This window comes from Pantoea sp. App145 (assembly GCF_047947045.1).
Lineage (GTDB): Bacteria > Pseudomonadota > Gammaproteobacteria > Enterobacterales > Enterobacteriaceae > Pantoea.
This window is the reverse complement of sequence record NZ_CP133290.1, coordinates 1,151,449-2,074,194: the sequence shown is the minus strand read 5'-3', so window position 1 is coordinate 2,074,194 and position 922,746 is coordinate 1,151,449. Positions and strand designations below refer to the sequence as shown.

Here is a 922,746-nt window from a genome sequence, read left to right as displayed (position 1 = left end):
TTTCGCCAACAACCAGACCCGCCAGACACTGTTTTTTAGCACCACTTTTCAGGTGATGGGCCATTTGACCAAGTCAAAAGGGCGTGTCACCGAAGCGGATATTCAGATTGCTTCCTTGCTGATGGACCGGATGCAACTGCATGGCGATGCGCGTACCGCCGCACAGCGAGCTTTCCGCGAAGGGAAACAGGGTGACTATCCGTTACGCAATAAATTGCGTGAACTGCGCAGTGCCTGTTTTGGTCGTTTTGATCTGATTCGGATGTTTCTGGAAATTCAGATTCAGGCGGCGTTTGCCGATGGTTCGCTGCATCCGAATGAGCGGCAGGTGTTGTACGTTATCGCTGAGGAGCTGGGCATTTCGCGGATGCAGTTTGACCAGTTCCTGCGCATGATGGAAGGCGGCCAGCAATTTGGCGGTGGCGGTTCTTCTTACAGTGGTGGGGGATTCCAGCAGGCCAAACGGGGTCCGACGCTGGAAGATGCCTGTAGCGTGCTGGGTGTGAAAAGCAGTGACGACAGCACCACCATTAAACGTGCTTACCGTAAGCTGATGTCGGAACATCATCCGGATAAACTGGTGGCGAAAGGGCTGCCGCCGGAGATGATGGAGATGGCAAAGCAGAAAGCGCAGGAAATTCAGGCGGCTTACGATCTGATTCGTAAGGAAAAGGGATTTAAATAAATCCCTTTTCGACTGTAGCGGCGCGATAAATCGCGCCGCTACGACAACGGTCAGAAGTCAGCTGGCTGGCGAAACGTCATGCTGTTACCAAACGCCGGATGGGTAATGGTGAGCGACTCAGCATGCAGCAGCAGGCGCGGAGCCATTGCCAGCGCTTCCGGTGGCGCATAGAAGCGGTCACCGAGAATCGGATGCCCCAGCGCCAGCAGATGCACGCGCAGCTGGTGCGAGCGTCCGGTGATGGGCTTCAGCGCCACGCGCGCGCTGTTATCCGCGTCATACGCCAATACCTGATATTCCGTCTGCGCCGGTTTTCCCGTCTCGAAACACACCTTTTGCTTTGGCCGGTTCGGCCAGTCACAAATCAGCGGCAGATCGATTAACCCTTTCTCCTGTGCCGGGTGGCCCCAGACGCGCGCGACATATTGTTTGGCGGGTTCGCGTTCGCGGAACTGGCGCTTCAGCTCACGTTCCGCAGCTTTGTTCAGTGCCACCACGATCACGCCGCTGGTGGCCATGTCCAGACGATGCACCGATTCAGCCTGTGGATAATCGCGCTGGATGCGCGTCATCACGCTGTCTTTGTGCTCATCGAGGCGGCCCGGCACCGACAGCAAACCACTCGGCTTGTTGACCACCATAATGTGGTCGTCCTGATACAGGATATGCAGCCAGGGTTCGAGCGGTGGGTTATAAGGTTCCATCAGCAGTTCCGTAAGGGGCCTGACGGCCCCGTTCAGTTATTGGTGCGTCACCACAATCAGACGTAACGCATCAAGACGCCAGCCTGCTTCACCGAGGCTTGCCAGCACCTGACGACGGTTGCTTTCCAGCGCGTCAACCTCATCATCACGGATGTTGGGGTTGACGGCGCGCAGCGCTTCGAGACGTGACAGCTCCGCACTCAGCTTCTCATCGGCTTCCACTTTGGCTGCGGCGATCACCGCCTGGGCTTCCGGTATTACGGCGCTTTCGGCCAGCGTCAGAATCTGATGCACATCCTGCTGGACGGCATTAACCAGCTTGCTGCCGGTATGACGATTCACCGCGTTCAACTGGCGGTTAAAGCTTTCGAACTCCACCTTCGTCGCCAGATTGTTGCCGCTGCGATCCATTAGCAGACGAACCGGCGTTGGCGGCAGGAAGCGGGTCAGTTGCAGATGTTTCGGTGCCTGGGCTTCCACGACGTAGATCATCTCAACCAGTAGGGTGCCGACCGGCAACGCTTTGTTTTTCAGCAACGACAGCGCACAGCTGCCGGTATCGCCGGAAAGAATCAAATCCAGCCCGTTGCGGATCAGCGGGTGCTCCCAGGTAATGAACTGGGTATCTTCGCGCGACAGTGCCTGGTTGCGGTTGAAGGTGACGGTGCAGCCATCTTCCGGCAGGCCTGGGAAATCCGGCACCAGCATATGATCGGACGGCGTCAGCACGATCAGGTTATCGCTACGATCCTCCTGATTGATGCCAACGATATCGAACAGGTTGAGGGCAAAATTGACCAGACCGGTATCGTTGTCCTGCTCGGCAATGGCGTCGGCCAGCGCCTGGGCGGCATCTCCCCCGTTGGAGTTTTGCTCCAGCAGACGGTCGCGTCCCTGTTCCAGCTGGATTTTCAGCTGGTCATGCTGCTTGCGACACTCAGTGATAAATTCATCCAGCCCCTGTGGATTTTCCGGTGCCGCCAGGTATTCAATCAGTTGATTGTAAACGCTGTCGTAAATGGTGCGGCCGGTAGGGCAGGTGTGCTCAAACGCGTCCAGACCTTCGTGATACCAGCGCAGCAGCACCGCCTGGGCGGTTTTTTCCAGCCACGGCACCAGAATCTGGATATCGTGCGCCTGGCCGATACGGTCGAGACGGCCTATACGCTGCTCCAGCAGGTCCGGGTTGAACGGCAGGTCAAACATCACCAGACGGCTGGCAAACTGGAAGTTGCGGCCTTCAGAACCGATTTCCGAGCACAGCAGCACCTGTGCGCCATCTTCTTCGGAGGCAAACCAGGCCGCGGCACGGTCGCGTTCAATGATCGACAGACCTTCATGGAATACCGCTGCACGGATGCCTTCGCGCTCACGCAATACCTGCTCAAGTTGCAGGGCGGTGGCGGCTTTGGCGCAAATCACCAGCACTTTCTCTTTACGGTTGCTGGTGAGGTAGCCCATCAGCCACTCAACGCGCGGATCGAAGTTCCACCAGGTGCCGCTGTCACCTTCAAACTCCTGATAAATCTGCTCGGGGTAGAGCATGTCACGTGCGCGTTCTTCGGCGCTTTTGCGTGCCCCCATAATGCCGGAGACTTTAATCGCCGTCTGGTACTGTGCGGGCAGCGGCAGGCGAATCTGGTGCAGTTCGCGTTTCGGGAAGCCTTTCACGCCGTTACGGGTGTTGCGGAACAGCACGCGGCTGGTGCCGTGGCGGTCCATCAACATCGAGATCAGTTCTTTACGTGCATCTTCTTTGCCATCGCGGTCGCTGTTCGCCACCTGCAACAACGGTTCGATATCCTGCTCACCGACCAGATCGTTAATCAGGTTCATCTCATCTTTGGAGATGGATTTGTCGGCCAGCAGCGTGCTGACCGCATCCGCCACCGGACGGTAGTGCTGCTGCTCAGCGACAAACTGGCTGAAATCGTGGAAGCGATTGGGATCGAGCAGGCGCAGACGGGCAAAGTGACTTTCCAGGCCGAGCTGCTCCGGCGTGGCAGTCAGCAGCAATACGCCCGGGGTTTGTTCCGCCAGTTGTTCAATCACCTGATATTCGCGGCTTGGTGCATCTTCGCTCCAAACCAGATGGTGCGCTTCATCCACCACCAGCAAATCCCAGGCGGCATCGGCCAACTGTTCCAGACGCTGCTTGTTACGGCGCACAAAATCGAGGGAGCAGATGATCAGTTGTTCGGTATCGAACGGGTTATCGCTGTCATGCTGGGCTTCGGTGTAGCGGCCGTCATCAAACAGCGCAAAGCGCAGATTGAAGCGACGCAACATTTCCACCAGCCACTGATGTTGCAGGGTTTCCGGCACCACAATCAGCACGCGCTCTGCCCGGCCTGCCAGCAGTTGTTGCTGGATGATCATCCCGGCTTCGATGGTTTTACCGAGGCCTACTTCGTCGGCCAGCAGTACGCGAGGGGCGTGGCGACGGCCGACATCGTGCGCAATGTGCAGCTGATGCGGGATCAGGTTAGTACGCATGCCGCGCAGGCCGCTGGTGGGCAGGTTGTACTGCTCACTCTGATATTTACGGGCGCGGAAGCGCAGCGCAAAGCGGTCCATACGGTCCAGCTGACCGGCGAACAGACGGTCCTGCGGTTTGCTGAACACCAGTTTGCTGTCGAGCATCACCTCGCGCATCACCACGTTAGCTTCTTCGGTATCGAGGCGTGTGCCGATGTAGGTGATTAAATCGTTTTCGTTGCGAACTTCGTCAACGCGCATCTGCCAGCCTTCGTGGCTGGTGACGGTATCACCCGGATTGAAGATAACGCGGGTAACGGGAGAATCGTTACGGGCATACAGGCGGTTTTCGCCGGTTGCCGGAAACATCAGGGTGATCATGCGCGTATCCAGCGCAACTACCGTGCCCAGTCCCAGTTCACTTTCCGTATCACTTATCCAGCGTTGACCCAGTGTAAAAACCATATATTTTTTGCTCGACTCTCTGTCATGTCATGAAGATGTGCACCCGCTCTCAGGCAAAGCACTCCCGCCAAACAAGATGGGTTTGGGAAGGTATCGATGCGGTGAGATTCAGGAAGGGCGCTATGGTACTGGATGACAGGGATTTCGTCACCTGTCAAAAAAGCCCCAACTGCCCGGTAATCAGTGTAGCAAAATCATCGCCGACGAAGGGTAAAATGCCTTCAGCCACCGGTTGTAGCTGCTTTGACACATAGTGATCATAGTCGAGTGGTGTGCTGCGCGCTTCCAGTGGCTCCGGGCCTGCGGTGGCGATGACATAGCGGATGGAGCCGCCATTTTGATACTGCAACGGACGTCCTAACTTGCGATTAACCTCATCGGCCTGCCGGGCGGCACGCACATGCGGTGGCACGTTACGTTCATAATCTTTTAGCGGGCGGCGCAGGCGTTTTTTATAGACCAGCAAATCATCAAGTTCACCTGCCAGCAACTGTGCCACGGTATCGCGAATATAATCCTGCCAGGGTTCACCACGAAAAATGCGGCCATACAGCGTTTGCTGAAACTGCTGTGCCAGCGGGGTCCAGTCGGTCCGCACCGATTCCAGCCCCTTAAACACCAGCCGTTCCGTTCCTGCAGAGCGAATCAATCCGGCATAGCGTTTTTTGCTGCCCTGTTCGGCGCCCCGAATGGTGGGCATTAGGAAACGGCTGAAATGGTTTTCGTACTCCAGCTCCAGCGCGCTGTCGAGAGCGTAGGTCTGCTGCAAATGGTTCTTCCACCAGCCATTGACATGATCGGCCAGCTGACGGCCAATCGCCGCCGCTTGTTCCTCGCTGTGCGCACCTTTCAGCCAGACAAAGGTGGAATCGGTATCGCCATAAATTACGTCGTAGCCCTCGGCCTCAATCAGCTCGCGCGTTTGCTGCATAATAGCGTGGCCGCGCAGGGTGATCGATGACGCGAGGCGCGGATCGAAAAAGCGGCAGGCGCTGGTGCCCAGCACACCGTAAAAAGCGTTCATGATAATTTTCAGCGCCTGCGACAGCGGCTTATTGTGCTGAAGCTTGGCCTGCTCGCGGCCCTGCCAGATCTGTTCAACAATGGCTGGCAGGCAGTGGGTTTGACGGGAAAAACGTGCGCCGCGAAAGCCGGGCACCGAGTCGGCATCATCCGGGTGTGCCAGTCCTTCCACCAGCCCGACCGGATCGATCAGGAAGGTACGGATAATTGACGGGTAGAGGCTTTTGTAATCCAGCACCAGCACCGAATCGTACAGCCCTGGGCGCGAGTCCATCACATAACCGCCGGGGCTGGCTTCGGGGGTGACTTCACCGAGATTAGGCGCAACGAATCCGGCGCGATGCATCCGCGGAATGTATAGATGGCCAAAAGCGGCCACCGAGCCGCCGTGGCGATCCACCGCCAGTCCGTTAACGGTGGCGCGTTCCAGCAGAAACGGCATGATGGCGGTATGCTGGAAAATGCGCGTTACCAGCTCGCAATCTTTCAGGTTATAGCGTGCCAGCGCGGGTTTATCATGAGCGAAGCGCCAGTTGATCTCCTCCATGCGCTGCCACGGATTGTCGATGGCTTTGCCTTCGCCCAGTAATTCACGCGACACCGCTTCGAGGCTGAAGGAGGGGAAATCCCAGAAGGCAGATTTTAACGCCTCAATACCATCAACAATCAGGCGACCGGTGGCCTGGGCGAAGAAGACGCCGGGTTTGAAACCGTGTTCGCGCCACTCCAGCGCTTGTTGCTGGCGGCCCAGGCGTAACGGGATACCGTAGCGATCGGCATGTTTTTGCAGCACGCGCAGATCGAACTGCACCAGGTTCCAGCCAATGATCACATCCGGTTCATGGCGGGCAAACCAGGCATTCAGCTGCTCCAGCAGCTTCGGGCGGCTCTCGACATAAATCAGTTCGAAATCAAGCGCGCTGGCATCGCCGTTCGGCGGGCCGAGCATAAACACCTGACGCTGACCACACCCCTCTAACCCGATGCAATACAGCTCGCCGTGCTCGGTGGTTTCAATATCCAGCGACACCCAGGAAAGCTGCGGGCGGTAGTCGGGATGGGGTTTAAGACGCGTATTCACCACACTGTCGCCACGTACATCGCCGCTGAACCACACCGGCGCGGTGATAAAGCGCTCCATCAGGTAGCGCTCCGGCGGGCGAATATCCGCTTCATAGACCGGGATGCCGTTTTCCCGCAGGCGTTTTTCCAGGTTTTGCAACTGGCGGTAGCTGCGGCAATAGAGGCCCAGCACCGGGCGGCGGCGGAAATCTTTCAGCGTCAGGGATTGCAGGCGGGTATGGCGCTCATCACGCAGCAGCGCTTCAATCCGGGGTTGAAACTCGCTCGGGACAAAAGCCACCGACTCCTGAGCAGGCAGAACCACGCGCTGTGCGCCCTGGTCGGTCGCCAGCCATAGCACCACTTCGCTGCCTGTGGGGGTGTCTCGCCAGTGTCGGGTAAGCAGAAATCCTGCGCGTGGATCGGTCACGGTAACTCCAGGTGTGAATACCCCTTAAGTGTATCATGGATGTTTATACAGTGTCTGTTGCTTGCTTAAACTGTCAGCATAACGTCAACATTGATGTACAAATCTTGCCTTGACGCTGTGGCGCTGGCTCTGGACAATCCAGCCTTCATATTCCGCAGAGGAAATTTATGGAAGCCTGGGTACAACATCTCTTTACGCAATCTCTGGAATGGGCACTGTTTGCTGTGGCGCTGGTGACCTTTCTGGAGTCACTGGCCTTCGTGGGATTGCTACTGCCGGGCACGGTTTTAATGGCGAGTCTCGGAGCACTGGTGGGCAGCGGCCAGATTGGTCTTTATCCCGCCTGGGCCGCCGGTCTGGTCGGATGCCTGATTGGTGACTGGGTGTCCTACGGCATTGGCTGGAGATTTCAGGGACCGCTGCATCGTTGGAAATATCTGCAAAAATACCGTGGGCTGCTGGATAAAACTGAGCATGCGCTGCATCAGCACAGCATGTTTACCATCCTGGTGGGCCGTTTTGTCGGGCCGACGCGTCCGCTGATCCCGCTGGCAGCGGGGATGCTGGAGCTACCGGTACGCAAGTTTCTGCCACCCAATATCATCGGTTGCATCCTGTGGCCGCCAGCCTACCTGATGCCAGGCATTCTGGCGGGGGTGGCGATTGATGTGCCCAAAGCGGCGCAAGGTGGCCACTTTACCTGGCTATTGTTGCTGGTGGCACTGCTGGTATGGCTGGGGTTCTGGCTGTGCTGGCGCTGGTGGCGTAGCGGTAAATCGGTCGACTGGGCAACGGCATATCTGCCTGCGGCGCGTCTGCGCTGGCTGGCTCCGTTAGCCGCGCTGATCGGGCTGGCGGCGTTTGTCGCGATTCAGTTCCATCCGATGATGCCTGTCTTCCGCCATCTGCTGTGGAAGGTATTCTTCTAACGCGTTGCCACTCCGAGGATGGCCGCCGCTGGACTACTGCCGTTAAGCAGGTCAGCGGTGTTGCCATCCCAGTACACCCGTCCATCGACCACCACCAGGCTGCGCGGCGCTATTTGCTGCGCATCTTCCAGGCTGTGCGACACCATCAGCAACGTGATATTGCGTGCTTCACACACGCTACGTACCAGTTGCAGCATCTCATTGCGCAGTGCCGGATCGAGTGCCGAGAAGGGTTCGTCCAGCAACAGAATCGGCTGATTACGCAGCAGGCAGCGTGCCAGCGCCACGCGTTGCCGCTGGCCGCCAGAAAGTTGTCCTGGCAGGCGGTCGAGCATCTCGCTGAGCCCGGTTTGTAAGGCGATGTCGTTCAGCTGCTGCTGCTGGTCGTGGCTGAGCTTCAGACCGGGATGCAGGCCCAGGCCCAGATTTTGCCGCACGGTCAGATGCGGAAACAGGTTGTTTTCCTGAAACAGCATTGATACCGGACGCGCGGCAGGCACGCTATGGGTATGATCCTCATCTTTCAGCAGCAGGGTGCCGCTGCTGACAGGCAGAAACCCGCCAATCAGACTGAGCAGGGTGCTTTTCCCGGCTCCGCTCGGGCCGAGAATCGCCAGCCGCTCGCCCGGTTTTGCGCTGAACTGAAAGCGCATCGGCAGATGCTGGTAGAGGTAAGTGAGGTTATTCAGTGTCAGCATGACGACCCGGTAATTTTTCCATCAGGGTAAACAGAAGCAGGCACAGCACCAGCAGCAACAGGGCGGTCACCGCGCCATCTGCGCCACGATAGGCACCAATTTGCTGGTACAGATAGAACGGCAGCGTACGGAAATCCGCGCTGCCAAATAATGCCACTACGCCAAAATCACCAATCGACAGCACGCAGGCAAATGCCAGCGCCTGTGCCAGTGGGCGTTTCAGCGCACGGAGTTCAATCAGACGCAGCCGGTTCAGCCCCTGCACCCCGAGCGAGGCGCATAGCTGATGGTAACGTGCGCTGAGATCGCGCATCGGGTTCTCCAGCACTTTCATGGCATAGGGAATGGCGATCAGCGCATTGGTGAAGATCACCAACCCATCGGCGGATTGCGGCAGGCCAACGGTGGCGTTGAAGAGCAGGAAAAAGCCGCTGGCCAGCACGATGCCTGGCATTGCCAGAATCAGCATGCCGCTGAGTTCCATCGCCTGTGCCGCCACGATTTTGTGGCGCAGACGCAGCTCACGGCTGCTCCACAACAGCATCACTGTCAGGATGACGCACAACACGCCAGCACCGATGGCAATACGCAATGAAGTAAAGGTGGCCTGCCATAAGGCCGGTTGCTGCATCGCTCCGGTCACGCCGCCGCGCAGACCATCAGCCACCACCGCCAGCAGCGGGGGGAGCAATAGCAGCAGGGCCATACCAATTAACAGGCTGTCGCTGATACGGGCGCGCCAGCTATCAGCGGGATCGCGCCAGCCGCGTATTTGCTGATGACCTGCGGGAATCGCTTTGCTGAAACGCTGACTCAGCAACACCAGCAGCAGGCAGCAACCGAGCTGAAGCAGTGCCAGCAGCGCCGCGCGTCCGGGGTCGTAGTCAAAATTCAGCGCCTGATAAATCGCCAGCTCCAGCGTGGTCGCCTGTGGGCCGCCGCCCAGCGCCAGCACGGTGGCAAAACTGGCAAAGCACAGCATAAAAATCAGGGCGGCAGTGGGGAAAATTTGCCGCCGCAGCCACGGCCACTCCAGCAGACGAAACAGATTCCAGCCGCGCAGACCGAGTTGCGCCGCCAGCTGGCGTTGTTCGCCGGGAATACTTTCCAGCGCCTGTAACAACATACGCGTCGCCAGCGGCAGATTGAAGAACACGTGCGCCAGCAGAATGCCTTGCAAGCCATAGGGCGAGAAATGCCAGGGGATCCCCAGCGCTGCGCACAGTTGTGCCAGCCAGCCGCTGCGGCCATAGACGCTCAGCAGGCCAAACACTGCCACCAACACCGGCAGTACCAGCGTCATGGCGCACAGGCGCAGCAACAGTTCACGACCAGGAAAGCGCCGCCGATAAAGGGCGCGCGCCAGTGGGATGGCCGGAAGGACCGAAAACAGCGCTGACAGCAGCGCCTGCCAGAAGGAGAAAGCCAGCACATGATGCAGATAGTCATCGCTGAGCAGGGCGCGCCAGTCGCCGATGGGCGCTGACATCAGCAGCGCGCCAAATGCCAGCAGCGCCACAGCACACAGCAGCAGCGCAGTGAAACTGCCGGGCAACAGCCAGCCGGGGATTAACGGCTGACGGCGCGTTGCCATGCACTGATCCACGCTTTGCTGTGGTCGGCAACTTCCGCCGGGCTATATTGCAGCGCCGTTTGCGGCACGTTGAGTGTTTGATAACCGGCAGGCAGATCGCTCTTGATCACCGGATACATCCAGTTGCCGGTCGGGATGGTCTGCTGGAAGGCCGGGGATACCATAAACTGCATGAATTCCTGCGCCAGCTGCGGTTGTTTGCTGCTGGCCAGCTGCGCCGCCACTTCAACCTGCAAATAATGGCCTTCGCTAAACGGCGCAGCGGCGTAATTTTCTTTCTTCTCTTCAATGATGTGATAAGCCGGGGAGGTGGTGTAACTCAGCACCAGATCGCCTTCACCCTTCAGGAACAACCCATAGGCTTCACTCCAGCCTTTGGTGACGGTGACGGTTTTCTGCGCCAGCTTCTGCCAGGCATCCGGCGCTTTGTCGCCATAGACTTTCTGCATCCACAGCAGCAGGCCGAGGCCTGGGGTGCTGGTGCGCGGATCTTCATAGATAACGCGCCATTTTTCCGGGCTTTCGACCAGTTCCTTCAGGCTTTTCGGTGGGTTTTTCAGTTTGTTTTTATCGTAGACGAAGGCGAAGTAACCGTAGTCGAACGGGATAAAGGTATCGTTATGCCAGCCACCTGGCAGCTGGAGCGCGTGGGTATCTACCTGGCTTTTGGCAAACAGCCCGGTTTTTTCTGCGGCCTGCACCAGGTTGTTATCCAGCCCCAGCACGATATCCGCTTTGCTGTTTTTACCTTCCATCCGCACGCGGTTAAGCAGCGAGACGCCATCTTCCAGCGCCACGTATTTCAGCTCGCAGCCGCACTGGGCTTCAAAGGCTTTTTTCACCGCTGGGCCTGGGCCCCAGTCAGCAGAGAATGAATCGTAGGTGTAGACGGTAAGTACCGGTTTGGCAGCCAGCACCGGGGCAGAAACCAGCAACAGCACAGGCAGAACTTTGTTTAACACTTTGCGCTCCTTGAGGAGAAGATAAGGTTGAGTCGCAAAGGATCTGAGCGGTGAGGCATCTCAAATCCCTACGCCGGTATTAACCGGATCAGGTTCGACGGGTCTCTCTCAGCCCCTGTAATGCAGGGCACCCCGTTGAGAACGGCACATTCTAGACATTTCCAGGTCAGGGCGAAAGGATCACAGTTCCGGCGGGGCAAACCAGGCGGATTTGAAGTCAAACCAGCCGAGCGTATTCATGCGTACGCCACGCATACTGCGCTGCCCTTCCAGCAACAACCAGTGGTGAAACAACGGGTGCAAATAGTCACTATCCACCAGTTGCTTACTCCATTCTGCGAGCGGCAGCGTTTTTTCGCGCCAGTGGGTGGCGGCATTTTCCCAGTCAATCGGGATACACTGCTGCATCAGCGGCAATTCGTACAGCTGAGCGAACAGCGAGTAGTCGAGCGGCAGGGTGAAGTTGACGCTGCCGAGCCAGATGTCGCTCTCGCCTTCGCCGTTAAACCATGCTTCGTAGCTCAGCTCACGGGTAATCAGCTCCACACCCTGTTGCGCCAGCAGTGGGCGTAGGGCATTGGCGATACCTTCGTGTTCCACATGGTGGCTATACCAGCTGATGGTGAGCTGCTTCAGGTTGTCCGGCTTGCTGACCGCCGTCAGATCGCGGCGATGATGCCAGCGCGGTAATAAACCATAAGCCGGGAACCAGTAGCGCTGATAACCGATACCCGCATTATTCAGCAGGGCGATAGGATTGAGCAGGTAGCTGACCCAGCGGCGGAAATGCGCATCCCGGCCTTGTTCCGAACGCCGGTCATACAGCAGAAAATAGCAGCCTTCTTCCAGACGACTCTCTTCCGATTTCTCATCAGCGGTTTCGCCTTGTAACTTCACCCCGGCATACACCAGCTCATCACTGATCTCCGGCAGTACCCAGATGGAGACATCATCAATTAACGCGCGATAACCGAAGTAGTCGTCAAAGGCGGCGATTTTCAGCTGACTTTGTTGGTTGCGCACCACGCTGTAGGGACCGGTGCCGATCGGCTGGCGCGCGAAACCTCGCAGGGTCTGCCATTCACGCGGCAGGATCATCGCGCTGACGCTGCCAAGCAGCCACGGTAGCCAGTTGTCGGGCTGAGTCAGCTGAATATCCAGCGTCCAGGGGGCCGGGGAGTGCAGTTGTGCGATATGGGAGAACAGTGGCTGACTGCGCAGACGCTCCAGCGAGCTGATGACGTCTTCCATCTCCAGTTCACGGCCATGATGAAAGCGAATGGCCGGACGCAGGAAGAAGCGCCAGTGCAGCAGTGAGGTTTGTTGCCAGTGATGGGCGATATCCGGTTCGATTTCCCCCTTTTCCTCATTTATGCGTGTCAGACCGCTGAAAATCTGTCGTGCCAGATGGGTTTCCGAACGCCGCAGCGGTGAACCCGGCAGCAAATTCGGCAACGGGCGATAGTAAAGCACGCGCAGAATATGTTTGCCCTGACGAAAGCTGCGGCCCAGATGCGCGGCAATCATCTGACGAACCTGGTTTTTGTCACCCACCAGCTGCACTAACTGGTCGATACGATCCTGCTCCAGCAAATCCTCCGCACGCTGCTGCTGTAACGCCAGCCCGGTGTAGCAGAAGCTCAGCGTGGAGCGTTTACCGCGGCCCGCTTCCGCCTGCCAGATGAGCCAGCCTGCATCCTGCATGGCATTCAGCAGGTTACGCATATGGCGGCGCGAGCAGTGCAGCAGCTCCGCCAGCTCGCTCAGGGTGGTTTCCTGATCCTGGCCCTGGCAGCTTTGCCACAGGCGGATAAATTGCTGTTGCAGTCGTGAAGAGGACATAAAAGGGGAACTCCAGCGCATAATCGCTCAGTTTTTTCTGCCCTATATTAGAGGCATAGTAGACCTCATTGGAAGAGCGGGAGGCATTCAGTCATGAATGGCGCTCTGACAGTGGTTCCGCCGACGTGGAACCTTTTCTGAGTAGGGTGCAATTTCACCGCCAGCAGTGTTTTCTCTGCTGGCTTTTTTCGTTTTGCTGTGGAATCTTCTACCCTCTTTTTTGGTTCTCTGCTTTTCTTCCGCAAAGGGATTTCACCATGAAATCGCTGTTAACGCGTCAACGTCGCCTCAACCCGGTTTATCTGGCTTTTATGGCCGTCTCCTTTATGACGGGCGTGGCCGGTGCGTTACAGGCACCCACGCTAAGTCTGTTTCTGACGCGTGAAGTGCAGGTACGCCCGTTCTGGGTCGGGCTGTTTTTTACTGTCAATGCGATTGCGGGCATTGTCATCAGCCTGCTGGTGGCGAAACGATCCGATAGCCATGGCGACCGCCGCAAACTGATCCTGTTCTGCTGCCTGATGGCGGTCGCTAATTCAGTGTTGTTTGCCTTCAGTCGTCATTATCTGACGTTGATTACGCTGGGCGTGTTGTTGTCGGCGCTGGCCAGCGTGGCGGTGCCGCAGATTTTTGCGCTGGCGCGTGAGTATGCGGACCATTCGGCGCGCGAAGTTGTGATGTTCAGCTCGGTGATGCGGGCGCAGCTGTCGCTGGCGTGGGTCATCGGGCCGCCTTTATCCTTCGCCCTGGCGCTGAATTACGGCTTTATCACCTTATTTAGCGTGGCGGCGGTGATTTTTTTGCTCAGTACCGTGCTGATCTGGCGCACCTTGCCATCGGTGCCGCGCGTCGCGTCTTCCCCCGAGCAGGTGCTGACGCAACTGAGTCCGTGGAAGGATAGCCAGGTACGTCTGCTGTTTATCGCTTCGGTGATTATGTGGACCTGCAACGTGATGTATATCATTGATATGCCGCTGTATATCAGCTCCTCGCTCGGCCTGCCGGAAAAGTTGGCGGGTCTGCTGATGGGAACGGCAGCAGGGCTGGAGATCCCGATTATGTTGCTGGCCGGACATTATGCGCGCCGGTTTGGTAAACGCCGTCTGGTATTGGTGGCGCTGGTGGCTGCTATCCTGTTTTACCTCGGGCTGGGGTTGTTCCGCTCGCGTACGGCGCTGATGGTGTTGCAGCTGTTCAACGCGGCGTTTATCGGCATTGTCGCCGGGATTGGGATGCTCTGGTTTCAGGATCTGATGCCAGGACGCGCGGGTGCGGCAACCACCATGTTTACCACCTCGATCTCCACCGGCATGATTGTGGCGGGGGTGATTCAGGGATCGTTAAGCGAACGCTTCGGGCATGAGTCGGTGTACTGGCTGGCGTTGGGGCTGGCGGTGCTGGCGCTGGGACTGGCTTCCCGGGTGCGGGATGTATAAAACCGCGCGATAAATCGCGCCGCTACAGGTACGCACTGGCCCGTAGCGGCGCAATTTATTGCGCGCCGTTACTTTTTTAACGTAAAAACGCAGGCTGGTTGGTCTCGTAGCTGGCGATTGACGCTTCGTGTTGCAGCGTCAGGCCGATGCTATCGAGGCCATTGATCATGCAGTGACGGCGGAAACTGTCGATTTCAAAGCTATAGCTTTTGTCACCGGCAGTCACGGTCTGGGCTTCCAGGTCAACGGTAAAGCTGACACCCGGATGGCTTGCCACCAGTTTGAACATCTCATCCACTTCTTCATCGCTCAGCTTCACCGGCAGCAGCTGGTTGTTAAAGCTGTTGCCATAGAAGATGTCCGCGAAGCTTGGCGCAATTACCACCTGAAAACCGAAATCGGTCAGTGCCCACGGCGCGTGCTCACGTGAGGAGCCACAGCCAAAGTTCTCACGCGCCAGCAAAATGCTGGTGCCTTTATATTCAGGCTTGTTCAGCACGAAGCTGGCCGTCGGCACGGTGCCGGCGTCGTCATCGAAGCGCCAGTCGTGGAACAGGTGCGCGCCAAAACCGGTACGGGTCACTTTTTGCAGGAACTGCTTCGGAATGATGGCATCGGTATCGACATTCGCCGCATCCAGCGGTGCGACAATCCCGGTGTGCTGGGTAAATTTCTTCGCCATGGCTTAAGCTCCCTGAGTCAGTTCACGAATATCGGCAAAACGGCCAGTGACCGCCGCCGCAGCGGCCATCGCCGGGCTGACCAGGTGGGTACGTCCACCACGGCCCTGACGACCTTCAAAGTTACGGTTGCTGGTTGAGGCACAGCGCTCGCCTGGGTTCAGACGGTCATTGTTCATCGCCAGACACATCGAGCAGCCTGGCAGACGCCATTCAAAACCGGCTTCGAGGAAAATCTTATCCAGACCTTCCGCTTCCGCCTGCGCTTTTACCGGACCAGAACCCGGCACCACCATTGCCACCACACCCGGCGCCACATGGCGTCCTTTGGCGATAGCGGCGGCGGCACGCAGGTCTTCAATACGTGAGTTGGTGCAGGAGCCGATAAAGACTTTGTCGATGGCAACGTCAGTCAGTTTGATGCCTGGCTGCAGATCCATATATGCCAGCGCTTTCTCGGCAGAGGCGCGCTCAACCGGATCGGCGAAGGAAGCCGGATTCGGGATGGCCTGATCCACCGCCATCACCTGACCCGGGTTGGTGCCCCAGGTTACCTGCGGTGCGATATCGGCCGCGTTCAGGGTCACGATGGTGTCGAATTTCGCGTCGCTGTCAGATTTCAGGGTACGCCAGTAAGCGACGGCCTGATCCCATTGTTCGCCTTTCGGTGCAAACTGTTTGTCTTTCAGGTAATTAAAGGTGGTGTCATCCGGCGCAACCAGGCCCGCTTTGGCACCCATTTCAATCGCCATGTTGCACAGCGTCATGCGGCCTTCCATGGTCAGCGCTTCAATCGCCGGGCCACAGAATTCCACCACATGTCCGGTACCGCCAGCGCTGCCAGTTTTACCGATAATCGCCAGCACGATATCTTTCGCGGTGATGCCCGGTGCAGCTTCGCCCAGCACTTCAATCTTCATGGTTTTGGCACGGCCCTGCTTCAGGGTCTGGGTGGCAAATACATGCTCCACCTCGGACGTGCCGATACCGAATGCCAGTGAACCAAAGGCTCCGTGGGTGGCGGTGTGGGAGTCGCCGCAGACAATTGTCATACCCGGCAGCGTCATACCCTGCTCAGGACCGATTACGTGCACGATGCCCTGGAACGGGTGGTTCAGGTCATACAGCTGGATACCGAATTCAGCACAGTTCTTGATCAGCTCCTGCATCTGAATACGCGCCATCTCGCCAGAGGCGTTGATGTCTTTGGTCTGGGTAGAAACGTTGTGGTCCATGGTGGCAAACGTCTTCGACGGCTGACGCACTTTGCGACCGTGAGCGCGCAGGCCATCAAAGGCCTGCGGTGAGGTCACTTCATGGATCAAATGACGATCGATATACAGTAACGGTGTTTCATTCGGTGCTTCGTGGACGACATGTGCATCAAATAACTTCTGGTATAAGCTTTTCATTTTTTTATTTTTCCTCGGCAATGAAACGGGCAATGATGCTGCCCATTTCATCGGTGCTCACGGATTGACCGTCACCGGCCAGGTCACGGGTGCGATAACCCGCTTCCAGCGCGCGGTTGATGGCACGCTCAATGCTGTCGGCAGCCTCAGCGGCATTCAGGCTATAACGCAGCAGCAGGGACAACGAGAGGATTTGGGCAACCGGGTTGGCAATGTTCTGACCGGCGATATCCGGCGCGGAACCACCGGCTGGCTCGTACAGGCCGAAGCCCTCTTCGTTCAGGCTGGCGGATGGCAGCATGCCCATGGAACCGGTAATCATCGCGCATTCATCCGACAGAATGTCGCCGAACAGGTTAGAACACAGCAGCACGTCAAACTGTGAGGGATCTTTAATCAGCTGCATGGTGGCGTTATCGATGTACATATGGCTCAGCTGCACATCCGGGTAATCCTTCGCCACTTCGTTGACGATCTCGCGCCACATCACTGAGGTCTGCAATACGTTGGCTTTATCGACAGACGTCACCTTGTTACGACGTTTGCGCGCAGATTCAAAGGCAATGCGGGCGATACGTTCGATCTCAAAACGGTGATACACCTCGGTGTCGAACGCACGTTCATGCGGGCCGCTACCTTCGCGGCCTTTCGGCTGACCGAAGTAGATGCCGCCAGTCAGTTCGCGTACGCACAGGATGTCGAAGCCACGTGCAGCGATGTCGCTACGCAGTGGGCAAAATGTTTCCAGGCCTTTATACAGCGCAGCCGGACGCAGGTTACTGAACAGTTTGAAGTGCTTACGCAGCGGCAGCAGCGCACCGCGCTCCGGCTGCTGTGCCGGTGGCAGGTGTTCCCATTTCGGGCCGCCAACCGAACCAAACAGGATGGCGTCGGCTTGCTCGGCACCGCTAACGGAGGCCGGTGGCAGGGGTTCGCCGTGACGATCGATGGCGATACCACCCACATCATATTCGCTAGTGGTGATACGCATGTCGAAACGCGCGCGAATCGCGTCCAGCACTTTCATGGCCTGCGCCATCACTTCCGGGCCGATTCCGTCGCCCGGCATGACTGCGATATGAAAAGACTTAGTCATAGTTACACCGTTTCCTTCTGTTCTTTAAATTTACGCTGCAATTCTTTTTCCACCTGCTTAGCACGCCAGATATTGTTCAGGGCGTTAACCATCGCTTTAGCGGAAGATTCGACGATATCGGTCGCCAGACCCACGCCGTGGAATTTGCGATTGTTGTAGTTCACCACGATATCGACCTGGCCCAGCGCGTTCTCGCCGTGGCCTTTAGCCGTGAGCTTGTAGTTCACCAGTTCCGCTTCAAAACCGGTGATACGGTTAATCGCCTGGTAAACGGCATCAACCGGGCCGTTGCCGGTGGCGGCGTCAGCTTTGGTTTCTTCGCCACAGCCCAGCTGTACCGATGCGGTGGCAGTGACGCTGGAACCGGTCTGCACGTTGAATTCTTTCAGCTGGAAATGTTCTGGTTCTTCATTCTGTTTGTTGATGAAGGCCAGTGCTTCCAGGTCGTAATCGAATACCTGGCCTTTTTTGTCCGCCAGCTTCAGGAAGGCGTCGTACAGGGTATCCAGGTTGTAGTCGGTCTCTTTGTAACCCATCTCTTCCATACGGTGTTTCACTGCCGCACGGCCTGAACGTGAGGTCAGGTTGAGCTGGATTTTGTGCAGGCCGATGGATTCCGGCGTCAGGATTTCGTAGTTTTCGCGGTTTTTCAGCACGCCATCCTGATGGATACCGGAGGAGTGGGCGAAGGCGTTTGAACCGACCACCGCTTTGTTCGCCGGGATCGGCATGTTGCAGATCTGGCTGACAGTCTGGCTGGTACGGTAGATTTCCTGATGTTTGATATTGGTGTGCACGTTCATGATCTGCTGACGGGTTTTAATCGCCATGATCACTTCTTCCAGTGCACAGTTACCGGCACGTTCGCCCAGGCCGTTCAGCGTACCTTCAACCTGACGCGCACCTGCCATCACGGCGGCAATGGCGTTACCGGTGGCCATACCCAGGTCATCATGGGTATGCACGGACAGGATGGCTTTATCGATGTTCGGTACGCGATTCACCAGCTGGCTGATGATGTTGGCGTATTCGTGCGGCAGGGTGTAACCCACGGTATCCGGGATATTGATGGTGGTGGCACCGGCGTTGATCGCGGCTTCCACCATACGGCACAGGTCATCAATCGGCGTACGGCCACCATCTTCGCAGGAGAACTCGACGTCGTTGGTGTAGTTGCGGGCGCGTTTGATCATATGCACGGCACGCTCAATCACCTCGGGCAGCGTGCTGCGCAATTTGGTGGCGATATGCATCGGCGAAGTCGCGATGAAGGTATGGATACGGAATGCTTCAGCGACGCGCAGGGATTCGTAAGCGGCATCAATATCCTTCTCAACGCAACGTGCCAGTCCGCAGACGCGGCTGTTTTTGATGGTGCGCGCGATGGTTTGAACCGATTCAAAATCGCCCGGTGAGGAGACCGGGAAACCGACTTCCATCACGTCTACGCCCATACGTTCCAGCGCCAGGGCGATCTGCAGTTTTTCTTTAACACTCAGGCTGGCCTGTAATGCCTGCTCGCCATCACGCAGAGTGGTATCGAAAATAATAACTTGCTGGCTCATCGTAATCTTCCTTATGCATTAACTTCGCCGGTGCTACGAGCATAAAAAAACCCGCGCATGGCGCGGGTTTTTTTAAACTTTCAGCAGGTTCGAATCAGTTGTCGATTCCGCCCACGAGTCTACCGCGCAATGGGGATGCGTTTAGTAGTAGACCAAGTAGACGAAAAGAACGGGACATGGATCAAACCTCGTAAATTGAGTGCTGCACATATTGATACTGAGAAAGGCCGACGATGTCAACCATAAGTGAAAGGTTATTTCCCGATGCGCTTAAGGCGGATCTGCTGTGATAATCCGCTTGTTCAGAGGAAAAACAAATATTAAGGGGGGATGGGTTAGCGGAATCCGCTTAAAAAAAGTTTTAAAAATGAATGTTAATTTTAACGTAATGATTTTTAGGTGTTTTTTACGGGTTGTTTCTCTGGCAATAAGTCAGTATTCACCGGGTTGTTTAGACGATTCTCATGTGAGAGACAGATTTTAAAGATAATCACGCCAGAAATTAATTGGCGGGTAAGATTGTGGGCTGGAACGTTGCAAAATATGCATCGTATATTTCTTATAACTCGCTGGAAATAATCACCAGACCAGCATTATCCTCTGCCCTTCAGTGCTGGCATTAGTTTAATCCTCGCAAGCGATTATCACCCCTTAGTGCCTTTACTGCCATCATCAGCACGGTACGGCGTTGCGGCGTTTGCCTGCCGGGTTTTCTGCGGTTATGGTAATCGACCTACTCTCAAAAGAATGAACTCAAGTAGATTTCCCTGTACCTGGAAGGTGGAAATGACTTCCCTCTTCTGAGCATAAACACAAGGTTTTGATCTTAATTGGCGAATATGGGGCAGGATGCAAGTGGCGCGCCGGAAAGCGGTCGTCAGTGGATTCAGTTCCTCAAGCCTGGAGGCAGAAAATGGAGATGTTGTCAGGAGCCGAAATGGTCGTCCGTTCGTTAATCGATCAGGGCGTTAAGCAGGTATTCGGTTATCCGGGCGGAGCGGTGCTCGATATTTATGACGCTCTGCAAACGGTCGGCGGTATCGACCACGTATTAGTTCGCCATGAGCAGGGCGCTGTGCATATGGCTGACGGCCTGGCGCGCGCCACTGGCGAAGTTGGCGTCGTGCTGGTGACTTCCGGCCCGGGTGCCACCAATGCCATTACCGGCATCGCGACTGCCTATATGGACTCCATCCCGATGGTGGTGCTGTCGGGTCAGGTGCCTTCTTCGCTGATCGGTTATGACGCTTTCCAGGAGTGCGACATGGTCGGGATTTCCCGTCCGGTGGTGAAGCACAGCTTCCTGGTGAAAAGCACCGAAGAAATCCCCACCGTGATCAAGAAAGCCTTCTGGCTGGCCTCCAGTGGGCGTCCGGGTCCAGTGGTCATCGATCTGCCGAAAGATATTCTTAACCCGGCCAATAAGCTGCCCTACGTCTGGCCGGAATCGGTCAGCATGCGTTCCTACAACCCGACGATTCAGGGCCACAAGGGACAGATTAAGCGCGCATTGCAGACGCTGCTGGCCGCGCATAATCCGGTGATGTACGTGGGTGGCGGTGCCATTACCTCGGGTTGTGAAGCGGAACTGCTGCAACTGGCGGAAACGCTGAACATTCCTGTGACCACTTCCCTGATGGGATTGGGTGCCTTCCCGGGTACGCATCGCCAGTGCGTGGGTATGCTCGGCATGCACGGCACCTATGAAGCCAACATGGTCATGCACAACGCCGATCTGATTTTCGGCATCGGTGTGCGCTTCGATGACCGCACCACCAACAACCTGGCGAAATATTGCCCGAACGCTACGGTGATGCATATCGACGTTGATCCAACTTCGATCTCCAAAACCGTCGCGGCCGATATCCCTATTGTTGGCGATGCGAAACAAACGCTGTCGCAAATGCTGGAGTTGCTGGCACAGACCGACGTGAAGCAGGAGCTCGACAGCCTGCGTGACTGGTGGCAACGCATTGACGGCTGGCGCAGCCGCAAATGCCTGGAATTTGATCGCACCAGCGACAAAATCAAACCGCAGGCGGTTATCGAAACCATCTGGCGTTTGACCAAAGGCGAGGCTTACGTCACGTCAGACGTCGGTCAGCACCAGATGTTTGCTGCGTTGTATTATCAGTTTGATAAGCCGCGTCGCTGGATCAACTCCGGTGGCCTCGGCACCATGGGCTTTGGCCTGCCTGCCGCGCTGGGTGTGAAAATGGCGCTGCCGGAAGAAACCGTTATCTGTGTCACCGGTGACGGCAGTATCCAGATGAACATTCAGGAACTCTCGACCGCGCTGCAATACGATTTGCCTGTGCTGGTGCTGAACCTGAACAACCGCTTCCTCGGCATGGTGAAGCAGTGGCAGGACATGATCTACTCTGGCCGCCATTCGCAATCCTATATGGAATCACTGCCGGACTTCGTGCGTCTCGCTGAGGCTTATGGCCACGTGGGTATCGCCATTCAGCATCCGGCCGAGCTGGAAGAGAAACTGACGCAGGCGCTGGAGACCCTGGCGAAAGGGCGTCTGGTGTTTGTGGATGTGACCGTGGATGGCAGCGAGCACGTTTACCCGATGCAGATTCGTGGTGGCGGTATGGACGAGATGTGGTTGAGCAAAACGGAGAGGACATAATTATGCGTCGCATTTTATCGGTACTGCTGGAGAACGAATCCGGCGCATTGTCCCGCGTGATTGGGCTGTTTTCGCAGCGTGGCTACAACATCGAAAGTCTGACGGTCGCCCCGACTGACGATCCCACCCTGTCCCGCATGACGATTCAAACCGTCGGCGATGCCAAGGTGCTGGAGCAGATCGAGAAGCAGCTGCATAAGCTGGTGGACGTGTTACGTGTCAGCGAACTGGGGCAGGGTGCCTACGTTGAACGTGAAATCATGCTGGTGAAAATCCAGGCTACCGGTTATGGCCGCGAAGAAGTGAAGCGTAGCGCGGAAATTTTCCGTGGGCAGATCATCGATGTGACGCCGACGCTGTACACGGTTCAGCTGGCGGGCACCAGCGACAAACTGGATGCGTTCCTGAACACCGTCCGCGACGTCGCGGAAATCGTGGAAGTGGCGCGCTCCGGTATCGTCGGCGTGGCGCGTGGCGAGCGCATCATGCGTTAATTGTCACTGCCCAGATTGAGTCTCAATGCTAACCCGGCGGAATGCCGGGTTTTTTTATTTTATGCGCTTGCACACCCCGGCGGATAAAAGCGGTTGCTCAGCGTAGTTTTCTGCGGTTAGATGTTACAAATGTTTTACCCTTAGCTACTCTGCGGACATTTTCGCCAGCATGGCTAATCAGGAATTAAGGTGTCATCGTGAAACTGGATGAAATCGCGCGCCTGGCTGGCGTGTCGCGCACCACGGCCAGCTACGTCATTAATGGCAAAGCGCGGCAATATCGTGTCAGCGACAAAACCGTCGAGAAAGTGATGGCGGTGGTGCGTGAGTACAATTATCACCCGAATGCCGTGGCGGCGGGCTTGCGTGCCGGACGTACCCGTTCAATTGGCCTGGTGATCCCCGATCTGGAAAATACCAGCTATACGCGTATCGCGAACTATCTTGAGCGTCAGGCGCGCCAGCGTGGCTACCAGCTGCTGATCGCCTGCTCGGAAGATCAGCCTGACAATGAAATGCGTTGCATCGAACATTTGTTGCAGCGTCAGGTAGATGCGATCATCGTCTCCACCTCGTTGCCGCCAGAGCATCCGTTTTATCAGCGCTGGATCAACGATCCACTGCCGATCATTGCGCTGGATCGCGCGCTGGATCGTGAACATTTTACCAGCGTGGTGGGTGCCGATCAGGATGATGCCCATCAGCTTGCCGCTGAATTGCGTCAGCTACCGGTGAAAAATGTGCTGTTCCTTGGAGCACTGCCGGAGTTGTCGGTGAGTTTCCTGCGTGAAATGGGCTTCCGTGAAGCATGGAAGGACGACGAACGCCCGATTGATTATATCTACTGCAATAGCTTTGAACGTACTGCGGCAGCGGCCCTGTTCGAGAAGTATCTGGAAGATCACCCGATGCCGGAGGCCTTGTTCACCACTTCCTTCGGTCTGTTGCAGGGCGTTATGGATGTCACGCTGAAACGTGACGGGCGGTTGCCAACCGATCTGGCGATTGCCACTTTTGGCGACCACGAGTTACTGGATTTCCTTGAGTGTCCGGTGCTGGCGGTGGGACAGCGTCATCGTGATGTTGCCGAGCGCGTTCTGGAACTGGTTTTAGCCTCGCTGGATGAACCGCGAAAACCGAAGCCAGGTTTAACCCGAATTCGCCGTAATTTATTCCGTCGTGGGCAATTAAGCCGCCGGATAAAATGAATGATGGGCGGCGTGCTGCCCACTTTATTCATCATGCTTTTAATTTCCCCCGCAACCTTTCACGTAAAAAAGCGTAAATTCTCGTCGACCTTGCTAACAAATTAAGCGCACTACCTTTTCTTATTTGTTTACATCTTCGGCATCTGCTGGTAGCAGAGCTGTCGCGATGGTGCTGGGCTTCCTTTAGGAAATCCCCTAAAATGCAGCCGCTGTCGCATATCGTCAGATATTTATCAAAACGCGATAAAGCGCTTTATTTTTCGCCGCTTTTCAATACGTGAAAATTTTTATTCCATTATTCATCAGGTTAATTTTTATTTTGCCATTCACGACCTTCTTATTCCCACCGCCAAATAATTTCACCCGCTGTAAAGAGTGATATTCACTTGCCGTTGCGGCTTGACAAGGATTTCATCGGCTCCGTAAACTCTTTTCGTGGTAAAATGTGGGATAAAGTGGTGAAAAAGGGTATCTGAGGGGTGAGGCTGGCATGTTCCGTGGGGCAACGTTAGTCAATCTCGACAGCAAAGGGCGACTGGCCGTACCAACGCGCTATCGTGAATTGCTGATCGCAGAGTCTCAGGGTCAAATGGTTTGTACCATCGACCTCCACCAGCCCTGCCTGCTGCTTTATACCCTGCCCGAATGGGAAATCATTGAGAAAAAGCTGTCTCGCTTATCCAGCATGAATCCCGCCGAGCGTCGCGTGCAGCGGCTGCTGTTGGGTCATGCCAGTGAGTGTCAGATGGATAATGCAGGCCGCCTGCTACTGGCGAATACCCTTCGTCAGCATGCGAGCCTGAGCAAAGAAGTGATGCTGGTTGGACAGTTCAACAAGTTTGAACTGTGGGATGAACAGACCTGGTATCAACAAGTTAAGGACGATATTGACGCAGAACAGTCGGCTCAGGAGCCTTTATCTGAGCGGTTGCAGGACTTGTCGCTATAGCTATGCAGGAAAATTTCAAACACACCACAGTGCTGCTGGATGAGGCGGTTAACGCGCTCAATATCAGGGAAGACGGCATATACATTGACGGCACTTTTGGTCGCGGTGGTCACTCCAGATTGATCCTTTCGCAACTTGGCGCGAACGGGCAGCTACTGGCGATAGATCGCGATCCGCAAGCCATAGCCGCAGCCGCTGAGATAAAAGATCCGCGCTTCTCGATCGTCCACGGGCCGTTTTCGGCGCTGGCAGAGTACGTGACCGAGCGCGGGCTGAACGGAAAAATTGACGGCGTTTTACTGGATCTGGGCGTGTCATCGCCGCAGCTGGATGACGCCGAACGTGGATTCTCTTTCATGCGTGATGGGCCATTGGACATGCGCATGGACCCGACGCGCGGACAATCGGCGTCGGAATGGTTGCTCAGTGCAGAAGAGGCGGATATTGCCTTTGTACTGAAAACCTACGGTGAGGAACGCTTCGCCAAACGTATTGCCCGCGCGATTGTTGAGCGCAACCGTGAGCAGCCGATGACGCGCACCAAAGAACTGGCCGACGTTATCTATGCAGCAACACCGGTAAAAGACAAGTTTAAGCACCCGGCGACCCGCAGCTTTCAGGCGATTCGTATCTGGATCAACAGCGAACTGGAAGAGATCGACATCGCGCTGAAAGGGGCATTGTCGGTGCTGGCACCTGGCGGAAGGCTGTCAGTGATCAGCTTCCATTCACTGGAAGATCGCCTGGTGAAACGTTTTATGCGCGATCAAAGTCGTGGTCCGCAGGTACCGGCTGGCATTCCGATGACCGAAACGCAGCTGAAAGCGCTGGGTGGTCGGGAGCTAAAAACCCTCGGCAAACTGGTGCCGGGAGACGCCGAAGTCGCTGAAAACCCACGCGCACGGAGTTCCGTGTTGCGTATTGCTGAAAGGACTGCGTCATGATCGGAAACGAACGCCACAGTCTGCCCGGCGTCATCGGTGGCGATTTGCTGCGTTTTGGCAAGATCCCGGTGCTGTTACTGGTGGCAGTTTTGGTTTCCGCCATGCTGGTGGTGACGACGACGCACAAAACGCGTCGTCTGACGGCAGAACGCGAACAGCTGGTGCTGGAGCGTGACGCATTAGATATCGAATGGCGCAACCTGATTCTTGAAGAGAACGCCCTCGGCGACCACAGCCGGGTAGAACGAATCGCAACCGACAAACTGCAAATGCAGCATGTCGATCCTTCGCAGGAAAACATTGTGGTGCAGCAATAAGGAATCTCAGAACCTGATGAGCGGCGCGAGCAAAACGCTGAAGTTGAAAAAACAGGAAGATAAGGCCAGCTTTGTAAGCTGGCGTTTTGCGTTGCTGTGTGGCTGCATTTTACTGGCACTGGGTGGTCTGCTGTCTCGGGTGGCCTGGTTGCAGGTGATTAATCCTGACAAACTGGTGAAAGAAGGCGACCTGCGTTCGCTGCGCGTCCAGGCGGTGCCGACTGCCCGTGGCATGATCAGCGACCGTGCGGGCCGACCGCTGGCTGTCAGCGTGCCGGTGAACGCCATCTGGGCCGACCCAAAAGAATTGAATGAACACGGCGGTGTCTCCCTCGACAGCCGCTGGAAAGCCCTTTCCGATGCATTGTCGATCCCACTCGATCAACTCTCCACGCGTATCAATGCCAATCCGAAAGGACGTTTTGTCTATCTGGCACGTCAGGTGAATCCGGCGATTGGCGAATACGTCAAAAAACTCAAGCTACCGGGTATCTATTTACGTGAAGAATCACGCCGCTACTACCCGGCGGGGCAGGTTACCGCACATCTGATTGGCTTCACCAATATCGACGGCCAGGGCATTGAAGGCACAGAAAAAAGCTTCGACAAATGGCTGACCGGTGAACCCGGTGAACGTACCGTGCGTAAAGACCGCTTTGGTCGCGTGATTGAAGATATCTCGTCGGTTGATAGCCGTGCCGCCCACAACCTGACGCTGAGCATTGATGAACGCTTGCAGGCGCTGGTGTACCGCGAACTGAATAATGCGGTGGCTTTCAACAAAGCGGAATCGGGCTCGGCGGTGCTGGTGGACGTCAATACCGGTGAAGTGCTGGCCATGGCCAACAGCCCGGCCTACAACCCAAACAATCTGGGCAACACACCGAAAGATGTGATGCGTAACCGCGCCATCACCGACATCTTCGAACCGGGTTCTACCGTGAAGCCGATGGTGGTGATGACCGCCCTGCAACGCGGTGTGGTGAAAGAAAACAGCGTATTGAATACCGTGCCTTATCGTATCAATGGTCATGAGATCAAAGATGTGGCGCGTTACAACGAATTGACCCTGACCGGGGTTCTGCAGAAGTCGAGTAACGTCGGGGTTTCCCGTCTGGCGTTAGCGATGCCGTCCTCAGCTCTCGTAGAAACTTACGCGCGCTTTGGACTGGGTAAGCCGACCAATTTGGGGTTGGTCGGAGAAAGCAGTGGCTTATATCCTCAAAAACAACGGTGGTCTGACATAGAGAGGGCCACCTTCTCTTTCGGCTACGGGCTAATGGTAACGCCGTTACAGTTAGCGCGAGTCTACGCAACCATTGGCAGCTATGGCGTCTATCGCCCGCTGTCGATTACCAAAGTTGATCCACCGGTACCCGGTGAGCGTGTTTTCCCGGAAGAACTGGTGAAAACCGTGATGCATATGATGGAAAGCGTCGCGCTGCCCGGTGGCGGTGGTGTGAAGGCGGCCATCAAGGGCTACCGTATTGCGATTAAAACCGGGACCGCGAAAAAAGTCGGACCGGATGGGCGCTACGTCAATAAATACATTGCTTATACTGCGGGCGTTGCGCCTGCCAGTCATCCTCGTTTCGCGCTGGTGGTGGTGATCAACGATCCCCAGGCCGGTAAATATTATGGTGGTGCGGTCTCCGCGCCGGTGTTCGGTGCCATCATGGGCGGCGTGCTGCGTACCATGAACATCGAGCCCGATGCGCTACCGGTAATTGATAAGAACGAGTTGGTGAAAAACCGAAGTGAGGAATCAAGTGACAGATCGTAACCTGCGCGATTTACTGGCCCCGTGGGTGCCGGGCGCGCCGGCGCGTCCACTCCGTGACATGACACTGGATAGCCGCTCTGCGGCTTCTGGCGATCTGTTTATCGCCGTGGCGGGCCATCATGCTGATGGACGTCGATTTATTCCGCAGGCTATTGCCCAGGGCGTGGCGGCAGTGATTGCCGAAGCCGAGGGTGAGGCCAGCGATGGAGATATCCGTGAGATGCATGGCGTCCCGGTTATCTACCTGGCGCAGTTGCCGCAGCGTCTCTCGGCACTGGCTGGACGCTTTTATCAGCAGCCTGCTGAAAAGCTTAAATTAATTGGTGTCACCGGCACCAACGGTAAAACCACCACCACCCAGTTGATTGCGCAGTGGGCCAATCTGCTGGGTGAAACCGGTGCTGTAATGGGCACCGTCGGTAATGGACTGTACGGTCGTCTGGTGCCAGCTGAAAACACCACCGGTTCCGCAGTGGATGTGCAGCACGTCCTGCACGATCTGGTTGGCCAGGGCGCAACGCTTACGGCGATGGAAGTGTCATCGCACGGTCTGGTGCAACATCGCGTGGCCGCGCTGCCGTTTGCCGCCGCGGTATTCACCAATCTGAGCCGTGATCACCTCGATTATCACGGCGATATGCAGAGCTATGAATCTGCCAAATGGCTGCTGTTCTCAGAACATCAGGTCGATGCGGCGATTATCAATGCGGATGACGAAGTCGGGCGCCGCTGGCTGGCCAAACTGCCGGATGCCGTTGCCGTCACCATGCAGGATAACCTGCAACCCGGCTGTCATGGCCGCTGGCTGAAAGCCACGCAAGTGACGTATCACGATGGTGGCGCACATATTCGCTTTAGCTCCAGCTGGGGCGACGGTGAGTTCGATAGCCGTCTGATGGGCGCTTTCAATGTCAGCAATCTGCTGCTGGCGCTGGCAACCCTGCTGTCGCTGGATTATCCGCTGGCGTCGCTGGTCAGCAGTGCGTCACAGTTACTGCCGGTGACCGGTCGCATGGAAGTCTTTAGCGCACCTGATAAACCTACCGTAGTGGTGGATTACGCCCATACGCCCGATGCGCTGGAGAAAGCGCTGGAGGCCGCTCGCCTGCATTGCAAAGGCCAGCTGTGGTGCCTGTTTGGTTGTGGCGGCGATCGCGACAGAGGTAAGCGCCCACTGATGGGAGCCATCGCAGAACAGTTTGCTGACGTGGTGGTGATCACCGATGACAACCCGCGCAGCGAAGATCCGCAGGCGATTGTAAATGATATTTTGACCGGTCTGCTCGATCCGGGCCGCGCCCGTGTGGTGGCTGGCCGCGCGCAGGCGGTAACTAACGCCATCATGCAGGCCAAAAGTAACGATATCGTGCTGGTGGCTGGCAAGGGCCATGAAGATTACCAGATCGTCGGCAATCGTCGTCTGGATTACTCGGATCGCGATACCGTCGCGCGTCTGCTGGGGGTGATGGCATGATCCCGCTTTCACTCACAACCCTGGCGGAAATCTCAGGCGGCACGCTGATCGGTGACGATCTTAGCGTTAGTGATGTAGTGACTGATACCCGCAAGGTGACGGCAGGTTGCCTGTTCGTCGCGCTGGTGGGGGAACGTTTCGATGCCCATGATTTCGCAGCGGATGCCATTGACCAGGGGGCGCAGGCGTTACTGGTCAGTAAACAATTACCGGTGGCAGTGCCGCAGGTGGTGGTGGCCGATACGCGCATTGCTTTTGGTCGCCTCGGTGCCTGGGTGCGCCAGCAGGTAAAAGCACGCGTGGTGGCGTTAACCGGTTCGTCGGGTAAAACCTCGGTCAAAGAGATGACTGCCGCGATTCTGCGTCAGTGCGGTGAAACGCTGTATACCGCTGGCAACCTGAACAATGATTTTGGCGTGCCGATGACGCTGCTGCGTTTGACCAAAGAACATGATTACGCGGTGATTGAGCTGGGTGCCAACCATCAGGGCGAAATTGCTTACACCACCGATTTGGTGCGTCCGGAGACGGCGCTGGTCAATAACCTGGCCGCTGCGCATCTGGAAGGGTTTGGTTCACTGGCAGGCGTTGCCAAAGCAAAGGGCGAGATTTTTGCCGGTTTGCCGCCTCATGGCACAGCCATCATCAACGCAGAGAGTAATGATCTGCTGAACTGGCAGCCGCAGTTTGCCGGTAAAACCCTGTGGCGTTTCTCGCCGCAGCCGCAGGCGGATGCTGAGTTCCGTGCCAGCGATATCACGCTACGCCCGGATGCCACCCTGTTCACGCTGCATACCCCGCGTGGCGACATTGCCATCACGCTGCCACTGCCGGGACGTCACAACATTGCCAACGCGCTGGCGGCAGCGGCATTAGCGTTATCGGTCGATGCACCGCTGAGCGCGATTCAGGCTGGCCTGAAAACCTTGCAGCCGGTTCCCGGACGCTTGTTCCCGGTTCGTCTGGCTGAACATCAACTGCTGCTTGATGATAGCTACAACGCCAATGTCGGTTCTATGACCGCTGCTGCGCAGGTGCTGGGTGATATGCCGGGCTACCGCGTGATGGTGGTGGGTGATATGGCCGAACTTGGGGAGGAGGCTGAAGCCTGCCATCGTCAGGTCGGTGACGCGGCAAAAGCCGCCGGAATTGATTGTGTGCTGAGCACCGGACACTTAAGCCAGTTGATCAGTGAAAACAGTGGCAATGGCGAGCATTTCGCCAGTAAAGCCGCGCTGATTGAACGTTTGCGGACGCTATTGTCCGAACATCAGGACATTACCATTTTGATTAAGGGTTCGCGTAGTGCCGCCATGGAGCAGGTAGTACAGAGCTTACAGGAGAAAGGAACATGCTAGTCTGGCTGGCCGAGCATTTGGTTGCACTTTATTCCGGCTTTAACGTCTTTTCCTATCTGACGTTTCGCGCCATTGTCAGCCTGCTGACCGCGTTGTTCATCTCATTGTGGATGGGCCCCCGTCTGATTGCCTGGCTGCAAAAGCTGCAGATTGGTCAGGTGGTGCGTAACGATGGTCCTGAGTCGCATTTCAGTAAACGCGGCACCCCGACCATGGGCGGCATCATGATCCTCACCTCCATCACCGTGTCGGTGCTGATGTGGGCGTATCCGTCGAACCCGTATGTCTGGTGCGTACTGGCTGTGCTGATCGGCTTTGGCATTATCGGTTTTGTCGATGATTACCGCAAAGTGGTGCGCAAAGACACCAAGGGCCTGATTGCACGCTGGAAATATTTCTGGATGTCGGTGATCTCGCTGGGTGTGGCCTTCGCGCTCTATCTGGCGGGCAAAGATACCCCGGCGACCGAGCTGGTGGTGCCGTTCTTTAAAGACATCATGCCGCAGCTGGGGCTGTTCTACGTTCTGCTGGCCTACTTCGTGATTGTCGGCACCGGGAACGCGGTCAACCTTACCGATGGTCTGGATGGCCTGGCAATCATGCCCACGGTGTTTGTCGCGGCCGGTTTTGCGCTGGTGGCCTGGGCGACCGGTAACGTGAAGTTTGCTGAGTACCTGCACATCCCGTATCTGCGTCATGCCGGTGAGCTGGTGATTGTGTGTACCGCCATTGTCGGGGCCGGTCTTGGTTTCCTGTGGTTCAACACCTATCCGGCGCAGGTCTTTATGGGCGATGTGGGTTCACTGGCGCTGGGTGGCGCGCTGGGTACCATTGCGGTGCTGCTGCGTCAGGAATTTTTGCTGGTGATCATGGGGGGCGTGTTCGTGGTTGAAACGCTGTCGGTGATCCTGCAAGTGGGATCGTTCAAGCTGCGCGGGCAACGTATTTTCCGCATGGCCCCGATCCATCACCACTATGAATTGAAAGGCTGGCCGGAGCCGCGCGTCATCGTGCGCTTCTGGATCATTTCGCTGATGCTGGTGCTGATTGGCCTGGCAACGCTGAAGGTACGCTAATTATGGCTGACTATCGGGGCAGAAAAGTCGTCATCATCGGGTTGGGCCTGACGGGCCTGTCCTGTGTTGATTTCTTTTTAGCGCAGGGGGTGACCCCTCGCGTGATGGACACCCGTGTGTCACCACCTGGGCTGGATAAATTGCCGGAGCAGGTGGAGCGCTATGTCGGTGGGTTGAACGACGACTGGTTGCTGGCGGCAGACCTCATCATCGCCAGCCCGGGCATTGCCCTGGCGCATCCGGCACTGAGCGAGGCGGCGGATGCGGGTATCGAAATCGTCGGCGATATCGAACTGTTTTGCCGTGAAGCCCAGGCACCGATTGTGGCGATTACCGGCTCGAACGGAAAAAGCACCGTGACCACGCTGGTCGGTGAGATGGCGCGTGCAGCAGGCTGGCAGGTGGGTGTGGGCGGCAACATCGGTTTACCGGCGCTGTCGCTGCTGAAATCCCCGGCGCAGCTGTATGTGCTGGAACTTTCCAGCTTCCAGCTGGAAACCACCCATAGCCTGAAAGCCGCAGCGGCAACCATCCTTAACGTGACCGAAGACCATATGGATCGCTACCCGCTGGGGATGCAGCAATATCGTGCCGCCAAATTGCGAATCTATGAAAACGCCAGCGTCTGCGTGGTGAATGCCGATGACGGCATGACCATGCCGGTTCGCGGTGCCGATACCCGCTGCGTCAGCTTTGGTATCGACCTCGGTGATTATCATCTCAACCGGCAGCAGGGGAGCACCTGGCTGCGGGTGAAAGGTGAGAAAGTGCTGAACACCGACGAAATGAAGCTGGTGGGTCAGCACAACTATACCAACGCGCTGGCGGCACTGGCGCTGGCGGATGCGGTGCATATTCCGCGTGCGTCCAGCCTGAAAGCGTTAACCACCTTCACCGGCCTGTCGCACCGTTTCCAGCTGGTGCATGAAGCAAAAGGTGTGCGCTGGATTAACGATTCAAAAGCCACCAACGTGGGCAGCACCGAAGCGGCACTGAATGGTTTGCAGATCAAAGGGACGTTGTGGCTGCTGCTGGGCGGTGATGGTAAATCGGCCGATTTCAGTCCGCTGGCGCGTTACCTGCAAGGTAACAACATACAACTGTTTTGCTTTGGTCGTGATGGCGACGCGCTGGCCGCGCTGCGCCCGGAAATTGCCACGCGCACCGAAACCATGCAGCAGGCAATGGAGCAGATCGCCAGCCAGGTGAAAGCGGGCGATATGGTTTTACTGTCACCGGCCTGCGCCAGCCTCGATCAGTTCCGTAATTTTGAACAGCGCGGCGACCAGTTCGCGCAACTGGCGAAGGAGTTAGGCTGATGCGAATTCCCGGCGCCGCGATAGCCAGCTTCCTCTCCCTGCGCCTGAAAGATTGGGTGATGGGGGCGCGTGAGAACGAAGATGCACCAGTGGTGCTGTATGACCGCACGCTGCTGTGGCTGACTTTGGGTCTGGCGATTGTCGGTTTCGTGATGGTGACCTCGGCTTCCATGCCGGTAGGGCAGCGCCTGAACGAAGATCCGTTCTATTTTGCCAAGCGCGATGCGTTTTACATCATTCTGGCACTCGGTATGGCGCTGGTTACGTTGCGAGTACCGATGGATTTCTGGCAACGCTATAGCAACGTGATGCTGGTGGTAACAGTGGTGATGCTGCTGATCGTGCTGGTGGTGGGTAGCTCGGTTAACGGGGCATCGCGCTGGATTGCGTTGGGACCACTGCGTATCCAGCCTGCGGAGCTTTCCAAGCTGTCGTTGTTTTGCTACCTCGCCAGCTATCTGGTGCGCAAGGTTGAAGAGGTGCGGAATAACTTCTGGGGCTTCTGTAAACCGATGGGGGTGATGGTGGTGCTGGCGGTGTTGCTGCTGGCGCAGCCGGACCTCGGAACGGTGGTGGTGCTGTTCGTGACCACGCTGGCGATGCTGTTTCTCGCCGGGGCTAAGTTGTGGCAGTTCCTGGCAATCATCGGATCCGGCATGTTTGCAGTGGTACTGCTGATTATCGCTGAACCCTACCGTATGCGCCGTGTGACCTCGTTCTGGAACCCGTGGGAAGATCCATTCGGTAGTGGATACCAGTTAACCCAGTCACTGATGGCGTTTGGTCGTGGTGAATTCTGGGGGCAGGGCCTCGGGAATTCAGTACAGAAACTGGAATATCTGCCCGAAGCGCATACCGACTTTATCTTCTCCATCATCGGTGAAGAATTGGGTTATGCCGGTGTGGTTTTGGCGCTGTTGATGGTATTCTTCGTCGCTTTTCGCGCGATGTCGATTGGCCGCCGCGCGCTGGAGATTGACCAGCGCTTTTCCGGCTTCCTGGCGTGTTCCATCGGTGTGTGGTTCAGCTTCCAGGCATTGGTTAACGTCGGTGCTGCCGCCGGTATGCTGCCGACCAAAGGTCTGACGCTGCCGCTGATCAGTTACGGCGGTTCCAGTCTGATTATCATGTCGACGGCCATCGTGTTTTTGTTGCGCATAGATTATGAAACGCGTCTGGCGAAAGCCCAGGCGTTTACCCGAGGTGGTCGATGAGTGGGAAGCGACTGATGGTGATGGCAGGCGGAACCGGTGGACATGTGTTCCCTGGTCTGGCTGTCGCCCATCATCTGATGGAACAGGGCTGGCAGGTACGCTGGCTGGGAACCGCCGATCGTATGGAAGCCGATCTGGTGCCGAAGCATGGTATCGAGATTGATTTTATCCGCATCAGCGGTTTGCGCGGTAAAGGGGTAAAAGCACAACTGCTGGCCCCGGTACGTATTTTCAATGCATGGCGTCAGGCACGCCGCATTATGAAAAACTGGCAGCCGGATGTGGTGCTGGGCATGGGTGGTTATGTTTCGGGTCCTGGTGGCCTGGCCGCCTGGAGTTGTGGCATCCCGGTGGTGCTGCATGAGCAGAATGGTATTGCCGGGCTGACCAACAAATGGCTGGCGAAAATCGCCACCAAAGTGATGCAGGCTTTCCCGGGCGCATTCCCCAACGCGGATGTGGTGGGTAACCCGGTGCGTACCGATGTGCTGGCGCTGCCGTTGCCCGCCGAACGCCTGGCAGGGCGTAGCGGGCCGGTACGGGTGCTGGTAGTCGGGGGCAGCCAGGGCGCGCGTATCCTGAACCAGACGCTGCCTGCGGTTGCCGCCGAACTGGGCGATGCCATCACCTTATGGCATCAGACCGGCAAAGGTGCGCTGGAAACCGTCCAGCAGGCTTATCGCGATGCGGGTCAGCCGCAGCATAAAGTCACCGAGTTTATCGATGACATGGCCGCTGCCTACGCCTGGGCTGATGTAGTGGTTTGCCGCTCAGGAGCACTGACGGTGAGTGAAGTGGCTGCCGCAGGTTTACCGGCGATTTTCGTGCCTTTTATGCATAAAGATCGCCAGCAGTACTGGAATGCGTTGCCGCTGGAGCAAGCGGGCGCAGCCAAAATTTTTGAGCAGCCGCAGTTCACCGCGGCTGTGGTAGCGGACACGCTGCGCCACTGGGATCGCCCCACACTGCTGACCATGGCAGAAAAGGCCCGCCAGGTGGCAATTCCTGATGCAACCGATCGGGTTGCGCAGGAAGTGGCAGGTGCCGCGAAATAAGTTAATCGGTCAGCGAGGCTGACCCGTACCTGACTCAGGTACAAATGGAAAACACAGGTAACAGAGACAGATGAATACACAGCAATTGGCAAAACTGCGTTCTATTGTGCCCGAGATGCGTCGCGTCCGGCACATCCACTTTGTCGGCATCGGTGGTGCTGGCATGGGCGGTATTGCCGAGGTGTTAGCGAACGAAGGTTATCATATTAGCGGTTCCGATTTGGCACCCAACCCGGTCACGCAACATCTGGCGACGCTGGGCGCAACTATCTACTTCAACCATCGTCCGGAAAATGTGACCGATGCGAGCGTGGTCGTGGTTTCCACCGCCGTAGCGCAGGACAACCCGGAGCTGGTTGCGGCACGTGAACAGCGTATTCCGGTGATTCGCCGCGCAGAGATGCTGGCTGAACTGATGCGCTTCCGTCACGGCATCGCGATTGCCGGTACGCATGGTAAAACCACCACCACGGCGATGGTAGCGAGCATTTATGCCGAAGGCGGTCTGGACCCAACCTTCGTCAACGGTGGCCTGGTGAAAGCCGCCGGGACCCATGCGCGTCTGGGTAGCAGCCGTTATCTGATTGCCGAAGCGGACGAGAGCGATGCGTCTTTCCTGCATCTGCAACCGATGGTGGCGATTGTCACCAATATCGAAGCGGATCATATGGATACCTATCAGGGCGATTTCGAGAACCTGAAGCAGACGTTCATTAACTTCCTGCACAACCTGCCGTTCTATGGCCGTGCGGTGATGTGTGTTGATGACGTGGTTATCCGTGATCTGATCCCGCGCGTCGGGCGTCAGATCACCACTTACGGATTTAGCGACGATGCGGATGTGCGCATTGAAAATTACGAGCAGCGTGGTGCGCAGGGGCATTTCACCCTGATCCGCCACGACAAGCCGGTACTGCATGTCACGCTGAACGCGCCGGGTCGCCATAACGCGCTGAATGCAGCCGCGGCGGTGGCGGTGGCCAGCGAAGAAGGTATCGACGACAACGCTATTCTGGCCGCACTGGAGAGTTTTCAGGGCACCGGTCGCCGTTTTGATGTGCTGGGTGAGTTTGATACCGCACCCGTGAACGGTAAGCCAGGCAGCGCCATGCTGGTTGATGATTACGGTCACCATCCGACCGAAGTGGATGTGACCATTAAAGCGGCACGCGCTGGCTGGCCAGAGAAAAAGCTGGTGATGGTGTTCCAGCCGCACCGCTACACGCGTACCCGCGATCTGTTCGACGATTTCGCCAACGTGCTGTCGCAGGTGGATGTGTTGCTGATGCTGGATGTGTACCCGGCAGGGGAAACGGCAATCCCGGGAGCGGATAGTCGCTCGCTGTGCCGCGCGATTCGCGGCCGCGGCAAAGTGGACCCGATTCTGGTGTCAGAACACGATGCGCTGCCAGAAGCACTGGCCCCCCTGCTGACCGGTAACGATCTGGTCATCGTTCAGGGTGCTGGCAACATTGGCAAAATCGCCCGCAAGCTGGCAGAAATCCGTTTGCAACCCACGGTGAAAGCGGAGGTGCGCAATGGCTGAGAAGGTCGCGGTATTGTTAGGCGGCACCTCGGCGGAGCGTGAAGTTTCGCTGATGTCCGGTAACGCGGTACTGGCCGGGTTGCGTGAAATGGGCATTGACGCGCATCCGGTGGATACGCGTGAGGTGTCGGTGCTCAACCTGAAGCAACAGGGATTTGATAAAGCCTTTATCGCGCTGCATGGCCGTGGCGGTGAAGACGGTACGTTGCAGGCGGTGCTGGAATTCCAGCAGATGCCTTATACCGGCAGCGGCGTGATGGCTTCGGCGATCACCATGGATAAACTGCGCAGCAAACTGCTGTGGCAGGGCAGGGGATTGCCTGCGGGTAAATTTGTCTGGTTGACACGTCAGCAGCAGGACAACGGCTTAGATGCAGCGACGCTGGCGTCGATTGAAGCCCTGGGTTTGCCGCTGTTCGTTAAGCCGAGCTGCGAAGGTTCCAGCGTGGGTATCAGCCGGGTGAACACTCTCGACGCGCTGCCTGCGGCGCTGGAAGAAGCTTTTCGTCACGACGAAGACGTGCTGGTTGAAGCCTTTCTGAGTGGTGCGGAATATACCGTCGGTATTTTAGGTGAGCAGATTCTGCCTTCCATCAGAATTAAGAGCGCCAGCGAGTTCTATGACTATGAAGCAAAGTACATTTCTGACGATACTGAATACTTCTGTCCGAGTGGTTTGAGTGCCGAACGGGAAGCAGAATTGCAGGCGCTGGTGGTGGCCGCCTGGCGTGCGCTGGGATGCAGCGGCTGGGGACGTGTCGATGTGATGGTGGACGGTGATGACAATTTCCAGTTGCTGGAAGTGAATACCTCTCCGGGCATGACCAGCCACAGTCTGGTACCGATGGCGGCGAAGCAGGCGGGGCTGAGTTTCCCGCAGCTGGTTGCACGTATTCTGGAGCTGGCCGACTGATATGTCACAGGCGGCGCTGAACGTACGCAACCGCGAACCCCAGGAGCGCACGCGCACCGGGCGTAGCAACGGTGCCCGACTTTTCGGCATCGTGTTCCTGCTGATTGTGCTGGGCATTATGGTGGCCGGCGGGCTGGTGGTGCTGAAGTGGATGAATGATGCTTCCCGCCTGCCATTATCGAAACTGGTGGTGACCGGTGAAACGCATTACACCACGCACGATGACATTCGCCAGGCGATTTTGTCACTCGGCGCACCGGGCACATTTATGTCGCAGAACGTCGACATCATCCAGCAGCAAATTGAACGTTTGCCGTGGATTAAACAGGTCAGCGTGCGTAAGCAGTGGCCTGATGAGCTGAAGATTAACCTGGTGGAGTATGTTCCGGTGGCACGCTGGAATGACCTGCATATGGTGGACGCCGAGGGTGTCTCCTTCAGCATCCCGGCCAGTCACATTGGCAAAGAAAACATGCCGATGCTGTACGGGCCAGAAGGCAGTGAGAAAGAGGTACTGGCCGGTTATCACACCATGAGTGATGTGCTGAAGGCCAGCAAGTTTACCCTGAAGGTCGCGTCGATGACGGCGCGGCGCTCGTGGCAGCTGGTGACCAGTGACGATGTGCGCATCGAACTGGGACGCAGCGATACCATGAAGCGTCTGAACCGTTTTATTGAGCTCTATCCGGAACTGCAACAGCAGGCCCAGAGCGGTAATAAGCGCATCAGTTATGTCGATTTGCGCTATGACTCGGGTGCCGCCGTAGGATGGGCACCGGCACCGTTAGAGCCACAGGAAGTCAATCAGCAACAGAACCAGGCACAGGCTAAACAACAATGATCAAGGCAACGGACAGAAAACTGGTAGTAGGACTCGAAATCGGCACCGCGAAGGTCGCCGCCCTGGTTGGGGAAATTCTGCCCGATGGTATGGTCAACATTATTGGGGTGGGCAGCTGCCCGTCTCGCGGTATGGATAAAGGTGGCGTGAATGACCTTGAATCGGTGGTGAAATGCGTACAGCGCGCCATCGATCAGGCTGAACTGATGGCAGATTGCCAGATTTCATCTGTCTACCTTGCTTTATCGGGCAAACATATCAGTTGTCAGAACGAAATCGGGATGGTTCCGATTTCCGAAGAGGAAGTGACTCAGGATGATGTAGAGAATGTCGTGCATACCGCGAAATCGGTCCGCGTACGTGACGAGCATCGTATCCTGCATGTTATTCCTCAGGAATATGCCATCGATTATCAGGAAGGCATCAAAAATCCGGTTGGGCTGTCCGGCGTGCGTATGCAGGCGAAGGTTCATCTGATCACCTGTCACAACGATATGGCGAAAAATATCGTGAAGGCAGTGGAACGATGCGGCCTGAAAGTGGACCAACTGATTTTTGCCGGACTGGCGTCCAGCTTCTCAGTATTGACTGAGGATGAACGTGAGCTGGGAGTCTGTGTTGTTGACATCGGTGGCGGTACAATGGATATCGCGGTATACACCGGCGGCGCGCTGCGCCACACCAAAGTGATCCCTTATGCCGGGAACGTGGTGACCAGCGATATCGCCTATGCCTTCGGTACGCCGCCAACGGATGCCGAAGCGATTAAAGTACGCCACGGCTGTGCGCTGGGTTCCATCGTCGGTAAAGACGAGAATGTGGAAGTCCCGAGCGTAGGTGGACGTCCACCGCGCAGCCTGCAACGTCAGACGCTGGCGGAAGTGATTGAGCCGCGTTACACCGAATTGCTGAATCTGGTGAATGACGAGATTCTGCAACTGCAAGAACAACTGCGCCAGCAAGGCGTGAAGCATCATCTGGCGGCCGGTATTGTGCTGACCGGTGGCGCGGCGCAGATTGAAGGCCTGGCGGCCTGCGCCCAGCGTGTTTTCCACACGCAGGTGCGTATTGGTCAGCCACTGAACATCACTGGCCTGACGGATTATGCGCAGGAGCCGTACTACTCAACCGCAGTTGGTCTGCTGCATTACGGCAAAGAGTCACACATGAACGGTGATGCTGAAACGGAAAAACGTGCTTCAGTGGGCAATTGGTTTAAACGCATCAACAGCTGGCTGAAGAAAGAGTTTTAATTTTTGTAAAAGGGGATCATGCTGGCTTTTTTTATGATCTCCAGGCGACAGGCACATAACGGAGAGAAATCATGTTTGAACCTATGGAATTAACCAATGACGCGGTGATTAAAGTCATCGGCGTCGGCGGTGGCGGTGGCAACGCCGTAGAGCACATGGTACGCGAGCGTATCGAAGGTGTGGAATTCTTCGCTGTGAACACCGACGCCCAGGCGTTGCGTAAAACAGCGGTCGGCCAGACGATCCAGATCGGGACCAATATCACCAAAGGTCTGGGGGCGGGTGCGAACCCGGAAGTCGGTCGTACCTCAGCGGAAGAAGATCGCGAAGCACTGCGTTCTGCGCTGGATGGGGCAGACATGGTGTTTATTGCAGCGGGTATGGGTGGCGGCACCGGTACCGGTGCGGCGCCGGTCGTGGCAGAAGTTGCGAAAGATTTAGGTATCCTGACCGTTGCGGTGGTGACCAAGCCATTCAACTTCGAAGGCAAAAAGCGTATGGCTTTTGCCGAGCAGGGTATCGCTGAACTGTCGAAGCATGTCGATTCACTGATTACCATTCCGAACGACAAGCTGCTGAAAGTACTGGGCCGTGGCATCTCTCTGCTGGATGCATTCGGTGCAGCGAACGACGTGCTGAAAGGCGCGGTGCAGGGTATCGCTGAACTGATTACCCGTCCGGGTCTGATGAACGTTGACTTCGCGGACGTGCGTACCGTGATGTCTGAGATGGGTTACGCCATGATGGGTTCTGGCGTGGCTTGTGGTGAAGACCGTGCCGAAGAAGCGGCAGAAATGGCGATCTCCAGCCCGCTGCTGGAAGATATCGACCTGTCTGGCGCGCGTGGTGTGCTGGTTAACATCACCGCGGGCTTCGATCTGCGTCTCGACGAATTCGAAACCGTGGGTAACACCATCCGTGCTTTCGCATCGGACAACGCAACCGTGGTGATCGGTACTTCTCTGGACCCAGAGATGAACGACGAACTGCGCGTGACCGTGGTGGCTACCGGTATCGGTATGGACAAACGTCCGGAAATCACCCTGGTGACCAACAAACAGAGCAGCCAGCCAGTGATGGATCATCGTTACCAGCAGCATGGTATGGCACCGCTGCCGCAGGAGCAAAAACCTGCTGCGAAAGTGGTCAACGATCCTGCAACGGCATCTGGCAAAGAACCTGACTATCTGGATATTCCGGCGTTTCTGCGTAAGCAAGCCGACTAAGAATAACCCGAGAATTGGGTTTCTCCGCTCTTTGTGCTAAAGTGTTCGCCCGCTGGTAATTTATACTAGCGGTCGGATGGGTAATATTGCGAGATAATGCGATGATCAAACAAAGGACACTAAAACGTATTGTTCAGGCGACTGGCGTCGGTTTACATACCGGCAAAAAAGTCACACTGACCTTACGCCCTGCGTCGGCTAATACCGGGGTCATCTATCGTCGCACTGACTTGAATCCACCGGTTGATTTCCCGGCTGATGCAAAATACGTGCGCGACACCATGCTGAGTACTTGTCTGGTGAATGATGAAGGCGTGCGTATTTCGACCGTTGAACATCTGAACGCCGCCCTGGCCGGTCTGGGTATCGATAACATTGTTGTTGAAGTCGATGCACCAGAAATCCCGATCATGGACGGCAGTGCTGCACCGTTTATCTATTTGCTGATGGATGCGGGTATCCACGAGCTGAACAGCGCGAAGAAATTTGTGCGTGTTAAGCAAACGGTACGCGTTGAAGATGGCGACAAGTGGGCTGAGATCAAACCTTACAATGGTTTCTCGCTCGACTTCACCATCGATTTTAAACATCCGGCAATTGATTCCAGCTCGCAGCGCTATCAGCTCAACTTCTCGGCCGAGGCGTTTGTGCGCCAGATCAGCCGTGCGCGTACTTTCGGCTTTATGCGTGAAATCGAATATCTGCAGTCTAAAGGCCTGTGCCTGGGCGGTAGTTTAGATTGTGCGATTGGCCTCGACGACTTCCGCGTACTGAACGAAGAAGGTCTGCGTTTTGAGGATGAGTTCGTTCGTCACAAAATGCTGGACGCTATCGGCGACCTGTTTATGTGTGGTCACAACGTTATTGGCGCATTTTCTGCCTTTAAATCTGGCCACGCACTGAACAACAAATTGCTGCAGGCGGTACTGGCAAAACAGGAAGCCTGGGAATGGGCGACCTTCGAAGACGAAGCTGAACTGCCGCTGGCATTCAAAGCACCCAATCTGGTCCTGGCGTAAGCCAGGCACAAAACGGCGGGTTTCCCTGACACTCTCTCCGGTCAGTGGTACCTGCCGTTTTTTATTGCCTCCTGCCATCTCTGTCTAAAGACATGCTCATCACTGCCAACACTGGCTAAACGCTGTACGAAAAAACGTGAAATCTCCCCGCAGCCGTTTAATCACTGGTGTGGAAGCCACACATAAATGCTATTATCAGGCGCTTGTATTGGCAGGGTACGCCGTTAAGTACGGTGGATGACTTACTTACTGAAGTTTTGTGGACGGGTTGTGATCGGGATTTTTTCACGCTGGCGACAATTTGGCAGACGCTACTTCTGGCCGCATCTCCTGTTGGGGATGGTAGCAGCCAGCTTTGGCTTGCCCGCCTGTGCCCAGACTTCCGAACCTGCTTCCGCAGATACCCCTGTCAGCAGCCTGTTTACCGGCAATGTTGTTCGTTTTGACCATTTAATTCGCCTGCAGGAAACTGCGCGCCGTCCGAACTTCAATGTCGACTACTGGCATCAGCATGCCATTCGTACCGTTATCCGCCATCTTTCCTTCAGTATGACGCCTCCGGCGCAAGCGGAAAACGAGAACGCAGTACCGCTGGCGGCACAAAAGCTGGCGTTGATTGATTCATTACAGGCATTGCTGACCTCGCCAGCGATGCCGCAGATTACTGCTGAACCGCAGCCAGCTGTTCTGACCACAGAACCGCAACTTAATACCCCCGCTTTCTGGTTGTCTACTATTCAGGGCATTCGCGCCGGACCCTCATTGCTCAACTGCTAACTTTTATCCGCACACTTTTTAGATTTCGCAGCCCGTGAAGTCACGGCTGAATTGAGAATATATTTATCATGTTAATCAAATTGTTAACTAAAGTTTTTGGTAGCAGCAATGATCGGACTCTGCGTCGTATGCGCAAGGTTGTGGATGTCATCAACAAGATGGAGCCGGACTTTGAAAAGCTCTCTGATGATGAACTGAAAGCCAAAACCGGTTTATTCCGTGAGCGCCTGGAAAAAGGCGAAGTGCTGGAAAGCCTGATTCCGGAAGCCTTTGCAACGGTACGTGAAGCCAGTAAGCGTGTATTTGGCATGCGTCACTTTGACGTGCAGCTGATCGGCGGCATGGTGCTGAACGAGCGCTGCATCGCCGAGATGCGTACCGGTGAAGGTAAAACCCTGACTGCAACCCTGCCTGCTTACCTCAATGCGTTGAGCGGCAAAGGTGTTCACGTTGTGACAGTGAACGACTACCTTGCACAGCGTGACGCTGAAAATAACCGTCCGCTGTTTGAATTCCTGGGCCTGACGGTGGGCATCAACCTGCCAGGTATGCCATCCATCGCCAAGCGCGCCGCTTACGCTGCCGATATCACCTACGGCACCAACAACGAATACGGTTTCGACTACCTGCGCGACAACATGGCGTTCAGCCCGGAAGAGCGTGTACAGCGTAAACTGCACTACGCGCTGGTGGATGAGGTGGACTCCATCCTCATCGATGAAGCGCGTACCCCGCTGATCATCTCTGGCCCGGCGGAAGACAGCTCTGACCTGTATATCAAGGTTAATAAAATCATCCCGCACCTGGTTCGTCAGGAAAAAGAAGATTCCGACACCTTCCAGGGTGAGGGTGATTTCTGGGTAGATGAAAAAGGCCGTCAGGCGCATATGACCGAGCGCGGTCTGGTGAAAGTTGAAGAGTTGCTGGTCAGCCAGAGTATTATGGATGAAGGTGAATCACTGTATTCACCGAGCAACATCATGCTGATGCATCATGTGACTGCAGCACTGCGCGCCCATGCGTTGTTTACCCGTGACGTGGATTACATCGTTAAAGATGGTGAAGTGGTCATCGTGGATGAGCACACTGGCCGTACCATGCAGGGCCGTCGCTGGTCTGATGGTTTGCATCAGGCGGTTGAAGCGAAAGAAGGCGTGGAAATCCAGAACGAGAACCAGACGCTGGCCTCGATCACCTTCCAGAACTATTTCCGTATCTATGAAAAACTGGCCGGTATGACCGGTACGGCTGATACCGAAGCCTTTGAATTTAGCTCGATTTATAAGCTTGATACCATTGTCGTACCGACCAACCGTCCGATGGTGCGTAAAGATATGGCGGATCTGGTCTACATGACCGAGAAAGAAAAGATCGATGCCATCATCGAAGATATCCGCGCCTGTACTGCCAACGGGCAGCCGGTGCTGGTGGGTACCATCTCCATCGAAAAATCGGAAGTGGTGTCCAACGAGCTGACGCGTGCGGGTATCAAGCACAGCGTACTGAACGCCAAATTCCACGCCCGTGAAGCGGATATCGTGGCCCAGGCGGGTCAGCCTGGCGCGGTAACTATCGCCACTAACATGGCCGGCCGTGGTACTGACATTATGCTGGGCGGTAACTGGCATGCCGAAGTGGCAGAGCTGGAAGCACCGACTGAAGCACAGATTGAAGAGATTAAAAACGCCTGGCAGCTGCGTCATGAAGCGGTGCTGGCTGCCGGTGGTCTGCATATTATCGGTACTGAGCGCCATGAATCGCGTCGTATCGATAACCAGCTGCGTGGTCGTGCGGGCCGTCAGGGTGACGCCGGTTCATCACGTTTCTACCTGTCGATGGAAGATGCGCTGATGCGTATTTTTGCCTCGGATCGTGTTTCTAACATGATGCGTAAGCTGGGTATGAAGCCGGGTGAAGCGATTGAGCATCCGTGGGTAACCAAAGCGATTGCCAATGCGCAACGTAAAGTGGAAAGCCGCAACTTCGATATTCGTAAACAGCTGCTGGAATATGATGATGTTGCCAACGACCAGCGTCGTGCCATTTACAGCCAGCGTAACGAACTGCTGGATGTGTCTGACGTGTCAGAAACCATCAACAGCATCCGTGAAGATGTGTTCAAAGCCACCATCGACACTTATATTCCGCCGCAGTCGCTGGAAGAAATGTGGGATGTGCCGGGACTGGAAGAACGTCTGCGTACCGATTTCGATCTGAATCTGCCGATTGCTGAATGGCTGGATAAAGAGCCGGATCTGCATGAAGAGACGCTGCGCGAACGCATCATGAAGCACGCAACGGAAAGCTACGCTGCCAAAGAAGAAGTGGTGGGCGTGGAAATGATGCGTAACTTTGAGAAAGGCGTGATGCTGCAAACGCTGGATTCGCTGTGGAAAGAGCATCTGGCGGCGATGGATTATCTGCGCCAGGGTATCCACCTGCGTGGCTATGCGCAGAAAGATCCGAAGCAGGAATACAAACGTGAATCTTTCGCCATGTTTGCTGCCATGCTGGAATCATTGAAATATGAAGTGATCAGCACCCTGAGCAAAGTTCAGGTGCGTATGCCGGAAGAAGTCGAAGCGATGGAGCAGCAGCGTCGTGAAGATGCTGAGCGTCTTGCACAGCAGCAGCAACTCAGCCATGTGGACGATGAAACCGCAGCGGCCGCCGCGCTGGCAGCACAGGGTGGTGAGCGCAAGGTCGGTCGTAACGATCCATGCCCATGTGGTTCTGGTAAAAAATACAAGCAGTGTCACGGCCGTCTGGCCTGATAAGAACAAAGGAGCCGCCCGGCTCCTTTTTCTTTGGTTAACATCTTACCGAGGCTGCTTTAAACTCAGCGCTTCATTCATCTTTAGCGGAACTCAGTTTATGAAACACCTGCAAGTCGCGGTGGGCATCATTCGCAATGCCAGTCATCAGATCTTTCTTGCTCAGCGCGCGGCAAGCTCTTACATGGCCAATAAATGGGAGTTTCCTGGCGGGAAAATCGAACAAGGCGAAACCGCTGAACAGGCGCTGAAGCGTGAGTTGATGGAAGAGACCGGTATTGACGTGACGGAAGCCCAGGCGATTGGTCAGGCCGATCACAGTTATGAAGATTTGCGCGTGACGCTGCATTTCTTTCTGGTCGAAGGCTGGCAGGGTGAGCCGTGGGGCAAAGAAGGGCAACCGCAACGCTGGGTTGAGCAGAAAGCGCTGGTTGCCGATGAATTTCCGCCAGCTAACCATGCGCTAATTGCGCGTCTGGTCGCGGGCGAAATCTGACATCAGGGGCGCAGGCCCCTGATGGTTACTGATGGTCTTCACTCCAGTCATCGCTTTCAGTGAGGTCACCGCTGCTGGGGATACTTTTTTCTTCCGCCGCCCACTCACCTAAATCAATCAGCTGGCAGCGTTTGCTGCAAAACGGACGCCAGGGGCTCAGTTCATCCCACATCACGTCTTTGCCACAATTGGGACATGGCACAATAATCATTTCTTCCTGCATAACATCCTCTAACAACAGGCCAGTTCAAAATTAAGTCGTGCAGGTACGTCACCACGCTCACTGTCCAGCGGCAGGAAACGAATGGCATAACGGCTCTTGTGACCAGATACCTGCGGATAAAGCGCGTCTTCCAGCGTCAGTTGCAAGCGTAACAAATCAGCACCCTCGGCATTATCCTGATAAAAACCGTTCAGGCTGGTTTGATTACGGAAAACACCCGACTGACGAATGAGATCAAGGATCATCACCAGGCTATTCCGCAGCGGATTTAGCGACTCAATCCAGGCATTCACCTGCGTGTCGCGTACGGATTGTTCGAGGTGCAACCAGATATGCAAGCCGGGGATGTCAAAGCTACAGCAACCACCGGGGATGCTCAGACGTTGACGGACCAGGCCAACCAGGCGATCTTCGCGTAATTGCTGGCCCATACGTGGTGCCTGCATCAACTCGGACGATTGCTGTTTTAACTGCTTGCTGAGGGAGTCAACCCGTTGCAGATCGACGCCGGGGACATCGAGCCAGGCACGCAACTTCTGTTGCTGCCGTTCCAGTTCTTTCAACAATTCCGTGCGCATATCGCCACGTTCGAAGATATCCAGCAAATCACCAATAATGCGGAAAACACCCAGCGCTGACACGGAGCTGGTGACGGGGATGGTTTCGTGCAACTGGTTAAGCAAAAACTCAACGCGCAGCCAGGTGCGCATTTTCTCATTCAGGGGATGTTCAAAAAGGACCACTGTACTCATGATGTTAATCCTGTCCTGCCGCTGCCAGTCGCAAATAGCGCTGGTGAAGTTCAGCAACACGCGGCAGCGCGTCATCAGGCGTGCCACTATTATCAATGATGTCATCCGCGACGGCCAGGCGCTGCTGTCGGCTGGCCTGCGCGGCAAGAATATTTTGGGCCTGTGTGAGAGGAATCCCATCGCGCTGTTGGGTGCGCTGCAATTGGGTTGCCTCATCCACATCCACCACCAGAACGCGATCGGCCTGATGCTGTAAGCCATTTTCCACCAGCAGTGGCACCACCCACAGTACATAGGGAGACGTCGCCAGTTGCTTTAACTGCTGAGTGCGCGCATTAATCAGCGGATGCAGCAGTTGGTTTAGCCAGTTCTTTTCCTGCGGCTGTTGAAAAATAATTTCGCGCAACCGTGCGCGATAAAGGGTGCCTTCCGCCGTCAGGATGGATTCACCATGGCGTTGGGCAATGGCCTGCAATGCCGGTGTACCTGGCTCAACCACTTCTCTGGCAATGGCGTCGGCATCAACAATATCGACACCCAGCGCCGCAAAGGCATTGGCGATGGTAGATTTGCCGCTACCAATACCCCCCGTTAGCGCAACGGTAAAAGGCATAACGTTATCCCGAAGTTCGCACTGTCATGACACCACAACCGGCGTATCACTAAAGGCAAGATGAGAGCACGATCACAATCGATTTTCTCAGCTAAATTTAACGGATTGTAGCTTAAATAAAGTGAAATTCGCAGTCTTGTCGCGGAACGAATGGCGCGTATGATAACGACACTGGAGCCGTGAGCGCTACCCGAACTGCGGTTCGATGCCACTAACCAGGACACTTGTTATGCGTATTGAAGAAGATTTAAAACTGGGCTTTAAAGATGTACTCATCCGCCCTAAACGCTCCACCCTGAAAAGCCGTTCCGAAGTCGAGCTGGAACGCACCTATACTTTCAAGCATTCTGGCCTGAGCTGGACAGGCGTACCGGTGATTGCCGCCAATATGGATACGGTGGGTACCTTCACCATGGCAGCAGCACTGGCCAGTTTTGGTGTGTTGACCGCCGTTCATAAACATTACAGCGTTGAAGACTGGCAGGCGTTTATCCAGCGTGTACCGGCATCGGTATTGAGCCACGTGATGGTCTCCTCCGGGACTTCAGAAGCAGACTTCAGCAAATTAACCGCCGTTCTGGCTCTTTCCCCGCAATTGAATTTTATCTGCATTGATGTTGCCAATGGCTATTCCGAGCACTTCGTCGCATTTCTGCAACGCGTCCGCGAAAGCTTCCCCGGTAAAACCATCTGCGCAGGCAATGTGGTTACCGGTGAAATGGTTGAAGAATTGATTCTTTCTGGCGCAGATATTGTGAAAGTGGGTATCGGCCCGGGATCGGTCTGCACCACCCGCGTTAAAACCGGTGTCGGCTATCCGCAGCTTTCGGCGGTGATTGAGTGTGCGGATGCCGCGCATGGCCTTGGGGGGCAGATCGTCAGTGACGGTGGTTGTGCCGTACCGGGTGATATCGCGAAAGCGTTTGGCGGCGGAGCGGATTTTGTCATGCTCGGCGGTATGCTGGCGGCGCATGATGAATGTGAAGGCACTCTGGTGGAGGATCATGGCGAGCAATTTATGCTGTTTTATGGCATGAGTTCAGAGTCAGCCATGAAGCGCCATGTGGGCGGAGTGGCGCAATATCGGGCGGCAGAAGGTAAGACGGTGCGTTTACCGTTGCGTGGCCCGGTTGAAGAAACGATTAAAGATATTCTGGGTGGCCTGCGTTCAGCCTGTACCTATGTGGGTGCGGAAAGGCTCAAAGAGCTGACCAAGCGCACCACCTTTATCCGTGTTGCTGAACAGGAAAACCGGGTGTTTACACGCTGATGCCGTGAGCGGGTGCATGTGATATGCACCCGTTAGCGTATTGCATCACCTAGCCCGAACACCGGTAAATACATGGCAATCACCAGAGTGCCAACAATGCCACCAATCACCACCATCATCATCGGTTCCAGCGCAGACGCGAGGGATTCGGCACGCGTTAATGTTTGCCCCTCGTGCCATTCCGCCAGCCGCGACAGCATCACATCCAGAGCACCGGCTTGCTCACCCACTTTTATGAGCTGGGCGCATAATGGCGTAAATAACTGATGTTGTTGCAGAGCCTGATGCAATGGTGCACCACCGGCAATATGTTGCTGTAAGTCGGTGATGGCTTCCCGCCAGAGTCGTGACGTCAGCGTGACTTCAACAGCCTGTAAACTTTGCAGTAGGGTTAAGCCTGCCTGCTGCGTCAATTGCAAAATGCCATAGATCTGACTGAGCTGGCTGCCGCGCCACAGCGGCGCAAGCAGTGGCAATTGCAGCAACCAGCGATGTATGCGGCGCTGCCAGTCCGCCGACCGTCGATAAATTTGCCGGGCAATAATCGAGAACGCTATACAGGTGGCCAGTAAAGGGAGCGCTGCCTGTTGCAGCAGAGCGGACAGCGCCATCACACCGGCGGTGAGTGCGGGCAGTGGTGCATCGAAGCTGGCGTAAACGGCGACAAACTCCGGCAACACAAACAGCAGCATTCCGGCACTGACGGCGATCGCCACCAGTAAAATGAACAGCGGATAACGCAGTGCTTTCACCACTTTTTGCCGCAAATGTTGTTGTCCGGTTTGCTGTTGCGCTAGCTGGCGACAACATTCATCCAGTTGCCCGGTCAGTTCACCCACCTGCATCAGTGCAGGAAACAGCGGTGGAAATATTTGCGGCCAGTCGCGCAGCGCCTGAGAAAAGGGCATCCCGGTAATCACTCTTTGTTGCAAACCTTTAAGCAATATCCGCCAGCCAGTATCAGGATGACCTTCAGCAAGCAGTGTCAGGCTTTCCGCAAGCGGCAGGCCGGCCCTGAGCAAGGTTGCTAACTGGCGTATCAAATCGATTTTTTGCTGCCACTTCCAGTCGCGAGCGCGCCAGCATTTGCCCCGTTGCCAGCTCACGGCCAGCATGCCTCTGTCGGCCAGGTGCTGTAACAGTGCTTCCTGATGGTTCATTAACGACTCGCCACTTTGCAGCGCTCCCAGGCTGTCCAGCGCCTGCCAGCGAAAATGGTAGAGGTTAGTCATTGCCTAACCCAATGACACGCTGCATCTCTTCCAGTGAGGTTTCTCCCCGACTGACAGCCTCCAGCCCGGCGCTGACTAATGTTTTCATTCCTTGCTGGTTCGCCAGTGACAACAGATGCTCCAGCGGCATATCGGCGGAAATCGCGTTTTGTAATTTAGCGGTCATGGGCAGCAGTTCGAAAAGTGCCAGCCGTCCATAATAGCCAGAAAAACAGTGATCGCAGCCGGGGGCTCGCCAGGTTTGCAGGGTGCCAGGCCATAACCCGACAGGTAAATGCGCGATCGCTTGCCCCGGCTGTCGGCAATGTGTGCATAGTCTTCTCACCAGACGTTGTGCCACGATCAACTGCAATGCCGGGCCAAGCAGATAACCGGGAATCCCCATTTGCCGCAATCGTGTCAGAGTTTCTGCAGTGGAGTTGGTATGCAGGGTGGAAAGCACCAGATGGCCCGTTTGTGCAGCTTTAACGGCGATCCCGGCCGTTTCTGCATCGCGAATTTCGCCCACCATGATGACATCTGGATCCTGACGCAGCAGTGCACGCAGCACCCGATTAAAATCCAGCCCGCTGCGAGGCTGAATTTGTGTCTGGTTGATACCTTCCAGCGGGATCTCCAGCGGATCTTCCACGCTGCATACGTTTTTTTCCGGCACATTGAGTGCGCTCAATCCACTGTAGAGGGTGAAAGTTTTGCCGCTTCCGGTCGGGCCGGTAACCAGAATTAATCCCTGTGGTTTCGCCAGGGCGTTGCTGAACTGGCGCAACTGCGTCACCGGCATGCCGAGTTTATCCAGGGCAATTGCGCTATTTTCGCTCTGCATCAGACGTACTACCGCTTTCTCTCCGTGGCTGATGGGCAGAGTAGAAAGGCGAAAGGCAGCGGTTTTGCCTTCGATTTCGAGGGTAAATTGCCCATCCTGGGGCAGGCGACGTTCGGCAATATCCAGACCCCCCAGAATTTTCAGACGGGCAAGTACCGCGGCAGGTTGTACATCGGGCAACTGCGTGAGTTTGTGCAGAACGCCATCGATGCGTAGTCGGATACGTAGCGCATGGCGTTGCGGCTCGAAATGGACATCGGATGCCCGTCGCAGTATGGCTTGTTGCAGGATGTGCTCAACGGCGTTGATTGCCGATTCAGCCGAAACCTGCTCGCGGGGCTTCTCAGTGCTTCCCGGCTCATGCAACAGCTGCTCAATCCGCGCGGCAGGCCAGCACTCCACTTCAACTTTGCACTGGCTGGCAAACTGTAATGCTTCCAGTAGGGCAGGTTCGGGTGTTCCCGCGACGGCCACGCGCAGCAGCGTGGCGTCATGATGCAGAATGATTGCGTGGTGGCGCTTGCACAGGGCCTTGAGCATGGCATCACATCTCTCCATTGCGGCCACCTTTGTCGGCAAAACGGAACTGTTCAAGGCAGTTTTCGCGCAGGCTGTTGTTATCGCTGGTGCAGCTGCGTTGCCAGTCAAGAGTGCCATCGGTGCTATTCCAGACGGGTTGCATTTCCACCGTTAAACCCGCAAGACTTTCCTGGCCCGTCAGGCTGATGACGCCATTGGTTACGGCAAGTGTCGCAACATAGCGTGAACCTTTGGCCGCAGGAATACCGCGATCGCCCGCCTGGCACTGCGCCGGTCCGCCGCGTTCAATGGCGCAGAGTTCGACCGCCGTTTTATAGGGCACCATGGTCTGCAACATATCCGTCAGTGCGGCGCGCTGCAGATAGTTTTGATAGGCCGGTACGCCGATTGCGCTGAGGATGGCGACGATGCCAATCACAATCATTAATTCGATGAGGGTAAAACCGCGTTGTCGTTCCATAAGCTGGCTCCTTGTTGTCGAGCCGCTACGGTAGAAAAGGGTTGAGCTAAGCGGAAGAGGGCAGAGTGGCACGGCTGGAAGCCGTGCGCAGAATAGATTCAGGTTTGCAACGCAATGAACAGAAAACTGGAAGCGGTCACACAAATCTGCCCATGAGCCACCTCAGCGGAAAAACGATCAGGCGTCGCGAAAGCGCATCGACAGATCGAGGGCGCGTACATGCTTGGTTAACGCACCTACCGAGACATAATCTACGCCAGTCTGAGCAATTTGCGGCAACGTGTTTTCTGTGACGTTACCGGAGACTTCCAGCAACGCCTGCTTTTGCGTCAGCGTCACGGCCTCACGCATCATCTCCAGGCTGAAGTTGTCGAGCATGATGATATCCGCGCCCGCATTCAGCGCATCCTGCAATTCAGTCAGGGTTTCCACTTCGACTTCCACTGGCACATCTGGCTGTAACCACAGGGCTTTTTCCACTGCCTGGCGCACCGAACCGCTGGCAATAATGTGATTCTCTTTAATCAAAAAAGCATCAGACAGTCCAAGACGATGATTGCTGCCTCCACCACATAGCACGGCATATTTCAGCGCGGTACGCAGTCCCGGCAGGGTTTTGCGGGTATCCAGTAGCTGGGTGTTGCTGTCTGCCAGCAAAGCCACATAGCGGCTGACTTCGGTTGCCACGCCGGAGAGCGTTTGCACAAAATTCAGTGCGGTACGTTCTGCGGTTAAAAGCAGGCGCGCCGGGCCGAGGAGTTCAAATAACAACTGGTCTGGCACGACAGCCTGTCCATCTTCAACGTGCCAGGTAATAGTGACTTTATTGCCTAACTGGATGAACACTTCTTCCACCCAGCGTTTACCACAGAAAACACCGGCCTCCCGGGTAATGATCTGTGCTTCAGCCTGTTTCTCAGCGGGCAGTAAGAGTGCAGTGATGTCACGATCGGCATCCACTTCGCCGCCTAAGTCTTCCTGAAGCGCGCGTGCAACGGCTTCGGGGATGTCATGCTCAATGCGTTTGATCAATTCGTGACGGCGATGATCGGGATCGTAACGACGTGATGCCATACTCTTCCTGCTCCAGATGACGAGATAGTGAGCGCACACCTTAGCCCTATTTTACCGGTATTGCCAGTTTGTCGAGGTTAAATGTTTAGTATCCTTAACTCCCGATGACTTTCGCATTAACGCGCAAGCAGCCGTGGAGAATCATGTTATTCTCAGCCAGACTTAAATGCAGGAAAAATGGCATGAAACTGGAAGATGGCTGGATTAATAGCGCGCGTAAAGTGCCGTCATCGCACTTTAACCAGCGACCGGAAAATGAAACGCCTTCCCTACTGATTATTCACAATATCAGCTTGCCGCCCGGTGAATTTGGCGGCCCGTGGATTGATCGGCTGTTTACGGGCACCTTGCCCGCCGATGCGCATCCTTATTTTGCTGATATTGCCCATTTGCGTGTCGCCGCACACTGCCTGATTCGCCGTGATGGCGAGCTGGTGCAATATGTTTCATTCGATGAGCGCGCCTGGCATGCGGGGGTTTCTCAGTTCGAAGGCCGGGAAAACTGTAACGATTTCTCGATGGGTATTGAGCTGGAAGGGACCGATACCCAGCCTTACACCGACGCGCAATATGCCACGTTGCAGGCGGTCACGGCGTTATTAATGCAACACTATCCACTGACCCTGGAACGCATTACCGGCCACAGCAATATTGCGCCGGAACGAAAAACCGATCCGGGTCCGGCATTTGACTGGGAACGCTATAAACACGCCTTAAAGCGGGATAATCCCTGAAACAGCAGGAGCAGTTATGACGTTGTTTAGCTTGTTATTAGTGTTAGGTTGGGAACGGTTGTTTAAACTGGGGGAACACTGGCAGCTCGATCATCGGCTGGAGCCGCTGTTTCGTGGTCGTCAGCGTTTTTCGTTATTCCGCACCTTAGTGATGACGGTTGTGGCGATGCTGATTGTCTGGCTGCTGGTCTGGAGCCTGAAGGGTCTGCTGTTTGGTGTTGCGCAGCTATTATTCTGGATTGTGGTGGGTTTGCTGTGTATCGGTGCGGGTTCGGTACGTTTGCATTATCACGCCTATCTGAAAGCGGCGAGCCATGATGATCAGGCAGCTCATCAGGCAATGGCGGCCGAGCTGACGTTGATTCATGGCGTGCCTGTGGAGTGCAGTGAACGTGACTTTCTGCGCGAGCTACAGAACGCGCTTATCTGGATAAATTTTCGCTTCTATCTGGCGCCGTTGTTCTGGTTTGTCGTCGGTGGCCCCTGGGGACCGGTATTGCTGGTGGGATATGCGTTTCTGCGCGCCTGGCAAAGCTGGCTGGCAAAACACCATTCAGCGCTGGAGCGTGCGCAGTCTGGCGTTGACCGCGTGCTGCATCTGCTGGATTGGATCCCGGTGCGTCTTGCCGGTGTCGCCTATGCCTTGCTCGGCCACGGCGAGCGCGCGTTGCCAGCCTGGTTCGCCTCATTGACCGACTGGCATCGCTCGCAGTATCAGGTGCTGACCAGCCTGGCGCAATTCTCCCTCGCGCGTGATCCACATGTTGATAAAGTGGAAACGCCGCGCGTGGCGGTTGCACTGGCGAAACGTATTTCTCTGGTGCTGGTAGTCGTGGTGGCGTTGCTGACCATCTACGGCACGCTGGTGTGATCGGCTGGCGGCACGCCAAAATCAGGTGTGCCGTCCTCGCGCCAGTCAAAATATTTTAGCCGTGTATGGCGGTTAGGATCCCACAGGGGATCACCCTCAATTTCCGTGTAGTTGCGCGCATGATAGACCAGCACATCCCGCCCCTGTTCATCCACGGTAAAACTGTTGTGACCCGGCCCATATTGATGATTATCCCAGCTGCTGCTGAAGACCGGACGGGCGGATTTTTGCCACGCCCCGGGCTGGAGTGGATCGGCATTGGCATCAATGCTCAGGATCCCCAGACAATAATTCTCATCCGTGGCGCTGGCTGAGTAGGTGACAAACAGCGTCTTACCGTGACGAATCACCGCCGGTCCTTCATTGACACTGAACCCGGCACATTCCCATTCATATTCCGGGCGAGTCAGCATCTGTGGTGTGCCTTTCAGCGTCCAGGGATTGAGTAATTCAGCAAGATACAGGTTCGAATTGCCAGGAATCGCTGGGTCTTTTTGTGCCCACAGATACCAGTTTTTCCCCTGATGGACGAAATGCGTGGCATCGAGAGAGAAACTATCCAGCGGCGTGTGGACGCGCCGAACGGGCTGCCAATGGCCGGTCAATGGGTCGGCATCACTGCACACCAACGCATACATGCGGTGCTGGAATAACCCATCTTTAATTTCACGATTGGGCGCAGCCGCGAAATAGATCACCCACTGCCCATTGATATGATGCAGCTCCGGCGCCCAGATTAGCGCGCTAAAGGGTCCGGTATCGGGTTTGTGCCACACCACCACGGGCTCGGCCTCGGGCAGCGCAGCCAGCGTAGCGGCATGACGTATTTCCAGCCGGTCATACTCGGGCACTGAAGCGACAAAGTAATAACCCTTATCGTGGTGGAGAATAAAAGGATCGGCGCGCTGGGTGATAAACGGATTAGGCCATGGATTACTCATTTAATTTCTCCGGGTTCGATAGCGGCGGAAGCGGCCGGGTGTGGGGCTTGCAGGTCACGGAAATTAGCGCGACGCAGGGCGAGATCGTCCTGAATGGTACGCATCAGTTTGCGATCGACTTTCAGCAGACGTACGACCCCGGCGGTAATCAGGTAGCCAACGCCAGGTATCACGGTAAACAGCAGCATGATGCCATTCAGCGCGCTGGGGGCTTGCTGTTTCGCCCCGGCATCATAGCCATAAATGGAGAGTAAAAAGCCCACCATCGCGCCAGCCACCGCCAGCCCGACTTTGAGGAAAAACAGATTGCCGGAAAAGCTCATGCCGGTGATGCGTTTACCGGTTTTCCATTCGCCGTAATCATCGACATCCGCCATCAGCGACCAGTGCAGCGGGGAGGGGATCTGATGCAGGATATTCAGCAGGAAATAAGCAATAACCACTGCCAGGGTGGCATGCGGATCGATCCAGTAAAAACCGCTGGAGAATAGCGCCAGCGCGATGTTGGTCCAGAAGAAGACTTTTAATTTGCACCAGCGATCGGTGAGGATTTTAGCCAGCGTACTGCCCAGCATCATGCCGATCACACCGAGGCTGATAAACAGCGTGGCAAAATGGGTCGACTGGCCCATCACCCAGGTCACGTAATACATGGTGGCGGCCATGCGGATAAAGCCAGGGCAAACGTTACAGAAAGTCAGCAGCAGAATGCGCACCCACTGGTCATTTTTCCATACGTCGCGCAGGTCATTTTTCAGATCGTCATTACTGGGTATGGCCGGGCGAATACGCTCACGCACCGTGGCAAAGCAGAACAGAAACATCGCCAGACCGATCAGTGCCAGTACGCTCATTGCCATTTGATAGCCGCGTGCTTTGTTATCGCCACCAAACCACTCTGCCATCGGCAGCAGCGACAGCGACAGGATCAGCGTGGCGACACCCACCATGACAAAACGATACGACTGGCAGGAGACGCGTTCGCCAGGATCATTGGTGATAACCCCACCCAGCGAGCAGTAAGGGATGTTGATGGCGGTGTAGGTCAGTGACATCAGGAAGTAGGTAATAAATGCCCAGATCACCTTGTTGTCATAGCTCCAGTCTGGCGTGGTGAACATCAGAACGCTGAACAGGACATAGGGAACGGACACCCACAGCAACCACGGGCGAAAACGTCCCCAGCGGCTCTGCGTACGATCGGCAATGGCACCCATAATCGGATCCGTCACCGCATCCAGCACCCGCACCGAAAGCAATAAGGTCCCGACCAGTGCCGGTGCCAGGCCAAAAACATCGGTATAGAAATAGTTGAGGAACAACATGATGGCACCGCCGATCATGTTGCATCCGGCATCGCCCATGCCGTATCCCAGTTTTTCCCGGAACGAGAGTGCTGCTCCTTTCATTGTTCATCTCCAGCTATAACAGGTGCAAAAATTATTAGCGGAAAATCAGCAATCTGGCGGGGACCAATTGGTCACGATGATGGACAAAACACCTGGACGGGGAAAAGTGTGAGCAAGATCTAAAGAAGAGAAATATCTGCCCGGACATAGACGCCGGGCAGAAGGAACAGTTTTACGCCTGCTGGGCTTTATTTTTAATGGTGTAACCCACTGCCAGCACGATCAGCCAGACCGGGATCAGCCAGACTGAAATCGCCATGCCTGGGGTCATCAGCATGATCACCAGAATTGCCGCGAGGAACAGCAGACAGATCCAGTTACCCAGTGGGTAAAGAATGGCGGGGAAGCGCGTGGTGACACCCTGCTGGTCTTTCTTTTTACGGAATTTCAGGTGCGCGAGGCTGATCATCGCCCAGTTGATGACCAGCGCAGAGACCACTAAAGACATCAGCAGGCCGAAAGCTTCACCTGGCATCAGATAGTTGATCAGCACGCAAAGCGCAGTCGCGACGGCTGACACCAGAATGGTTGTCACGGGGACACCGCGTTTATCGACTTTCAGCAGTGCTTTCGGGGCATTGCCTTGCTGTGCCAGGCCGAACAGCATACGGCTGTTGCAATAAACGCAGCTGTTGTACACCGACAGCGCGGCGGTCAGGATCACTACGTTAAGCGCATTGGCAACCAGTGAGTCACCCAGTTCATGGAAGATCAGCACAAACGGGCTGGTGTCAGCGGTAACGCGGGTCCATGGCAGCAGCGACAGCAGCACGGCCAGGGAGCCGATGTAGAAAATCAGAATACGCCACAGCACTTGGTTGGTGGCTTTAGGAATGCTCTGCTCCGGGTTGTCGGCTTCTGCGGCGGTGATACCCACCAGCTCCAGGCCACCGAACGAGAACATGATGATCGCCATCATCATCACCAGCCCGCCAAAACCATTTGGCAGGAAGCCGCCCTGGTTCCACAGGTTGCTGACGGTTGCCTGTGGACCGCCGTTGCCGCTGAACAGCAGCCAGCCGCCGAACAGGATCATACCGATGACCGCGACCACTTTGATAATGGCAAACCAGAACTCCATCTCACCAAACACTTTCACGTTGGTCAGGTTGATAGCGTTGATCAGCACAAAGAAGATGGCGGCAGTAGCCCAGGTGGGGAAGTCCGGCCACCAGAACTGGACATATTTACCGACAGCGGTCAGCTCGGCCATGGCAACCAGCACATACAGCACCCAGTAGTTCCAGCCTGAAGCAAAACCGGCGAAGTTGCCCCAGTATTTGTAAGCAAAATGGCTGAAGCTACCGGCAACCGGCTCTTCCACTACCATTTCGCCTAATTGGCGCATAATCAGAAAGGCAATAAATCCTGCAATGGCATAACCGAGAATCACCGCCGGACCGGCGGATTTGATCACCGATGCGCTGCCCAGAAACAGACCGGTACCCACTGCGCCGCCCAGCGCAATGAGCTGAATATGGCGATTTTTCAAGCCGCGGTGCAGCGTGTCGCCATGTTGTTGTTCCATACGAACCTCGTGATGTTGTTATTTTATGCCCAATGTAAGGCTGTTTTTACATAACGTACTCATTTATTTACGGTACCTGGCGTGCTGTGTGCATACGTAAGCTACCCTGGCGACCAGAATAGTGATAAGCGCGTCGATTTGCACCTGCTTTTGCTTTTTGTGCTGAGGGATGACTGAAAAAGCAGCAGCATCCACTGCTGGCCTGCCGCGCTATTTCTGACATGAATTGGTAATAAACACGAATAGCTTTCCCTTATGGTTGCGGGGAACGAGCAGCGCTAAATCTGTGTAAGGTTTGGTAAAAGAGAATTCTGTTAACAATTCTCCCTGAGGCTCTATTTCTGTCTTTATCAGCGCCATTTAGCGCATTTAACCAATGATAATCCCCTGAAGTGTGACGGCTGCCATATAGACACAAGGTGAATACTTTGTTACTTTACCGGCACCTTTTGGCAATTGGTATTACCAATTTACTCCGGACGCCTGGCATAACTAAGAAGGGAAGATGGCATACAGTAAGATTCGCCAACCAAAGCTCTCCGATGCAATTGAGCAACAGCTGGAATCCCTGATTATGGAAGGGACGCTGCGGCCGGGAGAGAAGTTGCTTCCCGAGCGCGAACTCGCCAAACAATTCGATGTGTCACGTCCTTCTCTTCGTGAAGCGATCCAGCGCCTGGAGGCGAAAGGATTGCTGCTACGCCGTCAGGGTGGCGGTACCTTCGTCCAAAAACATCTCTGGCAAAGCCTGAGCGACCCGCTAGTCGGCCTGCTTGCTCAACACCCTGAATCTCAGTTTGACCTGCTGGAAACTCGCCATGCACTGGAAGGTATTGCTGCCTATTATGCGGCATTACGGGGTACGGATGAGGATTTGCAGCGCATTCGCGACTGCCATGTTCAGATCCAGCAGGCACAGGACAGCGGCGATCTCGATGCCGAAGCGGACGCCGTGATGCAGTATCAGATCGCTGTCACAGAAGCGGCCCATAATGTGGTGCTTTTGCATTTGCTGCGTTCCATGGGCCCTATGCTGGAACAAAACGTCCGTCAGAATTTTGAATTGCTCTACGCTCGCCGGGAAATGCTGGCGAAAGTGAGCGGTCACCGCGCCAGTATTTTTGAGGCGATTGTGGCTCGTGAGCCAGAACAAGCACGCGAGGCATCACACCGTCACCTGGCGTTCATTGAGGAAATCTTGCTGGACAGAAGTCGGGAGCAGAGTCGTCGTGAACGCTCCCTGCGTCGTTTACAGCAACGTAAGGAATAACGCGCGGCAACGAACGTGCGGATCAAAAAGCGACGGGCCTGTCTTCTTGTGCTGTGAACTGAAGCAAAGCACAAGCAGACAGGCTCCTGACAATTCAACGTATTAGACACAGATAAGGAATACACCCCATGTCAGAACGTTTACACAATGACGTGGATCCGATCGAAACTCGTGATTGGCTACAGGCGATCGAATCGGTCATCCGTGAAGAAGGTGTTGAGCGCGCGCAGTATCTGATTGACCAGGTATTAAGTGCTGCACGCAAAGGCGGCGTAAAAGTTGCAGCAGGTTCTTCTGCTGTCAGCAACTACATCAACTCTATTGCCGTTGAAGACGAACCGGACTATCCGGGCAACGCCTCCCTTGAACGTCGTATCCGTTCCGCAATTCGCTGGAACGCCATCATGTCGGTGCTGCGTGCGTCGAAGAAAGATCTGGAGCTGGGTGGTCACCTCTCATCATTCCAGTCTTCTGCGACGATCTATGAAGTGTGCTTTAACCACTTCTTCCGCGCACGTAGCGAGAAAAATGGCGGCGATCTGGTTTACTTCCAGGGCCATATCTCTCCAGGTATCTATTCTCGTGCGTTCCTTGAAGGCCGTCTGACCGAAGAACAGATGAACAACTTCCGTCAGGAAGTACACGGCAACGGTCTCTCTTCTTATCCGCACCCGAAACTGATGCCTGAATTCTGGCAGTTCCCGACGGTTTCTATGGGTCTTGGCCCACTCAATGCGATTTATCAGGCTAAATTCCTGAAATACCTTGAGCACCGTGGTCTGAAAGATACCGCTGATCAGACGGTCTACGCCTTCCTCGGTGATGGTGAGATGGATGAACCGGAATCCAAAGGCGCGATCACTATCGCGGTCCGTGAAAAACTGGATAACCTGGTATTCATCATCAACTGTAACCTGCAGCGTCTGGATGGCCCGGTAACCGGTAACGGCAAGATCATCAACGAGCTGGAAGGCATCTTTGCCGGTGCTGGCTGGAACGTGATTAAAGTGATCTGGGGCGGACGCTGGGATGAGCTGCTGAAGAAAGACACCAGTGGCAAACTGATTCAGCTGATGAACGAAACCGTCGACGGCGACTACCAGACCTTCAAATCACGCGATGGCGCATACGTGCGTGAGCACTTCTTCGGTAAATATCCGGAGACCGCTGCGCTGGTGAAAGACTGGTCAGACGAAGAGATCTTCGCCCTGAACCGCGGTGGTCACGATCCGAAGAAAGTCTACGCGGCACTGAAAAAAGCGCAGGAAACCAAAGGCCAGCCGACCCTGATTCTGGCGCATACCATCAAAGGTTATGGTATGGGCGACACGGCGGAAGGCAAAAACATCGCTCACCAGGTGAAGAAGATGAACATGGATGGCGTTCGCTACATCCGCGATCGCTTCAATGTGCCAGTAGCCGATGAAAACATTGAAAAACTGCCGTACGTGACCTTCGAAAAAGGGTCTGAAGAGTACAACTATCTGCATGGTCAGCGTGAGAAGCTGGGCGGCTACCTGCCGACACGTCAGCCGCATTTCACTGAGAAGCTGGAAATGCCGGCGCTGGAAGAGTTCAGTGCGCTGCTGGAAGAGCAGAGCAAAGAGATCTCTACCACCATCGCCTTCGTGCGTGCGCTGAACGTGATGCTGAAGAACAAGTCGATCAAAGATCGTCTGGTGCCGATTCTGGCAGACGAAGCCCGTACCTTTGGCATGGAAGGTCTGTTCCGTCAGATTGGTATCTACAGCCCGAACGGTCAGCAGTACACCCCGCAGGACCGCGAGCAGGTTGCTTACTATAAAGAAGACGAGAAAGGCCAGATTCTGCAGGAAGGGATCAACGAGCTGGGTGCTGGTTCATCCTGGCTGGCGGCGGCGACTTCTTACAGCACCAACAATCTGCCGATGATTCCGTTCTACATCTATTACTCAATGTTCGGCTTCCAGCGTATCGGTGATCTGATGTGGCTGGCGGGCGATCAGCAGGCGCGTGGCTTCCTCGTGGGCGGCACCTCCGGTCGTACTACCCTGAACGGCGAAGGTTTGCAGCATGAAGATGGTCACAGCCATATTCAGTCGCTGACTATCCCGAACTGTATTTCTTACGATCCGTCTTATGCCTACGAAGTGGCAGTCATCATGCATGACGGCTTGGTACGTATGTACGGCGAAGCGCAGGAAAACGTTTACTACTACATCACCACGCTGAACGAAAACTACCACATGCCGGCGATGCCGCAGGGTGCGGAAGAGGGTATCCGTAAGGGTATCTACAAGCTGGAAACAGTAGAGGGTAGCAAAGGCAAAGTGCAGCTGCTGGGTTCAGGTTCTATCCTGCGTCACGTGCGTGAAGCTGCGCAGATCCTGGCGAAAGACTACGGTATCGGCTCTGACGTCTACAGCGTGACCTCGTTCACCGAACTGGCACGTGATGGCCAGGATTGTGAGCGCTGGAACATGCTGCATCCGACAGAAACTCCGCGCGTACCTTACATCGCTCAGGTGATGAATGAAGCTCCAGCCGTGGCGTCAACTGACTACATGAAACTGTTTGCTGAACAGGTTCGTAGCTACGTGCCAGCCAGCGATTACCGCGTACTGGGCACCGACGGTTTCGGCCGTTCTGACAGCCGTGAGAACCTGCGTCACCACTTCGAAGTGGATTCATCTTATGTCGTGGTTGCAGCCCTGGGTGAACTGGCTAAACGCGGCGAAATCGATAAGAAAGTGGTGGCAGAAGCGATCACCAAATTCAACATCGATGCCGATAAAGTTAACCCGCGTCTGGCTTAAGAGGTAAGAGAGTAATGGCTATCGAAATTAAAGTGCCGGATATCGGGGCAGATGAAGTTGAAGTCACTGAGATCCTGGTCAAAGTGGGCGACAAGGTAGAAGCCGAACAGTCGCTGATCACCGTAGAAGGCGACAAAGCCTCGATGGAAGTGCCTTCGCCGCAGGCTGGCGTGGTGAAAGAAATCAAAATTGCTACCGGTGACAAAGTAGAAACCGGCTCGCTCATCATGATCTTTGACGCAGAGGGTGCAGCAGCAGCTGCACCGGCGGCAGAAGAGAAGAAAGCGGAAGCGGCACCAGCACCTGCTGCGGCAGCGGTCAGCAAAGACGTTAATGTGCCGGATATCGGCGGTGACGAAGTTGAAGTGACTGAGATTCTGGTCAAGGTTGGCGATACCGTTGCGGCTGAGCAGTCACTGATCACCGTGGAAGGCGACAAGGCTTCTATGGAAGTCCCGGCACCGTTCGCGGGCGTGGTGAAAGAGATCAAAATTGCCACCGGCGACAAAGTGAATACCGGTTCGCTTATCATGGTGTTCGAAGCGGAAGGCGCTGCACCTGCCGCTGCACCAGCGGCACAGCCTGCTGCGGCACCCGCCCCGGCAGCGGCGGCTGGCGCGAAAGACGTCAACGTCCCTGACATCGGTGGTGATGAAGTTGAAGTCACTGAAGTGCTGGTGAAAGTGGGCGATAAAGTCTCCGCTGAACAGTCTCTGATTGTGGTTGAAGGCGACAAAGCTTCGATGGAAGTTCCGGCACCGTTTGCGGGCACCGTTAAAGAGCTGAAAGTGGCTACCGGCGACAAGGTTAAAACTGGCTCGCTTATCATGGTGTTCGAAGTAGAAGGCGCTGCGCCTGCTGCTGCCGCACCGGCTGCGAAACAGGAAGCGGCTCCGGCCCCGGCAGCTGCGCAACCCGCTCCGGCTGTGGCGAAAGCCGATGCGAAAAGCGACTTTGCTGAGAACGATGCTTACGTCCACGCTACGCCGGTGATTCGTCGCCTGGCGCGCGAGTTCGGTGTCAACCTGGCGAAAGTCAAAGGCACCGGTCGTAAAGGTCGCATCCTGAAAGAAGACGTGCAGGCATACGTGAAAGACGCGGTGAAACGCGCTGAAGCTGCACCGGCTGCTGCTGCCAGCGGTGGTAGCCTGCCAGGCCTGCTGCCATGGCCGAAAGTTGATTTCAGCAAGTTCGGCGAAATCGAAGAAGTGGAACTGGGCCGTATCCAGAAAATCTCTGGTGCCAACCTGAGCCGCAACTGGGTGATGATTCCGCATGTTACCCACTTCGACAAAACCGACATCACCGATCTGGAAGCGTTCCGTAAACAGCAGAACAGCGAAGCCGAGAAACGTAAGCTGGATGTGAAATTCACCCCGGTGGTGTTTATCATGAAAGCGGTGGCGGCAGCGCTGGAGCAGATGCCTCGTTTCAACAGTTCACTGTCTGAAGACGGTCAGAAACTGACGCTGAAGAAATACATCAACATCGGTGTGGCGGTCGATACGCCGAACGGTCTGGTGGTTCCGGTGTTCAAAGATGTGAACAAAAAAGGCATCACTGAACTGTCGCGTGAGCTGATGGCTGTTTCGAAAAAAGCGCGTGACGGCAAGCTGACCGCAGGCGACATGCAGGGTGGATGCTTCACCATTTCCAGCCTGGGTGGCCTCGGTACCACGCACTTCGCGCCAATCGTTAACGCGCCGGAAGTGGCTATCCTCGGTGTGTCCAAGTCTGCGATGGAACCGGTATGGAACGGTAAAGAGTTTGCACCACGTCTGATGATGCCAATCTCTCTTTCCTTCGACCACCGCGTGATCGATGGTGCTGATGGTGCGCGCTTTATCACCATCATCAACAACATGCTGTCGGACATTCGCCGTCTGGTGATGTGAAGTTAATCAAGGCCGGCAAATGCCGGCCTTGTTGTACGCATTCAGAGTTGCCGCGGTTGGCAGTTTGTTAACAATTCTGTAAACTCTTGCGGTGAAATGTGCCGGTGGAATAAGGGCATCCAGAGCCTGGGACAGGTTCGCGTCTGGCCGCCGGAAATCTAATAAGAGGTCATGATGAGTACAGAGATTAAAACTCAAGTCGTGGTACTTGGGGCAGGTCCTGCAGGTTACTCTGCAGCCTTCCGTTGCGCTGATTTAGGTCTGGAAACCGTACTGGTAGAGCGCTACAGCACCCTCGGTGGTGTATGTCTGAACGTAGGCTGTATCCCGTCAAAAGCGCTGCTGCACGTAGCGAAAGTGATTGAAGAAGCGAAAGCACTGGAAGAACACGGCATCGTGTTTGGCCAGCCTTCAACCGACATTAACAAAATTCGTACCTGGAAAGAGAAAGTCATCACCCAACTGACCGGCGGTCTGGCTGGTATGGCCAAAGGCCGTAAAGTGAAAGTGGTGAACGGTCTGGGTAAATTCACCGGTGCCAACACGCTGGTGGTAGAAGGTGAAGGCGGTGCAACCACCATCAACTTCGACAACGCCATCATTGCGGCCGGTTCTCGTCCGATTGAACTGCCGTTCATTCCGCATGAAGATCCGCGCGTGTGGGATTCCACCGATGCACTGGAACTGAAAGAAGTACCGAAGCGCCTGCTGGTGATGGGCGGCGGTATCATCGGCCTGGAAATGGGTACCGTTTACCATGCGCTGGGTTCAGATATTGACGTGGTTGAAATGTTTGACCAGGTGATCCCGGCTGCCGATAAAGACGTGGTGAAAGTCTTCACCAAACGTATCAGCAAGAAATTCAACCTGATGCTGGAAACCAAAGTGACTGCCGTTGAAGCGAAAGAAGACGGTATTTACGTTTCCATGGAAGGTAAAAAAGCACCAACTGAAGCCCAGCGTTATGACGCGGTGCTGGTGGCGATTGGCCGCGTACCGAACGGTAAAGGCCTGGATGCGGGCAAAGCGGGCGTGGAAGTGGACGACCGTGGTTTCATCCGCGTCGACAAGCAAATGCGTACCAACGTGCCGCATATCTACGCTATCGGTGATATCGTGGGTCAGCCGATGCTGGCGCACAAAGGCGTGCATGAAGGTCACGTAGCGGCTGAAGTTATCGCCGGTATGAAGCACTACTTCGATCCGAAAGTGATTCCGTCAATCGCCTACACCGAGCCGGAAGTGGCATGGGTGGGTCTGACCGAGAAAGAAGCGAAAGAAAAAGGCATCAGCTACGAAGTTTCCACCTTCCCGTGGGCTGCTTCTGGACGTGCTATCGCTTCTGACTGCGCTGACGGTATGACCAAACTGATTTTCGACAAAGAAACTCACCGTGTTATCGGTGGTGCCATTGTTGGTACCAACGGCGGCGAGCTGCTGGGTGAAATCGGTCTGGCTATCGAAATGGGTTGTGATGCGGAAGACATCGCGCTGACCATCCATGCGCACCCAACGCTGCATGAATCCGTTGGTCTGGCGGCGGAAGTGTTCGAAGGTAGCATTACCGACCTGCCGAACCCGAAAGCGAAAAAGAAATAAGCGCTGAGAAATAAACAGACGGCTCCTTAAGGGAGCCGTTTTTTATTACGTGGTTATTTAAGTTGAATAACGAAATGGGCGCCTGAGCTAACGCCTGAACAGTGACGGAAAAGCGGGGACGAATCCCCGCTTAATGAAGTTTCTACGGTCTGCCTTCACAGGCCATAACCGCTGATAATTCAGCAGTGAATATCCTCAATCGTAACTCACACAATGAATTGCGGTTGATGAGACAGAATCCTAATAAGAGAATTCCGCTGATAACCAGTTTGCCGAATATTGACCTCATCGTCACTTGCTCCTTGATTTAAAGCGAGCAAGAGACTACCCTGACATTGCTAGGTGTAGGGTAGTCGCTCGCTCGCGGTGGTTAAGTAAAATTAATCCCGCGAGCAAACTCTCCACAACCCACCTCAATATCATTTCTGATGCTTAAGACAGATTGTCTCAAGCGCCCGCAGGCAGTCTAATCTGTTTTTTATTATTTTCACCTGTTATTTTTATTCTTTTTTGTCAGAATTAATTTTTTATTTAATTAATCTACTAACAGGAAGTGTTATTTATATTCCTGTTTTCTTTAAGCCAGTCAATAAAATAGCGTAGTGGCGTAGGGATATATTTCCGGCTGGGATAATAAAGCCAGAAGCCTTCTTCTACCTGGGTAAATTCCGGCAGGATTTCCACCAGTTCTCCGCTTTGCAGCGCTTCAGCCACGGTGCCCTGATGCAAAAAAGCAATGCCTGCACCCGCCAGTGCGGCTTGCAGAATCCGCTCGTTATTGTCCAGTATCAGGGAGCCGCGCACGGCCACCTCCTGTTTCTGTCCATCCTGCCAGAATTCCCAGCGATAGCGACGTCCGCTGGGAAAGCGTCGCTCAATGCAGGGAAAGTGCAGCAACTCTGCCGGAGTCTGCGGCACGCCGTGGTGGGCGATAAATTCCGGGGTGGCGACCGCCACTGCACGCATCGGTTCGCCAAACGGTACGGCCACCATATCCTGCGCCAGCACGGCACCATAACGGACACCGGCGTCAAAACCGGCCGTGACAATGTCCAGCAGCGTGTCGTTGCTGTCGATTTCCACGCTGATCTGCGGAAAGCGCTGCATAAACGGCAGAATGAGCGACTGGAAAAACAGGGCTTCGGCAGAGCGCGGGATGCTGATACGCAGGTTCCCTTGCGGATCGCTACGCCAGTCATTCAGTTCATCCACTGCCTGCGCCAAATCCTGTAACGCGGGCTGGATGCGCTGGAGAAAGCGCTCCCCGGCGGGCGTCAGTGCCACTTTGCGTGTGGTGCGATTGAGAAGCCGCATGCCGAGGCGTTCTTCAAAATTACGCATCGCGTGGCTAAGTGCCGATGGCGTGATATTGCGTTCTGCGGCGGCTTTACGAAAGCTCAGATGCTGGGCGATAGCGGCAAACATCTCCAGTTCCTGTAGCGTGGCGCGATATTGACTCATTGCTGAATTTCACTCACTAAATCGGCAAGAATGCCTCAATTGTTGCGGTGATTGTTGAGGGTTATAACAATAACACTGACAGCGAAGAGGATGAAACAATGCAACAACGTCAATTAGGCAGCCAGGGATTACAGGTTTCGGCACTGGGGCTGGGCTGCATGGGGATGTCATTCGCCTACGGGCCCAATGATGAGCAACAGGCGCTGAATACCCTGGCCCGCGCCTTTGAGCTGGGTGTCGATTTTCTCGATACGGCTGAAGTTTACGGCCCCTTCACCAATGAAACCTTGCTGGCAAAAGCCCTGAAGGGGCGTAAAGACATTAAAGTGGCGACCAAGTTTGGTTTCCGTATCAATGAGCAAGGGGAAGGTTGGGAGCGTGTGACAGGAGCCAACAGCGATCCGGCACATATTCGCCGTGCGGTAGAGGGATCGCTGCAGCGGCTTGGGGTGGAAAGTATCGACCTGCTCTATCAGCATCGTCTTGATCCTGCTGTGCCGATTGAAGAAGTGGTCGGCGTGATGGCCGATTTGGTGCGCGAAGGCAAAGTCAAATATCTGGGTTTGTCGGAAGTCTCCCCGGCGACCCTGCGCCGTGCCTGTGCGGTACATCCGATTTCCGCGCTGCAAAGTGAATACTCGTTGTGGACGCGCGATCCGGAGCAGGAGATCTTTGCCGCCTGCCGCGAGCTTAATATCGGTTTTGTGCCTTACAGCCCGCTGGGACGTGGCTTTCTGACCGGTAAATTCCCCGCTGCGGCAACGCTGGCTGAGGATGATTTCCGTCGTTATCTGCCGCGTTTCCAGCAGGACGCTCAAACGCATAACCAGAAGTTAGTGAATCAGCTGACAGAGCTGGCTGCAGGTTATGACGCCACGCCAGCGCAGCTGGCACTGGCCTGGGTGCTGGCGAAAGGCGAGTTTATTGTGCCGATTCCGGGAGCCAGCAAAATTGCCCATCTGGAGCAAAACTGTGCTGCCGCAACCCTGCAATTAAGCAGCGCTGACATTAGCGTGCTGGATGTGCTATTTGATCCGCAACAGATTCAGGGTGAGCGTTATAACGCCACGGAGTTTGTGCTGGTTGATCGTTAAGGAGCAGCGCGAGCGACACAACATAGCAGGCATCTGATGCCTGCTTTTTTTCGTGATGGGGTTCAACTTCAGCGGAATCTGCTGCTTAACCAAAGGATGTTGCTTTTTTGTAAACAGATTAACAATCAGCCGAAATGCTGCTATGCTGGCCGACGCGGAACCGGGCACCTCACCCTACTTTTGGACTGCGTCACAGGGTGCACCGGAAAGCTATACAATGAGAGCGAGGAGAACGTCGTGCTAGAAGAATACCGTAAGCACGTTGCCGAGCGTGCTGCCCAGGGAATCGTACCTAAGCCGTTAGATGCTTCCCAAATGGCCGCGCTGGTTGAACTGCTGAAAAACCCGCCAGCGGGTGAAGAAGAATTCCTTACTGACCTGTTGGTCAACCGTGTCCCGCCAGGTGTTGATGAAGCGGCCTATGTAAAAGCCGGATTCCTGGCAGCGGTCGCAAAGGGCGAAGCCCACTCTCCTCTGGTTACTCCTGAAAAAGCAGTCGAACTTCTGGGCACCATGCAGGGTGGCTACAACATCCACGCATTGATTGAATCCCTCGACGATGAGACGCTGGCGCCGATTGCTGCAGAAGCCCTGTCCCATACGCTGCTGATGTTCGATAACTTCTACGATGTCGAAGAGAAAGCCAAAGCGGGTAACCCCCACGCGAAAAAAATTATCCAGTCCTGGGCCGATGCAGAATGGTTCCTGAAGCGTCCAAAACTGGCAGAAAAAATCACCACCACCGTGTTCAAAGTGACCGGCGAAACCAACACCGATGACCTCTCTCCGGCACCGGATGCATGGTCTCGTCCGGATATTCCACTGCACGCACTGGCGATGCTGAAAAACCCACGTGAAGGCATCGAACCCGATGATGCTGGTAACATTGGCCCGATCAAACAGATCGAAGCATTACAGAAAAAAGGTTTCCCGCTGACTTACGTCGGTGACGTCGTGGGTACCGGGTCTTCGCGTAAATCCGCCACCAACTCGGTGCTGTGGTTTATGGGTGATGACATTCCGTATGTCCCCAACAAGAAGGGCGGTGGCCTGTGCCTCGGCGGTAAAATCGCTCCGATCTTCTTCAACACCATGGAAGATGCTGGCGCACTGCCGATCGAAGTGGAAGTTGACCGTTTGAATATGGGCGATGTCATTGACGTCTATCCGTATAAAGGTGAAGTGCGTAACCATGACACCGATGAAGTGCTGGCGACATTCGAACTGAAAACTGAAGTGTTGCTGGATGAAGTTCGCGCGGGCGGTCGTATTCCGCTGATTATCGGGCGTGGCCTGACGGCTAAAGCCCGTGAATCTCTGGGTCTGCCGCACAGCGATGTCTTCCTGCAAGCGAAAGATGTCGCTGCCAGCAGCCGTGGCTTCTCACTGGCGCAGAAAATGGTCGGTCGCGCCTGTGGCGTCGATGGTATCCGCCCGGGCGCTTACTGCGAACCTAAAATGACCTCGGTCGGTTCTCAGGACACCACCGGTCCGATGACCCGTGATGAACTGAAAGACCTGGCCTGCCTCGGCTTCTCAGCCGATCTGGTGATGCAATCCTTCTGTCACACTGCCGCTTACCCGAAACCGGTAGACGTGACCACGCATCACACCCTGCCAGACTTCATCATGAACCGTGGCGGTGTGTCGCTGCGTCCGGGTGATGGCGTGATCCACAGCTGGCTGAACCGTATGCTGTTGCCGGATACCGTGGGTACCGGTGGTGACTCGCATACCCGTTTCCCGATTGGTATTTCGTTCCCGGCCGGTTCTGGTCTGGTGGCGTTTGCTGCGGCGACAGGTGTCATGCCGCTGGATATGCCGGAATCGGTGCTGGTACGCTTCAAAGGCGAAATGCAGCCAGGCATTACCCTGCGCGATCTGGTGCATGCGATCCCGCTGTACGCGATCAAACAGGGCCTGCTGACCGTTGAGAAGAAAGGCAAGAAAAACATCTTCTCTGGCCGCGTGCTGGAAATCGAAGGTCTGCCGAAACTGAAAGTGGAGCAGGCGTTTGAACTGACCGATGCTTCTGCTGAACGTTCTGCGGCGGGTTGCACCATCAAACTCGATAAAGAGCCGATCATTGAGTATCTCAACTCGAATATCGTGCTGCTGAAGTGGATGATCTCTGAAGGCTACGGCGATCGTCGTACGCTGGAGCGTCGCGTTGAAGGCATGGAAAAATGGCTGGCCGATCCGCAGCTGCTGGAAGGTGATGCCGATGCCGAATATGCAGCGGTGATCGACATCGATCTGGCGGAAATCAAAGAGCCGATCCTGTGCGCGCCGAACGATCCGGACGATGCGCGTCTGCTGTCTGATGTGCAGGGCGAGAAGATTGATGAAGTGTTCATCGGTTCCTGCATGACCAACATCGGTCACTTCCGTGCTGCCGGTAAATTGCTGGATAGCCACAAAGGCCAGCTGCCGACCCGTCTGTGGGTGGCTCCGCCAACCAAGATGGATGCAGCACAGCTGACGGAAGAAGGCTACTACAGCGTATTTGGTAAGAGCGGTGCGCGTATTGAGATCCCGGGTTGTTCGCTGTGCATGGGTAACCAGGCGCGTGTGGCGGACGGTGCGACGGTGGTATCCACCTCGACCCGTAACTTCCCGAACCGTCTCGGTACCGGTGCCAACGTCTATCTGGCGTCTGCGGAACTGGCGGCGGTTGCATCGCTGCTGGGCAAATTGCCGACGCCGGACGAGTATCAGCAGTTCATGACTCAGGTTGATAAGACAGCGGCAGATACCTACCGCTATCTCAACTTTGACCAGCTGCACCAGTATACTGATAAAGCGGACAACGTGATCTTCCAGACCGCGCTGTAATCGGCTGTAAACTCAGTAAAGGGGCGATACAAATCGCCCCTTTTTTACGCCCTTTTTTCGTCAGTCGTTGCCTGACATAATGCGAGCGCGATCCCACTTTATTCAGCGTGTTGCGCACAAAATGAATTCAGGCAGTGCCACGCGGCGCGCCATTGGTAAGAGGTTACACACATGGAGTATGAATTTTTGCGCGATCTGACCGGCAAGGTCAAAGTGCGTATGTCGATGGACCACGAAGCGGTGGGGCACTGGTTCAACGAAGAGGTTGATGAAAATCTGGCTTTGCTGGATGACGTCGAAGCCGCCGCGCAACAGGTAAAAGGCACCCATCAGCAATGGCAACGTGTCGGCCATGAATACACATTATGGCTTGATGAAGAAGAGGTGATGATCCGGGCCAATCAGCTGGCATTAGAAGACGACGGGCTGGAAGAGGGGATGACCTATTACGACGAAGAGAGTCTGTCATTCTGCGGCGTCGAGGATTTTCTGGCGGTCATCGCGGCGTACCGGCAGTTTCTGGCAGGGAAATAACCGGTTGCCACTTCTTCTCCCCCAATCGGGCCTTTCGGCCCGATAAAAGGTCGTTAATTCCAGTCCCTGTCTATGCCATAAGTGGAGACCAGATCCACATCCGAAACCAGTGCCCCACAGGCTTCCAGTGCCTTGCTTTTAGACGCAAATTCAATGGTTAAATGCAGGTCTTCGTGGGGTTCCGGCAGATCCAGTGCCAGGGCGTAAGAATGCCATTGCGGGTTCATTCTGGCATGTTTGCGTTTACCCTCATGGTCGATGACGAATTCAGGGCTGGTGCCGAGATTATAGCGTTTTTGGGCAACAGGCAGTTCCTGACCTTCAAGTCTGACCGTCACTTCAACATCCTGACTGCCCTGCAGGAACGGCAGGCTTCCCTGCCATTGGCTGTCAGCAGGTTTTGCGCACCACGGCTGGGTGTTATTGCCTAAACGAAATAACAAGACCGATTTCAGATGGGCGCTTCTATCCGTATCGGGTTTAATAAAACTGACTTTTTGTGAAATTTTTCCGGGATAAAGATAATAATTTTTACCCTCATATTCAGCCCGGCTCAACTCTACCGCCTGAGAGGCACTTTCCGTATGTGCACCTTTAGCGGAGAATATAAATGCGCCCCCCTCAACCAGCCATCCACCCTGTAACCCTTCGTTCAGGTATCGGAGGGAATATTCCTTTAGATTACCTGTGTCGGTAAATGATTTATCTTTCAGTGCAACCAATTCTGAACTGTTGGCCAACAGACAGGGCTTATCTCCGGCATCTGGCCGTGGTTTACTGTGCTGAACCGCCTGGACAATGATGGTGTTATTGTAATTCATGCCTCCGGGTAATTTAATGCAAGAGCGGTTTTCATTTTCATTTGCCGTCACTGCCCCCAGTCCAGATATATACCAGTAAGAAATTGGGACATATTGCTGTTCAGCATCAACCGCCGCTAATGTCATGCTTTGTTTTTCTGGTAGGCGGGTAATCCCTGGATTTATTGCCTTCCCATCCAGTAAAAAATGAATGTTATTCTCACCGGTCATTCTGTTTATTCCCCGGCCAAACATCGCTCTTCCGGTGGAGGAAAGGATTAAATCGATCTGACCGGGTTGGCTGGGAGCGAAGTTTCGATAGTGTGGATTCAGATAGTAGTCTATCCCTGCCCATGATTTGCCCCACCAGTCTTTTTCCGATGAAGCTATTACCCCATGAATGTAATCAGGTTGGATACCGCCAGGGAAAGCAATTTCCTGTTCGTTGACGCCAAAACTATTATCAACATCAATCCCACCCGGTGCATCAATAATATAGGTGTTCACACCGAAGAAACGGGTGTGCATAATATTATAACTGGTGCTGACTATACCTGATTCCTGGGTGGAAATACCGCTTACCATAGCCAGATTGCCACCATCTGGTTGCCATGGAAAAAAACCTTTCAGAAAAACGTCAGGAATAGAAGGGATCGATGTTAATGTTGAACCGCTGGAACGAAAAAGTATTTCTGAGTCTTCACGCCAATGTATTTTTTCAAAAGGTATGGCTTGATCTTTTTCTATATTCTTCAAGTTAACGCAGAGTGACACTGTGGTATTAAGCCAGTGTTGATACCACGGTGCCGATACAATCTCACCATCAACCCATTCGGGCATTTTACCCGCAGTGGGAACACAGGCTTCTCGTAATTTACCGTAATCAGGATGTAACTCTCCCGGTGGTGATTCAATGGGGCTGGCCGAAAGAATGTGGTTTTTTAGGGCAGATGTATTCGCCGAATCGGCAAAGGTGGAAGGGGAGAAGAGGCTGGCGACGACTATATTAGTAGCCAGAAAACTTAATTTAGTTTTCATTACGGTGATGTCCTTATCCTGATTGCTTTGTTTCATCCATTAAAGAGCAATAAATTTAAGGAGTTACCGATAAATATTCATTGATGGCTGTCAAATTCTCACGATTGTAGCCAATGTTTTTTCATGAGGAAAAAGGACGCCGCATCAGGACGATGCGGCGTGGCAGGGCACTTACGCGCCGCTGGTCAGGGTGTGTGGATGATGAACTTTTTCCTCATCCACGATCGGTTCAACTTTGCCCATCAGGAACAGGTAGTTGAGGATGCCAATCACCACCAACACGGCGGAGAACACCAGTGCCCAGGTGAAGTGACCGGTGGCACCGACGATGGCACCGGTAATGATCGGACCCACCGCGCCGCCCATATTCGAGACGGTGTTCTGTAAACCGGCAACAATCGACACGCTGTTTTTCGGGGCGACATCGCCCGGCAGCGCCCATACCTGGGAAGCCGCTACGGTGGTACCGGATTTAGCGATACACAGCAGCAATACGGTCATAAATACCGAGTCGGTGAAGGGGGCGAAACCGATACACAGCGCCATCAGCAGGCCAATGGTCAGGAACAATTTGCGTGTGGCAGTGAGCGACAGCACTTTGTTATGCACCATACGGTCCGATGCCCAGCCCGCCAGCACTTCAATCACCATGCCGCAAATCAGTGGCAGCGCAGCCACCATACCCATCTTCAGAAAATCCATACCTTTATCTTTCACCAGGTAGGTTGGCAACCAGGTGATAAAGAAATAGGAGGTGTAGTTAATGGTGAAGAAGCCAATACACATCGCCCAGATGTTGCGATAGCGCAGCAGCTTGTACCATTTCATCGGCAGCACGCTTTTATCGCCATGCTTGTTGGCCTGGCCATCACGGATCAGGCGAACTTCGTCGCGGCTGATCGCTTTATGGTCTTCCGGATTTTCCGCGTAAATAAAGTACCAGGCGATCACCCAGAACAAACCGATCGCGCCGATGGCGAGGAAGGTGATGCGCCAGTCAAACATAGCGATCATCCAGACGATCAGCGGCATTGCGACAGCCCCACCAAACTTGGAGGCGCTATCAAACAGACCAGAAACCGTTGCGCGTTCGCGATCCGGGAACCAGCGCGCGGCGATCCCGGCGTTACTTGGGTAGGCAGCGGCTTCACCGACACCCAACGCCAGGCGCAGCGCCAGCAATGATTTAAAGCCTGTCGCCAGCCCCATCGCCATAGTGGCGATGGACCACCAGCCAACGGCAATACCGAGGCCTTTTTTCTGACCGAAGCGGTCAGCAAACCAGCCCGCCGGGATTTGCAGCAGCGCATACGACCAGAAAAACGCCGCCATGATCACGCCCATCATTTCGGGATTGATCGACAGTTCTTTGATCAGATGTGGGGCAGCAGCAGAGAGTACAGTACGGTCAATATAGTTAATGGCAACCGCCAGCCACATCAGGCCTGCGATCCACCAGCGAATGCGAGAGGTGTTGTTCATAATAATAATCCACCAGACATTTCGTAGGGTTGAGCCGGGCGGCCCTTAGGCCAGCCCGTTCATCACGTTCACCGGGCGTTCGCCCTGTTTAATGCACTGCACAATCTGCATCACGCAGCGTTCGCCGATAGCGCTGATGGCTCCGTCGGTGTAGCCTGCGATGTGCGAGGTTGGGATAAAGTTACTCAGCGTGAACAGCGGGTGTTCCGCCAGCGGTTCCTGCTCAAATACGTCGGCAGCGGCACCGGCAATCACATTGTCCTGCAATGCGTGGAACAGATCCTGTTCGTTCACCACGCCACCGCGTGACACGTTGATCAGGAAGGCGCTTTTCTTCATGCGTCTGATGCGTGCCGCATCAAACAGGTTGCGCGTTTCGTTGGTCAGCGGGGTATGCAGGGTGATGAAGTCACTCGCTTCGGTCAGTTGTTCCATATCGACGAATTCAATGCCGTGTTCGGCAGCGAATTTTGCATCCGGGTAGAAATCAAAAGCGATGACGCGCATGTTGAATCCTTTGGCACGCAGTGCGACCTGCTTGCCAATGTTGCCCAGACCGACGATACCGAGGGTTTTGCCATACACATCGGTGGCAAAAATGCGTGGCCAGTGCCCGGCGCGGGTATCTACGGCGGCCTGGGTCACCTGGCGTGCGCTATTGAGAATTAGCGCAAAGGCAAAGTCGGCCACGGCGTGCTTATTGGCGTCCGGCACGTTGGTGACATAGATGCCGCGTGCGCGCGTGGCGTCGAGGTTGATGTTATCGACGCCAACGCCGTGCTTGCAGACAATCTTCAGCTGCGGCGCTTTGCTCAGCAGCTCTTCATTCACGTCGGTAAAGGCGACAATCATCGCTACGGTGTCAGCCAGATGAGGTTCCAGCGCGCTGAGCGGGGCATCGGCCGGCAGGGTAATCAGCTCGAACCCCTGCTGCTGTAAGGTCGTAATTGGTGTTGCGTCATATTTGGCGAATGACGGTGAGGTACAGATGACTTTCATAACGCTTCCCGGTGTAAAAAGTGGAACAGGCAAGGGCAGCAGCGGCTGCCCTGACGGCCGTTACTGCAAATACTGGTTCACTACCTGGCGGATCTTCTGCTCTTCTTCGGCAGAGAAGCGCACCGCATAGCGGCTGTCGCCTACGTCATAACCCAGCAGGGAGAGGGCTTTCTTCACCGCTGCCGGGGAGAACCCGATGCTGTAAAGATCGGTACGCAGGCCGGTGACGTTTTCCTGAGCCAGACGCGAACCTTCAATATCACCAGCATGGAAGCGCGCCCAGATGGCGTTGATCTCTTTCGGTGCTACGTTGGCAAGGCCGGAGATGCAGGCAGAGCAGCCATCGACGAAGCCCTGATGGATCAGCGAATCCGGACCGTTCAGCACATCAAAGCTATCGATGCCTTCCGCTGCCTTGAGGAAACCGCTCAGGCTCTCATAGCTGCCCGCGCTGTCTTTGATACCGATGATGTTGGGATGTGCGGCCAGCTGGCGCACGGTTTCCGGTTGCAGCGTATTGCCGGTGCGCGCCGGAATGTTGTAGAGAAACAGCGGCACGCTCAGGGCATCCGCCACGCTCTGATAGTGATAAATCAGCTCATCCTGTTTCAGCGGCACAAAATAAGGGGTGATCACCGACACCGCATCCACGCCCAGCTTCTCAATCTGCTTACCGAGACGGATGGTTTCACGCGTCGAGATCTCGCCAATATGGGCCACGACAGGCGCGCTGCCGTTGACTTCATCGACACAGGTTTCGGTGACGGCCAGCTTCTCCTGCTCATTCAGCACGAAGAATTCGCCGTTAGTGCCGCCGCAGAAAATACCGTTACCGGCGCTCAGCTGACGTTTGACCTGCTCACGCTGGGTCGCAGGGTTGAAGGCACCGTCGCGGTCGAAGGTGGTGACAATGGCGGTCAGTACGCCCTGGATTTTGTTACTCATGATTTCCTCGATAGTCCTTAGTGATTCAATGCCGGAAACAGCGTCAGGTAGACGTTTCGTACGTCATCGGCGCTCACTTTCATCGGTACATTCTTCATCAGGCGTTGCACGTCGAGCGCGGCTTCCACCAGATAGGGCAGGTGATCCGGGCCGATACCCAGTTCTTCCAGGCTGGCAGGCAGCTTCAGGCGTTGCACCAGCGCGGCGAAATATTCCACCAGCGCGTGCGACTTCGCCTCTTCATCCAGCTGGAGGTCGGCATCGGGCAGTAAATCCCAGACCTGAGCAAATTTACTCACCGCCGCCGGACGCACAAAGCGCATGCAGGGTGCCAGCAGGATGGCGTTGGCGACGCCGTGTGGGATGTGATATTTGCCGCCCAACGGATAAGACATGGCGTGCACCAGGTGCGTACCGGCATGGGCAATCGACGCGCCACCGTAGTAAGACGCCCACAGCATATTCAGGCGCGCTTCGAGATTACCCGGTTCGGCAACGGCGGTTTCCAGGCTGGCAAACAGCTTCTTCATGCCGATCATCGCGTAGTTATCGCTAACCGGATTTGCCACTGTCGCGGTGAAGCACTCAATCAGGTGGCACAACGCATCGATACCGGTTGAGGAGGCAATATGCGGCGGCATGCTGGTGGTCAGCTCCGGTATCAGTGCCACGTAATCCGGTAGCATCACCGGGGTGATAATGCCCACTTTGGTCTCTTTCTCCGGGATCGCCAGAATAGCGTTCGGTGTGGCTTCTGAACCGGTACCGGCGGTGGTGGGAATCAACAGCGAGGTGGTGCGGGTCAGTGGTTTTTCCCCGGCCAGCAGCGCATCCAGGGTGGGTGCGTCTGCTACGCACAGAATAGACAGCAGCTTGGCGACATCCAGTACGCTACCGCCACCCACGCCAATCACCAGATCGACATCAGTGGTGGGCAGGGCCGCGACGATCGCCGCCACATCGTGCTGGCTCGGTTCCGGTGGCACGCTATTGACCAGGCTGAGGCTGGCAATCTGCTGCTTCAGCTGGGCGATTAACGTCTGTACTGCCGGAATGCCCTCTATATTCTTATCAGTAACCAGCAGAGCTTTTTGCTTACCTTTCAGCAGGTAGCTGAGGTCATTAAGTGCCTGGTAGCCGCTGATCACGGTGCTGTTGATATTCATTTCGTACCCTTTTCCCGGTGTTATCGCACTGATTGATTGTTATTGCTCAATGCAATGCGATATCTGTCACTAACTGTGCCTGAATTTATAGGGCATATTGATTTCAATTAATTTGATCTTGCTCACATATAATCAATCATGATTGAATATAATCAATCTCAATACGGCAAGCTGCCCGTGACAGGAGAGAGAATGCATTCACAACCATGGAAAACGCCGGTTCTGGTGATTGCCGATGATTTTACCGGCGCTAACGATGCGGGAAGCGGGCTGGCCCGGGCAGGCGCACGCGTGCATGTGCTGTTTGATAGCCAGACGCCACACGATGCCGGGGCTGCCGATGTGCTGGTCATCAGCACCGACAGCCGGGCGCTGAGCGCAACTGAAGCTGCCGAGCGTACCCGTCATGCGGTGCAGCAGCATCAGGAGATGGCTCAGGATGGCTGGCTGTTCAAGAAGATTGACTCTACGTTACGTGGCAACCCCGGTGCGGAGATCGCTGCGGCATTGCAGGCCAGTGGCAAAGCGCTGGCGCTGGTGGTACCGGCGGTGCCGAAACTCGGGCGTACCACGCGTAACGGTGAAGTGTGGATCAACCAGCAGCGCCTGACTGACACCGAATTTGCCAGCGACCCAAAAACGCCAGTCACCAGCAGCCATGTTTTGACGTGCCTGCAAATGCAGAGCGATTTACCGGGCGAGGTTGTCGATGTTGCCACGCTACGCAGCGGCAAGTTTACGCAATTGCTGGCTACGATGCGCGGGCTGGTGGTGATTGATATTGAGCAGGATGCTGACCTGGTTTTGCTGATGCAGGCTGCCGTGACGCTGAAAACCCGCCCATTGCTGGCTGGCGCGTCCGGCCTCGGTGATGCCTTAGGTGAGTACCTCGCCGAACGCCCGGCACGCCCGGTGCTGGCGATCGTTGGTTCGATGAGTGCCATTGCGCAGCAGCAGATTGACCGGCTCGCCAGCCAGCGTGCCATCCGCATTATCGATATTGATATCCGCCAGCTGTTTGCCCAGCCCGCATGGCCGCAGGCCCGCGTCTGGCAGCAGGAGATACAACAGGCGCTGCACGCAGGTATCCACTGCGTGGTTCGTACCACGCAACATGCCGGGCAGCGCCATGAGATTGATGCGCTGTGTCAGCAGCATCAGTTATCGCGTCAGGCGCTGGGCGAGCAGATTTGCCAGTTTCTGGCGCAGCTGACTAACACGGTCTGCCGCGATCATCAGCCAGCCGGGCTGTATCTTTCCGGCGGTGATGTTGCGATCGCCGTGGCGCAGGCACTGGGTGCCAGTGGTTTCCAGATTCAGGGCCTGGTGGCGGGCTGTGTGCCGCACGGGGTTCTGCTTAATAGTGATTTACACCTGCCGGTGATGACCAAAGCGGGTGGCTTTGGTGACGAAAACACCCTGGTAGAAGCCATTCGTTTTATTGAGGAGAAGTCGAGTGAATAAAATTATTGCGGTGACCATGGGCGATCCGGCGGGCATCAGCCCGGAGATCATCATTAAAGCGCTGGCGGAAGGCGACCTGGCAGGCGTACCTGCGATAGTGGTTGGCTGCGCCAGTACGCTGCGTCGGGTGATGGGATTGAACATTACGCCGCAGGTCGAACTGCGCGTGCTGGATCAGGTAAAAGATGCACACTTTGCGCCAGGCATCATCAACGTGATTGATGAACCGCTGGCGAATCCGGAGGCGCTGAAACCGGGTGTGGTACAGAAGGAAGCGGGCGATCTGGCCTGGCGCTGCGTGAAACGCGCCACCGAGCTGGCGCTGGCCGGGGAAGTCCATGCCATTGCCACCGCACCGCTGAACAAAGAAGCGCTGCATTCGGCCGGTCATATCTATCCGGGGCATACTGAACTGCTGGCGCAACTGACCAATACCAAAAATTACGCCATGGTGCTGTATACCGACCATCTGAAGGTGATTCACGTCACCACCCATATTGCGCTGCGTAAATTCCTCGATACCCTGAATCGGCCGCGTATTGAAACGGTGATCGGCATGGCGGATAGCTTCCTGCGTCGCGTTGGGTTCGACAAGCCACGCATTGCGGTAGCGGGGGTTAACCCGCATGCCGGTGAAAACGGCCTGTTCGGCGATGAAGAGATCACTACTGTGGCACCGGCTATCCGGGCGATGAAGGAAAAAGGCATTGATGTGTACGGCCCGTGCCCGCCGGATACCGTGTTCCTGCAATGTCAGCAAGGCCAGTACGATATGGTGGTGGCGATGTACCACGATCAGGGACATATTCCACTGAAATTACTCGGTTTTTATGATGGTGTAAACATCACTGCCGGGCTGCCGTTTATCCGCACTTCAGCAGACCACGGCACCGCCTTTGATATCGCCTGGACAGGTAAGGCGAACTCTGCGAGCATGGCGATCTCCATCAAACTCGCGATGCAACTTGCATAGGGAAATATGAAGGGACAAAGTCGCCTCGACCAGATTATGGATTATCTGAAAAGCCATAATCTGGTTACTGTTGAACAACTGGTGAGTGCCATTTCTGCCTCACCGGCCACTATTCGCCGCGATCTGATTAAGCTGGACAAGGAAGGCGTGGTAAGCCGCAGTCATGGCGGCGTGACCTTAAATCGTTTTATTCCCGCCCAGCCCACCACGCTGGAAAAAATGCAGCGTAATCTGGCAGAAAAACAGGCGATTGCCCATTTTGCCGCCGGTTTTGTGCAGTCCGGGGATGCGGTGGTGCTGGATGCCGGTACCACCATGCTGGAACTGGCGCGTCAGCTGACCCATTTGCCGTTGCGGGTGATTACCGCCGATCTGCATATCGCGCTGTTCCTGTCAGAATTCAAACAGATTGAAGTCACCATTATTGGCGGGCGTATCGATGATTCCAGCCAGTCGTGTATTGGCGAACATGGCCGCCGCCTGCTACGCAGCATCAATCCTGATATCGCTTTTGTCAGCTGTAACTCGTGGAGCATTGAACGCGGGATAACCACGCCAACCGAGGAGAAGGCCGGTCTGAAGATGGATCTGCTGGCGAATGCCCGGCGGCGGATTCTGCTGGCGGACAGCAGCAAATACGGTTCCTGGTCGCTGTTTTGCGCGGCACCGATTGACAGCCTGACCGACATCGTCACCGATGCGCGGCTGGATGAAGCGGTATGCCATAGCCTGCGTGAGCGCGGCATTGCGCTGCAACTGACGGCATAAGGACATACCCTGTAATGGCGCGATAAATCGCGCCGCTACGGGTTCGGTTATGCCTTTAACCCAATCGACGGGATGTTACGTCCGTAATAAATCTCCCGCATCTCTTTCCACAGCAAGCTGGTTATACGCTTATGTTCCTGTGGGCTGAGATCTTCCGGTTTGGTATTGAACAGGTAATGCTTCAGGTCAAATTCTTTCAGCAACATCTTGGTATGAAAGATATTTTCCTGGTAAACGTTCACGTCCAGCATGTCATACATTGATTTCATATCGTCAGACATAAAGTTCTGAATCGAGTTAATCGCATGATCAATGAAGTGCTTCACGCCATTCACATCGCGGGTGAAACCACGCACGCGATAATCAATGGTGACGATGTCGGATTCCAGCTGGTGAATCAGATAATTTAACGCTTTCAGCGGGGAAATCACGCCGCAGGTCGAGACTTCGATATCGGCGCGGAAGGTGCATAATCCGCCTTCCGGGTGGCTCTCCGGATAGGTATGCACACAGATATGGCTTTTATCGAGATGGGCGACAACCGAGTTAGGCAGTGGGCCGGGGTGCTCTGAGTTATCGATATCTTTCGGATCCATCGGCTCCTCGCTCACCAGAATGGTGACGCTCGCGCCTTGTGGTTCATAGTCCTGGCGCGCGATGTTGAGCACGTTAGCACCAATGATCGAGCAGGTTTCTGTCAGGATTTCGGTCAGACGGTTGGCGTTATATTGCTCATCAATATAAGCGATGTAACCATCACGCTCAGCTTCAGTATTTGCATAGCAAATATCGTAAATACAAAAACTCAGGCTCTTTGTCAGGTTGTTGAAGCCATGTAGTTTTAGCTTTTGCAATTTCGTTCACCCCCTTATAAATGTCCGATCAGCGCGCGTCTGACAGGGCATTCAACAGATATTGCGGCAGGGCAAAGCTGCCAGTATGGATTGCCGGATTGTAGTAACGGCAGTTCAGGCCAGCGGCCACAAAACGTGACTGCAAGGTCGCGCTGTCGAGCGTGCGCAGCGCCGGATTGTCGCTTGCCCAGGCAAAGGTCATGATACCGCCGTAGTAGGTCGGGATCGCTGCCTGATAAAAACTGACATCGGAAAAGTAGTGGCTGAGTTTGCGATGGCTGTTAACCGCTTCATCTTGTTGCAGAAAACAGACGCCGTTCTGCGCCACAAAAATGCCGCCAGGGTTGAGGGCGTTTTTGCAACCGGCATAGAACTCCGAAGTGAACAGGCTCTCTCCCGGACCGATCGGGTCGGTACAGTCGGAGATGATCACATCGAATTTTTCCTGCGTCTGATTGACGAAGTTGACGCCATCGTCAATCACCAGCTGCAAACGTGCATCGTCGTAAGCCCCTGCGCTGTGGTTCGGCAGGTACTGCTTACAGAAGCTCACCACACCCGCATCGATCTCCACCATGGTGATCTGTTCGATGCTGCGATGACGTGATACTTCGCGCAGCATGGCACCATCGCCACCGCCGATGATCAGCACACGTTTCGCCGCCCCGTGCGCCAGAATCGGTACATGGGTCATCATTTCATGGTAAATGAATTCATCACGCTCGGTGGTTTGTACCACGCCGTCCAGCGCCATAACGCGACCGAAAACCGCATTTTCGAAGATGACGAGATCCTGATGCGCGGTTTTATCACGGTAGAGTTCTTTATCAACCGTGAAATACTGTCCGAAACCGGCATGAAGGGTTTCATACCACATTTCATTTTGGGCCATGATGAGGCTCTCCTGTAATGACATCGCCATGAAAATGGGCGGCAAATCATAGCGAATTATGACCGTGGTTGCACGGTCAAATGTTCAGCAGGAGAGCGGGGCAGCAGGTTATTTCACGTAGGCGAGCAGGCTCAGGGAATCCCGTGCCAGCGACTTACATTTCTTGTCGTTGGTGATGGCGATGCCGCTCAGATCTTTATAACTGTCTTCGCCGAGCGCTTTCATGTTGAAGGTGCTGTAGTTACTCAAATCCCAGCGATTCTGCTGGGCGAAAAACACCAGAGCCTTGCGAATCTGCGCATCGGGGAGATCCTGATAGCCGCAATCATTCTTCAGATAGACAAAAACCGCCGTCAGATCAGCCAGATCTTCCGCTTCGGATTCGCTCAGGGCAAAGCTGGTGGAGGAGAAGCCAAGGAGTCCCGCCAGCAGCAGGATCTTGATGCTTTTCGACATAATCATTCTCAACAGGGGGCAATAAAATGACGTTAGCACAGATATTGGCAGGATTCTGATAAATTTGCCGCCGTGGCGCTCGCCACACTTTTTTTCGGTGCATTCTGCAGCAGGGCTTGACCCTCCCGCAGGGGCAAGGTTTACGCTGTGCCCTTATGCACAATAAGGATATGAATATGCAACGTCGTCATTTTCTGAAGCTGACTGCCGCCCTCAGCGCGGCAGGTGCCCTGCCCATGTGGAGCCGTTCGCTGATGGCCGCCACGCGACCGCTGCTGCCTATCCCCAACCTGCTGGAAGCGGATGCACACGGTAACTACAACCTTACCGCTCAGGCGGGCACCAGCCAGTGGAATGGCAAAGCGGTGCCGACCTGGGGCTACAACGGCAGCCTGCTTGGGCCAGCAATTGTGCTTCAGCGGGGTAAACCGGTCACGGTGAATATTCATAACCGTCTGCCGGACGCCACCACTGTGCACTGGCACGGGCTGGAAATTCCGGGCGCGGTGGATGGGGGGCCACAGGCGACCATCGCACCAGGAGCATCGCGCCAGGTGACCTTTACGCCCGATCAACCCGCCGCTACCTGCTGGTTTCATCCCCATCAGCATGGCAAAACTGGCTATCAGGTGGCGCAGGGGCTGGCGGGGTTGGTGCTGTTGCAGGATGAGGCGTCTGGCAAACTGCGCTTGCCGGTGCAGTGGGGCGTTGACGATGTACCGCTGATTTTCCAGGACAAGCAACTGAGTTCGGATGGTACGCGGATTGATTATCAGCTCGATGTCATGCGTGCGGCGGTGGGCTGGTTTGGCGACATGATGCTGACCAATGGCGTGCAGTACCCGCAACACGCGGTACCGCGTGGCTGGTTACGCCTGCGTCTGCTGAACGGTTGTAATGCGCGTTCATTGCATATTGCCACCAGCGACCAGCGTCCGCTGTATGTGATTGGCAGCGATGGTGGCCTGCTGGCCGAGCCGGTAAAAGTGGACAGCCTGCCACTGCTGCCCGGCGAGCGTTTTGAAGTGATGGTGGATACCTCGGACGGTAAAAGCTTTGACATGGTGACGCTGCCGGTGACGCAAATGGGCATGATGTTGGCACCGTTTGATCAACCGTTGCCACTGGTGAATATCCTGCCATTACGTGTGATGGCAAGCGCTTCGCTACCGGATAAGCTGGTGGATGTGCCGCCGCTGCCCGCCACCGACGGGCTGCAAACCCGCTGGCTGCAACTGATGATGGACCCGCAACTCGATAGCCAGGGGATGCAGGCGCTGATGGATCGCTATGGCGCGAAAGCCATGGGCAGCATGGAAGGCCATCACGCGATGAGCATGCCTCAGGGGCAAAAGCAGGGCGATATGAAGATGGATATGGGTGACATGCCGATGGATCATAGCGGCCATGGCAAGGCTGCTGGTTATGATTTCCACAATGGCAACAAGATCAACGGCATCGCCTTTGATATGACCAAACCGATGTTCGATGTGAAGCTCGGCAGCATGGAAAAGTGGACGATTTCCGGCGAAGGCGACAGCATGCTGCATCCGTTCCATATCCACGGCACCCAGTTCCGTATTCTGTCCGAAAACGGCAAGCCGCCAGCCCCGCATCGTCAGGGCTGGAAGGACATGGTCAGCGTCAACGGCTGGCGCAGTGAAGTGCTGGTGCGCTTCGATTACGTCGCCAGCGCTGAACAGGCGTATATGGCCCATTGCCATCTGCTGGAACATGAGGACACCGGCATGATGCTGGGTTTCACCGTGACTTAACCGGCCAGCGCCTGACGGATATCCTCAATTAAATCATCGGCATGTTCGATGCCGATCGACAAACGGACGGTGGCGTCAGTGATACCAATGCGCTGACGCACCTCCGCCGCCACCCCGGAATGGGTGGTGCTGGCCGGATGGCTGGCCAGCGATTCGGTCCCCCCCAGACTCACCGCCAGTTTGAACAACCCCAGCGCATTGAGGAAACGAAACGCTGCTGGCTGCCCGCCGCGAATATCAAAGGAAAAGGTCGAACCTGCGCCGAAACACTGGCGGCGATAGGTCTCTCCTGCGCTGCTGTTTTTATCCAGATAAGGTAGCCAGTGCAGCTTTTCCACCTGAGGTTGATCGCGCAGGAACGCCGCCACCCGCGCCGCATTGTGCGCCGCTTTCTCCATGCGCAGCGCCAGGGTTTCCAGCGAACGGCCAATCATCCAGCTGGAGTGGGGATCAAGCTGGGTGCCGATCGCGCTGCGTAGTGAGCGTACCTGGTCGATCAACGCTTTCCTGCCCAGCACCGCACCGGCAATCAAATCCGAATGGCCGCCAACGTATTTGGTGAGTGAATACAGCGACAGGTCGGCACCCTGTTCCAGCGGGCGCTGAAACAACGGACCGAGCAGGGTGTTATCACAGGCGATGATCGGTCGCGATCCCTGATGCTGCGCAATCACCTCGGCCACCTGCACCATCAATTTAATATCCACCAGGCTGTTGGTGGGATTGGCAGGGGTCTCAATCAGGATCAATGCCACCCGCCCACGCTGCCAGGCCAGCTTGGCCGCTTCGTGGACTTTCTCCTCATCGGTGCCGTCGCTAAAACCCACCGCTTTGATTTCCAGATTATGCAGCGTTTTGCTCAGCAGGGTTTCGGTGCCACCGTACAGCGGCTGGGAATGCAGAATCACCTCACCAGGCCGGGCGAAGGTCAGCAGCGTGGTGGCAATGGCCGCCATGCCGGAGGAGAACAGCGCGGCCTTTTCTGCGCCTTCGTAAATCGCCAGTCGGTCTTCGACAATTTCGCTATTGGGGTGATTGAAACGTGAATAGACCAGCCCGCCACTTTTTCCTTCTGGCGGTTCACGCCGTCCGGCGACGAAATCAAAGAAATCTTTCCCCTCTTCGGCGCTGTTAAACACAAAGGTGGAGGTGAGAAACACCGGCGGCTTCACCGCGCCTTCGGACAGACGCGGATCGTAACCGTAGTTCAGCATCTGGGTTTCCGGATGGAGATGATGATTGCCAGGCTGCGTTTTTTTGCTGGATGAAGAGGTCATAACGTCTCCGGTTTGGCGGGGGCTTTGCATACAGTTAACGTCAGAGCACTATTTTTCGCCACGGTAACGTTTGCGTTGTGTGCGCGGCGTCAGTGCTTAAATGGACTATGATAGACTGCGTGGCTTTCTGAGATACCTAACCCAGGCTGAATGCAATGAAACACACCGTTGACGTGATGATCTCTGAGCAGGAGATCGCAACCCGTATTGCCGAACTGGGCAAGCAGATAAGCGACCACTACCGTAACAGCGGCAGCGAAATGGTGCTGGTCGGTCTGCTGCGCGGTTCCTTTATGTTTATGGCCGATTTGTGCCGTGCCGTTGAGGTGCCACACGAAGTCGACTTTATGACGGCCTCCAGCTACGGCAGCGGCATGTCCACCACCCGTGATGTGAAGATCCTGAAAGATCTCGATGAAGATATTCGCGGCAAAGACGTGTTGATCGTTGAAGACATCATCGATTCCGGCAACACCCTGAGCAAAGTGCGTGAGATCCTGCGCCTGCGCGAACCCAAATCACTGGCCATTTGTACCCTGCTGGATAAGCCGGAACGCCGTGAGGTGGAGGTAACGGTGGAGTACGTCGGTTTCTCCATCCCGGACGAATTCGTGGTGGGTTTTGGCATCGATTATGCCCAGCGCTACCGCCATCTGCCGTACATCGGTAAAGTGGTGCTGCTTGACGAATAACCGCACAATCTTCCAAGGCTAACCTTTCCCGCCTGCGATAAGATGCGCAGCCCGTCGGCCAGTGGCTGGCGGGCATTCTGCTGCGTTTCCCTGTGGCGCGCAGAGTGATAGACTCTGCCCGACTCCTTTGATTTCACAACCTTTATCCCAGCGAACGCGCACGTACCGCTCGCGCACACTATCATTTCAACAGGCAATGATGTCACTACAACAAGGTATGGACTCGCAATGACTTATGCACTGGAACTTTCCGGGCTGATCAAGACCTATCCTGGCGGCGTACAGGCGCTGAAAGGGATCGATCTCAGCGTGGAAGCAGGTGATTTTTACGCCTTACTGGGGCCGAACGGTGCCGGTAAGTCCACCACCATCGGCATTATCAGCTCACTGGTCAATAAATCTGGCGGCAGCGTTCGCGTGTTTGGCTATGACCTGGAAAAAGATGTGGTCAACGCCAAGCGTCAGCTCGGGCTGGTGCCGCAGGAATTCAACTTCAACCCGTTCGAAACCGTGCTACAGATTGTGGTTAATCAGGCGGGTTACTACGGTGTGGAACGTCGCGAAGCCAATCAGCGCGCCGAAAAATACCTGAAACAGCTCGATCTCTGGGGTAAACGCAACGAACGTGCGCGGATGTTGTCCGGCGGTATGAAACGCCGTCTGATGATTGCCCGCGCGCTGATGCACGAACCCAAGTTGCTGATCCTTGATGAGCCGACGGCGGGGGTCGATATTGAGCTGCGTCGTTCGATGTGGGTGTTCCTGAAAGAGCTAAACGCCAGGGGCACTACCATCATTCTGACCACCCACTACCTGGAAGAAGCGGAAATGCTGTGCCGCAATATCGGCATTATCCAGAGCGGTGAACTGGTGGAAAACACCTCGATGAAAGGACTGCTGTCCAAGCTGCAATCCGAAACGTTTATCCTCGATTTAGCACCACGCAGCCCGCTGCCGCAGCTGGAAGGCTTCCAGTATCGTCTGGTGGATACCTCCACACTGGAAGTGGAAGTGATGCGTGAGCAGGGGCTGAACAGCGTGTTCAGCCAGCTGAGTGCGCAGGGAGTGCAGGTGCTGAGTATGCGTAACAAAGCTAACCGCCTTGAGGAGCTGTTTGTCAGCCTGGTGCAGGGAAAAACAGGAGCGAAAGCATGACGCATTTGTATTGGGTAGCGCTCAAGAGCATCTGGACCAAAGAGATCAACCGTTTTGCCCGCATCTGGATTCAGACGCTGGTGCCGCCGGTGATCACCATGACCCTGTATTTCATTATTTTCGGCAATCTGATTGGTTCGCGTATCGGTGATATGCATGGTTTCAGCTACATGCAATTTATCGTGCCGGGCCTGATCATGATGGCGGTGATCACCAACGCTTACGCTAACGTGGCTTCTTCCTTCTTCAGCGCCAAGTTCCAGCGCAATATTGAGGAACTGCTGGTGGCACCGGTGCCGACGCACATTATCATCGCGGGTTATGTTGGCGGTGGCGTGGCGCGTGGCGTCTGCGTCGGCATTCTGGTCACGGCGATATCGCTGTTTTTCGTGCCCTTCCATGTGTATTCATGGTCGATGGTGGCGCTGACGTTACTGCTGACGGCGATTCTGTTCTCGCTTGCCGGTTTGCTGAACGCGGTGTTTGCCCGCACCTTTGATGATATCAGCCTGATTCCGACCTTTGTGCTGACACCGTTAACCTATCTGGGCGGGGTCTTTTACTCACTGACGCTGCTGCCACCGTTCTGGCAGATGGTGTCAAAACTGAACCCGATTGTGTATATGATCAGTGGCTTCCGCTATGGTTTTCTCGGCATCAATGATGTGCCGCTGGAGTTGACCTTGTCGGTGCTGGTGGCGTTTATCGTGGTGTTTTACGCGGTGGTGTATGTGCTGATTCAGCGCGGACGCGGGCTGCGTAGCTAAGGTGAAGCTCGGACGTAGCGGCGCGATTTATCGCGCTGTTTTTTTAAAACCCGCGCGATAAATCGCGCCGCTACGGGATCAGATGGGGCGAGATAACATCCCGCCCGTATTGTATCAGGCGACCTGAACCGGCAGCGCTTTGGCTATCCGCTTCATCTCGTTATCGCCCTCAAAATAGGCCACTTTCGGCTGCCAGCTACGCGCGACTTCATCTTCCACCTGCACATAAGAACAGATGATCATAATATCGCCCTCGCAGGCACAGCGGGCGGCCGCGCCGTTGACGGAGATAATCTTTGAGCCACGCTCAGCGGCAATGGCGTAGGTAGAGAAACGCTGGCCGTTGGTCACGTTGTAGATGTCGATGGCTTCATATTGCAGAATGCCAGACGCATCCAGGAAGTCCTGGTCGATGGCGCAGGAACCTTCGTAATTCAAATCTGACTGAGTCACTTTGACGCGGTGCAGTTTGCCCTGTAATACGGTACGAATCATGGCGGTACAACCTTCTATAAACGATCCCTTACTGGGTCAGATCTACTTGCTGATTATCGATCAGACGCGCATTGCCCAGCCACGCGGCCATCAGAATCACGGCCTGCTTGCTATCAACGGTCAGCGCCTGCAACGTTTCGGCATCGCAAATCGCCAGCCCGTCCGGGCGGAAACCTTTCTCGCGTAACGCCTGTTCGGCGTGTTCAATAATTTCTTCCACATGGCGCTCGCCATTGCTGAGGCGCTCTGCCATGCTGTTCATCACCTGGCTTAAGCCGGGTGCCAGTGTACGCTCATCTGCGGTGAGATAGCCATTACGCGAGCTGAGGGCTAAGCCATCTTTGGCGCGTACCGTGGGAACACCGACAATCTCGATGTCGAAACCCATATCCGCCACCATCTTGCGGATAATAGCCAACTGCTGAAAATCTTTTTCACCAAAGCAGGCAATATCCGGCTGCACCAGGTTGAACAGCTTGCTGACAATGGTGGAGACGCCACGAAAATGGCCCGGACGGGCGGCACCTTCCAGCAGCGATGACAGACCCGGGACTTCCACGAAGGTCTGGGTATCGAGGCCTTTGGGGTAGACGTCTGCCGGGGCAGGGGCGAACACCAAATCAACGCCATGGCGATTCAGCTTTTCGCAATCATCCTGCAAAGTGCGGGGGTAGCGCGCTAAATCGTCCGGACGATCAAACTGCATTGGGTTAACAAAAATCGACGTCACCACGATATCGGCACGCGCGCGCGCTTCATCGACCAGCGTCATATGTCCATCATGCAGGTTGCCCATAGTAGGCACCAGCGCGATACGTTTGCCTTCCTGACGCCAGCGACGGATCTCGTGACGCAGCATCGGCAGTGTTTCAATGATCAGCACTGCACATCTCCTGATTTACTGGAAACTGTGTTCGGCGGCCGGGTAACTGCCCGCCTCAACTTCGGCAATATACTGGCGAATCGCAGCGCGAATGTCGCCGGTTTCCGCGAGGAAATTTTTAGCGAATTTCGGGATATGGCCGCCGGTGATCCCAAAGGCATCATGCATCACCAGAATCTGTCCGTCGGTTACGTTACCGGCACCGATGCCAATCACCGGGATGGTGAGCGCCTTGGTGACGCGTTCTGCCAGCGCCACCGGCACGCACTCCAGCACCAGCAGCTGTGCACCCGCTGCTTCCAGCGCCAGCGCATCGGCCAGCAGGCGTTCCGCTCCGGCTTCGTCACGGCCCTGTACTTTATAGCCGCCGAAGATATTCACCGACTGCGGCGTTAAGCCGAGGTGACCACACACCGGTACCGCGCGCTCGGTCAGCATTTTTACGGTTTCCGCCAGCCAGGCACCGCCTTCCAGTTTGACCATATTGGCACCGGCGCGCATCAGCTGGGCCGCGTTAGCAAAAGTCTGCTCCGGGGTGGCATAACTCATAAACGGCAGATCGGCCATCACCAGCGCTTGCGGAGCGCCACGGCGCACCGCTGTGGTGTGGTAGGCGATATCATTGACGGTAACCGGCAGGGTCGATTCGTGGCCCTGCACCGTCATGCCAAGTGAATCGCCAATCAGCAGGACCTGAATGCCCTCGTCAGCAAACAGACGGGCAAAGCTGAAGTCGTAGGCCGTTAGGGTGGCAAATTTGCGGCCACTGGCTTTCCACTGGCGCAAATGGGAGATAGTTGTGGGTTTCATCGCACACTCTCAGTATTTTCTGATGGGCGCAGTGTACTGGATCGAAAGGGGAGGCGATACGATTGCCGTGCGATTCTGGGGTTACTCAGACCAGAAACGAATCTCGCTTTGATCGAGCGCAGCCAGCAGGGGGGCTAGCGGGGTGCCATCGGGGAAAGTGAGCTGGGGCGCGAGCTCCAGCAGCGGCAACAGCATAAACGCGCGGTTGTGCATATCGTAATGTGGCACCGTCAAACGTGGCGTGCTAATCACCGTGTCGCCAAACAGCAAGATATCCAGATCGAGCGTACGCGGACCCCAGCGCTCGGCTTTGCGCACCCGGCCATGTTCCAGTTCAATGCGCTGGGTCTGATCGAGTAAGCTTTCGGCTGAAAGCCCGGTTTCCAGCGCAACCACGGCGTTGAGGTAATCAGGCTGATCCGGCGGGCCATAAGGCGGGGTGCGATACAACGAGGACGTCGCCACGCGGCGGGTTTGCGGTATCGCATCCAGCGCCGCCAGCGCTGCATCAACCTGATGCAGCGGGTCGGCGAGGTTACTGCCTAAGGCGAGATAAACGCGGGTCATGGCGCGCTGTTGTTGCGCGGTGCCGCCGCACGGCGACGCGGACGACGCGGTTTACGGCGTGGCGCAGGATCGTCACCCAGCGTGTTCAGCATGTTTTTCTGCTGCGTCGGTGCTGCGGCCTGGAATTCACCCCACCACTGGCTCAGACGTTGCAGTTCCGGGTTATTTTCCACATCGGCACGCAATGACAGCAGGTCATAGGCGGCGCGGAATTTCGGATGTTCCATCAGCTTCCACGCACGTTTGCCGTGGCGGCGTGACATGCGCAACTGCAACTGCCAGATATCGCGAATCAGCGTAGTGATACGCTTCGGAATCGCCAGCGCGCGGCAGGCTTCATCCAGCGTTTCATTCATCGCCAGCGCAAAGGCATCGTAATAGGTCAGGCCGCTTTCCTGGGCAATCTGCTCAGCAGACTCCAGTTGCGGATACCAGAACATCGCGGCAAACAGGAACGCCGGATTGACGCGCATATCATTCTGAATGCGGGTATCGGTATTTTTCAGCACCTGTGCCAGCATACGCTCCATTGAGCTGTCGCTGTGCTCGGTGAAACCGCGCGTCAGCGTCGGGAACAACGGCTGGAACAGCTGATATTCGCGCATCATCTGATAGGTGCGGTAGCCGTAACCGGCCTGTAGCAGCTTGAGCGACTCTTCGAACAGACGTGCGGGCGGAATATCATGCAACAGCGTCGCCAGGCGCGGAATCGGCTCGGCGGTTTCTGCGGCAATGCTCATCTCCAGCTTGGCGGCAAAACGCACCACGCGCAGCATACGCACCGGATCTTCGCGATAGCGCGTTTCCGGATCGCCAATCATACGAATGACGCCCTGCTGCAAATCCTGTAAACCGCCGACGTAATCACGCACCGTGAAATCCGCCACGCTGTAATACAGGCTGTTGATGGTGAGATCGCGACGCTGGGCATCATCTTCGATGCTGCCGAAGATGTTATCGCGCAGCAGCATACCGCTTTGCGCGCGCTGTGAGCTGTTGCGATCTTCTTCTTCGGCTTCTTCCATCTGGTGATGGCCACGGAAGGTCGCGACTTCAATCACTTCCGGTCCGAACATGACGTGAGCCAGACGGAAACGACGTCCGACCAGACGACAGTTGCGGAACAGTTTACGCATTTGTTCCGGCGTGGCGTTGGTGGTGACATCGAAATCTTTGGGTTTTTTACCCAGCAGCAAATCGCGCACGCCGCCACCTACCAGGTAGGCTTCGTAACCGGCTTTATTCAGGCGATAGAGCACTTTGAGGGCATTTTCGCTGATATCTTTGCGTGAGATGTTGTGGCTTTCACGGGGAATAACGGTCATCAGACTTTCGGTTTCCACCTCTTCAGGCGCCTCCTCGTCACGCTTGAGGACTCTCCGGCAAAAATTAGCGACTCGGGTAAAAATGGGACACCTCGACAGTGACATTAGTGGTGTTAGTAAAATCAGCGGCTAATCATAGCCTGTTGCGAACCATTTGAGAATGGCGTTGTCATTTCAACTGGCCTCAGGGCGTTCTCCAGTGGGATCAGACGGATATTCCACTGGTTAATCGCCGTCTTAAGCAGGGTTTCCAGCGATTCGTCCTGCCAGCCTGGTGATACCGGCTGACCCAAAAAGTGTAACGCCTGCACCAGCAGTGGCCGGGGATCACCCGCAGGCAGCGCGGGCGCATGGTTTTGCTTCGATAACTTGTTGCCATCGCCATTCACCGCCAGCGGCAGATGCAGATATTCCGGCACCGGCCAGCCAAACTGCTGATACAGCGCAATCTGGCGGACTGTCGGCTCGATCAAATCGGCACCGCGTACAATCTCGGTCATGCCCTGAAAATGGTCATCCACCACCACAGCCAGGTTATAGGCGAACAGGCCATCGCGACGATGGATAATAAAATCCTCTTCCGCCAACCGTGTGTCGGCCAGCAAATGACCCCGCAGGCGATCGTCAAAGCCATACACCGGCGTATGCTGGCGCAGGCGCAGCGCGGCGTTTTCCGCTGGCAGCTGCAACTCGCGGCAGTGGCCATCATAAAAACCGCCCAGCTGCTGAATGCGGCTGCGCGTACAGGTACAGAAATAACTCTGACGCTGCTCCCGCAACCAGTTTAACGCCGCGCGGTAAGCCTCATGGCGCTGTGACTGCCACAGCACCTCACCATCCCAGTGCAAGCCATAATGTTCCAGCTGTTGCAGAATGCGGGTCGCGGCACCCGGTACTTCACGCGGTGGATCGATATCTTCAATACGCACCAGCCAGCGCCCCTGTTGTGCGCGGGCACTCAGGTAGCTGCCTGTTGCTGCAATAAGCGAGCCAAAATGAAGTTCACCAGAAGGAGAGGGGGCGAAGCGCCCAATACAGGGAAGGTTAGACATTTTTTGATGCGCACCGCACGGCGGGAAAACAGTGGTTTTCCCTGCCGTACGGTGACAGTCTGTTCACGGCCATTAGCCTGCCATCTGTTTCTCGCGGATTTCTGCCAGCGTTTTACAGTCAATGCAGAGATCGGCGGTCGGACGCGCTTCCAGACGACGAATACCAATTTCAACACCGCAGGATTCGCAGTAGCCGAAATCGTCATCTTCCACTTTCTTCAGCGTCTTCTCGATCTTTTTGATCAGCTTACGCTCACGATCGCGGTTACGCAGTTCCAGACTGAATTCCTCTTCCTGCGCGGCACGGTCAACCGGATCCGGGAAGTTGGCAGCTTCATCCTGCATATGCGACACAGTACGGTCGACTTCATCCCTGAGTTGATTGCGCCAGGCTTCCAGAATCTTGCGGAAGTGGTTCAGCTGGGCTTCGTTCATATACTCTTCGCCCGGTTTCTCCTGATACGGCTCCACCCCAGCGATGGCGAGGATACTCAGGGACGATGTTTTACGGTTTTGCCCTTCTTGCATGTTGTTTCTCCTGGATAACACGCACTACCCTTGATACTTCAGATTGCATGCGGCAAGGCCGTCTTCCTGCAACCCGAGTTACTTTGGGTTTATCGATTCCCAACAGGGAAAAAAACAGGCCGCTATAAATAGCAGAAGCAATCAAGGTTGGCAATTATTCATGATCGCACCTTGACAAGCCTGTGAGGAACAGCGTATTTAGCGCACCACTCGGAACATTCCTATCACACCAAATTGCTAAGAATATTACAACTCTACCCTTATCGGCCGCGTCAGTAACATTTTTAGCGGGGAGATGTGAGCCTGATACGCCAATACTTCCACGCCACGCCGCTGCGCCTGTACCAGTAGTTCCGCGTACTGCGCGTCGATATGGCGCGCCGGGGAAACGTCCTCAATCCCCGTATGCAGAACAGCAAACAACAAAACGGCTCGATGGCCTTCTGCCGCGATTTGTGTCAGTTCGCGCAGATGCTTTTGCCCGCGAGTCGTCACCGCATCCGGAAAATAGCCTTTACCGTGTTGTAAAAGTGTGACGGACTTGACTTCAATATAGCAGTTTGATCTGTCATCCGCCCGCAACAGGAAATCAATTCGGCTTTTTTCCGTGCCGTATTTTACCTCAGGCTGGCAGTGCTCATAAGAGGATAATTCTGGAATCGCAGCAGAGATCAGCGCTTCTTTCACCAGCTGATTGGCACGCAGGGTGTTGACGCAGATCCAGTGGCCCTGCTGGGTTTCGGTCAGCTCCCAGCTGTGCGGATATTTGCGCGTCACGCTATCAGAAGTGGAATACCACACCGTATCGCCTGGCGTGGCGCAACCGGTCATGGCACCGGTATTCGCGCAATGAATGGTCAGCGTTTCCCCTTCGGGGGTGATCACATCCGCTAAGAAACGCTTATAGCGGGTAATTAAACGGGCCGGTTTGAGCGGCGGGGAGAAAAGCATTCAGTCTCCTGTGGTAGCGGATAGTGGCCAGCGGGCCAGCGCCTGATAATGGGTGCGGCCTTTCTCGAAACGCGACGAAAACAGCGCAAAATGGCTGACATCAACACGCCAGTGAAAGCCGCGCGGCGGAAGCGCCACTTTTTGCGTGGCGTTACGCCACAGGGTGACGTGCGGATGAAACGACGGTGCGTTTTGCGCGCAGCCGTGACGCGCCGCCTGCGCCCGCAACAGATTCGCCAGTTGCAGTAACCCGCGCGGCGGACGCTGACAGCCCAGCCACACCACACCGGGACGCGGCCAATGGCCAGCATCATCCAGATCGAGTGCAAAGCCGGGTTGCGTGATGCGCGCAGCCAGCTGCTGCAAACGTTGCGAGGTGTCATCGCTGACCTCACCGAGAAACGCCAGCGTCAGGTGCAGATTCGCTGCCGCAATCGGCCTGCCGATATTTTCAGCAAAATTCTCCGCCCGCCAGTGCACCAGCTGCTGTTGCAGCGCGGCGGGCAGTTCGAGAGCAAAAAACAGACGTTGCGTTGCCATGATGGACTCTGCGGGGAATGCTACAATGCGCGCCATCTTAGCACAGGCAGAAACGGAGTTGAGTGTGAGTGAGTTACCGGTAAGCGAGGTGCTGCCTGAACTGCTGGCCGCGCTGGCGCAGTCGCCCCAGGTACTGCTGGCGGCACCCACCGGCGCAGGTAAATCCACCTGGCTACCTTTACAACTGCTGCAACAGGCGCAGTTACCTGGCCGCATCATTATGCTGGAACCGCGGCGGCTGGCCGCACGCAATGTGGCACAGCGGCTGGCGGAATTGCTCGGCGAACAACCGGGCGGCACCGTGGGCTATCGCCTGCGCGGGGAAAATTGCTGCGGGGCCGATACCCGGCTGGAAGTGGTCACCGAAGGTATTCTGACGCGCATGCTGCAACGCGATCCGATGCTGGAAGGGGTTTCTCTGGTGATCCTCGATGAGTTTCATGAGCGTAGCCTGCAAGCCGATCTGGCGCTGGCGCTGCTGCTGGATGTGCAGCAGGGGTTACGTGATGATCTGAAGATTCTGCTGATGTCGGCGACGCTGGATAACCAACGCCTGCGTAACCTGTTGCCGGATGCCCCGTTTATCGCCTCTGAGGGCCGTAGTTTCCCGGTGACTCGCCGTTACGCCTCGCTGAATAATCAACAGCGCTTTGAGGAGGCGGTGGCGCGGGAAGTGGCGCAGCTGCTGCGTGAAGAGCAAGGGTCGTTGTTGTTGTTCCTGCCGGGTGTGGCGGAAATCGAACGCGTCAAACGCGAGCTGGAAGCGCGGGTGAGCGAAGACGTTGATCTCTCTCCTTTATATGGCGCGTTATCGCTTGAAGCGCAACGCCGGGCGATTCTGCCGTCACCGCCGGGCCGCCGCAAAGTGGTGCTGGCCACCAATATCGCGGAAACCAGCCTGACGATTGAAGGTATCCGGCTGGTGGTGGATAGCGCGCTGGAGCGCGCGGCGCAGTTTGAGGTGCGCAGCGGCGTGACCCGGCTGCAAACGCAGCGTATCAGCCAGGCATCGATGACGCAGCGCGCAGGGCGTGCCGGACGCCTCGAGCCGGGTATCTGCCTGCATCTGCTGCCGCAGGAGCAGGCATTAAGGGCAGCGGCCCAGAGCGAGCCGGAAATCCTGCACAGTGACCTGGCCTCGCTGCAAATCGATCTGCTGCAATGGGGCTGCCCGGATGTCACACAACTCAGCTGGCTGGATATGCCGCCTGCGCGCCATCTGCGCGCTGCGCGGGAGTTGCTGGCCCGGTTGAGGGCATTGGATGAGGCGGGGCGATTAACCACGACCGGCCGCAAAATGGCGGAATTGGGCAGCGATCCCCGTCTGAGCGCCATCCTGTGCGCGGCCGGACAAGATAAGAATGCCGTTGCCAGCGCCGCGTTATTGGTGGCGATTCTGGAGGAGCCGCCGCGCAGCGGCAGTGCTGACCTGCGCGATGCGCTGCATCGTCCACAATCGATATGGCAACGGCGTGCCCGTCAATGGCAGCAGCGTCTCAACGCCAGCGGCGGCAATGTTGATGCGGATCGTTTTCCGGCGCTACTGGCTGCCGGATTTGCCGACCGGCTGGCGCAGCGCCGCGGCGGCAGCGCGCGTTATCAGCTGGCGAACGGTATTGGCGCGATGCTGGATGAGCAGGACGGTCTGAGCCGCAGCGAATGGCTGATTGCTCCCTCCTTATTGCAGGGGGCCAGCGCGGCCGATGCGCGTATCCTGCTGGCGTTGCCGGTGAATATCGATCAACTGCGCCAGCAATGCCCGCATTTGGTTGAACAGCGCACCGATGTGGAGTGGGATGAAGAGAAAGGGACGCTGCGTGCCTGGCGACGTGAAGTGGTGGGTGCGCTGGTCCTGAAAGCACAACCGCTGACGCGGCCGGAACCGGAGGTGTTACATGCGGCGATGCTGCGCTGGATCCGCGAAAAAGGTTTGGCGGTGCTGGGCTGGACGCCGGAAGCGGAACAGCTGCGCCTGCGTTTGCATTGTGCCGCGTTGTGGCTGCCGGAAGAGGCCTGGCCATCACTGGATGACGATACCTTGCTGGATACGCTGGAAAGCTGGCTGCTGCCGGAGATGAGTACGGTGCGCGATTTGAAGGGCTTGCAGAGCGTCAATCTTGTCAGCGCATTATTACATTTGCTGACATGGTCACAACGCCAGCGGCTGGATAGTGTGCTGCCAACTCATTACACTGTGCCGACCGGAAGCCGCCTGCCGATCCGCTACGATGCAGAGAAGCCACCCGCATTAGCGGTGCGTATTCAGGAAATGTTTGGCGAAGCGCGTAACCCGGCTGTGGCTGATGGACGGGTGCCGCTGGTACTGGAGCTGCTGTCACCGGCGCACCGGCCGTTGCAGATTACCCGTGACCTGGCGGCGTTCTGGCGTGGAGCATATCCTGAAGTACAGAAAGAGATGAAAGGGCGCTATCCCAAACATCCCTGGCCGGATGATCCGGCCAACGCCTTACCAACGAGGCGGACTAAAAAATTTTCATCGTGATCCTTTGGTATCGAATTCAGAGGGTTCTGCCATGCGCAGCACGAGAAAGCAGTTAGAGTAACGGCGCAGCCGTAGCTATGCCTGGAGAATAAAAGCATGTCTGGGAACGATCGCGAACCGATTGGGCGCAAAGGAAAACAGCCCAAACCACCGCGCAGCACCGCGCGCCGGGGTCGCCGCAGGGAACTTGATGATGATACAGAGCAGGATGATGACGAGGAGAGTGAGCCAGTGCCACGTAAAGGTAAAGGAAAACGCCCGCCGCGTGCGAAACGCCGCTGGTTAGGCTGGTTCATCAAACTATTCCTGGTGTTTGTGGTGGTGATGGTCATCTGGGGCGTCTATCTCGACTCAGAAATCCGCAGCCGTATCGACGGTAAAGTGTGGCAATTGCCCGCTGCCGTTTATGGCCGCATGGTCAGCCTCGAACCGGGAATGCCTTACGACAAAAAAGAGATGATTGCGCTGCTGGAAGGCACGCAGTACCGCGAAGTCTCGCGCATTACCCGCCCTGGCGAGTTTAGCGTGAAGGGTAACACTATCGACCTGCTGCGCCGTCCGTTTGATTTCCCGGACAGCAAAGAGGGGCAGATCCGTGCCCGTATGAGTTTCAGCAACAACGAACTGAGCGAGATTAAAAATCTCGATACCGGGCGTGATTTTGGCTTCTTCCGTCTCGATCCGCGACTGATCACCATGTTGCAGTCTCCGAACGGTGAACAGCGCCTGTTTGTGCCGCGCGCCGGATTCCCGGATCTGCTGGTTGATACGCTGATCGCCACCGAAGACCGCCACTTCTACGAGCACGATGGCATCAGCCCGTACTCGATCGGTCGTGCATTTCTCGCCAACATCACCGCCGGTAAAGCGGTGCAGGGCGGCAGTACCCTGACGCAGCAGCTGGTGAAAAACCTGTTCCTCACCAACGAACGTTCGTTGTGGCGTAAAGCGCGTGAAGCCTATATGGCGATAATCATGGATGCGCGCTACAGCAAAGACCGCATTCTGGAGCTGTACCTCAACGAGGTGTACCTTGGCCAGGCCGGTAACGATCAGATCCGCGGCTTCCCGCTGGCGAGTCTGTACTACTTTGGCCGTCCGGTGGATGAGCTGAGTCTCGATCAGCAGGCGATGCTGGTGGGGATGGTGAAAGGCGCTTCGTTGTATAACCCGTGGCGTAATCCGCAGCTGGCACTGGAACGTCGCAACCTGGTGTTGCGTCTGTTGCAGCAGCAAAAGATTATCGACGAGGAGCTGTACAACATGCTGTCGGCGCGTCCGCTGGGCGTGCAGCCGAAGGGCGGGGTGATTACACCACAGCCTGCCTTTATGCAGATGGTACGTAATGAGTTGCAGGCCAAACTCGGCGATAAAATGAAAGATCTCTCCGGTGTGAAGATCTTCACTACGCTGGACCCGATTTCCCAGGATGCGGCGGAGAAAGCGGTGGAAGAAGGTATTCCGACGCTGAAGAAACAACGCGGCCTGAAAGATCTGGAAACCGCGATGGTGGTGGTGGACCGCTTCAGTGGTGAAGTCCGCGCCATGGTGGGTGGCTCTGATCCGCAGTTCGCCGGTTATAACCGTGCGTTGCAGGCGCGTCGTTCCATCGGTTCACTGGCAAAACCGGCCACCTATCTGACCGCGCTGAGCCAGCCGAACAGCTATCGTCTCAACAGCTGGATCGCCGATGAACCTATCGCGCTGAAACAGCCGAACGGTACCGTCTGGAAGCCGCTCAACGATGATCGTCGCTTCAGCGGCAAAGTGATGCTGGTGGATGCGCTGACCAACTCGATGAACGTGCCGACGGTTAACCTCGGTATGACGCTGGGGCTGAATTCGGTGGTGGATACCTGGGCTAAACTTGGCGTGCCGAAAGACCAGCTGAACCCGGTTCCGGCGATGTTGCTGGGGGCGCTTAACCTGACGCCGGTGGAAGTGGCACAGGCGTTCCAGTCCATCGCCAGTGGCGGCAACCGTGCTGAGCTGTCGGCGGTACGTTCGGTGATTGCGGAAGACGGTACCGTGTTGTATCAAAGCTTCCCGCAGGCACAGCGTGTGGAACCGCCGCAGGCCGCGTACCTGACGCTGTACAGTATGCAGCAGGTGGCGGATCACGGTACGGCGCGTGCGCTGGGTGCGCGTTTCCCGAATGCGCATCTGGCGGGCAAAACCGGTACCACCAATGACCTGGTCGATAGCTGGTTTGCCGGTATCGATGGCAAAGAAGTGGCAATCACCTGGGTAGGCCGCGACAACAACCAGACCACCAAACTGTACGGTGCCAGTGGTGCGATGCAGCTTTATCGCCGCTATCTCGATAACCAGGCACCGATGCCGCTGGTATTGACGCCGCCGGAAGATATCAGCCAGATGAATATTGATTCGGCCGGTAACTTTGTCTGCGGTTCTGGCAGCAGCACCTGGCGCACTTTGCCGGTGTGGACGCTCGATCCGAACTCCCTGTGTCAGCAACAGCAACAGCAGGTTCAGCAGCAGCAACAGTTGCAACAGCAGCAGCAGGAAGAACAGAAAGACAGTAATGGCGTTGCTGGCTGGATCAAAGAAATGTTCGGCAATAACTAAGTTGCTGAAATTTAAAAAGGGTGCTGCGGCACCCTTTTTTTATGGCCGTTTTTTCGTAACAAAAATGAACGAACTTGCGGCAAACGCACCGCCATCAGGCTTTATATCTTGCGGATCTTGCGGCGTTTCGCCTAAAATCCAACCTTTCTAATAATCATTCTCGTTTACATTCGCCTGCACCGACTTTTTTTTCGAGAGATCCTGATATGAATGCGCGAACTGTTTCCTTTCCGCGCGGAACGTCTACCAAACGTCCGCTCGCTTTACTGATTTCCTTAATCCTGGGTTCCCTGAGCGCGCAAGCGCTGGCTGAAGATACCGTCGTGGTCACCGCCGATGGGGGTTCTGCCGCTCCACAGGAAAGTGCCTGGGGACCGGCACCGACTATTGCCGCAAAACGCAGCGCCACGGCCACCAAAACCGATACGCCGATCGAGAAGACGCCGCAGTCGATTTCTGTCGTCACCCAGGAAGAGATGGCGATGCACAATGTCCAGTCGGTCAAACGTGCCTTCAGCTATACCCCGGGTATCAGTGATAACCGCGGCAGCTCGGATGTCATCGATGCTTTCTCCATTCGTGGCTTCAGCGAAACCAACACCAACCAATATCTTGATGGCCTGAAGTTGCAGGGCGATAACTACTCCGAATTTGCCATCGATCCTTACTTCCTTGAGCGCGCCGAATTGCTGCGTGGCCCGGCTTCGGTGCTGTACGGTAAAAGCAACCCAGGTGGCGTGGTGTCGCTGGTGAGTAAGCGCCCGACCCAGGAAACCTTGCGCGAAGTGCAGTTCCAGATGGGAACGGATAACCGCTTCTCCACCGGTTTTGATTTCGGTGGCGCGCTGGATGACAGCGGCGTTTACAGCTATCGCCTGACCGGACTGGCGCGCAGCCAGGACGCGCAGCAGGAGATGAACAAAGAGAAGCGCTATACCATCGCGCCTTCCTTTAGCTGGCGTCCTGATGCCAACACCCGTTTTGATCTGCTGACCTACTTCCAGAACGAACCCGAAACCGGCTACTACGGCTGGCTGCCGCGTGAAGGCACTGTGGTACCGATTATTCGTCCCGATGGCAGCCAGTACAAACTGCCGACCAACTTTGATGAAGGCGAACCGAGCAACAAGATTTCGCGCAACACCAAAATGGTGGGCTACAGCTTTGAGCACAGCTTCAACGACACCTGGACGGTGCGTCAGAATCTGCGCTATGCCGATCTGCGTACCGATTATCGCAGCATTTACGGCAACGGTTACGATGCCGCAACCCAGGAAATCACCCGTGGTTCGGCCATTTCGAATGAGAAGCTGAACCAGTTCGCGGTGGATACCCAGGCGCAGGCTAAATTCGCTACCGGCGCGGTGGATCATACGCTGCTGATGGGTGTGGATTACCAGCGCACGCGCAATGATATCGATGCGGCTTTTGCCAGCGCTGATCCGATCAGCGCGGTGAGCCCGCAATACGGTAACAACACCACCGGAACACCTTTCCTGTATCAATATCTGAATCGTCAGGAGCAGACCGGCCTTTACACGCAGGATCAGATGGAGTGGAACCGCTGGGTACTGACGCTGGGTGGTCGCTACGATTATGCGATGACTTCAGCGCTGAACCGCAATGGCAACACCGAAGTGAAAAGCCACGATCAGGCGTTTACCTGGCGTGGCGGTCTCAACTACGTGTTTGATAACGGTATCGCGCCGTATTTCAGCTATAGCGAATCCTTTATTCCGACACCAGGCACAACTTCAGGCGGCCAGCCGTTCGATCCTTCCCGCGCGAAACAGTATGAAGCGGGTGTGAAATACGTACCGAAAGATCGTCCGATTGTGCTGACGGCGGCGGTGTATCAGCTGACCAAAACCAAAAACCTGACTGCCGACCCGAACAACGTTTTGTTCAGCGTCCAGAGTGGTGAGATCCGCTCACGCGGTGTGGAGCTGGAAGCGAAAGCGGCGCTGAGTGCCAATATCAACCTGACAGCGGGTTATAGCTACACCGATGCGGAGTACACCGAAGATACCACGCTGAAAGGAAAAACCCCGGCACAGGTACCGAAGCAAACTGCGTCCGTGTGGGGAGACTATACCTTCCACGAAACCGCACTTTCTGGCCTGACGCTGGGTGCCGGTGTGCGTTATACCGGTGCCAGCAAAGGGCTGTACAGCACCGGCGACAATGCTAACCAAAACTTCGATGTGAAGGGCTATACCGTGGTTGATGCGGCAGTGAAATATGATCTGGCTCGTTTTGGCCTGCCAGGATCGTCGCTGGGTATCAACGTCAACAACCTGTTTGATCGCGAGTATGTCGCCAGCTGCTACCGCGAATATGCCTGCTACTGGGGCACCGATCGCCAGATTGTTGGTACTGCAACCTTCCGTTTCTGATAGAAAAGGGCGCGGAATGCGCCCGTAACGCCAGGGATTATCATGCAGCATCCGCACCACCAGGAAACAACCTTTACGCTGGATAACGTCAGTTTTCGCGTGCCTGGGCGCACGCTGCTCCATCCGCTTTCCCTCACCTTTACGCCGGGCAAAGTCACGGCGTTGATCGGCCATAACGGCTCCGGCAAATCGACATTGCTGAAAATGCTCGGACGCCATCAGGCTGCGAGTGAAGGCCGCGTGTTGCTGAACGGTGAAGCGGTGGATCAGTGGGGCAGCAAGGATTTTGCCCGCCAGGTAGCCTATTTGCCGCAGCAATTACCGGCGGCAGAAGGGATGACGGTACGCGAGCTGGTGGCGATTGGGCGCTATCCGTGGCACGGGGCGCTGGGGCGTTATGGTCAGGAGGATCGCGACCGCGTGGAGGAAGCCATTGCGCTGGTAGGACTAAAACCCTTTGCCGGGCGTCTGGTGGATAGCCTGTCAGGGGGGGAACGTCAGCGTGCCTGGCTGGCGATGCTGGTGGCACAAAACAGCCGCTGCCTGCTGCTGGATGAACCCACCTCGGCGCTGGATATCGCCCATCAGGTGGAAGTGCTGGCGCTGATTCAGCGGCTCAGCCAGGAGCGTGGTTTGACGGTGATCGCGGTGTTGCATGATATCAATATGGCGGCGCGCTATTGCGACCAACTCGTCGCATTACGTGGCGGCGAGATGATTGCCGAAGGTGGACCAGAAGTGATCATGCAGGCTGATGTGCTGGGCAGCATTTACGGCATTCCGATGGGCATTCTGCCTCATCCGCAGGGCGGTGCGCCCGTCAGTTTCGTTTACTGAGGCAGGCGATGCTGGATATTTCTCGCCGTCGCCTGCTGGCGGCGCTGGCGTTATCGCCGTTAATGAAAATGATGCCGTTACAGGCGGCGTTGCCGGATACCCAGCGCATCCTGGCGCTGGAGTGGTTGCCCACCGAACTGCTGATGGCATTGGGCGTAGCTCCGCTGGGTGTCGCGGATATATCCAACTACCGGGTATGGGTGGGGGAACCGGCACTGCCTGCCGGGACAATTGATCTCGGCCTGCGCACTGAACCCAATCTGGAGCTGATGACTCAGCTCAATCCTTCTTTGATCCTGCACTCTAACGGCTACGGTCCTTCAGCGGCTAACCTGGCACGCATCGCTCCCACCATGGGCTTTGATCTGAACAGTGGCGATGGCAAACCGCTCAGCACCGCACGCAAATCATTGCATGTGCTCGGGGCGCGTATTGGTCGTGAAGCACAGGCGGTGCAGCATTTGCAGTACGTTGATGGCGTGCTGGCGGCGGCGCGTGAACGCCTCAAACCCTGGGGAGGGCGACCTATCCTGCTGATGTCGATCCTTGATAGCCGCCATGCCATTACCTTTGGTAAAGGCAGCCTGTTTCTGGAGGTGATGGAACAGCTGGGACTGCAAAGCGCCTGGCAGGGCGAAACCAACTTCTGGGGCAGCGCGGTGATTGGCATTGAGCGACTGGCTGCTGTGGGGGATGTGCCGGTGATTTGCTTTGATCACGATAATGAATGGCAGATGCAGGAGATGATGGCAACAGCCCTCTGGCAGGCGCTGCCGTTTGTGCGCGCCGGACATTTTCAGCGTGTGCCTGCCGTCTGGTATTACGGTGCCACCTGGTCGGCACTGAAATTTGTCCGCGTGCTGGAACACGCGCTGGAGTCGCACTGATGCGCAATCGTCTCTTCCCTGTCGCGCTCTTAAGTGCCTTGTTTCTGCTGGCGCTGGGGTTAACCCTCGTTAACCTGCGCCAGGCGCTGCCGATGACCGAGTGGGCGCAGGCGTTTGTCGCGCCAGACGTCAACAATATCCAGCAGGTGGTGTTCCATTACAGCTTGCAGTCGCGCCTCGCGCTGGCGCTGCTGGTGGGAGCCGGGCTGGGACTGGCGGGGTTGTTGTTTCAGCAGGTGCTGCGTAACCCGCTGGCGGAACCTACAACTTTAGGTGTCTCTTCCGGCGCCCAGCTTGGCATTACGGTCGCTACCCTGTGGCAACTGCCCGGCGGTGCGCTGACGCAGCAATTTGCTGCGATGGGCGGGGCGGTGGTGGTGGGTATTCTGGTGTTTGGCGTGGCCTGGGGCAAACGACTGTCGCCGGTGACGCTGATTCTTGCCGGGCTGGTGCTCAGCCTGTATGCCGGTGCGGTCAACCAGATCTTTGCCATCTTCAATCACGACCAATTGCAGAACATGTTTCTGTGGAGTACCGGTGCGCTGAACCAGCTGGATGGGCGCAACGTGGCGTTGTTATGGCCGCGTCTGCTGCTGGCCTTTGTGCTGGCGTTGGCGTTGCTGCGTCCGCTCACCCTGATGGGGCTGGATGATGGGGTTGCCAAAAATCTCGGACTGGCGCTGTCGCTGGCGCGGGTGGTTACCCTGGCGCTGGCGATTCTGCTCAGTGCTCAGCTGGTCAACGTGGCAGGTATTATCGGTTTTATTGGCTTGTTTGCTCCACTGCTGGCGAAGATGCTGGGTGGTCGCCGCCTGCTGAGCCGGATGCTGCTGGCACCGTTGATTGGTGCTCTGCTGCTGTGGCTGGCGGATCAATGCGTGTTGTGGCTGACAACGCACTGGCGTGAAGTGTCCACTGGCACGGCAACCGCGCTGATTGGCGTGCCGATTCTGTTGTGGCTGCTGCCGCGTCTGCGCACTGGCTCGGTACCTCCGCCGCTTAATCAGGGGGACAAGGTTCCGGCTGAACGTCAGGTGGTGGCGCGCTGGTGCCTGTCTGGCCTGCTGATACTGGCGTTGCTGGCAGTGGTCGGCGTGACCTTTGGCCGCGATGCGTACGGCTGGGCCTGGGTGAGCGGAGATATGTTGCATCAGTTGCTGCCGTGGCGCGCGCCGCGTGTGCTGGCCGCAATGGTGGTCGGGCTGATGCTCGGGGTAGCCGGGGCGCTGATTCAGCGTTTAACCGGCAATCCGATGGCCAGCCCGGAAGTGTTGGGGATCAGTTCCGGTGCCGCTTGTGGCGTAGTCGTAATGATGTTTTTTGTGCCGGGCAATGCGGTTGCCTGGTTGCTGCCGGCCGGTGCGCTGGGCGCGGCGGTCACCTTGCTGACCATTATGCTGGTAGCCAGCCGCGGCGGCTTTTCGCCGGAACGCATGTTGCTGGCGGGGATGGCCCTGAACAGCGCCTTCGTCACTTTGCTGATGTTGCTAATGGCGAGCGGCGATCCGCGTATGGGCGGCCTGCTGAGCTGGATCTCGGGGTCCACCTACAACATGACTATGCAGCAGGCGCTGCAAAGCGCGGTGTGTGGCGTGGTGCTGGTGGCACTGGCACCGCTGGCGAGTCGCTGGCTGACGTTACTGCCACTGGGTAGCGCCACAGCGCGTTCGGCGGGGATGGCGCTGACGTCATCGCGTCTGGCGTTGCTATTACTGGCTGCGGCGCTGACGGCAACTGCGACCTTAACTATCGGGCCGTTAAGTTTTGTTGGTTTGATGGCCCCTCATATCGTGCGCATGCTGGGCTTCCGCCGTGCCTTACCGCAGGTGTTAATGGCAGGTCTGCTGGGGGCGGGGTTGATGGTGTTTGCTGACTGGTGCGGGCGTATGCTGGCGTTTCCGGATCAAATCCCGGCCGGGTTGATGGCGACCTTCTTTGGTGCGCCGTATTTTATCTGGCTACTGCGACGGGCGCGATAAAAGCAGGGCACCGAACGGTGCCCTGCTTGATTACAGCTGCGCGAAGCAGCGGCGTGCGGCATCAATGGTGCGCTGAATATCTTCCTGGCTGTGCGCCAGCGACATAAAGCCTGCTTCGAACGCGGAAGGCGCCAGGTAGACGCCTTCTTCCAGCATCAGGTGGAAGAAACGTTTGAAGCGCTCCACATCGCACTGCGTGACGTCCTGATAGCAGGTCACGCTGTCGGCTGCGGTAAAGAACAGGCCAAACATGCCGCCCACATGGTTAATCACCAGCGGGATGTTTTCCTCTTTGGCCGCCGCCAGCAGACCTTCTGACAACTGGGTGGTCAGCTCGGTCAGGGTTTCATGGGTGCCAGGCTGAGCAATTTGCGACAGGCAGGCAAAACCTGCCGCCATGGCAATGGGGTTGCCGGACAGGGTTCCCGCCTGGTACACCGGACCCGTCGGTGCCAGTGCTGCCATCACATCACGACGGCCACCAAAGGCACCCACCGGCATACCGCCGCCGATGATTTTACCGAGGCAGGTCAGATCCGGGGTGACATCGTAATACGCCTGAGCACCGCCGAGAGCGACACGGAAACCGGTCATCACTTCGTCAATAATCAGTAGCGCGCCAAACTCATCGCACAACGCACGCAGGCCTGGCAGGAAATCCGGCTGCGGTGGAATGCAGTTCATGTTACCCGCTACCGGCTCGACGATGATGCAGGCGATATCCTCAGGATACTGCTCGAACGCGCTGCGCACGGTGGACAAATCGTTGTAAGTACAGGTCAGGGTATGTTTGGCGAAATCAGCTGGAACGCCTGGGGAGTTCGGCTGGCCGAGGGTCAGTGCGCCGGAACCGGCTTTCACCAGCAGGCAGTCGGCATGGCCGTGGTAGCAGCCTTCAAACTTGATGATCTTGTCGCGATGGGTGAAACCACGCGCCAGACGAATCGCGCTCATGGTGGCTTCGGTGCCGGAGTTGACCATGCGCACCATATCCATGCTCGGCACCAGCTCGCAAACCAGCTGCGCCATTTTGACTTCCATCTCGGTCGGTGCACCAAAGCTCAGGCCACGCGAGGCCGCTTCAATCACCGCGTTACGGATGGTGGCGTTGTTGTGACCGAGCACCATCGGACCCCATGATCCGACATAGTCGATATAGGCTTTGCCGTCGGCATCATACAGGTAAGCGCCATCAGCGCGTTCAATGAACAGCGGCACGCCGCCCACACCGGTAAACGCACGTACCGGGGAGTTCACACCGCCAGGGATCAGGCGCTGTGCTTCGGCATACAGGTTTTCTGACTTACTCATTCTTCAGCTCCGGCTGTGTCTTAGAAAAACTCGCGCCATTCTACGGGAAGATAGCGGTCAGGTGAAAGGCACCCGGGCGCTAAAGCCGCCATGTGGCTATACTTTAAAGCATAACAGGCGGCACGCAGTGCGAAGGGCAAGACTTGATTGCACTCAGCGGCTGGCAGATAATAGCGTGATTGAGGTCGTTTTCTGACCTGGACGTTTACCCGGAGTAAAACATGAGTGACGATGTAGCAGCACTGCCTTTGCAATTCACCGATGCAGCAGCCAAAAAAGTGAAAAATCTGATCGCGGATGAAGAAAACCCGGATCTGAAATTGCGTGTTTACATCACCGGCGGCGGCTGTAGCGGCTTCCAGTACGGTTTCACTTTTGACGATCAAATGAATGACGGCGACATGACCATCGAGAAACAAGGCGTGGCGCTGGTGGTGGATCCGATGAGCCTGCAATATCTGGTGGGTGGTTCGGTTGACTACACCGAAGGGCTGGAAGGCTCACGCTTTATCGTGACCAACCCGAATGCCAAAACCACCTGCGGTTGCGGTTCTTCCTTCAGTATCTGATTTATCAGGCCGCCGTTCTGGCGGCCTGTTACCACTCTATCGTAACTAATCGTGACGTTTCGTGGCGCATCGCATCGCGCGGCATTGTGCTTTGCGTGATACGTGGCTGGGCGCTGAAATGACGACCACAATCCACCGCAGGCAGCGATTGAATGCCGGGGCGTGAAATATCACAGCGGGAGAAAATAGTCAGCGTAGCGACGATAGAGCCGGTGGTGGTGGCTGCACCGATGGGTACAGCGATCACAAGCCCTATGGCCAGCAGCAGAGCTCTGGTCATATTGATTTCCTGGTGTTTTTAAAATTGCGCTTAGCGCAAAAAGGGCACAGAGCATACATGGCCGCTGTGCTTTGTTACCTGATTAACGACAATCTTTGCTGATTCTTTAATCGTTTTTGGTACTGATTTTCGCCGCATGCAGTGCTGTGCACAGCTGTTGCGCCGCCAGCAGCAGACGTGGACCCGGCCTGCTTAGCCAGTCATCATTAAGCGCAATCACTGGCACCGATAACTGCGGTTGCCAGAACTGCCCGATAGCACTGGCCTGTGCGGCCGTACCGCCCATCACAATCGCCTGGGGATGGCGCGCCAGGACTTGTTCGCGGCTGACCTGCGGCCAGCTCACCGTGCTATCGGCAAAGATATTACGGCCTCCGCACAATTCGATCACTTCATTTTGCAATGTGTTGCGCGCGGCGGTGAACAGCGGCTGCTGACCAAACTGCAAAAACACCCGCACAGGCTTCTGCGCCTGATACTGCTGACGCAACTGCGCTTCCTGGCTGCGCAGTGCCTGAGCAGCATCGCGCGCCTGCTGCGGATGTGGACTCCAGCGTTGCAGTGCCGCCAGCGCATCAATCATCTGATCAAGGGTTTGTGGATCGATCCACTCCACCTTAATGCCTAAGCGTTGCAGTTGATCAATTTGCCGCTGCGGATTACCACCACGCCACGCCAGCACCACATCCGGCTTGAGTTGCACAATGCGTTCAATGCGGATGCCCTGCCAGTTTGCCACCTGCTCCAGTGATTTGGCGCTGGCCGGGTAATCAGACCAGGCGCTTACCGCCACCGGGGTAATACCGGCAGCGAATGCCAGTTCCGTCAGATGTGGGGCGAGGGTAATAACACGCGGCGGGGCAGCCAGCAGGCTGCTGCAAAACAGCAGCAGCCCGGCCAGCCAGAACGATTTAGCCACGCGCCAGCTGCGCCAGCAGGTTTTCCACCATCAGGGAAGATTGCTTCGCGGCAACGCTGAGGAATTCATCAAAGCTGAGATGCGACTCCTGATCGGCGACATCAGAGATGGCGCGAACCACCACGAAAGGCACCTTGAATTGGTGGCATACGTGACCGATCGCGGTGGCTTCCATTTCGACGGCAATCGCCTGCGGGAAGGTGCTGCGAATGCGTGCCAGCGGTGCGGCACCATTAATAAAGGCGTCGCCACTGACCACCAGGCCACGCACCGCGTTGAGATCCAGCTGTTTGATCACCTGCTCAGCCGCAGCGGTCAGTTTTTCGTCGGCCACGAAAGCCGCCGGGCAACCGGCCATCTGACCTGGCTCGTAACCAAAAGCGGTCACATCGGCATCGTGATAACGCACTTCGTCAGAAACCACGATATCGCCGACTTTCAGGGTCGGGGCCAGACCACCGGCCGATCCGGTGTTGATCACCACATCTGGCTTGCAGAGTTGCAGCAGCAGCGTGGTGCCGAGGGCCGCTGCGGTTTTACCAATGCCCGATTTCAGCAGGGCAACCTCAACACCGTTCAGCGTGCCAGTGTAAATTTCGCACCCGGCCAGCGTCAGCGTCTGACGGTTTTCAATTTTGTCACGCAGCAGGGTAACTTCCTGCTCCATCGCGCCAATAATGCCTGCTTTCATAAAAGAGTCTCGCTAATGTTGTGGATGTAAACGGCAAAAGTGAGGCATAGTCTAACATGGCTGTCAGAGGAAGAATTCACGAAAAAATAAGGGGTAATTATGGCGACGATCAATTTCAGGAAGAAGATCAGCTTCACCCGACCCTATACCAGCCGCAAAGATCCCGAAGGGGAATACTTTATTACCCGTCATTTTGAGAGCGATCGCGGACGCATTATTAATTCCGCCGCGATCCGCCGCCTGCAACAAAAAACCCAGGTCTTTCCGCTGGAGCGCAATGCGGCAGTGCGCTCGCGTCTGACCCATTCGCTGGAAGTGCAGCAAACCGGGCGCTATATCGCTAAAGAGATCCTGCAAACCCTGAAAACGCAGGGGGGTGGGCTGGCGAAATACGGCCTGGATGAACTGGAAGGCGCATTTGAAAGTCTGATCGAGATGGCTTGCCTGCTGCACGATGTGGGAAATCCGCCTTTTGGTCACTTCGGTGAGGCGGCGATCAATGACTGGTTCGATGACAATTTGCCTGCTGAACTGGTTGATCCGCTGGTGGCGGGTGTCGAAGATGATGAGCAACGGGTCGCTTTTGACCAGCTGAATGCAATGATTCGTCAGGATTTGTGCCACTTCGAGGGCAATGCCCAGGCGATTCGCATGGTCCATACCTTGCTGCAACTGAACCTCAGTTATGCTCAGGTGGCCTGTATTTTGAAATATACCGCCCCCGCCTGGTGGCAGGGAGATAAACCGGCTGAGTTCAGCGTATTAATGAAAAAGCCGGGTTTTTATTTATCAGAGCGGGAATATGTCGCTAATCTTCGCGTGGCGACCGATATAAAAGAACATCATCGTTATCCGCTGACCTGGATAATGGAAGCTGCCGATGATATCTCTTATTGCATCGCCGATCTTGATGACGCAGTAGAGAAAGACATCTTCAATGTTGATACCTTATATGATTATTTGTCGAAAGCCTGGGGTGTGGTGAAACCGGGGGATGCGTTCAGCCGTACTATCGGTGAGGCCTGGAAAGACGCCTGTCAGAAAAAATGGCGTACTAAAGGCGATCAGTTTTTTATGTCGTTGCGCGTCAACGTACAAAATGTGTTAGTCAGCCATGCGGTACGGCGCTTTATCGATAACTTACCGGCTATTTTTACAGGTAATTTTAACCACGCCTTGCTGGAAGATGATGGTGAAGAGGGGCGTCTGCTGATGTTATTTAAGACGGTTGCTCGCCAGCAAGTGTTTAATCATCCGGAAGTTGAACAGCTGGAATTACAAGGCTATCGTGTGATTAAAGGATTACTGGAAATTTATCAGTCATTAATGCAGCTGGATTATGAACAGTTCACCACGCTGATGAATGATGATTTCTTAGCCAGACACCCAATTGAAACGCGTCTGTTTCATAAACTTTCTGGCAAACATCGCAAAGCGTATCAGCAATCAATGCGTGCCTTGATCGTCGAACATAAATATGAGCGCCTGCTGTGGGAACGCTATTATCGTTCACGTCTTATTCAGGACTATATCAGTGGTATGACCGATCTTTATGCCTGGGATGAGTACCGTCGTTTGATGGCGGTGGAATAAGCGAAGTTTTGTAAAGAAGAGGAATAATTTTTTACTTTTACCCAAAACTTTATCAGGAACTTCGCGTTTACAATTTAATCTCATCATCACGACCACAGCAATGGTCCGGACGTAAATCTTATATGAGACACAGATGAATGAAAAAAAGCACATTAACGTTAAGTGCGCTGGCACTTAGTCTGGGCATGGCGTTCAGCCCTGTCAGTGTTTTCGCGGCGGAGACAGCTTCCTCCTCCAGTCAACAGCTGCCAAGCCTTGCACCAATGCTGGAAAAAGTGATGCCTTCCGTGGTGAGTATCAGCGTGGAAGGTAGTACGACGGTGAAGACCCCGCGTATGCCGCAGCAATTCCAGCAGTTCTTTGGTGATAACTCGCCGTTCTGCCAGGACGGTTCGCCGTTCCAGAGTTCACCGATGTGTCAGGGCGGTGGCGGCGATAACAGTGGCGGCGGTAGCGACACGCAGCAGGAGAAATTCCGTGCGCTGGGCTCTGGCGTGGTGATCAATGCGGATAAAGGCTACGTGGTTACCAACAACCATGTGGTTGAAAACGCGACGAAAATCCAGGTGCAGCTGAGCGATGGCCGTCGCTACGACGCGAAGGTGATCGGTAAAGACCCGCAGTCGGATATTGCGTTGATTCAGCTGCAAGACGCGAAAAACCTGACGGCGATTAAGATTGCCGATTCTGACAACCTGCGCGTGGGTGATTACACCGTCGCCATCGGTAACCCGTATGGCCTCGGCGAAACCGTCACCTCGGGCATTGTTTCGGCGCTGGGTCGTAGTGGCCTGAATGTCGAAAACTATGAAAACTTCATCCAGACGGATGCCGCGATCAACCGGGGTAACTCGGGGGGGGCACTGGTGAACCTTAACGGTGAGCTGATCGGTATCAATACCGCGATTCTGGCACCGGACGGCGGCAACATCGGTATCGGTTTTGCTATCCCGAGTAACATGGTGAAAAACCTCAGCGCGCAGATGGTGGAATACGGCCAGGTGAAACGCGGCGAGCTGGGTATTATGGGTACCGAGCTGAACTCCGAGCTGGCAAAAGCGATGAAAGTCGATGCGCAGCGCGGGGCCTTCGTCAGCCAGGTACTGCCAAATTCAGCGGCGGCGAAAGCCGGTATCAAAGCGGGTGACGTCGTTGTTTCCATGAACGGTAAACCGCTGACCAGCTTCTCAGCACTGCGTGCGGAAGTCGGTTCGCTGCCGGTCGGCACCAAACTGCAACTGGGTCTGCTGCGTGACGGCAAACCGGTGAGTGTCACCGTCGAGTTGCAGCAGAGCACCCAGGATAAAGTGCAGTCAGCCACGATCTACACTGGTATTGAAGGTGCTGACCTGAGCAATGTCGACAGCAACGGCCAGAAAGGCGTGCGTGTCGATAGCGTGAAAGCGGGGAGTGCGGCGGCGCGCATTGGCCTGAAAAAAGGCGATGTGATCCTCGGCGTGAACCAGCAGAGCGTGGCGAATCTGGGCGAATTACGCAAGATCCTCGACACCAAACCGTCGGTTCTGGCGTTGAATGTACAGCGCGGCGACAGCAGCCTGTACCTCCTGATGCAGTAATCTCTGTAGCGTTAACTCAAGGCGGACTTCGGTCCGCCTTTTTTTGTGGTTACAGATGTGACCTCCGCCGCAATTCCCGCATTATCCCTGCGGCTATGTGCATTTGCACAATGTCAGCTGTCTGATGGGCGCGTATTCTGTCTTCTCGTCTTTTTTCCGGAGTGATTGATGGCCACCTATCATCTCGATGCGCGCCTGGCACAGGACATTGTTGCCCGCACCATGAAAATTATTGACAGCAATGTCAACGTGATGGATGCCCGTGGCCGCATTATTGGCAGTGGAGATCGCGAACGTATTGGCGAATTGCACGAAGGTGCACTGCTGGTACTGTCGCAGGGCAGGGTGGTGGACATTGATGAGGCAGTCGCCCGACATCTGCATGGCGTCCGCCCTGGTATTAATCTGCCGTTACGTATTGATGGCGAAATCGTCGGCGTAATCGGCCTGACCGGGCAGCCGGTCGCACTGCGTCATTACGGCGAGCTGGTTTGCATGACGGCTGAAATGATGCTGGAACAGGCACGTTTGCTGCATATGCTGGCGCAGGATAGCCGTCTGCGTGAAGAGCTGGTGCTTAATCTGGTGCGGAGCGAAAGCCTGTCACCGGCGTTGAGTGAATGGGCACAGCGACTGGGTATTGACCTTAATCAGCCACGCGTTGTGGCGGTGGTGGAGGTGGATAGTGGCCAGTTGGGCGTGGATAGCGCCATGTCGGAATTGCAGCAACTGCAAACGCTGCTGACCACACCTGAGCGCGATAACCTGATCGCTATCGTTTCACTGACTGAAATGGTGGTGTTAAAGCCTGCGCTGAATGCGCATGGCCGTTACGATCAGGACGATCATCGCCGCCGGGTCGAACAACTGTTGCATCGGATGAAAGAGAGTGGCCATCTGCGCATGCGTATTGCGCTGGGCAACTACTTCACCGGGCCTGGCAGCATCGCGCGATCCTATCGTACTGCCCGCACTACCATGATGGTGGGCAAGCAGCGTATGCCGGAGCAGCGTAGCTATTTTTATCAGGATTTGGTGCTGCCGGTGCTGCTCGACAGTTTACGTGGTGGCTGGCAGGCGAATGAGCTGGCCCGGCCGCTGGCGAAATTAAAAAATATGGATAACAACGGTCTGCTGCGCCGGACCCTGATCGCCTGGTTCACACATAATGTGCAGCCGAGCGCCACGGCACGCGCGTTGTTTATCCACCGCAACACGCTCGAATACCGTTTGAACCGTATCTCGGAACTGACCGGTCTGGATTTGGGCAACTTTGACGATCGCCTGCTGCTGTATGTGGCACTGCAACTGGATGAGCAGACCTGATGAAACTGGCTGCGGTACTGACATCGCTATTGTGGCTGTACAGCGGTTTTGGTCTGGCGACTGAGCTGGCCTTTCTCTCCCTGACCGATTTACAACAGGTCAGGCAACAGCTGGTGCAGCAGACTGCCGCAGCGCCAACCCTTGCCGCCTGGCAGCAATTGCAGCGGGAAGCGCAACAGGCGCTGAAACATCCGGACCCGAGCGTCACCGATAAAGGGCTGTTGCCACCGAGCGGTTCAAAGCATGATTATCTCAGTTTGAGCGCCTATTGGTGGCCAGACGACACGCATCCGACAGGTTTGCCGTGGCAGCGACGCGATGGGGTGGTCAATCCTGCCAGCAAAAACGATCAAAGCGATGGTGTCCGGCTGGCGCGTTTTACCGCCGATTTGCAGGTATTGACCCTCGCCTGGTACTTCTCGGGTGAGCAGCGTTATGCCGATAAAGCGCAGTCGATGGCGCGGCATTGGTTCATTGATCCCGCCAGCCGCATGAATCCTAACCTCAATTTTGCCCAGGGGGTGCCGGGTGTGGCGCAGGGGCGTCATACCGGGGTGCTGGATGGGCGTTATTTCGCCACCCGGGTGGTGGATGCGCTGACGTTGTTGCGCGGAGCGCCGGGCTGGAAACGTGCGGATGAGCAGGGCGTGCAGCAGTGGTTTCATGCCTATCTGCACTGGCTGCAACAGAGTCCGCTGGCGCAACAGGAGGCTGCGGCGGCTAACAACCATGGCAGCTGGTACTGTACGCAGGTGGCGGGCATCGCCTGGTATCTTGGCGATCGCGCGACGGTGCAGGCGATGGTGACGCTGGCGCGCAGTAAGATCGACCAACAAATTCGGGCTGATGGTACGCAACCGGCGGAACTGGCGCGCACGCGATCCTTTCATTACAGCTATTTTAATCTGCAGGCACTCAGTAACCTTGCCTGGCTGGCACAACGAAGCGGCTTCGGCGATCTCTGGCATTACCAGAACCCGCAGGGCGGATCGTTGCTTGCAGCGCTGGCAACTATGGCCCCTTACAGCGATCCGGCCAAAGTATGGCCGTGGAAAAATCGCGATCGTGTCAGCGTGCGGCTGATTCCTTTACTGTCACTGGCGGATAACAGTTTGCAGCAATCACGCTGGCGGCAGCGCATTGCTCAGGCAGACTGGACGGCATCGGGTGGCGCAGTGCAACAGGCACAGCGAGATACCTGGCTGTTTTCACTGCCTTATGCGCAGAAAAAAGGCCAGCATTAGCTGGCCTGAGCAGAGCAGGAAGAAAGTATTAACGACCGCTGCGGGTCAGTTTATCGAGGTCAGATTCGATCTCGGCAATCTTGTTCGACACCACGTTTTCCAGATGGCGCAGGTCATCAAGGATTTTGCGTTTCAGATCGACTTCAACCTGATCGCGCTGGCAAATCTGATCCAGCTCATCAATCACATAACGCAGGTTAGGGCTGATTTCCTGAACTTCTTTGTATCCCTGGCTGCTGTGGTCGGCCACAACGGTTTTGCGTTGACGCGGGTATTTGAACTTCACGCTTTTGGCGAAGAACTCACCTTTGTCTTTGCGGAAGTAGATTTTCAGGATGTCGTTATTGGCTTCCTGACGCAGGCTGTAGCGGTCAATGTCGTCAGGGTTGCTGATACCTAAGCTTTTCAGGTTGTCGTACATAGCTTTATATTCCATCAAAAGTGGGGGAGCGCGCAGGACCATCATCATTCAGGATGCAGCTGAAACGCAGCAACCAGCTTAAACAACTGTAGACATAAAAAACCGGGATGAACATTGCGCGGCCTGAGTTAACTGGCGCGGATTATGACCTGTTTGAAAAACAAACGCACTTGTTAATTCGCGGTGAGAAACAGGTTGTCAGGTGGGATGTGTAAAGAAAAAATTACGGGCCTGAATACAGGCCCGTCGGATAAGTTTATTTAAGGCAAATTCGCCTTAGTCAATGGTGCGCAGCAGCTCATTGATACCGACTTTGCCACGGGTTTTCGCATCAACTTTCTTCACGATAACTGCGCAGTACAGGCTGTAGCTGCCGTCTTTAGAAGGCAGGTTACCTGAAACCACCACAGAACCCGCCGGTACACGGCCATAATGAACTTCGCCGGTTTCACGGTCATAAATTTTGGTGCTCTGGCCGATGTAGACGCCCATGGAGATCACGGAACCTTCTTCAACGATCACGCCTTCAACGATTTCTGAACGTGCGCCGATAAAGCAGTTGTCTTCGATGATGGTCGGGTTAGCCTGCAGCGGCTCCAGTACGCCACCGATGCCGACGCCGCCGGACAGGTGAACGTTTTTACCGATCTGCGCACAGGAACCGACGGTTGCCCAGGTATCGACCATTGAACCTTCATCAACGTAAGCGCCGATGTTAACGTAAGACGGCATCAGCACGGTGTTGCGCGCAATAAATGCACCCTGACGTACCGCTGCCGGAGGAACAACGCGGAAGCCTTCTTTTTTGAAGCGTGCTTCGTCCCAGTTAGCGAATTTCATCGGTACTTTGTCGTAGAAACGGGTTTCTGCGCCTTCCATCACCTGGTTGTCGTTGATGCGGAACGACAGCAGCACTGCTTTCTTCAGCCACTGATGCGTTACCCACTCACCGTTGATCTTTTCAGACACGCGCAGTTCACCGCTGTCCAGCAGACCGATGACCTGGTTGATGGCTTCACGAGTGGCGCTGTCCACGCTGGCTGGCGTGATGTCGGCGCGGCGCTCAAAGGCAGATTCAATAACGCTCTGTAACTGTTGCATGATAATTTCCTGAGTCTGTCATACGGGTGCCAGCGTCACGCTGGCACAGAAAAAAGGGATAATAAATCGATTGCGGTCACACTTTATCGTTTGGATTAAGGGCCTCTGTCAACCGTTGTTGCAACACATTGCGCATTTCGACATCAAGCGCGCGTCGCTCGCTGTTCGCCAGGATGAAAAGATCCTCAACCCGCTCACCAATTGTACTGATGCGTGCGCCATGTAGCGAGACGCCTAAATCGGCAAAGACTTCACCTACCCGCGCCAACAGGCCAGGCTGATCGAGCGCGATCAATTCCAGATAGCTGCGGCGATCGGTATGGGTTGGCAGGAAGCTGACTTCGGTGTCCACGCTGAAGTGCTTGAGGCGTGATGACTGGCGACGCACGCGCGGCGGCACCCACTCGGTTTGCGCGATCGCCTGTTCCAGCGCGTGGATGATCATCGGATGACGATCGGCGGCCAGCGGGCTGCCATCGGGTTCCAGCACGATAAAGGTATCCATTGCCATGCCATCACGGCTGGTAAAGATCTGCGCGTCGTGCACGCTAAGGTTGCGCCGATCCAGCTCGCCTGCCACTGCGGCGAACAGATAAGGGCGATCCGGGCTCCAGATAAAAATTTCGGTACCGCCACGGGTGGCCTGTGGGCTGACCAGCACCAGTGGTTTGCTCAAATCATGGTTAATCAGATGGCGGGCATGCCATGCCAGCTGATTAGGGGTATGGCGCAGGAAATAGTCGGAACGGCAGCGGCTCCAGATATGCTGCAACCGTTCTTCGTCGAGGTTTTCCATGCGCAGCAGGGCCAGCGCCTGCAACCGATGATGGCGCACGCGCTCGCGCAGGTCCGGGCTGTTTTCCATTCCGCGGCGCAGCTGTTTTTCGGTGGCAAAAAACAGTTCGCGCAGCAGGCTTTGCTTCCAGCTGTTCCACAGGCTTTCGTTAGTGGCGCAGATATCCGCTACCGTTAAGCACACCAGATAACGCAGACGGTTTTCGTTCTGCATCACTTCAGCAAATTGCTGAATGACGGTGGGGTCCTGAATATCACGACGCTGCGCCGTTACCGACATCAACAGATGGTGGCGCACCAGCCAGGCAACCAGCTGGGTTTCGCGTGAATTGAGACCATGCAGTTCGGCAAAATCCAGCGCATCCTGCGCCCCCAGAATCGAATGGTCACCACCGCGCCCTTTGGCGATGTCATGTAACAGCGCCGCCATCAGCAGCAGTTCCGGTTGTGGCAGACGTGGCCAGAGTTCAACACACATGGGATGCATCGGACGGGTGGCTTCGTCGGCAAAGCTCTCCAGCTTCTGCAATACGCGGATGGTGTGTTCATCCACGGTGTAGGCATGGAATAGGTCAAACTGCATCTGGCCGACGATATTGCCCCACAGCGGCGTGTAGGCCCACAGCACGCTATGGCGATGCATTGGCAACAGCGCGCGCTTCACAGCGCCGGGGTGGCGCAGAATCGCCATAAAGGTCTGGCGGGCTTCCGGGATCTGGCATAACGGTTGTTTCAGGTGACGACGTGAATAACGCAGCTGGCGCAAGGTGGTGGAATAGATGCCTTTAATGTCCTCGTTGCGTACCATTACGTAAAACATACGCATAATCGATTGTGGCTCACGATCGAACAGCGTCGGATCCCGCAGGTCGATCAAATCGCCCCGCAGCTGGAAATCGTCGTCAATGCTGCGCGGTTTTTCCGTCGAGGAAAGTCCGAGAATGGCTTCATCAAACAATTGCAGCAGCATCTGATTCAGTTCGCCAATACGGCGCGTGACGCGGAAAAAGTCCTTCATCATGCGCTCAACCGGCTCATTACCTTCGCCGAGGTAGTTAAGGCGTTGGGCGACGTTTAACTGGCGATCAAACAACAGCCGGTTATCGTAACGCGTTAACGTCAGATGCAAAGCAAAGCGGATACGCCAGAGAAATTCCTGGCATTCATTCAGTTCGTTGCGTTCAGCTTCAGTGAGAAAACCGAAACCGACCATTTCATCCAGCGTGGTGGCCCCAAAGTGACGGCGCGCCACCCATTGCAGCGTGTGAATATCGCGCAAGCCGCCGGGGCTGCTTTTAATATCGGGTTCCAGGTTGTAGCTGGTGCCGTGATAGCGCTTATGGCGTTCCTGTTGTTCTTCAATTTTGGCGGCAAAGAAACGTGCCGAAGGCCAGAAGCCATCGCTAAAGATGTTTTTTTGCAGTTCGAGAAACAGCGCCACGTCGCCGGTCAGCATGCGCGACTCAATCAGGTTGGTGGCGACAGTCAGATCCGACAGTCCTTCCAGCAGGCACTCTTCCAGCGTACGGACGCTATGACCGACTTCCAGTTTGAGATCCCACATCAGCGTCAGCAGTTGGCTGGTGCGCTGTGCTGCCTGCTCATCCAGCGGGCGACGGCTGAGGATCAGCACATCGATGTCTGACAGCGGATGCAATTCGCCACGGCCATAACCACCGACCGCCAGCAGAGCGATCTCTTTCATCTGATCAAAGCCAAAGAAGCGCCATAAGCGACGCAACAGCCGATCGATAAACAGCGTGCGCACATCAATCAGCGATTCAACATCGGTCCCGGCATCAAATGCCACGCCCATGTGTTGCTGAAATTGTTCGAGATAGAGTTTGAGGTTCTCGCGGGTTAAGGCTTCATCGGGCCAGTCGGCAGGGGAATCGGTCAGGCCCTTGTGTACTGCTTCGGTCACGCTACCACTCATCGACATCGTCTCGTCTGCACGCCATAAAAAAGCCGACACGTGGTCGGCGAGGTCATTATTGGAAGAGATTTACGCTACGTTTTCCAGCACCGCTGGAATGGTGTCGTCTTCACGCAGGGTCAGAATCTCACAGCCGTTTTCCGTCACCACAATAGTATGCTCGTACTGCGCGGACAAGCTGCGATCTTTGGTTTTCACGGTCCAGCCATCCTTCATGGTACGGATGCGGTAGTCACCGGCGTTAACCATCGGCTCGACGGTAAAGGTCATGCCAGCCTGCAACACCACGCCACTGTCATCAGCATCGTAATGCAGCACCTGCGGTTCTTCATGGAAACCTTTACCAATGCCGTGGCCGCAATATTCACGCACCACGGAGAAATCCTGCGCTTCAACGTATTTCTGAATCGCACGGCCCAGTTCACGCAGGCGAATGCCCGGTTTTACCAGACGCAGCGCCAGATACAGGCTTTCCTGCGTGACCCGGCACAGGCGTTCACCCTGAATGGTTGGCTTGCCAACAATGAACATTTTCGAGGTGTCGCCGTGATACTCATCTTTGATCACCGTGACATCGATATTGACGACATCGCCATCTTTCAGGATGCGATCGTCGCTGGGAATGCCGTGACACACCACTTCATTGATTGAGATGCACACCGATTTCGGGAAACCGTGGTAACCGAGACAGGCGGAAATGGCCTGCTGCTGTTGGGTGATGTGCTCGTGGCAGAGACGGTCCAGTTCACCGGTAGAGATACCCGGTACCACGTGTGGTGCAATCATTTCCAGCACTTCAGCGGCCAGGCGGCCCGCAACACGCATTTTTTCGATTTCTTCAGGGGTTTTGATTGAGATTGCCATTAAATTAATCCGCGGCTGTCGAAAATTTCGACGATAATTGAATTCTGTGCAGTCATGTTAGCAGCAGGCATTTAGGCTGCCAAATCGGGAAACACTAAGCCTTTTCCCGCTAACTACTATTGGCGTATTCCTGCGCATTATGGTATAAAGCGCGCCGACGATTCTCTGTCAGCCGCCAGGCCGACAGGAAACGCATAAATCTCATTATGTGTACTAAAACACACATGTATCGACACGTACGCCGGGGTGCCTCGTAAGAGGTCGGTTGTATGGGATACATGGAGGCCCAACCCCAATCAAACTTTAGAGGTAATCATGGCAACTGTTTCCATGCGCGACATGCTCAAGGCTGGTGTTCACTTCGGTCACCAGACCCGTTACTGGAACCCGAAAATGAAGCCGTTCATCTTCGGTGCGCGTAACAAAGTTCACATCATCAACCTTGAGAAAACTGTACCGATGTTCAACGAAGCCCTGGCTGAGCTGAACAAAATTTCTTCCCGTAAAGGTAAGATCCTGTTCGTCGGTACTAAGCGCGCTGCTGCCGAAGCGGTAAAAGAGTCTGCACTGAGCTGCGACCAGTTCTTCGTTAACCACCGCTGGTTGGGTGGCATGCTGACCAACTGGAAAACCGTTCGTCAGTCAATCAAACGCCTGAAAGATCTGGAAACTCAGTCTCAGGACGGTACTTTCGACAAACTGACCAAAAAAGAAGCGCTGATGCGCGCTCGTGAGCTGGCCAAGCTGGAAAACAGCCTGGGCGGTATCAAAGATATGGGCGGTCTGCCGGATGCACTGTTCGTTGTTGATGCTGACCACGAGCACATTGCAATCAAAGAAGCAAACAACCTGGGTATTCCGGTATTTGCTATCGTTGATACCAACTCTGATCCGGACGGCGTTGATTTCGTTATCCCGGGTAACGACGATGCAATCCGTGCTGTAAGCCTGTACCTGACTGCCGTTGCCACTACCGTGCGCGAAGGCCGTTCACAGGATCTGGCTGAGCAAGCTGAAGACGCGTCTTTAGAGAACGCCTGATAAGGTCTGCTCTTTCACAGAGCCCTTAGACATCAGATGTAATCTGTTAAGGGGGCCGCACAGGCCCCTTTATTATATCCAAGTTTGTCACGCTGACCTGTCAGGTGAGCGGGGCAGAGTAAATTTTCCGCAACAAGTTTCTGGCAGTGTGCAAACACTGAGAAACGAATCGAGGATTCTGGAATGGCTGAAATTACCGCTGCACTGGTAAAAGAACTGCGCGAGCGTACTGCCGCTGGCATGATGGACTGCAAAAAAGCGCTGACTGAAGCGAATGGCGATATCGAACTGGCCATCGAAAACATGCGTAAGTCTGGCGCAATCAAAGCAGCGAAAAAAGCGGGTAACGTTGCTGCTGATGGCGTGATCAAAACCAAGATCGCTGACGGCTATGCTGTGATCCTGGAAGTTAACTGCCAGACCGACTTCGTCGCAAAAGATGCCGGTTTCCAGGCATTTGCTGACAAAGTGATTGACGCAGCAGCTGCTGGCAAAGTGACCGACGTTGAAGTTCTGAAAGCGCAGTTCGAAGAAGAACGCGTAGCACTGGTTGCGAAAATCGGTGAGAACATCAACATCCGTCGCGTTGCGATTCTGGAAGGTGCTGAGCTGGGTAGCTACCTGCACGGCGCACGTATCGGCGTTCTGGTTTCTACCAAAGGCGCAGACGAAGAGCTGATCAAGCAGGTTGCAATGCACGTTGCAGCAAGCAAGCCGGAATTCGTTAAGCCGGAAGACGTGTCTGAAGACGTGGTGGCTAAAGAGTACCAGGTTCAGCTGGACATCGCCATGCAGTCTGGTAAGCCGAAAGAAATCGCAGAGAAAATGGTTGAAGGCCGCATGAAGAAATTCACCGGCGAAGTTTCTCTGACTGGTCAGGCTTTCGTTATCGACCCGAGCAAAACTGTTGGCCAGGCTCTGAAAGAGAAAGGCGCAGACGTGATCAACTTTATCCGCTTCGAAGTGGGTGAAGGTATCGAGAAAGTTGAGACTGACTTCGCAGCAGAAGTTGCTGCAATGTCCAAACAGTCTTAATTGGTCCGAAAGAACCGCCGGAAGGCGGTTCTTTTTTGTCTGCATTTTGTTGCGGACGCATTTTCAGTCACTTCCCAATAGCTTTTCTCTCTCGCTAAGCGGATGATTGATCAGATTTAACTTCTCCTTTTCATCATATCTTCCAGGAAGAATTGACCATGGCGACCAACGCAAAACCTGTATATCAACGTATCCTGCTAAAACTGAGTGGCGAAGCACTGCAAGGTGCCGAAGGTTTTGGTATTGACGCGAGTGTGCTTGACCGCATGGCGCAAGAGGTGAAAGAGCTGGTTGAGCTGGGTATCCAGGTAGGTGTGGTTATTGGTGGCGGTAACCTGTTCCGTGGCGCGGGCCTGGCGCAGGCGGGTATGAACCGTGTGGTCGGTGACCATATGGGTATGCTGGCTACCGTGATGAATGGCCTGGCGATGCGCGATGCGCTGCACCGTGCCTATGTCAATGCGCGTCTGATGTCAGCGATTCCGCTGAATGGCGTATGTGATAACTACAGCTGGGCCGAAGCGATCAGCCTGCTGCGCAATAACCGTGTTGTGATTTTCTCTGCCGGTACTGGCAACCCGTTCTTTACCACCGACTCAGCCGCCTGCCTGCGTGGCATTGAAATTGAAGCGGACGTGGTGCTGAAAGCGACCAAAGTCGATGGCGTCTATTCTGCCGATCCGGTTAAAAATCCGGACGCAACGCTGTATGAACAGCTGAGCTATGCCGAAGTGTTGGATAAAGAGCTGAAAGTGATGGATCTGGCAGCCTTTACGCTGGCTCGCGATCATCAGCTGCCAATCCGCGTCTTCAACATGAACAAGCCTGGCGCACTGCGCCGCGTAGTGATGGGTGAAAAAGAAGGCACCCTGATTACGCATTAATACCCGACGCAAGATAAAATAGGGTATATTCTGTTGGCGCGGCGCTCGGGCGCTGCACCATACCCGAAGTATGACGGGTATCAGGATGATCGATGATTATCGATACCGCTTCCGGTTAGCCCGGAAATGGCCAGGTCAAACCGAATCCAAGGGTTTCAACGTGATTAACGAAATTAAAAAAGATGCTGAAACGCGCATGGACAAATGCGTGGAAGCATTCAAAAACACCATTAGCAAAGTGCGCACTGGTCGCGCTTCTCCCTCTCTGCTCGACGGCATTGTTGTTGAATATTACGGTACGCCAACGCCGCTGCGTCAGCTGGCTAGCGTCACTGTAGAAGATTCCCGTACGCTGAAAATCAATGTCTTCGATCGCTCCCTGGGTCCGGCAGTTGAGAAAGCGATTATGGCATCCGATCTGGGTCTGAACCCAAGTTCAGCAGGTAGCGACATCCGTGTTCCGCTGCCAGCGCTGACGGAAGAACGTCGTAAAGATCTGATCAAAATCGTCCGTGGCGAAGCGGAGCAGGGTCGTGTGTCAGTACGTAACGTCCGTCGCGACGCCAACGACAAGATCAAAGCGTTGCTGAAAGATAAAGAGATCAGCGAAGACGACGAACGTCGTACGCAGGACGAAATCCAGAAAATGACCGATGCACGCATCAAGAATGTTGATGCAGCACTGGCAGAGAAAGAAAAGGAACTGATGGAGTTCTGATTCCATCTTTGTCCGACAAACGCCGTCAAGAGAGGTATACCCATTTGGGAATGCACGATCTTGCGGCGTTTTATTTTTGTCCCAGCGGAAGAAGGCATTTTCTGCCTGCCTTCTCCGGAAAACACACGGAAAGCGTCATGAAGCGATTAACTCTGCTTGGTTCCACCGGCTCAATTGGTACCAGCACACTGGCAGTGGTGCAGGAAAATCCCGAGCAATATCAGGTAACAGCGCTGGTGGCTGGTCAGAATGTGGCGTTAATGGCCGAGCAATGCCAGCAGTTTGCGCCGCGCTATGCGGCGATGGCGGATGAAATCTCCGCACAGGCGCTGCGTGAGCGACTGAGAGTACTCAACATCAAAACTGAAGTGCTCTCCGGCGTTCAGGCTGCCTGTGAACTGGCTGCGCTGGATGAAGTTGATCAGGTGATGGCGGCGATTGTCGGTGCATCGGGTCTGCTGCCGACGCTGGCAGCCATTCGTGCCGGGAAAACCGTGCTGCTGGCGAATAAAGAATCTCTTGTCACATGCGGCCGCCTGTTTATGGAGGCGGTACAGCGCTATCAGGCCCGGTTATTGCCCGTTGATAGCGAGCACAATGCCATTTTTCAGAGTTTACCGGCTTCCATACAGCAACAGTTGGGGTACGCTGATTTGCGGGAGAACGGCATTGAGTCGATTATCCTCACGGGATCAGGTGGCCCTTTTCGTGACACGCCATTAGCTGAGTTAGCGGCCATGTCGCCGGATCAGGCATGTGCGCATCCGAACTGGTCAATGGGGCGTAAAATCTCTGTTGATTCAGCCACCATGATGAATAAAGGTCTTGAATACATTGAAGCCCGCTGGCTATTTAACGCAACGGATGCGCAGATGGAGGTGGTCCTGCACCCGCAGTCGGTCATCCATTCTATGGTGCGTTATTGCGATGGTAGCGTGCTGGCGCAACTGGGATCGCCCGATATGCGTACCCCTATTGCTCACAGCATGGCATGGCCAGCACGTATTTCTGCCGGCGTGACACCGCTCGATTTCACCCGAATGAAAGCGCTGACCTTCGCTGAGCCAGATTACGCGCGCTATCCCTGCCTGAAGCTGGCAATTGACGCCTGCGCCACTGGCCAGGCCGCCACGACGACGCTGAATGCAGCGAACGAGGTGGCGGTCGCCGCATTTCTGCAGCATCAGATCCGCTTTACCGATATCGCAGCACTGAACAGTGAAGTGCTGGCATCGCTGAGCTGCGGGGAACCCGATAGCGTTGAGGCGGTAGTGGAGATTGATCGGTTAGCGCGGATATGTGCCACGGAAATGTTGCCACGTTTGCGCATAGCAGGTTGATTGTCCCCGCTATTTGTTAGCTCAGGGCGAAAATGGTATAGTCGCTCGCTCGCGTTTCACGGCCTGGCATTGTTTCGATGCCAGCCGACTGAAAAGTCGGTGTTTGCTGCAGGCGCAATGTATTCAGAAACCACAGCATTTCTGATTAAAGGAATTATTACGCGTTATGTCGTCCAACAATCACAACACATTCGATGACCGGTCTGATTGTACGCCGCGTCACGTGGCCATCATTATGGATGGTAATGGTCGCTGGGCAAAAAATCAGGGCAAACTGCGTATTTCAGGCCACAAAGCCGGGGTAAAATCAGTACGCCGGGCCGTCAGCTTTGCGGTCAGCCACAAGCTGGAAGCGCTCACACTTTACGCATTCAGTAGCGAAAACTGGAGCCGACCGATACAGGAAGTGACGGCCTTGATGGAATTGTTTGTCTGGGCGCTTGATAGTGAAGTCAAAAGCCTGCACAAACACAATGTACGTCTGCGTGTTATTGGCGACATCAGTCGTTTCAATTCCAGAATCCAGGAACGCATTCGTCGCGCCGAGGAACTGACTCAGCAAAATAATGGACTGACTCTCAACATTGCTGCCAACTATGGCGGTCGTTGGGATATTATCCAGGGTGCCAGAAAACTGGCCGAGCAGGTTCAGGAAGGTTTGTTACGTCCTGACCAGATAACCGAAGAGAGTCTGGCTCCGTACCTTTGTATGAATGAGCTGGCGCCGGTGGATTTAGTGATAAGGACCGGGGGAGAGCATCGGATTAGCAACTTCCTGCTGTGGCAAATCGCCTATGCTGAGTTCTGGTTTACCGATGTTCTTTGGCCTGATTTTGATGAACAAGTTTTTGAAGGTGCACTGAATGCTTTCTCTCTGCGGGAGCGTCGCTATGGCGGCGCTGCACCAGGCGGCGCCTGAGCAACCTGGGGGTAACCTTTGCTGAAGTCTCGTTTAATTACCGCGTTTATTTTAATTCCGCTGGTGATTGCTGCGTTGTTCTGGTTACCACTGTCCGGTTTTGCGATAACAACCATCATCATCTGTATGCTTGCCGCCTGGGAATGGGGGCAGCTGGCGGGTATGGCGACCCGTCAGCAACGCATCTGGCTAGCTGTGCTTTGTGGCTTGCTGCTGGCTGTGATGTTATTCACGCTGCAACCTTATCAACGTGATTTGCACCAGGTGCAGATGGAAAGCTCGTTATGGGTGTCTCTTATCTGGTGGGTCGTGGCGTTGGTGCTGGTTCTATTCTATCCCGCTTCTGCGGCCGTCTGGCGTCATTCGCGCCCGCTACGTCTCCTGTTTGGTGTGCTCACCGTGATCCCCTTCTTCTGGGGCATGATGGCGTTGCGCCAGTACCATTATGATACCGATCATTTCGCCGGAGCCTGGTGGCTGCTGTTTGTCATGTTTCTGGTGTGGGGTGCCGATTCAGGTGCCTATATGTTTGGCCGGTTATTTGGTAAACACAAGCTGGCTCCCAAAGTCTCGCCGGGTAAAACCTGGGAAGGCTTCCTCGGCGGGTTAGTCTGCTCTGCCGTGATTGCCTGGCTGTTTGCCACGTTCGCGCCATTAACCATTGCCACGTCAACCCTGATTATCTGTGCTGTTATCGCCGCATTGGCTTCGGTACTGGGCGATTTGACAGAAAGTATGTTCAAACGTGAAGCCGGTATCAAAGACAGCGGTAACTTAATTCCGGGCCACGGTGGTATCCTCGATCGCATTGATAGCCTGACAGCAGCGGTGCCAGTCTTTGCCTGCCTGTTGCTGCTGGTGTTCCGCACCCTCTGAGGATAGGCGACGATGTTGAGCATACTCTGGAGTTTTGCAGCCTTTATTGTGGCGCTCGGCGTGCTGATTACCGTGCACGAGTTCGGCCATTTTTGGGTTGCGCGCCGTTGCGGTGTCAAAGTTGAACGTTTTTCGATTGGTTTTGGCAAAGCGCTGTTCAGTCGCCGCGACCGTCAGGGCACGGAATATGTCATTGCCCTGATCCCCCTTGGCGGTTACGTCAAAATGCTTGATGAACGCGTGGAGAGTGTTCCCGCTGAACTGCGTCATCAGGCCTTCAATAACAAAGCTATCTGGCAGCGTGCATCGATTATTGCTGCCGGACCGATTGCCAACTTTATTTTTGCCATCATTGCGTACTGGGCGGTGTTTATTCACGGCGTGCCCGGTGTGCGGCCGGTTGTTGGTGAAATTCTGAACGGTTCCATTGCCGCGGAAGCGCAAATTACCTCCGGTATGGAACTTAAAGCGGTAGATGGTATCGAAACGCCTGATTGGGATGCGGTACGCATGGCACTGATCGGCAAAATCGGTGACCAAAGTACAACGCTAACCGTCTCGCAGTTTGGTGAACAGGCCACCCAGCAGAAGCAGCTGGATTTGCATGACTGGCAGTTTGAGCCAGACAAGCAGGACCCGGTGGTTGCGTTAGGTATTCGTCCACGTGGACCGCAGATTGAAACGACCCTCGCCGAAGTGCAGGCTAACTCTCCGGCGAGTGAAGCCGGTTTGCAAGCGGGCGACAGGATCGTTAAAGTCGATGGTCAGCCGTTAACGCAATGGCAGGCTTTTGTGGTGCAGGTGCGCGATAACCCTGGCAAAAACATGGCGCTGGAGGTGGAGCGTAACGGTGAATCGCTGGCATTAACGCTGACACCCGAAGCGAAGCCGGGTGATAAAGCGGAAGGTTTTGCGGGAGTTATCCCGCGAGTGATTCCGCTACCTGACGAGTACAAAACGGTAAGGCAGTATGGGCCTTTCGCCGCGATTGGTGAAGCCAGTGTAAAAACCTGGCAACTGATGAAGCTGACGGTTTCCATGCTGGGCAAGTTGATAACCGGGGATGTGAAGCTGAATAATCTGAGCGGGCCGATTTCGATCGCGCAGGGTGCCGGGTTATCAGCAGAATATGGGGTGATTTACTACCTGATGTTCCTGGCGCTTATCAGCGTCAACTTAGGGATAATTAACCTGTTCCCACTGCCGGTTTTAGATGGTGGACATTTGCTCTTTCTGGCGATCGAAAAGATCAAAGGTGGACCTGTGTCCGAGCGAGTTCAGGACTTTAGTTATCGCATTGGCTCAATTCTGCTGGTGCTGTTAATGGGGCTTGCACTTTTCAATGATTTCTCACGTCTGTAATAGCTGGAATGCAGACAGACGTGGGATGTGTTAGGAAAACGCATAACAACGATGGCGATGAAAAAGTTGCTCATAGCGTCGCTGCTGTTTAGCAGCGCCACCGTGTACGGTGCAGACGATTTCGTGGTGAAGGATATTCATTTCGAAGGGCTACAGCGAGTCGCCGTCGGCGCGGCTCTGCTAAGCATGCCGGTTCGTGTCGGCGATACAGTGAATGATGATGACATCAGAAATACCATTCGCTCACTGTTCGCCACCGGCAACTTTGAAGATGTTCAGGTTCTGCGCGACGGTACTACGCTGATTGTCCAGGTGAAAGAACGCCCGACCATTGCCAGCATCACTTTCTCCGGTAACAAAGCGGTGAAAGAAGATCAGCTGAAGCAAAATCTTGAGGCATCAGGTATCCGAGTCGGTGAAGCGCTTGACCGCACCACGCTCTCTTCCATTGAGAAGGGGCTGGAGGATTTCTACTACAGCGTCGGTAAATATACTGCCAGCGTCAAAGCGATTGCTACGCCGCTGCCGCGTAACCGTGTCGATCTGAAGTTTGTCTTCCAGGAAGGTGTTTCTGCACAGATTCAGCAGATCAACATCGTGGGCAACAAAGCGTTTAGCTCTGATGAACTGATTTCCCGCTTCCAGCTGCGTGATGAAGTACCGTGGTGGAACGTGGTGGGCGATCGTAAATATCAGAAACAGAAACTGGCTGGGGATCTCGAGACCCTGCGTAGCTTCTATCTGGATCGCGGTTATGCGCGTTTTAACATCGATTCAACGCAGGTGAGCCTGACGCCGGACAAAAAAGGCATCTACATCACCGTCAACATCACCGAAGGCGATCAGTACAAGATTGCTGGTGTGATTGTTAACGGCAGCATGGCAGGCCACTCGGCGGAAATTGAACATCTGACGAAAATCCCTGCGGGTGAGCTGTATAACGGCACTAAAGTCACCCAGATGGAAGATGACATCAAGAAACTGCTGGGCCGCTACGGCTATGCTTACCCGCGTGTGGTGACACAGCCGGAAATCAATGATGCCGATAAGACGGTAAAACTGCATATCAACGTTGATGCAGGTAACCGTTACTACGTGCGTAAAGTCCGCTTCGAGGGTAACGATACATCGAAGGATTCGGTACTGCGTCGTGAGATGCGTCAGATGGAAGGTGCCTGGCTGGGTAGCGATCTGGTTGATCAGGGTAAAGAACGTCTGAACCGTACCGGTTACTTTGAAACTGTGGACGTGGATACCCAGCGCGTGCCGGGTTCACCTGATCAGGTAGACGTGGTCTACAAGGTGAAAGAACGTAATACCGGTACCTTTAACTTCGGCGTGGGCTACGGCACCGAGAGTGGTGTGAGCTTCCAGGTCGGTGTGACCCAGGATAACTGGCTCGGCACCGGTAACACCGTCGGTATCAGCGGTACTAAAAACGATTATCAGACCTACGCTGAATTCTCACTGACCGATCCGTATTTCACGGTGGATGGTGTCAGCCTGGGTGGTCGTATTTTCTATAACGACTTTAAAGCTGACGATGCTGACCTGTCTGACTACACCAACAGAAGTTATGGTGTTGATGGTACGCTGGGCTTCCCGATTAACGAGAACAACTCCCTGCGTGTTGGTTTAGGTTACGTACATAACGACCTGTCCAATATGCAGCCGCAAATTGCGATGTGGCGTTATCTCGACTCGGTAGGTCATGAGCAGGGTCTGAACAAAAATGGTGATTACTCAGCCAACGATTTCACCTTTAACTATGGCTGGACATATAACACCCTGGACCGTGGGTTCTTCCCAACGTCAGGTAACCGTACCAACCTGAACGGTAAGATCACCATTCCGGGTTCAGACAACAGCTTCTACAAAGCGACGCTGGATACTCAGCAATACGTGCCGATTAACCAGGATCGTACCTGGGTGCTGTTGGGCCGTGGCCGTGTAGGCTATGGTGGCGGACTCGGTGGTAAAGAGATGCCGTTCTATGAGAACTTCTACGCCGGTGGTTCCAGCACCGTTCGTGGCTTCCAGTCCAACACCATTGGTCCAAAAGCTGCGTATCTGAACGATGGCTCGTCTACCTGTACGCTGTCGGATCCGAATGGCGTCTGTAAGTCGGATGATGCGGTGGGTGGTAATGCGATGGCAGTGGCCAGCCTTGAGCTGATCACACCAACACCGTTCCTGAGTGAGAAGTACGCTAACTCAGTACGTACCTCATTGTTTGTCGATGCCGGTACGGTCTGGGATACTAAATGGCAGAATACCGCTGAAACGCGTGCGGCAGGGATTCCTGACTACAGCGATCCAAACAATATTCGCGTATCCAGCGGTATCGCACTACAGTGGATGTCACCGTTGGGGCCGTTGGTGTTCTCATATGCCCAGCCGGTCAAGAAAGTCGAGGGAGACAAGTCAGAGCAGTTCCAGTTTAACATCGGTAAAACCTGGTAAAGCTCTGAGCAGGGAAGTGTATACCCAACGGGTATAAATAGCGTCTTGCAAGCGTGTAGTTCTGCTACACGCTGCAAACACACATGTTGAGGGTAAGGAGTTTATAGTGAAAAAGTTGTTCTGTGCCGCTGCTCTGGGTGTTGCATTAGCTGCTTCTGCTGGTGCCCAGGCGGCAGACAAAATCGCCGTTGTTAACCTGAGCCAGGTTTTCCAGCAGTCTCCGCAGCGTGCTGCTGTTGCTAAGCAACTTGAGAGTGAGTTCCAGGGCCGCGCCTCCGATCTCCAGTCTCAGCAGCAGAAAATTCAGCAGGAAATCCAGGATCTGCAGCGCAATGCTTCAACCATGAAAGCTAGCGATCGTACCAAGAAAGAGAAACAGATCTCTTCTGAGCGTGCGGCTTTCGAAGCAAAAGCTCAGGCTTTTGAAAAAGACAACCAGACCCGCCAGATGCAGGAGCGCAACAAGCTGCTGGCTAAAATCCAGACCGCAGTTCAGTCTGTAGCGAAAAGCGAAGGGTACGATCTGGTTCTGGACTCTCAGGCCGTGCTGTACACTTCTTCCGATGCTAAAGACATCACTGCAGACGTTGTAAAACAGGTTAAATAATCGATGTCATCTATTCGACTGGCTGATTTAGCCCAGCAGTTGGATGCAGAATTGCACGGAGATGGCGATATCGCCATCTCCGGCATTGCTTCTATGCAATCCGCCACAACTGGCCAAATCACTTTTCTTGCAAACAGCCGTTACCGCGAGCAACTCGCCCAGGTTCAGGCTTCGGCCGTGGTGCTGACGGAAGCGGATCTGGAGTGGTGTAATACGGCCGCGCTGGTGGTGAAAAATCCTTACCTGACTTACGCTCGCATGGCACAACTGCTGGACACCACGCCTCAGCCCGCGCAAAATATCGCGCCCAGCGCCGTGATCGACCCGACCGCGAAGCTGGGGAATAATGTGTCGGTAGGCGCGAATGCGGTGATCGAGTCCGGTGTTGAGCTGGGCGACGACGTCGTTATCGGTGCCGGATGTTTTGTCGGTAAGCAGACGCGTATTGGTCGCGGTTCACGTTTGTGGGCGAACGTGACGATTTATCACGAAATCCAGATCGGTCAGGATTGTCTGATTCAATCAAGCACCGTTATCGGTGCGGACGGATTCGGATATGCCAACGATCGCGGCAATTGGGTGAAAATCCCGCAGCTGGGAACGGTGATCATTGGTGATCGGGTGGAAATTGGTGCCTGCACCACCATCGATCGCGGTGCGCTGGATAACACTCTGATCGGCAATGGTGTTATCATAGATAACCAGTGTCAGATTGCGCACAACGTTGTGATCGGCGATAACACCGCGGTTGCTGGTGGTGTGATCATGGCGGGTAGTCTGAAGATTGGGCGTTACTGTATGATTGGCGGTGCCAGCGTCATTAACGGACATATGGAAATCTGTGACAAAGTGACTGTGACCGGAATGGGCATGGTCATGCGGCCGATCACAGAGCCTGGGGTATACTCTTCGGGTATTCCGCTGCAACCCAACAAAACCTGGCGTAAAACGGCAGCGCTGGTGATGAATATCGATGACATGAGCAAACGTCTCAAAGCCATCGAGCGTAAAGTCGGCAAAGACGACTGACGTCATCCCGCGTAACCCGCTTCATAATAAGTAGCGTACCTGCTTTCCACCTCAGCAGCTTTGAGGAAGTGCAGCAGGTATCGCAGAGAAGCGAAACGCCACCGAACTGATTTGCGGCCTGCAGATGATCATTTTGATCGATGCAGGCCGTGTTATTGTTGCCATCAGAATTATTTAGGACAGGAAGAGTATTTTGACTACTGAAACGCATACTCTGAAAATTGAAGAGATTTTAGAATTGCTGCCGCACCGCTATCCATTTCTGCTGGTTGACCGCGTGCTGGAGTTTGAAGAGCATAAATATCTGCGTGCGGTGAAGAACGTTTCTGTTAACGAACCGTTTTTCCAGGGACACTTCCCTGGTAAACCGATTTTCCCTGGCGTTCTGATTCTGGAAGCTATGGCGCAGGCGACGGGCATTCTGGCGTTTAAAAGCGTTGGAAAACTGGAGCCGGGCGAACTTTACTACTTCGCAGGTATCGATGAAGCCCGTTTCAAGCGTCCGGTTGTGCCGGGCGATCAGATGATCATGGAAGTCACTTTCGAGAAAACCCGTCGTGGTCTTACTCGCTTCAAAGGTGTTGCTACCGTAGACGGTAAAATTGTCTGCGAAGCGACCATGATGTGTGCCCGTAGCCGGGAGGCATAATTAGTGATTGATTCAACCGCCAACATCCATCCCAGTTCTGTTATCGAAGAAGGTGCCATTATCGGTGCCAATGTTCACATCGGCCCGTTTTGCTTTATTGGTGCTAACGTGGAAATTGGTGAAGGTACGGTGCTTAAATCGCATGTGGTGGTAAATGGCCATACGCGTATCGGTAAAGACAACCAGATCTATCAGTTTGCTTCCATTGGTGAAGTAAATCAGGACCTGAAGTATGCCGGTGAACCGACCCGTGTGGAAATTGGTGATCGCAACCGCATCCGCGAAAGCGTCACCATTCACCGTGGTACGGTGCAGGGTGGCGGTTTGACTAAAGTCGGCAGTGACAATCTGCTGATGGTGAATGCCCATATCGCGCATGACTGTGTGATTGGCAATCGCTGCATTTTCGCCAATAACGCCACGCTGGGCGGCCATGTTACCGTTGATGATTTTGCGATCATTGGCGGTATGACCGCCGTGCACCAGTGGTGCACCATTGGCGCACATGTGATGGTCGGTGGTTGTTCTGGCGTGGCTCAGGACGTGCCTCCTTATGTCATCGCGCAGGGTAACCATGCAACACCTTTTGGTATCAATATCGAAGGTCTGAAGCGTCGTGGTTTCAGCAAAGAAGCGCTGCATGCGATTCGCAATGCCTACAAATTGTTGTATCGCAGCGATAAAACGCTGGAAGAAGCCAAGCCGGAAATTGAAGCACTGGCAAAAGCTCACAGCGAAGTGCAGCCTTTCTATGACTTCTTTGCCCGTTCTACCCGTGGGTTGATTCGTTAATCCATGTCAGTGCGTCCCCTGACTATTGCCCTGGTCGCCGGAGAAACCTCCGGCGATATTCTTGGTGCCGGACTTATTCGCGCGTTAAAGGCGCGTCACCCTGATGCGCGTTTTGTTGGCGTTGCGGGCCCGCGTATGCAGGCTGAGGGTTGCGACGCCTGGTATGAGATGGAAGAACTGGCGGTGATGGGCATTGTTGAAGTGCTGGAGCGTCTGCCGCGCTTACTGAAAATCCGTCGCGACCTGACGCAGCGTTTCACTGAACTGCAACCGGACGTGTTCGTAGGCATTGATGCGCCAGATTTTAATATCACGCTGGAAGGCCGCCTGAAGCGTGCGGGTATCCGTACCATCCACTATGTCAGTCCGTCTGTCTGGGCCTGGCGTCAAAAGCGCGTATTTAAAATCGGTCGTAACACCAATCTGGTGCTGGCATTTCTGCCGTTTGAAAAAGCGTTCTACGACCGTTTCAACGTGCCATGCCGTTTTATCGGGCATACCATGGCCGATGCGATGCCAATGCAACCCGATAAGCAGGCGGCACGGCGTGATTTAGGCATTGCCGACGATGCGATTTGCCTTGGCCTGTTGCCGGGCAGCCGTGGTGCAGAAGTCGAAATGCTGAGCGCTGATTTTCTGCGTGCCGCGCAGCTGCTGCGCCAGCGTTACCCGACACTGGAAATTGTGGTGCCGTTGGTAAACGCCAAACGCCGCGAACAATTCGAGCAGATCAAAGCCGAGGTTGCACCAGAGCTGCCGATGCATCTGCTGGATGGCAAAGGGCGTGAGGCGATGATCGCCAGCGATGCAGCGATTCTGGCATCAGGTACGGCAGCCCTGGAATGTATGCTGGCAAAATGTCCGATGGTGGTGGGTTATCGTATGAAACCCTTCACCTTCTGGCTGGCGAAACGACTGGTGAAAACCCCGTATGTTTCTTTACCGAATTTACTCGCTGGGCGTGAATTGGTGAAAGAGCTGTTGCAGGATGAGTGCCAGCCGGAGGCGTTAGCCGCCGCACTGGAACCGCTGCTGCATGCTGGCCCGGAGCGTGATGCGTTGCTCAACACCTTTAACGAGCTACATGCACAGATTCGCTGGAATGCCGATGAGCAGGCCGCGGATGCCGTATTGGAGATTGCCCATGGCTGAGTTTATTTATCCAGATGCGCGTTTGATTGCGGGTGTTGACGAGGTGGGGCGCGGTCCGCTAGTCGGTGCGGTGGTGACTGCCGCGGTGATCCTGGATCCGGCAAAACCGATCGTGGGTCTGGCCGATTCCAAGAAGTTGTCAGAAAAGCGCCGTGTGGCGTTGTATGAAGAGATCAAAGAGAAAGCGCTGGCGTGGAGTCTCGGACGCGCCGAGCCAGAAGAGATCGATCAGCTGAACATCCTGCACGCGACCATGCTGGCGATGCAGCGTGCGGTAGCCGGTCTGGCGCTGGTGCCGGATTTTGTGTTGATTGACGGTAATCGTTGTCCGGCATTGCCCATGCCTTCACAGGCGGTAGTAAAAGGCGATAGTCTGGTGGCGGAGATCAGTGCCGCGTCGATCCTGGCCAAAGTGACGCGCGATCGTGAAATGGCCGAGCTGGATTTGCTGTTCCCTCAGTATGGTTTTGCGCAGCACAAGGGTTATCCTACGGCGCTGCACATGGAAAAACTCACTCAGCATGGTGCCACACCCCATCACCGTCGCAGTTTTGCGCCGGTACGTAACGCCTTGATTTATGCCGACGTGCTGGCCGCGCGTCAGCCGACTACGCTTTAATAGCCTGACGCTGTTTTAACCGGAAACTGATATGGCTGAACCCCGTTTTATACATCTGCGTGTCCACAGTGACTACTCAATGGTTGATGGCCTGGCGAAGACCGGGCCGCTGGTAAAAAAAGCTGCCTCATTAGGTATGCCAGCCATCGCCATTACCGACTTCACCAACCTGTGCGGGTTAGTGAAGTTCTATGGCACAGCGCATGGTGCCGGGGTGAAACCGATTATCGGCGCTGATTTTAACGTTGCCAGTGAGCTGATGGGCGATGAACTCACTCAGCTTACCGTGCTGGCGGCCAATAACACCGGTTATCAGAACCTGACGTTGTTGATTTCACGCGCTTATCAGCGCGGCTACGGCATTGCCGGCCCGGTGATTGATCGTGACTGGCTGGCTGAGTATCAGGAAGGCTTGATTCTGCTTTCCGGTGGTCGCCGTGGTGATGTGGGGCGTAGCTTGCTGCGCGGCAACAACGCACTGGTAACGCAGTGCCTGGCGTTTTATCAGCGACACTTTCCTGATCGCTATTATCTCGAACTGACACGTACGGGCCGCCCGGATGAAGAAAGCTATCTGCACTCCGCAGTAGAACTGGCGATAGCGCAAGGCGTGCCGGTGGTGGCGACCAATGAAGTTTGCTTCCTGAATGAAGACGATTTTGATGCACATGAAATTCGTGTGGCAATCCACGACGGTTATACGCTGGACGATCCTAAGCGCCCACGTAACTACAGCCCTCAGCAATATATGCGTAGCGAAGCGGAAATGTGCGAGTTGTTCTCGGACATCCCGGAAGCGCTGGAAAATAGCGTAGAAATTGCTAAGCGTTGTAACGTCACGGTGCGTCTCGGTGAATACTTCCTGCCGCAGTTCCCCACCGGTGATATGACCACTGCAGACTTCCTGGTGCTGAAATCGCAGGAAGGTCTGGAAGAACGTCTGGAGTTTCTGTTTCCCGACCCGGCAGTACGCGCCGAGAGGCGGCCGGAATATGATGAACGTCTGGAGATTGAGCTCAACGTTATTAACCAGATGGGTTTCCCCGGTTACTTCCTGATCGTTATGGAGTTTATCAAGTGGTCGAAAGATAACGGCGTACCTGTGGGGCCAGGACGTGGTTCCGGTGCCGGTTCGCTGGTGGCCTATGCGCTAAAAATCACCGACCTTGATCCGCTGGAGTTTGACCTGCTGTTCGAACGTTTCCTTAACCCGGAACGTGTGTCGATGCCTGACTTTGACGTCGATTTCTGCATGGAAAAACGCGATCAGGTGATTGATCATGTGGCAGAAATGTACGGTCGTGATGCGGTATCGCAGATCATTACCTTCGGTACCATGGCGGCTAAAGCGGTTATCCGTGACGTAGGCCGCGTGCTGGGTCATCCCTATGGTTTCGTCGATCGCATCTCCAAACTGGTGCCACCCGATCCGGGCATGACGCTGGAAAAAGCCTTTGCTGCTGAACCGCAACTGCCGGAAATCTACGAGGCAGATGAAGAGGTTAAAGCGCTGATCGATATGGCGCGTAAGCTGGAAGGTGTCACGCGTAACGCCGGTAAACACGCCGGTGGTGTGGTGATCGCGCCGACCAAAATCACCGATTTTTCCCCGTTGTATTGCGATGAAAACGGCAATCATCCGGTGACGCAGTTTGATAAGAATGATGTGGAATACGCGGGGCTGGTGAAGTTCGACTTCCTCGGCCTGCGTACGCTCACCATTATCGATTGGGCGCTGAAGATGATAAACCCGCGCCGCGAGAGGCAGGGGCTGGAACCGATTGATATCGCTGCCATTCCGCTCAATGACAAAAAGAGTTTTGACATGCTGCAACGCGCGGAAACCACCGCGGTGTTCCAGCTTGAATCGCGCGGCATGAAAGATCTGATCAAACGTTTGAAGCCGGACTGCTTCGAAGACATGATCGCACTGGTGGCGTTGTTCCGTCCTGGTCCGTTGCAATCAGGCATGGTGGATAACTTTATCGACCGTAAGCATGGTCGTGAAGCGATCTCTTATCCGGATATTGAGTGGCAGCACGAGTCGCTGCAACCGGTGCTGGAACCTACCTATGGCATCATTCTTTACCAGGAACAGGTCATGCAGATCGCCCAGGTGCTATCCGGTTACACCCTCGGCGGCGCGGATATGTTGCGTCGTGCGATGGGTAAAAAGAAACCGGAAGAGATGGCGAAGCAGCGCTCGGTGTTCCAGGAAGGCGCAGAGAAGATGGGCGTCAACGGCGAGCTGGCGATGAAGATCTTTGACCTGGTGGAGAAATTCGCCGGTTATGGCTTCAACAAATCGCACTCCGCAGCTTACGCACTGGTTTCTTATCAAACGCTGTGGCTGAAAGCACACTACCCGGCAGAATTTATGGCGGCGGTAATGACCGCTGATATGGATAACACCGAGAAGGTGGTGGGGCTGGTGGACGAGTGCTGGCGTATGGGCCTCAAGGTTCTGCCGCCGGATATCAACGCCGGGCTTTATCCGTTCCATGTTAACGATGATGGTGAAATTGTTTACGGCATCGGTGCCATCAAAGGGGTGGGTGAGGGCCCGATCGAAGCGATCCTCGAAGCGCGTAATCGCGATGGTTACTTCAAAGAGCTTTTCGATCTCTGTGCGCGTACCGATACCAAAAAGATCAACCGGCGGGTGATGGAAAAACTGATCATGTCCGGGGCGTTTGATCGCTTAGGTCCGCATCGTGCAGCACTGATGAGCTCGCTTAGCGATGCGCTGAAAGCGGCCGATCAGCACGCGAAAGCCGAGGCCATTGGCCAGGCGGATATGTTTGGCGTACTGGCGGAAGAACCGGAGCAGGTGGAGAAATCCTATGCCAGCGTGGCGCCATGGCCGGAACAGATTCAGCTGGATGGCGAACGTGAAACGCTGGGTCTGTATCTCACCGGCCATCCGATTAATCAGTATCTGAAAGAAATTGAACGTTACGTCGGCGGCATGCGCCTCAAGGACATGCATCCGACCGATCGTGGTAAAGTGACCGTCGCGGCGGGGCTGGTAATTTCAGCCCGGACGATGGTCACCAAGCGCGGCAACCGAATTGGTATCTGTACTCTGGATGACCGCTCTGGTCGTCTGGAAGTGATGTTATTTACCGATGCATTGGATAAATACCAGCAATTGCTGGAGAAGGACCGAATCCTGATCGTCAGCGGACAGGTCAGCTTTGATGACTTTAGTGGCGGCCTTAAAATGACCGCCCGTGAAGTGATGGACATTGACGAAGCGCGGGAAAAATACGCGCGTGGTCTTGCTATCTCGCTGACGGACAGGCAAATTGATGACCAGCTTTTAAACCGTCTCCGCCAGTCTCTGGAGCCTCATCGTTCCGGGACTATTCCGGTGCATCTCTATTATCAGAGAGCAGATGCGCGGGCGAAGCTGCGCTTTGGTGCAGCGTGGCGTATTTCGCCCAGCGATCGTTTACTCAACGATTTGCGGTTGTTAGTTGGGTCGGAGCAGGTGGAACTGGAGTTTGACTAAAACAGGAACATTATGAGTCTTAATTACCTGGATTTTGAACAGCCAATCGCTGAACTGGAAGCGAAAATCGATTCGCTGAAATCGATTGGCCGTCAGGATGAGAAACACGATATTAATCTGGATGAAGAAGTGCAGCGTCTGCGTGAAAAAAGCGTCGAGCTGACCCGTAAAATCTTCTCCGATTTGGGTGCATGGCAGGTCGCGCAACTGGCGCGTCATCCGCTGCGTCCTTATACGCTGGACTATGTCCGCAATGCCTTTGATGATTTTGACGAGCTGGCAGGCGATCGCGCCTATGCTGACGATAAAGCCATTGTTGGCGGTATCGCGCGTCTCGATGGTCGCCCGGTGATGATCATTGGTCATCAGAAAGGCCGTGAAACCAAAGAGAAGATTCGCCGCAACTTCGGGATGCCAGCACCAGAGGGCTACCGTAAAGCGCTGCGTCTGATGGAGATGGCGGAACGCTTTAAGATGCCGTTGATCACCTTCATCGACACGCCGGGTGCTTATCCGGGTGTGGGTGCGGAAGAACGTGGTCAGTCTGAAGCAATTGCGCGGAACCTGCGTGAGATGTCCGGCCTGAAAATCCCGGTGATCTGCACCGTGATCGGCGAAGGTGGCTCTGGTGGTGCGCTGGCGATTGGTGTGGGCGATAAAGTCAACATGCTGCAGTACAGCACCTATTCGGTGATCTCACCGGAAGGCTGTGCCTCTATCCTGTGGAAGAGTGCCGACAAAGCACCGCTGGCCGCAGAAGCGATGGGTATCACCGCCGATCGTCTGAAAGAGCTGAAGCTGATCGATTCCATCATCCCGGAACCGCTGGGTGGTGCGCATCGTCATCCGGTTGATATGGCTGCGTCGCTGAAAAAACAGCTGCTGGCCGATCTGGCCGATCTCGATGTGCTGAGCACGGAAGAGTTGCTGAACCGTCGCTATCAGCGTCTGATGAGCTACGGCTACGCCTGATGCTGATTTAATCAAAACAAGCGGACTCCGGTCCGCTTTTTTTACGTCTAAACAACAGCAGAGCATTCTGACGGCCAGCGCCCCCCACTTTTCGCTATCATTATTCAGTGCCACAACACCACAGGAGGTGAGCATTGAATATTCTTGCGATCATGGGAGCGCACGGCGTTTTCTACAAAGATGAACCGATTCGTGAGCTGGATGCTGCGTTGAAGCTACAGGGGTTTCAGACCGTCTATCCCACCAATGCCAGCGATCTGCTCAAGCTGATTGAGCAAAATCCACGCATCTGCGGCGTAATTTTTGACTGGGACGACTACAGCCTGGAATTATGCAGCGAGATCAATCAGCTCAATGAATATCTGCCGTTGTATGCCTTTATCAACACCCATTCGCAAATGGATGTCAGCATCAACGAGATGCGCATGGCGCTGCATTTCTTTGAGTATGCATTAAGTGCCGCCGACGATATCGCACTGCACATCCGGCAGTACACCGATGAATACATTGATAAAATCACACCTCCGCTGACCAAAGCACTGTTCACCTATGTCAAAGAAGGAAAATATACCTTCTGTACGCCGGGCCATATGGGGGGCACGGCGTTTCAGAAAAGCCCGGTCGGCAGCCTGTTCTATGATTTCTTTGGGGCTAACACGCTAAAAGCGGATATCTCCATTTCGGTCACAGAGCTGGGTTCACTGCTCGATCACACCGGCCCGCATCTGGAAGCAGAGGAGTACGTAGCGCGCACCTTTGGTGCCGAGCAAAGCTACATGGTGACCAATGGCACCTCGACTTCAAATAAGATCGTCGGTATGTATGCGGCCCCGGCGGGCAGCACGGTGTTGATCGACCGCAATTGTCATAAGTCACTGACGCATCTGCTGATGATGAGCGATATTATTCCGCTGTGGCTGAAGCCTACGCGCAATGCTCTGGGAATTCTGGGGGGTATTCCGCAGCGCGAGTTTACGCGCGACAGCATCCAGCACAAAGTTGATGCAACGGCTCGCGCCAGTTGGCCGGTACATGCGGTGATCACCAACTCAACCTACGATGGCCTGTTGTACAACACGCAATACATCAAACAAACGCTGGATGTGCCCTCGATCCACTTCGATTCGGCTTGGGTGCCCTACACCAATTTTCACCCGATCTACGCCGGTAAAAGCGGTATGAGCGGCGATCGTATGCCAGGCAAGGTGATCTACGAAACGCAGTCAACGCATAAACTACTGGCCGCTTTTTCGCAGGCTTCACTCATTCACATTAAAGGTGATTACGATGAGCAGACTTTCAACGAAGCCTACATGATGCATACCACCACCTCGCCGAATTACGCGATAGTTTCCTCAATCGAAACGGCAGCGGCGATGCTGCGGGGTAATCCGGGTAAACGGCTGGTCAATCGTTCGGTAGAGCGGGCATTGCATTTCCGTCGCGAGATTCAGCGCTTGCGCGAGGAGTCTGACGGCTGGTTCTTTGATATCTGGCAGCCAGAGCAGGTTGATGAAGCGGAATGCTGGCCGATTCAGCCGGGTGAAGAAGAGTGGCACGGCTTTACTCAGGCCGATCGTGATCATATGTATCTCGATCCGATCAAGGTCACTATCCTGACGCCAGGGATGAGCGAGTTGGGTGTGATGGCGGAAGAGGGGATTCCGGCGGCGCTGGTGGCAAAATTCCTCGACCAGCGTGGTGTGGTGGTGGAAAAAACCGGGCCATATAACCTGTTGTTCCTGTTCAGTATCGGTATTGATAAAACCAAAGCGATGAGCGTACTGCGCGGCCTGACGGAGTTTAAACGTGCCTACGATCTCAACCTACGGGTAAAAAACATGTTGCCGGATCTGTATGCCGAAGATCCCGATTTCTACCGCAACATGCGAATTCAGACGCTGGCTCAGGGCATCCATCAGTTGATCCTGCAACATGATCTCCCTCGCCTGATGCTGAAAGCATTTGATGTCTTGCCGGAGATGAAGATGACGCCCCATCAGGCCTTTCAGCAGCAGGTGAAAGGGCAGGTGGAAACGGTAGACATTCGTGAGCTGGTGGGCCGAATTTCAGCCAATATGATTTTACCTTACCCACCGGGCGTGCCGCTGGTGATGCCGGGGGAAATGATCACCGAGCAAAGCCGCGCGGTGCTCGATTTCCTGCTGATGCTCTGTACCATCGGGCGGCACTATCCTGGCTTTGAAACCGATATCCACGGTGCCACGCTGACGGAGGATGGACGCTATCTGGTGCGGGTATTAAAAGGCGAGAACGATCATTAACTTCGGACAAAAGCCTCTTTTCAGCTTGCCGCCTGCCGCGTAAGGTAGGCGGCAAATCAGAAAACTGGAGCCGCTATGCTGCAAATTAAACAGATCCACCACATTGCCATTATCGCGACGGATTATGCGCGCAGTAAGGCGTTCTATTGTGATGTGCTGGGCTTTGAATTGCTGGGGGAGTTTTACCGGGCGGAGCGTGATTCCTGGAAGGGCGATCTCGGCCTGAATGGGGTGTACACCATTGAGCTGTTCTCCTTCCCGTCGCCACCGGCACGCGTCAGCCAGCCGGAAGCCTGTGGATTACGCCATCTGGCGTTCTGCGTTGAGGATGTTGAACAATCGGTCGCGGCGCTGGCAGAGAAAGGCGTGGTTTGTGAACCGGTTCGTATCGATGCCCTGACCGGTAAAGCCTGTACTTTCTTCTCAGACCCGGATGGTTTGCCGCTGGAGCTGTATCAGGCGTAAAATACCGCCGTCGCGAGCCGCAATCAGGTGGCTCGCTTTCACGGAACGCGCCATGTCTTTGTCCCATCTTGCTGCACTGCTGACACCCGACGCCCGCTATGTGCTGGCGTTCAGCGGTGGGCTGGATTCCACCGTTCTGCTGCACCAATTGGTTTGCTGGCAACAGCAGCACCCGCAGCTTCACCTGCGCGCCTTACATGTTCATCATGGTTTAAGCCCCAATGCGGATGGCTGGGCGGCGCATTGCCAGCAAATTTGCCAGCAATGGGGTATCCCCTTAGCGGTGTTGCCTGTTCAGGTCGATGGTCGCGAGCAGGGGATAGAAGCCGCAGCCCGTGAGGTACGTTACCAGGCGTTGTTTCAGCAGTTGCAGCCCGGTGAGTGCTTACTTACCGCCCAGCACCTTGATGATCAATGTGAGACTCTGTTGCTGGCGCTAAAACGTGGCAGCGGTCCGGCGGGGCTGGCAGGGATGCCTGCGCAGCGTTCCCTTGGAGAAAAGCAGCATCTGCGTCCGCTGTTAGGGATCAGCCGTCAGCAGCTGGAAGCCTGGGCGGCAGAACATCAACTGAGCTGGATTGAAGACGAGAGCAACGCTGATTGTCGCTACGATCGCAACTTTCTGCGTCAGCGGGTGATCCCTGAGTTGCAGGCGCGCTGGCCGCATTTTAGCGCTGCCGCTGCACGCAGTGCCGCACTGTGCGGTGAGCAGGAGCAACTGCTGAATGAGCTGCTGGCGGAGCAGCTCACACAGCTTACGGATGGGCAGGGGCGGCTCACCTTCACATCTCTGTTGAGCATGAGCGAAGCACGTCGCCATGCGTTGTTGCGTCGCTGGATTGCCGGGCAGGGAGGGGCGATGCCTTCGCGTGATGCCTTGTTGCGTATCACCCGTGAAGTCATGCAAAGCCGGGAAGATGCACAACCCTGCCTGAACTTTGGCGCTTTCGAGCTACGCCGTTATCGCCAGCACCTTTACTGGCTGCCACCGCAGATCTCCCTCAGTCAGCACTTACTTACCTGGGATGACCGTTCACAGCCGCTGCAATTACCTGATCAACTGGGTGAATTGCAGGCGCGCCCTGAAGTCCCACAGTTACGTTTTCCCGCCGCAGATGAACCAGTAAGCGTGCGTTTTCAGGCGCAGGGCTATTTTCACCTGCAGGGCCGGACGGGCGGGCGCGAGATGAAAAAGCTATGGCAGGAAGCCGGTATTCCACCGTGGCAGCGCGAACGCATCCCACTGATTTATTACAACCAGACGTTAATCTGCGCCCCGGGTTTATTTATCACCCGTGAAGGCGCGGCCAGTAATGAGCAAGGCTGGCAGGCGATTTGGTTAAAACAACAATAAAACGGAGAGCAATGATGAAACACTGGATCGCGGCGGCGTTTTTAGTCGTGGCACTGCCGGCACTGGCCGACGGTGATATCAAGGCAGGTGCGCAGAAAGCCGCCAGCTGTATGGCATGCCACGGTGCTGAGGGAAAAAGCGCAGTGCCTTTGTATCCTAATCTGGCCGGGCAGCATGCGCCTTATCTGCTGCATTCCCTGCAGGCATACAAAAAAGGCGAGCGTAGTGGCGGTCAGGCTGAAGTCATGAAGGCGTTTGTGGCTGGGTTAAGTGATGAGGATATGGCCGATTTGGCGGCGTATTACAGTTCGCTACAACCGTAAATGAGGGGGGCGGGATGTGAAACTTCCCGCCCATTGGAAGGTTACTCGTCTTCGCTGACGATGACGGTGCCCAGCTCAGGATGACTGAAGCTGGCGATGTGATCGAGCCGCAGCTCGCGTGTTTCACCGGAGAGGTCGACAGCAAGATACTCAACGTTTTTACGTGAGACCATATCCACGGCTTTCGCCTTGAGCTGTTCGCCGCTTTTCAACTCCAGCGACAGCGTCCAGTGTTTTTGGCAGGCGAGTTCCAGGTTGTCGTAGTCATCGCAGTTGATGGGTTTGTAGGCTTCATTCGTCAACATAGTCGCTCACCAATAAGTTCGCAGCGGCATAGGCTGCCTGTTCCCTGACAGAAGAGTTTAGCGCAGAATTAGCGGCAATATCATTGAGTGCATTCAGCGCACATCCAATGGCGTCTGGCACATACCCCAGGTCGCCGCTGCCAATCTCGGCATATTTCTGGCGAACTAACTCACAATACTTTTGCACATTCACCTCCTCAGCAGAGTATCAATACTCTGGTTGATAGGTGACTATATCACAGGCATTTCATTGAAATCAGCCTGGCAACAGCGTGAAGCACGGAGAGAAAAACATGAAAGTGACAAAATTCGCTGGTCCTGAGCATGAGTAATGAGCACAAAAGGTTAAGTTGATGAACAGGTTATTACGCGGTATCGCCCCCCAACAGGCAGCAGGTGACAGATGATTGTATTGTCACGCTCCGTTTCACTGCCGGAAAATGAGGTTGAGCTGAGTGCCATTCGTGCGCAGGGGGCGGGTGGACAGCATGTAAATAAAACTTCTACCGCCATTCATCTGCGTTTTGATATCGCAGCATCGTCGCTGCCACCGTTCTACAAAGAGCGTCTGCTGGCAGCCCGCCACCATCTGATCACCGATGAAGGGGTGGTGATTATCAAAGCTCAGGAGTACCGCAGCCAGGAAATGAATCGTGAGGCGGCAGTGCAGCGATTGATTAACCTGATTCGGGAACTCACTACCGTGGAGAAAGTACGGCGTGCCACTCGTCCAACACGCGCATCGAAAGAACGGCGGCTGGAAGGTAAAGCGCGGCGGAGTAGCACCAAGTCGTTGCGGGGGAAAGTACGTTAAAAAAAGCGCCTCCGGAGGGAGGCGCCTGGGGACATTATTTGTTCAGAGCCTTTGCCAGGAAATCAACGATTTCGCTGTGCTTAATCATCTCTTTCTCACTGGCAGAGCGCGCTTTGTACTCGATCTCTGCGTTATCGAGGTTGCGGTCGCCAATGACGATGGTGTGTGGCACACCAATCAGTTCCATATCGGCAAACATCACGCCCGGACGCTCTTTACGGTCATCCAGAATCACGTCGATGCCTTTAGCGCGCAGGGTGTTGTACAGCTCTTCCGCGACTTCTTTCACACGGAAAGATTTGTGCATATTCATCGGCAGAATCGCGACTTCAAACGGCGCCAGCGCGGCTGGCCAGATGATGCCACGATCATCATGATTCTGCTCAATGGCGGCAGCAACAACGCGGGTAATACCGATACCGTAGCAACCCATGGTCATGACCTGATTACGGCCATCTTCGCCCTGGACTGCTGCTTTCAGTGCGTCTGAGTACTTGGTGCCAAGCTGGAAAATGTGGCCGACTTCGATACCACGTTTAATCAGCAGTGTACCTTTACCGTCCGGGCTTGGATCGCCAGCAACGACGTTACGGATATCTTCCACGCGCGGTTCTGGCAGGTCACGGCCCCAGTTAATACCGCTCAGGTGTTTACCATCGATGTTAGCACCCGCGCAGAAATCGCTGGTTTTCGCCACGGTACGATCCGCAATGACCGGCATGGTCAAACCTACCGGGCCGAGGGAGCCCGGGCCTGCGCCCAGCACTGCACGGATTTCAGCTTCAGTTGCCATTTCCAGCGGAGCAGCGACGATATCCAGCTTCTCGGCTTTCACTTCGTTCAACTGGTGGTCGCCACGCAGCAACAGGGCAACCAGCGCATGGCCGCTTTCTGCTGTGCCTTTCACGAACAACGTTTTAACGGTTTTCTCAATCGGCAACTGATGCTGTTCAACCAGTTCGGCGATGGTCTTAGCGTTCGGCGTGTCGAACTGCACCATTTCCTGCGTCGGCTGCGGACGTTCACCTGCCGGTGCCAGTGCTTCAGCTTTCTCAATGTTGGCCGCGTACTCAGATTCGCTGGAGAAGATCACATCATCTTCACCGCTCTGGGCCAGGACCTGGAACTCATGCGAAGCGCTACCGCCAATCGAACCGGTATCGGCCTGCACGGCACGGAAATCCAGCCCCATACGGCTGAAGCTCTGGCTGTAGGCGCGATACATTGCGTCATAGGTTTCCTGCAGCGATTTCTGAGAAACGTGGAACGAGTAAGCATCTTTCATGATGAACTCGCGCGAACGCATCACACCGAAGCGCGGACGGACTTCGTCACGGAATTTGGTCTGGATCTGATACAGGTTGAGTGGCAGCTGTTTGTAGGAGCTTAACTCGTTGCGAATCAGGTCAGTAACGACTTCTTCATGCGTCGGACCCAGCACGAATGGACGATCGTGACGGTCTTTAATACGCAGCAGTTCGGGGCCATATTGTTCCCAACGGCCACTCTCTTCCCACAGATCGGCTGGCTGAACCACTGGCATGGAGATCTCAATCGCGCCAGCGTTGTTCATCTCTTCACGCACGATGTTTTCAACTTTTCTCAGTACGCGGATGCCGGTCGGTAACCAGGTATAGAGTCCTGAAGCCAGTTTGCGGATCATCCCGGCGCGCAGCATCAGCTGGTGGCTGATGACTTCCGCATCGGAGGGCGTCTCCTTCAGAGTGGAGAGCAAATATTGAGTAGTACGCATTGATTACGATTCCAGTTATACGGAAGGTCACTGACAAAAAATTTTGCTGGCGGCTAGTGTACCAGCGAGATCAGCCACTCAAAAGCGGGTTTTAGCGCGGATCGATCGCGACCACCTCTGTTCCTGCCTCATCAATCCGCCAGCGCACATTAAAATCGAGCAGCCATGCGGCATATTCGCGACAGGCTTCCTCTCCTTTTCGATACGCCGGGCGGGGATCCTGCGCCAGCACATCGCTGATAAAACGCGTCAGATGAGGATGTTGTTGCTGGTGTTGCTGAAGTTGCGTCAGTGCGAGCGGGGAGAAACGCACCGGCATTGAGGCTTCAGGCGCGGCCTGCGCGAATCCAGCGCGTGCATCAGGCAAGGCCTCGGCAAAGGGCAGATAGGGTTTGATATCGACAACCGGCGTACCATCCACTAAATCGAGGCTGCCAAGTTGTAAAATGACCTGCTGCTTCTCACAGCGAATACCTTTGAGTTCAACCAGCGACATACCGATAGGGTTCGGGCGAAAGGTTGAACGTGTGGCAAATACCCCCATGCGTGCATTGCCACCAAGGCGTGGCGGGCGCACGGTGGGACGCCAGCCACCTTCCATCGTCTGATGAAAGATAAACAGCACCCATAAATGGCTGAATGCTTCCAGGCCACGTACTGCTTCAGGCTGATTATAAGGCGGCAGCAGATGCAGCTCACCACCGCCATCCTGCACCAGACCGGGCTGGCGCGGGACGGCAAATTTCTCTTTCCACGGTGAGCGGATCACACCGATTTGCGCAAAGGCAAACTCACTCATTGATTGGCGACTTTCAGTGCAGAACCCTGACAGATGGCCTGACGATAGCAGCCCGGGGTGGTAGAGACGATTTCGCATTTGTGCAGCAGCACGGCGTTCGCTTTCATTCCTGCGGCTCTCTGTTGCAGGCGTTTACGGGCGGTATTGATATTCGGTGGTGAATCCTGATTGCTGTTCTGGCAATCATCGCCGGAGACTTCGCCCAGATCGCGGAACGGTTTGCTGACCAGGTCGGTCGCATCAGTGTAGCTCTTCACCGGGGCCGGGCGCGGTGCAGGTTTGCGTTCCGGCTCGCTGGATTGCTGCTGCGGGCGCGATGAAGCACTGCTTATCGGGTGATATTCACGCACACACCCGGTTAGCATCAATGCTAACAAGCAGAGCGGTAAAAAACGCATGGCAACATCCTCATGTTTTAAAAAGTGGCGTTATTGAAACAAGGACAACGGTAAATAACAAGTCAGGTGCCACAACCGGCAAAAGAAAGGGCGGCCGAAGCCGCCCTGCACGGTATGAAGGGGAGGGATTACCAACCCTTCACAGCACCGCCATTGAAGATTTTGTTCGCTGCTTCAGCAACTTCGTCAGACTGGTAAGCCTCGACAAATTTTTTCACGTTTTCAGCGTCTTTATTATCTTCACGGCTAACGATCAGGTTCACGTACGGTGAATCTTTATCTTCTACGAAGATACCGTCTTTAGCCGGAGTCAGGCCAATCTGGCTGGCGTAGGTGGTGTTGATCACGGCCAGCGCAATCTGCTGATCGTCCAGTGAACGCGGTAACTGCGGCGCTTCCAGCTCAACAATCTTCAGGTTTTTCGGGTTTTCGGTGATATCCAGCGAGGTTGGCAGCAGACCAACACCGTCTTTCAGTTTGATCAGGCCCACTTTCTGCAGCAGCAGCAGTGAACGGCCGAGGTTAGTCGGGTCATTCGGAATGGCAATCTGTGCGCCGTTCTGCAGTTCATCCAGAGATTTGATCTTTTTGGAGTAACCGGCAATCGGGTAAACGAAGGTGTTGCCAACCGGTACCAGTTTATAACCACGATCTTTGATCTGCTGATCCAGATACGGCTTGTGCTGGAAGGCGTTGACGTCAATATCACCTTTGCTCAACGCTTCGTTCGGCAGAACGTAATCGTTGAAAGTGACCAGCTCAACATCAAGCCCATATTTCTCTTTCGCGACTTTCTGTGCTGTCTCAGCAACCTGCTGCTCAGCACCGACGATCACACCCACTTTAATGTGGTTTGGATCTTTTGCTTTCTGATCGCATCCTGCCAGCGCAATCACGCCAATCAGAGCGCCCACAGCGGCAATCTTTTTAAATGTAAAAGACATATCCTTTCCTTAATAGAGAATATTGATATTGCTTGCTTACTTATGGGACACAGCACGCACGATGCGGTCGCCACAGAATTGGATTAAATAAACCAGCACAACCAGCAGTACCAGCACGGTATTCATCACAGTGGCGTTATAGCCGATGTAACCATACTGATAGCCAATCTGGCCCAGGCCGCCAGCACCCACGGCACCACCCATGGCGGAGTAACCGACCAGCGTAATCAGGGTAATTGTAGCGGCATTCACCAGTCCCGGCAGGGCTTCTGGCAACAGGACTTTACGGACGATTTGCAAGGGTGTGGCACCCATGGCGCGTGATGCTTCGATTAAACCAGTAGGCAGCTCCAGCAGGGCGTTTTCGACCATGCGGGCGATAAACGGAGCCGCACCGACGGTAAGCGGAACGATAGCCGCCTGCAGACCAATTGAGGTGCCGACGATCGCGCGGGTAAAGGGAATCATCCATACCAGCAGAATAATGAACGGAATCGAACGGAAGATATTCACCAGCGCAGAAAGTACGCGATATAGCGCTCCGTTCGCCAGAATCTGGCCCGGACGCGTGACGTACAGCAGAACGCCAACCGGCAGACCGAGCACAAAACCAAAAAAGCCGGAGACGAAGGTCATCATCAGCGTTTCCCAAATGCCACGTCCCAGCAGCCACATCATCGCTTCAGACATAACCCAGTACCTCTACTTTCACGTGGTTCTCTTTCAGCCAGATAATCGCGGCTTTGGTATCTTCTTCACTACCGTCCATTTCGGCCAGCATAATGCCGAACTTCACGCCCCCGGCGTAATCCATCTGCGCACTAATAATGTTGTTATTAACGTTGAAGCGGCGTGCCGCTTCCGACAGCAGTGGGGCATCGACCGACTTGCCGGTAAATTCCAGACGTAATAAAGGTACGCTTCCCGCAACAGGCTGTGCGGACATACGTTGCTGATAGTCGTCAGGAATATCGAGATGCAGCGTTGACTGAATAAACTGCTGTGCCAGCGGTGTTTTCGGATGAGAGAACACTTCACTTACGCTGTCTTTCTCGATCAGCTCACCATTGCTGATGACAGCTACCTGATCACAGATGCGCTTCACAACGTCCATCTCATGAGTGATCAAGAGAATGGTCAGGCCGAGACGACGGTTAATATCCTTCAGCAGCTCCAGGATGGAACGCGTAGTGGCTGGATCCAGCGCGCTGGTGGCTTCGTCGCACAGCAGTACCTTGGGATTGCTTGCCAGTGCACGAGCAATTGCCACACGTTGCTTCTGGCCGCCAGACAGATTGGCTGGCCAGGCGTCATGCTTATCCGCCAGTCCAACCAGCTCCAGCAATTCGCTGACGCGTTTCTTAATCTGTTCACGTGAAAGATTACCCAGCTCCAGCGGCAAAGCGACATTGCCGGAGACGGTGCGCGAGTTCATCAGATTAAAATGCTGGAAGATCATGCCAATCTGGCGGCGAGCCAGCGTCAGTTGACCACCTGAGAGCGAGGTCAGATCCTGACCACCGACGACCACACGGCCAGAAGTGGGGCGCTCCAGCAAATTGACGCAGCGAATGAGTGTACTTTTACCGGCACCGGATGAACCGATGACGCCATAAATCTGTCCGGCAGGCACATGCAGGCTGACGTTTGACAACGCCTGAATAGTGCGTGAACCTTGCTGGAACACTTTGCTAATATTTTCTATTTTAATCATTGGGTTAATTATTATCGTGTTGCGTTATCCGTGGTGTTTCGGTTTTCATCGGTCTGAGCCATATGAAATCAGGATGGATGTTAAGGCATCCAGACGGCTAAATCAACGAAAGTCATTCAATCTGCCATTCTCTCATTATGCGCAATCATGCCATACTGAGCGGCAATTTTTGCAGCAGGAGTTTCTACGTGGCGAACAAAGTCCCGGCTATTTTTCTTGATCGTGATGGCACATTGAATGTCGATCACGGCTATGTTCATGAGATCGATAGTTTTCAGTTTATTGAAGGCACCATCGAGGCGCTGCAGGCGCTGAAAAAAATGGGCTTTGCATTGGTACTGGTGACTAATCAGTCGGGCATTGCGCGCGGCATGTTTACGGAAGACCAGTTTATGCAGCTGACCGAGTGGATGGACTGGTCGCTGGCAGACCGTGATGTTGATCTCGACGGTATCTATTTTTGTCCGCATCTGCCGGATGCGACTGTGGAAGCTTATCGTCAGCAATGTGATTGCCGTAAACCACAGCCTGGCATGCTGCTTTCGGCGCAGGAACATTTGCATATTGATATGGCCGCTTCTTATATGGTGGGTGACAAACTGGAAGATATGCAGGCAGCGCAGGCGGCTGGTGTAGGTACTAAAGTGCTGGTGCGTACTGGCAAACCGGTGACGGCGGAAGGCGAAGCGGCGGCAGATTGGGTAATTGATAGCCTGGCTGACCTGCCAGCACGCATTAAAAAGGGCTAAAAACGGGCCTTTTGCACAAATTTCAGCCGAACAGTAAAAAAGTTGAAATTTGCGCTTGCGCTTCGTCAGAGTCTCCCTATAATGCGCCTCCACTGACACGGCAAAGCGGCAACGCAGACGGGTCAGCAAGGGACGAAGTGATTCATCCCGCCGGAGAAAATCGCTGAAAAAAGTGATTGACTCTGAAGGAGGAAAGCGTAATATACGCCACCTCGCGACAGACGGTTAACCCGCTGCCCGCACTGCTCTTTAACAATTTATCAGACAATCTGTGTGGGCACTCGCAGGATTGATATCAAAAGTCCACGGACTTAAAAAATATCAAGTCTCAAGAGTGAACACGTAATTCATTACGAAGTTTAATTCTTTGAGCATCAAACTTTAAATTGAAGAGTTTGATCATGGCTCAGATTGAACGCTGGCGGCAGGCCTAACACATGCAAGTCGAACGGTAGCACAGGGGAGCTTGCTCCCCGGGTGACGAGTGGCGGACGGGTGAGTAATGTCTGGGGATCTGCCCGATGGAGGGGGATAACTACTGGAAACGGTAGCTAATACCGCATAACGTCGCAAGACCAAAGTGGGGGACCTTCGGGCCTCACACCATCGGATGAACCCAGATGGGATTAGCTAGTAGGTGGGGTAACGGCTCACCTAGGCGACGATCCCTAGCTGGTCTGAGAGGATGACCAGCCACACTGGAACTGAGACACGGTCCAGACTCCTACGGGAGGCAGCAGTGGGGAATATTGCACAATGGGCGCAAGCCTGATGCAGCCATGCCGCGTGTATGAAGAAGGCCTTCGGGTTGTAAAGTACTTTCAGCGGGGAGGAAGGGTGTGAAGTGAATAGCTTCATGCATTGACGTTACCCGCAGAAGAAGCACCGGCTAACTCCGTGCCAGCAGCCGCGGTAATACGGAGGGTGCAAGCGTTAATCGGAATTACTGGGCGTAAAGCGCACGCAGGCGGTCTGTCAAGTCGGATGTGAAATCCCCGGGCTTAACCTGGGAACTGCATTCGAAACTGGCAGGCTTGAGTCTCGTAGAGGGGGGTAGAATTCCAGGTGTAGCGGTGAAATGCGTAGAGATCTGGAGGAATACCGGTGGCGAAGGCGGCCCCCTGGACGAAGACTGACGCTCAGGTGCGAAAGCGTGGGGAGCAAACAGGATTAGATACCCTGGTAGTCCACGCCGTAAACGATGTCGACTTGGAGGTTGTGCCCTTGAGGCGTGGCTTCCGGAGCTAACGCGTTAAGTCGACCGCCTGGGGAGTACGGCCGCAAGGTTAAAACTCAAATGAATTGACGGGGGCCCGCACAAGCGGTGGAGCATGTGGTTTAATTCGATGCAACGCGAAGAACCTTACCTGGCCTTGACATCCACGGAATTCGGCAGAGATGCCTTAGTGCCTTCGGGAACCGTGAGACAGGTGCTGCATGGCTGTCGTCAGCTCGTGTTGTGAAATGTTGGGTTAAGTCCCGCAACGAGCGCAACCCTTATCCTTTGTTGCCAGCGATTCGGTCGGGAACTCAAAGGAGACTGCCGGTGATAAACCGGAGGAAGGTGGGGATGACGTCAAGTCATCATGGCCCTTACGGCCAGGGCTACACACGTGCTACAATGGCGCATACAAAGAGAAGCGACCTCGCGAGAGCAAGCGGACCTCATAAAGTGCGTCGTAGTCCGGATTGGAGTCTGCAACTCGACTCCATGAAGTCGGAATCGCTAGTAATCGTAGATCAGAATGCTACGGTGAATACGTTCCCGGGCCTTGTACACACCGCCCGTCACACCATGGGAGTGGGTTGCAAAAGAAGTAGGTAGCTTAACCTTCGGGAGGGCGCTTACCACTTTGTGATTCATGACTGGGGTGAAGTCGTAACAAGGTAACCGTAGGGGAACCTGCGGTTGGATCACCTCCTTACCTGAAGATACCTTCCTTCGAAGTGCTCACACAGATTGTCTGATGAAAACGTAATGAGCAAGACGGCTGCGAAGTCGTGACACATTCGTGTCCCCTTCGTCTAGCGGTTAGGACTCCGCCCTTTCACGGCGGCAACAGGGGTTCGAATCCCCTAGGGGACGCCACTTGCTTGGTGACAGGTGAAAGGTGTCGCTGCTCAGTATCTCAAAACTGGCTTACGAGTCACGTTTGAGATATTTGCTCTTTAACAATCCGGAACAAGCTGAAAATTTGAAACGACGCGTTGTTTCATTTCTCCGTAATAAGAAATGAAAGCGGCGCGTTCGAGTCTCTCAAAAGCTTGCGATTCATAAGCGTTGCAAAACGCCTGTGGGTTGTGAGGTTAAGCGACTAAGCGTACACGGTGGATGCCCTGGCAGTCAGAGGCGATGAAGGACGTGCTAATCTGCGAAAAGCGCCGGCAAGGTGATATGAACCGCAACAGCCGGCGATGTCCGAATGGGGAAACCCAGTGCACTTGTGCACTATCGTTAACTGAATACATAGGTTAACGAGGCGAACCGGGGGAACTGAAACATCTAAGTACCCCGAGGAAAAGAAATCAACCGAGATTCCCCCAGTAGCGGCGAGCGAACGGGGAACAGCCCAGGACCTGAATCAGTTTGTGTGTTAGTGGAAGCGTCTGGAAAGTCGCGCGATACAGGGTGACAGCCCCGTACACGAAAATGCACAGACTGTGAGTCCGACGAGTAGGGCGGGACACGTGGTATCCTGTCTGAATATGGGGGGACCATCCTCCAAGGCTAAATACTCCTGACTGACCGATAGTGAACCAGTACCGTGAGGGAAAGGCGAAAAGAACCCCGGCGAGGGGAGTGAAACAGAACCTGAAACCGTGTACGTACAAGCAGTGGGAGCACCCTTTTGGGTGTGACTGCGTACCTTTTGTATAATGGGTCAGCGACTTATATTCTGTAGCAAGGTTAACCGTATAGGGGAGCCGAAGGGAAACCGAGTCTTAACCGGGCGTTAAGTTGCAGGGTATAGACCCGAAACCCGGTGATCTAGCCATGGGCAGGTTGAAGGTTGGGTAACACTAACTGGAGGACCGAACCGACTAATGTTGAAAAATTAGCGGATGACCTGTGGCTGGGGGTGAAAGGCCAATCAAACCGGGAGATAGCTGGTTCTCCCCGAAAGCTATTTAGGTAGCGCCTCGTGAACTCATCTCCGGGGGTAGAGCACTGTTTCGGCTAGGGGGCCATCCCGGCTTACCAACCCGATGCAAACTGCGAATACCGGAGAATGTTATCACGGGAGACACACGGCGGGTGCTAACGTCCGTCGTGAAGAGGGAAACAACCCAGACCGCCAGCTAAGGTCCCAAAGTCATGGTTAAGTGGGAAACGATGTGGGAAGGCACAGACAGCCAGGATGTTGGCTTAGAAGCAGCCATCATTTAAAGAAAGCGTAATAGCTCACTGGTCGAGTCGGCCTGCGCGGAAGATGTAACGGGGCTAAACCATGCACCGAAGCTGCGGCAGCGACACTATGTGTTGTTGGGTAGGGGAGCGTTCTGTAAGCCGCTGAAGGTGGACTGTGAGGTCTGCTGGAGGTATCAGAAGTGCGAATGCTGACATAAGTAACGATAAAGCGGGTGAAAAGCCCGCTCGCCGGAAGACCAAGGGTTCCTGTCCAACGTTAATCGGGGCAGGGTGAGTCGACCCCTAAGGCGAGGCTGAAAAGCGTAGTCGATGGGAAACAGGTTAATATTCCTGTACTTGGTGTTACTGCGAAGGGGGGACGGAGAAGGCTAGGTTATCCGGGCGACGGTTGTCCCGGTTTAAGCGTGTAGGTGTGAAGACCAGGCAAATCCGGTCTTCTTTAACACTGAGGCGTGATGACGAGCCACTACGGTGGTGAAGTAACTGATGCCCTGCTTCCAGGAAAAGCCTCTAAGCTCCAGGTAACACGAAATCGTACCCCAAACCGACACAGGTGGTCAGGTAGAGAATACCAAGGCGCTTGAGAGAACTCGGGTGAAGGAACTAGGCAAAATGGTGCCGTAACTTCGGGAGAAGGCACGCTGGCATTAGGTGAAGGGACTTGCTCCCGGAGCTGAAGCCAGTCGAAGATACCAGCTGGCTGCAACTGTTTATTAAAAACACAGCACTGTGCAAACACGAAAGTGGACGTATACGGTGTGACGCCTGCCCGGTGCCGGAAGGTTAATTGATGGGGTTATCCGTAAGGAGAAGCTCTTGATCGAAGCCCCGGTAAACGGCGGCCGTAACTATAACGGTCCTAAGGTAGCGAAATTCCTTGTCGGGTAAGTTCCGACCTGCACGAATGGCGTAATGATGGCCAGGCTGTCTCCACCCGAGACTCAGTGAAATTGAAATCGCTGTGAAGATGCAGTGTACCCGCGGCAAGACGGAAAGACCCCGTGAACCTTTACTATAGCTTGACACTGAACATTGAGCCTTGATGTGTAGGATAGGTGGGAGGCTTTGAAGCGTGGACGCCAGTCTGCGTGGAGCCGACCTTGAAATACCACCCTTTAATGTTTGATGTTCTAACGTAGGCCCGTAATCCGGGCTGCGGACAGTGTCTGGTGGGTAGTTTGACTGGGGCGGTCTCCTCCCAAAGCGTAACGGAGGAGCACGAAGGTTGGCTAATCCTGGTCGGACATCAGGAGGTTAGTGCAATGGCATAAGCCAGCTTGACTGCGAGAGTGACGGCTCGAGCAGGTGCGAAAGCAGGTCATAGTGATCCGGTGGTTCTGAATGGAAGGGCCATCGCTCAACGGATAAAAGGTACTCCGGGGATAACAGGCTGATACCGCCCAAGAGTTCATATCGACGGCGGTGTTTGGCACCTCGATGTCGGCTCATCACATCCTGGGGCTGAAGTAGGTCCCAAGGGTACGGCTGTTCGCCGTTTAAAGTGGTACGCGAGCTGGGTTTAGAACGTCGTGAGACAGTTCGGTCCCTATCTGCCGTGGGCGCTGGAGAATTGAGGGGGGTTGCTCCTAGTACGAGAGGACCGGAGTGAACGCACCACTGGTGTTCGGGTTGTCATGCCAATGGCATTGCCCGGTAGCTAAGTGCGGAAAAGATAAGTGCTGAAAGCATCTAAGCACGAAACTTGCCCCGAGATGAGTTCTCCCTGACCCCTTGAGGGTCCTGAAGGGACGTTGAAGACGACGACGTTGATAGGCCGGATGTGTAAGTGCAGCGATGCATTGAGCTAACCGGTACTAATGACCCGTGAGGCTTAACCTTACAACGCCAGAGGCGTTTTGGTTGAGAGACCAGAGAAGATTTTCAGCTTGGTTCATCCGGATAGATTCGTGCGGCCTGAGAGGGCGGTACGGATAAACAGAATTTGCCTGGCGGCTGTAGCGCGGTGGTCCCACCTGACCCCATGCCGAACTCAGAAGTGAAACGCCGTAGCGCCGATGGTAGTGTGGGGTCTCCCCATGCGAGAGTAGGGAACTGCCAGGCATCAATTTAAGGTACTTACCTGAAAAGGTAACACCGGTTATCAGCGAGACCCCGCTGGTAATGCAGTATTCGGTGGTGCGGTAGTTCAGTCGGTTAGAATACCGGCCTGTCACGCCGGGGGTCGCGGGTTCGAGTCCCGTCCGCACCGCCACTCTCTTGATTAGCCCTGACTGAAAAGTCAGGGCTTTTTCATGTCTGGCATATCAACATTGATTGTTGACTGAAACGCAAAATTCCTCTGCTTATAAGCGGATTTTTCAGCAGCAATGATGCTGTCACAATATCCCTCATCGAAATATTCCATTCACTGATGAGGAAATCATGACAATCCCAGCTTTTGGTTTAGGTACTTTCCGTCTGCAAGACGACGTTGTTATTCATTCAGTTAAAACTGCACTTGAGCTGGGTTATCGTACTATCGATACCGCTCAGATCTATGAAAACGAAGCCGCAGTAGGTCAGGCGATTGCCGAAAGTGGCATCGAACGTAGTGAGCTGTTCGTGACGACTAAGATCTGGGTAGAAAACCTCTCTGCCGAAAAACTGATTCCCAGTCTCAAAGATAGCTTGTTCAAATTGCGCACCGACTACGTCGATCTTACCCTGATCCACTGGCCATCCCCAGGAGCCGCTGTTTCAGTGAAAGAAAGTATGCAGGCATTAATGGCTGCCAAAGAAGCGGGTTTGACGCGCCAGATCGGCATTTCAAATTTCCCCATCGCGCTGATGAAAGAGGCAATTGAAGCCGTAGGTGTGGAAAATATCGCGACGAATCAGATCGAGCTGCATCCGTATTTGCAGAATGAGCAGGTAGTGGAGTTTGCTCAGGAGCAGGGCATTCACATTACCTCCTATATGACGCTGGCTTATGGCGAAGCGCTGAAAGACGAAGTCATTAAGGCGATTGCGCAAAAACATCAGGCCACTCCTGCGCAGGTTGTGCTGGCGTGGGCAATGCAGCTGGGTTATGCGGTGATTCCATCATCGACCAAACGTGAGAACCTTGCAGGCAATCTGCATGCGCAGGATCTGACGCTGGATCGTGAAGATATGGATAAGATCCATGCTCTGGATCGAGCACAACGTATGGTCAGCCCGGAAGGTCTGGCACCGTCCTGGGATTAAGCGTGAAATGATCAGTCCTGGCTACGCCAGGGCTGGTTTTGCACCCACTCGCTAAGAAAATCAATAAACGCCCGCACACGCTGGCTCACACCAAGATCACTGTAGTAAACCGCATTAAAGGGCATTTCTACCGGCAGACGCAGCTGCGCCAGCAATTCCACCAGAGTCCCCTCAGCAATTTCTTTATCGACCATATAGTCCGACAAACAGGCAATACCATTGTCATTCAGGCAAAGCTGTTTCAGTGTCTCCCCGCTGTTTGACGACATACCTGGCTGGATATCATAAAGTTCGCCATTTTCCTGTGCCACTGGCCAGCGATTGAGGCGTAGGGGTTCAACGAAGCCCAGACATTCATGATTGGCCAAATCGGCCACCGACTCAGGAATGCCATATTTCGCCAGATAAGCCGGCGTTGCGACCAATTTACGGTAGCTGATAAACAGCAGACGAGCACGCAGGGTGGAGTCCGTCAGTGTTCCTGCCCGAATGGCAACGTCGACTTTTCGCTCAATAAGATTAATAAAGCTTTCTGAGGAGATGAGCGAGAGCGTGACATCAGGATAACGTTCGCGAAAAGGCTTAATCATTGGCAGCAACAGATGCAGAATTACCGGCGTTGCTGCATCAATACGCAGCAAACCCTGCGGAGCTTGCTGGCGTTCAATCAACTCGTTTTCGGCAGTCGACATTTCCTGCATCAATTTCTGTACGCGACGGAAATAGTGTTCGCCTTCATGAGTGAGTGCGAGCTGACGCGTAGTACGGGTCAATAACGCCACTCCCAGCTTAGTTTCAAGTTTTTTAACCGTGCGGCTGACGGCCGAATTGGCCATATTTAACTGCTCTGCAGCGCGGCTAAAACTGCCACTTTCGACCACAGCGATGAACACCTTCACTTCATCTGACGATGCCTTCATTATCCCTCCAAAAGCAAAAGTCTATTGTTACTTTGCACCTTTTTGTCATTAAAGCATAAGCAGATACTGACGCCCATCAAAACCAATGGGAGTCAATCATGCCACTTGCACTTTGGGCGCTGACCATCAGCGCCTTCGCTATCGGAACAACTGAATTTGTCATCGTTGGGTTAATCCCGACCATTGCGGAACAGCTCGCCATCACGCTTCCTTCTGCCGGGATGCTGGTCTCTATCTATGCACTCGGGGTTGCCGTAGGTGCACCGATACTTACTGCTCTCACCGGGAAATTGCCGCGTAAGCATTTGTTGATGGGATTGATGGCACTATTTACTCTGGGGAACCTGGTGGCCTGGCAGGCACCGAACTATGAAACGCTGGTAATTGCCCGTTTGCTAACCGGACTGGCACACGGTGTATTCTTCTCTGTAGGCTCCACCATCGCTACCAGCCTGGTAAGCAAAGAGAAAGCGGCCAGTGCGATTGCGATTATGTTTGGTGGTCTGACCGTCGCGCTGGTGACGGGGGTGCCGCTGGGAACGCTGATAGGCCAGCATTTCGGCTGGCGTGAGAGTTTTCTTGCAGTATCTATGCTGGGGGTGATTGCCCTGATCGGTAGCATGTTGCTGGTGCCGCGTAACATTGCACAGCCGCCCGCTACGTCGTTACTGCAACAGGCTCGGGTGCTGACCAATCCACGTTTATTATTGATCTATGCGATTACTGCGTTGGGCTATGGTGGCGTGTTTACGGCCTTTACCTTTCTGGCACCGATGATGCAGTCTCTGGCGGGTTTCTCTCCCTCAGCCGTGAGCATTATTTTGCTGGGATATGGTATCGCTGTGGCGATAGGTAATATCTGGGGTGGAAAACTGGCGGACCGTCGGGGTGCCGTGCCAGCTCTGACCATAATATTCGCTGCTCTGGCGATTTTGTTAGCCGTCTTTCAGTTCACGGCCAATACGCACTACCTGGCGTTAGCGACAGTGATCATCATGGGCATCTTTGCCTTCGCCAACGTGCCTGGCTTGCAGGTTTACGTGGTACAGAAGGCCGAACACTATGCCCCCGGAGCGGTAGACGTTGCCTCTGGACTCAACATCGCCGCCTTTAATATTGGTATCGCACTGGGTTCTACGGTTGGTGGGACTATTGTGCAGCATTATGGATTAGCACAAACGCCGTGGGTGGGGGCAGTGATTGTCTTTATTGCCTTGTTGCTGGTACGCCTCAGTGGTTTGTTGGATAAGCCACGCGCCGTTATGGCTGCGGAATAATCTTCAGAAACAGCCTGCCAAATGTCAGGCTGTTTACGTTTAAGCCGAAATATCCACTCCGACAATCAAGAACACCAATTGAAACCCCGCGCTAAAATCCCTATAACAGTCAGGTGAAGTATGTTTGTAACTAGCCAGGCGGGAAAGTGCGGAAAAAAACCTATGCAATGCGTTATGTAGCAGGTCAGCCTGCCGAGCGGATCTTTCCGCCGGGGGCGATGCTGCATCTTGGGCAGGCACTGCCACCCGGCGCGCCATTGCCAGCCAACCCAACGTTGAGGGTCCTGGTCTGGAACATCTTTAAACAGCAACGAGCAGACTGGATGTCAGTGCTGCAGGGCTTTGGCAAAGATGCGCATCTGGTGTTGTTACAGGAAGCACAGACCACGCCTGAGCTGGTCAGATTTGCTACCAGCAACTATCTGGCTGCCGATCAGGTGCCCGCATTTGTCCTGCCTCAGCATCCTTCTGGCGTGATGACGCTGGCATCGGCGCATCCTGTTTATTGCTGCCCATTGCGTGAGCGTGAGCCGTTACTGCGGCTGGCAAAATCAGCACTGGTGACGGCTTACCCGCTACCGAACGGCGAAATGCTGATGGTGGTGAACATTCATGCGGTGAATTTCAGCCTTGGCATTGATGTTTACAGCAAACAGCTGGGGCCGATTGGCGAGCAGATTCAGTATCACCGTGGTCCGGTGATTATGGCGGGCGATTTCAACGCCTGGAGTCGTCAGCGCATGAAGGCACTGTTTCGCTTTGCTCAGGAGATGTCATTAAGGGAAGTGACTTTTACTGATGACCATCGACGGAAAGCCTTCGGCCGCCCACTGGATTTTGTGTTTTACCGCGATATGAAAGTGAATGAGGCGTCGGTACTGGTGACTCGTGCTTCTGACCACAACCCATTGCTGGTTGAATTTAACTCCACCTGGGCAGCAGCGCGCTAAAACCGATTTTTCCCGATAAGAAAATGAAAAAGGCCGACAAATGTCAGCCTTTTCGAGCCATTAGGTATCTGGCGTTGCGCTATTATGGACAAACAGCGTGAGGTTATCCCCCGGCTGAATGCTTTTCGCAGCAGTTAATACACTGTTCCAGCGCATAACGTCCTGGATGTTAACACCATGACGTCGCGCGATACTGGCAAGAGAATCACCCTTACGAACACGATAGGTGATGCTGTTGCCGTTATCGGCCAGCTGCGAGCCTTTGTCGCCAACGGTCAATTTCTGACCGATTCGAACTGAGGCACCGCGCAGGTTATTCTGCTGTTTCAGTGCATTGACGCTAACGCCAAGCTTGCTGGCAATGCCAGACAAGGTGTCACCTTTGCGCACCGTGTAGCTGCTAACGGCATCACTGGCTTTCGCCAGCTGCGGCTGCACGGAGGCAATATCACCGGATGCCAGTGAATTGCGTAGCTGAGCAACATTGGACTTAGGCACCATAATGTAGTGCGGTCCATTCGGCGCTGTCGTACCGTGTTTATAGCCGGCATTGAAGCTTTTCAGCTTACTTAACGACATACCAGCCATATCTGCGGCCTGCGTCAGCTCAATCTGCTGACCCACTTCCACGCGAGCCAGTGCACGGCTCTCATTTGGGGTCGGCAATTTGATGCCGTAACGCTTGTTGTTCTTGAGAATATCGCTCAAGGCCAACATTTTCGGAACATAAACCGTGGTTTCGCGTGGCAGCGACAGGCTCCAGAAGTCGGTCGGCTTACCGCGCGCCTTGTTCTGTTTAATCGCCTTGAGCACACGTCCCTCACCGCTGTTATAGGCGGCGATGGTCAGTAACCAGTCACCGTCAAACATGGTGTTGAGACGCTGCATCATATCCAGCGCAACCTTGGTAGAAGCCACCACATCGCGGCGACCGTCATACCATTGGTTTTGTTTCAAACCATAGTTTTTGCCCGTTGTTGCAACAATCTGCCAGATGCCAGCGGCATTCGCAGAAGATGTTGCATGTGGGTCAAAAGCGCTCTCCACTATGGGTAGCAGTACCAGTTCCATCGGCATTTTACGTTTCTGTATCTGCTCGACAATCCAGTACATGTACGGCTCTGCCCGTAATGTTACATCGTGGAGATAGCTCTTATTTCTTAAGTACTTTGTTTTTTGTTCGCGGATCCGGGGGTTATCCGGAATCCCCATCTTCAACTCGTCACTAATGTGATTCCAGAGATCAGTGTCTTCTGCGAGGCTTGTTCCATCATCTTGCCAGCGCGGCGACAACAAGCGATCTCCGTACTTTCCATTTTCACCTTGACCAGCTGAAGACAGGCTCTGAGCATGCTGTTCTGGGATCGTGGCGTCATTCCTTGATGCCTGACATCCTCCCACCAGCAAGACAGAGGCGATTAATATCGCTTTTGCCTTCATGTGTGTGTCAATAGTTCGCTTAAAAGACGAGCAATCATACGTGACGGTCTGACACAACACAACCATAAAAATTAAAAACGATCTTTCTTCTCGCGTAGAACAGCAAAAGTTTGCCATAGCGGGGCGGTTGCTAAATTAACGCCTAAAGCCTTTTGCAAATCAGGATCTTGCGTGCGCAAAAATAAATTTATTTCCCTCTCCAGCGCCAGATTTGTGGGCAAAGTAATGCGATTTTCTGCACGTAAGTCCTTAATTTGCTGATACCTTGCCAAAATTTTCGGGTCATGAGGCAGAATAGCCGCAGCAAACTTCATATTGGATAAAGTGTACTCATGGGCACAGCAAATTAAGGTGTCGGCAGGGAGTTCATTAAGCTTTTGAAATGAATCAAACATTTGTTGCGCAGTGCCTTCAAATAATCTGCCGCAACCGCCGGAAAACATCGTGTCGCCACAGAAAAGATAAGGCGAGCTGAAATATGAGATATGTCCTAAAGTGTGTCCGGGGGTCGCGATGACACGAAAATTTCTCCCTGACAGCGTAAATTCATCTCCATCGGCGACAATGTGCTTTGCCCCTTTATCTGCAGTTTCCTGTGGACCGAAAACGGCCATATCGGGGTAATGCTGGAGCAATTCGCTGACGCCACCCACATGGTCGTGATGATGATGAGTCAGTAAAATCGCCACCGGATGCCAGCGATTGGCCTTAATTTTATCCAGTACCGGTTGAGCTTCACCAGGATCGACAATCAGGCAATTTTGCTGGTCATCCGTCAGTGTCCAGATGTAGTTATCCTGCAATGCGGGAATACTGGTAAGATTCATAAACACCTCTCAGGCCGTAGAAAAAGGAAGATGGTAAAGCATGAAGCCGGCTAAAACACGCCAAATCCTGACTGCGCCGCGCTCCTGGCGCGACATGCCCTGGGGCGACTACTTTCGCGACGCACTCACACAGCAACTTCAGCCTTCGCTCGGCAAGCTGTATGGCTTTCATATGCTTAAAATTGGCAGCCTGAGCGCAGAAATCAATACCAGCCATTGTGCTATTTCGCATCAGGTTAATGTCGGCGAAGAGGGTGAAGGGCTGCAGGTGATTGCCCGTGCTACTCAGCTGCCATTTGAAGCCAAATCGATTGACGCCTGCTTGCTGGCGCATACGTTAGCCTGGAGCCAGGACCCGCATCGCGTGCTGCGCGAAGTGGACCGGGTCCTGATTGACGATGGCTGGATGATTATCAGCGGTTTTAATCCCTTTAGCCTGCTCGGTATCAGCAAAGGTATTCCGGGCTTGCATGGTCGTGCGCCCTGGAGCGGACGGATGTTTAGCCAGATGCGACTGCTGGACTGGCTGAATCTGCTGAATTACGAAGTCGTCTACCGTACCCGCTTCCAGGTGGTGCCGTGGCACCGGCAGGGCGGCAAAGTGATCAGTGCGCATCTGCCTGCGCTGGGTTGCCTGAATGTGGTGGTGGCACGTAAACGCACCTTCCCGTTAACGCCCACCAAAGTGAAAAAAAGCCTGAGTAAAACGCAGCTGCGACAGGCGGTGAACGCTACGCGGCAGTTTCGGAAAATGAAGGATCAGGATTCGGGCTGATAGCCAATATCGTCCTGCGACGGCTGGCTGGCGGCACTGCGCGCCAGTTCGTCACAGCGTTCATTCTCCGGGTGACCGGCATGGCCCTTTACCCATTCCCACACTATCTGGTGTGAACTCAGCGCCAGATCCAGTCGTTGCCACAGATCGACATTCTTCACGGGTTTTTTATCTGCGGTTTTCCAGCCACGTTTTTTCCAGTTGTGGATCCAGCTAGTAATACCCTGGCGCACATACTGGCTATCGGTGCTGATCACCACTTCACACGGCTGCGTCAGCGCTTCCAGCGCGACAATGGCGGCCATCAGCTCCATACGATTATTGGTGGTGAGGCGATAACCGGCACTGAAGGTTTTTTCATGCTGGCGATAACGCAGAATGGCACCATAGCCACCAGGACCGGGATTGCCAAGACAGGATCCATCGGTGAATATTTCTACCTGTTTACGCATCTCTGGTAGACTTCCTTCTGACAAAACGCCAAGTCTGACATAAACGAGTCCTATGAGCACTGCAAATAACCGCCAGATCGTCCTCGATACAGAAACCACCGGCATGAACATGATCGGTGTGCACTATGAAGGACACCGCATCATTGAAATCGGTGCGGTTGAAGTTATCAATCGCCGCCTGACCGGCAACAACTTCCATATCTACCTCAAGCCCGACCGGCTGGTGGATCCGGAAGCCTTTGGTGTGCATGGTATTGCCGATGAGTTTCTGGCGGATAAACCCAGCTTCAGTGACATCGCTGATGAGTTTCTTGAGTACATCCAGGGTGCTGAGCTGGTGATTCATAACGCAGCGTTTGATATCGGCTTTATGGATTACGAGTTTGCCATGCTGAAACGCGACATTGGCAAAACGGAAACCTTCTGCCAGATAACCGATAGCCTGGCGATGGCGCGTAAGATGTTCCCCGGCAAGCGTAACAGCCTTGATGCGCTCTGTAACCGTCTCGAAATTGACAACAGCAAGCGTACGCTGCATGGCGCATTACTCGATGCCGAAATCCTGGCGGAAGTGTTCCTGACCATCACCGGTGGCCAGACATCGCTGGCATTCTCGCTGGACAGTGAGCAAAGCAACCAGGCCGATGGTGAAAATATTCAGCGTATTGTGCGTCCGGCATCCGGGCTGCGCGTGGTCAGCGCCAGTGATGAAGAATGTCTGGCACATGAAGAGCGTTTAGATCTGGTGATGAAGAAGGGCGGCAGCTGCCTGTGGCGCGCCTGAAATCGCTGATTTTGCGTGGAAAAGCGGCGTTAAGTCGAAAAAAGCAGCAAACGAAACAAAGCCACAGAAAAAGCGTTGACGGCTGATCACCCTGCCATTAATATGCGCCTCGTTCCCGACGGGGAACACAGCGCGGTGCGGTAGTTCAGTCGGTTAGAATACCGGCCTGTCACGCCGGGGGTCGCGGGTTCGAGTCCCGTCCGCACCGCCAATCTCTTTAAAGAAGCCGATTCAGCAATGAATCGGCTTTTTGCTTTTCTGCCGTAGCGGCGTGATTTATCGCGCGGGTTTTACCGACATCGCGCCATTCCGGTAAATCACACTTAATCCTTCTGTACCGCTACTTTTCCACGATAGGTTGTCGTTACCGATGTCTCGCGTTCAGCGCGTGCCAGCCAGCGATAGCAACCCATGCCCAGTGCCACACCGATAAACCAGCTAAAGTTTGCCACCTCATGCAATGACGGAATAAAGCTGATAATCAGACCAATTCCCACCGAAGGCAGCAGCGCGGCGATCGCTTTCGGGTTAAAGCCCCCTTGATACCAGTAGCGACCTTTCGGCGTATCATCAAACAGGTCATCGACATACACCTTGCTGCGTTTGATCAGATAGAAATCGGCGATCAAAATGCCAAACAGTGGCCCGATAAAGGAACCCAGCACATCCAGCGTGTAATGAATCAACTCAGGTGACTGGAACAGGTTCCATGGCGTCAGCAGCACGGAACCGACGGCGGCGATCATGCCTCCAGTACGGAAGCTGATTTTCTGCGGTGAGCAGTTGGAGAAGTCGAAAGCCGGTGAAACGAAGTTCGCCACGATATTGATACCGATGGTGGCGGTGATCATGGTCAGCAGGCCAATCGCCACCGCCAGATCGTTACCCACCATGCTGACCGTTTCAATCGGGTCGGTAATCATGCGGCCAAACAGCGAATTACTGCCGGAGACAATCACCACGGTGACGATGGAGAACAGCAGGAAGTTAAACGGCAGACCCCAGCGATTGCCGCGACGAATCTCGCCCATATTCTTGCCATAACGGGAGAAGTCACCAAAGTTGAGCAGTGGACCGGAGAAGTAAGACACCACCAGCGCTGTGGCGGTGATCATCTGCCAGGTCTGCTCACCGGCACTTAACTGCTTGCTGGCGAGGGTAAAGGAGATACCGTCAAAACCGGTCTTGTATACAATCCATCCGGCCAATGCCACCATCACGACGTATACAGCCGGGCCGGCAACATCAATGAAACGTTTAATTGCGTTCATCCCGTGCCAGAACACCAGCGCCTGCAGGAACCACATGATACCGAAGCAGCACCAGCCCAGCTGAGATAAGCCCAGCCAGCTGCTGTGCGTCATGCTGGCGAGTGAGGGGAAGAACTTCAGCAGGACCAGCATCAATGCATTGGCTGCCAGGTAAGTCTGAATACCATACCAGGCGAAGGCGATCAGGCCACGAATCACCGCCGGGATATTAGCCCCGAAAACACCAAATGCCTGACGTGAAATCACCGCGTAAGGCACGCCTGCCATCTGGCTCGGCTTCGCCACCAGGTTGGCGCACAGCTGGACAATGCAAATCCCTACCAGCAGACACAGTAACACCTGCCAGCTTGCCAGGCCGAGGGTAAAGAAGCTGGCAGCCACCACATAGCCGCCCATACTGTGTACATCCGACATCCAGAAAGAAAAAATGTTGTACCACGACCAGTTCTGGTCACGCGTTGGTGCCAGATCCTCGTTGCAAAGTCGTGGGCTGTAATGGGCGTTGGCTTCAGAGGCCACCGCAGAGGTCACTTCAGAATGATTTGGCATGAAACCTGCTCCTCTCTTAATAATGAAAAAATAATCACAGCGTGAAACGGTATTGCAGGATCCAGGCCAGAATTGATTTCTTGTATACAAAAATTGTTTTTCGCGTATACGATGTGCTGTGCACAGACATTTACCGGAGCGGGAAATGAAGAGTGAAACAGGCCAGAGAACGGCCGCAGATCTGAATGATAGAGACGAACCCATCTACCAGGCGTTGCTGAACGCCATTGTCGAACATCAATTACCGCCAGGCAGCAAATTGCCGGAAGAAGCCTTATCCGAGGTGTTTGGTGTCAGCCGCACGGGCATTCGCAAGGTGCTGCAACGCCTCGCGGCGGTGCAAATGATTACCTTATCGCCCAGGCGTGGTGCACAGGTTGCGACGCCTGGCGTGGAGGAGGCGCGTGATATTTTCGCCACGCGTAGTTTACTGGAGTGTGCCAACCTGCCTGCGGTCGTCGCGCATGTCCAGCCGCCGCATCTGGCGGCGCTGGCGGGTCTGATTGCCGAGGAGCAGCAGGCACACGAACAGAATGATGGTGCCGCCGCTATCCGTCTGTCGGCTGCCTTCCACATCCAGCTGCAGGCGATATCCGGTAATCAGGTGCTGACCGAGATGGTGACGCGTCTGACGCAACGTTCCTCGCTGGTGATTGCCGCCTGGGGCGCGCCCTGGCAGCGTGGTTGCCGTTGTGATCATCACGATCGGCTGGTGGAGCTGTTGCGCCAGAAGGATCTGCCTGCACTGACGGCATCACTTCAGCATCATTTCGAACATATTGTTGCCAGCCTGCACTTTGAGCGCAGCGGTGAAACCCTCCCTGACTTTGCCCGGTTATTTGCCGGGAAAGGAGAACCGTAATGAGCCTGATCCAGGTCATCAACCCCAACACCAGCCTGGCGATGACGGAAACCATCGGCCAGGCGGCGCGTGCCGTTGCTGCACCGGGCACGGAAATTATTGCGGTGTGTCCGAGCCAGGGCGTGCCTTCGATTGAAGGCCACTTTGATGAAGCCATTGCGGCGATTGGGGTGCTGGAACAGGTGAAGCTGGGCAAAGCACAGGGGGTGAGTGGGCATGTGATTGCCTGTTTTGGCGATCCCGGTTTATTAGCCGCCCGCGAGCTGGCAAGCGGCCCGGTGGTCGGCATTGCGGAAGCGGCGATGCACACCGCCACGCTACTGGCGACGCGTTTCTCCATCGTCACCACGCTGCCACGCACGCTAATTATCGCGCGCCATTTATTGCAGCAATATGGTTTTACCCATCACTGCGCCGGGGTGCACGCTATCGATCTGCCGGTGCTGGCCTTAGAAGATGGCAGCGGAATTGCACAGGAAAAAGTACGTCAGCGTTGTATCCAGGCGAAGCGGGAAGATGGCAGCGGGGCGATTGTGCTGGGGTGTGGCGGGATGGCTTCGCTTGCTCAGGATCTGACCCGGGAACTCGGTCTGCCGGTGATCGACGGCGTCGGTGCGGCGGTCAAAATGGTGGAATCGCTGGTGGCGCTGGGCTTTGGCACCAGCAAACATGGCGATCTCGATTACCCGCTAGAAAAACCGCTCACAGGTGCTTTTCAGCACCTAAACTAAGCACTGGTTGAGGTTTACCACAGGAACTTACAGAATGAGTGATGTATCTGAAAAGAAAGAGTACAGCTTCAACAAAAACTATCCACGCGACCTGATCGGCTATGCCAGTCAGCCACCCCATGCCCGCTGGCCGGGTAAAGCGCGCGTCGCGGTGCAGTTTGTCCTCAATTATGAAGAGGGGGCAGAGAATAACGTGCTGCACGGCGATGCCGGTTCCGAGCAGTTTCTTTCCGACATCATCGGTGCAGCCAGCTACACCGATCGCCATATGTCGATGGACTCATTATACGAGTACGGCTCACGCGCCGGTTTCTGGCGCATCCACAATGAATTTCAAAAACGCGGTTTGCCGCTGACCATTTTTGGTGTGGCGATGGCACTGGCTCGTCACCCGGAAATTGTCGAAGCGATCAAAGCCGCTGACTATGACGTCGTCAGCCACGGCTGGCGCTGGATCCATTATCAGGGCATGGATGCGAAAACCGAGCGCCAGCATATGCAGCAGGCGGTGGATGTGCTGAAGGATTTGTTCGGTAAAGCGCCAACCGGCTGGTACACCGGGCGCGACAGCCCCAATACCCGCCGTCTGGTGGTGGAGCAGGGCGGCTTTAGCTACGACAGCGATTACTACGGCGATGACTTACCGTTCTGGACCCAGGTCACCTGTCAGGATGGTACGGTTAAACCGCATCTGATCATTCCGTATACGCTGGAATGTAACGATATGCGCTTTGCCTCGCCGCAGGGGTTCAACACCGCCGAGCAGTTCTATACCTATCTGCGTGACACCTTTGATGTGTTGTATGAAGAGGGGGAAACCGCGCCGAAGATGATGTCGATTGGTATGCATTGTCGTCTGCTGGGGCGTCCGGGCAAATTCCGTGGCCTGCAACGCTTCCTCGATCATATCCAGCAGCATGATCGGGTCTGGGTATGCACCCGCCAGCAGATCGCCGATCACTGGATGGAAACGCACCCAGCCCCGGTGGCTGGTTAATACGCCTGTAGCGGCGCGAAGCTGGAAAAATCCGCGCGATCAATCGCGCCGCTACGGCAATATATCTTTAGTTCATCAAACTCACCTGCGCGGCGACAATGCGCCAGCCGCACGGCAGCCGCACCCAGGTCTGCTGCTGACGGCCAATCCTCTCCGTTCCCTCACGGGTAAACTCAGTGCTGCACACCGCATAGTCATCGCCAAAGGTGGTGATCACCGTGTGGCGTAACGTACGATCCAGTCCGGCCGAGGGACGTGCGGCACGAAACGCGCGGATTTCTTCGATGCCATACAGATTCTCACCGGCACCGAGACGTACCGTGCGGCTGTCATGCCAGAACAGCTCATCCAGAACGTCCACGTCATTGCTGACCAGCGCCTGCTCGTAGCGATAAAACGCCGCTGTCACTTCGGCGACAATTGCCGGACGATCAATATGTTCAGGTGTCATGCTTATGCGTCCATCAGGGTGGTTTGGGGCAGAGTAAGCCCTTGCTGTTGCAACGCCCAGGCGGCGCGCAATGCGAGGTGTTCTTTAAACGGTGCGGCGATCAGCTGTAATCCAATCGGCAGGCCGCTCGCCGTCGGCAGCGGTACGGTACACACCGGCAGGCCAAGGAAGGATATCGGCTGAGTCAGCATCCCCATACTGGCGCGTGTCGGCAGATGCTGGCCGTTGATATGAATGGTTTCCTGGCCGATGGTGGTCGCGCTGCACGGCGTTGCCGGGGCGATCAACACATCGAACTGCTCAAACAGCGGCAGTACCTGTTGCTGGAAATGACGACGGAAGCGTTGTGCCTGCACGTACCAGGCGGAGGGCAGCATCGCACCAGCCAGCAGGCGTTCGCGTGAGTTCGGTTCGAAACGTTCTGGCATCTCGCGCAGTTTTGGCAGGTAGTGATTGCCTCCTTCCGCTGCGGTGAGGATAAAGGCGGCAGAGCGGGCAATCTCAGCATCTGGCATCGTGACTTCATCGCTGGCTGCCAGCGCTTTGGCCACCACGGCCAGCGCGGCTCGGGCATCATCATTGCACCAGGTGGAGAAGAAGCCGCCTAACACGCCACAACGTAACCCTGCCGATCCCTGCGCCAACGTGTCGCTTGCCGTCATCACCGGTTGCGCGGCCTGAAAGGCATCGCTGGCGTCAGCCCCCTGCAAAATGTCATACACCAGGCTGAGATCTTCCACGGAACGCGCGAAGGGGCCGATATGGTCGAGGCTGGCGACAAACGGGTGGCTGCCGCTGCGGGATAAACGGCCAAAGGTAGGCTTCAGGCCGAAAATGCCGCACAGCGAAGCCGGGACGCGAATCGAGCCGTTGGTATCGCTGCCGAGCGAGAAGTGCACCAGCCCGGCCGCGACGGCGGCTGCCGATCCGCCTGAGGAACCACCCGCCACCCGCGTCAGATCGCGCGGGTTGTGGGTGGGGCCATAATGGGTGTTCTCGGTGGTGAAGCCGTAGGCGTAAGCATCCATATTCAGCATCCCGGAAAGCAGCGCCCCTTTCTGGCGCAGCTTGCTCACCGCCCAGGCATCTTCGCGCGCTGCCGGGCGTTCACTGAACAGGCTGGCACCGGCCAGAGTACTGTGACCGGCGACGTCAAACAGGTTCTTCACCGCATAGGGAATGCCCGCCAGCGCCGGTAAGGTTTCCCCGCGCTGGCGTTGTGCATCCAGCTGATCCGCTTCTTTCAGCATGCGCTGACCGGTGACTTCGGTCCAGGCGTTGAGTGCCGGGTTATGCTGTTCAATCGCGCTTAGCGTGTGTTCGGCGATGTCACGCGCACTAATCTCGCCGTTGCTCAGTGCCTGTTGCAGCGCGCTGATTGAGAGGGCCGAAAGTTTCATAGCTTATACACTCCCGCCACTTCCAGACGATCGTCGAGCGGATAAGCCATCAGCGGTTCAGCCATCGCGGCAATGCGGTTAAATTGGGTCAAAAGTTCGGCGCGGCGCGCCTCATCCAGCTCCAGCGCCAGAATCTGTTCCATCTGGGCGATATAGGCGGCCCAGTCCGGTTGTGCACTCATCAGTATTCTCCTTAGAAACCAGCGGCGCTGCCGTTGCTGCGCGGATCAAACGCGCCTTCCAGCATGCCGTTGTTATGGCGAACGATGGCACCAGCATGGCCGACCACCTCGCTAAAATCAGGTAACAGCTCCACTTCATGGCCCAGTGCACGTAGCTGCTGTACCGTTTCCGGTGCCACACGCGCTTCCAGCTTGAGGGAGTCAGAGGATTGGCCCCAGGTGCGGCCCAGCAGCCAGCGCGGCGAGCTCACCGCCTGTTGCAACGGCAATCCCTGGATAACATGGCGGGTAAAAATCGCCGCCTGGGTCTGTGGCTGGCCGTCGCCGCCCATCGAGCCATACACCATGGTGCGGCCATCTTTCAGGCGTGCCGCCGCCGGGTTAAGGGTGTGGAACGGTTGTTTACCGGGAGCCAGCGCCAGCAGGTGGCCGGGCTGCAAACTGAAGGCTGCGCCACGGTTTTGCCAGGTGATACCGGTACCCGGCAGAACCACGCCGCTACCGAATTCGTGATAAATACTCTGGATAAAGGAAACCGCCAGCCCGCTGCTGTCCATCACCCCCATCCACACGGTATCACCCGGGCCTTTGCCGGTGCCCCACGGGGCAGCGCTGGCATCATCAATCTGCGCGGCCAGGCCAGCAAGATGATCGGCATCCAGCAGGCTTTGCACATCAATGTCGATATGGCGCGGATCGGTAATATGTTGATCGCGCAGGGCAAAGGCTTTCTTGGTGGCTTCAACGATGCGATGCACGGTCTGCGTTTCATCGGCATCCGCCATATTGAGCTGGTCGGTAATGCCCAGAATCGCCAGCGACACCAGCCCCTGGGTGGGTGGCGTCATGTTCCAGATATCGCCTTCGCTGTGCGCCAGATGCAACGGCGTGCAGCGGCGTGCCTGCTGGCGTTGCAGATCTTCGAGGGTGACCGGCATGCCGAGTGCCGACATTTCCCGTGCCAGATGATGCGCCAGTTCACCGCGATAAAAACTGTCTAATCCCTGCTCGCACAGCAGGCTGAGGGTATTGGCCAGCGCCGGTTGGGTGAAACGGCTACCTGCCGCAGGCACTTCGCCATCGGGCAAAAAGGTGGCAGCAAACCCCGGCTGATCCTGCAATTCATGGCGTTTAGCGGCGGTTGCGGCGGCCTGCGAGTCTGTGACGGGAATGCCGTCAGCCGCATAGCGGATAGCGTCACGCAGCAGGCGTGGCAGCGGCAATGCTGTGGCTCCCAGCTCGGCTGAATAAGCCAGGGCTTCCTGCCAGCCGCTGACGGTGCCTGCCACGGTGAGCGCCGCTTTCGGTCCGCGATGTGGAATTTTTGTTGCGCCGTGATAAAAATCGAAGTGCGCCAGTGAACCGGCAGCACCGCTGGCATCGATAGCGATGGGATCGCCACCCGGCGGCACAATCAGCCAGAAGCCGTCACCGCCCAGCCCGTTCATATGCGGGTAGACCACGGCGATAGTAGCGGCAGCCGCGACCATGGCTTCAATGGCGTTGCCACCTTCGCGCAGCACCGCTAAGGCGCTTTCGCTGGCGAGATGGTGCGGGGTTACGGCCATGCCTAATGGCGCCATATTGCTCTGTATCATAGTGAACTCATTTTTCGGGTACGTGGGGAAGTTATAGCAAGAGCTGTTCCAGTTTTGGCAGGAAAACCATTGTGGATCGATTTATGCTAGCTTGTGATGAAACGAAAGTTACAGGACGAATGATGAAACAGTTAGATGAACGCCTCCGTAGCCACTATCCGCAACTGTCGCCGCAGGAGCAGCGCATTGCCGATTTTGTCTTTGATCATTTTGACGACCTGATCAGCTATAACAGCGCGGAACTGGCGCGGCTGAGTGGTGTGTCAAAAGCGACGGTGAGCCGCCTGTTCAAGCGCCTTGGCTACGAAAAATACAAAGACATGCGTGATGAGCTGCGCACGCTGCGCCAGAGCGGTATGCCCCTTACGGACAACCGCGATGCAGTGCAGGGCAATACGCTGCTGTCGCGTCATTACAAGCAGGAGATGGCGAACCTGACGCAGTGGGTCAACAGCATTGATCCGCAGCAGTTTGGCGAGGTAATTCAGGCGCTGGCGCAGGCGAAACGGCTGTTTATCGTCGGCATGCGTAATGCCTATCCGGTAGCGCTGCATCTGCGTCAGCAGCTGATGCAGGCGCGTCCTCAGGTCCATGTGCTGCCGCAACCCGGCCAGACGCTGGGTGAGGAGCTGGTGGATATCACCCCGGAAGATGTGGTGGTGGTGATGGCGTTTCGCCGTCGGCCCCGCATCCTCCGCCCGCTGATGCAGCAGCTACAACAAAGTAATATCCCGGTGCTGGCGCTGTGTGAACCGCAGGCGCAGGGCGTGCTCACCCTGGCACGCTGGCAGCTGTGTGCACCGCTCGACAGCGTCTCCGCCTTCGACAGCTATGCCTCCGCCATGAGTCTGGTGAATCTGCTGGCTAATGCCCTGTTGCATGAAATGTTGTCGCAAGGTCGACAGCGTATTCATCAAATCGCCGACCTCTACCAGCATCTGGATGAGCTGGAACACCGTTAAAGGGCACCGTTTTGGTGCTTTGCACCTTTTTTGATCGCTTTAATGTCCCGGCGCTGCGCTGGTTTTTTTCACCCTGATAAAGCTGCAACCCTGATTTTTCGTGGAAGTGTTCTTTTTGTTTCGGTTGGCACATTAGTTGCAGAACGATTCATCAAGAATCTTTTGTTTCACGTAAACTCACCGGGGTGCATAATGAAAAAAGTTTTAATGGCAGTGGCAGGCGCTGCGTTAATGATGGCGCAGGTCGGTAGCGCGATGGCCGATCAGCTGCAGGACATCCAGAAACGCGGTGTTATCCGCATTGCCGTACCGCAGGACTTCCCGCCGTTTGGTTCCGTCGGCACCGATTTACAGCCGCAGGGCTATGACATCGACATGGCGAAGTATCTCGCCAAAGAGATGAAACTGAAGTTGCAGCTGGTGCCTGTCTCCAGTGCTAACCGCGTACCGTATCTGCAAACCGATAAGGTCGATCTGGTGATCTCCAGCATGGGGAAAAATGCCGAACGTGAAAAAGTGATCGACTTTAGCCGTGCTTACGCGCCGTTCTTCCTGGGGGTGTTTGGTCCGAAAGGCGAAGAAATCAAAGATGCAGCGGCCCTGAGCGGTAAATCCATCGGCGTTACCCGTGGTGCAGTCGAGGATATGGTACTGACCGGCATCGCACCGAAAGACGCCGAGGTGAAACGTTACGAAGATAACAACACCACGCTGTCGGCTTATCTGTCTGGTCAGGTGCAGTTTATCGCCACCGGCAACCTGGTCGTGGCGGCGATTGCGCGTCAAAACCCGGCCAAGGCTCCGGTCGCGCAGTTCATGCTGAAAGATTCCCCGTGCTTTATCGGCCTGAAAAAGGACGAGCCTGCGCTGAAAGATAAAGTGAATGCGTTGATCGAGCAGGGCATTAAAGACGGCACCCTGAACAAGTTGTCCGAAGAGTGGCTGAAAGCGCCACTGCCGGCCAACCTCGGCGCATAAGAAGGACAGCCAATGATTGGGCAACTTAACTTTGCTGCGCTCTGGCCGCATTGGCCGGAGCTGCTGGCGGGGCTGTGGGTCACCATCCAGCTGACGGTACTGGCGACCGTAGGTGGCGTGTCGCTCGGTATCCTTGGTGCGGCACTGCGCAGCGGCAAACCCAGCTGGCTGAGCCGTATCTGGGGCGTTTATGTCGAGCTGATTCGCAACACCCCGTTTGTAGTGCAGCTGTTTTTTATCGTCTTTGGTTTGCCCAATCTTGGTCTGAAACTGACGGCGGGCGAAGCAGCGCTGCTGGCGATGCTGATTAACCTCGGTGCCTACAGTACCGAGATCATCCGTGCCGGTATTCAGGTGACGCCGAAAGGGCAGTGGGAGGCCGGACGTGTACTTGGCCTGACCCGCAGCCAGACGTTTCTGCGCGTGGTGTTGCCGCCGTCCTTGCAACGCATTTACCCGGCACTGGTCAGCCAGTGCATCATCGTGATGCTGGGATCGTCAGTGGTGTCGCAGGTCTCCTATGAGGAGCTGACCTTCGCCGCCAACCTGATTCAGTCGCGAACCTTTTTGAGTTTTGAAGTCTATCTGGTGACCACGTTGATTTACCTGGCGTTGTCGATTGCCATGCGTCAGCTGCTGCTGGCAGTGGGACGTAAATGGTTTGGAGCACTGCCATCATGACGACCTTTACCGACTGGGACATCCTGCGCAACCTGCTGCTGGCGGCGCGCTGGACGATTTTGCTGTCGCTGGTGGCCTTCTTTGGTGGCACGCTGGTGACCCTGCCGCTGCTGTTTTTGCGCCTGCTACGTAAACCGTGGCTGATGCGGTTGATCCGTGGTTACACCGAATTGTTTCAGGGCACGCCACTGCTGATGCAGCTGTTTCTGGCGTTCTTTGGCGTCGGGTTGTTCGGCATCGACGTTGCCCCCTGGACCGCCGCCTCACTGGCGTTGACGCTCTACACCAGCGCGTTTCTGGTGGATATCTGGCACGGTAGCATCCGTGCGTTACCGAAAGGCCAGTGGGAAGCATCGCGCTGCCTCGGCCTGACTTTCGGCCAGACGTTGTACCGCGTGATTGCTCCGCAGGCGATCCGCATTGCTATCGCGCCGACCGTCGGCTTTGCCGTACAGGTGATTAAAGGCACGGCGCTGGCGTCCATCATCGGTTTTGTCGAGCTGACCAAGGCCGGCACCATTTTGACCAATGTGACTTATCAGCCGTTTAAGGTATTTGGCCTGGTGGCGTTGGGTTACTTCCTGATGTGTTATCCGCTGTCTCGCTACAGCCAGTACCTGGAGAAAAAATTCAATGCCGCTCATCACCATTAATCAGGTACAGAAGTACTACGGCGACAACCATGTGTTGAAAGGGGTCGATCTCGATATCGAAATGGGCGAGGTGATCTCCATCATCGGCCGCAGCGGATCGGGTAAAAGTACCTTGCTGCGCTGTATGAACGGGCTGGAAGGCTATCAGGAAGGCAGCATCAAACTTGGCGGCATGACCATTACCGACCGGGAATCCCAGGCGCGTGACATCAGCCGTTCGGTCGGCATGGTGTTTCAGAGCTTCAACCTGTTCCCGCATATGACGGCGCTGGAAAATGTCATGCTGGCACCGCGTCGCGTGCTGAAAAAGAGCGAGGCGGAGTGCCGGGAACTGGCAAAACAGATGCTGGAAAAAGTTGGCCTCGGTGAGCGCCTCGACTATTACCCGGCCAATCTTTCGGGCGGTCAGCAGCAGCGCGTGGCGATTGCCCGTGCGCTGGCGATGCAGCCCAAAGTATTACTTTGTGACGAGATCACCTCGGCGCTTGACCCTGAGCTGGTAGGCGAAGTGCTGAAGGTGCTGGAGCAACTGGCGGCTGAGGGTATGACGCTGATTCTCGTGACACATGAAATGAACTTCGCCCGCGACGTGGGCGATCGTGTGGTCTTTATGCATCAGGGACGCGTCTGGGAACAGGGTGACAGCAAAACGCTGTTCGCCAATCCGCAAACAGCGGAACTGAAACAATTTATCTCGACGGTTCGTCTCTAAGCCAATAACAAGGAATTCATCATGGACATCGCGCAGTTTCCGCAAATCAATCCACCGCAACGCCTGCTGATGGGGCCGGGGCCGATCAACGCTGATCCGCGCGTACTGCGCGCCATGTCTACACAGCTGATTGGTCAATACGACCCGGCGATGACGAATTATATGAATGAGGTGATGGCGCTGTATCGCGGCGTATTCCGTACCGAAAACCGCTGGACCATGTTGATCGACGGCACCTCACGCGCCGGGATCGAAGCGATTCTGCTGTCGGCGATCCGTCCGGGCGACAAAGTGCTGGTGCCGGTATTCGGTCGTTTTGGTCATCTGCTGTGTGAAATTGCCCGCCGCTGCCGTGCGGAAGTGCACACCATTGAGGTGCCGTGGGGCGAGGTGTTTACGCCGGATCAGATCGAAGATGCCATCAAGCGTATCAAGCCGCGCCTGCTGCTGACTGTGCAGGGTGATACCTCCACCACCATGCTGCAACCGCTGGCTGAGCTGGGTGCCATTTGCCAGAAATATGGCGTGTTGTTCTACACCGATGCCACTGCCTCTCTCGGTGGTAACGCGCTGGAAACCGATGCCTGGGGGCTGGATGCGGTTTCGGCGGGGATGCAGAAATGCCTCGGCGGTCCGTCGGGTACGTCACCCATTACCCTTAGCCCGCAGATGGAAGCGGTGATCCGCAAACGTAAATGTGTGGAAGAGGGGATCCGTACCGCCGATCATCAGGACGGCGAGGACGAGATGATCTACTCCAATTACTTCGATCTCGGCATGATCATGGATTACTGGGGCCCGGAGCGTCTGAACCACCATACCGAAGCCACCACGGCGTTGTTTGGTGCGCGTGAGTGCGCGCGTCTGATCATGCAGGAAGGGCTGGATAACGGTATCGCCCGTCATAAGCTGCATGGCGATGCGCTGCTGAAAGGTATTCAGGGCATGGGGCTGGAAACCTTTGGTGACCTGCAACATAAGATGAATAACGTGCTGGGTGTGGTGATCCCGCAGGGCGTGAACGGCGATCAGGTACGTAAGCGGGTGCTGGAGGATTTCGGTATTGAGATTGGTACCTCGTTTGGCCCGCTGCACGGCAAGGTTTGGCGCATCGGGACTATGGGCTACAACGCGCGCAAAGATTGCGTGATGCAAACCCTGACGGCGCTGGAAGCGGTGCTGAATCATCTGGGCTTCCGTTCCACACAGGGGGCGGCGCTACAGGCGGCCTGGGATCATTACGGGAGCCACGCATGAGTGAAAGCCTGATGACTGCCAGCGAGGCGCAGTCAGCCGCCGCACGCGTCATGGCACGCTGCGATGCGCTGGCTGAGATCAGTGAAACTGAAGATGGCCTGATGCGGGTCTACCTCTCGCCGGAACAAATGCGTGCTAATCAGCGCGTCGGTGAGTGGATGCAGGCCGCAGGTATGACGGTATGGCAGGATGCGGTTGGCAATATCTGCGGCCGCTATGAATCTGCCACGCCGGGTGCACCGGCGCTTCTGCTCGGTTCACATCTCGATACCGTACGTAACGCCGGTCGCTACGATGGGATGCTTGGCGTATTGAGCGCGATTGAAACCGTACAGTGGCTGCACGATCACCAGCAGCGCCTGCCGCTGGCGATTGAGATTGTTGGCTTCGGCGACGAAGAGGGCACACGTTTTGGTATTACCCTGCTGGGCAGCCGTGGCATCACCGGCAGCTGGCCGGAAAGCTGGGTCACTCATCCCGATGGCAACGGCATCACTGTCGCGCAGGCGATGCAGGATGTTGGTCTGGATGCAGCGAACATCCTTGACGCCGCGCGTGATGTTAACGACATCGCGGCCTATCTGGAGCTGCATATCGAGCAGGGGCCATGCCTCGAGCAGGAAGATCTGGCGCTTGGCGTGGTGACGGCCATCAACGGGGCGCGTCGCCTGAATTGTCGTTTTACCGGCGAAGCAGGCCATGCGGGTACGGTGCCGATGACGCATCGTAAAGACGCGCTGGCCGCGGCTGCCGAGTGGATGGTGTTTATCGAGCAGACCACCCGTGAGCTGGATCCGCAGCTGGTGGCGACGGTGGGAACGCTGCACTGCGCACCGGGGGCGGTGAATGTCATCCCGGGTGACGTGCAGTTGTCACTGGATGTGCGCGGTCCGCAGGATGAACCGCTGGCACGTCTGCTGTCGCAGTTACTGACCCAGGCGGAAGCCATCGCCTTACGCCGTGGCCTGACCTTCAGCGCGGACGAATATTATCGTATTGCTGCGACTGCCTGCGATGCGCGGTTGCAACAGGCGCTGAGCCATGCGCTGGAAACGGTGCAGGGGCGCAGTTTGTCGCTGCCAAGCGGTGCCGGACACGATGCGATAGCCATTGCTGAGCGCTGGCCGGTGGGGATGTTGTTTGTGCGCAACCATCGCGGCATCAGCCACCATCCGGCGGAGTCAGTGCAGACGGCGGATGTGGCGTTGGGGGTGCAGGCGTATTTGCAGGCCGTGTGCGATCTGGCACGAGCATAACAGGAGTGGTGGCATGAATCTGGAGAGCTTTAATCAGTTGTCACCCGCGCAGGCTCAGGCGGCGATTGCCCATTGTGTCGCCATTCCCGCCTGGCAACAGGCGTTGGTAGCGGCCCGCCCGTTTGCCGATAGCGCCCAGCTGATCGCTGAAGCCGAGGCGCTGGCCCAACGGTGGCAGGGGGCGGAACTGGAACAGGCGCTGAGTGCCCATCCACGCATTGGTGAGAAAGCCCAGGGCGAGGGCAAAGAAGCCACGTTTTCGCGCAGTGAGCAGTCAGCCATGAATGAGGCTGACGGCGCGTTGCAGTTTGCCATGCTGGCGGGTAATCAACGCTATGAACAGCGCTTTGGCCGGGTATTTCTGATTCGTGCCAAAGGTCGTAGCGGCGAGGAAATGCTGGCGGAGTTGCAGCGCCGCCTCAATAATGATGCCGCGACAGAACAGCAGGAAGCGCTGGCACAATTACGGGAAATTACTTTGTTACGGCTGAAGGAGAGCATCATATGAGCACCATCACCACGCATATTCTCGATACGGCGCTGGGTAAACCGGCGATTGGTGTGGCGATTTCGCTGGAACAGAACAGCCCGGAAGGCTGGCTGCCGCTGGCTCAGGGCAAGACCGATACCGACGGGCGGATTAAAGATTTAACGCCAGAGCCATTAGCGCCGGGGCATTATCGTCTGACTGCTGAAATCGGTGATTATTTTGCCGCAGCGGGCCGTGATGCGTTGTACGTCAGTGCGCAGATTGATTTTGTGCTGGGGGAAACCGGCAGCCATTATCATCTGCCGTTCCTGATTTCCCCGTGGTCGTGGTCAACCTATCGCGGCAGTTAAACCGCCGCTACGGGATCCGTTCGGGTTATAACGTAAATTGATCCGCATCGCGCCACGCCGGGAAGCGTTCACGATATGCCTGCAACTCCTCCAGCGACAACTCAGCATCAATGCGCGCCCGCGCAAACGGCTCAGCGGCGGCCAGGATGTCACCCAGCGGTGAAATAATCCGGCTATCGCCGCTGTACTGGTGCTGATTACCGTCGCTGCCGACGCGGTTACAGCCCGCGACATACGCCTGGTTCTCAATCGCCCTTGCCAGCAGCAGTGACTGCCAGTGCAGCGCACGCGGCGCGGGCCAGTTGGCGACAAACAGCGCCAGATCATAATCGTTGCGGTTGCGGGTAAAGACCGGGAAACGCAGGTCATAACAAATCTGCGGCAGAATACGCCAGCCACGCCAGGTAAACACCTCGCGCGTTTCACCCGCGACATAATGCTGATGCTCATTCGCCATGCGGAACAGATGGCGCTTGTCATACTGATGCAGCGTGCCATCCGGCTCAACCAGCAGGAAACGGTTTACCGCGCCTTTTTCAGTCTGGATTGCCGCGCTGCCGCCGACCAGCGCATTGCTGGTTTTGGCATGCTGGTGCAGCCACGCGACGACTTCTTCCTGAGGCAGCGAACTTTCCGCTGCTTCCATCGCGAAGCCGGTAGTAAACATCTCTGGCAGCAGGATCAGATCACGCCCTTCAATGCCTTTCAGCACGCCGTCGAAATGGCGCAGATTCGCTGCACCATCCATCCAGCTCAGGGTTTCCTGCAAAACGGTAATTTTCAAAGCTGACATAAACGCTCCGCAGCGGCGTCGAGCGTCGCTTCCTGTTTGGCAAAGCACAGGCGGATCAGCTTATGCGGGAAAGGATCGGCGCAGAACACCGACAACGGAATCGCCGCCACACCGACTTCTTTGGTCAGCCACTGACAGAAACTCACGTCATCCAGATCGGAGATCGCGCTGTAATCTGCCAGCAGGAAGTAGGTGCCTTCACAGGGCAGCACTTCGAAACGGCTTTTTGCCAGCGCCTGAACCAGACGGTCGCGGCGGGCGCGATAAAACTCGGGCAGCTCACGATAATGCTCCGGCTCAGCGCGTAGCATATCGGCAATCGCCAGCTGTGCCGGGGTATTCACCGAGAAGGTCAGATACTGGTGCACTTTGCGGATTTCCGCGCTGATCGCCGCGGGGGCCACGCAGTAACCCACTTTCCAGCCGGTCATATGGAAGGTTTTACCAAAGGACGACACGGCAATCGCGCGCTGACGCAATTCGGCATGGGCCAGCACGCTGGCATGACCCTCTTCGGCGAAGCAAATGTGTTCGTAAACTTCGTCGCTCAGCACATAAATTTCCTGTGCGGCGATGGCCTGCCACAGCTGCGCGTAATCACTCTTGCGCCAGACAGTGGCGGAAGGGTTGTGCGGCGTATTCAGAATCACCAGGCGGGTTTTGGCGCTCAGCAGGCTCTGGAATGCGTTCCAGTCCACGCGGAAACCCGGAGGCTGCAAGGCAATGCGTTTCAGCACGCCACCGGCCAGCTGCACGGCAGGGGCATAGCTGTCGTAACTCGGGTCGAAGCAGATCACTTCATCACCCGGACGCACCAGCGCGGTAATGGCGGCGTACAACGCTTCGGTCGCCCCGGCAGTGACGGTGATGTCGCTGTTGACGTCGGGTTTATGACCGTAAAGTTCAGCCGTTTTGTCGGCGATGGCTTCGCGTAACGGTAATGCACCGGTCATTGGGGCATACTGGTTGGCACCCTGGCTGACGTGATACGCCAGGCGTTCCTGGAGATAGCGCGGACCGTCAAAATCAGGGAAACCCTGCGACAGATTTATCGCGTTATGAAGCTGCGCCAGCGCGCTCATTTGGGTAAAAATGGTGGTGCCGAGCGCCGGTAATTTGCTCTCGGGAATCAGGTTGTGCTGCGTCATTGATCTTTTGCCTTAAGCGCGAATGTCGTTGCGGAGTTAACCCTCTGTTGCTGCCACTATAAACAGGATGTTAATATTTGGCAATCGAGACGCTTAGACGTCCAAACTAACCTGCGGGATATCAACATCGCTATGACCGATTTTCTTCCACTGGAACAGCTGGTGGCTGCCTGCCACTGGATTGGCGCAAAAGGCTGGGCACCGGCCACGGGCGGTAACATGTCGGTACGTCAGGATGACGAATATTGCCTGCTGAGCGCATCGGGCAAGGATAAAGGCCGCCTGACGCGTGATGACTTTATTCAGGTGGAGATTGCCACTAACGAGGTGCCGTCCGGACGTAAGCCATCGGCGGAGACGGGTCTGCACACCCTGATTTATCGTCTGTTCCCGGAAGCCGGTGCCGTGCTGCATACGCATACTGTCAATTCGACGGTGTTGTCACGGGTGGAGAAGGGCAGCGCGCTGCTGCTGAGCGGTTATGAAATGCAGAAAACGCTCGCCGGTCAGGACACCCATCTCAACACCGTGGCGATTCCACTGTTCGATAACGACCAGGATATCGATGCCCTGGCTGAGCGTATTGCGGCCTTTGCCGTTGAAACGCCACTGCGTTATGGTTTTCTGCTACGTGGCCATGGCCTGACCTGCTGGGGTAAAGACGTCAACGAGGCCCGTCGCCATCTGGAAGGGCTGGAATTTTTGTTTGAATGTGAACTACAACGTCGGCTGCTGGAGGCCAGATGATTCGCGCAATTGTTACCGATATTGAAGGCACCACCAGCGATATCCGCTTTGTCCACAACGTATTATTCCCGTATGCCCGTCAGCATCTGGCGACTTTTGTACGCGGGCATCAGGCGGAGCAGGCCGTAGCCGCCGCGCTGGACGCGGTGCGTGAGGAATCCGGCGCACCCGAGGCCTCGCTGGATGAGGTGATCGCCACCCTGCTGAACTACATCGATCAGGATCGCAAATCACCCGGCCTGAAAGCGTTGCAGGGCATGATCTGGCGTGATGGTTATGTCGAAGGCCAGTTTACCGGCCATCTCTATCCTGATGTGCTGCCGGCGTTTGAACGCTGGCGTCAGCAGGGTAAAGCGCTGTATGTATATTCCTCCGGTTCGGTGGCGGCGCAGAAATTGTTATTTGGCTACAGTGACGAAGGTGATTTAACGTCGTTGTTTAGCGGCTATTTTGACACTGGCGTCGGTGCCAAGCGTGAAAGCCAGTCCTACCGCAATATCGCTCAGCAAATCGGTCATGATGCGTCTGAACTGTTATTTCTGTCCGATATTCACCAGGAGCTGGACGCGGCGGCTGAAGCGGGCTGGCGCACCCTGCAATTAATTCGCGGCGAGGCGGATAGCGAAAGTCGCCATCGTCAGGTAAACGATTTTTCCCAGATTAACCCGGAGTCGATTTAGGATGAGTGCACTGACCATTTTTACCGATACTGAAGCCAGCCAGCCGGTGTGGCACAGCACCGATGCAGAAGCGATTCGCGAGCGTCTCAACGCCAAAGGCGTCCGTTTTGAACGCTGGCAGGCCGATCGCGATCTGGGTGCCAACCCGGATTCTGACACGGTGATTAACGCCTACCAGCATGCGATTGATCGTCTGGTGGCGGAGAAAGGCTATCAGAGCTGGGATGTGCTGAGCATGCGTGCGGATAACCCGCAGAAAGAAGCGCTGCGCAGTAAGTTTCTTAACGAACATACCCACAGCGAAGATGAAGTGCGTTTCTTTGTCGAAGGTTCCGGTTTGTTCTGCCTGCATCTTGATGGTCAGGTGTATCAGATTCTGTGTGAAAAACAGGACCTGATTTCCGTGCCAGCCGGAACGCCGCACTGGTTCGATATGGGCTCTGAACCACACTTCACCGCGATCCGTATCTTCGATAATCAGGAAGGCTGGATTGCCAATTTCACCGGCGACAGCATTGCGGATGCGTATCCGCGTCTGGCCTGATCATTTGCTGACTCGTAACGGCGCGATTTATTGCGCCGTTACCACCGTGCTTCATTTATGGTTGAAATATACCTTCCTGAATCTGTGCAGGCGTCACCACGCCGGTATCCAGTACCCAGCCACTGATAAGCTGAGCGGGGGTCACATCAAATGCCGGGTTGTAAACAGCGGCATTCTCCGGTGCCCATTGCACGCTGCCAAAACTGCCGGATACGCCGGTGACTTCGCTGGCGGCACGCTGTTCAATTGGAATTGCGTCTCCGTTCGGGCACAGGCGGTCCAGCGTGGTATGCGGTGCAGCCACATAGAACGGAACGCCGTGATAATGCGCCAGCACCGCCAGACTATAGGTGCCGATTTTGTTCGCCACATCGCCATTGGCAGCGATGCGATCCGCACCGACCCAAATCGCATCGACCACACCGCGCGCCATCAGGCTGGCGGCCATTGAATCGGTGATCAGGTGATAAGGAATCCCCAGTTCACCCAGCTCCCAGGCGGTAAGGCGGCCACCTTGCAACAGCGGGCGGGTTTCATCCACCCAGACATTTTTCACTTTGCCCTGCTGATGCGCATGGGCAATCACTCCGAGCGCAGTGCCGACACCCGCCGTCGCCAGGCCGCCGGTGTTGCAGTGGGTCAGCAACTGGCTGCCCGGTGTGACCAGTGCGCTCCCCGCGCGGGCGATGTTGTCGCACAGTTGTTTATCTTCCGCCACCAGACGCAGCGCTTCTGCCGTCAGTGCGGTGACAAAATCGTTCTCTGCCAGCGCCACTTTCATGCGGTCCAGATTGTTCATCAGGTTGACCGCCGTCGGGCGTGCCGCCCGCAGCACCTCCAGCGCCTCCGCCAGACCGGATCTGTTCATCCCTTGCTCGGCCAGCAGCGCCAGCAGCAGACTGGCGGAAAGGCCAATCAGCGGTGCGCCACGCACACGTAACGCGTGGATATGAGCTACCAGCTGCGCGACATTGTGCGCGGGTAGCCAGTTTTTCTGCTGCGGCAATGCCTGCTGGTCAAGGATCCACAGCTGGTTATCACGAATTTCCAGGCTGGTTGTGCGAAGTGTTTGCATGGTGTGAAATCTCTGTTGCGTTAATGGCGGCTATTGTGCCAACATGCGTGACGGATGTATAGACGTCTGAACGGCTTATTACTTACGATTCACGAGGAACAGGCAATGTCGCAATACCGTACGTTCACCGCTGCCGATGCTGTGGAATATGCAAAACAATTTGGCGGTGTGGACGATCCGTCAGCGCTGGTGAGCGCCGAGGAGATCGGTGATGGGAATCTCAACCTGGTGTTCAAGATTTACGACAATCAGGGCGTCAGCCGTGTGGTGGTGAAACAAGCGCTGCCATATGTTCGTTGCGTGGGTGAATCCTGGCCGTTAACCCTTGACCGCGCACGCCTTGAAGCGCAGACGCTGGTGGAGCACTACAAACATTGCCCGCAGCACACTGTGCATGTCACCCATTATGACGCTGAGCTGGCGGTGATGGTGATGGAGGATCTCTCCAGCCATCGTATCTGGCGTGGCGAGCTGGTAAAAGGCGTGTATTATCCGCAGGCCGCCAGCCAGCTGGGCGAATACCTGGCGCAGACCCTGTTCCATACCTCGGATTTCATCCTGCATCCGCATAAGAAAAAAGCGGAAGTGGCGCGCTTTATTAACCCGGAAATGTGTGAAATCACCGAGGACCTGTTCTTTAACGATCCTTACGTCGCTCATGAACGCAATAAATACCCGGCGGCGCTGCAATCGCTGGTGGAAAGCCTGCGCAGCGATGACGCACTGCGCATTGCGGTGGCCGGTCTGAAGCATCGCTTCTTCGCCGATGCCGAAGCCTTGCTGCACGGCGATATCCACAGCGGATCAATCTTTGTGGCGGATGGCAGCCTGAAAGCGATTGATGCTGAGTTTGGCTACTTCGGGCCGATTGGTTTTGACGTCGGTACCGCGCTGGGCAACCTGCTGATTAACTACTGCTGCCTGCCGGGTCTGCTGGCCCCGCGTGAAGCGGCGGAAGCGCGTGAACGTCGCCTGAGCGATGTGCATCAGGTATGGAGCACCTTTGCCAGCCGTTTCCTCGAACTGGCACAGGCCAAAACCACCGATGTGGCGCTGGCGTATCCCGGCTATGCTGCGGCTTTCCTGCGCAAAGTGTGGAGCGACACCATCGGTTACTGCGGCACCGAGTTGATTCGCCGTACCGTGGGTATGTCGCATGTCGCTGATTTCAAAAATATTGGCGATGACGCCATGCGTACCGAGTGCATCCGCAACTGCATCACGCTGGGGCGCACGCTGATTCTGGCGGCCAACCATATTGATGATGCGGATGGGTTGATTGCCCGCATCCGTCAGGCGAGTTAAATAATAAAGCCTCCCGCCAGGGAGGCTTGTTGATCGTGCCGCGAAGCTTATGCCGCTTCGCTGGCGCGTGCGGGTGTTTTAGTTTGTGGCTTTGGCACGGCCAGGGCTTCCGGCGCAAACTCATCCACGTTGATGGCACGCAGACGGCTGGCCTCGGCGCGGGTCAGGATCTTCGCTTCGGCTTCGTCAATCCAGCCCTCTTTCAAACCACGTTGTGCCAGCTGATCCAGCCGGGTGAAGGAAATATTTTTCTTCAGTTGCAGGCACAGACGATCGTGAATCACTTCCGCTGCCATCACATCCTGTAACGCCTGTTCCAGTTGGCCCGCCGGGTTGTGTGCGCTCGGCGTCAGATACTGACCACGACCCAGACGCGTGCGCGTCGCGGAGGGCAGTTGCAGCAGTTTCGCCAGCTTATGATCAAGCTTATCAGACGGGGCCGGACAGTGATGTCCACCGACGAAGATCACCATACGCAGCGCACCGGCGACAAAACGATTTGGGAAGTTGCGCAGCAGGTCGTCAATGGCCGCTTCTGCCTGATGCAGTGCATCCTGGACGCCCCAGTGCACCAGAGGCAGATCGGCTTCGTTACGACCTTCGTCCTCATAACGTTTTAAGGTTGCTGATGCCAGGTAAAGCTGGCTCAGGACATCCCCCAGACGCGCAGAGATGCGCTCACGACGTTTCAGACTGCCGCCCAGCACCGCCATGGCAACATCAGCCAGCAGCGCCAGGTTAGCGCTCAGGCGGTTCATTTGCTGATAATAACGGCGGGTAGCGTCGCGGGTGGGTGTCGCGCTGGTGCGGCCACCGGTCAGACCCAGCCACAGGCTGCGAACTTTATTGCTGCCCACATGGCCGATATGGCTGAACAGCGCACGGTCAAAGGCCGCCAGATCGTTTTTCGCCGCGGCATTCATCTCTTCCAGTACCCACGGATGGCAGCGAATCGCACCCTGACCGAAGATAATCATGCTACGCGTCAGAATATTGGCCCCCTCGACGGTAATGGCAATCGGTGCGCCCTGGTAGGCACGGGCGAGGAAGTTATTCTCGCCGAGCATGATGCCTTTGCCCCCGGCGATATCCATCGCATCAATGATCGACTGCTGACCGCGATGAGTGCAGTGATATTTGACGATCGCCGACAGCACTGCCGGTTTTTCACCCAGCATAATGCCGCTGGTGATCAGTGTTGCTGCTGCATCCATCACGTAGGCATTTCCGGCAATGCGTGCCAGCGGTTCTTCGATCCCTTCCATTTTGCCGATGGACACTTTGAACTGGCGACGAATGTGCGCATAGGCACCGGTCGCCAGCGCGATACTTTTCAGGCTGCCAGTGGAGTTGGACGGCAGGGTGATACCACGTCCTACCGAGAGGCATTCCACCAGCATACGCCAGCCCTGACCGGCCATCGCCGGGCCGCCGATAATGTAATCAATCGGTACGAAGATATCTTTGCCTCGCGTCGGGCCGTTCTGGAACGGCACGTTCAGCGGGAAGTGGCGGTGACCAATTTCCACGCCTGGCGTATGGGTGGGGATCAGCGCGCAGGTAATGCCCAGCTCCTCGGTATTGCCCAGCAGGTGTTCCGGGTCGGAGAGTTTAAAGGCCAGGCCGAGCACGGTAGCAATCGGTGCCAGGGTGATATAGCGCTTGTTCCACGTCAGGCGCATGCCGAGCACTTCTTTGCCCTGCCATTCACCCATACACACCACGCCGGTATCCGGGATGGCTCCGGCATCAGAACCGGCTTCCGGGCTGGTCAGCGCGAAGCAGGGAATTTCGTCGCCGCGTGCCAGTCGTGGCAGGTAGTGATCTTTCTGCGCATCGGTGCCGTAGTGTTGCAGCAGTTCGCCTGGACCGAGAGAGTTAGGCACACCAACGGTGATGGCGAGGATACCGGACACGCCCGCCAGTTTTTGCAGCACGCGCGCCTGAGCATAGGCAGAGAATTCGAGGCCGCCATATTCTTTTTTAATGATCATGGCGAAGAAACGATGTTCTTTCAGATACGCCCACAGCTCCGGCGGCAGATCGGCCATTTCGTGGGTGATCTGAAAATCATTCGCCATACGGCAGGCTTCTTCTACCGGGCCATCGAGAAAGGTTTGTTCCTCTTCTGTCAGACGTGGCTGTGGATAGTTGTGCAGTTTCTGCCAGTCCGGCTTGCCGCGGAACAGATCACCTTCCCACCAGGTAGTACCGGCGTCGATGGCTTCTTTTTCAGTACGCGACATCGGCGGCATCACTTTCTGAAAGCTGTGCAGCATCGGCTTCGAAAACATACTGCGACGCATCGCCGACAGGTTAAAGGGTAACAGGATTATGGCGAGCGGCAGCAGCAGCCAGGGCGTCCACAACCCGCTGAAGGCGAGGGCTGCGGTCCACAACAGCAGGATAGCGCTGCTGAAACGCAGGGAAAGTTGATGGTAGAAGAGGGCGCTAATCAATATCAGCGTCGCAACGATTGAGGCAACCAGCATAATGAACCGCTCCGTAAGTTGTAAGAGGTCTGACCTGTTATGTATAGAGGTTTAGAGCAGCGCCGGAAATTTATCAATCTGTTTACAACACAATTACAACCCAACTCACAAAATCGCCGGGATAGGTTGATCTGACACACGACTTCACGCTTTTTACCCTTCAGGGCCGGGCTTTCACCTGCGCCTGTGCTTTGCGCCTCCACGCCATTCCGTTAAACTTGCAGGGGTCAATCTTTCCTCTAAAGGACATCCCTATGTATCAGGACATTATCCGGTCAGAACTTAATGAAGCCGCCGATACGCTGAACAATTTCCTCAGCAATGAAGCCAATATCCATGCGATTCAGCGCGCGGCAGTGTTGCTGGCGGATAGCTTCAAAGCAGGTGGCAAAGTGCTCTCCTGCGGCAACGGCGGCTCGCATTGCGATGCCATGCACTTCGCCGAGGAGCTGACCGGGCGCTATCGTGAAAACCGTCCTGGCTACCCGGCGATTGCCATCTCTGACGTCAGCCATCTTTCCTGCGTCAGCAATGACTTTGGTTACGATTACGTGTTCTCGCGTTATATCGAAGCGGTGGGGCGTCCGGGCGATGTGCTGCTTGGCTTGTCTACGTCCGGCAATTCCGCCAACATCATCAAGGCGGTGGAAGCGGCGCGCGCGCAGGGGATGAAGGTCATCACCCTGACCGGCAAAGACGGCGGCAAAATGGCCGGTACTGCAGACATTGAAATCCGTGTGCCGCATTTTGGTTATGCTGACCGCATTCAGGAAATTCATATCAAAGTCATCCATATCCTGATGCTGCTGATTGAAAAAGAGATGGTGAAGTAAGTCGTGGCTTCTCCTCCCACGCCGGTGGGAGGATTTTACTAAGGCGGTAGCTATGTGCGAATTGCTCGGGATGAGCGCCAATGTCCCCACGGATATCTGTTTTAGTTTTACCGGGCTGGTGCAGCGTGGTGGTGGGACCGGACCGCACAAAGATGGCTGGGGCATCACCTTTTATGAAGATAAAGGCTGCCGCACCTTCAAAGATCCGTTGCCGAGCTATAACTCGCCGATTGCCCGTCTGGTGCAGGAATATCCAATCAAATCACATTCGGTGGTGGCGCATATTCGCCAGGCCAACCGCGGTGAAGTGTCACTGGAAAATACCCATCCGTTTACCCGCGAGCTGTGGGGCCGTAACTGGACTTACGCTCATAACGGTCAGTTGAAAGGCTATCGTCAGCTGGAGACCGGTCATTTCCGCCCGGTGGGGGAAACCGACAGTGAAAAAGCCTTCTGCTGGATCCTGCATAAACTGACTCAGCGTTATCCGCGCACGCCCGGCAACTGGCCAGCGGTGTTTCGCTATATCGCGGAGCTGGCGGCGGAGTTACGGCAGAAAGGGGTGTTTAACATGCTGCTGTCGGATGGACGTTATCTGATGGCGTTCTGTTCCACCAATCTGTTCTGGATCACCCGTCGCGCGCCGTTTGGCAAAGCCAAGCTGCTCGATCAGGATGTGGAGATTGATTTTCAGCAGCAGACTACGCCGCAGGATGTGGTGACGGTGATTGCTACGCAACCGCTGACGGGAAATGAAACCTGGCACCGGATAGTGCCAGGCGAATGGGTATTATTTTGCCTGGGAGAGCGCCAGGAATGATTTTGAAGCAGCGTCTGGCGCGGTCATTACCGCCGGGCTGCTGTTTACCGCGTACTGGCCGCTACCGGTGACGTTCACCGTCGGTGGCTGGTGGTACTTCGCAAAGTACGCATAACCCGGCTGCAACTGACGCCAGAAGCTGGCGTAAGTGGAGTAGCGGTGACGCTGCATGTTGCTGTCGGTCATACGGAACGGGAAGATGCCTAACGACACTTCTTCCTGCCCGTTACGCAGCGCAGCGTTAACGTAGGTGTAGATCTCATCCATATAGGCGTTGGTCATGGCATAGCAGCCAATGGATTTACAGTCGCCGTGGATCATCAGATATTTGCCGCTGTAGCCATTGTCACGGTCAAATTGGTTCGGAAAACCGGTATTAATCGCGCGATAATAATGGCTATCCGGTTTTAACTGATTCAGTTTGACGCTATAAAAACCTTCCGGGCTTTTAAAATCCCCTTCGCGGCGCTTGGGACCCAAACCGCCAGAGAAATTACAAATGCGGTAGCTATCCAGCAGACGATATTCATTACCGATCTTGCCGTACAGTTCCAGCGTACGCTCTTCCTTGAAAATCTGAATATAAACCGGGGTGCCAAGTAATTGTTTTTTTAGTTCTTTGCTTACCGGAGCCTCAGGGTTAACTGGCTCGGGATTGATTGCCCAGCTAAGGACCGGCATAAAAATCATCGCAAGCAAGAATGCGATTCTGCCCATTCTGTGTGTACCTTGAAGTGAAGAGGAACTCTGACGCATAACGTCTCTTATTGCATTATCGGAAATATCCGCTACCGCAGCGCAACATTAACATTGTCTGGCGTTTAATCAAGCCAGTGTCTGAGAAAATAGCCATTTACCTCAGGGATTACGGCGATAAATTTGTAAACTTTAATGCGTGCCCCGACAAATATTGCTGATATTTTGCAGTGCTGTATACTTATCCAGTGTCTGGAGGGGGTATGCGTAAGATCATTCATGTCGATATGGACTGCTTTTTTGCAGCGGTTGAAATGCGCGACGATCCCTCTTTGCGTGATATCCCGATCGCCATTGGTGGCAGCCGAGTGCAACGTGGCGTGATCAGCACCGCTAACTATCCGGCACGGGAGTATGGCGTGCGCAGCGCGATGCCCACCGCCACAGCGCTGAGACTCTGCCCCCACCTGCGCCTGCTGCCTGGGCGTTTCGAAGCCTATAAAGATGCCTCCCGCCAAATCCGCGACATCTTCGCACGCTACACCCCGCTGATTGAACCGCTGTCGCTGGATGAAGCTTACCTCGATGTCACCGATAGCCCGCATTGCCAGGGATCAGCCACGTTGATGGCGCAGGCGATTCGTGCCGATATTCTGCGTGAAACCCAGCTGACCGCCTCGGCAGGCATCGCGCCAATTAAGTTTCTCGCCAAAATTGCTTCCGACCTGAATAAACCGAATGGCCAGTTCGTGATCACACCGCAGGCGATGCCCGATTTTCTGCTGTCGCTGTCGCTGAGTAAAATTCCCGGCGTCGGTAAGGTGTCGGCGAAAAAACTGGAGGAGATGGGGCTACGTACCTGCGGAGATGTACAGCAGGCGGATTTGGCGCAGCTCCTTAAACGCTTCGGCAAATTTGGCCGGGTGTTATGGGAACGCAGCCACGGTATCGACGAGCGCGGCGTAGTGGTGGAGCGGGAACGTAAATCACTCGGCGTTGAGCGTACCCTGATGGAAGATATTCATAGCTGGGAACAATGCCTTGAAATCATTGATTATCTCTACGAGGAGCTGGATCGCCGCTTGACGCAGATTCGCCCGGACAAGTTAATCGCCCGTCAGGGAGTAAAACTGAAGTTCAATGATTTCCAGCTGACGACCCAGGAGCATATCTGGCCGGTGCTGAATAAAGAGGACATGATTGCGGTGGCGCGCAAAACCTGGGACGAACGCCGAGCCGGGCGGGGTGTCCGGCTGGTGGGACTGCATGTGACGCTGGTGAATCCACAACTGGAAAGACAGTTGCTGCTGGGTCTGTAGCGGCGCGATAAATCGCGCCGCTACACATCCTGGATTATTTTTTACCGTACTTCGCTTCCAGCGTGGCAAACCACGGTGCGACGAAATCGTGGTTCTCACCCCAGCCTGGGATGATTTTGCTCAGCGATGCCACGTTTACCGCACCCTGCTCGCTGTTCAACTGCTGCTGAGTAATCGAGGAAGCCTTAAACTCGTAGCTCGCGGGGGTGCTTTCACCGGCAATCTTATTCGCCACCAGACGCATATTCACTGCGCCAATGGTTTTCGGATCGACTGCCACAGTCTGCACCCACGGGCTGTTCTTCTCGTGCATCAGCTGCAGATCCTGGTTGGAGACGTCAATGCTGTACAGCTTGATCTCAGTACGGCCATTCTCCTGCAACGCCTTGTAGGCACCCTGGCTGAAGGCATCCCAGGAACCCCAGATCGCATCAATCTTGCCTTTCGGGTACTTCGCCAGAATCGCGCCAATCTTGTTCGCAGTGTCGCCCTGCACGTCAGAAGAGACCGCACCGATTGACTCCAGCTGATGGATGCCCGGATTTTCCTTCATCAGTTTTTCATACACCACCTGACGACGATCCATGGCCGGGAAGCCTGCGACCCACAATTTGACGATGTTCGCCTTGCCGTTAAAGTCTTTGATCAACTGACCAAGGGATTCCTGCGCCAGTGAGGCGTCATTCTGGGCGGTGACCGTCACGCCGTTCACCGGCGTATCAACCGGGGTATCAAACACCGACACCTTAATACCCGCATCAGCAATGCGTTTTACCAGCGCGGTGGAGTAGGGTTCTTTGCCATGCGACAGAATAATGCCGTCATATTTCTGGCTGATCGCCTGGCTGACGAAGTCCTGGAAACGTGCGTCATCGCCGTTGCTCAGGAAGGTGCTGACTTTGAAGCCCAGCTTACGTCCCTGCTGGATGGCACCGGCAACAAACTGGGTGGTGTTATCGTCAGAGCCGAGGTTACGGATAATGGCGATACGCACCGGTCCCTGGTGATTAGCGATGGCGGCAGGCACCGGTACTACGGTGTCGGCAAAGGCGGCGCTGACATTCAGCAGGCCTACTGCCAGCAGTGAAAGGGTGATTTTTTTCATGTTGTTCTCTTTCTTCAGGGAAGCGCCTTAGCGGCGCTGAATATAGGTAATCGCCAGGGCCAGAGCCAGCACCAGGCCTTTAATAATGTCCATGGCGTAGTAGGGCACGGAAAGCATCACCAGTCCGTTTTGCAGCACGCCAAGGATGATCGCGCCGACCAGAGTTCCGAGTGCATTCGGTTTGCCGGAACCGGCCAGCGAGAAGCCGATCCAGGCCGCCGCCACCGCATCCATCAGGTACCCGCCACCGGCATTCACCTGGGAGGAACCAATACGCGAAGCCAGCAGAATGCCGCCGACCCCGGCCAGCAGTGAAGAGATGACATAAGCCAGCACGCGATAACGGTTAGTTCGGATGCCGGAGAGACGAGCGGCTTCCGGATTGCCGCCGAGGGCATACATCCGACGGCCATGTTTGGTGAGCGACAGCGCCAGCTGTGCCACCACGGTCACCACCAGCATAATGATGACGATGGTGGGGACCTGGCCGAGCAGGTTAAAACCGGCCGGAATGGTACCTTCCGCCATATCCCCGTTCGGCATCACCATATTTTCGGTAATGGAGCCGCCAAAGCTATAGGTCATCGCCACGCCCTGGACCACAAACAGCGTCGCGAGGGTCGCCAGCATGTCAGGGATGCGCAGAATCACAATCAGGAAGCTGTTAAACAGCCCGACCAGGGTACACAGCAGCAGGGTGATGACGATGGCTTCGGTGGAATTGAATCCGTACCAGACGAACAGCGAAATCACCAGCGCATTCGCCAGCGAGGCGGTAGAGCCGACAGACAGGTCAAAGCCGCCAATGGTCAGCGAAATCGACACGCCAATCGCAATGACTGTGACAATCGCGATGGAGCGCAGAATGTTGATGATGTTGGTGGGCTCAAGGAAGCTGTCTGAGGCGAGGCCAAATGCGGCGATCAGGATCACCACCGTCAGCAACATGCCCCATTTATAGAGAAAATCAAACAGCTGATGGCGCAGAGAAGGCTGCGGGTTCAGGATTATATCTTTGCTGCTCACGCAGGGGTTCCTCCGGTGGAATAAAGCAAAAGCGTCTCTTCTGTGGCCTCACGTCCTTCCATTTCTGCCACAATGCGCCCGTCCCAGAGCACACAAATGCGGTCACACAGGCCTACCAGCTCGGAAAACTCACCCGAGGCATAGATGATGCCTTTGCCTTCCCGCGCTAATCCGTCGATCAGGCGGAACAAATCGGTTTTGGCCTTGATATCGACCCCTTTGGTCGGTTCATCAAAAATCAGCACATCGGCGTTATTACGCAGCCATTTACCAATCGCCACTTTCTGCTGATTCCCGCCCGACAGACGGCGCAGCGTTTGCGCCGGTCCGGTGGTGCGCACGTTGAGGCGGTTAATCACCTCTTCCGCCCAGCGCCACGCCTGACGATGGCCGAACAGGCTCCAGCGCGAAAAACTGCTATCGGCGCTGACGCTGAGGTTCATCGTCACCGATTCATCGATAAAGATGCCTTCTTTACGGCGTTCTTCCGGTACCAGCGCCATGCGGTTTTCCACCGAGTCATGCGGCGAGCGCGGACGCCACGGTTTGCCATGCAATTCGCCGTGGCTGACGCGGCTTTTGCTGGCACCAAACAGCGCTTTGCACAGCTCGGTTTTACCGGCTCCGGCTAATCCGGCGATACCGAGGATTTCACCTTTATGCAGGCGCAGCGAAATATCCTGGAGCAACTGGTCATCATGCAGGCCTTCCACCGCCAGCAGTAACGGCTGTTGCTGACGTTCACGGCGCGGCGGATAAACATCGGTCAGTTGGTGGCCGAGCATCTTCTCCACGATCTGTTCGCCGCTCAGTGCCGCCATCGGGGCGGTTTCGATCAAGCGTCCATCGCGCAGCACGGTCAGCTGGTCGCAAATCGCTTTCAGTTCGTGAATGCGGTGGGAAATAAACACCACGCCGATGCCATTGCCCTGTAAACGACGCACCACGCTAAACAGACGCTCGCTTTCATGCTGGTCGAGCGGCGCGGTCGGTTCATCAAGAATCAGGAAGCGGCAGTGATGGGAGAGGGCGCGGGCCAGCAAAATCTGCTGCTTTTCCGCCAGCGAGCAGCGTTCCACCAGACGTTTGACATCGATATTCACTTCCAGCTGATCCAGCAGCGCACGTGCCTGACGACGGATCTCGCTCCAGCGATAGCCGTGACCCGGTTCAGCCAGCTGATCAAGCAGGATGTTTTCCGCCACGCTGAGCTGTGGCACCAGGGCCACGTCTACTTCCTGCTGGACCAGATGGATGCCCAGCTTTTTGGCATCACGCGGTGAGCGAATGGTGACGGGCACGTCATCAAGCAGAATCTCGCCGTGATAATGGCTGTGTGCGCCAGAGAGCACCGCCATCAGCGTCGATTTGCCCGCACCGTTGGCTCCGGTCAGAGCATGTACCGAGCCGCCGTGGGTGACAAAGTCCACCTCGGTCAGCGCGGCAAAACCGCCAAAAGCGATGGAGATATTACGCATCTCCAGGCGGTTAATCGCACTCATGGACGGGGCCTTTTAAAGAAAGAATTGGGCGCATTTTTTCCTGAACATTCAGGCTCGGCAACAAACGAAAGCGCATAAGCTAGCACAAAATCTTATTAGCCATCCAGACATCTGGGTGTAACGGCGTCTAAAACTGGCAGGTGTCGGGAAGTGTAGTGAAAGAGGGAAGTCAGGTTGGAAAATGTCAGCATATTATGCTGGTTTGTTAACAGGCATAAAAAAACCAGGCCGAAGCCTGGTCAGTTATTTAACGAAAGCGTTACGCTTTTTCCGGCACCACGTTAAGCAGGGAGGTCAGCAATTGCCAGTAAAGGCCAACGCTGGCGACATGTACCTGCTCATCCGGCGAGTGCGGGCCGGTGATGGTTGGGCCGATGGAAACCATATCCATGTCAGGATAGGGTTTCTTAAACAGGCCACATTCCAGACCGGCGTGGATCACCTGGATGTTCGGCGTTTTGCCAAACAGCGCTTCGTAGGTCTTACGCGTCAGCGCCATGATCGGCGAATCAGCATCCGGCTGCCAGCCCGGGTAACCGCCTTTTGGCGCGGTTCTGGCACCGGCCAGCTCACCCAGTGAGGTCAGCACTTCCACCACGTAATCTTTTCCGGTATCGATCAGCGAACGAATCAGACAGATGATTTCTGCATTGTCCTGATCCATGGTCACGACGCCGACGTTGAGCGAGGTTTCCACCACGCCTTTGGCCACGTCTGAATTGCGGATCACGCCGTTCGGGGTGGTGTTGAGCAGGTTAAGGAAACGATCGCGGCAGTCAGTGGTCAGCGCGTGGCCCTGATGCGCCAGCGGTTCGCTCAGCAGCGTGATGTTTTTTTCTTTAATACCCAGCTCGTTTTGCAGCGTGGCCTGGAAATGCGCCGCAGCAGATTTCAGGGCATCCACTTTGTGGCTGTCGATAGCCAGGGTGGCAAAAGCTTCACGCGGGATAGCGTTACGCAGCGTACCGCCAGTGAATTCGATCAGACGCACATCCAGATCGCGCGCATGTGCCGCCAGGAAGCGTGCCAGCAGCTTGTTGGCGTTGCCCAGGCCCAGATGGATATCCGCACCAGAGTGACCGCCTTTCAGTCCTTTCAGCGTCAGACGCAGGGATTCATAACCGGCAGGCACCGCTTCACGCGTCAGGGGCAGGGTGGTGATAAAATCGATACCACCAGCGCAACCCATATAGATCTCACCTTCTTCTTCTGAGTCGGTGTTGATCAGAATATCGGCCTGCAGCCAGTTTGGCTGTAAACCAAAGGCGCCATCCATACCGGATTCTTCCGTCATGGTCAGCAGCACTTCAATCGGGCCGTGTGTCAGGCTGTTGTCGGCCAGCACCGCCAGCGCCGATGCCATACCGATACCGTTATCGGCACCCAGCGTGGTACCACGTGCTTTCACCCATTCGCCATCCACATACGGCTGAATCGGGTCTTTGGTGAAGTCATGCACTGTGTCATTGTTCTTTTGCGGCACCATGTCGAGGTGAGCCTGCAGCGCGACCGGAGTGCGTTTTTCCATGCCTTTGGTAGCGGGTTTACGAATCAGGATATTTCCGACCTGATCGCGTTCCACCCAAAGTCCCTGCTCTTTGGCCCAGCCGACAATGTATTCGGCCAGGGCTTCTTCATGGTAAGACGGGTGTGGAATGGAGCAGATTTTGGCGAAAATATCCCACAGTGGCTGGGGTGAAAGTTGCGACAATTCAGACACAACGCGTCTCCTGTGTCAGCGTGGCGGACGAGCCGCTCGCACGCGGGGTTCCAGTGAAAGATCGCCGTCAGCTCATCTGACGTGATGGGGCTGAGAATACCACTGTTTCTGACAGGGTGCGTAATCAGCCGCGCTAAAAAGCCGCAACCGATGCGTCAGATGCTGGTTTTTAACGCGACAGATCCTTATAATCTCGCGCAACCTTTTCCCCCTTGCACATTTTTAAGCCAACTTCAATTGGCCGGGACTCCTTTTATGAGCGAAAAATACGTCGTCACCTGGGACATGCTACAGATCCATGCCCGTAAACTGGCCCAGCGCCTGCTTCCTGTGGAACAGTGGAAAGGTATCATCGCGGTCAGCCGTGGTGGTCTGGTTCCGGCATCGCTGCTGGCGCGTGAACTGGGTATTCGCTATGTCGATACCGTGTGCATCTCCAGCTACGATCACGATCATCAGCGTGAAATGACCGTGCTGAAGCGTGCCGAGGGCGATGGTGAAGGATTTGTGGTCATTGACGACCTGGTGGATACCGGCGGCACCGCGCAGGCGATCCGTGATATGTATCCCAAAGCACGTTTTGTCACCATTTTTGCTAAGCCTGCTGGCCGTGCTCTGGTAGACGACTATATTGTCGATATTCCACAGAACACCTGGATTGAACAGCCGTGGGACATGGGCGTGGTCTACATTCCCCCCATCGTTAAAAGCTGATTGATGCAACGCAAACAACGCCCGGTTTCGCCGGGCGTTGTGCTTTCTGGATATCGCACAGCACCGCAGTGTGCAGTAAACTGATCCCTGCCGTGACTGCCGCAGGAAAGAGAGTTTACGATGCCCAGCAAAAATCTCAGCGAAGAGCTGTTTAAACCGCGTTTCAAACACCCTGAAACCTCCTCTCTGGTGCGACGAGAGCACCATCACCCCATCCAGGTTCATACCGCACTGGAGGGCGACACCCAGCATTGCTGGTATCGCATGCTGAATAAGCTGCTGTGGACCTGGCGTGGCCTGTCTCCGCAGGAAATCAGCGAAGTGCTGGCGCGTATCGCCATCTGCAATCTTGAACATACCAGCGATGCCCTGTTGGATACGGTGATTGGCTACCGTAGCGGTAACTGGAACTTCGAGTGGACGAAGCAGGCAGGGATGTGGCAGCAGGAAGCGATGCAGTGCGAAAACCATGATCTGGCGGGTCAGCACTGGCTGCATGCAGCAAACCTCTACAGCCTTGCGGCTTATCCTTATATTAAAGGCGATGAATTGGCCGATCAGGCTCAGGTGCTCGCCAATCATGCCTATGAAGAAGCCACCCAGCGGCTGGCTGGCGAACTGAAAACTCTGACCTTTCCTATCAGTGGCGGCAGTCCGGTGACGGGCTTCCTGCATATGCCAGCGCAGGCGCAGGCACCGTATCCGACGGTGATGTTATGTGGTGGCCTGGATTCGTTGCAGATTGACCATTATCGCCTGTTCCACGATTACCTCGCACCGCGCGGCATCGCGATGCTGACGCTGGATATGCCATCGGTCGGCCTGAGCAGTAAATGGACGCTGAACCAGGACACCAGCCAGCTGCATCAACAGGTACTGCGTGAGCTGAGTAACGTGCCATGGATTGATCACACCCGCGTGGGGTTGTTTGGTTATCGTTTCGGGGCCAATGTGGCGACGCGACTCGCCTATCTGGAAGTGCCGCGCCTGCGTGCCGTGGCGACGCTGGGAGCGATGGTGCACGGCGTGTTTGTCGATGAACAGCGTCAGGACCAGCTGCCGGATATGTATATGGATATGCTGGCCAGCCGCCTTGGCATGTCGTCCACCCCGGACAGCAATCTGCGCACGGAACTCAATCGTTACTCCCTGAAAGTGCAGGGCCTGCTGGGACGCCGTACGCCGATACCGATGCTGGCGGCGTATTGGAACAACGATCTGTTTAGCCCCGAAGAGGATGCGCGGATGATTGTCAACTCCTCGGCGCAGGGTAAAGCTCTGTTGATTCCGGCTGCGCCGGTTTTCAGCAGTTTCGACAAAGCGCTAAATCAGATTTGCGACTGGCTGGCAAAGCAGTTAAAAGACTAAGTAGCGATCGTTAAAAGGTCTGTTAACCAGTTAAGGGAGAATTAGCATGTCGTTACCGAGTGGTCACCCCCGTAGTCGCCTGCTTAAGCGTTTTACTGAGCTGGGGCCCTATATCCGCGAAGGGAAATGCGCAGAAACACGCTTCTTTTTCGATTGCCTGGCCGTGTGCATCAATGTGAAACCGGCACCGGAAAGCCGTGAGTTCTGGGGCTGGTGGATGGAACTGGAAGCGCAGGAAGATCACTTCACCTACCAATACACGTTTGGTATGTTTGATAAAGCGGGGAACTGGAGTGCCTCAGCGATCAAGGGCAAAGACAATAACGCCAGAGTAGAAGAGACGCTGCGCAACTTCCACGAGCGTCTTAAAGCCACACTTCATGAACTGAAGCTGGATCTCAAACCTGCTGCCGGATTTGATGAGCAGCCGGTAAAATTAAGCGCCTGACGGCGATAAAAAAAGGGCAGGTGATGAGCCTGCCCCTGGTTTCAGACACATTGAGGGTAAAGCTAAATCAGAACTGGTAAGTCATACCCACAGCAACGACGTCGTCGCTGTTGAGTGCCAGTTTGTTGTCGTCAGACAGCTGGTTGATCTTGTAATCCACCATCACAGACATGTTTTTGTTGAAGTAGTAAGTCGCAGCCACGTCGATGTATTTCACCAGGTCGGCATCGCCGATACCGTTTTCGATATCTTTGCCTTTGGTCTGTACGTAACCCAGTGACGGACGCAGGCCGAAATCAAACTGATACTGTGCAACCAATTCGATGTTCTGTGCTTTGTTCGCTGCACCAGAAACTGACGCACCCTGATAAGTCCCGCTGATTGGGGTCATGTTGCGGGTTTCGGTGTAGATAGCCGCCAGATACACGCTGTTGGCGTCATATTTCAGACCAGCACCCCAGGATTCAGCTTTCTGGCCTTTACCGTAGGTACGGGCTTCCTGCTGATTGGTACGGTCAGAAGAAGTGATGGCACTGATCGCGCTGATGCCGGTATCACCAAAACTATAACCCAGTGATGCACCGTAACCGTCGCCATTCTGACGAGAAGTATCGGTGGCGCTACCACGGGCGTTGGCGCTGGTGGAATCGTTTTTGCCCTGGTATTGCAGCGCGAAGCGCAGACCATCAACCAGGCCAAAGAAGTTGTTGTTACGGTAAGTGGCTACGCCAGTAGCACGTTGAGTCATGAAGTTATCCGCACGCGCAGTACCGTCGCCGCCGAATTCCGGGAATACGTCAGTCAGACCTTCCACGTCATACAGCACGCCGTAGTTACGGCCGTAGTCGAATGAACCGTACTGGCTGAATTTCAGACCGGCAAAGCCCAGACGGGTTTTGTTGCCGGTGTTAGCGTCTGAACCTTCAGAGTTGTTGACGTTGTACTGATATTCCCACTGGCCGTAACCGGTCATCAGGTCGTTGATCTTTGTCTGACCTTTGAAGCCGATACGAACATAGGATTTGTCACCGTTTGAGCTTGCGTTATCGCTCATGTAGTTTTCGGCTTTAACTTTGCCGTAGAAGTCCAGTTTGTTACCGTCTTTGTTGTAAACTTCAGCGGCATGCGCGGTTGAAGCCAGAGCCAGCGCGGATACGACTAATGCCAGTTTGCTTTTCATCATTTTGCTATCAATCCCAATGAGTAAAATTTGTTGTGCTCGTGAAAGAGCTTGTAATAAAACACGGGGACTTTTTACCGGTTAGCGATGAAAGTTTTATGACAGTTTTTCTGATTTCTTGTTAATCGCGAACTTTTGGTCTACCGCATTGTCCGGGGATTTTTGTGCTTTTCCCCCGGCGGCTGTTGGCTTCCTTGCTCACTCCTGATAAAACGTCCCTTCGCAGAACTTTTTTCTTATATGGCAGGAAAAACATGAGTGGCAGTCAGACCCTTGTGGTCAAGTTGGGTACCAGCGTTCTTACCGGCGGTTCACGTCGGCTGAATCGGGCGCATATGGTGGAGTTGGTTCGTCAGTGTGCGCAGCAGCACGCGGCGGGACATCGTATTGTTATCGTCACCTCGGGCGCGATGGCGGCCGGGCGCGAACACCTGGGTTACCCTGAACTGCCACCTACCATCGCCTCTAAGCAGCTGCTGGCTGCGGTGGGGCAGAGCCGTCTGATCCAACTGTGGGAACAGCTGTTTTCGATTTACGGCATTCATATCGGGCAGATGCTGCTGACGCGTGCTGATATGGAAGACCGTGAGCGTTTCCTGTACGCACGCGACACGCTGCGCGCGTTGCTCGATAACCATATCGTGCCGGTTATCAACGAAAACGATGCTGTTGCCACTGCCGAAATTAAAGTTGGCGATAATGATAATTTGTCGGCGCTGGCCGCCATGCTGGCGGGGGCTGACAAGCTGCTGCTGCTGACCGATCAACAGGGGCTGTTCACGGCCGATCCGCGCAATAATCCGGAAGCATCGCTTATCAGCGATGTGCATCAGATTGACGATGCGCTGCGCACGCTGGCTGGTGGTAGCGTGTCGGGTCTCGGGACCGGTGGGATGGCGACCAAGCTACAGGCGGCGGATGTTGCCTGTCGTGCAGGTATCGATGTGATTATCGCCGCAGGCAGCCGCAGCAACGTGATTGGCGAGGTGATCGACGGGAAACCGGTTGGCACCCGCTTCCACGCGCAGCAAACGCCACTGGAAAACCGTAAGCGCTGGATCTTTGGTGCGCCACCGGCCGGTGAAATTACCGTGGATGACGGCGCGCTGACCGCGATTCTTGAACGCGGCAGCTCGTTACTGCCAAAAGGCATCCGTGAGGTGCAGGGCAACTTCTCACGTGGGGAAGTGATCCGTATTCGCAGCCTTGAAGGGCGTGATATTGCCCATGGCGTAACACGTTATAACAGCGATGCGATGCGCATGATCGCTGGACATCACAGCCAGCAGATCAGCGAGATCCTCGGTTACGAATATGGCCCGGTAGCCGTGCACCGTGACGATATGATCGTCAGTTAAGGAGCGATTGATGTTAGAAGAAATGGGTAAAGCGGCGCGTGCGGCGTCGTACAAACTGGCGGAACTCTCCACCGCAGAAAAAAATCAGGTGTTGCTGACTATCGCGGATCGGCTGGAAGCGGAAAGCGCCGATATCCTTGCGGCGAATGAGCAGGATCTGGCTGATGCGCGCCAGAACGGCATGAGTGCCGCGCTGCTGGATCGTCTGACGCTCAATCCACAGCGCCTGAAAGGCATTGCTGATGATGTCCGTCAGGTGTGTCGTCTGGCCGATCCGGTCGGACAACTGATTGATGGCGGGTTGCTCGATAGCGGCCTGCGTATTGAGCGCCGCCGGGTACCCTTAGGCGTGGTGGGAGTGATTTATGAAGCACGTCCTAACGTCACGGTGGATGTTGCCTCGCTATGCCTGAAAACCGGTAACGCAGCGATTCTGCGCGGCGGTAAAGAAACTTATCGTACTAACGCGGCGACGGTGCGGGTGATTCAGAACGCGCTGGTGCAACACGGCTTACCGGCGGGCGCCGTCCAGGCAATTGAGAACCCGGATCGTGAACTGGTTAATCAGCTGCTGAAGCTGGATCGCTATGTCGATATGTTGATCCCGCGCGGTGGTGCTGGGTTGCACAAGCTTTGCCGTGAAAACTCGACCATTCCGGTGATCACCGGGGGGATTGGGGTGTGCCATCTGTATCTTGATGAAACCATGGACACCGAAGCGGCGCTGACGGTAATCGTCAACGCTAAAAAGCAGCGCCCGAGTGCCTGTAACTCACTGGAAACGCTGCTGATCCATCGTGATCAGACCGAGCGCTTCCTGCCTGCTTTCCTGCAATGTATGGCGCAGGAAAACATTGCATTGCATGCTGATGAGAACATCATCGCACTGGTGCAGAACGGTCCGGCCAGCGTGGTGGCGGTTAAGGCTGCCGAATATGACGATGAATGGCTGTCGAACGATCTGAATATCAAGCTGGTGGATAGCATTGATGAGGCGATTGACCATATTCGGCTTCATGGTACTCAGCACTCGGATGGCATCCTGACACGCAGCATCAGCAACGCCAACCGTTTCGTGAATCAGGTCGATTCGTCGGCGGTTTACGTTAATGCCAGCACACGCTTCACCGATGGCGGCCAGTTTGGTCTGGGTGCTGAGGTCGCGGTCAGTACGCAGAAACTTCATGCGCGCGGGCCAATGGGCCTCGAAGCCTTAACCACCTACAAATGGATTGGCTGGGGCAACGATACGCCACGCGGTTGATGTTTAATCAGATTAAAACAAGCATCCTGAAAGGGTGCTTTTTTTTTACCTTGGATCCTGACTTTTCCTGCGCATTTTGACTTTCTGCCATTCATTGCTGATTTGTGACGTCAGTAAGGGGATAATGATCATTCAATTTGATTGATAAAAGCGGTTAGGTAGTAAACTAGCGGTAATATAAAATGAACTGGTAGCAAAGATAAAAACCCTACTTCGTCTCTACCTGATGGCAGATTATTAACTGATGGTTAAAAAAGACAGTGCAAAACAGGATTTTACTGCCAGGCTGGTTGCTGCATGCGATAGCGCGGGGATTGCTGGACACGGGCGGAACCAACAGATTGCGAAAGCCTTGCAGGCAAGAGGATGTAAAATCTCAGCGCCGGGCGTCTGGAAATGGTTCAACGCCCAATCTATTCCAGATGACAGCAACCTGCTGGCGCTGAGTCAGCTGCTGGATGTGCGCGTGGAATGGTTACAGTATGGTATGGAAAAACCGGCAGCAAGGGTGACTCAGTATCCATTCAACCAACAGCGGCCCGTATTTCGGGTTGAGAGTCTCGATATCGGACAGCACAGCGCACATGGCATTGCGGCTCGTGACCAACTGCTGGAAACCCTTCAGGCAATCGAATATAACCCTGACGAAGCACGCCTGTTATTCAACGGGCGATCGGCAGAGCATATCCGTCTGATCGCCATAAACAGTGACTCAATGGCCGGCACGTTTGCGCCGCGTGACCAGCTATTTGTCGATATCAGCGTACAGCGTTTCGATGGCGACGGTATTTACCTGTTTACACTGGATGAGCAGTTTTATCTGAAACGCCTGCAATTACAGCATCACCGTGTCGCGGTTATCTCAGACAACAAACGCTATGAAACCTGGTATCTGACTCTGGAAGAGGCCGCTCGTCTCCAGGTGATTGCCCGGGTTGTCATGAGTCAATCACGCAATTATCAATTTCCCGGTTAGTCTTAGCGGTTAAAAATATTCTGGCTGAAATCAGAAATTTAACTGATGGTAAATAAAAAATTAACTATCAGTGTTTGATAAAGCATAAGAATACGTTAATAATTTGAGCATGCAAGGACGTCATCGTGGCTGAGGAATAGCCTGCTCTTAAACAATCGAGGCGCTGCACAAGCGCGATGCATACCATCCAAAGTCAGTGGATTTTGGGATGGGGTGGATACGCATGTTGCAGTGTTACCGGTTGTTCTCCGTTGTTACTCTCCCATGCGGCCCCCCCATCGCCAAAGACTCATTCACAGGAGGAGTTATGGCGATTATCCAGTATGGCAAATCTGTATTTCCCGGGAATGCGCGCACGCGTCGACACCGACGCCGTCAGTCTCTCAGTCGTCTGAAGTGCTGCATTGATAACGCGTTTGGCCTGGAACCGATGACGTTAACACTGCGCAATGCAGAGCGCATTTGCCAGCGTCAGCATCTTTCCAGGGTTGATCGGGCCGTCATCGCACCTTTGTTTCTTCGCTGCAAACCAGTCGTGTTTGATCACTGCGGCCTGCCCCATGTTCATCTCTACGCCGTGCGTTAACTCTTAGTCAGCGGTTTTCTCCAGATTTAAGCGGAACACTTCATTTTTCCCATTAATTAACGGCGCTTGAGCGAAGTGCAGATGTGCTGCGGCGTTTTTACGGCTGATTGATCAGCAGGTTTTATGTTTTACGCCGCGCCAAATCAACGAGGAGGATGTTATGAGCCAGATTATTGCCATTTTGAATTTTGAAGAGGGCTATCGGGAAACGCCTTATCTCGATAGTCAGGGGTTCCCGACGGTGGCCGGGGGGATTCGCATCGGTCCAAAAGGGGCCACTCTGAGCAACTATATCTTTTTGGTTCCGCGCCTGGTGGGCGATACCTGGAAGCAATTGATTGTTGAAGGCAAGGCCCAGCAGATGCATAGCCGGGCGGCATTGCAACAGGCATTATCCCAGTGCAATGAAGCGCGTTGTGACGTGCTCTACAGCATGGCGTATCAGCTTGGGGTTGAGGGTCTGGCGTTGTTCAGAAATATGCTCACGGCCATCACCCAGAATGACTTTGATGCTGCCGCTGATGCCATGCTCAATAGCTTGTGGGCGAGCCAGACGCCAGGGCGGGCACGTCGCCATGCTGAGGTCATGCGCAGCGGTACTTACGATATCTACCGGGGGCTGCTATGAAATGGCTAATGTTCCTGGTCGCGGTACTTACCGTGGTCATCATTCTGCTGTTACTCCAGCGTTTTACTACGCTGCAATTCGTTTCTCATGCTCGCCTGTTGTTTAAAACCTGGTCAGTGTGGTTGGCTTCACTCGGTTCGATCCTCAGTGCCTGGGTGCAATCTTTTCCTTCTTCCGCCCTGACGGCATGGAACACGTTGCCTGAAGATGTCAAAGCGGTGCTCCCGCACAACTACCTCGGTCTGATAGGTGCATTTATGGTGGCGATGGGGGTAATGGCCCAGTTCGTCCGCCAGAAAAACCTGCTGAAAGAACAACAGGAGGAAATCCATTCAAATCAGTCCTGAATCCTTAACGTATGCCTGAGGAGGCTAAGATGATTGAAGGTAATTTATTTGCTGAACTGGATGCGAGTTTGCCAGCGCAGTCTGGTGAGGTTGCAATATTAAAACGCGACTCGGTTTTCAGGGGAGGGTGCGTTTTATCGCACAGGTTTTGAAAGGGGCACGATAAATCGCGTCACGACATTTTGTTTACGGTATAAGCAGTTTTGGCCGGTAATGCGGGAAAAGCAGTCGCACCTTTGCTGGTCCTTGACTCATCTGCCGGTTTTTCCTAACTTATTTCACCGTAGTTCCCGCCCCAACGCCGGTATAGCTCAGTTGGTAGAGCAGCGCATTCGTAATGCGAAGGTCGTAGGTTCGACTCCTATTACCGGCACCAGTCACGCTAAATAAAGCGGTGCTGGAATAACCCCGTTGTAAACCCCCTGATGTCAACACGTCCCGTCAATTCACCTGAATCAATTTTGAGGATCCAACCATGCAAACGATCTCTATTGCCCTAACCAGCAACTGGACTCAGCTCGCCACTGGCACAGGTATCGTCACCGCGCAGCTGATCGATCAAAGCACCGCTTACCTTTATATTGGCGACTCGGCTCCCTCTGATAATGCTCCGTGCCTGCGTATACCCGCTGACGGTGTCACCCTGGCGAATGGTGCCATCGCGTGGGTCAAAGGGTCGGGTACGTTGGTCGCCGCGACCGTGTAAGGGGGAGCCAAACGATGGCAAAATTCTCCCACAAAACGCGTCCCGTCTGACCCCCTCGCGCTGACCCCCCGCTAAATAACCCGAACCCATTAACCTCACGGCTCCTGCTGTGGTGGGGTTTGCGCGTGTCTGAAATTCAACTGAGTAAGGATTGAAAATGTTAAAAATTGGTAATACTGATGGGCTTACCGTACAGGAAGCCACCACGATTTCCCGGACAAATCTGGCCGGAGTCAGCACCTTTGCATCGCTCAGAGCACGTCGACCCGCGTTTGAAGGGGAGCGTGTCTGGATTAGCGGCCACACCAAAATTGGCTGGGGTGCTGGCTGGTTTAGGGGGCACCTCAGCACAGGCAAGGATGACGGCGGGTTTACTGCCGCTGGAACTGACTGGTACTGGACCAGAGAGTGTGATCTGAATGATCTGACCGTTTGTGAATTTGGAGCCATCCCGGATGGTGTCACAGACGCAGGCCCCGCATGTACCGCGATGCTGGAATTTATGCTGAGTGGCGTAGCGGTAGCTGTCGCAGGACTCAGCACCATCAAGCAGGCAGGCATTAAGTTTCCGGCAGGAACATTCTTTATCAAGCCTCTGGATTGGCGCGGGTACGGTACTGCCATAGCCTCGGGGTCTGCTGACCTGAAGTATTATCCTTCAGGATACACCGCCCATGGTGGCATCCGCATTCAGGGTATGAGCACCCCTTACGGTAAGCAGATATTCACCCGGATTATCAGCGATGGCTCAGCCAGTACCGTGTTTCAACTGAACCACCGCCGGATGATTGTCGAGGGTATCGCCTGGGACGGTCAGCAGAAAACCGCATACGACACCAGTAGCTACCTGCTCAAGGGGGCAACCCTGGGGGTATTTAATGATACCGCCTCGAATAAGCAGGGCTTTATGTCGAATGAGTGCGTAGCGGGATGCTATATGTACCTGAAAAATTGTTCCGCCACGAATACCGGCTCCTACATGTTCTATGTGCTTGATACGCTGGACAGCATTGTTGAGCAGGTGTACGGATCTGTCACCGCTGGGCCGGTGGTGCAGGTGGGGTGGTCGAATTACCCCGCTGGCGTATGGGATCACAGCACCTCTCTGGAAATCCGTAACTGTAACTTCCTGACCAACCTGGCCCCGGCTATCTGGGCGCCGCGCTGTCAACAGGCCATTATGCGTAACGTCTGGTTCAGCGGACCGGGTACGACGCCGTTCGATATCAATAACGGTCAGTGGATTCTGGACATGGTATGTATTGAAGGATGTGTGCATAACCCGGTGCTGTATGCCTGTAAGGGACAAGGTAACGTGATCTCTGTGCCGACCGGTAACGCCCTTGACTACGACACCACACCGAACGGTGGCAGCTGGCCAAGTTACAGCACAAACCCGGATGGCTCTGGCATTACATCATGGCTGAGTAACTATGAGCGTGGACACATCAGGGTTGAAAACCACGGTGTGGAACTGTTCGGCACCCTGAAGACTAAATGGACTTCAGGTGTTCTGCGCGGTACTAACAACTCAGCAACCCCCCTCTGGCTGAATATTGGGGCATTCTCATTCCCAACGGTAGGGCAAATCTGGGAGATAGAGATTATCTGTCGTAACGGGTACAGCACTATCGGTAGCGGGAACTATAGCCCTGCCGGTGCGGACCGTACCCCAGGCAAGACCATCATCAAGTTGCAGAGAACCAGCGCGACTCAGCAGATTGTTCAGTACTGGCATGAGGGGGCAAGTGGTGTGACGGCGGTGCAATACCCCACCAGCGCCTACAGCACAGATCTCACCGCATTGTGGATTCGATTTGCTGCTTACACGGGTGAGTACGTCATCAACGTTAAAGGCACCGGCCCAACCCGGTTTGATGCGGGTACCTGTTCGCTGTTCACGCCGGACGGTAGTACGCAGACCGACTCTCCCGGGCTGAATGACGCCACGCCACGCTTCAGTCTGCACAACGGGAGTGCTGGAATCGGAGCGCAGGGTTCCCTGCTGGCCTTGGCTTCCGCGACAGGAACCCCCGCTAATTCCACCAAGCCTGGCGGATATCTCCAGGTTGTGGTTAATGGCAATGTTGTGTTTCTGCCCTATTACGCCTAGCTGAAGTCTCCCCTGGCGGCTGAAACAGGAAGCGTCAGAACACATAACAAACGCCGCGCCGCCACTTTTTTGCATCCCACTGTATCTCTGCGTCCGGCTGTTACAACGCGATACATCACGCCCCATAACGCAAACAAGCTCGATACATCCGCGTGGTCTTCTGTACAGGACGTCATGAACGACTCACTGGAGAAACGACTATGTTGCGTAAACTGATCCTTATTTCACCCATTTTATTCTCATCTGCCACCTGTGCATGGGCTGCTAATGTCGGCGATCTCAGCGCGGGCGACGTGCTGGGGCCAGCAGCAGTTGCGCCGCTGGAGAAACCTCAACCACCGGCAAGACTGATTGTTGATGCACCTCTCGCCGGCCCACTGCGTAAGGGGGCGGTGTTTATTCAATATCGGGCAGAAAACCTGCGTATCGAACCCGTTTTTGGCCCTGAGGCCTTAAAAGTGACGCCCCGCATCGGTCACCTCCACATCATTGTGGATAACAACCCCTGGCATTGGGCCGATACCAGCGGTGAACCAGTGATTCTGGTTGGGTTGCCTGCGGGTAAGCATAAGGTCACCCTGATCCTTGCCGACCCAACGCATAAGCCGCTGGATAGCAAAACAGTTGAGTTTATCGTGCCAGAGCACACTGCCACGATGCATTAAGCGTTTAGGCTCGTGTTAACTCCGGCAGTGATGTTCTTACTTGCACTCTCCCGATGTCTCAGGTCAAATAGCGCCCAGGCAAACGGTTGCGCGGTTATTTTGTGCGTTTATGTCGATTAAATGGTCGATGTGAGTATTAATAACCCCATTAGTGACCGTTTTTTGCGTTTATGCCATCCGTGCCATCAAAAAACGGTTAGCATGAGGGCGTCGCGCCGATCGCGTCATAATTCGCAGCCGATACCGGCTGTGCTTTGGATCAAGATTCATTCTGGAGAGACAGATGGAAACCACGCAAACCGGCACGGCGGGTGCCGTCGAGGTAGCCGCAAAGGGCTGGCGAAAAAGTGATACCGTGTGGATGCTGGGTTTGTACGGTACGGCGATTGGGGCAGGGGTGTTGTTTCTGCCCATCAATGCCGGGGCAGGCGGTTTGATTCCGCTGATTATCATGGCGATTCTCGCCTTTCCGATGACGTTTTATGCCCACCGTGCACTGACGCGGTTTGTGCTCTCCGGGAAAAATCCCGGCGAAAATATCACTGAAGTGGTGGAAGAACATTTTGGCGTGGGCGCGGGTAAGATCATCACGCTGCTCTACTTTTTTGCCATTTATCCCATCCTGCTGATGTACAGCGTGGCGATTACCAACACCGTCGATAGCTTTATCGTGCACCAACTGGGCCTGGTGTCGCCGCCGCGTGCCGTGCTGGCGCTGATTTTGATTGTCGGCATGATGACCGTGGTGCGTTTTGGCGAGCAGATGATTGTCAAGGCGATGAGCGTGCTGGTGTTCCCGTTTGTGGCGGTTCTGATGCTGCTGGCGTGCTATCTGGTGCCGCACTGGCATGGCGCAGCGCTGGAAAGTCTGTCATTCAGCCAGAGTCACGGCGACAGCAATATCTGGATGACGCTGTGGCTTGCGATTCCGGTGATGGTGTTTTCCTTTAACCATTCACCGATCATCTCCTCTTTTGCGGTGGCAAAGCGCGAAGAATATGGCGCAGGGGCGGAGCAGAAGTGTTCACGTATCCTGGCCTGCGCCCATCTGATGATGGTGCTGACGGTGATGTTCTTTGTGTTTAGCTGCGTGCTCAGCCTGTCACCGGCGGATCTTGATGCGGCCAAAGCGCAAAACATCACCATTCTGTCTTACCTGGCAAATCACTTTAACGTGCCGATGATCGCCTGGCTGGGACCGATTGTGGCGATGGTCGCGATCACTAAATCATTCCTCGGTCATTACCTTGGCGCACGTGAAGGTTTTAATGGGCTGGTGATTAAATCGCTGCGCAGTCGGGGTAAGCGTGTCGCGCCGCAACGTCTGAACCGTTTGACGTCACTGTTTATGCTGCTGACCACCTGGCTGGTGGCGACGCTCAATCCGAGCATTCTGGGGATGATTGAGACCCTGGGTGGGCCGATTATTGCCATGCTGCTGTTCCTGATGCCGATGTATGCCATTCAGAAAGTGCCGGCAATGCGTCAGTACAGCGGGAAGATCAGTAATGGATTTGTGGTGATTGTCGGTGTGCTGGCAATTTCATCCATTTTTTATTCGCTGGCGAATTAATGCTATGACGGTGGCGAACTCTCGCCACCGTTAAATTGCCTTACACCGCGCTCAGTTCTAACGTGCGGCCAGTTTTAAACACACTCATTGATTGCGCCAGACGCTCAGCCTGGTCCTGCAGCGCCTGGGAGGCTGCCGACGCTTCCTGTACCAGTGCGGCATTCTGCTGCGTTACCGCTTCCATCTGGGTAATCGCCAGATTGATTTCGCTGATACCGCTGCTCTGCTCGTTGCTGGCAATGGTGATTTCACCCATGATATCCGCCACGCTTTTCACGCTGTTGACCACTTCACCGATGGTTGAACCGGCATGAGAAACCAGACGGCTGCCTTCATCCACTTTCGCCACCGAATCTTCAATCAGCACTTTGATCTCTTTTGCTGCGGAGGCAGAGCGCTGTGCCAGATTGCGGACTTCGCTGGCGACCACGGCAAAACCACGTCCCTGTTCACCGGCACGCGCTGCTTCCACTGCGGCGTTGAGTGACAGGATGTTGGTCTGGAAGGCAATGGAGTCAATCACGCTGATGATATCGACAATCTTCTTCGACGACAGCGCAATGGCTTCCATCTTCTCAATCACCTGTTCCATCACCTCGCCACCTTCTTTCGCCACATCAGAGGTGTTGGCGACCAGCTTGTTAGCCTCACGCGCGTTCTCGGCGTTGTGTTTCACCGTTGACGTCATTTGCTCCATCGCTGAGGCGGTTTCTTCCAGCGAACTGGCCTGCTGTTCGGTACGCGAGGAGAGGTCAAGGTTGCCACTGGAGATCTGATTGGATGCCACGGCAATGGTGTCAGAACCGGCACGCACATCAGAAACGATGGTCAGCAGGTTATCGTTCATGCTTTGCAACGCACGCATCAGCACGCCGGTTTCATCTTTGCTTTTCACTTCAATGTGGGTACTGAGATCGCCCGCCGCGACTTTACCGGCAATCTCAACCGCTTCATTCAGCGGACGTACGATCGAACGGGTCAGTAAAAAGCCGAGGATAATTGAGGCGACAATGGCGATAGCGGAGAACACCAGCGTCACCATGATGGCCGTTGAACCATCGGCAATGATGGTAATTCCTTCCTTCTGCAGCTGTTCAGACTGCGAATTGGCAAAAGCGTTGGCACTGTCGAGATAGGTATTCTGAGTATCGGTGATCGATTTCAGCACATAGGTGCTGGCACCCTCGAGATTGCCTGCACGCACCAGATCCAGCAGCGCATTTTTCTGCTGTTCAAACTTGTGACTGGCTTCCAGCAGACCGGCGATCTTCTTTTTCCCGACGGCGGTCACCTGGATCGCTTCGATTTTTTTCATCGCCGTATTGGTACGATCGGTCGCTTCAGCCAGTTGTTTGTAGCGTTTTTCGTTGTTCTCCGGGCGTGAGGTATCGATAACGATGCCACGCAGGTATTTGATCTGATCATTGACGCCATCGCGCACATCAAATCCCAGGCGCACTTTGACATAACGATCTTCGACAATGGAGGTGATGCCATTTTTGATGTTGCTGATTTTCGTGATGGAGGTAATCCCCACCACGACCAGCAGCGCCACCACCAGGCCAAAGGCGATGCCCAGCCGGACGCCGACTTTCAGGTTCTTAAAGCTCAACATAGGTTCTCCCCGTGATGCCAAAATGTATGGTTTTCAAGATAGAAAAGCAGATGAGGTATCTGCATCAGGTTGATGTTTTTTAAGGAAAAAAAGTGTGCTCACTTCGGCGGGACAAGCCTGACCGGCACGCGCAAGCGCTATGGTTATCGGATGTTAATGTTTTTACTTTAATTTTTTAGAGGTGTGTCACAAAAATTTGACCGGAAATGACATCTTGCAGGCGGGATGTAACATGCAGCGGCGCGATAACTCGCGCCGCCACGCGTGATTTAACGCACCGCCTCCAGCACGCGGTAAATCACATTCGATAATTCATTAATTTCGAATTTTGCCACATAACCATCGGCCCCGACTTTGCGCACATGGTCTTCGTTAGCGCTGCCGGAAAGGGAAGAGTGGATCACTACCGGAATATGGCGCAGCACATCATCACGTTTGATGTTACGCGTCAGGGTAAAACCGTCCATCTCTGGCATTTCAAGATCCGTCAGCACCAGCGCAATTTTGTCATGGATGGACTGACCCGCAGCCTGCGCTTCCTGCTGCATCTGGGTGATTTTCTGCCACGCCTCAAGACCGGTGTTGTGCATGATGGCGGGGATGCCCATGCTTTTCAGACCCTGCTCCAGCAGCTGACGCGCCACTTTGGAGTCTTCCGCCACAATCGCGACCTGGCCTGGCTTGAGGTTGAAGTTTTTCACCGTCTCTTCGCCCGGCTCGACGCCGCGTACCGATGGGATGATGTCATACAGGATCTGTTCGACATCCAGCACCAGGGCCAGATTGTTGCTGTCACCGTCGCTATCGAGGCAGGCAATACTGGTGATGTTGCGGCTACCGATGCCCGCCTCAGCGGTGTGCACCTGATTCCAGTCGAGACGCACGATGTTTTCCACGGATTCCACCGCGAAGGCCTGGGTGCTGCGCGCATATTCCGTCACCAGCAGCAAATTCAGCCCGGTTTCCGGGGTACAACCGGTCACGGCAGGCAGGTCGATCACCGGAATAAACTGATCGCGAATGCTGGCCATACCCAGCAAAGGTGACTGCATACCCGCAGCACGGGTGATATTCGGCATCGGTACGATTTCACGCAGTTTGAATACGTTAATACCGTACAGTTCGGATTTGCCTTTCCGCTGATCGGAGCCGAGGCGGAATAGCAGCAGTTCGAATTTGTTTGATAACGCGAGGTTAGCGCGTTCATCGATCTCTTTCTGGAAATTATCCATCCTGGCCTCGCTCAGGGCTGTGTTAAGGGCATGGCAACATCGCCGTGATCGGGTTATCGGCAGGTTGGTTAAAAAATAGAGAGTGGAGAGGGGAATTTTAGCGTGAAGGCGATCGCCCTCACGCTGGCCGGATCATTTCAGCAGAATGGCACGCACGCTTTTGCCTTTGATCTTGCCTTCTTTTAGCTTGATCAAGGCCGCTTTGGCCTGGGAGGCCGCAATCGCCACATAAGCATGGGTAGGGGTGAGATCGATCTTACCGATCTGATCGGCATTGAAACCGGCTTCGCCCGTCAGTGCGCCGAGGATATCACCGGGACGGATTTTGGCTTTGCGGCCACCATCGATACACAGCGTCATCATCGTGGCAGGCAGCGCTTTCACCGCATTACCTTTCAGGGTACTGGCGGCAACCCATTTGAGCTTCTGTTGCAGATAATCTTCCAGGGCATGGGCGCGCACCATCTCATCGGCGGCGACGAAACTGACCGCCAGACCGGTTTCTCCAGCGCGGCCAGTACGACCAATACGGTGCAGGTGCACTTCCGGATCCCACGCCAGCTGGAAGTTCACCACCAGCGATAGCGCTTTAATGTCCAGACCACGTGCCGCCACGTCGGTAGCGATCAACACCCGGCTGCTGCCGTTGGCAAAACGGATCAGCACGCGTTCACGATCGCGTTGTTCCAGATCGCCATGCAGGGCGAGGGCGCTAATCTGCCGATCGTTCAGGGCGGCGGCAATGTCATCGCACTCACGTTTGGTGTTGCAGAACACCACACAGGAAGCGGGTTGCTGCTGGCTGAGCTGCGCGCTCAGCAGATTGATACGTTCGCTGGCGCTGACTTCGACAAACTGCTGTTCAATGGCAGGCAGTTCGGCTTCGGTTTCGGTCGCCACTGCCAGTGCGTCACGCTGATAGCGTTCGCTCAGGCTGGCGATGCTGTCTGGCCAGGTGGCGGAAAACAGCAATGTCTGACGGGATGCCGGGGTAAAGCCGATAATGGCTTCCATGTCGTCACGGAAACCCATCTCCAGCATACGATCTGCTTCATCCAGCACCAGAGTTTGCAGCTGGCTGAGGTCGAGGTTGTCACGCTTCAGATGATCAAGGATACGGCCCGGCGTACCGACCACGATATGCGGGGCGTGCACCAGTGAATCACGCTGCGCGCTCATCGGCTGACCACCGCATAACGTCAGAATTTTTATGTTACGCGTGAAACGCGCCAGCTGACGTAACACGTTGCTGACCTGATCTGCCAGCTCGCGCGTCGGGCACAATACTAACGCCTGAGTATGAAACTGGCTGTTTTCAATCCGTTGCAGCAGACCGATACCAAAGGCGGCGGTTTTGCCGCTACCGGTTTTTGCCTGCGCACGCACGTCGCGCCCCTGCAAAATGGCGGGCAGGGCGGCAGCCTGGATTGGCGTCATGGCGTCAAAACCCATCTCGCGCAGGTTGTCGAGTTGGCTGGCGGGCAGTTGCGTCAGGGTAGAAAAAGCAGTCACGGAACAGTCTCTGATATCGGGCGGAGTTGCGGCGGCCAGTCTGGCAGAAAGGGGCGGTCTCATCAATGATAAATCACGCGGGGGTAGTGAGGTGATTACTTACGGGAACCAATAAAAATCTGGAAATATTTGGTTTATTTTTCGACATAAATCATCGCAAAGTTTTGATGTTTTTTCCGAAATTTCTGACAGTCTGAAAATCTGCATCAGACAAAAAAGACTGATTTTACAGCAAAATGGCCGCAGGTTAACACCAGAATCGCCCACATTCACTGATGTTATACTTATCTTTCCTGTCTGTTACAGGAAAATCTGATTAAACGAGGCGGTCACTCTGTTTTATATTTAGCGCGCCATTTGGCAAAGATAAAACAACTTCAGAGGTCACTTCATTGAGTCACTACGTTCAGGGACATAACGAGGACATTCTGAAAATCGTCGGCCGCGCCGTGTTGACCCTACACATTCATGGAGAGACGCTGTCATCTGACAAAGTCAGTTCCATGATTGCCTGTTACGCGGAAGAAGAGCCTGTCAGCGACGAAGAAAACCAGCGGCTCTATGCGCTGGCTATTCAGATGTTATCGTAATCATCCAGCATGGCATGGGATGCAGTTGCCTATGCCTGATTATTCCTAAAGCCTCCGCACCTGGAGGCTTTCTTGTTTCAGAAGGCAGACTTCGGTAGCTGATTGGTCCTACCAATCGACTTTAAATGTTGCCATGACGTCACATAACACGAAAAATCACCCCAGCCTCGTTGCTTTAGATTAACAATGCGTTAACTATCTGGACCCAGAAAGCCCGGTTAGCTGAATTTTGGTCGGACCAATTTAGCTAAAAACAGCGGCAAATTACGTGTGGTGCACCTCTGATGCGTCACGCAGACTTCTGGTGACCTCTGGAGATCGCAGCATGCAAGTCTGGCAACAAAATTATGATCCTCTCGGCAATATCTGGCTCTCCAGCCTGGTGGCGGTGATCCCGATTGTGTTCTTTTTCTTCGCGCTGATTAAGCTCAAGCTGAAAGGCTATCAGGCGGGGACGGCGACGGTGGTACTGGCACTGCTGGTGGCCTTGCTGCTGTACGGTATGCCGGTGGGGCAGGCGCTAGCCTCGGTGGTTTATGGTTTTCTCTACGGCCTGTGGCCGATCGCCTGGATCATTGTCGCGGCGGTGTTCGTCTACAAAATTTCGGTGAAAACCGGTCAGTTCGACATTATTCGTGCTTCGATTCTGTCAATCACCCCGGATCAACGTTTGCAGATGCTGATTGTCGGCTTCTCATTTGGTGCCTTCCTTGAAGGGGCTGCGGGTTTTGGCGCACCGGTGGCGATCACCGCCGCGTTGCTGGTAGGGCTGGGTTTCAATCCGCTGTATGCCGCTGGCTTGTGTCTGATCGTCAACACCGCGCCGGTGGCGTTTGGCGCGATGGGGATCCCGATCATTGTTGCCGGGCAGGTCACCGGGCTGGACAGCTTCCATATCGGACAGATGGCAGGGCGTCAGCTGCCGTTCCTGACCATCATCGTGCTGTTCTGGATTATGGCGATTATGGATGGCTGGCGTGGGGTGAAAGAAACCTGGCCGGCGGTGATGGTGGCGGGGGGATCGTTTGCTATCGCCCAGTTCCTCAGCTCTAACTTCCTCGGCCCGGAGCTGCCGGATATCATTTCCTCGCTGGCATCCCTGATATGTCTGACGCTGTTCCTGCGTCGCTGGAAACCGGTGAGGATTTTCCGCTTCAATGATGTGGGCGCTTCGCTGGTGGATCAGAACCTGTCACGTCAGCGTTATAGCGCCACGCAGGTCATCCGCGCCTGGATGCCGTTCCTGTTTCTCACCGCCACCGTTACGCTGTGGAGTATCCCGCCGTTTAAAGCGTTGTTTGCCAAAGGCGGTGCGCTGTATGACTGGGTATTCACCTTTCCGGTGCCGTTGCTGCATGAACTGGTGGCGCGTATGCCCCCGGTGGTCGGTAGCGCGACGCCCTATCCGGCGCTGTTCAAATTTGATGTGGTATCAGCGACAGGTACCGCGATTCTGGTGGCGGCAGTGCTGTCAGTGATTTGGCTGCGGATGAAGCCGCAAGCGGCGCTGGAAACCTTTGGCGAGACGCTAAAAGAGCTGGCGCTGCCGATTTACTCGATTGGCATGGTGCTGGCCTTCGCCTTTATCTCCAACTATTCCGGTCTGTCTGCCACCTTGGCGCTGGCGCTGGCCCATACCGGCGACGCCTTCACCTTCTTCTCACCGTTCCTCGGTTGGCTTGGCGTGTTCCTGACCGGCTCGGATACCTCTTCAAACGCGTTGTTTGCCGCTTTGCAGGCGACCACGGCGCAACAGATTGGGGTGTCCGATGTGTTGCTGGTGGCGGCCAATACCACCGGCGGGGTAACGGGTAAGATGATTTCACCACAGTCAATCGCCATTGCCTGTGCCGCCGTTGGGCTGGTGGGCAAAGAGTCGGACCTGTTCCGTTTTACCGTCAAACATAGCCTGATCTTTACCTGCATGGTGGGGGTGATCACCACGCTACAGGCTTATGTCTTAACCTGGATGATTCCATGACAGAAAACACGCCGCGTTTAGCGGAGACGTTGCGGGCGCGGTTGCGCGCCTGGATTGATGAGCACCAGCTGCAACCCGGCATGCGCCTGCCGGCAGAGCGGCAGCTGGCGGCTGAGTTTGGTGTTTCGCGCTCGTCGCTGCGCGAGGCCATTCAGCAACTGATCAGCAGCGGCGTGTTAATCAGCCGACGCGGCGGCGGCACCTGGCTTTGCGAGCCGCAGGAGCCGTGGTCAGAACAACGTATTGTTGCCCCGATTCGTCAGCTGCTGGCTGACGATCCTGATTACCGTTATGACATCCTCGAAGCGCGTCACGCCATTGAAGCCAGCACCGCCTGGCATGCGGCGTTACGCGCTACAGAGGCGGATAAAGAGAAATTGCAGTACGCCTTCGATGCCACGCTGAAACTGAGTGAGCGTGATGATCCCGATTTGGCCGCTCAGGCTGACGTGCGTTTTCACCTTGCCATTGCCGAAGCCTCGCACAATGTGGTGCTGTTGCAGACCATGCGCGGCTTCTTCGAACTGCTGCAATCTTCCGTGATGCAAAGTCGCCAGCGCATGTATACCCAGCCGGTGATTTTTGACCGCCTGACGGAACAACATCAGGCTTTGCTGAACGCCATTCTGGCGGGGGATGCTGAAGCGGCACGCCTCGCGGCGATGGACCACCTCGGCTTCGTCCACACCACCTTAAAAACCCTGCATGAAGATGAAGCCCGACAGGCACGCATTACCCGTCTGCCGGGGCATGAACTGGATAAACGCAAGGACAAATCCTGATGATCATTTCTGCTGCTAGTGACTACCGCGCTGCGGCGCAACGTATTCTGCCGCCGTTCCTGTTTCACTATATCGACGGGGGGGCCTACGCTGAGCATACGCTGCGGCACAACGTCTCGGACCTCGCGGAAATCGCGTTGCGCCAGCGCGTGCTGAAGAACATGTCCGATCTCAGCCTTGAGACCAAATTGTTTAATGAAACCTTATCGATGCCGGTGGCACTGGCACCGGTGGGTCTGTGCGGCATGTATGCCCGGCGCGGCGAAGTGCAGGCAGCACGCGCCGCCGCGTTAAAAGGTATTCCGTTTACTTTGTCGACGGTGTCGGTGTGTCCGATTGAAGAAGTGGCTCCGGCTATTAATCGTCCGATGTGGTTCCAGCTGTATGTGTTGCGCGATCGCGGTTTTATGCGCAATGCGCTGGAACGCGCCAAAGCGGCGGGTTGTTCAACGCTGGTGTTTACCGTGGATATGCCCACGCCTGGGGCGCGCTACCGTGATGCGCACTCCGGGATGAGCGGGCCAAATGCGGCACTGCGTCGTTACTGGCAGGCGGTGACCCATCCGCAGTGGGCGTGGGATGTCGGTTTGCATGGCCGTCCGCACGATCTTGGCAATATCTCCACCTATCTCGGCAAACCGACCGGGCTGGAAGATTATATTGGCTGGCTGGCCAATAATTTTGACCCGTCGATTTCGTGGCAGGATCTGGAGTGGATCCGTGAATTCTGGGATGGTCCGATGGTGATCAAAGGCATTCTTGATGCAGAAGATGCGCGCGACGCGGTGCGGTTTGGTGCTGATGGTATCGTGGTCTCCAACCACGGTGGGCGTCAGCTGGATGGCGTGCTGTCCTCCGCACGGGCGCTGCCAGCGATTGCCGATGCGGTGAAAGGCGATATCACCATTCTGGCGGACAGCGGCATTCGCAGCGGTCTGGATGTGGTGCGGATGATCGCCCTCGGTGCCGACAGCGTGTTGCTCGGTCGTGCTTTCCTGTATGCGCTGGCGACACATGGTCAGCGTGGCGTGGAGAATCTGCTGACGCTGATTGAGAAAGAGATGAAGGTGGCGATGACGCTGACCGGGGCGAAAACCATTGCGGATATTACGCGGGATTCACTGGTTCAGGCTAACGCGCTGCTGTCCGAAGTGGGGCTGGCCCCGGTGCGTCCGCGCGCGGTGAGTTGATCCGGCAGAGTGAAGGGCGTTGTCTATACTTACTCCCTGTCTGACTAACAGGAGGAATGACATGACCATTCATAAGAAAGGATCGGCCCATTGGGAAGGTGACATCAAAGGCAAGGGAACCGTCAGTACCGAAAGCGGCGTGTTGAGCAACCAGCCTTATGGCTTTAACACGCGCTTTGAAGGGCAGAAGGGCACTAATCCGGAAGAGTTGATTGGTGCCGCGCACGCAGCCTGTTTTTCCATGGCACTCTCCCTGATGCTCGGCCAGGCCGGACATCCGCCAAAAAGCATTGATACTACTGCGGATGTCTCGCTGGACAAGCAAGGTGAAGGCTTTGCCATCACCAAAATTGCCCTGACCAGCAGCGTATCGCTGCCCGGTATTGATAAAGCCCAGTTTGATGAAATTATTCAGAAAGCCAAAGCCGGTTGCCCGGTGTCCCAGGTACTGAATGCCGAGATCACCCTCGACTATACCCTGAATAATTGATCGCCTCAGCGGCGGACCAGAGCTAAACTCGACGATGCGCCTGCGGGCGCATCGTTACGTTCAGCCATCCGGGAGGGTGCGTGGCAAAATATCTGGCTGCGAAGAAACATTGGAAAATGGTTTTGGTATTGTTGTGCATCTGCGGGGCGTTGCTGCTGATTCGCTGGGCGGCAATGATATGGGCTTAAAAGACTGGATTAGCCGCCACAAACTCGGTGTGCTGGTGATGGTCATTCTGGTACTGGAGCTGGTGCATTATTTGCTCACTGCCAGCTGGTTGCCGTGGCAGCTGGGCCAGGCTTAGGCGTATTCGTTGTCCGGCCGCGCGCTGCGTACGTTACTGCGCGCAATACGATAGGCTTTGCGCGGATCCCCCACCACAAATTCGAAGGTTGGTGAGTAGTAAAAGGGCAGCCAGCCGCCATAGCCGCTCTCCCACTCCCAGCGTACCGGGCAGGGCCAGAGAATGCCGTCATACAAAATGTAATAAACCCAGCGTCCGTTCGGACGACGGGGGCGAGAAGTCTTCATGGGATTCACAACGGTAAAAGTGTACAACAGCTTATATTTTGAACGCTAAGCCGCGTACTTGCAATGCCGCCTGGTTAATTTATACACAGGCAGCAGACTCATCGGCACCAAATTAACGGTGTACTTCACCGCAAATCAGTACCACTTTTGGCCGGACTTTATGAATCCGGTCCGCCATTTGCTCACAGGCCACTTTGGTCGGATAAATATATTCCGATACGGGCAAGGCATCACAGGCATCGTGCCCACAAGCGCTCACTAATAAAACAAAACCAATCAACATGGTTTGGCTCCTGATACACATTTTCTCTGGTACGGAAAGTGTGACTGTTTGTTCCTTTTTTACGATCCAGTATAGCCAAACGAAATGGGAGCAGCTTATCAGCCTGAGCGGCTTTTTTTACCCGAATTTCGATATTATAACTGCACCAGGGCTTAACAGCAGCGCAATCTGAGCTAAACTGTGCGGCCCTGGAAAAATGAGAAGTGAGTCAAAGATGTCTACTGAAATTGCCCACCCGGACAGCAGCCCGAAACAAGCCGCCCTGCAACTGGTGATTGAGCTGGTGCGTGCCGGGAAACTCAGCCCGCTGCACGGCGATGCCTCGAATATGATTTCAATCTACGAACAATTCAAAAAGCATTTCGAAGCGGAAAAAGCGTAAGGTCGCGGCGCGAGTTATCGCGCTGTTTTTATGCGTAATACCAGACCGGCAGAATAGCGATAAGGTTATTCAGCGTGTGCAGGAACACCGGCAGTGCCAGGCTGTTACTGCGCAGGCGCGCGTAGCACAACAGCAGTGAGAACAGCGTCAGCGCCACGATGGTTTCCCAGTGCACGTATTGTGTGTGCATCACGGCGAACAGCAGTGACGTCAGCAGCATGCAGGCGAAGCGGCTTTTCGGTGCCCACAGCAGGAAACCCTGTAGCAAAAATCCCCGAAACAACACTTCTTCAAATACCGGTGCCAGCAAAACTGCCGTCAGCAACAGGATCAGCATCGAATTGCGTCCCTGCTGGGTTTGCGCCACCAGCCAGCCTTCCGGTTGCAGGAACTGGGTTTGTGCCGCCATCAGAATAAACAACGCACCGATAAACATCAGCGTCTGGCCGGGACGCAGGTAGCCCAGCGGAATGTCATTACGACGCTGACAATAGAAGCGATACAGGGGATAGATCACCGCAAATTCGAACAGACACAACACCGGTACCAGCAAACCATCATTCCGCAGCACCCCGTAGTTAGGAAACAGCGTAATCAACATGGTGACGAGGTAATAAACCACAAAGCTGCCAACGTAAAACAGCGTCAACGTAACTTTGTCGGATTGGGTGTCCATAGGCGACTCAGCGAGCAGAGGAAAACGCATAGTAGCAATGGCGGTGATCGCTGTCGAGGTGGCGGCGCGCAGTTTTCTGTTGCTCAATTATTCTGCCATTGGGCTAAATCTGCCGCGTGTCACGCCGATAACCGAAAAAACCATTACAGGCGTCGCTGCGTGATTGAAACGCAGCCTGCCACCTCTTTCCGCTGTCTGTTTTTCGCGAGCATTACGCATGAATTCTGAGTTTCACCGGGATACGTTGTTGTCTGCCAGGGACAACATGGAAGCACACACGGTGCGTGTGACGCGGCGTAGCTTGCGCACGCTGACTGTGTTGCTGTTTGGTGTCCTGATACTCTCGATGCTGATGGTGCTGGCTATCGCTCATCATCAAAATAACGTTTCCATCGAGCATGACGAGATGTTGTTACGCCAGGCGTGGCATACCCGCCAGCAAGAGATGCTGATAGACGTGCGCGATTATGCCTTCTGGGGCGAGGGCTATAAAAATCTGCATCTCCAGCTCAATAAAGTCTGGGCTTATGAGGAAGAGAACCTCGGCGCAAACCTATACAAAGAGTACCACTACGAAGGGGTGTTTGTGGTCGATGGCACAGGAAAGACGCGCTACGCAGTTATCAATGGTGAGATGGTGGATACCCCGCTGGAAAGCTGGCTTGGCGTACAAACCGCTGCGCTTTTGACGGTAACTCGCAGACTGACGCACGATGCGATAGCGCGTAATTTACTGGTGAATGGACAGCCGGCTCTGATTGCCGCTGCACCCATAACCCCCGGCAAAGTGCCCAATTTACCGACTCTTCCCGGTCCGCCATCCGTGTTGGTGTTTGTGAATATTTTTACTCCGCTGAAACTTCAGGCGATGGGCAAAGCGATGGATGTGATCAATCCACGTATTCCCACCAGCAGCAGTGATGCCCGGCACGAGCCACGGTTGGTGGAAACGATCAGCGGTGCTGAACCCGTGGTGATTCGCTGGCAGTCTAAAAACCCGGGTATGGGTTTGATTTGGCTGCTGCTACCCCTGTTGCTGTTGACGGCGCTGACCATTGCGCTGGTGACACGGCGGGTGAGCCGCCATGCCTTATATAACGCGGTACTTTCCGATCGACGCTTTGAAATGCTGGTGATCAGTCAGCGTGAGCTGGCCGACAGCGAGGAGCGTTTTCGCGATTTGGCCGAAGCCGCCTCCGACTGGATTTGGGAAACCGATGATCAGGGACGCCTGTGCTATCTGTCTTCACGTTTTAGCGAAGTGACCGGCCATGATGTGAAACGCTGGCTGGGGCGACATCTTGACCATCTGCTCAGCCATCCCAGCCACTCGCTGGTGGCCTGGCTGATGCGACAGGGGGAGGATGTGCAGCGCGTGCCGCTGCGTTGCCAGTTTATGTCTGCTGCGGGAGAGCGCCGTATCGGGCAGTTGATGGCGAAAACCATTCGTCGTAACGGATTACGTGCCGGTTTTCGCGGTACCGTCTCGGACATTACCTATGAAGTCGATGCACAGGCGCGCATCCAGTTCCTGTCACGGCATGACATTCTCACCGGGTTGGCAAACCGTATGCAGTTGCAGGAGTACCTGACGGCGCATCTCGACCAGGCCACCGATGACGATCCCTTAATCGTGATCAGCCTCGATCTCGATCAGTTCAAGCCGATCAATGATACCTGGGGGCACACGGTCGGTGATGCGGTGCTGAACCAGATTTCACAACGCCTGCGTAGCCTGATGGGTGCGCATGAGCTGGCTGCCCGACTGGGTGGCGACGGATTTATTTTGGTGATGCGTGAGGCCTCACGCGCGGGCGTTGAGTACCGCTGCCGTGCCCTGCAACGTGCGGTGCATCAGCCGGTGTTGAGTGGTACACATCAGCTGAACCTCAGCGCCAGCATGGGAATTGTCTGTGCGCCACAGGATGCCAGCCAGCCGGAGGCGCTGCTGCGTCTGGCAGATATCGCGCTGGGACAGGCGCGGGCCGCCGGGCGCAACCAATGGGTGTGGTATTCCAATGAGATGGCGAGCCATTTGCAATCAAAACGCGAAATGGTACAGGCGATAGAAGCCGCCCTTAGCAACGAGGCATTTAGCCTGCATTATCAACCGCGTTATCAGCTGCAAAGTGGTCAGCTGGCGGGGGCTGAAGCCTTGATTCGCTGGCAGGTGGCGGCGGACAAGTGGATCACGCCAGATCGCTTTATTCCCCTCGCGGAAGAGAATGGGTTGATTACCGCCATCAGCGATTGGGTACTGATGCGTGCGTGCACCGATGCCTGTGCGTGGGGCGAGCAACGTTATGTGTCGGTCAATATCTCACCGGTTGAGTTTCGTACCAGCGATCTGGTGCAGCGCGTGGCTCATGCGCTGGCTGCCAGTGGACTGCCAGCGACCCGTCTGGAGCTGGAGATCACCGAAAATATTACCTTTGAAAATCCGGACCGCGCACTGGAGATCATGCAGGGGTTGCGGACATTAGGCGTGCGTCTCACCGTAGATGACTTCGGCACCGGCTATGCCGCCCTGGGTTACCTGAAAGCGTTTCCGTTTAACGGCCTGAAAATTGATCGTTCATGGATGAAGGAGTTTCCAGAGTCACAGCAGGCGCAATCGGTGGTGGCGGGGATTGTGGCACTGGCACGGGCATTCGCGCTGACCATCACAGCCGAAGGGATTGAAACAGAAGCGCAGTTGAACGAGTTGAAAGTATTGTCGTGCGAAGAGGGGCAGGGCTACTTTCTTGGGCGACCGATGCCGCTGGCGGCGTTCAGTGCGCTGCTGGAAAAACAGGATGTTTAACGAACTTTGACGGCCACGCAGGTCATCAAAATTGCCACAACGATAAAAATTGCTAATTCCATCATCATCACCTCAGATAAATCTTAGGTCATTTTACGCAATACCTGCTGAGATAATGGGCAAATTGTGTGATTAATCCGAAAAAATGCGGAGGGAATCGCCATTTTACGAGGTTTTTCTGCTGGAAATCTTTGCGCATCACGGGCACGCTTGGTGACTCTCGGGCATCCGTTTGTCTGAAAATCCAGGAGGAGAAAACGTGAAATATTATGGAAAAGCGCTACTGGTGCTGGGATTTTTTGCCCTGAGCGCCTGCCAGTCGGCGACCAAACCTGACACCGCAGCGGGGACGACCCAGGATGCGGAAAACGATATGTGCGGCGCATCGCAGTATCAAAACACTATCGGCCAGCCCTTATCGGTGTTGCATAACAAACGCTTTGATGTGCCGGTGCGCGCCATTCCGTGGAATTCGGCCGTCACCATGGACTTCAATCTGCGTCGTCTCAACTTTATGGCTGACCAGAGCGGCAAAATCAGCAAGGTCTATTGCGGGTAACATCAAACCGACATGGCATTGTCATCGGGCTGTCACAGCCTCAGGCGAGGATAGCAACGCATTTAGGAGATTTCCTCGTCACTCTCGAATATGCAATGCTCGTCTTGTTTCTTCCCGCTTCGGCGGGAATTTTTTTGCCTGCGAGATCCTGTAGCGGCGCGATTTATCGCGCAATGTCTGGGCGCGTGAATCAAAACCTGCGCGATAAATCGCGCCGCTACGCAATGTGGCAAATTAAAATTTTACTCATGGGGACGTGCTTCCAGCAGCTGTGCCAGCAGGTTGCGATAACTTTGCAGTCGTTGCTCATCACCCTCGAATTCCAGTTTGGCAATCACTCTGGCGATCACCGCTTTGCTGGTTGCGGGCTGACCATCATCCATCAACTCACGCATAATGGCGGCCAGCAGATCGGTCTCGTGCGGTGCATGCCATGCAGGACTGTTAAAATAGTCGGTAATCGCCCGACTGGCGCTGTTGGGATGCGTTCTCATAGCTGACCTCCGCAGAGACAACGATGCCCGCCGCCCGGAACAGGCAACCGCGGGGAGATAGTGGTTTATGCATGCTCGCTGACCAGAACGGGTAGCGTCCCACCAGCGGTCGCTGGTGATTTTTTAAACATAGTTGCGACGCCAAAAATTGTCAGTAACCGCCAGAAATATTTTTTCACGTTTTGAGCTATTGGCGGTGAGCGAAAATCATTCCCGCAATGTTTTTACACATTAACCGGCTGAGAATTGCCGCCTGCGTAATATTTGCTGTGCACAGAAGTAAGCTGTACAGCGGAAAACTGCGTTTTTATCCTGATGCCATGTTTTGCCGTCCAGTAATGTCAGCTGATTGTTAAACTGAACCTTCATTTCATTTTTGATGTGCTTTCTCATGTTACGCTCCGTTGAACCCTGGAAAATCAACCTGATCTCGGTATGGTTTGGTTGTTTTTTTACCGGACTGGCGATCAGCCAGATCATCCCGTTTCTGCCGTTGTATATCGAACATCTTGGGATACGCGGAGATAATGCGCTCAGCCTGTGGTCGGGGCTCACCTTTAGTATCACTTTCGTGGTTTCCGCTGCGGTAGCACCGCTGTGGGGCAGCCTTGCGGACCGTAAAGGGCGCAAGCTGATGCTGTTGCGTGCTTCTTTTGGCATGGGGGTGGTGATCCTGTTGCAGGCCTTTGTCACCCACGCCTGGCAATTGCTGCTGTTGCGCGCCCTGATGGGGCTGACATCCGGCTATATTCCTAACGCGATGGCGCTGGTGGCCGCGCAGGTGCCGCGCGAGCGCAGCGGCTGGGCGCTGAGCAGTGTGGCTACCGGGCAGATTGGCGGCGTGATCCTGGGGCCGATGATTGGCGGCCTGCTGGCTGACTGGCTTGGTCTGCGTCTGGTGTTTATCGTCACCGCCGCGCTGTTGTTGATCAGTTTTCTGGTCACGCTGTTTCTGATTAAAGAAACCGGCTATACCCCGATCAGCAAGCAGGACAAGATGAGCGGACGCGAAGTGTTTCGCAGTCTGGATAATCCGCGTCTGATGGTCTGCCTGTTCGTCACCACCATGGTGATTCAGATGTGCAACGGATCGGTGAACCCGATCCTGACGTTGTTCGTACGTGAACTGGCACCGAACGCGCAAAACATTGCTTTCCTCAGCGGCTTTATCGCGGCGCTGCCGGGCATTTCAGCGCTGATCTCTGCACCACGCCTTGGCAAACTCGGCGACCGCATCGGTACCCAGCGCATTCTGATCGCCACCATGATCACCTCGCTGGTGTTGCTCACCGCCATGTCGTTTGTGACCAGCGCCACCCAGCTTGGCGTACTGCGTTTTCTGCTGGGCTTTGCCGATGGCGCGATGATGCCCGCTGTGCAAACGCTGCTGGTACGTCATTCCCGCGATAATGTTACCGGACGCATCTTCGGTTATAACCAGTCGTTTATGTATCTGGGTAATGTGGCGGGACCACTGCTGGGCGCGGCCGTTTCGGCGGCGACTGGCTATCGCTGGGTATTCTTTGCTACCGCGATGGTGGTGCTGCTTAACGTGCTGTTGCTGCGTCGTTTCTATCGCCGCCCGAAAACCACGCTGACTCAACCGGTGAGTCAGCGTGAATCGGCGGAGAAAACTACTGACGCAGCGTCAGAGCGAAGTGCCAGCGCTGCTGAGTAAGCAGGAACTCCGGGCTAACGCTCGGACTCCAGGAATCATCACCGCCGACGCCCATATGGAAGCCATCGAGATGCAGCCAGCAACCCGCTTCCGGTTGCAGCAGGTGGCGATGTGAGGTGTCACGCAGTTGTTCCAGGCTGTGCGGGCTGAGCGAAAATGCAAAATCACCGCTCACCTGCCAGCTGCCACTATCCAGCTGACGAGTGCCACCCCGCAGGCCATTTTCGCCCGGGAAGACGTAATCGGTGCGCATCGCGTCCAGCGGCAATTGCCAGCGGGAGAACTGCGCCGCCAGCTGGCGATCGGGATAGTTTTCATCGGGTCCCAGCCCCAGCCAGCTAACCTGCTGTGGTGTGTGCGCCAGCTGGCAGCGTAAACCGATACGCGCCGGGGGCGGCAGCCCGGCAGCCTGTTCCACCTCGATGTCGATAGTCAGTTCACCCGTACCGCGAATCTGATAGCGTTTGCGGCTGGTAAAAACCACTTGCCCGGCAAACAGCCACTGATGCCGCGTGTCGATCAATATGCTGTGCTTCAGGCTATCCAGCTCCATGTCCACCAGCTGCGGCTCCAGTTGCTCGTAACCGGCGCGTTTCCAGCGTTCGACCCAGGCATTAGGATCAATATTGGCGGCCTCGCTGGTGCCGATATCGTTATCAATGGGCGCGCGGATAAAACAATCCTGCAACGGAGTCAGCAGCGTCTCTTCATCGTTAACAAACCACTGCACCAGCTCACCGCTGCGGCGGGAGAAATGCCAGCGTTGGTTCGGCAGGCAGACGGCAATCAGATCGTGATTCGATTCGATAACCGGAGCCGGTTCGTGGTTCGCCAGCGTGCGTGCAGGGAGAGCGGCGGGCAGCGGCCACTGCTGCCAGGCAACGCGAGCATCGGCTTCTGACCAGGACGTCGGCTGTACCTGATGAACTGCCAGATTGAGCCAGCAATTGCCCTGTAAATTCTCCACCGGCGGCAGGCTGAATGACTGACTGCCGCGCGGTGCGATCGCCAGTGTCAGTTCACCATGGGCAATCGCTTCCCCTTCCTGCTCAATCGACCAGCGCAGCACCTCGTTGTCACTGTGGCGAAACAGGTAATCACTGCTGACGGTAAAGCACCAGGGATCCCGGGCATCCGGGGTGAACTGGAAAAACTGCTGGGCGCGCTGCGCTTCGAATAACGCCGGGTGCGGAGAACGGTCGGCAAACACCAGCCCGTTCATACAGAACTGACGATCATTAGGTGTGTCACCAAAATCTCCACCGTAGGCCTGCCACGGCTGTCCTTGCTCGTCGTAGCGTGTCAGGCTTTGATCGACCCAATCCCAGACGAAACCGCCCTGCAGACGCGGGTGCTGGCGAAATGCCTGCCAGTATTTGGCAAAGCCGCCAAAGCTGTTGCCCATCGCGTGGGCATATTCACACAGGATCAGCGGGCGCGTTTCGCCAGGCAAACCGATCCATTTTTTCAGCGACCATTTCGGCACCGCCGGGAAGGGTTGATCCTGATCGACGCGTGCATACATCGGACAAATAATATCGGTGGCAGCGGTGTTGGCTCCGCCGCCTTCATATTGCACCGGACGGGTGGGATCGCTGCTTTTCACCCATTGATACAAGGCATCATGCGTGCTGCCGTGGCCGGATTCATTGCCCAGCGACCAGATAATGATGCAGGGATGATTTCGATCACGCTGCACCATGCGCGTAACACGTTCGCTGTAAGCGGCAAACCAACGCGGATCGCTGGAGAGGCGATTCATCGGCTGCATACCGTGAGTTTCGATATTGGCTTCATCCACCACGTATAAACCGTATGCATCGCACAGGCGATACCACAATGGATGATTGGGATAATGGGCGCAGCGCACTGCGTTGAAGTTGTGGCGTTTCATCAGTTCGATGTCGCGTCGCATACTGGCTTCATCCACCACCTGACCGTTTTCCGGATGGTGCTCATGGCGATTGACGCCGCGAATCAGCAGCGGCTGACCATTCAGACACAGCAGACCGTTCTCAATGGCGACGCGTCGGAAACCGACATCATAAGCCTCGGATTCCAGCAGTGCGCCTTGCTCATCCAGCAGCGATACCACCGCGCGATACAGATGGGGGGTTTCGGCACTCCACAGCAGCGGCTGGCTGACAGGCAGCACCAGCAAGGACTGCTCCGGGTAGTGACCGCGCTCGTCAATAATGGCGCTGCCCGGTGCCTGTTCATGTTCGCCAATCAGGGTTGTGCCCTGCCATAGGCTCAGGCGTAACCGACAGCCTGGCAGCGGGCGTATCGGGCTGTGGATCTTCACGTTCACGCGCAAATCGCCGCGCACATATTCCGGGCTGAGTGCGGTCTCGATCTGCACATCCGCCAACTGTGTCGCCGGTTTATGTAACAGGGTGACATCGCGGAAAATACCACTCATGCGCCACATATCCTGGTCTTCAAGGTAGCTGCCGTCGCTCCAGCGTAACACCATCACCGCCAGGCGATTATTGCCGGTGCGCAAGGTGCGGCTCAGGTCAAATTCGGCGGGTAAGCGGCTATCCTGCGAATAACCGATCCACTGACCATTGCACCAGAGAAAGAACGCCGAATTGACGCCATCAAAAATAATGCGCGTCTGGCCCTGTTGCAGCCAGGCATCATCGACACTAAATGTGAGCGAGTAACATCCGGTGGGATTACTGGCTGGCACGAAAGGCGGATTGACAGGGATCGGGTATTGCACATTGGTATAAATCGGTGCGTCGTAGCCTTGCAGCTGCCAGTTTGCCGGGACGGGAATGTTGTCCGCGTCGGCCAGATCCTGCAATAGCCAGCTTTGCGGTACCGCTTCCGGCTGAGTGAAATAGCTGAATGTCCATTGACCATTCAGACTCTGGCGTGAAGGGGAGGGACGATCATCGCGCGCGGCCAGTTCCTCACGCCAGCTGGCAAAGGGCGGATGCGCGTCAAGCCGATTCAGACTGGTGACGACCGGATTTTCCCAGTCGCGTCGTGCCAGAATGTCACTGAGGGAAACAGATAAAGATGTCATGTTGGGATCTCATTAATTGTAATGCGCTCACATTGCGTGAAATTCCCCCAGCTGTAAAGCGCCGTGACGCCTTGCCGGAGCGGATTTTTTATCGCTTTCATTACGTCTTTGTCGGTTTTCTCCTGGCTTAGTGCCAGTAAATTGTTAAGCATGGTGAGCAGAGATGAATAGCGCCAGCTTACGGAGAATTCTGTGTTGTCGGGCGTGACGGCGGCTCATACACTCAGCCCGATTTCTCCATCCTGAGGTAATTATGGTCCGTATTGTTAAACTCGCAGCCGTAGTGGCATTGGTGACCGCGCTGAGCGGTTGTATTTTTCCGCCGCCAAGTGGCGGAGGTGGTTGGGGCGGCGGCGGTCACGGCGGTGGCCCGGGTCGCGGATTTATGGGTCCATAAGTGATTAACATCCTGCGTTAATTACTGTTTGGCGTGCGAAACGTTTCACGAAAGCATTATTTTTCAGAGAAACGTTTCGCCGATTAATAATAAAATGCTGCGCTGAGTTTTCTTTCCTGCCATTTTTAACTGTGTTATCTGGATCCCACAAAAATCCCTGTTGTTTTATTCTGCCCAATGCTAACGTCAGCATTTCCCTCAACTAATTGAGTTGGTCGCATGAAAAATCTGATTGCGGAACTCCTGCTTAAGCTGGCTGAAAAAGAAGAAGAGTCTAAAGAGTTAGTGGTTCAGGTTGAGGCGCTGGAAATTGTGGTCACGGCCTTGTTACGTAAACTCGAACCGGAGCAATTAAAAGACATTACTTCGGGTATTGAGGTTGCAATGTCGCCGGTTGCGCATCAGGAGGCTTCTTCGGACGCGATCCTGCTACGCAATTACGTGGAAAAACTGTTAAACCATCCCCGCATATGATTTCCCGCAACGCCTGTGATCGCCACAGGCGTTTTTCGTTATATTTATTTCTGCTTTGCTTATCTCATGCCAGGCTTATCAGGCAATAACTTTATGGAGAAGGTGCAATGAAATCGTTTCTTATGGCAATGATGGCTGCGGGCCTGCTGATTGCAGGCAGCGCGGGTGCGGCAGAGAAGACCGCACAGCAGGAAAAAATGACCATGTGTAATCAACACGCGTCCTCTCAAAACCTGAAAGGTGACGCGCGTAAAAGCTTTATGAGTTCCTGCCTGAAAAAAGACAGCAAGATGGGCACTATGACGCCACAACAAATGAAGATGAAAACCTGTAACACCGAAGCGGGTGATAAAAAACTCAGCGGTGATGCACGTAAAACCTTCATGAGTTCCTGCCTGAAAAAAAGTTGATCTTCGGATAGCGGCCTGCGGGCCGCTAATTATTTGTACCTGTCACGGTGTTATTAATCTGTTTCTGTCGGCATACTCCCTTAATTACATTTTCTTTCATCTGTAAAACGGCGAATAAACAGGCTGTTATTACCCACGTTGTTTTCCTCTCCCTGCCAAATCATCAGACTTTGCCACACTTACTGTTTGTATGGATTTATTGCTTCACATCTGACTACAGCGTAGGGAGGCACAACGTGAGCTATCAATCTGTCGTTGAACTGAAGGCGCTCAGGCAACATAAACCCACTAAATTCTCTGTGGGTGAGAAGGATATTTTACTGATCCGCGAAGGTGAACGTGTCCATGCCCTTCAGGCGAAATGCCCGCATGCCGGAGCGCCGCTGGAACAGGGGGCGGTCTGTGGCGGCGAGCTGGTATGCCCCTGGCATAAAGCGGTATTTGGCATCGAAGATGGCAGGATGCATGAACCGCTGGCCCTGGCTGACTTGAAAAACTACCCGGTGCGCATCGAACAGGGCAAGGTCTGGGTCGATACCAAACCTATGTCTGCCGCGTCACTGCCTGCTGTTGAACGAGAAACGCCGGTCTGCGTGGTGCTGGGATCAGGTGCCGCAGGGAGTGCGGCCTTGTGGACGTTGCGCCATGAGGGTTTTAAAGGGCATCTGGTGTTAGTCGAACGCGAAGCGCAAGCCCCTTACGATCGCACCGCGTTAAGTAAATTTGTTCCGTCCGGGAAAATGGCAATTGAAGATGTGCCGCGTTTGCTGAAGCAGGATGTGCTGAGCCATGTGGAACGTATTCAGGCCAATGTGGTGGAACTGAATAGCGCGGAACAGCTACTGGTCTTTGCTGATGGCAACAGCTTACATTTTGATCAGCTACTGATCGCCAGTGGTGGCACGCCACAGCCGCTGGCGATTCCGGGACACAATCTTCCCGGCGTGCATCTGCTGCGTTCGCTTAATCAGGCCAGCTCACTGCTGAACGACGTCGATGAAACTCATCAAATCGTGATCATCGGCAATAGCTTTATTGGCATGGAGCTGGCGGGAGCATTGCGCAACCGCGATATTGACGTCACGGTGCTGGCACGTCACCCGCTGCCATTTGCGAAACAGTTCGGCGAGGAAATTGGCCAGCATTTCCGCGATCTGCATACCAGCAATGGCGTGAAAATGATCGTGGGAGAGCCGCAGGCGCTGGTCGGCAATGACAGAGTCGAGGCAGTCGCGCTGAAAAATGGCAAAAGTCTGGCGGCCAGCCTGGTGCTGTTTGCCACCGGTATTAAACCGGTAACCGGCTTTGTTCATGATCTGGCGATGCAGAGCGACGGCAGCCTGACCACCGATAGTCAGCTTCAGGTGGCAAAAAATATCTGGGCGGCAGGTGACATCGCCAGCTATCCCACCCAGCAGGGACCACAGCGGATTGAGCACTATCGGGTGGCGCACCAGCAGGGACGAATTGCCGCGCTGAACATGCTGGGCAAGCGTGAGCTATATGACCGAGTACCGTTTTTCTGGACTGCGCATTACGGCACACGTTACGAGTATCTGGGACATGCTACCGAGTGGGATGAGTTCCACTTGCTGGGTTCGCTGCCGGATAAACGTTTTATCGCTTTTTATGGTCAGCAGGGCAGGCTGGCGGCGGTGTGTTCAGCTGGCATGTACACGCTGACGGCGGCACTGGTGGAACATATGCAGCAGCCAATGACCGTGGCGCAGGGGATCGCGTTGTTTGAGGATTATCAGGGATAGCGAAACCCGTTATCTGCCTGTGTAGCGGCGCAATAAATTGCGCCGCTACGGGTTATGACTTACTCAATGCATCCGATTTTTTCATACATTGCTGCATCGCTTCGATCACCGCCGCCCGGAAGCCTTTTTCCTCCAGCACCTTGACCGCTTCAATGGTGGTGCCGCCGGGGGAGCACACCATATCCTTCAATTCGCCGGGATGTTTACCGGTCTCCAGCACCATCTGCGCGGAGCCTTTCACCGCCTGCGCGGCAAACTGATAGGCCTGGGCTCGCGGCATACCGCCGAGAACCGCTGCATCCGCCATCGCTTCAATAAACATAAACACATAGGCTGGGGCAGAGCCACTCACGCCAACAACCGCGTGAATCAGGTATTCACTCACCACGGCGGCTTTACCGAAACTCTCGAAAATCGCCACCACTTCGTCGGTTTCATGCTGCTCAACCAGCACATTCGGCGTGACTGAGGTCATCCCCTCATTCACCAGCGACGGCGTATTCGGCATCACGCGGATGATTTTACGATCGTGACCCAGCACGGCGGCCAGCGAATCCAGCGTTACGCCAGCGGCGATCGATACCACCAGCGCCTCTTTTTTCAGCTGGCTGGCCAGATCCTTCAGCACCTTGAGAATCACATTCGGTTTCACTGCGCCAAAAAGGATATCGACTTCACGCGCCAGGCTTTCGGCGCTCTCGGCTGCCGTGACGCCATACTGCTGCGCCAGTGCCTGATTGGTGGCGGGTTTGCGGTCAAAAACCCAGATGTTGGCCGGGGCGATTTGTCCACTGTTCACCAGGCCGCTGATGATCGCTTTCGCCATATTACCGGCACCAATAAACCCGATTTTCTTCTCCAGCATCGCTTGATCCTTTAGATGGTTCGATTTTCTGTATCGGCTAGCTTACGTCGCTGGGCAGGGGTTGCAACGTTCCGATCAAATTAAATTTGCCATTCTGGCGCAGAACGGGAAGATCACCTGCATTCACCGAGAGAAAGGATTAACTATGTCGATTTGGGTTGATGCCGATGCCTGTCCCAATGTCATCAAAGAAGTGCTCTACCGCGCCGCCGAGCGCACCCAAACCCAGGTCACCTTTGTGGCTAACCAGCCACTGCGCGTGCCGCCGTCACCCTGGCTGAAAACGTTGCAGGTGGCAGCGGGTTTTGATGTGGCCGATAACGAAATCGTCAAACGCGTACAGCCAGGTGAGCTGGTGATTACCGGTGATATTCCGCTGGCGGCGGAAGTGCTGGAGAAGGGGGCGGCGGCGCTGAATCCGCGTGGTGAACGTTATTCGCCGGACACGATTCGTCAGCGTTTAACCATGCGCGACTTTATGGAAACCATGCGCGCCAGTGGTATTCAAAGTGGCGGCCCGTCGGCGCTAAGCCCACGCGACCGCCAGCAATTTGCTAACGAACTGGATAAGTGGTTACGTCAACGGCGTTAGACAAAATTGTCATCGTCGTCGAAGTCGCTGCCGCCGAAATCGCTGAAATCGTTGTTATCGGCGAAGCTGTTATCCCAGCCGTTGTTATTGTCATTCAGAAACGCATTGTTGCTGTCGTTGACGCCATTAAAGGTATCAAGATTGTCATCAACCTGCGGCAGCGCGGGTTCATTGATGATGTTCACAATCTCTTCCGGCTGCGAATGGTGGAACAGGCTGGTTAGCATGTCCGCCATCACCACACCACCGGCCACACCGACGGCGGTCTGCAACGCACCACCGAGAAAACCGGTACCGCGTGCGGGTGGCGCGCTGGCGTATTGCGGCTGCTGAGGCGGTTGCTGCTGCGTCGGGGCACTGTTCCACACCGGCTGCTGCTGCTGTGGCTGTGCAGCAGGGCGCGATGCACCTCCACCAAACAGGCTGGAAAGGAATCCGCCGCTGCTCTGCTGCGGAGCCTGCTGCTGCGCCTGCGCCTGTGCCAGACGATTTTCCAGCTCACCCACCTGGGCATTGAGCTTTTTCATCGCCGCTTCCTGAATCAGGATGGCCTGCGCCATGTAATAAGGCGCTCCGGGCTGCGACAGCAAATGCTGTTTGATTAACTGCTCGGCGCCGACATCACGCGGGCCGCTCTGGCTCTCAGCCTGTTTCAGACGGCTGAACAGGCTTTCAATTAACTGTTGTTCTTCGCTCTGCATGGTAAACCTCCGTTTGCGAGTTACCCCACTATATGAGGGCGAGATGACAGAAAGTAAATCAATGCGCTGGTAAGCAAATGTTGCCCAGACTTACACTTTTGTCGATGCACAAAAATTGCATGATTTTTTCTATATAAATCATAATCATGTGAGATTGTATGGGCAAGATACGCGTAAATCGTGCTTCGCCGGTGGCTGATGAAATGAAATCCAGGTATCATGCGACGCAATATTGACCTGATGACAATGCCCGTGCGGCAAAACACGGCGGAGGATGAGCCAGGATGTCATTACCCATCTATCTGATCGGCGCACGCGGTTGCGGTAAAACCACTATTGGCCAGGCGCTGTCGCAGGCACTCGGCTACGACTTCCGCGATACCGACCATCACCTGCAAACCACCACCCAGCGCAGTGTCGCCGAAATCGTGACTGCTGAGGGCTGGGACAGCTTCCGTGCACGCGAAACCGAATCACTTCAGGCAGTCACCGCACCCTGCACCATCATTGCCACCGGTGGCGGCATGGTGCTGGCGGAAGTGAACCGTCGCTTCATGCGTGAGCATGGTCAGGTCATTTGGTTAAATGCCCCTTCCAGCGTACTGGCCGATCGTCTGGAGCGGCAGCCCGAAGCGGATCAACGTCCGACACTGACCGGTCGCCCGATTGCGGAAGAAATGGGCGATATTCTGCGCCAGCGTGCACATTTGTACCATCAATCGGCCCATCATGAAGTGAATGCAATGCAATCGCCGGAATTGGTGGTTGAAGAGATCCTCCGCTCGCTGTCACTGGCCCGCGCCAGCTAACCTCCTCAGATTTCTCCCTGTTTAAATTGCGACCATCCCCGCTTGTCTATACTTAAGGACGGGCAGGGGATTGCTGCTGTCCGTTTGGATAACTGACATACCCAGGAGGGAGATGTATGCCATCAAGACCACCTTATCCGCGACATGCTCGCATCGTCGCCGTTGAAAAAGGCACGCCGGGCAACACCGTGACCTGGTACGAATTACGCGCCGATCATCCACGTCCGGATTCGCTAATCAGCGAACATAAAACTGCTGCTGAAGCACAGGATGCTAAACTTCGCTATGAAGATGTGGAAAAAGAGTAATATCGGCTGGCAGGGATGCCGGTTATTAGTTTGTGCCGCTCAGGGTCATTTTCTATTCACGTGAAATAACTACAAAGCTGCCACAAAGTTACCGCCTTTTCTGCATTCAATTTATTCTGCCTGATAAAATCATTTAGTTTTAACCTTATTCCTCATTTTATGCTGCCTTAATTCCTCCCCTGATTTGACCGGTACAAAATTTGCGCTTGACCGCAAAAACCTGACGTTTTACTTTCGGGGTATTGATTCAGGAACTTAGTTCCAAATAGTGAAACTATCTGCATGACCACACTCGAAAATGCCGCCGCAGTACTTAAATTATTTCAGCGCTTTGGCGTGACGCAGGGGCATCCTGGTCTCACCTTTACCGAAGTGGTTGAGGCGCTGGATCTACCGAAAAGTACCGTTTCCCGTTTACTGGCGACAATGGAAAGCCAGGGATTACTGGAGCGCGATCCCGATAGTCGTTGTTTCCATATTGGCCGCGTGTTGTTGTCGGTGGCGGGACATTATCTTTCAACCCCGCTGGTGGATAGCGCCTCTGCTGCCATGGCGCGCCTGGCGGCCAGCACCGGCTGCATGGGCTATATCTCGGTGCTGGACGGCAACGATATCATCGTGATGCGTATGTACCACGGCCGCCTGTTTACCCAGTTGATCACCCCGCCAGGTACCCGTATGCCTGCGGCGGGCACCTCCACCGGGCGAGTGCTGCTGGCACAAAGCAGCGATGAAGTGGTGCGCGAGCGTTTTGCCCATGAGTGGCATGCCGCTTCACAGAACTCACCGCTCGATCCTGATGCGCTGTGCGCTGAACTGGCGACTATTCGTCAGCAAGGCTGGGCGCTGGCGCGTAATGAAACGCTGCCAGGCATCAGCTCGATGGCGGTTGCCGTCACCAACAAGCACCGCGGTGAAAGTGTCGCACTCTGCCTGTCATTTCTTTCACAAGAAGCCGCGCCCGGCTATCCGGAAGCGCTGCTCAATGAATTACGCGCCACTGCGGCCCTGATGGCCGAAAAATATGGCGCATGATTTAACGGCGTAATACTTCGCGCCACACCAGGGAAATAACAGGCCTCCGGGCCTGCTTATTTCAACCATCAGGGAACGATATTTAACTAAAACGCCGCTGTCCCGCGTGACGGGCGGTGCGTAATAACGTTTTCGCCAGGGTGAAAATACGGGGAATACCATGCGTCACCATAATCCAATAAAAAGTGTCGGAGTCGGTTTAATGCTGGTGTTGTTGTCCATTGCGGGCGCGATCATTGGCGTACAATTAATTACTACCATCGGGGTCACCCCTAATACTTCAATTATCGGCGCGCTGTTTGCCATGCTGCTGGCGCGTATTCCGTTGCAATGGTTTCGTCGCTACCGTTCGGTGGAAGTGCAGAACCTGGCGCAAACTGCCATCTCATCTGCCACTTTCGGTGCCGCCAACAGCCTGCTAATGCCGATTGCGGTGCCCTGGGCGCTGGGCGAGCCACAGCTGGTGCTACCGTTGTTTGTCGGGGTCAGTGCAGCGATGCTGCTGGATGCTTATCTGCTGTATCGCCTGTTCGATACCCGCGTATTTCCGGCCAGCAATGCGTGGCCGCCAGGCGTTGCCGCAGCGGAAGCGATCAAAGCCGGAGACAAAGGTGGCCGCCAGGCGTGGCTGCTGGTGGTGGGGATTGTCGGCGGGATTGTGGGTTCGATGCTGAAGATTCCGATGTCGGCATTTGGCACGGCGTTTATCGGCAATATTTGGGCGCTGACCATGCTTGGCATGGGTTTCCTGTTACGCGCTTATTCCCAGCCGGTGGCGGGCATTGATATTAACGCGTTGTATATTCCGCACGGGGTGATGGTCGGTGCCGGTGTGGTGGCCCTGATTCAGGTGGTACAGGTGATTCGCAGCCGCCGTCATGATGCGCTCAGCGTCAGTCGCAGCGATAGCGAAGTGAAACGCTCGCTCGGTTTCGGCACCGTCGGTTATATCGTCATTTCCGCACTGCTGGCGCTGGCAGGCGGATTGTGGAGCCAGATGGGCTTGCCGATGCTGGTGCTGTTTATTGTTTACGCTGCTTTTGCTGCTTTTGTTCATGAGTTGATCGTCGGTATCGCTGCGATGCACTCCGGCTGGTTTCCGGCTTTTGCGGTGGCGCTGATTACCCTGATCCTCGGTATTTTACTCGGCTTTCCGCCGCTGGCGCTGTGTCTGCTGTGTGGCTTTACCGCCGCAACCGGCCCGGCATTTGCGGACATGGGTTATGACCTGAAAGCTGGTTTTATCCTGCGCGGTAACGGTGCGGATGTGCAGCAGGAGTTGTGGGGCCGACGCATTCAGCTGATTGCGGCGATGATCGCCTTTGTGATCGCCATTCCGGTGGTGTGGTATGCCCATACCCTGTTCTTTGCGGAAAACCTGCTGCCGCCGGTAGCCCGGGTTTATGCCAAAACCATTCAGGCCGGTGCGGAGCCGGGTATCGCGGGTAACCTGCTGCTTTGGGCCATTCCCGGTGCGATTATTCAGCTGATTGGTGGACCAAAGCGTCAGCTTGGTGTGCTGCTGGCCACCGGCCTGCTCATCAACAATGCCGCCGCCGGTTGGGCGGTGCTGGTGGGGATAGCATTACGCATTCTGATCCTGCGCGTGTGGGGCGAGCGCGGTCGTTCACCGATGGAGGTGATGGCGGCGGGTTTTATCGCCGGTGATGCGCTCTACAGCTTCTTCCACTCACTTTTTGCCAGTAGCAGTAAGAAATAACCAGGGAATCCAATATGAGTTTACAGCAGACATTGCAGGTTTTTGAGTTACTCGATAGCGCCTTTGTGGATGGTCAGCAGGTGGTTGATCTGTTTGCCGCGTATCCCGGCGTCAGCGCCAGCACCAAGCGCGTGAGTGGCCCGAAAGGGCGTACCGACTTTGTGCGCATCGATATCCCTGGCGCCAAAGGTAAAAGCCAGGGGGGCAGTGCGCCGACCCTCGGTATTATTGGGCGTCTCGGCGGGATTGGTGCTCGTCCGACACGTATCGGCATGGTGTCGGATGCTGATGGTGCCGTGGCGGCCATCAGCAGCGCGCTGAAACTGGCGCAGATGCAAACCCGGGGCGATGTGCTGGCCGGTGACGTGATCATTACCACCCATATCTGTCCGGATGCACCGACACGCCCGCACGAGCCGGTGGATTTTATGGATTCACCGATTGATGACGTCACCATGAATGACAACGAAGTGGTGGCCGGAGTGGACGCTATCCTCTCCATCGATACCACCAAAGGTAATCGTATCCTGAATCACAAAGGTTATGCCCTGTCACCGACGGTGAAAGAAGGCTACATTCTGCGCGTATCGGAAGATTTGCTGCGCATTATGGAGATGACCAGTGGCCGCCCGGCAGTGACTTTCCCGATCACCACCCAGGATATCACGCCGTATGGGAACGGGGTTTATCACCTCAACAGCATTCTGCAACCCTCAACCGCCACCGATGTGCCGGTGGTCGGTGTGGCCATTTGCGCTGAGTCGGTGGTGCCCGGCTGTGGGACGGGTGCCAGCCACGAAGTGGATATCGCCAGCACGGTGAAATTTGCCGTGGAAGTGGCTAAAGAGTTTGGTCGCGAGACTTGTCAGTTCTACGACGCGCAGGAGTACGCTCTGCTGCTATCTTTGTATGGTAGCCTCAGTCATTTGCGTTCCCGGAAATCCTAAGTATGAAAACATCTCTGGTTACCCTGACCATTGGTCAGTCACCGCGCAGCGATATTCTGCCGTTGTTGCAGGCGTATCTGCCCGCAGAGCAGGTGGCGCACGCCGGTTTACTCGACGGCCTCTCTCTGGCGGAAGTGGAGCAGCACTACACACCAGCGGCTGGTGAGAAAGTGCTGGTTTCGCGGATGCAGGATGGACAGCAGGTACGCCTGGCGGCACGTCTGGTGGAGCAGGGATTGCAGCAGAAAATCTACGCACTGGAGGAGCAGGGTTACAACACTATCCTGCTGCTGTGCACCGGAGAATTTGGTGCACTGAAAACGCATAAAGCGTTGTTGCTGGAGCCTGATCGCATCATTCCGCCGCTGGTGGGGGCGATTGTGCACGGCCACAAAGTAGGGATTGTGGTGCCGGTGGAGGAACAGATTGCTGAGCAGGCCAGCAAATGGCGTAACCTCGGTACTCCTCCTTGCTTCGCCGTCGCCAGTCCTTATCTGGCGCAGCAGGCGGATCTGATTGAAGCCGGCCTGTCGCTGCAGGAGCAGGGAGCCGATGTGGTGGTACTGGATTGCATCGGCTATCACCAGAAACATCGTGATTTTCTGCAGAAAATGCTGGGGATCCCGGTTCTGCTGTCTAATGTACTGGTAGCCAAACTGGCAGCGGAATTAATCGTTTAATCCACAGGGATCACAACTTGCGATCCCACCTGTCATTTCGCGTGACAGATCAGCGAGTTCCCTTGTAATCTGCCAGTCAACCTAATGTGCTGTGAGGAAGTGACATGCTCAACGTGAGTGAGTATTTTGACGGAAAAGTGAAGTCCATTGGTTTCGAGAGTGTCACCATTGGACGCGCAAGCGTGGGCGTGATGGCGGAAGGTGAATATACCTTCGGTACAGGGCAGCCGGAAGAGATGACGGTGGTCAGCGGTGCACTGAAAGTGCTGCTGCCGGGTGAAACTGAGTGGAAATGGTTTGAAGCTGGTAGCGTGTTCAACGTACCGGGCCAAAGCGAGTTCCATCTTCAGGTCGCTGAGCCAACCTCTTATCTGTGCCGCTATCTGTAAGCAGTTGCCCCAGGCCGCAGATTGCGGCCTTTTTTGTCAGATTTACATCACAAAATTTGTAAATTTAATTTTTTATCCTATCTTCATTTAGAAATAATCACTTCTTTTTTATTCGACGTTTTTCAAACAGATAAATTAAAGTTAATTAGTCGAATAAGTAATTAATAAGTCGTTATGTTAATTTTTCTGGGGATTATGCTGGTTGCATATTGATTTCATCTGTATTAAAAATGAATCCGTTCGCTGAATAATGATTCTAAAAAGGAGGTTAACATGTCGATTGGTCGAATATACTCTGCACCGATTTTACCGGAGCCTGTTATTCGTTCTGATAAAGATTATTCTGAGTTGTCACCGTCACCGTTTGGTTTTATTCCCCGTATTTTTTATTCAGCATGTGAAGAACGACCGGTTTCATTTAAGTATCAGGTTAATTCGCATGTCAGTCTGAATGAATTACCTGCGGCAAATAAACGGTGGTTTGGGGAGGCGGTGCCGCCACTTTCTGAACCTGTTGTCAAACCTGCACCGGTTAAACTCACAAGAGGTTTTGTTTCACCTTTTAGCGGAAAGTTAAATATTCTCAATCTCAGATTGAATAAATTTGGTAGCTATTCACCAGTGGACGTTGCAGCTAAATCCGTGCAGAAGAATTTTGTGCCAGAACCAAAAGAAGTGATCCAGGGCGCGGGATGTGTTTCTGGGTTAGGGCAGTTTGTTCGTACGATTAGTAAATCAAATAAGTATCCCGATGATAAAACGCTGGAAGCAATAATGGCTTCACTGGAGACAGGAAGCAACCCTTCCGGGAATTACCGGAGCTGGCCATTTGATTCTGAATGCAGAACAGTGTCAGAGCCTGTTTCTGAGCATCAGACGCCACCGACGCCTGAGCCAGAGCGTCAAACGTTGCCGGAGCCTGTTTCTGAGCATCAGACGCCACCGACGCCTGAGCCAGAGCGTCAAACGTTGCCGGAGCCTGTTTCTGAGCATCAGACGCCACCGACGCCTGAGCCAGAGTATCAAACGTTTCCAAAGGATATCGAAGAGACCTCTTCGTTGTCCGGTAGTGACTCCGGGTGCGACATTCTTTCTGACAGTGAAGACCCATCCAGGCCACCAATCCCACTTGAGCCGGTTGTTATTATAAAAACGGCAATGGACAGAAAAACAGAGAATTTGCAGGTTAAAGTGGATAATTTTTATAACCAATTTGATGAAAGCCGCACCAGGGAAAATGACAGACGAAGGCCTAATCCTTCTGGTTTTACGCTAAGAGCGAAGATGAGCAATCATTATCTTTGTCAAAATGCTAAACCACCCGCTATCGTCAGAACCATTCTTAAAAATGAAGTCCCGACCAGCAAGTATGAGGGTTTTGTCATTCCTTTTACTCATTCTGACCACTTGAGAATGGAGAATGACAGGAATAGAAAATTATCGGTCCGGGATTCTGATGATCAATTCTTAGAGGAGCTGAAAAAAGAAATAAATGATTGTGCTCGTATATTTGAAGAGAGCCAAGCGTATCATTATTCACGTTATACGAAAATCAGAGAGAAAATAGATGGTCTTAATGGTGTGCTGGAAGCTATCGATGAAGACAGTGTTTTATATCTCCCTCCTAAGGTAGAGTTAAAAGACTATTACTATAGTCTACGTGATGAAATTATGCTGGCTATTGCAAGCGAGAAAAAGACCATCCTTGTTGATAATGCAGGCAGGAAAATAAATCCACTGTATGTGGAGGACGAACCTGACTATTAGAGGCATCAACGTTTTTACTGAACTGAACGGACTCGTAGCGGCGCGATTTATCGCGCTGCTACGTGCGTGATATCGGAAATAAATGTGCGATTTCCCGCGCGAGGCGTCAAAAAAACGCGCGATAAATCGCGCCGCGACATCACAGCTCCGCCTTTATTCTTTCACGGGCCATAACCAGGCGGCACCCCGTACACCGCTGGAATCGCCATGCACCGCTTTGAGTACCGGTGTTTCGCACTCACGACCAAAGACCCACTGTTTCATCAGTGTCGGTACGGTCTGATACAACCGATCGTTATTACTCATGCCACCCCCCAGTACAATGACATCCGGGTCGAGCAAGTTCACCACCTGAGCCAGCGATTTTGCCAGACGCATTTCGTAACGGTGCATCGCCAGCTCGGCTATCGGGTCATGCTGTTCTATCAGCTTAATGATCTCTGCCCCTTTCAGCGCCTGTCCGCTCAGACGCTGATAATCGATGGCAAACCCCGTGCCGGAGACAAAGGTCTCGATGCAGCCCTGCAAACCGCAATAGCACGGCACCTCCGCGCGATAACGCAGCTCATCTTCATCCATCCACGGCAGCGGATTATGGCCCCATTCACCGGCATTGCCGTTGCCGCCGATACGCGACTCACCGTTTATCGCCACCCCTGCGCCCGAGCCGGTGCCGATAATTACCGCAAACACCAGCGGTTGTCCCGTACCGGCACCATCCACCGCTTCGGATACCGCCAGACAATTCGCGTCGTTAGCAATACGCACGTCACGATTCAGCGCCTGTGCCAGATCCTTATCCAGCGGTTGCCCATTCAGCCAGGTGGAGTTGGCGTTTTTCACCCGCTGGGTATAGGGCGAAATGGTGCCCGGAATGCCCAGTCCGACCGTACCCTGCTGCCCGGTTTTCTCTTCCGCCAGCTGCACCAGATCGACAATCGCCTGAACCGTCGCACCATAGTCATCACGCGGGGTATTCACGCGGTGCCGAAACAGCTCCTGACCCTGGTCTGACAGCGCAATCACTTCAATTTTGGTGCCACCTAAATCGATACCAATACGCACGTTTTATTCCTCATTATTCGTTCTGGTGAGAGATACAGTAGAAGGCCGTTTGGGTAAAGGCAATGAAACCCATCCGATGTTTCGCTATCATGCGCGCTGACTCGTAGACTTGTGCGTCCGATCGCACCCCCGGTAAGGAATCCCGATGTTGTGGTTTAAAAATATGATGGTTTATCGTCTGAATCGTGACATCCCGCTGTCCGCAGACGATCTGGAAAAACAGCTCGACGCCTTCACCTTTTCACCCTGTGGTAGCCAGGATATGGCCAAAACCGGTTGGGTCTCCCCAATGGGTAACCGCAGCGAGGCGCTGACGCACGTGATTAATGGTCAGATTGTGATCTGTGCACGTACTGAGCAAAAAATCCTGCCTTCTCCCGTGGTGAAGCAGGCACTGGAAGCCAAAATTGACAAGCTTGAGGCGGAACAGAGCCGCAAGCTGAAAAAGACCGAAAAAGACTCGCTGAAAGATGAAGTGCTGCATAGCTTGCTGCCGCGTGCCTTTAGCCGCTTCAGCCAGACCTTTATGTGGATCGACACTGTCAACAACCTGATTATCGTTGACTGCGCCAGCGCAAAGAAAGCTGAAGACACGCTGGCTCTGCTGCGTAAAAGCCTGGGTTCGCTGCCGGTGGTACCGCTGACGCTGGAAAAACCGATTGAAATGACGCTGACCGAATGGGTACGTTCTGGTGAACTGCCTGCCGGTTTTGCCCTGATGGATGAAGCGGAGTTGAAAGCGTTGCTGGAAGACGGTGGCGTCATCCGCTGTAAAAAGCAGGATTTGGTGTCAGACGAAATTGCGACCCATATCGAAGCCGGGAAAGTGGTAACCAAACTGGCACTCGACTGGCAGGAACGTATTCAATTGGTTATCGCCGATGACGCATCGGTAAAACGTTTGAAATTCAGCGATACGCTGCGTGAGCAGAATGACGATATCGATCGTGACGATTTTGCCCAGCGTTTCGATGCAGACTTTATCCTGATGACCAGCGAACTGGCTGCGCTGATCAGTAACCTGGTCGAAGCGTTAGGCGGCGAAGCCCAGCGTTAAGGATTCCCCAGGTGCGCATTCAAGCGCACCTGGGATTGAGTCATGTTATCGGTTATTCGCCCACCAGCATTGAATCCTGCGGTGCGTTGTCGCGCTGCGCTTTCGTGGCAAGGAAGTAGACATAGCCCACCGCCATAATCGCCACAAACAGGCCGCCAATCACCGGGTTAAACCACAGCATCGCCACCAGACACACCAGCGACAGCACCAGCGCGATACCCGGCACAATCGGATAGCCCGGTGCGCGGAAGCTGCGTTCCAAATCCGGTGCGGTGCGACGAAGTTTAAACAAGCTCAGCATGCTCATCAGGTACATCACAATCGCGCCAAACACCGCCATGGTGATCATGGCCGCCGTCAGACTCATACCTTGCAGGTTAATCCAGCCGTCACTGTAAATCGCCGCAATCCCAATCAGGCCACCGGCAATAATGGCACGATGCGGCGTCTGAAAGCGTGACAGTTTCGCCAGGCTTTGCGGCAGATAACCGGCACGCGCCAGCGCAAAGAATTGACGTGAATAACCCAGAATGATGCCGTGGAAGCTGGCAACCAGGCCAAACAGGCCGATCCACACCAGCATATGCATCCAGTTAGAGTTTTCGCCGACGATCATCTTCATCGCCTGTGGCAGCGGGTCATTGATGTCCGACAGTTTGCGCCAGTCACCGGCACCGCCCGCCAGCAGCATCACGCCAATCGCTAAAACCACCAGGGTCAGAATGCCGGTGATATAGGCTTTGGGGATGGTACGCTTCGGATCTTTCGCTTCTTCTGCTGCCATCGCGGCTCCTTCAATGGCAAGGAAGAACCAGATAGCAAAGGGTATGGCGGCAAAAATGCCAGACACCGCAGGCATACCAAAATGTTCGCTGCCCGCCCAGCCGTTGGCGGCGAAATTGGCAATGCTGAAGCCGGGTGAGACCACGCCCATAAACACCAGCAGTTCCAGCACCGCCAGCACCGTAACCACCAGCTCAAACATCGCCGCCAGTTTCACGCCGAGAATATTCAGCGTCATAAACACCACATAAGCCCCGACCGCAGCGGTTTTGGGGTTGAGTTCCGGGTATTGCACATTGAGATAGGCACCAATCGCCATGGCGATGGCCGGGGGCGCGAATACGAACTCGATCAGGGTTGCCAGACCGGCAATCAGGCCACCGGTTTCACCAAAGGCGCGGCGGCTATAGGCAAACGGACCACCGGCATGCGGGATAGCGGTAGTCAGTTCGGTGAAGCTGAAAATAAAACAGGTGTACATGGTGGCGATCAGCGCCGTCGTAATGAGAAATCCCAGCGTCCCTGCTACGCCCCAGCCGTAACTCCAGCCGAAATACTCCCCGGAAATGACCAGGCCAACCGCGATACCCCAAAGATGCAGGGTTCCCAGGGTGGGTTTGAGCTTGCTCGTCATAATCTTATCCCCGTCGTTTTTGTTGAGTGCGGTAACTTCACCGCGCCGGTTTATCGTTTGCGCTACAGTGAAGGGGATAATGCCGCTGCCTCTTACGGGAAAACTTGACGCAGGCGCAGTGAGTTTTGTCCTCCACGGTCAACTCTGACGCAAGAAAAGTGCCAGATGCACGCTGCGGTCAACTTTGGGTCATCTGCGGTCAAGCAGTCAGGACGACGTCATCCCATGCTGATAACACTGTTGTCATCCCTGGAGCCTGATGAATGAGTGCCAAACAATCCGACACCCTGACAAATGCTGAAATCACCGTGCTGGCGCAACAGGCGCTGGCGTGCTATCCCGCCGCGCTACAGGGCGAGCTGAAGCTGCTGTGCCGTTCTGAAAATGCCACCTTCCTGGTGCAGGCAGGCGGCAAACGTTATGCGTTGCGTCTGCATCGCCCGGACTACCACAGCAAAGCGGATATCCAGAGCGAGTTGCTATGGCTGGATGCGCTGCGCGACACCGGTATCATGGTGCCGGAAGCGATTCCGGCCAGCGATGGTGAAACTGTGCTATCGCTGCGCCTGCCGGATGGAGAAGTACGTCATGCGGTGCTGTTTCACTGGATCGAGGGCGATATGCCGACCACCGATGTCGATCCCAAAGCCTTCCAGCAGCTCGGTCACATCACCGCGCGGTTGCATCAGCACAGCAAGCGCTGGCAGAAACCGCAGGGCTTCCAGCGCATCATCTGGGATCATCATACGATGGTGAGCGATCACAGCCACTGGGGACGCTGGCAGGACGCGCCCAACCTGAATCCGGCCGATCATCCTGTTGTGCAACAGGCGATCGCCCGCGTGGGGCAGGAGTTGCAGGATTTTGGCAAAGGCGAGGATCGTTATGGTCTGATCCATGCCGATCTGCGTCTTACCAATCTGCTGTTGCATAAAGGGGAAACCCGGGTGATCGATTTTGATGACTGCGGCCTCGGCTGGTATCTGCACGATCTGGCGGCGGCGATCAGTTTTGTCGAGCATCATCCGCGTGCTGAAGATTGGGTGGACAACTGGATCCGCGGCTATGAGCAGGTGGGGCATATCAGCGATGCGGAAATGGCGCTGGTACCCACCTTACTGATCCAGCGTCGTATTCAGCTTACTGCGTGGATGGGTTCCCATGCCGAAACCGAAATGGCGCTGAGCCTCGGGCCGCGCTGGGCCGATCATTCAGTACGTCTGTGTCGTCGCTATCTGGAGAACAGCCAGCTGCCTGTCGGGGCCTGATGCACCATCAGCGGGCGTGGCTGCGCCGTTACGGTGCTCGCCGCGTCCGCTATCCACCCTAATCGCCACTTTTTCTGCGTTGCCCGCCTGGTACGAAAATTGCTGGATACGGTAATTCGATTCACTCTTGCGTATCCTGTGAGGTCAGCATGAATTCACTGATGAGACAGCCCGAGGCGTTCAACGCCTTGTCAGCGCATGCCAGTGCCAGTAACCGTGGCGTGCTGGCGGCAGCGGCCACTGGCCTGAGCGACTTCATCACCGGTAAAGGCGGTGATGTGGATCGCATCTTTGGCATCAGCGGCATTGATTCAGAATTGCTCGCCAGCCCGACCCTCAGTCTGGGCCTGGTGAACTATTGCCGCGTGATGGAAGAAGCGGCGCGACATTCCGGTTTTGATAACTTCGGTTTGCACTACGGCAGGCAGTTCAAACCGCAGTCATTAGGCCTGATTGGCTACATCGGCCTATGTTCGCCGACGCTGGAGCAGGCACTGCATAACGTGGTGAATGCTTTTCCGTGGCACCAGCATGACACCCTGACGCGCCTGGTGGACAAAGGCGACTGCTGGCGGCTGGATTATCAGGTACGCCACGGGGCGATTCTGTCACGTCGGCAGGATGCGGAGCTGACGCTCGGCATGTTTCTCAACCTGATCCGTCATGTAGCAGGGAAAAACTGGGCACCACGTGAAGTTCACTTCGAACATCCGCGCCCGGAGCAGTGGCATGAGCACTGCAAAGTCTTTGATGCGCCGGTGTGGTTCGAACAACCCTTCAACTCGTTATTGATCCCGAAACGCGATCTGTTACGTACCATGCCAGAGCAGGATCCGATGTTGCTGATGGTGATGCAGGATGCGATCCGCCGCCTCAACAGCAGCGCCAGCCTGCAGAGCGTGGTGGAGCAGGCGCGTTCGCAGGTCAATCTGTCGCTGATTCAGGGCGAGCCGGTGCTGGAGGAAATTGCCGACAAGATGGGACTGTCGAGCTGGTCGTTACAGCGCCGGTTGCGCGAAGAGGGTATCAGTTTCACCGCGCTGGTGGACAAGGTGCGGTGCGAAATGGCCACCCATTATCTGCAACAGAAACAACTGCCGATTTCCGAAATGGCGCTGTTGCTGGGGTATTCCGAAGTGAGCGCGTTTTCACGCGCGTTTCGTCGCTGGTTTGGCATTAGTCCGCGTCAATGGCGGCAAGATGGACTGGTAAATTAACCTGCTGTGGCGCAAAGCCAAACCACGCTGGCTGCCCACGATCGGGTGGCGGTGGTAATCCTTTCGACTGACCAATCAACTGCCAGGCACGCAGACACAGCGGCTCATCGCCCTGGGTCTGGGTGACGGCATAGCGCCCGCTTTTTTCCCACTCCAGCCGTACCAGGCAACGCTGACCAGCATAATGACTGGCATCACGAAAATCATGTACCAGCTTCAGCTGCATTTCATCAGCCCATTTGCAGGATGCACTCGTCGGTGACTTATCCGGCTGGCAGACATTGCTCGCCTCATCCTGTTGTTGTGATGAGGAATTCTGACAGGCGCTAAGCACCACCCCAATGGTTAGCAGGCCCAATAGTCCCGCCATTCTATTAATTAAATTCATTAATATACCGTTATTAGCCCTAAAGATCTGATTGTGCCCTGCCGACAGTCTACAGACCGACTCTCTGAATGCTATGGCAATCGTCTTACTGTCGGAAAAACCAGAATTTGCCGCCCCGTGCGGCTTTCTCTTCTTTATTCATGGATCTGAAATGCAAAAAAAATATGCCTTTGCGGCACTCTCCTTGTTATCGGCAGCACTGCTGAGTGGCTGTGCCACTGAGTCTTCGCGCGCCATCGAAGCCCCGCAGGTGCGGGCCGCCAGCCAACCGGCGTACCAGGGCGTGCGTAGCCCGATTGCAGTAGGCCAGTTTGATAACCGTTCGTCGTATATGAACGGCATCTTCTCTGATGGCGTGGATCGTCTGGGTAATCAGTCAAAAACTATTTTGATCACCCATTTGCAGCAAACCGGGCGTTTTAACGTGCTGGAACGCAGCAACCTGAAAGAGCTGCAGCAGGAAGCGAACTTTAAGCACAGCCAGCAAAACATTAAAGGGGCCAACTATATCGTCACCGGCGATATCACCGAGTTTGGTCGCAAAGAAGTGGGTGATCAGCAGCTGTGGGGCATTCTGGGCCGCGGTAAAACCCAGGTCGCTTACGCCAAGGTCAACCTCAATGTAGTCGACGTCACCACCTCTGAAGTGGTTTACAGCGCGCAGGGTGCGGGCGAATACCAGCTTTCCGCACGTGAAGTGATTGGTTTTGGCGGCACCGCCAGCTACGACTCCACCCTGAACGGCAAAGTGATGGATCTGGCGATCCGCGAAGCAGTCGATCATCTGGTTGACGGCATTACCAGCGGCGCCTGGCGTCCGGCGAAATAAGGATATTCCCGATGAAATTGATCAAACTGAGTGCCGCGCTGATTGCGGCGGGTGTACTGGCAGGTTGTGCACCAAAAGGGCCGGAACCGATTTATTACTGGGGCGATTACCAGCAGCAGATTTATAGCTACTACCAGAAAGACAAAGATCCGATGCAGCAGATTGATGCGCTGAATCTGGATATCGAAAAAGCCCGTTCGGTGAATAAACCGGTTGCTCCGGGTCTGCATGCGCAGCTGGGCCTGCTGTATGCCCAGACCGGCCAGACGGATAAAGCGTTCAGCCAGTTTGCCGCGGAGAAACAGCAATTCCCTGAATCCGCCCCGTATATGGATTTTCTGATGAGTAAGAAAAAAGGAGCAACCCAGTGAACAAACTGATTGCAGGCTTGGCGGTGCTGACCGCGCTGCTGCTGACCGGCTGCGCGCCGCATAAAAAACCTTATGACTACAGCGCGTTTCGTGCCAGCAAACCGGCTTCGATTCTGGTGCTGCCGGCGGAAAACAAAGCGCCAGACGTCAATGCCGCGCATAGCTTCACGTCGCTGGTGACGCAGCCTCTGGCGGAAGCGGGTTATTACGTGTTCCCGGTGGCGGTGGTGGAAGAGACGTTCCAGCAGAACGGTCTGACCAATGGTCATGATATTCAGGCGGTAAGTACCCAGCGTCTGCACGATATTTTCCATGCTGACAGCGCACTGTATATTTCGATTACCGATTACGGTACCAGTTATTTAGTGGTGGACAGCAACACGAAGGTATCGGCATCGGCGCGTCTGGTGGATTTGCGTACCGGCAAGGAACTGTGGCAGGGCAGCGCCACTGCCAATGACGGCGAGAATGGTAACAACAATAATGGTGGCATCATCGGCATCCTGGTGTCGGCGGCGGTGAAACAAATCGCCAATAATGTCACCGATAAAGCACATACCATTGCCGGTGTGACCAGCGCACGTTTGCTGGCACAAAACGAAGATGGCGGCCTGCTGGCGGGACCGCGTCGTCCGGTAACGGCAGCGCGTTAAGTGATAGCAAAGGGAGCGGGGTATCCGCTCCCTTCCACACGAAAATCACGTCGCGACGGCTTATTCCCCTGGCAACTCCAGCTTGCTGTAACCCAGCCCGTTCATCTTACGCACCTTGATCTGCACCGGAATGCGTTCCTTCATGGCTTCCACATGGCTGATCACGCCGATGGTTTTGCCACTGGCATTCAGTGCATCCAGCGCATCGAGCGCGGCATCCAGCGTCTCGGCATCCAGCGTGCCGAAGCCTTCATCAAGGAACAACGATTCAATACGCGTTTTATGGCTGACCAGGTCGGACAAGGCCAGCGCCAGCGCCAGACTCACCAGAAAACTCTCGCCGCCTGACAAGGTACGGGTATCACGGGTGGCATCGGCCTGCCAGGTATCCACCACATCCAGCTCCAGCTCATCGCTGGCACGGCGTTGCAACAGATAACGGCCATGCAGGCGATCGAGCTGACGATTCGCCAGCCACACCAGATGATCGAGCGTCAGGCCCTGCGCGAAACGGCGGAATTTGTCACCTTTGGCTGAGCCAATTAATTCATTGAGCTGGCTCCACTGTTGCAGCTCTGCTTCGTTGTCGCTGATTTGGCTCAACAGGGAATGCTGCTGCTGACGCAAAGCGGTGTCACTTTGCAACTGTTGCTGTGCTTCGCCCTGATGGCGGGCATTATCGCGCAGCGCCATGCGCAGGTTTTCCAGCCTTGCCTCAATGTCCGCCGTCCTGTCATCGCTCAGCTCTGCCGGACGTTGCTGCTGATGTGCGTTCAGCCTCTGCTCCAGCTGCCGGGTCAGGGTGATTTGCTGCTGACGTTGTTGCTCCAGTGCCTGTAAATGCTGACGCAGTTGCAGCGCCTGATGTTCATCGAGTAACGCCTCACGCAGCGCCACCTCGTCGGCGAAATCACTTTTCCGCAATGCGCTGAGGAAGGTGCTTTCGGCGTCCTGAACCCGCGCAGCCAGCATTTGCTGTTGCTGGTCGATTTGCGCCCGTTGCCCATTCAGGCTATGCAGCGTGCTTTGCGCCTGCTGCCATGCCTGCAACTGCTGCACCAGCTCCCGTTCGCACTGCTGCATCAATTGCTGCTGTGCCTGGCGCTCGGCCTGCACCTGACGATCGCCAAACAGCTGCTGGCGCTGTTGCTGCTGTTCTGCCCGTTGCTGCTGTAAACCGTTCAGTCCCTGTTGCAGGGTGTCCAGCCGCTGTTGTTCACGCGCATGGTTTTGTTGCCGGTTGTGCAATTCACTGTCTGCTTTGGCTCGCTGTGGTTGCAGGGTAGTGAGTAACCGCTCACTCTCCTGCCATTTTTGCCAGCGTTGCTGCAATGCTTCCAGCCAGTTGGCGCGTGTATCACGTGCGGGCAGGGCGAGTTGATGCGGTGTCAGCTGCTGTTCCAGTTGCTGACTTAATTGCTGCCAGGCCGCGCGTTCAGCTTCGCTGCGCTGGTTGAGATCGTTCAATGTCTGCTGGACGCTGGTAATCTGCTGCTGCGCCAGCTGCTGCTGTTGCAGATGTTCCAGCCATTCGCGTAGCTGGTTTTCCTGCTGATCCTGCTGCTGTTGCCAGCAGGTAACTTCATCTTGCTGCCCCAGCGCAAAGGTGAGCGCCAACTCACCAGTCAGCCGTTGCCATTGCTCAGTCAAGGTGGTGATTTGCTGCCCGATATCCTTGAGTTCCTGCTGCAACGCCTGCTGTTGCAGCAGCGACAGGCGTTGTTGCTCACCTTTAGCGGTGCCGGATTCTTTTAACTGATTTTCCTGATTTTGCAGTGCGACAAGCCGCTGCTGATTTTCACCGGGTTCCAGCTGTCGATATTCTTCGATAGCTGGATGCTGACAGGAGCCGCATAGCGGGCAGGGTTGGTCCGGCTGTAACCGGGCGCGTTCATCCGCCAGCCGGGCGATGGTGAGTTCCAAATCACAGATTTTCTGCACATCAATTCGCGCTTGATTGATGCGCTTCCACTCCTCGCGCAGCGCCTGTAAAACCTGTTCTTCCGCCTGATATTGCTGGGTTAACGCGTGCAGTTTCTGCTGGCGTTGTTGCTGTTGTGGCTGGAGCGAGCGCCACTGTGCAGCCAGCAAGGTTAGCTGCTGGCGGGATGCACGCTGCGCCTGATGTTGTGCCAGCGCATCACGCACCTGACTGATATCATGTTGTGACTCCAGCTCTGCCACTGGCTGCGCCGCATGCTGGCGAGCAGAGAAGGCTTGCTGTAGCTGGTCGAGCTGCTGTCGCTGCTGCTGATGCTGGTTGCTCAACTGGGCGATGGCCTGCTCGCGCTCATCCAGTCGCGCAATATCGGCTTGCCAGCGCGCCAGATGTTCTCCCCATTCAGCAACGCTGGCTTGTGTGGTGCGCCACTGCTGCTGTTCATCCCAGATCTGTTGTAAGCGTTCACTCTCCTGCTGTTGCTGGCTGAGTGCGGCTCCGCTTTGTTGCAACACTTGCTGCTGCTGGACCAGTTGCCGTTGTTGTTCGGTGATCTGCTGTTGCAGGGTGGCGATTTGCTGGTCAAGCGGGATGACATGTTCTGTCAGCAACGTTTCCAGTTGCTGTTGTCCGGCCTGCGCCTGATCTCGCGCCTGCTGTGCCGCCTGATAACGCACTTCACCCTGCTGCTGAGCGTCGAGCGCCTGTTGCTGCTGCTCCAGTAACTGCTGTGATTGCTGCGTCAGTGCCGCCAGTTCCTGGCGTAACTGTTCCCGCTGTTGCAGCTTATCGCGCAGTTTTTCCGCCGGTTCGGCGCGTGCCAGTCGCTGGCGTTCCGGTTCTGCATGCTGCCACGCACTTTCTGCGGTGTGAAGCCCCTGCTGTGCCTGCTGCTGCTCATTGGTCAGTTGCCGGGCCAGGGTTAACCACTGCTGCTGTTGCTGGGTGGTGATCAGTTGCTGGTTGAGTGTCGCTTCGCTGGTGCTGAGTTGTTCCAGTTGCGAAGTCAGTTCTGCCCGACGGGCTTCATCCAGCAGCACCATGCCACCGGCACGGGCGCGCAGGGTATCAAGATCGGTACGGGCGGTTTTGTAACGCTCAAAAACCTGCATCGAAACCTGCCCGTAAATCTCGGTGCCGGTCAGTTCTTCCAGCAGCTCGGCGCGTTCGCCGGGTTTCGCATTGAGGAAGGCGGCGAACTGCCCCTGCGACAACATCATCGAGCGGGTAAAACGGGCGAAATCGAGGCCAGATAAGGTTTCGATCAGCCTGAGTTTGTCACCCACTTTGTCGGCGACGATTTGGTTGTCAGCGCAGCGTGCCAGTTCAACGCGCGGTGCCTGCAATTTACCATCGGCCTGACCACGGGCGCGGTTCTGGCTCCAGAAGGCTCGCCAGGCTTCACCTTTGATTTCAAACTCCACTTCAGCCAGACATTCGGCGGTATCGCGGGTGATGAGTTCATTCTGACTTTGTGATAACACACCGAGACGGGGGGTCTGGTGGTAAAGCGCCAGACAGATGGCATCGAGTAGGGTGGTTTTACCCGCTCCGGTGGCACCGGTGATGGCGAACAGGCCATTGCTGGCAAAAGGCTCGCGACGAAAATCAATAAACCATTCACCGCGCAGGGCGTTGAGGTTTTTAAAACGCAGCGTCAGGATTTTCATGCAGAAGGGTTCTCCAGCGCGGCAAGGGTGGTGCGAAACAGTTGGGTGAGCCGCGCAGCCTGTTCCGTATCCAGATCTTCTTCCAGCGCCAGACGACGTGCAAATACCTCTTCAACCTGCAATTCGCTCAGGGTTTCATTATCCAGCCGTGCCAGGCTGCGGCTACGTTGCTCACGGCTGCGGCGGACCAGTAGCACTTCCACCGGTAAGCCTTCTGTCAGTTGCTCAATCCGTCGTTGCAGATCGCTGAGATGTTCCTGAGTGGTGATTTCAATGTCCAGCCACACCGGTTGTGATGCATCGCTATCTTTAAAGGCGGCCAGCTGCTGTTCAATCTCCGCCAGCGAGCCTTTGAGCATTTGCATTGGCTGAAACAGCGGAATGGTCAGCGGTGTCACGGCATCGAGGCCTGTGCTGAAATCAAGCAGGAACACGCTTTTATCCCGACCCAGCTCATCAAAACTCAGCGGGATGGGGGAGCCGCTGTAGCGAATTTGGTCGCTGTCGGCAATGCGTTGTGCACGATGGATATGGCCGAGGGCGATGTAATCCGCGGCGGGAAAGGCCTGGGCCGGGAAGGCATCCAGGGTGCCGATATAGATATCGCGTACTGAATCACTTTTGGTCACCCCCACGGTAGTGAGATGGCCGGTGGCGATAATCGGCAGCTGGCCGCCCAACGCCGCGCGCTGTGCCTCAGCGGCGGCAAAGCAGTGCTGATAATGCTGCTCGATGGCTTCCAGCAGCGAAAGCTGTTTTTCCCGTCCGGATTGTCCGGCCTGGCTGCGCAAAATATCGCGTGGACGCAGATAAGGGATGGCGCACAGCACCGCGCCTGGCGAGCCGTCACGCCGTTTCAGCGTCAGTACCTGCTGCTCGCCCTGCGGCGTTGCGCTGGTGATCACCTGGGTATTCAGGCAGGCGAGCAGTTCACGGGATTCATTTAGCGTGGCTACCGAATCATGGTTACCGGCCAGCACAATCAGCTGGCAACCGCTGGCCTGTAAGGCCACCACAAAGCGGTTAAACATTTCACGTGCGTAACTCGGGGGGGAACCGGTATCAAACAGGTCACCGGCGATAATGAGTGCATCCACCTGATGCCGCTCAATTTGCTGGCGCAGCCAGTCGAGAAAGGCCTGATGTTCCGCCGCACGACTTTTGCTGTAAAAGAACTGGCCCAGATGCCAGTCCGCCGTATGAATGATGCGCATGGATGCTCCCTGCCAGATTTCGCGTTGGGCGATTATATACGGATGGGACTGCCACTGACATGCGTATTAGCCGAACAAATGCGCCGGAAAAATCATCAATTCCTCAGAAGTTAACTATTCAGCGCGGAAAAATATTAGAGGTTAAATAAAGGCTCACTGATAACGTAAGGAGATAAATATGTTTCCTGTTAACCGTAGCGAATCTGTAACCTCCACCTCCGCCATGCGTTCAGCACCCGATAGCCATGCTTTAGCTTCTGCGGCTGGGGACAATATTGTCGTGGTGGCGAATTCAGCACAGCGTATGGGGTCTGCGACCTCTCAATACGACACAGAAGCGCCCGTCACGATGGGGCCAGAAGAGTATGAAAAACTGATTTACGGCAGGGCGACGGGAAGAACATCGTCCTTACTGCCTTTCGGGGCCGATGTCGTTCCTGCGGGTGATACTGCTGAGCTTTTCGCAACGTTTGTTACTACCAGAGGAAGAACTGTAGACGATGATGCGGTGGTTTATAACCGCGCTCCAGGTTGGGTATTTATCGCCCATCCTCCTGTTGTTGGCCCCTCTCCGGCCTATTTAGCCTCGTTGCGGGAAGATTTTTTAGCGATGGTGCTGAACCCCGATTTTAATTATCGCGCTGAAAATTGCCTGCCGAACTACGGGGTAATGACAACAATATCAATTCCCTATGTTGAGGGTGCCGAACCCGGGAATGCTCGCGCGCATTTCTTTTATCTTGATGCCTTCCGACCAAAAGATGTGAGCGCTTTCCTGCGTGATTTTTTCGATGCCATTATTTCCGCCAGCCAGAAAGTCACAACCCATGATGAAGCCATAGCCATAACTACCCTGATGAGTATGAATTATTACTGGGACCAGGCGGACGTCCCACCGATATTTGCGGGTGATATAACGCAGGATGAGTTTATCAGCATGAGTGATCAGCTGCTGGCAACGGATAAGTTCTCTGCGCTGAAAGCACAGATGGCGGAAAAAGCGAAATCCTGCGAGAAGATGGAAGAATTAGTACGCCAGATGGATCTGAATGACCATCCTGAGGTATAAAATACGTCGTTAACCCAGCTCTGGGATAGCATCCTACTGAGAGGTCGGGAAGGTTAGCTTCCCGGTCCGGGAAAAATCATTTTTTCTTAATAATTACCTGAGAAGCATATTCGTATGCTACCCGCCAAAAATCCTGTTTCTGCTGTCACATTTCTGTTTTTATACTCCAGACCACCCGTTGGTTTTTTCATAAAAGTGTCATAAAACTGACGCATAATGACGCCGCAAATCTCAGTGACAGCCGTCATATCAGCAGGAGTAATAATGGCTAAGCGCATTTTGGTTGTGGAAGACGAAGCTCCCATCCGTGAAATGTTATGTTTCGTGCTGGAACAGAACGATTACCAGCCGATTGAGGCGGAAGATTATGACAGCGCAGTAGGGAAGCTGATTGAACCCTGGCCAGATTTGATTTTGCTGGACTGGATGTTACCCGGTGGTAGCGGTATCCAGTTTATCAAACACCTGAAGCGTGAAGCCATGACGCGGGATATCCCGGTGATGATGCTGACAGCGCGTGGTGAAGAGGAGGATCGCGTACGTGGTCTGGAAGTAGGCGCGGATGATTACATCACCAAACCTTTCTCCCCCAAAGAACTGATGGCCCGTATCAAAGCGGTGATGCGCCGTATTTCACCGATGGCAGTGGAAGAAGTGATTGAGATGCAGGGGCTGAGCCTCGACCCATCATCGCATCGTGTGATGTCAGAGACCACGCCACTGGAGATGGGGCCGACCGAGTATAAACTGCTGCACTTCTTTATGACGCACCCGGAACGCGTTTACAGCCGCGAACAGCTGCTGAACCATGTCTGGGGCACCAATGTGTATGTCGAAGATCGTACTGTCGATGTACATATCCGTCGTTTACGTAAAGCGCTGGAGGTCTCCGGCCACGACCGCATGGTACAAACCGTACGCGGAACAGGGTATCGTTTCTCTGCCCGCTACTAAACGGAGTTTATACCGTGCTGGAACGACTCTCCTGGAAGAGATTATTAACCGAGCTGGTGCTGGCTTGTCTGCCGGCACTGATTCTCGGTTTGCTGTTTGGTTATCTTCCCTGGCTGCTGCTGGCTTCGGTACTGGGTGTGCTGTTATGGCACTTCTGGAACCTGATGCGGCTGTCGCACTGGCTGTGGATTGATCGATCCATGACGCCACCCGGCGGGCGTGCCAGCTGGGAACCGTTGTTTTACGGCCTGTATCAAATGCAGTTGCGTAACCGCCGCCGCCGCCGCGAGTTAGGCAATCTGATCAAGCGTTTTCGCAGTGGTGCAGAATCGCTGCCGGATGCGGTGGTGCTGACCACGGAAGAGGGCACCATTTTCTGGTGTAACGGTCTGGCACAGCAGCATCTCGGTCTGCGCTGGCCGGAAGATAACGGCCAGAACATCCTCAACCTGCTGCGTTATCCTGAGTTCTCCCGCTATATTCGCCAGCGTGATTTCAACAAGCCCCTGACACTGGTGCTGAATAATCAGCATCATATGGAGTTTCGCGTGATGCCTTACAGCGAAGGACAGTGGCTGATGGTGGCGCGCGATGTCACGCAAATGCACCAGCTGGAAGGCGCACGACGTAGCTTCTTTGCCAACGTGAGCCATGAACTGCGCACGCCGCTCACCGTGTTGCAGGGCTACCTTGAAATGATGAACGATTCGGTAATGAACGAACGTTCGCGCAATAAAGCGTTGCAAACCATGCAGGAGCAAACCCGGCGTATGGATAGCCTGGTGAAACAACTGCTGACGCTTTCGCGCATTGAGGCCGCTCCCGCCATTGATCTGAAAGAGACCGTTGATGTGCCAACCATGCTGTTGCTGTTGCAGCGTGAGGCGGAGACCCTCAGCCAGGGACGACACGAGATTCATTTCCACACTGACCCGCACCTCAAAGTGCTCGGCAATGATGAGCAACTACGTAGCGCAATCTCCAATCTGGTGTACAACGCGGTGAACCATACACCGGAAGGTACGCGGATTGATATCAGCTGGCTGCGGAGTAAGCAGGGCGCGGAGTTTAAGGTGTGCGATAACGGGCCGGGTATCAGTGCTGAACATCTGCCCCGTCTCACCGAACGTTTTTATCGGGTGGATAAAGCACGTTCACGCGCCACCGGGGGAAGCGGACTGGGACTGGCGATCGTGAAACATGCTCTTGGCCACCACAATACGCGGCTTGAGATCAGCAGTGTGCCGCATCAGGAGACGAGCTTCAGCTTTATCCTGCCGCCAAGGTTGATTGTCGCCAGTGGGATACGGGAGAATGTGGCGCAATAACTGTCACGGAAATCCCGCATGAAATCGTTGCTGCTGTTCATTTTGCTGTCGTTCTCTGTCCTGGCACAGGGGCAACAAACCATGCTGGCTGGCAATCTGAGTAGTGTGGGTTCCGATACCCTCGGTTATCTGATGACGCTGTGGGGTGAGGATTTCAGCCGCCAGTCGCCCGGTGTGAATGTACAGGTACAGGCGGCGGGATCATCAACCGCTCCCACGGCGCTGGCTGCCGGAGCGGCGCAACTCGGTCCGATGAGCCGGCCAATGCAGGCAGACGAGCGCCAGCTGTTTACTACCCGCTACGGCTACCCGCCGCTGGCAGTGCCGGTGGCGATGGATGCGCTGGTGGTGGTGGTGAATCAGGACAACCCGCTGACGCGCATCGAACCGCAGCAACTTGATGCGCTGTTTTCGGTGACGCGTTTATGCGGTGCACCGCACGCCGCACAGCGCTGGGGCGATGTGGGGCTGACCCTTCCCGGCTGGGAAACGCGCAGCATCGAGCGTTATGGACGCAACTCAGCTTCCGGCACCTGGGGTTTCTTCAAGCAGCAGGTGCTGTGCAAAGGTGATTTCCGTGCTGATGTATCCGAATTTCCCGGTTCCGCAGCTGTGGTGCAGGCCGTGGCGGCGACGCCCAACAGTATCGGCTATGCCAGCTTTGGTTTTCATCTGAGTGGGGTAAAAACCTTACCGGTGGTGACCGCCAGTGGCGACAGCGTGATGCCTGATGCAGAGTCTATCCGCAGCGGGCGCTATCCGTGGTCACGTCCTCTTTATCTCTACGTCAACAAAGCGCCCGGCAAACCTTTGCCACCGCTGGTATCTGCATTTCTGCACCAGGTATTGTCGCCCCAGGGGCAGCGCCGCGTCAGTGAGGCAGGCTACCTGCCGCTGTCAGATAGCCAGATGGCGCTGGCGCGGGCGGCCATAGAGGGGAATTGAAGAACGCGCATCACAACATGAATTTTCTTCATGTCACCTGAATTTTCTTCGTTTGCCCAATTTCGCTTAGCATGTCACTCTCTTTAGCCATGTAGCCATCCAGATGGCTAAAAATAACCGGACGAAATTATTACCTGACGCAACCATGCGTTTACGGCTTTAGCCAGGAGTGATCATGCAACGAGTTACCGCCCCGTTCCGCGCCGATACCGTCGGCAGTTTTCTGCGTCCCGCTGCGATCAAGCAGGCGCGTGAGCAGTTTGCTCAGGGTGAGATTGATGCCGCCCAGCTGCGCCAGGTAGAAGATGAGGCCATCCGCCATGTCGTGGAGCAACAGCGTGCTAATGGCCTGAAAGTGGTGACTGATGGTGAGTTCCGTCGTGCATGGTGGCACTTTGACTTCTTTGACAGTCTGCTGGGCGTGGAGCGTTACGAAGCCGAGCAGGGCATTCAATTCAACGGCGTGCAGACCAAAGCGCGTGGCGTCAAAGTGACTGGCAAAGTGGCGTTTAACCCCAATCACCCGATGCTGGAACATTTCCGCTTCCTGCAAAGCATTGCCGGTGATGCGGTACCGAAGATGACCATCCCCAGCCCAAGCGTGCTGCACTTCCGTGGTGGTCGTAAAGTGATCGATGCCACCGTCTATCCAGATCTGAAAGACTATTTCGCCGATCTGGCGCAGACCTACAAAGATGCCATCAAGGCGTTTTACGCTGCGGGCTGCCGTTATCTGCAACTGGATGATACCGTCTGGGCCTACCTGTGCTCGGTGGATCAGCAACAGCAGATCCGTGAGCGTGGCGAAGATCCACAGGAACTGGCGCACATCTACGCTCAGGTGCTGAATACGGCGCTGGAAGGTAAACCGGCGGATCTGACAGTGGGACTGCATGTGTGTCGCGGTAACTTCCGTTCAACCTGGATCTCGGAAGGCGGCTATGAGCCGGTGGCTGAAATCCTGTTTGGTGGCGTGAATATCGATGCTTTCTTCCTCGAATATGACAACGAGCGTTCAGGTGGTTTTGAGCCGCTGCGCTTTATTAAGCCGGGCCATCAACAGGTGGTACTGGGCCTGATTACCACTAAAACCGGTGAGCTGGAAGATCCGGCACAGGTGAAAGCGCGTTTGCAGGAAGCGGCGCAATTCGTCAGCCTGGAGCAGATTTGTCTCAGCCCGCAGTGTGGTTTTGCTTCCACCGAAGAGGGTAACAGCCTGAGCGAGGAACAGCAGTGGCAAAAAATTCGCCTCGTAGTCGATATCGCAAATCAGGTGTGGTGATGATGTAAAGTTGTGCAAACAGGCGCGTAAATCGCGCCTTTTGTGCATGTAGAAAGCAAGTTTTGCACGTATATCTCTCGCACTGTGGAAAGTTTCAGCAAATCATCTGATGCGTTATCGACCTTATCTATACTGATTCACTGCTTTTCCCCTGATTCGTGCTATATCCTTCTGGTTTTCCGATCCCGTATTGCCTTTCTTCGCTATAAACGTTTTACTACGGCCCGTTGTCAATCCATCCCTCTGTGAACAGAAGAAAAGCAGTTTAAATCACCTGCGCTTTGAGTATACGGCGAGCATAACGCACTGGCATTGCCTGATAAGTCGTTGTTTTTAGCGCGGTCAGGGGACAACACGAACCCAACTTCCACCGCAACATCAGTTACAGGCAGTACAGAAGTTTATGACATATCGTTTAACCCCGAAGGATATCCTCGCGCTGGGCTTCATGACGTTTGCCCTGTTTGTCGGCGCAGGAAACATCATTTTCCCACCGATGGTAGGTATTCAGTCTGGCGAACACGTCTGGACTGCCGCTATTGGTTTTCTGATTACCGCGGTAGGTCTGCCGGTGATGACCGTCATCGCCCTGGCGCGTGTGGGCGGCGGTATCGATGCCCTTAGCTCGCCGATTGGCAAAGCCGCCGGTCTGCTGCTGGCGACCGTGTGCTATCTGGCTGTTGGCCCGCTGTTCGCGACGCCGCGTACCGCAACCGTATCCTTTGAAGTGGGCATTGCCCCGCTGACCGGTGATGGTGCGCTGCCGCTGTTTATCTACAGCCTGATCTACTTCTCGCTGGTGATCGTCATTTCCCTCTATCCGGGCAAATTGCTGGATACCGTGGGTCATTTCCTGGCACCGCTGAAAATTGTTGCGCTGACGGTGCTGGGCATCGCCGCGCTCTTGTGGCCTGCCGGTGGTCTCTCTCCGGCGACGGCGGATTATCAGCGTGCTGCCTTCTCCAGCGGTTTTGTTAACGGCTATCTGACCATGGATACGCTGGGCGCGCTGGTGTTCGGTATTGTTATCGTCAACGCTGCCCGTTCACGCGGTGTGGAAGATGCGCGCCTGCTGACCCGTTACACCATGCTGGCGGGGATCATCGCCGGTGTCGGTCTGACACTGGTTTATCTCTGCCTGTTCAAGCTGGGTTCAGACAGCGGCGCGATTGTTGATCAGAATGCCAACGGCGCGGCGATTTTACATGCTTATGTACAACAGACTTTCGGCGGCATGGGCAGCTTCTTCCTGGCTGCGCTGATCTTCGTAGCCTGTATGGTGACGGCTGTTGGCCTGACCTGTGCCTGTGCAGAATTTTTTGCGCAATACCTGCCGTTATCGTATAAAGCCCTGGTCTTTATCCTCGGTCTGTTCTCTATGGTGGTGTCGAACCTCGGCCTGAGCCATCTGATCCAGATTTCGATTCCGGTGCTGACGGCCATTTATCCGCCGTGCATCGTGCTGGTGGTACTGAGCTTCACCCTGAGCTGGTGGAACAAAAGCAGCCGCATTATCGCTCCGGCGATGTTGGTCAGCCTGCTGTTCGGTATTATTGATGCCATCAAAACCACCAGTTTTAAAGACGCGCTGCCGTTATTCAGTCAGCACCTGCCGCTGGCCGATCAGGGACTTTCCTGGTTGCCGCCTTCGCTGGTGATGCTGCTGATCGCGGCGGTGGTGGATCGCGTAAAAGGACGCGAACAAGTCGCCGTTCACCAGTAAGCGACATTGCTGTTAATTTCGACCACGGGCCTGCCCGTGGTTTTTTCATTTGCAAGGTACTGTTGTTATGCAAGAAACCAATAAGCTCAAACGCGGACTGAGCACGCGCCATATCCGTTTTATGGCGCTGGGGTCAGCGATTGGCACCGGGCTGTTTTATGGCTCGGCTGATGCCATCAAAATGGCCGGTCCCAGCGTGTTGCTGGCGTACATCATTGGCGGCGCGGTGGCTTATGTCATCATGCGTGCGCTGGGCGAGATGTCGGTCAACAATCCGCAGGCCAGTTCATTTTCGCGCTATGCGCAGGATTATCTTGGCCCGCTGGCCGGTTACATCACCGGCTGGACTTATTGCTTCGAGATTCTGATCGTGGCGATCGCCGACGTGACAGCTTTTGGTATCTACATGGGGGTGTGGTTCCCCGAGGTCCCGCACTGGATTTGGGTGCTGAGCGTGGTGCTGATTATCGGCGCGATTAACCTGATGAGCGTGAAGGTGTTTGGTGAAGTGGAGTTCTGGTTCTCCTTCTTCAAAGTCGCCACCATCATCGTGATGATTATCGCCGGTTTTGGCATGATTTTCTGGGGCATCGGCAACGGTGGACAGCCAACCGGTATCCATAATTTGTGGACCAATGGCGGCTTCTTTGCGCATGGCGTGGTGGGGATGTTGCTGTCGTTGCAGATGGTGATGTTTGCCTATGGCGGGATTGAAATCATCGGTATCACCGCCGGTGAAGCGAAAGATCCGGAGAAGTCGATTCCGCGTGCCATCAACTCGGTGCCGTGGCGTATTCTGGTGTTCTACGTGGGTACGCTGTTTGTGATTATGTCGATCTACCCGTGGAATCAGGTCGGTACTTCTGGCAGTCCTTTTGTGTTGACCTTCCAGCATCTCGGCATTGCCGCAGCGGCGTCAATCCTGAACTTCGTGGTGCTGACGGCTTCTCTGTCTGCGATTAACAGTGATGTATTTGGTGTCGGACGTATGCTGCACGGCATGGCGCAGCAGGGCCATGCACCGAAGATGTTTATGAAGGTCTCAGAACGCGGTATTCCGTGGGTCACGGTGCTGGTGATGATGCTTGCCATGCTGGTTGCGGTCTATCTCAACTACCTGATGCCGGAGAAGGTCTTTCTGGTGATCGCCTCCCTGGCGACCTTTGCTACCGTCTGGGTGTGGATCATGATTCTGCTGTCGCAGATTGCCTTCCGCCGCAAGATTAGCCAGCAGGAAGTGGGTAAGCTGAAGTTTGCCTTGCCTGGCGGCAGTGCCACGGCGTGGGTTGGAGTGGTGTTCCTTGCCTTTATCATCGCCCTGATTGGTTACTTCCCGGATACGCGCGTGTCGCTGTATGTCGGTTTTGCCTGGATAGTGCTGCTGATGCTGGCATGGCCGCTGGCGAAGCGAAATAAATAATAAATTGGGCGGCCCAGGCCGCCCAATTTATTTAGGGGGTAGCGGCGCGATTTATCGCGTTATTTTTGTTTTGTCCAGTGACGGTGTCTATCCATCCCGGCATTTCGCGATAAATCGCGCCGCTACGTATTTTTTTGGTTTCTCACCAGTTCTTTCCTAACGCAATCTCGCCACCATAGGGGCTGAGATGGTTGTTGTCGTAATACAACGGCAAGCCGTTATTGGCAAACAGGCAACCATGGTCATTACAAAGGTTTTCACGCAAAGACAGCACCCGCACACCGGCACTGGCATAGCTTTGCAGCAGTTTATCCACCGCCGCTTCCGGGTACTGGAAGAGTTTGGTGCGTGCCGTGCTCAATGGCGGGGTATCCCAGCGCCCCAGCCAGTCGCTCAGTTCACGGCGAATCGGGATATTACGGTTGTTGCTGTAGCGCAGAGGATCGATATCCAGCGATGGGGCATCCTCAATGATGGTGACTTTCTTCCCGGCCTGTTGCAGTGCCGCCACCACCTTATCCATACCGAATTTTAACGCCTCCAGATTGCTTTTTTCCGGATGCGCCAGCTCACGGAAACCGGAGCCCGGCAGGATGCTCATGCCGGATGCCCAGTAGGCACTGATCACTACTTCATCAATCTTGTCACTCAGCACCATTTTCAGTACCTCGCGATTAAAATCGACGCACTGCTGGGCATGGGCGGGTTCCTGAACCACCACCCGCGTCGCATCAATCAAAAACGGGCAGGAGGCTTTTGTTAGCTGAAACAGCGGCTTGTGCTGGCGCAATGCATAACCCGCGACCGGGGTGCGCAGCGCGGCGGCATGGCTATCGCCGATTAAGGCAATACCGGGCTGATCGGTGTCCGGATGGCACTGCGCATTCAATGACGGGAAATTGGCACCGTAGTCCAGCAGGCATGGGTTGCGCTGCGCCGAAATTTTCCACGACTCACCGTTGACCACCTGTTCGCTGACGCGATACTTCAGGCCGCCGGTTTGCCACAGGATCACCATCGCACCGGCGGCCAACAGTGAGGAGGCACAGTAAACCGGGATCACCAGGCGGGTGGCACGTTGCGGATGACGGAAAGGTTGCTCGACAAAGCGCCAGGAGATCCAGGCAATCAGCAACGCCAGGGCGCTAATCGCCAGACCCTGCCAGACCGTTAACGGATGATCGCTACAAATACGCGCCAGGCTGAGCAGCGGCCAGTGCCATAAATACCAGGAGTAGGAGACGGTACCGATAAAGCGCATCACGCGGTTTTCCAGCAGCAGCTGGTTCAGGCGACCGCGCGCGCCGATCATCAGGCAACCTGCCGCCACCGGAATCATGGCCAGCCAGCCGGGGAAGTCACTGTTGTTGGCCAGCAGCATGGCAGAGGCCACAATCAGCAGCCAGCCGAGCAGATTACACCCGTTGGCGGCGCGCCCCTCTATTGGCTGTGGTTGCCACAGTGCCAGCAGCACCCCAGCTCCCAGCTCCCAGGCGCGGGTCGGCAGCAGATAGAACGCGCGGGTACTGTTAACCGGGGTCATCCACAGGCAGGCGATTAACGAGGCGATGCTGATCACCAGAATCACCCCTGGCATGGAGCGTCTGAAGCGTGCGGTCAGCAGCAAAATAAAGGGCAACACCACGTAGAACTGTTCTTCGATGCCGAGTGACCAGGTCATCAGCAGCGGGTTTAAATCGGAATCGGTGCTGAAGTAGTCGCCGCTTTTCATCAGCAGCATATTGGGCACGGAAATAAATACCGCCACGCTGTATTTTGCCAGCTGACTGAATTCGAGCGGGGAAAGCAGGAGGTAGCCGAGTAATAGCAGGATCGCCATCATAAAAAACAATGCCGGGGCAATGCGTCGTATACGTCGTAAGTAGAATTGATAAAAGGAGAAACGCGCTTCGGTTATTTCCCGGCTGATAATGCCACCAATTAAAAAGCCAGAAATAACAAAGAAAATATCTACGCCAATAAAACCACCGGGCAGGAAGGTCACACCTGAATGGAACAACACCACTGATAAGATCGCGACGGCGCGCAGGCCGTCAATATCCGCGCGATAACCGAAATTACCCGATTTGGTCATAAGGCCACCCGTTGCTCTTAAATATCCTGACGCCTGAGGCGAAAAAAATAAATCGGCGCATCCTGTCGCCGAAAAACAAGGGTAAAAAAATAATGAATCAAGGGATGATTGACGTTTAAAGGTTAACGCGAGGTAAACGGAATGCGTACCTCTGACGGAAAATATAGATAATTCTCAGATGGCTCTGACAAATGACTTTCGAGATTTTAATGATTGTGATTTTGGCTGGTAAGCCGGGTGAATATAAATTAACCGTAGCGGCGTAATTTATCACGCCGTTTTACCGAACATAAAAATGCCGATAAAAGAGCGCGATAAATCGCGCCGCTACACGTCATTGTGGGTAATTGACCGGGATTATCGCCTGCTTATCCAGCGCCTGGCTGAAGGTATTCAGTGTCGATTGATAAGGACACAAGGTGCCGACATCGGTAATTCGACAGTTTTTCTCATGCCACTCCTCGCGCAGTAACGGATGGCGATCGTCTACCGGGGCTAAGTGCCGCAGATCATCCAGACTTTGTGCCTGGAAGTAGATATGTAAAAAACGCTCGCCAGTTTGCGTATCGCGCCAGCGTTCGAACACCAGGCTACTGCCGGGTGGAACATTGCCACGGGAATACCCCGGCAACTGCCAGCTGAAGTTCATCAGCGTTCGCACACGAGCGATATTGGTATCGTGCGCCACCAATAGCAGCCAGCGGGTAGCCGGTGACGCGTTCTGTTCCGGGCTGACACCCTGTTCCAGCCCTTTAATGATGGCATCCAGCAAAATCGACCCACGGCGCTGTGCCAGATAAGGGACGTCGTTGCTGAGATCATAGCTGGCGGTCAAAATCGGTAACAGTGCGGTGATCTGGCTGGAGGCGGTGATATTGCCCCATGCCAGCTGGCTGAGCGGCAGGTTCTCGCTCCAGCCCAGCCGCAGAGTTTCCACCATACTGGCCAGCACGCTCAGGCCCTGTACATAAGTGTGTCCTTTTTTGGTTTGCTTCAGCTGCCACGGGCGATCAAACTGGGCGCAGTGGTTACCGGGCGCACAAACCGCCTGTTTAAGCTGCTGCACTGCGGGTTGCAGCTGCTGTTGCAGTGCCGCCAGATCACCGGCTTTAGCCACCATCGCGGCATATTCCCGGGAGGGATCGAGGTCAGCAAAGGGCAAATCCTCCGACTGGAACAGTGGGTCGGTATCGCCATCAACATGATGTATCGCGACCCCGCAGCCAGGAAATGCACCATCAACCAGCGCCTGTGCGGTGGCGCGCGTGCGCTGTTTGGGGCTGGCACGCACGTAAATTTCGTTGCCAGCAGGACAGCCCTGGGTCAGCAGACCGAGTTGTCGATAATGCTCGCCTTCCCAACGACCTTTGTTCACCACTGCGGCGTAACCGTGTCCGGTCAGTTCACCGTCGGCAGTGACCCAGCGTGTCCAGGGGCGATCGGTTGCCGCTTCGATCTCTTTACGATTGCCGGGAGTGGGGGGACGCACGCCGTGTCGGCTGAGCTCCACCACTTTTTCCAGCTGATAGTGATCGGCAGCCTGACTGCTACCGATCAACAGCCACAGCGCAGTGACCAGCAGCAAAGATGATCGCATGGACATCGGTGAATCCTTTTATAAGCGGGCAGAGGAGGCTGGCAGCATCGCTTTCAGCTGTGGATAGAGCGTCGCATTGGTAAGCAGCACCGGATTGCCGTTTTTCAGCCCGTCGTTGTGCAGATAATCATTGGTGACGCCGCCTGCTTCACGCATCAGGACGATGCCTGGCAAACCGTCCCACGGGTGCATATGGGCTTCGAAATAGCCGATCAGACGCCCGGCAGCGGCCCAGGCGCTCATCAGCGCACCCGAGCCGGTACGGATAAACATGCCACCCTGTTGCAGCAGGGCAGAAATAAAGTTTGTAAGCGGTTCTGGCGGCTGGCTGTTGGAGCTGCTGATACCCAGCACCCCCTGATCCAGCTGCCGGGCGCTATGTACCTGGATACGTTTGTCATTAACCCAGGCACCTTTTCCGCGGCAGGCATGAAACAATTCGTGATGATTGGGATCGCACACCACGCCAATCACCGCTTCATTTTCACACACGATGGCCAGCGACACGCACCAGTTATGCAGACCATTAATAAAACAGCTGGTGCCATCGATCGGATCCACCACCCAGATAAAGCGCGCACCTTCCGTCTCGCCGCCGCTTTCTTCGCCCAGCACCGCGTCTTCGGGAAAACGCTCGGCAATCAGGGATTTAATCAGTTGTTCCACATTGCGATCGGCTTCACTGACCACATCCTGGAGGTCCTTCTTATGCTCAATCACCAGTTGGTGGCGCTGCTGATACCAGGAAAGCGCGCGACTGGCGGCAGCTTTGGCGACATCACAGGCATAGTGATAACGCGCGTCAAGTTCAGTAAGTGATGCTGATGACATCTTTCCCTCTTATGATTTGCGACAGGCGAAATGGTTTAAATCGCCCGGACAGGCGAATGGGCTGTGTGATCCAGGTAACGAAAGTTAAGAAAGGCTTCATTAAGCCGCAGATAAAAGCGGCTGGCAAGAGGGGCGATGGATTCGGAATGCGTTATAGCTGTTGCGTGCGTGCCAGCGCCATCAGACGCGGATAGAACTGAAAGAACTGTTGCTCCAGCCCGGCATAGTGTTCAACGAAATCCTGATATGAGTCGCGCAGTGCTTTGAGGCGCGGGCGGCGCAGTGCCATGCCATTCAGTACCCGCGCCAGACGCGCGGGTTCAGCATAATGTTCAAACCAGCGATCGCGCCACATCACGTCATTAAGCTCGATAAACCCTTCCGGTGTGCCGTTCAACTGAGGAACAATGTCCCGCTCGGCATCGGCGGTAAAGGCCACCAGCGATTGCTCTGGATGTATTTTATCCCAGTGACGTGCCAGGAAATGGTCCCAGATAACGTCCAGCGTAATCGGCGCGACACGTCGGGTTTCGGCACGGAACCACTGACGCGCTTCGCGTACTTCCGGCAAATTATCGGTCATGATGTCGAGACGCCGGTGCAGCATGATGCCATCGGCAACCGGGGTCGGCCAGTCCTCATGCGGGTTACCGCGCACAAAGTCGGCCATTAAGTTACCGAGCAGTGAGCTGTCAGCCAGATGGGCCAGATGAAGGTGAGCAAGAAAGTTCATGGCGCATTATAGCCAGAATCAACGAGACGCAGCCAGTTGTTCAGAATTAGTCGCTTTTCCGCTAAACTATGCCGCCTGTTTTTAGTCCTGAAGAAGTGAAGTATGCGTGTAGCCGATTTTGCCTTTGAGTTGCCGGAATCTTTGATCGCCCATTATCCCCAGGCGCAGCGTAGCGGTTGCCGTCTGTTGTCGCTGGATGGCCCGAGCGGTGTGCTCAGCCACGGTGTGTTTACCGATGTACTGGATAAACTCAATCCGGGCGATCTGTTGGTTTTCAACAACACCCGCGTCATTCCCGCGCGCGTTTTTGGTCGCAAGGCCAGCGGCGGCAAAATCGAAATGCTGGTGGAGCGCATGCTGGATGACAAACGCGTGCTGGCGCATGTGCGTGCTTCAAAAGCACCGAAGCCGGGTACCGAATTGTTGCTGGGCGATGATGAAAGCGTCAAAGCCACCATGGTGGCGCGCCATGATGCATTGTTCGAGATCGTGTTTGAAGACGACCGTGCGGTGCTGGATATCCTGAATAGCGTCGGCCATATGCCGTTGCCGCCTTATATTGATCGTCCGGATGAAGATGCCGATCGTGAGTTGTACCAGACAGTGTACAGCGCGCGTCCGGGTGCGGTGGCCGCGCCGACAGCGGGCCTGCACTTTGACGAGCCTTTACTGGAGGCGCTGAAAGCCAAAGGCGTCGAAATGGCCTTTGTCACGTTGCACGTGGGTGCGGGCACATTCCAGCCGGTGCGGGTGGAAACCATCGAAGATCACACCATGCACGCGGAATACGCCGAAGTGCCGCAGGACGTGGTGGATGCGGTACTGGCCTGTAAAGCACGGGGTAATAAAGTGGTCGCGGTTGGCACCACCTCGGTGCGGTCGCTGGAAAGTGCAGCGCAGGCAAGCAAGGATGCGCTGATTGCACCGTTCTTCGATGATACCCAGATTTTTATCTATCCCGGTTACCAGTACCAGGTGATTGATGCCCTCATCACCAATTTCCATCTGCCGGAATCTACCCTGATTATGCTGGTATCGGCGTTTGCCGGTTATCAGCACACCATGGCTGCCTATCATGCGGCGGTCGTGGAGCAGTACCGTTTCTTTAGCTACGGGGATGCCATGTTCATCACCCGTAATATGAATGCACCTGACGAAAACGTCGGGGTTTAAAAATCAGACTGTCTCTCTGATGAGGTAATTGTGAAATTTGAGTTAGATACTACCGACGGGCGCGCACGCCGTGGCCGTCTGGTTTTTGATCGTGGCGTGGTGGAAACCCCGGCATTTATGCCAGTGGGCACCTATGGCACGGTAAAAGGCATGACGCCGGAAGAAGTCCAGGATACGGGTGCACAGATTATCCTCGGCAATACCTTCCACCTCTGGCTGCGTCCAGGGCAGGAAATCATGAAGTTGCATGGCGATCTACATGATTTCATGCAGTGGAAAGGACCTATCCTTACCGATTCGGGCGGTTTCCAGGTGTTCAGCCTGGGTGATATCCGTAAGATCACCGAAGCTGGTGTGCATTTCCGCAACCCGATCAATGGCGATCCGATTTTCCTTGATCCGGAAAAGTCGATGGAGATTCAGTTCGACCTCGGTTCCGATATCGTCATGATCTTCGATGAATGTACGCCTTACCCAGCGGACTGGGACTACGCGAAGCGCTCAATGGAGATGTCGCTGCGCTGGGCAAAACGCAGCCGCGACCGCTTTGACTCACTTGGCAACAAAAATGCGCTGTTTGGCATCATTCAGGGCAGTGTTTACGAAGATTTACGTGATGTCTCCGTCAAAGGTCTGGTAGAGATTGGCTTTGATGGGTACGCTGTGGGCGGCCTGGCGGTGGGTGAACCAAAAGAAGACATGCACCGCATCCTGGAACACGTCTGTCCGCAAATTCCGCACGACAAACCGCGTTATTTGATGGGCGTTGGCAAGCCGGAAGATCTGGTGGAAGGCGTTCGTCGCGGTATCGATATGTTTGACTGCGTTATGCCGACGCGTAACGCGCGTAACGGTCATCTGTTCGTCACCGATGGCGTGGTGAAAATCCGTAATGCGAAGCATAAAGATGATACCTCGCCACTCGATGCCGAGTGTGATTGTTACACCTGTCGCAATTACAGCCGTGCATACTTGCATCATCTCGATCGCTGTAACGAAATACTGGGCGCACGTCTGAACACCATCCACAATCTGCGCTATTACCAGCGTCTGATGGCGGGTTTACGCCAGGCTATCGAAGAGGGTAAATTAGAGCACTTTGTTAGCGAGTTCTATCAACGGACGGGCAAAGCGGTTCCACCGTTAAACGTCTGATAATTCATCAATGAGGGAAATTTAATGAGCTTTTTCATTTCTGACGCTGTGGCTGCAGCAGGCGCACCGTCTCAGGGAAGTCCTTATTCTCTGGTGATCATGCTGGTGGTCTTTGGTCTGATCTTTTACTTCATGATTCTGCGTCCGCAGCAGAAGCGTTCGAAAGATCACAAGAAATTGATGGATTCCATCTCCAAAGGGGATGAAGTGCTGACCAGCGGTGGTTTAGTGGGTCGCGTGACCAAAGTGGCAGAAACTGGCTACATCTCTATCGCCCTGAACGACACCACTGAAGTAGTGATTAAACGTGATTTCGTGGCTGCCGTTCTGCCGAAAGGCACCATGAAGGCGCTGTAATTTTTTCTTCCCGAAGGAAACTGCCGTGTTAAACCGTTATCCTTTGTGGAAGTACATCATGCTGGTCGTCGTGATTCTCGTCGGCCTGCTCTATGCGCTTCCCAACCTTTATGGTGAGGATCCGGCCGTTCAAATCACTGGTGCGCGCGGTGGCGCCGCCAGTGAGCAAACGTTGGATCAGATCCAGACTGCATTACAAAAAGATAATATTCAGAGCAAATCCCTCGTTCTGGAAAATGGCGCGATTCTTGCGCGCTTTGCTAATACGGATGTGCAGCTGCGCGCCCGTGAAGCGATTACCAATGTGCTTGGCGAGAACTACGTTGTTGCGCTCAACCTGGCTCCGGCTACCCCGCGCTGGCTGAGCATGCTGTCCGCAGAACCGATGAAACTCGGTCTTGATCTGCGCGGCGGCGTACACTTCCTGATGGAAGTGGATATGGATACCGCTCTGGGCAAACTGCAGGAGCAGAACGCCGACGGCCTGCGCAGTGACCTGCGTGATAAAGGCATCCCCTACGTTACCGTGAATAAAATCGCGAACTATGGCGTGGAAATCCGTTTCCGTGACGGCACCAGCCGTGATGCGGCCATCAGCTACCTGTCTTCGCGTCACCGTGATCTGGTGATCTCAAGCCAGGGTAGCGATACCCTGCGTGCGGTGATGACCGATGCTCGCCTGAGCGAAGCGCGTGAGTATGCGGTTCAGCAGAACATCAATATCCTGCGTAACCGTGTTAACCAACTCGGCGTAGCCGAACCGCTGGTGCAGCGTCAGGGTTCTGACCGCATTGTGGTTGAGTTGCCAGGTATTCAGGATACGGCGCGTGCCAAAGAGATTCTGGGTGCAACCGCAACCCTCGAATTCCGTCTGGTTAACACCACCGTTGACCCGAGCGCTGCGGCCAGCGGCCGTGTTCCGGGTGACTCTGAAGTGAAAATGACGCGTGATGGTCAGCCGGTTGTGCTGTACAAACGCGTGATTCTGACCGGTGACCACATCACGGATTCCACGTCGAGCATGGATGAGTACAACCAGCCACAGGTGAACATTTCACTGGATGGCGCGGGCGGTAACATCATGTCTAACTTCACCAAGGACAACATCGGTAAGCCGATGGCGACCCTGTTCGTGGAGTACAAGGACAGTGGTAAGAAAGATGCCAACGGTCGTGCGATTCTGGTGAAACAGGAAGAAGTGATTAACGTGGCGAACATCCAGTCGCGCCTCGGTAACAGCTTCCGTATCACCGGCATCAGCAACCCGAACGAAGCACGTCAGCTGTCGCTGCTGCTGCGTGCCGGTGCGCTGATTGCGCCGATTCAGATTGTGGAAGAGCGTACTATCGGCCCAACTATGGGTCAGCAGAACATCACACAAGGTCTCGAAGCCTGCCTGTGGGGTCTGGTCGCGTCCATCATCTTTATGGTGGTGTTCTATAAGAAATTCGGTCTGATCGCCACCAGCGCTCTGCTGTGTAACCTGGTGCTGATTGTCGGCATCATGTCACTGTTGCCGGGGGCCACGCTCACCATGCCGGGTATTGCCGGTATCGTGCTGACGCTGGCGGTAGCGGTGGATGCGAACGTACTGATTAACGAACGTATTAAAGAAGAGTTGCGTAACGGGCGTTCCGTGCAGCAGGCGATTCATGAAGGTTACAAAGGTGCCTTCTCCAGTATCGTCGATGCTAACGTGACGACGCTGATTAAAGTCATCATTCTTTATGCGGTCGGTACCGGTTCAATCAAAGGCTTTGCGATCACCACAGCTATCGGTATCGCAACCTCCATGTTTACCGCTATCGTCGGCACCCGTGCCATCGTTAACCTGGTGTACGGCGGCAAACGCATCAACAAGCTGTCTATCTAAGGAGTGCGTTGTGGCACAGGAATACAGTATTGAACAGCTGAACCACGGGCGTAAGGTCGTTGACTTTATGCGCTGGGATACGCTGGCTTTCATCATCTCTGGTTTGCTGATTCTGGCATCTATTGCCATTGTCAGCGTGCGAGGCTTCAACTGGGGCCTCGACTTTACCGGCGGGACGGTGATTGAGATCAACCTGGAAAAACCAGCCGAGCTGGATACCCTGCGCGTTGCGCTGGTGAAAGCGGGCTTCCAGGAACCGCTGGTGCAAAACTTTGGCAGCAGCCGTGACGTGATGGTACGTATGGCACCGGTTCAGGGCCAGATGGGTCAGGAACTGGGCAACAAAGTGGTGACGGTGATTAACGAAACCGCACAGCAGAATGCCACCGTGAAGCGTATCGAGTTCGTCGGCCCCAGCGTGGGCAGCGATCTGGCGCAGGCGGGCGCTATGGCACTGATGTCGGCACTGATTGCGATTCTGATCTACATCGGTATCCGCTTTGAGTGGCGTCTGGCACTGGGCACCGTACTGGCGCTGGCGCACGACGTGATCATCACCTGCGGCATTTTGTCGCTGGCGCACATCGAGATCGATCTGACTATCGTCGCATCGCTGATGTCGGTGATTGGTTACTCGCTCAACGATAAAATCGTGGTTTCCGACCGTATTCGTGAGAACTTCCGTAAGATCCGTCGCGGTTCTTCTTACGATATTACCAACGTGTCGCTCACCCAGACGCTGAGCCGTACCTTGATCACCTCGCTGACGACGCTGGCGATGATCCTGATCCTGTTCATCTTTGGTGGCGCGTTGCTGAAAGGCTTCTCGCTGACCATGTTGATTGGTGTGACCATTGGTACCATCTCATCAATCTATGTCTCTTCAGCGCTGGCGCTGAAACTGGGCATGAAGCGTGAACATATGCTGGTGCAGAAAGTGGAGAAAGAGGGCGCCGATCAGCCTTCAATCATGCCATAATTTGCGACAGTAAAAGTGTTAAAGTAAACGTAAACCGCGTCCTGGATCAGGATGCGGTTTTTTTTATCAAATTCATGTGCAATCCTGACCATTCTCCGTAGCTCTTCCTCCTGACATCCAGAATTCAGTTATTCCAACGAATGACGACTCTTTTATAAAATGTGATTTGACTCAGGTTAATTTATTAAAAGGGCGCAAATTTTCGTTGATTTAACCATAAGATAACTGTGGTTTATTGGTAAGGGTGATTTTGCATGGCAGCCAGATGTGTCCCGATGGGGTTTAAGATAGCGATTGGTGTAACACTATTCATTATCTCGTTTTTGCTGATGCGTCCTTCATCTCCTGCTACTACGAGCGAATATGCTTTCTGGAATAAGCTGGCAAACCTGTGTGGTGAACATAATGTCGAGGGATTTGTCGGCATTGCTCTGTTAATCATTTGCACATTAACGACAATTATTGGATATCCCATTGTTATCCGAATTATTGAACGCAGGCTTAACAGAAATAAAGAGTGAGACATTTCAGTAACGGCGCGATTTATCGCGCCGCACGAATCGCTGCAAACGCATTTACGATCAGGGTGTCGTCGCGCTGGTCACATCATGAATACGGACATAGCCAAGCTGTTCAGGAGAAAGGCCGCTGAGGCGCAGCGGTACAGTCACGGAACTGCGTGGCATCAGGCTGGCGGGCACGCTGATGGTCTGGCTCAGGCTGTCTGCATTGAGCGGTTTGCCGCTGGCCGGGTCCATTTCACCCCAGACCACGGTGGCATTCAGCGCCGGAACCGGTTTGTCGTCCGTTGAGCGAATATTCAGATTGGCACGACTGCCGCTGGCTTCACCCTCTACGCGTGTGAGTGACAGGCGTAATTTGCCCAGCTGGGTTTGCAGCTCCACCGGCGTGTTGGCCTGGGGTAGCAACCATGCGCCCTGGCTGGATTGGCTATTCAACTGCCCCTGAATTTCCAGCGCGCTGGCCTGATTGGTTAGCTGACGCATTTGCTGATTTAGCTGACTGACTTCCCGATGCAGTTGTTTGACCTGCGGTGAAACCGGGGTTGAACTACAACCACTCAAAACCAGCAAAGAAAGCGCTGCCGGCGCCCATAACATCCTGATCGTCATGCAATGTCCTTTCCATTGTTGGGAAAACCTCATGTTGCGCGATAAATCGCGCCGCGACAACCCGTGCACTGTATCGTGGCGGCGTGATTTATCACGCTGTTTTAACCATTACCGTGCTTTTCATGTCAACGCATTTTGTTGAAATCGAGATCGGCGCTACACTGTATGGCCCAAATTCTCGCGACAGGAAACGTCATGCATTGCCCATTCTGCTCCGCTGTGGACACCAAAGTGATCGATTCGCGCCTGGTCAGTGAAGGCTCCTCAGTGCGTCGTCGTCGCCAGTGTCTGGTGTGCCATGAGCGTTTTACCACCTTTGAAGTGGCTGAGCTGGTGATGCCGCGCGTGGTAAAAAGCAACGATGTGCGTGAACCCTTTAACGAAGATAAGCTCAGCAGCGGCATGATGAAGGCGCTGGAGAAGCGTCCGGTCAGCGCCGATGCGGTGGAAAGCGCGGTTAATCATATTAAAACGCAGCTGCGCGCCACCGGGGAGCGCGAAATTCCCAGTAAACTGATCGGCAATCTGGTGATGGATGAACTGAAGAAGCTCGATAAAGTGGCTTACATCCGTTTCGCGTCGGTTTACCGCAGTTTTGAAGATATTCGTGATTTTGGCGAAGAGATCGCCCGCTTACAGGATTAATTCATGACCGACGAACGCTATATGGCGCGCGCGCTGGAACTGGCGCGTCGCGGACGTTTTACTACCACACCGAACCCCAATGTCGGCTGTGTGATTGTGCGTGATGGCGAGATTGTCGGTGAAGGCTGGCATCAGCGTGCCGGAGAACCCCACGCAGAAGTTCATGCGCTGCGTATGGCCGGCGATAAAGCCCGTGGCGCTACCGCCTATGTCACGCTCGAACCCTGTAGCCATCATGGTCGTACCCCGCCTTGTTGTGATGCGTTGATCGCCGCCGGTGTCAGCCGCGTAGTGGCTGCGATGCAGGATCCCAATCCGCAGGTGGCCGGTCGAGGCCTTTACCGTTTGCAGCAGGCAGGCATTGAGGTGAGTCACGGTTTGATGATGAATGAGGCTGAAGCGCTCAATCGCGGCTTCCTGAAACGCATGCGTACCGGATTTCCGTGGATCCAGCTCAAACTGGGTGCCTCGCTGGATGGCCGTACCGCGATGGCCAGCGGCGAAAGCCAGTGGATAACTTCTGCTGCGGCAAGGCGCGATGTGCAACGTTTTCGTGCCCAAAGTTCGGCTATTCTTAGCACCAGCAGCACGGTGCTGGCGGATAACCCGTCGCTCACGGTGCGCTGGGGCGAACTGAATGACGAAGTGCGCCAGCAACTGGATGAAAACTCGCTGCGCCAGCCGGTGCGGGTAGTGATCGATAGCCAGCAGCGTGTGACGCCGCAACATCAGTTGATTGACCAGCCGGGCGAAACCTGGCTGATGCGTAGCCAGGTGGATCAACAGGCCTGGCCTGCAAGTGTCAGCCAGATTGCCGTGCCGCAGCGTGAAGGCCAGCTGGATTTGGTGGCAATGATGATGTTGCTTGGTCAGCGCCAGATTAACAGCGTCTGGGTTGAAGCCGGTGCGTCGCTTGCCGGTGCGCTGTTACAGGCCGGATTAGTGGATGAGCTGATTATTTATCTGGCACCGAAGCTGCTGGGTAATGCCGCGCGCGGCCTGTGTGAACTGCCGGGTCTGGAGCGTCTTGCCGATGTTCCTGCCCTGAATTTTAGCGATGTGCGCCTGGTGGGCGAAGACCTGCGTCTGACCCTGACTCCACATGGAAAAGCCTGAGCGCGTCGCCAAAGAGTATGATAGAATCCGCCCCCTTCTGCGGGGCTACAAAACAACTCCCAAAGGATATGTATGAAAGTTATCGAAGCTCCTGTTGCCACGCCTGATGCTAACATCGCCATCGTAATTGCGCGTTTTAACAACTTCATTAATGACAGCCTGCTGGACGGTGCGGTTGATGCGCTGAAGCGTATTGGTCAGGTGAAAGACGAAAACATCACCATCGTCTGGGTACCGGGCGCTTATGAACTGCCGCTGGCGGCGCGGGCATTGGCAAATTCCGGTAAACATGACGCGATCGTCGCGCTGGGCACCGTAATCCGTGGCGGCACGGCGCACTTCGAATATGTGGCCGGTGAAGCCAGCTCAGGTATCGCTAATGTGGCGATGACCAGCGAAATCCCGGTTACCTTCGGCGTGCTGACTACCGAAAACATCGAGCAGGCGATTGAACGCGCCGGCACGAAAGCGGGTAATAAAGGTGCCGAAGCGGCCCTGACTGCACTCGAAATGATTAACGTATTGAAAGCCATCAAAGCCTGATTTTTGTAAGGGGAATTTTGTGAAACCTGCTGCTCGTCGTCGCGCCCGTGAGTGCGCTGTCCAGGCGCTTTACTCCTGGCAGTTGTCTAACAACGACATTGCCGATGTGGAATACCAGTTTCTGGCGGAACAAGACGTCAAAGACGTCGATATTAGCTACTTCCGCGAACTGCTGGGCGGTGTGGCGACCAACAGCGCATACCTGGATGGTTTGATGAAACCTTACCTGTCGCGCCAGCTGGAAGAGCTGGGCCAGGTTGAGAAAGCCATCCTGCGTATTTCGCTGTATGAGCTGAGCAAGCGTGCTGATGTGCCGTATAAAGTGGCCATCAACGAAGGTATCGAGCTGGCAAAAGTATTCGGCGCGGAAGACAGCCATAAATTTGTCAACGGCGTGCTGGATAAAGCCGCTCCACAGATCAGACCCAACAGAAAATAATGCAAGAGGCCGGTTTCCCGGCCTTTTTTCATTGAGACCTGACTTATGTCCTGTGGTGAATTCGAACTGATCGCACGTTATTTTAACCGCGTCACCAGCTCCCGCCGCGATGTGGAGAAGGGCATTGGTGATGACTGCGCGTTACTGAACGTGCCAGAAAAACAGACGCTGGCCATCAGCACCGACACGCTGGTGGAAGGCGTGCATTTCCTGCGTGATATCCATCCTGCCGATTTGGGCTACAAAGCTGTCGCGGTCAATCTGAGCGATCTGGCGGCGATGGGCGCCGATCCGGCATGGCTGACGTTGGCACTGACGCTGCCGGAAGTCAACGAAAGCTGGCTGGCGGCCTTCAGCGATAGCCTGTTCGAGCTGCTTGATTACTACGATATGCAGCTGATCGGCGGTGATACCACCCGTGGCCCGTTAAGCATGACGCTGGGTATTCACGGCCTGGTGCCGACAGGGCGGGCGCTGAAACGCTCCGGTGCGAAGCCAGGTGACTGGATTTTTGTCACCGGTACGCTGGGAGATAGCGCAGCCGGTCTGGCGCTGTTGCAGCATCGCTACCGTCTGTCTGATCCGGCGGTGCATGAAACCCTGATTAAGCGCCATCTGCGCCCAATGCCGCGTGTACTACAGGGGCAGGCACTGCGTAATCTGGCGACCTCGGCCATTGATGTGTCAGACGGATTGCTTTCCGATCTTGGCCATATCCTGCAAGCCAGCCGCGTTGGTGCACGACTCAATCTGGATGCATTGCCGCTCTCAGCGGCGCTGCGTGACCATTTCGAGCTGCCGCAGGTGCAGCGCTGGGCGCTCACTGGCGGTGAAGACTACGAACTGTGCTTTACCGTGCCGGAAGTGAACCGTGGCGCGCTGGATGTGGCGCTGGGCCATCTCGGTGTTCCCTATACCTGCATTGGTCAGATAGCGCCGGAAGCGGATGGACTCACGTTGCTGGAACATGGCAAACCGGTCAGCTTCAATTACAAAGGATTTGATCACTTTGACGTTAAATAAAGATGTGGCGAAAGGTCGCCTGCGGATGTCCAATCCGTGGCATCTGCTGGCGACCGGATTTGGCAGTGGCCTCAGCCCGGTCGTGCCGGGCACCATGGGATCGCTGGCGGCGATCCCTTTCTGGTGGCTGATGACCTTTTTACCGCTCCAGATTTATTCCCTGGTGGTGCTGATCGGCATCAGCGTGGGGGTGTATTTGTGTCATCGTACTGCCAAAGATATGGGTGTTCACGACCACGGCAGCATCGTCTGGGACGAGTTTATCGGCATGTGGATCACGCTGATGGCGATACCGATGATGAGCTGGCAGTGGGTGCTGGCGGGCTTTGTCATTTTCCGCATTCTGGATATGTGGAAGCCCTGGCCGATCCGCTGGTTCGATCAGAATGTGCATGGCGGCATGGGGATTATGGTCGATGACATTATCGCCGGGGTCATTTCCGCGGCGATTTTGTACGGGTTAGGGCATGCGATGGCTTAAGCTATTCGAACCCCACCACCGGGTGCGGTTGATAAACCGTCTCCAGTTCGGCGATATCGGTTGAACTTAGTTCCACATCCACCGCTTTCACCAGCTCATCAAACTGCTCGGCGCGTGAAGCACCGATAATCGGCGCAGTCACTGCCGGTTTATGTAACAGCCACGCCAGCGCAACCTGAGCACGTGTCACGCCTTTATCGGCGGCGATGGTGGCAAGACGTTCCGCGATGGCGGCATCATTCTCTTCGGTGTTGCTGTAGAGTTTTGCCATCACATTATCCGAAACGGAACGTGCGGTGGTTTCTCCCCACGGGCGTGTCAGTTTGCCGCGCGCCAGCGGGCTCCACGGCAGTACTGCAATCCCTTCACGCAGGCACAGCGGATGCATTTCGTTCTCTTCCTCACGCTGAATCAGGTTGTATTGATCCTGCATGCTGACAAAACGCGCCCAGCCTTCACGCGCTTGCAACTGGAGCGCCTGCTCAAATTGCGACGCATGCATTGATGATGCGCCGATATAACGCGCTTTACCTGCTTTAACCACGTCATGCAGCGCCTCCAGCGTTTCTTCAATCGGCGTGTCGTAATCCCAGCGGTGAATCTGCAGCAGATCGACATACTCCATGCCGAGGCGTGCCAGGCTGTCATCAATCGATTGCAGGATATTTTTGCGTGATAAGCCCTGCGACAGATTACTCAGCGGAAAATAAACCTTAGTGGCGACAACGATATCTTCGCGGCGGGCAAAATCTTTCAACGCCCGTCCGACAATCTCTTCACTGCTGCCATCGGAATAGGAATTGGCGGTATCGAAAAAATTAATTCCGGCGTCCAGTGCCTGTTTAATCAGGGGGCGGCCACTTTCCTCCGGCAGCGTCCAGGCGTGATTACCACGCATCGGATCGCCAAAGGTCATGCAGCCTAAACACAGGCGTGAAACCTGTAAGTCGGTGTTGCCTAAGGGGATGGTTTTCATGAAGGCTCCTGCTGCGATGCTTAAGGGAAATCGATCCCTAAGCATAGCAGCAGGTCCGCTCATCGGTCGATGAGCGGGTAGGGGACTATTGTGCCAGCCAGGCGGTGATTTGCTGCTGAATACCGGCGGCATCCAGCTGATAATCATGACGCACTTCTTCCTGGGTACCCTGCGGGATGAACTCATCAGGCAGGCCGAGGTTCAGTACCGGGATGCCGAGGCGCTTCGCCATGACAAACTCGTTTACGCCGCTGCCCGCGCCGCCCATGATCGCCCCTTCTTCCAGGGTGATCAGCGCGTCGTGGCTGCCCGCCAGTTCAGCGATCAACGCTTCATCCAGCGGTTTAACAAAACGCATATCGACCAGGGTGGCATGCAGTGCTTCTGCCGCCGCTGCTGCTTCGGGTAGTAGTGTGCCGAAGTTGAGAATAGCCAGTTTCTCGCCCTGGCGCTTCACTACGCCTTTGCCCAGCGGCAGGCTTGCCAGCGGGTCCAGCGTTGCTCCGGTGCCGGTGCCGCGCGGATAACGCACTGCACTCGGACCCTCCTGATAATGGTAACCGGTGTACAGCATCAGGCGACATTCGTTCTCGTCGCTTGGCGTCATGATCACCATTCCCGGAATGCAACGCAGATACGCCAGATCAAACGCACCCTGGTGGGTTTGTCCATCCGCGCCGACTATACCGCCACGATCGATGGCAAACAGTACCGGCAGCTTCTGGATCGCCACATCGTGGATCACCTGATCGTAGGCACGTTGCAGGAAGGTGGAGTAAATCGCCACAATCGGTTTGTAGCCGCCGATAGCCATACCCGCAGCGAAGGTCACCGCGTGCTGTTCCGCAATCGCTACGTCGAAGTATTGCTGTGGATAGTCGCGGGAAAAACCGACCATGCCGGAGCCTTCACGCATCGCCGGGGTGATCGCCATCAGACGGGGGTCATCCGCAGCTATCTCGCACAGCCAGCTGCCGAATACTTTTGAATAGCTCGGTAAACCGCCCGCGCTTTTCGGCAAGGAACCGCTGGCCGGATCGAATTTGGGGACCGCATGCCAGGTGATCGGATCTTCTTCCGCCGGGGCGTAGCCTTTGCCTTTTTTGGTCATGATGTGCAGGAACTGCGGGCCTTTCAGGTCACGCATGTTCTTCAGCGTACTGACCAGCGCCAGTACATCGTGACCGTCTACCGGGCCGATGTAGTTAAAACCGAGTTCTTCAAACAGCGTCCCCGGCACCACCATACCTTTCAGATGTTCTTCGGTACGTTTGACCAGTTCTTTAATCGGCGGCAGGTTGTCGAGCACCCGTTTGCCACCTTCGCGCAGGCGGGAATAGGTTTTACCGGAAAGAATTTGCGCCAGACGGTTGTTGAGCGCCCCCACGTTTTCAGAGATCGACATCTCGTTATCGTTGAGGACCACCAGCATATCCGGCTTAATGTCGCCCGCGTGGTTCATGGCCTCAAACGCCATGCCTGCGGTGATCGCACCATCGCCAATGATGGCGGCGGTGCGGCGGCCTTTGCCTTCACGCTCGGCAGCGGCAGCCATACCCAGAGCGGCGCTGATGGAGGTGGATGAGTGACCGACGCTCAGTACGTCGTATTCGCTCTCTTCGCGCCACGGGAAGGGATGCAGGCCATTTTTCTGCCGAATGGTGCCGATGCGATCGCGGCGTCCGGTCAGAATTTTATGCGGGTAAGCCTGATGCCCGACGTCCCACACCAGATGGTCAAACGGGGTGTTATAAACATAATGCAGCGCCACTGTTAGCTCGACGACGCCCAGACCCGAAGCGAAGTGACCACTGGAGCGGCTGACGCTGTCCAGCAGATACTGACGCAGCTCGTCACACAAAGCCGGAAGCTTCTCTTTTGGCAGTAAACGTAATTCCTGTACCGTGCCTGCCAGCGCCAGTGTCGGGTATTTTGCAATATCAAAACTCATCAGAGACTCATTATGAAAGTTATTTATCGCGTTCAATTATGAAGCTAGCCAGCGCTTGTAATGCTGTGGTGTTGAATGATTGCGCGGCCAGAATATCCAGCGCGCCCAGCGCCTCCTGATAGAGGTCCCAGGCTTTTTGACGGGCATTATCCAGCCCCATCAGCGCCGGATAGGTGCTCTTGCCTAGTGCCTCATCGGCACCCTGGGTTTTACCCAGTACGGCGGTATCGCCAACCACATCCAGAATGTCATCCTGGACCTGAAACGCCAGCCCGATGGCATTAGCATACACGTCCAGCACCGGAAGGGCAGCGCGGCCTTGCTCACCTGCCGTCAGCGCGCCAAGGCGCACTGCGGCGCGAATCAGTGCGCCGGTTTTATGGCGGTGGATCTGCTCCAGCTTCGCCAGGTCAATGTTTTTCCCTTCAGCGGCAAGATCCAGCGCTTGTCCACCGCACATCCCTGCCACGCCACTGGCCTGCGCCAGTTCCGAGATCATGCTAATACGGGCTTCTGCACTGACGCCAGGCATAGGCTGGTCGGCCAGAATAGAAAACGCCAGAGTTTGCAGGGCATCGCCAGCGAGAATCGCCGTGTCTTCACCATATTTAATATGGCAGGTTGGCTGCCCGCGGCGCAACGCATCGTCATCCATCGCGGGCAGATCGTCATGAATTAAAGAGTAAGCATGGATACATTCAACCGCCGCAGCGGGCGCGTCCAGGCTGGCCGGATCGGCCTTCAGCATCTCACCCGTGGCGTAGACCAGAAAAGGGCGCAGACGTTTACCGCCTAATAGTGCCCCATATTGCATGGCATTCACCAGAGGAGAACTCTGAAAAGGAAGTGGATCTAACAGGCGCGTCAGCGCAAGGTTCACCCGTTCGTGATAGGCGCTCAGCAGTTCAGGAAAATCCATCAGTTATCTTCCGGGGTAAAAGGGGCGAGCGTAGCGTCTTTATCATCGCTGAGCAGAATCTGCACGCGCTGCTCAGCCTGTTGCAGGGTTTGCTGACCACTACGTGCCAGCTGAACGCCGCGTTCAAATTCTTTCAGCGCCTCTTCCAGCGGCAGCTCACCACTCTCCAGGCGGCTGACGATCTGTTCCAGCTGCTGTATTGCGCTTTCAAAACTGGCGGGCGCTTCGGCTTTTTTCGGCATAATCAGTGTCGACTCACAGGTTGGGACATCATCTTGCAGTCGGTCATGGTAGCCGACGAGGATTAATTAGCAAAATAATGAATGTGACTGCGGTTGCAGAAGAAGTCACCTGACAAAGGTGATATACTCTCGCGCCTCGGATGCGGGCGCTCCTGCTTAACCCGCAATTATATGATTTTAACAGCTAAGTGCCGATGCTTTTAGCACTTATTTGCCCAAACGAACCTGTGTCGCCATGAAGTTTATCATCAAGCTCTTCCCCGAAATCACCATCAAGAGTCAGTCGGTTCGACTGCGCTTTATCAAGATTCTGACCGGGAACATTCGTAACATTCTTCGTACCCTGGATGATGACGTCGCGGTTGTGCGTCATTGGGACCATATTGTGGTACGGGCGAAGAATGAGTCGCTGCGCGAAACGGTGATTGCCGAGCTGACGCGCATTCCTGGCATTCATCATGTGCTGGCGGTGGAAGATCATGAATACACCGACATGCATAACATCTTCGAACAGACGCTGGCGTTATATCGTGACCGTCTCGAAGGCAAAAGCTTCTGTGTGCGTGTGAAGCGTCGTGGCAAACACGACTTTAGCTCGCAGGATGTGGAGCGTTATGTCGGTGGCGGTCTGAACCAGCATATCGAAACCGCGCGCGTGCAGCTGAATCACCCGGATGAAACGGTCAATCTGGAGATTGAAAATGATCGCCTGTTGCTGATCACCGGTCGTTATGAGGGGCTGGGCGGCTTCCCGATTGGTACCCAGGAAGATGTGCTGTCGCTAATTTCCGGTGGTTTTGACTCCGGTGTCTCCAGCTACATGCTGATGCGTCGTGGCTGCCGCGTGCATTATTGCTTCTTCAACCTCGGCGGCGCAGCGCATGAAATTGGCGTACGTCAGGTGGCGCATTATCTGTGGCATCGCTTTGGACGTTCACATCGCGTGCGTTTTGTTGCCATCAATTTTGAACCGGTGGTGGGCGAGATTCTGGAGAAGGTTGACGACGGCCAGATGGGCGTGGTGCTGAAGCGTATGATGGTGCGTGCCGCGTCAATGGTTGCTGAACGCTACGGCGTGCAGGCGCTGGTCACCGGCGAGGCGCTGGGCCAGGTATCGAGCCAGACGCTAACCAACCTGCGTTTGATCGACAACGCATCGGACACACTGATTCTGCGTCCGCTGATTTCGCACGACAAAGAACACATCATCAAACTGGCGCGTGAGATTGGCACCGAAGATTTTGCCCGTACCATGCCGGAATATTGTGGCGTGATTTCGAAAAGCCCGACGGTGAAAGCGGTGAAAGCGAAGATCGAAGCGGAAGAACAGCATTTCGATTTCGCCATTCTCGATCGCGTGGTGCAGGAAGCCAGCAACGTTGATATCCGCGACATTGCCGAGCAGGCTGATGAAGAAGTGGCGGAAGTGGAGACGGTGGCGTCATTCACGAATAATGATGTGGTGCTGGATATCCGCTCGATTGATGAACAGGATGACACCCCGCTGGCGCTGGAAGGCGTAGAAGTGAAATCACTGCCGTTCTACAAACTCAGCACCCAGTTTGGCGATCTTGACCAGAGCAAAACCTGGTTGCTGTATTGCGATCGCGGCGTGATGAGCCGTTTGCAGGCGCTGTACCTGCATGAGCAGGGCTTTACCAATGTGAAGGTTTATCGACCGTAACGTCGATAAACCTCTGTAGCGGCGCGATTTATCGCGCGGGTTTTATTGAACCGCGCAATAAATTGCACCGCTACGATTCCTGATAATCATAAATCCCGGCCGCCAGCACCAGCTGTGACGCCACTTCGCGCGCTTTATCCTTATCTACCAGCAAATCAATCAGCTTCAGCGCAAAATCAATCGAGGTACCCGGTCCCTGGCTGGTCAGCAGATTGACACGCGGATCCCACACCACCCGACGCTCCATCCATTTCCCTTCCGGGATGGTTGCTTTCAGACCGGGAAAGCCGGTCATATTGCCCACCGGGAACAGATCATGCGGTATCAGCACCGTGCCGGGCGCGGCGCATATCGCCGCGACAATCCTCCCGGAAAGATGAAACTGACGCACGGTTTCCACCAGCAATGGGCTGTCGCGAAAGGTTTCTGCGCCTGTTAAACCGCCCGGCAGGACGATGGCGGCAAAATCATTATCCGCCACTTCCACTAACGGCGCGTCGGCCAGCAGGCGGACGCCACGCGAGCAGACGATCTCCCGGCTGCCATCGCTTTCGACACTGGCGGTGGTGACCTGTAAACCGCCACGCACCAGCAAATCGATGGTGGTGACCGCTTCGGTCTCTTCACTGCCATGTGCCAGGCAAACCAGAACCGATGCGTTCGTGCTCATATTGGGACTCCTTGCGTTTAATCAGGTCATACATTCGGGTGTTCTCCGGCAACGCGATGCCCTGCGCCCGTGCACGGCGCAGCAGGTAGCCGGTGATGTAATCAATTTCGGTCTGACGTTGCGCACGTACATCCTGCAGCATCGATGAAACGTTGGCGGCGGTGGTGTCGATCACGTCATAGATGATGTCGCGCAGATTATCGACGGCAATATGATGGCCTTCGCGCTCCATCACCCAGGCGATTTCTTCGCACAATGTTGCAATCTGTTCAGGATAAGCGCGCAGCGCGCCATTCTGGCAATCGTGTTCCACTGTCATGGGATTGATTACGCAGTTGACCGCCAGCTTGCGCCAGCAGGCAGCGGCGATGTGGTTATGCCAGGCGACATCCGGCAGCGCCTGATGGAGGATATCGGCGATATCGCTTAGCGCTTCACTCTCGCGGCTGGTCGGGCCGATATGAGTAATGCCCTGCGCCACATGCTTGATCACTGTGCCATCACGCATTGCCGCATGGGTGGTAATACCGCGCAGCAGCGGCTGCTGGATATCCTTCAGCTCATCCAGCGTGCCCATGCCGTTATGCAACAGCAGAATTGGCGCATGGGCGGGCAGTACGCTTTGCAGGTTTTTCACCGCCGGTGAAACCTGGGGTGCCTTCAACGTCACCAGCAATAACTGGCTTTCCGCCAGAAACAGCGGGTCATTGGCGATAAAAGTGTGGTTGCTGACCTGTCCTTCAGGATCGATCACATTGACCGAACAATAGGGTTGCGGCACCCGCAACCAGCCCTGAACATCATGTCCCTGGCGTGCGAGGGCGGCGAGCCAAATCTGACCCAGGGCGCCGCAACCCAACACGGTAATTTTCATTTTGCCTCCCGCTGGCGGGTTATTGTTTTCACTACACACTATCAGTATAGCTTTCGGCGTATCGTGTTTTATTAGCGCGACAAGACGCGTATTATGCATGTCACTTTAGCGTCAGGAGAAGACAAGATGCCATCTTTCGATATCGTTTCCGAAGTCGAATTGCAGGAAGTCCGTAATGCGGTGGAAAATGCCAGCCGTGAACTGTCTACCCGTTTTGATTTCCGCAACGTCAGCGCCAGCATTGAGCTGAACGAAAAGAATGAGACCATCAAAATCACCACGGAGTCTGATTTTCAGGTCAAACAGCTGGTGGATATTTTAAGAGAAAAACTGCTGAAGCGCGGGATTGAAGGGGCAGCGATTGACGTCCCGGAAGAGATCGAGCACAGCGGCAAAAGCTGGAGCGTCGAAGCCAAACTGAAAAAAGGCATCGAAAGCGACGTGGCGAAGAAACTGGTTAAGCTGATTAAAGACAGCAAACTCAAAGTGCAGACCCAGATTCAGGGTGATGAACTGCGCGTGACCGGTAAGTCGCGTGACGATCTGCAAGGCGCTATGGCACTGGTGCGCGGCGGCAACCTCGGCCAGCCTTTCCAGTTCAAAAACTTCCGCGATTAATCGCGTTTGTCGCGTGCAGCACGACGATACAGCGTGCTGCGCGCGACACCTAACGCCTCGGCGGTTTTGCTGATATTGCCGTTAAAGCGTTGCAACGTTGCGGCAATCAGCCGTTCATCATGACTTTGCCTGTCCTCAGCCACCGGGGCCGCCCTGCGGTATTCGGCTGGCAAATGCACTTCACTGACTTCTTCCCCTTCATCCGCCAGCGCCAGTAACACGCGCAGCAGGCTGCGTAGCTGACGCACATTGCCCGGCCAGGGAAGCTGTGCCAGGGAAGCCAGCAACGCGGGTGCCAGCTGGATATCGCGTTCTCCGCCCCCCAGCTCAAGCCACAGGCGGTGAATGAACCCGGTGAGATCCGGCCATTCACGCAACGGCGGGATGGTCATCGAGAATTCCTGCAGGCGATAAAGTAAATCTTCCCGGAACTCACCTTCAGCAACGCGTTGCGCCAGATCGCGGTGGGTGGCACAAATCACTGCAAAGTTTACTGGCCAGCTGCGGCTGGAGCCCAGCGGCGCCACCTCTTTTTCCTGCAATACCCGCAGCAGACGGGTTTGCAGTGCCAGCGGCATATCGCCAATTTCATCGAGGAACAGCACGCCCCCATCGGCTTCACGGATCTTACCGATGTAGCCATTTTTACCTGCACCGGTGAAGGCACCCGGCTGATAGCCAAACAATTCGGACTCAATCAGCGATTCGGGGATGGCGGCACAGTTAATGGCGACAAATTTACCCTCGCGCCAGCGGCTCTGCTGATGCAACGCCCGGCTGACATACTCTTTGCCGCTGCCGGTTTCACCGTGAATACACAATGAAACCCCGGCATTTAGCAGACGCACCATTTTTTCGCCGTCACGACGTAGTGAGAAGGGCAGGTCGCTGTGCGGATCTGCCGGGGTAGCAAAATGGGTGCGATGCGGTGCGCGCAGACGGAAATACCAGGCTTGCGCGCCATAATGCAGTGGCAGCGGGATGGTGTTGGCGGCCTGCTCCTGCTGCGGGAACAGTTGCTGGAAAGTCAGACAACCGAGCTGCTCAGCGCTGAGTGCCAGTTCCCGCATTGCCAGGCGATTAGCTGCCATCAATACATTATCGGAAAACACCAGCAGCAGCTCGTCGCTAGTATCAATGCCCTGCGGTTCGCGATGCAGGCTCATCAGCCACTGCTGTGGATGCAGGCTCTGCTTCACCCACAGATACTCAATTTGTTTCGCGGCAGCTTTTACCCAACTAAAGGTTTGCGGATGAGGGAAGTGAGCCGGGCCGGAGATATCCAGCACGCCCGCAATTTGACCATTGGGCATCTGCAGCGGCATGGCGGCGCAGTACAACCCCTGATTGCGCGTCAGGAAGTGCTGATGACCATCGATTTCGCAGCCGTCGTCAATCGCCAGTGCGGTACCGATGGCATTGGTACCGCGTCCGCATTCGCTCCATAAATTGCCGGGCGCCAGCGCATAACGTTGTGCTTTTTCCATCGACTGCATATCGCCAAAGGTATGCAGCACCATGCCACTGGCATCGGAGAGAATCACAACCGATTGCAGTTCTGCCATCTTTTGCGCCAGCTGTTTGATCACTGGCTGGGCAAACTGCTGTAACCCAAGATTATTCGCCAGCAGGTCTGCCAGTTCGCCCTGGCGTACACGGGGAAAATCATCAGCGGTGCGATCAAGACCGTAAAGCTGGCTGCGGAACCAGGAATCGCTCAGAAGCGGAGTGGAATCTACGGCTGGTGCAATCGCGACGGATGAATTTCCCTGCATTGGTAACCTCATGCCTTAGCAAAGTGTTGCGACATTGTAGCTATTTGGTTTTTTTGGTGTTGCGATATGCAACACAGATGGCGATTTTTACCGCACTATCCCCTGCGCTCGCCAGGGGTAATCCATTTATAACCGACTGATTAACATTATCATTTTTTAGATTATCTCCAACTAAAAAAAACTGGCACGCCTGGTGCAATAACCTATCCGGCAGCGGGCTGTTCAACCTGTGACCCTCAGGTTGCCGCTGCCAGCTCCAGAACATCTGACCCTACATTAAGGAGTTTGCGATGCGTTATGCACATCCCGGCACGCCCGGCGCTTTGGTTTCTTTTAAAGCGACTTACGGCAACTACATTGCGGGCAAATTCATAGAGCCGCGGAGCGGCCAATATTTCACCAACACCTCGCCAGTTGATGGCAGCGATATTGCGCAGTTCCCTCGTTCGGACGCGCGTGATATCGACTTAGCACTGGACGCTGCTCATCAGGCCGCCGACGCCTGGGGAAAAACCAGTGCCCAGCACCGTGCTAACCTGCTGTTACAGGTGGCCGACCGGATTGAAGCCAATCTGGAAATGCTGGCCGTTGCCGAAAGTTGGGATAACGGTAAGCCTATCCGTGAAACCCTGAATGCGGATCTGCCGCTGGCAGCTGACCACTTCCGCTACTTCGCGGGTTGCCTGCGGGCGCAGGAAGGCAGCACGGCAGAGATTGATGAACATACCGTTGCCTATCATTTCCACGAGCCATTGGGTGTGGTCGGGCAAATTATCCCGTGGAATTTCCCACTGCTGATGGCAGCGTGGAAACTGGCTCCGGCGCTGGCGGCGGGTAACTGCGTGGTGTTGAAACCGGCTGAGCAGACCCCGCTGGGTATTACGCTGCTGCTGGAGTTAATTGGCGATTTGTTCCCGGCGGGTGTGCTTAACGTGGTGCAGGGCTTTGGCCGCGAAGCCGGTGAAGCGCTGGCGACCAGTAAACGCATCGCCAAAATCGCCTTTACCGGCTCGACACCGGTGGGCCGTCATATCATGGCCTGTGCAGCGGAGAACATTATTCCCTGTACCGTGGAGCTGGGGGGTAAGTCACCCAACATCTATTTTGCTGATGTGATGGACGGTGAACCGGAATTTATCGAGAAAGCAGTGGAAGGACTGGTGCTGGGTTTCTTCAACCAGGGCGAAGTCTGTACTTGCCCGTCACGCGCCCTGATCCATGAGTCGATCTACGCTCCCTTTATGGAGCGCGTGATGGCGAAGATCGCCACAATTCGCCGCGGCGATCCGCTGGATACCGAAACTATGATCGGTGCCCAGGCTTCCCGTCAGCAGTTCGATAAGATTCTCTCCTATATTGATATAGCGCGTCAGGAAGGCGGCCAGATCCTCACCGGCGGTGAACGCGCCAGCATTGCACCTGCGTTTGATAACGGCTTCTACATTCAGCCGACGTTGATCAAAGGTGACAACCAGATGCGTTGCTTCCAGGAGGAGATCTTTGGGCCGGTGATCGGTGTCACCACCTTTAAAGATGAAGCCGAAGCGCTGGAGATTGCCAACCAGACGCAATTTGGCCTCGGTGCAGGCGTCTGGACACGAAACACTAATCTGGCTTATCGCATGGGGCGTAGTATTAAAGCCGGTCGCGTCTGGACCAACTGCTACCACATCTACCCGGCACACGCTGCTTTTGGCGGTTACAAGCAATCCGGGGTGGGACGCGAAACCCATAAGATGGCGCTCAACGCCTATCAGCAAACCAAAAACCTGCTTGTTAGCTACGACATCGCACCACTGGGCCTCTTTTAGGCCCACATCAGACCCTTTTGGAGAGTGAATTGATGACTATGAAGATCAAAAGCACGATGAAAGCGGCAGTTGTGAAATCATTCGGTGAACCATTGGTGATTGAAGACGTGCCGGTACCGTCCGTTGGACCGGGTCAGGTGCTGGTGAAAATCGCTGCCACCGGGGTTTGCCATACCGACCTGCATGCTGCCGAAGGTGACTGGCCGATCAAACCGAATCCGCCGTTTATTCCTGGCCATGAAGGCGTTGGTCAAATCGTGGCGTTAGGTGAGGGCGTGAAACATCTGAAAATGGGCGATCGTGTCGGTGTGCCCTGGCTCTACTCGGCTTGCGGCCATTGCGAATACTGTCTTGATAGCTGGGAGACGCTGTGCCTGTCGCAGCAAAACGCGGGCTACTCGGTTAATGGCAGCTTTGCTGAATATTGCCTCGCGGATGCAAACTACGTTGGTATTCTGCCTGATAACATCGAATTCAATGAAATCGCGCCGATTTTATGTGCCGGTGTGACGGTGTACAAAGGGCTGAAAATGACCGATACCAAGCCGGGTGACTGGGTGGTGATTTCCGGTATTGGCGGGCTGGGGCATATGGCGGTTCAGTACGCGGTAGCCATGGGGCTGAATGTTGCCGCTGTCGATATTGATGACGAGAAGCTGGCGTTTGCGAAACGCCTCGGTGCCAGCGTGGTCGCCAATGCGAAAAATGTCGATCCGGCCAAAGTGTTCCATGAAAGCTTTGGCGGTGCGCATGGTGTGCTGGTGACGGCGGTGTCACCTAAAGCGTTTGAACAGGCGCTGGGAACCATGCGTCGCGGCGGTACCATGGTGCTGAATGGTCTGCCACCGGGCAAGTTTGATCTGTCGATCTTTGATATGGTGCTGGACGGCATTACGGTGCGCGGTTCGATCGTTGGTACCCGTAAAGATTTGCAGGAAGCGCTCGATTTTGCGGGTCGCCACAAGGTGAAAGCCAATGTCGCCGTGGAGCCGCTGGTCAACATCAACGACATCTTTGCGCGTATGCATGCGGGTAAAATCGAAGGGCGTATCGTGGTAGATATGTCGCTGTAAACAACAAGCCCGACGCAAAGGTCGGGCTTGGTTTTAACTGCTGGCGAGCAGCGCTTCCAGTTCGACGCGGCTCGTCACCTTGCTGTCTATCTTGATATAAGCACTTTTCTCTTCCGGCACGATAAACACCGAGGCAACGCCCGGCTGTGCTTTCAGACGTTTTTCCAGGTTCGGCACCGCCAGCACCGCATCGCTCAGTACCAGACGCAGGCTGCTGACGTAGGGCGGTTCCTGCATTGACATACTGACAAATAACCAGATGGCTGCCACCACCGCGCCGACCAGAAACACCGTTTGTGCGTCAAAATGACCAAATACCCAACCGCCCATGCTGCCGCCAATCGCCACCCCAAGGAACTGGCTGGTGGAGTAGATTCCCATCGCGGTGCCTTTGTAACCTGGCGGCGACTCTTTGCTGATCAATGACGGCAGAATCGCTTCCATCAGGTTAAAGGCGAGGAAGAACAATTGCACACCAATCACCAGCGTCCAGAAGTGATTGCCTGCACCCCATAGCACGATTTCAGCGATGACAATTAAGGCGACGCAACTGACGAAGACGCGCTTCATGCGGCGTTTCGCTTCGGCATAAATGATGAACGGAATCACGCTGACGAAGGAGATCAGCATGGTCACCAGATAAACCTTCCAGTGCTCAGAGGCTGGCAGGCCAGCCTGCTCAAACTGACCCGGCAAGGCTACAAAGCTCGACATCAGCAGGATATGCAGACACAGAATGCCGATATTGAGTTTCACCAACCTGGTGTTGGTCAATACCGCACGAATGCTGCCTTTCACCATCCCGGATTCACGGTTCAGCACATGATGCGGTGCATTGGGTACCACCAGCAAAGTAATGACAATGCCAAGGCTGGCAAGAATGGCAATCATCCAGAACAGTGCGTGCAGACCCAGTGCATGGGTCACAATCGGGCCAATCACCATAGCGATGGCAAAGGTGACGCCAAAGCTGATGCCGATAAAGGCCATCGCTTTGGTGCGGTTCTGTTCGCGGGTGAGGTCAGACAGCAGGGCCATCACCGCAGCCGCGATGGCACCCGAACCTTGCAACGCACGGCCAAGAATGACACCCCAGATGGATGTGGTGGTAGCGGCAATCACGCTACCCAGCACAAACATCAGCAAGCCGCCGACAATCAGCGGTTTACGACCGATACGGTCGGAGAGTAAGCCAAAAGGGATCTGAAAAACCGCCTGTGCCAGGCCATAAATACCAATTGCCAGACCAATCAACGTTTCACTGGCACCCTGTAACGCCATGCCATAAGTGGTGAGTACCGGCAGCACCATAAACATTCCCAGCATACGCAGGGAAAAAACCGTACCTAAGCCCCATGTAGCGCGCAGCTCTACTGGAGTCATTTTATTGTCGTTCATTCCAACCTCTGTAAGTTTGCTGCACTTATTTTAGGGAGCAGGGCAGGGCGGGTAAAACAATTGTTCTTAAGCAGTGGTAACAAAAAGAAAGGGCGCGAAATTCGCGCCCTTTCATGGTCTTGCGGAGCAGAATTACCAGACGTAAGTCAGCAGGTCTTTTGACGCCGGGGTCATAAAGTCCACCGACATCATCACGCTCAATGCAGTGACAGCAACAATTGAGAACACAAACAGTTTACGCGCCCAAACTTTGTCGTTTGAGGTTTTGTAACCTGAAAGCGCCATCCCAAGCCACCAGACACTCACTGCCGCAGCAACCACCAGATATTTGTAGCCAGCGTAACCGCCCAGCGAAAGCATCAGGGTGGCAATCATAAACGCCAGGATATACAGCGTAATATGATTCTTCGCCACTGAAATGCCTTTCACTACCGGCAGAACCGGAATATTCGCTGCCTGGTAATCTTTAAAGCGGAAGATGGCAATCGCATAGGAATGCGGCATCTGCCACAGGCTAAAGATCGCCAGCAGAATCAGCGCGCCAGCATCAAACTCATTGGTTACCGCACAGTAGCCAATCACCGGCGGCATTGCGCCGGAAAGGCTACCAATCAGCGTACCGTAGACTGAATTACGCTTCATGTAGAGGCTGTAAATGCCGACGTATACCACGAAGCCCAGCACCGCCAGCCACATGGCCAGCGGGTTAGCTCCGAAATAAAGCAACGCAAAGCCAGCAATACCTAATGCGGTTGCATAAACCAGGCTTACTTTCGCCGAGATCAGGCCTTTCACCAGCACTCGATTCCGCGTTCTCTCCATCTTGATATCGATATCGCGGTCAATCACGTTGTTGAAAACACAACCGGATGCAACGACCAGCGATACACCAACCAGTGAGATGAGGAACAGGGTGTAATCAATGCTGCCTTTGGAGGCCAGCAGGAATCCACCGATCACAGAAATTAAATTGCCGAAAATAATTCCTGGTTTTGTTACTTGCAGGTATTGCTTAATCATCATGAGCGACTCTTAGTGGACCATCATGTTGTAGTTGAGGTTCCACATAATCCACAGTGAGCCTACGACGACAATCAGGATAATAACTGCCGCAAAGACAATGGCCACCATGTTCCAGCCACCCTCAGATTTGCTGTCCAGATGCAGGAAGTAAACCAGATGCACCAGCACCTGAACCACCGCACACACCAGAACCACACCCAGAATGGTGCCGTGAGAAGCGCTGCCATCCATCACCATCCAGAACGGGATTGCCGTCAGGATGATCGACAGGATGAAGCCAATCATGTAGGACTTCACGCTACCGTGAGATGCACCATGGTCAGTTACAGAATGACTCATTACATGGCCCCCATCAGATAAACAATGGTGAATACGCAGATCCACACCACATCGAGGAAGTGCCAGAACAGGCTCAGACACATGATACGAGTGCGGTTAGTCGCCGACAGGCCACGTTTGGAGATCTGGAACATCAGAACGGCCATCCAGATCAGACCAGAGGTGACGTGCAGACCGTGCGTACCAACCAGGGTAAAGAATGCCGACAGGAAGCCGCTACGGTCTGGACCGAAGCCTTCCATGATCAGGTGATGGAATTCATAGATTTCCATCCCGATAAATCCGGCACCGAACAGGAAGGTCAACGCCAGCCAGCTGATGACCGCGCCCTTGTTCTGGTTGTTCATCGCGATAACTGCCATACCGTAGGTAATGGAGCTCAGCAGCAGCAGCGCGGTTTCTACCAGTACAAACGGCAGTTCGAAGATATCTTTACCTGCCGGGCCACCGGCAGTGTTGTTGACCATGACTGCATAAGTCGCAAACAGGGTTGCGAAGATGATGCAGTCACTCATCAGGTAGATCCAGAAACCAAAGACTTTATTGGCTCCTGCATCGTGATGCCCATGCTCCGCATGGGCGTCGTGGTGGTGTGTCGTCACAGTTTGAGTTGACATTATTTCAGACCTGCTTTGCTGATTTCGTCAAAGTGCTTCTTCTCGATCTGCTCGATTTCCGCAACCGGTACGTAGTAATCCACGTCTTCATCGAAACTCTTCACAATCCAGGAGATGATCATGCCCAGGAAGGCAACAACCACCAGCCACCAGATGTGCCAGATAGCCGCGAAACCGAAGATCGTACCGAAGGCAGCGATAACAATGGCTGCACCACTGTTTTTCGGCATATGAATTTCTTCATATTTAGCCGGCTGCTGATACGCTTCGCCTTTCTCTTTCATTTCCCAGAAAGCATCGCGCTCGTGAACGTGCGGGATTACAGCAAAGTTGTAGAACGGCGGCGGTGAAGAGGTTGCCCACTCCAGCGTACGACCGCCCCACGGGTCACCGGTCAGGTCACGGTTCTGGTCGCGGTCACGCACAGAAACGTAGAACATGATCAGCTGGCACAGGATGCCACAGGCAATCAGCGCAGCACCGCAAGCGGCAACTACCAGCAGTGAGTGGAACTGCGGATCGATGTCCTGGCTGATACGACGGGTCATACCCATGAAGCCCAGCGCGTACAGCGGCATAAACGCAACGAAGAAGCCGATGATCCAGAACCAGAAGGCGCGTTTGCCCCAGGTCTCGTTCAGGGTGAAGCCGAAGGCTTTCGGGAACCAGTAGGTCACGCCAGCCATACAACCGAACACCACACCACCGATGATGACGTTGTGGAAGTGCGCAATCAGGAACAGGCTGTTGTGCAGGACGAAGTCCGCACCCGGTACCGCCAGCAGAACACCTGTCATACCACCGATAGAGAAGGTGACCAGGAAGCCGATAGTCCACAGCATTGCTGAGTGGAACTCGACACGACCCTGATACATGGTGAACAGCCAGTTAAAGATTTTCACGCCGGTCGGAATCGCGATGATCATCGTCATGATACCGAAGAAGGCGTTTACGTTCGCGCCCGCACCCATGGTGAAGAAGTGGTGCAGCCAAACGATGAACGACAGTACGGTAATCGCGATGGTCGCCCACACCAGAGAGGTGTAACCAAACAGACGCTTTTTCGAGAAGGTCGCAGTGACTTCAGCGAAGACACCAAATACCGGCAGAACGAGGATGTATACTTCCGGGTGACCCCAGACCCAAATCAGGTTGACGTACATCATCATGTTACCGCCCATTTCATTGGTGAAGAAATGGAAGCCGAGGTAACGGTCGAGGGTCAACAGTGCCAGCGTGACGGTCAGAACCGGGAACGCAGCGATGATCAGGACGTTAGTACACAGGGAAGCCCAGGTAAATACCGGCATTTTGAACAGGTCCATGCCCGGCGCACGCATCTTCAGAATGGTCACGAAGAAGTTGATACCGGTCAGCGTGGTCCCGATACCAGATAGCTGAAGACTCCAGATCCAGTAATCGACCCCGACCCCAGGACTGTACTCCGCACCCGAAAGCGGCGGATAGGCCAGCCAGCCAGTCTGTGCGAACTCGCCCACACCCAGCGACAGGTTAACCAGGATCACACCGATCGCAGTGAACCAGAAGCTCAGGTTGTTCAGGAACGGGAAGGCAACGTCACGTGCACCGATTTGCAGCGGTACAGCGATGTTCATCAGACCGACCACGAAAGGCATCGCCACGAAGAAGATCATGATCACGCCGTGGGCGGTGAAGATCTGGTCGTAGTGGTGTGGTGGTAGTATGCCTGCTTCCCCGGCGGAAGCCATAACCTGTTGGGTACGCATCATCACCGCATCGGCGAAGCCGCGCAGCAGCATGACAAACGCCATGATGATGTACATGACACCCAGTTTTTTATGGTCGATTGACGTCAGCCATTCAGACCAGAGATATTGCCATTTACCAAAGTAGGTGATGGCTGCAATGACAGCCAGACCACCTATGATGATACCGGCAACCGTGACCATGATAATCGGCTCATGGTACGGCACTGCATCCAGTGTTAATTTTCCGAACATCGTATTATTCCTCGGCTCCGGCGTGACTCATGTCCATGCCTGCAGGCATGTCCATCTTCCCGTGGCTCATCTTGAACTTATCAATAACTTGCTTGAACAGTTCTGGATTGGCTGTTGAGAAATATTCCACCGGGTGATTTTCGCTTGGCGCAGCCAGTTTCTCGAAATCATCCATGGTGGTCAGCGTGTCAGGTGCCGCTTTAACTTTGGCGACCCACTGCTGGAATTCCGCATCGTCTTTGGTGGCAATGGCTTTGAACTTCATACCAGAGAAACCGCGACCACTGAAGTTAGCAGAGATACCGTCGAAAATTCCCGGCTCGTTGGCGATCAGGTGCAGTTTGGTCTGCATGCCCGCCATCGCGTAGATCTGGCTACCCAGCGTAGGAATAAAGAAGGAGTTCATGACGGAGTTGGAAGTAATTTTGAAGCTGACTGGCGTGTTTGCCGGGAAGGCAATTTGGTTAACGGTTGCAATACCCTGTTCCGGGTAGATAAACAGCCATTTCCAGTCCAGCGCCACGACATCGATCTCAACCGGTTTCACGTCAGAGGCCAGCGGTTTGCTTGGCTCCAGCGCGTGGGTTGATTTCCAGGTCAGAACGCCGAGGAAGAGAATGATCAGGATTGGAATGGTCCAGACCACGGCTTCCACTTTGTTAGAGTGTGACCAGTTGGGGCTATACTTCGCTTCGGTATTGGTCGCCCGATATTTCCAGGCAAAAAATACCGCCATAAAGACTGCGGGGATAACGACGATCAACATCAAGCCGAAAGCTGTCAGAATCAACGAACGTTGCTCCAGTGCAATCTGTCCTTTGGGATTTAACAACGCACTATCGCAGCCGCTGAGTAATACAGCGCCTGCAATTAATGACAAAATCCCCAAACTTTTATTGTATTTCCTGAGTCTCATTTAACGACCTCAATGACAAAGGGCTCTATTGTCGTTTAAGTGTGCGCGCATTTTACGGGAAGGTTTATACAGTGTAAACCAGCTTAAGGATGTGTCAGGAGCCTGTTGACACCTTTTGCTAAGGGTGTCACAGATGTTGCGTAGGGTGACAAATTATTAAAAGAGACAAGCAGTTGGCGTCAATATAACAAAAACAAATGATAGTAACCGCAGTAAAAACAGGGAAAGCATAAACCGTACTTTTAATACCCATTTATTTAACAATTTTGCATCATTTATGCGATAAGAAAGCTACAAAATAATTGCTCACCGGTTTTTAATATTTTCTGCGATTGTTAATTTAATGTTTCTTTTTGTCGTTGCGAAAAAATGCTATCTACTAAAATTAGTCGCAGATATTTTTTCGTCAATTATTTCGCCAACCACAATATAGTGATTAAGACTGATGCTGTTTTATCCGCGGGTGTTTTCGCAGCGCCAGGTAATCCAGTGTCACCCCAAATGCCACGGCGATTAAGGCCAGGGCCATTCCTGCCTCAAACAGATGTGTGACCAAATTCCCGCTTTGCCAGATTCCTGCGGCGCCGAGCGCCAGCGCCAGCAACCACAGAGCCAGCAATGCACATCCGAGGCTGAACAGGCGCACGGTCCAGCGATACCCCTGCGGGCAATAGCTACGGGTGATAAATTCGCCGCTTTCCTGGATCGCCTGAAGCGTGTTACGGCATACCCAGAGTAGCAGCAGGCCCGGTACACCGGCGAAGACCGTAAAGGCGTAAAACGTTGACCAGCCCCAGAGTTCAACCAGCCAGCCAGCCGCGGGGCCGACATATACCCGGCCAACGGCAGAAAGTGCCGAGAGCAGGGCGAACTGGGTGGCGGAAAAGGATTTATTGCAGAGCGTCATCAGCAGCGCGACAAAGGCTGCCGTGCCCATCCCACCGCACAGGTTCTCGATAAATACCGCGCTGGCCATACTCCACAAATGCGGTGGAGTGACCGCCAGCAACCAGTAAGCAAAGTTGGATACCGCCTGTAACACGCCAAAGATCATCAGCGCGCGGAACAGGCTCAGGCGTTGCATTAACATGCCGCCATACAGCGCACCCACGATGGTGGCCAGTAAGCCAAGGGTTTTATTGACCAGCCCGACATCGCCTGCATTAAAACCGACGCCCCGGATCAGGAACGTGGTGGTGAGTGAGGCTGCGAACGCATCGCCCAGCTTATAAAGGATGATCAGCGTGATGAGCAACCAGGCATTGTTGCGCAGGAAGAAGTCTTTCAGTGGTAGCGAAACCGCCTGGCGCAGGCTGTGCGGCTCATTGGCCGGGACCGCCGGCTCTTTTGCCAGCAATGTGGCGATTAGGCCAGGCACCATCAGCCCGGCCATCAACCAGTAAGTGGCCTGCCAGCCCAGGTAGCGATCGGCCAGCCACAGCGCGAGACCGCCGGAAATCAGCATCGCCAGGCGATAACCTAATACGGTAATTGCCGCGCCACTGCCGCGCTCTTCGGGCGGCAGTATGTCGGTTTTCCACGCATCAAACACAATATCCTGTGAGGCGGAGCAGAAGGCGACCAGCACTGCAAGGGCCGCCAGCAGCGTTAAATCGCGTGAGGGCTGCATATAGCCCATCGCGATAATGCCACCGATGAGCGCCAGTTGCGTAACCAGCAACCAGCCACGGCGACGGCCAAGAAAAGGCGGGGTGTAACGGTCCATCATCGGTGACCACAGGAACTTGAACACATAGGCCTGGCCGACAAGGGAGAAAAAACCAATGGTTTTCAGATCAACGTTCTCAACGGTCATCCATGCCTGCAATGTCCCTGCAGTTAACGCCAGTGGCAGTCCGGAAGCGAAACCCAGCAGCAGTAAAACGGCGGCGTTACGTTGGGTAAAAATGCGCAGATAGTGAGAAGTCATAGCCAACCTGAAGTGAAGCCCGGCCAGAGGAGGCCGGGCGAAGAACGGCGAGATTAACGGGCGTTCTGTTTGATGAAGTTATGTACGCTGGTGTCCTGCGCCATATCAGCAATCACGTCGCCAAGCGTGGAGTTAACCGCGTTGGTGATCTTGTCGTTGGTCGCAGTGAATGCGCCTTCTACGCTGTAGGTCTGGCGGTAGTTTTTAATCTGTTTGTTACCATTTTTCGCGGTAGCAATAATAGAAATGTCCGCTTTAGTGGTAATGCTGTAACGCACGTTGCCCTGTGTCACATCGGCATACAGACCATTGACCACAATTTGCAGATCAACCGCGCCATTCGGGCCAACCATATAGCCACGTGCGGTCATCTGTTTCTCCAGCACTTCCTGCAGCAGGAAACGCAGGTCACGGGATGGTGTGAGGGTGACCAGCTGGCCGTCGCGGTTTACTTTTGCCAGTGCCTGATCGCTACGTTGATCGGCGCCATTGATGCTGACGGTCACGCCCATCAGGCTTGGATCCTGCTGTGGCAGCTGAATTTTTGGTTCGATATTCAGCGTCGTATTATTGCTGGCGCAGCCGGCCAAAATAAATGCAGCCAGCAGAGGGAATAACAGTTTTTTCAACATACTCATTCTCGTTAGCGGGTATATAGGTTGGTTTGCAAAACTGCGGCCATCATAGCATTGCATGACAGCGAAAAAAGCCCTCCGCCAGTGGAAATTGATTGTAAAGGCTTTTTTCAGATTGACTGAGCTAAACCCCCGTTGACCTGCGTGGCAGGCAGGTTAAGATGCGCAGCGCACATTATTTTTTCCAGCTTCCCTGCGGAAATGGTTAAAAACCTACTAATATTTAAACAGATGAGGCACAGCGCTCGCCGTAGAGGAGTGTTAACAATGATTCGCGAAGAAATAGAAGAAAAGCTGCGTAAGGCATTCGACCCTGCACACCTCGAAGTGCATGATGAAAGCTACCGTCATAACGTGCCTGCTGGTTCTGAAAGTCACTTTAAGGTGGTGATCGTCAGTGACTGCTTTACCGGCCAGCGTTTTTTAGCCCGCCATCGCTCCATTTACAGTGAGCTAACGGCTGAGTTTGCAGGAGGCGTACATGCGCTGGCACTGCATACTTACACACAAAAAGAGTGGGATGGCTTACAGGACACGGTGCTGGCTTCCCCTAATTGTCGTGGTGCTGGTACGCTCGCCTGATTTTTCTTACTTAATCTATATAAAACGGCCTGCGGGCCGTTTTCTCTTCCTTATTTACTCCTAAACGCGATCTGCGGCGCAAAAAAGCAGCAAAACCGTTTAAAAGTGGTGACTTTGCAGCCTCGACTCGCCCCGGTGATGCCGCTATAATGCGGCGTCTATTTTTCCGGAATGTCTTCGGGAGCTTCTGACAACAGGGAACAGGTTCTGTCAGCAGATGCCCTCCCGTTAGTTGGATACGGCGCATTTCATATGTGTGGTGTCTGAAGTTGACCGAGCACGTGATTTTTTGAGGTAGCAAGATGACAGTTTCAGTAGAAACCACTCAGGGTCTGGGCCGTCGCATTACGATTACTGTTGCAGCTGACAGCATCGAAAGCGCAGTGAAGAAAGAACTGGTGGATGTGGCGAAGAAAGTCCGTATCGATGGTTTCCGTAAAGGCAAAGTGCCGATGCAGATCGTAGCTCAGCGCTACGGTGCATCTGTTCGCCAGGACGTGCTGGGCGATCTGATGCAGCGCAACTTTGTTGACGCCATCATTAAAGAAAAAATTAATCCGGCTGGTGCACCGAACTACGTTCCAGGTGAATACAAGCTGGGTGAAGACTTCACCTTTACGGTTGAATTCGAAGTCTATCCGGAAGTTGAGCTGAAAGGCCTCGACACCATCGAAGTTGAAAAGCCGGTTGTTGAAGTGACCGACGCTGACGTCGATACCATGCTGGAAACCCTGCGCAAGCAGCAGGCAACCTGGAAAGAGAGCGATGCAGCCGCTGGTGCTGAAGATCGCGCGACCATCGACTTCACCGGTTCTGTTGACGGCGAAGAGTTCGAAGGTGGTAAAGCCTCTGACTTCGTTCTGGCCATGGGCCAGGGCCGCATGATCCCGGGCTTTGAAGAAGGCGTTGTGGGTCACAAAGCCGGTGAAACCTTCACCATCGACGTGAAATTCCCGGAAGATTACCACGCGGAAAACCTGAAAGGTAAAGACGCTAAGTTCGAAATCGTACTGAAGAAAGTTGAAGTACGCGAACTGCCGGAACTGACTGAAGAATTCATCCAGCGTTTCGGCGTGGAAGATGGTTCAGTAGCAGGTCTGCGTACTGAAGTACGTAAGAACATGGAGCGTGAGCTGAAAGGCGCAATCCGTAACCGTCTGAAGTCTCAGGCGATCGACGGCCTGGTTAACGCCAATGCTATCGACGTGCCGGCTGCCCTGATCGACAGCGAAATCGATGTTCTGCGTCGCCAGGCGGCTCAGCGTTTCGGTGGCAACGAGAAGCAAGCGCTGGAACTGCCGCGCGAGCTGTTCGAAGAGCAGGCGAAACGCCGCGTTGTTGTGGGTCTGCTGCTGGGCGAAGTGATTCGCACCAACGAGCTGCAGGCTGATGAAACCCGCGTTAAAGCGCTGATCGAAGAGATGGCTTCTGCGTACGAAGATCCGCAGGAAGTAATCGAGTTCTACAGCAAGAACAACGAGCTGATGAACAACATGCGCAACGTAGCGCTGGAAGAACAAGCAGTGGAAGCGGTGCTGGAAAAAGCAAAAGTTACCGACAAAGCGACTAACTTCCAGGAACTGATGAACCAGACTGCTTCAGCCTGATTCGTTAGTTAACACGAAGTGCGAAGCCCGCGACCAAAAAGTCGCGGGCTTTTTATTTTTTTCGCTAAAGTCCCTGGATTTGTCTTCTATTTGATTAATTAATCGGCAAATTCTTCGCTAAGCTCTTTTTCCGTGTTAGCGATTAGGGAAAAGGTTGTTATGCTTGAAATAACTGGGCAGCATCCCCAGATACAGGGAGAATGCATGAAGACAGTGAAACTGACTGATTAACCGTCCTGTTGGTGTCGGAGTGAGGAGGCAGCGCATGGTTTTCGTCGCACGCCTCACGTAAAATCGGTACAGAATGTTGCCAACGAAATTTATCCAGGAGACGGTAATGTCATACAGTGGCGATCGTGAATTTACTGCACCGCAGATGGCGCTGGTGCCAATGGTGGTCGAACAAACCTCGCGCGGCGAGCGTTCTTACGACATCTATTCCCGCCTGCTCAAAGAGCGTGTGATCTTCCTGACCGGCCAGGTTGAAGATCATATGGCTAACCTGATCGTGGCGCAGATGCTGTTTCTGGAAGCGGAGAATCCTGAGAAGGATATCTACCTCTACATTAACTCACCGGGTGGTGTGATTACCGCCGGTATGTCAATTTATGACACAATGAAATTCATCAAGCCTGACGTAAGCACCATTTGTATGGGCCAGGCTTGTTCGATGGGTGCGTTCCTGCTGACCGCAGGCACGAAAGGCAAACGCTTCTGCCTGCCTAACTCGCGTGTCATGATTCACCAACCGCTGGGTGGTTATCAGGGGCAGGCTACGGATATTGAAATCCATGCGCGTGAGATTCTGAAAGTTAAGCAGCGTATGAATGAGCTGATGGCTGAGCATACCGGTAAATCGCTGGAGCAGATCGAGCGCGACACTGAGCGCGATCGTTTCCTCTCTGCCAGTGAAGCGGTAGAGTATGGCCTGGTCGACTCCATTTTGACGCATCGCCAATAAGACACATCTGCCTGGCTCCTGCGCTATAGTTAACAGGACGAAGGGCAGGTGGGTTGAATGAATATCGGCCGTAAATGCACGGCCAGTGCCGTACGCCAGTATGGCCTGAGAACGAAAAGAGGTTAGCTGATGACAGATAAGCGCAAAGACGGTTCAGGTAAGTTGCTGTACTGCTCTTTTTGCGGCAAAAGCCAGCATGAAGTGCGTAAGCTGATTGCCGGGCCGTCAGTGTATATCTGCGACGAATGTGTCGATTTATGTAACGACATCATTCGCGAAGAGATTAAAGAGGTTGCCCCGCATCGCGAGCGCAGTGCGCTGCCGACGCCGCATGAAATCCGCCATCATCTCGATGATTATGTCATCGGTCAGGAAAAGGCGAAAAAGGTGCTGGCTGTGGCGGTGTACAACCACTACAAGCGTCTGCGCAATGGCGATACCAGCAATGGTATCGAGCTGGGCAAAAGTAACATTCTGCTGATCGGTCCAACCGGTAGCGGGAAAACCTTGCTGGCGGAAACGCTGGCACGTTTGCTGGATGTGCCGTTTACCATGGCCGATGCAACCACGCTGACTGAAGCGGGTTATGTGGGCGAAGATGTGGAAAACATCATCCAGAAACTGCTGCAGAAATGCGATTACGATGTGCAGAAAGCCCAGCGCGGCATTGTTTACATCGATGAAATTGACAAGATTTCACGCAAGTCTGACAACCCGTCAATCACCCGTGACGTATCGGGCGAAGGCGTGCAGCAGGCGTTGCTGAAACTGATCGAAGGCACCGTGGCTGCCGTACCGCCGCAGGGTGGACGTAAGCACCCGCAGCAGGAATTTTTGCAGGTTGATACCTCGAAGATCCTGTTCATCTGTGGTGGCGCATTCGCCGGTCTCGACAAAGTGATTTCCCAGCGCGTAGAAACCGGTTCAGGTATTGGTTTCGGTGCGACGGTGAAAGGCAAGTCACAGAAAGCCAGCGAAGGTGAACTGCTGTCACAGGTGGAGCCAGAAGATCTGATTAAGTTCGGTCTGATTCCTGAGTTCATTGGTCGTCTGCCAGTAGTTGCTACGCTGAACGAGCTGAGTGAAGAAGCCCTGATTCAGATCCTGCGTGAGCCGAAAAATGCGCTGACCAAACAGTACCAGGCGTTGTTTAACCTGGAAGGTGTGGAGCTGGAGTTCCGTGATGAAGCGCTGACGGCGATTGCTAAGAAAGCGATGTCACGTAAAACCGGTGCGCGTGGTCTGCGTTCAATCGTGGAAGGTGCGTTACTCGAAACCATGTACGACCTGCCTTCAATGGAAGACGTGGAGAAAGTAGTGATTGATGAGTCGGTTATCGATGGTCAATCAGAGCCGATGTTGATTTATGGTAAGCATGAAGCGCAGGCTTCTGGCGAATAAATAAACAATTAAACCACGTTGTTATCTTAAAAAAGGGGAAAATCTTTCCCCTTTTGTTTTTCTCACGCCTGTGACATTGAATGTCGGATAAGCATCCCCATATACTCAATATCCTGTGGGTTTAACTGCAAATTGACTGTGTTCAGGCGGTTCCCATCACCTGGCGGACATTAAACTAAGAGAGAGCTCTATGAATCCTGAGCGTTCTGAACGCATTGAAATCCCCGTGTTGCCGTTGCGCGACGTGGTGGTTTATCCGCACATGGTAATTCCGTTGTTTGTTGGTCGGGAAAAATCGATTCGGTGCCTCGAAGCCGCGATGGATCATGATAAAAAGATCATGCTGGTTGCACAGAAAGAGGCTTCAACGGATGAACCTGGTATTAACGATCTCTTCTCTGTAGGGACCGTCGCTTCGGTATTGCAAATGCTGAAGCTGCCGGACGGCACGGTCAAAGTGCTGGTTGAAGGTTTACAGCGTGCCCATATCACCACGCTGGCAGACAACGGCGACCACTTTGTAGCCCAGGCTGAATATCTGATCTCGCCGGAAATTGAAGAGCGCGAGCAGGAAGTGCTGGTCCGTACCGCTATCAATCAATTTGAAGGCTACATCAAGCTCAACAAAAAAATTCCTCCTGAGGTCCTGACCTCACTGAATAGCATTGACGATGCAGCCCGTCTGGCTGACACCGTTGCGGCGCATATGCCGTTGAAACTGGCAGACAAACAATCCGTGCTGGAGATGTCCGACGTTAACGAGCGTCTGGAATATCTGATGGCAATGATGGAGTCTGAAATCGATCTGCTGCAGGTTGAGAAGCGTATTCGCAACCGCGTGAAAAAGCAGATGGAGAAAAGCCAGCGCGAGTATTACCTGAATGAGCAGATGAAAGCGATTCAGAAAGAATTGGGCGAGATGGACGATGCGCCTGATGAATATGAAGCGCTGAAACGCAAAATCGAAGCGGCAAAAATGCCAGACGAAGCGCGCGAAAAAGCCGAAGCTGAGCTGCAGAAGCTGAAAATGATGTCGCCGATGTCGGCTGAAGCAACCGTGGTACGTGGCTACATCGACTGGATGGTGCAGGTACCGTGGAATGCGCGCAGCAAAGTGAAGAAAGATCTGCGCAAAGCCCAGGAAACGCTGGATACCGATCACTACGGCCTGGAACGCGTGAAAGACCGTATCCTTGAGTATCTTGCGGTGCAAAGTCGCGTCAGCAAAATCAAAGGACCGATCCTGTGTCTGGTCGGACCGCCGGGGGTAGGTAAAACCTCGCTGGGCCAGTCTATCGCCAAAGCGACAGGCCGTAAGTATGTCCGTATGGCACTGGGTGGCGTGCGTGATGAAGCGGAAATCCGCGGTCATCGTCGTACCTATATTGGTTCTATGCCGGGCAAACTGATCCAGAAAATGGCGAAAGTCGGGGTGAAAAACCCGCTGTTCCTGCTGGATGAGATCGACAAAATGTCTTCGGACATGCGTGGCGATCCTGCTTCTGCGCTGCTTGAGGTGCTGGATCCGGAACAGAACATCGCCTTTAACGATCACTATCTCGAAGTGGATTACGATCTGTCAGACGTGATGTTCGTGGCGACCTCAAACTCAATGAACATCCCGGCGCCGCTGCTTGACCGTATGGAAGTGATTCGTCTTTCCGGTTATACCGAAGATGAAAAACTGAACATCGCGAAACAGCACCTGCTGCCGAAACAGATTGAGCGTAATGCGCTGAAAGAGAAAGAAATCAGCGTCGATGACAGCGCGATTATGGGCATCATCCGCTATTACACCCGTGAAGCGGGCGTGCGTAGCCTGGAGCGTGAACTCTCCAAATTGTGCCGTAAAGCGGTGAAAGCGTTGCTGATGGATAAAGAGAAAAAACACATCAGCATCAACGGTGACAACCTCAAAGATTTCCTTGGGGTACAACGCTTTGACTATGGCCGTGCTGACAGCGAAAACCGTGTAGGTCAGGTGACGGGTCTGGCGTGGACAGAAGTGGGTGGTGATCTGCTGACCATCGAAACCGCCTGTGTACCGGGTAAAGGTAAACTGACCTATACCGGTTCACTGGGTGAAGTGATGCAGGAATCCATCCAGGCCGCTTTGACCGTGGTTCGCGCCCGCGCTGAAAAACTGGGTATTAACGGCGATTTCTACGAGAAACGTGATATCCACGTTCACGTGCCGGAAGGTGCGACGCCGAAAGATGGTCCGAGCGCAGGTATCGCGATGTGTACTGCGCTGGTGTCCTGTCTGACCGGCAACCCGGTGCGTTCTGATGTGGCGATGACCGGTGAGATCACGCTGCGTGGTCAGGTACTGCCAATTGGTGGCTTGAAAGAGAAACTGCTGGCAGCACACCGTGGTGGCATCAAAACGGTGCTGATCCCGGATGAGAACAAACGCGATCTGGAAGAAATTCCACAGAACGTGATTGCCGATCTGACCATTCATCCGGTGAAACGCATTGAAGAGGTGCTGAACCTGGCACTGGAAAATGCGCCTTACGGGATGCTGGTTGCGACCGCAAAATAGTGATTAACGGCAAAAACCGCTAAAAAGCGAGGCTGGCAGGCCAAATGGTGCTTGCCAGCCTTTTTTTGTGCCGCTAAGTTAGGGGGCTGCTGGATCAACGATTAAGATGAATACCGTTGTTTCGGCTCGAAAGGCTTGATATAACTGGCTGCGCGTTCGTACCCGGCGGGAAGCTCGGATACGATGTGAATAATAAAAGAGGGGATGAATAGAGTGAATAAGTCACAGTTGATCGACAAAATTGCTGCGGATGCGGATATTTCTAAAGCGGCAGCGGGACGTGTATTAGATGCATTCATGGGCTCCGTTTCTGATGCGCTGAAAGGCGGTGATGAAGTGGCACTGGTTGGTTTCGGTACTTTCTCTGTTCGTGAGCGCGCTGCTCGCACCGGCCGTAACCCGCAAACCGGTAAAGAAATCACCATTCCGGCTGGTAAAGTGCCGGGCTTCCGTGCTGGTAAGGCACTGAAAGACGCTGTCAATTAATGACTGTTGTCACATCCGTTGAAGCATTTTCTTCGATGGATTGAGGACGCAAAAGCCGTTCTCATGTAACATACGGGCACATCATTTTTGATGTGCCTTTTTTATTCTGATGCGCAGCAAAAAGCCTTTGGCTCTTGTCTCCGCAGGGTTGCCAGCTGCCAGCCTGAACTGCAGCTGCACGATGATGACATCGTGTCAGAGCTTTACATTCACACTACAGCGGAGTGTTGTCATACCATGATGGACAATTTACGTGCGGCGGGAAATCACGTCGTGCTCAAAATCATTCTGGGATTGATTATCCTGTCCTTTGTACTGACCGGGGTGGGCAACTACCTGATTGGCGGTAACAGTGATTATGCTGCCAAAGTGAACGGCCACGAAATCAGCCGGGCAGAGCTGGAACAGGCTTATAACAATGAGCGCAATCGCCAGCAACAGATGCTGGGTGATCAATTCTCGCAGCTGGCCAGCAACGAAGGCTATATGCAGCAGATGCGCCAGCAGGCGCTTTCTCAGTTGATTGATCAGGCTCTGCTTGATCAGTACATCAAAGATTTACACATTGGTATCAGCGATGATCAGGTCAAGCAGGCGATTTTCAGTCAGCAGGCTTTCCAGACCAATGGTAAGTTCGACAACGTCAAATATAACGGCCTGATCAGCAGCATGGGGTTCACCGCTGACCAATACGCTGAAGCACTGCGTAAGCAGCTGGCGACACAGCAGCTGATCAACGCTGTGGCCAACACCGATTTCATGCTGAAAGGCGAAACCAGCAAACTGGTTGACCTGGTGGCACAGCAACGTGAAATTCGTCAGGCGACGATTGATGTCAATGCGCTGGCGGCAAAACAAACCGTGACTGACGATGAAATCAGCCAGTATTACCAGCAGCATCAGAGCAGCTTTATGGCGCCTGAGCAGTTCCGCGTGAGCTATATCAAAATGGATGCCGCCAGCCTGCAGGAAACGGCCAGCGAAGCGGATATCCAGAGCTGGTTCGATCAGCACAAAGCCGATTATTCTCAGCCGCAGCGTAACCGTTACAGCGTGATTCAGACTAAAACTGAAGCAGATGCTAACGCCGTGCTGGATGCGCTGAAAAAAGGCGAAGACTTCGCGACGCTGGCGAAGAGCAAATCTATCGACCCGATCTCCGCCCGTAAAGGCGGTGACATGGGCTGGCTGGAACCGAACACTACCCCTGATGAACTCAAAAACGCCAATCTGACGGAAAAAGGTCAGCTCTCTGGTGTCATCAAGTCATCCGTGGGCTTCCTGATTGCGCGTCTGGATGACATCCAGCCGGAGCAGGTGAAACCGCTGGCAGAAGTACATGCTGCCGTTGCTGACAAAGTGAAGCAGGAAAAAGCGGTGGATGCCTTCTATAAAATGCAGCAGAAAGTCAGCGAAGCGGCCAGCAACGATAACGAATCCCTGGCGGGTGCCGCCGAGGCTTCAGGTCTGAAAGTGGTGGAAACTGACTGGTTTAGCCAGGACAGCGTACCGCAGGATCTGGATTTCGACGCGGTTAAACAGGCGATTTTCAACGGTGGTCTCGTGGGTCAGAACGGTGCGCCGGGCAATAACTCGGACATCATTTCAGTCGATGGTGATCGCGCGTTTGTACTGCGTATCAGCGAACATAAACCAGAAGCAGTGAAACCGCTGGATCAGGTGAAAGCGCAAATCGCCGATACTCTGAAACATGATAAAGCCACGCAGCAGGCGAAAGAGCAGGCGAACAAACTGTTAGCCGATCTCAATGCCGGTAAGCAGGATGTGTTGCAGGCCGCCGGTCTGACGCTCAGCGCCAGCAAATCGGTTGATCGCAACGCGCAGGATCCGGTCGCGCAGTCAGCATTTAATCTGCCACAGCCAGCGGATAACAAACCGTCCTGGGGTGTGAGCGAAGATATGCAGGGCAATGTGGTACTGGTGGCCCTGGATAAAGTCAGCGCGGGTAGCATGCCGCAGCCGCAGATTGACCAGATGGTGAAAGGTGTGACGCAGAATAACGCGCAGATCGCCTTCGAAGCCCTGCTGGAAAACCTGCGTAAAGACGCCAAAATCAAGTACGGCGCAGCCGCACAAATGCAGTAAGCCTCGCAAAAAAATCAGAACCGCTGAAACAACCAAAGGCCGCGTATGCGGCCTTTTCCATTTCTGATTATCCGCTTTTGAGCCTTTATCCATGCTGTGACACCCTGCATCTGCTGTTAAACACAAGGAGAGACACAGCATGGTCAAACACACTTTTCAGGTTTTATTCTTCTCGCTGGCCCTGGCTGGCACGGTCGCTACCTCTAGCCTGGCTGCGGCGGAAAGTCCCAGTGAAACTCAGGCCACACAGGTTTCATCACCGGCAGAAGGGCAGATCAGCATCAATGAAGCCACAGCAGAGGAACTCGCCGCCGCCATGAATGGCATCGGTCTGAAGAAAGCCCAGTCCATCGTCAGCTATCGGGAACAGTACGGCCCGTTTACCGCGATTGATCAATTAAAGGAGGTGCCAGGCATTGGCAGTGCGTTGGTTGAACGTAATAGCGCCCGGCTGAAATTGTGAGAAAGCTCGCGACTCATGAAGGATGAAGCAGACCTGCATTTACGCTGTGCTATGCTCAACAGGTCCAACCAGTTGTCATTCTAAGCCTAATCAGGAGCAACAATGCAGACCACAATCAAAGTGCGCGGCTACCATCTTGATGTCTATCAGCATGTTAACAACGCGCGTTACCTGGAGTTTCTGGAGGAAGCGCGCTGGCAGTGGCTGGAAGATGTCGATGCGTTTAACTGGCTGGTACAGCAGAAACTCGCCTTTGTGGTGGTGAATATCAACATTAACTATCGCCGCCCGGCTGTGCTGGGCGACGTACTGACCATTGAGAGTGAGATTGCTCAATTGAATGGCAAGAGTGGTGTCATTTCGCAACGTGTGTTGCTCGCCAGCGATGGTTCGCCGGTTGCTGATGCGGCATTAACTTTTGTTTGTATTGATTTGCGCACGCAAAAAGCCGTGCCGATGGAAGGGGAGCTGCGTGAACGTCTGGCGGCACTGATGGTTTAGCTGACAGAGCTGGCGTCAGCGACGCCAGCCGATTTCGGAGGGATCAGGCCAGAGCACTTTTCTGTTTCATCTGCGCCATAATCGCCGCTGCATTCGCCTGGTAATCCGCCAGACCACGCGCACGTAAATGGCAGGCGGCACATTCGCCACAACCATCGCCTTTTACGCCGTTATAGCAGGTCAGCGTTTCAGCACGTACCAGTGGCAGTTGCTGCCAGTAGTCGGCCAGCGCCCAGGTTTCGGCTTTGTTCAGCCACATCAGCGGTGTTTCGAAACGAATATTGCGCGCCATTCCCAGACTGACGGCGGTATTCAGGGCCTTAACAAACTCATCGCGGCAGTCAGGGTAGCCGGAGAAGTCAGTTTCGCACACGCCGGTGATCACCGCTTCGGCTTCAACCTGATAGGCATAAATTGAGGCCAGCGTTAAAAACAGGATGTTGCGACCCGGCACAAAGGTGCTTGGCAAACCACTGGCTTCAGGATCATACGCCGGGACCGGGATGTTATCGCGCGTCAGGCTGCTGACGGCTAATTCGTTCAGCAACGTCACATCCAGCACTTTGTGCGCCCGGGCACCGAGCTTATGCGCCAGTTCGGATGCCACCTCAATTTCTTCACGATGGCGCTGACCATAATCAAAGGTGACGCAATGCACTTCATCATATTGTTGCAACGCCTGAATTAAGCAGGTGGTGGAGTCTTGTCCGCCACTAAAAACTACAACGGCTCTTTTCATCTTTTCTTCCGTATAAAACCGAGCCGTTATGGTAATGGCTCGGGGGTGTGATGAACAGTATCGACTGCGGCTGGTGGTGGTATCCAGGCACGCGTGAAGTCGAACCAGCCCAGGCTATTGAGTTGAATGCCTTCCACGCCGGGCGGGGCTGAAATCTGGTAGCGATAATTAAATAATGGCAGCAGATAACCGGCGCGCATCAGTTGCTCAAACAGCTGGTGGCTAAGAATAGCACGCTGATCCGGGTTCTGTTGTTGAGCGATCTCGCGCAAATGTTGACGCAAATGGATGTCACTTTGCCCACCCCTGAGCGGTTGCCATACCGGATCGTTTTCCAGCCAGCTGATCAGGGTAAACAGTGGCGCATCGCCAATCAGACGATCACCCATCACCACGTCTGCATCGGCCAGCTCGCGTTCATCGCGCCAGCTTTTCACATCATGGAATATGCAGGTCAGCTGGCAACCATAGCTGGCCAGCAGGGGTTTCAGTGCTTCAGTCATCACATGAAGCTCAACCGGCAGATGATAATGCAGTGTCAGTGTGGCGGGCAGCGGCGCATTTTCTTCGGCGGGTGGGGGGACTGGCCAGCCGGGCAGCAGCTCCAGGCTTGGCGTGATGAGCCCCTCATCCAGCGGTAACTGCTGAATCATGCCGCTACGCTGAATCAGTGAAATCAGGGTTTTGGCTTGTGCTGAGCTGAGCCGGGATGAGATGCGCGGTGCCAGGTAGCAGAATCCCAGGCTGATGCTGCGATCGACCGGGCGCAGAGCATCAAGCTCGTCAGGATCACCAATAGCAATTTGCACCGGATGGCGACAACTGGTGCCAAGGGTACGATCAAACAATTGCGGGGTGATCCAGTATTCAACGGCCTGGATCAGCGGCCGTTGTAGATGCCAGCGCGGGTGGCTTTCCAGTCGCACCAGTTCATCGGTGAAATGCGCCAGTTTCCACGCACCACTGCCGATGGTAGCAAGCTCCGGGTGTGGCAACAGGCAAAACTGATGCGCCAGTCGTTGTGGCAGCCAATAATCACTGTGGCGCAGGCGGATACGCAGCGCCAGCGGGTGAGGGGCAGTGATGCTTTCAACCGAGGCCAGCAAGCGTAATCCTGGTGCGCTACGCAGAATCTTGTGTAACTGCGTGACCAGTTGCGTGGCATACAGCGGTTCATCGTTATGCCAGCTGAGCTGCGGCCGCAGCCAGAAAAACCAGTCGCAGCCACTTTCATCATGCTGCCAGTGATGGGCTAAGTCGCCTTCAACATCATTGTCCCGAAAGCGCGTCAGCCCGGAAAAGATCTGACGGGCGAGGTGTTGTTCGGCGCGCCCGGTCAGATGCAGCGGCAGCAGCGCTTCGAGGGACCGATAGTAAGGAATACGCAGTACCGGGGCCTGATTGAGCCATTGTCCGCCCATCAATGGGCGCAGCATCGTTAGCAAATGCTCCGGTTGCACATCCAGCACCTGCAATGCCTGCGTTGCTTCCCCCGCCGCAAGCTGCTGCTGCAAAAGTTGCTGGCGTAGCTGATCCGGGGTGGTGAGAAAGGTCAGCGTTCCCTGTTTACCGCGTCCCGCGATGCCCTGCCAGCGCAACCAGTCGGCCTCCTGCCATTGCCGTAACAGGGTGCGGATATGGCGTTCACTGCAAAAACAGTGCTGTGCCATTGTCGCGACACTCAGATGCTGCGTTTCACCCTGGCTAAGTTGCCAGAGACGCTGAAATTGATTGACCCGATTAAGCTGGCGCATATCTAAACCCGGAACAGTTTTCTAAAAGTATTCACTATTAGTTCCGTAATTACCAGGCGATAGTAAAGGTCTCTAACCGACAGGAGAATTCGCATGGTCCGCCTCGCGGCATTTGATATGGATGGCACGCTGTTGCTGCCAACACATCGCTTAGGCAAAGAAACGCTCGCCAGTCTGCACGCCTTACACCATCGTGACGTCACGCTGACCTTTGCCACCGGACGTCATTTGCTGGATATGCAACCGGTGGTGAAGGAGCTGATTACGCTGCCTGCATGGCTGATTACCGGGAATGGCACGCGCGTGCACGATCTGGATGGCAACCTGTTATTTGGCTGCGATTTGCCGCCATCGATCGCCGAAGAGGTGCTTCATCGCCACTGGCAAACTCCCGCGTCTATCCATGTATTTAATGATGAAGGCTGGTTTACCGACAAACCGTTGCCCTTTGTACGCGAAGCGCATGTGATGAGTGGTTTCCAGTATCAGCTGCGTGACCTGAAGACAATGTCAGCTCATGAAGTGACCAAAATCTGCTTTATTGCCCCGCATGAAACACTGCGTGCCCTGGAAATCGAACTGCGTGAAGCGCTGGGCGAACGTGCGAATATTTGTTTTTCTGCCTGGGATTGTCTGGAAGTACTGCCACTGGGTTGCCACAAGGGGGCTGCACTGACATGGCTGTGCCAGCACCTTTCACTGTCGTTAGCGGATTGCATGGCGTTTGGCGATGCCATGAACGATCGCGAAATGCTGGAGCAGGTAGGTAACGGCTTCATTATGGGCAACGCCATGCATCAATTGAAAGCGGTGTTGCCCCATTTACCGGTTATTGGCCATTGCGAGACACAGGCGGTGTCTCATTATTTAAATCACTGGATGACCACACCACACCTCGATTATTCCCCCGAATGCTGAGGTTTGCAGTGAACCGGACAGGATGTCCGGTTTTTTATTGCAGTTCACGCACCCACGGCGCGATATCGCCAATGTGATCAGCCACCCATTGGGGATCGTAATAGGTATCCGGATAACGCTCGCCACTGTCGCATAAAATGGTTACCAGCGACCCCTGCTCCCCCTGAGCCCGCATACGCTTCGCCACCTGCATCATGCCCCAGAAGTTAGTGCCAGTGGAAGCTCCCGGTCGGCGTCCTAAAATCTGCTCCAGTTTCAGCATCGCTGCAATGGTTGCGGCGTCCGGCACTTTCATCATTTCATCAATGACATCCGGCATGAACGAGGGTTCAACGCGTGGGCGGCCAATGCCTTCAACCATGCTGCCACGTTCGCTGCGCAGCTGGTTATCACGGCTATGCCAGTAATCAAAAAAAACCGAATGCTGTGGATCGACCACCAGCAGCCGGGTGTCAAAACCCTGATAGCGAATATAACGTCCCAGGGTAGCGGAAGTACCGCCGGTGCCAGCACTCATGATCAAGGTATGCGGTACCGGGAAAGGTTCATGCGTCATTTGGCGGAAAATACTTTCGGCAATATTGTTATTACCCCGCCAGTCCGTAGCACGTTCAGCGTAGGTGAACTGGTCCATAAAATGGCCATTCAGTTCACACGCCAGGCGCTCTGATTCGCTGTAAAGCTGGCAGGGGTCGCTGACGAAGTGACATTCGCCGCCATAAAAGCGGATCTGCTCAATTTTACGTTTGGCGGTACTGGCAGGCATCACCGCGATAAACGGCAGCCCCAGCAGACGGGCAAAATAGGCTTCCGATACCGCCGTACTGCCGGATGAGGCTTCTATAATGGGTGTCCCGTTGCGGATCCAGCCATTCGCCAGACCATACAGAAACAGCGACCGTGCCAGACGATGCTTCAGGCTGCCGCTGGGATGGGTGCTTTCATCTTTCAGATAGAAACGAATGCCGGGGAAATCATCCAGCGTAAAGCGAATCAGGTGTGTATCAGCAGAACGCTGAATATCAGCGTTAATTTCGTTGATAGCGTGACGAATCCAGGGCGTTTGCATGCTGTGTTTCCGCAAAATTGAATGGCCACAGTTTAAGGCACTGGCAGGAAAAAGAGGTTGCTTTAATCTGGGTATAATGGCCCGATGAGAGAAAAATTTTCTCCCGGAGAGGTAAATGCTAGATAAAACTGACCGTAAACTGCTGGCATTATTGCAGCAGGACTGCACCCTGTCGCTACAGGCGCTGGCGGATGCGGTCAATCTCACCACCACGCCGTGCTGGAAACGCCTGAAAAAACTGGAAGATGATGGCATTATTCGTGCGCGCGTTGCGTTGCTGGACGGGGAAAAAATCGGCCTGGCACTGACGGCGTTTATGTTTGTCAAAACCCAGCAACACAGCAGTGACTGGTACCAGCAATTTGTCAGCGTCGTCCAGCAGATGCCGGAAGTGATGGCGTTCTATCGTATGGCCGGGGAATACGACTATCTGCTGCGTATTCAGGTCGCGGATATGAAAAGTTATGATGGTTTTTATAAGCGGCTGGTGAATGGCGTACCGGGCCTGATTGATGTGACCTCCAGCTTCGCCATGGAAGAGATTAAATACACAACCGCATTGCCGGTGGCACCCTGAACGGGTAAAGAAAGAGACAGTCTTGTGCGATTATTCAGCCAGTTAAGTTGGTATTTTCTGCGTGAGTGGCGGCGATATCTGGGCGCAGTCACTTTGCTAATCATTATTGCGCTTCTGCAATTACTGCCGCCGCATCTGGTGGGGGTGATTGTGGATGGCGTCACCCAACATACCTTAAGCACCGGACGGCTGATGATGTGGATCGGCGTGATGCTGATTACCGCCGTTATCGTCTATCTGCTGCGCTATGTCTGGCGCGTGTTGCTTTTTGGTGCCTCGTACCAATTGGCGGTGAAACTGCGTGAGGATTTTTATCGTCAGCTGAGTCGCCAGCATCCGGCATTTTATCTGCGCCACCGTACCGGTGATTTGATTGCCCGCGCCACCAACGATGTCGATCGCGTGGTGTTTGCCGCCGGGGAAGGGGTGCTGACACTGGTGGATTCGCTGGTGATGGGCTGCATGGTGTTGGTGGTGATGAGCGTGCAAATCAGCTGGCAGCTTACCTTACTGGCGCTGGTGCCAATGCCGATGATGGCGGTGATTATCCATCGTTACGGTAACCAGCTGCACAATCGCTTCAAACTCGCCCAGGCAGCGTTCTCCAGCCTGAACGATCAAACTCAGGAAAGCCTGACCAGCATTCGTATGATCAAAGCTTTTGGTCTGGAAGATCATCAGTCGCAGCAGTTTGCTGCTATCGCACGCGATACCGGTGAGAAAAACTTGCGCGTGGCGCGGGTGGATGCGCGTTTTGATCCCACCATTTATATCGCCATTGGTTTATCAAACCTGCTGGCGATTGGTGGCGGTAGCTGGATGGTGTGGCACGGCAGCCTGACGCTGGGACAGCTCACCAGTTTTGTCATGTATCTCGGCCTGATGATTTGGCCGATGCTGGCGCTGGCGTGGATGTTCAATATTGTCGAGCGCGGCAGCGCCGCCTGGAGTCGTATCCGCGCGCTGCTGGCAGAAGCACCGGCGGTTGAAGATGGTCAGACTGTTCTGCCACCGGAAGCGGGTAATTTGCAGGTGGCGATTCGCGAGTTCCGCTATCCGGCCACGGCCGGAGTGGCGCTCAGCCATGTCAATTTTCAGCTCAAGCCCGGTCAGATGCTGGGATTATGCGGGCCGACCGGCTGTGGTAAAAGTACGTTACTGAGTCTGATTCAGCGCCACTTTGACCTTGAGCAGGGCGACATTCGTTATCACAACATACCGTTGCCGCAGCTGCGTATCGATAGCTGGCGCAGCCGCCTGGCGGTGGTCAGCCAGACGCCTTTCCTGTTTTCTGACACCGTAGCCAATAACCTTGCGCTGGGGCGACCTAATGCCAGCCAGCAGGAGATTGAACGCGTGGCGAAAATGGCCTGTGTCCACGAGGATATCCTGCGCTTACCGCAGGGTTATGAGACCGAAGTGGGTGAACGTGGTGTCATGTTGTCGGGGGGACAGAAGCAGAGGATTGCCATTGCGCGTGCGCTGTTGCTGAATGCCGAGATCCTGATTCTGGATGATGCGCTGTCTGCCGTAGATGGGCGCACCGAACACGATATCCTGCACAACCTGCGACAGTGGGGCCAGGGGCGAACCCTGATTATCAGCGCCCATCGTTTGTCGGCACTGACGGAAGCCAGCGAAATTCTGGTGTTGCAGCAGGGCATGGTGGCACAGCGCGGCGATCACGATGAGCTGGCGGCACAAAACGGCTGGTATCGCGATATGTACCGTTACCAACAGCTGGAAGCGGCGCTGGACGAGGATGAGATCACCGAAGGAGCGAGTCGTGGCTAAATCTGTACGCTTGTGGCCCACGCTAAAACGTTTACTTTCTTACGGTAAACCCTGGCGCAAATCGTTATGGCTGGCGGTGGGGATGCTGTGGCTGGCCGCGGCGGCGGAAGTCACCGGGCCGGTGCTGGTCAGTTATTTTATCGATCATCTGGTGGCGAAACATCAGATGCCGTGGGGTATTGTCGCCGGGCTGGTGGTGGGTTTTATTCTGCTGCAACTGCTGGCGGCCGGGTTGCATTATTTTCAGGCTTTGCTGTTTAACCGCGCCGCAATTGGTGTGGTACAGCAATTACGTTCTGATGTGATGAATGCCGCGTTGCGCCAGCCGCTCAGCGCCTTTGATACCCAGCCGGTGGGGCAGATTATTTCGCGTGTCACCAACGATACCGAGGTCATCCGCGATCTTTATGTCACGGTCGTGGCAACGGTGTTGCGCAGTGCCGCATTGATTGGTGCCATGCTGGTGGCGATGTTTGCTCTCGACTGGCGTATGGCGCTGGTGGCGATTGCCATTTTCCCGCTGGTTCTGGTGGTGATGCTGATTTACCAGCGTTACAGCACGCCCATTGCGCGTCGGGTACGCAGCTATCTGGCGGATATCAATAATGGCTTCAATGAAGTGATTAATGGCATGAGCGTGATCCAGCAGTTTCGCCAGCAGGCGCGTTTTGGCGAACGCATGGGGGAGGCCAGTCGCTCCCACTATCTGGCGCGTATGGAGACGTTACGACTTGATGGCTTCCTGCTGCGTCCTTTGCTCAGTTTGTTCTCTGCACTAATTTTGTGCGGCCTGCTGATGCTGTTCAGTTTTGCCACGCCCGGTGTGTTTGAAGTCGGTGTGTTGTACGCGTTTATTACCTGGCTCGGGCGTCTGAACGAGCCGTTGATCGAACTCACCACGCAGCAATCCATGCTGCAACAGGCGGTGGTCTCCGGCGAACGTATTTTTGAGCTGATGGATGCGGTCCAGCAGGATTATGGCGCGGACAACCGTCCGCTGGCGTCCGGGCGTATTGCGTTGCGTGATGTCAGTTTTGCTTACCGTGCCGATCGTGATGTGCTGAGCCGGATCGATCTGGATGTGCCTGCGCGTGGCTTTGTCGCGCTGGTGGGCCACACCGGCAGCGGCAAAAGCACGCTGGCGAATCTGCTGATGGGCTACTACCCGGTCACGCGTGGCAGTATCGAGTTGGATGGTCGGCCGTTGCCACAACTGACACATCAGGCGTTGCGCCAGGGCGTGGCCATGGTGCAGCAGGATCCGGTGGTGCTGGCCGATACCCTGCTTGCCAATGTTCGTCTTGGCCGCGATATCCCGGAAGACGCGGTATGGCAAGCGCTGGAAACGGTGCAACTTGCGCCACTGGTACGCTCGATGCCGGATGGCATCTATACCCGGCTGGGCGAGCAGGGCAATAATCTGTCAGTCGGGCAGAAGCAGTTGCTGGCACTGGCGCGGGTATTGGTGTCGCTACCGCAGATTCTGATTCTCGATGAAGCCACCGCCAATATCGATTCCGGCACCGAACAGGCTATCCAGCACGCACTGCGCGCGTTGCGCCAGCACAGCACGCTGGTGGTGATTGCGCATCGCCTTTCCACTATTACCGAAGCAGATCAGATTCTGGTGCTGCACCGTGGGCAGGTTGCCGAGCGGGGCACACACAGCGAATTGCTGGCGCAGCAGGGCCGTTACTGGCAAATGTATCAGCTGCAACAGGCAGGTGATGAACTCGCGGCGGGCATTCCCTTAGCCATTGAAGGGTGAGTTGCACCTTTTTTGAGCGCCATTATCGGATTATTCTGTACAAATGCACTTCTTTGAGGCTGGTCGCACCAAAGAAGTGCAAATATTCCACTCCTTTCTTCCTTTCCTTGTTGCATTTGTGTTGTCCATCACATAACGAAGCGTGCTGCCACGCGGCTAATGCGCTGACTCTGCGGTTTTTTTATTTATGGCACACCCTTTGCTTATATCCCTGCGTGTCCGGTAAGACTTACTCATTAAATACCTGGAGGGGATCGTATGAAGCTGGTTACCGTGGTAATCAAACCATTTAAGCTGGAGGACGTGCGTGAAGCCTTATCCTCTATTGGCATTCAGGGACTGACAGTTACCGAAGTGAAGGGTTTCGGTCGCCAGAAAGGTCACGCAGAGCTTTATCGCGGTGCCGAGTACAGCGTGAACTTCCTGCCAAAAGTAAAAATTGATATCGCCATTGCTGATGATCAGCTGGATGAAGTGGTCGATGTCATCAGTAAAGCCGCTTACACCGGCAAAATTGGCGACGGTAAAATTTTCGTCGCGGAACTGCAGCGCGTTATCCGTATTCGTACTGGCGAGACCGACGAAGCAGCACTGTAACTGGGCCTTGATTGTGATGGGATGGAAAGAAATGAATAAAATGATGACGAAGTTGGGCCTGACCAGCCTGGCGCTGTTACCGTCTCTGGCCATGGCGGCAGCACCTGCCGTTGCGGATAAAGCCGATAACGCGTTTATGATGATCTGCACCGCGCTGGTGCTGTTCATGTCAATTCCTGGTATTGCCCTGTTTTACGGCGGTTTGATTCGCGGTAAAAACGTGTTGTCGATGCTGACTCAGGTAGCGGTAACCTTCTCCCTGGTCTGCGTGTTGTGGATGATTTACGGTTACTCGCTGGCCTTCAGCGAAGGTAACGCCTTCTTCGGTAGCTTCCAGTGGGCGATGCTGAAAAACATCGAGCTGAAAGCACTGATGGGGACCTTCTATCAGTACATCCATGTTGCGTTCCAGGCTTCCTTCGCCTGTATCACCGTGGGCCTGATTGTCGGTTCTATCGCTGAACGTATTCGTTTCTCTGCGGTGCTGATTTTCGTTGCGGTATGGCTGACTCTGGCCTATCTGCCGATTGCGCACATGGTCTGGGCTGGCGGCTTGCTGGCGACCGATGGCGCGCTGGACTTCGCAGGCGGTACTGTGGTGCATATCAACGCCGCGGTGGCTGGTCTGGTGGGTGCTTACCTGGTGGGCAAACGTGCTGGCTTCGGTAAAGAAGCATTCAAACCGCACAACCTGCCGATGGTCTTCACCGGAACTGCGATCCTGTATGTGGGCTGGTTCGGTTTCAACGCCGGTTCTGCCTCTGCTGCGAACGAAATCGCTGCCCTGGCGTTCCTGAACACCGTGATTGCGACTGCGGGTGCGGTACTGTCATGGACCTTCGGCGAGTGGGCGCTGCGTGGTAAGCCTTCTCTGCTGGGTGCCTCTTCAGGCTTCATCGCGGGTCTGGTTGCTATCACCCCGGCGTGTGGTTATGTCGGTGTTGGTGGTGCGTTGATTATCGGTCTGGTGGGTGGTCTCGCTGGCCTGTGGGGTGTCACTACCCTGAAGAAATGGCTGCGTGTTGATGACCCGTGTGACGTGTTCGGTGTGCACGGCGTGTGTGGCATCGTAGGTTGTATCCTGACGGGTGTATTCGCTTCCTCTTCACTGGGTGGCGTGGGTTATGCCGAAGGCGTGACTATGGGTCATCAGGTCTGGATTCAGCTGTTCAGCGTGGGTACCACCATCGTCTGGTCCGGTGTGGTTGCCTTTATTGGCTTCAAACTGGCCGATATGATTGTTGGCCTGCGTGTTCCGGAAGATCAGGAACGTGAAGGTCTGGATGTTAACAGCCACGGCGAAAACGCTTACAACCAGTAAGAGCCAGGCTGAAGAAGAGCAGTGCGCTAAAACAATAAAAAGCAGAAGGGGCGAGAAATCGCCCCTTTTTTTATGCGTCGCGCTGGCGCATTACCCCTTCCTGCACCGTGGTTGCCACGAGTCGGCCATCCTGAGTAAAGAACTCTCCGCGCACAAAGCCACGTGCACCCGAAGCCGAGGTGCTGACAACGCTATACAGCAGCCATTCCGACAGATCAAACGGGCGGTGGAACCACATCGAGTGGTCGATAGTCGCTACCTGCATATCAGGCTCGAGAAAACCTTTGCCGTGCGGCTGAAGGGCGACAGGCAGGAAATTGAGGTCTGATGCATAGCCGAGCAGGTATTGATGAATCCGGCGATCCTGCGGCAACTGCCCGTTGGCGCGAACCCATACCTGACGTACCGGCTCATCGACGCGCCCTTTTAGCGGGTTGTGGATTTGTACCGGGCGGATATCCAGTGGCCGTTCGGCAAGAAATTTTTCCCGCAGCTCGCCAGGCAGATGTGCTGCCAGCTTATGTGCCAGATCCTGTTCCGATGGCAGATTATCCGGCGGCGGCACCTGCGGCATGACATTTTGATGCTCAAAACCGCTTTCCGGAGCCTGAAATGAGGCCGTCATATAGAAGATAGGTTGCCCGTTTTGCACCGCACTGACGCGGCGCGCGCTAAAGCTCTTACCATCACGCAGGGTTTCGACATCATAGATGATGGCTTTCTGGCTATCGCCCGGGCGCAGGAAGTAGCTGTGAAACGAATGGATGATACGTGCTTCCGGCACTGTCTGTTTCGCCGCATACAGGGCCTGACCAACCACCTGGCCACCAAACACCTGTCGCAGGCCGAGGTCTTCGCTCTGGCCGCGAAATAATCCCTCTTCCAGTTTTTCCAGATTCAACAAATTAAGCAGGTTGTGCAGGGCCTGGCTCATAACGGATTCCTCAGTGATACCGGTCGGGCAAGTGTGAAAGATCCGACCAGTTGTCGTCAATCTTTTTGCCGTGGTTTCAGCGATCTAAGACCAGTCTCAGGCGCAACGCGGATTTTTGTGCCAGAATTAATGACATTCGGCGGTTGAAAAGCTGCACATTATTTTTACCACCGATAATCATAGTGTTCATAAGGAGACGACATCGATGAAACTCTGGCAAATCATTAGCGGTATGACGCTGGCCGTGGCGGTCGCAGGGTGCGCGGACCACAGCAAGCCGGTAGCAACACCGACCTTAGGTGCAAGCGTCGCAGGGCAGCAATCAACCATTGCGCAGCCGAATGTGAGTGGGACCATTTATATTCGCCAGCGCATTGCATTGCCACCCGATGCAGTCCTGACGGTAACGCTGTCGGATGCTTCGATATCCGATGCGCCATCCCGAGTGCTGGCGCAGCATGTGGTACGCACCGAGGGCAAACAGGCACCGTTCCAGTTTGTGCTGCCGTTTAATCCGGCTGACATCCAGCCGAACGCCCGTATTCTGTTAAGCGCGGCGATTGCCATTGATGGCAGACTGGCGTTTATCACCGATACCGTGAAACCTGTGATTAATCAGGGGGGCACGAAGGCGGAACTGCTGTTGGTACCGACCACCAATATGGCGATGCCGACGCAGCCGGGAGCCGCGACTACGGTACCATCGACCTCACCGACGCAGATAACGCCATCTTCTTCGGTACCTGCGCCAACCAGTATGTAACATCGAAAGCGGCTTTAAGGATAAAGCCGCTCATTCAATCCTGATCCCAGTGATAACGCGCCAGTTCGATTTCCCCGGCGTCACTTACTTCAATGCCTTCGGCTTCCAGCGCGTCACGCTGACGAAACAAATCATCACCCTGGAGCGAAATACGACCATGACGGTTGAGAACGCGATGCCAGGGGAGCTGGCTACCAGGCGGCAAACGTTTCAATACGCCGCCCACCTGACGTGCCGCACGCGGCGAACCTGCTAAGCGGGCGACATCGCCATATGTCATCACTTTCCCCGGCGGGATGGCGGCGATAATCTGCCATACGCGCTGTGGAAAGCTATCGTGCTCGCTCATCGAGGCAACCCTGAATCATTGTAAAGGCCAGACTTTAGCATGAGTGTGGTGAATGAAGCAGCATCCGGTGGCTTGGCTGTTCAAGAAACCAACGGTCATCCGGGGTTTGCTTGCAATTGCCAGGGGCTTACCTGATAATGCCTGCGCTCTCGTAATGAGGGCTTGTCAATGGGGGCCCTGTTGGTTCTCCCGCAATGCTAACTTGTGAACTCGGTCAGGTCCGGAAGGAAGCAGCCGCAGCAGGCGACGCGTGTGCCGGGATGTAGCTGGCAGGGCCTCCACCATTTCAGCCTTCCGAAAAATCCCCAAAATTCAACCCATAGCGCAATGCTGGCACTCCTTTGCCAGTGGCATGGTCAATCCCTGAAATTCGGTTGCTATGGCAGGCCGTAGATGAGAAGGGGAAAACTTAGCGGACAAACTTCCAGACAGAACCGGGCACTTTATCGTAGAGCTTATTCATCGTCAGCTCTGCAAGGCGGTGATCGGCAGCAGAATAGAATACCGCTAACTCGTCATCGGACAATTCATACTTGTTTTTCTCAATCACCCGCTCAAGGGTGTCGATTGAGCGACAGCGGCGCAGTCGCATCAAATAATCGGTTTTGGTTAAGGCTTGGTTGCTCATAAATAAGTCGTTCTCACTCTGATGCTAAAAGGAATGGCTGGGTTGCTGTAGAAAAGCGCACTCTTCGGCAAACAGGTTAAATAGGCGTCGGGCTGAACGTTGCCAACGTTGAAGATCCTGAGTATTGATTCCGTAGCTGCTAAACAACATAAAGGTATCGTCAAGATATTCATCGATTTGCGTTATCAGTGCTTCATCTTCAACATGCTTAATTTTGTAATTCATCGTGAAAGACGCGATATGCTCAATCAAATCGTTGAGCTGTAAATTGCTTTCCGAAGTTGGATCATTAACCCAGCCATGATGACTGTCAGTTAATGTTGCCATACTTTCGTCAAACAGGTTCTCACACAGGAATTTAAGCTGGGCAATATCATGCCGTTTCGGTGAGTATTCGTCCATCTTTTTCCCCTCCATAGCTAGCACAGTTACCGCAGCGCGGCGAGATTAGGAAAAGCTACCTGGAAGCGATCACGAATAAAATGAATTCAGCGACTCCTTAAAGATAATCCACAATCATTAGTTTTGCTCACCTCCATTACCAAATATTACAATTCATCGGCAGGAGAAGGGCGTGTATTGTCGATCACTTCAAACACCAGCGCACCGGGGACGATATGAAACAGAACATCTTCCTGGCGTGTAAAGGTTTCATTTAAATCCTGACAGGGACTAAATAAATTCCACATGAAATCGTAAAGCATTTTAAATCGATTATTAGGACCGGGCGTAATGGATATAATGCGAAAACTCTCGGGAACTAATCGCGCATTTTGTGAATACCATTGCAAATCACCCGCAAGTGCTTCCGCTATTTTGAGAATATTCCCCTGAATTATTGCCTGCAACTTAGTGCAGTCATCCTCACCTTCAGCAATATCACAATGAATAATGGCCTGCATCGTTAATCCGGTAAAAAAGAGGATGTTTATATCATTGGGGTTTCATGCGGATATTGCAAGCACGCCTTAAGCAGAAATAGCTATTGTTGTGATGGATTCCCGTACCTGTTGAGGAAGAAAAGGATGCAAACCGCACCGTAACCCCTTTGATCGGCGGTGCTGGTTAACTTTTGAAACACTTTCCTGCGCGGCAGCCTGGGGCATAATCTGATAGTGTATTTGTTATGTTATAACATTTTGGTTGTGTCGTATGAATCATAGTGGATTACTTCTGTCTCTGGGCGGACGCCTGCTGGTCGCCCTGTTGCTGGTGGCGCTGCTGGGGATGGCGATTGTCTGGGGTATGCAGAAATGATGCAGTTTCACCATCTGCAGGCCGGTTATCAGGGACAAACCGTTACGCCGACAATTAATGGCGAGTTGCGCGCAGGGAGTATGACGGCGTTGATTGGCGCAAACGGCAGCGGCAAATCCACCTTACTGAAAACTATCGCCGGTTTGCTGACCCCGATTGCAGGACGTTGCGATCTTGCGGTTTCCCGTAAAGAACTCGGCTGGCTGCCACAACGCACCGAGCTGGAGACGCGTTTTCCGATCACCGCTTATGAGTTGGTGGCGATGGGATGCTGGCCGCGCTGTGGTTGGTTCGGTGCGATTAACCGTGCTTTACGCAAAGAAATTGATGCGGCGCTGGATGCGGTACAGATGCGAGATTTTGCCGATGCCCAGCCTGCCACCTTGTCCGGCGGCCAGTTACAGCGGGTACTGTTTGCGCGCCTGATGCTGCAACGCAGCAAGCTGTGGCTGCTGGATGAACCTTTTAATGGTATCGACAGCCAGACGGTGACCTTGCTGATGTCAATCCTCGAACAGCAGCAGCAGTCGGGCACCACGTTACTGGTGGTGCTGCACGATCGCCCGCTGGTGGCTCGTTATTTTCAGGATGTGCTGTCGCTGGATGAACCCGAATCCGCCCATGCGCCATTGCTGCGGAGGGTGGCATCGTGACCCTGCTGCAACCTTTTATTGAGTTCGGCTTTATGCGCCGCGCGTTGGTGGCCTGTGTTGCGCTGGCGCTCAGTGCCACGCCGCTGGGCGTTTTCCTGTCGCTGCGCCGTATGAGCCTGATCGGTGACGCGCTTTCTCACGCAGTGCTGCCAGGTGCGGCTATCGGTTATCTCATTTCCGGGCTATCGCTGGTGGCGATGGGGATCGGCGGTTTGATCGCCGGTCTGGCGGTGGCGTTGCTCTCCGGCGCGGTCAGTCGCTATACCCCGTTGAAAGAAGACGCCAGCTTTGCCGGTTTCTATCTTGGCTCGCTGGCGCTTGGTGTCACCCTGGTTTCCCTGCGCGGTTCCAGTGTCGATCTGCTGCATGTGCTGTTTGGATCGCTGCTGGCGGTGGATAACGCCGCCATCATGCTGGTGGGGGGCATCGCCGCATTCACCCTGCTGATGCTGGCCCTTATCTATCGCCCATTAGTCATCGATGCTTTTGACCCCGATTTCCTGCGCGCGCAGGGCAAATGGAGTGCGCCGCTGGTACACGGCATTTTTCTCACCCTGGTGGTACTCAACCTGGTGGCGGGATTCCAGGTGCTGGGCACACTGATGTCCGTAGGATTAATGATGCTGCCTGCCGCCAGCGCCCGTTTCTGGAGCCGTCATCTCGCCTGCATGCTGGCGATTGCCATGTTGCTGGCAGTCATTGCCGCGCTGATCGGCCTGATTTTATCGTGGCACTACTCGCTGCCAGCCGGACCCGCAGTGGTGCTGAGTGCCGCCGGACTCTTTCTGCTTTCTATTTTGACAGGACCATGTGGCGGTTTACTGCGCCGCCGATAACGAAACCAATAAGGGGATATGTATGAAGAAGTTACCGATTAGCCTGGCGGTGGGTGCCATGTTGATCAGCCCGCTGGCGCTGGCGAAAACAGTGGATGCGGTGGCGAGTTTTACCGTGCTGGCGGACATCGTTAAACAGGTTGGTGGCGATCACGTCAACGTGAAATCGCTGGTGGGGCCGAATGGTGACCCACACACCTTCGAACCGACGCCGCAGGACAGCCAGGCACTGGCGCAGGCGGATGTGGTGTTTGTCAGCGGTCTGGGCCTGGAAGGCTGGATGGATCGTCTGGTCAGCGCATCGGGCTATAAAGGTTCGCTGGTGGTGGCTTCACAAGGCATCAATACGCGTGAGATGGTGGATGATGGTAAAACCATCACCGATCCACATGCGTGGAACAGCATGGCAAACGGCGTGATTTATGCCACCAACGTCATGAATGCTTTGATCAAGGCGGATCCGGAAGATGCCGCAGCGATTCGTAAGCAGGGTGAGAACTATATCCAGCAATTACAAAAACTGGATAGCTGGGCGAAAACGTCGTTTGCTGCCGTGCCGCAGAGCAAGCGTAAGGTGCTGACCAGCCATGATGCATTTGGTTATTTTGGTCAGCGCTATGGCGTGTCCTTCCTGGCACCGGTGGGTTTCTCCACCGAAGCGGAAGCCAGCGCGAGTGATGTAGCATCGATCATCAAACAGCTCAAGTCTGAGCACATCACTACTTACTTTATGGAGAACCAGACTGACCCACGTCTGGTGAAACAGATTGCCAGCGCGACGGGCGCAAAACCAGGGGGCGAGCTGTATCCGGAAGCCCTGTCGGAAGCCAATGGTCCGGCTGCCAGCTATGAAGCGGCGTTCAAACATAACGTCAATGTCATGCTGAAAAGTATGAAGTAATAAAAAAGGCCGGGGATTAACCCGGCCAATTATCACGACACATCCTAACGTTTCTTTTTCCTTCCCTGTACCGCTTTAAAGCGCGGATTGGTTTTGCAGATCACATAGATACGACCTTTACGACGCACGACTTTGCAATCTTTATGACGGGCCTTCGCTGACCGCAATGAACTCAATACCTGCATGATATTCTCCGTTATGCCTTACTGCGGCCCAGGAAACGGCCAAAACGCTGGTTGAAGCGTGCAGCGCTGCCTTCTTTGGCAAAGTCTTTCTGCTTACCGGTGTAATACACATGCGATTTCGAAGAGACATCAAGCGTGACGTAGGGCAGCACTTCACCTTCGAACTCGATGGTGCGTTCGGTTTTGATGGTGGAACCCACTTTGAAATATTCGTTCGCCGTGGTGTCGTGGAACACCACCGGACGGTAATGAGGATGGATATCAGGTTTCATAATTTCTCGCCTTATGTAATGTTATAATATAACAATAGTATGAACCTGAGCGCGTAACAATGCAACCTCAGAGGATGCAGGGATTTTGTGGCGGGGGCAGGGGGCATAAAAAAGGCCGCATCAGCGGCCTTTTAAGGAAGAGAAAATCTTAGTGGTTGACCGGATGGCCCTGTTCCAGCTCACTCTTATTCTTGCTGAAACGACGGCGTACCACGACGAAGAACACCGGTACGAAGAAGATTGCCAGCGCAGTAGCGGTCACCATCCCGCCCATTACGCCAGTACCTACTGCGTTCTGTGCACCCGAACCGGCACCGGTACTGATTGCCAGCGGCAATACGCCAAGGATGAAGGCCAGTGAGGTCATCAGAATTGGACGCAGACGCATACGGGATGCCTCCAGTGTTGATTCCACCAACCCTTTACCTTCTTTCTCCATCAGATCTTTGGCGAACTCAACGATCAGGATGGCGTTCTTCGCCGACAGACCTATGGTGGTCAGCAGGCCTACCACGAAGTAGACGTCGTTGCTCAGGCCGCGCACGGTGGTGAACAGCAGGGCACCGACGACGCCGAGCGGCACCACCAGCATAACGGAGAACGGAATCGACCAGCTCTCATACAAGGCTGCCAGACACAGGAACACCACGATCAGTGAGATAGCGTACAGTGCTGGAGCCTGGTTGCCGGACAGACGTTCCTGGTAGGACATACCCGTCCAGTCGTAGCCGATACCGGCAGGCAGTTTCGACGCCAGCTGCTCCATCAGGTCCATCGCATCACCCGAACTTTTGCCTGGTGCTGCCTGGCCGAGGATTTCCATCGATGGCAGACCGTTGTAACGCTCCAGACGCGGCGAACCATATTGCCACTTCGCACTGGAGAAGGCCCCGAACGACACCATCTCACCGGCGCTGTTGCGCACATACCATTTGCTGACGTCATCCGGCAGCATACGGGCATTGGCCTGGCCCATCACGTACACCTTCTTCACACGACCACGGTCGATGAAGTCGTTGACGTAAGAACCACCCCAGGCGGCACCCAACGTGGTGTTGATGTCAGACAGCGACACACCCAGCGCCGAGGCTTTTTCCTGATCGATAATCAGTTTGTACTGCGGCGTATCTTCCATACCGTTTGGACGCACACCCACCAGGGTATCCGGGTGCTGTGCCACCATGCCAAACAACTGGTTACGCGCTTCGGTCAGCTTCTCGTGGCCCAGGTTACCCTGGTCAATCAGCTGGAAGTCAAAGCCGGTGGCGTTACCCAGTTCGATAATCGCTGGCAGGTTAAACGGAATAACCATCGCATCTTTTATCGCACCCAGCGCGCGCATGGCACGGGCTGCAATAGCCGGTACTTTCATGTCGGAGCTGCCACGTTCGTCCCACGGCTTGAGGCTGACGAAGGCGATACCGGTGTTCTGTCCACGTCCAGCAAAGCCGAAGCCGTTAACGGTAAACACCGAGTTCACGCTGTCTTTCTCTTTGGTCAGGAAGTAATCCGATACCTGATCCAGCACTTTCTGGGTACGTTCCTGCGTCGCACCGGCGGGCAATTGCGCCTGAGCCAGCAGCAGACCCTGGTCCTCTTCCGGCAGGAACGAGGTAGGTAAGCGCAGGAACAGGTAGGCCATGCCGATCACGATAAGCAGGTAAAGCACCAGATAACGGCCGGTGCTGCGTACGATATGGCCGACGCTATCAACGTAGTGATGGGTGCTCTTATCAAACAGACGGTTAAACCAGCCGAAGAAGCCGGTGGTTTTGCCGTGGCTGCCTTTCTCCACCGGTTTCAGCATGGTGGAACACAGTGCAGGCGTCAGAATCAACGCCACCAGCACCGACAGCGCCATGGCTGAAACGATGGTGATCGAGAACTGACGATAGATAACCCCGGTGGACCCGCCGAAGAAGGCCATCGGAATAAATACCGCCGAGAGCACCAGCGCGATACCGACCAGCGCGCCCTGAATCTGCTCCATTGAGCGTTTGGTGGCTTCCTTCGGCGGCAGACCTTCTTCCGCCATCACACGCTCAACGTTTTCTACCACTACGATGGCGTCATCCACCAACAGGCCGATGGCGAGCACCATCCCGAACATGGTGAGCGTGTTTATCGAGTAGCCGCAGGCGGCAATGATCGCAAAGGTCCCCAGCAGTACCACCGGAACAGCAATGGTTGGGATCAGTGTGGCGCGGAAGTTCTGCAGGAACAGATACATCACCAGGAACACCAGCACGATCGCTTCGAACAGGGTTTTCACCACTTCGAAGATGGAGATTTTAACGAACGGTGTGGTGTCATACGGATACACCACTTTCATGCCCGACGGGAAGAAAGGTTGCAGTTTTGCCAGCTCACTTTTTACCGCATCGGCGGTATCCAGGGCATTGGCACCGGTTGCCAGCTTGATACCGATACCGGAGGCCGGTTTGCCGTTATAACGGGCGATGATGTCGTAGTTTTCACCACCCAACTCAATCTTCGCGACGTCACGCAGGCGGACCTGGGAACCATCGGTGTTCACTTTCAGCAGGATATTGCCAAACTCTTCGGTCGAGGTCAGACGGGTCTGCGCAATGATCGAGGCGTTCAACTGCTGGCCCGGAACCGGTGGCGTACCACCTAACTGACCGGCTGCAACCTGGGTGTTCTGCGTGCCAAGCGCGCTGATCACATCCACTGGCGTCAGCTGGAAGTTATTGAGTTTGTGTGGGTCCAGCCAGATACGCATTGCATACTGCGCACCGAACACCTGAGTATCACCTACACCCAGGGTACGGCTGATTGGGTCTTTGATATTCGAGGCAACGTAGTCCGAGATATCGTTCTGCGTCATGTTCGGGTCGTCACTGACGAAACCGGCCACCATCAGGAAGCTGCTGGAGGATTTTTTAACCTGAATCCCCTGTTGCTGTACTTCCTGCGGCAGCAGCGGCATTGCCAGCTGCAATTTGTTCTGCACCTGAACCTGGGCGATATCCGCATCCGTACCGGACTGGAAAGTAATGGTCAGGGTGAGGGTACCGGACGAGTCACTGTTCGAGGACATATACATCAGCCCGTCGATACCGTTCATATTTTGTTCGATGACCTGGGTCACCGAATCCTGCAGCGTTTTCGCATCTGCACCCGGGTAGGTAGCCTGGATTTCAACCGCTGGTGGAGCAACATTAGGATATTGCTCGATCGGCAGGCTGATAATCGATAGCGCACCCGCCAGCATGATGATGATGGCGATTACCCACGCAAAAATGGGGCGATCGATAAAAAACTTAGCCATGTATTAACGGCTCCTGTTTATGAAGACGATTTCTGAGACTGCGCCTGAGATTCGGGTGCTGCTTTGGTATCGTCTGACACTTCTTGTGGTGTTACCTGCGCACCCGGTTTGGCACGTTGCAGGCCGACGGTGATCACGCGATCGCCCGCTTTCAGCCCTTCAGTGACCAGCCACTTATCGCCAATGGCCTGGCTGGCTGTCAGGTTACGCATTTCAACTTTATTGTCGGCACCGACCACCATGGCTGTGGCCTGACCGGTTGGTGTACGCGTTACCGCCTGCTGAGGAACCAGCAGTGCTGATGGGTTAGTCCCTTCATCCAGACGCGCACGGACAAACATACCTGGCAGCAGGCGATGGTCCGGGTTCGGGAAGACGGCACGCAGAGTGATAGAGCCAGTGGTTTCATCAACCGTCACATCAGAGAATTCCAGGGTGCCGGTTTGCGCGTAGGTGCTGCCGTTTTGCATCAGCAGGGCGACATTGGCTTTGCCATCGTTCTGCTTCAGCTGACCGGATTCCAGCTCTGCGCGCAAACGCAGGAAGTCTTCACTGGATTGGGTCACGTCGACATACATCGGATCGAGCTGCTGCACGGTGGCAAGTGCGGTGGTTTGCGCATTGGACACCAATGCCCCTTCCGTCACGGAAGATTTACCAATACGACCGCTGATAGGCGAGGTCACTTTGGTATAGGCGAGGTTAATACGCGCGCTTTCCACATTTGCCTGTGCGGCCTGAACGGCGGCGGCATTCTGTGCGGCGGTAGCAACGGCGGTGTCATAATCCTGCTGGCTGATGTACTTCGTCCCCAGCAGCGGTTTATAACGTTTTACCGTCAAATCGGCGATACGGGCATTGGCTTGGGCCTCAGCCAGCGCGCCTTTGGCGTTATCGTAGGTGGCCTGATACGTTGCCGGATCGATCTGGTACAGGGAAACCCCGGCCTTCACGTCACTGCCTTCGACAAAATTACGCTTCAGAATGATTCCCGAGACCTGAGGACGAACTTCCGCTACCCGGAAAGCCGAGGTACGGCCTGGCAGTTCTGTAGAGATGGTCAGTGGCTCGTTTTTTAACGTCACAACACCCACTTCTGGGGGCTGCTGCTGGGCGGCTTGTTGGGATTTATTATCATCACATCCTGTTAACACAAAGCTGCCTGAAAGCATCAGGACGGCCGCCAGAGGGGCTAATCCTCTGTTTTTATTCATAAATAAACCTCGAATGTCCGATATCAAATGATCAATGGATCACAAACCGATAAACCCATTGCTGCGTTAAAACACGGGTCGTGCTATGGTACATACATTCACAAATGTATGTAAACTTGCCAGTTTGTAAAAAAAGTCCTTTATGGCACGAAAAACCAAAGCGCAAGCGCTTGAAACACGTAATCAAATTCTCGATGCCGCGTTAGCACACTTCTCTGAACACGGTGTTGCTGCTACTTCACTGACGGATATCGCAACGGCTGCCGGCGTCACGCGGGGAGCCATCTACTGGCATTTCAAGAATAAAGCTGATCTGTTACATGAAATCTGGCTACAGTGTGACGCTGGGCTTGACGATGTGGAACTTGAGTATCAAACAAAATACCCCGGCGATCCACTCTCTGTTGTACGTTCCATGTTGATCTATATCCTTGACGCCACTGCAAAGGATCCACAAAGACGCGCATTGATGGAGATCATTTTTCATAAATGTGAATTTGTCGGCGAAATGGCGACCCTGCAGAAGATGCAGCAAAGCTTATTGTTGGAATGTTACGACAGAATAGAAGATGTACTGCGTTTATGCATTGATGCGGGCCAGTTACCCGCCAGCCTCAATACCCGGCAGGCGGCGTTGATTATGCGCGCCAATATCAATGGCCTGATGGAAAGCTGGTTATTCAACCCGGAAAGCTTTGATCTGGCGGCAGAAGCGCCGTGTCTGGTGGATGCATTGCTTGATATGCTGCGCTTCAGCCCCACGCTGGCAGGGCCGCGTTAAACGTTATTCGCGCCGTTCTCTGCCGCGCTTTTTTGTTCATAATCGCGCTGGACAATCACCAGCGCCGCCAACACCGTGGCGGTTGGGATGCGGTTCTCTTCCAGCAGCTGAATTAAATCCACCGCCAGTTTGATCTCGTCTGATGCAGTTTCCAGTGACATCTTTGCTCCTAAATACGTAATTTTGCCACCACCAGCAACATCAGCAAGGCACCCGCCAGCGCCATGCCAGCGGTGGCCAGGCTCAGGGTCACCATATCACCGGCGTTAAAATAACTCGCGATATAACCGCCGATCAGTGCACCGATCACCGTCAGTACCAGCGTAACGAAAAATCCGCCGGGCCGTCCGGGAAAAATCACCCGTTTTATCCAGCCGACAGCAATACCTGTCAGAATCCAGGTGATAAAGGCCATGCGTAACTCCTTCTGTCAGAAGAGAAGAGTATAGAAGAAAGGGCGATGGGCTTACCGTGCGGAAAATTGCAGTTCCAGCTTGTGTATCGCCTGACGGCAGCGGCCGAGGCGAACTTTTAGCTGCTCCACTTCGCGAATCAACTGCTGTTGGATGTTCAGCGTCTCGGCGCGTTGCAGATGCTGCTCGCGTTCGGCAATCATTGCCAGCAAACGGGTTTCATAGCCGCGATACTCTTCGCGTTTTTGCTGTCTGCTATCACCCCGCGGACGTTCGCGCGCCACGCGCAGCTGCTGGCTCTGGCACTCGCGTTGCAGGGCGGCAATCTGATCCAACACCTTATCGGCCAGCCACTGGCGACGTGCCACATCGGTATCCACGGCGGTGAGCTGCGCGATATTGTGTTCCAGCTCGCGTAAATAATCGGCCAGTCGCGTTCCCTTGCAGTGAAATAACTGGGCGTCAAAGCGTGGCTGGCGGCAGCTGCCGTCCGGCTGCTGAGCAATTTGCTGACGCAGCAGATCGAGGGTGGATCGCAGGCGTTGCTGGGGTTGCGGTAGGGGCATCACTCTTTTCCCGACTGTGTTAACGTAGCGCGGTATCGATTTTATCAGGCATCGGGCATGCAACGCATTTTATTACTGACGCTTGGCTGGCTGGCGATCGTGCTGGGTACGCTGGGGATTGTATTACCTTTATTACCAACAACGCCATTCGTGTTGCTGGCGGCCTGGTGTTTTGCCCGTTCGTCACCGCGCTTTCATCACTGGCTGCTATGGCGCTCACCTTTTGGTCGTTACCTGCGGCACTGGCAGCAGCATCGTGCCATGCCACCCGGTGCAAAAGGACGGGCCATGTTGCTGATTATTCTTACCTTTGCCGTGTCCATCTGGCTGGTTCACCTGCTGTGGGTGCGTATCATGCTGGGCGTGATGTTGTGCATTTTGCTGCTGTTTATGTGGCGCATTCCGGTGGTGGCAGAAAGTACAGACGAACGCGAAACGGATTGACAGGGTTGCATTTAGGCGGCCATTTGCTTAGATTTGGGCCTCTTCGTGCGTGGCTTCCCTCTGTGAACTGACTTCGCTTAACCCGGTCCCCGGGTAATGGCGCTATGGGAGCTGCGCGAAATAGAGATTTCATCAGGCGTAACACTATGACCGCAACTGCCCAGCAGCTTGAACTCATCAAAAACAGCATCAAAAGCATTCCTGACTACCCTAAGCCGGGCATTCTGTTCCGTGACGTCACCAGTTTGATGGAAGATCCGCAGGCGTATGCCGCGTCGATCGCCATCCTGGTTGAGCGTTATCGTGACAAAGGCATCACCAAGGTGGTGGGGACGGAAGCGCGTGGTTTCCTGTTTGGTGCGCCAGTCGCACTGGGTTTGGGTGTGGGTTTTGTCCCGGTACGTAAGCCGGGCAAACTGCCGCGTGCCACTTACAGCGAAAGCTATGAACTGGAGTACGGCACCGATACGCTGGAGCTGCATCAGGATGCTATCCAGCCGGGTGACGTGGTGCTGGTGGTGGATGATCTGCTGGCAACCGGCGGCACTATCGAAGCCACCGTGAAACTGATTCGCCGCGCGGGCGGTGAAGTCAAAGACGCCGCCTTCATTATTAACCTGTTTGATCTGAGTGGCGAAGCGCGTCTGCAAGCGATGGGCCTCGACTGCTTCAGCCTGGTCAATTTCCCCGGCCACTAAAGCCAGCGCGCTCCGCTTTCGCGCGGGGCGCGACTTCCGCAAAGTAATAGGCATATCCTGTTGTGGCTGTTAGACTACTGCCAAAATAAACAGGGTTTGCAAAGCAGCATTTTTCCCCTTTTGACATACGGCGGACTGCGGTTCTTCAGCCGTGCCGCTGTGCCAACTCAACCAAATCCAGTGATCGAATCCACATGAGCTATCAGGTACTTGCGCGAAAATGGCGTCCCCAGGCTTTTGCTGACGTAGTCGGTCAGGAACATGTGCTGACTGCGCTGGCCAACGGGTTGTCACTGGGACGAATCCATCATGCTTATCTCTTTTCCGGCACCCGTGGCGTGGGTAAAACCTCGATTGCGCGTTTGCTGGCAAAAGGCCTCAACTGCGAAACCGGCATCACCTCGACGCCCTGCGGCGTGTGTGATAACTGCCGGGAAATTGAGCAGGGACGTTTTGTCGATCTGATTGAGATCGATGCCGCCTCGCGGACCAAAGTCGAAGACACGCGCGACTTGCTGGATAACGTGCAGTACGCACCGGCGCGCGGACGCTTCAAAGTCTATCTGATTGATGAAGTGCACATGCTGTCGCGCCACAGCTTCAACGCGTTGTTAAAAACGCTGGAGGAGCCACCGGCACACGTTAAATTCCTGCTGGCAACTACCGATCCACAAAAACTGCCGGTCACCATTTTGTCGCGCTGTTTGCAGTTCCATCTCAAGGCGCTGGATGTGGAACAGATTCGTCAGCAGCTGGAGCATATTCTGCAACAGGAGCAGATCGCCGCAGAACCGCGAGCACTGCAACTGCTGGCGCGTGCAGCCGAGGGGAGCATGCGTGATGCCCTCAGTCTGACCGACCAGGCGATTGCCATGGGGCAGGGCAGCGTGACACGCGATAGCGTGGCGCAGATGCTCGGTACGCTGGATGATGAGCAGCCGCTGGCGTTAATCGAAGCGCTGAGCGACGGTAACGGCGAACAGGTGATGGCGCTGCTGAATCAGGCGGCGTCACGTGGTGTCGAATGGGAAGCGCTGCTGGTGGAGATGTTACGCCTGCTGCATCGTATTGCGATGGTGCAGTTACTTCCCAGCTCCCTCAGTGATGATGAGTTCAGCCAGGCGCAGCGCCTGCGTGAACTGGCGCGCGTGCTGCCACCTGCGGACGTGCAGCTGTATTACCAGACGCTGCTGATGGGGCGTAAAGATCTGCCGCTGGCACCGGATCGACGCCTGGGCGTGGAGATGACTTTGCTGCGTGCGCTGGCGTTCCATCCGCAGGCGGCGATTGCCGAACCGGTGGCGCGTCCGGTATTAACCCCCCAGGCGGTTCCGGCTCAGACCCCGGTCCCGACCCCGGTTGTGGCGGCTCAACCACAAATGGCACCGCCACAGACTGAAGCGCCGCCGATTCCTGCCGATTATCCTGATATGCCCCCTGCGCCGGAAAACCTGCCGGATGCGACCAGCCAGTTATTGCAGGCGCGTACCCAGCTGCTGCGTCAGGGAGCCAGCAAAGCAAAAAAGAGTGAGCCGGCAGCGCGTTCCGCGCGGCCGGCTAATGCGGCGCTGGAACGTCTGGCTAACGTCACGGAACGAGTACAGCAACGCAGCGAGCCGGCGGTAAAAGCGGCGGCGAAGCCGGAAGCGTATCGGTGGAAGGCGCAAACGCCGACTGAGGAAGTGATCGCTGCCCCGGTTGCGACGCCAAAAGCCTTGCGTTCGGCACTGGAGCATGAGAAAACGCCTGAGCTGGCGCTGCGTCTGGCGGAAGAAGCGCAGCAGCGCGATGCCTGGGCGGCTGAAATCGCAGCACTGACGCTGCCGAAGCTGGTGCAGCAACTGGCGCTGAACGCGTGGAAAGAGCAGGGTGATAACAGCGTCTGCCTGCATTTGCGCAGCAGCCAGCGTCATTTGAATTCAGGTTCTGCGCGCCAGGTGTTAGCGGAAGCGCTCAGCACGGCGGCCGGTCAGACAGTTGAACTGACCATTGTTGAAGACGATAATTCCACGGTAATGACGCCACTGGAATGGCGTCAGGCCATTTATGAAGAGAAACTGGCGCAGGCGCGTCAGTCGATCATTAGCGATACCCACATTCAGACGTTGCGTCGTTTTTTTGATGCCGACCTGGATGAAGAGAGTATTCGACCCGTATGAACACGCTGCCGCGCGATGAGCGCGCGACGCAGCCCCAGCAGAGAGAGAAAACTATGTTTGGAAAAGGCGGATTGGGCAACCTGATGAAACAGGCCCAGCAGATGCAGGACAAAATGGCCAAAGTTCAGGAAGAGATCGCCGCGCTGGAAGTGACCGGCGAATCAGGTGCTGGCCTGGTCAAAGTCACCATCAACGGCGCGCATAACTGCCGTCGCGTAGAAGTCGATCCCAGCCTGCTGGAAGATGACAAAGATATGCTGGAAGATCTGATCGCTGCGGCATTCAACGACGCAGCACGCCGCATCGATGAAACCCAGAAAGAGAAAATGGCTTCCGTATCTGCCGGTATGCAGCTGCCGCCAGGCTTCAAGATGCCGTTCTGATGCAAACCAGTCCACTGCTTGAATCTTTGATGGAGTCGCTGCGTTGCCTGCCGGGCGTTGGTCCGAAGTCGGCGCAGCGTATGGCGTTTCATTTGTTGCAGCGCGATCGCAGCGGTGGCATGCGTCTGGCGCAGGCACTGACCCGCGCCATGTCGGAAATCGGCCACTGTGCCGATTGCCGCACCTTCACCGAGCAGGAAATCTGCACCATCTGCGCCAATCCGCGCCGTCAGCAAAACGGTCAGATTTGCGTGGTGGAGAGTCCGGCGGATATCCACGCCATTGAGCAAACCGGCCAGTTTGCCGGACGCTACTTTGTGCTGATGGGGCATCTGTCGCCGCTGGATGGCATTGGTCCGCACGATATCGGGCTGGATCGCCTTGAGCAGCGTCTGGAGCAGGAAAGTTTGCAGGAAGTGATCCTCGCCACCAATCCAACGGTGGAAGGGGAGGCGACGGCAAACTATATCGCCGAGCTGTGTAATCAGTATGGCGTTGATGCCAGCCGCATTGCGCACGGTGTGCCGGTGGGGGGCGAGCTGGAGATGGTCGATGGCACCACTCTGTCGCACTCGTTAGCCGGACGTCATAAGATTAAATTTTGAACACTTGCTGGTGTCGTCACTGACACCGGCTTGAAATTCTCCGCACCATCCCCATCTCTTCCTCAACGTTCGATCAACCCGATTCAGTTGAGGTAGCAATGACCATGAAAGGACAAGAGACGCGTGGCTTCCAGTCAGAGGTAAAACAACTTCTGCACCTGATGATCCATTCCCTCTATTCAAACAAAGAGATTTTCCTGCGTGAGCTGATCTCCAACGCCTCTGATGCGGCTGACAAACTGCGCTTCCGCGCGCTGTCGGCACCGGATCTGTATGAAGGCGATGGCGAGCTGCGTGTGCGGATCTCGGTCGACAAGGAAAATCGTACGCTGACGCTGAGTGACAACGGCATCGGCATGCGTCGTGATGAGGTGATTGAGAACCTCGGTACCATCGCGAAATCAGGCACCAAAGCGTTCCTGGAATCGATGGGTTCTGACTCGGCAAAAGACAGCCAGCTGATCGGTCAGTTTGGTGTCGGTTTCTACTCCGCGTTTATCGTTGCCGATAAAGTCACGGTACGCACCCGTGCCGCCGGTGCCAGCGCAGATGAAGGTGTGTTCTGGGAATCCGCTGGCGAAGGTGAATATACCCTCGCAGAAATCGAAAAAGCCGATCGCGGCACCGAAATCACCCTGCATATGCGTGAAGGCGAGGATGAGTTCCTTGATGCCTGGCGCGTGCGCAGCATCATCAGCAAATATTCCGATCACATCGCGCTGCCGGTAGAAATCGAAAGCAAAGATGAAGAAAGCGACGCGACCAGCTGGGAAAAGATCAACAAAGCCCAGGCGCTGTGGACGCGTAACAAAGCGGAAATCAGCGACGAAGAATACAACGAATTCTACAAACATATCGCCCATGACTTCAGCGATCCGGCGATCTGGAGTCACAACCGGGTGGAAGGCAAGCAGGAGTATACCAGCCTGCTGTATATCCCGGCGCGTGCCCCGTTCGACATGTGGAACCGTGACCACAAACATGGCCTGAAACTTTATGTGCAGCGCGTGTTTATCATGGATGATGCCGAGCAGTTTATGCCGAACTATCTGCGTTTCGTGCGTGGTCTGATCGACTCCAACGACCTGCCGCTCAACGTGTCGCGCGAAATCCTGCAGGACAGCCGTGTGACGCAAAGCCTGCGTGGTGCGCTGACCAAACGCAGCCTGCAAATGCTGGAAAAACTGGCGAAAGATGACGCGGAAAAATACCAGCAGTTCTGGAAAGAGTTCGGGCTGGTGCTGAAAGAAGGTCCGGCGGAAGATAACGCCAACCAGCAGCAGATTGCTAAGCTGCTGCGTTTTGCCACCACGCAAAGCGAAGGGGCGGAACAAACCATTTCGCTGGACGATTACCTGAGCCGTATGGTGGAAGGTCAGGATAAGATTTACTACATCACCGCCGATAGCTACGCCGCGGCGAAGAGCAGCCCGCATCTGGAGCTGTTCCGCAAAAAAGGTATCGAGGTTCTGCTGTTGTCCGATCGTATCGACGAATGGATGATGAGCTACCTTACCGAATTCGACGGCAAATCCTTCCAGTCCGTGAGCAAAGCGGATGAATCGCTGAGCAAGCTGGCTGACGAAGAAACCGAAGAACAGAAGGAAGCGGAAAAAGCGCTGGAGCCGTTCGTTGACCGCGTGAAAACCCTGCTGGGCGAGCGTGTCAAAGAAGTGCGTTTAACCCATCGTCTGACGGATACTCCGGCGATTGTCACCACTGACGCCAACGAAATGAGCACCCAGATGGCGAAACTGTTCGCTGCTGCGGGCCAGGAAGTGCCGGATGTGAAGTATATCTTCGAACTGAACCCGGATCATACGCTGGTGAAACGCGTGGCAGATACCCAGGATGAAAGCCGCTTTGGCGAATGGGTGGAGCTGCTGCTGGATCAGGCGCTGCTGGCCGAACGCGGTACGCTGGACGATCCGAACCAGTTTATCCGTCGTATGAACCAGCTGCTGACGGCTTAACATAAAAAGGGCGGCCCTGGGGGCGCCCTTTTTCGTCCAACCTGTAAAGGCGCGATAAATCGCGCCGCTACGTTAATGCTGAGCCTCATCCCGTAACCAATCGCGAAACAACGTAATCTCCGCATCATGCTGCCGCGAGGCTTTGGTCATCATCCAGGTGGCACGATCTACGCGCACAAAGCCAAGTGGAGCGATTAGCGTGCCGTCGTTTAACTCCTGACGGACCAGCAGGCGCGGTGCCATGATCACCCCCAGCCCATTTCTTGCCGCCTGGATACCCAGCGTAAGATTGTCGAAATGTTTACCCACCCAAAAATTCCCCCGGGTGCCGCTGGTTTTCGACCATTCAGCCCAGGCATGCAGCCGCGTGTCGGCATGCAGCAGCGGAAGCGTGGCCAGGTCCTGTTCATTCTGGAAACGCGCAGCAAATTGCGGAGCGCACAGTGGGCCAATGTAATCATCGCTGATCAGCGTGGCATCAATATCGTCATCGGGTGACTGTTCATAGCTGAGAATCAGCACATCGGTGTGTTCACTGCGCAGCAGATCGATCTCCACCAGTTGCTGAAACTGGATTTCGATGTCGGGATAGCGCAGATAAAAGCTGCTGATACGCGGGATCAGCCATTGGGAAAGAAAACTGGGGGCGCAGGAGACGCTGAGGTGGTGGCGCATGCCGGTACGAATACTTTCGCAGGTGGTGGACAGTTCGCTAAAGGCTTTCTGGCAACTGACCAGCAAGCGCTCACCATGTGAGGTTAATTTGACGCGTCCATTGGTGCGAACAAACAGCGGCTTGCCCATCCAGCTTTCCAGCTGGCGAACCTGATGACTGATGGCGCTGTGAGTCACATGCAGGCGTTCAGCGGCGACGCTAAAACTGCTGTGGAGGGCCGCCTGGTGAAAATAATGCAGTGCACGTAACGAAGGTAGCCCGGTCATACTCATCCCCTGTGTAAAAACCTAACAGGGATTGTCAGTTTATATCATTTCAAAGTCCAGCCGCATTGGCCTAACCTTTCCCCCTGATTCTGGCGGGTTGACTGGCAGGCGTCTCTGTGTTTACGCCGGTGATTTTCGCCATGGACCTGAGCATCACCCGCCATCCCACACAGCAAAAAAATAAGAGAATAATCACGCGATGGCTCGACAGAATGCTTCTGCCAGGGCGGCGGCGCGCGATCGGCTTCGCGGCTTGCTTTCCCGTCACTATCGGCTTGAACAGTACGATCTGTTCTTCGTCCCTTCATTACATATTGCGCGGGTGCTGCTCTCGCAGCTGTTCTTACGTCAGGAACAGGCACGCAATCAGTCACGTTACGCCTCGCAATATCGTGCCAGTGAATTAAGCGTGTTACCCGCGGTGCCGGTCATGGCGGGAAATATCGCGCTGGTTGAACATGTGGATCTGTTCTATGGCCGCGTGCGCCCGCTGGATGAATGCCAAAGCCAGGGGGTGACGGATGCGTCAGAGTCTTTTGCCTCGCAGTTGCACCGTCGTCTGATCAGTGATGCGCGACTGTTTGTGGCACGACTGGATCGCCACGCTGAGTTGAGTGCAGATCTGGTGCTGATTGCGCTGCGTACCCAGGATTTCAGCACGCTGGTGCGCAGCGAGTTGCGGTTGTTCGAACAGGGTCTGGCCCTCGGTGATGCACCGGAGCAGGCGTTGGCGCAGATGGCGACAGCGGAGTGGCGGCCCTATAATATCGCCAGTGTTGACACAATCACGCTGGAAGCGCCATTTTCACTGCAATCACTCCAGCAGCCCGGTCTGCCGTTTGCAATTTTGCCGACAGTACCCGGCAAGCCGCCACCGGAGCCGCATCCCGATTTGCAGCTGTGGCCTGCGCAGAAGCGCATGATGTTACGCGCTAATGTGCGCGGTAGCGCAACCAAAAGTCAGAATATGACCAGCAAACTGGCGAAACGTGTGCGCGAGCTGCTGAATAGCGGTCGCGATTCTGAAAAAGTGGAAAAATCCCGCATCGGGCTGGTATCCGCAACAAAAGGCAGTAAAGTAGGACATTAGGCGTAACCGCGCCCCCTTTCCTTGTGGTGCGCGGGGCATAATGGTATGGTCTTCGCCTTCTCAGATTGATCAATGCGATTCGCAAGGGGAATTACGCAATGCGTATTATTCTGCTCGGGGCACCGGGCGCAGGTAAGGGCACTCAGGCTCAATTCATCATGGAGAAATACGGTATTCCGCAAATCTCCACGGGCGACATGCTGCGTGCGGCAGTGAAAGCAGGCACCGAGCTGGGCCAGCAGGCGAAAGCCATTATGGATGCCGGCAAACTGGTGACCGACGAGCTGGTAATTGCGCTGGTTAAAGAGCGTATTACCCAGGAAGACTGCAAAAACGGTTTCCTGCTTGATGGCTTCCCGCGCACCATTCCGCAGGCTGATGCGATGAAAGAGGCGGGTATCAACGTCGATTTCGTGCTCGAGTTTGCCGTGCCGGATGAACTGATTGTGGATCGCATTGTTGGTCGTCGCGTGCATGCGCCGTCTGGTCGTGTTTATCACATCCAATACAATCCACCGAAAGTGGCAGGTAAAGATGATGTGACCGGCGAAGAGCTGACCACGCGTAAAGATGACCAGGAAGAAACCGTGCGTAAACGTCTGGTGGAATACCATCAGCTGACCGCGCCGCTGATTGCTTACTACAGCAAAGAAGCAGAAGCCGGTAACACGCAATACCACAAAATCGACGGCACCCGCCAGGTTGCTGAAGTGAGTGCACAGCTGGCAACCATCCTCGGTTAAGCCATCTCAGGGCCGGTTTACCGGCCCTTTTGCAGCAATTGCTTTCCCCTCAGGCTTTTTCCGCTACAATTTCTCCCGATTTTGACCCATTCGTTTTGACAGCAAGGAAATACAATGAGGCAAGAAAAGCCCGGGGTTTTACTGGTCAATTTAGGCACACCAGAGGCACCCACTACACCCGCAGTTAAACGTTATCTGAAACAATTCCTTGGTGACCCGCGAGTGGTTGATACACCGCGCTGGCTGTGGTGGCCGATTCTTAACTTCATCATTTTGCCATTCCGATCGCCGCGTGTGTCCAAACTGTATGCGTCGGTATGGATGGATGAAGGTTCACCGTTGATGGTGTTCAGCCAGCGGCAACGCGCTGCGTTGGCGCAGCAGCTGGATATGCCGGTCGAGCTGGGGATGAGCTACGGCCAGCCGAGTCTCGATGGCGCGCTTCAGCGCCTGCTGGCACAGGGCGTGACCAAATTGATCGTGCTGCCCCTCTATCCACAATTCTCCTGCTCAACGGTGGCGGCCGTGTGGGATGGGCTGGCGACCAGCTTCAAACCGCTGCGTTCACTGCCAGAAGTGGCATTTATCCGTGATTATGCCGAGCATCCGGCGTATATCGCCGCCCTGAAAGCGTCAGTCGAGCGTTCGTTTGCACAGCATGGCGAGCCGGATCTGCTGGTCCTTTCTTATCATGGCATCCCGCAGCGCTTTGCTGACGAAGGCGATGATTATCCGCAGCGCTGTAAAGACACCACCGATGCACTGGCGGCTGCGCTGGGGATCGCTCCGCATAAAATTATGATGACCTTCCAGTCGCGCTTTGGCCGGGAGCCGTGGCTGACGCCTTACACCGATGAAACCATGCAGGGTTTACCTGCGAAAGGCATCAAACATGTACAGGTGATGAGTCCGGGCTTTGCCGCCGACTGTCTCGAAACGCTGGAGGAGATTAGCGAGCAGAATCGTGAGTTTTTCCTGCACGCCGGCGGTGAAAAATTTGAGTACATCCCTGCGCTCAACGCTGACGATGAACACATCGAAATGATGGTACAGCTGGTCAACGCACGTCGTTAAGGGAGCGGCAGAGAATGTGCTATCATTCTCTGCCTGATTTTCCACACGGCATCCCCCATGAAATTTCCCGGCAAACGTAAATCCAAACACTACTTCCCCGTTAGCGCGCGCGATCCGCTGCTGCAGGTTTCGCAACAGGTTCAGGAGGAGGGGAGCTGGGTGGTCGGTATTGACCAGACGCTGGTGGATATCGAAGCGAAAGTTGATGATGACTTCCTGCAACGCTACGGCCTCAGCACCGGTCATTCGCTGGTGATTGATGACGTAACGGCCGAAGCGCTCTACAACGAGCTGTTGCGTGACCAGTTGATTAGCCATCAGTTTGCCGGAGGCACCATTGGCAATACGTTGCATAACTACTCAGTGCTGGCCGATGATCGTTCGGTGCTGCTGGGGGTGATGTGCAGCAACATCCAGATTGGCAGCTATGCCTATCGCTACCTGTGCAACACTTCCAGCCGTATGGACCTCAATTATTTGCAGGGAGTCGATGGCGCGATTGGCCGCTGCTTTACGCTGATTGGTGAGCAGGGCGAGCGTACGTTTGCCATCAGCCCGGGGTTGATGAACCAGTTGCAGGTCGCCAGCATCCCGGAAGAAGTGATCGCGGGCGCGTCCGCGCTGGTGCTCACCTCCTATCTGGTGCGTTGCCAGCCGGGTGAACCGATGCCTGAAGCGACGTTGCGCGCGATTGAATACGCCAAAAAACATAATGTGCCAGTGGTCCTGACGCTGGGCACTAAATACGTCATTCAGGATGATCCGCAGTTCTGGCGTGATTTTCTGCGCGATCATGTCTCCATTGTGGCGATGAATGAAGAAGAAGCTCTGGCGCTGACCGGTGAAACGGATCCGCTGCTGGCAGCCAATATGGCGCTGGACTGGGTCGATCTGGTGTTATGTACGGCGGGGCCGACCGGGCTCTATATGGCGGGCTTTACCGAACAGGAATACAAACGCAAAACCAACCATCCATTGCTGCCGGGGGCGATTGCGGAATTTAACCAGTTTGAGTTCAGCCGGGCGATGCGTCAGCAGGATTGTCAGCAGCCATTGCGTATTTTCTCGCATATCGCCCCGTATATGGGTGGGCCGGAGAAGATTATGAACACCAACGGCGCAGGTGATGCGGCTCTTGCGGCGCTGCTGCATGACATCACCGCCAACAACTTTCATCGTCAGAAAGTGCCGAACTCCAGCAAGCATGCGCGGGAGTATCTGACCTATTCGTCACTGGCGCAGGTGTGTAAATATGCCAACCGTGTGAGTTATCAGGTGCTGAACCAGCATTCACCGCGTCTGACGCGTGGCCTGCCGGAGCGCGAGGATAGCCTGGAAGAGTCGTACTGGGACAGATAAGCATATAACCCGTAGCGGCGCGATTTATCGCGCCGCTACGCAGATCATACGAATGAATTAAATTGGGCACTCACGTACTATCGGGTTTTGCGCGATCGCTTCTTCCAGCATATGCAGCATGCTGTTAGCGATCTCGCGTTCACCCATCACCACGCGATTGGCACCACGCTCAAGGATATATTCCACCTCGTCGTCATAATGGGCGCGGGCGATAATTTCAATATTGTCACGTTTTTCGCGGGCGGCAGTAACAATCTCACCGGCTTCATAGCCATTGGGGATGGTCAACAACAGCCAGCGGGCGCAATCAAGCCGGGCCAGTTCCATGGTATCGCTGCGGGCGGCATTGCCCAGTACCGCTTTGATCCCTTGATCGCGCAGGGCTTCCACGCGCGCTCGTGAGTTTTCCACCACCACCAGCGGGACATCGGCCTCCATCAGTTTCTGCCCCAGCAGACTGCCGACACGGCCATAACCAACAATCACCGCATGATCGCAGATATCCACCGGAATTTGCTTTTCTTCTTCAATGGCTTCCTCCAGTGTCTGTTCTGCCATGGTCTCGGTTTTCTCGAGATAGCGCTCCAGCAGGGTGAACAGAATCGGGTTGAGCATAATCGAGAGAATAGCGGCGGCCAGCACCAGATTGCGTCCCTCCTGGCTTAGCAATCCCAGTGAAATGCCCAGACCGGCCAGAATAAAGGCGAATTCGCCAATCTGCGCCAGGCTGACGGAAATCGTCATGGCAGTACGGCGTGAGTGGCCCAGTAGCGTCACCAGCAGCCAGGCGGCTACGGATTTACCCACCACGATGATCACCAGCGCACCCAGCACCGCCAGCGGTTGCTCGATCAGAATCATCGGGTCGAACAGCATACCCACGGAGACGAAGAACAGTACGGCAAAGGCATCGCGCAACGGCAATGTATCGTGCGCCGCACGGTGGCTGAGTTCCGATTCATTCAGTACCATCCCGGCGAAGAACGCGCCGAGGGCAAAGGAGACATCAAAAAACTCAACCGCACCAAACGCGATGCCCAGCGCCAGCGCCAGCACCGCAAGGGTGAACAACTCGCGTGAACCGGTGGCCGCGCTTTTTGCCAGAATCCACGGTACCACACGACGGCCCACCACCATCATCAGCACCATAAAGGCGACCACTTTACCGATGGTCAGTAACAAATCCCACGCCAGTAGCGTCGGGCTGGCATTGCCTTGTTCCAGCATGCCAGCGATGGCCGGGAGCAGTACCAGCGTCAGGACCATCACCAGGTCTTCCACAATCAGCCAGCCGATAGCGATTTGCCCGCGCTGGCTGTCAATCAGTTGACGCTCCTCCAGCGCACGCAGCAACACCACGGTGCTGGCGGTGGAGAGACACAGGCCAAATACCAGACCGGTCATCACTGACCAGCCCAGTGCCCACGACAGCCCCATTCCCAGCAGCGTTGCCACGGCGATTTGCGCCACAGCGCCAGGAATGGCGACGGACTTTACCGACATCAAATCCTTCAGCGAAAAATGCAGCCCCACACCAAACATCAGTAGAATGACGCCTAATTCAGCCAGTTCGGGTGCCAGATTGGTATCGGCGACGAAGCCGGGCGTGAAGGGACCCGCGAGGACGCCAGCCAGTAAATAACCGACCAGTGGGGAAATGCGCAGGCGATTAGCCAGCATACCAAGGAGAAAGGCGAGGACCAGTGCCCCGACAATGGTGGTGATCAACGGTGTGGTGTGATGCATGCCTGTCTCCTTGTGTGCAAATGTATCCGCTTGTAACAACCTAGTTTACTGCACAATGGCTAACGGAGTTTATACATTTGCGCAGAATATGTAGAAAACTGATAAAAAAGCCGCCGAAGCGTCATTTTCATCAGTTATCCCCCTCTATCGGCAGGATTTATGCTGAATAGAGGGGGAAGGGAAAAATAATTCCCCCCGGAAACAGGCTCAGGCGTGACGATTATCAGGCAGGAAAGCAGTCAAAAGGCCAATAAGTGGCAGCCAGGCACAGATTTGGTATACCCATTCGATGCTGGTGTGGTCTGCAACCACGCCCAGTACCGCGGCGCCCAGTCCACCCATACCGAAGGCAAAACCGAAAAACAGCCCGGAAACCATACCGATACGTCCCGGTAACAGCTCCTGTGCATAAACCAGAATGGCGGAAAATGCCGAAGCGAGAATCAGGCCGATAATCACGCTGAGTACACTGGTCCACATTAATGTGGCATGTGGTAATAACAGCGTGAAGGGGGCAACGCCCAGAATTGAACCCCAGATAACATATTTACGGCCAATCTTATCGCCAATTGGCCCGCCAATAATGGTGCCAGCCGCCACTGCGCCCAAAAAGGCAAACAGATGAAACTGCGATGCTTGCACCGAGAGGCCGAATTTCTGCATTAAATAGAAGGTGTAGTAGCTACTCAGGCTGGTGAGATAGAAATACTTGGAAAAAATCAGCAGCAACAAAATGCTGATCGCCAGCGCCACTTTTTTGCGTGGCAGCGGGTTCGCTGGCGTGATGGTGGTTTTGGCTTTAGCGGCGCGCTGCTGATGGCTGTACCAGCGGCTGACCTGCAACAGCACGATAATGCCCAGCAGCGCTGCCAGCACAAACCAGCCGAGGTGGCCTTTGCCATAGGGGGCGACAATCATCGCCGCCAGCAGTGGGCCGAGGGCGCTACCAAAGTTGCCACCGACCTGGAACAGTGATTGCGCCAGGCCGTGACGTCCGCCCGATGCCATACGCGCCACGCGCGATGATTCCGGATGAAAGACCGATGATCCGCTACCCACCAGCGCGGCCGCCAGCAGAACCTGGACATAATCGCTGGCAAAGGTCAGCAGCACCAGACCACATAGCGTAAAGCCCATCCCGACCGGGAGTGACCAGGGTTTGGGGTATTTGTCAGTGTAATAACCCACCAACGGTTGCAACAGAGAGGCGGTCACCTGAAAAGTCAGGGTGATCAGGCCAATCTGCACAAAGTTAAGGCTGAAGTCTTTTTGCAACAGCGGGTAAATCGCCAGCAGCAGTGACTGCAACATATCATTCAGCAGATGGGCGAGGCTGATAGCCCCTAAAATGCCAAATGCAGTACGCGCCGGAGCGCGTGTCGGGGAAGTGAGGGTATGATCGCTTGCCATAAAATTCCTGAAATGTGCCAATTTTCGTTATCAAGTTGTTACTTCTCACATGACTCTATAAGCCTTTCATCTTGAGTTAAAGTGCGATCTGTGCGACACAGAAGGGCGATAAAGCACATAAAGTCCACTGGTTTGTGGAAACACGCAGAATAAGGAGATCGGCTTTGTTGTTACTTCCACGCAGAACGCATTGGCTGGCGTTGATCATCTTACTGTTGCCAATGCTGGCACAGGCCTGGCAAACCGATCGCACCTATCGTCTGACTATCCTGCATACCAACGATCAGCACGGCCATTACTGGCCCAACGCGCAGGGTGAGTATGGCCTTGCGGCGCAGAAAACCCTGATGGATTATCAGCGCTACGATGCGCAGTCCAAAGGGAACGGCGTGTTGATTCTGTCGGGTGGCGACGTGAATACCGGTGTGCCGGAGTCTGATTTGCTGGATGCGGAACCCGATATCCGCGGCATGAATCTGGTGGGCTATGATGCGATGGCGCTGGGGAATCATGAGTTTGATAAGCCGCTCAGCGTGTTACAAAAGCAGCAAAAGTGGGCCAAATTCCCTTTCCTTTCCGCCAATATCTACGACAAAAGCACCGGTAAGCGGCTATTCAAGCCGTGGGCGGTCTTCAACCGTATGGGACTGAAAGTGGCGGTGATCGGCCTGACCACCACCGATACGCTGCGCATCGCCAATCCCGCCAGCGTGGCGGGTCTGGAGATTCGCGATCCGGTCACGGAAACCGAAAAGGCGGTGGCGGAACTGCGTGCCAGCGTAAAACCGGATGTGATTATTGCGCTGACCCATATGGGCCACTATGACGATGGCAGGCACGGCAGCAATGCGCCGGGGGATGTGGAGCTGGCACGCAGCCTGCCGCCCGGTACCATCAACCTGATTGTCGGCGGCCACTCGCATGATGCGGTCTGTATGGAAAAAGAGAATGTCAGCGTCAAAAACTATCAGCCAGGCCAGCCCTGTCAGCCGGATCGCCAGAATGGTGTGTGGATTGTGCAGGCGAAAGAGTGGGGTAAATATGTCGGGCGCGGCGATTTTACTTTCCGTAACGGCGAGCTGTCGTTGGAGAACTACCAGCTGATCCCGGTTAACCTGAAGCACAAAGTGAAGAATTTCGACGGCAGCGAATCGTGGCTGACCTGGCAGGAAGAGATTCCGCAGAACCCGGCGATGATGAAATTGCTGACCCCGTTCCAGAAACGTGCCGAAGCAAAACTGGATGTGAAGGTTGGCAGCAGCGACGGTGTTTTTGTTGGCGATCGTGACCAGGTGCGTTTTGTGCAAACCAATCTGGGGCAGCTGATTTTACGCGCCCAGATGGCGGCGACCAAAGCGGACTTTGCGGTGATGAGCGGCGGCGGCATTCGCACCTCGCTGGCGCAGGGAGAGATCAGCTGGCGCGATTTATTGCAGGTGCAGCCGTTCAGCAATCAGGTGGTTTCCGTGACGCTGACTGGCCGGGAATTGCTGGCTTATCTGGCAAAGGTCGCCAACATCACAACCGATGCGGGCGGCTTTGCGCAGTTTGCCCATATCAGCCTGGTGGCTGATGGCAGCAGCGTCAGTGAGGTGAAAATCAACGGTGTTCCGCTGGATATGGATAAAACCTATCGCATGGCGACCAACAGTTTTAACGCCACCGGCGGTGATGGTTATCCGCGCATCGACAGCCATGCGGGTTATAGCAACACCGGGTTGCGTGATGCTGATGTCTTGCGTGACTGGGTCAGCCATCATTCACCGCTGAAGGTGAGTGACTACGCGCCAGGTGATGGCATCGTTCACCTGACGGAAGCACAGAAGCAGCAACGGGATAAAGCGCAGGAGCCACCGCAGGAGAAACCAAAGAAGCGCAGCTATCCGCAAACGGTGCTGGCGTGGATTCTGCCCCATGCGGTAAAGAAATAAATCTCAGGCCTGACATGACTTACGCGTCAGCCAGCGCTGGCGCAACTTATCCCATAACCAGTTATACGCCACGGTATAAGGCAGGAAGAACAGGAAAAACGCCACTTCCAGCATAAAGGCTTCCAGCAGGGAAATACTGAGCATCCAGGCGGCGATCGGCAAGCCAATCACGATAAAGCCGCCTTCAAAGCCCAGCGCGTGCAGAATACGCAGCAGCGGACCCCGATGCACTTTACCTGGCGGGCAAAGGCGGTCAAAACCGGTGTTGTAAATCATGTTCCACAGCATGGCGACGGTCGACAGCATAATCGCCAGCGATCCCATCTGAAACAGCGGCTTTTCCATCGCCCAGGCTGCCAGAGGGGCTACAGTCAAAATCGCCAGAATTTCAAAGCATGCGGCGTGATAAAAACGCTCTTTTAATGAACGGGTACGCATAAAAACCTCCTGATTTGTTACGCGGCGCATTTTTTCACTTGCTGATGCTAAGATAAAATGAACACCTATCGATAAAAGCGATGGATAACGATGAAATACTCCCCGGAATCCCTTGAGGCTTTTGTACAGACTGTGGCCAGCGGATCCTTTTCTGCAGCCGCGCGTGCGCTGGGCAAAAGCCAGTCCACCATCAGCAGTGCGGTGGCGAATCTGGAAGATGATTTAGGTTTTATGCTGTTTGATCGCCAGGGGCGTCAGCCGGTCATAACCGAGCAGGGCCAGCGTGCGCTGGCGCAGGTGCAGCAAATTCTGGCGGCCAGCCAGCGATTGGATGAACTGGCGGTGCGTCTGGCACAGGGCGTGGAGCCACGCCTCAGCCTGGCGATTTCTGATTTCTGGCAGGCGGATCATCATGAAAATCTGCTGACCCGTTTTGAGGCGCGTTATCCGGATATCGAATTTGAATGCATGATTGCGGAAGACGCCGATGTGCTGGATCTGCTGCAGGCCGGGCGGGTACATCTGGGCGTGGTGCGCGCCCAGCCTGCGCTGCCCGCAGATATTGCGGTGACACGGTTGCAGGTGGGGGCGCAGATGGCGATTTATCTGCATCAGGATCACCCACTGGCGCAACAGGCACAGGTCAATGAGGGGCAATTGGGCGATTTGCGCCAGCTGCGGCTCAATACCTGGGTGGAAACGCGCGAACCGATGCCCGCTGGCCGGGTGTGGTCAGCGCCTTCCTATCTGTTATTGCTGGAGATGGCTGAACAGGGGTTTGGCTGGAGCGTGCTGCCGCGCTGGCTGGTACAGCAGTTTGGTCATCAGGTATTGCAGGAGTTGCCGGTGCCGGGATGGCCGCAGCATATTGCGGTGGAAGCGGTCTGGTCGCGGCGCAATCCGCCCGGACCTGCCGGGCGTTGGATGATCGATCAACTCTGCGCTCAGCAGCCTGCTTAATCGCGACGGGCTACATCCGCCAGCGGCGCATCCAGCAGACGCGACAGATCCTGCGCCGCCAGTTCAATATCCAGCCCACGTTTCCCACCGGAAATAAAAATGGTGGCGAACTCTGCGGCCTGTTGATCTATCACCGTAGGCAGACGTTTTTTCTGCCCCAGCGGGCTAATCCCACCCACCAGATAACCGGTTACGCGCTGCGCCAGCAGCGGATCGGCCATGTCGGCTTTTTTTGCCCCCAGTGCTTTGGCGACCTTCTTTAAATCCAGCTGGGTGGAAACCGGGGTGACGGCCACTGCCAGCTGTTTGGCATCACCGTTTAGTGCTACCAGCAGCGTTTTGAATACCTGACGTGCATCCAGATTCAGCTTACGCACTGCCTCGTCACCAAAATTGGTTTCATGGCTGTCATGTTCGTAAGGATGCAAAGTAAAGCTGACTTTTTGTTTTTCCAGCAGTTTTACGGCGGGAGTCATTTTTTTAATCCTTGCTAAGAAAAATCTTAAACTTATTGTGGCGAATAATGCTGGCGAAATTCTGAACTTTGCGCGAGAATTGGCCCGCGCCAGCCAGTAATGGCTGTGTGATAACCAAAATCATAAACAAATTCTTCTTTGACGGGCCAATAATAATATTGGCCTTCTTTTTTAGCGCGCCTTCAGCAGCCCCGGCAAATTATCATCCCCGTAAAGATGGAGCGCACCGACCGCCACCACATAACGCCCCGGCGGCAGTGCCAGCATCAATTCCCGCCAGTGCTGGTTGCGATTACGCATCAAAGTGTCATTCAGTTCATTGCTAAAGGTGGTGGGTAACGCCACCGGTTGCCGTTTCGGCGGGGCATCAAGCCACCAGCTGATCATGGTTTGCAGCAAACGGGCGTTGGTGTGCCAGTGCTCCAGCGTATCCAGCAGCAGCGGCAGGCCATCGTCTGGCAGCGATTTCAACAGGGCGATTTGCGTGTCAGGGCCTTCCAGCTCAATCACCGGCTTATTGACGTTTTTGGCCGCCTGCAACAACTGATAATCAATGCCATATTGTGGTCGCAGTCCGAGGCGCTGCGCCTGTTGCGCCTGCAACATCAGGGCAATCTGCCAAAGGGGTAGATGATCAAACATCGCTATCGACAACGTCAGCTCGTCACACAAGCTGTTCAGCCTGCTAAAGGTGGCGCTATCCAGACGTTCCGCCAGCGACGGCAGCTCATCACTGTCGGCGAACGGTGAGCCACCCTGGGTGATATCGGCTTCAACGATCAATGCATCAGCTTTTGCTAGCTGCCGCAGTAAACGGGCGGGCAGCGGCTGCATATCGCGTGTGCCCATATGAATGCTGCCGACCAGATGTAACCGGCGATCGCCCAGCTGAATATCCATCGCGGGCCAGGGGTAGCTGGCCGGAAACAGTCGCGCTATTAGCTGTGTTACGCATTGCCACAGGCTGCGTCTCATTCCCTGTCCTTTTTAAGTCAAAAATCCATGCTAGCGATTTCGACGCACAAAAAACAGCGCAGGGCTTGCTATTAGCGCACCGGCGGCTTAAAGCGCAGCAGACGATTCGCGTTACTCACCACGGTTATGGAGGAGAGCGCCATCGCTGCACCGGCCACAATCGGGCTAAGCAACATCCCGGTAAACGGATAGAGCACACCTGCTGCAATCGGAATACCTAAGCTGTTGTAAACAAATGCACCCAGCAGGTTTTGTCGCATATTACGCAGTGTGGCGCGGGAAATGGCCAGCGCATCAGCGACACAATGCAGGTCGTTGCGCATCAGCGCCATGGCGGCGGTTTCAACAGCGACATCGCTGCCGCCACCCATAGCAATCCCCACGTCTGCCTGCGCCAGCGCCGGAGCGTCGTTAATCCCATCGCCTACCATCACCACTTTGCGCCCCTGCTGTTGTAACTGCGCAATGGCCTGCGCTTTGCCTTCAGGCAGTACGCCCGCAATAACCTGGTCAATGCCGGCTTCGGCAGCAATAGCCCGCGCGGTTTTTTCATGATCGCCGGTCAGCATGATCAACTGATATCCCTGTTGATGCAGGCGTTGCAGCGCGTCGCGGCTCTCCGGACGCAGGCTGTCACGCAAGGCGATCAGTCCCAGCAGTTGGCGCTCATCCGCCAGCAGTACCGGGGTGGCACCCAGCGCTGCCAGCCGCTCGATATCATCACGAGCGACCGCACAATCAACCTGCTGCGCTTCCATCAACGCAAGGTTGCCCAGCAATAACGTTCTGCCTGCGACTTTAGCGCTGACACCCTTGCCGCGTATTGTACGAAATTGCTCAATGTCAGCGGCAGGCAGCTCTGGTGTAGCCGCAATGATCGCTTTTGCCAGTGGATGGCTGGAGCCTTGCTCCAGCTGTGCCGCCGTCTGCAGCACCTGCTGACGATCCCAGTCGGCATACAACAGCACATCGCTGACCTGAGGCGAGCCCTGCGTCAGGGTGCCGGTTTTATCAAACACCAGCGTGTCTACTTCGCTGGCGCGCTGTAGCGCATCAGCATCCCGTACCAGCACACCCAGCTCTGCGGCACGACCCACCCCGGCAATCACCGACATCGGCGTTGCCAGCCCGAGGGCGCAAGGACAGGCGATAATCAATACGGTGGTGACAATCACCAGCGTGTAAGCCAGCTGCGGTTGCGGGCCTGCCAGATACCAAATCAATCCACTAAGCAGGGCAATCGCTACCACTACGGGCACAAATACTGCGGAGATACGGTCAGCAAGACGTCCGATATCGGGTTTACTGCTCTGTGCCTGGCGCACCAGATTGATGATGCGTGCCAGGGTGGTGTGGCTGCCGGTAGCTCGCGCGGTAAAACGCAGCGTGCCATCCTGTACCAGCGTACCGGCGTAAACTTTGTCTCCGGGCTGTTTGCTTTGCGGTACGGCTTCGCCCGTCAGCATGGCTTCATCGCACCAGGCTTCGCCACTGGCTACTTCGCCATCGACCGGCACGCGGTCACCGGTTACCAGTTTAATCAGCATGCCGGGCTGAACTTCACTCAGCGGCAGCAGGGTTTCACCCTGATCGCTGATAACGCGAGCCTGGGCCGGGGTTAAATCCAGCAAACGTTCCAGCGCCTGAGAAGCCCGTTGCCGTGCTCGCTGCTCAAGCGCATGGCCCAGATTGATCAGACCAATGATCATCACGCTGGCTTCAAAATAGAGATGACGCGCCTGCATCGGGAAAAATTCGGGCCACAGCGCCACGCTCATAGAATAGAGCCAGGCGGCACCGGTACCCAGCGCAACCAGTGTATCCATGGTTGCCGTGCCGTGGCGCAGGCTGCGCCAGGCGCTGCGATAGAAGTGGCCACCCGCTATCACCATCACCAGTAACGTTATGGCCCCCAGTGTGCGCCATAAGGTGATGTTGCTGGCGTTGAGCATCATATTGTCGCCCAGCATGCCCCAGATCATCATTGGGACGCCGAGCAATAATGCCAGTGCCGATTGCCAGCCAAAACGGCGCATCGCCTGACGGGCGCTGACCTGCTGGCGTTCACGGCGGGTTTGTTCATCTTCGATAATTTCTGCTGAATAACCGGCCTGATCGACCGCACCTATCAGGTCTGCGGGTTGTGCATCACCGAGCACCAGCGCGCTGCGCTCGCCAAGGTTAACGCGTGCCTGACTGACGCCAGGCACTTTTTGTAGTGCCTGCTCAACACGGCTGACACAACTGGCACAGCTCATACCACCAATTAATAAGTGATGGACAGGCTGGGTTTCATCTGCCGGGGGCGAATAGGACTCCGTTGCCAGCGCCTCCGGCTGCGGCTCTGATGCTGCCAACGGTTCAGACTTTGGGCTGTCTTTCAACGCTGCGTGATACCCCGCCTGTTCTACGGTGGCGATCAGATCGCTGGCGCTGGCGGCACCCGTGACGCGTGCTTCCTGCTGAGTCACTTCAGCCTGTTCAACATCGCCGCGCTGTTCCAGCGCCTCTTTGACCCGTTTGACGCAGTGGCCGCAGGATAAGCCATCCAGCGCCAGCAACTGTGTATGTGACATGTTTAACTCCTTATGCGTTCAGGTTTGACTGCATGCAGACTTTGCATTAGTTATAAAGCCTAAACCTTCCATTCAGGGGAAGGTCAAGGGGAGCAAATGAACATTAGCGATGTCGCCAAAAAAACCGGGCTGACCAGTAAAGCGATTCGTTTCTACGAAGAGAAAGGCGTCGTGACGCCGCCGCTGCGCAGTGAAAATGGTTATCGCAGTTACAATCCACACCATATTGATGAACTTAACCTGTTACGCCAGGCACGGCAGGTGGGGTTCACCCTTGAAGAGTGCCGCGAACTGGTGACGCTATTCAATGATCCCGCGCGCCATAGCGCTGATGTGAAGGCGCGAACGTTGCAAAAAGCGGATGAGATTGCTGCCCATATCGAGGAATTACATGCGATGCGAGCACGTTTGCTGGCGCTGGCCGAAGCCTGTCCGGGTGATGATGGCGCTGAATGCCCCATCATCAATCACCTGGCGGGATGTTGCCATCAGGGTGCAGGAAAGCGCGGCTGAATCCGTAGCGTGATGCCGACCACACCCGTGACCACCACCTGAGTACCGGCAGGTAGATCGTTTTCTGCCTGCACGCGCCAGCTGCTGTCGCCAATGCGTATATGGCCGGTGCCATCTTTCAGGGTATTTTCCAGCGTAAAGTGCTGCCCGATGAGCTGTGTACCGCGCTGATTGAGAACGTTTGGTTGCTGAGACGCTTCACGGTAGCGCATCCAGCGATACCAGAAAAATACGCACAGCAGCGTCAATACCGCAAACAGCACGCCCTGGCTGGTCCATGAGAAGGGAAAAAACCACTCAATGATGCCGACCAGTACCGCCGCCAGCCCGCTCCATAACAGATAGCCACTGGTGCCGAGCATCTCCGCAGCCAGCAACAGGCCGCCGAGTGTCAGCCAGAACCAGTGCGGATGCGCAATCAGCTCCATCAGGATCACGGTTTGCGCTCCCTGCCACTCTCTTTCAGCAGCTCGCTAATTCCGGCCACCGAGCCGAGCAGGCTGCTGGCATCCAGCGGCATCATCACGACCTTGCTGTTGCTGGCTTCACCGATTTTTTGCAGAGCATCGGTATATTTTTGTGCCACAAAGTAGTTCACCGCCTGAATATCCCCGGCGGCGATCGCTTCGGATACCATACGTGTTGCAGTGGCTTCTGCCTGCGCCTGACGCTCACGTGCTTCGGCATGCAGGAACGCGGCTGTTCGTTCCCCCTCAGCTTTCAGGATTTGTGACTGTTTTTCCCCTTCAGCGCGCAGAATCGCTGCCTGACGCACTCCTTCTGCCGTCAGGATGTCGGCACGTTTGGTTCGTTCGGCTTTCATCTGCGCGTTCATGGCGGCAATCAGTTCCTGTGGTGGACGCACATCACGAATTTCGATACGGGTGATTTTCACTCCCCAGGGGTTGGTCGCTTCATCGACAATGTGCAGCAAACGGGTATTGATGTTATCGCGCTGCGACAGCATTTCATCCAGCTCCATGCCACCGAGAACGGTGCGGATGTTTGTCATGGTGAGATTGAGTATGGCCAGCTCAAGGTTGCTGACTTCATACGCCGTGCGAGCGGCATCGATTACCTGAAGAAAGCAGACCGCATCGATAGTAACGTTGGCATTGTCTTTGGAGATCACTTCCTGGGAGGGGATATCGAGTACACGTTCCATCATATTGACCTTGCGGCCAATGCGATCCATGAACGGCACGACTAACGTCAGACCGGGTTGCAGGGTACGGGTATAACGCCCAAAGCGTTCCACCGTCCACTGATACCCCTGTGGCACAATTTTTACTCCGGCCCATACGGTAACCAGCGCGAGTACGATGATTACCGGCATCACAGTCAACATATAACCTCCTGGTTGTCAGATGAGGGAGCTGAGTCTCTTCGGCTCCCTTTTAACGCTAGTACAGCAGCGAATAGAGCTGGCGGCGATAGCGTGCAGCCAGTGCATCACCCGTTCCCAGCGCGGCCAGAATTTCCTGCAACATCTTACGTACCTGGCCGTCACCGGCGTTGAGATCGCTTTTCAGAAAGCTATACAGAAGCTCAAGCGCTTCTTCATTACGGCCCACCTGATGCAGCTGTAAAGAAAGTTTAGCAGCCAGGTCGGCGTTCGCGGGGTCCTTTGCCAGCTGTTCCTGCAAATGCTGAATTTCCGGGGTATCGGCGGCCTGTTTCAGTAATTCAATTTGTGCCACCAGGCTTTGATAACGCGTGTCCTGATCCTGCAACGGCACCACATTCAGCACCGCTTCCGCTTCATCGCTACGGTTCAGGGTGATCAGCACTTCTGCCAGCAGAAAGCCAATTTCACTGGCCTGATTGCTTAACTGCCAGGCGTCTTTCAGCAGCGGCAATGCCTCCAGCGGTTTGCCTTCATCCAGCAGGGCCATCGCCTGCTGTGCTTTCAATTCTTCTTCGCGCGGCAGGACTTTTTGCAGCAGGGCGCGAATAGCTTCTTCAGGCTGCGGTCCTTGGAAACCATCCACCGGCTGACCATTCTGGAACAGATACACCGTCGGGATTGAGCGCAGACCAAATTGTGACGCCACCATCTGCTCTTTATCGCAATCCAGTTTTGCCAGAATAAACTGCCCGGCATATTCCTGGGCCAGATGCTCCAGCACCGGCGTCAGCTGCTGGCAGTGCTGGCTGCGGTCGGACCAGAAATAAAACAGCACCGGCAACTGCATGGATTGTTCCAGCGTCTGATGCAGGTTGGATTCGTTGATGTCGATAATTAAAGCGTGTGACATGAATGCGTCTCTTTGCTGAAAGTGTGTTGAGAATATGGGGGCAAGCTGCCCGGCTTCAAGTTCAAATCAGGGTTGCAGGCTATTTGCTGCGCAAAATGCGATCCAGCATCCAGCCTGGCAAGATGCGTTTTAACAGGCTCATACTCCAGGCCACCAGCGTCACCGGATAGCGCAAGCGCGGGTGCTGACTTTCCAGCGCATGACGTAGCTTCGGTAAAATCGCCTCGGGCGGCAGGGTAAAGCGTGCGGCAATACCGGGATTGCGCACCGGTTTATCGCTCTCGCCCTGATGAACGTTATCGGTGAAGCGGGTACGAATCGGTCCTGGTTCAATCAGGCTGACACGGACGCCGGACTGACGCAACTCCATCCGCAGCGCATCACTCCAGGCTTCCAGCGCATATTTACTGGCGGCGTAAGCGCCGCGTCCGGGGGTGGAAATCAGCCCCAGCACTGAGCTGGTGTTGATGATACGACCATTGCCGCTGGCTTTCAGCGCGGGCAGCAGACGCATCGTCAACTGATGGGTGCCGAAAAAGTTGGTGGAGAATTGCTGTTCCAGTTGCTGACGTGACAGGCTTTCGAGGGGGCCGTAAATGCCAAAGCCACCGTTGTTGAATAAACCGTGCAGACGATTTTCCGTCAGCGCAATAACCTGGTCGGCGGCGGCATCGACGCTGGTTGGATCGTCAAGATCCAGTGCAATCCCGATAAATCCCAGCGCATGCATACGCTCAACGTCTTCTGCCCGGCGACAGGCAGCAATCACGCGATACCCGCGTGACAACAGATCATTTGCAGCCACCAGGCCAATGCCGCTGGAGCAGCCGGTGATAAGAATCGATTTTTGCATAACTTTACCTGTTAAAAATCACGCGCCTGCGTTAATCATGCTTTACTAGCGGGGCCAGTGCTTTCGCCATCACGCCGGCGATAAAGGGCTGTGCATCCGGGTTCGGATGTATGCCATCCTGCTGCATCCACTCCGGTTTCAGGTAGACCTGTTCCATAAAGAAAGGCACCAGAGGAATGTCGTACTGCTGTGCCAGCTGCGGATAAATCGCGCTAAACGCCTCCGTATAACGACGTCCATAATTTGCCGGTAAACGAATCTGCATCAGCAGCGGCTGGGCATTGGCTCCTTTTACCTCGTTGATAATTTTGCTCAGATCCTGGGCGATATTTTGTGGTGGGAAGCCGCGCAGACCATCGTTACCGCCCAATTCGATTAACACCCAGCGTGGTTGGTGCTGTTTTAATAACGCCGGTAAACGCGCCAGCCCCTGTCCGGCGGTATCGCCGCTGATACTGGCGTTGATAATTCTGGGCTGCTGCTGCCATTGTTTATCCAGCAGGCTCGGCCAGGCGACGGTGGCGGACATCCGGTAACCAGCGCTGAGGCTATCGCCCAGCACCAGCAGGGTATCAGCTGCGGCAAGACGTGACACCAGCAGAAGCAATAACAACAGGAAGGGATAATGCCAGCGGAAAACATTGTTGAAGTTCATCATCTTACTAAGTCCGTCGGTCAGGGAGAGCATCAGCTGACCATCCTTACTGGAGTTGAGCTGGTTGTCAAACCAGCCGAGACCATCGCGCTGATTGGTGAGTCTGGCTCGGGCAAATCGACGCTGCTGGGCATCCTCGCCGGGCTGGATGATGGCAGCAGCGGCGAAGTCCATCTGCTCGGCGAACCCCTGCATACCATGGATGAGGAGCAGCGGGCTGCGCTGCGCGCCAGGGAGGTCGGCTTTGTTTTTCAATCCTTTATGCTGGTGCCAACGTTAAATGCGCTGGAGAACGTGCAACTGCCTGCGCTGTTGCGTGGCGTGAGCGATCGGGAAAGCCGCGCTCAGGCGGTGGATTTGCTGACCCAGCTTGGGCTGAAAGCGCGTTTGCATCATCTTCCCGCACAACTTTCCGGTGGAGAACAACAGCGTGTGGCGCTGGCGCGTGCCTTTAACGGATGGCCAGGTTTGCTATTTGCCGATGAACCGACTGGCAATCTCGATCGTCAGACCGGTGACCGCATTGCTGATCTGTTGTTTTCCCTGAACAGGGATTTCGCCACGACACTGATCCTGGTTACGCACGATGAACAGCTGGCGGCACGTTGCGATCGTCGCCTGCGGCTACGTGATGGCAAATTGTGGGAGGAGTCATGATCTGGCGCTGGTTCTGGCGCGAGTGGCGTTCGCCCTCGCTGTTGATCGTCTGGCTGGCGCTGACGCTGGCGGTGGCCTGTGTGCTGGCGCTGGGTTCGATCAGCGACCGCATGGAAAAAGGCTTAAGCCAGCAAAGCCGTGATTTTATGGCGGGCGATCGCACGCTGCGCAGCAGTTCCCCGGCCCCGGAAGCCTGGCTGGCAAAAGCGCGTGAGGAGGGCTTGTCAGTCAGCCGCCAGCTCAGTTTTATGACCATGACCTTTGCGCAGCAAACGCCGCAGCTGGCGGATGTGAAGGCGGTCGATGATGCGTATCCGATGTTCGGTACCTTGCAAACGGATCCTCCTGGCCTGCGCCCGGTTGCCGGAACGGTGTTGGCGGCCCCGCGCTTGCTGGCGTTGCTCAACCTGAAAACCGGCGATCAGATTGATGTGGGTGACACCACGCTGCGTATTGTCGGGGAGGTGATTCAGGAGCCGGATGCCGGTTTCAATCCCTTCCAGACCGCCCCGCGCCTGTTAATGAACCTGGCCGATGTGGAGAAAACCGGTGCTATTCAGCCGGGTAGCCGTCTGAGCTGGCGTTACAAATTTTCCGGCGATCCGGCCCCATTGGCACGCTATGACAGCTGGATTCAGCCGCAGCTGAAGCCCGATCAGCGCTGGATCAGCGTTGAAAACTCAGAAGATGCATTAGGACGATCGATGCAGCGGGCGCAGCAATTTTTGCTGCTTTCGGCGTTACTGACGTTGCTGCTGGCGATCGCCGCCGTCGCGGTGGCGATGAGCCACTATTGCCGCAGCCGCTATGATTTGGTGGCGGTGCTGAAAACCCTCGGTGCGACGCGGCGGGTGCTGCAACGCTTAATCATCGGCCAGTGGCTGGCAGTGCTGCTGCTGGCAGCATTGGCGGGGAGCGTGCTGGGGCAGGGAATTGAGGTCATCCTGCTGGTGATGCTGAAACCGGTCCTGCCTGGCGCGCTGCCGGCCGCCAGTTTCTGGCCCTGGCTGTGGGCGCTGGGGGCAATGTTTGTGATTTCGCTGCTGGTGGGCCTGCGACCTTATCGTTTATTAATGGCAACCCTGCCGCTACGCGTATTGCGGCGGGATGCCGTGGCGAATGTCTGGCCGCTGCGTTTCTATCTGCCGGTGATGGCACTGGTGGTGATTGGTCTGCTGGCGCTGCTGATGGGCGGCAGCAAAATGTTGTGGGCACTGCTGGTGGGCGTAGTGATGCTGGCAATATTGCTGGCGGTACTTGGCTGGGGCGCGCTGCTGCTGTTGCGGCGTCTGGTGGTGCGCAATCTGGCGATGCGATTGGCGATTAATCGTCTGCTGCGCCAGCCTGCCATGACCCTCAGCCAACTGGCGGCTTTTTCGCTCTCCTTTATGCTACTGGCACTATTGCTGGTGATGCGCGGTGACCTGCTGGATCGCTGGCAACAGCAATTGCCACCGGATAGCCCCAACTATTTTCTGCTGAATATGACGCAGGAACAGGTGCCGCAGGTACGTGATTTCCTCCATTCGCATCACATCAAAGCAGAAACCTTCTATCCGATTATTCGCGCGCGTCTGACGCAGCTGAACGGGAAGGATGCCGATCCGAATATGGATAACGCGCTGAATCGCGAGCTGAATCTGACGTGGCAGGCAGAACGACCAGATCATAACCCACTGGTGGCGGGAACATGGCCGCCGCGTGCCGGGGAGGTTTCAGTAGAAACTGAGCTGGCGGATCGGCTGGGAGTGAAACTGGGCGATACCTTAACCTTCAGCGGCGATACCCAGCAGTTCAGCGCCAAAATTACCAGCCTGCGTAAAGTTGACTGGGAAAGCATGCGACCAAACTTCTTCTTCATTTTCCCGCCGGGTGCGCTGGATGATCAGCCGCAGACGTGGCTGACCAGCTTCCGTATGGACAGCAATCCGGCCTTACTGGCGCAACTGAATCGCAGTTTCCCCACCCTGAGCCTGCTGGATATTGGCAGCATACTGCGCCAGATTGGTCAGGTGCTGGCGCAGGTCAGCCAGGCACTGGAAATTATGGTGGTGCTGGTGACGATTTGCGGCGTGTTACTGTTGCTGGCGCAGATTCAGGTCGGTATGCGTCAGCGGCGTCAGGAGCTGGTGGTTTATCGCACGCTGGGGGCGAGCAAGCGGCTGCTGCGTGGGACGTTATGGTGCGAGTTCGCGCTGCTTGGCGTGGTGTCGGGTGTGGCAGCGGCGCTTGGAGCGGAAGCGGCCCTGTGGGGATTACAGCGTAAAATCTTTGATTTTCCGTGGGAACCAGACTGGAGCCTGTGGCTGGCGTTACCGATCTGCGGAGCAGTTTTGTTGTCGTTGTGCGGCGGCTGGTTGGGTGTGCGCTTGCTGAAGGGGAAAGCGTTGTTCAGAAGGTTTGAGGCGGCGTGATAAATCGCACCGCGTTACAGAACGGTCGCCATTGATGGCGACCGTTTTCGTTACAGTTTCTCCACCGCCCAGGCGATACCACTGGCGTACTCAGGCGGTAGCAAAGGCACCAGCGCGTTCAGAGCCGCAGCCAGGCGGGCCTGGTCGCTGTCAGTGATATTCAGGTGACCCACTTTACGTCCCGGACGCACTTCTTTTTCGTACCAATGCAGATGCACCAGCGGCTGATGCAGCCACGCCAGATTCACATCAGTACCGATCAGGTTGACCATCACGGAAGGTGCATACACCACCGGCTGTGGCAGCGGTAAGCCCAGTACGGCACGTAAATGCAGCTCGAACTGGCTGATGGACGCGCCATTCTGTGTCCAGTGCCCGCTGTTGTGCACGCGCGGAGCCAGCTCGTTGATCAGCAGGCCTTGTGGTGTGATGAAACATTCCATCGCCATCACGCCCACGTAGTTCAGCTCATGCATGATGGCGCTGAGCATTGCTTCGGCCTGTTGCTGCTGTGCGGCATCCGCCTGCGGGAAGGCCACGCTGGTACGCAGAATGCCGTCCTGATGCAGGTTATGGGTCAGCGGGTAGAAAACGGTGCTGCCGTCCTGACCGCGCGCGCCCACCAGTGAAACTTCGCCGCTGAAGTTGATGCCCTGCTCAACGATACATTCACCGTAGCATTCATCCGGCAGGCTGTCGGTTTCATTGGCGCGCAGACGCCACTGACCACGCCCGTCATAACCACCGGTACGGCGTTTGACAATGGCAAGTTCGCCCAGTGAACTGAACACCTGCAGCCACTCGCTTTTATCCGCCAGCAACTGCCACGGCGCGGTGGCAAGGTTGAGCTGATCGAGCAGCTGTTTTTGCGTCAGGCGATCGGCCAGACGCGGGAAAATATCGCGATTCACAAACGCCGGATGGCTTGCCAGTTCACGCGTCAGCGCAGTTTCCGGCCAGCGTTCAATTTCGGCGGTGATAACGCTTTGTGCAATCGGCAGGGCAGAGGGTTCCGCATCCAGCCCTACCGGGTAGACAGCGATACCCAGCGGTTCACCGGCCTGACGCAGCATCCGGCCTAACTGACCATTTCCCAGTACGCAAACCGGTTTCATGCATCCCCCCGCGGGTCCGGGTTGTTCAGCACTTCATCAGTCTGGGTCTGACGCCAGGTTGCCAGGCGAGTTGCCAGCGCGCTGTCGTGAATCGCCAGAATCTGTGCGGCCAGCAGTGCGGCGTTCGCGGCACCGGCTTTACCAATTGCCAGCGTGCCTACCGGAATACCACGCGGCATTTGCACGATGGAGTAAAGGCTATCGACCCCGCTCAGCGCGGCGCTTTGTACCGGTACACCCAGCACCGGCACCAGCGTTTTGGCTGCCAGCATGCCCGGCAGATGTGCGGCACCGCCAGCACCGGCGATAATCACCTGAAAACCATTCTGGGCGGCGTTTTCGGCAAAGCTGAACAGTTTGTCCGGCGTACGGTGAGCAGAAACCACTTCAACGTGGAAGGGGACATCCAGGCTGTTAAGAATTTCCTCGGCGAACTGCATGGTAGCCCAGTCACTTTTGGAACCCATGACGATGGCGATACGGGCCGGGGCGGCGTTGGATGACATGCGGTCAACTCCTGTGAATATACAAACGAACCTGGCCGGGCGGGCAGGTGAAGAAGGGCACAGAGAATAGCATGAGATGGCAGCAAGGAAAACGGTTGCGTGGCCGGAAAACGGGCAAGATTGCCCGTTTGTCAGAACGGAAATTCGATAAGCCTGACGCCATCAGCATCGACCTGAACCATCGATCCCTGCTGATGCCAGGCACCGAGCACCACGCGTTGAGCGTTTTCACCCTGCAAAACAAACTCATGGATAGCCGGGCGATGGGTATGGCCGTGAATCAATAGCCGCACCTGCTGGCGCGTCATGGCCTCGATAACCGCCTGTTGATTGACATCCATGATGCTCAGCGACTTATGCTGATTGGCCTGTTTGCTGTCGGCACGCATTCTGGCGGCAATCCGCATCCGCAAACGTAATGGTAAGGCGAGAAACAGTTTTTGCAGCCAGCGCTGATGCACTTTGGCGCGAAAACGCTGGTAGCCTTCATCGTCGGTGCAAAGGGTATCGCCGTGCATAATCAGCAGACGCTGACCATACAGAGTTAACACCTGTTCTTCCGGCAGCAACGTCATGCCGCAGGCAGCAGCAAAGCGCTGGCCGAGCAGGAAATCGCGATTGCCGTGAATAAAATACTTCGGAACCGGCAACGCCTTGAGCACAGCGGCGATTTGCTGATGCAGCGGATTGGGATCGTCATCGCCGATCCAGGCTTCAAACAGGTCACCGAGGATATAAAGCGCATCGCACTGATGCGCTTCACGCTGCAAAAAATGCAGAAAACCGGCAGTAATTGCCGGTTCGTCCTGACACAGATGAAGATCTGCGATAAACAGCGTGCGCGACATTACTCGCTAACGGTCACTTTCTGGATGATCACGTCATCTTTCGGCACATCCTGGTGCATGCCGCTGCGGCCGGTAGCAACCGCTTTGATTTTTTCGACTACGTCCATACCTTCAACCACTTCAGCAAACACGCAGTAACCCCAGCCCTGCAGGCTTTCGTCACGGAAGTTCAGGAAGTCGTTGTCGGCTACGTTGATGAAGAACTGCGCAGTGGCAGAGTGCGGGGCCTGAGTACGTGCCATCGCCAGAGTGCCACGGGTGTTTTTCAGACCGTTATTGGCTTCGTTACGGATTTCTTCTTTGGTGGCTTTCTGTTTCATGCCAGGCTCAAAACCGCCGCCCTGAATCATAAAGCCATTGATGACACGGTGGAAAATGGTGTTGTCGTAGAAACCATCACGGCAGTAATCCAGGAAGTTCTTTACGGTTGCCGGCGCTTTATCATCGAAAGTTTTAATTACGATATCGCCATGGTTCGTCTGGAAAGTGACCATCATTCTCGTCCTGTAAAGGTTGTCGTCGGTGCCAATAGCCGCGCATGCAAAGCAGCGGGCCTTTTTGTAGACGCTCCTTATATCACAAATTGTGATGACGCGTCAGCAAGGTGGCGGCTGTTGCTATGCTGGCGTCGCGCTGGCGTAAAAAATACGGCACAATACGCAGCTAGCCTGAATAGGCCTTCTTCGCACACGTTTATACGGAACCTTTCAATGTTAAAGATTTATAACACCCTGAGTCGACAGAAAGAGGAATTCAAACCCATCCATGCTGGCGAAATCGGCATGTACGTGTGCGGCATCACGGTGTACGACCTCTGTCATATCGGCCACGGGCGTACCTTCGTTGCGTTTGATGTGGTGGCGCGCTACCTGCGCTATGTCGGTTATACGCTGAAGTATGTGCGTAACATCACCGATATTGACGACAAAATTATCAAACGTGCCAACGAAAACGGCGAAAGCATCGAAACCCTGACCAATCGTATGATCGGTGAAATGCATAAAGATTTCGCCGCGCTGGGTATCCTGCCGCCGAATCTGGAGCCACGCGCCACACGTCATATCGACGAAATTATCGAGTTGGTTGGCCTGCTGATTGAGCGTGGTCACGCTTATGTGGCAGATAACGGCGACGTGATGTTTGATGTCCTCAGCGACAAAGATTACGGTGCGCTGTCACGCCAGGATCTGGAGCAATTGCAGGCCGGTGCGCGCGTGGAAGTGGCTGAAGTGAAACGCAATCCGATGGATTTCGTGCTGTGGAAGATGTCCAAAGCGGACGAACCGGCATGGAGTTCACCGTGGGGCAATGGTCGTCCGGGCTGGCATATTGAATGTTCGGCGATGAACTGCAAACAACTCGGCACCCATTTCGATATTCACGGCGGCGGTTCCGATCTGATGTTCCCGCACCATGAAAACGAAGTGGCGCAGTCCACCTGTGCGCATGACGGTCCGTACGTTAACTACTGGATGCACTCCGGTATGGTGATGGTTGACCGCGAGAAGATGTCAAAATCCCTCGGCAACTTCTTTACCGTGCGCGATGTGCTGCAGCACTACGATGCGGAAACCGTGCGTTACTTCCTGATGTCGGGCCACTATCGCAGCCAGCTGAACTATGGCGAAGATAACCTCAATCAGGCGCGTGCGGCGCTGGAGCGCCTCTACACTGCGCTGCGTCACACTGATGCTGCTGCGGTGGCGGCGGGTGGTGAAGAGTTTGAAACACGCTTCCGTACTGCAATGGATGATGATTTCAACACGCCGGAAGCTTACTCGGTACTGTTCGATATGGCGCGAGAAGTGAACCGTCTGAAAACGGAAGATAAAGCGGCTGCCGATGCGCTGGCGGCGAAACTGCGTCAGTTGGCGGATGTGCTGGGCATTCTGCAACAGGATCCGGAGCAGTTCCTGCAAAGCGGTGCGCAGGCGAACGATGATGAAGTGGCGGAGATTGAAGCGCTGATTCAGATGCGTAACGATGCGCGTAAAGCGAAAGACTGGGCGCAGGCCGATGTGGCGCGCGATAAGTTGAATGCGTTGGGGATCGTGCTGGAAGATGGTCCGCAGGGCACGACATGGCGTCGTAAATAAGAACAAGGGCGAACTTCGGTTCGCCCTTTTTGTTTATGCCACAACGGTAATGCGTTGACCGGCAAATTCCACCGTTTGACCGGCGAAAATCTTACAACGTTTACGGGTTTCCACTGCGCCATCGACGAGCACTTCACCTTCACCGATGACCGCTTTAGCCTGAGCGCCGCTCTCCACCCAGCCTTCGAGTTTCAGTAGATCGCACAGATCAACATGCGGGTGTTTACCCAGAGAAAAACTTGCCATTATGCGTTCTCCTCATCGTGATATTCTTCGCACGCCTGCAGCGTGTTTTGGATCAGGGTGGCAACCGTCATCGGGCCAACACCGCCCGGCACCGGCGTGATATAAGAAGCGCGTTCGGAAGCAGTGGCGTAATCCACATCACCTACGACTTTACCGCTTTCCAGACGGTTAATACCCACATCGATCACGATCGCGCCCGGTTTAATCCAGTCACCCGGGATAAAGTTTGGTTTACCCACCGCGACGATCAACAGGTCAGCATGCTCAATATGGTGACGCAGATCTTTAGTGAAGCGATGGGTGACGGTGGTGGTGCAACCCGCCAGCAGCAGCTCCATGCTCATCGGACGCCCAACAATATTCGATGCACCAACCACCACGGCATTCAGGCCGTAGGTATCGATGTTATAGCGCTCCAGCAGCGTTACGATACCGCGTGGGGTGCAGGGGCGCAGTTTCGGTGCGCGCTGGCACAGGCGACCGACGTTATACGGATGGAAGCCATCGACGTCTTTGTCCGGCACGATGCGTTCCAGCACTTTGACGTTATCGATGCCTGCCGGCAGCGGCAACTGCACCAGAATGCCATCGATCTCGTGATCGTTGTTCAGGGCATCGATTAAATCCAGCAGTTCGGCTTCGCTGGTGGTGGCAGGCAAATCGTATGAACGGGATATGAAGCCCACTTCTTCACAGGCGCGACGTTTGCTGGCGACATAGATCTGTGAAGCAGGGTTTTCACCCACCAGAACGACTGCCAATCCCGGGGCGCGTTTTCCGGCTGCCAGACGCTGCTGTACTTTTTCCGCAACCTCAAGGCGCACCTGTTGCGCAATCGTTTTACCGTCAATAATTTTTGCTGCCATCAGAGAGGAAATCCACTGTGTTATGTTGAAACGGGGGAAAGGCGCCTATTCTGTCAGAAGCGCGCCGCGCTGTCAGGCACAGAATGATCCTGAGGTCTGCTTTTGTCACTTCAGATTGTCAGCGTTAACCCGTATCATGCCTGGCGATTAATTTAGTGGAATGCATATGATCTGGCTAATTCTTGCGACTTTAGTGGTGGTGTTTGTAGTGGGTTTCCGCCTGCTGACGGCCGGTTCTCGCCATGCGGCGCAGGCACTGAGCAAGCGACTGCAATTGCCTCCGGTGCATGTGGAATCGATGTTGTCGCTGATGGGCAAAGAGGCGGCGAAAGAGTTTACCGACTACATCACCGGCGACAATGAAAGCCATTTGCAAAATGCCACGGTGGTACTGCTGATCTGGCAGGTGTTTATCGTCGATAGCGGGGATGCGAATATGCAGCGCTGGCATCAGATTTTGACGCGCGCGCATTTTTCTCCGGTCATCACGCAACAGCAACTGTTGCTGGCGATGGGTTTTCTGCGTGAGCTGGAACCTGACAGGCAGGAGATGAACGCCCTGCGTGAACGTTTCAACGGCAGTTTTGCCCAGGGAATCGAGCTGGAAGGCGAGGCGAAAGAAGAGACGAATCTGATCTCACTGAGTGAATATCGCAATCGTCACTGAGGGGCGATTGGCTGGCGGGTGCAAAAACGCGCAACCCATAATTCGGCACAAGCGTACTCACACCGCAAAAAAATGCCCCCGTCTGTCACCCGGCGGGGGCATTTTTATTGCTGACACAGATGATTATTTGCGGTTTTTACGCATGAAATCATCCATGAAGTTGGTCAGTTTTTCAGCCGCAGGCTGGGACAGTGCATTATAGATAGAGGCACGGATACCTCCGATGGCGCGATGGCCTGCCAGGCCTGAGAAGCCTGCTTCATGGCTTTCAGCCAGGAATTTTTTCACCAGCATTTCATCAGGAAGTTTAAACGCCACGTTCATTTGTGAGCGGTCTTCGACGCTGCTCCAGCCATTGTAGAAACCATCACTGTTATCCAGCATGGCGTACAGCAACTCAGCTTTATGGCGGTTGGTTTGCGCCATATTTTCCAGACCACCAACATCATTAAGTAACCAGCGGGTGACCAGCAGTACAACGTAAATTGCAAACACCGGCGGTGTGTTGAGATTGGAATGGGATTCCACCTGACGTCGGTAGTTCAGGAAAGAGGGCAACTCCTCAGAAGAGGCTTTTACCACGGTGTCATGTACCAGCACGATGGTGACGCCTGCCGGGCCGATGTTTTTCTGGGCATGGGCGTAAATCACCGAGAATTTATTGGCATCGCAAGGTTTTGACAGGAAATCAGAAGACATATCGCACACACGCGGAACATCATCGCGGCCCAGGATGCGCTGGAATTGCAGCCCTTCAACCGTTTCGTTCGAGACGTAATGCAGATAAGGCGCGTCCGGTGAAAAATCGAGTTCATCATCAGCAGGCAGGCGGTTAAATCCGCAAGATTCCCCGCTCCAGAGCACTTTAACCGGGCCTTCGCGGCGAGCTTCAGTGACAACTTTACTGCTCCAGTAACCGGTATCAAGATATTCAGCGGCGTGTTTCTGACCGCGAAGCAGTGTCATCGGTACCATAGAGAACTGCTGCGTGGCACCGCCTTGCAGGAACAGAATGTGGAAATCTTTCGACAGTCCTAGCAGGGTGCGAATGTTGTTTTCAGTTTCTTCAACAACTGCAGCAAACCAGTCAGAACGATGGCTGATACCGAGGATGGACAAGCCAACTTCTGGCACTTCTTTAATTGCAGCTTCAACCTGTGCGAGAACCGTTTCCGGTAATGCCCCAGGGCCACCGGAGAAATTCAGGGCGTTACGTGAAATCATGTTTATTTTTGTCCTTTTAACGCATCATCAGATGTGTCGGTGTGCGCAAAGGCACGGGATAACAGCAAATCGCGGCATGCTGTTTTAACTTTGTTCATGTGGATTTGTTTATGCGGGAACATCTCTTCCAGATCCATTGCATGGACGACCATTGCCGGGTCAATTTCAAACACCAGCAGTGTGCCTTCCGGTGTTTCACTGCAATCAATTCCCAGATAATCGAGCTGCGTGGTGTCGTAAATAGCTTTCAGCGCCTGCTGGTGACGGTCTGCAAAATCCTGGAAGTGATCCAGAAAAGCCGCTTCTTCTTCACGTTTTTTCGGATCTTCGTACATGGACGCGTTGACGTAATGCACCATCCAGTGTGATGAAATTGCCATGTGGCAGGCATAAGGCACCCCGTCGATCAGCGAAATACGGTACTTGCGGAACTGACCATCTTCATTGCTGTAATCAATAAAACGAGACAGGAAATAGTCTTCAACCTTAACGCGTGTCAAATATCCGGCCAGTTCGTCCTGGCTGGTGATTTTCTCCAGACCATGACCGCCATGTGACCCTGCCGGGCGGAGGATAATCGGGAAGTCACTGTCGGGCAGGGCATCGCGCAGTGTTATTTGTCCGGCGGCGACTGCGGCCAGTGTCGAAAATGTCACCGGATGTGCCTGCGCGATGGTTAAACCTGGTTTGTTCTGCAATACCCTGCTGGCTGTATGGCGCTCAGAACTCGGAATATGTTGTGGTGCATTGATCACCGGTACCGGCCACTGATTCGTGATGCTTTCAAGCTGTTGCAGCAGGAACAGATTTTCGGTGGTGGCACTGATGCCAATCATCAGTAGATCGTGTTCAGGGATCGGGGATTCAAACGGGGCTTCTGGCGTAATGTAGTAATAAATCAGCTCGATATCGCTGTTTTCCAGCAGGCAGTCGAGGGGCACATTGGCGGAAAGTGTGCCGGGAACCATCAGCATCAGTAAACGCAGCCTGGCTGGTTGTTGTGCAGCCCTGAGGGTGTAAACCTGTTGCATCGCCAGGGCTTGATTCTGAATCGTCAGCCCCAGGTCAGTGCATTGAAGGCACTGCATAACGGTGGAAAGATTCATCCACAATACCGCGTCATCAGGATTTTGCTCAGCGCGCTTGACCAGTTCCTGTGCGATCTGAGTACATTCATCGCCCGCAATACTCATGCGTAAAAACGGTGCCAGCCCAAGGAAATGTGTCGCGTCAAAAGCCCTGGGCGTTGAGTTCTGGTCCGGAGAGATGGGGGATAGTGTTTGCAAAGAAGTCGTCTCTTTTGGCCGTATGGTGCATCGAATACTGCATCGGTTTCTGTCCGTAGGATAACGAATCAGAGGGGGCTCCAATCGCCAGAAAATCGCTAAATTATTCGTCGACTAATACTGATTAAGGGCTTTTTATCTGGCTTAAACAGGTTGGATGTATCTAAACGTAAAAATTAATGTTGGTATGCTTCTGTCCTGATAAAAAAAGAAAAAGGCAGCCACCCGTTTCCAGACATGACTGCCTCTTCTGCCAGTCATCATCACATTCGGCATTGTTATCGCGATGCGGCACAGACGCTCAGTAAATGGCTGCAACTGCTTTCAATCCATATGGAATCGAACTGGAAGGTGAGGCGAAAGAAGAGACGAATCTGATCTCACTGAGCGAATATCGCAATCGTCATTGAGGGGTGATTGGTTATATGATCATCACTCTGCACTTAGCGGGTGCAAAAACGTTGACGCGACAACGTGCCAACGTATAATTCGACGCAACCGCATATGCGCCCTTAGCTCAGCTGGATAGAGCACCGGCCTTCTAAGCCGTAGGTCACAGGTTCGAATCCTGTAGGGCGTGCCATCTCCTCTTCTTCTCATTTCTTTTTTAGTCTGCAAATCCCCTCTAAACCCTTATCAATACTGCATTTCCGATCTTTTAACTTCTATTCAGTTCCGCTAAAAACTTTACTTATCCGGGGGCATCATTGGGGGCACTGGCCTGTTCAATGGAGTGAAATGCCCCCAAATGAAGCTCAACGTCCGTCAAATCGAGACTGCCAAGCCGAAAGACAAAGCCTACAAACTTGCTGACGGCGGCGGTCTGTACCTCGAAATATTCCCCACTGGTGGTAAAAGCTGGCGTCTGAAATACCGCTTTGCAGGAAAAGAAAAGCGCGTGGTGTTTGGCCTCTATCCTGCGATGACGCTGGCGCAGGCGAGGGGCAAACGCGAAGACGCGAAAAGGATACTGGCGGCGGGTGGTGATCCCGGTGCGGCTAAGCAGGAGGCGAAGCAGGCCAAAATCCTCGCGGTTAACAACAATTTTGAAGCGATGGCGCGGGAGTGGCATGAGACAAAGCGGGCTAACTGGTCGCAAGGCTATGCAGATGACATCCTGGAATACCTGCGCAAAGATATTTTTCCCCATATCGGCAAAATGCCGGTCACTGAAATCACACCGATGCTGATGCTGGCGGTGCTGCGCAAAATGGAACAGCGCGGTGTGCTGGATAAGCTGAAGAAAACCCGCCAGGCGTGTCGGCAGATTTTCACCCACGCCATCGTAACGGGCAGGGCGCAGACTAACCCCGTGACTGATCTGGCGGCGGTGCTGAAACCCCCGAAGCAAAAGCATTTCCCTTATCTGCTGAATAACGAGTTAGGCGCGTTTCTGCGCGCGCTGTGTGGCTATAGCGGCAGCAAGGTGACTCAGTACGCGACACGCTTGCTGATGCTGACAGGGACGCGAACGATTGAGTTACGTGCGGCGGAGTGGAGGGAGTTCGATTTAAGTAAAGGACTCTGGGAGATCCCCGAAGCACGCATGAAGAAGCGGCGTAAGCATTCGGTGCCGCTGTCGCGGCAGGCTGTTGAGTTGCTGGAAGAGATACAGCAGCTCACCGGGCGCGGCAAGTATGTGTTTCCGGGCAGGAGCAACGCCGGGAAGCCGATGAGTGAGGCGACTATTAATCAGGTGATCAAACGGGTTGGGTACGATGGGAAGGCTACTGGGCATGGGTTCAGGCATACCATGAGCACGGTTTTGCATGAGCAGGGGTATAACTCGGCGTGGATTGAAGTGCAGCTCGCGCATGTGGACAAGAATTCGATTCGCGGGACGTATAACCATGCGCAGTACCTGGATGGGAGGAGGGCGATGTTGCAGTGGTATGCGGATTATTTGGATGGGTTGCGGGATGGGGGAAATTAGAAGGAATAGAGTTAGGTAGGCTTTGTTACCCTATTTCCCCGATTAAAGAAACGGCTAAAATCAAAGTGAATTGGCATCCTCAGGTCTGGAGGCTATTTACAAAGATCCTAATGTGGGGTTAGAAAGTATTTAATAATATGGGACATTCCAGATACTGCTTGAAATGGCTACCTTGATGATGGCGATTAAAAGCGGAGTTTGACAAAGAAGTTCAACTCAGGAAATCAATATGCAGTGGATTGATGAAAAAGATCTTGCGACTTGGGCAAAACGTACTGATGCGCGGGTATTATTGATCGACATGGTTGCTGATCTAATCAGAGCTACGATATCTGACTCAAATCGTTATCGTTTTCGCTTTCCTGGGGGAGATGTCGGGCAAACTCGCGGATGGGATGGAGATTTGGAAACCATTGAGGGAGCCGGATTTATTCCAACTGGAAACTCTAAGTGGGAGTTTGGAGCCGGAGCCGGAGCAACTAAGGCATCAAGGGACTATGCAAAACGTACCCAAGCAACCAATCCTGAGGTTATGGCTGAAAATGTTCTCGTATTAGTAAATTTGGAGGTATGGGATACTCCTCGTCATATGCTAACGACATGGGAGGAGGAAAGAAAGGCTGAAGGTAATTGGCGAGATGTAAAATATATTGATGCTGTTTCTTTGACCCATTGGCTTGATGATAACCCTGCTGTTGCAGCGAAGTTTGCCCGGGAAGTCTTAGGAAACGCACCAAAAGAAGGAGCCCTTAGCACCGACGAGTATTGGGATGAATTTAGTCGGCAATTTTTGCCAGCACTTAACGAGAAAGTAGTCATTGGTGATCGTCAGCAGTTTGCAAATGAGTTAGTTGATAAGTTGCTGGGGCCAGCAAGTATGACCTTGATTGGAGTAGAATCATCAGAAGAACTGGTTGCATTTGCGGTCGCAGCGATACGAACTGCAGAGGTTGAGAAGCGCTCGTTATTAGAATCAAGAACCTTGATAGTTAGAACTGAATCTGCTGCACGCGAATTGAGTAGAAAATCAGGGCTGGTATTCATTGCTACGAAAGAGGCTGAACCGCTTGCTGGTGTTCTATGCACTAACTGTCCGACTCTTTCTGCAGCCACAGGTACGTTTGCGCGCAGGCAAAAAATACTCTTGAGACCCTCTGCCAGCAGTATGGCTGAGGGATTTATTCTAATGGGGCTCGATCGAGATCAGGGATATGAGTTAGCTCAACGCTGTGGGCGAAGTCTTACCATTCTCAAAAGACTAATTCCTAATGTTGCTCCTGTTCAGCCTGAATGGTTACCCCATACGAGCATGCTTAAGCCAGCATTCCTTGCAGGAGGCTGGTCATCGAATGTGGAAATGGACTGTGAACTGTTACGAGAATTAGGTGGTTTCCAATCTTATCATGATCTGGATAAAGTATTGATGCCTACTTTGAGCTTATCAGACCGCCCTATAGATAAAGTTGAGGATGTATGGCAAGTACGAGCCCCAGTGGATGCTTTCTATTTTTACGGACAGCAGCTTACCGATACAGATCTCAATCGACTACGAGATGCGATCGTTAAAGTGTTTGGCTATAGTGTGCAGCCACCATCTCGAGAAGAGAAATTTAGTTTCACCTATACAGCACCAGATGATTACAGTAATTGGTTGCGTGAGGGGCTTGCGCTTACATTGGTAATTATTTCATCATTGCATGGTGTAGCTGGTTTACATATCAATGGAAAATCAATCCAACAATACGTAGATGAGATAGTTGCCACATTGCCTGATTGGGGGAAAAATCATAACTCTCTTATTAGATTAGGAAATCAAACCGCTCTTTTTGCAGAGGCATCTCCAAACCCTTTTTTGAAGGCCCTCGAATATATGCTCGAGGGCGCGCCTGAAGAGATATTTAAGCTCTTCTCAGAAAATGACAGCTCTATATTTGGACATTCTAGTCCGCACGTAAATGTTCTTTGGGCTCTTGAAACTATAGCATGGGAACCACGTTACCTGAATCGTGCAGCTCTTGTGTTAGCTAAACTTTCCGAATTAGATCCTGATCCAGAATCTAAATTAATTAACCGTCCTATTAACAGTTTGCGAGAAATTCTACTTAGTTGGTCCCCTAGCACTTATGCATTACAACCCCAGAGAATTTCTTGTCTTGATGAGATATTGACGACTTGCCCCAACATTGGTTGGCAACTAATAGTTAAATTGCTACCAAGACACCATGACTCGTCTTCACCTACAAGACATCCAAAAATAAAAGATCTTGCACCTAAAAGAAAAGAAGAAATTACATTCGGATTAGTATGGGATTTTGAGGCTGCTATCATAGAGCGAGCTATAAAATTTTCTGGCTTCGACGAGGGGCGAATTATTATTTTAGTCAAGAATCTGGGATCATTTCAACCAGAATGTTTTGCAATGGTGTTAGAACATGTTGACTGTTATCTTAAGGAGTTCCAAACAACTGAAGGGTGTAATGTTTGGCATGAATTGAGGAAGGAAGCAGCTCGGCATAATTACTTTGATAATGCTGATTGGAAAATGAAACAAGAACAACTTTCTTTGATGAATGAAATGATTGAACGCTATCAGCCAATTGATCCATTAGTTATAGAGTGTCAATTTTTCGATGATTGGCTACCACATATAGGGAAGTATCAATCTGAAGGCTCTAATCTTAAAAATATCGAAAACACTCGTGCTGAAGTTATTGATAATATTCTTAAGCGGGACGGCGTATCTGGCGTTTTGAAATTGTCTCAAATGGTTAAGATACCTAGTTTGATTGGACAGTCACTTTCCCAGGCATCAATAGCTATGGAGCAATTAGAAGAATTATTTATCGGATCAATCGCTCCGGATATACCTGCAGAAATTTCATTCTATGTATCTGTTGTCGGAGCTAATAAGTTTGGAAAGTTATGGGAAAAAGTGTTTTTTGAGAAACTACTTTCATACGTTCATGATGATTCACGGAAAGCTAGCCTACTTTTAGGCTGGCCGCAAAATGAAGAAACGTGGGCGTTGGTTGATTCGTTAGGAAACCATATTCGAAAATATTATTGGGAGAACATTCAATCGTTACCTGTTAATGGCAGCTTAGAACAACTACTTTATGCTATAGGACAGTTTCGCATGAATAGTAGAGACATTGATGTGCTCTCTCTTGTACATTTCAGATTGAAGGAACTTCCAACTGACCTTATCTTGGATCTTTTGAAAAAAGGAGTATCACAGATAAATCATGCTGCAAGATATATGGGCGGAATGTTTTCTTATTATGTCTCACTTGCGCTCACAGAATTAAGAAGAAGAACTGATGTAAATGAAGTTGATGTGGCGAGAGTTGAGTATTCTTATATTGCTGTTTTGCGATTCGAAAAGCAACCTCTGACAATTGTTGGGCTAATGATCCGCGAACCAAATATCTTCATAGATGTGCTATCAGATGTTTACAGGAAGGAAAATACTGAGCTAGAAGAAATTATCAGTGAGGAAAAGAAGGCTCGAATTAGCGCATCTTATGATCTCCTCAATGTTTTCAAAGGTGTGCTCTCTCAAAATGAAAAAAATATTGAACTTAGTTCTTTAGTGGACTGGGTTATTCAGGCTCGAAATGAAGCTGCGTCTAAAGGGATTATTGAGGTTTGCGATACTTACATCGGTTACGTCTTTGCTCATGCTCAAAGTGATCAAGTTGACACATTCTGGCCGCCCTCTGTTATTTGCAAAATAATAGAGCAGACGGCATCTTCCCATCTCGAACGAGGAATAAGTATAGAATGTATTAATAAACGAGGTGTTTACAGTAAAGCACTAAACGAAGGAGGTGCCCAGGAAAGGCAGCTCGCCGAAAAATACCAGAAATGGGCAGAAGAAACTTATGTATATCCTAGAACCTCTTTACTACTGACTAGTATTTCAGAAAATTGGTTGAGGCAAGCACGAGAAGAAGATATAAGATCTGAACAAGAGAAAATGAGACGTTAGTAGTCATTATATTATGCCGGAAGCTTCGGTGTGCTTGGTGTGTGAAAATAGAGGGTGTATTAATCGATGGGGTTAATATTAATAACCTGCTTGATGCTTTTTCTCTGGAGTAAGCTAAATTGCTTAGTGATAACTGCTGTGAACAAAAAACATAGGATCACTCAGTGATGATATGCGTTGCTAATTTTTATGGTGATATATTTACCATGAATGAAATTGTAAAAAAATGTCATGAGAAGAAAGGATTATACTGTACCTCTTACTGAGGAAATAAATGATGGGGCAGTAATTAACGATTTTTAATGCATGGTCGAATGCTAATTTTTCGGTGGAGGCTGGAGAACTTACAAGGATCATAGCTTTTAGGGTTTGTCGAAACTAAAAAATTTAGTAAGTAGTAAAGATGTAAACACTAGTTATTCATATTTTTAAGGTGTTGGTAAAGTAAAAGTTATCGAAGCTTAGTTGTGGTGTTCTTTATAATGAGTAAATATGGCTATATTTTTCAAGTTCAGTTGAGATATAATGGTCTCAATATTTTCTATTTATTCAATGCTGCTAATTAAATTTTTTACGAACTTTGATGTTGAAATATTACAGTTGATTTTTTGGAAAAATATCCCCCGCTTTCCCCCCACTTGAGGATCATCACACTTTTCCACCACTTAATTTCCCCATTGTAGGGTAACTTATTGTTTATAAATGTTTTAATAACGCCCCCCCACTTGGCATATATATACAGATGGGGAGTGGGGGAAATCAGCCCTAAAAATGGTTGCTAATTCTTCCTCCCCCACACAGCCCCCATTTAATCCCCCGCTTTCATATCCTGTCGAAATGGCCTGACATGTTCACCGTCGCAAATCACCAGACCGTCTCTTACCAGTTTTTCCAGCCAGCGGTTAAATTTCTTGGAAACGTCGAACCCCATTTTTCTCATATCATCACGAAGCAACGCACGAGTGCATGGTTTACCGTTGGCAGTGCGTAAACGAATGGCTTTCCAAAGCGCCAAATGGTTTTCAGTTAAACGTGAAATCCCGGCCAATGCAGCATTGCCTTCATCGTCTGACTCATTGACGGGCCTTCCTTCATCTTTCAGGACCAGAGAACTGACCTGGTCGCCGTCGTTATCGACATAGAGGTCTACCGGAAAAAGGTCGTAAGCCTGTCGCGGTGGTTCCTCGGCGTCTTTCATTTTGGTGCAACTGAGGATCAGCGCACCGCCTTCACCTTCGCGACGCACGTTGAATTCAACATCCAGCGCTGCACGGAACGCACTGGAACCGCGCGCGCCTCTGTCTTGATCCTTACCGGAATGATGAATAATCAACACTGTGGCCTGCGTTGCTGCCTTGATGTAATCACAGCCCTGAATAAACGCGCCCATATCTTTCGCCGCGTTTTCATCGGAACCGCCAAAGCAGCGGGCGAGGGTATCGAGGATAATCAACCGTACCGGCATGCCGGTTGCTGCTTTGACATCGTTGGCCGCTTTGATCACCTGCTGCACACTTTCTGGGCTGGCCGGGAAGATGGGGCAATCAACACGGTACAGCGAATCGATCGGGCTACCGCCGTTCAGCGTTTCTTCCCATGCCCGGATGCGGCGGGGAACACCGATACCGCCTTCACCAACCACATAAATGACTGCCCCCTGTGTCACCGGTTTGCCCGCCCAGGGTTTCCCGGTGGCGATATGGCACCCCCAGGATACCGCCAGGAAGGATTTATATGATCCGCTGGCACCATAGGCGCTGGTGACAGACGAGCTTGGCAGGTAACCTTTAATCAAGTAGTCCTGACGCGTATCGAAGCCATCAGAACCTTTGCGCAGTGGCAATGCGGTACTTAACTCCATGTAAGTTTGCTCCATGCGGGTGAGTGGGACTTCAGTACATTCAGGTTGATACATCTGTTCCTGAAAGGCTGTTTTGACGGCATCAATTCCGTATTGCTGGCGATAATCATCCCAGTCACAGGCAATATCGCCGGGTGGAAAAGATACCCAGCCATTCACCGCCCGTGCTGCCTGTACAGCCTGCTCCATACCGGTATTTGCAGAGCCATCAGAATGCAGGTCATGATCGCCCGCCAGGATAAAGCAGCTATCGGGGTAACGACTTTTCAGGGCCAGCGCGACATTACGCAGGTTATTGGCCGACATCGCAGCAACCACCATATTGTTAGCCACCTGGCTGAGGGTTAATGCTGTGGCGTAACCTTCAGTAATGACGATGCTTTTGGTTTCGTGGGATGTGTTGAGCGCGATAAAGGCGCCTTTCATCTGCGTACCTGGTAACAGCCGTTTTTCTCCTCCCACATTGATCAGCTGTGCACCCACCAGTTCGCCAGTGACGTTCTGAACCGGCAGGATCATCGCGCCATGACCAAACGTAGCGCCCCCCACTGTCAGGGGGCTTTTTACAGTAAGCATCGCGGCATTGTTGAGATGCCCTTTGCCTGTCAGGTAGGGGCTTTTCCCCTCACGGGCAGCGGAGAGTAATTGCTGAGCTCGCTCCCCAATCGGGCGGAGCGGCGTTTTTTCCCTGGCTGGCGCAGTTGACCGTCCCAGGGACAACCCGGAAACCAGCTTTGCAGCTGATAACAAATCACAGGCATTGACCCTGGCAACCAAATCAAGGCCGTCACCGTGACGGCACTGATTGCAAATCCAGGTGCCACGGCCCTGTTTGTCATCGAAGCGGAAACGATCTTTACCGCCGCAGATGGGGCAGGGGCCATGCTTATTGTTTTCAGGCACTGCAATGCCTAATCCGGTGAGGATCTGCTGCCAGTGATTGCGGGACGCAGCAACGATTTCAGTTACGCAATTAGTCATGGTTGAACTCCGCTTGCAGGGTTTCATTCAGCAGGTTCAGACGTTCCCACAGGACATACATGAGCAATTCTTTAACGAGAGAATGATCCAGTTCGACGATGGCAAACGCCAGGGCGCGACAGTGGTCGAGAACTTCTTCAGCAGAGAGTGGAGTGGTGTCATACATGACGCACCCCCGGATGAGTTCGGATGTATTGCGGGTACAGGCAAGGAAGGGTTGTGACCATTTGGTCGCCTCAGTTGGGGTAAGTGTAAAGTTACCACCAGAGACGCCAATCTCATTGGGTGGTAACTCGAACAGGGTTGGCGTACCGGCCCCAACTGATTCCGGCCTTCCTTTCGGAAGCCCTGCCCGAGCCACCATTGACAACAGGTGTGCACAAGCATTACCCAAATATACTCTGTGGGTATATTCGGGCATCGTCGGGGAGTTCGGAACGCCAATTCCGGCTGCGGATTTTGCCGCAGCGCGCTGATTATACTGAAAAACGCCCGCCAGGGAAAAAGATGAATTCAGCACTATTGCACTCCATCACGCTGTTTGATTTTGTTCGAGATCCATTCATCGATTTCGCTTTCAACCCAGGCAACAGAACGGATACCAAGTTTGACTGACTGAGGAAATTCATTCCTGTCCATCAGCTTGTAAATCCATGCGCGTTTGAAACCGGTTTTAGCCATGACGTCTCTGAGGCGGATAAGTGTTGGTCTGTTCATGATCTTTCTCCCTGAAGGCCGTATACACGTTCGACATAGCGGCCCCGGCCATCGCCGTGCCCTAAATCCATTGAGGTAAGCGCATTGGCTTCTTTGCGACTGAAGCCCTGATACAGATAAAAACGAATGGCATCTTGTGCCCATGCATAACGCAGGCTGTGAGGGGAATACGGCCCTGTCAGGCCAATGCGCGTAGTTGCAGTGCGCCAGAAATTCATGGCTGATTTCAGGTCGCTTTTATCGATAAGTTTGCCGTTACGTTGCCCAGCAACGCTCAGAGCGTGATTTACCGCGTTACTGACCTCCTGATGATTCAAGATCCGCGTTTCACGCGGCCTGCCTCCTTTGGTGCCAAAAACGATGCTCAACCGTTCAGCACCCTGACTCAGCTGCTTCTGCCAGGTTTTGAGGGATGCGCAGCACTGAACGGCTTCCTGCGACCGCAGTCCCAGCACGCGGGAAAGCTGCAAAGCAGCCGCCAGCCCTGCATCAAGCTGGCGGGCTTCGTGCAGGGATTGCTGATATTTCTCTGAGGGAATCGCTAATTTCGTCCCTGCCCGACTGCAACCACCGAGACCCAATGCCCGGTTCGTCAGCCTTTCAGAGGACATCAGTTTTTCTCGTCCAGACTGATCCAATATGGAACGTAATGCGGCCATCTCGTTTTGCAGAGTACGTGGAGCAATCCCCTGTGAACGCCGGGCTGCGATATAGCTTTCGATATGCCTGGCTTTCAGATACTTGACGCTGCGTACCTGAATATTGAGTGCCAGCAAATGACGGCTAAACCTGTCGGCGATCCGAATACGGTCATGCACCGTTTTATGGCTGCCCCCGGCCTGCTTCGCCAGTTGCTTCATTTCTTTTCCAGTCTGACTCATCCTTTTTTCCTTTTTAAAATTCAATACCGGTTTGCTTCTCTGGCGCATGGCAAATAACGGAAACAGCCATGCTGTATCCGTGCTGAATGTTGCCTGTGCGCCAGAGCGGGTGCAGTTGAGGTATTGCGGGGTGTCAGTGGTGCACTCGGTGCAACTGCCTGCGTTTGCAGGTAATCCCCAGGCTTATGCCTGCCTCGGCAACAATTCAGTTCTCCTGTGAAATGGATAGTTAGCGCTTAAAGCGCGGTGTCAGAGTTCATGGCCCGGATGTAATAGGCGAAGATAGAAGACTTATGGCGGTGATCGCTGTGGCGTCACTTTCATGCGCTTACGCGCAAAAAGTGACGCCACGTATTAACACGCAGCAGGGCAGGCGCATGCAGATGCCTGACGGCATAGCAAGGCGCAGCCAGCAGCGTTTAATACGTGCCAGAAAGTGATATGCAAATTGCAGGATGTAAGTAGCAATCCTGATGGAGTATATGAATACAGCTTTGCGTGAGACCTACGGCTTAGAAGGCCGTTGCTCACGAATAGTAGTGAATCATCAGCGCCAGAATCACACGGATGTGATTCATGCTGACGGTCAAAACGCTCGTTATAAGCCGTTTGACGTGGTGTAATGGATCTTAGATCCAGACCTTCATCACAATTGTGATCCCAATTCTCAAAGGTTAAAAAGGGGTTCCGCCACAAAGGCATCCTCTTTCAGGCTACAAGGATATTTGACCACCCGAAGGCGTTTCTCTCAGGTCATACGAAACATTGACTAGCACTCACCCGAAGGCGCTTCTCTCAGAGTGCAGAAGCATTAGATGGCTGTCGTAGACAGCGGGTGTTCGTGGCCGAATTTATGACAACTCCTGATAGTGTTCAAGGGGGATTGTGGGAGAGAAATTGTGAGAGATTAGATATAGCTCGCTTAATCTGGATAGTTAAAAAACTGAGTTGAATATATTGAACACACTTTTTTCTCTCTTCATTTTAAAGGATTTTTCATTGTCGTTGGTGCTCAATTACCTGTTTTTAAATTGGTTATAATTATGTGGTTTTTTAACTGTGTAGAGTAAGTGCTATTTGATTTTCTGCCATTGTTATTACAATGGAATGTAAGTTGTATTTCTGATCTATAGTCAATTTGTTGATTTTAATCTTTCAAGGATGCTTAAGTTGTTGATTAACATTTTCGTGGTTCTGCTATATGATTTGCGTTAGGATGGAAAGGCTCAAACCCTATAGGAAACGTTATAATCAATAAAAGTAAAAATCGATTATTTTATAATGTAATATTCAGCGATCGTGAAGATTGAAAAGAGGTGGGGATTTTCCATGACTGCAAAAAATAAATTTAAAAACTCAGCATTCGAAGCTATCCATAGTGCAGCTGCCGGAATGTTTAAAGTTGGTGTGATCTCACAGGAAATCATGTATAGCTTTGATGCAACCTGCATCGAAGATGTAGAAAAAACACAACTATCTGAAATAAAAAATCACATGGAAAACTAAACGTGAGTCAGCCGGTTTTTTGTTCGTTATCTGAATACCAGCGTTTCGACCATTCAGAAATGGGAAACAGGGATGAAACGCCCCGGCGGGATATCTTTGAAGCTGCTCTCTGTTGTATAAAAGTATGGATTGGAAGTGCTTATTTAAGCAGCCACTTACGACAGTGTTATTAATAGATGTGTCGAAAAATACTCGCGAGATAAAAAATTTATCAGTAAATGTATTTGGAAGACTGCTCAGGTTTTAAGAGAGTAGTCCAGGAGCGAATCCTAACTTACATCATTAATGAAGTTTCTTATGTAATACGAATGCAACGCTTTAACCAATGAAAATGAAATTAATTTCAAAGTGATCCATGACGACAAAGTCGAAGCGATGAAACGTTTCATGAACTCTGGAGTTGAAGCAAAGCGCATAGATGAAGAGGTCTACAAATATCTTTAATCTCTAACAATCTGTCATAAATGAAAAGATCTGTTGTGGTATTTTTTATACTCAAATATCCAAAAGTGTATACTTTTCTGTAAAGCATTCTGAATGTATACTCGCATCCAATTCAACCTGAGCATTAATTCACATAATCGATGCCCTGTACCAATGGATTTAATTAAAATCTTCTAGGTTTGTAAGTGGTATTAATTGAATGTTTATTGCTTTATAATAATTAAATATGCATATTCAGTAATAACAATGCAGGAAAGAAGTGCCACTGGCCCTGACGGTGGTTATTATCTTTAAATGGTTGTGGTGATGATTTTTTATCAATTTCTGAGGGTGTAGAAACGCACTTTGGGACATTTTGTCACCCACATTAGAAGCTGGTTTCTTTATTGTGATAGATGATGAATGGTGAGGTGAAGGCTTCATTGATGGCATTGATTTTTGAATGTTCTTCAGGTTTAAATGAATTCCTGCAATACGCATAAAAATGCGTTCTGAACGCGTAGAACAGCCGGAGTATGATATACAAATTACTCTTTCCTAAGAGCAAGAACATCAGTGTAGGAAGCAAGAGATTGTTTTTTTTTTAAAAAAAAGGGATATTTAGCTTAACTACTTATCTACTCAAACCAGAAAATGGCTACGACCTCAATACCCTTTCTCCTCGAACGATTAAGAATCATCCTGCAGGATGAGGTCACACCCAAGCAATTTGAGAGCATTTTGGCTGCAATACTGACTGAAACACTGCAAATTGACATCAATGTAGCAAAATCAGGATTTCAGCATGGTGCGGACAGTGGAACGGCGGGCAGGCAAGGCAGAGCATTACGCTTTGAAATGAAGCGTTATGGAGAGAGCACCCATCTGAATGAACGTGACCTGCGGGGCGGTTTTCACCAGGCGCTTCAGCAGGATCCTTCTATGGAAGCTTGGGTGATGGTCGTGACCAAAGCTGTGCCTGAACAAATTACGAATGCTTTCAGATATGAAAGTGAGGAGTCCGGCGTACCCGTGCTGATTTTTGACTGGTCAGGCGCTGACATACCTCGTCTTGCTGCTTTATGTACTATTGCACCAGACGCCTTTGTGTTAGCGGGGCTCAGTGAAGCTGCTGACATAGCAAAGGCTCTTCGCGAGGAGGCCAAGGCTGCAGCAGAAAGGGTCAGGCGTGATTTGGATGCATGGTGTTTAGGTTACGAAAGCCTGCGTATGCATTCGCATAAGCTGCTCAATAAAGTATGGTTTTCGAGCCGCACAGCAAAGGAAAAACTTGCCCAGGACATCGCTGGTGGCAGTTACAGTACAACTATTGAACGCCCGGCAGTAAGCCAGAAATTTGATGTATGGTGGTCTGGCCGCGCGGCTGAAGATGCACCGTTAATTGTAACAGGCTTGCAGGGCATGGGAAAAAGCTGGGCCAGTGTACAATGGGCATTTAATTATCAGGTTATTCTGCCCGTCACCATACTACTTCCAGCCAGCACGTTCACGGGGTTGATGGGAATAGATCTCACGACAATAAAGACATTTATTGCTGATAAGCTCTATGGACTAACCGAACGTCTGACTCCGCAGCTTTGGTTTAAGCGTCTATCAAAGCTTCTCAGCAGGCCAGCAGAACAGGGACCCGCTTTTCTGATTATCATTGATGGTATTAATCAAGAACCGTCGGTGAATTGGAATCGTTTATTTGAAGTCATGCAGGCCGACGAAATAGCGGGTCTTGTTCGCATTATAGCTACGACACGCCAGCTTCATTTTACACAGCGATTAGGTAAATTATCAGGCTTAATTGTATCGCCTGTCGTTATCGAACTCGATAAATATGATGATTCACCCGGAGGCGAATTAGAACAACGCCTTGCTGCAGAGGGATTTAAACGCAGCTCTTTAACGGAGGAGCTCATCAGCATTGCGCGAACCCCGCGACTCTTCCAGCTGGTTGTGAGATTACACGAGCGTCTCCAGAATACTGAAAATATCACCATTCATCGGTTACTCTGGGAATACGGGTGCGACAGCCAGGGGCTGAGGAATCATATGCAGTTAAGCCAGCAGGACTGGTTAATCTGGCTCGACAAAGTAGCAGAAGGTCATAGGCAGGGTAAACAGAAGTACAACACCGAACATCTTGCGAAGATGCTGCATCGTGACGATTTGAACTGCAATGACATTTCCCGCCGCGTGAGTGAAGTGGCCGATACCGTCTTCGCCACGCTAAAAGCGGATGGGCAGGTTCAGCTGTCGGACCTGTTAATTTCACACGCGTTGGGTGCTGCATTACTGAATCATCTGTTAGACGGTGGTCCTGACGCGGCTGTTATGGAAAACAGACTGACAAACTGGCTGGATCCCATCTCCGGCCTTGATGAAAAACCGAATATTTTACGCGCAGCTGTTTCACTGCTGCTTGAACGCAGCCATGATGAGAAAATGCTAGTGATGTCTTTATTAGTGACACACTGGTTAAACTCGCAGAATCTGGCTGAAGAACATCATTATGAGGTTATCGCGATCGCACCACAAATCAGTGATGCTTTGCTTGACGTGATTGAAACCTCTGATACCGATGCGCTTGAGTCCGGTCGGCTACGAGCGCTCAATGCGTTAAGTCAGATCCCGGTCGAAAATAAAATGGTACGCAGCTCTATCATTGCTCGCTGCACTGACTGGCTTCTGACGATTTCCAGAGATGTTAATCCCCGGAGGCGTGATGATGAAGGGGAAAGGGTACGCGCTTCAAGGCTAATCGAACGTGTAGGCCACGATTCGGATGGCCCCATGATGCTATTGGGCCGTGCGGTTACCTTTCGTGAAAATATGAAGCGCAGCCTGCGTGAGGTGGTTCCTCAGCTACTTCGTTCAGGACCGCTAAGCGCCGCTTTGCCACTATTTGAAGCTGCCGCTCTCTCGCAATCCGTTAATTATAGCGAGTCTTACTGGAATGGGCTTAAATGGCTCTGCTGGTTCAATGACGATGATTTCGAAAAAACAGCTCTGTCTTTAAAGAATGCGGCTGCCAGATTTGCCCATCAGGCGCATGAACCTGGCGTACATCCCGAACTAAAATTAAGGGTTGCGTTTTTGCTTCTTCGGCTATCCGGTCATCCGGAGCTGGAATCGCACCCGCTTGCAGTTAATCCGCCGCTGGATTCTCCATGGGATTACCAGTCACACTATCTGAATGACCTTACTAAGGGGATGTTCAATCTAGAGATGCGGCATGCGCCCTGTGTTATGGCCAATACCGCTGTTGTGGTTGAAGGGCGACTGCGCCGGCTTCATAATTTGTTACCCGACCCCGCATTTCCTATTGTCAAAGCGTTTGTTAAAGAAATAGACCAGCACTTCAGCGGCTACGCTCTCCCGGATATCACTGAAGACAACCACTATTTCAAAGAACATCATTTATGGGATGATACACTGATGGCAGCAGCGCGATTTGCTCCCACCCATTTGTTCAACCTCGCGAAACAGCAATTTGACAGTATTTTAGGACGGCCCAAAACGCATTATCCGATGGCGCTCCTTCGCGCTCAGGAAAATTTTCTTCTACTCGATAAGCATGCCTATTCTCATGCTTCTGTCCTTAGGAATGAATTCCAGAATGTCCAGGATGAGCAGTCAGCATTGAATATATGCGCATTGCTGATTTTCGAAACAGCAGAATTGCCTCCCCTAGAGCAGTATTGCCGAATCATTGATGCGGAGCTGCCTTTTATCAGTACGGACCTTGCAGCTACGTTAAAACCTGTCAGCGCAGGTGATGTCGATCGCCTGATTGAGCACTATGAAGGATGCTCGCGGTTCAGATATGACATGCTATTGATTCTGCTGTCTCATAAGATAACTGACGTCACGGATACCGGATGGACATGGCTGATTAACGGACGCGCAACAGGGTCTGCGATGGATAAACGTCGCCTGACTAAAATCATGTACTATGCAAATAGGGTAAGACTGGGCAAGTTGCTTGAGTCAGAATGCTGGAACTGGCAAAAGGAAGATGAATTTGAACCAGCACATTTTGGGTCTCTGTCGTTAGCGGAAGTATTGTCGGCAACCCCCTTCCAAAGCTATGCAAATCGGATTGCCCCATGGACTCTCTTCACTGTGCTAAGTATGCGTACCGCAGAACCCGCTGATTATATGCTGGCAGCCAGTTTAATTGATGGAATTCTTTTTTCCCAAACCTCAGCACCACCGGATCTTGACGCGGAAATTTTAGTCACTCCACATAAGCGAAAACGTGTCCCTTTCCTGTTTTCGATAACACCGCAGCATAGTGATTGCAAGGATCCTGCTGAGCAATTTGAGTTCTCAATAGACAAGAAAAAGGGTCGAGAAAGGCATAAGTTGGCTGTTGACAGGGTTGTTGAAAAAATTCGCCATTTCCGCCGGGCGGGGGCTTCACTTTACTTATGTGACTTTGATTACCATGACTTAGTTCCTGCACTCCCCCACATCGGCAACTTCATTGATAAATGGGTTTCTTCTACTGAAGAAGATCATAGTGTCTATTCAACCCGCATTCAAAATGCCGAGGGATTTTATCTGAGCTTGTGCGAAGCTATGATTGAAACGAACTATACGGGAGCAATCGTGCTGTGGCGTAAACTGGGACATTGCCTCAAAACCCAATTTGTGGGTAAAGGACATATTGAGCAATTTTTACAATTAGCGTTCATTAACAAAAAGCTGATTAATTCTATGGCAGGGGAGTTGTTCGAACTGAAACATGCTCATTCTGATGACACGCTTTATGATTTTGCACTTGCGGCACACCTCAATGACGGCACTCCGTGGCTGAAGGAACTTGTAAAGGATGAAATGAGTTCTGAGCAACCGTGGCGCCAGCTGCGGGCACGCTACATTAGCAGCTACCTCGATTTTGACAGCGAGAATTATAAAACAACATGGCCTGAAGGCCCCCAGCTCAAACCCGAGGAAAACAGGGCCAATGCTTTGGCTAAATTGAGGCGAGATTTGCGCTTCGCAAAGCATTGGTGGAATATCTATACCTCCTCAGAGGATGATGGCACTGCGTTTTCAGCTTGGTGCATGCTCTTACAGTGTGCAGACAGGCGTACATACAGTTTGCTGCAATGTGACCTGAAAGAATACTCGTCTTTATTCTGGAAGCATCCTAAACGCTGGTTACATGTGCAGATTAACTTTCGCAAATTGGAAGAAGTTATCCGTAAAAAAGATAAAAATTTAGACTCCACATTCCTAGGTCGTGACATTTACACAGGAATTCACCCATGGGACTACCGGGATAATTATAGGTAAACCATGCTATCGTTTTGACCTGCCCCCATTGATTAACACTGGAGTGATAATTAGAACAAGGTTATTCATGATTTGTATCGGTGGTCAAAAGAAGAACTCAAAATGACCAGAGAAACTATATTTTCACGCGATTTGATCATCAATGTTCTTGCTGGACAATGAAATTACTTCTCCTGCATATGCTGACAATAAATTCTTTCCAGCCAATAACACAATATTCAAATGAGAGGTCTTTTCTTTATTTAGTCAATTTTGGTATTTTCAACGTCCGCTTCTTACACCGACTAGACAACCTGGTAGGAAGATGTGGGGCGTTAGTGGAGTGGACATGTCAATTCAGTAAGGTTATATGAAGTAGGAAACGGAATGAAACTTACTGAATTAACGAGGATGACCCCACGGGATCGTCAATACAACACTCTATGTCTGGAGCTTTGAGATCGAAATTCGAGTTATGCTAAGCTGTTTCATAACGATTAAACTAGTTAAATTTACCTTAAGGAAGCGCTCATAAAATGAATTTTACATTTTCAGTTATTCAGTGGTTATATATAAGGCGCAAGGGAGTGCTAGAACTGACAGCCTGGTTTTTGGTTGGTGTTTTTTTATTTTCAGATCATGCTTATTTGGGGTTTTTTGTATTGTTTTTATTGAGTGCGGTGAAAATATTGCCAATACTTCATGATATTTTGAGAATTGCCAAGAATGCTTATGTGATAAAGTTTTATAACATTGTCATCTGGTTTTTAGCATATACAATTTCATTGAAGTTGATCAGTTATCAGACTGGGATAATTGAAGATAATTTAAAGTTCTCTCCGGCAATTATGGCGATACCGCTTTCATTGGTGCTAGCGTTTGGCATTATTATGTTTTTTTCAATGTCGATGATTTCAATACTACAAGTAGTTTCCTACTTCTCTCTGTTTATGACAACAAGATTTAAAACTAAAATAGTTAGGTCTCGATTTTATTTGTTTTCCACTCGCTCGTTTTATATAGTTCCACTCTTGGCTCCTATTGTTATTTTAACTGCTTTTGTCTCTGGTCCGGTTTTTAAAATAGCATTACTTGCAGACTCATCTTTCATATCGGATTGCGGTGAGAAAGAAAAGGATAAAATGTATCTTCGTATAGACTCACACTCATGCATGGTCTCAACTCTGGATGTTAATGTTTTTACTTCTCAGCCTGTAATAATAAAAAGTGAGAAATAATATTTTTATCCATTTTTGGATGTGAGTATTTCATGACTAATGTCACACACTCCCTTCTTCTATATGGAGGATGGTGTATAAATCTCGTTGATTAATTGATTGCTTGTCAAAGATCTCAGCTTGAAGTTATTTTCGTATTAGACAATAACTTTGAAATTAATTTTTGATTTTCTGCGTTGTAGTATTCACTTTTAGATAGGGGTTCTAATGCGCGTTTAGAAAAGTTGATGTCAAGGTTTTTCATATCTTGCCAAAGTGAAACTTGGCATATCTTATATACTTTACCGTTTTTCTCAAAGGCCAATATAATAACAGGGGGGGCCGTAGGCAGGTATGATTTTCCACGCAGAGCGTAGTATCATGACTAATGGCCGCTGCTTGCGGTTTTTCATGCTTCTAACTTCAAAATGCCCCGAAATACCGGGTATGAAAAAAGTTCGAATACATTCGGTTCGGTTTGAGATTGTGTACGGTGAGTGAGCTATCATTTCCAATCTCCATGCTGTGATATTGAATTCTTTGGGGTTTAAGTAGTTAGAATGCAGCTCAATATTTTGATGAAATTACATTTGGTAAATATGGTTTTTTGAAAGAGTAAGAGTAAATGGAAGCTACCGTCATAACTTCCATCATGAATAAACTCAACCTTTCGCAGAAATAGCAAATTTAACAGCCAAATCTTCATCATTAGATGGCAAATGATAGATATTTTTGCTGTCCATTGTCCGTTTTATTGAATTCAGAACTTTTATTTGCCCAGAGTTAGGGTTTTCTGGTTCTTCAATAGTAAAAAGTACATTCTCAAGATTCAGAAGGTTTTCTTCAGCCGCCCTGGTAACACGCATGATCCAGGTATCACCATGTTCCATCATCTTACCCGGCTCAGTCTGTTCAAAGGCAAGAGGTTTTATAGCGCGAGTTATTATTTCATTGCGCTTAGCCACAAGAGGCATAGAGAATTTGGCAAAGTAACCATTAATGGTCTGGCTCTTGAAGACATTTTTTAAACCATCAATACGCTCAATGCGATTTTTTAACTCTTTGGCCAGTACTTCTTCTCTGCGTGTTTTAGTGTAATCAGCATGATTTACATACTTATTATAAATTCTCTCCATTTCAGCTTTAGGATTGCTGGTCATAACTACGCGTGCTGGGCTGAAATGAAATATTGATTCACGTTTGGCCGTGAAGTAATTGAAAAATTGGGCTAAAGGTTGAGCGCCTACTACTTCTGTAGATTTGGCTTTAGCAAAGCTAAGTTCCTGAAAAAAGGCATCTTTAGCGATAGGGAAGATACAGTCATCATGGAAAAAATTGCGGACACGAGAGTCATTTCTCTTAGTCATCTGAAAATCAAAGTATTTTTCCTTTGGAGCGCAGACAACTACCCCTACGTTCGCAAACTCTTCAGTTTCCGGGTAAGGAGAAAATCTCACGATGCTGTATAAGCAAGGCGTTGTCATATGATGCTGCTCCAAAAATCATCGCCGGTTGCTCTTTCGAGGGTCGTATCGATGATAGCTGCAAATTGATCTTCAGAAAGCCATGATTCAGGTATATTTTCCCAAAAAAGAGGCATCTTACGGTATGTTTTCAAAAGCTTTTCACGATGAGCCAGTCGGTCAACCATGTCGATCTGCCAACTTCTGGTCAGATGAGAGAAAACATGCTCGTTGAAATCACGTAATGTAGCATTCTGATCAAAGGCCAGATTGTGATCAATAAGGTAATACCTATTGTCTTTCACGTCCAATAGCATATTAACGTTTCCGCCTTTGTCCGAAAGGGTTCTATCGACATTTATTATCCATCTATCAAAGACATAGATCATCTTCTGGTCGTTGAGTGGAATGATGTTGTCATTACGGGATTGAGCGAAAGAGAGCGACACGGCGTTTTCTACGTATCTGGTAGCAAAAGCATACCCTGCTTTTATCTCGTTTCTTAGATCAGGTATGAACTCTACTAACTCTTCAGGAACGTACACAATCGTGAATTCTGGGAACGGAAGACCAACGTCACAGGCAAGGCATGCAGAGATAAATTCGGCAATCAATTGACGAGGTGGCATCGTTGGCATTGATTTGACAACGTACATGAAGCCATCGTCACATCGGCATAAAAATGGCTCTGTGCTGCCTTCCCTGATGCGCCTTATGATCTCAACAACATGAGGTGATTGGTCATCCAAAATTGTGTTCTTCCATGTAGTTAATGGGATGGTATCAGCTTTGATAAGAGTAATTTATAACAACATTTTGGCTGATAATCAGCGCCGAAAACTCATAATTTCTGAAAAATGAGATGCGATAACTCAGCTAAAGTTAGTATTCTTTGTAAAAAAAATGGGTTCATTTAATTGATTTATATGTCTATTTTTGAGGGGTTTTCCGTCAGTAAGCAGACATAGATAATTCTATGAGTAGAGGGGAATTGGAAAGCGTACCCATATTCCCTCATGTCTTTTTGTGCCCAGCAAACATTTCACGTATTTTTCGGGGGCACTTCCGGGGGCATCAAAAGAAAATTGAACAGGATTTATGATTATAAATCATCAAACTACACCTTACTTTTCAATCCTGTAGGGGCCGAAACATTCCTCCCCGCATCCGGTGCCAGCCTCACCATATCCACCACCCCAATTAGCGTAATAACCGCAATCACCACAAACCCGACCTTAAACCCCATACCGGGCACCGATCCGTAGCCTAAATCATCCCCCAGCACCGTTCCCAACCGAATACACAGCGCCCCCAGTGTTACACCCAGCCCATTCGCCAGTTGCAGTGAGGTACTGAATAACGTATTCGCCGAACTCATTTCCTGGGCTGGCACTTCGGCAAACGCCAGTGAACTAATCCCAGTAAATTGCATCGAGCGGCTTAGCCCCCCTAAGAAAAGCAGTAACAGCGTAATCACATGCGGCGATGTTGGTGTGAGGAACGCACACAACAACAGCGTCAACACACAAGCCACTCCATTACCAATCAGCAATTTACGGAAGCCAAAGTAACGAATCAGCGGAGTCGTGGCGGGTTTCATCGCCAGGTTGCCAGCAAATACCGCCAGCACCAGAGAGCCTGCCTGAAATGCGTTCATGCCAAAACCCACCTGAAACATCAGCGGTAGCATAAACGGAGCGGAGCTGATAGTGGCGCGCAACAGAAATCCTCCACGCATGGTGATGCGGAAAGAGGGGACAGCCAGTGATGACAGCCCAATCAGCGGCGCTTTGCTGCGGCGCAAATGCCGGATGCTCCAGACCAGCGTTCCCAGCCCGATGGCAATTGTCACCGCCGCACTCGCCAGGTTTGTGCTTTGCTGGCTCAGCATCTCCAGCCCGGCGACCAGGCACAGCATCGTGATGCCCGTGGCAACAAATCCGGTGAAATCGAATGAACGTCGCTCGTGCGCCGACTGATTTGGCATCATGCGCAGGGACAGCACGATGGCGATAATCCCCAGAGGCACGTTGAGGAAAAAGATCCAGTGCCAGCTGGCGTAAGTGGTGATAAATCCCCCCAGCGGTGGTCCGATGATCGGGGCCACCAGCGCGGGCCATGTCAGGGTAGCAATGGCTTTTATCAGCTGATTTTTAGGTGTGGTACGCAGTACCACCAGACGTCCGACAGGCACCATCATGGCACCGCCAACGCCTTGCAGAATTCGCATCAATATGAATTCTGTGACGTTATGCGTCAGGCCGCAGAACAGTGATGACAGGGTAAAAATACTCAGCGCGAGGGTGAAGACATTCCGTGCTCCAAAGCGTTCCGCCACCCAGCCATTGGCCGGAATTAATACTGCCAGCGTCAGCAAATAAGCACTGATACCAATATTCAGATCGACGGCGGAGACACCAAACGCTTTCGCCATATCCGGCAACGCGGTAGCGATCACCGTGCCATCAAGGAATTCCATAAAGAATGCGCTCGCCACCAGCAGCGCCAGCCCTGAAATGCGGCCCGAACCAGAACGGGAAATATCGTCCCCGGTTGAATCAGATAAAGCCATGAGGCGTCCTTAGCATGCAACTTTTCAAAGCAGAGGTTGATGTCTGACAGGTTTGAAAAGTTGTTATACCAAAAAAACAATTGGCATAAGAACCCTCTCTTCATACTTGTTAGCTAAATATTGATATTTGACAATCATTTCCCTCTCTGATGACGCACGCAATTTCCATCACAAGCCGTTCTGCAACTGGTGCTCAGGATGGTAAGATACGGCAATAATCAGCCCGGGAAGAGGTCAGAATGAGTCAGGTCGCCACCGCGAAACAGCGAGAAGTGCAGCGTATTGTTGATGCGTTGTCGCTGGCCATTGCGCAGCATCGTCTAAAGCCCGGTCGGCGCTTAGTCGAAGCGCAGATTGTTGAGGCGCTGAAAGCCAATCGCAACCATGTTCAGGCCGCTTTGCAGCGCCTGGCGTTGCAGCATATTGTCACCATTGAACCGAATATCGGGGCGATGGTGGCACATCCCGAAGCGTCCGAAGCGCGCGAGATTTTTATCGCGCGTCGGGCAATTGAGAGCGCCATTGTTGCCTCCATCACCCCTGAGCAAATGGCGCAGTTTGCCGATGAGATAGAGGCGCAGCAAACGGCGGAACATGCTGCCACCGGGCAACAGGACCGTCGCCACATTGTGCGTGAATTAAGTGCGTTTCATCTGCTGCTGGCAAAGGTCAGCGGCAACAAGGTGCTGAGCGAGATCCTGTCCAACCTGATGGTGCGCAGTTCCCTGATAGTGGCGCTCTACCAACGCAATGATGTGCCGTCCTGTCAGTGTGCTGAACATGGAGCCATTCTGGCGGCATTAAAAGCGGGCAATATTGCAGAAGCGCAGCAAACCATGCTGGCGCATCTGGATGAGCTGGAAGCCGAGCTGGATTTAACCGAAGTGGTTTCTGAGGATTTGTCGCTTACTCAGGCATTGATTTAGCGGCGCAATTCCGTGCGCCGCCGCTTCAGGCCTTCAGGGACGATAGAGCGTTGCCTGCGGACGGGAAAAGGTTTGCCGCCCGCGCTTAAATCCGGCGATCGGCGGCGCTATCTGCGCCACAATCTGGTCTGCGCGCTCCACATCAAACACCACCATATCAGCCAGACATCCCGGTGCTAACCCGTAGTCGGTTAAGCGCAACAGCTTTGCAGACTGGCTGGAGATCCAGCTCAGGCAGCGTAGCAAATCCGCCTGTGTTCCTAACTGACGCACGTTGGCGAACAAATTTGCCTGACGCACCAGCGAAGCATCGCCAAACGGCGTAAAGGGATTGGCGATATTGTTGGTGGAGAGCGAACACACCACGCCGCAGCGATCCAGTTCATCCAGCGGAGCTACACCACGCGGTTGCAGTGCAAAGCGATCGCGTGCGGTGAGGAACAGGTCGGTGGCGGGCAGGGCAGTGACCTGCACTCCGGCCCCGGCCAGTTTCCGGCCTAACTCATGCAGCTTATCCCTGGCCAGAATCGACAGCTTAGTGACGTGCCCAACAGTAACGCGGCCACCCCAGTTGGCACCTTGCGTTTCATCGATTACGCAGTCAATCAGCCGATTCTCTGGCGCGAGATCGAAATCAAGGTGGAAGTCGATATCGACATCATAGCGCTGGGCCAGGGCGAATAGCCTGCGAATCTGTCCAGCCGGATCGCTGTCGGTATACGGACATCCCCCCAGCAGATCCGCGCCCGATGCCAGCGCTTCACACAACAGTTCCTCGGTGCCGGGATTATTCAGCATCCCTTCCTGCGGAAACACGCAAAGTTGCAGATCCATCGCCCAGGCATATTCCGTCTGTAAACGGCGGATGGCACGAAAACCTTTCAGACCGACCACTGGATCGATTTCGATATGGGTACGCATACGCGTGGTACCCTGCGCAATGGCTTGCTCCAGCACGCGGGCGCCGCGTTGATAAACATCTTCTTCACTGAAATCGGCTTTGGCGCGTGCCGTTTCACGAATCGCCTCAGCCAGCGTACCGTCCTGCTGATGACAACGATCAATGATGCAGGCTTTGTCGAGGTGAATATGGGTTTCCAGCAGACCGGGCAGCACCAGCGCACCGGCAAAATCCAGCGTTTCTGCCGCTCCATGCTGCGTAGCAACAAAATACTCCCCGGCGATGTGCAGGGTCTGCAATGCATCTTCACCCGGCACGCGGGCGTTGATTATGGTGAGTCGCTTCATGCGTTTCCTGCTCCCAGCCAGGCTTCTGCCAGATCCGCCTGCGCCAGCAAATCCTGCGCACGTCCGGCTTTCACCACTTCACCCGATTCCAGCACCAGCGCCCGGTCAGCAATGGTCAGGGCGAGGTTAGCCATCTGATCGACCAGCAGTAGCGTGACGCCTTCATTACGTAATCCCGCCAGCGCATCATATAACTCGCCAATCATCGCTGGCGACAAGCCCAGGCTGGGTTCATCCAGCAACAGGATCGAGGGGCGGGACATCAACCCGCGACCAATGGCCACCATTTGCTGCTCACCGCCAGAAAGCAGCCCCGCCTGGCTGTGCAGACGTTCGCGCAGACGGGGGAAGCGGCGCAGAATCGACTCCACTTCTGCCTGCGGATCGAGGCGTTGGCTACAGGCATATTGGCCGATCAACAGGTTTTCCAGCACGGTCATTTGCGGGAACAGCTGACGGCCCTCCGGTACCAGCGCCAGGCCGCGAGCGGCGATCTGGGCGGCATTGAGTTCCTTGATCGAATGATCGTGCAGATAGATCGCGCCGCTGCGTGCCGGATGCAGGCCCGCCAGCGTTTGCAGAATGGTTGATTTTCCGGCTCCGTTCGCCCCGAGGATGGCGACGGTTTCGCCCGGATTTACGGTAAAGCTGACATTACGCACCACCGGCGCAGCACCATAATCCAGCGTCAGCTTATCCACCACCAGGCCAGGTTCGCCGGTGGATCGCAGCGGCATCACGCGTGGCTTGCCGCGATATTCTGTACCGCCGAGATAGGCGGCGATCACTGCTGGATTGCGCTGCACTTCAGCCGGGTTACCCTGTGCCAGCGGCTTACCGGCATCCAGCACCTGCAAACGGTCGCTCACGGCCATCACCAGTGCCATGTCGTGTTCAACAACGATCACCGCCAGGCCAAAGCCAGCCAGACGACGCAGCAGCGGGATCAATGCGTCGGTTTCTTCCCGGCTCAGTCCGGCGGCAGGTTCATCCAGCAACAACAGGGCGGGATCCAGCGCCAGCGCACGGGCAATCTCCACCAGACGACGATCAACATGGGGCAGATCTTCTGCCGGAGTGTGCACCGAACCGCGATATCCCACCAGCGCCAGCAATGCCATCGCCACCGCCTGTGCCTCCTGGCCCGGATGACGCCACGGCAAGCCCTGACGGCCACGCTGCTGCGCCACCAGCAGGTTTTCCAGTACGCTCATGCCGCTGAATAGCTGGGTGGTTTGATAGGTGCGGGCGATACCGGCACGCGCCACCCGCCACGCAGGCAGACCACGCAGTTCCTGGTGCAGACGGATGCTGCCGCTGTCGGCCCGATAGAACCCGCTGATCATATTCAGCACCGTGGTCTTACCGGCCCCGTTTGGTCCCATCAGTCCAAGGATTTCTCCGGCGCGTACGTTGAAGCTGACGTCTTTTGCCGCCTGCACGCCACCAAAACGGATGCCAATACCTTCAACTTTCAGGACATCCTGGCCCGCACGCTGGAAGTGGCGTTGCAGTAGAGATTCATCCGGGGTGTCCGGGGCAAATTGCGGAGCGGGTTTGACCAGCCAGCGCGCCAGTGTACCCAGCAGGCCACGCGGTGCCAGCCACAGTACGCTGAGCAGCAGCACGGCGAAAATCAGCAGACGATACTCGGCAAAGGATGATAGCAGCTCCGGCAGTACCACAATCAACAGCGCACCGAGCACCGGGCCGAACAGCGTGCCGCTGCCGCCCACCACCACAGCCAGCACAAACAGGATCGATTGAGAAAAAGGGAAGGAGTCCGGGTTGATAAACATCATCAGTGGCGCAACCAGGGTTCCGGCAGCACTGGCCAGCATGGCGGAGAGGGTAAACGCCAGAGTTTTGCTCACCACCGGATTAAAACCCAGCGAGCGCGCGGCAATATCGCTGGCCTTGACGGCACGCATTGCCAGTCCCCACTGGCTGCGTTGCAGACGGGCAAACAGCGTCAGCGCCACAATCATCAGCAGGGCGCAACACAGCGCCAGACCCACGGTGGGATCCAGCGGGCCAAAGTCCGGCATCGGGATCCCCATCAGCCCGTTCGAGCCGCCTGTCACCTCGCGCCACTCAATCAAGACATGGCGCACCACCAGCGCAAAGGCGATGGTGATCATCGCCAGGAACGGACCGCTGACACGCAACGCCGGAATCGCCAGCAGCCCGCCAATCACACCACATACCAGCATGGCTGCCAGCATCGCGACGCCCAGTGGCACGCCGTTCATGGTCAGCCCTGCTGAGATATAGGCTCCGATGGCATAAAAAGCGATATGACCGAAGGAGATTTGCCCGCTCAGTCCCAGCAAAATATTCAGCCCGACCACCGTGGTGACGGCGAGGGCAAACAACGAAAACACCAGCAGGGCATAGCTGCCGAGCACGAAGGGCAGTAGCAGGCTCAGCAGCGCGACGGCCACCAGCGCGAATGCATTGAAGGGGAGGGTTTTGATCATACTTTTACCCTTAATTTTTGCCCAAACAAACCGTTCGGACGCAGCGCCAGCGCCAGAATCACCAGCGAGAAAGTGAAGATTTGCGTGAAGGCGGAACCAAACCACAGTGTGACCAGCGCTTCGCTGAGGCCAAACAATAAACCGGCAACCCAGATACCGCTGCTACTGGCGAGGCCACCAAGAATCGCCACCGCAAAGGCTTTCAGCCCGAATAGCGTGCCCATATCACTTTGGATGCTGAACAAGGGAGCGATCAGCAAACCCGCCAGCGCGGCAAATACGGTAGAGAGGGCGAAGGCCGCAGCCACCACCCGGTTGACCCGAATCCCCATTAACTGCGCAGCACGCGGATTTTGTACCGTGGCTTCCAGCACTTTGCCGATGCGGCTGTAACGCCGCACCAGCGTCAGAGCCACGACGATCACTACACCGGTCAGAGGGATCAGCAGGTTGATCAGTGACCATGAGGTACCGAACAGGGTAAAGGTGACGTCGGTCACCGGGAACTGGCGCGGTTCTTTACCAAAGGTGAACATCGCGAGGTTATCGACCAGGATCCCGCCCGCCACCGTTGCCATCAGCCAGGCTTCAGAATTGCGCGCCACAAACGGGCGCACCAGCAGGCGTTCAATCACCACACCATACAGCGCGCAGCACAGCAGCGTGGCGGGTAAGGCCAGCCACAAGGGCCAGCCAAATGTCACGTACAAACTGTAGCCAAGGGTAGCACCGACCATCATCGCGCTACCCTGAGCAAAATTCAGGGTGCGCGATACAATCCAGGTGATGTGAAAACCCAGCGCCAGCAGGGCATACATGCTGCCGAGACTCAGTCCGGTGGACAGGGCAGTGCTCCACATAATCCGTCTCCTTACTCAGCGACTGGCAGGATCTGCTCGCCTTTGAACTGGGCGAAAACATAATCTTTTGGTCCCAGCGCATCGTGCTGCTGCACTGTGAACGGTTGCTGGTAGTGCTTAATCAGCCCGTCATAGTCTTTGATGGCGTAGAAACCGTCGCGAATGGTCGTGCCATCGAGGCTGCTGGCGTTGTTAAGTGCCATCGCTGTCAGGTGCATCGCATCGTAGGCGTTGGCGATACCCACAGCCGGGGTGACATCTGCCAACCCTTTGATTTGCGGATACTGTTTTTTCAGTTCATCCATCACCTGGTTGCCTTTGGCCGAATTGTGGTCGGTGAAGACAAAGGTCTGGATAAAGGTCACCTGATCGGCTCCCGGCCCTGCCAGCTCGCTGAAGCGTCCACCGGCTGGTCCCCAGTGCGAAACCACCGGCACCTGCCAGTTCATCTTATGCAGCGATTTGACCACCTGAGCAGAAGGTCCGACGTTGCCGACCATCAGCAGGGTGTCGGCACCGTCGTTTTTCAGTCGGGTCAGCTGCGGCACCAAATCAACATCGCTGTCTTCAATACGCTCGACGCCCGCTACCGGGATGTTGTTTTTCTGCAACGCGGCACGGAAGCCTTTCTCGTTTGATTCACCCCATGGGTTGTTGACCAGAATCATGCCGGCTTTTTTCATGCCTTTCTTTTCGCTGGCGTATTCCACCAGCGCTTCATCCACCAGCTCATCCACGGCAGAGACGCGGAACACGTAGTTTTCCTTCGCACCGTTATGGGTAATGCCAGTACCGGCGGCCCACAGTCCGACAAACGGGGTTTTCAATTGATTAGCCAGCGGGACGATCGCCAGAGATACCGGGGTATCGAGGCCACCAAACAGCACGGCGACTTTTTCCCGTTGGATCAACTCACGAGCTGCCAGCATCCCTTTGCCGGGGTTACTTTCGTCATCACGGCGTACCAGCTCCAGCGGATGGCCTTTCACACCACCAGCTGCGTTGATCTCGTTGATGGCGATGGTCAGCCCGCGCGTCAGGGCTTCACCTGATTTTGCTGACTGACCGGATAAGGCCGTGACCAGGCCGACTTTGATCGGTTCCGCTGCGATAGCGGCTGCTGACATCATGCTCATCACAGTCACGACAGCGCATTTACGCCAGTTTTTCAGTAACGATTTTCCGGACATCTCTCACCTCAGGTAGATTGCTAGCAATAATATTTTTATTTCTAGCAATTACGATGCCAGTTTGATATTGCTTAGAAACAGGCGGTTTTTGCCGCAAGTTAGCGGAAAAACTGCGCCATTTTGGTGCTGGTGCGCCAGCGTTGTGCAAATTACCTTCAGGGGGCGTTATGTCTGGTATTGAGCAGGCAGTAGAAGTGGTGAAGAAGTTTCTGGCGGCATCGATGGCACCCGATGCGGTGTTAGCTGCAACCTATATGCATCCGCAGGTGAGCATTACCTTTACCGGTAAACGTGAGTTTCCCACCACTAAAGGGATCACCGATTTTAATGGTGCGCGTTATAAATGGGTGAAGAAGTCGCTCGGGCAGTTTGACTGGATGGATCGCGGCGATCATGTGGTGGTGTACTCCAACGGCACGCTGTATGGGGAATGGCCGGATGGTCAGCCTTTTGCTGGCAACCGTTATCTGGATCGTTATGAAGTCCGCGACGGATTGATCGTGAAAATGGATGTGTGGAACGACAGCGCCGAATGGATATTGATGCCGGAAATTGGTCGGGTGGAGTCGTTCTGAGCCATGGCGGCGTGATGAATTGCGCGATAAATCGCGCCGCTACAACCTGGCGCTGGCTAGCTGCTGACGTTTTGCGCATCGAAACTGATATACAGATTTTCCGGCATGCTGAAAATCCTCTCCAGTGACAGCATGTTTTTCGCGCCGGTATCAATATGAGCCGGAACCAGGCGCGGGCCTTCAGCATTATGTTTTGATTCAGTGGATTTAATAACGTGCGGCACTATCATTCCCGTTATTTTCTTATTATCACAACCAATAAGAACCAGACAGCACAGCAGTGCGGTGAGTATCGGCCAGTTATTCATTTTCTTCGTCCCTGTAAGTAACAGTGGGGGGGAATATAAAGGCATATCCCAGACGAAATACTGATTACCCGCAATATTTTCTGTGATAATTAAATTTCCCCACCTCCGTTTAACTCCGGTTAAATGTTGTTTGTGCTACACAGCCAGCCATGACACGATATTAAAGGTCAGCAGGCCTACTAATGTAGTAGCGATAACAGCGCCAAACACAAAGAAGATAACTAATATAACTAATTGTTTTTTTCATGGTTTACATTGATCCATTTTCGTCTGTCAAAAACAGAATAAACAGCCAATAACCTCTTATTATTTGTGGGTTAGAATCTTCTTACCCTGATAATAATTTACCCATGTTACTAGCCCGTACTGAATTATCGTGGCAGCTTTTAACTGAAGAAAACATGATATCGGTCATCACGCTAGCGGGAAATATTATTAAAGTGTCATTTTTATTTTGCTTTTCATTAATTGAGTAAATTGCGCGGGGTAATTATGAACATCATTCCTTTTGAGGCGAGGCGAACGGAAGCATCCGATCGGCCTTTATATCAGCAAGAGAGTTCGGCGGCATTTACGGCATTAAATAGCTCACCGTCAGGATTAAGTGGTGAAGAGGCACAGGCGCGGCTGCGCGATCATGGTCCTAATGTTCTGCCGCAGAAGCGGGGAAAATCTGCCTTCATGCGTTTTATTGCCCACTTTAAAGATGTGCTGATTTATATCCTGCTGGCTGCTGCGGTGATCACCGCGCTGATGGGCCACTGGGTCGATACCTTTGTCATTCTCGGCGTTGCTGTCATCAACGCGCTGATTGGGTTTATCCAGGAAAGTAACGCCGAGAAGTCATTGAAAAGCATTCAGAATATGCTGTCGAACGATGCCATCGTGTTGCGTGAAGGGTTGCAGGCTACTGTGGCAACGCAAAATATCGTGCCAGGGGATGTGGTGATGTTGCGTCCAGGCGACAAGGTCCCGGCCGACTTGCGTCTGTTCGAAGTCCATAATCTGCGCGTTGAAGAAGCGATTCTGACCGGTGAATCCACCGTGGTGTCGAAAAACACCGCTGCGCTGGAGGGGGAAAAATCTCTCGGTGACCGTTTCAATCTGGCTTATTCCGGCACCACCGTTAGCTCCGGTACTGCCATGGGTATGGTGATTGCCACCGGTGGCGACACTGAACTGGGGCATATCAATGCGATGATCTCCTCGATTGAGGAGGCAAAAACACCGTTGCTGGTGCAGATCGATAAACTCGGTAAAGCCATTTTCGCCATCATTCTGCTGATGATGGCGGGTCTGTTCGTGTTTGGTTTTCTGCTGCGCGACATCCCGCTGGGGGAGTTGTTGCTGTCGGTGATCAGCCTGGCGGTGGCGGCGGTGCCGGAAGGGTTGCCGGCCATTATCTCCATCATTTTGTCTCTTGGTGTGCAGTCGATGGCGCGCAATCAGGCCATTATTCGCAAATTGCCGACGGTGGAAACCCTCGGGGCGATGTCAGTGATCTGCTCCGACAAAACCGGCACTCTGACCATGAACGAGATGACGGTGAAGGCGGTGGTGCTGGCCGATAGCCAGTGGCGTATTAGCGGCGATAGCTATGAACCCAAAGGTGAATTTCACGCCGAAGTCAGTGCCAGCGGCGTGCCTGCGGCACAGGATGAGGTGTTGCAGGGCTTTTTACGGATTGTCGATATCTGCAATGAAAGCCAGCTGCATCAGGACGCCAGCGGTCATTGGGGCATCGTCGGCGGCCCTACCGAAGGGGCGTTAAAGGTGCTGGCGGCAAAAGCGGGTATCAGGTCCGACAGGGTTGACGTGGTCAGTAAGCTGCCGTTTGATTCGCTGTACAAATATCAGGCGGTCAGTGCGGTCATTGATGGCAAACCCGGCATTATGCTGACCGGTGCGCCGGATGTGCTGCTGTCTCTGTGCCAGCAGCAGCAGGGTGATCAGGGCGTCGCGCCGCTCGATAGTGCGTATTGGGAGCAAGCCATCAGCACCTACGCCAGTGAAGGTTTACGCACCGTGGCCGCCGCATGGCGCTGGTTACCGGCAGCTAAACAGACGCTGGAACATGACGATCTGCATGAGGGCATGGTGTTGCTTGGCCTCGCCTGCATGATGGATCCGCCGCGTCCGGAAGCCATTACCGCCATTCGTGACTGCCAGCAGGCCGGTATCCGCGTGAAGATGATCACTGGCGATCATCAGGAAACGGCGATGGCGATCGGTCAGATGCTGGGCATCGGCAACAGTCAGGCGGCGGTGACCGGTTATCAGCTGGAGCATATGGATGATGCCGAGCTGAGCGTGGCGGCGCAGAAGTATGACATTTTTGCCCGCACCAGCCCGGAGCATAAGCTGCGCCTGGTGAAGGCGCTGGCGTCGGTTGGCGAAATTGTTGGTATGACCGGCGATGGCGTGAATGATGCGCCTGCGCTGAAGCAGGCCAACGTGGGTATTGCGATGGGGATCAAGGGCACGGAAGTGACCAAAGAATCCGCAGATATGATCCTCGCCGATGACAACTTCGCGACCATCGCTGCGGCGGTCAAAGAGGGGCGTCGTGTCTATGATAACCTGAAGAAAACTATCCTGTTTGTGATGCCGACCTGTTTTGCTCAGGGGTTATTGATCATCATTGCTATTCTGATGGGCAACCTGTTGCCGTTAACCCCGGTGCAGATTCTGTGGATGAATATGGCGACTTCCGCCACGCTCTCCTTTGGCCTCGCCTTTGAACCGGCGGAACAGAACATCATGCGGCGTCCACCACGTAACGTGCGCAGCAATGTGATGGATGGGTTCGCCATCTGGCGTGTGGTGTTTGTCGGCCTGCTGATCTCGGTCAGCGCCTTTATGCTGGAAGCCTGGTTACAGCCACGCGGTTACAGCCCGGAATTTATCCGCACCGTGCTGTTGCAGATGCTGGTCACGGCGCAGTGGGTGTATATGCTCAACTGCCGTAATAGCGACGGCTTCTCACTGGATGCTGGCCTGCTGAAGAATCGGGGGATCTGGCTGGTGACCGTGGTGCTGATTCTGCTCCAGGCGTTGATCATCTATGTGCCGTTGATGAACACCTTGTTTGGTACGCAACCGCTGCCGCTGAAATACTGGTTGATCGCCTTAGTGGTCAGCGCCGGTATCTTTGTGCTGGTGGAGATAGAGAAACGCCTGACGCGCGGCTGGCGTGCATCAGGCGAGCAGGGGATGGTGCGATAATTCTCGTGGCGGGTGCCGTTCGGCACTCGCCCTCAATCGCGTTTTTTACCCTCTTCGATAAATTCTTCGTCAATTTCCTCAACGTTATCGCGATTGTCACGCCCGGAGAGCAGATTCCAGCAGGCGATAAACAGCGCGGCGATGAGGGGGCCGATAACGAAGCCGTTGATGCCATACACTTCCATACCGCCGAGGGTGGCAATCAAAATCATATAGTCCGGCATTTTGGTGTCTTTCCCCACCAGCAAGGGGCGCAGAATATTATCCACCAGACCCACCACCACGACGAAAAAGCCGATCAGGAAGAACCCTTTCCACAGCGCGCCGGTGGCGAAGAAGAAAATGGTTGCCGGTACCCACACGATCGCGGAACCAATCGCCGGAACCAGTGACAGGAACGCCATCAGCGCGCCCCACAGCAGACTGCCGTCAATGCCAGTGAACCAGAAGGCCAGTCCCCCCAGTACCCCCTGAACTATCGCGACCACCACTGTTCCTTTAACCGTGGCGCGGGATACGGCGGCAAATTTCAGCAGCAGGTGATGCTTAACGTGAGTGGAGAGCGGCAGTGATTCAAGGATCAGGCTGACCAGCCAGGCACCGTCTTTCAGCAGGAAAAACAGCAGGTACAGCATCACGCCAAAACCCACGGTAAAGGTGAAGGTACCTTTGCCAATGATGAACACGCTCCCTGCCATGTACTGGCCACCCTTGAGGGCAAAACCGGAGAGTTTTTCCTGAATTTGCGCGGCATTATTCAGGTGATGGTCAGACAGGTAACTGCGCGCCCACCCGGGCAGATGCTGAAACAAATCGGCAAACACCGCTGGAAACTGCGAGGAGTTGTTTTGCAGTTTGTTGTAGACAGTATTGATCTCCACCACCAGCGACGACGTGACGATCGCCAGCGGTGTGAAGACGATCAGGCAGATAATCAGCAGCGTAATCAGCGAAGCCAGTCCATTACGATCCCCCAGTTTTTGCCGCAGCAGTGATTTCAGCGGATGGAAAATCACCGCCAGAATTGCCGCCCACAAAATGGCGGAGAAGTAAGGTGCGAGCACATCAAAAAACGCCACCGTGACAATTGCCAGGATGACAATGAAAAAGCCGATATTCAATCCTTTAACTTGCATTAACACGTCTCTTAGAAAATGGGGACGAATGAACTATAGAAGGTCTGAAGAGGAATGGAACAAATTCGGATGACGGGAAACCGGCCAGCTGATGTCCCGATTTGTCCCTGCTTCGTCCGGCCAGGGGCTGGTCACGTACCCTCGCCACCCGCGATGATGGCATTTTACCGACAGGAGAAAACCATGCTGGAATTACGTCCCAACTGTGAATGCTGCGATAAAGATTTACCGCCGGAAGCACCTGACGCGCGTATCTGTTCGTTCGAATGTACCTTCTGCGCCAGCTGTGCCAGCGAGGTTCTGCATGAACGTTGCCCCAACTGTGGCGGGGAGCTGGTGCGACGCCCCATCCGTCCGGCTGCTGAGCTGCTACTGCATCCGGCTTCGACCAAGCGCCATAAATCGACGTTGCGCTGACGGGCATTTTTTCCACCGGCAGTTTCTGCCAAAGCAAAGACCTGAACATGAGTATTACACAGGGTATTATTCGCTTCATCTTTAAGGTGGAAAAAGAAAAGAATCTCCAGAAGGCTGATTCAGGAAGAATTACCGTATCCTATAAACTTCGTTAATAATGCTAATATTGAGCTCTGTATTAATCACTGTTGTGTATTAAATCTTCCTGGCAGGAATTTATACCAGTTGGTGAAAAATAAATTTTTTCTGAGCGGGAGCGAGGCGTAAAGTCTCGCCAGTGATGAATGGGTTTTTATGTTGATTTTAATGGTTTTTTTATGATTTCAGGGTTTCATCGTCCTGAAGTTAGTTGATCCGGTAAAATATTGTATGATTTGTGCTGGTCGGAGCACAGACCTTATTCTCTGTGAAATGACGTTGCGCAATACATTATTTCTTTCATTCGCTAACTCTTTACGTATTTTTCCGAAAAATAGTCATTTTTAAAAGTTTTTTTCATTTTTAAATGGTATTGTTTACCGGCAATGCTAGTGATGTGGCGTTGTGTGCTTCAGTTTTACCCTCACTTTTTGCAGGGTTCTCCCTCTTTATGCAATAAATGGAAATTGATTCCTCCCGATCCCTGCGATCGGGCTTTCTTTTCTCTTCCGCTTGTTTCCGCATGGCAAATATTGCTGCTTTTTCGGTCCATTTAATGTCAGTCCAGACACAAGTGTTAAGAAAGCGATAAATCGAGGTAATTTATTGTAAGATGGCGGTTTTTTAGGAATTTTGGAAATGCGCTTTTGCCTTCCTATAATCAATAGTAGTGCTTAACGGCGCTACCATTGCCGTTATCATTGGAGGCAACACCATGAAAAAAACAACATTAACGTTAGTCGCTTCGCTTATTGCATGCAGCTCACTGATTTCCAGCGTATCCTGGGCCGATGGTCCGGGCGATCAACACTGGCAGCCACACGGTGGCAACCAGCATCAGGATCACGGTAATGGCCCCGATCGTGGTGGCAATCGTGGTCCTGACCATGGCTATGACCGTGGTCAGGATCATGGCCATGATCATTACGCTGGCCGTCCGATGCCGCAAGACCATCATGGCGGCGATCGTTTCGCCTGGAATGGTCATGACTTCCGTCGTGGCTACCCGGCACCACCGGAATTCCGTGGTCCGCATTATCGCGTTGATGACTGGCGTGGACGCGGTCTGTACGAGCCGCCACGCGGCGAGCACTGGGCATATATCGACGGTAACTATGTTCTGGTCGCGGCAGCCACCGGTATCATCACCGCCATTCTGCTGAATAACGCGTTCAACTAATCTCCCGCAGACGGATGGCACTCGCCATCCGTCTTTTCGCTGTTTTCTCCTCCCCGCCAGGCTATCCTGTAAAGCGTCTGTTTTCCTTTCAAAGCGCTAAGGAGTGATGATGGCCGTGGTAAAAATGGTGGCGGTGGATATGGACGGCACCTTTCTCGACGATAAAAAACAGTACAATCGCGCACGTTTTCAAGCCTGTTACCACCAGATGCAACAGCGTGGCATCAAATTCGTGGTCGCCAGCGGTAACCAGTATTATCAACTCAAATCTTTCTTCCCCGATATTGCCAGTAACATCGCTTTTGTAGCGGAGAACGGCGCGTGGATTATCGACCGTGATGAAGAGTTGTTCTGCGGCTCTTTCTCACGTGATGACATCCATGCGGTGATGGATACGCTGCAACGCGGTCACTATCCCGACCTGAAATACCTGATCGCTGGTCGTAACAGCGCTTACTACTTCTCGGGTGTCGATGAACAATGGCTGACGAAGATGCGCCATTACTGCCATCGGCTAACCGCCATCGACAGCCTGAGTGATACCGGTGATGACAAACTGTTCAAGTTTGCTCTCAACCTCTCCGACGACTATGTGGCGATTTTGATGGCCGATATCGAGCGTTTGCATCATGGGGCTGCGGCGGCGACGTCCAGCGGCCATGGTTCGGTGGATTTGATTGTGCCGGGCCTGCATAAAGCCAATGGCCTGCGCTTGCTGCAAAGCCGCTGGGGTATCAACAATGATGAAGTGCTGGCTTTTGGTGATGGCGGCAACGATCTCGAAATGCTGGTGCAGTCCGGCTTCAGCTTTGCCATGCAAAATGCCCCGCAGCGCGTGAAACAGGCGGCGCGCTATCAGGCTCCGTCCAACAATGACGAGGGCGTGTTGCAGGTGATTGAGCAGATGCTGGCAGGGCAGGGACCGTTCGAGGTTTGAGGCATTATGGTAACGGCGCAATAAACTGCGTCGTTACCGGGTTGTGTGCGTATCTGAATTAAACAATCGGCCAGGCGGCGGCGATCATGTCGCGCAGGATCTCTTTGTCGTAGCTGACCCAGCCGTTTTTACTGTTCGCACGGGCCACTATCCACTCCACCTCGGTGGTGGATAAGGCAGGTCCATCCAGCCAGAACGGCATGATGGCATGTTGTTGCAGCCAGGCTTTTAATGCCAGCGCCGGTGGTGCCGGATCATCGGGCAACAGTTGCTGCGCCAGTTGTGCCATCAGGCGCTGCTGTTCGGGATGTTCACTTTCGGCCAGCACCTCAAGGAATGGGAACAGCAAACGTCCGCAGACTTCCCCATGATGGAAAGGTTTAATCGCCCCCAGCTCACCGGCGATGCCATGGATCACACCTAATCCTGCGCTGCTCAGGCACACGCCGCCCAGCCAGGAAGCCATCATCATTGCTTCGCGCGCGTCATCACCTGCCTGGTCGTGACGATTGAGCGCAGGCCAGGCTTTAAAGAACAGTTGCAGGCCATTCAGCGCCATTTGCTGACTGAACAGATTGCCTTTGCGTGACAGATACGCCTCAAACAGATGGGTGAAGGCGTCAATGGCGCAGGTCGCCAGCACCGTATCCGGTGCCCCTTGCAGTAAATCAGGGTCGAGAATTGCCACCTGCGGCACAAATACTGGATGGCGCAGCGAGGCTTTCACCTGGATATTTTGCTGATCGGTCACGACGGCATTCTGCGTCGCTTCGCTGCCGGTACCGGCGGTGGTGGGAATGGCAATCAGTGGCAATGTTACGGGCTGCACCGGTGTATCACCGACCTTTTCCAGATAACGCGCGATCGGCAGCGGGTGTTGCATCATGGCACTAAAGGCTTTGGCTGCGTCCAGCACGCTGCCACCACCGATCGCCACCACGCGATCCACATGACCCCGCCAGCGCGTTACCCAGGCATCGATCTCAGCGGGCGATGCCTCATGGCTGACGATCTCATAACCAAGAATGTGATCGTTGAGCGCTGCACCGAGGCGCGCCCAGGCCGGACCGTTAAGAAACGAGCGACCACAGAACAGCAACGTGGGCTGTGGATTAGCGGCAAGCAACGGCACCAGCCGGTCAATACTGCCGCGGGCAAACAGGGTTTGTTGATTACTGTACAGCTCAATCAGATTCTCACTCACCTGCAGATCCTTTTTCATGGGGCGGAAAACCCTTAGTTTAACCAAACCCTCCTGGCTGTCGGGGCAAACATTCTGATAACTGACCGGAAAAAATTTGATCACCTTCTCAATTCAGAAATTCACCTGGCGTAGCAGGTGATTTCTTCATCTTGTTACCCTTAACATGATACCGGTAACAAGATGCATCGCGATGTAACAACATCTCAAACGCTGCTGTATCCATCGTCCTCAGGACTTATCACAACAAACCGCTGCCGGTGGAAGACCGTGCAAAAAGGTGGAGAAAAATTATGCCATTACTCTACGTGGCAATTGGCGTGGCGCTACTGCTACTGCTGATGATTCGCTTCAAACTGAACGGATTTATCGCGCTGATTCTGGTGGCGCTGGCGGTCGGCATGATGCAGGGCATGCCCGTCAACAAAGTGATTGGCTCGATCAAAACCGGTGTCGGCGGCACGCTGGGCAGTCTGGCGCTGATCATGGGGTTTGGTGCCATGCTGGGCAAGCTGCTGGCCGATTGTGGCGGCGCACAACGTATTGCCACCACGCTGATTGAAAAATTCGGGCAAAAGCATATCCAGTGGGCATTGGTACTGACGGGCTTCACCGTGGGCTTTGCACTGTTCTACGAAGTGGGCTTCGTGCTGATGCTGCCGCTGGTGTTCAGCATTGCCGCGTCAGCGCGCGTGCCATTGCTGTTTGTGGGTGTGCCGATGGCGGCAGCCTTGTCGGTCACGCACGGCTTTTTACCGCCGCACCCGGGTCCAACCGCGATTGCCACGCTGTTCAATGCGGATATGGGCAAAACCCTGCTGTTTGGCACCCTGCTGGGCATTCCTACCGTTATTCTGGCGGGACCGGTCTACGCACGTTTTCTGAAAGGTATCGATAAACCGATTCCGGAAGGACTGTGGAATCCGAAAACCTTCAGCGAAGCGGAAATGCCGGGCTTTGGCGTCAGTGTTGGTACCGCGCTGGTGCCGGTGATTCTGATGGCTCTGCGTGCGGTGGCCGAAATGGTCCTGCCAAAAGGACATGTGATCCTGCCTTACGCTGAGTTCTTTGGCGATCCGATCATGGCTACGCTGATTGCGGTACTGATTGCTATCTTCACCTTTGGTCTGAATCGCGGACGCAGCATGGATGAAGTGATGGGCACATTAAGTGACTCCATCAAAATCATCGCCATGATGCTGCTGATTATCGGTGGTGGCGGGGCGTTTAAGCAGGTGCTGGTGGATAGCGGTGTCGATAAATATATCGCCAGCATGATGCATGAAACCAATGTGTCCCCGATCTTTATGGCCTGGTCAATTGCGGCGGTGCTGCGTATCGCACTCGGTTCCGCTACCGTGGCCGCAATTACCGCAGGTGGCATTGTGGCACCGCTGATCGCTACCTCCGGTGCCAGCCCGGAGCTGATGGTGATTGCGGTTGGATCGGGCAGCGTGATTTTTTCTCACGTCAACGATCCGGGGTTCTGGTTGTTTAAGGAGTATTTCAACCTGACGATCGGCGAAACCATTCGCTCATGGTCAGTGCTGGAGACCATCATCTCAGTCTGCGGTTTAGTGGGTTGTCTGCTGCTGTCGATGGTAATTTGATGTGAAGATGCTGAGGCATGGCGCCTCAGCATTCGCGGTCTACTGCGCCAGTGCGCGGAAGGCCGCCAGTTCTTCTTCCGGCATCCCCGCCTGTAAAGCCGCCTGGCAAATTTTTTCCCAGCTATTGGTATCCAGCGGAATGCCTTCGCGTTCACGCTCCAGACGATTGTTCTCTTCCCATTCGCCCGGTATCTGAATCGGCGCATCGCCGCTTTGTGGCGAACGTTTTACCCAACTGAGGAAGGCTTCCGCTTCCTGCTGCATCGCGGGTGCATCGAAGGCTTCCGGATTCACGATGATGGTGGTCATGCAGTTGAAGATGGCATCGTGGCAGCTCACCAGAGTTTCGTCATGTGTGGTGCGTCCACCTGACAGCGCGCCGCCGAGAATTTCACACATGGTAGCCAGCGCATAACCCTTATGCAGCCCAAATGGCAGCAGCGAGCCATAAGGTTCCTGATGCATCACGCCGGGTTCGGTGGTGCCTTTGCCCTGATGATCGATCAGATAACCCGGTGCAACCTGCTGTTCTTTGTTCCATGCCACACGGGTTTTGCCGAAGGCAATGCCGCTGGTGGCGAAATCAAGCAGCAGCGGTTTGGCGTTGGTGCGCGGGAAGATGGCACAGAAGGGGTTAGTACCAAAACGTCGGTCGCTGCCGTTGAACGGTGCAACCATCGGGTCACCCGCGACGTTGACGAAGTGAAAAGAGACAAACCCGGCAGCCGCACATTGTTCAGCCCAGTGACCGATGCGCCCGATATGATGTGAATCGTGCAGGCCAACGGCGGCGATACCAAATTTAGCCGCGCGCTCGATCCCCATCTTCATGGCTTCCCATGCCGCGACCTGGCCAAACCCATTATGACCGCTCAGGGTGAGCACTGCGCCGACATCTTTCTCAACCGTGGTGTGCTGGTTAAGCTGAAGAAAACCCTGAGAGAGAGAAACCATATAACTCGGGATCATGCCTACGCCATGCGAATCATGACCCGCCAAATTCGCTGCTACCAGGTGATCGGCGACCAGCCGTGCTTCGTCGGCACTACTGCCTGCATGTAACCAGATAGCCTCTACAAATTGATGGAGCCGGGAAGAAGGGATACGAAGAAGGGCACTCACGCGGTTGATCTCCTTTCAAAATAGGTACTCCATCCTGCGACGAATGCTTAATAACGGCAAGTGAGAATTGCCGAAAGCAAAGGGCCACAAGATGTGGCCCAAAAACTCAGTGCGGTTGTTCGAAACCCGCTTTAACCATTTGGTCGCGCAATGCGCGGGTAATTTCACGGTTCCCGCCCGTGACAGGGTAAATGACATTGTTGACGACATCGTCAAGATAATGTTCTTCAAACTCCTGCATGGTGAGCTGGGTGCCACCTTCGTCATTGATGGCAATGCTTCCTCTGATGTGATTGCCATAGTCCTTTGCCTTCAGGCTATAACGTCCCATGCTGGTATTTATCGTGCTCATATAATCTCCTTGTTACTTAGGCAGTGATAACAATTGAGGCCTGCTACAGGCGCTGTAAGTTTAGACAGTAGGCGGCGGGAGAACGAAGCGGCAAAGTTAAGAAAAATCTGTAGCTGCGACCGGCCTCGCAGAAATAATCATCAGCTAAACGAAACCACAGCATGATGACGTGATGACTATCGCACCTGACAGCAGAAGCAGGATCTTCATCTATACTTGAGTTAACTGGCGCTATTAATGATGTAAAAAGGAGCGGAAAATGAAAATAATCCTGTGGATCATCGCTATCATCTTCATTGTTGGGTTGTTAACCATTACCGGCGTGTTTAAATTGATTTTCTGACGCGTACAGGCACCCGTAGGTGCCTGTTTCCGTTCATTCGGCTTTGGTTAAGGCAGGTGAGTGGGGACGCGAGACGGGCAAAATCACATCCCGCAGATTGAGCGGCTTTTGACACTCAGCACAACAGGCACCGTGGTGGCTTTGCTGCCTGGTTTGTCTGGTTCCGGGCAGCGTATAAAAAAACCGCACACACCCACAGCGGCTACAACGAATAGTCATCAGCATTCCTCTTTATCTCCCTCCTGGAATGCTGAGATTTATCTCATTCATCTGATTAGTTCAATCGATAAATTTCATTAATTTATTTACGTTATCAACAATGAAGCACAGATTGCTGAAAATTAAGTCATTTCCGGCGGGGATTGTTAAGAGAAGACTGCACATTTTATCAATTCTGCCAATAGCCCCTTCGTTTATCCCCGGTTCCGGTAGCATTTGGTCATTATGGTAAAATGCGCCCTTCGCGTGTCGGAAATTCCAGACAATGCCTGGAGTGTTTCAGGAAACTTTTCACTAAACTTTTCAGACAGTAGCGTTAATTTTTGGGCAGACGCCGGGAAGGATATCTGTGGCTCTGTCGTCTTAAGGATTGTTTTACAGGAACCTTCGTTGTGAATCGGTACATTTCGGCAGCCTGTGTTGGCTGTATTTTAACCCTCGGAAGCGCGTTTTCTGCCTCGGCCTCTACCGTCACTCAAAACATCAAATCAGGCTGGAATACCTTTACTGACAATGTGGCCGAGACCTGGTCACAGCCGCAAAATTATGATTTTTATCTGCCCGCTATTACCTGGCATAACCGCTGGACATACGATCAGGAGCATATCGACAGGTACAACGAACGTCCATGGGGCGCGGGCGGCGGTGTTTCGCGCTGGGATGACAAAGGTAACTGGCATGGCCTGTACCTGATGGCGTTTAAGGATTCCTTCAACAAGTGGGAACCGATTGGCGGTTACGGCTGGGAAGCGACCTGGCGTCCGCTGAGTGACGACAATTTTCACATCGGTGCTGGCTACACGGCGGGCGTCACTGCCAGGGATAACTGGAAATATATCCCGATTCCGGTTTTATTGCCGATGGCTTCTATCGGATATGGTCCTGTTACCTTCCAAATGACTTATATTCCAGGTACTTATAACAATGGCAATGTCTATTTTGCCTGGTTGCGATTTCAATTTTAGCGGATGAAGACGGATGGAAAGTGTGAAGGTTGGCGGAAAACACGATATTTATCACTTTTTCATCAATTCGCACTGGACAAATGTCACCGCAATTGCTGTACTAGACGCCGACACAGTTTAGTGTCCATTTTTCATGTAAAGGTAATATAGATGTCCAAGATCAAAGGTAACGTTAAGTGGTTTAATGAATCTAAAGGATTCGGTTTCATTACTCCTGAAGATGGCAGCAAAGATGTATTCGTACACTTCTCTGCAATCATGAGCAATGGCTTCAAAACTCTGGCTGAAGGTCAGCGTGTAGAGTTTGAAATCACTGACGGCGCTAAAGGCCCATCTGCTGCTAACGTTATCGCTCTGTAAGTTAACACGCAGAATTCTAAAAACCCGCCTTATGGCGGGTTTTTTTATGCCTGCCACCAAATGATGGCCCAGGCGATCAGGGCGAAGGTGCTGATGGATAAGGCCAGCATTTCATCCAGGGTTCGTGGGATCATACTCTTCATTGCGTTGCCTCCTGTGGCGTTCAGGCCAGCATGGCAAAGCAATATTAATTCTGCCTTAAGCGCTGATGACAGGCGCATGACAGGGCACAAACTGCGGCGTCTCTCACAGATAATCTCTGTAACATCCCCATAACAATCCTTACTTGCAGCTTTTTGGCTGACAACGCTATATAACAGCAGGAAACGGATTACTGAGGAGGCAGGATGAAGATACGTCAGGCACAGGCGAAAGACAGTTTTGCTCTGAGTGCGCTGCTGACCGAACTGGGTTATGCCGGCACTGAAAGGTTTATTGAGACACGATTAACACAGCTTTGTAACCATCCCGATGAAGTGCTGCTGGTGGCCGAGCATGGCACCCAGGTGCTGGGTTTTCTGTCGCTCCACTTTATCCCGCAGCTGGCGCTGTCGGGCGATTTCGCCCGTATCAGCTATTTCTGCATAGCCGAAGGCGAGCGCAGCAAGGGGAGCGGGCAGCAGTTGCTCAGCTATGCCGAACAACTGGCACGCGAGCGTGGCTGTGATCGCATGGAAGTGCATTGCCATGCCTCACGCCTCAAAGCGAATCAGTTCTACGCGCGCGAAGGCTATGTGGAATCGCCGCGTTATCACATCAAAGATTTGGGCTAAGGTTAATTTCCCGACCAGATGCAATCACCAGTGCGTCAGCAATGCTGTCAAGTTGTTGCAATGGCAACATGGCGGTGCTGACGCGAATGAATTGTTCGGCATTGATGCTGTAGCGTTCACCCGGCACGGCGGCGATACCTCGGGCGGCAAGCGTAATCATGGCATATTGTTCTGACGCCACCGGAATATATAGACTGAGGCCATCACGTTCGGCCAGCACCAGCCCACGAGCCTGCAGGGCATGCAGCAGCTGCTGGCGACGCTCCCGATAGGTATTTTTTGCCTGTTCTACCTGCTGCCGCGTGGTGGCGTCTGTCAGCATCCAGGCAACCGCATCCTGCAAAATTCGGCTGGTCCAGCTGACACCAAAGTTACGCCATGCCTGAATACGTTTCACCAGTTCACAGGGGGCGGAAAGTACAGCAAGCCGCAGGTCCGGTCCGTAGGCTTTCGAAAACGAATGGACATGCACCACGCGTTCGGGAAAGTGGTATCCGAGGCTCCACACCGGCCAGCGCGACAAATCGCCAATCCCGTCATCTTCCACAATCAGCGTTTTGCTATTGGCCAATACGCGTGCCAGCTCCGCGCTGCGTTGCTGCGTCACGGTATGTCCGGTGGTCGAATGGGTACGCGGCTGGTAGATAAACATCGCCGGTGATTTGTGCAGATGTGCGGCTAAAGCGGAGGGAATCGGCCCCTGTTCATCGCAGGGTAGTGGCAGAATCTCTGCGCCGATATTGTCCAGCATATCCAGCAAACGTGTTGCGGTGGGATCTTCGAGCACCACCCGATCGCCAGGAGACAGCAGCGTTTGCACGATTAAATTCATCGCATCAAAGCCACCATCGGTCGCCAGCCATGCCTCTGCCGGGTAGGGCCAGCGTGGTGTAATCGCCGCCAGTAGCTGAGGTGAAATGGCTTCACGGTGATAGCTATTCAACTGGGGCGACTGAAGGCCAGCCAGCATCGCTGGCTGCAAATCGGGTAACAGCGCCGGGTCCGGAGAAGCCATTGCCAGATCGGCCTGGATGTTATCGCCATAGTTGCCGATTTTTTCAAAACGAATCGGCCGCGGCATCACCGTATTGCCACACACCCACACGCCACTGCGACCTTTACCGGCCAGCACTTTCTGTTTTTTCAGCTGCGACCAGGCCGCCGATACCGTCGCCGGACTGACGCCCAATAGCTCTGCCAGCTCGCGTACGGCGGGCATTTGCATACCCACTGCAATCTGACCATCGCGAATCAATGTGGAAGCGGTAAGCGTAATGCCCTTCACCGACGCATCGGTAATTTGCGCGCTGAACCAGTCAATATCTACCGTTTGCGTCATAAGAAAAACCTTTGTTCAGTAACAAAGAATTTATTGTTCAGGTTAGTATTCCCGATTTAGTATCAAATTCAAGCACTATTTGCTGAATAACTAAACGCAGCCTGACTGCAATCGGAACGAACGGGGAAACAACAACTATGGTAACCATCAGACTGGCGGTTCGTGACTGGGATTACTTTACACCGCTGGCACTCGGCGATATCAAGCCGGAAGGATTTCAGTTGGAAATTGACCGCGTCGGCACGCTGGTTGATAACCTGGGCAGCAGTGACAAATACGATGCCGGTGAGGTGTCGTTCAGCCGTTATGCCCAGTCACGTGCGAAAGGCGACACCTCGCTGCTTGGTCTGCCACACTTTCTGATGCGTGGCTTTCGTCAGCGTTGCATCATCACCACCGCCGAGAGTCCGATTACCACCCCGGCTCAGCTGAAAGGAAAAAAAATCGGTGTCACGGGCTGGCAGGATTCCGGCAATACCTGGACGCGCACCGTGCTGCGTGAAGCCGGTGTTGGTATTGATGATGCGTACTGGTTTGCGGGCCGCCTGACAGCGGAGCACCCGATTGTTGACCGTCTCGCGGGCTTTGGCCGTCCGGGACGTATTGAAGTCGCCCCCGGCGAACGCCCATTAATCGAGCTGCTGAAAGCCGGTGAGCTGGATGCGGTTTTCACCCCGTTTATGCCGGAAGGTTTCTTTCTGCCGGAATCGGGGCTGCGTCAGCTACAAGTTGATTTCGCCAGCGCCGAGCGTGATTACTTTAATCGTGTTGGTTATGTGCCGGGGATTCATATTCTGGCGCTGAAACCCGCACTGGCAGAACAACATCCGTGGCTGCCACAGGCGTTGAGTGAGATCATCGATCGTTCGTACCAGCTATGGATGAAGAAACGCGAGAAATACGCCGACACCACACCGTGGTTGCTGGATGATTTGCGACGTACCGCGCAGGAATTACCGGCCGACTGGAATCAAAACGGATTTGCCGCTAACAAAAAGATGATTGCCGATTTTGCCAGCGAGTTGTTTGAACAGGGCTTAACCAAAACATTGCTGACGCCGGAAGCGATCTTTCCGGCGGTGGCGCAGGGGGAATGATGATGAAAGTAGCGATGGGGCAATTTGCGGTCAGCCGCGAATGGCAGGAAAACGCCGATATCTGCATCGGCCTGATGAATAACGCACTGGCGGGCGGAGCCGATTTGCTGGTGCTGCCGGAAGGCGTGTTGGCGCGTGATATTGCCGATCCGGATCTGGTGCTGAAAGCAGCCCAACCGCTTGATGGCCCGTTTCTGACGCAGATCCTCGCGGCCAGCAAAGGTAACACGCTGACCACCATGATGAGCGTGCACGTGCCAACCGAAGGGCAGAAGGCGCTTAACGTGCTGATCGCCATTCGTAATGGCGAAATCATCGCGGAATACGAAAAATTGCACCTGTATGACGCCTTTGCCATGCAGGAATCACAGCGTGTTAACCCCGGCCATGTCATTCCGCCACTGGTTGAAGTGGCGGGAATGAAGGTGGGTCTGATGACCTGTTATGACGTCCGTTTCCCTGAGCTGGCGCGTCGTCTGGTACTGGATGGTGCCGATGTGCTGGTGCTGCCTGCGGCCTGGGTGAAAGGGCCACTGAAAGAGATGCACTGGGAGTTATTGACCACGGCACGTGCGCTGGAGAACACCTGCTATATGGTGGCGGTGGGAGAATGTGGTCCGCGCAACATCGGCAACAGCCTGGTTATCGATCCACTTGGTGTAGCGATTGCCAAAGCACCGGAGTCAGCGGCACTGGTATTTGCCGACCTCGATCCACAACGTATTGCCTATGCACGTAGCGTATTGCCGGTCCTTGAGAACCGTCGCTTTGCTCGCCCTGAACTGAAAACACACTGACAGCACTGGGAAATTGAAGAATGAAAAAAATGACTCTCGCTATCGCGCTGGCTCTGGGCCTGTCGGCATCGTTCGCTCAGGCGGCTGATGCGATTCCCAGCCAGAAAATTGACCAGGCGCTGCACGATCGTCTGCCCGCAGATATCAAAAGCGCTGGCAAAATGATTGCCGTGAATAACGGCTCTTTCCCTCCGTATGAGATCGTCAATGGTACGCACTCGATGGAGGGGGCATCTGCCGATCTTGCAGTGGCGCTGGGGCAATTGCTGGGGGTGAAAATCGAACATGCCACCGTCAGCGGCTTGTCCGGGGTGCTGGCAGGGATTAATTCCGGCCGTTATCAGCTGGCGATTGGGCCGATTGGTGATTACCCGGATCGTCAGGAGAAAGTCGATTTTATCGATTTTGTGCAGGAGTTCGTGGTATTTGGCGTACCTAAAGGCAATCCGGCAAAAATTAATGGCCTTGATGATACCTGCGGCAAGCGTATCGCGGTGATGGCGGCGGGTTCTGCGGAGCAGGTGATCCGCAAGCAATCTGATGCCTGTGTCGCTGCCGGTAAACCTGCGGTGGTGGTGCAGTCCTTCACTGACCAGCCTTCTTCGATTCTCGCGGTGCGTTCGAAACGTTCTGACGCCTTCTTCTCGTCACAGGCACCGCTGACGTACTTTGTCGAGCAGGCCAATGGTCAGCTTGAGTTGTCTGGCAAAGGTCAGAAAAATGGCTTTGGTGATATCTTCCAGGGCACCGTGGTGCCGAAAGGTTCCGAGCTGGGTAACGTGGTACTGGATGCGTATAAGGAGTTGTTCAGCAACGGGACTTACGCTGCCATCATGAAGAAGTGGAAGCTGGACGGTAACATGTTGCAGGCACCGGGCCGTAATCTGGCGCAAGGGGCGGCAAAATGAGTTCAAACACCAACGATTCGCGAGCCAGGGATAAGGCCGACGTGCAGCAGCGCGACGTGGCTTTTGCCCGCAACGCGCCCACTTATGGACGCTGGGTCTCATGGATTGTGGTGCTGGTGATCGCCTCCAACTTCCTCTGGCTGGTGGCGACCAACCCAAACTTTGAGTGGACGGTGGTGCTGAAATGGTTCACCGAAGGTTCGGTGCTGAAAGGATTACAGGTGACGCTCGGGCTGACGGTGGTGTCGATGATCCTCGGCACCCTGCTGGGCCTGCTGCTGGCGGTGTGGCGTCTGTCGGAGAACAGGCTGCTGAGTGGCATCTCGTCGCTCTACATTTGGTTCTTTCGCGGTACCCCGCTGCTGGTGCAATTGATCTTCTGGTATAACCTGTCAACGCTGTTCCCGACGTTGTCGATCACCCTTCCCTGGACCGGCATCACCTTTGCCAGCTGGAATACCAATGATCTGATCACGCCATTGACCGCCGCAATTGCCGGTCTGGCTCTGAATGAAGCCGCGTATATGGCGGAAATCATTCGTGCGGGTTTGCTCTCGGTCGATAACGGCCAGGTAGAAACCACGCAGGCTTTCGGCATGAGCCGCACGCGTGCACTGCGCCGCATCATCATTCCGCAGGCCATGCGTTCCATTATTCCCCCCACTGGCAACCAGTTGATCAGCATGATCAAAGCAACCTCGCTGGTGAGTGTGATAGCTATGGGCGATCTGCTGTATTCGGTGCAGGCGGTCTATAACCGTACCTTTGAAATCATTCCTATGCTGATGGTAGCGGTGATCTGGTATCTGCTCATCACCTCAATTCTCAACGTTGGCCAGTCGGCTATTGAACGTTACTACGCCCGCGGTACCCGACGCACGGTGGTTGTCACCAAACGTCGCAATCAGAGTGACGATATCAGCCAGCGTGCCCTGGTGCAGAAGGAGGATGTATGAGTGATGTTCAGCCGCTGGTGCGCGCCCGCAATGTGCAGAAAAGCTACGGTGATAATGAGGTCCTGAAAGGTATCGATCTGGATGTGTTCCCGGGCGAAGTGGTGGTGATCCTCGGGCCGTCCGGCTCGGGCAAATCAACCTTTCTGCGCTGTATTAACCATCTGGAAGATATGAACGCCGGTTCGATCATGGTGGGTGATGAGCAAATTGGTTATGAATTAAAAAAAGGCATTTTGCATCGCCTGTCACCACGCCGAATAGCCCATCAGCGCCAGAAGATTGGCATGGTGTTTCAGCAGTTCAACCTCTATCCCCATATGACGGTGTTGCAGAACATCATTGAAGCGCCGATTGGCGTGCATAAGTTCCCACGCCAGGACGCGTTAAAACATGCCCATGAGCTGCTCTCAACGGTTGGGCTGAGTGATAAAGCGGATGCCTGGCCACGTCATTTGTCCGGTGGTCAGCAGCAGCGGGTAGCGATAGCGCGCGCGCTGGCGATTAAGCCATCACTGATGTTGTTTGATGAGCCGACCTCGGCGCTCGATCCTGAGCTGGTGGGGGAAGTGCTGGCGACCATGCGCACGCTGGCGGATCAGGGATTAACCATGATTGTGGTCACTCATGAAATTGGTTTTGCCCGTGAAGCCGCTGACCGTGTGGTATTTATGGATGGTGGCGTGGTGGTGGAGCAGGGCAGTCCGGAGCAGGTGATTGGCAATCCGCAGCACCCGCGTACCCAGGCGTTTTTGAGCCGTTTTATCTGAAAATTATCAGGTGGCCGATCTTACTCTGTTACAGATTGCAGTTGAGCTGGCAAGCGATCTGCGCGTAAATATCAGTCACCGTTTTTCGCTAAGGTTGAAAGGTTAATTATGGAAGGTATCAGTATTGCCAAACTGCTGATCATCGGTGCTCTCATCGTTCTGCTTTTTGGCACCAACAAGTTACGTTCACTGGGTGGCGATCTGGGTTCCGCAATCAAAGGCTTCAAAAAAGCCATGAAAGATGATGAATCCACCGCAACCAAAAGCACTGCTGAAGAAGCACCGGCAGAACGTGTCAGCCACAAAGAGTAATCTCTGCGGCTAACGTCAATAAGTGTAAAAATTTATTACGTTGTAAAAAACCAGACTGATGCCAGTCTGGTTTTTTGTTTTGTGTCGCGGCGCGATGTGTTTTGCGCGCCTTTTAAAAAACCGTGCGATAAATCGCGCCGCGACAAATTTACTTCACTTCCAGCCCTTTGGCCTGCATGTCGGCATGGTAAGAGGAGCGCACAAACGGGCCACAGGCCGCGTGGGTGAAGCCCATTGCCATTGCCTCAGCTTTCATCTCATCAAACTCAGCAGGGCTGACATAACGCTGCACCGGCAGATGATGACGGCTCGGTTGCAGATACTGGCCCAGTGTCAGCATGGTGACGCCATGACGACGCAGATCGCGCATCACCTCAACAATTTCCGCATTGGTTTCACCCAGACCCACCATCAGGCCGGATTTAGTCGGCACGTCCGGATGCGCTTCTTTAAAACGCTCCAGCAGCTTGAGTGACCACTCATAATTGGCGCCCGGTCGTACCTGACGGTAAACGCGTGGTACGTTTTCCAGGTTGTGGTTGAACACATCTGGCGGCGTCGCGGTGAGGATTTCCAGCGCACGATCCATACGGCCACGGAAATCGGGTACCAGGGTTTCAATCTTGATCGACGGGCTTTTTTCGCGAATAGCACTGATGCAATCGGCAAAGTGCTGGGCACCGCCGTCGCGCAGGTCATCGCGGTCAACCGAGGTGATAACCACATAACGCAGCGCCATATCGGCGATGGTTTGGGCCAGTTTCACCGGCTCATTAGCATCAGGGGCGTTCGGGCGACCGTGTGCCACATCGCAGAATGGGCAGCGACGGGTACAGATCGCGCCAAGAATCATAAAGGTAGCGGTGCCGTGGTTAAAACATTCTGCCAGGTTCGGACAGGATGCCTCTTCACACACCGAATGCAGGCCATTTTTGCGCATGGCGGCCTTGATGCCCTGGATACGGCTGGAGTCGGCAGGAAGTTTGATCTTCATCCACTCCGGCTTACGCAGAATTTCCTCACGCTCAGTGACCACGGTTTTCACCGGAATCAGCGCCATTTTGTCGGCATCGCGATATTTGACGCCACGTTCCATCTGAATTGGTTTACTCATAAATCTGCAGGTTCCGGTCGGGATTGCGATTTGAAAGCTTCCTCACTCAAACTGAGAACCAGGCTTTCAACTTTATTTGAAAAAATTGCAAAAATTATATCATCTCGCAGCGCGGTAAGCAGCCGCTGTGAAGGTCATCAGGTTACAAAATTGTAAATACGCACTGAAAGACATCACAGCGTGGGTTCATCGTTTAGCCACTCGCTGGCGGTAAAGCCAGTCAACTGCGCAAAATGCTGCACCAGGCGCGGCTGGACATCAGCGGTGGTCACACCTGGCTGGAACTGCCCCAGCTGTGTCATACGCATACCGGCATAACCACAGGGATTGATGCGCAGGAAAGGGGCGAGATCCATCGCCACATTCAATGCCAGGCCGTGAAACGAACACCCTTTGCGGATGCGCAGACCGAGCGAGCAAATCTTCTCTTCACCCACGTACACACCTGGGGCATCCGGTCGCGCATGGGCGCTGACACCGTAATCCGCCAGGGTGGCAACCACTGTTTCTTCCAGCGCCGTCACCAGTTGGCGCACACCAAGCTTACGGCGTTTAACATCGATCAGCACATACATAACCTGCTGGCCGGGACCGTGGTAAGTGACCTGGCCGCCGCGATCGCTTTGCACCACGGGAATGTCGCCGGGCATCAGCAGATGCTCAGCTTTGCCAGCCTGGCCCTGGGTAAACACCGGGTTATGCTCCACCAGCCAGACTTCATCTGGGGTGTCGCTGTCGCGTTGATCGGTAAAGCGGTGCATGGCGTCAGAAATCGGCTGCCAGTCGCGCTGGCCGAGTTGACGAACAAGAAGCGTATTAGCTGACAAAACGGGCATCCGGTAAAGAGTGAGAGGCAAAGTATAACGCTGGCAAAGATCCCTTTGCCAGCATCAGCATTACAGCACCATGCGCACGATATCGATGTTGCCTAACTCTTCATACAGGGTTTCAACCTGTTCAATGTGTGTGGCCATGATGGTGATGGAAACGGAGTGATAATTGCCTTTGCTGCTCGGCTTCACATCTGGCTTGTAGTCGCCGGGCGCATGACGCTGCACCACTTCAACCACTTGATCAACCAGCTCCGGTTGCGCCAGACCCATCACTTTATAGGTAAAGGAGGTAGGGAATTCGAGCAGTTCATTCAGTTTGGTTTTCATATTGACTCCGGTGCATAAAAAACAGGCTCCCGCCTGAGCGGGAGCAATAATCCCCGTCATATTTCAGTCTGCAGGTGCGTTGGCTACGTTCGTTCACCCCAGTCACTTACTATTGTAAGCTCCCGGGGATGAACTCGCTTGCCGCCTTCCTGCACCCTGAACTATTTAGGGGATATTAAATATATGATGGTATATGGCGGTTTTTTCAACCATACGGCCTTAGCCGAACCAGTGGTGGAACATCAGTTTGATGTAATCGATGATACGACTGATGAAACCGCCTTCCTGAACTTCGTTCAGCACCACCAGCGGACGCTGTTCAATGGTTTTGCCATCCAGCTGGAAGTTGATGCTGCCCACTACCTGGTTTTTCTGTAGCGGCGCATGCAGTTCGGTATTGTTCAGCACGTAGCTGGCTTTCAGATCTTTCATGCGGCCACGCGGGATGGTCAGATAAGCATCTTTCTCCACGCCGAGCTGGACACGGTCGCTGTTACCAAACCACACCGGCTCAGAAGCAAATTCTTTACCCGCCTTCAGCGGTGCCACGGTTTCAAAGAAACGGAAGCCCCAGGTCAGCAGTTTTTTGCTCTCGGTTTCACGGCCTTTGTAGGTATGGCCGCCCATCACCGCCGAAATCAGACGCATCTGGCCTTCGGTCGCTGACGCCACCAGGTTGTAACCTGCGGCATCGGTATGGCCGGTTTTGATGCCGTCAACATTAAGGCTGGTATCCCACAGCAGGCCGTTACGGTTCAGCTGGCGGATGTTGTTAAAGGTGAACTCTTTCTCGTGATAAACCGCGTATTCATCCGGTACGTCACGAATCAGGGCCTGGCCGATCAGCGCCATATCGCGCGCGGAGCTGTACTGGCCGTCTGCATCCAGGCCGTGTACGGTCTGGAAATGGGTGTTTTTCAGACCTAACGCCTGCACGTAATTGTTCATCAGGTTGACGAAGGCATCCTGGCTGCCCGCCACATAATCGGCCATGGCAACACAGGCATCGTTACCGGATTGCAGCACGATACCGCGCGTCAGCTGCGAAACGGGAACGCGATCGCCCGGTTTGAGGAACATCAGCGAGGAGCCTTTAAATACCGGGTTACCGGTAGCCCACGCATCTTTACCCACGGTGACAATATCATCCTGATGGATTTTACCCGCTTTAACTGCCTGGCCGATGACGTAGCTGGTCATCATTTTGGTCAGACTGGCTGGGTCGCGACGTGCATCGGCGTTCTTTTCCGCCAGCACCTTGCCCGAGTTATAGTCGATCAGAACGTAGGCCTCAGCATCAATGTCCGGAACGCCCGGAATCATGGTTTTGAGGTTAACATCGTCCGCCAGGGCGGCATGGCTGAGGGAAAGGGCGACCAGTGATCCCACTGTCAGGCGTTTCAGAAAACGAGAAGGTTTCAGCGTATTCATGTTCAGGACTACAACATCCGTGAGGTTGAGAGTGAAAAAAAGTGCCTTGACTCAAGCAAACGCCTGATTGGGCGACATCTTGCTTTGCAAAACTGTTGTAACCAGGCAGCACTATGCCTGGTTGTTATTATCACATGCCGTTATGTGACGTGGTAATAAATGAACTCATTTGCGCTTCGTTGTTCAGGCGCTGCTGCAATGCAGCAGCTTCCGCGCGGGATTTATAGCCACCCAACTGCACGCGATAAACGTTGCCATTGGCCTCAACAGAACCCGGTACGCCGAAACGTTTGCCGAGGCTGGTTGCCAGCTGGCGTGCGCGAACGGCATCGTTAAGTGCGCCCACCTGCACCACATAACCGCCAGCGCTCTGGCTGGCTGGCGTTGCAGCTGCGGCTACCGGGGCTGCGACCGCAGCAGTCGCCGCGGGTGCAGCTACAGTGGCGGCAGGCTGCGGTTCGCTGCCTTCCAGTACGCCACTGGCTAAGGGTTGTGGTGCGCCAAGAAAACCATTGCTACGTACCGGTGCGCCCATGCCATCGCTGCTTTGCAGCGTGCTGTTATCCACCGCACGGACATCCTGCGCCGGAGGTGTGGCGCTTTGGGTGCTGGCACTGCCGCCCATCATCACCATGCCGCCACCCAGGTCAGGGCGTGCTGGCAGTGCGTAACTTTGTTTGGCGACCGTGGTACCAATGGTACCGGGGCCCGACAGCGTACCGTCCGGTGCGACATTGATATAGTCAACGCGCACACGGGTATTATTCGAGATATTCAGGCGGTCGGCTGCGGCGCTCGACAAATCGATAATTCGGCCCGGTGTGTAGGGACCGCGATCATTGACGCGCACGACAATCTGACGACCATTCGCCAGGTTAGTGACGCGCACATAGCTGGGTAAAGGCAGGGTCGGATGAGCTGCGCTCATGGCGTTGGGATCGAAGGTCTCACCAATCGCGGTACGATTGCCCTGGGCTTCAGTGCCATAGGAGGTGGCTAAACCCACTTCACTGAAGTTAGAAGGATCTTTCACGATACGGTAGGTTTTACCGTTGACGCTATAGTCCTGGCTGGTTGACGGATTGATCGGTTCATAGCGCGGTTCCACTCCCGGGATTTCAACTACCGGGCCGTTGTAAGCCGGTTGTGGTGGGGCGGTATTCTGCGGTTCCTGAGAGGAACAGGCAGCCAGTACCAATGATGCCAGAGCAACCCCAAGCCAGTCCTTACGCATGTGCAGCCTCTTAAACGCTTTTAGATAACATTTTTCGATGAGTATGGATCGACATGACGATGCCAAATCCTGCCATTAGTACAATCAATGCCGATCCGCCGTAGCTGACCAGCGGCAGCGGTACGCCGACCACCGGTAAGATACCACTAACCATGCCAATGTTAACGAAAACATAAACGAATAAAATCAGCATCAAACCTCCTGCCATCACGCGACCAAAGGTGGTTTGTGCCCGTGCTGCGATAATCAAACCACGCATAATCAGCAGCAGATACAGCACCAATAGCAGCAGTACGCCGACCAGCCCCAGTTCTTCTGCCAGCACGGCAAAGATAAAGTCAGTATGGCGTTCAGGCAAAAACTCCAGCTGAGACTGGGTGCCATGCAGCCAGCCCTTACCGCGCAGGCCACCTGAGCCGATGGCAATTTTGGACTGAATGATGTGATAACCGGCACCCAGTGGATCGCTCTCGGGGTTCAGCAGCATCATCACGCGGTCGCGTTGATAATCGTGCATCAGGAAGAACCATAGCACCGGGATAAACGCCGCAATCAGCAGCACCGCAACGCCAATCAATTTCCAGCTCATGCCAGACAGGAACAGCACGAACAAACCTGATGCAGCGATCAGGATAGATGTTCCCAGGTCAGGCTGTGCCGCAACCAGCAGGGTCGGGGCAAAGATCAGGATCAGTGCGATGCCGGTGTTCTTCAGCGTTGGCGGACACACATCGCGGTTGATAAAGCGCGCCACCATCAGTGGCACGGCTATTTTAGCGATCTCCGACGGCTGGAAGCGCACCACGCCCAGATCCAGCCAGCGCTGCGCCCCTTTACTGATATGGCCGAAGGCATCTACGGCAATCAGTAATATCACGCAGATGATGTAGAGATAGGGTGCCCAGCTCTCGTAAACGCGCGGCGGCACCTGCGCCAGCACGATCATAATCACCAGACCCATCACAATCTGGCCGATTTTACGCTCCATCATGCCGGGATCCTGGCCACTGGCGCTCCAGATAACGAAAGCGCTGTAGACCAGCAGGCCGATGATCACCAGCATAAAGAGGGGGTCAATATGGATGCGCGTCCAGATCGTTCTTTTCTGCGGACTATCGTTCATGGACATGCTTATTCACCTTCGTAACCGGGTGGCGTCGGTGCGGCTTCTGGCAGCACCGTATTGTTATCGCCTAACATAATGTGGTCGAGAATCTGACGCATCACCGAGCCGACGGCCGGGCCCGCACCGCCGTTCTCCAGAATCATAGTGACAGCGACACGCGGTTTATCGAACGGCGCGAAGGCGGTCATCAGTTTGTGGTCACGCAGACGCTCAGCGATTTTGTGTGCGTTATAGGTTTCGTTCTCTTTCAGACCGAATACCTGGGCCGTACCGGATTTGGCGGCAATTTTATAAGGGGCATCGGCAAAACTCTTATGCGCAGTCCCGTTAGGGCGGTTGGCAACGCCATACATCCCGTCTTTGGCGATCTCCCAGAAACCGGAGTGGATATCGCCAATCGGTTCATCTGCTGGCTGGCGATACGGCACCATGGTGTGGCCTTCACGGGTGGCGTGCAACAGATGCGGCACTTTTATTACCCCGTCGTTTATTAAAATCATCATCGCTTTGTTCATCTGCACCGGTGTGGCGGTCCAGTAGCCCTGGCCGATCCCCACCGGGATGGTATCGCCCTGATACCAGGGTTTCTTAAAGCGTTTCAGCTTCCAGTCACGCGTCGGCATATTGCCGGGGCTTTCCTGTGGCAGGTCAATGCCGGTGCGATGGCCGTAGCCAAATTTGGTCATCCATTCTGACAGGCGATCAATCCCCATGTCATAGGCAACCTGATAGAAGAAGGTATCGGCGGATTCTTCCAGTGCTTTGGTGACGTTGAGACGACCATGTCCCCATTTTTTCCAGTCACGATAACGCTTTTCAGAACCCGGTAACTGCCACCAGCCGGGGTCAAACAAGCTGGTGTTGCGGTTAATCACCCCGGCGCTGAGTGCTGATACTGCGACATAAGGCTTCACTGTGGATGCCGGAGGGTAGGCGGCCTGCAAGGCGCGATTATAAAGTGGACGATTTTCATCGTTGAGTAACGCTTTGTAATCTTTGCTGGAGATACCATCGACAAACAGATTTGGGTCATAGCTTGGTGTTGAAACCAGCGCGAGGATTTCCCCGCTGCGTGGATCGCTCACTACCACTGCTGCACGGCTGCCCGCCAGCAGCGTTTCAATGTACTGCTGCAATTTGAGGTCGATAGTGAGATAGATATCGCGCCCGGCCTGAGGTGATTGTTCATGCAACTGACGGATCACCCGGCCACGGTTATTCACCTCGACTTCTTCATAACCGGTGGTGCCGTGCAGCACATCCTCGTAATAGTTTTCGATACCCAGCTTGCCGATGTCATGCGTTGCCGCATAGTTCGGCCATTTGCCTTCCTGATCGAGACGTGTGACATCACGATCGTTAATTTTCGACACGTAGCCCACCACATGGGTCAGCGTTTGTCCGTAGGGATAGTAGCGGCGCTGGTAGCCTTTCACTTCCACACCCGGGAAGCGGTACTGATTTACAGCAAAACGCGCCACCTGCACATCGCTCAGGGCGGTTTTGACCGGAATAGAGGTGAAGCGGCGAGAGCGCTTGCGTTCTTTCTCGAACGCGTCCAAATCGTCATCGGTGAGATCGAGGATCGGGCGCAAGTCCTGTAGCGTTTGCTTCAGGTCATCGACTTTTTCCGGTACCAGCTCCGCCTGATAAATGGTGCGGTTCAGCGCCAGCGGCACGCCGTTGCGATCAAAGATGATACCGCGGCTCGGTGCCACCGGCACCAGCTTGATGCGGTTGTCATTGGAGCGGGTGCTGTAATCAGCAAAACGCAGAATTTGCAGGTGGTACAGGTTGACCACCAGAATACCGGAAAGCAGCAGGATGCCGAAAAAGGCCACCAAAGCCCGACGGACAAACAGCTTTTGTTCGGCAGTGTAATCGCGAAAAGCGTTGCTTTGTAATTTCATCCGCTGCGTTTAATGTCCGGGGTTGGCCTGGCGTTTATTCACGGTGATAAGGATGATTGGCGGTGATGCTCCAGGCACGGTACAGGCTCTCGGCCACCAGCACACGCACCAGCGGATGTGGCAGCGTCAGGGCCGACAGTGACCAGCTTTGCTCTGCCGCCGCCTTACAGGCAGGCGACAGGCCTTCAGGCCCGCCGATCAACAGGCTGACATCGCGGCCATCCTGCTTCCAGCGCTCCAGCTGCTGTGCCAGCTGCGGGGTTTCCCACGGTTGCCCGGGAATATCCAGCGTCACAATGCGGTTACCTTTGCCCACGGCCGCCAGCATCGCTTCACCTTCTTTTTCAAGAATGCGTTTGATGTCAGCATTTTTGCCGCGTTTGCCTGCTGGCACTTCGGTCAGTTCCAGCGGCATATCTTTAGGGAAGCGGCGCAGATACTCAGTGAAACCGGTCTGAACCCAATCCGGCATTTTGGTGCCGACGGCCACAAGCTGCAATTTCACCGCTTAGCTCCAGAGCTTTTCCAGCTCATACAGCTGACGGCTGTCTTCCTGCATGACGTGCACAATCACGTCACCAAGATCGACCACCACCCAGTCGGCTGCCGCTTTGCCTTCAACGCCTAATGGCTTCAGGCCAGCAGCGCGTGACTCCTGCATGACATGGTCAGCAATTGAGGTCACATGACGGGTTGAGGTGCCGGTGCAGATAATCATGCAATCGGTGATGCTGGATTTGCCCTGAACGTCAAGCGCGACGATATCCTGGCCTTTGAGATCATCAATCTTATCAATAACGAACTCTTGGAGTGCTTTACCTTGCAAAAGGTTCCCCTTAAATCAGGTGATTACGGGCAGGCTGAATGCCCTGGAAACGCAGCCAAAAATGAAGCGGCGCAGTATAGCATGCCGCGATTGGTCGCGATATATACCCGTTATACATCAAATTGCAGGAGCGTTAACTGTCAGCAAGCCTGCAAGCCGAATTATTTAAGGTATAGGCCGGCGCGATCGATATAGTCGATGACCGCTGCGGGCAGTAAATCCGCGCAGGACTCGCCCTGTAAGCGGCGCTTGCGGATCTCGGTGGCTGAAATATCGAAAAGCGGCGTATCAGCCAGCCAGATAAGGCCAGCCGGAAGGCGATGCAGTTGTTGCACATCGCGCGCGAGATGCTGATCCAGCCACTGCTGCATCTCAGGGGTGTCCATTTGCGCCGGATAACCCGGGCGTTTGCACACCAGCAAATGACACAGCGACAACAAATCCTGCCAACGGTGCCATTTGGCTAACGTTAGCAGAGAATCCTGGCCGATGATAAACCCCAGGGGCTGCTGATCACCACGTTGTGCACGCAATGCTTCCAGCGTTGCCACCGTCCACGATGGCGTTTCCCGCTCCAGCTCGCGCGTATCGATATCAAACAACGGGCGGTCAGCAATGGCGCAGTGCAACATGGCGACGCGCTGTTGCGCACTGGCCTGGGGTTGCGGGCGATGCGGCGGCACATTGTTCGGCAGCAGAGTGACTTTTTTCAGGCCGATCTGCTGGGCCAGTGCTTCGACCGGATGCAGATGTCCATAATGGATGGGATCAAAGGTGCCGCCGAACAGGGCGTCAAGTTCAGACATCAGCAAAGCTCATTGGGAAATCACGGTGGCATAGCAGCAGAGACAGGGTCTCCAGCTGCGGCCACAGGTTTTGACCATAGTCCTGTTTCAGCGACAGCTCCAGCTCCGCCAGCAGATGCACCGCGCGCTGTAAACGACGGGCATCCAGCCGTTGTAATGCCTCCATAAACAGCGCCCGGCGGTTCTGCCAGATACGTTGTTGATCCATCAGCGTGCGCAGCGGTTGTCGGGCCTGATGGCGTTGCAGATGCAATAACGTCAGCAGATCGCGTTGCAGGCTGCGCAGCAGGATCACCACTTCGCTGTCTTCCTTCTCCAGCTGATGCAGGATATGCAGGGCGCGCTTACTTTTGCCCGCCAGCAGGGCATCAACCCAGTGGAACGGCGTAAAGTGGGCGGCATCATTTACCGCTTCTTCGACCCGTGGCAGGGTGAGTTTGCCATCCGGCCATAACAACGAGAGGCGCTCCAGCGCCTGAGCCAGCGCCAGCAGGTTGCCTTCATAACAGTAGCAAAGCAGCTGGATTGCGGCATCATCGACGCTCAGCTTCATGGCTTTGGCGCGATTTGCCACCCAGCGTGGCAACTGGGCCTGTTCGGGGGTCTGGCACGGCACCAGCACGGCCTGCGCACTTAGCGCTTTAAACCAGGCGCTGTTTTCCTGCGCTTTGGTCAGCTTCGCCATGCGCAGCACCAGCAGGATATCGCTGTGCAGCAGGCTGGCAAGTTTGACCAGTTGCTCGGCCATCGCGGCGTTCGGGCCATTTTCCGGGAATTGCAGCGTCAGTGTCTGCCGTTGGGTAAACAGGCTGAGCGACTGGCAGCTGGCAAACAGGTCATCCCAGCTGGTTTGTGCATCCAGAGTGACACTGAAATGTTCTTCGAAGCCCTGAGCCGTTGACGCGGTGCGAATGGCGTCAGCGCTTTCCTGAATCAGCAACGGTTCATTACCGGTCAGAAAATAACAGGCGCGCAGCCCCTCACGGAGTTGCGCGCTAAGTTGTTCAGGATAGATCCTGATCATTGCAGACTGGTAGCTGACGAGGAAGGTGCTTCCGGTGAGCTTTCGCCGGGTAAGATCGTCTCAGGCTGCGGCAGTGTATCTTTGTTGCTTTCCTGTGCCGCATGCACTGTCAGCAGCTTGCGCACCAGCTGTTCGGCGGCACGCTGACGCATCTCCTGCATGATCTTGTCCTGCTCGGCATCCTTCGCCAGTGCGGCGTTCGGGTTGTCGAAGAAAGAACGATACACGGTGGTGCTGATCGGGTAGATACCTTTACCTGGCAGCAGTACCTGAGCCGACACTGACATCACCAGTGAATATTCAGCGGTGGTGCCGCTGATAAATATGGAGGCAGTGTCGCGACTAAAGCCTTCGCCACCGAGACGCAGTGTCGGAATGTTATTGCGCGTCTCTTTGGTGTCATCAACAATGCGCACGTTATTGAGGCGCAGCTGCTGACGGACGGTGCGCGCCAGTGGACCATAAGGGTCGCCAGTGGAGACGATCAGCGTTTTCATTTCGGTGGGCACCTGAGTGGTGCCACGCGGATGAAAACCACAGCCAGCGGTGATCATCACCGCCAGCAGGACAAACAGCCTGATTATCAGTTGTCGCACAGTTCCTCCTGAACTTAACCTACGACCAGGTTAAGCAGTTTGCCGGGGACATAAATCACTTTACGAATGGTGACGCCTTCCAGATATTTCGCCACCAGATGCTCCTGCGCGGCACGCGCCTGCACCTGCTCCTGGGTGGCATCGGGCGCAACGGTGATTTTGCCGCGCACTTTGCCATTAACCTGAACTACAACCAGCAATGAATCTTCAACCATAGCGGCTTCGTCTGCAAGCGGCCAGCTGGCGTCATCAACACTGCCTTCACCGCCCAGCGCTTCCCACAGTACGTAGCAGGTGTGCGGGGTGAACGGATACAGCAGACGGGTGACGGCAATCAGCGCTTCCTGCAGCAGCGCACGATCCTGGTCGCTATCCTGCGGGGCGCGGATCAGTTTGTTCATCAGCTCCATAATTGCGGCAATCGCAGTATTGAAGGTCTGACGACGGCCAATATCATCCGCCACTTTGGCGATGGTTTTGTGCAGATCGCGACGCAACGCTTTCTGATCATCGTTCAGCGCGTTGACATCCAGCGCGGTGGTCGCGCCTTTTGCGACGTGTTCGTAAGCCAGTTTCCACACACGTTTCAGGAAGCGGTTTGCCCCTTCCACGCCTGATTCCTGCCACTCCAGCGTCATTTCCGCCGGGGAAGCAAACATCATGAACAGACGAACAGTATCAGCACCGTAACGTTCTACCATCAACTGCGGGTCGATGCCGTTGTTTTTCGACTTCGACATTTTGCTCATGCCCGCGTAAACCACTTCACGGCCCTGATTGTCGATAGCTTTGACGATACGACCTTTTTCGTCACGCTCTACGCTCACGTCTACCGGAGACACCCAGTTACGCTCGCCGTTAGCGCCGACGTAGTAGAAGGCATCCGCCAATACCATGCCCTGACACAGCAGACGTTTGGCTGGCTCATCAGAGTTTACCAGGCCCGCATCACGCAGCAGCTTATGATAGAAGCGGAAATACATCAGGTGCATGATGGCGTGTTCTATACCACCCACATACTGATCGACCGGCAGCCAATAGTTTGCTGCAGCCGGATCCAGCATGCCTTCATTGTAGTTAGCGCAGGTATAGCGCGCGTAGTACCAGGATGACTCCATAAAGGTGTCAAAGGTATCGGTTTCACGCAGCGCAGGCTGGCCGTTTACGGTGGTTTTTGCCCACTCCGGGTCAGCTTTAATCGGGCTGGTAATACCATCCATCACCACGTCTTCTGGCAGGATCACCGGCAGTTGATCCTCCGGCGTTGGCATCACGGTGCCATCTTCCAGCGTCACCATCGGGATCGGTGCGCCCCAGTAACGCTGACGGGAGACACCCCAGTCGCGCAGACGGTAGTTCACTTTACGCACGCCGACGCCTTTGGCGGCCAGCGCGTCAGCGATGGCGTTAAAGCCTGCTTCGTGGCTGAGACCGTTGTAGTCGCCGGAGTTGAACAGCGAGCCTTTTTCGGTCATCGCTGCGGCGCTGATATCTGGCTCGGTGCCATCAAGGTTCAGGATTACCGGTTTGATCGGCAACGAATATTTAGTCGCAAATTCCCAGTCGCGCTGGTCATGGCCCGGAACAGCCATCACCGCACCGGTGCCGTATTCCATCAACACAAAGTTGGCAACCCATACCGGGAGCTCTTCGCCGGTCAACGGATGGATAACATGCAGGCCGGTGGCCATGCCTTTTTTCTCCATCGTCGCCATATCAGCTTCAGCCACTTTGGTATTGCGGCATTCATCGATGAAGTCAGACAGCGCCGGGTTGGTCGCTGCGGCCTGCTGTGCCAGCGGGTGACCTGCGGCGACGGCGACATAGGTGGCACCCAGGAAGGTATCCGGACGGGTGGTGTAGACCGTGACTTTTTCTGCGCTGAAGGCCACGTCAAAGGTGATTTCCACCCCTTCTGAGCGACCAATCCAGTTGCGCTGCATGGTTTTAACCTGCTCAGGCCAGTCTTCCAGCTTGTCGAGGTCGTTCAGCAGTTCTTCTGCATAATCGGTGATTTTGACAAACCACTGCGGGATCTCTTTGCGCTCAACTTTGGTGTCGCAACGCCAGCAGCAACCGTCGATAACCTGCTCGTTCGCCAGCACAGTCAGATCATTTGGGCACCAGTTAACCGCTGAGGTCTTTTTGTAAACCAGACCTTTTTCATACAGTTTGGTGAAGAACCACTGTTCCCAGCGATAGTATTCAGGCTGGCAGGTCGCCAGTTCACGGCTCCAGTCATAACCAAAACCCAGCAGTTTGAGCTGGTTTTTCATGTACTGGATATTGTCATAAGTCCAGGGGGCCGGGGCAGTATTGTTTTTTACCGCCGCGCCTTCAGCAGGCAGACCAAACGCATCCCAGCCGATTGGCTGCAGCACGTTTTTGCCCAGCATACGTTGGTAGCGGGCAATCACATCACCGATGGTGTAGTTACGCACATGGCCCATGTGCAGGCGGCCGGAAGGATAGGGTAGCATAGAGAGGCAGTAGTATTTCTCTTTGCCTTCCTGCTCGGTCACTTTAAAGGTTTCATTTTCGTCCCAGTGCTGCTGGACGCGGGATTCTATCTCTTCCGGGCGGTATTGCTCTTGCATGGCTGCCTGTGGTCCTTAATGAATATCGCACTTAGCGTACTTTTAGATCCGCATAGCATACCCATAAGGTAGCCCCTCAACAACACTTCACGCCTTTGCCTGGGCGATTTCTGCCGAATGCGCCGCCGTATTCACCCTTTTGCGATTTCCCCCGCGACCTGACTCGCAAGTGACTAAACTTAATCAGAGCATTCGCAGCAGAAAGGAGAACAAAATGAATAACGTGGCGCAGGTATATCGTGCAACGGTAGCGGCATTAACCCAGCGGCTGGAACGCGGTGAACGTGATATTGATGCGCTGGTCGCCAGTGCGCGTCTGCGGCTACTGGCGCAGCAGGATTTAACGTCGGATCAGGTTGATGAAGTGTTACATGCCGTCAGGCGAGATTTGCAGGAATTTGCCCTTAGCTATGAAGAGTCTTCCAGCGTGCTGGGCGATTCGGTGTTTATGCGGGTGATTCGCGAGAGTATCTGGAAGGAGCTGGCGGATATCACCGACAAGAGCCAGCTGGAGTGGCGCGAGGTGTTTCAGGATCTGCGTCATCACGGTGTCTATCAAAGCGGCGAGGTCGTGGGGCTGGGAAACCTGGTATGTGAGAAATGTCAGTTTACCCGCGCTATTTATACCCCGGAAACTCTAACCCGTTGCCCGGAATGCGGGCACGATCATTTCCAACGCCAGCCGTTTGAACCCTAAAAAACATCGGGCAGCGTTGCTGCCCGATGCATTCCGTGTCGCGGCGCGATTTAATGCAAGATCTTCGCGAGGAAGTCTTTGGCACGATCCGACTGCGGATTGTTAAAGAAGTCATCCTTATTGGTGTCTTCAACAATTTTGCCTTCATCCATAAAGATCACGCGGTTAGCCACTTTGCGTGCAAAGCCCATTTCATGGGTCACCACCATCATGGTCATCCCTTCCTGCGCCAGTTCCACCATCACATCCAGCACTTCGTTGATCATTTCCGGGTCAAGCGCGGAGGTCGGTTCATCGAACAGCATCGCCACCGGGTCCATGCACAGCGCACGGGCAATCGCCACACGCTGCTGCTGACCACCAGAGAGCTGGCCAGGGAATTTATCCGCATGGGCAGATAAGCCAACGCGCGCCAGCAGTTTCAGACCTTTTTCCCGCGCCAGCTTTTTGTCACGCTTCAGCACTTTCACCTGCGCCAGGGTCAGGTTGTCAACGATGCTCAGATGCGGGAACAGTTCGAAATGCTGGAACACCATCCCGACCTTGCTGCGTAACTGTGCGAGGTTGGTTTTTTTGTCGTTAACTTCGATGCCCGTGACCTGAATGCTGCCCTGCTGAATCGGCTCCAGGCCATTTACCGTTTTGATCAGCGTTGATTTACCGGAACCCGACGGACCGCACACCACCACCACTTCACCGGTTTTGACTTCGGTGGAGCAATCGGTCAGCACCTGAAAGTGCCCGTACCACTTAGAAACATTTTTCAGGCTAATCATTTAAACCGTCCTTTTTCTTTTCAGATAGCTAACCAACAGCGAGGCGCTCAGGCTGATGACAAAGTAAACCAGGCCCGCAAACAAAACCATTTCGACCTGGGTACCGTCACGCTCACCAATGGTTGAAGCGGTACGGAAGAAATCAGCCAGGCTGAGGACATAAACCAGCGAGGTATCCTGAAACAGAACAATCCCCTGGGTGAGCAACAGCGGCACCATGGCACGAAACGCCTGCGGCAGGATCACCAGTTGCATCGATTGCCAGTGGGTCATACCCAGTGCCAGCGCGGCATTGGACTGACCGCGCGCGATACTGATGATGCCGGCGCGGATAATCTCCGAATAGTACGCAGCTTCAAACAGCGAAAAAGCCACCATCGCCGAGATCAGACGGATATCGGTTTTCGGCGACAATCCCAGCACCTGTTGCAGAAAACTTGGTACCACCAGGTAGAACCACAACAGCACCATAACCAGCGGTACGGAACGGAACAGGTTTACGTACAGTTTGGCAAACCAGCGGATGGGGGCGAAGGAGGACAGGCGCATTACCGCCAGAATGGTACCCCAGATGATGCCAAACACCACGGCAGTAACAGTGATTTTGAGCGTAATCACCATACCTTGCAGCAGGAAGGGCAGGCTGGGAGGAATTGAGCTCCAGTCAAAATCGTACATTATTTCCCTCCTACATTGCCGGGCAGACGCACTTTACGCTCTACCAGACTCATGAGCAGCATGATCACCAGGTTGATACCAATGTAGGCCAGGGTGATGGCGGTGAAAGATTCATAGGCGTGTGCGGAATAATCCAGCAGCTTACCGGCCTGTGCAGCCATATCTACCAGGCCGATGGTAGAGGCGATGGCCGAGTTTTTCACCAGGTTGAGCATCTCCGACGTCATGGGCGGCACAATCACGCGATAGGCGTTCGGTAACAGCACATAGCGGTACGTTTGAGGCAGGGTCAGGCCCATCGCCAGACCGGCATTTTTCTGCCCACGCGGTAGCGACTGAATTGCGGCACGTACCTGTTCAGACACGCGTGCACCGGTGAATAACCCAAGGCAAATCACCGACGAAGAAAAGAATTGGATGTTGGGATCCAGCTCCGATTTAAACCACATACCCAGACTTTCCCCCACCAGTTCCGGTGCGACCAGATACCAGAAGAAGAATTGCACAATCAGCGGAATATTACGGAACAGCTCCACGTAGCAGGTGCCGAGGGTGGCAAGCCAGCGATTAGGCACGGTACGCAGAATGCCAAAGAAGGAACCTACGAAGAAAGCGATAATCCAGGCGCAGCAGGAGACGGCGATGGTCACCTGAAATCCGGACCACAGCCAGCCGAGGTAGGTCGTATTGCCGAACGGGGCCTGTTGTAAAAAGATGCCCCAGTTCCAGTCGATACCCATAATAGCTCCGGTAAAAAAAGGGTAGCTGAGCTTCAGCTACCCAGAAGATTGATGAACGGTGTCTTGTTTACTCTTTACAGGGGAACGACCTGAGAGAGTCTGTCTGTCCGCACCGCGTTTTCAGCAATCGAGAGGGCAGCAGGGCTGCCCTTATTTTCATTGTTAATTCATTGCCTTGTCGTTTGGCGCTTTGAACAGTGCTTTCATGTCATCCGACAGATCAAAATTGATGTTCATACCTTTTGGCGGAATTGGATTTTTGAACCATTTGTCGAACCATTTCGCCGCTTCGCCAGAGGTCTGTGCCTGAGCAATGGTATCGTCCATCAGCTTCTTAAATTCCGGATCATTTTTACGCAGCATACAGCCATAGGCTTCGTGTGACTGCGGCGTACCGAGGATCACCCAATTATCCGGTTTCTTCGCTTTGGCGCGCTCACCGGCCAGCAGGGCATCATCCATCATAAAGGCCACGGCACGACCGGTTTCCAGCGTACGGAATGAGTCACCGTGATCTTTAGCGCTGATAATGCGCATACCCATTTTTTTCGAATCATTCAGCTTATTCAGCAAAATTTCAGAGGTGGTGCCTGAAGTGACAACGACGGTTTTACCCTTCAGATCATCAAAATCTTTGATCTCGCCGCCTTTTTTTACCAGCAGACGCGTACCGACTACGAAGATGGTGTCAGAGAACGCGGCCTGTTGCTGACGCTCGAGGTTATTAGTGGTAGATCCACACTCGAAATCAAAGGTGCCGTTTTGCAGCAACGGGATGCGGTTTTGGGAGGTGATCGGCAGCATTTTGACCTGCAGATCCGGTTTGTTTAGCTTTTTCTTAATGGCTTCAACGATCGCGTTGGAATAATCCTGCGAATAGCCAACGACTTTTTGCTCATTGTCGTAGTAAGAGAAGGGAACAGACGATTCGCGATGCCCGACGACAATCACGCCATTTTTGCTGATTTTTTCCAGCGTACTGACTTGCTGATCTGCTGGGGTGGCGGCTGGTGCAGCAGTTGCCGGTTTGGCATCTTCCGCATGAGCCACGGAGGCGAGGCCAGCCAGAGCCAGGCAAAGGCCCAGTTTCCGTAATTTCATCTCCAACTCCTTCGTATTGCTGATGCACAGCAGATAAACTGCGCAGATTGTGATGTTGTGTGTATTTTTCGCTGCTTTTCTGGTCATCCTCTAGCGCAACTGCGCGCAGGATAGTGTTTAACATAGCGAATTGTTAACACAATGAAACAGACAAGTTTCTTTTTTGCGAGCCGCGCCGCACCAGCAGGAGGCAAAATCTCTCCTTTGCGCAAAAATGGTGCGCATTGGCGCTTTTTTATGGTGCACGACCCATTGCAATATGCTGACAAAAGCTGATGTTTGCGAAAAACACTGAAATAAATAGCAATGATCGTGCCAAAGCAATTAGAGAGTGTAAAAATCCAGCAGAGAATGTGGCAAAGCGACGGGAATGGAGCGGAAAAATGCGATAAAAAAAGGCGAAGGATGAGCTTCGCCTTGAGAAGGGAATGGTAGATCAGCGACGACGGCGTATCAGACCCAGCAGGACGCCCAGCAGGGTCAGCACCCATACCGGCCATACACCGGCTTTGGCGTAAGGTGTCTCACCTGTGGTGGGTGTCACTTTCGCTGACAGCACATCACGCGTGAACTGCGGCAGCATCTTCTCAACATCGCCGTTGGCATTGACCACTGCGGTAACGCCATTGTTGGTATCACGCAGTAACGGACGACCCAACTCCAGCGCGCGCATTCTTGCCATCTGGAAGTGCTGCCACGGGCCGATTGAGTGACCAAACCAGGCATCGTTCGACACGGTCAGCAGGAAATTGGTGTCCGGGCGGAAATTAGCACGTACCTGTTCGCCCAGCACGATCTCATAGCAGATGGCGCTGGTCAGGTTGTAGCCCGCCACTTTTAATTGCGGCTGAATATAGGCTCCACGGCTGAATGACGACATCGGCAAATCAAAGAACGGGGCCAGTGGTCGTAACAAATCTTCCAGCGGTACAAACTCACCAAAGGGCACCAGGTGATTCTTCTGATAACGGTTCTGGCTCTGGTAGCTGTAAGGATGCTCGCCGCCCAGCACAATTACGGAGTTGTAATCATGGTAACGATTGTCACCTTCCAGACGCGAATCGACGATGCCAGTGATCAGTGAACTGCCACGCGCACGCAGTTCTTCATCCAGCGCATGCAGGAACGGCTGCTGATTGCTTTCTAAGTCGGTAATCGCCGATTCCGGCCAGATAATGATCGGTGCTTTGCCCATCCACGGCTGGCTGTACGAGGTGTAAACCCGCAGCGTATTCAGCAACTGCTGCGGATCCCATTTCATCGATTGTGGAATATTGCCCTGAACCATTGCGACATCGACGCTGCGCTCTGGCAGTGGCTGATACCACTGCAACATGCGTAACGGCCACGGCAGCAGTAACAACAAAACGGCAGCAACCAGGCTTTTCACGCTGCGCTGATGTAGTGCAAACACCAGCAAACCGGCAATCACCATTAACAGGAAGGTGATGGTTTCCACGCCCGCCAGTGGAGCCAGTCCTTTCAGCGGGCCATCAATCTGGCTGTAGCCGAACTGTAACCAGGGGAAGCCCGTCAGGATCCAGCCACGCAGGAACTCGGTGATTTGCCATAATGCCGGAGCCGCTACCGCCAGACGCCATAGCGTGGCACGCGGCCACAGGCGATTAAGCAGGATGGCAAACAGCATTGGATAGAGAGACAAATAGGCTGCCAGCAGCACCACCAGGAACACGTTAACCGGTCCGGGCATACCACCGAAGGTGGCGATGCTGACGTACACCCAGTTAATGCCGCTGCCGAACAGGCCAAAACCCCAGGCAAAACCGATGGCTGAAGCCTGCGCGGTACGGCGATCCAGCAACAACAGTTGCAGGCCGAACAGCGAAATCAGGGCGGCGGGCCAGAAATCATAAGGGGAAAAGGAAAGGGTGCCGATGGCACCCGTTATTAACGCCAGCAGCAGGCGAACCCGCTGCCGCGAGTAAAGAGAGGCTAAAGCCATAAAATTATTCGTCATCCAGTTGAGGGAGCGGCGAGTCTTCCGGAATTTTTACATGCACCTGGATGATACGGCGGCTGTCAGACATGGCGACCTTGAATTGGTAACCATCAATTTCAATGCTTTCACCGCGTGCGGGAAGGTGGCCGAATCCCTGCATCACCAGACCGCCGATGGTATCCACTTCGTCATCACTGAAACCGGTGCCGAACACTTCGTTGAAGTCTTCGATCGGCGTCAGCGCACGCACAGTATAGGTGTGGCGGTTCAACTGACGGATATCGCGATCTTCTTCATCGTCATATTCGTCTTCAATTTCTCCGACGATCAGTTCGAGGATGTCCTCAATGGTCACCAGACCGGACACACCGCCAAACTCATCAATCACAATCGCCATATGGTAGCGTTGTGAACGGAACTCTTTCAGCATGCGGTCAACACGCTTACTTTCTGGCACCACCACGGCGGTGCGCAGCACTTTCTCCATGCTGAATGGTTCTGAGGCGCTGCTCATAAAGGGCAGCAAATCCTTGGCCATCAGAATGCCTTCAACATGATCTTTATCTTCGCTGATCACCGGGAAGCGTGAGTGGGCCGATTCAATGATCACCGCCAGACATTCTTCCAGGCTCTGGTTACGTTTCAGGGTGATCATTTGGGAACGCGGGATCATGATGTCGCGCACGCGTTGTTCGGCAATATCCAGCACCCCTTCCAGCATGTCGCGGGTGTCCTGGTCGATCAGTTCTTTTTGCTCAGAATCGCGGATTAGCCCCAGCAGTTCGTCACGGTTTTTAGGTTCGCCGTGGAACAGTTGGTTGATTAACAGGGAAAAAAATCCCTTTTTACTACTGGGTGCATCGCTGTTTTGAGAATGGTCGTCGCTCATGGCGTTTTTATTAAGTTCTCTCTGGTGAGGGAAGGAAACTGCTGGCATCCGCGCCAGCAGCGTAAATACCTGAGCCAGGGGCTCAGGCGTCTTCTTTCTCCGAAATGTACGGGTCCGGATAACCAAGGGCAAGCATTATCTCGGTCTCCAGTGCTTCCATTTCTTCGGCTTCGTCATCTTCGATATGGTCATAGCCCAGCAGATGCAGCGTACCGTGGACCACCATATGCGCCCAGTGGGCTTCCACGGTTTTCCCTTGCTCTGCGGCTTCCGCTTCCACCACCTGACGACAAATAATCAGGTCGCCAAGCAACGGCAGTTCGATGCCCGGAGGAGCTTCGAAAGGAAAAGACAGCACGTTAGTGGGCTTGTCTTTACCACGATACGTCAGATTGAGTTCATGGCTTTCCGCTTCATCAACCAGACGAATGGTGACTTCGCTTTCCGGCTGAAAAGGAGTGACTGCCGCTTCCAGCCAGCGCTGGAAAGCGGCTTCGTCGGGCAATCCCTGGCTTTCGGCACAGGCCAGTTGTAAATCAAGAATTACCGCGCTCATGAAGGCTCCTGCGGGCTGGGTTGGGTGGCGGCGAGCGCTTCACGTTTGCGCTCTTCTGCCTGTTTGTCACGGCGTTTCTGGTCAGCTTCTTCCCAGGCTTCATAGGCGATAACGATGCGAGCCACCACCGGATGGCGTACCACGTCTTCGCTGTGGAAGAAGTTAAAGCTTAACTCATCCACTTCCGACAACACTTCAATCGCATGGCGCAGGCCAGACTTAGTGTGTCGCGGCAGGTCAATCTGCGTGACATCACCGGTAATGACGGCTTTTGAGTTAAAACCAATACGCGTCAGGAACATCTTCATCTGTTCGATGGTGGTGTTCTGGCTCTCATCCAGGATGATGAAAGCATCATTCAGTGTACGACCACGCATATAGGCCAGAGGGGCAACCTCGATCACGTTGCGCTCCATCAGCTTCTCAACCCGCTCAAATCCGAGCATCTCGAACAGCGCGTCATACAGCGGGCGCAAATAGGGATCGACCTTCTGGCTGAGATCGCCTGGCAGGAAACCGAGTTTCTCTCCGGCTTCAACCGCAGGACGCGTCAGCAGAATACGGCGGATTTCCTGGCGTTCAAGGGCATCGACCGCAGCAGCCACCGCCAGATAAGTTTTACCGGTACCCGCCGGGCCGATACCGAAGGTGATGTCGTGATCGAGAATATTGGCGATGTACTGTGCCTGGTTCGGCGTGCGGGGTTTAATCACACCACGCTTGGTCTTGATATTCACCGCTTTACCGAACTCCGGTACGCTTTCGGCGGTTTGTTCCAGTACGCGGCTTTCTTTAATCGCTAAATGGATTTGCTCTGGCTCGATATCCTGAATCTGGCCACGCACCGGTGCCGTATCGACATACAGCGTGCGCAGAATATCTGCCGCTGCGTTGACGCACAGGGTGCGGCCAACCAGTTTAAACTGGTTATCACGGCGGTTGATTTCGATCCCCAGACGCCGTTCCAGCTGTTTCACATTGTCATCAAACGGGCCGCACAGGCTGAGCAGGCGGCGGTTATCTACCGGTTCAAGGGCGATTTCACGAGTTTCGATATTCAAATGAATCCTTTGGGTCACTCAGGGCCAGTTGAAAAAATGTATCCGACGCGCGGCAGCAGGCCATACGCATCATTACGGAATTATTTATGGGGTCACGCCTGGGCGCAAGCATCAGAGGAAATATTTGGGCAGCACCGTCAGAATGCAAGTGCTGCCTGGGGAAACAGGCGACAGCGTTTTGTGCGCTGTCGCTCAAAGGTCGGGGTTTCAAGGCTGGAAAAGACCGACGCCGATTTCGTTTTCTTTACGCGTGCGCGCAATGACCGAAGCCGGGCTTTCCACCACACGCAGACCCATCTCGTCTTCAGTACGGACCACTTTGCCACGCAGCGAGTTGGTATAGACATCAACGATTTCGACGTCAACAAACTTACCAATCATCGCGACAGAACCTTCGAAGTTCACCACGCGGTTGTTGGCAGTACGGCCAGACAGCTCCATCACGTTTTTACGTGAGGTGCCTTCCACCAGAATACGCTGTACGCTGCCGAGCATGCGGCGGCTGATCGCCATTGCCTGCTGGTTAATACGGTCCTGCAGGATGTAGAGGCGCTGTTTCTTCTCGTCTTCCGACACATCATCTGGCAGGTCAGCCGCTGGCGTGCCAGGGCGAGCGGAGTAGATAAAGCTGAAGCTCATGTCGAAATTGACATCGCCAATCAGTTTCATGGTCTGCTCGAAATCCTGCTGGGTTTCACCCGGGAAGCCGATGATGAAATCAGAACTGATCTCAATATCCGGACGCGCAACGCGCAGCTTACGGATGATCGCTTTGTATTCCAGGGCGGTGTGCGCACGCTTCATCAGCGTCAGGATGCGGTCAGCACCGCTCTGTACCGGCAAATGCAGGAAGCTGACCAGCTCCGGCGTATCACGGTAAACATCAATGATGTCATCCGTGAATTCAATCGGGTGGCTGGTGGTAAAACGGATGCGGTCGATGCCATCGATAGCCGCCACCAGACGCAGCAGCTCGGCAAAGGTGCAGATATCGCCGTCAAAGGTTGCGCCGCGATAGGCGTTTACGTTCTGGCCCAGCAGGTTAACTTCGCGTACACCCTGCGCCGCTAACTGTGCAATCTCCAACAGGATATCGTCACTCGGACGGCTGACTTCTTCGCCACGGGTGTAAGGCACCACGCAGAAGGTACAGTATTTGTTACAGCCTTCCATGATGGAAACGAATGCGGTTGGGCCTTCTGCACGCGGTTCCGGCAGGCGGTCAAATTTCTCGATTTCCGGGAAGCTGATGTCAACAATCGGGCTTTTGCTGCCACGCACCGTGTTAATCATTTCAGGCAGGCGGTGCAGCGTTTGCGGACCAAACACGATATCAACGCAGGGCGCACGCTGGCGAATATGATCGCCTTCCTGTGAAGCGACGCAGCCACCGACGCCAATGATCAGGTCGGGATTATGATCTTTCAGCTTTTTCCAGCGTCCTAACTGATGGAAAACCTTCTCCTGTGCCTTCTCACGGATCGAGCAGGTGTTGAGCAGCAGAATATCTGCCTCTTCGGCTTCCTCAGTCAGGGTGTAGCCGTGGGTGCTGTTCAGCAGGTCAGCCATCTTCGATGAATCATACTCATTCATCTGACAGCCCCAGGTTTTGATATGCAGTTTTTTGGTCATCGGACTAGCCATTCAATTCAGTGCAGGTAAGTGCTGGGCGCGTATTGTAATGCTTTGCTGCTGTTGTGACCAGTATAAGGGTAAGGGCTTTTCTGTTTGTGGCGTGAATTTCCGGTACACTTCGCAGAATGAACGCTGCGGTAAGAAGAGGGATAACAGGCAATGCAGGATTCACATTTTGATGTGGTGGTGATTGGTGGCGGTATGGTCGGGGCGGCGCTGGCCTGCGGCCTGGCGCAGCAAAAGTTTCGGGTGGCGGTTGTCGAACGTGCCGAACCTGCGCCTTTTGATGCGGCGCGTGCACCAGATGTGCGTGTTTCGGCCATCGGCGCGTCCTCGGTAGCATTGCTCAGGCAGCTGAATGTCTGGCCACATGTGCAGGCGATGCGCTGTACACCTTACCGCAAGCTTGAAACCTGGGAGTGGCAAACCGCACGCGTCACCTTTGATGCGGCCTCACTTGGGCTGCCCGAGCTGGGGTATATGGTGGAAAACAGCGTGCTGCAACGCGCGTTGTGGGAAAAAATGCAGGAAGATGGGGTGACGTTGTGCTACCCAGCCACGCTGGAAAATCTGTTGCCACACAGCGGTGGCTGGCATGTCCAGCTGGATAACGGCACCACGCTGGATGCCCGGCTGGTGGTGGGGGCCGATGGTGCCAATTCGCGCGTACGTCAGCTGGCTGGCATTGGCGTGCATGGCTGGAACTACGCGCAATCCTGCATGCTGATCAGTGTGGAATGCGAGCATGAAGCGGGAGATGCCACCTGGCAGCAGTTCACGCCAGAGGGGCCGCGCGCATTTCTGCCGTTGTTTGACCGTCATGCCTCGCTGGTGTGGTATGACGCTCCCTCACGCATTCGTCAGTTGCAGAGCATGCCGTTGCCCCAGCTGGAGAAAGAAATTCACGCTCACTTCCCGGCGCGTGTCGGACGGTTTCAGGTAACAGCGGCCGCATCGTTTCCGCTGGTGCGTCGTCACGCCACGCGCTATGTCACCGCCGGATTGGCGCTGGTGGGGGATGCGGCACATACTATCAATCCGCTGGCCGGGCAGGGCGTCAATCTCGGTTACCGTGATGTCGAAGCGTTGCTGGATACACTGGCAGAGGCGCGGAGTCAGGCGGAACTGTGGTCATCTCTGGCGGTGTTGCAGCGTTATCAGCGCCAGCGCCGTAAAGACAATTTGCTGATGCAGGGTGGGATGGACCTGTTCTACTTCGCCTTCAGCAATAAATTACCGCCACTGCGTTTTGCCCGTAATCTGGGGCTGATCGCGGCGGAGCATGCGGGGGTGCTGAAGCGTCAGGTGCTGCGTTACGCGCTGGGCCTGTAATCCTGGTCGGCATTAATGCCGACACTACGCTGAATGTAGGGAGCGTATTTATGCGCTCCTGGCTGACGAAGTAAGCAAACGCAGAAAACAACAAAGCCCGCAAAAGCGGGCTTTGTTGTGCAATTTGGCTGGGGTGCAGGGATTCGAACCCCGGAATGCCGGAATCAGAATCCGGTGCCTTACCGCTTGGCGACACCCCAATAGGTGTTAATTCAAATTGTCTTTTGTATGGCTGGGGTGCAGGGATTCGAACCCCGGAATGGTGGAATCAGAATCCACTGCCTTACCGCTTGGCGACACCCCAATAATATGGTGGCTACGACGGGAATCGAACCTGTGACCCCAGCATTATGAGTGCTGTGCTCTAACCAGCTGAGCTACGTAGCCAAATTGTACTGCTTTACATCACATCCGACGATGGCTGGGATACCTGGATTCGAACCAGGGAATGCCGGTATCAAAAACCGGTGCCTTACCGCTTGGCGATATCCCAATATTCGACTCGTATCCACGAGAGTGCATCGGATTGGCTGGGGTACCTGGATTCGAACCAGGGAATGCCGGTATCAAAAACCGGTGCCTTACCGCTTGGCGATACCCCATCCGGCTGCCGAAGACTGAAATGGTGCGGGAGGCGAGACTTGAACTCGCACACCTTGCGGCGCCAGAACCTAAATCTGGTGCGTCTACCAATTTCGCCACTCCCGCAAAAAAGATGGTGGCTACGACGGGAATCGAACCTGTGACCCCAGCATTATGAGTGCTGTGCTCTAACCAGCTGAGCTACGTAGCCATCTTTTTTTCGCGTTACCTTCATCGGCGTTGCGGGGCGCATTATGCGTATTGAGCTTTGTAGCGTCAACAAATTTTTTACCGATTTTTGCCTTAACGCGCCTGTTTGTCTGGCTTATAACCAGGCTGATGATTTATTCGGCAATTTTCGATCGCTTACAACGCAATTACAAAAAAAAGGGGCCTTTTCAGACCCCTTTTGCACTCCGGTAAAAACCTTATTTATAGGCTGACTGATGCACGCCTACCGCACGACCTGATGGATCGTCCATTGATTTGAACGCTTCATCCCATTCAATCGCTTTCGCGGAAGAACAGGCCACTGACGGGCCACCCGGTACGCATTCGGCCGCGCTCGGCAGCGGGAACAGCTCCTCAAAAATCTCGCGGTACAAATACGCTTCTTTCGAGTTCGGCGTGTTGTACGGGAAGCGGAAGTGCGCCGTCGCCAGTTGCTGCTCGCTAACCTGTTTTGCCGCCACGTCTTTCAGCGTATCGATCCAGCTGTAACCCACGCCGTCAGAGAACTGCTCTTTCTGGCGCCAGGCGACGCTTTCCGGTAGATAAGAGGAGAAGCATTCACGCAGGATGTGTTTTTCCATCTTGCCGTTGCTGCCACACATTTTATCTTCCGGGTTGATACGCATGGCGACATCAAGGAATTTCTTGTCGAGGAACGGCACACGCGCTTCCACACCCCAGGCAGACATCGCTTTGTTGGCACGAGCGCAGTCATACATATGCAGGGCCAGCAATTTACGCACGTTTTCTTCGTGGAACTCTTTGGCGTTCGGCGCTTTATGGAAGTACAGATAGCCACCAAACACTTCATCAGCACCTTCACCAGACAGCACCATCTTGATGCCCATCGCTTTGATTTTACGCGACATCAGATACATCGGCGTTGAAGCACGGATGGTGGTCACATCATAGGTTTCGATGTGGTAAATCACGTCACGGATGGCATCCAGACCTTCCTGCACGGTGAAGTGAATTTCGTGGTGCACGGTACCGAGATGATCAGCAACAGATTTGGCGGCTTTCAGATCCGGCGATCCTTCCAGGCCTACGGCAAACGAGTGCAGCTGCGGCCACCAGGCGTCGCTTTTGTCATGATCTTCAACACGTTTTGCTGCAAAGCGTTTGGTCACAGCAGAAATGATGGAGGAATCAAGGCCGCCAGACAGCAGCACGCCATAAGGCACATCTGACATCAGGTGGCTTTTTACGGATTCTTCCAGCGCGGCTTTCAGGCCAGCGGCATCAGTCTCGTTGTGCTCAACGCTTTTGTAGTCCATCCAGTCACGCTGCCAGTAACGACGGATTTCGCCATCGGTGCTGGAGAGGTAGCTTCCCGGCGGGAATTCTTTGATGGAACGGCACACCGGCACCAGCGCTTTCATTTCTGAAGCAACATAAAGGTTGCCGTGTTCATCGTTGCCCATATACAACGGGATGATGCCGATATGGTCGCGGCCAATCAGATATTGCTGCTTCACGCTGTCCCACAGAATGAAGGCGAACATGCCTTCAAGATCGTCAAGGAAATCAACGCCTTTTTCCTGATACAGCGCAAGGATCACTTCACAGTCAGAGCCGGTCTGGAACTGGTAGCGGTCGCTCAGCTCTGCGCGCAGTGCCTGATGGTTGTAGATTTCACCGTTAACGGCCAGTACGTGGGTATGGTCGGCGTTGTACAGCGGCTGTGCACCGTTGTTAACGTCAACAATCGACAGGCGCTCATGCGCCAGAATGGCTTTGTCATCGGCGTAAACGCCTGACCAGTCCGGGCCGCGATGACGCATCAGACGGGAACATTCCAGCGCTTTCTTGCGCAATTCAATTGGATCGCTTTTCAGATCCAGCACACCAAAAATCGAACACATAACTGACTCCTGATCTCACCCTGTGGGGATGTTATTTCACCGTTTGTCCGGCAGCATCGCTGCGTGATGTATAAGAAAATGCGCTATTTGATGGTGGTAATGCAAGCAAATTAACGATTGGCTGAGAAAAAGAATGTTGCTATGGCAATAAAATTGAATTTCATTTAATGAAATGGTGTTTTTATTAGATGTTATCTAATGGTTTGGTGTTTTTGCTGGTTTTGTGAGCGTAAGGAGGAGGCTGATTCAGGGAGAAAAGAGAGACCCGGCGGCGAGGATGAGTCAGCCGGGTCATAAGTGAAGGTGATGGTGAAAATCAGAATAAATCGATATCCGCGACGGAAGGGTAGATCCAGTCCGGACGGAACGGCATGGCATCAATATCGCTGAGCGTCGAGACCCCTGATAACACCAGCACGGTTTCCAGACCCGCCTGGAAACCGGCGAGAATATCGGTACGCAGGTTATCGCCGACAATCACCGTTTCTTCGGAGTGAGCCTGCATCTTGTTCAGCGCGGCACGCATGATGTAGGGGCTGGGTTTACCCACATAAAACGGTTTGCGACCGGAGATTTTTTCGATACCGGCACAGAGCGCGCCACAGGCCGGGACAAAATTGCGCGCGTGGGTATCCGGGTTGGTCGCGATAAAGCGCGCACCGTTGGCGACAAAAAACGCCGCCTTATGCATCATGTCCCAGTTGAAGGAACGGGTTTCTCCAACGATAACAAAATCAGGATTGATATCAGTGATGGTGAAACCGGCTTTATAGAGCTCATGAATCAGCGCGCCTTCACCAATCACATAGGCTTTCTTGCCTTCCTGACGGCGCAGGAAGTCGGCGGTGGCCATCGCCGAGGTGTAAAAAACCGAATCCGGCACTTCGATACCGGAGGAGGCGAAACGGTTAGCCAGATCTTTCGCCGTTTGCGATGGGTAGTTAGTCAGCACCACCAGCGGCATCTTTTTTTCAAGGATGCGCTGCAGGAATTCCTGGGCGCCGGGAACGGCGGTGTTGTCGTGCATCAACACGCCGTCGATGTCACAAATTACGCTTTTAATTGTCATAGATTGCATCCGGTCTGGCCTGCTCCAGGCAGGCGTCGGTTACTCTTCCAGCAGATGTTGCAGCAGAATGCCATTCAGCATAGCGCGTTTTGCCAGCGCAAAAGCGCCAATGGCCGAGCGATGATCGAGTTCTGAGCGTACCACAGGCAAATTTTTACGAAACGCATTCAGTGCCTGGGTGTTGATGCAGCCCTCAATTGCCGGAAACAATACCTTGTCTGCGTCGGTGATTTCACCCGCCAGCACCACTTTTTGCGGATTAAACAAGTTAATAGCGATGGCTATCGCTTTACCGAGATAGCGGCCAACGTATTCAATCACCTCACACGCCAGCGCATCGCCCTGATTGGCGGCCCGGCAGATTTGCGGCATCTGGCAGTCATTAAGGGTCAGCGAACTGGGATAGCCCTGATTGAGCAGATGGCGTACCCGGTTTTCAATCGCGCCATTGGCGGCGATGGTCTCGAGGCAACCGAAGTTACCGCAGTGGCAGCGCTCACCGAGCGGATCCACCTGGATATGACCGATTTCACCCACGTTGCCATTGCTGCCGAGAAAAATGTGGCCGTTGGCGATGATGCCCGCACCGGTGCCGCGATGCAGGCGCACCAGAATGGAGTCTGCACAGTCGCGACTTGCACCGAAGTAGTGCTCAGCGAGGGCCAGACTGCGGATATCATGGCCGACGAAACTGGTGACGTTGAAACGTTTTTGCAGGCTGGAAACCAGCGGCCAGTGGCTGACGGCAATATGCGGCATATAGCGAATAATGCCGTTAATCGGATCCACCAGGCCGGGCAAAATCACTGCAATGGCTATCAACTCATGAATTTTGCGTTGATGCGCCGCCATAAAGGCGCTAATGGCGTTAAATAGCGCATTCTCCAGCGTTTCCTGAGTACGTTCCGGCAGCGGATAATCTTCCTGCGCCAGTGATTTACCACTGAGATCAAATAATGTCAGCGTGGCATCGTTACGTCCGAGGCGCACGCCGATAGTATGAAAATGGCGGGTTTCGGTAATGATGGAGATGGCGCGGCGTCCGCCGGTGGACGCTTGCTGGTCCACCTCTTTAATCAGGCCGCGCTCAATCAACTGGCGGGTAATTTTTGTGACACTGGCTGGCGCAAGCTGGCTGACTTCGGCGATTTGAATGCGCGAAATAGGCCCCTGTTGATCAATCAACCGGTAAACGGCTGCGCTGTTGAGTTGTTTGACAAGATCGACATTTCCTATTTGAGTCTGGCCGCCAGTGGTCATTCAATGCTTACTCGCTGAGGACGTTGTCTCCATTGACGAACGTCTTAATGATTTGATAATCGCGGGTAAAGACAGTCAGGTTGGCGACTTTTCCGGCTTCGACCGTACCCAACTGTTTCTCCACACCCATCGCCTTTGCCGGATAAAGTGTTGCCATGCGCAGTGCCTCATCCAGCGCAATGCCACAATGTTCCACGCAGTTCCGTACCGTTTCAATCATGGTGATCGCGGAACCACTTAAGGTGCCGTTTTCATCAACGCAAAGGCCATTGCGATAGTATATTGTTTTGCCTGCAAAAATAAATTTATCAATCGATGCACCTGCCGGGGCAGTGGCATCAGTGACCAGCACCAGCTTGTCACCTTTGATACGTTTCGCATTGCGCACATTAGCGTAGTGGACATGTAAACCATCTGCAATGATGCCGCAGTATACATCAGGCGAATCAAACAGCGCACCGATCAGGCCGGGTTCGCGACCAGCGAAAGTGGGCATCGCATTGTAAAGATGCGTCGCAAAACTGACGCCTGCGGCGAAACCGGTTTTGGCTTCTTCATAGGTGGCGTTGGAGTGGCCAGCGGAAACGATAATGCCCGCGTCACGTAATTTGCGGATCACTGCGCTGCCGGCATTTTCCGGGGCCAGCGTCACTTTAGTAATCACATCGGCGTTGGCGCAAAGAAAATCCACCAGCTCAGGATCCGGCAGACGAATCAGTTGCGGATTGTGCGTGCCTTTCTTCACTTTATTCAGCCACGGACCTTCCAGGTGCAGGCCAAGCGCCTGATGCTGATGTTTTTCCTTGTAGGCGCGCATGGTGGCAATGGCGCGCTTCATCAATTCATCCGTGCTGGTGATAAGCGTTGGCAGGTAGCTGGTGCAGCCCGATTTCTCATTGGCGCGCTGCATGATTTCCAGCGTTTCAACGGTCAGTGCATCGATATCATCGTTAAATTGCACGCCGCCGCAGCCGTTGAGCTGCAAATCAATAAAACCGGGAGCGATAAACGCACCAGCAACATCCTGTTGTGGCAGGGTGGCATCCAGCGCATCGCGTGGACAGACACGTTCAATCAGGCCATCGGCAATCACTACCGCATGGTTGTCCAGAATTTCATGACCAGTAAAAATCCGGCCGTTTACTAATGCGTACATCGTTTCTCTCTCCCGGCTATACCCACTGCGTGATAGCAGCAGGTTTTTTACAACGTGCTCTTACACACCTTTCATATTTTCCGCTTCCATTTCGCGGAAATATTTCACGGTTTTCACTTTCAGTTCCATGGTGGCGGGTTCGTCACAGACCACCACGGATTTCGCATGCAGCTGCAGGCAACTGATAGTCCACATATGGTTAACGTTGCCTTCTACGGCGGCCTGCAATGCCTGCGCTTTGACATGACCGGTGACCAGAATCATCACTTCTTCCGCATCCAGCAGCGTACCCACGCCAACAGTCAGAGCGTATTTTGGCACCTGATCCACGTCACCGTTAAAGAAACGGGAATTGGCGAGGCGGGTTTCGTGTGTCAACGTTTTGATACGGGTACGGGATGCGAGCGAGGAGGCTGGTTCGTTAAAAGCAATATGACCATCATTGCCCACCCCACCCATAAACAGATGGATTTTGCCCAGGGCGCGGATCTTCTCTTCGTACTGACGACATTCTGCGTCAATATCTTCCGCATTGCCATTCAGAAGATTGATATTTTCCGGTTGAATATCAATGTGATCGAAAAAGTTACGATACATAAAACTATGGTAACTTTCCGGGTGTTCTTTTGGCAGACCAACGTATTCATCCATGTTGAAGGTGACAACATGTTTGAAGCTAACCTGGCCCGCTTTATGCATCTCGATCAAGTGCTTGTAAGCTTCCAGCGGCGTACCACCGGTTGGAAGACCTAGCACAAAGGGACGATCTGGGCCAGGATTAAACGCGTTAATGCGGTTCACGATATGGCGCGCGGCCCATTTACCCACCTGGGTAGGTGTGGCTAAAGGGATCAGTCTCATGTCTTCACCTCAGTTAAAGATTGGAAAAGTGGAGTCGCTGTTCTCTCTACAGATTGTTCTTAAGCGTAATCCGTTTAAGCTCAACCATGCAGGGAAAAGTGCGTCTTGATATTTTTCATCATAAAATAAGTTTGGGGTGCTGGCTAGTCGTACGGGTATTAAAACGTCATTTTTGGTGATAAAAATCACAGATATCGTGGTTTTAATTTGCGAGGCGAATTAATTTATCCTTACACTGCGCCACGTGGTCAGTCGTGTCATCAAGGTACCGGATGTCGGGATAATAAAATCAACCCGCACCGGGAAAACGCCAGTCTCAAAGGGGGAGAATAAGGTGAGTGTTCTAGGATATCTGCAAAAGGTCGGCCGAGCGCTTATGGTGCCGGTAGCGACCCTGCCGGCAGCGGCAATTTTAATGGGGGTAGGGTATTGGATCGATCCGGACAGCTGGGGGGCGGGTAACGCTCTGGCTGCGCTGTTGATCAAATCCGGTGCCGCTATCATTGAACATATGTCCGTGCTGTTTGCCATCGGTGTGGCTTATGGCATGTCCAAAGATAAAGATGGTGCTGCGGCACTGACTGGCTTCGTGGGTTTCCTTGTGGTCACCACGCTGTGTTCGCCAGCTGCTGTCGCGATGATTCAAAAAATACCTGTCGATCAAGTGCCTGCTGCATTCGGCAAAATCGAAAACCAGTTTGTCGGTATTCTGGTGGGGATTATCTCGGCGGAAGTGTACAACCGCTTCAGCCATGTCGAGCTACCCAAGGCGCTGTCGTTCTTTAGCGGCCGTCGTCTGGTACCGATCCTTGTCTCCTTCCTGATGATCCTCGTTGCTTTCATCCTGATGTATATCTGGCCATTGGTGTTTGATGGTCTGGTGAGCTTTGGTGAAGATATTCAGAAGCTGGGATCCGTCGGCGCAGGTGTCTATGCCTTCTTTAACCGTCTGCTGATTCCGGTTGGCCTGCATCACGCGCTGAACTCGGTGTTCTGGTTCGATGTTGCCGGTATCAACGATATTCCGAAATTCCTTGGTGGCGCGCAGTCCATCGCCAATGGTACCGGTATCCCGGGTATCACCGGCCGTTACCAGGCCGGCTTCTTCCCGATCATGATGTTTGGCTTACCAGGTGCTGCGCTGGCGATTTATCACTGCGCACGACCGGAAAACCGCGCCAAAGTCGGTGGTATCATGCTGGCAGCCGCCTTTGCTGCTTTCTTCACCGGTATCACCGAACCGCTGGAATTCTCCTTTATGTTCGTGGCACCGGTGCTGTATGTCATCCATGCGTTGTTGACTGGTCTCTCGGTGTTTATCGCGGCCAGTATGCACTGGATTGCCGGTTTCGGCTTCAGCGCCGGGCTGGTGGATATGGTGCTGTCAACACGTAACCCGCTGGCGGTGCATTGGTGGATGCTGATCCCGCAAGGGCTGGTGTTCTTCGCGATCTACTACGTGGTGTTCCGCTTCACCATCCAGAAATTTAACCTGATGACACCGGGTCGTGAACTGTCTGCTGATGATGAAACTGACGGCTATGACGTCAACGTTGATCACAGTGGTACCGGCGAAAGTCAGACCGAATCCCTTGCCCGCCGCTATATCGGTGCGGTAGGTGGTTCTGACAATCTGACCAATATCGATGCCTGTATCACCCGTCTGCGTCTGAACGTGAAAGATTCCTCGCAGGTTAATGACAGCGTGGCGAAACGTCTTGGCGCTTCTGGCGTGATTCGTCTGAACAAACAAAGCGTGCAGATCATCGTCGGTACTCAGGCTGAAAGCATTGCCACGGCAATGAAAACGGTGCTGACCAAAGGCCCGGTGGCCGCGGCAGCGACTGCCTCCGTTGCTGCCGCGCAGCCTGCGACGGCTGCACAACCGCAGGCGGTGCTGAACAGCGAAAAACGCGTGGTTGCCACGCTGCTGGCTCCGGTCAGTGGTGAGGTGGTGGCACTGGATGCGGTGCCGGACGAAGCCTTCGCCAGCAAAGCTGTCGGCGATGGTCTGGCGATCAAACCCACCGGTAAAACCGTGGTGGCACCGATTGCCGGTACTATCGTGAAAATCTTCAACACCAACCATGCATTCTGTCTCGAAACTGACAACGGCGTCGAGATTGTGGTGCACATGGGCCTCGATACCGTCGCGCTGGAAGGCAAAGGCTTCACACGGCTGGTGGAAGAGGGGGCGACCGTTGCGGCGGGACAGCCGGTGCTGGAGATGGATCTGGATTTCCTCAACGCCCATGCGCGTTCGATGATAAGTCCGGTGGTGATCAGCAATAGCGATGATTTCGCAGGCCTCAATCTACTGGCGAGTGGTTCCGTCGTGGCAGGTGAAACCCGTTTGTACGAGGTTAAAGGTTAAGTCCTTGTGATGAACCCGGAAGGCAGGAAGCGATTCCTGCCTTTTTTGTTTTAAAACGGCCAACAAACGGTTGTTTCCCTCCTGCGCTTTGTGGATCATACTCCGTTACTTCGTAGTACAAATCACCCGTATTGTATTTGAGGATTTTGAGATGAGTGAGGCTGAAGCCCGCCCAACGAACTTTATTCGTCAGATTATCGACGAAGATTTGGCGAGCGGTAAGCACAACAGCGTGCATACCCGTTTCCCGCCTGAGCCCAATGGTTACCTGCATATTGGCCATGCGAAATCGATCTGTCTGAACTTTGGTATCGCACAAGATTACCAGGGTCAGTGCAATCTGCGCTTCGACGACACCAACCCGGTGAAAGAGGATATGGAATTCGTTGAATCCATCAAGCGTGACGTGCAATGGCTGGGCTTTGAATGGAGCGGAGACGTTTGTTACTCCTCAGACTATTTCGACCAGCTGTACAGCTACGCAGTGGAACTGATCAACAAAGGCCTCGCCTATGTTGATGAGCTGACACCAGAAGAAATCCGTGAATACCGTGGCACCCTGACTGCGCCGGGCAAAAACAGCCCGTATCGTGATCGTACCCCGGCTGAAAACCTCGCGCTGTTTGAAAAAATGCGCGATGGCGGTTTCGAGGAAGGTAAAGCCTGTCTGCGTGCCAAAATCGATATGGCATCCAACTTTATCGTGATGCGCGATCCGGTGCTGTACCGTATTAAGTTTGCTGAACATCATCAGACCGGCAAAAAATGGTGCATCTATCCGATGTACGATTTCACCCACTGCATTTCCGATGCGCTGGAAGGTATCACCCATTCGCTTTGCACCCTGGAATTCCAGGATAACCGTCGTCTGTATGACTGGGTGCTGGACAACATCTCCATTCCGGTGCATCCGCGTCAGTATGAATTCTCGCGCCTGAATCTGGAATATGCCGTGATGTCGAAGCGCAAGCTGACGCAGCTGGTGAGCGAGAAGATCGTCGAAGGCTGGGATGACCCGCGTATGCTGACCGTTTCCGGTCTGCGCCGCCGTGGTTACAGCGCCGCCTCGATTCGTGAGTTCTGCCGCCGCATTGGCGTGACTAAGCAGGACAACATCGTGGAAATGGCATCGCTGGAGTCATGCATTCGTGACGATCTTAACGAGAACGCGCCGCGTGCGATGGCGGTCCTCGATCCGCTGAAAGTGGTGATTGAGAATCTGCCTGCGGGTCATGAAGAAATTATCACCATGCCAAACCATCCCAACAAACCGGAGATGGGTACGCGTGATGTGCCGTTCAGCCGCGAAGTGTGGATCGATCGTGCGGATTTCCGTGAAGAAGCCAATAAACAGTACAAACGTCTGGTGCTGGGCAAAGAAGTCCGTCTGCGTAATGCTTACGTGATCCGTGCAGAGCGCGTGGCGAAAGATGAAGAAGGCAATATCACCTGCATCTACTGTAGCTGTGACGTTGATACCCTGAGCAAAGATCCGGCTGATGGCCGCAAGGTGAAGGGTGTGATCCACTGGGTTTCAGCGATCCACGCGTTACCTGCGGAATTCCGTCTCTACGATCGTCTGTTCAGCGTGCCAAATCCGGGAGCGGCTGAGGACTTCCTCACCACCATTAACCCGAATTCGCTGGAAATCAAACAGGGCTTTGTCGAGCCTGGACTGCGTGACGCCGATGCGCTGGCGCCGTATCAGTTTGAACGTGAAGGTTATTTCTGCGCAGACAGCGTTTACTCGCAGCCCTCTAAGCTGGTGTTTAACCGCACCGTCGGTTTACGTGATACCTGGGCGAAAATCGGCGATTAATCCTTTTTGTCGTTATCACCATATCATCACGAAAGGGCGAGCAATCGCCCTTTTTTATTGGTTGTAATTTCGGGCTGGCAACCTTTTATGCTGTGGGGTGTGAAATGCGTTTGTTACCGGGATTTGCAACTAATCTGACTTTAGTAAAATTAATCCATTTGCGAGTGTGAAAAACTGTATTTCAGGTAGGCTATGCGCTCCCAGACGTTGCTCTGCGGGTTGTAAAAGGAAAAAAAATGACGAGTCTCGCTCAGGAAGCCAAACACAGCGTAGTGGTTTTACATCAGCTTATCGAACGTATTTTTAATCAGTCAGAGGACACTGACGACAGCATTGAGTTGTTTCTCTCGCATTTTCACCCGGATTTCAAAATGGTGACCCCGCAAGGTAAACAGCTGGATTTAAATGCGATGGAGGTGTTGTTCCGCCAGTTACGTGGTCAGCGGGAAGGGATGCGCATCGCGACCAGCGAACACGCCATCATTTCACAGCAAAGCCAGGAAGTGACTATTCAATATCGTGAGTTGCAGATGATGAACGGCAACAACCAGAGTCGTATTTCTCTGGCGGTGCTGGATTGCACCACCTCCATTCCACGCTGGCGTTACCTGCAGGAAACGCTGGTTCTGTAATCTCAGGAATAAAAAAACCGGTGCCTGGCACCGGTTTTTTCATACTGCATAGCACATTTTATTGCTTATCGTGGAGCGTCTCGTCTTCGCGGCAGTCTCCCAGCGCACAGTGGCCGTACAGGTACAGGCTGTGGTTGGTGAGTTTGATACCGTGACGTGTTGCGATTTCACGTTGACGCGTCTCAATAGACTCATCACTGAACTCGATCACTTTGCCACAATCCAGGCAGATCAAGTGGTCATGATGATGCTGTTGCGTCAGTTCAAAGACGGATTTGCCACCTTCAAAGTTATGACGAGTCACGATACCCGCGTCATCAAACTGGTTAAGAACGCGATATACCGTTGCCAGACCAATCTCTTCGCCCATGTCGATCAGGCGTTTGTACAAATCTTCCGCACTGACGTGATGGCACTCGGGTTCCTGAAGCACTTCCAGAATTTTCAGTCTGGGTAGAGTGACTTTCAGGCCAGCCTTCTTCAATGCGGAGTTGTTGTCAGTCATGCGGATATTGTCCTGTTACTTTGCTAGTCACTTGCGGCGCAGGGCCTTGGATGTCGATCACGCGCATTCTCATTTGCGTCTCATTATAGAACTCAAGCAGTGAAATGAAAACCAAGGGCATGTCCTGAAATCACCAATGGCTGTAGGGATAAATGTCGCTAACGCCGGCGGGGATCGTACAGGTCTTTGTTTCCATTTCACTCAGCCTCATTCTGATGCCAGAGGAATAAGCGGATGACCGTTACGGGTATTCTACAGATTTGCAGGTAAAAGTTAAAAAAACGTGGCTATTATTTTTATAGGAATTTCCGATTCTCAATGTGAGCCAGCGCCCACATTGAGTAGGAAAGGGGATCAGGCTTCGATAATGTCTTTCAGCTGCAGCTCATCGAAAATCTGTTTCACCCACTTATCAACACGTTCGTTGGTCAGTTCCGGCTGACGATCTTCATCGATAGCCAGACCAAGGAAGTGTTTGTCGTCGGCCAGACCTTTGGATGCTTCGAAGTGGTAACCCTCGGTCGGCCAGTGACCGACAATCACCGCACCATTTGGCTCGATAATGTCACGGATGGTGCCCATCGCATCACAGAAGTATTCTGCATAATCTTCCTGGTCGCCACAGCCGAACAGCGCAACCAGTTTGCCATTGAAGTCGATCTCTTCCAGCGTCGGGAAGAAATCATCCCAGTCACACTGTGCTTCGCCGTAGTACCAGGTCGGAATGCCCAGCAACAGAATATCGAATGCTTCGAGATCTTCTTTAGTGCTCTTGGCAATGTCATGCACTTCGGCCACGTCTTTACCCAGTTGTTTCTGGATCATTTTTGCAATGTTTTCAGTGTTGCCGGTATCGCTGCCGAAGAAAATGCCTACGATTGCCATGGGTTAAGTGACCTCTTAAATCCTGATATTGAATATGTAATGACAGCGAATGATAGCAGACCGGGCAAAGTGGCGGAACTTGTAAAGCCGTGACTTTTGTTCCTGCGTGCGGTCTGCACCTGTTACGACAGTTTGAGCTGCGCCAGCAGCATTTGTTCAATCAATTCGCTGCGGCTGATGTTTTGTTGCTCAGCCAGGGTGTTGAGTGCATCAACGGCCTCGCTGCTCATTTTCAGCTCAACACGACGCAATCCTCGCACTTTATCGCGTTTCAGCTGATTGCGTTTGTTAATCCGCAACTGTTCGTCACGCGTCAGCGGACTGGTTTTGGGGCGACCGGGACGCCGCTCATCAGCGAAGAGATCGAGCGTGGTACGGTCAGTCTGTTCTTTTGCCATGATTTGTAAAACTGAGTGGGCGCGAACGGCGGAAAGGCGCTGCGCGATTTATACATTATCGGCCCGGCCACGGTGAAAAAATCATCCGTGGCAAATTTTTAGCGCGACATCATACTCCAGCGCCCCTGACTACGCCAACCTTAAACGGTTCGCGGCAAGCTTTTGCTTTTACAGTACAAAAAATCGGCGCACTGCGCGCAAAACGGCTTCAGGTTTTTCGGCATGGACCCAGTGCCCGGCGCCGCTGATGACATGCGCATGTGCCTGGGGGAACTGGCGCAACAACGCATCACGGTGCTGATTATCCAGATAGGGTGAATCACCGCCGCGGATAAACAGCGCCGGATGTGGCCATGCAGGTATCTCTTCCCAGCCGGAGATAGTGGTGTAGTTATCCCACAACACCGGCACATTGAACCGCCATTCACCGTCCTGGAACGATTTCAGAATGAACTGAATCACGCCTTCTTCATCCAGCAGGGTGCGCATCACCTCAGCGGCTTCGCTGCGGCGCGTCACACCTGCTGCGCTTACGGCACGGATAGCGGCGAAAATTTCATCATGGCGACGCGTCTGATAATCGACCGGAGCGATATCGATCATCACCAGTTTTTCAATGCGGTGCGGTGCGATGGCGCTTAACGCCATGGCAATTTTACCGCCCATCGAATGACCAACGACGCTGACACGATCGATGCCCTGGGCATCCAGCGTTTCGACAATATCCTGCGCCATCGCCGGATAGTTCATGATTTCGCTGCGGCCGGAGAGGCCGTGATTACGCACATCAACCTGCAGGGTAGGGCAGGCATCGCGCAGGCCACGTGCCAGTACACCAAGGTTATCCAGGCTGCCAAACAGGCCATGAATTAACAGAATAGGGGTAGCTTCGGGGGCAGATTGTTCAGTTTGCAGACGGGCATTCAAAATCATGGCAAAGTTCTTACGGTTGTGAGCTTCGCTTAGGTTATCATGGATCCACCTGTCCAGGAGCCAGCCAGGTGGGTATTAGGGCATTATCTGACTTTTGCCCTGAAACGATGCCAGCGCTATCGGCAGCCTGGGATTTAACTTTATAATCCTCATGTTAGAACCCGCTCACATTTTGCACGGCAGGATTTTGCTAAGGCCTTTGCAGAAATGCGTGGTTCTGTCATTTGCCAGAATCGTACGGAAAAAGATGAAAACGATTGAAGTTGACGAAGAACTCTACCGTTATATTGCCAGCCACACCCAGCACATTGGCGAAAGCGCCTCCGAAATTTTGCGCCGCATGCTGAAGTTCACTGCCGGTCAGAGTGCCCCTGCAACCCCTGCTGTGGCTCAGGCTGTAGCAAAAGAATCACAGCCAGTGCGCAGCGAACCGCGCCCGCAGGATCGCGTTCGCGCGGTACGTGAACTGCTACTTTCCGATGAGTATGCGGAGCAAAAAAAGGCGGTTAACCGCTTCATGCTGGTCTTGTCAACGCTCTATCGTCTTGATCCCGCAGCCTTTGCTGAGGCCACTGCGTCACTGCAGGGGCGTACCCGTGTTTATTTCGCGGGTGACGAGCATACGCTGTTGCAAAATGGCACCCATACTAAGCCGAAGCACGTGCCCGGCACGCCGTATTGGGTGATCACCAATACCAATACTGGTCGCAAATGCAGCATGGTGGAGCACATCATGTTAGCCATGCAGTTCCCACCGGAACTGACAGAGAAAGTTTGCGGCACCATTTAAACTGAAGCGTCAGGGAGAAGCGCCAATGGCCAATCACCCCCGTGCCGGGCAACCCGCCCAGCAGAGCGATTTGATTAACGTTGCACAATTAACCTCTCAGTACTACGTTTTGCAGCCTGATGTGGCTAATCCGGAACATGCGGTGAAATTTGGCACCTCCGGCCATCGTGGTAGCGCAGGACGTCAGAGCTTCAACGAAATGCACATTCTGGCGATTGCTCAGGCGATTGCGGAAGAACGTAAAAAGAACGGCATCACTGGCCCGTGCTATGTCGGTAAAGACACGCATGCGCTGTCTGAACCGGCGATTCTGTCTGTACTGGAAGTACTGGCGGCTAACGGCGTGGATGTGATTGTGCAGCAGGACAACGGTTATACGCCGACGCCGGCGATTTCTAACGCCATCCTGGAGCACAACAAACGTGGTGGTGCCCAGGCTGATGGCATTGTTATCACACCGTCGCACAACCCACCGGAAGATGGTGGCATCAAATACAACCCGCCAAATGGTGGTCCGGCCGATACTAACGTCACTAAAGTGGTGGAAGATCGTGCTAACCAGCTGATGAAAGGTGGATTGAAAGAGGTGAAGCGTCTGCCACTGGATCAGGCGTGGGCCAGCGGTCATATCGTTGAACAGGATCTGATTCAGCCATATGTGGCAGGTCTGGCGCAGGTGATTGACTTCCAGGCGATTCAGAAAGCGGGCCTGAAAATTGGTGTGGATCCGCTTGGCGGTTCCGGCATGGCCTACTGGCAACGTATTGCCGAGCACTACAAGCTGGACATCACCATCGTTAACGATGCGATCGATCAGACGTTCCGCTTTATGCATCTGGATAAAGATGGCGTAGTGCGTATGGACTGCTCGTCAGAATGCGCCATGGCTGGCCTGCTGGCTTACCGCGACAAATTCGACCTGGCATTCGGTAACGACCCGGATTATGACCGCCACGGTATCGTGACTCCGGCTGGTCTGATGAATCCAAACCACTATCTGGCGGTAGCGATCAACTACCTGTTCCAGCATCGTCCGCAATGGGGCAAAGATGTCGCCGTGGGTAAAACTCTGGTGTCCAGTGCGATGATTGACCGTGTGGTGAACGATATTGGCCGCAAGCTGGTGGAAGTACCGGTTGGCTTTAAGTGGTTTGTTGATGGCCTGTTTGATGGCAGCTTTGGTTTCGGCGGTGAAGAGAGCGCCGGGGCATCTTTCCTGCGTTTCGATGGCACAGCCTGGTCCACGGATAAAGACGGCATCATCATGTGCCTGCTGGCCGCAGAAATTACGGCGGTAACCGGTAAAAACCCGCAGCAGCATTATGATGAGCTGGCTGCGCGTTTTGGTGCACCGAGCTACAACCGTTTGCAGGCCTCAGCAACGTCGGCACAGAAAGCAGCGCTGTCGAAACTGTCTCCGGAAATGGTCAGTGCCGATACCCTGGCAGGTGACCCGATTACCGCGCGCCTGACGGCGGCACCCGGTAACGGCGCGGCGATTGGTGGCCTGAAAGTGATGACGGAAAATGGCTGGTTCGCTGCTCGTCCGTCAGGCACCGAAGATGCCTACAAAATCTACTGTGAAAGCTTCCTTGGTGCTGAGCATCGTCAGTTGATCGAGAAAGAAGCGGTAGAGATTGTCAGTGAAGTGCTGAAGAACGCGTAAGCGATACAGGATCAGGCATACAATATATTGCCGCTCTTGCAGTTTTTATTGATCAGCTAATGGTTGATGCAGAAGGGTTCATGTTGATCATGAACCCTTTTTTATTGGTAATTTCACCGTGGAGGACACAGTTCACTTCACCAAATCGACACGCTAAGGTGAGGTCCACATTTCAGGTTGCAGGATAGGACATCATGCTTGAACCAGAGGAAGGATTGCTGACATTTCGCGCCGAAGGTAACAATGTTAAAACCAGCAGAGATTACTCAAGGAAAATACATTAGCCCGGGATATCGTCTTCATGTAGGAGAAATTCATCTGGAGTAACAATTGGCCGAGGTTTTGATTTGGGAGATAGAACAAAAATAAATGTACTAATAGTGCTTAAAAAGTCTGGGGTAAATAAAGAGCAGGCAGAGCTTATCTCTGATGGAGCAGGTCTAAAAGGATGTACTGCACATGAATTTGTTATCAGGAATAGAGATAAGATAGGCGAAATATCAGAATCTCAGCAATTGTCTTTATTTAAAATTGTTTATGAGTGGTTAAAAAAAGATGTGGAGAGGATTTGTAAGAATAGAGTAACTATAATGAAACATCATCCTGACCCTGAGGTGCAAGCTGATGAGGCATGGAGAGTCATACCGTTGAAAATTAAAGATGTCTTAATAGACTTACGTTACAGAGGTGACTATACACCACACAGTAGAGAACTGATACAGCGTTTTGCATATTTAGGTGACATGGAAGGTTTTGGTAAAGTGATATCTAATCGGGCACTTTGGCCAGATGTGTCCACTGACAGGTTCATAAGAAGAGTTGATTATTATGAAAAAAATTAATGCGCTTTTTATTTTTTTATTTTTCTATTCCGTTTTGTGCCATTCGGCGGGATCGCAAATAGAAATAGAACAACTTCAGGAGATTAATGATAGATCATTTGAAAAAATGGAAGCTGCCCGAAAAGAGGCAAATAAGTCCATTGAAAATCAGATAAAGAATACCCCGGAGAGGAAAAAAGCCATTCTTGATCTAAAAAAATCATGGGAATCAACTATTCAAAAAAAATGCACGATAGAAATATATGAATCGCTAAATACTGATGCTGAAATCGCTACAAGGAACAGATGCTTATCGTCAGAGTATCTAAAAGAGAAAATTTTTTTTGATAATGTTTATCCCTAGCATGAAAAAAGTTTTTATTTGATAGTTGCCGAATAAGCAAGCAACTGCCAAGGTACATATACTAATGAATCAGAAATACGATGCCGATTCTTTTATATTCCACCCCATACGGGTCTCCGCACCTTTCACTCCTGAAGCACATTGCTCCCAGTACTGGAATTTGACCCTGTCAGCCTGGAATTCATATTCAACGTCTGTCATTGAACCACTTTCATTCAAAAGTACCTCGATGATGATGACGCTCTCCAGTGTAATTCGATAATATTCCATCTGACTTCCACCAGCCTTGCATGTTGATATTTCTACTTTCTTTATCTTATTACCATTTGAAGCATACATAAGCGCGCCAGCGGTCGCTTTGTCTGCCTGGCAATGTACGGTGAGATGATGATAATTTGTTGCACCTGATCCCGGTGTATCACCTTTTCTTCTTACACCCCATGAGTAAGTGCCAACATCAATCCAGCCCTGATGTGCGGAGTCCTTTGACTCTCCCATTAGTCCATCTATTTTAAGAAAAACATTATTCATTTAAATCTCCCTATTTATTTCATAATGCTCGTAACGTAGCGGCGCGATTTATCGCGCTGTTTTATGCGGTGTTGTAAAACGCGCGATAAATCGCGTCGCTACGACTAACTGAGGAAACTCAAATATCGCAGTGAAAATTATGCGGGTCATCCCTAATGATTAACATTTGCGGATTAACACACATTTTTACGGCATAAATCGATACCCAATACCGGTCTCGGTCAGTAAATGGTTTGGCTGAGTGGGATTGGCTTCCAGCTTCTGGCGCAAATGCCCCATATAAATACGCAGATAATGGCTATGTTCCACCGCATTCGGTCCCCACACCTGGTTCAGCAACTGGCGTTGCGTCAAAACCTTACCGGCATTATTCAGCAGCAGGCTGAGCAGGCGAAATTCTGTCGGGGTCAGATGGACTTCCTCACCAGCGCGTAAAACGCGCCGTGCCGCAATATCGACACTGACATCACCAAAATTCAAGACCGGCTCGGGTTGGTTGTTCTGATGACGGCGCAATGCCACGCGGACGCGTGCCAGCAATTCGCCGATACCAAAAGGTTTAGTGAGATAGTCATCGGCACCGGCATCCAGCGCATCGATCTTATCCTGTTCATCGGTACGTGCTGATAACACAATCACCGGCATGCTGCTCCACTGGCGCACTTCGCGGATAAAATCATTGCCATCACCATCAGGCAGACCCAAATCCAGGATCACCAGGTCAGGCTTGCGTGTTGCGGCTTCGATCAAACCACGCTGCAACTGCTCAGCTTCCACAATCTTTAACCCTTCGCCTTCCAGCGCCAGGCGCACGAAACGGCGAATCTCCTTTTCATCTTCGACGATCAAGATGGTGGTCACATGAACTCCTGCGGCAAAAAATGGATAACAGCTCACTGTAGCAATAAATCGTTCTGACGTCCGCGTTGGAGTTTGTTACCCAGTGAGAACTTAAAATTTACACTTATGTAACTTAATTTCAGCCCGGTGATAAAATGGACAAAAAAAGATCAAAAAAGTGGTCGGATGAGTAGTAAAATTACACAACCAGGCGTAATATTCGTGTCAGATCACATTTTCTATTACTCACCAGGAGGCAATCATGTATCAGGCATATCCGCTCTACAAAGTTGTGCTGCGCCGTGCGCTGGTGGTGTTACTGGGCGTGCTGGCGCTCCCCGTGATGCTGTTCCGTGCCGATCGCGCACGTTTTTACAGCTATCTGCATCGTATGTGGTGCAAAACCAGTGCTAAGCCAGTGTGGCTGGCACAATCTGAAGCGGCAGGCGGTATTTTCTGGTAACGCTGCTCCGCAGCAGACAGACCCGGTGTCTTCCCTGAAGCACCGGGTTTTTTTGTCTCAATTTTCCATTCAACGCAGTGCTGACGCTGTGTTCAGCGTGCATTTCAGCTACACTTAAAACCTCTACAAAATTTCAGAGGTTGTACAACTATGCGCGAGAAAATTCCTGTCGGTATCAGTGCCTGCCTGCTCGGGGATAGCGTTCGTTTCGATGGCGGCCATAAGCGCTTTGCCTTTGCGACCGACGAACTCGCCCCATTTGTACATTTTGAACCGGTCTGCCCTGAAATGGCGATTGGCCTCCCCACGCCACGCCCGGCGTTGCGCCTGGTAAAAGATGAGGACGCACAGGTGCATCTTTGTTTTAGTAAAGAGGGTGGGGATGAAGTCACTGATGAAATGGCGCAATGGTCAGCTCAGCGGGTGAAATCGTTGCATCACCTTTGTGGCTATATTCTGTGTGCCAAATCACCCAGTTGTGGCCTGGAACGGGTGCGGGTGTATGAGCCGGAAACCAATAACAATCGCAAGGCGGGCACCGGCGTTTTCGCTGCGTTTCTGCAGCGTGAATTACCCTGGTTACCGCTGGAAGAAGATGGGCGGCTCCATGACCCCCACATCCGTGAAAACTTTATCGGGCGTGTGTATGCCTTGCACGAATTCAATCAAATGTGGCGCAACGGCCTGACGCGTTATCAACTGATGGCATTCCACAGCCGTTACAAGCTGCTGTTGCTGTCCCATTCTCAGGATGAATACCGTGAACTGGGGCGTTTTGTGGCGAAGATGGATCAGTGGGATTCACTGGACGATTACGCCTTTGAATACCGCAATCGCCTGATGCAACTGCTGACGCATCAATCGACCCGGCGCAACCATACCAATGTGCTGATGCATGTGCAGGGCTATTTCCGTCGCCAGCTGACCTCGCCGCAGCGTCAGGAACTGGCGCAATTGATTGACCGCTACCGTCGCGGGGTGCAGCCGTTACTGGCACCCATCACCATGCTGAAACACTACATGGCCGAGTTCCCGCATCCGTGGCTGACCCAGCAGCGTTATTTTGATCCCTACCCGGAAGCGCTGCGACTGCGCTATGGCCAATAATGTCAGGAGTATTATGACCACCCATCTCGTCTGGCTGCGTAACGATTTACGCATCAATGACAACAGTGCCTTGTATGCTGCCTGCCGCGACGCTAAAGCCCAGGTTATTGCGTTGTTTATCGCGACGCCGGGCCAGTGGCAGCAGCATCATATGGCCCCTAAACAGGCGACGTTTATTTATCACAGCCTGTGTCTGTTGCAGGCGTCGCTGGCGGAACGTGGCATCAAGCTGCATTACCATCAATGTGACGATTTTGCCGCATCGGTGGATTATCTGGCGGATTTCTGCCAGCAGCACAAGGTTGATCAGCTGTTTTATAACTACCAGTACGAAATCAACGAACGTCAGCGTGATGCGGCGGCGGAAAAGCGTCTCGACGATCAGGGCGTGATTTGTCAGGGTTTTGATGACAGCTTGCTGTTGCCGCCAGGCAGCGTGCAGACCGGCAACAACACCATGTTTAAAGTGTTTACCCCGTTCAGCAAAGCGTTTGTCCATCGCCTGCATCAGGGACTACCCGAGTGCCATATGGCCCCCCGCGCGCGTGAAGGCGCGCCAGTCTACGCCGGAAAAAAAATACCCGCCTTCGATTATCCGATGGAAGCGATCGATGAAGATCTGTTCCCGCCAGGCGAGGAGGCCGCCCTTAAGCAGTTGCGTCATTTTGCGCAGCAATCAGTGGTGGACTATGCAACCGAGCGTGATAAACCGGCGGTGGATGGCACCAGCAGGTTGTCGGTGTATCTGGCGACAGGCGTGTTGTCGCCGCGTCAGTGTCTGCATCGCATCCTGAAACAGCACCCGGATGTTCTTGATGGCGGGAAAGCCTTCGTCTGGCTGAATGAATTAATCTGGCGTGAATTTTACCGCCATCTGATGGTGGCGTTTCCGGCGCTGTGTAAGCATCAGCCGTTTGTTGGCTGGACGCGTAACGTACGCTGGCAGGAGAATCAAACCCATTTTTCCGCCTGGCAGCAGGGCAAAACCGGCTACCCGATTGTCGATGCCGCCATGCGTCAGCTCAATGCGTTGGGCTGGATGCATAACCGGCTGAGGATGATTGTTGCCAGCTTTCTGGTGAAGGACCTGTTGATCGACTGGCATGAAGGTGAACGTTACTTTATGCAACAGCTGATGGATGGCGATCTGGCTGCCAATAACGGTGGCTGGCAGTGGGCGGCATCTACCGGCACCGATGCTGCACCTTATTTCCGCATTTTTAATCCCACCACCCAGGGTGAGCGTTTCGATAAAAAGGGAGAGTTTATTCGTCAGTGGCTCCCCGAGCTGGAAAGTGTGCCTGATGCGCATATCCATCAGCCGCACGTCTGGGCGCAGAAAAATAACAAGACGCTCGATTATCCTGAGCCAATCGTGGAACATAAGGACGCACGTAAAAAGACACTGGACGCCTTCGAGCGCGCGCGCAGCGCGGCCTGATGGGTCAGGGAGCCATTATGAATCATGTCGAATTAGAACACATCGTTAACCAGCAGCTGAACACCAGCGCCTTCAGCGACTACGCGCCAAACGGGTTGCAGGTGGAAGGGCGGGCTGAGGTGAAAACCATTATTACCGGTGTCACCGCCTGTCAGGCTTTGCTGGACGAAGCGGTACAACGTAATGCCGATGCAGTGTTGGTGCATCACGGTTACTTCTGGAAAAGCGAAGCCCCGGTGATTAAAGGGATGAAGCGCCAGCGTCTGCGCACGTTACTGGCCAATGATATCAATCTCTATGGCTGGCATCTGCCGCTTGATGCGCACCCCCATCTCGGCAACAACGCGCAGCTGGCGCGATTGTTTGATATTGAGGTGAAGGGTGAAATCATGCCGCTGGTGCCCTGGGGAGAGCTGGCAGAACCGCTGAGCGGTGAGGCACTGGCGCAGCGCATCACCCAGGCGCTTGGGCGCACGCCGCTGCACTGCGGTGATAATGCGCCAGAGAAAATCAAACGCATCGCCTGGTGTAGCGGCGGCGGCCAGGGTTTTATTGATAGTGCGGCGGCTTTTGGCGTTGATGCCTTTATCACTGGCGAAGTATCGGAGCAAACCATTCACAGCGCGCGTGAGCAGGGATTACATTTTTTTGCCGCCGGACATCATGCTACCGAACGCGGCGGTATCAAGGCGCTGGGTGAGTGGCTGGCGCAAAGCTATGGCCTCGACGTGACCTTTATCGATATCGATAATCCTGCCTGATTTTTCATCTGTTACGCCCTTAGCTGCGGCTGAGGGCGCAAATCGGTTGACACATCTCTGACACTTTCGCATAACTGATGGCCTTTAAATCATTAGCATCATGGGCTGGCTGCCCGTGAGAAAGTGAATCAGGAGGTGGGTTTTGCAACGAGCACGTTGTTATCTGCTGGGTGAACGCGCGGTGGTATTGGAACTGGAACCCCCGGTTTCCTTAGCCAGCCAGCAACGCATCTGGGGATTGTGCCAGCGGTTACAGGGTAATGACACGGTGTCGGAAGTGATCCCTGGCATGAATAATCTGACGCTGCTGCTGCGCGATCCGCAACGCAATGCGCTGGATGCGATCGAGAAGCTGCAACGCTGGTGGGAAGAGAGTGAAGCGCAACTGCCGGAATCGCGTCTGGTGGAGATCCCGGTAATTTATGGTGGTGACATGGGGCCAGATCTCCAGGTGGTCGCCGATCATGCCGGTATGACGCCACGCCAGGTGGTTGAGCTGCACAGCAGCAGCGCATACGTGGTTTATTTCATTGGCTTTCAGCCAGGATTCCCCTATCTCGGCGGTCTCGACAGCCGCTTACACACGCCGCGTCGGGCAGAACCTCGCGTCATCGTCCCGGCGGGATCGGTGGGCATCGGCGGCAGTCAAACCGGCGTTTATCCGCTGGCAACCCCCGGTGGCTGGCAGTTGCTGGGACAAACGTCCATCAGCCTGTTCGATCCTCAGCTGCAACCCCCCACGCTGTTACGCCCCGGTGATAACGTGCGCTTCGTGCCGCAAAAGGAGGGCGTATGTTAAAAATTCTACGCGCCGGATTGATGACCTCATTGCAGGACCAGGGCCGCAACGGCTGGCGACAGTTTGGCGTTAGCGTCAGTGGCGCTCTGGATCAACCAGCGATGCGTACCGCCAACATGCTGGTGGGTAACGATCAAAACAGCGCAGTGCTGGAGATTGTGCTGGGGCAGTTTAAAGCACAGTTCCATCGTGATGGCTGGTTTGCTCTGACCGGAGCGGGCTGCAACGCGGAACTGGATGGCAAAGCGGTCTGGACCGGCTGGCGTTTGCCGGTGAAAAAAGGGCAGGTGCTCAGCTTGTCGATGCCGGTACATGGGATGCGCAGTTATCTGGCGGTCAATGGTGGCTTTGCTGTGCCGGAGATGCTGGGTTCCGCCAGTACCGATCTGAAAGCCGGGTTTGGCGGTTTTGCCGGACGTAGGTTACAGGATGGCGATCAGCTGCCGTTGGGTAAAGCTACGCGCAGTTTCAACCGTGAGGCTGGGGTACGTCAGTTGCTGTGGGGGAACCGTCTGCGTGCCTTGCCTGGCCCGGAATATAATGAATTCACCCGCGAAGCGCAGGAAGGATTCTGGCGCAGTGCGTGGAAGCTCAGCCCGCAAAGTAACCGTATGGGTTACCGTTTGCAGGGGCGCACATTACATCGTAAAACCACGCGTGATTTGCTGTCGCACGGACTGGTGCCGGGTGTGGTACAGGTGCCGCCCAATGGGCAACCCATCGTATTGATGGCCGATGCGCAGACGACCGGAGGCTATCCGCGTATTGCCTGCATTATCGAAGCCGATCTCTACCATCTGGCGCAAATTCGTCTCGGCGAACCGATCCATTTTGTCCACTGTACGCTGGAAGAAGCCATGCAGGCGAAGCAGCAGCAACAACGTGTATTTGATCAAATGACCTGGGGACTCTCACATGAAGATTGATCTCAACGCCGACCTCGGTGAGGGCAGTGGCAGCGATCAGGAACTGCTGCAACTGGTCAGCTCCGCCAACATCGCCTGTGGTTTCCATGCGGGTGATGCCGTCACCATGCTGCAATCGGTGCGCTGGGCGAAAGCGGCAGGCGTCGCGATTGGCGCGCATCCCAGTTTTCCTGATCGGGAAAACTTTGGCCGCACCGCCATGCAGCTGCCTGCGGAGACGGTCTACGCGCAGATGATTTATCAGGTTGGCGCACTGAAAAGCCTGGCAGAAAGCGAAGGCGAACGGCTGGTACACGTCAAGCCGCACGGCATGCTGTATAACCAGGCGGCGGCCGATCCGCTGCTGGCGGATACTATTGCGCGGGCGGTAAAAGCGGTGGATGCGCGCCTGATTCTGGTGGGGCTGGCGGGCAGCGAGTCGATTCGTGCGGCGGCGCATTATGGCCTGCAAACCCGGGAAGAAGTGTTTGCCGATCGTGGCTATCAGGCCAGTGGGGCGCTGGTGCCTCGCAGCCAGCCGGGGGCACTGATCGAGGACAGCGCTCAGGCGATCGCCCAGACGCTAACCATGGTGCAACAGCGTAAAGTACAAAGCATCAGTGGCGACTGGGTAGCGGTGAACGCGCAAACCGTTTGCCTGCATGGCGACGGTGCGCACGCGCTGCAATTTGCTCATGCGTTGCGCGCGGCATTTGCTACCCAGCAAATCACCGTAACCAGCGCATAAGTTTTGATGGATTGCCCGGCTTTACGCCGGGCTTTTTATTTTCTGACAAGGGGAGAAAACATGGAAAGCGTGGTGAATCTCTGGCCGCTACTGGGTATTGCGACCATCGTGCTCGGCTTTGTGCTGCGGTTCAATCCGGTGCTGGTGGTGATTGTTGCCGGTTTTGTTACCGGGCTGTCGGCGCATATGCCGCTGGCTGACATTTTAGAAAAACTGGGATCCGGGTTCCTGAATACCCGTAACTTGCCACTGATTCTACTGTTGCCGCTGGCTGTTATCGGCCTGCTGGAGCGGCACGGTCTGAAAGAGCGGGCGCAAACCTGGATCGCCCAGATCAAAACAGCCACTGCAGGACGTTTGCTGATCGTCTACCTGTTCGTCCGTGAAATCACGGCCGCGCTGGGACTGACCAGCCTCGGTGGTCATCCGCAAATGGTCCGTCCGCTGTTGGCACCGATGGCGGAAGGGGCGACGGAAAACCGCTATGGCGAGGTGTCGCCGGAGGTACGTCATCGTCTGCGTGCCATGTCGGCAGCGACTGACAACGTCGGTTTATTCTTTGGCGAGGATATCTTCGTCGCCTTTGGTGCCATCATCTTTATGCACAACTTTATGCAGCAGTCGGCGGGCATCCAGACCGAACCGCTGCATATCGCGGTATGGGGCATTCCGACGGCGATTTGTGCCTTCCTGATTCACTCCGCCCGCCTGATCCGTCTCGATCGTCAGCTGGCGCGTGAACTGGGCACGCTGAATCATCAGGCGTTGCAGGCGAAAGGAGAGCAATGATGTTCCAGCAACAATATCTGATGTGGCTGGCAGGCATTATTCTGCTGGTTGTTGCCGTCTTCTCGTGGCGGGATCACGCCAATCCACGCCGTCTCACTACCGGGCTGTTCTGGGCGCTGTATGGCCTGATTTTCCTGATTGGTGATGGCGCTTATCAACTGATGGGCCATCTGGCAGGGAATGCCGAACAGGGCCAGCGCTGGCTGCATATTGGCGTGGGTATCGCCGTGGTGGTGATGGCACTGATCGCCGGATTTGGCGGGGTGCGCCTCGGCAGTTATCACCAGCGCAGCGACGCAGAAAAACAGGCCAGTGCCAAACGTCTCGGTAACAAGCTGTTCCTGCCCGCACTGGCGATTCCGGTGGTGACCGTGATTGGCGTGCTGGCGTTCAACAATCTTCCTGGTCTGCAGCAGGCGGTGTTTGGTGCCGGTAATCATTCAACGCTGATTACCCTGTTCTCGATGATGCTGGGCTGCCTGATTGGCTGGCTGGTGGCATTGAAAATGACCCATGAAAAACCGGCGCAGTCGATGCAGGAGACGCGTCGCTTACTGGATGCGGTGGGCTGGGCCTTTATCCTGCCACAGATCCTCGCCACACTCGGCTTGCTGTTTACCAGCGCCGGTGTGGGTAACGCGATATCGCATCTGACCGAAACATATCTGGCGGTGGATAACCGTTTTGTCGCGGTGGCGGTGTATGCCATCGGCATGGCGCTGCTGACCATGGTGATGGGCAACGCCTTTGCCGCGTTTCCGATTGTCACCGCCGGGATCGGTATCCCGATTCTGGTGCTGCAACATCACGGTAATCCGGCGGTGATGGCGGCGATTGGCATGTTCTCTGGTTATTGCGGCACGCTGATGACACCGATGGCGGCCAACTTTAACCTCGTCCCGGCACGTCTGCTGGAGCTGCCGGACCGCAATGCGGTGATCAAGGCTCAGGTGCCGACCGGTGTGCTACTGTTGGTGGTCAATATTTTCCTGCTGTGGTTCATGATGTTTTTGTGAGGATGCAATGAAAACGGTATTAATGACCGCGTTTGAGCCTTTTGAAGGCGAAAGCATCAATCCCTCATGGGAAGCGGTACGATCCTTCGATGGTAAGGTGATCAAGGGCGCACGCGTGGTGGTGCGCCAGTTGCCGGTGGTGTTCAGCCGCTGTGGTGCTGTGCTGGCCGAGGCTTTGGATGAACTGCAACCGGACCGCATTCTGTGCATCGGCCAGGCGGGTGGACGCAGCGATATCACCGTGGAACGGGTGGCAATCAATGTGGATGATGCGCGCATTCCCGATAACGACGGGCAGCAACCGATTGACCAGCCGATTGTTGCCGAAGGGCCAGCCGCGTACTTCTCCCGCCTGCCAATCAAAGCCATTGTGGCTGCGGTACGCGAGGCGGGCATCCCGGCTTCGGTATCGCAGACCGCAGGCACTTTCACCTGTAATCATGTGATGTACCGTCTGCTGCACTGGCTGGAAACCAACCAGAGTCAAGCACGCGGCGGTTTTATCCATATTCCTTATTTGCCTGAGCAGGCGGTAAGCCATCCCGGTGCACCGAGTATGTCGGCTGCCAGCGTGATTCAGGCGCTGGAGATTGCATTGCAGGTGACACTCAGCGTTGATCAGGATCTGCGCGTCGCCGGTGGCGCGACGCATTAAACAGGAGAGGTCATGCCTGAAGGACCGGAGATCCGCCGTGCGGCGGATCAACTGGCAGCGGCGATGACGGGCAAACCGCTCACCGATGTGTGGTTTGCCTTTCCGCAGTTGAAAACCTATGAACCCGCTTTGCTGGGGGAGACCGTCACCACTATTGAAACGCGTGGTAAGGCGCTACTCACCCATTTTTCAAATGGTCTGACGCTGTATAGCCATAACCAGTTGTATGGTGTGTGGCGTGTGGTGCCCACCGGTACCGAACCGCAAACCACGCGTCAGTTACGCGTGCGGCTGGCGAATGCCGACCAGACCATCTTGCTCTACAGCGCCTCGGATATTGAGCTGCTTAATGCCGAAACACTGGCAGCGCATCCTTTCCTGCAACGTGTCGGACCAGATGTACTGGATGCCAGCCTGACTGTCGATGAAGTACAACAGCGGCTGTTGTCACCACGTTTTCGGCGGCGGCAATTCAGTGGTCTGCTGCTCGACCAGGGTTTTCTCGCTGGGTTGGGAAATTATCTGCGGGTAGAAATTTTGTGGCATGCACAGCTGCTGGCACAACATCGCGCCCAGGATCTGGATGCCGCACAGCTACGCGCGCTGAGTGAAGCGATGCTGGCGGTGCCGCGTCTCTCGTATCAGATGCGTGGCAGCATGAAGAAGTATCATGAAGAAGCGTCGTTCCGCTTTGAGGTTTTTCATCGACAGGGGAAAGCCTGTCGGCGCTGTGGTGCGGTGATTGAGAAGGGCGTGTTGTCATCACGGCCATTTTACTGGTGTCCGGGATGCCAGAAATAACAAGGGCGGGATAACCCGCCCTGACACTTATTTTTTCAGCGCGGAGGTGAAAGGGCGCTCGGTATAACCGGTGTACAGCTGACGCGGACGGGCAATCTTCATGCCTTCGTCGTGCATCTCTTTCCAGTGGGCAATCCAGCCAACGGTACGCGCCATGGCGAAGATCACGGTGAACATCGAAGATGGAATACCCATCGCTTTCAGAATAATGCCTGAGTAGAAATCAACGTTCGGATAGAGTTTGCGCTCGATAAAGTACGGGTCGTTCAGCGCGATATGTTCCAGCTCCATCGCCACTTCCAGCAGGTCATCTTTCATACCCAGCTCGTTCAGCACTTCGTGGCAGGTTTCACGCATCACGGTGGCACGCGGGTCATAGTTCTTATACACGCGGTGACCGAAGCCCATCAGACGGAACGAATCGTTCTTGTCTTTCGCACGACGGACAAATTCCGGGATGTGATCGACGGTGCTGATCTCTTCCAGCATACGCAGTGTCGCTTCGTTAGCACCGCCGTGTGCCGGTCCCCACAGGGAGGCGATACCGGCTGCGATACAGGCAAACGGGTTAGCGCCTGATGAACCCGCGGTACGCACGGTAGAAGTCGAGGCGTTCTGCTCGTGGTCGGCGTGCAGAATCAGAATACGATCCATTGCGCGTTCCAGCACCGGGTTAACTTTGTACTCTTCGCACGGTGTGGCGAACATCATGTGCAGGAAGTTACCGGCGTAGGAGAGGTCATTGCGCGGATAAACGAACGGCTGACCGATGGAGTATTTGTAGCACATCGCCGCCATGGTCGGCATTTTTGACAGCAGACGGAACGCAGCGATTTCACGGTGGCGCTCAATATTCACGTCCAGCGAGTCATGATAAAACGCCGCCAGCGCACCGGTCACACCACACATCACCGCCATCGGATGAGAGTCACGACGGAAACCGTGGAACAGGCGGGTGATTTGCTCGTGGATCATGGTGTGGCGGGTAACGGTGGTGCGGAATTCTTCGTACTGCTCCTGGGTTGGCGCTTCGCCATTGAGCAGGATGTAACACACTTCCAGGTAGTTTGAGTTTGTTGCCAGTTGATCAATTGGGAAACCGCGATGTAACAAAATACCTTCATCACCATCTATAAAGGTGATTTTGGATTCGCATGACGCTGTAGACGTGAAGCCGGGGTCGAAGGTAAACAGGCCTTTAGATCCGAGAGCGCGGACATCAACGACATCCTGTCCCAGCGTGCCTTTCATCACATCCAGTTCAACAGGCGTATTGTCTTGTAGGGTTAGCGTCACTTTTTTATCTGTCATTTTTCGTCTCCATAGCGCCTTGGTAGGTAAGGATCTTAGACACCTAAACCGCCATCATGTTGCATAAAACCACAATCTTCACAGTATCACTCTGCGGTCATGTTTGTCGTGCAGGGTAGAGTACAGAGCGAACGATGTGTTTGGGCCAGTGGCGTCCGGGCATGACATGCTGCAAATCGCGGATGTTAAAGATCCTGTCACGACATAACTTCTTGGTAACCAATAACCTGATGCTTTGTAATGCTCACAGTGGCAATGTTACATAACTTCAGCTTAGGGGAAAGTGTATCCCCATAACTTTTGTGCATCATAGGGCTTTAATGCGTTTGTTTGTAACCGAATTGTTGAACTTTTGTCAAATCAGATAATTAAAAATGTATGAAATGTGAAATTCGTGAGGGGGATCACTGTTCAGCTTAAATGTGACCAAAGAGATTGTAGGGGAATTGTAATCAGAATGTGATCCTCCTATACTGCCGCCAGGTCTCCGGAATACCCTGACACCAGGAGCCACCCAGCGTTTTCCCCGCGTCATTGAACACTGGATGTTGCTTCTTTGGTGACGGTTGCTGTCTGAACACGTCCTGTGTCTCTGATGTAACCCAGGACCGGAGGAAGCAAAATAAAAAAGAGCTGTGTGGGCAAAACCGTGAAAAAACAAAGACCTGTTAACTTGGATCTCTCGACGATCCGGTTTCCCGTTACTGCAATATCGTCCATTCTCCACCGCGTCTCCGGCGTGATCACCTTTGTCGCTCTCGGAATTCTGCTCTGGTTACTGGGTCTCTCGCTCTCCTCTCCCGAAGGTTTCCTGCAAGCGGCGTCCATTATGGATGGCTTCTTCGCTAAGTTCATCATGTGGGGCATTCTTACCGCGCTGGCATATCATGCCGTGGGCGGCATTCGCCATATGTTGATGGACTTCGGCTATCTGCCGGAAACCCTGGAAATGGGCACCCGTTCCGCTCAGGCGGCTTTTGGTATCACTGTCGTGCTTTCAATTTTGGCTGGAGTCCTCGTATGGTAAGCAATGCTTCTGCATTAGGACGCAACGGTATTCATGACTGGCTGTTACTGCGTGCTGCTGCAATCTTAATTACGCTCTACATTCTCTACATTCTCGGTTTTGTAGTGATGACAGGCACGCTGACGTATGACGTCTGGCGCGGCTTCTTCGCTTCCTCCTTCACGAAAGTGTTCACGTTGCTGACGTTGTTCTCCATTCTGATTCACGGCTGGATCGGGATGTGGCAGGTGCTGACTGACTACGTGAAACCGCTGGCGACCCGTCTGGTGTTGCAGCTGGTGATTGTGGTGGCGCTGTTGTCCTATGCAATTTATGGAACCGTTGTCGTGTGGGGTGTGTAAATGAGTTTGCCAGTCAGAGAGTTTGATGCCGTGGTGATCGGCGCAGGTGGTGCAGGTATGCGCGCTGCTTTGCAAATCTCCCAATCGGGCCAGACCTGCGCCCTGTTGTCGAAAGTTTTCCCTACCCGTTCCCATACCGTTTCCGCCCAGGGCGGCATTACCGTTGCGCTTGGCAACACCCACGAAGATAACTGGGAATGGCATATGTACGACACCGTGAAAGGTTCCGACTATATCGGTGACCAGGACGCGATCGAATATATGTGTCATGTCGGCCCGGAAGCGATTCTGGAGCTGGAACATATGGGATTGCCATTCTCCCGTCTTGATGACGGCCGCGTGTATCAGCGTCCGTTTGGTGGTCAGTCGAAAAACTTCGGTGGTGAGCAGGCGGCGCGTACCGCTGCGGCTGCCGACCGTACCGGCCATGCCCTGCTGCATACGCTGTATCAGCAGAACCTGAAAAACAAAACCACTATCTTCTCCGAATGGTATGCGCTGGACCTGGTGAAAAACGCCGATGGTGCCATCGTCGGTTGTACCGCCATCTGCATTGAAACCGGCGAAACGGTCTACTTCAAAGCCAAAGCTACCATTCTGGCGACCGGCGGCGCAGGTCGTATTTACCAATCCACCACCAACGCCCACATCAACACCGGTGACGGCGTCGGTATGGCCCTGCGTGCAGGCGTACCGGTGCAGGACATGGAAATGTGGCAGTTCCACCCAACCGGTATCGCCGGTGCGGGTGTACTGGTGACCGAAGGTTGCCGTGGTGAAGGTGGTTATCTGCTGAATAAACACGGCGAACGCTTTATGGAACGCTACGCACCTAACGCCAAAGATCTGGCGGGCCGTGATGTGGTGGCGCGTTCGATGATGATCGAAATCCGTGAAGGTCGCGGCTGTGATGGCCCGTGGGGGCCGCACATTAAGCTGAAGCTCGACCATCTGGGCAAAGACGTGCTGGAATCCCGTCTGCCGGGCATTCTGGAGCTGTCGCGTACCTTCGCGCATGCTGATCCGATAAAAGAACCGATTCCGGTGATCCCAACCTGTCACTACATGATGGGCGGTATTCCGACCAAAGTGACCGGTCAGGCGCTGTGCGTGAATGAGCAGGGCGAAGATGTCGTCATCCCGGGCCTGTTTGCGGTGGGTGAAATTGCCTGCGTATCGGTTCACGGCGCTAACCGCCTTGGCGGTAACTCACTGCTCGACCTGGTGGTATTTGGTCGCGCGGCGGGTCTGCATCTGCTGGAGTGTATCCAGGAGCAGGGCGAACTGCGTGATGCTACCCAGGACGAAATCGATGCAGCGATGGCGCGCTTCAATCGCTGGGAAAATAACACCACTGGCGAAGATCCGGTTGAGATCCGCAAAGCGCTGCAACGCTGCATGCAGAACAACTTCTCGGTCTTCCGTGAAGGTGATGCGATGGCGCAGGGTCTGGAAGAGTTGAAAGTGATCCGCGAACGCCTGAAATCAGCGCGTCTCGATGACCGTTCACCGGACTTCAATACCCAGCGTATCGAGTGTCTGGAGCTGGATAACCTGATGGAAACCGCTTACGCCACGGCTGTTGCGGCGAACTATCGTACCGAAAGCCGTGGCGCGCATAGCCGCTTCGACTATCCGGATCGCGATGATGCCAACTGGCTGTGCCACAGCCTCTATGTTCCGCAAACGGAAAGCATGACGCGCCGTGAGGTGAACATGCAACCGAAACTGCGCGCGGCCTTCCCGCCGAAAGTGCGTACTTATTAATTGCGGAGATCATCATGAGACTCGAATTTTCAATCTATCGTTACAACCCGGAAGTTGATGACGCGCCGCGTATGCAGGAGTACAGCCTGGAAGCGGAAGATGGTCGCGACATGATGCTGCTGGACGCGTTGATCAAGCTGAAAGAGAAAGATCCGACGCTGGCCTTTCGTCGCTCCTGCCGTGAGGGCGTGTGCGGGTCTGATGGCCTGAACATGAACGGTAAAAACGGTCTGGCGTGTATCACCCCGGTGTCCGCACTGGGCAATGGGTCGAAGAAAATTGTTATCCGTCCGCTGCCTGGTCTGCCGGTAATTCGCGATCTGGTTGTGGATATGGGGCAATTCTACGCACAGTATGAGAAGATTAAGCCTTACCTGTTGAATAACGGGGAAAATCCACCGGCGCGTGAGCATCTGCAAAGCCCGGCTGAGCGTGAGCATCTGGATGGTCTGTACGAGTGTATTCTCTGCGCCTGCTGCTCAACCTCGTGCCCGTCGTTCTGGTGGAACCCGGACAAATTCATCGGTCCGGCCGGTTTGCTGGCGGCTTACCGCTTCCTGATTGACAGCCGTGATACCGAAACCGATGCTCGTCTGGACAATCTGAACGATGCTTTCAGTGTATTCCGCTGTCACAGCATCATGAACTGTGTGAGCGTGTGCCCAAAAGGATTAAACCCGACGCGCGCCATCGGCCATATTAAGTCGATGCTGCTGCAACGCGGAGCATAAGAAGACCCACTGTCCGGGAACCTCAGGTTCCCGGCAGTTTACGGAAGCCTTTATAAGCGCGGTCTGAACCACGCTTATAAAGGTTCCCTTACGAGTCGGGCGCCGATAGCGCAAGGGCTCGTATCGCTGAACTCACTACGGCAAGCCGCGAAAGCGGCAACAATGAAACCTCAAAAAAAGCATACTAATGCTTAAGGGATCACAATGCAGAACAGCGCGATGAAGCCCTGGCTGGACTCCTCCTGGCTGGCCGGCGCGAACCAATCTTACATAGAGCAACTCTATGAGGATTTCCTGACCGATCCTGACTCTGTTGATGCAGTGTGGCGCGACATGTTCCAGCAACTGCCCGGCACTGGCGTGAAACCTGAGCAGTTTCACTCCACCACGCGTGATTACTTCCGCCGCCTGGCCAAAGATGCAACGCGTTACACCTCCACAGTCACTGATCCGGCCACCAATTCCAAACAGGTTAAGGTGCTGCAGCTGATCAACGCCTTCCGCTTTCGCGGACACCAGCACGCTAACCTTGATCCGCTCGGCCTGTGGAAACAGGACGCCGTACCGGATCTCGACCCGACCTATCACGACCTGACCGACGCTGATTTTCAGGAAAGCTTTAACGTTGGCTCTTTTGCTATCGGCAAAGAGACCATGAAGCTGGCCGACCTCTTCGAAGCGCTGAAGCAGACCTACTGCGGCTCCATTGGTGCTGAGTACATGCACATCAATAACACCGACGAGAAACGCTGGATTCAGCAGCGTCTCGAATCGATCGTGGGCCACGCCAGTTTCAGTGCTGACGAGAAAAAAGGTTTCCTGAAAGAGCTGACGGCGGCAGAAGGTCTGGAAAAATACCTTGGTGCTAAATTCCCCGGCGCGAAACGCTTCTCACTGGAAGGTGGTGATGCGCTGATCCCGATGCTGCGCGAAATGATTCGCCACGCGGGTAAAAGCGGTACGCGTGAAGTGGTGCTGGGTATGGCGCACCGCGGCCGTCTGAACGTGCTGATCAACGTACTGGGTAAAAAGCCGCAGGATCTTTTTGACGAGTTTTCCGGTAAGCACAAAGAACACCTCGGCACCGGCGACGTGAAGTACCACATGGGCTTCTCGTCAGACGTGGAAACCGAAGGTGGCCTGGTGCACCTGGCGCTGGCATTTAACCCGTCGCACCTTGAAATTGTCAGCCCGGTGGTAATGGGTTCAGTGCGCGCGCGTCTGGATCGTCTGGCCGAGCCGAGCAGCAATAAAGTGCTGCCAATCACCATTCACGGTGATGCTGCGGTGACCGGTCAGGGCGTGGTGCAGGAAACCCTGAACATGTCGCAGGCGCGGGGTTACGAAGTGGGCGGTACGGTTCGCATCGTGATCAACAACCAGGTGGGCTTCACCACCTCAAACCCGCAGGATGCACGTTCAACGCCGTACTGTACTGACATCGGTAAAATGGTTCTGGCCCCGATCTTCCACGTTAATGCGGACGATCCGGAAGCCGTTGCCTTTGTCACCCGTCTGGCGCTCGACTATCGCAACACCTTCAAACGTGATGTGTTTATCGACCTGGTGTGCTATCGCCGTCATGGCCATAACGAAGCCGACGAGCCAAGCGCAACCCAGCCGTTGATGTATCAGAAAATCAAAAAGCATCCGACACCGCGTAAAATCTACGCTGACCGCCTGGAAGCAGATGGTATCGCCAAACTGGAAGATGCCACCGAAATGGTCAATGTGTATCGCGATGCGCTGGATGCCGGTGAATGCGTGGTGCCGGAATGGCGTCCGATGAGCCTGCACTCCTTCACCTGGTCGCCGTACCTGAATCACGACTGGGATGAAAGCTACCCGGCTACTGTTGAGATGAAACGCTTGCAGGAACTGGCACGTCGTATCAGCCAGGTGCCGGAAGCGATCGAAGTCCAGGGCCGTGTTGCCAAGATTTATAACGACCGTAAAGAGATGGCCGAAGGCAATAAAGCCTTTGACTGGGGCGGCGCAGAAAACCTGGCTTACGCCACGCTGGTTGATGAAGGTATCCCGGTGCGTCTGTCAGGTGAAGACTCAGGCCGTGGCACCTTCTTCCATCGCCATGCGGTGGTACATAACCAGGCGAACGGTTCCACCTATACGCCGCTGCACCATATCCATCATGGTCAGGGTCAGTTCAAAGTCTGGGACTCGGTGTTGTCGGAAGAGGCGGTACTGGCATTCGAATACGGTTATGCCACCGCAGAACCGCGCGTGCTGACCATCTGGGAAGCGCAGTTTGGTGACTTTGCCAACGGTGCGCAGGTGGTTATCGATCAGTTCATCAGTTCCGGCGAGCAGAAGTGGGGGCGTATGTGTGGCCTGGTGATGTTGCTGCCACACGGTTATGAAGGTCAGGGTCCGGAGCACTCCTCTGCACGTCTGGAACGTTATCTGCAACTCTGCGCCGAGCAGAACATGCAGGTGTGCGTCCCTTCAACGCCTGCGCAGGTTTACCATATGCTGCGTCGTCAGGCATTGCGCGGTATGCGCCGTCCGCTGATCGTCATGTCACCGAAATCGCTGCTGCGTCATCCGCTGGCGATCTCGACGCTCGATGAACTGGCGAATGGCAGCTTCCAGCCTGCCATCGGTGAAGTCGACGATCTCGATGCGAAACAGGTGAAACGCGTGGTGATGTGTTCTGGTAAGGTTTATTACGATCTGCTGGAGCAGCGTCGTAAGAGCGAGAAGAACGACGTCGCGATTATTCGTATTGAGCAGCTGTATCCGTTCCCGCACAAAGCGGTACAGGAAGCACTGAAACCCTATTCTCATGTCCAGGATTTCGTCTGGTGTCAGGAAGAACCACTGAATCAGGGTGCATGGTACTGCAGTCAGCATCATTTCCGCGAAGTGGTTCCGTTTGGTGCTTCACTGAGCTATGCAGGCCGCCCGGCTTCTGCTTCGCCGGCCGTGGGCTACATGTCCGTACATCAAAAACAGCAGCAAGACCTGGTTAATGACGCGCTGAACCTTGGTTAATAAAAAGGAAAGATAATGAGTAGCGTAGATATTCTCGTTCCCGATTTGCCTGAATCCGTAGCGGACGCAACGGTAGCAACCTGGCATAAAAAACCCGGCGACGCGGTCAGTCGCGATGAAGTAATTGTCGAGATCGAAACCGACAAAGTAGTGCTGGAAGTGCCGGCATCGGCCGACGGCGTACTGGATGCGGTGCTGGAAGATGAAGGTTCAACCGTAATTTCTCGCCAGATCCTGGGCCGTCTGAAAGAAGGCAACAGCAGCGGGAAAGAGACCTCCGCGAAAGTGGATAGCAAGGAATCAACGCCTGCACAGCGTCAGACGGCTTCTCTGGAAGAAGAGAGCAATGACGCACTCAGCCCGGCGATCCGTCGCCTGATTGCTGAGCATGACCTCGATGCCAGCCAGATTAAAGGCAGCGGCGTTGGCGGTCGTATCACGCGTGAAGATGTGGAAAAACATCTGGCGAAGAAAACCGAAGCCAAAGCGGCCCCGGCTGCGCAGCCTGCTGCTGCCGCTGCACCGACGGCGATTGCGAATCGCAGCGAGAAGCGTGTACCGATGACGCGTCTGCGTAAGCGCGTGGCCGAGCGTCTGCTGGAAGCGAAAAACAGCACCGCAATGCTGACCACTTTCAACGAAATCAACATGAAGCCGATCATGGATCTGCGTAAGCAGTACGGCGATGCCTTCGAGAAGCGTCATGGCGTGCGTCTGGGTTTTATGTCTTTCTATATCAAAGCCGTGGTTGAAGCGCTGAAACGCTACCCGGAAGTGAATGCTTCCATCGACGGTGAAGACGTGGTGTACCACAACTATTTCGATGTCAGCATCGCGGTATCCACCCCGCGTGGTCTGGTGACGCCGGTGCTGAGAGATGTTGATGCGCTGAGCATGGCTGATATCGAGAAGAAAATTAAAGAACTGGCGGTGAAAGGCCGTGACGGCAAACTGACCGTTGACGAACTGACTGGCGGTAACTTCACCATCACTAACGGCGGTGTCTTCGGTTCGCTGATGTCCACTCCGATCATCAACCCACCGCAGAGTGCGATTCTGGGCATGCATGCCATCAAAGATCGTCCGATGGCGGTGAATGGTCAGGTTGTGGTACTGCCGATGATGTATCTGGCGCTCTCTTATGATCACCGTCTGATTGATGGCCGTGAGTCTGTCGGTTATCTGGTGGCGGTGAAAGAGATGCTGGAGGATCCGGCGCGTCTGCTGCTGGATGTCTGATTTTCATAGGGCGCGCCAGGTTCAGGGCGCGTCCAAAACTCATTAGTCTTTACTAGACCTGAATGGATAGAACATCATGAACTTACACGAATACCAGGCTAAACAGCTGTTTGCACGGTATGGTATGCCGGCACCGACTGGCTACGCCTGTACTACACCACGTGAAGCAGAAGAGGCCGCATCAAAAATTGGCGCAGGCCCGTGGGTAGTGAAATGTCAGGTTCATGCCGGTGGCCGCGGTAAAGCGGGCGGTGTGAAAGTGGTGAAGAGCAAAGAAGAGATCCGTGCCTTTGCTGAACACTGGCTGGGTAAACGCCTGGTAACCTATCAAACAGATGCCGAAGGTCAGCCGGTAAACCAGATCCTGGTTGAAGCAGCGACTGACATTGATCAGGAACTCTATCTGGGTGCGGTCGTTGACCGTGCCAGCCGTCGTGTGGTCTTTATGGCCTCTACCGAAGGCGGTGTTGAGATTGAGAAAGTGGCGGAAGAAACCCCGCACCTGATCCACAAAATGGCGCTGGATCCGTTAGCCGGTCCGCAGCCGTATCAGGGCCGCGAGCTGGCATTCAAACTGGGCCTGACGGGTAAGCAAGTCAGCCAGTTCACCAAAATCTTCATGGGTCTGGCGACCATGTTCCTGGAACGTGACCTGGCGCTGGTTGAGATCAACCCGCTGGTGGTGACGAAGCAGGGCGATCTGGTGTGCCTCGATGGCAAATTGGGTGCCGATGGCAACGCCCTGTTCCGTCAGCCGGAACTGCGTGAAATGCGCGACCCAAGCCAGGAAGACCCGCGTGAAGCACATGCGACGCAGTGGGAACTGAACTATGTCGCGCTGGAAGGCAACATTGGCTGTATGGTCAACGGTGCGGGTCTGGCGATGGGTACCATGGACATCGTGAAACACCACGGTGGTCAGCCTGCTAACTTCCTTGATGTCGGCGGCGGCGCAACCAAAGAGCGCGTAACCGAAGCCTTCAAAATCATCCTGTCTGACGATGCAGTTAAAGCTGTATTCGTTAACATTTTCGGCGGCATCGTGCGTTGCGACCTGATCGCAGACGGCATCATCGGTGCAGTAGCGGAAGTGGGTGTGAACGTACCGGTAGTAGTACGTCTGGAAGGTAACAACGCCGAGCTGGGCGCTAAGAAACTGGCGGACAGCGGTCTGAACATCATTGCAGCAACCAGCCTGACAGACGCGGCACAGCGTGTTGTTGCTGCTGCGGAGGGTAAATAATGTCCATTTTGATCGACAAAAACACCAAAGTCATTTGCCAGGGTTTCACCGGTGGCCAGGGGACTTTCCACTCTGAGCAGGCGCTGGCCTATGGTACGCAGCTGGTTGGTGGTGTGACCCCAGGTAAAGGCGGCACCACTCATCTCGGTCTGCCGGTGTTCAACACCGTGCGTGAAGCGGTAGAAGCCACGGGCGCAACTGCCACCGTGATCTACGTTCCGGCTCCGTTCTGCAAAGACGGTATCCTGGAAGCCATCGACGCAGGTATCAAACTGATCATCACCATCACTGAAGGTATCCCGACGCTGGATATGCTGACCGTGAAAGTGAAGCTGGATGAAGCTGGCGTGCGGATGATCGGCCCGAACTGTCCGGGTGTGATCACCCCAGGCGAATGTAAGATCGGTATTATGCCGGGTCACATTCACTTGCCGGGCCGCGTAGGTATCGTGTCACGTTCTGGCACCCTGACCTATGAAGCGGTTAAGCAGACCACTGACATCGGCTACGGCCAGTCAACCTGCGTCGGTATCGGTGGTGACCCGATTCCGGGTTCTAACTTCATCGACATCCTGAAAATGTTCCAGGAAGACCCGCAGACCGAAGCGATCGTGATGATCGGTGAGATCGGCGGTAGCGCTGAAGAAGAAGCGGCTGCTTACATCAAAGAGCATGTGACCAAACCGGTTGTCGGTTATATCGCCGGTGTAACTGCGCCGAAAGGCAAGCGTATGGGTCACGCAGGCGCGATCATCGCCGGTGGTAAAGGTACAGCAGATGAGAAATTTGCTGCGCTGGAAGCGGCCGGTGTGAAAACCGTGCGCAGCCTGGCTGATATCGGCGACGCCGTGAAAGAAGTCCTGCCGGCGAAATAAGCCTTTTCTTGCTCAGGCATGAAGCCTTTATCAAAAAAGTGAGTCCTCGCAGGACTCACTTTTTTTAGTAAACAGAATCAGCTACATATTCGTGTTATTGAAGATATGACTAGTGAATGACTGATACGATAACCACATTGGTCTTTTCCACCGCACCCACCGCCACTTCTTCTTCTGGTATATTTCCGCGCCAGCACTCTCCCTCTATCGAACAACTGCTTTGCTTTATATAACCAAGTGATTCAAGGTAAGCGCTAATCTTGCTGGTATCGGTCGTGCCATTGAACCTCACCTCATAAATCAGTGCTGCGGGGCCAGAAATGTTTTGAAAAGCGAACTGATAGTTGTCAGATATTCGCGGCATGTTTTTGAGGATGTCAGGCGTAAAGTGTTCATACAGCCTTTTATTCTGTTCGGTGTAATGTGCGCTCCCCTCAAATTCCAGTTTTGTTATCGGCCAGTAGTAAGCAAACACGCCCGCAAGAACCGCCACAATGATTACAATGATGCTGGTAGCGATTTTAAAAGGCTTATTCATCCCATCATGTCCTTCTTATCCCCATCCTGCATATAATTTCCGTCCGCAGTTGCTATACCCACGTTGCCAGACTTCCAGTCATTATAAGGCCTTATGGTCTGCATAAAGGCAGGCAGTTGACCTAAGCGTGGCCTGGCATGAGGAAATTTTTCTGGATCGGGAAACAAGAGAGGCTGGAAGGTTTCATTTTTCCACGAACCAATTTTGCCGTAATAGTCCCAACGTTTCAGTGCTTCGTCCTTGCTGACGGGGCGTAGCAGTGGGAATGGATTTTGAATCGACATCACGCGATAAAAACCCAGCAGGTCAGAACAGAGATCCTCACCACTAAAGCCGCTGTCAGTGACCAGATTGATAGGGAAGGTGCCCTGAAAGGCCTCAAAGCGTCTGGCTAAGGTCATCATCATTGCGAGTGCAATGCTTTGGCGCTCGTGCCAGGGGCGCCCCTTGCGAATACGCCACTTAATGAATTTACCTACGCGAACGACTTGCCTGGGCGATACCATCGACTGAGCATAGCTGACATCGTAGCGCTCCGCGCTCATGGCCTCACCGTGGTTGATTTTGTTCATCAGTGATCTGATGTCATTTCCTCTCGCATGGCCAAGATCCACCCAGCCAAGCACTTCTGTGTAAATCAGCCCAATATTGGCATTTACCGCCTCTGATCCATCAATAATCTCACTCCGTTTACTCATCCTTAAATCCTCATCATCCTTTCAGCACACCCTATGCGGTTTTCACTTTACTCAAAACATCGGAAAAGTTGAGGTGTTAATGACTGGATTGTGATGGTTGTCGTATCCTATTGAAAATAAACTAAAATTTTACTCAATAAGGGTTAGGGCAATCACTAACAATTTCTTACCGCTGGGGCGACTGTCGGCCAGGTTGCCTGGTCAGGGGCAGTTTTTGCTGCCTTTACCCACGCAAAAAGTGGGAAAAGTCCGACGAGGTCAAAATTGGCAGCTATGATTATTTTGTCAGAGGGTAAAGAAGGGCAAATTCGATGGTGTCTGATTGAAAATCAAGAAAGTCTTGCCAGCCGCTTCGTTAAAAAATTATGGCAAAGGTAATTATTTTCTTAATTACGTCATCATCTCATGACAACTAATTAACAATAAGCTCCACAATACATATCTGGAAATTTTATGCGTTAATCCAGATCAACAAATGCTGAGTTATAACAAACTTTACCACTGGCAAAGCGCAACTTAACCGGTATAAATTGCGCTACATCAATTCAATCTTTTTCACGCATTTTCAGGAGTTTGTGCCAGGCGTTGTTATATCAATTCTGTCGCCTCCTCTCTCACTCCTGTCCGAAACGGATTGTTGCGATACGTTTTCAGGGAATTTTCGTCACTGTTACTCGCTCACTTCGGGCAGCAGATTTCTCTGTTCTGTCGGTAACAAAACTGGAATCAATAATCAGTCGTTCCTGACTCTTCTTCTGCACGTCAATGTCTGTTGTTTGCCGTTGTCGCCCGCAGGGAGAGTTCATGCGAGGAGCAAGGAGTCATCATGTTAGATATTGTCGAGCTGTCGCGTTTGCAGTTTGCCCTGACGGCGATGTATCACTTCCTGTTCGTGCCATTAACGCTGGGTATGGCGTTTTTGCTGGCGATCATGGAGACCGTATACGTCCTGACGGGAAAACAGATTTACAAAGATATGACCAAGTTCTGGGGCAAGTTGTTTGGCATCAACTTCGCACTCGGTGTAGCAACCGGTCTGACCATGGAATTTCAGTTCGGGACTAACTGGTCCTATTACTCACACTACGTCGGCGATATCTTCGGTGCGCCGCTGGCCATTGAAGGCCTGATGGCGTTCTTCCTCGAATCCACCTTTGTTGGCCTGTTCTTCTTCGGCTGGGATCGTCTCGGTAAGGTACAACACCTCGCGGTGACCTGGCTGGTGGCGCTCGGTTCGAACATGTCGGCTTTGTGGATCCTGGTGGCGAACGGCTGGATGCAAAACCCGATTGCCTCTGAGTTCAATTTTGAAACCATGCGTATGGAGATGGTGAGCTTCTCCGAGCTGGTACTGAACCCGGTGGCGCAGGTGAAATTTGTTCACACCGTAGCAGCGGGCTATACAGCCGGTGCTATGTTCATTCTCGGCATCAGCGCCTGGTATCTGCTGAAAGGCCGTGACATTGCCTTTGCTAAGCGTTCTTTCGCGATTGCAGCCAGCTTCGGTATGGCAGCGGTGCTGTCGGTGATTGTGCTGGGTGATGAATCTGGCTACGAAATGGGTGATGTGCAGAAAACCAAACTGGCTGCTATTGAAGCCGAATGGGAAACCCAACCGGCTCCGGCGTCCTTTACGTTGTTCGGTATCCCGGATCAGGACGCGCAGCAAAACAAATACGCGATCCAGATACCTTATCTGCTTGGATTGATTGCTACTCGCTCTGTCGATACGCCGGTAACGGGTCTGAAAGAGTTGCTGGCCCAGCATGAAGTTCGTATCCGTAACGGCATGAAAGCCTATGCGCTGCTGAACCAATTACGCGCTGGCAGCCAGGATCCGGCGGTACGTAAAGCGTTTGAACAGAGCAAACAGGATCTTGGTTATGGTCTGCTGCTGAAACGTTATACACCAGATGTGGCGAACGCCTCCGAAGCGCAGATTCAGAAAGCGACGGCGGATTCAATCCCGCGTGTCGCTCCGCTCTATTTTGCCTTCCGTATCATGGTGCTGTGTGGCGTCCTGTTACTGGCAATCATTGCGCTGTCGTTCCTGAGTGTCATCCGCAATCGCATCGGCAAGTGGCCGTGGTTGCTTAAAGCGGCACTGTACGGCATCCCGCTGCCGTGGATTGCCATCGAATCGGGTTGGTTTGTCGCTGAGTATGGCCGTCAGCCGTGGGCAGTGGGTGAGGTGTTGCCAACGGCGGTCGCGAACTCATCACTGACTGTCGGCGACGTTCTGTTCTCAATGATTCTGATTTGCGGTCTGTACACCCTGTTCCTGGTGGCGGAAATGTATTTGATGTTCAAATTTGCCCGCCTTGGTCCAAGCAGCCTGAAAACCGGCCGCTATCATCATGAGCAGATTGCGGCATCAGCCCAACCGGCGCGTGGATAAGGAGAGCTACCATGTTTGACTATGAAGTATTGCGATTTGTCTGGTGGCTATTGATCGGCATTCTGCTGGTTGGGTTTGCCGTCACTGAAGGCTTCGACATGGGTGTGGGGATGCTGGTCCGTATTATGGGCCGCTCCGATACGGAACGCCGTGTCATGATTAACACCATTGCCCCGCACTGGGACGGTAACCAGGTGTGGCTGATTACCGCCGGTGGCGCGCTGTTTGCTGCCTGGCCGATGGTCTACGCCGCCGCGTTTTCTGGCTTCTATGTAGCGATGATTTTGGTGCTGGCCTCTTTGTTCTTCCGTCCGGTGGGTTTTGATTACCGTTCCAAGATTGAAGATGTGCGCTGGCGTGGTATGTGGGACTGGGGCATTTTTATCGGCAGCTTTGTACCGCCGCTGGTGATTGGCGTAGCGTTTGGCAACCTGTTGCAGGGTGTGCCGTTCCACGCAGACGAGTATCTGCGTCTGTTCTATACCGGCAACTTCTTTCAGCTGCTGAATCCGTTTGGACTGCTGGCGGGTGTGATCAGTGTGGCGATGTTCCTGACCCAGGGCGCAACCTATCTGCAAATGCGCACCACCGGTGAACTGCATGTCCGTGCACGTTCTCTCGCGCAGGTTACCGCGTTAGTGATGATGGTGTGCTTCATTCTGGCTGGGGTGTGGGTGAAATACGGTATCGACGGTTACGTGGTGAAAAGCGTTATCGATCACCATGCTGCGTCTAACCCGCTGGGTAAAGATGTGGTGCGTGAAGCCGGTGCCTGGCTGGTGAACTTTGAGCAGACCCCGATTCTGTGGATCTTCCCGATATTGGGTGTGGTAATGCCGCTGCTGACCACTCTGTGCTCACGCATGGAGAAAGGGGCCTGGGCATTTATCTTCTCTTCGCTGACGCTGGCAGGTGTGATCATGACCGTGGGCATTGCGATGTTCCCGTTCATCATGCCATCAAGCACCGTGCCGGGTACCAGCCTGACCATGTGGGATGCGACATCAAGTGTGCTGACACTGAAGATTATGACCTTTGCCGCGATCATTTTTGTCCCAATCATTCTGCTGTACACCACCTGGTGTTACTGGAAAATGTTTGGTCGCATCACTAAAGAACACGTTGAGAGCAACACGCACTCCCTGTACTGATTAAGGAGCTAGAACATGTGGTATTTTGCCTGGATTCTTGGCACCCTGCTGGCCTGTTCGTTCGGTGTGATCGCGGCACTGGCGCTGGAGCGTGCTGAAGAGAGCGCAGCGAAAGGCGATAAAGCCTGATGCGCCAACTGTTTCAGACCCTGTATCGTCTGATGGATAAAGGCCCGTTACGGGCCTTTTCACTGTTACTGGCCTTATGGCTGGCGGGTTGTGTGTTCTGGGATCCGTCGCGCTTTGCGGCAAAAACCAGCGCACTTTCGGTCTGGCATGGTGCGGTACTGATTTGGGCGGTGTGTACCGGCGTGATTCACGGCACGGGGTTCCGTCCACGTCGGTTACGCTGGCAGGCGTTCTTCACGCCATTACCGGCGATGATTGTCCTGCTGGCGGGGATTTTCTGGTTTTATCGTTAAGTCCTCGGTCAGGACAAATTAAGTCCATTTATTGCCGCTATTTCAGGCGCTGATGTGAGTATTTGTCAGCGTCTGGTCAAGAAATCTGCCGAAAATCCTTCCGGTTGTTACCGTCTGATAATTATTTTCTCGGGGCGTCAGCGGGCCATTCCCAAGCCGATCTCACTTGCGTATAGTAGCAACGTTTAAAATGATACCGGGATGTAGAGTGAGTACAACGCTGTTTCGCTGGCCGGTTCGGGTCTATTACGAAGATACCGACGCCGGTGGTGTGGTTTATCACGCCAGCTATATCGCTTTCTATGAACGAGCACGTACCGAAATGTTGCGCCAGCACCATTTCAATCAACAGACCCTGCTGGAACAGCAGATCTGCTTTGTGGTGCGACGTATGACGGTGGACTATCTTGCGGCAGCACGTCTTGATGACCTTCTGGAAATCCAGAGTGAGGTAAGTTCAATGACGCGAGCCACCATGACGTTCTCTCAGCGTATCGTGAATGCAGAAGGCAAAGTGCTCAATGAGGCAGAAGTCCTGATTGCCTGCATCAACCCACATCTAATGAAGCCGATTGCGCTTCCCAAGTCTATTGTCGCGGAGTTCAAGCAGTGACTGACATGAATATTCTTGATTTGTTCCTGAAGGCGAGCCTTCTGGTCAAACTTATCATGTTGATTTTGATCGGCTTTTCTATTGCCTCATGGGCAATCATCATCCAGCGTACCCGCATTCTGAATGCTGCCGGGCGTGAAGCCGAAGCGTTTGAAGATAAATTCTGGTCAGGTATCGAACTGTCTCGTCTTTATCAGGAGAGCCAGGGGCGTCGTGACGAGCTGAACGGTTCTGAGCAGATTTTCTATTCCGGGTTTAAAGAATTTGCGCGTCTGCACCGTGCCAACAGCCATGCGCCAGAAGCGGTGGTCGAGGGTGCCAGCCGTGCGATGCGTATTTCGATGAACCGTGAACTGGAAGCACTGGAAAACCATATTCCTTTCCTTGGCACCGTCGGTTCCATCAGCCCGTATATCGGTCTGTTTGGTACGGTGTGGGGGATCATGCACGCCTTTATCGCCCTGGGTGCCGTGAAGCAGGCCACGTTGCAAATGGTCGCTCCGGGTATCGCCGAAGCGCTGATTGCGACAGCAATCGGTCTGTTTGCCGCGATTCCAGCGGTGATGGCGTACAACCGTCTGAACCAGCGCGTCAATAAGCTGGAGCAGGGTTACGACAACTTTATGGAAGAGTTCACGGCTATCCTGCATCGTCAGGCTTTCTCCACCGACAACACGAAGTAAGTCGAGGTAAACGATGGCCAGAACCCGTGGTCGCGCTCGCCGCGATCTTAAGTCTGAAATCAACATCGTTCCGCTGCTGGACGTGCTGCTGGTGCTGTTGCTGATCTTTATGGCAACCGCGCCGATCATTACCCAAAGCGTGGAAGTGGATCTGCCGGATGCAACCGACTCGAAGACGGTCTCCAGCGATGATAATCCGCCGGTGATTGTTGAAGTTGCGGGGGTAGGGCAGTACAGCCTGGTGGTGGATCACGATCGTATGAATCAGCTCCCGCCTGAGCAGGTGGTGAGCGAAGCACAGCGCCGACTGGAAGCCAATCCGAAGACGGTCTTCCTGATCGGTGGCGCAAAAGACGTGCCTTACGACGAAATCATCAAGGCGCTTAACCTGCTGCATCAGGCTGGCGTGAAATCTGTCGGTTTGATGACGCAGCCGATTTAAAGCGAACCGTTTTTGGGAACCGAGAGTGTCGAAGGCAACCGAGCAAAACGAGAAGTTAAAGCGCGCGATAATCATTTCGGTGATTCTGCACATCGTGTTGATCGCCTTGCTGGTCTGGAGCTCGTTTAACGAAAAAGTTGAATCCAGCGGTGGTGGTGGCGGTAGCGATATCGACGCAGTGATGGTGGACCCGGGTGCCGTGGTCGATCAATACAACCGTCAGCAGAATCAGCAGAGCGATAGCCAGCGTGCCGAGCAGCAGCGCCAGAAGCAGTCGCAGCAGCAGGCAGAAGAGTTGCAGCAGAAGCAGTCCGCCGAACAACAGCGTCTGAAAGAGCTGGAAAAAGAACGTCTGCAGGCGCAACAGGATGCCAAAGAACAGGCGAAGCAGCAGGCTGAACAGCAAAAAGCGGCTGAAGCGGCGGCGAAGCAGGCGCAGGAAGAACAGAAAGCCGCAGAAGCCGCGGCAGCCAAAGCCAAAGCCGATGCCAAAGCGGAGGCGGATGCCCAGGCGAAAGCCGCAGCGGATGCGAAGCAGAAAGCGGAAGAGCAGGCGAAACAGGCTGCGGCTGAAGCGAAGAAACAGGCAGAGCAGGAAGCGAAAGCTGCCGCCGCCGAGGCCGCGAAAGAAAAAGCGGTTCAGGAGGCGAAAGCAGCCGCTCAGGCGAAGGCCAAAGCAGATGCGGAAGCCAAAGCGCAGGCAGCGGCAGATGCGAAGGCGAAAGCCGCGCAGGAAGCTAAAGCGGCAGCAGCCGAGGCAGCGAAAGAGAAAGCGGCTGCAGAAGCAAAAGCCGAGGCAGCGGCCAAAGCTAAAGCGGATGCCGCAGCGAAAGCCAAAGCGGATGCTGCAGCGAAAGCCAAAGCAGCAGCGGATGCGAAGAAGAAAGCCGCAGCCGAAGCCGCGAAAAATGAAAACGCCGTTGACGATCTGCTGGGTGGCCTCTCATCCGGTAAGAATGCACCGAAAAGTGGTAACGCTTCTGCTTCCGGTGGTGGGGCAGCGGCGGGACAAGGTAATCAGAAGAAAGCCGGAGCCTCGGGAGCCGAAATTAACTCCTATATGGGCCAGGTGGTTGCGGCGATTCAGAGCCGTTTCTATGATGCCGATTCATACAAAGGTAAAGAGTGTAACCTGCGCATCAAGCTGGCTCCGGATGGTCTGCTGATTGATGTGAAAGCGGAGGGCGGCGATCCGGCATTGTGCCAGGCGGCGGTCTCGGCAGCCAAACAGGCACGTATACCGAAGCCACCTTCACAGGCGGTGTATGAAGTGTTCAAAAACGCACCAATGGATTTCAAACCACAGTAATGCAGTAACAAACGGCGGGTTGAACTAAGGTTAGCTTGCCGTAATCTATGAGTACCCGTTTTTTTTCAGGAACAGTGCGAATTATCGTGAACTGAGGTTCAGATAAGGGAGAAAAGATGAAGCAGGCACTTCGTGTAACCTTAGGTTTTTTTGTACTGCTATGGGCAGCGATGCTGCACGCGGAAGTACGCATTGAAATTACGCAGGGCGTAAATACTGCGCGTCCTATTGGTGTGGTTCCTTTCCAGTGGGCCGGTCCGGGTGCTGCACCAGAAGATATTGGTGGCATCGTCGCAGCAGACTTGCGCAACAGCGGTAAATTCAATCCGCTGGATCGCTCACGTCTGCCGCAGCAGCCGACCAGCGCACAGCAGGTTCAGCCTGCTGCCTGGAGCGCACTGGGTATTGATGCTGTGGTCGTGGGTCAGGTCACCCCGAACCCGGATGGCAGCTACCAGATCGCCTATCAGCTGGTTGATACCGGTGGTGCGCCTGGTACGGTGCTGGCACAGAACTCTTACAAAGTGACGAAGCAGTGGTTGCGCTATGCCGCACACACCGCCAGTGACGAAGTGTTTGAGAAGCTGACCGGCATCAAAGGTGCATTCCGTACGCGTATCGCCTATGTGGTGCAGACCAACGGCGGCCAGTTCCCGTATGAGCTGCGGGTATCGGATTATGATGGCTACAACCAGTTTGTGGTTCACCGTTCTCCAGAGCCGCTGATGTCGCCAACCTGGTCACCAGATGGCAGTAAACTGGCGTATGTCACCTTTGAAAGTGGCAAATCTGCGCTGGTTATCCAGACGCTGGCCAACGGTGCTATTCGCCAGGTTGCCTCTTTCCCGCGTCACAACGGGGCACCGGCTTTCTCACCGGATGGTTCTAAACTGGCTTTCGCCCTGTCGAAAACCGGTAGCCTGAACCTGTATGTGATGGATCTGGCATCAGGTCAGATTCGTCAGATCACGGATGGCCGTTACAACAGCACTGAGCCGACCTGGTTCCCGGATAGCCAGACTCTGGCCTATACCTCAGACCAGGCGGGTGCACCTCAGATTTACAAAATTGGCATTAACGGCGGTGCGGCACAACGTATTACCTGGGAAGGTTCACAGAACCAGGATGCGGATGTAGCAGCCGACGGTAAAACGATGGTGATGATTAGCAGCGCCGGTGGCGCTCAACACGTCGCCAAACAGGATCTGGAAACGGGAGCCGTTCAAACGTTAACGGACACGTTCCTGGATGAGACGCCAAGTCTGGCTCCTAACGGCACGATGGTAATCTATAGCTCTACTCAGGGGATGGGTTCCGTGTTGCAGTTGGTTTCAACCGATGGGCGTTTCAAAGCGCGTCTTCCGGCAACTGATGGACAGGTAAAATCACCTGCCTGGTCGCCGTATCTGTGATGCATCTATCCCCCGCTGAGGTGGGGGATAAATATGTATGGCAAACAATATAATAGGATAAAGAAATGCAACTGAACAAAGTGCTGAAGGGTTTGATGCTGGCTCTGCCGGTTATCGCAGTGGCTGCATGTAGCTCTCACAAAAACAACAACAATGACCAGACTGGTATGGGTGCTGACGGCGCTAACGGTTCTGGCATGAACAGCGGCAACATGTCTTCTGACGAGCAAGCGCGTCTGCAAATGCAGCAGCTGCAGCAGAACAACATCGTTTACTTCGGTCTGGACAAGTATGACGTGCAGTCTGAGTACGCTCAGATGCTGGATCAGCACGCTGCTTTCCTGCGTAGCAACCCGTCATACAAAGTGACCATCGAAGGTCACGCGGATGAGCGCGGTACGCCGGAATACAACATCGCCCTGGGCGAGCGTCGTGCTACCGCAGTTAAAATGTACCTGCAGGGTAAAGGCGTGTCAGCTGATCAGATGTCTATCGTTTCTTACGGTAAAGAGAAGCCGGCAGTTCTGGGTCACGACGAAGCGGCTTACGCTAAAAACCGTCGTGCCGTTCTGGTTTACTAAGATAAGCACATGATGAGTAACTTCAGACTTCATCTCTTGAGTCTGTCGTTACTGGTTGGTGTAGCGGCCCCCTGGGCCGCTACTGCCCAGGCGTCAATCAGTAGCGTTGGCTCAGGCTCGGTCGAAGACCGTGTCACCACTCTTGAACGTATCTCCAATGCCCAGGCTCAGCTAATGCAGCAGTTGCAGCAGCAGATGAGTGATAACCAAAGCGATATCGATTCGCTGCGCGGGCAAATTCAGCAGAACACCTATCAGCTTAATCAGGTGATTGAGCGCCAGAAGCAGATCTACCAGCAGATCGACAGTTTGAGCAGCGGTAATAACGGTGCCCAGGCCAGCGGTGGCGGTGGTGATGCGACGGCAGCCGCCGCCGGTGCTGGTGCAGGTGCAGCAGCCGCTGATGCGGGCAGCAGTGCAGCCGCAGCCGCAGCACCGACGCAAAGCGGTGATGCCAACAGCGACTACAATGCGGCCGTGGCGCTGATTCTGGAGAAGAAGCAGTATGATCAGGCCATTACTGCGCTGCAGGCATGGGTGAAGCGTTATCCTGATTCTACCTATCAGCCGAATGCGAATTACTGGCTGGGTCAGTTGTTTTACAACAAGGGCAAAAAGGACGATGCGGCCTATTATTTTGCCACTGTGGTAAAAAACTACCCGAAATCGCCTAAAGCCGCTGAAGCGTTGTTTAAGGTTGGGGTGATCATGCAGGAGAAGAACGATACGGCGAAAGCCAAAGCGGTCTACCAACAAGTGATCAAACAATTCCCAAACAGCGAATCGGCCAAACTGGCTCAGAAGCGTCTCGCCGGGTTGTAATTTGTGCAGCACAGACCGGATTTCGTGTGATTTCTGGTCTTGCCGCATGAAAGGTAAGCAATTGAGTCAGTTGGTGGAAAATAAGGGTTGCGCTACCCCGCTAAATCAGTAATATATGCCGCCGTTGCCGGGACATATCTTAACAAGTGTCGGCAGCGCTGAAGATGGGTCGTTAGCTCAGTTGGTAGAGCAGTTGACTTTTAATCAATTGGTCGCAGGTTCGAATCCTGCACGACCCACCATCTCAACCCCAGCCGGTTCAGTGTTTTCTTCAGTTTGCTTCACAACCACGATGGGTCGTTAGCTCAGTTGGTAGAGCAGTTGACTTTTAATCAATTGGTCGCAGGTTCGAATCCTGCACGACCCACCATCTGGTAGTTCTGGTTGTAAGCCCTCATCGAGCGGGTCGTTAGCTCAGTTGGTAGAGCAGTTGACTTTTAATCAATTGGTCGCAGGTTCGAATCCTGCACGACCCACCAATGTAGAAAGGCGCCCTAAAGGCGCCTTTTTGCTATGCGCGCGAAGTGCAGGATGAGAACCTGCTGCAGGTTCGACTGAATCGCCGGGAGCGATTCAGGCTGATGCGTCAGCATCACCCGAAGGGCGAGGCCCCGAATGGGCCGAGGCATATCCTGCACGACCCACCAATGTAGAAAGGTGCCCTAAAGGCGCCTTTTTGCTTTTCTACTTTATCGCGCCGCTACGCCAGATATGCAACACCGCATAGCTGCGCCACGGTCGCCACACCTGAGATAATCGTTCTGCTTCCTTCGCACTGACGCCGCCGAGATTATTACGAATGGCGATATCTTCTTTGGGAAAGGCATCTGGCCAGCGCAGGGCACGCATCGCAATATAGCTGGCGGTCCACGGCCCGACGCCTTTCAAGGTCAGCAGCTGTTGTACCACCACGTCGGGATGAACCGCGCCATTAAAGCGTAACGCGCCAGAGGCACAAGCCTGCGCCAGCGCCATGATCGCCTGTGCACGTGCGCTGACAATGCCGAGGCTGGCGATATCATCCTGTGTCGCTGTTGCCAGCGATTCAGCACAGGGGGACAAACGGGATAACTCAGGCCATGGCGTCTCCAGCGGCTCGCCAAAACGCTGCGCCACCCGGCTGCTTAGCGTGGTGGCGGCTTTGACGGTGACCTGCTGGCCGAGAATCGCCCGTACGCCCAGTTCAAAACCGTCAAATGCCCCCGGTACGCGCAGACCAGGAGAATTCGCCAGGCTCGGGGCCAGCAGAGGGTCCTGAGACAGCTGCTCGGCGATACGCTGGGGTTGGGCATCCAAATCAAATAAATCGCGCAGACGGCGCAGCAGGGCGGGTAGCACCGGGGTCAGGCTGGTAGTGAATTGCACCTTCAGCGCCTGTTTCTCAGGATAATGGCTGACACGCACCCAGCCGCGACAGCCACCCAGCGCCACGGTGCGGTGATAAACGCCATCCGCCACCCATTCCACTTCCTTCATCACACGCTGTTGCAGAAAATCGAGTATTGCGTCCCAGTCATAGGGGGGACGATAGCTGAGGCGCAGCTCCGCGCTTTCCTGCAACTGTGTGCCAGAGGCGGGGGCGCTTTCTTTACGTAGCCGGGACGGGGTCATGCGATAACGCGCCTGGAATACATCATTAAAGCGGCGCAGGCTGCGGAAACCGCTGGCGAAGGCAATTTCCGTGACCGGCAGCGTGGTTTCGGTCAACAGTTGCTTCGCCAGCAGCATGCGGCGTGTCTGGCGCAGTTCGAGCGGAGAGACGCCCAGCTCCTGCTGCACCACACGCCTTAGCTGGCGCTCGCTTAAACCAAACTCGGTGGCAATCTCGGCCAGCGTCTCCTGCTCTTCAAGCAGCCCCTCCTCAATACGCCGAATCAGCCGATCGGCGATGCGATGATGGCTATCAACCGGCGCGAAACCTGGAGCCAGTTCAGGACGACAGCGCAGGCAGGGGCGGAAATGCGCTTTTTCTGCGGCTTCGGCGCTGGAAAAAAACAGGCAATTCTTCTGCATTGGCGCTTTGACCGGACAAATTGGCCGGCAATAAATACCGGTCGATGTCACGCCGACAAAAAACAAGCCGTCGAAGCGGCTATCGCGTGAAGTCAGCGCCTGGTAGGCAATGTCGGGATCAAACATCTTCGTCTCCAGCAAATAAACCGCATCCTCGCGCAACCCTGATGAGAAAACTGGCTGCTTTCGGACAGCTAACCAGTTTATCTGCATGACCGAAAACAGCCAGTTTATCGCGTCAAAAGTGCGATAATGCTCCCCTGATATCAAGCCGGAGGCGCACCATGTATCATGCAAAAATTATCCCGACGCCAGTCGGAGAACTCACGTTAATCGCCAGCAATAAGGGACTGTCAGCGATTCTGTGGGAAAATGAGGGTTCACAACGCATCCCGCTGAAACCCATCAGCCGGGACGATCAGCATCCGATCCTGTGTGAAACCGAACGCCAGCTGCGGGAATATTTCGCCGGGGAACGCCAGCATTTTGATCTGCCGTATGACACTGTCGGTACGGAGTTCCAGAAAAAAGTCTGGCAGGCGTTAATCACCATCCCGTTTGGTGAAACCCGCAGCTATCGCCAGATTGCCGAGCAAATTGGTAATCCGAAAGCGGTACGCGCGGTGGGGGCCGCAAACGGCAAAAATCCGCTGTCGATTGTGGCACCCTGTCATCGTGTCATCGGCAGCAACGGCAAACTGACCGGCTTCGCGGGCGGGCTGGCGGTCAAAGCCTTCCTGCTGGAACTGGAAGCTACGCCAAAAAGCTAAGCGGGTCACAGCCCGTATTTTCTGCATAAAAAAAGCACGACACTCTTGGTCAGATCCGCTATCTTGTTTAGCATATAAAACAAGGTGGCGGATATAATGCCATCTTAATGGTCAGAAGAGGCCATTTTGTTAAATTAAGAAAACCGAGAGCCGTGTCATGAGCCTGATGTTCGATCCAGAAAGCGCGATCTATCCCTTCCCGCCGAAACCGGCGCGTCTCAGCCAGGATGAAAAAGCCTTTTATATCGCCGAAATCAAGCGGTTGCTGCAAGAGCGCGATGCGGTGATGGTGGCGCATTACTACACCGATCCGGAAATTCAGGCGCTGGCAGAAGCCACCGGTGGCTGCGTGGCAGATTCGCTGGAGATGGCGCGCTTTGGCAGTACTCACCCGGCTTCGACGTTGCTGGTGGCTGGTGTGCGTTTTATGGGGGAAACCGCAAAAATCCTCAGCCCGGAAAAAACCGTGCTGATGCCCACGCTACAGGCGGAATGTTCGCTCGATTTGGGCTGCCCGATTGAAGAGTTCAACCGTTTTTGCGATGCGCACCCGGATCGCACCGTGGTGGTGTATGCCAATACCTCAGCAGCGGTGAAAGCGCGTGCTGACTGGGTGGTGACCTCAAGTATCGCAGTTGAACTGATTGAACATCTCGACAGCCTTGGTGAGAAGATTATCTGGGCACCGGATCGCCATCTGGGTCGCTACGTGACGCAGAAAACCGGGGCTGATGTGCTGTGCTGGCAGGGAGCCTGCATCGTCCATGACGAATTTAAAACCCAGGCGCTGCAACGCATGAAGGCGCTCTACCCGGAAGCGGCGGTGCTGGTGCACCCTGAATCACCGCAGGCGATTGTTGATCTGGCTGATGCGGTGGGTTCCACCAGCCAGCTGATTCAGGCGGCGAAAAGCCTGCCGCATCCGCAGATGATTGTCGCCACCGACCGTGGCATCTTCTACAAAATGCAGCAGGCGGTACCGGAAAAAGAATTGCTCGAAGCCCCCACCGCCGGAGAAGGGGCCACCTGTCGTAGCTGCGCCCATTGTCCGTGGATGGCGATGAACGGCTTGCAGGCGATTGCCGAGGGCTTAGCGCACGGTGGCAGCGAGCACGAAATCCATGTGGATGATGGATTGCGTGAAGCGGCATTGCTGCCGCTCAACCGCATGCTATCCTTTGCAGCGGAACTCAAACTCAAGGTGAAAGGGAACGCCTGATGCGCTGCACCTTTCAGACAGGTGCCCGTTATGGATTTCTTTAGCACACAAAACATTCTTGTTCATATTCCTCTTGGTGTCGGCGGCTACGATCTCTCCTGGATCGAAGCGGTCGGCACCGTGGCTGGCCTGCTGTGCATCTGGCTGGCCAGCCTGGAAAAAATCATCAATTACTTCTTCGGCCTGATTAACGTTACCCTGTTCGCGGTGATTTTCTTCCAGATCCAGCTGTATGCCAGCCTGCTGTTGCAGCTGTTTTTCTTTGTCGCCAATGTCTATGGCTGGTATGCGTGGAGTCGGCAAAATGCTGCCCAGGAAGCTGAGTTGAAAATTCGCTGGCTGCCGCTGCCGAAAGCGCTGGGCTGGGGAGCCGTCTGTGTGCTGGGTATCGGCCTGATGACGCTGTATATCGACCCGGTATTTGCCTTCCTCACCCATATCGCAGTGAGCATGATGCAGGGCATGGTCCTGCATGTGGTGATGCCGCAATTGCAGCCGGATGCCTTCCCGTTCTGGGATTCCTGCATGATGGTGCTGTCGATCGTGGCGATGATTCTGATGACGCGCAAATACGTGGAGAACTGGCTGCTGTGGGTGGTAATTAACGTGATAAGCGTGATGATTTTTGCCCGCCAGGGAGTGTATGCCATGTCACTGGAATACGTCATCCTGACGTTGATTGCCCTGAACGGCTCGCGGTTGTGGATACAAAGCGCACGCGAACATGGCTCGCGCGCGCTTTCTTCTTAATGACGATGTACGTGGCCTTCCAGCGCCTCATGATGATGATTGTGCTGGTCGTTGCCATTATCAAAGCACAGTTCACAATCCGGCCCGGTACAGGGCTGGTATTCCATCTGTACCGTGGCATGAGCGATTTGATAATGCGTATGCAGGTAACGATGAATGCGCAGTAATAGCGCATCATGATCGTAAGGCGGGATCACCTGCACATGCAGCGTCAGCACCGGTTTCTCGCCCACCTGCCACAGATGCACATGATGAACATTGCGCACTTCCGCGATATTCAACGTCAGATCGCGCTTCAGCTTATCTACATTGATATTACCCGGTGCGCCTTCCAGCAACTCATGCAGGCTTTCACGCAGCAGTGACCAGGCGCTGCGCACCACCAGCAGCGACACCAGTAACGACAGAATCGGATCGATCGGCGTCCAGCCGGTCCACATGATGATCAGCGCAGCGACAATCGCCCCCACCGAACCCAGCAGATCGCCCAGCACATGCAGGGCGGCGGCACGTACGTTGAGATTCTTTTCTTCGCTGCCATGATGCAGCAGCCAGAAGGAGAGCAGATTCGCCAGCAGCCCGGCAACGCCAATCGCCAGCATCAGACCACCCGCCACCGGCTGTGGCTGGTAAAAGCGCCGCAGCGCCTCCCAGACGATCAGCACGGTAATCACCAGCAGGGCGATAGCGTTAACAAAGGCGGCGAGGGTCGTCAGCCGCAGCAAACCAAAAGTATGACGGGCATTGGGTTTACGCGCAGAGAATTGCACAGCCAGCAATGCCATCAGCAGCGCGGCGGTATCAGTGAGCATATGGCCCGCATCAGCGAGCAGTGCCAGCGAGCCGGAGATCCAGCCTCCGATGGCTTCCACCAGCATAAAAAGGGCGGTAATACCAAACGCCGCCGCCAGTCGCGTACGGTTGCCGTCAGGCCCGCTGTGAGAATGGGTGTGTGCCATAACTTTCCAGTTGTTTCAGTAACCTGTTGGTTAATGATATCAGTAAATCGAACGATTCAGGTTCCAGCCGTTGCTGTTTTGCCGCATCCGTCAGTTGCTGGCAATGGGTGGCGATATCATCGATACCCAGCAACAGCCAGCTGCCTTTCATGCGATGAGCAGCCCGCGCCAGTTCTGGCCAGTTCTGCCCCTCGTGCGCCGCCAACAGGGCATCACGATCCTGCATCAGGGTGCGCTGTAACGTCTGGCAGATGCGCGGAATAAAGCTTTCGTTATGCTGAGCCAGGACGCGCAGGCTATCTGGCACATGGCTTAACGGGTCGTGCGTCGTACGCGCCAGCAGGGGGGCGATAGCCGCCAGAGTGATGGGTTTAATCAGCAAAGCTTCATCGGGTTGTAGTGGCTGCTTTGCCAGTTGCGCATCAGCGGAACAAAGAATACGTAATGCGGCGCTGCCACGCTGACGCTGGCGGCGGCGCAGGATGCGCAGCAGAGTGAGGCCATCGGGACGTGGCATCATCTGGTCGATAAACAGCACGTCAAATGGTTGCCTGGCATCAGCGCGCAGCAGCGCACGTCCGTTATCAAACACCTCCGCATGGATGGCAAATGTCGCCAGCTGCTGCTGCATTACCAGTAAATTGGTGGGATGGTCGTCAACGATGGCCACACGCAGCTGTGGATAATGCGGCCAGCTGCTGGCGGTGGCTTCTGGCTCGCCATCGGCTAATTGCAGAGGCAATGTCACCTGAACAGTCGTACCCACGCCGGGTGCGGAGGTCAGCGTTAGCGTGCCGCCCATCCGCTGCACGATCTCGCGGCAAATAAATAAACCGAGACCGCTGCCCTGCACCGCATGAGTTTTCCCCGAGGGAGCCTGATACCAGGGTTCGAACAGCTGCGCTTGTTCTTCCAATGGAATACCGCTGCCACAGTCGGCAACCATCAGCACGATGTCATTACTCACCGCCAGCGTCAGGCGTATATCCCCGGCACGGGTAAACTTCAGCGCATTCGCTACCAGATTATTCACCACCTGTTGCAGACGATCGCCATCCAGCAGCACCGCCGCAGGCAGGGTGGTCAGCGCTTCCACCACCAGCTGTGGGCCAGCATCACGCATCAGGGGATGATAAAACTGCTGTTGCTGCTGCAACCAGTGCGCCAGATCGATGGGGCGGGGCGACAGGCGGAAGCTGTGGCTTTCGATGCGGGCGTGATCCTGCAAATCATTCAGCAGCGCCATCAGCGAACGTGCGCTGCTGTGCATCAGCTCCAGCCGCGGGCTGGGATGCAGCTCCTGTTCCAGCTCCAGCAGGCCGAGGATCGCTTGCATCGGCGTGCGCAGCTCATGGCTGGCGGTGGCCAGAAACTGGCTTTTCGCCGCATTGGCGCGTTCGGCCTGTTCACGTTGCAGCCGTTCACGTCGCTGTTGCAGATAACGACGCACCAGTAGTATCAGCAGCACCAGAATGGCGATGCCTGCGGCGATCAGCACCAGCAGCGGCACATTGCGCATCGTCATGGTGGTGCCGGGCTGCGGTGGCATCGACCAGTTATCGCGCATCTGGCTCAGGGTTTCCGGGGGAATTTGTTGCAGCGCCCGGTCGAGTAACGCGCGCAGCACCGGTTGCTGTGTACTGATCTCCGGGGCCAGCGGCCAGGCAATATCACTGGCGGCAAACGCCAGATGGATACGATCGCCATAGTGACTGGCGATGCGCCAGCGGGCCGACAGCACATTATCCACCAGTGCATCGATCTGGCCGCTGTTCAGCGCCTGCCACAGCTGGCCACGATCGTCAAAAATCTGCGGCGTGACCCCGGCGGGCAGCATACGCTGTGCCAGGTCGGCGCGCAGTATTCCCACTCGCTGTCCCTGTAGTCCCTGCCAGTTCATCGGCTGATGCGCAGTGAGGGTATAAATGCCCCAGATGGCACGCCACACCGGCAGCGTGGTGGCTCCGTCCAGCGGTGGCAGCACGCTCAGCATCACCTGTTGCTGTTGCAGCAGGGTTGCGGCTTGTTGCGGATTAGCGACCCAGCGCGGGGTGAAACGCAGCCCGGTGCTCTGGCTGAGGGCATTGAGTAAATCGATGGCAAAACCACGCGCATTGCCGCTGGCGTCACGATAACTCCAGGGCGCGTTATCGGCTTCGGCGGCGTAGGGGATTTCCCGATGCTGTGCCAGCCACTGCTGCTCGGCGGGGGATAGCATCAGGGTTTGCGTGTCCTGATAGCGCAGCAGAGGAGGGCTCCAGCGCTGTCTCACCCGGTTACTGAATTCGGCAGGCAGCAGGCGCAGCTGTTGATTCAGCCACTGGATCAACGCCGGATCACGCGCCATCGCCCGCAAAGTAATGTCTCCGGCACCAGGATCAGCGGTGATTTGGTAAATCTGCCCCTGTTGCAGCTGGCTGAGCAGAAACCCGGCGCTGGCCTCGTCGGCCACCAGGTAATCACTTTGCTGATTGAACAGCGCGTACAGCGCCTGGAGATCCCCCGGCAGGCTATGCCAGCGGTGGGCGCGGACAAAATTGTCCGGCAACTGGTCCAGCGTGGATTGCGCCACGGTAAGCTGCGCATTGTGACTGTTGAACATCACGGCACGCTGATTGTCCCGGTTGCGATAAATACGCACCGGACTGCTATACCAGCTGTCGCTCAGCCCGATAGCGGGCGACAGCGCTGCATGTTCGGTGCTCAGCACCAGATCCACCTCGCCACGCGCCAATGCGGCCAGTTGCTGGCTAAGGTCGGGATAGCTTTCCAGCACGAAGTGGTTACCGGTGAGCTGGCTGAGTGCGCTGAGATAATCTGCGTCGATACCCCAGATTTGGTCACCGATGCGCATCGCCCAGGGGGCGCTGTTTTGTGCCGGTACTGCCACGCGCAGCGGCGAGGTGGGCCAGGGACTGCTGTGTGGCGCTGGCATCATCGCGGGCAGCATCACGCTGCTGGCCGGTTGTAAATCCGCCTGTGCCAGCGTGCTGCACAATAATGTCAGCAACAGGAGCCAACGCCTCACTGCTGCGCTTTCCACAGCTCGGCCAGTTCAATCACCGATTGCACCCCGGTTTTCTCCAGAATGTTCTTTTTATGGGTGCTCACGGTTTTGTTGCTGATATGCAACTGCTCGGCAATCTGCAAATTGGACAGGCCACGCGCCAGCAGGGCCACAATTTGCTGCTCTTTCTCCGTCAGCGGCAAATCAATGCGCTCGGGCAGGGCGGGAAAAGCCTGTTGTCCACCCAGCACCGCGAGGATGGCACTCAGTAATTGCGCCATGCTCTGGCTTTTCACCACATAACCGGCGGCACCGAGCGAAGCGGCGCGTAATAAGGTATGACGACTCTGCTCTGCCGAGTAGATCAACACCGGGCGCTGCGGATGGTGAATCCGCAGGCGACGCAGCAGCTCCAGACCATCGCTATCCGGCAGGCCAATGTCGAGAATGACGAGATCAATCACCTGCTGTTGCAGCAACTGACGCGCTCCGGCTTCATCGCTGGCAGCGAACAGCTGTAAAGGAATCGGGGATTTAGCGCAGGCCGCTTCCAGCGCGACCTCAACTAACGGGTGATCATCAATAAGCAGCAGCGCAGCCATAACCATATCCTGTCTTTTTCATTGCTTCAGCATAACGGAAAAGGGGGAAGGTGTTCATTATCTCATCCTTTCCCTGCCGTATGAGTGTTAACATCGTGCGGTGTCCCTTTATTAATAACGACGAAACGCCATGAATCTTCGGGAAAATATTGTCAGCCAGTTCAGCCTGCTCTCGCCGGAGTTACAGCGTGCCGCCGAGTTTTCACTGCAACATGCCAATAAACTGGTGGTGCTGTCGATGCGTGCCTTTGCCGCAGAAGGCGGCGTGAAGCCTGCCACGCTGCTGCGCCTGGCCCAGCGCCTGGGTTTTAACGGCTGGGGTGAATTGAAAAACGCCATGATTGACGATCTTGGCTTACGTAATGATACATATGTATCCAAAGCGGAAAAACTGATCGCTAAAGGGACGCAGCCTGCGCTGTACGAAGAGGTGTTTCTGGCGCATCAGGCTAATCTGGCTTTCACTCAGACAGAAAATCAGCAGGCGATGCAGCAGGCCGTGACCCTGCTGGATGAGGCGGAAAACGTCTATATCTGTGGTTTTCGCGCCAGCTTCCCCATCGCCTGGTCGCTGTTTTATGTTTACCGGCTTTTCAATCGCCAGGTGTCATTGATCGACGGACTGGCGAGCAATATCGAAGTCTTTACCCGTGAGCTGACCGAAAAAGATTGTGTGCTGCTGACCAGCTTCGCCCCTTATTCGCGCGAATCGCTGGATGTGTTAAACGCGGCTACCGAGGCTGGCTCACGCATCATCGCCATCACCGACTCTCCGGTGTCACCGCTGGCGCAGGCGGCGGATTGTACCTTATTGTTTTCCATTGATAGCCCGTCATTCTTCCCTTCCGTGGTTTCCGGTATGGGGCTGGCGGAGTGTCTGCTGGCGATGCTGGTGGCGCGACATGGGCGTGAAGCGGTCAGCAAAATCGAGAACGCGGAACGTTATCTGATCGATTCTGGTGCCTACGTGATCCCCGGTAAATCCTGAGCAATGATCCATTTGTTTCCATCATAAGAAAATACAATGCATTTGAATCATATTTGCATTGACGTGATTCAAATGGATCATGCAAGATGCTTCCAATCTATCGCGCAAGCGTTTTCAGGAGCAGGAAAAGAGCATGAGTCAGATCATTCACCGCAGCCTTCGTACCACGCCAGCCGTGGCGGTGAGCGCCCAGGGGGCTTACATCACGGATGTCAGTGGTAAGCGTTATCTTGATGCCTGTGGCGGCGCGGCTGTTTCCTGCCTCGGGCATAGCCATCCTGAAGTACTGGCAGCGATGCATCGTCAGATTGATCAACTGGCCTATGCCCATACCAGCTTTTTCACCAGCGAAACCGTTGAGCAGCTTGCTGAGCAACTGACGCGCACTGCGCCCGGTGACCTGAACTATGCCTATTTTGTCTCCGGTGGTTCTGAGGCGGTCGAAACCGCACTGAAACTGGCACGCCAGTATTTTGTTGAGATCGGTCAGCCGGAGCGCACCACTTTTATTGCCCGTAAGCAGAGTTATCACGGCAATACGCTTGGTGCGCTGGCTGTCGGCGGCAATGAATGGCGTCGCCGTCAGTTTGCCCCTTTGCTGATGGATGTGGTGCGTGTCTCAGCCTGTAACGAGTACCGCGATCGTCGTGATGACGAAAGCCAACAGCAATATACCCAGCGTCTGCTGAATGAACTGGAAGAGGCGATTCTGACAACCGGGCCGGAGAAAATCATCGGCTTTTGCGCGGAAACCGTGGTGGGTGCCACTACCGGAGCTACCCCGCCGACGCCGGGCTACTTCCAGGGTGTACGCCGCCTGTGTGACAAATACGGCATCCTGTATATCGCCGATGAAGTGATGTGTGGCATGGGACGCACCGGCACCCTGCATGCCTTTGAACAGGATGGTGTGGTACCGGATATCGTCACCATCGCCAAAGGCTTAGGTGGGGGTTATCAGCCGATTGGTGCGGTGCTGGCGAGTGAAAAGATTGTCGCGGCGTTACAGGCGGGAAGCGGCCTGTTCCAGCACGGGCATACTTATATCTGCCATGCCACGGCCGCGGCCGCCGCACTGGCAGTGCAGCAAATCATTGAGCGCGATAACCTGCTGGAGCAGGTGCAGCAGCAGGGGGCGTATCTGCACCAGGCACTGCGCGAGGTGCTGGGAGAGCTGCCACACGTGGGTGACACCCGTGGGCGCGGTTTGTTCGCCGGTGTGGAACTGGTGCAGGACAAGGGCAGCAAAACCCCGTTCGATCCGGCACTGAAGTTACATGCCGCGATTAAAGCGCAATGCATGGAACGTGGCCTGATGGTCTATCCGATGGGCGGCACCCTCGATGGGCAATATGGCGACCATATCCTGATCGCACCGCCGTTTATCATCACCCGTCCGCAACTGGATTTTGTGGTGGAGACGTTACAGCAGGTGATTAGCACAGAAACGCGCAAGCTGGCGGGGCGTTAGTCATGAATCGTTTACCTCCGCTCGCCGAGCATCAATGGAGCGATGAACAACGCCAGCTGGCCGAAGAGATCATCAACGGACCACGCGGCGCATTGCTGCCACCGTTTGAACCGCTGCTGCGTAGCCCGGAGTTGATGGCTCATGCACAGCGGATGGGTGAATATCTGCGCTATCGCAGCGCGCTGGGTCAGCGTCTGTCGGAACTGGCGATTCTGCTCACCGCGCGCCACTGGTCGCAGCCGGTAGAGTGGGCCATTCATGCCTCTATCGCCCGTGACAAGGGGATTTCCGCCCGCGCGGTGCAGGCGATTAATGAACAACGTCTGCCTGATGATTTGCAGGCTGATGAGTGGGTGGTCTATCACTTCTGCCAGCAATTGCATCAGCAGAAAAAGGTACAGGACGACACCTGGCAACAGGCCATCGCTCTGTGGGGCGAAAAAGGTGTGGTCGATCTGATCGGTATTAACGGTTATTACAGTTTTCTTTCCATGATTATGAACGGTGCACAGACGCCGGTACCCGACACCCGGGATTTTATTATCCCCGCATAAGTGGTTCACTCGAAAATAAGAGCCGGCAGATAACGCATGTGTTGTGCTCTTATTCCCCGTGCTGAATAACATTGACTTTAAATGGTGGCGCAATGATTTATTGCGCTGCGCGAAGGCTACTGCCTGCATTTTCACTGACGCCGAGGGTTATTATGTCTGCATTTTTTACTAAATTAAAAGTCACACTGGCACTGGTTGCCTGTTCCGCGAGTTTTGCTGCGATGGCTCAGGATAAATTAGTGGTGGGTGTTGATACCGCATTTGTTCCTTTTGAATTCAAACAAGGCGATAAATATGTCGGTTTTGATATCGACTTATGGAATGCCATTGCGCAGAAAATGCATGTCAGCTACGAATTACGTCCGATGGATTTCAGCGGATTAATTCCGGGTCTGCAATCACGCAATCTGGATGTGGCGATGGCGGGTATCACCATCACCGATGCCAGAAAACAGGTGGTTGATTTCAGCGAAGGTTATTACAACGCTGACCTGTTAATCGCGGTAAAAAGCGGTGATAACAGCATCACCAAATTCAGCGATCTGGCCGGTAAAAAAGTGGGGCTGAAACAAGGCACTGCGGCGGCCAGCTTTATGAAAAGCAAATATAAAGCCGATTACGTAGAGTTCCCGAATATCGACAATGCCTATCTCGATTTGCAGGCGGGTAATCTGGATGCCGTGGTACACGACTCTCCCAACGTGCTGTACTACGTAAAAACCGCCGGGGATGGCAAAGTAAAATCTGTTGGTGAAAACGATAGCAGCCTGCCGCAGCAGTATGGTTTTGCGATGCAGAAAAACAGCAGCTGGACGCCGAAAGTCAATGCTGCGTTGCAGGCATTGCGCACCGATGGCACCTATAACAAGATCTACGTGAAGTGGTTTGACAAGCAACCTAAATAATCCCATTGGGCCGGTGTCAGCCGGCCTGAATTGAGACAATCTGGTCGATATATGAATTTCGAAACAAAATATATATGGGAATCCCTGCCGTTATTATTGCAGGGGTTACAGCTGACGCTCATCATCTCGCTGACGGGTTTGTTAGGTGGATTTGTTATTGGTCTGCTGGCCGGCACCTGTCGTGCACTCGGTGGCCGGGTATCGAAGACGATATCGCTAATTTTCGTCGAACTTATTCGCGGTACACCGATAATGGTGCAGGTAATGTTTATTTACTTTGCACTGCCGATGGTGCTACCGATTCGTATTGATCCGGTGACTGCTGCGATTGTTACCATTATTATCAACTCCGGCGCTTATATTGCGGAAATCACCCGAGGTGCCATTTTATCGATTAATAAAGGTTTTAAAGAAGCAAGCCTGGCGATGGGGTTATCGCAGCGCAGCACGCTGTGGTTCGTCATTATGCCGCTGGCGCTGCGTCGCATGATTCCGGCATTGGGTAACCAATGGATCATCAGCATTAAAGACACGTCACTGTTTATTGTGATTGGTGTGGCTGAGTTAACGCGTCAGGGGCAGGAAATTATTGCCGGAAACTTCCGTGCGCTGGAAGTGTGGACCGCCGTAGCACTGATTTATCTGCTGGTGACGCTGTGCCTGAGCTTCCTGCTGAAGCAACTGGAGAAAAGGATCCATATTTTATGAGCATGGTTGAATTCAATGCGGTGTCGAAGCATTTCGGTGCGACCCAGGTGCTGCACGATATCAATTTAAAAATTGAAGCCGGCGAAGTGGTGGTGATTATCGGTCCGTCGGGATCGGGGAAATCGACGCTGCTGCGCTGTATCAATAAACTGGAAGAGATTTCATCCGGCACCCTGCTGGTAGCGGGCATGCATGTCACCGACCCACACGCCAATGAATGCGATATCCGGCGCGAGGCGGGAATGGTGTTTCAGCAGTTTCATCTGTTTCCACACCTGACGGCGCTGGAGAATGTGATGTTCGGCCCGATTCGCGTGCGTAAGCAGAGCAAAGCGGCGGCGCGTGAACAGGCGCTGGCGCTGCTGGATCGAGTGGGTCTGCGTGAGCGTGCGGATCATTATCCCTCGGAATTATCGGGCGGCCAGCAGCAGCGTGTTGCCATTGCCCGCGCGCTGGCGGTAAAGCCAAAAATGATGTTGTTTGATGAACCGACCTCGGCACTCGATCCGGAGCTGCGTCATGAAGTATTGAAGGTAATGCGCTCGCTGGCAGACGAAGGGATGACGATGGTGATCGTGACCCATGAGATCGGTTTTGCCCGTGATGTGGCATCGAGACTGATTTTTATTGATGGCGGTACCATTGCTGAAGATGGTCCACCTGATATCCTGCTGAATGCCAGCCGCAATCCGCGCCTGAAAGAGTTTTTGCAGCACGTTTCCTGAACACAAGTGAATGATAACACCATGAAAAAAATCGCAATCAGGGGTTCCGCCTTTGCCATCGGCCAGCAGTTGGGTGAGTTTGGCCGTGATGCCTGGCATCAGGAGCTGACGCAAACCCGGCTGTGGCAAACCGTGGTCGCCATGCAGGGCTCTGAACAGTTGCAGGCGATGCGCGCGATGGTGATCGCGCAATATCCGCTGATTTGGCAGGAATTACAGGGCATGGCGCAGGGGCTGGCAGCCTCCATCGATGAAGTCTTTGCCTGGAACTGCCGTGGCGATTTAGTCCGCTCCACCTCGGATGGTTGCACCACGGTGGCGGGTTGTGCCCCAACCGGTGAGGTGCTTATCGCCCATAACGAGGATGGTTTCCCTCAGTTGCGTGATGATTGTGCGCTGGTGAGCGTCACGCCGGATGAAGGGCTGGGTTTTACCAGCTTCGCGTATCCCGGTTCCATTCCCGGCCATACCTTTGCGGTTAATGAAAAGGGGATCGTTAACACGGTAAATAACATCCGGGCGCAGCATCGCCCGCAGGGTTTACCGCGCCAGGTACTGGCCCGTGCGGCGCTCAATGCCAGCACGCTGGATGAGGCCGTGCTGGTGTTAACCACCCATACGCGCGCGGGTGCTTTTCACCATACGCTGGGTCAGATGGGCGATAGCCGGGTGTTTAGCGTTGAAGCCACTGGTTCAGGTTGTTCAGTGGTACCACTGACGTCGGTCATGGGCCACGCCAATCATTTGATTCATCCGGTGATGGCCGATGTGCAGCAGGTGATCACCGCCAGCTCCGCTTCTCGCCAGAGCCGGTTGATCGCCTGGCAGGCCAGCCAGCCGCAGCTGGATTCGGTTGCCGCGCGGGCGATTTTATCCGATCAGCATGATGCTGAGCTGCCGATCTATCGGCTCTCGCCGCAGGACCCGGACGAAGAAAACACCCTGGCGACGGCGGTATTCACCCTCGGCGCACAGCATGTTGACTGGCAGGTGTTTGGTCTGAATCGTGAAGCCGCAGCATGGCAGGGAAGGGTAGACTAACGGCAATGCCGTCATCCGGCAGGATGACGGCCTGATAAAAAGTCATTTACTGGCTGGTGCCGTCAGTTTTGCTATTGACGTCATCACTACCGGTTTTGGTTTTGACTTTCTTATTTATGTCCGGACATTTCCCGTCTTTACACTGACTATTTTTATTCACTTCGCTGGCAGACATATTACTGCTGCTCCCACCTGAAGTGGCTGCGCTATTGGTGTTGCTATCAGTGTTATTAATTTTGCTGTTATCGACTTTATTGGGCGGCAGATTCTGTTTTGCGCCACCGGCAGCCGCACCGGCATCAGCCGCCTGATTGGTGGTGCCGTTATTGTCAGCCGCCGCCATTGCAGCGCCACTGCCCAGAGTCATTGCTGCTGTCAGAAAGATCATTGCAAACTTATTCATCATTTTGCTCCTGTAGTTTATGACAGTCGCCGTCTTAAACCCGATGGTGCGGTTTGACGAAAACAAAGCACCCTGACGGAATATAATTCCATCTAAGATGTGTCGTCTGAATATAAATAATGAAGGTGATCAATTTCGTAGTGCTTACTATTAAAAGTCTAGTGCAAAACCGCATAAATGCAAATTTCGCTTATACCCTTTCCCCGCATGGGCAATTTACAGCTGTTGCCTGACGGGCTACATTGGACGGGTTGCGTCCGGCGCGCGCCGGGCCAGAAATTGAATGGAATAAGCATGAATTACCAGAACGACGATTTACGTATTCGAGAAATCAAAGAGTTATTGCCTCCTGTTGCGCTGCTTGAGAAATTTCCTGCGACCGATAATGCGGCACAAACCGTTGCTAAAGCCCGTCAGGCTATCCACCGTATTCTGCATGGTGCAGACGATCGCCTGCTGGTGATCATCGGACCCTGTTCGATCCACGACACCACTGCGGCAAAAGAGTATGCAGAACGTTTACTGCAGCTGCGCGATGAGCTGAACGGCGAGCTGGAAGTGGTGATGCGCGTCTATTTTGAGAAGCCGCGTACCACGGTGGGCTGGAAAGGGCTGATTAACGATCCTTACATGGACGGCAGCTTCCAGATCAACGATGGCCTGCGTCTGGCGCGTAAACTGCTGGTGGATATTAATGACACCGGCCTGCCCGCTGCTGGTGAGTTCCTCGATATGATCACCCCGCAATACGTGGCTGATCTGATGAGCTGGGGCGCAATTGGTGCGCGTACTACTGAATCACAGGTGCACCGTGAGTTGTCTTCCGGTCTGTCCTGCCCGGTCGGCTTCAAAAACGGCACTGATGGCACCATCAAAGTGGCGATTGACGCTATCAACGCTGCCAGCGCGCCGCATTGTTTCCTGTCAGTCACCAAATATGGCCATTCGGCGATTGTCGAAACCAGCGGTAATGAAGATTGCCATATCATCCTGCGTGGCGGTAAAGAGCCGAACTACAGCGCTCATCACGTGGCTGCGGTAAAAACCGGGCTGGAAAAAGCGGGCCTGACGCCGCAGGTGATGATCGACTTCAGCCACGCCAACAGCAGCAAACAATTCCAGCGCCAGATGGTGGTTGCGGAAGATGTTGCGCAGCAGATTGCGGGTGGCGAGCAGGGGATTACCGGTGTGATGCTGGAGAGTAACCTGGTGGAAGGTAATCAGAGTCTGGAGAGCGGTGAACCGCTGGTGTACGGCAAAAGCGTGACGGATGCCTGCATTGGTTGGGAAGATACAGATAAAGTGTTGCGCCAGTTGGCGCAGGCGGTTAAACAGCGCCGCGGTTGATTTATCGCGCTGTTGTAAAATCTGCGCGATAAATCGCGCCGCTACACAAAATGAAAGGCCAGACTTGCGTCTGGCCTTAATTTTTATTTCGCTTTACCCTGGTTCGCGACGGCTGCGGCTTTCGCAGCAATCTCATCAGCGTCACCCAGATAATAACGTTTGATCGGCTTGAAGTTTTCGTCGAACTCATACACCAGCGGAACGCCAGTCGGGATGTTCAGTTCGAGGATTTCATCTTCGCTCAGATTGTCGAGGTATTTTACCAGCGCACGCAGGGAGTTACCGTGCGCAGCGATAATCACTTTCTCACCGCTCTTGATGCGCGGCAGAATGCTGTCGTTCCAGTAAGGAATAACACGCTCGATGGTCAGCGCCAGGCTTTCGGTGGTCGGCAGCTGGGCATCAGTCAGTGACGCATAACGCGGGTCGTGGCCCGGGAAACGCTCATCGCTGCGATCCAGTTCCGGCGGAGTCACGGCAAAACCACGACGCCACTGTTTCACCTGATCGTCACCGTATTTCGCCGCGGTTTCAGCTTTGTCCAGACCCTGCAGTGCACCGTAGTGACGCTCGTTCAGACGCCAGCATTTTTCTACCGGCAGCCAGGCTTGATCCAGCTCATCCAGTACATTCCACAGGGTGTGGATGGCACGTTTCAGCACGGAAGTGTAGGCAAAATCGAATACGAAACCTTCTTTCTTCAGCAGCTGACCGGCTGCTTTGGCTTCGGTGCGACCCTTATCGGACAGATCCACATCGTACCATCCGGTGAAGCGGTTTTCCTGATTCCACTGGCTTTCGCCGTGGCGCACCAGAACCAGCTTAGTTACGGCCATAGCTTAACTCCTTAATGCTTGATGATTATAGAAACCGGCGGCGGCCACCTGATTGAGCGGCTCACTAATAGCGCCATACCATAGCGGAAAACATCGCACTGCGTAAGCCTGTCCACGACGCAGTGCGCGTTTTTCAGCCTGCTGATCAGTGCGGGGTGAGGCGGTAACGCGTCACAGACTGCCAGCTGTCGCCAGGTTGCAGCCAGCAATCTGGCTGTGGCCACTCAGTATGGTTGGGCGAATCCGGTAAAAATTCACTCTCTAAGGCGATGCCCTGGAAAGCAGTATAGCTTCCCTGCTCGCGGGCGCGTGTTCCGTCCAGATAGTTGCCGGAGTAGAACTGCAGCGCCGGGGCTGCGGTAAATACGCTCAGCTCCAGTTTGCCGTCAGCCGACCACAGTCGGGCTGCGGGCTGGCTGCTGTCACCTGTGGTATTCAGCAGAAACGCATGGTCATAACCTTTTACCGCTTTCTGATCGTCATCGGCGAGGAAGTCATCGGCAACGGTTTTCGGCTGGCGAAAATCGAAGCTGGTTCCCTCCACCGCTTTAAGCGGCGCATTGGGGATGCCTTCACTGTCGACCGGCAGATAACGGTCCGCCAGCAGTTGTAAGCGATGCTGGCGTGCATCGCCATGATGCGCGTCAAGGTTGAAGTAAGCATGATTGGTCAGGTTAACCGGGCAGGGCTTATCGGTGCGGGCCTCGTAGTGGATCGACAGACAATTGTCGTCATCGAGGTGATAGCGCAGATCAGCAATCAGATTGCCGGGGAAACCCTGATCGCCGTCAGGCGAATCGATACGATAATGCACTTCAGTTTCGCTCTGGCTGAGAATTTGCCAGCGGCGCTTATCAAATCCTTCCGGTCCGCCGTGCAGCTGATGTTTACCCTGATTGGCGACCAGCGCCAGCTTCAGCGGTTGCAGCGTGGCGTTGGCAATACGGTTGGCATAGCGGCCCACCGTCGCCCCAAGATAGGCGTCCTGATGCAGATAATCGGACGGCGTAGCGCAACCAAGCAGCGCTTCGCGCACGCTGCCATCCTGCATCGGCACACGCGCCGAGAGCCAGGTGGCTCCCCAATCCATAAAGGTCACTACCATGCCGTTGCGATTGCGTAAGACGGTAATCCGCCACGGTTGTCCGTCCGGTGCATGTGATTGCACATCATTTACCATTGGCCCGCTCCTTCAGAAGCTTTGCACACGTAAAAGGTTTCTTTGATACCGGTTTTGGCTTCGTATTGTTCGGCCACTGCGGCCTTCACCTGATCCACCAGATCGGTTGGCATCAGCGCCACGATGCAGCCACCAAAACCGCCACCGGTCATACGCGCACCACCGCGCGTACCGATCTCAGCTTTGACGATCTCGACCAATTGATCAATCGGCGGCACGGTGATTTCGAAATCATCACGCATCGAGGCGTGCGATGCGGCCATCAGCTCACCCATACGGGTCAGATCGCCCGCGCTGAGTGCATCGGCGGCTTCCAGCGTGCGGGCGTTTTCCGTGATCACATGACGTACGCGTTTGGCGACCAGCGGATCGAGCTGGCTTGCTGCGGCGGAGAATTCTTCCAGCGTGACATCGCGCAGTGCCGGTTTGTTGAAGAAGCGTGCACCGGTTTCACACTGCTCGCGACGGGTGTTGTATTCGCTGCCCACCAGCGTGCGGCGGAAGTTGGAGTTGATGATCACCACCGCCACATCGGCAGGCATCGACACTGCGCGGGTGCCAAGGGTGCGGCAATCCAGCAGCATGGCGTGATCCTGTTTACCAAGCGCGGAAATCAGCTGATCCATGATGCCGCAGTTACAGCCGACGAACTGGTTTTCTGCTTCCTGGCCGTTCACCGCAATGGCAGCACCGTCGAGCGGCAGTTGCCACAGTTGCTGGAAGACGGTGCCGACCGCCACTTCCAGCGATGCCGATGAGCTCAGGCCTGCACCCTGCGGGACGTTACCGCTGATCACCATATCCACACCGCCAAAGCTGGCATCACGTTTTTGCAGATGTTTCACCACGCCACGCACATAGTTGGCCCACATCGGCTCGGTTACCGGTTCAATCGGCGCATCCAGCGAGAAGCTGTCTTGTTGATTGTCGTAATCCACCGCGACCACGCGCACCTCGCGGTCATCACGTTTGGCGCAGGCAATCACGGTTTGATAATCAATGGCGCAGGGCAGTACGAAACCGTCATTATAGTCGGTGTGTTCACCAATCAGGTTTACGCGGCCCGGAGCCTGGATGCTGTGGCTCGGCTGATAACCAAATGTCTCAACGAAGGTCTGTTGTGTAATGGATTTTAATGACATTTATTGCGCCTCGCGGAAATGGACATCGCTGACAGAACGCAGGCGTTCTGCCGCCTGTTCTGCCGTTAAATCACGTTGGGTTTCGGCCAGCATTTCATAGCCAACCATAAATTTGCGTACCGTTGCTGAACGCAGCAGCGGCGGATAGAAGTGAGCATGCAGCTGCCAGTGTTCGTTAGCTTCACCATTAAAAGGTGCGCCGTGCCAGCCCATCGAGTAGGGGAAGGAGCACTGGAACAGGTTGTCGTAACGGCTGGTCAGCAGTTTGATCGCCAGCGCCAGATCTTTACGCTGGGCGTCCGAAAGATCGGTGATGCGTTTGATATGCGCTTTGGGCAGCAGCAGGGTTTCAAACGGCCATGCTGCCCACCAGGGCACTACTGCCAGCCAGTGATCGGTTTCTACCACCGTGCGGCTGCCATCTTTCAGTTCACGCGCGGCGTAATCCACCAGCATCGGTGTACCTTTTTCGGCAAAGTAACGACGCTGATGCGCATCTTCGCGCTGTGCTTCGTTGGGTAAAAAGCTGTTGGCCCAAATCTGTCCATGTGGATGGGGGTTGGAGCAGCCCATCGCCGCGCCTTTGTTTTCGAATACCTGCACCCACGGGTAGTGCTGGCCGAGGTCGGCGGTTTGTTCCTGCCAGGTACGGACGATATCTTCCAGCGCGCTGAGCGGCAGCTCCGGCAGGGTTTTGCTGTGATCCGGCGAGAAGCAGATCACCCGGCTGGTGCCGCGTGCGCTTTCGCAGCGCATCAGAACGTCGTCGCTCTCGGGGGCGTCCGGCGTGTCGGTCATCAGGGCGGCAAAGTCATTAGTAAAGACGTAGGTGCTTTTATAATCAGGGTTTTTATCACCGGTGATACGGGTGTTACCGGCGCAGAGGAAGCAATCGGGATCGTGTGCGGGCAGCTTTTCCAGTGCCGGTGTTTCCTGTGCGCCTTGCCACGGGCGTTTAGCACGATGTGGCGAGACCAATACCCACTGATCGCTTAGCGGGTTATAACGGCGATGCGGATGATCGACCGGGTTAAATTTTTCCATGTGTGATCCTGGTAAAAAACAAACAGATAAAAATGACTTCGATCAAAGTAGCACAAAGGCCAGACTGAAAGCGTGATCCAGTCTGGATAAATGGTATCGTTTACACAAGGTGACGATTCTCATTTTGTGGGTTTAATCGCAGAGTTTGCTGAATATATGGGCAATACAGTGGTAGCGATTACACAAGAGGGGTGTGCGCGATAAATCGCGCCGCTACTTATGATCGCACCAGGCGTAGCGGCGCGATTTATCGCGCGAGTTTGTTAACGTAATGATTCCTGCTGATATCCGTAGCCGCCGCCTTCCTGCGCCACAAAACTCAAACGATGGGTGATGCACTGCGGTGCATCCTCAGCATGGTGCGAAACAAACAGCAATTGCGTCCGCCCCTCACCAATCAACACATCAACAAAACGGCGTACCAGCAGGCGGTTGATCGGATCCAGCCCCTGCAATGGCTCATCAAGGATCAGCAACGCGGGATGTTTGACCAGCGCGCGTGCGATCAGCACCAGCCGCTGCTGGCCCCATGACAGGCTATGGAAGGGGGCATCGGCCAGGGTGTTATCCATCCCCAGCAAGGCCAGCCACTGGCGCGCGAGCGCTTTCTGTCGATCGGACACCGCCTGATACAGGCCAATCGAATCGAAGAAACCCGACAGAATCACGGTGCGCACATTCACGCTGACGCGATAATCGAGATGCAGGCTGCTGCTGACATAACCAATATGTTGTTTGATGTCCCAGATGGTTTCCCCGCTGCCGCGCCGGATACCGAACAGCGTTAAATCGTTACTGTAGCCCTGCGGGTGATCGCCGGTCACCAGGCTGAGCAGAGTGGATTTGCCTGCGCCGTTCGGTCCGACAATCTGCCAGTGCTCGCCAGGATTAACCTGCCAGCTCAGGCCGTTAATCACCGGTTTGTCGTTATAGGACACCACGCCGTTGCGCAGAATCACGCGCGGCGCATCATCCGCCAGCGGCGGGAGCTGATCGGGCGCATCGGCCTCCGGCAGCGCCATTCCCTCCAGCTTCTCGCTGTGCGCCAGCTGGGCCACCAGCGCTTCCGCCAGAATCGCGCGGCGCTCGCCGACGTGCGTCAGGGTGCATTCCGCCAGCACGCCAACCTGCTGAACAAAATCAGGAATATCATCAAAGCGGTTCAACACCAGCACCACGGTGTAACCCTGCTGATGCAGATCGCTTAGAGTTTGTGCCAGGCTGGCACGGGACGCGACATCCAGGCCATCAAAGGGTTCATCGAGGATCAGCAGGTCCGGCTGTGCCATCAGTGCCTGACACAGCAGCGTTTTGCGGGTTTCGCCGGTGGAAAGATATTTGAAGCGACGATCGAGCAGATAGCTGATACCAAACTGCTGCGCCAGCGCCTCGCAGCGTGCTTCGTCCTTCACTTCATCCTGAATGATCTGCGCGGCGGTGCGACCGGTGTCATCTTCGCCTTCAGAGAGCAGATCGGTGTTATTGCGTTCCCACTCTTCGGTCACCAGCTTTTGCAATTGCTCCAGTGATAAACGCGTCGGACGCTGAAAGTTATGACTGACGCTGCCTTTGCCCGCGGGCAGTTCGCCTGATAACGCGCGTGCCAGCGATGACTTGCCGCTGCCGTTGGCACCGACAAAGGCCCAGCTTTCACCGCTGTTAAGGGTTAAATCGTTGAGGGACAGCACTCGGGTGTCGCTAAGACGAAACGTGCCTTGCGAAATTTGCAATGAAGCCATGATTTATTCCATTTTATGCATCGTGTCACTCAGTTGTAGCGACCGCTGCCAATGAAGTCAAATCATGGCCAGGATTTCAGAGCAGTGTGGCGATGATGGCGTGTTCCGCATTAAAACTGGCGGTGACGTTATCGCCAGCCTGTAGATTCTGCTGTGCCACTTCGCTGTTGGGGACGGTAGCGCACAGAATTTCTCCCCCCGGCAATGCCATCAGCACTTCGCTCACCTGATCGCCGGGTTCGATGGCGGTGATTTGCACAGCCAGCTGATTATCACTCTGGCTGGCAGCACGGCTGACCTGAATCCACGGCGCTTTGATCAGCACCAGCACTTCTTTGCCGTTTTCCAGCTGCAAACGCTCGGCGCTGCGCTGGGTCAGCGCCACCTGCAGGCGGGTCACGCCATCGCTCAGCAGCACATCAAGATGCTGCACCACCTGCTGGTGATCACGCGTCAGCACCGTACCAAAAAGCTGGTTACGCGCGCTGGTCTGCAACGAGAAACGGGCAATCGCCGCCAGCAGGCTATCGAGGGGCAGGCTGTCATTCTTCAATACATCAAAGGCTTTTTGCTGAATCTGCTCCATCAGCTGAAACAGTTGGATTAGGCGTTCGCCGTAACGTGTCAGCTGCGCTCCACCGCCGCCTTTGCCACCGGTGGCACGTTCTACCAGCGTTTGATCGGCCAGTTGGTTCATTTCGTTGATGGCATCCCAGGCACTTTTGTAACTGATACCCGCCAGTTTTGCCCCCTGGCTAATGGAGCCGGTTTCCTGGATGCGCTTCAGCAGCTCAATACGACGCGGATCGGCAAACAACTTCTGTTGCAGACGAATATGAAGAGAGAGTTCAGCTTGCATGTCAGCTCCTTAGGTTAGTCTGTCGATTCTAATCAGCTGTTAAAGTAAAAGCACGAAAAGGGCATGGCACTTTATTCTCAGGACGTTACAATCACTTTTTTATTTTCTGCGTGAGGTTTCCATGCTGGAACTGCTAAAAAGCCTGGCCGTCGCCGTGATTATGGTGCCGATTGTTATGGCTATCATGCTGGGCCTGATTTACGGCCTCGGCGAAGTGTTTAACGTCATCTCCAAATTTGGCCGTCGCGACGATCGTTCCGCCAACGGCTCACATTGATTTTCCAGCGCCCGCATCTCGCGGGCGTTTTGTCCTTAACTTCCGTCAAATCCTGCCGATATAAAGCTCATGACAGCATCAAACCTTGCGTTGTAGTATTCAGTATATAACGTAACAAGGAGATAAAAATGCTATCAAAACATTACCGCTGGGGTGCCGTTGCCGTTCTGTCTTTCTCACTGACCGGACCGGCACTGGCCGCAGAGAAAATCACCGTGTTTGCTGCGGCTTCACTGACCAATGCGTTGCAGGAAATTGGCACGCAATATCAGAAGCAGACCGGCGTTGAAGTGGTGTCATCTTTTGCCTCTTCCTCCACGCTGGCACGCCAGATTGAACAGGGCGCACCAGCGGATTTGTTCATCTCTGCCGACCAGCAGTGGATGGATGATGCGGTGCAGAAAAAGAGCGTGATCGACAACACGCGCTATACCCTGCTGGGCAATGATCTGGTGCTGGTGGCTCCGCGCAGCAACAGCGCTAAAGAAGTCACCATCAATGAAAAAACCGACTGGAAAAGCCTGCTGAAAGGCGAGCGTCTGGCGGTGGGCGATCCGGACCATGTACCGGCCGGGATTTACGCCAAAGAAGCATTACAGAAACTGGGCGCATGGGACACCTTAGCGCCAGTGCTGGCACCGGGCAATAGCGTGCGTGCGGCGCTGGCGCTGGTCGAACGTAATGAAACGCCTTACGGCATTGTTTACGGTTCTGATGCGGTCGCCAGTGATAAAGTCCAGGTTGTCGGTCGTTTCCCGGAAGATAGCCACAAACCGGTGGAATATCCGATGGCGATTGTCAAAGAACATCAACGTGCGCCGGTTGAGGCCTTCTACAAATATTTGCAGGGGCCGGAAGCCGCCGCAGTGTTTAAACAGTATGGATTTACGCCGAAGAAATGATACTGAGTGATCCTGAATGGCAGGCGGTGTTTCTCAGCCTGAGAGTCTCCTGCGTGGCGGTGCTGTGCAGCCTGCCGTTTGGCATCCTGATGGCCTGGATTTTGGCACGCTGCCAGTTTCCAGGCAAAACCCTGCTGGATAGCCTGATCCATCTGCCACTGGTGCTGCCACCCGTGGTAGTGGGCTATCTGCTGCTGATTTCCCTCGGACGCCGTGGCTTTATCGGCCAATGGTTGTATGACTGGTTCGGTATCAGTTTTGCCTTTAGCTGGCGCGGTGCGGTCATTGCCGCGGCGGTAATCGCGTTTCCGCTGATGGTGCGGGCGATTCGCCTGGCGCTGGAAGGCGTCGACACCCGGCTGGAACAGGCGGCGCGCACCCTGGGTGCGGGGCGCTGGCGCGTATTCTTCACCATCACCTTACCCCTGACGTTTCCTGGCATTATCGTTGGCACGGTACTGGCCTTTGCCCGCTCGCTGGGCGAATTTGGTGCCACCATCACCTTTGTCTCCAATATTCCTGGCGAAACGCGCACCATTCCCTCCGCGATGTTTACCCTGATTGAAACGCCCGGGGCGGAAAATGCGGCGGCACGGCTGTGTGCGGTGGCGATTCTGCTGGCGCTGCTGTCGCTGGTGGCCTCGGAACTGCTGGCCCGCTGGGGCCGTAAGCGGTTGGGGGTTTAATGCTGACACTTAATTTTTCCCAGCAACTGGGCAATCACCAGCTGGAAGTGGACGTTGATATTCCAGGCAAAGGCATCACCGCCATTTTTGGCGTGTCCGGTGCCGGTAAAACCTCGCTGATCAACGCCATCGGGGGTTTAACGCAGCCACAACGCGGGCACATCAAACTGAACGAGCGGCTGTTATTTGATGCCGAATCCAGCCTGAACCTGCCGCCTGAGAAGCGTCGTATCGGTTATGTGTTTCAGGATGCGCGCCTGTTTCCGCATTACAGCGTGCGTGGCAATCTGCAATACGGCATGGCCGCCACGATGAAGCCGCAGTTTGATAGCCTGGTGGCGCTGCTCGGTCTGGAACCGCTGCTGCGGCGTGCGCCGTCTTCTTTGTCGGGCGGTGAGAAACAACGCGTGGCGATTGGTCGTGCACTGCTGACCGCACCGGATATCCTGCTGATGGATGAACCGCTGGCTTCGCTCGATCTGCCACGCAAACGTGAGCTGATGCCTTATCTGCAAAAGCTGGCGAAGCAGGTGGATATTCCGCTGTTATATGTGTCACACAGCCTCGACGAAATCCTGCAACTGGCGGATAACGTGCTGGTGCTGGATAGCGGTAAAGTGAAAGCCTTTGGTTCGCTGGAGAAGGTATGGAGCAGCGCGGCCATGCGTCCGTGGCTGCCGGTGAGCGAACGCACCAGCGTGCTGCGGGTGCAGGTGCTGGAGCAGCATCCCGATTACCCGATGACCGCACTGTCGCTCGGCGATCAACATATCTGGGTAAGCCGGGTTAATCAGCCGCTGAAAACCGTGTTGCGCATTCGTATTGCGTCAGCCGATGTCTCACTGGCATTACAGCCGCCGCAAAACACCTCGATCCGCAATATCCTGCCCGCGCAGGTGGTGGAGTTGCTGGAGATTGACGATCAGGTGGAAGTGAAGCTGCGCATCGGCATCAGCGAATTGTGGGCGCGCATCTCGCCGTGGGCGCGGGATGAGCTGGGCATCCGGCCAGATCAGTGGCTGTATGCCCAGATTAAAAGCGTCTCAATTACCGCCTGATTCGTCGCGATTCAGGCATATCCCGTAGCGGCGCGATTTTTACAGAATTTCCTGGTAAATCACCTCGGCAATGCCGGGTTCCAGATTGGTGCCAATCACTTTGCCGGCGCGTGCTTTAATCGCGTCGTCGGCATTGCCCATCGCCACACCCAGACCCACTTCCTCCAGCATGCTGAGGTCGTTGTAGTTATCACCGAACGCCAGCACATCTTTCATGCTCAGACCCTGGCTCTCCACCCACTGCGCGAGGCGTTTGCCTTTGCTGTTGCCGCGCTGGGCGATATCTACCTGATCGTGCCACGACCATTCACAAGCCAGCCCCAGCTCGGCTTCGGTCTGCTCAGCGAATTGTTGTAATGCGCGCATGTCAGGATGGGACAGAGCGAATTTCCAGATCGACTGCGCATCATGCGCCGCCTGTACCAGGCTCGGTACGTGCAGAAAGGTCGGACGCTGCTGCGGTGGCAGTGATTCCGCCCAGTTAAGCGTACGCGTGACATGGCCGGTGGGATGCTGGTAAAGCATCGCGTCATCGACATATAGCAGGCCGTGAATGTCCTGCTGGTCGAGCATTTCAATCACGCGTACCGCCTGTGATTTCTCCAGCGGATCGGATGCCAGCACTTTTTTTGCCTGATAATCATACAAATAGGTGCCGTTGCAACAGATTGCGGGTGTATCCAGTTGCAGCGCCTGATAAAAAGGATGGATGGCACAATGGTGACGACCGGTGACGATCAGCACTTTGACGCCAGCCTGCTGTGCGCGGGCCAGCGCTTCAAGGGACTCAGGCAGAATAGTTTTACGCGGGGTCAGCAGGGTGCCGTCAAGGTCAAGGGCGATTACGCGGTAGCTCATTACTCTTTCCGTCTGGGGTTACAAAGCAAACAGTCTACACCGGGCAACCGCTCTGAGACAAAAAACAGGGCACAAATGATTCCAGCGCGTCCAAATGAAACGCGCTACAGTGATACCCTTTCAGCAAGCCGAACAAGGAGAACGCATGAAACAAGTCGTGTATACCGCCAGCCCCGAGAGCCAGCAAATCCATGCCTGGCAGCTACAGGAAGATGGCGCGCTGACGTTACTGCAGGTGACGGATGTTGCGGGTCAGGTGCAGCCGATGGTGGTCAGCCCGAAGAAAGATTTCCTCTATGTCGGCGTGCGTCCGAATTTCCGTGTGCTGGCCTACCGCATCGCTGCTGATGGCACGCTGAGCGAAGCGGGTGAAGCCCCACTGCCGGGCAGCCCGACACATATCTCCACCGACCGTCTCGGTAACTACCTGTTCTGCGGTTCCTACAACGATGCCTGTGTCAGCGTCAGTCCGATTGGTAGCGATGGTGTGCCGCAGGCCCCGAGCCAGGTGATTGGTGAGCTGGATGGTTGCCACTCTGCCAATATTGATGTGAAAAATCAGACGCTGTTTGTTCCGGCACTAAAGCAGGACCGTATCTGCCTGTTCCAGCTGAACAGCGACGGTACGCTGACGCCGCGTCCGCAAGCGCAGGTGACCACGGTGGAAGGGGCGGGGCCGCGTCATATGGCGTTTCACCCGAATGGCAACTACAGCTATTGCGTGAACGAGCTGGACAGCACCGTAGATGTCTGGGCCTTGAGCAATGCGCATGGCGAAGTTGAACGTGTGCAGAGCCTGAACATGATGCCTGCCGATTTCACCGGCACCCGCTGGGCGGCAGATATCCACCTGACGCCAGATGGCCGTTTCCTGTATGCCTGCGACCGTACCAGCAGCATCATCACGGTGTTCAGCGTCAGTGAAGACGGTGGCCTGCTGACCCTCGAAGGTTTCCAGCCGACGGAAACGCAGCCGCGTGGTTTTAACATCGACCACAGCGGCAAGTACCTGGTAGCGGCGGGACAGAAATCTCACCATATCGAAGTGTACAAAATCAGCGACGATCGTGGTCTGCTGACACCGCTGGCGCGCTATGCGGTAGGGCAAGGCCCGATGTGGGTGGTGATTCACTCGCTGGATTAAATCCTTGCGCGATAAATCGCGCCGCTACGGGGCGGTGCGGTTTTTGGACGGGACAGGCATCCGGCACTTGATCGTAGCGGCGCGATTTATCGCGCTGTTTTTATCTCACTGAAAATGATGCGAAAAATCCAGCGCATCACGCACCGCGTCGGTGAGTTTCAAAAGCTCAGTGGCGGAAATCACATACGGCGGCATCAGATAAATTAAGCGTCCGAACGGACGGATCCACACCCCACGCTCAACAAAGAACTGCTGTAACGCCGCCATATCCACCGCCTGGTGGGTCTCAATCACGCCAATCGCCCCCAGCACGCGCGCATCTGCGACGGCAGGATGGCTGCGCAGTGGCAACAGCGCCGTACGCAGCTGCTGCTCAATAGCGGGCACCTGGGTGGACCAGTGGCCTTCATTAATCATTGTCAGACTTTCCACTGCCACCGCGCAGGCCAGCGGATTACCCATAAAGGTCGGGCCATGCATAAAGCAGCCTGCCGCGCTACGGCTGATGGTGTCCGCCACTTCACGGGTGGTCAGGGTGGCGGAGAGCGTCATGGTGCCGCCGGTCAGCGCTTTCCCCAGACACAAAATATCCGGTGTGATCCCGGCATGTTCACAGGCGAACAATTTACCGCTGCGGCCAAATCCAGTGGCGATCTCATCAGCAATCAGCAGCAAACCGTAGCGATCGCACAATTCACGCACTTGTTGCAGATAACGCGGATGATAAAAACGCATGCCGCCTGCACCCTGCACAATCGGCTCCAGAATCACCGCCGCAATCTGCTGATGATGCTGCTCCGCCAGACGGGCAAAATCGGCGAAATCTTCCTCCTGCCACGCCTCATCAAACCCCAGCTGCGGTGCGGCTGCGAACAGATGCTCCGGCAGATAACCGCGCCACAGGCTGTGCATCGAGTTGTGGGGATCGCACACCGACATGGCGGCAAAGGTATCGCCGTGATAACCGCGTTTCAGGGTGAGGAATTTTTGTCGGGTTTCGCCGCGTCCCAGCCAGTATTGCAACGCCATTTTCATCGCCACTTCGACGGCGATCGAACCTGAATCGGCGAGGAATACGCATTCAAGCGACTCGGGCGTCATCGCCACCAACTGGCGACACAACGCCACTGCGGCCGGATGGGTGATACCGCCAAACATCACGTGTGACATTTGGCTGATTTGCGCCTGCATCGCCTGATTGAGGCGGGGATGGTTATAACCGTGAATCGCGGCCCACCAGGACGACATACCATCCACCAGTTCGCGTCCATCGGCCAGCTGTAACTGGCATCCGTGTGCAGCTACCACCGGGTAGCAGGGCAGTGGATTCTGCATCGAGGTATAGGGGTGCCAGATATGCTGGCGGTCAAAATCGAGGTCATCCTGAGTGAACATGGGTATTGTAAACCAAAATTAAAAGATTTAGTTTACAAGTATAACCACGTTAATCGTCAGGATGAACCCTTTTCTGGAGCGAAGCAATGGCACACCGCTGGACACTGGCACAAGCCCAGGCACTATTTGATAAACCTTTCCTTGAGCTAATGTTTGAGGCGCAACAGGTACATCGTCAACATTTCGACCCGCGTCAGGTACAGGTCAGTACACTGCTGTCGATCAAAACCGGTGCCTGCCCGGAAGACTGTAAATATTGCCCGCAGAGCGCGCGCTACAAAACCGGGCTGGAATCAGAGCGGTTGATGGAAGTGGAAGCGGTGCTGGAATCGGCACGCAAAGCCAAAGCGGCCGGTTCCAGCCGCTTCTGTATGGGCGCTGCGTGGAAAAACCCGCACGAGCGCGACATGCCGTATCTGGAGCAGATGGTGCAGGGCGTGAAAGCGATGGGCATGGAAACCTGTATGACCCTCGGCACGCTCGACAACAGCCAGGCGCAGCGTCTGGCGCACGCCGGGCTGGATTTCTACAACCATAACCTCGATACCTCGCCGGAGTTTTACGGCAACATCATCACCACCCGTAGCTACCAGGAACGTCTGGATACGCTGGATAAAGTGCGCGGTGCCGGTATCAAAGTCTGCTCAGGCGGTATCGTCGGTCTGGGAGAAACGGTGAAAGATCGCGCCGGTTTGCTGGTGCAGCTGGCGAACCTGCCGACGCCGCCGGAAAGTGTGCCGATCAACATGCTGGTGAAGGTGAAAGGTACACCGTTGGCCGATAACGACGACGTAGAGCCATTCGATTTTATCCGCACCATCGCCGTGGCGCGCATCATGATGCCATCTTCTCACGTACGCTTGTCGGCAGGCCGTGAGCAGATGAGCGAACAGACCCAGGCGATGTGCTTTATGGCCGGGGCGAACTCGATTTTCTACGGCTGCAAGCTGCTCACCACGCCGAACCCGGAAGAAGACAAAGACCTGATTCTGTTCCGTAAACTGGGGCTGAATCCGGAGCATACCGCCACCACTGCCGGTGATAACGAACAGCAGTCTCAGCTGAGTGAGCAACTGCTGCACGCTGATACCCCACAGTTCTACAACGCGGCGGTGTAATGAGCTGGTTGCAACGCATCGAACAGGCGCTGGAAGAGCGACGCGCCGCTGATGGCTGGCGTCAGCGCGTGCGCGTTGAGCACAACAGCGTGCGCGAACTGACGGTCGCCGGACAGCGCTATTGTCACTTTTCCAGTAACGATTATCTCGGCCTGAGCCAGCATCCGGCGGTGATTGCCGCGTGGCAGAAGGGGGCGGCGGAGTCGGGTGCGGGAGCAGGGGCATCAGGCCATGTGACCGGTTACAGCCGCCATCATGCGCAGCTGGAAGAGGAGCTGGCCGACTGGCTGGGCTATCGGCGTGCGTTGCTGTTTATCTCCGGTTTTGCCGCGAATCAGGCGGTGATCCATTTGCTGGCGGAAAAACCGGATCGCATCCTTGCCGACAAGCTGGCGCACGCGTCATTGCTGGATGCTGCCAGCCACAGCCCGGCGCTGTTGCGTCGTTTCGCCCATAACCAGCCGCAAAGCCTGGCAAAAATGCTGGCAACGCCGGTTGAGGGCAACACGCTGGTGGTGACGGAGGGGGTGTTCAGCATGGATGGTGACAGCGCGCCGCTGGCAGAGATTGCAGCGGAAACGCGGCGTGGCAACGGTTGGTTGCTGGTGGATGATGCGCATGGTATCGGCGTCACCGGCGAACAGGGGCGCGGCAGCTGCTGGCAGCAGCAGGTGCGACCGGAACTGTTGATCGTTACCTTTGGCAAAGGCTTCGGCGTCAGCGGCGCGGCGTTGCTATGCGATGACGCCACTGCCGATTATGTTGAGCAGTTTGCCCGCCATCTGATCTATTCCACGGCGATGCCTCCGGCGCAATGTTGCGCGTTGCAGGCCGCATTGCAGCAAATTCGGCAGGGTGATGAACTACGCGCGCGTTTGCACGCCAACATCGCTCGCTTCCGCGCCGGTGCAGCCGATTTACCGTGGCAGCTGATGCCTTCGGCCAGCGCTATCCAGCCGCTGGTGGTGGGTGAGAACAGCGCAGCCCTGGCGTTATCACAACGACTGAAGGCGGCGGGGTGCTGGGTTAGCGCCATTCGTCCGCCAACCGTACCACCGGGCACCGCACGGCTGCGTATCACGTTAACCGCCGCGCATCACCCGGATGATATCGATCGTCTGCTGGAGGCGCTGTATGACGCTACAGGTCAATAAACAGGCGGTTGCGCAGGCGTTTGGTCGCGCAGCGCAGCATTACGAACAGCATGCTGAACTGCAACGCCAGAGCGGCGATGCGTTGCTGGCATTGGCCCCGGCCGGGTTTGGTCCGCACCTGCTGGATGCCGGATGCGGCACCGGCTGGTACAGCCGGTACTGGCGTGACCGTGGGCGCGAAGTGACCGCGCTTGATTTGTCGCAAGCCATGCTGGATAGCGCTGCACAGCAGCACTCGGCGCAGCATTATGTGCAGGGCGATATTGATGCGTTACCGCTGCCGGATGCCTGTGTTGATGGCGTGTGGAGCAATCTTGCGGTGCAGTGGAGCAGCGATTTGCGCACCGCTTTGCAGCAGTTTTTACGCGTCACCCGACCGGGCGGCACGGTGCTGTTTTCCACACTGTTGTCCGGTTCATTGCACGAGGTGCATCAGGCGTGGGCGCAGCTGGATGGGCGTCAGCACGCCAACCGTTTCCTCAGTGCAGCGCAGATTGCCGCTGCCACTCACGATCTCTCGCTTGAACACCAGCAGCAGACCATCACGCAGCACTTTCCCAGCGCGCTCAGCGCGATGCGTTCACTGAAGGGCATCGGCGCAACCCATTTGCATGACGGGCGGCCGGGAGGATTGCTGACGCGCACGCAACTGGCCCGGCTGGAGCAGGGCTGGCCGCAGGATGAGGCGGGTTATCGCCTCAGCTATCACCTGATGTTTGGAGTATTAACACCATGAAACGCTGGTTTATTACGGGCACCGATACTGAAGTAGGAAAAACGGTGGCCAGTGGGGCGCTGTTGCAGGCGGCCAGTGCAGCCGGATTGACCACCGCAGGCTACAAGCCAGTGGCTTCCGGCTGCGAGGTCACCGCCGAGGGGATTCGTAACAGCGATGCGCTGGCTTTGCAGCGTTACAGTTCGCTGGCGCTGCGTTATGAGCAGGTCAATCCGCTGGCCTTTATCGAGCCAACGTCGCCGCATATCGTCAGTGCGGAAGAGGGGCGACCCATCGAATTCGCTCAGCTGTCAGCGGGATTGCGCCAGCTGGAACAGCAGGCTGAATGGGTGCTGGTGGAGGGGGCAGGCGGTTGGTTTACCCCGTTGTCCGCCACCCAGACTTATGCCGACTGGGTGATCGCTGAACAACTGCCGGTCATTCTGGTGGTCGGAATCAAACTGGGCTGCATCAACCATGCGATGCTGACAGCCGCAGCCGTGCGCGCCAGTGGTTTATCGCTGGCCGGCTGGATCGCTAATGATATTCAGCCACCGGGCAAACGTCACCAGGAGTATCTGACAACCCTGCGTCAGCGTATTGATGCACCCTGCCTGGGCGAAATTCCGTACCTGACGGATGACGCTCAGCAGGCAGAGTGCGGACGCTTCCTGACACTGCCGTAGCGGCGCGATTTATCGCGCGGCTGGCATTGCGCAATAAATTGCGCCGCTACGGATTGTGCCAAAATAGCCGACATTATCAGGTCACCGTCAGCCATTTGTTGATGGTGACATCATCCAGCTGTGCCACTTTGCCCTGTGCCACATTACGACCCCGATGCAGCAACAGAAAGTAGTCAGCGACGCGGCGAATAAAGGAGACGTGTTGCTCCAGCAGCAGGATGGTCAGGCCATAATCACGGTTCAGACGGCGGATTAAGTTACCCATCTCCTCTTCGAGCCAGGGTGACATCCCTTCAGTGGGTTCGTCGAGGATTAACAGCTTCGGTTGCAGCACCAGCGCACGTGCCAAAGCCAGCTGCTGTTGTTGATCCATCGGCAGCTCGCCACTGCGCTGGTGACGCAGTGAGTAGAGCGCCGGGAACAAATCAAACACCATTTCCGGGATAGCGCGGCTGCGCTCATCCTGCGCCGCCATCAACGCAATCAGCAGGTTATCTTCCACGCTCATCTGCGAGAAAATATGACGTCCCTGTGGCACATAGCCAATGCCCATGCGTGCACGTTGCTCCGCCGGTTGCAGCAATAAGTCTTCGGGGGGGGAGCCATCTTCCTGCCATGTCATCGAGCCGCTGTTGATTGGCAGCCGCCCCATAATGCAGTTGACCAGCGTGGTTTTCCCCATCCCCGGACTCCCCAGCACGCCAGTGCAGGTGCCGGGCGGCAGATCCAGATCCACATCCCACAGAATATGGTTTTGACCGTAAAACTGATTCACCGAACGTAAACTCAGCATCTGACATTCTCCTTCCAGATAATTAGCCTGAATGCTTCCGCTCTGTGTCGTCTGGCAAACAGTCAAACACGATTCATCATTGCCACTCTCACCATCAGTGAGTTGTTACAAATGCTCTATCGATAAACCTGCAATTCTCAGGCCAGGTTGCTGATGCGATGAAAAATGCATCAATGGCGGGCAAAAATCAGGCTTAAAAGTTGAGTAACGCTTAACAATTCCACGGAGTGATAAAAAGGCTGCACTTTAGCGGTGCTGAATGCTTAACGATTCTGGTGCAGCCGATCTGGCATAAGGCAGAACCGGCAGGAATAAGTGGCCTTATTTACTGGAAATTTCATCCAGCAGCCCCCCTCAGCACGGAAAAAGAATAGTTAATGCCGCGCAGGTTGTGAGAAAAATAAACGCAAAAAAAAATTTTTTCGCACGTCAGGACAAGCCGGAGAAAATTATGCACAGGCGATGGGGGCGGGGCTGCCATCAGTTATCCACTATTCCTGTGGATAACCTTGTGTATTAGAGACTGAAAACAGAGCGCAAGCGAGGAAATACGCGGCCTGCATACATTATGCTGAGAAACTGGGCTTTTTAGTGATTCTCTAACAAATCAATATGTTAGTTAAAATCAAGCCTGAGAATTATCTTGCTCGTCATCAGACTGCAATTTTATGACGCTCTATTGACAAATGTTAAAAGCATCTCCTTTCTGGGGATAACCTTGTACCACAAGGTGTTACCTGTCCTTGTTAAAATTGCACTGCGGCGAGTCGCCACGCCTCCCCGTAATCGTGCAGCATACATGTAAATATATCCAGTATTTTTTACTGGCAAATTCGCGCTGGCAGAGTAGAATTAGCAGCCTGCCCGCCGACTTCTCCAGCAGGAACCGCAAAACCATGAGTAAAGCCTTTAAACTCAACTCCGCTTTTAAACCATCAGGGGACCAGCCTGAGGCGATTCGTCGTCTGGAAGAGGGGCTGGAGGATGGCCTGGCGCATCAGACGCTGCTGGGGGTGACCGGTTCGGGAAAAACCTTTACCGTGGCCAATGTGATTGCCGATCTTAACCGGCCTACCATGGTACTGGCTCCTAACAAGACGCTGGCGGCTCAGCTTTACGGCGAGATGAAGGAGTTCTTCCCGGATAACGCGGTGGAGTTTTTCGTCTCCTACTACGACTACTATCAGCCAGAAGCTTATGTGCCCAGCTCCGACACCTTTATAGAAAAAGATGCGTCGGTGAATGAGCATATTGAGCAGATGCGTCTGTCGGCCACCAAGGCGCTGCTGGAACGGCGTGACGTGATTGTGGTGGCGTCGGTTTCGGCGATCTACGGCCTGGGCGATCCCGATCTTTACCTGAAAATGATGCTGCATCTGACGCGCGGCATGATCATTGATCAACGCAGTATTCTGCGCCGCCTGGCGGAGTTGCAATATAGCCGCAACGACCAGGTGTTCCAGCGTGGCACCTTCCGCGTGCGCGGCGAGGTGATTGATGTCTTCCCAGCCGAATCTGACGATATCGCGCTGCGCGTGGAGCTGTTTGATGAAGAAGTGGAGCGGCTGTCACTGTTTGACCCGCTCACCGGCCAGGTGGTTTCGGTGGTGCCGCGTTTTACCGTCTATCCCAAAACCCACTATGTCACACCGCGCGAACGCATCCTGCAATCCATGGAAGAGATCAAAAAGGAGCTGGTGGTACGCCGTCAGGTGCTGCTGGAAAACAATAAATTACTGGAAGAACAGCGCATTACCCAGCGTACCCAGTTTGACCTCGAGATGATGAACGAGCTGGGTTACTGCTCCGGTATCGAAAACTATTCGCGCTATCTCTCCGGACGTGGGCCGGGCGAGCCACCGCCGACGCTGTTTGACTACCTCCCGGCCGATGGCTTGCTGGTGGTTGATGAATCCCACGTCACCATTCCGCAGATTGGGGGCATGTATCGCGGTGACCGCGCGCGTAAAGAGACGCTGGTGGAATATGGCTTTCGCCTGCCGTCAGCGCTGGATAACCGCCCGCTACGCTTTGAAGAATTTGAAGCGCTGGCCCCGCAAACCATCTATGTTTCGGCCACGCCGGGTAACTACGAGCTGGAGAAATCCGGTAATGAAGTGATTGATCAGGTGGTGCGTCCGACCGGCCTGCTCGATCCGATCCTCGAAGTGCGTCCGGTGACAACCCAGGTGGATGACCTGCTGTCGGAAATCCGTAAGCGCGTAGAGATCAATGAACGTGTGCTGGTCACCACCCTGACCAAGCGCATGGCGGAAGATTTGACCGAGTATCTGGAAGAGCACGGCGAAAAGGTGCGTTATCTGCACTCGGATATCGACACGGTGGAGCGTATGGAGATCATTCGCGACCTGCGCCTGGGTGAGTTTGACGTACTGGTGGGGATTAACCTGCTGCGTGAAGGGCTGGATATGCCGGAAGTGTCGCTGGTGGCGATTCTTGATGCCGATAAAGAAGGCTTCCTGCGCTCCGAACGTTCACTGATTCAGACCATTGGCCGTGCTGCGCGTAACATCAATGGTAAAGCAATTCTGTACGCTGATAAGATCACGCCGTCGATGGCTCGCGCCATTAGTGAGACAGAGCGCCGTCGCGAGAAACAGCAGCGCTACAATGAAGAAAATGGCATCGTGCCGCAGGGGCTGAACAAAAAGATCACCGATATTCTCGAACTGGGTAAAAACGTGGTCAAAACCCGTGGCAAGGGCAAAACGGCATCGCGCACCGCCGCTGAAGCCGAGGCCAGCTATCTGGCGCTCACCCCGCAGGCGATGCAGAAGAAAATTCATGAGCTGGAAGGGCAGATGCAGCAGCACGCGCAGAATCTGGAGTTTGAAGAGGCAGCGCGGGTACGCGACCAGTTGCATGAACTACGCGAGCTGTTTATCGCTGCCTCCTGATAACCGGAGCACCCTTTTGTTGCGCAATTTTCAGGTCAAAATGCCTGGATGGCATGCTCCAGCGCCACGCGCAGCAGCTGGCGGTCATGTCGGTATTTAATGTCGGCGGCCTCCAGCGGTTCGCGCACGATTAAACGCTCCTCTACGCCGCGAATATCCGCCGCCGGGCTGACGATCACTGCATCAATCACCCGTTTACCAATCGCTTTTTCCATGATCACCAGTTTGTCCGCCACGGTCAGGCTGGCGGCGGCCGGGCTGAGTTCCCGGCCCAGGTTGCCGATAAACACCATGGTTGCCGGGGTGCGACGCAATGCGCGCGCCATCTCTTCCATCAGCAGAATCGGCATCAGGCTGGTGTAGAAACTGCCGGGACCAATCAGGATCAAATCCGCTTCGCCAATCGCATCCAGCGCTTCACGAGTGGGGATGACGTTGGGATGCAGCATCAACTCCTGCGGGGCCTGCTTCATCTCATCAACTGCGGTTTCGCCGTACACCATATTGCCTTCGTTATCCTGGGCTACCAGATCGACGGGTTGCTCGGACATTGGAATCAAAAATGCATCCACTTTCAGCAGGTTGCGGATGATATTGATGGCTTCCAGCGGACGCACGCTGAGATGGTCAAGCGCTTTCAGGATCAGGTTGCCGAGGTTGTGACCGGCCAGTTCGCCATTGCCGGTAAAGCGATATTCAAACATCGCTGAAGCGACGCTCGGTTCGGTGATCAACTGGTTGATGCAGTTACGCATATCGCCCCAGGCAATACCGCCTTCTGAACGGCGGATGCGTCCGGTCGAACCGCCGTTGTCGGTGGTGGTAACAATACCGGTCAGACGCGAGCCAAGCGGTGCCAGCGCCGACATTACACGACCCAGACCGTGGCCGCCGCCCAGCGCCACCACACGATCCAAATCTGCCAGGGTACGATTCATGTTGCTCCTTATGACTGACGCTCAACCGTTGAGCAGCAGTTAAACTGATATGTATCAAAATCTGTCGGCTATTTTAACGTATCCTGTCGCGAAAATGCGGTGAAAAAACGTTATGTATCAATATATATAGCGAAAATCCTTAATGGAAGCGAACAACAAATCGCGCTAACATTCATGCAACCGTGTTGCTTTGAGTCGCAACATACACTCTAGCCTGTGTACCTAAGTCTTCGGATACGGTGCCCAGGCCGCAGCCCAGAGCTGCCAGGGTGCAGAAAGAAATGACTGCATCTCCCGTATTTGGAAAGGTGTTCAGGTGTCACAACTTACAGATAGCTACGCGCGCAGCTTTTATTATCTGCGCTTGTCGGTCACGGACGTGTGTAACTTCCGTTGTACCTATTGCCTGCCCGAGGGCTACAAACCTCAGGGGACGCGCAATAAAAGTTTTCTCTCGCTTGATGAAATCCGTCGCGTGACGCGTGCCTTTGCGGCCGCGGGCACTGAAAAAGTGCGCCTGACGGGTGGCGAACCCTCCTTACGTCGTGATTTCACCGACATCATTGCCGCAGTGCGCGAAAATGACGCCATTCGTCAGATAGCCGTTACCACTAACGGCTATCGTCTGGCGCGTGATGTTCGCGAATGGCGTGCTGCCGGGCTGACGGCCCTCAATGTCAGCGTCGATAGCCTTGATGCCCGCCAGTTTCACGCCATCACCGGGCAAGACAAGTTTCATCAGGTCATGGCGGGCATTGATGCCGCCTTTGAGGCCGGCTTTGCGCAGGTGAAAGTCAACAGTGTGCTGATGCGCGATGTCAACAGCCACAGCCTTGACACCTTTCTACAGTGGATTCGTACCCGACCGATCCAGCTACGTTTTATCGAGCTGATGGAAACCGGGGAGGGCGGCGATCTGTTCCGCCGTCATCATATCTCGGGCGAGGTGATCCGCGACCAGCTGATTATGCAGGGCTGGCAGCGCCAGCCGCGCGGTCGGAGCGATGGCCCGGCGCAGGTGTTTCGCCATCCCGATTATCAGGGCGAGATCGGTCTGATCATGCCGTATGCCAAAGATTTTTGTGCCAGCTGCAATCGCCTGCGTGTGTCGGCGATCGGTAACCTGCATCTGTGCCTGTTTGGCGACGGCGGGGTCCCGCTGCGTGATCTGCTGGCATCCGACGATCAGCAGGACGAGCTACAGGCACGTATCGCCTACAGCCTTGGGCAGAAAAAGCAGACGCATTTTCTGCATCAGGGCAACACCGGTATTACGCAAAATCTTTCCTTCATTGGTGGCTAACAAAGGAGTTATGGCCATGGGTAAATCTTCCGGCGACTTTGTTGCCATCAACGCTGCGGTGCTGACCGTTTCTGACAGCCGTGATGCGGGTTCCGACACCTCAGGTGATTATTTGCGTGAAGCACTAACCGAAGCTGGGCATCAGGTGGTTGATCACGCGATCGTACCGGATAACCGTTATCGTATTCGCGCCACGGTGTCGCGCTGGATTGCCAGCGACGATGTCCAGTTGGTGATCGTCAACGGTGGCACCGGTTTTAACAGCAAAAACAGTACGCCAGAAGCGCTGCTGCCGCTGTTTGATCGCGAAATTGAAGGATTTGGCGAGCTGTTCCGCATGATCTCATACGAAGAGATCGGCAGCGCCACTTTGCAGTCACGCGCGGTGGCGGGTATGGCAAATCAAACGCTGATTTTTGCCGTACCCGGTTCCAGCAATGCCTGCCGCAGTGCCTGGGAACGCATCATTGTCGATCAACTGGATGCGCGTACCCGTCCCTGTAATTTTGTCTCTCATTTGAAGAAGTTGTAAGCATGTCCTCGTTAACTCATATCAATGCCGCTGGCGAAGCCCATATGGTGGATGTCTCCGGCAAATCCGAAACGGTGCGTGAAGCCCAGGCGGAAGCGCTGGTGCTGATGAAGCCGGAAACGCTGCAAATGATCATCGATGGCAGCCACCATAAAGGCGATGTGTTCGCGACTGCGCGCATCGCAGGTATTCAGGCCGCCAAGCGCACCTGGGAACTGATCCCGCTGTGCCATCCGCTGATGCTAAGCAAAGTCGAGGTGACGCTGGTGGCTGAGCCGGAACACAGCCGGGTGCGCGTCACTTCGCGCTGCCGTCTCACCGGTAAAACCGGTGTCGAAATGGAAGCGCTGACCGCTGCGTCGGTCGCGGCCCTGACCATCTATGACATGTGCAAAGCGGTACAAAAAGATATCGTCATCGACCAGCTGCGCCTGCTGAGCAAAAGCGGCGGCAAATCCGGTGATTTTCAGGCGGTGCAGCATGATTAAGGTGCTGTTTTTTGCTCAGGTCCGTGAGCTGACCGGCACCAGCGCGCTGGAACTGACGCCTGAATATGCTGATGTGGCGGCTTTGCGCCATGCGCTGGCGGCGAAAAATGATCGCTGGGCGCTGGCGCTGGAATCAGGCAAATTGCTGGCGGCGGTCAATCAAACCCTGGTGCCGATGAGCCACCCGCTGCGCGCCGGTGATGAAGTGGCCTTTTTCCCGCCGGTGACCGGAGGTTAATGATGGAAACCCGCATTCGTGTCGGTCACGAGGCATTTAGCGTGGCACAGGAGTATGCCTGGTTGTCGGCGCATGACAGCGATGGCGCCGTGGTGACCTTCACCGGCAAAGTCCGCAATCACAATCTCGGCGACAGCGTGGCAGCACTGACGCTGGAGCATTATCCGGGCATGACGGAAAAAGCGCTGAAGGAAATCGTCGATGAGGCCCGTCAGCGCTGGGCGCTGCAACAGGTATCGGTGATTCATCGCGTCGGCGCGCTCTTCCCTGGCGACGAAATCGTATTTGTCGGTGTCAGCAGTGCGCATCGCAGCACCGCCTTTGCGGCGGCAGAATTCATCATGGATTACCTGAAAACCCGCGCGCCATTCTGGAAGCGGGAAGCCACTACCGAAGGTGAGCGCTGGGTGGATGCGCGTGATAGCGACCATCAGGCAGCGGAGCGCTGGAAGTAACGCGCAAAACCATCCGGCTCTGATGGCGGCAGGCCACTGAAAACGTTAAGGTAAGGTTTTTGTTTGCGTCAGGGAACGAGATGAAAACCACTGTGATCCTCAAACGCGCCGCGTTACTGGCCTTGCTGGCGCTGGCGGGTTGTAGCACCAAAAAGCCACCGCAGGCACCGGTACGCCAGCCAACGGACGTCAAGGCGCAAATCCGCCAGCTGCTGCCCAGCCATGTCACGCAGAAAGCCGACTGGGCTGACGATATCTACACGGCCTTTCGCACGCAGCAACTGGATCCCAGCGTCAGTAACCTGTGTGCGGTGATCGCCATCGCCGATCAGGAATCCAACTTCAGCGCGGATGCCAACGTTCCGGGGCTGCCGAAAATCGCCTGGGGCGAAATCGATCGCCGCGCGGCGAAGCTACATATTCCGGCCTTTGTGGTGCGTACCGCGTTATTGATTAAATCCCCCAGTGGTGAAAGTTATGCCGCACGTCTCGACAAAGTCCGCAGCGAGAAAGAGCTCAGCGCTATTTTTGATGACTTTATCGATATGGTGCCGATGGGCCAGAAATTGTTTGGCAACCTCAACCCGATTCACACCGGAGGGCCGATGCAGGTCAGCATCGCCTTTGCCGAGGCGCACGCCAAAGGTTATCCGTGGCCGGTGGATGGCACCATTCGTCGCGAAGTCTTTACCCGGCACGGTGGCATGTATTTTGGCATCATGCATCTGCTAGGCTATCCGGCGGATTACTCCGCGCCACTGTACCGCTTTGCCGATTTCAATGCCGGATGGTACGCCAGCCGCAACGCGGCTTTCCAGGCGGCAGTGGCTCGCGCCAGCGGCATCAAACTGGCGCTGGACGGTGATTTGATTCAATACGGGAGCGATGCGGCCGGATCAACCGAGCTGGCGGTGCGCACGCTGAGTAAGCAGCTGGATATGAGCAACCGGGAAATTCGCCGCGATCTGGAGAAGGGGGAACAACCCGACTTCAGCGACAGCGTGCTGTGGAAACAGCTCTTCACCCTGGCGGACAAAATGGCGGGCAAACGTCTGCCGCGTGAAATGCTGCCAGGCATTAAACTGGAAAGCCCGAAAATTACCCGTAATCTCACCACCGCCTGGTTTGCCCAGCGCGTAGATAGCCGTTATCAACAGTGTTTGACGCGCCGTTGACGCGGCGGGGCGTAAGCTCCACACTTACAGAGTTTGTTTAACGACTAAACCCGCGCGATAAATCGCGCCGCTACATTAAGAGGTGCATCATGGACCGATATCCACGTAACGATTCAATCGTGCAGCAGGCCTCGGCCGGGCTGCAAACCTATATGGCGCAGGTGTATGGCTGGATGACCTGTGGTTTGCTGCTGACGGCGTTTGTTTCCTGGTTCGCCGCCCGCACACCCGCAGTGATGGAGCTGGTGTTTGCTAACCGCATCACCTTCTTTGGTCTGATCATTGTGCAGCTGGCAGTGGTGTTTATGCTGTCCGGGATGGTGCATCGTCTGAGCGGCGCGGTGGCAACCGCGTTGTTTATGCTGTATTCGGCGCTTACCGGCCTGACGATCGCCAGCATTTTCCTTGTTTATACTTATTCGTCTATCGCCAGCACCTTCTTTGTGACTGCCGGGATGTTTGGTGCCATGAGTTTTTATGGCTACACCACCAAACGTGACCTCAGCCGTTTTGGCAGCCTGCTGTTTATGGCGCTGATTGGTATTTTGCTGGCGTCGCTGGTTAACTTCTGGCTGAAAAGCCCGGCGTTGATGTGGGCCATCACCTATATCGGCGTGGTGGTGTTTGTTGGCCTGACTGCCTACGATACCCAGAAGTTGAAAGCGATTGGTGAGACGGTCAACGTGGATGATAAAGAGAACCTGCGTCGTTTCTCAATTATGGGCGCGCTGACGTTATATCTCGACTTCATCAACCTGTTCCTGATGCTGCTGCGGATTTTCGGTAACCGCCGCTAGGCAAAAACGGCACCTGGGTTCAGGTGCCGTTCTCCGAGGGTGTCGATTCCGCCATCCGACGTTCATTCTGCTGGCGTAAATGCCGGGCGCGACTCTCCAGCCACAGATACAACACCAGTGCCAGCAGTAGCGGTAAAATAAAATACAACACGCGATAAGCCAGCAGCGCCGCGATAATGGTGCCGTGCGACACATGTTGTCCGCTGAGTAGCGCGAGGAAGACCGCCTCCAGGACGCCAATCCCGGCCGGAATATGGATAATCACCCCCGCGATACTGCTAATCAGCAGCACACCCAGCACCACCGGATAGTCAACCCGTTGCGCCAGCAGCAGCCAGATAATTGCCCCCATCACCATCCAGTTGGCGCAGGATACCGCGAACTGAAACAGCGCCATACGCAGTGAAGGCAGTTGCAGGTGCTGACCTTTTACCGTCCAGCGACGTCGTTTGGCAAAGGCACAGGCCCACAGATACAGCGCGACACCAGTTAGCAGACAACCACCAATGATGCGCAGTGTCTGGCCGCCAATAAACCAGCCCTGGGGAATCGGAACCATCCCTGCGACAAATACCACACCCGCCAGCAGGATATAACCCAGCCAGTTGGTGGCGATACTCAGCGAGAAAATCCGCGTGATGGTGCCGCCCGGTAAACCCAGCCGCGAGTAAAGGCGATAGCGCATCGCCACGCCACCGACCCAGGTACTGAGGGTCAGATTGAAGGCATAACAGATAAACGACACCAGCATCACCTGGCGTTTGGCCAACTTGTGCCCGCAGTAAGCGCGACCAATCAAATCATAAACGCCGTAGGTCAGGTAACTGACCACCACCAGCCCGACGGCAGTGAGGATCACCGTGCGGTTGTAATTGACGATCACATCAATAACGTCGTCCCAGTTTACTTTGCGCGCGTACACTACCAGCAGCACGATCACCGCGATGAAAAATAACCAGGTGAGAATTTTCTTCACCCGCTGCCAGCGAGAATGTTTTTTACTCATCAGGGCTTGGCTCCTTCGTTATCGGTTTCTACCCGATCCTGGGTTTCCAGCTCCGGTTGTACCGGGGGAGCAACCTGCGCCAGACGCGGCGTATGGGCGGGCAACCAGCCAGCAATCGCCGGAAAGTGGCGCAAAAAGTGAAATGCCATCACGCTTTTGGTCAGTTGCCACCAGGTACGCGGCGGCAGCTTATCATCGCGTACCCGCTCGCAATCCTGTTGCAGCAACTGTTCCAGGTTGTCGCGCAACGTCTGATTGAAACGGCGATCGTGGATCATTAGATTGGCTTCCAGATTCAGCGACAGGCTGAGCGGGTCGAGATTGCTGGACCCCACCGTTGACCATTGGCTGTCCTGCACTGCAATCTTGGCATGCAGCGGGCGGCGGCAATATTCGTACACCTCCACGCCAGCATCGACCAGATAGTTGTAAAGCAGCTCGGCGCCGACTTTCACAATCGGCATATCCGGCTCTCCCTGCACCACCAGCCGCACGCGCACGCCACGTTGTGCCGCGTGACGCATCTCGCGCAGCAGGCGATAACCCGGGAAGAAGTAGGCGTTGGCGATGATCACGTCTTGTTTCGCTTTGCGCAGCATATCGAGGTAATGCTGTTCGATATCATCGCGGTGGTCATCGTTGTCGCGAAAGACAAACAACACCTGCGCATCGCCGGGCAGGGCATTCAGCGCCGGACGATGCGAGCGCGTTCCCCACCAGCGCCGGGTCACCTGCTTGCTGCCGATAGCCTGTTGTACATAGCGGGCAATATCCAGCACCACCGGTCCTTTCACTTCGACGGCGTAATCCTGTTTGGCTTCCGGTCCATAGTCACTATTGTGCTCGGCGGAGAAATTGATCCCCCCGACGAAGGCGATGGTTTCATCAATCACCACGGTTTTGCGGTGCAGACGGCGAAACACGTTGGTACGCATCCCCAGTACCAGCGGGCGGGGATCATAAAAGATAAAACGCACACCAGCAGCGGTCAGACTATTGATGTAGCTGGCGGAAAGTTCGTGCGAACCATAGCCGTCCACCATCACCTCGACCCTGACCCCACGCTGGGCTGCCGCCAGCAGTGCGCGATGGAGCGCTTCACCCACCTGATCCTCAAACAGGATAAACGTCTCCAGCAGCAAGGTGCGTTCAGCACGCTGAATCGCTGCCATCACGCGGGGAAAGAAGGCTTCGCCGTTCTCCAGCAGGCGTAGCTGATTGCCATCACGCCAGTTGAAATTCACAGGGAGATCTCCACGGCCAGCGGTGCATGATCGGAAAGATGCGACCAGGGTCGTACTGGTAACGCCCACGGCTGGCTGATGGAAGCATTGCGCACATAAATACGATCCAGCCGCAGCAGCGGGAAACGCGCCGGGAAAGTCCGCGCCGGACGGCCATGTTTAATGCTGAATACCTCGTCCAGTCCGGCGTGGCGTTTGAGAAACTTATTGGCGCGAACCTGCCAGTCGTTAAAATCACCGGCCACCACCAGCGGGGTATCGGGCGGCAGCGAGGCGATCATCTCACTCATCATACGCATCTGCGCCCGGCGATGCGGTTCACGCAGGCCAAGGTGGACGCAGATGACGTGCAGTGGCAGCGGTTGCCCTGGCAGGCTGATTTTGCAGTGCAACATGCCGCGATTTTCACCACCGGCAACGGAAATATCGCGATTTTCGTACGCAATAATCGGAAAACGTGACAATATCGCGTTCCCGTGATGTCCTTCGGGATAGACGGCGTTGCGACCATAGGCATAATCGTGCCACATGCTGTCGGCAATAAACTCGTAATGTGAGGTTTCCGGCCAGTTTTCAATATGTAATGAATGGATGGCATGGGTGCCCATCACCTCCTGCAGGAAGACAATATCCGCCGAGGTGGCACGTACCGCGTCGCGTAATTCCGGCAGGATAAAGCGGCGGTTAAAGCTGGTGAACCCTTTATGGGTATTGATCGTCAGGACTTTAAATGAAAATCTGTGCGCATTTTGTGGCATACTCGGACGCGCTCCTTTTCCTCATCAACAGAATAAAGTGTAGTCTTTGTCACAAATGGGTGGCGAAAAGAGCAGAAAATTAGGGCGTTATCCGAAATTTGCTTTACATTGAGGAAATCCGTCTGGCTAGCGCCAGATACACTTGGGCGACCTGTTGGGTCTGCCAGGAGAAGAGAATGAAATGGTCTAATCGTGTTCAGATTGTTACCGGACAAACCTGTGTTCATATTGCCATGCATCTGCTGGTCATTGCTGCGCTGGTTTGGGGCTGGAAACATAAGGCGCTGGTTGAAGTGAGCAGTACCCTGGTGGCGGCTTATGTTGTGGTGTTTATCACCATGCTGGTCACGCAGCGTAGTGCCCGTTTGCGTATGCTTGGCGATTCTCTGGAAGAGGTGACTACCACTTACTACTTCGGCGCAGCCATGCTGACGCTGTTCCTGGTTTCGCGCATCATCCATAACAACCTGTTGCTGGGTTGCTTGGGTGTGGTGATGCTGGTGGGACCGGCGCTGGTATCGCTACTGGCCAAAGAGCCCGCGCAGCACGCGGAGAAGAAACGCAGCTAACTGCGCACTTCTGACGAAAAGGAGCCTGATGGCTCCTTTTTTTATGCCGATGATGTGTGGTTATTTGCGGGTCGCGCTGCTGGCGCAAAGCTGCTACACTCGCGCCCTTACGCATGGTAGTTTGTGCCCTTTTCACACGTGAGCCTCAGGCTTGCGTCATATCCCCCCTGAAAACTACATCGCCTGCGGCGATCAGGGCGGTTCGGAGTAATACACCTGCATGTCTTTTGACTCTCTCGGCCTGAGCGCCGATATTTTGCGTGCGGTAGCAGAACAGGGCTATCGCGAACCGACGCCAATTCAGCGTCAGGCAATTCCCGTGGTGCTGGCTGGTCGTGACCTGCTGGCGAGCGCCCAGACCGGCACCGGTAAAACGGCTGGTTTTACGCTGCCATTGTTACAGCGTCTGTCCGCGAAAGCGGCTCCGGCACGCGGACGTCGTCCGGTACGCGCCCTGATTCTGACACCTACCCGTGAGCTGGCTGCTCAGGTCGGTGAAAACGTACGTGATTACAGCCAGTACCTTGACCTGCGTTCGCTGGTGGTATTTGGTGGCGTCAGCATTAACCCACAAATGATGAAACTGCGCGGCGGCGTAGATGTGCTGGTGGCGACACCGGGCCGTCTGCTCGACCTGGCGCACCAGAATGCGGTTGATCTGTCCCAGGTGGAAATCCTGGTACTGGACGAAGCGGACCGCATGCTGGATATGGGCTTTATCCACGATATCCGTCGTGTACTGGCAAAACTGCCGGCTAAACGTCAGAACCTGCTGTTCTCCGCCACCTTCTCGGACGAGATCAAAGCCCTGGCAGAAAAACTGCTCAACAACCCGGAGCAGGTGGAAGTGGCACGCCGCAACACCGCTTCTGAGCAGGTTTCGCAGCAGGTTCATTTTGTTGATAAGAAACGCAAGCGCGAGCTGCTGTCGCTGATGATCGGTCGCGATAACTGGCAGCAGGTGCTGGTGTTCACCCGTACCAAACACGGTGCTAACCATCTGGCAGAACAGCTGAATAAAGATGGCATCACCGCTGCGGCGATCCACGGCAACAAAAGCCAGGGCGCACGTACCCGCGCGCTGGCCGATTTTAAAACCGGCGGCATTCGTGTGCTGGTAGCGACCGATATTGCGGCGCGTGGTCTTGATATCGAAGAACTGCCGCACGTGGTGAACTACGAGCTGCCTAACGTAGCGGAAGATTATGTGCACCGTATTGGCCGTACCGGCCGTGCGGCGGCAACCGGCGCGGCGTTGTCGCTGGTCTGCGTTGACGAGCACAAACTGCTGCGTGATATCGAACGTTTGCTGAAGCGCGAAATTCCGCGCATTGCGCTGCCAGGCTTTGAACCGGATCCGAACATCAAAGCGGAGCCGATCCAGAATGGTCGTCAGCAGCAACAGCAGCGCGGCCGTGGCCGTGGTCCGGGGCAGGGTGGTAACCCACGTCCGCAGGGCGAAGGCCGTCCGACGCGTCCGCAGGGTGAAAACCGTGGACCGCGTCGTCAGGGACAGAGCGCAGGCCAGGGTCAGGGACCGGCTCGTTCACGTCGCCCGGCAGCGAAGAAAAGCGGAAACGTCTAAGACCATGAGGGTGTTACTGGCGCCGATGGAGGGCGTGCTCGATTCGCTGGTGCGCGAGCTGCTCTCGGAAGTGAATGATTATGACCTGTGCATCACCGAGTTTTTGCGCGTGGTCGATCAGCTGCTGCCGGTAAAATCCTTCTATCGTCTCTGTCCGGAACTGCAGTACCACAGCCGCACGCCGTCTGGTACGCGCGTGCGGCTGCAATTGCTGGGACAATATCCCGAGTGGCTGGCAGAAAACGCCGCGCGTGCGGTGGAGCTGGGCTCCTGGGGGGTTGATCTCAACTGTGGCTGCCCATCAAAGCTGGTGAACGGCAGCGGCGGTGGCGCTACGCTGCTGAAAGATCCGGAACTGATTTACCGCGGAGCCAAAGCGATGCGGGAAGCAGTGCCGGATCATCTACCGGTGACGGTCAAAGTGCGTCTCGGCTGGGACTCCAGCGAGCGCCGTTTCGAAATCGCCGATGCGGTGCAGCAGGCGGGTGCCAGCGAACTGGTGGTGCATGGCCGTACCAAAGAAGAAGGCTACCGGGCCGAAAGCATCAACTGGCAGGCGATTGGCGAAATTCGTCAGCGTCTGCGCATTCCGGTGATCGCCAATGGTGAAATCTGGAACTGGCAGGATGCGCAGGATTGTCTGCGTATCACCGGTTGCGATGCAGTGATGCTGGGACGCGGCGCGCTCAACGTGCCGAACCTGAGCCGGGTGGTGAAGTATAACGAAGCCCCAATGGCGTGGCCGGATGTGGTGACGCTGTTACAGAAATACACCCAGCTGGAAAAGCAGGGCGATACCGGTTTGTATCATGTGGCACGAATTAAGCAATGGCTGGGCTATCTGCGTAAGGCGTATCACGAGGCCGATGGGCTGTTCAGCGAAATTCGCACATTGAAAGTCTCGGCAGAGATTGCCACGGCGATTGAGCGTCATGCCAGGACGCTGGGTAAAATATGATTAAAGGGGGGAGATTACTTATCATCCCTTTCGATTTTTTCTGATTTTAAATCAATAAGATAATTTTTATCACCCTGATATATTATACGATATTGTTGTTTTTCAATATGAATTCTCAAAGGGAAATCTCGATATAAACAATTTTTCTTATTTTTAATTTCATCAAAACAGAAATAGTCGTTATCGCTTGCTCCGGTAAAAAAGTTTTCAGTGCCAGGAAGTTCAACAAATCCTTCTCCATAATCAATAAATACTATATATCTCAATTGCTTAATTTCAGAAGTGGCGTGTTTTTTTAGGGTTGAGTCTTTATTTTTCATCCACCATGAAACGAAGGTTTTAGCTGTAGGTGGTGGGTTTTTAATAATGATTCTCAGAACGCCCTCAACGTAAAAGCTGTCGATTATTACGGGTGTCAGAAAAAATGGCTGTACGAATTTATAAACACAAAAAAGCAACGCTGTACAGAGGAGGGTTTTCTTTTTCTTACTGTTCATTAACATGAATAGTGGCATCCATATTGGTAAGGAACGGTTTAAACGCATAATCTCTATGGCGCTGTAATATAAACCAAATTCTGAATATTCTAAATTGCTTATAGAATGGATGGATTATGTCTCTTTCATCAAGACCAAAGTGGTCCTGAGCTCTGAATTTTAATATTGCATTGAAACGCTGAGCGGAAATTTTGACTGACTCTAATGTGATGTTGACTGAGTGTATTTGATGAATACTGATGCCCATGCCATTAAATGCGTCAATTTTTCTGGCAAACATTGGCATCCTTCTGTCCATAATTTCTCCCTTTAAACTATTAATTCTTTGACGGTTGAGGTCGCGAAAATTATCAACTAATTCTTTTTTTATTGCCTGGTACATGCTTTTTTCTCCCTGCTCATCCAAAATCAACTCCCGAAACGCTGAGTTTAACAGTGATGATTCATAGGGTCTGCCGCTGTTCTCCTGCATATGATCAATCAACCTAATGATTATTTCCTTATAAGGTCCGTAAAATGCATATAATTTTGACAACTCCCTAAACTCATTAAACAGAATCCGATTTACTTCATCTTTTGGTAGTGGAGTGTTAGCGAGTGCACTGATCCGCTGACGAGTATAAGGGTTCAGATGAACAGAAATATCCCGCAGATTATATTTTTTGATGCAATCTTCGGTGGTTAAATCTCCGCAAAACATATCGTCAGCGCGATAATCATCGCGCTTATTTCTCGAACTGAACAGTTCGATGGGGCTGCTTAGCATTTCCATCATTTAACTTCCCTGTTAAAATTCTGACCTGTTTTCCTTAATATTCCAGCCAGAACGGGTTTCAGCGCCCTTAATTCCTGCCGATGTTTGTTCCCAATATTGAATTTTGACGATGTCGGCCTGAAACTCATACTCAACATGGGTCGTGTGGCTGTCATCCCGAAGCTGGGCTTCAAAGACCAGAACATTTTCCAGAGTGATGCGATAATACTCGGCCTGATTAAAACCGGCTTTGCAGGCAGACATCTCAACTTTGCGTATTTTTTTTCCGTTGGTTGTCATCAGAATCAATGCGGGTGTCGCTTTATCGATTTGTGTATGTACGATAAGATTCCGGTAATTTCCCATCCCCGGACCATTACCGGAACGCCATGCACCCCAGCTGTAATTCTTTATGTCGATCCAACCTGGATGGGATGCGTCTTTTGATTCACCAGCAACACCCTCTACTTTTAAAAATAAACTGTTCATATTTACCCTTCCATGTCGCATAAGTACGAATGTCCATTTGTTTCTCATGGTGACAATAACACGGAGGATGGATTTTTTTATCGCCGGAAGGAGGAGGATTTTGTTTTTATGAGATGAGCCACACTTTAGCTCAGCAACTTGCATGTTTGGCTAAGTGAGGGTAATTCATCGTTCGATTAACTCGTCAGAGCGCAGCGACTGTTTCTATCAAATGGAAACAGTAACCACTGGTTAATCCAGGGTAAAAAAAGCGCGACCCATTAGCAGGCTAAGGGTATAGTAGTGCTTCAACTTCACCCAGTTACGCTACGCCACCGCTCATGTCTGACGCCGCCGTACTGAGTAATGCTCAGTTAAATAAACGTATTGTCTCCGTCCTGATTTTCACCTTTTTTTGCTATCTCTCCGTGGGGCTGCCGCTGGCGGTGCTGCCGGGATTTGTGCATAACCAGCTCGGTTTCAGCTCCTTTATGGCGGGGTTGATCATCAGCGTGCAGTATTTCGCCACCCTGATGAGCCGTCCGCATTCTGGTCGCCTGGCGGATCGCTTTGGTCCGAAACGTGTGGTGATGCTTGGCTTGATTTGCTGTGGCATGAGTGGTGTGCTGTCGATTGTCGCCGCGTTATGCCGTGACCTGCCGGTGCTTAGCCTGCTGCTGCTGGCACTGGGACGGGTGTTTCTCGGCGTCGGGGAGAGCTTCAGCAGTACCGGCTCGACGCTGTGGGGAATGAATATTGTCGGGCCATTACAGACGGCGCGGGTGATTTCCTGGAACGGGGTCGCCACCTACTTTGCTATGGCGATTGGTGCACCGCTCGGGGTGCTGCTGAATCAGTGGTTTGGCATCAGCGGTTTTGCCGGTCTGGTGGTGCTGATGGGCATCGTGGGTTTTGTGCTGGCGTACCAAAAGCCCCCGGTCAGCGTGACGGCAGGTGTGCGCATTCCGTTCCATCGCGTGGTCAGCCGCGTATGGTTGTTCGGCCTGGCGCTCGGTTTCGGCACTATCGGCTTTGGAGTGATCTCCACCTTTATCACCCTTTATTTTGCCAGCCGTGACTGGAGTGGGGCAGCCTTTGCGCTGACGGTGTTCAGCCTCGGCTTTGTCATTGTGCGTCTTGGCTTTGGTCGTTACATCACGCGTTTCGGCGGTCTGAAAGTGTCGCTGGTTTCCTTTGTGCTGGAGTGTGCCGGTCTGCTGTTGATCTGGCAGGCCGACAGCGCCTGGCTGGTGGATCTGGGGGCTTTCCTCACCGGGGCAGGCTTCTCGCTGATCTTCCCGGCGCTGGGGGTGGAGGCGGTCAAACGGGTGCAGCAACAGGATCAAGGATCAGCACTGGGCACCTATTCTGCCTTTCTGGATTTGGGACTGGGGCTGACTGGCCCGGTGGCGGGGTTGCTGATCAGTCACTGGGGTATGCAATCGGTCTATCTGGCGGCGGCGCTGATGGTGCTGGGCGCATTTCTGATCACGCTGCGCCTGCAACAGCAGCACGGCCGCCGCACGACCGTGCCAACTGCGGGTTAATACTTTTCCGGCACGATCATATGATCCGGTACCGGTGCACGACGATAGTCTTCATGGCGCTCGCGCACCGGTAACACAATTGCCTTTTGCTCGCTTTCTTCGTAAGGCACCTGTTGCAGCAGGTGGCTGATGCAATTGAGACGAGCGCGTTTCTTATCCACACCCTGCACCACCCACCACGGCGCTTCGTCGATGTGGGTACGTGCCAGCATCTCTTCTTTCGCCTCGGTATATTCTTCCCAGCGGCGGCGGCTCTCCAGATCCATCGGGCTGAGTTTCCATTGCTTTAGCGGATCGTGAATACGGCTGAGGAAGCGTAACTCCTGCTCCTCATCGGTGATGGAAAACCAGTATTTGACGATCTGAATCCCGCTGCGTGTCAGCATTTTTTCAAACTCCGGCACGCTGCGATAAAACTCTTCGACTTCATCATCGTTGCAAAAACCCATCACGCGCTCCACCCCGGCACGGTTGTACCAGCTACGGTCAAACAGCACCATTTCACCCGCGGCAGGCAGATGGGCGATATAGCGCTGAAAATACCATTGGGTTTTCTCACGATCGTTTGGGGCAGGCAGCGCCGCGACCCGGCAGGTGCGCGGATTAAGGCGCTGGGTGATGCGTTTAATCACCCCGCCTTTACCGGCGGCATCGCGTCCTTCAAACAGAATCACCATGCGATGCCCGGTGCGCATCACCCAATCCTGCATCTTTACCAGTTCACCCTGCAAATGCAGCAGTTCGCGGAAATAGCGGCGTCGCCAGGTTTTTTCGTCATCAGCTTGCGGCTGGCCGTCGCCAAAACGCAGGTCGTCCAGTTCCATTTCGAGTTCTTCGTCGTAGCTATCGTAGAACTCCTGGAGCAGGCGTTGGTGGAAGGTCTCGCTTTGAAAAGTATTGTCCTGTGTGGCCATATCCAGTCACCGTTAAAGATGGATAAACAGGGCGTAAAGCAAGCCCGAAAGAAGAATAGAAACCGGCAGCGTCAGCACCCAGGCGATCGCCAGGTTGCGCAGGGTTGCGAGCTGTAAGCCCGAACGGTTAGCGGCCATGGTGCCCGCCACGCCTGACGAGAGCACATGGGTGGTGGAAACCGGCAGACCAAAGCCGTCGGCAGCCCCGATAGTCGCCATCGCCACCAGTTCGGCGCTGGCCCCCTGGGCGTAGTTGAGGTGAGTTTTGCCAATACGTTCGCCCACCGTCACCACAATGCGCCGCCAGCCCACCATGGTGCCGAGACCCAACGCGATGGCGACCACCACTTTCACCCACATCGGGATAAAGCGGGTGGCACTGTCCAGCTCACGTTTCACCGCCGTCAGATTGCGCTCGGTCTCTTCCGGCAGCGCGACTTTGGCGGTTTGCAGATGCTTGATGGACTCGGATGCCAGATACATGTCATTACGCGTGTTGGTGACCGCCTGCGCCGGGATGTTTTCCATTGAACCGTAGCGCCGGATTTGATCGCCAATATCTCCCAGCATCATGCCCAGCGCCGGAAGTACCTGCGGGCGCGATTGTCCGGTGCGCACAAACTCGGTCAGCACCTCGCGCGGTGCTGGCATGGTCGCGGGCGTCGGTTGTAGGGACAGAAGTTGTTGCTCGGTTACCTGAGTTAAAGCAGCGACGCGTGGGATCTGATCAGGCGGCAGCGACCGGTTCAGGGCGTAGGCGATGGGCATGGTGCCGACCAGAATCAGCATAATCAGCCCCATGCCTTTCTGCCCATCATTTGAGCCGTGAGCAAAGGACACGCCAGTGCAGGTGAGGATCAGCAAGCCACGAATCCAGACCGGCGGCGGCTGGTCATTCTTCGGCGCTTCATACAGCTGACGGTTACGAATTAACGCCTTCATCGCCAGCATCAGCAGGGCGGCACAGAGAAAACCGACAACGGGTGACAGCAACAGCGAGTAGCCGACTTTCAGCGCCTGATCCCAGTCCACACCGCTGGTGCCACTGCGGCCGTGCAGCAGGGCATTGGCCACGCCGACGCCGATAATCGAACCAATCAGCGTATGCGAGGAGGAAGAGGGCAGGCCAAAATACCAGGTGCCGAGGTTCCAGATAATCGCTGAGAACAACAGCGCATATACCATGGCAAAGCCGTTGCCGCTCCCGGCCTGCAAAATCAGCTCCACCGGCAGCAGCGAGATAATGCCGAACGCCACCACGCCGCTGGAGAGCAGTACGCCAAGAAAGTTACATAAACCGGACCAGACCACCGCCACGCCAGGTGTGAGCGAATGGGTATAAATCACGGTGGCGACCGCGTTGGCAGTATCGTGAAAGCCATTGACGAACTCAAATCCGAGGGCGATCAGCAGCGCCAGCCCAAGCAGCAGAAAAGGGGTATAGCTTGTGACCGGCGCGCCGGTATCGGAAACATCGTTAAACAGGTTGACGGCGGTGAAAGCCAGACCGGCGAGCACCAGCAGCAGAAACAGCGAGCGGGAAAAACGACCGCCGCGTTGATGCAGATTCGGGCGTCCAGCGCCTGATGACGCTGATGCAGGTAAACTGTTATCACTCATAACACACCCCGATGGTGGATGACGGTGCCGAATGGCAACCGTTACCCGCAGTGTGATACCTGCTTTGTATGACAGAATGATGATGTCGCGGGCTGGCTGTCATCGTTCTGTCATATTGCTGACGCAGGCTGTGGGTCTGTCCGCAGCCGGATTTTTTGATCGCTATGCTCCAGCCTGTTCTGCCGCTCACTACGTTGCCCGACTTCAATAATGAAGTGGCCGGGCTGATTCATGGTTACCTGTTCACCCCTGACCTGCCACCCCAGCGACTCAGTGCACGCGAAGCGGCGCAACTGGCACGTCAGACGTTACCGGAAGCCCACTTTCTCTGGCTGCATATCAACCTTAACCACGCCCGGGCTGAGCGCTGGGTTCAGGTCCATTTTGCAGTAGACAGCGATTTCTTCGATGAGATCCATTCCGCCTCGCCTCGCACCCGGCTGGCACAGCAAAATGATGCGCTGCTGGCGGTACTCAATGATGTGACTTTTAGCAAGGAAGAGCGCAGTGCGCAGAACGCCACCCTGTGGATCTGGTGTCGTGAGCAGATTATTGTCAGCGCGCGTTACCGGCCGGTGGGGATGATTGAACGTATGCACCAGCAACTGGATCGCTTGCAGTTCCGTCAGCCTGATGCGCTGCTGCTGTGGTTGCTGGGCGAACAGGAGGCACAGCTGGAACAGGTGGTGCGCCGTTCCAGCGCGGCGGTGGATGCCATAGAAGAACGTCTGCTCAGTCCGGCGATCAAAGCTAACCGCAGCGAGCTGGGACGTCTGCGGCGGATGTTGCTGCGTATTCAGCGCTTGCTGGCACCGGAACCGGCGGCATTGTTTCGTTTGCTCAACCGGCCACCGGGTTGGCTGAAGCGGGAGCAGTTGAGCGAGCTGCGAATTTTTACCGAAGAGTTCAGCGTGGCGTTAAACGATCTCGCCAGCCTGATGGAGCGTATTCGCCTGTTGCAGGAGGAGATTGCCGCCCGTTTGATGGAGCAGAGCAACCGCACGCTGTTTTTGCTGACGGTGATTACCGTACTGGCGCTGCCGATCAATATCGTGGCGGGATTCTTTGGTATGAATGTCGGCGGTATCCCGCTGGCGAGTAATCCGCACGGTTTTTTGCTGCTGGTGCTGGTGGTGCTGGCATTTACCCTGGTGGCCGGCTGGCTGGCACTGCGACGACCGCATGAATAGCAGGTATTGCGCGATAAATCGCGCTGCTCCACGACGTGCGCTAAACCGTAGCGGCGCGATTTATCGCGCAGGTTTTCGCCAGACATAAAAAAGCCAGCCCGCAGGCTGGCTTGATCTTATCCGTCAGGATTAAGAATTATTATTGGCAGTGGCGGTATTGGCCGCAGCCGGAGTCGGGATCACGGCGCCCTGCGGCGTCATCGGCTCCTCTTTCGGCATCGCGTCTGGCGTTTCCTGTACCGGGATCGGTGCAGGCTGCGCTTCACCTGCCGGACCATTAATTTTGGTCGGCATGCCGCTACGGGCCTGGATCGCGTTGTTCACTGCATCCTGATTGGTGCTGGCATCGGCAATCACTTTGGTCACCGCAGCAGTCAGGGTGATCGGCACGATTTCGCGCGAGTTGAACTGTTCTTCAGTGGTTGACAGCGGGTTGTGAACCTCGATGTAGCGTGAACCGTCTGGCTCGACGGAGGCTTTCACCGGCTGGTCAACAAACTGTACGCGCGTACCGACTGGCACGTTGTCGAACAGCCATTTGATGTCATCCGCACGCAGGCGCACGCAACCGTGGCTGACGCGCAGGCCGATACCAAAGTTGGCGTTGGTGCCGTGGACGGCATACAGGCGACCGATGTACAGCGCGTAGAGGCCCATCGGGTTATCCGGGCCTGCCGGGAACACTTCCGGGATAATTTCACCACGTGACGCGTATTCGGCGTGCATCGCTTTGGTCGGTGTCCAGGTCGGGCCAGCCTTTTTGCGCTGTACGCTGGTGGTCCAGTTGATCGGGGTATCTTTACCCAGCTCACCGATACCGATCGGCAGCACTACCACGGTTTTAGTGCCTTTCGGGTAGTAATAAAGACGCATTTCAGCACTGTTGATCACAATACCTTCGCGCGGAGCGTCAGGCAGAATCAGCTGCTGCGGGATCACCATGTTAGTACCGGCTTTCGGCAGATAGACGTCAACACCCGGATTGGCTTCCAGCATGTTGCTGAGGCCCATCTGGTATTGCGCCGCAAAGGCTTCCAGCGGAAGTCTGCTGTCCTGAGGCACGGTGATTTGGATGTTTTCGCCGATCAGACGGCTGTTAGCAGGCGGTAGCGGATAAACCACCGCAAAGGCCGACTGGCTGAACGCCGCCAGTACGAGGGCGAGTGAAGCGAACGCGCGAATGCTCTTTTTCATGTTTTTCAAGTCGTTATAGCCGTGTTTCAGGCATGTCAGTGTGTCGAACCCATCTTGGTCTTATTGACCCGCTGCGCATTATATGTGCATAGAAGCGGTGATGGGAATCACGATTTTAACAGGTTGATGATACTTTACGTAAAAAGCTGTAATAACCCTTCTGTGTTATTTTTAGCTGGCCCGCATTCAGGGCTGCCATAGCGTCACTTCCCCGCTGAGTTTGCGGTTGAGAAAGAACGCCGCGCTGATCAGCGCCAGATGGGTCAGCGCCTGTGGCATATTGCCCAGCGCCATGCCGTGCGGGGTGAATTCCTCGGCATACAACCCCAGCGGATTGGCATAGCTCAGCAACTTTTCAAACTCGAAATGCGCTTCGTGCACCCGCCCGGCGCGCGCCAGACACTCCACATACCAGAACGAACAAGCAGCAAAAGAACCTTCGCCACCCTTCAATGCATCGGCGGGCGTTTCGCTGATGTTGTAGCGCCGTACCAGTCCGTCGCTCACCAGCTGGACTTTGATGGCATCCAGAGTCGCGATCCAGTCGGGATCGGTGGCACCGACAAAACGTACCAGCGGCATCAGCAGCATCGACGCATCAAGAAAGCGGCCTCCACGCGTGGCGGTAAAGTGGCCCAGCTCCGGGTTCCAGAAGTTTTGCCAGATATCGGCGCGGATGGCGCTGCGTTCCCGATCCCAGCGCTCGTAGGGCATGGGCAGTGAACGTTTCAGGCCAAGGCGTAAAGCGCGATCCAGCGCCACCCAGCACATCAGGCGCGAATGGAGAAAATGCTCCGGCTCGCCGCGCATCTCCCAGATCCCAGCATCGGGTTGCTGCCAGTGATCGCACACGTAATTGATCATGTTGACCACATGCTGCCAGCCGCGCTGGGAAATCGCCTCGCCATATTTGTTGGCGAGATAGATGGCGTCCATCAGTTCGCCATAAATGTCCAGCTGCGTCTGCCGCCAGGCATCGTTGCCGATGCGCACCGGGCGCGAGTTGGCATAGCCGGAGAGATTCAGCAGCTCGGTTTCGTGCAGTTCGGTGCTGCTGTCCAGGCGATACATCACCTGCAAATGCGATCTGTCGTCATGGCTATGTTCAACACAGCGGCCTACCCAGTGGGTAAAGTGTTTCGCTTCTTCGACGTAACCGAGGCGCATCAGGGCATACATGCTGAATGACGCATCACGGATCCAGGAGGCGCGATAATCCCAGTTACGCTCACCGCCCAGTTCTTCCGGCAAGCCAAAGGTGGCGGCAGCGGCAATTGAACCATGCTGGTGGGAGGTCAGCATTTTCAGCGCCAGCGCGGAACGCGTCACCATCTCCTGCCAGCGTCCGCGATAGGAGCTGTGGCGGCTCCAGCGCCGCCAGTAGTGCAGGGTGTCACGGAAGCAGTGCTCGGTGGCAATCTTGTCCAGATGCGGATCTTCATCGCTGCCAAACACAAATTCGGCGTGCTCGCCCGCCTGTAAGGTGAAATCGGCGGTGGCCGCGTGGGTTTCCCGCGTCATCACTACGCTGGCGCTCAGACGCAGCGAAGGCTGGCCTTCGGCATGGAAGGCGATACCACCGGGGCGTACTTCGGTCCGGATTTCCGCACGGGCGTAATCGTGGCGTGGTGAGCACAGCAATTTGAAACGCGCGGAACCGCGCACCATTTTCACCCGGCGTACCACGCGCGGCAGCTTGCTGCTGTCGTCGCAGATCGGCATGTAATCGGTGATCTCCGCCACGCCCTCATCGCCGAGCCAACGGGTTTGCAGGATATTGGTATCAGGCAGATAGAGTTGCTGCTGGCGCGCATTTTTCCACTGCGGTGCCAGCGAAAACAGACCCGCTTCGTCGCTGTCGAGCAGGGCGCTAAACACGGACGGGCTATCGAGTTCCGGCCAGCACAGATAGTCGATGGTGCCATCGCTGGCGACCAGAGCACAGGTACGTAAATCGCCAATTACGCCGTGGTCATCAATTTTGCGTTTGATCTCGCTCATCCTGCCTCCTTTACGCTATTCCGTTGTTAACTATAGCCGAAGCGGTATTTATGGCTGCGGCGAGGCACAGAAGGATAACTTCTATACTGAGGAGACACCCGACAAAAAGGAGAACATGATGGCGCTGGTAAAACAGAAAGTGGCGGTGGTGACCGCTTCCGATTCAGGCATTGGGCGCAGCTGTGCACTCATGCTGGCCGAGGCGGGCTATACCCTCGGTATCACCTGGCGTTCGGACGAAGAGGGGGCGCATGAGACGGCGCGGCAGGTTGAAAGCCGTGGCCAGCAGGCGCAGGTACGGCAGCTGGATCTTTCCGATCCACAGGCCGGTGGACAGCAGCTGGTGCAGCTGATTGCGTCGCTCGGACGGATTGATGTGCTGGTCAACAACGCTGGGGTGATGACCAAAGCGGATTTTCTCGATGTCACCTTTGAAGACTGGCGCAAGGTTTTCAGTGTCGACGTCGACGGGGCGTTTGTCTGCGGTCAGATTGCCGCCCGCTATATGGTGGATCAGGGTAATGGGGGGCGCATCATCAACATCACCTCGGTGCATGAACACACGCCATTGCCCGATGCGGCGGCTTACACCGCCGCAAAACATGCCCTTGGCGGCCTGACCAAATCGATGGCCCTCAGCCTGCTACCGCACCATATCCTGGTCAACGCGGTGGCACCAGGCGCGATAGCGACACCGATGAATCACCTGCGTAACGAGGACGCGCGCAGTACGCGCATGCCAGAAATCCCCATCGGGCGACCGGGAGACACGCGCGAAGTGGCGAGTTTAGTGGCCTGGCTGTGCTCGGAATGGGCCACCTACACCACCGGACAATCGTTTATTGTCGATGGTGGCTTTATGCTGGCGAACCCGCAGTTTAAGGGGTATCACAATTAATCGACACGGCGGCGGTTCCAGCGACGGATGACGTAGCGCAACAGGATGGCAAATCCCACCGCCGCCACCAGCCACAGCAGATGTTTGAAATGCTGATCGAGTTTATGCAGCCACGGGGTGATGATCTCCCCGGCAAAATAGCCAAGGGTGACAAAGATCAGCGCCCAGAGCGCGGCCCCAATCACATTCAGCACCAGAAAACGCAGGGGTTTCAGACGGCTGGTACCGATGATAATCGGCCCGACAATGCGGAAACCGTACATAAAACGCACGCCAATCACAAACAGGCTGGGGTGACGCTGAATCAGGCGGCTGGCCTTGTGGATGGTATCCTGATGCTTTTTAAAACGGCGCAGGATACGGGTGCCAAAACGACGACCAAGCCAGAACAGCAGCTGATCGCCAATAATGCCGCCCCCCATCGCGGCCAATACCACGCCGCCGAAGTGCAACAAACCTTCATGAGCTGCCACCCCCCCCAGCAGGGTAAAGGTTTCCCCTTCGGCGATACAGCCAATCAGCAGCGCCACGTAGCCGTACTGGCTAATTAATCCGTTGATATCAAGATGCAAATCGTCCTCCCTGTTGTTATCAACCCTTGTAACAGTCTACACCCGCAGGTGATTTTTTGTGCCGCTTGCCGCAAAAACGACAGCGCCGATTATACTTGAAGTGAAGCTGCCTGCGCTGGTCAGCCTGAGCGTTGGGGGCAGCCCGTCGCATCAGAGGAGTGATTTTATGAATCATGTCTGGGGACTTATCGCGCATCCTAATCAGGAAATGCGCGACATCAAGCAGGAAAACGAGAGCGTCTCGCACCATTACACCCACCATGTTCTGCTAATGGCGGCGATCCCGGTGATCTGCGCCTTTATCGGCACCACACAGTTGGGCTGGAATCTGGGCGAGGGGCAATTTGTACAACTCAACATGCTGACCGGTATTGGTCTCGGCATTCTGTTTTATCTCGTCATCCTCGGTGGGGTGGCGGTGATGGGACGTGTTATCCACTGGATGGCTCGTAATTATCCGCAACGCCCCAGCATCCAGCGTTGTACCGTGTTTGCGGGCTATGTAGCGACACCGTTGTTTATGAGCGGCCTGGTGGCGCTTTATCCGCTGGTCTGGCTCTGCCTGCTGGTAGGGACGCTGGCGCTGGTGTACACCGGCTATCTGTTATTCGTCGGTATCCCGGTATTCCTCAATATCGATAAAGAAGAGAGCCTGCGTTTCTCCGGCTCGACGCTGGCGATTGGGGTGCTGGTATTTGAAGTGCTGCTGGCGTTAACCGTGATTCTGTGGGGCTATGGACCGAAGCTGTTCTAGCCTTTCTATGCACACTTTCGTAGCGGCGCGATTTATCGCGCTTTTATTCGGTGCAGATGGATTGCGCGATAAATCGCGCCGCTACGGAACTTACCTGCCTCTGGTTTTTTAACGCCCGGAAACAATCTCTCCAGGAAATTTCGCAGAGAACCACGTATTATGCTGTCGCCAGCCCGCATCCCATCTGGCCTGATGCGCGCGGCCTGTGCGATAGCACAGCACAAAACTCCTCACCGGATTTTTTTGACACGATGTCTGTAAAAATGCGTATTTCTTTACTGTCGCTGGCGCTGATGATCGGCGCACCGGCAGTGACTACACCTGTTCTGGCCGCGCCTGCTGCGCTGTCAAATCTGGCACCTGTCGCACAACCGCAAATTGCCTCTGGCAGTGCGATGATTGTCGATCTGGATAGCGGCAAAGTGCTGTATTCCAGCCATCCCGATCGCGTCCGTCCGATCGCCTCACTCACCAAGCTGATGACGGCGATGGTGGTGCTGGATGCCAAACAGCCGCTGGATGAAATGCTGTCGGTTGATATCAGCCATACCCCGGAGATGCGCGGCGTGTTTTCCCGCGTCAAGCTGAACAGCGAAATCAGCCGTCGTAACATGCTGTTGCTGGCGCTGATGTCATCGGAAAACCGTGCTGCTGCCAGCCTGGCGCACCACTATCCGGGTGGCTACGATGCCTTTATCCGCGCGATGAATGCCAAAGCACGCTCCCTTGGCATGACCCATACCCACTATGTGGAACCGACAGGGCTCTCGATTCAAAACGTCTCCAGCGCGGAAGATTTGATCAAGCTGGTAAAAGCCACGCGTCAGTATCCGTTGATTGGTGAACTGAGTACCACCAAAGAAGATACCGCGGTGTTTAAACATCCGAACTATGCGCTGCCGTTCCGTAACACCAACCACCTGGTGTACAAAAATGACTGGCGTATTCAGCTCACCAAAACCGGTTATACCGACGAAGCGGGCCACTGCCTGGTGATGCGCACCTTTATTAACAATCGCCCGGTTGCGCTGGTGGTGCTGGATGCCTTTGGCAAATACACCCACTTCGCGGATGCCAATCGTCTGCGCGACTGGCTGGAAACCGGCAAAGCCGCACCAGTACCGGCGGCGGCGCTGGCGTATAAAAAACAGAAAGCCTCACAAACCGCGAGCAACGGCGCTCAGGGACAGAACGTCGAATAATCTGTCGCAGATGCCATCCGGCCGGGTGGCATCTGCAAAAAATCTTATCGTTATGACCCATGTTTTACGCATGCATTCCTATAGTTTCACGATTGCCAAAGGCCTACACTAGCCGCCACAGACTCACAATCAGATGCGTCTGCAGACTGTTATTGCGCTGGAATCTCACTCTTATGTTTACGTTTCGATCTCTTTTTGCTCCTTTCCTGCTGTTAATGGCCCTGGCCGTACCGGCGATGGCACTGGCTGATGACAGTGCTGCCGCGCCTGCGCAAGAGGATACGACGCCGAAGGTTAACGCCTCGGTCGAGCTGCCTAAAATGCAGAAAATTCTCGACAAGATAAAAGGTCAGGTGTCGGGAAATACCAATGAAAACCAGCTCAACCAACTCAACGAGATGGCGCTGGAACTCTCCGGCAATGCCGATACGCTCGGACAGGCGTTGATTCCTCAGCGTCAGCAATTGGATGCCCAGCTGGCGGTACTTGGTCCGGCACCGAAGCCCGATAGTGGTGTGAAAGAAACGCCGGAAGTGACGCATAAGCGCAGCACGCTTGAGAGTCAGAAAAGTAAGCTGGACGATCAAATCAAGCAGGCGGAAGGCATCAAAAACGGTGCGCTGGTGTTGTCGTCGCAAATCGTTAACCTGCGCCGTGACCAGTTGAAAAGTCAGCTGGCGCTGAATTCCGGCAGTATTTTCGGCCCGCGTTTCTGGTCACCGCTGGTCAGCACTCAGGATCTCGATGGCGAGAAAATCAGCGACTTCCTGAGTGAATTGCAGGATACCGCTGCGCTGTCATGGGAACCAGGCTGGCGCTTCGGCACCATTAGTTGGCTGATCGCCGCGATGCTGGTGATGACCCTCGGTCGTCGTTACGGTGAAGAGTTTCTCGCGTGGGTGAGTATCCACAAAATGCCGGAAGGGCGTCTGCGTCGGAGCTTCCTCGCCACCGCCATTGCGCTGACCACTCTGGCGGCAGTGGTGTTGACCTTCAACTTCTTTGCGCTGGCGTTTGCCCGCCGTGATGAAGTGTCGGCTGATGTGCAGGATTTTATCTTGCGCCTGGTGCAGCTCAGCGTTTACTGCGGCCTGATTGCTGGCTTAGGACGGGCTTTCCTGTCAACGCGTCGTCCCAGCTGGCGTTTACCCAGTATCTCGAATGAAGTGGCGCAGGCGCTGAAACCCTTCCCGCCGATCACCGCCGCGCTGGTGTTTATTTTCCAGACGGTTGAGTCATTCAACTACAGCGTGGGCACCAGCCTCAATACCACCATCTTTGCTAACGGCCTGACGGCGCTGCTGATTGGTGGTACCGGACTGGCGATCAGCATGCGTACCAACCGGGTGCGTCGCCGTATGGTGCAGGCGGGTAACCCGCCGGAAGCACGTTCCACCCTGGTGGGCCTGATTCAGATGGGGCTGACGCTGACGGCCCTCGCCATCCTGGTATTCCTGGTTATTGGCTATGTCGCACTGGCGCGTTTCCTCAGCTATGAATTGATCTGGTGTGGAATTCTGTTTGGTTCGTTCTATTTCCTCAGCCAGCTGATCACCGACGGTTGTGACACGCTGTTTTCGACGCAAAACAGCAGTGGCAAACGTATTCAGAGTTCACTCAATATTGATGAGCGCCACCTGCAACAGGCGGCCACGTTGCTCGGTGCGCTGGGTAAAACTGCGCTGATTGGCTTCGTTGCGCTGGCGCTGCTCAACGGGACGTTTGCCTCGTCGACACCGATTGAGCTGATCCAGAAGGTGATTGAGTTCTGGGGTGGTAAAGGGCTGGAGTCGCTGAACATTGTTCCTGCTCATCTGGTCAACGCCATTCTGTGTCTGGTGGTGGGCATTTATGTGCTGCGCGCGGTGCGCCGCTGGCTGGATAAAGAGTTCCTGCCGAAGACCACCATGGACGCGGGAATGCGCGTGTCGCTGGTGACGCTGTTCAGCAATATTGGTTACGTGCTGATTATCCTGCTGACGCTGTCGATTATGGGCCTGCAATGGAACAAACTGGCGTGGATCGTCAGCGCCTTGTCGGTAGGTATCGGTTTTGGCTTGCAGGAGATAGTGAAAAACTTTATCTCCGGCCTGATTCTGCTGACCGAGCGTCCGGTTAAAGTGGGCGATCTGGTGACCATCAGCGGCATCGAAGGGGATATCCGCCGCATCAATGTGCGCGCCACCGAGATCCAGCTCAGCGATAAGTCGACGGTGATTGTGCCAAACTCGCAATTCATCTCACAAAACGTGCGCAACGCTACCATGGGTAACGCGCAGGGCGTGGTCACCATTCCGCTGACCTTCCCGCTGGATATTGATCCGGTGCGGGTGCGGGAACTGCTGCTGGAAGTCTATGAGGAGAATGAGCGCATCCTGGAATCGCCCGCGCCGTCGGTGTCGTTTAAGGAGCTGTCACCCAATGGGATCGTGCTGAGCGTAACCGGTAACGTTGCCAGCCAGCGTCAGATCTCCGGTGCCAAAAGTGATTTGCTGTTCGATATTCTCACGCGTCTGCGTAAAGAGGGCATTGTGCTGTCAACGCCGCAGACGATGATCATCGAACGCCGTGCGCAGCAGGCCGCCGCAGCCGACAGCGAGCCGTTACCCTAAAATCTGCATCACCCGTAGCGGCGCGATTTATCGCGCCGCTACGGGGCAGGCTACGTTTTTACTGCCCAGCCTTTCTGCTTACTGGTTTTGCCAATCCCCGGATTAAAACTGTTGGTGGGGTCCAGGCGGCGATAGAACGCCTGGAGCTGCGGCTTCGCGGCATACAAATGCCCGACGTTATGCTCCGCCGGGTATTCCGCGCCACGCTGGCTGAGAATCGCCAGCATCTTCTCCTTCAGCGCATGGGCATCCACGCCTTTCTTCACGATGTAATCCTGGTGGAATACGTGACAGAAAAAGTGGCCGTAGTAGAGACGATGGCTCAGATCGTTATCGAATTCCGGTGGCAGACGCTCAAACCAGTCGTGGTCATTACGGCGCAGCGCAATATCCAGCGCCAGAATATCTTCCACTTCCTCCGCATGGACCGCGTGATATCGCACGGCGGCACCGGCGGCGGCAAAACGATGCAGAAACGCATGCGCGCCTTCTTTGGCATCGCAGGCAAAAAACTCCCCGCCACCTTCACGGAAAAAGTCGTGCAGATATTCCTGCGCCTCGGCCACGCCATCGCCGGACATTTTCAGCATCAGATGATGTTCATACCTGTCGCGATACTGTTTCAGACGTTTCGGCAGATGGGCCGGGAAGAGGGTACTCAGGCGCTGCAACAGGCGATCGGTAAAGTGCGGCTTGATCCAGTTACGCTTCGCCAGCCAGGCATCAAGGCGTCCCTTGAGGGTGAAAAACAACGGCATCTTGTCGGTACCAAGCCGGTCGATCATCAGGAAGGTATCTTTGCCATACACTTCGGCGATATCAAAAATATCGCGATGCATATATTCCCCGGCCACCGGTAAGTTGTGGAAATTCTCGAGGATATGGCGGCGAATTTCCCCCAGTTCTGCTGGATCGTTACTGCCGATATAGAACACCTGCTGTTTCGGTTCGCTGGCGAAGGTATCGAGACGCACGGCAAACACCGCCAGCTTGCCGGCACAGCCAGAGGCTTCAAACAGGCGGCGTGCATCGGCATTGAAACGTGCCGGGGTATCGGCGTGGATATCGCGTACGCGATCGGCATATTCATGATCCGATGCGTGGCGATCGTCCCAGATAACATCGCTTTGCTGCCAGCGATCGTCATCCAGTCGTCCCAGCATCTCTTCCGGCGAATGACCGAGTTCGATACCCAGATGATTCACCAGATGCAGCTTTCCTTCGGCATCAATCTGCGCATACAGCGCCATCTCGCTGTATGCCGGACCGCGTTTAATCAGGGAGCCACCGGAATTGTTGCAGATCCCTCCCATCACCGACGCGCCAATGCAGGAGGAACCAATGACCGAGTGAGGCTCACGTCCCAGCGGTTTAAGCGCTTTCTCCAGCTGATACAGGGTACTGCCGGGGAACGCCAGGATCTGTTTGCCGCTTTCAATCAATTGCAGCTTGTCCAGGCGTAGCGTGCTGATGATCACCACCGGACGCTCATAATCGTTACCGTTTGGCGTCGAACCTTCCGTCAGCCCGGTATTGGCGGCCTGCATCAGAATGACGGCATCGGCCGCCACCAGCGCCTGCAATACCCGCCATAACTCCAGCAGTGTACCAGGGAACACCACCGCCAGCGCTTCACCCTCGCCAGAGCGAAAGCCTTTGCGGTAGCGCGCCGTTTGTTCGGCGTCGGTCAGCAATTGTGCAGAGCCGACCAGGCGGCGCAGCTCACCCAGCAGGTTCGAATCAGAGAGGGTCATTGGCTTATCCTTGTCATTAACGTTGCGAAAAATACTGTAGCACGCCTGGGGCGAAGCGGTGGCGATGTGACATCGGTGGCTACCTGCTATCCTCATCTTATGGCACACTTCCCTGGCTATTTTTATATTGCGCAGTCACTTAAGAGAACCTGACCTGATGAAATGGATTTACTCTATTAGCCTCGCTGTATCCCTCGCCATTCAACCCGCGCTGGCGGACGACATGTTTGGTAACCATCCGATGACGGAGCAGGCGCGTGACGCCTTCGTTAACCAACTGCTCGGCAAGATGACGCTGGATGAAAAAATTGGTCAGCTGCGTTTAATCAGCGTAGGGCCGGATAACCCAAAAGAAGCCATCCGTGACATGATTCAGCACGGGCAGGTCGGGGCGATTTTCAATACCGTGACGCGTCCGGATATTCGCGCCATGCAGGATCAGGTGATGCAGCTCAGCCGCCTGAAAATTCCCTTATTCTTTGCTTATGACGTGGTACACGGTCAGCGCACCGTGTTCCCGATTCCGCTGGGGCTGGCATCAAGCTGGGATCTGGATGCGGTGGCGGAAGTCGGACGGGTTTCTGCCTATGAAGCGGCCGATGATGGCCTGAACATGACCTGGGCACCGATGGTGGATGTCAGTCGAGAACCGCGCTGGGGACGCGTCTCCGAAGGCTTTGGTGAAGACACCTTTCTGACCTCACAAATGGGCAGCACCCTGGTGAAAGCGATGCAGGGCAAAAGCCCGGCGGATCGCTACTCGATCATGACCAGCGTAAAACATTTCGCCCTGTATGGCGCAGTGGAAGGGGGGCGTGATTACAACACCGTGGATATGAGCCCGCAGCGCATGTTCCAGGATTATATGCCGCCGTATAAAGCCTCGCTGGATGCGGGCAGCGGTGGCGTGATGGTGGCGCTCAACTCAATTAACGGTACCCCGGCGACGGCAGATAGCTGGCTGTTAAAAGATCTGCTGCGTGGCGAGTGGAAATTCAAAGGCATCACCATCAGCGATCATGGCGCGATCAAAGAGCTGATCAAACATGGTGTAGCCAGCGATCCGCAGGACGCGGTGCGCATTGCGCTGAAATCCGGCATCGATATGAGTATGAGCGATGAATACTACAGCAAATATTTGCCGGGGCTGGTGAAACGCGGTTTCGTGAGCATGGCGGAAATTGATGATGCGGTGCGCCATGTGCTGAACGTTAAATACGATATGGGACTGTTTAACGATCCCTACAGTCATCTGGGGCCAAAAGGCAGCGATCCGCAGGACACCAACGCCGAAAGCCGGTTACACCGTGCTGAAGCGCGTGACGTGGCGCGCAAGAGTATCGTCCTGCTGAAGAACTGGCATGAGACGCTGCCACTGAAGCGCAATGCCACGGTGGCGCTGGTCGGCCCGCTGGCCGATAGCCAGCGTGACATTATGGGCAGCTGGTCCGCAGCCGGGGTAGCCAGTCAATCCATCACCCTGTTGCAGGGCATGCGCAACGCGATGGCAGGCAAAGGCACGCTGCTATATACCAAAGGGTCGAATATCACCGATAACAAAGGCATTCAGAACTTCCTGAATTTGTATGAAAAAGCGGTGACCGTCGATCCACGTAGCCCACAGCAGATGATCGATGAAGCCGTCGCTATCGCGAAGAAGGCCGATGTGGTGGTAGCCGCGGTTGGCGAGGCGCAGGGTATGGCGCACGAAGCCTCCAGCCGGAGCGATCTGGTGATACCGGAAAGCCAGCAGAAATTGCTGGCGGCGCTGAAAGCCACCGGCAAACCGCTGGTGATTGTGCTGATGAATGGCCGCCCGCTCAATGTGGTGAACGAAGATCGCCAGGCGGATGCGATGCTGGAAACCTGGTTTAGCGGCACGGAAGGCGGTAACGCTATCGCTGATGTGCTGTTTGGCGACTACAACCCATCCGGCAAGCTGCCGGTTTCCTTCCCACGTTCAGTGGGGCAGATCCCGATTTATTACAACCATCTGCCGACGGGCCGCCCGTATAACTTCGAGAAGCCAAACAAATATACCTCGCATTACTACGATGCCATCAATGGGCCGCTTTATCCATTTGGCTATGGTCAGAGCTACACCACTTTTAGCGTCTCGCCGGTGAAAATGTCCGCGAAAACCATGCCGCGTAACGGATCGGTAGAAGCCAGCGTGACGGTAACCAACACCGGCAAGTGCGACGGTGCCACTGTGGTTCAGATGTATCTTAACGATCCGGTTGCCAGCATCAGCCGCCCGGTTGAGGAGCTGCGCGGTTTTAAACGCATCATGCTGAAGGCGGGTGAATCGCAGACGGTGAGCTTTAAGATTGATGTGGATGCGCTGAAGTTCTGGAATCAAAAAATGCAGCAGGTGGCAGAGCCAGGTAAGTTCAATGTGATGATTGGGCTGGATTCGGTCCGCACCCAGGACGCAAGTTTCGATTATCTTTAAAGCAGATCATCGTAGTGGCGCGATAAATCGCGCCACTACGGCATGTGCGATAATGTGTAGCGGCGCGATTTATCGCGCAGTAATATTTGCAGAAATTTCATCAACCCAACACCATGAACATCCGCAACCGCATCGAACAACAAGTCTTTCGCCTGAATGGCCTCTCGCTCAATGAATTCGACATCTCGCAACCACCAGGCGACCCGGGCCTGTTCGGGCCGGACAGCGTTATCTGGCGTGTGCACGGTGATTTTGCATCCATGATGTGCGGCGGCATCAGTGCCTTATTGTTGCAGATGCTGCATCCGGCGGCGCTAGCCGGTGTATGGGATCACTCCAACTTCCGCGAAGACATGATGGGGCGGCTACGACGCACCAGTCAGTTTATCGCCGTCACCACCTTTGGTAACCGGCAGGATGCCCATACGCTGATTGAACGCGTCAAACGGATTCATCTGCGCGTGACTGGCGTTGATAATGCCGGACATCCGTATGCCGCCAGCGACCCGCAGTTGCTGACCTGGGTGCACGTGGCGGAAACCAGCCGCTTCCTTGCCGCCCACCTGCGCTATAAAAATCCCCATCTCAGCCTGGCGGAGCAGGATCGTTATTATCAGGAAGCGGCGCTGATTGCTGAATCTCTGGGAGCAGAGCAGGTGCCGCAAAGTGTCGCGGCGGTGGAAGACTATTTGCAGGCGATGCGTCCGCAGCTGGTGTGCGATGAACGCACACGTGAAGTAACGCAACTGCTGATGAACGCGCCAGCACCCAGCTGGCAGGCGAAACCGGTGATGAAGGTGATGCTGAAAGCGGGGACGGGTCTGCTGCCCGACTGGGCGCAGCAGCAGGCAGGCTTAACCATCACTCCTGTGCAGCAACGGCTGGTGGATGGACAAATTCATCTGATCGCCGGGTTGTTGCGCTGGTCGATCCAGCGTGGAGCTTATGCGCGCGCCATGAAACGTATGGGACGCTGATTCATCACGGATGAAACCCATCTCCGGTTTTGGTGTAAGTACGTGGCGTTCTGGCTTCGCGGCGCAGGGTTAACTGCCGCAACTGATAGTGGTGGATCAACATGCCCAGCCCGAAGCCGATCAGCGCCAGCGGTATCAGGCTGTAGTAAAGATCGGCAGGCAGGATCACCAGCAAGGCAATGCCGCCAACGATCAACGTCAGCGCTGACATCACCCAGGTGTAGCGGATAAACAACCATACCAGCAGGGCGAAAATCACCACATCACGCAGGTTCAAATCCAGATTTTGCAGCACCATAACGGCGACTCCTTTGATGCGAATGGGGCGACAATAGCATGCGCAGCAGCAAATGAATCGCGAAATAATTTGATGTCTGAGTGCGATGCCCGTAGCGAAACATCAACAATTCTCAACCTTTCCCGGCATCACTTTGAGAGTTTTACCCTTGTGTCACATGGCGCGAGTGCCGATCCTGCTCTATTCTCGGGGGAAATGGATCCCTCCAGGCATTGTTGAGGCGTTATGACACACCAACCTCTGATTGCTGAGGTGCCTAATCAGCAACACACATTAACGGCCATCGTCGAGCAGGACGCGCGCACGGCCTATTTTTACATCTGGCCAAGCGACCTGTTCCGCAGCCAATATGCGGTGCGCGGGTGCTGGCTACGCAACCTGCTGCCCGCACCAGCCACCGAAGATCGTGCTGCGATGGAGCAGGGTATCGCGCCGCTGCTCAGCGCTGAGTATTGCCGCACGCTGGAAGCCGAGCCGATGCTCGATCCGGCAGGTTTACAGGTGATATGGGAACCGGGCGATGAGGGCGCGGCGCTGTGGTATTACGGCCAGCTGCTGGCGGTGATCCCCGGCTGGAGTCTGTATCAGGACAAACAGGTCAGCTTCTCGGCAGGTTGCATCAAAGCCAATCGCCTGACGGCACCGCTCGGTTCCGCATCAACCAATGATTACTACGCGCGCGCAGAACAACAGCGTCATTTCTGGCGAGACTGGCACGACGGCCATCAGTGGGATGCGGTGCAGCGTGAGCTGATGCAGTGCTATCAGGCGCAATTTGGCGAGTCGGTGAAGTATTACGCCATCGATCAGGGCAACTGGCCACCGATGGCGATTTCGCAGCACTGGCATCAGGGCGTCTGGTATTTTCTCACCCTGGGGATGTGCATCCGTCCGATGCCACAGGTGGATTACCTGTTTGATGAGCTGGCCCCGCAGTATCGGCGGATCGAACTGGCGATGGCGGTGGATGGCGAAGTGATGGACGAAGCCAATGCGGTGCAGATGGCCAGCGCACTGGCGGAGTTTGCTCATCTGCCGTGGGCGCGGCTGACCTGGCTGGGAGAAGGCCATACGCTGGCGTCGGAAGTGGCCCCGGTGGGGTTTGAAAGTTTCCTGCTGGCAAATGGACTGGCCCCGGAACCCGCGCAGTTCCGTCTGCCAAAGCGCGAAGGCGATCGGGTGAATTTACTGTGGTCCACGCCGATTACCGAGGCTGAGCGCCAGTTCGCACAAGCCGACGAACGCGGCGGCCAGCAACTGGTGCAACGCCTGCTGGCTGAAGGGAATGACCACGTTTTTCGCCCTCGTCAGGAAGTGGTAGAACCTTCCCCGCGTGTCAGGTAGCCACCGTCTGGGGGGCGAGAGCCCCCATCAGGCGCAGATAACTCAAGTAGCCAGACTGGCTGGCTTCATTCCGCAACCAGGTACTGGCTGAGCAGATTTACTGCCATCTCTTCCCACTGATTGATGTCACGGTAATTCCGGATGAGGAGATCATGGCACACCGCGCCGTGGCGCGGCTGGATCATTACCCGCATCAACTATTTTATTGCTTTGTGATCGCGCGCACCTCAAGTTCCTTCTTAACAAGCCGTTAACCCGGATCAGGCATCTCGCCACTCCAGGGTAAGGGCACTCCAATGTTAAAAACCACACAATCACGTTTCACCGCGACCCTCATCGCGTTTTTCGTTGTCCTGATGCTGGTCACCGTGATGGTGATCAACCAGTTTATTGCGCCGCAACTCACGCAAAATGAGAGCCGCCTGGTACGTTACGAAGTGGACGGCCTGGCCGGACGCATCGTTGAGCAGATGAACCGCGTACAGGCGCAGCAACGCGCCATTACCGAAGCAGCCGGAGTGATGGACAGCGCCAGCATTGATACGCTGCTGCCCGCGCTGGTGAACCAATATCAGGATAGCAACGTGTTTGGCGGCGGCATCTGGCCGTTACCCAATCGCCGCGATCCCGCCAAAGAAAAAGACAGCTCGTTCTTTGCGCGCAACGCCAGTAATCAGCTGCAGGTGAATACCTACTGGAACTCCGATGCTGCCGATAAATACTGGGAGCAGCCGTGGTACAAAGATGGCATGGCTGCGGCCAAAGGGCAGTGCGCCTGGGCGAAAGCCTATCAGGATGCAGCCAGCCCGCAGCCGCGTACCAACTGTGCGATGGCGATTTATCGCAATGGCACGGTCTGGGGCGTCGCAACCATTGACGTCACTCTCGGCTTTTTCAACCAGCTGGCGAAGCAAATGGGCGAAGCAATCCAGGGGCGCGTGCTGATCGTCGAGGCCAATGGCAAAGTGGTGGGTAACGCCGCGCTGGTAGAGGGGACGCCAAAACTGGAAAATCTGGCAGACACTCAACTGCCGCTGGCAGCGACCCTGAAAACCTTGCTGGCGCAAGCGGGGGCGCAGCCGACCCAGGCCAGCTACAAAGGTGATGACGGAGAACATACCCTGTTCCTGCAAGCGATTCCTGGCAGCCCCTGGTATCTGGCCAGTGATGTTCCGTCGAGCCTGCTGGATGCTCAAACCCATAGCATGTTGACGCGCCTTGGTCTGGTGCAAATCCCGCTGGCGGTGATCCTGTTGCTGGTGCTGCTCGGTTTTGTGCGCGCCATGATGAAGCGCCTCAGCCTGCTGAACCGCAATATCGAAGCGTTATCAACCGGGGGGGCCGATCTGACACAGCGTTTGCCGGCCAGCAACAGCCCGGAATTCAACGCGGTAGCGCAGAGTTTCAACCAGTTTATCGCCTATTTGCAGGGACTGATGCGCCAGGTGGGCGACAGTGCGCTGGCCATCACCGCAGCTTCGCGCGAGATTGCCAGTGGCAATGCGGATCTCTCCGCGCGTACCGAATCGCAGGCTAGCTCGATAGTTGAAACGGCTGCCTCGATGGAAGAATTAACCGGTACGGTACGTCAGAACGCCGATAATGCCACCCATGCCAATCAGCTGGCTGATGGGGCCTCGCAGGTGGCGGCACGCGGTACCGAAGTGGTGCGTCAGGTGGTAAGTACCATGGGCGAGATTCACCACTCCTCGCGCAAAGTGGTGGATATCATTAGCGTCATCGACAGCATCGCTTTCCAGACCAATATCCTTGCGCTGAACGCTGCGGTGGAGGCTGCGCGCGCTGGAGAGCAGGGACGTGGTTTCGCCGTGGTGGCATCGGAAGTGCGCAATCTGGCGCAACGCTCGGCGAACTCGGCGCGTGAGATTAAAAAGCTAATTGAGGAATCAGTCGCCAATATCGATACCGGTAGCCAGCTGGTGGAGCAGGCAGGGCAGACCATGGATGAACTGATGCAGGGCGTCAGCAGCGTGACCACCCTGATGGCTGAAATCATGTCTGCCAGCCGCGAGCAAAGCCTGGGCATCGATCAGGTTAACGTCGCTATTACCCAGCTTGATGGCAGCACCCAGCAAAATGCCGCGTTGGTTGAACAGGTTTCCGCTGCGGCGCGTGCGATGGAAGAACAGAGCGTGCAACTGGAGCAGGTGGTGCATAGCTTTAAACTCTAACCTTACCTGGCACGGCAGCTCATTCCGGGCTGCCGATTCTCCTTTCGAAGCAGAAATTCCCCATTTTTTATGCTGGCTGCTAAGATTAACGTTCCGTTACGGAAACGCACGGAATGTACGCAATTTTTGCCGCTCGCTGCGTGGTGATTGTGTACAATAGTTGAGATTTTTCTGAAGGAGTTGTCATGTCCGCCATAGAAGTTATTCTCGTTGACCACCTCGATCGTCCCACCGGCAAGATGGAAAAGCTGGAAGTTCATGAAAAAGGATTACTGCATCGTGCGGTAACGGTTTACGTATTTAATTCGCGGCATGAACTGCTACTGCAACGACGTGCCAGTGGTAAATATCACTGCGGTGGATTGTGGAGCAACACCTGCTGCGGTCATCCCTATCCACAGGAATCGACGCGCGCTGCCGCGGAACGCCGCTTGCGCGAAGAGATGGGGTTGACGCTGACGCTGACCCCGGTATTTGAACTGAGCTACAACCTGCCGCTCAGCAATGGCCTGACAGAACATGAATATGGTCACGTATTTTTTGCTATCAGTGATGAGCAGCCCGAGTTAAACCCGGAAGAAGCCGACGCCTGGTGCTACCGTTCCGTGGCGCAAATCCAGCAGGAAATCGCCCAGCAGCCGGCTCAGTTCACTCCATGGTTTCTCTACACCTTCGCGCGTATTCCCGCCACGCTGAACGCTTTTCAGATCACGGCCTGATCACCTGTAACACCCTAAATGCGCTACCACCACCATCCCGGTGCTGGTCAGCATGAGCTTAACCTGCGTGCAACATCGTTGATGCCGAACATCCTCAGTTCGCTGCTGAAAAATTCCATTTGGTTATATGAACTGTGAATTGGTTATAACTGATTTGAAATGGCTAGCAGAAATTGAGCGAAGTGAAAGCCCCTGGCGCACTTGACCGCGCCCATCCCGGTTCGCCAGGCTACGCTTGTAACTCAACATACGATAACAATACCGAGGGTGAACGGCATGATTAAGCAGGGTTTACTGGGACTGATAGCATTGGCAATGAGTGTTGGCGCAGCGCAGGCGGCGGATCCGGTGCGGGTGGGTTCAAAGATTGATACGGAAGGTTCGCTGCTCGGCAATATTATTTTGCAGGTGCTGAACAAGCACGGGGTGCCGACGGTTAACAAAATTCAGCTTGGCACCACCCAGGTGGTACGCGGTGCCATTACCGCCGGAGCGCTGGATATCTATCCTGAATACACCGGTAACGGGGCGTTTTTCTTTAATGATGAGAAAGATCCGGCGTGGAAGAATGCGCAGCAGGGTTATGAGAAGGTCAAAACCCTGGATGCGGAGAAAAATCATCTGGTCTGGCTGACCCCTGCACCCGCCAACAACACCTGGACCATCGCGGTACGCAGCGATGTCGCTGAGAAAAACAAACTCACCTCGCTGGCGGATTTGAGCCAGTATCTGAAAAAAGGTGGCACCTTCAAACTGGCGGCCTCGGCAGAATTTATTGAGCGTAGCGATGCGTTACCGGCGTTTGAAAAAGCCTATGATTTCAAACTTGATCAGTCACAGCTACTGTCGCTGGCGGGCGGCGATACGGCGGTGACCATCAAAGCGGCGGCGCAGCAAACTTCCGGGGTGAATGCGGCGATGGCTTACGGCACTGATGGCCCGGTTGCGGCGCTGGGGCTGCAAACGTTGACCGATCCGAAAGGAGTACAGCCGATTTACGCGCCCACCCCGGTGATCCGCGATGTCGTGCTGAAGCAATATCCTGAGATTGCCAGCTGGCTACAACCAGTGTTCAGCAAACTCGACGAAAAGACGCTGCAACAGCTTAACGCGCAGATCGCGGTGGAGGGTCAGGATGCCAGTCAGGTGGCTAAAACGTGGCTACAGCAGAATAAGTTGCTGTAACGCGTGGCATTGATCACGCAAAGGCCACGCCAGCAACCGGTGATTCTGCTGCTGGTGGTGCTGATAAGCCTGACGTTTGCCACGCTGCCGCTGCTCAGTTATGCCGCCAACCGGCTGGTGTCAGGCCAGCCGCTATTGCTGTGGCAGATCCCATTGGGGGGAGGGCTGCTGCTTCCTTTGCTGGCACTCTGGCTGTTGTTGTTGTGCCAGCCCGGCCGCCGCACCGCATTGCTACTGCTGGTGAGTGCCGAATGCCTGTTTACGCTGCTGATCTGGCTGGGTGGACATCAGGCGACGCTCCTGGCGCAGAGTGGCAGCCGGCTGGCGCGCACCGCTTTTGGTAGCGGTTTCTGGAGCGTGGCGGCACTGGCGCTGCTGCTGGCGGCAGAGGCGATTCGTCAGCTCAACCCGCAAACCACATGGCGCATCCTGCTCAATCTGCAAATGTGGTTGTTACCACTTGGCCTGTTGCTGAGCGGCCATCTCAATCAACTTTCCTTGTTAAAAGAGTATGCCAACCGTAGCGCGACCTTTGACGCGGCTTTCAGCCAGCATCTGACCTTGCTCGGTGGCACGCTGCTGCCGACGCTGCTGATTGGCCTGCCGCTCGGCATCCTCATTGCCCGGCGCACCCGCTGGCAGCAGGCGGCTTTTAGCGTGCTGAACCTGATTCAAACCATCCCCTCGGTAGCGCTGTTTGGCCTGCTGATTGCGCCATTGGCCGGTCTGGCTGCCCATTTCCCGGTTCTCGGGCGCTGGGGCATTGCCGGTATTGGCATGGCACCGGCGCTGATTGCGCTGGTGCTGTACGCGTTGCTGCCGCTGGTGCGCAGCGTGGTGGCGGGTTTGCAGCAGGTGCCGCCAGAGGTACGGGAAACGGCGCGCGGGATGGGGATGAGCCGCTGGCAACAGTTCTGGCATGCGGAACTGCCGCTGGCGCTGCCGGTGTGGCTGTCCGGGTTGCGGGTGGTGGTGGTACAGACGCTGGGGCTGGCTGTGGTTGCGGCGCTGATTGGCGCGGGGGGGTTTGGTGCCATTCTGTTTCAGGGGTTGCTGAGTAGCGCCCTGGATTTGGTGCTGCTGGGGGTGATCCCGGTCGTTGCGCTGGCGGTCATCGCCGATGCGCTGCTGCGTTTAGTGGCGGCACTGCTGGAGAGACAATATGATTGAATTTCATCAGGTAAATAAAATCTTCGACGGTAAAGCGGCGGTGCGCAACTTGTCGCTGCAGATTGCAAAGGGAAGCTTTACGGTGCTGATTGGCACCTCTGGTTCCGGTAAATCCACCACGCTGAAAATGATCAACCGGCTGGTAGAGCATGATAGCGGGGAAATTCGCTTCGCCGGTGAGGCGATTGAACGCATGGATGCGCGCGCGTTACGGCGGCGCATCGGCTATGCCATTCAGTCCATCGGCTTGTTTCCGCACTGGAGCGTGGCGAAAAACATCGCTACCGTGCCGTCGTTGCTGGGCTGGCCGCAGGCGCGCATTCGCGAGCGCGTGGCGGAACTGCTGGCGCTGCTGAATCTGGACCCGCATCTGTCCACCCGCTATCCGCATCAGCTATCTGGCGGGCAGCAGCAGCGTGTCGGCGTGGCACGTGCGCTGGCGGCCGATCCCGAATTATTGCTGATGGATGAGCCGTTCGGTGCGCTCGACCCGGTGAACCGGCAGGCGTTGCAACAGGAGATGCTGCGTATTCATCGGCTGTCCGGCCGCACTATCGTGCTGGTGACGCACGATATCGACGAGGCGCTGACGCTGGCAGATCATCTGGTGCTGATGGATGGCGGGGAGATTGTGCAGCAGGGCAAACCGATCGAACTGCTGACTCAGCCCGCCAGCGATTTTGCGCGCGAATTTTTTGGTCACAGTGAACTGGGTGTGCGTTTGCTGGCACTGGGGCGGGCCGGGAACGCGGTACGGCGCGGGGAATGGCTGGAGGCGGAGCCGATCGCCGCGGCGCTCACGCTGCGCGAGGCGCTGTCGCAGTTCATTGCCCGACGTACCGACAAGCTGCCGGTGGTCGATCAGCATCAGCAACCGCTTGGGGTGCTGCATTTTAGCGATCTGCTGCACCAGCGCGAGGCGGGCTGATGCGCTGGCTCAAAGATCCGCTGAGCTGGCTGCTGGCGCTATTTCTGTTGCTGCTATGGGGATTGCCATACAGCGCGCCGCTGTTTAGCGCCTGGTTTCCGCAGCTGGAGCGGCCTTTATATCAGCAGGACAGTTTCTGGCGACTGGCGCTGGCGCATTTGTGGCTGGTGGTCAGTGCCAGCGTACTGGCGATGGTGGTCGGGGTGAGTTGCGCGGTGTTTGCCACGCGCCAGAGCGGACGGGCCTTTCGCCCATTGCTGGAAACACTGGCCGCCGCCGGTCAAACTTTTCCGCCAGTGGCGGTACTGGCTATCGCGGTGCCGGTGATGGGGTTTGGCGCGCTGCCTGCGGTGATCGCATTGTTTCTGTATGGTTTGCTGCCGATTTTGCAGGGTACCCTCGCCGGGCTGGATAGCGTACCCGCCAGCAATCGCGAAATCGCCACCGGTCTTGGCATGGGGCCATGGCGGCGTTTATGGCAAATTGAGCTGGCCCTGGCTGCGCCGGTGATCATGGCCGGGATTCGTACTTCGGTGATGATTAACATCGGTACGGCGGCGATTGCGTCAACGGTTGGTGCGGAAAGCCTGGGATCGCCGGTGATAATCGGCCTGAGCGGATTCAACACCGCCTACATCATTCAGGGGGCGGTGCTGGTGGCGTTGCTGGCGCTGGTGTGCGATCGCGCGCTGGAGCGGTTGCAGCGCTGGCTTAGTTGGCGTGAAGGATAAGGCTGTAGCCAACCAGCATCAGGCCGCCCATACCACCGAGCGCCATCACGGCAAACAGGGTGGAGATGAAGATTTTTTGCCAGTTCATGTCGAAACCTGAAAAAAGTCATGGAGGGCGGCATGATAACGCGCACATCCGCCGAGGCAAAGGCCGATGTGTGCGTTTTTACTGCGTCGGATCGTGCAGGTGGATATTAAAGCCCTGCGCCTGCCAGTGTTCCAGTTGCTCATGCTGACGGCGGGTCAGTTTTTTTCCTGTCCAGACAAACAGATTCTGACCGGGAAACAACTCCGGGCGCGGCAGTTCCAGCGGTTCTGCCAGCACATCCATCCGCCATCCCAGCTGCGACAGCCGCCAGGCTTCCAGCCAGATGCGTGTGCGATCTTCCACGCCCCAGCCGATCATCAGCGCATCTTTCCCGGCTTTTTTACGTGAGCCGGTCAGGCAAAACGTCACGTAGTCAATTAACGCGCCATCCAGCAGGCTGCACATGGTACGTGCGGTATTCTGATCCAGCCCGAGACGCTGGCGCACCGGCACAATGACGTGATCGATCAGCGCATCCACCGGATGTTCACGCCCGATGGTGGCGATTTTGGCCCGCAGCTTGGAAGGTCTGACATGGCGCAACACGCTCATCAGTTCTTCCTGCAGCGTGTTCCAGCCATCATGCACATTGACGCTTTCCCCTTCCAGCAAGGCTTTCACCTTACCCACGGGCACGCCACTTTCTATCCAGCGCTTGATCTCTTCAATGCGCTGAACATCTTCATCATCAAACTGTCGGTGACCGCCTTCGGTGCGCTGAGGCTTTAACAGACCGTAACGTCGCTGCCATGCGCGAAGTGTTACCGGATTGATTCCACAGCGTTCGGCAACGTCACCGATACTGTATAAGGCCATATCTTCCTCAATCTACTGACCTGCGATGCCTCACCATAACTGTGGTTGCAAACTTGTACAATGAATTTTTTTTTGTACAAGTTGACGCGGGTCATGTTTTCAGGCTTTATCTCACATATGAGAAATTAAATCCACATATGAGAGGTTATCATGTCTGAACCGGATACCGAAGACCGTCTGGCCGCACGTCTGGCGGAATTACGCCTGCAACGCGGCTGGTCGCTGGATGAACTGGCGATGGCAACCGGCATCAGTCGGGCGACATTGTCGCGCATTGAGCGCGCGGAGACCAGCCCAACGGCAGCGTTGCTTAACCGGCTCTGTGTTGCCTACGGTCTCACCATGTCGCGTTTACTGAGTGAGGTCGAGGAGGACGCGCTGCTGCTACTGACAGCCGAACAGCAGCCGGTATGGGTGGATGAGCAGAGCGGCTTTCAGCGCCGCAACGTTTCGCCACCTGCTTCTCATTTTAGAGCAGAAATGGTGGAAGCGGTGCTGCAACCGGGGTCGCGTATCGATTATGACGCGCCGCCGGTGCAGGGGCTGGAGCAGCATATCTGGTTACAATCCGGTGAACTGACCATCACCATGGAATCGCAAAGCTGGACCTTACAGGCCGGTGACTGCCTGCGTTTCCATCTGAACGGCAAATCTTCCTTTACCGCGCACCCGCAGGGCGGGGCACGTTACATTCTGGTGGTGTGCAAACCATGATTGAGATCGAACAGCTTAGTGCCAGCCAGGCGCAACCCTTAATTGGCGCGTTGTGTGATGTTTTGCAGGGCTGCGTGGCAGATGGGGCCAGCGTGGGTTTTATCGACGCCAGCGATCGGGCGGTGATTGAGCGTTTCTGGCAGGACAAAATTTTCAGCCTTGCCAGTGGCGATAATCAGCTGCTGGTGGCGCGTTTGCACGGTGAGATCGTGGCGACGGTGATGGTGGGCTATAGCGCGATGCCCAATGGTCGTCACCGTGCCGAGATCAGCAAATTGCTGGTGCATCCGCGTGCTCGTCGTCAGGGGATTGCCCGACGCCTGATGCAGCAGGCAGAACAACTGGCGGCAGATAAAGGGAAAACCTTGCTGGTGCTGGATACGCGTAGCGGTGATGTGGCGACGGCCCTCTATCTGTCGCTTGACTGGCAGATTGCCGGTTCCATTCCGTACTATGCCGAGTCCACGGAAGGCGTACTGGATGCCACCACTGTGATGTTTAAGACGCTGCGGGCACCCGCATGATTGTGGTGGCGCAGGAGTCGATCCAACAGCCAGATGCCGACTGGCTGCTGGATCGCTTATCCACTACGCTGGCGCAGCTCACTGGCAGCAGCGGGCGCGCCAGTTTTGACCCGGACGCGATGCAGCAACCCGGCAGTTGCTTTGCCATTGCGCGCGATGCCCAGCGCAGGCCGGTGGGCTGTGGCGCGTTTCGTCCGCTGCAACCGGGTATCGCCGAACTGAAGCGGATGTATGCGTTAAGTGGCGGGCAGGGCATCGGTGCAGCGGTTTTGCAGTTTCTGGAACAGCAGGCGCGGGCGCAGGGTTATCAGGCGATGTGGCTGGAAACGCGCAAAGTGAATCAGCGTGCGCTGGCGTTTTATGCCCGTCAGGGTTATCAGCCGATTGCCCCGTTTGGACATTACGTCGGCAACGAGATGGCGCAGTGTCTCGGCAAGGTTTTTACGGGGTCATAAAGGGCTGCTCATACCGTAGCGGCGCGATTTATCGCGCGCTTTTGCACTATTTTAGTGCGTAGCTTCAACCTCAGGGATCGCCAGTGCCTGCATAAACAGCCGGATAATCGGGTTTATTTTGCGGCCTTTCTTCATCATCAGACAGAACGGATTTTCCATGCGTATCGATTCATCACCCAATTCACACAGCTGACCGCGCGTAATAAACGCAGCCGCGTAGTGTTCAGGTAAATAACCAATAAAGTGTCCGGTCAGAATCAGCATGGCAACGGATTCAACCTGAACGGCCTGTACCCCGCTGTCGTGTAATGGAATCAGGCGGCGTGCATCACGTGGTGTGACATATAAATGATTTATGACTTTTTGTTCACGTAATAATTCCACTGGTATTTTATGATCACGACTGCCGGAATAAAGCGGGTGACCCGCGGAACAATATAATTTCGAATATTCTTTATATAACGGGAAGTAATCGAAATCACTTTTCATTTCATAAACTGGCGCGATGCCGCAATGAAATCGTCCTTCGCTAATACCGCGTTCAATATCATCTAATTGCGCCGTTTGCAGCCGGATTTGCACCTTTGGTGCATTCTGGTGCAACTGCTGCACCGCGCTGGTGACCGGCGATTGTGGATCGGAAATGGTGTTATCCACCACGCAAATGGCGATGTCGCCCAGCAGCTCGTTGCGGCTGTTGTGCAGGCGTTCACGGAACAGGTTGAGGGAGACAAACAGCTCCAGCGTCGCCTGATAGACATTGATACCGTACTGCGTCAGTTCAAAGCCTTCGCGCCCGCGGCTGCACAGTGTCATACCCAGACGAATTTCCAAATCGGAAACCTGCTTACTGATCGCCGCCAGACCAATATTCAGCTCATGGCTGGCCGCGGTTAATCCACCGGCTTCCACCACGCATTTAAATACGCGCAACAATTTTAAATCGATATTACTTAATGCCAGCACCGCATTATCGCTGCGATTGATTGCATTGTTTCCAGACTGGGAAACTTTACTTTCCATCTTTGCTATTCAACTCCGGAATTATTGCGGTGAAAGTGTAGTGAACCTGAAATGTGCCACGTTTACCAGTACGGAAATAAAATAAGTTTTTATTATCGCTGGCACGCCATTCATCTCGCTATTGATTATCTGTAAGGGGAAATTGCATGTCTGATAAAGCCGAACTGTTATGGGGTGCGCGTTTTAAAGCGGCGCCTGCCGCCAGTTTAACTGCGCTGTCTCGTAGCCCGGATTACTACTTTGCCCTGGCTCCTTACGATTTGGCGGGCTGCCGCGCCCATGCTCGCGAACTGATGCGTGGTGGCCTGCTGAGCGACGCAGAACTGAGCATCATGCTGGCCGCGATTGATCAACTGGATGCTGACTTCCGCGCCGGTCAGCTGCATCCCATCGCCGCTGACGAAGATGTGCATACCTTTATCGAACGTGCGCTGACGGAGCGCCTGGGGCCGCTGGGTGGCAAGCTGCGTGCCGGTCGTTCACGTAACGATCAGACCGTCAACGATTTGCGCCTCTATCTGCGCGACAACGGGCGTAAGGTGGTGACCGCGCTGCTGGGTTTGCAACAGGCGCTGGTTGAGCAGGCAGCGCAGCACACCGAAAGTGTGGCACCGGGCTTTACCCATCTGCAACAGGCGCAGCCAATTGTGTTTGGTCATCAGTTGCTGGCCCATGCGCAATCCTTCGCCCGCGATATCGAACGTATGCAGGACTGGGATCGTCGCAGCGCACGCTGCCCGCTTGGCGCTGCCGCAATGGCCGGTTCGGCGATTGCGCGGCAGCCGGAACTGGCGGCGGTGGACCTGGCCTACCTCGCACCGTGCGAGAACTCGATTGATGCCGTTGCCAGCCGTGACTACGCCGCGGAATTCCTGTTTGTCACCAGCATGATTGGCATCAACCTGTCGCGCCTGTGCGAAGAAGTGTGCATGTGGGCCTCGCGCCAGTTCCGCTGGGTGGAGCTGCACGACAGCTACGCCACCGGCAGCTCGATCATGCCGCAGAAAAAGAACCCGGATATTGCCGAGCTGACGCGTGGTCGTTCCGGTCGTCTGGTCGGTAACCTGATGGCGCTGCTCACCACCATGAAAGCCATGCCGCTTTCCTACAACCGTGATCTGAGCGATGACAAACGCAACGTGATTGATGCGGTTGATACCCTGCTGCTGGTGCTGCCAGCGATGGCGGGCATGATGGCAACACTGAAATTCAATACCGACGTGATGCGCGAGCAGGCACCGGATGGCTTTACGCTGGCGACTGAAGTGGCCGACTGGCTGGCGATGCGCGGCGTACCGTTCCGTGAAGCCCACGAAATCACCGGCCAGCTGGTACAGCTGTGCGAGCACGAAGGTTGTGGCCTGTCGGACCTCAGCGACGCACAACTTCAGGCGGTGGATAGCCGTCTCACCGCCGAAGTACGCGGCGCGTTAACGCTGGAGTCGGCGCTGGCGGTACGTAACGGTTACGGCGGTACGGCCCCAGAACGCGTGCGAGAGCAGCTGGCGCGTCTGCAAACCCTGATGCAGGCCCAGCAGCAGTGGGCTGATGATTACGCTGGCCCGCGTGCCTGAGGAGATGCTTATGTCGCAATCGACACCGACTGCACTTAACAACAGCAGTAGCCAGCCACATTACGATCTGGATCGCTACCAGGTGGTGCCGCGCCGTTATTACGGCCGCATCACCGCTTCGGTGGTGATCCTGATCCTGATGGCGTTGTTGGTGAATGCGTTCGCTCACGGCAATATTGAATGGTCATTTGTTGGTCAGTTCTTTACCGCCAAAGCGATTCTCGACGGGGTGGTAAACACTCTGATCATGTCCGTGCTGGCGATGGGCTTTGGCATCCTGTTCGGGGTGATCACCGCCATCATGTATATGTCGCCCAACCCGGTGCTGCATTACATCGCGGTCGGTTACGCCTGGATCTTCCGTGGCACGCCGCTGATTCTGCAACTGCTGCTGTGGTTTAACCTCGCGCTGGTCTTTCCCACCATCAGCATACCGGGTGTGTTTAGCGTGCAGACCGTCACGGTTATGACACCGTTCCTCGCGGCATTACTGGGTCTGAGTATCAACCAGGGGGCTTACACCTCCGAAGTGGTGCGCGCCGGATTGCTGTCGGTGGACACCGGCCAGTATGAAGCGGCGAAAGCCATCGGCATGCCGCGCTTGCAGGCGCTGCAACGCATCATCCTGCCGCAGGCGATGCGCGTCATCCTGCCGCCGGTCGGCAATGAATTTATCAGCATGATCAAAACCACCAGTCTGGCGAGCATGATTCAGTACTCCGAACTGCTCTACAACACCCAGAACATCTACTTCGCCAATGCGCGCGTCATGGAGCTGCTGTTCGTGGCGGGTATCTGGTACCTGATCGTGGTGACGGTGCTGTCGTTCGGCCAGAGCCAGCTGGAACGCTACTTCTCACGCGGCCACCGCCGTCATCACTAAGAGAGTCCGAGATGAGAAACATCGTGCGCGCCGTCAAGGTGAACAAATATTTCGACCAGTTCCACGCGCTGAAGGATGTCAGCCTCGAAGTGAATTACGGCGAGGTGATGTGCATCCTCGGCCCATCCGGCTCCGGTAAAAGCACTTTTTTGCGTTGCATTAACCAGCTGGAGAAGGTCGATCAGGGCGGTATCTGGGTCGATAACGAACTGGCAGGGTACCGCATCAATGGCAACAAACTCTATCCGCTGAGCGACAAGCAGATTGCCCGTCAGCGCCTGCAAACCGGCATGGTGTTCCAGCGCTTCAACCTGTTCCCGCATAAAACCGCGTTGGAAAACATTATCGAAGGGCCATGCCGGGTGCTGCTGCGTCCGAAGCGTGAAGCCAGCGAAGAAGCCATGGCGCTGCTGGATCGGGTTGGTCTGGCACACAAGGCCCATGACTATCCGCAGTCGTTATCCGGTGGTCAGCAGCAGCGCGTGGCGATTGCCCGTGCGCTGGCGATGAAACCGAAATTAATGCTGTTTGATGAGCCCACCTCGGCGCTCGACCCGGAAATGGTCGGTGAAGTGCTGGCGGTGATGCGTCAACTGGCAAAAGAAGGCACCACCATGCTGGTGGTCACTCATGAGATGGGCTTTGCCCGTGAGGTGGCGAACCAGGTGGTGTTTATGGATGAGGGACGCATTATCGAGCAGGGCGCGCCAGAAGACATTCTGCTGAACCCGCAAAACCCACGGATGAAAAACTTTATCAACGCGATTCTTCTTTAACTACCGGGGTGAAATAAATGAAAAAGTTGTTACTGAGCGCCATCAGCGCCGCGCTGTTGCTGCAATCGACGGCCTGGGCTGCCGACATCGCCGTACCAGCGGCAATTAAAGAGAAAGGTTTGACCGTGGCGATTATGCCGAACTACCCGCCAATGGACTTCAAAGATCCGGCCAGCAACCAGCTGACCGGCGTCGATTACGACCTCGGTATGGCGATTGGGCAGAAGCTGGGCGTGAAGATCAACTGGCAGGAAATTGCCTTTGAACAGATGGTCAATGCGGTCGTCACCAAACGTGTTGATATGGTGATGTCCGGCATGACCGACACCAAAGAACGCCAGAAAGTGGTCAACTTTATCGATTACTTCAAAACCGGCCCACAGTTCTACACCTTATCCGCGCGTAGCGACATCAACAGCGCAATGGATCTGTGCGGCAAACGCGTCGGGACCAGCCGTCGAACTACCTTTCCGCAGGAGATCGCCAACTGGAGCAAGGTGCACTGCGAAGCCGCTGGTAAGCCTGCCATCATCGTGGTGGGTGCAGAAGGGACGGCGGATGCGCGTACCCAGCTGCGTCAGCGTCGTCTGGATGGCGCGGTGCAGGGCAGCGAAACCCTGCCGTACATCATGAACCTGGAAAAAGGCACCTTTAAGCCACTCGATAAAGCCTTCTCCTTCCAGTACACCGGCATGGCGATCGGCAAAGATGCCGGGGATCTGACCAAAGCGGTACAGGCTGCGCTGGATGCGATGATCGCCGATGGCAGCTACCAGAAGATCCTCAGCAAATGGGGTCTGAACGACAATGGCGTGGCACAGGCCACGGTGAACCAGGGCTAACAGGAGGCCTTCAATGCAACAACCGGGCGCAGTGCGCTGGCCGCAGGGGAAGCGCGGCTGTATGGCGCTGGCATTTGACCTTGACGGTCCCACCGGTGATGCCATGTTGAATGGCAGCCTGTGGTCCACGCCAGAGTATTTTACTTTTGGCGCTTACGGTCCGTACCGTGCGCTCGGGCGTTTGCTCGATATGCTGCGGGCGTTTCAACTGCCCGCCACCTTTTTTGTTCCCGCATGGGTGGTGGAGCAGTGGCCGCAGCAGTGTCAGGCGATTGTTGAGCAGGGCCATGAAGTGGCCTATCACGGCTACCGCCACGAATCCTTCTGGGCGATTTCCCCCGAGGAGCAACGGGCGGTGATGGCGCAATCGGCCGCGATTTTTAAACAATATCTCGGCATCACCGCCTGTGGCTTCCGCACGCCATCAGGCGACTGGCATGCGGAAACCCCGCAGATCCTGCGTGAAGCCGGAGTGATTTACTCCAGCAGTATGCGTGGCGACGATCGTCCCTACAGCATTGCGGTGGCAGGGCACACGCCGCTGGTGGAGATCCCGGGCAAATGGGAGATGGATGATTACGCTTCGCTGGCCTATACGCGCCAGCCTGACTTCCCGAAAGGTGGCGATCGCATCAGCAGCTATGCCCATACGCGTGATAACTGGCAGCGGGAATTTGATGGAGCGATGGATGAGGGGCTTTGCCTGACCACCTTGTTCCATCCAAAAATCTCCGGCCAGCCGGGACGTCTGCTGCTGCTGGAGCAGCTGTTTGAACATATGACGGCGCGTGATGATGTGTGGTTTGCGCGCTGTGATGCGGTGGCGCAGTGGTATTTGCAGGAGCAGCAACATGACTGAATCTTCCCGCTGGCCGCTGGGATTCCAGTCGGCGGCGATCCTCACCATCGATTTTAACGATATTCACGGCATTCTCACCCAGGCACCGGCGGTGGCCGGACGGGATAAAACCCTGTCGGTGTGGCGCTATGGCACGCTGCGCGGGGTCGATCGTCTGCTGAATCTGCTGGCGGAAAAACAGCTGAAAGCCAGCTGGTGCTTACCGGCGATAGTGGCGGAAGAGCAGCCGGAGCTGGTGCAACGTATGGTCGCCGACGGCCATGAAATTGCCTGTAGCGGCGATCGCCATGAAGATTTCTCCAGCCTGACGCTGGAACAGCAGATCGCCAGCGTTACGCGCGGCTGCGACAAACTGGCACAGGTAACCGGCCAGCCGGTTACCGGCTTTCGCACCCCGGCGGGGCAATGGAAACCCGGGCTGGCACAGGCGTTGATCGAACTGGGCATCCGCTGGTCATCGAGCTGGCGCGGTGACGATCTGCCGTATTTCCACCCCGGCACCCGGCTGGTGGAACTGCCGATGCACTACACGCTGGAAGATGAACCTTATTTTGCCTTTAACCTCAGCCCGGCCATTCCGCCGGGGCAATCCCGTATCGCCCCTTATGCTGAAACCCTGGCCAACCTGACGCAGGATTTCCACGGTTTTCATCGTTTTGGCCTGTGCTACCTGCTGCGGCTGCACCCGGAAATCATCGGCACCGCCGGACGTATCGGCTTGCTGCGAACGCTGCTGGAGACGCTACAACAACACAACGTCTGGATCGCCACCGCGCAACAGGTGGCCGCGCACTGGCAAAGCCAGCCGGACAATGGGCCGGATCATCCGGCGGAGGTGTTCACCCGTGTTACCGGAGAGATCAATGCTTAATCAGCTGGCGAGTTTTATCGCCGATACCCGCTTCGAGCAACTGCCGGAGGCGCTCGTGGATCAGGCCAGACGTCACTTTCTGGATACGCTCGGTGCGGCACTGGCCGGCAGCGACAGCCCGATCTGGCGTGAGTGTCTGGCACTGGTAAAAGAAGAGGGCGGATACGCTCAGGCGCAGGTGTGGGGCAGTGCCGGGCAGGTCAATGCGCGTCAGGCGGCGTGGCTCAACGGTGTCGCGGCGCATATGTATGAGCTGGATGATACCGGCGGTTGCGATCACTCCGGTGCGGTGGTGATCCCGGCGCTGCTGGCGGTGCTACCGCTGGCAGCAACGCCGGTGAGTGGCAAAGCGCTACTCACCGCAATGGTTATCGGCTATGACATTGGCCGCCGCGTGCTGGAAGCCTGTGGCGGCTATTCAGCACATAACGGCGCGGGCTGGCACTCGACAGCCAGCTGCGGAGTATTCGGCGCGGCGGCAGCGGTGTGCGCGTTGTTGCAACTTAGCCCGGCGCAGTGTGCGTCGGCGCTGGGTATCGCGGCCAGTTTCAGCGGCGGGTTGTGGGGCTTTATTCACGACGGTTCCCACACCAAGAAACTGCATGCGGCGCGTGCGGCAGAAGGCGGCGTGCAGGCGGCATTGCTGGCGCAACGCGGTATCAGCGGTCCTTCGGCGGTATTTGAAGCGCGCTGGGGTGGTTTCCTGCAAACCCTGGCGGCTGAGACGCAGCAGCCAGAGGCGCTGGTCGCCGATCTTGGCGTGGTGTGGAAACTGGCTCGCTGTTCGATTAAACCTTATGCTGCCTGCCGTGGTACTCACGCGGCGATTGATGCACTGGGCATCATGCTGCAACAGCAGGCGGTGGTGACGGCGGATATCGCCCGCATTGTGGTGGGACTGAATCCATTCCTGCTGGAAATGTGTGGTACCCGTGACGTTGCCAGCCTCGCTGCCGCGCAGATGAGTTTGCCTTATGCGCTGACTGCACGGGCGCTGTATGGCGCAGCGGATCTGGACAGTTATGATGATGCGAAACGCCTGCATCCGGATGCCGAAGCGCTGATGGCGCGCATCGAACTGGTGATCGATCCTGAACAGAGCCGGGATGCCGAACCCTGGGTACGGCTGGAGACGGTGCAGGGGGCGCAATGGCAGCAACATGTGCCAGTGCCGTCCGGTGCACCTGCCAATCCGCTGAGCCTGGAAGCACTGGTCACGAAGTACCGCAGCCTGGCCGTGCGTGTGCTGCCGCCTGAACAGGTGGTACTGCTGGAGACGTTGTGTCTGGGGCTGGATGAGATCATTGATGTGAGTGAGATGACGGCGTTATTAGCGACCCGCTCGTCATAAGTTGTAGGGTCGCCATTGATGGCGACCTTTTTTTATACCCGCCCGGCCAGCGCCTCAACCCGTGCGATTGCCGCCAGTAAACGTGCTTCGGTAACCGCCTCTGCCATATTCTCCATATCCGGCGCATGAACCGATTCGCGCACAATCAGCGCCAGTTCGGCTGTATCCAGTTCGGCAATTTCTGACAACCGCAGCGGTACGCCGCAATCGTGTGCCAGACGCATCTCTTCCAGCACTTCTTCATCACTGCGATGCTCCAGCGCCAGCAGACACAGGTTACCAAAGCCAACCAGCAGACCATGGCCAAACTCGCGGGTTTTATCGCAGAAGGTAAAACCTTCATAGATGGCATGGGAGGCTGCGGCATGCGCACCGTTGCTCATCAGTGAGGTTAACCCCGCCCAGGTGAAAATCGCATCCAGCACCTGATCCAGTGAGGCGCTGCTCTCGCTGCGCAGCACGGCGGCATAGGCAGACGGGCCATGTTCAGCAATCACGTCATAACAAATCTTGCTGTGCGCCAGAGACGACAGGGCATTGCCTTCCCGTGCCGGGTGACGCGTGCTGACGGCGCGGAACTCATACCATTTCGCCAGGGTATCGCCCAGCCCGGCAGCCAGCCAGCGCGGCGGCGCTTTAGCCAGCAGGGCACTGTCGATCACCACTGCTGCCGGAGCCTGCGGCAGCGGGTAAATGTCAAAGAAGTTGCCATTATCGTCGTAACGGATACTCAGCGGCGTCACCGCTGAACAGGTGGCGGCGATAGTTGGAATGGTGACGATAGGCAGGCCCAGCTGTGCGGCAACCGCTTTGCAGGTATCCAGCGATTTACCACCGCCAACCCCGATAATCACATCCGCCTGCAACTCGGTCGCCAGCGTTGCCAGCCGGTTGATATGGTTGATTGAGGTCTCTCCACCAAACCACTCCTGCGCCAGCAGCGTCACTTCGGCCGCCAGCAATTGGGCGCGGACCTGGCTTTCTACCGCATGCAGCGCCTGATGACCACCGATCAACAACGCGCGTTTACCAAGACTGGCGCATACCTCACCCAGTTGATTGATTACGCCCGCGCCACGCAGTACGCGCGCCGGAAACACCAGATTCATTTGTGTCATTGCTTCTTCTCTGTATAACGGACGCCAGGCAACACGCACAGCATCTCATAAAGGATATTGGCCGCCAGCTGTGAGGTCATGCCACTGTGATCATAGGGCGGCGACACTTCCACCAAATCGCCTCCCACCAGATTTAAGCCACGACAGCCGCGCACGATCTCCAGCCCCTGCATGGAGGTCAGGCCACCCACTTCCGGGGTGCCGGTGCCAGGTGCCCAGGCGGGATCGAAGCTGTCGATATCGTAGGAAAGATAGACCGGCCCGCTGCCGATACGCTGGCGCACCTCGGCCATTAACGGCGTCAGCGATCGGTGCCAGCACTGCTCGGCGGGGATCAGATGGAAACCCTGATCGACGCCCCACTGAAAGTCATCGGCGGCGTACCCCTGCGCGCGCTGTCCTACCTGTACCACGCGCTGACAATCCAGCAAACCTTCTTCCACTGCACGGCGGAAGGTGGTGCCATGCGCGATCTTCTCGCCAAACATGTCGTCGTTGGTATCGGTATGGGCATCGACATGGATCAACCCCATCGGGCCATGTTTCTTCGCCAGCGCCCGCAAAATCGGCAGCGTCAGGGTATGATCGCCACCGAGGGTCAGCGGGATCAGCGGCCAGCGATTCAGCTCGCTGTAGTAATCCTCGATAATATCTACCGATTTCAACAGGCTGTAAGTGTTGATCGGCACATCACCAAGATCGCCCACGCGCAGGGAATCGAACGGTGCGGCACCGGTCGCCATGTTGTAGGGGCGAATCATCACTGAATCGGCGCGAATCGCTCGTGGTCCGTAACGGGTGCCGCTGCGCTGCGAAGTGCCGATATCCAGCGGGATGCCGACAAAGGCAACATCCAGATCGGCGGGGGACTCGGCAGCCGGTAAACGCATCATGGTGCCACGTCCGGCGAAACGCGGCATCTCATTGCCGCCCTGCGGTTGGGGAAATTGGGTCATTACCGGCTCCTTAAACTGAACAGACTGATATCATTACCCGCCTCGCCTGCGGGAAAAATCCTTGACAGCAGATAATCACTTCAGAGATTACTTAACTTTAGCCAGCAATCTCTGAAGGAAAACGGTGCAACCTTTACCCAATCTCAAACTGCTACAGGTGTTTGCTAGCGTGGTGGAAAATCAGGGCTATTCACGCGCCCAGCAGGCGCTGAACATGACCACACCCGCCATCAGCGCCTATATGAGTGAGCTGGAAACCCAGCTCGGGTTTATCCTGTGCCAGCGTGGGCGCGGCGGGTTTAGCCTCACCAGCAAAGGGGAACAGTTTTATCGCTACAGTCAGCAGATGTTGGCGACGCTGGCGGGCTGGCAGGAACAGGTGGAGACGCTGAAAAGCGCACAGGGCGGCACCTTCTCGCTGGGGGTGGTGGACGCGACCGTCACCGACGGCACGCTGGATTTGCCTGCCGCCATTGCGCGTTTTAATCAGCGTTTTCCGGCGGTGTTTTTTAACCTCAGCGTGCGCGACCCGAACGAATTACAGCAGCAACTGCTGGAGGATCGACTCGACCTGGCGATTGGACACTTTCCGCTGCGCGCCAGCAATCTGGTCACTATCCCGCTGTATGAGGAGCAGCATTGGCTGTATTGCAGCCCGCAGCACCCGCTGGCGCACGGTGCGCCTGATATGCGCACCGTGCAGCAAACCGGGATGGTCACCCGCGGCTACTGGAATCAGCAGGAGCTCAACAAACGGGGCTTTCGCCAGAGCAACGCCTCGGTGGAGAGTATCGAAGCGCAGTTGACGTTGATCCTCAGCGGACGCTTTATTGGATATCTGCCAGAACATTACGCGCGCAGCTGGGAACAGCAGGGGGTGCTGTGTCGTCTGTTGCCGCAACATTTTCAGTTCCGCGCGCCGTTTTCCTTTGCCTTCCGGCGGGGACGCGCCCGTGAAACGCTGATCCGTGCGATGCGCGAAATCCTGAATCCAGCGCGAAAAAATAGCAGCGAAAGCTGACGCTGTGGCGATACTGTGTAAAAATACAGTCCATTTTCCCGGAAACAGTAACGATAATGGCCCTGACAGCAGCGATAAAAAGCCAGATTGCGCAATGGTATAAGGCGCTGCAACAGCAGGTTCCTGACTTTATCCCACGCGCGCCGCAACGGCAGATGATCGCCGAAGTGGCGAAAAGCCTTGCCGGTGATGAAGGCCGCCATCTGGCGATCGAAGCCCCCACCGGCGTGGGGAAAACCCTGTCGTATCTGATCCCCGGCATTGCCGTCAGCCGCGCGGAAGAGAAGCGGCTGGTGATCAGTACCGCCAACGTGGCGTTACAGGATCAAATCTTCAGCAAGGACCTGCCGTTGCTGAAGAAAATCATTCCCGACCTCACCTTTACCGCTGCCTTTGGGCGCGGACGCTATGTTTGCCCGCGCAACCTCGCGGCACTGGCGGCGAGCGAAGATCAGCAGGGCGATCTGCTGCTGTATCTCGATGATGAGGCGGTGACCGGTTCCAAAGAGGAACAGAAATTATGCGCCGGGCTGGAAAAGCAGCTCAGCCGCTACCAGTGGGATGGGCTGCGCGACCACACCGATGTCGCCATCAATGACAGCCTGTGGCAGCGCCTTTCCACCGACAAAGCCAATTGCCTGGGGCATCACTGCCGCTGGTACCGTGAATGCCCGTTCTTTGTGGCGCGGCGCGAGATTGAACAGGCGGATGTGGTGGTGGCTAACCATGCGCTGGTGATGGCGGCGATGGAGAACGAATCGGTGCTACCGCCCGCCAAACACCTGATGCTGGTGCTGGATGAAGGCCATCATCTGCCAGAAGTGGCGCGCGACGCACTGGAGATGAGTGCCGAGATCACCCCTGGCTGGAGCAGTCTGCAACTCGATCTGTTTGTGCGGCTGGTGGAAACCATCATGGCACAGTTCCGTCCGAAATCACCGCCTCCGCTCACCAATCCCGAACGGCTGAAAGGCCACTGCGACGAGATGCGTGAACTGTTGCAGATACTGTGCGATGCACTCAATCCGCTGCTGCCTGCCGAAAACCTGCCGGGCGAATTCCGCTTTGTTTTGGGGGAGCTGCCGGAAGAATTGCTGACGATGTGTGCGCGGCTGTTCAAACTCAGCGACGCGCTGCGAGGCCTGGCGGAAGGCTTGCTGAATGAGCTTGGCGATCAGACCGGCAAGGCCGATATCATGCGGCTGCATAAAGCGATTTTGCAGCTTAATCGCCACTTTGGCTGGTTCGAATCCATCAGTAAATTATGGCGGCTGGCAGCGCTGGAAAAAGCCTCCAACGCCCCGGTATCCAAATGGATAACGCGCGAGCTGCGCGATGGTCAGGCACATTTGCTGTTTCACTGCGCGGGCATTCGCGTCAGCGATCAGCTGGAAAAATTGCTGTGGCGCAAAGTCCCCCATGTGGTGGTGACGTCCGCTACGCTGCGTTCGCTCAACAGCTTTAACCGCTTGCAGGAGATGTCGGGGCTGAATGAAAAAGCCGGCGACCGCTTCGTGGCGCTCGACTCGCCGTTCCAGCATGTCGATCAGGGCAAGCTGGTGATCCCGCAGATGCGTTATGAACCGCTAATGAACAGTGAGACGGAGCATATCGCCGAGATGGCATGTTTCTTCCGCGCGCAAATGGCGCAGGAAAAACACAAAGGTGTGCTGGTGCTGTTTGCCAGTGGGCGTGCCATGCAGCAGTTTCTCACCCATGTCACCGACCTGCGTTTGTCGATGCTGGTGCAGGGGGATCAGCCGCGTTACCGGCTGGTGGAGCTGCATCGTCAGCGCGTCGAACAGGGTAAAACCAGCATCCTGGTGGGGCTGCAATCCTTTGCCGAAGGGCTGGATTTGAAAGGGGATTTGCTGTCGCAGGTGCATATCCACAAAATTGCTTTTCCCCCGGTGGACAGTCCGGTAATTTTGACTGAAGGGGAGTGGCTGAAGAGCCTCAGACGCTACCCATTTGAAGTGCAAAGTTTACCCAGTGCCTCCTTTACCCTGATCCAGCAGGTAGGGCGTCTGATTCGCAGCCATCAATGCTTCGGTGAGATTGTCATTTATGATCGACGCTTAATCAGCAAGCCGTATGGCAGCCGCCTGCTGGCGGCATTACCGGTGTTCCCGATTGAGCAACCGCCAATGCCCGAGGCCACTACTAAACCGGCCACGCCGCGCAAACGGCGTGCCAGCAGAAGGAGTTGAGCATGTTGTACACGCCCCGGGCGTTTAACCAGCCGGATGCCGAAGCGCAACGTCAGCTGGTGTTGCGTCATCCGCTGGGATTGCTGATTTCCAATGGCGAAGCCGGCCCGCTCGCCACCCCGTTACCGTTTTTATTGCAGGTTGATGCGCAGGGCGAATGGGTGTTGCAGGGGCATCTGTCGCGGGCTAATCCCCACCTGAAGGCGCTGGAACAGGACGCTCCTGTGCTGGTGGTATTCCAGGGGGAGCAGGGTTACATCACCCCGGCCTGGTATGAAGAAAAAGCGCGCAGCGGCAAAGCGGTGCCGACCTGGAACTACCTGACGCTGCACTGCCGTGGCGTGCTGACGCGCCAGGATAATGCTGACTGGCTGCGGGAACAGGTCGGGCGACTGACCGCACAGCAGGAGCAGGGTATGCCGCAGCCGTGGGCGGTCAACGATGCGCCAGCGCCGTATATCGACAGCATGATCAAAGCTATTGTGGGTATCGAGATTCGCGTGACCCAACGCGAAGGTAAGTGGAAACTCAATCAAAACCGCAGCCTGACGGATCGCCAGCAGGTGGCAGACGGTTTGCAGCAACAGCAGAACACCTCTTTGGCCGCCGAGATGCGGCGCACACTGGAAGCGGAAACTCCTGATGGAACTGAATAAAATCATCAAAGAGATCGGGCGTGGTAAAAATCACGCGCGTGATATCGATTTCGACACCGCCGTGGCGCTGTACAGCGCCATACTGGCGGGTGACGTGCCGGACCTGGAACTGGGTGGTGTGCTGATTGCGTTGCGCATCAAAGGGGAAGGGGAAGCGGAGATGCTCGGCTTCTATCAGGCGATGCAGCAGCAAATGATGCGTTTGCAACCCCCGGTCGGGCGTCCGATGCCGATGGTAATCCCCAGCTACAACGGCGCACGCCGTCAGGGCAACCTGACACCGCTGCTGGCACTGTTGCTGGTAAAACTCGGTTTTCCGGTGCTGATGCACGGCGTCAGTGACGACCCGACGCGCGTCACCAGCGAAGAAGTGCTGGCGGCGCTGGGTATCCAACCTGTCACCAACGCGCAGCAGGCGCAGGCCGCGCTAGACAGCGGCGGCCTGGCGTTTATCACCATCGATCATTTGTGCCCGCCGATGGCGAAACAGCTGTCGCTGCGCTGGCGTATGGGGGTGCGGAATAGCGCCCACACGTTGGCAAAACTGGCGACACCCTTTGCCGAACGTGCGGCGCTGCGCCTTGCCAGCGTCTCTCATCCCGAATACGTCGCGCGGGTGGGTAAATTCTTTCAGGATATTGATGCCCCGGCGATTTTGCTTAACGGCACTGAGGGCGAGGTGTACGCCAGTCCGCAGCGCTGCCCGGCGATTAACTATATTCAGGGCGCAGGTGGTGAGGCGGAGGTGTGGATTGATCGCCAGCCCGAGTGTGAAGTCGAGCTTCCTGTGTCAAAAAGCGCCAGTGACACAGCAGGCTGGATTCGTGCAGTGCTGGCAGGGGAACGTGCGGTGCCGCAGGCGTTGCGCCTGCAACTGGCCTGTTGCCTGGTGGCGAGCGGGGAAAGTGCCAGCCTGGCAGCGGCCGAAACGCGTCTCAGCCAAGCTGGGCTCTGAGGGATCAGGCTTTCGCCAGCGTGCTTTCCACTAACTGCTGCCAGAAGGTGATGCCAATCGGCAGCAGCTCATCATTGAAGTCGTAACCGGCGTTATGCAACGGTGCGGAAGGCGTAGCACCATCGGCACCCAGCCAGAAATAAGCCCCCGGACAGGCTTCCAGCATACAGGCGAAGTCTTCCGAGGCCATCGACGGATTGACCTGCCAGTGTACCTGCTGCTCACCCAGTAACTGGGCGGCGGCCTGGCGCACCAGATCTGCCTGTTCAGCATGATTGGCGGTGACCGGATAGCCCGGATACCAGTGAATCTCGCCGCTGACGCCGAACGGGCGCGGCAGCGTCGTGACAAAATCCTCAATCAACCCACGTACCCGATCGCGCACGTCAGTTTGCAGGCAGCGCACCGTGCCGCGTAACACGATCTGCTCCGGGATGACGTTAATCGCTTCGCCGCCGTGGATTTGCGTGACGCTCACCACCGCCGACGCGAGAGGCGATAAGCGACGTGACGGAATGGTTTGCAGCGCCAGAATCAGTTCAGCCGCCACCACCATCGGATCCGCACCACTTTCCGGCATCGCCGCATGGCAGCTTTTGCCGTTGAGGGTGATTTCAAACGAATCGAGCGAGGCCATCATTGCCCCGGCATTGACCGCCAGTGAGCCGACCGGCAAACCGGGCCAGTTATGCATGGCATAGACCGCATCCATTGGGAAACGCTGGAACAGGCCTTCTTCCACCATTTTGCGCGCGCCGCCCAGATTTTCTTCGGCGGGCTGGAAGATAAAATGCACCGTGCCGCTGAACTGACGCGTGGCGGCCAGCTGACAGGCAGCCGCCAGCAGCACTGCGGTGTGACCATCGTGTCCGCAGGCGTGCATCACGCCGGGCTGGCTGGATTTCCACTCTGGGTTGCCTTTTTCGGTAATCGGCAGCGCATCCATATCGGCGCGCAGACCAATCACCGGCCCCGGACCGTTCTCCAGCGTGCCAATCACCCCGGTACCTGCCAGGCCGCGAAACACCTGCAAACCGGCATCGCTGAGGACCTGCGCCACCATTTCGCTGGTGCGTTGTTCCTGGTAACCCAGTTCCGGATGTTGGTGTAGCTGACGACGCCAGCGCAGGGCGTTGTCGAGCAGGGCGGCAGGCAGGGTCATAAGGCAGAATTCTCCATCAGCAGCAGTACCTCCGTAAACCGATACCGCAGGAAATTGAGTTATCACTGTAGTGGCAAGCGCGGGGTGGCGTCTATCGCAGAACGGGAGAATTTGGCTATAGCGTATAGCTAAATGGAATAAAGAGGTTTATCCACTGTAAGACAAATTGTATTCCTGGGGGTGAAGACCTTCGTTGCAGGCAGCAATGCATGGCGAAATCTGATTGTTTTATCAAAATATCATGAATTTCTTAATGTTTTCTGATGTTTTCTTTCCTTATATATCAGATGGATAGCCTCTGTGGTAACGTTCGGGCACTCTCATCCCATGGCAGGTAAGCTTAATGCGCGCCACCGCAACGCCACATGATGCCCTATTCAAAAAATTTATGAGCCAGCCCCCTCTCGCCAGGCAGTTTCTGGACATTCACTTGCCGTCAACAATACGCCAGCACTGTGATCTGGATACGTTGCAACTGGTGCCGACCTCCTTTATTGAACGGGACCTCAGCGCATTTTATTCCGACGTGTTGTTTTCAATGAGGACGGACTGCGGCGAAGGGTACATAAGGAACAGATTATGACGATTGAACAGCAGTGGCGGCAGGAATCTCATCTGCAAGGACGTCAGGAAGGACGTCAGGAAGGACGTCAGGCAGGACGTCAGGAAGGACGGCAGGAGGGGATTCAGGAGGCTAAATTACAGGTGGCGCAGCGTATGCTGCGGGATAACATAGATGTTAAAACCATCATGAAATTCACCGGTCTGAGCGAAGGCGATTTACAACAGCTCAATTCCTGAGTCACGCCAATTTTACCGGGTCTGGCTAAGCGATAAATTACGCAATCGCGGTCAGGGAAATGGCGGGCCTGACGCCCGCCATACAGGTTATTTCAGCATCGGCAGATTCAGTCCGTGCTCTTTCGCACAAGCCTGCGCCTGCTCGTAACCGGCATCGGCATGACGCATCACCCCGGTGGCCGGATCGTTCCACAACACGCGTGCCAGACGTACATCCGCTTCGGCGCTGCCGTCACAGACGATCACCACTCCGGCATGCTGCGAGAAGCCCATGCCCACGCCACCGCCATGATGCAGGCTCACCCAGGTCGCGCCGCCAGCGGTGTTCAGCAGGGCGTTAAGCAGCGGCCAGTCGGAAACCGCATCCGAACCATCTTTCATCGCTTCGGTTTCACGGTTCGGTGAGGCGACTGAGCCACAGTCGAGATGATCACGACCAATCACAATCGGGGCTTTCAGCTCGCCGTTGCGTACCATTTCGTTGAACGCCAGCGCGGCTTTATGACGCTCGCCCAGACCCAGCCAGCAGATACGCGCCGGTAATCCCTGGAATGCAATACGCTCCTGCGCCATATCCAGCCAGCGATGCAGGTTCTTGTGCTCCGGGAACAGTTCTTTCAGTTTGGCATCGGTTTTATAGATATCTTCCGGATCGCCTGACAGCGCCACCCAGCGGAACGGACCTTTACCTTCGCAGAACAGCGGGCGGATATAAGCCGGAACAAAGCCCGGGAAATCAAAAGCATTCGTTACGCCTTCATCCAGCGCCACCTGACGGATGTTGTTGCCGTAATCCACCGTCGGAATACCCATATGGCAGAAATCGAGCATCGCCTGAACGTGGGTCGCCATTGACGCGCGCGCCGCTTTTTCTACCGCTTTCGGATTGCTGATTTTCTCAGCCTGCCAGCGATCGAGATCCCAGCCAATCGGCAGATAACCGTTCACCGGATCGTGGGCTGAAGTCTGGTCAGTGACGATATCCGGCTTCATGCCGCCCGCTTTGGCGCGTTTCACCAGCTCTGGCAGAATTTCCGCTGCATTGCCCAGCAGGCCGACAGAAATGGCTTTCTTCGCTTTGGTGGCTTCGTCGATCAGCTGTAACGCTTCATCGAGGGTATAGGCTTTGTGATCGACATAGCGGGTACGCAGGCGGAAATCGATACGTGACTCCTGGCACTCAATCGCCAGCACGCAGGCACCGGCCAGCACGCCTGCCAGCGGTTGTGCGCCGCCCATGCCGCCCAGACCGGCGGTGAGGATCCAGCGTCCGCTCAGATCGTTATCGTAATGCTGACGACCGGCTTCCACGAAGGTTTCGAAGGTGCCCTGCACAATGCCCTGCGCACCGATGTATATCCAGGAACCGGCGGTCATCTGGCCGTACATCATCAGGCCCGCTTTATCCAGCTCATGGAAGTGATCCCAGGTGGCCCAGTGTGGTACCAGGTTGGAGTTTGCCAGCAGCACGCGGGGCGCGTCAGCATGGGTACGGAATACACCAACCGGTTTGCCTGACTGGATCAGTAACGTTTCTTCCGGTTGCAGGGCGCGCAGTGAACGCAGAATCTGCTCGAAGCATTCCCAGTTACGTGCCGCTTTACCGATGCCACCGTACACCACCAGATCTTCCGGGCGTTCAGCCACGTCGGGATCGAGGTTGTTCTGGATCATGCGGTAAGCCGCTTCAATCAACCAGTTGGCGCAGTGGAGTTCAGAACCGTGCGGAGCACGGATTTCACGGGCAACTGCCTGGGTCAGAGTTTCGCTCATCATCAGTTCCTTTATTCAACATTGGGTGGTGCGCATGCTCGGCAGCAGCGCAGAAAGGGCTTCCGGCCAGGCATTGCTGCTGGCCCACTGGCGCATGGTGTCGATATCCGGTGCCAGTAAACGATCCTGATCGAGGAAGGCGACCTGAGCGCGAATGCGGCTCATCTCCTGCTCGATAGTGGTGGAACTTTGCAGAGGACGGTGGAATTCGATCCCCTGGGCAGCGGCCATGGCTTCAATTCCCACCACGGCGGCGGTGTTGAAACACATACTGCCAAGACGGCGCGCAGCGTAGGTCGCCATCGATACATGGTCTTCCTGGTTGGCGGACGTCGGCAGGCTATCGACGCTGCCCGGATGCGCCAGCGATTTGTTTTCTGAGGCCAGTGCGGCGGCGGTGACCTGCGCGATCATAAAGCCGGAGTTGACGCCTCCGTCACGTACCAGGAAAGGCGGCAGACCCGAGAGTCCGGTATCCAGCAGCAGTGCCAGACGACGTTCGGAAATCGCGCCAACTTCGGCCACGGCCAGGGCGATGATATCGGCAGCAAACGCCACCGGTTCGGCGTGGAAATTACCACCGGAAATTACGTCGCCCGTGTCGCTAAACACCAGCGGGTTGTCCGAGGCGGCGTTGGCCTCAATCTGCAACACGCGGGCGGCGTGGCTGAGGTTATCAAGACAGGCACCCATCACCTGCGGTACACAGCGGATGGAGTAGGGGTCCTGCACCCGGCCACAGTTGGCGTGCGAGCTGAGGATTTCACTGCCTTCCAGCAGCGAGCTGACCGCAGCGGCTACCGCGATTTGCCCCTGCTGACCGCGCGCCAGGTGGATACGGGCGTCAAAGGGTTTGATCGAGCCTTTGATGGCTTCCAGCGACAGCGCACCGGCCATCAGTCCGGCAGCGAACAGGTTTTCCCCTTCGAACAGGCCACGTAATGCCAGCGCGGTGGAAACCTGGGTGCCATTCAGCAGCGCCAGGCCTTCCTTCGGACCCAATACAAACGGTGTCAGACCAACGCGTGCCAGGCCTTCAGTGGCGGGGATCAACGCACCATCAACACGGACATTGCCTTCACCCAGTAGCATCAGCGAAAGATGCGCCAGCGGGGCGAGGTCGCCGGATGCGCCAACTGAACCCTTTTCAGGAATGCATGGCATCACACCGGCATTGAACAGCGCCAGCAGCGCTTCGATCAGGGAAATACGAATCCCGGAATGGCCACGCGCCAGGCTGATGATTTTGGTGGCGACCACCAGGCGAGTGACGTTATCAGGCAGCAACTCACCGAGACCGACGCTGTGCGACAGCACCAGGTTACGTTGCAGTTCGGCAAGGCGGCCAGCCGGAATCTGCGTCTGTGCCAGTTTGCCAAAGCCGGTATTGATGCCGTACACCACGTTGCCTGAGGCGACGATGGCATCAACGGTTGCGCTGGCACGATCGATGGCGGCACGTGCCTCATCAGCCAGCGTCAGTGCGACGCTACCCTGGTAAATCGCGCGCAGTGTGGCGAGGTCCACTTCACCGGGAACGAGGCGAATATTCTGAACCGAACCTGACATAGTCTACTCCTGTCTATACAAGTAAAACGGCAATCCCGGATGATGCTGGCATGTGGAAGTGCTGCGGGAGATGCCATGAATAATGCGAGTGAAGCATAAGTGTCTATTCTTGTCTATACAAGTAGCAAGCACTGTGCCAGATTGATCACATTCTTTGCAGGGCGCGGCAGAGCCTCCTGGCCTTCGGATCGCCGCTGGCATTGCACTGTAATAAGGCAAATGCTGCACAGGAAGCGGGACTGTTGCACAGCGGGATGTATATACATTTACGCGTTGAGACAGTAAACTTTGGGCACTATCAGGAAAAGGAACAGGATATGGTTGAGCAGACGGCAATAGCACAACTGGCCGCGGCCATGGGTGATGAGCCTGCGCCGATTTATCAGCGCGTGAAACAGGCGATTATCAGCCAGATCCGTGAAGGTCACTGGAAGGCCAATCAACGTGTACCCTCGGAAAGCGAACTGGTGAATGAACTCGGCGTCAGCCGCATGACCATCAACCGTGCGCTGCGTGAACTGACCAGCGAAGGCTTTCTGGTGCGTATGCAGGGTGTCGGCACCTTTGTCGCTGAGATGAAGGGCTACACCGCGATGCTGGAAGTGCACAACATTGCGGATGAAATCGCCCAGCGTGGTCATCGCCACAGCTGTAAAATCCTCTCCCTGGGGCAGATGAAGGCGGACCCGGAGCAGGCGGCGGTGCTGGGGTTATCCACCGGGCAGATGCTGTTCCATTCGCTGATCGTGCATTACGAGAATGATTTGCCGGTGCAGCTGGAAGATCGTCTGGTAAACCCGCTGGTGGCACCGGATTACCTTAGCCAGGATTACCATCAGCTGACGCCTTACACCTATCTGATGCGGGTTGCGCCGTTAACCGCCGGTGAGCATATTGTCGAAGCGGTGCTGCCGGACCTGCGCCAGCGTAAACATCTGGCGCTGGATGAGCACGAACCCTGTCTGCTGATCCGTCGCCAGACGTGGAGCGACAACAAAATCGTGACCTATGCGCGCCTGCTCTATCCCGGCTCACGCTACAAGTTGCTGGGCCGCTTCAGAGGACACGGCTAAGCGTGGTAAACAACAGGCTGGCATCGGCAGAGCGCGGTGCCAGCTGCGTCACCTCATCCAGCCACCACATCCCCTGATTTACCGTGAAGACCTCACCATCCGCCGTTTGCCAGCTGCCCGCCAGCACCCAGGCGACGCCATGCTCGCTGCCGATCGGCTGTTTATGCACCGCGACCTGCGCCTGCCAGCTGTCGCGTCGTGTCATGATGTTGAAATCCTGACAGGCGCTGTCGCCAATTTGTGCATCGATCGCCCATTCGCCCGGAAACGGCCAGGGCTGATGCGGTTGCAGCTGCTGTTCGCCCTGCGCGTGGCGCAGCAGCACGCTATCGCCATGCAGCAGGGTGATCACCCGGTCGATACCGGGGAAGGGGGAAAAGGGGCCGTCTGCGGCGATGGTGGCGATACTGGCGCGCCAGGCGAAATCCGCCGCCCCCGGCGGATAACTGACGATTTCACGGGTTTCGCCGCCACCGTTACGCCAGCGGCTGACGGGTAAAGCGTCGTAGTCGAAACGGGTTCTCATCGCAGCGCCCTCATAGCAGCGGCGAAGCGTGCCGCACAGGCTTCTTCCGCCGGATGCTGCCCTTGCTCGACCACTGCCTGACCGGCGACGTAAACATCGCGAATTTGTTCACGCTGACCGGCAAATAGCCAGCGATTGAGCAACGATGCGCTGTCCACGCTGCTTAACCAGGCATCCTCCTGCAATACCAGCCAGTCAGCGCGTTTACCCACGGCCAGTTCGCCGTTCTGGATACCACAGGCCTGCGCGCCACCCTGGGCTGCTTGTTGCCACAGCAGGTCACCGACGGAGGGTTGATCAGCGGTGGTGATGCGATTGCGACGACGATCACGCAGACGCTGGCCGTACTCCAGCCAGCGCAGCTCTTCCAGCGTGCTCAGGGAGACATGGCTGTCGGAACCGATGCCCCAGCGTCCACCACGGGCGATATATTCCACTGCCGGGAAGATGCCGTCGCCGAGATTGGCCTCGGTGGTTGGACACAATCCGGCCACGGCACCACTGGCCGCGAGACGGGCAATTTCGTCTTCATCAAGGTGGGTCGCGTGGATCAGGCACCAGCGGGCATCAACATCAAAACGATTCATCAGCCAGGCCACCGGGCGCTCGCCGCTCCATGCCAGGCTATCGTTGACCTCTTTCTCCTGCTCGGCCACATGAATATGCACCGGCAAATGGTCCGGGCTGGTCGCCAGCACCTCACGCATCTGTGCCTCATTCACCGCGCGCAGCGAGTGGAAGCAAAGGCCGTGATTGAACAGCGGTTTGTCTGCCACCCAGTGGTTCAGTCGCTGCTGTTGTTGCAGGTAAGCCTCGGTCTGCTGGATAAAACGGCGCTGACCGTCACTGGCGGGTTGCGAGCCGAAGCCACTGTAACTGTACAGCACCGGCAGCAGCGTCTGGCCGATCCCGGCGGTGTCCGCCGCTGCCATCAGCTGTTGCAGCATGTCATCGTGCGGATAGGCCTTGCCCTGGGGGTCATGATGCAGATAGTGGAACTCCGCCACCTGGGTATAGCCGCCTTTCAGCATCCCGATATACAACATTGCGGCGATATCACCCACCTGCTGCGGTGAGAGGCGCTGCACCATGCGGTACATCAGATCGCGCCAGGTCCAGAAACTGTCCTGGGGATCACCCGCCACTTCGGCCAGTCCGGCCATGGCACGTTGAAACGCATGGGAATGCAGGTTGGCAATCGCCGGGATCACCGATCCTGCCAGACGAATCGCTTCGCCAGGTTCGCTGTTGGGGGTTAACGCGGTTATCACCCCGGCAGAGTTGATAGTTATCAGCACCTGGTCATGCCAGCCATCGGCCAGCAGTGCCCGTGGGGCAAAAAAAGTTGCCATGGTTGATCCTTAGCGGCGGTTAGTTGTATATACATATACATACTTTGATGAGCAGTGTAAATCGCGAAAGGTAAGGGGATTTGGGGATGGCAGAAGCGAAGCAGATCGACAGCCTGTGGCTGGGCGCGGATATTGTGACCATGCGCGAAGGCCGTTACAACCTGATTGCCGACGGCGCGCTGGCAGTTGATCAGGGTCAGCTGGTGTGGGTGGGGCCACGCAGTGAACTGCCGGAATTTCACGCGCGTGAGCAGCGTCATTTCGATGGCGGCATCATCACCCCGGGGCTGGTGGATTGCCATACCCATCTGGTCTTTGGCGGCGATCGCAGCGCGGAATTTGAGCAGCGTCTGAACGGTGTCAGCTATGCCGAAATCGCTGCGCAGGGCGGTGGCATTCTTTCCACAGTACGCGCTACCCGCGCGGCCACGCAGGAGGAACTGGTGGCGTCGGCACGCTGGCGGCTGGATCGTCTGTTGGCGGAAGGGGTGACGACGGTAGAGATCAAATCCGGCTATGGGCTGGATGAAGCCAGCGAGCTGACCATGCTGCGTGCCATCCGCGAACTGGCACAAAACGTGCCTGCTGATGTAGTGGCAACCTGTCTGGCGGCGCATAGTTTCCCGCCTGAGTTTAAAGACAACCCGCAGGGCTGGGTGGATATCATCTGTGAGCGTCTGCTGCCGCAGGTGCATGCCGCCGGTCTGGCGGATGCGGTGGATGCGTTCTGTGAACATCTGGCGTTCTCTCCGGAGCAGGTGAGCCAGGTGTTTGATAAAGCCAAAGCGCTGGGCATGCCGATCAAACTGCATGCCGAGCAGCTTTCCTCGCTGGGTGGCGCAGCGCTGGCGGCCAGTTATGGCGCGCTGTCGGCTGACCATCTGGAATACGCCACCGAAAGCGATGCACAGGCGATGGCACAGCATGGCACCGTTGCGGTCCTGCTGCCGGGGGCGTTTTATCTGCTGCGCGAAACCCAGCGTCCGCCGGTGGCGTTGTTCCGCCAGTACGGTGTGCCGATGGCGCTGGCCAGCGATGCCAATCCGGGCACGTCACCGGCGCTGTCGCTGCGTCTGATGCTGAATATGGGTTGCACGTTGTTTGGCATGACACCGGAAGAGGCGCTGGCGGGTGTGACCTTATGGGGTGCACAGGCCCTGGGTTTACAGCATACACACGGCTCGCTGGAGCCGGGTAAAGTGGCAAATTTTGTGCACTGGCCGCTGGCACGTCCGGCGGAACTGGTTTACTGGCTGGGCGGCGAGTTGCCGTGCCAGGTTATCTATCGTGGAGAAGCGCAATGACACCGTTTCATTTTACCCAGGGAACGCTGCCGTTACTGGTCAGCATTCCGCACGCTGGAACGCAACTGACACCAGAAGTCGATGCCGGATTAAGCGATGCGGCCCGTGGTCTGCCGGACACTGACTGGCATATTCCGTTACTGTATGATTTTGTACGCGATTTGGGTGCCAGCGTGCTGATCGGGCATTACTCACGTTTTGTTATCGACCTCAACCGTCCGCCGGACAACCAGCCGTTGTACACCACCGCCACCACCGGGCTGTACCCGGAAACGTTGTTTGATGGCACGCCGACCTTCGCACCCGATAAAACGCCGACGGCAGAGCAGCGTCAGGGCTATCTGGATCACATCTGGCACCCTTACCATCAGCAGCTTCAGCAGGAACTGGCGCGTCTGAAAGCGCAGCATGGTTATGCATTGCTGTTTGATGCGCATTCCATCGCTTCGGTAATCCCGCGTCTGTTTGATGGCCAGCTACCGGATTTGAATATCGGCACCAATGACGGCGGCAGCTGCACGCCAGCGGTGACGGCAGCGATTCAGGCGGTGTGCGAAGCACAGGATGATTACAGCTGGGTGATTAACGGACGCTTTAAGGGCGGCTATATCACCCGTGCCTATGGTCAGCCACAGCAGGGTGTACAGGCAGTGCAGCTGGAGCTGGCGCAGATTAATTACATGGACGAAACCCCGCCATTCGCATGGCAACAGGCACGCGCCGCGCAGTTGCAACAGGTGCTGAAGCCGCTGATCCAGGCGTTTTTGCAGCAGGGTAAAACGGCCTGATTTGACGATGTAAAGTCTATTCCGTAGTGGCGTGATTTATCGCGCGGCTACGGAATAGTGTGCTTAAGCGCAACACCAATGGAGACGTATTCCTTTTTACTTTTAAGCAGTTATGGAGGTTGGTATGCATGGAGCAGACAACGTTTCAGCCGCGCTGGCAGGCTATGCAGATGTTCAGAAAAATACGGCGACCCGGTTCTCTTTGGGGAGAATATGCCGTTCGATGAGAAATTGCGTCACGACATTTTCGAGCTATCACCGCTTTCCCCGCAACCTGCCGGAAATTTGCTGCCAAAGCCTGAGTAATCTCAGAACATTTCTTGATGCCTGCACCCACGGCAATCCGCATGGAATAGCCACACCACCACTGGCTGCGGCGCAGAGGGTCGTCGAGTGGTTTTTCTGGCAACAACAACATCAGGCGACCTGCCAGCTGCTTCAGCTTATCCAGACCACTTCTGACCACGCAGCGCTGAATGACTACTTCTATGCGTTGAACACACTCGCTCTTTCCGGGGATGCAGGAACGCCGGGGCGTATCCAGGCTTACATTGACAGCCGTGCCGGGTGGCGCAACAGCCTGAGAGAAAGCGACCATCAACAGGCAGGTGAATTTGAACAGCGACTGATCGCCTGCCTGGAAAAACGCGCGTTCTGGCAACCCCGGCCGACTCTGTTACAGCCCCTGATAAAATGGGCGGCTCCCTATTGCGGCATGTATCTGGATGAGGTCTTAGCTATCCGCGCACCAGCGTTATCACCGTGTGTTCCCGGACAACAGCTCAATGCCAGTCGCGTGATTGCGGGTGAAGTCGGGCAGGAAGAGGATTTATTCTTCGGGCAGGGCAAAAATATCATTTATGTGCCGGGCAGCGTTTCCCTGCCGACGCTGATGCTGACCTCTGGGCAGGAATTCTGCACCCAGCTGACACGCTGCCCGACAGAACTTCTCAGCTACACAGGCAACCGGACAGTGAGCGTGGAAATGGCGGGGGTGGGCACGGCAGACAACGAGAAAATTACCCTCTGCATCAACAATAAAAAGTTTAACCCGCTGTTTATTAATCGGGATCTAAACACCCGAGCCACCTGGTTTCCCAGCCAGATCTACCGTCACTCGTTGCAGGTCGGCGATGCGAATCCCCCCCAGCCTGACGACGCTTGCTGTCCCGTGATCTCTGATGTGTCAGGGGGAGCGCTGCATCGGGTTAACTGGGGAGGGATTCTGCCTGTGGCTGCGGCAGAGGAACGTGGCCTGGGCGATGATCAACCCCAACCGCAGATTAACGAATACCATTTCCGTCACTATGCTGAAGTGGATATTCCCACGCATTCCCCGTCGGCATATGATCCGGATGCGATTGCAACCCCGAATAACCGGCCTTTTCGTCACTATGCTGAAGTGGATAGTTTTGTCTTGCCATTAACCACCATGCTTCCTGAGCAGCTGATTCCCTATGAGGTCGATCTGAGTACCTGGGAACGCTCGAAAAGGATGTTTATTCCGCTGAAGTTCCCCTTCTTAACCCGCACCACCACAACCACACCACGCGCCACTGGCGCCACCCCAGTCACGACGCCGGATAGCCTGACCTTGTTATTTGGACCTACTAATACAACCCTGACGCCAGGGTCGTGCAGGACGACACAGCCCGTGCTGATTGGCCGCGATCTTGATGTGATGCTGGCTAAAGCGCAACAGTGGCTCAGGCAGGTACCTTCAACGCAGATTGATGACAAAATCCATACTTATTTCCTGAATCTGGAAGGGGTGGCTGACGCGCAATTTACGTCGCTGGAGGAAATTGTCACCGTCGTCAGAAAGTTGGTAACCGGCATTGACAGCCAATATGCGTATGATCAGTACGCGGCCGTTGATTTTGCTGCGTTGTTATTCGAAGGTTCCTGCTTCGCGGAGGTGAGTGAACTGTTAAATGCCTGGGTAGGTACGTCAGCGGGGAAAGCACAACTTTCTGAAATCCTGTTACGTGCCCTTGATCGTGCCATCCCCAATCCTGGCCTGTTAGTGTCAGCAACATTGAAAGCCCTGGAACAGAAGGTCAGACCAGAAACGACTCTGTTTGCTTCACTGCCAGATGTGAAGGTGGAGCTACAAAACGGCTTTAAAAGCAATCTTGTTGCTTCTGTTTACTATGCCCGTGGACCCCTGCCAGATTTTATTCAAAGTCACGTCATTCTCGGGAAATTGCAGTTTTTGCATCTGGAATATATCAAAAACCAATACCCCTTTTTTCGCTTATGCAGCAAGCCGGATGTCATGGATAAAGCGGTGCTTTCCACTCATGGCGTATTGTTAACGGTTGCTGCGGGCCTGATTGCCGATGACGATAAACTGCATTACATCCCTGCTGATAGGCTGGAACGATTCGGTATGCAGGCCATGCTACGTCATTCAGATGATTTTCTGTTGGACAGATTTGCCTATTTTGATCGTCTGCTGGCAAAAGGGGACGTTAGGCTGGCTGATTATCTGAATCATCTCGAAGCGGAAGGCGGCCTGTTGGTCCGGCTGCTTTATCTTAACCTCAAAATCTATAACCTACTGCAGCATGGTGGGAAACTGACAACACAGTTTATCATCGATTACCAGGCTTTGGCCGGGGTGGAAAAACAACTTTGTACGCTGGCTCTCGGGCAGATTGAGGCGGCAGATCAGGCGTTTTTCCTGGCAGCCTCGCAGCAACCGGGGGGGCTTGAAGTTCGGTTTATTACGGCAGAAAACAAGGCGGCTCACGGGAAACAACGTCATTATATTGGCTTTACCCTGACAGCCGGACACGAAAATATCAGGCGCTGCTACACCCTTTCCATCATTCCCAAAATAAATAATATTATTGCCGATGTGGTTTATAACGATACGCAACATAGCCTTCAGGCGGATGATTATGCCCGGTGGATTAATCATGCGGGTAAAACTACGTTTATGACGCGCCTGTCGGTATCCAATCGTTCGTTGCCAGACATCACCTTTAATGTTAGTGATAAAATGACGGCACCCGTCGCCCGCAGCCAGGTGCAATGGTCGTTGTATGCGCAGAGCCTCAGTCAGTTTATTATTAATCAACGCTTCCCACCTGTGGTATCAGTATCAACTACCACGTCTGCGCCTGGCATCATTGATGAAATAATGGATGTTGCCGGGAATTTAATCTCTCAATTCATTTCCCTGAAATCATGTAAACAGGCCTTTGATGCGATCCGCGATCGGCCCGCTACCATAGAGGAAGCATTAATCACCGCTGAGTATGCAGCGTTGTGTTTTTATGACTCCGTCCCTGAAAGTGAGACTGGCAAGCTGGTGAATGAAGCCAGCTATGCTGTCCATTCTGTGGCGGAAAAAGTCATTGCGTTATGCAGAGAAGAAATACAACACAAGGTGACACCAGCCGATACGAACCCGATAAATATGGCAGAGCTTCAGGAACAACTGTTTCTCGATGATAGCCAGGTAACGGCACGGCTCGCTAACTCAATACCGTTTCAGGCTTATTTAGGCTGGATGCTGCGCGACAAATCTTTTAGCTTGCGGCCACTTGCCCCACAGGTAACAATTCTTGATGTGCGCTGGAACGTCATCACCGACCGGTTTTATTGTAAAGCCAACACGCCGCAGGGTATTAAGAACTATCGTGTTGATGAACAAAACGCCTTATTACTTCCTACCCATCATCAATTCACGGATAATTTTGCCAATAGTCAGGAACGGGTGGTGGATGCTGAAAAGTTTGTCTCTCATGTTGCGAGTGGAACCCTTGATGACTTAAAAACAGAACGCATGGAACAGGATATCAGGGAGACGAATAAATATGATTATGTTCTTTTTAAGAAATATTTCACTGAGATAGACTTTAGCAATGATAATGTCAGGGACGTTTTTTTTAGTAACTTGATCATCAATACCAAATGGCAACCTGTGCACCTTTGGGTAAAAAAGGGGAGCGGGGGAGACGATTTTATCATTGTTGAATTTAAGGACGAAAAAGAAAAAACGCATTATAAGCAAATGTCAAAAAGAGACGAGGTATTGATAGACTGGAAGGGCGATCCCACCAGAATTAAGCGGGTAACCCGCGAGGCGACCACACTTTCCCCCTATTACGTCAATATGTTCACGCCACTGCACTTTGGTTATCAGGAGGTGAATCAGTATACCAACGTACAGCGTGAGGCAGAGCTGCGGGATTTAATCGAGGAAGGGAGTAAAATTCCTGATCCAGGTAACCTTCCTGAAAGTCGATGCCGGGATAGGATGGAGGAGTTGCTAAGACTCACGCCATTCAGTTTTATTAAATTGAAATTTCCTGTGGTAAGTCAATTTGTGGAACAATTCGCCAGATGGGAAACACCTGTTATCATTAATGATAAATTCAATCAGTTTGTGGATGCTGTTGAACAATACCATCGTGAAAATCACACAGAAGTGGATTTTTATGAAAGAGCGAAAAAGTCATTCAGGATATCAGGGAGCTGGATAAAAATAATAAAATATTCACCAGGGCAAATAAGATATTTAAAAAGAATGCTAAGGAATATTATAAGAAACACATTGTCCCGAAAGCGATTGTCAACAAACGGTTCAATGAAATAAAAGATAAACTATTAAATCCTGGCGTGCCGAATGCTCCTCAATTCATATTAAAAACCAGAAACAGGCAAGAGCTGGAAACGAAATATCCGGAATTTTTTGTCAGGTTGATGAATACCCTGAAGCGTATTCATGCTGACGCCCAACTCGTGGATAAACTATTAAATAGCGCCCAAAATCACGACATCGTCAAAGATGTCCTTCAGGAGTTTACCGGAAATATTTTTACTGAACGTGAAATTAAATTAGTTATCGCTGATTATAAAAACTACGTGAGTGATCTCAGAGACCTCACTGTTGATAGAGTCAGAGTTTTTAGGGAAAGATATACGGCTGATGATCATGTAGCTTCCGGGTGCTTAATTAATGAAGCGGAAAGATTGTTATTTGGGCGTGGTGATATCGGTTTCGTTCTTTCCGGTGATGGGAACAGGTTGGTTTACATGCAGAATATCAGCGAAGATGAATCAAAGCAGATCATCATTGATCATGAAATAAGACATGTAACAAATAAAAACAAAGCAATTCATTCCCCCGGCGAAGTTTATAGTGAGACTTACAATCCTGTTAAAAAGTTCAGTTTTGCCGGTATGGAATATTTCAGCAAACAACTTTTATCTAACAGGTATTACCTGGTTGATTATCTGATGAGCGACCGGGATTTTCTCCGGAGTTTTTGCCAGCAATTGAGTGTATTTACGGCCAATGTGACCCTGAAGCGAAAGATTATTAAGTTTATGGGGGAGTTTTTGGGAGGGCTGGCATGGCGCTATACCGATCGCTATAGTCCTGAGGCGGAGGAAAAACGTAAAGCGTTAAAGGGACTGGTTGAACCTGCATTTAAAGATAATTCATTTGTGATCCATTTCATGAAACATAATGCTGATCTGCATGTTGGTATCTTTAGCCGGCTGGTAAAACTGGGACGCCAGAATCTGGAGTCAAAGCAGGATATCGACACCGCCAGTGACCAATTAAAATCGATGATATTACAGGCAGGCAGCCTGAATTCAGAAGAGATCAACGTCGGGGCCTCTACCTCTGGCGGATCAATCGGTTAGTTAATGCACATTTTTTTAGCGGCGCGATTTATCGCGCCATTCGGTGCAGGGTGCTGGTAAACCCTGCGCAATAAATTGCGTCGCTACAACCTGGTGCGTTCGCTGCCACCTTCTGGTGCAATCCGGCACCGCTTCCTTTGTATCCCCCTGATTCTCCCCGTCACCTCGAGCTGGCACAGCCTTTGCTAGGTTGTATGTACAAGTACAGACCGCGTGGCAATTTTAATGATTTATTCTGTCTGGCTCACAAAAAACTCAAGCCGACAATGATCTGGCGCAGGCTAACTTGTATATACATGAAATGTCATCTGCGAAAAATCGCCGAGACAGCACACAACGATTATCGACCAGGAGAAGCCGCATGACGCACCGCACCACAGTACGCCGTTTTTGCCTCACGACCCTGTTTTCCAGCCTGTTGCTTTGCGGTGTGACTGCCCAGGCTAAAGAGTGGAAATCGATCACTATTGCCACTGAAGGCAGCTACGAACCCTGGAACCTGACCCTGCCGGGCGGCAAACTGGGCGGTTTTGAACCTGAGCTGATGGCCGATCTGTGCAAACGCATGGGGATTCAGTGCAAGCTGGTGGTGCAGAACTGGGATGGGATGATCGCCGGACTGAATGCCGGAAAATATGATGTGATCATGGATGCCATCGTTATCACCCCGGATCGCAAAAAAGTGGTCAGCTTCACCACGCCGTATGCATCCACCCCTGCCACCTTTATCACCGTGAAAGATTCGCTGCTACCGCCGGATAGCAAGATCATCAAGCTGCACGATGATGCCAAAGAGATCGAACCGGCGATTGCGCAGCTGAAGGCCGCGCTGAAAGGTAAAACCATCGGCATCGCCTCCGGCACCGTCTATACCCCGTTTATCGATAAATACTTCAAAGATGTCGCCGATGTGCGTGAGTACACCACCTCTGCCGATGCGATCCTCGATTTGCAGGCCGGTCGTATCGATGCGGTGTTTGATGACGTCACCTTCGCGCAATCGATGCTGGCGCGGAAAGAGAACAGCAACCTGACCTTCAGCGGCCCGCAGCTTGGCGGCCCGATTTGGGGTGAAGGGGAAGCGCTGGGCGTGCGCATGGCCGATAGCGATCTGAAAGCCAAACTCGACGCCGCCATTCAGGCTGCGCTGGCTGACGGCACGGTGAAAACCTTGAGTGAGAAGTGGTTTAAAACTGACGTAACCCCGTAAGTGAGGTCAACCATGATGAGCCTGCTGAGTTTTGGTGCAGACGGCTGGGGCCGCCTGATCCTGAGCGCCACGTTAACCACGTTGCTGCTCTCGCTGGCGGCATTGATGATCGGCGCGCTGGTCGGTGCGGGTGTCGCGGCGGCTAAACTCTCCACGCAACGCTGGCTGCGCTGGCTGGGAGAGGCGTATTCCACGGTGTTTCGTGGCATCCCGGAACTGCTGGTGATCTACCTGTTTTACTTCGGTGGCTCCGGTTTGATCACCCTCGTCGGTCAGATGTTCGGGGCGGATGGCTTTATTGAAGCGCCGCCGTTTCTGATTGGGGCACTGGCTATCGGGCTTATCTCAGGTTCTTACCAGGGGGAAGTGTATCGGGCGGCGCGGCTGGCGCTGGCGAAAGGCGAGATCGAAGCTGCTGTCGCCATCGGGATGCCTCGGCTTCGCATCGCCCAGCGCATTCTGCTGCCGCAGGTGGTGCGCTATGCGCTGCCCGGCATGTCGAATGTCTGGCAGATGAGCCTGAAGGACTCGGCGCTGGTGTCCGTCACCGGCATCGTCGAACTGATGCGAGCCAGCCAGGTGGCCGCCGGATCTACCCGTGACTACTTCACCTTCTATATGGTGGGCGGTGCCTGTTATCTGGTACTGACCCTGCTTTCCAACCATGCATTTCGTCGCGCGGAATCGCGCCTCGGCCGTGCCTGGCAAAGTCGCACTGCGGCACAGCATTAAGGAGCAGCGCGATGATCGATTTTGCCTTTCTCACTGACACCTTTCTCAAGCTGAGCGCCGCGCTGCCGGTTACGCTCGGCCTGTTTATCAGTTCATTCCTGTGCGGCGGGGTGCTGGCGCTGGGCATTCTGGCGCTGCGTATGAGCCGCTGGCGGCTCCTGAGTGGTTTTGCGCGCGGCTACATCCTGGTGTTTCGCGGCTCACCGCTGCTGATCCAGCTGTTTTTGATTTATTACGGGCTCGGCCAGTTTGGTGTGATTCGCCACAGTTTTGTCTGGCCGTTTCTGCGCGAACCCTTTACCTGCGCGGTGCTGGCGCTGTCGCTGTGTACTGCCGCGTACACTGCTGAGATTCTGCGTGGTGCGTTGTTGGCGGTGCCGCCGGGCCAGGTTGAAGCCGGGCTGGCCTGTGGTATGTCTCGCGGCCTGTTACTGCGGCGCATTATCGCACCCATCATGCTGCGCTATGCCTTACCGGCGTACTCCACCGAAGCGATTCTGCTGGTGAAATCCACCGCGCTCGCCAGCCTGGTGACGGTGTGGGATGTCACCGGCGTGGCGCAGCAGATTATTCAGCGTACGTATCGCACCATGGAAGTGTTTCTGTGTGCAGCGGCTATCTATCTGATTCTGAACTTTATTATCGTCCAGTTGTATGCGCTGCTTGAGCGCCGCCTGACCCCGGTGCATCGCGTCGAAAAAAAGCCGTTGCCCGCCGTTAAACCGATTGCCGGAGAGTGATATGCACGACTTACCCCCGATTACCTTATCCGCCACCGACATCCATAAATCCTTTGGGGCGATGGAGGTGCTGAAAGGCATCAATTTACAGGCACGCAAAGGCGATGTGATTTCGATTCTCGGTGCCAGCGGTTCCGGCAAAAGTACGCTGCTGCGCTGCATCAACCTGCTGGAAACGCCGGATGCCGGTGTGGTCAGCGTGGGCGGTGAAACCATTGAAATGAAGCGCCATGCCCACGGGCATCAGCTGGCGGCGAATCCGAAACAGATTGAACGCCTGCGCTCCCGGCTCGGCATGGTGTTCCAGAGTTTCAACCTGTGGTCGCATATGACGGTGCTACAGAACGTGATTGAAGGGCCGCATTATGTCCTGAAGCGCGATAAAAAAAGCTGCATTGCCCAGGCGGAACAGCTGCTGGATCGGGTTGGACTGCTGAATCGCAAAGATTTCTATCCGGCGCAGCTATCGGGTGGTCAGCAGCAGCGCGTTGCGATTGCCCGCGCGCTGGCGATGGACCCGGAAGTGATGCTGTTTGATGAACCCACCTCCGCGCTTGACCCGGAGCTGGTGGGGGAGGTGCTGAAGGTGATGCGCAGCCTCGCGGAGGAAGGGCGCACCATGCTGGTGGTTACCCACGAAATGGGGTTTGCCCGCAACGTATCGAACCGCGTGGTGTTTATGCACCAGGGCACCATTGATTGCGAAGGTTCCCCGGAAGCGATGTTTGGCGAGCAAGGCTCGCTGCGCTTTAAACAATTTATCTCCAGCCATCAACGCACGGAGCAACCGGCATGAGCGGAACGGTGATTTGGGGCGACAGCCCCCTTAGCTGGCAGGATGTGGTACAGGTGGCGCGCCACGGCGCTGAGCTCAGCCTGAGCGCCACTGCCTGGCAGCGTATCGCGTGCGGACGTGAAATCGTCGATGAGATTGTCGCCAGCGGCCATATCGCCTACGGTATCAACACCGGTCTGGGCGCCTTGTGCAACATCACCTTGCCGGAGGAGCAACTCAGCCAGCTCTCGCGCAATACGCTGCTGAGCCACGCCTGTGGTGTCGGGCCGTTGCTGCCAGCGGATGAAGTGCGCGCCATTATCTGTGCCGCCATCGCCAACTACAGCCACGGTAAATCTGGCGTATCGGTAGCGCTGGTGCAGCAACTGCTGGCGCTACTGAATCAACAGATTATTCCTCAGGTCCCGTCACAGGGATCGGTCGGTTATCTCACCCATATGGCGCATATCGGTCTGGCGTTGATGGGTATCGGTGAGGTGACGTATCAGCAGCAAACGATGCCTGCCGAACAGGCACTGGCGCTGGCCGGTCTGACCCCGTTCCGCCCAGGAGCAAAAGAAGGGTTGAGCCTGGTGAACGGCACTCCCTGCATGACCGGCATGGCCTCGCTGGCGCTGGACGATGCGGCACGCCTGCTGGATTGTGCCGATATGACCGGAGCGATGAGTTTTGAAGCCCTGCGTGGGCAACTGGTGGCGTTCGATGCAGAGATCATCGCGCTGAAAGCCAGCCCGGGTATGCAGCGCAGCGGCGAACGGCTGCGTCAGCTTCTGAGCGACAGCCCGTTGTTGCAGAGCAGCCTCGGCGTGCGCACCCAGGACGCTCTCAGCCTGCGTTCGATGCCACAGGTGCACGGTGCCTGCCGGGATCAGTTCGAACATGCGCAGCGGCAGGTGAATACTGAACTCAACGCCTGTACGGATAACCCGCTGGTACTCGGCACGCCGGATAACTGGCGCGTGGTGTCACAGGCTAATCCCCACGGTGAATCCGTAGCGATGGCCTGCGACCTGCTGGCGATAGCCATGGCGGAGCTGGGCAGCATTGCGGAGCGTCGGCTGGATCGGCTGGTCAATCCGCTGGTCAGCGGACTACCGGCGTTTCTGGTGGCCCAGCCGGGGGTGAATTCCGGCATGATGATTGCGCAATATGTCGCGGCTTCGCTGTGTGGGGAAAACCGCCAGCTGGCGCAACCGGCGGTGCTGGATAACTTTGTCACTTCCGGTTTGCAGGAAGATCATCTCAGCCTGGGCACCGGCGCGGCATTGAAGCTGCTGAAGCTTACGGGCAATGTGTGGCAGATTCTGGCGATTGAGTATCTGCTGGCGGCGCAGGCGCTGGATTTCCACGGGGAAAACCAGCTGGCAGACGGCACAAAGCAGGCATTGCGTCGCCTGCGGGCGGTAGTAGCCAACTGGCAGGAGGACCGCTGGCTGGCACCGGAAATGGCGCAAGCCGTGCAGGTCCTCAAAGCGACCCGTTTTTAACCACGACGCGCATCCGGCCGCACCAGATCAAAGCGCGACGCTTCACTGATACCGTAATAGGCCGACGGGCCACCGGCACGCAGGATGGGTTGCGCTTTGGCGGTTTGATAGATGCCGTTCTCCAGCAGATGCTCATCAATATGAATCGCCACCACTTCCCCCAGCACCAGCCAGCTCTCCAGTTCACTGCCGTGTACATCCTGCAGGCGGATTAGCTGCGTCAGGCGGCATTCGAAATTGACCGGACTTTCCGCCACCATGCTGACCTTTACCTGCGAGGCCGGGATCGGGGTTAACCCTGCCAGCGCGAATTCATCCTGCTCCGGCGGTATTGAGGCGGAGCTTTCGTTCATCGCTTCCGCCAATGGACGGGTCGCCAGGTTCCAGACAAACTCTTTGCTCTCGCTGATATTTTGCACGCTGTCTTTCCAGCCGCTGCTGGCAAAGCCGATAATCGGCGGATGATAGTTGAAGCAGTTAAAAAAACTGTAAGGCGCAAGGTTGCGCAGGCCGCTGGTGCTTTGCGAACTGATCCAGCCAATCGGGCGTGGGCCGACGATGGCATTGAGGGGATCGTGCGGCAAACCGTGACCGGCACGCGGTTGATAAGAATAGCGTTGACGCGTCATAACCTCTCCTGGCGTGGGTAAGTGCGCAATAAATTGCGCAGCGACAAATTTAGCATCCTGACTCTACATCAGCAGAGATTTTCTTTTTTGTCCGGCAAAGGGTATCTTACGCCGCGTTATTTATCGGAGATCCTATGAACAAGCCAGCCGCCAATCCCTTTCATCCCCGCAATCGCCATCAGGGCCGTTATGATTTTGCTGCCCTCACCGCAGCGCATCCGCCGCTGGCGGACAAAGTGCGCCCGAACGGTTATGGCGAGCTGTCGGTAGATTTTGCCGATCCGCAGGCGGTGATGTTGCTCAATCAGGCACTGCTGAAGCTGTTCTACAACCTTAACTGGCAGCTGCCGGAAGGCTATCTGACGCCGCCGGTGCCGGGGCGAGCGGATTATATCCATGCGCTGGCTGATTTGCTGGCCACCGATAATGGCGGCGTGATCCCGCGCGATGTGGATGTGATGGATATAGGTTGCGGTGCCAACTGTATCTATCCGCTGATTGGTCACGCGGAATACGGCTGGCGCTTTACCGGCACCGAGATCACGGCGGAAGCCATCACGGCGGCTAACCATATCGTTGCCAGCAATCCGGGTTTGCAGCGCGGGATTCGTCTGCGTCGGCAGAAGCAGGCTGAGGCGATCTTCGCCGGTGTGGTGCACAAAAATGAACGCTACCAGGCGGTGCTGTGTAACCCACCGTTCCATGCATCGGCAGAAGAAGCGGCGGCGGGCAGCCAGCGTAAAGTGCGCAAACTCGGTTTAAAGAAAAATACGCCGCTGAACTTCGGTGGTCAGCATAACGAATTGTGGTGTGACGGCGGCGAACGTCGGTTTATTGGCCGGATGATCGATGAAAGCGTCGCTTTTGCTGACCGCATTGTGTGGTTCACCTCGCTGGTTTCACGCAAAGAGAATCTACCCGCGCTGCGCGACCAGCTGCGTGATGCGGAGGCGTACGAGGTCCGCATCATCGAAATGGCGCAGGGCCAGAAACAGAGCCGTTTCCTCGCCTGGACGTTCCTGCCGGAAGCCGGACGCGCCCAGCGGCTGAAACGCTAAACTCACGGCGTCGGTGGCAGAGCCGGAAAGCTGGCGGCGGATGCCACGTCGTTGCCGGTTTGCATCACCTCGACCGTCTGGTGTGGCGCTTTAATCCCCGCCGCGTCAAAATGTTTCTTCACTTTATCGTCCAGCGCAAACCTCACCGACCACTGCTTCAGGGGTTGAGTGGTAAAGGAGACGCGGACGGTAAAGGATTGGCTGGTCAGCCCGACCAGCCCGGCGAAACTCGGCTCGCCAATCACCATGCCGCGAATTTCCGGGTTTTCCAGCAACTCCTTCACCGCGGCCTGCAAGGTAGCGTTCACTCTCGCCGTGTCTTCGCTGCGATCGACATCATAGTTGGCAACAAACGAGCCGATACCGCGCACAAAATTGGCGAAGGTGGTGATGGATGACCACGGAATAATATTCAGCGCACCGGTATCCTGACGCACCCCGACCGATCGAATCGACATTCGCTCCACGGTGCCGGTGATGCTGCCAATGGTCACCAGATCGCCAGTATTCATGCCGTTCTCAAACTGGATAAAGATGCCGGTGATGATGTCTTTAACCAGCGTTTGCGAGCCAAACGACACCGCCAGCCCCAGCGCCCCTGCGCCAGCCAGCAACGGGGCGATATTCACCCCCACTTCGGACAGTAAAATCATGATGGTAATGGTGCTGATCACCACCGCCAGCGCATTACGGAACAGCGTCAGCAGCGTGCGGGTACGGGCGCTGGGCATCGGACGACCATGAGAATCGGAAGCCAGACGGCTTTCAATCAGGCTGGCGAGCAGCGTCCAGCCAATCGCCGAAAGCAGCACGATCATCACGATGCGGATCATTACATCGACCATCTTCTGTCCGGCACCGAACGTCAGCCAGTGCCAGAGATCAAACAGGTTCCACGCATTGAGTAGCATTAGCAGCGTGGCAAATACGGTGATAACCCGCGCCAGCTTCAGCAGCGCCTTGACCCAATCGTTGACGCGTTTTTGCAGTTCAGGATAGTTGCGCCGCATGTCCGGTGACAGGGTCAGGGTTTTGCCAATCCAGCGCGTCAGCATGCCGGAAATCAACGCGGCGATACCGATGATCGCCAGGCTGCGCACCGTGGCGGACATCATAAATTTCAGGCTGTCGCCGGGATTGAAAATGGAGAACAGGAACAGCGTGATAAAATACGCGCTCGCCAGCCAGTGCCACACCATGCCAAAGGCGCGGATAAACAGCGCGAAGAAGCTCAGGCTGCGGTCAGCCAGCCGTGATAATTCTTCATGGATATTGCGCTTGTTACGAAAAATCAGCCACAGCGCCCACACCGTCATGATCCCCATCACCAGCATGTTAACCAGCGCGGCGACCTGCATATTCACCTGATTGGACACAATCGGCACCACCACCAGCAAACCATAACCAATGATGCCGCTCAGCCAGCTCAGGCGGGTGTTCCAGTAGCGGGCGCGCGCATCGGACAAATGAAAAAAGCGCAGGGCAGGGAAGCGTGGGCAAAAAATCAGGCGCAGCACCGCTTTGAAGAACTCAATCAGCGCGAAGGCATTCAGGAACAGGCCCTGCTGATAGGCGATGGTGCGATTATCACCGTGGTAATTGTCGCTGATGATCTGGCCGAGAAACAGCGTCAACGCCAGTAGCAGTAAATCAATGATAAAAGCCAGCACAATGGTGGCGGGCAGATGCAGCCATTTGCTGCGTTCCAGATTGTGGTTACGGCCCCAGCGCCCCATGCGTTGCCAGATGGGCCCCATCAGGCGTCGCGCCAGCCAGTAAAAAGCAAACACTGCGGCAGCCAGACCGGCAAAGTGTTGCAGGGCATTGAGGAAAGTTTGCTGGTTGAAGGCCTTGTGTGGTGCGTTGGCAATGCTGTCGTGCAGCCGGACAAACTGGGATGCGACGGCTCCGCCATATTCACGGGTGACGCTGGTGACGCTTTCCAGCACCGTCGGATCTTCTGCTTCCGCCTGCGGCGGGGCCAGTACCGGTTGCTGGCTGGTGGAGGGACTATTGGCTGCCTGACGCAGCTGATCAATCAGTTCCTGACGGGAATCGTTATTTTCCAGAATATTAGCCAGCGCGGCATAGGCGGCTTTTTTATCCTCCAGCGTTGGCGCGGTGCTGGTGGTTGCGGCGGGTGGCGGTGACTGCTGCGCGGCAACAGCGGCCTGTGGCAGGGTGACGGCCTGGGCAGCCGTGATCAGCAACAGGAAAATAACACCCAGACTCCAGCTGATGGCACGACGCCATGGTGGGCTGGCAAACGACATGGCTTTCTCCCTGATTTTGGCACAAGGGAAAAGTATAGACAGCGCGGGAGGGAGATGAGTCTGAAAGGGGGGATGTATACCAGCATGTAGCGGCGCGATTCATCGCGCGCCTTTAAAACAGCGCGATAAATCGCGCCGCTACGATAATTGCCGGTTTAAGACACGTGCTGCAAAAACTCGCGCAGACGGTCGCTCGGCGGGTTGGTGATCAACTCGTCCGGGTTGCCATCTTCGGCGATGGTGCCTTTGTCGATGAAGATCAGGCGTGAAGCCACTTTCTGGGCGAAGCCCACTTCGTGTGTCACGATCACCATGGTCATGCCTTCTTCGGCCAGATCCTGCATCACTTTCAGCACTTCATGACGCAGTTCCGGGTCAAGCGCCGAGGTTGGCTCATCGAACAGCATCATTTTTGGCTTCACTGCCAGTGCACGGGCAATCGCCACGCGCTGCTGCTGACCACCGGACAATTCTGACGGAAAGTGGTGCGCGCGTTCCGCCAGCCCTACTTTACCCAGCAGTTCACGCGCCAGTTTTTGCGCATCTTCTTTCTTTGCACCGCGCACGCGGATCGGACCAAAGGCCACGTTATCCAGCGCGCTCATTTGTGGGAACAGGTGGAACTGCTGGAACACCATGCCTGCTTCCTGACGAATCAGGCGTTCATCGACTTTCGGGTCGTTAACTTTCATGCCATCAACGATCAGATCGCCAGTGGTGATCTCTTCCAGCTTGTTGATGCAACGCAGCAGCGTCGATTTACCGGAACCTGAAGGGCCGATAATCACCACCACTTCGCCCTGATTAATCTTCAGGTTGATGTCGTGTAGTACCTGCGTCTGGCCGAAATTTTTAGAGACGTTTTTAAATTCAATCACAGGATTTTCACCCTTTTCTCAATACGGCGCAGCACAAAGCTCAACACCAGCGTAATAATCAGATAGATAACGGCAACGGCGCTCCAGATCTCCAGTGCGCGGAAGTTACCGGCGATGATCTCCTGGCCCTGACGAGTCAGTTCTGCCACGCCAATGACGATAAACAGCGAGGTGTCTTTGATGCTGACAATCCACTGGTTACCCAGCGGCGGCAGCATACGGCGCAGCGCCAGCGGCATGATCACATAGCGCAGCGTTTCGCGGCGCGACAGACCCAGCGCCAGACCGGCCTCACGGAAGCCTTTGTTGATCGACAGCACTGCGCCACGGGTGATTTCCGCGATATAGGCCCCGGAGTTGATCATGATGGTCACCACCGCAGCAGTGAACGGATCAATACGTAAATCCGGGAAAGCCATCGGCAGGGCGAAGTAGATAAACATCACCTGCACCACAATCGGCGTGCCGCGAATTAATTCAATGAAAACCAGTGCGATGTTGTTAGCGATCCAGCCGCCGTAAGCGCGGGCGAAACCGGCGACCAGGCCAATAATCAAACCGCCGATCAAGCCGAGGACCGAAATAATCAGGGTCATTTTGGCGCCTTCCAGCAAAATCGGGATGGCAGGCCAAATGACGCTCCAGTCAAACTCCATGGTGGAACTCCAGAATCTGTTGCGATGGAAAAAGCAGGGCGGAATCAGCCCTGCTTCAAAGATAAAAATAGAACAAAATGCGAATTATTTAGGCTCGCTGCCGAACCATTTTTTATAGATGGTGTTGTAAGTGCCGTTTTCACGCAGGGTTTTCAGCGCGCCGTTCACTTTTTCACGCAGGTCGTCGCTGCCTTTCGGGAAAGCGATGCCGTACTGCTGAGCTTCGATAGATTCGCCAACCGCTTTGAAGCGACCTTTGCCCGCAGTGTGGATGAAGTACAGGATGTTCGGGGTATCGTGCAGCACAGCGTCAGCACGGTTGGTGCCTAACTCCATGTAAGCATTGTCAATGTTCGGGAACTGACGCAGATCTTTCGATTTGATGTGCGCTTTCGCGTAATCAACAGAACCGGTACCGCTTTTCACTGCCACGACTTTGCCGTTCAGATCATCGATACTTTTGATGTTGTTTTCGTTTTCACGCACCATCACCAGCAGACCACTTTTGTAGTAGCCGTCTGAGAATTCAATGGCTTTCTTACGCTCATCGGTAATGGTGATACCCGCCAGCGCCAGATCCACGTTACGGGTTTGCAGTGCCGGGATGATGCCGCTGAAATCCATTGGCTTCAGGGTGTAATCCAGTTTCAGCTCTTTAGCGATAGCTGCCCACAGATCGATATCAAAGCCGACGTACTGATCGCCCTGCTTAAATTCGAACGGAACGAAAGCGGTGTCAGTGGCGACAACCAGTTTTTTGTCTGCTGCGGTGGATGAAAGGGAGAAGGCCAGCGCCAGGGCTGCCACGGAGACTTTAATCAGTGACTTCATCATTTTTCCTTATTACCTTCCAGACCAGCTGGCCTGATTTGCGGCTAATCATATGAAAAAACTATGCCAACTTTTCATTTGTCGCGAAATCAGCAGCTTGCATAGCATGGCTGACACGATTTTGCTTGTATAGAAGAATTTGCACCAATATGAAGCACCAAAATAGTGCGCAGTGCTGTTGTGGTGCAGATCTCAGTTTGCACCAGAGCGCAGGGCAGGGAAAGCAAGGATGAAGAAATTGTTAACGGTGTCAAAAAAAGCACCAGAATGTTACACAGACATAAAAAAAGGCGGGAGAACCCGCCTTATTAGGAATTTGCTGATTATTCGATATTGGATTCGATAAACCACAGGAACTTATCGAGATCACGTGAAGCCGCGGTGAAAATATCCGCACTGTCTTCGTCACTCACTTCGCTGATCGCCTTGCGTACGTCGTTGGCGACGATGGCATAACGGTCGGCTAACGCTTTTAGGTGATCCTGCACGCTGTGAATGTTAAGCGGGTAGCTTTTCAGCGGTGTCTTGTCATTGACAACCTGGGTCGTACCCAGGGCAACGCCACCCAGCTGTACCACGCGCTCTGCGATGGTGTCCTGATGATCGGTAATTGCGGTACGGAAGCCATCCAGCATTTCATGCACCGCAATAAAATTCGCTCCGCGCATGTTCCAGTGCGCCTGTTTGGTGATCAGCGACAGGTCAATAAACTCCACGACCAGACGGTTGAGAACCTCAATGGTGGCTTTCTTCTCACTATCAGCCACGTCGTTGCGGGTGTAAATCAGATCGGAAGATTTTGTTTTAACCAGTTTTGCGGTACTCATCATTAAAGTCCTCTCGTTGATGGGTTGTCCTAATCAAGCACGGGACTAAGTATAGCAGCACTTCTCTGTAATGCAGGATTGATTCAGTCAATATCAGGAATAGGTAAACACAAATTGATCATCGGCAATGGATAAAACGCTGGTGAGAAGATTTTGTGGGAAAATTCAATTTTATCAGTCAGATAAAATATGGCTGTTAATTATCGTTCATCAATGTTGCAAAATAATAACAGAATGGTCGAAGTAACAATTAAAAAGTGATAATGAGAACGGTTTATATATTCAGCTGACCCGTCGGCCAGCTGAATATAGCGCCGATCACTGTGGCGGATTTAAATCGACTTCATTAATTTGCGCTGCTTTTTGTTTCATGGTCAGAGTGGAACCGGCTGAGGCGATAATGATCGCCAGCAAAGCAACCCACTGTTTTAGCGTCAGCAATTCGCCAAGGAACAACATGCCGGATAACGCCGCCATGGCAGGTTCCAGACTCATCAGCGTGCCAAAAATGCGCGCAGGGAGGCGGGTTAACGCCATCATCTCCAGTGAATAGGGAATAGCGCTGGAGAGCAGGGCAATCACCAGCGCCAGTGGTAAAATTTCCCAATGCCAGATGCCACTATGCGCAAAGGTCAATCCGAGTGGGACAAAAATGATCGAGGCGACGAGTGAACCCATCGCTACCGTAGCCGGGCCATGCTCGGCCCCGGCGCGTTGTCCCGCCAGAATATAAATCGCCCAGCAGGCCCCGGCACCGACGGCCAGCAAGGCACCGAGCGGATCAATGTGGCTCATCCCTTCGCCGATCGGCAACAGAAACCACAGACCGGTTACCGCCAGCAGCACCCAGAGGAAATCCAGCGGACGGCGTGACCCCAGCAGCGCCAGCGTCAGCGGGCCGGTAAATTCCAGGCCAACCGCCACGCCAAGTGGCACGGTGCGAATAGAGAGATAGAACAGATAATTCATACAGCCGAGCGCCAGTCCATACAGCAGCAGCGGCATGCGCTGCTCACGCGTGAAGCGCAAACGCCAGGGTTTAAAGATGGCGCAGAGGATCAGGGTGCCTAGCCCGAGACGCAGTGCGGTGATACCCGGTGCGCCTACAGTGGGGAACAGCGATTTTGCCAGAGATGCGCCGCCTTGCAGGGAGAGCATAGCAATCAGCAACACCGCGATGGGGAAAAACACCGGCGTCAGTTTTTTGGCAGTCAGAGGTGCGGACATCCTGGAATCAATTCCTGTTGTTATTAACATCAAAGTAACAGCCAGCAGTGTAAAGGAATTGAGGGCAAATAAGGAGGCGCACAGCAGGTAAAAATAAGCGAAACGACTGATGCGAAAATAGCCAAATCCAGGGCCAGTTAAGTAAAGAAATGTCAGATTAGTTTAGGAATTTACTTAAAGGTGTAACTGAGAGACAGAAAATTCATTGCAAAAAGATGACGTTTTTTATAAGAAAAATGAATGACATAGGAAACTTCATTAACTTTCTGTTACACCAAACAATCTGTTAGACAACAAAATAGCGGCAGAGTTTCGCGCTATTTTTTGTTATATTTTCAGCGTTGTCAGGAGAGAAGTTTTATCACATTTGAGGTGGTTATGAAAAAAATTGCATGTCTTTCAGCACTGGCTTGTGTACTGGCAGTATCCGCAGGTTCTGCCATGGCTCAGAGCACCGTTACCGGTGGTTACGCTCAGAGCGATATGCAGGGTGTTGCCAACAAAGCTAACGGCTTCAACCTGAAATACCGTTACGAAGATGGTACTAACCCGCTGGGTTGGATCGGTTCTTTCACCTATACCGAGAAAGACCGTACTGACGCTGGCGTGTACAACAAAGGCCAGTACTACGGCATTACCGGTGGTCCTGCTTACCGTCTGAATGACTGGGCGAGCATCTACGGTGTTGTCGGTATCGGCTACGGTAAATTCCAGTCTAACGGTGTTGACCGTCAGAAATCTGACACCAGCGACGTAGGTTTCTCTTACGGTGCCGGTCTGCAGTTCAACCCGATTCAGAACGTTGCACTGGACGTGGGCTACGAGCAGAGCCGCATCCGCAGCGTCGATGTAGGCACCTGGATTGCTGGCGTAGGTTACAGCTTCTAAGTTTTTGCTTAGACCAGAGTTGCAAACAAAAACGGCCCGATGGGCCGTTTTTTTATGCTTGTCGCGGTGCGATTAATCCGGCATTTTTCAGCCGATAAGCAAAAACGGCGCGATAATCGCGCCGTCGGAAAATGTACGTCAGTGGGAGCGCTTAACCGCGCCAGATCAGATTCGGGCAGGGACGTTCAGCGATTTTTTTGCCGGTGAGCTTTTCGATCAGCATCAGACGCAGCGCAAACGGTGAGCGGCTCAACAGGCACAGCAGTGATTTCAGCTCGAAAGCCGATGTGCTTTTTTCCGCCTGGAAGCATTTGCCACAGTCGAGGCAGCTTTTCATGGTGGTCATGTTCACCTCCCGATTATTGACGACGTAACAGTAAGCACAGCCCTGCGATGAACAGCAGGAAAAGGAGCAACAGCAAATAGGGTTCATGCATTTTTTGCCTCCTTTGTGAGCATTGCTGCTTACATTATCAGCGAATATAGCATTGGCTATACCCTTTAGCCAATGCTATTTAGGAAAATTTTGTGCTTATTTGTGCCTGGTTTACAATGAGCGCAGCCAGCCCGTACCGCAGTTCTGGTACGGCAAATAATAAAGAGGAAGCTGAATGAGTCGTCGTGCCAAGAGCGCCATCACCCCGCCACAGGGACCGCTTAAAGATATTGAGGAGCATGTCGAAGGATTTCGCCAGGTGCGCGAAGCGCATCGTCGTGAATTAATTGACGACTACGTTGAGTTAATCTCTGATTTAATTCGTGAATTTGGCGAAGCTCGTCAGGTCGATATGGCTGCCCGCCTCGGTGTTTCGCAACCCACCGTGGCGAAAATGCTGAAACGTCTTGGCAGTGCCGGCCTGGTGGAACAGGTGCCGTACCGGGGGGTTTTCCTGACGCGTGAAGGCGAAAAACTGGCAGAAGAGAGCCGTGCGCGCCATCACATTGTGGAAACTTTCCTGCTGGCGCTGGGCATCAGCCCGGAAACGGCGCGTCGTGATTCGGAAGGTATTGAACATCATGTCAGTGATGAAACCCTCGCTGTTTTCCAGAAGTTTTACGAGAGTCGCTAACTTTTTTTAAGGCCTTCCGCCACCATGCCCATCGTGCTTCGCTCGTTAATGCGTGATCGCATTTTGCATTTGCTGTTGTTGCTGGGCGTGATTTTGCTGCCAATGGCGGATTTCCGCTGGCAGCAGTTACCCGGTGCCGTTGACTGGCATACCATCATGACGCTCACCGGGCTATTGATGTTGACCAAAGGCCTGGAAAACAGCGGTTATTTTGATGTGTTAGGCGCGCGCCTGATCCAGCGCTTTTCCCATGAACGTGCGCTGGCGTTGTTTATGGTGTGCGCTGCCGCATTGCTCTCCACCTTTCTCACCAATGATGTCGCGCTGTTTATTCTGGTGCCACTGACGCTGACTTTACGTAAGTTCTCCCGCCTGCCGATTTCGCGCCTGATCATCTTTGAAGCGCTGGCGGTGAATGCCGGATCGCTGCTGACCCCGGTGGGCAACCCGCAAAATATTTTGCTGTGGAGCCACGGTACGCTGAGCGTGTCGGGGTTTATTCTGCAAATGCTGCCACTTGCGGCCTGGCTGATGCTGACGCTGATGGCGCTGACATGGTGGAGTTTTTCCGCGCGGACTATCCAGAAACATGCCCAGACTGAGGCACATCAGTGGCAAAAGCCGCTGTTTATCCTCAGCGTGGTGCTGTATCTGGTGTTTGTGGTGGCGCTGGAACTCAAACTCACCGGCTGGGCATTGCTGCTGGTGGCGGGATGTTTCCTGCTGCTGGCACGCCAGGTGCTGGTCAGCATCGACTGGAGCCTGCTGCTGGTGTTTGTCGCCATGTTTATCGACGTCTTTCTGCTGATGCACCTGCCGTGGTTACAGTCGTATTTCGCGGAAATTGGTCAACTGAGCGAAGGCGGGTTATACCTGCTGGCGATTGGCCTGTCGCAAATCATCAGCAATGTCCCTTCAACCATTTTGCTGCTACAGAAAGTGCCGCCCTCTGACGTTCTGGCCTGGGCGGTGAATATCGGTGGCTTTGGTTTATTGCCTGGCTCGCTGGCAAATCTGATCGCGTTGCGTATGGCGCAGGATAGCCGCGTCTGGTGGCGCTTCCATCTGTTCTCACTGCCAATGCTGGCGTGGTCGATGCTGAGTGGCTGGTTGTTGCTTCAGTGGTTGCGCTAACCCAGCGAATTCTCTCCCCATAGCGCGGTTAGCCGTCGCATATTCAGTATGTTATCGCGCATTTTTGCCGAAAATGCGCGCGTTCGCCGTTTTGTAAAGAAACACTGGAATTTGTCAATTTCTTATCTAAGGTTAACTTGACCGTTTACGCCCGGGGATCGGGGCCAGGATTAAGATGACAACTTATGAGTGATAACGAAAATCAGCCGGCAGCGCGCAACACGCAGGATCCGCATCAGGCAGCAGAAACCAACTCCCAATCGTCAGAAAACAATGAGTCGGAACGTAAACGCCCCGGCAAAAAGCCACTGATCATCCTCGCGATTGTCGCGGTAATCATGCTGCTGGTGATTTTCTGGTTCTGGTTCAGCAACCGCAATATTGAAACCACCGATGATGCCTTTACCGAAGGCAATGCGGTCACGATCGCGCCCAAAGCCGCCGGTTATGTGGTGAAACTGCTGGTACGGGATAACCAGCGAGTGAAGCAGGGGGATTTGCTGGTGGAAATCGACCCACGGGATAACATCGCGCAGCGCGATCAGGCTAAGGCGCAGCTCGGACTGGCGCAGGCGCAACTGCATCAAGCCCAGGCGCAGCTGGCGCTGTCACGCGTGCAGTACCCGGCGCAACGCGACCAGGCGTTGGCCGACCAGGCCAAAGCTCAGGCGAATTTGCTCAATGCGCAGGCTGATTATCGTCGCCAGCGCGGCGTCGATCCGCGTGCTACCTCACAGCGCAATATCGATACCGCCACGGTGCAATTACGTTCTGCTGAGGCACAGCTGCAGAGCGCGAAAGCGCAGGTAGAAGTGGCGTCACAGGTGGCTTTGCAGATCCGAGCACAGGAAACCAACGTTGAAGCGCGTCAGCAGCAGGTGGAACAGGCGCAGGCGCAGCTGAACACCGCAGAGCTGAATCTTTCCTATACCCAGGTGCGTGCGCCCTATGACGGGTTCGTCACCAAACGTAACGTCCATATTGGCTCGCTGGTGCAGGCAGGGACGGCGTTGTTCTCGCTGGTGTCACCGGATATCTGGATTACTGCCAACTTTAAAGAGTCGCAGCTGGAACGCATGAATCCGGGCGATAAAGTGGCTATCAGTGTCGATGCCTGGCCGAGCCTGAAGCTGGAGGGGCATGTGGACAGTATTCAAATGGGCACCGGCTCACGTTTCTCGACTTTCCCGGCTGAGAACGCGACCGGGAATTACGTCAAGATTGTCCAGCGCGTCCCGGTGAAAATTGTCATCGATAAAGGTCTTGATGCCAATCACCCGCTGCCGCTTGGGCTGTCGGTTGAACCCAGGGTGACGGTGGAATGAGTGCCAGCCAGAGCTGGAAACCGGCCAGCAATCCCTGGCTGGTCGCAATCATGGTCACGCTGGCGGTGTTTATGGAGATCCTCGACACCACTATCGTTAACGTCGCGTTGCCGCATATCGCGGGATCGCTCTCCTCCAGTTATGACGAATCCACCTGGGTACTGACCTCGTACCTGGTGGCGAATGGCATCGTACTGCCGATCTCGGCCTTCTTTACCCGCCTGTTTGGCCGCAAGCAGTTTTTTATGATCTGCATCGTGATGTTCACCGTCTGTTCATTCCTGTGCGGTATCGCCACTGAACTGTGGCAAATCATTCTGTTCCGGGTGCTACAGGGCTTCTTCGGCGGGGGCTTGCAGCCGACGCAGCAATCGGTGCTGCTCGACTATTTCAAACCATCCGATCGCGGCAAGGCGTTTGGCCTCTCCTCCATTGCGATCATCGTGGCACCGGTGATTGGCCCGACGCTGGGCGGCTGGATCACCGACAACTACAGCTGGCGCTGGGTGTTCTTTATCAATATTCCGGTGGGGATTCTGACGGTGCTGGCGATTTACCAGCTGCTGGAAGATCCACCGTGGGAAAGCAAGTGGAGCAAAGGTCGCCTGAAGATCGACTATATCGGTATCGGGTTGATCACCATCGGGCTGGGCTGTTTGCAGGTGATGCTGGATCGTGGCGAAGATGAAGACTGGTTCGCTTCCCACTTTATCCGGTTGTTCGCCGGGCTGGCGGTGGTCGGCATTGTCGGGGCGGTGTACTGGCTGTTGTACGTGCGCAAACCGGTGGTGGATCTGACGGTGATGAAGGATCGCAACTTCTGGGTTGCCGGGCTGCTGATGGCGGGTATGGCGATGATTCTGTACGGCAGTTCGGTGGTGTTGCCACAGCTGGCACAGCAGGATCTGGGATATACCGCCACCTGGTCGGGATTAGTACTGTCGCCCGGGGCGGTGTTGATTGTGCTCACCATCCCGCTGGTGCTAAAGCTGATGCCAATCGTGCAGACGCGTTACATCATCGCCTTTGGCTTCACCTGTCTGACGCTGGCGTTTCTCTATTCCACCCGACTGACTCCGAATGTGGACTTCACCACCCTGGTAATGATGCGCAGCGCACAGTCGATTGGCCTCGGCTTCCTGTTTGTGCCGCTGACCACCATCGCTTTTGTCACCATACCGCAGCGTCTCAATGCTGATGCGGCGGCGTTGTTTACCATGTTCCGTAACGTCGCGGGATCGATTGGCATTTCGCTCTCGACTGCCGCGATCACCGAGCGTATGCAGACGCAGTCGGCCAATATGGTGCATAACATGACGCCACTGAACGAACCCTTTAACCTGACGCTGCAACACTGGGCGCAGGCCATCCGTGATTACACCACTGCGGTGGGTGATCCGCTGCAACTTGCCAGCGGTCAGCTTTACCAGGAGATGATTGCCCAGGCGCGCATTCTTGCCTATATCGACGTGTTTATGGGGCTGAGTATCGTGGCGTTGCTGTTGATTCCTTTTTGTTGGTTGCTTTCGCCGATCAAGAGCGAAGGCAGTGCAGGAGCACATTAAAATGAACAAGCCGTTGCGCTTCGCACCGTCACTGACTGCTCTGGCGCTGCTGCTGGCGGGATGTGCGGTCGGTCCCGATTATCAGCCACCCCATGCGCAAACGCCGGGCAGTTACCACGATTTAGCGTCACAAGAAGCATCAAAACCGCTATCCGCCGCCACCCATCCGCTGTGGTGGAAAACCTTTAATGACCCGCAGCTCGACAGTCTGATTACGCGTGCCATCGCCGATAACCTGACGCTACAACAGGCGGTACTGCGCATTGCCGGGGCGCGTGAACAGCTGGCGCAGGCACGTGGAGGATTATTTCCCAGTTTAAGCGGTTCCGCGAAGGTGACGCGTCAGCAGCTTGGGCTGAAAGGGTTGCTGGAATCGAACGGAGTTTACAATCAGGTAGACAGCGATGTGGCGGATCAGCTTAATGGCCTGACTCACTCGGTGAATTTGTATCAGGGCAGTTTCGATGCCAGCTGGGAACTGGATCTGTGGGGCAAAGTACGGCGGCAGATGGAAATGGCCAATGCGCAGCAGCAGGCGGCGATTGAGCAACGCAATGATGCGCTGGTGTCGCTACAGGCGGAAGTGGCGCGGGCTTATCTGCAACTGCGCGGCGCACAGGCGGTGCTGCAAACGCTGCAACAGCAAATCGCTATCGCACAGCAAACCTCTCAGCTGACGCAAAGCCAGCAGCGCAATGGTATGGCTCCGCTCACCGATGTGGAGAATGCCCGTGCGCAACTGGCTTCGCTTAATGCGCAGCTGCCGCAGTATCAGGCGCAGGAACATCAGGCGATGAATGGTCTGGCGGTGCTACTGGGTAAAACACCGGGATCGCTGGATAACGAACTGGCGAACGATAAGCCGCTGCCGGTGTTGCCCAAACTGGTATCGGTCGGCATTCCTTCCACGCTGGCGCGCCGTCGCCCGGATATCCGTCAGGCTGAAGCCACCTTACACGCGCAAACGGCCAACATTGGCGTCTCGGTGGCCGAACTGTTCCCCAGTCTGTCTCTCACCGGACAACTCGGGGTACGCAACACCGATGCCAGCTATCTCGATAACTGGAGCAGCCACTTTTACAGCATCGGCCCCTCGTTATCGATACCGATTTTCCAGGGCGGACAGCTGGTGGCGAACGTGAAACTGGCGCGTGCAGAGCAGGCCAATGCGGCGCTGGCGTATCGTCAGACGGTGCTTACCGCATTGCAGGACGTGGAAAATGCGCTGGTCAGTTACCGCGCCGATCAGCAGCAGGTCACCGCGCTGACTGAAACCGCCGATGCGTTGCAACATGCTTTTGACCTTGCCACCGACAGCTATCGTCAGGGCATTTCGACTTTCCTTGACGTGCTGGATGCGCAACGTCAGCTGGCGCAGGCGCAGGCACAATTAACCCAGGCGCGGATGCAAACGGCACTGGATCTGGTGGCGCTGTATAAAGCCCTCGGCGGCGGCTGGGAGCCTTATCAGAACGTCAACTTGCCGGACTATTCAGTGTTTGGTCCGGCAACCACGGTGAAATAACTCCTGCTGACCGCAGGTTTTTATCTGCGGTCTTCTCTCCGATGAAATAACATCGCTGACATTGTCCTGGCAAATTAACCGGAGGTGACTGGGGCGACGTTACCATTACATAAATAAAAAATGCCGCCGTAAAACATGTTTTTGTCAGGCTATTAATCTTTGTTTACCTTTGTGTTCACTTCTGCAGCAGACAACGTGCTGGCTTAAAATCGATGCAAGTTCCAGCAGGTGGTACAAGTTATAGGGTTAATTCAGGTTTAATAAAAGCGGCTTCACAGATTTAATCAACCGCGTGATCAATATTGTCATCACTTAAGAATTATCCGCGATGTAAAATTAATTTGTTTTTTTATTTGAATTGGGTAGTCTTGCCGCTACAGTTTATTTAAACCCCTTAAGCAAGGACATTGTGATGAGTGACGCATTTAAAGTTCTGAACAACATTCGTACATTACGTGCGCAGGCTCGTGAACTGCCGCTGACCGATCTGGAAGAGATTCTGGAAAAATTAACCGTGGTAGTGACTGAGCGTCGTGACGAAGTTGAAGCGGAAGAAGCACAGAATCGCGAAAAAGAAGAGAAACTGTCTAAATACCGCGAAATGCTGCTGGCTGATGGTATCGATCCGAACGAATTACTGGGTGCGCTGGATACCGGTAAAAAACGCGCTAAGCGCGCACCGCGTCCGGCAAAATATTCTTACACTGATGAGAACGGTGAAGAGAAATCCTGGACAGGTCAGGGTCGTACTCCGGCAGCGATTAAAAAGGCGCTGGATGCTGGCAAAAGCCTCGACAGCTTCCTGATCAAATAATCTGCACAATCCTTGTCGATGGGAGCCGAAGGTGGCATGCACCTTCGGCTTTTTTATTTCTGTCGTAGCAACAATACGCTACCGGCCAACCGCACAAGCTGACAGGCTCAGTGGTGGCGTCCTGGGGCCTGCTTCTGGCATAATGCCCGCTGTTTTTTCCTCCACTGCATAACAAAGGTCAATGCCGTGTTAGTTTCCAGCAATATCACCATGCAGTTCGGCAGTAAGCCGCTGTTTGAGAATATCTCCGTTAAGTTTGGCGGTGGTAATCGTTACGGTTTAATCGGTGCAAACGGCAGCGGTAAATCGACCTTCATGAAAATACTGGGCGGCGACCTGGTGCCATCGGCGGGAAATGTTTCCCTCGATCCTAACGAACGTATCGGTAAGCTGCGTCAGGACCAGTTTGCGTTTGAGCAATATAGCGTGCTCGATACCGTGATTATGGGTCACCAGGAATTATGGACCGTCAAACAGGAGCGTGATCGGATATATGCTCTGCCGGAAATGAGCGAAGAGGAGGGCTATAAAGTGGCCGATCTCGAAGTGCTATACGGTGAAATGGATGGTTACAGTGCCGAATCCCGCGCAGGGGAATTATTACTGGGTGTGGGTATTCCGGTGGAGCAGCATTATGGACCGATGAGTGAAATTGCTCCCGGCTGGAAATTACGTGTGCTGCTGGCGCAGGCGCTGTTTGCTAATCCGGATATTCTGTTGCTCGATGAACCGACCAACAACCTGGATATTGATACGATTCGCTGGCTGGAGCAGGTACTGAACGAACGCAACAGTACCATGATCATCATTTCGCATGACCGTCATTTTCTGAATATGGTTTGCACCCATATGGCTGATCTGGATTACGGTGAGCTACGGGTTTATCCGGGTAATTACGACGAATATATGACCGCAGCGACCCAGGTGCGTGATCGTTTATTATCGGATAACGCGAAAAAGAAAGCGCAAATTGCCGAGCTGCAATCTTTTGTCAGTCGTTTTAGCGCTAACGCCTCAAAATCACGTCAGGCAACTTCACGCGCGAAACAGATTGATAAAATCAAACTGGATGAAGTGAAAGCCTCCAGCCGTCAGAACCCCTATATCCGTTTTGACCAGGATAAGAAGCTGTTCCGTAATGCGCTGGAAGTGGAAGCCATCACCAAAGGTTTTGATAACGGTCCGTTATTTAAAAATCTCAACCTGCTGTTAGAAGTGGGAGAGAAAATGGCGGTGCTGGGTGCCAACGGTATCGGTAAAACCACCTTGCTGAAAACGCTGGTGGGTGAACTGACGCCGGAAAGCGGTACGGTGAAGTGGTCAGAAAATGCGCGCATTGGTTATTACGCGCAGGATCACGCTGCTGATTTTGCCGATGACCTGACGGTGTTTGACTGGATGAGCCAGTGGAAACAGGAAAGCGACGATGAGCAGGCGGTGCGCAGCATTCTGGGCCGTCTGCTGTTTAGCCAGGACGATATCAAAAAGCCAGCCAAAGTACTTTCCGGTGGTGAGAAGGGGCGCATGCTGTTTGGTAAGCTGATGATGCAGAAGCCGAACATCCTGATCATGGACGAACCGACCAACCACCTCGATATGGAATCGATCGAATCGCTCAATATGGCGCTGGAAATGTATGAAGGCACACTGATTTTTGTGTCGCATGACCGTGAGTTTGTTAGCTCGCTGGCGACCCGCGTGCTGGAATTTAAAGGCGACCGCGTGGTGGACTTCACCGGCAACTACGAAGATTATCTGCGTAGTCAGGGTATTGTATAAAACCAGGTGCGCATTTTGCGCACCTGGCCTTGAGTGTAGCGGCGCGATTTATCGCGCTGTTTTTTTACCCGCAGCAAAGGATAAATCGCGCCGCGACGTTGATGTGCCCATTATCCCTTACCGCACACCTCACAATGCGCGTCCTGCGCCACTTTCATACTGCGAAACTCAGCGCTTAACGCATCGTACATCAGCAACCGTGAGCTGGCCGGTGTACCAAAAGCCGTCAATACTTTCAGCGTTTCCATCGCCTGCATGGCACCCATCACCCCAACCAGCGGTGACATCACTCCGGCTTCGACGCAGCTGAGCGCCTGCTCGCCAAACAAACGGCTGATACAGCGATAGCAGGGCGTACCGGGCTGCCAGGTAAAGACGCTGAGCTGGCCTTCCATGCGAATGGCGGCAGCGGAAATCAGTGGCACCTGGTGCTGCCAGCACAAGCGATTGACCTGTTCCCGGGTGCCAACATTATCGCTGCAATCCAGCACTGCATCATGGCGCGCAATCAGCGCTGACAACGCATCGTCATCGAGCTGCGCATTGAGGGGTTCCAGCAAACAATGCGGGTTGATGGCCGCCAACTGAAGCGCGGCGGAGTCCACTTTTGCCATGCCGATGGTGCTGTCGCGATGCAGAATCTGACGTTGCAGATTACTGAGCGCCACGGTATCGAAGTCGAGCAGGGTGAGATGTCCCACACCCGACGCGGCCAGATAAGGGGCGGCGGCACAACCCAGACCACCCAGACCGATGACCAGCACGCGCGCGGCTTTCAGCTTTTCCTGGCCGTCAAAATCGAAGCCACGCAGCACGATCTGCCGGTTGTAACGCAGCATCTCCTCATCGCTCAGCTCAGCGTGCATTTATCCCTCCAGCAGGCTGTTAAAGGGTTCAACATCCACCCATTCACCTGCTTCAACATTACCGCGTTCGCGTTCCAGCACGATAAAGCAGTTCGCCAGCGCGAATGAACTGAAGACATGTGAGCCCTGCGGCCCGGTGCTGTGCACTTCCAGCGTACCGTCTGCGCCACGGCTGAACACGCCACGCTGAAAATCGAGGCGGCCCGGTGATTTTTTCAGGCGCTGTGCGGCTCTGGCGCGCAGGCGCGGTGGCATCACCGCCGTTTTCTGCCCGGTGAGGGTCGCCAGCAGCGGCTGTACCAGTTGATAGAAGGTCACCGCCGCAGAGACCGGGTTACCCGGCAGGCCACAGAACCAGCTGTTTGCCAGGCGGCCAAAGGCAAAAGGTTTGCCCGGTTTGATGGCCAGCTTCCAGAAGGTGATGGCACCCAATTCTTCCAGCATCGCTTTGGTGAAATCAGCCTCACCCACTGAGACGCCACCGGTGCTGATCACCACATCGGCCTGGCGATCCGCTTCGCTAAATGCCTGGCGTAACTGCTCCGGGTCATCCGCAATCACGCCGAGATCGATGACTTCACAGCCGAGGCGTTTCAGCATCAGGGAAACGGTGAAGCGGTTGGTATCGTAAATCTGTCCTGCCGCCAGCGGCGTGCCCACGGCCTGTAACTCGTCGCCGGTGGAGAAGATCGCTACCCGCAGTTTGCGCAGCACGCTGACCTCGGCGATACCGAGTGAGGCCAGTAACGGCAGCTCGGCCGCCCCGAGGCGTACGCCGACATCCAGCACCTGTTTGCCGGTCTGGATATCTTCACCGCTGCGACGGATATGTTGTCCGTCCTTCACCGGCGCGGTAATCACAATGCCACCATCACGTTGTTCGGTCTCTTCCTGCATCACCACCGCGTCGCAGCCAGCGGGAACCGGCGCGCCGGTCATAATGCGGATCACGCTGCCTGCGGGCCATTCACCGTTGAAAGGCACACCTGCAAAGGCTTTACCCACCACCGGCAACACGCGATCTGAGGCGAGATCCGCCAGCCGAACCGCGTAACCGTCCATCGCAGCGTTATCGAACGGCGGCACATCCAGCGGGGATAACACCGGCGCGGCGGTGATGCGTCCGGCGGCTTCAAATAAGGATACCTGCAAGGAGTCGGTAATCGGGGAGAGTTGTGCCAGCATTTTTTGCTGTGCGTCTTCGAGGGAGATTAAGCCTGCGGTAAAGGGTTCCATGTCCATATCAGCCTGGTTGTGTCAGATGCTGCCTATTATGGTGGCAAATAGCTGTCGAGTCACATGCGGCTGGTCAGATTATTGTGGCAAATGTTTGATCAGTACATCAATGTTTAAGCGATTGATGTACTCCAGCGAACTGGAGGTGAGCACGCCCATAAAGCGGTTGCGATGTCCGGCAATCAGTAAATCGATGTGCTGTTCAGCGATACATTTTTCAACATCTTCGAAGCGACGCACGGTGACCAGCTGATGGCATTTGATAGGCAGAGTAACGCTGGCTGACAGCTTACTCATCAGCGATTTCACCCGGATAATATCTTCGGATACCACATCATTCATCAGGCTGTCAGAAACGTAGTTCATCTCCCTGAAGTCGTCGCTGATGTGCGCCAGCGTGATTTTCATCGCCAGCGCCTCCGCCAGTACCACCGCCTGGTGGAGCAGCAGGGAGCCATCTTCGTGACCCTGAACCAGCACCAGGGCGTGGGTATAGGTGTTCATGCTTGATTCCCGTAGCCTCGTTGCTGTGAGTATAGTGTTCCACCATCGGTTTACCGGGCGCGGCTCACGCTTTTGTCAAACTTAAAGGCATAAACCACAATAAAAGGTTATGACCCGGCAGCACAGTTTCTGCTTTACAAGGCTGGACGGCCTTTCTATAGTCGAAAGTTGCCAAAAAATAATGAAAACCATTCTAAATCAGTGTTTTTGGTTCTGATTCCTTGACAGGGTAACGGGTATGACTAAAGCAGTTATCGCCATTCACGGCGGAGCGGGCGCGATCACCCGCGCGGCGATGAGCGCCGAAAAAGAGCAATATTATCGTCAGCAGCTGACGGCGATTGTCGCCGCCGGTCAGCAAATTCTCGCCGACGGCGGCAGCGCGATGGATGCGGTTACCGAAGCGGTCCGTCTGCTGGAGGAGTGTCCGTTGTTTAATGCCGGTAAAGGGGCGGTGTTTACCCACCAGGGTACGCACGAACTGGACGCCAGCATTATGGACGGCAAAACGCTGGAAGTGGGGGCGGTGGCCGGTGTTAACCATATCCGCAATCCGATCCTTGCGGCGCGCGCGGTGCTGGAAGTCAGCCCGCATGTGTTGTTTATCGGCGCGGGTGCTGAGGCGTTTGCGACGCAGCAAGGGCTGGAAATGGTGGCAGCCGACTTTTTCTCGACGCCAGAACGCTGGGAACAGTTACAGCGTGCGCTGAGTAGCCAGCAGGCGGTGCTGGATCATGATGGTGCGGCGCAGAGTCACAGCGACGATCCGCTCGACCCCGATCGTAAATTCGGCACCGTAGGCGCAGTGGCTCTTGATCTGCATGGCAACCTCGCCGCCGCCACCTCCACTGGCGGCATGACCAACAAACAGGCCGGACGTGTGGGTGACTCACCGCTGGTGGGAGCGGGCTGCTACGCCAGCAACGACAGCGTAGCCGTTTCCTGTACCGGCACCGGCGAAGTGTTTATTCGCACGCTGGCGGCCTATGACGTGGCAGCGCAGATGCGTTACGCCGGACGTACGTTACAACAGGCCAGCGCCAACGTGATACACGATAAAGTGCAGGAGCTGGATGGCAGTGGCGGGCTGATTGCGGTGGATTGTGACGGCAACGTGGCCCTGCCGTTTAACAGCGAAGGGATGTACCGGGGATTCGCTTACGTTGGTGGTGAAGTTGAGGTAGCCATTTACCGCGACAGCTAAGGAGCAGGCATGACGGATCGGCAGCTGCAGTTAACGCCAGAGCAGGTTCTGGCGGTACGTGACCTGAACGTGAGTTTTCAGCATGAAGGACGCATCACCGAAGCGGTGCGTCAGTTGTCGCTGGATCTGCATCGCGGTGAAACCCTGGCGCTGGTCGGGGAATCCGGTTCGGGGAAATCGGTCACCTCGCTGGCGCTGATGCGGTTGATTCAGCAGGCGGGGGGAGACGTGAGTGGTGAGATCACCCTGCGGCGGCGTAACGGCGAATTACTGGATGTGATGCGCGCCTCCGCCAGTCAGATGCGGCGGGTACGCGGTGCCGATATGGCGATGATCTTCCAGGAACCGATGACTTCGCTCAACCCGGTGTTCACGGTGGGGGAGCAAATCGCCGAATCGATCCGTCTGCATCAGGGAAAAAGCCATCAGCAGGCGCTGGCTGAAGCGCGTCACATGCTGGATCTGGTGCGCATACCGGAAGCGCAAAACGTGCTGGGACGCTATCCCCATCAGCTTTCCGGCGGGATGCGTCAGCGTGTGATGATTGCGATGGCGTTGTCCTGCAAACCGGCGCTGTTGATTGCCGATGAACCGACCACGGCGCTGGACGTCACCATCCAGGCGCAGATCCTGCAACTGATCCGTGTGCTGCAAAAAGAGATGCAGATGGGGGTGATTTTTATCACCCACGATATGGGGGTGGTGGCGGAAATGGCGGACCGGGTGCAGGTGATGTATCGCGGTGATGTGGTGGAGCGTGCACCGGTACAACAGTTATTCGACCATCCCCAACAACCCTATACCCGCGCGTTGCTCTCCGCTGTACCCAAACTGGGGGCGATGCACGGTCAGCCGCTGCCTGCCAAATTTCCGTTAATTCACCGTGATGGTCGTGCCGAAGTGGAAACGCCGCAGGACACGGTACGGCTGGATGTGCCACCGATTTTGCAGGTGCGCGACCTGGTGACACGTTTCGATATTCGCGGCGGCTTGCTGAACCGGGTGAAACGACGCGTGCATGCGGTGGAGAAGGTGAGCTTCGATCTGTATGCCGGAGAAACCCTGGCGCTGGTGGGTGAGTCCGGCTGTGGTAAATCGACCACGGGCCGTTCCCTGCTGCGGCTGGTTGCCAGCCAGGGCGGCACCATCACCTTTGATGGTCAGCGCATTGATGCCCTCGAAGGGCGGGCGCTGGCTGCGTTGCGTCGCGATATTCAATTCATTTTTCAGGATCCGTATGCGTCGCTCGATCCCCGTCTGACGGTGGGTTTTTCCATCATAGAACCGCTGCTGGTGCATCAGACGATGAGCCGACGCCAGGCAGAGCAGCGCGTTGCCTGGTTGCTGGAGCGCGTCGGCTTGCTGCCGGAACATGCGCAGCGTTATCCGCACGAATTTTCCGGCGGCCAGCGTCAGCGCATTTGTATTGCGCGTGCGCTGGCGCTCAACCCCAAAGTGGTGATTGCTGATGAGTCGGTCTCAGCGCTGGATGTGTCGATTCAGGCCCAGATCATCAACCTGATGCTCGATTTACAACGCGAGTTTGGCATCGCGTTTCTGTTTATTTCGCACGATATGGCGGTGGTGGAACGCATCAGCCATCGCGTGGCAGTGATGTATCTGGGACAGATCGTGGAAATGGGGCCGCGTCAGGCAGTGTTTGAGCAGCCACGTCATCCGTACACCAAAAAACTGATGGCCGCGGTGCCGGTTGCCGATCCGGCACACCGTCGCCGCGAGCGGGCGTTAATGGTGGATGAGATCCCCAGCCCGATTCGCCCGCTCGGCGCAGAGCCGGAAGTGGCACCCTTACAGGAAGTGGCTCCGGGACATTTTGTTGCCCGGCACGCCATCAGCGGCACCTGAACAGCAGCAACTCATCCGCGTCACCGGCCGGTGTCGCGTTAAGACAGGGACTACAGGAGAACGATAACGATGCACAATATTATGCGTAAAGGGGTTATCACTGCCGGGTTGTTAAGTTCGGCGCTGGCGTTACCGGCCTGGGCGGCTAAAGATGCAGTGATTGCCGTGGCCTCCACCTTCACCACCCTCGACCCCTACGATGCCAACGATACCTTGTCGCAGGCGGTAGCGAAATCCTTCTATCAGGGATTGTTCGGCTTCGATAAAGATATGAAGCTGACCAATGTACTGGCTGAAAGTTATCAAACCAGCAGTGATGGCCTGACGTACACCATCAAACTGCGTCCCAACGTGAAGTTCCAGGACGGCACCGATTTCAATGCCGCAGCGGTGAAGGTCAACCTCGATCGCGCCAGCAACCCGGATAATCACCTCAAGCGCTACAACCTGTTTAAATACGTGGCTTCAACCGAAGTGGTCGACCCGCTGACGGTAAAAATCACGCTGAAGCAACCGTTCTCCGCCTTTATCAACAACCTTGCCCATCCGGCGGCGGTGATGATTTCTCCTGCTGCGTTGCAGAAATATGGCAAGGACATCGGTTTCCATCCGGTGGGCACCGGTCCGTTTGAATTTGTCACCTGGAATCAGACCGACTTCGTGAAAGTGAAGAAGTGGGATGGCTACTGGAAAAAAGGTTATCCGAAGCTCGACAGCATCACCTGGCGTCCGGTGGTGGATAACAACACCCGCGCGGCGATGCTACAGACCGGCGAAGCCACCTTTGCGTTCCCGGTGCCGTTTGAGCAGGCCAAACTGCTGGAGAAAAACAGCAAGCTCGATGTGGTCACCACGCCTTCGATTATGCAGCGTTATATCAGCCTGAACGTGACACAAAAACCGTTCGACAACCCGAAGGTGCGTGAAGCGCTGGAATACGCCATCAACCGTCAGGCCCTGGCGAAAGTGGCATTTGCCGGTTATGCCACCCCGGCGACCGGCATTGTGCCCCCGGCTATCGACTTCGCGCAGACCTATCCCGCGATTGCCTACAATCCGGCCAAAGCGCGTGAATTGCTGAAAGAGGCGGGCTATCCCAACGGTTTCGAGACCACGCTGTGGTCTTCACACAACCACAGTACCGCGCAGAAAGTGTTGCAGTTCACGCAGCAGCAGCTGGCACAGGTGGGTGTGAAGGTGAAACTGCTGGCGATGGATGCCGGTCAGCGTGCGGCGGAAGTGGAAAGCAAAGGCCAGAAAGAGAGTGGGGTACGCATGTTCTACACCGGCTGGTCAGCCTCTACCGGTGAAGCAGACTGGGCGCTGACACCGCTGTTTGCTACCAGCTCATGGCCGCCAGCAATCTTCAACACGGCGTTTTACAGTAATCCGCAGGTGGATAAAGACCTGGCCGATGCGCTGAAAACCACCGATCGCTCCCAGAAAGCCAAACTGTATAAAGATGCCCAGGACCGCATCTGGAACGATCATCCGTGGATCCCGCTGGTGGTGGAACAGCTGCTTTCTGCCAATAACAAAAACCTGAGCGGTTTTTACGTCATGCCTGATACCTCATTTAATTTTGATGAGGCCGACCTGAAGTAACCCTTATGGCCAGCCTGCAACGGCTGGCCATACCGTGCAGGATTTCGCATGCTGAATTATTTTCTCAAACGATTACTGGGACTGATTCCCACGCTGCTGATTGTGGCGGTGCTGGTGTTCCTGTTTGTCCATCTGCTGCCGGGTGATCCGGCACGGCTGATTGCCGGACCGGAAGCAGATGCCTCGGTGGTGGCGCTGGTGCGCCAGGAACTGGGGCTGGATCAACCGCTGATCCAGCAATTCTGGCATTTTATCTGGAATGCGTTGCAGGGGGATTTTGGTCAGTCGATGGTGTCGAAACGCCCGGTTTCCGAGGAGATCGCCACGCGTTTTCTCCCCACGCTGTGGCTGACGCTGAGCAGCATGGTATGGGCGGTGGTGTTTGGTATGGCGATTGGCATCGTCTCGGCCGTCTGGCGTAATCGCTGGCCGGACCGTCTGGGTATGACGCTGGCGGTATCTGGCATCTCCTTTCCGGCGTTTGCCCTCGGCATGCTGCTGATGCAAATCTTTTCCGTCGATCTTGGTTGGTTGCCCACGGTCGGTGCCGACAGCTGGCAGCATTATATTTTGCCTTCCATCACCCTCGGTGCGGCGGTGGCGGCGGTGATGGCTCGCTTTACCCGCGCCTCTTTCGTCGAGGTGATGCAGGAAGATTATATGCGTACCGCGCGTGCCAAAGGAGTGCGCGAATCGCTGGTGGTGGTCAAACATGGGCTGCGCAATGCCATGATCCCGGTGGTGACCATGATGGGCCTGCAATTTGGCTTTTTGCTCGGCGGCTCAATTGTGGTGGAAGTGGTGTTCAACTGGCCCGGTCTGGGCCGTCTGCTGGTGGATTCGGTGGAGATGCGTGATTATCCGGTGATTCAGGCCGAGGTATTGCTGTTTTCGCTGGAGTTCATTCTGATTAACCTGATTGTCGATATGCTGTACGCGGCGATCAACCCGGCTATTCGCTACAGGTAAGGAGTCGCAATGAAAAACTGGCGACGCGAAGCGGCATTGAAAATCATGCCGACGATGACGGAGAATCGGGTACGCACGCCGTGGCGTGAATTCTGGCGGCGTTTTCGTCGTCAGCACGTGGCGATGCTGGCCGGATTGTTTGTGCTGCTGCTGATCGTGGTGGCGTTTATCGCCCCGTGGATTGCTCCGTTTGATGCGGAAAACTATTTTGATTACGACCGGCTGAATGAAGGCCCGTCGCTGGTGCACTGGTTTGGCGTGGATTCGCTCGGGCGCGACATTTTTAGCCGGGTGCTGGTCGGGACGCGTATTTCGCTGATTGCCGGTTTCTTCTCGGTGGCGATCGGCACGGTGATCGGTACCGTGCTGGGCCTGCTGGCGGGTTACTACGAAGGCTGGTGGGATCGTATCACCATGCGCGTATGTGATGTGTTGTTTGCCTTTCCGGGCATACTGCTGGCGATTGCCGTGGTGGCGATAATGGGTAGCGGCATGAGTAACGTGATTGTCGCGGTCGCCATTTTCAGTATCCCGGCGTTTGCGCGGCTGGTGCGTGGCAACACCCTGGTCCTGAAGCATCAGACCTATATCGAATCGGCGCGCAGCATCGGCGCATCGGACGGGACCATCATCCTGCGCCATATCCTGCCGGGTACGGTTTCCTCGATTGTGGTCTATTTCACCATGCGTATTGGTACGTCAATTATCACCGCCGCCAGCCTGTCCTTTCTCGGCCTGGGGGCACAACCGCCGACGCCGGAATGGGGCGCGATGTTAAACGAAGCCCGTGCCGATATGGTGATTGCCCCGCATGTGGCGATTTTCCCCAGCCTGGCGATTTTCCTCACCGTGCTGGCGTTTAATCTGCTGGGTGACGGACTGCGCGACGCGCTGGATCCGAAACTGAAAACGTAAGCCGGTGCGTATAAATGCGCACCGCATCACAACAGCGCGATAAATCGCGCCGCTACCGTCGGATGCGGTTTGTAGCGGCGCGATTTATCGCGCGTTTTTCAGCTTAGAAGGTTTCCCAGTTATCGTTGCTGGTGGTGGGGGCTTTCAACGCAGCACGTGGGGCAATAACAGGCGCTGCCGGACGTACCAGCACCGCAGCAGCCACCTGGCTAGCGCCGGTATTGAAGCGTGCCACGGCGGCTGACAGACGGCTGGCCTGCTGCTCCAGCGACGCCGACGCATTGGCCGATTCCTGTACCAGTGTGGCATTCTGCTGCGTCACGCGATCCATCTCATTCACCGCCTGACCGATCTGATCAATACCACGGCTCTGCTCATCCGAGGCGGAGGCGATCTCGCCCATGATATCGGTGACGCGGGTAACCGCGCTGACAATTTCCTGCATGGTGTCACCGGCGCTGCTGACCTGCTGCGAGCCGAGATCGACGCGCTGCACGGAGTTCTCAATCAACAGCTTGATCTCCTTCGCCGCCTGCGCACTGCGCTGGGCAAGGTTGCGCACTTCACCGGCGACCACAGCAAAACCGCGTCCCTGCTCTCCGGCACGCGCTGCTTCAACCGCCGCGTTCAGCGCCAGAATATTGGTCTGGAAAGCAATGCCATCGATCACGCTGGTGATATCGGCGATCTTTTTCGAGCTATCCGCGATATCACGCATGGTCTTCACCACACCCTCGACCACGTTACCGCCTTTATCAGCGGTGTCAGAGGCGGTTTTCGCCAGCTGTGAAGCCTGACGGGCATTATCGGCGTTCTGTTTCACCGTGGCAGTAAGCTGCTCCATACTGGCGGCGGTTTCTTCCAGTGAAGCGGCCTGCTGCTCGGTACGCGCCGAGAGATCGTTATTACCGGTGGCGATTTCGGTCACACTGCTGAAAATCGCGTCGGCGCTGTCACGCACGTTGCTGACGGTACTCAGCAACGCCTGCTGCATATGGTTCAGGCTGGTGGCGAGCGCGGCCATTTCGCTGCGTCCCTCCACCTGCAAGGAGCCGGAAAGATCGCCTTCAGCGAAGCGTTCCATCTGCTGTTGCAGCAACTTCATCGGTGTCAGCAGGATGCGGCGCACCAGCACCCATACGGCCACCAGCATCAGCAGCACCACCAGTGTCATCACGCCAACCATGGTCATCATACGGTGATAAGTGCTTTCATTCTGGGCATTGCCTTGCGCCAGCAGCTCGACATTCTGCGCCCGCCACTGTTTGTAGGCGTCTTCGAGATCGTCCTGTGCCTGCTGGGCATCCAGATTGCCATAGGAAGGATAATCGTTAGCTTTCAGGAATACCGCGGACTGCTGCAACAGATTGGCCATTGCGGTGAACTTCGCGTCCACCAGCGTCGCTGCGGCATCACTTTGCCCGGCGATGCGTGGCAGATTCTTGTATTGGGTGAAGTGCTGCTGCGCTTCATCCAGGGACGCCCCGGCGGCGGTTAACAACTTGTCGATGGCAGCCAGTGAGGCGGCATCGGTTTGCTTCTTCAGAATACGAATGGCAACGCGGTTAATGGTGACACGGGTTTTGACCAGCGTTTGCCAGCCGTCGGCCAGTTCGCGTTGCTGGTGAGAGAGTTGATCGCTGGTGGTGAAGTTTCGCTGTCCTGAAATTAATGAGGTTAAAAACAGGGAGCCGGAAACGGCCTGCATGGCTGTGAACACCACCAGAATCATGATGATGGCGGTCACGACTTTCATTCTTTTAAGCATCCTGGTATCTCTGCGCAAAAAGGGGCGTGTACAGAGGTTATCGGTGTAAAAGAAAGGCGCTTTACTGTCGGCAGAAAATAATTTCGGCGGAAAATGATTCCCCCATGACGGGCATGGGGGAGGAGGGGGAGGTTAGATGCGGCTACCCCACAGGTCGTACTCATCAGCGTGCTCGACTTTGACGCGCACCACATCACCGACTTTCACTTGACGCTCACCATTCAGGTACACCGCGCCGTCGATTTCCGGTGCATCGGCCATGCTGCGGCCCACGGCACCTTCTTCATCCACTTCGTCGATGATCACCAGAATTTCGCGACCTATTTTCTCTTGCAGACGTTCCGCAGAAATCTTCTGCTGCAGCTGCATAAAGCGATCGAAACGTTCCTGTTTCACATCGTCCGGCACCGGGTCCGGCAACTGGTTGGCAGTGGCTCCTTCAACCGGGCTGTACTGGAAGCATCCGACGCGGTCAAGGCGTGCTTCCTTCAGGAAGTCGAGCAGCATCTGGAAATCTTCTTCTGTTTCACCAGGGAAACCGACGATAAAGGTCGAACGCAGCGTCAGTTCCGGGCAAATTTCACGCCAGCGTTTAATGCGTTCCAGCGTGCGTTCTACCGCTCCCGGGCGCTTCATCAGCTTAAGAATGCGCGGGCTGGCGTGTTGCAGCGGAATATCCAGGTACGGCAGGAGTTTACCTTCCGCCATCAGTGGGATGACGTCATCTACGTGCGGATAAGGATAGACATAATGCAGACGTACCCAGACGCCGAGTTTTGCCAGCTGCTCACACAGGCTAACCATGCTGGTTTTCACCGGTGAGCCATTCCAGAAACCGGTACGGTGCTTCACATCTACGCCGTAAGCGGACGTATCCTGGGAGATTACCAGCAGCTCTTTCACACCCGCTTCCACCAGACGTTTGGCTTCATCAAGAACCGAACCAATCGGGCGGCTATCAAGATCGCCACGCATGGACGGAATGATGCAGAAGGTGCAGCGATGGTTACAGCCTTCAGAAATTTTCAGGTAAGCGTAATGGCGCGGTGTCAGCTTCACACCCTGCTGCGGCACCAGGCTCAGGAACGGGTTGTGTTCCGGCTTTGGCACATAGTGATGCACATGCGACAGCACCTGCTCATAGCTGTGCGGTCCGGTGATTTCCAGCACTTTCGGGTGAACTTCGCGGATCTGATCCACTTTGGCACCCAGGCAGCCGGTCACGATCACTTTGCCGTTCTCGTTCAGCGCTTCACCAATCGCTTCCAGGGATTCCTGCACGGCGCTGTCGATAAATCCACAGGTGTTGACGATGACGATCTCCGCATCATCGTAGCGTGGGACCACGTCATAGCCTTCAGTACGCAGCTCCGTCAGGATGCGCTCTGAATCGACAAGGTTTTTTGGGCAGCCGAGTGAGACAAAGCCCACGCGTGGAGGATTGGTGACATGGCTCATAAGAATAAAAATTCATCATCATTAGTGTGGATAGGGGGGCGATTGTACAGGTGTCTGCGGGGAAATTGTATAGCCAGTTGTCAGGCTTTTTGCCAGGCTATGTAAGCGGCTTACCACGCGGGATGTGGGCAATGTCGCGGGCTGGGCGAGGGTAACCGCAGCGCTGGCGGGGTTGTCTTCCCCAGGCTATTTTGCTTAAATCCCCGGTTGGAATTTATAAGTGATTATCGATATTAGAAAAAAATGTGCGTCGCTGACGGTGAATCCCTCACTGCCAGGGCCGAAGTGGATAATGTGAGAGCAGAGAAATGAAAGAGATCATCAAAGGTTTTCTGAGTTTTCAACAGAATGTGTTCCCTGAAAGGAAGGATCTTTTCAAAAGTCTGGCGTCCAACCAAAATCCCAAAGCCCTGTTTATCTCCTGCTCAGACAGCCGTCTGGTGCCGGAACTGGTTACGCAGCAGGAGCCCGGCCAGCTGTTCGTTATCCGTAATGCCGGTAATATTGTGCCGTCGTTCGGACCGGAGCCGGGTGGTGTTTCTGCGACGATTGAATATGCGGTCGTGGCGCTGGGTGTCAGCGAAATCATCATTTGCGGCCATTCCAACTGTGGTGCGATGAAAGCGATCGCCGAATGTTCCTGCATGGATACCATGCCTGCGGTGGAGCACTGGCTGCGTTATGCCGATGCCGCACGTGCGGTAGTGGAAAACAAAAAGTACGATACGCCGGAAACCAAGCTGACCGAGATGGTAAAAGAGAACGTCATCGCGCAGCTGCACAATATCAAAACACATCCGTCTGTTGCAGTGGCGTTACGTAAGAAAACGCTGCGCCTGCATGGCTGGGTTTATGATATTGAGAGCGGCAAAATTATGGCGCTGACCAAAGGGGGCGACGAGTTCATTTCCCTGTCAGATAATCCTGAAACCTGCTTCGAATAATCCCTCAGACCGCCTGTGTTGCGCCAGTAACCCAGGCGGTGGCTATTCACATTTCTTCAATTTTTCTTACTGCTCGTAATTGCCCTAACTATGCTTGAAAAGCAATGACTAAACATAAGGGCTCTCGTATGCGATCACATCTAGGTATTCCATTAGTGACGCTGGCTTTTCTGGCGGCGGGCTGTACCTCTCATGTTACTGATACGAAACAATATTCCGGGTTTCTCGGCGATTACAGCCAGCTAACCATGGCGGAGTCGGCCAGTGGTAAACCGACGATGCGCTGGATATCGCCGGACTATCATGGTGCGAAGTATCCGAACGTCGTTTATACCCCCATCGTTTATTACCCGGCTGCGCATCCCACGCAGCGTATCAGCCAGCAGACGCTGGATCAGATACGACAATATGCCGACCAGAAGCTGAAAGACGGGATAGCCGTACATAAAAATCTCGTCACGCAGAAAGGCCCCAATACCATGGTGGTGAGGGCGGCTATCACCGCTGTGGCGGGTGAAAACGAGGGCGTACAGTTCTATGAAGTCATACCGGTTGGGGCAGTGATTGCCGGAACCATGGCGGCGACCGGGCATCGTACCCAGAACAGCGCCTTGTACCTTGAGGTAGAAGCCACCGATGCGCAAACCGGCAAGCCTCTGATCAAGGTGGTACGTAAAGCCTTTGGCCGCACGCTGCCGAACAGTGAAACCCCTATCACCCTTAATGACATCCGCCCAGGCATTGATGAGATGGTGCGCGATGCAGTTTCCTTTTCCGCCCCGTAAAACGCTGCCCGGTGCGCCGGGCTTAATGTTTTGTAAATCCTGCACATCCTTTTTTACCAACTGACTACCCTTAACGGCAGACGGTTAAAAAGGAGAATCCTATGCGATTGTTGCAAGCTGCGCTGCTGTTCGGTGGTGCGCTGAGCTGTTCCCTGCCGACACTGGCGGCGGATGTCCAGGTTCAGGTTTTGCAGGATAAACTGGATCACCCCTGGTCGGTGGCCTTTCTGCCCGATAATCACACCCTGTTAATGACCGAACGATCGGGCCAGTTACGTAGCTGGCAGCCGGGCAAAGGCTTATCTGCCCCTATCAGCGGCGTACCCAGCGTGTGGGCACATCGGCAAGGCGGTCTGCTTGATGTGGTGCTGGCACCGGACTTCGCACAAAGTCGCCGCGTGTGGCTCAGCTACACCACTGCCGACGCTGGCGGACGTGCCGGGAGCGTAGTGGGGTTTGGTCGCCTGAGCGACGATAACCGGCAGCTGAGCGATTTTAAGGTGGTGCTGGAGCAAACCCCGAAGCTCTCCAGTGGGGCCAACCTGGGAACGCGGCTGGCGTTCGACAGGCAGGGCTTTTTGTGGATTGCCTTCGGTGACAATTTCGCCAGCAGCAGTGCGCAGGACCCCGCTAAACTCTCGGGAAAAATTGTGCGTCTGACTGCCGATGGCAACATTCCGGCGGATAATCCGTTTGTCGGACGCCAGGGGGCGCGTGGTGAAATCTGGGCCTATGGCGTGCGTAATCCACAGGGGCTGGCGCTCAATCCCTGGACGCAGCAGATGTGGGAGAGTGAGCATGGCCCGCGCGGCGGCGATGAAGTGAATATCCCGGAAAAAGGCAAAAACTACGGCTGGCCGCTGGCGACCTGGGGCATAGATTACAGCGGGCAAAAAGTCCCGGAAGCCAAAGGTGGCGAGGTTCCGGGTACCGAACAACCGGTGTTTTACTGGAAAGTCTCACCGGCTATTAGCGGTATGGCGTTTTACAACAGCGCACGTTTTCCGCAGTGGAAAAATTCGTTATTTATTGGCGCATTGAAGGAAAAAAGCCTGATTCGCTTACAGGTGAATGGCGATAAAGTGGTGGAAGAACAGCGTTTGCTGACCGATCGCGGTGAACGCATTCGCGATGTCCGCCAGGGACCGGATGGCTTTCTGTATGTGCTGACCGATGAGGCCAACGGCAAGTTGCTGAAAGTGGGGCTGGCGGAGAGCGCCAGCGCACCACGCGGGTAATTAACGTACCCAGTTACACACTTCCCAGCCGCGCTGCTGCGCTTCCTGTTGCAACAGTGCGTCCGGGTTAATCACATAAGCATGATCGGCATGGGCCAGCAGCGGCAAATCATTCATTGAATCGCTGTATGCCCAGGTCCGGTCAAAACGATGGTCCTGCTGTAGCGCTTTCCAGTCGCCCAGCCGTGTCACTTTGCCTTCCTTGTAAGTCATGGTGCCGTAAGTCTGGCCGCTGTAGCGATCATCGACAATCTCTACGCCTATTGCCAGCGCACCGTGGACGCCGAGGCGTTCGGCAATCGGTATGGCCAGATGTTCGCCACTGGCGGTGATGATCATCACCGTGTCGCCACGCTGCTGATGCCAGTTGATGCGTTCGCGCGCGGCGGGAAAGACCCGCGGCAGAATGTCGCGGTGGATAAAACGGCGCACCCAGCCGGATACCGTCATGGTGGCCATACCGGCTAACGGGGCGAGGGTGGTGTTCATATATTCTTCAATTGACAGCGTACCGGCGTGATATTGGGTCATTAGCGATTGTTCTTCGCTAATCAGATCGGCGGGGGCAAAACCCTGTGAAACCAGCCAGCGTAGCCACAGGCTGGTGCTGTCTTCACAAATCAGGGTTTCGTCCAGATCGAACACGGCTAAGTCCATCATGATTCTCCTCAGGCTGACTGAAATCAGGTTAGCGGAAATTTGTGACTGGCTTAACTGATCTGCGAAAAATCGGAATTTCTCGCAATTTTTCACAGATGGCGACAGATCAATGCTGGCAGCGAGGCGGCGTTGGTGCCAGGGTTACTCTAATAAACTCTATAAAACTTTACGGTCAGACGGTTTTTTTCGCCGGCGCGAACCGTTAGCGTTCTGGTTTACGTGCGTCTTGCTGGCAAAGAACCACGATATTTAACAAGGACAAACATCTGGTCATGCTCATGAGAAAATTCGCTATCACCCCTGCCTGGCGGCCTTTGGCTGCATCCTCCTTATTATTACTGCTCGTTCCGGTTACCGTTCTGGCTGAAGACGCACCTGCCGCGCCGCAGCTGGATGCCAAAGCCTGGATTTTGATGGACTATAACAGTGGCAAGGTTCTGGCCGAATCGAATGCCGATCAACGCCTCGACCCCGCCAGTCTGACCAAAATGATGACCAGCTATGTGGTGGGCCAGGCGCTGAAAGCGGGCAAAATCACCAATAACGATCTGGTGACCATTGGCCAGGATGCCTGGGCCACCGGCAACCCGAAACTGCGCGGTTCATCGCTGATGTTCCTGAAACCTGGCGATCGCATTCCGGTATCCGAGCTAAATAAAGGCGTCGTGATTCAATCCGGTAACGATGCCTGTATCGCGCTGGCCGATTATGTGGCGGGCAGTCAGGATGCGTTTATCGGTTTGATGAATAACTACGCCAAAGCCTTTGGCCTGCAAAATACCCATTTTATGACGGTGCATGGGCTGGATGCCGACGGGCAGTACAGTACTGCGCGTGATATGGCGATTATTGGTCAGCGGTTGATCCGCGATGTGCCGGATGAATATGCGCTGAATAAAGAAAAAGAGTTCACCTTCAACCACATTAAGCAGATGAACCGCAATCGGCTGTTGTGGAGCACCAATCTCAATGTGGACGGTATCAAAACGGGTCACACCTCGGGAGCAGGCAATAACCTGGTGGCGTCCGCCACTGACGGTGATATGCGTCTGATTTCGGTGGTGCTTGGGGCGCAGACTGATGCCATCCGCTTCCGTGAGAGTGAAAAGCTTCTCACCTGGGGTTTTCGTTTTTATGAAACCGTCACGCCGATAAAATCGGATAAGCCTTTTGCGCAGCAACGTGTCTGGTTTGGCGATCGCAGCCAGGTTAATCTCGGTGTTGCCCAGGATGCCGCCATCACCCTTCCCAAAGGGCAGATGAAAAACCTGAAAGCCAGTTTCACGCTCACCTCGCCGCAGCTGGAAGCACCACTGAAGAAAAATCAGGTGGTGGGAACCATCGATTTTCAGCTGGATGGCAAAACGGTGGAACAACGTCCGCTGGTGGCGATGGAGGATGTTGCGGAAGGGGGCTTCATTGGCCGTATCTGGGATTTCATTATGATGAAATTCAACGGCTGGTTTGGAAAGTGGTTTAGCTAATTGTCACATCTGCGGCGATAACGGCGCGGTTGAGTGCGCCATTATCGCTGTCGCCGTTACTCGCGAATCCATCCTTTACGAATCGGCATCGCAAACAAGACGCGGTAAATCTGATGCGTCAGTGCCAGCATGCGCTCTCCATACAACTGCCAGGCGAGGTGCGACGCCAGACAGCCGAGCATACCCACCAGGAAACCGCCGAGCATATCCAGCGGCCAGTGCACGCCGAGGTAGACGCGCGACCAGGCGATGGCGCTGCCGACCAGCAGTAAAATCACCCCCGACCACAGACGGTGCCAGCAAATAAACGCCAGGGCAAAGGTGAAAATCGTAGTGCCATGATCGCTGGGATAGGAATCGTCAGCGACATGCACCAGAAACTGATGTCCCAGGCCGATGACAAACGGGCGTGGATGAGGCAGCAGCTGGCTGATGCACCAGGCAATGCTGAGGGCATAAATCAGTGCCATCCCGGTTTTCAATACCAGCGCGCGCTGCGAACTGACCTGCTCACGCGGTCCCCACAGCCACAGCGCGACGATCAGGAGCGGCACAATGGCGATTAGGTCCTGCGCGATAAAGGTCGCCAGTTTTATCAGCCACTGCGGAGAATCCGGTGTGGCGTTAATCCATAAAAAGAGGGTGCGGTTGAGTTCTTCCATTACGCTCTCTGGTTCCTCGTCTTGTTTACCCAAAAAGAAACGCCAGCAAAAATCAGCATCTGCGTCAGCCAGACCCACCAGCCCGCCCACAGGTTGTGGGAGAAAAAGTGCGCACCGCGCATCACCTGGCCATAACCCATTAGCAAGCCCAGCGCGATGCCAGCCAACAGTGCCAGCAGGGCGCGGCGTGGCTTCTCCGGCCACCACAGGAAAAACAGTCCCATTACCGCAAAACCGCTTGAAGCATGCCCGCCGGGGAAACACTGACCAGGACCGCTATCCGCCGGAACGGCATCCAGTAAGGGAAAGCTCACCGCTTTGCCGCCAAACATCGCCAGATCCCATGGACAGGAGTGCGCGCTGTGCGCCTTCAGAATTCCGACCACCAGTGGCCCCAGACCGAACAGCAAGGCCACCAGTACCCGGCGTCCATCGCGGCGCTGAATCCCACGTAACAGCATCAGCACGGCACCGACGATGATCACATCCTTCAGCAGGCGATGGTTGATCAGGTCCAGCCAGCGGTTGTGCTGCCACGGGAAGCGCTGCGTCAGCGGATCAAACCAAAACTGGCTGATGGCGATATCGAGGCTTTCATGGCGCGACCACAGCAGGAACACAGACGCTAAAAATGCCAGCAAAATAAAGTTGATAGCGTAAAAGCGTCGTGACAACGGGTAAATAGCAGGGTTCTTAATCATGAGGTGGGTTGTTGAATTGTTTAATTTGGATGACAGTTGCATGATTTTTTGCACAGAGCGAAACCAGGGTGGCAGGGTGTCAGTCTGCGCTTAAGAGAACCTTAAGCCACGATCGACAGGCATAAAAAAACCCGTCAGTCAGAGACTGGCGGGCTCCTCAATTTGGGGATTTCAAAGAAAAGCAGTGGCAATAATTCAGACTGCACCCCGGAAAAAAAGTTCTGGACTCCGCCAAAAAATTTTTATAAAGGCAAAATCGGCCAGATAATGACGATCAACGTACCTGCGAGGGTCAGTAAAACGTTGGCAATGGCGTAGGTTCCGGCATAGCCCAGCGCCGGAATATTGCTGCGCGCCGTGTCACTGATAATTTCCATCGCCGGTGCGCAGGTGCGAGCGCCCATAATCGCGCCGAACAATAATGCACGGTTCATACGCAGCACATAGGCACCAAACAAATAGCAAATCACCACCGGCACCAGGCTGACCAGCAAGCCGCTCAGCAACATCAGCGCACCTTCGCTACCCAGCCCGTGTTGCAGGCCACTACCGGCACTCAGGCCGACGCCCGCCATAAACACCATCAGGCCGAATTCTTTTACCATGGTCAGCGCACCCTGCGGAATATAACCAAAGGTCGGGTGGTTGGCGCGCAGGAAACCCAACATGATCCCGGCGAACAGCAGTCCGGCAGCGTTACCAATGCCAAAGCTAAAATTGCTGAACTGGAAAGTGATCATGCCGATCATCAAACCAATAATGAAGAAGGCACAGAAGGCCAGCAGGTCGGTCATCTGACTGTGGATGGCGATAAAGCCGATGCGGTCAGCCAGGCTTTTCACGCGACGCGCTTCGCCGCTCACCTGGAGTACATCACCTTTATTCAGCATGATGCTGTCATCAATCGGCATCTCAATCTGGCTGCGGATCACGCGGTTGAGGAAACAGCCGTGATCAGTCAGCTTCAGGTGGTTGAGACGTTTATTCACTGCGTTATGGTTCTTCACCACAATCTCTTCAGTGACGATGCGCATATCCAGCAGATCGCGGTCGAATACTTCTTTGCCGTTGCGGAAGCTGGGATCGAGGCGCGCATGGGCATCGGGATAGCCCACCAGCGAAATTTCATCTCCCAGTTGCAGCTGAGCGTCACCATCCGGGCTGGCGAGAATGCCGTTACGGCGCAGGCGCTCAATATAACAACCGGTCTGGCGATGAATGCCCAGCTCGCGCAGATTTTTGCCGCCGCTCCACTCCACCAGTTCCGGTCCGACGCGGTAGGCACGAATCACCGGCAGGAACACTTTGCGCTGGCTATCGGCATCCAGACCCCGTTCACGGGCGATTTGCTGTGCGCAGGTTGGCAGATCCTGATGTTGCAGGCGTGGCAGGTAGCGTGCGCCAAAAATCAGGCTGACCAGTCCCACCAGATAGGTAATGGCGTAACCCAGGCTGAGATGATCCTGCATCAGGGTAAGGTGCTGGCTGTCAGCGATGCTATGCCGGAGCGTGTCACCGGCGCCCACCAGCACTGGCGTGGAAGTCATGGCTCCCGCCAGCATGCCTGCGGTTAAGCCGATATCCCAGCCAAACACTTTGCCGAGCAGCAATGCCAGCAGCAGGGCGCTGCCGACCATGACGATGGCGAGGATAAAATAGTTTTTACCGTCGCGGAAAAAGATCGAAAAAAAGTTAGGACCGGCTTCGACGCCAACACAAAAAATAAACAGCATAAAACCCAGGCTCAGTGCTGCGGTATTAATGGCGAAATGTTGGTCACCTAAAATTAGCGATACGACTAATACGCCAATAGAATTTCCCAGCTGGACAGAACCAAGACGTAATTTACCCAGGCAGAGGCCGAGTGCTAAAACAACAAATAATAACAGGACGTCATTTCCGCTTAACAATTCTGCGACGTTAATATTCACGCTTTAACTTCTTATTTACCTGTAACATGTTGATGAAAAGGTCGTTTTTCGCTATCTTGTGCCGACCGCAGGTGCCCGTTTTGCCGGGATGGCAGGGACTGAATTTTGAAGCGGCGTCATTCTAATCATAATTAGCACCCTCAGCTATCGGCAGTTTTCATTCCTTCCGCATTCAGCTGTTTCTTTTTATTTCCACTCAGGTGTCCAGGGTCGGTAAAAGTTTCAATATTGTTAACGGTGAAGTTGAGGATGGTTATGTCGCAGCGTACTAATCGCTGGCCTGCATCGGTGCTGAGTGTGATGCTATATACGCTGATGTTTATTTTTGCTCATCACTTCTGGGCCTCATCAGGCGCTCAGGCCGTGGGCGGTCAACCTGAGTTGTTGCTGTTTTTACTGCCGGGGATCGTCGTGGCGTTGCTGCGCCCGGAGAGCCCGTTAAAAAGCACGCTGTGGGTCGCCGTGGCGGGCACTGTGCTGGGGACGTTGTGGGTAGTGCTGGCACTGAACCTGAGCCATAGCGGCTGGCTGATTATCTGGGGTTTGAGTGCGTTGTTCTGGGCGGGTTGCGGCGCCTTACTGGTGCGTCTGCTGCGCATCATGCTGGCAATGCGATCGTGAAATGAAAAATGGGCCAGAGCGGCCCATGTTTTATACGGCGAAATCCAGATTCTCTTTGGTCCAGGCGGCAAAATCGGTGTAACCGCCGATATGCTGCTGGTCGAGGAAAATCTGCGGTACGGTAGTCACCGGTTTACCCGCGCGGGCTTCCAGATCGGCTTTGGTAATGCCTTCCACCTGAATATCAACGTATTGATAATTAAAATCGTCACGCTCGGTGGTCAGTTTGGCGGCCAGTTCCTGGGCGCGCACGCAGTAAGGGCAGCCGGGACGACCAAAAATCACTGCAAACATTGCTTCTCTCCTTTCCGCTGCTGTTTTGTGATGGATATCACATTACAGCGTGAATAATGCCACACATGATGCCCGTGCATGCCCGCTAAAGAAAGAAGGAATTACCTGTTGCTTTAATGCGCGCCATCTATGCAAGCCAGCCCGGGTTCGCTATAACAGACGGCTTAACGGATTGAACAGGGGGGAACGTCATCGCATGAATAACCTGGCCAGATTACCAAAACCGGTATTACTGCTGGAGGCAGTGGGCGTTATTGCCGTGATTGGCGCGTTGTTGCTGATTAATGGCTGGATCGACGCACCTGCGGCGATCAGCGCCAAACGGCTGGCGACGGTGCTGTTTTTTACCGGCATTGTGATGATGTTGCCTGCTGCCTGGCTGATGATGTGGCGAACGGCCAAAGCGATGGCCCCACAGTTGTTCAATCAACACGACAAAAAGAAGTAACCGGAGAGGATTATGACGCCGACCATTGATTTACTGTGCAGCCACCGTTCCATTCGCGCGTTTACCGAACAGGGCATTGATGAGGCGCAGCGCAACGCCATTATTGCTGCGGCTCAGGCGGCATCCACCTCCAGCTTTTTGCAATGCTCCTCTATTATTCGTATCACCGACCGGGAAAAACGTGAGCAACTGGTTAAACTGACCGGCGGCCAACCGTGGGTCGGCGAGGCGGCTGAGTTCTGGGTGTTCTGCGCGGACTTTAATCGACATCTGCAAATCTGTCCGGATGCGCAACTTGGGCGCGCGGAGCAACTGTTGCTGGGCTGCGTGGACACGGCGTTAATGGCGCAGAATGCCATGATCGCGGCGGAGTCACTCGGTCTCGGTGGGGTATTTATTGGCGGTATTCGTAACAATATCGCCGACGTTACCACGCTGCTTGGCCTGCCGAAATTTGTGCTGCCGCTGTTTGGCTTCTGTATCGGACATCCTGCGGCGCAGCCGGATGTGAAACCGCGTATTCCACAGGCGATGCTGGTGCATGAGAACCGTTATCAGCCGGTCGATGCCGCAGTGCTGGCGGAATATGATAGCCGCACCAGCATCTATTATCAGCAACGTGATACCAATCAGCGCGCGGAAACCTGGAGCGAACTGATTCAACGGCTGATCATTAAAGAAACGCGCCCGTTTATGCTGGACTACCTGCATCAGCAGGGCTGGGCAACCCGTTAAGCACAAGGAACTCTGCGATGAAAATGGCCATTCTCTCCCGTGATGGGCAGCTCTACTCGTGTAAACGCCTGCGTGAAGCAGCGGAAGCGCGTGGCCATCAGGTGCAGATTATTGATCCGCTCTCCTGTTATATGAACATCAACCCGGCATCTCCGGCGATACATTATCGTGGTGAACCGCTGGGGCACTTTGATGCGGTGATCCCGCGTATTGGATCCGCCATTACGTTTTACGGTACCGCGGTGCTGCGCCAGTTCGAACTGTGTGGCAGCTATCCGCTGAATGAATCGGTGGCGATCACCCGCGCGCGCGACAAACTGCGTTCCCTGCAACTGCTGGCGCGGGAAGGGATCGATATGCCGGTCACTGGCTTTGCTTCATCCCCGGATGACACCGATGACCTGATTGCCATGGTGGGCGGAGCGCCGCTGGTGGTGAAACTGGTGGAAGGCACGCAGGGCATTGGTGTGGTGCTGGCGGAAACGCGTCAGGCGGCGGAGAGTGTGATCGACGCGTTTCGCGGTCTCAATGCACATATTCTGGTGCAGGAGTTTATCAAGGAAGCGCAGGGACGCGATGTTCGTTGCCTGGTGATTGGCGGTGAGGTTGTGGCGGCGATTGAGCGCCATGCGAAGGAGGGGGATTTTCGTTCCAACCTGCATCGCGGCGGCAAGGCGCACCCGGTAACCATCACCGATCAGGAGCGCGAAATCGCGGTGAAAGCGGCCAGTACGCTCGGGCTGGAGGTGGCGGGGGTCGATATCCTGCGTGCCGGACGCGGACCACTGGTGATGGAGGTCAATGCTTCCCCTGGCCTTGAAGGCATCGAGTGCACAACCGGGTTGAATATCGCCTCCATGATGATTGACTGGATAGAACAGCACGCACTGCCTGGCTTTAAGCTTAAAACTGGCGGCTGAGGCGCGCTTTTCAGCGTTTTTCATGGCATCGCTTGCATTTTTTCCGTAAGCTAAGGCGCTTATTTCTTCACCCCACGGGACATGACGATGGATTCACTGGTCGTTCCTGACATCGACGTGCTGCGTCGCTGGCTGGATCAACAAAATATCACCTGGTTCGAATGCGATGCCTGCCAGGCTTTGCATCTGCCGCATATGCAGAATTTTGACGGGGTGTTTGATGCAAAAATCGACCTTGTGGATGGCGTGATCCTGTTTTCCGCGCTGGCTGAAGTCAAGCCGACGGCTTTGATTCCGCTGGTGGGGGACTTATCGCAAATCAACGCCAGTTCCCTGACAGTAAAGGCCTTTATCGACATTCAGGATGACAATTTGCCGAAGCTGATTGTCTGTCAGTCCCTCAGTACCAGCGCAGGGTTAACCTTTGGTCAGTTCTCGTATTTTATGAAGCAAAGCGAGGAACAGGTTTCCATGGTGATTATGGAAGCGTTCGCCAATAATTTGCTGATGATGGGCGAGGAAGAGGATCGGCAACCCAGCTCGGTTGGCCGCGCCATGCTGCATTGATTTTTCCGCTTTCTTAACTGCCGCTTTTTGCGGCAGTTTTCATTTTGTCCCCACCACTTTTTATTCTGCATTTTGCCCTTTATTGCCAGATATTTCTCGTGCTTTATGCCGTCTTTGCCGAACCCCATAGCAGAAACATGCAATACTTATCGCTAAAAGGCGTTTTTTACGCTGGGATCTGGTGCAGGTGAAGCGGGGCGGCTATTCTTGCGGGGCTGCTTGAGACGTGCAACCTCAGCGCAGGTATAGGTTTTTACTATTAAACTCCCGCTGAATATTGATTCATTGTGTGTCTGTGTATTAACAGAAAACACAACGACCGGATCGCGTGTATGCAGCGTTGTGATGACCCGCTCAGGAGGAAGGAAAACATGTTCAACCAACGTAAAAAATGGTTGTCAGGTGTGGTTGCTGGTGTGCTGATGACAGCTTCAGCTGGTACGCTGGCCGCAGATAAAACGCTGCACGTTTATAACTGGTCTGATTATATCTCGGCGGATACGGTCCCGAATTTCGAGAAAGAGACGGGTATTAAAGTCGTTTACGACGTGTTTGATTCCAACGAAGTGCTGGAAGGCAAACTGATGGCAGGCAGCACCGGTTATGACGTGGTGGTGCCATCTTCCAGCTTCCTCGCGCGTCAGCTGCAATCTGGTGTGTTCCAGGAACTGGATAAGAGCAAGCTGCCGAACTACAAAAACCTCGATCCGGCGCTGATGGCCAAAGTGGCACAGCACGATCCAGGCAACAAGTTCGCCATCCCTTATCTGTGGGGTACCACTGGCATCGGCTATAACGTCGATAAAGTGAAAGCGATCCTCGGCAAAGATGCGCCAGTGGATAGCTGGGATCTGGTGCTGAAACCAGAAAACCTGGAAAAACTGAAAAGCTGTGGTGTTTCCTTCCTCGATGCGCCGGAAGAGATTTTTGCCACCGTGCTGAACTATCTCGGCAAAGATCCGAACAGCTCTGATCCGAAAGATTATTCCGGCGCTGCCACCGATCTGCTGCTGAAATTGCGTCCGAGCATTCGATATTTCCACTCTTCGCAGTACATCAATGACCTCGCTAACGGCAACATCTGTGTGGCGATCGGCTGGTCTGGTGACATCCTGCAAGCGAAAGATCGTGCGGCACAGGCGAAAAACGGTGTGAACCTGGCGTACAGCGTACCGAAGCAGGGCGCTCTGGCGTTCTTCGACATGATGGCGATTCCGAAAGATGCGAAAAATCTCGACGAAGCCTATCAGTGGCTGAACTACATCATGGATCCGAAAGTGATCGCCGACATCTCTAACAAGATGAACTATGCCAACGGCAACAAGGCGTCACTGCCGCTGATCAATGCAGATGTACGTAACAACCCGGGCATCTTCCCGCCTGCGGATATTATGTCCAAGCTGTTTGTACTGAAAGTCCAGGATCCGAAGCTGGATCGTGTACGCACCCGTGCGTGGACTAAAGTTAAAAGTGGTAAGTAATTCGTTCTGAACGGATTCACTTGTATTAGGACGACAACAGAGGCGCGGTGATGGCCTCTGTTGTGCCATTTTTAGCGGCTGAGGTTAAGGCCGTTAAGCGTTGGAGATATGTTAGTGAGCGACGCGATTCCCCGCCCCCAAAATAAAAATGCAAAGGCGTTAACGCCATTGCTGGAAATCCGCAATCTGACCAAGTCCTTTGACGGCCAGCACGCCGTGGATGATGTCAGTCTGACCATTTACAAAGGTGAGATTTTTGCTCTGCTGGGCCCTTCGGGCTGCGGCAAATCGACGCTGCTGCGTATGCTGGCGGGCTTCGAGGTGCCGAGTAGCGGTCAAATTGTGCTGGATGGGCAGGATCTCTCCCATGTGCCGCCGTATCAGCGGCCAATCAATATGATGTTCCAGTCTTATGCCCTGTTCCCGCACATGACGGTGGAGCAGAACATCGCGTTTGGCCTGAAGCAGGACAAACTGCCAAAAGACGAAATCACCAGCCGCGTAGCGGAAATGCTGGCGCTGGTGCATATGCAGGAATTTGCCAAACGTAAGCCGCATCAGCTTTCTGGCGGCCAGCGTCAGCGTGTGGCGCTGGCACGTAGCCTGGCAAAACGTCCGAAGCTGCTGCTGCTGGATGAACCGATGGGTGCGCTGGATAAAAAGCTGCGCGACCGTATGCAACTGGAAGTGGTGGATATCCTCGAACGCGTCGGTGTGACCTGCGTGATGGTGACCCACGACCAGGAAGAAGCGATGACCATGGCGGGCCGTATCGCGATTATGAATCGCGGAAAATTCGCGCAGATTGGCGAGCCGGAGGAGATCTACGAGCATCCGACCAATCGCTTCAGCGCGGAGTTTATCGGTTCGGTGAATGTGTTTGAGGGGCTGCTGCGTGAGCGGCGTGAAGACGGTCTGGTGCTTGACTGCCCTGGCCTGGTCCATCCGCTGAAAGTGCAGACCGATGTCTCCATCGTCGATAACGTTCCGGTCCACGTTGCGCTGCGTCCGGAAAAAGTGATGCTGTGTGAAGACGTGCCTGCCGACGGCTGCAACTTTGCCGTGGGCGAAGTGGTGCATATCGCTTATCTCGGTGATCTGTCGATTTATCACGTGCGTCTGAAGAGTGGCCAGATGATCAGTGCGCAGTTGCAAAATGCCCATCGCTACCGCAAAGGCGCGCCAACCTGGGGCGACGAAGTGCGTTTGTGTTGGGATGCTGACAGCTGTGTGGTTCTGACGGTTTAAGGAGGCGGAATGAGCCAGATTTCTCAACCCGGCACCCCGGAAGCCGAACAGCCGGGCACGCCGCTGCAACGTTGGGCCACGCGCATCAAGATGCAGCATGGTCGCAAGCTGGTGATCGCACTGCCTTATGTGTGGCTGGTGCTGTTCTTTTTGCTGCCGTTCCTGATTGTGCTGAAAATCAGTTTCGCCGATATTGCGCGTGCGATCCCGCCATACACCGATTTGATCACCTGGGCTGACGATCAGCTCAATCTGGTGCTCAATCTGGGGAATTATCTGCAACTGACGGACGATCCGTTATATGCCGATGCGTATCTGCAATCGCTGAAAGTGGCGGCCATTTCCACCATCATCTGTCTGATGATTGGCTATCCGCTCGCCTGGGCGGTGGCACACAGCAAGCCGTCAATGCGTTCCATTTTGCTGCTGCTGGTGATCCTGCCGTCATGGACTTCGTTCCTGGTACGCGTGTATGCCTGGATGGGGCTGCTGAACAATAACGGCATCCTGAACCGTTTCCTGATGTGGCTGGGGGTCATCGATCATCCCCTGGTGATTCTCTACACCAACACTGCGGTGTATATCGGTATCGTTTACTGTTATCTGCCATTTATGGTGCTGCCAATCTATACCGCGCTGACGCGTATCGATTACTCGCTGGTTGAAGCCTCGCTTGATCTCGGCGCGCGTCCGCTGAAGACCTTCTTCAGCGTCATTGTGCCGCTGACCAAAGGCGGGATTATTGCCGGTTCGATGCTGGTGTTTATCCCGGCAGTAGGGGAGTACGTGATCCCGGAACTGCTGGGTGGCCCGGATAGCATCATGATTGGTCGTATTCTGTGGCAGGAATTCTTTAACAACCGCGATTGGCCGGTGGCTTCAGCGCTGGCGGTGATCATTCTGTTGATCCTGATCCTGCCGATTGTCTGGTTCCACAAACATCAAAACCGTGAGCTGGGAGAGAAGGAATGAATCAGTTACCTGCAATCCGCTCTCCGTGGCGCACCGCGATCCTGGTGCTGGGTTTTATGTTCCTGTATGCGCCGATGTTACTGCTGGTGGCCTACTCGTTTAACAGCTCACAGCTGGTAACGGTGTGGGAAGGCTTCTCGTTCCACTGGTATCACGTGTTGTTCCAGGATGACGCGATGATCGATGCGGTGGTGCTTAGTCTGACCATCGCGGCGTTGTCTGCGACCATGGCAGTGGTGCTGGGTACCATTGCGGCGGTGATTATCGTGCGTTTTGGTCGCTTCCGGGGCCATAACGGTTTTGCGTTTATGCTCACCGCCCCGCTGGTCATGCCCGATGTGATCACCGGTTTGTCGCTGCTGCTGCTGTTTGTGGCAATGGGGAATACCCTCGGCTGGCCGAGCGATCGTGGCATGCTGACCATTTGGCTGGCGCACGTGACCTTCTGTACTGCTTATGTGGCGGTGGTGATCAACTCACGTCTGCGTGAACTGGATCGCTCCATCGAAGAAGCGGCGATGGACCTCGGGGCTACGCCACTCAAGGTGTTTTTTGTCATCACCGTGCCGATGATCGCACCCGCGATTATTACCGGCTGGCTGCTGGCGTTTACCCTGTCGCTGGATGACCTGGTGATTGCCAGCTTTGTCACCGGGCCAGGGGCAACGACGCTGCCGATGGCAATTTTTGCCACCGTGCGTCGTGGGGTGAACCCGGAGATCAACGCCCTGGCGTCGCTGATTTTGTTTGTGGTCGGGCTGGTGGGCTTTATTGCCTGGCGCTTTATGGCACACGAAGAAAAACAACGTTTGCGTGATATTCAGAAAGCAAGACGTGGCTGAAATCCATAACATTTGCCAATATAAGAAAAGCTGGCGATGCCAGCTTTTCTTTTGGAGTCTGGTCGATGTCGGAAACCCTGAAGCATGTCCCCGTTTTAACCCCAGCGCCGGTCACGGTGGCAGGGATCGCCATTATCGCCACCCGCTGCATCAGCGTGCTGATGCTCGCCAATGAGCTGGGTTATGACGAGCTGGTCAACTTTGTGCACCGCAGTGCCCAGGCCTGGGATTCCACCCTCATCTTCGTCGCCAGCCAACTGATTTTCTTATTTGAGCTGCGTTGCGCCTTTACCCTGATGCGTGGCAGTAACCGGGGCCGCTGGGGCTATGTCGCCACCCAGGTTGTGGTGCTGGGCTATATGCTGCTGGCGTCGATGGGGTGGATATACCCGGAAATCTTCAGCATCCACGGTGAGAGCAATGCCCAGATCATCCATCATACGCTGCTTCAGAAGCTGCCGGATGCGATGGTGCTGCTGTTGTTGTTTGTCCCGGCCAGCAGCCGCGCTTTTTTCCGTCGCCGGTGATACAATCGGCCCCCGTTTTTTCTCCCGATTCTGAATACAGGCTCCACAATGCATTGCGCGCTTTATGATGCCGGTCGCTGCCGTTCCTGCCAGTGGCTGGAAAAACCCTACCCACAACAGCTGAACGAGAAACAATCGCTGCTGGAACAACTGCTGGCGCAACAGGCGGTGAGCGAGTGGTGTCCGCCGGTGACCTCGCCCGAGCAGGGGTTTCGTAATAAAGCCAAAATGGTAGTCAGTGGCAGCGTGGAGCGTCCGGTATTGGGTATGCTGTCGCGCGAGGGCGATGCTGTCGACCTCTGTGCCTGCCCGCTGTATCCCGCCAGCTTTGCCCCGGTGTTTGCGGTGCTGAAACCCTTTATCGCCCGTGCCGGTTTAACGCCGTACAACGTGGCGCGCAAGCGTGGTGAACTGAAGTTTCTGCTGCTTACCGAAAGCACCCAGGGCGGCATGATGCTGCGTTTTGTACTGCGTTCCAGCGCCAAGCTGGAACAGTTGCGCGCGGCGCTGCCGTGGCTGCAACAGCAGCTGCCGCAGCTGACGGTGATTTCTGCCAATATCCAGCCGGTGCATATGGCGATTCTGGAAGGTGATGAAGAAATTGCGCTGACGCCCGACCAGGCATTAGCGGAAAGCTTCAACAACGTGCCGTTGTTTATTCGTCCGCAAAGTTTCTTCCAGACTAACCCCCAGGTGGCTGCCGCGCTGTACGCCACGGCGCGCGACTGGGTGGCGCAGCTGGATGTGCACAGCATGTGGGATCTGTTTTGTGGTGTCGGTGGGTTTGGCCTGCACTGCGCCACCCCGGAGATGCAGCTCACCGGTATTGAAATCAGCGCCGAAGCCATTGCCTGTGCGCGTCAGTCGGCACAGCAGCTGGGGTTGGATAAGGTCAGTTTTGCCGCGCTGGATTCCACGCAGTTCGCCACTGGGCGCGATCAGGTGCCGCAGCTGGTGCTGGTGAATCCGCCACGTCGCGGGATTGGTGCGGAGTTATGTGATTATCTGAGCCAGATGGCACCGGATTACATCCTCTACTCCAGCTGCAATCCACAGAGTATGGCGCAGGATATTGCGCGTCTCAGCGACTACGATGTCAGCCGGGTGCAGTTGTTCGATATGTTCCCGCATACCGCCCATTTTGAAGTACTGACGCTACTGACTAAACGCGGCCAGGGTAGGGCGACGCAGCGTTCATCCTGAACTGAGGACAGTGCAGAACCTGTCAGGCTTCGCACTGCGCCGACCCATTATTTTATTCCGGGAACCACTTCTGATTGATTTGCTGGTACGTGCCATTGGCTTTGATCGCCACCAGCGCGCTGTTCAGCTGATCGCGTAATTCGGTGTTGCCTTTACGTACCGCAATCCCCAACCCGGTGCCGAAATAGCGGGCGTCGGTGACATGCGCGCCGACCGGTGCCAGATCGGCATTGGTCTTCAGCCATTGGTTGACCACTGCGGTATCACCAAACACGCCATCCAGGCGACCGTTTTTCAGGTCGAGAATCGCGTTCTGGTAGCTGTCATAGGCCACCGCGACCACTTCCGGATGCTGTTCCAGCAGGTACTTCTGGTGCGTGGTGCCGTTTTCCATGCCAATGCGTTTGCCCTTCAGCTGGGCAAAATCACTGAACTGGCCTTTGCGGGCGATCACCACTGCCGAATTGGCGTAATAAGCCTGGGTGAAATCCACCTGCTTGCTGCGATCGTCGGTGATATCCATACCCGAGATGATGGCGTCATAGCGGCGGAATTTCAGCGATGGGATCAGGCTGTCAAAAGCGTTGTTGGTGAAGGTGCATTCGGCTTTCAGCTGCTGGCATAACGCTTTCGCCAGGTCGATATCAAAACCGACGATTTGATTTTCACGATCCAGAGATTCAAACGGAGGGTAAGTCGCAGAGGAAGCGAAGCGGATTTTTTCCGCTGCCGAGGCATTCATTGCCAGAGTTGCCAGTGCCGCAGCAACGATCCATTTTTTCATTTTGAGACTCCTGTAAATCACTAACGCTCTGAGGGCGAACGCGTGACAAGATGCCATCGAATGAATCTTTATGCAACATTATTGGATAAATAATTAAAAAAGGCGGGATAACCCGCCTGGATATTAATTTCTGCGTTCAAATGCCAGCGCGCGACGTTCAATCAGACGCATCATCAGCGTCAGCAGGCCGTTGACGCACAGGTAAACCAGCCCGGCAGCGGCAAACACCGTGACATCATAAGTACGGCCATACAGCAGCTGACCGTGGCCCATCACTTCCATCAGGGTGATGGTGTAGGCCAGCGAGGTACTTTTGAACACCAGCACCACCTCATTGGAGTACGAGGACAATGCGCGTTTAAATGCATAAGGCAGCAGAATGCGCAGCGTATCTTTGCGATTCATCCCCAGCGCCGCGCAGGACTGCCACTGGCCGGAGGGAATGGCTCGCACCGCGCCAAAGAACAGCTGGGTGGTATATGCCGCGCTGTTGAGCGACAGTGCCAGCATGGCGCACAGCCAGGGCTGGGACAGCAGATGCCATAACCACGGCACGTGCTGGATGCTGGGAAACTGCCCGGGTCCGTAGTAGATCAGAAAGATCTGCACCAGCAGCGGCGTACCGGTAAATATCGTGATGTACACTTTCACGATGGTGTTCAGCACCGGGACTTTCAGCGCCAGCACCACGGTGAACAGCAGCGACAGCACCAGCGCGGCAATCAGCGAGGCGAGGGTGAGCGTCAGGCTGGTGTGCAGCCCTTTCAGCAGCTCAGGTAAATATTGCAGCATATCAGGCCCCCCGCTCAAAACGCGTGGTGCGCAATTCAATACGGCGCAATACCGCCTGACTGAACAGCGTAATAATCAGATAGATAGCAGCCGCCGCCAGATACCAGGTAAAGGGTTCTTGGGTACGGGTCGCGATACTTTTGGTTTGCAGCATCAGATCGTTAACGCTAATCAGCGACACCAGCGCGGTATCTTTCAGCAGCACCAGCCACTGGTTACCAAGACCTGGCAAGGCGTGACGCCACATTTGCGGCATGATCAGACGGAAGAAAATCGCCGATTTTTTCATCCCCAGCGCCTGGCCGGATTCCCACTGTCCAACGGGCACCGCTTTCAGCGCGCCGCGCAGAGTTTGTGATGCATAAGCGGAATAGAGCATCGCCAGCGCAATCACCCCGCACAAAAACGGGCTGACATCGAAATTCTCAATCTGTACCTGCACCGGGATGCTGAACAGGCCGAGATTGATATGGAAGCCATCCGACAGCGTCAGCAACAGCTGCGATGCGCCAAAATAGATAAACAGCACCACGAGGATTTCCGGCAGGCCACGGATCAGCGTGACCAGCGCGGTGCCGACCCAGGCGAGCGGTTGCCAGCGCACCGATTCCCAGCCAGCAAAAATCATCGCCAGCGCAAGGCCGGCGATCAGGGCACAAACGGCAAGGCCGACGGTCATACCGGCGGCGCTTGCGAGTGGAATTATTTCATTCATCAGGAATTACTGCTGAAACCATTTGTTGTAGATGGTTTTGTAGGTGCCGTCGGCTTTCACTTTATCCAGTGCAGTGTTGAATTTTTCCTGCAGCTCGGTGTTGCCCATGCGCACCGCAATACCCAGACCGGTGCCGAAGTAGGCTTTGTCGGTCACTTTGTCACCCAGCGCGGCCAGGTTCGGGTTCTGCTTCAGCCATTCGTTCACCACAGCGGTGTCACCAAACACCGCATCGATACGGCCATTTTTCAGGTCGAGGATGGCGTTTTGATAGCTGTCATACGGCACCACGGTGATATCGCTATGTTTGTCAGACAGGTATTTCTGGTGGGTCGTCCCGTTCTGTACGCCAACACGTTTGCCTTTCAGCGCTGCCACATCCGCCAGTTTGCCTTTCTGCGCGATGAAGATCGCGGAGTTGTCGTAGTAAGGCTTAGTGAACAGGACCTGTTTTTCACGTTCCGGTGTGATGTCCATGCCGGCCATCACCGCATCAAAACGACGGAATTTCAGGCTCGGGATCAGACTGTCAAAGGCCTGATTGGTGAAGGTACAGGTTGCATCAATCTCTTTACACAACGCATTCGCCAGGTCTACATCGAAGCCCTGAATTTTGTTGTCCGAATCGACAAACTCAAACGGCGGGTAAGAAGCCTCAGTAGCAAAACGCAGGGTCTGCGCAGCGGAAGCGCTCAGACTCAGACCGGCAAGCAGTGCAGCAAGTACGACTTTTTTCATTAGAGACATCCTGACTTAGTGCGAAAGATAGTTGGCAAACGCTTCGGTTTGCGGCTGTGTAAAGTGGCTGGCGTCGCCCTGTTCCACAATGTGGCCGTTTTCCATGTACACCACACGGCTGGCGGTTTTACGCGCGACTTCCACTTCATGGGTGACGATCACCTGGGTAATCTGCGTCTGCGCCAGCTCATGAATAATGCTGACGATTTGCGCGGTAATTTCCGGGTCGAGCGCCGCAGTCGGTTCATCAAACAACAAGACCTGCGGTTCCATCATCAGGGCGCGGGCAATCGCCACGCGTTGCTGCTGGCCGCCGGAAAGGTGCAGCGGGAAACGGTCGGCATAGGGCGTCAGACGAAGACGATCCAGCAGTTTGTCTGCCCGGGCGCGGGCCTGATCTTTGCTTAAACCCAGCACGCGGCAGGGCGCTTCCATCAGGTTCTGCAACACCGTCAGATGCGGCCACAGGTTGTATTGCTGGAACACCATGCCAACGTTCTGCCGCAATTCGCGGATCGCACTGTCTGACGGAGTTTTACTGAAGTCAAAATGATTACCGGCGATCTGCAAACTGCCGGAACGTGGTTGTTCCAGCAGATTGAGCACGCGCAGGAGTGAACTCTTACCCGCGCCGCTCGGACCGAGCAACACCAGCGTTTCCCCCTGCGGGCAGGCCAGGTTGATATCGAACAGCGCCTGGTGGGCACCGTAAAAACAGTTAATGCCGGTTAGTTGAATACTCATGCGCAATAAATGAATAGCAATTGATGCCGCGAATCTTAACGTCACCAGAATAGTTATGCAATTGAGGTGGGTTAAAATTTATTAAAGAGCAGTTAAACCTCAAAAGCGTAGCACAATATCTCGGCAGGCAAGGCCGATGCGGCCGATGGGATGCAAATTCTTCATACGAAATTAACAAACAGCGCCGCCTGAGCGGCGCGGTACCAATTAATTACTCTCTTCCAGCAATTGGCGCAGCGAACCGCCCCCCGCACGCGGCCAGTCACCAACGTAACGTACGTCATCCACCACCCAGCAGGTGCCTTCGCGGATCATCAACACTTCGTCCTGCCATTTGCGGTCACCACGGGTTAAATCGACGCGCAGCGGAATATTGCGTGCGTCGCGATTCGGGATACTGGAGGCACTTGCCACCTCGGCAGCAGTCGGACCCTGGGCCAGGCTGGAGAACAGGTCGCCAGTGCGCCAGTCGGCGGGTTTATTGCTCAGCCCGTTAGCCTGCAACAGTTTCTGATACAGACGATCGCTGAGATAAGGGCGGTATTTTGCCAGCGTCGAATTATCCGGCAATCCCTGCGTTGGATGGCTGACGCGTAAATCGTAGAACTGCTGAGCTACACTGTCCGGACCGCCATCGACGCAGGCCGCAGTACGCGGACCATTATCCTTAATCACCGGCTCAACGGTGGTGCAGGCGCTGAGCAGCAGGGCAGCGGGAGCAAGCAGCGCAAAGGCTTTGTTTCTCATCTCTATTTCCTTGTTGTTCACTGGCAAAGGACCATTTTTAGCATAAAGTATAGCCTTGCATTTACGCCGTACGAGCTAAAGGAGAGAGCAATGGCGTTTCGTTTGCTGCGTGGTGGGCTGTTGTTGGGGTTGTTGTTGCTGAGCGGCTGCCAGTCAACCCTCGAAGCGCGCCACGGTTATTGGGTCGATACCGGGCATCCGGCGCAGGGCGCCAGGTCGCGTATCAAAGTTGTGGTGATCCATTACACCGCGGAAGATTTTCCTTCTTCGCTGGCGACGCTCACCGATCGTGAGGTCAGCGCCCATTATCTGATTCCGGCACAACCGCCGCAGCACCAGGGGCAGGGCGTCGTCTGGCAACTGGTGCCGGAAAGCCAGCTGGCGTGGCATGCCGGGCCGAGTTTCTGGCGCGGAGCCACACGGATCAATGACACCTCAATTGGTATTGAGCTGGTGAACAGCGGTTATCAGCGTACCCTGACGGGGCTGCGTTGGCAGCCGTTTACCCCGACGCAAATCGCGGCGCTGGAGGCGTTAGTCAAAGACATCCGCGCGCGTTACGACATCCCAGCGGAAAATGTGGTGGGGCATAGCGATATCGCGCCGCAACGCAAACAGGATCCGGGGCCGTTGTTTCCCTGGCGGCAGCTGGCGCGGGCGGGGTTAGGCGCCTGGCCTGATGACGCAACGGTACAGCGTTATCTGGGTAACGAGGCGGCAGATGCACCGGTTGATCAGGATGAATTGCTGGATGCTCTGCAACGCTATGGTTATGACGTTGCAGCGGCGAGTACTCCGGCGATGCAGCGTAAGGTTATTGCGGCGTTTCAGATGCATTTCAGGCCACGGGATTACCGTGGCCTGGCGGATGCGGAGACGCTGGCGATTGCCCGCGCCCTGCTGGCGAAATACGGCGCGGCGCAATAGCGCCGTTCCGTCATGCCTGTTGCAGGAATGCCTGCCAGTGTGCGACCAGTTGGGTGAGGTCCTCACGGCTGACATCCAGATGGGTCACGATACGCGTTACCGGACCGACGCTAATCAACACATCACGTGCGCTCAGCCATGCTTTCAACCCGTCAATCTGCTGCGCGGGCACTTTAACAAATAACATGTTGGTCTGCTGGCTCACCACTGTCACACCGAGACTCTTCAGCTGTTCACCAAGCCAGGCGGCGTTGTCGTGATCCTGCTGCAAACGCGTCACGTTATGTTGCAGGGCATATAAGCCCGCTGCAGCCAGAATGCCTGCCTGACGCATTCCACCACCCACCATTTTACGCCAGCGGCGCGCCTGTTCGATGTAGGCTGCCGGGCCGCACAGCAGCGATCCTACTGGCGTACCCAGACCTTTGGACAGACAGATGGTCAGGGTATCGCAGTAGCGGGCAATGCCTTCCAGCGTGGTATTTTGCGCCACCACGGCGTTAAAAATACGTGCGCCATCGATATGCAACGCCAGCTGGTGCTGACGCGTGAATTGATATGCCTGTTCCAGATAGCTGATCGGCAACACTTTACCGTGATGGGTGTTTTCCAGGCTGAGCAGACGGGTGCGCGCAAAGTGGATGTCGTCCGGTTTAATCGCGGCAGCCACATCAGCCAGCGGCAGAGTGCCGTCTTCTGCGGCAAGGATCGGCTGCGGCTGAATGCTGCCCAGCACGGCGGCACCACCGGCTTCATATTTGTAGTTATGCGCCTGCTGCCCAACGATATATTCATCGCCACGCTGACAATGGCTCAGCAGCGCCACCAGGTTGGCCTGGGTGCCGGTGGGGAAGAACAACGCCGCTTCTTTGCCGCTCATACAGGCGGCTTCGGCTTCCAGCGCATTGACGGTAGGATCGTCACGGTAAACATCATCGCCCGTTTCGGCAGCCATCATGGCGTCGAGCATGGCGGAACTTGGGCGGGTTACGGTATCACTGCGTAAATCGATCACGTCGCTCTCCTGAAAGAAAAAGCGGGCTGAGCGCCCGCATTGCATTTTTTTGCCTGTCCCGTTTTACCTCAGCCAGTTGGTTTTCGCCAGCTCCACGATCTCATCGCCGCGGCCATTCAGAATCGCCCGCAGCATATACAGGCTGAAGCCTTTGGCTTGTTCCAGTTTGATTTGTGGCGGGATGGCCAGTTCTTCTTTGGCGGTGATCACATCCAGCAGCACCGGGCCGTCGTGGGCGAACGCCTGCTCCAGCGCGTTATCCAGCTCCGAAGCCTTTTCGACCCGAATGCCTTTAATGCCGCAGGCGGTGGCGATGGCGGCGAAATCCGGGTTCTCCAGTTCGGTGCCATCGGTCAGATAACCCCCGGCTTTCATCTCCATCGCCACAAAGCCCAGCACGCTGTTATTGAAAATCACCAGCTTCACCGGCAGCTTGAGTTGTGCCAACGAGATAAAATCGCCCATCAGCATACTGAAACCGCCATCGCCACACAGCGCCACCACCTGACGATTACGATCGATCGCCTGCGCCCCCAGCGCCTGCGGCATGGCATTGGCCATCGAACCGTGGTTGAACGAACCGAGCAGCCGCCGCTTACCATTCATCTTCAGATAACGCGCTGCCCATACGGTCGGAGTGCCGACATCGCAGGTAAAGATGGCATCGTCAGCAGCGAAATGGCTGATTTGCTGCGCCAGGTATTGCGGATGAATCGCCTGTTTATCATTGGCGCTGGCAAGCTCGTCCAGCCCTTTGCGCGCTTCTGCATAATGCTCCAGCGCACTATCAAGATGGTGGCGATCGCTCTTGCTGCTGAGCTGTGGCAGCAATGCCTGCAATGTCGCTTTGATATCGCCCACCAGCGCCATATCGACGTGGCTGTGCGCGCCGAGGCTGGCAGGATTGATATCAATCTGAATGATGTTGGCGGAAGCGGGATAGAACGGTCGATAAGGGAATTGTGTCCCGAGCAGCACCAGAGTGCTGGCATTCATCATGGCGTGAAAACCGGATGAAAAACCAATCAGGCCGGTCATGCCGACATCGTAGGGATTGTCATACTCAATATGTTCTTTGCCACGCATCGCATGCACCACCGGCGCTTTCAGCGTCTCGGCCAGCTTCACCACTTCAGCATGTGCGCCAGCACAACCGCTGCCGCACAGCAGGGTAATGTTTTTAGCCTCGTTCAGCGTGGCGGCCAGACGACTGATTTCACTGGCGGAGGGCAGCACCTGCGGTAGCTGCGGTGGATACCACTCGGCGCGCGCGCCTTCTGGTGCCGGTTTGAGTGCCACATCGCCCGGCAACACCACCACCGACACGCCACGATTCAGAATCGCTTTGCGCATCGCGATGCCCAGCACCTGCGGCAACTGCTCCGGGTTCGATACCAGTTCGCAATAATGGCTGCATTCGCGGAACAACTCCTGCGGATGGGTTTCCTGGAAGTAGCCGCTGCCAATCTCGCTGGAAGGGATATGGGCGGCGATCGCCAGCACCGGTACGTGGTTACGATGGCAATCAAACAGGCCGTTGATCAGGTGCAAGTTGCCCGGCCCACAGGAACCGGCACAAACGGCCAGCTCGCCGGTAATTTGCGCTTCGGCACCCGCGGCAAAGGCGGCGACCTCCTCGTGACGCGTGGGCATCCATTTAATGGTGCCCATACGATTGAGGCTATCGTTTAACCCATTCAGTGAATCACCGGTAACGCCCCAGATGCGCTTCACACCTGCGTTTTCCAGCGTTTTCGCCAGCAGCGCCGCAACAGTTTGCTTCATCGAACACTCCTTTCCGGGAATTTAACGTCAGTGAGAAAGGGTAGACGATGGAATCCGGGCGTAGCCGTGAAAAAATGCGCTACGCCGCAGGGGAAGGGATCAGGCTGAGAACAGGGCGATCAGAATCGGTGCCAGCAGGCTCATGATAAAGCCATGCACAATAGCGGCCGGGACAATTTCCATCCCGCCTGCGCGTTGCAGAATCGGCAGGGTAAAATCCATCGAGGTGGCGCCGCTCAGCCCTAATGCGGTACAGCGATGGCGGGTGACCAGCAGCGGGATCAGCATGATGGCAAATAATTCACGCAGCAGATCATTGAAGAAAGCAGCACTGCCCATCACCGGGCCGAAGGCTTCCGTCATCAGGATGCCGGAGAGGGAGTACCAGCCGAAACCGCTCGCCAGTGCCAGCCCGGTTTTCAGCGGCAGGCCGAGCAGCGTGGCAGCCAGTGCGCCGCCTGCCAGCGCGCTTACCAGTGAGACCGCCGCCACCAGCATGCCACGGCGATTCAGCATCACCTGGCGCAGTGTCATGCCGCTACCGCGTAACTGAATGCCCACCAAAAACAGCATCAGGATCAGCGCGTATTCGCTGGCGGTGGCGGCGTGTCGCAACGGCGAGGCATGGGTCAGGCCTAGCAGAAAACCGGCCGCTACGGTCGCGCACAGCTTCACCGATTCCAGCGCCATCTGCCAGCGGGAGGGCAGCGTTTGTGGACGATGGTTGTGTTGCCACGGGTAGCGTTTTTCCAGCAGCCACAGTGCGCCCAGTGAGCAGGCGAGAATACACAACATGCTGATCAACGCGGTGTGGAAGATGGTCAGCAGATTGCTGCCGAGGTTGTCGAGAAACGCCAGGCTTACCCCCATCAAAAACAGAATCAGGTAAACGATATTACCGAGTAGACGGTTGACCGACTTCAGCAAACGCGGGCTATGGAACGGCAGCAACCAGCCGATAATCAGCGGCAGCAGGATAATGATCAGTCCGGTATACATCATGAGGCAGTTCGTCCCTGAGAAAAGAGGCGTCACGCTAACCAAAAACATCTGAAGTGTAAACCTTTTCCCCGCCAGATAACTTGACCAACGTAACGCGGGCGACCATGCTCAGGCAAAGAAGAGGAAGAACGCTGCGATGATTCTGGAACATATCGATATTCATGGTTTTCGTGGGATTAATCAGCTCTCGTTACCGCTGACCACCACCAATCTGCTGATCGGGGAAAATGCCTGGGGTAAATCGAGCCTGCTCGATGCGCTCACGTTACTGCTGGCACCCGCGACCGAATCCTATTTATTCACCGAACATGATTTCCATTTTCCCCCTGGCGACCTTGAAGCGCGTATGCATCAGCTTCAACTGGTGTTCCGCTTTCGTGCCGAAAATCATGAAGACGAACCCTTACTCGAGCCCTTCTGGCAGCGTGATAACGCCGGGCGTTACATCAGCTTCAGCGCACGCGGCAAGCGCAGGGAGCAGGGGGTAAAAACCACCCACCGCTTTATCGATGCCCGGGGGGACGTGCTGCCGTTGGAAGGGACGGCACAGGCGCTGGCCCATTTGCGTACCTGGTACCCGGTGTTGCGCGTGCGCGATGCCCGTTTTAGCCGGCGGGCGCGTCAGACAGAAAACGATCCGGCGCGGCGCGCCAGCACCATGAGTGAACTGGCGCTGGAAGTGGATAAACTGACGCGCGATTTGGTCGCGCGGCCGCAAATGCTCAGCGACGAATTGCTACGCCAGGGGCTGCACACCATGCAGCAATTGCTGGAACACTATTTTCTGGTGCAACAACCAGGGGGCAGTGTGGCGCGGGTGGCACCAGAGGTCCGGGACGGCGGCGAGGGCTGGCGTTCGCTGGATCAGCTCAATCATCTTATCGCCGGTACCGAATCACGTAGCCGTCAGGTGATTTTGTTGCGTATGTTCTCCCTGCTGATTCAGGCGCATGGTAGCGCCCCTTTGCCGCCGGGTGCGCGGCCGCTGTTGCTGGTGGAAGACCCGGAAACCCGTCTGCATCCCATCATGCTGGCGGTGGCGTGGAATTTGCTGGATCTGATGCCGGTACAAAAGATTGCCACCACCAACTCGGGTGAACTGCTGTCGCAGGTGCCGGTGGAGCATGTGTGTCGTCTGGTACGTGAGCCGAGCCGGGTTGCTGCCTGGCGCATTGGTCCGGAAGGGTTAAGCGCCGAGGAGAGCCGTCGCATTGGTTTCCATATTCGCGTCAATCGTCCGTCGGCCCTGTTTGCCCGCTGCTGGTTGCTGGTGGAAGGGGAGACCGAGGTGTGGATCATTAACGAACTGGCGCGTCAGCGCGGTCATCACTTTGCGGCGGAAGGGGTCAAAGTGATTGAGTTTGCCCAGTCGGGACTGAAACCTCTGCTGAAATTCGCCCGGCGTATGGGCATCGCCTGGCATGTGCTGACTGACGGCGACGATGCCGGTAAGAAGTATGCCGCCACCGCGCGTAGCCAGTTACAGCCGCACGAACATGAGAACGATCATCTGACACAATTACCCGCGCTGGATATTGAGAATTTCTTCTATAAGCAGGGATTTAGTGATGTCTATCATCAGGTGGCGCACCTGCCGTTAAACGTACCGATGAATGCCAAGCGTATTATAACCAAAGCCATTCATCACAGTTCGAAGCCGGAACTGGCGATTGCCATAGCCCTGGCCGCCGCTGAACGTGGGCCAGAGGCGGTTCCGCAACTGCTGGATACGTTGTTCTCGCGGGTGATGTGGCTGGCGCGTGGTAAGGCCGATTGATTTTATAGAAAAATCTTGCCGCCAAAGGACGTAAAATTCTCAAAAGAAAAATGCCAGCATCACTGGCTGGCATTTTTTTTCGGGAGTGGTCAGAATGGATGAAGAAGCGCAGGATTATGCCTGGACCGATGTTTCCACCGGCACGATCAAACTGGCATGGTTGCCTTTCGGCCCTTCATGGACATCGAACTGAACCTGCTGGCCGGCTTTCAGCGTTCTGTATCCCTCCATCTGAATCGTGGAGTAGTGTGCGAAGATATCGTCGCCGCCGCCAATCGGACAGATAAAACCGAAGCCTTTGGCGTTGTTGAACCATTTAACAGTACCCGTCTCCATGCTTTTACTTCCCTCGCAAGACATTTTGATAAGTAGGTGAGGTCATTGAAGCTGTGAGTCGAGCTTGTTTAAAACTCAATCAGCTTGTGTAAGTAGAATGTAGAGAAACGGTCCTTATCGTCAAGCAAACGACCCGAGCGCGCAGGGGGAAATTCATCAAAATTTGAGGCAGTTAACGCTATTGCAAATTTTGTGATACAGGTCGCGCATGCGCTTTCAGGTCCAGTTTTTCATGAGGGAAAAGTGGCTTGACAGGCATGTTAAACTTTAGGTGTGGGCGCAGAATTGCGCGCAACCGTAACGCAGAATTTCGACGGAACATTATGGCAAACACAAACGACTGGCTTAACTTTGAGCATTTGGCCGAAGACAAAGTACGCGAAGGGTTAAAGCCGCCTTCGATGTATAAAGTCATTCTGAATAATGACGATTATACACCTATGGAATTTGTTATTGACGTTCTGCAAAAGTTCTTTTCTTATGATGTTGAACGTGCAACGCAACTGATGTTGAAAGTTCACTACCAGGGAAAGGCAATCTGTGGTGTATTTACTGCAGAAGTGGCGGAAACCAAAGTTGCCCAGGTGAACAATTACGCACGAGATAATGAACATCCGTTGCTGTGTACGCTGGAAAAAGCCTGAAACCGTCTCCATATAGGGGAAAGGTCGTCAGAGCGATAATTGGGGGAGGTGCCTAATGCTCAATCAAGAACTGGAACTCAGTTTAAACATGGCTTTCGCCAGAGCGCGTGAGCACCGTCATGAGTTTATGACCGTCGAGCATCTGTTGCTGGCTCTGCTCAGCAACCCGTCGGCCAGAGAGGCACTGGAAGCCTGTACGGTGGATATAGTGGCTCTGCGGCAGGAACTCGAAGCCTTCATCGAACAAACCACACCGGTGTTGCCCACCAGTGAAGAGGAGCGTGATACCCAACCAACGCTCAGCTTCCAGCGTGTGCTGCAGCGTGCGGTTTTCCATGTCCAGTCATCCGGGCGCAGTGAAGTTTCTGGCGCGAACGTGCTGGTCGCCATCTTCAGCGAGCAGGAGTCGCAAGCGGCTTACCTGTTGCGCAAACATGAAGTGAGCCGCCTCGATGTGGTGAACTTTATCTCCCACGGTACGCGTAAAGACGAGCCTGGTCAGGCACAGAATACGGAAAATCCGGTTAACGAAGAGCAGGCAGGCGGGGAGGAACGTATGGAAAACTTCACCACCAATCTTAATCAGCTTGCTCGCGTCGGCGGGATCGACCCGTTGATCGGCCGCGAGAAAGAGCTGGAGCGTGCCATTCAGGTCTTGTGCCGTCGCCGTAAGAATAACCCGCTGCTGGTGGGTGAATCGGGCGTCGGTAAGACCGCCATCGCAGAAGGCCTCGCCTGGCGTATTGTGCAGGGCGATGTGCCGGAAGTGATGAAAGATTGCACCATCTACTCGCTGGATATCGGTTCACTGCTGGCAGGCACCAAGTATCGTGGTGACTTTGAAAAACGTTTCAAAGCGCTGCTGAAACAGCTGGAGCAGGATAACAGCAGCATTCTGTTCATCGACGAAATCCACACCATTATCGGTGCGGGTGCGGCGTCGGGTGGCCAGGTGGATGCGGCAAACCTGATTAAGCCATTGCTTTCCAGCGGTAAAATCCGCGTGATGGGTTCCACAACCTATCAGGAATTCAGCAATATCTTCGAGAAAGACCGGGCGCTGGCGCGTCGTTTCCAGAAAATCGACATCACTGAACCGTCGGTGGAAGAAACGGTGCAGATCCTCAATGGTCTGAAACCGAAATACGAAGCGCACCATGATGTCCGTTACACCGCCAAAGCGGTACGTGCGGCGGTGGAGCTGGCGGTGAAATACATCAACGATCGTCATCTGCCCGATAAGGCGATTGATGTGATTGATGAAGCCGGTGCGCGTGCGCGTCTGGTTCCAGCCAGCAAGCGTAAAAAAACCGTCAATGTGTCTGACATCGAAACGGTGGTAGCACGTATCGCTCGTATTCCGGAACAAAGCGTTTCGGCGACCGATCGCGATACGCTGAAAAACCTTGGCGATCGTCTGAAAATGCTGGTGTTTGGTCAGGACAATGCGATTGAAGCTCTGACTGAAGCCATCAAGATGAGCCGTGCAGGCCTCGGCCAGGATCGTAAACCGGTTGGTTCTTTCCTGTTTGCCGGTCCAACCGGTGTCGGTAAAACCGAGGTGACGGTGCAGCTGGCGAAAGCGCTGGGCATTGAGTTGCTGCGTTTTGATATGTCGGAATATATGGAACGTCATACGGTGAGCCGTCTGATCGGTGCGCCTCCGGGGTATGTGGGCTTTGACCAGGGTGGCTTGCTCACCGATGCGGTGATCAAACATCCGCACGCTGTGGTGCTGCTCGATGAAATCGAGAAAGCTCACCCGGATGTGTTCAACCTGCTGCTGCAGGTGATGGACAATGGCATGCTGACGGATAACAACGGCCGTAAAGCGGATTTCCGAAACGTGGTGCTGGTGATGACCACTAACGCCGGTGTGCGTGAGACTGAACGTAAGTCGATTGGCCTGATTCAGCAGGACAACAGCACCGACGCGATGGAAGAGATCAAAAAAATCTTCACGCCGGAGTTCCGTAACCGTCTCGACAACATTATCTGGTTCCGTCACTTGTCTGCTGAGGTGATTCATCAGGTGGTGGATAAATTTATTGTCGAGTTGCAGGCACAGCTGGATGCGAAAGGCGTGTCGCTGGAAGTTAGCGATGATGCGCGTGACTGGCTGGCTGAGAAAGGGTATGACAAAGCGATGGGCGCGCGTCCGATGGCGCGTACCGTGCAGGAAAACCTGAAAAAACCGCTCGCCAACGAACTGCTGTTTGGTTCACTGGTGGATGGAGGTTCAGTGTCCGTCGCGCTGGATAAAGAGAAAAACCAGCTGACCTACCATTTCCTCAGTGCGGAAAAACGTAAAACCGAAGGGACTGTGCATTAATCAGGTTGTGGTTAAACCCTTTGTATAGTCTTAGAAGCCCTGGTGCATTGCACCGGGGTTTTTTTTATCGTTACCAAATGAAAAGGCCGGATGCGAATCCGGCCTTTTATCGCGTTCAGAAAACGCGTGAGATGAGTAGCGTCTTAGCGACTACGGAAGACAATGCGGCCTTTGCTCAGGTCGTACGGGGTCAACTCGACAGTCACTTTGTCGCCCGTCAGGATGCGGATGTAGTTTTTGCGCATTTTACCGGAGATATGAGCGGTAACCACGTGCCCGTTTTCAAGTTCTACGCGGAACATGGTGTTAGGTAACGTATCCAGTACGGTACCTTGCATTTCAATATTGTCTTCTTTGGCCATCGAATCCTCTGGGTGAACTACCAAACTGTTGAACCGGCAAGATAATGCCGAATTCCATGATTTATGTAAAGAAACGTTGGTGATTTTGCCAACACTTCGCCGTGCGTCGCGCCAATGCGCGTGCATTACGGATTAAATTCGGGTGTTTTTGACGTCTGCGGGGGATTAGCGGGCTAAGAATCTGTAGCAATCGGCATCGGGCGCACAATTGAAACAGCTTCGGGAAAACAGTCACTTTCCCAGCCTGGCAATTCCGGCTCGCCACAGCGAAGCGCGGACGACATACCAAACTCGCTTATTATATCACTTTTGCCGCGTATTGTGTGCAAAACATCTGCGCGGGCCGTCAAAAAAGGGTTTGTGTTTGCCAGCAACCGGGTAAAACCGGTTGCCACGCCAGTGTTTGTACATACTGCAAATAATCGACACGCGGAATTTCGACTGCACCTAAAGAGGCCGTGTGGGGATTGAGTACCTGGCAATCAATCAGCCGTCCGTTGTGGCCGAGAAAGTGTTGGCTGAAGACCCACAGCGCGGTTTTTGAGGCATTTTCTTCACGGCTGAACATCGACTCGCCACAAAAAATCTGGCCCAGTGCCAGACCATATAATCCCCCGACCAGCCGTTGTTCATGCCATACCTCGACCGAATGGGCATGGCCCAGTTCATACAAGCGCAGCCAGGCACGCTTCACCTCGAAAGTGATCCAGGTACCTTCCTGACGATGACTGGCGCAGCCTTCCAGTACCTGGGCGAACGCCTGATTCATGGTGACGCGATAGGGGGAGCTACGGTGAAAACGCGCCATGCTGCGACTGAGGTGGAAAGATTCCGGCAACATAACGGCGCGGGGATCGGGCGACCACCAGAGAATCGGATCGCCCGGTGAGAACCAGGGAAAAATGCCACGCTGGTACGCATTCATCAAACGGGCAGGGGAAAGATCTCCACCCATCGCCAGCAAGCCGTTCGGCTCACGTAGCGCCATTTCCGGAGGCGGAAAATGCAGCGAATCGCGTGACAGTTGTACCAGTCTCATTGCGTTAATTACCCTTACGGCAGTTCGCTAAGACTATAGCGCAAAGCGTTGGTGGAAACGCCAGTAACGTCCTTCTTTTGAGATTAATTCGTCATGAGAACCAGATTCAATAATCTGTCCCTGATCCATTACACAAATGCGGTCCATTTGCGCCAGCCCACTCAGGCGATGTGTCACCATTATCAGTGTTTTCCCCTGGGTGACTTGCTGCAACAGCATCAGAATTTGCTGTTCGGTGGTGGCATCCAGCCCTTCGGTTGGCTCATCAAGCAGCCAGAGGTCTCCACCGTGCAGCAAGGCCCGTGCAATCGCCAGACGGCGCATCTCGCCACCGGAAAGGGGACGACCACCTTCTCCCATCCAGGCATTCAGCCCCTCGCTGTGTTCAGCCAGATGGCTAAGCCCCACCTGATGCAGGGCGGCGGTAAGTTCTTGATCACTGGCAGCGGGGCAGGCCAGCAACAGGTTATCCCGTAACGTCTGACTGAACAGATGAACCCGCTGCGTGACGACGCTGATGCGCTGGCGCAGCGAGGTTTCGTCCCAGTTCGCCAGCGGGATCCCGTTCAGCGCGATGCTACCCTGCTGCGCCTCCCAGCCGCGGGTGATCAATGCCAGCAGGCTGGATTTGCCGCATCCGGTAGGCCCAAGCAACGCCAGGTGTTCACCCGTCTGTAGGCTCAGGGAAAAGTTATGCAGCACGGCTTCCGGACGCTGCGGGTAGCTGAACTGAATATTTTCCAGCGTCAGGCTAATGCCCGCTGGCGTGTTGACCCTGGCTGCTGGAAAACGAATAGCCGGAGGTTGATCGATAATTTCCTGCACCCGTTGTGCCGCGCTGGTGACCTGCGTGAGCGGCAAAAATGCTCCGGCAACCGGAGCCAGCGCTTCAAACGCCGCCAGGCCACAAAAGACGAACAGGGCGAGAAATGCCCCTGGGGCGCTGTCCCCGCCGACACCGGCAGCCGCAATCCACAGCAGCAGCGTCACGGTGACACCGGTAATCAGTAACAACAGACTTTGCGCCACAGCCTGCAAACGATGTTGCTTGCGCTGGGCCTGTTGCCAGTCGATCTCCTCACTATCAAGCTGTGCCCGCCAGCGCGCGGCCGCGCCATAGATTTGCAGTTCAGCCAGTCCGGTGAGCCAGTTCGTGAGTTGTAAACGCCAGTTAGCCTGATGCTGCGCGATCTGCTGGCCCGCACTGGCGCCAAAACGCCAGAACAGCGGCGGCATCACTAACAGCGTTGCCAGCATGATGCCGCCAAGCAATAGCGCCAGCGGCACATCCAGCCAGGCTAAGCCGAGGGTCACAGCAACGATCACCACAGCAGCCCCCACCAGCGGTGAGATCACGCGCAAATAAAGGTGATCAAGCGTATCGACATCGCCAACAAAACGGTTGAGCAGGTCCCCCTGGCGAAACTGCGCCAGCTGTTGTGGGGCCAGCGCGATTAATTTGCTGAAGGTGAAGACGCGTAAATGTTGCAGCACGCGGAAGGTGGCATCGTGGCTGACCAGACGTTCGAAATAACGCGCTGCGGTGCGAATGATCGCTGCACCTCGTACTCCGGCGGCGGGTAACATATAGTTGAAGGTGTACAGACCGGCAACGCCCGCCACCGAAGAGGCAGCCAGGAACCAGCCGGACAGGGTCAGCAAACCAATGCTCGCCAGCAGGGTGGCAATCGCCAGCACCATTCCCAGGCCAAGACGCCACGGATGACGTCGCCACAAACGTAAAAAAGGCATCAGGCTTTGCATCAGGCAATCTCCTTCTGACGATGCTGCACCATCTCGCGTAATGGCCCTTCCTGCTGATGCAGCTGTTGCCAGTGACCTTGCTGCACCAACTGACCGTCTTGCATCACCCAGATTTCATCCCAGCTGGCGAGGTCGCTGAGCTGATGGGTAATCATTAGGGTGGTTTGTCGTGTCGCGGCTTGTTTCAGGGCCGCCATCACCCGTTGTTCGCTCTGACTATCCAGTCCTGATCCCGGCTCATCCAGCAACAGCAGTTGCGCCGGTTTCAGCAGCGCACGGGCCACCGCCACACGCTGAGCCTGGCCGACGGATAAGCCTGTCGCGCTATCACCGAGAGGCGTATCCAGCCCCTGGGGCAGCCGTGGCAGAAATTCCGCGACGCCAGCATCATCCAGCGTGCGCTCCAGCTCTGCCTCAGTGACGCTGCGTCCCATCAACACGTTTTCACGCAGAGTGGCAGCAGGTAAGTGCGGGTTTTGCCCCACCCAGGCCAGTTGTTGCTGCCAGCTGGCGCGATCGATGTCATGCAACTCCGTACCGTTGATTTTCAGCGATCCCGCATAAGGCAGAAAGCCGAGCAACACATTCATCAGGGCAGTTTTGCCCGCGCCACTTTGCCCTACCAGCGCCACGCGTTTTTCTGCTGCGAGGCTGAAGGTCAGCGGCTGAGATAGCGCTTCGCCGCGGGCGGTCATCACCACCAGATCGCAGGCTTCCAGCTCAAGAGGCGCGGAAAACGTGACTGCTGCGCCTGCTGATGCGGGTGTGTCGGGGCTGTCCTGAAGAAAACGATCCAGTGCATCTGCCCCGCCCACGGCCTGGGCTTTAGCATGGTAAAAGGTGCCTAAATCACGCAGCGGCTGGAAGAATTCCGGGGCGAGGATTAACGCAAGGAAACCGGCAAACAACGTGACGCCGCTGTGGTAATGACCAAAATTCAGCTCGCCAAGGTAGGAGAAGCCGAAATACACCGCCACTACGGCAATCGCCAGTGAAGCGAAAAACTCCAGCACCGCTGACGAGAGGAAGGCCAGACGTAACACTTCCATGGTGCGTTGACGAAAATCGGTGGTGGTACGGCTGATGGCCTGTTGTTCGGCACTGGCACGATCAAACAGGCGCAGCGTTTCGCGGCCACGCAGGCGATCGTAAAAATCCCCGCTGAGTCTGGCCAGCGCGAGGAAATTACGTCGGTTGGCATCGGCAGCGCCCATACCGACCATCGCCATAAACAGCGGAATGAGCGGGGCGGTGACCAGCAAAATCAATCCGGCTGCCCAGTTAATCGGGAAAATCGCCACCAGAATGGCGCAGGGAATAAAAACCGCCAGCGACATTTGCGGCAGATATCGGGCGTAATATTCCTGCATCTCCTCAATCTGCTCCAGCAGTAGCGTCGCCCAGCTGCCGGCGGGTTTACCCTGAATCCAGGCCGGACCCAGCGCATTCAGTCGGTCCAACACCTGCTGCCGCAGCGCCCGGCGGATCGCCATCCCCGCGCGCTGACCAGCCATCTCACGGCCATAGTTCAGTGCGGCGCGCAGTACAAAACACAGCAGCAGCAGGGCAAACTGGCTGATAAGTTCAGCGCGGGGTAGATGAGTGATGATCAGCGCCTGTAACAGCGTGGCGAGCAGCCATGCCTGGGCAATGATCACCAGGGCGCTGGCAAAGCCCAGCAGAGAAACCAGACGCAGGCTGCGTGCACCGTGATGACGTTGCTGGCGAAGCCAGCGGATAAGTTCCTGTTGCCGCGATTTGTTCATGCGAAGCCGTTCGATGATCCAGATTAGAAGCCGTGGAGAGGGGAAAACCTCTGCAAGGTCAGGCGCATGAACTGTAGCACGCAGGTAATAAAAAAGGCGACCAAAACAGGTCGCCTCCGGCAATTATGATCAAGTTATTAACAACTTACTTATCGTTTTTAACCAGACCATCAAGGTAACGTTCAGCATCCAGCGCTGCCATACAACCGGTACCGGCGGAGGTGATCGCCTGACGATAGATATGGTCCATGACGTCACCGGCGGCAAAGACGCCCGGGATGCTGGTCTGGGTGGCGTTGCCGTGCAGACCAGACTGAACTTTGATGTAACCATTTTCCAGCGCCAGCTGACCTTCGAAGATCGCCGTGTTAGGGCTATGGCCGATAGCGACGAACAGACCGGCAACTTCCAGCGATTCTGGCTCTTCACCTTTGGTTGACAGCAGTTTCAGACCGGTCACACCCATCTGATCACCCACCACTTCATCCAGGGTGCGATCGGTATGCAACACGATATTACCGTTGCGCACTTTTTCCATCAGACGATCGATAAGGATCTTCTCGGCGCGGAAGTTGTCACGGCGGTGAATCAGGTGAACTTCAGCAGCGATATTCGCCAGGTACAGCGCTTCTTCCACGGCGGTGTTACCCCCGCCAATTACCGCGACTTTCTGGTTGCGGTAGAAGAAACCGTCACAGGTGGCGCAGGCCGATACGCCTTTGCCTTTAAACGCTTCTTCAGAAGGCAGGCCAAGGTAACGGGCAGAAGCACCGGTGGCGATGATCAGTGCGTCCGCGGTGTATTCGCCGCTGTCACCGGTCAGGCGGAACGGACGGTTCTGCAAATCAACGGTGTGAATATGATCGAAAATGATCTCGGTGTTGAACTTCTCCGCATGCTCATGCATACGTTCCATCAGCGATGGACCTGTCAGATCGTGCGGGTCGCCCGGCCAGTTTTCCACTTCAGTGGTGGTGGTGAGCTGACCACCTTTTTCCAGACCGGTAATCAAGACCGGATTCAGGTTGGCGCGTGCGGCATAGACTGCCGCAGTGTAACCGGCAGGGCCGGAGCCCAGAATGAGCAGCTTACTGTGTTTGGCCGTACTCATGTGTTCCTCAGTTTCTTGTCTGACAACATAGCGAATGATTGTAGGGAAATTACCGGCGCAAAAAAAGTCTTGAGCGATTTTGTTAACAATCGCTGCAAGCGGCGTAGACGATGAGTGGTGATTCTGCACGCCGATTGCGCCAAAAGGGGGCAATGCTCGGTAATTTGTGGTGCAGCTGTATAAAAAATCTCATTAGAAAACAGGAACCCAGCACTCTGTATGGCATCTTGTACTGAATTTGGATGTTTTACTTTGACAATCGCCTGCGCATTTGCGAAAACATTATCAGAAGCAGAGAAGATTTAGCGATTCGAAACAGAATTTCATGCCTGTTTTGGTTTGTTTCGCCAAATAAACTCAGCCTGACATTGGTAATGACGCATGATGTGGACAGACAACATGCGTCATACGGATGGTCGCATTACTGCACAGGCTTATGGTCTTCACTTCGAGTAAGGCCCTGAACAATGAACGTTTTCAGGGTGTGGCAGGTTAAGGGAAGGAATTAAGAGAGACAATAATAATGGTAGACAATAAGAAGCGCCCCGGAAAAGATCTGGACCGAATCGACCGCAACATCCTCAACGAATTGCAAAAGGATGGTCGTATTTCCAATGTTGAGCTTTCGAAACGTGTGGGCTTATCGCCGACGCCGTGTCTTGAGCGTGTTCGCCGCCTGGAACGTCAGGGTTTCATTCTTGGTTACACTGCACAACTCAACCCGCATTATCTCGATGCTTCACTGCTGGTGTTTGTTGAGATTACTCTGAATCGTGGCGCGCCCGATGTGTTTGAGCAATTTAACGCCGCCGTGCAAAAACTTGAGGAAACTCAAGAGTGTCACCTCGTTTCCGGTGACTTTGACTATCTGCTGAAAACCCGTGTGCCGGATATGTCAGCGTATCGTAAACTGTTGGGCGAAACCTTGCTGCGCCTGCCAGGCGTGAACGACACCCGCACCTATGTGGTAATGGAAGAGGTCAAACAGAGCAATCGTCTGGTGATCAAAACCCGTTAACGCAGGGCAGGTGCAAAACTTGCAGGATTTCGGTACACTCCTGTGAATTCATACAGGACCAGCGTCGGGCGTGCCCGACGCTGTTGCCTTCTTAATTTACAGGCACCTGGAGAGTTCTCTTGAGCCAGGAATATACAGAAGACAAAGACGTTTCATTACAACCGCTGAGCAGCGGACGTCGGCTGCTTGAAGCGTTGCTCATCCTTGTGGCCTTATTCGCCATCTATCTGATGGTTTCTTTGGTCAGTTTTAACCCTTCCGATCCCAGTTGGTCGCAGACGGCCTGGCACGAGCCTATCCATAATTTGGGTGGCAGCGTGGGGGCATGGCTGGCTGATACCTTGCTGTTTATCTTCGGCGTGATGGCCTATGCCATTCCTCCGGTGATCATCGGCTTATGCTGGATAACCTTCCGTCAGCGCGATCGCCACGACTACATCGACTACTTTGCCGTTGGGCTACGTCTGATTGGTGTGCTGGCGCTGGTGGTCACCACCTGTGGTCTGGCGGCACTGAATGCTGACGATATCTGGTATTTCGCCTCCGGTGGCGTGATCGGCAGTCTGATCAGCAACGCCATGGCACCCTGGTTCAGCTCGGCAGGCGGTACCTTAACGCTGCTGTGCGTGTGGGCTGCGGGCATTACGCTGTATACCGGATGGTCATGGCTGACGATTGCCGAAAGAATTGGTGGCGTGGTGATGGGGGTGCTGACGTTTGCCAGCAATCGCTCCCGTCATGATGAACCCTGGCAGGAAGATGATGAGTATGAGGACGAAGATGAACGTCAGCAGGCGGATGACGTTGTTCCGCCGCTGCGTGCCGCTGCGTCTGATGACGATGATGTGCTGCTGGCTAAACCCCGTAAGGTGAATGAAGCGCCACTGGCCGATGTGCAGGATGATCCGTTGCTGGCAAAAGCCAGTGCCGCGACGGCTGCCGCCATTGCCGTGAGCAGTGAAGCCGCTTTGCAGGAGCCGCAGGTTGCGCCAGCGGCTCCGCTCCAGCCAGCAGAAACAGCTGCGCCGCAGCCTGTGACGCAACCCGTACAGCCGACGCAGCCTGCTCCGGTAGTCCCCGTCGCAGCACCTCAGCCGCCGTTGTATCGGTTTGAGGTTCCTGCTGAGACACCCGCATTCTCCCCGGTGGATGACGATGATGGTCCACAGATGGGTAACTGGCAGGATGCTGCGCAGGTCCCGTCAGCGCTGAACACCACGGCCAGCGCCGCCCTGGCTGCCGGAGCTGTCAAGGCCGCATCATCCAGTGCGCCTTACATGCCAGCGTTCGATGTGGTGCCGGAGCGTGATTACAATCCGCAGGTTAAACAGGGTATTGGCCCGGAACTGCCACGTCCGAATCCGGTGAAACTGCCGACACGACGTGAACTGGCATCCTATGGTATCAAACTGCCGTCGCAGCGGATGGCGGAAGAGAAAGCCAGAGAGACAGAGCAGCCGGTGTCGTCACCTGTGCTGGATCAGCTTGCGGCTGATGATGCAGAAGCTTTGCAGCAGGCGCAGTTGCGTGATGCTTTCCAGTCACAGCAACAGCAGCGTTATGGCGAAAGCTGGCACACGGAAGCCGCAGCGGAAGACGAAGAAGCGTTGCAACAGGCACAGCTGGCGCGCCAGTTTGCTGAGCAGCAGCAACAGCGTTATGGGGAAGAAAAAGCGCCTGAGCCTGATGACGGACCGGTATTTAACCTCGATACCTCGTCAGCGTTTGATTTCTCACCGATGAAAGATCTGGTGGATGACAGCCCGGCTGAGCCGTTGTTCACCATCGCGGCGACACCGGAACCCGAAGTTCCTGCGCCTACACAGTGGCAACAACCGGTTGCGCCGCAGCCACAGGTGGAGACTTCCTTTGATGAGGAAAGCAGCCCGTGGTCCGCTGCTGAGCCTGAACCCACTGTGGAAGAGCAACCCGCGAAACCGGTGCAGGATAGCTTGTTCCATCCGTTCCTGGTTCGCCATGAACAGCCGCTGGAGCGTCCTTCTACGCCGCTGCCGACCCTCGATCTGCTGACGCAGCCGCCAGCGGAAGAGGAACCGGTGGATATGTTTGCGCTGGAGCAGACGGCGCGTCTGGTGGAAGCCCGTCTGGCGGATTATCGCGTCAAAGCGGAAGTGGTGGGGATCTCTCCGGGTCCGGTCATCACCCGTTTTGAACTGGATTTGGCTCCGGGCGTTAAAGCCGCGCGTATCTCCAACCTGTCGCGCGATCTGGCCCGTTCGCTTTCCGCTGTGGCAGTGCGTGTGGTGGAAGTGATTCCTGGCAAGCCCTATGTGGGTCTGGAACTGCCGAACAAACATCGCCAGACGGTTTATCTGCGCGAAGTGCTGGATTGTGCCAAATTCCGTGACAATCCTTCGCCGCTGGCGGTGGTGCTGGGGAAAGACATTGCCGGCCAGCCGGTGGTGGCCGATCTGGCTAAAATGCCGCATTTGCTGGTAGCCGGTACTACCGGTTCGGGTAAATCCGTCGGCGTTAACGCCATGATTATCAGCATGCTGTATAAAGCCACGCCAGAAGAAGTGCGCTTTATCATGATCGACCCGAAAATGCTGGAGCTTTCCGTATACGAAGGCATTCCGCATCTGCTGACGGAAGTGGTCACCGACATGAAAGACGCCGCCAATGCGTTGCGCTGGAGTGTGGGTGAGATGGAACGGCGTTATAAGCTGATGTCGGCGCTTGGCGTGCGTAACCTTGCCGGTTACAACGAAAAAGTCGAGCAGGCTGAAGCGATGGGGCGTCCGATTCCCGATCCGTTCTGGAAACCGGGCGACAGCATGGATATCACGCCTCCGGTTCTGGAAAAACTGCCTTACATCGTGGTGATGGTCGATGAATTTGCTGACCTGATGATGGCGGTTGGCAAGAAAGTGGAAGAACTGATAGCCCGTCTGGCTCAGAAAGCGCGTGCGGCAGGCATCCACTTAGTGCTGGCAACCCAGCGTCCGTCGGTGGATGTGATTACCGGGTTAATCAAAGCTAACATCCCGACACGTATCGCCTTTACCGTATCGAGTAAAATTGACTCGCGTACCATCCTCGATCAGGGCGGTGCGGAATCGCTGCTGGGGATGGGTGACATGCTGTATATGCCGCCTAACTCGTCGCTGCCGATGCGTGTCCACGGCGCGTTTGTGCGCGACCAGGAAGTGCATGCCGTCGTGCAGGACTGGAAAGCGCGTGGACGACCGCAGTATATCGATAGCATTACCGCGGGCGAAGAGAGTGAAGGTGGTGGGGCTGGTCTGGAAGGTGACGAAGAGCTGGATCCGCTGTTCGATCAGGCGGTGGCTTTTGTGGTGGAGAAACGCCGTGCCTCGATCTCGGGTGTCCAGCGCCAGTTCCGTATCGGTTATAACCGTGCTGCGCGCATTATCGAACAGATGGAAGCGCAGGGCATTGTGTCCGAACCCGGACATAACGGTAACCGTGAGGTGCTGTCGCCACCACCGCATGAGATGTAACTCTATGTAGTACCAACGTTAATCCCGGGCCAGTATTTACTGGCCCATTGTTTATCTGGCAGTCGATCCCCATATCAACGGGAGTTTTCGGCTTTTTCTCCTGTCGAACAGACAGTGCGGCAACTACGTTTTATGCAGTAAGTGTCGGGAAACAATGAATAAGGAATCGAATCAGATGAAATTACGCGTTATTGCCTGTGGTCTGCTGGCCTCTTTTCTTTCTGCTTCCGTGCTGGCGGATGCGTCCAGTGATTTGCAGCAGCGTCTGAATAAAGTGAGCAGCTTCCATGCCAGTTTCAGCCAGAAAGTCACCGATGGTAGCGGTGCGAATGTGCAGGATGGAGAAGGCGAACTGTGGGTCAAACGTCCGAGCCTGTTTAACTGGCATATGACGGCTCCGGATGAGAGCGTGATCATTTCCGATGGTAAAACGCTGTGGTTCTATAATCCCTTTGTGGAACAGGTCAGTGCCAGCTGGTTGAAGAATGCCACCAGCAACACGCCGTTTATGCTGATTGCCCGTAACCAGCCGAGTGACTGGAAGCAATATAACATTAAGCAGCAGGGCGATAATTTTGAGCTGACGCCAAAAAGCAGCGACGGTAATCTCAAGCAATTCACCATTACGGTAACGCCGTCAGGCACTATTAATCAGTTCAGTGCAATTGAGCAGGATGGCCAGCGCAGCAGCTATCAGCTGAAAAGCCAGACCAATGGTGCTATCAGCCCGGACAAATTCACCTTTACGCCGCCTAAAGGGGTAACGGTAGACGATCAACGTCAGTGAGGTCACGGTGAGTAACCTTTCCCTGGATTTCTCCTCCAGTAATGAATTTCAGCCACTGGCCGCGCGTATGCGGCCGGTGACGTTGCAGCAATACATCGGTCAGCAACATTTACTGGCACCCGGTAAACCGCTGCCGCGCGCGATTGAAGCGGGCCATCTGCATTCGATGATTCTGTGGGGGCCGCCAGGGACGGGGAAAACGACACTGGCAGAGATTATCGGACATTACGGCAAAGCCGATGTCGAGCGTATCTCTGCGGTGACCTCCGGGGTGAAAGAGATTCGCGAAGCGATTGAACGTGCCCGGCAAAATCGTCAGGTCGGTCGTCGCACTATCCTGTTCGTGGATGAGGTGCATCGCTTTAATAAAAGCCAGCAGGATGCGTTTTTACCGCATATCGAAGATGGCACCATCACCTTTATTGGTGCCACCACGGAAAACCCCTCGTTTGAACTGAACTCGGCGCTACTGTCGCGGGCGCGTGTCTATCTGCTGAAATCGTTAACCACGGCGGATATTGAGCAGGTTCTGCAGCAGGCAATGCAGGACAAGGAACGAGGCTATGGCAACAGCGACATTTTGCTGCCGGACAATACCCGGCGCATGATTGCCGAGCTGGTGAATGGTGATGCACGTCGGGCGCTGAACACGCTGGAGATGATGTCCGATATGGCGGAGATCAATGCTCAGGGCCAACGCGAGCTGACGCCACAGCTACTTAATGAGGTCTCGGGTGAGCGGGCTGCGCGCTTTGATAATAAAGGCGACCGTTTTTATGATCTGATTTCCGCCTTGCATAAGTCGGTACGGGGTTCCGCGCCGGATGCGGCATTGTATTGGTATGCGCGGATTATCACCGCCGGTGGCGATCCGCTGTATGTGGCGCGTCGCCTGCTGGCGATCGCCTCAGAGGATGTCGGTAATGCCGATCCACGTGGGATGCAGGTGGCGATTGCTGCCTGGGATTGTTTTACCCGCGTAGGACCAGCCGAAGGCGAGCGGGCCATCGCCCAGGCCATTGTTTATCTGGCGAGTGCGCCCAAAAGTAATGCTGTCTATACCGCCTTCAAAGCGGCGATGCATGATGCGCGTGAGTTCCCTGATTACGATGTTCCTGAGCATCTGCGCAACGCACCCACCAGGTTGATGAAAGAGATGGGGCTGGGTAAAGAGTATCGCTACGCCCATGACGAACCGAATGCGTTCGCCGCAGGTGAAGTTTACTTCCCACCGGAAATGGCACAAACACGCTACTATCATCCCACCAACCGTGGGCTTGAAGGGAAAATTGGCGAAAAACTCGCCTGGCTGGCTGAACAGGATCAAAATAGCCCGATAAAACGCTACCGCTCCTAAAGACGTTACGGTAAGGTGAGCAAGGAATTCAATGCATTCCAGAGGGATGCATCCCTTCATTCGTTCAATCAACCTTAATTACACAGGATAAGCATGCTCGATCCCAATCTGCTGCGTAACGAGCCAGACGCAGTCGCAGAAAAACTGGCACGCCGGGGATTTAAACTGGATTTGGAAACGCTGCGCTCCCATGAAGAGCGTCGTAAAGTATTGCAGGTCGAAACTGAAAATCTGCAGGCTGAGCGTAACTCCCGATCCAAATCCATCGGTCAGGCCAAAGCCCGTGGGGAAGACATCGAGCCGCTGCGTCAGGAAGTGAACGCGCTGGGCGAACGCCTGGATGCTGCTAAAGCAGAACTGGATGCCCTGCAGAACGAAATCCGTGATTTTGCGCTGGCACTGCCAAACCTGCCGGCAGACGAAGTCCCGCTGGGTAAAGATGACACCGAAAACCTCGAAGTTGCACGCTGGGGTGAACCACGCAAGTTTGATTTCCAGGTCAAAGATCATGTGGAGCTAGGTGAGCAGGCGAAAGGATTAGATTTCGCGTCGGCGGTGAAACTGACCGGCTCACGTTTTGTGGTCATGCAGGGTCAGATTGCCCGTCTGCATCGCGCCCTGAGCCAGTTTATGCTTGATCTGCATACCCAGCAGCACGGTTATCTGGAGACCTATGTGCCTTACCTGGTTAACCAGGACACGCTGTATGGCACTGGTCAGCTGCCGAAGTTTGGTGGAGACCTGTTCCATACCAAACCGCTGGATGAAGAAGCGGGCAGCAGCAACTACGCGCTGATTCCGACGGCGGAAGTGCCGCTGACCAACCTGGTCCGCGATGAAATCGTCGAAGAAGAAAACCTGCCGCTTAAACTGACTGCACATACGCCATGCTTCCGTTCTGAAGCGGGTTCTTATGGCCGTGATACGCGTGGTTTGATCCGTATGCACCAGTTCGACAAAGTGGAGATGGTGCAGATTGTGGCACCGGAAACCTCCATGCAGGCGCTGGAAGAACTGGTCGGTCATGCCGAGAAAGTGCTGCAACTGCTGAATCTGCCATACCGTAAAGTGCTGCTGTGCACCGGTGATATGGGCTTTGGTTCCACCAAAACCTATGATCTCGAAGTGTGGTTACCGGCTCAGAATACCTACCGTGAGATCTCCTCCTGCTCCAATATGTGGGATTTCCAGGCGCGTCGTATGCAGGCACGTTGCCGCAGTAAGACAGAAAAGAAACCTCGTCTGGTCCATACCCTGAACGGTTCTGGCCTGGCGGTAGGTCGTACGCTGGTTGCGGTGCTGGAAAACTACCAGCAGGCGGATGGTCGTATTGAAGTGCCTGAAGTTCTGCGTCCTTATATGGGCGGCATTGAATTTATTGGTTAATCTTCCGCTGTATTTAAAAACCCGGTTATGCCGGGTTTTTTTATTTCTGAAGTACAAAGCGGTTTAATCTTTGCCGCGGATTAATCAGAAATAAACGTTATCGATACTATCCCGCCTCTGTTGCCTAAAAATATGCAAATTCATAGAGATAGCCAAACGGTAGAGAATGTTCTTTCGTACTCTAACTAACTGAAGATAAAAAAATTAAATTGTTCAGCAGCAAAATGTGCGGCGGCTTTTTTTTGCACATTGACTTTAAAATAGCGAATGGCAAACTGCGCGCAATTCTCTCCAATTCTTTGGTTTTTATCCCTATGTCAACCTGGTCGCGCCCCGTCCTGCTGCTGCTTTGCGGTTTGCTGCTTCTGACGGTGTCTATTGCTGTGCTTAATACGCTGGTGCCGTTATGGCTGACGCATGATCAACTGCCGACCTGGCAGGTGGGGATGGTCAGTTCATCGTATTATACCGGTAACCTGGCAGGCACTCTGCTCGCTGGCTGGTTGATCACGCATTACGGTTTTAACCGTTGTTACTATCTGGCGACCGTGCTGTTTGCCGTTGCGACGGTGGGGATGGTACTGTTGGATGGTTTCTACAGCTGGACTTTGCTGCGTTTTGTCGCTGGTGTTGGCTGTGCGCTGATGTGGGTAGTGGTTGAAAGCGCCTTGTTGTGCAGTGGCACGGTGCGCAATCGCGGCCAGCTGCTGGCTGCGTATATGATCATTTATTATCTTGGCACCGTTGCCGGACAATTGCTGGTCAGCCGGGTATCGACCGAACTGCTGCATGTCATTCCGTGGGTCACGGCGCTGGTGTTGTGTGCGGTGCTGCCGGTGGTGTTTGTGCGCGTCAATGCCGGTGCTGCCAGCGAAGACGCTTCACCGGGTCGCATCTGGCCAATGTTGCGTCGCCGCAGCTCCCGCCTCGGTATTAACGGCTGCATTATTTCCGGTATTGTGCTGGGTTCACTTTACGGCCTGATGCCGCTGTATCTTGCTCATCAGGGCATGAGCGATGCGACTGTCGGGTACTGGATGGCGTTGCTGGTGAGTTCAGGCATTGTGGGGCAGTGGCCGGTTGGCCGTCTGGCCGACCGCTTCGGTCGTCTGCTGGTGCTGCGTGTTCAGGTATTTGTGGTGATTCTGGGCGCGATTGCCATGCTCAGCGATGCCGCCATGGCTCCGGCGTTGTTCGTGTTGGGTCTGGCGGGATTTACGCTGTATCCGGTGGCAATGTCCTGGGCGTGTGAAACGGTCCCGCATCATGAACTGGTGGCAATGAACCAGGCGCTGTTATTCAGCTACACCATTGGCAGCCTGGTGGGGCCGGGTATGACGGCGATGCTGATGCAAAGCTACTCTGACCGTCTGCTGTTTGTGATGATTGCAGTGGTCGCGCTGGTTTATCTGGTGATGTTGCTGCGTAAGGCGGATCATCATGCCACGCCGGTGGCCCACGCCTAAAGCATACGTTGTGGCGGCGCAATTGACTGCGCCGCTACGATTTAATACATCACCTGATGCCCATAGCCGGTGAGAATATTCTTCACCCGTTCCATGGTCTCTTTGCTGGGCGGTTTTACCCCTTCCAGTTTGTACTCTTCACCCATGGCGATCCATTTATGCTTACCTAATTCGTGGTAAGGCAACAGTTCGATCTTTTCAATGTTATCCATGTCTTTGGTAAATTCTCCCAGCCGATGGACTGAATCGTCATTATCGGAATAGCCGGGAACCACCACAAAGCGAATCCATGTGCGGATACCTTTCTTCTGCAAATAGTGGGCAAAATCCAGCGTACGGTGGTTGGAAACACCTACCAGAATCTGATGAATATCGTCATTGATTTGTTTCAGGTCGAGCATCACCAGATCGGTCACTTCGAGTAACTCATCGATGACCGGATCGTAGCGACGCACAAAACCATTGGTATCCAGACAGGTATTTATTCCCTCGGCCCGACAGGCGCGGAACCAGTCACGCACGAACTCTGCCTGCAGGATAGCCTCGCCGCCGGATGCCGTGACACCGCCGCCAGAGGCATTCATAAAGTGCCGATACGCCAGCACATCTTTCATCAGCTCCTCAACGGTCACCTCTTTACCACCGTGAGTATCCCAGGTATCACGATTGTGGCAGTAGAGGCAGCGCATCAGGCAGCCCTGGAAGAAGGTAATAAAGCGGATGCCTGGGCCGTCAACGGTGCCGCAGGATTCAAAGGAGTGGATACGACCGATGGTTGACATTGCGATGAGTTCTCCGGTTAGCCTGAAATCAGGCGGCACAATCTTTGTTGTGCTCTGAGGTTTAAGTCGGTTTTGCCAGCGTGCCTGAGATAAGCCTTCTGGCAAAACGACCTGGAGAAAAGGCTCCCGCAGGAGCCTTTTATTACCGGAATGAATTACAGGGACTTGGTGAAAGTACGGGTAATCACATCCTGTTGCTGCTCTTTAGTCAGCGAGTTAAAACGTACTGCGTAACCTGAAACACGGATGGTCAGCTGCGGATATTTCTCCGGATGATCCATCGCATCCAGCAACATTTCGCGGTTCATCACGTTAACGTTCAGGTGCTGGCCGCCCTCAATGGTGTTGGCTTCATGGTGGAAGTAACCATCCATCAGGCCAGCAAGGTTAGCTTTACGTACGTTGTCGTCTTTGCCCAGCGCATTCGGCACGATGGAGAAGGTATAAGAGATACCATCTTTGGCGTAGGCGAACGGCAGTTTCGCGACGGAAGTCAGTGAAGCCACTGCACCTTTCTGGTCACGTCCGTGCATCGGGTTAGCACCCGGTCCGAACGGTGCACCGGCACGACGACCATCCGGGGTGTTACCGGTTTTCTTACCATAAACCACGTTAGAGGTAATGGTCAGCACAGACTGAGTCGGTACGGCGTTGCGATAGGTTGCCAGTTTCTGAATTTTTTTCATGAAACGTTCAACCAGGTCACAGGCCATGTCATCGACGCGGGCATCGTTGTTACCGAACTGCGGATACTCACCTTCGATTCCGAAATCAACAGCCAGGCCGTCAGCATCACGCACCGGTTTCACTTTGGCGTATTTGATGGCTGACAGGGAGTCAGCAGCCACAGACAGACCAGCGATACCACATGCCATAGTACGGTAAACATCGCGGTCATGCAGTGCCATCAGTGAGGCTTCGTAGCTGTATTTGTCGTGCATGAAATGGATGATGTTCAGGGCGGTGACATACTGTTTTGCCAGCCAGTCCATGAAGTGATCCATGCGCGCCATTACGGTATCGAATTCCAGCACGTCATCAGTGATTGGCGTTTCTTTCGGGCCAACCTGCATTTTCAGTTTTTCATCAACGCCGCCGTTGATTGCGTACAGCAGGGTTTTTGCCAGGTTAGCACGGGCACCGAAGAACTGCATTTGTTTACCGATAACCATCGGGCTAACACAACAGGCGATGGCATAGTCATCGTTGTTGAAGTCAGGGCGCATCAGGTCATCATTTTCATATTGCAGTGATGAGGTATCGATGGAAACTTTGGCCGCGTATTTTTTAAAGTTAATCGGCAGTTTTTCTGACCACAGAATGGTCATGTTAGGTTCCGGTGATGGACCCATGGTGTACAGCGTGTTCAGGAAACGGAAGGTGCTTTTGGTCACCAGAGTACGGCCATCAACGCCCATACCAGCCAGAGACTCAGTTGCCCAGATTGGGTCACCAGAAAACAGTTCATCGTATTCCGGAGTACGCAGGAAACGCACCATACGCAGTTTCATGACCAGATGGTCAATCAGTTCCTGAGCTTCATCTTCGGTCAGTTTGCCAGCTTTGATGTCACGTTCAATGTACACATCGAGGAAGGTAGACACACGGCCAAACGACATGGCGGCACCGTTCTGTGATTTAACCGCAGCCAGGTAGCCAAAATAGGTCCACTGTACGGCTTCCTGCGCATTAGTGGCAGGCACAGAGATGTCGCAACCATATTTCGCTGCCATCTCTTTAATCTGACCCAGCGCACGATGCTGTTCAGAAATTTCTTCACGCAGACGGATAGTGGCTTCCAGATTGACGCCGTTTTCCATATCGCTTTGCAGAGAGTTGAACTGTGCAACTTTGTCTTTCATCAGATAGTCGATGCCGTAAAGTGCGACACGACGATAGTCACCAATGATACGACCACGACCATAGGCATCCGGCAGACCGGTCAGAACACCGGATTTACGGCAGCGCAGAATGTCCGGGGTATAGACATCAAACACGCCCTGGTTATGGGTTTTACGGTAATCAGTGAAGATTTTTTTCAGTGATGGATCCAGTTCGCGGCCATAAACCTTACAGGAGCCTTCCACCATTTTGATGCCGCCAAACGGAATAATGGCACGTTTCAGCGGCGCTTCAGTTTGCAGACCAACGATTTTTTCCAGTGACTTGTTGATGTAACCGGCATCGTGCGCAGTGATGGTTGAAGCGAGGTCGGTATCAAAGTCGACAGGTGCGTGAGTGCGGTTTTCGATTTTGATGCCTTCCAGCACGTTATCCCACAGTTTAGTGGTTGCCGGAGTTGCACTTGCGAGGAATGACTCGTCGCCTTCATAGGGGGTGTAGTTTTTCTGGATGAAGTCGCGTACGTTGACATTGTTCTGCCATTCGCCCGCGCTAAATCCTTCCCAGGCTGACGCCATTTTTTCATTCAGTTCGGTCATGATATACCTGCCTTATTTAGGGAGACTTTGACGTTCAGCGCGCGATGCGCGCCCGTACTAATTTCTTGCTTAATGCACCGGGTCATCACCACGCAGATAGATAACCCAGTAGGTCAAACCGACTAACAACCCACCACCTATGATGTTGCCAATGGTTACAGGAATAAGGTTGTCGACAATAAAGTTACCGACACTGAGCGCCGGGAATTGTGATGCACTGGCGCCCGCCATCTGCCAGAACTCAGGGCTGGCGAAATCACGGATGACGATAGCCATCGGAATTAAAAACATGTTAGCAATGCTGTGCTCAAAGCCGCTGGCAACGAACATGGCTACCGGCAAAATCATTGCCATCATTTTGTCCAGCAGACTGCGGCCGGAATAACTCATCCACACGGCCAGGCAGACCATCAGGTTGGCGAGGGTGCCAAGGCTGACTGCCTCAATAAAGGTATGGTGCATTTTATGGTCGGCAGTTTGCAGCACATTCAGACCCCAGGCACCGTTAGCAACCATGTGCTCACCAGAGAGCCAGATAAGAACCACAAAAAATATCGCACCGATCAGGTTGCCGACATACACATTCAGCCAGTTACGGGCCAGCTGGCCCCAAGTGATACGACCACTGGCTTTCGCCACCACAATCAGCACGGTTGAGGTGAAGAGGTCCGCACCACAAACGACCACCAGCATCAATCCCAGAGAGAAGCAGATACCGCCAATCAGTTTTGCCATTCCATAAGGCATAGCACCACTGCCGGTGGTGGCGGTGATATAGAACACAAAAGCGATAGAAATGAATACGCCAGCGGTAATGGCAAGAAAGAAGGTGGTTAGGGGGTGTTTTGTTGCTTTGTAGACCCCGGCATCTTCAGCAACCTTTGCCATTGCAGCCGGTAATAATGAATTAAACGGGTTGTCAGTTTTCACACTAACGCTCTCCAGGAATTATCTGGGATTAATACTAACAAAGGAGTATAGGTCAGGAATTGATGTGGATCATATTTGCCTGGAGACCAGGCAACCTGAAGTGATTTTTAACGAAGAAAATTAAGATAACTTATTGAATTTATTTGTTTAAATATTTTTTAAAATATACAGGTATTGTTGAAGGTGACATCTGGAATGATACGAAATTGTTATCGATGAGCCTCTGCAGGGATACAAAAATGTGACTTAGTGATGGCGAGAAATTAACCGTTGCCGACGGTTATAAAAAAGGCACTGATTTCATTCAGTGCCTTTTTATCCGTTAGCCGGTGTTTATTGCAAAATAATGATATTTATTTTGCCGACCAGTAACGCCGTTTAGCAGCCTGCAATTTTTCATAGGCAGCAAGCAGGGATTGGTGCGCCGGGAAGGCTTTTAAATCCAGGTCTACTGCCTGCAGGCCATGGAAAGGTGCCTCACCGCTGATGGCAGCAGAAGCAGCGTCAACGGCAGCTTCGCCATACATACGAATGAATGCACGATGGTACTGTACAGGATCGCGTTCATCTTCCATCGCCAGCAGCAACAGCGTTTGCAGGCAGCGGTAGTAGTTAGCACGCTCTGCGCTGAAGATGGACTGGTTGAATTCCATCGTCCATTCCGTCCAGATCAGCGCCTGATCCAGGTCACCACCGGCCAGTGCCAGCATGGCTTTCAGTTCGCCAATACGCAGCGTATACCAGCCGTTATCTTTGCCGGTTGCCAGACCCAGCAGTTCGCGCACACGGGTGAAGTCATCATGACCTTCATCATCCAGCTGGGTGATCAGCTCCAGATAGGCCTCAGGTTCCCACTGGCTTTCCGGCAGTGCCAGCAGCGTTTCACGCAGCGGAGCGCCCATGCTATTGTTGGCCAGCAGCAGGTCTTCAGCCGGATAGATATCCGACATGCCCGGTACGATGATGCGGCAGGCATAGACGCTCAGATGTTCGTAGTCCGCGATGTACACTTCTTTATCTTCAGCGCGGAAAATCGCCATCAGGGTGTCAAATTCTTCCTGCGTGGTACCGGCGAAGCTCCAGTCAACAAACGGATAATCCGCTTCGTCTTTGAACATATCCCAGGAGATCAGACCACTGGAATCGATAAAGTGGGTTTCCAGGTTGGCATGTTCCGCCACTTCTTCGTCATCAAAGGTTGGCGGAGTGAAGACGTCGAGATCCTTCAGGCTGCGGCCCTGCAACAGTTCGGTAACGGTACGCTCCAGCGCGACGCCAAAATCAGGATGTGCACCAAAAGAAGCGAAACAGGTGCCATTCTCCGGGTTGAACAACACGACACAAATAACCGGATAGTTACCGCCGAGTGACGCATCATAGGCGAAGATCGGGAAGCCTTCTGTTTCCAGGCGCGCGATGGCCTCGATCACACCAGGATAACGCTGCATCACTGCGTCAGGAATTTCCGGCAGGCTAATGGACTCAGCAATGATGCGGTTTTTGATATGACGCTCAAAAACTTCTGACAAACCCTGTACGCGGGCTTCGTTTGCGGTATTACCCGCTGACATGCCGTTTGAAACATACAGGTTGCCGATAATATTCATCGGGATATAGACCGTTTGCTGATCCGACTGACGGGTAAAGGGCAGGCCACAAATACCCCGTTCCGCATTACCGGATTGCAGATCGATCAGTTCGCTGGCGCTCAGGCTATCGTCAGGATCATAGAATTTGCGCAGACGGGCGTCGAGAATACCTTCTGGCAGGCTATCGTCATCTGGCAGCGCGAACCACTTCTCGTTGGGGTAGTGAACAAATTCGCCGTTGGCGATGGATTCACCCAGCCAGAAGTCAGCAAAAAAGTAGTTGGTTGAGAGGCGCTCGAAGTATTCGCCCAGCGCGGAAGCCAGCGCTGCCTTTTTACTGGCACCTTTACCGTTGGTAAAGCACAGCGGGCAGTCGCGATCGCGAATATGTACTGACCATACATGCGGAACCGGGTTCAGCCACGAAGCTTCTTCGATGTTGAATCCTAAATCCTGCAATTTGTGCTGGAAGCGTGAAATGGAGTCTTCCAGTGCGGCGTCTTTACCTGGAATAAAAGTTTGCGTCATGATGGCGCTCTCTAAGTCAATGAGGTGGGCGTAAAGCGCGCAATAGTACGGGTTTTGCGCGGCCAGCGCTATACCCGCATATTACAGGCTTCAGGTGTGCTGGCTGTCATCCGATTTTACTTCGCCGATAAACCTCACAATATTCCATTGCGGATTGCATTTATGACATAAGCTGTCGCCGGGCTGGCTCTGGAAATGTGATCGCGGATGGATTAGTGATTGCAGCCACCCGGAGGCAATGATAAAACCGGTAGGGTATTCATAACCGTTCGATATGACAGTGGTGAGGGGAAATGACGCAGGTTTACAATTTTAGCTCCGGTCCAGCGATGCTGCCGGTTGAAGTGCTCCGTCGTGCAGAACAAGAACTGACAAACTGGCACGGGTTAGGCACCTCGGTGATGGAAATCAGTCACCGTAGTAAAGAGTTTATTCAGGTCGCGGAAGAGGCTGAGAAGGACTTTCGCGATCTGCTGAAAATCCCCGCCAACTACAAAGTTTTATTCTGCCATGGCGGCGCGCGTGCACAGTTTGCTGCCATCCCCGGCAACCTGCTTGGTGCAGCGAAAAGCGCAGATTACATCGATGGCGGTTACTGGGCGCACAGCGCCATCAAAGAGGCTGAGAAATTCTGCTCGCCGAATACCATCGATGTAAAAACCACCCGCGACGGCAAACGTGCCATTCTGCCCATGCATGAATGGCAGTTGAGTGATGATGCGGCTTATGTCCACTTTTGCCCGAACGAAACCATTGACGGTATCGCGATTGATGAACAGCCGGACTTTGGTGACAAAGTTGTCGTGGCTGACTACTCGTCAACCATCCTGTCTCGTCCGATTGATGTCAGCCGTTATGGTGTGATTTATGCCGGCGCACAGAAAAATATCGGCCCGGCTGGCCTGACTCTGGTTATCGTGCGTGAAGATTTGCTGGGTAAAGCTCACAGCTATGTGCCTTCCATCCTTGATTACAAGGTGCTGGCAGAAAACGATTCCATGTTTAACACCCCACCGACCTTCGCGTGGTATCTCTCCGGCCTGGTGTTCAAATGGCTGAAAGAGAAGGGTGGCGTTGCGGAAATGGACAAGCTGAACCAGGCGAAAGCGGACCTGCTTTACGGCGTGATCGATAACAGCAACTTCTATCGTAACGACGTTGCCGCTGAAAACCGTTCACGTATGAACGTACCTTTCCAGCTGGCGGATGCGGCGCTGGACAAAGTGTTTCTTGAAGAGTCACTGAAAGCGGGTTTGCATGCGCTGAAAGGCCACCGCGTGGTTGGCGGTATGCGTGCCTCCATCTACAATGCGATGCCGCTGGAAGGTGTTAAAGTTCTGACCGACTTTATGGTCGATTTTGAACGTCGCCACGGCTGATGATTTATTAGTACCAGTCTGACTGGTTTCAGGCCCCGTTTTCGGACGGGGTTTCGTCTTTTCTGGAGATTTGGTTTCACATGCAGGACTCCCTGACTTTACAACCGATTGCCCGCGTTGATGGCACGGTAAACTTACCGGGTTCAAAAAGCGTTTCTAACCGCGCGCTGCTGCTGGCTGCGCTGGCTAAAGGCACCACGCGCCTCACCAACCTGCTGGATAGCGATGATGTTAAGCATATGCTTAACGCGCTGAAAGCGCTGGGTGTGAGCTACACGCTGTCTGCGGATCGCACGGTCTGCATCGTGACCGGCAACGCAGGCCCTTTGCATTCAGACCAACCGCTGGAGCTGTTTCTCGGCAACGCAGGTACGGCTATGCGCCCGCTGGCGGCGGCATTGTGCCTGGGTCAGCAATCCATTGTGTTGACCGGTGAACCGCGCATGAAGGAACGTCCGATTGGACATCTGGTTGATGCACTGCGTCAGGGCGGAGCGAAAATTGATTATCTGGAGCAGACGGACTATCCACCTTTGCGCCTTAATGGTGGTTTCAATGGCGGTGAAGTCAGTGTCGATGGCAGCGTTTCAAGCCAGTTCCTGACGGCGTTATTGATGACGGCCCCGCTGGCCCAGCAGGACACCACGATCACCATTAAAGGTGAACTGGTATCGAAGCCGTATATCGACATTACCTTGCATCTGATGCGTTGCTTTGGTGTTGAAGTCGATAACCAGAATTACCAGCGCTTTGTCGTTAAAGGCCAGCAGCAGTATCAGTCACCGGGCGATTACCTGGTGGAAGGCGATGCATCATCCGCATCTTATTTCCTCGCGGCAGCCGCGATTAAAGGCGGCACTGTGCGTGTCACCGGCATTGGTCGTAATAGTGTGCAGGGCGATATTCGCTTTGCGGATGTGCTGGAGAAAATGGGCGCGGTGGTTGAGTGGGGGGATGATTACATCGCCTGCACGCGTGGTGCATTAAATGCCATCGATATGGATATGAACCATATCCCCGATGCCGCCATGACTATCGCTACCACGGCGCTGTTTGCGCAGGGCACCACCCTGATGCGTAACATCTACAACTGGCGAGTGAAAGAGACGGATCGTCTGGCAGCGATGGCGACTGAATTGCGTAAAGTCGGTGCTGAAGTTGAAGAAGGCCACGATTTTATTCGTATCACGCCGCCATCTCAGTTGCAGCACGCGGACATTGGGACTTACAACGACCACCGTATGGCGATGTGTTTCTCGTTGGTGGCGTTGTCGGACACGCCAGTGACCATCCTGGATCCGGGATGTACGGCGAAAACCTTCCCCGACTATTTTCAGCAACTGGCGAAAATCAGTCACAAGGCCTGATGCGTAGCAACCCGGTACATCATGTACCGGGTAACTCTGCTTTCTGCTGGCCCTGAGTTGCCACAAATTCCTCCGATTCTGTTCAAATTTATAACACTGTCTGCGCTAAGGGGTAACGAACCTCGCGCGGGCAGCGTATAATGCCGCGCAATCCAGACAGCCGTGCAGGCTGAAAATACGCATCCAGCAACAGGAGAAGACAATGACGGCAATTGCCCCGGTTATTACCATCGATGGGCCCAGTGGTGCAGGGAAGGGGACCTTGTGCAAAGCGATGGCGGAGTCGTTGCAGTGGCACTTGCTGGATTCTGGCGCTATATACCGCGTACTGGCATTGGCTGCGCTTCACCACCAGGTGAATATTGAGTCTGAAGAAGCGCTGGTACCGATGGCTGCGCATCTTGATGTGCGCTTTCTCTCCGTTGAGGGTGAGATGCAGGTGATCCTTGAAGGGGAAGATGTCACCGGGGAAATCCGCACCCAGGAAGTCAGCAACACGGCATCACGTGTGGCGGCATTTCCGCGTGTGCGTGAGGCGCTGTTGCGTCGTCAACGGGCGTTCCGTGAGGAACCTGGATTAATTGCTGATGGTCGCGATATGGGAACCGTTGTCTTCCCGGATGCACCAGTAAAAATCTTTCTTGATGCCAGTTCAGAAGAGCGTGCTCATCGCCGTATGCTACAGTTGCAGGAGAAGGGCTTTAGTGTTAACTTTGATCGCCTTTTAGCCGAGATAAAGGAACGCGACGACCGCGATCGTAACCGCGCCATCGCCCCTTTAGTGCCTGCAAATGATGCTCTGGTGCTGGATTCAACCAGTATGTCCATTGAGCAAGTGATTGAAAAAGCACTTGATTATGCCCGCCAAAAGCTGGGCATTTAATCTTTTCGGCAACCGAATTGTTATAACCCTGTACCACGGATCCGGTGCCGGGCATGTGAAACAACCCCATCCGACAATGACGTCAGGTGGACGTTAAATTGAAGAATCCTGAAGATTATCAATATGACTGAATCTTTTGCGCAACTCTTTGAAGAGTCCCTGAAAGAAATCGAAACCCGTCCGGGTTCCATCGTTCGTGGCGTCGTTGTTTCTATCGACAAAGACGTAGTCCTGGTTGATGCGGGTCTGAAATCTGAATCTGCAATCCCTGCAGAGCAGTTCAAGAACGCAGCTGGCGAACTGGAAATCCAGGTGGGCGACGAAGTTGACGTTGCTCTGGACGCAGTAGAAGACGGCTTCGGTGAAACCCTGCTGTCCCGTGAAAAAGCTAAACGTCACGAAGCTTGGATCACGCTGGAAAAAGCTTACGAAGACGCTGAAACTGTTACCGGTGTTATCAACGGCAAAGTTAAAGGTGGCTTCACTGTTGAGCTGAATGGTATTCGTGCGTTCCTGCCGGGCTCACTGGTAGACGTACGTCCGGTTCGCGACACTCTGCACCTGGAAGGCAAAGAGCTTGAATTCAAAGTAATCAAGCTTGATCAGAAACGTAACAACGTGGTGGTTTCTCGCCGCGCAGTTATCGAATCTGAAAACAGCGCTGAACGTGATCAGCTGCTGGAAAACCTGCAGGAAGGCATGGAAGTCAAAGGTATCGTTAAGAACCTCACTGACTACGGCGCATTCGTGGACCTGGGCGGCGTTGACGGCCTGCTGCACATCACTGACATGGCCTGGAAACGCGTTAAGCATCCGAGCGAAATCGTCAATGTGGGCGACGAAATCACTGTTAAAGTGCTGAAGTTCGACCGCGAACGTACCCGTGTATCTCTGGGCCTGAAACAGCTGGGCGAAGATCCGTGGGTAGCTATCGCTAAGCGCTATCCGGAAGGCACCAAGCTGACCGGTCGTGTAACCAACCTGACTGATTACGGCTGCTTCGTAGAAATCGAAGAAGGCGTTGAAGGTCTGGTACACGTTTCTGAAATGGACTGGACCAACAAAAACATCCACCCGTCTAAAGTTGTTAACGTGGGCGACGTGGTTGAAGTTATGGTTCTGGACATCGACGAAGAGCGTCGTCGTATCTCCCTGGGTCTGAAGCAGTGCAAATCTAACCCATGGCAGCAGTTCGCTGAGACCCACAACAAGGGTGACCGCGTTGAAGGTAAAATCAAGTCAATCACTGACTTCGGTATCTTCATCGGCCTGGACGGCGGCATCGACGGTCTGGTTCACCTGTCTGACATCTCCTGGAACGCGACTGGCGAAGAAGCCGTTCGTGAGTACAAAAAAGGCGACGAAATCGCTGCCGTTGTACTGCAGGTTGATGCAGAGCGTGAGCGCATCTCTCTGGGCGTGAAACAGTTGGCTGAAGATCCGTTCAACAACTACATCACCCTGAACAAGAAAGGCGCTATCGTGACTGGTAAAGTCACTGCAGTTGACGCGAAAGGTGCTACAGTAGAATTAGCTGATGGCGTAGAAGGTTACCTGCGCGCTTCTGAAGCTTCACTGGACCGTATCGAAGACGCAACTCTGGTTCTGAGTGTTGGTGACGACGTTGAAGCTAAATTCACCGGCGTTGACCGTAAGAACCGCGTTGTAAGTCTGTCTGTCCGTGCGAAAGACCAGGCTGATGAGAAAGAAGCTATCAACACTGTTAACACCAAACAGGAAGAAGGCAACTTCTCTAACGCTATGGCTGAAGCGTTCAAAGCGGCTAAAGGCGAGTAATCGACCCGAGGCACCGGGTGGCGTAAGCTACCCGGTTTCGGTAAAAGCTGTCATACCTTTCCAAACAGGGATTAACCGGAGGTTACATGACCAAGTCAGAACTGATTGAAAGACTTGCTGGCCAGCATACTCATATTCCGGCGAAAGTCGTTGAGGATGCGGTCAAAGAGATGCTCGAGCATATGGCCACAACGTTGGCACAGGGCGAGCGCATTGAAATCCGGGGATTCGGCAGCTTTTCTTTGCACTACCGCGCACCGCGCACCGGACGTAACCCGAAAACGGGTGACAAAGTTGATCTGGAAGGTAAATACGTTCCCCACTTCAAGCCGGGCAAAGAATTGCGTGACCGTGCGAACATTTACGGCTAAGCCGTTACCGAACATTGAAAACGACACCTTCTGGTGTCGTTTTTTTTTGCCTGAATAGCTCCGGCGAGCGCGCTTCAGAAAAGATGTCATACCGCTGCAAACTCGACGATTTCCCGGAAGCTGACGCAGAAAACACCCATTCACTTCAATAGAAAAACCGCCAGTTCTGGCACACTGTTTTCTCCTTTCACGGAGAAGAAAGATGCCGACCACATGGATTGTGCTGGCAGGGTTAATGATCCCTGCTGCGTTGCCTTTAGGTTTTCTGCCACAACTGCCAGGTGATGGCATCCTGTTGGTGATAGCCATGGCTGCTTTGCTGCTAAGGTTGCAGCCGCTCCCTTCATTGCGCATTGCTGCACCCGTTTTGCTACTGATGCTGTGGGCGCTGGCCGAAGCCCGTCAGATGACTGCCAGTATTGACCTTCTGACCAGGGCACCGGTGAATGCTATTGTGCGGGTCACCGATGTGCGTGAAGACAACAAACAGCTGAAGATCCAATTGCTGCAAATTGATGGGCGCTATCAGTTTCCCCCGATATTCGCCACACTTAACGATAATGGCGAGGGAGAGCCGTTCTGTGCAGGACAGCGCTGGCAGATGCAGCTTCGCTTACGCCCTGTTCATGCCCGGCTCAATGAGGGGGAGTTTGATTTACAACGTTTTGCCGTAGCACAACATACGCCGTTGCAGGGAACCATCATCCGGCGTCAGGAAGTCAACAAGGCATGTAGCTGGCGATCACGCCTGATTCAATACCACTTGCCCGCATTCGCGCAGATGAAGTCCCCAGCCATTGTGCAGGCTCTGGCATTTGGTATGCGCGATGCGATGACTGAAGAACAGCGGCGGTTATTGCGCGAGACGGGAACCGCGCACTTGATGGCTATTTCGGGTATGCATATCGCGCTGGCGGCGAGTGTCGGCTGGATACTTGCACGCATGCTGCAGGTTTTTTTCCCCGCCAGACGCATTAACTATATGTTTCCTTTGATAGCGAGTGGGTTAACGGCGGCAATTTACTGCTGGGTATCCGGCAGTCATCCCCCTGCACAACGAGCGATGCTGGCTCTCACACTTTGGATAGTATTACGTATTGCAGGCTGGCAGTTAAATGGCTGGCAGGTATGGACATTATGCGTTGGGCTGCTGCTCTTTGTTGATCCTCTCACCGTCTTATCAGAGAGTTTTTGGCTTTCAGCACTGGCGGTGGCGGTATTGCTTATCTGGTATCACTGGTTCGCATTACCGGTGGGTTTCCGCACCCGGCGTCGCTGGATAGTGTTGCAGCTGCTGCATTTGCAGTTGGGCATAATGTTGCTGATGGCACCACTGCAAATACTTCTGTTTCAGGGCATCAGTATCAGTGCATTGCTGGCAAATCTGCTGGCTGTGCCAGTCATCTCTTTTATCTCTGTGCCGCTGATATTGCTGGCGATGCTGGTACCAGTGGTACCGTTATCCAGTAGTTTGTGGTGGCTGGCTGACCAGTCGGTTCATAAGGTGATGCAGGGGCTGGCGTGGCTTCCTCCGGGCTGGTTGGCCTGGGGAGAGGCATTGCCAGCGATGGGTTTGCTATGGGGCGGGACATTAGCCTGGCGTAGCGGGATCTTTTATCGCGCACCTGTACAGTGTTGCAGCATCGCGGTTGCTCTATTGATCTGGCGTAGCAATACGCCGCGTGAAGAATGGCAAATTGACATGATCGACGTAGGGCATGGGCTGGCGGTGGTTATCACCCAGGGGGATGAAGCGGTGCTGTATGACACCGGACCACGCTGGAACCAGGGCGATGCCGGTAATCGTGTCATACTTCCCTGGCTGCAGCGTAAAAACAAAACGCTCCGTGCAGTGATGCTGAGTCATAAGCATCTGGACCATCGTGGTGGTCTGGACTCGATTGTTGCCGCTATGCCAGAGACACCGGTGCGCAGCGCTCTGCCCGAGACTCACCATCTCCCCTGTTTTCAGGGGGAAACGTGGCTTTGGGGTAAGTTACGTTTTAACGTGTTATGGCCACCCCGGGGAGCCACCCGGGGGGAAAATAATGATTCCTGTGTGGTGCGCGTTGATGATGGCAAAGTCAGCCTGTTGTTAACCGGGGATATTGAGCTGGAAGCGGAAAGACAATTGGTGACGCAGCAAAAGCAGGCGCTGGCCTCGACCATCCTGCAAGTGCCGCATCATGGCAGCCGCACATCCTCCAGTGCGTTGCTGTTACGCAATGTCGCAGGCAGGGTAGCGATTGCCTCGGTGGCGCGCTACAACGCCTGGCGAATGCCAGCCAAAACGGTAGTCGATGCTTACCGCCAGAATGGATATCTTTGGTATGACACTGCGCAATCAGGACAGATTCACATCGCGATTAATGCAGGTGATTGGCAGATTAAGGGTTTAAGAGAGCAAATAATGCCCCGCTGGTATCATCAGTGGTTTGGCGTCAAACGTGAATCCAGGTAGAATGAGCGGCTATTTCAAACAGCGTGAATAAATGATGCATCAAGACAAAGATCTCTCAACGTGGCAGACATTTCGCCGACTCTGGCCGATGATTGCGCCCCACAAAGCTGGCTTATTCGTGTCTGCTGTGGCGCTGATACTCAATGCGGCAGGCGATACTTTAATGCTCTCCCTGTTGAAACCTTTACTGGATGATGGCTTCGGTAAAGCTGATAAATCCGTACTGCTGTGGATGCCGCTGGCGGTAATTGGCTTAATGCTTATCCGCGGCGTCACCAGCTATATTTCAAGCTACTGTATTTCATGGGTTTCAGGCAATGTGGTGATGAATATGCGCCGTCGCCTGTTTAGCCATATGATGGGGATGCCGGTTGCCTTCTTCGACCAGCAATCTACCGGTACGCTGTTGTCCCGTATTACCTATGATTCTGAGCAGGTCGCTTCATCATCATCCAGTGCGCTGGTCACGGTGGTGCGTGAAGGGGCGTCAATCATTGGCCTGTTCATTATGATGTTCTACTACAGCTGGCAGCTGTCTTTGATCCTCATCCTGCTGGCGCCGATTGTGTCATTCGCGATTCGTAACGTCTCAAAACGCTTCCGTAATATCAGCAAAACCATGCAGAACACCATGGGGCAGGTGACGACCAGCGCAGAACAGATGCTCAAAGGGCACAAAGAAGTGCTGATTTTCGGTGGTCAGGAAGTGGAGTCAGAGCGTTTCGGCCGTGTCAGCAATAAGATGCGTCAGCAGGGCATGAAACTGGTATCCGCTTCATCTATTTCTGATCCGGTTATTCAGCTGATTGCTTCTCTGGCTCTGGCATTCGTGCTGTATGCCGCCAGCTTCCCAAGCGTTATGGCGACGTTAACCGCCGGTACCATCACCGTGGTGTTCTCCTCGATGATCGCGCTGATGCGTCCGCTGAAATCACTGACTAACGTCAATGCGCAGTTCCAGCGTGGTATGGCAGCCTGCCAGACATTATTCAGCATTCTCGATAGCGAGCAGGAATGTGATAACGGCAAGCGCGAACTGGGTCGTGCTAAAGGTGATGTCGAGTTCCGCAACGTGACCTTTACTTATCCAGGTCGTGATATTCCGGCGTTACGCGATATCAATCTGTCGCTGCCTGCGGGCAAAACGGTGGCGCTGGTTGGCCGCTCTGGGTCTGGTAAATCCACCATGGCAAGCCTGTTGACCCGTTTTTACGATATTCAGCAAGGTGAAATCCTGCTGGATGGTCACGATTTGCGGGAGTACACCCTGAGTTCATTACGTAATCAGGTGGCGCTGGTGTCGCAAAATGTCCATCTGTTCAATGACACCATTGCTAACAACATTGCTTATGCGCGCAATGAACAATACAGCCGTGAAGAGATTGAGCGTGCGGCGACGATGGCCCATGCCATGGATTTCATTAAGAAAATGGATAACGGTCTCGATACAGTTATCGGTGAAAATGGGGTACTGCTTTCCGGTGGTCAGCGTCAGCGTATCGCCATTGCCCGTGCTTTGCTGCGTGATTGTCCGATCCTGATCCTCGATGAGGCCACCTCGGCACTGGATACCGAGTCCGAACGCGCGATTCAATCGGCACTGGACGAGTTGCAGAAAAACCGCACTTCACTGGTGATTGCCCACCGCCTTTCTACCATCGAAAAAGCCGATGAAATTGTGGTGGTTGAAGATGGCCGTATCGTTGAGCGTGGTACGCACGAGGTGCTGCTGGCGCAGAAAGGTGCTTATGCCCAACTTCACAAGCTCCAGTTTGGCCAATGATTGAACGCATCTGGAGTGGGCGATCGCCATTATGGCTGCTGTTATGGCCGTTCAGTCTGTTGTATGGGGCCATCAGCTGGCTGATTCGCCTCAGTTTCCAGCGCGGCTGGCGTAAAAGCTGGCGCGCGCCCTGTCCGGTGATTGTGGTTGGCAACCTGACGGCAGGAGGCAACGGCAAAACACCGGTGGTTATCTGGCTGGTGCAGGCATTGCAACAACGTGGCCTGCGTCCGGGTGTGGTCTCCCGTGGTTACGGTGGTAAAGCAGAAAGCTATCCATTGCTGGTCAGCGCAGAAACGCCCACCGGGCAGGCGGGTGATGAGCCGGTTTTGATTGCGCAACGCACCCAGGTACCGGTGGCGGTAGCCCCGCAGCGGCGTGCTGCCGTTGAAGCGTTACTGGCCCAGCAATCGCTGGATGTGATCATCACCGATGATGGTTTGCAGCACTACGCCTTGCAGCGCGATCGTGAGGTGGTGGTGGTCGATGGCGTGCGCCGCTTTGGTAATGGCTGGTGGTTACCGGCCGGGCCGATGCGGGAGCGCGCTTCGCGTCTTGAGCAGGTTGATGCGGTTATCGTCAATGGTGGAGAAGCCACAGGGCGGGAAATTGCCATGACGCTGCAACCCGGCCTGGCCATTAATCTGGTCACGGGACAAAGCGCCACGCTAGACCAGTTACCTCCGGTGGTGGCGATGGCCGGTATCGGACATCCGCCGCGTTTCTTCACTACCCTGAAACAACAGGGGCTACAGCCGATTGCCGAAGTGGCCTTTGCCGATCATCATGCCTATAACCAGGCGGAACTGAACAGTTTGATCCAGAAAGGGCAATGTCTGTTGATGACGGAGAAAGATGCCGTTAAGTGCCGGACTTTTGCCGGTGAAAACTGGTGGTATTTACCCGTTGATGCCCATCTGTCCGGTGCGGCGCTGCCTGCGCTGCTGGATGACATTACGCAACTTTGTCTCACAGCGCGCCATTCACAGCCGCGCTAGTTTCTGGAGGGAAACTGAGTTATGACCCACGCGGATTCCCTTTCTTTAGCCACTGCCCGTCACCTCCATCTTGCCGCCCAGGGCCTGCTAAGACCGCCGAAACGCCGGGCGCGTTTTGCCGATATTCACGCCACCATTCGGCAGATGTCGCTGCTGCAAATCGATACCATCAATGTCGTGGCGCGCAGCCCGTATCTGGTGTTGTTTAGTCGGCTGGGCAATTACCCGATTAACTGGCTGGAAGAGACGCTGGCTGCGGGGGCGCTATTTGAATACTGGGCGCATGAAGCCTGTTTTATTCCCCGTGAAGATTATCCGTTATTGCGCCATCGCATGCTTGATCCTTCACGTCTGGGCTGGAAATACAATGCGCAGTGGGTAGCGGATCATCAGCAGGAAATTGCGGACTTGCTAGAGCATATCAATGCCAACGGGCCCGTACGCGCCGCCGATTTTGTGGCGGATAAGCAGAGTAAACCGGGCTGGTGGGCGTGGAAACCGCATAAACGCCATCTGGAAAATTTGTTCAGCGCCGGTGAACTGATGGTGGTGGAACGGCGTAATTTTCAGCGGGTGTATGACCTGCACCAGCGCGTGATGCCGGACTGGGATGATGGACAGCATGCATTGCGTGAAGATGATGCCGTGGTAAGTATGCTGAACCACAGCGCGCGCAGCCTGGGGATTTTCCGTCCCGCGTGGCTGGCAGATTATTACCGTCTGAAACGCGTAGCGCTACAACCCTGGCTGGCGGGGGCTGAGGCTCGAGGCGATATCGTGCCAGTGCAGGTTGAGCAACTGGGTGACATGTGGTTGCATCGCGATCTCTTGCCACAACTGGAGAAACCGCAGCCTGCGACCCATACCGCGCTGTTGTCACCCTTTGATCCGGTGGTATGGGATCGCCGTCGGGCGCTGGAACTGTTCAATTTTGACTACCGTATCGAATGCTATACCCCGGCAGAAAAGCGTAAATACGGTTATTTCGTGTTGCCTGTTTTGCATCGCGGCAGCCTGAAAGGGCGGCTGGATGCAAAAATGGACCGCCAGGCGCAGCAACTGGTCATCCGATCATTTTGGCTGGAAGAGGGTGTGCGTGTGACGGCTGGCTTTATCAGCGATGTAAAGCGCGCCATCTCGCGGTTTGCGCACTGGCAGGGTGCCAGTGAAGTGGTGATCGAGCAGGCTCCGGCAGCGTTACGCGCCGCCTGGTCAGATCGCTGGATATTAACCGAGTAGTGGATTGCGGCACGTTGCCTGGCGCTGCGCTATGGTATGCTAACCGCCTGACGCATCGATCCACTGGAGGAGATTATGGATCACCGTTTACTTGAGATTGTGGCTTGCCCGGTTTGCAATGGAAAACTGTACTACAACAAAGAGCAGCAGGAGTTGATCTGCAAACCTGATGGGCTGGCTTTCCCGGTGCGGGATGGCATTCCGGTATTACTGGAAACCGAAGCACGCACCTTGTCTGTTGAAGAGATTCATCCATGAGTTTCGTCGCCATTATTCCGGCGCGTTATGCTTCAACGCGTCTGCCAGGTAAACCTCTGGTGGATATTCTCGGTAAACCGATGGTGGTGCATGTGATGGAGCGTGCCCGCGAATCCGGTGCGGATCGTGTCATTGTTGCCACCGACCATCCGGACGTGGCAGCCGCTGTCGAAGCCGCTGGTGGTGAGGTCTGCATGACCAGCCCTGACCATCATTCCGGTACCGAGCGTCTGGCGGAAGTGATTGAAAAATATCAGTTCCCGGATGACACCATTATCGTCAATGTCCAGGGCGATGAGCCGATGATCCCACCTGCCATTGTGCGTCAGGTTGCGGCAAATCTCGCTCAGGCTGAAGCGGGGATGGCGACCCTGGCAGTGCCGATTCACGATGCAGAAGAAGCCTTCAATCCCAACGCGGTAAAAGTGGTGACCGATGCGCGGGGTTATGCGCTTTATTTCTCACGCGCCACCATTCCCTGGGATCGTGAACGTTACGCGAAATCGCGTGAACAGGCTGGCGATACGCTGCTGCGTCATATTGGCATCTATGCTTATCGTGCAGGCTTTATACGTCGCTACATTGCCTGGGCACCTTGCCCGCTTGAGCAGATTGAGCTGCTCGAGCAGCTGCGCGTGTTGTGGTACGGCGAAAAAATCCACGTTGCGGTGGCGGAAACCGTGCCGAGCGTGGGTGTTGATACCCCGGAAGACCTGCAACGCGTTCGCGTAGCGATGCAGGGGTAATCCCGCAGAGGCCAGCTTGTTACGAGCTGGCTCTGCTGTTCTTTGATCTGGCGCATCACTCTGCGCTGCAGTGACCTCCAGGATAATCAAGTCACTTTGACTGGGGAGGATGACGCATGGAACAGCTCCGTTCAGAACTCGCGCTGGTGCTTGGAGAGAGCGTCGGCCGTCTCGAAACCATTAGTGAACAATCACAATCGCGGCTTTACGCCCTGTACGATGCCGCCGATAAACCGATGCCGGTGGTGGCGAAGTATTTCCGTCATCAGGGGCGCGCCGCGCTGGAAGCCAAAAAGCTGGCGATGCTGGGCCGTGATGGTTTGATTGCCGTTCCTGCGGTGTTTGGCTTGGTGCTGAGTCAGCAAAAGCCGGTGCATGAAATGTTACTGATGTCCCGCCTCAATGGTGTTTCTGCTGAAGCGCCATCGCGCACCGCCGCACGCTGGGAGCAGTTGTGTGAACAGGTGATTGAGGGCTTGCTGGCCTGGCATCGTATTGATAGCCACGGCCTGGTGGGTAATATCGACAGCATTCAGGAAAACAGCTGGCCCGCCTGGTATCAGCAGCGGGTTGAAGTGCTGTGGTCAACCCTGGGGTATCTGTCACCCCCGTCTTTTACTCTCGACGATCGGCAAATTCTGTTCCGCAGTCGTCAGCAGTTGCCCCGCCTGCTGGAAGGATTTGACGATCCCTGTGTGCTGATTCATGGCAACCTGCGCCTCGCGAGCATTATGAAGGATGTGCATAGCGATCAACTGGTGGCGATGACCCAGCCCGGCAATGTGCTGTGGGCGCCACGTGAGTTTGAGTTGATGCGGCTGGGGGATAACGGTGCTGAGGCGTCACTGCTGCAACACTATTTGCAGCGCGCGCCAGTGGCGGAAGGTTTCCTCTGGCGGCGCTGGCTGTATCAATTATGGGACTGCATCGAAACGCTGGTAAATACCGGGCAATTTGATCGCCCGCGTTTCGATCGTGCACGGGAACAGCTACTCCCCTGGCTGGGGTGAGGTCATATCATCTCCGTGGACTGCCTGCCACGCCTGTCCCAGCGTTTCATAAATCGCCCGTTCACTATGGCTCAGCCATAAGGGAGAGGGGATGGCTCGCTCCCACCAATTTAGTGGTGAGGTGATAGCCAGCTGATTAGCCGGTGCTGCCAGGGGATTTAGCCCGGCGGCCTGGAAGAAATGCATGGCGCGCGGCAGATGATTCGCTGAGGTGACCAGCAGGAACGGATGCTGTCCCACGGCGATTTTTACCGCCTGTGCTTCCTCTCGGGTGTCTTTGGGTTGATCCAGCACCATAATGGCATCAGCCGGAACGCCGAGACTCTCCGCCACCTGCGCCGCGACGCGGGCGTTACTCATCGGGTTATCTCCTGCTGCCGCGCCGGTAAAGATCATCTTCGCCTGCGGATAACGTCGCCACTGGCGTACTCCTTCGGCCACGCGAGGCAGACTATTCCCAATCAGGTTCGAACTGGGTGCCCATGCAGGATTAAAGGTGTATCCACCGCCCAACACCACGATATAATCGACGCGTTCACTGCGGTTCCAGGTCGGATACTGGTTTTCCAGCGGCAGCAACAGGCGATCGGCCACCGGTTGCAGGCTGAATAACAGCAGCAGAAGCCAGCTGATTGATATCAGTATTTTGCCGCTTTTCTGCCAGCGGCTGAACCAGAGCAATAAAAGTCCGGCTGCCATGAATGACAGCAGCAGCGGCAAGGGCAGTAACATCCCACCGATCACTTTTTTTAACGTGAAAAACATCGAAAATTGCTCCTTTTGGCCGAAAAAACAGCAGCCAGACACTAACCACGGGATGAAAGGTTCATTCTTGTTGAGCCTGTGACAAAATAGCACAAGTTGAATGCAGCAGAGCGGAGCGACCAGCATGCAGGATCGTAACTTTGACGATCTCGCGGAGAGATTTTCAAAGAACATTTATGGCACCAAAAAAGGCATGGTGCGCCAGGCGATCCTGTGGGATGAGCTGGATGCGCTACTGCCGACGCTGCCCGCCGGGCCGCTGTCGGTGCTGGATGCGGGTGGTGGTGTAGGGCAAATCTCCAGCGGCCTGGCCGCGCGCGGGCATCAGGTGGTCCTGTGCGACCTTTCTGCCGAGATGCTGAAGCTGGCTGAGGCGCACGCACTTGCCGAGGGTGTGAGCCACAACATGCAATTCAAACAAATTAGCGCACAACAGGTCGGCGAACATTTGGATAAGCCAGTTGATCTGGTATTGTTTCACGCTGTGCTGGAATGGGTCGCGCAGCCCGAGGAAGTATTACAGGCGTTATGGCGCACCCTGAAGCCGGGTGGGGTATTGTCGCTGATGTTTTTTAATCGCCATGCCTTAACTCTGCGCCTGCTCACCCTCGGCAATTTTGGCTATCTGCAGGCCAATATGTCCAAACGCAAAAAGCGCACGCTGTCGCCTGATTATCCCCGCGATCCTGAAGAAGTATATCGCTGGCTGACAGACTGCGGCTTTGAGATTGAACAGCGCGCTGGCATTCGCGTCTTTTGTGACTACATGAAAGAGCAGGCCGCCGCCCTGAAAGACGTTGAGTCCATTATTGAGATGGAACGGCGCTACTGTCGCCAGGAGCCCTTTTTGAGTTTAGGGCGCTATATCCACGTGACCGCGCGCAAACCCAGGTAGAAGGACCAACTATGAGCGAATTTTCCCAGACGGTGCCCGAACTGGTGGCATGGGCGCGCAAGAACGATTTTTCGCTTGCGCTGCCGGTAGAACGTCTGGCCTTTTTGCTGGCTATCGCCACCTTAAACGGTGAGCGGATGGATGGCGAAATGAGTGAAGGTGAGTTGATTGACGCATTTCGTCATGTCAGCAAAGCGTTCGAACAAACCCACGAAACCGTACAGGTGCGTGCCAACAACGCCATCAACGATATGGTGCGGCAGCGTCTGCTTAACCGTTTTACCAGCGAACTGACGGAAGGTAATGCTATTTACCGTCTGACGCCACTGGCCATCGGCATCACCGACTATTACATCCGCCAGCGCGAATTTTCGACTCTGCGTCTTTCGATGCAGCTGTCGATTGTGGCGCAGGAGCTGAAACGCGCTGCCGATGCTGCGGAAGAGGATGGTGATGAATTTCACTGGCACCGTAACGTATTTGCGCCACTGAAATATTCGGTGGCGGAAATTTTCGACAGCATCGATATGACGCAGCGCCTGATGGATGAACAGCAGCAGGCGGTGAAAACCGATATCGCCGATCTGCTGAACAAAGACTGGCGTGCGGCGATTTCCAGCTGTGAAATGCTGCTGTCAGAAACCTCCGGCACGCTGCGTGAATTGCAGGATACGCTGGAAGCGGCGGGCGATAAGTTACAGGCCAATCTGCTGCGTATTCAGGACGCCACCCTGAGCAGCCCGGACCTGGGCTTTGTCGATAAGCTGGTATTTGATCTGCAAAGTAAGCTGGACCGCATTATCAGCTGGGGCCAGCAGGCTATTGACCTGTGGATTGGCTATGATCGCCACGTCCATAAATTTATTCGTACCGCCATCGACATGGACAAAAACCGCGTATTTGCGCAGCGTTTGCGTCTGTCGGTGCAAAACTATTTCGACCAACCGTGGGCGCTGACCTACGCCAACGCCGACCGTCTGTTTGATATGCGTGATGAAGAGATGACGCTGCGCAACGACGAGGTGATGGGGGAACTGCCGCCCGAGCTGGAATACGAAGAGTTTAACGAAATTCGTGAGCAACTGGCCGCAATGATTGAAGAAGCCCTGCAGGTGTACCGGCAGGAGCAGCGACCACTCAACCTTGCCACGGTGATGCGCGATTATCTGTCGCAATATCCGCGTGCCCGCCACTTTGATTTGGCGCGCATCGTGATTGATCAGGCGGTTCGCCTCGGCGTGGCCGAAGCCGATTTAGCCGGTCTACCTGCGGAATGGCAGACCATTAATGAATACGGAGCCAAGGTGCAGGCACATGTCATCGACAAATATTGAACAAGTGATGCCAGTCAAACTGGCTCAGGCACTGGCCAATCCCATTTTCCCCGCGCTCGATAGCCAGTTACGCGCGGGACGCCACATTGGCATCGAAGAGCTGGATAATCATGCATTCCTGATGGATTACCAGGAATATCTGGAAGAGTTTTACGCGCGTTATAACGTGGAACTGATTCGTGCGCCGGAAGGATTTTTCTACCTGCGCCCACGTTCGACCACGCTGATCCCGCGTTCGGTGCTGTCCGAGCTGGATATGATGGTGGGGAAAATCCTCTGTTTCCTCTATCTCAGCCCGGAACGTCTGGCGAATGAAGGCATCTTCACCCAGCAGGAATTGTACGACGAACTCCTGTCGCTGGCGGACGAGAGCAAATTGCTCAAGCTGGTTAACCAGCGCTCCACTGGCTCCGACCTTGACCGTGCCAAATTGCAGGAGAAGATGCGCGCATCGCTCAACCGCCTGCGCCGTCTCGGCATGGTGTGGTTTATGGGCAATGACAGCAGCAAATTTCGCATTACTGAATCGGTGTTTCGCTTCGGTGCCGATGTGCGCAGTGGTGATGATGCCCGCGAAGCGCAGCTGCGTCTGATTCGCGATGGCGAAGCCATGACGCTGGAAAACGCCAGCGCCACCCCGGACAGCGATGAAAACGATAACGACGCCGAGAGCGAAGCGAGTGATAACGCGGAGGATGAGCAGGCATGATTGAACGCGGTAAATTTCGTTCGCTAACCCTGATTAACTGGAACGGCTTCTTTGCCCGTACCTTTGATCTTGATGAGCTGGTGACCACCCTGTCGGGCGGTAACGGTGCCGGTAAATCGACCACCATGGCGGCGTTTGTCACGGCGTTGATCCCGGACCTGACGCTGCTGCATTTCCGTAACACCACCGAGGCCGGTGCAACCTCCGGTTCGCGTGATAAAGGTCTGCACGGTAAGTTGCGAGCCGGTGTCTGCTATGCGGTGCTGGATGTGGTCAACTCACGCCATCAGCGCGTGGTAGTTGGGGTGCGTCTGCAACAGGTGGCCGGGCGTGACAAGAAGGTCGATATCAAGCCGTTCAGCATTCATGGCCTACCCACCGATACTCAGCCGACCGATATGCTCACCGAGATCCTCGGCAGCCGTCAGGCGCGTGTCCTGCCGCTGGCGGAAGTGAAAGATCGGGTGGAAGCGCAGGAAGGTGTGCAGTTCCGTCAATACAGCTCGGTAACCGATTACCACGCCACGCTGTTTGAGCTTGGCGTAGTGCCGCGTCGCCTGCGTACTGCTGGCGATCGCAGCAAGTTCTATCGCCTGATTGAAGCCTCTCTGTACGGCGGTATCTCCAGCGCCATTACCCGATCGCTGCGTGATTACCTGCTGCCGGAAAACAGCGGGGTGCGTAAGGCCTTCCAGGATATGGAAGCCGCACTGCGTGAAAACCGCATGACGCTGGAAGCGATTCGCGTCACCCAATCTGACCGCGACCTGTTTAAGCATCTGATCTCGGAAGCCACCAGCTACGTTTCAGCGGACTACATGCGTCACGCCAACGAACGTCGCATCCATCTTGATGGTGCCTTGCAGCTGCGTAACGAGTTATTTACCAGCCGTAACCAGCTGGCTTCGGAACAGTATCGCCACATTGAAATGGCGCGCGAGTTGTCGGAACACACGGGTGCCGAAAGCGATCTGGAAACCGATTATCAGGCTGCCAGCGATCACCTGAATCTGGTACAGACGGCGATGCGTCAGCAGGAAAAGATCGAGCGCTACGATGCCGATCTGGAAGAGCTGACTTACCGCCTCGAAGAACAGAATGAGGTGGTGGCCGAAGCACGTGAGGTGCATGAAGAAAATGAAGCGCGTGCCGAAGCAACGGAAGTGGAAGTCGATGAGCTGAAAAGCCAGCTGGCCGATTTCCAGCAGGCGCTTGATGTGCAGCAAACCCGTGCCATTCAGTATCAGCAGGCCTTGCAGGCGCTGGAAAAAGCGCGTGCGCAATGCCAGCTTGCCGATCTGACCATCGACAATGCCGCTGAATGGCAGGAAACCTTCCAGGCGCGTGAAGAAGAAGCGACGGAACAACTGCTGCGCCTGGAACAGAAGCTGAGCGTTGCCGAAGCGGCGCACAGCCAGTTTGAGCAGGCGCTGACGCTGGTCACCAGCATTGCCGGTGAGGTAAACCGTCAGGATGCCTGGTCGGTTGGCCGTGAATTGCTGCGTGATGCCGCCAACCAGCGCCATCATGCGGAACAACTTTCGTCGCTGCGTTTACGCCTCAATGAACTGGAGCAGCGCCTGCGTGAGCAGAATGAAGCGGAGCGTTTGCTGGCGGAATTCTGTAAGCGTCAGGGGCAGCAATATGATGCCGATGCCCTCGAAGGTTTGCAGCGTGAGCTGGAAGCGCAGATTGAACAGCTGAGTACCAGCGTCGCCGATGCCGGTGAGCGTCGCATGCTGATGCGTCAGGAGCTGGAGCAACTGCGTGAACGCATCACCGCGCTGACCGCTCGTGCGCCGCACTGGCTGGCTGCGCAGGAGATCCTGACCCAGCTCAGCGAACAAACCGGCCAGCAGCTGACCAGCAGCCAGCAAATCACCGAATTTATGCAGCAGCTGCTGGAGCGCGAGCGTGAAACCACCGTCGAACGTGATGAAGTGGCGGCGCGTAAACGTGAAATCGAGAAACAAATCGAACGCTTAAGCCAGCCTGGCGGTGCGGAAGATGCGCGTCTGACCCAGCTGGCCGAGCGGTTTGGCGGCGTGTTGCTGTCGGAAATTTATGATGATGTGACGCTGGATGATGCGCCTTACTTCTCAGCGCTGTATGGTCCTTCACGCCATGCCATCGTGGTACCGGATTTGTCACTGGTACGCGAGTTGCTGAATGGTCTGGAAGATTGCCCGGAAGATCTCTATCTGATCGAAGGGGACCCGCAGTCATTTGATGACAGCGTATTCGGCGTTGATGAGCTGGAAAACGCGGTAGTGGTGAAGGTGGCGGAACGTCAGTGGCGCTACTCTCGCTTCCCGAAAGTGCCGTTATTTGGCCGCGCTGCGCGTGAAAACCAGCTGGAACTGCTGAATAACGAACGCGATCAGCTGGCGGAACGCTACGCCACGCTGTCGTTTGATGTACAGAAAACCCAGCGTCTGCACCAATCCTTCAGCCGCTTTATCGGCAGCCATCTGGCGGTGGCGTTTGATGAAGATCCGGAAGCGCTGATTCGCCAGCTGAATAGCCGTCGTGGTGAACTGGAACGCGCGCTGAGTCAGCATGAAAACGATAACCAGCAGCAACGTATGCAATACGAGCAGGCGCGCGAGGGCGTGGCCCAGCTGAATCGCCTGTTGCCACGCGTTACGCTGTTGCTGGACGATACGCTGGCTGACCGTTGTGAAGAGATCCGTGAGCGCGTTGATGAAGCCCAGGAAGCCGCACGTTTCCTGCATCAGCACGGTAATAAACTGGCGAAGCTGGAACCGCTGGTGGCGGTGTTGCAGAGCGATCCGCAGCAGCACGAACAGCTGGAGCGCGACTATCAGCAGGCGCAGCAGCTGCAGCGCGAAACGCGCCAGCAGGCATTTGCGCTGACCGAAGTGGTGCAGCGTCGTGCTCACTTCAGCTATGTCGATTCAGCGGGCATGCTGACCGGCAACAGCAATCTGAACGAGAAATTGCGTCAGCGCCTTGAGCAGGCGGAAGGCGAGCGCAGCCGCGCCCGTGAACGTCTGCGCGAGCATCAGGCGCAGCTGACGCAGTACTCTCAGGTGCTGGCATCACTGAAAAGCTCTTATGACGCCAAGCGCGACATGCTGAAAGAGTTGCAGCAGGAGATGCAGGACATCGGTGTTCATGCGGATGCCAGCGCGGAAGAACGCGCCCGCGCCCGTCGCGATGAACTGTATACCGCGCTGAGCCATAACCGTGCGCGTCGTAATCAGCTGGAAAAACAGCTGACGTTCTGCGAAGCCGAAATGGACGGGCTGCAGAAGAAACTGCGTAAGCTGGAGCGCGATTATCATCAGATGCGCGAGCAGGTGGTGAGCGCCAAAGCGGGCTGGTGTACCGTATTGCGTCTGGTGAAAGAAAATGGCGTCGAGCGCCGTCTGCATCGTCGTGAACTGGCCTATCTGAGCGGTGATGAGCTGCGTTCCATGTCGGATAAAGCGTTGGGTGCGCTGCGTCTGGCGGTGGCGGATAACGAACATCTGCGCGATGTGTTGCGCATGTCGGAAGACCCCAAACGCCCGGAACGTAAAATTCAGTTCTTTATTGCGGTGTATCAGCATCTGCGCGAGCGTATCCGTCAGGACATCATTCGTACTGATGATCCGGTGGAAGCCATCGAGCAGATGGAGATTGAGCTGAATCGTCTGACGGAAGAACTGATGGCGCGTGAGCAGACGCTGGCGATCAGTTCGCGCAGCGTCGCCAATATCATCCGTAAAACCATTCAGCGTGAACAGAACCGTATTCGTCAGCTTAACCAGGGTCTGCAGGCGGTCAGCTTCGGTCAGGTGCGCAGCGTGCGTCTTAACGTTAACGTGCGCGAAACCCATTCCATGCTGCTGGATACGCTGTCGGAAGAACACGAACAGCATCAGGATCTGTTCAACAGCAATCGCCTGACCTTCTCAGAAGCGCTGGCGAAGCTGTACCAGCGTCTGAATCCGCAGATCGATATGGGCCAGCGTACGCCGCAAACCATCGGTGAAGAGTTGCTCGACTATCGCAACTATCTGGAGATGGAAGTTGAGGTTAACCGTGGCTCCGATGGCTGGTTACGTGCGGAAAGTGGCGCGCTTTCTACCGGTGAAGCCATCGGTACCGGGATGTCGATTCTGGTGATGGTGGTGCAGAGCTGGGAAGAGGAATCACGCCGTCTGCGCGGTAAAGATATCTCGCCGTGCCGTCTGCTGTTCCTTGATGAAGCGGCACGTCTCGATGCACGATCCATCGCCACTCTGTTTGAGCTGTGTGAGCGTCTGGAGATGCAGTTGGTGATCGCTGCGCCGGAAAATATCAGCCCGGAAAAAGGGACTACCTATAAACTGGTGCGTAAGGTGTTCAACAACACCGAGCATGTCCATGTGGTGGGCCTGCGCGGCTTCTCGGCTGATCCGGCACCGGTAAAGCGCGAGAACAGTGATATCGACCTGGAAACAGAAAATTCCTAACGTTGAATCTGGTTAAAATTCATCGCTACGGTTAATGTGTAAACGGCATTTGCAGCCTGATGCAAATGCCGTTTTTATTTGTATACTCAAAAATATGTATAAGGTCGTACACAGCATAAGCGAGTCGGCTGTGACTTAGGCGAGAAGGGGGCAGGGATGTTGCTGAATAATAAAAGCAGATTCAATCGTGCTGCAATAGCACTCAGTTTGTCACTGGTATTGTCGCCACTGGCTACCAGCCACGCGGCGATTATCGCGGCGCTGCCCGGCACAACGCATCGCACCATGACCGTTGCGGCCAGTCAGCATCAGATTCAGCAGGCTTTCAGCCCCAGCGAACAACCGTTCTATCTGCCCGGTCTGGCAGGCATTTATGCGGCGCGTAATATGGCGCCGCTGTGGCAGGACCGGGCCGCCGTGCAGGCGTTCCAGCAGCAACTGGCGGAAGTGGCACTTTCCGGCGTGCAGCCGCAGTTTACCCGCTGGGTGGGACTGTTAACCAACCCGGAAATCAAAGGGATGGCGCGTGATATTGTGTTAAGCGATGCCATGCTGGGCTATCTGCAATTTGTCTCGAATGTCCCCACCCAGGGTGAGACCTGGTTATACAGCAACGTGCCTTACAAAATGGCCATGCCGACGGTGGCGGTAATTAATCAATGGCAGAACGCGGTGAACGGCGGTGGCAGCCGCAGCTTTGTGACGTCGCTGGAGCCGCAGCATCCGCAATACCGGCCGATGCATGCTGCGCTGAAAACCCTGCTGACTGACAATCGCCCGTGGCCGCAGTTGCGCGATAGCGGCACGCTGCGTCCCGGCCAGATCAGCAATGATATCCCCGCGCTGCGCGAGATTTTGCAACGTACCGGTATGCTGACCGGCCATAGCGCGACGCCAACGCCAGCAGACGATGCGGTGCCTACTGCACCAGTGCCGGTGAGCCAGAGCGAGCAGCCGGTCGCTGTCAGCCCTTCGGCTACCAGCGTCAATGATTTGCCCGCCCAGGCACCGCAGCCGTTGGGCAATGTAGCGGCAAACCCAGGGCAGTCCACCAATAATGTCTATGATACGGCGCTGGTAGACGGCGTAAAACGTTTCCAGCACTGGCAGGGACTGGCTGATGATGGGGCGATTGGTCCACGTACCCGTGAATGGCTCAATGTGTCGCCGCAAATGCGCGCTGCGCTGCTGGCGCTGAATATCCAGCGTTTACGCCTGCTGCCGGATGATATGCATAACGGCATCATGGTGAATATCCCCAACTATTCGCTGACCTACTACAACAACGGTGCCACCATCCTGTCATCACGGGTGATTGTCGGCCGTCCCGATCGTAAAACCCCACTGATGCGCAGCGCGCTGAATAACGTGGTACTGAATCCGCCGTGGAATGTGCCAACCTCACTGGTGCGTCAGGACATTGTGCCGAAGGTCAAACAGGATCCGAGCTATCTCTACAAGCATGGCTTTATCTTGCTGTCTGGCTGGAGTGAGGATGCTGAGGTGATCGATCCATCGATGATCGACTGGAGAATGGTATCGGCTGCCAGCTTTCCGTATCGCATACGGCAGTCGCCCGGGGCGATGAATTCGCTGGGTCGCTACAAATTCAATATGCCCAGTTCGGATGCGATTTATCTGCACGATACACCAAACCATAACCTGTTCCAGCGTGATATCCGCGCCCTTAGTTCCGGCTGTGTTCGCGTGAATAAGGCGTCGGAGCTGGCTGATTTGTTGTTGCAGGACGCGGGCTGGAATGACAGTCGCATCTCCGACACCCTGAAGGAGGGCAACACGCGATATGTGCCGATTCGCCACCGGATCCCGGTTAACCTGTATTATCTGACGGCCTGGGTGGCGGATGATGGTCAACCGCAGTATCGTACAGATATTTACAATTATGATAATCCAGCGCGTTCTGGCAGCCAGGTATTGGTGAAAGCCGGGCAGTTGCTGCTCTAGTGATTGATTTATCGATACTCCCCGCTATTTAAAAATTCCAAAACCAGTTCCGAATAAGTGATGTCGGGCTGGTTTTGGCCTTTCTGTTCCCGGCCACGGGTTGACTGAGTTTACTGCTGCGGTTAATGTTCGGCCTTGTGTGCTTTTTACACATTTTTTATCGCTTTAATCTCAGGTAAACCCGCTTAATGGCTAATTTTGATTCTCAGCGTCGTAAATTGCTCCTGATCGGAGGGGCAGCCGCAGGCCTGTCACTGCTGCCTGGCTCAGCACTGGCCTCGCTTTCCACCTCCCGTCCGCGAATTCTGACGCTCAATAACCTTCACACCGGTGAAAGCCTTAAAACAGAGTTTTTTAACGGCAAGAGTTATGACAAGGATGAGTTAGCTCGCTTAAATCACTTTTTCCGTGACTACCGTGCCAATCAGATGAGAAAGATTGACCCGCATCTGTTTGACCAGATTTATCGTCTGCAGGCGCTGCTGGGTACGCGTAAACCGATTCAGCTGGTGTCGGGTTACCGCACCATCGCCACCAACAATATGCTGCGCGAATCCGGTCCGGGGGTGGCGAAACACAGTTATCACACCAAAGGCCAGGCGATGGATTTTCATATCGAAGGCATTGCCTTGAACAATGTTCGCAAAGCGGCGTTATCTCTGCGTGCAGGTGGTGTAGGATATTACCCGCGCAGCAACTTTGTTCACATTGACACTGGTCCTGTAAGGCACTGGTCCTGATACCGGCAGCGCTGCGTGTGTCGGTCATGGAGCGCTATGAACTACCTCATTATTCCGGTCACGGCATTTTCCCAGAACTGTTCAGTTATCTGGGGGAATGATACCCAGCAGGCCGCGCTGGTGGACCCGGGTGGCGATGCCGCCACCATTATCGCGGTGCTGGCAGAGCGTGGCATTACCCCGCAACAGATACTGCTGACACATGGGCATCTCGATCATGTCGGCGCGGCGGCCGAGCTGGCGGCCCATTTTCAGGTGCCGATTATCGGACCACAGTTACGCGATAAATACTGGCTGGATGGATTGCCGGTGCAGAGCCAGATGTTTGGTTTGCCGGAATGTGCACCCCTGACGCCCGATCGCTGGCTGGAAGAGGGGGAAACGGTGCAGGTCGGTGAGGTGACGCTGGAAGTGCTGCATTGCCCTGGTCATACGCCGGGCCATATCGTATTTTTCGATCGCGCCGGTCGTCTGCTGATCTCCGGGGATGTGATCTTTAACGGCGGTGTTGGCCGGACCGATTTCCCCCAGGGAAGCCATAGCGATTTGATCGCGGCGATTAAAACCAAACTGCTGCCGCTGGGCGATGATGTGACCTTCGTTCCGGGGCATGGACCGATTTCCACGCTGGGCCGCGAACGTATCAGTAATCCGTTCCTGCAATAAAATTACCGTAGCGGCGTGATTCATCACGCTATGTTGGTAAAACATGCGCGATAAATCGCGCCGCTACGGGTTAATCTTTACAGCACTGCCACAATCGCTTCGCACAACGCCGACATATTGTCTGGCGTCATCCCGGCGACGTTAACGCGACCGGAATTCACCGCATACACGCCGAACTCTTCACGCAGACGCACCACCTGATCTTTTGTCAGGCCGCTGAACGAGAACATGCCGTTCTGCTTAATGATAAAGCTGAAATCCTGCTGCGCGCCGCTCGCAGCCAGTGTGTTGACGAACAGCTGACGCATGCGCTGAATACGCTGGCGCATATCAGTCAACTCCTGCTGCCAGATGGTACGCAGGGCATCGTTACTGAGGATGGTCGCCACGATGGCTGCACCGTGGGCAGGCGGGTTGGAGTAGTTGGCGCGAATGCTGTATTTCACCTGGCTGAACGCAGTTTTTGCCACATCGCTGTTCGCGGCGACCAGCGTCAGCGCACCAACGCGCTCGTTGTACAGACCAAAGTTTTTCGAGTAAGAGCTGGCAACAATCAGCTCCTGATGCGAAGCAGCAAAAATGCGTAAGCCTTCTGCATCTTCATCCAGACCACGGGCAAAGCCCTGGTAGGCGAAGTCAAACAACGGCAGCCAGCCGTTAGCCTGAGACAACGCAGCCAGTTGCTGCCATTGTTCTGCTGTCGGATCGATACCGGTAGGGTTGTGGCAGCAGCCGTGGAACAGCACCACATCACCCGCTTTGGCTTCATGCAGGGATGCGACCATGCCGTCGAAATCCAGCGTATGGTTGGCCGCATCGTAATACTGATAATCACAGACTTCGAGGCCCGCTGCGTTAAACACATTTTTGTGGTTCGGCCAGCTTGGATTGCTCACCCACACACGCTTCACGCTGGTCTGATTCGCGAGGAAATCTGCCGCTACACGCAACGCACCCGTACCACCCGGTGTTTGAGCCGTACAGGCTCGTCCGTCGGTCACCAGCGTGCTCTCTTTGCCAAACAGCAGTTCCTGGGTACAACGCGCGAAATCAGCCAGGCCATCAATGCTGAGGTAATTTTTGGTGGTTTCGTTTTCCAGCAAATATTGCTCAGCTTTTTTTACACTGGTGAGTACCGGGGTCTTACCGGTTTCATCTTTATACACACCAATGCCAAGGTTGATTTTATTCGGGCGGTCGTCGGCGCGAAACAGGTCGGCCAGACCAAGGATAGGATCGGCGGGTGCGGCAGAGATCGATTCAAACATGAGTGAGGTCCAGTTGCGTGAACTTTAGCAAAATGAGCTATCAGGTTAGCGTCAGATGGCACGCTTGCCAACCGCTGAGACGAAAAAGAAATAATACAATGGTGGGGATTAATGCTACTTATTTTGAAGCGGATCACTGAAATGCAAAACGGAGCCATAAGGCTCCGTTTTAAGGTATTACACGGTGCTAATCGACAGATTAGAACTGGTAAACCAGACCTACTGCTACGATATCGTCGGTGTTCAGACCCAGCGGGTTGTCGTCGTTCAGCTGGTTGATTTTGTAGTCAACATAGGTAGACATGTTTTTGTTGAAGTAGTAGGTTGCGCCCACTTCAACATATTTGTACAGGTCAGCATCGCCGATACCTTCGATGTCTTTGCCTTTAGACTGCACGTAGGCGATAGACGGACGCAGGCCGAAGTCGAACTGGTACTGTGCTACGAATTCGATAACCTGAGTTTTGTTAGCAAAACCGTTCGGGTTAGTACCGTCAGCCAGGGTGATGTTGCTGTTAGAGATGTAGGTCGCGTTCTGAGTTTCGCTGTACATCGCTGCCAGGTATACGTTGTTCGCGTCATATTTCAGCGCAGTTGCCCACTGCTGAGCTTTGTCGCCGCTACCGTAAGTCATGGTGTTCTGAGCGTTAGTGCGATCGCTGGATGCATAAGCACCTACGATGCCAATACCGATCGGAGAGGTATAGGAGATTGAAGTACCCCAGCCGTCGCCGTTCGCACGACGCGGATCGTCGGTACGGTCGTTTTTGCCCTGGTACTGCAGAGCAAAGTTCAGGCCGTCAACCAGACCGAAGAAGTTGGTGTTACGGTAAGTTGCCAGACCGGTAGAACGGCCAGCCATGAAGTTATCAGAGTAACCAGAGTCACCGCCGTATTCCGGCAGCATGTCGGTCCAGCCGATTGCGTCGTAAACAACGCCGTAGTTACGACCGTAGTCGAAAGAACCCGCGTCAGCGAATTTCAGACCAGCAAAGCCCAGACGGGTTTTGTTGCCTGATTGCGCGTCAGAACCGCCTTCAGAGTTGTTAGCCTGGATGTTGTATTCCCACTGGCCGTAACCGGTCAGCTGGTCGGTGATCTGAGTTTCACCTTTGAAGCCGAAGCGCACGTAAGACTGGTCGCCGTCGTTGCTTGAGTCGTCAGAGAAGTAATGCAGACCATCAACTTTACCGTACAGGTCTAATTTGTTGCCATCTTTGTTGTAGATTTCTGCTGCGTTTGCTGCACCAGCAGCTAACAGAGCAGGGATAACCACTGCAAGAATGTTGCGCTTCATCATTTTTTATTACCCTCATTGGAGTTATTTGGACATCTGCCACTGCCGTCAAGAAACCTTTACGGGAACCTTGAAAGAAGTTTGGTGTCTCCTGTGTCTGCACGCATCTTTCCATCCCGGGGTTGGTAATTCTACCTCGAAAATGCTACTAATCTCGCAATTAAGTATCAAAAAGAAAATATGTATTACAAAATGTAAAATATCGGGAACTTTGTGAGAGAACTCTAAATTTACAAAAATAAAAAAAGGCCGGCAAAGCCGACCTCGTTATATATATGAATTACTTATAATTAATCGCGGATTTTAGAAATTGGCGTTACGCGGTGTACGTGGGAAGGGGATAACATCCCTTACATTTTGTACGCCGGTGACATAGGCGATTAACCGTTCGAAACCTAAACCGAAACCGGAGTGCGGCACGGTGCCGTAACGACGTAAGTCACGGTACCACCAGTAATCTTCTTTGTTCAGACCCATCTCAGCGAGGCGCGCATCCAGCACATCCAGACGCTCTTCACGTTGTGAACCCCCGATGATTTCACCAATGCCAGGTGCCAGCACATCCATCGCCGCAACGGTTTTGCCATCTTCGTTCATGCGCATGTAGAAGGCTTTGATATCTTTCGGATAGTTTTTCACCACCACCGGTGCCTTGAAGTGTTGCTCGGCAAGATAACGTTCGTGTTCTGACGACAAATCCACGCCCCAGGCGACCGGATTTTCGAAGCTCTGGCCGCTTTTCAGCAGAATCTCGATGGCATCGGTGTAGTCCACCTGCGCGAAATCTGCATTAACAAAACGTTCCAGGCGCGAAATCGCATCTTTGTCTACGCGCTCGGCAAAGAACGCCAGATCGTCGGCACGTTCTTCCAGCACCGCTTTAAACACGTACTTCAGCATGGCTTCAGCCAGCGCTGCCGCATCATCCAGGGTGGCAAATGCCACTTCCGGCTCCAGCATCCAGAATTCGGCCAGATGGCGGCTGGTATTGGAGTTTTCGGCACGGAAGGTCGGGCCAAAGGTGTAGACCTTCGACAGCGCACAGGCGTAGGTTTCACCGTTGAGCTGGCCGGATACCGTCAGGAAGGCTTCTTTACCGAAGAAGTCTTTATCGAAGTCAATTTTGCCCTGCGGATCGCGTGGCAGGTTTTCCAGATCCAGCGTCGAAACGCGGAACATTTCGCCAGCACCTTCGGTATCGGACGCAGTGATCAGCGGCGTGGAAACCCAGAAGTAACCATTCTCATGGAAAAAGCGATGCAGTGCCTGGGCCAGGGTATGGCGGACACGCGCGACTGCGCCAATCAGGTTGGTGCGCGGACGCAGGTGCGCCACTTCACGCAGGTATTCGATGCTGTGGCGTTTCGCCGCCATCGGGTAGGTGTCCGGATCGTCAACCCAGCCCACCACTTCAACCTGAGTGGCTTGCAGTTCAAACGCCTGGCCTTCACCCGGTGATTCCACCACTTTGCCGGTAATGATGACCGAGCAACCGGTGGTCAGACGCAGCACTTCGTCCTGATAATTATTCAGAGAATTATTGACGACAGCCTGAACGGGATTAAAGCAGGAACCGTCATAAACGGCGATAAAGGAAAGACCGGCTTTGGAATCTCTTCGGGTACGCACCCAACCACGTACGGTGACTTCACTGTCAACCGCGACACGGCCGTGTAGTACATCCGCTACAGGCACTACGCTCATAAATTTCTCTCTTTATATAGATGAAGTAATGTAATCCCCCATTTGGGGTTTTGCTATGTTACTTGTGAGCCATCAGGAAACAAGCAAAATTGCCGGGTCAGAGGGAGATTTGTTGCAGAACAGCAGGGTGCGGGCACCCTGCTGTATAAAGGTCAGCTGGCTCTTTTCACCAGCGGCAGGTCAAAGGCTTTACGCAACGCCCGAACGAAGGCTTTATCCTGGCAGATGGTTTTACCTGGACTGTCGGAAAGTTTCGCCACCGGTTTGCCATTGCAGCTCACCAGCTTGATCACGATATTCAGCGGCGTCACCCCTGGAATATCGCAGGTCAGACGCGTGCCGATACCAAACACCACATTGGCGCGCTGGCCAAAATGACGGTACAGCGCCAGCGCTTTATCCAGGTCGAGGTTGTCCGAGAACACCAGCGTTTTGCTGCGTGGGTCGATATCCAGCCGCTGATAATGCGCAATGGCTTTCTCACCCCATTCCACCGGATCGCCCGAATCATGGCGCAAGCCCTGATAGCGGTGAGCAAAGCCGGGGCCAAAATCACGCAGAAATGCATCCATGGTGATGCAATCGGTGAGGGCGATGCCGAGCTGGTCATCATATTCGTCCAGCCAGGATTGCAGCGCCGCGCGCTGGCTGTTGGCAAGAACCGGGCTAATCTGCTGATGCGCCTGGAACCATTCATGTGCCTGGGTGCCGACCGGGTTGAGCTGCAGACGGCGCGCCAGGTCATAGTTACTGGTGCCAACCAGCCACGGGAAATCCTGTTTCAGCGTGCTGACAATCGCTTCCTGCACCGGTTGTGAAAAGCGGCGACGGGTGCCAAAGTCCATCAGATGGAATCGGGACATATCCAGATCGCCCACTTTCTGCCGAAAATCAGCCAGCTTATGCTGCAGATGCGTGACCGCCTGATCTACGCCGATGTCCGGCGTGCGATGATGGTGTACCACTTCGCTGATCAGCGCCAGCAGCGGCACTTCCCACAGAATCACTTCACGCCACGGACCGCTAATCTGAATGGCGAGTTTGCCGTGGTCATTACGCACCACAACCTGGCCGGGATTAAAACGGAAACCACGCAGCCAGCTGAGGTAGTCGGCGTCAAAGAAGGGCAGGGCAGAAAGGTAACGATATTCCTCTTCGCTCAGGGCGAGGGATTGCATCGCATCGATATGGGTACGGAGTTCGTCCGCGTAGACGCCGAGCAACTCAGCGCCACGGCAGCGAAACTCCGCCGTGACCGGGACATCGTAATAACGATGATATACGGCCTGCTGCATATGAAGCTTGTAGGCATCGGTATCAAGCAGCGTGGTCAAAATCGGGGAAGCGTGTCCTGTCATGGTGCGTTTCAGCATCCTCTTCCGCGGAGCATAGCCCGGTGTTCAACAAAGTCATAAAGACGCAGGAGTATAAAACAGTAATAGACCGCGATCACACCATATTTGCGGGTAGCGGGTCGAGGGTCATTTGTGCCATTGTTAATAAATTGTAGCATTTTCTGCTAAGGCACGCATTGTGCGTGGCAACTGAGGCGCAACACGCTTAGACTTTGACGGGTAAACATTTTAACGATGCGAGAAGGATTTATGACGCAACAGCCGCAAATTAAATATCGTCACGACTACCGTGCCCCTGATTTCACCATCACCGATATCGATCTGACGTTTGAGCTTGATGCGGCCACCACGCGCGTCACTGCCGTAAGCCAGGTGAAGCGTTTAGGGAATAGCCAGGCCGAGCTGCGTCTGGACGGGGAAGACCTCACGCTGGTGTCACTGGCGGTAGATGGCAATGCCTGGGCGCATTATCGTGAAGAAGAGGGCGCGCTGGTGCTGAGCCAGCTGCCAGACAACTTTACCCTGACCATCATCAATGACATCCATCCGGATAAAAATACCGCCCTGGAAGGGCTGTACCAGTCGGGTGAAGCGCTGTGTACCCAGTGCGAAGCGGAAGGTTTCCGTCACATTACCTGGTATCTGGATCGCCCGGACGTGCTGGCGCGCTTTACCACCACTATTATTGCGGATGCGGCACGCTATCCGTTCCTGCTGTCCAACGGTAATAAGATGGAGAGCGGTCGCCATGAAGATGGCCGTCATTGGGTGAAATGGCAGGATCCGTTCCCAAAACCCTGTTATCTGTTTGCGCTGGTGGCCGGTGATTTTGACGTACTGCGCGACAGTTTTACCACCCGTTCAGGGCGTGATGTGGCGCTGGAGATCTTCGTCGATCGCGGCAACCTGGATCGTGCTGACTGGGCGATGACCTCGCTGAAAAACAGCATGGCGTGGGATGAAGAGCGTTTTGGCCTCGAATACGACCTCGATATCTTTATGATCGTCGCGGTGGATTTCTTCAATATGGGCGCAATGGAGAACAAAGGACTCAACGTCTTTAACTCTAAATATGTGCTGGCGAAAGCAGAAACCGCCACCGACAAAGATTATCTCGGCATTGAAGCGGTGATCGGCCACGAATATTTCCATAACTGGACCGGCAACCGTGTCACCTGCCGCGACTGGTTCCAGCTCAGCCTGAAAGAAGGGCTGACGGTGTTCCGCGATCAGGAATTCAGCTCTGACCTTGGCTCGCGAGCGGTCAATCGCATTGATAACGTCCGCGTGATGCGTGGTGCGCAGTTTGCTGAAGATGCCAGCCCGATGGCACATCCCATCCGCCCGGATCAGGTGATTGAGATGAACAACTTCTACACCCTGACGGTGTATGAAAAAGGTTCTGAAGTGATCCGTATGATGCATACCCTGTTGGGCGAAGAGAATTTCCAGAAGGGGATGCAGCTGTATTTTGAGCGTCACGATGGCAGTGCCGCGACCTGCGACGATTTTGTTCAGGCGATGGAAGATGCTTCCAATGTCGATCTGTCGCAGTTCCGCCGCTGGTATAGCCAGGCGGGTACGCCGGTGCTGACGGTGCGTGATGATTACAACCCGGAGCTGGAGCAATATACGCTGCATGTGACCCAGCACACGCCGCCCACCGCCGAGCAGAAAGAAAAGCTGCCGCTGCATATCCCGCTGGATATCGAACTTTACGATGGCGAAGGCAAGGTTATCCCGCTGCAACATAATGGCCATCCGGTGCACCATGTACTGAACGTAACCGAAGAGTTCCAGAGCTTCGTGTTTGATAACGTCTATTTCCAGCCGGTGCCATCACTGCTGCGTGAATTCTCTGCGCCGGTGAAGCTCGACTATAAATGGAGCGATGCACAACTGACGTTCCTGATGCGTCACGCGCGTAACGATTTCTCGCGCTGGGATGCGGCGCAGAGCCTGCTGGCGACTTACATCCGTCTGAATGTGGCGCGTCATCAGCAGGGGCAACCGCTGTCGCTGCCGCTGCATGTGGCCGATGCTTTCCGTGCGGTACTGCTGGATGAGCAGGGTGACCCGGCGTTGATGGCGCTGATCCTGTCACTGCCGTCAGAAAATGAAATCGCTGAGTTGTTTGAAGTGATTGATCCACAGGCGATTGCCGAAGTCCGCGAAGCGCTGGTACGCACCCTGGCCAAAGAACTGAGTGATGAGTTGCTGGCGGTTTATCGTGCCAATCAGAGCAGCGCATACCACATCGAGCATGCGGAAATCGGTAAGCGCGCGCTGAAGAATGTGTGTCTGGGCTATCTGGCGTTTGCCGATGCGGAACAGGCTGACCAACTGGTGCAGGCGCAATATCAGCAGGCCACCAATATGACCGATGCACTGGCTGCGTTGTCTGCGGCGGTTGCCGCTCAGTTACCGTGCCGCGATGCGTTACTGGCGGCGTATGACGAGCGCTGGCATCAGGATGGCCTGGTGATGGATAAATGGTTCGTGTTGCAGGCCACCAGCCCGGCCACTGACGTCCTGAGCAAAGTGCGGGAGCTGTTGCATCATCGTTCCTTCACCATGGGCAACCCGAACCGTATCCGTTCACTGATTGGTGCGTTTGCTTCGGCGAATCCAGCGGCATTCCATGCCAAAGATGGCAGTGGTTATCAGTTCCTGGTGGAGATGCTGACCGACCTCAACACGCGTAACCCGCAGGTTGCTGCGCGCATGATCGAGCCGCTGATTCGTCTGAAACGTTACGATGCAGGCCGCCAGGCGCTGATGCGTCAGGCGCTGGAGACGCTGAAAGGGCTGGATAAACTGTCCGGGGATCTGTACGAGAAGATCACCAAAGCTCTGAATGCGTAATTAACCGTAGCGGCGCGATTTATCGCGCGCCTTTTAAAACAGCGCAATAAATTGCGCCGCTACAGGTTCCATTAACGTTGCTGCGCAAACCGCAACGGCTGCTCGGTGGCGCTGCGCTTCATTACCCGATCCAGCACTTCCGCTTCCAGCTCGGCCAGCCGGGCAGAGCCGCGACGGCGTGGACGCGGTAGATCAACCGTTAAATCCAGTCCGATCTGGCCTTCTTCAATCAGCAACACCCGATCCGCCATGGCGACTGCTTCGCTGACATCGTGGGTGACTAAAAGCACCGTGAAGTTATGTTGCTGCCATAACGATTCAATCAATCCTTGCATCTCAATACGCGTCAGCGCATCCAGCGCCCCGAGAGGCTCGTCCAGCAACAACAGGCCGGGACGATGAATCAACGCACGCGCCAGCGCCACCCGCTGTTTCTGACCACCAGAGAGCGCCGCCGGCCATTCATTGGCGCGTTCCGCCAGGCCTACTGCCTCCAGCGCTTCCCGTGCACTTTCACGCCAGGCGCGACCTTTCAGCCCAAGGCCGACGTTATCGATCACCTTTTTCCACGGCAGCAGTCGGGCGTCCTGAAACATCAGGCGGGTATCCTCCCGCGCTGCCGCCAGTGGGGCATTTCCCGCCAGCAATTCACCACGGGTGGTGGATTCCAGCCCGGCCAGCAGGCGCAACAGGGTACTTTTGCCACAGCCGCTGCGACCCACTACCGCGACAAATTGTCCTGCCGGGATATGCAGGTCTATATTATTCAGGATGGTACGGTCGCCATATTGTTTGCTGACGCCGTTAACGCCCACCGGTGTGCCGCTGTTCAGGCGCGCCGGGGTGAGGGTTGCAGTGCTCATGCGTTAGCCTCCTTCAGTTGATAAGCCGGATGCCAGCGCAGCCATACGCGTTCCAGCAGTTGTGCCGCGACATCGGCCAGTTTGCCGAGCAGGGCATACAGAATGATGGCGACCACCACCACATCGGTTTGCAAAAATTCACGGGCATTCATCGCCAGATAGCCAATGCCAGAGTTGGCGGAAATCGTTTCGGCCACAATCAGCGTCAGCCACATCAGGCCGAGCGCAAAACGCACGCCTACCATGATGGAAGGTAGTGCGCCGGGCAGGATCACCTGAATAAACAGGCTCCAGCCGGAGAGGCCATAGCTGCGCGCCATTTCCACCAGACCACGATCGATATTACGGATACCGTGGTAGGTGTTGAGATAGATGGGGAACATGGTGCCGAGCGCGACGAGGAAAATTTTTGCCGCCTCATCAATGCCGAACCACAGGATCACCAGCGGGATCAACGCCAGGTGCGGCACGTTGCGCAGCATCTGCACTGAGGTATCGAGCAGGCGCTCCCCAAGGCGCGAAGTGCCAGTAATCAGACCCAGCACCAGGCCAATGGATCCGCCGATACCGAAACCAATCGCCGCGCGCCAGCTGCTGATGGCGAGGTTCTGCCACAGTTCACCGCTGGCGGTGAGACGCCAGAAAGTGATCAAAATATTCTCCGGCGATGGCAGGATACGCGTCGACAGTAGCCCGATTTGTGATGCCAGCTGCCAGACCACCACCAGCAGCACTGGCAGCAACCACGGCAGGAAGGCGTTACTGAGCTGTTTCCTGGACATTATGTGCTCCTCAACGCTGCGCGACTTTCTGCGGCATATAGTCATTCCCTACGGCTTCACCGTGCGGCTGAATGTTACGCGGCTGAGGAATCTGCGGCACTTCGAGGTCAAGATGCGGGAACAGCAACTCACCGACGCGATACGCTTCCTCCAGATGCGGATAGCCGGAGAGAATAAAGGTCTCGATGCCGAGATCTCTATATTCCTGCATGCGTGCGGCCACTGTCGGGCCATCACCGACTAACGCCGTACCGGCTCCGGTCCGCGCCAGGCCAACCCCGGCCCACAGATTCGGGCTGACTTCCAGCTTGTCACGACGGCCACCGTGCAGCGCCGCCATCCGTTGCTGGCCGACAGAATCGTAACGCGCGAACCCTGCCTGTGCTTTGGCAATGGTGGCGTCATCCAGATGAGAAATCAGCTGATCGGCTGCCCGCCACGCTTCTTCGTTGGTTTCACGCACGATAACGTGCAAACGGATGCCAAAACGTACTTTGCGGCCCTGCGCCTCGGCTTTGGCACGTACCTGGGCAATTTTCTCTTTCACCAGTGCCGGTGGTTCACCCCAGGTGAGATAGACATCAACCTGTTCCGCGGCCAAATCCTGCGCGGCATCGGAGGAACCACCAAACCACAACGGTGGGCGCGGTTGTTGCACCGGTTTAAACAGCAGGCGAGCACCGCGGACTTTGACGTGCTTGCCGTCATAATCGACGGTTTCGCCTTCCAGTACCCGACGCCAGATACGGGTAAATTCGGCGGACTCAACGTAACGCTCGCGGTGATCAAGAAACACGCCGTCACCCGCCAGTTCTTCCGGGTCGCCACCGGTCACCAGGTTAAACAACACGCGACCATTGGAGAGGCGATCGAGGGTAGCTGCCTGACGCGCGGCCTGCGTGGGGGAAATCACCCCTGGGCGCAGCGCGACCAGAAAACGCAGACGCTGCGTGACCGGAATCAGTGACGCCGCGACCAGCCAGGCGTCTTCGCAGGAGCGCCCGGTCGGAATCAGGACGCCACCAAAACCAAGGCGGTCGGCAGCCTGCGCCACCTGTTGCAGATAAGCATGATCAACCGCACGTGCCCCTTCGGCCGTGCCGAGATAGCGACCATCACCGTGAGTAGGAAGAAACCAGAATACGGATACGCTCATTGTTGACTCCTTAAGGCTGGGCGGACTGTGGCTGCCAGATGCGATCGGCGATGTTCACTTTTACCGGCATCAAATGATTGGCATAAAACAGGTCAGCGGTTTGTTGTTGGGCCTGCGCCGTATGGGCGCTGACCGGCGTAATGGTGGTGGGTGGACGATGATCGAGATAGCTGGCAATCACCGGTTTTGGCAGCCCCATCGCCTGTGCCAGCAGGTCAATACTTTGCTCGCGCTGGCTGCGGGTCAGGGCATCGGCGTCACTGAAGGTTTGCAGCACCTGCTGCACAAAATTGCCATTGGCTGCGGTAAATTTACGGGTGGCGAGATAGAACGAGCCGGTTTGATTCAGCTTGCTGCCATCCGCCAGCACGCGCACGCCGCCCTGCAACAGCGCGGCTGAGTAATAGGGATCCCAGATCGCCCAGGCATCGACATCACCCTGCTGAAATGCGGCACGGGCATCGGCAGGTGTCAGATAAGTGGGCTGGATATCTTTGAAGCTCAGACCGGCCTGCGCCAGCGCACGCAATAAAAGGTTGTGCGAGCTGGAGCCTTTCTGAAACGCCACCTTATGGCCCTTCAATTCGGCCACGCTGTGGATCGGGCTATCTTTCGGCACCAGAATCACCTCGGCTTTTGGCTTGGGCGGTTCCGCTCCGACATACAACAAATCGGCACCTGCCGCCTGCGCAAAAATCGGCGGGATATCGCCGGTACTGCCAAGATCGATACTGCCGACGTTCAGCGCTTCCAGCATTTGCGGGCCAGCGGGAAACTCAATCCATTGAATCTGGGTATGCGGAAAACGTTGTTCCAGCATCTGGTGTGATTTTGCCAGCACCATGCTGACCGAACCTTTCTGATAACCAATACGAAACTGGGCGGGTGCCTCTGCGGCATGCACACTGGCATTCAGCGTCAACACCGTTGCAAGGCCAGCCAGCCAGCGCGATAGCGTCCTTTTCATATCTCTTCCTTTTATACGGCCTGAGCGTAAGGTTGATGGCGGCGATGCAACGCATGCCAGAAGGTATCCAGCGCTTCATCAATGCGTGCGGCCAGCAACTGGTCCAGCTCGGGCTGGCGGTCATAATGGCTAATCTGGCTATCGTCGGCGAAGACGCCGTGCAGCACTTCCTGGGCTTTCAGGGCGTTCAGTACCGGTTTCAGAGCGTAATCCACCGCCAGCATATGGGCCACGCTTCCGCCGCTTGCCAGTGGCAGCACCACTTTGTGCTCCAGTGCACGCTCTGGCAGCAGATCGAGCAGCGTTTTCAGCGCGCCTGAAAAGGAAGCTTTATAAATCGGGGTGGCGACGATCAGGCCCTCGGCACTCGCCAGGTCCTCTTTCAGTGCCTGCAGTGCCGGGGAATCGAAACGCGCATAGAGCAGATCTTCCGGTTGAAAGTTGTGAATATTCCAGGGAATCACTTCGACACCGCGCGCTTCCAGCGCGTGCTGGCACAGGCTAAGCAACGCCGTAGAACGGGAAGGGAATCGAGGGCTGCCTGCCAGCGTAATAACCCGCATAGTCACTCCTTATAACTAAAAGTTATTGATTATCTGATATTGAGAACTGATGGCTTAATCCTGACAGAGCGGGGGGCGGGGCTTAAATGATTTATCCGGTAATGGTAAGCCGGAATCTGCAAATGGGCGGGCTATCAATCATTGGGTGGCAGAGGAGCGATACGACTATTCCGAAAACCCTGCGGTCACAAAATAGAAATGATTCATTCCGTTTAAGCAATAAAATGCGCTTTGGCGGTTTTATAAGTGTACAGAAGGATAAAAAGTGTATCGGCACCGCGCAGAAGGAATGTCTGCACCATACCAGATTGAAACGTGACAATATAAAGAATCTGGTAAGAATCTCCCATAAAAACAATCATCAAATTGATACCTTCTGTGTTGCACTTATGTCTTTTTGTTTCTTCTGGTATCAAATCCATCCATTTTTTCCTGGTCTGAGAAAAAAGTGTCTGGGATGAATATTCACGTATTTTTGTCTTAAATTACAAATGGCAAGATTTAAGCCCGAAACAGGAAGTAAACCACAACTCAACAGAATAAAAATAAAAACTGCATTCTTCACGGCTGGTAATCATTTAATTACCTGCTGTCAGGTACGGACAAAAAACGGAACTGTCAAAACGCCAGCGCTCTGATTAAGCTAGCGCTAAATGATTCTTTTGATGATGCATTCCGTGCGTTCTGGCGCACATGGATGTGATTGCTGTTTTTCTTTTTACCAGGTTGTTAAAAAAGAGAGTGATTATGTCAGAGAAACTACTTTCCGTTATCATCCCGACTTATAACGTAGAAAAATATATTGTTGAATGTGTGGATTCTCTGTTGCAGCAAATATCCGCGCCTAATGAAATCATTATCGTTAACGACAGTTCTACCGATGATACGCTGCATCTTCTTAACCAGCATTATGCCAACCTGCCACAGGTTCAGATTATTACCGTGCCCAACGGCGGGGCTGGGTTAGCGCGTGATAAAGGTATTGAGCTGGCGCAGGGGGAGTTTCTGTTTTTCTGTGACCCGGATGATCGCGTGGCACCGGGGTTGGTCAGCGAATTACAGCAGGTGGTGCAAACGCATCCGCAGGTAGAGTTGTTCTGTTTTAATTCAGTGGCGTTCGACCATGATCTGCCACACCGCGTTTCAGCAAAAGTGAAGCATGAGCTGACGGGGCTGCAACCCGCATCCGAGGTGTTTTCCTCTTTATTACGCAATGGTACCTATACCTCAGCGGCGTGGAACTACCTGCTGAAACGTTCGGTTATCGATAAATATCAGCTGCGCTTCCAGCACCGGGTACATGAAGATCACTGTTTCAGCCTTGGCGCTTTTCTGAAAAGTCGCCATGCCTGGGTTAGTGAGAAAAGTTATTATCAGCAACGTGTCCGTCAGGGGTCATTAACCCATGGACATAAAAATAGTGATTATTTTCTGCAGCGTTACCACGCTTTTATGCAGGCGTATCATGATTTAATGACATCACTTGAAAAAAATAACCGGCGTAATCAGTTACAAAAAGAATATTTGTTACATTCTTTCCGCCTGATGATTTACCTCTCGCTTTATAACCGCACGCCAGTGCCTTATTACGTGATTAATGCTATTCGTTTTCTTGGCCGTGAAATCAAACCAGCCGGTTTTAAAGAGTGGTTGCTGTTGAATCATCCGGAGCTGTTTATCCGTCTGCAAAATTACAAAGTGATTAAAGAGCTGAAGAAAAACAGCCTTATTCCGAAAAGTGTTCCGGTGGTTTGATTGCACCAGGGATAAGTGCGAAAGTCATTACTTGTATGAGCATTAAGGTTGTTGCGTCATGGCAAAAACACTCGATAAGAGTTTAGTAATTAATATTTTATCTTTGCTGGCCTATCGGGGAGCGTCATTTCTCTTTCCTTTAGTCACCTTACCCTATCTGGCGCGAATACTTGGCGTCAATCAAATGGGGGTGCTGGCGCTGGCCATCGCCTGCGTGCTTTATTGCAGCACCATTTCAGACTGGGGTTTTAACGTTTATACCACCAAGGACATTGCTCACCATCGTGAGGATAAAGTCCGGGTGACGCAGATATTCTGGTCAACTTTCAATGCAAAATTGATGCTGATGCTTTCAACCAGCGGCGTGCTGTTACTCGCTACCTGGTTAAATCCGTCCTGGCATTTCCTGTTCTGGATAGTACTGGCGAACTGCACCACGCTGCTGGGGTCGTTGTTTTCCTTTGGCTGGCTGATGCAGGGCTTTGAGAAGCTCGGTAAAACGGCGGTGATTGCCACCTTTGGCAATTTCTGCGCCATCCCGCTGACGTTTCTGCTGGTGAAAACCCCGAACGATACCTGGCTGGCGGCGATGATTCCGGGTGTGGTGTCAATTATCAGCGCGCTGATTACCCTGCGGTTTGTGCTGAAGATGAAGGTGATTGGTCGCTACCGCTTCGAACCCAGTGAAATCATGCAACGCCTGAAAGACAGCGTGCACGTCTTTATCGCCATCGCCGGTGCGAATTTATTTAACAGCGTCAACGTGGTGATTCTGGCCGCCTTTACCTCGCATTATGCCATCGGGATCTATAACGGGGCCGATCGCCTGCGTAAGGCAGCCAACTCGGTGCCGGAACAGATTGGCAACGCGTTTTTTCCACGCGTCAGTTATTTGTTTGCGCGTGATAAGGCAGCAGCCATCGCGGCGACACGCAAAAGTTTGCTGATCTCGTTTCTGCTCAGCTTCGGTATTGTGATCTTCACGTATTTCTTCGCTGATGAAGTGGTCCGTATTCTGCTCGGCCCGGAATTTGTTGCCTCGGCTGACGTGCTGCGTGTGTTTGTGTTGTGTTTCCTGTTTGGCAACATTGCTTACCCGGCAGGATTACAGGTGTTGATCCCCCATGGCCTGGCGCGTCAGCGTATGCTGGTGATGCTCGGCCCGGGTGTCATCAATATTCCAGTCTGTGCCTTTCTGGCGTGGAAATACGGTGCCATAGGCGCGGCATGGTCGATGGTGATTGCCGAATTCCTCGTTTGCGTCGGGATTTTCTGGGTGATGGCTCGCCACGGGATTCTGCGTGAGTATCTGCGTAATCCCTCTGCCACCACCACACCGATTAAAGACGCCGCAAGCTAATGATGATGCAGGTCAATTCGGCCTGCGTTTCCTCGCGCTGCAATTTACTTTTGTGCCAGAGGCCATTACCATTCTGGCGCACAATTTCCCGTGCACCCCGACTTTCACGAAGCTTCCGCCATTCAGGAGAGTGCATGTTATATCCTATCGTCCGGCCGGCGCTGTTTAAGCTCGATCCAGAGCGTGCGCACGAACTCACCTTGCATCAACTGCGTTTTATCAGTGGCACCCCGCTGGAAGGGTTTATCCGCCAGTCTTTACCCGCGCGTCCGGTTAACTGCATGGGGCTGACGTTTCCCAATGCCCTTGGACTGGCAGCCGGCCTCGACAAAAATGCAGAATGCATTAATGCCTTTGGTGCGATGGGTTTTGGTTTTGTCGAAGTGGGTACCGTCACACCGCGCCCGCAACCCGGTAATGATAAGCCGCGTATGTTCCGCCTGGTGGAAGCGGAAGGGATTATCAACCGTATGGGATTTAATAATCAGGGCGTCGATTACCTGGTTGAGAACGTTAAAAAGGCGCATTTTAAAGGAATTCTTGGTATCAATATTGGCAAAAATAAAGATACGCCGGTCGAGCAGGGGAAAGATGATTATCTGACCTGCATGGAAAAGGTGTATGCCCACGCGGGTTATATTGCCATCAATATTTCCTCACCTAACACCCCAGGATTACGCACGCTGCAATATGGTGAAGCGTTGGATGATCTGCTGGTAGCCATCAAATTAAAACAAAAAGAGTTGCAGGAACGGCATCTTAAATATGTTCCCGTGGCGGTGAAGATCGCGCCGGATCTTTCTGAAGAAGAGTTGATCCAGATTGCTGACAGTTTAGTTCGCCACGAAATTGATGGTGTGATTGCGACCAACACCACCCTCGACCGTTCACTGGTCAGCGGCCTGAAATACGGCGAAGAAGCCGGTGGTTTAAGTGGTCGTCCGGTGCAGAATCGCAGCACCGAAATCATCCGCCGCCTGTCACAAGAGTTGCAGGGACGTCTGCCCATTATTGGTGTGGGTGGTATTGATTCGCTGGTGGCGGCACGGGAAAAAATTGCCGCAGGTGCCACGCTGGTCCAGATATACTCCGGATTTATATATAAAGGTCCTGGCTTAATTAAAGATATCGTGACCCATCTCTAAGACATTTCCCACATTCCCGCGCCAGGGGGTTTATTTATCCCTCTGGCTCGTTTATATTTTGTCCTGCTGGTGTATTTTTCAGCTTTTTCCTTAGCGTTATTTTCCTTTTGCTGTGAAGCGTAATTTTGCGCAGCGATGAACCACAGGGCACATCATGAAAATCAAACCCGATGACAACTGGCGTTGGTATTTTGACGCGGAGCATGACCGGATGATGCTTGATCTGGCCGATGGCATGTTATTTCGCTCGCGCTTCTCACGCAAAATGCTGACCCCAGATGCCTTTAATGAAAGCGGTTTTTGCGTTGATGACGCCGCGCTTTATTTTACCTTTGAAGAACGTTGTCGTCAGAGTGGATTAAAAAGCGATCATCGCGCCGAGCTGGTATTAAATGCGCTGGTCGCCAGCCGTTTTCTGAAACCACTGATGCCAAAAAGCTGGCACTTCACCAGCCATGCGCACAGCTGGCAACCCGTCGCAGGCGATATGGTGGCAGTGACCCTGGCAGACAGCGGCGAACAGGCGCAATTGCTGGTGGTGGAAAGCGGAGAAAATGCCGCGCTTTGTTTGCTGGCACAACATGCGCTGACCGTAGCCGGTAAAGGTATGGTGCTGGGGGATGCGATCAAAGTGATGAACGATCGTCTGCAACTTTGTAAGCCCGAATCTTCCGCCCAGTTTGCCCGGGCGGTGTGACGCGTTACGCCAGCTCGATATCGCCAGCCGGAATACAACTACAGCTCAGGATGGTGCCATCCTGACGCACTGCGCTTTTCTTTAAGGCTTTCACTTCACCTGCTACCAGCGTCATTTTACAGCTGCCACAGATACCGGCGCGGCAGGAGTAGGGAATGCGAAAACCCTGCATTTCAAGCTGTTCCAGCAGCACCTGCTGATTATCTCCGGTAAATTCGGTGCCCTGATAGCCAATGGTGACGTTACTCAGATTGCTGGTTACAGGGGCCAGGGTTTCCACTAACTGACCGGCACCGTAGCGGCGCGCGGGCTGTTTTTCAATGATGGTGACCTGATCGCCAACGCGGATCACGCCACTGTTCAGGGCGATCAAATTCAGACCAAAATCGATATCACCGCTGCCATCCTGGGCGCTACGGAAGCGTTGCAACGTGGCTAGCGGTTCACCCTGGGGATGTTTCTGCCCGCTTTCGGTGCCGACGGTAGTAAACACGCAGCGGCTGCAGGGCTTCGGCATCTCAAAAGTGATATCGCCAATGGTTAACTTTTTCCAGCTGTCTTCTTCCCACGCCTGCGCGCCGCTGACCACCAGGTTAGGGCGGAACTGTTCTACACGAACGCTGGCCGGGCAACGTTGTTGCAGATCCTGCAATGAAGCCATATTGACCAGCAGATAAGGAAAACCATCCGCAAAACTGAGCGGCACCTGATCAAAGCGTTTTACCCGGCGGGTCGGCTGCGATCCGGTCCAGCGCAATTGGACCGGGCGAGGGAAAAAGCCACTCAGCCATTGGTTGATCTCTGCCGGGGCGATGCGTGAGGTGAAATGGTTACCCCAGACTTCAGTAGGGGCGTCAACGGTAGCAAAATCAGCAAAGCGGATTAACGCCTGGCTACCGTCCGGTGCCTGCAAAAACAGGCCATCGGGCAGCAGCGCTGGGGTAAAACGCACCATTTCCGGATACTGCCGGGCAGTGATAAAGGTGCCATCAGTTTCGGTAACCATAAAGATGCGGTCAAAGGCCAGGCCACTCTCCATTACCTGGGCATGCGACAGTTGCAAACCGCGCATTGATTTTACCGGATGGATAAACAGACGGGACAACGTAATCATCACCACTCCCTGAAAGCCGTCATGCTGGACAAAAAGAAGCTAACTTTATGACATAGGACGCTGATTCGCTATAATGCGCAACAATTTTATCAGGAGTAGAAGTGACGATATGAATTCTCTGTTTGCCAGTACGGCGCGCGGGCTTGAAGAACTGCTTAAAACTGAGCTGGACGCGCTGGGTGCGCAGGATTTGCAGGTGGTGCAGGGCGGTGTCCATTTTGAGGCCGACGACCGCGTGATGTACCAAAGCCTGCTGTGGAGCCGCCTGGCTTCACGTATTTTACTGCCGCTGGGAGAATTCGGCGTCTGGAGCGATCTCGATCTTTACGTCGGCGCCCAGAGCATTCCGTGGTGCGACATCTTTGACAGCGAGACCAGCTTCGCCATTCATTTCAGCGGCACCAACGAGGTGATCCGTAATAGTCAGTTTGGCGCGTTGCGTATCAAAGATGCCATCGTGGACAGTTTTACCCGCCAGAATTTGCCGCGTCCGAATGTTGATCGTGAGCAGCCAGGGATTCGTATCAACGCCTGGCTGAATAAAGATCGCGTCAGCATCGCACTGGATCTGAGTGGCGATGCCCTGCACCAGCGTGGTTATCGCCAGCAAACCGGGCAGGCTCCGCTGAAAGAGAATCTGGCGGCGGCGATTGTGCTGCGTTCTGGCTGGCAAAACGGCACCCCGCTTGTCGACCCGATGTGCGGTTCCGGTACGTTGCTGATTGAAGCGGCGTTAATCGCCTGCGATCGCGCTCCGGGCCTGCTGCGTTCACGCTGGGGCTTTAACCGCTGGAAAAAACACAATCAAACGCTGTGGCAGGAACTGCGTAGCGAAGCGATGCAACGTGCGCGTCTGGGAACGGAAGCAACCAGTGCCCGTTTCTTTGGCTACGATAACGACGGCCGCGTGCTGGAGTGGGCGCGAGCCAATGCGCGCCGCGCTGGTGTGGCCGATCTCTTTACCTTTGCCCAGCAGGACGTGCTGAAGCTGCATAATCCGCTGTCAGGCGATGTGACCGGCACGGTGCTGAGCAACCCGCCATATGGCGAGCGTCTGGAAAGTGAGCCTGCGCTGATTGCGCTGCACAGCCAGCTGGGCCGCATCATGAAGCAGCAATTTGGTGGCTGGAACCTGTCGTTGTTCAGTGCCTCGCCAGAACTGCTGAGTTGCCTGTCATTGCGTGCCGATCGCCAGTTCAAAGCGAAAAACGGTCCGCTGGAATGTGTGCAGAAAAATTATCAGCTGGCGGCCAGTAGTGGCGAAAGTTCGGCACAGATTGCTGATGATTATGCCAACCGCCTGCGCAAGAATGTGAAAAAGCTGGAGAAGTGGGCGCGTCAGTCAAATATTGATTGTTATCGCCTGTACGATGCCGACCTGCCGGAATATAACGTTGCAGTGGATCGCTACGGCGATTGGGTGGTGATTCAGGAATATGCGCCGCCAAAAACCGTTGATGCGAGCAAAGCGCGTCAGCGTCTGTTTGATGTGATCAGCGCGACGCTCAGCGTGCTGGAGATCCCGGCAAATCGTCTGGTGTTGAAAACCCGCGAACGTCAGAAAGGCAAAAACCAGTATCAGAAACTGGGTGAGAAGGGCGATTTCTTTGAAGTTCAGGAATTTAACGCGCGCTTCCTGGTTAACCTGACGGATTATCTCGACACCGGCCTGTTCCTCGATCACCGCATCGCACGTCAGATGCTGGGTAAAATGAGCCAGGGTAAAGATTTCCTCAATCTGTTTTCTTACACCGGCAGCGCCAGTGTGCATGCCGGTCTGGGTGGCGCGAAATCCACCACCACGGTGGATATGTCCCGTACCTACCTGGAGTGGGCAGAGCGCAATTTGCGTCTCAACGGCCTGACGGGGCGTCAGCATCGCCTGATGCAGGCGGATTGCCTGAGCTGGCTGCGCGAAAGCGATGAACAGTTCGATCTGATCTTTATTGATCCGCCCACGTTCTCCAACTCGAAACGGATGGAAGACGATTTTGACGTGCAGCGCGATCATTTGATGCTGATGCAGAACCTGAAGCGTCTGCTGCGTCGTGGCGGTACCATTATGTTTTCTAACAACAAGCGCGGCTTCAAAATGGATCTCGACGGGTTGCAGCGCCTGGGCTTACAGGCGCAGGATATCACCCAGAAAACCCAGTCGCAGGATTTTGCCCGCAACCGTCACATTCACAACTGCTGGCTGGTCAGCCACGCCGGTAAGGAATAAGTTTTATGTCACTGATCAGTATCCATGGCGCTTACCTGTCATTCAGCGATGCGCCGCTGTTGGATAATACCGAACTGCATATTGAAGAAGGCGAGCGCGTCTGTCTGGTGGGGCGCAACGGTGCCGGTAAATCCACGCTGATGAAAATCATCAACGGCGAACAACCGCTGGATGATGGCCGCATTATTTATGAAACCGACCTGGTCGTGGCGCGTCTGCAACAGGATCCGCCACGCAATATTACCGGCTCGGTGTATGACTTTGTTGCAGAAGGGGTGGAAGAACAGGCCGAGCATCTGAAGGCTTACCACGCCATTTCCCATGTGGTGATGGAAGATCCCAGCGAGAAAAATCTCAACGAAATGGCGCGTCTGCAGGCCATTCTTGATCACCAGAACCTGTGGCAGCTGGAAAGCCGTATCAATGATGTGCTGGAAAAAATTGGTTTGCAGGCCGATACCGAGTTGTCGTCGCTGTCGGGCGGCTGGCTGCGTAAAGCGGCGCTGGGTCGCGCGCTGGTCAGCAATCCGCGTGTGCTGATGCTGGATGAACCAACCAACCACCTCGATATTGAAACCATCGACTGGCTGGAAACTTTCCTCAAAACCTTTACCGGCAGCATCGTGTTTATTTCGCATGACCGCTCCTTTATTCGCAATATGGCGACGCGCATTGTCGATCTCGACCGTGGCAAGCTGGTCTCGTGGCCGGGGGATTACGATCAGTATCTGCTGGGCAAAGAAGAAGCGCTGCGTGTAGAAGAACTGCAAAATGCCGAATTCGACCGCAAACTGGCGCAGGAAGAAGTGTGGATTCGCCAGGGTATCAAAGCGCGTCGTACCCGTAACGAAGGCCGTGTTCGCGCCCTGAAAGCGCTGCGTCGTGAGCGTTCTGAACGCCGTGACGTGATGGGTAAAGCCAATATGCAGGTGGGTGAAGCTTCGCGCTCCGGCAAAATCGTCTTTGAGCTGGAAAATGTTGACTACGCCGTCGATGGCAAAGTGCTGGTGAAGGATTTTTCTTCGCAGGTGCAGCGTGGCGACAAGATTGCGCTGATTGGCCCTAACGGCTGCGGGAAAACCACGCTGCTGCGCCTGATGCTACAACAGCTGAAGGCAGACAGCGGCCGTGTACATTCCGGTACCAAGCTGGAAGTGGCGTACTTCGACCAGCATCGCGCGGAACTCGATCCGGACCGTACCGTGATGGATAACCTGGCTGAAGGTAAGCAGGAAGTGCTGGTGAACGGTAAACCGCGCCATGTGCTGGGCTATTTGCAGGACTTCCTGTTCCACCCGAAACGTGCCATGACGCCGGTGCGTGCGCTGTCGGGCGGTGAGCGTAACCGCCTGCTGCTGGCGCGCCTGTTCCTCAAGCCCAGCAACCTGATGATTCTCGATGAACCGACCAACGACCTCGATGTGGAAACGCTGGAGTTGCTGGAAGAGTTGATTGACGGCTATCAGGGCACCGTGCTGCTGGTCAGCCACGATCGTCAGTTCGTGGATAATACCGTCACCGAATGCTGGATCTTTGAAGGTAACGGTGAGATTGGCGCCTTTGTGGGCGGTTATCATGATGCCCAGCAACAGCGTGCGGCGTATAAGCAGCTGAAAACCGCGTCGGCGGCGAAAACCAGCGCCAGCGCTGAAAAAACGGCTGAGAAAAATGATGCCAACAAACGGGGTTCAGGCAAGCTAAGCTATAACCTGACGCGTGAGCTGGAGCAGTTACCGCAAAAACTGGAACAGCTGGAAACGCGTATTGGCGAGTTGCAGGCGCAGATGAGTCATCCGGATTTCTTCAGCCAGCCACATGACAAAACGCAGCCGGTGCTGGATGCGCTGGCGCAGACCGAGCAGGAACTGGAAACGGCGTTTGAACGCTGGGAAGAACTGGAAGCGCTGAAAAACGGCGCTTAATGCAGAAGGAAACCGGCATGTGTGCAGCGGATGATGCGCAGTCGTGGATACTTTGTCCACAGTGCGATTTAACGGTAAAACTGCCAGTTGTGCCGGTAGGCAGCCGGGCGCGTTGCCCGCGCTGCCACACCACATTAACGGCGAACTGGCATGAGCCGCGTAAGCGGCCTACCGGTTATGCGATCGCGGCTTTGTTTATGCTGGTGCTGGCCAATCTGTTTCCTTTCGTCAATATGCACGTTGCAGGCCTGAGCAGTGAGATCTCACTGCCGGAAATTCCGAATGTCATGGTGCGCGAGGACTACAGCAGCCTCGCCACCCTGTTCCTGCTGTTTGTGCAGGGCATTCCGGCATTTTGCATGGTGACCATCATTCTGCTGGTGAATAAGGTCAGAATGCCACACCACCTGCGATTGGTGCTGGCGCGCATTTTGTTCCAGTTACGTAACTGGGGCATGGCGGAAATCTTCATGGCAGGTGTTCTGGTCAGTTTTGTCAAACTGATGGCCTATGGCGAGATTGGTCTCGGCAGCAGCTTCTGGGCGTGGTGCCTGTTTTGTGTGCTGCAATTGCGAGCCTTCCAGTGTGTGGACCGCCGCTGGGTATGGCAGCGCATTGCGCCATTGCCTGCCTTACCACACGCGCCAAAGGCGGGTATCAGCGGTATACAGCAGGGGATGCGCCGCTGTCCATGTTGTACCGCCATCATGCCCATCGAGCGTAAGGCGTGCAGCCGTTGTGGTGTGGTGGCTCACGCCCGACGGCCTCACAGCCTGCAATGGACGCTGGCGTTGCTGGTAACCTCTCTGATGTTGTACCTCCCATCAAATATTATGCCGATTATGGTGACGGAGACGCTGGGCACGGCGTATCCCTCCAACATCATGGCAGGGGTGATTTTGCTGTGGAGTGACGGATCCTGGCCGGTGGCATTGGTGATTTTTATCGCCAGTATCATGGTGCCTTCGCTCAAAATGCTGGCGATTGGCTGGCTGTGCTGGGATGCCAGTGGACGCGGGCAGCATGATAGCGAGAAGATGCACCTGGTTTATGAGGTGGTGGAGTTTGTTGGCCGCTGGTCAATGATTGATGTGTTTGTTATCGCTGTTCTCTCTGCACTGGTGCGGATGGGGCGGTTGATGAGTGTTTACCCGGCGCCAGGCGCGCTGTTATTTGCCATGGTGGTGATTCTCACCATGTTTGCAGCGCTGGCTTTTGATCCGCGTCTGACCTGGGATCGTGTACGGAAAACCGAACGTAAGGAGCCGCGTCTTGACGGACAATCATCAGGGAATTGCTAACGTCGATCAGATTAAACGCTGGTCGCCGGTCTGGATTGTACCCATTGTCACGCTGTTAATCGGCGGATGGATTCTTTTTTACCACTTCAGCCATCAGGGGCCGGAAGTGACACTGATTACCGAAAATGCCGAGGGTATAGAAGCGGGTAAAACCACCATCAAGAGCCGCAGCGTGGATGTTGGCGTGGTGGAGAGCGCGGTACTGACTGACGATCTGCATCATGTGGAGATCAAAGCGCGGCTGAATTCCGGTATGGATAAACTGTTGCACGGCGACAGCGCTTTCTGGGTGGTCAAACCGCAGATTGGCCGTGAGGGGGTTACTGGTCTTAGTACGTTGCTATCCGGCGCCTATATCGAATTGCAGCCGGGTACTAAGGGTGATAAGCCGGAATCCTATCAATTGCTGGATGCGCCGCCACTGGCTCCACCGGATGCCAAAGGCATTCGTGTCACGCTGGACAGCAAAAAAGCCGGGCAACTCAATCCGGGCGATCCGGTGTTGTTCCGTGGTTATCGTGTCGGTACGGTCGAAACCAGCACTTTCGATACGGAAAAACGCATGATGACCTATCAGCTGTTTATCTCCGCGCCTTATGACCGGCTGGTCACCACCAATGTCCGTTTCTGGAAGGACAGCGGGATTGCGGTGGATATGTCATCTTCGGGTATGCGTGTGGAAATGGGGTCACTCACGACGCTATTCAGCGGTGGCGTCAGCTTTGATGTACCGGATGGCTGGGAACTGGGGCAGGCGGCGGAGAATAAAGCGGAATATCATCTGTTTGACGATCAGCGCAGTATCCAGGATTCGCTGTATACCAACCATATCGACTTCCTGATGTTCTTTACGGATTCGATCCGTGGCCTGCAAGTCGGTGCGCCGGTGGAGTTCCGGGGAATTCGTCTTGGTACGGTGGCGCAGGTGCCTTATACCATCCCTGGTGTTAACCAGGCACTGAACACGGATTATCGTGTACCGGTACTGATCCGCATCGAACCCGATCGCTTTATCAGTCGTCTTGGTGGTGATTTCAATATCGAACAGCATTTGCAGGATGGGAAAAAGCGCGGTCTGCGTGCCACCCTCAAAACCGGTAACCTGTTGTCGGGTGCGTTATATGTCGATCTGGATTTTTACGACAACGTTGCGCCTTATCAGGGGCCGGAAAAAGTGGCAGGGCTTGAGGTGATCCCGACGGTGAGTGGTGGTCTGAGCCAGATTCAGCAGAAACTGCTGGCAGCACTCGACAAGATCAACAACCTGCCGCTCAATCCGATGATCAATGAGGCAACCGGCACCCTGAAGGAGAGCCAGCGCACGCTGCAGCAGCTGCAGAAAACGCTCAACAACCTCAATCAGATCACCGGTAGTCCGGCGATGAAGACGCTGCCAGCGGATATGCAGCAAACGCTGCGTGAACTCAACCGCAGCATGAAAGGGCTGCAGCCGGGATCGCCAGCCTATGACAAGCTGGTGGGCGATATGCAGCGACTGGACCAGGTGCTGCGTGAATTGCAGCCGGTGCTGAAGACCTTGAATAGCAAGAGCAACGCGCTGGTGTTTGAAGCCAAACCGGGCCAGGATCCACAGCCGAAGAGGGCGAAACAGTGAAGAAAGGGCTGATGATTGGGGCGATGCTGCTGCTGGCAGGTTGCAGCAGCACCATTGAAACCACTTACTACCAACTGCCTGCGGGTGCCAGTATGGCACCTGTCAGCACCGATGCCAGCAGTGGGCAACCGATGCTTTGGGTGCAGCAGGTCAGTGTTCCGGATTATCTGGCGGGTAATGGCCTGGTGTACCAGACCAGCGACGTGAAATACGTTATTGCCGCTAATAATCTGTGGGCCAGCCCGCTCGACCAGCAATTGCAGCAAACGCTGATCAATAATCTGAGCCGCGCATTGCCAGGGCGCCTGGTATCCGGTACGCCATTGGGTGAAACGCACGACACGCTGACGGTGAGCGTGACCGGTTTCCAGGGTCGTTACGATGGCAAGGCGATTGTGAGCGGTGAATGGGTGCTGCAACATCAAGGACGGCTTATCAAACACGGCTTTAATCTGACGTTGCCGCAAACGGAAGACGGTTACGATGCGCTGGTGCGCACACTGGCGCTCGGCTGGCAGCAGGTTGCTCAGCAAATTGCGAATAGTGCGATCACGCCAAATTAAGATTTGTTCGAAGCTTATGCTAAGTCCCTGATTTGTCATCATCGTGTGGCAAAAATATCAGGGACTTTTTTATTGCCTAATCAGCCAGATAAGCGATTTTTCTGAAAATTTACCTCATTTTGTGATGTCGGTTTCAGGTCAAATTTATGACATTGGCGTGAATTTTGCGCATTGATCTTTTCCGCCTCTGGGGTTAGAACGTTAGAGTGGTTGAACATTAATTCGCCACTCTATCTTTCCACCAGATTCCACCAGACCTGAAATGAGGGAAACGAGGTATGAAGAGACAGAAAAGAGACCGCCTGGAACGAGCACATTCACGTGGCTATCAGGCCGGCATTACGGGACGCTCAAAAGAGATTTGCCCGTACCAAATGATCGACGCACGGTCTCACTGGTTGGGAGGTTGGCGACAGGCCATGGAGGACAGGTCGGCGGTGGCCTAGCACTGCCGGATGTTCATCGAGTAAGGAACAAACCTCCGCTTAGTGCGGAGGTTTTTGTTTTCCCCGTCATACTTCAGGTTGCATGGGCGTTGGCTTTACTCGCGTGCCGCCTTCCTGCAACGCAAAGTATTTAGGGGAAAGTCAGGAGGACTAAAAAGCGGTGGTGTCTTTGAAGAGGCCCACTTTCAGGTCTGTCGCAGCATAAATCAGGTTGCCATCGACAAATACTTCGCCATCAGCCACGCCCATCACCAGTTTGCGGTTGATGACACGTTTGAAGTGAATTTTGTAAGTCACTTTTTTTGCTGTCGGCAGTACCTGTCCGGTGAATTTCACTTCACCCACGCCCAGTGCGCGGCCTTTACCTTCAGCACCCAGCCAGCCCAGATAGAAGCCAACCAGCTGCCACATAGCATCCAGACCCAGACAGCCCGGCATCACCGGGTCACCGATGAAGTGGCAATCAAAGAACCACAGGTCGGGGCGGATATCCAGCTCGGCTTCGACAAAGCCTTTGTCGTATTTACCGCCGTCTTCGGTCATTTTGACCACGCGGTCCATCATCAACATATTGCCTGATGGAAGCGGCGGTCCGTTTTCGCCAAACAGTTCTCCGCGACCTGAGGCAACCAGGTCTTCTTTGCTATAGGATTCGCGTTTATCTACCATGTTCTCAATAAGCCTTATTTAGTGAAGCCCGAATATTAGCGAACAGTTGTACGCTGGGCAATGCTATCAGCTGTGGTTAAACCAGTTAAGCCAACGTAATGGCCACGGACGCTGACGTGTTTCATGCTGGTTAAGCAGAGCGATACGTTCCTGAATGGTGCTTAGCAGTGAATCACCGCTCTCACTTTGCCACTCCACGCCTGTCAGCAATGGCAGGGCTTCATCTACACGCTCAATTGCCCAGATGTGGAACTGGCCCTGTTCTACCGCTTCAACGACCGCGGTATTCAGGCTCAGGTGGCGCACGTTGCTGGCGGGCAAAATCACGCCCTGCTGGCCGGTGAGACCGCGTTCGTGACAAATGCTGAAGAAACCTTCAATTTTCTCATTAAGGCCGCCGACCGGCTGAACATTGCCGAACTGATCCACAGAACCCGTAACGGCGATCTGCTGATTCAGCGGCTGATTAGCCAGTGCACTGATCAGGGCGCACAGTTCGGCGAGAGAGGCACTATCGCCATCAACCTCAGAATAGGATTGTTCAAACACCAGTGATGCAGAGAAGGGGAGCTGTTGCTCCAGTTCCAGTTCTGCAATCAGATAGGCCTGCATGATCATCATGCCTTTCGCATGAATATTGCCACCCAATTCTGCTTTGCGTTCGACATCGGTGAATTCACCATCACCCGGATGCACCACACAGGTAATGCGGGAAGGTTCGCCCCATGGACGCGGATGCCCCGGGAATTCAATGACCGAAAGGCCATTGATCTGACCTACCGCTTCACCTTCTGTCTCGATCATGATCTGATTGAGCAGAATTTCATCACGCATACGGTCGGCGAGGAAACTTTCACGCCACTGACGAGCTTCCAGTGCGTCTTTCAGCGCTTCGGCATTGAGTGCGTCACCGTGCAACGCCGCTTCCTGCATCTGGCGGCGCAGCCAGCGTGGACAAAGTGGCAGCGTATCCTGATCGCCAGTGTTGCGTACCGCCTCGTTGATCAGCAGCGGCCAGAAGTCCTCTTCCGGATCGGGCAGACCGGCCTGACGTGCCAGGTTTAGTGTCCATTGGCACCAGGAGGTCATGTCTTCTTCATCCAGCACCTGGAGGTTTTCTTCAAACTCACTGTAAAGTGCCATCTCATGCGCTTCTGTGTCCAGCGCCTGAAAATCAGCCAGTGCATCACGTTCGCCGCAAAGAATCAGGCGCAACCGGAGGGGCAGAGGAGGGATAGCGACTGGCAATGGCTGGCGCTCATCCTGCGAATACCAGTCAAAACGGCCTGATTCGACGCTTTTTTTCAGGCGTAACCACATCAATGGCTGTGCCAGCAGCGTGGTTACGCTCAGAATAAGCGTGCCACCGTTAGCACGATGTAATAACCCCGGCTCCAGCTGCATACGATCTTTATACTGACGCACGCAACCGAAAAGCTGTTCAAATTCAATCCAGTCGGCATAATGCACGCCGCCCTGGCTGGTAAAAGGTCGGCTGCTGTCAGTCGGCGGCAGCAGACTCACATTGTCGCCCATAACCAGATAATCGCCCCCCGCAAGGGTTGCCGTTTCTGGCTGGAAACGCTGCGCAGCACTGGCAATCCAGGCGAGGTAATCGTTATTTTCCTGGCTGCGTAACAACAGCAGTGGTAATCCTTGTTGCTGATGATGCAAATGCGCCAGCGCATTCAGCAGACGCGGCTGGACCGCGGCCAGACTATCGCTATCTTCCAGTGAGACGTCAGAGAAAATGGATTGGTAGCGGGTGCTATCCGGCTGCAGGGCTTGCCACGTGAGTTGAGAGCTGGTCAAAATATTCCATTCGTCAGATTCGGGAAAAGCGCGATTATACAGGAATCAACCGGGTTAAGCACTGCGGAGTTCCAGCCCGAATTGTGACGGTTGCAACATGTTTTTCCTTGCTGCATCCGGGAAAAAAGCTGTTATTCTTAGTTTGTTACGTGATCACGATGAGATTCCGATGAAATACCAGCAACTCGAAAATCTTGAAAGTGGATGGAAGTGGAAATACCTGGTGAAAAAGCATCGGGAAGGTGAGCTGATCACCCGTCATCTGGAACTGAGTGCAGCCCAGGTCGCGGTGGATGCCTTGCTGTCGATGGAAAATAGCCCGGTAGAGGTCAACGAATGGATTGCCCAGCATATTCATCCCGATCTGGATAATCGTCTTAAGCAGACCATCCGGGCACGTCGGAAACGCCATTTTAATGCCGAACATCAGCATACCAGGAAGAAATCCATCGACCTGGAATATCTGGTGTGGCAGCGTCTGGCAGGGTTAGCACAACGTCGTAGCAGTACCCTTTCTGACACTATTGTGCAGCTGATTGAAGATGCAGAGCGTAAAGAGAAGTATGCCAGCCAGATGTCTACGCTGAAGCAGGATTTACAGGCAATTCTGGGAAAAGATGGCGCAGAGAACGAATAGCTTTCGTTTCTGATAAACAGCAATAAAAAACCCCGCCGAGGCGGGGTTTTTACCGCGTGTGAACTTAAGCCTGCGGCTGAGTTACCACGTCTTTGATACCTTTCACGTCGATTTCAACGCGACGGTCCGGTGCCAGGCAGTCGATCAGGGCATTGCGGCCTTTCACGCTGTCACAGGTGTTGCCAGTAACCGGGTTAGATTTGCCCATACCACGTGCAGAGATCTTGTTGGACGGGATACCTTTAGAAACCAGGTAATCGACAACAGACTGAGCGCGTTTCTCAGACAGTTTCTGGTTGTACTGCTCTGAACCGATACGGTCGGTGAAGCCCAGAACAACGACTGAACCGTCTTTCGGGTCCAGTGAGCTCAGCTGGCTGTACAGCTGGTCCAGAGCCTGCTGACCTTCTGGTTTCAGGGTAGCTTTGTTGAAGTTGAACAGGACGTCAGACTTCAGGGTGAAACGCTTGGTTTCAACAACCGGAGCCGGGGCCGGAGCCGGAGCTACAACCGGGGCAGCAGCTTCATCCTGACCGAAACGGTAAGAAACACCGACGCTCAGCATGCTGTTGTCAGGGCGTGCGCCAACGGTGCCAGCATCGCCGATGTTGTTAACCCACTGGTAGTCCAGACGAGCAGCCCAGTTCTGGGTCAGTGCGTATTCAACACCAACAGCAGCCAGCGGAGAAACGCCGGTGTCGTGATCGCTGATGCGCACGCCGTTGTTGTTCTGAGTTGAATCAGCACGCCATACCATACCGCCCAGACGGGTGTAGATGTCCAGATCGTCAGTGATTGGGTAGCTCAGTTTAGCAGCCAGCTGAACGCCTTGTGCTTTGAATGCGCCATTGATGTTGTTGCCTTTGTAAGGCATACGGCCCAGCCAGTCATAACCCAGCTCGAAGCCCAGGTACTGGTTAGCCTGGTAGCCCGCGAAAGCGCCTGCACCCAGCTGATCCTGGTGAGTCGGACCGTCATTGTTCACATAACCGTTACCGTAGTAACCTTTGTCGTGGTACTGAGACCAGCCCAGTTTAGCACCGGTATACCAGGTGTTATCTTTAGGAGCGGCCTGCGCTACGGTAGCGAAGCCAGCCAGTGCCACTGCAATTGCGATAGCTGTCTTTTTCATTTTGCGCCTCGTTATCATCCAAATAGGCAATGAGCAAAAATGTTTGCTCTTGGTTGTAATCCAATCCTTCGCCGGGTCAACATGCTCGCTTATGACTCTACCGAAAAAAACGGAGGTTATTGAGCACCCTGGCGAGGTAAAGTCTACAACGAGATTGGAAACTTACAAGTATGATGTGACGCCAGGCGATAAAAAAACAGGGGTTTATACACACATTTTAACAATTGACATGGCATAATCTTCGTGATCAGAAATGAAAAAAACGGCTAAGCCATTGTCTAAGCTGGCTGGACAAGAATCAGTGGCTTAGCGTTAACTTCCGCAAAAAACGGTGTGGGAAAAATCTTAATTTTACTTAATGAAACAAATCTGAGGGAATTTTTGACGCAGACGGTTGTCTCGACAAAACAGCTTCGTACCCTTGCGGACGCATAACCAGCCCCAAAGCTTCACCTTCCGCTGCCGCCTGTTTCAGTTCCCAGCGCTCTTCATCATTAAGCTCGTACGGGATCCATGCCAGAACCACGCTATAGTTCCCGGTACGCAGGGCTTTGACCATACTTTCTACCGTACTGTAACGTTCACTTTCGGTGATATGCATACTCTTTTCCAGCGGCAAACCTGACTGCTGCATCCACTGGCGATTCAGTTTGTGTGCTGGTGTTAACCACAGCTGCCAGCGTGATTGCAGGCTCAATTGTTGCAGGACTGGCAACAGCATAAGTTGCATCATGCCGGGTTGTTCACTGTAACGCAGCTCTGTAATGCCACCCAGAGTAGGTTGTGCTACACCTGAAGTTGCAAAACGGTGAGAACGATCAGCGGTGCCAGAGAATTGAGTACGCATAATTTAATCACTCAGTAATGAACTGTATGAATATACAGTAATGGCTTCCTGGATAAAGATCAACCTCAATTTCTGAAAACGTCTCGCAAATTCTGCACATTTTTTGCTCTGACTGCATTTATTCATTGAACAGCCAGATCGTTTTTCATATCTTCTAACTCGATGAATAAATGGATATTTATTAGGATTTTTCTGGTAAAAGGACTTCAGGAAGGTGTCAGCATGAAAAAAACTCATCCGGTTGTTGAGCAATCAAAAGTGCGGCTGGCGGCACTGGGAAAAATTGAATCTCGCACGCAGTTTGGTGGTTATGCGCTTACCGTGGAAAAGGTGGTCTTTGCGTTTATCAATGACGATTCACTCTACTTACGTGCCTGTGAAGCGGTGATGGATTATGCAGTTGAACGCCCCATGGAGCCGCTGGTTTATCGCAAACGTGGGATACCTGTGGTCCTGAACTATTTCAAAGTTGATAAATGGCTTTGGCAGGAGCCAGAACGGTTGATGCGGTTGTCTGCCAGCGCTTTACGGGCGGCGCGCGATGAGCTTGAGACCAAATATGTCTCGTTGCGGTTAAAGGATTTACCCAATCTCAGCATGCGCATGGAGATGCTGCTGCATAAGGTCGGTATTTGTTCGGTAAAACATTTGTATGAAATCGGCGCGAAGCAGAGTTGGCTAAAACTGCGGACGGTGAATAAGCATATTGGCCTGAAAACACTGCTGGCGTTACAGGGAGCGATTTCCGGACATCATGAGGCGGCGCTGCCGAGTGAGGTGCGAGCAGAGCTTTGCGCGTGGTATCAAAAAACGCTCCGCTAGTGACATAGCAGAGCGTTTCGTTTTTAAGCCGCCACGAGGATGCGACGCAGGCGCGCAATTTCCGGCAGCAGGGCGATGAGTAATCCCAGCTGTTGTAAAACTAACGGTGCCTGCGTTTCCGGACTGGCTTTCATTCCGGCCAGACGATGGAGCAGGTCTTGCTGCATCCGGGCGGCCTCAGCATCGCTGACCCGTTCAATTTGCAAAACATCCTCAACGAAGCATACCGCATCATCCAGCAAAGCCAGTAACGTCGGGTCGCTCAGCCCAACGCGATGTGCCCCGAGCGCCGAAATATAGCTGAGAAAGGAGTGATTCAGGCACAGCAGCCGAAAGGCATTTTCACGTAATGATTGCTGATAACGGGCTTCGCTGCTCATATTGGAAACCACCGAGGCCAGTTCTGCATCGGCGTTGTGTGCATCGCGGCGAGCCACGCGATAAGCCAGACGGTTATCTTTACCCTGATGATATTGCTCCATAATGGCATCAAGGTAGCGACAGTTGGCATTCAGGGTGCGCTCGGCTACGGCGGGTAACTGACGGAAGCGCCAGTCCGGCCAGACGAAGGCTACAGCCAGCCATGCAAGACCACAGCCCAGCAGTGTATCGATGACACGCGGCAGCGCGACTTCAAAACCTTCACCCAGCAGATTGAAGCACAACAGCACCAGCAGCGTAATGAACAGGGTCGCCTGGGCATATTGTATTTGCCGAAAGGCGAAAAACAGTACACCACTGAGGACGATCAATATCAGCTGTCCTTCTATTGAAGGTACCAGCCACAATACCGGCAAGCCGATGGCTATCCCCGCCAGTGTGCCACCAATGCGCAGTGCGAGGCGACGTCGTGTGGCATTGTAGTTCGGCTGGCAGACGAACAGGCTGGTTAGCAGAATCCAGTAGCCACGGTGTAAGCCCGTTAGTTGAATAAAGCCATAGCCCACGCATAACACCAGTGTCATTCTGACTGCGTGTCGAAATAGCGCTGAAGTTGGTGTGAGATGACGGCTAATACGCAAGCGGATATCCGCCCAGCCGCTTAACTCATCGCTGGAAAGGTTGTCATCGCTTGATGCGGCGGGTTGTGCCAGTTTTTGTTCTGACTCAATCGACGCCAGTTGAGCGTCCATGGCGCGCAAATTGCGTAACAGCCAGAACAGGGCGCGGATATTGGCTTCATCGGGAGCGCTTTGCTGCAAGCGTGCCAGCGCGGTTTCCAGCCGCTCAAAAGCGCGTTCAAAGTGTGTATCGTGGTGCCATGGCTGGCGCAATAAAATGTTCTCCGCCAACTGACGACAGGCGTGTGCCTGCATATTCAGCAAACGTTGAAACCGAAACAGCACTTCGTTGTAGCGCCAGTCGTCACGTAGTTGATGATATTGCAGATGGGATGAGCTGGCGCGTTCATGAATATCCTGGGCGACAAAATAATAGTGCAGGCTGCGCCTGGTACTGCGGGAGCCTCGATCACCACGCAATCGGCTTTGAATGGTACTTTTGGTGAGGTTTAGCTGGGCCACCAGTTGGCTGTTCACCATGGCAGTGGCGATCAGGGCGGCATCATCCAGCTCACCACCATCGGGATCAAAGAGGCTGGCCTTGGCATCCAGGTAGCGCGCCAGCTGGGAGAAACTGGCTGCCAGCTGTTCCTGAACCGGGCGTACCGGAAAGATCAGATGGCCGATTAAGGTCAGCAGGTTGTACCACAAGGCCCCCAGCAGCAGCAGGGAGGGCTGCATCCACCATTGGTGAAACAGACCTGTGCCGAGCATGGTATAGACGGCAATAAGCAGGGCACCGAAGGCGATGGTGGCGTAACGCTGTCCGAGCGCCCCCAGCAGAATAAATCCCCAGGTTGACAGTGCCAGACCGATGACAAAGGCCCAGGGATAGGGGAACAGCAATTCGACGGATACCGAAGCGACACAAAAACAGATAAGGGTAATCAGCAGATTACGCAGGCGTCCTGCCAGACGATCGTCGAGATCGGCCAGTGCTGCCGCCACTACACCCAGGGTGAGTGGGATCGTCCACTCAATCTGCTGTAGCCACCAGGGTACGGCGGCGCACCCCGCAAGGGCGAAAAAAATACGCAGTAAGTAACGCAGGCTGCTGCTAAACAGATAACGACGCCAGCCAGGTAAAGCATCATATATCATGGTGCGGCCTTAGTAACGACGGCGGGCATTGGCTTCCCGCGCTGCCTGAGCTTCTTCCACCGACACCACGCGACGTCCCACCGGCCACAAAGCGATGGCAGCTATCTTGAAATTGGCAATGCCAACAGGAATACCGATAATCGTCAGGCACTGTACGATACCGGCAGAAATATGCATCAGGCACAGCCACCAGCCAAAAAACACCAGCCAGAAGATGTTGAGAAAGGTACCACCCGCGTTCATCACCTGGTTTTTGCTGTCCGGACGCAGTACATCAATGTGCACCGCTTCATTACCAAATGGCAGCAGTGAGAGTTTGGTTATCTCCCAGCAGGAACGTGTTAATGGCAGCGTGAAGATAAGTATGATGCTGATCAGGGTCGCCAGCAGCCAGCTAAGGGTGGTAAAAACGCCACCCAGTACAAAGTTGAGAATATTGAGCACGGTGCGCATAACACGATTTTCCTTTTGCAATCCGCAATATGTGACGCCAAGTTTAGCCTGTTTTAAGGCTGGAGCGTCAAGGGTCTGGCAGGTAAACTGCGCGATAATCCTATTCCTGAAGACGGTGCAGACATGGAACTAAAAGCAACATCAATGGGTAAACGTCTGGCACAGCACCCTTATAATCGTGTACGTCTGCTGGCTGCAGGAGTTGAAGTCAGCGGCGATCGTCATGAATACCTCATTCCTTTCAATCAGTTATTAGATATTGTTTGTAAGCGTGGGCTGGTATGGGGCGAGCTGGAATTTTTGCTGCCTGAAGACAAAGTGGTGCGATTGCACGGCACTGAGTGGCAGGAAACACAGCGCTTTTTTCATTACCTGCAACAAGCCTGGCAACGTTGGAGCCAGGAGATGAGTGAGGTTTGTGTTGAGGTGTTGACCCACTTACAACAGGAAATCTTTGCCTTTACCGGACAGGACCGCTGGTTGAAACGCAGCGAGCTTAATGCGGTGAAGGAAAATATCACCCGGCAATTCTCCGCGCTACCTTTGCCGACATCCCGTCTCAAAAAGTTCGAAAGTTGCCGTGAATTGTGGCAATTCTGCCAGCAATGGCTGGAGCAGGGTGACGCTGCCATTCGTCAGCGTAATCGTGAATGGACCGCAAAAATTCTTCAGGAGTATCAGGAATTCTTTTCCACGGTTGAGACGACTCCACTGAATCCTTCGCAATGCGAAGCCGTGGTTAACGGTGAAGATGCGTTGCTGGTGCTGGCGGGTGCCGGCAGTGGCAAAACCTCGGTGCTGGTGGCGCGTGCTGGTTGGTTATTAAGACGCAAACTGGCACAGCCGGAACAAATTTTGCTGCTGGCCTTTGGTCGTCAGGCGGCAGATGAGATGAACGATCGCATCCAGGCGCGGCTCGGCAAAAGCGCGATTCAGGCGCGTACCTTCCATGCGCTGGCGTTGCATATTATTCGCGAGGGCAGCAATAAGCAGCCGGTTATCAGCAAACTGGAAAGTGACAGCAAAGCCCGCCGTCAATTGCTGATTGAGGCCTGGCGTGAACAATGCAGCAGTAAAAAAGCACAGGCCAACGGCTGGCGTCAGTGGCTCCAGGACGAGCTGGAGTGGGACATTGCCGAAGGGCCGTTCTGGCAGGATGACAAACTGGCGCAGCGTCTGGCTTCTCGTCTGGAACGCTGGCTGGGACTGATGCGGATGCACGGCGGTGCTCAGGCCGCGATGATTGCGGATGTGCCGGAAGAACAGCGCGATCAATTTAGCAAACGTATTAAGTTGATGGCTCCGATCCTGAAGGTGTGGAAAACTGCGCTGAAAGAGGAGGGGGCTGTCGATTTCTCCGGCCTGATCCATCAGGCGATTGCTATCCTGGAGAAAGGGCGATTTATCAGCCCGTGGAAGCATATTCTGGTGGATGAATTTCAGGATATCTCTCCACAACGTGCCGCATTACTGACCGCATTGCGTCAGCAAAACAAACGTACGGCGCTGTTTGCCGTGGGTGATGACTGGCAGGCCATTTATCGCTTTAGCGGAGCGGAGATGAGTCTCACGACGGCCTTCCATCATTATTTTGGCGAAGGTGATCGCTGCGTGCTGGATACCACATATCGTTTTAACGATCGTATTGGTGAAATTGCCAATCGTTTTGTGCAGCAAAACCCACATCAGCTGCGCAAGCCACTGAATAGTCTTACCAAAGGGAATAAGAAGTCAATTACGTTACTGGCACAGGAACAACTTGAACCATTACTTGATAAGTTAAGTGGTTACGTTAAACCGGAGGAGCGCGTCCTGCTGCTGGCACGTTACCATCATTTACGTCCGGCGCTGCTGGATAAAGCCAAAACCCGCTGGCCAAAACTGCAACTGGATTTTATGACTATCCACGCCAGCAAGGGGCAACAGGCAGACTATGTTATCGTACTGGGCTTGCATGAGGGACGTGATGGATTTCCGGCTGCGGCGCGGGAATCCATCATGGAACAAGGGTTGTTACCGCAACCAGAGGCGTTTCCGGATGCGGAAGAACGTCGATTAGCCTACGTGGCGCTGACGCGTGCGCGTCAGCAGGTTTGGTTGCTGTTCGATAAGGACCGGCCTTCCGTATTTGTCGGGCATTTCCGCGATTTAGGGGTGCCGCAGAACCGGAAAGCCTGATGTATTACGCTTTCAGGCGTTCTGCCAGATAACGTGGGTAATCAGGGATCTGAATCTCCACTTCACGGGCAAACATCGGCGACTGGATGAGGAAATCCGCGGTGGAGCGGTTTGTCGCTACCGGGATATTCCAGACTGTCGCCAGGCGCAGCAACGCTTTAACGTCGGGATCGTGCGGTACGGCGTTAAGCGGGTCCCAGAAAAAGAACAACACATCAATTTTACCTTCCGAAATCAGCGCACCAACCTGCTGATCGCCGCCCAGCGGTCCACTCAGCATGGCGTTAACGTCCAGACCGGTATGACGATTGATCAGATTGCCGGTGGTACCGGTGGCGTACAACACATGTGACTGCAGCGCGCTTTGGTTTTTCTGCACCCAATCCAGCAATGAGGCTTTGCAGTGATCGTGAGCGACGAGGGCGATATGTTTCTGAATATTGAGGGTACGAACGGTTTGCTCCATGGGGCTTCCTGATTCTTAGCGGTCGATGTAAGTAATACATCGAGTTTACCCCTGGCGTTTCGTTCCTATCAACTTGCGCGTAAGGTTTTCATCCAGCTGAGAAAACGCAAACGGGTGGCGGCATCAAAACGCTCAAACCAACGTTGTAATAAAGGCAGATCACTGACGTCCTGCCAGGCGAAATCTGCGTTTATCTGAGTGTCAGACATGCTGCTGGTTTGCACCGCAAAACGCGGCACGGAAGCGGCCTGACCATTACGGTTATACTTCAGCATTGCCTGTTCAAGATCGCCACCATCCGGCTGCGGCAGGCGGTCACGAATACTGGCGATTTCTTTACCCTGCTCATCGACCAGCTGGAAATTGAGAGTTCTGTCGAAGGTGGAGCGCTCACGGCGGTTATCCAGCGCGGGCAGACGAATCGCGACGGTTTTGGCTGTGGCGGTAAAGGTCACAATCATAGGTACCGACTGATAATGCGGGTTGTTGTGAGGTGATGAATCAGGTGATTTTTCCACGCGAAACAGAAACTGGTGCTGTCCGCGTTCCAGCTCCAGGCTGTCAGCGCCTTTCAACAGTGAGCCGGAAATTTTGCGCCCATCCAGCACCAGAAGATCGATTTCCGGATCAAGTTTCAGGGTAATGGCATGGCAGGATGCCGATACGAGTAGCATTATCAAACTCGTAACAGCCAAAAACAGCTTCATTTCAACTCCCGTGAGCTGGGCGCAAATCAGTGATGTGTAGCAAATTATTACATTATGGCAGTTAGTTTACATTTTAACATACTTATTCGTGCTGCCGCGCAAACTTTTCCGCTATGGAAAGGGGGCGAGGTCAGCTGATGCCATTTACACTCAGGCGAGTGAAAAAAGGAGAGATGCATGAACGATCAAACCATTCGTGATGTTTTGACCCACACCAAACGTATTGCGTTGGTGGGTGCCAGTGATCGTCCCGATCGCCCCAGCTACGGCGTGATGAAGTTTTTGCTCGACCAGGGCTATGACGTGGTGCCGGTCAGTCCAAAACTGGCCGGTCAGCAGTTGCTGGGACAAACAGCCTACGCCACCCTGGCCGATATTCCGGGCAACATTGATATGGTAGATGTGTTTCGCAATGCCGAAGCGGCGTGGGGAGTGGCACAGGAGGCCATTGCGATTGGTGCGAAGACACTCTGGTTGCAACTCGGCGTGATCAATGAACAAGCCGCCGTGCTGGCGCAGGATGCGGGATTGACGGTAATAATGGATCGTTGCCCGAAAATTGAGATACCGCGACTGGGCATTTCGCAACCGGTGCATTAAAACAAACGGCGACCTGAGGTCGCCGTTTTTGATCAATGACGCAGGCGTGGTGCCTGTAGCTGCTGCCGAATTGACGCGGCCAGTTCGTCCATGGAAGGTTGTTCCGGGTGTTCAAATGAGGTTTCACCAGCAAGCTGGATTTCAGCGACATAGGTATGAACCTGCTCGCCTTCTTCATCTTCCATCACCACATGATACCAGGGCGCTGCGCGCAGTTTCTCTGCGGCACCCACTTCTTCCAGCTTAGGTTCGTCCAGCGAATACTCCGCATCGACATCCACAATCACGCCGAGCACCCCGGAGAGACGGTGTCGGACCTGCTGTCCAATTCCAAATTTACTGGCAATCATAGTGACCTCCCAAAATACTGCCCTGCTCAAGATATGGAGGCAGAGGCAGCTTTTTCAAGTCACAGTACGCGGCAGGCGAAACCTTTCAGATAAAGCCCTTCAGGATAGCTGGCGATCACCGGGTGGTCGGCTGCCTGACGGAACTGCTCAATAAATTGTACATCACGACCGGCATCGACGGCGGCATCAGCAATGATTTTCTGGAACAAATCAGTCGCCATCAGCCCTGAGCAGGAGAAAGTCATCAGAATACCGCCGGGGCTCAGCAATTGCATCGCCAGCATATTGATGTCTTTATAACCACGGCAGGCACCGGTCAGTTGATTTTTGTTCTCAACGAATTTCGGTGGGTCCATCACGATGAGGTCGAACTTTTCACCGCTGTCACGGTAACGACGCAGCAGTTTAAATACATCATCGCGCAGGAACTGGGCGCGGGAGACATCCAGGCCATTAAGTTCCACGTTCTGTTTTGCTACATCCAGGGCATCCTGCGAGGTATCAACGCTAATCACTTCGCGGCAACCGCCCATCAGTGCTGATACCGCAAAGCCACCGGTGTAAGAGAAGCAGTTCAGCACGCGCGCATTATCGGCATAACGGCGAGTGGCAAAGCGGCTATCACGTTGATCGAGGTAATAGCCGGTTTTATGGCCGCCCTGAATATTCACCAGCAATTTCATGCCATGTTCGGTAATCGGCAGCAGCGGTGGCGGAAGTTCACCACACACCGGACCTTGTGCCAGCTCCAGCCCCTCTTTTTTACGTACTGCCACGTCGGAACGATCGTAAATCGCGCATTCCGGGAAGCATTGCTGCAGGGCGGAAACAATGGTCGGGCGCTGATATTCAGCCCCGGCAGACAGCAGCTGCAGCACGAGGAAATCACCGAAACGGTCAATGGTCACGCCAGGCATGCCATCAGATTCACCGGCGATCAGACGATAGCTATCCAGACCATCGCGCTGAGCCAGCCAGCTACGCCACTGCTGTGCCTGTGTAAAGCGGCGGACAAAGAAGGCAATGTCGATTGACTCATCCTGTTGCCAGCTCCAGACGCGCGCCCGAATTTGCGATTGCGGTGAATAAGCGGCACGGGCCAGCCATTTGCCATTGCTGTCACAAATATCAATGGTTTCCCCGGACTGGGCTTTACCTTCCATGCGGGCAACGGCACCCGAAAACACCCAGGGATGGCGACGGAGCAGGGATTTTTCACGTCCCTTAGCGAGAATCAATCGAACTGTCATAGTTTGCTATGCTTACCTGAAAAAATGAGGCGTCATTTTCCGGTGGATGGCGGCAAAATGCAATGAACAGTAACGGGAGAGCGCAATGGCCACAACCTGCTTCAAAATCTGGGTGCACGGTCTGGTGCAGGGCGTTGGATTTCGCTACAGCACGCAGGCGCAGGCCAGACAACTGGATGTGAAAGGTTATGCCCGCAACCTGAGTGATGGCAGCGTGGAAGTGCTGGCCTGGGGTGAGGAAGCGCAGGTCATGGCATTAATTGATTGGTTAAAGGCGGGCGGTCCACGCAGTGCACGGGTGGAAAAAGTGCTGGTGGAACCCCATCAACCGGCAGAACCACCCAGCCGTTTCACCACAGGCTGATTACAGACATTTCGCCGGTTTTGGCAATCCGGCAATTTTCGTCGCCTGCTTTGCCGGGCCTTCCGGGAACAAGCGGAACAGATAGCGGCTGTTGCCTTTCTCCTCGCCATATTTTTGCGCCATTGCCTTTACCAGCATACGAATCGCCGGTGAGGTATTAAATTCCAGATAGAAAGCCCGCACAAAGTGCACCACTTCCCAATGCGCTTCGCTCAGGGTGATGTTCTCGGTTGCTGCTATGGCTTGCGCCAGCGGCTCGCTCCAGTCGGCGCTGTTTTTCAGATAGCCTTCCGCATCGGTGGCGATCTCTTTACCGGCAAAAATCACGGTGACTCCTCAGGTTCAGTTTGCGCGTATTGTAGGGCGGGGCGGCCAGAAAAAGCAAAAACCCCGCCGGAGCGGGGTTTTATGACGTACTGACTGACGCTAATCGCGGCTGGCAAAGCCCAGCAGGCTAAGCAGGCTGACAAAGATGTTGTACAGCGATACATACAGGCTCACGGTGGCGCGAATATAGTTGGTTTCGCCGCCGTGAATGATGTTGCTGGTTTCCCACAGGATGGCACCCGCTGAGAACAGGATAAACAGCGCGCTGATTGCCAGGTGCAGGGCTGGCAGCTGCAGGAACAGGTTAGCGACAACCGCCACCAGCAGCACCACAAAGCCCGCCATCATCATGCCGCCGAGGAATGACATATCGCGACGGGTGGTCAGGACGTAGGCCGAGCAGCAGAAGAACACCAGCGCGGTTCCGCCCAACGCCATGCCAATCACATCACCCATACCCGCCGAGAGGAATGAGTTAAGAATTGGCCCCAGGCAGTAACCAAGGAATCCGGTGAAGGCAAAGGCCGCCAGAATACCCGTCGGGCTGTTCGCCAGGCGGTAAGTCAGAAACATCAGGCCATAAAAGCCGACCAGCATCAGAATCAGACCGGGCGCAGGCAGAGCGAAGACGGTACTGAGTGTGGCGGTAACGGCGGAGAATGCCAGGGTCAGGCCAAGTAAGAAATAAGTATTGCGCAGCACTTTATGGGTGCTGATTAGCGACTGTCGTTGCGACGACGTAATAATTCTATCCATCATGCGCTCCTTAAAGTGAAAGAACACCAAATCTGCGGAAAGAATACGCAGCGGTACTGGGACAGAAAAGGCGTTTTACCCTTCTTTACGCGATAAATTGCTGTTTCCCTGAGCGGAATGGCGATTATGGCAGCGAATAAATAGTTTTTGGCTGTTTTTCAGGCGAATGAATCGCAGCAGGCTTTACATCTTCGGGGGGGATGTTTATAGTGCGCGTCATTGCGGAGGGGTGGCCGAGCGGCTTAAGGCAGCGGTCTTGAAAACCGCCGATGGGAAACCATCCGAGAGTTCGAATCTCTCCTCCTCCGCCACTTAACCTGCTCAGGGTTAAGTATTTGTTTTATCAGGAGGGATGGCCGAGCGGCTTAAGGCAGCGGTCTTGAAAACCGCCGATGGGAAACCATCCGAGAGTTCGAATCTCTCTTCCTCCGCCAAATTAAAGAAGCCCGCAGCAATGCGGGCTTTTTGCATTTCTACTTCAGAGATTCTGAAAAACATCCCGTTGCTTTTCAATCTGCTGCCTTAAGCCTACGGCGAGGCTCTGGTCTGCTATAGTCCATTCACGGTTTTTGCAAACATCTGGCGATTTTCCCAGGCAAGCTGGGTTACACTGTGGGGCAATTCGCTCTGTGGCCGAGCTAATCGTTTGAATGCCAGAGTGTTTCACTGATGAATTATGGAATAGGCACAATGATCAAGAAACTGAGTCTTTGCGCGTTGTCAGTCATCGCTGCGTTACCGATGGGTATGGCAGCGCAGGCTGCGGAAGGGGACATGCAGCTGCAGCAGGTACTGATGCTGAGCCGTCACAATCTACGCGCACCGCTCGCGAACAACGGCAGCGTGCTGGAGCAATCAACGAAAAAAAGCTGGCCGCAATGGGATGTGCCCGGTGGGCAGCTCACCACCAAAGGTGGGGTGCTGGAAGTCTACATGGGTAACTATACCCGTCAGTGGCTGGCTCAGCAGGGCCTGGTCGAAAACGGCGTCTGCCCGGATAGCAGCAACGTGTTTGTCTATGCCAACAGCCTGCAACGTACCGTGGCAACGGCTCAGTTCTTCGTGAATGGTGCTTTCCCTGGATGTGACATCGCCGTGACGCATCAGGATGCCATGGGGACCATGGATCCGGTGTTCAATCCGGTGGTGACTGATGGCAGCGACGATTTCAACAAAAAAGCCCTGACGGCAATGACCGCGGCCAACGAAAAGCTGGCGTTAAAACCCGCTTACCAGTACCTGGAAAAAATTGTTGATTACAAATCCGCGCCAGCCTGCAACGGCAAGAAGCAGTGTGATTTAAGCAGTGGCCAGAACACCTTTAGCGCCGACAATGGTAAAGAACCGAACGTTAATGGCCCGCTGAAGGTCGGAAATTCGCTGATCGATGCTTTCACCCTGCAATATTATGAAGGTTTCCCGCTGGATCAGGTGGCCTGGGGGCAGATCAAAACGCCTGAGCAGTGGAAAGAGCTGGCCGCGATTAAAAATGGTTATCAGGACGCGTTGTTTACTTCACCAGATGTGGCACGCGAAGTGGCGGCACCGCTGGTGGATTACATCCGCAGCCAGCTGATCGATCAGGACAAAGCCAACGCGCCGAAAGTGACGTTGATGGTGGGACATGATTCGAATATCGCTTCGCTGCTCAGCGCGTTGCAGGTGAAGCCGTATGAGCTGCCGGGTAACGATGAGAAGACGCCGATTGGTGGCCAGGTGGTGTTTGAACGCTGGCACGATGCGAAAAACAACAAAGATCTGCTGAAGGTGGAATATGTCTACCAGACCAGCGATCAGCTGCGTAACGCTGATGTGCTGAGCCTGAAAAACCCGCCGAAACGCGTCACGCTGCAGCTGGCGGGTTGTGATGCCGATGCCAATGGGTATTGCAGCTGGGATCAATTCGCCAGCGTGCTGAATGCCGCCTTGCAGGGCACGCCGTTGCAGCCTGCTGCTCCGGCACCGGCTGCTGCGCAACCAGAACAAGCTGCCGCGCCAGCGACGACCAGCGATGACGCGCAGGTGCAGGCAGATCAGGCCGCTGCCGATAAAGCCACCGCAGATAAAGCGGCGGCAGATAAAGCTGCTGCGCAGAAAGCGGCAGATGCCAAAGCGGCAGAAGAGAAGGTAAAAGCCGACAAAGCGGCGGAAGCGAAGGCGAAAGCTGAGAAAGCAACAGCCCAGAAAGCGGCGGAAGAGAAAGCGAAAGCGGATGCGGCGGCGGCTGAAAAGGCCAAAGCGGATGCGCCAGCTAAATCAGACAAGAGCGAAGCGCCTGCCCCGGCGGCCAGCAACTAAGCTGCCAGCAGTGAAAAACCCCGCCGAGGCGGGGTTTTTTATTTATCCGGCCACCACCACCAGTTTCTGGTTGGCGAATTCTTTCAGACCGAGATCAGACAGCTCCCGTCCATAGCCTGAGCGTTTCACGCCACCAAAAGGAAGTTCTGCGGCGGTATCGCTTTGTGAATTGATAAACACCATGCCGGTTTCGATTTGCGCCGCCATTTTTCGCCCGCGAGCAATATCCCGCGTCCATACCGAACCACCGAGGCCATAATGTGAGTCATTCGCCAGTGCCACGACAGCGCTGTCGCTAGCCACGACATAGACCTGAGCCACCGGGCCGAAGAATTCCTGATAATAGGCAGGATTATCAGGCGTCAGGCCGGTGAGAATTGTCGGCTGGAAATAATTGCCGACGCCGTCTATGGCGCGGCCGCCTATTTCGACCTTAGCACCCTGTGCGATGGCCTCATCAACCTGTTTGATTAAACGTTCACGCGCATCCTGTGACGACAGCGGACCGAGGGTGGTTTTCTCATCCAGCGGATCGCCAGCGACAGCCGATTGCAGCGCGGCGCTGAATTTTGCCATAAAGGGCCCGGCAATCTTCTCATGTACGATAAAACGCTTCGCAGCGGTACAGACCTGGCCACAGTTGCTGAGGCGCGCCTGTGCCCCCTGGCGCACCGCCTCATCGAGGTCGGCGTCGTCCAGCACCACGAACACATCGTTGCCACCCAGTTCCAGCGTCGATTTCTTCAGGTATTTGCCGGCCTGCTGTGCCACCGCGCTACCCGCCCGTTCGGACCCGGTGAGCGCTACGCCCTGAACACGGTCATCGGCGATCAAATCCGCTACCTGGTCATTCGAAATATACAGGTTGGTCCAGGCTCCCGGCGGTGCGCCAGCTTCATGGACCAGTTTTTCGAAGGCATCGGCGCAGTGCGGGACGATATTGGCGTGTTTTGCCAGCACCGGGTTGCCGAGTGCCAGGTTCGGAGCCAGCACACGCATCAGCTGGTAATAGGGGAAGTTCCAGGGTTCCACCGCCACAATCACGCCAACCGGATGATATTCCAGCCAGGCGTCCCCCACATCGCTGGGATAGGCTTGCGGTTGCAGTAGTGTTGCCGCGTGTTCGGCATAGTAGCGGGCGATTTGGGCACAAATTTTGACTTCACCACGGCTTTGACCTATCAGCTTGCCCATCTCCTGGCTGGCGATGGTCGCCAGTTGTTCAACGCGCGCATCAATCAGATCTGCCAGACGTTTCAGTACCTGCAGTCGCGGTTGGATATCTCCTTTGCACCAGTCGGAGTGGTAAAGACGATCGGCAGTCTCCAGCGCCTGCTGCACATAAGCATCATCATGTGATGTCCAGCTCTTCAGCAATTGGTTATTGGCGGGATTGATACTTTGGTAGGAAGACATACAACGCTCCTTGGTCAATTAAGACGACAAAGGCGGGACTGGCCCGCCTGAGATTCAGATGTTTTTACGCTCAACCGTCTTATCATCCCATGTCAGGACGTCCTGATCGGTCTTATCAAAGGCGCGAAACAGCACTTCATCGCTACCCTGTTGACGCCAGATTTCTTCTGCCAGGCGTTCGTCATAGTTGGCGACCTCAAATATCGCTTCTGCGATTTCGGTCGAGGTGTGGCGTAGTTTGGCCCATTCGCCCACGTGGTGAGCTTTAGACTGTTCTGTTGCCATAAAGGTCTCCTGTTGAGGATTTATCCTTTCAGTTTTACCGCCAGACCGGCGACATGTTCGCCCTGAAAACGGGCGATATCGAGTTCTTCTGCAGAAGGCTGGCGCGATCCATCGCCCCCTGCAATGGTGGTGGCCCCATAAGGGGTGCCGCCGCGCACATGAGAGATATCGAAAAGTTCTTTGGTGCCATAACCGATGGGGACAATCACCATGCCGTGGTGGGCGAGGGTGGTCCAGACTGAGGTGATGGTTTGCTCCTGGCCGCCGCCGGTGCCGGTGGAGGCAAACACGCTGGCAATTTTGCCGTACAGCGCGCCTGAGGCCCACAGTCCGCCAGTGCGGTCGAGGAAGTTACGCATCTGCCCCGCCATATTACCGAAACGTGTGGGGGTGCCGAGGATGATGGCATCGTATTGCGGGAGATCTTCGGGGGTTGCCTCAGCGGCTGGCTGATTGACCTTGCCGCCGACCTGCGCGAAGCGTTCGGCGTCCATGGTTTCTGGCACGCGTAATATCGTCACTTCTGCACCGTTCACACGACGCGCGCCTTCAGCAATAGCCTGCGCCATGGTTTCAATATGTCCATACATGGAATAATAAAGCACCAGAATTTTCGCCATCTTTTTTCTTCCTGCGGGGTTTGAACACGTAATCTGAAGTATAGAAGAGCCTGCGTGACCTGCCGCTGAACAGCACAGCCGCTTACCTGCGGCTTCGCTTAATACTCCGCTAAGCGCTTGTCATGCGGAGAAAAATTCCGGTTTAGTGGAAAAATAAAGAATAATATGTGTTTCAAAGTATAAATATCAGCCATAAACGCAACGCTATTAGCTATTCTTTAATCGGGTGGCCCGGAAAACGTGTCACCTGAGCTTTTCACCCCTTGCATGTGAAAAGTCCTGACCACAGATGTGAAAACTCTCTCGGAGGAAATGATGGCCCAACATCGTGGAGGATCGGGTAATTTCGCGGAAGATCGCGAAAGAGCCGCGGAAGCAGGCCGTAAAGGCGGTAAGAATAGCGGCGGGAATTTCAGAAACGACCCGCAGCGCGCTTCCGAAGCAGGTGAAAAAGGGGGACGCAGTCGCGGTAAGAAATAATCCGGCTGTGCAGTAATTCCCTCCGCCGCCGGGAGCGCCCGGCGGTGACAATGCCTTCTGACTCTGCGAAAATGACGCCCGAATTCACATCGTGGTGCTTTATGTCTTCAGCTTCTTCTCGTCTTTCTCTGCGCCTGACGCGTCAGGAACTTGTGTTGATCTTCATTACCATGGTCTGGGGCGGCACCTTTCTGGTGGTGCATCGGGCAATGGCTCACTCTGGCCCCTTCTTCTTCGTCGGTCTGCGTTTTGCTACAGCGGCGATACTGCTGGCTTTTTTCTTCCGCCGTTACCTGAAGCAAATCACCTGGCTGGAGTGCAAGGCGGGGGCGTTGATCGGTGTGGCTATCGCCGGAGGCTATGGCCTGCAAACCTGGGGTATGCAATCCATTTCCAGCAGCCAGTCAGCCTTTCTGACTGCGCTTTACGTGCCAGTGGTACCGCTGTTGCAGTGGCTGTTTTTACGTCGTCCACCCGGATTGATGGCGTGGCTGGGGATTCTGCTGGCGTTTATTGGCTTGTTGCTGGTGGCGGGTCCGCAGGATGGCCGTTTCGCCCTAAACGCCGGTGAAATTGCCACCCTGCTGAGCACCCTGGCGATTGCCGCTGAAATCATTCTGATCAGCCGGTTTGCTGGTCAGGTTGATGTGCGTCGTGTGACGCTGATCCAGCTGGCAGTTGCATCGGCCTGTGCTTTCGTGTTGATGATCCCCAATGGAGAAACGTTACCGACATTCAGCACGCCGCTGGTGCTGAGCGCGCTGGGCCTCGGTGCCGCCAGCGCGCTGATTCAGGTCACCATGAACTGGGCGCAGCGCAGTGTCTCACCGACGCGTGCGACGGTGATCTATGCCGGTGAACCGGTATGGGCAGGGGTCGTGGGACGGCTGGCAGGTGAGCGTTTACCGGCGGCGGCGCTGCTGGGCGGTGCGTTAATTGTCTGCGGGGTGATCGTCAGTGAATTACGTATCAGGCGCAAAAAAGCGGTGCCAGAGCTGGCACCGCAGGAGATGCAGGAGCCTTAACTGTTTTGGCGTGCCGCCTGGTTTTCACCCAGGGTGGCACCGCGACGGCGCAGAATAGCGTTAAGAATGATGGCACCAAAAGTGGCGGTGCCGATGCCACCCAGGGTGAAGTTACCTATTTTTAGCGCGAAATCCCCGGCACCCAGAACCAGCGTGGTGGCCACCATAATCAGATTGCTGTTCTGGCTGAAATCGACGTTATTTTGTACCCAGATACGCGCACCTGCCACGGCAATCAGGCCAAACACCACGATCGATGCTCCACCAATCACCGGACCAGGAATGGTATGGATCAGCGCGCCAAATTTGGGTGAGAAGCCCAGCACCAAAGCAATCAACGCCGCCGCGACAAAGGCCAGCGTGGAATAGACTTTTGTTACCGCCATCACGCCAATGTTTTCCGCGTAGGTGGTCACACCGCTGCCGCCGATCGATCCCGATAGCATGGTCGCCAGGCCGTCACCAACAAAAGCTCGCCCCATCCAGGGATCAAGATTACGCCCGGTCATCCCCGCCACGGCTTTGATATGCCCAAGGTTCTCCGCCACCAGAATGATGGCCACCGGTGCGATCATCACGATCGCCTGCATATCAAACACCGGCGTGGTGGTATGCGGCAGGCCAAACCAGGCGGCGTTGGCAACGCCAGTGAAATCGACCGGCTTGCCAAACCCCAGGACATTGGTCAGCAGGGCGTAAATGGCCCAGGCGACAATCAGCCCGACCAGGATCAACAAACGCTGCACCATGCCTCGGGTAAACACCGCCACCAGACCAATACACAGCACTGTCATCACCGCCATCCAGCTGTCGAACATTGACGATGACACACTATGTACCGCAATCGGTGCGAGATTCAGCCCAATTGCCATGACAACCGCACCAGTGACTACCGGTGGCATCAGGCGTTCGATCCAGCCAGTACCCACTTTCATCACCACAAAACCAATCAGCGTGTACAGAGCACCACAGGCGATCACCCCACCCAGCGCCAGCGCCAGGTTGGGGTTGAGTCCCTGACCATTGAAGCCGGTGACGGCGATAATCACACCGACAAAGGCCGCACTGGAACCGAGATAACTGGGCACGTGCCCCCCGGTGACGACAAAGAACAGCAAGGTACCCATCCCGGAAACCAGAATTGCCAGATTTGGGTCCAGCCCCATCAGCAACGGCATCAGCACCGTTGCACCAAACATTGCCACAGCATGCTGCAGGCCCAGAATCACGGTCTGCCCGAGCGGCAGCGTTTCATCCGGTGCAATCAGTCCATTTTCAGTCAAGGCTGACTTTTTCTGCCAGCGGGGAAACCAGGAACTCGCCATCGTCTTCTCCAGAGTGTCTGTGGAACCGGACCGCACAAGGCGGCGTTAGCGGGCTTCCTGCCGTGAAAAGTGATGATATCCGCGGTCAAACCAGGCGAGGCCGTGCGGCTCTTCATTCCGCACCAGCGCCAGCACCTCGCAAAATAAAGTGTCGTGAGTCCCGACGCTGACCACCTGGGTGATTTTGCAATCAAACGACACCAGTGCGCCGTCCAGCAGCGGTGAGCCACTGGTGAGCGTATGCCAGCGGGCGGCGAGAAAGCGCTCGGCCATGGGCGTTTTGCCACCAAACAACGTGGAGAGATCTTCATGCCCGGCGGCCAAAGTGTTCACGCATAAGTAACCGTTGTCGCGAAATACCGGCCATACCGAGGCTGAACGGTTCAGGCACACCAGCAGCGTCGGCGGTGAATCGGTCACGCTGCATACCGCCGAGGCGGTAAAACCGGCACGGCCTGCCGGACCGTCGGTGGTGATGATGTTGACGGCAGCACCCAGACGCGACATCGCATCGCGAAACGTCTGGCGTTCAACGGGCGGTGAGATTTCATGCACACTCATCTTTGGCCTCCTGACAGCGGCTGTCCTCCAGCCATTGCAGCAACAGCGCGTTGAAGTTCTCCGCATCGGTTACGCTCATCGCATGCCCGCCCCAGGTCATTTCGATCAGGCTAGCGTTGGGTAGCGCGGCCGCCAGTTGCGGGGAGCAACTCCACGGCACCAGCAGGTCATCCTGGCTGTAGATCGCCAGTACCGGTTGGGTGATACGTGTCGCATAGGGGCGGAAATCGGCACTTTTCAGCGCGTATAAGCGGCGTAACAGGTTTTCCATACCCTGGAAATGCTTCACGTGGTGGGCGTCTTCCGCTTCAATCCGCGACTGATGGCGTGCCAGCCATTCAGCCGGATAAAGAAACAGTGGCTGGGCGCGGACAAAAGCCTCAACACCCACATTGAGCAGCAGATCCTGGCGGACCTGGAAACAACGTCCTGTGTGGGCATCGAGTGACAGCCAGCCATTAATCACCACCACGCGTCCAACACGCTGTGGATAATCGAGCGCCAGTTGCAGGCCAATCAGCCCGCCAAGTGCATGGCCGATCAGGTCAAAGCGCTCGATTCCCTGCTGCTCCAGCGCATCCGCCAGCTCGGCGGCCATCATCGCCATGCTGTAACCTTCAGGCAGCGTATCCGGGCTGCGCCCGGTGCCGCGCTGGTCGTAGGTCACCACGCGATAATGCTGCCCCAGCGCCGCCAGTTGCGGCTGCCAGAAACCGGCAACTCCCCCCAGGCCGGAGGAGAGCACCAGCGTCGGTGCATCCTTCGTCTGTAAACCCTGAATCTCAAGATGCATTACGCCTCCTGTTTGCCGATGTGTGCCACTGTGGCAATCTCGACCAGTGCATCCGGCTTCACCAGTCCGCATTGAATGCAGTAGCGAGCAGGTTTATCTCCAGGGAAGTATTCGGCATACACCTGATTAATGGCGGCGTAGTTACTCCAGTCAGTGAGGAAGATGGAGTTGAAGGTGACGTCATCCATGGTGCCGCCCGCCGTTTCAATCACTTTTTTAATGGTTTCCAGTACGTGGCGGGCTTGTGCTGCGGCATCGCCTACGTGCACCACATTATTTTGCGCATCGAATGGCAGGGTACCGGACACGTAGACCACGCCATCGGCGAGGGTACCGGGCACAAAAGGGGCGATAGGTGTGGTGGTGCCGGGCGGAATAATGACACTTTTAGGCATGGCTTGAGCTTCCTTTTCGTTGTTTTTGCAGGTGATAACGATCGTGATTTCAGGATGTTAGCGTTTCACAGAAGGTGTCGGTGTCGCTGACCCAACCGAAAAACGTTTCGATATTGAAGATTGCTGCTTGTTGCGCAAATGACGGTCCGGCCTGGTAGGTCGCGTCTTCCAGCACCACGCCGAAATATTCCAGAAAGAATCCGTCGCGTAGCGTCGATTCCACGCAGACATTGGTGGCAATGCCAGTGAATATCAGGTGGCGAATACCACGACTGCGCAACATGCTGTCGAGCGGCGTGTTGAAGAAGCCGCTGTAACGGGGTTTGGGCAGGACGATGTCGCCCGGCTGAGGCACCAGTTCATCCACCAGCGCATAATCCCAGCCGCCTTTCGCCAGCAGCGTGCCCTGCAGTTCGGGGCGCTTACGCATGGTTTTCAGGGCATTGGATTTATGAAAATTGGGCGATCCGGCATCACCGGCTTCGATGTATTTATCGTCCCAGCCATTCTGGAACCAGATGATTTGGATACCGGCGGCGCGGGCGGCCGTCACGGCCTGGTGAATTTTGGCGATGACCGGTTTGGTGGCCGAGACGTCAAAACCGGCCAAATCGAGATAGCCGCCCTCGGTGGCATAGGCATTTTGCATATCCACCACAATCAAGGCGCTTTGCGCGGGCGGGAAGGCAATGGCTTCCGGGCGTGCGGGCAGGGTGACCTGCGCTAAGGTCGATGTATGGGCGCAAACAACGGCAGTCATCAGGCAACCTCCTTCTGCGATTCAATCAAAGCATGACGGCACTGCATCAGCGGCTGAATATGCTGACCAAAGTCCTCGATCCCCTGCAGGAAATCGTCAAAAGTCAGCAACACGCCCTGCGTACCTTCTACCCCTGCAACGTCATCCAACATTCGTGCCACATTGGCCCAGGAACCCACCAGCGTACCCATATTGATGTTCACGGCGGAGGTGGGATCGGCCATCTGGCGTACGTTGGTGTCGCTACCGGATTTGGTGTCCTGCTGACTTTGGGTCGTCAGCCAGGCGAGCGCCTCTTCATCGGCACCCGCTTTGTAGTGCTCCCATTTGGCGCGTGCGGCTTCATCACTTTCGGCGGCGATGATCATAAACAGCACATAAGAACCGACATCCCGGCCCACTTTGTCGGCGGCCTGTTTCATGCGTGCGGCGGTGGGGGCGAAGGCGGTTGGCGTGTTCACGCCTTTGCCAAAGCAGAAGTTGTAATCGGCGTGTTGTGCCGAAAACGCCATACCGGCATCACTTTGCCCGGCGCAGATCACCTTCATCGGCCTTTGCGGCTGTGGGCTGAGGCGGCAATCGTTCATGGTGAAGAATTCACCTTTGAAATCGCTCTGGCCGTTGCCCCACAAATCGCGCAGCACGGTGACGTATTCGGTCAGGTATTGATAGCGGCTGGCGAAGTAGTCATCACCGGGCCACAGTCCCATCTGTTCATATTCCGGCTTTTGCCAGCCGGTCACCAGGTTGACGCCAAAGCGTCCATTGGAGATAGAATCGATGGTGGAAGCCATGCGCGCTACAATCGCGGGTGGCAGCGTCAGCGTGGCGGCGGTCGCGTAAATTTCGATACGCGAGGTGACCGCTGCCAGCCCGGCCATCAGGGTGAATGATTCGAGGTTATGGTCCCAGAATTCGGTTTTCCCGCCGAAGCCACGCAGTTTGATCATCGAAAGTGCGAAGTCGAAGTGGTAATGCTCGGCTTTTTGCACAATCGCTTTGTTCAATTCAAACGTCGGCTTGTACTGTGGGGCATGGGTGGAAATTAACCAGCCATTGTTACCAATCGGGATAAAGACGCCAATTTTCATGTGAAATCTCTCAGCAAATAACGGGTTTGTTTCACGCGCTGCGCTGCGTCCTGCTCGCTCCCTGCCGGCGGCGCTCCGTCACAATTTTGCAAAGCCTGTGCCACATTTTTAAATGTCTTATACAACATGATGTTAAAAAATCGGGATAAGAAAAAGCGGAGTAAATGGTCCGTTTTGGACCAGATGGTCAAAATAAGCTGCACATTTTTCATGCGTCAGTGGTCAAAAAAGGTGCAGGGGCGGTATTAGGCAGGAGCAGGGGGCTTTGTTATGATGCGCGTACGCACAATGGATGAGGTAACAGTGTGAAAAGTGATGAAAAAAAGCCAACGCGTCGCTCTCGTGCGGTAGCGGCAAAACGGGCAGCGATTCTGGAAGCGGCGCTGACCTTCTTTTCGCAATTTGGTATTCACGGCACCAGCCTCGATAAAGTGGCGGAGCGCGCCGATGTGTCAAAAACCAATCTGCTTTATTACTACCCCTCGAAAGAGGCACTGTACATTGCAGTGCTGAAAGAGATTCTGGATGTCTGGCTGGCACCGCTACGCGCACTGCGTCACGATCAGGAGCCGCTGACGGCCATCCGTCGCTATATTCGCCTGAAACTGGAAGTTTCACGTGATCATCCCCAGGCATCGCGTCTGTTCTGCCTTGAGATGCTGCAAGGAGCGCCTTTGCTGAAGGGAGAACTGGCGGGAGACCTTAAAACGCTGGTGGATGAAAAGGCGGCGATCATCGAACAGTGGATCGATGAAGGGCGGCTGGCGGGCGTACGGCCTCAGCATCTGTTTTTCCTGCTGTGGGCCACCACCCAGCATTACGCCGATTTCGCCTCGCAGGTTGAGGCCATTACCGGACAGACGCTGAGCGATCCCGCGTTCTTTGAACAGACGGTAGATAACGTGCAGCGCATGATTATTGAAGGGATTCGCGTACGCTAATCCCTCGCTGGCACAGGAGTTTGCATGGATTCGCTTTCACAACTGGCATTAGGTGCATCGGTAAGCGTGGCGGTGATGGGCCGGCGCGTGCCGGTGTGGCAGTCAGCGCTGGTCGGTGCGGTGATCGGTACCTTACCCGATCTGGATGTATTTATTGATCACGGCGACGCTATTCGCAATATGACGCTGCATCGCAGCGAAAGCCATGCGTTGCTGTGGCTTACCCTGGTCTCTCCGTTGCTGAGCTGGCTGGTGGCGGGTTTACTCCGTCAGCGCCAGCATTGGGTTGCCTGGTGGCTGGCTATCTGGCTGGCGCTGATCACCCATCCGTTACTCGATTTGATGACGGTCTATGGGACGCAGCTCGGTCTGCCGTTGACGGATTGCCCCTATGCTGTCGGAAGTATGTACATCATCGACCCGTTGTATACGTTGCCGTTGTTGGTTGCGCTGGGTGTGGCACTGGGGCGGCGCGACAGGATCGGCTTGCGCTGGAATCAGGTCGGGCTGGTGGTAAGCACCCTGTATCTTGGCTGGAGTATGGTGGCGCAAAGTATGGCAACGCAGCATATTGGCCAGCAGCTGGCTCAACAGAGGGTGAAACCTGAGCGACTGCTGGTGACGCCCACCGCGTTTAACACCCTGGTATGGCGTACGGTGATCATGACACCGGAACGTTATGGTGAAGCCTGGTGGTCTCTGCTGTCACCGAATCGTCCGCTGGAGATTCACTGGTATGATCGCCAGCCAGCTTTGTTTACACCTTTCAAAGGTCAATGGCTGGCCGAACGCGTCGCCTGGTTCAGCCATGGTTTTTATGCCATGCGCCAGCAGGGAAGAGATACACTGATTACCGATCTGCGTATGGGCGAGGAGCCGAATTACACCTTTACCTTTAATCTCGGCGCGCCAGATGCACCGGATGTCGCCCCCACACGGGAACCGTCGTTACGGCCTACGCTGGCAGAAGCGTGGAGAAAATTGCGCGAAAGGATATAAAAAATAAGGCCCGCTAGCGGGCCTTATACTTTTAGAGCGATCAGGCTTTACGTCGACGCAGCAGCCAGCCCATTGTCAAAATCATAAACCACAGCGGTGTGACCATCAGGGCATGACGGGTGTCATCCTGTAGGGTCAACAGCACCAGGACAAAGGCGAAAAACGCCATACATACCCAGCACATAAATTTACCCAGCGGCATCTTAAACGTTGACTCCGTATGACGTTGAGGATGCTGTTTACGGTAGGCCAGATAGCTGCACAGGATGATGGTCCAGACGAACATAAACAGAATCGCTGATACTGTGGTGACCAGCGTGAACACGGTCATCACATCCGGGATCAGATAAATCAACGCCACACCGCCAAGCAGGCACAGGCAGGAGAAAAACAGACCGGTGGTCGGTACGGCACGGGCCGACAGTCGGCCAAACGCCTTGTGTGCAACTCCTTGTTCTGCCAGACCAAACAGCATGCGGCTGGTGGAGAAAATGCCGCTGTTGGCAGAGGATGCTGCGGAGGTGAGCACCACAAAGTTGACGATGCTGGCAGCAGCAGGCAGGCCGATCATCACAAACATCTCAACAAAGGGACTGCGGTCGGCCAGCACTTGGTTCCACGGGGTTACCGCCATAATCACCATCAGCGCCAGTACATAAAACATAATGACACGCAACGGGATGGCGTTGATGGCACGCGGCAGCACTTTGTGCGGGTCGTGAGTTTCTGCGGCGGCAGTTCCCACCAGTTCAATTCCCACAAAGGCAAACACCGCAATCTGGAAACCGGCAAAAAAGCCGCTCAATCCTTTCGGGAACATACCGCCATGGTCCCAGATATTGCTCAGCGAAGCTGTACCGCCACCCGGTGAAGGGTAGTGCATCGTCACGAGTACGACGCCGGTGATAATCAGCGCGACGATAGCGACAATTTTGATAATCGCGAACCAGAACTCCATTTCGCCGAACATCTTCACGGTGGCGATATTCAGCGTCAGGAACACTACGACACACAGCAGGGCGCTCATCCAGATGGAGAAGTCCGGGAGCCAGAGCTGGAAGTAAGCACTTATCGCCACCACATCGGCGATGCCCGTCACGACCCAGCAGAACCAATAGGTCCAGCCAGTGAAATAACCGGCCCAGGGGCCAAGAAGGTCAGCGGCGAAATCGCTGAAGGATTTATATTCCAGATTGGAGAGCAGTAACTCCCCCATGGCACGCATCACGAAAAACAGCATAAAACCGATGATCATATAAACAAAGATGATCGACGGTCCGGCCAGACTGATGGTTTTGCCGGATCCCATAAACAGCCCGGTGCCGATAGCACCCCCAATGGCGATAAGCTGGATATGGCGGTTGTGGAGATTACGCCGGAGTTTTTCCGGTTGCTCCGTTGTGAGGAGTGCCTCTTTGGATTGATCAACCATAACGATTTCTTTCCTGTTTCGATGTTGTGTCAGCTCTGCTGGCTGTTAATTAACCTGCTGTTGTACAGGGCAAGTGGCATAAGATAGTGGAATAGCGCTAGCTCTCGGTAATTGTTTTTTAACATCTGCGACCTTTTGCATGCTTTACGCTGTCAGTAAATATTTACATGGCGCAATCTTTCACCATTGCGGGTGAAAACTAAGCAGTTTCAGCAGAAAGGGCGCTTAAGCGGTAATGGGGTAAAGGTGAGCCAGGGGATGAAGATTGCGGTTAGCCCTGGTCCTGATGTCACCGCCGCACATGCCAGCCATTTTCATTTCGGCATGTGCGTTAGCGGCCAGGGGCGTTGAGATTATACTGCCGGATTGAGTCCGCGTTTGATGAGGAAATGGTTAGCGGGCCAGGAGAAGAGAAAACCTATTATCATCGCGAGTTGAAGCATGAACCAGAATCCGACCAGCAGTGGGTTGATTTGCTGATTTAACACGAATTTTAGGGCCAGCCCCATAAAGAGAAAGATTCCTGCCTGATAAATCAGCAGTGGAAAAATTTCAGTTTTTAGCGCTAATAATAACGCGCTGCCAAATGAACGTTTTTCACGTTGACGAATTGCCAGAAACTGGAAAAATAACCCCATTAATAACGAAATAGAAACGCAAATAATTGCCTCGATCCATAATGCCGGATTAATCGCAAATTGGTTTAGTAGGGTGATTATCGGTAGTGTCATTATGTCGCCAAATATACAGGCAGCGGCGGATAATGAAGTGGAAATAAAAATGGTTTGCCAGCCAGCGTTACGATGTAATTTTTGCGGAACCAGCAGGGCAAGTTTTACCTGACGTGAGGGTTTTCTCCCCAGATACCACCAGGCCAGCCAGCCAATGAATGGCATATATAGTCCGGTTAATGGCCAGATTATATTCATCACCGCGACCGGATGAGGGTGACGGAAGAGGTCTTTTAAAATCATCAGGGCGGTACAGCCACCCAGAACAAGGAAGGGTAATGCCAACTGGTTCAACATAGTCAGTCCCGCTTAGCTTCTCGAATACGCGCGACAATGCGGTCAGCCCGGCTGCGGCATTGTCTTCCCCTGCAAATCACCGTTGCGTGTTACGCCGCTCACTGCTAAGAGTAGCTGGAAACCTGCCTGACGGGAATCACTGTGAGGGGTGAAAAAGTGAACGGATGGCAGAAATAAATGAGATAAAGAATAAGGTGAGGCGGAAATGTGGCATAAATTAACCTGGAAGGTGAGGTTAAAACACTGTAAAGAATAGATTTCATTTAATGATGATGCTGAATACTTATCAAACTATTGAAAATTTTCAATGGTCAGAGAGATTGAAACGACATAAGAAAAATCCTATTCTAATCGTCAGCATCAGTGAAAATTGTGATGTTGTTAACAAAGACGATATGCCCAATCCATTCCCTTACGGTAACGCATTGACAACCGGATGTTTATGATTGTGCTCTGACGGCTGGAACTCTTTTCCATCAATATTTTTTCTCTAACTAATTTAATTTTTGTGTTAATCAGTTCGAATAACAAGGTACAAGAGCGTTAAACCGCGCTGAGGCAATAATGACGACCAATAATTATTTCGTCTGGCGAGGCGAGACCGAAATTCAATTTCAGGCTGTTACCGCAGTGATGCAATTGAAATCGCTCATACAAAAACACGTAGAAACACTGGGATTTGATTACTTTGCCTTTTTGATCCAGCATCCGGTACCTTTTACCCGACCGCGGATCTTTTTGTTCAGCACTTACCCTGAAAACTGGGTCAGCCGGTATGAAAGTGAGAACTATTATGCGGTCGATCCGGTGCTGTTACTTTGTCAACGACCGGGCCACGGGGTGGAGTGGACGCATGACCTGTTTACCGGGGCCGGCCACTTATGGGCTGAAGCCAATGCTTATGGCCTGATGAGTGGTTTTTCCTGCTCCGCAATGGCATCAAATCGTGCCATTGGTATATTATCTATTGCGTCTAAGCAACAGAGTAAGACCCGACACTTACGCGTTGAGCTGGAGGTAAAACTTCACTTCCTGGCGGAACTGAGTCTGCGTGCGCTGGGGCGTCTCAATGATAGCTCGATGGCGGTTTTGTCTAATGATTTTAGTCAGCGCGAGCTGGAAATTCTGAAATGGACGGCGGAAGGAAAAACCTCTGCGGAAATTTCGCTTATTTTAGCGATTTCTGAACACACGGTGAATTTTCACCAAAAAAATATGCAAAAGCGCTTTAATGTTTCCAATAAAACGCAAATTGCCTGTTATGCCGCAGCAATTGGTCTGATTTAGCGAAAAGGCAACTACTAACTTTAGTAGTTCCCAGCCCGAAGCCAGTTGTCTACCCTGCGCCGGAACTTTGCCAGGCTGGCGCATAGAAATCATTGCAAAACATGGGGATGTCAGGGGCGCATGATGAAAATAATTCAAACCCAGTTAAAGGATATGCCGTCCTCACTGCTGGCGGAATTGGGGACTTATCGCTACAGCGTGTTTGCGCGTGGTGAGGGATGGTCCATTCCACCTCGATTAAGCACCCCGGGTCAGGAGTATGACCGTTTCGATCGTTCGGATGTGACCTGGATGATTGCCTGGGATCCTCGTCGCGGGATTTGCGGCTGTTCCCGTCTGATGCCATGGCAGGAACCTGAAGTCACCGAAGGTCTGGTGCTTCCTTTCAGCCATGAAAAGGTGTGGGAAATGTCACGCTTTTCTGCCCGACTGGAAGTGGATGCGGAGCTACCGCTCAACATTCTGTGGCACTCGGTGCAGCTGGCAGAACTAAGTAATATGGAGTTTTTGATCAGCTCCGCTACGCCGATGCTGGAAAAGATGTTTGAACAGCATCAGGTAGTTTATGAACCGTTGTCGCCAGGATTGATTCAGTCTGAGGATAACCTGTTCGCCATTCGCATTCCTGTGCACCAACCGGCCCTGGCTGATAAATACCGCGGTACGCGGCGGTTTAGCCCGGAAGAAGTCTTGCCGACGTTGGGTGTTTCCGTTAACTGGCAATCACACAGCTGATGTCCCCGCGCGTGCGGCGCGGGGCAGGCCGCTTACTGACGGTAGGCGGTTTTGATTTGGCGAATGGTGTTGCTGAATACTTCCGCCTGCGGTTTTTCCCCTAACGTTTGCACATAGCGTTCCATGTTGATGATCACTTTCCCGGCATCCGCCTGACCCATTCCTTTCAGAATCAGTGTGACCATCATTTTCAGGCAGGCAACTTCATCTGCCAGCTTCTGCGTTTCCTGCGAGGTTACAAAGTCTTCATCACTCATAATCGACTCCCTGGTTGTGTTACATGATCCAGGCACATTCTTCCTGTGCGCAAAAAACAGAGTATATCATATGGTTGTCAGAGCAATTTATTCGCGCTGAAATCAGAAATTCATGCTAAAAACGAAATGAGAAATTGCTGTATTTATCGTCAATAAAAAATGACGGGAAGCATTATTTATTTTGCGTGTTATGAGCATAAAGCGAAGCATGTTATAAATTATAACTTAATGATATTGATGGCGATTTTACTTTTTTATTCTCGCGTGTTATTGCCGGATACTAAAAATGAGTGGTCCATAACCTCTATTTGATTTGTATCATTTGAAGCGGGATTTATCTGCGGCGGGCGATGTTCTTTCCCTGGAAAACCCGGTAAGATAAGCCTCCTGAAAATATATTCCCCATCACTAACCTGCGGAGTACGTCCCGTTGATCAGCTTGCTTCTTGTTGATGACCATGAACTGGTACGCGCCGGCATTCGTCGCATACTGGAAGATATGAAGGGACTGGTAATTGCCGGGGAAGTGGCCTGTGGTGAGGATGCGGTGAAATGGTGCCGTAACAACCCGGTGGACGTCGTGCTGATGGACATGAACATGCCCGGCATTGGCGGTCTTGAAGCAACGCGCAAAATCGTGCGTTACAACCCGGATATTCGCATCATCATGCTGACTATTCATACCGAAAACCCACTGCCAGCCAAAGTCATGCAGGCAGGCGCCTCGGGTTATCTCAGCAAAGGTGCCGCGCCGCAGGAAGTGGTAAGCGCTATCCGTTCGGTACACGCCGGGCAACGCTATATTGCATCTGATATTGCGCAACAGATGGCACTGAGCCAGATTGAGCCGCAGAAAGCCGAATCCCCCTTTAGCTGTTTGTCGGAAAGGGAATTGCAGATTATGCTGATGATCACCCGGGGGCAGAAGGTGACGGAAATTTCCGAGCAGCTTAGTCTTAGCCCGAAAACCGTTAACAGCTACCGCTATCGTATGTTCAGCAAGCTGAACATCAGTGGCGATGTGGAGTTAACGCATCTGGCCATTCGACATGGCCTGTATAATGCGGAGCCGTTAATCAGTAGTGAGTGACGTTTTCAATTCCAAAGCCTTTCTCAGCACCGTGACCAGTCAGCCCGGCGTCTACCGTATGTATGACGCGACAGGCACGGTGATCTATGTTGGCAAAGCCAAAGACCTCAAAAAACGCCTCAGCAGCTATTTCCGTTCCCAGGTGGGTAGCCGTAAGACCGAAGCGCTGGTCAGCAATATCCAGCAAATCGATGTCACGGTCACGCATACCGAAACCGAAGCGTTGCTGCTGGAGCATAACTACATCAAGCTCTATCAGCCGCGCTATAACGTGCTGCTGCGTGATGACAAATCTTATCCTTACATTTTTCTCAGCGCAGATACCCATCCGCGGCTGGCGATGCACCGTGGGGCCAAACATGCCAAAGGCGAATATTTTGGCCCGTTTCCGAACGGTTATGCAGTACGTGAAACTCTGGCGCTGCTGCAGAAAGTGTTCCCGATTCGTCAGTGCGAAAACAGCGTTTATCGCAATCGTTCACGGCCATGTCTGCAATATCAGATTGGTCGTTGCCTCGGCCCCTGTGTAGCGGGTCTGGTCACTGAGGAAGAGTATGCGCAGCAAACCGACTATGTGCGGCTCTTTCTGGCGGGTAAGGATGACCAGGTGCTGAATCAACTGGTCAAAAGAATGGAAGCCGCCAGCCAGGATCTACGTTTTGAAGAAGCCGCTCGGTTGCGCGACCAAATTCTGGCGGTACGTCGCATTACCGAGAAGCAGTTTGTCTCCAATCAGGGTGATGATCTGGATGTAATGGGCGTCGCCTACGATGCCGGCATGGCATGTCTGCATGTTTTGTTTATTCGTCAGGGGAAAGTCCTGGGTAGCCGTAGTTATTTCCCGAAGGTGCCGGCGGATACTGAACTGGCGGAGGTGGTACAAACCTTCCTCGGCCAATTTTATTTGCAGGGCAGTGAGGCGCGTACTTTACCGACCGAGATCCTGCTGGATTTCAGCCTGCCGGAACGCGAGTTGCTGGCTGAATCGCTCAGCGAGCTGGCCGGGCGGAAGGTGAATATCCAGAGCAAACCGCGAGGCGATCGAGCCCGATACCTCAAGCTGGCACGAACCAATGCCGCTACCGCGTTGACCACGCGGCTGTCACAGCATTCCACGATACAGCAGCGATTAGCTGCACTGGCGACGTTCCTCGAACTGGACCAGATCAATCGTATGGAGTGTTTTGATATCAGCCACACCATGGGTGAACAGACCATTGCTTCCTGCGTGGTATTTGATCGCAATGGCCCGCTGCGTAGTGATTACCGCCGCTACAATATCGAGGGCATTACCCCCGGGGATGATTATGCAGCGATGAATCAGGTATTACGGCGTCGTTACGGTAAAGCGCTGGAAGAAGATAAAATCCCTGACGTCATCCTGATTGATGGCGGTAAAGGTCAGCTGGCGCAGGCTAAACAGGTGTTTGCCGAACTGGATGTGCCATGGGACAAAGACCGTCCTGTTTTACTCGGGGTGGCGAAGGGGAGCGATCGTAAAGCGGGTCTTGAGACGCTGTTTTTCGAAGCGGAAGGTGAGGGCATCTCACTGCCGCCGGACTCGCCAGCACTGCACGTCATTCAGCATATTCGTGATGACTCTCACAATCATGCGATCTCAGGCCACCGGAAAAAAAGGGCCAAAGTTAAGAACACCAGTGCACTGGAAAGTATCGAAGGTGTCGGGCCGAAACGCCGACAACAGCTGCTGAAGTACATGGGTGGCCTGCAACCGTTGATGAATGCCAGTGTGGAGGAGATAGCGAAGGTTCCGGGCATTTCCTTCGCGCTGGCAGAAAAAATCTTCTATTCACTGAAACACTAGCATTGAAACAGGGGGGGCAATGTAGGAACATACGTTAAATTCTACCCATACCAGACAGTTACTGGCATATGCAATTTAACATTCCTACATGTCTTACTTTGTTTCGGGTCGTGCTGATTCCTTTCTTTGTACTGGCTTTCTACCTGCCATTTCACTGGGCACCTTTTGTTACGGCGTTCATTTTTGTGGTTGCAGCAGTAACTGACTGGTTCGATGGCTTTCTTGCGCGTCGCTGGAAACAAACCACGCGTTTTGGTGCGTTCCTTGATCCGGTAGCCGATAAGGTGATGGTGGCGATAGCGCTGGTGCTGGTGGCGGAGTATTTCCACGCCTGGTGGATTACACTGCCCGCTGCCACGATGATCGCCCGTGAGATCATTATCTCTGCGCTGCGTGAATGGATGGCGGAAATAGGTAAGCGCAGCAGCGTGGCCGTCTCCTGGATTGGTAAAGTGAAAACCACAGCGCAAATGCTATCGCTGGTGGCGCTGTTATGGCGTCCTGATGCCACGGTGATTGGCGTGGGTGTGGTCGCTTTATATATCGCGGCAGTGCTGACGTTCTGGTCAATGTTCCAGTATTTGAACGCAGCGCGTGGTGATTTGTTCGAACGGTGATCGATGCGATTTAAAAAGCAGCAAACGGACGCACTGTGAGGATAATTTTATTGACTCATTGCGCCAGTTCAGTAGAATGCATCGCATCGAACGGCAGCGTGTCTGCCAAAAGATAAATAAAATCAGCAAGTTCGATGATAAAGCGGGAATAGCTCAGTTGGTAGAGCACGACCTTGCCAAGGTCGGGGTCGCGAGTTCGAGTCTCGTTTCCCGCTCCAGATTTAGCACTCTGTTCGTAACGGAATGCACATCAGATTGAAAGGCGCGTTGGCAGAGTGGCCATGCAGCGGATTGCAAATCCGTCCACCTCGGTTCGACTCCGGGACGCGCCTCCACTTTACACCCTGCCCGGGTGGTGAAATCGGTAGACACAAGGGATTTAAAATCCCTCGATCGTAAGGTCGTGCGGGTTCAAGTCCCGCCCCGGGCACCATATTTATCTGCCGATAAAACCGAATAAAATCAAAGCAATAAGCAGTGATGTCGTATCCGCCCTTGGGCGGATTTTTTGCATTTGGGGTTTGGGCTAAATCTCAAGTGGCAGCAAAATGGCAGCAGAGTGGCAGCGCCGCATTTTGCAGGCTGCTATTTTACGCTCTCGTGATTATCAAAAGGGTTCAGCATTACGGCGGCATCCAGGTGGTTTGGTGCGAAGTGAGCGTAACGCATGGTCATCAAAATCGTGCTGTGACCGAGTATCTGCTGGAGCACCAGAATGTTTCCCCCGCGCATCATAAAGTGGCTGGCGAACGTATGGCGCAGAACGTGGGTGCGCTGTCCCTTCGGTAACTATCTACCCGGTTGGCGCACCAATTCCGTGGCCGTCTGACGTGCTGCCAGTTAACCATATCTGGATGCATGGACAGGCGTTTGATATGCCGACTTATCCGCAGCTGGCGGCGGTGTACCCATTCGGCACTATTCCAGATATGCGTGGCTGGACCATCAAAGGGAATCCCGGTGCAGGTCGTGCCGTACTCTCGACTGAACTCGACGCCAACAAACGCCATTCTCACGCGATTCATGTTGCAGCCACTGATCTCGGCACCCTGACAACCTCTACGTTTGATTACGGTACGCGAGGAACTTCGGGTGTTGGCGATCATGGTCATACTGCCTGGACCGATGCGCAGGGGCACCACAACCATAGCGCACCGTTGGAGAAAACGAGTAATGCCCCTGTGGGACCGCAAACTATTTCGGGGGCACAGTGGGGCGGTGGTTTACGTCAGATAACGACCAACGCCGGTACATTTGCCGATGGCAATCACGCCCATAACGTCGGTATTGGTGGCGGTGGTGCTCACGGTCACACCGTGGAGATTGGCGGCCACAATCATATCGTTCCGATCGGTGCCCACGGTCACGCGGCTTCAGCTACTGAAGAAGGTGCCGACGAAACCCGCGTTAAAAATATCGCGTTTAACTACATTGTGAGGCTCGCATAGCATGTCATTTGAAATGACCAACCCACTGATCCAGAGCCTGCGCCCTGGTTCGGAGGTTAACGGCCATCGCTTGACGCACGTCCGGCTATGCAATGACGATATCGAAATCAAGTGGGGTGCAAAGAACCCGATGCAGCGGCAACGTCGCCGATCCGTTTCGTCCGCGCTATGCCGTCGATCTTCAGTTGCTCGATGGCGATGGCAATCCCGTCGCCAACACGCCAGTTTACCCGGCAGTACCGCTGCCGGTGCCAATGGCCGGGAGCGAGTCGGGGATGTTCCAGTTTCCACCGCCTGGCACCCTGGTGGAGGTGGGTTTTACGGACGGGCGACCTGATAAACCCTTTGTGCGTCAGAGTATGCCGCAGGGGCATAACCTGCCAGCGGTAAAACCCGGTGAGCAGCTGCAACAGCAGCGCGAAGGCGTATCGCAGCGTGTCACAGTGGCGGGGGACTGGCAGCGCCAGACTGATCAATCCATCACTGAATCATCAATGAAACGTGAAATTCACTCTGATGAAGAGCAGCGCCGTACGGTGGTACGTGAAACCACTGTGCAGGCGACTGACACCCTGACGCTAATCGGCACCAGTAAGCTGCTGGCCGGTGCGGTGGTGCATATTAGTGAGGGAGATTACAGCGCCGCAACGGGTGGTAATCTCAATATCAGAGCCAGCAAAAATCAATCTGTCTCAGTTGGCCAGAAAGTAGAAATAGAGGTTGGCCAGACGCTGACAGAAAAAATCACCGGCATCCGGCGCAGCGTAGCAGCGGCGCACCAAATCATCGGGCCGGTGTTTACTATCGGTAACGGTGAGATCAATCTACTGTCATTGCTGACCGACACCCTGGACGTGGTAAACGAGCTGGCGAACCTTGCAGCCAGCCATACGCACCCGAATACCGGACAGAGTGTGCAGGCGGAAAACTTCTCCGCAACCGCGAAGAAAACCCGCGACCTGCGTACCAAATATCAGCCGCTTATCGAAGGCTGATTCTTCCACGATCAACCCCCATCACACCAAACGCTATGTATCGATTCTTTCACCATCCCTGATGCAATTCACTCCGCCTTCAGCCTGAGCTCAGTTCACCCAACAGCGCCACATATGCTACGCAGAATCCGCATGACGTAACCGCATCCTGGACGGAAACGGCGCTTCACCGCCCCCGCCTGCACGATTTGGATCATAAAAATTTTGCAAGGGATGTATGGCGCAAGAAGAGCGCTCGCGCCGCGCGGTATATGGGGTTACAGCGGATTTTGTCTTTGGCGCATTGCGCCATAGATTGTAAATGTTTGCCAAAAGCAGGTTGCAAAACCGGTTTTACTGGATGGATAACTTGATGTTTTTTAAAAGATCGAATTGGTTTTCGTGAGGATCAAAATGCCAGGTTGTTAACCTCGAAATAATGAAGGAAAACCGGGCAAGGCCAGAGTGGGCGCGGGTTGTGGGGATTTTTGATAATTGCAAAACTTCGCAATGAAGGATCGTTTGTTGCTGGTATCCAGAAAAAAACCTGGGTTACGTTCCAGCATCAAGGGTCATTTGAAGTTGCATATCACTGATTTCAGTCGTGTCATAACTAATTGTCATCAAAAATTTGGTGGCGGTTGGTAGTTAAGGTAGGTTACGATACTTTGGTATAGTTAAGTTCGATCAAGGATTGTTTATGATTCTACTCAACGTGATAGTTGGCATACTGGTTTTTGCTGTAATCGTCTTAAGTATTGAGGTTAGATACCTAAAAAATAAGATGAAAAAGTACGATATGATGGATATCAATTAACATCGAGCAACTAGCGGAAACTTATCCGGGAAAGTCGGGTCGTCAATATTCCTGAAATGTTAAATTAGATAGCCCCTATCTAAAAATAAAATTTCCTTAGGTTCGTATATACATCAGGAAGTTTTTAAACAAATTTATTTGGAGTGGAAATGATAAAGTTTATGGAAGTCAAATATTCAAATTTAACAACTTCAGACTACCATCAGCTGTTTTCGGCTCGAAAAAGAACATTCAAAGACCGCCTCAACTGGATGGTTGATACGATTAATGAAATGGAGATCGATAAATATGATAATATCAATGCACATTATATTCTCGGGAAGCATAAAGATACATTAATTTGTGGGGCCAGGTTGATTGATTCTTCTGATGAAAATATGCTAAATGATGGTTTGTTTAATGCTTTCTTTGGTACGAGAATAAAATTGAAAGAAAATAGTCTTGAGGTGAGTAGGTTATTTATTGATAAGGAAGCAATAAGGGGATTATCCTTATCAGGTCATCCTATTGTTTCTCTTCTGTTTAGATCAATGATAGCTTTTTCAAAGAGGAAACAATATATTTGCATGCATGCAATTGTCAGTCATCAAATGTATATTATACTTAGGCGAGCAGGGTGGAATGTAAAAATTATAGAAACTGGAAAATCAGAGAAACAACATACTGTCCACTATATATCAATGCCTATGGATGCAGATAGTACATCGAGGTTATTTGAGAAAACCTCGATACCTGAGTTTACACAATATTCTGATAAAGAAGCACTTTTAGCGTCTTTCCCTCTGAGATGGACTAATAATATTTAACTCTGCACTTAAACGGATTGCATGTTTCGCGTTTTTTACGCCGAGTTTTTTCACTACTCTTCCCATATGAAATTTCACCGTGCTCACAGTAATATTTAGTATACTGGCAACTTCAGGATATGTTTTACCGAGACTACTCCAATACAGAACTTCCATTTCACGAGAAGATAATTCTTCGACGAGATCATTTTTATCACTCTGTGTATCTTTATAGATATGAAGCAACATTTCGTGGGTCTGGATTAAGAATGATTGTAATTTTTCTTTGTTATTTTCTATCAACTCTTCAGTTTCTGGTATGAGGAGTTTGTCTAACATCAATGAGAATACAACAAGATTGTCATAGGGATCGTGCAACACAAAACTGTAACCATAGAAGACATTATATTTTTTACCCGATTCGAAAATTCTTGGCAATGTCCATTTTTCACCGATTTTCAGATTTTCATCCCATCTAAAGGAGGACATACGAGTCAATGCGTTAATGATAACAGGATCGATATTTTGATATCCATTATCCAAATAAAGTTTAAACCAATCGGAAAGATTGCTAATGACGATCATATGATTTGAATTTTTTTTACTCATAACGGCATAGGCATAATCTATATCGTTATAACTAACTAAATACTTTTCTATTATTTGTTTAATATGATTATTTTTGATTTGATCAGAGAAATAGTTTTGCTTCATATTCACTCGCTTTTATTGTCAAACCAGCCAACTATCTTAATTACATCTTATCAAGGTGTTTTTTCCTTTAGTTTAGCTCAAAAATCAAACTGTAGAATGCGAATTTACTGAGAAATTTCATATTTTTTATCAGATAATTGAAGAAAAGAATTAGCAGAGTTTTTTAGAAGAATTTAGTTTATTAATGTTAAAAATTGCTGAAAAAATTGGCAGCAAAGTTCAAGCACACGCAGCGATACGATGTTTTACTCAGTTATAAAGTTATTAAATATCATAATGTTATGATTTTTATAAAGTTCCTGGAGTTTTTAAAATCCCTCGATCGTAAGGTCGTGCGGGTTCAAGTCCCTCCCCGGGCACCATATTGAATACCGATTTAAACCGAATAAAATCAAAGCAATAAGCAGTAATGTCGTGACCGCCTAAGGGCGGTTTTTTTGTTTCGGATTTCCTGATATTCGCTGTTCTTTTTCTGACTACCCACCGCAGCGACTACTGCAATTTTGCAGATGATGAAAAAACCCACTTCGCGGGATCTGGATTGGGGGGAAAGCGCAGGAATGACATGCTGCGGATCACGTTCAATAGCGCATAATAGCGCTTTCGCTGAGCCGCTTGCCGTGCGAATAGCTTTAACCTGAACCGCGGTAACAGTGGTTTCACGAGAAGGTTCGCGGGAGCCTTCAATAATTTCATTCAGTTGCGTCATGCTTTCTGTCAGACGCTCAAATAGCTTTTTGTCCATTACCAGCCCTCGTTAAACCCCCGTAACTGACATCTACAAATGACCAGGAAAATGCCTAATGATTTATCAGCCAAATACGAGGGGGGAGACCCTGGCCTTTTTGCGGAATATGCGGCAACAATGTTGTTACACATTACGACAACACGATGACGTGTCACACATCGCACTGTTTCAAACCAGTGATATGAGTGCTGGTATTGCTGGGAATCATGATTGACCGCTATGTGCAACTTTTGCCGGGGGAACTCAATGATTATTTCTCAGGAGAAAATGATCGTCCTGCACCGCATGCAAAAGGGAACGAAGTTCCTGTTACGCGGTGATAAAGCAATGGGATATGAAGTCAGGCACGATATCAGAAGCCATAAACACAGGGAGGTTAATTGTCGCAGTCTGGCTCCCCTGATACGGGATGGGCTGGTGGAATTTGTGTTTTATCCAACCGATATTACACGTTATTACGAGGTAAGACTGACGGAAGAAGGCCGGAGGTTAGTCAGCGAAGAAATCAATTATCGTTGTGGCTAACGAGGCCGTGGGAAACGTCAGTATTGCCAGAAAGGCCGCACAATGGCGGCCTGTGGTTAGCTTTTTAGCGACTGATCGTAAATATCAATGGCTGCAGTAATAATTGCACCCTGAGAAATCCCTTTCAGATTCGCGAGCGATTCTATCCGCGCGATGGTACTCAAAGGGAGCTTATAGGTTTTAGGTTTAATACCGCGTTTTTCGTCGCTGCGTTTTTGAATGTCACTGGCTGATTGAATCATGGTTCAACCCTTTATCTTCGAGATAGAAATTGCTGAAACTGACCTTCTCGCCCTGAGCGCCCACTAAGGCCTGGCGGCATTGGCTCAAAGAGTAAACAGAATGATCAAACTAAGTTTAGTTCAATCCCCCTCATTAACTATTGTTTAGATAAGCTTTTTCCATTCCTGAACCTCTGTATAACATTTTTGGATCCAATGGATGTCAGCCTGGTTCACTTTCGCTACCAGGAACGAAAAGCTGGCATTCCCCCTTTTACAATTCAGTTTCTTCCGCCCTTATTTGCGCGCAAGCCAAACCATTCAAAGGTCATACTGGCTGTAGTTACCAGCTTAACGTTAGCGCTGTAAGCATCATGCCGGGCATTTACCGCCGCGATATGGTTGTTGTAGCAATCATTTTCCGCTGTTAGCACATCAAGTAACGTGCGTTTTCCCAACCGTAACCATTGCTCGTAGTAAATTTTGCTGACCATATCGGTTTCCTGACTGAGCTTTTGGTATTCGCGACTTTGTATCTCCGCAGCATCCCGGCTTTGGCTGAGATTGTGGATTTGATACTCCATATCCATACGCGTTTGGGTGAACTGCGATTGTCTGGCCGACGCCCGCGCCGATGCTGCCTGGATGGCGGCTTTTTCCGTTCCGCCGGTGAAGGCATTCCATTGGATATTCAGCCCGGTGTACCACTGGCCAGGGTTGCCATAACTGTCTTTGGCCGTGCTTTTAGCAATCACCCAATTAAGCTGTGGCAGCGTACTGGCCTCAGCAGCCGCCACATCATGCGCGGCGGATTCAGCTTCTGCCTGTGCTTTTAACCATGTTGGGTGCTTTTCCACCCGACTGATCACCAGTGAAGTGGGGATGGGTTGCATTGTCCAGTCGAAATTATCCGGTAGACTGACTTGTTCTCCGGTAAGACGGAACAGCGTGATTTCCACCTGCCTGCGCTGGTCAGTGACCCGCTGCAAGCTTGCTTCTGCCGCCAAAAGCTTTGCTCTTGCCTGTACTAACTCACTGTGCCTTCCTGCATCGGTTTGGGTAATTTCAACCAGCATATTGACCAGGGTGCGCATGCGTTTCACATAAGCTTGCGTAATCTTCTGATTTTGCTGGTTGCGGCTTAATTCGATAAGTTGACTCAGCGTGCTGTAGGCAATCTGTTGTTGCTGATAATCATATTGGTACGTTGCCGCATTTGCCTGCTGTGTGGCGCTGCCAATATTTTCGCGATTCTTTCCCCAGTCAAACAACGTGGTGGTGACATTCAGTGAGAGGCTGCTGTCATCCAGACGATTATTCCCTGTGTGGCTGCCACTGCCAAAAGAGGCCATCGGTGCCGTCGTGCCGAGCTGAATCTGGGGCCAGCGCGCACCTTTCACCCGGTCGATATCGAAATCGGCGGCTTGTTTGTCAGCGCCAGCAACCCGGATTTCAGGGCTGAAATCCATCGCCTGATTGACCGTCTTCGCCAACCAGATGCGGGTGGCATTGCTCATCATCGTGTCGTGCGTCACGGGAGGGGTAACGGGTGCGGTAATACCCGCACGGCTGAGGGTCAGCATCAATAGCGTAATCATTGCCTTGCGCATGTTTTTATCTCTCCCTGAACGCTTCGCGCGCTTTCAAAACCGGTTTAAGCAGATAAGACAGGATGGTTTTTTCACCTGTTTTGATCTCAACGCTGGCGGTCATCCCCGGAATAATGGGGAAATTTTTATCTTTGACGTGTAAATTCGTGCCGTGGGTGCGGATATAGACACGGTAATAGGTTGCATCCTCACGCCCGGAACGCGCTTTGGTTTCATCAATAATGGTATCGGGGCTGATGCTCTCGATGACGCCGTCAAGTCCGCCATAAATGGCGAAGTCATAGGCGGAGATTTTTACCGTAGCGGGCAGGTCAGGGCGCAAGAAGGCGACTTCGGTGGGTTTGATGCGGGTCTCCAGTAGCAAATTATCTTCTGACGGGATAAGAGACATAATCTGTTCGCCGCGCGAGATAACGCCATCAATGGTCGTGGCTTTGATACTGTTGATCGTCCCTCTGACCGGGGCGGTAATCAGAGCATGCTTAATTACATCCTTGCGTCCAATCAGCCGCGCCTCGACCTGGGCCAGATCGGACTCCAGCCGGGTCAACTCGCTGTTGGCGTCGGAATGGTACTTATTGGTGCGGTCGGCTATTTGTAGCCGGAGATCGTTTGCCTGTCGCCGCAGGCGGAGGATCTCCATATCTGATATCAATCCGCGTTTCGCCAGCGGTTCTGATAAATTTACCTCTTCTTCCGCCAGCTTCAGGTTGTGTGAAAGGGAGCTGATGCTCTCCTCCAGCAATTTGCGGCGGGTCTGATAAGCCTGAGTTTCATCCTGAATCAGGGTGTGAAATTCATTTATTCCCTCGGGAAAAGTTAACGGTAAATCATAGGCTTCCGCCCGGGCGCGGGCGATTGCTGCTTTCAGGCTGTGGGATTTGGACAACTCTTCCTGATAATTGGCCTCTGAGCGTGTCGAATCCAGCTTGAGCAGAGGCTGACCTTTTTCCACCAGGTCGCCTTCTTTCACAAACAGCGCTTCCAGCGTGCCATCCTCAAAACTTTCAATGATCTGTTCATGGCTGGCGGGGATCACTTTGGCTTCACCTTTGGTCACTTCTTCAACCACGGCGAAATGCGCCCAGACCAGCCCTGTGACGACCACGAATAACAGCAGCCATAAAACCAGCATGCTTTTGGGCGTTTTCTGCAGAATAATGGCGCTTTGCAAATCGTCCAGAAACGGCATATCAGCCGGTTGAAGAGGCGTTTTGTTACGCATGGGTCGCCTCCTTGCGCCCGGCTTTGGCCGGTAGTGACGATTGAGAAAGTCTGGCCAGAATGGGGGCCTTGGGGCCGTCAGCCAGAACCTTTCCATCTTCCAGCACAATGATGCGTTCAACCAGACTTAGCACCGCCGCGCGGTGGGTCACAATCACCAGGGTTTTCTGCTGGATTACCTGTTTCAATTGCGCAATAAACTGCGCTTCCGATGTGCTATCCATTGAGCTGGTGGGTTCATCCATCAGTAAAATCGTGGGGTTAAGCAGTAAACAGCGGGCGAGAGAAACCAGCTGCTTTTGCCCGCCTGACAATCCTTGCCCCATTTCACCAACCGGCATGTCGTACCCGGAAGGGTGACGGCGGGCGATAGCATCAATGCCCGTTAATGTCGCCACCTGCAAAAAGTGTTCAGTGCTGACGGCAGGATTTCCCATAATGATGTTTTGCCGTAACGTTCCCTGAAACAGGCGATTGTCCTGGCAAACATAGCCACAGGCGGAACGCCAGTCGGCGGGATCGATTTGATTGACGTCGAGCGCATCCATCGTCATTTGCCCCTGGGTGGGCAAATAGAGGCGGGCGAGAATTTTCAACAGCGTCGATTTGCCACTCCCGATACTGCCTAAAATGGCGACACGTTCACCCGGTCGAATGTTGATATTTAACGGATGCAGAATGGGTTGAGGATCATGCAGACCAGTTTTGGGATAATGAAAACCGACGTGGCGTAGTGCTATTTCCCCTTTGAGCGGCGGTGACGGTAAAAAGTGCGCCTGTTTATCGCGCTCTGTCGGCATCGCCATCAGTCGATTCAGGGAATGTAAGGCTGTTTTTGCCTGCTGGAAGCGAATGGCCAGGCCAACCACGGCAGCCAACGGTGATAACGAACGCCCTGAGAGGATCACCATCCCGACCAGTGCACCCATGGTCATTTCCCCGGCATGAATCAGATACACGCCCCACAGCACGATCAGAATGGTACAGACCTGCTGCACGTAGCTGACAAAATTACTGGTCAGATTAGACAGATAGCGGGTTTTCATGGACGATGCCGCCGCCAGCGCGCTGAAATCATTCCAGCGTTTTTGCATCACCCCTTCACCCTTCGCCGCTTTAAGGGTTTCCAGCCCGACGATGGTTTCGATGACCAATCCCTGTTTCTGCGAAATCTCACTGATGTTCTCTTGCATATATCGTGACAGCGGCCACTGGATCGCGACGCCGGCAATGATAATCACCGGTATTGCCAGCAACGGAATCATTGCCAGCGGCCCTCCGATGGCGAACATGATGCTGAGGAACAGCAGACAAAAGGGGAGATCGGAAAGCGTCGCCAGTGTGGCCGAAGAGAGAAAATCTCTGACCGATTCAAATTCCCGTAGCTGGTTAGCAAACGAGCCAGCGGAGCGGGGCTTGCACTCCATGCGTATCGCCAGCGTTTTGCGAAACAGCAGCGACCCCACCAACAGGTCGGCTTTTTTTCCGGCGGAATCGACCAGCCAGGTTCTTATCTGTTTCGCGATGAATTCGAAGGTAATGGCGATCAACACCCCGATCGCCAGTGACCAGAGCGTGGCATAAGCCCCGGTTGGCACCACCCGGTCATAGACGTTCATGGTGAAAAATGTGGTCGATAACGTCAGCACATTGGCGAGTAGCGCAGCCAATGCGGCACTGTAGAAATACTGGCGAAAGCGCCAGAGGTTGGAAAATAGCCAATGTCCTGACCGATCGCTATCAGGCAAAATTTCCTGGTCGCCACGGGGCGCAGGTTGAACCTTTAACTTTGTCAGCAAGGCAAAACCTGTAGCCTCATTAGCCAATGTCTCTGGTGAAACATGGCGCAGGGTCCCATCGGTGGGCGTCAGCAGGCTGTATCGTCCCTGATGCTTTTCCAGCAGGATGACATATTCGCCGCTGGCCATGGCGAGGATGACCGGGTAGAGCGATTCAGACACGGTCAGAATATCTCTCTCCACCCATCCCGCCTGAATCCCAGCCTGTTCCAGCATCAGCATGGCAATATCGGGAACCAGGTGTTCCCCGCGCGGAAGACCCGCATAGAGCACATCCTCGCTGGCTGATTTTCCATGGTGTCTGACAAGCCAGGTTATAGCGCAGAGTAAGGTATCTTTCTCCTGAAGTGCAGAAGATGACGGGTTCTTATTTTCTTTCATAATGAACTTTTCTGATCCTGGATAATGGTAATGTCATCTGCCTTTATTTTTCTTTTTTTATGTTTTTATTTTTTAAGTTGTGCTGGCATGGGACAAAAGAGTGGCGGGGGATAATAATAGGGAGTTTGACTTTATTCCTGTGATTAATTTATGAGATCTGGATGTGATCCTGATTTTGTGGGTTATATCTTTACTTTTCAGTTTGTTAATGTTTTTTGTAGTTGTTTTTTAAGTTGATGGCGAGGATTTTATCAGGACTCTTTCACGTATATAGCTGCCCCGATATATATATTTGTGTTAATTCAACATCTATCATCCTCTGAGTTGCCTGCCTTTAATAAAGCGACATCTCAGACAGAACTTAATCCTGTGCTTTAGCACAGAAATTATGCTGAAATACAACACCGGGAAATTAATATGACATATTCATCGTCAACGGACGACTTACTGAATCGTGCAGCGAATATTAACGCCAGCGAAAATAACATTATCATCAAAGTTGAGCCGTTAACGCAATTAACTATCCAGTCGCCACCGCATGGCCAGATTGGGATAAAAGCAGGCGCAGACATCGCTTCTATCAAAAGCCTGAAGTTTATTCGTCATGGTAATGATCTGGAAATTTTTACCGATCACGGTGAGCATCCCGTGGTGTTGATTGAAGGTTACTATGCGCAGGAGACGCCGCCGGAAATCTATGGCATAGACGATCAGGGGCATCGCTATAGCTGGTCATCAGCCGGGGATGCTTCGCTGGTCAGCGCGCTGACAGAGGGTGAAAGCAGTAGCCGGCAAGCGATGCCCGCTCAGGAAGGCGACAGCAGTTTCTCTGCTCAGGCGGCAGATGTCAAAGCACCCGAGCAGCAGGATGATAACGACGATAAAGGCGCGGCGGGTCTATTCGGCATGTCCGGTGGCTGGGCGGCAGCGGCAGCAGGTCTCGCCACCGCAGCCATTGCTGGCGGGGTGATGGCAGCGTCACATCATGGTAGCGGATCGGACAAACCTTCAGGCAACGACAGCAGCGAGCGCCAGCCCAATCCCGCCTATGACATTGCGATCAGCGATAAGGATGGAAATCGCATTACTGGCAATACCACCAACATCGCGACCCCGACTATTCAGGGTAAAGCGGAACCCGGCATGACCGTCACCATTAAAGATGGCGACAATGTTATTGGTTCTGCCGTGGTTGATGATAATGGTGACTGGCAGATCACCCCGGATGTCCCGCTGGCGGAAGGCGGCAGCAATTTGCAGGTGGATGTCACCAATCCCGGAGGCGGCAACACTTCATCCGATATGGCGGTCAACGTTGATACCACGCCACCCCCAGGCGCACTGTCTGATCTTCAGTTGATTAACGACAATGATCCGGGCAATCCATCGGTGATTACCCATGGCATCACTAACGACGCCACGCCGACGATTACCGGTACTGTCGACGGTGCAGAGGCGGGTGATCGTGTGGTCATTAAGGATAATGGTACGGTGCTGGGCTATGTGGACATTGATGCCAATGGTCACTGGAGCTATACGCCAGATCATAACCTGGCTGAGGGCCAGCATCAGCTTACCGCTGAATTGCAGGATGCAGCGGGTAACAGTGGTGCATCACAACAGGTCGATCTGCACGTCGATACGACTTCTCCAGACGCGGCGCACAACATCACCGTGGACGACAGGGACGGTAACGCCAACAGCGGCACGGATACCAACGACAGCACCCCAGTGATTCACGGCCAGGCTGAACCCGGCAGCACCGTCACCATTAAAGATGGCGATACGGTAATGGGTTCTGCGGTAGTGGATGGCAACGGCGACTGGCAGATCACCCCGGATGCGCCGCTGGGCGAAGGCGGCAATGAATTGGTGGTGAATGTGACAGATCCTGCCGGTAACAGCACGGAATCCGATCTGATCATCACTGTCGATACCACGCCCCCGGACAGCGTCAGCACCATCCGCATCACCAATGATGCCAACGAGACGATTGATGGCTCAAAGCCGACCAACGACAGCACTCCGCACATCAGTGGCCACGTAGACGGTGCGCAGGCGGGAGATAAAGTGATCATCCGGGACGACGGTAAGATCCTGGGTGAAGCCGCAATCGACGAAAACGGCGACTGGCAGTTTACCCCGCAGCCTGCGTTGGGCGATGGTGGCCACAAAATCACCGCCACTGTCACCGATGCGGCAGGCAACCAGGGGACACCGTCCGCGAGTATCGATTATACCCAGGATACCCTGGCACCGACCTCCACCAGTACGCTCGAAATCACTAACGATGATGGCGGAGTGATTAGCGACACCAATCCCACCAATGACAGTACGCCGCACATTAGCGGCCATGTCGCTGGCGCTCAGGCGGGTGATAAGGTCATCATCAAAGATGACGGTAAGGTGTTGGGCGAAGCGACCATCGGCGAAAACGGTGACTGGACCTTTATCCCGGATCCGGAGTTGGGCGATGGCCCGCACAAAATTACCGCAACGGTCGCCGATGAGGCGGGTAATGAAGGTAAGCCGTCCTACACGGTAGAGTATGACCAGAATACGCAACCGGAAGAGGGTACCAGCACCCTGAAGATCACCGACGATCATGAGAATCTCATTGATCGCAACCATCCCACCAACGACAGCACGCCACATTTCAGTGGCCGTGTAACCGGTGCGAAACCGGGCGATAAGGTCATCATTAAAGACGGTAAAGAACAATTGGCTGAAGTTGCCGTTGATGCCGAAGGTAACTGGCAGTTTACCCCGGAGAACGGTCTGGATGAGGGGGAGCACAATATCACCGTGACTGTCACCGACTCCGCGGGGAACTTAGGCTCAACTACCGGCCCGGTGAATTACACCCTGGACACCATTCCGCCAGCGCCAGCGACCGATATCGTGGTTACCAATGACCAGACTCACGAGGTCATTCTTGCCAATGGGATGACCAACGATAAATCACCGACGCTCAGCGGCAATGCGGAAGCCGATTGCACGGTAAACATCCTCGATAAGGATGGCAAGGTGTTGATATCTGTGAAAGCAGATGATCAGGGTGCATGGCGCACCGAGGTGCCTGATCTGGCTGATGGCCACTATGATCACATGCAGGTTCAGGTGGTGGATGCGGCAGGCAATCATAGCGAAACAGTTGTCCCGGTGTTCGTTGTGGACACCATCAACAACAGCAGCACCACCATCGTCACTGATTCAGAGAAAACCGATGCAACGCCAACGTTCAGCGGGCAGGTCACCCTCAAGGATGATGACACGTACGATACAGTGACGGTCACTATTAAGGATGATCAGGGCAGGATTATTGCCAGTGACGTTAAAGTCAATCCTGACGGGAACTGGAGCTTTACACCTGATAAGGATCATCCGCTCGATACTGGGCCGCATCATATCAGCGCGGTGGTGGTGGATCAGGCGACTAACGAATCGGAACCGGGCTATCTGAACGGCAGCGCAGACGGCAGCTGGACGGTACTGCCATCGGCACCCGTGGTCCTTTTTACTGAGGAGAGAGAGGGAACCGGGGACAACTTTGGTTATGCCATTACCACTACCGAAGACTTCATTTATATCACCGCACCCCGGGGCGGGCTGAATGCGAGTAAAGGCGCAAATTATCAGGGACTGATATACGCTGTCGCCAAAGAAAATGCCTGGATGATTAACGAAAGTACCAGCATGGAAGCGCTGTTCAAAGCACATCCAGAAATAGGCACCATTATTACCAACCACAGTGCCGTTCATACACCCAGCGGAGATGCCGGTGACCTTATGGGCTATGGCATCAAGGCACTGGACGGTGGTTGGGTGGCGATTTATGGCCACTGGAATGACAAAGTGTTCTTCGTAAAAGAACCGCTGCCGAATAATTTCGATCTCAACGATATCGCAAGTGCTGAAGGTGGTCATAGCGCTTATGGTTTTATGATGACCGATAATAACTGGGGGAGATATTTTGGCTTCAACGTGGGATCCGTCGCCAACACGAATGGTACGCTGACGTTTATGATCGGTGATATCGCCGGTCCGCGGACCGAGCAGGGGGTGATTACCACCGTCACCTTCGATCCTGAACATAGTAAATGGGGCAATATCACGCTGCAACCCGACCCGAAAAATACAACCGCACATGCCTCGTGGGTACCGATTACCACACCGGATGGCATGGTGGTGGGCAATATCGATTATGAAGATTACACCAATGCAACCGGTTCGACTCAGAACTATAACTTCGGCTCGGATATGCAGATGCTGGGGGATATTTTCGGTAATCAACATCAGTATCTTGCCATTCAGGATGCTGAATCAGCGGTGAAGGGCGAAGCAGGGCGCGGAACCTGGTATTTATATCAGGTTCCTGAGGGTGGGTTGCCCAATAGTTTCAGCATTGCAGAAGCGACAGCGGATCCCAGCCAACTGATTCGCATCCATAACATCGGTGCGGGTACGTTAAATGAAATCAATGCGCGCCCAATTGCCGATGGTGGAGGAGCCGAACAGATTCCGCATAACCATAATATTGCCAATCTTGGCGGATTCAGCAACGGCGCCGATACGGACATTGCGATCGGTTCCTGTACCGATTACACCGGTCAAACCAATGGCAAGGTATGGGTTCTCCATAGCAACAAGATCAAGGGTGACATCAATATCGGTGTCAACGATAAGGTTACAGATTTCGACACCCAATACGGCTACGGCATCATCAGTACCAATCATCCCAGTAGTAAACAGGGTTTTGGTCTCAATGTGATTGGCGGCTATGACTTCAATGGTGACGGCATCCATGATCTGATCATCAGCGACCCGCTGGCAGTAAATAGCAACAAAGTTGTCGGTGCGGTTTATATCGTCTACGGCGGCCATGAGGCGGACTATCAGGAGGCGCTGAAAGCCAACCATGGTCAGATCGATATTCAGACCATACTCGATAAAGGCTGGGGAGAAGTGCATTACGGCAGTGTTGAAAATCAGTACTTTGGCTGGTCGGTGGATGTTGTTGATATGAACAAAGATGGTCATCCGGATTTGATCGTGGGGGCCCCCTCGCAATTGGGTGTGGCAATCAACAATAACAATCAGGACGTACACAACGATCAGTACAATGGTCAGGTGTATGTGATTTATAACAGCCATGATGCACCGGTGGCGGACGATCCGACGCCTGCTGCCCGCGCGTTCAGTGTTGACGATTCCTCTCATCACGATGACAGCGGTATTGCGTTGCTGCTGGATGGCGACCATCAGAACGTCGATCTGGCAAACCTGGTGGATGCGCTGAAGGATATGCATCACATTGATATGTCCAACGGCAATAACACATTGCAAGTGGATAACCAGACGCTGGATAAAGTGGAGGGCGAAAACCATGATGCCCTGTTCGTCACTGGCGAAAATGGCAACGTTGAGCTAAGCGGTGGGGCGGATCACTGGCAGGATAATGGCACCGTTACCATTGATGGCAAGGTTTATCATGATTACCACAGCAGCGGTCAATCTGAAGTGCTGATTGAAGACAGGATCCACGTCACCATCCTGTAATCACAGCCTAAAACGCCCGGGGCCAGCGTGGTAACGCGTCTGGCCCCGGGTTATTTATGGGGCAGAAAATTTAGCCCAGCGTTCCCGTCAGGCGACGATGAAAATCACTGCTACGGTTATCCAGTCCGACAAAGATCACGGTGGCACCATGACGCTGATAGCGATATTCAATGGCGTCCAGTGCTGCGACGCTGGAAGCATCCCACACCTGCGCATGGGTCAAATCAATCGTCACTGATTTTGGATCGTGCGCGTAGTCAAAATGCTCGAACAGGTCGTTGCTGCTGGCAAAAAACAGCGGGCCACGCACGGTGTAATGTACCTGGTCACCTTCTTCGCTCAGCTGACGTTCGGCGTGGATTACATGTGCAATGCGGCGTGCGAACAGCATCATGGCAAGGATCACCCCAACTAACACGCCCAGCGCCAGGTTACCGGTCGATACCGTCACGGCGACGGTCAGCACCATGACCAGCGTTTCTGACCATGGCATGCGTTTGAGTGTCGCAGGTTGCAGGCTATGCCAGTTAACGGTTTTCACCGCCACCACCATCATAATCCCCGCCAGCACCACCATCGGGATTTGCGCCATGATACGACTCAAGCCGGTCACCAGCAGCAGCAGAACCAGACCGGCGGCCACGGTGGAGACGCGGGTACGGGCTTTACCCAGCTCCACGTTCACAATGGTCTGGCCGATCATGGCACAACCGGCAATCCCACCATAAAAACCGGCCAGGATATTGGCGATACCCAGCCCCCAGGACTCGCGACGTTTGCTGGATGGGGTATCGGTAATATCATCCACCAGTTTCGCGGTCAGCAGTGATTCCATCAGACCAACAAAGGCAATGCTGAGCGCTGTCGGCCAGATGATTTGCAACGTTTGCAGGTTAAGCGGCACCAGCAGCGTGGTGAACCCCGGTAATCCGGCCGTCATCGGGCCTTCATCACCCACATCAGGTACGCGATAACCCAGCAGCAGCGCAACAGCGGTCACTACCACAATCGCCACCAGCGGAGAGGGAACGCTTTTCAGCACTTTCGGCAGCAACAACACAATCGCCAGCGTAACGGCAAACAGCCCCCATACCAGGCCGGACTGGCCCCAGACATGGGGTACCTGCGCAAAGAAAATCAGAATCCCGAGCGCGTTGACGAAGCCAATCATCACCGATCGCGGGATATAGCGCATCATGCGCGCCATGCCCGCGAGGCCAAACAGAATCTGAATCACGCCACCCATCACCACGGCTGGCAGGATATATTCCACGCCGTGCGCGTGGACCATTGGGCCTATCACCAGCGCCACCGATCCCGCGGCGGCGGTGACCATCGCCGGGCGGCCACCCAGCAGGGATAATGTCAGACACAGCACCACTGACGCCACGAGGCTGACTTTAGGATCGACACCCGCAATCACTGAAAAAGAGATGACTTCAGGAATCAGGGCCAGTGCCGTAATGATCCCGGCCAGGCATTCGCGAGTGAGAAGGGCAGGCGAGCGCAATACGCGGCTTACCGTGAGATCTTCGGTTAGATGGCTCATAAATTGTGCAGGCTCTTTTATTATGTTGCGCTTACCGAACGGTAAGGCAGTGACCAGATGAGAAACAGACAGGGAAAGGGATGTTACCGTTCAATGCAGTAGGATGCCAGACTAAATCTGTCGTCAGGCGGGGGATTCCATCCATGGAATCGTAATTCAGACCGAGACATCATCCGGTGTTTTATGCACGACGATCTCCAGCAACTGGCGATAAATATCCAGTTGGGCCACATCATTTTCCTGCTCAAGCCGGGCAATCAGGGCATAAATGATCGCCTTATTGGTGACCGGCATTCCGGTTTGCAGGATTTCAGCAACGATTTGACCAAACACGGCCATTTGCTTATCTGCACTTTCACTCGCCAGATTGAAATAGTGCTCGATGGCCTGATCGCGGCTTATTACGGCGTTTTGCATGTGTAAAGTCCTGAATTCAGTCTGATAAGGGGTATCAGACCGGCGATGATAAAACTCTCACGCGGACAGGCGTGAAAGACCCAATGTCATCTCACTCAAAAAAAGACACCTCTGGAGGTGGAAATCCACAACACCTTCAGAGGCGGCACAACGTGCATCATTCGTTACAGGACTGTTAACCAGTCCCTGGGGAATAAACTTATACAATGACTATCAATCTGTACAAGGTAATTATGAACATTTTGTGCTATCCTCTGACTTGCCGCCAGATAAATAGATAGTTATCTCGCAAAACCTATACAGCAAGGCTGTACAGTTTCACTGGGTATGTCAGATTTCGCACTACAATGGTTGGCATGAATTGATGAGGGTTTCTGGCGTGTAAGTCGGTACTTTTCAATCGCAACCGGGGCTGCGTATAATAACGCCACTTTTTAGTTAGGCACCTAACCATTAGGTAACTATCTTTTGACTGACTATCCACAACCTTTCTCCCGTTTATTACATCTCACCGCGCATGCATGGCGGCTGGCGGTTGACCGTCGTCTGAAAGAAAGCGGGCTGAGTATGAGTAGCTGGATGGCCATCGCCACGGTGGCAACGGCCAATGAACCGCCGACGCAAAAAGCGCTGGCGCAGTTGCTGGGTCTGGAAGAAGCCAGTGTGGTGCCACTGGTGGATCGGCTGGTGAAACAGCAGCTACTGGCGCGCGTCCAGCCTCAGGAAGATCGTCGCAAGCGCCTGCTGATGCTGACGGAACAGGGCAACGTTGCTTTTGCCGAAGTCAAAACTCAGGCCGATACGCTACGCGCCCAGTTGCTGGCGGATATCGACCCGCAGGCGCTGGCGGTCACCGAGCAAGTGTTGCAGCAATTACTGACGCGGCTGGGGACGTTATAACCGTGGCAAAGCGCATCATCGATCTTTACCGCGTATTGGAGGATGGCTGGAAAGGGCAATCATCATGCTTTTGTGTCATTTTATGGTAGATATCCCGGTTTAATCACAGACTTATCTGATATTCCGTGAGTACATTCTGATAATAAAGTGATTTATGCTTTTTTCTCTTGTTTTTGCACCATGCGGCATTACTCTCAGCGCGCCAGACAGACAGGCGCAGAGATTTGCTCATAACAGGGGAAAAAAGGGAAATGATGATAAAAACATGGGGCGTGGCGCTGGTGGTCACGGCGACGTTGTTAACCGGTTGTGTCTCTCGTACCGCGCCGATCGTGGCGATCAATCAAACGCTGAGCCAGCGCTACAGCGACAACCAGATGAAAAATACCATTATCGAAGCGGGTCTCAGCCGTCAGTGGGTGATGACACCGGCAGGGCCGGGGGTGATCAATGGCCGTCTGACGCAACGCGGCCATTCCGCGGAAATCCGGGTGACCTATAGCGCGCAAACCTACAGCATTCAATATGTTGGCAGCCAGAACCTGTTAGCGAGTAAGGGTCAGATCCATCGTAATTACAATCGCTGGGTACATAACCTCGATCAGGACATCCAGCTGCGGCTTGCGGCACTGGCGACCCGATAAGGGCGTCTGCGTGCAGGTCTGCCACCAGGTTATAGAATTAGTCAGTTGCCCGCCTTCTTTAATCGGCAGACATCCGCCACCGCGGATGACCGGAATCAGGCAGGGAAGGGATGCCGCACCAGCAAAATCTGACCTTCCCTCTGGCTAATAAAAAGAATGCAGGTATGAAACTCGCTTACACACTTATCGACTGGCATGCTCAGGCACCGGGCCTTGATACCCTCAGTGCCTGGCAGCATTGGGCAGAATATGCTCCGCTGATTGATGCCAGCCAACCGATGGCCAAACCCCAATTTTTACCCATGATGACGGCGCGCCGTCTGAGCAGCGGCAGCCGCGCGGCGGTGGAGTGCGGCCTGGCATTGCTGGCGCGTCAGCAGGTGGATGCGGTGGTGTTTACCAGCCGTCACGGTGAGCTGGAGCGTAATCTGCGCATACTGGATGCCCTGGCGCAGCAGCAGGCGCTATCCCCCACCGATTTCGCCATGTCCGTCCATAATTCTGCCGTCGGTAGCCTGACCATTGCAGCACGTGAGCCTCTGGTATCCACCTCGCTGGCGGCGGGGATGGATAGTTTCCAGCAGGGGTTGCTGGAAGTGGCGGCACTGCATCAGGCCGGTTATCAGCAGGTGATGCTGGTGGATTTCGACGGCCTCGTACCGGAATATTATCGCCCCTGGCTGGCAGAGATGCCGTTCAATGCTCCTTATGCGGTGGCGCTGTTATTGCGTCGTGGTGACGGCTGGCGTTGTCAGGCACGGCCACAACGCCCAAGCCATCCTGCATCATTGCCGCAAAGTTTACTGTTTCTGCACGGTCTGCTCGGAAAGCAACACGCCTTTTGTGTGCCAGGAGAACGGCATGAATGGCTGTGGGAGCGTGCGCATGATTGAGCGCAATGACGGCGGCTGGAATTATTACTGGCGGCTGCTGATGACGGCCGTCAGCTTTACTTTGTTCAGCGTCGGCGGGCTGTTGTTGTCGCTGATCGGGTTCAATCTGTTGCTGCTGGTACAGCGTGATAGCGTGCGTCGCCGTCAGATCGCCCGGCGCAGCATTGCCTTTAGTTTCCGTTGTTTTTTGCGCTTTTGCCGCCGGGTGGGTGTCTATGACTATCACATCGAAGGGGCTGAGCTGCTGCAACAGGATCGGGGTTGCCTGATTGTCGCCAACCATCCTTCATTAATTGATTACGTGATGATCGCCTCGGTGTTACCAGAGATGGATTGCCTGGTGAAAGCCGAGTTGCAACACAACTTCTTTTTACGTGGCGTGATCCGCGCTGCGGATTATCTGATCAACAGCGAGGCCGCCACGCTGCTGCCTGAGAGCCAGCGGCGTCTGGCGCGCGGCGATACCATCCTGATTTTTCCCGAGGGCACCCGTACCCGGTATGGCGAGCCACTAAAATTACAACGGGGCGCGGCCAATATCGCCGTACGTGCGGGATGCGATTTGCGCGTGGTTCATATCAGCTGTACCCAACGTATGCTGGATAAGCAAAGCCGCTGGTATCAGATTCCACCGGTTAAACCGCGATTTACTGTGCGCGTACAATCACGCATTGCCAGCCAGCGTTTTTACGAAGCGCATGAAGATGCGCAGCCACTGGCTGCACGTCACCTGACGCGTTACCTGCAGCAGGCTCTGACCCCTGAAGAGACCAACTAAGCTATGCAAGCCACGATCAACGAAATTAAACACATGATTATCGACACGCTGAATCTGGAAGATATCAGTGTGGACGATATCGATACCGATGCACCGCTGTTTGGTGAGGGTCTGGGACTCGACTCCATCGACGCGCTGGAACTCGGCCTGGCGGTGAAAAATCGCTTTGGCGTGCAGTTATCCGCAGAAAGCGAACGACTGCGCGCGCATTTCTTTTCCGTGGCCACGCTGGCCGCGTTTATTGAACAACAGCAAGCCTGAGAGCGGTAAGCATGATGAATAAAGATGAGATTTACCAGGAAGTTGCAGCGCTGCTGACCTCGTTGTTTGAAATTGAACCTGACGACATCCGCCCGGATGCGCGTCTGTATGAAGATCTCGAGCTCGACAGCATAGATGCCGTCGATATGGTGGTGCATCTGCAAAAGCGCAGCGGCCACAAATTCAGCCCGGAAATGTTCCGCTCGGTGCGTACCGTGCAGGATGTGGTGGATGCGGTGGCACAACTGACACGCGAAGACTGAGGACGCAATGCACGCGGTGCTGCGTTTGCTAAACGGTATTGCGTTGCTCGCCTGGCCGTTGCTGGTGTGGCTGGCGCTGACCAGGCCGCAATGGCGTCTGCTGTTGCTGCTACTGGCCTTGCTGTTTGTGCTGCGTGGCTGGAGTCTGCGTCATTCGCGCGGTGCGATGGCACGTATCGGGTTATGGATGGCGCTGATCGGCAGCGTGTTATGCCTCGCCAGCCTGCTGTTACGTGGGCAGCATCTGCTGCTGTGGTATCCGGTGGTGGTTAACGCGCTGCTGTTGCTGCTGTTTGCGTCATCGTTGTGGCGGGGGATGCCGCTGGTGGAGCGCATTGCGCGCCTGCGTGAACCGCAGCTCCCGGCGCGCGCGGTGCACTATACCCGACGGGTGACCCAGGTGTGGTGCGGCTTTTTTATTTTCAATGGCGGCGTGGCGCTGATGACCTGCCTGCTGGCGGATCTCCGGCTCTGGACGTTATGGAATGGTTGCATCAGCTATCTGCTGATGGGGGCGCTGATGGGGAGCGAATGGTTGCTGCGTCAGCGGATGAGGAAACAGGCATGAAAGCTCAGGCCATCGCGCATTGGCTGTACGCGGAAGATCGCGTCGTTGCCTGGCAGGGCGCGCAGCAACATCGGTTAGCCAGCATGCGGCAGCAGGTGATGGCGTTGTGCGCACGGCTGCGGGCGCTGCCAGGGCAGCAGTGGGCGCTGTGCTTTGACAACAGTTACCACTTTACTGTAGCGCTGCTGGCGGTGTGGCATGCCGGGAAAACTCCGGTCATCCCTGGCCATTGTCGCGCGGCGCAGCTGGAGGAGATGACGGGCTGTTTCGACGGAGTGATCAGCGATATGCCATTGGCCCTGACGCTGCCGCATCTGCTTTGGGATGGTGCTGAGGCCGACGCTGAACTGGCAGACATCGCCCCGGATGCCGCGCTGGTGCTGTTTACCTCCGGATCGACCGGCACCCCGCGTCGCGTGGTGAAATCAATCCGGGCTCTGGACACCGAAGCACAGTGGCTGGCGGCGCTCTGGGGAGAACGTCTGCGGCTGTGCCATGTGGTTGCCTCCGTCAGTCACCAGCATCTGTATGGCCTGACGTTTCGCGTGGTGCTGCCGATGGCGCTCGGTTTACCTTTTGCCGCGCAGCAACTTTTGTACAGTGAACAGCTGGCGGACCTTGCCCCGGCACACCGCTATGCCTTTATCAGCAGCCCGGCCTTTTTACGTCGGCTGGACCCGTCACTCAATTTGCCGCGCTGTGCGCTGATTATCTCTGCGGGCGGCGCATTAGCCTGGGCTGATGCCCGTCATACGCAACAGCGTTTGGGTTGCCCGGTGGATGAAATTTATGGCAGCACGGAAACCGGCGTCATTGCCTGGCGTCAGCTGGATGCGGAACAGGTGGCCTGGCAATGTTTTCCGCAGGTGCGCTTGCAGCCGCAGGATGACGTGCGCTGGCGTGTCTTTTCGCCATTGCTGGAGCTTGCGGGTGGCTGGTTGCTGGACGATCACCTGATACAACTTGAATCCGGCCATTTTCAGCTGGCGGGGCGTCAGGATCGTGTGGTGAAGATTGAAGATAAACGCGTGTCACTTAGTGAGATTGAACGCCGTTTGCTGGCTCTGCCGGAGATTGAGGATGCCGCCGCGTTGGTGATTCAGCGCCATGGACGTCAGACGATAGGCGTGGTGCTGGCGTTAGCGCAACGGCTTGATCCAGCCACGCTGGCGCAACGTAAACAACAATGGAAACAGGCGCTGCAACCCTGGCTGGAGTCGGTAGCCATGCCGCGTTACTGGCGGGTCGTCACAACCATTCCGGTTACCGCGCAAAGCAAGCGCGCCTGGCCGCAAATTGAGGAGCTTTTTCATGTTGCCGGTTGAACTTGATGCTCAGCAGCAGGCTACTGCACTGACCCTGCGTCTGCATGTGGCTGCCGATTTGCTGTGGTTTCGTGGTCATTTTCCCTCCCTGCCGATTCTGCCTGGCGTAGCGCAACTCGATTGGGTGCTGTACTACGGTCTGACGCGCCTGGTGCCGGGTAAGGCGTTTGCGTCGATCGAGAACATAAAATTTCAGCAACCGGTGCTGCCGGACGCCGAGCTGGAACTGCATATCAACTGGCAGGCGGAGAAATCCGTGCTCAGCTTTCAATATCGGTTGTTATCCGATGACGCCATGCCGGTCGCCAGCAGTGGGAAGATCCGCCTGTGCTGAATGCGCCTTTTACCCCCTGCGTGCTAATCCCTTGTTATAACCACGGTGCGATGCTGGCGTCGGTGCTGCAACGCCTGGCACCGTTTAATTTGCCGATCATCATTGTTGATGACGGTAGCGATGCGCAGACCCGGCAGCAAATCGCCGCACTCAGTGCCCCGCAGCTGCGTATTCACCGCTTAGCTGAGAACCAGGGGAAGGGCGCTGCGGTGATCGCCGGGATGCGCGTGGCAGCAGCGGCGGGTTACAGCCATGCGCTGCAACTGGATGCCGATGGCCAGCATCAGGTGGAAGATACGCCACGGATGCTGGACGAAGCGCGTCGCCATCCGCAGTGCCTGATTTCCGGGCAACCGCTTTACGATAACTCAATTCCCAAATCGCGCCTGTATGGCCGCTACATCACCCATCTCTGGGTGTGGATCGAGACCCTTTCCCTGTCGCTGAAAGACAGCATGTGTGGTTTCCGCGTTTATCCGCTGGAGCCGTCGCTGGCCCTGTGCAATCGCCAGCCGCTGGGGCAGCGGATGGATTTTGATACCGAAATCATGGTGCGTCTCTACTGGCAGGGTACCCCAAGTCGTTTCCTGACAACGCGCGTCACTTATCCGCCGAGCGGCGTCTCGCATTTTGATGCGCTGCGCGACAACCTGCGCATCTCATGGATGCACACCCGTCTGTTTTTCGGCATGTTGCCACGTATCCCGCAGTTGCTACGTCAGCGTGGTGAGGCGCGCCACTGGTCGTCAACGCCGGAACGCCGCGGACAATGGGGGCTGCGCTTTATGTTGTGGCTCTATCGCCACGCCGGACGGCTGCCATTTGTGCTGCTGCTATGGCCGGTGGTGGCGCTCTACTGGTTTAGCGGGCGACGGGCACGCGCGGCATCGCAGCAGTGGCTGGCACGGGTGCAGCACTGTGCACAGCAGCAACATCAGGCATTGCCCGCGCCACTCAGTAGCTACCGTCATTTCCTGCGTTTTGGTTACAGCATGCTGGATAAGGTCGCGAGCTGGCGTGGTGACCTGCGCTGGGGACGCGATATCGATTTTGCTCCCGGTGCCGAAGAGGTGATCCGCGCGGCTGAAGGTCAGGGCCATCTGATCCTTGCTTCACACCTCGGTGATATCGAAGCCTGCCGTGCCATGGCGAAGCAGGTGAGTGGTCTGGTGATCAATGCCCTGGTGTTTACCGACAATGCCCAGCGTTTTCGAGCGGTACTGGAAAGCATTGCACCGCAGGCCGGTGTCAATCTGATGCCGGTGACGGATATCGGGCCAGACACCGCGATTCTGCTGCAACAGAAGCTGGACGCGGGGGAATGGGTGGCGATTGTCGGTGATCGTACTGCTGTGCATCGCCAGCGTGGCGGTGAACGACGCGTGATATGGAGCGACTTTCTCGGCCAGCCCGCCCCCTTTCCGCAGGGGCCGTTTTTACTGGCAGCCGCGTTACGTTGCCCGGTGCTGCTGATGTTTGCCTTGCGTGAACAGGGCCGATTGCGCGTGCACTGTGAGGCCTTTGCCTCCCCCTTAGTTCTGCCGCGTGCCACCCGCCAGCAGGCCCTGCAACAGACGGTGGATCGTTATGCCCGACGCTTGCAGTACTATGCGTTTCTGGCCCCGCTGGACTGGTTTAATTTTTACGATTTCTGGACGTTACCGGCTGAGGAGAACCGCGATGAGTGAGATCGAGCACCGCGCCGAGGTGGAGATAGTGGTTTCATTCAATGACTGCGACCCGATGGGCGTGGTATGGCACGGCCATTATTTCCGTTTTTTTGAGGCGGCACGTGAGGCACTGCTGCGCAGCGTGAATTACAGCTACAACGAAATGGCGGCCAGCGGCTATGTCTGGCCAGTGGTGGATGCTCGGGTGAAATACCGTTTGCCAATACGCTGTGAAGAAACTCTCCGCGTCAGCGCCGCGATTACTGAATATGAGAACCGCCTGCGTATTGATTACATCATTCGTAACGCCGTGGGACAGGTGACCACCAAAGCGCACACTATTCAGGTGGCGGTGGACCAAACCACGCAGGAGATGTGTTTTGTCTCGCCTGCCATTCTGTTTGAACGCCTGGGAGTCCAGCCTTGAAACGTTTTTTTATGACTATGTTGCTGCTGCTGTGCAGTGCCAGCGTCAGCGCGGTGACGCTCGACCAGCTACAACAGCGCTTTGCCAGCCAGCCGGTGATCCGCGCCAACTTCGTTCAGGTGCGGACCATTGCCGGTATGGCGCAACCGCTGGTGTCACGCGGGCAATTGCTGATTGCGCAGCAGCAGGGGCTATGGTGGCAGCAGAACACGCCTTTTCCCATGACCCTGCTGCTGGATGACCGGCGCATGGTGCAGAGCATCAGCGGCCAGCCGCCCCAGGTGATCACCGCCGACAGCAATCCGCAAATGTTCCAGTTCAACCATCTGCTGCGTGCGTTATTTCAGGCCGATGAGAAAGTGCTGCGGGAGAATTTCACCCTCGAATTTCAGGCGCAGGGTAAGGATAACTGGCAGCTCGGTCTGATACCGAAAGCGGCGCCGCTGAATAAAATCTTTAACCGCATCGATTTGCAGGGGAGCGCGTTTCTTCAGCAAATCCGCCTCGATGACAAGCAGGGGGATAAGACAGAAATCACCCTGAGCGATACCCGTACCGAACCCGGCCATCTGACCGATGAGGAGCGCGCGCGTTTTGCTGTGGCACCGTGAAAAAAACCTGGCGCGGCTGTGGTTGGTGGTATGCCTGGCGCTGACGATGGCGCTGGCGCTGTTATTACCGCGCAGCCAGATCAATAGCAGCGTGCTGGCGCTGTTACCGCAGCAGAATCTCGGCCAGGCCCCGGCAGAGATCCAGCAGGCGTTTATGCAGCGTCTTGATCGGCAACTGGTGTGGCTGGTTAGCACCGACGGTGAGGACGGTGAGGCCGCGGCAGCCTGGTGGCAGGCGCAGTTGCAGGCGCTGCCGATGCTGGCTCAGGTCAGTGGCGCGATGGACGATCAGCAGCTGCAACGCTGGGGCAGTTTCGCCTGGCAGCATCGTAATGGCTTGATCGACGAGGCCACGCGTGCGCGTCTGCAACATGGCGGCACTGCCCAGGCGGACTGGATTCTGGCACAACTGTTTTCCGCCTTTGCGGGCGTCAGCAGCCAGGAATTACAACAAGATCCGCTGCTGCTGGTGCGCGGGGCGCAGCTGGCCTTGCAGCAAAATGCCAGCAAAATGGTGTTGCGTAATGGCTGGCTGACGGTGAGTGACCCGCAGCAGCGCCGCTGGTACTTCCTGCATGGCGAACTGGCGAGCAATGCCTTCAGCATTCAGCAAAGCCATCAGCTGGTAACGGCACTCCAGCAGCGGGAGCAGCAGCTGAAAACCCGCTGGCCAGATGCCCGGTTGCTGACGCGCGGCACGGTGTTATTTAGCAATGATGCCAGCCAGCGTGCACAACACGATGTGGAGACCCTCGGCAGCGTCACGCTGGGGGGATTGCTGCTGCTGATTTGGCTGGTGTTCCGCTCGCTGCGCCCACTGGCATTGTGCGCGCTGTCGGTGGCGATTGGCGCGATGGCGGGCACGGTAGCGACCTTGCTGTGCTTCGGTGAACTGCATCTGACGACGCTGGTGATGAGCCTGAGCATCGTCGGGATCTCGGCGGATTATACCCTTTACTATCTGACCGAACGCATGGTGCATGGCAACCAATCCACACCGTGGCAAAGTCTGGCTAAAGTGCGTGCCACGTTGCTGCTGGCACTTGCCACCACCGCCATTGCCTGGCTGCTGATGTTAATGGCTCCGTTTCCCGGTCTGCGGCAGCTGGCGGTGTTTGCCGCCAGTGGCCTAAGCGCCTCCTGCCTGACGGTGATCTGTTTTTATCCGTGGCTGGTGCGTGGTCTGCCGGTGCGTCCGGTACCGGGTATGGTTTGGCTGGCGCGCTGGCTGGCGGCGTGGCGGCGTAATCGCGCATTGATGTGGGGGCTGCCTGCGCTGGTGGCGATGTATGCGCTGACCGGCATTCTGCAACTGCGGGTGGACGATAATATTGCTCATCTGCAAAGCGCTCCGGCGCAGATGCTGGCGCAGGATCGCCAGCTGGCGCAACTCACCGGCCAGCAGGCCGATCAAACCTGGTTTGTGGTATGGGGCGATAATGCCCAGCAAACCCTGCAACGCCTCAGCGCGCTGGCACCGGCGCTGCAACAGGCGCTGCAACGCGGCGATATGTCCGGTTATCGGCTGCTGCCGCTCAACTCGCTGGCGCAGCAGCAACAGGATGTGGCGTTGTTGCACCAGGCGGCCCCGGCGATGGCAGCCCGCCTGCAACAGGCGGGCGTTACACCAGCGCAGGCCGATCTGCGTGCTATGCCGGTGACGCCGGAAAACTGGCTGGCAAGCCCGCTCAGCGAGGGCTGGCGTTTGCTCTGGCTGTCATTGCCGGATGGTCGTAGTAGTGTGCTGGTGCCGGTGTCAGGGGTACGCAACAGTGGCGCGCTCCAGCAACTGGCAATGCAGCAGGAGGGAGTCAGCTGGGTTGATCGCAAAGCCAGCTATGATCAGCTGTTTGCCTTCTGGCGCACCCTGCTGAGCGGTTTGCTGGTGCTGGCGCTGCTGCTGATTACCCTGAGCTACCTGATCCGCCTCGGGCTGAAAGCGGGTCTGCGCAGCGCACTACCGTCCTGGCTGTCGCTGGCGGCAGCGCTGGCTACACTCGGCTGGATCGGTGCCACGCTCAACCTTTTTGCCTTACTGGCGCTGATTCTGGTGCTGGGGATCGGTATCAATTACACGCTGTTTTTCAGCAATCCACGGGGTACGCCGCTGACCTCGATGCTGGCGGTGACGCTGGCGATGATGACCACGTTGCTGACGCTGGGCATGCTGGTATTCAGCAGCACAGCGGCGATCAGCAGCTTTGGTACGGTGTTGTGCAGCGGCATCTTCTGCGCATTTTTGCTGGCCCCGCTGGCCGCTGGGAAAAGAAAACCATGATCAAGAAAAGCCTGATTTTACTGCTGTTAAGCCTGCTGCTCGGCGGCTGTGCGCAGCAGACGGCACAACCCAACCGGCCAACCGCCTGGCTCAAACCGGGCGTCCGCGTCACCTTGCCTGCTCCGGGCATTTCTCCGGCGTTTCAGCAGCAACAGCTGCTAACCGGTCATAACCAGGGCAAAACGCAATCGTTGCTGGTGTTGCTGGCGGCGGATGAGCAGCACATCAGCCTCGCCGGATTGTCATCGCTCGGCATTCGGTTGTTCAGCGTCACGTATGACGCCAGTGGCGTCCATACTCAACAGATGATGGCGTTGCCGGAGATGCCGCCAGCCAGCCAGGTACTGGCCGATATTATGCTCAGCCACTGGCCGATTAGCGCCTGGCAGCCGCAGTTACCCAGCGGCTGGCAGTTACAGGATATCGGCGATCGGCGCGAGCTGCGTGACCCCTCCGGCACGGTGGTGACGCTGATTCATTATCAGCAACGCGGCGGGCAACGTGACCCCATCAGCATCGAACAACGGGCTTTTGGTTATCAGATTCAGATTCAAACCCTGGACGCATCATGATTTATATCTCGGCTTACGGCATGGTCAACGCACTGGGCAACAGCCCTGCGCAGATCGCCGCGCAATTGCAGCAGGGCGAGGCTCCCGGGATGCAACCGCGCGACGGCTGGTTGCAGGCAGGTAAATGCTGCTGGCTGGGGGAGGTGCAGGGCGAGCTGCCCGCCATCCCGCAGGCGCTGGCGGCGCATAATACCCGTAATAACCGGTTGCTACTGGCGGCGCTGGCGCAAATTCGCCCGGCGCTGGAGGCCGCAATTGCGCAATATGGCCGCGATCGGGTGGCGGTGGTGCTCGGCACCAGCACCTCGGGAGTGGATGAAGGCGATCGTCAGGTCAGCGCGGGGTTAGACGGTTTTGACTATCGTATGCAGGAGCTGGGCGATCCCTCGCGCTTCCTGGCCGATTTTTTGCAGCTGGATGGCCCGGCCTACACCCTTTCCACCGCCTGTTCTTCCAGTGCCCGGGCGATTATCAGCGGTGAACGCCTGATAGCCGCTGGTCTGGCGGATGTGGCGCTGGTGGGGGGAGCCGATTCGCTGAGCCGTATGCCCATTAATGGATTTGCCAGCCTTGAGTCGTTATCGGAACAGCAATGTGCGCCATTCAGCCGCGATCGTGATGGCATCTCGATTGGTGAAGCGGCAGCGCTGCTGTTGCTAACGCGGGAACCACAGCCGCTGGCATTGCTGGGGGTGGGCGAATCATCGGATGCCTGGCATATGTCGGCACCGCATCCCGAAGGCATTGGAGCGGAGCGTGCGATGGTCATGGCCTTGCAGCAGGCGGGCTTAGCCCCTGAGCAGGTGGGGTATATCAATCTGCACGGCACCGCCACACCGCTCAACGATCAGGTGGAGGCGGCGGTGATTCATCGTCTGTTTGGCGATCGCGTCCCCTGTAGTTCTACCAAGCATCTGACTGGCCATACGCTGGGTGCAGCCGGTGCCACTGAGGTCGCGCTGTCTTTGTTGTTGCTGGAACAGCCGCTGCTGCTGCCCGCGCAGGATTTTTCACAATCCGAACGCGATCCCACGCTGCCGGACTGCGGTCTGATTAGCGAGCCGACCCTGCTGGTGCGGCCGGTGATTGCTTCCAATTCTTTTGCTTTTGGCGGGAACAATACCTGCCTGATTACAGGACGAATCGATGGCTGATTTTTTGCCGCCAGAGGCGTATTTACCGCATCGCGCACCCATGTTGTTGCTGGATCGTGTCATCAGCGTCACCGCCGATAGCGTGATTTGCCGGGTGACCATTGATCCCGAGGGAGTGCTGGCCCCGTTTCTTACCCCACAGGGTGAACTGCCTGCCTGGTTTGGTGTGGAGATCATGGCACAGACGGTGGGGGTGTGGTCAGGATTTCATGCCCGCGAGCAAGGCGTGACGCAGATTCGCCCCGGCATGCTGCTGGGTGGACGCGGCTATCGCGCGGCGGCAGCCACCTTTCCGGCAGGTGCGAGCTTGCAGGTGGCGATGCATTTGCTGATGCGCGATGAGCGCCTTGGCAGTTTTGAAGGGGAAATCCGCCACGGAGACCTGTGCCTGGCCAGTGGGCGGCTGAATACCTGGCAACCGGATGATGACGAATTACAACGATTATTAGCACAAGGAGAACACCATGACGCGTAGCGTGTTAGTGACCGGGGCGAGTAAGGGAATTGGACGCGCCATTGCATTGCGCCTGGCGCAGGATGGTTTCCATGTGGTGGTGCATTATCACCGTGATGACAGCGGTGCGATACACACGCTGGAACAGATTGTTGCAGCGGGGGGATCTGGCCGGACGTTGCAGTTTGACGTGGCGCAGCGTGAGATGACACGGGACGCGCTGGAGCAGGATATCGCCACGCATGGTGCTTACTATGGTGTGGTCAGCAATGCCGGAATCACGCGGGATGCGGCGTTCCCGGCACTGACTGATGAGGAGTGGGACAGTGTGATTCATACTAATCTCGACAGCTTCTATAACGTAATCCAGCCTTGTGTGATGCCGATGATTGGGCTGCGCCAGGGGGGACGCATTATCACGCTATCGTCGGTCTCCGGCATCATGGGGAATCGCGGCCAGGTGAACTACAGCGCGGCAAAAGCAGGCATTATCGGTGCTACCAAAGCGCTGGCGATTGAGCTGGCGAAACGCAAAATTACCGTTAACTGCATCGCGCCGGGACTGATCGATACCGGTATGGCCGGGCTGGAACCCCAGGTGATTGATGAAGCGCTGAAGCTAATCCCGATGAAACGCATGGGGGCAGCGGAAGAAGTGGCCGGGCTGGCAGGTTATCTGATGTCGGACATCGCCGGTTACGTCACGCGCCAGGTGATTTCAATCAATGGGGGGATGCTGTGATTCAGCGTGTGGTGGTAACCGGAATGGGTGGGGTCACCGCCTTTGGCGAGAGCTGGGCCGCTGTGGCCGCGCGCCTGAAGCAGGGCAAAAATGCGGTGCGTCACATGCCGGAATGGCAGGTTTACGCCGGTCTGCATACTCTGCTGGGTGCGCCGGTGGATGATTTTACCTTGCCTGAGCACTACACCCGCAAGCGGATCCGCGCCATGGGACGAGTATCGCTGCTGGCGACGCGAGCCTCCGAGCTGGCGCTGGAGCAGGCGGGACTGATTGGCAACCCGGTGCTGACCAATGGTGAAACCGGCATTGCCTATGGATCCTCAACAGGGAGCACCGGGCCGGTCAGTGAATTTGCCACCATGCTGACGGAAAAACACACCAACAATATTACCGGCACCACCTATGTGCAGATGATGCCGCATACCACGGCGGTCAATGCCGGACTGTTTTTTGGTCTGCGCGGTCGGGTGATCCCCACCTCCAGCGCCTGTACTTCCGGCAGCCAGGCGATTGGTTATGCCTGGGAGGCGATTCGTCACGGTTATCAGACGGTGATGGTGGCGGGCGGGGCGGAAGAACTCTGTCCGTCGGAAGCGGCGGTTTTCGATACGCTGTTTGCCACCAGCCAGCGCAATGACGCGCCGCACACCACGCCGGCGCCGTTCGATCAACAGCGTGATGGACTGGTGATTGGCGAAGGGGCGGGCACGCTGATTCTGGAATCGCTGCAACATGCGCAGGCGCGCGGCGCCACCATTTATGCCGAGCTGGTGGGTTTTCATACCAACTGCGACGCGGCTCACATCACGCAACCGCAACAGGCAACCATGCAGATTTGCATTGAGCGTGCCCTGCAAAGTGCCGGGCTGACGCCGGATCAGATTGGCTATATTAATGCGCACGGGACCGCTACCGATCGCGGCGATATTGCCGAAAGCCAGGCTACGGCAGCGGTGTTTGGTGCCAGCACACCGATTTCATCGCTGAAAAGTTATTTTGGCCACACGCTGGGAGCCTGCGGTGCGCTGGAAGCATGGATGAGTATTGAGATGATGCGTGAAGGCTGGTTTGTCCCGACGCTCAACCTGACACAGCCCGCCGCGGAGTGTGGTGCGCTGGATTACATCATGGGTGACGTGCGCCATATTGAGACGGAATATGTCCAGTCGAACAATTTTGCCTTTGGCGGCATTAACACCTCGCTGGTGTTTCGCCGCTGGCAGGGCATATAACGGAAACCCCGCGCAATAAATTGCGCTGCTACGAATCGCACACCACCGTAGCGGCACGATTTATCGTGCAATGATGTGCACCATGCTGAGAACCCCCACGGAAATCCTCCCTTTCGTCTGGAATTTGTAAAGAAATGCCAGGAATTTTCTTGCATTCAGCGCCGCTGTCCGCATAATCGCAAACCGCAATAATAATGATTATCAGTTGATTTTGCATTAGGGGATATCCATGCGCAGAATGCCTTTCAATCCCGGACTGAAACCGACGCTACTGGCTGTAATGGTCAGTGCCGGTTGTTTGCCAGTGATGGCTGCTACCACCAACACCACCGCAGATGCGGCGAAAAAAGAACAGAAAACGCTGACTGTAGTGGCGACACCGCAGAATGACTTCAAACCTGGCGGGAACGATTTAGTCCCGGCTTATCTTGATGGGCAGATCGCGCACGGCGGCCGTCTTGGCATGCTGGGTGAGCAAAATGCGATGGATGTCCCGTTCAACGTCATTGGCTTCACCTCGAAAGCGATTCAGGATCAACAGGCAAAAACCATTGCCGACGTCATCCGTAATGATGCCACGGTGCAAAACGTCAAAGGCTACGGCAACTTCGCAGAAAGTTACCGTATTCGCGGCTTCCGCCTCGATGGCGATGATATGACGTTTAGCGGCTTGCCGGGCGTTGTACCGCGTCAGGTGATGGATGCTTCCCTGATTGATCGCGTGGAAATCTTCAAAGGGGCTAACGGCCTGCTGAATGGTGCCGCCAGCACCGGCGTCGGTGGTCTGATTAACCTTGAACCGAAACATGCGGATGATGCGCCGCTGACCCGTGTGGGGGTTGATTACACCTCGTCCTCGCAGGTGGGTGGCAGCCTCGATATTGGCCGCCGTTTCGGTGATAACAACCAGTTTGGCGTGCGCTTCAACGCGGTTAACCGCGAAGGTGAAACCGGGGTTGATGGTGAGAAAAAACGCACCACAGCGGCGTCCATCGGTCTCGATTACCGTGGCGAGCGTTTGCGCACCTCGCTGGATTTCGGCTACCAGAAAAAGACGTTCCACGATGGTCGCATGGGCGTCAATATCAGCGGCGTTAACTCGCTGCCCGCGGTGCCTTCTAACTCCACTAACTACAGCCAGCCCTGGGTGTTCAGCGATGTTGAAAACGAATGGGGCATGGCCAAAGCAGAGTATGACCTCACCGATAGCTGGACGGCGTATGCGGCACTGGGTGCCCAGCATGCCCATGAAATCGGCAACTATGCCACGCCAAAACTGCTGAATACCGCAGGTGATGTGTCCATCAACACCTTCGAAACCAACCGCCGTCAGGACAATATGAGCGGTATGCTCGGGGTGCGTGGCAACTTCGATACCGGGCCGATCTCGCATAAAGTGAACGTTGGCTACTCCGCGTTGACCACCAATGCGAAAAACGCCTATCGCATGTCGTTGTCAGGTTACAACTACAACATCTACGATCCGGTGCAGGTGTCTCGTCCTGATCCGACCTATGCCGGTGGCGAGTTTTATGATCCGAAAACCACCGCGCGTACCCGTACTCAGGGCTATCTGCTGAGTGATACTCTCGGCGCGTTTAATGACACGCTGTTGTTCACCGTGGGCGCGCGTTATCAGAAAGTGTGGGTACGTAACTACGACTACAACACTCAGGAAGAAGACGTCAGCTCGCGTTATACCCAGAGCCGCTGGATGCCGACTTACGGCATCGTGTATAAGCCGTGGCAGACCGTTTCCCTCTACGCCAACCATACCGAGGCGTTGCAGCCGGGTTCAACAGCCCCTACCAGTGCCACCAACTATGGTGCTGTGACCGGGATTGCGCATTCGAAGCAGAATGAAATCGGTGTCAAAGGTGACTTTGGCCGCGTAGGGGGCACCCTGGCGCTGTTTGAAATCAAACAGCCATCGGGCATTCTCGACAGCAACAACGTCTTTGCCATGAATGGCGAACAGCGCCACCGTGGCGCAGAGCTGAATGTGTTCGGTGAGCCGGTACTCGGTTTCCGCCTCAACGCCAGCGCCACCTGGATTAATCCGGAAATGGTGAAAACGGCAAAAGGCCAGTACGACGGCAAACAGGCGATTGGCGTACCGCGTTATAACTATGCGCTGGGTGCAGAGTACGATATCAAACCGGTTGAGGGGCTGACCGCCACCGCGTTGCTGAACCATACCGGTTCACAATGGGCGGATTCTGCCAATACCAAACGTATCGATGCTTACACCACGCTGGATCTGGGGCTGCGTTATCGCACGAAGATCAACCAGAACGATGTTGTCTGGCGCGTGGCGGTGGAAAACGTCACCAACGAGAAGTATTGGGCGAATATCGACTACTCAGGGACCTACCTGACGCAGGGCGATCCGCGCACCTTAAAAGTCAGCATGAGCTACGACTTTTAATCTCTCAGCGGGGCGCGATTGCGCCCCGTTTTCATTTCGTGCTGAAATAATTCTTCATCTTTGGCCGCTTTCCATTACACTCGGAGCGGTAACGTTGCTGCTGGTTTCCCTTATTTTTGTTGAGTTCACATGAGTTCACCTGCTCCACCCGACGATCACGACGAACCCTTGCGCCAGCCGCTGGACGATGCGCAGTTTGCCATTGTGGTACTTGCAGTGACCTCGGTTACCCTTATAATCTTTGTCCTGATGATGACGTTATGGATGAGCTAAGGCTTGTTGCAACGGGTATCGGAAGCCTGCAAGGAGATGTCGATGGAATCCAGAGATGACAAACTGATCGCCATAATTGGCCTGCTTTCGGCCTGTCTGATTGGCGTGGTATTCCTGTTTACCATGACCTGGCTCACCGATGTGCGCCATCCTGCCGACCGTTCTCTCGATGTGCAAACCTGCGGCCCGAAAAACGCCGAAACCCAACATTCCTAATCCTGCCGCCGCTTTTGCCACTTAATCTGCTGACTGCGTAACTCCAGCGCCAACGCTTCATGTAGCGTACGGTTGCCATTAGGATCCCCCAGACCAAATAACGGCCCTGGCGATCGGCGATCGTCAGCCCATGCCGGATACTCCACCACCGGATAAAGTGAAATGCCTTCCAGCGCCACTCCCTGCTCCAGTGCCAGCATCGCTTCTGCAGAAACATGGTGCAGCCAGGGCGTACGCGCGTCACCTTCCGCTCCGGTTTCTGCCAGCAGCAGCGGTCGCTGGTAGCGCTGCCAGCATTGCAACAGCAGCCGATGCAGCGGCAGGCGTGAGGGATGGTCATCCGGCAACGGGTCACCGGGGAAAAACCAGTGGTTATCCGGGTAATAATTCAGGCCAAGAATATCGAGAAAATCTTCGCTGCCACCCAGCTCCGGCGCATCACGCCCGGCCAGCCAGTCCCAGGCTTCGAACTGCGCCTGATGCTGCGCATCGGCATAGGGTTTGCTATCGGGATTCGCAGGATCGGTGGCCACCTGCACCAGCGGATCGGTGAGCACAAAACGCGCCTGCGGATACACCTCGCGAATCGCATGCATCGCTGCCAGTGACGCCCGCACCAGCTGGCGCTTCAGCTCTTTACCCCGATCGCTGGCGTAGGGATTGAGCCACGCCACATCCGCACCGGCCCATGACCAGAAAGAGATCTGATTTATGGGGGTAAAGAACGGCTGCTCCACGCCTTCATTACGCATCAGCTGTGCCATCGCACGCGCGAAGCGTTCAAAATGATCGACAAATGAGGCATGGAAGATATCGAGATGATCGGGATAACCAAAATGCATCAGTTCCCAGATGATTTGCAGATCATGACGCGCGGCAGCGTGCACCATCGGCAGAAAAGATCGCCAGTCATATTCGCCTGGGGTGGCTTCAATCAGATACCAGCGTGCGCCATCGCGTGCGGTCCGTAACCCCTCCTGCGCCAGAGCGGCATAATCTTTGTCCAGCAGCATGTCATGGCCGCTACTGATCACCATATCGAGGCGCCTTCCTCCGGCGCGACGGGCACTGGAGCAGGGAAAACTGCCCTGAAAAAAACTGCGAAACAGCCGGGGCTGATAGCGCGGGGACGGGGGAACAAGGGGGTGCTGCGCCATTTTCCTCTCCTCACGGGGCACGCCGAATGCAGAACGTTTCGCTAAGTCTAGACTAAATTAACAGCGGGCCAGCAACTGTTACCGGACGCCTCTGATTGCGATGCGCGCTGCGGCCTCCAACAATAAGAATATGATGAGTTTCAGGGATCCTGTATGAGCGAAGCCGCACCACGTGATTCTGCGGAAAAAGACCAAAACTGGCTCAATGAAATCATTGATGCTCGCTGTGCGCCACATCCGGGCATGAGTGGTATTCATCCCCTCAACGATGGGCTGGACGCATTTGCCGCACGTTATTTATTGATGGGCATGGCCCGGCGTACGCTGGATGTGCAGTATTACATCTGGCATAACGATATGTCGGGTCGTCTGCTGTTTAGCGCACTGCTGGACGCGGCGGAGCGCGGCGTTAAAGTGCGCCTGCTGCTGGATGATAACAATACCCCGGGGCTGGATGAGACCCTCGCCGAGCTGGAGCGCCACCCCAACATTTCTGTCCGGCTGTTCAATCCCTTCTCGTTTCGCACGTTACGTATGCTCGGCTATCTGACCGACTTCGCCCGGCTGAATCGCCGTATGCACAATAAAAGCCTGACGGTGGATGGTGCCGCGACCCTGGTCGGGGGGCGTAATATCGGCGACGAGTATTTTGGCACCGGCGATGAACCCTTGTTTACCGATTTGGATGTGCTGGCGATCGGCCCGGTGGTGGAGGAGGTGGGGCACGATTTCAACCGTTACTGGCACAGCAAAGCGGTGTCACCGTTGCACTGCGTGGTGGAGGTCGATCACGATGGACATCAGGCGGTACGGCTGCCCACCGCCTGGCAGCACAGTGAAGCGGTGCTGCGTTATATGGCCAGGCTGGAACACTCTTCTTTTGTCAGCCAGATGGCGGAAGGGACGCTGAGTATGACCTGGGCGGCCACGCGTTTATTAAGCGATGACCCACGCAAAGGGCTGGGGAAAGCGAAGCGTTCTTCCCTGCTGCCACAGCGTATGCTGGAGGTGATTGGCACGCCGCAACAGCAATTCGACATCATCTCGGCTTATTTCGTGCCGACGCGCGCCGGAGTGGCGCAGTTACTGGCGCTGAAGCGGCGCGGGGTGAAAATCGCCGTGCTGACCAACTCGCTGGCTGCCAATGACGTCAGCGTGGTGCATGCCGGATATGCGCGCTGGCGCAAGAAGCTACTGCGGCACGGCATTGCTTTGTATGAACTGAAGCCGCAGGCCAATGCCAGCGAGGCACCGCATGACCGTGGGTTGACCGGTAACTCTGGCTCCAGCCTGCACGCCAAAACTTTTACCGTGGATAATCGTAAAGTCTTTATCGGCTCGTTTAATTTCGACCCGCGCTCTGCGGTGCTGAATACCGAAATGGGGCTGGTGATTGAAAGTGGTGAGCTGGCGCAACGCACCCATCAGCGCTTTATTCAGGGGATGCGCGATCGCGCCTGGACCTTACGGCTTGATGGCTGGGGCCGGGTGAACTGGGTGGAATATCCGGAAGAGGCGGGTGAGGTGGTGCATATCCATGAGCCGCAATCCACCTGGGTACAGCGTTTGCTGGTACGGCTGGTGTGGCGCTTGCCGATTGAGTGGTTGCTGTAAATAAAACGGGCCAGCTAAGCTGGCCCGGCGGTTATTTGCGTTGCGGTTTCCCGGAGAACAGGAAACGCAGCAACGGAATACGCAGATGGATTTCATACAGCGTAAATGCCACGCCAAACACCATCAACAAGCCGAGGAAAAAGCCCAGGGTGTCATTACTGATCAGCGGAGTGATAAAAATGCCGTACAGCAGAGTGAGTGGGTGATGCACCAGGTAAATAAACAGTGAAGCATTCACCAGATACATGATACGTGGTGAGTGGCTGTTCAGCAGTTTATGCCCGAAGCAGAAGCAGACGTTTAGCATGCACAAGCCCATCAGGGTAGAAATCACGTCGTCGATTTCATACAGCCAGCCATCACCACTGCTAAAGCGTTGATTCAGGCTGTAGGCGACAAATACCGCGATTGCCCCAAAGCACATCACCGGATTAAAACGAACAAATAACGCCTTGAGTGGCGGATGTTTCCAGCTCAGCGCGCCCAGCATGAAAAACGGCAGGAAGAACAGGCTTTGCATCACGGCGGTGCTGAACAGGCCGTCCATCAGCCAGTTGGGCTGGAAGGTAAAAATGAGACGACGGAAAACACACCACAACAGTGCCCACGCCAGCAGGGCCAGCGTCAGTTTGCCCCAGCCAACCCGGTTATAATCAATCTGACGATGCTGGCTACGCAGCCAGCGGAAGGTGATCATCCCCAGCGTGGTGAGGATCACCAGCACCACCAGAAACCACAGATGGGAGATCAGGTCCCACACCAGCGCATTGTATTTCTGATACAGGGTGAAGCTGTCCCAATCTCCTACTTTGTCCGTGAGATTTTTTAGCATAAAAAACTGCGGCAAAGTGATGAGCGGCACGGCGGTCAGCAGCGGTATACCCACGCGCTCCAGGCGGACCTTCAGCCAGCGCTGTGGCTGATAGCGCAGATAAAGCATGTAGGAAAAATAGCCGGAGATGACGAAAAACACCTGCATGCGGAAGGCGTGAATAAAATCATTCAACACCGTCAGCCACATCGAGGCATCCTGGCTATTTACTGACCATCTTTGTGTGGAGTAAATCAGGGAAACGTGGAAAGGCACGCCCAATAACATTAAATAAGCTCGAATCGAATCGAGAAAATATTCGCGTTCGGATTTTGCTGCAGTCATAAGCATCCAATTGTCTGTGTCCTGGCCGGCTTCGCCCTGAAACCGGATTATGCCGGAGTAAAATTCTACCGGCTGTAAACAGGGTATACTATCAGTAGATTCTGTATCGTTTAATAATCCGAAAAGCGCATTTTCCACTTACAAATAGAGGGAACATTCGTTTACATACGCTGTCGGAAAAACGAATAATCCTTTAAGATATGCGGGTTTGATCTAAGCACACGAAAGGGGGGGATGTGCTGAATATAGTGAAAAATAAAGCCGGACTGATGAAGATGCGCTGGGTTGGTGCAGCAGTTCTGCTGGCGTTGTACGCAAATAATAGTTGGGCGTTCAACCTTGATGATGTAGCAAAACAGGCTCAGGCCCTGGCAGGGAAAAGCTTTGAAGCGCCTAAGAGCAACTTACCCTCTCAGTTTCGTGAAATGAAATATGCTGATTATCAGCAGATCCAGTTTAACCACGATAAAGCTTACTGGGGCAAATTGCGTACGCCGTTTAAACTGGAGTTCTATCACCAGGGGATGTATTTCGATACGCCGGTGAAAATCAACGAAGTAACCGCCAATACGGTACGTGAAATCAAGTACAACCCGGACTATTTCAACTTCGGCAACGTCAAGCATGACGCTGACGCGGTGAAAAACCTTGGTTTTGCCGGATTTAAAGTGCTTTATCCGCTGAACGAAAAGGGTAAAAACGACGAGATTACCAGCTTCCTCGGTGCCAGCTACTTCCGCGTGATCGGGGCGGGCCAGGTGTATGGCCTGTCGGCGCGTGGCCTGGCAATCGATACTGCGCTGCCATCGGGCGAAGAGTTCCCGCGCTTTAAAGAATTCTGGATCGAGCGGCCAAAACCGCAGGATAAGCAGCTGGTGATCTACGCCTTGCTGGATTCGCCTCGCGCTTCAGGTGCGTATCGTTTCGTGGTGCGTCCGGGTAAAGAGTCGACCGTTGATGTGCAGTCAAAAATTTATCTGCGTGACAACGTCGGCAAGCTGGGTATTGCGCCACTGACCAGCATGTTCCTGTTTGGCGCAAATCAGCCGTCGCCGGTGAGCAATTTCCGTCAGGAATTGCATGATTCCAACGGTCTTTCCATCCATGCCGGTAACGGCGAGTGGATTTGGCGTCCGCTGAATAACCCGAAACATCTGGCGGTGAGTACTTTTACCATCGAAAACCCGAAAGGTTTTGGTTTGCTGCAGCGTGGCCGCGATTTCAGCCATTATCAGGATCTTGACGATCGCTATGACCTGCGCCCGAGCGGCTGGGTAGAGCCGTTAGGTGACTGGGGCAAAGGCCATGTCGAGCTGGTGGAGATCCCCACCGCCGATGAAACCAACGACAATATCGTGGCTTTCTGGACGCCAGAAAAACTGGCAGAACCGGGCAAAGAGATGAGTTTCCAGTATCGTCTGCACTTTACCCGTGACGAAAACCTGCTGCATTCCGACGATGTTGCCTGGGTGAAAGATACCCTGCGTTCTGCGGGTGATGTGAAACAGTCAAACCTTGTACGTCAGCCGGATGGCAGCATCGCCTTTACCGTCGATTTTGTCGGCAGAGCGATGAGTAAACTGCCGGAAAACACTCAGGTTGCCCCGCAGGTCAGCGTTGGTAATAACGCCGAAGTGGTTGAACAGAGCGTACGTTACAACCCGGTGACCAAAGGCTGGCGTCTGGTACTGCGCCTGCGTGTGAAAGATAACAAGCAGCCGACGGAAATGCGTGCGGCGCTGGTTAGCGGTGACAAGACATTGACGGAAACCTGGAGCTATCAGTTACCTGCCAATGAATAACTCGACTTTTACACCTCAATCTTACGTGGAAGCCCTGCCGCTCGATGCGGCAGGTCGTGCCCGCCTGAGTGCATCGCTACAAAATGCCCAGGCGTTCCACGCTATTCATACGTCACTGGGGCATGATGTTGCCGCCAGTGAGCGCCCGGATGACGCACCGTTAAAATCGGTGTCGTCCCGTGTGCAGATGGCTTGGCCAGATTCACTGGCTGACGGCCAGCAACTGGGCAAGGATTATCTCGATCGCACCATACTGAAGGCGATGCCGAAGGTTAAGCGTTCGCTGATGTTCCCGGAAGCCTGGCGTACCAACCCGATAGCCCGTGCCTGGGATTCGATGCGTGGGCGTAAGTCTGCGCCGCGCGCCACCACGGATGAAGAACAGAAAGTGGAAGAGAAGTGGCGTCACGTGGGTTCGATGCGTCGTTACGTCCTGCTGATTCTGACGCTGCTGCAGACCGTGATCGCCACCTGGTACATGAAAACCATTTTGCCGTACCAGGGCTGGACACTGCTCGATCCCATGGAGCTGTTCAACCAGAACTGGCTGCAATCGGTGGAATTGATTCTGCCGTACATTTTGCAGACCGGCATTCTGTTCCTGTTCGCCATACTGTTCTGCTGGGTCTCCGCCGGTTTCTGGACCGCGTTGATGGGCTTCCTGCAGTTACTGATTGGCCGTGATAAGTACAGCATCTCTTACTCAACATCAGGCGATGAACCGCTGAACCCGGAGCATCGCACGGCGCTGATCATGCCGATCTGTAATGAAGACGTGGAACGTGTCTTCGCAGGCCTGCGTGCGACCTGGGAATCGGTCAAGCGCACCGGCAATGCGGAACACTTTGACGTTTACATCCTCAGCGATAGCTACGATGCCGATATCGCCATTGCGGAACAGAAAGCCTGGATGGAGCTGGTACGTGATGTCGGGGGCGCGGGCAAGATTTTCTATCGCCGCCGCCGCCGTCGTGTGAAACGCAAGAGCGGCAACATTGATGACTTCTGCCGCCGCTGGGGAAGCAACTACAGCTATATGGTGGTGCTGGACGCTGACAGCGTGATGAGCGGGGAATGTCTCACCGGTCTGGTGCGCATGATGGAAGCAAATCCGAAGGCCGGTATTATCCAGTCATCACCGAAAGCGTCTGGTATGGACACGCTGTATGCGCGCTGTCAGCAGTTCGCTACCCGCGTCTACGGCCCGTTGTTTACTGCGGGTCTGCACTTCTGGCAATTGGGGGAATCGCACTACTGGGGCCATAACGCCATCATTCGTGTGAAACCCTTTATTGAGCACTGTGCGCTGGCACCGCTGCCGGGCGAGGGTTCCTTTGCCGGTTCAATTCTGTCGCATGACTTCGTTGAAGCGGCGCTGATGCGTCGTGCCGGTTGGGGCGTATGGATTGCCTACGATCTGCCGGGGTCCTACGAGGAGTTGCCGCCGAACCTGCTGGATGAGCTGAAGCGTGACCGCCGCTGGTGTCACGGTAACCTGATGAACTTCCGCCTGTTCCTGGTGAAAGGGATGCACCCGGTGCATCGCGCGGTGTTCCTGACCGGTGTAATGTCATATCTCTCGGCTCCGTTGTGGTTTATGTTCCTGGCGCTCTCCACCGCTTTGCAGGTGGTGCATACGCTGATGGAACCGACCTACTTCCTGCAACCGCGGCAGTTGTTCCCGGTGTGGCCGCAGTGGCGTCCGGACCTGGCGATTGCGCTGTTCTCCACCACCCTGGTTCTGCTGTTCCTGCCAAAACTACTCAGCGTGGTGCTGATTTGGTTCAAAGGCGCAAAACCGTATGGCGGGGCAGTGCGGTTGTTTTTCTCGCTATTGCTGGAGATGCTGTTCTCGGTATTGTTGGCACCGGTACGTATGCTGTTCCATACCGTGTTTGTGGTCAGTGCGTTCCTTGGCTGGGAAGTGGTGTGGAACTCTCCGCAGCGTGACGATGATGCTACGCCGTGGAGCGAAGCCTTCCGCCGTCACGGTTCGCAGATGCTGCTGGGTATTGTCTGGGCAGCGGGCATGGGCCTGCTGGATCTGAACTTCCTGTGGTGGCTGTCGCCGATTGTCTTCTCGCTGATTCTGTCGCCGTTCGTGTCTGTGATGTCGAGCCGCGCGACCATCGGTCTGAAGAGCAAACGTGCGCAGTTGTTCCTGATCCCGGAAGAGTATGATCCGCCAAAAGAGTTGGTGGACACCGATAACTATCTGCAACTGAATCGTGAACGTGCGCTGAAAAACGGCTTTATGCACGCGTTGTTTAACCCGGCATTTAACGCGCTGGCGACGGCTATGGCGACCTCACGCCATTTACACAGCACCTTGCTGGATCACGCACGCGATCGCCGTGTTGATCAGGCGTTAAGTGATACACCAGAAAAACTGAATCGCGAACAGCGCTTGCAGCTGATTAGCGATCCGGTGGTGCTGGCGCGTGTCCATACGCGCTTGTGGGAAAGTGCTGAGAAATATCATCAGTGGGTGGAAAGCTATCAGAAGCTGAAGTTAAACCCATTGGCACTACAACAGCATGGATGAAGCGTGATGCTGGCTGATTAAGCCCGCAAGATAAAAGCCGCTATCGTGTCGCGATAGCGGCTTTTTTTATCGTTGCAGTGCAATTAACAGGCAAGACTGTTCCGACTAACGCAATCTTTACGCTATCAGGTGTAGTTATTCACCTGCGCTGACGGTTAAAATAACGCCAGTCCATTGTGAGTAATTGTTGTGAATCGTTTCCTTAAATTAACTGTCGTCGGTGCCGCCATCATTTTGCTAAGTGGGTGTGGCAGCATCATCAGTCGTACCGTGCCCGGTCAGGGACACGGTAATCAATACTACCCGGGAGTACAGTGGGATGTGCGTGATGGCGCATGGCGCATGTTGACCATCCTCGACTTGCCACTGTCATTAGTGATGGACACGCTGCTCTTACCCGTGGATGCCCATCATGGTCCCTACGAGTAAGGTCTACGCCCAGCGGTCAGAGTCACTGTTGTCGTCATCCCACTCAGCCGCTGCGGCTTCCCCTTCTTCGGTATCCTCCGGCGGCTCGAGCTGAAATTCTCCTTCATCCCATTCGTGCAGGGTATTTTCTGACTGCCACTCCTGGCGTAACTCGATTTCTTCGAAATCGCCATCAAAAATCGCCTGAGCCGCTTCGCCACTGCGGATTGGCAGGCATTCACCTTGCTCATCTTCATCGGCAAAAAATTCGGCCTGCCACATGATGTCGCCATCCTGCATCACATATTTTTGCAGGGCAAACTGGCTGACGAGCGCATCTCCCGCATCCAGCCCCGGCTGGCTGGCGAGAAACTCCTCACGTGCTGCTTCGATGGCTTCTTCTAAGGTGGTAAACATGCTCATCGCGATTCTCCTTGCCTGTTGAAAAGGGATTTCAGAGAAGGATAGACGAAAAACTGACGGGGAAGGGAGGAATAACGTCCAGGCGGATGAGGTGAAACATCCGCCCGGACGGGTCAGTGCATCTTCTGTGGAAAATGCAGCACAGGGCGTACAGATTCACGAATAACAGGAGCAGAGTAACGAATACAGCACTTAATACAGGGTTTCACCTTTTTAAAATTAATACGCGCAATCGATAAAGCCTGATTTAAATTATAGAGTGTACCGATAAAAACCATATCCTCCTTTTCCGGCAGACGTTTACACTCTTTGCGGTGTAACAGGTGATAATTATCCTGATCGGTACTGACCGTCACATAATAGTAGATGCCTTTATTCATATTATGGGTTCCTGAAGTATATTTGCTGTGTGTAATCTTTTTATTTTTCTTGAGTAGTTAATGAACTAACTCTCATAAATGAAACTAACTGGAATCGATTTTGCGGACAAATTCCAGAAAGATATAAGGATGGCGTATATTTTTTATAAAAGTAATAAGCAAGATGAGTGGTAAGATAATACCTTGTAAATTAAGTTAATTTTTCTGTATTGATTAGCGAACTCAAAGAATTCAACAATATTAAATAGGAATATGCCTGGAATCAGAAAAATTCAGATCCGTGGATCTATAATGTAATCGATAAGATTTTCTTTAGATATTGGAGGCGAAATCAATAAGATGGAAGCAAGTGCGTTTATTAATAGCCCACAGGATTCACCCAATATCATCATTTACTTATTTTAGCCAGCGATGACTCCAGATTGAAATGGCCTAAGAATATGCGTGGGCTTTAATTAAGATTGGTACAGTTTTCGCCAGATATTGGCGGATAATGTCATGAATTAAGGCAAATTTGATTATAAGCGAGGCGGGACACGCAGTGTGTCCCGCTTCACATTAATAGCGTGAAGGTTCACCTTCCGGGCGCGTTTTGAAACGACGATGCAGCCACATGTATTGTTCCGGGGCCAGTAACACGCTCTCCTCAACCACCTTGTTCATACAAATTGCGGTGTCGAGTTCGTTCTCCAGCGAGAATTTGTCGCGAATATCCGGCATGATCTTCATCTCGTAACCACGGCGGTTGGGCAGGCGCTGCACCAAAAATGGCACTACGCTGGGATTCCCGAGGCGGATCAACATATGCGTACCCGTGGTAGTGGCCGCATCCTTAACGGCGAAAAAGGGGGCGAAAACACTACTGCGTGGGCCGTAATCGTGGTCCGGTGCATACCAGATGATGTCGTTGTTTTTCATCGCACGGATCATGCCTTTCAGGTCTTTGCGGTCCAGCATGCTTTTATTGGAACGCATCCGACCCCAGGTTTGCAGCCAGTCGAGCAATTTGTTGTCATTCGGTCGGTACACGCCAATCCCTGGGTTATGCATACCGAAGACGCGCGCGCCAAGTTCCAGGGTCAGAAAATGCATACCGATCAAAAGAATGCCACGTCCGGCAGCCAGCGAGGAGTCAATATGTTCCAGCCCGCTGCTGCTCACCCATTTGCGAATGCGCCAGTCTGGCCAGAACCAGGCGATGCCGGTCTCAATCAGCCCCATGCCAACGGATTCGAAATTGTGTTTCACCATGGCATCACGTTCACTTACCGGCATATCGGGAAAGCAAAGCTCCAGATTTCGCTGTGCAATTTTGACGCGACGTTTCAGAAAACGCATAGCAATACGACCTAAACCACAACCGATAACGTACAAAACCGGGTAGGGCAGCAGCACCAGTAAATAGAGAAGGCCGATGCCCAGCCAGGTGAGCCAGTAGCGTGGATGAAGGAGTTCACGGGAAAATTGGGGAAGTTGAGTCATTGAAATGTCAGTATCCTGCGTCTTGTACCAGAGGTACCGGTTCCTGTTATTTGCCGCTATTGTGCCATTTTTTCTCTCTGACTGAAATCAAGCATAGACCTCCAGGGGATAAGAGAAATCTGGCAAGCGCATTAAAATATAATTACTGCGCAGTTTTGCGCCTCTGGTCACTCTCAGTGGATATTCGCAGCAAAGGCTTTGCATTGTGATGAATTCAGGTATCATGTGCGCGCTCATTTTTCCCGATTGATAACAGGAACGAACACCATGCCAGTGTTACATAACCTTGTTTCCAATAAAGAGCTGAAGGCGCGCATGTTGGCTGAAACCGAACCGCGCACTACGGTCTCTTTTTATAAATACTTCCAGATTGCCGATCCTAAAGCGTTCCGTGATGCTTTATATATTGGGTTAACCAAACTCAAGGTGTTTGGCCGCGTTTACGTCGCCCAGGAAGGTATTAACGCGCAAATCAGCGTACCCGCCAGCCAGTATGAAAGCATGAAAGCGTTTCTGTATGGTTTCGATCCGGCGCTGAATAACCTGCGGATGAATATTGCGCTGGATGATGATGGTAAATCTTTCTGGGTATTGCGCCTGAAAGTGCGTGATCGCATTGTGGCGGATGGTATTGACGATACCAGCTTTGATGCCAGCGCGGTGGGTAACTATCTGAAAGCTGCCGATGTTAACGCCATGCTGGACGATCCGGACGCGGTATTTGTCGATATGCGTAACCACTATGAATTTGAAGTGGGGCATTTTGATAATGCGCTGGAAGTGCCTGCGGATACCTTCCGCGACCAGCTGCCGATGGCGGTTGATATGCTGCAAGATCAGAAAGACAAAAAGATCGTCATGTACTGCACCGGTGGCATTCGCTGTGAAAAAGCCAGTGCATGGATGAAGCACAACGGCTTCGATGATGTTTATCACATTGAAGGCGGCATCATTGAATACACCCGCCGTGCACGCGAGCAAGGCTTACCGGTGCGTTTCAAAGGCAAAAACTTTGTTTTTGATGAGCGTATGGGCGAGCGTATCTCTGATGATGTGTTATCTAACTGCCACCAGTGTGGTGTGCCTTGCGATACCCATACCAACTGCATCAATGACGGTTGCCATCTGCTGTTTATTCAGTGTCCGAGCTGTGCCGAAAAATTCCACAATTGCTGCAGCCCGGTCTGTATGGAAGAGTCAAAATTGTCGCCTGAGGAACAACGTGCTCGCCGCGCTGGTCGCGAAAATGGTAACAAGGTCTTCAACAAATCGCGCGGTTTGCTGAATATGACCATGGCGATTCCGCAGCCAGAGAAGAAATAATCCTGTGGCAGCCTGCCCTGTGCGCAGGCTGCCCGTGTGCTACTGGCGTACACCCTCAACAGAAATAATCAATTCTGCCTTTTGCGAAGCGGGTCCTAAATCTTTATTGATATTGAATTCTTTCAACACAATCTCCCCGCTGGCTTCAAATCCGGCACGATAACCGCCCCAGGGATCTTTACCTTCACCGATTAAGCGGGCATCCAGGGTGATCGGTTTCGTCACCCCATTGAGTGTCAGATCGCCGGTAATTTTATACGCCTTGCCCTCTTTACTGACGGCAGTGGAAGCAAAGGTGGCCTGTGGAAACTTGCCAGTATTGAGAAAATCAGCGCTGCGCAGATGTTTATCTCGTTCGGCATGGTTGGTATCGAGGCTGTTGGTATTGATGGTGACATTGACCTTATCAGCCGCCGGATTACCTTCATCAAAGGTAAAGCTGCCATCGAAATCTTTAAAACTGCCGTACAACCAGCTGTAGCCGAGATGCTGAATACGGAACTGCACAAACGCGTGCTGACCCTGCTTATCAAATTTGTACTCGGCGGCATTGGCCGACAGGCTGGCAGCCAATAAACCAGCACCCGTGAGCGCCAGCAGTGTTTTTTTAAGCATGTTACTTTTCCTTTTCAGAGGTTAACGGGATGCGGTAACCCAGCATCCGTTTCAGCGTGATATCACGATCGATAAAATGATGTTTGAGAGCAGCCAGTCCGTGTAACACCGAGAGCGTCACCACCGCCCAGGCTAGCCAGAGGTGGACATCACCGGCGATGTCAGCCTGTTCAGCCGCCCCTGCCAGTAATGCGGGCACTTCAAACCAGCCAAATAAAGAAATCGGCTTGCCATCCGCAGTGGAAATCAGATAACCGCTTAGCATAATGACCAGTAGCAGGGTATATAGCAGCCAATGCGCAGCTATGGCAGAGAGACGCACCGGGATGGAGTAACTGTCCAGCGGGGCAGGAGGCGGTGACAGAAAGCGCCAGGCCAGACGGATCAACAACGCGCTGAACAACAGGATGCCAATGCTTTTATGAATTTCGGGGGCGGTATGATACCAGCCGTCGTAGTAACCCAGCCCGACCATCCATAATCCGAGCGCGAACATGCCATAGATGGCCAGAGCCATTAGCCAGTGTAATAAGATGGAGACGACACCAAACCGCTGTGGAGAATTACGCCACATCTTCTGAAATCCTAAATCAGAAATAAGTAGCAATGAGAATCCATATTTTGAAATAGAAGATCAATCAGACTTACTTTTCTATAAACAAAGAAATAACTGTTCGGGAATTATGGCGTTATTAATCTCTGCCACTCAGAAATATTGAATAACTTCATGGTGAAGCGGACAGGTGAAAGAGTCAGCTTTAATTACTACACCTTTTGCGCTTTTATTCGGTGCGAAGATTAAACTTTTGTCAGCTTATGTCTGCGGATGTCAGTCAGGCCGCCACTGTGGCTGCGGCGGCCTCGGTCAGTCAGGAAAAACGCGCCAGAGAGAAGGGGGTAATATCAAAGGAAAAGGGTTTGTCCTGGGCAAATTCACTGGCCAGTTCACCTAACACGCTGGCAAATTTAAAACCGTGTCCGCTTAAACCGGTAATGATTAAACGGTTGGGTTCATCAGGCAGGGTATCAATGATGAAGTCTTCGTCAGGTGTATTGTCGTAGCTACAGGCTTCGCCATGTAAACAGACGCCGATCCCCGGCAGGAAATGACGTAAAAAGCTGAAAGCTTCACTGCCATCGGCGGCGACGCTACCAAAAGGTTTACGATCGGCAGGCGTCTGCATGATTTGACCACCATCATGGCGTCCTACCTTGAGTGCGTTGTTGTCTGCCGGGAAACCGTAGAAATGGCTGCCGTCATTCATCTCTACAGTAAAGCCAGGAAATTGGTTGTTCTCACTGTAACGACCGTCAGCCTGATACCAGGCAAACACTTTGCGCACGGGCGTAACGGGTAAATCCGCCACCAGATGGCTGACCCAGGTACCGGCGCTGATCAGCAGTTTGCGTGCCCGAAACTCTCCCTCGCTGGTGGTGACCTGTTGCAGGTCGCCATCCCGGCCGATTTGTGTCACCGGACAGTTAAACAGCTGGGCGCAACCTGCCTGTTCTGCCAGCTGTACCCAGCTACGTACCGCCTGTTCACATTTAAGAAAACCGGAATGGGGTTCAAATACGCCAATATAACCCTCTGGCACAGTGAACTGAGGCCAGCGTTTGCGCACCTCATCTGCCTGCAGGATTTGCACATCCAGCTTCCAGGCGCGTGCGCTGTCGATGACATTCTGAATAAAGGTGGACGAGATCGGAGCAAGATTGAGAATGCCACTGCGGTGCATGATGCGTTCACCACTCTGGCGTTCCAGTTCGTCCCATAATGCCTGGGCACGTAGCACCAGCGGGACATAGCGTTCACCTTCACCATAGGCGTGACGGATCAAACGTGTTTCACCGTGATGGGTGCCCTGAGTATGCGGTGGGTGAGCGCTATCGATCATTAATACCGATAAGCCCGCCTGGGTTGCATAGAACCCGGCAGCCGCGCCAACGGAACCACTGCCAACCACAATCAGATCATAAACCATACGACATCACTCCTGAAAAACGGTGAATTTTTTCAGCAGCATAGCAAAAGATAGCGCCCATGAAAAAGGCACCCTTTGGGGTGCCCTTTCACGCGATTGAAGAAATTAATGCTTTTGGTTATCGCGTTGGTATTGCTCTGTGGACTCTATCTTTGCAATGCCAGCTTCGAGTATGGAGATAAACTGTCTCGCCACATCGGTGGTTAGCCAGTAGGTAGGACCAACATCTGCGTCTTCTTCTTTCTGATCCTGCGATGATAGCGAGTGCAGGCGGATCATCATGGCGTCATAACTGTCTACAGTGCTAATGTCCCATCCGACTAATGGATGAGTCTGGATGACGTCTTTATTTCTGTCCATTATAACCTCCTTTTTACTCGTTAAACGAAGTGCTTCTTGAGGTTCAATGCGGCTGTTCTTGCACTAGCGAGATAATTATAACATGAAACGAACGGTACAATAGTTAAAAAGTGTGGTGCTCAAAATCTGCGCAAAAATAAATGCTTTTAAAATACGCTTTTAAAAAATAATAAATCGCCCGCGTGCGCGGGCATTTGAAGCTGCGAATGTAAAGTCGCACTAATGAGGTTATCGGCAGCAAAGTTACCTGACTTTAGGAGAACTCTGGAACCGATTAAGCACTGATTTTAACCCTGTAAATCATCCGGTTTTTCACCGCTGCATTTCTTAATTTCTTCGGCCAGATGGGAAAATTGCTGCTGTAACTGCGTGTCGTGGTTCTGGTTTTGCGCTTCAAGTAAAAGATTGTGTACCAGTAACTGGCTGGCACGTTCATCAAGACAGAACGTCAGGTTGGCAAAGGCATTTTCCAGCACAGTTAAGCGGCGTTGCTGTTCAGCAATTAACGCCAGCAATTCGCCAAATGTCATTGCCTCTTCCGGTTTATCGTGAGTCATGGGTAAAACATCTCCTGTTAGCCTGGCGCGTGCAAGAATAGAGGGGTGTTAATGATGATTTTAGATGCAGCGACTTTGTCTGGCGAGGGAGAAATAAAAACAAAAAAGCCGGGTGGCGAAACCCGGCAAAACTGCGCAGTGGCGGTTAATCGGTAATAAACCAGTCGTCAGCGCTTTCCCAGGTTTCCTGCAAAATATCACTGATACGTTCGCGATTTTCTTTGCAGCCGCCAAATACGCTGAGCTGATTGCCGCTGGCGTAACGGATTTTGACATGATGTTCGTCGTCGGGAAAATCCCGGCTGATACGGCGGGTCAGTTCGGCGCTCAGCGCATCCAGGGCGCCAGCAGGAAGGGGTTGAGTTTTTGCTACGGTAATTTCAACACGCATAAACACCTCCGGAATAATATACTGGCTATTTGTACAGTATATTTATTCCGAAGGCAAGCATCATCACATCAGGCGGTTACGCGCCAGTTCAGAGTCTCACCGGCCAGGAAAGGCACCAGCGTATCGTCAGCGACATTCACACTTTGTTCGACTGTCCAGGGTTCACGCACCAGCGTCAGTGTCCCTTCATTCAGCGGCAGGCCATAGAAGTTCGGGCCATTCTCGGAACAGAACGCTTCGAAATGTTGCAGCGCATCCAGTTCCTCAAACACGGTGGCGTAAGCGGGCAGAGAGGTCGGGGCATTAAACACACCGGCACAACCACAGCTGGCCTCTTTCAGATGACGCAGGTGTGGGGCGGTATCGGTGCCGAGGAATACACGACGATTGCCGCTGGCGACCAGTTTACGTAACGCTTCCTGGTGGATATTACGTTTCAGGATTGGCAGGCAATACAGATGCGGACGTACGCCGCCGACCAGCATATGGTTGCGGTTAAACATCAGATGCTGTGGCGTAATGGTGGCACCGAGCAGTTCATTGCCCGCCGCCAGATATTCCGCCGCTTCTTTGGTGGTGATGTGTTCCATCACCACTTTCAGGCCCGGGAACTGCTGGCGCAGCGGTTCCAGTACCGTTTCAATAAAACGCGCTTCACGGTCAAAAATATCGATGTGCGCATCCGTCACTTCACCGTGTACCAGCATCGGCATACCGATCTGCTGCATCCGCTCCAACACGCGAGCGATAGAGGCAATATTGGTTACGCCATGGCTGGAGTTGGTGGTTGCGTGGGCGGGATAAAGTTTTGCGGCGGTGAAGACGCCAGCACGGAAGCCCTGTTCGATCTCATCGGGATCGAGAGAGTCGGTAAGATAGCAGGTCATCAACGGTGTAAAGGCATGCCCGGCGGGTAAGGCCGCAAGGATACGATCGCGATAGGCCACGGCAGCATCGACGCTGGTCACCGGCGGAACCAGGTTTGGCATGACAATGGCACGACCGTTTACCGCACTGGTATAAGGCAACACGGCTTGTAGCATCGCGCCATCGCGCAGATGAATATGCCAGTCGTCAGGGCGGCGAATCGTGATTTGCTGGGGTTGGGCTGTCATTCAAAAGGCTCCGGCTGAGTAGAAAACGAAAGGCACGTTTAGGCCGGGGAGTAAGCATAAGGATTTGGGCAACCGTTTGCACGGGATTTTATGCACCAGAAGCAAAACCGCGCCCTGGCAGGCGCGGTGGTGGGGATTAGTCAGTAAAAGGGATCACTAGCTGGCCGGGCTTAACTTCCAGACCTTTCGCGAATTTCTTCGCCAGCGCTTCGCCTTTGCTGCGATCTTCGCTCAGCACATAAGCGGGTTTTTCATTGAAGTAACGCTTCAGCGACTCATTCAGATAGGGCGTCAGCGTTTTCATGATCGACGCCATTTTTTCCGGCTGCACCTGGGCATCAACAATTTCCAGGTCATGCAGGTAAATCGCGCCCTGTTGTGGGTTGAACACCGGCTGCGCCTTCATTTTGAGCTGCATTTCGGCCTGCTGTGGGCCAAATAAAGAACTGACATTAATCGTGGCTTTGCCTGTCAGGGTGATTTTGCCCGGTTCTTCACGGCCAATCTGGCTGCTTAAATCGCTCAGCACAATATGTGCATTCAGCAGACCGGAGACACCCACATCTTTCTCGAAGTTATTGTGCTTTTGCAGCGCCTGATTCACTTCCTGCTCGCTGATGGTGTACTGCGTTAATTGATTACAGCCGGTCAGCAGCACGGCAAACAGCAGGGCCAGTAGCCCGGAAAACGCCTTCTTCATACTTTCCTCATCCTGAACGATACGCCAAACGTGGCATAGCGTGCCTGAATCAGGGGCAGGTGTCACCAGGAGAGAGATGAGAAGCGCCTGCGCGCCTCTCATTGTCAGAAGTCAGGCGGCGATAGAAGAGAGCAGGTTAACCTGGGTTTGCGTCGCCATGTTGTCGCGATAATCGGCCACGCGGCTGGGCCATTCAATACCGGCAACCAGCGTTAAGGAACGTAACAGCGGGAACAGATGGATATCATCTTCCGAAAGTTCGCCGTTCACCGCATTCGGTTTAACGATTAGCTTATCCAGCTGACGCAAATCGTCACTGATGTTTTTTATCAGCCCAGGGGCATGTTTACGCAGCTCGCTGAAGTCGCCAATGTTGGCTTGTTTTTTCTCGCGGAAATAGTGGCGTGCTGCCGGTGTCGCGAACTCAGCGAAAGCCGCGTCAGCGATACGGGGTAGCAGCAGCTTGTTGACGTAACCATTGACGCGACGCAACCATTCGCTGATGGCAGGATTGGCTTTGCCATTCAGCAGGGGTTCACCGTCCTGTTTATCCACCAGACGAACAATATCCAGGCTTTCCGGCATCGCACTGCCATCGGCTTTTTGCAGGATGGGAGCCATCTTCTGACCAATCAGTTTTTTCGGTGTGTTCTCGTCGTCATTGAGCATCACCACCAGTTCGACTGGCAGATTTTTCAGCCCAAAAATCATGCGTGCTTTGACGCAGAAAGGGCAGTGATCGTAGATGTAGAGTTTCATCCCGTTTCTCCTGTGATTATCAGGGTGACTGACGTCACCCTTTTTCTATCGGCGTGCGGGAAGTATGGGAGAGAAAGGCGGCAGGGGCAAATCAGCTGCTGTACAGCGCCGGAGCCACGGCGCGTGGCTGGAATTGCCACCACAGGGCCAGCAGCGTCACGCCACCCACGGTACTGAGCAGCATCCAGGGTAATTCCGGCAGTGACAGTTGCTGGCCTAAATCGAACATCCAGCCACCGCCGGAATAGCCAATCAGGCCGCCCAAAGCCAGCCCGAGGCGGCTGAAACCCATATAGCTGCCGCGTGCGCGGGCGCTGGCGAGCGAGGCGCTCAGGGTCTCACGCGCCGGTTCCGCGATGATTGAGCCGAGATAGAACATGGCGATCAGAAAGAACAGTGACGGTAAGGTGCTGGTCAGCCCAACCGGTAACAGGCTGATGGTCATCAGCAACAATCCGGCCATCAGGCGAGTTTCGAGACGGAAACGTTTTTCGCTCCAGCGCGCCAGCGGATAGAGCAGGCTGAGTGACAGCAACGCTTCGATGGCGTACATCCATTTCACTGCTGCCGGAGCGCCTGCGACCTGGTTGACCATTACTGGCAGCATCAGCATCACCTGCACCGCAAGAATGTAATAACCGGTCAGCGTCAGGACATACAGGCGAAAACGTTTGTCCTGCCAGACCCGCTGCATGCCTTCACGCATGGCAATGCGCTCGGTGGAGATACGCCAGGCCGGTAACCAGATGGCATTAAATAACGCCGCGCTGACGAATACCGCCGCGCCCACCCAGCACACCAGACGGAAGTCCCACGCCAGCAACCAGCTGCCAATCAGCGCGCCCAGCACCGCGCCCGCGCTGTCCTGCATCATCAGCAGTGAAAAGAAGCGGCCACGTTCACGCGCTCGCACCAGTTTCACCACCATAGCGCTGCGTGGCGGATCGAACAGCGTGCCACCGAGTCCGGACAGCAAACAAGCCAGCCACAGTAGCCAGGGCTCGTGGGCGAGGGCCATACAGGCGAAGCCTGCCGCACGCATTAACATGCCGGTGACGATCAGGGGGCGTGCGCCGAAACGGTCTGCAATGGCGCCACCAAAGATGCCAAAACCCTGCTGCACAAACTGGCGCAGACCGAGGGCAATGCCGACCATCAACGCAGCCCAGCCGAGTTGTTCGACGAAGTGAATGGAAATGAGGGGAAATACCACAAAAAATCCCAACACCACCAGCATGTTATCCACTAATAAAAATGTTTTACCGAGGCGTCGTGCCCGCGCAACCCGAGACATGCTAAATCCTGAGCAAGTAAGAAAGGGAAAAGGAGACCAGTTGGTCTATTTTCCGCCGCAGCACGGCAGAAAAACAGGATTATCAGGATGATATTTTTTCATCGAAGCCGTAAGAAAATTTATCCTGATTAAGGATGAATTCCCGGGAACAGGATGCGGGGTTTTACCGCAGGCGGGGTGGCGGTTATAGTGAGATATAACGCCGCTGGCGTACTTCCTTCTTAAGCCATGGATTTCAGGAGTCAAGATGTTTGGCTATCGTTCTGCTGGGCCGCGCGTGCGTCTCACTACCGATCGTTTGGTGGTCCGTTTAGTTCATGAGCGTGATGCCTGGCGGCTGGCGGATTACTACGCGGAAAACCGCGTGTTTCTCAAGCCCTGGGAACCGGTACGTGATGAAAGCCATTGTTACCCGTCTGGCTGGCAGGCGCGTCTGGGACTGATTGCCGACATGCATAAGCAAGGCTCGGCATTCTATTTTGTGTTGATGGATCAGGAAGAACGCGAAGTGCGGGGTGTTGCCAACTTCAGCAACGTACTACGCGGCTCGTTCCATGCCTGTTATCTTGGCTATTCACTGGGTGAAAAGTGGCAGGGGCAGGGGCTAATGTTTGAAGCATTGCAGAGCGCGATTCGCTATATGCAACGTCAGCAGCATATGCACCGGATTATGGCTAACTATATGCCGCATAATCAGCGCAGCGGTGATCTGCTGGCGCGACTGGGTTTTGAAAAAGAGGGGTATGCCAAAGATTACCTGTTGATCGATGGCCGCTGGCAGGATCACGTTCTGACAGCGTTGACCTGGCGCGAGTGGACCCCGGATCGCCGCGGATAATAAAAGGGAACAATGCGATGAAAATGGCTTTATCAGCGCAGGCGCTGCGCGTGATTGGTTGTCTGCTGGAAAAGCAAGTGACCACCCCGGATCAATACCCACTGTCACTCAATGGTGTGGTGACTGCCTGCAATCAGAAATCCAACCGCGAACCGGTGATGAACCTGAGCGAAAGCGATGTTCAGTCACAACTGGACGAGCTGGTGAAAAAACATCTGGTCACCTCGAACAACGGTTTCGGCCAGCGCGTCAGTAAATATGAACAACGATTCTGCAACTCAGCTTTTGGCAATCTGCAACTCAGCAGCGCCGAGGTGGCGGTGCTGACATTGTTGTTTTTACGCGGTGCGCAGACCCCCGGGGAACTGCGCACCCGCAGTGGCCGCTTGCATGAATTCAGTGATATGAATGAAGTTGAACAGACCCTGAATGATTTGCTCAGCCGGGAAGATGGCCCGATGGTGGTGCGGCTGGCGCGTGAGCCGGGTAAGCGCGAAAGTCGGTATATGCATCTGTTCGGCGGGGACGTGGTGGACACAGCCGAACCGGCAGGCGAATCAGACCATCCGGGTCTTGAGGCCCGGGTTACGCAACTGGAAGAGACCGTGGCGCTATTGCAGGCGCAGCTCGAACAGCTGCTGCACAAGGAGCATTAACATGACGTTGCGTATCGGGATCGTGGGTTTGGGCGGCATTGCACAAAAAGCCTGGCTGCCCGTGTTATCTCAGGCAGAAAGCTGGCAGCTGGCCGGGGCCTTTTCCCCCAATCAGGCCAAAGCACAGCCCATCTGCGACAGCTACCGCATACCTTATTTTGCCACGCTGGATGCGCTGGCCGCAGCCAGTGATGCGGTGTTCGTCCATAGCAGCACCGCTTCGCATTATGAGGTGGTGAAAGCATTGTTGCTGGCGGATAAAGATGTCTGTGTTGATAAGCCGCTGGCAGAAACCCTGCAACAGGCGGAAGCGCTGGTGGCGCTGGCGGAAAAGCGCAAGCGTAAACTGATGGTGGCATTTAATCGTCGCTTTGCGCCACGTTATCAGCAGTTGCAGGCGCAGATGGCAGGTGCAGCGTCACTGCGTATTGAGAAACACCGCGCTGACAGCGTCGGGCCGCAGGATTTACGTTTTACCCTGCTGGATGATTATCTGCATGTGGTTGATACCGCGCTGTGGCTGGCGGGTGGCAAGCTGACACGTCAGCATGGTCATATTGAGACCAATGAGCAGGGCGCAATGTTGTATGCCGAACATCACTTCTCTGCCGGGGGCTTACAAATCACCACCAGCATGCATCGTCGCGCGGGCACCCAGCGTGAAGTGGTGACGGCTGTCTGCGACGGCGATTATATCCAGATCGCCGAAATGCGTGACTGGCAACAGGAGAACCGCACGGGCTTACGTCTGGAGGCGCCTGCCGCGTGGCAAAGCCATCTTACCCAGCGTGGATTTAGCGGCGCTGCCCACCATTTTATTCAGTGCGTGCAAAATCAGACGATGCCTGAAACCAGCGGTGAACAGGCGCTGGTGGCGCAGCGGCTGGTGGAGAAATTGTGGCGCGATGCTGAGCGGGAATAATTCCTTGTAACACTCAATGCTGGTCATTTCCCGTCGTGGCAGTAGACTATCGCCGGGCATCTGAGGATGTCCGCGCTAAGTTGCTCATTTATCCGACACTTTTCAGGATGCGCCGCCAATTATGAATTTGTTGAAATCGCTGGCAGCGGTCAGTTCAATGACCCTGTTTTCCCGCGTGCTGGGCTTTGCCCGCGATGCCATTGTGGCGCGGGTGTTTGGCGCCGGGATGGCGACTGACGCCTTCTTTGTTGCCTTCAAACTGCCGAATCTGCTGCGACGTATTTTCGCCGAGGGGGCATTTTCTCAGGCGTTCGTGCCTATTCTGGCTGAATACAAAAGCAAGCAGGGCGATGAAGCCACACGCGTGTTTGTGGCTTATGTTTCCGGGTTATTAACGCTGGTGCTGGCGCTGGTCACGGTGCTGGGGATGGTTGCCGCGCCCTGGGTGATTGTGATTACCGCTCCGGGCTTCGCCGATACCGCGGACAAATTTGCCTTAACCAGTTCGCTGCTGCGCGTCACCTTTCCTTATATCCTGCTGATTTCGCTGGCATCGCTGGCCGGGGCGATTCTCAATACCTGGAACCGTTTCTCCGTGCCTGCCTTTGCGCCAACATTGCTGAACATCAGCATGATTGGTTTTGCGCTCTTTTCCGCGCCGCACTTCCATCCGCCGGTGATGGCGCTGGCGTGGGCCGTGGTGGTGGGTGGGGTGTTGCAGTTGTTCTATCAACTGCCGCACCTGAAGAAAATTGGCATGCTGGTGCTACCGCGCGTTAACCTGCGCGATGCGGGCGTCTGGCGTGTGATGCGCCAGATGGGACCGGCGATTCTGGGCGTCTCAGTCAGCCAGATTTCATTGATTATCAACACCATTTTCGCTTCATTTCTGGTTTCCGGTTCGGTTTCCTGGATGTACTACGCCGATCGCCTGATGGAGTTTCCTTCCGGCGTGTTAGGGGTGGCGTTGGGTACCATTCTGCTGCCGTCATTGGCGAAAAGTTTTTCCAGCGGCAATCATGATGAATATTCCCGTCTGATGGATTGGGGCCTGCGTCTTTGTTGTCTGCTGGCGCTGCCCAGTGCCGTGGCGCTCGGTATCCTCTCGGGCCCGCTGACCATTGCGTTATTCCAGTACGGTAAATTCACCGCCTTTGACGCCGCCATGACGCAGCGCGCCCTGGTGGCCTATTCGGTCGGGCTGATGGGCCTGATTGTGGTCAAAGTGCTGGCACCGGGTTTCTATTCCCGTCAGGACATTAAAACACCGGTGAAGATCGCCATTATCACGCTGATCATGACGCAGCTGATGAACCTCGCGTTTATTGGTCCGCTGAAGCATGCGGGGCTGTCGCTGTCGATTGGCCTGGCAGCCTGTCTGAATGCGGCGCTGCTGTACTGGCAACTGCGTAAACAACAGATTTTCCACCCACAGCCGGGCTGGTTTAGCTTTTTACTGCGTCTGTTAATTGCCGTGCTGGCGATGGCTGCGGCACTGCTGGGCTTGCTGTATGTGATGCCTGCCTGGGAAGAGGGGCATATGTGGTGGCGTTTGCTGCGTCTGGCAGCGGTATGTGCGGTCGGCGGTGGTGCCTATTTTGTGATGCTGGGCGCGCTGGGTTTCCGGCCACGCGATTTTGCGCGTCGTACCCAAGCTTAAAGTATCAAACGGCGCGATAAATCGCGCCGCTACAAAATATTGCACACATTGTAGCGGCGCGGTTTATCGCGCAATATCAATTAATTACCCTTTGCGGCTGAGTGTCGCCTGACCTTTGCCCAATCCGTCCGGGCCGTAAAATGCCTGAGTCTGATGGGGTTTCAATACGGCTAACGCTTCATCAGTAAAGCGAATTTGCTGCTGCAACAGCAAGCCATTGTGCGTATTGGCATCACGCAGGCGTTGCGTATGCTGCTGGATATTGTTCCAGCGGCGAGACATATCATTATGACCACGATAAGGTGCCTGGGTGCCGCTGCTCTGCTCGGTCGTCCGGCGCATTTCGTCCAGATAGTTCAGCGTCGAGAGCAGCGCGCTCTTATCTTCGGTAATGCGCTGCAACAGGTTGCCGTTAATCAGACCAGCACCCAACTGTTGCTGCTCCTCATTGATCACTTCGCTCAGTGAGGAGAGCACTTCCTGCATCTTATCTAAGGTGGTCAACAGATTGTTCATCGGGATTAATTACCCTCTAAATACGCCTTATTATCGGCGATCAGCGCGTCGGCGATCTTGCCGGTATCCATTTTCAGTTCGCCATTGCGAATGGCGGTTTTCAGCTGCTCAACGCGAGCGGTATTGATATCACTGCTGCCTGGCTGCATCAGTTGTGACTGGGCTGCACTCAGTTTCACCTGAGAACCGCTCTCGCTGGTGCTGGCGGTGCTTGCCGTGCTGCTCTGACGCACTTTGCTGCTGTTGTCATTGCTGTCACGGGTCTGAACAGTGCTAACCGGTTGTAATGGCTGGGTTCTGTCGATGCTCATGGTCTTGCTCCTGTAAAGTCAGTTGGGGATGAGCCAACTGAGTCAGCATAGGGTAATTTCATTGTTGCTTTCACTATCGGCAGAAAAACAGGGTTCTTTAGCGCTTTATAGCGATATAAGAATATTCCCATCCTCGCCAACCCGCCCGCTGATGACCTGACCATTTCCCATGCGCACCCGCACCATCTGCGCGGTGGTTGCATTATTCAGTGCCTGACCTTCGCTGCTGGCATCAAAGCCGTTACCACTGGCAACGACCAGCACATTTTGCCCGGCTTTCACCCGCCACGGCAGGCGCACCATGGTGGCGGTGACCGGCTGTCCGGGCGTGATGTCACGCATCACAATAGCATCGGCCACGCTGGCTGCACTGAACAGAGTGCGTGCCGGCAGGGAATCGAGCCGTCCGGATTGCAGACGGAAATCACTGGCGCTGACGCTGGTACCCCGCATCAACTGATGATTTGCCACCAGATATTGTCCGGTCACCTGCACCTGAACCTGTAAATAACGCCGGTTCTGTCCGCAATTGGTGGCGATGCTCATATTACCCCACTGACGGCTATTGCCGGGCAACAGAAACTGCGGCGCATCGCAGACTGGCCACTGTTCTTTTGGCGTACGAATGACCACATTGATGCCTGCCGCGTGCTGCGGATCGCGTGCCTTGAAGAATTGCGTCAATTGCGCGTCAAGTTGCGCGGCATGACCGGGCAGCGCCAGCACCAGCAAAAGTGAGGACAGTAAGGTTGGAAATCTGCGCATCACACGCCTCCTGACTGAAGATGGCCCTGAGTCTACTCCTCGCGCGAAAAATTCAATGTCAAAAATAGCCAATGTTTTTGGCGCTATTCAGACGATAGCCCTTGCTTTTACCCAATTAAGCTGTCAGCTCGAAATTCTCATTCGCGGAGGAAGCATGCTCGACAAACTCGATGCCGCGCTGCGATTTGGTACAGAAGCCCTCAACCTGCGGGCGGAGCGTCAGGAAATCCTGGCATCCAACATTGCCAACGCCGATACCCCAGGCTACCAGGCCCGGGATATCGACTTTGCCAGCCAACTCAGCAAGGTGATGGAAAATGGTCGCTCTGAGGGCAGCAGCCTGGCGCTGAATGTGACATCAGCACGTCACATTGAAGCCCAGAGTAACGCGCAGCCGTCGATGGACCTGCTGTACCGCATTCCCGATCAGCCTGCCGCGGATGGCAACACCGTGGATATGGACCGGGAGCGTACGCAGTTCGCCGATAACAGCCTGAAATATCAAACCGATCTCACCCTCATCAGTAGCCAGATCAAAGGCATGATGAGCGTTCTGCAGGGGCAATAAACATGGCATTGCTAAATATCTTTGATATCGCCGGGTCGGCTATGACGGCGCAATCGCAGCGCCTGAACGTCAGTGCCAGTAACCTGGCCAACGCCGACAGCGTCACCGGGCCGGATGGTCAGCCTTACGTGGCGAAACAGGTGATATTCCAGACCGATGCGGCACAGGGTATGGCGACCGGTGGCGTGAAAGTGGCCGGCGTGGTGGACGATCCTTCCCCGGCGAAATTGGTGTACGACCCGGGCAATCCGATGGCCGACCAGAAAGGTTACGTCAAGATGCCCAATGTGGACGTGGTGGCCGAGACCGTGAACACCATGTCGGCTTCACGTAGCTATCAGGCCAACGTTGAGGTTCTGAACACCGTGAAATCAATGATGATGAAAACGCTGACTATGGGTCAGTAACGGAGAAACACAATGGGTATCGCGGTAGGCGTTAACGAAAATCTGGACCCCACAGTCCTCAGCTCCTCCAGTAGCAGCACCGGTAACAGTGCGGAAGATTTACAGAACCAGTTCCTGACCATGCTGGTGACGCAGTTACAGAACCAGGACCCCACCAACCCGATGGATAACAGCCAGCTCACCACGCAGCTGGCACAGATCAACACCCTGAGCGGCATTGAAAAACTCAATACCACGCTGGGTTCCATCTCCGGGCAGATCAGCACCAGTCAGAACCTGCAAAGCTCCACGCTGATTGGTCATGGTGTGATGGTGGATGGCAGCCAGATCCTGGTGGGCAGCGGGACAACCACGCCGTTTGGTGTGTCACTGACCACGGCCTCAACCGCTACCACCGCCACCATTAAAGATTCAAGTGGTGCCACGGTACGTACCATTGATCTGGGTGCGCTGTCTTCCGGCGTTCACACCTTCTCATGGGATGGCACCTTGACCGATGGCTCTACGGCACCGGACGGCAAATATACCGTTTCCATTGCCGCCAGCAATGGCAGCACCCAACTGGTGGCTCAGCCGCTGAATTACGCCTACGTCAGTGGCGTCAGCACAACGGATGACACCGCAACACTGGACCTCGGCACCATGGGGACCGCGACCCTTGATGATGTTCGTCAGATCCTCTGATAAACCTGTAACCAGGAGCAATTAATATGTCTTTTTCCCAAGCGGTGAGCGGCCTGGGTGCTGCTTCCAGTAACCTTGACGTGATTGGTAACAACATCGCCAACTCCGCCACAGCGGGCTTTAAATCCAGCACCATCGCGTTTGCCGACATGTTTGCCGGTTCTAACGTGGGCCTGGGTACCAAAGTTGCGGCGGTGATTCAGAACTTTAACGACGGCACCACCACCACCACCAGCCGTGGTCTGGATGTGGCGCTGAGCGGCAACGGCTTCTTCCGTATGACCGACAGCAGTGGCGCGGTGTATTACTCACGTAACGGCCAGTTCACGCTGGACGAAAACCGCAACCTGGTGAATACCCAGGGCCTGTTCGTCACCGGCTATCCGGCGAGCGGCTCACCGGCCACCATTCAGACCGGTGCTAACCCGGTAGCGCTGAGCATTCCTACCACGCAGATGTCAGCGCGTGCGACCACCACCGCAACGCAGGTGGCGAACCTTAACTCCACCAGCACCACGCCGACCGTCACCACCTTTGATGCGTCTAATGTCGATAGCTACAACGCCAAAAGCACCATGACGGTATACGACTCGCAGGGTAACGATCACACCCTCGATATGTACTACGTCAAAACCGGTGATAACGCCTGGACCGTACACGCTGTTGACTCGACCACCGGCACTTCAGCGGGTGATTTTGACCTGACGTTTGATACCAGCGGCAATCTCACCAGCGTGGGCGGTGTCGCCGGTGCCACTACCGTCGGGCTGACCATTAATGGCTCCAATGGTGCTGCGGCCGCTCAGAGCATCACCCTGAGCATGCAGGGCAGCCTGCAGCAGAACACCGGCACCACCACCTTCGGCAACCCGACTCAGGATGGTTATGCGCCGGGCGACCTGACCACCTACACCATTAACGACGACGGCACCATCACCGGTACTTACTCGAACCAGCAAACTCAGCTGCTGGGTCAGATCGTACTGGCGAGCTTCTCTAACCCGGAAGGTTTGCAGTCAGAAGGTGACAACGTCTGGAGCGCCACCAGTTCTTCGGGCCAGGCCGCCATCGGCACCGCAGGCACCGGCACCTTTGGTTCGCTGACCGCAGGCGCGCTGGAAGCCTCTAACGTGGATCTGAGTAATGAACTGGTAAATATGATCGTCGCGCAGCGTAACTATCAGGCGAACGCGCAGACCATCAAAACCCAGGACCAGATCCTCAACACCCTGGTCAACTTACGTTAATTCACTAACGGGATTGCATTATGGATCACGCGATATATACCGCGATGGGAGCCGCCAGCCAGACGCTGGAGCAGCAGTCCGTCACGGCCAGCAACCTCGCCAACGCCTCCACCCCGGGTTTTCGTGCCCAGCTGGAAGCCTACCGCGCGGTGCCGGTCAATGGCTGGTCGCTGCCGACGCGTACCCTGGTGACGGCCTCTACACCGGGTGCCGATATGACTGCAGGGGCGATGGACAATACCGGTCGCGCGCTCGACGTGGCGGTGCAGCAGGACGGCTGGCTGGCGGTACGCACCGCTGACGGCAGCGAAGCCTATACCCGCAACGGCAACATTCAAATCAGTTCCACTGGCATCCTGACAATCCAGGGCAATCCCGTGATGGGCGATGGCGGGCCGATTGCGGTCCCGCAGGGCGCAGAGCTGACTATCGCAACGGATGGCACCATCACCTCGCGTAACCCAGGTGATGCCCCCAATGCGACGGTGCAGATTGGTCGTTTGAAGCTGGTCACCGCCACCGGCCAGGAGCTGCAACGCAGTGACGACGGCATGTTCCGTCCCACGGCACAAACCCAGGCAACACGCGGGGCAGCGCTGGCAGAAGACACCACGGTGCAGGTATCACCCGGGGTTCTTGAGGGCAGTAACGTCAAACCCGTGGAAACCATGGTGGATATGATCGCCAACGCCCGACGTTTTGAGATGCAAATGAAGGTCATCTCCAACGTCGATGAAAACGAACAAAAAGCCAACCAGCTGCTCAATATGAGCAGTTAAGGCCGAGGATAAAACAATGATTCGTTCTTTATGGATTGCGAAAACCGGCCTTGACGCCCAGCAAACCAACATGGACGTCATCGCCAACAACCTGGCGAACGTCAGCACCAACGGCTTTAAGCGTTCGCGTGCGGTATTTGAAGACCTGATGTATCAGACCGTACGTCAGCCTGGTACGCAGTCATCCGAACAAACCACCTTACCGTCGGGTATGCAGATCGGTACCGGTGTGCGTCCGGTGACCACTGAGCGTCTGCACACCCAGGGCAACCTGTCGCAGACCAGCAACTCAAAAGACCTGGCAATCAACGGTCAGGGCTATTTTGAAGTGCAGATGCCGGACGGCACCTCGGCTTATACCCGTGATGGTTCATTCCAGGTGGATCAGAATGGTCAGCTGGTGACCAACGCCGGTTATCCGGTTCAGCCGGGCATCACCATTCCTGCCAACGCCACCGCCATTACGGTTTCACGCGATGGCGTGGTGGATGTGACGGTGCAGGGGCAGACCAACCCGACACAGGTAGGCCAGCTGACGCTCAGCACCTTTATGAACGATGCCGGTCTCGACAGCCTGGGTGAAAACCTCTACCAGGAAACACAGGCGTCAGGCGCACCGACCCAAAGCACGCCGGGTCAGAACGGTGCCGGTCTGCTGTATCAGGGCTATGTGGAAACCTCAAACGTTAACGTGGCGGAAGAACTGGTGTCGATGATCCAGACGCAGCGTGCTTATGAGATCAACAGCAAAGCGGTCAGCACCTCCGATCAGATGCTGCAGAAGTTAACCCAGTTATAAATCTGGTGTCTTTGGGCCAGCCTGGCTGGCCTGATTAAGAACATGAATAAGGTCAGAACCCCGTGGCGAAGCAAGTGATTCTCAAGCCTGGTCATTGGTTGGTAGCGTTATCGCTGCTGACATTAAACGGTTGTGCGCTGATCCCACGCACGCCACTGGTACAAGGCTCGACAACGGCAGAGCCAACGCCTTCTGCGCCGCCGGTGGTCAATGGTTCGATTTTTCAGGGTGTTGCGCCGCTTAACTACGGTTATCAGCCGCTGTTTGAAGATCGCCGCCCACGTAATATTGGTGACACCCTGACGATCACCCTGCAGGAAAACGTCAGCGCCAGCAAAAGCTCTTCGGCGAATGCCAGCCGCGATGGCAGTGGCAGCTTCGGCCTGACCACGGTACCAACCGGACTGAATGGTCTGGTCGGCGCGAGTGGCGAAAAAGTGGGTCTCGACGGCGAAGGCAAAAACGACTTCACCGGCAAAGGAGGCGCCACCGCCAACAACACCTTCACCGGCACCATCACCGTCACCGTTAATCAGGTGTTGTCTAACGGCAACCTGCGCGTGGTGGGTGAGAAGCAGATCGAAATTAATCAGGGAACCGAATTTATTCGTTTCTCCGGTGTGGTTAACCCCCGCACCATCAGCGCCAGCAATGCGGTGCTGTCAACCGCAGTGGCCGATGCACGTATTGAGTACGTCGGTAATGGTTATATCAATGAGGCGCAGACCATGGGTTGGTTCCAGCGCTTCTTCCTGAACATCTCGCCGATGTAAGAGGTTACGATGAAAATGAACACTCTGCTGCGTCTGGGCCTGAGCATGCTGCTCGGCTTCAGCCTTATTGCGCATGCTGACCGCATCCGCGATCTGACCACCGTGCAGGGCGTGCGCGACAACCAGCTGATTGGCTATGGCTTAGTGGTGGGACTGGACGGCACCGGTGACCAGACCACGCAAACGCCGTTTACCACACAAACCGTCAGCAACATGCTGTCACAGCTGGGGATCACCGTACCGACCGGCACCAATATGCAGCTGAAAAACGTCGCGGCGGTGATGGTTACCGCCTCGCTGCCTGCCTTCGCACGTCAGGGACAAACCATTGATGTGGTGGTGTCGTCACTGGGCAACGCCAAAAGCCTGCGCGGCGGTACGCTGCTGATGACGCCGATGAAAGGGGTCGATAACCAGGTGTATGCGCTGGCGCAGGGTAACATTCTGGTCGGTGGTGCCGGTGCGGCAGCTGGCGGCAGCAGCGTACAGGTCAACCAGCTGAATGGTGGTCGGATTACCGGTGGAGCCACGGTGGAGCGTGAACTGCAAAGCAACTTTGGCAGCCAGAGCACCATCAACCTGCAACTCAACAACGAAGATTTCACCATGGCGCAGCGCATTTCGGACGCCATCAACCGGGGTGGCTACGGTTACGCTCAGGCGCTGGATGCCCGTACCGTGCAGATTCGGGTGTCACCGAATAACAGCTCTCAGGTCCGTCTGCTGGCCGATATCCAGAACCTCGACGTTTCCGTCCCGCTGGAAGACGCCAAAGTGATCATCAACTCACGTACCGGTTCGGTGGTGATGAACCGCGAAGTCACGCTGAGCACCTGTGCGGTGGCACAGGGCAATCTGTCAGTGACGGTGAATCAGCAGCAGAACGTCAGCCAACCGAATACACCACTGGCCGGTGGGCAGACGGTAGCAACCACGCAGACGCAGATCGATATGCGCCAGAGTGGCGGGGCACTGCAACACGTCAACGCCAGCGCCAACCTCAACAGCGTGGTGCGTGCGCTTAACGCGCTGGGTGCGACACCGATTGATTTGATGTCGATTCTGCAATCAATGCAGAGTGCGGGCTGCCTGCGCGCCAAACTGGAAATTATCTGATGAGTGATACGCAATCGCTGATGAATGCGGCTTATGACAGCCGCTCGCTCAATGACCTGAAACGTGAGGCCAGCCTCGATCCGAAAGGTAAGGCCTTGCAGGTTGCGAAACAGGTTGAGGGGATGTTCGTGCAAATGATGTTGAAGAGTATGCGTGAGGCGCTGCCGCAGGATGGCCTGCTGAGCAACGATCAAACGCGTCTCTATACCTCAATGTACGACCAGCAGATTGCGCAGGAAATGGGGAAACGCGGCCTCGGCCTGGCGGACACCATCGTTAAACAGATGCAACCCGCGCAGGAACCGGATGAAAGTGCGGGTACGGTGCCAATGAAGCTGGATAACAGCTTTATTGTCAGCGCCATGGCTCCGCTCCAGCTGGAGCAAATGGTACGCAAGGCGGTGCCACGTTTGCCGGTATCGCCGGGCAATTTGTCCGGCGACAGCAGCGACTTCATCGCCCAGCTGGCGCAGCCCGCCAAAGTGGCGAGTGACGAGAGCGGCATCCCGCACCATCTGATTCTGGCACAGGCTGCGCTGGAGTCCGGCTGGGGTCAGCGCCAGATCCTCACGCGTGATGGTAAGCCGAGTTACAACGTGTTCGGCATCAAGGCCAGCAGTGACTGGAAAGGTCAAACCACCGACATCATGACCACCGAATACGACCATGGCGAAGCGAAAAAAGTGCGCGCCAGTTTCCGCGTCTATGGCTCGTATCTGGAAGCACTGACTGACTACGTCAAACTGCTCTCCAGCAACCCACGCTATGCGGCGGTGGCGAATGCCCAGACGGCGGAGCAGGGTGCACAAGCTTTACAGGCTGCCGGTTACGCCACTGACCCGAAATATGCCCAGAAACTGGTGGGAATGATCCAGCAATTCAAAAACATGGGCGAAAAAGTGGTGAAGGCCTACAGCCAGGATTTAACCAATTTGTTCTGATTTTTTTGCCTCAAGTTTCACTTAAGCACGCCGATAACCTTCATAGACCCTGGGCGTCCTGACGCCCTGGTAACCGCACTGATGACAGCCAGCCCGGTGAACGGGAAATTAAGGAACCGAGATGTCCAGTATAATCAACTCAGCGATGAGCGGGCTGAGCGCCGCACAGGCCGCATTAAGTACCACCAGTAACAACATCAGTAACTACACCGTGGCAGGTTACACCCGTCAGACCACCATTCTGGCGCAGGCGAACAGCACCCTGAGCGGGAGCAGCTATTATGGCAACGGGGTCAATGTCACTGGTGTGCAGCGTGAATATGATGAATTCGTCACCTCGCAGCTGCGCAGTGCCAGTGCCACCTATCAGGCGGCCAACACGCAATATTCGCAGGTTTCGAATATCGACGATTTGCTGTCAACCTCGTCAACCAGCCTGTCCGATTCGCTGCAAAGTTTCTTTACTAACGTACAGAACGTGGTCAGCAACGCCAATGATCCTTCTGCACGTCAGTCGCTGCTGAGTTATGCCCAGGGGCTGGTAAACCAGTTCCAGTCCACCTCGCAATACCTGACCAACATGCAGAGCAGCGTCAACACCGATATCACTTCCAGCGTTGACCAAATCAACACCTACACCAGCCAGATTGCCGATCTGAATACCCAGATTGCCAAGCTGACCACGGGTGGCGGTACGGCACCGAATGATCTGCTCGATCAACGCGATCAGCTGGTAAATAGCCTGAATAATATCGTTGGCGTTAGCGTTTCCCAGCAGGATGGTAGCTACATCGTCTCCATGGGTAGCACCACCCTGGTGAATGGCAAAAACACCACCACCCTGGTCGCGATGCCGTCTACCAGCGACCCATCACGTATCACCGTCGGTTATGTTGATAAGCTGGCGGGCAACGTAGAAATTCCTGAGAAAACCCTGACAACCGGTTCGCTTGGTGGCCTGCTGGCGTTTCGTACCCAGGATCTGGACACCGCGCAGAATCAGCTCGGTCAGTTAGCGGCAGCGTTTACCACCAGTTTCAACGCCGTACAGACAGCCGGTTACGATAGCAATGGGGATCAGGGGACTGACTTTTTCACCATCGGCAGCCCTGAAGTGTTGAGCAACACCAAAAACACCTCCAGCGCCACCGTGACAGCCGCCTGGACCGATACCAGCGCGGTGAAGGCCTCGAACTATACCGTAAGCTATGACGGCAGCAACTGGTCGGTAATACGTAATTCGGACAACGTCAGCGTCACCCCGACTCAGGGTACGGATGCCGATGGCAACACCACGCTGAGTTTTGATGGTCTCCAATTGACGGTAAGTGGTACGCCAGCCGCCAAAGACAGTTTCCTGGTCAAGCCGGTGCAGAACGTGATTGGCGGTATGTCTGTTGCCATCACCGATGAATCACAGATTGCCGCTGCGGGTACCGCAGACGGTGGTGAAAGTGATAACACCAACGCCCAGAAAATGATGGATTTGCAGGATGCCAATCTGGTGAATGGCAACGCCACCCTGACGCAGGCTTACGCCAGCCTGGTGAGTACTGTGGGTAACAAAACCAGCAACCTGGAAACTAAAAGCACCACCCAGGAAAACGTGGTAAACCAGCTGACCGATCGTCAGCAGTCAATCTCAGGCGTCAACCTCGACGAGGAATACGCCAACCTGACCAAATATCAGCAATATTACACTGCCAACGCGCAGGTGTTGCAAACTGCCAGCACCATCTTTGATGCGCTGATCAGCAGTATCAGCTAAGCAGAGAGAGGATAAATAACCATGCGTCTTAGCACGAATATGATTTTCAACCAGCAGGTGCGCAGCATTACAGATTCGCAATCCTCCTGGCTTAAAGTGGGTGAGCAGCTTTCCAGTGGCCGCCGCGTCAGCAATCCGTCTGATGATCCGATCGCCGCCTCACGCGCGGTGGTGCTGTCGCAGTCACAGGCGAAAAGCACCCAATACGCGACAGCACGTAGCTTTGCGAACCAAAGTCTGGCTATGGAAGAAAACACGCTGTCCAGCGTGACCAGCAGTATTCAGGATGCGCAGACCCTGATTGTTCAGGGTTCAACCGGTACGCTGAGTGATGATGACCGTGCCTCGATCGCGACCGAACTGGAGGGGATCCGCGCGCAGTTACTGGGACAGGCCAACGCGAAGGACGGTAACGGCAACTATATCTTTGCTGGTTATAAAACCGATACCGCGCCTTTTTCTGATACCGGCACCGGCGTCACCTATGTCGGCGGTACCCAGGCGATCACCCAAAAGGTGGACGACAGCCGTACCATGGCGGTAGGCAACACCGGTTCCTCGGTGTTTATGTCGATTACCAGCAACGCGAAAGCAGAGCCGGATGGCAGCGCCAGCGAAACTAACCTGTTCAACATGCTCGACAGCGCCATTGCGGCCCTGAAAGTGCCGCAGGATAACGCTGACGATGCCACCAAACAGACCTTCCAGGACGCCATGGACAAGACCAACCGTGGCCTGAGCAACTCGCTCAACAACGTGCTTTCGGTGCGTTCCGCCATCGGGACCCAGATGGATGAACTGGACAAGCTGGATTCACAGGGTGATGACCGCGATACCATTATGGCTTCGCAGATGAGCGACCTGGTGGATGTGGATTACACCTCAGCTATCTCCAGCTACACCATGCAACAAACAGCATTGCAGGCGTCCTACACCGTGTTTACCCAGATGTCGAAGATGTCACTGTTCCAGATGAACGCGTAACTGACCTGAAAATTTGAGCGTACTTAAACCGGGTGCGCTTGCTTTTTCCCACTGTCCTCCGGGGCCGTGGGATTTTTTTTGCCGGTAATTCTTGCTGAATAAAAGGCAATAAAAAACCCCGGACTGGCCGGGGTTGGTTTCAGAGCTGTTCGCTTAGACGCTTTCTGGCTTGGTTGCCGGAGCGGTAGACTGATGCGTGGCGCTATGGCCGCCAGCCGAGCCACGACCTGCAAACTCAAACGGCGGACGCACCCAGTCGCTGTGGCGAACCGGTTCAGGTTGCCATGCCGGTGCTGGTGCTTTGGTCATCGGCGCTGAAGCAAAGTGCTTCCAGCGGGTTTCAGCGTTATTCAGCGCGGCATCACGTGCGACAACTGGAGCCTGAGGTTCCACAACAGGTTGCTGCGGCACTTCTGCAACGACCGGTGCAGCCAGCACTTCTTCCACCTGGGCGACAACTTCTGGCGTCACTTCAGCAGGGGTCACAGCTGCGTTGGTTACGGCTTCGTCAACTTCGGCGGCAACGTCAACCACAGGTTCAGCCTGCGCTGCTGTTTTCTGTGCTACCGCTTCATCTGCCGCTGCAATCACCGCAGGTTCTTCATTAACCGGCGTGTCAATCGGGCTGGTGTCATCGGTATTCACCACTGGCACTTCAGTGTGCGCCTGCGGTTCAGCCTGATGGACGACAGCTTCAGCAACCGGCTCGGCAACCACTTCTGGTGCCACTTCAGCAGTGACTGGCAGGGCTACGACTGCGGCAGTTTCTTCACGGCTATAGTCTGGCGTCTCGCTCACAACATCCTGAGTGACTTGTTCTTCAATGGCCTGAGCCACCGGGTAACGTACCCAGACTTTACCAGAAGCCATTTCCGGCGATGCAGAGGCGCTAGCCAGCGGCATGGCGGATTGGGTCGGATAACGCTCATCACGATAACGACGACGGCGCTGACCACTGACGCGCAGGTGACGCGGCGAACGACGTGAACGGCGCGGCATATTGGCGTTATCACGGTTTTCGCTGTCATCCTGGTCATCATTAACCGCTTCAGGTTCTTCGTTGAGCGGTGCACGCGGCGTGGTTTCAACCGGTGTTTCGCTAACCAGAGGCGCAACGGTTTCTGCTACGGCGTTCTCGTCACCAAAGCGCACTTTCTGCGTCAGCTGACGTGGTTTACGACGCGGCATCACCTGAACGCGTTCTTCTTCCTGGGCAACAGATTCATCAACGACATCAGCCTGAACGATCGGCTCAGCGGCTTTCTGCTCCTGCTGCTGGGCACGTTTCTCTTCCTGACGACGACGCTGGCGTTCTGCACGCTGTTCACGGCGCTGTTGCTGCTGTTCTTCACGCTGCTGGCGAGCTTCTTCGCTCTGTACCGGGCTACGTTCTTCACGCGGCTCGTTCTGACGTTTGTTGCGACGATTTTCCGTGGTCTCACGCGCTTCGCGTGGCTCACGCTGTTCACGTGCTTCACGTACCGGTGCATTCTCACCGTTGCGCGGTGTGCGCTCACGGCGGTTATTACGACGGTTGTTGCGACGTTCGCCGCGCGGCTGAGTGTTTTCACCTTCAGCAGCTTTACTTTCCGATTGCTCGCTGGCCACCGGCGCTGCAGCAGGTGCGTCACCGACAAACAGTTTCTTCAGTCCACCCAGCAGACGCGCCATAAAGCCGGTTGAGGCTGCCGGTGCGACGACGGTGGCTGTCGCTTTGGCTTTCGGTTCGGCTTTCACTACCGGCGTGATTTCTTCATTCGCTTCAACCGGTGCAGGTGGTGCATCCGGCATCACAAAAGCAGCGAGAGCAGGTTGCTCAGGGCGACGACGCTCGGCCTGTTCTTCTTCCGAAGGCAGCGCCATTTCTGCTTCATGCAACTTCGGCAGGTGATAGCTCAGCGTCTGAGTTTCTTCGCCTTTACGTACACGCAGCACGGAGTAGTGCGGGGTTTCCATCTGATCGTTTGGCACGATGATGGCGCGGACACCACCCTGGCGCTTCTCAATCGCGCTTACCGCATCACGTTTCTCGTTCAGCAGGTAAGAGGCAACCGGCACCGGTACAATGGCATGAACTTCTTTGGTGTTGTCTTTCAGCGCTTCTTCTTCAATCAGGCGCAGGATCGACAGCGACAGCGATTCGTTATCACGAATAGTGCCAGTACCGCTACAACGCGGGCACACGTGATGACTGGATTCACCCAGTGACGGGCTGAGGCGCTGACGTGACATCTCCAGCAGGCCAAAGCGAGAAATATGGCTGATCTGGATACGTGCGCGATCCTGGCGGACGGCTTCACGCAGACGGTTTTCTACCGCGCGCTGATGGCGTACTGGCGTCATATCGATAAAGTCGATCACGATCAGGCCACCAAGGTCACGCAGACGCAGCTGACGAGCGATTTCGTCGGCGGCTTCCAGATTGGTATTGAAAGCCGTCTCTTCGATATCGCCGCCACGGGTGGCGCGTGCGGAGTTGATATCAATCGCAGTCAGTGCTTCGGTGCTGTCGATAACAATAGAACCGCCGGATGGCAGACGCACTTCACGCTGGAAGGCGGATTCAATTTGCGATTCGATTTGGTAGTGGCTGAACAGCGGAATTTCACCGGTGTACAGTTTGATTTTGCTACTGAAATCCGGGCGACCCAGGGCAGCGATATGCTGACGTGCCAGCTCCAGCACTTTCGGGTTATCGATAAGAATCTCACCGATATCCTGACGCAGATAGTCGCGGAAGGCGCGAACGATCACGTTGCTTTCCTGATGGATCAGGAAGGGGGCCGGACGGTTTTCCGCTGCTTTCTTGATCGCTTCCCAGTGTTTCAGACGGAAGCTTAAGTCCCACTGCAGCGATTCGGCAGATTTGCCCACGCCCGCAGTACGCACAATCAGACCCATGCCTTCCGGCAGTTCCAGGGCTGATAACGCTTCTTTTAGTTCAGTGCGATCGTCACCTTCAATACGGCGCGAAATACCACCCGCACGCGGGTTATTCGGCATCAGCACCAGGTAGCTACCGGCCAGCGAAATAAAGGTTGTCAGTGCTGCCCCTTTATTACCGCGTTCCTCTTTATCAATCTGAACGATAACTTCCTGGCCTTCACGCAGCACATCTTTGATGTTGGGACGTCCGTGCGCATTGTAATTAGCGGGGAAGTATTCGCGGGAGATTTCTTTCAGAGGGAGAAAACCGTGACGCTCAGCACCGTAATCAACAAACGCAGCTTCCAGGCTGGGTTCAATACGGGTGATTTTACCTTTGTAGATGTTGGCTTTTTTCTGTTCGTGTCCGGGGCTTTCGATATCCAGATCGTACAGACGTTGACCGTCAACCAGGGCAACGCGCAACTCCTCCTGCTGAGTTGCGTTAATTAACATTCTTTTCATCTTGACTTACTCGTTATTCTCTCATGAGTGACAAAGCTGCGGGCATCGTTACCCTGGACGAGAATCAACCGATGGCCCCGTGTCATTAATGCACTGACGTCAACCTCACGGTTGTCGGCGGCTAAAGGGGCGCAAATCTTGTCGGTGGCCTGTTTTTCATAAGGAAATCCAGCGCCTGAAGGTGGAAGTGCTACTCGAGTATTCAAAAATCCACACATCCCAGTCTGTCGTCCTGGCTGCAACCCGCAGCCCGCTAAGTGCCTGATTTAACATTACGTCTTACGCCATTGCTGCGTGTCCGTTTAATCCGGCAAAATGACTTATTTCGCTCTTTTTCCAGCCTGAATCTTTCCAGGACAGAAACCCCTGCATTATTCCATTGCTAGCCTTCATATAGCAAGGCGACTTTTGCCGAGCTGTGAAGTTTATTCATCCTTAACCTGTTCATTTGCAGGGCTAATCATCGCAACGCTGAAAAAGACAGCATTTCGTCCGTTTCAGCAAGCGACCTGAGAGAGTTAAGCACAGAAAAAGGGGTGGCGCTATCCAGGGACACTATTTAGAATCGCGGCCATGAAAACTGAGAATCCAGGCGTACAATTTGTCGCCATTACGGCTGAAAATGCCGGACAACGCATTGATAACTTTTTGCGCACCCATTTGAAGGGGGTGCCGAAAAGTATGATTTATCGCATTCTGCGTAAAGGCGAAGTGCGGGTAAATAAAAAGCGCATCAAGCCCGAATATAAACTGGAAGAGGGTGATGAACTGCGCATCCCGCCAGTCCGCGTTGCGGAGCGGGAAGAACAGGCATTGTCACCCAAGCTGGAAAAAGTGGCTTCGCTGGCGGATGCCATCCTCTATGAAGATGATTATTTACTGGTGCTGAATAAACCCTCCGGCACAGCGGTGCATGGTGGCAGCGGTCTGAGCTTTGGCGTGATTGAAGGGCTGCGTGCGCTGCGTCCGGAGGCACGCTTCCTTGAGCTGGTGCATCGACTGGATCGTGACACCTCCGGTATTTTGCTGGTGGCGAAAAAACGTTCAGCACTCCGTTCCCTGCACGAACAACTGCGTGAAAAGGGAATGCAAAAAGATTACCTGGCACTGGTGCAGGGTGACTGGCCTTCACACCTGAAAGTGGTCCAGGCACCGTTGTTGAAAAATATCCTGCAAAGCGGCGAGCGCGTGGTGCGCGTCAGTGCGGAGGGCAAACCCTCCGAGACGCGATTTAAAGTTGAGGAACGCTTTGGTTTTGCCACGCTGGTAAAAGCCAGCCCGGTAACCGGCCGCACCCACCAGATTCGCGTTCATACGCTGCATGCGGGCCATCCGATTGCCTTTGACGATCGCTACGGTGAACGTGAATTTGATCGTCAGCTGGCATCAACCGGGCTTTCCCGCCTGTTCCTGCATGCCGCTGCGCTGACTTTTACTCATCCAAACACCGGTGAGACGCTGCGCATGGAAGCGCCGCTTGACGGCGCTTTAAAGCATTGTCTGGCGCAGTTACGCCAGAAAAAAGCCTGACCACCGTGGCAGGTATCAACTCAACGGGTTGATACCTGCCTGGCGTAGCATCTCATTCAGCGCAATCAACGGTAAGCCAATCAACGCATTGGGGTCACGTCCTTCCAGCTTTTCAAACAAACAAATGCCAAGACCTTCGCTTTTGAAGCTTCCTGCACATTGCAAAGGTTGTTCTTTTGCGACGTAAGCGGCGATTTCTGCCTGACTCAGGGCACGAAAATGCACCATAAAGGGTTCACAGCATAAAAATTGTTGTGCGCTCTGTGGCTGAATTAGCGCCAGACCGGTATAGAAGGTGATTGCCTTACCACTGGCGGCAGCCAACTGGCATCGTGCGTTTTCCTCCGTATGTGGCTTACCGGTGATGTTGCCATCCAGCACGCATACCTGATCGGAACCAATGATCCAGCGATCCGGATATTGTTCAGCCAGCGCCCTGGCTTTTGCCAGTGCCAGCCGTTGCACCAACGCTTCCGCCGTCTCACCGGGGAGTGGTGTTTCATCGGTATGCGGTGCCGCGCAGATAAAAGGCAGGCCAAGCTTACTCAATAAAGCCTGACGGAACGGAGAAGTTGAGGCTAAAACCAGCGGTGTCATCATTTTTTTTCAGAATAGATAGCGTAAAGGTGACAGTCATTTTAAACTGTGCGCCGCACTGGATGCGACTAACGGGTGAAAGATGCCGTGAAACGGCCTTTTTCTTTGACTCTATGACGTTACAAAGTTAATATTCGCGCCCTATGCAAAAGGTAAAATTACCCCTGACGCTCGATCCGGTACGCGCCGCGCAAAAACGCCTTGATTATCATGGCGTTTATTCACCTGAACTGGTGGCGCGCGTGGCCGACTCGGTCGTGAGTGTGGACAGTGATGTGGAATGTGCCATGTCGTTTGCGGTTGACAACCAGCGCCTCGCCGTTCTGCAAGGAACAGCGGATGTGCAGGTAACGTTGTTATGTCAGCGCTGCAACCAGCCGTTTCCGCATCAGGTTCACGTAAGCTATTGCTTCAGTCCTGTCTCTACTGAAGAGCAGGCCGAGGCACTGCCGGAAGCCTACGAACCGGTCGATGTCGATGATTTTGGCGAGATTGATCTGTTGGCGGTGATCGAAGATGAAATCATCCTCGCACTGCCGGTGGTTCCGGTGCATGATTCTGAACACTGTGAAGTGTCCGACGCGGACATGGTCTTTGGAAAGCTGCCTGAAGAGGCAGAAAAACCAAACCCATTTGCCGTATTAGCCAGTTTAAAGCGTAAGTAATAGGAGTAAGGTCCATGGCCGTACAACAGAATAAACCCACCCGTTCTAAGCGTGGTATGCGTCGTTCTCATGATGCTCTGACCACCACCACTCTGTCTGTAGATAAAGTTTCTGGTGAAACTCATCTGCGTCACCACATCACTGCGGATGGTTACTACCGCGGTCGCAAGGTAATCGCTAAGTAATTCTTGCGGTTACGCAAGGCGATACTTTGACACGTTTGACCCTGGCGATAGATGCCATGGGCGGGGACTTCGGTCCCTGCGTGACAGTGCCTGCAGTCTTGCAGGCACTGGCCTCTCATTCGCACCTGATTATCCTTCTGGTCGGCAATCCCGACATCATCACGCCATTACTTGCCAAAGCGGATTCCTCTGTACTGGAGCGTTTGCGGGTTATTCCTGCCGAATCGGTTATTGCAAGTGATGCCAGACCTTCTCAGGCGATTCGTAACAGTCGCGGCAGCTCAATGCGTATCGCGCTGGAGCTGGTGAAAGAGGGTCAGGCTCAAGCCTGTGTCAGTGCGGGAAATACCGGCGCACTGATGGGGCTAGCCAAGTTATTATTAAAGCCGCTGGAAGGTATTGAACGTCCGGCGTTGATGACCGTTCTGCCGCACCAGCAGCAGGGTAAAACGGTCGTACTGGATCTGGGCGCGAATGTTGAGTCCAACAGTGAAATGCTGGTGCAGTTTGCTGTGATGGGTGCAGTGGTGGCCGAAGAAGTGCTGACCATTGCACAACCGCGCGTGGCATTGCTTAATATCGGACAGGAAGAGACCAAAGGTCTGGAAACTATCCGTATGGCAGCTGCGGTGCTGCGGGAATCGCCGCAAATCAACTATATTGGTTATCTTGAGGGGAACGATCTCCTCACTGGCAAAACGGATGTGCTGGTTTGCGATGGCTTTGCTGGCAATGTCACGCTGAAAACCATGGAAGGCGTGGTAAGAATGTTTCTTTCTCTGCTCAAGTCGTCAGGTGAAGGAAAAAAACGGGCCTGGTGGCTGAAATGGCTGGGGCGCTGGATTCTAAAGCGTCTGACAAAGCGTTTCGGTCATCTCAACCCCGACCAGTACAATGGCGCTTGTCTGTTAGGATTGCGCGGGACGGTAATCAAAAGCCATGGTGCGGCGAATCAACGCGCCTTTACCGTGGCGATAGAACAGGCAGAGCAGGCGGTGCGGCGGCAAGTCCCTGAACGGATTGCGGCGCGTCTGGATACTGTATTAGCCAGGAGTGACAAAGCGTAGATGTTTACCAAAATTCTCGGTACGGGCAGCTATTTGCCTAGCCAGGTGCGCAGCAACGCGGATCTGGAAAAAATGGTGGAGACTTCGGACGAGTGGATTGTCACCCGTACCGGTATCCGTGAGCGCCGCATTGCTGCGCCGGATGAAACAGTAGCGAGCATGGGTTACTCGGCAGCACAGCGCGCCCTGGAAATGGCGGGTGTGGCAGCCAGTGATGTGGGCTTAATTATTGTCGCGACGACATCTTCCAGCCACGCATTCCCCAGTTCAGCCTGCATGATCCAGCAAATGCTGGAAATCGACGATTGCGCCGCTTTTGACCTTGCGGCAGCATGCGCGGGCTTTACCTATGCGCTGAGCGTTGCCGATCAATACATCAAAAATGGCGCGGTGAAACATGCGCTGGTGATCGGGGCTGACGTGCTGGCACGGACCCTGGACCCGACGGATCGTGGCACCATCATTTTATTTGGTGATGGCGCGGGTGCTGTGGTACTGGGTCAGAGCAGCGAACCGGGCATCATTTCAACTCATCTGCACGCGGATGGTCGCTACGGCAAATTGCTGACCCTGCCTTATCAGGATCGTGAACAGCAGGATCAGCCAGCCTACCTCACTATGGCAGGCAATGAAGTCTTCAAAGTGGCGGTGACTGAGCTGGCACATATTGTGGATGAAACATTGCAGGCGAATAATCTCGATCGCGAAATGCTCGACTGGCTGGTACCTCATCAGGCTAACCTGCGCATTATTAGCGCCACAGCAAAAAAACTGGGTATGGGAATGGATAAAGTGGTGGTGACGCTGGATCGTCACGGTAACACCTCTGCTGCCTCCGTACCGAGCGCGCTGGATGAAGCTGTACGTGATGGCCGTATCAAGCCCGGACAACTGATTCTGCTGGAAGCCTTTGGTGGTGGTTTCACCTGGGGTTCCGCGCTGGTTCGCTTTTGATTACAGGAACGAAAGATGACGCAATTTGCTTTTGTGTTCCCGGGACAGGGATCACAGACCGTAGGTATGCTGGCTGAGCTGGCCGCTGAATACCCGCAGGTAGAGGCCACTTTCCGTGAAGCTTCTGATGCGCTGGGTTATGACTTATGGCAACTGGTCCAGCAGGGACCGGCAGAAGAACTGAACAAAACCTGGCAGACGCAGCCTGCATTGCTGGCCGCATCCGTCGCAATTTATCGTGTCTGGCAGAGCAAAAATGCCGCACAGCCAGTGTTGATGGCTGGCCACAGCTTGGGTGAATACTCGGCGCTGGTTTGCGCAGGGGTACTGAATTTCGCCGATGCCATCAAGCTGGTGGAACTGCGCGGTAAACTGATGCAGGAGGCCGTTCCGGAAGGTACCGGTGCGATGCAGGCCATTATCGGTCTGGATGATGCGGCGATTCGTAAAGCCTGTGAAGAGAGTGCGCAGGGACAGGTGGTTTCTCCTGTCAACTTTAACTCCCCGGGTCAGGTTGTTATTGCGGGCAACAAAGAAGCGGTTGAGCGTGCGGGGGCGGCCTGTAAAGCAGCAGGTGCCAAACGTGCACTGCCGTTACCGGTCAGTGTGCCATCACATTGCGCGCTGATGAAGCCAGCTGCAGATAAACTGGCCGTTGCACTTGAAGCCATCAGCTTTAATGTGCCTTCGGTGCCGGTAGTCAACAACGTTGATGTGAAGTGCGAAACCACGCCAGACGCCATTCGTAGCGCGCTGGTGCGTCAGCTGTATAGCCCGGTTCGCTGGACCGAGGCGGTTGAATTTATTGCCACACAGGGTGTGACTCAGCTGCTGGAGATGGGTCCAGGTAAAGTGCTGACGGGTCTCACCAAACGTATTGTGGATAGCCTGACCGCTGCAGCCGTGAACGATCCTGCTTCACTGAATGCAGCGCTTACCCAGGAATAAGAGGAAAATCATGAGCTTTGAAGGTAAAGTTGCGCTGGTTACCGGCGCGAGCCGCGGCATCGGTCGCGCCATTGCGGAAACGCTGGCAGCGCGTGGTGCTAAAGTGGTGGGTACTGCCACCAGCGAAAGCGGCGCGGAGGCAATCAGTGCTTACCTCGGCAATAGCGGCAAAGGTTTGCTGCTGAACGTGACCGATTCTGCTTCGATTGAGAGCGTACTCGAGAAAGTTCGCGCAGAATTTGGCGAAGTGGACATTTTAGTCAATAATGCAGGCATTACGCGTGATAATTTGCTGATGCGCATGAAAGACGATGAATGGGCGGATATCCTGGATACCAACCTGACATCGGTTTTCCGTCTTTCCAAGGCGGTTATGCGTGCCATGATGAAAAAACGTGTGGGCCGAATCATCACCATTGGTTCTGTAGTTGGAACCATGGGTAACGCGGGTCAGGCAAACTATGCAGCAGCAAAAGCAGGTTTGATTGGCTTTAGCAAATCACTGGCGCGAGAAGTCGCGTCACGTGGTATTACCGTGAACGTCGTTGCGCCGGGCTTTATTGAAACGGACATGACGCGCGCACTGAACGAAGACCAACGTTCGGGCATATTGGCAGAAGTTCCGGCAGGTCGCTTAGGCAACCCGCAGGAAATCGCCAATGCAGTGGCATTCTTAGCCTCTGACGAAGCAGCCTACATCACAGGTGAAACGCTGCACGTCAACGGCGGCATGTACATGGTCTGATAATCACGAAATCATTTGCATTATTTGCGGCAAAAACCGCAGAATAGCGTAAAATCGTGGTTCGACCGGCCGGGATTTTGTTGCATCTTTTTCAACATTTTATACACTACGAAAACCATCGCATAAAGCGAGTTTTGATAGGAAATTGAATAGCATGAGCACTAAGACTATTGAGGAACGCGTTAAGCAAATCACTATTGAGCAACTGGGGTGCAAAGAGGACCAGGTTACCAACAGTGCTGCTTTCGTTGAAGACCTGGGCGCTGATTCTCTTGACACGGTTGAACTGGTGATGGCTCTGGAAGAAGAGTTCGATACTGAGATTCCAGACGAAGAAGCTGAGAAAATCACTACCGTTCAGGCAGCGATCGACTACATCACTAGCCACCAAGGCTAATGAATATCTTCAGGCGGTCGCTCGACCGCCTGAGTTTTATTGTTTGCCCCACATAGTTTTTTTTTATCCCTCCCTGGAGGACGAACGTGTCTAAGCGTCGTGTAGTTGTGACCGGTCTTGGCATGTTGTCTCCTGTCGGCAATACCGTAGAGTCTACCTGGAGTACTCTCCTTGCCGGTCAGAGCGGCATTACCCTGATCGACCATTTTGATACTAGTGCCTATGCAACACGTTTTGCTGGTCTGGTAAAAGATTTCAATTGCGATGAATTTATCTCGCGCAAAGATCAGCGCAAGATGGATGATTTCATCCAATACGGCATTGTTGCCGGTATACAGGCTATGCATGACTCCGGTCTGGTAGTCACTGATGAAAACGCCAGTCGTGTTGGTGCGGCGATTGGTTCTGGCATCGGTGGACTGGGTTTAATTGAAGAAAACCATAGCTCGCTGGTGAATGGCGGTCCGCGCAAAATCAGCCCGTTCTTTGTGCCTTCCACCATTGTAAATATGGTCGCAGGTCACCTGACGATTATGTTTGGTCTGAAAGGTCCGAGCATTTCTATCGCTACAGCTTGTACTTCAGGTGTTCATAACATCGGCCATGCGGCACGCATCATTGCTTACAACGATGCTGATGTCATGCTTGCGGGTGGCGCAGAAAAAGCCAGTACGCCGCTGGGCGTGGGTGGATTTGGTGCGGCGCGTGCGCTCTCAACCCGTAACGAGAACCCGCAGGCGGCAAGTCGTCCGTGGGATAAAGATCGTGATGGCTTTGTGCTGGGCGATGGTGCAGGTATCGTCGTGCTGGAAGAGTACGAGCACGCGAAAAAACGTGGTGCGAAAATTTATGCTGAAGTGGTTGGCTTTGGCATGAGTAGCGATGCCTACCACATGACATCACCACCGGAAAACGGTGCAGGCGCGGCGCTGGCGATGGCTAACGCATTACGCGATGCGCAGCTGAACCCGGAACAGATCGGTTATGTCAATGCGCACGGTACTTCAACGTCTGCTGGCGATAAAGCCGAAGCGCAGGCGGTGAAGTCGATCTTTGGTGCGGCAGCCAGCTCTGTTATGGTCAGCTCTACCAAATCGATGACCGGCCACTTGCTTGGTGCAGCAGGCGCGGTTGAGTCGATCTACTCGATTCTGGCACTGCGCGACCAGGCGATTCCGCCGACCATCAACCTCGACAACCCGGATGAAGGTTGCGATCTGGATTTCGTGCCTCATACCGCACGCCAGGTCAGCGGCATGGAATATACGCTGTGTAACTCCTTCGGATTCGGTGGAACCAACGGTTCGCTGATCTTCCGCAAGGTGTAAATCGTTTTGCCTGGAATAGAGGCCCGCAATGCGGGCCTTTTTTTATATTTTGTCACGTAGTCGCGTGGAATCTTACGGCCTTCAATGGTATTCAAAGCAAGGTCAATTCATTGAGGTCGTTATGATGTGGATAAATGGAGCAGAACAGACGCAGCTTGCAGCGCGCGATCGTGCTGTACAGTTTGGCGATGGCTGTTTCACCACCGCTGCGGTGATAAACGGTCATATTCAGCTGTTACCTGCTCACCTGCAACGCTTAAAACAGGGTTGTGAACGCCTGCTGATGGCAGAGCCTGACTGGCAGCAACTCGAAGTGGAAATGTGTAGCGCCGCACAAGGGCAGGAGCGGGCGGTACTGAAAGTGATTCTGACGCCCGGTGCTGGCGGGCGTGGCTACAGTCGGAATGGATGCAGTCACCCCACGCGCATTATCTCCCTCTCTCCCTGGCCCCACCATTATCAGGCACTGCAACAACAAGGCGCACGACTGGTGACCAGCCCGGTACCGCTGGCACGCAACCCGCTGCTGGCCGGAATTAAACACCTTAACCGGCTGGAGCAGGTGCTGATTCGCCACCATCTTGACCAGACGGAAGCCGACGAGGCGCTGGTGCTTGACACTGAGGGGACGGTGGTGGAATGCTGTGCGGCCAATTTATTCTGGCGTGAGGGCGATAAGGTATTCACGCCATGTCTCGATCAGGCTGGCGTTGCTGGCATTATGCGGCGTTTTCTGATGGCGCAGATGACGGCTACAGGCCAGGCTTGTCAGCTGATTGATGGTAACAGGGATCGCATCCTTGCCGCAGATGAAGTGGTGATATGCAATGCCCTGATGCCGGTTTTACCCGTGCGTAGTATTGACGACGTTTCGTTCACCGCACGTTCGCTGTACCAGCAACTGCTCGCCAGTTGCCAGAAAATGGAAGCACCATGACCCGAATGAAAAAAATTGTCGCCGCCGCCGTGGCGATTATTGGCCTCGCTGCGGCCTTTAGTTATTGGCAGATTGAACGTTTTGCCGATACACCGTTAACCTTGCACCAGGAAACCATTTTCACTCTGCCAGCAGGCACTGGCCGGGTGGCGCTCGAAGCACAGCTGGAAAGTGAGCATGTGATTGCACCGAGCCTGTGGTTTGGTCCGTTGCTGAAGCTGGAGCCAGAGCTGGCGCGTTTTAAAGCCGGTACTTATCGCCTCGAAAGCAATATGACGGTGCGTCAATTGCTCGAATTGCTGGCAAGTGGCAAGGAAGCGCAGTTCCCGTTGCGTTTTGTCGAAGGTTCCCGCCTGAAAGAGTGGCTGGAGCAACTGCGCGCAGCCCCTTATCTCAAACACACCCTGCAAGATGATCAATTTGCCACGGTGGCGGCAGCGCTGAAACTTGATGCCAGCCAGCTGGAAGGCGGCTTTTATCCCGATACTTATCTCTACACCGCCAACACCAGTGATGTGGCGCTGCTGGAACGCGCCCATGCGCGCATGAACAAGCTGGTGGATGAGATCTGGCAGAACCGCATGGACAATCTGCCTTATAAGAAAGAGCAGGATCTGGTGACGATGGCGTCGATCATCGAGAAAGAAACCGGCGTCAGCGAAGAGCGTGCGCGGGTGGCTTCGGTGTTTATCAACCGCTTGCGGATTGGCATGAAGCTGCAGACCGATCCGACGGTGATTTACGGCATGGGCGATAGCTATACAGGCACGCTAACACGTAAAGATCTCGACACGCCAACCGATTACAATACTTATACCATCAGCGGCATGCCACCGGGTCCGATTGCGATGCCGGGCCGGGCTTCTCTGGAAGCGGCGGCGCACCCGGAAAAAAGCAATTACCTCTATTTTGTGGCGGATGGTAAAGGTGGTCACACCTTTACCACCAATCTGGTCAGCCATAATAAGGCCGTGCAGGCGTATCGGCTGGCAATGAAGGAAAAAAATGAAAAGTAAGTTTATCGTCATCGAAGGTCTGGAAGGAGCGGGCAAAACCACAGCGCGTGATGCGGTGGTCTCCGTGCTACGCGAGCAGGGCATTGATGATCTGGTATTCACGCGTGAACCGGGCGGTACACCGCTGGCGGAACAGCTGCGTGTGCTGGTCAAGCAAGGGATTGATGGCGAAACGCTTACCGATCAAGCGGAATTGCTGATGCTCTACGCTGCGCGTGTCCAGCTGGTGGAGAACGTAATCAAGCCTGCACTGGCGCGGGGTGCCTGGGTGATTGGCGATCGTCATGATCTGTCATCACAGGCCTATCAGGGCGGCGGACGTGGCCTGGATACTCAACTGATGAGTACCTTACGTGACGCCGTGCTGGGTGAATTCCGCCCGGATTGTACCTTGTATCTCGATGTCACCCCGGAAATTGGTTTGCAGCGGGCGCGGGCGCGTGGCGAGCTGGATCGTATCGAGCAGGAATCGCTGCGCTTTTTTGAACGCACCCGTGAGCGTTATCTGGCGCTGGCTGCGGAAGATCCCACCATCATCACTATTGATGCTACGCAGTCGTTGCCACAGGTGACGCAGTCAATCCAGTCCGCCGTACGTCACTGGCTGGCAGGTCAAACGGCATGAACTGGTATCCGTGGCTAAACCAGCCGTATCGGCAAATTATTGCCCGCCATCAGAGCAATCAGGCGCATCATGCGCTGTTAATTCAGGCTATTGATGGCATGGGGGACGATGCGCTGGTTTGGGGTGTCAGTCGCTGGCTGATGTGCCAGCAACCCGAGGGATTAAAAAGCTGTGGTCACTGCCACGGTTGCCATTTGATGCAGGCGCATACGCATCCTGACTGGTATCGTCTTGAGGCCGAGAAGGGAAAATCCTCGCTGGGGATTGATGCGGTGCGTGACGTCACGGAAAAGCTGTACCATTTTGCCCAGCAGGGTGGGGCGAAAGTGGTATGGCTGCCTGACGCGGCACAGCTGACCGAAGCCGCCGCCAATGCGTTGCTGAAAACCCTGGAAGAACCGCCCGCCAATACGTGGTTTTTCCTGAGTACCCGCGAGCCGTCACGTTTGCTCGCCACGCTACGCAGCCGTTGTATGACCTGGCATCTCTCGCCTCCTGAGGAGGTTCATAGCCTGCAATGGTTGCAAAAACAGATTTCCCAGCCCGAAGAAACGCTGCGTGCGGCGTTGCGTTTGAGCAACGGGGCACCCGCAGCAGCGCTGGCGTTGTTACAGCCTGAGCGCTGGCAGGTTCGTCAGGCGTTGTGTGACGCATTGCCCGGCGCATTGTCGCAGGATGTGTTGCAACTGCTGCCATCGTTAAACAGTGATGATGTGGCCGACCGTCTGGCCTGGCTGCTTTCATTGCTGGTGGATGCGATGAAAGTGCAGCAGGGGGCAAATCGCTGGTTAAGCAACGGCGATCGTCCGGATGTGGTGACGATACTGGCACAACAGCTCAACAGCAGTGCCCTGAATGCCAGCGTGCAGTTGTGGATGCAGTGCCGCGAGCAGCTGCAGCAGGTGGCAGCACTCAATCGTGAATTAATGTTGACCGATCGTTTGTTGAGCTGGAGCCGTCTGCTGACACCAGCGACGCTCAGCTAAGCGTAAAAAGAGAGAAGTATGTTTATTGTCGATTCCCATTGCCATCTCGATGGCCTGGATTACGAAAAGCAGCACCGCGATCTGGATGATGTGATTACCAAAGCGGCGTCACGTGATGTGAAGTTTATGCTGGCGATTGCCACCACGCTACCGGATTACTACACGCTGAAAGCGTTGGTTGGCGAGCGTGAAAACATCGCGCTGGCTTGTGGTGTTCATCCATTGAATCAGGAAACGCCTTACGATGTTGAGGAATTCCGACGCCTGGCGGCGGAAGATCGTGTGGTGGCGCTGGGTGAGACCGGGCTGGACTATTTTTACCAGCAGGAAACCAAAGCGCAGCAGCAGGCTTCGTTCCGTGAACATATCCGCACCGGAATAGCACTGAACAAGCCGATCATCGTCCATACCCGTGATGCGCGTGAAGATACGCTGGCGATCCTGCGTGAGGAACAGGTTGAGAAGTGTGGTGGTGTACTGCACTGCTTTACCGAAGATAAAGAAACCGCAGCAAAATTGCTGGATATGGGTTTTTATATCTCCTTCTCCGGCATTCTGACGTTCCGCAATGCGGAGCAAATCCGTGATGCGGCGCGCTATGTTCCGCTGGACAGGATGCTGGTGGAGACCGATTCCCCCTATCTGGCACCTGTGCCGCATCGCGGTAAAGAGAACCAGCCAGCGTTTACCCGTGACGTGGCCGATTATATGGCGGTGCTGAAGGGCGTCGATATTGAGACACTGGCTGCAACCACAACCAGCAATTTCTCCCGTCTGTTTCATATCCCGATGAGCCGTCTTGGCGGTTAACGCACTTTATTTCAAACTCTGTAATTAATCAGAAATTCATCCGATGTGTTGCGCCCTTAAGGGCGCAGCCAGTGCTTTTTTGCGGTAAATATCAGCAAGTCAGTGAGAATTAACTGAAAGCCAGACGGTGTGATGAGCGAAACGTGATAGCCGTCAAAGTAAGAAAATTCTATTTATTTTACTCTTCGTAATAAATCAAAAGACGCTCAGCGTCATCCCGGTAAAGGGTCCTCCCCCCGTTACCACGCGCACTGCGCGAAATGCACTCATACTCAGGAGCTTCAGGCTATGTTCAAAAACGCATTTGCGAACCTGCAAAAAGTAGGTAAGTCGCTGATGTTACCGGTATCGGTTTTGCCGATTGCCGGTATTTTATTAGGTGTGGGTTCAGCTAATTTTAGCTGGTTGCCTGCTGTGGTTTCGCATGTGATGGCTGAAGCAGGTGGTTCGGTATTTGCCAACATGCCACTGATTTTTGCCATCGGTGTGGCGCTCGGCTTTACCAATAACGACGGTGTTTCCGCGCTGGCGGCGGTGGTGGCTTACGGCATCATGGTGAAAACCATGGCGGTGGTTGCTCCGCTGGTGCTGCATCTGCCGGCTGCTGAGATCGATGCCAAACATCTGGCCGATACCGGGGTACTGGGCGGGATTATCGCCGGTTCCATCGCGGCGTATATGTTTAACCGCTTCTACCGTATCAAGTTGCCGGAATACCTTGGCTTCTTTGCCGGTAAGCGTTTTGTTCCGATTATTTCGGGCCTGGCCGCTATCGTGCTGGGTGTGCTGCTGTCCTTCATTTGGCCACCGGTCGGTTCCGCCATTCAGGACTTCTCACAATGGGCAGCCTATCAGAACCCGGTTGTCGCCTTCGGTATCTACGGCGTGGTTGAGCGTTCATTGGTGCCGTTTGGTCTGCACCATATCTGGAACGTACCTTTCCAGATGCAGATTGGTGAATTCACTAACGCGGCTGGCCAGGTGTTCCACGGTGACATTCCGCGTTATATGGCGGGTGACCCGACCGCAGGTAAACTGTCAGGTGGCTTCCTGTTCAAAATGTACGGTCTGCCTGCTGCTGCCATCGCTATCTGGCACTCTGCGAAACCGGAAAACCGTGCCAAAGTCGGCGGTATCATGATCTCCGCCGCGCTGACCTCGTTCCTGACCGGTATCACCGAGCCGATCGAGTTCTCCTTCATGTTTGTTGCGCCGATCCTGTACGTGATTCACGCGATTCTGGCTGGCCTGGCATTCCCGATCTGTATCCTGCTCGGCATGCGTGATGGCACCAGCTTCTCACACGGTCTGATCGACTTTATCGTGCTGAGCGGCAACAGCAGCAAAATCTGGCTGTTCCCGATTGTGGGTATCATTTACGGCCTGATTTACTACACCGTGTTCCGGGTACTGATTGTCAAACTGAACCTGAAAACGCCGGGCCGTGAAGATAATGCTGTTGAGCAGAGCAGCGCGACCGGCAGTGAAATGGCGGGCAAACTGGTCACCGCATTCGGTGGTAAAGAGAACATCACCAACCTCGATGCCTGTATCACTCGTCTGCGCGTTAGCGTGTCGGATGTGGCTAAAGTGGACCAGAGCGAGCTGAAAAGTCTCGGTGCACGTGGCGTGGTGATAGCCGGTTCGGGTGTTCAGGCAATTTTCGGCACCAAGTCGGATAACCTGAAAACCGAGATGGACGATTATATTCGTAATATGTAAGTCACAGCGGCCCCTGACGGGGCCGTTTGTTTTTATAAATACACCCGCAAATATTCCGTCAGACACAGCAGCGCCATCGCCTGACCATAAGGCATTGAGGTCAGCGGGACCTGGCGGTAATAATCCAGATCGCTGCCCATCGCGGTACCAAACGATACCTGTTTCAGTTCTCCGTCCTCGTCAATGTTGGCGATCACCCCGCGCAAGGCTTTTTCTGCCAGCGGCAGATAGTCGCGCGACAAATAACGTTTACGTACCGCCTTCAGAATGCCATAGGCAAAACCCGCAGTAGCCGAAGCCTCGGGGTAGCTGTGCGGATCATCCAGCAGGGTATGCCACAGGCCGCTGCTATGCTGACAACCGGCCAGCGCCTTCACCTGATTCTCCAGCACCTGTTGCAGAAAACGGCGGGTGGCATGCTGTTCCGGCCAGTTCATCATTTCAAGGAAGTCGGGAATGACGATGGTGACCCAGCTGTTGCCGCGCGCCCAGCGCGCATTGGCAAAGTTATGGCGACCATCGAAGTTCCAGCCGTGGAACCACAAGCCACTGTGGCGATCCATCAGGTATTGGGTATGAAGCAGAAACTGATAGCTGGCCTCCTCAACAAACTCCGGGCGCTCCAGCAGCTGACCGATCTTCGCCAGCGCCATCACGCTCATCATCAGCGTATCGTCCCACAGCTGCTGCGTATTCTCGTTGTTATAGACGATATGTTGCAGCCCACCGCTTTCGGTACGCGGCATGTCATACATGACCCATTCTGCCCAGCGTTCCAGCACCGGTCGCCACGCCGGGTTGCGCGTTTCTTCATAGCGGTAAGCCAGCGTCAGAAAGGGGCAGACGGTATTGACGTTTTTGGTTGGCGTCCCCTCGGCCAGCCGGGTACTGAACCATTCGTCAATGATCTGTAACGTGGCCTGATCCCCGGTCTGCTGGTAATAATGCAGCATGCCATACAACCCGATGCCATGTGTCCACTCCCAGCCAGCCCAGCCTTTGGTGTCAATAACGCGGCCATCATCGAGGCGCAGCAAAAACTCGCCGCTCTGGTCAGTAATATTCACCAGATTCTGCGTAAGTTGATGGATCAACTGCACCAGTTCCTTACGCGGCAGCAGATACTCCGGCTGGCGTAACAGGTCACTATGCTTTACAGGGAATACCGTCATGATTCATTCCTATCGTTTTGAAGAGGCAGGCAGGGGATGCAATGTGCCCTGCTTACGGGGTAAGGGGGGTGCAGCGGGTTGGTGGCGATTGAGGTAGCCCACGTTGTTGTTGCCCCACAGATACTCGTAAGGCATACCGGCGAGAGTTTCGACAATCTCGCGCGCTTCCGGGGTGATGCGTTCCGGCACCACGCGTCCGGCTTCGCGCATCTTCAGCGTCTCGGCGCGCAGCACCGTGTGGGTATGCAGATTGAGTTTAAAGCGCAACGACACCAGAAATCCGCAGGTGAGCACGCAGACGGTACCAATGCTGAGGATCGCCAGGATGGTATGACCCACTGCCGGGATCTGGAGGGTCTGACCGGAGACAAAACCCGCCAGTTGCAACACGATGCCGACCAGCATCACGGCACCGGCCTGGGACGCTTTACGCGTCAGGGTCATAATGCCAGCAAAAATACCTTCACGTCGCTGGCCGGTGATCACTTCATCCACGTCAGCGATATAGGTGTAGGTATTCCAGGGAACATAGTTGATGCCGCCACGCCCCAGCCCGGCCAGGCCGGAAATCAGCACCAGCAGCGTCATGCTGTTGTTCATCCCGGCGTACCACAGCGCGGCATAGGAGAGGGCGCTAAGGCCGAACAGCACCACCACCAGACGGTAGGCTGGGGCCGGTCCCAGACGGATGCACAGCGGAATCATCCCCATTACCGCAATAAATTGCAGCACCGCCATGGTGCCCATCAGGCTGGAGGCGATTTGCGCGCTTTGCATCAGCACAAACACCACGTACCAGGTAAAAACCGCGTTAAACACGTCCTGTGCGATATAGCCGCCGAGGTACATGCCAAGATGCTGGCGAAAGAGTCGAATGCGCAGCGTTGAGGCAAGTTCGATATACAGCCGCTTCAGGCTTTGCAGCAGAGTAAGTTGCGCTTTTTCCTGTTCGGCACGTAGCGATTCTGCGGAGAAGTCCTGCGGGTGCCGCTCCCAGGTAAAACGCCACACCAGCGTCAGTACCAGCGCGCAAATCACCGAAAACACCAGGCTGGCATAGAAGAATGACAGTGGGTTGTCTTTGCCGAACCCGCCGATCAGAATGCCGGGCAGAAACGCCGCCAGAATAGCAGACAACTGTGCCAGCGCGATGCGCGCACCGGAAAAGCGGGTTTTCTGTTTAAAATCATCGGTCATCTCCGGCACCAGCGTTTCATAAGGCACCAGAATCATGGTGTAGACGATGTCGAACAGCAGATAGGTCAGCAGATACCACCAGAAATGCATATCGGCTATCCACATCAGGCTATAGCTGAAGACGCAGGGGATACCCAGCAGGATAAAGAACTTGCGGCGGCCAAAGCGTTTACCAAGCCATGTCGAACCAAAATTGTCGGTCAGGAAGCCCATTAGCGGACTGACCAGTGCATCCAGCACGCGGGCGGTCGCAAAGATAAAGGTTGCTTCAATGGGCGTCAGCCCACAAAACGTGGTGTAGAAGTAAAGCAGCCAGGCAGCGGTTAACGCCGTGGTGCCAGCACCGAGAAAATCCCCGGAACCATAGGCCAGGTAGTGGCCCAGACCAATCTTACGAGAGCGCATTGCAGGTTCTCCCTGAGACAAATGTGGTGTACATCCCTCATCACTCCGGACAACTGGCTCGGATTGGTTAGAAAGTAGAGCGGGAAGACGTGCCAAACCTTCGTGATTTGGCAAGGTTGTCTGCACAAGTGGCAAAATCGCAAAGAAACAGCCGTGATAAATCTAATTTATAAAACAGCGTTTCATTTTTTGGTGGGGGATTTGTCAGAAATGCGAAGCAGGCCACATCACGGTGAGCAGGAAGCAAAAAGTGGTGTAAACGCAGCCATTTAATGTAAGAAAAGTGGTCCTGAGGTTGAAAGAAGCAGAATTCCTCCCGCATACTGCCTGACTGAACTCCAGGTTTAAGGAAATGCATCATGGCTGAAGAAACCATTTTCAGTAAAATCATCCGTCGCGAAATTCCCGCCGACGTGGTTTATCAGGACGAACTGGTCACCGCCTTCCGCGATATCGCACCCAAAGCGCCCACTCATATTCTGATCATCCCTAACGTTTTAATCCCCACTGCCAACGATGCGCAGGCCGCACACGAGCAGGCGCTGGGGCGCATGATCACCGTTGCGGCCAAAATTGCCCGTGACGAGGGGATCGCCGAAGATGGCTATCGCCTGATCATGAATTGCAACCGCCACGGCGGCCAGGAGGTTTACCACATCCATATGCATCTGCTGGGCGGCAAACCGCTTGGACCGATGCTGGCTGGCTAACCCTCAGGCGGACCTTGCTATGCGTCAATGGCTGAGCGGCCTGTTATTGCTGACCCTTGCGGGCTGCAGCAGTGACAAGCCGATGATCAATACTTCGCAGTCGCTGGTGATGGAAGCGTCGGTGCTGTCCGCAGGCATTATTACCGATGAGCCAACCCTGGCCTCGCGTGATGGGCAGTTGCGAGCGTCGAGCGTGCTCTATAATCAACGCGAAACGCCGGTTACCCTGCATTATCGTTATTACTGGTATGACGACAAGGGGCTGGAAATCACCCCGCGCGAACCGGCGCAAACGCTGACGGTACCCGCGCATGGCAGCATTGAAGCGGCTTCGCAAATCGGTAATCCGACCGCCAGCAAGGTGCGTCTCTATCTTTATCTCTGAGGAGTAATCCGTGATTCGCAGTTTACAACGTTCCAGCGCGCTGTTATTTGCGCTGATGCTGACCGGCTGTGTGATAAAACAGCAAACCCCGGCCCCGGTGGAACCCACCACACCGACCACGCCGACCCAACCTGTTCCGCCGCCGACGCCGCCGCAACAGCCACCGCAAACCGTGCCACAGCCGCCGAAGTTGAAAACCATCAACTGGAACGCCAGTGTGCAGCCGTTGATTGCCAATATGGTGCAATCGGCCGGGGTGAATCCGGGTAGTGTGCTGCTGGTGGATCGGATGAAAAATAACACCAATGGTTCGCTGCAATCTGATAACGCCACCGATGCGATCCAGAATGCCCTGGCGAATAACGGCAAATTCACGCTGGTGACGCCGCAACAGCTGACTCAGGCGAAGCAAGCGCTGGGTTTGTCGGCTGACGATAGCCTGAACTCACGCAGCAAGGCGATGGGCCTGGCGCGCAACGTCAATGCGCAATACGTGTTGTACAGCACCGCGCAGGGCGATGTGAAAACGCCGACGATTCAGATGCTGCTGATGCTGGTGCAGACCGGCGAAATTATCTGGTCAGGTAACGGTGTCGCACAACCCTGATCCACAGCTGCAATATCTGATTCAGCAACAATGGCCGACGGCGCAAGCTGCCGGTCATTTTTTCACGCTGCCGGGGCTGAGCGGACAGAGTGCGCGTATCACCAGCGAGCAGGGGACGTTACTGGCGCGACGTGCACCACAGGCAGCGATTCCGTTTGTTGAGCGTCAGCGTGAATACCGTCTGCTGCAAAAGTTACAGGTTTCGCAGCTGGCTCCGCGTCCCTTTGGCTGGCGCGATCCCTGGCTGTTGCTGGAGTGGCTGCCGGGTGAGATGCTGCCGGTATCCGCCTTCAGCCAGCAGCGGACGGCAGTGGTGGCGTTGCTGCAACGTCTGCACCAGCAACCGCTGACCGGGTATCGTCTGACCCTGACGCCGCTGTTACAACGTTACTGGCAGCTGTGCCAGCACAAACACTGGCGCTGGCAGCGTCGTTTGCAGCGCCTGATGGCGGTGGGTGAGCCGCATCCGTTGCGCCTCGCGCCGATTCATATGGATGTCCATGCGGGCAATCTGGTTGTCACCACGGACGGGCTGCGCCTGATTGACTGGGAATATGCGGCGGATGGCGATGTGGCGCTGGAACTGGCGGCCATTTGCGCGGTCGATCCTCATCAGCAGACAGAATGGGTCGCGGCCTATGCCCAGACCATGCAACTGGCACCAGCCCGGTTGCAGCAGCAAATTCGTCGCTGGCAACCCTGGCTGCACCTGTTGATGGCCAGCTGGTATCAACTGCGTGCCGAGCAGACCCAGGATGAAACTTTACAGCAACTGGCTCGCGCCAGCTGGCAAGACCTTTAATATCGCGCGCTTCATTCGCGCTACAGGATTGATGTTATGACGATGAATACACCCGGACCGCTGATGCTGGATGTCGAGAGCTATGAACTCGATGCCGAAGAACGGGAAATTCTGCAACATCCGCTGGTGGGCGGCCTGATTCTGTTTGCCCGTAACTACCATGATCCGGCACAGCTGGCTGAGCTGGTGCGCCAAATTCGCGTGGCATCCCATACCCGGCTGGTGGTGGCAGTGGATCAGGAAGGGGGGCGTGTACAGCGTTTTCGTGATGGCTTCACCACCTTACCGGCGATGCAATCTTTTGCTGCGCTGCACGAGCTGCCCGCCGCCGGTGAACTGGCGCAGCAGGCAGGCTGGCAAATGGCGGCCGAGATGATTGCGATGGATATCGACATCAGTTTTGCGCCGGTGCTGGACATTGGGCATATCAGCGCAGCCATCGGCGATCGTTCTTTCCATACCGATCCGGTGATGGCTTTGCAGGTCGCGCGGCGCTTTATCGCCGGGATGCACGAAGCGGGCATGAAAACCACCGGCAAACATTTCCCCGGCCATGGCGCGGTGAGTGCCGATTCGCACAAAGAGACACCGCGCGACCCGCGCGATGCCGCGACTCTGCGTCAGCATGATATGGCGATCTTTCAGCAACTGATTGACGAGCGCGCGCTGGATGCAGTGATGCCTGCCCACGTTATCTATACTCAGGTGGATCCACTGCCTGCCAGCGGCTCACCCTACTGGCTGAAAACGGTATTGCGTAACGAACTGGGTTTTGACGGGGTGATTTTCTCCGACGATCTGTCGATGGAAGGTGCCGCGGTGATGGGAAGCTATGCCGAGCGCGCGCAGCAGTCTCTAAATGCCGGATGCGATATGATTCTGGTGTGTAATCACCGCCAGGGTGCCATCAGTGTGCTGGATAATTTGACCCCGATCGGGGCGACGCGGGTGGCACAGTTATACCATCAGGGACGATTCACGCGTCAAAGCCTGCAGGAAAGTACCCGCTGGCAGCAGAATCAGCGCCAGCTGAGCGAGCTGCAAAGCCGCTGGCTGGCACATAAAGCGTCGGGCAGATAACGCCACTGCCCGGAACGTTCACCACGCTGAGGATAATCATGATCATCTATTTGCACGGTTTTGATTCAAGCAGTCCGGGCAACCATGAAAAGGTGCTGCAACTGCAGTTTATTGACCCGGACGTCAGGCTGATCAGTTACAGCACGCTCCACCCGAAGCATGATATGCAGTTTCTGCTGAAGGAGTCTGACAAGTTGTTGCAGCAGGCTGCCGATCCGCGACCGCTGATTTGTGGTGTCGGGCTGGGTGGCTACTGGGCCGAGCGCATCGGTTTTCTCTGTGGTATCCGCCAGGTGATCCTTAATCCCAACCTGTTTCCCGAAGAAAACATGGAGGGCAAAATTGATCGCCCGGAAGAGTATGTTGATATCGCCACCAAATGCGTGAGTAACTTCCGCGAAAAGAATTGCGACCATTGCCTGGCGATTCTGTCACGCCACGATGAAGCGCTGGATAATCAACGCAGCGCCGCAGCGTTGCACCATTTCTATGAAATTGTCTGGGATGAAGAGGCCAGCCATAAATTCAGGAATATCGCACCGCATCTTCAGCGGATCAAAGCCTTCAAAACATTGGGTTAATTCTGCCTGCGCCGCGTTCTGCGGCGCAATGTTTATGTAACATTCTGATAATGCCACTGAAAGATTGATGTACATCAATTTTGTTGTGATATCCCGATCCCGCCATGATATTCTGCCCCCAGCTCGCGATTTAACTTCGCCAACCCTATGTTTATTAAGGTTTTTAGTAACCATTAATTAACTTTTGGTTTACAACTTTGAGGGGGTCTTTGTTGACTACATCTATGAAAAAAATCGTTATTGTCGGCGGTGGTGCCGGCGGCTTAGAGCTGGCCACCCAGCTCGGACATAAGCTGGGCCGGAAAAAGAAAGCCGAGATTATTCTGGTTGATCGTAACCACAGCCATTTGTGGAAACCGCTGCTGCATGAAGTTGCCACCGGATCGATGGACGAAGGAATTGATGCGCTCAGCTATCTGGCGCATGCGCGTAACCACGGTTTCCAGTTCCAGCTGGGTTCACTGACCCAGATTAACCGCGATAACAAAACCATCGGGCTGGCCGAAATTCTCGACCCCGAAGGTGAAGTATTGGTCCCGCAGCGTGAGCTGGCGTATGACACGCTGGTGATGGCGCTGGGCAGCACCTCGAATGATTTCGGTACGCCGGGCGTGAAAGATCACTGCATTTTCCTCGATAACCCGCATCAGGCACGTCGTTTCCACAATGAAATGCTGAATCTGTTCCTGAAATTCTCGGCCAGCGAAGGCCGTCTGGATAAAGTGAACATCGCGATTGTTGGTGGTGGCGCGACCGGCGTTGAACTGTCGGCGGAGCTGCACAACGCGGTGAAACAGCTGCATAGCTACGGTTACAAAGGGCTGGATAACTCGGCGCTGAACGTGACACTGGTGGAAGCGGGCGAGCGTATTCTGCCTGCGTTGCCACCGCGTATCTCGGCAGCAGCGCATCATGAACTGACCAAACTTGGTGTCCGCGTGTTAACGCAGACCATGGTGACCAGTGCCGATGCTAACGGCCTGAATACCAAAGGTGGCGAATTTATTGCCGCCGATTTGATGGTGTGGGCCGCGGGTATCAAAGCACCAGACTTTATGAAAGAGATTGGCGGGCTGGAAACCAACCGTATCAATCAGCTGGTGGTGAAAGATACGCTGCAAACCTCGCGTGATGAGGACATTTATGCCATCGGTGACTGCGCTTCCTGCGCACTGCCGTCCGGTGGCTTCGTACCACCGCGTGCGCAGTCGGCACATCAGATGGCGTCACTGGCGCTGGAAAATATCCTTGCCCAGATGAAAGGCAAGCCGCTGAAGGCCTATGTCTACAAAGATCATGGTTCACTGGTGTCGCTGTCGCGCTTCAGTACTGTCGGCAGCCTGATGGGTAACCTGATGCGTGGATCAATGATGGTGGAAGGACGTATTGCCCGTTTCGTCTACATTTCCCTGTATCGTATGCACCAGATTGCGCTCCACGGTTATTTCAAAACCGGTCTGATGATGCTGGTGGGTAGCCTCAACCGCGTACTGCGCCCACGCCTCAAGTTGCACTGATGTATTCCGGGCGGCGTTTGCCGCCCGATCCTCGCTGTATCCACCTTAACCTATTGAAAAAACATAAGCCTGTCTGATGGAAGAGGGCGGTTTCCGCTGCTCTCAGAACTCTCTGAAAAGCTGGCCCTGGCGGCTTTGCGCTGCGTTTCCTCCATTAATCTGATGTTGCAAAATCGGGCCATCTGTAAAACTTATCTCAACAGACACGGCGCGTCGCGCACGCCGGTTATGTCCCAGCTGCACAGGATGCTGTGCGCGGCAGGATTGCGCGGTAACAACTTTTCAGGAGGACATTCCTGTGAACAAATCAATGTTAGCGGGTATCGGTATCGGCGTAGCGGCGGCCTTAGGTGTTGCTGCTGTTGCCAGCATGGATGTCTTTGACCGTGGCCCGCAATATGCTCAGGTGCTCTCAGCGACACCGATCAAAGAGAGTATCAAGCAGCCGCGACAGGAATGTCGCAACGTGACCCTCACCCATCGTCGTCCGGTACAGGATGAGAACCGTCTGACCGGTTCGGTGCTGGGCGCGGTAGCGGGTGGTGTGCTGGGTCACCAGTTTGGTGGCGGACGTGGCCGCAGTGTGGCGACGGTGGCAGGCGCTCTGGCAGGGGGTTACGCCGGTAACCAGGTGCAGGCAGGTATGCAGGATCGTGATACCTACACCACCACAGAACAGCGTTGTAAAACGGTGTATGACAAACAGGACAAAATGCTGGGTTATGATGTGACCTATAAAATAGGTGACCAGCAGGGCAAAATCCGTATGGAAAAAGACCCTGGCACCCGCATTCCGCTCGACCGTAATGGTCAGCTAATCCTGAATTCGAATCAGGCCTGATTGGGCAAAGACATTTCACAGCGTAAAGGCAGCCTTTAAGGCTGCCTTTTTCATATTCTGTCTCGCGTGATGGCGGGAATGCGTAAATATTATTGACGCCTTTCGTCAAATGATGGCTTAAAAAACAGATTGGTTTTTATCGACGTTCTGGTGCTATGGGTGTTTTTATTTTTCGGGGTGGTGGTGGGGTTATTTTTAATATTGAATGGCGGGAGTTTTATATATTTACGCCTCATCCCTGAGGCTTTGACAGATAATTGATTTTATTATAAATCAGATACCTGAATTATTGGTCAACCCGCTCAGGGTTGCGCCAAGACCACTAACCACTCCGCCAACGGTACTCAGGACAGAGCCAAGCAGGCCAGTAATCGTCGTGGTGAGGCCACCTATGGTGCCACTCACATCAGCGACGCCAGGAATAGAAAGTGCTCCGCCACTAACTTGTGAAATTTCCTGTTCAGATAGCTCACGCATTGATTCGTTCATAGTCAGACTCCAGATTGTCAAAATGGTGGACTGGATAATAACGATCTTCAGGAATCGGCTTTCATATTTAAAAGCCTCATATTCAGGATAGACGGCATTCTCTGGATTAAAAGATGGTACTGAAAAAATAGTTGTTACGACATATAACTCTTTGCTGTATTAATAAAAATAAATTTTAATTCAGGTCCAGCCGTTTCGATATAAGTGGCGCTGAGGGAACAACTATTCAGGGAAAAACTCAGAGATCACCTGAATAATTTATTTCCCTGTCGGCCAGGTTGCCATATCAATCACCCGGTCTGCCGAGGCTATCGTGGATGGCCGATGGGCAATCATCACGCGGGTAATATTCAACGCCCGGATGGCGGCATTTATTCGTGTCTCATTATCCACATCGAGGTGGCTGGTGGCTTCATCGAGGAATAACACCTGAGGCCGACGATATAACGCGCGGGCAATCAGCAGTCGCTGCTTCTGTCCGCCGGAGAGGCTGCTGCCCAGTTCACTGATCAGCGTCTGATAGCCCATCGGCATCGCCAGAATATCATCATGGATTTGGCTGAGACTGGCGCAGGCTTTGATCCACTCCTCGTCTGGCTGGGTATCAAACGCGCAGATATTTTCCGCTACGGATCCGGCCAGCAGCGTATCCTCCTGCAATACGCAGGCGATGCAGGCCTGCCAGTTCGCCACGCCACTGGTGCGGATATTGATGCCATTGACATAAATTTCCCCGGCGCTGGGTTTGAGCAGACCGGCCATCATTTTGAGAAGCGTGGTCTTCCCTCTGCCGGAAGGCCCAGTGATGGCCACGCACTCCCCGGCATCAATCGCCAGATTGACGTCGCTGAACAGCAGGGGGCTGAAAGGATCATATTGAAAAGACAGTCCTTTAACCGCGAGTGCAGCGGGTTCGCCGTGGCTGAGCAACGGATGAACGGGCTCGCCGACGGGGGTTTCCGGTTCGGCCAGCACAATATCCGCCACGCGATCCTTATGCAATGACAGCATACGTAACTGGAGCAACGTTTCCAGCAGGCTGGCGGTGCGGTCAGAAAATTGCCCGCGATAGGTACTGAACGCGACAAACATCCCCAGCGTCATATCCCCGGCAATCACCGCACTGGCCCCGAGCCACAACAGGGTGATTTGCTGCAACGTGGCGATCAGATTGTTACCACCGGCAAACAGCATTTCATAGCGTGTTTTGCTTATCGTGGCATTGGCGTTTTCGATATTCAGATTAAGCCAGTGCTGCGCCCGGAGCGCAGGCAATCCCAGCGCCTTAATGGTGTGGATACCGTAAAGCGACTCCATAAAATGCGAGCCGGAACGGGCATTGCGGACGATCTGCTCCTCAGAGGCCTGCCGCCAGGCACGATAGGTACCCAGCCGGAACAGGCACCACAGCAGGGTGAAGGCCAGTACCACCCATAACAAGCTCCCGCCATACAGCAGCATCATAATCATCAATCCCACGGACATGATGCCGTCCATGATGCCGCTGACCACATTGCTGGTCAGGGTGGTTTGCAACGTCTCCAGCGAGGTGAAGCGAGACTGAACATCCCCCAGTTTGCGCTTTTCAAACCATTCGGTTGGCAGCGCCAGCAAATGGTCAAACAACCTGGCCTTGCCCTGCACACTGATCAGCGTGCTCATCACCAGCGATGTCCAGCCGCGCAGCGCACTGACGGCGGTGCGGAACAGCACAAAAAACAACAGTCCCAGGCAAATCAGCGTCAGCAAGCCGGTATCACTGGCCGGAATGGCATGATCCAGCACCATTTGCATACCGACGGGTAGCAGCAGGCTGGCGGATTCCACCAGCATGGAGAAGCAAAACAGTTTGATGAGGGTGGTGCTCAGGCCGGCAATGCGTCCGGTCAGCGACCAGAGGGAAAGACGGGGGCGGGGTGGGGCGCCTTGTGGTACATCCCCTGTCGGCCAGAGTTCCAGCGCCACACCGGTAAAATGCAGCGAAACCTCCTGCATGCCGAGGACGCGATGACCGGCTGCCGGATCGTGAATCACCACGCGATTACGTCGTACCGCCACCAGTACCACAAAATGGTTGAGGTCCCAGTGCAGAATACAGGGCAGCTTGAGCGCACGGAGATTATCCATTTCCAGACGCAACGCGCGCGATTTCATACCGGCGGCTGCCGCGGTGTCGATCACCGTACGCAGGGTGGCCCCCCGCGAGGAGATGCCCGAGTGCTGACGTAACAAACGCAGGTCTGCGGGCAATCGATACCAGCGAGCGATCATTGCCAGGCAAGCCAGGCCGCATTCAGCGGCTTCCGTTTGCAGGATCACCGGCATGCGACGACGCAGGCTGATATGCAGACGGGAGAACAGCTCCTTCATTTCACCGTTGGTCACTGACTGGCCCCGTTATGCTGTTTTTCAGGAAGTAATAGGGAGACAGCATCCACTGGTACAGCGGACGCTTTTCGAGGAAGACCGTGGCCTGCAATTGCATACCGCTGGCCAGCGGCAGATTTTCGCCCTGCCAGCGCAAACCTCGCTGATTCAGCGCCACACTGGCTTTAAACCATGCGCCTGCAAGCTGCCCGTTCGCTAAGCGGGGCGCGCTGCCGTAGCTGTTGAGTTCCTGTAGCGGCACTGGCGCGGCGGACACTGACAGCACCTTGCCCGGAAACTGGCCATATTTTTCCGCTGGATACGCGGCATAGCTGATGTTTATCGTGTCGCCCGGTTTGATATAGGGCACGCTGTCGTTGGGGAGCCAGATAATGAGACTCGGTGTGTCGTCTCCGGCAGGCACCAGCTGCGCCAGGCTATCGCCATCACTGACCATCTGTCCTGCCGTCACGCTCAGCGATGAAATGCGTCCCGCTGCGGGGGCGGTAATCAGGCGTTCGCTACCGGCATCGGCTTCTGCCAACTGACGTGCGATGTCGGCCTGACGAATGTGGTACTGCGCCAGCTGCCCATCAAAATCAGCGGCACGGGTGACCTGCTGGCTGAGAAGATCGGCGATCTGCATATCCTGTTGCACCCGCTGAGAATTCAGGCTGTGCCACACGCTAAGCTGCTGGTAAAAAAGATAACGTTGATTGTTTTGCTGGTCGGTGGTGATCAGTCCCTTGCGGATAAACCGGCTATAGTCGTTCATGCTGCTGCGCATCACGTCGAGCCCTGCCGTGGCTGAGTCCACCATCTTCTGGGTTTGCTGTCGGGCGTTGCGTAACTGGTCAAGCTGCTGCTGAACGGTGGTGAGTGTCGCGCGGCGGTTTTGCTCCAGCTGGCGCACCATGTCGTCCATTTGTTGCTGCTGTTGGATCAGCAATGCCCGCGTGGTGGCGCTGAGATTGCCGGAGGGAGAGACGCGGCTGATATCCAGCGCATACAGCGGGGTACCGGCGCTGACCACCTGGCCGGTGGAGACCAGCAGGCGGGAAATCACGCCTTGTTCCGGCGCGAAAAGGTTGATGGTGTGCGGCCAGGTGATCACTTCGCCACTGACGCTGGCCCGTCGCGTATAGCTGCCCAGCCACAGGAAAAGCAGCAGGCTGGCGAGCAGAATCGAGGTGACGAATAACGTTATCCACACCGGCCAGCCGGTTAACAGCAGAACAGGGCCTGCGTAGCGCGACTGCAAATGTTCGCTGACTTCCTTGCGAAAAAGCATAAAGCCACTCTGGTAAAAAATGGACTCATGCAAAGATAGTCAGGAACCGAATAATTATCCAACACAGAGAAAAAAGGCGCGATAAATCGCGCCATTACGTCAGAGTAAGGTGTCTACACGCGATGATTCGCCAGATCGCCAACGAACTTTTGCACCCAGTCCATACGCGACTTGCGTTCGGCTAAATCACGGGTGAATTTCAGGCGCGTCGGACCATCCAGCTTCCATTGTTTCGGGTCTTTTTGCAGCAGACCAATCAGCCAGCCAGGATCGACATGATTCTGCGGGGCGAATTCAAAGAAGCCGCCTTTTTCGCTGGCCTCAATGCGTCGTACTCCCAGTTCGCGTGCCACTAAACGCAGCGCGGCGATATCCAGCAGGTTACGTGCCGCATCGGGTAAGCTGCCGAAACGATCAATCATCTCCACTTTCAGCTCGGCCAGCTCGCCATCATCACCGGCGCTGGCGATGCGTTTGTACAACGACAGGCGCGTGTTCACATCGGGGATGAAGTCATCCGGCAGCAGAGCGGGCATACGCATCTCGATCTCCGTCTGGTTGCTGGTAAGATCTTCCAGCGACGGCTCGCGCCCGGCCTTCAGCGCGTCAACCGCGCTTTCCAGCAGCTCCATATACAGCGTGAAGCCGATGGTTTCCATCTGGCCGCTCTGATCTTCACCCAGCAATTCCCCGGCACCGCGGATCTCCAGATCGTGGGTCGCCAGGGCAAAACCGGCACCCAAATCTTCCAGAGAAGCGATGGCTTCCAGCCGCTTCTGCGCATCGGTGGTCATGGCTTTGGGATGCGGTGTCAGCAACCAGGCGTAAGCCTGATGGTGCGAGCGGCCCACACGACCACGTAACTGGTGCAGCTGCGCCAGGCCAAAATGGTCGGCGCGTTCGATGATGATGGTATTAGCGCTCGGCACGTCGATACCGGTTTCGATAATGGTGGTGCATACCAGCACGTTAAAACGTTGATGGTGGAAATCATTCATCACCCGTTCCAGGTCGCGCTCACGCATTTGACCGTGACCGATGGCGATGCGTGCTTCCGGCACCAGTTCCGCCAGGCGCTGGGCGGCTTTTTCAATGTTTTCAACGTCGTTGAACAGGTAGTATACCTGGCCGCCACGCAGCACTTCACGCAGGATCGCCTCACGCACCACCAGGCTGTCAAACTCACGTACAAAGGTTTTCACCGCCAGACGGCGTGCCGGTGGCGTGGCGATAATTGACAGATCGCGCATGCCGCTCATCGCCATATTCAGGGTTCGCGGGATCGGGGTGGCGGTGAGGGTCAGAATATCAACATCGGCACGCATCGCTTTGATACGCTCCTTATGGCGCACACCGAAACGGTGTTCTTCATCGACAATCAACAGGCCGAGATCGTGCCATTTCAGGTCACTCATCAGCAGCTTATGGGTGCCGATCAGAATATCCACTTTGCCTTCTGACGCCTGTTCGAGGATCTGGTTTTGTTCTTTCGCGCTGCGGAAGCGGGACAACATCTCAATACGCACCGGCCAGTTGGCGAAGCGATCGCGGAAGTTATCGTAATGCTGCTGCGCCAGCAGGGTGGTGGGCACCAGCACCGCCACCTGTTTGCCGTTTTCCACCGCCAGAAACGCGGCGCGCATCGCCACTTCGGTTTTACCGAAGCCGACATCACCGCACACCAGACGGTCCATCGCCAGCGGCTGACACATATCGCTCAGCACGGCATTGATGGCCTGCGCCTGGTCTGGCGTGGTTTCAAACGGGAAACCTTCACAGAACAGCTGATATTGATCGCGGTCGTGCTTAAAGGCGTAACCGGCTTTGGCGGCGCGCTGCGCGTAGATATCCAGCAATTCCGCCGCTACATCGCGTACTTTCTCCGCTGCTTTCTGACGCGCGCGTGACCAGGCATCGCTGCCCAGCTTGTGCAACGGTGCGTTTTCGTCGGCCCCCCCGGCATAACGGCTGATCAGATGCAGCGACGACACCGGCACATAAAGTTTGGCGTCACCGGCGTAGGACAGCATCAGGTATTCTGCTTCGATACCGCCAGCCTCGAGGGTGGTGAGGCCGATATAGCGTCCCACGCCGTGCTCCAGGTGCACCACCGGCTGGCCGGGATGCAACTCCGCCAGGTTGCGGATCAGCACATCCGGGTTGATGGTGCGACGATTGTCCTGACGGCGACGGCTGACGCGTTCGCCCAGCAGATCGCTTTCGCAGATAAAAGCCAGCTGCCGTTTGCTATCGATAAAGCCGCGCTCGCTGGCACCAATCATCAGGCTGTGCGCGTGCTGGCTGGCGTCCGCCAGACGGGTGATTGGCTGCGGGCGCAGTTTAATACGCGCCAGTAATTCCTGCAGGCTTTCGCGGCGGCCCTCGCTCTCCACCGAGAACACCACCGGACCGGTAAACTGTTCGAGGAACTGGCGTAACAGATCAAGCGGTGCTTTTGCCTGTGCCTGCACCGTCAACTCCGGCAGCGCTTGATAGCCGAGATTGGTGTTGGTGGCTTTGTCCGGCAGTGTTTCGTGGCTTAACTGGATACGCGGCCAGGCTTTCAGCTCACCCAGCAACGCATCCGGACGCAGCCACAGCGCCACCGGTTCCAGCAGGGGACGCATCGGGTCAATACGGCGATTTTCGAAGCGAGCATTAACGTCCTGCCAGAAACGCTGCGCGCTGCTTTCCAGATCGCCGCTATTGATAATCAGTGTGTTAGCGGGCAGATAGCTAAAGAGCGTTGACAATGACTGTTCGAAAAACAGCGGTTGCCAGTACTCAATCCCGGCGGGCAGCGTGCCTTTGCTTACCTGCTGATAAACGTGTTCCGGTTCCCGGCGCACATCAAAGGTTTCGCGCCAGCGGCTGCGGAACTGTTCAATGGCGGCTTTATCGGTGGGAAATTCGTGCGCTGGCAACAGATTGATGGCATCGACCGCTTCCAGCGTGCGCTGGGTATCGACGTCAAACAGGCGCAGGCTGTCGATCTCGTCATCAAAGAAATCAATGCGGTACGGCTGGTCGCTGCCCATCGGGAACAGGTCGAGCAGTGCGCCGCGCGTGGCGTATTCACCGTGCTCCATCACCTGATCAACATGGCGGTAACCGGCCTGCTCCAGCTGGTCACGCAGGGCATCACGCGAGAGCTGCTGGCCTTTCTGCATTACCAGCGCGTGGCCGTGCAAAAAACTGTGTGGGCAAACGCGTTGCATCAACGTGTTTACCGGCATGATTAGCATGCCATGCGTCAGCGTCGGTAATTGATATAAGGTGGAAAGGCGGGCGGAGATAATATCCTGATGGGGCGAGAAGCTGTCGTAGGGCAGCGTTTCCCAGTCGGCGAGGTTACTGACCGGCAGATCGGTGAACTGGCGAATCTCCTCCTGCAGACGCAGGGCAGATTGCATATCCGGGGTAATCATCAGCACCGGACCTGTATGGCGTTCGGTGATGCTGGCACACTCCACCGCCTGAGCGGCACCTGGCAGTTGACCGAGTTGACGATGGTCACCGGCTTTCGCTGGCAGGGTATAACGACTCTGTTCGGACATGGGGTCTCGACATTCTCTCCTTTTATTCCAGGGCGTCATCATTCCATAATCCGCCCTGAGGATCACCTGTCGCGGTGCTTTTTTCAGGTTGTGTTACTTAATCGATTGCTGTGTATAGTGCATTCGTGGGCGGTCAACGTTGGCCCAGGAGAGTTCCTGTTCCAGATGATAGCTGTGGTTACCATCGTCCCACTTCACGTAATAACCGGTTGGCGCGTCTCCCTGTTCAAAAACGTTAACAACCTCGCCTTTTATCTCTCCCGATTTGTGTTTCACAATACTGCCTTTGGGAAACTTAAACATATGTTGTACCCCCACAATCAACATTACTACATCATTCAGTCTACCCCAGCGGCTGCTCAATAAACGCACAATTAACGTCATTATTTTGTCACTATTTTGTGCAATGACCTGCAGGGTGACGTATTTCGACGCAACTTTGCCGCAGACTCAGAGGGTTAGAGGTTTCATAAAGGAGGCGGCTCCTTTATCATCCCTCTACTTATTTTCAGGCTACTGCCAAGACGGATCTCATGTATCAACCAGTCGCGTTATTCATCGGCCTGCGCTACATGCGTGGACGTGCTTCAGACCGCTTCGGTCGCTTCGTCTCCTGGCTTTCGACCATCGGCATCACGCTGGGCGTGCTGGCGCTGGTGACGGTGCTTTCGGTGATGAACGGCTTCGAGCGTGAGCTGGAAGGCAACATTCTCGGTCTGATGCCGCAGGCGCTGGTCACCAGCGACAAAGGCAGCATCAACCCGCAACAGCTGACGCCGCAAAGCCTTAATTTGCAGGGCGTGACGCGTATTGCCCCGCTCACCACTGCCGATGTGGTGTTGCAGAGTGCGCACAATGTCTCCGTGGGCGTGATGCTCGGCATCAATCCTGATGAGAAAGATCCACTCACCCCATATCTGGTCAACACCCAGCAGAGCGTGCTCCAGGCAGGCCAATATAACGTTATCCTCGGTGAGCAGCTGGCGGGGCAACTCGGCGTCAAACGCGGCGATCAACTGCGTCTGATGGTGCCTTCTGTCAGCCAGTTTACCCCGGTTGGCCGCGTTCCGAGCCAGCGTATCTTTACCGTTGCGGGGACTTACGCTGCCAATAGCGAAGTCGATGGCTACCAGATCCTCGTCAACCAACAGGATGCCTCACGCGTGATGCGTTATCCGCTCGGTAACATCACCGGTTGGCGTCTGTGGCTGGATAAACCGCTCAGCGTAGATGCGCTGAGCCAGCAGAAACTGGCCGATGGACTGGTATGGAAAGACTGGCGTGAGCGTAAAGGTGACCTGTTCCAGGCGGTGCGCATGGAGAAAAATATGATGGGGCTGCTGCTCAGTCTGATCATTGCCGTCGCCGCCTTTAACATCATTACGTCGCTCGGGCTGCTGATTATGGAAAAGCAGGCCGAAGTGGCGATTCTGCAAACCCAGGGTTTAACCCGCCGTCAGATTGTGGCGGTGTTTATGGTGCAGGGGGCCAGCGCGGGCATTATCGGTGCGCTGCTCGGCACGCTGCTCGGGGTACTGCTCGCCAGCCAGTTAAACCATCTGCTGCCGGTGATTGGCCTGTTCCTGGATGGTGCCGCCTTGCCGGTGGACATCAACGTCTGGCAGGTGGTCACCATTGCGCTGGTGTCGATGGCTGTGGCGCTGCTCTCTACTCTTTATCCGTCATGGCGCGCTGCCGCCGTTCAACCCGCTGAGGCTTTACGTTATGAGTAACACCCCTTTGTTGCAGTGTCGTGACCTGTGTAAACGCTATCAGGAAGGCAGCGTGCAGACCGATGTGCTGCGCAACGTGGCTTTCAGTCTCCAGCCTGGTGAACTGACGGCGATTGTCGGCAGCTCCGGTTCCGGCAAAAGTACCTTGCTGCACCTGCTGGGCGGGCTGGATGCGCCGACCTCCGGTGATGTGGTGTTCGACGGCAAATCGCTGAATGCCATGTCCTCCTCCGCCAAGGCCGAGCTGCGTAACCGCGAGCTGGGCTTTATCTATCAGTTCCACCATCTGCTGCCGGACTTCACCGCGCTGGAAAACGTGGCGATGCCGCTGCTGATTGGCAAAAGTGCCAAAGGTGAAGCGGAGGCCCGCGCCCGTGAGATGCTGGCGGCGGTGGGGCTGGAAAAACGCGCGGCGCATCGCCCCTCGGAGCTGTCCGGTGGTGAACGCCAGCGTGTGGCGATTGCCCGTGCGCTGGTGAATCGTCCGCGTCTGGTGATGGCCGATGAGCCGACCGGTAACCTCGATGCGCGCAACGCCGATGCGATTTTTGAGCTGCTGGGTGAACTGAACACCCGGCAGGGCACTGCCTTCCTGGTGGTGACTCATGATTTGCAGCTGGCAAAACGTCTCAGCCGTCAGATGGAGATGCGTGACGGCCAGCTGAGCGAACATTTGACGCTGGGAGCGCTGTAATGACGCCTTCGTTATCCCTGCTGCTGGGGCTGCGTTTTAGCCGTGGCCGTCGGCGTGGCGGCATGGTGTCGCTGATCTCAATTATCTCAACGATCGGTATCGCGCTGGGCGTGGCGGTGCTGATCATCGGCTTAAGTGCGATGAACGGCTTCGAACGTGAGCTCAACAGCCGCATTTTGGCGGTGGTGCCTCATGGGGAAATCGAGCCGGTTAATCAGCCGTTCCGTAACTGGCAGCCGATGATTGCCCCGATTGAGCAGGTGCCGGGTATCGCCGCCGCAGCCCCCTATGTGAACTTCACCGGGCTGATTGAGAGCGGTGCGAAGTTACAGGCTTTGCAGGTCAAAGGGGTCGATCCGCAGCAGGAGCCGCGCCTGAGCGCGCTGCCGCGCTTTGTCGCCGATAACGCCTGGTCGCAGTTTGCCGCCGGTAAACAGCAGATTATTCTCGGTGGCGGTATTGCGACATCGCTGAATGTGAAACAGGGCGACTGGATCACCATCATGATCCCCAACAATGATGGTCAGAATAAGCTGCTGGAACCCAAACGTATTCGTTTGCAGGTGAGCGGCATTCTGCAACTGAGCGGTATGCTCGATCACAGTCTGGCGCTGGTGCCGCTGGCCGATGCGCAGAACTATCTGGATATGGGTGACAGCGTCAGCGGTATCGCGCTGAAAATGAACGACCCGTTCAAAGCGCAGAAGCTGGTACGTGATGCCGGTGAAGTGACGCATTCTTACGTCTATATCCGCAGCTGGATTGGCACATACGGTTATATGTATCGTGATATCCAGATGATTCGCGCCATTATGTATCTGGCGATGGTGCTGGTGATTGGTGTGGCCTGTTTCAATATCGTGTCAACGCTGGTGATGGCGGTGAAGGATAAAAGCAGCGATATTGCGGTGCTGCGTACCCTCGGTGCCAAAGATGGTCTGATTCGTGCCATCTTTATCTGGTACGGTCTGCTGGCCGGATTGCTGGGTAGCGTCAGCGGCGTGGTGGTTGGCGTGGTGGTGGCGCTCAATCTGACACCGATTATGCGCGGACTGGAGCATCTCACCGGCCATCAGCTGCTGGCAGGGGATATCTATTTTATTGATTTCCTGCCGTCAGAACTGCACTGGCTGGATGTGATTTCGGTGCTGGCCACAGCTATAATTTTGAGCCTGCTTGCCAGTTGGTACCCGGCGCGGCGCGCCAGCCGCATCGATCCAGCCCGCGTATTAAGCGGGCAATAACAGCAAACCAGCGCAACTGCGGCAGAGCGGTTGCGCAGATTAAGGAGCCTTTATGCGCACACTTCGTCGCCGCGTACGACTCGCCCGCTATAAAAAGACGCGTCGCAAAGTGCATCAGCGTTTTCGTCAGCGTATTTTTGAGCGCGACCGGAAAGCGGAGCTGGCGGCGCATCCGTTGCCACATGTGGTGGTGCTGACCGGCGCGGGGATCTCGGCGGAATCGGGTATTCGTACCTTCCGTGCTGCCGATGGTTTATGGGAAGAGCATCGGGTGGAAGATGTGGCGACCCCGGAAGGTTTCCGGCGCGATCCGGCACTGGTGCAGGCGTTCTACAATGCGCGCCGTCGCCAGCTGCAACAGCCGGAGATCCAGCCGAATGCGGCACACCGGGCACTGGCGGAGCTGGAGCAGGTGTTGGGGGATAATTTCCTGCTGGTGACGCAGAATATTGATGATTTGCACGAACGCGCCGGAAGCCAGCGCGTTCTGCATATGCACGGTGAGCTGCTGAAGGTGCGTTGCGTCAGTAGCGGCCAGGTGATTGACTGGCAAGAGGATCTCACCCCGGACGATCGCTGTACCTGTTGTCAGTTCCCCTCACTGCTGCGTCCGCACGTGGTGTGGTTTGGCGAAATGCCGCTGGGCATGGAAGAGATTTATCAGGCGCTGGATCGCGCGAATCTGTTTATTGCCATCGGTACTTCCGGCCACGTCTATCCGGCCGCCGGTTTTGTCCATGAGGCGAAGGTGCAGGGCGCGCATACCGTGGAACTGAACCTGGAACCGAGCCAGGTGGGTAACGAGTTTGCTGAAAGCCAGTATGGTCTGGCAAGCGAAGTGGTCCCGGCGTTTGTGCACACCTTTCTGCGTGGGTTGTATAAATAAGCGGTTGATTTATCAGGTCGGCATGAATGCCGACCCTACATCTTTGTAGGGTGCGTATTTATACGCACCAAATGAAAGACTATTGCCCTGCTTTTAATTTCTGGAACAACGTCTCGTACTGTACGCTGGCATCCCCAACATCGTTCTGCCACTCACCGTTTTTAATCACCTCTGCTGACGGATACAACGATGGATCGTTGGCAACCGCCTGCGGCAGCAGTTTTTTCGCCGCCAGATTCGGCGTCGGATAGCCGATGGTTTCCGCCACTTTTGCCGCCACGTCCGGGCGCAACAGGAAGTTAATTAACTTCAGCGCGCCGGCTTTGTTTTTCGCATTAGCCGGGATGGCCAGATTATCCATCCAGAAAATGCCGCCTTCTTTCGGCCATACCACCTGCAACGGTGTACCGGCCTGACGGGCCACATACGCTGAACCGTTCCAGATCATGCCGAGATTCACCTCGCCTTCCATATAAGGGTTGCCAGGGTTATCGGAGTTAAACGCCAGCACGTTCGGCATCAGTTTCTTCAGCTCTTCGTAAGCGGCTTCGATCTCTTTCGGGTCGCGTGTATTGCCCGAATAGCCCAGCTTGCGCAGCGCCATCTGGAAGACTTCACGCGCGTCATCGGTCAGCAGCAGGCTCTGCTTGTATTCCGGTTTCCACAAATCCGCCCAGCTGGTGATGCTTTTCGGGTTGATCGCATCGGTATTGACGCCAATGGCGGTGGCACCCCAGATATAGGGAATCGAATAGTCATTATTGGGATCGAACGGCTTATTCAGCAGGTTCGGATCGAGGTTGTGAAAGTTGCTCAGCTGCGACTTATCAATCTTTTGCAGCATGCCTTCATTGCGCATTTTGGCGATGAAATAGGTGGAGGGCACCACCAGGTCGTAAGCGCCATCTTTCCAGGTTTTCAGCTTGGCATACATGCTTTCATTGGATTCGTAGGTGGAATAAATCACCTTGATGCCGGTTTCTTTGGTGAACTGCTCCAGCAGGCCCGGTGGGACATATTCGGTCCAGTTGTAGAAATAGAGCGTGTTGCTGTCATCAGCCTGCGCACTCTGCATACCCAGTGCCAGCGCCCCAGCCGCCAGCCAGTGAGACCATTTTTTCATCGGTTGTCCTCTATTTGGTTTTATCCCGCAATAACAGCTGGCTGGCTGTCACCAATAGCAGCGACAGGAGCAGCAAAATAGTGGCCAGTGCATTCACCTCAGGTGATACACCGACTTTCACCATCGAATAAATTTTCAACGGCAGAATTTCAAACGTCGGGCCGGTGACAAAGGAGGAGACCACCACATCGTCCATCGACAGGGTAAAGCTCAACAGCCAGCCTGCCGCCACCGCAGGTAGCGCCAGCGGCAGCAGAATCTTGCGCAAAATAGTGATTTCACTGGCACCCAGATCTTTTGCTGCTTCCAGCATCCGCACATCAAAGCCTTTCAGGCGCGAGTAAACGGTGATCACCACAAACGGCAGGCAAAAGGTGATGTGAGAAAACAACAGCGACCAGAACCCCAGCGAGATGCCGAGCAGCATAAATAGCACCAGCAGCGAAATCGCCATCACAATGTCCGGTGACATCATCACCACAAACAGCATGCCGCTGACGAAAGGTTTACCGCGAAAACGGTAGCGATACAGCGCCACCGCCGTCAGCGAGCCAATCAGCGTGGCGCAGCTGGCTGATAACACCCCCATCAGCAACGAGTGCTGTGCCGCTTGCAACAGGCTGTCGTTATTCACCAGCAGGGCATACCACTGGGTACTGAAGCCCTGCCAGTTGATGCCGAAGCGTGAGGCGTTGAACGAATTGACGATCAGGATAATGATCGGAATATAAAACCAAGCGTAAATCACCGCCATAAAGCTAGCACGTAACCAGCGAGCCATCATTGCAGCTCCACTTTGTTATTCAGCAGACGTGCAGCGCGCCAGTAAAACAGCAACATCAGCCCCATCAATAGCGTCATGACGATGCTGGTCGCGGCACCAAATGGCCAGTCGCGAATATTGAGGAACTGGCTTTTGATCACGTTGCCAATCAACAGATTTTTCGCGCCACCCATCAGGTCAGAAACATAAAACAGCCCCATCGCCGGGATCAACACCAGCAGGCAACCGGCGACGATACCGGGCATAGTGAGCGGCAGAATGATGCGTATAAAACGTTGCAGCGTATTGGCTCCGAGGTCGCGAGCGGCCTCAAGGCAGGCTTTATCCAGTTTTTCCAGGCTGGAGTAGAGCGGCAGCACCATAAACGGCAGCAGGATATAGATCAGCCCCAGGATCACCGCTTCTGGCGTGTACATGATGCGAAAGGGTTGGTCGATGACGCCCAGCCACAGCAGAAACTCGTTCAGCCAGCCCCGGGTGCTGAGAAAAATTTTCAGGCCGTAGATGCGGATCAATGAGTTGGTCCAGAACGGCACAATCAGCAGAAACAACATCAGCGGGCGCAGGCGCTCAGGTAATTTTGTCAGGAACCAGGCAAAGGGATAACCGAGCAGCAGGCAGCACAGGGTGGCGATGATCGCCATATTCAGCGAGTGCAGCAACACATCGGCGTAGAGCGGATCGAGCAGACGGCTGTAGTTGCTGAGGGTAAACACCATGCTGACAAAATGTGCATCGTCGCGCGTCAGAAAACTGGTGACAAAAATCATCAGATTCGGCAGTAACACAAATAGCGTCAGCCAGCCGACAATCATCATCACGATGGCGCTTTGCAGGCGGTTACGCATCAGCTTCATACGGCAGCACCACCTCCCAGCTCTGCACCCAGCTCACCGCCATTTTCTGGTTCAGCGAATGGTCAAAATCGGGGTCGTCCTCATTGAAAAATTCGCTCACCGTCAGGAGCTTGCCATTTTCCAGTTCAACGGTGGATTCCAGCGTCATCCCTTTATAGTTCCGCTCACGCACGTAGCCCACCAGATGCTCGCTGCGGCTGTCGTGATCGATCTCTTCAACGCGCAAATCTTCCGGGCGCAGCAGGACATGTAATTTGTCACCAGGCACCACCGGGAAAGGGCAGTGGATATCACATTCCCGTCCTTCCACCCGGGCGCGCACGCTGGGGGCGTTGTCACTGCTCACCACCTCAGCGTCAAACACGTTGATTTCGCCGATAAAGCGCGCGACAAACAAATTGGCCGGTTCTTCGTAGATCTCGCGTGGCGTACCGTCCTGCTCGATACGGCCATCGCGCATCACCACGATGCGATCGGACATGGTCAGCGCTTCTTCCTGGTCGTGAGTGACGAACACAAAGGTGATGCCGAGCTTGCGCTGCAATGCTTTCAGCTCGTTCTGCATCTGTTTACGCAGCTTGTAATCCAGCGCGGAGAGTGATTCGTCCAGCAGTAACACTTTGGGTCGATTCACCACCGCACGCGCAATGGCGACACGCTGTTGCTGGCCGCCTGACAGCTGATGAGGACGCCTGTCGGCAAAACTTTCCAGTTGCACCATGGCCAGCGCGTCATTGACGCGACGGTTTATCTCCGCCGCCGGGGTTTTCTGCATCCGCAGGCCAAACGCCACGTTTTCAAACACCGACATATGAGGGAACAACGCATAGCTCTGGAACACCGTATTGATATGGCGGTGCTCGGCAGGCGTGTCGGTAATGTCATTGCCATCGAGGATGATGCGACCCTGGTCGGCATCTTCCAGCCCGGCGATCAGGCGCAGAATGGTGGTTTTACCGCAGCCGGAGGGACCGAGCAGGGTGATAAATTCACCATGACGGATAGTCAGCTGGAAATCGGAGATGATGGATTTATCATCGAAGGCTTTACTGATGCCAGAAAGCGTAACCAGCGCCTGTTGTGCGCATGTTTGCGTCATTTTAGTCACTCAGTCTGAAAATGATCTGATTACAGCATAGTCGCACGCAGCGGCCAGCCGTGATGAAGGGCGGGATAATACCTGAAAAATGCGCCAATGCCATGTTTCCACGTGGAATTACCTTGAAAAGTCTGAAAAAGAACGGAGTATGCTGTAGCGAGACGAAGCGGCACGGGAAATCTTTCTGCATCCGATGATTGAGCAAATCATCATGACGGGACTAACCTGATGGATAATGATTTGACGCAACAACGCGTCGCCAGTGACCAATGATAATAAATGCAGGTTCTTTAGAGGGATGACCGATGGATCAATTACTTGAGCGCTTTCTCAGTTATGTGGCGATTGAAACCCAATCCAAACCACAGGCACGGCAGGTACCAAGCAGCGAAGGGCAGTGGACGCTGGCGCGTCAGCTCCAGGAAGAGCTGCTGGCTTTAGGTTTTGTGGATGTGACGTTAAGTGACCATTGCTGTGTTATGGGTACCTTACCGGCGAATGTTGACTGGCCGACCCCGGTGATCGGTTTTATTTCGCATATGGATACCTCGCCGGATTTCACAGCGAAAAACGTTAATCCGCAGATTATTGAAAATTACCGCGGCGGGGATATTGCCCTTGGCAACGGTGATGAAATTCTTTCACCGGTGATGTTCCCGGTGCTGCATAAGTTAATCGGCCATACGCTGATCACCACCGATGGTAAAACGCTGCTCGGAGCGGATGATAAAGCCGGGGTGGCGGAAATCATGACTGCCATGGCACGCCTCGCTCAGGGGGACATTCCGCATGGTGCGATTCGTGTTGCCTTTACGCCGGACGAAGAGATTGGCCGTGGTCCGTCATACTTCGATATCGAAGAGTTTGCCGCCGACTGGGCTTATACCGTGGATGGTAGCGATCTGGGTGAGTTCGAGTTTGAGAACTTCAATGCGGCATCAGCGACAGTCAAGATTGTCGGTAACAACGTGCATCCGGGTACTGCCAAAGGGGTGATGGTGAACGCGCTGGAACTGGCGATGCGTTTCCACGCCGAAGTGCCGGCCAACGAAAAGCCGCAGTTCACCGAAGGCTATGAAGGCTTTTACCATCTGCATACCATGAAAGGCACCGTGGAACACGCGGAGATGATGTATATCATCCGTGACTTCGATGCGGATAATTACGCCAAACGTAAGCAACTGCTGGAAGATATCGGGCGTCGGGTCAGCAAGGGGTTGCATGCGGAGTGCACGATAAAAGTCGAGATCAGCGACAGCTACCGTAATATGCGCGAGAAAGTGGAACCGCATCCGCACATTATCGAACTGGCGTTGCAGGCGATGCGTGACTGCGGCATTGAACCAAACGTGAAACCGATTCGCGGTGGCACCGACGGTTCAGCGTTGTCGTGGAAAGGACTGCCGTGCCCGAACCTGTTTACCGGTGGCTACAACTATCACGGCAAACACGAGTTCGCTTCACTGAACGTGATGGCGCAGGCGGTGGATGTGATTGTGCGCATTTCGGCGCTGGTGGCTGAGAAGAAATAAACCGTAGCGGCGCGATTTATCGCACGTTTTTTCCGATATAACGCACGGAATTGCGCGATGAATCGCGCCGCTACGGCTCAGTGCATGTTGTTAATCAGCGAAGTACCAATAACCGCTGTTCACCAGCGCGGCGACCTGCGCCAGAAGTGAAGGATCGTTCAGTGCTTCACCAAAGTCTTCCAGCGTGAGTACCTGACGATGTGCCAGCGCCGCCAGCACTTCCGGGTGGCTACAGGCCACGCGCTCGCCGTTGACGAATACCGCATCACCCAGCGTCAGCACGCGTAACCCACCGAGGCGCGTCAGGGCATCACCCTGTTGCAGCGCATCATAGATTTCATCTGGCTGATATGGCGGCTCCGGCGGTGCGATATCCAGCTCGTGGCGTGACTGCGAAATAAATTCGCCAAACCATTGGTTAAACTGTTCGGGCTGATTGATCACATCCAGTATCGCGGCACGGATACCCTCCACCTCGGAAGGCAGAATTTGTGACGGACATTCACGCGTCGGCACATCGGGATCGCTATAGCGATAGCTGCCCAGTTCGTGAGCCAGCACGTAGTCGGCAAAACCGCTGATCAGCTCGCGACCGCTTGGCGCACGGAAACCTACCGAATAGTTCAGCGCGTTTTCCAGTGAGTAACCTTCGTGCGGGAATCCCGGCGGAATATAGAGGATGTCACCCGGTTCCATCTCTTCATCAATGATGGCGTCAAAGGGTTCCACCTGGAGCAGGTCGGGATGAGGGCAATGCTGCTTCATCGGCACTTTCTCGCCGACACGCCAGCGACGACGACCGGTGCCCTGAATGATAAACACATCGTACTGGTCGAAATGCGGACCCACACCGCCGCCAGGCACGGCAAAAGAGATCATCAGATCGTCAATGCGCCAGTCGGGCAGGAAGCGGAATGGGCGCATCAGCGCCGCAGAAGGCTCATGCCAGTGGTTCACTGCCTGTACCAGCAGCGACCAGTTGTTTTCACCGAGATGATCGTAGCTTTCAAACGGACCATGGCTCACCTGCCATTTACCGTTGTCATGGCTCACCAGGCGGCTGTCCACCTCGTTTTCCATTGCCAGACCGGCCAGCTCATCAGGAGAAATTGGGTCAATAAAGTTTTTAAAACCACGTTTAAGCACCACCGGGCGTTTTTGCCAGTAGCGCTGAATAAAGTCGGGCCAGTTAAGATCGAGCTGATAATCCATAGAAGGGTTCCGGTTAGGGCCATGAATGCCTGCAAGTATAACAGCCCGCGCGCCTTTCTACTCGCGACGATGTTCAACTTCCTGACGCTGGAAAATGACTTCCATACGCGCGCCCCCAAGCGGGCTGGTGGTGGCGATAACCTGACCGGCGTACTGCTCCAGAATGTCGCGAACCACTGCCAGACCTAAGCCCTGGCCTGGTCGCAGGGTGTCGGCGCGCTGACCGCGCACGAAGATTAAATCGCGCTTACTTTCGGGGATACCGGGGCCATCATCGTCGATAAATAGATGCAGCGCTTTATCGGTTTGCCGTGCACTGACTTCAATAAACTCCAGACAATATTTGCAGGCGTTATCCAGCACATTGCCCAGCACTTCCATAAAGTCATTCTGATCGCCGATAAAGGTCAGTTCGGGAGAGATATCGAGGGTGATTTCCACCCCTTTACGCTGATAAACCTTATTCAGCGCTGAACATAGGCTATCGAGTAGCGCTGAGACGGAATGCAAATCGCGCTGCAACGGGTTGTGATCGGCCTGCATACTGGCACGATGCAGGTAATAACCGATCTGCTGCGAGATACGGCTGATTTGCTCCAGCATCACCGGCTCCGCCTGTTCCACTGTCAGGTCTTTACCGCTGCGCAGCGAACGCAACGTACTTTGCAACACCGCCAGCGGCGTCTTCAGGCTGTGAGTAAGGTCGGAAAGCGTGGTGCGATAGCGGGTATAACGCTGGCGCTCATTGGTGAGCAATAAATTCAGGTTGCGTACCAGACTGCGCAGTTCCTGGGGAGGATTATCATCCAGATTCTCCCGCTGACCGGTTTCCAGCTCGCGCACCTGAGAAGTGAGATGCCCAATCGGCCGCAGACTCCAGTGCGCGGCCAGCCACAACAGCGGGATCACCAGCAGCAGATTGGCTGCCAGCACGTAGCTGAACCATGACCACACCACATCGGAATGCTGGAGTTCCTGTGGGATCGAATCGACCACCACAATGGTCAGCGCCGGTAAGTTGGTGGTGGCGTCATAGCGGTTGACCGCGACCGAGTGGGTAAAGGTATCGTTGCTGTTAGTGTCCAGGGCGTGAAGCTGTTTCTGCGCCACCAGGTTGTTGCCCATCGCCGCCAGGCTGGTGCGGTTGCTGGTATCTATTTCGTAGAAGTCAGGCTTGAGTAGCCACTCGCGCCGAATTTTGCGGCGGATTTCCGGCACATCGCGCTGCTGCCACAGCAGTTTGCCGTGTTCATCGTAGATAAATACCAGCGTCGGGAAGTTGAGCGTCATACGCTCTGGCTGGGCAATGGTCAGCCGGTTGTCCTGCCACTGCGCAAGGGTAAAGAACAGGTTGCTTTCGCCGCGCATCACGCGATAGGTGTTTTTGTCGAAACTCACCACATAACCCACTACCGCCACCATGCCGTAGGAGAGCGACAGAAACAGCACAATGGCTGCCGTCGCCAGCAGAAAGCGGGCGCGCAGGGAAAAGGGGCGCAGGCGATGAAACCAGTCCATTGATCAGAGATCGAAACGATAGCCCTGACCGCGTACCGTGTTGATCACTTCAGTCGGGTAGAGCGCGAGAATTTTTTTACGTAAACGACCCATCAGCACATCAATGGTGTGGCTTTCACGTAATTCAGCATCAGGGTAGAGTTGCAGCATCAGCGAATCTTTGCTGACCACTTTTCCGGCGTTGCGGATCAGGGTTTCGACGATGGTGTATTCAAAGGCCGTCAGTTTAACCGGCTCATCATTTACCGTCAGCTCGCGACGCGAGAGATCAACCTGGAACGGCGGCATTGAGATGATTTGCGAAGCATGGCCGCTGTTACGACGCATTAACGCCTGCAAACGGGCTGCAACTTCTTCGATATGGAACGGTTTGGTGACGTAGTCGTCGGCACCGGCTTCCAGCGCTTCAACTTTTGCCTGCCAGCCTTCACGGGCGGTAAGCACCAGAATCGGCTGACGAATAGCTTCGCCACGCCAGCGGCGGATCAGTGACATACCATCTTCGTCCGGCAAGCCCAGATCAACCAGCGCGATGTCCGGTATATGCTCCTGGAGGAAATAATCAGCTTCTTTCGCATCTTCTGCGGCATCCACCTGGTGACCCATTTCGCGCAATTGCACGGCAAGGTGATGACGCAGCAGCGCATTATCTTCCACGACCAGAACACGCATAGTTTTTCCTTACTTTCAACTCATTGATGGAGCAAAGTATATGCGAAACCAGCTAAACCGCAGATTAACACAGGCGAGCCGTGACACGCCTGTGTTAACGGGTGATTATTTCAGATCATCAACCATCTGCACGGCACGGCCAAGGTAGTTGGCAGGCGTCATTTGCTTCAGACGCACTTTCTCCTCTTCCGGCAGTTCAAGACCATCAATAAACGCCTGCATACCGGCGGCATCAACGCGTTTGCCACGGGTCAGTTCTTTCAGTTTCTCGTACGGCTTCTCGATGCCGTAACGGCGCATCACGGTCTGAATCGGCTCAGCCAGCACTTCCCAGTTGTGATCCAGCTCGTCAAGCAGACGGTCACGGTTCACTTCCAGCTTGGAGATACCTTTCAGCGTCGCCTGGTAGGCGATCAGCGCATAGCCGACGCCAACACCGAGATTACGCAGTACGGTGGAGTCGGTCAAATCACGCTGCCAGCGTGACACCGGCAGTTTGCTTGCCAGATGCTGCATCACCGCATTGGCCAGACCGAGGTTGCCTTCGGAATTTTCGAAGTCAATCGGGTTAACTTTATGTGGCATGGTGGAAGAACCGATTTCACCGGCGATGGTTTTTTGTTTGAAGTGATTCAGGGCAACGTAGCCCCAGATATCACGGTCAAAGTCGATCAAAATGGTGTTGAAACGCGCCATGCAGTCAAACATTTCAGCGATGTAGTCATGCGGTTCGATCTGCGTGGTGTACGGGTTCCAGGTGATGCCCAGTGAGGTGACAAAGGCTTCACTCAGCTGGTGCCAGTCCACTTCCGGGTAGGCGGCGATATGGGCGTTATAGTTACCGACCGCGCCGTTGATTTTACCCAGCACTTCGATGTTGCCGAGCTGACGCAGCTGACGCTCCATGCGGTAGGCGACGTTAGCCATCTCTTTACCCATGGTGGAAGGGGTAGCGGGCTGACCGTGGGTACGTGACAGCAGCGGGATGTCGCGATATTCCTGCGCCAGGCCTTTCACTGCGGCAATGATTTTGCTCCAGTAAGGCAGGATCACCTCACGGCGTGCCGTTTCCAGCATCAGCGCATGCGACAGGTTGTTGATATCTTCAGAGGTGCAGGCAAAGTGGATAAATTCAGAGACTGCGTGCAGTGCCGGTACATCAGCCACTTTCTCTTTCAGAAAGTATTCCACCGCTTTTACGTCGTGGT

Annotated in this window: 840 protein-coding genes, 20 tRNA genes, 3 rRNA genes, 2 other RNA genes, 6 pseudogenes, 2 riboswitches and 1 other annotated feature (2 of these 874 cut by a window edge); of the genes and pseudogenes, 509 read left to right on the top strand and 362 right to left on the bottom strand. The window is 54.7% G+C overall.

Annotated elements, in window-relative coordinates:
* Positions 1-685, top strand: partial view of a co-chaperone DjlA gene (gene djlA / locus RCF31_RS09540; RefSeq protein WP_084872607.1) — the 3' portion only. 131 nt of this gene lie to the left of the window's left edge; 685 of the gene's 816 nt are visible here — the last part of the coding sequence; its start codon lies off the left edge, out of view; its stop codon occupies positions 683-685.
* Between the two features lie 50 nt (positions 686-735).
* Here the strand turns inward: djlA and rluA are convergent, their stop codons facing one another.
* The 3 genes from rluA to polB all read right to left on the bottom strand — a co-directional run bounded on the left by rluA (position 736) and on the right by polB (position 6,847).
* On the bottom strand, positions 736-1,395 hold the full coding sequence (rluA, locus tag RCF31_RS09535) for a bifunctional tRNA pseudouridine(32) synthase/23S rRNA pseudouridine(746) synthase RluA (protein WP_084872614.1): 660 nt from the start codon (positions 1,393-1,395) through the stop codon (positions 736-738).
* A 30-nt stretch (positions 1,396-1,425) separates the two neighbouring features.
* Positions 1,426-4,332, bottom strand: coding sequence for an RNA polymerase-associated protein RapA (gene rapA / locus RCF31_RS09530; protein WP_416413150.1), 2,907 nt, complete (start codon positions 4,330-4,332; stop codon positions 1,426-1,428).
* A gap of 154 nt (positions 4,333-4,486) precedes the next feature.
* Positions 4,487-6,847, bottom strand: coding sequence for a DNA polymerase II (gene polB / locus RCF31_RS09525; protein ID WP_416413149.1), 2,361 nt, complete (start codon positions 6,845-6,847; stop codon positions 4,487-4,489).
* Between the two features lie 167 nt (positions 6,848-7,014).
* Between polB and RCF31_RS09520 the strand changes: the two genes are divergently transcribed.
* Positions 7,015-7,776 carry a DedA family protein gene (locus RCF31_RS09520; RefSeq protein WP_299457483.1) on the top strand — a complete coding sequence of 254 codons (762 nt, stop codon included), beginning with the start codon at positions 7,015-7,017 and terminating at the stop codon, positions 7,774-7,776.
* Here RCF31_RS09520 and thiQ read toward each other — a convergent pair.
* The 4 genes from thiQ to sgrR form a co-directional block, all read right to left on the bottom strand.
* Complete coding sequence (thiQ, locus tag RCF31_RS09515; protein ID WP_416413148.1) at positions 7,773-8,474, bottom strand: thiamine ABC transporter ATP-binding protein ThiQ; 702 nt, start codon at positions 8,472-8,474, stop codon at positions 7,773-7,775. The genes RCF31_RS09520 and thiQ overlap by 4 nt on opposite strands.
* Positions 8,458-10,068, bottom strand: a complete 1,611-nt coding sequence (gene thiP / locus RCF31_RS09510; RefSeq protein WP_416413147.1) for a thiamine/thiamine pyrophosphate ABC transporter permease ThiP — start codon at positions 10,066-10,068, stop codon at positions 8,458-8,460. Before thiP ends, thiQ begins: the two co-directional genes overlap by 17 nt.
* Positions 10,044-11,030 carry a thiamine ABC transporter substrate binding subunit gene (thiB, locus tag RCF31_RS09505; RefSeq protein ID WP_313684957.1) on the bottom strand — a complete coding sequence of 329 codons (987 nt, stop codon included), beginning with the start codon at positions 11,028-11,030 and terminating at the stop codon, positions 10,044-10,046. Before thiB ends, thiP begins: the two co-directional genes overlap by 25 nt.
* Positions 11,031-11,077: 47 nt before the next feature.
* Positions 11,078-11,175, bottom strand: a riboswitch (TPP riboswitch).
* Between the two features lie 35 nt (positions 11,176-11,210).
* Positions 11,211-12,872: an HTH-type transcriptional regulator SgrR gene (sgrR, locus tag RCF31_RS09500; protein ID WP_299457472.1), complete on the bottom strand. Its 1,662-nt coding sequence runs from the start codon at positions 12,870-12,872 to the stop codon at positions 11,211-11,213.
* Positions 12,873-13,129: 257 nt separating this feature from the next.
* On the opposite strand from sgrR, the gene RCF31_RS09495 reads away from it, so the two are divergent.
* Positions 13,130-14,308: an MFS transporter gene (locus tag RCF31_RS09495; protein WP_416413145.1), complete on the top strand. Its 1,179-nt coding sequence runs from the start codon at positions 13,130-13,132 to the stop codon at positions 14,306-14,308.
* A gap of 76 nt (positions 14,309-14,384) precedes the next feature.
* On the opposite strand, the gene leuD is transcribed toward RCF31_RS09495, so the two are convergent.
* From leuD to leuL, 5 genes are all read right to left on the bottom strand, one after another.
* Positions 14,385-14,990, bottom strand: a complete 606-nt coding sequence (leuD, locus tag RCF31_RS09490; protein ID WP_299457468.1) for a 3-isopropylmalate dehydratase small subunit — start codon at positions 14,988-14,990, stop codon at positions 14,385-14,387.
* Between the two features lie 3 nt (positions 14,991-14,993).
* On the bottom strand, positions 14,994-16,400 hold the full coding sequence (leuC, locus tag RCF31_RS09485; RefSeq protein WP_299457466.1) for a 3-isopropylmalate dehydratase large subunit: 1,407 nt from the start codon (positions 16,398-16,400) through the stop codon (positions 14,994-14,996).
* Between the two features lie 4 nt (positions 16,401-16,404).
* Entirely contained in the window at positions 16,405-17,496 is a 1,092-nt protein-coding gene (leuB, locus tag RCF31_RS09480; RefSeq protein WP_416413144.1) for a 3-isopropylmalate dehydrogenase, read from the bottom strand.
* A gap of 2 nt (positions 17,497-17,498) precedes the next feature.
* Positions 17,499-19,061 (bottom strand): 2-isopropylmalate synthase, encoded by a 1,563-nt coding sequence (leuA, locus tag RCF31_RS09475; protein WP_084872644.1) that lies wholly within the window; start codon positions 19,059-19,061, stop codon positions 17,499-17,501.
* Between the two features lie 94 nt (positions 19,062-19,155).
* Positions 19,156-19,239, bottom strand: coding sequence for a leu operon leader peptide (leuL, locus tag RCF31_RS09470; protein ID WP_139810964.1), 84 nt, complete (start codon positions 19,237-19,239; stop codon positions 19,156-19,158).
* 735 nt (positions 19,240-19,974) lie between these two features.
* On the opposite strand from leuL, the gene ilvI reads away from it, so the two are divergent.
* The 22 genes from ilvI (at position 19,975) to mutT (ending at position 45,735) form a co-directional block, all read left to right on the top strand.
* Positions 19,975-21,699: an acetolactate synthase 3 large subunit gene (gene ilvI / locus RCF31_RS09465; protein WP_084872647.1), complete on the top strand. Its 1,725-nt coding sequence runs from the start codon at positions 19,975-19,977 to the stop codon at positions 21,697-21,699.
* A gap of 2 nt (positions 21,700-21,701) precedes the next feature.
* Complete coding sequence (gene ilvN / locus RCF31_RS09460) at positions 21,702-22,193, top strand: acetolactate synthase small subunit (protein ID WP_084872650.1); 492 nt, start codon at positions 21,702-21,704, stop codon at positions 22,191-22,193.
* A gap of 197 nt (positions 22,194-22,390) precedes the next feature.
* Complete coding sequence (gene cra / locus RCF31_RS09455; RefSeq protein WP_299457461.1) at positions 22,391-23,401, top strand: catabolite repressor/activator; 1,011 nt, start codon at positions 22,391-22,393, stop codon at positions 23,399-23,401.
* A gap of 490 nt (positions 23,402-23,891) precedes the next feature.
* A complete protein-coding gene (gene mraZ / locus RCF31_RS09450; protein WP_084872656.1) occupies positions 23,892-24,350 on the top strand; it encodes a division/cell wall cluster transcriptional repressor MraZ in 459 nt (152 codons plus the stop codon).
* Positions 24,351-24,352: 2 nt separating this feature from the next.
* Positions 24,353-25,294, top strand: a complete 942-nt coding sequence (gene rsmH, locus RCF31_RS09445) for a 16S rRNA (cytosine(1402)-N(4))-methyltransferase RsmH (RefSeq protein WP_313690402.1) — start codon at positions 24,353-24,355, stop codon at positions 25,292-25,294.
* Positions 25,291-25,611, top strand: a complete 321-nt coding sequence (ftsL, locus tag RCF31_RS09440; RefSeq protein ID WP_084872661.1) for a cell division protein FtsL — start codon at positions 25,291-25,293, stop codon at positions 25,609-25,611. Before rsmH ends, ftsL begins: the two co-directional genes overlap by 4 nt.
* 16 nt (positions 25,612-25,627) lie before the next feature.
* Positions 25,628-27,394 carry a peptidoglycan glycosyltransferase FtsI gene (locus RCF31_RS09435; RefSeq protein ID WP_416413143.1) on the top strand — a complete coding sequence of 589 codons (1,767 nt, stop codon included), beginning with the start codon at positions 25,628-25,630 and terminating at the stop codon, positions 27,392-27,394.
* Positions 27,381-28,868 carry a UDP-N-acetylmuramoyl-L-alanyl-D-glutamate--2,6-diaminopimelate ligase gene (gene murE, locus RCF31_RS09430; RefSeq protein WP_416413142.1) on the top strand — a complete coding sequence of 496 codons (1,488 nt, stop codon included), beginning with the start codon at positions 27,381-27,383 and terminating at the stop codon, positions 28,866-28,868. The genes RCF31_RS09435 and murE overlap by 14 nt, the downstream gene beginning before the upstream one ends.
* On the top strand, positions 28,865-30,226 hold the full coding sequence (murF, locus tag RCF31_RS09425) for a UDP-N-acetylmuramoyl-tripeptide--D-alanyl-D-alanine ligase (protein WP_416413141.1): 1,362 nt from the start codon (positions 28,865-28,867) through the stop codon (positions 30,224-30,226). Before murE ends, murF begins: the two co-directional genes overlap by 4 nt.
* Positions 30,220-31,302 carry a phospho-N-acetylmuramoyl-pentapeptide-transferase gene (gene mraY, locus RCF31_RS09420; RefSeq protein WP_084872672.1) on the top strand — a complete coding sequence of 361 codons (1,083 nt, stop codon included), beginning with the start codon at positions 30,220-30,222 and terminating at the stop codon, positions 31,300-31,302. Before murF ends, mraY begins: the two co-directional genes overlap by 7 nt.
* 2 nt (positions 31,303-31,304) lie before the next feature.
* Entirely contained in the window at positions 31,305-32,621 is a 1,317-nt protein-coding gene (gene murD / locus RCF31_RS09415; protein ID WP_416413140.1) for a UDP-N-acetylmuramoyl-L-alanine--D-glutamate ligase, read from the top strand.
* A complete protein-coding gene (ftsW, locus tag RCF31_RS09410; protein WP_416413139.1) occupies positions 32,621-33,835 on the top strand; it encodes a cell division protein FtsW in 1,215 nt (404 codons plus the stop codon). The genes murD and ftsW overlap by 1 nt, the downstream gene beginning before the upstream one ends.
* A complete protein-coding gene (gene murG, locus RCF31_RS09405; protein ID WP_084872680.1) occupies positions 33,832-34,890 on the top strand; it encodes an undecaprenyldiphospho-muramoylpentapeptide beta-N-acetylglucosaminyltransferase in 1,059 nt (352 codons plus the stop codon). The genes ftsW and murG overlap by 4 nt, the downstream gene beginning before the upstream one ends.
* A 70-nt stretch (positions 34,891-34,960) precedes the next feature.
* Positions 34,961-36,436, top strand: coding sequence for a UDP-N-acetylmuramate--L-alanine ligase (gene murC / locus RCF31_RS09400; protein ID WP_416413138.1), 1,476 nt, complete (start codon positions 34,961-34,963; stop codon positions 36,434-36,436).
* Complete coding sequence (locus RCF31_RS09395; protein WP_084872685.1) at positions 36,429-37,349, top strand: D-alanine--D-alanine ligase; 921 nt, start codon at positions 36,429-36,431, stop codon at positions 37,347-37,349. The genes murC and RCF31_RS09395 overlap by 8 nt, the downstream gene beginning before the upstream one ends.
* A 1-nt stretch (position 37,350) precedes the next feature.
* Entirely contained in the window at positions 37,351-38,190 is an 840-nt protein-coding gene (gene ftsQ / locus RCF31_RS09390; protein ID WP_299457448.1) for a cell division protein FtsQ, read from the top strand.
* On the top strand, positions 38,187-39,443 hold the full coding sequence (gene ftsA, locus RCF31_RS09385; protein WP_013507861.1) for a cell division protein FtsA: 1,257 nt from the start codon (positions 38,187-38,189) through the stop codon (positions 39,441-39,443). Before ftsQ ends, ftsA begins: the two co-directional genes overlap by 4 nt.
* A 71-nt stretch (positions 39,444-39,514) precedes the next feature.
* Positions 39,515-40,669, top strand: coding sequence for a cell division protein FtsZ (gene ftsZ / locus RCF31_RS09380; protein WP_299457442.1), 1,155 nt, complete (start codon positions 39,515-39,517; stop codon positions 40,667-40,669).
* A gap of 101 nt (positions 40,670-40,770) precedes the next feature.
* Entirely contained in the window at positions 40,771-41,688 is a 918-nt protein-coding gene (gene lpxC, locus RCF31_RS09375; RefSeq protein ID WP_084872691.1) for a UDP-3-O-acyl-N-acetylglucosamine deacetylase, read from the top strand.
* Between the two features lie 270 nt (positions 41,689-41,958).
* Positions 41,959-42,465, top strand: a complete 507-nt coding sequence (gene secM / locus RCF31_RS09370; RefSeq protein ID WP_416413137.1) for a secA translation cis-regulator SecM — start codon at positions 41,959-41,961, stop codon at positions 42,463-42,465.
* 68 nt (positions 42,466-42,533) lie between these two features.
* Complete coding sequence (gene secA / locus RCF31_RS09365; protein ID WP_299457436.1) at positions 42,534-45,239, top strand: preprotein translocase subunit SecA; 2,706 nt, start codon at positions 42,534-42,536, stop codon at positions 45,237-45,239.
* Positions 45,240-45,339: 100 nt separating this feature from the next.
* A complete protein-coding gene (mutT, locus tag RCF31_RS09360; RefSeq protein WP_299457434.1) occupies positions 45,340-45,735 on the top strand; it encodes an 8-oxo-dGTP diphosphatase MutT in 396 nt (131 codons plus the stop codon).
* 25 nt (positions 45,736-45,760) lie between these two features.
* Here the strand turns inward: mutT and yacG are convergent, their stop codons facing one another.
* The 3 genes from yacG to coaE are packed head-to-tail and all read right to left on the bottom strand — an operon-like array spanning position 45,761 to position 47,323.
* Positions 45,761-45,958 carry a DNA gyrase inhibitor YacG gene (yacG, locus tag RCF31_RS09355; protein ID WP_299457432.1) on the bottom strand — a complete coding sequence of 66 codons (198 nt, stop codon included), beginning with the start codon at positions 45,956-45,958 and terminating at the stop codon, positions 45,761-45,763.
* 8 nt (positions 45,959-45,966) lie between these two features.
* On the bottom strand, positions 45,967-46,710 hold the full coding sequence (gene zapD / locus RCF31_RS09350; protein ID WP_416413136.1) for a cell division protein ZapD: 744 nt from the start codon (positions 46,708-46,710) through the stop codon (positions 45,967-45,969).
* A 4-nt stretch (positions 46,711-46,714) separates the two neighbouring features.
* Positions 46,715-47,323 carry a dephospho-CoA kinase gene (gene coaE, locus RCF31_RS09345; protein WP_299457428.1) on the bottom strand — a complete coding sequence of 203 codons (609 nt, stop codon included), beginning with the start codon at positions 47,321-47,323 and terminating at the stop codon, positions 46,715-46,717.
* Between the two features lie 229 nt (positions 47,324-47,552).
* Between coaE and RCF31_RS09340 the strand changes: the two genes are divergently transcribed.
* Positions 47,553-48,593 carry a GMP reductase gene (locus RCF31_RS09340; protein WP_416413135.1) on the top strand — a complete coding sequence of 347 codons (1,041 nt, stop codon included), beginning with the start codon at positions 47,553-47,555 and terminating at the stop codon, positions 48,591-48,593.
* 32 nt (positions 48,594-48,625) lie between these two features.
* Here RCF31_RS09340 and hofC read toward each other — a convergent pair whose 3' ends face one another.
* The 4 genes from hofC to nadC form a co-directional block, all read right to left on the bottom strand.
* Entirely contained in the window at positions 48,626-49,825 is a 1,200-nt protein-coding gene (gene hofC, locus RCF31_RS09335; RefSeq protein ID WP_416413134.1) for a protein transport protein HofC, read from the bottom strand.
* Positions 49,818-51,206: a type II secretion system protein GspE gene (gene gspE / locus RCF31_RS09330; protein WP_416413133.1), complete on the bottom strand. Its 1,389-nt coding sequence runs from the start codon at positions 51,204-51,206 to the stop codon at positions 49,818-49,820. Before gspE ends, hofC begins: the two co-directional genes overlap by 8 nt.
* A complete protein-coding gene (gene ppdD / locus RCF31_RS09325; protein ID WP_299457421.1) occupies positions 51,193-51,648 on the bottom strand; it encodes a prepilin peptidase-dependent pilin in 456 nt (151 codons plus the stop codon). Before ppdD ends, gspE begins: the two co-directional genes overlap by 14 nt.
* Before the next feature lie 177 nt (positions 51,649-51,825).
* Entirely contained in the window at positions 51,826-52,722 is an 897-nt protein-coding gene (nadC, locus tag RCF31_RS09320) for a carboxylating nicotinate-nucleotide diphosphorylase (protein WP_416413132.1), read from the bottom strand.
* Between the two features lie 182 nt (positions 52,723-52,904).
* On the opposite strand from nadC, the gene ampD reads away from it, so the two are divergent.
* Positions 52,905-53,456, top strand: coding sequence for a 1,6-anhydro-N-acetylmuramyl-L-alanine amidase AmpD (gene ampD, locus RCF31_RS09315; protein ID WP_416413131.1), 552 nt, complete (start codon positions 52,905-52,907; stop codon positions 53,454-53,456).
* A 16-nt stretch (positions 53,457-53,472) separates the two neighbouring features.
* Entirely contained in the window at positions 53,473-54,327 is an 855-nt protein-coding gene (gene ampE / locus RCF31_RS09310) for a beta-lactamase regulator AmpE (protein ID WP_416413130.1), read from the top strand.
* Here ampE and RCF31_RS09305 read toward each other — a convergent pair.
* The 3 genes from RCF31_RS09305 to aroP all read right to left on the bottom strand — a co-directional run bounded on the left by RCF31_RS09305 (position 54,309) and on the right by aroP (position 58,205).
* Positions 54,309-55,268, bottom strand: coding sequence for a family 43 glycosylhydrolase (locus RCF31_RS09305; protein ID WP_416413129.1), 960 nt, complete (start codon positions 55,266-55,268; stop codon positions 54,309-54,311). The genes ampE and RCF31_RS09305 overlap by 19 nt on opposite strands.
* Positions 55,265-56,677: a glycoside-pentoside-hexuronide (GPH):cation symporter gene (locus tag RCF31_RS09300; RefSeq protein ID WP_299457415.1), complete on the bottom strand. Its 1,413-nt coding sequence runs from the start codon at positions 56,675-56,677 to the stop codon at positions 55,265-55,267. Before RCF31_RS09300 ends, RCF31_RS09305 begins: the two co-directional genes overlap by 4 nt.
* A gap of 172 nt (positions 56,678-56,849) precedes the next feature.
* Positions 56,850-58,205 (bottom strand): aromatic amino acid transporter AroP, encoded by a 1,356-nt coding sequence (aroP, locus tag RCF31_RS09295; RefSeq protein ID WP_416413128.1) that lies wholly within the window; start codon positions 58,203-58,205, stop codon positions 56,850-56,852.
* A 505-nt stretch (positions 58,206-58,710) separates the two neighbouring features.
* Here aroP and pdhR point away from each other — a divergent pair.
* From pdhR to lpdA, 4 genes are all read left to right on the top strand, one after another.
* The gene (pdhR, locus tag RCF31_RS09290; RefSeq protein ID WP_013507880.1) at positions 58,711-59,475 is read left to right on the top strand and encodes a pyruvate dehydrogenase complex transcriptional repressor PdhR; all 765 of its coding nucleotides are present in this window, start codon (positions 58,711-58,713) and stop codon (positions 59,473-59,475) included.
* A 128-nt stretch (positions 59,476-59,603) separates the two neighbouring features.
* On the top strand, positions 59,604-62,270 hold the full coding sequence (gene aceE / locus RCF31_RS09285; protein ID WP_416413127.1) for a pyruvate dehydrogenase (acetyl-transferring), homodimeric type: 2,667 nt from the start codon (positions 59,604-59,606) through the stop codon (positions 62,268-62,270).
* A gap of 14 nt (positions 62,271-62,284) precedes the next feature.
* On the top strand, positions 62,285-64,165 hold the full coding sequence (gene aceF / locus RCF31_RS09280) for a pyruvate dehydrogenase complex dihydrolipoyllysine-residue acetyltransferase (protein WP_416413126.1): 1,881 nt from the start codon (positions 62,285-62,287) through the stop codon (positions 64,163-64,165).
* Positions 64,166-64,339: 174 nt separating this feature from the next.
* Entirely contained in the window at positions 64,340-65,764 is a 1,425-nt protein-coding gene (gene lpdA, locus RCF31_RS09275; protein ID WP_416413239.1) for a dihydrolipoyl dehydrogenase, read from the top strand.
* Between the two features lie 142 nt (positions 65,765-65,906).
* Here lpdA and RCF31_RS09270 read toward each other — a convergent pair whose 3' ends face one another.
* A complete protein-coding gene (locus tag RCF31_RS09270) occupies positions 65,907-66,053 on the bottom strand; it encodes a Hok/Gef family protein (protein ID WP_416413125.1) in 147 nt (48 codons plus the stop codon).
* A gap of 254 nt (positions 66,054-66,307) precedes the next feature.
* On the bottom strand, positions 66,308-67,225 hold the full coding sequence (locus tag RCF31_RS09265) for a LysR family transcriptional regulator (RefSeq protein ID WP_416413124.1): 918 nt from the start codon (positions 67,223-67,225) through the stop codon (positions 66,308-66,310).
* Between the two features lie 98 nt (positions 67,226-67,323).
* On the opposite strand from RCF31_RS09265, the gene RCF31_RS09260 reads away from it, so the two are divergent.
* The 3 genes from RCF31_RS09260 (at position 67,324) to yacL (ending at position 71,688) form a co-directional block, all read left to right on the top strand.
* Positions 67,324-68,319 carry an aldo/keto reductase gene (locus RCF31_RS09260; RefSeq protein WP_416413123.1) on the top strand — a complete coding sequence of 332 codons (996 nt, stop codon included), beginning with the start codon at positions 67,324-67,326 and terminating at the stop codon, positions 68,317-68,319.
* A 237-nt stretch (positions 68,320-68,556) separates the two neighbouring features.
* Positions 68,557-71,154, top strand: coding sequence for a bifunctional aconitate hydratase 2/2-methylisocitrate dehydratase (acnB, locus tag RCF31_RS09255; RefSeq protein WP_416413122.1), 2,598 nt, complete (start codon positions 68,557-68,559; stop codon positions 71,152-71,154).
* 171 nt (positions 71,155-71,325) lie between these two features.
* Positions 71,326-71,688, top strand: a complete 363-nt coding sequence (yacL, locus tag RCF31_RS09250; RefSeq protein ID WP_313688169.1) for a protein YacL — start codon at positions 71,326-71,328, stop codon at positions 71,686-71,688.
* Positions 71,689-71,741: 53 nt separating this feature from the next.
* Here yacL and RCF31_RS09245 read toward each other — a convergent pair whose 3' ends face one another.
* From RCF31_RS09245 to RCF31_RS09225, 5 genes are all read right to left on the bottom strand, one after another.
* Positions 71,742-73,526, bottom strand: coding sequence for a scabin-related ADP-ribosyltransferase (locus RCF31_RS09245; protein ID WP_416413121.1), 1,785 nt, complete (start codon positions 73,524-73,526; stop codon positions 71,742-71,744).
* Between the two features lie 171 nt (positions 73,527-73,697).
* Complete coding sequence (locus RCF31_RS09240; RefSeq protein WP_299457397.1) at positions 73,698-75,008, bottom strand: MFS transporter; 1,311 nt, start codon at positions 75,006-75,008, stop codon at positions 73,698-73,700.
* Between the two features lie 45 nt (positions 75,009-75,053).
* The gene (locus RCF31_RS09235) at positions 75,054-76,007 is read right to left on the bottom strand and encodes a phosphoglycerate dehydrogenase (RefSeq protein WP_416413120.1); all 954 of its coding nucleotides are present in this window, start codon (positions 76,005-76,007) and stop codon (positions 75,054-75,056) included.
* Positions 76,008-76,067: 60 nt separating this feature from the next.
* Positions 76,068-76,952 carry a dihydrodipicolinate synthase family protein gene (locus RCF31_RS09230; protein ID WP_416413119.1) on the bottom strand — a complete coding sequence of 295 codons (885 nt, stop codon included), beginning with the start codon at positions 76,950-76,952 and terminating at the stop codon, positions 76,068-76,070.
* 17 nt (positions 76,953-76,969) lie between these two features.
* Positions 76,970-78,118, bottom strand: coding sequence for an iron-containing alcohol dehydrogenase (locus tag RCF31_RS09225; protein ID WP_416413118.1), 1,149 nt, complete (start codon positions 78,116-78,118; stop codon positions 76,970-76,972).
* Positions 78,119-78,310: 192 nt separating this feature from the next.
* Here RCF31_RS09225 and dtnK point away from each other — a divergent pair, with 192 nt between their 5' ends.
* From dtnK to RCF31_RS09210, 3 genes are read left to right on the top strand one after another with little or no spacing between them, the layout of a single operon-like run.
* Positions 78,311-79,582 (top strand): D-threonate kinase, encoded by a 1,272-nt coding sequence (dtnK, locus tag RCF31_RS09220; protein ID WP_416413117.1) that lies wholly within the window; start codon positions 78,311-78,313, stop codon positions 79,580-79,582.
* Entirely contained in the window at positions 79,575-80,555 is a 981-nt protein-coding gene (locus RCF31_RS09215; protein WP_299457386.1) for a D-threonate 4-phosphate dehydrogenase, read from the top strand. The genes dtnK and RCF31_RS09215 overlap by 8 nt, the downstream gene beginning before the upstream one ends.
* A gap of 6 nt (positions 80,556-80,561) precedes the next feature.
* Positions 80,562-81,323 carry a DeoR/GlpR family DNA-binding transcription regulator gene (locus RCF31_RS09210; protein WP_416413116.1) on the top strand — a complete coding sequence of 254 codons (762 nt, stop codon included), beginning with the start codon at positions 80,562-80,564 and terminating at the stop codon, positions 81,321-81,323.
* 47 nt (positions 81,324-81,370) lie between these two features.
* Here RCF31_RS09210 and speD read toward each other — a convergent pair whose 3' ends face one another.
* The 3 genes from speD to RCF31_RS09195 all read right to left on the bottom strand — a co-directional run bounded on the left by speD (position 81,371) and on the right by RCF31_RS09195 (position 83,525).
* Complete coding sequence (gene speD, locus RCF31_RS09205; protein WP_299457382.1) at positions 81,371-82,177, bottom strand: adenosylmethionine decarboxylase; 807 nt, start codon at positions 82,175-82,177, stop codon at positions 81,371-81,373.
* Positions 82,178-82,205: 28 nt separating this feature from the next.
* Positions 82,206-83,069, bottom strand: a complete 864-nt coding sequence (gene speE, locus RCF31_RS09200; RefSeq protein ID WP_416413115.1) for a polyamine aminopropyltransferase — start codon at positions 83,067-83,069, stop codon at positions 82,206-82,208.
* Between the two features lie 108 nt (positions 83,070-83,177).
* Positions 83,178-83,525 carry a YacC family pilotin-like protein gene (locus tag RCF31_RS09195; protein ID WP_084872772.1) on the bottom strand — a complete coding sequence of 116 codons (348 nt, stop codon included), beginning with the start codon at positions 83,523-83,525 and terminating at the stop codon, positions 83,178-83,180.
* Between the two features lie 176 nt (positions 83,526-83,701).
* Between RCF31_RS09195 and cueO the strand changes: the two genes are divergently transcribed.
* Positions 83,702-85,300 carry a multicopper oxidase CueO gene (gene cueO / locus RCF31_RS09190; RefSeq protein ID WP_416413114.1) on the top strand — a complete coding sequence of 533 codons (1,599 nt, stop codon included), beginning with the start codon at positions 83,702-83,704 and terminating at the stop codon, positions 85,298-85,300.
* On the opposite strand, the gene RCF31_RS09185 is transcribed toward cueO, so the two are convergent.
* Entirely contained in the window at positions 85,297-86,577 is a 1,281-nt protein-coding gene (locus RCF31_RS09185) for a cystathionine gamma-synthase family protein (protein ID WP_299457375.1), read from the bottom strand. The two genes, cueO and RCF31_RS09185, sit on opposite strands and share 4 nt — an antisense overlap.
* A 155-nt stretch (positions 86,578-86,732) precedes the next feature.
* Here RCF31_RS09185 and hpt point away from each other — a divergent pair, with 155 nt between their 5' ends.
* From hpt to RCF31_RS09170, 3 genes are all read left to right on the top strand, one after another.
* The gene (gene hpt, locus RCF31_RS09180; protein WP_299457373.1) at positions 86,733-87,269 is read left to right on the top strand and encodes a hypoxanthine phosphoribosyltransferase; all 537 of its coding nucleotides are present in this window, start codon (positions 86,733-86,735) and stop codon (positions 87,267-87,269) included.
* Between the two features lie 228 nt (positions 87,270-87,497).
* Positions 87,498-88,424, top strand: a complete 927-nt coding sequence (locus RCF31_RS09175) for an ABC transporter ATP-binding protein (protein ID WP_299457372.1) — start codon at positions 87,498-87,500, stop codon at positions 88,422-88,424.
* Positions 88,421-89,191, top strand: a complete 771-nt coding sequence (locus RCF31_RS09170) for an ABC transporter permease (protein WP_084872784.1) — start codon at positions 88,421-88,423, stop codon at positions 89,189-89,191. Before RCF31_RS09175 ends, RCF31_RS09170 begins: the two co-directional genes overlap by 4 nt.
* A 114-nt stretch (positions 89,192-89,305) precedes the next feature.
* Here RCF31_RS09170 and panD read toward each other — a convergent pair whose 3' ends face one another.
* The 9 genes from panD to thpR all read right to left on the bottom strand — a co-directional run bounded on the left by panD (position 89,306) and on the right by thpR (position 96,342).
* The gene (gene panD / locus RCF31_RS09165; protein ID WP_416413113.1) at positions 89,306-89,686 is read right to left on the bottom strand and encodes an aspartate 1-decarboxylase; all 381 of its coding nucleotides are present in this window, start codon (positions 89,684-89,686) and stop codon (positions 89,306-89,308) included.
* Positions 89,687-89,714: 28 nt separating this feature from the next.
* Complete coding sequence (gene panC, locus RCF31_RS09160; protein ID WP_299457366.1) at positions 89,715-90,569, bottom strand: pantoate--beta-alanine ligase; 855 nt, start codon at positions 90,567-90,569, stop codon at positions 89,715-89,717.
* A 15-nt stretch (positions 90,570-90,584) separates the two neighbouring features.
* Positions 90,585-91,379, bottom strand: a complete 795-nt coding sequence (gene panB / locus RCF31_RS09155; RefSeq protein WP_416413112.1) for a 3-methyl-2-oxobutanoate hydroxymethyltransferase — start codon at positions 91,377-91,379, stop codon at positions 90,585-90,587.
* 81 nt (positions 91,380-91,460) lie between these two features.
* Positions 91,461-91,946 carry a 2-amino-4-hydroxy-6-hydroxymethyldihydropteridine diphosphokinase gene (gene folK / locus RCF31_RS09150; protein WP_416413111.1) on the bottom strand — a complete coding sequence of 162 codons (486 nt, stop codon included), beginning with the start codon at positions 91,944-91,946 and terminating at the stop codon, positions 91,461-91,463.
* A complete protein-coding gene (pcnB, locus tag RCF31_RS09145; protein WP_416413238.1) occupies positions 91,943-93,355 on the bottom strand; it encodes a polynucleotide adenylyltransferase PcnB in 1,413 nt (470 codons plus the stop codon). Before pcnB ends, folK begins: the two co-directional genes overlap by 4 nt.
* 38 nt (positions 93,356-93,393) lie before the next feature.
* On the bottom strand, positions 93,394-94,323 hold the full coding sequence (gene gluQRS, locus RCF31_RS09140; RefSeq protein WP_416413110.1) for a tRNA glutamyl-Q(34) synthetase GluQRS: 930 nt from the start codon (positions 94,321-94,323) through the stop codon (positions 93,394-93,396).
* A gap of 72 nt (positions 94,324-94,395) precedes the next feature.
* Positions 94,396-94,851, bottom strand: a complete 456-nt coding sequence (dksA, locus tag RCF31_RS09135; protein ID WP_084872798.1) for an RNA polymerase-binding protein DksA — start codon at positions 94,849-94,851, stop codon at positions 94,396-94,398.
* A gap of 246 nt (positions 94,852-95,097) precedes the next feature.
* Positions 95,098-95,802 carry a DNA/RNA nuclease SfsA gene (sfsA, locus tag RCF31_RS09130; protein WP_313686379.1) on the bottom strand — a complete coding sequence of 235 codons (705 nt, stop codon included), beginning with the start codon at positions 95,800-95,802 and terminating at the stop codon, positions 95,098-95,100.
* Positions 95,803-96,342: an RNA 2',3'-cyclic phosphodiesterase gene (thpR, locus tag RCF31_RS09125; RefSeq protein ID WP_299457353.1), complete on the bottom strand. Its 540-nt coding sequence runs from the start codon at positions 96,340-96,342 to the stop codon at positions 95,803-95,805.
* 25 nt (positions 96,343-96,367) lie between these two features.
* Here thpR and hrpB point away from each other — a divergent pair, with 25 nt between their 5' ends.
* From hrpB to fhuB, 6 genes are all read left to right on the top strand, one after another.
* Positions 96,368-98,845, top strand: coding sequence for an ATP-dependent helicase HrpB (hrpB, locus tag RCF31_RS09120; RefSeq protein ID WP_416413109.1), 2,478 nt, complete (start codon positions 96,368-96,370; stop codon positions 98,843-98,845).
* A gap of 96 nt (positions 98,846-98,941) precedes the next feature.
* The gene (mrcB, locus tag RCF31_RS09115) at positions 98,942-101,434 is read left to right on the top strand and encodes a bifunctional glycosyl transferase/transpeptidase (protein ID WP_299457351.1); all 2,493 of its coding nucleotides are present in this window, start codon (positions 98,942-98,944) and stop codon (positions 101,432-101,434) included.
* A 206-nt stretch (positions 101,435-101,640) separates the two neighbouring features.
* Positions 101,641-103,830: a ferrichrome porin FhuA gene (gene fhuA, locus RCF31_RS09110; RefSeq protein WP_416413108.1), complete on the top strand. Its 2,190-nt coding sequence runs from the start codon at positions 101,641-101,643 to the stop codon at positions 103,828-103,830.
* Between the two features lie 42 nt (positions 103,831-103,872).
* Entirely contained in the window at positions 103,873-104,667 is a 795-nt protein-coding gene (gene fhuC, locus RCF31_RS09105; protein ID WP_299457347.1) for a Fe3+-hydroxamate ABC transporter ATP-binding protein FhuC, read from the top strand.
* An 8-nt stretch (positions 104,668-104,675) separates the two neighbouring features.
* The gene (gene fhuD / locus RCF31_RS09100; protein WP_416413107.1) at positions 104,676-105,554 is read left to right on the top strand and encodes a Fe(3+)-hydroxamate ABC transporter substrate-binding protein FhuD; all 879 of its coding nucleotides are present in this window, start codon (positions 104,676-104,678) and stop codon (positions 105,552-105,554) included.
* Positions 105,554-107,533 (top strand): Fe(3+)-hydroxamate ABC transporter permease FhuB, encoded by a 1,980-nt coding sequence (gene fhuB, locus RCF31_RS09095; RefSeq protein ID WP_416413106.1) that lies wholly within the window; start codon positions 105,554-105,556, stop codon positions 107,531-107,533. Before fhuD ends, fhuB begins: the two co-directional genes overlap by 1 nt.
* Positions 107,534-107,563: 30 nt before the next feature.
* Here fhuB and hemL read toward each other — a convergent pair whose 3' ends face one another.
* Positions 107,564-108,844, bottom strand: a complete 1,281-nt coding sequence (gene hemL / locus RCF31_RS09090; RefSeq protein WP_084872817.1) for a glutamate-1-semialdehyde 2,1-aminomutase — start codon at positions 108,842-108,844, stop codon at positions 107,564-107,566.
* Positions 108,845-109,065: 221 nt separating this feature from the next.
* On the opposite strand from hemL, the gene erpA reads away from it, so the two are divergent.
* Positions 109,066-109,413: an iron-sulfur cluster insertion protein ErpA gene (gene erpA, locus RCF31_RS09085; RefSeq protein ID WP_084872819.1), complete on the top strand. Its 348-nt coding sequence runs from the start codon at positions 109,066-109,068 to the stop codon at positions 109,411-109,413.
* A 28-nt stretch (positions 109,414-109,441) separates the two neighbouring features.
* Here the strand turns inward: erpA and RCF31_RS09080 are convergent, their stop codons facing one another.
* The 3 genes from RCF31_RS09080 to mtnN all read right to left on the bottom strand — a co-directional run bounded on the left by RCF31_RS09080 (position 109,442) and on the right by mtnN (position 111,303).
* Positions 109,442-109,693, bottom strand: coding sequence for a hypothetical protein (locus tag RCF31_RS09080; RefSeq protein WP_299457340.1), 252 nt, complete (start codon positions 109,691-109,693; stop codon positions 109,442-109,444).
* 106 nt (positions 109,694-109,799) lie between these two features.
* The gene (gene btuF, locus RCF31_RS09075) at positions 109,800-110,612 is read right to left on the bottom strand and encodes a vitamin B12 ABC transporter substrate-binding protein BtuF (RefSeq protein ID WP_299457337.1); all 813 of its coding nucleotides are present in this window, start codon (positions 110,610-110,612) and stop codon (positions 109,800-109,802) included.
* Positions 110,605-111,303: a 5'-methylthioadenosine/S-adenosylhomocysteine nucleosidase gene (gene mtnN, locus RCF31_RS09070; RefSeq protein ID WP_416413105.1), complete on the bottom strand. Its 699-nt coding sequence runs from the start codon at positions 111,301-111,303 to the stop codon at positions 110,605-110,607. Before mtnN ends, btuF begins: the two co-directional genes overlap by 8 nt.
* Positions 111,304-111,402: 99 nt before the next feature.
* Between mtnN and dgt the strand changes: the two genes are divergently transcribed.
* The 4 genes from dgt (at position 111,403) to RCF31_RS09050 (ending at position 117,043) form a co-directional block, all read left to right on the top strand.
* Positions 111,403-112,896 carry a dGTPase gene (dgt, locus tag RCF31_RS09065; RefSeq protein ID WP_416413104.1) on the top strand — a complete coding sequence of 498 codons (1,494 nt, stop codon included), beginning with the start codon at positions 111,403-111,405 and terminating at the stop codon, positions 112,894-112,896.
* Between the two features lie 137 nt (positions 112,897-113,033).
* Positions 113,034-114,473 carry a serine endoprotease DegP gene (degP, locus tag RCF31_RS09060; RefSeq protein WP_299457330.1) on the top strand — a complete coding sequence of 480 codons (1,440 nt, stop codon included), beginning with the start codon at positions 113,034-113,036 and terminating at the stop codon, positions 114,471-114,473.
* A 168-nt stretch (positions 114,474-114,641) separates the two neighbouring features.
* Positions 114,642-115,799 carry a CdaR family transcriptional regulator gene (locus RCF31_RS09055; protein WP_084872832.1) on the top strand — a complete coding sequence of 386 codons (1,158 nt, stop codon included), beginning with the start codon at positions 114,642-114,644 and terminating at the stop codon, positions 115,797-115,799.
* Entirely contained in the window at positions 115,799-117,043 is a 1,245-nt protein-coding gene (locus RCF31_RS09050; RefSeq protein WP_416413102.1) for an alginate lyase family protein, read from the top strand. The genes RCF31_RS09055 and RCF31_RS09050 overlap by 1 nt, the downstream gene beginning before the upstream one ends.
* Positions 117,044-117,071: 28 nt before the next feature.
* On the opposite strand, the gene RCF31_RS09045 is transcribed toward RCF31_RS09050, so the two are convergent.
* The 4 genes from RCF31_RS09045 to map form a co-directional block, all read right to left on the bottom strand.
* Positions 117,072-117,464 (bottom strand): DUF3461 family protein, encoded by a 393-nt coding sequence (locus tag RCF31_RS09045; protein ID WP_084872836.1) that lies wholly within the window; start codon positions 117,462-117,464, stop codon positions 117,072-117,074.
* Positions 117,465-117,740: 276 nt separating this feature from the next.
* Entirely contained in the window at positions 117,741-118,565 is an 825-nt protein-coding gene (gene dapD / locus RCF31_RS09040; protein ID WP_084872838.1) for a 2,3,4,5-tetrahydropyridine-2,6-dicarboxylate N-succinyltransferase, read from the bottom strand.
* 76 nt (positions 118,566-118,641) lie between these two features.
* Complete coding sequence (gene glnD / locus RCF31_RS09035; RefSeq protein ID WP_299458302.1) at positions 118,642-121,296, bottom strand: bifunctional uridylyltransferase/uridylyl-removing protein GlnD; 2,655 nt, start codon at positions 121,294-121,296, stop codon at positions 118,642-118,644.
* Positions 121,297-121,365: 69 nt separating this feature from the next.
* The gene (gene map / locus RCF31_RS09030) at positions 121,366-122,160 is read right to left on the bottom strand and encodes a type I methionyl aminopeptidase (protein ID WP_299457323.1); all 795 of its coding nucleotides are present in this window, start codon (positions 122,158-122,160) and stop codon (positions 121,366-121,368) included.
* Between the two features lie 315 nt (positions 122,161-122,475).
* Here map and rpsB point away from each other — a divergent pair, with 315 nt between their 5' ends.
* The 21 genes from rpsB to RCF31_RS08925 all read left to right on the top strand — a co-directional run bounded on the left by rpsB (position 122,476) and on the right by RCF31_RS08925 (position 146,559).
* Positions 122,476-123,201: a 30S ribosomal protein S2 gene (gene rpsB / locus RCF31_RS09025; RefSeq protein WP_013507942.1), complete on the top strand. Its 726-nt coding sequence runs from the start codon at positions 122,476-122,478 to the stop codon at positions 123,199-123,201.
* A 183-nt stretch (positions 123,202-123,384) separates the two neighbouring features.
* A complete protein-coding gene (gene tsf / locus RCF31_RS09020) occupies positions 123,385-124,236 on the top strand; it encodes a translation elongation factor Ts (protein WP_299457321.1) in 852 nt (283 codons plus the stop codon).
* 158 nt (positions 124,237-124,394) lie between these two features.
* The gene (pyrH, locus tag RCF31_RS09015; protein WP_084872843.1) at positions 124,395-125,120 is read left to right on the top strand and encodes a UMP kinase; all 726 of its coding nucleotides are present in this window, start codon (positions 124,395-124,397) and stop codon (positions 125,118-125,120) included.
* 160 nt (positions 125,121-125,280) lie between these two features.
* A complete protein-coding gene (gene frr / locus RCF31_RS09010) occupies positions 125,281-125,838 on the top strand; it encodes a ribosome recycling factor (RefSeq protein ID WP_084878324.1) in 558 nt (185 codons plus the stop codon).
* Positions 125,839-125,975: 137 nt separating this feature from the next.
* The gene (gene ispC, locus RCF31_RS09005) at positions 125,976-127,178 is read left to right on the top strand and encodes a 1-deoxy-D-xylulose-5-phosphate reductoisomerase (protein ID WP_416413101.1); all 1,203 of its coding nucleotides are present in this window, start codon (positions 125,976-125,978) and stop codon (positions 127,176-127,178) included.
* Positions 127,179-127,344: 166 nt separating this feature from the next.
* Positions 127,345-128,097 carry a (2E,6E)-farnesyl-diphosphate-specific ditrans,polycis-undecaprenyl-diphosphate synthase gene (gene ispU, locus RCF31_RS09000; RefSeq protein WP_299457318.1) on the top strand — a complete coding sequence of 251 codons (753 nt, stop codon included), beginning with the start codon at positions 127,345-127,347 and terminating at the stop codon, positions 128,095-128,097.
* Positions 128,098-128,115: 18 nt separating this feature from the next.
* Complete coding sequence (gene cdsA / locus RCF31_RS08995; protein ID WP_416413100.1) at positions 128,116-128,973, top strand: phosphatidate cytidylyltransferase; 858 nt, start codon at positions 128,116-128,118, stop codon at positions 128,971-128,973.
* A gap of 12 nt (positions 128,974-128,985) precedes the next feature.
* On the top strand, positions 128,986-130,335 hold the full coding sequence (gene rseP, locus RCF31_RS08990) for a sigma E protease regulator RseP (protein ID WP_416413099.1): 1,350 nt from the start codon (positions 128,986-128,988) through the stop codon (positions 130,333-130,335).
* A gap of 51 nt (positions 130,336-130,386) precedes the next feature.
* Entirely contained in the window at positions 130,387-132,798 is a 2,412-nt protein-coding gene (gene bamA / locus RCF31_RS08985; RefSeq protein ID WP_299457316.1) for an outer membrane protein assembly factor BamA, read from the top strand.
* 106 nt (positions 132,799-132,904) lie between these two features.
* Positions 132,905-133,405: an OmpH family outer membrane protein gene (locus RCF31_RS08980; protein WP_299457315.1), complete on the top strand. Its 501-nt coding sequence runs from the start codon at positions 132,905-132,907 to the stop codon at positions 133,403-133,405.
* Between the two features lie 3 nt (positions 133,406-133,408).
* Entirely contained in the window at positions 133,409-134,434 is a 1,026-nt protein-coding gene (lpxD, locus tag RCF31_RS08975; RefSeq protein ID WP_416413098.1) for a UDP-3-O-(3-hydroxymyristoyl)glucosamine N-acyltransferase, read from the top strand.
* A gap of 193 nt (positions 134,435-134,627) precedes the next feature.
* Entirely contained in the window at positions 134,628-135,083 is a 456-nt protein-coding gene (gene fabZ, locus RCF31_RS08970) for a 3-hydroxyacyl-ACP dehydratase FabZ (protein ID WP_013507953.1), read from the top strand.
* 3 nt (positions 135,084-135,086) lie between these two features.
* The gene (lpxA, locus tag RCF31_RS08965) at positions 135,087-135,875 is read left to right on the top strand and encodes an acyl-ACP--UDP-N-acetylglucosamine O-acyltransferase (RefSeq protein WP_299457295.1); all 789 of its coding nucleotides are present in this window, start codon (positions 135,087-135,089) and stop codon (positions 135,873-135,875) included.
* Positions 135,876-135,878: 3 nt separating this feature from the next.
* Positions 135,879-137,027 (top strand): lipid-A-disaccharide synthase, encoded by a 1,149-nt coding sequence (gene lpxB, locus RCF31_RS08960; protein WP_416413097.1) that lies wholly within the window; start codon positions 135,879-135,881, stop codon positions 137,025-137,027.
* Positions 137,020-137,646, top strand: coding sequence for a ribonuclease HII (rnhB, locus tag RCF31_RS08955; RefSeq protein ID WP_416413096.1), 627 nt, complete (start codon positions 137,020-137,022; stop codon positions 137,644-137,646). Before lpxB ends, rnhB begins: the two co-directional genes overlap by 8 nt.
* Positions 137,647-137,677: 31 nt before the next feature.
* Positions 137,678-141,160: a DNA polymerase III subunit alpha gene (gene dnaE, locus RCF31_RS08950; RefSeq protein WP_416413095.1), complete on the top strand. Its 3,483-nt coding sequence runs from the start codon at positions 137,678-137,680 to the stop codon at positions 141,158-141,160.
* 12 nt (positions 141,161-141,172) lie between these two features.
* Positions 141,173-142,132, top strand: a complete 960-nt coding sequence (accA, locus tag RCF31_RS08945; RefSeq protein WP_416413094.1) for an acetyl-CoA carboxylase carboxyl transferase subunit alpha — start codon at positions 141,173-141,175, stop codon at positions 142,130-142,132.
* Between the two features lie 134 nt (positions 142,133-142,266).
* A complete protein-coding gene (locus tag RCF31_RS08940) occupies positions 142,267-144,417 on the top strand; it encodes a lysine decarboxylase LdcC (RefSeq protein ID WP_416413093.1) in 2,151 nt (716 codons plus the stop codon).
* A gap of 75 nt (positions 144,418-144,492) precedes the next feature.
* Positions 144,493-144,882, top strand: a complete 390-nt coding sequence (locus RCF31_RS08935; RefSeq protein WP_416413092.1) for a VOC family protein — start codon at positions 144,493-144,495, stop codon at positions 144,880-144,882.
* 52 nt (positions 144,883-144,934) lie between these two features.
* Complete coding sequence (gene tilS, locus RCF31_RS08930) at positions 144,935-146,236, top strand: tRNA lysidine(34) synthetase TilS (RefSeq protein WP_416413091.1); 1,302 nt, start codon at positions 144,935-144,937, stop codon at positions 146,234-146,236.
* Positions 146,237-146,250: 14 nt separating this feature from the next.
* Complete coding sequence (locus RCF31_RS08925) at positions 146,251-146,559, top strand: c-type cytochrome (RefSeq protein WP_299458300.1); 309 nt, start codon at positions 146,251-146,253, stop codon at positions 146,557-146,559.
* 41 nt (positions 146,560-146,600) lie between these two features.
* Here the strand turns inward: RCF31_RS08925 and rof are convergent, their stop codons facing one another.
* Together rof and RCF31_RS08915 are read right to left on the bottom strand one after the other, a co-directional pair.
* Positions 146,601-146,864 (bottom strand): Rho-binding antiterminator, encoded by a 264-nt coding sequence (gene rof / locus RCF31_RS08920; RefSeq protein ID WP_084872879.1) that lies wholly within the window; start codon positions 146,862-146,864, stop codon positions 146,601-146,603.
* A complete protein-coding gene (locus RCF31_RS08915; RefSeq protein ID WP_013507964.1) occupies positions 146,851-147,051 on the bottom strand; it encodes a YaeP family protein in 201 nt (66 codons plus the stop codon). Before RCF31_RS08915 ends, rof begins: the two co-directional genes overlap by 14 nt.
* A 216-nt stretch (positions 147,052-147,267) precedes the next feature.
* On the opposite strand from RCF31_RS08915, the gene arfB reads away from it, so the two are divergent.
* Positions 147,268-147,678 (top strand): alternative ribosome rescue aminoacyl-tRNA hydrolase ArfB, encoded by a 411-nt coding sequence (gene arfB, locus RCF31_RS08910; protein ID WP_084872881.1) that lies wholly within the window; start codon positions 147,268-147,270, stop codon positions 147,676-147,678.
* Between the two features lie 34 nt (positions 147,679-147,712).
* Here the strand turns inward: arfB and proS are convergent, their stop codons facing one another.
* The 6 genes from proS to metN all read right to left on the bottom strand — a co-directional run bounded on the left by proS (position 147,713) and on the right by metN (position 153,286).
* Positions 147,713-149,431 (bottom strand): proline--tRNA ligase, encoded by a 1,719-nt coding sequence (proS, locus tag RCF31_RS08905; RefSeq protein ID WP_416413090.1) that lies wholly within the window; start codon positions 149,429-149,431, stop codon positions 147,713-147,715.
* 91 nt (positions 149,432-149,522) lie between these two features.
* Positions 149,523-150,230, bottom strand: coding sequence for a tRNA (N6-threonylcarbamoyladenosine(37)-N6)-methyltransferase TrmO (gene tsaA / locus RCF31_RS08900; RefSeq protein WP_416413089.1), 708 nt, complete (start codon positions 150,228-150,230; stop codon positions 149,523-149,525).
* A complete protein-coding gene (rcsF, locus tag RCF31_RS08895) occupies positions 150,227-150,628 on the bottom strand; it encodes an Rcs stress response system protein RcsF (protein WP_416413088.1) in 402 nt (133 codons plus the stop codon). Before rcsF ends, tsaA begins: the two co-directional genes overlap by 4 nt.
* Before the next feature lie 128 nt (positions 150,629-150,756).
* Positions 150,757-151,572 (bottom strand): MetQ/NlpA family lipoprotein, encoded by an 816-nt coding sequence (locus tag RCF31_RS08890; protein ID WP_084872890.1) that lies wholly within the window; start codon positions 151,570-151,572, stop codon positions 150,757-150,759.
* A 36-nt stretch (positions 151,573-151,608) separates the two neighbouring features.
* Positions 151,609-152,262 carry a methionine ABC transporter permease MetI gene (locus RCF31_RS08885; protein WP_013507970.1) on the bottom strand — a complete coding sequence of 218 codons (654 nt, stop codon included), beginning with the start codon at positions 152,260-152,262 and terminating at the stop codon, positions 151,609-151,611.
* Complete coding sequence (metN, locus tag RCF31_RS08880; RefSeq protein WP_416413087.1) at positions 152,255-153,286, bottom strand: methionine ABC transporter ATP-binding protein MetN; 1,032 nt, start codon at positions 153,284-153,286, stop codon at positions 152,255-152,257. The genes RCF31_RS08885 and metN overlap by 8 nt, the downstream gene beginning before the upstream one ends.
* Positions 153,287-153,474: 188 nt before the next feature.
* On the opposite strand from metN, the gene gmhB reads away from it, so the two are divergent.
* The 7 genes from gmhB to dkgB all read left to right on the top strand — a co-directional run bounded on the left by gmhB (position 153,475) and on the right by dkgB (position 160,591).
* On the top strand, positions 153,475-154,035 hold the full coding sequence (gene gmhB / locus RCF31_RS08875) for a D-glycero-beta-D-manno-heptose 1,7-bisphosphate 7-phosphatase (RefSeq protein ID WP_416413086.1): 561 nt from the start codon (positions 153,475-153,477) through the stop codon (positions 154,033-154,035).
* A gap of 383 nt (positions 154,036-154,418) precedes the next feature.
* Positions 154,419-155,960: ribosomal RNA gene (locus RCF31_RS08870) — 16S ribosomal RNA — on the top strand.
* An 89-nt stretch (positions 155,961-156,049) separates the two neighbouring features.
* A tRNA-Glu gene (locus RCF31_RS08865) sits at positions 156,050-156,124 on the top strand.
* A 216-nt stretch (positions 156,125-156,340) separates the two neighbouring features.
* Positions 156,341-159,244 (top strand): 23S ribosomal RNA (locus tag RCF31_RS08860).
* Positions 159,245-159,350: 106 nt separating this feature from the next.
* A 5S ribosomal RNA gene (gene rrf / locus RCF31_RS08855) occupies positions 159,351-159,466 on the top strand.
* Together the 16S, 23S and 5S rRNA genes with 2 tRNA genes alongside form the textbook arrangement of a ribosomal RNA operon.
* A 74-nt stretch (positions 159,467-159,540) precedes the next feature.
* Positions 159,541-159,617 (top strand) — tRNA-Asp (locus tag RCF31_RS08850).
* A gap of 170 nt (positions 159,618-159,787) precedes the next feature.
* Positions 159,788-160,591: a 2,5-didehydrogluconate reductase DkgB gene (dkgB, locus tag RCF31_RS08845; RefSeq protein ID WP_416413085.1), complete on the top strand. Its 804-nt coding sequence runs from the start codon at positions 159,788-159,790 to the stop codon at positions 160,589-160,591.
* 11 nt (positions 160,592-160,602) lie between these two features.
* On the opposite strand, the gene yafC is transcribed toward dkgB, so the two are convergent.
* Entirely contained in the window at positions 160,603-161,511 is a 909-nt protein-coding gene (gene yafC / locus RCF31_RS08840; RefSeq protein WP_416413084.1) for a DNA-binding transcriptional regulator YafC, read from the bottom strand.
* 98 nt (positions 161,512-161,609) lie between these two features.
* Between yafC and RCF31_RS08835 the strand changes: the two genes are divergently transcribed.
* A complete protein-coding gene (locus tag RCF31_RS08835) occupies positions 161,610-162,788 on the top strand; it encodes an MFS transporter (RefSeq protein WP_416413083.1) in 1,179 nt (392 codons plus the stop codon).
* 146 nt (positions 162,789-162,934) lie between these two features.
* On the top strand, positions 162,935-163,738 hold the full coding sequence (locus RCF31_RS08830; RefSeq protein ID WP_299457258.1) for an endonuclease/exonuclease/phosphatase family protein: 804 nt from the start codon (positions 162,935-162,937) through the stop codon (positions 163,736-163,738).
* A gap of 60 nt (positions 163,739-163,798) precedes the next feature.
* Here the strand turns inward: RCF31_RS08830 and mltD are convergent, their stop codons facing one another.
* Both mltD and gloB read right to left on the bottom strand, forming a co-directional pair.
* Positions 163,799-165,178: a murein transglycosylase D gene (mltD, locus tag RCF31_RS08825; RefSeq protein WP_416413082.1), complete on the bottom strand. Its 1,380-nt coding sequence runs from the start codon at positions 165,176-165,178 to the stop codon at positions 163,799-163,801.
* Positions 165,179-165,249: 71 nt separating this feature from the next.
* Positions 165,250-166,005, bottom strand: coding sequence for a hydroxyacylglutathione hydrolase (gloB, locus tag RCF31_RS08820; protein ID WP_299457255.1), 756 nt, complete (start codon positions 166,003-166,005; stop codon positions 165,250-165,252).
* Between the two features lie 40 nt (positions 166,006-166,045).
* On the opposite strand from gloB, the gene RCF31_RS08815 reads away from it, so the two are divergent.
* Positions 166,046-166,780 carry a class I SAM-dependent methyltransferase gene (locus RCF31_RS08815; RefSeq protein WP_299457252.1) on the top strand — a complete coding sequence of 245 codons (735 nt, stop codon included), beginning with the start codon at positions 166,046-166,048 and terminating at the stop codon, positions 166,778-166,780.
* Here RCF31_RS08815 and rnhA read toward each other — a convergent pair.
* Positions 166,765-167,331 carry a ribonuclease HI gene (gene rnhA, locus RCF31_RS08810; RefSeq protein ID WP_167379253.1) on the bottom strand — a complete coding sequence of 189 codons (567 nt, stop codon included), beginning with the start codon at positions 167,329-167,331 and terminating at the stop codon, positions 166,765-166,767. The two genes, RCF31_RS08815 and rnhA, sit on opposite strands and share 16 nt — an antisense overlap.
* Here rnhA and dnaQ point away from each other — a divergent pair.
* Together dnaQ and RCF31_RS08800 are read left to right on the top strand one after the other, a co-directional pair.
* Positions 167,285-168,016 carry a DNA polymerase III subunit epsilon gene (gene dnaQ, locus RCF31_RS08805; protein WP_416413081.1) on the top strand — a complete coding sequence of 244 codons (732 nt, stop codon included), beginning with the start codon at positions 167,285-167,287 and terminating at the stop codon, positions 168,014-168,016. The genes rnhA and dnaQ overlap by 47 nt on opposite strands.
* A gap of 134 nt (positions 168,017-168,150) precedes the next feature.
* A tRNA-Asp gene (locus tag RCF31_RS08800) sits at positions 168,151-168,227 on the top strand.
* Positions 168,228-168,339: 112 nt separating this feature from the next.
* Here RCF31_RS08800 and RCF31_RS08795 read toward each other — a convergent pair.
* Positions 168,340-169,836 carry an NCS1 family nucleobase:cation symporter-1 gene (locus tag RCF31_RS08795; RefSeq protein WP_416413080.1) on the bottom strand — a complete coding sequence of 499 codons (1,497 nt, stop codon included), beginning with the start codon at positions 169,834-169,836 and terminating at the stop codon, positions 168,340-168,342.
* Positions 169,837-169,981: 145 nt separating this feature from the next.
* Between RCF31_RS08795 and RCF31_RS08790 the strand changes: the two genes are divergently transcribed.
* The 3 genes from RCF31_RS08790 to puuE are packed head-to-tail and all read left to right on the top strand — an operon-like array spanning position 169,982 to position 172,426.
* A complete protein-coding gene (locus RCF31_RS08790) occupies positions 169,982-170,698 on the top strand; it encodes a GntR family transcriptional regulator (protein ID WP_299457246.1) in 717 nt (238 codons plus the stop codon).
* The gene (gene hpxA, locus RCF31_RS08785) at positions 170,698-171,429 is read left to right on the top strand and encodes an allantoin racemase (protein ID WP_416413079.1); all 732 of its coding nucleotides are present in this window, start codon (positions 170,698-170,700) and stop codon (positions 171,427-171,429) included. Before RCF31_RS08790 ends, hpxA begins: the two co-directional genes overlap by 1 nt.
* 34 nt (positions 171,430-171,463) lie before the next feature.
* Complete coding sequence (gene puuE / locus RCF31_RS08780; RefSeq protein ID WP_416413078.1) at positions 171,464-172,426, top strand: allantoinase PuuE; 963 nt, start codon at positions 171,464-171,466, stop codon at positions 172,424-172,426.
* A 67-nt stretch (positions 172,427-172,493) separates the two neighbouring features.
* Here the strand turns inward: puuE and hpxZ are convergent, their stop codons facing one another.
* From hpxZ to RCF31_RS08760, 4 genes are read right to left on the bottom strand one after another with little or no spacing between them, the layout of a single operon-like run.
* Positions 172,494-172,877: an oxalurate catabolism protein HpxZ gene (gene hpxZ, locus RCF31_RS08775; RefSeq protein WP_313689090.1), complete on the bottom strand. Its 384-nt coding sequence runs from the start codon at positions 172,875-172,877 to the stop codon at positions 172,494-172,496.
* A gap of 2 nt (positions 172,878-172,879) precedes the next feature.
* Complete coding sequence (locus RCF31_RS08770; protein ID WP_416413077.1) at positions 172,880-174,277, bottom strand: AtzE family amidohydrolase; 1,398 nt, start codon at positions 174,275-174,277, stop codon at positions 172,880-172,882.
* Positions 174,274-174,459 carry an oxalurate catabolism protein HpxX gene (hpxX, locus tag RCF31_RS08765; RefSeq protein ID WP_084872924.1) on the bottom strand — a complete coding sequence of 62 codons (186 nt, stop codon included), beginning with the start codon at positions 174,457-174,459 and terminating at the stop codon, positions 174,274-174,276. Before hpxX ends, RCF31_RS08770 begins: the two co-directional genes overlap by 4 nt.
* Before the next feature lie 11 nt (positions 174,460-174,470).
* Positions 174,471-176,057: a gamma-glutamyltransferase family protein gene (locus tag RCF31_RS08760; protein ID WP_313689095.1), complete on the bottom strand. Its 1,587-nt coding sequence runs from the start codon at positions 176,055-176,057 to the stop codon at positions 174,471-174,473.
* Positions 176,058-176,179: 122 nt separating this feature from the next.
* Between RCF31_RS08760 and hpxU the strand changes: the two genes are divergently transcribed.
* The 9 genes from hpxU (at position 176,180) to uraH (ending at position 183,396) form a co-directional block, all read left to right on the top strand.
* Positions 176,180-177,019: a MurR/RpiR family transcriptional regulator HpxU gene (gene hpxU / locus RCF31_RS08755; protein ID WP_299457231.1), complete on the top strand. Its 840-nt coding sequence runs from the start codon at positions 176,180-176,182 to the stop codon at positions 177,017-177,019.
* A gap of 192 nt (positions 177,020-177,211) precedes the next feature.
* The gene (locus tag RCF31_RS08750; RefSeq protein WP_021186143.1) at positions 177,212-177,997 is read left to right on the top strand and encodes a transporter substrate-binding domain-containing protein; all 786 of its coding nucleotides are present in this window, start codon (positions 177,212-177,214) and stop codon (positions 177,995-177,997) included.
* 12 nt (positions 177,998-178,009) lie between these two features.
* Positions 178,010-178,678: an amino acid ABC transporter permease gene (locus RCF31_RS08745; protein ID WP_299457226.1), complete on the top strand. Its 669-nt coding sequence runs from the start codon at positions 178,010-178,012 to the stop codon at positions 178,676-178,678.
* Entirely contained in the window at positions 178,675-179,331 is a 657-nt protein-coding gene (locus tag RCF31_RS08740; protein WP_299457224.1) for an amino acid ABC transporter permease, read from the top strand. Before RCF31_RS08745 ends, RCF31_RS08740 begins: the two co-directional genes overlap by 4 nt.
* The gene (locus tag RCF31_RS08735; protein ID WP_313689673.1) at positions 179,312-180,043 is read left to right on the top strand and encodes an amino acid ABC transporter ATP-binding protein; all 732 of its coding nucleotides are present in this window, start codon (positions 179,312-179,314) and stop codon (positions 180,041-180,043) included. Before RCF31_RS08740 ends, RCF31_RS08735 begins: the two co-directional genes overlap by 20 nt.
* Positions 180,044-180,064: 21 nt before the next feature.
* Positions 180,065-181,300, top strand: a complete 1,236-nt coding sequence (locus tag RCF31_RS08730) for a pyridoxal-phosphate-dependent aminotransferase family protein (RefSeq protein ID WP_416413076.1) — start codon at positions 180,065-180,067, stop codon at positions 181,298-181,300.
* Positions 181,297-182,556 (top strand): allantoate amidohydrolase, encoded by a 1,260-nt coding sequence (gene hpxK, locus RCF31_RS08725; protein ID WP_416413075.1) that lies wholly within the window; start codon positions 181,297-181,299, stop codon positions 182,554-182,556. Before RCF31_RS08730 ends, hpxK begins: the two co-directional genes overlap by 4 nt.
* A gap of 13 nt (positions 182,557-182,569) precedes the next feature.
* Positions 182,570-183,064, top strand: coding sequence for a 2-oxo-4-hydroxy-4-carboxy-5-ureidoimidazoline decarboxylase (gene uraD, locus RCF31_RS08720; RefSeq protein ID WP_416413074.1), 495 nt, complete (start codon positions 182,570-182,572; stop codon positions 183,062-183,064).
* Positions 183,061-183,396, top strand: coding sequence for a hydroxyisourate hydrolase (gene uraH / locus RCF31_RS08715; RefSeq protein WP_313689667.1), 336 nt, complete (start codon positions 183,061-183,063; stop codon positions 183,394-183,396). Before uraD ends, uraH begins: the two co-directional genes overlap by 4 nt.
* 25 nt (positions 183,397-183,421) lie before the next feature.
* On the opposite strand, the gene RCF31_RS08710 is transcribed toward uraH, so the two are convergent.
* Together RCF31_RS08710 and RCF31_RS08705 are read right to left on the bottom strand one after the other, a co-directional pair.
* Positions 183,422-184,189 (bottom strand): amidohydrolase, encoded by a 768-nt coding sequence (locus RCF31_RS08710; RefSeq protein WP_416413073.1) that lies wholly within the window; start codon positions 184,187-184,189, stop codon positions 183,422-183,424.
* On the bottom strand, positions 184,177-185,337 hold the full coding sequence (locus RCF31_RS08705) for a pyridoxal phosphate-dependent aminotransferase (protein ID WP_299457210.1): 1,161 nt from the start codon (positions 185,335-185,337) through the stop codon (positions 184,177-184,179). Before RCF31_RS08705 ends, RCF31_RS08710 begins: the two co-directional genes overlap by 13 nt.
* A gap of 132 nt (positions 185,338-185,469) precedes the next feature.
* Here RCF31_RS08705 and RCF31_RS08700 point away from each other — a divergent pair, with 132 nt between their 5' ends.
* Genes RCF31_RS08700 through RCF31_RS08690 form a run of 3 tightly spaced genes read left to right on the top strand, consistent with a single transcriptional unit; the run spans position 185,470 to position 187,308 of the window.
* Positions 185,470-186,084 carry a methylthioribulose 1-phosphate dehydratase gene (locus RCF31_RS08700; RefSeq protein WP_299457208.1) on the top strand — a complete coding sequence of 205 codons (615 nt, stop codon included), beginning with the start codon at positions 185,470-185,472 and terminating at the stop codon, positions 186,082-186,084.
* Complete coding sequence (gene mtnC / locus RCF31_RS08695) at positions 186,081-186,764, top strand: acireductone synthase (RefSeq protein ID WP_416413072.1); 684 nt, start codon at positions 186,081-186,083, stop codon at positions 186,762-186,764. The genes RCF31_RS08700 and mtnC overlap by 4 nt, the downstream gene beginning before the upstream one ends.
* Position 186,765: 1 nt before the next feature.
* Positions 186,766-187,308, top strand: coding sequence for a 1,2-dihydroxy-3-keto-5-methylthiopentene dioxygenase (locus RCF31_RS08690; protein WP_299457204.1), 543 nt, complete (start codon positions 186,766-186,768; stop codon positions 187,306-187,308).
* Between the two features lie 55 nt (positions 187,309-187,363).
* Here the strand turns inward: RCF31_RS08690 and mtnA are convergent, their stop codons facing one another.
* On the bottom strand, positions 187,364-188,383 hold the full coding sequence (mtnA, locus tag RCF31_RS08685) for an S-methyl-5-thioribose-1-phosphate isomerase (RefSeq protein WP_416413071.1): 1,020 nt from the start codon (positions 188,381-188,383) through the stop codon (positions 187,364-187,366).
* 105 nt (positions 188,384-188,488) lie between these two features.
* On the opposite strand from mtnA, the gene mtnK reads away from it, so the two are divergent.
* Positions 188,489-189,688, top strand: coding sequence for an S-methyl-5-thioribose kinase (gene mtnK, locus RCF31_RS08680; protein ID WP_416413070.1), 1,200 nt, complete (start codon positions 188,489-188,491; stop codon positions 189,686-189,688).
* A 47-nt stretch (positions 189,689-189,735) separates the two neighbouring features.
* Here mtnK and fadE read toward each other — a convergent pair whose 3' ends face one another.
* The gene (gene fadE / locus RCF31_RS08675) at positions 189,736-192,180 is read right to left on the bottom strand and encodes an acyl-CoA dehydrogenase FadE (RefSeq protein WP_416413069.1); all 2,445 of its coding nucleotides are present in this window, start codon (positions 192,178-192,180) and stop codon (positions 189,736-189,738) included.
* A 254-nt stretch (positions 192,181-192,434) separates the two neighbouring features.
* On the opposite strand from fadE, the gene lpcA reads away from it, so the two are divergent.
* Entirely contained in the window at positions 192,435-193,013 is a 579-nt protein-coding gene (gene lpcA / locus RCF31_RS08670) for a D-sedoheptulose 7-phosphate isomerase (RefSeq protein ID WP_208714109.1), read from the top strand.
* Positions 193,014-193,065: 52 nt separating this feature from the next.
* Complete coding sequence (locus tag RCF31_RS08665; RefSeq protein WP_084872965.1) at positions 193,066-193,833, top strand: class II glutamine amidotransferase; 768 nt, start codon at positions 193,066-193,068, stop codon at positions 193,831-193,833.
* Here RCF31_RS08665 and dpaA read toward each other — a convergent pair.
* Positions 193,804-194,550: a peptidoglycan meso-diaminopimelic acid protein amidase gene (gene dpaA, locus RCF31_RS08660; protein ID WP_084872968.1), complete on the bottom strand. Its 747-nt coding sequence runs from the start codon at positions 194,548-194,550 to the stop codon at positions 193,804-193,806. The genes RCF31_RS08665 and dpaA overlap by 30 nt on opposite strands.
* Before the next feature lie 242 nt (positions 194,551-194,792).
* On the opposite strand from dpaA, the gene dinB reads away from it, so the two are divergent.
* Entirely contained in the window at positions 194,793-195,848 is a 1,056-nt protein-coding gene (gene dinB, locus RCF31_RS08655) for a DNA polymerase IV (RefSeq protein ID WP_416413068.1), read from the top strand.
* Positions 195,849-195,882: 34 nt separating this feature from the next.
* On the opposite strand, the gene RCF31_RS08650 is transcribed toward dinB, so the two are convergent.
* The 4 genes from RCF31_RS08650 to pepD all read right to left on the bottom strand — a co-directional run bounded on the left by RCF31_RS08650 (position 195,883) and on the right by pepD (position 201,201).
* Entirely contained in the window at positions 195,883-196,953 is a 1,071-nt protein-coding gene (locus RCF31_RS08650; protein WP_416413067.1) for a sugar ABC transporter substrate-binding protein, read from the bottom strand.
* A gap of 27 nt (positions 196,954-196,980) precedes the next feature.
* The gene (locus RCF31_RS08645; protein ID WP_299457186.1) at positions 196,981-197,979 is read right to left on the bottom strand and encodes an ABC transporter permease; all 999 of its coding nucleotides are present in this window, start codon (positions 197,977-197,979) and stop codon (positions 196,981-196,983) included.
* A complete protein-coding gene (locus RCF31_RS08640) occupies positions 197,976-199,481 on the bottom strand; it encodes a sugar ABC transporter ATP-binding protein (RefSeq protein ID WP_416413066.1) in 1,506 nt (501 codons plus the stop codon). Before RCF31_RS08640 ends, RCF31_RS08645 begins: the two co-directional genes overlap by 4 nt.
* Positions 199,482-199,740: 259 nt before the next feature.
* A complete protein-coding gene (pepD, locus tag RCF31_RS08635) occupies positions 199,741-201,201 on the bottom strand; it encodes a beta-Ala-His dipeptidase (protein ID WP_416413065.1) in 1,461 nt (486 codons plus the stop codon).
* Positions 201,202-201,456: 255 nt separating this feature from the next.
* Between pepD and gpt the strand changes: the two genes are divergently transcribed.
* From gpt to crl, 3 genes are all read left to right on the top strand, one after another.
* A complete protein-coding gene (gene gpt, locus RCF31_RS08630) occupies positions 201,457-201,915 on the top strand; it encodes a xanthine phosphoribosyltransferase (protein ID WP_021186168.1) in 459 nt (152 codons plus the stop codon).
* Between the two features lie 120 nt (positions 201,916-202,035).
* The gene (frsA, locus tag RCF31_RS08625; RefSeq protein WP_416413064.1) at positions 202,036-203,283 is read left to right on the top strand and encodes an esterase FrsA; all 1,248 of its coding nucleotides are present in this window, start codon (positions 202,036-202,038) and stop codon (positions 203,281-203,283) included.
* Positions 203,284-203,329: 46 nt separating this feature from the next.
* Positions 203,330-203,731: a sigma factor-binding protein Crl gene (gene crl, locus RCF31_RS08620; RefSeq protein WP_084872982.1), complete on the top strand. Its 402-nt coding sequence runs from the start codon at positions 203,330-203,332 to the stop codon at positions 203,729-203,731.
* 67 nt (positions 203,732-203,798) lie between these two features.
* Here the strand turns inward: crl and RCF31_RS08615 are convergent, their stop codons facing one another.
* Positions 203,799-204,914, bottom strand: a complete 1,116-nt coding sequence (locus RCF31_RS08615; protein WP_416413063.1) for a porin — start codon at positions 204,912-204,914, stop codon at positions 203,799-203,801.
* A 251-nt stretch (positions 204,915-205,165) separates the two neighbouring features.
* Between RCF31_RS08615 and proB the strand changes: the two genes are divergently transcribed.
* The 11 genes from proB to RCF31_RS08560 all read left to right on the top strand — a co-directional run bounded on the left by proB (position 205,166) and on the right by RCF31_RS08560 (position 215,127).
* Positions 205,166-206,269: a glutamate 5-kinase gene (proB, locus tag RCF31_RS08610; RefSeq protein WP_299457168.1), complete on the top strand. Its 1,104-nt coding sequence runs from the start codon at positions 205,166-205,168 to the stop codon at positions 206,267-206,269.
* Between the two features lie 10 nt (positions 206,270-206,279).
* The gene (gene proA, locus RCF31_RS08605) at positions 206,280-207,533 is read left to right on the top strand and encodes a glutamate-5-semialdehyde dehydrogenase (RefSeq protein WP_416413062.1); all 1,254 of its coding nucleotides are present in this window, start codon (positions 206,280-206,282) and stop codon (positions 207,531-207,533) included.
* Positions 207,534-207,777: 244 nt separating this feature from the next.
* Positions 207,778-208,509, top strand: coding sequence for a S24 family peptidase (locus tag RCF31_RS08600; protein WP_416413061.1), 732 nt, complete (start codon positions 207,778-207,780; stop codon positions 208,507-208,509).
* A gap of 307 nt (positions 208,510-208,816) precedes the next feature.
* Complete coding sequence (locus RCF31_RS08595; protein WP_416413060.1) at positions 208,817-209,095, top strand: hypothetical protein; 279 nt, start codon at positions 208,817-208,819, stop codon at positions 209,093-209,095.
* A gap of 160 nt (positions 209,096-209,255) precedes the next feature.
* The gene (locus RCF31_RS08590) at positions 209,256-209,723 is read left to right on the top strand and encodes a glycoside hydrolase family protein (RefSeq protein ID WP_299457160.1); all 468 of its coding nucleotides are present in this window, start codon (positions 209,256-209,258) and stop codon (positions 209,721-209,723) included.
* Entirely contained in the window at positions 209,720-210,070 is a 351-nt protein-coding gene (locus RCF31_RS08585) for a hypothetical protein (RefSeq protein ID WP_299457158.1), read from the top strand. Before RCF31_RS08590 ends, RCF31_RS08585 begins: the two co-directional genes overlap by 4 nt.
* Positions 210,071-210,370: 300 nt before the next feature.
* A tRNA-Thr gene (locus RCF31_RS08580) sits at positions 210,371-210,446 on the top strand.
* Between the two features lie 99 nt (positions 210,447-210,545).
* Positions 210,546-210,776, top strand: a complete 231-nt coding sequence (locus tag RCF31_RS08575; RefSeq protein WP_299457154.1) for a hypothetical protein — start codon at positions 210,546-210,548, stop codon at positions 210,774-210,776.
* Between the two features lie 157 nt (positions 210,777-210,933).
* The gene (locus RCF31_RS08570; protein WP_416413059.1) at positions 210,934-212,889 is read left to right on the top strand and encodes a hypothetical protein; all 1,956 of its coding nucleotides are present in this window, start codon (positions 210,934-210,936) and stop codon (positions 212,887-212,889) included.
* Positions 212,890-213,089: 200 nt separating this feature from the next.
* Complete coding sequence (locus RCF31_RS08565) at positions 213,090-213,554, top strand: DUF6130 family protein (protein ID WP_299457151.1); 465 nt, start codon at positions 213,090-213,092, stop codon at positions 213,552-213,554.
* A gap of 283 nt (positions 213,555-213,837) precedes the next feature.
* Positions 213,838-215,127 carry an HAAAP family serine/threonine permease gene (locus RCF31_RS08560; protein ID WP_416413058.1) on the top strand — a complete coding sequence of 430 codons (1,290 nt, stop codon included), beginning with the start codon at positions 213,838-213,840 and terminating at the stop codon, positions 215,125-215,127.
* A gap of 40 nt (positions 215,128-215,167) precedes the next feature.
* Here RCF31_RS08560 and RCF31_RS08555 read toward each other — a convergent pair whose 3' ends face one another.
* The 3 genes from RCF31_RS08555 to dbpA all read right to left on the bottom strand — a co-directional run bounded on the left by RCF31_RS08555 (position 215,168) and on the right by dbpA (position 219,486).
* Entirely contained in the window at positions 215,168-216,742 is a 1,575-nt protein-coding gene (locus tag RCF31_RS08555) for a methyl-accepting chemotaxis protein (protein ID WP_299457149.1), read from the bottom strand.
* 269 nt (positions 216,743-217,011) lie between these two features.
* Positions 217,012-217,974: a chemotaxis protein gene (locus RCF31_RS08550; RefSeq protein ID WP_084872994.1), complete on the bottom strand. Its 963-nt coding sequence runs from the start codon at positions 217,972-217,974 to the stop codon at positions 217,012-217,014.
* Between the two features lie 132 nt (positions 217,975-218,106).
* Positions 218,107-219,486 carry an ATP-dependent RNA helicase DbpA gene (gene dbpA / locus RCF31_RS08545; protein WP_299457146.1) on the bottom strand — a complete coding sequence of 460 codons (1,380 nt, stop codon included), beginning with the start codon at positions 219,484-219,486 and terminating at the stop codon, positions 218,107-218,109.
* Positions 219,487-219,878: 392 nt separating this feature from the next.
* Here dbpA and RCF31_RS08540 point away from each other — a divergent pair, with 392 nt between their 5' ends.
* The 6 genes from RCF31_RS08540 (at position 219,879) to yniD (ending at position 224,707) form a co-directional block, all read left to right on the top strand.
* Entirely contained in the window at positions 219,879-220,076 is a 198-nt protein-coding gene (locus RCF31_RS08540; RefSeq protein WP_299457143.1) for a hypothetical protein, read from the top strand.
* A 325-nt stretch (positions 220,077-220,401) separates the two neighbouring features.
* On the top strand, positions 220,402-222,057 hold the full coding sequence (gene lldP / locus RCF31_RS08535; protein WP_416413057.1) for an L-lactate permease: 1,656 nt from the start codon (positions 220,402-220,404) through the stop codon (positions 222,055-222,057).
* Entirely contained in the window at positions 222,054-222,839 is a 786-nt protein-coding gene (lldR, locus tag RCF31_RS08530; protein ID WP_299457139.1) for a transcriptional regulator LldR, read from the top strand. The genes lldP and lldR overlap by 4 nt, the downstream gene beginning before the upstream one ends.
* A complete protein-coding gene (gene lldD / locus RCF31_RS08525) occupies positions 222,839-224,029 on the top strand; it encodes an FMN-dependent L-lactate dehydrogenase LldD (protein ID WP_416413056.1) in 1,191 nt (396 codons plus the stop codon). The genes lldR and lldD overlap by 1 nt, the downstream gene beginning before the upstream one ends.
* 61 nt (positions 224,030-224,090) lie before the next feature.
* Positions 224,091-224,519: an OsmC family protein gene (locus RCF31_RS08520; RefSeq protein ID WP_084873003.1), complete on the top strand. Its 429-nt coding sequence runs from the start codon at positions 224,091-224,093 to the stop codon at positions 224,517-224,519.
* An 80-nt stretch (positions 224,520-224,599) separates the two neighbouring features.
* Positions 224,600-224,707: a small membrane protein YniD gene (gene yniD, locus RCF31_RS08515; RefSeq protein WP_223300457.1), complete on the top strand. Its 108-nt coding sequence runs from the start codon at positions 224,600-224,602 to the stop codon at positions 224,705-224,707.
* A 112-nt stretch (positions 224,708-224,819) separates the two neighbouring features.
* On the opposite strand, the gene RCF31_RS08510 is transcribed toward yniD, so the two are convergent.
* Together RCF31_RS08510 and RCF31_RS08505 are read right to left on the bottom strand one after the other, a co-directional pair.
* Entirely contained in the window at positions 224,820-225,050 is a 231-nt protein-coding gene (locus tag RCF31_RS08510; RefSeq protein ID WP_084873005.1) for a hypothetical protein, read from the bottom strand.
* Positions 225,051-225,162: 112 nt separating this feature from the next.
* The gene (locus tag RCF31_RS08505; RefSeq protein WP_299457127.1) at positions 225,163-225,333 is read right to left on the bottom strand and encodes a hypothetical protein; all 171 of its coding nucleotides are present in this window, start codon (positions 225,331-225,333) and stop codon (positions 225,163-225,165) included.
* A 214-nt stretch (positions 225,334-225,547) separates the two neighbouring features.
* Here RCF31_RS08505 and RCF31_RS08500 point away from each other — a divergent pair, with 214 nt between their 5' ends.
* A complete protein-coding gene (locus RCF31_RS08500) occupies positions 225,548-225,715 on the top strand; it encodes a hypothetical protein (protein WP_299457125.1) in 168 nt (55 codons plus the stop codon).
* Between the two features lie 28 nt (positions 225,716-225,743).
* Here the strand turns inward: RCF31_RS08500 and RCF31_RS08495 are convergent, their stop codons facing one another.
* A complete protein-coding gene (locus tag RCF31_RS08495; protein WP_084873007.1) occupies positions 225,744-226,391 on the bottom strand; it encodes a CPBP family intramembrane glutamic endopeptidase in 648 nt (215 codons plus the stop codon).
* A gap of 265 nt (positions 226,392-226,656) precedes the next feature.
* Between RCF31_RS08495 and RCF31_RS08490 the strand changes: the two genes are divergently transcribed.
* Together RCF31_RS08490 and RCF31_RS08485 are read left to right on the top strand one after the other, a co-directional pair.
* Complete coding sequence (locus RCF31_RS08490; protein WP_416413055.1) at positions 226,657-229,194, top strand: EAL domain-containing protein; 2,538 nt, start codon at positions 226,657-226,659, stop codon at positions 229,192-229,194.
* Between the two features lie 259 nt (positions 229,195-229,453).
* The gene (locus RCF31_RS08485; RefSeq protein ID WP_416413054.1) at positions 229,454-229,753 is read left to right on the top strand and encodes an I78 family peptidase inhibitor; all 300 of its coding nucleotides are present in this window, start codon (positions 229,454-229,456) and stop codon (positions 229,751-229,753) included.
* A 242-nt stretch (positions 229,754-229,995) separates the two neighbouring features.
* Here the strand turns inward: RCF31_RS08485 and RCF31_RS08480 are convergent, their stop codons facing one another.
* On the bottom strand, positions 229,996-230,247 hold the full coding sequence (locus RCF31_RS08480; protein WP_084873013.1) for a biofilm development regulator YmgB/AriR family protein: 252 nt from the start codon (positions 230,245-230,247) through the stop codon (positions 229,996-229,998).
* Positions 230,248-230,638: 391 nt separating this feature from the next.
* Between RCF31_RS08480 and RCF31_RS08475 the strand changes: the two genes are divergently transcribed.
* Positions 230,639-231,925 carry a multidrug efflux MFS transporter gene (locus RCF31_RS08475; protein ID WP_299457119.1) on the top strand — a complete coding sequence of 429 codons (1,287 nt, stop codon included), beginning with the start codon at positions 230,639-230,641 and terminating at the stop codon, positions 231,923-231,925.
* Here the strand turns inward: RCF31_RS08475 and RCF31_RS08470 are convergent.
* Entirely contained in the window at positions 231,882-234,962 is a 3,081-nt protein-coding gene (locus RCF31_RS08470; RefSeq protein WP_416413053.1) for a beta-galactosidase, read from the bottom strand. The genes RCF31_RS08475 and RCF31_RS08470 overlap by 44 nt on opposite strands.
* A 616-nt stretch (positions 234,963-235,578) precedes the next feature.
* Here RCF31_RS08470 and iraP point away from each other — a divergent pair.
* The 3 genes from iraP (at position 235,579) to RCF31_RS08455 (ending at position 238,006) form a co-directional block, all read left to right on the top strand.
* Positions 235,579-235,833, top strand: coding sequence for an anti-adapter protein IraP (gene iraP / locus RCF31_RS08465; RefSeq protein ID WP_299457115.1), 255 nt, complete (start codon positions 235,579-235,581; stop codon positions 235,831-235,833).
* Between the two features lie 107 nt (positions 235,834-235,940).
* Complete coding sequence (locus tag RCF31_RS08460; RefSeq protein WP_299457112.1) at positions 235,941-236,243, top strand: PsiF family protein; 303 nt, start codon at positions 235,941-235,943, stop codon at positions 236,241-236,243.
* A 236-nt stretch (positions 236,244-236,479) separates the two neighbouring features.
* On the top strand, positions 236,480-238,006 hold the full coding sequence (locus RCF31_RS08455; RefSeq protein WP_416413052.1) for an FAD-dependent oxidoreductase: 1,527 nt from the start codon (positions 236,480-236,482) through the stop codon (positions 238,004-238,006).
* A gap of 52 nt (positions 238,007-238,058) precedes the next feature.
* Here the strand turns inward: RCF31_RS08455 and proC are convergent, their stop codons facing one another.
* Positions 238,059-238,871: a pyrroline-5-carboxylate reductase gene (gene proC, locus RCF31_RS08450; RefSeq protein ID WP_084873027.1), complete on the bottom strand. Its 813-nt coding sequence runs from the start codon at positions 238,869-238,871 to the stop codon at positions 238,059-238,061.
* A 145-nt stretch (positions 238,872-239,016) separates the two neighbouring features.
* Between proC and RCF31_RS08445 the strand changes: the two genes are divergently transcribed.
* On the top strand, positions 239,017-239,463 hold the full coding sequence (locus RCF31_RS08445; RefSeq protein ID WP_084873030.1) for a YaiI/YqxD family protein: 447 nt from the start codon (positions 239,017-239,019) through the stop codon (positions 239,461-239,463).
* On the opposite strand, the gene RCF31_RS08440 is transcribed toward RCF31_RS08445, so the two are convergent.
* A complete protein-coding gene (locus tag RCF31_RS08440) occupies positions 239,460-240,164 on the bottom strand; it encodes a DUF2076 domain-containing protein (protein WP_416413051.1) in 705 nt (234 codons plus the stop codon). The genes RCF31_RS08445 and RCF31_RS08440 overlap by 4 nt on opposite strands.
* A gap of 284 nt (positions 240,165-240,448) precedes the next feature.
* Here RCF31_RS08440 and aroL point away from each other — a divergent pair, with 284 nt between their 5' ends.
* From aroL to RCF31_RS08400, 8 genes are all read left to right on the top strand, one after another.
* Positions 240,449-240,973, top strand: a complete 525-nt coding sequence (gene aroL, locus RCF31_RS08435) for a shikimate kinase AroL (protein WP_299457101.1) — start codon at positions 240,449-240,451, stop codon at positions 240,971-240,973.
* A 116-nt stretch (positions 240,974-241,089) separates the two neighbouring features.
* The gene (locus tag RCF31_RS08430; RefSeq protein ID WP_084873037.1) at positions 241,090-241,281 is read left to right on the top strand and encodes a YaiA family protein; all 192 of its coding nucleotides are present in this window, start codon (positions 241,090-241,092) and stop codon (positions 241,279-241,281) included.
* A 282-nt stretch (positions 241,282-241,563) separates the two neighbouring features.
* Positions 241,564-242,316, top strand: coding sequence for an IclR family transcriptional regulator (locus RCF31_RS08425; RefSeq protein WP_416413050.1), 753 nt, complete (start codon positions 241,564-241,566; stop codon positions 242,314-242,316).
* A gap of 160 nt (positions 242,317-242,476) precedes the next feature.
* Positions 242,477-244,036, top strand: a complete 1,560-nt coding sequence (locus RCF31_RS08420; RefSeq protein WP_416413049.1) for an OPT/YSL family transporter — start codon at positions 242,477-242,479, stop codon at positions 244,034-244,036.
* A 14-nt stretch (positions 244,037-244,050) separates the two neighbouring features.
* Positions 244,051-244,983, top strand: a complete 933-nt coding sequence (locus RCF31_RS08415) for a DUF1177 domain-containing protein (RefSeq protein WP_299457092.1) — start codon at positions 244,051-244,053, stop codon at positions 244,981-244,983.
* A 2-nt stretch (positions 244,984-244,985) separates the two neighbouring features.
* Positions 244,986-245,663 carry an AroM family protein gene (locus RCF31_RS08410; protein ID WP_299457090.1) on the top strand — a complete coding sequence of 226 codons (678 nt, stop codon included), beginning with the start codon at positions 244,986-244,988 and terminating at the stop codon, positions 245,661-245,663.
* A gap of 104 nt (positions 245,664-245,767) precedes the next feature.
* Entirely contained in the window at positions 245,768-246,052 is a 285-nt protein-coding gene (ppnP, locus tag RCF31_RS08405; RefSeq protein ID WP_299457088.1) for a pyrimidine/purine nucleoside phosphorylase, read from the top strand.
* 273 nt (positions 246,053-246,325) lie between these two features.
* Positions 246,326-247,819: a hypothetical protein gene (locus RCF31_RS08400; RefSeq protein WP_416413048.1), complete on the top strand. Its 1,494-nt coding sequence runs from the start codon at positions 246,326-246,328 to the stop codon at positions 247,817-247,819.
* 153 nt (positions 247,820-247,972) lie between these two features.
* On the opposite strand, the gene mak is transcribed toward RCF31_RS08400, so the two are convergent.
* Positions 247,973-248,884 (bottom strand): fructokinase, encoded by a 912-nt coding sequence (gene mak / locus RCF31_RS08395; protein ID WP_416413047.1) that lies wholly within the window; start codon positions 248,882-248,884, stop codon positions 247,973-247,975.
* A gap of 145 nt (positions 248,885-249,029) precedes the next feature.
* Here mak and rdgC point away from each other — a divergent pair, with 145 nt between their 5' ends.
* Positions 249,030-249,941, top strand: a complete 912-nt coding sequence (rdgC, locus tag RCF31_RS08390) for a recombination-associated protein RdgC (RefSeq protein ID WP_299457082.1) — start codon at positions 249,030-249,032, stop codon at positions 249,939-249,941.
* A gap of 52 nt (positions 249,942-249,993) precedes the next feature.
* Here rdgC and eat read toward each other — a convergent pair whose 3' ends face one another.
* Positions 249,994-251,358 (bottom strand): ethanolamine permease, encoded by a 1,365-nt coding sequence (gene eat, locus RCF31_RS08385; RefSeq protein ID WP_084873057.1) that lies wholly within the window; start codon positions 251,356-251,358, stop codon positions 249,994-249,996.
* 263 nt (positions 251,359-251,621) lie between these two features.
* Here eat and RCF31_RS08380 point away from each other — a divergent pair, with 263 nt between their 5' ends.
* Positions 251,622-252,626, top strand: coding sequence for a phosphotransferase enzyme family protein (locus tag RCF31_RS08380; RefSeq protein WP_416413046.1), 1,005 nt, complete (start codon positions 251,622-251,624; stop codon positions 252,624-252,626).
* 161 nt (positions 252,627-252,787) lie between these two features.
* The gene (locus RCF31_RS08375; protein ID WP_416413045.1) at positions 252,788-253,843 is read left to right on the top strand and encodes an AraC family transcriptional regulator; all 1,056 of its coding nucleotides are present in this window, start codon (positions 252,788-252,790) and stop codon (positions 253,841-253,843) included.
* Here RCF31_RS08375 and RCF31_RS08370 read toward each other — a convergent pair.
* The gene (locus tag RCF31_RS08370) at positions 253,803-254,231 is read right to left on the bottom strand and encodes a cell envelope integrity TolA C-terminal domain-containing protein (RefSeq protein WP_299457076.1); all 429 of its coding nucleotides are present in this window, start codon (positions 254,229-254,231) and stop codon (positions 253,803-253,805) included. The two genes, RCF31_RS08375 and RCF31_RS08370, sit on opposite strands and share 41 nt — an antisense overlap.
* Before the next feature lie 151 nt (positions 254,232-254,382).
* On the opposite strand from RCF31_RS08370, the gene RCF31_RS08365 reads away from it, so the two are divergent.
* From RCF31_RS08365 to RCF31_RS08355, 3 genes are read left to right on the top strand one after another with little or no spacing between them, the layout of a single operon-like run.
* On the top strand, positions 254,383-255,060 hold the full coding sequence (locus RCF31_RS08365; RefSeq protein ID WP_208714159.1) for a CsgG/HfaB family protein: 678 nt from the start codon (positions 254,383-254,385) through the stop codon (positions 255,058-255,060).
* A gap of 11 nt (positions 255,061-255,071) precedes the next feature.
* Positions 255,072-255,431: a DUF4810 domain-containing protein gene (locus tag RCF31_RS08360; protein ID WP_084873065.1), complete on the top strand. Its 360-nt coding sequence runs from the start codon at positions 255,072-255,074 to the stop codon at positions 255,429-255,431.
* The gene (locus tag RCF31_RS08355; RefSeq protein WP_299457070.1) at positions 255,428-256,084 is read left to right on the top strand and encodes a DUF799 domain-containing protein; all 657 of its coding nucleotides are present in this window, start codon (positions 255,428-255,430) and stop codon (positions 256,082-256,084) included. The genes RCF31_RS08360 and RCF31_RS08355 overlap by 4 nt, the downstream gene beginning before the upstream one ends.
* A gap of 60 nt (positions 256,085-256,144) precedes the next feature.
* Here the strand turns inward: RCF31_RS08355 and RCF31_RS08350 are convergent, their stop codons facing one another.
* Both RCF31_RS08350 and sbcD read right to left on the bottom strand, forming a co-directional pair.
* Positions 256,145-259,693: an AAA family ATPase gene (locus RCF31_RS08350; RefSeq protein WP_416413044.1), complete on the bottom strand. Its 3,549-nt coding sequence runs from the start codon at positions 259,691-259,693 to the stop codon at positions 256,145-256,147.
* Positions 259,690-260,907, bottom strand: coding sequence for an exonuclease subunit SbcD (gene sbcD, locus RCF31_RS08345; RefSeq protein ID WP_416413043.1), 1,218 nt, complete (start codon positions 260,905-260,907; stop codon positions 259,690-259,692). The genes RCF31_RS08350 and sbcD overlap by 4 nt, the downstream gene beginning before the upstream one ends.
* A 178-nt stretch (positions 260,908-261,085) precedes the next feature.
* Between sbcD and RCF31_RS08340 the strand changes: the two genes are divergently transcribed.
* The 7 genes from RCF31_RS08340 (at position 261,086) to proY (ending at position 269,628) form a co-directional block, all read left to right on the top strand.
* Positions 261,086-261,976 carry a hypothetical protein gene (locus tag RCF31_RS08340; RefSeq protein ID WP_416413042.1) on the top strand — a complete coding sequence of 297 codons (891 nt, stop codon included), beginning with the start codon at positions 261,086-261,088 and terminating at the stop codon, positions 261,974-261,976.
* A gap of 264 nt (positions 261,977-262,240) precedes the next feature.
* Positions 262,241-262,930 (top strand): phosphate response regulator transcription factor PhoB, encoded by a 690-nt coding sequence (phoB, locus tag RCF31_RS08335; RefSeq protein WP_003852491.1) that lies wholly within the window; start codon positions 262,241-262,243, stop codon positions 262,928-262,930.
* Positions 262,931-262,944: 14 nt separating this feature from the next.
* A complete protein-coding gene (phoR, locus tag RCF31_RS08330; protein WP_416413041.1) occupies positions 262,945-264,258 on the top strand; it encodes a phosphate regulon sensor histidine kinase PhoR in 1,314 nt (437 codons plus the stop codon).
* 18 nt (positions 264,259-264,276) lie between these two features.
* Positions 264,277-265,203 (top strand): PstS family phosphate ABC transporter substrate-binding protein, encoded by a 927-nt coding sequence (locus RCF31_RS08325; RefSeq protein ID WP_416413040.1) that lies wholly within the window; start codon positions 264,277-264,279, stop codon positions 265,201-265,203.
* A gap of 175 nt (positions 265,204-265,378) precedes the next feature.
* Positions 265,379-266,485: a cobalamin-independent methionine synthase II family protein gene (locus RCF31_RS08320; protein WP_313683626.1), complete on the top strand. Its 1,107-nt coding sequence runs from the start codon at positions 265,379-265,381 to the stop codon at positions 266,483-266,485.
* A gap of 403 nt (positions 266,486-266,888) precedes the next feature.
* Positions 266,889-268,208, top strand: coding sequence for a branched-chain amino acid transporter carrier protein BrnQ (gene brnQ / locus RCF31_RS08315; RefSeq protein ID WP_084873080.1), 1,320 nt, complete (start codon positions 266,889-266,891; stop codon positions 268,206-268,208).
* Positions 268,209-268,275: 67 nt separating this feature from the next.
* Positions 268,276-269,628 (top strand): proline-specific permease ProY, encoded by a 1,353-nt coding sequence (gene proY / locus RCF31_RS08310; protein WP_299457027.1) that lies wholly within the window; start codon positions 268,276-268,278, stop codon positions 269,626-269,628.
* 142 nt (positions 269,629-269,770) lie between these two features.
* Here proY and RCF31_RS08305 read toward each other — a convergent pair whose 3' ends face one another.
* The 4 genes from RCF31_RS08305 to RCF31_RS08290 form a co-directional block, all read right to left on the bottom strand.
* The gene (locus RCF31_RS08305) at positions 269,771-271,723 is read right to left on the bottom strand and encodes an acyltransferase family protein (protein WP_416413039.1); all 1,953 of its coding nucleotides are present in this window, start codon (positions 271,721-271,723) and stop codon (positions 269,771-269,773) included.
* Between the two features lie 334 nt (positions 271,724-272,057).
* A complete protein-coding gene (locus RCF31_RS08300; RefSeq protein WP_416413237.1) occupies positions 272,058-273,320 on the bottom strand; it encodes a histidine-type phosphatase in 1,263 nt (420 codons plus the stop codon).
* An 18-nt stretch (positions 273,321-273,338) separates the two neighbouring features.
* Positions 273,339-274,151 carry an inositol monophosphatase family protein gene (locus RCF31_RS08295; protein ID WP_416413038.1) on the bottom strand — a complete coding sequence of 271 codons (813 nt, stop codon included), beginning with the start codon at positions 274,149-274,151 and terminating at the stop codon, positions 273,339-273,341.
* A gap of 151 nt (positions 274,152-274,302) precedes the next feature.
* Complete coding sequence (locus tag RCF31_RS08290; protein WP_299457019.1) at positions 274,303-274,884, bottom strand: ACP phosphodiesterase; 582 nt, start codon at positions 274,882-274,884, stop codon at positions 274,303-274,305.
* 102 nt (positions 274,885-274,986) lie between these two features.
* Here RCF31_RS08290 and queA point away from each other — a divergent pair, with 102 nt between their 5' ends.
* The 5 genes from queA to secF are packed head-to-tail and all read left to right on the top strand — an operon-like array spanning position 274,987 to position 280,421.
* Positions 274,987-276,057 (top strand): tRNA preQ1(34) S-adenosylmethionine ribosyltransferase-isomerase QueA, encoded by a 1,071-nt coding sequence (gene queA / locus RCF31_RS08285; protein WP_416413037.1) that lies wholly within the window; start codon positions 274,987-274,989, stop codon positions 276,055-276,057.
* Positions 276,058-276,087: 30 nt separating this feature from the next.
* Positions 276,088-277,212 (top strand): tRNA guanosine(34) transglycosylase Tgt, encoded by a 1,125-nt coding sequence (tgt, locus tag RCF31_RS08280; RefSeq protein ID WP_299457015.1) that lies wholly within the window; start codon positions 276,088-276,090, stop codon positions 277,210-277,212.
* Positions 277,213-277,236: 24 nt separating this feature from the next.
* Positions 277,237-277,569, top strand: a complete 333-nt coding sequence (gene yajC, locus RCF31_RS08275; RefSeq protein ID WP_084873094.1) for a preprotein translocase subunit YajC — start codon at positions 277,237-277,239, stop codon at positions 277,567-277,569.
* Between the two features lie 25 nt (positions 277,570-277,594).
* Positions 277,595-279,442, top strand: a complete 1,848-nt coding sequence (secD, locus tag RCF31_RS08270) for a protein translocase subunit SecD (RefSeq protein WP_416413036.1) — start codon at positions 277,595-277,597, stop codon at positions 279,440-279,442.
* Between the two features lie 10 nt (positions 279,443-279,452).
* Positions 279,453-280,421 carry a protein translocase subunit SecF gene (gene secF / locus RCF31_RS08265; protein ID WP_416413035.1) on the top strand — a complete coding sequence of 323 codons (969 nt, stop codon included), beginning with the start codon at positions 279,453-279,455 and terminating at the stop codon, positions 280,419-280,421.
* A gap of 581 nt (positions 280,422-281,002) precedes the next feature.
* Here the strand turns inward: secF and RCF31_RS08260 are convergent.
* Positions 281,003-281,554, bottom strand: coding sequence for a DUF3251 domain-containing protein (locus tag RCF31_RS08260; protein ID WP_416413034.1), 552 nt, complete (start codon positions 281,552-281,554; stop codon positions 281,003-281,005).
* A gap of 195 nt (positions 281,555-281,749) precedes the next feature.
* Here RCF31_RS08260 and nrdR point away from each other — a divergent pair, with 195 nt between their 5' ends.
* The 6 genes from nrdR to pgpA all read left to right on the top strand — a co-directional run bounded on the left by nrdR (position 281,750) and on the right by pgpA (position 285,801).
* Positions 281,750-282,199: a transcriptional regulator NrdR gene (gene nrdR, locus RCF31_RS08255; protein ID WP_021185864.1), complete on the top strand. Its 450-nt coding sequence runs from the start codon at positions 281,750-281,752 to the stop codon at positions 282,197-282,199.
* A gap of 3 nt (positions 282,200-282,202) precedes the next feature.
* The gene (ribD, locus tag RCF31_RS08250) at positions 282,203-283,315 is read left to right on the top strand and encodes a bifunctional diaminohydroxyphosphoribosylaminopyrimidine deaminase/5-amino-6-(5-phosphoribosylamino)uracil reductase RibD (RefSeq protein ID WP_416413033.1); all 1,113 of its coding nucleotides are present in this window, start codon (positions 282,203-282,205) and stop codon (positions 283,313-283,315) included.
* 72 nt (positions 283,316-283,387) lie between these two features.
* A complete protein-coding gene (gene ribE / locus RCF31_RS08245; RefSeq protein ID WP_299457000.1) occupies positions 283,388-283,858 on the top strand; it encodes a 6,7-dimethyl-8-ribityllumazine synthase in 471 nt (156 codons plus the stop codon).
* Positions 283,859-283,877: 19 nt separating this feature from the next.
* Positions 283,878-284,297, top strand: coding sequence for a transcription antitermination factor NusB (nusB, locus tag RCF31_RS08240; RefSeq protein ID WP_084873111.1), 420 nt, complete (start codon positions 283,878-283,880; stop codon positions 284,295-284,297).
* Positions 284,298-284,342: 45 nt separating this feature from the next.
* The gene (gene thiL, locus RCF31_RS08235) at positions 284,343-285,320 is read left to right on the top strand and encodes a thiamine-phosphate kinase (protein WP_416413032.1); all 978 of its coding nucleotides are present in this window, start codon (positions 284,343-284,345) and stop codon (positions 285,318-285,320) included.
* A complete protein-coding gene (gene pgpA, locus RCF31_RS08230; protein WP_299456996.1) occupies positions 285,265-285,801 on the top strand; it encodes a phosphatidylglycerophosphatase A in 537 nt (178 codons plus the stop codon). The genes thiL and pgpA overlap by 56 nt, the downstream gene beginning before the upstream one ends.
* A 1-nt stretch (position 285,802) precedes the next feature.
* Here pgpA and RCF31_RS08225 read toward each other — a convergent pair whose 3' ends face one another.
* The 4 genes from RCF31_RS08225 to xseB form a co-directional block, all read right to left on the bottom strand.
* Positions 285,803-286,777, bottom strand: a complete 975-nt coding sequence (locus tag RCF31_RS08225; RefSeq protein ID WP_416413031.1) for an aldo/keto reductase — start codon at positions 286,775-286,777, stop codon at positions 285,803-285,805.
* Positions 286,778-286,862: 85 nt separating this feature from the next.
* Positions 286,863-288,728, bottom strand: a complete 1,866-nt coding sequence (gene dxs / locus RCF31_RS08220) for a 1-deoxy-D-xylulose-5-phosphate synthase (RefSeq protein ID WP_416413030.1) — start codon at positions 288,726-288,728, stop codon at positions 286,863-286,865.
* A gap of 19 nt (positions 288,729-288,747) precedes the next feature.
* The gene (gene ispA, locus RCF31_RS08215) at positions 288,748-289,647 is read right to left on the bottom strand and encodes a (2E,6E)-farnesyl diphosphate synthase (protein ID WP_084873121.1); all 900 of its coding nucleotides are present in this window, start codon (positions 289,645-289,647) and stop codon (positions 288,748-288,750) included.
* Entirely contained in the window at positions 289,647-289,889 is a 243-nt protein-coding gene (xseB, locus tag RCF31_RS08210) for an exodeoxyribonuclease VII small subunit (protein ID WP_416413029.1), read from the bottom strand. The genes ispA and xseB overlap by 1 nt, the downstream gene beginning before the upstream one ends.
* 235 nt (positions 289,890-290,124) lie before the next feature.
* Between xseB and thiI the strand changes: the two genes are divergently transcribed.
* Positions 290,125-291,573, top strand: coding sequence for a tRNA uracil 4-sulfurtransferase ThiI (thiI, locus tag RCF31_RS08205; RefSeq protein WP_416413028.1), 1,449 nt, complete (start codon positions 290,125-290,127; stop codon positions 291,571-291,573).
* A gap of 70 nt (positions 291,574-291,643) precedes the next feature.
* Here thiI and yajL read toward each other — a convergent pair whose 3' ends face one another.
* Complete coding sequence (gene yajL / locus RCF31_RS08200) at positions 291,644-292,243, bottom strand: protein deglycase YajL (RefSeq protein ID WP_416413027.1); 600 nt, start codon at positions 292,241-292,243, stop codon at positions 291,644-291,646.
* Positions 292,197-293,117, bottom strand: coding sequence for a 2-dehydropantoate 2-reductase (panE, locus tag RCF31_RS08195; RefSeq protein WP_416413026.1), 921 nt, complete (start codon positions 293,115-293,117; stop codon positions 292,197-292,199). Before panE ends, yajL begins: the two co-directional genes overlap by 47 nt.
* 126 nt (positions 293,118-293,243) lie before the next feature.
* Here panE and RCF31_RS08190 point away from each other — a divergent pair, with 126 nt between their 5' ends.
* The gene (locus RCF31_RS08190) at positions 293,244-293,735 is read left to right on the top strand and encodes a YajQ family cyclic di-GMP-binding protein (RefSeq protein WP_084873131.1); all 492 of its coding nucleotides are present in this window, start codon (positions 293,244-293,246) and stop codon (positions 293,733-293,735) included.
* Here RCF31_RS08190 and RCF31_RS08185 read toward each other — a convergent pair.
* Positions 293,732-295,510 carry a sigma-54-dependent Fis family transcriptional regulator gene (locus RCF31_RS08185; RefSeq protein ID WP_313682179.1) on the bottom strand — a complete coding sequence of 593 codons (1,779 nt, stop codon included), beginning with the start codon at positions 295,508-295,510 and terminating at the stop codon, positions 293,732-293,734. The two genes, RCF31_RS08190 and RCF31_RS08185, sit on opposite strands and share 4 nt — an antisense overlap.
* Before the next feature lie 290 nt (positions 295,511-295,800).
* Here RCF31_RS08185 and RCF31_RS08180 point away from each other — a divergent pair, with 290 nt between their 5' ends.
* Both RCF31_RS08180 and adhP read left to right on the top strand, forming a co-directional pair.
* The gene (locus RCF31_RS08180) at positions 295,801-297,321 is read left to right on the top strand and encodes an aldehyde dehydrogenase family protein (protein ID WP_299456982.1); all 1,521 of its coding nucleotides are present in this window, start codon (positions 295,801-295,803) and stop codon (positions 297,319-297,321) included.
* A 32-nt stretch (positions 297,322-297,353) separates the two neighbouring features.
* A complete protein-coding gene (gene adhP / locus RCF31_RS08175) occupies positions 297,354-298,394 on the top strand; it encodes an alcohol dehydrogenase AdhP (RefSeq protein ID WP_313682183.1) in 1,041 nt (346 codons plus the stop codon).
* 33 nt (positions 298,395-298,427) lie between these two features.
* Here the strand turns inward: adhP and RCF31_RS08170 are convergent, their stop codons facing one another.
* The 8 genes from RCF31_RS08170 to RCF31_RS08135 form a co-directional block, all read right to left on the bottom strand.
* Complete coding sequence (locus RCF31_RS08170) at positions 298,428-299,792, bottom strand: MFS transporter (RefSeq protein WP_416413025.1); 1,365 nt, start codon at positions 299,790-299,792, stop codon at positions 298,428-298,430.
* 132 nt (positions 299,793-299,924) lie between these two features.
* Positions 299,925-300,812, bottom strand: a complete 888-nt coding sequence (cyoE, locus tag RCF31_RS08165; RefSeq protein WP_084878335.1) for a heme o synthase — start codon at positions 300,810-300,812, stop codon at positions 299,925-299,927.
* A gap of 12 nt (positions 300,813-300,824) precedes the next feature.
* Positions 300,825-301,154, bottom strand: coding sequence for a cytochrome o ubiquinol oxidase subunit IV (locus tag RCF31_RS08160; protein ID WP_084873144.1), 330 nt, complete (start codon positions 301,152-301,154; stop codon positions 300,825-300,827).
* Positions 301,154-301,771, bottom strand: coding sequence for a cytochrome o ubiquinol oxidase subunit III (locus tag RCF31_RS08155; protein ID WP_084873146.1), 618 nt, complete (start codon positions 301,769-301,771; stop codon positions 301,154-301,156). Before RCF31_RS08155 ends, RCF31_RS08160 begins: the two co-directional genes overlap by 1 nt.
* On the bottom strand, positions 301,771-303,753 hold the full coding sequence (gene cyoB, locus RCF31_RS08150) for a cytochrome o ubiquinol oxidase subunit I (protein WP_299456974.1): 1,983 nt from the start codon (positions 303,751-303,753) through the stop codon (positions 301,771-301,773). The genes RCF31_RS08155 and cyoB overlap by 1 nt, the downstream gene beginning before the upstream one ends.
* Positions 303,754-303,757: 4 nt before the next feature.
* The gene (gene cyoA, locus RCF31_RS08145; protein ID WP_299456972.1) at positions 303,758-304,669 is read right to left on the bottom strand and encodes a cytochrome o ubiquinol oxidase subunit II; all 912 of its coding nucleotides are present in this window, start codon (positions 304,667-304,669) and stop codon (positions 303,758-303,760) included.
* 436 nt (positions 304,670-305,105) lie between these two features.
* A complete protein-coding gene (ampG, locus tag RCF31_RS08140) occupies positions 305,106-306,599 on the bottom strand; it encodes a muropeptide MFS transporter AmpG (RefSeq protein WP_416413024.1) in 1,494 nt (497 codons plus the stop codon).
* A gap of 53 nt (positions 306,600-306,652) precedes the next feature.
* A complete protein-coding gene (locus RCF31_RS08135) occupies positions 306,653-307,231 on the bottom strand; it encodes a lipoprotein (protein ID WP_084873154.1) in 579 nt (192 codons plus the stop codon).
* A 270-nt stretch (positions 307,232-307,501) separates the two neighbouring features.
* Between RCF31_RS08135 and bolA the strand changes: the two genes are divergently transcribed.
* The 9 genes from bolA to RCF31_RS08090 all read left to right on the top strand — a co-directional run bounded on the left by bolA (position 307,502) and on the right by RCF31_RS08090 (position 317,886).
* A complete protein-coding gene (gene bolA, locus RCF31_RS08130) occupies positions 307,502-307,816 on the top strand; it encodes a transcriptional regulator BolA (protein WP_084873155.1) in 315 nt (104 codons plus the stop codon).
* A 302-nt stretch (positions 307,817-308,118) separates the two neighbouring features.
* Entirely contained in the window at positions 308,119-309,423 is a 1,305-nt protein-coding gene (tig, locus tag RCF31_RS08125; protein ID WP_084873158.1) for a trigger factor, read from the top strand.
* Between the two features lie 337 nt (positions 309,424-309,760).
* Positions 309,761-310,384 carry an ATP-dependent Clp endopeptidase proteolytic subunit ClpP gene (gene clpP / locus RCF31_RS08120; protein WP_084873160.1) on the top strand — a complete coding sequence of 208 codons (624 nt, stop codon included), beginning with the start codon at positions 309,761-309,763 and terminating at the stop codon, positions 310,382-310,384.
* A 129-nt stretch (positions 310,385-310,513) separates the two neighbouring features.
* The gene (gene clpX / locus RCF31_RS08115) at positions 310,514-311,785 is read left to right on the top strand and encodes an ATP-dependent protease ATP-binding subunit ClpX (protein WP_167136586.1); all 1,272 of its coding nucleotides are present in this window, start codon (positions 310,514-310,516) and stop codon (positions 311,783-311,785) included.
* Positions 311,786-311,975: 190 nt separating this feature from the next.
* Positions 311,976-314,330 (top strand): endopeptidase La, encoded by a 2,355-nt coding sequence (lon, locus tag RCF31_RS08110; protein ID WP_084873164.1) that lies wholly within the window; start codon positions 311,976-311,978, stop codon positions 314,328-314,330.
* Positions 314,331-314,543: 213 nt separating this feature from the next.
* Positions 314,544-314,816 carry a nucleoid-associated protein HU-beta gene (hupB, locus tag RCF31_RS08105; RefSeq protein WP_014606441.1) on the top strand — a complete coding sequence of 91 codons (273 nt, stop codon included), beginning with the start codon at positions 314,544-314,546 and terminating at the stop codon, positions 314,814-314,816.
* Between the two features lie 237 nt (positions 314,817-315,053).
* On the top strand, positions 315,054-316,922 hold the full coding sequence (gene ppiD, locus RCF31_RS08100) for a peptidylprolyl isomerase (protein ID WP_299456938.1): 1,869 nt from the start codon (positions 315,054-315,056) through the stop codon (positions 316,920-316,922).
* Positions 316,923-317,061: 139 nt separating this feature from the next.
* Positions 317,062-317,385 carry a helix-hairpin-helix domain-containing protein gene (locus RCF31_RS08095; RefSeq protein ID WP_084873166.1) on the top strand — a complete coding sequence of 108 codons (324 nt, stop codon included), beginning with the start codon at positions 317,062-317,064 and terminating at the stop codon, positions 317,383-317,385.
* Between the two features lie 102 nt (positions 317,386-317,487).
* Positions 317,488-317,886, top strand: coding sequence for an acyl-CoA thioesterase (locus RCF31_RS08090; RefSeq protein WP_299456934.1), 399 nt, complete (start codon positions 317,488-317,490; stop codon positions 317,884-317,886).
* Between the two features lie 43 nt (positions 317,887-317,929).
* On the opposite strand, the gene queC is transcribed toward RCF31_RS08090, so the two are convergent.
* Positions 317,930-318,625 carry a 7-cyano-7-deazaguanine synthase QueC gene (gene queC, locus RCF31_RS08085; RefSeq protein WP_416413023.1) on the bottom strand — a complete coding sequence of 232 codons (696 nt, stop codon included), beginning with the start codon at positions 318,623-318,625 and terminating at the stop codon, positions 317,930-317,932.
* Positions 318,626-318,651: 26 nt separating this feature from the next.
* Positions 318,652-320,379 carry an SgrR family transcriptional regulator gene (locus tag RCF31_RS08080; RefSeq protein ID WP_416413022.1) on the bottom strand — a complete coding sequence of 576 codons (1,728 nt, stop codon included), beginning with the start codon at positions 320,377-320,379 and terminating at the stop codon, positions 318,652-318,654.
* 93 nt (positions 320,380-320,472) lie between these two features.
* Between RCF31_RS08080 and cof the strand changes: the two genes are divergently transcribed.
* The gene (gene cof / locus RCF31_RS08075; protein ID WP_416413021.1) at positions 320,473-321,297 is read left to right on the top strand and encodes an HMP-PP phosphatase; all 825 of its coding nucleotides are present in this window, start codon (positions 320,473-320,475) and stop codon (positions 321,295-321,297) included.
* A gap of 34 nt (positions 321,298-321,331) precedes the next feature.
* Here cof and RCF31_RS08070 read toward each other — a convergent pair whose 3' ends face one another.
* Positions 321,332-322,366, bottom strand: a complete 1,035-nt coding sequence (locus RCF31_RS08070; protein ID WP_416413020.1) for a PLP-dependent cysteine synthase family protein — start codon at positions 322,364-322,366, stop codon at positions 321,332-321,334.
* 115 nt (positions 322,367-322,481) lie between these two features.
* Between RCF31_RS08070 and RCF31_RS08065 the strand changes: the two genes are divergently transcribed.
* The 5 genes from RCF31_RS08065 (at position 322,482) to amtB (ending at position 328,423) form a co-directional block, all read left to right on the top strand.
* A complete protein-coding gene (locus RCF31_RS08065; protein ID WP_084873177.1) occupies positions 322,482-322,943 on the top strand; it encodes an Lrp/AsnC family transcriptional regulator in 462 nt (153 codons plus the stop codon).
* A gap of 24 nt (positions 322,944-322,967) precedes the next feature.
* Complete coding sequence (locus tag RCF31_RS08060; protein WP_416413019.1) at positions 322,968-324,737, top strand: SmdA family multidrug ABC transporter permease/ATP-binding protein; 1,770 nt, start codon at positions 322,968-322,970, stop codon at positions 324,735-324,737.
* Positions 324,730-326,505, top strand: coding sequence for a SmdB family multidrug efflux ABC transporter permease/ATP-binding protein (locus tag RCF31_RS08055; RefSeq protein ID WP_416413018.1), 1,776 nt, complete (start codon positions 324,730-324,732; stop codon positions 326,503-326,505). The genes RCF31_RS08060 and RCF31_RS08055 overlap by 8 nt, the downstream gene beginning before the upstream one ends.
* 258 nt (positions 326,506-326,763) lie before the next feature.
* Positions 326,764-327,102, top strand: a complete 339-nt coding sequence (gene glnK, locus RCF31_RS08050) for a P-II family nitrogen regulator (RefSeq protein ID WP_007886947.1) — start codon at positions 326,764-326,766, stop codon at positions 327,100-327,102.
* Between the two features lie 31 nt (positions 327,103-327,133).
* Positions 327,134-328,423, top strand: coding sequence for an ammonium transporter AmtB (gene amtB, locus RCF31_RS08045; protein WP_299456865.1), 1,290 nt, complete (start codon positions 327,134-327,136; stop codon positions 328,421-328,423).
* Between the two features lie 70 nt (positions 328,424-328,493).
* Here the strand turns inward: amtB and tesB are convergent, their stop codons facing one another.
* On the bottom strand, positions 328,494-329,357 hold the full coding sequence (tesB, locus tag RCF31_RS08040; protein ID WP_416413017.1) for an acyl-CoA thioesterase II: 864 nt from the start codon (positions 329,355-329,357) through the stop codon (positions 328,494-328,496).
* Positions 329,358-329,562: 205 nt separating this feature from the next.
* Between tesB and RCF31_RS08035 the strand changes: the two genes are divergently transcribed.
* Positions 329,563-330,120 carry a YbaY family lipoprotein gene (locus tag RCF31_RS08035; RefSeq protein WP_299456861.1) on the top strand — a complete coding sequence of 186 codons (558 nt, stop codon included), beginning with the start codon at positions 329,563-329,565 and terminating at the stop codon, positions 330,118-330,120.
* Positions 330,121-330,154: 34 nt separating this feature from the next.
* On the opposite strand, the gene RCF31_RS08030 is transcribed toward RCF31_RS08035, so the two are convergent.
* Positions 330,155-330,469 carry an MGMT family protein gene (locus tag RCF31_RS08030; RefSeq protein ID WP_416413016.1) on the bottom strand — a complete coding sequence of 105 codons (315 nt, stop codon included), beginning with the start codon at positions 330,467-330,469 and terminating at the stop codon, positions 330,155-330,157.
* A gap of 178 nt (positions 330,470-330,647) precedes the next feature.
* Here RCF31_RS08030 and ffs point away from each other — a divergent pair.
* Positions 330,648-330,744: signal recognition particle sRNA small type (gene ffs, locus RCF31_RS08025), an RNA gene on the top strand.
* Between the two features lie 134 nt (positions 330,745-330,878).
* Here ffs and RCF31_RS08020 read toward each other — a convergent pair.
* From RCF31_RS08020 to RCF31_RS08010, 3 genes are all read right to left on the bottom strand, one after another.
* Positions 330,879-331,097 carry an HHA domain-containing protein gene (locus RCF31_RS08020; RefSeq protein ID WP_013508151.1) on the bottom strand — a complete coding sequence of 73 codons (219 nt, stop codon included), beginning with the start codon at positions 331,095-331,097 and terminating at the stop codon, positions 330,879-330,881.
* Between the two features lie 24 nt (positions 331,098-331,121).
* The gene (gene tomB / locus RCF31_RS08015; protein ID WP_021185827.1) at positions 331,122-331,499 is read right to left on the bottom strand and encodes an Hha toxicity modulator TomB; all 378 of its coding nucleotides are present in this window, start codon (positions 331,497-331,499) and stop codon (positions 331,122-331,124) included.
* 146 nt (positions 331,500-331,645) lie between these two features.
* The gene (locus RCF31_RS08010) at positions 331,646-331,999 is read right to left on the bottom strand and encodes a hypothetical protein (protein ID WP_299456853.1); all 354 of its coding nucleotides are present in this window, start codon (positions 331,997-331,999) and stop codon (positions 331,646-331,648) included.
* A gap of 351 nt (positions 332,000-332,350) precedes the next feature.
* On the opposite strand from RCF31_RS08010, the gene RCF31_RS08005 reads away from it, so the two are divergent.
* From RCF31_RS08005 to RCF31_RS07995, 3 genes are read left to right on the top strand one after another with little or no spacing between them, the layout of a single operon-like run.
* The gene (locus tag RCF31_RS08005) at positions 332,351-333,007 is read left to right on the top strand and encodes a metal ABC transporter ATP-binding protein (protein WP_416413015.1); all 657 of its coding nucleotides are present in this window, start codon (positions 332,351-332,353) and stop codon (positions 333,005-333,007) included.
* Complete coding sequence (locus tag RCF31_RS08000; protein ID WP_084873195.1) at positions 333,004-333,843, top strand: metal ABC transporter permease; 840 nt, start codon at positions 333,004-333,006, stop codon at positions 333,841-333,843. The genes RCF31_RS08005 and RCF31_RS08000 overlap by 4 nt, the downstream gene beginning before the upstream one ends.
* 22 nt (positions 333,844-333,865) lie before the next feature.
* Entirely contained in the window at positions 333,866-334,744 is an 879-nt protein-coding gene (locus RCF31_RS07995) for a metal ABC transporter substrate-binding protein (RefSeq protein WP_416413014.1), read from the top strand.
* Between the two features lie 44 nt (positions 334,745-334,788).
* Here the strand turns inward: RCF31_RS07995 and ykgO are convergent, their stop codons facing one another.
* From ykgO to RCF31_RS07975, 4 genes are all read right to left on the bottom strand, one after another.
* Positions 334,789-334,929, bottom strand: a complete 141-nt coding sequence (gene ykgO, locus RCF31_RS07990) for a type B 50S ribosomal protein L36 (protein WP_416413013.1) — start codon at positions 334,927-334,929, stop codon at positions 334,789-334,791.
* Between the two features lie 11 nt (positions 334,930-334,940).
* On the bottom strand, positions 334,941-335,201 hold the full coding sequence (locus RCF31_RS07985) for a type B 50S ribosomal protein L31 (RefSeq protein ID WP_084873200.1): 261 nt from the start codon (positions 335,199-335,201) through the stop codon (positions 334,941-334,943).
* A gap of 148 nt (positions 335,202-335,349) precedes the next feature.
* On the bottom strand, positions 335,350-338,493 hold the full coding sequence (locus RCF31_RS07980) for an efflux RND transporter permease subunit (protein WP_416413012.1): 3,144 nt from the start codon (positions 338,491-338,493) through the stop codon (positions 335,350-335,352).
* Between the two features lie 17 nt (positions 338,494-338,510).
* Positions 338,511-339,707: an efflux RND transporter periplasmic adaptor subunit gene (locus RCF31_RS07975; protein WP_084873206.1), complete on the bottom strand. Its 1,197-nt coding sequence runs from the start codon at positions 339,705-339,707 to the stop codon at positions 338,511-338,513.
* A gap of 142 nt (positions 339,708-339,849) precedes the next feature.
* Between RCF31_RS07975 and acrR the strand changes: the two genes are divergently transcribed.
* The gene (gene acrR, locus RCF31_RS07970) at positions 339,850-340,488 is read left to right on the top strand and encodes a multidrug efflux transporter transcriptional repressor AcrR (protein WP_313688464.1); all 639 of its coding nucleotides are present in this window, start codon (positions 339,850-339,852) and stop codon (positions 340,486-340,488) included.
* Here acrR and rsmS read toward each other — a convergent pair.
* Genes rsmS through priC form a run of 3 tightly spaced genes read right to left on the bottom strand, consistent with a single transcriptional unit; the run spans position 340,485 to position 341,467 of the window.
* On the bottom strand, positions 340,485-340,649 hold the full coding sequence (gene rsmS, locus RCF31_RS07965; protein ID WP_299456832.1) for a pleiotropic regulatory protein RsmS: 165 nt from the start codon (positions 340,647-340,649) through the stop codon (positions 340,485-340,487). The genes acrR and rsmS overlap by 4 nt on opposite strands.
* A gap of 8 nt (positions 340,650-340,657) precedes the next feature.
* Positions 340,658-340,903 carry a GlsB/YeaQ/YmgE family stress response membrane protein gene (locus tag RCF31_RS07960; protein WP_299456830.1) on the bottom strand — a complete coding sequence of 82 codons (246 nt, stop codon included), beginning with the start codon at positions 340,901-340,903 and terminating at the stop codon, positions 340,658-340,660.
* 51 nt (positions 340,904-340,954) lie between these two features.
* Positions 340,955-341,467 carry a primosomal replication protein PriC gene (gene priC / locus RCF31_RS07955; RefSeq protein WP_416413011.1) on the bottom strand — a complete coding sequence of 171 codons (513 nt, stop codon included), beginning with the start codon at positions 341,465-341,467 and terminating at the stop codon, positions 340,955-340,957.
* Between the two features lie 57 nt (positions 341,468-341,524).
* Between priC and RCF31_RS07950 the strand changes: the two genes are divergently transcribed.
* The 6 genes from RCF31_RS07950 to htpG all read left to right on the top strand — a co-directional run bounded on the left by RCF31_RS07950 (position 341,525) and on the right by htpG (position 347,729).
* Positions 341,525-341,911 (top strand): DUF454 family protein, encoded by a 387-nt coding sequence (locus RCF31_RS07950; protein ID WP_084873217.1) that lies wholly within the window; start codon positions 341,525-341,527, stop codon positions 341,909-341,911.
* 146 nt (positions 341,912-342,057) lie between these two features.
* A complete protein-coding gene (gene apt / locus RCF31_RS07945; RefSeq protein ID WP_299456824.1) occupies positions 342,058-342,609 on the top strand; it encodes an adenine phosphoribosyltransferase in 552 nt (183 codons plus the stop codon).
* Positions 342,610-342,803: 194 nt separating this feature from the next.
* A complete protein-coding gene (gene dnaX, locus RCF31_RS07940) occupies positions 342,804-344,768 on the top strand; it encodes a DNA polymerase III subunit gamma/tau (RefSeq protein WP_416413010.1) in 1,965 nt (654 codons plus the stop codon).
* Positions 344,110-344,171 (top strand) — a sequence feature (DnaX frameshifting element). It overlaps the preceding gene by 62 nt.
* A 53-nt stretch (positions 344,769-344,821) precedes the next feature.
* Positions 344,822-345,151 (top strand): YbaB/EbfC family nucleoid-associated protein, encoded by a 330-nt coding sequence (locus RCF31_RS07935; protein WP_021182290.1) that lies wholly within the window; start codon positions 344,822-344,824, stop codon positions 345,149-345,151.
* Entirely contained in the window at positions 345,151-345,756 is a 606-nt protein-coding gene (gene recR, locus RCF31_RS07930) for a recombination mediator RecR (RefSeq protein WP_084873223.1), read from the top strand. Before RCF31_RS07935 ends, recR begins: the two co-directional genes overlap by 1 nt.
* Before the next feature lie 98 nt (positions 345,757-345,854).
* The gene (gene htpG / locus RCF31_RS07925) at positions 345,855-347,729 is read left to right on the top strand and encodes a molecular chaperone HtpG (protein WP_299456818.1); all 1,875 of its coding nucleotides are present in this window, start codon (positions 345,855-345,857) and stop codon (positions 347,727-347,729) included.
* 72 nt (positions 347,730-347,801) lie between these two features.
* Here the strand turns inward: htpG and RCF31_RS07920 are convergent, their stop codons facing one another.
* On the bottom strand, positions 347,802-348,671 hold the full coding sequence (locus tag RCF31_RS07920; RefSeq protein WP_416413009.1) for a LysR substrate-binding domain-containing protein: 870 nt from the start codon (positions 348,669-348,671) through the stop codon (positions 347,802-347,804).
* Positions 348,672-348,870: 199 nt separating this feature from the next.
* Between RCF31_RS07920 and RCF31_RS07915 the strand changes: the two genes are divergently transcribed.
* The 4 genes from RCF31_RS07915 (at position 348,871) to RCF31_RS07900 (ending at position 352,937) form a co-directional block, all read left to right on the top strand.
* Positions 348,871-349,761, top strand: coding sequence for a DUF6024 family protein (locus RCF31_RS07915; protein ID WP_416413008.1), 891 nt, complete (start codon positions 348,871-348,873; stop codon positions 349,759-349,761).
* Between the two features lie 98 nt (positions 349,762-349,859).
* Entirely contained in the window at positions 349,860-350,504 is a 645-nt protein-coding gene (gene adk / locus RCF31_RS07910) for an adenylate kinase (RefSeq protein ID WP_299456812.1), read from the top strand.
* A gap of 114 nt (positions 350,505-350,618) precedes the next feature.
* Complete coding sequence (hemH, locus tag RCF31_RS07905) at positions 350,619-351,578, top strand: ferrochelatase (RefSeq protein ID WP_299456810.1); 960 nt, start codon at positions 350,619-350,621, stop codon at positions 351,576-351,578.
* 57 nt (positions 351,579-351,635) lie between these two features.
* Positions 351,636-352,937 carry an inosine/guanosine kinase gene (locus RCF31_RS07900; RefSeq protein WP_416413007.1) on the top strand — a complete coding sequence of 434 codons (1,302 nt, stop codon included), beginning with the start codon at positions 351,636-351,638 and terminating at the stop codon, positions 352,935-352,937.
* Between the two features lie 57 nt (positions 352,938-352,994).
* Here RCF31_RS07900 and ybaL read toward each other — a convergent pair whose 3' ends face one another.
* Both ybaL and RCF31_RS07890 read right to left on the bottom strand, forming a co-directional pair.
* Positions 352,995-354,683, bottom strand: coding sequence for a YbaL family putative K(+) efflux transporter (gene ybaL / locus RCF31_RS07895; RefSeq protein ID WP_299456804.1), 1,689 nt, complete (start codon positions 354,681-354,683; stop codon positions 352,995-352,997).
* A 207-nt stretch (positions 354,684-354,890) separates the two neighbouring features.
* Positions 354,891-356,093: an MFS transporter gene (locus tag RCF31_RS07890; protein WP_416413006.1), complete on the bottom strand. Its 1,203-nt coding sequence runs from the start codon at positions 356,091-356,093 to the stop codon at positions 354,891-354,893.
* A gap of 164 nt (positions 356,094-356,257) precedes the next feature.
* Between RCF31_RS07890 and ushA the strand changes: the two genes are divergently transcribed.
* A complete protein-coding gene (ushA, locus tag RCF31_RS07885; protein ID WP_416413005.1) occupies positions 356,258-358,024 on the top strand; it encodes a bifunctional UDP-sugar hydrolase/5'-nucleotidase UshA in 1,767 nt (588 codons plus the stop codon).
* A gap of 3 nt (positions 358,025-358,027) precedes the next feature.
* Here ushA and RCF31_RS07880 read toward each other — a convergent pair whose 3' ends face one another.
* Positions 358,028-358,462 (bottom strand): multidrug/biocide efflux PACE transporter, encoded by a 435-nt coding sequence (locus tag RCF31_RS07880; protein ID WP_084873244.1) that lies wholly within the window; start codon positions 358,460-358,462, stop codon positions 358,028-358,030.
* A gap of 90 nt (positions 358,463-358,552) precedes the next feature.
* On the opposite strand from RCF31_RS07880, the gene RCF31_RS07875 reads away from it, so the two are divergent.
* Positions 358,553-359,422, top strand: coding sequence for a LysR family transcriptional regulator (locus RCF31_RS07875; protein ID WP_299458288.1), 870 nt, complete (start codon positions 358,553-358,555; stop codon positions 359,420-359,422).
* Here RCF31_RS07875 and ybaK read toward each other — a convergent pair.
* The 3 genes from ybaK to copA all read right to left on the bottom strand — a co-directional run bounded on the left by ybaK (position 359,419) and on the right by copA (position 363,449).
* Positions 359,419-359,898 (bottom strand): Cys-tRNA(Pro)/Cys-tRNA(Cys) deacylase YbaK, encoded by a 480-nt coding sequence (gene ybaK / locus RCF31_RS07870; protein WP_208714235.1) that lies wholly within the window; start codon positions 359,896-359,898, stop codon positions 359,419-359,421. The genes RCF31_RS07875 and ybaK overlap by 4 nt on opposite strands.
* Positions 359,899-360,069: 171 nt before the next feature.
* Positions 360,070-360,873: a TraB/GumN family protein gene (locus RCF31_RS07865; RefSeq protein WP_299456798.1), complete on the bottom strand. Its 804-nt coding sequence runs from the start codon at positions 360,871-360,873 to the stop codon at positions 360,070-360,072.
* 71 nt (positions 360,874-360,944) lie between these two features.
* Complete coding sequence (gene copA, locus RCF31_RS07860; protein ID WP_416413004.1) at positions 360,945-363,449, bottom strand: copper-exporting P-type ATPase CopA; 2,505 nt, start codon at positions 363,447-363,449, stop codon at positions 360,945-360,947.
* 96 nt (positions 363,450-363,545) lie between these two features.
* On the opposite strand from copA, the gene cueR reads away from it, so the two are divergent.
* Positions 363,546-363,962 carry a Cu(I)-responsive transcriptional regulator gene (cueR, locus tag RCF31_RS07855; protein WP_084873257.1) on the top strand — a complete coding sequence of 139 codons (417 nt, stop codon included), beginning with the start codon at positions 363,546-363,548 and terminating at the stop codon, positions 363,960-363,962.
* Here the strand turns inward: cueR and RCF31_RS07850 are convergent.
* The 5 genes from RCF31_RS07850 to tesA all read right to left on the bottom strand — a co-directional run bounded on the left by RCF31_RS07850 (position 363,938) and on the right by tesA (position 367,731).
* Positions 363,938-364,396 carry an NfeD family protein gene (locus RCF31_RS07850; RefSeq protein WP_416413236.1) on the bottom strand — a complete coding sequence of 153 codons (459 nt, stop codon included), beginning with the start codon at positions 364,394-364,396 and terminating at the stop codon, positions 363,938-363,940. The two genes, cueR and RCF31_RS07850, sit on opposite strands and share 25 nt — an antisense overlap.
* Positions 364,396-365,310 carry an SPFH domain-containing protein gene (locus RCF31_RS07845; RefSeq protein ID WP_299456793.1) on the bottom strand — a complete coding sequence of 305 codons (915 nt, stop codon included), beginning with the start codon at positions 365,308-365,310 and terminating at the stop codon, positions 364,396-364,398. The genes RCF31_RS07850 and RCF31_RS07845 overlap by 1 nt, the downstream gene beginning before the upstream one ends.
* 55 nt (positions 365,311-365,365) lie before the next feature.
* Positions 365,366-366,220 (bottom strand): thioredoxin family protein, encoded by an 855-nt coding sequence (locus RCF31_RS07840; protein WP_299456791.1) that lies wholly within the window; start codon positions 366,218-366,220, stop codon positions 365,366-365,368.
* A gap of 79 nt (positions 366,221-366,299) precedes the next feature.
* Positions 366,300-367,073, bottom strand: coding sequence for an SDR family oxidoreductase (locus RCF31_RS07835; protein WP_416413003.1), 774 nt, complete (start codon positions 367,071-367,073; stop codon positions 366,300-366,302).
* Positions 367,074-367,104: 31 nt separating this feature from the next.
* The gene (gene tesA, locus RCF31_RS07830) at positions 367,105-367,731 is read right to left on the bottom strand and encodes a multifunctional acyl-CoA thioesterase I/protease I/lysophospholipase L1 (RefSeq protein ID WP_416413002.1); all 627 of its coding nucleotides are present in this window, start codon (positions 367,729-367,731) and stop codon (positions 367,105-367,107) included.
* Here tesA and ybbA point away from each other — a divergent pair.
* Both ybbA and ybbP read left to right on the top strand, forming a co-directional pair.
* The gene (gene ybbA / locus RCF31_RS07825) at positions 367,699-368,385 is read left to right on the top strand and encodes a putative ABC transporter ATP-binding protein YbbA (protein WP_416413001.1); all 687 of its coding nucleotides are present in this window, start codon (positions 367,699-367,701) and stop codon (positions 368,383-368,385) included. The two genes, tesA and ybbA, sit on opposite strands and share 33 nt — an antisense overlap.
* Positions 368,382-370,799 (top strand): putative ABC transporter permease subunit YbbP, encoded by a 2,418-nt coding sequence (ybbP, locus tag RCF31_RS07820; RefSeq protein WP_416413000.1) that lies wholly within the window; start codon positions 368,382-368,384, stop codon positions 370,797-370,799. The genes ybbA and ybbP overlap by 4 nt, the downstream gene beginning before the upstream one ends.
* A gap of 50 nt (positions 370,800-370,849) precedes the next feature.
* Here the strand turns inward: ybbP and purK are convergent, their stop codons facing one another.
* From purK to ppiB, 4 genes are all read right to left on the bottom strand, one after another.
* The gene (gene purK, locus RCF31_RS07815) at positions 370,850-371,914 is read right to left on the bottom strand and encodes a 5-(carboxyamino)imidazole ribonucleotide synthase (RefSeq protein WP_416412999.1); all 1,065 of its coding nucleotides are present in this window, start codon (positions 371,912-371,914) and stop codon (positions 370,850-370,852) included.
* Entirely contained in the window at positions 371,911-372,420 is a 510-nt protein-coding gene (gene purE, locus RCF31_RS07810) for a 5-(carboxyamino)imidazole ribonucleotide mutase (protein ID WP_310616360.1), read from the bottom strand. The genes purK and purE overlap by 4 nt, the downstream gene beginning before the upstream one ends.
* A 131-nt stretch (positions 372,421-372,551) precedes the next feature.
* On the bottom strand, positions 372,552-373,268 hold the full coding sequence (locus RCF31_RS07805) for a UDP-2,3-diacylglucosamine diphosphatase (RefSeq protein WP_416412998.1): 717 nt from the start codon (positions 373,266-373,268) through the stop codon (positions 372,552-372,554).
* Positions 373,268-373,762: a peptidylprolyl isomerase B gene (gene ppiB, locus RCF31_RS07800; protein WP_084873276.1), complete on the bottom strand. Its 495-nt coding sequence runs from the start codon at positions 373,760-373,762 to the stop codon at positions 373,268-373,270. The genes RCF31_RS07805 and ppiB overlap by 1 nt, the downstream gene beginning before the upstream one ends.
* Before the next feature lie 216 nt (positions 373,763-373,978).
* Here ppiB and cysS point away from each other — a divergent pair, with 216 nt between their 5' ends.
* A complete protein-coding gene (gene cysS / locus RCF31_RS07795) occupies positions 373,979-375,364 on the top strand; it encodes a cysteine--tRNA ligase (protein ID WP_299456775.1) in 1,386 nt (461 codons plus the stop codon).
* Between the two features lie 33 nt (positions 375,365-375,397).
* Here the strand turns inward: cysS and ybcJ are convergent, their stop codons facing one another.
* Entirely contained in the window at positions 375,398-375,610 is a 213-nt protein-coding gene (gene ybcJ, locus RCF31_RS07790; RefSeq protein ID WP_084873280.1) for a ribosome-associated protein YbcJ, read from the bottom strand.
* A complete protein-coding gene (folD, locus tag RCF31_RS07785) occupies positions 375,610-376,476 on the bottom strand; it encodes a bifunctional methylenetetrahydrofolate dehydrogenase/methenyltetrahydrofolate cyclohydrolase FolD (protein WP_299456773.1) in 867 nt (288 codons plus the stop codon). The genes ybcJ and folD overlap by 1 nt, the downstream gene beginning before the upstream one ends.
* Before the next feature lie 166 nt (positions 376,477-376,642).
* On the opposite strand from folD, the gene RCF31_RS07780 reads away from it, so the two are divergent.
* The gene (locus RCF31_RS07780) at positions 376,643-377,143 is read left to right on the top strand and encodes a DUF1198 family protein (protein WP_416412997.1); all 501 of its coding nucleotides are present in this window, start codon (positions 376,643-376,645) and stop codon (positions 377,141-377,143) included.
* A gap of 123 nt (positions 377,144-377,266) precedes the next feature.
* On the opposite strand, the gene RCF31_RS07775 is transcribed toward RCF31_RS07780, so the two are convergent.
* Together RCF31_RS07775 and RCF31_RS07770 are read right to left on the bottom strand one after the other, a co-directional pair.
* On the bottom strand, positions 377,267-378,367 hold the full coding sequence (locus tag RCF31_RS07775) for a phosphoserine transaminase (protein ID WP_416412996.1): 1,101 nt from the start codon (positions 378,365-378,367) through the stop codon (positions 377,267-377,269).
* A 2-nt stretch (positions 378,368-378,369) separates the two neighbouring features.
* The gene (locus RCF31_RS07770) at positions 378,370-379,653 is read right to left on the bottom strand and encodes an ATP-grasp domain-containing protein (RefSeq protein ID WP_416412995.1); all 1,284 of its coding nucleotides are present in this window, start codon (positions 379,651-379,653) and stop codon (positions 378,370-378,372) included.
* A 506-nt stretch (positions 379,654-380,159) separates the two neighbouring features.
* Between RCF31_RS07770 and RCF31_RS07765 the strand changes: the two genes are divergently transcribed.
* The 3 genes from RCF31_RS07765 to RCF31_RS07755 all read left to right on the top strand — a co-directional run bounded on the left by RCF31_RS07765 (position 380,160) and on the right by RCF31_RS07755 (position 385,577).
* Positions 380,160-380,236: transfer RNA gene (locus tag RCF31_RS07765), tRNA-Arg, on the top strand.
* Positions 380,237-380,401: 165 nt separating this feature from the next.
* Positions 380,402-381,586 (top strand): tyrosine-type recombinase/integrase, encoded by a 1,185-nt coding sequence (locus RCF31_RS07760; RefSeq protein WP_416412994.1) that lies wholly within the window; start codon positions 380,402-380,404, stop codon positions 381,584-381,586.
* Positions 381,587-381,815: 229 nt separating this feature from the next.
* The gene (locus tag RCF31_RS07755; RefSeq protein WP_416412993.1) at positions 381,816-385,577 is read left to right on the top strand and encodes a hypothetical protein; all 3,762 of its coding nucleotides are present in this window, start codon (positions 381,816-381,818) and stop codon (positions 385,575-385,577) included.
* 808 nt (positions 385,578-386,385) lie between these two features.
* Here the strand turns inward: RCF31_RS07755 and RCF31_RS07750 are convergent.
* The 5 genes and pseudogenes from RCF31_RS07750 to RCF31_RS07730 form a co-directional block, all read right to left on the bottom strand.
* Positions 386,386-387,453 (bottom strand): helicase RepA family protein, encoded by a 1,068-nt coding sequence (locus RCF31_RS07750; protein ID WP_416413235.1) that lies wholly within the window; start codon positions 387,451-387,453, stop codon positions 386,386-386,388.
* 129 nt (positions 387,454-387,582) lie between these two features.
* Positions 387,583-388,419 (bottom strand): annotated as a pseudogene (locus tag RCF31_RS07745) (primase-helicase zinc-binding domain-containing protein); the annotation flags it as partial.
* Entirely contained in the window at positions 388,412-388,939 is a 528-nt protein-coding gene (locus RCF31_RS07740) for an ash family protein (RefSeq protein WP_416412992.1), read from the bottom strand. The pseudogene RCF31_RS07745 and the gene RCF31_RS07740, both read right to left, overlap by 8 nt.
* Positions 388,939-389,136: an AlpA family transcriptional regulator gene (locus RCF31_RS07735; RefSeq protein ID WP_416412991.1), complete on the bottom strand. Its 198-nt coding sequence runs from the start codon at positions 389,134-389,136 to the stop codon at positions 388,939-388,941. Before RCF31_RS07735 ends, RCF31_RS07740 begins: the two co-directional genes overlap by 1 nt.
* Complete coding sequence (locus RCF31_RS07730; protein ID WP_416412990.1) at positions 389,133-390,017, bottom strand: integrase domain-containing protein; 885 nt, start codon at positions 390,015-390,017, stop codon at positions 389,133-389,135. Before RCF31_RS07730 ends, RCF31_RS07735 begins: the two co-directional genes overlap by 4 nt.
* Positions 390,018-391,346: 1,329 nt before the next feature.
* On the opposite strand from RCF31_RS07730, the pseudogene RCF31_RS07725 reads away from it, so the two are divergent.
* The 3 genes and pseudogenes from RCF31_RS07725 (at position 391,347) to RCF31_RS07715 (ending at position 398,476) form a co-directional block, all read left to right on the top strand.
* A pseudogene (locus tag RCF31_RS07725) lies at positions 391,347-391,643 on the top strand (helix-turn-helix domain-containing protein).
* Between the two features lie 957 nt (positions 391,644-392,600).
* Positions 392,601-397,259 (top strand): hypothetical protein, encoded by a 4,659-nt coding sequence (locus tag RCF31_RS07720; protein ID WP_416412989.1) that lies wholly within the window; start codon positions 392,601-392,603, stop codon positions 397,257-397,259.
* Positions 397,260-397,774: 515 nt separating this feature from the next.
* On the top strand, positions 397,775-398,476 hold the full coding sequence (locus RCF31_RS07715; RefSeq protein WP_416412988.1) for a hypothetical protein: 702 nt from the start codon (positions 397,775-397,777) through the stop codon (positions 398,474-398,476).
* 641 nt (positions 398,477-399,117) lie between these two features.
* Here the strand turns inward: RCF31_RS07715 and RCF31_RS07710 are convergent.
* The 3 genes from RCF31_RS07710 to RCF31_RS07700 all read right to left on the bottom strand — a co-directional run bounded on the left by RCF31_RS07710 (position 399,118) and on the right by RCF31_RS07700 (position 402,490).
* Positions 399,118-399,939, bottom strand: a complete 822-nt coding sequence (locus tag RCF31_RS07710) for a DUF3037 domain-containing protein (protein WP_416413234.1) — start codon at positions 399,937-399,939, stop codon at positions 399,118-399,120.
* Positions 399,936-400,667 carry a HipA family kinase gene (locus RCF31_RS07705; protein ID WP_416412987.1) on the bottom strand — a complete coding sequence of 244 codons (732 nt, stop codon included), beginning with the start codon at positions 400,665-400,667 and terminating at the stop codon, positions 399,936-399,938. The genes RCF31_RS07710 and RCF31_RS07705 overlap by 4 nt, the downstream gene beginning before the upstream one ends.
* Before the next feature lie 368 nt (positions 400,668-401,035).
* Positions 401,036-402,490, bottom strand: a complete 1,455-nt coding sequence (locus RCF31_RS07700) for an MFS transporter (RefSeq protein ID WP_416412986.1) — start codon at positions 402,488-402,490, stop codon at positions 401,036-401,038.
* A gap of 239 nt (positions 402,491-402,729) precedes the next feature.
* Between RCF31_RS07700 and RCF31_RS07695 the strand changes: the two genes are divergently transcribed.
* Positions 402,730-403,416 carry a GntR family transcriptional regulator gene (locus RCF31_RS07695; RefSeq protein WP_416412985.1) on the top strand — a complete coding sequence of 229 codons (687 nt, stop codon included), beginning with the start codon at positions 402,730-402,732 and terminating at the stop codon, positions 403,414-403,416.
* A 33-nt stretch (positions 403,417-403,449) separates the two neighbouring features.
* Here RCF31_RS07695 and RCF31_RS07690 read toward each other — a convergent pair whose 3' ends face one another.
* The 4 genes from RCF31_RS07690 to RCF31_RS07675 are packed head-to-tail and all read right to left on the bottom strand — an operon-like array spanning position 403,450 to position 409,194.
* Positions 403,450-404,664: an amidohydrolase family protein gene (locus RCF31_RS07690; RefSeq protein WP_416412984.1), complete on the bottom strand. Its 1,215-nt coding sequence runs from the start codon at positions 404,662-404,664 to the stop codon at positions 403,450-403,452.
* Complete coding sequence (locus RCF31_RS07685) at positions 404,661-407,144, bottom strand: ATP-binding cassette domain-containing protein (protein ID WP_416412983.1); 2,484 nt, start codon at positions 407,142-407,144, stop codon at positions 404,661-404,663. The genes RCF31_RS07690 and RCF31_RS07685 overlap by 4 nt, the downstream gene beginning before the upstream one ends.
* Positions 407,141-408,004, bottom strand: coding sequence for a branched-chain amino acid ABC transporter permease (locus tag RCF31_RS07680; protein ID WP_208714269.1), 864 nt, complete (start codon positions 408,002-408,004; stop codon positions 407,141-407,143). Before RCF31_RS07680 ends, RCF31_RS07685 begins: the two co-directional genes overlap by 4 nt.
* 11 nt (positions 408,005-408,015) lie before the next feature.
* Positions 408,016-409,194 (bottom strand): ABC transporter substrate-binding protein, encoded by a 1,179-nt coding sequence (locus tag RCF31_RS07675; protein WP_416412982.1) that lies wholly within the window; start codon positions 409,192-409,194, stop codon positions 408,016-408,018.
* 167 nt (positions 409,195-409,361) lie between these two features.
* Between RCF31_RS07675 and RCF31_RS07670 the strand changes: the two genes are divergently transcribed.
* Positions 409,362-409,769, top strand: a complete 408-nt coding sequence (locus RCF31_RS07670) for a nuclear transport factor 2 family protein (protein WP_416412981.1) — start codon at positions 409,362-409,364, stop codon at positions 409,767-409,769.
* 56 nt (positions 409,770-409,825) lie between these two features.
* On the opposite strand, the gene RCF31_RS07665 is transcribed toward RCF31_RS07670, so the two are convergent.
* Positions 409,826-410,077 (bottom strand): hypothetical protein, encoded by a 252-nt coding sequence (locus RCF31_RS07665; protein ID WP_416412980.1) that lies wholly within the window; start codon positions 410,075-410,077, stop codon positions 409,826-409,828.
* A 492-nt stretch (positions 410,078-410,569) separates the two neighbouring features.
* Here RCF31_RS07665 and RCF31_RS07660 point away from each other — a divergent pair, with 492 nt between their 5' ends.
* Positions 410,570-413,302: a cation-transporting P-type ATPase gene (locus RCF31_RS07660; protein ID WP_416412979.1), complete on the top strand. Its 2,733-nt coding sequence runs from the start codon at positions 410,570-410,572 to the stop codon at positions 413,300-413,302.
* 32 nt (positions 413,303-413,334) lie between these two features.
* On the opposite strand, the gene RCF31_RS07655 is transcribed toward RCF31_RS07660, so the two are convergent.
* On the bottom strand, positions 413,335-414,438 hold the full coding sequence (locus RCF31_RS07655) for an AI-2E family transporter (protein WP_299454964.1): 1,104 nt from the start codon (positions 414,436-414,438) through the stop codon (positions 413,335-413,337).
* A gap of 183 nt (positions 414,439-414,621) precedes the next feature.
* Here RCF31_RS07655 and RCF31_RS07650 point away from each other — a divergent pair, with 183 nt between their 5' ends.
* The 3 genes from RCF31_RS07650 (at position 414,622) to RCF31_RS07640 (ending at position 417,110) form a co-directional block, all read left to right on the top strand.
* Positions 414,622-414,855: a DUF1272 domain-containing protein gene (locus tag RCF31_RS07650; protein WP_416412978.1), complete on the top strand. Its 234-nt coding sequence runs from the start codon at positions 414,622-414,624 to the stop codon at positions 414,853-414,855.
* A gap of 853 nt (positions 414,856-415,708) precedes the next feature.
* On the top strand, positions 415,709-416,173 hold the full coding sequence (locus RCF31_RS07645) for an RcnB family protein (RefSeq protein ID WP_416412977.1): 465 nt from the start codon (positions 415,709-415,711) through the stop codon (positions 416,171-416,173).
* Between the two features lie 109 nt (positions 416,174-416,282).
* Complete coding sequence (locus RCF31_RS07640) at positions 416,283-417,110, top strand: Cof-type HAD-IIB family hydrolase (protein ID WP_299454957.1); 828 nt, start codon at positions 416,283-416,285, stop codon at positions 417,108-417,110.
* A gap of 58 nt (positions 417,111-417,168) precedes the next feature.
* Here RCF31_RS07640 and RCF31_RS07635 read toward each other — a convergent pair whose 3' ends face one another.
* Positions 417,169-418,332, bottom strand: a complete 1,164-nt coding sequence (locus RCF31_RS07635) for an iron-containing alcohol dehydrogenase (protein WP_416412976.1) — start codon at positions 418,330-418,332, stop codon at positions 417,169-417,171.
* A gap of 272 nt (positions 418,333-418,604) precedes the next feature.
* Here RCF31_RS07635 and gntT point away from each other — a divergent pair, with 272 nt between their 5' ends.
* Positions 418,605-419,921 carry a gluconate transporter gene (gene gntT / locus RCF31_RS07630; RefSeq protein ID WP_208714277.1) on the top strand — a complete coding sequence of 439 codons (1,317 nt, stop codon included), beginning with the start codon at positions 418,605-418,607 and terminating at the stop codon, positions 419,919-419,921.
* Between the two features lie 39 nt (positions 419,922-419,960).
* On the opposite strand, the gene RCF31_RS07625 is transcribed toward gntT, so the two are convergent.
* Together RCF31_RS07625 and RCF31_RS07620 are read right to left on the bottom strand one after the other, a co-directional pair.
* Positions 419,961-421,043, bottom strand: a complete 1,083-nt coding sequence (locus RCF31_RS07625) for a malate/lactate/ureidoglycolate dehydrogenase (RefSeq protein WP_416412975.1) — start codon at positions 421,041-421,043, stop codon at positions 419,961-419,963.
* A gap of 106 nt (positions 421,044-421,149) precedes the next feature.
* Positions 421,150-421,395: a hypothetical protein gene (locus tag RCF31_RS07620; RefSeq protein WP_084873357.1), complete on the bottom strand. Its 246-nt coding sequence runs from the start codon at positions 421,393-421,395 to the stop codon at positions 421,150-421,152.
* A 990-nt stretch (positions 421,396-422,385) separates the two neighbouring features.
* Between RCF31_RS07620 and pagP the strand changes: the two genes are divergently transcribed.
* From pagP to RCF31_RS07605, 3 genes are all read left to right on the top strand, one after another.
* Positions 422,386-422,922: a lipid IV(A) palmitoyltransferase PagP gene (gene pagP, locus RCF31_RS07615; RefSeq protein ID WP_416413233.1), complete on the top strand. Its 537-nt coding sequence runs from the start codon at positions 422,386-422,388 to the stop codon at positions 422,920-422,922.
* A 150-nt stretch (positions 422,923-423,072) separates the two neighbouring features.
* A complete protein-coding gene (gene cspE, locus RCF31_RS07610) occupies positions 423,073-423,282 on the top strand; it encodes a transcription antiterminator/RNA stability regulator CspE (RefSeq protein ID WP_034829024.1) in 210 nt (69 codons plus the stop codon).
* Positions 423,283-423,629: 347 nt separating this feature from the next.
* On the top strand, positions 423,630-424,055 hold the full coding sequence (locus tag RCF31_RS07605; RefSeq protein WP_299454929.1) for a GNAT family N-acetyltransferase: 426 nt from the start codon (positions 423,630-423,632) through the stop codon (positions 424,053-424,055).
* Here RCF31_RS07605 and RCF31_RS07600 read toward each other — a convergent pair.
* Positions 424,039-425,394: a PLP-dependent aminotransferase family protein gene (locus RCF31_RS07600; RefSeq protein ID WP_416412974.1), complete on the bottom strand. Its 1,356-nt coding sequence runs from the start codon at positions 425,392-425,394 to the stop codon at positions 424,039-424,041. The two genes, RCF31_RS07605 and RCF31_RS07600, sit on opposite strands and share 17 nt — an antisense overlap.
* Before the next feature lie 137 nt (positions 425,395-425,531).
* On the opposite strand from RCF31_RS07600, the gene RCF31_RS07595 reads away from it, so the two are divergent.
* The 6 genes from RCF31_RS07595 (at position 425,532) to tatE (ending at position 430,231) form a co-directional block, all read left to right on the top strand.
* A complete protein-coding gene (locus RCF31_RS07595) occupies positions 425,532-426,491 on the top strand; it encodes an ABC transporter substrate-binding protein (RefSeq protein WP_416412973.1) in 960 nt (319 codons plus the stop codon).
* Positions 426,492-426,493: 2 nt separating this feature from the next.
* The gene (locus RCF31_RS07590; RefSeq protein ID WP_299455008.1) at positions 426,494-427,288 is read left to right on the top strand and encodes a deaminated glutathione amidase; all 795 of its coding nucleotides are present in this window, start codon (positions 426,494-426,496) and stop codon (positions 427,286-427,288) included.
* Positions 427,289-427,308: 20 nt separating this feature from the next.
* Complete coding sequence (locus RCF31_RS07585) at positions 427,309-428,196, top strand: ABC transporter substrate-binding protein (RefSeq protein ID WP_299454925.1); 888 nt, start codon at positions 427,309-427,311, stop codon at positions 428,194-428,196.
* Positions 428,193-429,152, top strand: coding sequence for an amino acid ABC transporter permease (locus RCF31_RS07580; RefSeq protein ID WP_416412972.1), 960 nt, complete (start codon positions 428,193-428,195; stop codon positions 429,150-429,152). Before RCF31_RS07585 ends, RCF31_RS07580 begins: the two co-directional genes overlap by 4 nt.
* On the top strand, positions 429,149-429,919 hold the full coding sequence (locus RCF31_RS07575) for an amino acid ABC transporter ATP-binding protein (protein ID WP_084873389.1): 771 nt from the start codon (positions 429,149-429,151) through the stop codon (positions 429,917-429,919). Before RCF31_RS07580 ends, RCF31_RS07575 begins: the two co-directional genes overlap by 4 nt.
* A gap of 108 nt (positions 429,920-430,027) precedes the next feature.
* Positions 430,028-430,231 carry a twin-arginine translocase subunit TatE gene (tatE, locus tag RCF31_RS07570; RefSeq protein ID WP_084873392.1) on the top strand — a complete coding sequence of 68 codons (204 nt, stop codon included), beginning with the start codon at positions 430,028-430,030 and terminating at the stop codon, positions 430,229-430,231.
* A 148-nt stretch (positions 430,232-430,379) separates the two neighbouring features.
* Here tatE and lipA read toward each other — a convergent pair whose 3' ends face one another.
* The 13 genes from lipA to leuS all read right to left on the bottom strand — a co-directional run bounded on the left by lipA (position 430,380) and on the right by leuS (position 444,055).
* Positions 430,380-431,345: a lipoyl synthase gene (gene lipA / locus RCF31_RS07565; protein ID WP_310615897.1), complete on the bottom strand. Its 966-nt coding sequence runs from the start codon at positions 431,343-431,345 to the stop codon at positions 430,380-430,382.
* A gap of 173 nt (positions 431,346-431,518) precedes the next feature.
* Positions 431,519-432,172, bottom strand: a complete 654-nt coding sequence (gene lipB / locus RCF31_RS07560; protein WP_416412971.1) for a lipoyl(octanoyl) transferase LipB — start codon at positions 432,170-432,172, stop codon at positions 431,519-431,521.
* Between the two features lie 69 nt (positions 432,173-432,241).
* Complete coding sequence (gene ybeD, locus RCF31_RS07555) at positions 432,242-432,505, bottom strand: DUF493 family protein YbeD (protein ID WP_299454913.1); 264 nt, start codon at positions 432,503-432,505, stop codon at positions 432,242-432,244.
* Between the two features lie 219 nt (positions 432,506-432,724).
* A complete protein-coding gene (gene dacA, locus RCF31_RS07550) occupies positions 432,725-433,936 on the bottom strand; it encodes a D-alanyl-D-alanine carboxypeptidase DacA (RefSeq protein WP_084873402.1) in 1,212 nt (403 codons plus the stop codon).
* Between the two features lie 130 nt (positions 433,937-434,066).
* Positions 434,067-435,170: an endolytic peptidoglycan transglycosylase RlpA gene (gene rlpA, locus RCF31_RS07545; RefSeq protein ID WP_416412970.1), complete on the bottom strand. Its 1,104-nt coding sequence runs from the start codon at positions 435,168-435,170 to the stop codon at positions 434,067-434,069.
* A gap of 10 nt (positions 435,171-435,180) precedes the next feature.
* A complete protein-coding gene (gene mrdB / locus RCF31_RS07540) occupies positions 435,181-436,293 on the bottom strand; it encodes a peptidoglycan glycosyltransferase MrdB (RefSeq protein ID WP_299455006.1) in 1,113 nt (370 codons plus the stop codon).
* A gap of 8 nt (positions 436,294-436,301) precedes the next feature.
* Positions 436,302-438,206 carry a peptidoglycan DD-transpeptidase MrdA gene (gene mrdA / locus RCF31_RS07535; RefSeq protein WP_299454907.1) on the bottom strand — a complete coding sequence of 635 codons (1,905 nt, stop codon included), beginning with the start codon at positions 438,204-438,206 and terminating at the stop codon, positions 436,302-436,304.
* A 34-nt stretch (positions 438,207-438,240) separates the two neighbouring features.
* On the bottom strand, positions 438,241-438,711 hold the full coding sequence (gene rlmH / locus RCF31_RS07530) for a 23S rRNA (pseudouridine(1915)-N(3))-methyltransferase RlmH (RefSeq protein ID WP_084873413.1): 471 nt from the start codon (positions 438,709-438,711) through the stop codon (positions 438,241-438,243).
* 3 nt (positions 438,712-438,714) lie between these two features.
* A complete protein-coding gene (rsfS, locus tag RCF31_RS07525; protein WP_084873416.1) occupies positions 438,715-439,032 on the bottom strand; it encodes a ribosome silencing factor in 318 nt (105 codons plus the stop codon).
* Positions 439,033-439,193: 161 nt separating this feature from the next.
* A complete protein-coding gene (gene nadD, locus RCF31_RS07520; protein WP_299454902.1) occupies positions 439,194-439,838 on the bottom strand; it encodes a nicotinate-nucleotide adenylyltransferase in 645 nt (214 codons plus the stop codon).
* Complete coding sequence (gene holA, locus RCF31_RS07515) at positions 439,831-440,862, bottom strand: DNA polymerase III subunit delta (RefSeq protein WP_084873422.1); 1,032 nt, start codon at positions 440,860-440,862, stop codon at positions 439,831-439,833. The genes nadD and holA overlap by 8 nt, the downstream gene beginning before the upstream one ends.
* Positions 440,859-441,458 carry an LPS assembly lipoprotein LptE gene (gene lptE / locus RCF31_RS07510; RefSeq protein ID WP_416412969.1) on the bottom strand — a complete coding sequence of 200 codons (600 nt, stop codon included), beginning with the start codon at positions 441,456-441,458 and terminating at the stop codon, positions 440,859-440,861. The genes holA and lptE overlap by 4 nt, the downstream gene beginning before the upstream one ends.
* Before the next feature lie 14 nt (positions 441,459-441,472).
* Positions 441,473-444,055: a leucine--tRNA ligase gene (gene leuS, locus RCF31_RS07505; protein ID WP_299454894.1), complete on the bottom strand. Its 2,583-nt coding sequence runs from the start codon at positions 444,053-444,055 to the stop codon at positions 441,473-441,475.
* Between the two features lie 214 nt (positions 444,056-444,269).
* On the opposite strand from leuS, the gene RCF31_RS07500 reads away from it, so the two are divergent.
* Positions 444,270-444,752, top strand: a complete 483-nt coding sequence (locus RCF31_RS07500; RefSeq protein WP_084873431.1) for a zinc ribbon-containing protein — start codon at positions 444,270-444,272, stop codon at positions 444,750-444,752.
* A gap of 50 nt (positions 444,753-444,802) precedes the next feature.
* On the opposite strand, the gene RCF31_RS07495 is transcribed toward RCF31_RS07500, so the two are convergent.
* The 9 genes from RCF31_RS07495 to miaB form a co-directional block, all read right to left on the bottom strand.
* Positions 444,803-445,528 carry an amino acid ABC transporter ATP-binding protein gene (locus RCF31_RS07495; protein ID WP_084873434.1) on the bottom strand — a complete coding sequence of 242 codons (726 nt, stop codon included), beginning with the start codon at positions 445,526-445,528 and terminating at the stop codon, positions 444,803-444,805.
* Entirely contained in the window at positions 445,529-446,206 is a 678-nt protein-coding gene (gene gltK, locus RCF31_RS07490; protein ID WP_416412968.1) for a glutamate/aspartate ABC transporter permease GltK, read from the bottom strand. It lies immediately after the preceding gene.
* Complete coding sequence (locus RCF31_RS07485) at positions 446,206-446,946, bottom strand: amino acid ABC transporter permease (protein WP_416412967.1); 741 nt, start codon at positions 446,944-446,946, stop codon at positions 446,206-446,208. The genes gltK and RCF31_RS07485 overlap by 1 nt, the downstream gene beginning before the upstream one ends.
* A gap of 162 nt (positions 446,947-447,108) precedes the next feature.
* On the bottom strand, positions 447,109-448,047 hold the full coding sequence (locus tag RCF31_RS07480) for a glutamate/aspartate ABC transporter substrate-binding protein (protein ID WP_416412966.1): 939 nt from the start codon (positions 448,045-448,047) through the stop codon (positions 447,109-447,111).
* Positions 448,048-448,483: 436 nt separating this feature from the next.
* The gene (lnt, locus tag RCF31_RS07475) at positions 448,484-450,010 is read right to left on the bottom strand and encodes an apolipoprotein N-acyltransferase (protein ID WP_416412965.1); all 1,527 of its coding nucleotides are present in this window, start codon (positions 450,008-450,010) and stop codon (positions 448,484-448,486) included.
* A gap of 4 nt (positions 450,011-450,014) precedes the next feature.
* Positions 450,015-450,896, bottom strand: a complete 882-nt coding sequence (gene corC / locus RCF31_RS07470) for a CNNM family magnesium/cobalt transport protein CorC (RefSeq protein ID WP_084873446.1) — start codon at positions 450,894-450,896, stop codon at positions 450,015-450,017.
* A gap of 82 nt (positions 450,897-450,978) precedes the next feature.
* Positions 450,979-451,452, bottom strand: coding sequence for an rRNA maturation RNase YbeY (gene ybeY / locus RCF31_RS07465; RefSeq protein ID WP_299454875.1), 474 nt, complete (start codon positions 451,450-451,452; stop codon positions 450,979-450,981).
* Positions 451,449-452,513 carry a PhoH family protein gene (locus RCF31_RS07460; protein WP_084873452.1) on the bottom strand — a complete coding sequence of 355 codons (1,065 nt, stop codon included), beginning with the start codon at positions 452,511-452,513 and terminating at the stop codon, positions 451,449-451,451. Before RCF31_RS07460 ends, ybeY begins: the two co-directional genes overlap by 4 nt.
* Positions 452,514-452,720: 207 nt before the next feature.
* A complete protein-coding gene (gene miaB, locus RCF31_RS07455) occupies positions 452,721-454,145 on the bottom strand; it encodes a tRNA (N6-isopentenyl adenosine(37)-C2)-methylthiotransferase MiaB (RefSeq protein WP_299454834.1) in 1,425 nt (474 codons plus the stop codon).
* Positions 454,146-454,307: 162 nt separating this feature from the next.
* On the opposite strand from miaB, the gene ubiF reads away from it, so the two are divergent.
* Complete coding sequence (ubiF, locus tag RCF31_RS07450; protein ID WP_416412964.1) at positions 454,308-455,480, top strand: 3-demethoxyubiquinol 3-hydroxylase; 1,173 nt, start codon at positions 454,308-454,310, stop codon at positions 455,478-455,480.
* A gap of 125 nt (positions 455,481-455,605) precedes the next feature.
* Here the strand turns inward: ubiF and RCF31_RS07445 are convergent.
* The 12 genes from RCF31_RS07445 to nagB all read right to left on the bottom strand — a co-directional run bounded on the left by RCF31_RS07445 (position 455,606) and on the right by nagB (position 462,504).
* A tRNA-Gln gene (locus RCF31_RS07445) sits at positions 455,606-455,680 on the bottom strand.
* Between the two features lie 29 nt (positions 455,681-455,709).
* A tRNA-Gln gene (locus tag RCF31_RS07440) sits at positions 455,710-455,784 on the bottom strand.
* A 6-nt stretch (positions 455,785-455,790) separates the two neighbouring features.
* A tRNA-Met gene (locus tag RCF31_RS07435) sits at positions 455,791-455,867 on the bottom strand.
* A 31-nt stretch (positions 455,868-455,898) separates the two neighbouring features.
* Positions 455,899-455,973, bottom strand: a tRNA-Gln gene (locus RCF31_RS07430).
* A 34-nt stretch (positions 455,974-456,007) separates the two neighbouring features.
* Positions 456,008-456,082 (bottom strand) — tRNA-Gln (locus RCF31_RS07425).
* Between the two features lie 21 nt (positions 456,083-456,103).
* Positions 456,104-456,188: transfer RNA gene (locus RCF31_RS07420), tRNA-Leu, on the bottom strand.
* 8 nt (positions 456,189-456,196) lie between these two features.
* Positions 456,197-456,273: transfer RNA gene (locus RCF31_RS07415), tRNA-Met, on the bottom strand.
* Positions 456,274-456,490: 217 nt separating this feature from the next.
* Positions 456,491-458,158 carry an asparagine synthase B gene (gene asnB / locus RCF31_RS07410; protein ID WP_416412963.1) on the bottom strand — a complete coding sequence of 556 codons (1,668 nt, stop codon included), beginning with the start codon at positions 458,156-458,158 and terminating at the stop codon, positions 456,491-456,493.
* Between the two features lie 316 nt (positions 458,159-458,474).
* Positions 458,475-459,227, bottom strand: coding sequence for an HAD-IIA family hydrolase (locus RCF31_RS07405; RefSeq protein ID WP_084873462.1), 753 nt, complete (start codon positions 459,225-459,227; stop codon positions 458,475-458,477).
* A gap of 39 nt (positions 459,228-459,266) precedes the next feature.
* Complete coding sequence (gene nagC / locus RCF31_RS07400) at positions 459,267-460,487, bottom strand: DNA-binding transcriptional regulator NagC (RefSeq protein ID WP_084873464.1); 1,221 nt, start codon at positions 460,485-460,487, stop codon at positions 459,267-459,269.
* 7 nt (positions 460,488-460,494) lie between these two features.
* Positions 460,495-461,643 carry an N-acetylglucosamine-6-phosphate deacetylase gene (nagA, locus tag RCF31_RS07395; protein ID WP_299454821.1) on the bottom strand — a complete coding sequence of 383 codons (1,149 nt, stop codon included), beginning with the start codon at positions 461,641-461,643 and terminating at the stop codon, positions 460,495-460,497.
* Between the two features lie 60 nt (positions 461,644-461,703).
* Positions 461,704-462,504: a glucosamine-6-phosphate deaminase gene (gene nagB / locus RCF31_RS07390; RefSeq protein WP_084873469.1), complete on the bottom strand. Its 801-nt coding sequence runs from the start codon at positions 462,502-462,504 to the stop codon at positions 461,704-461,706.
* A 376-nt stretch (positions 462,505-462,880) separates the two neighbouring features.
* Between nagB and nagE the strand changes: the two genes are divergently transcribed.
* The 3 genes from nagE to RCF31_RS07375 all read left to right on the top strand — a co-directional run bounded on the left by nagE (position 462,881) and on the right by RCF31_RS07375 (position 467,329).
* The gene (gene nagE / locus RCF31_RS07385; RefSeq protein ID WP_416413231.1) at positions 462,881-464,878 is read left to right on the top strand and encodes an N-acetylglucosamine-specific PTS transporter subunit IIBC; all 1,998 of its coding nucleotides are present in this window, start codon (positions 462,881-462,883) and stop codon (positions 464,876-464,878) included.
* 151 nt (positions 464,879-465,029) lie between these two features.
* Complete coding sequence (gene glnS / locus RCF31_RS07380) at positions 465,030-466,697, top strand: glutamine--tRNA ligase (RefSeq protein ID WP_299454815.1); 1,668 nt, start codon at positions 465,030-465,032, stop codon at positions 466,695-466,697.
* A gap of 236 nt (positions 466,698-466,933) precedes the next feature.
* Positions 466,934-467,329, top strand: a complete 396-nt coding sequence (locus RCF31_RS07375; RefSeq protein ID WP_416412962.1) for a hypothetical protein — start codon at positions 466,934-466,936, stop codon at positions 467,327-467,329.
* A gap of 58 nt (positions 467,330-467,387) precedes the next feature.
* Here RCF31_RS07375 and fur read toward each other — a convergent pair whose 3' ends face one another.
* From fur to ybfF, 4 genes are all read right to left on the bottom strand, one after another.
* Complete coding sequence (gene fur, locus RCF31_RS07370) at positions 467,388-467,834, bottom strand: ferric iron uptake transcriptional regulator (RefSeq protein ID WP_013508277.1); 447 nt, start codon at positions 467,832-467,834, stop codon at positions 467,388-467,390.
* A 354-nt stretch (positions 467,835-468,188) separates the two neighbouring features.
* A complete protein-coding gene (gene fldA / locus RCF31_RS07365) occupies positions 468,189-468,719 on the bottom strand; it encodes a flavodoxin FldA (protein ID WP_084873479.1) in 531 nt (176 codons plus the stop codon).
* A gap of 122 nt (positions 468,720-468,841) precedes the next feature.
* Positions 468,842-469,117: a LexA regulated protein gene (gene ybfE / locus RCF31_RS07360; RefSeq protein WP_013508279.1), complete on the bottom strand. Its 276-nt coding sequence runs from the start codon at positions 469,115-469,117 to the stop codon at positions 468,842-468,844.
* Between the two features lie 168 nt (positions 469,118-469,285).
* Positions 469,286-470,050, bottom strand: a complete 765-nt coding sequence (gene ybfF, locus RCF31_RS07355; protein ID WP_416412961.1) for an esterase — start codon at positions 470,048-470,050, stop codon at positions 469,286-469,288.
* A 247-nt stretch (positions 470,051-470,297) separates the two neighbouring features.
* Between ybfF and seqA the strand changes: the two genes are divergently transcribed.
* From seqA to RCF31_RS07335, 4 genes are all read left to right on the top strand, one after another.
* Positions 470,298-470,840 (top strand): replication initiation negative regulator SeqA, encoded by a 543-nt coding sequence (seqA, locus tag RCF31_RS07350; RefSeq protein WP_416412960.1) that lies wholly within the window; start codon positions 470,298-470,300, stop codon positions 470,838-470,840.
* A gap of 25 nt (positions 470,841-470,865) precedes the next feature.
* Positions 470,866-472,506, top strand: a complete 1,641-nt coding sequence (gene pgm / locus RCF31_RS07345; RefSeq protein ID WP_416412959.1) for a phosphoglucomutase (alpha-D-glucose-1,6-bisphosphate-dependent) — start codon at positions 470,866-470,868, stop codon at positions 472,504-472,506.
* 347 nt (positions 472,507-472,853) lie between these two features.
* Entirely contained in the window at positions 472,854-473,348 is a 495-nt protein-coding gene (locus RCF31_RS07340) for a hypothetical protein (RefSeq protein WP_416412958.1), read from the top strand.
* A complete protein-coding gene (locus RCF31_RS07335; protein ID WP_416412957.1) occupies positions 473,335-473,691 on the top strand; it encodes a hypothetical protein in 357 nt (118 codons plus the stop codon). The genes RCF31_RS07340 and RCF31_RS07335 overlap by 14 nt, the downstream gene beginning before the upstream one ends.
* A 69-nt stretch (positions 473,692-473,760) precedes the next feature.
* Here the strand turns inward: RCF31_RS07335 and RCF31_RS07330 are convergent, their stop codons facing one another.
* Together RCF31_RS07330 and kdpE are read right to left on the bottom strand one after the other, a co-directional pair.
* The gene (locus RCF31_RS07330; protein ID WP_416412956.1) at positions 473,761-474,222 is read right to left on the bottom strand and encodes an Hcp family type VI secretion system effector; all 462 of its coding nucleotides are present in this window, start codon (positions 474,220-474,222) and stop codon (positions 473,761-473,763) included.
* A gap of 186 nt (positions 474,223-474,408) precedes the next feature.
* On the bottom strand, positions 474,409-475,083 hold the full coding sequence (gene kdpE, locus RCF31_RS07325) for a two-component system response regulator KdpE (protein WP_299454789.1): 675 nt from the start codon (positions 475,081-475,083) through the stop codon (positions 474,409-474,411).
* Between the two features lie 241 nt (positions 475,084-475,324).
* On the opposite strand from kdpE, the gene RCF31_RS07320 reads away from it, so the two are divergent.
* The 11 genes from RCF31_RS07320 (at position 475,325) to nei (ending at position 484,547) form a co-directional block, all read left to right on the top strand.
* Positions 475,325-475,525, top strand: a complete 201-nt coding sequence (locus RCF31_RS07320; RefSeq protein WP_208714325.1) for a DUF2517 family protein — start codon at positions 475,325-475,327, stop codon at positions 475,523-475,525.
* A 150-nt stretch (positions 475,526-475,675) separates the two neighbouring features.
* Positions 475,676-476,632 (top strand): YbgA family protein, encoded by a 957-nt coding sequence (locus tag RCF31_RS07315; RefSeq protein ID WP_416412955.1) that lies wholly within the window; start codon positions 475,676-475,678, stop codon positions 476,630-476,632.
* A gap of 13 nt (positions 476,633-476,645) precedes the next feature.
* Positions 476,646-478,073, top strand: coding sequence for a deoxyribodipyrimidine photo-lyase (gene phrB, locus RCF31_RS07310; RefSeq protein WP_416412954.1), 1,428 nt, complete (start codon positions 476,646-476,648; stop codon positions 478,071-478,073).
* A gap of 17 nt (positions 478,074-478,090) precedes the next feature.
* Positions 478,091-478,834: a type 2 GTP cyclohydrolase I gene (locus tag RCF31_RS07305; RefSeq protein ID WP_299454775.1), complete on the top strand. Its 744-nt coding sequence runs from the start codon at positions 478,091-478,093 to the stop codon at positions 478,832-478,834.
* A gap of 142 nt (positions 478,835-478,976) precedes the next feature.
* On the top strand, positions 478,977-479,633 hold the full coding sequence (pxpB, locus tag RCF31_RS07300; RefSeq protein ID WP_416412953.1) for a 5-oxoprolinase subunit PxpB: 657 nt from the start codon (positions 478,977-478,979) through the stop codon (positions 479,631-479,633).
* Complete coding sequence (pxpC, locus tag RCF31_RS07295; RefSeq protein ID WP_416412952.1) at positions 479,627-480,559, top strand: 5-oxoprolinase subunit PxpC; 933 nt, start codon at positions 479,627-479,629, stop codon at positions 480,557-480,559. The genes pxpB and pxpC overlap by 7 nt, the downstream gene beginning before the upstream one ends.
* Positions 480,549-481,286 carry a 5-oxoprolinase subunit PxpA gene (gene pxpA / locus RCF31_RS07290; RefSeq protein WP_084873510.1) on the top strand — a complete coding sequence of 246 codons (738 nt, stop codon included), beginning with the start codon at positions 480,549-480,551 and terminating at the stop codon, positions 481,284-481,286. The genes pxpC and pxpA overlap by 11 nt, the downstream gene beginning before the upstream one ends.
* Positions 481,287-481,346: 60 nt before the next feature.
* Positions 481,347-482,075, top strand: coding sequence for a DUF969 domain-containing protein (locus tag RCF31_RS07285; RefSeq protein WP_416412951.1), 729 nt, complete (start codon positions 481,347-481,349; stop codon positions 482,073-482,075).
* The gene (locus tag RCF31_RS07280; RefSeq protein WP_299454764.1) at positions 482,072-483,091 is read left to right on the top strand and encodes a DUF979 domain-containing protein; all 1,020 of its coding nucleotides are present in this window, start codon (positions 482,072-482,074) and stop codon (positions 483,089-483,091) included. The genes RCF31_RS07285 and RCF31_RS07280 overlap by 4 nt, the downstream gene beginning before the upstream one ends.
* A 7-nt stretch (positions 483,092-483,098) precedes the next feature.
* Positions 483,099-483,746, top strand: a complete 648-nt coding sequence (gene pcp, locus RCF31_RS07275) for a pyroglutamyl-peptidase I (protein WP_299454761.1) — start codon at positions 483,099-483,101, stop codon at positions 483,744-483,746.
* 12 nt (positions 483,747-483,758) lie between these two features.
* Positions 483,759-484,547 (top strand): endonuclease VIII, encoded by a 789-nt coding sequence (nei, locus tag RCF31_RS07270; protein ID WP_416412950.1) that lies wholly within the window; start codon positions 483,759-483,761, stop codon positions 484,545-484,547.
* A 27-nt stretch (positions 484,548-484,574) separates the two neighbouring features.
* On the opposite strand, the gene RCF31_RS07265 is transcribed toward nei, so the two are convergent.
* Positions 484,575-485,858, bottom strand: coding sequence for a citrate synthase (locus tag RCF31_RS07265; RefSeq protein WP_299454755.1), 1,284 nt, complete (start codon positions 485,856-485,858; stop codon positions 484,575-484,577).
* A gap of 637 nt (positions 485,859-486,495) precedes the next feature.
* Between RCF31_RS07265 and sdhC the strand changes: the two genes are divergently transcribed.
* The 8 genes from sdhC to sucD all read left to right on the top strand — a co-directional run bounded on the left by sdhC (position 486,496) and on the right by sucD (position 496,093).
* The gene (sdhC, locus tag RCF31_RS07260) at positions 486,496-486,885 is read left to right on the top strand and encodes a succinate dehydrogenase cytochrome b556 subunit (protein ID WP_084873516.1); all 390 of its coding nucleotides are present in this window, start codon (positions 486,496-486,498) and stop codon (positions 486,883-486,885) included.
* Positions 486,879-487,226 (top strand): succinate dehydrogenase membrane anchor subunit, encoded by a 348-nt coding sequence (sdhD, locus tag RCF31_RS07255; protein WP_013508297.1) that lies wholly within the window; start codon positions 486,879-486,881, stop codon positions 487,224-487,226. The genes sdhC and sdhD overlap by 7 nt, the downstream gene beginning before the upstream one ends.
* Complete coding sequence (gene sdhA / locus RCF31_RS07250) at positions 487,227-488,993, top strand: succinate dehydrogenase flavoprotein subunit (protein WP_299454744.1); 1,767 nt, start codon at positions 487,227-487,229, stop codon at positions 488,991-488,993.
* A gap of 14 nt (positions 488,994-489,007) precedes the next feature.
* Positions 489,008-489,724: a succinate dehydrogenase iron-sulfur subunit gene (locus RCF31_RS07245; protein ID WP_021182412.1), complete on the top strand. Its 717-nt coding sequence runs from the start codon at positions 489,008-489,010 to the stop codon at positions 489,722-489,724.
* Positions 489,725-489,928: 204 nt separating this feature from the next.
* On the top strand, positions 489,929-492,736 hold the full coding sequence (sucA, locus tag RCF31_RS07240) for a 2-oxoglutarate dehydrogenase E1 component (RefSeq protein WP_299454739.1): 2,808 nt from the start codon (positions 489,929-489,931) through the stop codon (positions 492,734-492,736).
* Positions 492,737-492,751: 15 nt separating this feature from the next.
* Entirely contained in the window at positions 492,752-493,975 is a 1,224-nt protein-coding gene (gene odhB / locus RCF31_RS07235) for a 2-oxoglutarate dehydrogenase complex dihydrolipoyllysine-residue succinyltransferase (protein ID WP_416412949.1), read from the top strand.
* A 76-nt stretch (positions 493,976-494,051) separates the two neighbouring features.
* Positions 494,052-495,218 carry an ADP-forming succinate--CoA ligase subunit beta gene (sucC, locus tag RCF31_RS07230; RefSeq protein ID WP_013508302.1) on the top strand — a complete coding sequence of 389 codons (1,167 nt, stop codon included), beginning with the start codon at positions 494,052-494,054 and terminating at the stop codon, positions 495,216-495,218.
* Positions 495,218-496,093: a succinate--CoA ligase subunit alpha gene (gene sucD, locus RCF31_RS07225; protein WP_084873521.1), complete on the top strand. Its 876-nt coding sequence runs from the start codon at positions 495,218-495,220 to the stop codon at positions 496,091-496,093. The genes sucC and sucD overlap by 1 nt, the downstream gene beginning before the upstream one ends.
* Before the next feature lie 109 nt (positions 496,094-496,202).
* Here the strand turns inward: sucD and RCF31_RS07220 are convergent, their stop codons facing one another.
* Together RCF31_RS07220 and RCF31_RS07215 are read right to left on the bottom strand one after the other, a co-directional pair.
* Positions 496,203-496,631, bottom strand: coding sequence for a hypothetical protein (locus RCF31_RS07220; protein WP_416412948.1), 429 nt, complete (start codon positions 496,629-496,631; stop codon positions 496,203-496,205).
* Positions 496,628-497,329 (bottom strand): hypothetical protein, encoded by a 702-nt coding sequence (locus RCF31_RS07215; RefSeq protein WP_416412947.1) that lies wholly within the window; start codon positions 497,327-497,329, stop codon positions 496,628-496,630. The genes RCF31_RS07220 and RCF31_RS07215 overlap by 4 nt, the downstream gene beginning before the upstream one ends.
* Before the next feature lie 826 nt (positions 497,330-498,155).
* On the opposite strand from RCF31_RS07215, the gene cydA reads away from it, so the two are divergent.
* From cydA to RCF31_RS07140, 15 genes are all read left to right on the top strand, one after another.
* Entirely contained in the window at positions 498,156-499,727 is a 1,572-nt protein-coding gene (cydA, locus tag RCF31_RS07210; protein WP_299454726.1) for a cytochrome ubiquinol oxidase subunit I, read from the top strand.
* A gap of 11 nt (positions 499,728-499,738) precedes the next feature.
* Positions 499,739-500,878, top strand: coding sequence for a cytochrome d ubiquinol oxidase subunit II (gene cydB, locus RCF31_RS07205; protein ID WP_416412946.1), 1,140 nt, complete (start codon positions 499,739-499,741; stop codon positions 500,876-500,878).
* A 15-nt stretch (positions 500,879-500,893) separates the two neighbouring features.
* Positions 500,894-501,007 carry a cytochrome bd-I oxidase subunit CydX gene (cydX, locus tag RCF31_RS07200; RefSeq protein WP_084873526.1) on the top strand — a complete coding sequence of 38 codons (114 nt, stop codon included), beginning with the start codon at positions 500,894-500,896 and terminating at the stop codon, positions 501,005-501,007.
* The gene (gene ybgE / locus RCF31_RS07195) at positions 501,007-501,300 is read left to right on the top strand and encodes a cyd operon protein YbgE (protein ID WP_416412945.1); all 294 of its coding nucleotides are present in this window, start codon (positions 501,007-501,009) and stop codon (positions 501,298-501,300) included. Before cydX ends, ybgE begins: the two co-directional genes overlap by 1 nt.
* A gap of 190 nt (positions 501,301-501,490) precedes the next feature.
* A complete protein-coding gene (gene ybgC, locus RCF31_RS07190; RefSeq protein ID WP_244989061.1) occupies positions 501,491-501,913 on the top strand; it encodes a tol-pal system-associated acyl-CoA thioesterase in 423 nt (140 codons plus the stop codon).
* Positions 501,910-502,596: a Tol-Pal system protein TolQ gene (gene tolQ, locus RCF31_RS07185; protein ID WP_013508309.1), complete on the top strand. Its 687-nt coding sequence runs from the start codon at positions 501,910-501,912 to the stop codon at positions 502,594-502,596. The genes ybgC and tolQ overlap by 4 nt, the downstream gene beginning before the upstream one ends.
* A 13-nt stretch (positions 502,597-502,609) precedes the next feature.
* Positions 502,610-503,038, top strand: coding sequence for a colicin uptake protein TolR (gene tolR / locus RCF31_RS07180; protein ID WP_208714349.1), 429 nt, complete (start codon positions 502,610-502,612; stop codon positions 503,036-503,038).
* Between the two features lie 25 nt (positions 503,039-503,063).
* Complete coding sequence (gene tolA, locus RCF31_RS07175; protein WP_416412944.1) at positions 503,064-504,347, top strand: cell envelope integrity protein TolA; 1,284 nt, start codon at positions 503,064-503,066, stop codon at positions 504,345-504,347.
* A 116-nt stretch (positions 504,348-504,463) separates the two neighbouring features.
* Complete coding sequence (tolB, locus tag RCF31_RS07170; protein ID WP_299454703.1) at positions 504,464-505,759, top strand: Tol-Pal system beta propeller repeat protein TolB; 1,296 nt, start codon at positions 504,464-504,466, stop codon at positions 505,757-505,759.
* Between the two features lie 65 nt (positions 505,760-505,824).
* Positions 505,825-506,340: a peptidoglycan-associated lipoprotein Pal gene (gene pal, locus RCF31_RS07165; protein ID WP_084873532.1), complete on the top strand. Its 516-nt coding sequence runs from the start codon at positions 505,825-505,827 to the stop codon at positions 506,338-506,340.
* Between the two features lie 9 nt (positions 506,341-506,349).
* Positions 506,350-507,162: a cell division protein CpoB gene (cpoB, locus tag RCF31_RS07160; protein ID WP_416412943.1), complete on the top strand. Its 813-nt coding sequence runs from the start codon at positions 506,350-506,352 to the stop codon at positions 507,160-507,162.
* Between the two features lie 166 nt (positions 507,163-507,328).
* Positions 507,329-507,404, top strand: a tRNA-Lys gene (locus RCF31_RS07155).
* A gap of 52 nt (positions 507,405-507,456) precedes the next feature.
* Positions 507,457-507,532: transfer RNA gene (locus tag RCF31_RS07150), tRNA-Lys, on the top strand.
* A gap of 33 nt (positions 507,533-507,565) precedes the next feature.
* Positions 507,566-507,641: transfer RNA gene (locus tag RCF31_RS07145), tRNA-Lys, on the top strand.
* Between the two features lie 31 nt (positions 507,642-507,672).
* Positions 507,673-507,809, top strand: a non-coding RNA gene (locus tag RCF31_RS07140) — RtT sRNA.
* Positions 507,810-507,846: 37 nt separating this feature from the next.
* Here the strand turns inward: RCF31_RS07140 and RCF31_RS07135 are convergent.
* Complete coding sequence (locus RCF31_RS07135; protein ID WP_416412942.1) at positions 507,847-509,301, bottom strand: AlkA N-terminal domain-containing protein; 1,455 nt, start codon at positions 509,299-509,301, stop codon at positions 507,847-507,849.
* Between the two features lie 158 nt (positions 509,302-509,459).
* Between RCF31_RS07135 and RCF31_RS07130 the strand changes: the two genes are divergently transcribed.
* From RCF31_RS07130 to pnuC, 3 genes are all read left to right on the top strand, one after another.
* Positions 509,460-509,945: a methylated-DNA--[protein]-cysteine S-methyltransferase gene (locus RCF31_RS07130; protein WP_416412941.1), complete on the top strand. Its 486-nt coding sequence runs from the start codon at positions 509,460-509,462 to the stop codon at positions 509,943-509,945.
* A gap of 157 nt (positions 509,946-510,102) precedes the next feature.
* Positions 510,103-511,164 (top strand): quinolinate synthase NadA, encoded by a 1,062-nt coding sequence (gene nadA, locus RCF31_RS07125; protein ID WP_084873536.1) that lies wholly within the window; start codon positions 510,103-510,105, stop codon positions 511,162-511,164.
* A gap of 30 nt (positions 511,165-511,194) precedes the next feature.
* Complete coding sequence (gene pnuC, locus RCF31_RS07120; protein WP_416412940.1) at positions 511,195-511,914, top strand: nicotinamide riboside transporter PnuC; 720 nt, start codon at positions 511,195-511,197, stop codon at positions 511,912-511,914.
* On the opposite strand, the gene zitB is transcribed toward pnuC, so the two are convergent.
* The 3 genes from zitB to RCF31_RS07105 are packed head-to-tail and all read right to left on the bottom strand — an operon-like array spanning position 511,911 to position 516,482.
* The gene (zitB, locus tag RCF31_RS07115; protein WP_416412939.1) at positions 511,911-512,873 is read right to left on the bottom strand and encodes a CDF family zinc transporter ZitB; all 963 of its coding nucleotides are present in this window, start codon (positions 512,871-512,873) and stop codon (positions 511,911-511,913) included. The two genes, pnuC and zitB, sit on opposite strands and share 4 nt — an antisense overlap.
* On the bottom strand, positions 512,842-515,901 hold the full coding sequence (locus RCF31_RS07110; protein WP_416412938.1) for an ATP-binding protein: 3,060 nt from the start codon (positions 515,899-515,901) through the stop codon (positions 512,842-512,844). The genes zitB and RCF31_RS07110 overlap by 32 nt, the downstream gene beginning before the upstream one ends.
* Positions 515,898-516,482, bottom strand: coding sequence for a response regulator transcription factor (locus RCF31_RS07105; RefSeq protein ID WP_299454676.1), 585 nt, complete (start codon positions 516,480-516,482; stop codon positions 515,898-515,900). The genes RCF31_RS07110 and RCF31_RS07105 overlap by 4 nt, the downstream gene beginning before the upstream one ends.
* Positions 516,483-516,612: 130 nt before the next feature.
* On the opposite strand from RCF31_RS07105, the gene RCF31_RS07100 reads away from it, so the two are divergent.
* The 7 genes from RCF31_RS07100 (at position 516,613) to RCF31_RS07070 (ending at position 522,874) form a co-directional block, all read left to right on the top strand.
* The gene (locus RCF31_RS07100) at positions 516,613-517,470 is read left to right on the top strand and encodes a MurR/RpiR family transcriptional regulator (RefSeq protein WP_299454674.1); all 858 of its coding nucleotides are present in this window, start codon (positions 516,613-516,615) and stop codon (positions 517,468-517,470) included.
* Between the two features lie 133 nt (positions 517,471-517,603).
* On the top strand, positions 517,604-518,941 hold the full coding sequence (locus RCF31_RS07095; protein ID WP_416412937.1) for an aspartate aminotransferase family protein: 1,338 nt from the start codon (positions 517,604-517,606) through the stop codon (positions 518,939-518,941).
* Positions 518,942-518,943: 2 nt separating this feature from the next.
* The gene (locus RCF31_RS07090) at positions 518,944-519,495 is read left to right on the top strand and encodes a carboxymuconolactone decarboxylase family protein (protein ID WP_313689814.1); all 552 of its coding nucleotides are present in this window, start codon (positions 518,944-518,946) and stop codon (positions 519,493-519,495) included.
* A gap of 152 nt (positions 519,496-519,647) precedes the next feature.
* The gene (glnH, locus tag RCF31_RS07085) at positions 519,648-520,400 is read left to right on the top strand and encodes a glutamine ABC transporter substrate-binding protein GlnH (RefSeq protein WP_299454667.1); all 753 of its coding nucleotides are present in this window, start codon (positions 519,648-519,650) and stop codon (positions 520,398-520,400) included.
* A 51-nt stretch (positions 520,401-520,451) separates the two neighbouring features.
* A complete protein-coding gene (glnP, locus tag RCF31_RS07080) occupies positions 520,452-521,108 on the top strand; it encodes a glutamine ABC transporter permease GlnP (RefSeq protein ID WP_299454664.1) in 657 nt (218 codons plus the stop codon).
* Between the two features lie 2 nt (positions 521,109-521,110).
* The gene (gene glnQ, locus RCF31_RS07075; RefSeq protein WP_416413229.1) at positions 521,111-521,833 is read left to right on the top strand and encodes a glutamine ABC transporter ATP-binding protein GlnQ; all 723 of its coding nucleotides are present in this window, start codon (positions 521,111-521,113) and stop codon (positions 521,831-521,833) included.
* 21 nt (positions 521,834-521,854) lie between these two features.
* The gene (locus RCF31_RS07070) at positions 521,855-522,874 is read left to right on the top strand and encodes a C45 family autoproteolytic acyltransferase/hydolase (RefSeq protein WP_416412936.1); all 1,020 of its coding nucleotides are present in this window, start codon (positions 521,855-521,857) and stop codon (positions 522,872-522,874) included.
* Between the two features lie 46 nt (positions 522,875-522,920).
* On the opposite strand, the gene RCF31_RS07065 is transcribed toward RCF31_RS07070, so the two are convergent.
* On the bottom strand, positions 522,921-523,280 hold the full coding sequence (locus RCF31_RS07065) for a YbgS-like family protein (protein ID WP_299454661.1): 360 nt from the start codon (positions 523,278-523,280) through the stop codon (positions 522,921-522,923).
* 291 nt (positions 523,281-523,571) lie between these two features.
* Here RCF31_RS07065 and aroG point away from each other — a divergent pair, with 291 nt between their 5' ends.
* A complete protein-coding gene (gene aroG / locus RCF31_RS07060; protein ID WP_416412935.1) occupies positions 523,572-524,624 on the top strand; it encodes a 3-deoxy-7-phosphoheptulonate synthase AroG in 1,053 nt (350 codons plus the stop codon).
* Between the two features lie 83 nt (positions 524,625-524,707).
* On the opposite strand, the gene gpmA is transcribed toward aroG, so the two are convergent.
* The 6 genes from gpmA to modE all read right to left on the bottom strand — a co-directional run bounded on the left by gpmA (position 524,708) and on the right by modE (position 531,424).
* Positions 524,708-525,460: a 2,3-diphosphoglycerate-dependent phosphoglycerate mutase gene (gpmA, locus tag RCF31_RS07055; RefSeq protein ID WP_084873550.1), complete on the bottom strand. Its 753-nt coding sequence runs from the start codon at positions 525,458-525,460 to the stop codon at positions 524,708-524,710.
* 145 nt (positions 525,461-525,605) lie between these two features.
* Positions 525,606-526,640, bottom strand: coding sequence for a galactose-1-epimerase (gene galM / locus RCF31_RS07050; protein WP_416412934.1), 1,035 nt, complete (start codon positions 526,638-526,640; stop codon positions 525,606-525,608).
* Positions 526,634-527,782, bottom strand: coding sequence for a galactokinase (galK, locus tag RCF31_RS07045; RefSeq protein ID WP_416412933.1), 1,149 nt, complete (start codon positions 527,780-527,782; stop codon positions 526,634-526,636). The genes galM and galK overlap by 7 nt, the downstream gene beginning before the upstream one ends.
* On the bottom strand, positions 527,783-528,826 hold the full coding sequence (gene galT / locus RCF31_RS07040) for a galactose-1-phosphate uridylyltransferase (RefSeq protein WP_416412932.1): 1,044 nt from the start codon (positions 528,824-528,826) through the stop codon (positions 527,783-527,785).
* 263 nt (positions 528,827-529,089) lie between these two features.
* Positions 529,090-530,565 (bottom strand): molybdate ABC transporter ATP-binding protein ModF, encoded by a 1,476-nt coding sequence (modF, locus tag RCF31_RS07035; protein WP_416412931.1) that lies wholly within the window; start codon positions 530,563-530,565, stop codon positions 529,090-529,092.
* Between the two features lie 76 nt (positions 530,566-530,641).
* Positions 530,642-531,424 carry a molybdenum-dependent transcriptional regulator gene (gene modE, locus RCF31_RS07030; RefSeq protein WP_313682476.1) on the bottom strand — a complete coding sequence of 261 codons (783 nt, stop codon included), beginning with the start codon at positions 531,422-531,424 and terminating at the stop codon, positions 530,642-530,644.
* 121 nt (positions 531,425-531,545) lie between these two features.
* Between modE and RCF31_RS07025 the strand changes: the two genes are divergently transcribed.
* The 4 genes from RCF31_RS07025 to modC all read left to right on the top strand — a co-directional run bounded on the left by RCF31_RS07025 (position 531,546) and on the right by modC (position 534,347).
* Positions 531,546-531,701 carry an AcrZ family multidrug efflux pump-associated protein gene (locus tag RCF31_RS07025; protein WP_299454641.1) on the top strand — a complete coding sequence of 52 codons (156 nt, stop codon included), beginning with the start codon at positions 531,546-531,548 and terminating at the stop codon, positions 531,699-531,701.
* 128 nt (positions 531,702-531,829) lie between these two features.
* A complete protein-coding gene (modA, locus tag RCF31_RS07020; RefSeq protein ID WP_084873557.1) occupies positions 531,830-532,603 on the top strand; it encodes a molybdate ABC transporter substrate-binding protein in 774 nt (257 codons plus the stop codon).
* On the top strand, positions 532,600-533,289 hold the full coding sequence (modB, locus tag RCF31_RS07015; RefSeq protein ID WP_084873558.1) for a molybdate ABC transporter permease subunit: 690 nt from the start codon (positions 532,600-532,602) through the stop codon (positions 533,287-533,289). Before modA ends, modB begins: the two co-directional genes overlap by 4 nt.
* Positions 533,289-534,347 carry a molybdenum ABC transporter ATP-binding protein ModC gene (gene modC, locus RCF31_RS07010; RefSeq protein WP_313682482.1) on the top strand — a complete coding sequence of 353 codons (1,059 nt, stop codon included), beginning with the start codon at positions 533,289-533,291 and terminating at the stop codon, positions 534,345-534,347. Before modB ends, modC begins: the two co-directional genes overlap by 1 nt.
* Before the next feature lie 39 nt (positions 534,348-534,386).
* On the opposite strand, the gene RCF31_RS07005 is transcribed toward modC, so the two are convergent.
* Positions 534,387-535,205: a pyridoxal phosphatase gene (locus RCF31_RS07005; protein WP_416412930.1), complete on the bottom strand. Its 819-nt coding sequence runs from the start codon at positions 535,203-535,205 to the stop codon at positions 534,387-534,389.
* Between the two features lie 145 nt (positions 535,206-535,350).
* On the opposite strand from RCF31_RS07005, the gene pgl reads away from it, so the two are divergent.
* On the top strand, positions 535,351-536,349 hold the full coding sequence (pgl, locus tag RCF31_RS07000) for a 6-phosphogluconolactonase (protein ID WP_416412929.1): 999 nt from the start codon (positions 535,351-535,353) through the stop codon (positions 536,347-536,349).
* A 105-nt stretch (positions 536,350-536,454) separates the two neighbouring features.
* Here pgl and bioA read toward each other — a convergent pair whose 3' ends face one another.
* A complete protein-coding gene (bioA, locus tag RCF31_RS06995; protein WP_416412928.1) occupies positions 536,455-537,744 on the bottom strand; it encodes an adenosylmethionine--8-amino-7-oxononanoate transaminase in 1,290 nt (429 codons plus the stop codon).
* 86 nt (positions 537,745-537,830) lie between these two features.
* Here bioA and bioB point away from each other — a divergent pair, with 86 nt between their 5' ends.
* From bioB to bioD, 4 genes are read left to right on the top strand one after another with little or no spacing between them, the layout of a single operon-like run.
* Positions 537,831-538,862, top strand: coding sequence for a biotin synthase BioB (bioB, locus tag RCF31_RS06990; protein WP_416412927.1), 1,032 nt, complete (start codon positions 537,831-537,833; stop codon positions 538,860-538,862).
* A complete protein-coding gene (gene bioF / locus RCF31_RS06985; RefSeq protein ID WP_416412926.1) occupies positions 538,862-540,016 on the top strand; it encodes an 8-amino-7-oxononanoate synthase in 1,155 nt (384 codons plus the stop codon). Before bioB ends, bioF begins: the two co-directional genes overlap by 1 nt.
* Positions 539,997-540,752, top strand: coding sequence for a malonyl-ACP O-methyltransferase BioC (gene bioC, locus RCF31_RS06980; protein ID WP_416412925.1), 756 nt, complete (start codon positions 539,997-539,999; stop codon positions 540,750-540,752). The genes bioF and bioC overlap by 20 nt, the downstream gene beginning before the upstream one ends.
* A complete protein-coding gene (gene bioD, locus RCF31_RS06975) occupies positions 540,749-541,417 on the top strand; it encodes a dethiobiotin synthase (RefSeq protein WP_416412924.1) in 669 nt (222 codons plus the stop codon). The genes bioC and bioD overlap by 4 nt, the downstream gene beginning before the upstream one ends.
* Positions 541,418-541,493: 76 nt before the next feature.
* Here bioD and RCF31_RS06970 read toward each other — a convergent pair whose 3' ends face one another.
* On the bottom strand, positions 541,494-542,210 hold the full coding sequence (locus RCF31_RS06970; protein ID WP_299446751.1) for an ABC transporter ATP-binding protein: 717 nt from the start codon (positions 542,208-542,210) through the stop codon (positions 541,494-541,496).
* A gap of 896 nt (positions 542,211-543,106) precedes the next feature.
* Here RCF31_RS06970 and uvrB point away from each other — a divergent pair.
* Positions 543,107-545,128 carry an excinuclease ABC subunit UvrB gene (gene uvrB / locus RCF31_RS06965; RefSeq protein ID WP_416412923.1) on the top strand — a complete coding sequence of 674 codons (2,022 nt, stop codon included), beginning with the start codon at positions 543,107-543,109 and terminating at the stop codon, positions 545,126-545,128.
* Between the two features lie 35 nt (positions 545,129-545,163).
* Here the strand turns inward: uvrB and RCF31_RS06960 are convergent, their stop codons facing one another.
* A complete protein-coding gene (locus RCF31_RS06960) occupies positions 545,164-546,066 on the bottom strand; it encodes a gluconeogenesis factor YvcK family protein (protein ID WP_299446745.1) in 903 nt (300 codons plus the stop codon).
* 193 nt (positions 546,067-546,259) lie between these two features.
* Positions 546,260-546,392: riboswitch (molybdenum cofactor riboswitch) on the top strand.
* Here RCF31_RS06960 and moaA point away from each other — a divergent pair.
* The 7 genes from moaA to RCF31_RS06925 all read left to right on the top strand — a co-directional run bounded on the left by moaA (position 546,383) and on the right by RCF31_RS06925 (position 551,054).
* Positions 546,383-547,369, top strand: a complete 987-nt coding sequence (moaA, locus tag RCF31_RS06955) for a GTP 3',8-cyclase MoaA (RefSeq protein ID WP_299446742.1) — start codon at positions 546,383-546,385, stop codon at positions 547,367-547,369. It overlaps the preceding riboswitch by 10 nt.
* A gap of 16 nt (positions 547,370-547,385) precedes the next feature.
* Complete coding sequence (gene moaB, locus RCF31_RS06950) at positions 547,386-547,901, top strand: molybdenum cofactor biosynthesis protein B (protein WP_299446739.1); 516 nt, start codon at positions 547,386-547,388, stop codon at positions 547,899-547,901.
* Between the two features lie 2 nt (positions 547,902-547,903).
* Complete coding sequence (gene moaC / locus RCF31_RS06945; protein ID WP_313682502.1) at positions 547,904-548,389, top strand: cyclic pyranopterin monophosphate synthase MoaC; 486 nt, start codon at positions 547,904-547,906, stop codon at positions 548,387-548,389.
* On the top strand, positions 548,382-548,627 hold the full coding sequence (moaD, locus tag RCF31_RS06940) for a molybdopterin synthase sulfur carrier subunit (RefSeq protein ID WP_208714386.1): 246 nt from the start codon (positions 548,382-548,384) through the stop codon (positions 548,625-548,627). Before moaC ends, moaD begins: the two co-directional genes overlap by 8 nt.
* A gap of 2 nt (positions 548,628-548,629) precedes the next feature.
* Positions 548,630-549,082, top strand: a complete 453-nt coding sequence (gene moaE / locus RCF31_RS06935) for a molybdopterin synthase catalytic subunit MoaE (protein ID WP_299446815.1) — start codon at positions 548,630-548,632, stop codon at positions 549,080-549,082.
* Positions 549,083-549,162: 80 nt separating this feature from the next.
* On the top strand, positions 549,163-550,257 hold the full coding sequence (locus tag RCF31_RS06930) for a DUF1615 domain-containing protein (RefSeq protein WP_416412922.1): 1,095 nt from the start codon (positions 549,163-549,165) through the stop codon (positions 550,255-550,257).
* Between the two features lie 89 nt (positions 550,258-550,346).
* On the top strand, positions 550,347-551,054 hold the full coding sequence (locus tag RCF31_RS06925) for a Bax inhibitor-1 family protein (protein ID WP_416412921.1): 708 nt from the start codon (positions 550,347-550,349) through the stop codon (positions 551,052-551,054).
* A 19-nt stretch (positions 551,055-551,073) separates the two neighbouring features.
* Here the strand turns inward: RCF31_RS06925 and RCF31_RS06920 are convergent, their stop codons facing one another.
* The 3 genes from RCF31_RS06920 to RCF31_RS06910 are packed head-to-tail and all read right to left on the bottom strand — an operon-like array spanning position 551,074 to position 554,062.
* Entirely contained in the window at positions 551,074-552,060 is a 987-nt protein-coding gene (locus RCF31_RS06920; RefSeq protein ID WP_299446725.1) for a lysylphosphatidylglycerol synthase domain-containing protein, read from the bottom strand.
* Positions 552,060-553,304: a cardiolipin synthase ClsB gene (gene clsB, locus RCF31_RS06915; RefSeq protein WP_416412920.1), complete on the bottom strand. Its 1,245-nt coding sequence runs from the start codon at positions 553,302-553,304 to the stop codon at positions 552,060-552,062. The genes RCF31_RS06920 and clsB overlap by 1 nt, the downstream gene beginning before the upstream one ends.
* Positions 553,301-554,062 (bottom strand): endonuclease/exonuclease/phosphatase family protein, encoded by a 762-nt coding sequence (locus RCF31_RS06910; RefSeq protein WP_299446719.1) that lies wholly within the window; start codon positions 554,060-554,062, stop codon positions 553,301-553,303. The genes clsB and RCF31_RS06910 overlap by 4 nt, the downstream gene beginning before the upstream one ends.
* Positions 554,063-554,238: 176 nt before the next feature.
* Between RCF31_RS06910 and RCF31_RS06905 the strand changes: the two genes are divergently transcribed.
* From RCF31_RS06905 to dusC, 3 genes are all read left to right on the top strand, one after another.
* Complete coding sequence (locus RCF31_RS06905) at positions 554,239-554,631, top strand: YbhQ family protein (RefSeq protein ID WP_416412919.1); 393 nt, start codon at positions 554,239-554,241, stop codon at positions 554,629-554,631.
* Positions 554,632-554,851: 220 nt separating this feature from the next.
* Positions 554,852-556,216, top strand: a complete 1,365-nt coding sequence (gene rhlE, locus RCF31_RS06900) for an ATP-dependent RNA helicase RhlE (protein ID WP_416412918.1) — start codon at positions 554,852-554,854, stop codon at positions 556,214-556,216.
* Between the two features lie 4 nt (positions 556,217-556,220).
* A complete protein-coding gene (gene dusC / locus RCF31_RS06895; RefSeq protein ID WP_416412917.1) occupies positions 556,221-557,174 on the top strand; it encodes a tRNA dihydrouridine(16) synthase DusC in 954 nt (317 codons plus the stop codon).
* Between the two features lie 14 nt (positions 557,175-557,188).
* On the opposite strand, the gene RCF31_RS06890 is transcribed toward dusC, so the two are convergent.
* The 3 genes from RCF31_RS06890 to RCF31_RS06880 are packed head-to-tail and all read right to left on the bottom strand — an operon-like array spanning position 557,189 to position 558,914.
* Positions 557,189-557,677, bottom strand: coding sequence for a DUF943 family protein (locus RCF31_RS06890; protein ID WP_416412916.1), 489 nt, complete (start codon positions 557,675-557,677; stop codon positions 557,189-557,191).
* Positions 557,661-558,446, bottom strand: a complete 786-nt coding sequence (locus RCF31_RS06885) for a YPO3983 family protein (RefSeq protein ID WP_416412915.1) — start codon at positions 558,444-558,446, stop codon at positions 557,661-557,663. The genes RCF31_RS06890 and RCF31_RS06885 overlap by 17 nt, the downstream gene beginning before the upstream one ends.
* A gap of 12 nt (positions 558,447-558,458) precedes the next feature.
* Positions 558,459-558,914 (bottom strand): Hcp family type VI secretion system effector, encoded by a 456-nt coding sequence (locus RCF31_RS06880; protein ID WP_299446701.1) that lies wholly within the window; start codon positions 558,912-558,914, stop codon positions 558,459-558,461.
* Between the two features lie 320 nt (positions 558,915-559,234).
* Between RCF31_RS06880 and RCF31_RS06875 the strand changes: the two genes are divergently transcribed.
* Complete coding sequence (locus RCF31_RS06875; protein ID WP_416412914.1) at positions 559,235-560,440, top strand: MFS transporter; 1,206 nt, start codon at positions 559,235-559,237, stop codon at positions 560,438-560,440.
* Here the strand turns inward: RCF31_RS06875 and ppk2 are convergent.
* Both ppk2 and RCF31_RS06865 read right to left on the bottom strand, forming a co-directional pair.
* Complete coding sequence (gene ppk2 / locus RCF31_RS06870; RefSeq protein WP_416412913.1) at positions 560,437-561,354, bottom strand: polyphosphate kinase 2; 918 nt, start codon at positions 561,352-561,354, stop codon at positions 560,437-560,439. The two genes, RCF31_RS06875 and ppk2, sit on opposite strands and share 4 nt — an antisense overlap.
* A gap of 12 nt (positions 561,355-561,366) precedes the next feature.
* Positions 561,367-562,974: an inorganic phosphate transporter gene (locus RCF31_RS06865; protein ID WP_416412912.1), complete on the bottom strand. Its 1,608-nt coding sequence runs from the start codon at positions 562,972-562,974 to the stop codon at positions 561,367-561,369.
* Positions 562,975-563,138: 164 nt separating this feature from the next.
* Between RCF31_RS06865 and RCF31_RS06860 the strand changes: the two genes are divergently transcribed.
* Positions 563,139-564,164, top strand: a complete 1,026-nt coding sequence (locus RCF31_RS06860) for a CorA family divalent cation transporter (RefSeq protein ID WP_416412911.1) — start codon at positions 563,139-563,141, stop codon at positions 564,162-564,164.
* Between the two features lie 129 nt (positions 564,165-564,293).
* Here RCF31_RS06860 and RCF31_RS06855 read toward each other — a convergent pair whose 3' ends face one another.
* Positions 564,294-565,358 (bottom strand): L,D-transpeptidase family protein, encoded by a 1,065-nt coding sequence (locus RCF31_RS06855; RefSeq protein WP_299446686.1) that lies wholly within the window; start codon positions 565,356-565,358, stop codon positions 564,294-564,296.
* Between the two features lie 186 nt (positions 565,359-565,544).
* Positions 565,545-567,359, bottom strand: a complete 1,815-nt coding sequence (locus RCF31_RS06850) for a glycoside hydrolase family 15 protein (protein WP_416412910.1) — start codon at positions 567,357-567,359, stop codon at positions 565,545-565,547.
* A 118-nt stretch (positions 567,360-567,477) separates the two neighbouring features.
* Between RCF31_RS06850 and RCF31_RS06845 the strand changes: the two genes are divergently transcribed.
* On the top strand, positions 567,478-568,257 hold the full coding sequence (locus RCF31_RS06845) for an SDR family oxidoreductase (protein WP_416413227.1): 780 nt from the start codon (positions 567,478-567,480) through the stop codon (positions 568,255-568,257).
* On the opposite strand, the gene RCF31_RS06840 is transcribed toward RCF31_RS06845, so the two are convergent.
* Positions 568,254-568,829, bottom strand: coding sequence for a DedA family protein (locus RCF31_RS06840; protein ID WP_416412909.1), 576 nt, complete (start codon positions 568,827-568,829; stop codon positions 568,254-568,256). The two genes, RCF31_RS06845 and RCF31_RS06840, sit on opposite strands and share 4 nt — an antisense overlap.
* Positions 568,830-568,995: 166 nt before the next feature.
* On the opposite strand from RCF31_RS06840, the gene RCF31_RS06835 reads away from it, so the two are divergent.
* From RCF31_RS06835 to RCF31_RS06825, 3 genes are all read left to right on the top strand, one after another.
* A complete protein-coding gene (locus RCF31_RS06835) occupies positions 568,996-569,583 on the top strand; it encodes a Yip1 family protein (RefSeq protein ID WP_084878368.1) in 588 nt (195 codons plus the stop codon).
* A 251-nt stretch (positions 569,584-569,834) separates the two neighbouring features.
* On the top strand, positions 569,835-570,785 hold the full coding sequence (gene pbpG, locus RCF31_RS06830) for a D-alanyl-D-alanine endopeptidase (protein WP_416412908.1): 951 nt from the start codon (positions 569,835-569,837) through the stop codon (positions 570,783-570,785).
* 173 nt (positions 570,786-570,958) lie between these two features.
* Positions 570,959-573,397 (top strand): DUF3772 domain-containing protein, encoded by a 2,439-nt coding sequence (locus tag RCF31_RS06825; RefSeq protein WP_416412907.1) that lies wholly within the window; start codon positions 570,959-570,961, stop codon positions 573,395-573,397.
* Positions 573,398-573,447: 50 nt separating this feature from the next.
* Here RCF31_RS06825 and dld read toward each other — a convergent pair whose 3' ends face one another.
* Positions 573,448-575,151 carry a D-lactate dehydrogenase gene (gene dld, locus RCF31_RS06820; RefSeq protein WP_416412906.1) on the bottom strand — a complete coding sequence of 568 codons (1,704 nt, stop codon included), beginning with the start codon at positions 575,149-575,151 and terminating at the stop codon, positions 573,448-573,450.
* Positions 575,152-575,308: 157 nt separating this feature from the next.
* Here dld and bglX point away from each other — a divergent pair, with 157 nt between their 5' ends.
* Entirely contained in the window at positions 575,309-577,606 is a 2,298-nt protein-coding gene (gene bglX, locus RCF31_RS06815) for a beta-glucosidase BglX (protein WP_416412905.1), read from the top strand.
* A gap of 113 nt (positions 577,607-577,719) precedes the next feature.
* The gene (locus tag RCF31_RS06810; protein ID WP_299446664.1) at positions 577,720-578,583 is read left to right on the top strand and encodes an oxygenase MpaB family protein; all 864 of its coding nucleotides are present in this window, start codon (positions 577,720-577,722) and stop codon (positions 578,581-578,583) included.
* A 4-nt stretch (positions 578,584-578,587) separates the two neighbouring features.
* On the opposite strand, the gene RCF31_RS06805 is transcribed toward RCF31_RS06810, so the two are convergent.
* Positions 578,588-578,881: a hypothetical protein gene (locus RCF31_RS06805; protein WP_299446660.1), complete on the bottom strand. Its 294-nt coding sequence runs from the start codon at positions 578,879-578,881 to the stop codon at positions 578,588-578,590.
* A gap of 225 nt (positions 578,882-579,106) precedes the next feature.
* Here RCF31_RS06805 and RCF31_RS06800 point away from each other — a divergent pair, with 225 nt between their 5' ends.
* The 8 genes and pseudogenes from RCF31_RS06800 to RCF31_RS06765 all read left to right on the top strand — a co-directional run bounded on the left by RCF31_RS06800 (position 579,107) and on the right by RCF31_RS06765 (position 587,150).
* On the top strand, positions 579,107-580,225 hold the full coding sequence (locus RCF31_RS06800; protein WP_416412904.1) for a suppressor of fused domain protein: 1,119 nt from the start codon (positions 579,107-579,109) through the stop codon (positions 580,223-580,225).
* Between the two features lie 77 nt (positions 580,226-580,302).
* Positions 580,303-580,407 (top strand): annotated as a pseudogene (locus RCF31_RS06795) (Rpn family recombination-promoting nuclease/putative transposase); the annotation flags it as partial.
* 114 nt (positions 580,408-580,521) lie between these two features.
* Positions 580,522-582,417, top strand: coding sequence for a methyl-accepting chemotaxis protein (locus tag RCF31_RS06790; RefSeq protein WP_416412903.1), 1,896 nt, complete (start codon positions 580,522-580,524; stop codon positions 582,415-582,417).
* A gap of 185 nt (positions 582,418-582,602) precedes the next feature.
* Positions 582,603-583,136: an isopentenyl-diphosphate Delta-isomerase gene (gene idi / locus RCF31_RS06785; protein ID WP_299446648.1), complete on the top strand. Its 534-nt coding sequence runs from the start codon at positions 582,603-582,605 to the stop codon at positions 583,134-583,136.
* A gap of 276 nt (positions 583,137-583,412) precedes the next feature.
* Positions 583,413-584,321 carry an ABC transporter substrate-binding protein gene (locus RCF31_RS06780; protein ID WP_299446645.1) on the top strand — a complete coding sequence of 303 codons (909 nt, stop codon included), beginning with the start codon at positions 583,413-583,415 and terminating at the stop codon, positions 584,319-584,321.
* A gap of 3 nt (positions 584,322-584,324) precedes the next feature.
* Positions 584,325-585,491 (top strand): ABC transporter permease, encoded by a 1,167-nt coding sequence (locus RCF31_RS06775; protein WP_416412902.1) that lies wholly within the window; start codon positions 584,325-584,327, stop codon positions 585,489-585,491.
* The gene (locus RCF31_RS06770) at positions 585,484-586,419 is read left to right on the top strand and encodes an ABC transporter ATP-binding protein (RefSeq protein ID WP_299446639.1); all 936 of its coding nucleotides are present in this window, start codon (positions 585,484-585,486) and stop codon (positions 586,417-586,419) included. The genes RCF31_RS06775 and RCF31_RS06770 overlap by 8 nt, the downstream gene beginning before the upstream one ends.
* Positions 586,419-587,150: an ABC transporter permease gene (locus RCF31_RS06765; RefSeq protein WP_416412901.1), complete on the top strand. Its 732-nt coding sequence runs from the start codon at positions 586,419-586,421 to the stop codon at positions 587,148-587,150. Before RCF31_RS06770 ends, RCF31_RS06765 begins: the two co-directional genes overlap by 1 nt.
* 166 nt (positions 587,151-587,316) lie before the next feature.
* Here the strand turns inward: RCF31_RS06765 and RCF31_RS06760 are convergent, their stop codons facing one another.
* Positions 587,317-588,054, bottom strand: a complete 738-nt coding sequence (locus RCF31_RS06760) for a MerR family transcriptional regulator (RefSeq protein WP_299446633.1) — start codon at positions 588,052-588,054, stop codon at positions 587,317-587,319.
* A 150-nt stretch (positions 588,055-588,204) separates the two neighbouring features.
* On the opposite strand from RCF31_RS06760, the gene RCF31_RS06755 reads away from it, so the two are divergent.
* Genes RCF31_RS06755 through RCF31_RS06745 form a run of 3 tightly spaced genes read left to right on the top strand, consistent with a single transcriptional unit; the run spans position 588,205 to position 589,747 of the window.
* Positions 588,205-588,768 carry a helix-turn-helix domain-containing protein gene (locus tag RCF31_RS06755; protein ID WP_299446630.1) on the top strand — a complete coding sequence of 188 codons (564 nt, stop codon included), beginning with the start codon at positions 588,205-588,207 and terminating at the stop codon, positions 588,766-588,768.
* Positions 588,765-589,292, top strand: coding sequence for a GNAT family N-acetyltransferase (locus RCF31_RS06750; protein WP_299446627.1), 528 nt, complete (start codon positions 588,765-588,767; stop codon positions 589,290-589,292). The genes RCF31_RS06755 and RCF31_RS06750 overlap by 4 nt, the downstream gene beginning before the upstream one ends.
* Positions 589,289-589,747, top strand: a complete 459-nt coding sequence (locus tag RCF31_RS06745; protein WP_416412900.1) for a GNAT family N-acetyltransferase — start codon at positions 589,289-589,291, stop codon at positions 589,745-589,747. Before RCF31_RS06750 ends, RCF31_RS06745 begins: the two co-directional genes overlap by 4 nt.
* A gap of 51 nt (positions 589,748-589,798) precedes the next feature.
* Here RCF31_RS06745 and RCF31_RS06740 read toward each other — a convergent pair whose 3' ends face one another.
* Positions 589,799-590,770, bottom strand: coding sequence for a LysR family transcriptional regulator (locus RCF31_RS06740; protein WP_416412899.1), 972 nt, complete (start codon positions 590,768-590,770; stop codon positions 589,799-589,801).
* 146 nt (positions 590,771-590,916) lie between these two features.
* Between RCF31_RS06740 and argH the strand changes: the two genes are divergently transcribed.
* From argH to RCF31_RS06705, 7 genes are read left to right on the top strand one after another with little or no spacing between them, the layout of a single operon-like run.
* Positions 590,917-592,344, top strand: coding sequence for an argininosuccinate lyase (gene argH / locus RCF31_RS06735; RefSeq protein ID WP_416412898.1), 1,428 nt, complete (start codon positions 590,917-590,919; stop codon positions 592,342-592,344).
* A 10-nt stretch (positions 592,345-592,354) separates the two neighbouring features.
* Complete coding sequence (locus tag RCF31_RS06730) at positions 592,355-593,227, top strand: amino acid ABC transporter permease (RefSeq protein WP_416412897.1); 873 nt, start codon at positions 592,355-592,357, stop codon at positions 593,225-593,227.
* A gap of 11 nt (positions 593,228-593,238) precedes the next feature.
* A complete protein-coding gene (locus RCF31_RS06725) occupies positions 593,239-594,003 on the top strand; it encodes an amino acid ABC transporter ATP-binding protein (RefSeq protein WP_013508406.1) in 765 nt (254 codons plus the stop codon).
* A gap of 17 nt (positions 594,004-594,020) precedes the next feature.
* Complete coding sequence (locus RCF31_RS06720; protein WP_416412896.1) at positions 594,021-594,845, top strand: ABC transporter substrate-binding protein; 825 nt, start codon at positions 594,021-594,023, stop codon at positions 594,843-594,845.
* A 13-nt stretch (positions 594,846-594,858) separates the two neighbouring features.
* Positions 594,859-595,704 (top strand): polysaccharide deacetylase, encoded by an 846-nt coding sequence (locus tag RCF31_RS06715; RefSeq protein WP_313685925.1) that lies wholly within the window; start codon positions 594,859-594,861, stop codon positions 595,702-595,704.
* Positions 595,697-596,575 (top strand): polysaccharide deacetylase family protein, encoded by an 879-nt coding sequence (locus RCF31_RS06710; protein WP_084873611.1) that lies wholly within the window; start codon positions 595,697-595,699, stop codon positions 596,573-596,575. Before RCF31_RS06715 ends, RCF31_RS06710 begins: the two co-directional genes overlap by 8 nt.
* A complete protein-coding gene (locus RCF31_RS06705; protein WP_416412895.1) occupies positions 596,568-597,926 on the top strand; it encodes an MmgE/PrpD family protein in 1,359 nt (452 codons plus the stop codon). Before RCF31_RS06710 ends, RCF31_RS06705 begins: the two co-directional genes overlap by 8 nt.
* A 32-nt stretch (positions 597,927-597,958) precedes the next feature.
* On the opposite strand, the gene RCF31_RS06700 is transcribed toward RCF31_RS06705, so the two are convergent.
* Together RCF31_RS06700 and speB are read right to left on the bottom strand one after the other, a co-directional pair.
* Entirely contained in the window at positions 597,959-599,044 is a 1,086-nt protein-coding gene (locus RCF31_RS06700; protein WP_416412894.1) for an iron-containing alcohol dehydrogenase family protein, read from the bottom strand.
* On the bottom strand, positions 599,041-600,000 hold the full coding sequence (gene speB / locus RCF31_RS06695) for an agmatinase (RefSeq protein ID WP_299446595.1): 960 nt from the start codon (positions 599,998-600,000) through the stop codon (positions 599,041-599,043). The genes RCF31_RS06700 and speB overlap by 4 nt, the downstream gene beginning before the upstream one ends.
* Positions 600,001-600,124: 124 nt before the next feature.
* Between speB and RCF31_RS06690 the strand changes: the two genes are divergently transcribed.
* The 4 genes from RCF31_RS06690 to ybiB are packed head-to-tail and all read left to right on the top strand — an operon-like array spanning position 600,125 to position 604,842.
* On the top strand, positions 600,125-601,021 hold the full coding sequence (locus RCF31_RS06690; protein WP_416412893.1) for a LysR family transcriptional regulator: 897 nt from the start codon (positions 600,125-600,127) through the stop codon (positions 601,019-601,021).
* A gap of 56 nt (positions 601,022-601,077) precedes the next feature.
* Positions 601,078-603,231 carry an ATP-dependent DNA helicase DinG gene (gene dinG, locus RCF31_RS06685; protein WP_416412892.1) on the top strand — a complete coding sequence of 718 codons (2,154 nt, stop codon included), beginning with the start codon at positions 601,078-601,080 and terminating at the stop codon, positions 603,229-603,231.
* Between the two features lie 2 nt (positions 603,232-603,233).
* The gene (locus tag RCF31_RS06680; protein WP_416412891.1) at positions 603,234-603,887 is read left to right on the top strand and encodes an FMN-binding negative transcriptional regulator; all 654 of its coding nucleotides are present in this window, start codon (positions 603,234-603,236) and stop codon (positions 603,885-603,887) included.
* Entirely contained in the window at positions 603,874-604,842 is a 969-nt protein-coding gene (ybiB, locus tag RCF31_RS06675; protein WP_416412890.1) for a DNA-binding protein YbiB, read from the top strand. The genes RCF31_RS06680 and ybiB overlap by 14 nt, the downstream gene beginning before the upstream one ends.
* Before the next feature lie 4 nt (positions 604,843-604,846).
* Here ybiB and RCF31_RS06670 read toward each other — a convergent pair whose 3' ends face one another.
* Positions 604,847-606,004 carry a M20 aminoacylase family protein gene (locus RCF31_RS06670; protein WP_416412889.1) on the bottom strand — a complete coding sequence of 386 codons (1,158 nt, stop codon included), beginning with the start codon at positions 606,002-606,004 and terminating at the stop codon, positions 604,847-604,849.
* A gap of 343 nt (positions 606,005-606,347) precedes the next feature.
* Between RCF31_RS06670 and RCF31_RS06665 the strand changes: the two genes are divergently transcribed.
* Positions 606,348-606,587 carry an Rpn family recombination-promoting nuclease/putative transposase gene (locus RCF31_RS06665; protein WP_416412888.1) on the top strand — a complete coding sequence of 80 codons (240 nt, stop codon included), beginning with the start codon at positions 606,348-606,350 and terminating at the stop codon, positions 606,585-606,587.
* A complete protein-coding gene (locus RCF31_RS06660; protein WP_416412887.1) occupies positions 606,584-606,805 on the top strand; it encodes a hypothetical protein in 222 nt (73 codons plus the stop codon). The genes RCF31_RS06665 and RCF31_RS06660 overlap by 4 nt, the downstream gene beginning before the upstream one ends.
* 87 nt (positions 606,806-606,892) lie before the next feature.
* Here the strand turns inward: RCF31_RS06660 and hutU are convergent, their stop codons facing one another.
* A complete protein-coding gene (gene hutU, locus RCF31_RS06655) occupies positions 606,893-608,578 on the bottom strand; it encodes a urocanate hydratase (RefSeq protein WP_416413226.1) in 1,686 nt (561 codons plus the stop codon).
* A gap of 15 nt (positions 608,579-608,593) precedes the next feature.
* Positions 608,594-610,147, bottom strand: a complete 1,554-nt coding sequence (hutH, locus tag RCF31_RS06650; protein ID WP_416412886.1) for a histidine ammonia-lyase — start codon at positions 610,145-610,147, stop codon at positions 608,594-608,596.
* Between the two features lie 317 nt (positions 610,148-610,464).
* Between hutH and hutC the strand changes: the two genes are divergently transcribed.
* Positions 610,465-611,220 (top strand): histidine utilization repressor, encoded by a 756-nt coding sequence (gene hutC, locus RCF31_RS06645; protein ID WP_208714432.1) that lies wholly within the window; start codon positions 610,465-610,467, stop codon positions 611,218-611,220.
* On the opposite strand, the gene RCF31_RS06640 is transcribed toward hutC, so the two are convergent.
* Positions 611,204-611,746: a HutD family protein gene (locus RCF31_RS06640; protein WP_416412885.1), complete on the bottom strand. Its 543-nt coding sequence runs from the start codon at positions 611,744-611,746 to the stop codon at positions 611,204-611,206. The genes hutC and RCF31_RS06640 overlap by 17 nt on opposite strands.
* Positions 611,743-613,098: a formimidoylglutamate deiminase gene (locus RCF31_RS06635; protein WP_416412884.1), complete on the bottom strand. Its 1,356-nt coding sequence runs from the start codon at positions 613,096-613,098 to the stop codon at positions 611,743-611,745. Before RCF31_RS06635 ends, RCF31_RS06640 begins: the two co-directional genes overlap by 4 nt.
* Positions 613,099-613,184: 86 nt before the next feature.
* On the opposite strand from RCF31_RS06635, the gene hutI reads away from it, so the two are divergent.
* The 9 genes from hutI (at position 613,185) to RCF31_RS06590 (ending at position 625,822) form a co-directional block, all read left to right on the top strand.
* The gene (hutI, locus tag RCF31_RS06630; RefSeq protein ID WP_416412883.1) at positions 613,185-614,402 is read left to right on the top strand and encodes an imidazolonepropionase; all 1,218 of its coding nucleotides are present in this window, start codon (positions 613,185-613,187) and stop codon (positions 614,400-614,402) included.
* A complete protein-coding gene (gene hutG, locus RCF31_RS06625) occupies positions 614,399-615,190 on the top strand; it encodes an N-formylglutamate deformylase (protein WP_416412882.1) in 792 nt (263 codons plus the stop codon). Before hutI ends, hutG begins: the two co-directional genes overlap by 4 nt.
* 124 nt (positions 615,191-615,314) lie before the next feature.
* On the top strand, positions 615,315-619,799 hold the full coding sequence (locus RCF31_RS06620; RefSeq protein WP_416412881.1) for a hypothetical protein: 4,485 nt from the start codon (positions 615,315-615,317) through the stop codon (positions 619,797-619,799).
* 104 nt (positions 619,800-619,903) lie between these two features.
* Positions 619,904-620,857 (top strand): hypothetical protein, encoded by a 954-nt coding sequence (locus RCF31_RS06615; protein WP_416412880.1) that lies wholly within the window; start codon positions 619,904-619,906, stop codon positions 620,855-620,857.
* Between the two features lie 361 nt (positions 620,858-621,218).
* Positions 621,219-622,067: a transporter substrate-binding domain-containing protein gene (locus tag RCF31_RS06610; RefSeq protein ID WP_084873625.1), complete on the top strand. Its 849-nt coding sequence runs from the start codon at positions 621,219-621,221 to the stop codon at positions 622,065-622,067.
* 12 nt (positions 622,068-622,079) lie between these two features.
* Positions 622,080-622,799, top strand: coding sequence for an ABC transporter permease subunit (locus RCF31_RS06605; RefSeq protein WP_332668404.1), 720 nt, complete (start codon positions 622,080-622,082; stop codon positions 622,797-622,799).
* A gap of 11 nt (positions 622,800-622,810) precedes the next feature.
* Positions 622,811-623,539 (top strand): ABC transporter permease, encoded by a 729-nt coding sequence (locus tag RCF31_RS06600; protein WP_416412879.1) that lies wholly within the window; start codon positions 622,811-622,813, stop codon positions 623,537-623,539.
* Between the two features lies 1 nt (position 623,540).
* A complete protein-coding gene (locus RCF31_RS06595; protein WP_313689875.1) occupies positions 623,541-624,335 on the top strand; it encodes an ABC transporter ATP-binding protein in 795 nt (264 codons plus the stop codon).
* Positions 624,332-625,822, top strand: coding sequence for an HAL/PAL/TAL family ammonia-lyase (locus RCF31_RS06590; RefSeq protein ID WP_416412878.1), 1,491 nt, complete (start codon positions 624,332-624,334; stop codon positions 625,820-625,822). The genes RCF31_RS06595 and RCF31_RS06590 overlap by 4 nt, the downstream gene beginning before the upstream one ends.
* On the opposite strand, the gene RCF31_RS06585 is transcribed toward RCF31_RS06590, so the two are convergent.
* Positions 625,819-626,451: a flavin reductase family protein gene (locus RCF31_RS06585; protein ID WP_416412877.1), complete on the bottom strand. Its 633-nt coding sequence runs from the start codon at positions 626,449-626,451 to the stop codon at positions 625,819-625,821. The two genes, RCF31_RS06590 and RCF31_RS06585, sit on opposite strands and share 4 nt — an antisense overlap.
* A 134-nt stretch (positions 626,452-626,585) precedes the next feature.
* Between RCF31_RS06585 and rlmF the strand changes: the two genes are divergently transcribed.
* Entirely contained in the window at positions 626,586-627,509 is a 924-nt protein-coding gene (gene rlmF / locus RCF31_RS06580; protein WP_416412876.1) for a 23S rRNA (adenine(1618)-N(6))-methyltransferase RlmF, read from the top strand.
* Between the two features lie 2 nt (positions 627,510-627,511).
* Here the strand turns inward: rlmF and ybiO are convergent, their stop codons facing one another.
* The 6 genes from ybiO to rhtA form a co-directional block, all read right to left on the bottom strand.
* Complete coding sequence (gene ybiO, locus RCF31_RS06575) at positions 627,512-629,782, bottom strand: mechanosensitive channel protein (protein WP_416412875.1); 2,271 nt, start codon at positions 629,780-629,782, stop codon at positions 627,512-627,514.
* Positions 629,783-629,937: 155 nt separating this feature from the next.
* Entirely contained in the window at positions 629,938-630,660 is a 723-nt protein-coding gene (gene glnQ, locus RCF31_RS06570) for a glutamine ABC transporter ATP-binding protein GlnQ (protein ID WP_084873633.1), read from the bottom strand.
* Positions 630,657-631,316 carry a glutamine ABC transporter permease GlnP gene (gene glnP, locus RCF31_RS06565; protein ID WP_084873634.1) on the bottom strand — a complete coding sequence of 220 codons (660 nt, stop codon included), beginning with the start codon at positions 631,314-631,316 and terminating at the stop codon, positions 630,657-630,659. The genes glnQ (RCF31_RS06570) and glnP (RCF31_RS06565) overlap by 4 nt, the downstream gene beginning before the upstream one ends.
* 84 nt (positions 631,317-631,400) lie before the next feature.
* Positions 631,401-632,147, bottom strand: a complete 747-nt coding sequence (gene glnH / locus RCF31_RS06560) for a glutamine ABC transporter substrate-binding protein GlnH (RefSeq protein WP_084873635.1) — start codon at positions 632,145-632,147, stop codon at positions 631,401-631,403.
* A gap of 323 nt (positions 632,148-632,470) precedes the next feature.
* Positions 632,471-632,974, bottom strand: a complete 504-nt coding sequence (gene dps, locus RCF31_RS06555; protein ID WP_036624544.1) for a DNA starvation/stationary phase protection protein Dps — start codon at positions 632,972-632,974, stop codon at positions 632,471-632,473.
* 318 nt (positions 632,975-633,292) lie between these two features.
* Complete coding sequence (gene rhtA, locus RCF31_RS06550; RefSeq protein WP_416412874.1) at positions 633,293-634,201, bottom strand: threonine/homoserine exporter RhtA; 909 nt, start codon at positions 634,199-634,201, stop codon at positions 633,293-633,295.
* 378 nt (positions 634,202-634,579) lie between these two features.
* Here rhtA and ompX point away from each other — a divergent pair, with 378 nt between their 5' ends.
* Complete coding sequence (gene ompX / locus RCF31_RS06545; RefSeq protein WP_313685372.1) at positions 634,580-635,089, top strand: outer membrane protein OmpX; 510 nt, start codon at positions 634,580-634,582, stop codon at positions 635,087-635,089.
* 151 nt (positions 635,090-635,240) lie between these two features.
* On the opposite strand, the gene RCF31_RS06540 is transcribed toward ompX, so the two are convergent.
* On the bottom strand, positions 635,241-635,435 hold the full coding sequence (locus RCF31_RS06540) for a hypothetical protein (protein ID WP_299446526.1): 195 nt from the start codon (positions 635,433-635,435) through the stop codon (positions 635,241-635,243).
* Positions 635,436-635,700: 265 nt separating this feature from the next.
* On the opposite strand from RCF31_RS06540, the gene mntR reads away from it, so the two are divergent.
* The 7 genes from mntR to RCF31_RS06505 all read left to right on the top strand — a co-directional run bounded on the left by mntR (position 635,701) and on the right by RCF31_RS06505 (position 644,301).
* Positions 635,701-636,159 carry a manganese-binding transcriptional regulator MntR gene (gene mntR / locus RCF31_RS06535; RefSeq protein ID WP_299446524.1) on the top strand — a complete coding sequence of 153 codons (459 nt, stop codon included), beginning with the start codon at positions 635,701-635,703 and terminating at the stop codon, positions 636,157-636,159.
* Positions 636,160-636,183: 24 nt separating this feature from the next.
* A complete protein-coding gene (locus tag RCF31_RS06530) occupies positions 636,184-637,293 on the top strand; it encodes an SLC13 family permease (protein WP_416412873.1) in 1,110 nt (369 codons plus the stop codon).
* Between the two features lie 185 nt (positions 637,294-637,478).
* Positions 637,479-638,618, top strand: coding sequence for an HlyD family secretion protein (locus RCF31_RS06525; RefSeq protein WP_416412872.1), 1,140 nt, complete (start codon positions 637,479-637,481; stop codon positions 638,616-638,618).
* Positions 638,615-640,183: a DHA2 family efflux MFS transporter permease subunit gene (locus tag RCF31_RS06520; RefSeq protein ID WP_299446517.1), complete on the top strand. Its 1,569-nt coding sequence runs from the start codon at positions 638,615-638,617 to the stop codon at positions 640,181-640,183. Before RCF31_RS06525 ends, RCF31_RS06520 begins: the two co-directional genes overlap by 4 nt.
* Before the next feature lies 1 nt (position 640,184).
* Positions 640,185-641,708, top strand: a complete 1,524-nt coding sequence (locus RCF31_RS06515; RefSeq protein WP_416412871.1) for an efflux transporter outer membrane subunit — start codon at positions 640,185-640,187, stop codon at positions 641,706-641,708.
* 412 nt (positions 641,709-642,120) lie between these two features.
* Positions 642,121-642,522 carry an H-NS family nucleoid-associated regulatory protein gene (locus tag RCF31_RS06510; protein ID WP_299446511.1) on the top strand — a complete coding sequence of 134 codons (402 nt, stop codon included), beginning with the start codon at positions 642,121-642,123 and terminating at the stop codon, positions 642,520-642,522.
* A 186-nt stretch (positions 642,523-642,708) separates the two neighbouring features.
* Complete coding sequence (locus RCF31_RS06505) at positions 642,709-644,301, top strand: ABC-F family ATPase (RefSeq protein WP_084873645.1); 1,593 nt, start codon at positions 642,709-642,711, stop codon at positions 644,299-644,301.
* Between the two features lie 110 nt (positions 644,302-644,411).
* Here the strand turns inward: RCF31_RS06505 and moeB are convergent, their stop codons facing one another.
* From moeB to RCF31_RS06490, 3 genes are all read right to left on the bottom strand, one after another.
* A complete protein-coding gene (moeB, locus tag RCF31_RS06500; RefSeq protein ID WP_416412870.1) occupies positions 644,412-645,167 on the bottom strand; it encodes a molybdopterin-synthase adenylyltransferase MoeB in 756 nt (251 codons plus the stop codon).
* The gene (moeA, locus tag RCF31_RS06495) at positions 645,168-646,403 is read right to left on the bottom strand and encodes a molybdopterin molybdotransferase MoeA (protein WP_416413225.1); all 1,236 of its coding nucleotides are present in this window, start codon (positions 646,401-646,403) and stop codon (positions 645,168-645,170) included.
* Between the two features lie 78 nt (positions 646,404-646,481).
* Positions 646,482-646,907 carry a universal stress protein gene (locus RCF31_RS06490; RefSeq protein WP_299446503.1) on the bottom strand — a complete coding sequence of 142 codons (426 nt, stop codon included), beginning with the start codon at positions 646,905-646,907 and terminating at the stop codon, positions 646,482-646,484.
* 238 nt (positions 646,908-647,145) lie between these two features.
* Here RCF31_RS06490 and RCF31_RS06485 point away from each other — a divergent pair, with 238 nt between their 5' ends.
* The 5 genes from RCF31_RS06485 (at position 647,146) to gsiD (ending at position 653,466) form a co-directional block, all read left to right on the top strand.
* Positions 647,146-648,111, top strand: a complete 966-nt coding sequence (locus RCF31_RS06485; RefSeq protein WP_299446500.1) for an isoaspartyl peptidase/L-asparaginase family protein — start codon at positions 647,146-647,148, stop codon at positions 648,109-648,111.
* Positions 648,112-648,120: 9 nt separating this feature from the next.
* Positions 648,121-649,977 carry a glutathione ABC transporter ATP-binding protein GsiA gene (gsiA, locus tag RCF31_RS06480; protein ID WP_299446497.1) on the top strand — a complete coding sequence of 619 codons (1,857 nt, stop codon included), beginning with the start codon at positions 648,121-648,123 and terminating at the stop codon, positions 649,975-649,977.
* A gap of 69 nt (positions 649,978-650,046) precedes the next feature.
* Entirely contained in the window at positions 650,047-651,582 is a 1,536-nt protein-coding gene (gene gsiB, locus RCF31_RS06475) for a glutathione ABC transporter substrate-binding protein GsiB (protein ID WP_299446494.1), read from the top strand.
* A 48-nt stretch (positions 651,583-651,630) separates the two neighbouring features.
* Positions 651,631-652,551 (top strand): glutathione ABC transporter permease GsiC, encoded by a 921-nt coding sequence (gene gsiC, locus RCF31_RS06470; RefSeq protein ID WP_299446491.1) that lies wholly within the window; start codon positions 651,631-651,633, stop codon positions 652,549-652,551.
* A 9-nt stretch (positions 652,552-652,560) separates the two neighbouring features.
* Positions 652,561-653,466 carry a glutathione ABC transporter permease GsiD gene (gene gsiD, locus RCF31_RS06465; protein ID WP_416412869.1) on the top strand — a complete coding sequence of 302 codons (906 nt, stop codon included), beginning with the start codon at positions 652,561-652,563 and terminating at the stop codon, positions 653,464-653,466.
* 103 nt (positions 653,467-653,569) lie between these two features.
* Here the strand turns inward: gsiD and RCF31_RS06460 are convergent, their stop codons facing one another.
* Complete coding sequence (locus tag RCF31_RS06460; protein ID WP_416412868.1) at positions 653,570-655,234, bottom strand: methyl-accepting chemotaxis protein; 1,665 nt, start codon at positions 655,232-655,234, stop codon at positions 653,570-653,572.
* Between the two features lie 132 nt (positions 655,235-655,366).
* The gene (gene rimO / locus RCF31_RS06455; RefSeq protein WP_416412867.1) at positions 655,367-656,692 is read right to left on the bottom strand and encodes a 30S ribosomal protein S12 methylthiotransferase RimO; all 1,326 of its coding nucleotides are present in this window, start codon (positions 656,690-656,692) and stop codon (positions 655,367-655,369) included.
* Between the two features lie 308 nt (positions 656,693-657,000).
* Between rimO and RCF31_RS06450 the strand changes: the two genes are divergently transcribed.
* The 3 genes from RCF31_RS06450 (at position 657,001) to RCF31_RS06440 (ending at position 659,659) form a co-directional block, all read left to right on the top strand.
* Complete coding sequence (locus RCF31_RS06450; RefSeq protein WP_299446480.1) at positions 657,001-657,636, top strand: carbonic anhydrase; 636 nt, start codon at positions 657,001-657,003, stop codon at positions 657,634-657,636.
* Positions 657,637-657,764: 128 nt separating this feature from the next.
* Complete coding sequence (locus tag RCF31_RS06445) at positions 657,765-658,421, top strand: DUF3313 domain-containing protein (protein WP_299446477.1); 657 nt, start codon at positions 657,765-657,767, stop codon at positions 658,419-658,421.
* A gap of 101 nt (positions 658,422-658,522) precedes the next feature.
* Positions 658,523-659,659 carry a PQQ-dependent sugar dehydrogenase gene (locus RCF31_RS06440; RefSeq protein WP_416412866.1) on the top strand — a complete coding sequence of 379 codons (1,137 nt, stop codon included), beginning with the start codon at positions 658,523-658,525 and terminating at the stop codon, positions 659,657-659,659.
* Here RCF31_RS06440 and RCF31_RS06435 read toward each other — a convergent pair whose 3' ends face one another.
* Positions 659,660-660,316, bottom strand: a complete 657-nt coding sequence (locus RCF31_RS06435; RefSeq protein ID WP_416413224.1) for an HAD family hydrolase — start codon at positions 660,314-660,316, stop codon at positions 659,660-659,662.
* Positions 660,317-660,597: 281 nt separating this feature from the next.
* On the opposite strand from RCF31_RS06435, the gene RCF31_RS06430 reads away from it, so the two are divergent.
* Complete coding sequence (locus tag RCF31_RS06430) at positions 660,598-661,803, top strand: serine hydrolase (RefSeq protein WP_416412865.1); 1,206 nt, start codon at positions 660,598-660,600, stop codon at positions 661,801-661,803.
* Positions 661,804-661,859: 56 nt separating this feature from the next.
* Here the strand turns inward: RCF31_RS06430 and ybjG are convergent, their stop codons facing one another.
* The 3 genes from ybjG to RCF31_RS06415 form a co-directional block, all read right to left on the bottom strand.
* A complete protein-coding gene (gene ybjG, locus RCF31_RS06425; RefSeq protein ID WP_299446468.1) occupies positions 661,860-662,465 on the bottom strand; it encodes an undecaprenyl-diphosphate phosphatase in 606 nt (201 codons plus the stop codon).
* Positions 662,465-663,208, bottom strand: coding sequence for a phosphatase PAP2 family protein (locus tag RCF31_RS06420; protein ID WP_299446465.1), 744 nt, complete (start codon positions 663,206-663,208; stop codon positions 662,465-662,467). The genes ybjG and RCF31_RS06420 overlap by 1 nt, the downstream gene beginning before the upstream one ends.
* A gap of 200 nt (positions 663,209-663,408) precedes the next feature.
* Complete coding sequence (locus RCF31_RS06415; protein WP_299446462.1) at positions 663,409-665,097, bottom strand: aspartate:alanine antiporter; 1,689 nt, start codon at positions 665,095-665,097, stop codon at positions 663,409-663,411.
* Between the two features lie 255 nt (positions 665,098-665,352).
* On the opposite strand from RCF31_RS06415, the gene ybjM reads away from it, so the two are divergent.
* The gene (ybjM, locus tag RCF31_RS06410) at positions 665,353-665,718 is read left to right on the top strand and encodes an inner membrane protein YbjM (RefSeq protein WP_299446460.1); all 366 of its coding nucleotides are present in this window, start codon (positions 665,353-665,355) and stop codon (positions 665,716-665,718) included.
* A gap of 30 nt (positions 665,719-665,748) precedes the next feature.
* Here the strand turns inward: ybjM and RCF31_RS06405 are convergent, their stop codons facing one another.
* The gene (locus tag RCF31_RS06405) at positions 665,749-666,012 is read right to left on the bottom strand and encodes a GrxA family glutaredoxin (RefSeq protein ID WP_013508468.1); all 264 of its coding nucleotides are present in this window, start codon (positions 666,010-666,012) and stop codon (positions 665,749-665,751) included.
* Positions 666,013-666,208: 196 nt separating this feature from the next.
* Here RCF31_RS06405 and RCF31_RS06400 point away from each other — a divergent pair, with 196 nt between their 5' ends.
* The 10 genes from RCF31_RS06400 to rlmC all read left to right on the top strand — a co-directional run bounded on the left by RCF31_RS06400 (position 666,209) and on the right by rlmC (position 674,955).
* On the top strand, positions 666,209-666,460 hold the full coding sequence (locus RCF31_RS06400; protein ID WP_299446449.1) for a DUF1418 family protein: 252 nt from the start codon (positions 666,209-666,211) through the stop codon (positions 666,458-666,460).
* Between the two features lie 12 nt (positions 666,461-666,472).
* Complete coding sequence (gene nfsA / locus RCF31_RS06395) at positions 666,473-667,195, top strand: oxygen-insensitive NADPH nitroreductase (RefSeq protein ID WP_299446446.1); 723 nt, start codon at positions 666,473-666,475, stop codon at positions 667,193-667,195.
* A 17-nt stretch (positions 667,196-667,212) separates the two neighbouring features.
* A complete protein-coding gene (rimK, locus tag RCF31_RS06390) occupies positions 667,213-668,115 on the top strand; it encodes a 30S ribosomal protein S6--L-glutamate ligase (RefSeq protein WP_209904568.1) in 903 nt (300 codons plus the stop codon).
* Positions 668,116-668,202: 87 nt separating this feature from the next.
* Positions 668,203-668,682, top strand: a complete 480-nt coding sequence (locus RCF31_RS06385) for a YbjN domain-containing protein (RefSeq protein WP_084873670.1) — start codon at positions 668,203-668,205, stop codon at positions 668,680-668,682.
* 371 nt (positions 668,683-669,053) lie between these two features.
* Positions 669,054-670,163, top strand: a complete 1,110-nt coding sequence (gene potF, locus RCF31_RS06380; protein WP_208714480.1) for a spermidine/putrescine ABC transporter substrate-binding protein PotF — start codon at positions 669,054-669,056, stop codon at positions 670,161-670,163.
* 114 nt (positions 670,164-670,277) lie between these two features.
* Positions 670,278-671,411, top strand: coding sequence for a putrescine ABC transporter ATP-binding subunit PotG (gene potG, locus RCF31_RS06375; RefSeq protein WP_299446438.1), 1,134 nt, complete (start codon positions 670,278-670,280; stop codon positions 671,409-671,411).
* Between the two features lie 9 nt (positions 671,412-671,420).
* Entirely contained in the window at positions 671,421-672,383 is a 963-nt protein-coding gene (potH, locus tag RCF31_RS06370; protein WP_084873673.1) for a putrescine ABC transporter permease PotH, read from the top strand.
* On the top strand, positions 672,380-673,225 hold the full coding sequence (gene potI, locus RCF31_RS06365) for a putrescine ABC transporter permease PotI (protein ID WP_084873674.1): 846 nt from the start codon (positions 672,380-672,382) through the stop codon (positions 673,223-673,225). The genes potH and potI overlap by 4 nt, the downstream gene beginning before the upstream one ends.
* A 65-nt stretch (positions 673,226-673,290) precedes the next feature.
* On the top strand, positions 673,291-673,752 hold the full coding sequence (locus tag RCF31_RS06360) for a YbjO family protein (RefSeq protein WP_084873675.1): 462 nt from the start codon (positions 673,291-673,293) through the stop codon (positions 673,750-673,752).
* Positions 673,753-673,800: 48 nt separating this feature from the next.
* On the top strand, positions 673,801-674,955 hold the full coding sequence (rlmC, locus tag RCF31_RS06355; protein WP_416412864.1) for a 23S rRNA (uracil(747)-C(5))-methyltransferase RlmC: 1,155 nt from the start codon (positions 673,801-673,803) through the stop codon (positions 674,953-674,955).
* Between the two features lie 52 nt (positions 674,956-675,007).
* Here the strand turns inward: rlmC and artJ (RCF31_RS06350) are convergent, their stop codons facing one another.
* From artJ (RCF31_RS06350) to RCF31_RS06325, 6 genes are all read right to left on the bottom strand, one after another.
* Positions 675,008-675,739, bottom strand: a complete 732-nt coding sequence (gene artJ, locus RCF31_RS06350) for an arginine ABC transporter substrate-binding protein (RefSeq protein WP_084873677.1) — start codon at positions 675,737-675,739, stop codon at positions 675,008-675,010.
* A gap of 123 nt (positions 675,740-675,862) precedes the next feature.
* Positions 675,863-676,531: an arginine ABC transporter permease ArtM gene (gene artM, locus RCF31_RS06345; protein WP_416412863.1), complete on the bottom strand. Its 669-nt coding sequence runs from the start codon at positions 676,529-676,531 to the stop codon at positions 675,863-675,865.
* A gap of 1 nt (position 676,532) precedes the next feature.
* Positions 676,533-677,246 carry an arginine ABC transporter permease ArtQ gene (gene artQ / locus RCF31_RS06340; protein WP_084873679.1) on the bottom strand — a complete coding sequence of 238 codons (714 nt, stop codon included), beginning with the start codon at positions 677,244-677,246 and terminating at the stop codon, positions 676,533-676,535.
* Between the two features lie 6 nt (positions 677,247-677,252).
* Complete coding sequence (gene artJ / locus RCF31_RS06335) at positions 677,253-677,984, bottom strand: arginine ABC transporter substrate-binding protein (protein ID WP_299446419.1); 732 nt, start codon at positions 677,982-677,984, stop codon at positions 677,253-677,255.
* 15 nt (positions 677,985-677,999) lie between these two features.
* Positions 678,000-678,728, bottom strand: coding sequence for an arginine ABC transporter ATP-binding protein ArtP (gene artP, locus RCF31_RS06330; RefSeq protein WP_416412862.1), 729 nt, complete (start codon positions 678,726-678,728; stop codon positions 678,000-678,002).
* A 207-nt stretch (positions 678,729-678,935) separates the two neighbouring features.
* Positions 678,936-679,475, bottom strand: a complete 540-nt coding sequence (locus RCF31_RS06325; RefSeq protein ID WP_416412861.1) for a lipoprotein — start codon at positions 679,473-679,475, stop codon at positions 678,936-678,938.
* 90 nt (positions 679,476-679,565) lie between these two features.
* Here RCF31_RS06325 and RCF31_RS06320 point away from each other — a divergent pair, with 90 nt between their 5' ends.
* The gene (locus RCF31_RS06320; RefSeq protein ID WP_416412860.1) at positions 679,566-680,402 is read left to right on the top strand and encodes an N-acetylmuramoyl-L-alanine amidase; all 837 of its coding nucleotides are present in this window, start codon (positions 679,566-679,568) and stop codon (positions 680,400-680,402) included.
* A 10-nt stretch (positions 680,403-680,412) separates the two neighbouring features.
* On the opposite strand, the gene ltaE is transcribed toward RCF31_RS06320, so the two are convergent.
* The 3 genes from ltaE to RCF31_RS06305 form a co-directional block, all read right to left on the bottom strand.
* The gene (gene ltaE / locus RCF31_RS06315) at positions 680,413-681,417 is read right to left on the bottom strand and encodes a low-specificity L-threonine aldolase (RefSeq protein WP_416412859.1); all 1,005 of its coding nucleotides are present in this window, start codon (positions 681,415-681,417) and stop codon (positions 680,413-680,415) included.
* 63 nt (positions 681,418-681,480) lie between these two features.
* Complete coding sequence (poxB, locus tag RCF31_RS06310) at positions 681,481-683,202, bottom strand: ubiquinone-dependent pyruvate dehydrogenase (RefSeq protein WP_416412858.1); 1,722 nt, start codon at positions 683,200-683,202, stop codon at positions 681,481-681,483.
* 99 nt (positions 683,203-683,301) lie between these two features.
* Entirely contained in the window at positions 683,302-684,201 is a 900-nt protein-coding gene (locus RCF31_RS06305) for a lysine exporter LysO family protein (RefSeq protein WP_299446789.1), read from the bottom strand.
* Between the two features lie 139 nt (positions 684,202-684,340).
* On the opposite strand from RCF31_RS06305, the gene RCF31_RS06300 reads away from it, so the two are divergent.
* Positions 684,341-685,981 carry a DUF2813 domain-containing protein gene (locus RCF31_RS06300; protein ID WP_416412857.1) on the top strand — a complete coding sequence of 547 codons (1,641 nt, stop codon included), beginning with the start codon at positions 684,341-684,343 and terminating at the stop codon, positions 685,979-685,981.
* A 114-nt stretch (positions 685,982-686,095) separates the two neighbouring features.
* Here the strand turns inward: RCF31_RS06300 and cspD are convergent, their stop codons facing one another.
* Positions 686,096-686,317, bottom strand: a complete 222-nt coding sequence (gene cspD, locus RCF31_RS06295; RefSeq protein ID WP_084873687.1) for a cold shock-like protein CspD — start codon at positions 686,315-686,317, stop codon at positions 686,096-686,098.
* Positions 686,318-686,640: 323 nt separating this feature from the next.
* On the opposite strand from cspD, the gene clpS reads away from it, so the two are divergent.
* Entirely contained in the window at positions 686,641-686,961 is a 321-nt protein-coding gene (gene clpS, locus RCF31_RS06290) for an ATP-dependent Clp protease adapter ClpS (protein WP_021182586.1), read from the top strand.
* 55 nt (positions 686,962-687,016) lie between these two features.
* Positions 687,017-689,293 carry an ATP-dependent Clp protease ATP-binding subunit ClpA gene (clpA, locus tag RCF31_RS06285; protein WP_084873688.1) on the top strand — a complete coding sequence of 759 codons (2,277 nt, stop codon included), beginning with the start codon at positions 687,017-687,019 and terminating at the stop codon, positions 689,291-689,293.
* A 143-nt stretch (positions 689,294-689,436) separates the two neighbouring features.
* Here clpA and infA read toward each other — a convergent pair whose 3' ends face one another.
* From infA to trxB, 5 genes are all read right to left on the bottom strand, one after another.
* Positions 689,437-689,655: a translation initiation factor IF-1 gene (gene infA, locus RCF31_RS06280; RefSeq protein ID WP_002211347.1), complete on the bottom strand. Its 219-nt coding sequence runs from the start codon at positions 689,653-689,655 to the stop codon at positions 689,437-689,439.
* A gap of 346 nt (positions 689,656-690,001) precedes the next feature.
* Positions 690,002-690,694 carry a leucyl/phenylalanyl-tRNA--protein transferase gene (gene aat / locus RCF31_RS06275; RefSeq protein WP_313686886.1) on the bottom strand — a complete coding sequence of 231 codons (693 nt, stop codon included), beginning with the start codon at positions 690,692-690,694 and terminating at the stop codon, positions 690,002-690,004.
* Between the two features lie 33 nt (positions 690,695-690,727).
* On the bottom strand, positions 690,728-692,458 hold the full coding sequence (cydC, locus tag RCF31_RS06270) for a heme ABC transporter ATP-binding protein/permease CydC (RefSeq protein WP_416412846.1): 1,731 nt from the start codon (positions 692,456-692,458) through the stop codon (positions 690,728-690,730).
* Positions 692,458-694,224 carry a heme ABC transporter permease/ATP-binding protein CydD gene (gene cydD, locus RCF31_RS06265; RefSeq protein ID WP_416412845.1) on the bottom strand — a complete coding sequence of 589 codons (1,767 nt, stop codon included), beginning with the start codon at positions 694,222-694,224 and terminating at the stop codon, positions 692,458-692,460. The genes cydC and cydD overlap by 1 nt, the downstream gene beginning before the upstream one ends.
* A 145-nt stretch (positions 694,225-694,369) precedes the next feature.
* Positions 694,370-695,335, bottom strand: a complete 966-nt coding sequence (trxB, locus tag RCF31_RS06260; RefSeq protein ID WP_208714500.1) for a thioredoxin-disulfide reductase — start codon at positions 695,333-695,335, stop codon at positions 694,370-694,372.
* A 523-nt stretch (positions 695,336-695,858) separates the two neighbouring features.
* Here trxB and lrp point away from each other — a divergent pair.
* The 6 genes from lrp (at position 695,859) to RCF31_RS06230 (ending at position 704,834) form a co-directional block, all read left to right on the top strand.
* The gene (gene lrp / locus RCF31_RS06255; protein ID WP_006118610.1) at positions 695,859-696,353 is read left to right on the top strand and encodes a leucine-responsive transcriptional regulator Lrp; all 495 of its coding nucleotides are present in this window, start codon (positions 695,859-695,861) and stop codon (positions 696,351-696,353) included.
* A gap of 119 nt (positions 696,354-696,472) precedes the next feature.
* On the top strand, positions 696,473-699,838 hold the full coding sequence (locus tag RCF31_RS06250; protein WP_416412844.1) for a DNA translocase FtsK 4TM domain-containing protein: 3,366 nt from the start codon (positions 696,473-696,475) through the stop codon (positions 699,836-699,838).
* 175 nt (positions 699,839-700,013) lie between these two features.
* Positions 700,014-700,625, top strand: a complete 612-nt coding sequence (gene lolA, locus RCF31_RS06245) for an outer membrane lipoprotein chaperone LolA (RefSeq protein WP_299446207.1) — start codon at positions 700,014-700,016, stop codon at positions 700,623-700,625.
* A 7-nt stretch (positions 700,626-700,632) separates the two neighbouring features.
* Positions 700,633-701,982: a replication-associated recombination protein A gene (locus RCF31_RS06240; RefSeq protein ID WP_299446204.1), complete on the top strand. Its 1,350-nt coding sequence runs from the start codon at positions 700,633-700,635 to the stop codon at positions 701,980-701,982.
* Between the two features lie 93 nt (positions 701,983-702,075).
* Positions 702,076-703,368, top strand: coding sequence for a serine--tRNA ligase (gene serS / locus RCF31_RS06235; protein WP_299446201.1), 1,293 nt, complete (start codon positions 702,076-702,078; stop codon positions 703,366-703,368).
* A gap of 314 nt (positions 703,369-703,682) precedes the next feature.
* Entirely contained in the window at positions 703,683-704,834 is a 1,152-nt protein-coding gene (locus RCF31_RS06230) for an MFS transporter (protein WP_208714504.1), read from the top strand.
* Positions 704,835-704,875: 41 nt separating this feature from the next.
* On the opposite strand, the gene pflA is transcribed toward RCF31_RS06230, so the two are convergent.
* The 4 genes from pflA to ycaO all read right to left on the bottom strand — a co-directional run bounded on the left by pflA (position 704,876) and on the right by ycaO (position 711,104).
* Positions 704,876-705,616, bottom strand: coding sequence for a pyruvate formate lyase 1-activating protein (gene pflA, locus RCF31_RS06225; protein WP_416412842.1), 741 nt, complete (start codon positions 705,614-705,616; stop codon positions 704,876-704,878).
* A 155-nt stretch (positions 705,617-705,771) separates the two neighbouring features.
* Complete coding sequence (gene pflB / locus RCF31_RS06220; RefSeq protein WP_416412840.1) at positions 705,772-708,057, bottom strand: formate C-acetyltransferase; 2,286 nt, start codon at positions 708,055-708,057, stop codon at positions 705,772-705,774.
* Positions 708,058-708,126: 69 nt separating this feature from the next.
* Positions 708,127-708,987 (bottom strand): formate transporter FocA, encoded by an 861-nt coding sequence (gene focA / locus RCF31_RS06215; protein ID WP_416412839.1) that lies wholly within the window; start codon positions 708,985-708,987, stop codon positions 708,127-708,129.
* Positions 708,988-709,340: 353 nt separating this feature from the next.
* Positions 709,341-711,104: a 30S ribosomal protein S12 methylthiotransferase accessory factor YcaO gene (gene ycaO / locus RCF31_RS06210; protein ID WP_416412838.1), complete on the bottom strand. Its 1,764-nt coding sequence runs from the start codon at positions 711,102-711,104 to the stop codon at positions 709,341-709,343.
* 293 nt (positions 711,105-711,397) lie between these two features.
* Here ycaO and serC point away from each other — a divergent pair, with 293 nt between their 5' ends.
* The 12 genes from serC (at position 711,398) to RCF31_RS06150 (ending at position 725,396) form a co-directional block, all read left to right on the top strand.
* Positions 711,398-712,483, top strand: a complete 1,086-nt coding sequence (serC, locus tag RCF31_RS06205; protein WP_416412837.1) for a 3-phosphoserine/phosphohydroxythreonine transaminase — start codon at positions 711,398-711,400, stop codon at positions 712,481-712,483.
* Positions 712,484-712,563: 80 nt separating this feature from the next.
* Complete coding sequence (gene aroA, locus RCF31_RS06200; RefSeq protein WP_299446182.1) at positions 712,564-713,850, top strand: 3-phosphoshikimate 1-carboxyvinyltransferase; 1,287 nt, start codon at positions 712,564-712,566, stop codon at positions 713,848-713,850.
* A gap of 202 nt (positions 713,851-714,052) precedes the next feature.
* On the top strand, positions 714,053-714,733 hold the full coding sequence (cmk, locus tag RCF31_RS06195) for a (d)CMP kinase (RefSeq protein ID WP_299446179.1): 681 nt from the start codon (positions 714,053-714,055) through the stop codon (positions 714,731-714,733).
* 123 nt (positions 714,734-714,856) lie between these two features.
* Positions 714,857-716,530: a 30S ribosomal protein S1 gene (gene rpsA / locus RCF31_RS06190; protein WP_208714512.1), complete on the top strand. Its 1,674-nt coding sequence runs from the start codon at positions 714,857-714,859 to the stop codon at positions 716,528-716,530.
* Between the two features lie 86 nt (positions 716,531-716,616).
* Complete coding sequence (gene ihfB / locus RCF31_RS06185) at positions 716,617-716,901, top strand: integration host factor subunit beta (RefSeq protein ID WP_003849360.1); 285 nt, start codon at positions 716,617-716,619, stop codon at positions 716,899-716,901.
* A gap of 202 nt (positions 716,902-717,103) precedes the next feature.
* Positions 717,104-719,362 (top strand): DNA internalization-related competence protein ComEC/Rec2, encoded by a 2,259-nt coding sequence (locus tag RCF31_RS06180; protein WP_416412835.1) that lies wholly within the window; start codon positions 717,104-717,106, stop codon positions 719,360-719,362.
* 34 nt (positions 719,363-719,396) lie between these two features.
* Positions 719,397-721,145: a lipid A ABC transporter ATP-binding protein/permease MsbA gene (gene msbA, locus RCF31_RS06175; RefSeq protein ID WP_299446786.1), complete on the top strand. Its 1,749-nt coding sequence runs from the start codon at positions 719,397-719,399 to the stop codon at positions 721,143-721,145.
* Entirely contained in the window at positions 721,142-722,143 is a 1,002-nt protein-coding gene (gene lpxK, locus RCF31_RS06170; RefSeq protein WP_416412834.1) for a tetraacyldisaccharide 4'-kinase, read from the top strand. The genes msbA and lpxK overlap by 4 nt, the downstream gene beginning before the upstream one ends.
* A gap of 21 nt (positions 722,144-722,164) precedes the next feature.
* The gene (locus RCF31_RS06165; RefSeq protein WP_416412833.1) at positions 722,165-723,382 is read left to right on the top strand and encodes a winged helix-turn-helix domain-containing protein; all 1,218 of its coding nucleotides are present in this window, start codon (positions 722,165-722,167) and stop codon (positions 723,380-723,382) included.
* A gap of 75 nt (positions 723,383-723,457) precedes the next feature.
* Positions 723,458-723,640: a Trm112 family protein gene (locus tag RCF31_RS06160; protein WP_084873707.1), complete on the top strand. Its 183-nt coding sequence runs from the start codon at positions 723,458-723,460 to the stop codon at positions 723,638-723,640.
* Complete coding sequence (gene kdsB / locus RCF31_RS06155; RefSeq protein WP_084873708.1) at positions 723,637-724,386, top strand: 3-deoxy-manno-octulosonate cytidylyltransferase; 750 nt, start codon at positions 723,637-723,639, stop codon at positions 724,384-724,386. The genes RCF31_RS06160 and kdsB overlap by 4 nt, the downstream gene beginning before the upstream one ends.
* A 116-nt stretch (positions 724,387-724,502) precedes the next feature.
* Positions 724,503-725,396 carry a YcbJ family phosphotransferase gene (locus tag RCF31_RS06150; protein ID WP_416412832.1) on the top strand — a complete coding sequence of 298 codons (894 nt, stop codon included), beginning with the start codon at positions 724,503-724,505 and terminating at the stop codon, positions 725,394-725,396.
* On the opposite strand, the gene elyC is transcribed toward RCF31_RS06150, so the two are convergent.
* Positions 725,376-726,161, bottom strand: coding sequence for an envelope biogenesis factor ElyC (elyC, locus tag RCF31_RS06145; protein WP_416412831.1), 786 nt, complete (start codon positions 726,159-726,161; stop codon positions 725,376-725,378). The genes RCF31_RS06150 and elyC overlap by 21 nt on opposite strands.
* A 124-nt stretch (positions 726,162-726,285) precedes the next feature.
* Here elyC and cmoM point away from each other — a divergent pair, with 124 nt between their 5' ends.
* The 7 genes from cmoM to RCF31_RS06110 all read left to right on the top strand — a co-directional run bounded on the left by cmoM (position 726,286) and on the right by RCF31_RS06110 (position 736,933).
* Positions 726,286-727,056 carry a tRNA uridine 5-oxyacetic acid(34) methyltransferase CmoM gene (cmoM, locus tag RCF31_RS06140; protein WP_084873711.1) on the top strand — a complete coding sequence of 257 codons (771 nt, stop codon included), beginning with the start codon at positions 726,286-726,288 and terminating at the stop codon, positions 727,054-727,056.
* A gap of 11 nt (positions 727,057-727,067) precedes the next feature.
* Complete coding sequence (gene mukF, locus RCF31_RS06135) at positions 727,068-728,390, top strand: chromosome partition protein MukF (protein ID WP_084873712.1); 1,323 nt, start codon at positions 727,068-727,070, stop codon at positions 728,388-728,390.
* Positions 728,371-729,099, top strand: coding sequence for a chromosome partition protein MukE (mukE, locus tag RCF31_RS06130; RefSeq protein ID WP_084873713.1), 729 nt, complete (start codon positions 728,371-728,373; stop codon positions 729,097-729,099). The genes mukF and mukE overlap by 20 nt, the downstream gene beginning before the upstream one ends.
* The gene (gene mukB / locus RCF31_RS06125) at positions 729,096-733,562 is read left to right on the top strand and encodes a chromosome partition protein MukB (protein ID WP_416412830.1); all 4,467 of its coding nucleotides are present in this window, start codon (positions 729,096-729,098) and stop codon (positions 733,560-733,562) included. Before mukE ends, mukB begins: the two co-directional genes overlap by 4 nt.
* Before the next feature lie 156 nt (positions 733,563-733,718).
* Positions 733,719-735,527, top strand: a complete 1,809-nt coding sequence (ldtD, locus tag RCF31_RS06120) for a L,D-transpeptidase (protein WP_299446111.1) — start codon at positions 733,719-733,721, stop codon at positions 735,525-735,527.
* A 188-nt stretch (positions 735,528-735,715) separates the two neighbouring features.
* Entirely contained in the window at positions 735,716-736,267 is a 552-nt protein-coding gene (locus RCF31_RS06115; RefSeq protein WP_299446108.1) for a YcbK family protein, read from the top strand.
* Between the two features lie 36 nt (positions 736,268-736,303).
* On the top strand, positions 736,304-736,933 hold the full coding sequence (locus RCF31_RS06110; protein WP_416412828.1) for an MBL fold metallo-hydrolase: 630 nt from the start codon (positions 736,304-736,306) through the stop codon (positions 736,931-736,933).
* Positions 736,934-737,010: 77 nt separating this feature from the next.
* On the opposite strand, the gene RCF31_RS06105 is transcribed toward RCF31_RS06110, so the two are convergent.
* From RCF31_RS06105 to pncB, 4 genes are all read right to left on the bottom strand, one after another.
* Positions 737,011-738,201, bottom strand: a complete 1,191-nt coding sequence (locus tag RCF31_RS06105) for an amino acid aminotransferase (protein ID WP_416412827.1) — start codon at positions 738,199-738,201, stop codon at positions 737,011-737,013.
* A 199-nt stretch (positions 738,202-738,400) separates the two neighbouring features.
* Positions 738,401-739,501 carry a porin OmpF gene (gene ompF / locus RCF31_RS06100; protein ID WP_416412826.1) on the bottom strand — a complete coding sequence of 367 codons (1,101 nt, stop codon included), beginning with the start codon at positions 739,499-739,501 and terminating at the stop codon, positions 738,401-738,403.
* Positions 739,502-739,801: 300 nt separating this feature from the next.
* The gene (gene asnS, locus RCF31_RS06095) at positions 739,802-741,202 is read right to left on the bottom strand and encodes an asparagine--tRNA ligase (protein ID WP_416412825.1); all 1,401 of its coding nucleotides are present in this window, start codon (positions 741,200-741,202) and stop codon (positions 739,802-739,804) included.
* Positions 741,203-741,354: 152 nt separating this feature from the next.
* On the bottom strand, positions 741,355-742,575 hold the full coding sequence (gene pncB / locus RCF31_RS06090; protein WP_299446093.1) for a nicotinate phosphoribosyltransferase: 1,221 nt from the start codon (positions 742,573-742,575) through the stop codon (positions 741,355-741,357).
* Between the two features lie 231 nt (positions 742,576-742,806).
* On the opposite strand from pncB, the gene pepN reads away from it, so the two are divergent.
* A complete protein-coding gene (gene pepN, locus RCF31_RS06085) occupies positions 742,807-745,422 on the top strand; it encodes an aminopeptidase N (protein ID WP_416412824.1) in 2,616 nt (871 codons plus the stop codon).
* Positions 745,423-745,493: 71 nt separating this feature from the next.
* Here the strand turns inward: pepN and ssuB are convergent, their stop codons facing one another.
* From ssuB to RCF31_RS06055, 6 genes are all read right to left on the bottom strand, one after another.
* Positions 745,494-746,285 (bottom strand): aliphatic sulfonates ABC transporter ATP-binding protein, encoded by a 792-nt coding sequence (gene ssuB, locus RCF31_RS06080; RefSeq protein ID WP_299446087.1) that lies wholly within the window; start codon positions 746,283-746,285, stop codon positions 745,494-745,496.
* A complete protein-coding gene (gene ssuC, locus RCF31_RS06075) occupies positions 746,282-747,067 on the bottom strand; it encodes an aliphatic sulfonate ABC transporter permease SsuC (RefSeq protein ID WP_299446084.1) in 786 nt (261 codons plus the stop codon). The genes ssuB and ssuC overlap by 4 nt, the downstream gene beginning before the upstream one ends.
* A 10-nt stretch (positions 747,068-747,077) precedes the next feature.
* Positions 747,078-748,223: an FMNH2-dependent alkanesulfonate monooxygenase gene (ssuD, locus tag RCF31_RS06070; RefSeq protein ID WP_416412823.1), complete on the bottom strand. Its 1,146-nt coding sequence runs from the start codon at positions 748,221-748,223 to the stop codon at positions 747,078-747,080.
* A 10-nt stretch (positions 748,224-748,233) separates the two neighbouring features.
* Positions 748,234-749,190: a sulfonate ABC transporter substrate-binding protein gene (locus tag RCF31_RS06065; protein WP_416412822.1), complete on the bottom strand. Its 957-nt coding sequence runs from the start codon at positions 749,188-749,190 to the stop codon at positions 748,234-748,236.
* An 11-nt stretch (positions 749,191-749,201) separates the two neighbouring features.
* A complete protein-coding gene (gene ssuE / locus RCF31_RS06060; RefSeq protein WP_416412821.1) occupies positions 749,202-749,753 on the bottom strand; it encodes an NADPH-dependent FMN reductase in 552 nt (183 codons plus the stop codon).
* Positions 749,754-749,965: 212 nt separating this feature from the next.
* Positions 749,966-750,175, bottom strand: a complete 210-nt coding sequence (locus RCF31_RS06055; protein ID WP_416412819.1) for a hypothetical protein — start codon at positions 750,173-750,175, stop codon at positions 749,966-749,968.
* A 325-nt stretch (positions 750,176-750,500) separates the two neighbouring features.
* Between RCF31_RS06055 and RCF31_RS06050 the strand changes: the two genes are divergently transcribed.
* The 4 genes from RCF31_RS06050 (at position 750,501) to RCF31_RS06035 (ending at position 754,710) form a co-directional block, all read left to right on the top strand.
* Entirely contained in the window at positions 750,501-751,508 is a 1,008-nt protein-coding gene (locus RCF31_RS06050; protein ID WP_299446070.1) for a glycosyltransferase family 2 protein, read from the top strand.
* A gap of 58 nt (positions 751,509-751,566) precedes the next feature.
* On the top strand, positions 751,567-752,868 hold the full coding sequence (locus RCF31_RS06045; RefSeq protein ID WP_299446067.1) for a flippase: 1,302 nt from the start codon (positions 751,567-751,569) through the stop codon (positions 752,866-752,868).
* 134 nt (positions 752,869-753,002) lie between these two features.
* Positions 753,003-754,013 (top strand): quinone-dependent dihydroorotate dehydrogenase, encoded by a 1,011-nt coding sequence (gene pyrD, locus RCF31_RS06040; protein WP_416412818.1) that lies wholly within the window; start codon positions 753,003-753,005, stop codon positions 754,011-754,013.
* A gap of 154 nt (positions 754,014-754,167) precedes the next feature.
* Positions 754,168-754,710 (top strand): cell division protein ZapC, encoded by a 543-nt coding sequence (locus tag RCF31_RS06035; protein ID WP_416412817.1) that lies wholly within the window; start codon positions 754,168-754,170, stop codon positions 754,708-754,710.
* A gap of 4 nt (positions 754,711-754,714) precedes the next feature.
* On the opposite strand, the gene RCF31_RS06030 is transcribed toward RCF31_RS06035, so the two are convergent.
* Positions 754,715-755,824, bottom strand: coding sequence for a YcbX family protein (locus RCF31_RS06030; RefSeq protein ID WP_416412816.1), 1,110 nt, complete (start codon positions 755,822-755,824; stop codon positions 754,715-754,717).
* A gap of 109 nt (positions 755,825-755,933) precedes the next feature.
* On the opposite strand from RCF31_RS06030, the gene rlmKL reads away from it, so the two are divergent.
* From rlmKL to rmf, 6 genes are all read left to right on the top strand, one after another.
* Positions 755,934-758,048 carry a bifunctional 23S rRNA (guanine(2069)-N(7))-methyltransferase RlmK/23S rRNA (guanine(2445)-N(2))-methyltransferase RlmL gene (rlmKL, locus tag RCF31_RS06025; protein ID WP_299446054.1) on the top strand — a complete coding sequence of 705 codons (2,115 nt, stop codon included), beginning with the start codon at positions 755,934-755,936 and terminating at the stop codon, positions 758,046-758,048.
* Positions 758,049-758,053: 5 nt separating this feature from the next.
* Complete coding sequence (locus RCF31_RS06020) at positions 758,054-759,970, top strand: ABC transporter ATP-binding protein (protein ID WP_416412814.1); 1,917 nt, start codon at positions 758,054-758,056, stop codon at positions 759,968-759,970.
* A gap of 17 nt (positions 759,971-759,987) precedes the next feature.
* Positions 759,988-761,271: a membrane integrity-associated transporter subunit PqiA gene (gene pqiA, locus RCF31_RS06015; RefSeq protein WP_416413223.1), complete on the top strand. Its 1,284-nt coding sequence runs from the start codon at positions 759,988-759,990 to the stop codon at positions 761,269-761,271.
* Positions 761,243-762,886 carry an intermembrane transport protein PqiB gene (pqiB, locus tag RCF31_RS06010; protein WP_416412813.1) on the top strand — a complete coding sequence of 548 codons (1,644 nt, stop codon included), beginning with the start codon at positions 761,243-761,245 and terminating at the stop codon, positions 762,884-762,886. Before pqiA ends, pqiB begins: the two co-directional genes overlap by 29 nt.
* A complete protein-coding gene (gene pqiC, locus RCF31_RS06005; protein WP_416412812.1) occupies positions 762,883-763,449 on the top strand; it encodes a membrane integrity-associated transporter subunit PqiC in 567 nt (188 codons plus the stop codon). The genes pqiB and pqiC overlap by 4 nt, the downstream gene beginning before the upstream one ends.
* A 278-nt stretch (positions 763,450-763,727) precedes the next feature.
* Complete coding sequence (rmf, locus tag RCF31_RS06000) at positions 763,728-763,895, top strand: ribosome modulation factor (RefSeq protein ID WP_013508548.1); 168 nt, start codon at positions 763,728-763,730, stop codon at positions 763,893-763,895.
* Between the two features lie 150 nt (positions 763,896-764,045).
* Here the strand turns inward: rmf and fabA are convergent, their stop codons facing one another.
* Positions 764,046-764,564: a bifunctional 3-hydroxydecanoyl-ACP dehydratase/trans-2-decenoyl-ACP isomerase gene (gene fabA, locus RCF31_RS05995; RefSeq protein ID WP_084873737.1), complete on the bottom strand. Its 519-nt coding sequence runs from the start codon at positions 764,562-764,564 to the stop codon at positions 764,046-764,048.
* A gap of 66 nt (positions 764,565-764,630) precedes the next feature.
* Positions 764,631-766,492: pseudogene (locus tag RCF31_RS05990) on the bottom strand (AAA family ATPase).
* A 53-nt stretch (positions 766,493-766,545) separates the two neighbouring features.
* Between RCF31_RS05990 and matP the strand changes: the two are divergent.
* Positions 766,546-767,013, top strand: coding sequence for a macrodomain Ter protein MatP (matP, locus tag RCF31_RS05985; RefSeq protein WP_139810901.1), 468 nt, complete (start codon positions 766,546-766,548; stop codon positions 767,011-767,013).
* 64 nt (positions 767,014-767,077) lie between these two features.
* Here matP and ompA read toward each other — a convergent pair whose 3' ends face one another.
* Both ompA and sulA read right to left on the bottom strand, forming a co-directional pair.
* Positions 767,078-768,145 (bottom strand): porin OmpA, encoded by a 1,068-nt coding sequence (ompA, locus tag RCF31_RS05980; RefSeq protein WP_416412811.1) that lies wholly within the window; start codon positions 768,143-768,145, stop codon positions 767,078-767,080.
* A gap of 355 nt (positions 768,146-768,500) precedes the next feature.
* Positions 768,501-768,992 carry an SOS-induced cell division inhibitor SulA gene (gene sulA, locus RCF31_RS05975; RefSeq protein ID WP_299446021.1) on the bottom strand — a complete coding sequence of 164 codons (492 nt, stop codon included), beginning with the start codon at positions 768,990-768,992 and terminating at the stop codon, positions 768,501-768,503.
* Between the two features lie 222 nt (positions 768,993-769,214).
* On the opposite strand from sulA, the gene RCF31_RS05970 reads away from it, so the two are divergent.
* Complete coding sequence (locus tag RCF31_RS05970; protein ID WP_416413222.1) at positions 769,215-769,814, top strand: TfoX/Sxy family DNA transformation protein; 600 nt, start codon at positions 769,215-769,217, stop codon at positions 769,812-769,814.
* Between the two features lie 23 nt (positions 769,815-769,837).
* Here the strand turns inward: RCF31_RS05970 and yccS are convergent, their stop codons facing one another.
* Both yccS and RCF31_RS05960 read right to left on the bottom strand, forming a co-directional pair.
* Entirely contained in the window at positions 769,838-771,976 is a 2,139-nt protein-coding gene (yccS, locus tag RCF31_RS05965; protein WP_416412810.1) for a YccS family putative transporter, read from the bottom strand.
* Between the two features lie 9 nt (positions 771,977-771,985).
* Entirely contained in the window at positions 771,986-772,429 is a 444-nt protein-coding gene (locus RCF31_RS05960) for a YccF domain-containing protein (RefSeq protein WP_084873743.1), read from the bottom strand.
* Between the two features lie 123 nt (positions 772,430-772,552).
* On the opposite strand from RCF31_RS05960, the gene helD reads away from it, so the two are divergent.
* The gene (helD, locus tag RCF31_RS05955; protein ID WP_416412809.1) at positions 772,553-774,607 is read left to right on the top strand and encodes a DNA helicase IV; all 2,055 of its coding nucleotides are present in this window, start codon (positions 772,553-772,555) and stop codon (positions 774,605-774,607) included.
* Positions 774,608-774,611: 4 nt separating this feature from the next.
* Here the strand turns inward: helD and mgsA are convergent, their stop codons facing one another.
* Both mgsA and RCF31_RS05945 read right to left on the bottom strand, forming a co-directional pair.
* Entirely contained in the window at positions 774,612-775,073 is a 462-nt protein-coding gene (mgsA, locus tag RCF31_RS05950) for a methylglyoxal synthase (protein WP_299446005.1), read from the bottom strand.
* 68 nt (positions 775,074-775,141) lie between these two features.
* Positions 775,142-775,780 (bottom strand): DUF2057 family protein, encoded by a 639-nt coding sequence (locus RCF31_RS05945; protein WP_416412808.1) that lies wholly within the window; start codon positions 775,778-775,780, stop codon positions 775,142-775,144.
* A gap of 177 nt (positions 775,781-775,957) precedes the next feature.
* Between RCF31_RS05945 and RCF31_RS05940 the strand changes: the two genes are divergently transcribed.
* On the top strand, positions 775,958-776,380 hold the full coding sequence (locus RCF31_RS05940) for a CoA-binding protein (protein WP_313687000.1): 423 nt from the start codon (positions 775,958-775,960) through the stop codon (positions 776,378-776,380).
* A 32-nt stretch (positions 776,381-776,412) separates the two neighbouring features.
* On the opposite strand, the gene hspQ is transcribed toward RCF31_RS05940, so the two are convergent.
* Together hspQ and rlmI are read right to left on the bottom strand one after the other, a co-directional pair.
* Complete coding sequence (gene hspQ / locus RCF31_RS05935) at positions 776,413-776,730, bottom strand: heat shock protein HspQ (protein ID WP_084873748.1); 318 nt, start codon at positions 776,728-776,730, stop codon at positions 776,413-776,415.
* 59 nt (positions 776,731-776,789) lie between these two features.
* The gene (gene rlmI, locus RCF31_RS05930; protein ID WP_416412807.1) at positions 776,790-777,980 is read right to left on the bottom strand and encodes a 23S rRNA (cytosine(1962)-C(5))-methyltransferase RlmI; all 1,191 of its coding nucleotides are present in this window, start codon (positions 777,978-777,980) and stop codon (positions 776,790-776,792) included.
* 85 nt (positions 777,981-778,065) lie between these two features.
* Here rlmI and yccX point away from each other — a divergent pair, with 85 nt between their 5' ends.
* Complete coding sequence (gene yccX, locus RCF31_RS05925; RefSeq protein WP_299445993.1) at positions 778,066-778,344, top strand: acylphosphatase; 279 nt, start codon at positions 778,066-778,068, stop codon at positions 778,342-778,344.
* Here the strand turns inward: yccX and tusE are convergent, their stop codons facing one another.
* Both tusE and yccA read right to left on the bottom strand, forming a co-directional pair.
* Entirely contained in the window at positions 778,345-778,671 is a 327-nt protein-coding gene (gene tusE, locus RCF31_RS05920; RefSeq protein WP_310616897.1) for a sulfurtransferase TusE, read from the bottom strand.
* A 99-nt stretch (positions 778,672-778,770) separates the two neighbouring features.
* Positions 778,771-779,427: an FtsH protease modulator YccA gene (yccA, locus tag RCF31_RS05915; protein WP_084873752.1), complete on the bottom strand. Its 657-nt coding sequence runs from the start codon at positions 779,425-779,427 to the stop codon at positions 778,771-778,773.
* A 223-nt stretch (positions 779,428-779,650) separates the two neighbouring features.
* Here yccA and RCF31_RS05910 point away from each other — a divergent pair.
* The 3 genes from RCF31_RS05910 to agp all read left to right on the top strand — a co-directional run bounded on the left by RCF31_RS05910 (position 779,651) and on the right by agp (position 781,725).
* A tRNA-Ser gene (locus tag RCF31_RS05910) sits at positions 779,651-779,738 on the top strand.
* 35 nt (positions 779,739-779,773) lie between these two features.
* Positions 779,774-779,861, top strand: a tRNA-Ser gene (locus RCF31_RS05905).
* Positions 779,862-780,117: 256 nt separating this feature from the next.
* The gene (agp, locus tag RCF31_RS05900) at positions 780,118-781,725 is read left to right on the top strand and encodes a bifunctional glucose-1-phosphatase/inositol phosphatase (protein ID WP_416412806.1); all 1,608 of its coding nucleotides are present in this window, start codon (positions 780,118-780,120) and stop codon (positions 781,723-781,725) included.
* 42 nt (positions 781,726-781,767) lie between these two features.
* Here the strand turns inward: agp and RCF31_RS05895 are convergent, their stop codons facing one another.
* From RCF31_RS05895 to wrbA, 3 genes are read right to left on the bottom strand one after another with little or no spacing between them, the layout of a single operon-like run.
* Positions 781,768-783,141: an NAD-dependent succinate-semialdehyde dehydrogenase gene (locus RCF31_RS05895; RefSeq protein ID WP_416412805.1), complete on the bottom strand. Its 1,374-nt coding sequence runs from the start codon at positions 783,139-783,141 to the stop codon at positions 781,768-781,770.
* Positions 783,142-783,195: 54 nt separating this feature from the next.
* Positions 783,196-783,426, bottom strand: coding sequence for a YccJ family protein (locus RCF31_RS05890; RefSeq protein WP_208714562.1), 231 nt, complete (start codon positions 783,424-783,426; stop codon positions 783,196-783,198).
* Positions 783,427-783,446: 20 nt separating this feature from the next.
* A complete protein-coding gene (wrbA, locus tag RCF31_RS05885) occupies positions 783,447-784,046 on the bottom strand; it encodes an NAD(P)H:quinone oxidoreductase (protein ID WP_416412804.1) in 600 nt (199 codons plus the stop codon).
* A gap of 315 nt (positions 784,047-784,361) precedes the next feature.
* Between wrbA and RCF31_RS05880 the strand changes: the two genes are divergently transcribed.
* Together RCF31_RS05880 and RCF31_RS05875 are read left to right on the top strand one after the other, a co-directional pair.
* Complete coding sequence (locus RCF31_RS05880; RefSeq protein ID WP_084873757.1) at positions 784,362-784,526, top strand: general stress protein; 165 nt, start codon at positions 784,362-784,364, stop codon at positions 784,524-784,526.
* Positions 784,527-784,627: 101 nt separating this feature from the next.
* On the top strand, positions 784,628-785,551 hold the full coding sequence (locus RCF31_RS05875) for a DMT family transporter (protein WP_416412802.1): 924 nt from the start codon (positions 784,628-784,630) through the stop codon (positions 785,549-785,551).
* On the opposite strand, the gene rutG is transcribed toward RCF31_RS05875, so the two are convergent.
* The 6 genes from rutG to rutA are packed head-to-tail and all read right to left on the bottom strand — an operon-like array spanning position 785,548 to position 790,476.
* Entirely contained in the window at positions 785,548-786,876 is a 1,329-nt protein-coding gene (gene rutG, locus RCF31_RS05870; protein WP_416412801.1) for a pyrimidine utilization transport protein G, read from the bottom strand. The two genes, RCF31_RS05875 and rutG, sit on opposite strands and share 4 nt — an antisense overlap.
* 45 nt (positions 786,877-786,921) lie before the next feature.
* Positions 786,922-787,437, bottom strand: a complete 516-nt coding sequence (rutF, locus tag RCF31_RS05865) for an NADH-dependent FMN reductase RutF (protein ID WP_299445970.1) — start codon at positions 787,435-787,437, stop codon at positions 786,922-786,924.
* Positions 787,424-788,230: a pyrimidine utilization protein D gene (gene rutD / locus RCF31_RS05860; protein ID WP_416412800.1), complete on the bottom strand. Its 807-nt coding sequence runs from the start codon at positions 788,228-788,230 to the stop codon at positions 787,424-787,426. Before rutD ends, rutF begins: the two co-directional genes overlap by 14 nt.
* A complete protein-coding gene (gene rutC, locus RCF31_RS05855) occupies positions 788,230-788,625 on the bottom strand; it encodes a pyrimidine utilization protein C (RefSeq protein ID WP_013508575.1) in 396 nt (131 codons plus the stop codon). Before rutC ends, rutD begins: the two co-directional genes overlap by 1 nt.
* Before the next feature lie 49 nt (positions 788,626-788,674).
* The gene (gene rutB, locus RCF31_RS05850; RefSeq protein ID WP_416412799.1) at positions 788,675-789,385 is read right to left on the bottom strand and encodes a pyrimidine utilization protein B; all 711 of its coding nucleotides are present in this window, start codon (positions 789,383-789,385) and stop codon (positions 788,675-788,677) included.
* The gene (gene rutA / locus RCF31_RS05845) at positions 789,385-790,476 is read right to left on the bottom strand and encodes a pyrimidine utilization protein A (RefSeq protein ID WP_299445956.1); all 1,092 of its coding nucleotides are present in this window, start codon (positions 790,474-790,476) and stop codon (positions 789,385-789,387) included. The genes rutB and rutA overlap by 1 nt, the downstream gene beginning before the upstream one ends.
* A gap of 305 nt (positions 790,477-790,781) precedes the next feature.
* Between rutA and rutR the strand changes: the two genes are divergently transcribed.
* Positions 790,782-791,417, top strand: a complete 636-nt coding sequence (rutR, locus tag RCF31_RS05840; protein ID WP_299445954.1) for an HTH-type transcriptional regulator RutR — start codon at positions 790,782-790,784, stop codon at positions 791,415-791,417.
* Between the two features lie 24 nt (positions 791,418-791,441).
* The gene (locus RCF31_RS05835) at positions 791,442-792,416 is read left to right on the top strand and encodes a metal-dependent hydrolase (protein ID WP_416412798.1); all 975 of its coding nucleotides are present in this window, start codon (positions 791,442-791,444) and stop codon (positions 792,414-792,416) included.
* A 40-nt stretch (positions 792,417-792,456) separates the two neighbouring features.
* On the opposite strand, the gene cycA is transcribed toward RCF31_RS05835, so the two are convergent.
* Positions 792,457-793,848 (bottom strand): D-serine/D-alanine/glycine transporter, encoded by a 1,392-nt coding sequence (cycA, locus tag RCF31_RS05830; RefSeq protein WP_416412797.1) that lies wholly within the window; start codon positions 793,846-793,848, stop codon positions 792,457-792,459.
* A gap of 353 nt (positions 793,849-794,201) precedes the next feature.
* The gene (locus tag RCF31_RS05825) at positions 794,202-794,876 is read right to left on the bottom strand and encodes a DUF4396 domain-containing protein (protein WP_313685844.1); all 675 of its coding nucleotides are present in this window, start codon (positions 794,874-794,876) and stop codon (positions 794,202-794,204) included.
* A gap of 564 nt (positions 794,877-795,440) precedes the next feature.
* Between RCF31_RS05825 and sdiA the strand changes: the two genes are divergently transcribed.
* Together sdiA and RCF31_RS05815 are read left to right on the top strand one after the other, a co-directional pair.
* Entirely contained in the window at positions 795,441-796,163 is a 723-nt protein-coding gene (gene sdiA / locus RCF31_RS05820; RefSeq protein ID WP_416412796.1) for a transcriptional regulator SdiA, read from the top strand.
* 123 nt (positions 796,164-796,286) lie between these two features.
* Positions 796,287-796,898 (top strand): acyl-homoserine-lactone synthase, encoded by a 612-nt coding sequence (locus RCF31_RS05815; RefSeq protein ID WP_084873767.1) that lies wholly within the window; start codon positions 796,287-796,289, stop codon positions 796,896-796,898.
* A gap of 32 nt (positions 796,899-796,930) precedes the next feature.
* Here RCF31_RS05815 and RCF31_RS05810 read toward each other — a convergent pair whose 3' ends face one another.
* A complete protein-coding gene (locus RCF31_RS05810; protein ID WP_084873768.1) occupies positions 796,931-797,155 on the bottom strand; it encodes a DUF2594 family protein in 225 nt (74 codons plus the stop codon).
* Positions 797,156-797,585: 430 nt separating this feature from the next.
* Here RCF31_RS05810 and uvrY point away from each other — a divergent pair, with 430 nt between their 5' ends.
* From uvrY to RCF31_RS05780, 6 genes are all read left to right on the top strand, one after another.
* Positions 797,586-798,245: a UvrY/SirA/GacA family response regulator transcription factor gene (uvrY, locus tag RCF31_RS05805; RefSeq protein ID WP_299445933.1), complete on the top strand. Its 660-nt coding sequence runs from the start codon at positions 797,586-797,588 to the stop codon at positions 798,243-798,245.
* Positions 798,238-800,070 (top strand): excinuclease ABC subunit UvrC, encoded by a 1,833-nt coding sequence (gene uvrC / locus RCF31_RS05800; RefSeq protein WP_416412795.1) that lies wholly within the window; start codon positions 798,238-798,240, stop codon positions 800,068-800,070. Before uvrY ends, uvrC begins: the two co-directional genes overlap by 8 nt.
* 68 nt (positions 800,071-800,138) lie before the next feature.
* On the top strand, positions 800,139-800,687 hold the full coding sequence (gene pgsA / locus RCF31_RS05795; protein WP_084873771.1) for a CDP-diacylglycerol--glycerol-3-phosphate 3-phosphatidyltransferase: 549 nt from the start codon (positions 800,139-800,141) through the stop codon (positions 800,685-800,687).
* Between the two features lie 142 nt (positions 800,688-800,829).
* A tRNA-Gly gene (locus RCF31_RS05790) sits at positions 800,830-800,905 on the top strand.
* A gap of 43 nt (positions 800,906-800,948) precedes the next feature.
* Positions 800,949-801,022: transfer RNA gene (locus RCF31_RS05785), tRNA-Cys, on the top strand.
* Positions 801,023-801,033: 11 nt separating this feature from the next.
* Positions 801,034-801,120: transfer RNA gene (locus tag RCF31_RS05780), tRNA-Leu, on the top strand.
* 152 nt (positions 801,121-801,272) lie between these two features.
* On the opposite strand, the pseudogene RCF31_RS05775 reads toward RCF31_RS05780, so the two are convergent.
* Positions 801,273-801,476 (bottom strand): annotated as a pseudogene (locus tag RCF31_RS05775) (tyrosine-type recombinase/integrase); the annotation flags it as partial.
* A gap of 65 nt (positions 801,477-801,541) precedes the next feature.
* On the opposite strand from RCF31_RS05775, the gene RCF31_RS05770 reads away from it, so the two are divergent.
* The 3 genes from RCF31_RS05770 (at position 801,542) to RCF31_RS05760 (ending at position 804,732) form a co-directional block, all read left to right on the top strand.
* Positions 801,542-802,135, top strand: a complete 594-nt coding sequence (locus RCF31_RS05770) for a hypothetical protein (RefSeq protein WP_416413221.1) — start codon at positions 801,542-801,544, stop codon at positions 802,133-802,135.
* A gap of 92 nt (positions 802,136-802,227) precedes the next feature.
* A complete protein-coding gene (locus RCF31_RS05765; protein WP_416412793.1) occupies positions 802,228-803,130 on the top strand; it encodes a hypothetical protein in 903 nt (300 codons plus the stop codon).
* 957 nt (positions 803,131-804,087) lie between these two features.
* Positions 804,088-804,732, top strand: a complete 645-nt coding sequence (locus RCF31_RS05760) for an acyl-homoserine-lactone synthase (RefSeq protein ID WP_416412792.1) — start codon at positions 804,088-804,090, stop codon at positions 804,730-804,732.
* Here the strand turns inward: RCF31_RS05760 and RCF31_RS05755 are convergent.
* On the bottom strand, positions 804,694-805,425 hold the full coding sequence (locus tag RCF31_RS05755) for a helix-turn-helix transcriptional regulator (RefSeq protein WP_416412791.1): 732 nt from the start codon (positions 805,423-805,425) through the stop codon (positions 804,694-804,696). The genes RCF31_RS05760 and RCF31_RS05755 overlap by 39 nt on opposite strands.
* 547 nt (positions 805,426-805,972) lie before the next feature.
* Positions 805,973-806,170: pseudogene (locus RCF31_RS05750) on the bottom strand (transcriptional regulator); the annotation flags it as partial.
* A gap of 249 nt (positions 806,171-806,419) precedes the next feature.
* Between RCF31_RS05750 and RCF31_RS05745 the strand changes: the two are divergent.
* Positions 806,420-806,698 carry a hypothetical protein gene (locus RCF31_RS05745; RefSeq protein WP_299445925.1) on the top strand — a complete coding sequence of 93 codons (279 nt, stop codon included), beginning with the start codon at positions 806,420-806,422 and terminating at the stop codon, positions 806,696-806,698.
* 56 nt (positions 806,699-806,754) lie between these two features.
* Here RCF31_RS05745 and RCF31_RS05740 read toward each other — a convergent pair whose 3' ends face one another.
* The 4 genes from RCF31_RS05740 to RCF31_RS05725 form a co-directional block, all read right to left on the bottom strand.
* A complete protein-coding gene (locus RCF31_RS05740) occupies positions 806,755-806,940 on the bottom strand; it encodes a ribbon-helix-helix protein, CopG family (protein WP_084873822.1) in 186 nt (61 codons plus the stop codon).
* Between the two features lie 260 nt (positions 806,941-807,200).
* Complete coding sequence (locus tag RCF31_RS05735; protein WP_416412790.1) at positions 807,201-808,529, bottom strand: TolC family protein; 1,329 nt, start codon at positions 808,527-808,529, stop codon at positions 807,201-807,203.
* A gap of 4 nt (positions 808,530-808,533) precedes the next feature.
* On the bottom strand, positions 808,534-809,754 hold the full coding sequence (locus RCF31_RS05730; protein WP_416412789.1) for an HlyD family efflux transporter periplasmic adaptor subunit: 1,221 nt from the start codon (positions 809,752-809,754) through the stop codon (positions 808,534-808,536).
* The gene (locus RCF31_RS05725) at positions 809,747-811,933 is read right to left on the bottom strand and encodes a type I secretion system permease/ATPase (RefSeq protein WP_416412788.1); all 2,187 of its coding nucleotides are present in this window, start codon (positions 811,931-811,933) and stop codon (positions 809,747-809,749) included. Before RCF31_RS05725 ends, RCF31_RS05730 begins: the two co-directional genes overlap by 8 nt.
* A gap of 417 nt (positions 811,934-812,350) precedes the next feature.
* On the opposite strand from RCF31_RS05725, the gene RCF31_RS05720 reads away from it, so the two are divergent.
* A complete protein-coding gene (locus tag RCF31_RS05720) occupies positions 812,351-817,492 on the top strand; it encodes an Ig-like domain-containing protein (protein ID WP_416412787.1) in 5,142 nt (1,713 codons plus the stop codon).
* A 70-nt stretch (positions 817,493-817,562) separates the two neighbouring features.
* Here RCF31_RS05720 and RCF31_RS05715 read toward each other — a convergent pair whose 3' ends face one another.
* Both RCF31_RS05715 and RCF31_RS05710 read right to left on the bottom strand, forming a co-directional pair.
* Complete coding sequence (locus RCF31_RS05715) at positions 817,563-819,041, bottom strand: SulP family inorganic anion transporter (protein ID WP_416412786.1); 1,479 nt, start codon at positions 819,039-819,041, stop codon at positions 817,563-817,565.
* 156 nt (positions 819,042-819,197) lie between these two features.
* Positions 819,198-819,458, bottom strand: a complete 261-nt coding sequence (locus RCF31_RS05710) for a biofilm/acid-resistance regulator YmgB/AriR (RefSeq protein WP_416412785.1) — start codon at positions 819,456-819,458, stop codon at positions 819,198-819,200.
* Between the two features lie 468 nt (positions 819,459-819,926).
* Here RCF31_RS05710 and RCF31_RS05705 point away from each other — a divergent pair, with 468 nt between their 5' ends.
* The 21 genes from RCF31_RS05705 to RCF31_RS05605 all read left to right on the top strand — a co-directional run bounded on the left by RCF31_RS05705 (position 819,927) and on the right by RCF31_RS05605 (position 837,481).
* On the top strand, positions 819,927-820,358 hold the full coding sequence (locus tag RCF31_RS05705) for a MarR family winged helix-turn-helix transcriptional regulator (RefSeq protein WP_084873829.1): 432 nt from the start codon (positions 819,927-819,929) through the stop codon (positions 820,356-820,358).
* 251 nt (positions 820,359-820,609) lie between these two features.
* Positions 820,610-821,002, top strand: coding sequence for a hypothetical protein (locus RCF31_RS05700; RefSeq protein WP_416412784.1), 393 nt, complete (start codon positions 820,610-820,612; stop codon positions 821,000-821,002).
* Between the two features lie 164 nt (positions 821,003-821,166).
* Entirely contained in the window at positions 821,167-821,895 is a 729-nt protein-coding gene (locus tag RCF31_RS05695; protein ID WP_416412783.1) for a beta-ketoacyl synthase chain length factor, read from the top strand.
* Complete coding sequence (locus RCF31_RS05690; protein ID WP_416412782.1) at positions 821,864-822,673, top strand: lysophospholipid acyltransferase family protein; 810 nt, start codon at positions 821,864-821,866, stop codon at positions 822,671-822,673. The genes RCF31_RS05695 and RCF31_RS05690 overlap by 32 nt, the downstream gene beginning before the upstream one ends.
* Positions 822,674-822,676: 3 nt before the next feature.
* A complete protein-coding gene (locus tag RCF31_RS05685) occupies positions 822,677-822,934 on the top strand; it encodes a phosphopantetheine-binding protein (protein WP_299445883.1) in 258 nt (85 codons plus the stop codon).
* Positions 822,935-822,945: 11 nt separating this feature from the next.
* Positions 822,946-823,197, top strand: a complete 252-nt coding sequence (locus RCF31_RS05680; RefSeq protein ID WP_299445880.1) for an acyl carrier protein — start codon at positions 822,946-822,948, stop codon at positions 823,195-823,197.
* Positions 823,198-823,204: 7 nt separating this feature from the next.
* Positions 823,205-823,765 (top strand): hypothetical protein, encoded by a 561-nt coding sequence (locus RCF31_RS05675; RefSeq protein WP_416412781.1) that lies wholly within the window; start codon positions 823,205-823,207, stop codon positions 823,763-823,765.
* The gene (locus tag RCF31_RS05670) at positions 823,762-825,090 is read left to right on the top strand and encodes an AMP-binding protein (RefSeq protein ID WP_416412780.1); all 1,329 of its coding nucleotides are present in this window, start codon (positions 823,762-823,764) and stop codon (positions 825,088-825,090) included. Before RCF31_RS05675 ends, RCF31_RS05670 begins: the two co-directional genes overlap by 4 nt.
* Positions 825,077-825,424, top strand: a complete 348-nt coding sequence (locus RCF31_RS05665; RefSeq protein WP_299445871.1) for a 3-hydroxyacyl-ACP dehydratase FabZ family protein — start codon at positions 825,077-825,079, stop codon at positions 825,422-825,424. The genes RCF31_RS05670 and RCF31_RS05665 overlap by 14 nt, the downstream gene beginning before the upstream one ends.
* A 50-nt stretch (positions 825,425-825,474) precedes the next feature.
* A complete protein-coding gene (locus RCF31_RS05660; protein ID WP_416413219.1) occupies positions 825,475-827,112 on the top strand; it encodes a glycosyltransferase family 2 protein in 1,638 nt (545 codons plus the stop codon).
* Complete coding sequence (locus tag RCF31_RS05655; RefSeq protein WP_416412779.1) at positions 827,105-827,521, top strand: acyl-CoA thioesterase; 417 nt, start codon at positions 827,105-827,107, stop codon at positions 827,519-827,521. Before RCF31_RS05660 ends, RCF31_RS05655 begins: the two co-directional genes overlap by 8 nt.
* Before the next feature lie 11 nt (positions 827,522-827,532).
* Positions 827,533-828,132 carry an outer membrane lipoprotein carrier protein LolA gene (locus RCF31_RS05650; RefSeq protein WP_416413218.1) on the top strand — a complete coding sequence of 200 codons (600 nt, stop codon included), beginning with the start codon at positions 827,533-827,535 and terminating at the stop codon, positions 828,130-828,132.
* A complete protein-coding gene (locus tag RCF31_RS05645) occupies positions 828,098-830,410 on the top strand; it encodes an MMPL family transporter (RefSeq protein WP_416412778.1) in 2,313 nt (770 codons plus the stop codon). The genes RCF31_RS05650 and RCF31_RS05645 overlap by 35 nt, the downstream gene beginning before the upstream one ends.
* Positions 830,407-830,982 carry a DUF3261 domain-containing protein gene (locus tag RCF31_RS05640; protein ID WP_416412777.1) on the top strand — a complete coding sequence of 192 codons (576 nt, stop codon included), beginning with the start codon at positions 830,407-830,409 and terminating at the stop codon, positions 830,980-830,982. The genes RCF31_RS05645 and RCF31_RS05640 overlap by 4 nt, the downstream gene beginning before the upstream one ends.
* On the top strand, positions 830,979-832,136 hold the full coding sequence (locus tag RCF31_RS05635) for a beta-ketoacyl-[acyl-carrier-protein] synthase family protein (protein ID WP_416412776.1): 1,158 nt from the start codon (positions 830,979-830,981) through the stop codon (positions 832,134-832,136). The genes RCF31_RS05640 and RCF31_RS05635 overlap by 4 nt, the downstream gene beginning before the upstream one ends.
* On the top strand, positions 832,129-832,611 hold the full coding sequence (locus tag RCF31_RS05630; protein WP_416412775.1) for a 3-hydroxy-fatty acyl-ACP dehydratase: 483 nt from the start codon (positions 832,129-832,131) through the stop codon (positions 832,609-832,611). Before RCF31_RS05635 ends, RCF31_RS05630 begins: the two co-directional genes overlap by 8 nt.
* On the top strand, positions 832,601-833,332 hold the full coding sequence (locus RCF31_RS05625; protein WP_416412774.1) for a 3-ketoacyl-ACP reductase FabG2: 732 nt from the start codon (positions 832,601-832,603) through the stop codon (positions 833,330-833,332). Before RCF31_RS05630 ends, RCF31_RS05625 begins: the two co-directional genes overlap by 11 nt.
* A complete protein-coding gene (locus RCF31_RS05620) occupies positions 833,329-834,564 on the top strand; it encodes a beta-ketoacyl-ACP synthase (protein WP_416412773.1) in 1,236 nt (411 codons plus the stop codon). Before RCF31_RS05625 ends, RCF31_RS05620 begins: the two co-directional genes overlap by 4 nt.
* 229 nt (positions 834,565-834,793) lie before the next feature.
* Entirely contained in the window at positions 834,794-836,992 is a 2,199-nt protein-coding gene (locus RCF31_RS05615; protein WP_416412772.1) for a TonB-dependent receptor, read from the top strand.
* 129 nt (positions 836,993-837,121) lie between these two features.
* Positions 837,122-837,265 (top strand): hypothetical protein, encoded by a 144-nt coding sequence (locus tag RCF31_RS05610; RefSeq protein ID WP_013508612.1) that lies wholly within the window; start codon positions 837,122-837,124, stop codon positions 837,263-837,265.
* 42 nt (positions 837,266-837,307) lie between these two features.
* Positions 837,308-837,481, top strand: coding sequence for a hypothetical protein (locus RCF31_RS05605; protein WP_416412770.1), 174 nt, complete (start codon positions 837,308-837,310; stop codon positions 837,479-837,481).
* On the opposite strand, the gene RCF31_RS05600 is transcribed toward RCF31_RS05605, so the two are convergent.
* Positions 837,478-838,638, bottom strand: a complete 1,161-nt coding sequence (locus RCF31_RS05600; RefSeq protein ID WP_416412768.1) for a beta-glucosidase — start codon at positions 838,636-838,638, stop codon at positions 837,478-837,480. The genes RCF31_RS05605 and RCF31_RS05600 overlap by 4 nt on opposite strands.
* Positions 838,639-838,791: 153 nt before the next feature.
* On the opposite strand from RCF31_RS05600, the gene RCF31_RS05595 reads away from it, so the two are divergent.
* A complete protein-coding gene (locus RCF31_RS05595) occupies positions 838,792-840,252 on the top strand; it encodes a phospholipase D family protein (RefSeq protein WP_416412767.1) in 1,461 nt (486 codons plus the stop codon).
* 31 nt (positions 840,253-840,283) lie between these two features.
* Here RCF31_RS05595 and mdoC read toward each other — a convergent pair whose 3' ends face one another.
* The gene (gene mdoC, locus RCF31_RS05590; protein WP_299446764.1) at positions 840,284-841,408 is read right to left on the bottom strand and encodes a glucans biosynthesis protein MdoC; all 1,125 of its coding nucleotides are present in this window, start codon (positions 841,406-841,408) and stop codon (positions 840,284-840,286) included.
* Between the two features lie 266 nt (positions 841,409-841,674).
* Here mdoC and RCF31_RS05585 point away from each other — a divergent pair, with 266 nt between their 5' ends.
* From RCF31_RS05585 to RCF31_RS05575, 3 genes are all read left to right on the top strand, one after another.
* Complete coding sequence (locus RCF31_RS05585; RefSeq protein WP_208617309.1) at positions 841,675-843,210, top strand: glucan biosynthesis protein G; 1,536 nt, start codon at positions 841,675-841,677, stop codon at positions 843,208-843,210.
* Positions 843,203-845,755 (top strand): glucans biosynthesis glucosyltransferase MdoH, encoded by a 2,553-nt coding sequence (mdoH, locus tag RCF31_RS05580; RefSeq protein ID WP_416412766.1) that lies wholly within the window; start codon positions 843,203-843,205, stop codon positions 845,753-845,755. The genes RCF31_RS05585 and mdoH overlap by 8 nt, the downstream gene beginning before the upstream one ends.
* 189 nt (positions 845,756-845,944) lie before the next feature.
* Complete coding sequence (locus tag RCF31_RS05575; RefSeq protein ID WP_013508619.1) at positions 845,945-846,184, top strand: YceK/YidQ family lipoprotein; 240 nt, start codon at positions 845,945-845,947, stop codon at positions 846,182-846,184.
* A gap of 3 nt (positions 846,185-846,187) precedes the next feature.
* Here the strand turns inward: RCF31_RS05575 and RCF31_RS05570 are convergent, their stop codons facing one another.
* The 3 genes from RCF31_RS05570 to RCF31_RS05560 form a co-directional block, all read right to left on the bottom strand.
* Positions 846,188-846,586, bottom strand: a complete 399-nt coding sequence (locus tag RCF31_RS05570) for a MysB family protein (protein ID WP_084873849.1) — start codon at positions 846,584-846,586, stop codon at positions 846,188-846,190.
* Between the two features lie 113 nt (positions 846,587-846,699).
* Entirely contained in the window at positions 846,700-846,966 is a 267-nt protein-coding gene (locus RCF31_RS05565; RefSeq protein ID WP_021186040.1) for a hypothetical protein, read from the bottom strand.
* Between the two features lie 558 nt (positions 846,967-847,524).
* A complete protein-coding gene (locus tag RCF31_RS05560; RefSeq protein ID WP_299445816.1) occupies positions 847,525-848,448 on the bottom strand; it encodes a Kdo(2)-lipid IV(A) acyltransferase in 924 nt (307 codons plus the stop codon).
* A gap of 267 nt (positions 848,449-848,715) precedes the next feature.
* Between RCF31_RS05560 and RCF31_RS05555 the strand changes: the two genes are divergently transcribed.
* The gene (locus tag RCF31_RS05555) at positions 848,716-849,771 is read left to right on the top strand and encodes a rhodanese-related sulfurtransferase (RefSeq protein WP_299445813.1); all 1,056 of its coding nucleotides are present in this window, start codon (positions 848,716-848,718) and stop codon (positions 849,769-849,771) included.
* A gap of 39 nt (positions 849,772-849,810) precedes the next feature.
* Here RCF31_RS05555 and RCF31_RS05550 read toward each other — a convergent pair whose 3' ends face one another.
* From RCF31_RS05550 to mdtH, 10 genes are all read right to left on the bottom strand, one after another.
* Positions 849,811-850,386, bottom strand: coding sequence for a YceI family protein (locus tag RCF31_RS05550; protein ID WP_416412765.1), 576 nt, complete (start codon positions 850,384-850,386; stop codon positions 849,811-849,813).
* Position 850,387: 1 nt separating this feature from the next.
* Positions 850,388-850,960, bottom strand: a complete 573-nt coding sequence (locus tag RCF31_RS05545) for a cytochrome b (protein ID WP_416412763.1) — start codon at positions 850,958-850,960, stop codon at positions 850,388-850,390.
* Positions 850,961-851,255: 295 nt separating this feature from the next.
* The gene (solA, locus tag RCF31_RS05540) at positions 851,256-852,371 is read right to left on the bottom strand and encodes an N-methyl-L-tryptophan oxidase (RefSeq protein WP_299445805.1); all 1,116 of its coding nucleotides are present in this window, start codon (positions 852,369-852,371) and stop codon (positions 851,256-851,258) included.
* 105 nt (positions 852,372-852,476) lie between these two features.
* The gene (gene bssS / locus RCF31_RS05535) at positions 852,477-852,731 is read right to left on the bottom strand and encodes a biofilm formation regulator BssS (protein ID WP_084873855.1); all 255 of its coding nucleotides are present in this window, start codon (positions 852,729-852,731) and stop codon (positions 852,477-852,479) included.
* Positions 852,732-853,018: 287 nt separating this feature from the next.
* Complete coding sequence (locus RCF31_RS05530) at positions 853,019-853,288, bottom strand: hypothetical protein (protein WP_416412762.1); 270 nt, start codon at positions 853,286-853,288, stop codon at positions 853,019-853,021.
* Between the two features lie 145 nt (positions 853,289-853,433).
* Complete coding sequence (dinI, locus tag RCF31_RS05525) at positions 853,434-853,679, bottom strand: DNA damage-inducible protein I (RefSeq protein WP_084873857.1); 246 nt, start codon at positions 853,677-853,679, stop codon at positions 853,434-853,436.
* A 68-nt stretch (positions 853,680-853,747) separates the two neighbouring features.
* Positions 853,748-854,794, bottom strand: a complete 1,047-nt coding sequence (gene pyrC / locus RCF31_RS05520; protein ID WP_416412761.1) for a dihydroorotase — start codon at positions 854,792-854,794, stop codon at positions 853,748-853,750.
* Between the two features lie 136 nt (positions 854,795-854,930).
* Positions 854,931-855,494: a lipoprotein gene (locus tag RCF31_RS05515; protein WP_299445793.1), complete on the bottom strand. Its 564-nt coding sequence runs from the start codon at positions 855,492-855,494 to the stop codon at positions 854,931-854,933.
* A 111-nt stretch (positions 855,495-855,605) separates the two neighbouring features.
* Positions 855,606-856,253: a glutaredoxin 2 gene (gene grxB / locus RCF31_RS05510; RefSeq protein WP_416412760.1), complete on the bottom strand. Its 648-nt coding sequence runs from the start codon at positions 856,251-856,253 to the stop codon at positions 855,606-855,608.
* 91 nt (positions 856,254-856,344) lie between these two features.
* Positions 856,345-857,547 (bottom strand): multidrug efflux MFS transporter MdtH, encoded by a 1,203-nt coding sequence (gene mdtH, locus RCF31_RS05505; RefSeq protein WP_416412758.1) that lies wholly within the window; start codon positions 857,545-857,547, stop codon positions 856,345-856,347.
* 247 nt (positions 857,548-857,794) lie between these two features.
* Here mdtH and rimJ point away from each other — a divergent pair, with 247 nt between their 5' ends.
* The 4 genes from rimJ (at position 857,795) to murJ (ending at position 861,623) form a co-directional block, all read left to right on the top strand.
* Complete coding sequence (gene rimJ / locus RCF31_RS05500; RefSeq protein ID WP_013508634.1) at positions 857,795-858,385, top strand: ribosomal protein S5-alanine N-acetyltransferase; 591 nt, start codon at positions 857,795-857,797, stop codon at positions 858,383-858,385.
* A gap of 17 nt (positions 858,386-858,402) precedes the next feature.
* Positions 858,403-859,041, top strand: coding sequence for a DUF480 domain-containing protein (locus tag RCF31_RS05495; protein ID WP_299445779.1), 639 nt, complete (start codon positions 858,403-858,405; stop codon positions 859,039-859,041).
* A 1-nt stretch (position 859,042) separates the two neighbouring features.
* Positions 859,043-859,963, top strand: a complete 921-nt coding sequence (locus tag RCF31_RS05490) for a Gfo/Idh/MocA family protein (protein ID WP_084873864.1) — start codon at positions 859,043-859,045, stop codon at positions 859,961-859,963.
* A 121-nt stretch (positions 859,964-860,084) separates the two neighbouring features.
* The gene (gene murJ / locus RCF31_RS05485; RefSeq protein ID WP_416412754.1) at positions 860,085-861,623 is read left to right on the top strand and encodes a murein biosynthesis integral membrane protein MurJ; all 1,539 of its coding nucleotides are present in this window, start codon (positions 860,085-860,087) and stop codon (positions 861,621-861,623) included.
* Between the two features lie 84 nt (positions 861,624-861,707).
* Here murJ and flgN read toward each other — a convergent pair whose 3' ends face one another.
* The 3 genes from flgN to flgA all read right to left on the bottom strand — a co-directional run bounded on the left by flgN (position 861,708) and on the right by flgA (position 863,215).
* A complete protein-coding gene (flgN, locus tag RCF31_RS05480) occupies positions 861,708-862,139 on the bottom strand; it encodes a flagellar export chaperone FlgN (RefSeq protein WP_416412752.1) in 432 nt (143 codons plus the stop codon).
* A gap of 5 nt (positions 862,140-862,144) precedes the next feature.
* Positions 862,145-862,450, bottom strand: coding sequence for a flagellar biosynthesis anti-sigma factor FlgM (gene flgM / locus RCF31_RS05475; RefSeq protein WP_299445768.1), 306 nt, complete (start codon positions 862,448-862,450; stop codon positions 862,145-862,147).
* Between the two features lie 105 nt (positions 862,451-862,555).
* Positions 862,556-863,215 (bottom strand): flagellar basal body P-ring formation chaperone FlgA, encoded by a 660-nt coding sequence (flgA, locus tag RCF31_RS05470; RefSeq protein WP_299445765.1) that lies wholly within the window; start codon positions 863,213-863,215, stop codon positions 862,556-862,558.
* 154 nt (positions 863,216-863,369) lie between these two features.
* Between flgA and flgB the strand changes: the two genes are divergently transcribed.
* The 11 genes from flgB (at position 863,370) to flgL (ending at position 873,281) form a co-directional block, all read left to right on the top strand.
* A complete protein-coding gene (flgB, locus tag RCF31_RS05465) occupies positions 863,370-863,783 on the top strand; it encodes a flagellar basal body rod protein FlgB (RefSeq protein ID WP_299445762.1) in 414 nt (137 codons plus the stop codon).
* Positions 863,784-863,785: 2 nt separating this feature from the next.
* Complete coding sequence (gene flgC / locus RCF31_RS05460) at positions 863,786-864,190, top strand: flagellar basal body rod protein FlgC (protein WP_208714629.1); 405 nt, start codon at positions 863,786-863,788, stop codon at positions 864,188-864,190.
* A gap of 12 nt (positions 864,191-864,202) precedes the next feature.
* Positions 864,203-864,874 carry a flagellar hook assembly protein FlgD gene (flgD, locus tag RCF31_RS05455; RefSeq protein WP_416412751.1) on the top strand — a complete coding sequence of 224 codons (672 nt, stop codon included), beginning with the start codon at positions 864,203-864,205 and terminating at the stop codon, positions 864,872-864,874.
* Between the two features lie 26 nt (positions 864,875-864,900).
* Positions 864,901-866,121: a flagellar hook protein FlgE gene (flgE, locus tag RCF31_RS05450; RefSeq protein ID WP_299445751.1), complete on the top strand. Its 1,221-nt coding sequence runs from the start codon at positions 864,901-864,903 to the stop codon at positions 866,119-866,121.
* A 20-nt stretch (positions 866,122-866,141) separates the two neighbouring features.
* Positions 866,142-866,900, top strand: a complete 759-nt coding sequence (locus RCF31_RS05445) for a flagellar basal body rod protein FlgF (protein WP_084873873.1) — start codon at positions 866,142-866,144, stop codon at positions 866,898-866,900.
* 16 nt (positions 866,901-866,916) lie between these two features.
* Positions 866,917-867,699 carry a flagellar basal-body rod protein FlgG gene (flgG, locus tag RCF31_RS05440; protein WP_084873874.1) on the top strand — a complete coding sequence of 261 codons (783 nt, stop codon included), beginning with the start codon at positions 866,917-866,919 and terminating at the stop codon, positions 867,697-867,699.
* A 62-nt stretch (positions 867,700-867,761) separates the two neighbouring features.
* Positions 867,762-868,472, top strand: coding sequence for a flagellar basal body L-ring protein FlgH (locus tag RCF31_RS05435; protein WP_299445737.1), 711 nt, complete (start codon positions 867,762-867,764; stop codon positions 868,470-868,472).
* A 9-nt stretch (positions 868,473-868,481) separates the two neighbouring features.
* On the top strand, positions 868,482-869,588 hold the full coding sequence (locus tag RCF31_RS05430; RefSeq protein WP_299445734.1) for a flagellar basal body P-ring protein FlgI: 1,107 nt from the start codon (positions 868,482-868,484) through the stop codon (positions 869,586-869,588).
* Entirely contained in the window at positions 869,588-870,529 is a 942-nt protein-coding gene (gene flgJ / locus RCF31_RS05425; protein WP_299445731.1) for a flagellar assembly peptidoglycan hydrolase FlgJ, read from the top strand. The genes RCF31_RS05430 and flgJ overlap by 1 nt, the downstream gene beginning before the upstream one ends.
* 121 nt (positions 870,530-870,650) lie before the next feature.
* Positions 870,651-872,297: a flagellar hook-associated protein FlgK gene (gene flgK / locus RCF31_RS05420; RefSeq protein ID WP_416412747.1), complete on the top strand. Its 1,647-nt coding sequence runs from the start codon at positions 870,651-870,653 to the stop codon at positions 872,295-872,297.
* A gap of 21 nt (positions 872,298-872,318) precedes the next feature.
* Positions 872,319-873,281, top strand: coding sequence for a flagellar hook-associated protein FlgL (gene flgL, locus RCF31_RS05415; RefSeq protein WP_416412745.1), 963 nt, complete (start codon positions 872,319-872,321; stop codon positions 873,279-873,281).
* A gap of 153 nt (positions 873,282-873,434) precedes the next feature.
* Here flgL and rne read toward each other — a convergent pair whose 3' ends face one another.
* A complete protein-coding gene (gene rne, locus RCF31_RS05410; RefSeq protein ID WP_416412743.1) occupies positions 873,435-876,671 on the bottom strand; it encodes a ribonuclease E in 3,237 nt (1,078 codons plus the stop codon).
* 573 nt (positions 876,672-877,244) lie between these two features.
* Here rne and rluC point away from each other — a divergent pair.
* The gene (rluC, locus tag RCF31_RS05405) at positions 877,245-878,201 is read left to right on the top strand and encodes a 23S rRNA pseudouridine(955/2504/2580) synthase RluC (RefSeq protein ID WP_084873881.1); all 957 of its coding nucleotides are present in this window, start codon (positions 877,245-877,247) and stop codon (positions 878,199-878,201) included.
* 15 nt (positions 878,202-878,216) lie between these two features.
* Here rluC and RCF31_RS05400 read toward each other — a convergent pair whose 3' ends face one another.
* On the bottom strand, positions 878,217-878,798 hold the full coding sequence (locus tag RCF31_RS05400) for a Maf family protein (protein ID WP_416413217.1): 582 nt from the start codon (positions 878,796-878,798) through the stop codon (positions 878,217-878,219).
* 143 nt (positions 878,799-878,941) lie between these two features.
* Here RCF31_RS05400 and yceD point away from each other — a divergent pair, with 143 nt between their 5' ends.
* The 14 genes from yceD to ptsG all read left to right on the top strand — a co-directional run bounded on the left by yceD (position 878,942) and on the right by ptsG (position 891,183).
* The gene (gene yceD / locus RCF31_RS05395; RefSeq protein WP_084873883.1) at positions 878,942-879,463 is read left to right on the top strand and encodes a 23S rRNA accumulation protein YceD; all 522 of its coding nucleotides are present in this window, start codon (positions 878,942-878,944) and stop codon (positions 879,461-879,463) included.
* A 14-nt stretch (positions 879,464-879,477) separates the two neighbouring features.
* Entirely contained in the window at positions 879,478-879,648 is a 171-nt protein-coding gene (gene rpmF / locus RCF31_RS05390) for a 50S ribosomal protein L32 (protein WP_013508656.1), read from the top strand.
* Between the two features lie 26 nt (positions 879,649-879,674).
* Positions 879,675-880,715 (top strand): phosphate acyltransferase PlsX, encoded by a 1,041-nt coding sequence (gene plsX, locus RCF31_RS05385; RefSeq protein ID WP_416412741.1) that lies wholly within the window; start codon positions 879,675-879,677, stop codon positions 880,713-880,715.
* Positions 880,716-881,669 carry a beta-ketoacyl-ACP synthase III gene (locus RCF31_RS05380; RefSeq protein ID WP_416412740.1) on the top strand — a complete coding sequence of 318 codons (954 nt, stop codon included), beginning with the start codon at positions 880,716-880,718 and terminating at the stop codon, positions 881,667-881,669.
* Positions 881,670-881,684: 15 nt separating this feature from the next.
* On the top strand, positions 881,685-882,617 hold the full coding sequence (fabD, locus tag RCF31_RS05375) for an ACP S-malonyltransferase (protein ID WP_313690042.1): 933 nt from the start codon (positions 881,685-881,687) through the stop codon (positions 882,615-882,617).
* A 10-nt stretch (positions 882,618-882,627) separates the two neighbouring features.
* Complete coding sequence (fabG, locus tag RCF31_RS05370; RefSeq protein WP_084873887.1) at positions 882,628-883,362, top strand: 3-oxoacyl-ACP reductase FabG; 735 nt, start codon at positions 882,628-882,630, stop codon at positions 883,360-883,362.
* 154 nt (positions 883,363-883,516) lie between these two features.
* The gene (gene acpP / locus RCF31_RS05365; protein WP_416412739.1) at positions 883,517-883,759 is read left to right on the top strand and encodes an acyl carrier protein; all 243 of its coding nucleotides are present in this window, start codon (positions 883,517-883,519) and stop codon (positions 883,757-883,759) included.
* Between the two features lie 86 nt (positions 883,760-883,845).
* Positions 883,846-885,087, top strand: coding sequence for a beta-ketoacyl-ACP synthase II (gene fabF, locus RCF31_RS05360; RefSeq protein ID WP_416412737.1), 1,242 nt, complete (start codon positions 883,846-883,848; stop codon positions 885,085-885,087).
* Positions 885,088-885,211: 124 nt separating this feature from the next.
* Positions 885,212-886,024, top strand: coding sequence for an aminodeoxychorismate lyase (gene pabC / locus RCF31_RS05355; RefSeq protein WP_416413216.1), 813 nt, complete (start codon positions 885,212-885,214; stop codon positions 886,022-886,024).
* Complete coding sequence (gene mltG, locus RCF31_RS05350) at positions 886,021-887,040, top strand: endolytic transglycosylase MltG (RefSeq protein ID WP_416412735.1); 1,020 nt, start codon at positions 886,021-886,023, stop codon at positions 887,038-887,040. The genes pabC and mltG overlap by 4 nt, the downstream gene beginning before the upstream one ends.
* Positions 887,030-887,665, top strand: coding sequence for a dTMP kinase (gene tmk, locus RCF31_RS05345; protein WP_313687472.1), 636 nt, complete (start codon positions 887,030-887,032; stop codon positions 887,663-887,665). The genes mltG and tmk overlap by 11 nt, the downstream gene beginning before the upstream one ends.
* The gene (gene holB / locus RCF31_RS05340) at positions 887,662-888,651 is read left to right on the top strand and encodes a DNA polymerase III subunit delta' (RefSeq protein ID WP_416412733.1); all 990 of its coding nucleotides are present in this window, start codon (positions 887,662-887,664) and stop codon (positions 888,649-888,651) included. Before tmk ends, holB begins: the two co-directional genes overlap by 4 nt.
* Before the next feature lie 18 nt (positions 888,652-888,669).
* Positions 888,670-889,461: a metal-dependent hydrolase gene (locus RCF31_RS05335; protein ID WP_416412731.1), complete on the top strand. Its 792-nt coding sequence runs from the start codon at positions 888,670-888,672 to the stop codon at positions 889,459-889,461.
* A 288-nt stretch (positions 889,462-889,749) separates the two neighbouring features.
* The gene (gene ptsG / locus RCF31_RS05330; protein WP_313687477.1) at positions 889,750-891,183 is read left to right on the top strand and encodes a PTS glucose transporter subunit IIBC; all 1,434 of its coding nucleotides are present in this window, start codon (positions 889,750-889,752) and stop codon (positions 891,181-891,183) included.
* Between the two features lie 32 nt (positions 891,184-891,215).
* On the opposite strand, the gene RCF31_RS05325 is transcribed toward ptsG, so the two are convergent.
* Both RCF31_RS05325 and RCF31_RS05320 read right to left on the bottom strand, forming a co-directional pair.
* Positions 891,216-892,355: a glycoside hydrolase family 88/105 protein gene (locus RCF31_RS05325; RefSeq protein WP_299452071.1), complete on the bottom strand. Its 1,140-nt coding sequence runs from the start codon at positions 892,353-892,355 to the stop codon at positions 891,216-891,218.
* Positions 892,356-892,364: 9 nt separating this feature from the next.
* Entirely contained in the window at positions 892,365-893,957 is a 1,593-nt protein-coding gene (locus RCF31_RS05320) for an MFS transporter (protein ID WP_416412729.1), read from the bottom strand.
* A gap of 359 nt (positions 893,958-894,316) precedes the next feature.
* Here RCF31_RS05320 and hinT point away from each other — a divergent pair, with 359 nt between their 5' ends.
* From hinT to RCF31_RS05280, 8 genes are all read left to right on the top strand, one after another.
* Positions 894,317-894,667 carry a purine nucleoside phosphoramidase gene (gene hinT / locus RCF31_RS05315; protein ID WP_084873897.1) on the top strand — a complete coding sequence of 117 codons (351 nt, stop codon included), beginning with the start codon at positions 894,317-894,319 and terminating at the stop codon, positions 894,665-894,667.
* A 19-nt stretch (positions 894,668-894,686) separates the two neighbouring features.
* The gene (locus RCF31_RS05310) at positions 894,687-895,052 is read left to right on the top strand and encodes a YcfL family protein (RefSeq protein ID WP_084873898.1); all 366 of its coding nucleotides are present in this window, start codon (positions 894,687-894,689) and stop codon (positions 895,050-895,052) included.
* Between the two features lie 10 nt (positions 895,053-895,062).
* Positions 895,063-895,659 carry a penicillin-binding protein activator LpoB gene (gene lpoB / locus RCF31_RS05305; protein WP_299452079.1) on the top strand — a complete coding sequence of 199 codons (597 nt, stop codon included), beginning with the start codon at positions 895,063-895,065 and terminating at the stop codon, positions 895,657-895,659.
* Positions 895,643-896,461, top strand: a complete 819-nt coding sequence (gene thiK / locus RCF31_RS05300) for a thiamine kinase (protein ID WP_416412726.1) — start codon at positions 895,643-895,645, stop codon at positions 896,459-896,461. Before lpoB ends, thiK begins: the two co-directional genes overlap by 17 nt.
* 36 nt (positions 896,462-896,497) lie before the next feature.
* Positions 896,498-897,541 carry a beta-N-acetylhexosaminidase gene (gene nagZ, locus RCF31_RS05295; RefSeq protein ID WP_416412724.1) on the top strand — a complete coding sequence of 348 codons (1,044 nt, stop codon included), beginning with the start codon at positions 896,498-896,500 and terminating at the stop codon, positions 897,539-897,541.
* 38 nt (positions 897,542-897,579) lie between these two features.
* A complete protein-coding gene (ycfP, locus tag RCF31_RS05290; protein ID WP_416412722.1) occupies positions 897,580-898,122 on the top strand; it encodes an alpha/beta hydrolase YcfP in 543 nt (180 codons plus the stop codon).
* A gap of 212 nt (positions 898,123-898,334) precedes the next feature.
* Positions 898,335-899,639: an NAD(P)/FAD-dependent oxidoreductase gene (locus RCF31_RS05285; RefSeq protein WP_299452089.1), complete on the top strand. Its 1,305-nt coding sequence runs from the start codon at positions 898,335-898,337 to the stop codon at positions 899,637-899,639.
* 298 nt (positions 899,640-899,937) lie between these two features.
* Positions 899,938-900,480 (top strand): glycine zipper 2TM domain-containing protein, encoded by a 543-nt coding sequence (locus RCF31_RS05280; protein WP_084873904.1) that lies wholly within the window; start codon positions 899,938-899,940, stop codon positions 900,478-900,480.
* A 273-nt stretch (positions 900,481-900,753) separates the two neighbouring features.
* Here RCF31_RS05280 and RCF31_RS05275 read toward each other — a convergent pair whose 3' ends face one another.
* The 5 genes from RCF31_RS05275 to RCF31_RS05255 all read right to left on the bottom strand — a co-directional run bounded on the left by RCF31_RS05275 (position 900,754) and on the right by RCF31_RS05255 (position 908,487).
* A complete protein-coding gene (locus tag RCF31_RS05275; protein ID WP_299452098.1) occupies positions 900,754-900,969 on the bottom strand; it encodes a hypothetical protein in 216 nt (71 codons plus the stop codon).
* A 258-nt stretch (positions 900,970-901,227) separates the two neighbouring features.
* Entirely contained in the window at positions 901,228-903,354 is a 2,127-nt protein-coding gene (locus RCF31_RS05270) for a peptidase domain-containing ABC transporter (protein WP_416412721.1), read from the bottom strand.
* Entirely contained in the window at positions 903,341-904,627 is a 1,287-nt protein-coding gene (locus tag RCF31_RS05265; protein WP_416412719.1) for an HlyD family secretion protein, read from the bottom strand. The genes RCF31_RS05270 and RCF31_RS05265 overlap by 14 nt, the downstream gene beginning before the upstream one ends.
* A 113-nt stretch (positions 904,628-904,740) precedes the next feature.
* Complete coding sequence (gene mfd / locus RCF31_RS05260) at positions 904,741-908,184, bottom strand: transcription-repair coupling factor (protein ID WP_416412718.1); 3,444 nt, start codon at positions 908,182-908,184, stop codon at positions 904,741-904,743.
* Between the two features lie 93 nt (positions 908,185-908,277).
* Positions 908,278-908,487 (bottom strand): hypothetical protein, encoded by a 210-nt coding sequence (locus tag RCF31_RS05255; protein ID WP_208714659.1) that lies wholly within the window; start codon positions 908,485-908,487, stop codon positions 908,278-908,280.
* Positions 908,488-908,717: 230 nt separating this feature from the next.
* On the opposite strand from RCF31_RS05255, the gene lolC reads away from it, so the two are divergent.
* From lolC to cobB, 4 genes are read left to right on the top strand one after another with little or no spacing between them, the layout of a single operon-like run.
* Positions 908,718-909,917: a lipoprotein-releasing ABC transporter permease subunit LolC gene (gene lolC, locus RCF31_RS05250; RefSeq protein WP_299452107.1), complete on the top strand. Its 1,200-nt coding sequence runs from the start codon at positions 908,718-908,720 to the stop codon at positions 909,915-909,917.
* Positions 909,910-910,611 (top strand): lipoprotein-releasing ABC transporter ATP-binding protein LolD, encoded by a 702-nt coding sequence (gene lolD / locus RCF31_RS05245; protein WP_084873908.1) that lies wholly within the window; start codon positions 909,910-909,912, stop codon positions 910,609-910,611. The genes lolC and lolD overlap by 8 nt, the downstream gene beginning before the upstream one ends.
* Entirely contained in the window at positions 910,611-911,855 is a 1,245-nt protein-coding gene (gene lolE, locus RCF31_RS05240; RefSeq protein WP_416412717.1) for a lipoprotein-releasing ABC transporter permease subunit LolE, read from the top strand. Before lolD ends, lolE begins: the two co-directional genes overlap by 1 nt.
* A 52-nt stretch (positions 911,856-911,907) precedes the next feature.
* On the top strand, positions 911,908-912,741 hold the full coding sequence (gene cobB, locus RCF31_RS05235; RefSeq protein ID WP_310618172.1) for a Sir2 family NAD+-dependent deacetylase: 834 nt from the start codon (positions 911,908-911,910) through the stop codon (positions 912,739-912,741).
* A gap of 79 nt (positions 912,742-912,820) precedes the next feature.
* Here cobB and potD read toward each other — a convergent pair whose 3' ends face one another.
* From potD to potA, 4 genes are read right to left on the bottom strand one after another with little or no spacing between them, the layout of a single operon-like run.
* Positions 912,821-913,864: a spermidine/putrescine ABC transporter substrate-binding protein PotD gene (potD, locus tag RCF31_RS05230; RefSeq protein ID WP_416412716.1), complete on the bottom strand. Its 1,044-nt coding sequence runs from the start codon at positions 913,862-913,864 to the stop codon at positions 912,821-912,823.
* Positions 913,865-913,874: 10 nt separating this feature from the next.
* Entirely contained in the window at positions 913,875-914,648 is a 774-nt protein-coding gene (potC, locus tag RCF31_RS05225; protein WP_299452118.1) for a spermidine/putrescine ABC transporter permease PotC, read from the bottom strand.
* Positions 914,645-915,496, bottom strand: coding sequence for a spermidine/putrescine ABC transporter permease PotB (gene potB / locus RCF31_RS05220; RefSeq protein WP_416413215.1), 852 nt, complete (start codon positions 915,494-915,496; stop codon positions 914,645-914,647). The genes potC and potB overlap by 4 nt, the downstream gene beginning before the upstream one ends.
* Positions 915,489-916,604, bottom strand: coding sequence for a spermidine/putrescine ABC transporter ATP-binding protein PotA (potA, locus tag RCF31_RS05215; RefSeq protein ID WP_299452121.1), 1,116 nt, complete (start codon positions 916,602-916,604; stop codon positions 915,489-915,491). The genes potB and potA overlap by 8 nt, the downstream gene beginning before the upstream one ends.
* 305 nt (positions 916,605-916,909) lie before the next feature.
* Here potA and pepT point away from each other — a divergent pair, with 305 nt between their 5' ends.
* On the top strand, positions 916,910-918,136 hold the full coding sequence (gene pepT / locus RCF31_RS05210) for a peptidase T (RefSeq protein ID WP_299452123.1): 1,227 nt from the start codon (positions 916,910-916,912) through the stop codon (positions 918,134-918,136).
* 90 nt (positions 918,137-918,226) lie between these two features.
* Here pepT and RCF31_RS05205 read toward each other — a convergent pair whose 3' ends face one another.
* The 4 genes from RCF31_RS05205 to purB all read right to left on the bottom strand — a co-directional run.
* Positions 918,227-919,348, bottom strand: coding sequence for a JmjC domain-containing protein (locus RCF31_RS05205; RefSeq protein WP_416412714.1), 1,122 nt, complete (start codon positions 919,346-919,348; stop codon positions 918,227-918,229).
* Positions 919,349-919,405: 57 nt separating this feature from the next.
* Positions 919,406-920,866: a two-component system sensor histidine kinase PhoQ gene (phoQ, locus tag RCF31_RS05200; protein WP_299452128.1), complete on the bottom strand. Its 1,461-nt coding sequence runs from the start codon at positions 920,864-920,866 to the stop codon at positions 919,406-919,408.
* A 3-nt stretch (positions 920,867-920,869) separates the two neighbouring features.
* The gene (gene phoP, locus RCF31_RS05195; RefSeq protein WP_208714670.1) at positions 920,870-921,538 is read right to left on the bottom strand and encodes a two-component system response regulator PhoP; all 669 of its coding nucleotides are present in this window, start codon (positions 921,536-921,538) and stop codon (positions 920,870-920,872) included.
* Positions 921,539-921,643: 105 nt separating this feature from the next.
* Positions 921,644-922,746 carry the 3' portion of an adenylosuccinate lyase gene (purB, locus tag RCF31_RS05190; RefSeq protein ID WP_313686246.1) on the bottom strand. 268 nt of this gene lie beyond the right edge of the window, so 1,103 of the gene's 1,371 nt are visible here — the last part of the coding sequence; its start codon lies beyond the right edge, outside the window; its stop codon occupies positions 921,644-921,646.

Coding starts and splice junctions, on each gene's coding strand:
- pgsA (WP_084873771.1), top strand. CDS start 800,139: ATGCAATTTAACATTCCTACATGTCTTACTTTGTTTCGGGTCGTGCTG.
- RCF31_RS08815 (WP_299457252.1), top strand. CDS start 166,046: ATGAAGCCGGCTAAAACACGCCAAATCCTGACTGCGCCGCGCTCCTGG.
- aroA (WP_299446182.1), top strand. CDS start 712,564: ATGCAGGACTCCCTGACTTTACAACCGATTGCCCGCGTTGATGGCACG.
- ycfP (WP_416412722.1), top strand. CDS start 897,580: ATGATCATCTATTTGCACGGTTTTGATTCAAGCAGTCCGGGCAACCAT.
- RCF31_RS06960 (WP_299446745.1), bottom strand. CDS start 546,066: ATGAATCGTACCCTGGCAGATTTGGATCGTGTGGTGGCGCTGGGCGGC.
- rmf (WP_013508548.1), top strand. CDS start 763,728: ATGAAGAGACAGAAAAGAGACCGCCTGGAACGAGCACATTCACGTGGC.
- leuB (WP_416413144.1), bottom strand. CDS start 17,496: ATGACTAAGTCTTTTCATATCGCAGTCATGCCGGGCGACGGAATCGGC.
- kdsB (WP_084873708.1), top strand. CDS start 723,637: ATGAGTTTCGTCGCCATTATTCCGGCGCGTTATGCTTCAACGCGTCTG.
- ybaL (WP_299456804.1), bottom strand. CDS start 354,683: ATGCATCACACCACACCGTTGATCACCACCATTGTCGGGGCACTGGTC.
- RCF31_RS07305 (WP_299454775.1), top strand. CDS start 478,091: ATGAATCATGTCGAATTAGAACACATCGTTAACCAGCAGCTGAACACC.
- flgL (WP_416412745.1), top strand. CDS start 872,319: ATGCGTCTTAGCACGAATATGATTTTCAACCAGCAGGTGCGCAGCATT.
- RCF31_RS08080 (WP_416413022.1), bottom strand. CDS start 320,379: ATGCGCCAGCTTAATCGGGTCAATCAATTTCAGCGTCTCTGGCAACTT.
- frsA (WP_416413064.1), top strand. CDS start 202,036: ATGCCCAGCAAAAATCTCAGCGAAGAGCTGTTTAAACCGCGTTTCAAA.
- RCF31_RS08790 (WP_299457246.1), top strand. CDS start 169,982: ATGAAGAGTGAAACAGGCCAGAGAACGGCCGCAGATCTGAATGATAGA.
- RCF31_RS09170 (WP_084872784.1), top strand. CDS start 88,421: ATGACGCATTTGTATTGGGTAGCGCTCAAGAGCATCTGGACCAAAGAG.
- RCF31_RS09210 (WP_416413116.1), top strand. CDS start 80,562: ATGAAGGGACAAAGTCGCCTCGACCAGATTATGGATTATCTGAAAAGC.
- RCF31_RS07285 (WP_416412951.1), top strand. CDS start 481,347: ATGGAAAGCGTGGTGAATCTCTGGCCGCTACTGGGTATTGCGACCATC.
- folK (WP_416413111.1), bottom strand. CDS start 91,946: ATGACCCGCGTTTATCTCGCCTTAGGCAGTAACCTCGCCGACCCGCTG.
- dacA (WP_084873402.1), bottom strand. CDS start 433,936: ATGAATACGCTGAAACCTTCTCGTTTTCTGAAACGCCTGACAGTGGGA.
- RCF31_RS07100 (WP_299454674.1), top strand. CDS start 516,613: ATGAATCTTCGGGAAAATATTGTCAGCCAGTTCAGCCTGCTCTCGCCG.
- nagC (WP_084873464.1), bottom strand. CDS start 460,487: ATGACCACTGGCGGCCAGACTCAAATAGGAAATGTCGATCTTGTCAAA.
- RCF31_RS05605 (WP_416412770.1), top strand. CDS start 837,308: ATGGAATCCAGAGATGACAAACTGATCGCCATAATTGGCCTGCTTTCG.
- RCF31_RS08430 (WP_084873037.1), top strand. CDS start 241,090: ATGCCATCAAGACCACCTTATCCGCGACATGCTCGCATCGTCGCCGTT.
- RCF31_RS08400 (WP_416413048.1), top strand. CDS start 246,326: ATGTCGATTGGTCGAATATACTCTGCACCGATTTTACCGGAGCCTGTT.
- pqiA (WP_416413223.1), top strand. CDS start 759,988: ATGTGTGCAGCGGATGATGCGCAGTCGTGGATACTTTGTCCACAGTGC.
- RCF31_RS06610 (WP_084873625.1), top strand. CDS start 621,219: ATGACGCACCGCACCACAGTACGCCGTTTTTGCCTCACGACCCTGTTT.
- ssuD (WP_416412823.1), bottom strand. CDS start 748,223: ATGAGCGTATCCGTATTCTGGTTTCTTCCTACTCACGGTGATGGTCGC.
- RCF31_RS06705 (WP_416412895.1), top strand. CDS start 596,568: ATGCTTAATCAGCTGGCGAGTTTTATCGCCGATACCCGCTTCGAGCAA.
- dapD (WP_084872838.1), bottom strand. CDS start 118,565: ATGCAACAGTTACAGAGCGTTATTGAATCTGCCTTTGAGCGCCGCGCC.
- RCF31_RS05255 (WP_208714659.1), bottom strand. CDS start 908,487: ATGTTTAAGTTTCCCAAAGGCAGTATTGTGAAACACAAATCGGGAGAG.
- fabD (WP_313690042.1), top strand. CDS start 881,685: ATGACGCAATTTGCTTTTGTGTTCCCGGGACAGGGATCACAGACCGTA.
- RCF31_RS07620 (WP_084873357.1), bottom strand. CDS start 421,395: ATGAGCACGATAAATACCAGCATGGGACGTTATAGCCTGAAGGCAAAG.
- RCF31_RS08155 (WP_084873146.1), bottom strand. CDS start 301,771: ATGTCAACTCAAACTGTGACGACACACCACCACGACGCCCATGCGGAG.
- agp (WP_416412806.1), top strand. CDS start 780,118: ATGATCAAGAAACTGAGTCTTTGCGCGTTGTCAGTCATCGCTGCGTTA.
- ybjG (WP_299446468.1), bottom strand. CDS start 662,465: ATGGAAGAACTCAACCGCACCCTCTTTTTATGGATTAACGCCACACCG.
- RCF31_RS08560 (WP_416413058.1), top strand. CDS start 213,838: ATGGAAACCACGCAAACCGGCACGGCGGGTGCCGTCGAGGTAGCCGCA.
- mukB (WP_416412830.1), top strand. CDS start 729,096: ATGATTGAACGCGGTAAATTTCGTTCGCTAACCCTGATTAACTGGAAC.
- mgsA (WP_299446005.1), bottom strand. CDS start 775,073: ATGGAGCAAACCGTTCGTACCCTCAATATTCAGAAACATATCGCCCTC.
- RCF31_RS08420 (WP_416413049.1), top strand. CDS start 242,477: ATGCGTCACCATAATCCAATAAAAAGTGTCGGAGTCGGTTTAATGCTG.
- RCF31_RS08615 (WP_416413063.1), bottom strand. CDS start 204,914: ATGATGAAAAGCAAACTGGCATTAGTCGTATCCGCGCTGGCTCTGGCT.
- RCF31_RS09055 (WP_084872832.1), top strand. CDS start 114,642: ATGGCCACCTATCATCTCGATGCGCGCCTGGCACAGGACATTGTTGCC.
- cydB (WP_416412946.1), top strand. CDS start 499,739: ATGTTTGACTATGAAGTATTGCGATTTGTCTGGTGGCTATTGATCGGC.
- lpxD (WP_416413098.1), top strand. CDS start 133,409: ATGTCATCTATTCGACTGGCTGATTTAGCCCAGCAGTTGGATGCAGAA.
- RCF31_RS05735 (WP_416412790.1), bottom strand. CDS start 808,529: ATGCGCAAGGCAATGATTACGCTATTGATGCTGACCCTCAGCCGTGCG.
- ybfE (WP_013508279.1), bottom strand. CDS start 469,117: ATGGCAAAAGAACAGACTGACCGTACCACGCTCGATCTCTTCGCTGAT.
- RCF31_RS08090 (WP_299456934.1), top strand. CDS start 317,488: ATGCAGACCACAATCAAAGTGCGCGGCTACCATCTTGATGTCTATCAG.
- RCF31_RS09225 (WP_416413118.1), bottom strand. CDS start 78,118: ATGAATATCAACAGCACCGTGATCAGCGGCTACCAGGCACTTAATGAC.
- miaB (WP_299454834.1), bottom strand. CDS start 454,145: ATGACCAAAAAACTGCATATCAAAACCTGGGGCTGTCAGATGAATGAG.
- ybbA (WP_416413001.1), top strand. CDS start 367,699: ATGCCAGCGGAAAACATTGTTGAAGTTCATCATCTTACTAAGTCCGTC.
- pnuC (WP_416412940.1), top strand. CDS start 511,195: ATGGATTTCTTTAGCACACAAAACATTCTTGTTCATATTCCTCTTGGT.
- lpdA (WP_416413239.1), top strand. CDS start 64,340: ATGAGTACAGAGATTAAAACTCAAGTCGTGGTACTTGGGGCAGGTCCT.
- RCF31_RS09245 (WP_416413121.1), bottom strand. CDS start 73,526: ATGAAAACTAAATTAAGTTTTCTGGCTACTAATATAGTCGTCGCCAGC.
- RCF31_RS06230 (WP_208714504.1), top strand. CDS start 703,683: ATGTCAACCTGGTCGCGCCCCGTCCTGCTGCTGCTTTGCGGTTTGCTG.
- RCF31_RS06605 (WP_332668404.1), top strand. CDS start 622,080: ATGATGAGCCTGCTGAGTTTTGGTGCAGACGGCTGGGGCCGCCTGATC.
- RCF31_RS08575 (WP_299457154.1), top strand. CDS start 210,546: ATGCAAACGATCTCTATTGCCCTAACCAGCAACTGGACTCAGCTCGCC.
- moeB (WP_416412870.1), bottom strand. CDS start 645,167: ATGCACGCTGAGCTGAGCGATGAGGAGATGCTGCGTTACAACCGGCAG.
- coaE (WP_299457428.1), bottom strand. CDS start 47,323: ATGCCTTTTACCGTTGCGCTAACGGGGGGTATTGGTAGCGGCAAATCT.
- RCF31_RS06715 (WP_313685925.1), top strand. CDS start 594,859: ATGCAACAACCGGGCGCAGTGCGCTGGCCGCAGGGGAAGCGCGGCTGT.
- bamA (WP_299457316.1), top strand. CDS start 130,387: ATGGCGATGAAAAAGTTGCTCATAGCGTCGCTGCTGTTTAGCAGCGCC.
- RCF31_RS08360 (WP_084873065.1), top strand. CDS start 255,072: ATGAAATTGATCAAACTGAGTGCCGCGCTGATTGCGGCGGGTGTACTG.
- htpG (WP_299456818.1), top strand. CDS start 345,855: ATGACCATGAAAGGACAAGAGACGCGTGGCTTCCAGTCAGAGGTAAAA.
- rof (WP_084872879.1), bottom strand. CDS start 146,864: ATGTTGACGAATGAAGCCTACAAACCCATCAACTGCGATGACTACGAC.
- flgB (WP_299445762.1), top strand. CDS start 863,370: ATGCTCGACAAACTCGATGCCGCGCTGCGATTTGGTACAGAAGCCCTC.
- queA (WP_416413037.1), top strand. CDS start 274,987: ATGCGTGTAGCCGATTTTGCCTTTGAGTTGCCGGAATCTTTGATCGCC.
- RCF31_RS07485 (WP_416412967.1), bottom strand. CDS start 446,946: ATGGGTATCGACTGGAACTGGGGCATCTTTTTACAACAGGCCCCGTTC.
- dpaA (WP_084872968.1), bottom strand. CDS start 194,550: ATGGGCAGAATCGCATTCTTGCTTGCGATGATTTTTATGCCGGTCCTT.
- rpmF (WP_013508656.1), top strand. CDS start 879,478: ATGGCCGTACAACAGAATAAACCCACCCGTTCTAAGCGTGGTATGCGT.
- tolB (WP_299454703.1), top strand. CDS start 504,464: ATGAAGCAGGCACTTCGTGTAACCTTAGGTTTTTTTGTACTGCTATGG.
- RCF31_RS05770 (WP_416413221.1), top strand. CDS start 801,542: ATGCATGGACAGGCGTTTGATATGCCGACTTATCCGCAGCTGGCGGCG.
- dinB (WP_416413068.1), top strand. CDS start 194,793: ATGCGTAAGATCATTCATGTCGATATGGACTGCTTTTTTGCAGCGGTT.
- potF (WP_208714480.1), top strand. CDS start 669,054: ATGTTCAACCAACGTAAAAAATGGTTGTCAGGTGTGGTTGCTGGTGTG.
- RCF31_RS06730 (WP_416412897.1), top strand. CDS start 592,355: ATGTCGCAATCGACACCGACTGCACTTAACAACAGCAGTAGCCAGCCA.
- RCF31_RS06750 (WP_299446627.1), top strand. CDS start 588,765: ATGATTGAGATCGAACAGCTTAGTGCCAGCCAGGCGCAACCCTTAATT.
- RCF31_RS07845 (WP_299456793.1), bottom strand. CDS start 365,310: ATGTTGACTGTGATGCCGGTAATCATCGTACTCGCGCTGGTTACCGTA.
- lnt (WP_416412965.1), bottom strand. CDS start 450,010: ATGGCTTTAGCCTCTCTTTACTCGCGGCAGCGGGTTCGCCTGCTGCTG.
- RCF31_RS09195 (WP_084872772.1), bottom strand. CDS start 83,525: ATGTCGAAAAGCATCAAGATCCTGCTGCTGGCGGGACTCCTTGGCTTC.
- hpxZ (WP_313689090.1), bottom strand. CDS start 172,877: ATGACACCTGAACATATTGATCGTCCGGCAATTGTCGCCGAAGTGACA.
- RCF31_RS08600 (WP_416413061.1), top strand. CDS start 207,778: ATGGTTAAAAAAGACAGTGCAAAACAGGATTTTACTGCCAGGCTGGTT.
- RCF31_RS07690 (WP_416412984.1), bottom strand. CDS start 404,664: ATGAAGCGACTCACCATAATCAACGCCCGCGTGCCGGGTGAAGATGCA.
- dtnK (WP_416413117.1), top strand. CDS start 78,311: ATGCATTCACAACCATGGAAAACGCCGGTTCTGGTGATTGCCGATGAT.
- ybiB (WP_416412890.1), top strand. CDS start 603,874: ATGGAACTGAATAAAATCATCAAAGAGATCGGGCGTGGTAAAAATCAC.
- msbA (WP_299446786.1), top strand. CDS start 719,397: ATGCATCAAGACAAAGATCTCTCAACGTGGCAGACATTTCGCCGACTC.
- lldR (WP_299457139.1), top strand. CDS start 222,054: ATGACAGAAAACACGCCGCGTTTAGCGGAGACGTTGCGGGCGCGGTTG.
- rlpA (WP_416412970.1), bottom strand. CDS start 435,170: ATGCGTAAGGACTGGCTTGGGGTTGCTCTGGCATCATTGGTACTGGCT.
- RCF31_RS06525 (WP_416412872.1), top strand. CDS start 637,479: ATGAGTGATAACGAAAATCAGCCGGCAGCGCGCAACACGCAGGATCCG.
- rimO (WP_416412867.1), bottom strand. CDS start 656,692: ATGAGCCATGTCACCAATCCTCCACGCGTGGGCTTTGTCTCACTCGGC.
- modE (WP_313682476.1), bottom strand. CDS start 531,424: ATGCAAGCTGAACTCTCTCTTCATATTCGTCTGCAACAGAAGTTGTTT.
- pabC (WP_416413216.1), top strand. CDS start 885,212: ATGTGGATAAATGGAGCAGAACAGACGCAGCTTGCAGCGCGCGATCGT.
- RCF31_RS05335 (WP_416412731.1), top strand. CDS start 888,670: ATGTTTATTGTCGATTCCCATTGCCATCTCGATGGCCTGGATTACGAA.
- ybbP (WP_416413000.1), top strand. CDS start 368,382: ATGATCTGGCGCTGGTTCTGGCGCGAGTGGCGTTCGCCCTCGCTGTTG.
- bolA (WP_084873155.1), top strand. CDS start 307,502: ATGATTCGCGAAGAAATAGAAGAAAAGCTGCGTAAGGCATTCGACCCT.
- proC (WP_084873027.1), bottom strand. CDS start 238,871: ATGCTGGAGAAGAAAATCGGGTTTATTGGTGCCGGTAATATGGCGAAA.
- RCF31_RS06930 (WP_416412922.1), top strand. CDS start 549,163: ATGAAAACCACTGTGATCCTCAAACGCGCCGCGTTACTGGCCTTGCTG.
- trxB (WP_208714500.1), bottom strand. CDS start 695,335: ATGAGTACGGCCAAACACAGTAAGCTGCTCATTCTGGGCTCCGGCCCT.
- RCF31_RS05815 (WP_084873767.1), top strand. CDS start 796,287: ATGAAAATAATTCAAACCCAGTTAAAGGATATGCCGTCCTCACTGCTG.
- RCF31_RS08095 (WP_084873166.1), top strand. CDS start 317,062: ATGGTCAAACACACTTTTCAGGTTTTATTCTTCTCGCTGGCCCTGGCT.
- speB (WP_299446595.1), bottom strand. CDS start 600,000: ATGACCCAATTTCCCCAACCGCAGGGCGGCAATGAGATGCCGCGTTTC.
- rsmS (WP_299456832.1), bottom strand. CDS start 340,649: ATGTCACTGGAAACTGCATCAGACGAGATCAAACTGGCGGTGGATTTA.
- RCF31_RS07605 (WP_299454929.1), top strand. CDS start 423,630: ATGAAGATACGTCAGGCACAGGCGAAAGACAGTTTTGCTCTGAGTGCG.
- cycA (WP_416412797.1), bottom strand. CDS start 793,848: ATGGTTGATCAATCCAAAGAGGCACTCCTCACAACGGAGCAACCGGAA.
- RCF31_RS08035 (WP_299456861.1), top strand. CDS start 329,563: ATGAAACTCTGGCAAATCATTAGCGGTATGACGCTGGCCGTGGCGGTC.
- pal (WP_084873532.1), top strand. CDS start 505,825: ATGCAACTGAACAAAGTGCTGAAGGGTTTGATGCTGGCTCTGCCGGTT.
- rimJ (WP_013508634.1), top strand. CDS start 857,795: ATGTTTGGCTATCGTTCTGCTGGGCCGCGCGTGCGTCTCACTACCGAT.
- odhB (WP_416412949.1), top strand. CDS start 492,752: ATGAGTAGCGTAGATATTCTCGTTCCCGATTTGCCTGAATCCGTAGCG.
- rlmC (WP_416412864.1), top strand. CDS start 673,801: ATGCATTGCGCGCTTTATGATGCCGGTCGCTGCCGTTCCTGCCAGTGG.
- yccS (WP_416412810.1), bottom strand. CDS start 771,976: ATGATATATGATGCTTTACCTGGCTGGCGTCGTTATCTGTTTAGCAGC.
- metN (WP_416413087.1), bottom strand. CDS start 153,286: ATGATTAAAATAGAAAATATTAGCAAAGTGTTCCAGCAAGGTTCACGC.
- RCF31_RS08425 (WP_416413050.1), top strand. CDS start 241,564: ATGACCACACTCGAAAATGCCGCCGCAGTACTTAAATTATTTCAGCGC.
- RCF31_RS05720 (WP_416412787.1), top strand. CDS start 812,351: ATGACATATTCATCGTCAACGGACGACTTACTGAATCGTGCAGCGAAT.
- RCF31_RS05695 (WP_416412783.1), top strand. CDS start 821,167: ATGAAACTCGCTTACACACTTATCGACTGGCATGCTCAGGCACCGGGC.
- aat (WP_313686886.1), bottom strand. CDS start 690,694: ATGAGACTGGTACAACTGTCACGCGATTCGCTGCATTTTCCGCCTCCG.
- rdgC (WP_299457082.1), top strand. CDS start 249,030: ATGTTGTGGTTTAAAAATATGATGGTTTATCGTCTGAATCGTGACATC.
- rlmI (WP_416412807.1), bottom strand. CDS start 777,980: ATGACAGTTCGATTGATTCTCGCTAAGGGACGTGAAAAATCCCTGCTC.
- wrbA (WP_416412804.1), bottom strand. CDS start 784,046: ATGGCGAAAATTCTGGTGCTTTATTATTCCATGTATGGACATATTGAA.
- RCF31_RS06405 (WP_013508468.1), bottom strand. CDS start 666,012: ATGTTTGCAGTGATTTTTGGTCGTCCCGGCTGCCCTTACTGCGTGCGC.
- ppiD (WP_299456938.1), top strand. CDS start 315,054: ATGATGGACAATTTACGTGCGGCGGGAAATCACGTCGTGCTCAAAATC.
- crl (WP_084872982.1), top strand. CDS start 203,330: ATGTCGTTACCGAGTGGTCACCCCCGTAGTCGCCTGCTTAAGCGTTTT.
- rimK (WP_209904568.1), top strand. CDS start 667,213: ATGAAAATGGCCATTCTCTCCCGTGATGGGCAGCTCTACTCGTGTAAA.
- gspE (WP_416413133.1), bottom strand. CDS start 51,206: ATGGAGAGATGTGATGCCATGCTCAAGGCCCTGTGCAAGCGCCACCAC.
- pflA (WP_416412842.1), bottom strand. CDS start 705,616: ATGTCAACCATCGGTCGTATCCACTCCTTTGAATCCTGCGGCACCGTT.
- bioA (WP_416412928.1), bottom strand. CDS start 537,744: ATGTTCACTCAGGATGACCTCGATTTTGACCGCCAGCATATCTGGCAC.
- rhtA (WP_416412874.1), bottom strand. CDS start 634,201: ATGTCCGCACCTCTGACTGCCAAAAAACTGACGCCGGTGTTTTTCCCC.
- nfsA (WP_299446446.1), top strand. CDS start 666,473: ATGACGCCGACCATTGATTTACTGTGCAGCCACCGTTCCATTCGCGCG.
- dinG (WP_416412892.1), top strand. CDS start 601,078: ATGGCCCTGACAGCAGCGATAAAAAGCCAGATTGCGCAATGGTATAAG.
- nadC (WP_416413132.1), bottom strand. CDS start 52,722: ATGGCATCACGTCGTTACGATCCCGATCATCGCCGTCACGAATTGATC.
- dkgB (WP_416413085.1), top strand. CDS start 159,788: ATGACAATCCCAGCTTTTGGTTTAGGTACTTTCCGTCTGCAAGACGAC.
- RCF31_RS07065 (WP_299454661.1), bottom strand. CDS start 523,280: ATGATGAATAAGTTTGCAATGATCTTTCTGACAGCAGCAATGACTCTG.
- ftsL (WP_084872661.1), top strand. CDS start 25,291: ATGATCGGAAACGAACGCCACAGTCTGCCCGGCGTCATCGGTGGCGAT.
- RCF31_RS05635 (WP_416412776.1), top strand. CDS start 830,979: ATGATTTATATCTCGGCTTACGGCATGGTCAACGCACTGGGCAACAGC.
- RCF31_RS08320 (WP_313683626.1), top strand. CDS start 265,379: ATGCAACGAGTTACCGCCCCGTTCCGCGCCGATACCGTCGGCAGTTTT.
- eat (WP_084873057.1), bottom strand. CDS start 251,358: ATGACGAGCAAGCTCAAACCCACCCTGGGAACCCTGCATCTTTGGGGT.
- tatE (WP_084873392.1), top strand. CDS start 430,028: ATGGAAGGTATCAGTATTGCCAAACTGCTGATCATCGGTGCTCTCATC.
- RCF31_RS09185 (WP_299457375.1), bottom strand. CDS start 86,577: ATGACCTCTTCATCCAGCAAAAAAACGCAGCCTGGCAATCATCATCTC.
- potB (WP_416413215.1), bottom strand. CDS start 915,496: ATGCGTAACCGCCTGCAAAGCGCCATCGTGATGATGATTGTCGGCTGG.
- RCF31_RS05265 (WP_416412719.1), bottom strand. CDS start 904,627: ATGCTTTTTCGCAAGGAAGTCAGCGAACATTTGCAGTCGCGCTACGCA.
- proB (WP_299457168.1), top strand. CDS start 205,166: ATGAGTGGCAGTCAGACCCTTGTGGTCAAGTTGGGTACCAGCGTTCTT.
- idi (WP_299446648.1), top strand. CDS start 582,603: ATGTCCGCCATAGAAGTTATTCTCGTTGACCACCTCGATCGTCCCACC.
- RCF31_RS06825 (WP_416412907.1), top strand. CDS start 570,959: ATGTTTACGTTTCGATCTCTTTTTGCTCCTTTCCTGCTGTTAATGGCC.
- RCF31_RS06045 (WP_299446067.1), top strand. CDS start 751,567: ATGGCAAAAACACTCGATAAGAGTTTAGTAATTAATATTTTATCTTTG.
- RCF31_RS08445 (WP_084873030.1), top strand. CDS start 239,017: ATGTCGATTTGGGTTGATGCCGATGCCTGTCCCAATGTCATCAAAGAA.
- poxB (WP_416412858.1), bottom strand. CDS start 683,202: ATGAAGCAAACTGTTGCGGCGCTGCTGGCGAAAACGCTGGAAAACGCA.
- RCF31_RS06665 (WP_416412888.1), top strand. CDS start 606,348: ATGCGCGCCACCGCAACGCCACATGATGCCCTATTCAAAAAATTTATG.
- RCF31_RS06850 (WP_416412910.1), bottom strand. CDS start 567,359: ATGAGCGAGATCAAACGCAAAATTGATGACCACGGCGTAATTGGCGAT.
- moaE (WP_299446815.1), top strand. CDS start 548,630: ATGGAAACCCGCATTCGTGTCGGTCACGAGGCATTTAGCGTGGCACAG.
- RCF31_RS09230 (WP_416413119.1), bottom strand. CDS start 76,952: ATGAGTAACAAAATCCAGGGCGTACTGACCGCCATTGTCACCACCTTC.
- mtnN (WP_416413105.1), bottom strand. CDS start 111,303: ATGAAAGCAGGCATTATTGGCGCGATGGAGCAGGAAGTTACCCTGCTG.
- flgJ (WP_299445731.1), top strand. CDS start 869,588: ATGAGTGATACGCAATCGCTGATGAATGCGGCTTATGACAGCCGCTCG.
- RCF31_RS07900 (WP_416413007.1), top strand. CDS start 351,636: ATGAAATTTCCCGGCAAACGTAAATCCAAACACTACTTCCCCGTTAGC.
- RCF31_RS07585 (WP_299454925.1), top strand. CDS start 427,309: ATGAAAAAAATGACTCTCGCTATCGCGCTGGCTCTGGGCCTGTCGGCA.
- lldP (WP_416413057.1), top strand. CDS start 220,402: ATGCAAGTCTGGCAACAAAATTATGATCCTCTCGGCAATATCTGGCTC.
- phrB (WP_416412954.1), top strand. CDS start 476,646: ATGACCACCCATCTCGTCTGGCTGCGTAACGATTTACGCATCAATGAC.
- RCF31_RS08325 (WP_416413040.1), top strand. CDS start 264,277: ATGAAATCGTTGCTGCTGTTCATTTTGCTGTCGTTCTCTGTCCTGGCA.
- lolE (WP_416412717.1), top strand. CDS start 910,611: ATGACGCCTTCGTTATCCCTGCTGCTGGGGCTGCGTTTTAGCCGTGGC.
- RCF31_RS08750 (WP_021186143.1), top strand. CDS start 177,212: ATGAAAAAAGTTTTAATGGCAGTGGCAGGCGCTGCGTTAATGATGGCG.
- RCF31_RS05630 (WP_416412775.1), top strand. CDS start 832,129: ATGGCTGATTTTTTGCCGCCAGAGGCGTATTTACCGCATCGCGCACCC.
- RCF31_RS05810 (WP_084873768.1), bottom strand. CDS start 797,155: ATGAGTGATGAAGACTTTGTAACCTCGCAGGAAACGCAGAAGCTGGCA.
- potH (WP_084873673.1), top strand. CDS start 671,421: ATGAGCCAGATTTCTCAACCCGGCACCCCGGAAGCCGAACAGCCGGGC.
- adk (WP_299456812.1), top strand. CDS start 349,860: ATGCGTATTATTCTGCTCGGGGCACCGGGCGCAGGTAAGGGCACTCAG.
- pyrD (WP_416412818.1), top strand. CDS start 753,003: ATGTTATATCCTATCGTCCGGCCGGCGCTGTTTAAGCTCGATCCAGAG.
- ribD (WP_416413033.1), top strand. CDS start 282,203: ATGACCGACGAACGCTATATGGCGCGCGCGCTGGAACTGGCGCGTCGC.
- RCF31_RS05945 (WP_416412808.1), bottom strand. CDS start 775,780: ATGAAGCTGTTTTTGGCTGTTACGAGTTTGATAATGCTACTCGTATCG.
- RCF31_RS08520 (WP_084873003.1), top strand. CDS start 224,091: ATGACCATTCATAAGAAAGGATCGGCCCATTGGGAAGGTGACATCAAA.
- fhuC (WP_299457347.1), top strand. CDS start 103,873: ATGCAGCATCCGCACCACCAGGAAACAACCTTTACGCTGGATAACGTC.
- RCF31_RS07880 (WP_084873244.1), bottom strand. CDS start 358,462: ATGCGTACCCGTTCATTAAAAGAGCGTTTTTATCACGCCGCATGCTTT.
- pbpG (WP_416412908.1), top strand. CDS start 569,835: ATGTCTGTAAAAATGCGTATTTCTTTACTGTCGCTGGCGCTGATGATC.
- RCF31_RS08650 (WP_416413067.1), bottom strand. CDS start 196,953: ATGAAAAAAATCACCCTTTCACTGCTGGCAGTAGGCCTGCTGAATGTC.
- yacL (WP_313688169.1), top strand. CDS start 71,326: ATGGAGTATGAATTTTTGCGCGATCTGACCGGCAAGGTCAAAGTGCGT.
- RCF31_RS07710 (WP_416413234.1), bottom strand. CDS start 399,939: ATGACAACGCCTTGCTTATACAGCATCGTGAGATTTTCTCCTTACCCG.
- ybcJ (WP_084873280.1), bottom strand. CDS start 375,610: ATGGCAAGTTTTTCTCTGGGTAAACACCCGCATGTTGATCTGTGCGAT.
- RCF31_RS08935 (WP_416413092.1), top strand. CDS start 144,493: ATGCTGCAAATTAAACAGATCCACCACATTGCCATTATCGCGACGGAT.
- RCF31_RS08190 (WP_084873131.1), top strand. CDS start 293,244: ATGCCATCTTTCGATATCGTTTCCGAAGTCGAATTGCAGGAAGTCCGT.
- glnK (WP_007886947.1), top strand. CDS start 326,764: ATGAAGCTGGTTACCGTGGTAATCAAACCATTTAAGCTGGAGGACGTG.
- rcsF (WP_416413088.1), bottom strand. CDS start 150,628: ATGCGTTTTTTACCGCTCTGCTTGTTAGCATTGATGCTAACCGGGTGT.
- nagE (WP_416413231.1), top strand. CDS start 462,881: ATGGTGCCGGTAGCGACCCTGCCGGCAGCGGCAATTTTAATGGGGGTA.
- lpcA (WP_208714109.1), top strand. CDS start 192,435: ATGTATCAGGACATTATCCGGTCAGAACTTAATGAAGCCGCCGATACG.
- fabG (WP_084873887.1), top strand. CDS start 882,628: ATGAGCTTTGAAGGTAAAGTTGCGCTGGTTACCGGCGCGAGCCGCGGC.
- moaC (WP_313682502.1), top strand. CDS start 547,904: ATGTCCTCGTTAACTCATATCAATGCCGCTGGCGAAGCCCATATGGTG.
- mdoC (WP_299446764.1), bottom strand. CDS start 841,408: ATGACTGCAGCAAAATCCGAACGCGAATATTTTCTCGATTCGATTCGA.
- RCF31_RS06030 (WP_416412816.1), bottom strand. CDS start 755,824: ATGATTACGTTGTCCCGTCTGTTTATCCATCCGGTAAAATCAATGCGC.
- RCF31_RS07680 (WP_208714269.1), bottom strand. CDS start 408,004: ATGTGGAGCACTGCCCTGTCCACCGGACTGAGTCTCGGCAGCATGTAT.
- ybeY (WP_299454875.1), bottom strand. CDS start 451,452: ATGAGCGCGGTAATTCTTGATTTACAACTGGCCTGTGCCGAAAGCCAG.
- RCF31_RS06305 (WP_299446789.1), bottom strand. CDS start 684,201: ATGTATACCGGACTGATCATTATCCTGCTGCCGCTGATTATCGGCTGG.
- ampG (WP_416413024.1), bottom strand. CDS start 306,599: ATGACTTCTCACTATCTGCGCATTTTTACCCAACGTAACGCCGCCGTT.
- mdoH (WP_416412766.1), top strand. CDS start 843,203: ATGAATAACTCGACTTTTACACCTCAATCTTACGTGGAAGCCCTGCCG.
- RCF31_RS05730 (WP_416412789.1), bottom strand. CDS start 809,754: ATGCGTAACAAAACGCCTCTTCAACCGGCTGATATGCCGTTTCTGGAC.
- glnH (WP_299454667.1), top strand. CDS start 519,648: ATGTCTGCATTTTTTACTAAATTAAAAGTCACACTGGCACTGGTTGCC.
- RCF31_RS08740 (WP_299457224.1), top strand. CDS start 178,675: ATGACGACCTTTACCGACTGGGACATCCTGCGCAACCTGCTGCTGGCG.
- RCF31_RS08170 (WP_416413025.1), bottom strand. CDS start 299,792: ATGAACGACAATAAAATGACTCCAGTAGAGCTGCGCGCTACATGGGGC.
- nagZ (WP_416412724.1), top strand. CDS start 896,498: ATGACGATGAATACACCCGGACCGCTGATGCTGGATGTCGAGAGCTAT.
- sfsA (WP_313686379.1), bottom strand. CDS start 95,802: ATGCTTTTCTCCCCGCCGCTCAAACCGGCCCGTTTAATTACCCGCTAT.
- leuS (WP_299454894.1), bottom strand. CDS start 444,055: ATGCAAGAGCAATACCGCCCGGAAGAGATAGAATCCCGCGTCCAGCAG.
- infA (WP_002211347.1), bottom strand. CDS start 689,655: ATGGCCAAAGAAGACAATATTGAAATGCAAGGTACCGTACTGGATACG.
- RCF31_RS06165 (WP_416412833.1), top strand. CDS start 722,165: ATGACCCACGCGGATTCCCTTTCTTTAGCCACTGCCCGTCACCTCCAT.
- RCF31_RS09300 (WP_299457415.1), bottom strand. CDS start 56,677: ATGAAAGGAGCAGCACTCTCGTTCCGGGAAAAACTGGGATACGGCATG.
- rhlE (WP_416412918.1), top strand. CDS start 554,852: ATGTCTTTTGACTCTCTCGGCCTGAGCGCCGATATTTTGCGTGCGGTA.
- ppnP (WP_299457088.1), top strand. CDS start 245,768: ATGCTCAACGTGAGTGAGTATTTTGACGGAAAAGTGAAGTCCATTGGT.
- RCF31_RS06585 (WP_416412877.1), bottom strand. CDS start 626,451: ATGACGCGTCAACGCTATTCTTATCAACCGCGTGCCGGTCACGGTTTG.
- RCF31_RS06755 (WP_299446630.1), top strand. CDS start 588,205: ATGTCTGAACCGGATACCGAAGACCGTCTGGCCGCACGTCTGGCGGAA.
- RCF31_RS05595 (WP_416412767.1), top strand. CDS start 838,792: ATGAGCGAAGCCGCACCACGTGATTCTGCGGAAAAAGACCAAAACTGG.
- RCF31_RS05760 (WP_416412792.1), top strand. CDS start 804,088: ATGGAAGTCAAATATTCAAATTTAACAACTTCAGACTACCATCAGCTG.
- RCF31_RS09340 (WP_416413135.1), top strand. CDS start 47,553: ATGCGTATTGAAGAAGATTTAAAACTGGGCTTTAAAGATGTACTCATC.
- RCF31_RS06855 (WP_299446686.1), bottom strand. CDS start 565,358: ATGAAAAAGAGCATTCGCGCGTTCGCTTCACTCGCCCTCGTACTGGCG.
- glnH (WP_084873635.1), bottom strand. CDS start 632,147: ATGAAGTCACTGATTAAAGTCTCCGTGGCAGCCCTGGCGCTGGCCTTC.
- rutG (WP_416412801.1), bottom strand. CDS start 786,876: ATGGCGAGTTCCTGGTTTCCCCGCTGGCAGAAAAAGTCAGCCTTGACT.
- RCF31_RS09260 (WP_416413123.1), top strand. CDS start 67,324: ATGCAACAACGTCAATTAGGCAGCCAGGGATTACAGGTTTCGGCACTG.
- tolR (WP_208714349.1), top strand. CDS start 502,610: ATGGCCAGAACCCGTGGTCGCGCTCGCCGCGATCTTAAGTCTGAAATC.
- RCF31_RS07915 (WP_416413008.1), top strand. CDS start 348,871: ATGGCTCGACAGAATGCTTCTGCCAGGGCGGCGGCGCGCGATCGGCTT.
- elyC (WP_416412831.1), bottom strand. CDS start 726,161: ATGTTTTTCACGTTAAAAAAAGTGATCGGTGGGATGTTACTGCCCTTG.
- dnaQ (WP_416413081.1), top strand. CDS start 167,285: ATGAGCACTGCAAATAACCGCCAGATCGTCCTCGATACAGAAACCACC.
- RCF31_RS08365 (WP_208714159.1), top strand. CDS start 254,383: ATGCAAAAAAAATATGCCTTTGCGGCACTCTCCTTGTTATCGGCAGCA.
- ybeD (WP_299454913.1), bottom strand. CDS start 432,505: ATGAAAACCAAACTGAATGAACTGCTCGAATTCCCTACCTCCTTTACC.
- RCF31_RS08350 (WP_416413044.1), bottom strand. CDS start 259,693: ATGAAAATCCTGACGCTGCGTTTTAAAAACCTCAACGCCCTGCGCGGT.
- proA (WP_416413062.1), top strand. CDS start 206,280: ATGTTAGAAGAAATGGGTAAAGCGGCGCGTGCGGCGTCGTACAAACTG.
- ispC (WP_416413101.1), top strand. CDS start 125,976: ATGAAGCGATTAACTCTGCTTGGTTCCACCGGCTCAATTGGTACCAGC.
- RCF31_RS06760 (WP_299446633.1), bottom strand. CDS start 588,054: ATGGCCTTATACAGTATCGGTGACGTTGCCGAACGCTGTGGAATCAAT.
- RCF31_RS07735 (WP_416412991.1), bottom strand. CDS start 389,136: ATGAACAGACCAACACTTATCCGCCTCAGAGACGTCATGGCTAAAACC.
- ampE (WP_416413130.1), top strand. CDS start 53,473: ATGACGTTGTTTAGCTTGTTATTAGTGTTAGGTTGGGAACGGTTGTTT.
- RCF31_RS06105 (WP_416412827.1), bottom strand. CDS start 738,201: ATGTTTGAATCGATCTCTGCCGCACCCGCCGATCCTATCCTTGGTCTG.
- serS (WP_299446201.1), top strand. CDS start 702,076: ATGCTCGATCCCAATCTGCTGCGTAACGAGCCAGACGCAGTCGCAGAA.
- RCF31_RS07675 (WP_416412982.1), bottom strand. CDS start 409,194: ATGTCCGGAAAATCGTTACTGAAAAACTGGCGTAAATGCGCTGTCGTG.
- RCF31_RS06520 (WP_299446517.1), top strand. CDS start 638,615: ATGAGTGCCAGCCAGAGCTGGAAACCGGCCAGCAATCCCTGGCTGGTC.
- degP (WP_299457330.1), top strand. CDS start 113,034: ATGAAAAAAAGCACATTAACGTTAAGTGCGCTGGCACTTAGTCTGGGC.
- RCF31_RS08835 (WP_416413083.1), top strand. CDS start 161,610: ATGCCACTTGCACTTTGGGCGCTGACCATCAGCGCCTTCGCTATCGGA.
- fldA (WP_084873479.1), bottom strand. CDS start 468,719: ATGGCAATCGTAGGCATTTTCTTCGGCAGCGATACCGGCAACACTGAA.
- artQ (WP_084873679.1), bottom strand. CDS start 677,246: ATGAATGAAATAATTCCACTCGCAAGCGCCGCCGGTATGACCGTCGGC.
- RCF31_RS07245 (WP_021182412.1), top strand. CDS start 489,008: ATGAGACTCGAATTTTCAATCTATCGTTACAACCCGGAAGTTGATGAC.
- RCF31_RS06440 (WP_416412866.1), top strand. CDS start 658,523: ATGCGATTGTTGCAAGCTGCGCTGCTGTTCGGTGGTGCGCTGAGCTGT.
- pxpC (WP_416412952.1), top strand. CDS start 479,627: ATGTTAAAAATTCTACGCGCCGGATTGATGACCTCATTGCAGGACCAG.
- ispU (WP_299457318.1), top strand. CDS start 127,345: ATGTCGTCCAACAATCACAACACATTCGATGACCGGTCTGATTGTACG.
- lldD (WP_416413056.1), top strand. CDS start 222,839: ATGATCATTTCTGCTGCTAGTGACTACCGCGCTGCGGCGCAACGTATT.
- aroP (WP_416413128.1), bottom strand. CDS start 58,205: ATGGAACAACAACATGGCGACACGCTGCACCGCGGCTTGAAAAATCGC.
- flgM (WP_299445768.1), bottom strand. CDS start 862,450: ATGAGCATCGACAGAACCCAGCCATTACAACCGGTTAGCACTGTTCAG.
- gltK (WP_416412968.1), bottom strand. CDS start 446,206: ATGTACGATTTTGACTGGAGCTCAATTCCTCCCAGCCTGCCCTTCCTG.
- RCF31_RS05615 (WP_416412772.1), top strand. CDS start 834,794: ATGCGCAGAATGCCTTTCAATCCCGGACTGAAACCGACGCTACTGGCT.
- RCF31_RS07405 (WP_084873462.1), bottom strand. CDS start 459,227: ATGACAATTAAAAGCGTAATTTGTGACATCGACGGCGTGTTGATGCAC.
- thiL (WP_416413032.1), top strand. CDS start 284,343: ATGTCCTGTGGTGAATTCGAACTGATCGCACGTTATTTTAACCGCGTC.
- nadA (WP_084873536.1), top strand. CDS start 510,103: ATGAGCCTGATGTTCGATCCAGAAAGCGCGATCTATCCCTTCCCGCCG.
- mraZ (WP_084872656.1), top strand. CDS start 23,892: ATGTTCCGTGGGGCAACGTTAGTCAATCTCGACAGCAAAGGGCGACTG.
- RCF31_RS07635 (WP_416412976.1), bottom strand. CDS start 418,332: ATGAAAAAGGATCTGCAGGTGAGTGAGAATCTGATTGAGCTGTACAGT.
- purK (WP_416412999.1), bottom strand. CDS start 371,914: ATGAAACCGGTTTGCGTACTGGGAAATGGTCAGTTAGGCCGGATGCTG.
- RCF31_RS07960 (WP_299456830.1), bottom strand. CDS start 340,903: ATGGCCTTTATCACCTGGATTCTGACAGGTATTGCTGTCGGCTGGATA.
- RCF31_RS07975 (WP_084873206.1), bottom strand. CDS start 339,707: ATGAATAAAAACAGAGGATTAGCCCCTCTGGCGGCCGTCCTGATGCTT.
- tmk (WP_313687472.1), top strand. CDS start 887,030: ATGAAAAGTAAGTTTATCGTCATCGAAGGTCTGGAAGGAGCGGGCAAA.
- bioF (WP_416412926.1), top strand. CDS start 538,862: ATGAGCTGGTTGCAACGCATCGAACAGGCGCTGGAAGAGCGACGCGCC.
- RCF31_RS06740 (WP_416412899.1), bottom strand. CDS start 590,770: ATGGAAAGTAAAGTTTCCCAGTCTGGAAACAATGCAATCAATCGCAGC.
- RCF31_RS07715 (WP_416412988.1), top strand. CDS start 397,775: ATGAATTTTACATTTTCAGTTATTCAGTGGTTATATATAAGGCGCAAG.
- RCF31_RS05515 (WP_299445793.1), bottom strand. CDS start 855,494: ATGAAGAAGGCGTTTTCCGGGCTACTGGCCCTGCTGTTTGCCGTGCTG.
- arfB (WP_084872881.1), top strand. CDS start 147,268: ATGATTGTATTGTCACGCTCCGTTTCACTGCCGGAAAATGAGGTTGAG.
- murC (WP_416413138.1), top strand. CDS start 34,961: ATGAATACACAGCAATTGGCAAAACTGCGTTCTATTGTGCCCGAGATG.
- nagA (WP_299454821.1), bottom strand. CDS start 461,643: ATGTACGCATTAGTAAACGGCCGGATTTTTACTGGTCATGAAATTCTG.
- RCF31_RS08020 (WP_013508151.1), bottom strand. CDS start 331,097: ATGAGCAACCAAGCCTTAACCAAAACCGATTATTTGATGCGACTGCGC.
- RCF31_RS08070 (WP_416413020.1), bottom strand. CDS start 322,366: ATGCAAACGCCCTGGATTCGTCACGCTATCAACGAAATTAACGCTGAT.
- RCF31_RS08710 (WP_416413073.1), bottom strand. CDS start 184,189: ATGTCAGCTTTGAAAATTACCGTTTTGCAGGAAACCCTGAGCTGGATG.
- RCF31_RS08510 (WP_084873005.1), bottom strand. CDS start 225,050: ATGAAGACTTCTCGCCCCCGTCGTCCGAACGGACGCTGGGTTTATTAC.
- cueR (WP_084873257.1), top strand. CDS start 363,546: ATGAACATTAGCGATGTCGCCAAAAAAACCGGGCTGACCAGTAAAGCG.
- RCF31_RS08180 (WP_299456982.1), top strand. CDS start 295,801: ATGCGTTATGCACATCCCGGCACGCCCGGCGCTTTGGTTTCTTTTAAA.
- hutH (WP_416412886.1), bottom strand. CDS start 610,147: ATGTCAGGTTCGGTTCAGAATATTCGCCTCGTTCCCGGTGAAGTGGAC.
- ssuC (WP_299446084.1), bottom strand. CDS start 747,067: ATGTCCAGGAAACAGCTCAGTAACGCCTTCCTGCCGTGGTTGCTGCCA.
- RCF31_RS05700 (WP_416412784.1), top strand. CDS start 820,610: ATGATGATAAAAACATGGGGCGTGGCGCTGGTGGTCACGGCGACGTTG.
- sdiA (WP_416412796.1), top strand. CDS start 795,441: ATGACGACCAATAATTATTTCGTCTGGCGAGGCGAGACCGAAATTCAA.
- RCF31_RS06765 (WP_416412901.1), top strand. CDS start 586,419: ATGCGCTGGCTCAAAGATCCGCTGAGCTGGCTGCTGGCGCTATTTCTG.
- RCF31_RS08500 (WP_299457125.1), top strand. CDS start 225,548: ATGTCTACTGAAATTGCCCACCCGGACAGCAGCCCGAAACAAGCCGCC.
- RCF31_RS08925 (WP_299458300.1), top strand. CDS start 146,251: ATGAAACACTGGATCGCGGCGGCGTTTTTAGTCGTGGCACTGCCGGCA.
- RCF31_RS07865 (WP_299456798.1), bottom strand. CDS start 360,873: ATGAGACGCAGCCTGTGGCAATGCGTAACACAGCTAATAGCGCGACTG.
- RCF31_RS08160 (WP_084873144.1), bottom strand. CDS start 301,154: ATGAGTCATTCTGTAACTGACCATGGTGCATCTCACGGTAGCGTGAAG.
- hofC (WP_416413134.1), bottom strand. CDS start 49,825: ATGACTAACCTCTACCATTTTCGCTGGCAGGCGCTGGACAGCCTGGGA.
- galM (WP_416412934.1), bottom strand. CDS start 526,640: ATGGTAAATGATGTGCAATCACATGCACCGGACGGACAACCGTGGCGG.
- phoB (WP_003852491.1), top strand. CDS start 262,241: ATGGCTAAGCGCATTTTGGTTGTGGAAGACGAAGCTCCCATCCGTGAA.
- xseB (WP_416413029.1), bottom strand. CDS start 289,889: ATGCCGAAAAAAGCCGAAGCGCCCGCCAGTTTTGAAAGCGCAATACAG.
- artJ (WP_084873677.1), bottom strand. CDS start 675,739: ATGAAAAAATGGATCGTTGCTGCGGCACTGGCAACTCTGGCAATGAAT.
- rne (WP_416412743.1), bottom strand. CDS start 876,671: ATGAAAAGAATGTTAATTAACGCAACTCAGCAGGAGGAGTTGCGCGTT.
- ptsG (WP_313687477.1), top strand. CDS start 889,750: ATGTTCAAAAACGCATTTGCGAACCTGCAAAAAGTAGGTAAGTCGCTG.
- glnS (WP_299454815.1), top strand. CDS start 465,030: ATGAGTGAGGCTGAAGCCCGCCCAACGAACTTTATTCGTCAGATTATC.
- fhuA (WP_416413108.1), top strand. CDS start 101,641: ATGAATGCGCGAACTGTTTCCTTTCCGCGCGGAACGTCTACCAAACGT.
- phoQ (WP_299452128.1), bottom strand. CDS start 920,866: ATGGACTGGTTTCATCGCCTGCGCCCCTTTTCCCTGCGCGCCCGCTTT.
- RCF31_RS08565 (WP_299457151.1), top strand. CDS start 213,090: ATGTTGCGTAAACTGATCCTTATTTCACCCATTTTATTCTCATCTGCC.
- ribE (WP_299457000.1), top strand. CDS start 283,388: ATGAAAGTTATCGAAGCTCCTGTTGCCACGCCTGATGCTAACATCGCC.
- rpsB (WP_013507942.1), top strand. CDS start 122,476: ATGGCAACTGTTTCCATGCGCGACATGCTCAAGGCTGGTGTTCACTTC.
- lrp (WP_006118610.1), top strand. CDS start 695,859: ATGGTAGACAATAAGAAGCGCCCCGGAAAAGATCTGGACCGAATCGAC.
- RCF31_RS08745 (WP_299457226.1), top strand. CDS start 178,010: ATGATTGGGCAACTTAACTTTGCTGCGCTCTGGCCGCATTGGCCGGAG.
- RCF31_RS08415 (WP_299457092.1), top strand. CDS start 244,051: ATGAGTTTACAGCAGACATTGCAGGTTTTTGAGTTACTCGATAGCGCC.
- RCF31_RS08185 (WP_313682179.1), bottom strand. CDS start 295,510: ATGCAGGGAAATTCATCCGTCGCGATTGCACCAGCCGTAGATTCCACT.
- hspQ (WP_084873748.1), bottom strand. CDS start 776,730: ATGATTGCCAGTAAATTTGGAATTGGACAGCAGGTCCGACACCGTCTC.
- lolD (WP_084873908.1), top strand. CDS start 909,910: ATGAGTAACACCCCTTTGTTGCAGTGTCGTGACCTGTGTAAACGCTAT.
- folD (WP_299456773.1), bottom strand. CDS start 376,476: ATGGCAGCAAAAATTATTGACGGTAAAACGATTGCGCAACAGGTGCGC.
- cydA (WP_299454726.1), top strand. CDS start 498,156: ATGTTAGATATTGTCGAGCTGTCGCGTTTGCAGTTTGCCCTGACGGCG.
- mtnA (WP_416413071.1), bottom strand. CDS start 188,383: ATGCAAACACTTCGCACAACCAGCCTGGAAATTCGTGATAACCAGCTG.
- RCF31_RS06880 (WP_299446701.1), bottom strand. CDS start 558,914: ATGAACAGTTTATTTTTAAAAGTAGAGGGTGTTGCTGGTGAATCAAAA.
- dgt (WP_416413104.1), top strand. CDS start 111,403: ATGGCGACGATCAATTTCAGGAAGAAGATCAGCTTCACCCGACCCTAT.
- hutC (WP_208714432.1), top strand. CDS start 610,465: ATGGTTGAGCAGACGGCAATAGCACAACTGGCCGCGGCCATGGGTGAT.
- gpt (WP_021186168.1), top strand. CDS start 201,457: ATGAGCGAAAAATACGTCGTCACCTGGGACATGCTACAGATCCATGCC.
- RCF31_RS06910 (WP_299446719.1), bottom strand. CDS start 554,062: ATGCCACAAAATGCGCACAGATTTTCATTTAAAGTCCTGACGATCAAT.
- RCF31_RS08555 (WP_299457149.1), bottom strand. CDS start 216,742: ATGTTGAGCTTTAAGAACCTGAAAGTCGGCGTCCGGCTGGGCATCGCC.
- RCF31_RS08735 (WP_313689673.1), top strand. CDS start 179,312: ATGCCGCTCATCACCATTAATCAGGTACAGAAGTACTACGGCGACAAC.
- aceE (WP_416413127.1), top strand. CDS start 59,604: ATGTCAGAACGTTTACACAATGACGTGGATCCGATCGAAACTCGTGAT.
- flgG (WP_084873874.1), top strand. CDS start 866,917: ATGATTCGTTCTTTATGGATTGCGAAAACCGGCCTTGACGCCCAGCAA.
- RCF31_RS06860 (WP_416412911.1), top strand. CDS start 563,139: ATGCTCCAGCCTGTTCTGCCGCTCACTACGTTGCCCGACTTCAATAAT.
- RCF31_RS05325 (WP_299452071.1), bottom strand. CDS start 892,355: ATGACGGTATTCCCTGTAAAGCATAGTGACCTGTTACGCCAGCCGGAG.
- potC (WP_299452118.1), bottom strand. CDS start 914,648: ATGATGGCTCGCTGGTTACGTGCTAGCTTTATGGCGGTGATTTACGCT.
- RCF31_RS07375 (WP_416412962.1), top strand. CDS start 466,934: ATGACGAGTCTCGCTCAGGAAGCCAAACACAGCGTAGTGGTTTTACAT.
- gsiB (WP_299446494.1), top strand. CDS start 650,047: ATGCACAATATTATGCGTAAAGGGGTTATCACTGCCGGGTTGTTAAGT.
- dinI (WP_084873857.1), bottom strand. CDS start 853,679: ATGCGTGTTGAAATTACCGTAGCAAAAACTCAACCCCTTCCTGCTGGC.
- RCF31_RS05650 (WP_416413218.1), top strand. CDS start 827,533: ATGACTATGTTGCTGCTGCTGTGCAGTGCCAGCGTCAGCGCGGTGACG.
- RCF31_RS07090 (WP_313689814.1), top strand. CDS start 518,944: ATGAATCGTTTACCTCCGCTCGCCGAGCATCAATGGAGCGATGAACAA.
- artP (WP_416412862.1), bottom strand. CDS start 678,728: ATGAGTATTCAACTAACCGGCATTAACTGTTTTTACGGTGCCCACCAG.
- RCF31_RS07750 (WP_416413235.1), bottom strand. CDS start 387,453: ATGGAGCAAACTTACATGGAGTTAAGTACCGCATTGCCACTGCGCAAA.
- RCF31_RS06800 (WP_416412904.1), top strand. CDS start 579,107: ATGACACACCAACCTCTGATTGCTGAGGTGCCTAATCAGCAACACACA.
- acpP (WP_416412739.1), top strand. CDS start 883,517: ATGAGCACTAAGACTATTGAGGAACGCGTTAAGCAAATCACTATTGAG.
- RCF31_RS06035 (WP_416412817.1), top strand. CDS start 754,168: ATGAAAATCAAACCCGATGACAACTGGCGTTGGTATTTTGACGCGGAG.
- ampD (WP_416413131.1), top strand. CDS start 52,905: ATGAAACTGGAAGATGGCTGGATTAATAGCGCGCGTAAAGTGCCGTCA.
- RCF31_RS06510 (WP_299446511.1), top strand. CDS start 642,121: ATGAGTGACGCATTTAAAGTTCTGAACAACATTCGTACATTACGTGCG.
- tig (WP_084873158.1), top strand. CDS start 308,119: ATGACAGTTTCAGTAGAAACCACTCAGGGTCTGGGCCGTCGCATTACG.
- RCF31_RS07780 (WP_416412997.1), top strand. CDS start 376,643: ATGATCTGGCTAATTCTTGCGACTTTAGTGGTGGTGTTTGTAGTGGGT.
- RCF31_RS07755 (WP_416412993.1), top strand. CDS start 381,816: ATGCAGTGGATTGATGAAAAAGATCTTGCGACTTGGGCAAAACGTACT.
- RCF31_RS07220 (WP_416412948.1), bottom strand. CDS start 496,631: ATGAATAAGCCTTTTAAAATCGCTACCAGCATCATTGTAATCATTGTG.
- RCF31_RS07500 (WP_084873431.1), top strand. CDS start 444,270: ATGAATAACGTGGCGCAGGTATATCGTGCAACGGTAGCGGCATTAACC.
- RCF31_RS08410 (WP_299457090.1), top strand. CDS start 244,986: ATGAAAACATCTCTGGTTACCCTGACCATTGGTCAGTCACCGCGCAGC.
- ybaK (WP_208714235.1), bottom strand. CDS start 359,898: ATGACTCCCGCCGTAAAACTGCTGGAAAAACAAAAAGTCAGCTTTACT.
- RCF31_RS05445 (WP_084873873.1), top strand. CDS start 866,142: ATGGATCACGCGATATATACCGCGATGGGAGCCGCCAGCCAGACGCTG.
- amtB (WP_299456865.1), top strand. CDS start 327,134: ATGAATAAAATGATGACGAAGTTGGGCCTGACCAGCCTGGCGCTGTTA.
- dusC (WP_416412917.1), top strand. CDS start 556,221: ATGAGGGTGTTACTGGCGCCGATGGAGGGCGTGCTCGATTCGCTGGTG.
- RCF31_RS06810 (WP_299446664.1), top strand. CDS start 577,720: ATGAACATCCGCAACCGCATCGAACAACAAGTCTTTCGCCTGAATGGC.
- RCF31_RS07330 (WP_416412956.1), bottom strand. CDS start 474,222: ATGAATAATGTTTTTCTTAAAATAGATGGACTAATGGGAGAGTCAAAG.
- fabA (WP_084873737.1), bottom strand. CDS start 764,564: ATGGTAGATAAACGCGAATCCTATAGCAAAGAAGACCTGGTTGCCTCA.
- asnB (WP_416412963.1), bottom strand. CDS start 458,158: ATGTGTTCGATTTTTGGTGTGCTGGATCTGAAAAGCGATCCAATTGAA.
- tesA (WP_416413002.1), bottom strand. CDS start 367,731: ATGATGAACTTCAACAATGTTTTCCGCTGGCATTATCCCTTCCTGTTG.
- RCF31_RS07695 (WP_416412985.1), top strand. CDS start 402,730: ATGAGTCAGGTCGCCACCGCGAAACAGCGAGAAGTGCAGCGTATTGTT.
- mltG (WP_416412735.1), top strand. CDS start 886,021: ATGACCCGAATGAAAAAAATTGTCGCCGCCGCCGTGGCGATTATTGGC.
- purE (WP_310616360.1), bottom strand. CDS start 372,420: ATGTCATCCAACGCCGCCCCGGCCCGTATCGCCATCGTCATGGGTTCC.
- ybiO (WP_416412875.1), bottom strand. CDS start 629,782: ATGTCGTTTGCCAGCCCACCATGGCGTCGTGCCATCAGCTGGAGTCTG.
- RCF31_RS07760 (WP_416412994.1), top strand. CDS start 380,402: ATGAAGCTCAACGTCCGTCAAATCGAGACTGCCAAGCCGAAAGACAAA.
- mrcB (WP_299457351.1), top strand. CDS start 98,942: ATGTCTGGGAACGATCGCGAACCGATTGGGCGCAAAGGAAAACAGCCC.
- RCF31_RS09520 (WP_299457483.1), top strand. CDS start 7,015: ATGGAAGCCTGGGTACAACATCTCTTTACGCAATCTCTGGAATGGGCA.
- uvrB (WP_416412923.1), top strand. CDS start 543,107: ATGAGTAAAGCCTTTAAACTCAACTCCGCTTTTAAACCATCAGGGGAC.
- RCF31_RS07265 (WP_299454755.1), bottom strand. CDS start 485,858: ATGACAGATAAAAAAGTGACGCTAACCCTACAAGACAATACGCCTGTT.
- RCF31_RS06450 (WP_299446480.1), top strand. CDS start 657,001: ATGAAAGAGATCATCAAAGGTTTTCTGAGTTTTCAACAGAATGTGTTC.
- mfd (WP_416412718.1), bottom strand. CDS start 908,184: ATGTCCGAACAGAGTCGTTATACCCTGCCAGCGAAAGCCGGTGACCAT.
- RCF31_RS07985 (WP_084873200.1), bottom strand. CDS start 335,201: ATGAAACCTGATATCCATCCTCATTACCGTCCGGTGGTGTTCCACGAC.
- lolC (WP_299452107.1), top strand. CDS start 908,718: ATGTATCAACCAGTCGCGTTATTCATCGGCCTGCGCTACATGCGTGGA.
- hpxX (WP_084872924.1), bottom strand. CDS start 174,459: ATGAGTGCACAACCGGACTGGGCCGCCTATATCGCCCAGATGGAACAG.
- RCF31_RS05625 (WP_416412774.1), top strand. CDS start 832,601: ATGACGCGTAGCGTGTTAGTGACCGGGGCGAGTAAGGGAATTGGACGC.
- murJ (WP_416412754.1), top strand. CDS start 860,085: ATGAATTTGTTGAAATCGCTGGCAGCGGTCAGTTCAATGACCCTGTTT.
- pgl (WP_416412929.1), top strand. CDS start 535,351: ATGAAACAAGTCGTGTATACCGCCAGCCCCGAGAGCCAGCAAATCCAT.
- ftsW (WP_416413139.1), top strand. CDS start 32,621: ATGCGAATTCCCGGCGCCGCGATAGCCAGCTTCCTCTCCCTGCGCCTG.
- RCF31_RS08590 (WP_299457160.1), top strand. CDS start 209,256: ATGAGCCAGATTATTGCCATTTTGAATTTTGAAGAGGGCTATCGGGAA.
- RCF31_RS07575 (WP_084873389.1), top strand. CDS start 429,149: ATGAGTGATGTTCAGCCGCTGGTGCGCGCCCGCAATGTGCAGAAAAGC.
- rlmKL (WP_299446054.1), top strand. CDS start 755,934: ATGAATTCTCTGTTTGCCAGTACGGCGCGCGGGCTTGAAGAACTGCTT.
- RCF31_RS09270 (WP_416413125.1), bottom strand. CDS start 66,053: ATGAGGTCAATATTCGGCAAACTGGTTATCAGCGGAATTCTCTTATTA.
- yajC (WP_084873094.1), top strand. CDS start 277,237: ATGAGCTTTTTCATTTCTGACGCTGTGGCTGCAGCAGGCGCACCGTCT.
- RCF31_RS08690 (WP_299457204.1), top strand. CDS start 186,766: ATGAGTGCACTGACCATTTTTACCGATACTGAAGCCAGCCAGCCGGTG.
- gluQRS (WP_416413110.1), bottom strand. CDS start 94,323: ATGTCTAACCTTCCCTGTATTGGGCGCTTCGCCCCCTCTCCTTCTGGT.
- pepT (WP_299452123.1), top strand. CDS start 916,910: ATGGATCAATTACTTGAGCGCTTTCTCAGTTATGTGGCGATTGAAACC.
- hpxU (WP_299457231.1), top strand. CDS start 176,180: ATGAAACAGTTAGATGAACGCCTCCGTAGCCACTATCCGCAACTGTCG.
- RCF31_RS08665 (WP_084872965.1), top strand. CDS start 193,066: ATGTGCGAATTGCTCGGGATGAGCGCCAATGTCCCCACGGATATCTGT.
- RCF31_RS09265 (WP_416413124.1), bottom strand. CDS start 67,225: ATGAGTCAATATCGCGCCACGCTACAGGAACTGGAGATGTTTGCCGCT.
- RCF31_RS06620 (WP_416412881.1), top strand. CDS start 615,315: ATGCATGGAGCAGACAACGTTTCAGCCGCGCTGGCAGGCTATGCAGAT.
- RCF31_RS07105 (WP_299454676.1), bottom strand. CDS start 516,482: ATGGCTGCGCTGCTGCTTATTGATGATCACCCGTTAGTTGAGGTCGCG.
- RCF31_RS06835 (WP_084878368.1), top strand. CDS start 568,996: ATGAATCATGTCTGGGGACTTATCGCGCATCCTAATCAGGAAATGCGC.
- mukF (WP_084873712.1), top strand. CDS start 727,068: ATGAGCGAATTTTCCCAGACGGTGCCCGAACTGGTGGCATGGGCGCGC.
- potD (WP_416412716.1), bottom strand. CDS start 913,864: ATGAAAAAATGGTCTCACTGGCTGGCGGCTGGGGCGCTGGCACTGGGT.
- RCF31_RS06435 (WP_416413224.1), bottom strand. CDS start 660,316: ATGGACTTAGCCGTGTTCGATCTGGACGAAACCCTGATTTGTGAAGAC.
- moeA (WP_416413225.1), bottom strand. CDS start 646,403: ATGGAACCCTTTACCGCAGGCTTAATCTCCCTCGAAGACGCACAGCAA.
- apt (WP_299456824.1), top strand. CDS start 342,058: ATGACCGCAACTGCCCAGCAGCTTGAACTCATCAAAAACAGCATCAAA.
- gloB (WP_299457255.1), bottom strand. CDS start 166,005: ATGAATCTTACCAGTATTCCCGCATTGCAGGATAACTACATCTGGACA.
- RCF31_RS08380 (WP_416413046.1), top strand. CDS start 251,622: ATGAGTGCCAAACAATCCGACACCCTGACAAATGCTGAAATCACCGTG.
- RCF31_RS06160 (WP_084873707.1), top strand. CDS start 723,458: ATGGATCACCGTTTACTTGAGATTGTGGCTTGCCCGGTTTGCAATGGA.
- lolA (WP_299446207.1), top strand. CDS start 700,014: ATGAAATTACGCGTTATTGCCTGTGGTCTGCTGGCCTCTTTTCTTTCT.
- RCF31_RS06920 (WP_299446725.1), bottom strand. CDS start 552,060: ATGAGTAAAAAACATTCTCGCTGGCAGCGGGTGAAGAAAATTCTCACC.
- cysS (WP_299456775.1), top strand. CDS start 373,979: ATGTTAAAGATTTATAACACCCTGAGTCGACAGAAAGAGGAATTCAAA.
- rlmF (WP_416412876.1), top strand. CDS start 626,586: ATGAACAAGCCAGCCGCCAATCCCTTTCATCCCCGCAATCGCCATCAG.
- leuC (WP_299457466.1), bottom strand. CDS start 16,400: ATGAAAAGCTTATACCAGAAGTTATTTGATGCACATGTCGTCCACGAA.
- fadE (WP_416413069.1), bottom strand. CDS start 192,180: ATGCTGGTTGCCTCAATCGTTGCGACGCTGATATTGATTAGCGCCCTC.
- RCF31_RS06865 (WP_416412912.1), bottom strand. CDS start 562,974: ATGAGTGATAACAGTTTACCTGCATCAGCGTCATCAGGCGCTGGACGC.
- copA (WP_416413004.1), bottom strand. CDS start 363,449: ATGTCACATACACAGTTGCTGGCGCTGGATGGCTTATCCTGCGGCCAC.
- RCF31_RS06065 (WP_416412822.1), bottom strand. CDS start 749,190: ATGAAAAGGACGCTATCGCGCTGGCTGGCTGGCCTTGCAACGGTGTTG.
- RCF31_RS06700 (WP_416412894.1), bottom strand. CDS start 599,044: ATGACACAAATGAATCTGGTGTTTCCGGCGCGCGTACTGCGTGGCGCG.
- RCF31_RS07655 (WP_299454964.1), bottom strand. CDS start 414,438: ATGCAAGTTAAAGGATTGAATATCGGCTTTTTCATTGTCATCCTGGCA.
- lpxC (WP_084872691.1), top strand. CDS start 40,771: ATGATCAAACAAAGGACACTAAAACGTATTGTTCAGGCGACTGGCGTC.
- fur (WP_013508277.1), bottom strand. CDS start 467,834: ATGACTGACAACAACTCCGCATTGAAGAAGGCTGGCCTGAAAGTCACT.
- yceD (WP_084873883.1), top strand. CDS start 878,942: ATGCAAAAGGTAAAATTACCCCTGACGCTCGATCCGGTACGCGCCGCG.
- RCF31_RS07775 (WP_416412996.1), bottom strand. CDS start 378,367: ATGATTTCACGTAACGCCCTGAATTTCTCCGGTGGCCCTGGGGCATTA.
- RCF31_RS09050 (WP_416413102.1), top strand. CDS start 115,799: ATGAAACTGGCTGCGGTACTGACATCGCTATTGTGGCTGTACAGCGGT.
- rapA (WP_416413150.1), bottom strand. CDS start 4,332: ATGGTTTTTACACTGGGTCAACGCTGGATAAGTGATACGGAAAGTGAA.
- RCF31_RS06780 (WP_299446645.1), top strand. CDS start 583,413: ATGATTAAGCAGGGTTTACTGGGACTGATAGCATTGGCAATGAGTGTT.
- sgrR (WP_299457472.1), bottom strand. CDS start 12,872: ATGTCCTCTTCACGACTGCAACAGCAATTTATCCGCCTGTGGCAAAGC.
- yccA (WP_084873752.1), bottom strand. CDS start 779,427: ATGGATAGAATTATTACGTCGTCGCAACGACAGTCGCTAATCAGCACC.
- RCF31_RS07730 (WP_416412990.1), bottom strand. CDS start 390,017: ATGAGTCAGACTGGAAAAGAAATGAAGCAACTGGCGAAGCAGGCCGGG.
- adhP (WP_313682183.1), top strand. CDS start 297,354: ATGACTATGAAGATCAAAAGCACGATGAAAGCGGCAGTTGTGAAATCA.
- RCF31_RS07645 (WP_416412977.1), top strand. CDS start 415,709: ATGAAAAAAACAACATTAACGTTAGTCGCTTCGCTTATTGCATGCAGC.
- RCF31_RS06300 (WP_416412857.1), top strand. CDS start 684,341: ATGATTCTGGAACATATCGATATTCATGGTTTTCGTGGGATTAATCAG.
- map (WP_299457323.1), bottom strand. CDS start 122,160: ATGGCAATCTCAATCAAAACCCCTGAAGAAATCGAAAAAATGCGTGTT.
- gsiA (WP_299446497.1), top strand. CDS start 648,121: ATGACGGATCGGCAGCTGCAGTTAACGCCAGAGCAGGTTCTGGCGGTA.
- RCF31_RS07950 (WP_084873217.1), top strand. CDS start 341,525: ATGCAACGCATTTTATTACTGACGCTTGGCTGGCTGGCGATCGTGCTG.
- hrpB (WP_416413109.1), top strand. CDS start 96,368: ATGCGCGCCATCTTAGCACAGGCAGAAACGGAGTTGAGTGTGAGTGAG.
- RCF31_RS07700 (WP_416412986.1), bottom strand. CDS start 402,490: ATGGCTTTATCTGATTCAACCGGGGACGATATTTCCCGTTCTGGTTCG.
- hutG (WP_416412882.1), top strand. CDS start 614,399: ATGACACCGTTTCATTTTACCCAGGGAACGCTGCCGTTACTGGTCAGC.
- panE (WP_416413026.1), bottom strand. CDS start 293,117: ATGAAAATTACCGTGTTGGGTTGCGGCGCCCTGGGTCAGATTTGGCTC.
- RCF31_RS06050 (WP_299446070.1), top strand. CDS start 750,501: ATGTCAGAGAAACTACTTTCCGTTATCATCCCGACTTATAACGTAGAA.
- uraD (WP_416413074.1), top strand. CDS start 182,570: ATGAATCTGGAGAGCTTTAATCAGTTGTCACCCGCGCAGGCTCAGGCG.
- erpA (WP_084872819.1), top strand. CDS start 109,066: ATGAGTGACGATGTAGCAGCACTGCCTTTGCAATTCACCGATGCAGCA.
- hpt (WP_299457373.1), top strand. CDS start 86,733: ATGAAACACACCGTTGACGTGATGATCTCTGAGCAGGAGATCGCAACC.
- murD (WP_416413140.1), top strand. CDS start 31,305: ATGGCTGACTATCGGGGCAGAAAAGTCGTCATCATCGGGTTGGGCCTG.
- ssuE (WP_416412821.1), bottom strand. CDS start 749,753: ATGCGGGTTATTACGCTGGCAGGCAGCCCTCGATTCCCTTCCCGTTCT.
- RCF31_RS06970 (WP_299446751.1), bottom strand. CDS start 542,210: ATGCTGAGTTTACGTTCGGTGAATCAGTTTTACGGTCAAAACCATATT.
- cueO (WP_416413114.1), top strand. CDS start 83,702: ATGCAACGTCGTCATTTTCTGAAGCTGACTGCCGCCCTCAGCGCGGCA.
- RCF31_RS08470 (WP_416413053.1), bottom strand. CDS start 234,962: ATGACATCTTTATCTGTTTCCCTCAGTGACATTCTGGCACGACGCGAC.
- RCF31_RS06320 (WP_416412860.1), top strand. CDS start 679,566: ATGGCGTTTCGTTTGCTGCGTGGTGGGCTGTTGTTGGGGTTGTTGTTG.
- cyoA (WP_299456972.1), bottom strand. CDS start 304,669: ATGAGACTCAGGAAATACAATAAAAGTTTGGGGATTTTGTCATTAATT.
- ykgO (WP_416413013.1), bottom strand. CDS start 334,929: ATGCAGGTATTGAGTTCATTGCGGTCAGCGAAGGCCCGTCATAAAGAT.
- ompA (WP_416412811.1), bottom strand. CDS start 768,145: ATGAAAAAGACAGCTATCGCAATTGCAGTGGCACTGGCTGGCTTCGCT.
- RCF31_RS06635 (WP_416412884.1), bottom strand. CDS start 613,098: ATGGCAACTTTTTTTGCCCCACGGGCACTGCTGGCCGATGGCTGGCAT.
- RCF31_RS09435 (WP_416413143.1), top strand. CDS start 25,628: ATGAGCGGCGCGAGCAAAACGCTGAAGTTGAAAAAACAGGAAGATAAG.
- RCF31_RS08700 (WP_299457208.1), top strand. CDS start 185,470: ATGACCGATTTTCTTCCACTGGAACAGCTGGTGGCTGCCTGCCACTGG.
- ubiF (WP_416412964.1), top strand. CDS start 454,308: ATGCAGGATTCACATTTTGATGTGGTGGTGATTGGTGGCGGTATGGTC.
- grxB (WP_416412760.1), bottom strand. CDS start 856,253: ATGAAACTCTACATCTACGATCACTGCCCTTTCTGCGTCAAAGCACGC.
- RCF31_RS05960 (WP_084873743.1), bottom strand. CDS start 772,429: ATGCGCACCGTGCTCAATATTCTCAACTTTGTACTGGGTGGCGTTTTT.
- RCF31_RS08375 (WP_416413045.1), top strand. CDS start 252,788: ATGAGACAGCCCGAGGCGTTCAACGCCTTGTCAGCGCATGCCAGTGCC.
- RCF31_RS05205 (WP_416412714.1), bottom strand. CDS start 919,348: ATGGATTATCAGCTCGATCTTAACTGGCCCGACTTTATTCAGCGCTAC.
- RCF31_RS08795 (WP_416413080.1), bottom strand. CDS start 169,836: ATGCCAAATCATTCTGAAGTGACCTCTGCGGTGGCCTCTGAAGCCAAC.
- acrR (WP_313688464.1), top strand. CDS start 339,850: ATGGCACGAAAAACCAAAGCGCAAGCGCTTGAAACACGTAATCAAATT.
- tesB (WP_416413017.1), bottom strand. CDS start 329,357: ATGAGCCAGGCCCTGCACAACCTGCTTAATTTGTTGAATCTGGAAAAA.
- thiI (WP_416413028.1), top strand. CDS start 290,125: ATGAAGTTTATCATCAAGCTCTTCCCCGAAATCACCATCAAGAGTCAG.
- RCF31_RS05610 (WP_013508612.1), top strand. CDS start 837,122: ATGAGTTCACCTGCTCCACCCGACGATCACGACGAACCCTTGCGCCAG.
- RCF31_RS09235 (WP_416413120.1), bottom strand. CDS start 76,007: ATGAAAGTCATCTGTACCTCACCGTCATTCGCCAAATATGACGCAACA.
- galK (WP_416412933.1), bottom strand. CDS start 527,782: ATGTCATTAAAATCCATTACACAACAGACCTTCGTTGAGACATTTGGT.
- clpA (WP_084873688.1), top strand. CDS start 687,017: ATGCTCAATCAAGAACTGGAACTCAGTTTAAACATGGCTTTCGCCAGA.
- artJ (WP_299446419.1), bottom strand. CDS start 677,984: ATGAAAAAAGTCGTACTTGCTGCACTGCTTGCCGGTCTGAGTCTGAGC.
- RCF31_RS05490 (WP_084873864.1), top strand. CDS start 859,043: ATGACGTTGCGTATCGGGATCGTGGGTTTGGGCGGCATTGCACAAAAA.
- RCF31_RS06720 (WP_416412896.1), top strand. CDS start 594,021: ATGAAAAAGTTGTTACTGAGCGCCATCAGCGCCGCGCTGTTGCTGCAA.
- proS (WP_416413090.1), bottom strand. CDS start 149,431: ATGCGTACTACTCAATATTTGCTCTCCACTCTGAAGGAGACGCCCTCC.
- RCF31_RS05880 (WP_084873757.1), top strand. CDS start 784,362: ATGGCCCAACATCGTGGAGGATCGGGTAATTTCGCGGAAGATCGCGAA.
- murG (WP_084872680.1), top strand. CDS start 33,832: ATGAGTGGGAAGCGACTGATGGTGATGGCAGGCGGAACCGGTGGACAT.
- RCF31_RS07660 (WP_416412979.1), top strand. CDS start 410,570: ATGAACATCATTCCTTTTGAGGCGAGGCGAACGGAAGCATCCGATCGG.
- RCF31_RS07135 (WP_416412942.1), bottom strand. CDS start 509,301: ATGTTTGATCCCGACATTGCCTACCAGGCGCTGACTTCACGCGATAGC.
- RCF31_RS05660 (WP_416413219.1), top strand. CDS start 825,475: ATGCTGGCGTCGGTGCTGCAACGCCTGGCACCGTTTAATTTGCCGATC.
- RCF31_RS07890 (WP_416413006.1), bottom strand. CDS start 356,093: ATGGCAAGCGATCATACCCTCACTTCCCCGACACGCGCTCCGGCGCGT.
- RCF31_RS07130 (WP_416412941.1), top strand. CDS start 509,460: ATGTATCATGCAAAAATTATCCCGACGCCAGTCGGAGAACTCACGTTA.
- clpX (WP_167136586.1), top strand. CDS start 310,514: ATGACAGATAAGCGCAAAGACGGTTCAGGTAAGTTGCTGTACTGCTCT.
- flgC (WP_208714629.1), top strand. CDS start 863,786: ATGGCATTGCTAAATATCTTTGATATCGCCGGGTCGGCTATGACGGCG.
- puuE (WP_416413078.1), top strand. CDS start 171,464: ATGAGTGATGTATCTGAAAAGAAAGAGTACAGCTTCAACAAAAACTAT.
- RCF31_RS06385 (WP_084873670.1), top strand. CDS start 668,203: ATGGATTCACTGGTCGTTCCTGACATCGACGTGCTGCGTCGCTGGCTG.
- RCF31_RS05675 (WP_416412781.1), top strand. CDS start 823,205: ATGCACGCGGTGCTGCGTTTGCTAAACGGTATTGCGTTGCTCGCCTGG.
- RCF31_RS09045 (WP_084872836.1), bottom strand. CDS start 117,464: ATGTACGACAACCTGAAAAGCTTAGGTATCAGCAACCCTGACGACATT.
- RCF31_RS08705 (WP_299457210.1), bottom strand. CDS start 185,337: ATGACGCAGCACAACCTGATTCCCGAGAGCAAATTACCGGCGCTCGGC.
- ppiB (WP_084873276.1), bottom strand. CDS start 373,762: ATGGTCACTTTCCAGACGAACCATGGCGATATCGTAATTAAAACTTTC.
- zapD (WP_416413136.1), bottom strand. CDS start 46,710: ATGAGTACAGTGGTCCTTTTTGAACATCCCCTGAATGAGAAAATGCGC.
- bioC (WP_416412925.1), top strand. CDS start 539,997: ATGACGCTACAGGTCAATAAACAGGCGGTTGCGCAGGCGTTTGGTCGC.
- fhuD (WP_416413107.1), top strand. CDS start 104,676: ATGCTGGATATTTCTCGCCGTCGCCTGCTGGCGGCGCTGGCGTTATCG.
- RCF31_RS05890 (WP_208714562.1), bottom strand. CDS start 783,426: ATGGCAACAGAACAGTCTAAAGCTCACCACGTGGGCGAATGGGCCAAA.
- dksA (WP_084872798.1), bottom strand. CDS start 94,851: ATGCAAGAAGGGCAAAACCGTAAAACATCGTCCCTGAGTATCCTCGCC.
- RCF31_RS05495 (WP_299445779.1), top strand. CDS start 858,403: ATGAAAATGGCTTTATCAGCGCAGGCGCTGCGCGTGATTGGTTGTCTG.
- lpxB (WP_416413097.1), top strand. CDS start 135,879: ATGTCAGTGCGTCCCCTGACTATTGCCCTGGTCGCCGGAGAAACCTCC.
- solA (WP_299445805.1), bottom strand. CDS start 852,371: ATGGTTTATGATCTGATTGTGGTTGGCAGTGGTTCCGTTGGCGCGGCT.
- RCF31_RS05690 (WP_416412782.1), top strand. CDS start 821,864: ATGAATGGCTGTGGGAGCGTGCGCATGATTGAGCGCAATGACGGCGGC.
- mdtH (WP_416412758.1), bottom strand. CDS start 857,547: ATGTCTCGGGTTGCGCGGGCACGACGCCTCGGTAAAACATTTTTATTA.
- RCF31_RS07840 (WP_299456791.1), bottom strand. CDS start 366,220: ATGTCACACGCTTTAATTATCGACATCAACGAATCCAACCTGCATCAG.
- mrdB (WP_299455006.1), bottom strand. CDS start 436,293: ATGAACGATAGTCCGCAGAAAAGAACGATCTGGACGCGCATCCATATT.
- RCF31_RS07805 (WP_416412998.1), bottom strand. CDS start 373,268: ATGTCGCGCACGCTGTTTATCGCAGATCTTCATCTGTGTCAGGACGAA.
- glnQ (WP_416413229.1), top strand. CDS start 521,111: ATGGTTGAATTCAATGCGGTGTCGAAGCATTTCGGTGCGACCCAGGTG.
- gntT (WP_208714277.1), top strand. CDS start 418,605: ATGCCATTACTCTACGTGGCAATTGGCGTGGCGCTACTGCTACTGCTG.
- bglX (WP_416412905.1), top strand. CDS start 575,309: ATGAAATGGATTTACTCTATTAGCCTCGCTGTATCCCTCGCCATTCAA.
- RCF31_RS05400 (WP_416413217.1), bottom strand. CDS start 878,798: ATGACACCGCTGGTTTTAGCCTCAACTTCTCCGTTCCGTCAGGCTTTA.
- rutD (WP_416412800.1), bottom strand. CDS start 788,230: ATGCATCTTGAGATTCAGGGTTTACAGACGAAGGATGCACCGACGCTG.
- RCF31_RS08595 (WP_416413060.1), top strand. CDS start 208,817: ATGGCGATTATCCAGTATGGCAAATCTGTATTTCCCGGGAATGCGCGC.
- ftsQ (WP_299457448.1), top strand. CDS start 37,351: ATGTCACAGGCGGCGCTGAACGTACGCAACCGCGAACCCCAGGAGCGC.
- clpS (WP_021182586.1), top strand. CDS start 686,641: ATGGCAAACACAAACGACTGGCTTAACTTTGAGCATTTGGCCGAAGAC.
- RCF31_RS06485 (WP_299446500.1), top strand. CDS start 647,146: ATGACTAAAGCAGTTATCGCCATTCACGGCGGAGCGGGCGCGATCACC.
- RCF31_RS05835 (WP_416412798.1), top strand. CDS start 791,442: ATGGATTCGCTTTCACAACTGGCATTAGGTGCATCGGTAAGCGTGGCG.
- RCF31_RS08005 (WP_416413015.1), top strand. CDS start 332,351: ATGATGCAGTTTCACCATCTGCAGGCCGGTTATCAGGGACAAACCGTT.
- RCF31_RS06150 (WP_416412832.1), top strand. CDS start 724,503: ATGGAACAGCTCCGTTCAGAACTCGCGCTGGTGCTTGGAGAGAGCGTC.
- tomB (WP_021185827.1), bottom strand. CDS start 331,499: ATGGACGAATACTCACCGAAACGGCATGATATTGCCCAGCTTAAATTC.
- ilvI (WP_084872647.1), top strand. CDS start 19,975: ATGGAGATGTTGTCAGGAGCCGAAATGGTCGTCCGTTCGTTAATCGAT.
- RCF31_RS07720 (WP_416412989.1), top strand. CDS start 392,601: ATGGCTACGACCTCAATACCCTTTCTCCTCGAACGATTAAGAATCATC.
- RCF31_RS06110 (WP_416412828.1), top strand. CDS start 736,304: ATGAACTACCTCATTATTCCGGTCACGGCATTTTCCCAGAACTGTTCA.
- mtnK (WP_416413070.1), top strand. CDS start 188,489: ATGTCGCAATACCGTACGTTCACCGCTGCCGATGCTGTGGAATATGCA.
- RCF31_RS08890 (WP_084872890.1), bottom strand. CDS start 151,572: ATGTCTTTTACATTTAAAAAGATTGCCGCTGTGGGCGCTCTGATTGGC.
- RCF31_RS06805 (WP_299446660.1), bottom strand. CDS start 578,881: ATGGTGCTGCAAAATCTGGATTTGAACCTGCGTGATGTGGTGATTTTC.
- RCF31_RS07280 (WP_299454764.1), top strand. CDS start 482,072: ATGATGTTCCAGCAACAATATCTGATGTGGCTGGCAGGCATTATTCTG.
- RCF31_RS05745 (WP_299445925.1), top strand. CDS start 806,420: ATGATTATTTCTCAGGAGAAAATGATCGTCCTGCACCGCATGCAAAAG.
- nei (WP_416412950.1), top strand. CDS start 483,759: ATGCCTGAAGGACCGGAGATCCGCCGTGCGGCGGATCAACTGGCAGCG.
- RCF31_RS08480 (WP_084873013.1), bottom strand. CDS start 230,247: ATGAGAACGCATCCCAACAGCGCCAGTCGGGCGATTACCGACTATTTT.
- RCF31_RS05545 (WP_416412763.1), bottom strand. CDS start 850,960: ATGTGGCGTAATTCTCCACAGCGGTTTGGTGTCGTCTCCATCTTATTA.
- RCF31_RS06590 (WP_416412878.1), top strand. CDS start 624,332: ATGAGCGGAACGGTGATTTGGGGCGACAGCCCCCTTAGCTGGCAGGAT.
- RCF31_RS08440 (WP_416413051.1), bottom strand. CDS start 240,164: ATGCAGAGCGAAGAACAACAGTTAATTGAAAGCCTGTTCAGCCGTCTG.
- pepN (WP_416412824.1), top strand. CDS start 742,807: ATGACGCAACAGCCGCAAATTAAATATCGTCACGACTACCGTGCCCCT.
- RCF31_RS09080 (WP_299457340.1), bottom strand. CDS start 109,693: ATGACCAGAGCTCTGCTGCTGGCCATAGGGCTTGTGATCGCTGTACCC.
- RCF31_RS06400 (WP_299446449.1), top strand. CDS start 666,209: ATGAATAACCTGGCCAGATTACCAAAACCGGTATTACTGCTGGAGGCA.
- thiP (WP_416413147.1), bottom strand. CDS start 10,068: ATGGCAACGCGCCGTCAGCCGTTAATCCCCGGCTGGCTGTTGCCCGGC.
- RCF31_RS08290 (WP_299457019.1), bottom strand. CDS start 274,884: ATGAACTTTCTTGCTCACCTTCATCTGGCCCATCTGGCTGACAGCTCA.
- nadD (WP_299454902.1), bottom strand. CDS start 439,838: ATGTCTGAACTTGACGCCCTGTTCGGCGGCACCTTTGATCCCATCCAT.
- modF (WP_416412931.1), bottom strand. CDS start 530,565: ATGGCTTCATTGCAAATTTCGCAAGGCACGTTTCGTCTTAGCGACACC.
- RCF31_RS05275 (WP_299452098.1), bottom strand. CDS start 900,969: ATGAACGAATCAATGCGTGAGCTATCTGAACAGGAAATTTCACAAGTT.
- speE (WP_416413115.1), bottom strand. CDS start 83,069: ATGGCCCAAAATGAAATGTGGTATGAAACCCTTCATGCCGGTTTCGGA.
- cpoB (WP_416412943.1), top strand. CDS start 506,350: ATGATGAGTAACTTCAGACTTCATCTCTTGAGTCTGTCGTTACTGGTT.
- RCF31_RS05740 (WP_084873822.1), bottom strand. CDS start 806,940: ATGATTCAATCAGCCAGTGACATTCAAAAACGCAGCGACGAAAAACGC.
- leuD (WP_299457468.1), bottom strand. CDS start 14,990: ATGGCGAAGAAATTTACCCAGCACACCGGGATTGTCGCACCGCTGGAT.
- tsf (WP_299457321.1), top strand. CDS start 123,385: ATGGCTGAAATTACCGCTGCACTGGTAAAAGAACTGCGCGAGCGTACT.
- pcp (WP_299454761.1), top strand. CDS start 483,099: ATGAAAACGGTATTAATGACCGCGTTTGAGCCTTTTGAAGGCGAAAGC.
- murF (WP_416413141.1), top strand. CDS start 28,865: ATGATCCCGCTTTCACTCACAACCCTGGCGGAAATCTCAGGCGGCACG.
- RCF31_RS05320 (WP_416412729.1), bottom strand. CDS start 893,957: ATGCGCTCTCGTAAGATTGGTCTGGGCCACTACCTGGCCTATGGTTCC.
- RCF31_RS07920 (WP_416413009.1), bottom strand. CDS start 348,671: ATGACCGGGCTACCTTCGTTACGTGCACTGCATTATTTTCACCAGGCG.
- RCF31_RS08730 (WP_416413076.1), top strand. CDS start 180,065: ATGGACATCGCGCAGTTTCCGCAAATCAATCCACCGCAACGCCTGCTG.
- RCF31_RS07095 (WP_416412937.1), top strand. CDS start 517,604: ATGAGTCAGATCATTCACCGCAGCCTTCGTACCACGCCAGCCGTGGCG.
- RCF31_RS07595 (WP_416412973.1), top strand. CDS start 425,532: ATGGTAACCATCAGACTGGCGGTTCGTGACTGGGATTACTTTACACCG.
- ilvN (WP_084872650.1), top strand. CDS start 21,702: ATGCGTCGCATTTTATCGGTACTGCTGGAGAACGAATCCGGCGCATTG.
- sdhA (WP_299454744.1), top strand. CDS start 487,227: ATGAGTTTGCCAGTCAGAGAGTTTGATGCCGTGGTGATCGGCGCAGGT.
- RCF31_RS05725 (WP_416412788.1), bottom strand. CDS start 811,933: ATGAAAGAAAATAAGAACCCGTCATCTTCTGCACTTCAGGAGAAAGAT.
- RCF31_RS05565 (WP_021186040.1), bottom strand. CDS start 846,966: ATGAATAAAGGCATCTACTATTATGTGACGGTCAGTACCGATCAGGAT.
- bioB (WP_416412927.1), top strand. CDS start 537,831: ATGGCACACCGCTGGACACTGGCACAAGCCCAGGCACTATTTGATAAA.
- RCF31_RS07980 (WP_416413012.1), bottom strand. CDS start 338,493: ATGGCTAAGTTTTTTATCGATCGCCCCATTTTTGCGTGGGTAATCGCC.
- RCF31_RS08295 (WP_416413038.1), bottom strand. CDS start 274,151: ATGTCATCAGCATCACTTACTGAACTTGACGCGCGTTATCACTATGCC.
- RCF31_RS07640 (WP_299454957.1), top strand. CDS start 416,283: ATGGCCGTGGTAAAAATGGTGGCGGTGGATATGGACGGCACCTTTCTC.
- RCF31_RS05665 (WP_299445871.1), top strand. CDS start 825,077: ATGTTGCCGGTTGAACTTGATGCTCAGCAGCAGGCTACTGCACTGACC.
- ppdD (WP_299457421.1), bottom strand. CDS start 51,648: ATGGAACGACAACGCGGTTTTACCCTCATCGAATTAATGATTGTGATT.
- hemH (WP_299456810.1), top strand. CDS start 350,619: ATGAGGCAAGAAAAGCCCGGGGTTTTACTGGTCAATTTAGGCACACCA.
- RCF31_RS06430 (WP_416412865.1), top strand. CDS start 660,598: ATGAGAAAATTCGCTATCACCCCTGCCTGGCGGCCTTTGGCTGCATCC.
- cydC (WP_416412846.1), bottom strand. CDS start 692,458: ATGCAAAGCCTGATGCCTTTTTTACGTTTGTGGCGACGTCATCCGTGG.
- RCF31_RS06115 (WP_299446108.1), top strand. CDS start 735,716: ATGGCTAATTTTGATTCTCAGCGTCGTAAATTGCTCCTGATCGGAGGG.
- RCF31_RS08010 (WP_299456853.1), bottom strand. CDS start 331,999: ATGCAGGCCATTATTCATTGTGATATTGCTGAAGGTGAGGATGACTGC.
- RCF31_RS07215 (WP_416412947.1), bottom strand. CDS start 497,329: ATGAGTAAACGGAGTGAGATTATTGATGGATCAGAGGCGGTAAATGCC.
- proY (WP_299457027.1), top strand. CDS start 268,276: ATGCAAGAAACCAATAAGCTCAAACGCGGACTGAGCACGCGCCATATC.
- cof (WP_416413021.1), top strand. CDS start 320,473: ATGGTCCGCCTCGCGGCATTTGATATGGATGGCACGCTGTTGCTGCCA.
- brnQ (WP_084873080.1), top strand. CDS start 266,889: ATGACATATCGTTTAACCCCGAAGGATATCCTCGCGCTGGGCTTCATG.
- hemL (WP_084872817.1), bottom strand. CDS start 108,844: ATGAGTAAGTCAGAAAACCTGTATGCCGAAGCACAGCGCCTGATCCCT.
- RCF31_RS07495 (WP_084873434.1), bottom strand. CDS start 445,528: ATGATTAGCCTGAAAAATGTTTCTAAGTGGTACGGGCACTTTCAGGTG.
- lpxK (WP_416412834.1), top strand. CDS start 721,142: ATGATTGAACGCATCTGGAGTGGGCGATCGCCATTATGGCTGCTGTTA.
- modA (WP_084873557.1), top strand. CDS start 531,830: ATGCTATCAAAACATTACCGCTGGGGTGCCGTTGCCGTTCTGTCTTTC.
- RCF31_RS09495 (WP_416413145.1), top strand. CDS start 13,130: ATGAAATCGCTGTTAACGCGTCAACGTCGCCTCAACCCGGTTTATCTG.
- ybgC (WP_244989061.1), top strand. CDS start 501,491: ATGATACCGGGATGTAGAGTGAGTACAACGCTGTTTCGCTGGCCGGTT.
- rluC (WP_084873881.1), top strand. CDS start 877,245: ATGAAAACTGAGAATCCAGGCGTACAATTTGTCGCCATTACGGCTGAA.
- RCF31_RS05685 (WP_299445883.1), top strand. CDS start 822,677: ATGCAAGCCACGATCAACGAAATTAAACACATGATTATCGACACGCTG.
- RCF31_RS06595 (WP_313689875.1), top strand. CDS start 623,541: ATGCACGACTTACCCCCGATTACCTTATCCGCCACCGACATCCATAAA.
- matP (WP_139810901.1), top strand. CDS start 766,546: ATGAAATACCAGCAACTCGAAAATCTTGAAAGTGGATGGAAGTGGAAA.
- RCF31_RS09240 (WP_299457397.1), bottom strand. CDS start 75,008: ATGAACAACACCTCTCGCATTCGCTGGTGGATCGCAGGCCTGATGTGG.
- rpsA (WP_208714512.1), top strand. CDS start 714,857: ATGACTGAATCTTTTGCGCAACTCTTTGAAGAGTCCCTGAAAGAAATC.
- bssS (WP_084873855.1), bottom strand. CDS start 852,731: ATGGACAGAAATAAAGACGTCATCCAGACTCATCCATTAGTCGGATGG.
- RCF31_RS06325 (WP_416412861.1), bottom strand. CDS start 679,475: ATGAGAAACAAAGCCTTTGCGCTGCTTGCTCCCGCTGCCCTGCTGCTC.
- pdhR (WP_013507880.1), top strand. CDS start 58,711: ATGGCATACAGTAAGATTCGCCAACCAAAGCTCTCCGATGCAATTGAG.
- RCF31_RS06670 (WP_416412889.1), bottom strand. CDS start 606,004: ATGACCCTGCCTGCCGCCCTGCTCGACAACGCCCTGCGCTGGCGTCGT.
- RCF31_RS05940 (WP_313687000.1), top strand. CDS start 775,958: ATGAACGATCAAACCATTCGTGATGTTTTGACCCACACCAAACGTATT.
- ssuB (WP_299446087.1), bottom strand. CDS start 746,285: ATGAGCACTGCAACCCTCACCCCGGCGCGCCTGAACAGCGGCACACCG.
- RCF31_RS07005 (WP_416412930.1), bottom strand. CDS start 535,205: ATGAGCTACCGCGTAATCGCCCTTGACCTTGACGGCACCCTGCTGACC.
- RCF31_RS05765 (WP_416412793.1), top strand. CDS start 802,228: ATGACGATATCGAAATCAAGTGGGGTGCAAAGAACCCGATGCAGCGGC.
- RCF31_RS06875 (WP_416412914.1), top strand. CDS start 559,235: ATGTCTGACGCCGCCGTACTGAGTAATGCTCAGTTAAATAAACGTATT.
- yajL (WP_416413027.1), bottom strand. CDS start 292,243: ATGAGCACGAACGCATCGGTTCTGGTTTGCCTGGCACATGGCAGTGAA.
- cspE (WP_034829024.1), top strand. CDS start 423,073: ATGTCCAAGATCAAAGGTAACGTTAAGTGGTTTAATGAATCTAAAGGA.
- helD (WP_416412809.1), top strand. CDS start 772,553: ATGGAACTAAAAGCAACATCAATGGGTAAACGTCTGGCACAGCACCCT.
- dxs (WP_416413030.1), bottom strand. CDS start 288,728: ATGAGTTTTGATATTGCAAAATACCCGACACTGGCGCTGGCAGGCACG.
- RCF31_RS05875 (WP_416412802.1), top strand. CDS start 784,628: ATGTCTTCAGCTTCTTCTCGTCTTTCTCTGCGCCTGACGCGTCAGGAA.
- secA (WP_299457436.1), top strand. CDS start 42,534: ATGTTAATCAAATTGTTAACTAAAGTTTTTGGTAGCAGCAATGATCGG.
- nagB (WP_084873469.1), bottom strand. CDS start 462,504: ATGAGACTGATCCCTTTAGCCACACCTACCCAGGTGGGTAAATGGGCC.
- pflB (WP_416412840.1), bottom strand. CDS start 708,057: ATGACCGAACTGAATGAAAAAATGGCGTCAGCCTGGGAAGGATTTAGC.
- RCF31_RS06490 (WP_299446503.1), bottom strand. CDS start 646,907: ATGAACACCTATACCCACGCCCTGGTGCTGGTTCAGGGTCACGAAGAT.
- glnD (WP_299458302.1), bottom strand. CDS start 121,296: ATGAGTGGTAGCGTGACCGAAGCAGTACACAAGGGCCTGACCGATTCC.
- RCF31_RS07315 (WP_416412955.1), top strand. CDS start 475,676: ATGCGCGAGAAAATTCCTGTCGGTATCAGTGCCTGCCTGCTCGGGGAT.
- cyoB (WP_299456974.1), bottom strand. CDS start 303,753: ATGTTCGGAAAATTAACACTGGATGCAGTGCCGTACCATGAGCCGATT.
- RCF31_RS07875 (WP_299458288.1), top strand. CDS start 358,553: ATGAAATACTCCCCGGAATCCCTTGAGGCTTTTGTACAGACTGTGGCC.
- dps (WP_036624544.1), bottom strand. CDS start 632,974: ATGAGTACCGCAAAACTGGTTAAAACAAAATCTTCCGATCTGATTTAC.
- RCF31_RS06745 (WP_416412900.1), top strand. CDS start 589,289: ATGATTGTGGTGGCGCAGGAGTCGATCCAACAGCCAGATGCCGACTGG.
- hutU (WP_416413226.1), bottom strand. CDS start 608,578: ATGAGCGAAACTCTGACCCAGGCAGTTGCCCGTGAAATCCGTGCTCCG.
- RCF31_RS07320 (WP_208714325.1), top strand. CDS start 475,325: ATGTATCAGGCATATCCGCTCTACAAAGTTGTGCTGCGCCGTGCGCTG.
- RCF31_RS05600 (WP_416412768.1), bottom strand. CDS start 838,638: ATGGCGCAGCACCCCCTTGTTCCCCCGTCCCCGCGCTATCAGCCCCGG.
- mrdA (WP_299454907.1), bottom strand. CDS start 438,206: ATGAAATTACAAAGCAACGCTTTTCGCGATTACACTGCCGAACAAAAG.
- pyrC (WP_416412761.1), bottom strand. CDS start 854,794: ATGACAGCCCAACCCCAGCAAATCACGATTCGCCGCCCTGACGACTGG.
- uraH (WP_313689667.1), top strand. CDS start 183,061: ATGAGCACCATCACCACGCATATTCTCGATACGGCGCTGGGTAAACCG.
- RCF31_RS08550 (WP_084872994.1), bottom strand. CDS start 217,974: ATGGATAATTTCCAGAAAGAGATCGATGAACGCGCTAACCTCGCGTTA.
- RCF31_RS06640 (WP_416412885.1), bottom strand. CDS start 611,746: ATGAGAACCCGTTTCGACTACGACGCTTTACCCGTCAGCCGCTGGCGT.
- dld (WP_416412906.1), bottom strand. CDS start 575,151: ATGACCCTCTCTGATTCGAACCTGCTGGGTGAGCTGCGCCGCCTGGTC.
- rutA (WP_299445956.1), bottom strand. CDS start 790,476: ATGAAAATTGGCGTCTTTATCCCGATTGGTAACAATGGCTGGTTAATT.
- mukE (WP_084873713.1), top strand. CDS start 728,371: ATGTCATCGACAAATATTGAACAAGTGATGCCAGTCAAACTGGCTCAG.
- RCF31_RS08640 (WP_416413066.1), bottom strand. CDS start 199,481: ATGAGTGCGATTAACCGCCTGGAGATGCGTAATATCTCCATCGCTTTT.
- aroG (WP_416412935.1), top strand. CDS start 523,572: ATGAATTACCAGAACGACGATTTACGTATTCGAGAAATCAAAGAGTTA.
- RCF31_RS09305 (WP_416413129.1), bottom strand. CDS start 55,268: ATGAGTAATCCATGGCCTAATCCGTTTATCACCCAGCGCGCCGATCCT.
- pyrH (WP_084872843.1), top strand. CDS start 124,395: ATGGCGACCAACGCAAAACCTGTATATCAACGTATCCTGCTAAAACTG.
- RCF31_RS07665 (WP_416412980.1), bottom strand. CDS start 410,077: ATGAATAACTGGCCGATACTCACCGCACTGCTGTGCTGTCTGGTTCTT.
- mtnC (WP_416413072.1), top strand. CDS start 186,081: ATGATTCGCGCAATTGTTACCGATATTGAAGGCACCACCAGCGATATC.
- RCF31_RS06925 (WP_416412921.1), top strand. CDS start 550,347: ATGGACCGATATCCACGTAACGATTCAATCGTGCAGCAGGCCTCGGCC.
- hutI (WP_416412883.1), top strand. CDS start 613,185: ATGGCAGAAGCGAAGCAGATCGACAGCCTGTGGCTGGGCGCGGATATT.
- hinT (WP_084873897.1), top strand. CDS start 894,317: ATGGCTGAAGAAACCATTTTCAGTAAAATCATCCGTCGCGAAATTCCC.
- RCF31_RS07335 (WP_416412957.1), top strand. CDS start 473,335: ATGAAAAAAATTAATGCGCTTTTTATTTTTTTATTTTTCTATTCCGTT.
- hpxA (WP_416413079.1), top strand. CDS start 170,698: ATGAGCCTGATCCAGGTCATCAACCCCAACACCAGCCTGGCGATGACG.
- glnP (WP_299454664.1), top strand. CDS start 520,452: ATGAATTTCGAAACAAAATATATATGGGAATCCCTGCCGTTATTATTG.
- potI (WP_084873674.1), top strand. CDS start 672,380: ATGAATCAGTTACCTGCAATCCGCTCTCCGTGGCGCACCGCGATCCTG.
- lon (WP_084873164.1), top strand. CDS start 311,976: ATGAATCCTGAGCGTTCTGAACGCATTGAAATCCCCGTGTTGCCGTTG.
- RCF31_RS05560 (WP_299445816.1), bottom strand. CDS start 848,448: ATGACTCAACTTCCCCAATTTTCCCGTGAACTCCTTCATCCACGCTAC.
- glnP (WP_084873634.1), bottom strand. CDS start 631,316: ATGGAGTTTGACTGGAGCGTCATTTGGCCTGCCATCCCGATTTTGCTG.
- cydD (WP_416412845.1), bottom strand. CDS start 694,224: ATGAACAAATCGCGGCAACAGGAACTTATCCGCTGGCTTCGCCAGCAA.
- iraP (WP_299457115.1), top strand. CDS start 235,579: ATGAAAAATCTGATTGCGGAACTCCTGCTTAAGCTGGCTGAAAAAGAA.
- yacG (WP_299457432.1), bottom strand. CDS start 45,958: ATGCAGGAAGAAATGATTATTGTGCCATGTCCCAATTGTGGCAAAGAC.
- hpxK (WP_416413075.1), top strand. CDS start 181,297: ATGAGTGAAAGCCTGATGACTGCCAGCGAGGCGCAGTCAGCCGCCGCA.
- RCF31_RS06460 (WP_416412868.1), bottom strand. CDS start 655,234: ATGCTTAAAAGAATGAAAGTCGTGACCGCCATCATCATGATTCTGGTG.
- asnS (WP_416412825.1), bottom strand. CDS start 741,202: ATGAGCGTAGTGCCTGTAGCGGATGTACTACACGGCCGTGTCGCGGTT.
- cspD (WP_084873687.1), bottom strand. CDS start 686,317: ATGGAGACGGGTACTGTTAAATGGTTCAACAACGCCAAAGGCTTCGGT.
- RCF31_RS05570 (WP_084873849.1), bottom strand. CDS start 846,586: ATGAGCATGTTTACCACCTTAGAAGAAGCCATCGAAGCAGCACGTGAG.
- RCF31_RS07480 (WP_416412966.1), bottom strand. CDS start 448,047: ATGAAATTACGGAAACTGGGCCTTTGCCTGGCTCTGGCTGGCCTCGCC.
- yccX (WP_299445993.1), top strand. CDS start 778,066: ATGGCCACAACCTGCTTCAAAATCTGGGTGCACGGTCTGGTGCAGGGC.
- RCF31_RS08305 (WP_416413039.1), bottom strand. CDS start 271,723: ATGACCAAATCGGGTAATTTCGGTTATCGCGCGGATATTGACGGCCTG.
- clpP (WP_084873160.1), top strand. CDS start 309,761: ATGTCATACAGTGGCGATCGTGAATTTACTGCACCGCAGATGGCGCTG.
- holA (WP_084873422.1), bottom strand. CDS start 440,862: ATGATCAGGATCTATCCTGAACAACTTAGCGCGCAACTCCGTGAGGGG.
- cobB (WP_310618172.1), top strand. CDS start 911,908: ATGCGCACACTTCGTCGCCGCGTACGACTCGCCCGCTATAAAAAGACG.
- RCF31_RS08760 (WP_313689095.1), bottom strand. CDS start 176,057: ATGATACAGAGCAATATGGCGCCATTAGGCATGGCCGTAACCCCGCAC.
- ftsZ (WP_299457442.1), top strand. CDS start 39,515: ATGTTTGAACCTATGGAATTAACCAATGACGCGGTGATTAAAGTCATC.
- flgD (WP_416412751.1), top strand. CDS start 864,203: ATGGGTATCGCGGTAGGCGTTAACGAAAATCTGGACCCCACAGTCCTC.
- aceF (WP_416413126.1), top strand. CDS start 62,285: ATGGCTATCGAAATTAAAGTGCCGGATATCGGGGCAGATGAAGTTGAA.
- RCF31_RS06020 (WP_416412814.1), top strand. CDS start 758,054: ATGTCACTGATCAGTATCCATGGCGCTTACCTGTCATTCAGCGATGCG.
- RCF31_RS08225 (WP_416413031.1), bottom strand. CDS start 286,777: ATGAAAACCATCCCCTTAGGCAACACCGACTTACAGGTTTCACGCCTG.
- tsaA (WP_416413089.1), bottom strand. CDS start 150,230: ATGAGTGAGTTTGCCTTTGCGCAAATCGGTGTGATCCGCTCACCGTGG.
- RCF31_RS06770 (WP_299446639.1), top strand. CDS start 585,484: ATGATTGAATTTCATCAGGTAAATAAAATCTTCGACGGTAAAGCGGCG.
- modB (WP_084873558.1), top strand. CDS start 532,600: ATGATACTGAGTGATCCTGAATGGCAGGCGGTGTTTCTCAGCCTGAGA.
- artM (WP_416412863.1), bottom strand. CDS start 676,531: ATGCTGCAATATTTACCTGAGCTGCTGAAAGGGCTGCACACCAGCCTG.
- pncB (WP_299446093.1), bottom strand. CDS start 742,575: ATGCTGAAACGCACCATGACAGGACACGCTTCCCCGATTTTGACCACG.
- rutB (WP_416412799.1), bottom strand. CDS start 789,385: ATGACTGCCGTTGTTTGCGCCCATACATCGACCTTAGCGCAGGTCACC.
- moaB (WP_299446739.1), top strand. CDS start 547,386: ATGGGTAAATCTTCCGGCGACTTTGTTGCCATCAACGCTGCGGTGCTG.
- holB (WP_416412733.1), top strand. CDS start 887,662: ATGAACTGGTATCCGTGGCTAAACCAGCCGTATCGGCAAATTATTGCC.
- ispA (WP_084873121.1), bottom strand. CDS start 289,647: ATGGATTTTCCTGAACTGCTGAGCGCCTATCACGAACGGGTGAACCTT.
- RCF31_RS06790 (WP_416412903.1), top strand. CDS start 580,522: ATGTTAAAAACCACACAATCACGTTTCACCGCGACCCTCATCGCGTTT.
- panD (WP_416413113.1), bottom strand. CDS start 89,686: ATGATTCGTACCGTATTACAGGGCAAACTGCACCGCGTCAAAGTGACT.
- leuL (WP_139810964.1), bottom strand. CDS start 19,239: ATGTCCCGTTCTTTTCGTCTACTTGGTCTACTACTAAACGCATCCCCA.
- moaD (WP_208714386.1), top strand. CDS start 548,382: ATGATTAAGGTGCTGTTTTTTGCTCAGGTCCGTGAGCTGACCGGCACC.
- RCF31_RS06445 (WP_299446477.1), top strand. CDS start 657,765: ATGCGATCACATCTAGGTATTCCATTAGTGACGCTGGCTTTTCTGGCG.
- corC (WP_084873446.1), bottom strand. CDS start 450,896: ATGAGCGACGACCATTCTCAAAACAGCGATGCACCCAGTAGTAAAAAG.
- fhuB (WP_416413106.1), top strand. CDS start 105,554: ATGCGCAATCGTCTCTTCCCTGTCGCGCTCTTAAGTGCCTTGTTTCTG.
- RCF31_RS06680 (WP_416412891.1), top strand. CDS start 603,234: ATGTTGTACACGCCCCGGGCGTTTAACCAGCCGGATGCCGAAGCGCAA.
- RCF31_RS06360 (WP_084873675.1), top strand. CDS start 673,291: ATGTCGGAAACCCTGAAGCATGTCCCCGTTTTAACCCCAGCGCCGGTC.
- modC (WP_313682482.1), top strand. CDS start 533,289: ATGCTGACACTTAATTTTTCCCAGCAACTGGGCAATCACCAGCTGGAA.
- RCF31_RS07025 (WP_299454641.1), top strand. CDS start 531,546: ATGCTGGAACTGCTAAAAAGCCTGGCCGTCGCCGTGATTATGGTGCCG.
- RCF31_RS08260 (WP_416413034.1), bottom strand. CDS start 281,554: ATGACGATCAGGATGTTATGGGCGCCGGCAGCGCTTTCTTTGCTGGTT.
- RCF31_RS08505 (WP_299457127.1), bottom strand. CDS start 225,333: ATGTTGATTGGTTTTGTTTTATTAGTGAGCGCTTGTGGGCACGATGCC.
- RCF31_RS07685 (WP_416412983.1), bottom strand. CDS start 407,144: ATGATCAAAACCCTCCCCTTCAATGCATTCGCGCTGGTGGCCGTCGCG.
- RCF31_RS08460 (WP_299457112.1), top strand. CDS start 235,941: ATGAAATCGTTTCTTATGGCAATGATGGCTGCGGGCCTGCTGATTGCA.
- thiQ (WP_416413148.1), bottom strand. CDS start 8,474: ATGCTGACACTGAATAACCTCACTTACCTCTACCAGCATCTGCCGATG.
- cmoM (WP_084873711.1), top strand. CDS start 726,286: ATGCAGGATCGTAACTTTGACGATCTCGCGGAGAGATTTTCAAAGAAC.
- phoP (WP_208714670.1), bottom strand. CDS start 921,538: ATGCGTGTTCTGGTCGTGGAAGATAATGCGCTGCTGCGTCATCACCTT.
- RCF31_RS05970 (WP_416413222.1), top strand. CDS start 769,215: ATGAAAAAAACTCATCCGGTTGTTGAGCAATCAAAAGTGCGGCTGGCG.
- queC (WP_416413023.1), bottom strand. CDS start 318,625: ATGAAAAGAGCCGTTGTAGTTTTTAGTGGCGGACAAGACTCCACCACC.
- sbcD (WP_416413043.1), bottom strand. CDS start 260,907: ATGCGCATCATTCATACGGCGGACTGGCATCTGGGCCAGTTCTTTTAC.
- RCF31_RS08065 (WP_084873177.1), top strand. CDS start 322,482: ATGCTAGATAAAACTGACCGTAAACTGCTGGCATTATTGCAGCAGGAC.
- pgm (WP_416412959.1), top strand. CDS start 470,866: ATGGCCAATCACCCCCGTGCCGGGCAACCCGCCCAGCAGAGCGATTTG.
- ihfB (WP_003849360.1), top strand. CDS start 716,617: ATGACCAAGTCAGAACTGATTGAAAGACTTGCTGGCCAGCATACTCAT.
- RCF31_RS06710 (WP_084873611.1), top strand. CDS start 595,697: ATGACTGAATCTTCCCGCTGGCCGCTGGGATTCCAGTCGGCGGCGATC.
- RCF31_RS08370 (WP_299457076.1), bottom strand. CDS start 254,231: ATGAATTTAATTAATAGAATGGCGGGACTATTGGGCCTGCTAACCATT.
- RCF31_RS05825 (WP_313685844.1), bottom strand. CDS start 794,876: ATGTTGAACCAGTTGGCATTACCCTTCCTTGTTCTGGGTGGCTGTACC.
- aroL (WP_299457101.1), top strand. CDS start 240,449: ATGTCATTACCCATCTATCTGATCGGCGCACGCGGTTGCGGTAAAACC.
- flgN (WP_416412752.1), bottom strand. CDS start 862,139: ATGAACAATCTGTTGACCACCTTAGATAAGATGCAGGAAGTGCTCTCC.
- RCF31_RS07670 (WP_416412981.1), top strand. CDS start 409,362: ATGTCTGGTATTGAGCAGGCAGTAGAAGTGGTGAAGAAGTTTCTGGCG.
- sulA (WP_299446021.1), bottom strand. CDS start 768,992: ATGCGTACTCAATTCTCTGGCACCGCTGATCGTTCTCACCGTTTTGCA.
- RCF31_RS05655 (WP_416412779.1), top strand. CDS start 827,105: ATGAGTGAGATCGAGCACCGCGCCGAGGTGGAGATAGTGGTTTCATTC.
- serC (WP_416412837.1), top strand. CDS start 711,398: ATGACGCAGGTTTACAATTTTAGCTCCGGTCCAGCGATGCTGCCGGTT.
- RCF31_RS06600 (WP_416412879.1), top strand. CDS start 622,811: ATGATCGATTTTGCCTTTCTCACTGACACCTTTCTCAAGCTGAGCGCC.
- mutT (WP_299457434.1), top strand. CDS start 45,340: ATGAAACACCTGCAAGTCGCGGTGGGCATCATTCGCAATGCCAGTCAT.
- ompX (WP_313685372.1), top strand. CDS start 634,580: ATGAAAAAAATTGCATGTCTTTCAGCACTGGCTTGTGTACTGGCAGTA.
- RCF31_RS08475 (WP_299457119.1), top strand. CDS start 230,639: ATGTTACGCTCCGTTGAACCCTGGAAAATCAACCTGATCTCGGTATGG.
- RCF31_RS05670 (WP_416412780.1), top strand. CDS start 823,762: ATGAAAGCTCAGGCCATCGCGCATTGGCTGTACGCGGAAGATCGCGTC.
- sucD (WP_084873521.1), top strand. CDS start 495,218: ATGTCCATTTTGATCGACAAAAACACCAAAGTCATTTGCCAGGGTTTC.
- galT (WP_416412932.1), bottom strand. CDS start 528,826: ATGGAAAAATTTAACCCGGTCGATCATCCGCATCGCCGTTATAACCCG.
- ldtD (WP_299446111.1), top strand. CDS start 733,719: ATGTTGCTGAATAATAAAAGCAGATTCAATCGTGCTGCAATAGCACTC.
- RCF31_RS06515 (WP_416412871.1), top strand. CDS start 640,185: ATGAACAAGCCGTTGCGCTTCGCACCGTCACTGACTGCTCTGGCGCTG.
- sdhD (WP_013508297.1), top strand. CDS start 486,879: ATGGTAAGCAATGCTTCTGCATTAGGACGCAACGGTATTCATGACTGG.
- nrdR (WP_021185864.1), top strand. CDS start 281,750: ATGCATTGCCCATTCTGCTCCGCTGTGGACACCAAAGTGATCGATTCG.
- rutF (WP_299445970.1), bottom strand. CDS start 787,437: ATGAGTGTGCATGAAATCTCACCGCCCGTTGAACGCCAGACGTTTCGC.
- RCF31_RS06180 (WP_416412835.1), top strand. CDS start 717,104: ATGCCGACCACATGGATTGTGCTGGCAGGGTTAATGATCCCTGCTGCG.
- mntR (WP_299446524.1), top strand. CDS start 635,701: ATGAGTCGTCGTGCCAAGAGCGCCATCACCCCGCCACAGGGACCGCTT.
- mltD (WP_416413082.1), bottom strand. CDS start 165,178: ATGAAGGCAAAAGCGATATTAATCGCCTCTGTCTTGCTGGTGGGAGGA.
- dnaE (WP_416413095.1), top strand. CDS start 137,678: ATGGCTGAACCCCGTTTTATACATCTGCGTGTCCACAGTGACTACTCA.
- RCF31_RS05715 (WP_416412786.1), bottom strand. CDS start 819,041: ATGAGCCATCTAACCGAAGATCTCACGGTAAGCCGCGTATTGCGCTCG.
- RCF31_RS05895 (WP_416412805.1), bottom strand. CDS start 783,141: ATGTCTTCCTACCAAAGTATCAATCCCGCCAATAACCAATTGCTGAAG.
- RCF31_RS08135 (WP_084873154.1), bottom strand. CDS start 307,231: ATGTTGAAAAAACTGTTATTCCCTCTGCTGGCTGCATTTATTTTGGCC.
- RCF31_RS07580 (WP_416412972.1), top strand. CDS start 428,193: ATGAGTTCAAACACCAACGATTCGCGAGCCAGGGATAAGGCCGACGTG.
- RCF31_RS05430 (WP_299445734.1), top strand. CDS start 868,482: ATGAAAATGAACACTCTGCTGCGTCTGGGCCTGAGCATGCTGCTCGGC.
- RCF31_RS05550 (WP_416412765.1), bottom strand. CDS start 850,386: ATGCTTAAAAAAACACTGCTGGCGCTCACGGGTGCTGGTTTATTGGCT.
- RCF31_RS06905 (WP_416412919.1), top strand. CDS start 554,239: ATGAAATGGTCTAATCGTGTTCAGATTGTTACCGGACAAACCTGTGTT.
- RCF31_RS05555 (WP_299445813.1), top strand. CDS start 848,716: ATGCCAGTGTTACATAACCTTGTTTCCAATAAAGAGCTGAAGGCGCGC.
- RCF31_RS06420 (WP_299446465.1), bottom strand. CDS start 663,208: ATGCAACTGTCATCCAAATTAAACAATTCAACAACCCACCTCATGATT.
- ftsA (WP_013507861.1), top strand. CDS start 38,187: ATGATCAAGGCAACGGACAGAAAACTGGTAGTAGGACTCGAAATCGGC.
- RCF31_RS05640 (WP_416412777.1), top strand. CDS start 830,407: ATGATCAAGAAAAGCCTGATTTTACTGCTGTTAAGCCTGCTGCTCGGC.
- RCF31_RS08885 (WP_013507970.1), bottom strand. CDS start 152,262: ATGTCTGAAGCGATGATGTGGCTGCTGGGACGTGGCATTTGGGAAACG.
- RCF31_RS06845 (WP_416413227.1), top strand. CDS start 567,478: ATGGCGCTGGTAAAACAGAAAGTGGCGGTGGTGACCGCTTCCGATTCA.
- seqA (WP_416412960.1), top strand. CDS start 470,298: ATGAAAACGATTGAAGTTGACGAAGAACTCTACCGTTATATTGCCAGC.
- RCF31_RS08495 (WP_084873007.1), bottom strand. CDS start 226,391: ATGGACACCCAATCCGACAAAGTTACGTTGACGCTGTTTTACGTTGGC.
- RCF31_RS07650 (WP_416412978.1), top strand. CDS start 414,622: ATGCTGGAATTACGTCCCAACTGTGAATGCTGCGATAAAGATTTACCG.
- RCF31_RS05530 (WP_416412762.1), bottom strand. CDS start 853,288: ATGACTCACGATAAACCGGAAGAGGCAATGACATTTGGCGAATTGCTG.
- RCF31_RS09175 (WP_299457372.1), top strand. CDS start 87,498: ATGACTTATGCACTGGAACTTTCCGGGCTGATCAAGACCTATCCTGGC.
- flgA (WP_299445765.1), bottom strand. CDS start 863,215: ATGCGCAGATTTCCAACCTTACTGTCCTCACTTTTGCTGGTGCTGGCG.
- thpR (WP_299457353.1), bottom strand. CDS start 96,342: ATGGCAACGCAACGTCTGTTTTTTGCTCTCGAACTGCCCGCCGCGCTG.
- RCF31_RS08585 (WP_299457158.1), top strand. CDS start 209,720: ATGAAATGGCTAATGTTCCTGGTCGCGGTACTTACCGTGGTCATCATT.
- recR (WP_084873223.1), top strand. CDS start 345,151: ATGCAAACCAGTCCACTGCTTGAATCTTTGATGGAGTCGCTGCGTTGC.
- cmk (WP_299446179.1), top strand. CDS start 714,053: ATGACGGCAATTGCCCCGGTTATTACCATCGATGGGCCCAGTGGTGCA.
- ppk2 (WP_416412913.1), bottom strand. CDS start 561,354: ATGGCCACACAGGACAATACTTTTCAAAGCGAGACCTTCCACCAACGC.
- RCF31_RS05680 (WP_299445880.1), top strand. CDS start 822,946: ATGATGAATAAAGATGAGATTTACCAGGAAGTTGCAGCGCTGCTGACC.
- pgpA (WP_299456996.1), top strand. CDS start 285,265: ATGGCAAACCGGTCAGCTTCAATTACAAAGGATTTGATCACTTTGACG.
- RCF31_RS08030 (WP_416413016.1), bottom strand. CDS start 330,469: ATGAGCGAGCACGATAGCTTTCCACAGCGCGTATGGCAGATTATCGCC.
- mraY (WP_084872672.1), top strand. CDS start 30,220: ATGCTAGTCTGGCTGGCCGAGCATTTGGTTGCACTTTATTCCGGCTTT.
- RCF31_RS08300 (WP_416413237.1), bottom strand. CDS start 273,320: ATGCGATCATCTTTGCTGCTGGTCACTGCGCTGTGGCTGTTGATCGGT.
- cyoE (WP_084878335.1), bottom strand. CDS start 300,812: ATGATTAAGCAATACCTGCAAGTAACAAAACCAGGAATTATTTTCGGC.
- gpmA (WP_084873550.1), bottom strand. CDS start 525,460: ATGGCCGTAACTAAGCTGGTTCTGGTGCGCCACGGCGAAAGCCAGTGG.
- RCF31_RS07935 (WP_021182290.1), top strand. CDS start 344,822: ATGTTTGGAAAAGGCGGATTGGGCAACCTGATGAAACAGGCCCAGCAG.
- argH (WP_416412898.1), top strand. CDS start 590,917: ATGTCTGATAAAGCCGAACTGTTATGGGGTGCGCGTTTTAAAGCGGCG.
- RCF31_RS06540 (WP_299446526.1), bottom strand. CDS start 635,435: ATGACCACCATGAAAAGCTGCCTCGACTGTGGCAAATGCTTCCAGGCG.
- pxpA (WP_084873510.1), top strand. CDS start 480,549: ATGAAGATTGATCTCAACGCCGACCTCGGTGAGGGCAGTGGCAGCGAT.
- RCF31_RS06885 (WP_416412915.1), bottom strand. CDS start 558,446: ATGATGGAAATGCTAAGCAGCCCCATCGAACTGTTCAGTTCGAGAAAT.
- bioD (WP_416412924.1), top strand. CDS start 540,749: ATGAAACGCTGGTTTATTACGGGCACCGATACTGAAGTAGGAAAAACG.
- sucA (WP_299454739.1), top strand. CDS start 489,929: ATGCAGAACAGCGCGATGAAGCCCTGGCTGGACTCCTCCTGGCTGGCC.
- panB (WP_416413112.1), bottom strand. CDS start 91,379: ATGAAACCCACAACTATCTCCCATTTGCGCCAGTGGAAAGCCAGTGGC.
- RCF31_RS07995 (WP_416413014.1), top strand. CDS start 333,866: ATGAAGAAGTTACCGATTAGCCTGGCGGTGGGTGCCATGTTGATCAGC.
- accA (WP_416413094.1), top strand. CDS start 141,173: ATGAGTCTTAATTACCTGGATTTTGAACAGCCAATCGCTGAACTGGAA.
- RCF31_RS06530 (WP_416412873.1), top strand. CDS start 636,184: ATGCCCATCGTGCTTCGCTCGTTAATGCGTGATCGCATTTTGCATTTG.
- cydX (WP_084873526.1), top strand. CDS start 500,894: ATGTGGTATTTTGCCTGGATTCTTGGCACCCTGCTGGCCTGTTCGTTC.
- RCF31_RS08570 (WP_416413059.1), top strand. CDS start 210,934: ATGTTAAAAATTGGTAATACTGATGGGCTTACCGTACAGGAAGCCACC.
- ycaO (WP_416412838.1), bottom strand. CDS start 711,104: ATGACGCAAACTTTTATTCCAGGTAAAGACGCCGCACTGGAAGACTCC.
- RCF31_RS06660 (WP_416412887.1), top strand. CDS start 606,584: ATGACGATTGAACAGCAGTGGCGGCAGGAATCTCATCTGCAAGGACGT.
- ybgE (WP_416412945.1), top strand. CDS start 501,007: ATGCGCCAACTGTTTCAGACCCTGTATCGTCTGATGGATAAAGGCCCG.
- tilS (WP_416413091.1), top strand. CDS start 144,935: ATGTCTTTGTCCCATCTTGCTGCACTGCTGACACCCGACGCCCGCTAT.
- ybjM (WP_299446460.1), top strand. CDS start 665,353: ATGTCGCAGCGTACTAATCGCTGGCCTGCATCGGTGCTGAGTGTGATG.
- RCF31_RS08770 (WP_416413077.1), bottom strand. CDS start 174,277: ATGAAACTTTCGGCCCTCTCAATCAGCGCGCTGCAACAGGCACTGAGC.
- priC (WP_416413011.1), bottom strand. CDS start 341,467: ATGCCCCTACCGCAACCCCAGCAACGCCTGCGATCCACCCTCGATCTG.
- RCF31_RS05645 (WP_416412778.1), top strand. CDS start 828,098: ATGAGGAGCGCGCGCGTTTTGCTGTGGCACCGTGAAAAAAACCTGGCG.
- rnhB (WP_416413096.1), top strand. CDS start 137,020: ATGGCTGAGTTTATTTATCCAGATGCGCGTTTGATTGCGGGTGTTGAC.
- ompF (WP_416412826.1), bottom strand. CDS start 739,501: ATGATGAAGCGCAACATTCTTGCAGTGGTTATCCCTGCTCTGTTAGCT.
- yafC (WP_416413084.1), bottom strand. CDS start 161,511: ATGAAGGCATCGTCAGATGAAGTGAAGGTGTTCATCGCTGTGGTCGAA.
- potA (WP_299452121.1), bottom strand. CDS start 916,604: ATGACGCAAACATGCGCACAACAGGCGCTGGTTACGCTTTCTGGCATC.
- rseP (WP_416413099.1), top strand. CDS start 128,986: ATGTTGAGCATACTCTGGAGTTTTGCAGCCTTTATTGTGGCGCTCGGC.
- RCF31_RS07590 (WP_299455008.1), top strand. CDS start 426,494: ATGAAAGTAGCGATGGGGCAATTTGCGGTCAGCCGCGAATGGCAGGAA.
- gsiD (WP_416412869.1), top strand. CDS start 652,561: ATGAAAAACTGGCGACGCGAAGCGGCATTGAAAATCATGCCGACGATG.
- leuA (WP_084872644.1), bottom strand. CDS start 19,061: ATGAGCCAGCAAGTTATTATTTTCGATACCACTCTGCGTGATGGCGAG.
- RCF31_RS09395 (WP_084872685.1), top strand. CDS start 36,429: ATGGCTGAGAAGGTCGCGGTATTGTTAGGCGGCACCTCGGCGGAGCGT.
- RCF31_RS07070 (WP_416412936.1), top strand. CDS start 521,855: ATGAAAAAAATCGCAATCAGGGGTTCCGCCTTTGCCATCGGCCAGCAG.
- RCF31_RS05310 (WP_084873898.1), top strand. CDS start 894,687: ATGCGTCAATGGCTGAGCGGCCTGTTATTGCTGACCCTTGCGGGCTGC.
- RCF31_RS07835 (WP_416413003.1), bottom strand. CDS start 367,073: ATGCAAAAATCGATTCTTATCACCGGCTGCTCCAGCGGCATTGGCCTG.
- ybfF (WP_416412961.1), bottom strand. CDS start 470,050: ATGATTTTGAATGCCCGTCTGCAAACTGAACAATCTGCCCCCGAAGCT.
- sucC (WP_013508302.1), top strand. CDS start 494,052: ATGAACTTACACGAATACCAGGCTAAACAGCTGTTTGCACGGTATGGT.
- flgK (WP_416412747.1), top strand. CDS start 870,651: ATGTCCAGTATAATCAACTCAGCGATGAGCGGGCTGAGCGCCGCACAG.
- RCF31_RS06890 (WP_416412916.1), bottom strand. CDS start 557,677: ATGTTAATGAACAGTAAGAAAAAGAAAACCCTCCTCTGTACAGCGTTG.
- RCF31_RS06725 (WP_013508406.1), top strand. CDS start 593,239: ATGAGAAACATCGTGCGCGCCGTCAAGGTGAACAAATATTTCGACCAG.
- RCF31_RS05755 (WP_416412791.1), bottom strand. CDS start 805,425: ATGAAGCAAAACTATTTCTCTGATCAAATCAAAAATAATCATATTAAA.
- RCF31_RS05710 (WP_416412785.1), bottom strand. CDS start 819,458: ATGCAAAACGCCGTAATAAGCCGCGATCAGGCCATCGAGCACTATTTC.
- zitB (WP_416412939.1), bottom strand. CDS start 512,873: ATGGCACACACCCATTCTCACAGCGGGCCTGACGGCAACCGTACGCGA.
- RCF31_RS08490 (WP_416413055.1), top strand. CDS start 226,657: ATGGAAGCACACACGGTGCGTGTGACGCGGCGTAGCTTGCGCACGCTG.
- lipA (WP_310615897.1), bottom strand. CDS start 431,345: ATGAGTAAACCAATTCAGATGGAACGTGGCGTCAAATATCGCGATGCC.
- RCF31_RS07600 (WP_416412974.1), bottom strand. CDS start 425,394: ATGACGCAAACGGTAGATATTGACTGGTTCAGCGCGCAAATTACCGAT.
- rutC (WP_013508575.1), bottom strand. CDS start 788,625: ATGCCTAAAAGTGTCATTATTCCGCCCGGCACCACCACACCTATCGCC.
- RCF31_RS05380 (WP_416412740.1), top strand. CDS start 880,716: ATGTTTACCAAAATTCTCGGTACGGGCAGCTATTTGCCTAGCCAGGTG.
- flgE (WP_299445751.1), top strand. CDS start 864,901: ATGTCTTTTTCCCAAGCGGTGAGCGGCCTGGGTGCTGCTTCCAGTAAC.
- rsmH (WP_313690402.1), top strand. CDS start 24,353: ATGCAGGAAAATTTCAAACACACCACAGTGCTGCTGGATGAGGCGGTT.
- dnaX (WP_416413010.1), top strand. CDS start 342,804: ATGAGCTATCAGGTACTTGCGCGAAAATGGCGTCCCCAGGCTTTTGCT.
- RCF31_RS06055 (WP_416412819.1), bottom strand. CDS start 750,175: ATGGATTTGATACCAGAAGAAACAAAAAGACATAAGTGCAACACAGAA.
- RCF31_RS08340 (WP_416413042.1), top strand. CDS start 261,086: ATGTTTCCTGTTAACCGTAGCGAATCTGTAACCTCCACCTCCGCCATG.
- gsiC (WP_299446491.1), top strand. CDS start 651,631: ATGCTGAATTATTTTCTCAAACGATTACTGGGACTGATTCCCACGCTG.